The organism is Patiriisocius sp. (assembly GCF_051252435.1).
Taxonomy (GTDB): domain Bacteria; phylum Bacteroidota; class Bacteroidia; order Flavobacteriales; family Flavobacteriaceae; genus Patiriisocius.
On sequence record NZ_JBPOFW010000001.1, the window covers coordinates 230,685 to 1,151,762 of the forward strand.

The 921,078-nt window shown below is 36.2% G+C and carries 807 protein-coding genes, 9 tRNA genes and 8 pseudogenes (1 of these 824 cut by a window edge); 420 read left to right on the forward strand and 404 right to left on the reverse strand.

Translation table 11 applies throughout. The features are described from left to right. The 9 genes and pseudogenes from sprA to ruvB all read right to left on the reverse strand — a co-directional run. Nucleotides 1–2,873, reverse strand: the 5' portion of a protein-coding gene (gene sprA / locus ACSHW7_RS01035; protein ID WP_435678248.1) for a cell surface protein SprA. Its footprint begins 4,369 nt before the window's first position; the window shows 2,873 of its 7,242 coding nt (coding positions 1–2,873); it begins with the start codon at nucleotides 2,871–2,873; its stop codon lies off the left edge, out of view. 89 nt (nucleotides 2,874–2,962) lie between these two features. Beyond that, complete coding sequence (ruvA, locus tag ACSHW7_RS01040; protein ID WP_435677458.1) at nucleotides 2,963–3,544, reverse strand: Holliday junction branch migration protein RuvA; 582 nt, start codon at nucleotides 3,542–3,544, stop codon at nucleotides 2,963–2,965. A gap of 226 nt (nucleotides 3,545–3,770) precedes the next feature. Next, nucleotides 3,771–6,071 (reverse strand): NADP-dependent malic enzyme, encoded by a 2,301-nt coding sequence (locus ACSHW7_RS01045; RefSeq protein WP_435677459.1) that lies wholly within the window; start codon nucleotides 6,069–6,071, stop codon nucleotides 3,771–3,773. A gap of 204 nt (nucleotides 6,072–6,275) precedes the next feature. After that, complete coding sequence (locus ACSHW7_RS01050; protein ID WP_435677460.1) at nucleotides 6,276–6,761, reverse strand: DUF6252 family protein; 486 nt, start codon at nucleotides 6,759–6,761, stop codon at nucleotides 6,276–6,278. 10 nt (nucleotides 6,762–6,771) lie between these two features. Further along, on the reverse strand, nucleotides 6,772–7,344 hold the full coding sequence (locus ACSHW7_RS01055) for a DUF6252 family protein (protein WP_435677461.1): 573 nt from the start codon (nucleotides 7,342–7,344) through the stop codon (nucleotides 6,772–6,774). A gap of 53 nt (nucleotides 7,345–7,397) precedes the next feature. Beyond that, nucleotides 7,398–7,940, reverse strand: coding sequence for a hypothetical protein (locus tag ACSHW7_RS01060; protein ID WP_435677462.1), 543 nt, complete (start codon nucleotides 7,938–7,940; stop codon nucleotides 7,398–7,400). Between the two features lie 173 nt (nucleotides 7,941–8,113). After that, nucleotides 8,114–9,036 (reverse strand): annotated as a pseudogene (gene queG / locus ACSHW7_RS01065) (tRNA epoxyqueuosine(34) reductase QueG). Nucleotides 9,037–9,071: 35 nt separating this feature from the next. Continuing rightward, nucleotides 9,072–10,397, reverse strand: a complete 1,326-nt coding sequence (locus ACSHW7_RS01070) for a cytochrome P450 (protein ID WP_435677463.1) — start codon at nucleotides 10,395–10,397, stop codon at nucleotides 9,072–9,074. 9 nt (nucleotides 10,398–10,406) lie between these two features. Continuing rightward, nucleotides 10,407–11,429 (reverse strand): Holliday junction branch migration DNA helicase RuvB, encoded by a 1,023-nt coding sequence (gene ruvB, locus ACSHW7_RS01075; protein WP_435677464.1) that lies wholly within the window; start codon nucleotides 11,427–11,429, stop codon nucleotides 10,407–10,409. A gap of 190 nt (nucleotides 11,430–11,619) precedes the next feature. On the opposite strand from ruvB, the gene ACSHW7_RS01080 reads away from it, so the two are divergent. Beyond that, nucleotides 11,620–12,129, forward strand: a complete 510-nt coding sequence (locus ACSHW7_RS01080; protein WP_435677465.1) for a peroxiredoxin-like family protein — start codon at nucleotides 11,620–11,622, stop codon at nucleotides 12,127–12,129. Nucleotides 12,130–12,351: 222 nt separating this feature from the next. Here ACSHW7_RS01080 and ACSHW7_RS01085 read toward each other — a convergent pair whose 3' ends face one another. The 8 genes from ACSHW7_RS01085 to ACSHW7_RS01120 are packed head-to-tail and all read right to left on the reverse strand — an operon-like array spanning nucleotide 12,352 to nucleotide 24,185. Continuing rightward, the gene (locus tag ACSHW7_RS01085; protein ID WP_435677466.1) at nucleotides 12,352–14,178 is read right to left on the reverse strand and encodes a cytochrome c oxidase subunit I; all 1,827 of its coding nucleotides are present in this window, start codon (nucleotides 14,176–14,178) and stop codon (nucleotides 12,352–12,354) included. A gap of 15 nt (nucleotides 14,179–14,193) precedes the next feature. Continuing rightward, the gene (locus ACSHW7_RS01090) at nucleotides 14,194–15,261 is read right to left on the reverse strand and encodes a cytochrome c oxidase subunit II (RefSeq protein ID WP_435677467.1); all 1,068 of its coding nucleotides are present in this window, start codon (nucleotides 15,259–15,261) and stop codon (nucleotides 14,194–14,196) included. A 25-nt stretch (nucleotides 15,262–15,286) separates the two neighbouring features. Next, nucleotides 15,287–16,678, reverse strand: coding sequence for a quinol:cytochrome C oxidoreductase (locus ACSHW7_RS01095; protein ID WP_435677468.1), 1,392 nt, complete (start codon nucleotides 16,676–16,678; stop codon nucleotides 15,287–15,289). A gap of 27 nt (nucleotides 16,679–16,705) precedes the next feature. Further along, nucleotides 16,706–17,392 carry a c-type cytochrome gene (locus ACSHW7_RS01100; protein ID WP_435677469.1) on the reverse strand — a complete coding sequence of 229 codons (687 nt, stop codon included), beginning with the start codon at nucleotides 17,390–17,392 and terminating at the stop codon, nucleotides 16,706–16,708. A gap of 1 nt (nucleotide 17,393) precedes the next feature. Beyond that, nucleotides 17,394–17,930, reverse strand: coding sequence for a DUF3341 domain-containing protein (locus ACSHW7_RS01105; protein ID WP_435677470.1), 537 nt, complete (start codon nucleotides 17,928–17,930; stop codon nucleotides 17,394–17,396). 2 nt (nucleotides 17,931–17,932) lie between these two features. Beyond that, nucleotides 17,933–19,714 carry an NrfD/PsrC family molybdoenzyme membrane anchor subunit gene (gene nrfD / locus ACSHW7_RS01110; RefSeq protein WP_435677471.1) on the reverse strand — a complete coding sequence of 594 codons (1,782 nt, stop codon included), beginning with the start codon at nucleotides 19,712–19,714 and terminating at the stop codon, nucleotides 17,933–17,935. 26 nt (nucleotides 19,715–19,740) lie between these two features. Further along, complete coding sequence (locus ACSHW7_RS01115; protein WP_435677472.1) at nucleotides 19,741–22,809, reverse strand: TAT-variant-translocated molybdopterin oxidoreductase; 3,069 nt, start codon at nucleotides 22,807–22,809, stop codon at nucleotides 19,741–19,743. A 41-nt stretch (nucleotides 22,810–22,850) separates the two neighbouring features. Next, the gene (locus ACSHW7_RS01120) at nucleotides 22,851–24,185 is read right to left on the reverse strand and encodes a c-type cytochrome (RefSeq protein ID WP_435677473.1); all 1,335 of its coding nucleotides are present in this window, start codon (nucleotides 24,183–24,185) and stop codon (nucleotides 22,851–22,853) included. Nucleotides 24,186–24,409: 224 nt separating this feature from the next. Between ACSHW7_RS01120 and ACSHW7_RS01125 the strand changes: the two genes are divergently transcribed. The 3 genes from ACSHW7_RS01125 (at nucleotide 24,410) to ACSHW7_RS01135 (ending at nucleotide 26,465) form a co-directional block, all read left to right on the forward strand. Continuing rightward, nucleotides 24,410–24,799, forward strand: a complete 390-nt coding sequence (locus ACSHW7_RS01125) for an SPOR domain-containing protein (protein ID WP_435677474.1) — start codon at nucleotides 24,410–24,412, stop codon at nucleotides 24,797–24,799. 218 nt (nucleotides 24,800–25,017) lie between these two features. Next, a complete protein-coding gene (locus ACSHW7_RS01130; RefSeq protein WP_435677475.1) occupies nucleotides 25,018–25,767 on the forward strand; it encodes a sulfite exporter TauE/SafE family protein in 750 nt (249 codons plus the stop codon). 182 nt (nucleotides 25,768–25,949) lie between these two features. Continuing rightward, nucleotides 25,950–26,465: a hypothetical protein gene (locus ACSHW7_RS01135; RefSeq protein ID WP_435677476.1), complete on the forward strand. Its 516-nt coding sequence runs from the start codon at nucleotides 25,950–25,952 to the stop codon at nucleotides 26,463–26,465. Between the two features lie 70 nt (nucleotides 26,466–26,535). Here the strand turns inward: ACSHW7_RS01135 and infB are convergent, their stop codons facing one another. From infB to rimP, 3 genes are all read right to left on the reverse strand, one after another. Continuing rightward, a complete protein-coding gene (infB, locus tag ACSHW7_RS01140; RefSeq protein ID WP_435677477.1) occupies nucleotides 26,536–29,328 on the reverse strand; it encodes a translation initiation factor IF-2 in 2,793 nt (930 codons plus the stop codon). Nucleotides 29,329–29,390: 62 nt separating this feature from the next. After that, entirely contained in the window at nucleotides 29,391–30,623 is a 1,233-nt protein-coding gene (nusA, locus tag ACSHW7_RS01145; protein WP_435677478.1) for a transcription termination factor NusA, read from the reverse strand. A gap of 6 nt (nucleotides 30,624–30,629) precedes the next feature. Beyond that, on the reverse strand, nucleotides 30,630–31,097 hold the full coding sequence (gene rimP / locus ACSHW7_RS01150; RefSeq protein ID WP_435677479.1) for a ribosome assembly cofactor RimP: 468 nt from the start codon (nucleotides 31,095–31,097) through the stop codon (nucleotides 30,630–30,632). Nucleotides 31,098–31,252: 155 nt separating this feature from the next. Between rimP and ACSHW7_RS01155 the strand changes: the two genes are divergently transcribed. Next, nucleotides 31,253–32,077, forward strand: a complete 825-nt coding sequence (locus tag ACSHW7_RS01155; RefSeq protein ID WP_435677480.1) for a universal stress protein — start codon at nucleotides 31,253–31,255, stop codon at nucleotides 32,075–32,077. A gap of 93 nt (nucleotides 32,078–32,170) precedes the next feature. After that, nucleotides 32,171–32,797, forward strand: coding sequence for a hypothetical protein (locus tag ACSHW7_RS01160; RefSeq protein ID WP_435677481.1), 627 nt, complete (start codon nucleotides 32,171–32,173; stop codon nucleotides 32,795–32,797). Nucleotides 32,798–32,833: 36 nt separating this feature from the next. On the opposite strand, the gene ACSHW7_RS01165 is transcribed toward ACSHW7_RS01160, so the two are convergent. The 32 genes from ACSHW7_RS01165 to ACSHW7_RS01320 form a co-directional block, all read right to left on the reverse strand. Further along, nucleotides 32,834–34,120 carry a phenylacetate--CoA ligase family protein gene (locus ACSHW7_RS01165; RefSeq protein WP_435677482.1) on the reverse strand — a complete coding sequence of 429 codons (1,287 nt, stop codon included), beginning with the start codon at nucleotides 34,118–34,120 and terminating at the stop codon, nucleotides 32,834–32,836. A 3-nt stretch (nucleotides 34,121–34,123) separates the two neighbouring features. Further along, a complete protein-coding gene (locus tag ACSHW7_RS01170; protein WP_435677483.1) occupies nucleotides 34,124–35,803 on the reverse strand; it encodes a C45 family autoproteolytic acyltransferase/hydolase in 1,680 nt (559 codons plus the stop codon). Next, entirely contained in the window at nucleotides 35,796–36,683 is an 888-nt protein-coding gene (locus ACSHW7_RS01175) for a cupin-like domain-containing protein (protein ID WP_435677484.1), read from the reverse strand. The genes ACSHW7_RS01170 and ACSHW7_RS01175 overlap by 8 nt, the downstream gene beginning before the upstream one ends. A gap of 10 nt (nucleotides 36,684–36,693) precedes the next feature. After that, a complete protein-coding gene (locus tag ACSHW7_RS01180; RefSeq protein ID WP_435677485.1) occupies nucleotides 36,694–38,232 on the reverse strand; it encodes a phytoene desaturase family protein in 1,539 nt (512 codons plus the stop codon). 16 nt (nucleotides 38,233–38,248) lie between these two features. Further along, entirely contained in the window at nucleotides 38,249–41,929 is a 3,681-nt protein-coding gene (locus ACSHW7_RS01185) for an MMPL family transporter (protein ID WP_435677486.1), read from the reverse strand. After that, nucleotides 41,930–43,117, reverse strand: coding sequence for a DUF2062 domain-containing protein (locus ACSHW7_RS01190; protein ID WP_435677487.1), 1,188 nt, complete (start codon nucleotides 43,115–43,117; stop codon nucleotides 41,930–41,932). It abuts the gene before it with no gap. A gap of 158 nt (nucleotides 43,118–43,275) precedes the next feature. Next, on the reverse strand, nucleotides 43,276–43,788 hold the full coding sequence (locus tag ACSHW7_RS01195; RefSeq protein WP_435677488.1) for a hypothetical protein: 513 nt from the start codon (nucleotides 43,786–43,788) through the stop codon (nucleotides 43,276–43,278). Continuing rightward, nucleotides 43,788–44,156, reverse strand: coding sequence for a 3-hydroxyacyl-ACP dehydratase (locus ACSHW7_RS01200; RefSeq protein ID WP_435677489.1), 369 nt, complete (start codon nucleotides 44,154–44,156; stop codon nucleotides 43,788–43,790). The genes ACSHW7_RS01195 and ACSHW7_RS01200 overlap by 1 nt, the downstream gene beginning before the upstream one ends. 11 nt (nucleotides 44,157–44,167) lie before the next feature. Next, complete coding sequence (locus tag ACSHW7_RS01205) at nucleotides 44,168–44,794, reverse strand: hypothetical protein (RefSeq protein ID WP_435677490.1); 627 nt, start codon at nucleotides 44,792–44,794, stop codon at nucleotides 44,168–44,170. Continuing rightward, nucleotides 44,772–45,401 (reverse strand): LolA family protein, encoded by a 630-nt coding sequence (locus tag ACSHW7_RS01210; protein ID WP_435677491.1) that lies wholly within the window; start codon nucleotides 45,399–45,401, stop codon nucleotides 44,772–44,774. The genes ACSHW7_RS01205 and ACSHW7_RS01210 overlap by 23 nt, the downstream gene beginning before the upstream one ends. Then, nucleotides 45,394–46,113, reverse strand: coding sequence for a polysaccharide deacetylase family protein (locus tag ACSHW7_RS01215; protein WP_435677492.1), 720 nt, complete (start codon nucleotides 46,111–46,113; stop codon nucleotides 45,394–45,396). The genes ACSHW7_RS01210 and ACSHW7_RS01215 overlap by 8 nt, the downstream gene beginning before the upstream one ends. A 50-nt stretch (nucleotides 46,114–46,163) precedes the next feature. After that, the gene (locus tag ACSHW7_RS01220; RefSeq protein ID WP_435677493.1) at nucleotides 46,164–47,234 is read right to left on the reverse strand and encodes a beta-ketoacyl synthase N-terminal-like domain-containing protein; all 1,071 of its coding nucleotides are present in this window, start codon (nucleotides 47,232–47,234) and stop codon (nucleotides 46,164–46,166) included. Next, a complete protein-coding gene (locus ACSHW7_RS01225; protein WP_435677494.1) occupies nucleotides 47,234–48,436 on the reverse strand; it encodes a beta-ketoacyl-[acyl-carrier-protein] synthase family protein in 1,203 nt (400 codons plus the stop codon). Before ACSHW7_RS01225 ends, ACSHW7_RS01220 begins: the two co-directional genes overlap by 1 nt. A gap of 1 nt (nucleotide 48,437) precedes the next feature. Next, the gene (locus tag ACSHW7_RS01230; RefSeq protein WP_435677495.1) at nucleotides 48,438–48,692 is read right to left on the reverse strand and encodes a phosphopantetheine-binding protein; all 255 of its coding nucleotides are present in this window, start codon (nucleotides 48,690–48,692) and stop codon (nucleotides 48,438–48,440) included. Next, nucleotides 48,689–49,315 carry a 3-oxoacyl-ACP synthase gene (locus ACSHW7_RS01235; RefSeq protein ID WP_435677496.1) on the reverse strand — a complete coding sequence of 209 codons (627 nt, stop codon included), beginning with the start codon at nucleotides 49,313–49,315 and terminating at the stop codon, nucleotides 48,689–48,691. Before ACSHW7_RS01235 ends, ACSHW7_RS01230 begins: the two co-directional genes overlap by 4 nt. After that, nucleotides 49,315–50,388 (reverse strand): methyltransferase, encoded by a 1,074-nt coding sequence (locus tag ACSHW7_RS01240; RefSeq protein ID WP_435677497.1) that lies wholly within the window; start codon nucleotides 50,386–50,388, stop codon nucleotides 49,315–49,317. The genes ACSHW7_RS01235 and ACSHW7_RS01240 overlap by 1 nt, the downstream gene beginning before the upstream one ends. 6 nt (nucleotides 50,389–50,394) lie before the next feature. Next, entirely contained in the window at nucleotides 50,395–51,555 is a 1,161-nt protein-coding gene (locus ACSHW7_RS01245; RefSeq protein ID WP_435677498.1) for a beta-ketoacyl synthase N-terminal-like domain-containing protein, read from the reverse strand. Then, complete coding sequence (locus tag ACSHW7_RS01250; RefSeq protein WP_435677499.1) at nucleotides 51,548–51,994, reverse strand: acyl-CoA thioesterase; 447 nt, start codon at nucleotides 51,992–51,994, stop codon at nucleotides 51,548–51,550. The genes ACSHW7_RS01245 and ACSHW7_RS01250 overlap by 8 nt, the downstream gene beginning before the upstream one ends. Continuing rightward, a complete protein-coding gene (locus ACSHW7_RS01255) occupies nucleotides 51,972–53,240 on the reverse strand; it encodes an ABC transporter permease (RefSeq protein WP_435677500.1) in 1,269 nt (422 codons plus the stop codon). The genes ACSHW7_RS01250 and ACSHW7_RS01255 overlap by 23 nt, the downstream gene beginning before the upstream one ends. Continuing rightward, nucleotides 53,233–53,976: an ABC transporter ATP-binding protein gene (locus ACSHW7_RS01260; RefSeq protein ID WP_435677501.1), complete on the reverse strand. Its 744-nt coding sequence runs from the start codon at nucleotides 53,974–53,976 to the stop codon at nucleotides 53,233–53,235. The genes ACSHW7_RS01255 and ACSHW7_RS01260 overlap by 8 nt, the downstream gene beginning before the upstream one ends. A gap of 29 nt (nucleotides 53,977–54,005) precedes the next feature. Next, nucleotides 54,006–55,010, reverse strand: coding sequence for a BtrH N-terminal domain-containing protein (locus ACSHW7_RS01265; RefSeq protein ID WP_435677502.1), 1,005 nt, complete (start codon nucleotides 55,008–55,010; stop codon nucleotides 54,006–54,008). Between the two features lie 4 nt (nucleotides 55,011–55,014). Further along, entirely contained in the window at nucleotides 55,015–55,416 is a 402-nt protein-coding gene (locus tag ACSHW7_RS01270; protein ID WP_435677503.1) for a hypothetical protein, read from the reverse strand. A gap of 1 nt (nucleotide 55,417) precedes the next feature. Continuing rightward, nucleotides 55,418–55,876, reverse strand: coding sequence for an ABC transporter permease (locus ACSHW7_RS01275; RefSeq protein ID WP_435677504.1), 459 nt, complete (start codon nucleotides 55,874–55,876; stop codon nucleotides 55,418–55,420). Nucleotide 55,877: 1 nt separating this feature from the next. Then, nucleotides 55,878–56,312 carry a hypothetical protein gene (locus tag ACSHW7_RS01280; RefSeq protein WP_435677505.1) on the reverse strand — a complete coding sequence of 145 codons (435 nt, stop codon included), beginning with the start codon at nucleotides 56,310–56,312 and terminating at the stop codon, nucleotides 55,878–55,880. A 1-nt stretch (nucleotide 56,313) separates the two neighbouring features. Then, on the reverse strand, nucleotides 56,314–57,447 hold the full coding sequence (locus ACSHW7_RS01285) for a beta-ketoacyl-ACP synthase III (protein ID WP_435677506.1): 1,134 nt from the start codon (nucleotides 57,445–57,447) through the stop codon (nucleotides 56,314–56,316). After that, on the reverse strand, nucleotides 57,447–58,373 hold the full coding sequence (locus tag ACSHW7_RS01290) for a dialkylrecorsinol condensing enzyme DarA (RefSeq protein WP_435677507.1): 927 nt from the start codon (nucleotides 58,371–58,373) through the stop codon (nucleotides 57,447–57,449). Before ACSHW7_RS01290 ends, ACSHW7_RS01285 begins: the two co-directional genes overlap by 1 nt. Continuing rightward, nucleotides 58,370–59,257 carry a lipid A biosynthesis acyltransferase gene (locus ACSHW7_RS01295; protein WP_435677508.1) on the reverse strand — a complete coding sequence of 296 codons (888 nt, stop codon included), beginning with the start codon at nucleotides 59,255–59,257 and terminating at the stop codon, nucleotides 58,370–58,372. The genes ACSHW7_RS01290 and ACSHW7_RS01295 overlap by 4 nt, the downstream gene beginning before the upstream one ends. A 16-nt stretch (nucleotides 59,258–59,273) precedes the next feature. Further along, the gene (locus tag ACSHW7_RS01300; RefSeq protein ID WP_435677509.1) at nucleotides 59,274–59,516 is read right to left on the reverse strand and encodes an acyl carrier protein; all 243 of its coding nucleotides are present in this window, start codon (nucleotides 59,514–59,516) and stop codon (nucleotides 59,274–59,276) included. 6 nt (nucleotides 59,517–59,522) lie between these two features. Then, nucleotides 59,523–60,743, reverse strand: coding sequence for a beta-ketoacyl-[acyl-carrier-protein] synthase family protein (locus ACSHW7_RS01305; protein ID WP_435677510.1), 1,221 nt, complete (start codon nucleotides 60,741–60,743; stop codon nucleotides 59,523–59,525). A 1-nt stretch (nucleotide 60,744) separates the two neighbouring features. After that, nucleotides 60,745–61,497: a 3-oxoacyl-ACP reductase FabG gene (gene fabG, locus ACSHW7_RS01310; RefSeq protein ID WP_435677511.1), complete on the reverse strand. Its 753-nt coding sequence runs from the start codon at nucleotides 61,495–61,497 to the stop codon at nucleotides 60,745–60,747. Nucleotides 61,498–61,512: 15 nt separating this feature from the next. Next, nucleotides 61,513–62,643, reverse strand: a complete 1,131-nt coding sequence (locus ACSHW7_RS01315; protein ID WP_435677512.1) for a WG repeat-containing protein — start codon at nucleotides 62,641–62,643, stop codon at nucleotides 61,513–61,515. Nucleotides 62,644–62,752: 109 nt separating this feature from the next. After that, a complete protein-coding gene (locus ACSHW7_RS01320) occupies nucleotides 62,753–64,279 on the reverse strand; it encodes an HAL/PAL/TAL family ammonia-lyase (RefSeq protein ID WP_435677513.1) in 1,527 nt (508 codons plus the stop codon). Between the two features lie 95 nt (nucleotides 64,280–64,374). Between ACSHW7_RS01320 and ACSHW7_RS01325 the strand changes: the two genes are divergently transcribed. After that, complete coding sequence (locus ACSHW7_RS01325; protein WP_435677514.1) at nucleotides 64,375–65,631, forward strand: NAD(P)/FAD-dependent oxidoreductase; 1,257 nt, start codon at nucleotides 64,375–64,377, stop codon at nucleotides 65,629–65,631. A 73-nt stretch (nucleotides 65,632–65,704) separates the two neighbouring features. On the opposite strand, the gene ACSHW7_RS01330 is transcribed toward ACSHW7_RS01325, so the two are convergent. Beyond that, the gene (locus tag ACSHW7_RS01330) at nucleotides 65,705–66,304 is read right to left on the reverse strand and encodes a hypothetical protein (RefSeq protein ID WP_435677515.1); all 600 of its coding nucleotides are present in this window, start codon (nucleotides 66,302–66,304) and stop codon (nucleotides 65,705–65,707) included. A gap of 454 nt (nucleotides 66,305–66,758) precedes the next feature. Here ACSHW7_RS01330 and ACSHW7_RS01335 point away from each other — a divergent pair, with 454 nt between their 5' ends. The 4 genes from ACSHW7_RS01335 to ACSHW7_RS01350 all read left to right on the forward strand — a co-directional run bounded on the left by ACSHW7_RS01335 (nucleotide 66,759) and on the right by ACSHW7_RS01350 (nucleotide 70,691). Continuing rightward, nucleotides 66,759–68,015, forward strand: coding sequence for a phage integrase SAM-like domain-containing protein (locus ACSHW7_RS01335; protein WP_435677516.1), 1,257 nt, complete (start codon nucleotides 66,759–66,761; stop codon nucleotides 68,013–68,015). Nucleotides 68,016–68,140: 125 nt separating this feature from the next. Then, the gene (locus tag ACSHW7_RS01340; RefSeq protein ID WP_435677517.1) at nucleotides 68,141–69,058 is read left to right on the forward strand and encodes a hypothetical protein; all 918 of its coding nucleotides are present in this window, start codon (nucleotides 68,141–68,143) and stop codon (nucleotides 69,056–69,058) included. Nucleotides 69,059–69,132: 74 nt separating this feature from the next. Next, entirely contained in the window at nucleotides 69,133–69,426 is a 294-nt protein-coding gene (locus ACSHW7_RS01345) for a helix-turn-helix domain-containing protein (protein WP_435677518.1), read from the forward strand. Nucleotides 69,427–69,545: 119 nt separating this feature from the next. Further along, entirely contained in the window at nucleotides 69,546–70,691 is a 1,146-nt protein-coding gene (locus tag ACSHW7_RS01350; RefSeq protein ID WP_435677519.1) for a hypothetical protein, read from the forward strand. 901 nt (nucleotides 70,692–71,592) lie between these two features. On the opposite strand, the gene ACSHW7_RS01355 is transcribed toward ACSHW7_RS01350, so the two are convergent. Next, a complete protein-coding gene (locus tag ACSHW7_RS01355; protein WP_435677520.1) occupies nucleotides 71,593–73,752 on the reverse strand; it encodes a hypothetical protein in 2,160 nt (719 codons plus the stop codon). Nucleotides 73,753–74,319: 567 nt separating this feature from the next. Between ACSHW7_RS01355 and ACSHW7_RS01360 the strand changes: the two genes are divergently transcribed. Beyond that, on the forward strand, nucleotides 74,320–75,858 hold the full coding sequence (locus ACSHW7_RS01360; protein WP_435677521.1) for an Eco57I restriction-modification methylase domain-containing protein: 1,539 nt from the start codon (nucleotides 74,320–74,322) through the stop codon (nucleotides 75,856–75,858). Further along, nucleotides 75,830–76,804 (forward strand): BsuBI/PstI family type II restriction endonuclease, encoded by a 975-nt coding sequence (locus ACSHW7_RS01365; protein ID WP_435677522.1) that lies wholly within the window; start codon nucleotides 75,830–75,832, stop codon nucleotides 76,802–76,804. Before ACSHW7_RS01360 ends, ACSHW7_RS01365 begins: the two co-directional genes overlap by 29 nt. Nucleotides 76,805–76,913: 109 nt before the next feature. Here ACSHW7_RS01365 and ACSHW7_RS01370 read toward each other — a convergent pair. Then, nucleotides 76,914–76,984 (reverse strand) — tRNA-Gln (locus ACSHW7_RS01370). 211 nt (nucleotides 76,985–77,195) lie between these two features. Here ACSHW7_RS01370 and ACSHW7_RS01375 point away from each other — a divergent pair. Together ACSHW7_RS01375 and ACSHW7_RS01380 are read left to right on the forward strand one after the other, a co-directional pair. Continuing rightward, nucleotides 77,196–80,504 carry a glycosyltransferase family 117 protein gene (locus ACSHW7_RS01375; protein WP_435677523.1) on the forward strand — a complete coding sequence of 1,103 codons (3,309 nt, stop codon included), beginning with the start codon at nucleotides 77,196–77,198 and terminating at the stop codon, nucleotides 80,502–80,504. Nucleotides 80,505–80,603: 99 nt separating this feature from the next. After that, nucleotides 80,604–81,251: a polysaccharide deacetylase family protein gene (locus ACSHW7_RS01380; protein ID WP_435677524.1), complete on the forward strand. Its 648-nt coding sequence runs from the start codon at nucleotides 80,604–80,606 to the stop codon at nucleotides 81,249–81,251. 13 nt (nucleotides 81,252–81,264) lie between these two features. Here ACSHW7_RS01380 and ACSHW7_RS01385 read toward each other — a convergent pair whose 3' ends face one another. Together ACSHW7_RS01385 and ACSHW7_RS01390 are read right to left on the reverse strand one after the other, a co-directional pair. Then, nucleotides 81,265–81,561 carry a thioredoxin family protein gene (locus ACSHW7_RS01385; protein ID WP_435677525.1) on the reverse strand — a complete coding sequence of 99 codons (297 nt, stop codon included), beginning with the start codon at nucleotides 81,559–81,561 and terminating at the stop codon, nucleotides 81,265–81,267. Nucleotides 81,562–81,624: 63 nt separating this feature from the next. After that, nucleotides 81,625–82,854, reverse strand: coding sequence for a metallophosphoesterase (locus tag ACSHW7_RS01390; RefSeq protein ID WP_435677526.1), 1,230 nt, complete (start codon nucleotides 82,852–82,854; stop codon nucleotides 81,625–81,627). A 105-nt stretch (nucleotides 82,855–82,959) separates the two neighbouring features. On the opposite strand from ACSHW7_RS01390, the gene ACSHW7_RS01395 reads away from it, so the two are divergent. From ACSHW7_RS01395 to ACSHW7_RS01415, 5 genes are all read left to right on the forward strand, one after another. Further along, nucleotides 82,960–85,896: a GH92 family glycosyl hydrolase gene (locus tag ACSHW7_RS01395; RefSeq protein ID WP_435677527.1), complete on the forward strand. Its 2,937-nt coding sequence runs from the start codon at nucleotides 82,960–82,962 to the stop codon at nucleotides 85,894–85,896. After that, on the forward strand, nucleotides 85,893–86,900 hold the full coding sequence (locus tag ACSHW7_RS01400; RefSeq protein ID WP_435677528.1) for a N(4)-(beta-N-acetylglucosaminyl)-L-asparaginase: 1,008 nt from the start codon (nucleotides 85,893–85,895) through the stop codon (nucleotides 86,898–86,900). The genes ACSHW7_RS01395 and ACSHW7_RS01400 overlap by 4 nt, the downstream gene beginning before the upstream one ends. A gap of 318 nt (nucleotides 86,901–87,218) precedes the next feature. Further along, complete coding sequence (locus ACSHW7_RS01405) at nucleotides 87,219–89,147, forward strand: tetratricopeptide repeat-containing sensor histidine kinase (protein WP_435677529.1); 1,929 nt, start codon at nucleotides 87,219–87,221, stop codon at nucleotides 89,145–89,147. A 102-nt stretch (nucleotides 89,148–89,249) separates the two neighbouring features. After that, nucleotides 89,250–89,939: a LytR/AlgR family response regulator transcription factor gene (locus tag ACSHW7_RS01410; protein ID WP_435677530.1), complete on the forward strand. Its 690-nt coding sequence runs from the start codon at nucleotides 89,250–89,252 to the stop codon at nucleotides 89,937–89,939. Nucleotides 89,940–90,222: 283 nt separating this feature from the next. Then, nucleotides 90,223–90,540 carry a hypothetical protein gene (locus ACSHW7_RS01415; protein WP_435677531.1) on the forward strand — a complete coding sequence of 106 codons (318 nt, stop codon included), beginning with the start codon at nucleotides 90,223–90,225 and terminating at the stop codon, nucleotides 90,538–90,540. A gap of 350 nt (nucleotides 90,541–90,890) precedes the next feature. Here ACSHW7_RS01415 and cphA read toward each other — a convergent pair whose 3' ends face one another. Beyond that, on the reverse strand, nucleotides 90,891–93,533 hold the full coding sequence (cphA, locus tag ACSHW7_RS01420; RefSeq protein WP_435677532.1) for a cyanophycin synthetase: 2,643 nt from the start codon (nucleotides 93,531–93,533) through the stop codon (nucleotides 90,891–90,893). A gap of 111 nt (nucleotides 93,534–93,644) precedes the next feature. Here cphA and ACSHW7_RS01425 point away from each other — a divergent pair, with 111 nt between their 5' ends. Continuing rightward, nucleotides 93,645–94,505, forward strand: a complete 861-nt coding sequence (locus tag ACSHW7_RS01425; RefSeq protein ID WP_435677533.1) for a cyanophycinase — start codon at nucleotides 93,645–93,647, stop codon at nucleotides 94,503–94,505. A gap of 55 nt (nucleotides 94,506–94,560) precedes the next feature. Here the strand turns inward: ACSHW7_RS01425 and ACSHW7_RS01430 are convergent, their stop codons facing one another. Then, complete coding sequence (locus ACSHW7_RS01430) at nucleotides 94,561–95,496, reverse strand: isoaspartyl peptidase/L-asparaginase family protein (protein ID WP_435677534.1); 936 nt, start codon at nucleotides 95,494–95,496, stop codon at nucleotides 94,561–94,563. 218 nt (nucleotides 95,497–95,714) lie between these two features. Here ACSHW7_RS01430 and ACSHW7_RS01435 point away from each other — a divergent pair, with 218 nt between their 5' ends. The 8 genes from ACSHW7_RS01435 (at nucleotide 95,715) to polA (ending at nucleotide 108,352) form a co-directional block, all read left to right on the forward strand. After that, nucleotides 95,715–96,587 carry a hypothetical protein gene (locus tag ACSHW7_RS01435; RefSeq protein ID WP_435677535.1) on the forward strand — a complete coding sequence of 291 codons (873 nt, stop codon included), beginning with the start codon at nucleotides 95,715–95,717 and terminating at the stop codon, nucleotides 96,585–96,587. Nucleotides 96,588–96,602: 15 nt separating this feature from the next. Next, nucleotides 96,603–97,448: a hypothetical protein gene (locus tag ACSHW7_RS01440; RefSeq protein ID WP_435677536.1), complete on the forward strand. Its 846-nt coding sequence runs from the start codon at nucleotides 96,603–96,605 to the stop codon at nucleotides 97,446–97,448. Nucleotides 97,449–97,629: 181 nt separating this feature from the next. After that, a complete protein-coding gene (locus ACSHW7_RS01445) occupies nucleotides 97,630–98,499 on the forward strand; it encodes a hypothetical protein (protein WP_435677537.1) in 870 nt (289 codons plus the stop codon). A gap of 11 nt (nucleotides 98,500–98,510) precedes the next feature. Beyond that, nucleotides 98,511–100,658, forward strand: a complete 2,148-nt coding sequence (locus tag ACSHW7_RS01450) for a hypothetical protein (RefSeq protein ID WP_435677538.1) — start codon at nucleotides 98,511–98,513, stop codon at nucleotides 100,656–100,658. 232 nt (nucleotides 100,659–100,890) lie between these two features. Beyond that, complete coding sequence (locus ACSHW7_RS01455) at nucleotides 100,891–101,706, forward strand: hypothetical protein (RefSeq protein WP_435677539.1); 816 nt, start codon at nucleotides 100,891–100,893, stop codon at nucleotides 101,704–101,706. A gap of 162 nt (nucleotides 101,707–101,868) precedes the next feature. Then, nucleotides 101,869–102,723 carry a hemagglutinin protein gene (locus ACSHW7_RS01460; protein ID WP_435677540.1) on the forward strand — a complete coding sequence of 285 codons (855 nt, stop codon included), beginning with the start codon at nucleotides 101,869–101,871 and terminating at the stop codon, nucleotides 102,721–102,723. Between the two features lie 23 nt (nucleotides 102,724–102,746). Then, nucleotides 102,747–105,140, forward strand: a complete 2,394-nt coding sequence (locus ACSHW7_RS01465; RefSeq protein WP_435677541.1) for a T9SS type A sorting domain-containing protein — start codon at nucleotides 102,747–102,749, stop codon at nucleotides 105,138–105,140. 344 nt (nucleotides 105,141–105,484) lie between these two features. After that, the gene (polA, locus tag ACSHW7_RS01470) at nucleotides 105,485–108,352 is read left to right on the forward strand and encodes a DNA polymerase I (protein ID WP_435677542.1); all 2,868 of its coding nucleotides are present in this window, start codon (nucleotides 105,485–105,487) and stop codon (nucleotides 108,350–108,352) included. A gap of 91 nt (nucleotides 108,353–108,443) precedes the next feature. Here the strand turns inward: polA and ACSHW7_RS01475 are convergent, their stop codons facing one another. Together ACSHW7_RS01475 and ACSHW7_RS01480 are read right to left on the reverse strand one after the other, a co-directional pair. Next, entirely contained in the window at nucleotides 108,444–108,944 is a 501-nt protein-coding gene (locus ACSHW7_RS01475; protein WP_435677543.1) for a hypothetical protein, read from the reverse strand. A gap of 126 nt (nucleotides 108,945–109,070) precedes the next feature. Then, entirely contained in the window at nucleotides 109,071–111,719 is a 2,649-nt protein-coding gene (locus ACSHW7_RS01480) for a DUF5916 domain-containing protein (RefSeq protein ID WP_435677544.1), read from the reverse strand. Between the two features lie 176 nt (nucleotides 111,720–111,895). Between ACSHW7_RS01480 and ACSHW7_RS01485 the strand changes: the two genes are divergently transcribed. The 9 genes from ACSHW7_RS01485 (at nucleotide 111,896) to tsf (ending at nucleotide 120,525) form a co-directional block, all read left to right on the forward strand. After that, nucleotides 111,896–112,048: a hypothetical protein gene (locus tag ACSHW7_RS01485; protein WP_435677545.1), complete on the forward strand. Its 153-nt coding sequence runs from the start codon at nucleotides 111,896–111,898 to the stop codon at nucleotides 112,046–112,048. A gap of 15 nt (nucleotides 112,049–112,063) precedes the next feature. After that, nucleotides 112,064–112,273: a poly(ethylene terephthalate) hydrolase family protein gene (locus ACSHW7_RS01490; protein ID WP_435677546.1), complete on the forward strand. Its 210-nt coding sequence runs from the start codon at nucleotides 112,064–112,066 to the stop codon at nucleotides 112,271–112,273. Continuing rightward, the gene (locus tag ACSHW7_RS01495) at nucleotides 112,221–112,337 is read left to right on the forward strand and encodes a hypothetical protein (protein ID WP_435677547.1); all 117 of its coding nucleotides are present in this window, start codon (nucleotides 112,221–112,223) and stop codon (nucleotides 112,335–112,337) included. The genes ACSHW7_RS01490 and ACSHW7_RS01495 overlap by 53 nt, the downstream gene beginning before the upstream one ends. 219 nt (nucleotides 112,338–112,556) lie before the next feature. Beyond that, nucleotides 112,557–113,609 carry a hypothetical protein gene (locus ACSHW7_RS01500; protein ID WP_435677548.1) on the forward strand — a complete coding sequence of 351 codons (1,053 nt, stop codon included), beginning with the start codon at nucleotides 112,557–112,559 and terminating at the stop codon, nucleotides 113,607–113,609. Between the two features lie 105 nt (nucleotides 113,610–113,714). Continuing rightward, nucleotides 113,715–117,167, forward strand: a complete 3,453-nt coding sequence (locus ACSHW7_RS01505; protein WP_435677549.1) for a pyruvate carboxylase — start codon at nucleotides 113,715–113,717, stop codon at nucleotides 117,165–117,167. Between the two features lie 278 nt (nucleotides 117,168–117,445). Next, nucleotides 117,446–117,904 (forward strand): 50S ribosomal protein L13, encoded by a 459-nt coding sequence (gene rplM / locus ACSHW7_RS01510; protein WP_435677550.1) that lies wholly within the window; start codon nucleotides 117,446–117,448, stop codon nucleotides 117,902–117,904. Further along, entirely contained in the window at nucleotides 117,904–118,290 is a 387-nt protein-coding gene (gene rpsI / locus ACSHW7_RS01515; protein ID WP_435677551.1) for a 30S ribosomal protein S9, read from the forward strand. The genes rplM and rpsI overlap by 1 nt, the downstream gene beginning before the upstream one ends. A gap of 173 nt (nucleotides 118,291–118,463) precedes the next feature. After that, nucleotides 118,464–119,384, forward strand: coding sequence for a 30S ribosomal protein S2 (gene rpsB / locus ACSHW7_RS01520; RefSeq protein ID WP_435677552.1), 921 nt, complete (start codon nucleotides 118,464–118,466; stop codon nucleotides 119,382–119,384). A 172-nt stretch (nucleotides 119,385–119,556) separates the two neighbouring features. After that, the gene (gene tsf, locus ACSHW7_RS01525; protein ID WP_435677553.1) at nucleotides 119,557–120,525 is read left to right on the forward strand and encodes a translation elongation factor Ts; all 969 of its coding nucleotides are present in this window, start codon (nucleotides 119,557–119,559) and stop codon (nucleotides 120,523–120,525) included. Nucleotides 120,526–120,618: 93 nt separating this feature from the next. Here the strand turns inward: tsf and ACSHW7_RS01530 are convergent, their stop codons facing one another. Next, nucleotides 120,619–122,013: a T9SS type A sorting domain-containing protein gene (locus ACSHW7_RS01530; protein WP_435677554.1), complete on the reverse strand. Its 1,395-nt coding sequence runs from the start codon at nucleotides 122,011–122,013 to the stop codon at nucleotides 120,619–120,621. Between the two features lie 162 nt (nucleotides 122,014–122,175). Here ACSHW7_RS01530 and pyrH point away from each other — a divergent pair, with 162 nt between their 5' ends. The 7 genes from pyrH to ACSHW7_RS01565 all read left to right on the forward strand — a co-directional run bounded on the left by pyrH (nucleotide 122,176) and on the right by ACSHW7_RS01565 (nucleotide 131,406). After that, nucleotides 122,176–122,883 carry a UMP kinase gene (gene pyrH, locus ACSHW7_RS01535; RefSeq protein ID WP_435677555.1) on the forward strand — a complete coding sequence of 236 codons (708 nt, stop codon included), beginning with the start codon at nucleotides 122,176–122,178 and terminating at the stop codon, nucleotides 122,881–122,883. A 429-nt stretch (nucleotides 122,884–123,312) separates the two neighbouring features. After that, nucleotides 123,313–123,867, forward strand: coding sequence for a ribosome recycling factor (gene frr, locus ACSHW7_RS01540; RefSeq protein ID WP_435678249.1), 555 nt, complete (start codon nucleotides 123,313–123,315; stop codon nucleotides 123,865–123,867). A 95-nt stretch (nucleotides 123,868–123,962) separates the two neighbouring features. Next, entirely contained in the window at nucleotides 123,963–125,228 is a 1,266-nt protein-coding gene (locus tag ACSHW7_RS01545; RefSeq protein ID WP_435677556.1) for a DUF5686 family protein, read from the forward strand. 72 nt (nucleotides 125,229–125,300) lie between these two features. After that, the gene (locus tag ACSHW7_RS01550) at nucleotides 125,301–127,730 is read left to right on the forward strand and encodes an efflux RND transporter permease subunit (RefSeq protein WP_435677557.1); all 2,430 of its coding nucleotides are present in this window, start codon (nucleotides 125,301–125,303) and stop codon (nucleotides 127,728–127,730) included. Between the two features lie 62 nt (nucleotides 127,731–127,792). After that, nucleotides 127,793–129,235, forward strand: coding sequence for an asparagine--tRNA ligase (gene asnS, locus ACSHW7_RS01555; protein WP_435677558.1), 1,443 nt, complete (start codon nucleotides 127,793–127,795; stop codon nucleotides 129,233–129,235). A 105-nt stretch (nucleotides 129,236–129,340) separates the two neighbouring features. After that, a complete protein-coding gene (gene rpoN, locus ACSHW7_RS01560; protein WP_435677559.1) occupies nucleotides 129,341–130,801 on the forward strand; it encodes an RNA polymerase factor sigma-54 in 1,461 nt (486 codons plus the stop codon). After that, nucleotides 130,801–131,406 (forward strand): manganese efflux pump, encoded by a 606-nt coding sequence (locus ACSHW7_RS01565; protein ID WP_435677560.1) that lies wholly within the window; start codon nucleotides 130,801–130,803, stop codon nucleotides 131,404–131,406. Before rpoN ends, ACSHW7_RS01565 begins: the two co-directional genes overlap by 1 nt. Here ACSHW7_RS01565 and ACSHW7_RS01570 read toward each other — a convergent pair. The 8 genes from ACSHW7_RS01570 to ACSHW7_RS01605 form a co-directional block, all read right to left on the reverse strand. Then, the gene (locus ACSHW7_RS01570; RefSeq protein WP_435677561.1) at nucleotides 131,401–132,111 is read right to left on the reverse strand and encodes a porin family protein; all 711 of its coding nucleotides are present in this window, start codon (nucleotides 132,109–132,111) and stop codon (nucleotides 131,401–131,403) included. The two genes, ACSHW7_RS01565 and ACSHW7_RS01570, sit on opposite strands and share 6 nt — an antisense overlap. An 88-nt stretch (nucleotides 132,112–132,199) precedes the next feature. Next, the gene (locus ACSHW7_RS01575; protein ID WP_435677562.1) at nucleotides 132,200–132,676 is read right to left on the reverse strand and encodes an ExbD/TolR family protein; all 477 of its coding nucleotides are present in this window, start codon (nucleotides 132,674–132,676) and stop codon (nucleotides 132,200–132,202) included. An 18-nt stretch (nucleotides 132,677–132,694) separates the two neighbouring features. Next, nucleotides 132,695–133,297, reverse strand: a complete 603-nt coding sequence (locus ACSHW7_RS01580; RefSeq protein ID WP_435677563.1) for an ExbD/TolR family protein — start codon at nucleotides 133,295–133,297, stop codon at nucleotides 132,695–132,697. Nucleotides 133,298–133,299: 2 nt separating this feature from the next. Continuing rightward, nucleotides 133,300–133,731, reverse strand: a complete 432-nt coding sequence (locus ACSHW7_RS01585) for a hypothetical protein (RefSeq protein WP_435677564.1) — start codon at nucleotides 133,729–133,731, stop codon at nucleotides 133,300–133,302. Nucleotides 133,732–133,750: 19 nt separating this feature from the next. After that, complete coding sequence (locus ACSHW7_RS01590) at nucleotides 133,751–134,551, reverse strand: MotA/TolQ/ExbB proton channel family protein (protein WP_435677565.1); 801 nt, start codon at nucleotides 134,549–134,551, stop codon at nucleotides 133,751–133,753. Between the two features lie 406 nt (nucleotides 134,552–134,957). Next, nucleotides 134,958–135,042, reverse strand: a tRNA-Ser gene (locus ACSHW7_RS01595). A gap of 60 nt (nucleotides 135,043–135,102) precedes the next feature. Next, nucleotides 135,103–136,131, reverse strand: coding sequence for an asparaginase (locus ACSHW7_RS01600; RefSeq protein WP_435677566.1), 1,029 nt, complete (start codon nucleotides 136,129–136,131; stop codon nucleotides 135,103–135,105). A gap of 120 nt (nucleotides 136,132–136,251) precedes the next feature. Further along, nucleotides 136,252–137,028, reverse strand: coding sequence for a TatD family hydrolase (locus ACSHW7_RS01605; protein WP_435677567.1), 777 nt, complete (start codon nucleotides 137,026–137,028; stop codon nucleotides 136,252–136,254). A gap of 46 nt (nucleotides 137,029–137,074) precedes the next feature. Here ACSHW7_RS01605 and ACSHW7_RS01610 point away from each other — a divergent pair, with 46 nt between their 5' ends. From ACSHW7_RS01610 to ACSHW7_RS01620, 3 genes are all read left to right on the forward strand, one after another. Next, nucleotides 137,075–137,509: a retropepsin-like aspartic protease gene (locus tag ACSHW7_RS01610; protein WP_435677568.1), complete on the forward strand. Its 435-nt coding sequence runs from the start codon at nucleotides 137,075–137,077 to the stop codon at nucleotides 137,507–137,509. A gap of 64 nt (nucleotides 137,510–137,573) precedes the next feature. Continuing rightward, nucleotides 137,574–139,577 carry a tetratricopeptide repeat-containing sensor histidine kinase gene (locus ACSHW7_RS01615; RefSeq protein ID WP_435677569.1) on the forward strand — a complete coding sequence of 668 codons (2,004 nt, stop codon included), beginning with the start codon at nucleotides 137,574–137,576 and terminating at the stop codon, nucleotides 139,575–139,577. Beyond that, entirely contained in the window at nucleotides 139,577–140,200 is a 624-nt protein-coding gene (locus ACSHW7_RS01620) for a response regulator (protein WP_435677570.1), read from the forward strand. The genes ACSHW7_RS01615 and ACSHW7_RS01620 overlap by 1 nt, the downstream gene beginning before the upstream one ends. Before the next feature lie 267 nt (nucleotides 140,201–140,467). On the opposite strand, the gene ACSHW7_RS01625 is transcribed toward ACSHW7_RS01620, so the two are convergent. From ACSHW7_RS01625 to ACSHW7_RS01640, 4 genes are read right to left on the reverse strand one after another with little or no spacing between them, the layout of a single operon-like run. Then, the gene (locus ACSHW7_RS01625; RefSeq protein ID WP_435677571.1) at nucleotides 140,468–143,980 is read right to left on the reverse strand and encodes an efflux RND transporter permease subunit; all 3,513 of its coding nucleotides are present in this window, start codon (nucleotides 143,978–143,980) and stop codon (nucleotides 140,468–140,470) included. Nucleotides 143,981–144,013: 33 nt separating this feature from the next. Continuing rightward, nucleotides 144,014–145,180, reverse strand: a complete 1,167-nt coding sequence (locus tag ACSHW7_RS01630; protein WP_435677572.1) for an efflux RND transporter periplasmic adaptor subunit — start codon at nucleotides 145,178–145,180, stop codon at nucleotides 144,014–144,016. Nucleotides 145,181–145,202: 22 nt separating this feature from the next. Next, nucleotides 145,203–146,576, reverse strand: coding sequence for a TolC family protein (locus tag ACSHW7_RS01635; RefSeq protein ID WP_435677573.1), 1,374 nt, complete (start codon nucleotides 146,574–146,576; stop codon nucleotides 145,203–145,205). After that, the gene (locus ACSHW7_RS01640) at nucleotides 146,576–147,181 is read right to left on the reverse strand and encodes a TetR/AcrR family transcriptional regulator (protein WP_435677574.1); all 606 of its coding nucleotides are present in this window, start codon (nucleotides 147,179–147,181) and stop codon (nucleotides 146,576–146,578) included. The genes ACSHW7_RS01635 and ACSHW7_RS01640 overlap by 1 nt, the downstream gene beginning before the upstream one ends. Nucleotides 147,182–147,405: 224 nt before the next feature. Here ACSHW7_RS01640 and ACSHW7_RS01645 point away from each other — a divergent pair, with 224 nt between their 5' ends. Continuing rightward, nucleotides 147,406–148,380 carry a polyprenyl synthetase family protein gene (locus ACSHW7_RS01645; protein WP_435677575.1) on the forward strand — a complete coding sequence of 325 codons (975 nt, stop codon included), beginning with the start codon at nucleotides 147,406–147,408 and terminating at the stop codon, nucleotides 148,378–148,380. Here the strand turns inward: ACSHW7_RS01645 and ACSHW7_RS01650 are convergent. Next, entirely contained in the window at nucleotides 148,377–148,904 is a 528-nt protein-coding gene (locus ACSHW7_RS01650) for a hypothetical protein (RefSeq protein ID WP_435677576.1), read from the reverse strand. The genes ACSHW7_RS01645 and ACSHW7_RS01650 overlap by 4 nt on opposite strands. 110 nt (nucleotides 148,905–149,014) lie before the next feature. On the opposite strand from ACSHW7_RS01650, the gene ACSHW7_RS01655 reads away from it, so the two are divergent. The 6 genes from ACSHW7_RS01655 to ACSHW7_RS01680 all read left to right on the forward strand — a co-directional run bounded on the left by ACSHW7_RS01655 (nucleotide 149,015) and on the right by ACSHW7_RS01680 (nucleotide 157,704). After that, nucleotides 149,015–151,765 (forward strand): 2-oxoglutarate dehydrogenase E1 component, encoded by a 2,751-nt coding sequence (locus ACSHW7_RS01655; RefSeq protein WP_435677577.1) that lies wholly within the window; start codon nucleotides 149,015–149,017, stop codon nucleotides 151,763–151,765. Nucleotides 151,766–151,893: 128 nt separating this feature from the next. Then, nucleotides 151,894–153,162, forward strand: a complete 1,269-nt coding sequence (odhB, locus tag ACSHW7_RS01660) for a 2-oxoglutarate dehydrogenase complex dihydrolipoyllysine-residue succinyltransferase (RefSeq protein ID WP_435677578.1) — start codon at nucleotides 151,894–151,896, stop codon at nucleotides 153,160–153,162. Between the two features lie 367 nt (nucleotides 153,163–153,529). Continuing rightward, entirely contained in the window at nucleotides 153,530–155,287 is a 1,758-nt protein-coding gene (gene aspS / locus ACSHW7_RS01665; RefSeq protein ID WP_435677579.1) for an aspartate--tRNA ligase, read from the forward strand. 67 nt (nucleotides 155,288–155,354) lie between these two features. After that, nucleotides 155,355–157,151: a chloride channel protein gene (locus ACSHW7_RS01670; protein WP_435677580.1), complete on the forward strand. Its 1,797-nt coding sequence runs from the start codon at nucleotides 155,355–155,357 to the stop codon at nucleotides 157,149–157,151. A 23-nt stretch (nucleotides 157,152–157,174) separates the two neighbouring features. Beyond that, nucleotides 157,175–157,420, forward strand: coding sequence for a hypothetical protein (locus ACSHW7_RS01675; RefSeq protein ID WP_435677581.1), 246 nt, complete (start codon nucleotides 157,175–157,177; stop codon nucleotides 157,418–157,420). Between the two features lie 92 nt (nucleotides 157,421–157,512). Next, nucleotides 157,513–157,704 (forward strand): cold-shock protein, encoded by a 192-nt coding sequence (locus ACSHW7_RS01680; protein WP_435677582.1) that lies wholly within the window; start codon nucleotides 157,513–157,515, stop codon nucleotides 157,702–157,704. 60 nt (nucleotides 157,705–157,764) lie between these two features. On the opposite strand, the gene ACSHW7_RS01685 is transcribed toward ACSHW7_RS01680, so the two are convergent. Then, nucleotides 157,765–158,214 (reverse strand): nucleoside deaminase, encoded by a 450-nt coding sequence (locus ACSHW7_RS01685; protein WP_435677583.1) that lies wholly within the window; start codon nucleotides 158,212–158,214, stop codon nucleotides 157,765–157,767. Between the two features lie 104 nt (nucleotides 158,215–158,318). Here ACSHW7_RS01685 and dxs point away from each other — a divergent pair, with 104 nt between their 5' ends. Continuing rightward, nucleotides 158,319–160,100: a 1-deoxy-D-xylulose-5-phosphate synthase gene (gene dxs / locus ACSHW7_RS01690; RefSeq protein ID WP_435677584.1), complete on the forward strand. Its 1,782-nt coding sequence runs from the start codon at nucleotides 158,319–158,321 to the stop codon at nucleotides 160,098–160,100. A 62-nt stretch (nucleotides 160,101–160,162) separates the two neighbouring features. On the opposite strand, the gene ACSHW7_RS01695 is transcribed toward dxs, so the two are convergent. Both ACSHW7_RS01695 and ACSHW7_RS01700 read right to left on the reverse strand, forming a co-directional pair. After that, the gene (locus ACSHW7_RS01695) at nucleotides 160,163–162,775 is read right to left on the reverse strand and encodes a T9SS-dependent M36 family metallopeptidase (RefSeq protein ID WP_435677585.1); all 2,613 of its coding nucleotides are present in this window, start codon (nucleotides 162,773–162,775) and stop codon (nucleotides 160,163–160,165) included. A gap of 94 nt (nucleotides 162,776–162,869) precedes the next feature. After that, entirely contained in the window at nucleotides 162,870–164,213 is a 1,344-nt protein-coding gene (locus ACSHW7_RS01700; RefSeq protein WP_435678250.1) for a deoxyguanosinetriphosphate triphosphohydrolase, read from the reverse strand. Between the two features lie 175 nt (nucleotides 164,214–164,388). On the opposite strand from ACSHW7_RS01700, the gene ACSHW7_RS01705 reads away from it, so the two are divergent. Then, nucleotides 164,389–167,199, forward strand: coding sequence for a TonB-dependent receptor domain-containing protein (locus ACSHW7_RS01705; RefSeq protein ID WP_435677586.1), 2,811 nt, complete (start codon nucleotides 164,389–164,391; stop codon nucleotides 167,197–167,199). A 40-nt stretch (nucleotides 167,200–167,239) separates the two neighbouring features. Continuing rightward, nucleotides 167,240–168,460, forward strand: coding sequence for a multidrug transporter (locus tag ACSHW7_RS01710; RefSeq protein ID WP_435677587.1), 1,221 nt, complete (start codon nucleotides 167,240–167,242; stop codon nucleotides 168,458–168,460). A gap of 84 nt (nucleotides 168,461–168,544) precedes the next feature. On the opposite strand, the gene ACSHW7_RS01715 is transcribed toward ACSHW7_RS01710, so the two are convergent. Further along, nucleotides 168,545–168,853 carry a toxin-antitoxin system YwqK family antitoxin gene (locus tag ACSHW7_RS01715; RefSeq protein ID WP_435677588.1) on the reverse strand — a complete coding sequence of 103 codons (309 nt, stop codon included), beginning with the start codon at nucleotides 168,851–168,853 and terminating at the stop codon, nucleotides 168,545–168,547. Nucleotides 168,854–169,209: 356 nt separating this feature from the next. On the opposite strand from ACSHW7_RS01715, the gene ACSHW7_RS01720 reads away from it, so the two are divergent. The 3 genes from ACSHW7_RS01720 to ACSHW7_RS01730 all read left to right on the forward strand — a co-directional run bounded on the left by ACSHW7_RS01720 (nucleotide 169,210) and on the right by ACSHW7_RS01730 (nucleotide 175,259). Next, entirely contained in the window at nucleotides 169,210–171,471 is a 2,262-nt protein-coding gene (locus ACSHW7_RS01720; protein ID WP_435677589.1) for an inorganic phosphate transporter, read from the forward strand. Nucleotides 171,472–172,198: 727 nt separating this feature from the next. Then, nucleotides 172,199–173,473 (forward strand): ribonucleotide-diphosphate reductase subunit beta, encoded by a 1,275-nt coding sequence (locus ACSHW7_RS01725; RefSeq protein WP_435677590.1) that lies wholly within the window; start codon nucleotides 172,199–172,201, stop codon nucleotides 173,471–173,473. A 1-nt stretch (nucleotide 173,474) separates the two neighbouring features. Further along, entirely contained in the window at nucleotides 173,475–175,259 is a 1,785-nt protein-coding gene (locus ACSHW7_RS01730) for a ribonucleoside-diphosphate reductase subunit alpha (protein ID WP_435677591.1), read from the forward strand. Nucleotides 175,260–175,482: 223 nt separating this feature from the next. Here the strand turns inward: ACSHW7_RS01730 and ACSHW7_RS01735 are convergent, their stop codons facing one another. Next, nucleotides 175,483–176,052 carry a DUF3109 family protein gene (locus tag ACSHW7_RS01735; protein WP_435677592.1) on the reverse strand — a complete coding sequence of 190 codons (570 nt, stop codon included), beginning with the start codon at nucleotides 176,050–176,052 and terminating at the stop codon, nucleotides 175,483–175,485. 177 nt (nucleotides 176,053–176,229) lie between these two features. Here ACSHW7_RS01735 and ACSHW7_RS01740 point away from each other — a divergent pair, with 177 nt between their 5' ends. Next, the gene (locus tag ACSHW7_RS01740; RefSeq protein WP_435677593.1) at nucleotides 176,230–176,811 is read left to right on the forward strand and encodes a MarC family protein; all 582 of its coding nucleotides are present in this window, start codon (nucleotides 176,230–176,232) and stop codon (nucleotides 176,809–176,811) included. Between the two features lie 66 nt (nucleotides 176,812–176,877). Next, nucleotides 176,878–177,072 (forward strand): hypothetical protein, encoded by a 195-nt coding sequence (locus ACSHW7_RS01745; protein ID WP_435677594.1) that lies wholly within the window; start codon nucleotides 176,878–176,880, stop codon nucleotides 177,070–177,072. 10 nt (nucleotides 177,073–177,082) lie between these two features. On the opposite strand, the gene ACSHW7_RS01750 is transcribed toward ACSHW7_RS01745, so the two are convergent. The 3 genes from ACSHW7_RS01750 to ACSHW7_RS01760 all read right to left on the reverse strand — a co-directional run bounded on the left by ACSHW7_RS01750 (nucleotide 177,083) and on the right by ACSHW7_RS01760 (nucleotide 179,833). Further along, nucleotides 177,083–178,636, reverse strand: a complete 1,554-nt coding sequence (locus ACSHW7_RS01750; protein ID WP_435678251.1) for a S41 family peptidase — start codon at nucleotides 178,634–178,636, stop codon at nucleotides 177,083–177,085. 98 nt (nucleotides 178,637–178,734) lie between these two features. Beyond that, a complete protein-coding gene (locus ACSHW7_RS01755) occupies nucleotides 178,735–179,175 on the reverse strand; it encodes a deoxycytidylate deaminase (protein ID WP_435677595.1) in 441 nt (146 codons plus the stop codon). A 73-nt stretch (nucleotides 179,176–179,248) separates the two neighbouring features. Then, nucleotides 179,249–179,833, reverse strand: coding sequence for a HupE/UreJ family protein (locus tag ACSHW7_RS01760; protein WP_435677596.1), 585 nt, complete (start codon nucleotides 179,831–179,833; stop codon nucleotides 179,249–179,251). A 121-nt stretch (nucleotides 179,834–179,954) separates the two neighbouring features. Between ACSHW7_RS01760 and ACSHW7_RS01765 the strand changes: the two genes are divergently transcribed. The 5 genes from ACSHW7_RS01765 (at nucleotide 179,955) to ACSHW7_RS01785 (ending at nucleotide 183,193) form a co-directional block, all read left to right on the forward strand. Next, nucleotides 179,955–180,185 carry a VF530 family DNA-binding protein gene (locus ACSHW7_RS01765; RefSeq protein ID WP_435678252.1) on the forward strand — a complete coding sequence of 77 codons (231 nt, stop codon included), beginning with the start codon at nucleotides 179,955–179,957 and terminating at the stop codon, nucleotides 180,183–180,185. Between the two features lie 125 nt (nucleotides 180,186–180,310). Next, on the forward strand, nucleotides 180,311–181,474 hold the full coding sequence (locus ACSHW7_RS01770) for a lipase family alpha/beta hydrolase (protein WP_435677597.1): 1,164 nt from the start codon (nucleotides 180,311–180,313) through the stop codon (nucleotides 181,472–181,474). An 11-nt stretch (nucleotides 181,475–181,485) separates the two neighbouring features. After that, the gene (locus ACSHW7_RS01775) at nucleotides 181,486–182,313 is read left to right on the forward strand and encodes an N-acetylmuramidase domain-containing protein (RefSeq protein ID WP_435677598.1); all 828 of its coding nucleotides are present in this window, start codon (nucleotides 181,486–181,488) and stop codon (nucleotides 182,311–182,313) included. A 57-nt stretch (nucleotides 182,314–182,370) separates the two neighbouring features. Continuing rightward, nucleotides 182,371–183,060, forward strand: a complete 690-nt coding sequence (locus tag ACSHW7_RS01780; RefSeq protein WP_435677599.1) for a T9SS type A sorting domain-containing protein — start codon at nucleotides 182,371–182,373, stop codon at nucleotides 183,058–183,060. Nucleotides 183,061–183,111: 51 nt separating this feature from the next. Continuing rightward, nucleotides 183,112–183,193 (forward strand) — tRNA-Leu (locus ACSHW7_RS01785). A gap of 94 nt (nucleotides 183,194–183,287) precedes the next feature. On the opposite strand, the gene ACSHW7_RS01790 is transcribed toward ACSHW7_RS01785, so the two are convergent. From ACSHW7_RS01790 to ACSHW7_RS01850, 13 genes and pseudogenes are all read right to left on the reverse strand, one after another. Then, complete coding sequence (locus ACSHW7_RS01790; RefSeq protein ID WP_435677600.1) at nucleotides 183,288–184,487, reverse strand: GIY-YIG nuclease family protein; 1,200 nt, start codon at nucleotides 184,485–184,487, stop codon at nucleotides 183,288–183,290. Beyond that, a complete protein-coding gene (locus ACSHW7_RS01795) occupies nucleotides 184,480–186,420 on the reverse strand; it encodes a DEAD/DEAH box helicase (RefSeq protein ID WP_435677601.1) in 1,941 nt (646 codons plus the stop codon). The genes ACSHW7_RS01790 and ACSHW7_RS01795 overlap by 8 nt, the downstream gene beginning before the upstream one ends. A 3-nt stretch (nucleotides 186,421–186,423) precedes the next feature. Further along, nucleotides 186,424–189,224 (reverse strand): annotated as a pseudogene (locus ACSHW7_RS01800) (class I SAM-dependent DNA methyltransferase). Nucleotides 189,225–189,234: 10 nt separating this feature from the next. Continuing rightward, nucleotides 189,235–189,501 carry a hypothetical protein gene (locus ACSHW7_RS01805; protein WP_435677602.1) on the reverse strand — a complete coding sequence of 89 codons (267 nt, stop codon included), beginning with the start codon at nucleotides 189,499–189,501 and terminating at the stop codon, nucleotides 189,235–189,237. A gap of 145 nt (nucleotides 189,502–189,646) precedes the next feature. Then, nucleotides 189,647–190,654, reverse strand: coding sequence for a DUF6371 domain-containing protein (locus ACSHW7_RS01810; RefSeq protein ID WP_435677603.1), 1,008 nt, complete (start codon nucleotides 190,652–190,654; stop codon nucleotides 189,647–189,649). A gap of 42 nt (nucleotides 190,655–190,696) precedes the next feature. After that, nucleotides 190,697–191,992, reverse strand: a complete 1,296-nt coding sequence (locus tag ACSHW7_RS01815; RefSeq protein ID WP_435677604.1) for a DUF3987 domain-containing protein — start codon at nucleotides 191,990–191,992, stop codon at nucleotides 190,697–190,699. Nucleotides 191,993–191,998: 6 nt separating this feature from the next. Then, a complete protein-coding gene (locus ACSHW7_RS01820) occupies nucleotides 191,999–192,508 on the reverse strand; it encodes a DUF6290 family protein (RefSeq protein WP_435677605.1) in 510 nt (169 codons plus the stop codon). 4 nt (nucleotides 192,509–192,512) lie between these two features. Beyond that, entirely contained in the window at nucleotides 192,513–192,791 is a 279-nt protein-coding gene (locus ACSHW7_RS01825) for a helix-turn-helix domain-containing protein (RefSeq protein ID WP_435677606.1), read from the reverse strand. A gap of 324 nt (nucleotides 192,792–193,115) precedes the next feature. Then, a complete protein-coding gene (locus tag ACSHW7_RS01830) occupies nucleotides 193,116–193,346 on the reverse strand; it encodes a hypothetical protein (RefSeq protein ID WP_435677607.1) in 231 nt (76 codons plus the stop codon). A gap of 10 nt (nucleotides 193,347–193,356) precedes the next feature. Then, nucleotides 193,357–194,082: an SOS response-associated peptidase gene (locus ACSHW7_RS01835; RefSeq protein ID WP_435677608.1), complete on the reverse strand. Its 726-nt coding sequence runs from the start codon at nucleotides 194,080–194,082 to the stop codon at nucleotides 193,357–193,359. 10 nt (nucleotides 194,083–194,092) lie between these two features. Continuing rightward, the gene (locus ACSHW7_RS01840; RefSeq protein ID WP_435677609.1) at nucleotides 194,093–194,350 is read right to left on the reverse strand and encodes a hypothetical protein; all 258 of its coding nucleotides are present in this window, start codon (nucleotides 194,348–194,350) and stop codon (nucleotides 194,093–194,095) included. Between the two features lie 42 nt (nucleotides 194,351–194,392). Continuing rightward, nucleotides 194,393–195,367, reverse strand: coding sequence for a hypothetical protein (locus ACSHW7_RS01845; RefSeq protein WP_435677610.1), 975 nt, complete (start codon nucleotides 195,365–195,367; stop codon nucleotides 194,393–194,395). A gap of 4 nt (nucleotides 195,368–195,371) precedes the next feature. Then, nucleotides 195,372–196,451, reverse strand: a complete 1,080-nt coding sequence (locus ACSHW7_RS01850) for a tyrosine-type recombinase/integrase (protein ID WP_435677611.1) — start codon at nucleotides 196,449–196,451, stop codon at nucleotides 195,372–195,374. A gap of 268 nt (nucleotides 196,452–196,719) precedes the next feature. On the opposite strand from ACSHW7_RS01850, the gene ACSHW7_RS01855 reads away from it, so the two are divergent. The 5 genes from ACSHW7_RS01855 (at nucleotide 196,720) to ACSHW7_RS01875 (ending at nucleotide 201,739) form a co-directional block, all read left to right on the forward strand. Further along, entirely contained in the window at nucleotides 196,720–197,658 is a 939-nt protein-coding gene (locus ACSHW7_RS01855; RefSeq protein ID WP_435677612.1) for a ribose-phosphate pyrophosphokinase, read from the forward strand. Nucleotides 197,659–197,985: 327 nt separating this feature from the next. Next, on the forward strand, nucleotides 197,986–198,630 hold the full coding sequence (locus ACSHW7_RS01860; protein WP_435677613.1) for a 50S ribosomal protein L25/general stress protein Ctc: 645 nt from the start codon (nucleotides 197,986–197,988) through the stop codon (nucleotides 198,628–198,630). A 266-nt stretch (nucleotides 198,631–198,896) separates the two neighbouring features. After that, entirely contained in the window at nucleotides 198,897–199,463 is a 567-nt protein-coding gene (gene pth / locus ACSHW7_RS01865) for an aminoacyl-tRNA hydrolase (protein ID WP_435678253.1), read from the forward strand. Between the two features lies 1 nt (nucleotide 199,464). Further along, a complete protein-coding gene (locus tag ACSHW7_RS01870) occupies nucleotides 199,465–200,403 on the forward strand; it encodes a bifunctional riboflavin kinase/FAD synthetase (RefSeq protein ID WP_435677614.1) in 939 nt (312 codons plus the stop codon). Further along, entirely contained in the window at nucleotides 200,396–201,739 is a 1,344-nt protein-coding gene (locus tag ACSHW7_RS01875) for an HTTM domain-containing protein (protein ID WP_435677615.1), read from the forward strand. Before ACSHW7_RS01870 ends, ACSHW7_RS01875 begins: the two co-directional genes overlap by 8 nt. A 12-nt stretch (nucleotides 201,740–201,751) precedes the next feature. On the opposite strand, the gene ACSHW7_RS01880 is transcribed toward ACSHW7_RS01875, so the two are convergent. From ACSHW7_RS01880 to ACSHW7_RS01900, 5 genes are read right to left on the reverse strand one after another with little or no spacing between them, the layout of a single operon-like run. Next, on the reverse strand, nucleotides 201,752–202,345 hold the full coding sequence (locus tag ACSHW7_RS01880; protein WP_435677616.1) for a TetR/AcrR family transcriptional regulator: 594 nt from the start codon (nucleotides 202,343–202,345) through the stop codon (nucleotides 201,752–201,754). A gap of 10 nt (nucleotides 202,346–202,355) precedes the next feature. After that, nucleotides 202,356–203,783 carry an efflux transporter outer membrane subunit gene (locus tag ACSHW7_RS01885; protein WP_435677617.1) on the reverse strand — a complete coding sequence of 476 codons (1,428 nt, stop codon included), beginning with the start codon at nucleotides 203,781–203,783 and terminating at the stop codon, nucleotides 202,356–202,358. Next, nucleotides 203,773–206,925 carry an efflux RND transporter permease subunit gene (locus ACSHW7_RS01890; protein WP_435677618.1) on the reverse strand — a complete coding sequence of 1,051 codons (3,153 nt, stop codon included), beginning with the start codon at nucleotides 206,923–206,925 and terminating at the stop codon, nucleotides 203,773–203,775. The genes ACSHW7_RS01885 and ACSHW7_RS01890 overlap by 11 nt, the downstream gene beginning before the upstream one ends. Nucleotides 206,926–206,937: 12 nt before the next feature. Further along, nucleotides 206,938–208,071: an efflux RND transporter periplasmic adaptor subunit gene (locus tag ACSHW7_RS01895; RefSeq protein ID WP_435677619.1), complete on the reverse strand. Its 1,134-nt coding sequence runs from the start codon at nucleotides 208,069–208,071 to the stop codon at nucleotides 206,938–206,940. A 13-nt stretch (nucleotides 208,072–208,084) separates the two neighbouring features. Next, nucleotides 208,085–208,585, reverse strand: coding sequence for a GbsR/MarR family transcriptional regulator (locus ACSHW7_RS01900; RefSeq protein ID WP_435677620.1), 501 nt, complete (start codon nucleotides 208,583–208,585; stop codon nucleotides 208,085–208,087). A 352-nt stretch (nucleotides 208,586–208,937) separates the two neighbouring features. Between ACSHW7_RS01900 and ACSHW7_RS01905 the strand changes: the two genes are divergently transcribed. The 9 genes from ACSHW7_RS01905 to ACSHW7_RS01945 all read left to right on the forward strand — a co-directional run bounded on the left by ACSHW7_RS01905 (nucleotide 208,938) and on the right by ACSHW7_RS01945 (nucleotide 217,033). Then, nucleotides 208,938–209,513: a YkgJ family cysteine cluster protein gene (locus tag ACSHW7_RS01905; protein WP_435677621.1), complete on the forward strand. Its 576-nt coding sequence runs from the start codon at nucleotides 208,938–208,940 to the stop codon at nucleotides 209,511–209,513. A gap of 81 nt (nucleotides 209,514–209,594) precedes the next feature. Beyond that, the gene (gene serS, locus ACSHW7_RS01910) at nucleotides 209,595–210,866 is read left to right on the forward strand and encodes a serine--tRNA ligase (RefSeq protein WP_435677622.1); all 1,272 of its coding nucleotides are present in this window, start codon (nucleotides 209,595–209,597) and stop codon (nucleotides 210,864–210,866) included. 252 nt (nucleotides 210,867–211,118) lie between these two features. Beyond that, the gene (locus tag ACSHW7_RS01915) at nucleotides 211,119–212,903 is read left to right on the forward strand and encodes a tetratricopeptide repeat protein (RefSeq protein ID WP_435677623.1); all 1,785 of its coding nucleotides are present in this window, start codon (nucleotides 211,119–211,121) and stop codon (nucleotides 212,901–212,903) included. A 70-nt stretch (nucleotides 212,904–212,973) separates the two neighbouring features. Beyond that, on the forward strand, nucleotides 212,974–213,624 hold the full coding sequence (locus tag ACSHW7_RS01920) for a DUF6090 family protein (RefSeq protein WP_435677624.1): 651 nt from the start codon (nucleotides 212,974–212,976) through the stop codon (nucleotides 213,622–213,624). A gap of 52 nt (nucleotides 213,625–213,676) precedes the next feature. After that, complete coding sequence (locus tag ACSHW7_RS01925) at nucleotides 213,677–213,985, forward strand: DUF4286 family protein (RefSeq protein ID WP_435677625.1); 309 nt, start codon at nucleotides 213,677–213,679, stop codon at nucleotides 213,983–213,985. Between the two features lie 78 nt (nucleotides 213,986–214,063). Next, nucleotides 214,064–214,885, forward strand: coding sequence for a 16S rRNA (adenine(1518)-N(6)/adenine(1519)-N(6))-dimethyltransferase RsmA (gene rsmA, locus ACSHW7_RS01930; RefSeq protein WP_435677626.1), 822 nt, complete (start codon nucleotides 214,064–214,066; stop codon nucleotides 214,883–214,885). Beyond that, nucleotides 214,863–216,212: a magnesium transporter gene (gene mgtE, locus ACSHW7_RS01935; protein WP_435677627.1), complete on the forward strand. Its 1,350-nt coding sequence runs from the start codon at nucleotides 214,863–214,865 to the stop codon at nucleotides 216,210–216,212. The genes rsmA and mgtE overlap by 23 nt, the downstream gene beginning before the upstream one ends. Before the next feature lie 10 nt (nucleotides 216,213–216,222). Then, nucleotides 216,223–216,630: an acyl-CoA thioesterase gene (locus ACSHW7_RS01940; protein WP_435677628.1), complete on the forward strand. Its 408-nt coding sequence runs from the start codon at nucleotides 216,223–216,225 to the stop codon at nucleotides 216,628–216,630. Between the two features lie 25 nt (nucleotides 216,631–216,655). Next, nucleotides 216,656–217,033, forward strand: a complete 378-nt coding sequence (locus ACSHW7_RS01945; protein WP_435677629.1) for a cupin domain-containing protein — start codon at nucleotides 216,656–216,658, stop codon at nucleotides 217,031–217,033. Nucleotides 217,034–217,037: 4 nt separating this feature from the next. Here the strand turns inward: ACSHW7_RS01945 and ACSHW7_RS01950 are convergent, their stop codons facing one another. The 3 genes from ACSHW7_RS01950 to ACSHW7_RS01960 form a co-directional block, all read right to left on the reverse strand. Next, nucleotides 217,038–217,337: a type II toxin-antitoxin system RelE/ParE family toxin gene (locus ACSHW7_RS01950; protein ID WP_435677630.1), complete on the reverse strand. Its 300-nt coding sequence runs from the start codon at nucleotides 217,335–217,337 to the stop codon at nucleotides 217,038–217,040. Then, nucleotides 217,330–217,578 carry a type II toxin-antitoxin system ParD family antitoxin gene (locus ACSHW7_RS01955; protein ID WP_435677631.1) on the reverse strand — a complete coding sequence of 83 codons (249 nt, stop codon included), beginning with the start codon at nucleotides 217,576–217,578 and terminating at the stop codon, nucleotides 217,330–217,332. The genes ACSHW7_RS01950 and ACSHW7_RS01955 overlap by 8 nt, the downstream gene beginning before the upstream one ends. Nucleotides 217,579–217,747: 169 nt before the next feature. Further along, on the reverse strand, nucleotides 217,748–218,857 hold the full coding sequence (locus ACSHW7_RS01960) for a hypothetical protein (RefSeq protein WP_435677632.1): 1,110 nt from the start codon (nucleotides 218,855–218,857) through the stop codon (nucleotides 217,748–217,750). A 200-nt stretch (nucleotides 218,858–219,057) separates the two neighbouring features. Between ACSHW7_RS01960 and ACSHW7_RS01965 the strand changes: the two genes are divergently transcribed. From ACSHW7_RS01965 to ACSHW7_RS01990, 6 genes are all read left to right on the forward strand, one after another. Next, the gene (locus ACSHW7_RS01965; protein ID WP_435677633.1) at nucleotides 219,058–219,993 is read left to right on the forward strand and encodes a 2-hydroxyacid dehydrogenase; all 936 of its coding nucleotides are present in this window, start codon (nucleotides 219,058–219,060) and stop codon (nucleotides 219,991–219,993) included. Nucleotides 219,994–220,014: 21 nt separating this feature from the next. Further along, entirely contained in the window at nucleotides 220,015–220,398 is a 384-nt protein-coding gene (locus tag ACSHW7_RS01970) for a VOC family protein (protein ID WP_435677634.1), read from the forward strand. A gap of 106 nt (nucleotides 220,399–220,504) precedes the next feature. Continuing rightward, nucleotides 220,505–220,828 (forward strand): ArsR/SmtB family transcription factor, encoded by a 324-nt coding sequence (locus ACSHW7_RS01975; RefSeq protein WP_435677635.1) that lies wholly within the window; start codon nucleotides 220,505–220,507, stop codon nucleotides 220,826–220,828. Between the two features lie 19 nt (nucleotides 220,829–220,847). Then, complete coding sequence (locus tag ACSHW7_RS01980) at nucleotides 220,848–221,339, forward strand: DUF6428 family protein (RefSeq protein ID WP_435677636.1); 492 nt, start codon at nucleotides 220,848–220,850, stop codon at nucleotides 221,337–221,339. 21 nt (nucleotides 221,340–221,360) lie between these two features. Then, nucleotides 221,361–221,777: an arsenate reductase ArsC gene (locus tag ACSHW7_RS01985; protein WP_435677637.1), complete on the forward strand. Its 417-nt coding sequence runs from the start codon at nucleotides 221,361–221,363 to the stop codon at nucleotides 221,775–221,777. 4 nt (nucleotides 221,778–221,781) lie between these two features. Continuing rightward, a complete protein-coding gene (locus tag ACSHW7_RS01990; RefSeq protein ID WP_435677638.1) occupies nucleotides 221,782–222,153 on the forward strand; it encodes a DUF1304 domain-containing protein in 372 nt (123 codons plus the stop codon). Nucleotides 222,154–222,187: 34 nt separating this feature from the next. Here the strand turns inward: ACSHW7_RS01990 and ACSHW7_RS01995 are convergent, their stop codons facing one another. The 4 genes from ACSHW7_RS01995 to ACSHW7_RS02010 are packed head-to-tail and all read right to left on the reverse strand — an operon-like array spanning nucleotide 222,188 to nucleotide 226,603. Continuing rightward, complete coding sequence (locus ACSHW7_RS01995; RefSeq protein ID WP_435677639.1) at nucleotides 222,188–222,943, reverse strand: DUF5995 family protein; 756 nt, start codon at nucleotides 222,941–222,943, stop codon at nucleotides 222,188–222,190. A gap of 12 nt (nucleotides 222,944–222,955) precedes the next feature. After that, nucleotides 222,956–224,782 (reverse strand): GNAT family N-acyltransferase, encoded by a 1,827-nt coding sequence (locus tag ACSHW7_RS02000; protein ID WP_435677640.1) that lies wholly within the window; start codon nucleotides 224,780–224,782, stop codon nucleotides 222,956–222,958. Nucleotides 224,783–224,821: 39 nt separating this feature from the next. Then, nucleotides 224,822–226,081, reverse strand: coding sequence for an aspartate kinase (locus ACSHW7_RS02005; RefSeq protein WP_435677641.1), 1,260 nt, complete (start codon nucleotides 226,079–226,081; stop codon nucleotides 224,822–224,824). Nucleotides 226,082–226,135: 54 nt separating this feature from the next. Next, the gene (locus ACSHW7_RS02010; protein WP_435677642.1) at nucleotides 226,136–226,603 is read right to left on the reverse strand and encodes an N-acetyltransferase family protein; all 468 of its coding nucleotides are present in this window, start codon (nucleotides 226,601–226,603) and stop codon (nucleotides 226,136–226,138) included. Between the two features lie 82 nt (nucleotides 226,604–226,685). Here ACSHW7_RS02010 and fbp point away from each other — a divergent pair, with 82 nt between their 5' ends. From fbp to ACSHW7_RS02040, 6 genes are all read left to right on the forward strand, one after another. Then, nucleotides 226,686–227,690, forward strand: coding sequence for a class 1 fructose-bisphosphatase (fbp, locus tag ACSHW7_RS02015; protein WP_435677643.1), 1,005 nt, complete (start codon nucleotides 226,686–226,688; stop codon nucleotides 227,688–227,690). 441 nt (nucleotides 227,691–228,131) lie between these two features. After that, on the forward strand, nucleotides 228,132–228,959 hold the full coding sequence (locus ACSHW7_RS02020; protein WP_435677644.1) for a cell envelope biogenesis protein OmpA: 828 nt from the start codon (nucleotides 228,132–228,134) through the stop codon (nucleotides 228,957–228,959). Nucleotides 228,960–229,052: 93 nt separating this feature from the next. Continuing rightward, the gene (locus tag ACSHW7_RS02025) at nucleotides 229,053–229,574 is read left to right on the forward strand and encodes a Rab family GTPase (protein ID WP_435677645.1); all 522 of its coding nucleotides are present in this window, start codon (nucleotides 229,053–229,055) and stop codon (nucleotides 229,572–229,574) included. Further along, nucleotides 229,571–230,350: a sensor histidine kinase gene (locus ACSHW7_RS02030; RefSeq protein WP_435677646.1), complete on the forward strand. Its 780-nt coding sequence runs from the start codon at nucleotides 229,571–229,573 to the stop codon at nucleotides 230,348–230,350. The genes ACSHW7_RS02025 and ACSHW7_RS02030 overlap by 4 nt, the downstream gene beginning before the upstream one ends. After that, nucleotides 230,343–230,705, forward strand: coding sequence for an ATP-binding protein (locus ACSHW7_RS02035; protein WP_435677647.1), 363 nt, complete (start codon nucleotides 230,343–230,345; stop codon nucleotides 230,703–230,705). The genes ACSHW7_RS02030 and ACSHW7_RS02035 overlap by 8 nt, the downstream gene beginning before the upstream one ends. After that, on the forward strand, nucleotides 230,684–231,079 hold the full coding sequence (locus ACSHW7_RS02040; RefSeq protein ID WP_435677648.1) for a response regulator: 396 nt from the start codon (nucleotides 230,684–230,686) through the stop codon (nucleotides 231,077–231,079). Before ACSHW7_RS02035 ends, ACSHW7_RS02040 begins: the two co-directional genes overlap by 22 nt. A gap of 6 nt (nucleotides 231,080–231,085) precedes the next feature. On the opposite strand, the gene ACSHW7_RS02045 is transcribed toward ACSHW7_RS02040, so the two are convergent. Further along, the gene (locus tag ACSHW7_RS02045) at nucleotides 231,086–231,508 is read right to left on the reverse strand and encodes a TerB family tellurite resistance protein (RefSeq protein WP_435677649.1); all 423 of its coding nucleotides are present in this window, start codon (nucleotides 231,506–231,508) and stop codon (nucleotides 231,086–231,088) included. 250 nt (nucleotides 231,509–231,758) lie between these two features. Between ACSHW7_RS02045 and ACSHW7_RS02050 the strand changes: the two genes are divergently transcribed. Genes ACSHW7_RS02050 through ACSHW7_RS02070 form a run of 5 tightly spaced genes read left to right on the forward strand, consistent with a single transcriptional unit; the run spans nucleotide 231,759 to nucleotide 238,347 of the window. Further along, nucleotides 231,759–232,790 (forward strand): ligase-associated DNA damage response exonuclease, encoded by a 1,032-nt coding sequence (locus ACSHW7_RS02050; RefSeq protein WP_435677650.1) that lies wholly within the window; start codon nucleotides 231,759–231,761, stop codon nucleotides 232,788–232,790. Continuing rightward, nucleotides 232,787–234,385, forward strand: coding sequence for an ATP-dependent DNA ligase (locus ACSHW7_RS02055; RefSeq protein ID WP_435677651.1), 1,599 nt, complete (start codon nucleotides 232,787–232,789; stop codon nucleotides 234,383–234,385). The genes ACSHW7_RS02050 and ACSHW7_RS02055 overlap by 4 nt, the downstream gene beginning before the upstream one ends. Continuing rightward, complete coding sequence (locus ACSHW7_RS02060; RefSeq protein WP_435677652.1) at nucleotides 234,382–236,850, forward strand: ligase-associated DNA damage response DEXH box helicase; 2,469 nt, start codon at nucleotides 234,382–234,384, stop codon at nucleotides 236,848–236,850. The genes ACSHW7_RS02055 and ACSHW7_RS02060 overlap by 4 nt, the downstream gene beginning before the upstream one ends. Beyond that, nucleotides 236,850–237,482, forward strand: coding sequence for a ligase-associated DNA damage response endonuclease PdeM (pdeM, locus tag ACSHW7_RS02065; RefSeq protein ID WP_435677653.1), 633 nt, complete (start codon nucleotides 236,850–236,852; stop codon nucleotides 237,480–237,482). Before ACSHW7_RS02060 ends, pdeM begins: the two co-directional genes overlap by 1 nt. Before the next feature lie 58 nt (nucleotides 237,483–237,540). Beyond that, nucleotides 237,541–238,347 (forward strand): tryptophan-rich sensory protein, encoded by an 807-nt coding sequence (locus ACSHW7_RS02070; protein WP_435677654.1) that lies wholly within the window; start codon nucleotides 237,541–237,543, stop codon nucleotides 238,345–238,347. Here the strand turns inward: ACSHW7_RS02070 and ACSHW7_RS02075 are convergent, their stop codons facing one another. Next, the gene (locus ACSHW7_RS02075) at nucleotides 238,348–239,700 is read right to left on the reverse strand and encodes a dihydrolipoyl dehydrogenase family protein (protein ID WP_435677655.1); all 1,353 of its coding nucleotides are present in this window, start codon (nucleotides 239,698–239,700) and stop codon (nucleotides 238,348–238,350) included. A 129-nt stretch (nucleotides 239,701–239,829) separates the two neighbouring features. Between ACSHW7_RS02075 and mfd the strand changes: the two genes are divergently transcribed. From mfd to ACSHW7_RS02095, 4 genes are all read left to right on the forward strand, one after another. After that, nucleotides 239,830–243,210 carry a transcription-repair coupling factor gene (gene mfd, locus ACSHW7_RS02080; RefSeq protein WP_435677656.1) on the forward strand — a complete coding sequence of 1,127 codons (3,381 nt, stop codon included), beginning with the start codon at nucleotides 239,830–239,832 and terminating at the stop codon, nucleotides 243,208–243,210. Nucleotides 243,211–243,344: 134 nt separating this feature from the next. Beyond that, nucleotides 243,345–244,349 (forward strand): T9SS type A sorting domain-containing protein, encoded by a 1,005-nt coding sequence (locus ACSHW7_RS02085; protein ID WP_435677657.1) that lies wholly within the window; start codon nucleotides 243,345–243,347, stop codon nucleotides 244,347–244,349. Between the two features lie 134 nt (nucleotides 244,350–244,483). Further along, a complete protein-coding gene (locus ACSHW7_RS02090) occupies nucleotides 244,484–245,812 on the forward strand; it encodes a TlpA family protein disulfide reductase (RefSeq protein ID WP_435677658.1) in 1,329 nt (442 codons plus the stop codon). Nucleotides 245,813–245,896: 84 nt separating this feature from the next. After that, entirely contained in the window at nucleotides 245,897–246,556 is a 660-nt protein-coding gene (locus ACSHW7_RS02095; protein WP_435677659.1) for a hypothetical protein, read from the forward strand. A gap of 7 nt (nucleotides 246,557–246,563) precedes the next feature. Here ACSHW7_RS02095 and ACSHW7_RS02100 read toward each other — a convergent pair whose 3' ends face one another. From ACSHW7_RS02100 to ACSHW7_RS02110, 3 genes are all read right to left on the reverse strand, one after another. Further along, on the reverse strand, nucleotides 246,564–246,923 hold the full coding sequence (locus ACSHW7_RS02100; RefSeq protein ID WP_435677660.1) for a YraN family protein: 360 nt from the start codon (nucleotides 246,921–246,923) through the stop codon (nucleotides 246,564–246,566). 2 nt (nucleotides 246,924–246,925) lie between these two features. Beyond that, nucleotides 246,926–247,825, reverse strand: a complete 900-nt coding sequence (locus ACSHW7_RS02105; RefSeq protein WP_435677661.1) for a S66 peptidase family protein — start codon at nucleotides 247,823–247,825, stop codon at nucleotides 246,926–246,928. Nucleotides 247,826–247,903: 78 nt separating this feature from the next. Beyond that, the gene (locus tag ACSHW7_RS02110; protein WP_435677662.1) at nucleotides 247,904–249,082 is read right to left on the reverse strand and encodes a tetratricopeptide repeat protein; all 1,179 of its coding nucleotides are present in this window, start codon (nucleotides 249,080–249,082) and stop codon (nucleotides 247,904–247,906) included. A 331-nt stretch (nucleotides 249,083–249,413) separates the two neighbouring features. Here ACSHW7_RS02110 and metG point away from each other — a divergent pair, with 331 nt between their 5' ends. The 4 genes from metG (at nucleotide 249,414) to ACSHW7_RS02130 (ending at nucleotide 256,071) form a co-directional block, all read left to right on the forward strand. Then, nucleotides 249,414–251,519, forward strand: coding sequence for a methionine--tRNA ligase (gene metG, locus ACSHW7_RS02115; protein ID WP_435677663.1), 2,106 nt, complete (start codon nucleotides 249,414–249,416; stop codon nucleotides 251,517–251,519). A 65-nt stretch (nucleotides 251,520–251,584) separates the two neighbouring features. After that, nucleotides 251,585–252,994: a hypothetical protein gene (locus ACSHW7_RS02120; RefSeq protein ID WP_435677664.1), complete on the forward strand. Its 1,410-nt coding sequence runs from the start codon at nucleotides 251,585–251,587 to the stop codon at nucleotides 252,992–252,994. Nucleotides 252,995–253,008: 14 nt separating this feature from the next. Beyond that, nucleotides 253,009–255,126, forward strand: coding sequence for a Tex family protein (locus ACSHW7_RS02125; protein WP_435677665.1), 2,118 nt, complete (start codon nucleotides 253,009–253,011; stop codon nucleotides 255,124–255,126). A 39-nt stretch (nucleotides 255,127–255,165) separates the two neighbouring features. Then, a complete protein-coding gene (locus tag ACSHW7_RS02130; protein WP_435677666.1) occupies nucleotides 255,166–256,071 on the forward strand; it encodes a histone deacetylase family protein in 906 nt (301 codons plus the stop codon). 13 nt (nucleotides 256,072–256,084) lie between these two features. Here the strand turns inward: ACSHW7_RS02130 and ACSHW7_RS02135 are convergent, their stop codons facing one another. The 6 genes and pseudogenes from ACSHW7_RS02135 to ACSHW7_RS02160 all read right to left on the reverse strand — a co-directional run bounded on the left by ACSHW7_RS02135 (nucleotide 256,085) and on the right by ACSHW7_RS02160 (nucleotide 265,744). Next, nucleotides 256,085–258,010 (reverse strand): tetratricopeptide repeat protein, encoded by a 1,926-nt coding sequence (locus ACSHW7_RS02135; RefSeq protein WP_435677667.1) that lies wholly within the window; start codon nucleotides 258,008–258,010, stop codon nucleotides 256,085–256,087. A 252-nt stretch (nucleotides 258,011–258,262) separates the two neighbouring features. Then, nucleotides 258,263–260,353 carry a DNA helicase RecQ gene (recQ, locus tag ACSHW7_RS02140; protein WP_435677668.1) on the reverse strand — a complete coding sequence of 697 codons (2,091 nt, stop codon included), beginning with the start codon at nucleotides 260,351–260,353 and terminating at the stop codon, nucleotides 258,263–258,265. Between the two features lie 106 nt (nucleotides 260,354–260,459). Further along, nucleotides 260,460–260,633, reverse strand: a pseudogene (locus ACSHW7_RS02145) (single-stranded DNA-binding protein); the annotation flags it as partial. Further along, complete coding sequence (locus ACSHW7_RS02150; protein WP_435677669.1) at nucleotides 260,621–262,108, reverse strand: recombinase family protein; 1,488 nt, start codon at nucleotides 262,106–262,108, stop codon at nucleotides 260,621–260,623. The pseudogene ACSHW7_RS02145 and the gene ACSHW7_RS02150, both read right to left, overlap by 13 nt. Before the next feature lie 64 nt (nucleotides 262,109–262,172). Next, on the reverse strand, nucleotides 262,173–265,163 hold the full coding sequence (locus ACSHW7_RS02155; protein WP_435677670.1) for a type IV secretory system conjugative DNA transfer family protein: 2,991 nt from the start codon (nucleotides 265,161–265,163) through the stop codon (nucleotides 262,173–262,175). After that, the gene (locus tag ACSHW7_RS02160; RefSeq protein WP_435677671.1) at nucleotides 265,160–265,744 is read right to left on the reverse strand and encodes a hypothetical protein; all 585 of its coding nucleotides are present in this window, start codon (nucleotides 265,742–265,744) and stop codon (nucleotides 265,160–265,162) included. Before ACSHW7_RS02160 ends, ACSHW7_RS02155 begins: the two co-directional genes overlap by 4 nt. A 209-nt stretch (nucleotides 265,745–265,953) precedes the next feature. Between ACSHW7_RS02160 and ACSHW7_RS02165 the strand changes: the two genes are divergently transcribed. Next, nucleotides 265,954–266,331, forward strand: a complete 378-nt coding sequence (locus tag ACSHW7_RS02165) for a hypothetical protein (protein ID WP_435677672.1) — start codon at nucleotides 265,954–265,956, stop codon at nucleotides 266,329–266,331. Nucleotide 266,332: 1 nt separating this feature from the next. On the opposite strand, the gene ACSHW7_RS02170 is transcribed toward ACSHW7_RS02165, so the two are convergent. From ACSHW7_RS02170 to ACSHW7_RS02180, 3 genes are all read right to left on the reverse strand, one after another. Beyond that, nucleotides 266,333–266,950 carry a hypothetical protein gene (locus tag ACSHW7_RS02170; RefSeq protein WP_435677673.1) on the reverse strand — a complete coding sequence of 206 codons (618 nt, stop codon included), beginning with the start codon at nucleotides 266,948–266,950 and terminating at the stop codon, nucleotides 266,333–266,335. 140 nt (nucleotides 266,951–267,090) lie between these two features. Then, on the reverse strand, nucleotides 267,091–268,650 hold the full coding sequence (locus tag ACSHW7_RS02175) for a hypothetical protein (protein WP_435677674.1): 1,560 nt from the start codon (nucleotides 268,648–268,650) through the stop codon (nucleotides 267,091–267,093). A 106-nt stretch (nucleotides 268,651–268,756) separates the two neighbouring features. Beyond that, the gene (locus ACSHW7_RS02180; RefSeq protein WP_435677675.1) at nucleotides 268,757–268,912 is read right to left on the reverse strand and encodes a hypothetical protein; all 156 of its coding nucleotides are present in this window, start codon (nucleotides 268,910–268,912) and stop codon (nucleotides 268,757–268,759) included. Nucleotides 268,913–269,094: 182 nt separating this feature from the next. Between ACSHW7_RS02180 and ACSHW7_RS02185 the strand changes: the two genes are divergently transcribed. From ACSHW7_RS02185 to ACSHW7_RS02195, 3 genes are all read left to right on the forward strand, one after another. After that, complete coding sequence (locus ACSHW7_RS02185; RefSeq protein WP_435677676.1) at nucleotides 269,095–270,294, forward strand: DUF2806 domain-containing protein; 1,200 nt, start codon at nucleotides 269,095–269,097, stop codon at nucleotides 270,292–270,294. A gap of 164 nt (nucleotides 270,295–270,458) precedes the next feature. Then, the gene (locus tag ACSHW7_RS02190; RefSeq protein ID WP_435677677.1) at nucleotides 270,459–272,045 is read left to right on the forward strand and encodes a hypothetical protein; all 1,587 of its coding nucleotides are present in this window, start codon (nucleotides 270,459–270,461) and stop codon (nucleotides 272,043–272,045) included. A 12-nt stretch (nucleotides 272,046–272,057) separates the two neighbouring features. Beyond that, complete coding sequence (locus ACSHW7_RS02195) at nucleotides 272,058–272,279, forward strand: hypothetical protein (protein WP_435677678.1); 222 nt, start codon at nucleotides 272,058–272,060, stop codon at nucleotides 272,277–272,279. 12 nt (nucleotides 272,280–272,291) lie between these two features. Here the strand turns inward: ACSHW7_RS02195 and ACSHW7_RS02200 are convergent, their stop codons facing one another. From ACSHW7_RS02200 to ACSHW7_RS02235, 8 genes are all read right to left on the reverse strand, one after another. After that, complete coding sequence (locus tag ACSHW7_RS02200) at nucleotides 272,292–272,972, reverse strand: hypothetical protein (protein WP_435677679.1); 681 nt, start codon at nucleotides 272,970–272,972, stop codon at nucleotides 272,292–272,294. A gap of 48 nt (nucleotides 272,973–273,020) precedes the next feature. After that, on the reverse strand, nucleotides 273,021–273,293 hold the full coding sequence (locus ACSHW7_RS02205; RefSeq protein WP_435677680.1) for a hypothetical protein: 273 nt from the start codon (nucleotides 273,291–273,293) through the stop codon (nucleotides 273,021–273,023). A gap of 133 nt (nucleotides 273,294–273,426) precedes the next feature. Continuing rightward, nucleotides 273,427–273,933, reverse strand: coding sequence for a hypothetical protein (locus ACSHW7_RS02210; RefSeq protein ID WP_435677681.1), 507 nt, complete (start codon nucleotides 273,931–273,933; stop codon nucleotides 273,427–273,429). A 30-nt stretch (nucleotides 273,934–273,963) separates the two neighbouring features. Beyond that, nucleotides 273,964–274,566 carry a hypothetical protein gene (locus ACSHW7_RS02215; protein ID WP_435677682.1) on the reverse strand — a complete coding sequence of 201 codons (603 nt, stop codon included), beginning with the start codon at nucleotides 274,564–274,566 and terminating at the stop codon, nucleotides 273,964–273,966. Beyond that, nucleotides 274,563–274,778, reverse strand: coding sequence for a hypothetical protein (locus ACSHW7_RS02220; protein ID WP_435677683.1), 216 nt, complete (start codon nucleotides 274,776–274,778; stop codon nucleotides 274,563–274,565). The genes ACSHW7_RS02215 and ACSHW7_RS02220 overlap by 4 nt, the downstream gene beginning before the upstream one ends. 46 nt (nucleotides 274,779–274,824) lie before the next feature. After that, complete coding sequence (locus ACSHW7_RS02225) at nucleotides 274,825–275,619, reverse strand: DNA adenine methylase (protein ID WP_435677684.1); 795 nt, start codon at nucleotides 275,617–275,619, stop codon at nucleotides 274,825–274,827. Nucleotides 275,620–275,633: 14 nt separating this feature from the next. Next, on the reverse strand, nucleotides 275,634–276,092 hold the full coding sequence (locus tag ACSHW7_RS02230; RefSeq protein WP_435677685.1) for a JAB domain-containing protein: 459 nt from the start codon (nucleotides 276,090–276,092) through the stop codon (nucleotides 275,634–275,636). 82 nt (nucleotides 276,093–276,174) lie between these two features. Continuing rightward, nucleotides 276,175–277,347: a type IV secretory system conjugative DNA transfer family protein gene (locus ACSHW7_RS02235; protein WP_435677686.1), complete on the reverse strand. Its 1,173-nt coding sequence runs from the start codon at nucleotides 277,345–277,347 to the stop codon at nucleotides 276,175–276,177. A 323-nt stretch (nucleotides 277,348–277,670) separates the two neighbouring features. Here ACSHW7_RS02235 and ACSHW7_RS02240 point away from each other — a divergent pair, with 323 nt between their 5' ends. Next, complete coding sequence (locus ACSHW7_RS02240) at nucleotides 277,671–279,281, forward strand: recombinase family protein (RefSeq protein WP_435677687.1); 1,611 nt, start codon at nucleotides 277,671–277,673, stop codon at nucleotides 279,279–279,281. 61 nt (nucleotides 279,282–279,342) lie between these two features. Continuing rightward, nucleotides 279,343–279,660, forward strand: a complete 318-nt coding sequence (locus tag ACSHW7_RS02245) for a hypothetical protein (RefSeq protein WP_435677688.1) — start codon at nucleotides 279,343–279,345, stop codon at nucleotides 279,658–279,660. On the opposite strand, the gene ACSHW7_RS02250 is transcribed toward ACSHW7_RS02245, so the two are convergent. Then, nucleotides 279,657–281,204, reverse strand: coding sequence for a nucleotidyltransferase (locus ACSHW7_RS02250; protein ID WP_435677689.1), 1,548 nt, complete (start codon nucleotides 281,202–281,204; stop codon nucleotides 279,657–279,659). The genes ACSHW7_RS02245 and ACSHW7_RS02250 overlap by 4 nt on opposite strands. A 1-nt stretch (nucleotide 281,205) precedes the next feature. Beyond that, nucleotides 281,206–282,240 carry an HNH endonuclease gene (locus ACSHW7_RS02255; protein WP_435677690.1) on the reverse strand — a complete coding sequence of 345 codons (1,035 nt, stop codon included), beginning with the start codon at nucleotides 282,238–282,240 and terminating at the stop codon, nucleotides 281,206–281,208. A gap of 541 nt (nucleotides 282,241–282,781) precedes the next feature. On the opposite strand from ACSHW7_RS02255, the gene ACSHW7_RS02260 reads away from it, so the two are divergent. The 4 genes from ACSHW7_RS02260 to ACSHW7_RS02275 all read left to right on the forward strand — a co-directional run bounded on the left by ACSHW7_RS02260 (nucleotide 282,782) and on the right by ACSHW7_RS02275 (nucleotide 284,706). Then, on the forward strand, nucleotides 282,782–283,300 hold the full coding sequence (locus ACSHW7_RS02260) for a replication protein (RefSeq protein WP_435677691.1): 519 nt from the start codon (nucleotides 282,782–282,784) through the stop codon (nucleotides 283,298–283,300). 25 nt (nucleotides 283,301–283,325) lie between these two features. Continuing rightward, a complete protein-coding gene (locus tag ACSHW7_RS02265; RefSeq protein ID WP_435677692.1) occupies nucleotides 283,326–283,610 on the forward strand; it encodes a hypothetical protein in 285 nt (94 codons plus the stop codon). Nucleotides 283,611–283,859: 249 nt separating this feature from the next. Beyond that, on the forward strand, nucleotides 283,860–284,213 hold the full coding sequence (locus tag ACSHW7_RS02270; protein WP_435677693.1) for a helix-turn-helix domain-containing protein: 354 nt from the start codon (nucleotides 283,860–283,862) through the stop codon (nucleotides 284,211–284,213). After that, nucleotides 284,197–284,706, forward strand: a complete 510-nt coding sequence (locus ACSHW7_RS02275; RefSeq protein WP_435677694.1) for a hypothetical protein — start codon at nucleotides 284,197–284,199, stop codon at nucleotides 284,704–284,706. Before ACSHW7_RS02270 ends, ACSHW7_RS02275 begins: the two co-directional genes overlap by 17 nt. A gap of 41 nt (nucleotides 284,707–284,747) precedes the next feature. Here the strand turns inward: ACSHW7_RS02275 and ACSHW7_RS02280 are convergent, their stop codons facing one another. Beyond that, nucleotides 284,748–287,333, reverse strand: coding sequence for an AAA family ATPase (locus tag ACSHW7_RS02280; RefSeq protein WP_435677695.1), 2,586 nt, complete (start codon nucleotides 287,331–287,333; stop codon nucleotides 284,748–284,750). Nucleotides 287,334–287,572: 239 nt separating this feature from the next. On the opposite strand from ACSHW7_RS02280, the gene ACSHW7_RS02285 reads away from it, so the two are divergent. The 3 genes from ACSHW7_RS02285 to ACSHW7_RS02295 are packed head-to-tail and all read left to right on the forward strand — an operon-like array spanning nucleotide 287,573 to nucleotide 290,115. Beyond that, the gene (locus tag ACSHW7_RS02285; RefSeq protein WP_435677696.1) at nucleotides 287,573–289,144 is read left to right on the forward strand and encodes a hypothetical protein; all 1,572 of its coding nucleotides are present in this window, start codon (nucleotides 287,573–287,575) and stop codon (nucleotides 289,142–289,144) included. A gap of 11 nt (nucleotides 289,145–289,155) precedes the next feature. Next, entirely contained in the window at nucleotides 289,156–289,881 is a 726-nt protein-coding gene (locus ACSHW7_RS02290; protein WP_435677697.1) for a hypothetical protein, read from the forward strand. A gap of 18 nt (nucleotides 289,882–289,899) precedes the next feature. Beyond that, nucleotides 289,900–290,115 (forward strand): hypothetical protein, encoded by a 216-nt coding sequence (locus ACSHW7_RS02295; protein WP_435677698.1) that lies wholly within the window; start codon nucleotides 289,900–289,902, stop codon nucleotides 290,113–290,115. A gap of 131 nt (nucleotides 290,116–290,246) precedes the next feature. Here the strand turns inward: ACSHW7_RS02295 and ACSHW7_RS02300 are convergent, their stop codons facing one another. From ACSHW7_RS02300 to ACSHW7_RS02315, 4 genes are all read right to left on the reverse strand, one after another. Then, complete coding sequence (locus ACSHW7_RS02300; protein ID WP_435677699.1) at nucleotides 290,247–290,876, reverse strand: hypothetical protein; 630 nt, start codon at nucleotides 290,874–290,876, stop codon at nucleotides 290,247–290,249. An 87-nt stretch (nucleotides 290,877–290,963) separates the two neighbouring features. Beyond that, nucleotides 290,964–291,368 (reverse strand): DUF6530 family protein, encoded by a 405-nt coding sequence (locus ACSHW7_RS02305; RefSeq protein ID WP_435677700.1) that lies wholly within the window; start codon nucleotides 291,366–291,368, stop codon nucleotides 290,964–290,966. 38 nt (nucleotides 291,369–291,406) lie between these two features. Then, entirely contained in the window at nucleotides 291,407–291,622 is a 216-nt protein-coding gene (locus ACSHW7_RS02310; RefSeq protein WP_435677701.1) for a hypothetical protein, read from the reverse strand. Nucleotides 291,623–292,145: 523 nt separating this feature from the next. Next, nucleotides 292,146–292,964, reverse strand: a complete 819-nt coding sequence (locus tag ACSHW7_RS02315; protein WP_435677702.1) for a DUF6624 domain-containing protein — start codon at nucleotides 292,962–292,964, stop codon at nucleotides 292,146–292,148. Between the two features lie 248 nt (nucleotides 292,965–293,212). Here ACSHW7_RS02315 and ACSHW7_RS02320 point away from each other — a divergent pair, with 248 nt between their 5' ends. The 7 genes from ACSHW7_RS02320 (at nucleotide 293,213) to ACSHW7_RS02350 (ending at nucleotide 300,641) form a co-directional block, all read left to right on the forward strand. Beyond that, nucleotides 293,213–293,374, forward strand: coding sequence for a hypothetical protein (locus ACSHW7_RS02320; protein ID WP_435677703.1), 162 nt, complete (start codon nucleotides 293,213–293,215; stop codon nucleotides 293,372–293,374). 20 nt (nucleotides 293,375–293,394) lie between these two features. After that, nucleotides 293,395–293,568 (forward strand): hypothetical protein, encoded by a 174-nt coding sequence (locus tag ACSHW7_RS02325; protein WP_435677704.1) that lies wholly within the window; start codon nucleotides 293,395–293,397, stop codon nucleotides 293,566–293,568. A 101-nt stretch (nucleotides 293,569–293,669) separates the two neighbouring features. Then, nucleotides 293,670–294,638: a grasp-with-spasm system ATP-grasp peptide maturase gene (gene gwsG, locus ACSHW7_RS02330; RefSeq protein WP_435677705.1), complete on the forward strand. Its 969-nt coding sequence runs from the start codon at nucleotides 293,670–293,672 to the stop codon at nucleotides 294,636–294,638. A gap of 204 nt (nucleotides 294,639–294,842) precedes the next feature. After that, nucleotides 294,843–295,865 (forward strand): grasp-with-spasm system SPASM domain peptide maturase, encoded by a 1,023-nt coding sequence (gwsS, locus tag ACSHW7_RS02335; protein ID WP_435677706.1) that lies wholly within the window; start codon nucleotides 294,843–294,845, stop codon nucleotides 295,863–295,865. Next, entirely contained in the window at nucleotides 295,837–297,156 is a 1,320-nt protein-coding gene (locus ACSHW7_RS02340; protein ID WP_435677707.1) for a hypothetical protein, read from the forward strand. The genes gwsS and ACSHW7_RS02340 overlap by 29 nt, the downstream gene beginning before the upstream one ends. 1 nt (nucleotide 297,157) lies before the next feature. Continuing rightward, on the forward strand, nucleotides 297,158–299,347 hold the full coding sequence (locus ACSHW7_RS02345; RefSeq protein WP_435677708.1) for a peptidase domain-containing ABC transporter: 2,190 nt from the start codon (nucleotides 297,158–297,160) through the stop codon (nucleotides 299,345–299,347). Between the two features lies 1 nt (nucleotide 299,348). Beyond that, nucleotides 299,349–300,641: an HlyD family secretion protein gene (locus ACSHW7_RS02350; RefSeq protein WP_435677709.1), complete on the forward strand. Its 1,293-nt coding sequence runs from the start codon at nucleotides 299,349–299,351 to the stop codon at nucleotides 300,639–300,641. A 59-nt stretch (nucleotides 300,642–300,700) separates the two neighbouring features. Here ACSHW7_RS02350 and ACSHW7_RS02355 read toward each other — a convergent pair. The 8 genes and pseudogenes from ACSHW7_RS02355 to ACSHW7_RS02390 form a co-directional block, all read right to left on the reverse strand. Further along, nucleotides 300,701–301,831 (reverse strand): annotated as a pseudogene (locus ACSHW7_RS02355) (protein kinase domain-containing protein); the annotation flags it as partial. A gap of 164 nt (nucleotides 301,832–301,995) precedes the next feature. Then, complete coding sequence (locus ACSHW7_RS02360; protein WP_435677710.1) at nucleotides 301,996–302,667, reverse strand: metallophosphoesterase family protein; 672 nt, start codon at nucleotides 302,665–302,667, stop codon at nucleotides 301,996–301,998. Between the two features lie 102 nt (nucleotides 302,668–302,769). Beyond that, nucleotides 302,770–303,102, reverse strand: coding sequence for a single-stranded DNA-binding protein (locus tag ACSHW7_RS02365; protein WP_435677711.1), 333 nt, complete (start codon nucleotides 303,100–303,102; stop codon nucleotides 302,770–302,772). Next, complete coding sequence (locus ACSHW7_RS02370; protein ID WP_435678254.1) at nucleotides 303,086–303,364, reverse strand: helix-turn-helix domain-containing protein; 279 nt, start codon at nucleotides 303,362–303,364, stop codon at nucleotides 303,086–303,088. The genes ACSHW7_RS02365 and ACSHW7_RS02370 overlap by 17 nt, the downstream gene beginning before the upstream one ends. A 4-nt stretch (nucleotides 303,365–303,368) precedes the next feature. Continuing rightward, a pseudogene (locus tag ACSHW7_RS02375) lies at nucleotides 303,369–303,539 on the reverse strand (single-stranded DNA-binding protein); the annotation flags it as partial. Nucleotides 303,540–303,982: 443 nt separating this feature from the next. Continuing rightward, a complete protein-coding gene (locus ACSHW7_RS02380; protein ID WP_435677712.1) occupies nucleotides 303,983–304,513 on the reverse strand; it encodes a hypothetical protein in 531 nt (176 codons plus the stop codon). A 6-nt stretch (nucleotides 304,514–304,519) separates the two neighbouring features. Then, nucleotides 304,520–305,716: an ImmA/IrrE family metallo-endopeptidase gene (locus ACSHW7_RS02385; protein WP_435677713.1), complete on the reverse strand. Its 1,197-nt coding sequence runs from the start codon at nucleotides 305,714–305,716 to the stop codon at nucleotides 304,520–304,522. A 73-nt stretch (nucleotides 305,717–305,789) separates the two neighbouring features. Beyond that, nucleotides 305,790–306,692, reverse strand: a complete 903-nt coding sequence (locus tag ACSHW7_RS02390) for an IS1595 family transposase (RefSeq protein WP_435677714.1) — start codon at nucleotides 306,690–306,692, stop codon at nucleotides 305,790–305,792. A 1,147-nt stretch (nucleotides 306,693–307,839) separates the two neighbouring features. Here ACSHW7_RS02390 and ACSHW7_RS02395 point away from each other — a divergent pair. From ACSHW7_RS02395 to ACSHW7_RS02420, 6 genes are all read left to right on the forward strand, one after another. Continuing rightward, entirely contained in the window at nucleotides 307,840–308,172 is a 333-nt protein-coding gene (locus ACSHW7_RS02395) for a hypothetical protein (RefSeq protein ID WP_435677715.1), read from the forward strand. 106 nt (nucleotides 308,173–308,278) lie between these two features. Beyond that, complete coding sequence (locus ACSHW7_RS02400) at nucleotides 308,279–310,468, forward strand: VIT and vWA domain-containing protein (protein ID WP_435677716.1); 2,190 nt, start codon at nucleotides 308,279–308,281, stop codon at nucleotides 310,466–310,468. 197 nt (nucleotides 310,469–310,665) lie between these two features. Further along, the gene (locus ACSHW7_RS02405) at nucleotides 310,666–311,214 is read left to right on the forward strand and encodes a hypothetical protein (RefSeq protein WP_435677717.1); all 549 of its coding nucleotides are present in this window, start codon (nucleotides 310,666–310,668) and stop codon (nucleotides 311,212–311,214) included. Nucleotides 311,215–311,253: 39 nt separating this feature from the next. Next, a complete protein-coding gene (locus ACSHW7_RS02410; RefSeq protein WP_435677718.1) occupies nucleotides 311,254–312,345 on the forward strand; it encodes a hypothetical protein in 1,092 nt (363 codons plus the stop codon). 120 nt (nucleotides 312,346–312,465) lie between these two features. Continuing rightward, nucleotides 312,466–315,468, forward strand: a complete 3,003-nt coding sequence (locus tag ACSHW7_RS02415; RefSeq protein ID WP_435677719.1) for a sensor histidine kinase — start codon at nucleotides 312,466–312,468, stop codon at nucleotides 315,466–315,468. A 45-nt stretch (nucleotides 315,469–315,513) separates the two neighbouring features. Beyond that, nucleotides 315,514–316,263, forward strand: coding sequence for a LytR/AlgR family response regulator transcription factor (locus ACSHW7_RS02420; RefSeq protein ID WP_435677720.1), 750 nt, complete (start codon nucleotides 315,514–315,516; stop codon nucleotides 316,261–316,263). 181 nt (nucleotides 316,264–316,444) lie between these two features. On the opposite strand, the gene ACSHW7_RS02425 is transcribed toward ACSHW7_RS02420, so the two are convergent. From ACSHW7_RS02425 to gdhA, 4 genes are all read right to left on the reverse strand, one after another. After that, nucleotides 316,445–318,856, reverse strand: a complete 2,412-nt coding sequence (locus ACSHW7_RS02425; RefSeq protein WP_435677721.1) for a TonB-dependent receptor — start codon at nucleotides 318,854–318,856, stop codon at nucleotides 316,445–316,447. Beyond that, nucleotides 318,856–319,575, reverse strand: a complete 720-nt coding sequence (gene recO, locus ACSHW7_RS02430) for a DNA repair protein RecO (RefSeq protein ID WP_435677722.1) — start codon at nucleotides 319,573–319,575, stop codon at nucleotides 318,856–318,858. Before recO ends, ACSHW7_RS02425 begins: the two co-directional genes overlap by 1 nt. Next, nucleotides 319,575–321,881, reverse strand: a complete 2,307-nt coding sequence (locus ACSHW7_RS02435) for a T9SS type A sorting domain-containing protein (RefSeq protein WP_435677723.1) — start codon at nucleotides 321,879–321,881, stop codon at nucleotides 319,575–319,577. Before ACSHW7_RS02435 ends, recO begins: the two co-directional genes overlap by 1 nt. A 1,162-nt stretch (nucleotides 321,882–323,043) precedes the next feature. After that, complete coding sequence (gene gdhA / locus ACSHW7_RS02440; protein WP_435677724.1) at nucleotides 323,044–324,387, reverse strand: NADP-specific glutamate dehydrogenase; 1,344 nt, start codon at nucleotides 324,385–324,387, stop codon at nucleotides 323,044–323,046. A gap of 316 nt (nucleotides 324,388–324,703) precedes the next feature. Here gdhA and ACSHW7_RS02445 point away from each other — a divergent pair, with 316 nt between their 5' ends. Beyond that, the gene (locus tag ACSHW7_RS02445; protein WP_435677725.1) at nucleotides 324,704–325,513 is read left to right on the forward strand and encodes a THC0290_0291 family protein; all 810 of its coding nucleotides are present in this window, start codon (nucleotides 324,704–324,706) and stop codon (nucleotides 325,511–325,513) included. A gap of 88 nt (nucleotides 325,514–325,601) precedes the next feature. Here ACSHW7_RS02445 and ACSHW7_RS02450 read toward each other — a convergent pair whose 3' ends face one another. Continuing rightward, a complete protein-coding gene (locus ACSHW7_RS02450) occupies nucleotides 325,602–326,744 on the reverse strand; it encodes a cystathionine gamma-synthase (RefSeq protein WP_435677726.1) in 1,143 nt (380 codons plus the stop codon). 126 nt (nucleotides 326,745–326,870) lie between these two features. Between ACSHW7_RS02450 and ACSHW7_RS02455 the strand changes: the two genes are divergently transcribed. Then, the gene (locus ACSHW7_RS02455) at nucleotides 326,871–327,638 is read left to right on the forward strand and encodes a DUF3298 domain-containing protein (RefSeq protein ID WP_435677727.1); all 768 of its coding nucleotides are present in this window, start codon (nucleotides 326,871–326,873) and stop codon (nucleotides 327,636–327,638) included. Nucleotides 327,639–327,642: 4 nt separating this feature from the next. On the opposite strand, the gene ACSHW7_RS02460 is transcribed toward ACSHW7_RS02455, so the two are convergent. Then, complete coding sequence (locus tag ACSHW7_RS02460; RefSeq protein WP_435677728.1) at nucleotides 327,643–328,104, reverse strand: DinB family protein; 462 nt, start codon at nucleotides 328,102–328,104, stop codon at nucleotides 327,643–327,645. A gap of 109 nt (nucleotides 328,105–328,213) precedes the next feature. On the opposite strand from ACSHW7_RS02460, the gene ACSHW7_RS02465 reads away from it, so the two are divergent. The 3 genes from ACSHW7_RS02465 to ACSHW7_RS02475 all read left to right on the forward strand — a co-directional run bounded on the left by ACSHW7_RS02465 (nucleotide 328,214) and on the right by ACSHW7_RS02475 (nucleotide 330,014). Next, a complete protein-coding gene (locus ACSHW7_RS02465; protein WP_435677729.1) occupies nucleotides 328,214–328,570 on the forward strand; it encodes an arsenate reductase family protein in 357 nt (118 codons plus the stop codon). A 103-nt stretch (nucleotides 328,571–328,673) separates the two neighbouring features. Then, entirely contained in the window at nucleotides 328,674–329,579 is a 906-nt protein-coding gene (locus ACSHW7_RS02470) for a DMT family transporter (protein ID WP_435677730.1), read from the forward strand. Between the two features lie 69 nt (nucleotides 329,580–329,648). Then, nucleotides 329,649–330,014 carry a SnoaL-like domain-containing protein gene (locus ACSHW7_RS02475; RefSeq protein WP_435677731.1) on the forward strand — a complete coding sequence of 122 codons (366 nt, stop codon included), beginning with the start codon at nucleotides 329,649–329,651 and terminating at the stop codon, nucleotides 330,012–330,014. 55 nt (nucleotides 330,015–330,069) lie between these two features. Here ACSHW7_RS02475 and ACSHW7_RS02480 read toward each other — a convergent pair whose 3' ends face one another. From ACSHW7_RS02480 to ACSHW7_RS02490, 3 genes are all read right to left on the reverse strand, one after another. Beyond that, nucleotides 330,070–330,546, reverse strand: a complete 477-nt coding sequence (locus ACSHW7_RS02480) for an acyl-CoA thioesterase (RefSeq protein WP_435677732.1) — start codon at nucleotides 330,544–330,546, stop codon at nucleotides 330,070–330,072. A gap of 34 nt (nucleotides 330,547–330,580) precedes the next feature. Continuing rightward, nucleotides 330,581–331,420, reverse strand: a complete 840-nt coding sequence (locus ACSHW7_RS02485; protein WP_435677733.1) for an alpha/beta hydrolase — start codon at nucleotides 331,418–331,420, stop codon at nucleotides 330,581–330,583. Between the two features lie 66 nt (nucleotides 331,421–331,486). Further along, nucleotides 331,487–332,959 (reverse strand): T9SS type A sorting domain-containing protein, encoded by a 1,473-nt coding sequence (locus ACSHW7_RS02490; RefSeq protein WP_435677734.1) that lies wholly within the window; start codon nucleotides 332,957–332,959, stop codon nucleotides 331,487–331,489. Nucleotides 332,960–333,108: 149 nt separating this feature from the next. Here ACSHW7_RS02490 and ACSHW7_RS02495 point away from each other — a divergent pair, with 149 nt between their 5' ends. From ACSHW7_RS02495 to nadD, 5 genes are all read left to right on the forward strand, one after another. Continuing rightward, on the forward strand, nucleotides 333,109–334,080 hold the full coding sequence (locus tag ACSHW7_RS02495) for a YheT family hydrolase (protein ID WP_435677735.1): 972 nt from the start codon (nucleotides 333,109–333,111) through the stop codon (nucleotides 334,078–334,080). Then, nucleotides 334,073–334,441 (forward strand): SdpI family protein, encoded by a 369-nt coding sequence (locus tag ACSHW7_RS02500; protein WP_435677736.1) that lies wholly within the window; start codon nucleotides 334,073–334,075, stop codon nucleotides 334,439–334,441. Before ACSHW7_RS02495 ends, ACSHW7_RS02500 begins: the two co-directional genes overlap by 8 nt. Before the next feature lie 62 nt (nucleotides 334,442–334,503). After that, nucleotides 334,504–335,361, forward strand: a complete 858-nt coding sequence (locus tag ACSHW7_RS02505) for a YicC/YloC family endoribonuclease (protein ID WP_435677737.1) — start codon at nucleotides 334,504–334,506, stop codon at nucleotides 335,359–335,361. Then, a complete protein-coding gene (gene gmk / locus ACSHW7_RS02510) occupies nucleotides 335,361–335,990 on the forward strand; it encodes a guanylate kinase (RefSeq protein WP_435677738.1) in 630 nt (209 codons plus the stop codon). The genes ACSHW7_RS02505 and gmk overlap by 1 nt, the downstream gene beginning before the upstream one ends. Next, nucleotides 335,987–336,577, forward strand: a complete 591-nt coding sequence (nadD, locus tag ACSHW7_RS02515; RefSeq protein ID WP_435677739.1) for a nicotinate (nicotinamide) nucleotide adenylyltransferase — start codon at nucleotides 335,987–335,989, stop codon at nucleotides 336,575–336,577. The genes gmk and nadD overlap by 4 nt, the downstream gene beginning before the upstream one ends. Before the next feature lie 74 nt (nucleotides 336,578–336,651). Here the strand turns inward: nadD and ACSHW7_RS02520 are convergent, their stop codons facing one another. After that, nucleotides 336,652–337,584, reverse strand: coding sequence for a nicotinic acid mononucleotide adenyltransferase (locus tag ACSHW7_RS02520; RefSeq protein ID WP_435677740.1), 933 nt, complete (start codon nucleotides 337,582–337,584; stop codon nucleotides 336,652–336,654). Nucleotides 337,585–337,867: 283 nt separating this feature from the next. On the opposite strand from ACSHW7_RS02520, the gene ACSHW7_RS02525 reads away from it, so the two are divergent. Beyond that, nucleotides 337,868–338,872, forward strand: a complete 1,005-nt coding sequence (locus tag ACSHW7_RS02525; protein WP_435677741.1) for an NAD(P)H-dependent glycerol-3-phosphate dehydrogenase — start codon at nucleotides 337,868–337,870, stop codon at nucleotides 338,870–338,872. Here the strand turns inward: ACSHW7_RS02525 and ACSHW7_RS02530 are convergent. The 4 genes from ACSHW7_RS02530 to ACSHW7_RS02545 all read right to left on the reverse strand — a co-directional run bounded on the left by ACSHW7_RS02530 (nucleotide 338,869) and on the right by ACSHW7_RS02545 (nucleotide 342,762). After that, the gene (locus tag ACSHW7_RS02530) at nucleotides 338,869–340,536 is read right to left on the reverse strand and encodes a helix-turn-helix domain-containing protein (RefSeq protein ID WP_435677742.1); all 1,668 of its coding nucleotides are present in this window, start codon (nucleotides 340,534–340,536) and stop codon (nucleotides 338,869–338,871) included. The two genes, ACSHW7_RS02525 and ACSHW7_RS02530, sit on opposite strands and share 4 nt — an antisense overlap. A gap of 189 nt (nucleotides 340,537–340,725) precedes the next feature. Beyond that, nucleotides 340,726–341,121, reverse strand: coding sequence for a hypothetical protein (locus tag ACSHW7_RS02535; protein ID WP_435677743.1), 396 nt, complete (start codon nucleotides 341,119–341,121; stop codon nucleotides 340,726–340,728). Nucleotides 341,122–341,258: 137 nt separating this feature from the next. Continuing rightward, nucleotides 341,259–342,278, reverse strand: a complete 1,020-nt coding sequence (gene pheS, locus ACSHW7_RS02540; protein WP_435677744.1) for a phenylalanine--tRNA ligase subunit alpha — start codon at nucleotides 342,276–342,278, stop codon at nucleotides 341,259–341,261. Between the two features lie 127 nt (nucleotides 342,279–342,405). After that, a complete protein-coding gene (locus tag ACSHW7_RS02545) occupies nucleotides 342,406–342,762 on the reverse strand; it encodes a hypothetical protein (protein WP_435677745.1) in 357 nt (118 codons plus the stop codon). Between the two features lie 122 nt (nucleotides 342,763–342,884). Here ACSHW7_RS02545 and ACSHW7_RS02550 point away from each other — a divergent pair, with 122 nt between their 5' ends. The 6 genes from ACSHW7_RS02550 to ACSHW7_RS02575 all read left to right on the forward strand — a co-directional run bounded on the left by ACSHW7_RS02550 (nucleotide 342,885) and on the right by ACSHW7_RS02575 (nucleotide 347,787). Further along, a complete protein-coding gene (locus ACSHW7_RS02550; protein WP_435677746.1) occupies nucleotides 342,885–343,445 on the forward strand; it encodes a CvpA family protein in 561 nt (186 codons plus the stop codon). A 151-nt stretch (nucleotides 343,446–343,596) separates the two neighbouring features. Continuing rightward, complete coding sequence (locus tag ACSHW7_RS02555; protein ID WP_435677747.1) at nucleotides 343,597–344,268, forward strand: TetR/AcrR family transcriptional regulator; 672 nt, start codon at nucleotides 343,597–343,599, stop codon at nucleotides 344,266–344,268. Then, nucleotides 344,265–344,588, forward strand: coding sequence for a hypothetical protein (locus tag ACSHW7_RS02560; RefSeq protein ID WP_435677748.1), 324 nt, complete (start codon nucleotides 344,265–344,267; stop codon nucleotides 344,586–344,588). Before ACSHW7_RS02555 ends, ACSHW7_RS02560 begins: the two co-directional genes overlap by 4 nt. 131 nt (nucleotides 344,589–344,719) lie before the next feature. Further along, complete coding sequence (locus ACSHW7_RS02565; RefSeq protein ID WP_435677749.1) at nucleotides 344,720–346,321, forward strand: SulP family inorganic anion transporter; 1,602 nt, start codon at nucleotides 344,720–344,722, stop codon at nucleotides 346,319–346,321. A gap of 19 nt (nucleotides 346,322–346,340) precedes the next feature. Beyond that, on the forward strand, nucleotides 346,341–347,147 hold the full coding sequence (locus ACSHW7_RS02570) for a universal stress protein (protein WP_435677750.1): 807 nt from the start codon (nucleotides 346,341–346,343) through the stop codon (nucleotides 347,145–347,147). Nucleotides 347,148–347,157: 10 nt separating this feature from the next. After that, complete coding sequence (locus ACSHW7_RS02575) at nucleotides 347,158–347,787, forward strand: carbonic anhydrase family protein (protein ID WP_435677751.1); 630 nt, start codon at nucleotides 347,158–347,160, stop codon at nucleotides 347,785–347,787. 110 nt (nucleotides 347,788–347,897) lie between these two features. Here the strand turns inward: ACSHW7_RS02575 and ACSHW7_RS02580 are convergent, their stop codons facing one another. From ACSHW7_RS02580 to ACSHW7_RS02625, 10 genes are all read right to left on the reverse strand, one after another. Further along, nucleotides 347,898–349,748, reverse strand: coding sequence for a SulP family inorganic anion transporter (locus tag ACSHW7_RS02580; protein ID WP_435677752.1), 1,851 nt, complete (start codon nucleotides 349,746–349,748; stop codon nucleotides 347,898–347,900). A gap of 146 nt (nucleotides 349,749–349,894) precedes the next feature. Continuing rightward, a complete protein-coding gene (locus ACSHW7_RS02585; RefSeq protein WP_435677753.1) occupies nucleotides 349,895–350,644 on the reverse strand; it encodes a tetratricopeptide repeat protein in 750 nt (249 codons plus the stop codon). Nucleotides 350,645–350,650: 6 nt separating this feature from the next. Beyond that, nucleotides 350,651–352,453, reverse strand: coding sequence for a BatD family protein (locus ACSHW7_RS02590; RefSeq protein ID WP_435677754.1), 1,803 nt, complete (start codon nucleotides 352,451–352,453; stop codon nucleotides 350,651–350,653). Beyond that, nucleotides 352,437–353,369 (reverse strand): tetratricopeptide repeat protein, encoded by a 933-nt coding sequence (locus ACSHW7_RS02595; RefSeq protein ID WP_435677755.1) that lies wholly within the window; start codon nucleotides 353,367–353,369, stop codon nucleotides 352,437–352,439. The genes ACSHW7_RS02590 and ACSHW7_RS02595 overlap by 17 nt, the downstream gene beginning before the upstream one ends. Next, nucleotides 353,362–354,411, reverse strand: coding sequence for a vWA domain-containing protein (locus ACSHW7_RS02600; protein ID WP_435677756.1), 1,050 nt, complete (start codon nucleotides 354,409–354,411; stop codon nucleotides 353,362–353,364). The genes ACSHW7_RS02595 and ACSHW7_RS02600 overlap by 8 nt, the downstream gene beginning before the upstream one ends. A 3-nt stretch (nucleotides 354,412–354,414) precedes the next feature. Continuing rightward, on the reverse strand, nucleotides 354,415–355,419 hold the full coding sequence (locus tag ACSHW7_RS02605) for a VWA domain-containing protein (RefSeq protein WP_435677757.1): 1,005 nt from the start codon (nucleotides 355,417–355,419) through the stop codon (nucleotides 354,415–354,417). Further along, nucleotides 355,409–357,070 (reverse strand): BatD family protein, encoded by a 1,662-nt coding sequence (locus ACSHW7_RS02610; RefSeq protein ID WP_435677758.1) that lies wholly within the window; start codon nucleotides 357,068–357,070, stop codon nucleotides 355,409–355,411. The genes ACSHW7_RS02605 and ACSHW7_RS02610 overlap by 11 nt, the downstream gene beginning before the upstream one ends. A gap of 48 nt (nucleotides 357,071–357,118) precedes the next feature. After that, entirely contained in the window at nucleotides 357,119–357,985 is an 867-nt protein-coding gene (locus ACSHW7_RS02615; protein ID WP_435677759.1) for a DUF58 domain-containing protein, read from the reverse strand. A gap of 101 nt (nucleotides 357,986–358,086) precedes the next feature. After that, entirely contained in the window at nucleotides 358,087–359,091 is a 1,005-nt protein-coding gene (locus ACSHW7_RS02620; protein WP_435677760.1) for an AAA family ATPase, read from the reverse strand. Between the two features lie 382 nt (nucleotides 359,092–359,473). Then, complete coding sequence (locus ACSHW7_RS02625; RefSeq protein ID WP_435677761.1) at nucleotides 359,474–359,680, reverse strand: hypothetical protein; 207 nt, start codon at nucleotides 359,678–359,680, stop codon at nucleotides 359,474–359,476. A gap of 198 nt (nucleotides 359,681–359,878) precedes the next feature. Here ACSHW7_RS02625 and ACSHW7_RS02630 point away from each other — a divergent pair, with 198 nt between their 5' ends. The 3 genes from ACSHW7_RS02630 to ACSHW7_RS02640 all read left to right on the forward strand — a co-directional run bounded on the left by ACSHW7_RS02630 (nucleotide 359,879) and on the right by ACSHW7_RS02640 (nucleotide 362,604). Then, complete coding sequence (locus tag ACSHW7_RS02630; protein WP_435677762.1) at nucleotides 359,879–360,643, forward strand: SDR family NAD(P)-dependent oxidoreductase; 765 nt, start codon at nucleotides 359,879–359,881, stop codon at nucleotides 360,641–360,643. 86 nt (nucleotides 360,644–360,729) lie between these two features. Continuing rightward, nucleotides 360,730–361,866 carry an ATP-binding protein gene (locus ACSHW7_RS02635; RefSeq protein ID WP_435677763.1) on the forward strand — a complete coding sequence of 379 codons (1,137 nt, stop codon included), beginning with the start codon at nucleotides 360,730–360,732 and terminating at the stop codon, nucleotides 361,864–361,866. A gap of 9 nt (nucleotides 361,867–361,875) precedes the next feature. Next, nucleotides 361,876–362,604, forward strand: coding sequence for a metallophosphoesterase (locus tag ACSHW7_RS02640; RefSeq protein WP_435677764.1), 729 nt, complete (start codon nucleotides 361,876–361,878; stop codon nucleotides 362,602–362,604). Here ACSHW7_RS02640 and ACSHW7_RS02645 read toward each other — a convergent pair. The 4 genes from ACSHW7_RS02645 to ACSHW7_RS02660 form a co-directional block, all read right to left on the reverse strand. Further along, on the reverse strand, nucleotides 362,601–362,978 hold the full coding sequence (locus ACSHW7_RS02645; RefSeq protein WP_435677765.1) for a carboxypeptidase-like regulatory domain-containing protein: 378 nt from the start codon (nucleotides 362,976–362,978) through the stop codon (nucleotides 362,601–362,603). The two genes, ACSHW7_RS02640 and ACSHW7_RS02645, sit on opposite strands and share 4 nt — an antisense overlap. 124 nt (nucleotides 362,979–363,102) lie before the next feature. After that, nucleotides 363,103–364,656: an L-piperidine-6-carboxylate dehydrogenase gene (gene amaB / locus ACSHW7_RS02650; protein ID WP_435677766.1), complete on the reverse strand. Its 1,554-nt coding sequence runs from the start codon at nucleotides 364,654–364,656 to the stop codon at nucleotides 363,103–363,105. Nucleotides 364,657–364,981: 325 nt separating this feature from the next. Then, complete coding sequence (locus ACSHW7_RS02655) at nucleotides 364,982–365,518, reverse strand: 3-hydroxyanthranilate 3,4-dioxygenase (RefSeq protein ID WP_435677767.1); 537 nt, start codon at nucleotides 365,516–365,518, stop codon at nucleotides 364,982–364,984. A 352-nt stretch (nucleotides 365,519–365,870) separates the two neighbouring features. Beyond that, the gene (locus ACSHW7_RS02660) at nucleotides 365,871–366,374 is read right to left on the reverse strand and encodes a CAP domain-containing protein (protein WP_435677768.1); all 504 of its coding nucleotides are present in this window, start codon (nucleotides 366,372–366,374) and stop codon (nucleotides 365,871–365,873) included. Between the two features lie 371 nt (nucleotides 366,375–366,745). On the opposite strand from ACSHW7_RS02660, the gene ACSHW7_RS02665 reads away from it, so the two are divergent. Genes ACSHW7_RS02665 through ACSHW7_RS02675 form a run of 3 tightly spaced genes read left to right on the forward strand, consistent with a single transcriptional unit; the run spans nucleotide 366,746 to nucleotide 368,569 of the window. Beyond that, on the forward strand, nucleotides 366,746–367,162 hold the full coding sequence (locus ACSHW7_RS02665) for a hypothetical protein (protein WP_435677769.1): 417 nt from the start codon (nucleotides 366,746–366,748) through the stop codon (nucleotides 367,160–367,162). 30 nt (nucleotides 367,163–367,192) lie between these two features. Further along, nucleotides 367,193–368,248 carry a bestrophin family protein gene (locus ACSHW7_RS02670; RefSeq protein ID WP_435677770.1) on the forward strand — a complete coding sequence of 352 codons (1,056 nt, stop codon included), beginning with the start codon at nucleotides 367,193–367,195 and terminating at the stop codon, nucleotides 368,246–368,248. A gap of 6 nt (nucleotides 368,249–368,254) precedes the next feature. After that, a complete protein-coding gene (locus ACSHW7_RS02675) occupies nucleotides 368,255–368,569 on the forward strand; it encodes an antibiotic biosynthesis monooxygenase family protein (RefSeq protein WP_435677771.1) in 315 nt (104 codons plus the stop codon). A gap of 9 nt (nucleotides 368,570–368,578) precedes the next feature. Here ACSHW7_RS02675 and ACSHW7_RS02680 read toward each other — a convergent pair whose 3' ends face one another. The 4 genes from ACSHW7_RS02680 to ACSHW7_RS02695 are packed head-to-tail and all read right to left on the reverse strand — an operon-like array spanning nucleotide 368,579 to nucleotide 371,015. Continuing rightward, on the reverse strand, nucleotides 368,579–369,073 hold the full coding sequence (locus ACSHW7_RS02680) for a YciI family protein (protein ID WP_435677772.1): 495 nt from the start codon (nucleotides 369,071–369,073) through the stop codon (nucleotides 368,579–368,581). A gap of 1 nt (nucleotide 369,074) precedes the next feature. Then, complete coding sequence (locus tag ACSHW7_RS02685; RefSeq protein ID WP_435677773.1) at nucleotides 369,075–369,545, reverse strand: CYTH domain-containing protein; 471 nt, start codon at nucleotides 369,543–369,545, stop codon at nucleotides 369,075–369,077. 11 nt (nucleotides 369,546–369,556) lie between these two features. After that, nucleotides 369,557–370,471 (reverse strand): patatin-like phospholipase family protein, encoded by a 915-nt coding sequence (locus ACSHW7_RS02690; RefSeq protein ID WP_435677774.1) that lies wholly within the window; start codon nucleotides 370,469–370,471, stop codon nucleotides 369,557–369,559. 34 nt (nucleotides 370,472–370,505) lie between these two features. After that, nucleotides 370,506–371,015, reverse strand: coding sequence for a nucleoside-diphosphate sugar epimerase (locus ACSHW7_RS02695; protein WP_435677775.1), 510 nt, complete (start codon nucleotides 371,013–371,015; stop codon nucleotides 370,506–370,508). Nucleotides 371,016–371,249: 234 nt separating this feature from the next. Here ACSHW7_RS02695 and dinB point away from each other — a divergent pair, with 234 nt between their 5' ends. Further along, nucleotides 371,250–372,356 (forward strand): DNA polymerase IV, encoded by a 1,107-nt coding sequence (gene dinB / locus ACSHW7_RS02700; protein ID WP_435677776.1) that lies wholly within the window; start codon nucleotides 371,250–371,252, stop codon nucleotides 372,354–372,356. 125 nt (nucleotides 372,357–372,481) lie between these two features. Beyond that, entirely contained in the window at nucleotides 372,482–373,252 is a 771-nt protein-coding gene (locus tag ACSHW7_RS02705) for a hypothetical protein (RefSeq protein ID WP_435677777.1), read from the forward strand. 80 nt (nucleotides 373,253–373,332) lie between these two features. Here the strand turns inward: ACSHW7_RS02705 and pyk are convergent, their stop codons facing one another. The 5 genes from pyk to ACSHW7_RS02730 all read right to left on the reverse strand — a co-directional run bounded on the left by pyk (nucleotide 373,333) and on the right by ACSHW7_RS02730 (nucleotide 377,610). Next, nucleotides 373,333–374,763: a pyruvate kinase gene (pyk, locus tag ACSHW7_RS02710; protein WP_435677778.1), complete on the reverse strand. Its 1,431-nt coding sequence runs from the start codon at nucleotides 374,761–374,763 to the stop codon at nucleotides 373,333–373,335. After that, nucleotides 374,764–375,255: an IPExxxVDY family protein gene (locus ACSHW7_RS02715; RefSeq protein WP_435677779.1), complete on the reverse strand. Its 492-nt coding sequence runs from the start codon at nucleotides 375,253–375,255 to the stop codon at nucleotides 374,764–374,766. 106 nt (nucleotides 375,256–375,361) lie between these two features. Further along, nucleotides 375,362–376,105 (reverse strand): ribonuclease III, encoded by a 744-nt coding sequence (gene rnc / locus ACSHW7_RS02720; protein WP_435677780.1) that lies wholly within the window; start codon nucleotides 376,103–376,105, stop codon nucleotides 375,362–375,364. 5 nt (nucleotides 376,106–376,110) lie between these two features. Beyond that, nucleotides 376,111–377,364 (reverse strand): beta-ketoacyl-ACP synthase II, encoded by a 1,254-nt coding sequence (fabF, locus tag ACSHW7_RS02725; RefSeq protein ID WP_435677781.1) that lies wholly within the window; start codon nucleotides 377,362–377,364, stop codon nucleotides 376,111–376,113. Nucleotides 377,365–377,376: 12 nt separating this feature from the next. Further along, nucleotides 377,377–377,610, reverse strand: a complete 234-nt coding sequence (locus ACSHW7_RS02730) for an acyl carrier protein (RefSeq protein ID WP_151672630.1) — start codon at nucleotides 377,608–377,610, stop codon at nucleotides 377,377–377,379. A 158-nt stretch (nucleotides 377,611–377,768) separates the two neighbouring features. Here ACSHW7_RS02730 and ACSHW7_RS02735 point away from each other — a divergent pair, with 158 nt between their 5' ends. The 5 genes from ACSHW7_RS02735 to ACSHW7_RS02755 all read left to right on the forward strand — a co-directional run bounded on the left by ACSHW7_RS02735 (nucleotide 377,769) and on the right by ACSHW7_RS02755 (nucleotide 382,861). Next, on the forward strand, nucleotides 377,769–378,386 hold the full coding sequence (locus ACSHW7_RS02735; RefSeq protein ID WP_435677782.1) for a phosphoribosylglycinamide formyltransferase: 618 nt from the start codon (nucleotides 377,769–377,771) through the stop codon (nucleotides 378,384–378,386). Nucleotides 378,387–378,474: 88 nt separating this feature from the next. Continuing rightward, a complete protein-coding gene (locus ACSHW7_RS02740; RefSeq protein WP_435677783.1) occupies nucleotides 378,475–379,119 on the forward strand; it encodes a ribonuclease H1 domain-containing protein in 645 nt (214 codons plus the stop codon). Nucleotides 379,120–379,152: 33 nt separating this feature from the next. Beyond that, nucleotides 379,153–379,725: a hypothetical protein gene (locus ACSHW7_RS02745; protein ID WP_435677784.1), complete on the forward strand. Its 573-nt coding sequence runs from the start codon at nucleotides 379,153–379,155 to the stop codon at nucleotides 379,723–379,725. 150 nt (nucleotides 379,726–379,875) lie between these two features. Further along, nucleotides 379,876–380,796 (forward strand): PfkB family carbohydrate kinase, encoded by a 921-nt coding sequence (locus ACSHW7_RS02750; protein WP_435677785.1) that lies wholly within the window; start codon nucleotides 379,876–379,878, stop codon nucleotides 380,794–380,796. Between the two features lie 166 nt (nucleotides 380,797–380,962). Next, nucleotides 380,963–382,861 carry an amidophosphoribosyltransferase gene (locus ACSHW7_RS02755; RefSeq protein ID WP_435677786.1) on the forward strand — a complete coding sequence of 633 codons (1,899 nt, stop codon included), beginning with the start codon at nucleotides 380,963–380,965 and terminating at the stop codon, nucleotides 382,859–382,861. An 845-nt stretch (nucleotides 382,862–383,706) separates the two neighbouring features. Here ACSHW7_RS02755 and ACSHW7_RS02760 read toward each other — a convergent pair. Next, the gene (locus ACSHW7_RS02760) at nucleotides 383,707–384,312 is read right to left on the reverse strand and encodes a superoxide dismutase (protein WP_435677787.1); all 606 of its coding nucleotides are present in this window, start codon (nucleotides 384,310–384,312) and stop codon (nucleotides 383,707–383,709) included. A gap of 149 nt (nucleotides 384,313–384,461) precedes the next feature. On the opposite strand from ACSHW7_RS02760, the gene ACSHW7_RS02765 reads away from it, so the two are divergent. The 6 genes from ACSHW7_RS02765 (at nucleotide 384,462) to ACSHW7_RS02790 (ending at nucleotide 394,120) form a co-directional block, all read left to right on the forward strand. Beyond that, nucleotides 384,462–387,635, forward strand: a complete 3,174-nt coding sequence (locus ACSHW7_RS02765) for a UvrD-helicase domain-containing protein (RefSeq protein WP_435678255.1) — start codon at nucleotides 384,462–384,464, stop codon at nucleotides 387,633–387,635. Between the two features lie 47 nt (nucleotides 387,636–387,682). After that, entirely contained in the window at nucleotides 387,683–388,876 is a 1,194-nt protein-coding gene (gene kbl / locus ACSHW7_RS02770; RefSeq protein WP_435677788.1) for a glycine C-acetyltransferase, read from the forward strand. Between the two features lie 128 nt (nucleotides 388,877–389,004). After that, a complete protein-coding gene (locus tag ACSHW7_RS02775; RefSeq protein ID WP_435677789.1) occupies nucleotides 389,005–390,408 on the forward strand; it encodes an OmpA family protein in 1,404 nt (467 codons plus the stop codon). 66 nt (nucleotides 390,409–390,474) lie between these two features. Then, nucleotides 390,475–393,192 (forward strand): PD-(D/E)XK nuclease family protein, encoded by a 2,718-nt coding sequence (locus ACSHW7_RS02780; RefSeq protein WP_435677790.1) that lies wholly within the window; start codon nucleotides 390,475–390,477, stop codon nucleotides 393,190–393,192. Next, nucleotides 393,189–394,025 (forward strand): alpha/beta hydrolase family protein, encoded by an 837-nt coding sequence (locus ACSHW7_RS02785; protein ID WP_435677791.1) that lies wholly within the window; start codon nucleotides 393,189–393,191, stop codon nucleotides 394,023–394,025. Before ACSHW7_RS02780 ends, ACSHW7_RS02785 begins: the two co-directional genes overlap by 4 nt. A gap of 21 nt (nucleotides 394,026–394,046) precedes the next feature. After that, nucleotides 394,047–394,120, forward strand: a tRNA-Ala gene (locus tag ACSHW7_RS02790). A 59-nt stretch (nucleotides 394,121–394,179) separates the two neighbouring features. Here the strand turns inward: ACSHW7_RS02790 and ACSHW7_RS02795 are convergent. Both ACSHW7_RS02795 and ACSHW7_RS02800 read right to left on the reverse strand, forming a co-directional pair. Continuing rightward, the gene (locus tag ACSHW7_RS02795) at nucleotides 394,180–394,935 is read right to left on the reverse strand and encodes a universal stress protein (protein WP_435677792.1); all 756 of its coding nucleotides are present in this window, start codon (nucleotides 394,933–394,935) and stop codon (nucleotides 394,180–394,182) included. A 120-nt stretch (nucleotides 394,936–395,055) separates the two neighbouring features. Beyond that, nucleotides 395,056–395,850 (reverse strand): universal stress protein, encoded by a 795-nt coding sequence (locus ACSHW7_RS02800; RefSeq protein ID WP_435677793.1) that lies wholly within the window; start codon nucleotides 395,848–395,850, stop codon nucleotides 395,056–395,058. A 45-nt stretch (nucleotides 395,851–395,895) separates the two neighbouring features. Here ACSHW7_RS02800 and ACSHW7_RS02805 point away from each other — a divergent pair, with 45 nt between their 5' ends. Genes ACSHW7_RS02805 through ACSHW7_RS02815 form a run of 3 tightly spaced genes read left to right on the forward strand, consistent with a single transcriptional unit; the run spans nucleotide 395,896 to nucleotide 397,991 of the window. Further along, nucleotides 395,896–396,399, forward strand: coding sequence for a GNAT family N-acetyltransferase (locus ACSHW7_RS02805; RefSeq protein ID WP_435677794.1), 504 nt, complete (start codon nucleotides 395,896–395,898; stop codon nucleotides 396,397–396,399). 53 nt (nucleotides 396,400–396,452) lie between these two features. Beyond that, nucleotides 396,453–397,817 (forward strand): MATE family efflux transporter, encoded by a 1,365-nt coding sequence (locus tag ACSHW7_RS02810; protein ID WP_435677795.1) that lies wholly within the window; start codon nucleotides 396,453–396,455, stop codon nucleotides 397,815–397,817. A 3-nt stretch (nucleotides 397,818–397,820) separates the two neighbouring features. After that, entirely contained in the window at nucleotides 397,821–397,991 is a 171-nt protein-coding gene (locus ACSHW7_RS02815) for a hypothetical protein (protein ID WP_435677796.1), read from the forward strand. A 184-nt stretch (nucleotides 397,992–398,175) separates the two neighbouring features. Here the strand turns inward: ACSHW7_RS02815 and ACSHW7_RS02820 are convergent, their stop codons facing one another. Beyond that, the gene (locus ACSHW7_RS02820; RefSeq protein ID WP_435677797.1) at nucleotides 398,176–401,097 is read right to left on the reverse strand and encodes a GEVED domain-containing protein; all 2,922 of its coding nucleotides are present in this window, start codon (nucleotides 401,095–401,097) and stop codon (nucleotides 398,176–398,178) included. A gap of 178 nt (nucleotides 401,098–401,275) precedes the next feature. On the opposite strand from ACSHW7_RS02820, the gene ACSHW7_RS02825 reads away from it, so the two are divergent. Both ACSHW7_RS02825 and ACSHW7_RS02830 read left to right on the forward strand, forming a co-directional pair. Further along, nucleotides 401,276–401,728 carry a 6-pyruvoyl trahydropterin synthase family protein gene (locus tag ACSHW7_RS02825; RefSeq protein ID WP_435677798.1) on the forward strand — a complete coding sequence of 151 codons (453 nt, stop codon included), beginning with the start codon at nucleotides 401,276–401,278 and terminating at the stop codon, nucleotides 401,726–401,728. A 24-nt stretch (nucleotides 401,729–401,752) separates the two neighbouring features. After that, nucleotides 401,753–402,511, forward strand: a complete 759-nt coding sequence (locus ACSHW7_RS02830; RefSeq protein ID WP_435677799.1) for a UDP-2,3-diacylglucosamine diphosphatase — start codon at nucleotides 401,753–401,755, stop codon at nucleotides 402,509–402,511. 11 nt (nucleotides 402,512–402,522) lie between these two features. Here the strand turns inward: ACSHW7_RS02830 and ACSHW7_RS02835 are convergent, their stop codons facing one another. Together ACSHW7_RS02835 and recJ are read right to left on the reverse strand one after the other, a co-directional pair. After that, entirely contained in the window at nucleotides 402,523–403,122 is a 600-nt protein-coding gene (locus ACSHW7_RS02835; protein WP_435677800.1) for a peptidoglycan-binding domain-containing protein, read from the reverse strand. Nucleotides 403,123–403,157: 35 nt separating this feature from the next. Further along, entirely contained in the window at nucleotides 403,158–404,849 is a 1,692-nt protein-coding gene (gene recJ / locus ACSHW7_RS02840) for a single-stranded-DNA-specific exonuclease RecJ (RefSeq protein WP_435677801.1), read from the reverse strand. A 264-nt stretch (nucleotides 404,850–405,113) separates the two neighbouring features. Between recJ and ACSHW7_RS02845 the strand changes: the two genes are divergently transcribed. From ACSHW7_RS02845 to ACSHW7_RS02855, 3 genes are all read left to right on the forward strand, one after another. Continuing rightward, entirely contained in the window at nucleotides 405,114–405,704 is a 591-nt protein-coding gene (locus ACSHW7_RS02845) for a carboxymuconolactone decarboxylase family protein (protein ID WP_435677802.1), read from the forward strand. A gap of 245 nt (nucleotides 405,705–405,949) precedes the next feature. Continuing rightward, nucleotides 405,950–407,887 (forward strand): cation:proton antiporter, encoded by a 1,938-nt coding sequence (locus tag ACSHW7_RS02850; RefSeq protein WP_435677803.1) that lies wholly within the window; start codon nucleotides 405,950–405,952, stop codon nucleotides 407,885–407,887. Between the two features lie 44 nt (nucleotides 407,888–407,931). Further along, on the forward strand, nucleotides 407,932–408,162 hold the full coding sequence (locus ACSHW7_RS02855) for a hypothetical protein (protein ID WP_435677804.1): 231 nt from the start codon (nucleotides 407,932–407,934) through the stop codon (nucleotides 408,160–408,162). An 82-nt stretch (nucleotides 408,163–408,244) separates the two neighbouring features. Here the strand turns inward: ACSHW7_RS02855 and ACSHW7_RS02860 are convergent, their stop codons facing one another. From ACSHW7_RS02860 to lepA, 5 genes are all read right to left on the reverse strand, one after another. Next, the gene (locus ACSHW7_RS02860) at nucleotides 408,245–410,644 is read right to left on the reverse strand and encodes a glycoside hydrolase family 31 protein (protein ID WP_435677805.1); all 2,400 of its coding nucleotides are present in this window, start codon (nucleotides 410,642–410,644) and stop codon (nucleotides 408,245–408,247) included. 106 nt (nucleotides 410,645–410,750) lie between these two features. Beyond that, nucleotides 410,751–412,658 carry a 1,4-alpha-glucan branching protein GlgB gene (glgB, locus tag ACSHW7_RS02865; protein WP_435677806.1) on the reverse strand — a complete coding sequence of 636 codons (1,908 nt, stop codon included), beginning with the start codon at nucleotides 412,656–412,658 and terminating at the stop codon, nucleotides 410,751–410,753. 3 nt (nucleotides 412,659–412,661) lie between these two features. Continuing rightward, the gene (locus ACSHW7_RS02870; protein WP_435677807.1) at nucleotides 412,662–413,930 is read right to left on the reverse strand and encodes a glucose-1-phosphate adenylyltransferase; all 1,269 of its coding nucleotides are present in this window, start codon (nucleotides 413,928–413,930) and stop codon (nucleotides 412,662–412,664) included. Between the two features lie 6 nt (nucleotides 413,931–413,936). Continuing rightward, entirely contained in the window at nucleotides 413,937–415,340 is a 1,404-nt protein-coding gene (locus tag ACSHW7_RS02875; RefSeq protein WP_435677808.1) for a glycogen synthase, read from the reverse strand. Nucleotides 415,341–415,527: 187 nt separating this feature from the next. After that, nucleotides 415,528–417,324, reverse strand: a complete 1,797-nt coding sequence (gene lepA / locus ACSHW7_RS02880) for a translation elongation factor 4 (protein ID WP_435678256.1) — start codon at nucleotides 417,322–417,324, stop codon at nucleotides 415,528–415,530. Between the two features lie 283 nt (nucleotides 417,325–417,607). Between lepA and ACSHW7_RS02885 the strand changes: the two genes are divergently transcribed. Then, nucleotides 417,608–420,037 carry a TonB-dependent receptor domain-containing protein gene (locus tag ACSHW7_RS02885; RefSeq protein WP_435677809.1) on the forward strand — a complete coding sequence of 810 codons (2,430 nt, stop codon included), beginning with the start codon at nucleotides 417,608–417,610 and terminating at the stop codon, nucleotides 420,035–420,037. 239 nt (nucleotides 420,038–420,276) lie between these two features. Further along, nucleotides 420,277–421,272 (forward strand): tRNA dihydrouridine synthase DusB, encoded by a 996-nt coding sequence (gene dusB / locus ACSHW7_RS02890; protein WP_435677810.1) that lies wholly within the window; start codon nucleotides 420,277–420,279, stop codon nucleotides 421,270–421,272. Between the two features lie 6 nt (nucleotides 421,273–421,278). Here the strand turns inward: dusB and ACSHW7_RS02895 are convergent, their stop codons facing one another. Further along, nucleotides 421,279–422,553: an ABC transporter permease gene (locus tag ACSHW7_RS02895; protein ID WP_435677811.1), complete on the reverse strand. Its 1,275-nt coding sequence runs from the start codon at nucleotides 422,551–422,553 to the stop codon at nucleotides 421,279–421,281. Next, on the reverse strand, nucleotides 422,486–422,881 hold the full coding sequence (rbfA, locus tag ACSHW7_RS02900; RefSeq protein ID WP_435677812.1) for a 30S ribosome-binding factor RbfA: 396 nt from the start codon (nucleotides 422,879–422,881) through the stop codon (nucleotides 422,486–422,488). The genes ACSHW7_RS02895 and rbfA overlap by 68 nt, the downstream gene beginning before the upstream one ends. A gap of 118 nt (nucleotides 422,882–422,999) precedes the next feature. Between rbfA and mce the strand changes: the two genes are divergently transcribed. From mce to ACSHW7_RS02915, 3 genes are all read left to right on the forward strand, one after another. Beyond that, entirely contained in the window at nucleotides 423,000–423,422 is a 423-nt protein-coding gene (gene mce, locus ACSHW7_RS02905; RefSeq protein ID WP_435677813.1) for a methylmalonyl-CoA epimerase, read from the forward strand. 34 nt (nucleotides 423,423–423,456) lie between these two features. Further along, nucleotides 423,457–423,530, forward strand: a tRNA-Ile gene (locus ACSHW7_RS02910). Between the two features lie 249 nt (nucleotides 423,531–423,779). After that, nucleotides 423,780–424,010, forward strand: a complete 231-nt coding sequence (locus ACSHW7_RS02915) for a hypothetical protein (protein ID WP_435677814.1) — start codon at nucleotides 423,780–423,782, stop codon at nucleotides 424,008–424,010. Here the strand turns inward: ACSHW7_RS02915 and ACSHW7_RS02920 are convergent. Beyond that, nucleotides 423,991–424,581, reverse strand: coding sequence for a riboflavin synthase (locus tag ACSHW7_RS02920; RefSeq protein ID WP_435677815.1), 591 nt, complete (start codon nucleotides 424,579–424,581; stop codon nucleotides 423,991–423,993). The two genes, ACSHW7_RS02915 and ACSHW7_RS02920, sit on opposite strands and share 20 nt — an antisense overlap. A 57-nt stretch (nucleotides 424,582–424,638) precedes the next feature. On the opposite strand from ACSHW7_RS02920, the gene pdxA reads away from it, so the two are divergent. From pdxA to ACSHW7_RS02960, 8 genes are all read left to right on the forward strand, one after another. Next, nucleotides 424,639–425,700, forward strand: a complete 1,062-nt coding sequence (gene pdxA / locus ACSHW7_RS02925) for a 4-hydroxythreonine-4-phosphate dehydrogenase PdxA (RefSeq protein WP_435677816.1) — start codon at nucleotides 424,639–424,641, stop codon at nucleotides 425,698–425,700. Nucleotides 425,701–425,781: 81 nt separating this feature from the next. Continuing rightward, the gene (locus ACSHW7_RS02930) at nucleotides 425,782–426,324 is read left to right on the forward strand and encodes a YceD family protein (protein ID WP_435677817.1); all 543 of its coding nucleotides are present in this window, start codon (nucleotides 425,782–425,784) and stop codon (nucleotides 426,322–426,324) included. 9 nt (nucleotides 426,325–426,333) lie between these two features. Continuing rightward, nucleotides 426,334–426,531 carry a 50S ribosomal protein L32 gene (rpmF, locus tag ACSHW7_RS02935; protein ID WP_151892869.1) on the forward strand — a complete coding sequence of 66 codons (198 nt, stop codon included), beginning with the start codon at nucleotides 426,334–426,336 and terminating at the stop codon, nucleotides 426,529–426,531. A gap of 176 nt (nucleotides 426,532–426,707) precedes the next feature. Further along, entirely contained in the window at nucleotides 426,708–427,709 is a 1,002-nt protein-coding gene (locus ACSHW7_RS02940; RefSeq protein WP_435677818.1) for a beta-ketoacyl-ACP synthase III, read from the forward strand. 36 nt (nucleotides 427,710–427,745) lie between these two features. Further along, nucleotides 427,746–428,210: an acetyl-CoA carboxylase biotin carboxyl carrier protein gene (gene accB, locus ACSHW7_RS02945; protein WP_435677819.1), complete on the forward strand. Its 465-nt coding sequence runs from the start codon at nucleotides 427,746–427,748 to the stop codon at nucleotides 428,208–428,210. A 78-nt stretch (nucleotides 428,211–428,288) separates the two neighbouring features. Continuing rightward, entirely contained in the window at nucleotides 428,289–429,644 is a 1,356-nt protein-coding gene (gene accC / locus ACSHW7_RS02950; RefSeq protein ID WP_435677820.1) for an acetyl-CoA carboxylase biotin carboxylase subunit, read from the forward strand. An 86-nt stretch (nucleotides 429,645–429,730) separates the two neighbouring features. After that, on the forward strand, nucleotides 429,731–430,864 hold the full coding sequence (locus tag ACSHW7_RS02955) for an NAD(P)/FAD-dependent oxidoreductase (RefSeq protein WP_435678257.1): 1,134 nt from the start codon (nucleotides 429,731–429,733) through the stop codon (nucleotides 430,862–430,864). 29 nt (nucleotides 430,865–430,893) lie between these two features. Next, nucleotides 430,894–431,352 (forward strand): 3-oxoacyl-ACP synthase, encoded by a 459-nt coding sequence (locus ACSHW7_RS02960; RefSeq protein ID WP_435677821.1) that lies wholly within the window; start codon nucleotides 430,894–430,896, stop codon nucleotides 431,350–431,352. Here the strand turns inward: ACSHW7_RS02960 and ACSHW7_RS02965 are convergent. Beyond that, nucleotides 431,345–431,872, reverse strand: coding sequence for a DUF421 domain-containing protein (locus ACSHW7_RS02965; protein WP_435677822.1), 528 nt, complete (start codon nucleotides 431,870–431,872; stop codon nucleotides 431,345–431,347). The two genes, ACSHW7_RS02960 and ACSHW7_RS02965, sit on opposite strands and share 8 nt — an antisense overlap. A 146-nt stretch (nucleotides 431,873–432,018) precedes the next feature. Between ACSHW7_RS02965 and ACSHW7_RS02970 the strand changes: the two genes are divergently transcribed. Further along, a complete protein-coding gene (locus ACSHW7_RS02970) occupies nucleotides 432,019–432,282 on the forward strand; it encodes a hypothetical protein (RefSeq protein ID WP_435677823.1) in 264 nt (87 codons plus the stop codon). 22 nt (nucleotides 432,283–432,304) lie between these two features. Beyond that, on the forward strand, nucleotides 432,305–433,024 hold the full coding sequence (locus ACSHW7_RS02975) for an NADP-dependent oxidoreductase (protein ID WP_435677824.1): 720 nt from the start codon (nucleotides 432,305–432,307) through the stop codon (nucleotides 433,022–433,024). Between the two features lie 24 nt (nucleotides 433,025–433,048). Here the strand turns inward: ACSHW7_RS02975 and ACSHW7_RS02980 are convergent, their stop codons facing one another. From ACSHW7_RS02980 to ACSHW7_RS03035, 12 genes are all read right to left on the reverse strand, one after another. Next, entirely contained in the window at nucleotides 433,049–433,465 is a 417-nt protein-coding gene (locus tag ACSHW7_RS02980; RefSeq protein ID WP_435677825.1) for a hypothetical protein, read from the reverse strand. Further along, complete coding sequence (locus ACSHW7_RS02985; protein ID WP_435677826.1) at nucleotides 433,465–434,418, reverse strand: ABC transporter ATP-binding protein; 954 nt, start codon at nucleotides 434,416–434,418, stop codon at nucleotides 433,465–433,467. The genes ACSHW7_RS02980 and ACSHW7_RS02985 overlap by 1 nt, the downstream gene beginning before the upstream one ends. Before the next feature lie 64 nt (nucleotides 434,419–434,482). Continuing rightward, nucleotides 434,483–436,648: a prolyl oligopeptidase family serine peptidase gene (locus tag ACSHW7_RS02990; RefSeq protein ID WP_435677827.1), complete on the reverse strand. Its 2,166-nt coding sequence runs from the start codon at nucleotides 436,646–436,648 to the stop codon at nucleotides 434,483–434,485. Nucleotides 436,649–436,744: 96 nt separating this feature from the next. After that, nucleotides 436,745–437,119, reverse strand: coding sequence for a DoxX protein (locus ACSHW7_RS02995; protein WP_435677828.1), 375 nt, complete (start codon nucleotides 437,117–437,119; stop codon nucleotides 436,745–436,747). A 98-nt stretch (nucleotides 437,120–437,217) separates the two neighbouring features. Beyond that, a complete protein-coding gene (locus ACSHW7_RS03000) occupies nucleotides 437,218–438,825 on the reverse strand; it encodes an FG-GAP-like repeat-containing protein (protein ID WP_435677829.1) in 1,608 nt (535 codons plus the stop codon). A gap of 24 nt (nucleotides 438,826–438,849) precedes the next feature. Beyond that, nucleotides 438,850–440,214 (reverse strand): Ig-like domain-containing protein, encoded by a 1,365-nt coding sequence (locus tag ACSHW7_RS03005; RefSeq protein ID WP_435677830.1) that lies wholly within the window; start codon nucleotides 440,212–440,214, stop codon nucleotides 438,850–438,852. Between the two features lie 107 nt (nucleotides 440,215–440,321). Further along, nucleotides 440,322–441,419 carry a hypothetical protein gene (locus ACSHW7_RS03010; protein ID WP_435677831.1) on the reverse strand — a complete coding sequence of 366 codons (1,098 nt, stop codon included), beginning with the start codon at nucleotides 441,417–441,419 and terminating at the stop codon, nucleotides 440,322–440,324. Nucleotides 441,420–441,544: 125 nt separating this feature from the next. Next, nucleotides 441,545–441,943, reverse strand: coding sequence for a DoxX family membrane protein (locus tag ACSHW7_RS03015; protein WP_435677832.1), 399 nt, complete (start codon nucleotides 441,941–441,943; stop codon nucleotides 441,545–441,547). Between the two features lie 66 nt (nucleotides 441,944–442,009). After that, nucleotides 442,010–442,999 (reverse strand): aspartate-semialdehyde dehydrogenase, encoded by a 990-nt coding sequence (locus ACSHW7_RS03020; protein ID WP_435677833.1) that lies wholly within the window; start codon nucleotides 442,997–442,999, stop codon nucleotides 442,010–442,012. A 155-nt stretch (nucleotides 443,000–443,154) separates the two neighbouring features. Then, nucleotides 443,155–443,559 (reverse strand): large conductance mechanosensitive channel protein MscL, encoded by a 405-nt coding sequence (gene mscL, locus ACSHW7_RS03025; RefSeq protein ID WP_435677834.1) that lies wholly within the window; start codon nucleotides 443,557–443,559, stop codon nucleotides 443,155–443,157. A gap of 81 nt (nucleotides 443,560–443,640) precedes the next feature. Beyond that, nucleotides 443,641–444,750, reverse strand: coding sequence for an alanine racemase (alr, locus tag ACSHW7_RS03030; protein WP_435677835.1), 1,110 nt, complete (start codon nucleotides 444,748–444,750; stop codon nucleotides 443,641–443,643). A 27-nt stretch (nucleotides 444,751–444,777) separates the two neighbouring features. Beyond that, nucleotides 444,778–445,434 carry a thymidine kinase gene (locus tag ACSHW7_RS03035; RefSeq protein WP_435677836.1) on the reverse strand — a complete coding sequence of 219 codons (657 nt, stop codon included), beginning with the start codon at nucleotides 445,432–445,434 and terminating at the stop codon, nucleotides 444,778–444,780. Between the two features lie 124 nt (nucleotides 445,435–445,558). On the opposite strand from ACSHW7_RS03035, the gene ACSHW7_RS03040 reads away from it, so the two are divergent. Both ACSHW7_RS03040 and rsmI read left to right on the forward strand, forming a co-directional pair. After that, nucleotides 445,559–446,362, forward strand: coding sequence for a hypothetical protein (locus tag ACSHW7_RS03040; protein ID WP_435677837.1), 804 nt, complete (start codon nucleotides 445,559–445,561; stop codon nucleotides 446,360–446,362). Between the two features lie 12 nt (nucleotides 446,363–446,374). Continuing rightward, nucleotides 446,375–447,046, forward strand: a complete 672-nt coding sequence (rsmI, locus tag ACSHW7_RS03045) for a 16S rRNA (cytidine(1402)-2'-O)-methyltransferase (RefSeq protein WP_435677838.1) — start codon at nucleotides 446,375–446,377, stop codon at nucleotides 447,044–447,046. Here rsmI and ACSHW7_RS03050 read toward each other — a convergent pair whose 3' ends face one another. Genes ACSHW7_RS03050 through ACSHW7_RS03060 form a run of 3 tightly spaced genes read right to left on the reverse strand, consistent with a single transcriptional unit; the run spans nucleotide 447,047 to nucleotide 450,791 of the window. After that, nucleotides 447,047–449,335: a TonB-dependent receptor plug domain-containing protein gene (locus tag ACSHW7_RS03050; RefSeq protein WP_435677839.1), complete on the reverse strand. Its 2,289-nt coding sequence runs from the start codon at nucleotides 449,333–449,335 to the stop codon at nucleotides 447,047–447,049. Then, on the reverse strand, nucleotides 449,328–450,227 hold the full coding sequence (locus ACSHW7_RS03055; protein ID WP_435677840.1) for a FecR family protein: 900 nt from the start codon (nucleotides 450,225–450,227) through the stop codon (nucleotides 449,328–449,330). Before ACSHW7_RS03055 ends, ACSHW7_RS03050 begins: the two co-directional genes overlap by 8 nt. A 48-nt stretch (nucleotides 450,228–450,275) precedes the next feature. Further along, nucleotides 450,276–450,791 (reverse strand): RNA polymerase sigma factor, encoded by a 516-nt coding sequence (locus ACSHW7_RS03060; protein ID WP_435677841.1) that lies wholly within the window; start codon nucleotides 450,789–450,791, stop codon nucleotides 450,276–450,278. 121 nt (nucleotides 450,792–450,912) lie between these two features. On the opposite strand from ACSHW7_RS03060, the gene ACSHW7_RS03065 reads away from it, so the two are divergent. Together ACSHW7_RS03065 and ACSHW7_RS03070 are read left to right on the forward strand one after the other, a co-directional pair. Further along, complete coding sequence (locus ACSHW7_RS03065) at nucleotides 450,913–452,691, forward strand: LamG domain-containing protein (RefSeq protein ID WP_435677842.1); 1,779 nt, start codon at nucleotides 450,913–450,915, stop codon at nucleotides 452,689–452,691. A gap of 121 nt (nucleotides 452,692–452,812) precedes the next feature. After that, nucleotides 452,813–453,385, forward strand: a complete 573-nt coding sequence (locus ACSHW7_RS03070; RefSeq protein WP_435677843.1) for a uracil-DNA glycosylase family protein — start codon at nucleotides 452,813–452,815, stop codon at nucleotides 453,383–453,385. 14 nt (nucleotides 453,386–453,399) lie between these two features. On the opposite strand, the gene ACSHW7_RS03075 is transcribed toward ACSHW7_RS03070, so the two are convergent. Beyond that, on the reverse strand, nucleotides 453,400–454,104 hold the full coding sequence (locus ACSHW7_RS03075) for a toxin-antitoxin system YwqK family antitoxin (protein WP_435677844.1): 705 nt from the start codon (nucleotides 454,102–454,104) through the stop codon (nucleotides 453,400–453,402). A 142-nt stretch (nucleotides 454,105–454,246) separates the two neighbouring features. Between ACSHW7_RS03075 and ACSHW7_RS03080 the strand changes: the two genes are divergently transcribed. From ACSHW7_RS03080 to ACSHW7_RS03110, 7 genes are all read left to right on the forward strand, one after another. Then, on the forward strand, nucleotides 454,247–455,134 hold the full coding sequence (locus ACSHW7_RS03080) for an MBL fold metallo-hydrolase (protein WP_435677845.1): 888 nt from the start codon (nucleotides 454,247–454,249) through the stop codon (nucleotides 455,132–455,134). An 8-nt stretch (nucleotides 455,135–455,142) separates the two neighbouring features. After that, nucleotides 455,143–456,807, forward strand: coding sequence for a S8 family peptidase (locus ACSHW7_RS03085; protein ID WP_435677846.1), 1,665 nt, complete (start codon nucleotides 455,143–455,145; stop codon nucleotides 456,805–456,807). A gap of 80 nt (nucleotides 456,808–456,887) precedes the next feature. Next, nucleotides 456,888–458,711 (forward strand): M1 family metallopeptidase, encoded by a 1,824-nt coding sequence (locus ACSHW7_RS03090; RefSeq protein WP_435677847.1) that lies wholly within the window; start codon nucleotides 456,888–456,890, stop codon nucleotides 458,709–458,711. A 175-nt stretch (nucleotides 458,712–458,886) separates the two neighbouring features. Then, the gene (gene rnpA, locus ACSHW7_RS03095) at nucleotides 458,887–459,252 is read left to right on the forward strand and encodes a ribonuclease P protein component (RefSeq protein WP_435677848.1); all 366 of its coding nucleotides are present in this window, start codon (nucleotides 458,887–458,889) and stop codon (nucleotides 459,250–459,252) included. Nucleotides 459,253–459,390: 138 nt separating this feature from the next. Continuing rightward, a complete protein-coding gene (locus tag ACSHW7_RS03100; protein WP_435677849.1) occupies nucleotides 459,391–461,025 on the forward strand; it encodes a S41 family peptidase in 1,635 nt (544 codons plus the stop codon). A gap of 101 nt (nucleotides 461,026–461,126) precedes the next feature. After that, the gene (locus ACSHW7_RS03105) at nucleotides 461,127–461,948 is read left to right on the forward strand and encodes a sterol desaturase family protein (protein WP_435677850.1); all 822 of its coding nucleotides are present in this window, start codon (nucleotides 461,127–461,129) and stop codon (nucleotides 461,946–461,948) included. A 60-nt stretch (nucleotides 461,949–462,008) separates the two neighbouring features. Then, nucleotides 462,009–462,380 (forward strand): hypothetical protein, encoded by a 372-nt coding sequence (locus ACSHW7_RS03110; RefSeq protein WP_435677851.1) that lies wholly within the window; start codon nucleotides 462,009–462,011, stop codon nucleotides 462,378–462,380. Here ACSHW7_RS03110 and ACSHW7_RS03115 read toward each other — a convergent pair. The 5 genes from ACSHW7_RS03115 to ACSHW7_RS03135 all read right to left on the reverse strand — a co-directional run bounded on the left by ACSHW7_RS03115 (nucleotide 462,370) and on the right by ACSHW7_RS03135 (nucleotide 465,508). Continuing rightward, complete coding sequence (locus tag ACSHW7_RS03115) at nucleotides 462,370–462,810, reverse strand: GNAT family N-acetyltransferase (RefSeq protein ID WP_435677852.1); 441 nt, start codon at nucleotides 462,808–462,810, stop codon at nucleotides 462,370–462,372. The two genes, ACSHW7_RS03110 and ACSHW7_RS03115, sit on opposite strands and share 11 nt — an antisense overlap. Before the next feature lie 32 nt (nucleotides 462,811–462,842). Beyond that, a complete protein-coding gene (locus ACSHW7_RS03120) occupies nucleotides 462,843–463,760 on the reverse strand; it encodes a cation diffusion facilitator family transporter (RefSeq protein ID WP_435677853.1) in 918 nt (305 codons plus the stop codon). 2 nt (nucleotides 463,761–463,762) lie between these two features. Further along, nucleotides 463,763–464,185, reverse strand: a complete 423-nt coding sequence (locus ACSHW7_RS03125; RefSeq protein ID WP_435677854.1) for a PH domain-containing protein — start codon at nucleotides 464,183–464,185, stop codon at nucleotides 463,763–463,765. A 12-nt stretch (nucleotides 464,186–464,197) separates the two neighbouring features. Further along, nucleotides 464,198–464,629, reverse strand: coding sequence for a ribose 5-phosphate isomerase B (gene rpiB / locus ACSHW7_RS03130; RefSeq protein ID WP_435677855.1), 432 nt, complete (start codon nucleotides 464,627–464,629; stop codon nucleotides 464,198–464,200). 639 nt (nucleotides 464,630–465,268) lie between these two features. Further along, the gene (locus tag ACSHW7_RS03135; RefSeq protein WP_435677856.1) at nucleotides 465,269–465,508 is read right to left on the reverse strand and encodes a DUF2007 domain-containing protein; all 240 of its coding nucleotides are present in this window, start codon (nucleotides 465,506–465,508) and stop codon (nucleotides 465,269–465,271) included. 260 nt (nucleotides 465,509–465,768) lie between these two features. On the opposite strand from ACSHW7_RS03135, the gene rnr reads away from it, so the two are divergent. The 3 genes from rnr to ACSHW7_RS03150 are packed head-to-tail and all read left to right on the forward strand — an operon-like array spanning nucleotide 465,769 to nucleotide 469,478. Then, on the forward strand, nucleotides 465,769–467,985 hold the full coding sequence (rnr, locus tag ACSHW7_RS03140; RefSeq protein ID WP_435677857.1) for a ribonuclease R: 2,217 nt from the start codon (nucleotides 465,769–465,771) through the stop codon (nucleotides 467,983–467,985). Between the two features lie 56 nt (nucleotides 467,986–468,041). Next, nucleotides 468,042–468,716, forward strand: a complete 675-nt coding sequence (locus ACSHW7_RS03145; RefSeq protein WP_435677858.1) for a head GIN domain-containing protein — start codon at nucleotides 468,042–468,044, stop codon at nucleotides 468,714–468,716. Between the two features lie 57 nt (nucleotides 468,717–468,773). Next, complete coding sequence (locus ACSHW7_RS03150) at nucleotides 468,774–469,478, forward strand: LysE family translocator (protein WP_435677859.1); 705 nt, start codon at nucleotides 468,774–468,776, stop codon at nucleotides 469,476–469,478. 77 nt (nucleotides 469,479–469,555) lie between these two features. Here the strand turns inward: ACSHW7_RS03150 and ACSHW7_RS03155 are convergent. Together ACSHW7_RS03155 and folB are read right to left on the reverse strand one after the other, a co-directional pair. After that, nucleotides 469,556–469,626, reverse strand: a tRNA-Cys gene (locus ACSHW7_RS03155). Nucleotides 469,627–469,726: 100 nt separating this feature from the next. Continuing rightward, nucleotides 469,727–470,080 (reverse strand): dihydroneopterin aldolase, encoded by a 354-nt coding sequence (gene folB, locus ACSHW7_RS03160; RefSeq protein ID WP_435677860.1) that lies wholly within the window; start codon nucleotides 470,078–470,080, stop codon nucleotides 469,727–469,729. A gap of 284 nt (nucleotides 470,081–470,364) precedes the next feature. Here folB and ACSHW7_RS03165 point away from each other — a divergent pair, with 284 nt between their 5' ends. The 4 genes from ACSHW7_RS03165 to ACSHW7_RS03180 all read left to right on the forward strand — a co-directional run bounded on the left by ACSHW7_RS03165 (nucleotide 470,365) and on the right by ACSHW7_RS03180 (nucleotide 473,330). Further along, the gene (locus ACSHW7_RS03165; protein WP_435677861.1) at nucleotides 470,365–472,038 is read left to right on the forward strand and encodes a glutamine--tRNA ligase/YqeY domain fusion protein; all 1,674 of its coding nucleotides are present in this window, start codon (nucleotides 470,365–470,367) and stop codon (nucleotides 472,036–472,038) included. 228 nt (nucleotides 472,039–472,266) lie between these two features. Next, a complete protein-coding gene (locus tag ACSHW7_RS03170; protein ID WP_435677862.1) occupies nucleotides 472,267–472,644 on the forward strand; it encodes a YtxH domain-containing protein in 378 nt (125 codons plus the stop codon). 1 nt (nucleotide 472,645) lies between these two features. Further along, the gene (locus tag ACSHW7_RS03175; RefSeq protein ID WP_435677863.1) at nucleotides 472,646–473,083 is read left to right on the forward strand and encodes a phage holin family protein; all 438 of its coding nucleotides are present in this window, start codon (nucleotides 472,646–472,648) and stop codon (nucleotides 473,081–473,083) included. Between the two features lies 1 nt (nucleotide 473,084). Next, the gene (locus ACSHW7_RS03180; protein WP_435677864.1) at nucleotides 473,085–473,330 is read left to right on the forward strand and encodes a DUF6327 family protein; all 246 of its coding nucleotides are present in this window, start codon (nucleotides 473,085–473,087) and stop codon (nucleotides 473,328–473,330) included. Nucleotides 473,331–473,335: 5 nt separating this feature from the next. On the opposite strand, the gene ACSHW7_RS03185 is transcribed toward ACSHW7_RS03180, so the two are convergent. Genes ACSHW7_RS03185 through ACSHW7_RS03200 form a run of 4 tightly spaced genes read right to left on the reverse strand, consistent with a single transcriptional unit; the run spans nucleotide 473,336 to nucleotide 476,665 of the window. Then, a complete protein-coding gene (locus ACSHW7_RS03185) occupies nucleotides 473,336–473,905 on the reverse strand; it encodes a hypothetical protein (RefSeq protein ID WP_435677865.1) in 570 nt (189 codons plus the stop codon). A 2-nt stretch (nucleotides 473,906–473,907) separates the two neighbouring features. Beyond that, nucleotides 473,908–474,288: a hypothetical protein gene (locus tag ACSHW7_RS03190; protein ID WP_435677866.1), complete on the reverse strand. Its 381-nt coding sequence runs from the start codon at nucleotides 474,286–474,288 to the stop codon at nucleotides 473,908–473,910. Further along, nucleotides 474,288–475,628 carry a hypothetical protein gene (locus ACSHW7_RS03195; protein ID WP_435677867.1) on the reverse strand — a complete coding sequence of 447 codons (1,341 nt, stop codon included), beginning with the start codon at nucleotides 475,626–475,628 and terminating at the stop codon, nucleotides 474,288–474,290. Before ACSHW7_RS03195 ends, ACSHW7_RS03190 begins: the two co-directional genes overlap by 1 nt. Nucleotides 475,629–475,651: 23 nt before the next feature. Then, nucleotides 475,652–476,665: an SPFH domain-containing protein gene (locus tag ACSHW7_RS03200; RefSeq protein WP_435677868.1), complete on the reverse strand. Its 1,014-nt coding sequence runs from the start codon at nucleotides 476,663–476,665 to the stop codon at nucleotides 475,652–475,654. Nucleotides 476,666–476,735: 70 nt separating this feature from the next. Here ACSHW7_RS03200 and ACSHW7_RS03205 point away from each other — a divergent pair, with 70 nt between their 5' ends. Beyond that, complete coding sequence (locus ACSHW7_RS03205) at nucleotides 476,736–477,410, forward strand: outer membrane beta-barrel protein (RefSeq protein WP_435677869.1); 675 nt, start codon at nucleotides 476,736–476,738, stop codon at nucleotides 477,408–477,410. Nucleotides 477,411–477,475: 65 nt separating this feature from the next. Here ACSHW7_RS03205 and gltX read toward each other — a convergent pair whose 3' ends face one another. Beyond that, the gene (gltX, locus tag ACSHW7_RS03210) at nucleotides 477,476–478,987 is read right to left on the reverse strand and encodes a glutamate--tRNA ligase (protein WP_435677870.1); all 1,512 of its coding nucleotides are present in this window, start codon (nucleotides 478,985–478,987) and stop codon (nucleotides 477,476–477,478) included. 187 nt (nucleotides 478,988–479,174) lie between these two features. Here gltX and ACSHW7_RS03215 point away from each other — a divergent pair, with 187 nt between their 5' ends. The 5 genes from ACSHW7_RS03215 to ACSHW7_RS03235 all read left to right on the forward strand — a co-directional run bounded on the left by ACSHW7_RS03215 (nucleotide 479,175) and on the right by ACSHW7_RS03235 (nucleotide 486,889). Next, on the forward strand, nucleotides 479,175–479,771 hold the full coding sequence (locus tag ACSHW7_RS03215) for a hypothetical protein (protein WP_435677871.1): 597 nt from the start codon (nucleotides 479,175–479,177) through the stop codon (nucleotides 479,769–479,771). Nucleotides 479,772–479,993: 222 nt separating this feature from the next. Beyond that, nucleotides 479,994–483,431 (forward strand): DUF4175 family protein, encoded by a 3,438-nt coding sequence (locus ACSHW7_RS03220; RefSeq protein WP_435677872.1) that lies wholly within the window; start codon nucleotides 479,994–479,996, stop codon nucleotides 483,429–483,431. Next, the gene (gene ybeY, locus ACSHW7_RS03225; protein ID WP_435677873.1) at nucleotides 483,424–483,843 is read left to right on the forward strand and encodes an rRNA maturation RNase YbeY; all 420 of its coding nucleotides are present in this window, start codon (nucleotides 483,424–483,426) and stop codon (nucleotides 483,841–483,843) included. The genes ACSHW7_RS03220 and ybeY overlap by 8 nt, the downstream gene beginning before the upstream one ends. 174 nt (nucleotides 483,844–484,017) lie before the next feature. After that, entirely contained in the window at nucleotides 484,018–485,889 is a 1,872-nt protein-coding gene (gene mnmG, locus ACSHW7_RS03230) for a tRNA uridine-5-carboxymethylaminomethyl(34) synthesis enzyme MnmG (protein WP_435677874.1), read from the forward strand. Between the two features lie 151 nt (nucleotides 485,890–486,040). Beyond that, entirely contained in the window at nucleotides 486,041–486,889 is an 849-nt protein-coding gene (locus tag ACSHW7_RS03235) for a class I SAM-dependent methyltransferase (RefSeq protein WP_435677875.1), read from the forward strand. 150 nt (nucleotides 486,890–487,039) lie between these two features. Here ACSHW7_RS03235 and ACSHW7_RS03240 read toward each other — a convergent pair whose 3' ends face one another. After that, on the reverse strand, nucleotides 487,040–488,188 hold the full coding sequence (locus ACSHW7_RS03240; RefSeq protein WP_435677876.1) for an ATP-binding protein: 1,149 nt from the start codon (nucleotides 488,186–488,188) through the stop codon (nucleotides 487,040–487,042). Nucleotides 488,189–488,282: 94 nt separating this feature from the next. Here ACSHW7_RS03240 and ACSHW7_RS03245 point away from each other — a divergent pair, with 94 nt between their 5' ends. From ACSHW7_RS03245 to ACSHW7_RS03260, 4 genes are all read left to right on the forward strand, one after another. Continuing rightward, complete coding sequence (locus ACSHW7_RS03245) at nucleotides 488,283–489,470, forward strand: phosphoglycerate kinase (RefSeq protein WP_435677877.1); 1,188 nt, start codon at nucleotides 488,283–488,285, stop codon at nucleotides 489,468–489,470. Nucleotides 489,471–489,530: 60 nt separating this feature from the next. Then, a complete protein-coding gene (locus tag ACSHW7_RS03250) occupies nucleotides 489,531–491,183 on the forward strand; it encodes a LysM peptidoglycan-binding domain-containing protein (protein ID WP_435677878.1) in 1,653 nt (550 codons plus the stop codon). 8 nt (nucleotides 491,184–491,191) lie between these two features. Then, nucleotides 491,192–492,160, forward strand: coding sequence for a DUF4837 family protein (locus ACSHW7_RS03255; RefSeq protein ID WP_435677879.1), 969 nt, complete (start codon nucleotides 491,192–491,194; stop codon nucleotides 492,158–492,160). A gap of 267 nt (nucleotides 492,161–492,427) precedes the next feature. Continuing rightward, nucleotides 492,428–493,264: an alpha/beta fold hydrolase gene (locus ACSHW7_RS03260; protein ID WP_435677880.1), complete on the forward strand. Its 837-nt coding sequence runs from the start codon at nucleotides 492,428–492,430 to the stop codon at nucleotides 493,262–493,264. 104 nt (nucleotides 493,265–493,368) lie between these two features. Here ACSHW7_RS03260 and ACSHW7_RS03265 read toward each other — a convergent pair whose 3' ends face one another. Next, nucleotides 493,369–493,551 (reverse strand): twin-arginine translocase TatA/TatE family subunit, encoded by a 183-nt coding sequence (locus tag ACSHW7_RS03265; RefSeq protein WP_435677881.1) that lies wholly within the window; start codon nucleotides 493,549–493,551, stop codon nucleotides 493,369–493,371. A 118-nt stretch (nucleotides 493,552–493,669) separates the two neighbouring features. Between ACSHW7_RS03265 and ACSHW7_RS03270 the strand changes: the two genes are divergently transcribed. From ACSHW7_RS03270 to ACSHW7_RS03370, 21 genes are all read left to right on the forward strand, one after another. Next, a complete protein-coding gene (locus ACSHW7_RS03270; protein WP_435677882.1) occupies nucleotides 493,670–494,536 on the forward strand; it encodes a M23 family metallopeptidase in 867 nt (288 codons plus the stop codon). Between the two features lie 51 nt (nucleotides 494,537–494,587). Continuing rightward, nucleotides 494,588–496,081: a GH3 auxin-responsive promoter family protein gene (locus tag ACSHW7_RS03275; RefSeq protein WP_435677883.1), complete on the forward strand. Its 1,494-nt coding sequence runs from the start codon at nucleotides 494,588–494,590 to the stop codon at nucleotides 496,079–496,081. Between the two features lie 81 nt (nucleotides 496,082–496,162). Further along, a complete protein-coding gene (locus ACSHW7_RS03280) occupies nucleotides 496,163–497,848 on the forward strand; it encodes a DUF6909 family protein (protein ID WP_435677884.1) in 1,686 nt (561 codons plus the stop codon). Nucleotides 497,849–498,244: 396 nt separating this feature from the next. Beyond that, entirely contained in the window at nucleotides 498,245–499,381 is a 1,137-nt protein-coding gene (gene wecB / locus ACSHW7_RS03285; protein WP_435677885.1) for a non-hydrolyzing UDP-N-acetylglucosamine 2-epimerase, read from the forward strand. Beyond that, nucleotides 499,374–500,585 (forward strand): UDP-N-acetyl-D-mannosamine dehydrogenase, encoded by a 1,212-nt coding sequence (gene wecC / locus ACSHW7_RS03290; protein ID WP_435678258.1) that lies wholly within the window; start codon nucleotides 499,374–499,376, stop codon nucleotides 500,583–500,585. Before wecB ends, wecC begins: the two co-directional genes overlap by 8 nt. Nucleotides 500,586–500,867: 282 nt before the next feature. Next, nucleotides 500,868–501,839: a hypothetical protein gene (locus ACSHW7_RS03295; RefSeq protein ID WP_435677886.1), complete on the forward strand. Its 972-nt coding sequence runs from the start codon at nucleotides 500,868–500,870 to the stop codon at nucleotides 501,837–501,839. A 33-nt stretch (nucleotides 501,840–501,872) separates the two neighbouring features. Then, nucleotides 501,873–502,856: a heparin lyase I family protein gene (locus ACSHW7_RS03300; RefSeq protein WP_435677887.1), complete on the forward strand. Its 984-nt coding sequence runs from the start codon at nucleotides 501,873–501,875 to the stop codon at nucleotides 502,854–502,856. A gap of 38 nt (nucleotides 502,857–502,894) precedes the next feature. Continuing rightward, a complete protein-coding gene (locus tag ACSHW7_RS03305; RefSeq protein WP_435677888.1) occupies nucleotides 502,895–504,334 on the forward strand; it encodes an MBOAT family O-acyltransferase in 1,440 nt (479 codons plus the stop codon). Nucleotides 504,335–504,477: 143 nt separating this feature from the next. After that, nucleotides 504,478–505,740 (forward strand): hypothetical protein, encoded by a 1,263-nt coding sequence (locus ACSHW7_RS03310; protein WP_435677889.1) that lies wholly within the window; start codon nucleotides 504,478–504,480, stop codon nucleotides 505,738–505,740. A gap of 38 nt (nucleotides 505,741–505,778) precedes the next feature. After that, nucleotides 505,779–506,975: an oligosaccharide flippase family protein gene (locus ACSHW7_RS03315; RefSeq protein WP_435677890.1), complete on the forward strand. Its 1,197-nt coding sequence runs from the start codon at nucleotides 505,779–505,781 to the stop codon at nucleotides 506,973–506,975. Then, on the forward strand, nucleotides 506,953–508,176 hold the full coding sequence (locus ACSHW7_RS03320; protein ID WP_435677891.1) for a hypothetical protein: 1,224 nt from the start codon (nucleotides 506,953–506,955) through the stop codon (nucleotides 508,174–508,176). The genes ACSHW7_RS03315 and ACSHW7_RS03320 overlap by 23 nt, the downstream gene beginning before the upstream one ends. A gap of 88 nt (nucleotides 508,177–508,264) precedes the next feature. Continuing rightward, on the forward strand, nucleotides 508,265–509,200 hold the full coding sequence (locus ACSHW7_RS03325) for a glycosyltransferase (protein WP_435677892.1): 936 nt from the start codon (nucleotides 508,265–508,267) through the stop codon (nucleotides 509,198–509,200). Then, a complete protein-coding gene (locus tag ACSHW7_RS03330; protein WP_435677893.1) occupies nucleotides 509,139–510,107 on the forward strand; it encodes a hypothetical protein in 969 nt (322 codons plus the stop codon). The genes ACSHW7_RS03325 and ACSHW7_RS03330 overlap by 62 nt, the downstream gene beginning before the upstream one ends. Beyond that, entirely contained in the window at nucleotides 510,070–511,275 is a 1,206-nt protein-coding gene (locus tag ACSHW7_RS03335; protein ID WP_435677894.1) for an O-antigen ligase family protein, read from the forward strand. Before ACSHW7_RS03330 ends, ACSHW7_RS03335 begins: the two co-directional genes overlap by 38 nt. Further along, entirely contained in the window at nucleotides 511,265–512,131 is an 867-nt protein-coding gene (locus ACSHW7_RS03340) for a heparin lyase I family protein (protein WP_435677895.1), read from the forward strand. Before ACSHW7_RS03335 ends, ACSHW7_RS03340 begins: the two co-directional genes overlap by 11 nt. Before the next feature lie 19 nt (nucleotides 512,132–512,150). After that, a complete protein-coding gene (locus tag ACSHW7_RS03345) occupies nucleotides 512,151–512,900 on the forward strand; it encodes a WecB/TagA/CpsF family glycosyltransferase (protein ID WP_435677896.1) in 750 nt (249 codons plus the stop codon). A 66-nt stretch (nucleotides 512,901–512,966) separates the two neighbouring features. Further along, nucleotides 512,967–514,184, forward strand: a complete 1,218-nt coding sequence (locus ACSHW7_RS03350; protein WP_435677897.1) for an O-antigen ligase family protein — start codon at nucleotides 512,967–512,969, stop codon at nucleotides 514,182–514,184. A gap of 156 nt (nucleotides 514,185–514,340) precedes the next feature. After that, on the forward strand, nucleotides 514,341–515,654 hold the full coding sequence (locus ACSHW7_RS03355) for a UDP-glucose dehydrogenase family protein (RefSeq protein ID WP_435677898.1): 1,314 nt from the start codon (nucleotides 514,341–514,343) through the stop codon (nucleotides 515,652–515,654). Continuing rightward, nucleotides 515,654–516,640, forward strand: coding sequence for a UDP-glucuronic acid decarboxylase family protein (locus tag ACSHW7_RS03360; RefSeq protein ID WP_435677899.1), 987 nt, complete (start codon nucleotides 515,654–515,656; stop codon nucleotides 516,638–516,640). The genes ACSHW7_RS03355 and ACSHW7_RS03360 overlap by 1 nt, the downstream gene beginning before the upstream one ends. Before the next feature lies 1 nt (nucleotide 516,641). After that, entirely contained in the window at nucleotides 516,642–517,997 is a 1,356-nt protein-coding gene (locus ACSHW7_RS03365; protein WP_435677900.1) for an exopolysaccharide biosynthesis polyprenyl glycosylphosphotransferase, read from the forward strand. Further along, nucleotides 517,966–518,775: a glycosyltransferase family 2 protein gene (locus ACSHW7_RS03370; protein WP_435677901.1), complete on the forward strand. Its 810-nt coding sequence runs from the start codon at nucleotides 517,966–517,968 to the stop codon at nucleotides 518,773–518,775. The genes ACSHW7_RS03365 and ACSHW7_RS03370 overlap by 32 nt, the downstream gene beginning before the upstream one ends. Before the next feature lie 21 nt (nucleotides 518,776–518,796). On the opposite strand, the gene ACSHW7_RS03375 is transcribed toward ACSHW7_RS03370, so the two are convergent. Continuing rightward, nucleotides 518,797–520,116: a phenylacetate--CoA ligase family protein gene (locus tag ACSHW7_RS03375; protein ID WP_435677902.1), complete on the reverse strand. Its 1,320-nt coding sequence runs from the start codon at nucleotides 520,114–520,116 to the stop codon at nucleotides 518,797–518,799. A 91-nt stretch (nucleotides 520,117–520,207) separates the two neighbouring features. On the opposite strand from ACSHW7_RS03375, the gene purD reads away from it, so the two are divergent. The 3 genes from purD (at nucleotide 520,208) to ACSHW7_RS03390 (ending at nucleotide 524,612) form a co-directional block, all read left to right on the forward strand. Then, the gene (gene purD / locus ACSHW7_RS03380; protein ID WP_435677903.1) at nucleotides 520,208–521,476 is read left to right on the forward strand and encodes a phosphoribosylamine--glycine ligase; all 1,269 of its coding nucleotides are present in this window, start codon (nucleotides 520,208–520,210) and stop codon (nucleotides 521,474–521,476) included. 219 nt (nucleotides 521,477–521,695) lie between these two features. Next, a complete protein-coding gene (locus ACSHW7_RS03385) occupies nucleotides 521,696–523,282 on the forward strand; it encodes a hypothetical protein (protein WP_435677904.1) in 1,587 nt (528 codons plus the stop codon). Further along, nucleotides 523,275–524,612, forward strand: coding sequence for a T9SS type A sorting domain-containing protein (locus ACSHW7_RS03390; RefSeq protein ID WP_435677905.1), 1,338 nt, complete (start codon nucleotides 523,275–523,277; stop codon nucleotides 524,610–524,612). Before ACSHW7_RS03385 ends, ACSHW7_RS03390 begins: the two co-directional genes overlap by 8 nt. A gap of 101 nt (nucleotides 524,613–524,713) precedes the next feature. Here ACSHW7_RS03390 and ACSHW7_RS03395 read toward each other — a convergent pair whose 3' ends face one another. Beyond that, entirely contained in the window at nucleotides 524,714–524,965 is a 252-nt protein-coding gene (locus ACSHW7_RS03395; RefSeq protein WP_435677906.1) for a DUF6341 family protein, read from the reverse strand. 40 nt (nucleotides 524,966–525,005) lie between these two features. Between ACSHW7_RS03395 and ACSHW7_RS03400 the strand changes: the two genes are divergently transcribed. The 5 genes from ACSHW7_RS03400 (at nucleotide 525,006) to ACSHW7_RS03420 (ending at nucleotide 529,793) form a co-directional block, all read left to right on the forward strand. Beyond that, a complete protein-coding gene (locus ACSHW7_RS03400; protein WP_435677907.1) occupies nucleotides 525,006–525,944 on the forward strand; it encodes a DUF6427 family protein in 939 nt (312 codons plus the stop codon). A 109-nt stretch (nucleotides 525,945–526,053) separates the two neighbouring features. Beyond that, nucleotides 526,054–527,286, forward strand: coding sequence for a DNA cytosine methyltransferase (locus tag ACSHW7_RS03405; protein WP_435678259.1), 1,233 nt, complete (start codon nucleotides 526,054–526,056; stop codon nucleotides 527,284–527,286). A 74-nt stretch (nucleotides 527,287–527,360) separates the two neighbouring features. After that, on the forward strand, nucleotides 527,361–527,984 hold the full coding sequence (locus ACSHW7_RS03410) for a hypothetical protein (RefSeq protein ID WP_435677908.1): 624 nt from the start codon (nucleotides 527,361–527,363) through the stop codon (nucleotides 527,982–527,984). 79 nt (nucleotides 527,985–528,063) lie between these two features. Next, nucleotides 528,064–528,675 (forward strand): DUF4254 domain-containing protein, encoded by a 612-nt coding sequence (locus tag ACSHW7_RS03415; protein WP_435677909.1) that lies wholly within the window; start codon nucleotides 528,064–528,066, stop codon nucleotides 528,673–528,675. Between the two features lie 83 nt (nucleotides 528,676–528,758). Beyond that, entirely contained in the window at nucleotides 528,759–529,793 is a 1,035-nt protein-coding gene (locus ACSHW7_RS03420) for a glycosyltransferase family 9 protein (RefSeq protein ID WP_435677910.1), read from the forward strand. 90 nt (nucleotides 529,794–529,883) lie between these two features. Here ACSHW7_RS03420 and ACSHW7_RS03425 read toward each other — a convergent pair whose 3' ends face one another. Further along, nucleotides 529,884–530,627, reverse strand: a complete 744-nt coding sequence (locus ACSHW7_RS03425) for a lysophospholipid acyltransferase family protein (RefSeq protein ID WP_435677911.1) — start codon at nucleotides 530,625–530,627, stop codon at nucleotides 529,884–529,886. A gap of 104 nt (nucleotides 530,628–530,731) precedes the next feature. On the opposite strand from ACSHW7_RS03425, the gene trpS reads away from it, so the two are divergent. Further along, the gene (gene trpS, locus ACSHW7_RS03430) at nucleotides 530,732–531,700 is read left to right on the forward strand and encodes a tryptophan--tRNA ligase (RefSeq protein WP_435677912.1); all 969 of its coding nucleotides are present in this window, start codon (nucleotides 530,732–530,734) and stop codon (nucleotides 531,698–531,700) included. On the opposite strand, the gene dprA is transcribed toward trpS, so the two are convergent. Continuing rightward, nucleotides 531,697–532,803: a DNA-processing protein DprA gene (gene dprA / locus ACSHW7_RS03435; RefSeq protein WP_435677913.1), complete on the reverse strand. Its 1,107-nt coding sequence runs from the start codon at nucleotides 532,801–532,803 to the stop codon at nucleotides 531,697–531,699. The two genes, trpS and dprA, sit on opposite strands and share 4 nt — an antisense overlap. 204 nt (nucleotides 532,804–533,007) lie before the next feature. On the opposite strand from dprA, the gene ACSHW7_RS03440 reads away from it, so the two are divergent. The 3 genes from ACSHW7_RS03440 to ACSHW7_RS03450 all read left to right on the forward strand — a co-directional run bounded on the left by ACSHW7_RS03440 (nucleotide 533,008) and on the right by ACSHW7_RS03450 (nucleotide 538,341). Continuing rightward, on the forward strand, nucleotides 533,008–533,946 hold the full coding sequence (locus ACSHW7_RS03440; RefSeq protein ID WP_435677914.1) for an SPOR domain-containing protein: 939 nt from the start codon (nucleotides 533,008–533,010) through the stop codon (nucleotides 533,944–533,946). 158 nt (nucleotides 533,947–534,104) lie between these two features. Beyond that, entirely contained in the window at nucleotides 534,105–534,614 is a 510-nt protein-coding gene (locus ACSHW7_RS03445; protein WP_435677915.1) for an acyl-CoA thioesterase, read from the forward strand. 148 nt (nucleotides 534,615–534,762) lie between these two features. Further along, the gene (locus tag ACSHW7_RS03450; protein ID WP_435677916.1) at nucleotides 534,763–538,341 is read left to right on the forward strand and encodes a S8 family serine peptidase; all 3,579 of its coding nucleotides are present in this window, start codon (nucleotides 534,763–534,765) and stop codon (nucleotides 538,339–538,341) included. A 73-nt stretch (nucleotides 538,342–538,414) separates the two neighbouring features. Here ACSHW7_RS03450 and ACSHW7_RS03455 read toward each other — a convergent pair whose 3' ends face one another. The 20 genes from ACSHW7_RS03455 to ACSHW7_RS03550 form a co-directional block, all read right to left on the reverse strand. Then, a complete protein-coding gene (locus tag ACSHW7_RS03455; protein ID WP_435677917.1) occupies nucleotides 538,415–539,650 on the reverse strand; it encodes a murein hydrolase activator EnvC family protein in 1,236 nt (411 codons plus the stop codon). A gap of 2 nt (nucleotides 539,651–539,652) precedes the next feature. Then, complete coding sequence (locus ACSHW7_RS03460) at nucleotides 539,653–540,432, reverse strand: DUF4292 domain-containing protein (protein ID WP_435677918.1); 780 nt, start codon at nucleotides 540,430–540,432, stop codon at nucleotides 539,653–539,655. A 4-nt stretch (nucleotides 540,433–540,436) separates the two neighbouring features. Next, nucleotides 540,437–541,804, reverse strand: a complete 1,368-nt coding sequence (locus ACSHW7_RS03465) for a tetratricopeptide repeat protein (RefSeq protein WP_435677919.1) — start codon at nucleotides 541,802–541,804, stop codon at nucleotides 540,437–540,439. Nucleotides 541,805–541,888: 84 nt separating this feature from the next. Next, nucleotides 541,889–542,905 carry a sugar phosphate nucleotidyltransferase gene (locus ACSHW7_RS03470; RefSeq protein ID WP_435677920.1) on the reverse strand — a complete coding sequence of 339 codons (1,017 nt, stop codon included), beginning with the start codon at nucleotides 542,903–542,905 and terminating at the stop codon, nucleotides 541,889–541,891. 63 nt (nucleotides 542,906–542,968) lie between these two features. Continuing rightward, on the reverse strand, nucleotides 542,969–543,310 hold the full coding sequence (locus ACSHW7_RS03475; RefSeq protein WP_435677921.1) for a HepT-like ribonuclease domain-containing protein: 342 nt from the start codon (nucleotides 543,308–543,310) through the stop codon (nucleotides 542,969–542,971). Then, nucleotides 543,303–543,593 carry a nucleotidyltransferase family protein gene (locus ACSHW7_RS03480; protein WP_435677922.1) on the reverse strand — a complete coding sequence of 97 codons (291 nt, stop codon included), beginning with the start codon at nucleotides 543,591–543,593 and terminating at the stop codon, nucleotides 543,303–543,305. The genes ACSHW7_RS03475 and ACSHW7_RS03480 overlap by 8 nt, the downstream gene beginning before the upstream one ends. Before the next feature lie 26 nt (nucleotides 543,594–543,619). Continuing rightward, the gene (gene dut, locus ACSHW7_RS03485; RefSeq protein ID WP_435677923.1) at nucleotides 543,620–544,060 is read right to left on the reverse strand and encodes a dUTP diphosphatase; all 441 of its coding nucleotides are present in this window, start codon (nucleotides 544,058–544,060) and stop codon (nucleotides 543,620–543,622) included. Nucleotides 544,061–544,064: 4 nt separating this feature from the next. After that, complete coding sequence (locus ACSHW7_RS03490; protein WP_435677924.1) at nucleotides 544,065–545,525, reverse strand: oligosaccharide flippase family protein; 1,461 nt, start codon at nucleotides 545,523–545,525, stop codon at nucleotides 544,065–544,067. Between the two features lie 66 nt (nucleotides 545,526–545,591). Further along, nucleotides 545,592–546,110 (reverse strand): hypothetical protein, encoded by a 519-nt coding sequence (locus ACSHW7_RS03495; RefSeq protein ID WP_435677925.1) that lies wholly within the window; start codon nucleotides 546,108–546,110, stop codon nucleotides 545,592–545,594. Between the two features lie 9 nt (nucleotides 546,111–546,119). Further along, on the reverse strand, nucleotides 546,120–546,659 hold the full coding sequence (locus tag ACSHW7_RS03500; RefSeq protein ID WP_435677926.1) for an outer membrane beta-barrel protein: 540 nt from the start codon (nucleotides 546,657–546,659) through the stop codon (nucleotides 546,120–546,122). A gap of 203 nt (nucleotides 546,660–546,862) precedes the next feature. Next, nucleotides 546,863–547,735, reverse strand: a complete 873-nt coding sequence (atpG, locus tag ACSHW7_RS03505) for an ATP synthase F1 subunit gamma (RefSeq protein WP_435677927.1) — start codon at nucleotides 547,733–547,735, stop codon at nucleotides 546,863–546,865. 119 nt (nucleotides 547,736–547,854) lie between these two features. Beyond that, entirely contained in the window at nucleotides 547,855–549,435 is a 1,581-nt protein-coding gene (atpA, locus tag ACSHW7_RS03510; protein WP_435677928.1) for a F0F1 ATP synthase subunit alpha, read from the reverse strand. A gap of 180 nt (nucleotides 549,436–549,615) precedes the next feature. Next, nucleotides 549,616–550,155 carry an ATP synthase F1 subunit delta gene (gene atpH / locus ACSHW7_RS03515; RefSeq protein WP_435677929.1) on the reverse strand — a complete coding sequence of 180 codons (540 nt, stop codon included), beginning with the start codon at nucleotides 550,153–550,155 and terminating at the stop codon, nucleotides 549,616–549,618. Between the two features lie 45 nt (nucleotides 550,156–550,200). Further along, on the reverse strand, nucleotides 550,201–550,701 hold the full coding sequence (locus ACSHW7_RS03520) for a F0F1 ATP synthase subunit B (RefSeq protein WP_435677930.1): 501 nt from the start codon (nucleotides 550,699–550,701) through the stop codon (nucleotides 550,201–550,203). A gap of 162 nt (nucleotides 550,702–550,863) precedes the next feature. Beyond that, complete coding sequence (gene atpE, locus ACSHW7_RS03525) at nucleotides 550,864–551,076, reverse strand: ATP synthase F0 subunit C (protein ID WP_121906582.1); 213 nt, start codon at nucleotides 551,074–551,076, stop codon at nucleotides 550,864–550,866. An 88-nt stretch (nucleotides 551,077–551,164) separates the two neighbouring features. Then, complete coding sequence (gene atpB / locus ACSHW7_RS03530; RefSeq protein ID WP_435677931.1) at nucleotides 551,165–552,307, reverse strand: F0F1 ATP synthase subunit A; 1,143 nt, start codon at nucleotides 552,305–552,307, stop codon at nucleotides 551,165–551,167. Between the two features lie 67 nt (nucleotides 552,308–552,374). Beyond that, nucleotides 552,375–552,689 (reverse strand): DUF6168 family protein, encoded by a 315-nt coding sequence (locus ACSHW7_RS03535; protein ID WP_435677932.1) that lies wholly within the window; start codon nucleotides 552,687–552,689, stop codon nucleotides 552,375–552,377. Nucleotides 552,690–552,810: 121 nt separating this feature from the next. Next, a complete protein-coding gene (locus tag ACSHW7_RS03540) occupies nucleotides 552,811–553,026 on the reverse strand; it encodes an AtpZ/AtpI family protein (protein ID WP_435677933.1) in 216 nt (71 codons plus the stop codon). A 2-nt stretch (nucleotides 553,027–553,028) separates the two neighbouring features. Beyond that, complete coding sequence (locus ACSHW7_RS03545) at nucleotides 553,029–553,496, reverse strand: bactofilin family protein (protein WP_435677934.1); 468 nt, start codon at nucleotides 553,494–553,496, stop codon at nucleotides 553,029–553,031. Nucleotides 553,497–553,528: 32 nt separating this feature from the next. Continuing rightward, nucleotides 553,529–556,093 carry a tetratricopeptide repeat protein gene (locus ACSHW7_RS03550; protein WP_435677935.1) on the reverse strand — a complete coding sequence of 855 codons (2,565 nt, stop codon included), beginning with the start codon at nucleotides 556,091–556,093 and terminating at the stop codon, nucleotides 553,529–553,531. A 182-nt stretch (nucleotides 556,094–556,275) separates the two neighbouring features. On the opposite strand from ACSHW7_RS03550, the gene ACSHW7_RS03555 reads away from it, so the two are divergent. Then, on the forward strand, nucleotides 556,276–557,325 hold the full coding sequence (locus tag ACSHW7_RS03555) for a 2Fe-2S iron-sulfur cluster-binding protein (RefSeq protein ID WP_435677936.1): 1,050 nt from the start codon (nucleotides 556,276–556,278) through the stop codon (nucleotides 557,323–557,325). A gap of 233 nt (nucleotides 557,326–557,558) precedes the next feature. Here ACSHW7_RS03555 and ACSHW7_RS03560 read toward each other — a convergent pair whose 3' ends face one another. The 4 genes from ACSHW7_RS03560 to recA all read right to left on the reverse strand — a co-directional run bounded on the left by ACSHW7_RS03560 (nucleotide 557,559) and on the right by recA (nucleotide 561,273). Then, nucleotides 557,559–557,690, reverse strand: a complete 132-nt coding sequence (locus ACSHW7_RS03560) for a hypothetical protein (RefSeq protein ID WP_435677937.1) — start codon at nucleotides 557,688–557,690, stop codon at nucleotides 557,559–557,561. A gap of 123 nt (nucleotides 557,691–557,813) precedes the next feature. Next, on the reverse strand, nucleotides 557,814–559,391 hold the full coding sequence (locus ACSHW7_RS03565; RefSeq protein ID WP_435677938.1) for an outer membrane beta-barrel protein: 1,578 nt from the start codon (nucleotides 559,389–559,391) through the stop codon (nucleotides 557,814–557,816). A gap of 54 nt (nucleotides 559,392–559,445) precedes the next feature. Continuing rightward, nucleotides 559,446–559,979, reverse strand: coding sequence for an RNA polymerase sigma factor (locus ACSHW7_RS03570; RefSeq protein WP_435678260.1), 534 nt, complete (start codon nucleotides 559,977–559,979; stop codon nucleotides 559,446–559,448). Nucleotides 559,980–560,256: 277 nt separating this feature from the next. After that, complete coding sequence (recA, locus tag ACSHW7_RS03575; protein ID WP_435677939.1) at nucleotides 560,257–561,273, reverse strand: recombinase RecA; 1,017 nt, start codon at nucleotides 561,271–561,273, stop codon at nucleotides 560,257–560,259. Nucleotides 561,274–561,600: 327 nt separating this feature from the next. On the opposite strand from recA, the gene ACSHW7_RS03580 reads away from it, so the two are divergent. The 6 genes from ACSHW7_RS03580 to ACSHW7_RS03605 all read left to right on the forward strand — a co-directional run bounded on the left by ACSHW7_RS03580 (nucleotide 561,601) and on the right by ACSHW7_RS03605 (nucleotide 569,066). Further along, on the forward strand, nucleotides 561,601–562,632 hold the full coding sequence (locus tag ACSHW7_RS03580; protein WP_435677940.1) for a rhodanese-related sulfurtransferase: 1,032 nt from the start codon (nucleotides 561,601–561,603) through the stop codon (nucleotides 562,630–562,632). A gap of 418 nt (nucleotides 562,633–563,050) precedes the next feature. Beyond that, nucleotides 563,051–564,403 (forward strand): PSP1 domain-containing protein, encoded by a 1,353-nt coding sequence (locus ACSHW7_RS03585; protein WP_435677941.1) that lies wholly within the window; start codon nucleotides 563,051–563,053, stop codon nucleotides 564,401–564,403. Continuing rightward, on the forward strand, nucleotides 564,396–564,884 hold the full coding sequence (locus tag ACSHW7_RS03590; protein WP_435677942.1) for a gliding motility lipoprotein GldH: 489 nt from the start codon (nucleotides 564,396–564,398) through the stop codon (nucleotides 564,882–564,884). Before ACSHW7_RS03585 ends, ACSHW7_RS03590 begins: the two co-directional genes overlap by 8 nt. Before the next feature lie 214 nt (nucleotides 564,885–565,098). After that, nucleotides 565,099–567,426 (forward strand): penicillin-binding protein 1A, encoded by a 2,328-nt coding sequence (locus tag ACSHW7_RS03595; protein WP_435677943.1) that lies wholly within the window; start codon nucleotides 565,099–565,101, stop codon nucleotides 567,424–567,426. Between the two features lie 224 nt (nucleotides 567,427–567,650). Next, a complete protein-coding gene (locus ACSHW7_RS03600) occupies nucleotides 567,651–568,349 on the forward strand; it encodes a CoA transferase subunit A (RefSeq protein WP_435677944.1) in 699 nt (232 codons plus the stop codon). A gap of 63 nt (nucleotides 568,350–568,412) precedes the next feature. Continuing rightward, entirely contained in the window at nucleotides 568,413–569,066 is a 654-nt protein-coding gene (locus ACSHW7_RS03605; protein WP_435677945.1) for a CoA transferase subunit B, read from the forward strand. Between the two features lie 622 nt (nucleotides 569,067–569,688). Here the strand turns inward: ACSHW7_RS03605 and ACSHW7_RS03610 are convergent. Next, nucleotides 569,689–571,362 (reverse strand): ABC transporter ATP-binding protein, encoded by a 1,674-nt coding sequence (locus ACSHW7_RS03610; RefSeq protein ID WP_435678261.1) that lies wholly within the window; start codon nucleotides 571,360–571,362, stop codon nucleotides 569,689–569,691. Nucleotides 571,363–571,578: 216 nt separating this feature from the next. Here ACSHW7_RS03610 and ACSHW7_RS03615 point away from each other — a divergent pair, with 216 nt between their 5' ends. After that, nucleotides 571,579–571,830, forward strand: a complete 252-nt coding sequence (locus tag ACSHW7_RS03615; RefSeq protein ID WP_435677946.1) for a hypothetical protein — start codon at nucleotides 571,579–571,581, stop codon at nucleotides 571,828–571,830. Nucleotides 571,831–571,943: 113 nt separating this feature from the next. After that, nucleotides 571,944–575,456 carry a GEVED domain-containing protein gene (locus ACSHW7_RS03620; RefSeq protein ID WP_435677947.1) on the forward strand — a complete coding sequence of 1,171 codons (3,513 nt, stop codon included), beginning with the start codon at nucleotides 571,944–571,946 and terminating at the stop codon, nucleotides 575,454–575,456. Between the two features lie 142 nt (nucleotides 575,457–575,598). Here the strand turns inward: ACSHW7_RS03620 and ACSHW7_RS03625 are convergent, their stop codons facing one another. The 3 genes from ACSHW7_RS03625 to ACSHW7_RS03635 all read right to left on the reverse strand — a co-directional run bounded on the left by ACSHW7_RS03625 (nucleotide 575,599) and on the right by ACSHW7_RS03635 (nucleotide 578,118). Continuing rightward, nucleotides 575,599–576,312 (reverse strand): 3'-5' exonuclease, encoded by a 714-nt coding sequence (locus ACSHW7_RS03625; RefSeq protein WP_435677948.1) that lies wholly within the window; start codon nucleotides 576,310–576,312, stop codon nucleotides 575,599–575,601. 125 nt (nucleotides 576,313–576,437) lie between these two features. Beyond that, on the reverse strand, nucleotides 576,438–577,574 hold the full coding sequence (locus tag ACSHW7_RS03630) for a serine hydrolase domain-containing protein (RefSeq protein ID WP_435677949.1): 1,137 nt from the start codon (nucleotides 577,572–577,574) through the stop codon (nucleotides 576,438–576,440). Nucleotides 577,575–577,671: 97 nt separating this feature from the next. Beyond that, on the reverse strand, nucleotides 577,672–578,118 hold the full coding sequence (locus ACSHW7_RS03635) for a methylated-DNA--[protein]-cysteine S-methyltransferase (RefSeq protein ID WP_435677950.1): 447 nt from the start codon (nucleotides 578,116–578,118) through the stop codon (nucleotides 577,672–577,674). A gap of 103 nt (nucleotides 578,119–578,221) precedes the next feature. Here ACSHW7_RS03635 and ACSHW7_RS03640 point away from each other — a divergent pair, with 103 nt between their 5' ends. After that, on the forward strand, nucleotides 578,222–580,438 hold the full coding sequence (locus ACSHW7_RS03640) for a response regulator (RefSeq protein ID WP_435677951.1): 2,217 nt from the start codon (nucleotides 578,222–578,224) through the stop codon (nucleotides 580,436–580,438). A gap of 1 nt (nucleotide 580,439) precedes the next feature. Here the strand turns inward: ACSHW7_RS03640 and ACSHW7_RS03645 are convergent, their stop codons facing one another. From ACSHW7_RS03645 to hemA, 10 genes are all read right to left on the reverse strand, one after another. Then, nucleotides 580,440–581,525 (reverse strand): CNNM domain-containing protein, encoded by a 1,086-nt coding sequence (locus ACSHW7_RS03645; protein ID WP_435677952.1) that lies wholly within the window; start codon nucleotides 581,523–581,525, stop codon nucleotides 580,440–580,442. Nucleotides 581,526–581,807: 282 nt separating this feature from the next. Further along, nucleotides 581,808–582,797, reverse strand: coding sequence for a porphobilinogen synthase (gene hemB / locus ACSHW7_RS03650; protein ID WP_435677953.1), 990 nt, complete (start codon nucleotides 582,795–582,797; stop codon nucleotides 581,808–581,810). Between the two features lie 87 nt (nucleotides 582,798–582,884). Next, nucleotides 582,885–583,787 carry an oxygen-dependent coproporphyrinogen oxidase gene (hemF, locus tag ACSHW7_RS03655; RefSeq protein ID WP_435677954.1) on the reverse strand — a complete coding sequence of 301 codons (903 nt, stop codon included), beginning with the start codon at nucleotides 583,785–583,787 and terminating at the stop codon, nucleotides 582,885–582,887. Continuing rightward, complete coding sequence (locus ACSHW7_RS03660; RefSeq protein WP_435677955.1) at nucleotides 583,784–584,563, reverse strand: EI24 domain-containing protein; 780 nt, start codon at nucleotides 584,561–584,563, stop codon at nucleotides 583,784–583,786. The genes hemF and ACSHW7_RS03660 overlap by 4 nt, the downstream gene beginning before the upstream one ends. Then, nucleotides 584,560–585,915, reverse strand: a complete 1,356-nt coding sequence (locus ACSHW7_RS03665; protein WP_435677956.1) for a TrkH family potassium uptake protein — start codon at nucleotides 585,913–585,915, stop codon at nucleotides 584,560–584,562. The genes ACSHW7_RS03660 and ACSHW7_RS03665 overlap by 4 nt, the downstream gene beginning before the upstream one ends. A gap of 2 nt (nucleotides 585,916–585,917) precedes the next feature. After that, nucleotides 585,918–586,403 carry a DUF6973 domain-containing protein gene (locus ACSHW7_RS03670; RefSeq protein ID WP_435677957.1) on the reverse strand — a complete coding sequence of 162 codons (486 nt, stop codon included), beginning with the start codon at nucleotides 586,401–586,403 and terminating at the stop codon, nucleotides 585,918–585,920. Next, entirely contained in the window at nucleotides 586,400–587,437 is a 1,038-nt protein-coding gene (gene hemE, locus ACSHW7_RS03675) for a uroporphyrinogen decarboxylase (protein WP_435677958.1), read from the reverse strand. The genes ACSHW7_RS03670 and hemE overlap by 4 nt, the downstream gene beginning before the upstream one ends. A gap of 52 nt (nucleotides 587,438–587,489) precedes the next feature. After that, nucleotides 587,490–588,167, reverse strand: a complete 678-nt coding sequence (locus tag ACSHW7_RS03680) for a uroporphyrinogen-III synthase (RefSeq protein WP_435677959.1) — start codon at nucleotides 588,165–588,167, stop codon at nucleotides 587,490–587,492. Continuing rightward, nucleotides 588,168–589,091 (reverse strand): hydroxymethylbilane synthase, encoded by a 924-nt coding sequence (hemC, locus tag ACSHW7_RS03685; RefSeq protein WP_435677960.1) that lies wholly within the window; start codon nucleotides 589,089–589,091, stop codon nucleotides 588,168–588,170. It abuts the gene before it with no gap. Next, nucleotides 589,084–590,370 carry a glutamyl-tRNA reductase gene (hemA, locus tag ACSHW7_RS03690; RefSeq protein ID WP_435677961.1) on the reverse strand — a complete coding sequence of 429 codons (1,287 nt, stop codon included), beginning with the start codon at nucleotides 590,368–590,370 and terminating at the stop codon, nucleotides 589,084–589,086. Before hemA ends, hemC begins: the two co-directional genes overlap by 8 nt. 205 nt (nucleotides 590,371–590,575) lie before the next feature. Here hemA and ACSHW7_RS03695 point away from each other — a divergent pair, with 205 nt between their 5' ends. The 15 genes from ACSHW7_RS03695 to ACSHW7_RS03765 all read left to right on the forward strand — a co-directional run bounded on the left by ACSHW7_RS03695 (nucleotide 590,576) and on the right by ACSHW7_RS03765 (nucleotide 612,967). After that, nucleotides 590,576–591,484, forward strand: a complete 909-nt coding sequence (locus ACSHW7_RS03695) for a helix-turn-helix transcriptional regulator (RefSeq protein WP_435677962.1) — start codon at nucleotides 590,576–590,578, stop codon at nucleotides 591,482–591,484. A gap of 176 nt (nucleotides 591,485–591,660) precedes the next feature. Then, entirely contained in the window at nucleotides 591,661–592,704 is a 1,044-nt protein-coding gene (hemH, locus tag ACSHW7_RS03700; RefSeq protein WP_435677963.1) for a ferrochelatase, read from the forward strand. Nucleotides 592,705–592,892: 188 nt separating this feature from the next. Beyond that, nucleotides 592,893–594,269: an MATE family efflux transporter gene (locus ACSHW7_RS03705; protein ID WP_435677964.1), complete on the forward strand. Its 1,377-nt coding sequence runs from the start codon at nucleotides 592,893–592,895 to the stop codon at nucleotides 594,267–594,269. Between the two features lie 59 nt (nucleotides 594,270–594,328). Beyond that, the gene (locus ACSHW7_RS03710) at nucleotides 594,329–594,508 is read left to right on the forward strand and encodes a T9SS type A sorting domain-containing protein (protein WP_435678262.1); all 180 of its coding nucleotides are present in this window, start codon (nucleotides 594,329–594,331) and stop codon (nucleotides 594,506–594,508) included. A 41-nt stretch (nucleotides 594,509–594,549) separates the two neighbouring features. Then, complete coding sequence (locus ACSHW7_RS03715) at nucleotides 594,550–597,663, forward strand: VPS10 domain-containing protein (protein WP_435677965.1); 3,114 nt, start codon at nucleotides 594,550–594,552, stop codon at nucleotides 597,661–597,663. A 150-nt stretch (nucleotides 597,664–597,813) separates the two neighbouring features. After that, entirely contained in the window at nucleotides 597,814–598,347 is a 534-nt protein-coding gene (locus ACSHW7_RS03720; protein ID WP_435677966.1) for a CopD family protein, read from the forward strand. 99 nt (nucleotides 598,348–598,446) lie between these two features. Continuing rightward, a complete protein-coding gene (locus ACSHW7_RS03725) occupies nucleotides 598,447–599,907 on the forward strand; it encodes an ATP-binding protein (RefSeq protein WP_435677967.1) in 1,461 nt (486 codons plus the stop codon). A 104-nt stretch (nucleotides 599,908–600,011) separates the two neighbouring features. Then, a complete protein-coding gene (locus ACSHW7_RS03730; protein WP_435677968.1) occupies nucleotides 600,012–600,794 on the forward strand; it encodes an enoyl-CoA hydratase/isomerase family protein in 783 nt (260 codons plus the stop codon). Nucleotides 600,795–600,946: 152 nt separating this feature from the next. Beyond that, a complete protein-coding gene (locus ACSHW7_RS03735) occupies nucleotides 600,947–602,020 on the forward strand; it encodes a PA0069 family radical SAM protein (RefSeq protein WP_435677969.1) in 1,074 nt (357 codons plus the stop codon). A gap of 136 nt (nucleotides 602,021–602,156) precedes the next feature. After that, nucleotides 602,157–603,863, forward strand: coding sequence for a helix-turn-helix domain-containing protein (locus ACSHW7_RS03740; RefSeq protein ID WP_435677970.1), 1,707 nt, complete (start codon nucleotides 602,157–602,159; stop codon nucleotides 603,861–603,863). Between the two features lie 231 nt (nucleotides 603,864–604,094). Then, nucleotides 604,095–604,511 carry a hypothetical protein gene (locus ACSHW7_RS03745; protein WP_435677971.1) on the forward strand — a complete coding sequence of 139 codons (417 nt, stop codon included), beginning with the start codon at nucleotides 604,095–604,097 and terminating at the stop codon, nucleotides 604,509–604,511. Nucleotides 604,512–604,518: 7 nt separating this feature from the next. Beyond that, complete coding sequence (locus ACSHW7_RS03750) at nucleotides 604,519–604,719, forward strand: hypothetical protein (RefSeq protein WP_435677972.1); 201 nt, start codon at nucleotides 604,519–604,521, stop codon at nucleotides 604,717–604,719. 285 nt (nucleotides 604,720–605,004) lie between these two features. Further along, a complete protein-coding gene (locus ACSHW7_RS03755) occupies nucleotides 605,005–605,871 on the forward strand; it encodes a TraB/GumN family protein (protein ID WP_435677973.1) in 867 nt (288 codons plus the stop codon). Between the two features lie 207 nt (nucleotides 605,872–606,078). Next, complete coding sequence (locus ACSHW7_RS03760) at nucleotides 606,079–609,129, forward strand: carboxypeptidase-like regulatory domain-containing protein (RefSeq protein WP_435677974.1); 3,051 nt, start codon at nucleotides 606,079–606,081, stop codon at nucleotides 609,127–609,129. 4 nt (nucleotides 609,130–609,133) lie between these two features. Further along, nucleotides 609,134–612,967, forward strand: coding sequence for a carboxypeptidase-like regulatory domain-containing protein (locus ACSHW7_RS03765; protein ID WP_435677975.1), 3,834 nt, complete (start codon nucleotides 609,134–609,136; stop codon nucleotides 612,965–612,967). Between the two features lie 2 nt (nucleotides 612,968–612,969). On the opposite strand, the gene ACSHW7_RS03770 is transcribed toward ACSHW7_RS03765, so the two are convergent. The 3 genes from ACSHW7_RS03770 to ACSHW7_RS03780 all read right to left on the reverse strand — a co-directional run bounded on the left by ACSHW7_RS03770 (nucleotide 612,970) and on the right by ACSHW7_RS03780 (nucleotide 614,958). Beyond that, complete coding sequence (locus tag ACSHW7_RS03770) at nucleotides 612,970–613,632, reverse strand: HD domain-containing protein (RefSeq protein ID WP_435677976.1); 663 nt, start codon at nucleotides 613,630–613,632, stop codon at nucleotides 612,970–612,972. Between the two features lie 2 nt (nucleotides 613,633–613,634). Beyond that, the gene (locus ACSHW7_RS03775) at nucleotides 613,635–614,384 is read right to left on the reverse strand and encodes a lysophospholipid acyltransferase family protein (RefSeq protein WP_435677977.1); all 750 of its coding nucleotides are present in this window, start codon (nucleotides 614,382–614,384) and stop codon (nucleotides 613,635–613,637) included. Between the two features lie 163 nt (nucleotides 614,385–614,547). Further along, nucleotides 614,548–614,958 carry a BrxA/BrxB family bacilliredoxin gene (locus ACSHW7_RS03780; protein WP_435677978.1) on the reverse strand — a complete coding sequence of 137 codons (411 nt, stop codon included), beginning with the start codon at nucleotides 614,956–614,958 and terminating at the stop codon, nucleotides 614,548–614,550. Nucleotides 614,959–615,178: 220 nt separating this feature from the next. On the opposite strand from ACSHW7_RS03780, the gene ACSHW7_RS03785 reads away from it, so the two are divergent. From ACSHW7_RS03785 to ACSHW7_RS03815, 7 genes are all read left to right on the forward strand, one after another. After that, nucleotides 615,179–615,958: a TerB family tellurite resistance protein gene (locus ACSHW7_RS03785; protein WP_435677979.1), complete on the forward strand. Its 780-nt coding sequence runs from the start codon at nucleotides 615,179–615,181 to the stop codon at nucleotides 615,956–615,958. A 119-nt stretch (nucleotides 615,959–616,077) separates the two neighbouring features. Then, on the forward strand, nucleotides 616,078–616,734 hold the full coding sequence (locus ACSHW7_RS03790; protein WP_435677980.1) for a metal-dependent transcriptional regulator: 657 nt from the start codon (nucleotides 616,078–616,080) through the stop codon (nucleotides 616,732–616,734). A 7-nt stretch (nucleotides 616,735–616,741) separates the two neighbouring features. Continuing rightward, the gene (locus ACSHW7_RS03795) at nucleotides 616,742–617,656 is read left to right on the forward strand and encodes a metal ABC transporter solute-binding protein, Zn/Mn family (RefSeq protein WP_435677981.1); all 915 of its coding nucleotides are present in this window, start codon (nucleotides 616,742–616,744) and stop codon (nucleotides 617,654–617,656) included. A gap of 1 nt (nucleotide 617,657) precedes the next feature. Continuing rightward, complete coding sequence (locus ACSHW7_RS03800; protein ID WP_435677982.1) at nucleotides 617,658–618,395, forward strand: metal ABC transporter ATP-binding protein; 738 nt, start codon at nucleotides 617,658–617,660, stop codon at nucleotides 618,393–618,395. A gap of 16 nt (nucleotides 618,396–618,411) precedes the next feature. Beyond that, entirely contained in the window at nucleotides 618,412–619,539 is a 1,128-nt protein-coding gene (locus ACSHW7_RS03805) for a metal ABC transporter permease (protein ID WP_435677983.1), read from the forward strand. After that, complete coding sequence (locus ACSHW7_RS03810; RefSeq protein ID WP_435677984.1) at nucleotides 619,532–620,692, forward strand: metal ABC transporter permease; 1,161 nt, start codon at nucleotides 619,532–619,534, stop codon at nucleotides 620,690–620,692. Before ACSHW7_RS03805 ends, ACSHW7_RS03810 begins: the two co-directional genes overlap by 8 nt. A 43-nt stretch (nucleotides 620,693–620,735) precedes the next feature. Further along, nucleotides 620,736–621,140, forward strand: coding sequence for a hypothetical protein (locus tag ACSHW7_RS03815; RefSeq protein WP_435677985.1), 405 nt, complete (start codon nucleotides 620,736–620,738; stop codon nucleotides 621,138–621,140). Nucleotides 621,141–621,143: 3 nt separating this feature from the next. On the opposite strand, the gene ACSHW7_RS03820 is transcribed toward ACSHW7_RS03815, so the two are convergent. From ACSHW7_RS03820 to ACSHW7_RS03835, 4 genes are all read right to left on the reverse strand, one after another. After that, the gene (locus ACSHW7_RS03820) at nucleotides 621,144–621,302 is read right to left on the reverse strand and encodes a hypothetical protein (RefSeq protein ID WP_435677986.1); all 159 of its coding nucleotides are present in this window, start codon (nucleotides 621,300–621,302) and stop codon (nucleotides 621,144–621,146) included. A gap of 11 nt (nucleotides 621,303–621,313) precedes the next feature. Continuing rightward, a complete protein-coding gene (gene feoB, locus ACSHW7_RS03825) occupies nucleotides 621,314–623,413 on the reverse strand; it encodes a ferrous iron transport protein B (RefSeq protein ID WP_435677987.1) in 2,100 nt (699 codons plus the stop codon). A 69-nt stretch (nucleotides 623,414–623,482) separates the two neighbouring features. After that, nucleotides 623,483–623,710 carry a FeoA family protein gene (locus ACSHW7_RS03830; RefSeq protein WP_435677988.1) on the reverse strand — a complete coding sequence of 76 codons (228 nt, stop codon included), beginning with the start codon at nucleotides 623,708–623,710 and terminating at the stop codon, nucleotides 623,483–623,485. Between the two features lie 104 nt (nucleotides 623,711–623,814). After that, entirely contained in the window at nucleotides 623,815–624,513 is a 699-nt protein-coding gene (locus ACSHW7_RS03835; RefSeq protein ID WP_435677989.1) for an SCO family protein, read from the reverse strand. A 345-nt stretch (nucleotides 624,514–624,858) separates the two neighbouring features. Between ACSHW7_RS03835 and rseP the strand changes: the two genes are divergently transcribed. Beyond that, a complete protein-coding gene (gene rseP / locus ACSHW7_RS03840) occupies nucleotides 624,859–626,172 on the forward strand; it encodes an RIP metalloprotease RseP (protein WP_435677990.1) in 1,314 nt (437 codons plus the stop codon). A gap of 369 nt (nucleotides 626,173–626,541) precedes the next feature. On the opposite strand, the gene ACSHW7_RS03845 is transcribed toward rseP, so the two are convergent. Next, nucleotides 626,542–627,591 (reverse strand): AI-2E family transporter, encoded by a 1,050-nt coding sequence (locus ACSHW7_RS03845; RefSeq protein WP_435677991.1) that lies wholly within the window; start codon nucleotides 627,589–627,591, stop codon nucleotides 626,542–626,544. Between the two features lie 665 nt (nucleotides 627,592–628,256). On the opposite strand from ACSHW7_RS03845, the pseudogene ACSHW7_RS03850 reads away from it, so the two are divergent. From ACSHW7_RS03850 to ACSHW7_RS03870, 5 genes and pseudogenes are all read left to right on the forward strand, one after another. Further along, nucleotides 628,257–629,647, forward strand: a pseudogene (locus ACSHW7_RS03850) (sugar porter family MFS transporter). A gap of 138 nt (nucleotides 629,648–629,785) precedes the next feature. Then, nucleotides 629,786–629,859, forward strand: a tRNA-Asn gene (locus ACSHW7_RS03855). A 174-nt stretch (nucleotides 629,860–630,033) separates the two neighbouring features. Then, complete coding sequence (locus ACSHW7_RS03860) at nucleotides 630,034–633,300, forward strand: hypothetical protein (RefSeq protein WP_435677992.1); 3,267 nt, start codon at nucleotides 630,034–630,036, stop codon at nucleotides 633,298–633,300. Beyond that, complete coding sequence (locus tag ACSHW7_RS03865; RefSeq protein WP_435677993.1) at nucleotides 633,269–635,218, forward strand: transglutaminase-like domain-containing protein; 1,950 nt, start codon at nucleotides 633,269–633,271, stop codon at nucleotides 635,216–635,218. Before ACSHW7_RS03860 ends, ACSHW7_RS03865 begins: the two co-directional genes overlap by 32 nt. Nucleotides 635,219–635,221: 3 nt before the next feature. After that, nucleotides 635,222–637,186: a DUF3857 domain-containing protein gene (locus ACSHW7_RS03870; RefSeq protein ID WP_435677994.1), complete on the forward strand. Its 1,965-nt coding sequence runs from the start codon at nucleotides 635,222–635,224 to the stop codon at nucleotides 637,184–637,186. Between the two features lie 81 nt (nucleotides 637,187–637,267). Here ACSHW7_RS03870 and ACSHW7_RS03875 read toward each other — a convergent pair whose 3' ends face one another. Next, nucleotides 637,268–638,254: an NAD-dependent epimerase/dehydratase family protein gene (locus tag ACSHW7_RS03875; RefSeq protein WP_435677995.1), complete on the reverse strand. Its 987-nt coding sequence runs from the start codon at nucleotides 638,252–638,254 to the stop codon at nucleotides 637,268–637,270. A gap of 67 nt (nucleotides 638,255–638,321) precedes the next feature. Here ACSHW7_RS03875 and ACSHW7_RS03880 point away from each other — a divergent pair, with 67 nt between their 5' ends. Both ACSHW7_RS03880 and ACSHW7_RS03885 read left to right on the forward strand, forming a co-directional pair. Continuing rightward, on the forward strand, nucleotides 638,322–638,951 hold the full coding sequence (locus ACSHW7_RS03880) for a hypothetical protein (protein WP_435677996.1): 630 nt from the start codon (nucleotides 638,322–638,324) through the stop codon (nucleotides 638,949–638,951). Between the two features lie 55 nt (nucleotides 638,952–639,006). Beyond that, the gene (locus ACSHW7_RS03885; protein ID WP_435677997.1) at nucleotides 639,007–641,073 is read left to right on the forward strand and encodes a M13 family metallopeptidase; all 2,067 of its coding nucleotides are present in this window, start codon (nucleotides 639,007–639,009) and stop codon (nucleotides 641,071–641,073) included. A gap of 177 nt (nucleotides 641,074–641,250) precedes the next feature. Here the strand turns inward: ACSHW7_RS03885 and ACSHW7_RS03890 are convergent, their stop codons facing one another. From ACSHW7_RS03890 to ACSHW7_RS03910, 5 genes are all read right to left on the reverse strand, one after another. After that, the gene (locus tag ACSHW7_RS03890; protein ID WP_435677998.1) at nucleotides 641,251–642,054 is read right to left on the reverse strand and encodes an NAD-dependent epimerase/dehydratase family protein; all 804 of its coding nucleotides are present in this window, start codon (nucleotides 642,052–642,054) and stop codon (nucleotides 641,251–641,253) included. Between the two features lie 4 nt (nucleotides 642,055–642,058). Continuing rightward, nucleotides 642,059–644,404 (reverse strand): M20/M25/M40 family metallo-hydrolase, encoded by a 2,346-nt coding sequence (locus ACSHW7_RS03895; protein WP_435677999.1) that lies wholly within the window; start codon nucleotides 644,402–644,404, stop codon nucleotides 642,059–642,061. Between the two features lie 223 nt (nucleotides 644,405–644,627). Next, nucleotides 644,628–644,984 (reverse strand): hypothetical protein, encoded by a 357-nt coding sequence (locus ACSHW7_RS03900; protein ID WP_435678000.1) that lies wholly within the window; start codon nucleotides 644,982–644,984, stop codon nucleotides 644,628–644,630. 153 nt (nucleotides 644,985–645,137) lie between these two features. After that, a complete protein-coding gene (locus ACSHW7_RS03905) occupies nucleotides 645,138–646,079 on the reverse strand; it encodes a DUF6268 family outer membrane beta-barrel protein (protein WP_435678001.1) in 942 nt (313 codons plus the stop codon). A gap of 66 nt (nucleotides 646,080–646,145) precedes the next feature. Then, nucleotides 646,146–647,006 (reverse strand): hypothetical protein, encoded by an 861-nt coding sequence (locus ACSHW7_RS03910; RefSeq protein ID WP_435678002.1) that lies wholly within the window; start codon nucleotides 647,004–647,006, stop codon nucleotides 646,146–646,148. A 161-nt stretch (nucleotides 647,007–647,167) separates the two neighbouring features. On the opposite strand from ACSHW7_RS03910, the gene ileS reads away from it, so the two are divergent. The 4 genes from ileS (at nucleotide 647,168) to ACSHW7_RS03930 (ending at nucleotide 652,321) form a co-directional block, all read left to right on the forward strand. Further along, nucleotides 647,168–650,575 (forward strand): isoleucine--tRNA ligase, encoded by a 3,408-nt coding sequence (gene ileS / locus ACSHW7_RS03915; RefSeq protein ID WP_435678003.1) that lies wholly within the window; start codon nucleotides 647,168–647,170, stop codon nucleotides 650,573–650,575. A 6-nt stretch (nucleotides 650,576–650,581) separates the two neighbouring features. After that, nucleotides 650,582–650,965, forward strand: a complete 384-nt coding sequence (locus ACSHW7_RS03920) for a TraR/DksA family transcriptional regulator (RefSeq protein WP_435678004.1) — start codon at nucleotides 650,582–650,584, stop codon at nucleotides 650,963–650,965. Nucleotides 650,966–651,030: 65 nt separating this feature from the next. Beyond that, a complete protein-coding gene (locus ACSHW7_RS03925; RefSeq protein WP_435678005.1) occupies nucleotides 651,031–651,666 on the forward strand; it encodes a hypothetical protein in 636 nt (211 codons plus the stop codon). 31 nt (nucleotides 651,667–651,697) lie between these two features. Next, nucleotides 651,698–652,321: a lipoprotein signal peptidase gene (locus tag ACSHW7_RS03930; protein ID WP_435678006.1), complete on the forward strand. Its 624-nt coding sequence runs from the start codon at nucleotides 651,698–651,700 to the stop codon at nucleotides 652,319–652,321. Here the strand turns inward: ACSHW7_RS03930 and ACSHW7_RS03935 are convergent. The 9 genes from ACSHW7_RS03935 to ACSHW7_RS03975 all read right to left on the reverse strand — a co-directional run bounded on the left by ACSHW7_RS03935 (nucleotide 652,318) and on the right by ACSHW7_RS03975 (nucleotide 662,259). Then, the gene (locus ACSHW7_RS03935; protein WP_435678007.1) at nucleotides 652,318–652,899 is read right to left on the reverse strand and encodes a 5-formyltetrahydrofolate cyclo-ligase; all 582 of its coding nucleotides are present in this window, start codon (nucleotides 652,897–652,899) and stop codon (nucleotides 652,318–652,320) included. The genes ACSHW7_RS03930 and ACSHW7_RS03935 overlap by 4 nt on opposite strands. Next, on the reverse strand, nucleotides 652,899–653,906 hold the full coding sequence (locus ACSHW7_RS03940; protein WP_435678008.1) for a succinylglutamate desuccinylase/aspartoacylase family protein: 1,008 nt from the start codon (nucleotides 653,904–653,906) through the stop codon (nucleotides 652,899–652,901). The genes ACSHW7_RS03935 and ACSHW7_RS03940 overlap by 1 nt, the downstream gene beginning before the upstream one ends. A gap of 64 nt (nucleotides 653,907–653,970) precedes the next feature. Then, nucleotides 653,971–654,846 (reverse strand): 30S ribosomal protein S6--L-glutamate ligase, encoded by an 876-nt coding sequence (rimK, locus tag ACSHW7_RS03945; protein WP_435678009.1) that lies wholly within the window; start codon nucleotides 654,844–654,846, stop codon nucleotides 653,971–653,973. A gap of 45 nt (nucleotides 654,847–654,891) precedes the next feature. Then, on the reverse strand, nucleotides 654,892–655,347 hold the full coding sequence (locus ACSHW7_RS03950) for an ATP-dependent zinc protease family protein (RefSeq protein WP_435678010.1): 456 nt from the start codon (nucleotides 655,345–655,347) through the stop codon (nucleotides 654,892–654,894). A gap of 54 nt (nucleotides 655,348–655,401) precedes the next feature. Next, nucleotides 655,402–656,280 carry an ATP-grasp domain-containing protein gene (locus tag ACSHW7_RS03955; RefSeq protein WP_435678011.1) on the reverse strand — a complete coding sequence of 293 codons (879 nt, stop codon included), beginning with the start codon at nucleotides 656,278–656,280 and terminating at the stop codon, nucleotides 655,402–655,404. Between the two features lie 134 nt (nucleotides 656,281–656,414). Continuing rightward, complete coding sequence (locus tag ACSHW7_RS03960) at nucleotides 656,415–657,752, reverse strand: T9SS type A sorting domain-containing protein (RefSeq protein ID WP_435678012.1); 1,338 nt, start codon at nucleotides 657,750–657,752, stop codon at nucleotides 656,415–656,417. After that, nucleotides 657,745–659,415 carry a hypothetical protein gene (locus tag ACSHW7_RS03965; RefSeq protein ID WP_435678013.1) on the reverse strand — a complete coding sequence of 557 codons (1,671 nt, stop codon included), beginning with the start codon at nucleotides 659,413–659,415 and terminating at the stop codon, nucleotides 657,745–657,747. Before ACSHW7_RS03965 ends, ACSHW7_RS03960 begins: the two co-directional genes overlap by 8 nt. Before the next feature lie 135 nt (nucleotides 659,416–659,550). Beyond that, nucleotides 659,551–661,776 carry a TonB-dependent receptor gene (locus ACSHW7_RS03970; RefSeq protein WP_435678014.1) on the reverse strand — a complete coding sequence of 742 codons (2,226 nt, stop codon included), beginning with the start codon at nucleotides 661,774–661,776 and terminating at the stop codon, nucleotides 659,551–659,553. Nucleotides 661,777–661,863: 87 nt separating this feature from the next. Beyond that, nucleotides 661,864–662,259 carry a hypothetical protein gene (locus ACSHW7_RS03975; protein WP_435678015.1) on the reverse strand — a complete coding sequence of 132 codons (396 nt, stop codon included), beginning with the start codon at nucleotides 662,257–662,259 and terminating at the stop codon, nucleotides 661,864–661,866. A 224-nt stretch (nucleotides 662,260–662,483) separates the two neighbouring features. Here ACSHW7_RS03975 and uvrC point away from each other — a divergent pair, with 224 nt between their 5' ends. The 8 genes from uvrC (at nucleotide 662,484) to ACSHW7_RS04015 (ending at nucleotide 674,506) form a co-directional block, all read left to right on the forward strand. Continuing rightward, a complete protein-coding gene (gene uvrC / locus ACSHW7_RS03980; RefSeq protein ID WP_435678016.1) occupies nucleotides 662,484–664,286 on the forward strand; it encodes an excinuclease ABC subunit UvrC in 1,803 nt (600 codons plus the stop codon). Between the two features lie 43 nt (nucleotides 664,287–664,329). Next, nucleotides 664,330–666,528, forward strand: coding sequence for a patatin-like phospholipase family protein (locus ACSHW7_RS03985; RefSeq protein WP_435678017.1), 2,199 nt, complete (start codon nucleotides 664,330–664,332; stop codon nucleotides 666,526–666,528). A 225-nt stretch (nucleotides 666,529–666,753) separates the two neighbouring features. Continuing rightward, entirely contained in the window at nucleotides 666,754–667,914 is a 1,161-nt protein-coding gene (locus ACSHW7_RS03990; RefSeq protein WP_435678018.1) for a homogentisate 1,2-dioxygenase, read from the forward strand. Between the two features lie 149 nt (nucleotides 667,915–668,063). After that, on the forward strand, nucleotides 668,064–668,834 hold the full coding sequence (locus ACSHW7_RS03995) for a DUF3108 domain-containing protein (RefSeq protein ID WP_435678019.1): 771 nt from the start codon (nucleotides 668,064–668,066) through the stop codon (nucleotides 668,832–668,834). A 3-nt stretch (nucleotides 668,835–668,837) separates the two neighbouring features. Beyond that, nucleotides 668,838–669,776 (forward strand): tryptophan 2,3-dioxygenase family protein, encoded by a 939-nt coding sequence (locus tag ACSHW7_RS04000; protein ID WP_435678020.1) that lies wholly within the window; start codon nucleotides 668,838–668,840, stop codon nucleotides 669,774–669,776. Between the two features lie 66 nt (nucleotides 669,777–669,842). Beyond that, nucleotides 669,843–671,063 (forward strand): peptidoglycan DD-metalloendopeptidase family protein, encoded by a 1,221-nt coding sequence (locus ACSHW7_RS04005; protein WP_435678021.1) that lies wholly within the window; start codon nucleotides 669,843–669,845, stop codon nucleotides 671,061–671,063. 174 nt (nucleotides 671,064–671,237) lie between these two features. Further along, the gene (locus ACSHW7_RS04010; RefSeq protein ID WP_435678022.1) at nucleotides 671,238–673,883 is read left to right on the forward strand and encodes a TonB-dependent receptor domain-containing protein; all 2,646 of its coding nucleotides are present in this window, start codon (nucleotides 671,238–671,240) and stop codon (nucleotides 673,881–673,883) included. A 182-nt stretch (nucleotides 673,884–674,065) separates the two neighbouring features. After that, nucleotides 674,066–674,506, forward strand: a complete 441-nt coding sequence (locus tag ACSHW7_RS04015) for a hypothetical protein (protein ID WP_435678263.1) — start codon at nucleotides 674,066–674,068, stop codon at nucleotides 674,504–674,506. A 103-nt stretch (nucleotides 674,507–674,609) separates the two neighbouring features. On the opposite strand, the gene ACSHW7_RS04020 is transcribed toward ACSHW7_RS04015, so the two are convergent. Continuing rightward, nucleotides 674,610–675,668, reverse strand: a complete 1,059-nt coding sequence (locus ACSHW7_RS04020; RefSeq protein ID WP_435678023.1) for an endonuclease/exonuclease/phosphatase family protein — start codon at nucleotides 675,666–675,668, stop codon at nucleotides 674,610–674,612. 132 nt (nucleotides 675,669–675,800) lie between these two features. Here ACSHW7_RS04020 and ACSHW7_RS04025 point away from each other — a divergent pair, with 132 nt between their 5' ends. Together ACSHW7_RS04025 and ACSHW7_RS04030 are read left to right on the forward strand one after the other, a co-directional pair. Then, nucleotides 675,801–678,659, forward strand: coding sequence for a carboxypeptidase-like regulatory domain-containing protein (locus ACSHW7_RS04025; protein ID WP_435678024.1), 2,859 nt, complete (start codon nucleotides 675,801–675,803; stop codon nucleotides 678,657–678,659). Nucleotides 678,660–678,693: 34 nt separating this feature from the next. Beyond that, on the forward strand, nucleotides 678,694–680,100 hold the full coding sequence (locus tag ACSHW7_RS04030; protein ID WP_435678025.1) for a DUF5689 domain-containing protein: 1,407 nt from the start codon (nucleotides 678,694–678,696) through the stop codon (nucleotides 680,098–680,100). A 137-nt stretch (nucleotides 680,101–680,237) separates the two neighbouring features. Here the strand turns inward: ACSHW7_RS04030 and ACSHW7_RS04035 are convergent, their stop codons facing one another. From ACSHW7_RS04035 to ACSHW7_RS04070, 8 genes and pseudogenes are all read right to left on the reverse strand, one after another. Beyond that, nucleotides 680,238–680,984 carry a DUF1835 domain-containing protein gene (locus ACSHW7_RS04035; protein ID WP_435678026.1) on the reverse strand — a complete coding sequence of 249 codons (747 nt, stop codon included), beginning with the start codon at nucleotides 680,982–680,984 and terminating at the stop codon, nucleotides 680,238–680,240. Between the two features lie 87 nt (nucleotides 680,985–681,071). Further along, nucleotides 681,072–682,967, reverse strand: coding sequence for an OmpA family protein (locus ACSHW7_RS04040; protein WP_435678027.1), 1,896 nt, complete (start codon nucleotides 682,965–682,967; stop codon nucleotides 681,072–681,074). Between the two features lie 23 nt (nucleotides 682,968–682,990). Then, a complete protein-coding gene (locus ACSHW7_RS04045; RefSeq protein WP_435678028.1) occupies nucleotides 682,991–683,917 on the reverse strand; it encodes a PorP/SprF family type IX secretion system membrane protein in 927 nt (308 codons plus the stop codon). A gap of 34 nt (nucleotides 683,918–683,951) precedes the next feature. Beyond that, entirely contained in the window at nucleotides 683,952–686,075 is a 2,124-nt protein-coding gene (locus ACSHW7_RS04050) for a choice-of-anchor L domain-containing protein (protein WP_435678029.1), read from the reverse strand. 18 nt (nucleotides 686,076–686,093) lie between these two features. Continuing rightward, nucleotides 686,094–690,455, reverse strand: a complete 4,362-nt coding sequence (locus tag ACSHW7_RS04055) for a gliding motility-associated C-terminal domain-containing protein (RefSeq protein ID WP_435678030.1) — start codon at nucleotides 690,453–690,455, stop codon at nucleotides 686,094–686,096. A 119-nt stretch (nucleotides 690,456–690,574) separates the two neighbouring features. Then, nucleotides 690,575–691,379, reverse strand: a pseudogene (locus tag ACSHW7_RS04060) (endonuclease). A 7-nt stretch (nucleotides 691,380–691,386) separates the two neighbouring features. Continuing rightward, nucleotides 691,387–691,554 carry a hypothetical protein gene (locus tag ACSHW7_RS04065; protein WP_435678031.1) on the reverse strand — a complete coding sequence of 56 codons (168 nt, stop codon included), beginning with the start codon at nucleotides 691,552–691,554 and terminating at the stop codon, nucleotides 691,387–691,389. Nucleotides 691,555–691,717: 163 nt separating this feature from the next. Next, nucleotides 691,718–691,972: a hypothetical protein gene (locus ACSHW7_RS04070; protein WP_435678032.1), complete on the reverse strand. Its 255-nt coding sequence runs from the start codon at nucleotides 691,970–691,972 to the stop codon at nucleotides 691,718–691,720. A gap of 230 nt (nucleotides 691,973–692,202) precedes the next feature. Here ACSHW7_RS04070 and hflX point away from each other — a divergent pair, with 230 nt between their 5' ends. Further along, a complete protein-coding gene (gene hflX, locus ACSHW7_RS04075) occupies nucleotides 692,203–693,411 on the forward strand; it encodes a GTPase HflX (protein WP_435678033.1) in 1,209 nt (402 codons plus the stop codon). A gap of 116 nt (nucleotides 693,412–693,527) precedes the next feature. On the opposite strand, the gene ACSHW7_RS04080 is transcribed toward hflX, so the two are convergent. The 15 genes from ACSHW7_RS04080 to ACSHW7_RS04150 form a co-directional block, all read right to left on the reverse strand. Beyond that, complete coding sequence (locus ACSHW7_RS04080; RefSeq protein ID WP_435678034.1) at nucleotides 693,528–694,439, reverse strand: DUF3078 domain-containing protein; 912 nt, start codon at nucleotides 694,437–694,439, stop codon at nucleotides 693,528–693,530. Nucleotides 694,440–694,547: 108 nt separating this feature from the next. Then, complete coding sequence (locus ACSHW7_RS04085; protein WP_435678035.1) at nucleotides 694,548–695,054, reverse strand: DUF2480 family protein; 507 nt, start codon at nucleotides 695,052–695,054, stop codon at nucleotides 694,548–694,550. Between the two features lie 23 nt (nucleotides 695,055–695,077). Further along, nucleotides 695,078–695,404, reverse strand: a complete 327-nt coding sequence (locus tag ACSHW7_RS04090) for an SUF system Fe-S cluster assembly protein (protein ID WP_435678036.1) — start codon at nucleotides 695,402–695,404, stop codon at nucleotides 695,078–695,080. An 85-nt stretch (nucleotides 695,405–695,489) separates the two neighbouring features. Continuing rightward, nucleotides 695,490–695,915 (reverse strand): SufE family protein, encoded by a 426-nt coding sequence (locus tag ACSHW7_RS04095; protein WP_435678037.1) that lies wholly within the window; start codon nucleotides 695,913–695,915, stop codon nucleotides 695,490–695,492. Between the two features lie 16 nt (nucleotides 695,916–695,931). Beyond that, nucleotides 695,932–696,360, reverse strand: a complete 429-nt coding sequence (locus ACSHW7_RS04100; protein ID WP_435678038.1) for an META domain-containing protein — start codon at nucleotides 696,358–696,360, stop codon at nucleotides 695,932–695,934. 106 nt (nucleotides 696,361–696,466) lie between these two features. After that, the gene (locus tag ACSHW7_RS04105) at nucleotides 696,467–697,681 is read right to left on the reverse strand and encodes an aminotransferase class V-fold PLP-dependent enzyme (protein WP_435678039.1); all 1,215 of its coding nucleotides are present in this window, start codon (nucleotides 697,679–697,681) and stop codon (nucleotides 696,467–696,469) included. Between the two features lie 90 nt (nucleotides 697,682–697,771). Next, nucleotides 697,772–699,085 carry a Fe-S cluster assembly protein SufD gene (gene sufD / locus ACSHW7_RS04110; protein WP_435678040.1) on the reverse strand — a complete coding sequence of 438 codons (1,314 nt, stop codon included), beginning with the start codon at nucleotides 699,083–699,085 and terminating at the stop codon, nucleotides 697,772–697,774. 81 nt (nucleotides 699,086–699,166) lie between these two features. Beyond that, nucleotides 699,167–699,919 (reverse strand): Fe-S cluster assembly ATPase SufC, encoded by a 753-nt coding sequence (sufC, locus tag ACSHW7_RS04115; protein ID WP_435678041.1) that lies wholly within the window; start codon nucleotides 699,917–699,919, stop codon nucleotides 699,167–699,169. Between the two features lies 1 nt (nucleotide 699,920). Continuing rightward, nucleotides 699,921–700,334: a hypothetical protein gene (locus ACSHW7_RS04120; RefSeq protein ID WP_435678042.1), complete on the reverse strand. Its 414-nt coding sequence runs from the start codon at nucleotides 700,332–700,334 to the stop codon at nucleotides 699,921–699,923. A gap of 35 nt (nucleotides 700,335–700,369) precedes the next feature. Then, nucleotides 700,370–701,818: a Fe-S cluster assembly protein SufB gene (gene sufB / locus ACSHW7_RS04125; RefSeq protein ID WP_435678043.1), complete on the reverse strand. Its 1,449-nt coding sequence runs from the start codon at nucleotides 701,816–701,818 to the stop codon at nucleotides 700,370–700,372. A 19-nt stretch (nucleotides 701,819–701,837) separates the two neighbouring features. After that, on the reverse strand, nucleotides 701,838–702,167 hold the full coding sequence (locus ACSHW7_RS04130; RefSeq protein WP_435678044.1) for a HesB/IscA family protein: 330 nt from the start codon (nucleotides 702,165–702,167) through the stop codon (nucleotides 701,838–701,840). 165 nt (nucleotides 702,168–702,332) lie between these two features. Beyond that, the gene (locus ACSHW7_RS04135; protein WP_435678045.1) at nucleotides 702,333–703,403 is read right to left on the reverse strand and encodes a cytochrome-c peroxidase; all 1,071 of its coding nucleotides are present in this window, start codon (nucleotides 703,401–703,403) and stop codon (nucleotides 702,333–702,335) included. Nucleotides 703,404–703,405: 2 nt separating this feature from the next. Further along, nucleotides 703,406–704,158 carry an MbnP family protein gene (locus ACSHW7_RS04140; protein ID WP_435678046.1) on the reverse strand — a complete coding sequence of 251 codons (753 nt, stop codon included), beginning with the start codon at nucleotides 704,156–704,158 and terminating at the stop codon, nucleotides 703,406–703,408. 25 nt (nucleotides 704,159–704,183) lie between these two features. Beyond that, on the reverse strand, nucleotides 704,184–705,551 hold the full coding sequence (locus ACSHW7_RS04145) for a hypothetical protein (RefSeq protein ID WP_435678047.1): 1,368 nt from the start codon (nucleotides 705,549–705,551) through the stop codon (nucleotides 704,184–704,186). Nucleotides 705,552–705,563: 12 nt separating this feature from the next. Then, a complete protein-coding gene (locus ACSHW7_RS04150) occupies nucleotides 705,564–706,976 on the reverse strand; it encodes a choice-of-anchor B family protein (protein WP_435678048.1) in 1,413 nt (470 codons plus the stop codon). A gap of 266 nt (nucleotides 706,977–707,242) precedes the next feature. Here ACSHW7_RS04150 and thiL point away from each other — a divergent pair, with 266 nt between their 5' ends. Beyond that, nucleotides 707,243–708,292: a thiamine-phosphate kinase gene (thiL, locus tag ACSHW7_RS04155; protein ID WP_435678049.1), complete on the forward strand. Its 1,050-nt coding sequence runs from the start codon at nucleotides 707,243–707,245 to the stop codon at nucleotides 708,290–708,292. On the opposite strand, the gene ACSHW7_RS04160 is transcribed toward thiL, so the two are convergent. From ACSHW7_RS04160 to ACSHW7_RS04170, 3 genes are all read right to left on the reverse strand, one after another. Further along, nucleotides 708,293–708,499: a hypothetical protein gene (locus ACSHW7_RS04160; RefSeq protein ID WP_435678050.1), complete on the reverse strand. Its 207-nt coding sequence runs from the start codon at nucleotides 708,497–708,499 to the stop codon at nucleotides 708,293–708,295. A gap of 12 nt (nucleotides 708,500–708,511) precedes the next feature. Next, on the reverse strand, nucleotides 708,512–708,760 hold the full coding sequence (locus ACSHW7_RS04165; RefSeq protein WP_435678051.1) for a hypothetical protein: 249 nt from the start codon (nucleotides 708,758–708,760) through the stop codon (nucleotides 708,512–708,514). Between the two features lie 62 nt (nucleotides 708,761–708,822). After that, nucleotides 708,823–709,593: an alpha/beta fold hydrolase gene (locus ACSHW7_RS04170; RefSeq protein WP_435678052.1), complete on the reverse strand. Its 771-nt coding sequence runs from the start codon at nucleotides 709,591–709,593 to the stop codon at nucleotides 708,823–708,825. Nucleotides 709,594–709,634: 41 nt separating this feature from the next. Between ACSHW7_RS04170 and brnQ the strand changes: the two genes are divergently transcribed. Further along, nucleotides 709,635–710,915: a branched-chain amino acid transport system II carrier protein gene (brnQ, locus tag ACSHW7_RS04175; protein WP_435678053.1), complete on the forward strand. Its 1,281-nt coding sequence runs from the start codon at nucleotides 709,635–709,637 to the stop codon at nucleotides 710,913–710,915. On the opposite strand, the gene ACSHW7_RS04180 is transcribed toward brnQ, so the two are convergent. Both ACSHW7_RS04180 and ACSHW7_RS04185 read right to left on the reverse strand, forming a co-directional pair. Beyond that, on the reverse strand, nucleotides 710,912–712,204 hold the full coding sequence (locus ACSHW7_RS04180) for an aminopeptidase P family protein (protein WP_435678054.1): 1,293 nt from the start codon (nucleotides 712,202–712,204) through the stop codon (nucleotides 710,912–710,914). The two genes, brnQ and ACSHW7_RS04180, sit on opposite strands and share 4 nt — an antisense overlap. A gap of 166 nt (nucleotides 712,205–712,370) precedes the next feature. Further along, nucleotides 712,371–712,904 (reverse strand): YSC84-related protein, encoded by a 534-nt coding sequence (locus ACSHW7_RS04185; RefSeq protein ID WP_435678055.1) that lies wholly within the window; start codon nucleotides 712,902–712,904, stop codon nucleotides 712,371–712,373. A gap of 234 nt (nucleotides 712,905–713,138) precedes the next feature. Between ACSHW7_RS04185 and ACSHW7_RS04190 the strand changes: the two genes are divergently transcribed. From ACSHW7_RS04190 to ACSHW7_RS04230, 9 genes are all read left to right on the forward strand, one after another. Further along, nucleotides 713,139–715,985, forward strand: coding sequence for a VPS10 domain-containing protein (locus tag ACSHW7_RS04190; RefSeq protein ID WP_435678056.1), 2,847 nt, complete (start codon nucleotides 713,139–713,141; stop codon nucleotides 715,983–715,985). A gap of 102 nt (nucleotides 715,986–716,087) precedes the next feature. Next, nucleotides 716,088–716,753: a succinate dehydrogenase cytochrome b subunit gene (locus tag ACSHW7_RS04195; RefSeq protein ID WP_435678057.1), complete on the forward strand. Its 666-nt coding sequence runs from the start codon at nucleotides 716,088–716,090 to the stop codon at nucleotides 716,751–716,753. A 12-nt stretch (nucleotides 716,754–716,765) separates the two neighbouring features. Then, nucleotides 716,766–718,781, forward strand: a complete 2,016-nt coding sequence (locus tag ACSHW7_RS04200; protein ID WP_435678058.1) for a fumarate reductase/succinate dehydrogenase flavoprotein subunit — start codon at nucleotides 716,766–716,768, stop codon at nucleotides 718,779–718,781. A 50-nt stretch (nucleotides 718,782–718,831) separates the two neighbouring features. Then, nucleotides 718,832–719,578 (forward strand): succinate dehydrogenase/fumarate reductase iron-sulfur subunit, encoded by a 747-nt coding sequence (locus ACSHW7_RS04205; protein WP_435678059.1) that lies wholly within the window; start codon nucleotides 718,832–718,834, stop codon nucleotides 719,576–719,578. A gap of 184 nt (nucleotides 719,579–719,762) precedes the next feature. Then, nucleotides 719,763–720,242, forward strand: coding sequence for a very short patch repair endonuclease (locus tag ACSHW7_RS04210; protein WP_435678060.1), 480 nt, complete (start codon nucleotides 719,763–719,765; stop codon nucleotides 720,240–720,242). A gap of 53 nt (nucleotides 720,243–720,295) precedes the next feature. Beyond that, the gene (locus ACSHW7_RS04215) at nucleotides 720,296–721,432 is read left to right on the forward strand and encodes a methionine aminotransferase (protein ID WP_435678061.1); all 1,137 of its coding nucleotides are present in this window, start codon (nucleotides 720,296–720,298) and stop codon (nucleotides 721,430–721,432) included. Nucleotides 721,433–721,572: 140 nt separating this feature from the next. Then, on the forward strand, nucleotides 721,573–723,807 hold the full coding sequence (gene katG, locus ACSHW7_RS04220; RefSeq protein ID WP_435678062.1) for a catalase/peroxidase HPI: 2,235 nt from the start codon (nucleotides 721,573–721,575) through the stop codon (nucleotides 723,805–723,807). Nucleotides 723,808–723,872: 65 nt separating this feature from the next. Then, nucleotides 723,873–724,340, forward strand: a complete 468-nt coding sequence (locus ACSHW7_RS04225) for an ankyrin repeat domain-containing protein (RefSeq protein ID WP_435678063.1) — start codon at nucleotides 723,873–723,875, stop codon at nucleotides 724,338–724,340. Nucleotides 724,341–724,387: 47 nt separating this feature from the next. After that, nucleotides 724,388–725,167 carry an amidohydrolase gene (locus ACSHW7_RS04230; protein WP_435678064.1) on the forward strand — a complete coding sequence of 260 codons (780 nt, stop codon included), beginning with the start codon at nucleotides 724,388–724,390 and terminating at the stop codon, nucleotides 725,165–725,167. On the opposite strand, the gene ACSHW7_RS04235 is transcribed toward ACSHW7_RS04230, so the two are convergent. Beyond that, entirely contained in the window at nucleotides 725,154–726,704 is a 1,551-nt protein-coding gene (locus ACSHW7_RS04235; RefSeq protein WP_435678065.1) for an Ig-like domain-containing protein, read from the reverse strand. The genes ACSHW7_RS04230 and ACSHW7_RS04235 overlap by 14 nt on opposite strands. 141 nt (nucleotides 726,705–726,845) lie before the next feature. Beyond that, nucleotides 726,846–727,526 (reverse strand): ComF family protein, encoded by a 681-nt coding sequence (locus tag ACSHW7_RS04240; RefSeq protein ID WP_435678066.1) that lies wholly within the window; start codon nucleotides 727,524–727,526, stop codon nucleotides 726,846–726,848. Between the two features lie 92 nt (nucleotides 727,527–727,618). On the opposite strand from ACSHW7_RS04240, the gene ACSHW7_RS04245 reads away from it, so the two are divergent. Together ACSHW7_RS04245 and ACSHW7_RS04250 are read left to right on the forward strand one after the other, a co-directional pair. Then, on the forward strand, nucleotides 727,619–728,503 hold the full coding sequence (locus ACSHW7_RS04245) for a hypothetical protein (RefSeq protein WP_435678067.1): 885 nt from the start codon (nucleotides 727,619–727,621) through the stop codon (nucleotides 728,501–728,503). A gap of 188 nt (nucleotides 728,504–728,691) precedes the next feature. Further along, on the forward strand, nucleotides 728,692–730,227 hold the full coding sequence (locus ACSHW7_RS04250) for a glycine--tRNA ligase (protein WP_435678068.1): 1,536 nt from the start codon (nucleotides 728,692–728,694) through the stop codon (nucleotides 730,225–730,227). Nucleotides 730,228–730,310: 83 nt separating this feature from the next. Here the strand turns inward: ACSHW7_RS04250 and ACSHW7_RS04255 are convergent, their stop codons facing one another. Then, nucleotides 730,311–730,673 carry a hypothetical protein gene (locus tag ACSHW7_RS04255; protein ID WP_435678069.1) on the reverse strand — a complete coding sequence of 121 codons (363 nt, stop codon included), beginning with the start codon at nucleotides 730,671–730,673 and terminating at the stop codon, nucleotides 730,311–730,313. 236 nt (nucleotides 730,674–730,909) lie between these two features. Between ACSHW7_RS04255 and ACSHW7_RS04260 the strand changes: the two genes are divergently transcribed. Next, entirely contained in the window at nucleotides 730,910–733,090 is a 2,181-nt protein-coding gene (locus tag ACSHW7_RS04260) for a T9SS type A sorting domain-containing protein (RefSeq protein ID WP_435678070.1), read from the forward strand. Nucleotides 733,091–733,377: 287 nt separating this feature from the next. On the opposite strand, the gene ACSHW7_RS04265 is transcribed toward ACSHW7_RS04260, so the two are convergent. Then, nucleotides 733,378–736,791 (reverse strand): hypothetical protein, encoded by a 3,414-nt coding sequence (locus ACSHW7_RS04265; RefSeq protein WP_435678071.1) that lies wholly within the window; start codon nucleotides 736,789–736,791, stop codon nucleotides 733,378–733,380. Between the two features lie 228 nt (nucleotides 736,792–737,019). Between ACSHW7_RS04265 and ACSHW7_RS04270 the strand changes: the two genes are divergently transcribed. From ACSHW7_RS04270 to ACSHW7_RS04280, 3 genes are all read left to right on the forward strand, one after another. Beyond that, nucleotides 737,020–737,790: an exodeoxyribonuclease III gene (locus tag ACSHW7_RS04270; protein WP_435678072.1), complete on the forward strand. Its 771-nt coding sequence runs from the start codon at nucleotides 737,020–737,022 to the stop codon at nucleotides 737,788–737,790. Nucleotides 737,791–737,950: 160 nt separating this feature from the next. Continuing rightward, entirely contained in the window at nucleotides 737,951–738,943 is a 993-nt protein-coding gene (locus tag ACSHW7_RS04275) for an OmpA family protein (RefSeq protein WP_435678073.1), read from the forward strand. Between the two features lie 75 nt (nucleotides 738,944–739,018). Next, entirely contained in the window at nucleotides 739,019–740,059 is a 1,041-nt protein-coding gene (locus ACSHW7_RS04280; RefSeq protein ID WP_435678074.1) for an aldo/keto reductase, read from the forward strand. A gap of 53 nt (nucleotides 740,060–740,112) precedes the next feature. Here ACSHW7_RS04280 and ACSHW7_RS04285 read toward each other — a convergent pair whose 3' ends face one another. From ACSHW7_RS04285 to ACSHW7_RS04330, 10 genes are all read right to left on the reverse strand, one after another. Further along, the gene (locus ACSHW7_RS04285; protein ID WP_435678075.1) at nucleotides 740,113–741,477 is read right to left on the reverse strand and encodes an acyl-CoA dehydrogenase family protein; all 1,365 of its coding nucleotides are present in this window, start codon (nucleotides 741,475–741,477) and stop codon (nucleotides 740,113–740,115) included. 104 nt (nucleotides 741,478–741,581) lie between these two features. Then, a complete protein-coding gene (locus ACSHW7_RS04290) occupies nucleotides 741,582–742,721 on the reverse strand; it encodes a M23 family metallopeptidase (RefSeq protein WP_435678076.1) in 1,140 nt (379 codons plus the stop codon). Between the two features lie 51 nt (nucleotides 742,722–742,772). Further along, nucleotides 742,773–744,641 carry a mechanosensitive ion channel family protein gene (locus ACSHW7_RS04295; protein ID WP_435678077.1) on the reverse strand — a complete coding sequence of 623 codons (1,869 nt, stop codon included), beginning with the start codon at nucleotides 744,639–744,641 and terminating at the stop codon, nucleotides 742,773–742,775. A 267-nt stretch (nucleotides 744,642–744,908) separates the two neighbouring features. Then, the gene (locus tag ACSHW7_RS04300; RefSeq protein WP_435678078.1) at nucleotides 744,909–745,184 is read right to left on the reverse strand and encodes a F0F1 ATP synthase subunit epsilon; all 276 of its coding nucleotides are present in this window, start codon (nucleotides 745,182–745,184) and stop codon (nucleotides 744,909–744,911) included. A 75-nt stretch (nucleotides 745,185–745,259) separates the two neighbouring features. After that, entirely contained in the window at nucleotides 745,260–746,765 is a 1,506-nt protein-coding gene (gene atpD, locus ACSHW7_RS04305) for a F0F1 ATP synthase subunit beta (RefSeq protein WP_435678079.1), read from the reverse strand. A gap of 284 nt (nucleotides 746,766–747,049) precedes the next feature. Beyond that, nucleotides 747,050–747,946: an aminotransferase class IV gene (locus ACSHW7_RS04310; protein WP_435678080.1), complete on the reverse strand. Its 897-nt coding sequence runs from the start codon at nucleotides 747,944–747,946 to the stop codon at nucleotides 747,050–747,052. Further along, nucleotides 747,947–748,669, reverse strand: coding sequence for a sulfotransferase family protein (locus tag ACSHW7_RS04315; RefSeq protein WP_435678081.1), 723 nt, complete (start codon nucleotides 748,667–748,669; stop codon nucleotides 747,947–747,949). Nucleotides 748,670–748,785: 116 nt separating this feature from the next. After that, complete coding sequence (gene glmS, locus ACSHW7_RS04320; protein ID WP_435678082.1) at nucleotides 748,786–750,633, reverse strand: glutamine--fructose-6-phosphate transaminase (isomerizing); 1,848 nt, start codon at nucleotides 750,631–750,633, stop codon at nucleotides 748,786–748,788. Nucleotides 750,634–750,640: 7 nt separating this feature from the next. After that, nucleotides 750,641–752,233: a DUF4270 domain-containing protein gene (locus ACSHW7_RS04325; RefSeq protein WP_435678083.1), complete on the reverse strand. Its 1,593-nt coding sequence runs from the start codon at nucleotides 752,231–752,233 to the stop codon at nucleotides 750,641–750,643. 90 nt (nucleotides 752,234–752,323) lie between these two features. Next, entirely contained in the window at nucleotides 752,324–753,145 is an 822-nt protein-coding gene (locus ACSHW7_RS04330) for a glycogen/starch synthase (protein ID WP_435678084.1), read from the reverse strand. A 102-nt stretch (nucleotides 753,146–753,247) separates the two neighbouring features. Here ACSHW7_RS04330 and panC point away from each other — a divergent pair, with 102 nt between their 5' ends. The 3 genes from panC to ACSHW7_RS04345 all read left to right on the forward strand — a co-directional run bounded on the left by panC (nucleotide 753,248) and on the right by ACSHW7_RS04345 (nucleotide 755,509). Beyond that, nucleotides 753,248–754,090, forward strand: a complete 843-nt coding sequence (panC, locus tag ACSHW7_RS04335; protein WP_435678085.1) for a pantoate--beta-alanine ligase — start codon at nucleotides 753,248–753,250, stop codon at nucleotides 754,088–754,090. Between the two features lie 86 nt (nucleotides 754,091–754,176). Next, complete coding sequence (gene panD, locus ACSHW7_RS04340) at nucleotides 754,177–754,524, forward strand: aspartate 1-decarboxylase (RefSeq protein ID WP_435678086.1); 348 nt, start codon at nucleotides 754,177–754,179, stop codon at nucleotides 754,522–754,524. A gap of 1 nt (nucleotide 754,525) precedes the next feature. Further along, entirely contained in the window at nucleotides 754,526–755,509 is a 984-nt protein-coding gene (locus ACSHW7_RS04345; RefSeq protein ID WP_435678087.1) for a lysylphosphatidylglycerol synthase transmembrane domain-containing protein, read from the forward strand. 86 nt (nucleotides 755,510–755,595) lie between these two features. On the opposite strand, the gene ACSHW7_RS04350 is transcribed toward ACSHW7_RS04345, so the two are convergent. After that, complete coding sequence (locus ACSHW7_RS04350) at nucleotides 755,596–756,237, reverse strand: LuxR C-terminal-related transcriptional regulator (RefSeq protein WP_435678088.1); 642 nt, start codon at nucleotides 756,235–756,237, stop codon at nucleotides 755,596–755,598. 491 nt (nucleotides 756,238–756,728) lie between these two features. On the opposite strand from ACSHW7_RS04350, the gene ACSHW7_RS04355 reads away from it, so the two are divergent. Together ACSHW7_RS04355 and ACSHW7_RS04360 are read left to right on the forward strand one after the other, a co-directional pair. Next, nucleotides 756,729–757,877, forward strand: a complete 1,149-nt coding sequence (locus ACSHW7_RS04355; RefSeq protein WP_435678089.1) for an alpha/beta hydrolase — start codon at nucleotides 756,729–756,731, stop codon at nucleotides 757,875–757,877. A gap of 183 nt (nucleotides 757,878–758,060) precedes the next feature. Next, nucleotides 758,061–758,198, forward strand: a pseudogene (locus ACSHW7_RS04360) (IS982 family transposase); the annotation flags it as partial. Between the two features lie 349 nt (nucleotides 758,199–758,547). On the opposite strand, the gene ACSHW7_RS04365 reads toward ACSHW7_RS04360, so the two are convergent. Further along, nucleotides 758,548–761,355, reverse strand: a complete 2,808-nt coding sequence (locus ACSHW7_RS04365) for a GEVED domain-containing protein (protein WP_435678090.1) — start codon at nucleotides 761,353–761,355, stop codon at nucleotides 758,548–758,550. Nucleotides 761,356–761,984: 629 nt separating this feature from the next. On the opposite strand from ACSHW7_RS04365, the gene ACSHW7_RS04370 reads away from it, so the two are divergent. Next, nucleotides 761,985–762,821, forward strand: coding sequence for a T9SS type A sorting domain-containing protein (locus tag ACSHW7_RS04370; RefSeq protein ID WP_435678091.1), 837 nt, complete (start codon nucleotides 761,985–761,987; stop codon nucleotides 762,819–762,821). Between the two features lie 86 nt (nucleotides 762,822–762,907). Here the strand turns inward: ACSHW7_RS04370 and ACSHW7_RS04375 are convergent, their stop codons facing one another. The 3 genes from ACSHW7_RS04375 to ACSHW7_RS04385 form a co-directional block, all read right to left on the reverse strand. Beyond that, a complete protein-coding gene (locus ACSHW7_RS04375; protein ID WP_435678092.1) occupies nucleotides 762,908–763,561 on the reverse strand; it encodes a response regulator in 654 nt (217 codons plus the stop codon). Beyond that, complete coding sequence (locus ACSHW7_RS04380) at nucleotides 763,554–765,578, reverse strand: tetratricopeptide repeat-containing sensor histidine kinase (protein ID WP_435678093.1); 2,025 nt, start codon at nucleotides 765,576–765,578, stop codon at nucleotides 763,554–763,556. Before ACSHW7_RS04380 ends, ACSHW7_RS04375 begins: the two co-directional genes overlap by 8 nt. Before the next feature lie 338 nt (nucleotides 765,579–765,916). Then, complete coding sequence (locus ACSHW7_RS04385; protein ID WP_435678094.1) at nucleotides 765,917–769,582, reverse strand: T9SS type A sorting domain-containing protein; 3,666 nt, start codon at nucleotides 769,580–769,582, stop codon at nucleotides 765,917–765,919. A gap of 291 nt (nucleotides 769,583–769,873) precedes the next feature. On the opposite strand from ACSHW7_RS04385, the gene radA reads away from it, so the two are divergent. The 3 genes from radA to ACSHW7_RS04400 all read left to right on the forward strand — a co-directional run bounded on the left by radA (nucleotide 769,874) and on the right by ACSHW7_RS04400 (nucleotide 772,997). Beyond that, entirely contained in the window at nucleotides 769,874–771,247 is a 1,374-nt protein-coding gene (gene radA, locus ACSHW7_RS04390; protein WP_435678095.1) for a DNA repair protein RadA, read from the forward strand. Nucleotides 771,248–771,343: 96 nt separating this feature from the next. Next, a complete protein-coding gene (locus ACSHW7_RS04395) occupies nucleotides 771,344–772,624 on the forward strand; it encodes an NAD(P)/FAD-dependent oxidoreductase (RefSeq protein WP_435678096.1) in 1,281 nt (426 codons plus the stop codon). A 10-nt stretch (nucleotides 772,625–772,634) separates the two neighbouring features. Next, nucleotides 772,635–772,997 carry a DUF2200 domain-containing protein gene (locus ACSHW7_RS04400; RefSeq protein ID WP_435678097.1) on the forward strand — a complete coding sequence of 121 codons (363 nt, stop codon included), beginning with the start codon at nucleotides 772,635–772,637 and terminating at the stop codon, nucleotides 772,995–772,997. Between the two features lie 96 nt (nucleotides 772,998–773,093). On the opposite strand, the gene ACSHW7_RS04405 is transcribed toward ACSHW7_RS04400, so the two are convergent. Next, entirely contained in the window at nucleotides 773,094–773,534 is a 441-nt protein-coding gene (locus ACSHW7_RS04405) for a cytochrome c oxidase assembly factor Coa1 family protein (protein WP_435678098.1), read from the reverse strand. Between the two features lie 226 nt (nucleotides 773,535–773,760). Between ACSHW7_RS04405 and ACSHW7_RS04410 the strand changes: the two genes are divergently transcribed. Both ACSHW7_RS04410 and ACSHW7_RS04415 read left to right on the forward strand, forming a co-directional pair. Continuing rightward, on the forward strand, nucleotides 773,761–774,624 hold the full coding sequence (locus tag ACSHW7_RS04410; RefSeq protein ID WP_435678099.1) for a cupin-like domain-containing protein: 864 nt from the start codon (nucleotides 773,761–773,763) through the stop codon (nucleotides 774,622–774,624). Between the two features lie 94 nt (nucleotides 774,625–774,718). Then, nucleotides 774,719–775,288 carry a DUF6646 family protein gene (locus tag ACSHW7_RS04415; RefSeq protein ID WP_435678100.1) on the forward strand — a complete coding sequence of 190 codons (570 nt, stop codon included), beginning with the start codon at nucleotides 774,719–774,721 and terminating at the stop codon, nucleotides 775,286–775,288. On the opposite strand, the gene ACSHW7_RS04420 is transcribed toward ACSHW7_RS04415, so the two are convergent. The 3 genes from ACSHW7_RS04420 to ACSHW7_RS04430 form a co-directional block, all read right to left on the reverse strand. Further along, nucleotides 775,278–775,757: a regulatory protein RecX gene (locus ACSHW7_RS04420; RefSeq protein ID WP_435678101.1), complete on the reverse strand. Its 480-nt coding sequence runs from the start codon at nucleotides 775,755–775,757 to the stop codon at nucleotides 775,278–775,280. The genes ACSHW7_RS04415 and ACSHW7_RS04420 overlap by 11 nt on opposite strands. Nucleotides 775,758–775,993: 236 nt before the next feature. After that, on the reverse strand, nucleotides 775,994–777,535 hold the full coding sequence (locus tag ACSHW7_RS04425; protein WP_435678264.1) for an Rne/Rng family ribonuclease: 1,542 nt from the start codon (nucleotides 777,533–777,535) through the stop codon (nucleotides 775,994–775,996). A 399-nt stretch (nucleotides 777,536–777,934) separates the two neighbouring features. After that, entirely contained in the window at nucleotides 777,935–778,225 is a 291-nt protein-coding gene (locus ACSHW7_RS04430) for an HU family DNA-binding protein (protein ID WP_151892578.1), read from the reverse strand. Between the two features lie 116 nt (nucleotides 778,226–778,341). Here ACSHW7_RS04430 and mutY point away from each other — a divergent pair, with 116 nt between their 5' ends. The 5 genes from mutY to ACSHW7_RS04455 all read left to right on the forward strand — a co-directional run bounded on the left by mutY (nucleotide 778,342) and on the right by ACSHW7_RS04455 (nucleotide 782,921). Further along, on the forward strand, nucleotides 778,342–779,406 hold the full coding sequence (gene mutY / locus ACSHW7_RS04435; protein WP_435678102.1) for an A/G-specific adenine glycosylase: 1,065 nt from the start codon (nucleotides 778,342–778,344) through the stop codon (nucleotides 779,404–779,406). A 75-nt stretch (nucleotides 779,407–779,481) separates the two neighbouring features. Further along, nucleotides 779,482–779,943 carry a single-stranded DNA-binding protein gene (locus ACSHW7_RS04440; RefSeq protein ID WP_435678103.1) on the forward strand — a complete coding sequence of 154 codons (462 nt, stop codon included), beginning with the start codon at nucleotides 779,482–779,484 and terminating at the stop codon, nucleotides 779,941–779,943. A 50-nt stretch (nucleotides 779,944–779,993) separates the two neighbouring features. After that, entirely contained in the window at nucleotides 779,994–781,316 is a 1,323-nt protein-coding gene (locus ACSHW7_RS04445) for a gliding motility-associated protein GldE (RefSeq protein WP_435678104.1), read from the forward strand. Further along, nucleotides 781,316–781,867 (forward strand): gliding motility lipoprotein GldD, encoded by a 552-nt coding sequence (gldD, locus tag ACSHW7_RS04450; RefSeq protein WP_435678105.1) that lies wholly within the window; start codon nucleotides 781,316–781,318, stop codon nucleotides 781,865–781,867. The genes ACSHW7_RS04445 and gldD overlap by 1 nt, the downstream gene beginning before the upstream one ends. A 181-nt stretch (nucleotides 781,868–782,048) precedes the next feature. Further along, nucleotides 782,049–782,921, forward strand: coding sequence for a DMT family transporter (locus ACSHW7_RS04455; protein WP_435678106.1), 873 nt, complete (start codon nucleotides 782,049–782,051; stop codon nucleotides 782,919–782,921). Between the two features lie 116 nt (nucleotides 782,922–783,037). On the opposite strand, the gene ACSHW7_RS04460 is transcribed toward ACSHW7_RS04455, so the two are convergent. Then, nucleotides 783,038–784,414: a T9SS type A sorting domain-containing protein gene (locus tag ACSHW7_RS04460; RefSeq protein ID WP_435678107.1), complete on the reverse strand. Its 1,377-nt coding sequence runs from the start codon at nucleotides 784,412–784,414 to the stop codon at nucleotides 783,038–783,040. Next, nucleotides 784,407–785,969: a hypothetical protein gene (locus ACSHW7_RS04465; protein ID WP_435678108.1), complete on the reverse strand. Its 1,563-nt coding sequence runs from the start codon at nucleotides 785,967–785,969 to the stop codon at nucleotides 784,407–784,409. Before ACSHW7_RS04465 ends, ACSHW7_RS04460 begins: the two co-directional genes overlap by 8 nt. A 296-nt stretch (nucleotides 785,970–786,265) precedes the next feature. On the opposite strand from ACSHW7_RS04465, the gene rplU reads away from it, so the two are divergent. Together rplU and rpmA are read left to right on the forward strand one after the other, a co-directional pair. Beyond that, complete coding sequence (rplU, locus tag ACSHW7_RS04470; protein WP_435678109.1) at nucleotides 786,266–786,982, forward strand: 50S ribosomal protein L21; 717 nt, start codon at nucleotides 786,266–786,268, stop codon at nucleotides 786,980–786,982. Nucleotides 786,983–787,019: 37 nt separating this feature from the next. Beyond that, nucleotides 787,020–787,295, forward strand: coding sequence for a 50S ribosomal protein L27 (gene rpmA / locus ACSHW7_RS04475; RefSeq protein ID WP_435678110.1), 276 nt, complete (start codon nucleotides 787,020–787,022; stop codon nucleotides 787,293–787,295). 84 nt (nucleotides 787,296–787,379) lie between these two features. Here the strand turns inward: rpmA and ACSHW7_RS04480 are convergent, their stop codons facing one another. Further along, nucleotides 787,380–788,051, reverse strand: coding sequence for a transglutaminase domain-containing protein (locus tag ACSHW7_RS04480; RefSeq protein WP_435678111.1), 672 nt, complete (start codon nucleotides 788,049–788,051; stop codon nucleotides 787,380–787,382). Nucleotides 788,052–788,129: 78 nt separating this feature from the next. Between ACSHW7_RS04480 and ACSHW7_RS04485 the strand changes: the two genes are divergently transcribed. After that, nucleotides 788,130–788,465, forward strand: a complete 336-nt coding sequence (locus ACSHW7_RS04485) for a hypothetical protein (RefSeq protein ID WP_435678112.1) — start codon at nucleotides 788,130–788,132, stop codon at nucleotides 788,463–788,465. A 142-nt stretch (nucleotides 788,466–788,607) separates the two neighbouring features. On the opposite strand, the gene ahcY is transcribed toward ACSHW7_RS04485, so the two are convergent. Then, nucleotides 788,608–789,918, reverse strand: a complete 1,311-nt coding sequence (gene ahcY / locus ACSHW7_RS04490; protein WP_435678113.1) for an adenosylhomocysteinase — start codon at nucleotides 789,916–789,918, stop codon at nucleotides 788,608–788,610. Nucleotides 789,919–790,145: 227 nt separating this feature from the next. On the opposite strand from ahcY, the gene ACSHW7_RS04495 reads away from it, so the two are divergent. The 8 genes from ACSHW7_RS04495 to ACSHW7_RS04530 all read left to right on the forward strand — a co-directional run bounded on the left by ACSHW7_RS04495 (nucleotide 790,146) and on the right by ACSHW7_RS04530 (nucleotide 797,745). Beyond that, the gene (locus tag ACSHW7_RS04495) at nucleotides 790,146–790,784 is read left to right on the forward strand and encodes a 4'-phosphopantetheinyl transferase family protein (protein WP_435678114.1); all 639 of its coding nucleotides are present in this window, start codon (nucleotides 790,146–790,148) and stop codon (nucleotides 790,782–790,784) included. Nucleotides 790,785–790,786: 2 nt separating this feature from the next. Then, nucleotides 790,787–791,485, forward strand: coding sequence for a geranylgeranylglyceryl/heptaprenylglyceryl phosphate synthase (locus tag ACSHW7_RS04500; RefSeq protein WP_435678115.1), 699 nt, complete (start codon nucleotides 790,787–790,789; stop codon nucleotides 791,483–791,485). Between the two features lie 84 nt (nucleotides 791,486–791,569). After that, nucleotides 791,570–791,830, forward strand: coding sequence for a thiamine-binding protein (locus ACSHW7_RS04505; protein WP_435678116.1), 261 nt, complete (start codon nucleotides 791,570–791,572; stop codon nucleotides 791,828–791,830). Then, nucleotides 791,814–792,446 (forward strand): nicotinamide riboside transporter PnuC, encoded by a 633-nt coding sequence (gene pnuC / locus ACSHW7_RS04510; protein ID WP_435678117.1) that lies wholly within the window; start codon nucleotides 791,814–791,816, stop codon nucleotides 792,444–792,446. Before ACSHW7_RS04505 ends, pnuC begins: the two co-directional genes overlap by 17 nt. After that, the gene (locus ACSHW7_RS04515; protein ID WP_435678118.1) at nucleotides 792,407–792,973 is read left to right on the forward strand and encodes an AAA family ATPase; all 567 of its coding nucleotides are present in this window, start codon (nucleotides 792,407–792,409) and stop codon (nucleotides 792,971–792,973) included. Before pnuC ends, ACSHW7_RS04515 begins: the two co-directional genes overlap by 40 nt. 2 nt (nucleotides 792,974–792,975) lie before the next feature. Then, a complete protein-coding gene (locus tag ACSHW7_RS04520) occupies nucleotides 792,976–794,505 on the forward strand; it encodes a DUF4301 family protein (RefSeq protein WP_435678119.1) in 1,530 nt (509 codons plus the stop codon). Further along, a complete protein-coding gene (gene arfB / locus ACSHW7_RS04525) occupies nucleotides 794,505–794,909 on the forward strand; it encodes an alternative ribosome rescue aminoacyl-tRNA hydrolase ArfB (protein WP_435678120.1) in 405 nt (134 codons plus the stop codon). Before ACSHW7_RS04520 ends, arfB begins: the two co-directional genes overlap by 1 nt. Nucleotides 794,910–795,363: 454 nt before the next feature. Beyond that, on the forward strand, nucleotides 795,364–797,745 hold the full coding sequence (locus ACSHW7_RS04530) for a TonB-dependent receptor (protein ID WP_435678121.1): 2,382 nt from the start codon (nucleotides 795,364–795,366) through the stop codon (nucleotides 797,743–797,745). Nucleotides 797,746–797,849: 104 nt separating this feature from the next. On the opposite strand, the gene ACSHW7_RS04535 is transcribed toward ACSHW7_RS04530, so the two are convergent. Continuing rightward, nucleotides 797,850–798,281, reverse strand: coding sequence for a hypothetical protein (locus ACSHW7_RS04535; RefSeq protein ID WP_435678122.1), 432 nt, complete (start codon nucleotides 798,279–798,281; stop codon nucleotides 797,850–797,852). 215 nt (nucleotides 798,282–798,496) lie between these two features. On the opposite strand from ACSHW7_RS04535, the gene greA reads away from it, so the two are divergent. From greA to ACSHW7_RS04550, 3 genes are all read left to right on the forward strand, one after another. Beyond that, nucleotides 798,497–798,973 carry a transcription elongation factor GreA gene (gene greA, locus ACSHW7_RS04540; protein WP_435678123.1) on the forward strand — a complete coding sequence of 159 codons (477 nt, stop codon included), beginning with the start codon at nucleotides 798,497–798,499 and terminating at the stop codon, nucleotides 798,971–798,973. Nucleotides 798,974–798,984: 11 nt separating this feature from the next. Beyond that, nucleotides 798,985–799,374 carry an HIT family protein gene (locus ACSHW7_RS04545; protein WP_435678124.1) on the forward strand — a complete coding sequence of 130 codons (390 nt, stop codon included), beginning with the start codon at nucleotides 798,985–798,987 and terminating at the stop codon, nucleotides 799,372–799,374. Between the two features lie 101 nt (nucleotides 799,375–799,475). Beyond that, a complete protein-coding gene (locus tag ACSHW7_RS04550) occupies nucleotides 799,476–799,781 on the forward strand; it encodes a hypothetical protein (RefSeq protein WP_435678125.1) in 306 nt (101 codons plus the stop codon). Here ACSHW7_RS04550 and ACSHW7_RS04555 read toward each other — a convergent pair. Beyond that, nucleotides 799,760–800,113 (reverse strand): hypothetical protein, encoded by a 354-nt coding sequence (locus tag ACSHW7_RS04555; RefSeq protein ID WP_435678126.1) that lies wholly within the window; start codon nucleotides 800,111–800,113, stop codon nucleotides 799,760–799,762. The two genes, ACSHW7_RS04550 and ACSHW7_RS04555, sit on opposite strands and share 22 nt — an antisense overlap. After that, nucleotides 800,110–801,270, reverse strand: coding sequence for a sensor histidine kinase (locus tag ACSHW7_RS04560; protein WP_435678127.1), 1,161 nt, complete (start codon nucleotides 801,268–801,270; stop codon nucleotides 800,110–800,112). Before ACSHW7_RS04560 ends, ACSHW7_RS04555 begins: the two co-directional genes overlap by 4 nt. A 100-nt stretch (nucleotides 801,271–801,370) precedes the next feature. On the opposite strand from ACSHW7_RS04560, the gene ACSHW7_RS04565 reads away from it, so the two are divergent. From ACSHW7_RS04565 to ACSHW7_RS04585, 5 genes are all read left to right on the forward strand, one after another. Beyond that, nucleotides 801,371–802,204: a flavin reductase family protein gene (locus tag ACSHW7_RS04565; RefSeq protein WP_435678128.1), complete on the forward strand. Its 834-nt coding sequence runs from the start codon at nucleotides 801,371–801,373 to the stop codon at nucleotides 802,202–802,204. 110 nt (nucleotides 802,205–802,314) lie between these two features. After that, nucleotides 802,315–802,698: a DUF3127 domain-containing protein gene (locus ACSHW7_RS04570; RefSeq protein WP_435678129.1), complete on the forward strand. Its 384-nt coding sequence runs from the start codon at nucleotides 802,315–802,317 to the stop codon at nucleotides 802,696–802,698. Nucleotides 802,699–802,942: 244 nt separating this feature from the next. Next, nucleotides 802,943–803,584: a leucyl/phenylalanyl-tRNA--protein transferase gene (aat, locus tag ACSHW7_RS04575; RefSeq protein WP_435678130.1), complete on the forward strand. Its 642-nt coding sequence runs from the start codon at nucleotides 802,943–802,945 to the stop codon at nucleotides 803,582–803,584. Nucleotides 803,585–803,673: 89 nt separating this feature from the next. Next, nucleotides 803,674–805,401, forward strand: coding sequence for an agmatine deiminase family protein (locus ACSHW7_RS04580; protein ID WP_435678131.1), 1,728 nt, complete (start codon nucleotides 803,674–803,676; stop codon nucleotides 805,399–805,401). A 167-nt stretch (nucleotides 805,402–805,568) separates the two neighbouring features. Continuing rightward, nucleotides 805,569–805,922, forward strand: a complete 354-nt coding sequence (locus ACSHW7_RS04585) for a hypothetical protein (RefSeq protein WP_435678132.1) — start codon at nucleotides 805,569–805,571, stop codon at nucleotides 805,920–805,922. 1 nt (nucleotide 805,923) lies between these two features. Here the strand turns inward: ACSHW7_RS04585 and ACSHW7_RS04590 are convergent, their stop codons facing one another. After that, nucleotides 805,924–806,493: a DNA-3-methyladenine glycosylase I gene (locus ACSHW7_RS04590; protein ID WP_435678133.1), complete on the reverse strand. Its 570-nt coding sequence runs from the start codon at nucleotides 806,491–806,493 to the stop codon at nucleotides 805,924–805,926. A 112-nt stretch (nucleotides 806,494–806,605) separates the two neighbouring features. Between ACSHW7_RS04590 and ACSHW7_RS04595 the strand changes: the two genes are divergently transcribed. Then, nucleotides 806,606–807,217, forward strand: coding sequence for a thioredoxin family protein (locus ACSHW7_RS04595; protein ID WP_435678134.1), 612 nt, complete (start codon nucleotides 806,606–806,608; stop codon nucleotides 807,215–807,217). Here ACSHW7_RS04595 and ACSHW7_RS04600 read toward each other — a convergent pair. Genes ACSHW7_RS04600 through ACSHW7_RS04625 form a run of 6 tightly spaced genes read right to left on the reverse strand, consistent with a single transcriptional unit; the run spans nucleotide 807,214 to nucleotide 811,005 of the window. Then, on the reverse strand, nucleotides 807,214–807,930 hold the full coding sequence (locus ACSHW7_RS04600) for a hypothetical protein (RefSeq protein WP_435678135.1): 717 nt from the start codon (nucleotides 807,928–807,930) through the stop codon (nucleotides 807,214–807,216). The two genes, ACSHW7_RS04595 and ACSHW7_RS04600, sit on opposite strands and share 4 nt — an antisense overlap. A 60-nt stretch (nucleotides 807,931–807,990) precedes the next feature. Next, entirely contained in the window at nucleotides 807,991–808,683 is a 693-nt protein-coding gene (gene truB / locus ACSHW7_RS04605; RefSeq protein ID WP_435678136.1) for a tRNA pseudouridine(55) synthase TruB, read from the reverse strand. Nucleotides 808,684–808,693: 10 nt separating this feature from the next. Next, nucleotides 808,694–809,488 carry an undecaprenyl-diphosphate phosphatase gene (locus ACSHW7_RS04610; RefSeq protein ID WP_435678137.1) on the reverse strand — a complete coding sequence of 265 codons (795 nt, stop codon included), beginning with the start codon at nucleotides 809,486–809,488 and terminating at the stop codon, nucleotides 808,694–808,696. Further along, nucleotides 809,488–809,754 (reverse strand): DUF3098 domain-containing protein, encoded by a 267-nt coding sequence (locus ACSHW7_RS04615; protein WP_435678138.1) that lies wholly within the window; start codon nucleotides 809,752–809,754, stop codon nucleotides 809,488–809,490. The genes ACSHW7_RS04610 and ACSHW7_RS04615 overlap by 1 nt, the downstream gene beginning before the upstream one ends. Before the next feature lie 47 nt (nucleotides 809,755–809,801). Continuing rightward, nucleotides 809,802–810,143 carry a hypothetical protein gene (locus tag ACSHW7_RS04620; protein WP_435678139.1) on the reverse strand — a complete coding sequence of 114 codons (342 nt, stop codon included), beginning with the start codon at nucleotides 810,141–810,143 and terminating at the stop codon, nucleotides 809,802–809,804. Beyond that, nucleotides 810,127–811,005: a cell division protein FtsX gene (locus tag ACSHW7_RS04625; protein ID WP_435678140.1), complete on the reverse strand. Its 879-nt coding sequence runs from the start codon at nucleotides 811,003–811,005 to the stop codon at nucleotides 810,127–810,129. Before ACSHW7_RS04625 ends, ACSHW7_RS04620 begins: the two co-directional genes overlap by 17 nt. A gap of 144 nt (nucleotides 811,006–811,149) precedes the next feature. Between ACSHW7_RS04625 and ACSHW7_RS04630 the strand changes: the two genes are divergently transcribed. Beyond that, nucleotides 811,150–814,767: a leucine--tRNA ligase gene (locus ACSHW7_RS04630; RefSeq protein ID WP_435678141.1), complete on the forward strand. Its 3,618-nt coding sequence runs from the start codon at nucleotides 811,150–811,152 to the stop codon at nucleotides 814,765–814,767. A gap of 273 nt (nucleotides 814,768–815,040) precedes the next feature. Further along, nucleotides 815,041–815,730: a zinc metallopeptidase gene (locus ACSHW7_RS04635; RefSeq protein ID WP_435678142.1), complete on the forward strand. Its 690-nt coding sequence runs from the start codon at nucleotides 815,041–815,043 to the stop codon at nucleotides 815,728–815,730. 102 nt (nucleotides 815,731–815,832) lie between these two features. On the opposite strand, the gene ACSHW7_RS04640 is transcribed toward ACSHW7_RS04635, so the two are convergent. Further along, the gene (locus tag ACSHW7_RS04640) at nucleotides 815,833–817,203 is read right to left on the reverse strand and encodes a saccharopine dehydrogenase family protein (RefSeq protein ID WP_435678143.1); all 1,371 of its coding nucleotides are present in this window, start codon (nucleotides 817,201–817,203) and stop codon (nucleotides 815,833–815,835) included. 70 nt (nucleotides 817,204–817,273) lie between these two features. Here ACSHW7_RS04640 and ACSHW7_RS04645 point away from each other — a divergent pair, with 70 nt between their 5' ends. After that, nucleotides 817,274–817,672 carry a DUF423 domain-containing protein gene (locus ACSHW7_RS04645; RefSeq protein ID WP_435678144.1) on the forward strand — a complete coding sequence of 133 codons (399 nt, stop codon included), beginning with the start codon at nucleotides 817,274–817,276 and terminating at the stop codon, nucleotides 817,670–817,672. Between the two features lie 313 nt (nucleotides 817,673–817,985). Next, a complete protein-coding gene (gene pckA / locus ACSHW7_RS04650) occupies nucleotides 817,986–819,596 on the forward strand; it encodes a phosphoenolpyruvate carboxykinase (ATP) (RefSeq protein WP_435678145.1) in 1,611 nt (536 codons plus the stop codon). Between the two features lie 98 nt (nucleotides 819,597–819,694). Here the strand turns inward: pckA and ACSHW7_RS04655 are convergent, their stop codons facing one another. The 4 genes from ACSHW7_RS04655 to ACSHW7_RS04670 all read right to left on the reverse strand — a co-directional run bounded on the left by ACSHW7_RS04655 (nucleotide 819,695) and on the right by ACSHW7_RS04670 (nucleotide 822,707). After that, entirely contained in the window at nucleotides 819,695–820,807 is a 1,113-nt protein-coding gene (locus tag ACSHW7_RS04655) for a T9SS type A sorting domain-containing protein (RefSeq protein WP_435678146.1), read from the reverse strand. A gap of 1 nt (nucleotide 820,808) precedes the next feature. Continuing rightward, nucleotides 820,809–821,192 (reverse strand): hypothetical protein, encoded by a 384-nt coding sequence (locus ACSHW7_RS04660; RefSeq protein WP_435678147.1) that lies wholly within the window; start codon nucleotides 821,190–821,192, stop codon nucleotides 820,809–820,811. A gap of 87 nt (nucleotides 821,193–821,279) precedes the next feature. Then, a complete protein-coding gene (locus ACSHW7_RS04665) occupies nucleotides 821,280–822,026 on the reverse strand; it encodes a uroporphyrinogen-III synthase (protein ID WP_435678148.1) in 747 nt (248 codons plus the stop codon). A gap of 27 nt (nucleotides 822,027–822,053) precedes the next feature. Continuing rightward, nucleotides 822,054–822,707 carry a DUF4271 domain-containing protein gene (locus ACSHW7_RS04670; protein WP_435678149.1) on the reverse strand — a complete coding sequence of 218 codons (654 nt, stop codon included), beginning with the start codon at nucleotides 822,705–822,707 and terminating at the stop codon, nucleotides 822,054–822,056. A 115-nt stretch (nucleotides 822,708–822,822) separates the two neighbouring features. On the opposite strand from ACSHW7_RS04670, the gene ACSHW7_RS04675 reads away from it, so the two are divergent. Genes ACSHW7_RS04675 through ACSHW7_RS04685 form a run of 3 tightly spaced genes read left to right on the forward strand, consistent with a single transcriptional unit; the run spans nucleotide 822,823 to nucleotide 825,448 of the window. Beyond that, nucleotides 822,823–823,554 carry a polyprenol monophosphomannose synthase gene (locus ACSHW7_RS04675; protein WP_435678150.1) on the forward strand — a complete coding sequence of 244 codons (732 nt, stop codon included), beginning with the start codon at nucleotides 822,823–822,825 and terminating at the stop codon, nucleotides 823,552–823,554. Next, entirely contained in the window at nucleotides 823,554–824,894 is a 1,341-nt protein-coding gene (locus ACSHW7_RS04680) for a dihydroorotase (protein WP_435678151.1), read from the forward strand. Before ACSHW7_RS04675 ends, ACSHW7_RS04680 begins: the two co-directional genes overlap by 1 nt. A gap of 14 nt (nucleotides 824,895–824,908) precedes the next feature. Next, nucleotides 824,909–825,448, forward strand: a complete 540-nt coding sequence (locus tag ACSHW7_RS04685) for a DUF4296 domain-containing protein (protein ID WP_435678152.1) — start codon at nucleotides 824,909–824,911, stop codon at nucleotides 825,446–825,448. Here ACSHW7_RS04685 and ACSHW7_RS04690 read toward each other — a convergent pair. Next, entirely contained in the window at nucleotides 825,430–826,446 is a 1,017-nt protein-coding gene (locus tag ACSHW7_RS04690; protein WP_435678153.1) for an NAD-dependent epimerase/dehydratase family protein, read from the reverse strand. The two genes, ACSHW7_RS04685 and ACSHW7_RS04690, sit on opposite strands and share 19 nt — an antisense overlap. A 264-nt stretch (nucleotides 826,447–826,710) precedes the next feature. On the opposite strand from ACSHW7_RS04690, the gene tyrS reads away from it, so the two are divergent. Beyond that, a complete protein-coding gene (gene tyrS / locus ACSHW7_RS04695) occupies nucleotides 826,711–828,057 on the forward strand; it encodes a tyrosine--tRNA ligase (protein WP_435678154.1) in 1,347 nt (448 codons plus the stop codon). 155 nt (nucleotides 828,058–828,212) lie between these two features. On the opposite strand, the gene ACSHW7_RS04700 is transcribed toward tyrS, so the two are convergent. From ACSHW7_RS04700 to ACSHW7_RS04715, 4 genes are all read right to left on the reverse strand, one after another. Continuing rightward, the gene (locus ACSHW7_RS04700; RefSeq protein ID WP_435678155.1) at nucleotides 828,213–828,728 is read right to left on the reverse strand and encodes a DUF350 domain-containing protein; all 516 of its coding nucleotides are present in this window, start codon (nucleotides 828,726–828,728) and stop codon (nucleotides 828,213–828,215) included. A 5-nt stretch (nucleotides 828,729–828,733) separates the two neighbouring features. Beyond that, complete coding sequence (locus ACSHW7_RS04705) at nucleotides 828,734–829,765, reverse strand: hypothetical protein (protein WP_435678156.1); 1,032 nt, start codon at nucleotides 829,763–829,765, stop codon at nucleotides 828,734–828,736. After that, entirely contained in the window at nucleotides 829,766–830,740 is a 975-nt protein-coding gene (locus ACSHW7_RS04710) for an acyl transferase (protein ID WP_435678157.1), read from the reverse strand. 113 nt (nucleotides 830,741–830,853) lie between these two features. Next, nucleotides 830,854–831,789 carry a T9SS type A sorting domain-containing protein gene (locus ACSHW7_RS04715; RefSeq protein ID WP_435678158.1) on the reverse strand — a complete coding sequence of 312 codons (936 nt, stop codon included), beginning with the start codon at nucleotides 831,787–831,789 and terminating at the stop codon, nucleotides 830,854–830,856. Between the two features lie 184 nt (nucleotides 831,790–831,973). Here ACSHW7_RS04715 and ACSHW7_RS04720 point away from each other — a divergent pair, with 184 nt between their 5' ends. Both ACSHW7_RS04720 and ACSHW7_RS04725 read left to right on the forward strand, forming a co-directional pair. Beyond that, the gene (locus ACSHW7_RS04720; protein ID WP_435678159.1) at nucleotides 831,974–832,657 is read left to right on the forward strand and encodes a response regulator transcription factor; all 684 of its coding nucleotides are present in this window, start codon (nucleotides 831,974–831,976) and stop codon (nucleotides 832,655–832,657) included. Next, nucleotides 832,657–833,706, forward strand: coding sequence for a sensor histidine kinase (locus ACSHW7_RS04725; protein ID WP_435678160.1), 1,050 nt, complete (start codon nucleotides 832,657–832,659; stop codon nucleotides 833,704–833,706). Before ACSHW7_RS04720 ends, ACSHW7_RS04725 begins: the two co-directional genes overlap by 1 nt. Here ACSHW7_RS04725 and ACSHW7_RS04730 read toward each other — a convergent pair. Further along, nucleotides 833,680–834,741 (reverse strand): glycosyltransferase, encoded by a 1,062-nt coding sequence (locus ACSHW7_RS04730; RefSeq protein WP_435678161.1) that lies wholly within the window; start codon nucleotides 834,739–834,741, stop codon nucleotides 833,680–833,682. The two genes, ACSHW7_RS04725 and ACSHW7_RS04730, sit on opposite strands and share 27 nt — an antisense overlap. Nucleotides 834,742–834,805: 64 nt before the next feature. Between ACSHW7_RS04730 and trmB the strand changes: the two genes are divergently transcribed. The 7 genes from trmB to ACSHW7_RS04765 all read left to right on the forward strand — a co-directional run bounded on the left by trmB (nucleotide 834,806) and on the right by ACSHW7_RS04765 (nucleotide 839,592). Then, nucleotides 834,806–835,486: a tRNA (guanosine(46)-N7)-methyltransferase TrmB gene (gene trmB / locus ACSHW7_RS04735; RefSeq protein WP_435678162.1), complete on the forward strand. Its 681-nt coding sequence runs from the start codon at nucleotides 834,806–834,808 to the stop codon at nucleotides 835,484–835,486. A gap of 33 nt (nucleotides 835,487–835,519) precedes the next feature. After that, nucleotides 835,520–836,155: a LysE family translocator gene (locus tag ACSHW7_RS04740; protein WP_435678163.1), complete on the forward strand. Its 636-nt coding sequence runs from the start codon at nucleotides 835,520–835,522 to the stop codon at nucleotides 836,153–836,155. Next, complete coding sequence (locus tag ACSHW7_RS04745) at nucleotides 836,155–836,484, forward strand: MGMT family protein (protein WP_435678164.1); 330 nt, start codon at nucleotides 836,155–836,157, stop codon at nucleotides 836,482–836,484. The genes ACSHW7_RS04740 and ACSHW7_RS04745 overlap by 1 nt, the downstream gene beginning before the upstream one ends. Nucleotides 836,485–836,768: 284 nt before the next feature. Next, nucleotides 836,769–837,905 (forward strand): P-loop NTPase, encoded by a 1,137-nt coding sequence (locus ACSHW7_RS04750; protein ID WP_435678165.1) that lies wholly within the window; start codon nucleotides 836,769–836,771, stop codon nucleotides 837,903–837,905. A gap of 4 nt (nucleotides 837,906–837,909) precedes the next feature. Further along, on the forward strand, nucleotides 837,910–838,152 hold the full coding sequence (locus ACSHW7_RS04755) for a NifU family protein (protein WP_435678166.1): 243 nt from the start codon (nucleotides 837,910–837,912) through the stop codon (nucleotides 838,150–838,152). Between the two features lie 55 nt (nucleotides 838,153–838,207). Then, nucleotides 838,208–839,260: an NAD(P)/FAD-dependent oxidoreductase gene (locus ACSHW7_RS04760; protein WP_435678167.1), complete on the forward strand. Its 1,053-nt coding sequence runs from the start codon at nucleotides 838,208–838,210 to the stop codon at nucleotides 839,258–839,260. A gap of 2 nt (nucleotides 839,261–839,262) precedes the next feature. Continuing rightward, the gene (locus tag ACSHW7_RS04765; RefSeq protein WP_435678168.1) at nucleotides 839,263–839,592 is read left to right on the forward strand and encodes a 2Fe-2S iron-sulfur cluster-binding protein; all 330 of its coding nucleotides are present in this window, start codon (nucleotides 839,263–839,265) and stop codon (nucleotides 839,590–839,592) included. A gap of 3 nt (nucleotides 839,593–839,595) precedes the next feature. Here ACSHW7_RS04765 and ACSHW7_RS04770 read toward each other — a convergent pair whose 3' ends face one another. The 7 genes from ACSHW7_RS04770 to ACSHW7_RS04800 all read right to left on the reverse strand — a co-directional run bounded on the left by ACSHW7_RS04770 (nucleotide 839,596) and on the right by ACSHW7_RS04800 (nucleotide 845,360). Beyond that, on the reverse strand, nucleotides 839,596–840,297 hold the full coding sequence (locus tag ACSHW7_RS04770; protein WP_435678169.1) for an SGNH/GDSL hydrolase family protein: 702 nt from the start codon (nucleotides 840,295–840,297) through the stop codon (nucleotides 839,596–839,598). 21 nt (nucleotides 840,298–840,318) lie between these two features. Further along, nucleotides 840,319–841,215 (reverse strand): serine/threonine protein phosphatase, encoded by an 897-nt coding sequence (locus ACSHW7_RS04775; protein ID WP_435678170.1) that lies wholly within the window; start codon nucleotides 841,213–841,215, stop codon nucleotides 840,319–840,321. A 146-nt stretch (nucleotides 841,216–841,361) separates the two neighbouring features. After that, nucleotides 841,362–842,144, reverse strand: coding sequence for a DUF3050 domain-containing protein (locus ACSHW7_RS04780; RefSeq protein WP_435678171.1), 783 nt, complete (start codon nucleotides 842,142–842,144; stop codon nucleotides 841,362–841,364). A 72-nt stretch (nucleotides 842,145–842,216) separates the two neighbouring features. Further along, nucleotides 842,217–843,395 carry an acyl-CoA dehydrogenase family protein gene (locus ACSHW7_RS04785; RefSeq protein WP_435678172.1) on the reverse strand — a complete coding sequence of 393 codons (1,179 nt, stop codon included), beginning with the start codon at nucleotides 843,393–843,395 and terminating at the stop codon, nucleotides 842,217–842,219. A gap of 50 nt (nucleotides 843,396–843,445) precedes the next feature. Continuing rightward, complete coding sequence (locus ACSHW7_RS04790) at nucleotides 843,446–844,174, reverse strand: tRNA1(Val) (adenine(37)-N6)-methyltransferase (RefSeq protein ID WP_435678173.1); 729 nt, start codon at nucleotides 844,172–844,174, stop codon at nucleotides 843,446–843,448. A 76-nt stretch (nucleotides 844,175–844,250) separates the two neighbouring features. Then, entirely contained in the window at nucleotides 844,251–844,775 is a 525-nt protein-coding gene (gene rimM, locus ACSHW7_RS04795; RefSeq protein ID WP_435678174.1) for a ribosome maturation factor RimM, read from the reverse strand. A gap of 12 nt (nucleotides 844,776–844,787) precedes the next feature. Continuing rightward, nucleotides 844,788–845,360 carry a 30S ribosomal protein S16 gene (locus ACSHW7_RS04800; RefSeq protein WP_435678175.1) on the reverse strand — a complete coding sequence of 191 codons (573 nt, stop codon included), beginning with the start codon at nucleotides 845,358–845,360 and terminating at the stop codon, nucleotides 844,788–844,790. 227 nt (nucleotides 845,361–845,587) lie between these two features. Between ACSHW7_RS04800 and ACSHW7_RS04805 the strand changes: the two genes are divergently transcribed. The 3 genes from ACSHW7_RS04805 (at nucleotide 845,588) to ACSHW7_RS04815 (ending at nucleotide 847,710) form a co-directional block, all read left to right on the forward strand. Next, nucleotides 845,588–846,400: a DUF6252 family protein gene (locus ACSHW7_RS04805; RefSeq protein ID WP_435678176.1), complete on the forward strand. Its 813-nt coding sequence runs from the start codon at nucleotides 845,588–845,590 to the stop codon at nucleotides 846,398–846,400. Between the two features lie 192 nt (nucleotides 846,401–846,592). Next, entirely contained in the window at nucleotides 846,593–847,042 is a 450-nt protein-coding gene (locus tag ACSHW7_RS04810; RefSeq protein WP_435678177.1) for a ferritin-like domain-containing protein, read from the forward strand. Nucleotides 847,043–847,257: 215 nt separating this feature from the next. Next, a complete protein-coding gene (locus ACSHW7_RS04815; protein WP_435678178.1) occupies nucleotides 847,258–847,710 on the forward strand; it encodes a ferritin-like domain-containing protein in 453 nt (150 codons plus the stop codon). A 77-nt stretch (nucleotides 847,711–847,787) separates the two neighbouring features. Here the strand turns inward: ACSHW7_RS04815 and ACSHW7_RS04820 are convergent, their stop codons facing one another. Together ACSHW7_RS04820 and ACSHW7_RS04825 are read right to left on the reverse strand one after the other, a co-directional pair. Continuing rightward, a complete protein-coding gene (locus tag ACSHW7_RS04820; protein ID WP_435678179.1) occupies nucleotides 847,788–848,441 on the reverse strand; it encodes a hypothetical protein in 654 nt (217 codons plus the stop codon). Beyond that, entirely contained in the window at nucleotides 848,425–849,108 is a 684-nt protein-coding gene (locus ACSHW7_RS04825; protein ID WP_435678180.1) for a carboxypeptidase-like regulatory domain-containing protein, read from the reverse strand. The genes ACSHW7_RS04820 and ACSHW7_RS04825 overlap by 17 nt, the downstream gene beginning before the upstream one ends. A gap of 331 nt (nucleotides 849,109–849,439) precedes the next feature. On the opposite strand from ACSHW7_RS04825, the gene dnaE reads away from it, so the two are divergent. Continuing rightward, a complete protein-coding gene (gene dnaE, locus ACSHW7_RS04830; RefSeq protein WP_435678181.1) occupies nucleotides 849,440–853,927 on the forward strand; it encodes a DNA polymerase III subunit alpha in 4,488 nt (1,495 codons plus the stop codon). Here the strand turns inward: dnaE and ACSHW7_RS04835 are convergent. Then, nucleotides 853,924–854,496 carry a DUF3124 domain-containing protein gene (locus ACSHW7_RS04835; RefSeq protein ID WP_435678182.1) on the reverse strand — a complete coding sequence of 191 codons (573 nt, stop codon included), beginning with the start codon at nucleotides 854,494–854,496 and terminating at the stop codon, nucleotides 853,924–853,926. The genes dnaE and ACSHW7_RS04835 overlap by 4 nt on opposite strands. 74 nt (nucleotides 854,497–854,570) lie before the next feature. Between ACSHW7_RS04835 and ACSHW7_RS04840 the strand changes: the two genes are divergently transcribed. The 9 genes from ACSHW7_RS04840 to ACSHW7_RS04880 all read left to right on the forward strand — a co-directional run bounded on the left by ACSHW7_RS04840 (nucleotide 854,571) and on the right by ACSHW7_RS04880 (nucleotide 866,104). After that, complete coding sequence (locus ACSHW7_RS04840) at nucleotides 854,571–854,708, forward strand: hypothetical protein (RefSeq protein ID WP_435678183.1); 138 nt, start codon at nucleotides 854,571–854,573, stop codon at nucleotides 854,706–854,708. A 225-nt stretch (nucleotides 854,709–854,933) separates the two neighbouring features. Next, a complete protein-coding gene (gene trxA / locus ACSHW7_RS04845) occupies nucleotides 854,934–855,251 on the forward strand; it encodes a thioredoxin (protein WP_435678184.1) in 318 nt (105 codons plus the stop codon). A 247-nt stretch (nucleotides 855,252–855,498) separates the two neighbouring features. Then, the gene (locus ACSHW7_RS04850) at nucleotides 855,499–856,047 is read left to right on the forward strand and encodes a ClpP family protease (RefSeq protein ID WP_435678185.1); all 549 of its coding nucleotides are present in this window, start codon (nucleotides 855,499–855,501) and stop codon (nucleotides 856,045–856,047) included. 29 nt (nucleotides 856,048–856,076) lie between these two features. Further along, nucleotides 856,077–857,006 carry a DUF58 domain-containing protein gene (locus ACSHW7_RS04855; RefSeq protein WP_435678186.1) on the forward strand — a complete coding sequence of 310 codons (930 nt, stop codon included), beginning with the start codon at nucleotides 856,077–856,079 and terminating at the stop codon, nucleotides 857,004–857,006. Nucleotides 857,007–857,177: 171 nt separating this feature from the next. Further along, nucleotides 857,178–857,251: transfer RNA gene (locus ACSHW7_RS04860), tRNA-Asp, on the forward strand. Between the two features lie 252 nt (nucleotides 857,252–857,503). Continuing rightward, complete coding sequence (locus tag ACSHW7_RS04865) at nucleotides 857,504–859,342, forward strand: cytochrome-c peroxidase (protein ID WP_435678187.1); 1,839 nt, start codon at nucleotides 857,504–857,506, stop codon at nucleotides 859,340–859,342. A gap of 349 nt (nucleotides 859,343–859,691) precedes the next feature. Continuing rightward, nucleotides 859,692–862,664, forward strand: a complete 2,973-nt coding sequence (locus tag ACSHW7_RS04870; protein ID WP_435678188.1) for an alkaline phosphatase PhoX — start codon at nucleotides 859,692–859,694, stop codon at nucleotides 862,662–862,664. Between the two features lie 94 nt (nucleotides 862,665–862,758). Next, on the forward strand, nucleotides 862,759–863,676 hold the full coding sequence (locus tag ACSHW7_RS04875) for a leucine-rich repeat domain-containing protein (RefSeq protein WP_435678189.1): 918 nt from the start codon (nucleotides 862,759–862,761) through the stop codon (nucleotides 863,674–863,676). An 88-nt stretch (nucleotides 863,677–863,764) separates the two neighbouring features. Then, nucleotides 863,765–866,104: a transglycosylase domain-containing protein gene (locus tag ACSHW7_RS04880; protein WP_435678190.1), complete on the forward strand. Its 2,340-nt coding sequence runs from the start codon at nucleotides 863,765–863,767 to the stop codon at nucleotides 866,102–866,104. Between the two features lie 23 nt (nucleotides 866,105–866,127). Here ACSHW7_RS04880 and ACSHW7_RS04885 read toward each other — a convergent pair whose 3' ends face one another. After that, complete coding sequence (locus ACSHW7_RS04885; protein ID WP_435678191.1) at nucleotides 866,128–867,330, reverse strand: NAD(P)/FAD-dependent oxidoreductase; 1,203 nt, start codon at nucleotides 867,328–867,330, stop codon at nucleotides 866,128–866,130. Between the two features lie 193 nt (nucleotides 867,331–867,523). Here ACSHW7_RS04885 and ACSHW7_RS04890 point away from each other — a divergent pair, with 193 nt between their 5' ends. Further along, nucleotides 867,524–869,251, forward strand: a complete 1,728-nt coding sequence (locus ACSHW7_RS04890; protein ID WP_435678192.1) for an FAD/NAD(P)-binding protein — start codon at nucleotides 867,524–867,526, stop codon at nucleotides 869,249–869,251. A 47-nt stretch (nucleotides 869,252–869,298) separates the two neighbouring features. On the opposite strand, the gene ACSHW7_RS04895 is transcribed toward ACSHW7_RS04890, so the two are convergent. Then, nucleotides 869,299–870,264 carry an alpha/beta hydrolase gene (locus ACSHW7_RS04895; RefSeq protein ID WP_435678193.1) on the reverse strand — a complete coding sequence of 322 codons (966 nt, stop codon included), beginning with the start codon at nucleotides 870,262–870,264 and terminating at the stop codon, nucleotides 869,299–869,301. A gap of 50 nt (nucleotides 870,265–870,314) precedes the next feature. On the opposite strand from ACSHW7_RS04895, the gene ACSHW7_RS04900 reads away from it, so the two are divergent. The 6 genes from ACSHW7_RS04900 to ACSHW7_RS04925 all read left to right on the forward strand — a co-directional run bounded on the left by ACSHW7_RS04900 (nucleotide 870,315) and on the right by ACSHW7_RS04925 (nucleotide 877,705). Next, nucleotides 870,315–871,265 (forward strand): hypothetical protein, encoded by a 951-nt coding sequence (locus ACSHW7_RS04900; protein ID WP_435678194.1) that lies wholly within the window; start codon nucleotides 870,315–870,317, stop codon nucleotides 871,263–871,265. A 100-nt stretch (nucleotides 871,266–871,365) separates the two neighbouring features. Beyond that, the gene (locus ACSHW7_RS04905) at nucleotides 871,366–871,794 is read left to right on the forward strand and encodes a hypothetical protein (protein ID WP_435678195.1); all 429 of its coding nucleotides are present in this window, start codon (nucleotides 871,366–871,368) and stop codon (nucleotides 871,792–871,794) included. Next, a complete protein-coding gene (locus ACSHW7_RS04910) occupies nucleotides 871,778–872,752 on the forward strand; it encodes a hypothetical protein (protein WP_435678196.1) in 975 nt (324 codons plus the stop codon). The genes ACSHW7_RS04905 and ACSHW7_RS04910 overlap by 17 nt, the downstream gene beginning before the upstream one ends. A gap of 299 nt (nucleotides 872,753–873,051) precedes the next feature. Beyond that, entirely contained in the window at nucleotides 873,052–875,874 is a 2,823-nt protein-coding gene (locus ACSHW7_RS04915) for a P-loop NTPase fold protein (protein ID WP_435678197.1), read from the forward strand. Between the two features lie 188 nt (nucleotides 875,875–876,062). Then, nucleotides 876,063–876,347 carry a DUF2188 domain-containing protein gene (locus ACSHW7_RS04920; protein WP_435678198.1) on the forward strand — a complete coding sequence of 95 codons (285 nt, stop codon included), beginning with the start codon at nucleotides 876,063–876,065 and terminating at the stop codon, nucleotides 876,345–876,347. A gap of 98 nt (nucleotides 876,348–876,445) precedes the next feature. Continuing rightward, nucleotides 876,446–877,705: a cation:proton antiporter gene (locus tag ACSHW7_RS04925; RefSeq protein ID WP_435678199.1), complete on the forward strand. Its 1,260-nt coding sequence runs from the start codon at nucleotides 876,446–876,448 to the stop codon at nucleotides 877,703–877,705. Between the two features lie 69 nt (nucleotides 877,706–877,774). Here ACSHW7_RS04925 and ACSHW7_RS04930 read toward each other — a convergent pair whose 3' ends face one another. The 4 genes from ACSHW7_RS04930 to ACSHW7_RS04945 form a co-directional block, all read right to left on the reverse strand. Then, the gene (locus ACSHW7_RS04930; protein WP_435678200.1) at nucleotides 877,775–877,999 is read right to left on the reverse strand and encodes a hypothetical protein; all 225 of its coding nucleotides are present in this window, start codon (nucleotides 877,997–877,999) and stop codon (nucleotides 877,775–877,777) included. 261 nt (nucleotides 878,000–878,260) lie between these two features. After that, nucleotides 878,261–878,401 carry a hypothetical protein gene (locus ACSHW7_RS04935; RefSeq protein ID WP_435678201.1) on the reverse strand — a complete coding sequence of 47 codons (141 nt, stop codon included), beginning with the start codon at nucleotides 878,399–878,401 and terminating at the stop codon, nucleotides 878,261–878,263. Nucleotides 878,402–878,452: 51 nt separating this feature from the next. Further along, nucleotides 878,453–878,605 (reverse strand): hypothetical protein, encoded by a 153-nt coding sequence (locus ACSHW7_RS04940; RefSeq protein ID WP_435678202.1) that lies wholly within the window; start codon nucleotides 878,603–878,605, stop codon nucleotides 878,453–878,455. A 210-nt stretch (nucleotides 878,606–878,815) separates the two neighbouring features. Beyond that, on the reverse strand, nucleotides 878,816–879,214 hold the full coding sequence (locus ACSHW7_RS04945) for a DUF1573 domain-containing protein (RefSeq protein ID WP_435678203.1): 399 nt from the start codon (nucleotides 879,212–879,214) through the stop codon (nucleotides 878,816–878,818). Between the two features lie 385 nt (nucleotides 879,215–879,599). On the opposite strand from ACSHW7_RS04945, the gene ACSHW7_RS04950 reads away from it, so the two are divergent. The 3 genes from ACSHW7_RS04950 (at nucleotide 879,600) to ACSHW7_RS04960 (ending at nucleotide 882,950) form a co-directional block, all read left to right on the forward strand. After that, nucleotides 879,600–880,922 (forward strand): sugar MFS transporter, encoded by a 1,323-nt coding sequence (locus ACSHW7_RS04950; RefSeq protein WP_435678204.1) that lies wholly within the window; start codon nucleotides 879,600–879,602, stop codon nucleotides 880,920–880,922. Between the two features lie 198 nt (nucleotides 880,923–881,120). Further along, nucleotides 881,121–882,284, forward strand: a complete 1,164-nt coding sequence (gene hppD / locus ACSHW7_RS04955; protein WP_435678265.1) for a 4-hydroxyphenylpyruvate dioxygenase — start codon at nucleotides 881,121–881,123, stop codon at nucleotides 882,282–882,284. A gap of 108 nt (nucleotides 882,285–882,392) precedes the next feature. Then, entirely contained in the window at nucleotides 882,393–882,950 is a 558-nt protein-coding gene (locus tag ACSHW7_RS04960) for a nitroreductase family protein (protein ID WP_435678205.1), read from the forward strand. A gap of 11 nt (nucleotides 882,951–882,961) precedes the next feature. On the opposite strand, the gene ACSHW7_RS04965 is transcribed toward ACSHW7_RS04960, so the two are convergent. Continuing rightward, nucleotides 882,962–883,462, reverse strand: coding sequence for a DUF456 domain-containing protein (locus ACSHW7_RS04965; RefSeq protein ID WP_435678206.1), 501 nt, complete (start codon nucleotides 883,460–883,462; stop codon nucleotides 882,962–882,964). Between the two features lie 117 nt (nucleotides 883,463–883,579). Between ACSHW7_RS04965 and ACSHW7_RS04970 the strand changes: the two genes are divergently transcribed. The 4 genes from ACSHW7_RS04970 to ACSHW7_RS04985 are packed head-to-tail and all read left to right on the forward strand — an operon-like array spanning nucleotide 883,580 to nucleotide 887,070. After that, nucleotides 883,580–883,957 (forward strand): BlaI/MecI/CopY family transcriptional regulator, encoded by a 378-nt coding sequence (locus tag ACSHW7_RS04970; protein ID WP_435678207.1) that lies wholly within the window; start codon nucleotides 883,580–883,582, stop codon nucleotides 883,955–883,957. 2 nt (nucleotides 883,958–883,959) lie between these two features. Beyond that, nucleotides 883,960–885,369 carry a M56 family metallopeptidase gene (locus tag ACSHW7_RS04975; RefSeq protein WP_435678208.1) on the forward strand — a complete coding sequence of 470 codons (1,410 nt, stop codon included), beginning with the start codon at nucleotides 883,960–883,962 and terminating at the stop codon, nucleotides 885,367–885,369. After that, complete coding sequence (locus ACSHW7_RS04980; RefSeq protein ID WP_435678209.1) at nucleotides 885,353–886,537, forward strand: tetratricopeptide repeat protein; 1,185 nt, start codon at nucleotides 885,353–885,355, stop codon at nucleotides 886,535–886,537. The genes ACSHW7_RS04975 and ACSHW7_RS04980 overlap by 17 nt, the downstream gene beginning before the upstream one ends. A 50-nt stretch (nucleotides 886,538–886,587) precedes the next feature. Beyond that, the gene (locus ACSHW7_RS04985) at nucleotides 886,588–887,070 is read left to right on the forward strand and encodes a hypothetical protein (protein ID WP_435678210.1); all 483 of its coding nucleotides are present in this window, start codon (nucleotides 886,588–886,590) and stop codon (nucleotides 887,068–887,070) included. On the opposite strand, the gene ACSHW7_RS04990 is transcribed toward ACSHW7_RS04985, so the two are convergent. From ACSHW7_RS04990 to ACSHW7_RS05000, 3 genes are all read right to left on the reverse strand, one after another. Next, nucleotides 887,067–887,954 carry a hypothetical protein gene (locus ACSHW7_RS04990; RefSeq protein ID WP_435678211.1) on the reverse strand — a complete coding sequence of 296 codons (888 nt, stop codon included), beginning with the start codon at nucleotides 887,952–887,954 and terminating at the stop codon, nucleotides 887,067–887,069. The two genes, ACSHW7_RS04985 and ACSHW7_RS04990, sit on opposite strands and share 4 nt — an antisense overlap. 74 nt (nucleotides 887,955–888,028) lie before the next feature. Continuing rightward, complete coding sequence (locus ACSHW7_RS04995; RefSeq protein WP_435678212.1) at nucleotides 888,029–889,162, reverse strand: glycosyltransferase; 1,134 nt, start codon at nucleotides 889,160–889,162, stop codon at nucleotides 888,029–888,031. Next, entirely contained in the window at nucleotides 889,159–890,115 is a 957-nt protein-coding gene (locus ACSHW7_RS05000; RefSeq protein WP_435678213.1) for a hypothetical protein, read from the reverse strand. The genes ACSHW7_RS04995 and ACSHW7_RS05000 overlap by 4 nt, the downstream gene beginning before the upstream one ends. Before the next feature lie 70 nt (nucleotides 890,116–890,185). On the opposite strand from ACSHW7_RS05000, the gene ruvC reads away from it, so the two are divergent. The 9 genes from ruvC to ACSHW7_RS05045 are packed head-to-tail and all read left to right on the forward strand — an operon-like array spanning nucleotide 890,186 to nucleotide 897,855. Further along, nucleotides 890,186–890,791, forward strand: coding sequence for a crossover junction endodeoxyribonuclease RuvC (gene ruvC, locus ACSHW7_RS05005; protein ID WP_435678214.1), 606 nt, complete (start codon nucleotides 890,186–890,188; stop codon nucleotides 890,789–890,791). Beyond that, nucleotides 890,788–891,978 (forward strand): radical SAM family heme chaperone HemW, encoded by a 1,191-nt coding sequence (gene hemW, locus ACSHW7_RS05010; RefSeq protein ID WP_435678215.1) that lies wholly within the window; start codon nucleotides 890,788–890,790, stop codon nucleotides 891,976–891,978. The genes ruvC and hemW overlap by 4 nt, the downstream gene beginning before the upstream one ends. A 32-nt stretch (nucleotides 891,979–892,010) precedes the next feature. Beyond that, on the forward strand, nucleotides 892,011–892,760 hold the full coding sequence (locus tag ACSHW7_RS05015) for a cyclase family protein (RefSeq protein ID WP_435678216.1): 750 nt from the start codon (nucleotides 892,011–892,013) through the stop codon (nucleotides 892,758–892,760). Nucleotides 892,761–892,770: 10 nt separating this feature from the next. After that, on the forward strand, nucleotides 892,771–893,124 hold the full coding sequence (locus tag ACSHW7_RS05020) for a DUF4260 domain-containing protein (protein ID WP_435678217.1): 354 nt from the start codon (nucleotides 892,771–892,773) through the stop codon (nucleotides 893,122–893,124). A 2-nt stretch (nucleotides 893,125–893,126) separates the two neighbouring features. After that, on the forward strand, nucleotides 893,127–893,756 hold the full coding sequence (locus ACSHW7_RS05025; protein ID WP_435678218.1) for a DUF4230 domain-containing protein: 630 nt from the start codon (nucleotides 893,127–893,129) through the stop codon (nucleotides 893,754–893,756). Next, nucleotides 893,743–894,717 carry a transglutaminase domain-containing protein gene (locus ACSHW7_RS05030; RefSeq protein WP_435678219.1) on the forward strand — a complete coding sequence of 325 codons (975 nt, stop codon included), beginning with the start codon at nucleotides 893,743–893,745 and terminating at the stop codon, nucleotides 894,715–894,717. The genes ACSHW7_RS05025 and ACSHW7_RS05030 overlap by 14 nt, the downstream gene beginning before the upstream one ends. Before the next feature lie 5 nt (nucleotides 894,718–894,722). Next, nucleotides 894,723–895,082: an MmcQ/YjbR family DNA-binding protein gene (locus ACSHW7_RS05035; protein ID WP_435678220.1), complete on the forward strand. Its 360-nt coding sequence runs from the start codon at nucleotides 894,723–894,725 to the stop codon at nucleotides 895,080–895,082. Next, nucleotides 895,079–896,854: a MutS-related protein gene (locus tag ACSHW7_RS05040; RefSeq protein WP_435678221.1), complete on the forward strand. Its 1,776-nt coding sequence runs from the start codon at nucleotides 895,079–895,081 to the stop codon at nucleotides 896,852–896,854. Before ACSHW7_RS05035 ends, ACSHW7_RS05040 begins: the two co-directional genes overlap by 4 nt. Before the next feature lie 5 nt (nucleotides 896,855–896,859). Next, nucleotides 896,860–897,855: a metal-dependent hydrolase gene (locus ACSHW7_RS05045; protein ID WP_435678222.1), complete on the forward strand. Its 996-nt coding sequence runs from the start codon at nucleotides 896,860–896,862 to the stop codon at nucleotides 897,853–897,855. 3 nt (nucleotides 897,856–897,858) lie between these two features. Here the strand turns inward: ACSHW7_RS05045 and ACSHW7_RS05050 are convergent, their stop codons facing one another. From ACSHW7_RS05050 to ACSHW7_RS05060, 3 genes are read right to left on the reverse strand one after another with little or no spacing between them, the layout of a single operon-like run. Further along, nucleotides 897,859–898,293: a YybH family protein gene (locus ACSHW7_RS05050; RefSeq protein WP_435678223.1), complete on the reverse strand. Its 435-nt coding sequence runs from the start codon at nucleotides 898,291–898,293 to the stop codon at nucleotides 897,859–897,861. A gap of 9 nt (nucleotides 898,294–898,302) precedes the next feature. Continuing rightward, nucleotides 898,303–901,290, reverse strand: coding sequence for an aminotransferase class III-fold pyridoxal phosphate-dependent enzyme (locus ACSHW7_RS05055; RefSeq protein ID WP_435678224.1), 2,988 nt, complete (start codon nucleotides 901,288–901,290; stop codon nucleotides 898,303–898,305). A 54-nt stretch (nucleotides 901,291–901,344) separates the two neighbouring features. Next, entirely contained in the window at nucleotides 901,345–902,445 is a 1,101-nt protein-coding gene (locus ACSHW7_RS05060; RefSeq protein WP_435678225.1) for a DUF4407 domain-containing protein, read from the reverse strand. A gap of 196 nt (nucleotides 902,446–902,641) precedes the next feature. Here ACSHW7_RS05060 and ACSHW7_RS05065 point away from each other — a divergent pair, with 196 nt between their 5' ends. Continuing rightward, the gene (locus ACSHW7_RS05065) at nucleotides 902,642–903,385 is read left to right on the forward strand and encodes a hypothetical protein (protein WP_435678226.1); all 744 of its coding nucleotides are present in this window, start codon (nucleotides 902,642–902,644) and stop codon (nucleotides 903,383–903,385) included. 110 nt (nucleotides 903,386–903,495) lie between these two features. Here ACSHW7_RS05065 and ACSHW7_RS05070 read toward each other — a convergent pair whose 3' ends face one another. Further along, on the reverse strand, nucleotides 903,496–906,171 hold the full coding sequence (locus tag ACSHW7_RS05070) for a M56 family metallopeptidase (RefSeq protein WP_435678227.1): 2,676 nt from the start codon (nucleotides 906,169–906,171) through the stop codon (nucleotides 903,496–903,498). Nucleotide 906,172: 1 nt separating this feature from the next. Further along, nucleotides 906,173–906,538, reverse strand: coding sequence for a BlaI/MecI/CopY family transcriptional regulator (locus ACSHW7_RS05075; RefSeq protein ID WP_435678228.1), 366 nt, complete (start codon nucleotides 906,536–906,538; stop codon nucleotides 906,173–906,175). Between the two features lie 270 nt (nucleotides 906,539–906,808). Between ACSHW7_RS05075 and ACSHW7_RS05080 the strand changes: the two genes are divergently transcribed. Further along, the gene (locus ACSHW7_RS05080; RefSeq protein WP_435678229.1) at nucleotides 906,809–907,402 is read left to right on the forward strand and encodes a PhnA domain-containing protein; all 594 of its coding nucleotides are present in this window, start codon (nucleotides 906,809–906,811) and stop codon (nucleotides 907,400–907,402) included. A gap of 1 nt (nucleotide 907,403) precedes the next feature. Here ACSHW7_RS05080 and ACSHW7_RS05085 read toward each other — a convergent pair whose 3' ends face one another. The 3 genes from ACSHW7_RS05085 to ACSHW7_RS05095 all read right to left on the reverse strand — a co-directional run bounded on the left by ACSHW7_RS05085 (nucleotide 907,404) and on the right by ACSHW7_RS05095 (nucleotide 911,811). Next, on the reverse strand, nucleotides 907,404–909,158 hold the full coding sequence (locus ACSHW7_RS05085) for a tetratricopeptide repeat protein (RefSeq protein ID WP_435678230.1): 1,755 nt from the start codon (nucleotides 909,156–909,158) through the stop codon (nucleotides 907,404–907,406). Nucleotides 909,159–909,351: 193 nt separating this feature from the next. After that, nucleotides 909,352–910,224 (reverse strand): DUF6252 family protein, encoded by an 873-nt coding sequence (locus tag ACSHW7_RS05090; protein ID WP_435678231.1) that lies wholly within the window; start codon nucleotides 910,222–910,224, stop codon nucleotides 909,352–909,354. 198 nt (nucleotides 910,225–910,422) lie between these two features. Beyond that, the gene (locus tag ACSHW7_RS05095; protein ID WP_435678232.1) at nucleotides 910,423–911,811 is read right to left on the reverse strand and encodes a dipeptidase; all 1,389 of its coding nucleotides are present in this window, start codon (nucleotides 911,809–911,811) and stop codon (nucleotides 910,423–910,425) included. A gap of 67 nt (nucleotides 911,812–911,878) precedes the next feature. Here ACSHW7_RS05095 and ACSHW7_RS05100 point away from each other — a divergent pair, with 67 nt between their 5' ends. From ACSHW7_RS05100 to ACSHW7_RS05110, 3 genes are all read left to right on the forward strand, one after another. Beyond that, nucleotides 911,879–912,265: an aspartyl/asparaginyl beta-hydroxylase domain-containing protein gene (locus ACSHW7_RS05100; protein WP_435678233.1), complete on the forward strand. Its 387-nt coding sequence runs from the start codon at nucleotides 911,879–911,881 to the stop codon at nucleotides 912,263–912,265. Next, entirely contained in the window at nucleotides 912,265–912,588 is a 324-nt protein-coding gene (locus ACSHW7_RS05105) for an aspartyl/asparaginyl beta-hydroxylase domain-containing protein (protein ID WP_435678234.1), read from the forward strand. The genes ACSHW7_RS05100 and ACSHW7_RS05105 overlap by 1 nt, the downstream gene beginning before the upstream one ends. Nucleotides 912,589–912,665: 77 nt before the next feature. Further along, a tRNA-Leu gene (locus ACSHW7_RS05110) sits at nucleotides 912,666–912,747 on the forward strand. A 122-nt stretch (nucleotides 912,748–912,869) separates the two neighbouring features. Here ACSHW7_RS05110 and ACSHW7_RS05115 read toward each other — a convergent pair. From ACSHW7_RS05115 to ACSHW7_RS05145, 7 genes are all read right to left on the reverse strand, one after another. Next, nucleotides 912,870–913,574 carry a hypothetical protein gene (locus tag ACSHW7_RS05115; protein ID WP_435678235.1) on the reverse strand — a complete coding sequence of 235 codons (705 nt, stop codon included), beginning with the start codon at nucleotides 913,572–913,574 and terminating at the stop codon, nucleotides 912,870–912,872. Nucleotides 913,575–913,595: 21 nt separating this feature from the next. Then, on the reverse strand, nucleotides 913,596–914,306 hold the full coding sequence (locus ACSHW7_RS05120; protein ID WP_435678236.1) for a hypothetical protein: 711 nt from the start codon (nucleotides 914,304–914,306) through the stop codon (nucleotides 913,596–913,598). A gap of 61 nt (nucleotides 914,307–914,367) precedes the next feature. Continuing rightward, nucleotides 914,368–915,063, reverse strand: a complete 696-nt coding sequence (locus tag ACSHW7_RS05125) for a hypothetical protein (protein WP_435678237.1) — start codon at nucleotides 915,061–915,063, stop codon at nucleotides 914,368–914,370. 63 nt (nucleotides 915,064–915,126) lie between these two features. Next, nucleotides 915,127–915,966, reverse strand: coding sequence for a mechanosensitive ion channel family protein (locus ACSHW7_RS05130; protein ID WP_435678238.1), 840 nt, complete (start codon nucleotides 915,964–915,966; stop codon nucleotides 915,127–915,129). A gap of 7 nt (nucleotides 915,967–915,973) precedes the next feature. Further along, nucleotides 915,974–918,013 carry a thioredoxin domain-containing protein gene (locus ACSHW7_RS05135; protein WP_435678239.1) on the reverse strand — a complete coding sequence of 680 codons (2,040 nt, stop codon included), beginning with the start codon at nucleotides 918,011–918,013 and terminating at the stop codon, nucleotides 915,974–915,976. A gap of 153 nt (nucleotides 918,014–918,166) precedes the next feature. After that, nucleotides 918,167–918,367 carry a dodecin family protein gene (locus ACSHW7_RS05140; RefSeq protein ID WP_435678240.1) on the reverse strand — a complete coding sequence of 67 codons (201 nt, stop codon included), beginning with the start codon at nucleotides 918,365–918,367 and terminating at the stop codon, nucleotides 918,167–918,169. Nucleotides 918,368–918,557: 190 nt separating this feature from the next. Continuing rightward, the gene (locus ACSHW7_RS05145) at nucleotides 918,558–919,505 is read right to left on the reverse strand and encodes a NifU family protein (protein ID WP_435678241.1); all 948 of its coding nucleotides are present in this window, start codon (nucleotides 919,503–919,505) and stop codon (nucleotides 918,558–918,560) included. A 75-nt stretch (nucleotides 919,506–919,580) separates the two neighbouring features. Here ACSHW7_RS05145 and ACSHW7_RS05150 point away from each other — a divergent pair. Continuing rightward, nucleotides 919,581–921,078 (forward strand): choice-of-anchor L domain-containing protein (locus tag ACSHW7_RS05150; protein WP_435678242.1); only part of this gene is annotated, 1,498 nt, incomplete at its 3' end.

Genomic DNA, 921,078 nt, shown 5'->3' on the forward strand with positions numbered 1-921,078 from the left:
TTTGCAGCAGGATTAAAATTATATTCTCCACGTTCTGCAGGATAATAAGAAAGATCTAAAGAAAATAAAGCTTGTGTTTGTCCTTGAATGATATCTTGATCAGGGAAAATTTCGTCTCTAAAAACACGTCTCGTAAATGGGTTTGATAAATCCTCATCAGTTATTCCATCTGGTCGTTGACTACTATAAAAAACGGGGTCAATGGTGTACCAGTTTAATTTTGCACGACGGTAATTATATTGTAACATACTGTTACCTACTTCTCCCCCAAAACCATCTGGGCTCGCTCCCAAATACCAAGTAAGTGGTGAGCTTATATCAAATTCAGTCGTTGCAGATTCAAAATCATCCACATATACGGTAGTTTTTCCATTAAAGTCTGAAACGTCTGGCGCACCAGGCATTAAATAAGCAAATTCACCACGAACTGAAAGTCTAGATTCAACATCGGTATCAATATTTGGCAATTTATTTACGAGTCTCGTAAAAAATGGAACTTCGGTAGAATATGCAGCATTGATACCAAAAACGCTGTTATTTATTGGCTCAACACCAAAGTTCGATTTTTGTGTTAACGGTCTTTCTTTTAAACTTAAATAGGTACCACCAATTACAAAATTCTCGTTAAATTTATGCTCAATATTTAACCCAGTAAATCGTTTTGTTTGTTGTCCAAAAAGTGTATTATTTTCTACTGAAATATTAATAGGAATATCTGAAGCCAATAATGCAGGATCTAAAATTTGAACACGACCTGCTTGATAATTTACGGTATAATCAACGCCTTCTGAAAGTGTTCTTCCACCCGCAGTAACAACGACAGAACCTTGAGGCACATTGAAAGCCCCAATAGGAATACCATCTGCTCCCGTTGATTTATAACTACCTTTTAACTGAAATTTGTTTTTATCACTCGATGTTTGTTCTGCTTGCGTTTTAGTAGTCCGATACAAATTTCGGAATACATATTTTGCCTGGTTGGCGTTATATGATTCTGGAACATTATAATTTTCTACTCCGCTATTAGGTGTAAGATCTAACTTATCAAATAAATAATCACCAAAAGGCTCCACCGATGTAAATATGATACGTCCATTTTGTGTATCCACGGTCAATCCTGGAATAAAGTCAAAAAACCCATCTCCACCTGCTTGTGGGTCATTATTAAAGTTCAATCTATCCAGATTAAATACTTTTAATAATATTGTTTGGTCTACATCATCTGGCAATGGTACTGCTGGATTTGTAGCTGTTCCCTCAGCAGGATTTATATAATTCAATGGCGAAGGATCTCTATATTGAATGTTAAGCCTGAAATCTTCTTGCTCTAATTGAAAAGCACCTAAACTATAGATGTTTTTCATCATCAAATCCCAGATAGGTTCTTGAACATTTGTAATATTACTCTTTAACAATTTTACCACTAAGTTTTGTGGCAATCCAACTGGATTTGGGTTGTTTGGGTCAGGATCAGGATTTGGATTGTTAGGGTCAAAAGGCATATTTGTACCTGTAGCATCTACACCATCTGTTGAAAATTCACCCACTTGAAAAACCTTTCCATTTACAGTAAATTGAAAAGAGACACCTAGTACTTCGTCATTATTCAATCGTTGATTCAAAGAAATATATCCAAGCTGAGAGTTTAAAGTGTATTCGTTAGGCTGTAATCTTCTTGCATTTTCCAAGGCCACATAGTCTGAGCCATCTTGAACATTCACCCCGCCAAAACCTTGCTGCACTGTAGCAATATCTCTAATCTGTTCATTTAAAATTGACTGCACTCCTGGCATGTCAATCCCAAATGGATTAAAATCATTATTACTGTTATCTGGAAAAGCTGCACGAGAGGTATTTATAAACCCTCCCGGAGTTACGTTAAGACCTATATTCGTAGGATCTGACTCTCCAATATCTTGTATGGCAACAATGTTACGAACATCTTGCGTTTGGTTTCCACGATTGGTAATCCATGCTTCAACACGAGTAATTTGTACGTTAGAGTTTATAAATGGATACTGCCTAAGTACTCTGTCATAATTATCTCTAAAGTAATGTGCTAAGAAGAAGTTACGATTTTCATCGTAGTCCAATGCGTATAATTCATAGTCGGTTACTGTTGCCCCACCTTCAGCAGTAACGCTTCGGGTTTCACTTTTTTGTTCTGAAAACACACCTGTAATAGTTGTTTTACCAAATTGTAACTCCGTCTTTACCCCAAACAAACTCTGTGCTCCTTGAATCAATGTACTGTTCAAAGGCATGCTCACATTACCAACTTCGATTTTACGAATGATATCATCTTCAGTGGGTGTATATTCTAATTTTATTTGGTTTTGGAAATCAAAAGTAGACTCTGTATCGTAGTTTGCATTTATCTGCAAACGTTCTCCCACTTTACCGAGTAAGCTCAAACTAATTCGCTGATCAAAATCAAAAGAAAAATTACTTCGGTTTCTTGGAGAAAATGCCGGGTTATCTTGTTTAGTATATAATATCCCTAAATCTATTTCAGCAGTACCTTGAGGTATCACTTCTATTGTATTTCCGCCGAAAATAGATTCAAAAAAGCTTGAATTCACGTAAAATTTCGGCAATAAATTCTTTTGTGCTTCTTCTGAGCCTTCTTTTCTACCATCTGCTGCGTCTATTTTCTGCTTAAAATAATCGCGCATTTGTTCTCTCAAAACAAGGTCTTGATATTCCTGCGGCGTAAGAATCGCTGGAACACCAATGTTAAAATCACCCAGCATCTGGCTGTAGATGTAGCGATCTGTCACTGGATCGTAAGTGTATAAATCTTGTATGCTTGAAGATTGTGGCAACTCAATGCGGCCCATAGATGAACCCGTAGCTGTGGAATCCTGCGCCATGGCAACAGTACATCCTCCAAAAATGATACTTAAAATTAATAAATGCTTGAAAAAGCTATTCCCGTACACGTAATTATTTGCACCCAATATTATATTTTTTTTAAAGCCTGCTTTATTATTTCCTCAACGGTCGCCTGCGGATTTTCTTTAACAACGCTATCACAAACTTTTTCAGCTTGTTTACGCGCAAATCCCAAGGTCTCCAAAGCAGATAACGCTTCATTTTTATTCGTATTGCTTGAAACGATAGAAAGATCGTCTAAGCCATACACTTTTAAAACTTTATCTTTTAAATCCAATAGCACTCGTTGCGCCGTTTTTGCGCCTATCCCTTTTACAGATTGTATAGTCGCTACGTCACTTGATGCAATCGCCTCAGTCACCTGTTGTGGTGAAAGCGATGATAACATTATTCTTGCGGTACTCGTCCCCACCCCTGAAACCGAAATCAATAATCTAAAAATCTCCCTTTCCACGACGCTTGAAAAGCCATACAAAATATGGGCATCTTCGCGCACTTGCAAATGGGTAAATAATTTTATGTTTTCTGAATCAGAAATTTGAGAAAAAGTATGCATAGAGATATTCACAAAATAACCCACGCCATTACAGTCTATTACTACATGTGTGGGTGTTTTTTCACTAAGTCTACCTTGAAGGTGTGTGATCATCTCTTAATAAAAAGTTAACGTCGCCAAATATAATATAATTTATTGGGGTAAGCCATCCCGTAAATGCTCAAAAATTGCCTAAAATCTAGAAGTGGTAAACTACCTCTGAAATATGATTTTAAAGAACAACAAATTTAAAATTTGACATCACTTTTTCTGCGGAAATATTAAAGCTGGAAATAACGTTTTTAATTCAGTTTTAGAGAGAACAATCTATATGAATTTTCTACATTTTTATTTTATTCCCTTTACTCTCACGCTTCTCTTTTTGTTGTGCATCCACCACAGCAACAGCAGCCATATTGACTATCTCTTCTACACTCGCTCCTAGTTGTAAAATATGAACAGGTTTGCGCATTCCCAACATGATGGGACCAATAGACTCCACTCCGTTAAGTTCTTTTAGTAATTTGTAATTGCTATTTGCAGAGTCTAAGTTGGGAAAAATAAGTGCATTTACTTTTTTTCCAGCCAATTTAGAAAACGGGAATTTTTTCTGAAGCATTTCTGGGTTGAGCGCAAAATCGGTTTGGAGTTCACCATCAATTATCATGTCTGGATTAGTACGATGTAAATACGCTACGGCTTCACTAACTTTAGTTGCATGTGGGTCTTTTGAAGAACCAAAGTTTGCATAACTAATCATTGCAATTACTGGTGTCAAACCAAACATTTTCATGGTATAGTTAGTCATCTGTGCAATCTTGGCAAGTTCCTTTGCAGTTGGATCAATATTTATTGATGTGTCCGAAAGGAAAATAGGACCTCTTCTTGTCATCATCATATTGGTAGTAGCCACTTTACTTACACCATCAAAACGACCAATGGTTTCAAGCACAGGTCTTACAACAGAGGGATATGATCTAGAATATCCAGAAATCATTGCATCTGCATCCCCCTCATTTACCATCATTGCGGCAAAATAATTGCGCAATCGCATATTATTTTGAGCGTCATATAAAGATTCTCCTCTACGTCTTCTATTTTGCCAATGCTTTTCAGCATAATAATTTAATTTCTCAGACTGTTCATCACTTTTTGGGTCAATGATTTCAACTTCAGCGTCAAAATCTATTTGCTCCATTAACTCTTTTATCACATCCTTTCTTCCCAACAAAATAGGAATTCCTATACCCTCTTCATTGACAATTTGAGCTGCTTTTAATACGTCAAGATGGTCAGCTTCAGCAAATACAATTCGTTTTGGGTCACGTTTTGCTCGCCCCATCAATAATCGAATGATTTTATTATCGCTTCCCATCCTTTCATTGAGTTCATCCACATATTTTTCCCAATCTTTAATTGGTGCTTTAGCTACTCCACTCTCCATAGCTGCTCTTGCAACCGCTGGTGGTACTGTTGTTATTAAACGAGGGTCAAAAGGTTTTGGAATAATATAATCCCGACCAAAATTTAACTTCGTTTCTTGATATGCAATATTAACCTGCTCTGGTACAGGCTCTTTTGCTAATGCGGCAAGCGCTTTTACGGCCGCCATTTTCATAGCCTCATTAATTTTTGTAGCTCGAACATCTAATGCACCTCTAAAAATAAAAGGGAATCCGAGTACATTATTTACTTGATTGGGGTAGTCGCTTCTACCAGTCGCCATAATAATATCATCTCTCGAAGCAATTGCCTCTTCGTATGATATTTCGGACGTGGGATTTGCCATGGCAAAGACAATAGGATTTGCTGCCATGGATTTCACCATTTCTTGAGTTACTATATTTCCGACGGACAACCCCAAAAATACATCTGCGTTTATCATTGCATCTGCAAGCGAGTTATATTTTTTATCGGTCCGAAAAACATTTTGCATGGGTGACAAATCTGTCCGGCCTATATCCAAGAGTCCTTCCGAATCAAACATCGCTATATTCTCTAGTTTTGCGCCTAAAGAAACATACAAATTCATACATGAAATAGCCGCTGATCCAGCACCAGAAACAGCAAACCGTACCTCTTCAATTTTTTTATCTGTCAATTCTAGCGCATTGATCAGAGCAGCCGCAGAAATAATTGCAGTACCGTGTTGATCATCGTGCATTACAGGAATATCCAGCTCTTCTTTAAGACGACGTTCAATTTCAAAAGCTTCTGGGGCTTTTATGTCTTCTAAATTTATCCCCCCAAATGTAGGTGCTATGTTTTTTACCGTTTCGATAAAAGATTCTACATCTTCAGTATCTACTTCGATGTCAAAACAATCAATATCTGCAAAAATTTTAAAGAGCAATCCTTTTCCTTCCATTACGGGTTTTGAAGCTTCGGGACCAATATTTCCCAAACCTAACACTGCTGTCCCGTTTGAGATTACTGCGACAAGATTACCTTTTGAGGTATATTTATAGACGTTCTTTTTATCTTTTGCAATCTCTAAACATGGCTCAGCCACACCGGGCGAGTATGCTAAAGAAAGGTCTCGCTGTGATGCGTATTTTTTTGTGGGCACTACTGCAATTTTACCTGGTGTGGGTTTTGCATGATATAATAAAGCTTCGCGACGTTTGGATTGTTTGCTCATAAAAATTTCAATTAACAAGTACTACAAAAATAACAGAGTAACGGGAATTGAGGGTATACAAGCAGGTTTATTTATGGCACATTTCAGAAAGAAAAAATAATATTATTTACATTTTGATTATTAGAAAGTTAACTTCATCAAATTGAGGTAAAGAAAAACCCTTGCGCAAACACACAAGGGCTTCAGTTTTAAAATAATGGCTAATTATTTATAGGTAACCGAAAAGGAACCCGCATTGACATTTATAGTGTTGTCGCCGTTCAAATCTATATCGGCTACAAAATTAAAAATGCCGGTTATCTTTTTTGAGCTGGTATTCTTTTCAGTAATGGTAAGGGTGCCAGAAATACTCCCGCCGGCTATATTTCCGGCAGGCTCATTAACCACAGCTCCACCAGCCTCAGGTGTGTCAAGCGAATATGAACCCACTCCATAACTATTTGGAAATTGCAAGTTTAGAATATTACCCCCATCGTCCAATGTATAAATCCCCAATTCGCCCTCTAATATTTCTGCATTTATAAAAGTTGCAGTGTATGGAATGCCATCTACATTTGCCGTAAGGCTACCTCCAAACAAACCACCGTTAATTCCCGGTAAAGGATTGTCATCGCTACAGCTGCTTAAGAAAAATGTAAAGCACACAAGAATACTGAGCATAAATCTTGATATATTTAATTTTGATTTCATGATATTTTAATTAATTAGTAATATATGTTATGTCAAATGCCCCGTTTGTAACATTGAAATCAACTGTATTGTCAACATTGGTAGAGACAAAATTAAAGGTGCCGCTAATAGTTTTTGCTGCTCTATTATGGCTGGCGATTGTGAATGTACCCGAACCACCATCAATTATTGTTGTTGTGTAAACTTGAGAGTCATCTGGGTTAGTTTTTACCAAAAGTGCATAGCTATTATTATCAAAATCATAGGTTCCTGGGTCTAAGCTTATAATACTTAAATCCTGCCCCGCTTGAACAACAATACTCAAAAGATATTTGTCGCCGTTAGTAGCTCCAATAGTTAGTCCTACTTGGTTATCAATAGCAATTTTTGATGCGGTTACCTCAGTTGGGATAAATGTTTCACCATCAATAGATGCTGAAAAGTTTGCACTTAAATCAATTGGATTTCCATCATCGTCTCCATCCCCTTGACCCATTTGTTCTTCGATAATGGCATCATCACTCTTATTGCAAGATGTTAAGCCTAAGCACAAGCTCATGGATAATATTGTAATTGTTGCTAGTTTTTTAAATTGAATGTTCATAATAGATGTTTTGTGATTTTAAATTAATTTTTTTGTTTTTGAGTTATCTTATATTAAGTTCCTTGTATATAGACGAAATCAAATTCGCCATCGGTTAAGGTTATTGTGCTATTGTGATACACACTCTCAACTTTGAATGAAAATGTGCCGATAAATATATTGTTAACTAAATCATGTGTTGTAATGGTCAATGTACCTGTAGGATTTATGTTTGAAAACTCTGGAAAGCCATCAACGACTACCGAAGTAGAAATGGTATCGCCAAATGTGTAAATGCCCGGACTCAGATCTTCTTGGATTACCATTATAATTTTATTCGAACCATCAGTAACTTCGATATACATCGATTCTTCAAAACCACTTTCTACGGCTAAAAGCTCAGTAGGTACAAAGGCGATATCATTAATTTTTACTGAAAAATTACCACTCAAATCAAGTGGGTCACCGTTATTATCACCATAACCATCTCCTTGCCCCATTTGTTCTATTTGTTCCTCGTTAGTGCCATCATCTCCTTTGTCACAAGAAATTAAGCCTAAGCACAAGCTCATGGATAATATTGTAATTGTTGCTAGTTTTTTAAATTGAATGTTCATTGTTAGTTTTTTAAGTTTCTATTTGATGAACCTGAAGACAAATAGGTTAACAAAAAACTATAGCGTTATTCCAACTAACAACTACAATGAAGATAAAATTGGTATTAATCGATTGAATTACAGTAACTTAATTGTAGATATTGAAATAGGAATATGGTGTAGAAAAATTTTTTTTATTTTTTCAAGAAATCAATATTTCTTTTCAACCCTTTAAATTTGGTACGTTTGACCGGGCTTTTTTGAAGATTTCATTGAACACTTCTTTTGTAATCTCTTCCCATTCTTTTTTATCTTTTGACAATAATTGAGGATGCGGATTAAAAAGAGGTTCACGGTGAGATGTACTAAAACGGTTCCACGGGCACACGTCTTGGCAAACGTCGCACCCAAACATCCAATCGTCTAATTGATTTTTAAAAACTGTTGGGATTTCGTTTTTCAACTCGATGGTAAAATAACTAATGCACTTACTGCCGTCCACTTTATACGGCTCAACAATGGCTTGCGTGGGGCAGGCATCTATGCAGGCAGTACAGCTACCGCAATGATCTGTTACTGGAGCATCATATTCCAGTTCAAGATCAACAATTAACTCGGCAATAAAATAGAAAGACCCTACTTTTTGGGTCAATAAATTGCTGTGTTTTCCTATCCAACCCAATCCGCTCTTTGCTGCCCACGCTTTGTCTAACACAGGTGCCGAATCTACAAAAGCCCGACCGTGGACTTCTCCTATTTCATCTTCTATAAAATAAAGTAGTTGTTTCAATTTATCTTTTATGACAAAATGATAATCGGTGCCGTACGCGTATTTTGAAATTTTATAACTTTCAGGGTTTTGGATTTCCGAAGGATAATAATTGAGCAATAATGAAATCACACTTTTTGAACCTTCAACCAGTATTGTGGGATCCAAGCGTTTGTCAAAATGGTTTTCCATGTATGCCATCTCGCCGTGCATATTCTTATTGAGCCAAGCTTCCAGTCTTGGAGCTTCGTCTTCGAGGAATTCGGCTTTGGAGATACCGCAAGATAGAAAGCCGAGGCGAGAGGCTTCGGTTTTTATGAGTTTTGTATATTGATTTTTATGGTTTATGGTTTGGTTTATTAAAATTTCCGAAGAATTAATTACTACCTTTTTTGAAACACTAAGGTAGCATTTTTTGGTTTTAAAGTAATCAACGGTAGTATTTCGATGGGCGTTTTTTTAGTTTCAATTTTAAAGTTTTTTACGAGTGTTTGAACTGCTAAAACCATTTCGTACATTGCAAAATTATTACCGATACACATGCGCGGTCCAGCGCCAAATGGGAAATAATAGGATGAATATGTATTCTTTGGTGTATCCAAAAATCGCGAAGGTTTAAACGCCAATGGTTCTTCCCAAAAGTCTGGATGTCTGTGGATTTCATATAACGAAAACAAAAGATTAGATCCTTTTGGGATTGGGGTTTCATTGTAACTGTCTTCAGAAATATTAATCCGATCAATAAAATATGCCGGCGGATACAATCGCATGGTTTCTTCGATAACGCTAGTGGTGTATGGACTGTTTTTCAACTGCTCCATTAATGACTCAGTTTCACTCCTGAAGCCTTTTATTTCCTCCAAAATCTTTTGCTGAGACTCTGGGTGGCTCGCCACCAATTGCGCCGCAAAGGTTAATGCATTTGATGTGGTTTCGTGACCCGCGGTGAATAAAATTAAAATTTCATCTATCAATTGCTCGTCATCCATGGCATCTCCATTTTCGTAGCGAGCGTCGAGTAACATATCTAACAAATCATCATGACGGGTGTTGCTTTTTTTCCTTTCGGAAACGAGCTCCCTTAAAATATCCCGTGCTCCCTGAATAAGCTTTAAATGCCTTTTAATTTTTCCACTACCTTGAAACCACCAAATTAAATAGGGCTGCCGTAATTCTCTGACCAACATTTTTTGAACCTCCTCGGTAATATGTTGCAGTTTGTTTATTTGATCTTGATTTGCAGCATTGCTGAAAAGTGACTGCACCACAGTTTGAAACGCCAAATCATTAAACATGGGAAATATATTGAACGGGCGATTGGTTTCAATTTTTGAAATTTCAGCGTCAATGGCATTTTGAATGCTGCCCAATAAATTAACGAGTTGTTTTTTATGAAACGCCGGTTGAATGAGTTTTCGCTGTTTTTGCCAAAGCTCCCCTTCTGAAGTGAGCAATCCATGTCCCACATATTTGGCCAAGTCCTTTGTTTGTATAGGTGACTTTGTAAAATTCTTTTGATTTTTTTGAAGTGCGTATTGCAAAAACCCAGCATCCCTTGAAAAAACTACCGAATTCCCAAACCCTAATTTTAAACGAAAGGTATCGCCCAACGATTCAAATTTAGAATGATGAAACGGCAACGGGTTTTTTAAAATCTTTAATGAATGTTGAAGAAATGTAAGTACTGAAACTTCTGGAATTTTTTGCATGGGCTAGTATTAAAACAATCCACCTTGCGTGGGTCCTTTGTGTTTTCCTAAATGTTTGTAGGCGGCTTCGGTTACTTCTCTTCCTCTAGGTGTGCGCATGATGAAGCCTTGTTGGATTAAAAATGGCTCATATACTTCTTCAATGGTTTCGGGACTTTCGGAAACTGCGGTGGCGATGGTTGTGATGCCCACGGGGCCACCTTTAAATTTATCGATAATTGTTGTGAGGATTTTGTTATCCATTTCATCCAATCCAAAAGCGTCAACATTCAAAGCTTTTAATGAAAATCTGGCTATCTCGATATTAATATTTCCGTCGCCCTTAATTTGAGCAAAATCGCGAACACGACGCAGTAATGCATTTGCAATACGGGGTGTGCCTCTACTTCGGCCAGCGATTTCAATGGCCGCTTCCATAGAAATAGGCACATCTAGAATAGTAGCACTGCGTTGCACAATGGTGGTTAGCAACTCAGTAGTATAATATTGCAAACGAGAAGCGATGCCAAAACGGGCGCGCATGGGAGCCGTCAATAAACCCGAGCGCGTGGTGGCACCCACAAGGGTAAATGGTGCCAGATTGATTTGGACAGAACGCGCATTAGGCCCAGATTCTATCATGATATCTATTTTATAATCCTCCATTGCGGAGTATAGATATTCCTCTACAATGGGGCTCAATCTGTGTATTTCATCAATAAATAAAACATCACGTTCATCGAGATTTGTCAATAATCCAGCAAGATCGCCCGGTTTATCGAGCACAGGTCCAGATGTTACTTTGATACCTACTTGCAGTTCATTGGCAAGTATGTGGGCAAGTGTGGTTTTCCCAAGTCCTGGAGGACCGTGAAAAAGTGTGTGGTCCAGAGCTTCCTCTCTAAGGTTTGCAGCCTGTACAAATATTTGCAAATTTTCAAGTGCTTGGTCTTGCCCTGTAAAGTCATCAAAAGAAAGCGGACGTAATTTTTTTTCTACGTCTAAATCTTGTGGTGTTAAGTGTTCTTCGGAAGGATCTAGATGCTCATTCATATAGACAAATATACAAAGGGTTTAGGGATAAATTCTGAAATTATACTTTCATGAATAATGAATAAAATCATTTAAACTTTCACTTTTCCTTAATAAGTAATTGGCGGTGTGTTGGGAAGAAAAGATAGGATAGATTGTTATATTAAGATAAAAGAAATTTATTAATTTAAATACACAGACACATATTATTATGATTTTACCAAAAAACAATATACCCAATTTAGACCTCAATTTAATAAATGACACACAATGGTCTCTCGTAAAACAAAATGCTCCAAATTATACATTAATTGTTTTTTATAGAGGGCTACACTGCCCCGTTTGTAAAAAATATCTTGAGGAACTAACCACAAAAATTGAAGATTTTACAGAACGTGGTGTTCACTTATTTGCAGCAAGTATGGATAGTGAAAAAAGAGCAAAAAAAGCAGGCGAAGAATGGGATATTGCTAAGCTTCCTGTTGGATATGAAATGACTGAAGAAAAAGCTAGAGAATGGGGACTTTATATTAGTGAAGCAATATCAGACAAAGAACCTAAACTATTTTCGGAACCTGGATTGTTTTTAATTGATAACAAACAAAAACTTTATTTTTCATCAGTTCAAACAATGCCATTTGCTCGACCCAACTTTAAAGATGTGTTGAATGCCATTGACTTTATTCAAAAGGAGGACTATCCTGCAAGAGGTGGAAAATAGAAAACGCCTCTACGATAGAGACGTTTTTTAAAGTTCCAAATAATTCTCCTCAAAATTATTGGTTTTAATATTGACAAATGTAATGAGGCATCAAGATTAAATCAATACCCAATAGTGGGTATATTTTAAAATTTCCGAAGCATAGTAAATATAAAATTCCCTTTCATCATTGATGAAAGGGAATTTTAAAATCGTGAATTATTTACACTCAACTTTGGGTATTTAATGATGCATTTCGTCTTCGTTTTCCTGAAGTGGAATATGCTGTGGCGCATAATCTTGACCAGCAATCACATAATCAGTTTCGTCGTTATTTAACTTGCTGTAATCATATGCCCAACGGTGTACTTCGGGGATAGGTCCATCCCAGTTTCCGTGTATGTGTTTTACTTCGGCAGTCCACTCAAGTGTATTCGCCTTCCAAGGATTTTTAGGCCCCACTTTTCCGTAGAACATAGAATGAATAAAGTTATACAAGAACACAATTTGTGCTGCAGCTGTTATGAATGCAAAGATTGAAATCACAACGTTTACATCTGTCAAATCATCAAAGTAAGGGAATGCCGTGTTTGTATAATAACGACGTGGCAATCCTGCCATACCGATGAAGTGCATAGGGAAGAAGACTCCATACGCTCCAATTGCAGTTACCCAAAAATGAACGTATCCTAAATTTTTATTCATCAATTTGCCTTCAAACATTTTAGGGAACCAATGATAAACCCCAGCAAATAAACCATAAAGTGCAGATATACCCATTACAAGGTGAAAGTGAGCCACTACAAAATAAGTATCGTGAACATTTATATCAAGCGCGCTATCTCCCAAGATAATACCTGTAAGACCTCCAGTAATAAAAGTTGAAACAAACCCAATGGAAAAGAGCATACCAACATTCATTTGAAGATTACCTTTCCAGAGCGTGGTTATCCAGTTGAATGATTTTACTGCTGAAGGAATAGCAATCAACAATGTTGTAAAAGTAAATACCGAACCAAGGAATGGATTCATACCAGAAAGGAACATATGGTGACCCCAAACAATCGTTGACAAAAAGGCAATCGCTAAAATTGAAGCTACCATTGCTCTGTACCCAAAAATAGGTTTTCGAGCGTTTGTCGCCATAATTTCTGAAACCATCCCCATTGCCGGAAGTATAACGATATATACTTCTGGGTGTCCTAAGAACCAAAATAAATGCTCAAACAATACAGGTGAACCTCCTTGATTATGGAGTACTTCTCCTGCTATATAAATGTCTGATAAGAAGAATGAAGTTCCGAAACTTCTGTCCATTATCAACATTAATGCTGCTGAAAGTAATACAGGGAAAGAAACGATACCAATAATTGCAGTCACAAAAAATGCCCAAATTGTTAATGGCAAGCGCGTCATTGACATTCCTTTAGTACGTAAATTGATTACGGTTACTACGTAATTCAATGAACCCATTAATGACGAAGCAATGAATATTGCCATAGAAACTAACCATAATGTCATTCCTGCACCTGAACCTGGAATTGCTTGTGGCAATGCACTTAAAGGCGGATATACTGTCCAACCTGCAGATGCAGGTCCTGCCTCGACAAATAAGGAAAGAACCATGATTAAACTCGACAAAAAGAACAACCAATATGAAATCATGTTCAGAAAACCTGAGGCCATGTCTCGAGCTCCAATCTGGAGTGGAATAAGAAGGTTACTAAAAGTACCACTTAATCCTGCGGTAAGTACAAAGAAAACCATAATGGTTCCGTGAATTGTAACTAGTGCAAGGTAAATACTTGGATCCATTACACCATTTTCTCCCCATTTACCAAGTAATATTTCATAAATAGTAAACTGGTGGTCTGGCCATGCCAATTGTAATCTAAAAAGGATGGACATTGATATTCCTATAATTCCCATAAACAAACCTGTAATAAGGTATTGTTTAGAAATCATTTTATGATCTTGACTAAATATATATTTAGTTATGAAAGTTTCCTTATGATGATGCCCGTGATCATCGTGGTGATCTACTGCGAGGTCGTGTGCGTGTGCTGACATATCTTTTATAGCTTTTTATTTCTTTAATGCTGTTGCAATGTTAGGCTGTGTAGCAAGCCATGCATCGTAATCTTCTTGAGATTCAACAACAATCTTCATTTGCATATTGTAATGATTACTACCACAAATTTTATTACACAATAAAAGGTAATCAAATTCGTAAGGCTCAAGTGCTTCTTCACCTTTAGCAGCTAAATCTTTACTTTTCTCTCTTCTGAGAGTATTAATTTTTCTCACTTTAGCAACCACTTCATCATCCATGCGCATTTCTTCTGTAGTAATTGTCGGGGTAAAAGCAAATTGTGTAATCATACCTGGAACACAATTCATCTGAGCCCTAAAATGAGGCATGTATGCTGAGTGCAATACATCTTGAGAACGTATTTTAAATAATATTTTTCTTCCAACTGGCAAATGCAATTCGTTTACAACGACATCATCTTGAGCATTAGGGTCTGAAGCATCAACACCTAATTGATTAACTCCTTCTATAAGTCTTACGTTCGCATCACCTAATGTGTTGTCTTTACCACTGTATCTAGCTCTCCAGTCAAATTGATATGCATATAATTCAACAACCATTGGATCATCTTCAGTATCAACATTCATAATATCGGTCCATGTAAAAAGACCGTATATGATTAAACCTGCTAAAACTATAACTGGAATAATTGTCCAGATAAATTCTAATTTATCATTATCAGCAAAGAATAATGCTCGATTGGTACTATTTCCTCTGTACTTAAAAGCAAAATAACTTAACAACCATAAGGTAAAGAATCCTACAACAAAAATCAAGCTCATTGACACAAACATTAATGTATCAATCGTTGAACCATGTTCAGATGCAGCTTGTGGCAATAAAACATCCCACCACTTGTAAAAACAAACAATTAAAAGCAGGTAGGTAAAAATAGCAAAACCTAACATCAACCATCCGTTAACGTTGTTGTCTTTATTTGAAGCTACTTCTGAGCCTTCACCCAATTTTTCGGCTGACTTAGACATGTTTAATATCTTACCCAACTGTAGTACGGTAATACCGAAAAGAATGATTACTAATACAACTAAAAATGCGGTCATCGTTATCTGTCTTCTAAATAATTAATTAATAGTGAAAGTGCTTACTTTCCTTAATGAATGGGTTGTTTTTCACTAACATCGGCGCTTTTGTCAATGCTGTAAATACAACAAATACAAACAGACCAAAGAAGAATAAAACCGAACCAATTTCTGGAATACCAATAAACCAACTCGTTCCTACTGTTGCCGGCATTACCATTACAAAAATATCAATATAGTGCCCAGCAAGTATTACAATACCTGTTAAAACTACAAACCAATTAACACGTTTATAATCACTGTTCATTAATAACAATACAGGGAATAAGAAATTCATAGCTACCATTCCAAAGAAAGGCAATTTAAAGTCCTCAATTCTTGTAATAAAGTATGTTACTTCCTCAGGGATATTTGCGTACCATATCAACATAAATTGTGAGAACCACAAGTACGTCCAAAAAATACTAAACCCGAACATGAATTTAGCTAAATCATGAATATGACTATCATTTACAAACTGTAAATGACCTTGAGATTTAAGAACAATGGTAATCAATGCAATAGTAGTAATTCCGCAAACCATCATACCTGCTAAAACGTACCAACCAAATAATGTTGAAAACCAGTGAGGGTCAAAACTCATAATCCAATCCCAAGACATCATTGATTCTGTATAAATAAAGAATACAAGAAATGCTGCGGAAATTCTAAATGATTTTTTATAATAAGTGTTGTCCGAAGCCTCGTCATCTCTTCTTGAAAACTTAACGGCATAGGTGCGATATAGTATCCAACCCCCTAAAAATATGGCTGCTCTAATAATTAAACCCCATCCATTTAACCAACCTGATTTTCCTTTAATTAAGGCATCATGAGCAACAACCTCAGGGTCTGCCCAAACAAAAAGATGATTTAAGTTCAATCCTGAAATTACCAAAAGAACAAACATAATAATTCCTCCAGGAACTAAATATGCTGTAATTGCTTCCATCACTCTAAACAATACTGGCGACCATCCTGCTTGTGCTGCCCAATTCACAGCGTAAAAAGCTAAAACCCCAAGAGATATCATAAAGAAAAAGAAACAAGCTACGTATAAAGCAGACCAAGGTCTATTTTGTAATTGGTGCAAGGTATGCTCTAAATGAGCTTCTTCGCTATCATGCGCATTCTCTACATTATGATCACCTGTAGCCTCATGAGTATCCATAGAATCATGTGCTTCATTGTGGTTAGATTCAACACCATGACTTTCTGCACCATGTGCATTATCACTAGCACGTTCAGTTCCATGACTATCTCCGTGAGAAGCCATCATTTCTTTAACTTCAGCAGTAGTACTAGGTGCGGTTAAAAATCCTGCCGCAATACCAAGAGCTCCAATCACCATGAAAATGATTGCGAACAATTTTAATTTACTAGGTAGCTTATAGTCCATATCTTTAGCTATTCTCTTTGTTGCTTATTAATTTGTTTCTGAATTTCCGTCAACCTCCACACTCTCTTCTGATACATCTGGAACAGCTGTTTGAGTTGCAAGTGTTACTTTTTGAGGATTGTCACCATCGTTAACTTTTACAGGCTCATTAATTGGTCGTCCTTCTAATACTGCTTTCAAATTCATCACATGATGTGTAATTTGCCAGCGCTCCATTTCATTCGTTTGAGATGCATAAGAACCCATTGTATTTAAACCATACATTTGTACATGATATACACCACCTTCAGTAATATTTCTTCCTTCGGCAGCATAACTAGGAATTCCCAATATTTTTTCTCGTTGCATTAAAATTCCATTTCCGTCTCCTTTGTCACCATGACAAACAGCACAATAGATTGTATATAATTGTGAACCTGCCGCTAGGTTTTCTTCCGTTACAGGTAAAGGATTTTTTAATTCGGCTTTTGCTCTGTTTAGTTCCTCAGTGGTATTCTTATAGTCATATATTTGGAACCCTCTTGGAACTGTACCTTCTACAGGTAGCATTGCTTCCATTCCATTTTCAAAAACACCATACTCACCGTACGTTTCATAACCCACAGGTACGTACATGTTTGGCATATATTGATAATTAGGTTTATTATCGCTTCCGCAGGAAACCATACCTAATAATGCTATCAATGCGATGCTATAGTTTACAATGTTCTTCATATTAATGATCATCTTCAGATTCTACTATACTTATTTCTAACGCTCCTGTATCATATAAAAACTTAGATAGTTTGTCCAAGTCATGATTTCCACCGTCAACAGCCATTAAAAAATGGTCATCTGTTGTTCTTACGTCAGGATTTTCGGCTTTTTTAAAAGGCCACAATTTACTACGCATGTAAAAGGTAATTACCATTAAGTGAGCTGCAAAAAACACAGTTAACTCAAACATAATAGGTACAAATGCTGGCATATTTTCGATATAGCTGAAACTTGGCTTACCCCCAATATCCTGTGGCCAATCTTCAATCATGATAAAATTCATCATAACAACAGCTACACTCAACCCAACTAGGCCATACATAAATGATGTAATGGCTATACGCGTAGGCTCAAGACCCATCACTTTATCAAGCCCGTGAACGGGGAAGGGTGTATAAACCTCTTCAATATGATAACTCTCTGCACGCGTTTGTTTCACCGCTTGCATTAAGATGTCATCATCGTTATAAATTGCATGAACTACTTTTGAAGCCATACTTATTTGTTTTTTAGTTTTGCAGCTTGTCCAGCCCAGTCATCACGTTTAGCTCTACCTGGAAACTCGCCGATTATTTCGTCTAATAAATCGTAATCTTCATTGGTCATTCTACTCACTTGAGCGAATGTATAAATACCCAACTGATGTAATTTTTGTTCCATTACTGGACCAACACCACTAATCTTTTTCAAGTCATCTGCAGTCTGAGTGTTCGCATCAAATGTTCCTAGTTTATTTAATAAGGAATCTATTTGATCTTTTTGATATTCTGAAGTTACAAGTGCATCAGCATTAACAGTAGGATTATGTCTATCATTATCAGAAAGCCCTTCTTTAGCTTCGGCTGTGTTGGCTTTTGGTTCTCTTACAACAGGACTGTAATGTTTTACATCATCTCCATGCTCTTGCCTTAATTTCTTGTACTTATATCCTGAACCTTTCAAAATAGACTTAACCTCTGCCTGTGCAATTACAGGGAACGTTCTCGAGTACAATAAGAACAATACAAAGAAGAATCCAATAGTTCCGATGAAAATTCCAATATCAACAAACGTTGGTGAGAACATTGTCCATGAAGATGGTAAGTAATCTCTATGTAATGACGTCACAATAATCACAAAACGCTCAAACCACATTCCTATATTTACAATAATCGAAATAAAGAATGAGAACATAATACTTGTTCTTAATTTCTTAAACCACATAAACTGTGGCGAGAACACATTACATGTCATCATCGCCCAATAAGCCCACCAATAAGGCCCAGTTGCTCTGTTTAAAAATGCATATTGTTCATACTCAACTCCAGAATACCATGCAATGAATAGCTCGGTAATATACGCTACCCCTACAATAGAACCCGTAATCATGATTACAATATTCATTAATTCAATATGCTGAATTGTAATATAATCTTCCAGGTTAGACACTTTTCTCATAATTATGAGAAGTGTATTCACCATTGCAAATCCTGAAAATACTGCTCCAGCAACAAAATATGGAGGGAAGATAGTTGTGTGCCATCCAGGAATTACTGAAGTAGCAAAGTCAAAAGATACAATTGTGTGTACTGAAAGTACAAGCGGTGTTGCAAGACCCGCTAAGACTAATGAAACTTCCTCAAAGCGTTGCCAATCTTTTGCTCTACCTGACCACCCGAATGATAAAATACTATATATCCTTTTTGTAAACGGAGTTACAGCTCTATCTCTAATCATTGCAAAATCTGGCAATAAACCAGTCCACCAGAAAACCAATGAAACTGAAAGGTACGTAGAAATTGCAAATACATCCCAAAGTAGTGGTGAGTTAAAGTTTACCCATAAAGAACCAAATTGGTTAGGAATAGGCAATACCCAATATGCCAACCAAGGACGACCCATATGTATAATAGGAAACAAACCGGCTTGGATTACAGAAAAGATTGTCATCGCCTCTGCTGAACGGTTAATCGCCATTCTCCATTTTTGACGGAATAGTAAAAGTACGGCAGAAATCAATGTTCCTGCGTGACCAATACCTACCCACCATACAAAGTTAGTAATATCCCATGCCCAGTTCACGGTTCTGTTTAATCCCCAGACTCCAATTCCGGTAGAAACGGTGTAGACTATACAACCAATTCCCCATAAAAATGCAACCAAGGCGATAGTAAACACAATCCACCAGGATTTGTTGGCTTTACCTTCTATAGGAGCAGCAACATCCACAGTAATGTCGTGGTAGCTTTTGTCTCCTAAAACTAAGGGTCTTCTAATAGGTGCTTCGTAATGCGACGCCATATCTTTTTATACTATTTCTTAGTTAGTTATGCTTCTTTAGAGTTTCTCACTTTCGTTTGGTAGAAAACGTTAGGCTCAGTCCCTACGGCTTCTAACAAGTGATACATTCTCTTGTCTTTTTTATCTTTATATACTTTGCTATCATGGTCATTGATATCCCCAAATGTCATTGCTCCTTTATCACAAGCAGAAGAACATGCCGTTTGAAATTGCGCATCTTTTACTGGACGCCCATCACGTTTAGCCTCAAGAATTGACAATTGTGTTTTTTGAATACACATTGAACATTTCTCCATTACACCACGTGAACGAACGTTTACATCAGGATTCAATACCATTCTACCTAAGTCATTATTCATGTGGTAGTCAAACTCATCATTCTCGCTATACAAGAACCAGTTAAAACGACGCACTTTATAAGGACAGTTGTTTGCACAATATCTTGTACCTACACAACGGTTGTATGCCATATGATTTTGACCTTGACGGCTATGTGATGTAGCAGCTACTGGACAAACAGTCTCACAAGGAGCATGGTTACAGTGCTGGCACATTACAGGTTGGAATGCAACTTGTGGATTAGCAGCTGGATCTTCTAATTCTCCAAAACCTCCCAAAGATCCATTATCTCCCCAAAGACCTGAAAATCCTTCTTTCTTTTCTTTATCAACATCAAAACTTTCCTCAGCAGAATAATATCTATCAATACGCAACCAGTGCATATCACGGCTACGTCTCATTTCACTTTTACCAACAACAGGAACGTTGTTTTCTGCATGACAAGCAATAACACAAGCACCACAACCTGTACATGCATTTAAGTCAATAGCAAGATTAAAGTGATGTCCAATACTTCTATCAAAAGAGGTCCATAAATCGGCATCTGGTGATGTTACTGGAATTTCTTGGTGATCTTTAGACACTTCTGGAATAGGATTCCAATCGTGTACATCTTTTGTATTGAATATCTCTAAAGAAGTTTCTCTAATGATATCTCTACCCATCATTGTATTGTGCAACTGTACACAAGCAAACTCATGAGTTCCACTTACTTTTTCTAAGGATATATTATTTTGAACTGTTGAAAAATTGGAATAAAGTGCGTATGCATTTACACCTGTTTGCATTTCTTTTTGAACTGCAGCAGTTTTACCATATCCTAACGCCAAACCAACAGAACCTTTAGCTTGTCCTGGTTGGATTAATACAGGTACATTTTCAACAACTACATCACCCATTTTCACATTCACCAAACTACCATTCAATCCACCGTTTGCCACATTTTCATTAGTCAAACCTAGATCTTTAGCATCCATTGCAGATACGGTAACATAGTTATCCCAAGAAGCTCTTGAGATAGGATCTGGCATTTCTTGCAACCAAGGGTTATTCGCCTGTTGGCCATCACCCATACTCGTTTTAGTATATAAGGTAAGTTCCATTCCGCCACCTTGAGCAGCTGAACTCAAAGCTCCGTTTGACGTTGCACTTTCTAAAGTCATTTCGCCAGTAGAAGAAGCTTCATTCTCAACGGCAACATTCGAAACCAAAACTCCAGCTTCTAATGCTTTACCCCAAGACGTAGTCCCTAAAACTCCAGACCATGTCTCTTTTATGTAATCGTAATATTTTTTTGAATTACCCGTCCATTGCAACAAGCTATCTTGAAATTGTCTTGTTGAAAACAAAGGGCGAATCGTTGGCTGCATTAAGCTAAAAGTTCCTTTCTTTAATTGCGCATCACCCCAAGACTCTAAGTAATGTGGTGTAGCCGCAACTAATTGCGCCAATTCAGCCGTAGCATCTTTCTTCATTGCAAATGCCAATGACATTTCAAGTTTTTGATATGCTTCAGCAAATTTTTTGTTATTCGGAAATGAATATACTGGGTCAACTCCTACAGTTATTAAACCCTTTACATTTCCGTTAAGAACGCCTTGCATTACTTTGGAAACTTCCGAAGAACTACCTTGGCGTGTCATTTTTGGATTTTGAGCATCCATAACAACGCTTCCAGCATTTGCTCTAAGCGCCATAGATTGAGCGTCTACACTTGGAAGACCAGTAACAATAACTCCCGCACTTCCAGCTTTTGCTAATTGTGCTTTTGCGTTAGCAACTGCACTTGCCACATTTTCAGGTAAACCCGAAGAACTTCCACCGGTTAAGGCTTTAAGAACTTGTAATTGCTGTGTTGGCGTAACAGGAACACGCTTATCTGCATTTGCTCCAGACAATGTCATATTCGCCTCAAATTGTACGTGACGCGACATTTTACCGTTTTTAGGAATACGGCTCTTTGCATATCCTGCATCATAACCTCCACCTTGCCAATCACCCAAGAAATCTGCACCAACAGAAACAATCACTTCAGCTTTGCTGAAATCATAATCTGCCATGGCACGAGTTCCATATATAGTTTGAAACGCATCGAGCGCTTCTGAAGAAGAAACCGTATCATACACCACGTGGCGTACATTAGGGTATTTTCCTGTAAATTCTTTTATCAATTTAGAAGTTGACGGACTTGCAAATGTTTGTGTCAATAACACAACATCTTTACCCTGCATCTCATTCATCTTCTGCGCCACTGCAGCATCAAAATCTGACCAACTTGCTTCTTTCCCACCTACTAAAGGCGCTTTTAATCTATTGTTATCATATAATGACAATACTGATGCGTGCACACGAGCATTTACGCTTCCGTTTGTACCATCAAGTTCATTACGCTCTATTTTAATAGGGCGCCCTTCACGAGTTTTAACCAATACATTTGCAAAATCAAAACCATCTGCAATTGTCGAAGCATAATAATTAGCAACACCTGGAACAATTTCGTCCGGTGCCACTACATAAGGGATAGACTTAATCACGGGACCTTCGCATGCTGCCAATGATGCAGCTGCGGTTGTAAATCCAACGTACTTTAAGAAATCACGACGTGTGGTTGATGTAGCCTCAAGGGTTTCTTTGTCGCCCAAAAATTCGTCTGTAGGAATATCCGTAACAAACTCATTTTGTTGTAGCGTCTCAACAATAGTGCTGTTTTCATTCAGCTCCTCAACACTTTTCCAGTATTTCTTGTTTGATGCCATTTATAAACTTTTAATTTTCTTAATTTTTAAAAAATCACTTATTAATAGTGACACTTACCACATTCAAGTCCGCCCATTTGCGCTGCAGTCAATTGCTCCACACCATATTTCTTAGAAAGTTCTTCGTGAATTTTCTCGTAATATTCGTTTCCTGCAACATTCACATTTGTTTCTCGGTGACAGTTAATACACCATCCCATTGTAAGTGGAGCAAATTGGCTCATCACTTCCATTTCCTCTACAGGTCCATGACAGGTTTGACATGCTACACCGGCAACCGTTACGTGCTGTGAGTGATTGAAATATGCAAAATCTGGTAAGTTATGAATACGCACCCATTTTACCGGTTCAGTTTCTCCTGTATATTTTTGCTCAGCCTCATCCCAGCCTACAGCTTTGTATAATTTTTTAATCTCTTTATTATAGTCAACTCCGTGTTCATTTAACCCTTCTGCCTGAACTGACTCGGCAACCTCACCAATACTTTTATGGCAATTCATACATACATTTAGTGATGGAATTCCAGAGTGCTTACTTTTTCTAGCCGATGAATGACAATAATTACAATCAATCTGATTTGACCCTGCGTGAATTCTATGTGAGTAATGAATAGGTTGTACAGGAGCATATCCTTGATCAACACCTACCTGCATAAAGAAACCGTACATAAAATAAGCAGAAGCCAGTAATAAAAACACAGCAGAAACCAACATTAAAAATTGATTTTCAACAAACACTTTCCAAACTGGAGTTCTATTAGGATTTTTAGTAGGATACTCAACACCATTTGCAGATGCAATTTTTTTCAACGTGTTAGTCACCAAGAACAGCATAGTAATCAACAACAAAAATACCAATGCCAACGCACCAAGAATTATATTGTTTGAAACTCCACCACCAGTTCCACCAACAGTTTCAGCAGTAACTTCGGTTCCATCAGGAACTTGTTTCTCAGTGTATGTGTAAGCAATAATGTTATCGATATCTGTATTGCTCAATCCTGGAAAAGCCGTCATAGGAGATTTATTGAACTCCTCATAAATTGCATTTGCACGCGCATCACCGCTAGCAATCAATCCAGCACTATTTCTAATCCATTCGTACAACCAAGCACTTTCGTACTTATCTCCTACACCAAATAAAGCAGGACCCGTTCTTTTCTTGTACAAGTTGTGGCATGATGCACAATTTGCCTTAAACAATGCCTCACCCGCCGCAGCATCACCAACACCTTCTGCCGCTGGGATAGCCGCTTCAGCAGGAGCTGCCTCAGTCGCCGCATCTTGAGCAAATATAGTTGTAGAAAATGTTAGCATAAAAGCCAACGAGAGTACTGACAAGATAGAGGGTAGCTTCTTAAAATTCACCTTTTGCATACTAATGGTTAATTATCGTCAATAGTTTGGCACGTAATTGGTTAGTTTTTAAAACGTCATTTCAGTCTTAAAAAGTGCCATAAATAACGACGCAAAAATACTATATAAAGTCCGTTTCCAAAATCTAAACAAAGTGTTAAAGACTAATTTATAACTATTCTAAATAATAAAACTGCTACTCTCAAAGTTAAACTCTTGTACCTTTGTAACATTAAATATTCAACATGAAAAAAGCGTTTATATTCAATCTATTTGTTTTCAGCTTGTTAGCTGTTTTTTCTACGGAAACTTTACAGGCCCAAACCCCAAAAGTTACTGTAAATGCTGATTCGCAGATTGATGATCTTCTCAAAATTAAAAAGGAATTAGAGAAAGATAACAAACTGGCTGATGGTTATACCATCCAGCTTTATTATGGCGACTTAAATGGCGCAAACAGTGTAAAGAAAAAATACAGAATGCGTTACGGAAGTTGGCCAGCATCTATTGAATACGAAACTCCCAATTATAAAGTTTGGGCAGGAAATTTTTCTAGCCGTTTAGAAGCCGACAGAGCACTTTTGGAAATCCAAAAAGAGTTTGGTTCTGCTTTTATCTTGGAGAAGAAAAAGTAAACTTCATTAAAGAAAATCAATTTTATAGCTTCGGAAATTTTAATTCTCGAAGCTATTTTTTTGTTTTATATCGTTCCTTACACTGATAATTGTTTAATATTTCCAAAGTATTTATTCTATTTTTAAAAGCTATTATTAATTTGATTAAAAAAATTAAGGCACAAAAAAATAGTTCTCGATTGCGGTCGAATAGACAATAGCTAAATAAAAATTACTCCTTGGAAATTTCAGCAATACTACTTATCGGTCTTTTTTTATTGGGAGCATTTACATTCACTCTCTCTACTATTAGTGGCGGTGGCGGAGCGTTGATGCAAATTCCTATTCTCAATTTTCTGGTGGGAACCATTCAAACTGCTCCGCTCATAAATCTCGGAACACTCATAAGCAGACCTACCCGTATTTTTATTTTTTGGAAGCATATTGATCGGCGGGTATTTTTGTATTATGTTCCCTCGGCAATGATAGGAGCTTTTCTTGCAGCATGGCTTTTTGATGCCGTTAAAATTTATTGGATTCAGTTGATAGTGGGGTTGTTTTTAGTGAGCACGCTTTTTCAATATCGTTTTGGAAAAAAAGAGCGTTCCTTTACTGTCAAACTATGGTTTTTCATTCCGCTAGGATTAATCATCTCAATGATTGGAACATTTACCGGCGGAATGGGACCTATCCTAAATCCGTTTTTGCTGAATGCCGGGATTGAAAAGGAATCGCTTGTAGGAACAAAAGCCGCACAGTCCTTTTTTTTGGGATTGGCACAAGTGGGGAGCTATACCTATTTTGGACTTTTGTCAACAGAACTTTGGATACTCGGCTTAGCGCTCGGGCTTGGCGCCATTGTAGGAAACCTGATTGGCAAATGGCTGTTACAGCAAATGACAAAACTTCAATTTAGAAAATGGGTCATCGCCATTATGGTTATGAGTGGTTTGGTCTTGACTGTGAAAGCAATTACGGAGCTTTTTTAAAAACAATTATTATAAATACATGAAATTTCAGAAATAAAATAGATTGAATTTAATTGTAAGAAAAAAAATATCAAAACAATAATCTTTACGCAATTCAACTAAGAACCCGGCCCTATATCGAACAAACAATTATCTTCTTTGATTATTTTGTAGCTTCACAAAAAGTAAAAAAAAACATTATTATGAAAAAGATTTTTTTAACTTTAATTACTTTCTGCGCTATACTTAGCTCATGCAGTGAAGAACCAGTTTCATCAAATGAAATTGATCATTTACAATTTCAAACGGATTTTGTCTGTTTTGAAACACCATTAATTGCTGGTCAAAATTATAATGCCGGTAGAGTCACAATCGTTCAACTAGGTTTAGGCAACTATGAAGTTTCTTATGAGATGGATAATGGCTGGGAATTAGATTACGCACATTTATTTGCAGGAGATTGTGCTTTAATGCCAACCACTAAAAAGGGTAATCCAAAGGTAGGTCACTTCCCATTTAAAAGTAGTAATCAAAATGGGGATTCAACTTTGACGTTTACCTTAAATTTTGATGATTTTCCAAATTGTATGTGTCTTGCAGCTCACGCTGAAGTTCATAAAGGCAATCAAAGAGAAACAGCTTGGGCAGCTGGTACAGATTTTCCTGGAGGAAGTTGGGCTACCTATGTAGAATTTTGTAAAGATTCTTGTGACTTATAAATAAAGCTTTTTACTAAAAAACCCACCATAAGATTATGGTGGGTTTTTTTTTATCAATTAAGCCTATAACTTATTTCAACTTTTTCTTTACAGCCACCTCGTGGAATGATTCGATAATGTCGCCTTCATAAATATCATTGTAGTTCTTGATTTGCATACCACAATCATATCCTTTAGCCACTTCTTTTACGTCATCCTTGAAACGTTTAAGGCTTTCTAACTCGCCCGTGTACACAACAACACCCTCACGGATGAGACGTATGCCTGCATTTCTAATAATCTTACCTGTCAATACCATACAACCTGCAATGGTACCTACTTTAGATATTTTGAATGTTTCTCTAATTTCAGCAGTACCTGTAATCTCCTCTTTCATTTCTGGAGATAACATACCTTCCATCGCGTCTTTCAAGTCATTAATCGCAGCGTATATAATTGAATACATACGGATATCGATTTCTTCCTTGTCTGCTATTTGGCGTGCATTACCCATTGGGCGTACGTTAAATCCTATTATAATCGCATCGGAAGCCGAAGCTAACAACACATCACTTTCGGTAATAGGTCCAACTGCTTTGTGTATAATATTTACCTGTATTTCCTCGGTTGATAATTTTTGGAAACTGTCAGTCAATGCTTCAACAGATCCATCCACATCACCTTTAAGGATAATGTTCAATTCTTTAAAGTCTCCAAGTGCAATACGACGTCCAATTTCATCAAGAGTAATATGACGTTGTGTTCTAACAGACTGCTCACGTTGTAACTGTGTACGACGGCTCGCAATATCTTTTGCTTCACGTTCGTCTTCAAAAACACTGAACTTGTCACCCGCTTGTGGTGCACCGTCCAATCCTAAAATTGAAACTGGCGTTGATGGACCAGCAGTTTTCACTTTGTTACCGCGCTCATCTTGCATGGCTTTTACTTTACCACTATGTTGACCAGCTAACACATAATCTCCCACTTTCAACGTACCACCTTGCACGAGGATTGTTGATACATATCCACGTCCTTTATCCAAGAATGCTTCTACTACGGTTCCACTTGCTGACTTATCAGGGTTTGCTTGAAGTTCTAATAATTCGGCTTCTAACAATACTTTTTCTAATAATTCTTTTACACCTTCTCCTGTTTTAGCAGAAATGTCGTGCGATTGAATTTTTCCACCCCAATCTTCCACTAGAAGATTCATTTGAGCTAATCCTTCTTTAATTTTTTCAGGATTAGCGTTAGGCTTATCTATCTTGTTAATTGCGAATACAATAGGCACTCCAGCCGCTTGGGCGTGAGATATTGCTTCTTTTGTTTGTGGCATGATATCATCGTCTGCCGCCACAACAATAATTGCTAAATCTGTTACTTGAGCACCACGTGCACGCATCGCCGTAAAGGCCTCGTGACCTGGTGTATCAAGAAATGCTATTTTTTGTCCGTTGTCAAGTTGTACTCCATAAGCACCAATGTGTTGTGTAATACCACCACTTTCACCAGCAATAACATTTTCTTTACGAATATAATCCAGTAATGACGTTTTACCGTGGTCAACGTGTCCCATTACAGTAACAATAGGAGCTCTTTCTTTTAGATCTTCTGGCGCATCTTTAACTTCCTGTATTGACTCTTCAATATCAGCGTTTACAAATTCAACTTCATATCCAAACTCTTCAGCAACGATAGAAATGGTTTCAGCATCTAAACGCTGATTCATTGTTACCATCATTCCTAATGACATACATGCTGAAATAATTTTTGTAACTGGCACATCCATCATCGTTGCAACTTCACTTGCTGTTACAAATTCCGTCACTTTCAACAACTTGTTGTCAAGTTCTTGTTGTGCCATTTCCTCCTCCGTTTTTTGACGGTGAGTATCACGTTTTTCTCTTCTATATTTAGCACCTTTACCTTTAGATGACTTTCCTTGAAGTTTTTCTAAAGTTTCACGTACCTGTTTTTGTACTTCTGCCTCTGTTGGCTCTTCTTTGGGAGTATTTGTTCTTGGAGCTCCTCTACGTGAACCTCCTCTGTTGTCATTTCTAGACCCTGAACTTGCAGGAGTTCCCGGCTTGCCACTGTCTTTACTTATGCGACGACGACGACCTTTTTTCTCACCTGTAGTAGGTTTTTTCTTTTCAGGTTTTTTAAATTGAGTTAAGTCAATTTTTTGACCTGTAAAGTTGGGGCCGTTAAGTTTTTTATATTTTGTTTCAACTACACCAGTTCCCTCACCATCTGCTGCTTCTGCTGTTTCAGGTGAACTCGTTTCCGCAGGCTTTTCTTCTTTTTTCTCTACCACAGGAGTTGCTGGCTTCTCTTCAGCCTTTGGAGCTTCCGTTTTTTCAGCTGGCTTTTCTACCTTTGGAGTTTCAGCTTTAGGGGCTTCTGTTTTTGGCGTTTCAACAACCTTTTCAGCTTCTGATTTGGGAGTTTCTACCTTTGGAGTTTCCTCTTTGGGGGTTTCCACAGCAGCAGGTTCCTCTTTTTTAGAAACAGGGTTGCCTTTGGCGTCAAGATCAATTTTGCGAACAGGAGTTAATCCAGCAAGACTACCTTCAGCTTTAATTACTTTGGCAGCTTCCGCTCTTTGATTTTCTTTTTCCTCAAGCTCACGCTCACGCTCAAGACGAAGTTCTTCCTTCTCTTTTCGCTTTTCCTCGCCAACTTCTTTTGACTCAACTTTTTTGTCTCTGTCCTTTGCAAACTCGTCTGCAAGCACTTCATACTCTTCACTACTTATCTTTGTAGTGGGTTTACGGTCTATCTCATGCCCTTGGGAACCCAAAAATTCCACAGCACGGTCGAGAGAGATGTTAAACTCTTTGAGTACTTTGTTAAGTCGTATTGATTTTACTTCAGCCATAAATATGCTTTCCTATTTCTATAATATCGTGAAAACTACGTTCAAAAATAACGCTTTAGTCCCTAGTCTTCAAATTCTTCTTTTAATATACTTATTACTTCTTGGATTGTTTCCTCTTCAAGATCTGTACGAGAGACAAGATCTTTAAAGTCATAATCCAATACACTCTTAGCGGTATCCAATCCAATTTTCTTAAATTCTTGAATTACCCATCCTTCGATTTCGTCGCTAAATTCTGTCAACTCTACATCTTCTTCAGCACCTTCACGTAACACATCAATTTCATAACCAGTTAATTGTCCTGCTAATCTAATGTTGTGACCTCCACGACCAATTGCTTTACTTACCTCTTCTGGACGCAAGATAACTTCCGCTCTTTTAGTTTCTTCGTTAATTTTTACCGAAGTCACTTTCGCAGGGCTCAATGCACGAGTTATAAATAATGTCAGATTTGACGTGTAATTAATTACATCAATATTCTCGTTTCCTAATTCTCTAACAATTCCATGAATTCTTGAACCTTTCATACCTACGCAGGCACCTACAGGGTCAATACGGTCATCGTAACTATCCACGGCAACTTTTGCTTTTTCACCTGGAATTCTAACTACTTTTTTAACGGTAATTAAACCGTCAAAAACTTCAGGAATTTCAGATTCGAACAAACGCTCTAAGAATAATGGATTTGCTCTCGACATGATAATCGACGGTTTGTTTCCTTTTAATTCTACACTTTCAATAATACCGCGTACGTTGTCTCCTTTTCTAAAAAAGTCTGACGGAATTTGTTTGTCTTTTGGTAAGATAATTTCGTTTCCGTCGTCATCTAACAAAATAACTGCTCTGTGGCGTATGTGGTGCACTTCGGCAGTGTACATATCGCCTTCAAGCTCCTTAAATTGCTTGTAGATGATGGTGTTGTCGTGCTCATAAATTTTTGAAATCAAATTTTGGCGCAAAGCCAAAATAGAACGACGACCCAATTGTATCAATTTTACTTCTTCAGAAACATCTTCACCCACCTCAAAATCGTCTTCAATTTTACGTGCCTCAGATAAAGAAATTTCTTCGTTTGGATCCTCAACTTCGCCATCGGCAACCACCACACGATTTCTCCAAATCTCTAAATCTCCTTTGTCTGGGTTTACAATGATATCAAAGTTATCATCACTACCATATTTTTTCTTGAGGGCGTTTCTAAAAACTTCCTCTAGTATCGCCATGAGCGTTACTCTATCAATTTGTTTATCGTCTTTGAACTCAGAAAATGATTCAATTAACGCTAAATTTTCCATATCATTTTAATTAAATGTTACCATCACTTTTGCTTCTACAATCTCGTCGTAAGTAAGGTCTGCTTTTTTCTTAACAGTTACCTTTCCTTTCCCTACAGGCTTGGGCTCACGTGCTTTCCACTCTAGGGTAATATATCCTTCTGCAACATGAGTCAATTGGCCTTCAATGGTTTCTCCTCTCGTTGTTTTTATTTTTAGATTTCGGTCTAGATTTTTATTATACTGCCTTGGCATTGTTAAAGGCTCAGACACTCCAGCACTCATAACTTCTAACGAAAAATCTTCCTCTTCTCTATCTAGATTATGCTCAATTGCTCTGCTTATGGCCATGCAATCTTCAACTTTCACACCTTCATCACCATCAAGTATTACTACAATTTTATTATCGCCAGTAATATCTAAATCAATTAAAAATAACGAAGGATTTTCGGCTAATGCTTCGTTCAATAATGTAGTTACCTTTTCTCTCATCAATTACAGTTATAAAAAGAGGGGACGCTATGTCCCCTCTCTTTTCGTATCAAATTCGGTGCAAATATAAAACAATTTTTGGTTTAAAAAAAATAGCGAGCCAAAGCGTAATTTTTCGTAACTTAGTACTTACTTAAACCATCCTAAAATCATTGCCTATGAAACGTATATTAGTCCCAACAGATTTTTCAGAACAAGCAGAAAACGCCCTTAAAGTAGCTGCGGAAATTGCTAGAAAAAACAACTGCGAAATTTACCTTGAACATTCGTTGGACATGCCCTCTCAAATTCGTGGTGTCCAAAACACCAGCGGTATGCCAGAGTCTTTGTATTTCATAAAACTAGCTGAGAAGAAATTTGAAGAATTAATGAAAAAGGACTATTTACTACCCATAGAAGTTCATAACGCAATTGGTCATAACGAGATTTACAACGACATAAATCAAGCCGTAGAAGAAAAGAACATTGACCTTGTGGTTATGGGAAGTCATGGCGCCAGTGGCTTCAAAGAGTTATTCATTGGTAGTAACACCGAAAAGGTAGTACGGACTTCAAAAGTACCCGTACTCGTTATAAAAAATGACCACGCAAAATTGGACATTAAAGATTTTGTCTTTGCTACAGATTTTTCAGAAAAAAGCAGATGGAGTTTTAATGAAGGGTTAAAATTTGCAAAAGTAGTTGGAGCAAAAATGCACCTGCTTTATGTAAATACGCCAGCAGGTTTTAAATCCACCGAAGACGCCACAGAAATGATGGAGAATTTTGTACAAGGAATGGGCGCTGACAACTGCACACTTAACATACACAATGCATTTTCGGTTGAAAAGGGAATTTTACAATTCACCAAATATAAAAATGCACAATTGATAGGAATGAGTACTCACGGCAGAAAAGGATTGTCACATTTCTTCAATGGCAGTATTAGTGAAGATCTAGTAAATCACGCAAATATGCCCGTGATTACTTTTAGAATTCAATAAAAAATACAGTTACTTTTGAAATATTTCTGACGAAAATGCTAATTGTATTTTCTTCGGAAATATTTATTAATATTCAAACATTTAAAATAATTCATGTTTCGCTATCTGATTTTTCTCTCGGTCACATTTTTGTTTTTAACTTGCGGAACACCCACTAAAAAGACTAAGAATATTATTGGGCCTAATCCTAAAGAAACTAACAATTCAATCCCAAAACCTCCAATTTCCGAAAATACAACCCCAAAAGTTATAGCATCCACCCTTCCCAACGGAGCTGTAATTGGAAACTATAATGGTGACTTAAAACCATTTTACGCCAAGGTGGATAGAGTAGACATTAAAAATGAGATAACATATATTTCATTTGAGGATAATAGATTTCCGCAGTTATTAATACCTAAAACTTATGGCGGAACTGTTAGCCCCCTCATTCTTGACGGATTTGACAGGGATTTATTATTACTAACGGCTAAATTGAAAGATGAAAACTTCAATAAATATTTTCTCTATGTCCTACGGGAAAATCAATGGAAACCTGTTATAAATGGTTTTGCCATTCATAAAAGCCACAAGCCAGAAGACCTCCAAGTAATTAGGGTCAATCCGGAAAACCCCAACGAATTACTTCGGTATTATTCAGTTTTTGATATTGACAAAAACAGCGAAACCGGATACAAATGGTTACTTCTCGAAGAGAGCGTTCCTAAAAGAGCTTGGTGATTTTTTTCTTCGGAAATGTGACTATAATGTAGCCGTTTATCTTAAATCAATCAAGTCGATTGGCTTTCTGCTCATCTTTGGGAAACGCAACATATTTAATTCTTTTTTGTCGTGAAATTCAATGGTAGGAGTTACACGTAACTTGGCTCTAAAGTGATCTTTAACCTCATGCAGAAATTCTTCGGTTTCTGTCTTGGCTGCTATCTTGATTAATATTTCGTCCGTACCCAAATCATTGAGTGATATTTCGATTAAAAAACAGTCAATCTTTTCAAAATCATTGAGCACGTTATACATGGCCGGTGGATATAATGTGGTACCCTTATATTTTATCATTTGCTTTTTACGACCTACCACAGGACCCAATCGCATCGTGTTTCTGCCACAAGGACAAGGACTTGTGTGTGCTCGAACCATATCGCCTGTTTTAAAACGCAGCAATGGCATTGCTTCCACGCCCAATGTGGTAATTACTAATTCGCCAACTTCCCCATCCTTGACCTGTTGGTCTTTATTGTTTAAAATTTCAGCAATGATGAGTTCGGGATGATGATGTCCACCTTTACTTTCACCACATTCGTTAAATGCTGTACTCATCTCAGTACTAGCATACGTTGAATACAATTTAATATCCCAACCGGTCTTGATTTTAGTCGCTAAAGTATTATAGGTAAAGTCTTCGTTTCTTATAGGTTCGCCAATGCAAATTGCGCCCTTTACACTACTTTTTGCCAAATCGATTCCATTATTCGTAGCGAACTCTATCATTTTCAATAAAAATGAAGGTACGCAAATGAGATAGGTAGGGCTAAACTTTAAAATTGAATCCCATTGTAATTCTGGAATTCCGCTACCCACTCTTATGATTCCAGCACCCAATTTACGTGCGCCAAGAAAATATGCCAATCCTGCCATAAACCTACGGTCCATTGTGGTCATCAATTGCATTACATCGTCAGGTTCAACCTCAGCACAAGCAAACGAAATTGCTTCATTATACGCCAATCGCTGCAAGTCCTTTTCAGACAATGCGAACGTTACGGGTTCGCCCAATGTCCCACTGGTAGTCACGTAATCAATAATTTTGCCTTTTGGAACACAAATAAAAGCGTCGTTATTTTGTTGTAATTGGTCTTTGGTAGTAATAGGTAGTCTTTGTAAATCTTCGAGTGTTTTTATTGCTGAAATTTCAATCTTATTTTCCCTAAATACTTTTTTATAATAGGCAGAGTGCTCCCCAATGTATGCAAGCATCTTTTGCATTTCAATTTCTTGAAAAGCTTTGATTTCTTGTAATGATGCTGATTCAATTTTTGGGGTCATTTCTTATTTTACTTTTCGTTGTGATTTTTTGATATACTTCTCTAAACTTTCAACATCCGGCACTGTAGTAATTTCTTTGGTCTTTGAAATTTTAAAAGCCCTTAAAGCTTCATTAAATCGTTTATGATCATAGTAATATCTGCCTGCAAGATAATGCGCTTTCCAATATTCTGGATTTTTAGTCTGTAAATCATTTAAAATTTCTTCTGAAATTTCTGTTTCATTACTAATAGCGCTTTCTATTTTTCTTTCTAAAACACGGTATTCCTCATAATTTTTATAGCTTTCCGTTTTAAGGAATGGGTCTGCCGGAAGTGTATTTTTTGTAACCGAAAGTGTTGTAGTCGCAGGGTTGTTCTTTCTGTCATTAAACACTTCGTTTAAATTATACGCTACAAATTCTCCCATTTGATAAGGGTTTGCCGAAATCCAAACCTCTAAAGTTTCGGGTTTAAAAACGATACCGTGATGTGCAAGCATTTGGTTTAATGCCTTCTCATTTCCGAAGCCTATTTTTTTATCGTCCAAGCCTTCTCTGTTTCGCAATAGCGACACGGCATCTTTGACGGTCATCTTCCCCTCGTCTTCCTTTAAAATTTCTTGCATTCGGTCAAATCGATACTTACTGTGACTTTCTTCTATGCTTTTTGAATTTCGCTTGTCATCTTCATAGGCATCACTTTGAAAATGATTTGAGCAAATTAACTGGTTGCTGTTTTCAACTTCGTAAACACCAAAGTTTTTTGGAGACACCTCAATTAGTGCTGCCTTTCCATCTTTGGCGCTTCCAATCAGTATGGTTTCACTCACAAAAACTTCGCGTTTCTTTGCAATGGCAATAGCTTCATCAATCGTAGTGGCGTATTGCAAAATTTCTCTACTCAAGATTGAAATGGGCGTTTTTGCAATCAACGGAATTTTAGATTTTGAAGCATTAATGGTAATGGTGAGTCCTGCGGTATTCATTCCGCTCGTCACTCCAGTAAATCCTCCCCAAGTAACACTTACGTAGGGATTTCCATCTTCGGGATTGATGAAGGCGATAATTTTTTGTTTGGCAAATTCATCTCCCGCATAGAAGTCAAAATTACGCGCTATGAGCAATTCGCCATCCTCTGTTTTTTCGTCCCAAGCTGCGAAAGAGGAACAACCCACTAACGCTAAATCCTGCAACGCGTGCCCAATATCATGTGCACTGTGCAGATATAACGATCGTAAATAGGGAGTTGCGAGTGTATTGAACTCTTCTGAACCATATTTTGACACGCCATATATTTCGGCTTTGAATTCTGGTTGGACGTGCTTATAAATTTTACGGTTGTACCATTTCAGAAAACTGCGCAAGAAACCTTGCCACGTTTTGTTGGGCACTAAATCGTTCACTTTAGTTAAAAATACACGCTCTTGGGTTTCAATCAATTCGCGGGTAAGACTTCCCATGACGAGCCCTCTTTCGTAAGGGTCACCTTCAACGTAAAGTTCCCAAAGTCCGTATTCGTTTCGGGTGAGGAAATTGTTTCCGGCGTGATAGGTCGTGTCGTTAATTTTTATTCTTTCTGGGATGTCACTATTGTATTGGCTCACATCTGGGATGTCCTTTAACGATTTTTGAACGCCGCAGGAAGAAACAAGCAACAAAAGCACATTTCCGAAGAGAAATAAAAACAACTTATTTTTATGCATTCGCTGAAGTATTTCCGAATTTTTTATTCACTTTTTTAACCATTTTCTCCTCTTTGTAATCAACCCATTTTTGACCGAAACTTTTACGCATTAAATTTTCAAAATTCCGAAGAATGATAACGTTGTAAAGCATGGTGGCGAGTGTGCCTGGTTTTTTGACAAACGAGCGTAATGTGATAGAGAAACCGCCATCGAGGTAATTGATGTAATGCCAGTAACCACTAGGCATGAAGAGTGCGTCACCGTGTTCCATAAAGACTTCGGTGGCTTCTAGATTTTTAAGTGCTGGATATTTTTCGAAATCGGGATTATCCATATCAATCGCTTCTAGATTGTGAACTGACCATGGCACGCGGTACATATATTTTGTTTGAGCTGGGTCAAATAGCAACACTCGTTTATGCCCGTGAAAATGAAAATGAACCAGATTTGCAAGATCCATGTCATAATGCGCGAGTACGTTTGAACCCTTTCCGCCAAAAAACATTACGGGTAATCTTTTGAAGAAATCCATCCCCACATCTGGGTATTTGAAATCATCCAATAACTGTGGAAGATTATCTAAAATATTAAAGAAAAACATACGTAAATCGGTAGGCTGTGTTTTTAAGATTTCCAGATAATCATAAAGCCGCATGTGCTTTGCCGCAGCAACAGACTTGCCTTTTCCTTTGGTTGGCTCATTATTATATAAGGGGACTTCAATATCGCCAGCGAGCGATTGCATGTAGTCAATATTCCATTTATTATACGCTGGCCAATCTTTAGTCCACCCTCCCTTGATAAGCACAGGGCGTTGTGGTTTTAAATACTGCGCAACGAAGTCCTCTTTTGATAAATTATCAACAGTTGTGACAGGTATCGTTTTTAACTTTCCCATAGTGATGAGGTTAGGTAATTGATTCTTTTTGGTTTGCCTGGGTCACTTTATCTACTAAATATTCTAGTCCAAGTATTGCCGAACAGGTCAACATCCCACTAATTGTAACGCCAAGTATGCCATGCATATTTAAACTGGCACCAGTAAAATATAAGTTATTTATTTTTGTGCGTGGCGAAATCATGGATTGCATTGCATTATTTATATCCTTTTCATAGCCATACATTGCGCCCTCGTTGCAACCTATATAATCGCGATAAGAAAGTGGTGTTGAGGAATACATGGATTGAATGCAGTTTCTAATATTGGGGAATTTTTTTTCAACTTCTACCAGTAGTTGCTCTTCTTTTTCTTTTTTGAAATCTTCATAGGATTGTCCACGCTCATTTTTATTCGCTGCTGTATTAAAAGTATCTTCCCAGTGACGTACATCATCAAAATGCATATATGTCATCACGGTTATTGTGTCGCCATATTCATTTGCGTTTTTTCTAATTCCCATAGACATCATATACGACTCTGGCCAACTTTGCTCCGTATAATTATGTAAATCCCAAACGGCATTACTATTCTTGTAATGATAATAGTTATGATTGCGGTATTCAAAACAATCTGGTTTTAAAACAATGTACAAACTAAAGGCTGCTACGGTACTTTTAATTTCTTCAATACGCTTAACATAACTCTTACGTAGATTTTCCTCGCCCACCATTTTAATGGTAAGCTTAGGTTCAATATTTGAAATAAAGGTATCGCCATATATTGTTTTTCCATTAGCAGTTTTAACTGCAACCACTTCTTTATTCTCTAGTAAAAAATCTACTACTTCATGTCTTTTGTAAGCAACGCCACCATTCTCTTTAAAGCGACGTAAGAGTGCTTTTGTCATTTGGCTACCACCGTTCAAACATCTATACGAACTTTCAATATATGAGTTAACCGAAAGCGCATGTACAAAAAATGGCGTTTTATCGCCATCTCCAGCATACAATAAATTACTTCCCGCGAGTACAGCTTGCAATTTTTTGTTTGATGTCAACGAAGCAATAAAATCTTTTGCATTAAGATTAAACAAACCAGACTCATTATAATTAGGCGACCCAGCTTTCACATTATACAATGGAAAACTATGGCACATTTCCTTTAATTTCTCACAATAGGTGCGGATGGCAACTTCTTCTTCAGGAAAATCTTTAACTAAAACACGAATAAAATTTTCATAACCTTGCGCATGCGCGTATGATTTTTCATCGTCACCAAACGAAATAATATCAAACCCATCCTCATCAAGCCGCAACCATTCAACCTCGTCCATGATTCCCAAATAAGTAAAATATTTGTACAAATTTTGTCCTTCGTCAAGTCCGCCCAAATAGTGAACTCCCGTGTCAAATATTGTTTTATCACGTGAAAACGTTTGAAGATTTCCGCCAAACTGATTGTTCTTTTCTAAAATACAAACGCTGCGACCTTCCTTGGCAAGCGTAATCCCAGCAACGAGACCACCCATACCACTCCCCACAATTACTACGTCATATTTTTCTGTCATTTTTTGGCTTCGTTTTTTAGCTAATTTTTTTAAATATACTAAGATTTACCACTGTGTGCAAAGTTTCAAATCCTTCTCGTTTGAGGAGTGCTTCGGAAATTTGTTGGGGCGAATCAATAAGCACTACCAATTGTACTTTTTCATTCTGAAACGCTAAAAATTCAACTTCTGAAAAGTCATCCGAATCAATCATGAACACCTCAATATCAGATTTTAAAATTTCCGAAGTATTTTCAACAAAATGTAACCTCAACTCTGAATTGGTTAAAAAACTATGTTGAAGCATTTCTCTCGTCTCACCATTTTGAATGTAGGAATTGATTTTTCTATTTGCGCTATCAAGCGCCAGTAAAAAATCTAATTGGCCACTCGATTTTGAAATGTTTGCTATTGTAGCATCTTTTGGTAACATTTCCGCGACAGCCTTATAGTTGGAAGCATTTATTTGTAAATCCTTTTTTACTTCATTATAAAGTTTGGTGCCTTTATAGCGATACTCCTCCAAAATCAGTTTATGGAAATATTTTTCGGTTTCTATTTCATTTCTTATGGTTTGAAATTCATCTCTAAAATAGGCTCCAATCTGTTTTGTTTTCTCACTATAGGTAGTTCCAAATTGAGTAGAATCTTTCGGGATGCGTTTTAAGATTTTTATGGTGATACTCCCGTCTTTGATGATAAAACTATTCTTGGGAAGGACTTCACTATTTCCGTGGATAAGCACTGGAATAATATCTAAATCTAATTTTTCGGCTAAAAAGAATGACCCTTTATGAAATCGCTTTACTTTATTTGTCATAGAGCGCGTGCCCTCGGGAAACGCAATCAACGAATAGCCTTGTTCCACTTTGGTCTGTAAATGTGGAACGGCTTCATCAACTCCTTTTGAGACGGGATAAAACCCTGCGAGTTTTACGGCTTTTCCAAAAACGGGGGAATTATAAACCCAATCATTCACAAGAAAAATAAGTTTGGGCGTTAACATACCCATCGCCAGAATATCCAGAAATGAGGTGTGATTTGCAATCAAAAATGCAGGTTTTTTAAAATCCTCTTGATGTGGATTGAGCACTGTTTTTTTGACAAATGGATTTGTGTACAATACACTTTTCATCAATTTTGAAATGCCTTTATGAAAGACTCCCATCTTTTTCTTTTTTGAAACGGGCAGTATTTTAAGTAGCGGACTCGCCAAAGAAAAAATTAATCCACCCAACCCAAAATATGTAAACGACAACACAGAATGTACTAAATAACGTAACGAAATCGGTCGTTTTGTTTTGCTTCCAATAAACAAAGTGAACAACAATGGTTGCAACGTAAACGCCAGCAACATCGCTGAAAAAATCCCTATAATGGAAACAAATGAAATGGTATATAATGCGGGATGTTTCGCAAAAATTAAAACACCAATTCCCAAAATAGTTGTCAATACCGAAAGTAAAATAGACGTTTTATGCGTCCCGAATCCTTCATTTCCAGTTTTCAATTGATGCAGCAAACCGTTTGTCACAAAAATGGAATAGTCAATCCCCAATCCAAAAATAAACGTGGAAATAATAATATTGAAAATATTGAATTCAATACCCAAAACACCCATAATCCCAATGGTAATTCCCCACGTTAAAAACACTGGTAACATCGTGACTATTGTAAGCGAGAGACTGCGGTAATAGAGCAAAAGCAATAACAGTACAACACCCATGGAATACCATATCAACTTATTAAAATCATCTCGCAATGACCCCAAGAGAGACTCGTTCATTTGTTTGCGGTCGATAATCAAAATTCCATTTTCACCCTCAAAATAGGTGTTCACCTCGTTTGCAAATTCGTCCTCCAATTTTACTACCGAAGTGACCGCAGTCATATCACTTTCTTCGGAAATGAAGTCTTCAATTCTTATACTCGGCAATTCGCCATATTCCGCTACCGAAAGTGTATTGAAACTATTTTCCAACAAGCTATAAAATCCATTAAAAGAAGTCGGTTTAAAACCTAGTTCTTTTCCGCTGGAAATTAAATTCTCTTTTAGTGTATCTATCCGTTCTTTTTTCCAAAACTGATTCCATTTTTCAATATTCTCTTTCTGGCTTTCTTGAGACTGCACCAACGCGCCAAGATTACTAAAGCTGATAATTTTGTGTTGTGATTCTAATTTTTTTAAACCTTCAAAAAGCTTGTCGTTGGCTTGTAGTGCTATTTCGGTAGTATTCCCGTAGGCGACTGCGTACACCGATTTTGATTCGATATTTGTTAATGCATCTAGATTTTTTTTGGCTCTTAAAATTTCAGCAGGCTCATAATTTAATGTGTTAAGATCATTATTGAATGTCACTTTATTATAGGTAAACATACTCATGATGAGCACTCCTATTATTGCGAAAATCAACCACTTATTGCGATGAAATTTATAATTGGCTATGCTATCTATAATTGATTTTTTTGCAACCTCTTTTGTTTTTATTCTATAGACCTGAGGGATGAACAACAATGCGAAAACGGCTGATCCAAGTACACTAACCGCTGCGAAAATCCCTAAATCTTGTAATGCTTGTGAGTCTAAAAAAAGGAGACATAAAAATGCAAGAGCCGTTGTGATTGAGCTCATTAAAATAGGTTTCGCAATTTCTTTATATAAACTTTCTACACCCTCATTGTTTCTAATGTGTGTTAAAATATGTAACGAATAATCCAGTGTTACTCCCAACAATACAGAGCCAATCCCCAACGAAATTGCAGATATTTCTGTACGAACCAAATACAGAATAGCCACTGATAATAATGCGCCTAAAACCGTGGGTGTAAATAGAATTAATGGGATAATGAGCTTTCTGTAAAATAGCATAAAAATGACCATCAAGACGGTCAGCGCAATCCCAATAGTAAATTGAATATCTTGTTTTATTTGCTTTGCATTTGCAACCGAAATTAGTGCTGCGCCAAAATACTCGCTTGATGCTTTAGCATCAAATTCGGTATTAAGTTCGTTTTGTAGTTTGTACAATTTATCTGAAAACTCTTCATTGCTCGCGGCATCATCTGCGGGATATTGAGGGGTGATAAACAGCAATAAATTTTGCTCATCTTTACTAACTACAAAACCATCCTTTAAAGTAAAATCATCACCAACTCCCAATTTTTGTAATTTTTTTAAACCGGTAAATGACAATCCGAGCGGGTCTCTTAAAATTGTTTTTCGAGCAATCAAACCTGACGGAGAGACTAACGTTCGGTAATTGCTTTGAGTGATTGCTGCGATGCTATCGGCTACTAGTTTGTTTTCAATGTTTTGATAATCTTCGGAAGATAAAAATTGGGGGAGATTGTTGTAAACAAAATCTAATGTGGTATCAACGCCTTGATCATCCACTTTGCCTTGAATGTCTTTAACAAAGCCACCAAGATTGGTGTCGAGACTATCTAAAAATGAAGTGGCATATTGGGTAAGGTCGCTGGTGGAACCTTCCGCTTTGCGAGATATGTTGACAATAATCTTATCAGTAAAATTGACACTTTTTAAAATCTTTTGAATGTTGCGGGTCTCTTCGTTGGCGGGGAGCAACTTGGTGATGTCTTCTTCAAATTTTATTTTGGAAGCAAGAAATGCAAGCATAAAAATGCAACTTGCAGCAATTAAAATTGCCACTAGTTTATTTTTCTTAATAAGTGTGTAGGCTTTGAACCAAATATCCATTTATGCCACTTTTACTTTTTTTCTATCGAGGATTGAGAATGTAATGTATCCTACAAAACCTAGTGCCAATGCGGCCAAGATAGCTAACGTAAAACTACCAATAATATAAGATTTAAGGTGTTTTATTATCTCAAAGTTTTCATTGATCAAATCCATTGAAATCACAAAGTCTGAACCTGTAATCCAGCTCCCAATTTGAACACTTGCCAATAGCAAAAAAGGAATAAACGGTGGTAAACTTATATTTGAAAAAGTAAACGCAATAACTTTATTGAGATTTAATGCGACTGCCAAAAAAATTACTAGCAATGTATGAAAACCCCAAAGTGGAGAAATGCCAATAAATACACCCAGTGCAATGGATTGAGCCTTTTTGATTGGAGAATCGTATACGCCGAGAAAATCTTCGGCTAAAAACTTTTTAAAGCCTTTTTTTTTAAAGCTTCTTATAAAATCTCGTGGCTTTATGTAAAGTAGCGTGACTAAAACAAACCAAGTATTCAAAATACTAATTCGTGTAAAATCTTTGAAAGGTCTGAAATGAGAAACGCGTTCGGTTTCATCGTATAAAACTTGAACGGGAACGTTCATCACATTCACCCCGCGCCAAGCAGCTTTTACTATTACTTCAATTTCGAATTCAAATTTCTTAGTAAAAAATGTGATATCCTTAATTACATTTAATGGATACAAGCGGTAACCGGATTGGGTGTCCTGTAATTTGATTCCTGTTTCAAACCAAAACCAAAAGTTAGAAAATTTATTTCCAAAACTGCTCTTTTTTGGAACACCCATTTGTGTCATATTCCGAGCACCAATTAGCAGTAAATTTTTGTCTTCGGAAGTTTCCAACAAGTTAACAAAAACCGCAATGTCCTCTGGAAAATGCTGCCCATCGCTATCGATGGTAATGGCAAAGTCATAGCGCATTTCAACAGCCTTTTTAAAACCGTTACGCAGTGCATTTCCTTTTCCTTGATTTTTAGGGATATGGACATGCGTTAACGAATTGTAATTTTTAAGAATTTCAGCAGTCCCATCTGTTGCACCATCATTGATAATGATAATGTTTGATGTGATATTTAAAACACCGTCGATGACACGAGTGAGCGTTTTTTCATTATTGTAAGTGGGTATAATGACGCAACAGCGCAAGGCTTCCATTTTTTGAGTAATGGTCTGTGTCATTAGTAGTTGTGAATTTAATTGTTTAGCAAAAATAATGTTTTGTTAAACAAAAATGCCAATTTCAATAGATTTGTAGGAACAAATATAGTTTTAACGACAAGGTTTGAAAAACTAAAGAGAAAAAATAACCAATATTGGGTAGATTCAATTAAGGCAGTCTAAAACAACGCTTTCTCCTCTTCACTAAAAACTCCAGACTGCATGGCGTATTTCTTTACAAAATCGCATACCTCTTTATTTTTAGTTTTCTTGAAATTAGTGAGTACGAAGGTTTTGTCTTCAGTAATTTCAGCATTGTACTTTAAAAATTTTGGAGCGTTTTCTTGAATGCTCAAACGTATCGTTCGCAGTTCAATGTTGTTTGGTTGTGCTTTGATTGCATTTTCAATCAACCCCACGCCATCTTTAAAATATTCCTTTTTTTGCTTTCCGCCTTTTTCATATTTAGCCAACACCGTCATCACAGCACCTTTATAGGCAGCGAGTATTGTTTTATCTTCAGACCCGCCTGTCGTGCCTTGGCGGGCAGGAATGTGCTGTAATTGAATAAATAAATTTTCAGCAACCTCTTTGTTATTATCAATGGAGGTGTACGCCTTTCTAACTTCCACAACGTTTTGTGCAGAGACAGAGGTCACTAAAAACAAACAAAATATAAATAGGTATTTCATTAGTTAATGGTTGTAAAAGTTGCGCTCATTTTTAACGCTAAGGTGTCTCCAAAAGAAGAGTCGTTTTTAATTTTATAGCCGTCCTCAGTTTCGGTAATTGTAATATTTATTGCGAGGTCTGGGGTTACATTTGGATTTATGATTGCCATAAACTTAATGTTTGAAGTCTGCGATAAGAACAAGGTTTTCTCTGTTGCTTTTTCTGTAAGCTCCTTAATAATCTGAATCATACAAACACCTGGCATCACTGGATTTCCAGGAAAATGTCCTTTGAAAATTTCGTTGTCTTTGTTTAAATGAATTTCAGCTTTTACCTCGCCTTCTTCATTACTAAAATTTGTAAGCTTATATAAATCCTTGATTAGCATAATTCTTATTTCTAGTTCTTTTTTAGATATTTTAAATCGATTTTCAATTTGATGTTGAGATGATCAATCGTTATTTTTTCTGCAACATTGTCTTTAATATTTTCAAAAGCAAAAACCACTTTCTCTTTAGATTTTGACGTGTTTATAATGTTCGTTAAAAACAATTCATTTTTCCCAAAAATGTAATAATTAAATCTATTGTCATATTTAGACTTATACATTCTAGAAAAAGCAGTGGTCTCATATTGAGAAATCACATCAACCTTTTCCGTAATCAAAATTCTAAAATCCTTTTCTAAGGTGTTGACGATGATTTTTCGGTCAAGGTCTGAAACTATAAATTTCTTTGTAAAGGTATCGCCTTCGTAGAGAAAATCAAACAGTTTACTGCCAAATTCAGTTGTAAAAACGACACGGTGCGAGGTGTCGTTTAACTTTTTGATAATGAGAATTCCGCCAAAATATCTTCCGTAGATGTCAATCTTTGCCTTGTAAACGTAGTCTTTAGAGCTATCTGCAAAATACGGATTTGTAATTTGAGAAATTTCCGAAGGACGTTCCTCTAATCCTTTTATAATTTTTGGCGAGCAGGAAATTACTGCAAATAAAAGGAAACTACTGAGTAAAAACCGAAGCATCGATGGTGGTATTTACAAGTCGGTTTTTAAAAATAATGCGAGTGTAATCTTGCGAGGGTTCAATCATCTTCACTTCGGTTACCGAAGCATCTTTTTTATCAAATAGCAACTCGAAGGATGCAATATATGCGGTGAGTTTCTCATCTTTCGGGACGAAAACTGCCTTGTTTGCTTTATCGGTTTTGAAATACGTTACCGTAAAATCGTTGTCATCAAACATATCGCCTTTAACGCTTTTTACGATTAAATCGTTTAATTTTTTGAACATTTTACTACTACCAATATCGATGGCATTTTTAGTTCCACCGTCGTTGATAAGCAACTTATCTTCTTTAAAAATCACACTGTACACATACGGTTTTGTGTATTCCCATTTCACCAAATTGGGTGATTTAAATTGTAATTTCCCAATAGTTTCTATATCGTTGTCTAAAAAATCAAGATGCTTGTATTGGACAAAATCGCTTTTGATTGTCTTTGACGCTTTTGAAGTTTCAACAACGGCTTCTTTAAAAGCAGAAATTTCCGAAGCCGTCATCGCACGTTCTTGTGCTGAAATTTGCAACGAAAAATAACTCAATAAAAAAATAAAAATAAGCTTATGCATAAGGCTTGATTTTGAGCAGTGTGTCCACCGAAACAGACTGCAATTGTTTGGATTGCAAAGTTAACAATAAGTGTTCCAAAACGGCGACGCTCTTTTCGCTAGTGTCGTGCAGTAAAATGATATCGCCTTTTTTTAACTTTTTTGTTACGCGTTTTTTAATTATTTCGGCAGATAATGGACGAGTATCCAATGAACGTTTGTTCCAACCAATTGGCTGCAGTGGCAACACTTTGAGTGCTTTTTTAATTTGAGGATTTGTGACCCCAAACGCAGGACGGTACAATAACATTTCAAGTCCGGTGATTTGTTTTACTAATGCATTTGCTTTTTTTAATTCGGTAATTACCTTTTGGGTGGAGAAGAAACCAAAATTAGTACTATGCGAATAGGTGTGGTTTCCCACGGTGTGTCCTTCGTCAATTATTTGTTTGAATAATGCTGGATGTTTTTTAATATGCGCACCAATGCAAAAAAAAGTAGCAGTTGCTTTGTGCTGTTGTAATAATGCTAAAACTTGTGGGGTAAAGGTTGGGTTTGGACCGTCGTCAAAAGTAATGGCAACCTGATTTTTTATAGTTGTTGGATTACTGTTCAAAGATTTAAAAAAATAATTCCATCGTATCAATCCAGAACCGCATGCCGTGAGGACAAACCAAGCTCCAATAATAAAAAAAATATTGGTCCACGAGAAAACATAAAAAAATTGTGCCACAAAAAAAGCGATAAGCACAAATACGAATATGTAATTAACTGTGATATATTTTAGCATGAGCGAAGCATCACGAAGCTGTGATTTTCTCCACGATACTGGTTGTAAATCAATACATTTTTGATTTTATTGGGAGTGATAGCGTTCAATTTAGTAACCTCAGGAATGGATTGCTTTTTTAACATTTTTGAAGCAAACCATAACCCAAAAGAAGATGCTGTTTTAAACTCTCCCGACAAATGCTTGTAAACTGTTTGCTGTGTATTTTTGAACAAACCTTCGGTTAAAACTTTGTAATAAGTATCAAATCCAACATCGCCATTATTTCCTAAAACAACAACGTCAATATCTTTTGGAGTCACTTCATTTTGAGCTAAGAACGATTGTACTTGTTGTTCAAGACGTTCCTTCGTCAATGTATTTAAAATTTCAATGTCTACTATTTCGGCATAGCCAGATTGTTTTTTCTCGTTCGATAATACAAAGAAATTAGCACCTTCACCAAAAACAGAACCCTCGGATCCAGAGTTTAAAATGTTTAGATTATCTATTTCTTTCTCTTGCTTTATGTGTTTAATCAAGCCGTGAACTTGAATCATGTGCGGCCCTAATTCGTCAATCCCGCCCACTAAAATTGTAGAAACTTCACCAAGAGCTAATTGAAGTTTTGCGTCTATAAGCGCAGACTCAAAAGAACTGCTTGAGTGTACGTAAGTAAAATTATAACCTTTACATTGAATGCCAAGTGCAATTTGACCGCCTACTGTATTGTGTGTTGATTGTATAAAAGACGTGGGCGTTAAATATTCTTCATTATTGTCAATCAAGCGACTCACAAATTTCTCTGAATCAATCACACAACCCATTCCCGTACCTGTAATGACCGCATCCACGCTTTCAACACCTGCTTCATCCATTGCTATTTTTGAAGCAACAACACCCATTTTTATTCCCTTTGCCATACGGCGAGCAGAACCAGCATCCAAAAAGTCTTTATAATTGGGGTCCACTACGGAAATATTAGTCGTATGATAATTAAGGACATCATTTAAAAATTCGTCATTATCAAATGTCTTTTGAGACGAAATAGAACCCACGCTATTGATGTACGCTTTTTTCATCATTATGGCTCTTTTGAGAATAAAACAGAGGTGCAGTTACCACCAAATCCCAACGAATTTGAAAGCACCGTATGCAATTCTTTTTTGACTAATGTTGTTTCGGGTGTAATATTGAATTCCTTCATCTGTGTTTTAAAATTGAGATTTGGGAATATAACATTGTTTTGCAAAGCAAGTATAGAATAAACGGCTTCTACACCACCTGCCGCTGCAAGTGTGTGCCCTGTGAAGGCTTTCGTACTGCTAAATGGTGGTACGTTTTCTCCAAAAACACGTATGATGGCTCTACCTTCAGAAAGGTCATTATTGGGAGTCGCAGTTCCGTGAGCGTTGATGTAATCTACTTGATCGGGTTTAATTCCGGCAATTTCTAAGGTCTTTTCCATTGCCGCTGTTGCCCCGTCACCATTTTCAGAAGACGCTGTTTGATGATACGCATCGTTAGTATTTCCGAAACCTTTAACGTAGGCTAATACGTTTCGGTTTTCGGCCTTTATTATTTTTTCAGATTCAAGTACAATGTATGCTGCGGCTTCTCCAAGATTTAATCCTTTTCGGTTTTCATCAAAAGGGGTATTGTAGGTATCGCTCAAAATCATCAACGTTTTAAAACCGTTGATGGTAAATTTTGAAAGGCAATCTGTACCACCCACAATCACTCGGTCTAACTTGCCGGCTTTAATTAATCTAGAACCAATTATAATTGCATTTGCAGCAGAGGAACACGCAGTGCTTATTGTAGTTACAAGACTTTCATTAAGTCCAATTTGTTGGGCAATTTTATTGGTCCCGTCGCCTAGATGATGACCGTCTATATATTTACGGTGTTCATCGTTATCAAGATAATCATAAAAATACTGTTCTGTTTTGTCCATTCCGCCCACAGTGCTTGCTGAAATTAGCCCTGTTTTATATTTGGACATATCTGTAATTCCTGCATTTGCAACAGCTTGTTTTGCTGCGAGCGAACCCAATAAACTTGTTCGAGAATAATTATGGTTTTTAGGAAGGCCGAGCATAGATTCAATTTCTTCGTTGGTATAGCCAATCTCACCCACCATAATACAATCTTCATGAATTGTATTTAGTTTAGAAATCTTTGAAATTCCCTTTTTACCTTGCAATAACGAATCGAAATTTTCCTCTACATTGTTTCCAATAGCAGAAATTATTCCCATCCCAGTTATTGCAATGCTTTTATTCATATTATGCCCTATTAGCTTCAATATAAGCTGCCATTGAATTTACAGACTCAAAAATCGCTTTACCCTCTTTTGGGTCAGCAAGCTTAAGCCCATAATCTTTATCCAGCATTACGATTAATTCTAGAGCATCAATAGAATCAAGACCTAAACCATCTCCAAAAAGTGATTCATCGTCTCCAATTTCGGCAACTGTTAAATCTTCAAGATTTAATTGCTCAATAATTTTTTCTTTTAATTCTTGTTTTAATTCACTCATAATTGGTCGTTGTATAATCTATTTATTTCGGCAGTTGTGTGATTGCCTTTTTCATTTGTTTGAGTTACGAGATAGAGGAATGACTCGTATTTGTCTGCGTCCACATTTACCCAACCACATAATACCTTATCAGCTTTTTTAGTATTTAAAAGTTGCTTGGCATAAAGTTGTAGATGTCTCGCGTTAAAGGTTTCAAATATAAAAAAACTATTTTCAGAAAATAGCCTATGTTTTATACTAATCTCTCCTATACAAATATTGGGCAACGTATAAACAAAAACCGCAGGGCTCGGATAAAAATTATCTGCTTCTGCAATGGACTCTTGATGTTTTCTATCAGTATCTAAACTGGATGCATTATTGGACAATACAACTGCAATACTATTTTCTTCGGAAGCTAGGTTTTGCGATTTCAAAAGCACATCGGCTGGCAAGAATGCCGCTTTGCTCAACGTGTCCATTTTAAAAAATTTACGATAATCTGTATCCAAATTTTTATAGATATCCTTTAAAATTTCAGGTAGTTCAGTTTCCGAAGAACTAAACAATAACTCGCCATCCAGCGAAATTTTGCCATCTTTAAAATGCACGTAGGTCGTTATGTCAAAATGCGCTGTATTCACTATTCAAATTGTGATTTTTTACAAACAAACATTGTGTGATATTCCCCAAGGGCAATGTCTTCATCCACGTAAAGTCCCGCTTTTTCGGCAAGGTCTATCAGCACCGTTGAAGGATACATTTTACTGTTACCGTTCGCCATTACTGTGAAATAGATGGATGTCGCTTCAAGGACAAATTTTGCATTATTAAATCGCTGTCTATCTGTATAGGTTTCAATAATGATAAGCTTTGTTGTGTCGTCCATGGCAGCAACTGCGGTGCACAAAATTGTCGAAATCTCTTCTTCTGAAAAGCAATCTAAAAATTGACACATCCAAATTACGTCTGCACCTTTGGGGATGGTTTTTAAGTCTTTTGATAACCAGTCTATTTCCTGTCCTGTAACCCGTTCTTGAAATCCATTTTTCTTCACCGAAGCCAATGCTTTGTTCAATTGGCCCGGTAAATCAAGCAATGTCATTTGAAGTTCGGGGTCTTTACTCAGGCATTTTAATGCGTATTTTCCAGTATTTGCTCCAATATCAATAATCTTCTTTGGTGAAAAAGCTAACAATTTTTCAATGGCGTCATCAAAAATATCATCGCTATAATGATGGTCAAATTCGAACCAAGATTTTTGAATTTGCTCTGGCAACTGTGAAAGCCCCTCGTAAATTGTAGGCCAAGAACCTAACTCTTTCAATCCAGCTGGTGTGCCATATTTAATGGCTTCGGGTAAATGGTAGAGTCCTTTATAGCAAACATCATTTGTGAAATTGATATTTACATTTACGGTTTCGTGGTACGCTAAAAAATATCCCGTTTTTGTAAGTTTATAATTTCCGTCTTCATCCTTAATTACAATGTTTGAGCTTTCTGCAATTTCTAACAATACGCCCACACCGTAAGCGGTCAATGATAAAGCTGAGGCAATTTCATGCACAGTTTTACCTCCTTTTTTTCGGTTTTTAAAAATAAAATCAAAAATACCGAGCTCCCTCATGGAAACAGTCGATTGAAATACAAAGGGAGCAAAAGCAATTTGCTGTGCCTGTTGAATGGCATCAAATGCACTTTCAGATTGATTTTGCATATTGGTTCAGGTTTTGGTTGGTTGTTGTTTTTTAAATACTACCGCAGTATTACATCCACCAAATCCAGAAGCTGTTTTAAGAAATGAATTTAATTCAGTTTTGGTTGGTTTTGTAATCACATTCAATGGCTCCGACGTTCCTTTTGCCGAAAATCCAAGCGATGTAAATAATGTATTCTGGCACAACGAATGCATCCCGATAATGGTCTCCAATAATCCCGAAGCTCCCAAGGTATGCCCAAAATATCCTTTCAAACTATTTAAAGGTACTTCACTCATTCCCAATCTGCTGAAGGCTATCGATTCCATTTCATCATTGAATGATGTCGCCGTTCCGTGAGCCGAAATATAGTCAATTTCATTGGGTTTTACACCCGCCTCTTTCAATGCAACTTTTGCGCTCCTGTACAATCCTTCGCCAGTCCTTGAGGGACCCGAAATATGATTTGCATCGTTACAAGAGCTGTCTCCAGCTATTTCGCAGGCTTCTTTACATAAATTGGTTGCATCTTTTGTAACCAAAATACTAGCCGCTACTTCTCCAATATTGATACCCGCACGGTCATCGCTGTAAGGTTTGCAACGTTCTGTACTCAATGCTTGAAATGAGTTGAAACCACTTAAAATAAACTGCGTTACTAAATCGCCACTTACCACGAATACCTCATCAAACATCCCTGCATTGATATATCGTTTTGCAATTGCCACGGCGAGAACGCCAGACACACAAGCGTTTGAAACCACAATGGGTTCAGTTTTAAAATTATAAAAATCTGCAATGGTTTTTGCAAGTTCGCTCAAGTATGCTTTTGACTTCGGAAAAGGGCCGTTGTTTTCTAATACGTCTATGTTTCCTTTTGTGGTAGAAATTATCAATCCGGTTCTTTCCGAAATTTTATTTTTCGATTGTTTCAATACATCGTTCAATGACAAAAGCATCATTTTTTCTAAACGAGTGTAGCTGTTTTGATCTTCGGAAATTTCCGCGAAAGCGTTATTGAGCTTTGATTTATCTATCACCGAAGCGTAAAAAGGAAACGGTAAAATGGAAATATTTTCAATACGCTCCAAGCCACTTTTTTCATTCGCGACCTGTTGGACCACGGTCTTGCTATTAAAACCGAGTGACGAAATAATATTATTATGTGACGCGTAGATTTTAGTCATCTAAAAGTCCCATTTTTTGTTTCCATTTCACAACAAAATTTGGAATGGTAAGTGATAATTCTCCTCCCAACTCTACAAATACCTGTATGGTTTCACCCGTGCAAGCGAGCAAACCTTCGGGTGTGAAAATTTTATATTGAAAGATTATTTTTGCCGCGTCACAATCTACATAAGTTGTTTCAATTGTGGCAATGTCGCCATATTTGAGAGGTAACTTATGTTCGCAAACCGATTTTACAATGGGCGTTGAAAAATTATTGTCTTTTTGGTTGAGATAGCCAATGCCAGTTTCGTTTCCGAAGGACTCACGACCGTCCTCAAAATATTGAATATAATTGCCGTGCCACACAATACCTAGTGGGTCGCATTCTGCAAAGCGCACACGAATCTTGCTTTTGTGCTGAATTGTTTTAACGTTAGACGGTTTGCTTTTTCTCATTGTAAAAGATGGCGATTAATGTTGTGGCGAGGAAAAACAAAAATAATAAACTGATTTCGGGAATAATTGCTTTTATGGATGCATTTCGTAAGAAAACGTCGTAAAATGCACTCAAACCCCAATTCATTGGTGAGACTTGTGAAATGAGTTGCATAAATTTTGGCATAATAAAAACCGGCACCCAAACCCCACCGAGCGCTGCAAGAATAACTACAAAAGTGGATCCAAATGGCGCTGCTTGTTCCTGCGTTTTTGCAATCGTCCCAATCAAAAGTCCCAATCCTATTGCCGCTAATCCTGCAAATAATGCAACAACTAATAATAATGGGAGTCGTCCCGAAACATCTAATGTGGGCAATCCTAATAACGGAAAAACATAAATACCCACGAATAACATAAGTGCAAATTGTATTAGGCAGACTGCCAAATACACCAGTGTTTTCCCGCCTAAGACTGTGGCATAACTCACGGGTTGTGTGCGTAATCTCACAAATGTGCCTTGGTGTTTTTCCTTCACCATATTTATGGACAATGGCACGATAATAAAGAAAATAGCGAATAACGCCCATGCTGGCACATTGTGTTGTGCACTGTTGGGGATGATTTCTTTTTCGTTTTTTACGGGTACTATTTCTTTGAAGCTGATGAACGATTCAGTTTCAAAAAGCGGAGTTTCTTCTTCTCCAATTTGCTCTTGAAATGCTTTGTAAATAGTTTCGGTTTCTATTTTTGAAATCATTTTATCGATTCCGTTTTTTACTTGGTTTTTGAACGAGCCTTGCGTCGCTGGGTCAAAATACAATCGCACTTCCTTTGCTTTGATTTCTTTTTTCTCCTTCTGAAATGTATTTTCTTCGGCTACTCCAAATGCTGAAAGAATTCCTTCCACATTTTCATTGACCTTGGCTTCCAAATCTTCCGATAATTTTTCAGGAATGACAATCGCTAATTGATAATCGCCACTAAATACTTGTTGTTTCGCTTCCGTTTCCGAAGCACTTTTAATGATTTTAAAAGTTTCAGAATTTGAAAGTCCTTCAGTTATTGTTTTTGCTACATTTCCGCCGTCATTATCTACCAATAAAATGGGGATTTTAATGCTATTCACCGCCTTAAAACTGCTGTCTTGAATAATGGTAATTACGATGAGCAAGGCTAGCGGCATTAAAAATAAAATTGCCATCCCGCCCACATCGCGCGATAATAATTTGAATTCTTTTAAGGTGGAAGCCCAGAGTTTATGCATAGTCTCTGAGGGCATTTCCTGTAAGCGCTAGAAATACATCTTCGAGGGTATTGGCTTCAGGGTGATTTTCAATAAGTGATTTTGGTGTTCCTTTTGCTACAATGATTCCCTTGTCAATAATGGCAACTCGGGTGCAAAAATTTTCGGCTTCATTTAAATGATGCGATGTATAAATAATGGTTGTGCCTTGTTTGTTCAATTTTTGTAAATGCGCAATGATTACATTTTTTGATTGCACATCCACACCCACCGTTGGCTCATCGAGAAATAGCACTTTTGGTTTGTGAAGAATGCTCGCAATTAAATTGACACGGCGTTTCATACCGCCAGAAAATGTTTTGATTTTCTTATTGGAGAACTTCGCCAATCCTAGAATTTCGAGTTGGTTTTTTATATCAGTTTTGAGTGGAGCTCCTTTTAAATTGTACATACTCCCAAAATATATCAAATTCTCAAAAGCTGTCAACTCTGGATATAACGCGTATTCCTGTGGAACAATCCCAATGTGTTGTTGTAATTGCCTCTTGTTACTTTTAAAATCCAGTCCATCGATTGTAAAATTTCCCGCAGTAGGTCGTATCAATGAACTCAACATAGAAATCAGTGTAGTTTTTCCGGCGCCGTTAGGGCCCAACAATCCAAAAATCTCACCTTCCTCAATCTCCAAATTCAAAGCGCTCACCGAAAATATTTCGGCGTCCTTGTATTTTTTTGAGAGGTTTTTGATTTTTATCATTGGATTTCTGAGTGGATAAATTTTTAAACCTAAGCCACTGCTTTCTTCAATTTCTTAAAGAACATTTTTTCTTTATCAGCAATAGCTTCCAGTTGGGTGGCTACTGCGTCATATTTATCGAGTGCTGTATTGTTGCTTCGGTTTTTGTAGATTCGGGATGCTTCGAGGGCGAAATCGCGCCATTGGTCTCCAATTTCGGTCATTTCAGAAGAGAGTTTTACTAGCTCTTCATTGTTCAACAATTTTCCCGCTTCTTGTAAAAATGCACCGTAAATATATCTAAATCCACCACCGCCAGTTCCTATTTCTTCTTGCATGCGCACTATTTGTCCCAAATAATGATTTGCTTTTTTTACCCCCTTTTTCTTGGGCCATTTTCTAATGAGTTTTGCAATGGTTTTGATACCATTGACACCCACATAAGGCACAGGAGCCGCCATGTCGCGACAGGTGTGTTTAATGCCTTTAATGATTGCTTTTTCTAAGGCCAACTTCTCCGGAAATGAGGTGGGATAATAAATATGCCCTTTGGGAGCAAAAGCTCCTTTGGCAAAGCGTACTTTTTCCAGTTCTTTATCTGTAAGCGTAGTAACGTTTTCCATTACAGGATCACTAATAAGATATTTTTTGTCCTCCTTTCCGAAGACAACTAGATTGTGAGCGTTAAAATGAAAACGATATTCTTCCGGGAAATACATCAAATTATAAACGCCTACCTGCAAACCCACGGGATTGTTTTTTGCAAGATTTTCATCCAGCCTTACTTTTGCAGTCTTTGGATTTTTAAATTTTTCGCGTTTTATTTTTATCCCCACTCGTTTAGCAAAGCGATTGAAAATCTGGCCGGGCATCGCTCGATACGTAACCACCGGCGCATAGTTTACTTTTAAAAAAGGGATATAACAAAATAACAATCCAGAGCCAATTCCAAAAACCATGGGTTCGCTGATTTGAAATCCGTTGTGTTTCATCAAATTTGAAATCACCCCGTTTTCGCAATGCGCAGACTGGTTGTGTGTAAAATCTATCTTCATACGGTTATTTTGGAATCTCTTGTAATTGTGCTACTGAAATGTCAAACACATCAGCATATTTTTGTAATTTTTTAGCGTTAAGCCTTTTAAATACTGAAGGTTTAAAATGGCGTTTTACTTTCCACTGCCAGAACCCTACATAACTTGCTAAAATGGGGAGATCCATTTTAGCAGCTTCCATATAATATTCAATAGGGCTTGTCTCTCCAGCGTGTACACGCTTTTTTGCGTCTTCAATACGATTCTCGATTTCTTCAAGCGCATTATCGAGTGCGATTTTTTTGGGGTCCCAACCAGAACTTAACGCGGTTGTATATTCGCCATTTTCGTCAACGGCATAATACAACTCTTTTGAGTTAAATTTATTAAGGCTACTTTGATCTTGTGGGACTTCGGTCTTTTTCACTTTATACTTCTTGAATGATTAAATTCATCGTACAATCTACGATTAATTCTTCATTGTTGAAAGTAGAAGTTTGCATGGTGCACATGACATAATCACCAGCATCAAACCTATTAATTAGCGACGCTTTTGTGATAATGGTGTCATCCACCTTTGGCAATCCATAAATTTTTGCACTTTTAATGGTGGAAATAAAACCAACTACTTTATTTCCGGTTCCTTTGAGGTCATCTTCGTCAAAAAAGCTTTGACCTACGATGGCTGAACACGTTTGGGCATTGTTTTCAATAAGTCCACTTTCTTTGAAAAAGTCATTTTCATCTACAAATACGCAATCTTTTTCTATTTTGAAACTTGACGAAACTTCGGTTTCAGTGAGTGATAAAAGTTTATTTACCATCAACATAGGCGACCTATGGGGCAGGAAATCTTTTATGTCAAAATTTTCAATATTGGCTTTCATATTATGCTAACGCTGTTTTCATTTCGCCCATCGCAATGACTTTCCCATTGCACTCTGTCGATATTGAAACTAATGTAATGCCCATAAATTCTTGCAGAATGTTTACCGTGGTAAGTAATGTGTCTCCCACTTTGGGTAATCTCTCAATGGTTATTTTTTTTACTGCGCCAATATATCCTGTTGGTGCTTGCTCTTTTTTTAGAAAAAAGTCATATCCGGTATGCAATGCAACACTCTGAGCCATGTGTTCAATAACACCTGGTTCTTGAAAGACATTGTTTTGTGTAAATATATTTTCGGCAGTTACGGTAAGTCCGGCTGTTATCATTTCCGAAGAAAAAGCATGTAATGAATCTACCATTACAAATGGCGCTTTCTGCGGAATTAAATTTTCTATAACGGCTTTGTCAGTAATTTTTTTAGGCAATAGATCCATACTAGCATACGGTTAAAAGAGCATTGAAATATGAGAAACGTGCACTCTCCGGTACAATTAGCCAAATTTTATCTCCTTTTTTCAATTTCCCAGATGCGATAAGACCATCAATCATTAAAAAGATAGATACCGCGCCTACGTTTCCTACTTCGCTCAAATTCATGAACCATTTATCCCAAGGAACTTCAACGTCTCGCTTTTTCAATTCTTCGTAAAGTCTATCCTTAAAGAAATAAGAAGATATATGAGGTAGAAAATAGTCAATATCATCGATAGAAACATTGTGCTTTTTCATGCTTCTCACCATTCCTTCAACACCTTTGACAAGTACGTTTTCTCCTAAAATCCTTGTATCTTGTTTAAGGGCGAAGACAGATTTTTTTCCCCAATCTGTAACAGGAATATCATTCCAAGAGGTGAGTGAACCATCTTCATTTTTATCAGAACCAGAATACATACAAGTCTCTAATTCATTTGCAAATGAAAAACCATCCATCCACTCAATTTTCAAGTTAGTTTCTCCTAAGGGTTTAGGCTGCAATAAAAACGCTCCAGCACCATCACTCAACATCCATCGTAGAAAATCTTTATTAAATGCTAAGATAGGTTTTTCTTCAAGAGTTGATAAGTGGACAACTTCATCTTCATAAATACCACCTTTGAGCCATCCAGAAACGCGCTCTGAAGCACCACAAACAGCATTGTCATATTCACCAGATTTGATAGCCATGTAGCCGTATTTCAATGCATTCATACCACTGCAACATGCTCCTGTGGGCGAATTTATCTCCATATTACTACCTTTCAATTCTCCATGTACCATTGCAGCGTGAGAAGGTAATGTTTGATCGGCACTCCCCGTTCCAAAAGAAAGAAGCTCTATATCGTTTTTTGTAAAATCTTTATCTAAAAGTCCTTCAATAGCTTCTTTTGCTATTTGTGCATTGGTGTGTGTAGGATTACCATCTTTATCAATGGCGTAATAACGTGTTTTAATTTGGTTATTACGCAATACTATACGTCTCGCTCTAGATTCCTTTCCATTCACTTCACCAAGCAATTCCTCCATCTCATCATTTGTGACAGGAGAATTAGGTAAAAATTTGCTTGTTCTTGTAATGTATACGTCTCTCATTAATCTCGCTTTAATCGCACCGATGCATAAAATTGCTTATCCTTTTTTATTTTGCCGTACAAAGGAAAATAAGTGAGCAAAAATACAATAAAAACTATAGGTGCTATAACCCATATTGCAAATATCATGTAATAATTAAAGTAAGGTAAAAGTTTACGTCTTTTAGGCGTATTTGGCCCTCCTTTTTTAATAAGCATACTTGACCATTTTGAAAAAACCACGTTTCCTCTTTGGTCAGTTGCTATTAATGAAGGATTAACAATAACCGCATCTTTTTTAAGAAGTCTTTCTTGTAGACTCTCATAATTATTTGACAATAGCGCTTCTTGAATGATGACTCCAAATTTTGATGCTTCAGAAATTTCTTTTTCTGAAACACCCGGCTTCGGAAAAATGCCCCATTTACGATCTTTCCTTCCTTCTAGCATCCAATGCTGGATAGTTATAACGCTAATGTGATTTATATTGCGGTCCACCAACGCGATATTTCCAACCAATCGCGCACCACAATCCACTAACAATTGCTTCATCTTTTCTTGGGCCATTATCCACATATTGCGTGCGCCAATTACTGTAACAACAGGCGTGTTTTGTAATAATTTTTTTCCTTCGGCAGATTTCAGAAATGAATTTACAGGAATGGATGGCGTTAAATACCAAACGGTGTAACCAAGAATAACCAAATCGTATTTCTTATCCAAAACAGAAGTTGGAATAGGTTCTAATTCAGTAGGAATTTGAAGAAAAGACTCTGGAAATACATCAAAAAAATCAAGGGTTGGCCAGGGAAAAGGATACTCTTTTACAGGCTTTATTGCGTGGTACGTTATATTTGTAGTTGCAGCGTCAAAGGGCTTCATGATATTCTTAAGAATGTCGCGTTGCTGACCGGTTTGAGAATAATATACGACTAAAACTTCTTTCATTTTTTGTTTTTTGCGCTCCAAAAATCAAAGTAATTAAACCATTGTCTTGGGTATTTACTCAACATCCACTCTACACTTTCTATGTATTCCTGCAATAAATGCTGCGCGTCTCTATGTTTAACTTGGGCGGTGCGCGCATATAAATGGTAATGTTGTTTTGGGTCTTTCATTACATACACAAAAATAACAGGCACTTTTAGTCGTGATGCAATCATAAACGGTCCTGCAGGAAATTTTGCCTTTTCACCCAAAAGCATTCCTTCAAGATGTTTAGTCCCTTTTATATATCTATCACCGGTCATGCAGACAATTTCATTTCTAGCAAGCGCGGCGTTTATTTCAAAAATATGCGAAATATCTTCTTTAATCACAATAAATTTAGTGTGGGAGCGCCTTGTGTATTGGCTCAAATATTCCTTTATCGCCTCAACTTCGGCATCAGTGACTACAAGGCTTATGGTTGCAGTTTCGTCCAATTCTGCAAAGAAAAATTCTGAAATTTCAAAATTACCAACATGAGCGCTGATTAAAATCCCACCCTGTTTTTTTTGTAACAGATTTTTAATATTGTGTTGCCCGTCAAAATCGTAAGTAAAAGACTCCCGAAGTCCTGAGGATATAGCAACCTTATCGATAATGGTTTGCCCGAAAATAAAGTAACTACGGAATATATGAATGACGCTTTTAAAAGCCCCATATTTTAATCTATTACTGAAATAATAATAAATTGCCCGAGTGTTCTTAGGAGCAAAAAAGACGTAATAGCTAGCTACAAAAACGAGAAGTGTGTATGCGGCTTTTACGCCAAAATTTTTAATGAGAAAAACAAAAACCTTGTACCCAAATACAGTACCCTTGGATTTTCCTTCCCATTCTGAACTCATATAGAAGAAGATTTTTCTAGCTTATTTTTCTTTCGATTAAATCGTAAAAATCCTGAAGTGTTTCAACTCCATTGAAATCTTCGCCCACAAGTTTGGTACCAAAGTTTGATTCGACAGCCACTACCAAATCTACAAAATCCAAAGAATCCAACTCTAAAGTTTCCTTTAAATTGGCGTCTGGACTCATATCTTCTTCTTCAACTTCAAACTCATCTACAAGAAAGTAGTTGACCTTTTCAACGATTTCTTCTTTATTCATTTTGTGCTAGGACGATTTTTTGATTACTAATGCTGAATTTGTTCCTCCAAAACCAAAGGAATTCGACAAAAATACATCTATTTTTTTATCTAGCGTTTTCTTGACCAAATTTAACTTTCCCGAATCCTCATCTGCTTCCTCTAGATTAATGTTTGGCGCCACAAAACTGTGCTCCATCATTAGCATACTGTAAATAACTTCGCTTGCACCTGCCATCCAGCATTCGTGTCCAGTCATTGATTTTGTTGAACTTACGTGCGGTCCATTTTCGCCAAAAACATCAAAAATAGCTTTTGCTTCGTTTGCATCGCCAACTGGTGTTGAGGTGGCATGTGCGTTTACATAATCCACTTCAGTTGGCTTTAATCCAGATTGGTCAAGTGCTTTTCGCATGGCTCTTGAAGGTCCTTCAACATTGGGTGTTGAAATATGGTCTCCATTTGATGAAAAACCATAACCTACAATTTCACCAAGAATTTTTGCGCCTCGTTTTTTTGCCGATTCGTAACTCTCAAGTATTAATGTGGCAGCACCTCCACTTGGTATTAATCCGTTTCGGTTTTTATCAAAAGGTCTTGATGCTTTAGTAGCATCAGTTTCTTCAGTGGCAAAAACTCCCAATCCGTCAAAACTTGCAACGGCAAGCATATTTATTTCTTGGGCTCCGCCACAAATAATCATTTCTTGCAATCCGCTTTTTATCATTTGGTATCCCACTCCAATGGCGTGAGAGCCACTTGCGCAAGCTGCACTAATTGTAAAGTTGACACCTGTTAATTTAAAAATAGTGGAAAGATTCATAGTAACTGTAGAGTTCATCGCTTTAAAAATAGCGCCAGAACCCACAAGTGTGGTGTCTTTTTTATCTCTAATAATGTCAATGGACTCAATAACCGATTTTGCCGTGCTATCATTTCCGAAGAGAATTCCAACTTCATTTGCATCAAGAAACGCCTGGTCAACGCCAGCCTGCTCCAATGCTTCTACTGTGGAAACATAGCTATACATGGCTTCTTCTCCCATACTTACACGTTGCCTACGGGACAGCTGTTTTTTCAAGTCTGGTTCTTCAACATGACCCGTAAAACAAGAGCGAAATCCAAAATCCTTTCTAGATTCGTCATAGATAATTCCAGAAGTTCCGTTGTACAACGACTCCTTAACTTCCTGCTTGTTTTTACCAATACAAGAGTAAATTCCCATTCCTGTAATTACGACTCTGTGCATATTAAGAATAAATTCCCCCGTTAATATTAATGATTTCGCCAGTAATATAAGATGCTTTTTTGGAAACTAAAAACGAGACTAGGTCTGCGACCTCTTGGGCTTCGCCGAAACGGTTTGCTGGTATCATTTTTTTCAATTCCTTTTCATCAAGATCTGCGGTCATGTCACTGTTTATAAATCCAGGAGCAACTGCATTTACTGTAATATTTCGCTTTGCGACCTCAGCCGAAAGTGCTTTGGTTGCAGCAATCACAGCACCTTTTGCTGCCGAATAGTTTACCTGTCCCGGGTTTCCTTTTAATCCTGAAACGGATACCATATTGACAATGCGACCATACCGATTTACCAAAAGTTTCTGTATCAGATGATTTGTTACATTGAAAAAACCATTGAGACTTGTGTTGATAACACTGTGCCAATCTTCTGGCTGCATCCACATAAACATACCGTCTTTTGTAATGCCGGCATTATTTACGATCACTTCTATTACTCCGTCTTTGTTGTTCTCTGCCCAAGCATCGAGTGAAGACTTCACGCTTTCGGCATCTGTTACATTAAATTGTAGCAACGTACCTTCTCCCCCAACATCTTTAACTTCTTTTAATGTGGCATGTGCCGCACTTTCGTTGCTATTATAATTAATCAAAATATGGTAGTCGCTGTCTTGAGCAAGTTGCTTGCAGACTGCGCTACCAATACCTCTTGACCCGCCAGTAACGAGCGCATATTTTTTCTTTATTGCTTTATCAGCCATTGATTGTTATTTGTATTATTTTGAAAACACCTCAGCATTCTCGTACCATTTTCCGCCCAATGGATTTCCTTTTGCATCAATAAAACCCCATGATTTTTCATAGCGCACACGGGCTAATCCATTATAAAAACCTTTTAAATTATCGCTGCTGAAAAGGCTCAATCCCCCAGCCGAAATTACATATTGTGCAGGTATCACCATCTTACCTGTTTTATCAATAAAACCCCATAGTTTTTTATCCTTTACGGGCGCGAGACCATTATCTGCAAACGTTTCGGCATCTCTATATTGAAATGGGATTACTTCTTTTCCAGTTTCATCAATATAGCCCCAATAATCATCATTAAATACCGGCGCTAATCCATTATTGAAGGCTCTAGCTTTATAGAATGTAGGTTGAATTACCCATTCTCCTTTATTATTTACATAACCAACAAGCTTATCTTTTCTGGCATACGTTAATTTTTCTCCTTCTGGAAAATCCCAAACTTTATCCGCTCCCGAAATTATATTCATTTTGCCATTATGGTAAATCCCAAAAGACTCTCCTTTACGAACTGCGATTCCATTACTGTTATAGTCACCGATTTCATCAAACTCCAAGCCCATAAATTCCTTTCCAGTTTTGTCAATCATGCCCCAATTGTCATTCATCTTTACTCGCGCATAACCATTAACAAAAGGTTTTATAGCATCATAGGTAGGTTCAATAACTACATCTCCTTTTGTATTTATCAGTCCTACTTTCTTTTCTAAAGTATAAAACGCCAATCCGTCTTCATTGAAATCGTAATATTTTTCTTTAACAGGAGTCGCAAGAACTTTGTTGTCTTTATCAATATAATTCCAATTTTTATCTGCATACACTAGCGCATATCCTGCATTAAATGCCTTTACTTTTTCATATTGTGGTTCTATTACCCAGTCGCCTTTCGTATTGATATACCCCCAACGATCACTCTTGAAAGCCGCTGCAAGACCATTAGAAAAATCTCCCGCTTTAACATATTGAGGAGCGATAACCATTGCTCCGGTGGTATCAATAAATCCATATTGGTCATTATCTCGAACCCTAGCTAATTCTTGACTAAAAAGAGATGTAGAAATTAAAAGTGTAGTTAAAATAAAAAGAGTTGCATTTTTCATTATTCCGATTTTTAAATTAAAATTAAATCTGTTAAAATATGTATATTAATTAATCGATAATGTTTGAAATTGTCATCAATTCAACAATAATTTCAATATTACTTGGGAATTAACTTTCCTTATTTATGATAAAATCTTTCACTTGGTTAACATACGGATACATGATAACATCTTCCTTAAAAGCTGGGACGATGGCACGAATTTCATCGTACATCTCTCTAGTTTTTGAGGAAACCTTATCTTTCATATCTAGATATTCAATGGCTTGAATAATAGTAATGATGTGAATCCCCATCACTTCAAATCCATTTTCAATTACTTTTTTTGTTATTAACGCGGCATTTGTTCCCATACTCACCACATCTTGATTATCGTTGTTATTGGGAATGCTGTGCACATACATTGGGTTTGAAAGCATTTGATTTTCAGCAGTGGTTGAAGTTGCTGTAAACTGAACACCTTGCATTCCAAAATTCAACCCTAACTTTCCAAGATTTACAAAAGGCGGTAAAATATCATTTAACTTAGAATTCAATAAATAGTTGAGCTGTCTTTCAGCAAGCATCGTCATTTTTGTTACTACGATTTTCAATTTATCCATTTCTAACGACACGTAATCACCGTGGAAATTTCCGCCGTGATACACCTGCTTCTTTTCAACATTAACAATTGGGTTATCATTTGCTGAATTTACCTCCTCAATCATTATTTTTTCAACCATATTCAAGGTATCTAGAACGGGCCCTAAAATTTGTGGCACACAACGCAAGGAATAATATTCCTGCACCTTTTCATGAAAAACTTCCACATCGTTATCGCCCGTGTAAAGGTGATGCTCGCGTTTTCTCGTCAAAGTACTGTCAGCAAGATGATCACGCATTGCTTTTGCAATATTACGTTGCCCTTTATGCTTTTTAGTTTGATTGATATCCATACTTAAATGGTCATCATACGCCTCAACAATTTCGTTAATAGCTGACGAACATTTTATCATCCAATTTAGTAATCTGCGCGTGTATATGGTATTGACGATGCCAATTCCTGTCATTACAGAAGTACCATTCATCAACCCCAATCCTTCTCTTAGTTCTACGGAAATTGGCTGCAAATTTTCCATTTTGAAAACATCAACAGTATTTTTTCGTCCTCCCTTGTAGAAAACTTCACCTTCACCAATAAGAACTAATGCGAGATGGGCCAACTGCACCAAATCACCACTAGCACCAACGCCCCCATGCTCATAAATCAACGGAATAATATCACGATTTATCAACTGAGTCATCAACTTAACAACCGAAACATGAACACCCGAATTACCCAAAGAAAGGGTATTCATTCTTGCCAGCATTGCTGCTCTTACATATTTTGGGGCAATTGGATTTCCGGTACCAGAAGCATGGCTTCTAATAAGATTATATTGTAATTGAATACGCTGGGTATCTTCAATTTTGTATTGTGCCATGGGGCCAAAACCCGTATTCACACCATAAATTACTTTATTCTCAGAAAACTCCTTTAAAAAATCAAAGCTTTTTTGAACCGTATCAATGACATCCTCATGAATTTCAATGGGTTCATTCCTAAAAATAACATTGTAAAACTCTTCAACTCCTAATTCTCCTTTTATTGTTAGCATGTAACGTTTTTCGTTTTAATTTGGGTGTAGTTAATTCAACTAAAATAATATAGTTAAATTTGAGCAACAAATTTAATATAATTTTAACAGAAACAATGAGGAGAAATGAAACTGTCGATGTGTTAATAATAGGAGCAGGTCCTTCGGGCTCCGTTGCTTCTGCATATTTACACAATAAAGGACTCACGGTAAAAGTAATAGAAAAAAGCAAATTCCCAAGATTTGTTGTGGGAGAAAGTTTACTTCCAAAATGTATGGAGCATTTTGAAGAGGTGGGCTTACTGGAATGCTTAAAAGCTCAAAACTTTGAAAAAAAGCATGGTGCTCGCTTTATTAAAGGAGAAAAAGTATGTGATTTCGACTTTGCCGTAAAGCATACTGAAGGTTGGGACTGGACATGGCAAGTGCCACGCGCTGATTTTGATAACGCCATGGCACAAGAACTTTTAAAACGCGGTGTAGATATTACTTTTGAACATGCTGTTACAAATGTTTCGTTTAATGATGACGGTTCCTCAGTCACTACAATCGAAGATAATGATGGCAATCAAAGTAACATTTCAGCAAAATTTATCATTGATTCTAGCGGCCACGGAAGAGTATTACCGCGTTTATTAGATTTGGATACTCCGTCAAAACTTACAAAGCACTCTTCTATTTTCACGCATGTTGATGACTTAAAAAGACCAAAAGGTTTTGAAGGAACACGGATTACTTTTGATGTTGTCGATACCGAAGTTTGGCTTTGGGTTATTCCATTTTCAAATGGGAAGACAAGTTTGGGCTACGTTGGCCCAACAGAATATATGGAATCTTTTGAAGGTACAAATACCGAGAAGCTGATTGCCATGATGAAACTTTCAGAATATTACAATGAGCGCTTTGAAGGCATTCCTTATGATTTTGAACCTGTGATGATCAAAAATGTTTCAAAGTCTGTGAAGAAACTCTACGGAAACGGATTCGCATTAACCGGTAATAGTGCTGAATTTCTCGATCCAGTATTTTCAAGCGGTGTAACGTTTGCAACCGAATCTGGATTGCTCGCGGCAAAATTAATTTCGCGAGAATTAGACGGCGAAACAATTGATTGGGAAGAACAATATTCAGACTATATTAAAAAAGGAGTAAATGTTTTTTCAACCTATGTAAAAGAATGGTATACGGGAAATCTTCAAAAAATATTTTTCCATTACAAAGAAAACCCCGAAATCAAAAAACAAATTTGCGCTGTACTTGCTGGATATGTTTGGGACGAAACAAATCCATTTGTAAAAAATCATAACAGGCTCGTTAAAACCGTTGCGCATATAACTGATATGGAAATAGAATTTGACGCAAAGAATTCCTAATCCATGAAATAGGAAACTAAAAAACCCAGATTACTTGAATTGTAACCTGGGTTTTTATATGGAATTTATTTTACTACCAGGCTTTCTTGTTAATGGTCTTTGCTAAAGTTTTTGCAAGCTTCGCGTAAGATTCAGAAATTCTATATCCTGAGTCAAAATCATAACCCATTGCTCCGTTCCCTTCTGCTTTTGTATATTTTACAGAAAAAATCACATCATTTGGAGCACTTGTTTTATAAACAGAAATAATTGCATCTATTTTTGAAGGTTGGCGCATCACCCCAACATTATATCCAGCATATAAAAGTGTAGTGTGAACTTTCATAGTATATTCTGCATTTGGCAAATCTTTACCTACTTGAAATTCTTCATAACGCTTATTAAACGATTCAATAAACTTAGGCTCGTAACGTTCCTCTCTATCTGAAAACCACGCCTTTTTAAAACGCTCACCATCTCCAGCTTCTTTCTCTTCCCTTTTAGCCATTTTATCTTTCAAAAATTCCTCTTCGTTATCATATTTAGGAATTTCTACATCAGAATAATCAAAAACCAAGTTGTACTCAGTAATTCCTTTTAAATCTTTAAAATCTCCCTCAAGTACTTTTGCTTTTTGTGCAAATGATGCAGCTGTAATAACCAATGCAAGAACTAATGTAATCTGTTTTTTCATAATATTTAGTTTAGTTGTACAAATGTAAATTTTTGAAGACTCCAATAAGCGCCCTCGTTTGTTTTTTATAATAGGCTAATTTACAACAATCTGCCGTTTTATGGATTCAAAAATAACGGATTCTTGTTTCTCTAGGAATAAGGCAAATTTTTTAGATTAAGTATTAATTGTGTTAAACACTTATGTTTTTTAATTTCTGAAATTTCAACTAAAAAAATGAAGCTTTATGTATTTTGAAATATTCAGAAAAGCAAAAAGTCTCAAGCGATTAAACTTGAGACCTTTTAAATGAAAGTTGTCCCACTAGGATAACTTTTTGATTTTCTCAACTTTTTAAAAATTAACAGAAATGCACTCAAAAGCCTTTACGTACAGTACTTTTAAGAATGTTAAATAAAATTAAGATAACTTGAATTAAGATAAATAAAGATAATGTACGTACATTTGAACGCACATGAAAGGTACACTAAATTTCAAGATTAGAAAACTTGCTGGGGACAGAACCAGCATCCAAGTTATACATATTTTCGGTCGTGGAAATGAAATACGTTACTCTACCGGACTGTTTATAAAATCATCTAATCATTGGGACAATAAGAAGCAACGTGTTAAAAATATTATTGCTCAAGAAGATTCAAGAAAAATAAACAAATCTTTAGACAACTTAAATACTCTCCTAAAAGATAGGTTAAGCGAATTACACTTCAAGAATCCAAACTACACTAAAAATGATGCAAAAAGAATATTTAAAGGGGCATTTGGTAAATCCGAAGAAAAAAGAAATCCAAATCTTTTAGAATGCTACAAATTTTATTTTGAACACTTTGCTAAAAATCCAAGTCCGTCAACTCAGAAACCACTATCTAACGGAACTATAAAATCTTTGAAATCTTGCTACAACTTGCTTGAGGAATATGCGGAGAAAAATGGAGGTTTAAGTTATGCAGATATCTCCCTTGATTTCTATAATAAATTTGTTGAATTTTTAAAAAACAAGGATTATGGCACTAACTACATCGGCAGCCAAATCAAAAATTTAAAAACAATTCTTAATTATTCTTTGTCCAATGGTTATCACTCTAACATGACACATTTAAAAAGAGAGTTTGCCAAACCGACAGAAGAAGTTGATTCTATTTATTTGAATAATGAGGAGTTAAAACAAATTGAACTGTTGGAATTAGATAATGGAATGGATATTTCTAGAGATTTATTTTTAATTGGAGCGCATACAGGCTTAAGAGTTTCTAATTTTAATAAATTGAAAAAAGAAAACTTAAAAAATATTGGCGGCAAATACTATTTTGTTGTGAAATCAACTAAAAACAACAAACTCTTAACAATCCCTTGCAAACCAGTTGTAGTAACTATTTTAAAAAAATACAGCCTGTCACCACCACCTAAAAAATCTGACCAAAATATAAATAGGGATTTGAAAGAAATTGGTGCCCTTGCAAAGATTAACGAACCAATAACCATTGAAAAAACTATCGGTGGGAAATTACAGAAAAAAACTTTCAGTAAATATGAATTAATTGCTACGCACACTGCAAGGAGAAGCTTTTGTACAAATGCATATATCAGCGGTATGGCAACTATGGATATAATGACCATTTCAGGACACCAAACAGAACGTGTATTTTACAAATATATAAAAGCTTCAAATCTTCAAAGAGCGCAAAAAATTGCAGAACACCCATTTTTTAATTAAAAATGAAATATATTAATTTAGAAGAAATTTTACTTCAAATTAAGTACAGATTTGCTAGTCAAAAACTAATACTTAGTACATTATAAAAAATTTTTTATCCATCATTAATTTAAAGAAAAAAAACAATGTTAGAATATGGTAGTTTTAATAGTCTGCTAGATAAAAATGAATTTAGAGTACTTGATACAGGTCAGAAAATTGAGTTTTTGGTCAAAAAAGACATATTCTCTGTAGGATATAGAGGGGAAACAGAATATAACAAATACAGTTGTATCGATTTATCAAAATTAAATTTTAAAATATTTAAAAATGAGGTTTTCAAAATATGGGAATTTTATGAATCAAATAATTATTGTTTTCACTTAAATCCATTAGTGGTATTAGATGCTATAAGTGGTTTAAATTCGTCAATAACTTTGTCCTACGATTATCAACAGAAAAATCAAGAAATCGACTTTCAACTTGATATTTGTATTAATGACAACCAAAAACTCGAATACCTCCGTGATAAAATTAAAAATTATAACCCTTTTTCGAATAAAGAAATTATCATTGAGTATTCACACAGAACAGATTTTTTCGAATTTGACAATAATGAAGAAACTAATTTTCCAGAAAAATATCCTAAGTTCATAATTGAATGGATTCATGGTTATTATGGTGGTCAGCAATTCAACCCTAGATTATATTCCTATCTAGAAGAATACTTTGAGGAATCAATGGAAATGCATATTACAAATTTTTGCTTATATAAAATTAGAGAAATACAGGGTCTAAACAAACCAATGAAAAAAGCAATCTTTACAACACCTCTCCAAATTGTTCAATTACTTGCACACCCAAAGGTAGGAATGCTAAATGAGATTAGTTTAGATCTTAATACACAAGAAGCGATTGCAAATATCTTAAATGCGATAACAGCCGTTAATACTCAAAATCTAAGACAGAGCATTGGGATGCTAAACAAGAAAACTAGTCAACAATCCAAGTCTTATTTTGACAATGAAAAGAAGATAGAGGCTTTTTTAAATACTATTTTGTAGTTGTTCTTGTAGTACTACACAGAACAAAATTTAGATAAGATGGACATAATATTGAGCAATCAAAACTCAATATTATGCATAAAAAAATCATTCAACTTCACGACATTGACCCGACTACTTTAGTTGATAATATCGTATCTCAATTCAACACAAGAATTGACCAATTAGAAAAATCTCTCAACCCTCCTAAATCAGAATGGATTACACGCCAACAAGCAGGGAAATTGCTTGGTGTTAGTTTAGTGACTATAAATGATTGGTCAAATAAAGGCATTTTGAAACGCTACCACATAGGCGGAAGAGTTAAATACAAACTTCAAGAGATTGAAAACACTTTAAATTCTAGCAGGGATGAGAGTGTTTCATAATGGAAACTTCCAAGATATTAAGCTGGTCAAATTTTTACGCCAATTTCACAAAAATCCTAGATTTATTTGTGCGTCTGCAAGCGGAGTAAAACTTTGGGGTTTTAGGGGTGAAACCCCTAATGCAAAAAAGCCACCTATTAAAGGTAGCTTTTGTAATCGCATTTGCAATCGTTGTAGGTTGTCTCTTCAGGCATTGCCTACCAAACAAAGATAGTCAAATGCTCGAAACTGTTAAGGTTGACAGCCTAAAAATTCGTGTTCCTAGGCACAAAGTTGAATATATTGACCCAACTTTTGCGCAAGAATATCAGAAAGTATTCATTACTACTGGAGAATTAGAAAATCATGTCAATTTAGACAAGCACAAAGTGAACATTGAGAATGGTATCACTACACGTATCGCAGTTTTTCATTGCTTAACTGGACAATTTGCTGAGGAACAAATAATTATTCAATGCAACGCCAAACAATTAAAAGAAAAATACTTTCAAGGGATAAATAATGAAACCATTATTGATTTGTATAACTACATCATAAGTTTAAAAATAATTTATTTATCAATTGACACCTTTTTAAATGCATACGTTAGTGACATTGACTTCTGTTATGATGTAAATGTGTCAGTAAAATCAATGATAGAAGCAAATGCAGAAATTCATAGAAAAATTAACCCTAGCTGTTATCGATACGTTTCTAAGCCATTTAGAAGAGAGAAAGAAAACGTCGGTATTCAATTCAATACTCGAGAAAAAGCAACACCCGCCAAACCTTATGTTAAAATATATCATAAAACGCTTGAGTTAGAAACTCAGAGTAGTTTATTTTCTCAAACCTATCTTAAAAATCAAAATTTCAAAAATATAGGAAGATTAGAATTTACTTTAAAGAATGCTAAACACAAAAAATATCTAGACCTACAATTCCAAAGTCTTAAAGATTTACTTGACCTAAATCAAGATGTACTTGAAAAGATAATTTTTTCCGGCATTATGAAGTACATAGAGCGAAAAATCATTCTAAGAGAGTTTAAAGACTTATCACCCACTGATAGACTACTATTACATTTTATGAATAGAACAATAAATAAAGGTGATGACAAAGAGATGCTGTATGCTTCATTAAACATCTTTGACAATCCACAAGAGCGTTCAAGGATGAAGAAAAAATTGATTCAATTAATAGAAAATGTTGATGATAAAGATAGATTGGTCGCTAATCGTGAAACATTGAACTTTTTACGTGTTCTAAAGCTAAATTTTGAGTAGCCAAAACCCGAGCTATGATGCTCGGGTATCCATCTACAAATACGTATAAATTAATTGTCAGGATATTTTAGAAAATGTAGCCAAAATTAAATTCATACCGACATTTACAAACCTATTCCCGAAATATCGATAAACTTCGGGTATTTACATACATATTTGTATAAAAACAAAATCTATTTAAATTAGTTTGCAATTTGGAGAATTGCAATTACTAAAACTTAGAACCCCGTTGTTTTACTGGAATCCTCAACCACAAAAACTCATTTAAAAATTTTTGCAATTCATTGAATTGCAACCATACTAACAACCAAAGTCCCTGTTTTTAAAGACTTTAGTATAATTAAAAAAATGGACGCATCCTTTTACAAGGCTTTTGCAATTTGGAAAATTGCAAGTACTAAAACATAAAACCTCTTTGTTATGCTGGAATCTTCACTCTCAAAAACTTATTTAAAAATTTTTGCAATTCATAAAATTGCAAAACTAATGACATTTATAAACCTCATTGTTTTATAGACTTTAATGCATCAAAAAAACAATTACAACCTACGACGCAACTTGATAAGTTGCTGGGTTGCAATATATCAAGTTACCACCCAGTAACGGTCTTGTATGAAAAGTAGCGCTGAAAATAAGCGATAATTTTCGGATGAAACACAAGCCGAATTTTTAACTTTTACTATGTATCTTTTTAATTGGAAATCGTGAAATTTAAAAATTTGGCAACTTCCTAAAAATGCCCGAACCCTTTTTTTAGCAAAGGCTCTCGCTATTTTTTATATTCGTTTTTGTGCATAGTGCTTTCGCGTTCTGCTTGGTTTTCCGATAGTATTATTCAGTTCTAATGTGAGCGTTGGCAAGCCATACTCTTTTATAATTTTTGGTGTAGCGTTGGCTTATTTTATAAGGCTGAAATTTCTATATACAAATCTTTTAAATGCTCATTTCCCATATCCAATATCGGCTCGTACATAAATGAATTTAAATGAATGTTTTCAGGTGTCATTAAGTTTACTTGTTCTAATAAATCAATAATTATTAATTCTGCTGGAAAAAGCTCCACATATTTCGCAAATAACACTGACGTTTGATGTTTAGTAATAGAATTAACAAAAGCATTATCATTTATTTTATTAATCATAAATATCTCTGCTTTTAACCTTATCCCAATTGCAAGTGTTATTTTATTTTCAAGTTCTATTATTTCATCAGTCCCAACTGAAATTGTATCAGCCGTCTCAAATATCAAATCCGTTACTAACTTATTTGGATTTGCTAACGTAAGTGTGTGTTTATCTTTAAGAATTTCCTTAAATATAATTTGAAGGTCACTAATTTTTATATTCGCCGTATCTGATTTGATATGCAACAAAGAAGTTAGTTTTAGAAAATTAACTTCGTCTCCTGTAAACTCTGCTAAATTTCTAATAAATGGAATAGAAGCAATAAGCATTTCAGGTTTATCTAAATGTTCTTTCCAATAATCAAAAGGATTATTTTGATATAATTCTTGTTTAAGAATTATATTACTACCTGTTTTTATAGAATTTAATTTGTGTCTTCTTTCCATATCAAGTCTACTTGAAATGGTTCTAAAGAAATCGTAATTATGACTTAAAACTATTTGATTGAAAATACTATGATTTGAAATATCTTTTAAATACTCAATAATAGCATATTTATTTTTGTAGTCGAAGGAATCAGCGATATCATCAATTATAAATATTGTTTTCTGTAAGTCTTTAAGACGTGCCTGAACCTCAAAAATTATATTTAAAATGTATAATGCTCGTTTTTCTCCATTGCTTAAAACATTATGTAGTTTGCTTTCGTCTATTTCACATTTATCTGCATTATCTATAAATTCAAAAACAATGCTTGGTCCGTTTCTTTTAAGAATTACGTCCTCTTGATTTTTAACTTTAAGTTTAAAAGGAACTGAAAAACGCTTGTTGAAAATACCAATTACAGTTCTCCAATCTGTTTCTTCTAATTTTGCTTGTGCAACAATTTTTTCAATTTCTTCTTTCCCTTTATTGTATTCGGAATCTAAATCTAAAAAAAGTTGCTTAAATTCTTTTAAATAAGAAACCCAAATTTTTTGCTTAAATCCATTAATATTTGGTAATTCAGGAAGTATTTTTTGATTGGCAAGTAAATAATCTCTAAAGTCCTTTAATTCGATGTTTTTTGTCAAAGCATTATCTATATCATTAAATGCTTTTAATAAATCGGGGTTGTTTAAAATTGCGTCCTTTTCAGCTTGAATTATTTCAGTTAATTCTTCTTCGGTAGAAATTTGTTTTTTATCAGTTTCGGCATTTAATATCAACGAATGTTTTGCTTTGAAAAAACCATTATCTTTTAGATTTTTGGCAATTGTTGAAGCATTATTATGATTAAAAACACCTTTTTGGAAATAGGTGGAGGTATCTACTAAATCATTGTATTTTTCAATGTATTCTTGAAGTTTGGTCTTAAAGTCTTTTGTCTCAAGAAATGCTATTACTTTTTGACTAAACACTTTGGAATAAACAATATCAGAAAATTCAGCTTCAGTTTCGTCGTTGACTTCTGTTTTAACTCTACCTATTGCCTTGAAAAAATCCGTAGAGTAAGAAGTGAAATCTGTTGAAAATTCTGCATCTACACCTTTTTTAAGTCCTGATTTAGATATTAATTCTTTTGTTAGAGTATCTTTTTTTTCATTAATATTTAAGTGTATTTCATCATACCTTTCTTTTAGTTCTTTATTAACTAATAACGTTGATAATTTTTGAGACTTAAAGGCTTCGTTATAAGGAACAATTACAAATATTTCCTCTGGCTTTAGTTCGTCTCCATTTTCGTCAGTAATTATTCTTTTATTAATTCTTGCTGGAAAAATTGAATCTTTTGAGGGGTTTGAGTTACTAAAGTCCATAAAAGTATTCGCAAATGAAGTTTTCATTGTTCCATTCGGTGCATAAATTGCATATGTGCTTTTTACGCTAAAGTCAAAATCATATTTCAGTTGCTTAATTCCGTAACAATTTTCAAATTCAATTTTTAATTTTGTCATATTTATTAAAGTCGATTTTTTCTTTCACAAGTTACATTTTTTTGAGCTTTGTCAAAAAACAGCTCTATTGGTTTTTTCAGCGTTGGCTTATGTGTCGGCAAAAAAATAATGTACTGTTTGTGTGGTGGCGTTTTTAGTTCAAATGTTCAATTTTAGCACGATTTCCGCATTATGCAAAACAAGGGTATAATGATTCTATTGGATTTAGGACCTTTCAAAACAGCATAAAACCTAATGCAATGATTTTGCAATTCGTAAAATTGCAACCTAGCAACCCAACTTGATAAGTTGCTGGGTTGCAACTCATAAAATTGAAAGGTTACTTACGAACGAAACCTCTTACAAAACTCGACTTGGAAAGAGTTGCAATTACTTGCAATCTATCGTAACCTAATCTACGAATTTTTAAAATTTTCATCATTTATATTTTATAATGAAACAATTACGCTATCAGAAAGTTATCATAGAAATAATTAAATTAGCTCATTTAAATCATCCTCTGAAAAAAAAATTCGTTAGCAAAAGTTACTTTATTTTTTCATCAAGTGAGATAATTAAAAATTTAATATGATTATTTTGGCAAAAAAATATAATTTGATAGCACAAATAAGGCAAAAGCAAAAAATATATTCGGAAAGTACAGATAGTCAATCTCAGAAAAGATTAGGTCAGTATTTTACTGATTCTCCTATAGCTGAGTTTATGAGTTCTCTCATTAATTTAGATAATTTAAATCCAGATAATGTCAAACTATTAGACTGTGGAGCTGGTTACGGAATGTTAACCACATCCACTGCCCTACATCTGTTAAATAATGGTATTAATAATTTAGATGTTACGGTCTACGAATTAGATGACAATTTAATTGAACACCTAAATGTAGTTTTAGAAGGAATTAAAGAAAAATTTAAATTCGCGAATAAACAGTTTAGTTATACAATAATAAATGATGACTTTGTAGTATTAAGACCTGATATCAATAATAAACAAAAATTCGATATTTCAGTAATAAACCCGCCTTACTTTAAATACTCTGCAAAAAATTCAATTTACTCCAAAAAAACAGCTGATTTATTCAAAGGAGAACCAAATATATACGCATCATTTATTGCAATTACTATTTCAGCTCTAAATACAAATGGTCAAATTGTTTGTATTTCTCCTAGAAGTTTTTTAAACGGATTATATTTTAAGAGCTTTAGAAAATTTTTATTAAATAATTCTAGAATAGATTTGATACATATTTTTAATTCTAGAAATGAAGTTTTTGCTGATTCTAAAATATTGCAAGAGAACGTTATTTTTAAATTAACTAAAACACAAAAACAATATCCTCAAGTAACAATTTCAAGTTCAAAAAATATTCATGACTTAGACAATCCGACTATCGCTAAATATCCTAAAGACATAATCATAGATGTCAGTAACAGTGAAGAAATTATCCGAGTTCCAGAAAGAGAGATTGACTTTCGTACTTTACAAAAAGCTAATGTATTACCCTCAACATTTAGTGAAGAGGGATATTTTATTTCCACAGGACCAGTTGTTGAACATAGAACGCAAGAATATTTAACACTTAAACACCATAAACCCAATCAAGTGCCATTACTAAAAGCTCATAATGTTTCTGTAGGTGGTATATCTTGGGATGGAAATAGCAAAAAGGATATTTCATTCAGACTTCTCCCATACTCTCACAAGCACCTACTTCTTAATAAGAAATACTTAATATTAAAACGTTTTACATCAAAAGAAGAAAAAAGGAGACTAGTTGCTGGAATTTATAATCCGATCAATGGAAACGAATTTATAGCAATTACAAATAAATTAAATTATATAGGTCGAGCAGATACAAACCTAACAAATGATGAAGCTTTAGGTCTTGCCGTACTGTTTAATTCTGAGTTCATGGATAATTATTATAGATGTATTTCAGGAAATACACAAGTAAATGCTACTGATATAAGAATAATGAAAATTCCAACAAGAGACCAGATTATTCAACTTGGAAAAAATGTCCGTAAGATTAATATTCTCAACTATGTTAACATCGAAAACTCCTTAAAAAAAATATTGAATGATAGAGAATCAAATGAAAAAACTTGAAGAGGCTAAGAAAATACTCAAAGCTTTGCAGCTTCCAAGCCAGCAAACAAATAATCGTTCTGCTTGGGTTTTTTTAGCATTAGCAGGTTTAGAACCTAACAATAATTGGAATGAAGCTAAAGCATTACTACTTCCTACCCATTTGATTATGGCATTTATTCGTATTGCTTATGGGATGAATTACAAGCCTAATAGCAGAGAAACAATTCGGAGACAAACTCTCCATCAATTTGAACAAGCTAGACTTATTGATAGGAATAGAGACAATCCGAAAAGACCAACAAATAGTAAAGACAATAACTATTCGCTAAATCAACCCATAATAGATATTTTAAAAGAATTTCCTGATGGTGATTGGGAAAGTAAAGTCAAGGAATTTCTTAAAAAATCGCCAAGCTTGAAAGAAGAGTATAAAAAGAAACGAAATTTAAACAAAATTCCATTAAAACTTCCAAACGGAAAGAAACTGAATTTATCACCAGGAAAACACAATCAATTGCATGCTGATATTATACATGAATTTTGCCCACGTTTTATTGGGAAAGATGGTGTTGTATTATATGTTGGAGATACTGCTAGTAGCAGAGCGGAAGAAGGTGGTAAATTTATGCATTTAGAATCTGATTATTTACAAATCCTTGGAGTTACACCAATGTCACATGACAAACTTCCTGATATTGTAGTTTACGATGTTAAAAGAAATTGGTTAATTCTTATTGAGGCCGTTACTAGTCATGGACCTATCTCTCCTAAGAGATGGAAAGAATTAGAGAAAGCTTTAAAAGGTTGCAAAATCGGTAAAGTCTATGTAACTGCATTCCCTGACAATAAAGAGTTCAAGAACAATGTAGATAAAATAGCTTGGGAGACTGAAGTATGGCTTGCAGATAAACCAGATCACATGATACATTTTAATGGAGATAGGTTTTTAGGTCCACATCAATAAAACTAATAAATTCCTTTAGAGAGGAAGCTATATACGTACAAATGTAAGTACACAAAAAAACAAAATCCTTGCAACAAACTCTTTTCAAGTCTGTTACAAGGATTAAAAGTTGTCCCACTAGGACTCGAACCTAGAATGACGGTACCAAAAACCGGAGTGTTACCATTACACCATGGGACAATACTTCTGTTAACTCCCAAAATAATTTTGGTTCGTTAAGCGGATGCAAATTTAATACATTCTTTAATTTAGACAAACATTTTTATTGTAAAAAATTAAGGAATTAATATTTCAGCTTAAAATAACATAGTTTCCTTTACGTTAGGGAGTTTTACTACTTGGGATAGACTATTTATTAGTAAATTCGTTCCCAACAAAATTTGAAAGAAATATGGGTGCATTTACATTCAAGAAATGGAACATTATTTTAGGTTGGTTTGTCTTCGCCGTTGCCCTGATTACTTACTGGCTCACGGTAGAACCCACGGCAAGTTTTTGGGATGCGGGAGAATATATTACCACCGCAAGTAATCTTGAAGTTGGACATCCTCCAGGAGCTCCATTGTACCAATTAATGGGTGCTTTTTTCTCTATTTTTGCAATGGAACCATCAAATATTGCGCTTACCATTAACTTAATGTCCGTTTTTGCGAGTGCATTTACCATCTTGTTTATGTTTTGGTCTGTAACGATATTATTGACCAATATCGTTACAAAAAATAGCGAATTGAATTCAACTAATGAAAAGGCAATTCTAGGCGCAGCAGCTGTTGCAGCGTTGTCTTTTACGTTTACTGATAGCTTTTGGTACAGTGCGGTTGAAGCCGAAGTATATGCAATGGCAGCCTTTATAATGAGTGTTTTATTTTATGCAGCATTGCGCTGGGAACGCGAGATGAACACACCCCGAGGCGACAAGTGGCTCATCTTGATTGCGTTTGTTGTGGGACTTAGTTTTGGAGTTCACTTTATGGGATTATTGACAATCCCGGCTATTGGGTTTCTATACTTCTTTAAAAATTACAAGAAAGTAACGGTTAAAAATTTCATCATTGCCAATGTCGTTACTGTTGCAATTTTGCTATTTATCTTTAAATTACTGCTTCCGAGTACGTTGAAATTTTTTAGTGCGAGTGAGCTCTTTTTCGTCAATACGATGGGAATGCCTTTTAATTCGGGAACACTTATCGCAGGTATTCTTTTTATTACCGCATTCTATTTCGGCTTAAGATATACGCGTAGCAAAAACTTTGTTCAGCTTAATACTATTTTGCTTTGTACATTATTTATTCTTATTGGATTTTCAAGTTGGTTGATGCTACCTGTGCGTGCAAATGCAGGGACGGTAATCAATGAGAATAATCCGAATAATGCCAGAGAATTATTAGCTTATTACAACAGAGAACAATATCCCGAAACGCATTTATTTTACGGCCCACAGTTTACCGAAGATTATGTAGGACTGGATGATAACAATCCATTTTTAGACGACAAACCTAAATACGAAAAGGATTTGGAGACTAATAAATATGTGATTGTAAATGACGTAAAAAACGCAAAGCAAAATTTTGACGATGACCAAAAAGCGTTTTTACCTCGTATGTGGAGTATTGAACACAGTGCCAATTATATGGAAATTACGGGTGCTGTTAATTTTGAAATAAAACCAGAATTTAGAAACGAGCAAATGCTGGTTGATGAAGTGGATAAGTTTAGAGCAGCCTACGACAAAGGACTTGTGGATAGCGAAGATTATGACAAGTTTTTGAAACAATTCAGCCCCTATTTTGATATTGAAAAACCTTCTGTCTTCCAAAACTTAGGATACATGTTTGAGTATCAATTTGGATACATGTACTGGCGTTATTTTATGTGGAATTTTACCGGAAAGCAGGACGATATTCAAGGTCGCTATGATAATCTCCACGGAAATTGGATAAGCGGAATACCCTTTATTGACCAATTACGTTTAGGGAATCAAAAAAATATTCCAACAATGGACTTGGAAAACAAGGGCCGTAATACCTACTTCTTCCTTCCACTCATTATTGGAATTTTAGGGCTGGTTTTCCACGCAAAAAACGACACAAAAAGTTTTTGGGTACTGCTGGTGTTTTTCCTTTTTACAGGTCTTGCGTTAAAAGTGTACCTCAACGAACGACCCTTTGAGCCAAGGGAACGTGACTATGCGCTGGTTGGTTCGTTTTATGTTTTTGCCATTTGGATAGGGTATGGCGTTTATGCTTTATATGAAATTTTAAAAGAGTACATAAATCCAAAAGTGGCATTACCCGTTGTACTTGCCATTACTACGCTTGCGTCTCCCGTATTGTTAGCTTCACAAAACTGGGATGATCATGACCGTTCCAATAGATACACAGCACAATCGATGGCACGAATGTATCTAGACAGTATTGACGAAAATGGAATCATTTTTACCATCGGGGACAACGACACATTTGCACTCTGGTACTTACAGAATATTGAAGGCTATCGTCGCGATGTTCGCGTTATCAACACAGCACTTTTTGCGACAGATTGGTACATTGACGACATGAAAAAGAAAGCGTTTGAGAGTGATCCGATTCCCTCGCAATTAACGCACGATAAATATAAATGGGGTTCTAGAGATTATGTAATATTTCAGGAAACGAAAAAAGATACTGTTGATATAAAAACGTGGATGAACTTTGTTGCAGACGACAGTCCAGTGACAAAATATCAAATTCCACGAAGCGGTCAAGTTGTAAATACATTTCCGGCTAAAAACATTACACTTCCCGTTAACAAAGAAAATGTATTGAAAAATGGTATCGTTCCACAAAAGGATGCAGATGAAATTGTAGATGAAATCACTATTAGCTTTGACGGCGATGTAATCTATAAAAATAGACTGTTAATGCTAGATATCATAGCAAACAACAATTGGGAACGCCCCATTTATTTTTCCGGCGGAAGTTTTGGAGACGATGACTATTTATGGATGAAAGATTATTTACAATTAGATGGAGTCGTTTACAAATTGGTTCCCGTTAAAACCGAAGTTGATAAAGACAATCCTTTTGATATGGGACGTATTGACAGCGATAAAATGTACGACCTTGTTAAAAGTTGGGATTGGGGTAACAGTGGTGATCCAGACATTTATCACGACGTAGAAACTAGAAGAAACGGTCTTACGTACAGAAGTAACATTGCAAGACTTGCCGAAACTTTAATCAATGAAAATAAATTAGGCAAAGCCGAAGAAATACTCGACCTCGCAATGGAAAAAATGCCCGTTGACAAATTTGAATTTTACTCTTTATTGGAACCTTATGTCTTAGGGTATTACGAAGTGGGCAAACCCGAAAAAGGAAAAGAAATTTACGACCAACTCAAAGTTATTTACCAAGAGAAACTACTTTATTTTAGTAGTCTAAAAACAAAAGAGCAAATAGATTTGAGAAGAGAAATTTATACCGATATGGAACGCTATCGTGCGCTTGTAAACATTCTTTTAGAAAAGGATAATCGCGAAATGGCCGAAAGGGAAGCGAATCAATTTAATGGTTTTATCAAACTTTTCCCTTATTTATATTCTCCAGACGAAGGGATCAATCTAGATGAGCAACCCAAAGAGCAGGTAGATATGACCATCCCGCTAGACTCCACATTATTGGAATTAATCGAAGAGGAAGCTACAAATATTGAGAATTGAAAATCTAAATTTTAAAAATATAAGGGTTAAAAGTTAAGCTGAAATCTCACTAACTTTTAACCCTTAGTTATTTCATTAAACTTCTACATTAAAGATAAAATGAATTCATTATTGGCACATCCACCTCAGCTCATTCAGCGATTGTTCGCTAAAAGAGTATGGTCACAACCCAATAATGAAAACGCCGTATATCTCACTTTTGATGACGGTCCCATCCCCGAAGTAACTCCTTGGGTTCTTGAAACATTAGCAACCTACAATGCCAAAGCTACTTTTTTTTGCATTGGCGAAAACATTAAAAAAAATCCTTCAATATTTGCTGAAATTTTAAACAATGGTCACACCGTGGGCAATCATACCCAGCATCATTTAAATGGCTGGAAAACTAATTTTGAAATGTATGTGCAAGATGTCACCACATTTGAAGAAACCGTTTCAAATTTGAAAATTGAAAATTCAAAAGTCTCAAATCTATTTAGACCTCCCTATGGTAAAATGACCTCTAGACAGGCAAATGAAATATTAAAAAAAGGGTATAAAATAATTATGTGGAATGTGCTAAGTATGGATTATGACGCTAACATTTCAGAAGAAAAATGCCTGGAAAATGTTTTGAAAAGATTAAATCCAGGAAGTATTGTTGTTTTTCACGATAGCCTAAAGGCAGAAAAAAACCTTAGATACGCGCTTCCAAAAGTTCTAGCAGCATGCCAATCACAAGGTTTTAAATTAAATACATTGAAATAATCTTCAACGGATATTACACATATTCCTTCACAAGTCCAATTAAAGTACTGGCATCTTGCTCTCCACTTTGGCGCCATTTCATTTCTCCGTTCTTATAAATCATAAGTGTGGGAAGTCCTTTCACTCTAAGAGCTTCGGCGAGTTCTGCGTTTTTTTCAACATCAATTTTTATTACGCGGGCCTTATCACCCAGCGCAGCCGCAACGTCACGTAAAACGGGATTCATGGATTTACATGCTTCGTCCCATTCATTATAAAAGTCCAACAATACAGGGACTTTAGTTTCAATTAATTCTCCAAATTTTGACATTTGATTTAACTTTTGCGTAACGGTTATATTACAAATATAGCATTTATGACTTAATAAAATGCACTACGCAATTTTCCCTTTCTTTTTTAACGTAATCACCGTTATCTCTGGCCACATTCCTACTCTTCCCGGATATCCAAGATAGCCAAAACCGCGATTAACATGAATATAACGACCAAACTCTTCATAGAGCCCCGCCCAATTTTCGTATCTATATTTTACGGGACTCCACTTAAACCAGCCGGGAATATCAATCCCAAATTGCATTCCGTGCGTGTGCCCGCTCAACGTGAGCTGTATGTTTTGAGGATTTTGTTTTACCTGTGCCTGCCAGTGCGAGGGATCATGGCTCATTAAAATTTTAAAGTCGGAAACGTTACAACCCTCACATGTTTTGCCAAGATTACCCGCCTTTTTAAAACCTCCAGCACCCCAATTTTCAACACCTAATAATTTTATAGATTGTCCATTGCGCGAGATGGTTCGGTTTTCATTGAGTAGTAAATCCCAACCCATATTGCGTTGTAGTTTTTTTAATTTTTCTAAATTAAGAAATTGCTCTTCAGGAGTTTCCCATTCCACATAATCGCCATAATCATGATTTCCCAACACAGAAAACACACCATCAGGAGCTTTCAAACTTCCGAAGATATCTGTATAAGGTTGCATCTCGTCTGCAATATTATTAACCAAATCTCCCGTAAACAAGATGACATCACTTTGTTGTTCGTTTGCTAAATTAACGGCATATTTTACTTTTTCAATATTGTCAAAACTCCCGCTGTGCACATCGCTAATTTGAGTGAGGGTATATCCATGAAATTCTTCTGGGAGGTCATCAAATTCAATCGCATATTTTAAAACTTTGTAGTTATATTTTCCCTTTACCATTCCGTAAAGCAAGCCAGCAAAAGGGATGGCTGCGATTCCTAACGCGATGGTGCTTACAAACTTTCGGCGAGAAGGGATATAAAAAGACTCGTCTCCACCCCCTATTTTTGAAAAAATACCAACAAAAAGCCGAATGATATCCTCACCAAACATAAAAATGATGATGAGCATTTTTGGTACAAAAAAGGCAAGGAACAAACCAAAATAATACATTCCGCCCGGCGACATCATTCTACTCGTTCCAGACTTACTGAGTTGGACAATCAATAAAACTAGAACCGCCAATGAACTTAAAACATAGACCCATTGAATGATTGAATTTCGCGTTAGCGTTTTTACGGCTTGAAATGCATAAATATCAATTAGAATATAGATTGCAATGAAAATTATCCAGCGATGCATAGCATATTTTTGTTCAAAGATACCTATATAATAAAATTCAAAAAATGTACAGTGATCTATAATTATAATTTCCTTTCGTATCTTTTCAATCTGTAACAACCACACATGAAAAATATATTTTTTTTGTTAACATTATTAGCTTTTCTATCGAGCTGTAATGAGCATAAAACCAAAACAGAATATACAGCAGCAGAAAAAGGCAAACCCCTCACTTCTTATGTAAACAACTTCATTGGCACTGGTGGTCATGGGCATACATATCCCGGGGCAACAATGCCTTTTGGGATGGTGCAATTGAGTCCTGACACACGTCTTGACGGCTGGGATGGATGTAGTGGCTATCATTATGATGACAGCTATATTTATGGATTTTCGCACACACATTTAAGTGGAACCGGTGTAAGCGATTATGGCGATATTTTACTAGCGCCAACAAACGAAATCAACTTTAATAATGGCTCTAATGGTAAAAAAGGATACGGTTCAACATTTTCCCACGGAAATGAAAAAGCCTCACCCGGTTATTATAAAGTCCACCTCGACGATTCAAATATTGATGTAGAATTAACCGTAACCGAAAGAGCCGGAATGCACAAATACAGCTATCCTTCAGCTGAAAATCAAGTTCTGATTTTAGATTTAGTCCATCGAGATAAAGTATTGGATGCTAATATTGAAGTTATCTCGAATACCGAAATCCAAGGGTATCGTTTTTCAGAAGCTTGGGCGTCTGACCAACGGGTATTTTTTAATATTAAGTCATCGCATACTTTTGAAGATATGCTACAATCTCCTCCTGAACATGGAATGGCTGCCGGAAGAAAAATCGCATTGAAGTTTCAAAACCCAAATAATGAACCTGTGTTTATTTCAGTGGGAATTTCCGCAGTAAATGTAGAAGGCGCAAAGAAAAACAGAGAGACTGAAATAGGTTCAAAATCATTCATAAAAATCAAAGAAGAAGCCAGCCAAAAGTGGGAGGATCAATTAAGTAAAATTGTGATTGAAGATAGTAACGTTGACAATAAAACAATTTTTTATTCGGCATTATACCACACCATGATTGCTCCCAACATCTATGAAGATGTAGATGGTAAGTATCGAGGGATGGATAATGAAATTCACGAAGCCAAGGATTTTGATTACTACACCGTATTTTCTTTATGGGATACTTATCGCGCTGCGCACCCACTATACACCATAATTGAACAAGAACGCACCAACGATTTTGTAAACACAATGCTCGCAAAATATGATGAAGGTGGAGTTATTCCCATTTGGGATTTGAGCGCAAATTACACAGGTTGTATGATTGGCTACCACGGCGTTCCCGTAATCGCAGACGCCTATTTAAAAGGCATAAAAGGGTATGATACGGAGAAAGCGTTCATTGCAATCAAACACAGCGCCATGGAAAACAGGCTGGGTTTGAGCGCTTACAAAAAGACTGGATTTATCCCAATGGAAGAAGAAAGTGAGAGCGTTTCAAAAACGCTGGAATACGCGTACGATGATTGGACAATTGCTCAAATGGCAAAAGAAATGGGTAAAACCGAAGACTACAAACTGTTTAGTGAGCGCGCTCAATCGTATAAAAATTTATTTAATCCTGCTACCGGGTTTCTACAGGGTCGGTTTAACAATACGTGGTTTGGACCCTTTGACCCCTACGAGGTCAACTTTAATTACACCGAGGCCAATGCTTGGCAATACAGTTTGTATGCGCCACAGGACGTTACCGGGCTAATGCAACTCATGGGTGGAAAACCTCAATTGGAAAAACACCTTGACAATCTGTTTTCTGCCAAGGCCGAAACATCGGGGAGAAATCAGGCAGATATTACGGGATTGATAGGTCAATATGCTCACGGAAATGAGCCAAGTCATCACATGGCGTACCTCTATAATTTTGTCAACAAGCCTGAAAAAACACAAAAATTAGTTAGAGAAATTTTGACCACATTGTACAAAAATAAACCCGATGGAATTAGTGGTAACGAGGACTGCGGGCAAATGAGCGCTTGGTATGTTTTTAGCTCCTTAGGCTTTTATCCCGTCACTCCAGGGAGCAATCAATATATTATTGGCGCACCTTTATTTGAAAAGGCAACCATCCATCTTGAAAACGGAAACCAGTTTAATGTGATTGCAAATAATGTTTCCGAAGAAAATAAATACATCGCTTCTGCCCAATTAAACGGTAATCCTTTAAACAGAAGTTTTCTATGTCATTCTGAAATTTTAAAAGGTGGAAATCTCGTTTTCAATATGACAAATACACCCAGCGATTGGGGGACAAAAGACACCGAAATTCCCACCACCGAAATTAAAGAACACCAAATTTTATTAACTCCGTTTATTTCAAAAGGAGAAGTAGCTTTTAAAAATGAAACTACGATTGCACTCGATGTAAATTCAGAAAATGCTCAAATATTTTACAGCCTTGACGATGGGGTATTTCAGCAATATTCTCAACCTTTTGAAATTTCAGAAAAAAGGACTTTAAAAACATTTTCAAAAAAAGGAAATCAAAAAAGTGAAACTTTAACCACCCAATTTTATAAAATAGATGCTGCGTTGAGTATTGAGTTAGAAAACGAATTTGCCAACGAATATAATGGTGGCGGCAACAATGCGCTCATTGATGGCATTCGTGGCGCAAAAGACTTTAGAACAGGAGCATGGCAAGGCTATTGGGGGAAAGATGTGATTGCAACAGTAGACAGAGGGTCCGCAAAAATGATACAAACAGTTAGCGTTAACTTTTTGGAGGACCAAGGGAGTTGGATTTTTTTTCCTACAAATGTGCAATGTTATGTTGCGGGGCCGGATAAAAAATTTAGATTATCCAGAGAACGCGCGATAGAAAAAGGAACTAAAAATGATGATCCACGAATTAAAACCATCAGTTTCACCATTAGAAAACCGAACATACAATACATAAAAATCGTAGCAAAAAACTATGGCGCATTACCATCTTGGCATCTGGGCTACCAACAAGGAAATGCTTGGACTTTTGTAGATGAAATAGAAATTAAATGAAAAGAAGAAAATTTATACAAAATGCTGCATTAGGGAGCGTGGGCGTAACGCTTGGCCCGACAGCTATGGCTTGCAACGAAACTTCAAAAAAAGAATTTTCAGCATTGAAAGACATTGAAGATTCAAAGGCTACATTACCCGTAGTCATTGCCACTTGGAATGTACATAAAGCCACCGAAAAAGCATGGAAAGAACTTGAAAATGGAGCTTCGGCGCTAGATGCAATTATTGCTGGATGTGGCGTAGAAGAAGCAGATGCAAAGGGGCAAACTGTTGGTATTGGTGGACTTCCAGACCGTGAAGGACGAGTAACACTTGATGCATGTGTTATGAATGAAAAAGGAGAATATGGAGCGGTAGTCTGTATGGAAAACATTATGCATCCCATAGCTGTTGCAAAAAAAGTGATGGAGGAAACGCCACATGTTATGCTCGCTGGAAAAGGTGCAGAGGACTTTGCAGTATCGCAAGGTTTTAAAAGAGTCAATCTCCTTACTGATGCTTCAAAAAAAGCTTGGGAGGAATGGAAATTGACATCCGAATATCAACCCATTATTAATATAGAAAATCATGATACTATTGGTATGCTAGCCATTGATAAAAACGGAACTATTTCTGGTGGTTGCACTACTAGCGGACTTGCTTATAAAATGGCTGGGCGTGTGGGTGATTCAGCTATTATTGGTAGCGGACTTTTTGTAGACAATGAAGTGGGGGCCGCTACTGCTACTGGATTGGGTGAAGAAGTTTTAAAAACAGTAGGAAGTTTTTTAATTGTAGAATTAATGCGACAGGGAAAATCACCCCAAGAAGCCTGCGAAGAGGCAATTAAAAGAATTATAAAAAACACTCCTAATTTCGAAGATTTTCAAGTGGGTTATATTGCTGTAAACAAAAAAGGTGAAACTGGGGCTTATGCCATCCATCAAGGTTTTTGGACCACTACTTATCAAAATGGCAAAAATGAAAACGTGCAGCCAGGTTTCTATAATAAAAAGGGCTAAATAAAAACATAACTAATTAAAAATCAGAGTATAAATTCCTACGTAGTTACACGTATTTTTACTATTTGAGAAAAATCTTACAAATAAGCATTCTATTTTTATTTAATTTTGTTTGACATAAGTAGGTTGATACTTTAAAGTATTAATCAAATTTGGGGCGAAAAGTCATCACACCTGTGATGGCTTTTCCATTTTAGGGTATTTTGAAATAGAAGAGCACTTTAGTATTTACTTATAAATTATTCTTGACACTTAATTTATCATTTGTATCTAACTAGAATTTAGTAAATTCACAATACCAACCATCATCTATTCCCTTTGAAAGTAATATATATTTTACTACTCCCTATTTTCTGTCTCGCCCAACAAGAAAGAGAAGTGGATTCGCTTTTAAAAGTGGCGAATAACCTTCCTACTGTTAAGGAAAAATTTGACTATTTGTGCACGATTCCCAATACACAGCGCTATGCAAGCCACACCATTGCATTTATAAAAGAGGCTGAACGCGTTGCCAAAGACGTGAACAACGAAGACTATTTGGCACTTACCTACTACTATTACGCCAATTACTACTATTACAATGCAAAGCTAGATTCATCATTGCATTATATTGAAAAAGCGAAGCCGTCGCTCTCTGCAACTAGGCAACCTCTGGTAAATGCTTCGTTAATTTCAACCGAGGGTGGTGTATATCAAATGAAAGGCAATATGCCTTTATCAATTTCAAAAACAATAGAATCTCAACAATTACTGGACAAAATTGACACGATTCCACTTTCCGAAGAAGAACGCAGGCGTTATAAAATGATGAGTTTGTCAACGCTCAATAGTTTGGCAAATTATTATAATAGTATAGACGAATATGAAAAAGCCATTTCCTATTACGATATGGGATATTCAACAGCACTACAAAACAATTTATACATGTATGCCGGAGTTTTTGTCAATAATAAAGGCGATGTGTTTTTAAAGAAAAATCAATTTCAGAAAGCACTTGAGGCATTTTTGGAAGGAAAAGCTTTAAAAGAAAAAGGAAATGCGCAAGAGCGTATTATTAAAAATTCAGATTTAAATATAGGAGTTGCGTACACCGGATTGAACGAAAATGAAAAAGCACTCCCATACTTGGAAGATGTTGTTGGGTTTTATAGAAAGAATAATATTACAACTATGCTTGCCGAATCTCTCTACTACCAAGGAAACCTATTCTTAAATATTAAGGATTTTAAAGGTGCCGAAACCTCTTGTGAAGAAGCAAAAAAACTTGCCATGGCAGACTCCAATCTTGAAATACTTAAAAAAGCGTGCGATTGCCTATATCAAGGATATAAAGCCACATCAAATTATGATTTGGCACTCGAAAACCACGAACTGTATTTAAAGACAAAAGACAGTATTTTTAATGAAAAGAACGTTAAAAAACAAACCGAACAAGAACTACAATACGAATTCAATAAAACCGAAGAACTACGAACAGCCCAAATAAAAGCGAAAGAAAATGAAAGCAAACTGTACTCAATTTTAGCTTTTGTTGGTTTTGCGTTTGCTTCGTTTTTAGGTTTTTTCTTTTATAAAAACAGAAAGAAAAATTTCCTATTAGCCAAACAAAAAAAGCTGCTCGAAGCTTCGGTAGATGAAAAAAACATTCTTTTAAGAGAAACGCATCATCGTGTAAAAAATAGTTTTCAAATGGTGAGTTCGCTACTCTTTATTCAGAGTGAAACCGCTCAAGATGCCGAAGCAAAAATAGCCATCAAAGAAGCTCAAAATAGAGTGCGCTCCATGGTACTCATTCACCAAAAATTGTACAGCAAAGACAAATTAGTTGGTATTGACAGTAAAGAATACATTGAGGACTTTACGAAAGACGTGATTGAAAGTCACCAATTTGAAGCTACAAAACTTAAATTTGAAGTTGAATCTCAATCGTTGTTGCTTGATATTGAAACCATTACACCGTTGGGGTTAATTTTAAATGAGCTGATAACAAACGTATTAAAACATGCATTCAATCCCGTGACCGAAGATAGCTTATTACACATTTCGTTTAAAAAAGAAGGCGAAACCTTAGTATTGACGGTCACAGACAACGGAAAAGGAATGCCAGCAAAAATCAAAGAAAGTTCATTCGGACTTCAATTGATCGAAGGACTTTGCAAAAAGCTAAAAGCCTCCATTACATTATTAGCAGCAAGTCCAAAAGGAACAGAAGCAAAAGTAGTCATGAAACGTTTTGAAATCCTTTAAAAACCCCGTTCACTAAAAATTATGCTTGTTGACTAAATAAATTCTCTCACTTCACTACTTATTAATAAATTGTAGCTTAAACGTAAAAACTGCTTGAAAAAATTGAATATCTATATTGTCGAAGACGAGCCGCTCATAGTTATGAGCCTAAAAATGGCGTTGAAAAAAAACAATATAGCTATCGCAGGAAGTAGTGATGAGTATGAAGAGGCAGTCGCCGAAATTTCTGAAACCCAACCCACTTTAGTATTATTGGATATTCAACTACAAAGTAAAAGAGATGGCGTGGACGTTGCTCATTTTTTAAATACTCAACAAATCCCATATTTGTTTTTAACCTCACAAACAGATCCCGTAACACTGTCACGAGTAAAAGAAACAAATCCGTTGGGATATATTGTAAAACCATTTACCGAGGCTGGCCTCCTCAGCAATATTACATTGGCATGGCACACCATTACTCAAGACGACGACACCATAACTTTTAAAGCTGAAGGGAAAAAATACACCATTTACCAATCGTGTATTCAATATTTAAGGGCGTTTGACAATTATTGCTACATCGTCACTTCAACCAAAGAATATTTGGTGCCACACACCTTGAAAAGTATTTCCGAGTTATTAAATCAAACGTTCTTTTTTCAGTGCCATCGCTCCTATTGGATCAATCTAAGAAAAGTAGTCGCCGTAGGTACAGAAATTGTTCAAGTGGATTCCGTTGAAATTCCATTGGGCTATTCCCGAAAAAAGAAACTTACTGCACGTATGACTGACGCTTCCGCTTTGGGGTAGTATACATTATCTTTTTTGCTTTAGAGCGAAAATGTGCAACAACTAAATGATACCAATTCATTTAAATTTCCGCAGAGAACCCTCCTTTTTGTTGGTCACGATTGTGTTCACTAAAAAAATCATGCGTTCACTAAAAAAAATTGCGAAGTAGCTTTTATCTAAATAGATTTACCCTTGTAAGTCAACTCACTTCCCCATTTAACCGTCTGACTGTACTTAACCTGCTAATTGCAAATAGATTTTCGAAACATGAACTTCTTTGCTAATTATAAAGAAAATACAGATGAATAACGCTTTACTTTTAATCGCTGCAGGAGCTATTTTTGATACGATAGGAGATGTTTTTATAAAAAACTGGATTGCCAACAATACTAATATTTCATTAGGTTTTGGCGTGTTTTTCTATGTTGTTGGCCTTTCATTTTTGATTTACAGTTTCACTTTCAAAAATATGGTTGTCACTTCTGTACTCTTTATCATATTTAATCTCATTCTGTTGAGTATGGTCAATTTTTTCTATTTCAACGAAAGCTTTTCAAGTAAAGAAGCCGTTGCTCTGGTTTTAGGCATTGCAGCCATTATTTTATTTGAATTTAATTAAAACGACAATCTTATAATTAAGACCGCAAAGTGAGGAGCGTTGTCTTTTTTTGCTTTACAGCGAAAATGTGCAACAACTAATTTATAGTAATTGGTTTAAAATTTCCGAAAGGAAATACAGAATTCATGTTTTTTTATCTGTTCACTAAAAAAAACGTGCGTTCACTAAAAAAAATTGAGTGGAAAGATTTTATGAGATAGTTTTAACTATATAATTAACTAACCAAATTAATCTCATTTATTTAAGTATTAATGTTGTGAGAGTCACATCCAACTAACTAAGCAGATGTGATAAAAAAAGACCGCTTTGGGGAAGGCGGTCTTTTAACTTTTAAAACTTTATCTATAAAATCATTGAGCAAATATCTTTTCTCCACTCGCTTCCTGCGCCTTAAATTTTTGAACCAATGCCAATGCGTCTGGGACAACATCACTACATAAAATTATTAAAGAACCTTGTTTTGCAGTATTTACGGCATGGGTTATTGCTTCTTTTTCGCTAGGGATGATGGTTGTTTTTATTTTCGGGTTTTGTTGTTTAATTCCGTCATTGAGCATTTTTATAAGCTCCTCCTCTGTTTTACCTCGAAGTCTTTTGTCTTGACGAATGATAATTTCGTCTGCCATTTGTGCGGCAATTCCACCTATCAAATTATTATCTTCTTCGCGTCTATCACCAATTCCAGCGATGATACAAACTTTATGAGTTGCATCAAGTGTATCTGAAAATTGTTTCAATGCTCTCATTCCAGCTGGATTGTGTGCATAATCCAGTAAAATGGTAAAGTTTTGAAATTGGAATAAATTGAGTCGGCCAGGTGTTTGTGCAGCACTTGGAATAAAAGTCTCTAGCGCGGTTTTCATATCTTCAATACTAATGCCATGCACATGCGCTGCTAAAACTGCCGCGAGTACATTTTGTATCATAAAGTTTGCCTTTCCGCCATACGTCAATGGAATATTTACCGCTCTCATAACGCGCATTTTCCATTCTCCTTTGCAAATAGTTACAAAACCATTTTCATACACCGCAGTTATCCCTCCACTTCTTTGGAGCGCCCTCACATGACTGTTGTTTTCATCCATAGAGAACAAAGCAATTTTACACTCAACATTTCTGCGCATTTCATAAACGAGTTCATCATCTGCATTTAAAATGGCATAGCCGTCTGGCAAAACTGTTTCAGGGACAACCGCCTTTACTTTTGCTAATTGTTCTATGGTGTGAATTCCTTTAAGACCCAAGTGATCTGCTGCTACGTTTGTGACAATAGCCACGTTACATTTTTTAAATCCTAATCCTGCACGCAACAATCCTCCGCGAGCACATTCCAATACGGCAAAATTTACCGTTGGGTCTTTGAGGACGAACTCGGCACTTGAAGGACCCGTACAATCGCCCGTCATTAATAATCTATTCTGAATATAAACCCCGTCACTGGTAGTATACCCCACGCGATATCCTTTCATTTTTGCCATGTGGGCAAATAACCTACTGGTAGTTGTTTTACCATTAGTACCCGTTATCGCAGTAATAGGAATTCGTCCCGTATCGTTTTGATTGGGAAATAATTTATCAATCACAGGCGCCGCGACATTTCTAGGCAATCCTGTGGTAGGTGCCAAGTGCATTCTAAATCCTGGGCCTGCATTCACTTCTAGTACTGCGCCACCGGTTTCAGATAGGGGTTTACTAATATCGGTAGTCATTATATCAATTCCGCAAATATCTAAATCAATTATTTTTGAAATTCGCTCCGCCATTGAAACGTTTGCTGGGTGAACAATATCGGTCACATCTTCAGCAGTTCCTCCGGTGCTTAAATTTGCTGTGTCCTTAAGTATTAACCTTTCCCCATCAGGTATAACCGAATCTATGGTATATCCAGCTTCTTTTATAATATTTAACGTAAGTTCATTTGTGGTAATTTGAGTGAGTACATTTTCATGTCCAAAACCACGTCTTGGATCACTATTTACCTCATCGATTAATTCTTGCACCGTTGATTTTCCGTTTCCAATTACATGGGCAGGAGTTCGAATAGCAGCTGCAACTAAAACATTATTTATTACCAACAACCGGTAATCATCACCTTGAACAAATTTTTCGACGATAATTGCACCACTTTTTGAGCTATTTTTTGCGTGTTTATAAGCCTCAAGAGCATGCTCATAATTTTTAATGTTTACAGTAATGCCACGACCATGATTCCCGTCGATGGGTTTCATAACCAATGGATAGCCCACATAATTACAAGCGCCTTCAAGACTACTTTCTCTTCTAATAATATCGCCTCTTGGCACTTCAACCTCAGCTTGTTCCAGTAAAAATTTAGTGTCTTCTTTATCACATGCCAATTCTACTCCAATACTTGAAGTTTCAGAAGTTACCGTTGCCTGAATTCTTTTTTGATTTGCACCATACCCCAATTGACAAAGAGAATATTTATTGAGTCGAATCCAAGGAATCCCTCTACTCTCTGCTTCTTCAACAATACTTCCCGTACTGGGCCCCAATCGCTGCGCTTCTCTCAACTCTCGCATTTCTTGAATATCATCTGTAAAATCATAATCTTCTCCCACGATGAGCGCTTCACAAATACGCACGGCTGCCTTTGCCGCATATCTTCCCGCATCTTCTTCAATGTATGAAAACACCACATTATAAACGCCTTTCTCTCCGTAGCCGCGCGTGCGACCAAAACCAGTGTCCATACCTGCCAAGGTTTGTATCTCGAGCGCAATATGTTCAATAATATGCCCCATCCAAGTTCCTTCTTCCACACGCTGAAAAAACCCACCGGGAGTTCCTACACTACATCTATGCGAATACATGGTAGGAAACATGGCTTCTAGCCGGTCTTTAAACCCGTCAATCTTATCACTTGGTCGCTCCTCCATTTCTTCGAGGTCGAGGACCATTACTATTAATTTGTGACGGCGAACAGACCAATAATTAGGCCCGCGCATTGCGTTTATTTCGCGTATTTTCATAGGGGGTTGGTTTTTAAGTGTTTCTGAAATTTCATGTACTCAACAATCTTTAAATATATAATTTTTTCTTCACTAAAACGCCTATTTTTGCCCACCCAATAATATTTCAGTATGAAACCAAAAGGAATTTTGATACCCATAGGCGGTAACGAAGACAAAGGAATTGAGACAAGCGAAATCTACACGCTTGAATTTATAGAAGAAGGAATTCTATCTCGCGTTGTGAAAGAAGCAGGCGGTGTAGATGCACAGATTATAATCATCCCCACCGCTTCCAGTATTCCAGATGAAGTAGGGAATAATTATCTCCAAGCTTTCGGGAAATTGGGCTGCAACAATCTCTTTGTGATGGATATTAGAAAACGCGAAGACTCTTTAAATCAAGACTTTGTTGACAAAATGAAAACTGCAGATTGTGTCATGTTTTCTGGAGGAAATCAATCAAATATCACAAAAAAAATTGGAGAAACGGAGTTGCATGATATTATGCTGAAACGTTACCAAAATGAAAAAATTGTAATCGCTGGAACAAGCGCTGGTGCTATGTGCATGAGTAAAGAAATGATTACCGGCGGTAGCAGTCAAGAATCTTTTATCAAAGGTGCTGTGGGAATGGGCGAAGGAATGTCTTTTATTCCTGAATTGATTATCGACAGTCATTTTATTCGTCGCGGACGCTTTGGGAGAATGGCAGAAGCCGTTGCAAAATTCCCTAACCTTATTGGTGTTGGTCTTGCAGAAGATACCGGACTTATCATCAAAGGTGGAAAATTTGAAGTGTTGGGTTCTGGAATGGTTATTTTATTCAATGCCAGAAACGCAAAACACAACAATCACCATCTATTGAAAAAAGGAACTCCCATGTCCCTTACAAATTTAAAAACGCACATTTTAGCGAGTGGCGACCGTTTTAATATCAAAAATAAAAAGGTGAAAATCTCTCCATTGGAAATCCCTGTAATTGAAGGATAAAACTATATAATAAAAAAGAGCGCCAATGGCGCTCTTTCTATATATAACTGATCAATTAACTCTCTTTATAGATTTTAATATCCATTTCGCCATTGCTTTTTCGAAAAGCTCTGTACATCCCTTCAGTATTGAAAGGCATTGCAATATTTCCTTTAGCATCAACAGCGATGAGTCCACCGTCACCTCCTATTTTTAATATGCGGTTTTGGATGACCTCGCTTGTAGCTTCTTCAATAGAAAGTCCTTTGTATTCCATTAAACAAGAGACATCATACGCCACGACACCCCTTATAAAATATTCTCCACTACCCGTACAACTTACTGCACAAGTTGCATTGTTAGCGTACGTACCGGCTCCAATCATTGGGCTGTCGCCTACGCGTCCCCATTTTTTATTGGTCATTCCACCGGTAGAAGTTGCCGCGCTAATATTTCCGAAGCTATCCAAAGCAACGGCACCCACAGTACCAAATTTTCCGTCCTTTTTAACGGAATGATCCAACTCAAATTTATCACTATCCTTAATATTTTGCCATTGCTGATAACGCACCTCGTCATAAAAATACTCTGGAGATTCCAATGTGTAATTTTGACTTTTTGCAAATTGCATTGCACCTTTACCCGCTAAAAAAACATGGTCGCTCTTTTCCATGATGTCTCGCGCTAAAGAGATTGGGTTTTTAATTCCGGTAATCAATGAAACCCCTCCAGCTTCCAAAGTTTTTCCATCCATGATGGCAGCGTCCATCTCATGTGTGCCTGTGTGGGTGAAAACTGCACCTTTTCCTGCGTTAAACAAAGGCGAATCCTCTAGTGATTTTACAGCGGTTTCCACAGCATCCATAGACGTTCCGCCATTTTCGAGAACTGCATATCCTTTATCTCTCGCATCTTGTAATGCTGCTTTGTATTTAGCCTCGAGTGCTTCGGTCATTAGTCCTTTTACCAGTGTTCCTGCGCCTCCGTGAATGATAATTGAAAAATTTTTCATATGTGTTTTATTTCAGAAGCGAAAATACTTCTTCTGATTGATGTTTGTGTTAAATCGAAATCAAAATTACGGTATGGGCTATTTAAAATTTGCCAATCAAAGTAGCTTTACTTTTTACCTAAAAGAAATACGTTCACTAAAAAAATCATTCGTTCACTAAGTTTTTTTGCTGGTTTCCTCTTTCGGTTATAGGTTTAACATTTGAATAACAAACCACCATGAAAAAACAATTTCTTTTTTTAATCGCGTTTCTCATTTCCGCAGTAAGTATTGCCCAAAATGGCATTAATTATAAAGCATTGATAAGAGACGGTGCTGGAAACATTGTCGCAAACACGCAAGTTGATCTTGAAATAACAATTAAGAACGATGTATCGCAATTAGAAGTTTACTATGAACAACAAAGTGTTGTAACTACTAGTGATGGAATGCTCATACTTGTTATAGGTGAAGGAACCGATACAAATCAAGACTTTAATACCATAGACTGGAGCGCTGTATCGTATTCCATTGATTTTTTTATTGATTATCCTGGTGGGTCTTTTAATACTGGGTTTCAACCTATGCAGAGTGTCCCTTTTGCAAAATTTGCAAAAAGTTCTTTTGAGGCTGATAAAGTTGTAAAAATACCCGAACCATACATACTTGGCAGAAGCACTGCATCTTCTTCTGCTAAATATAATTTTAATGGAAAATACGGCTGGCAAGCTGCGCAGAAAATGTGTGAAGCTACCTTTCCAGGAGATCCAAATGTGCGTGCATTTACGTTAGAACAAATAACCCAGGCCCTTGTTTTAGGAAACTATGACGCAACTAATTTAGCCAACATTGATCAGGTAGAATTTTGGGCAATAACACCGTTGGCATATGGCAGTAACTCTACTTTTAATCGTCCGCATCAAAATAATGCTTGGGGTTTAAACCTAAATAGTGGAGAGTTTGGGCGCGGAACCAGCGGAAAAATCTTTATAGATGATGACTTAACAAATGGTAATCCAACGTTTAATGATTCTAAAACCTATCTACAAGTAATCCACGACAAAGCACCTGAAATTAACTTTCCGTGTATGTGTGGTACCTATAAAAATTAATTTATAAATGATACTATGAAAACAACTATAATAGTACTTGTCACTTTTTTAATTTCACTTTCAAACTTTGCCCAAAATGGCATCAACTATAAAGCACTTATTAAAGACGCGAACGGCGATATGATAGCCAATCAAGCCATTGTTGTTCAATTTTCTATACTGGAAGCAGGCACTACAAATGTGTATCAAGAAACCCAAAACCCTACTACAGACGACAATGGAATAATCACTGTAAATATTGGCGAAGGCACCGTGGATAGTGGTAACTTTTTGACCATTGATTGGGGTGCGAATAATCATTTTTTAAATGTGCAAGCAGATACCGGCGATGGATTAGTAGACTTAGGGACTACTGCATTTAAAAGTGTTCCCTACGCTAAACTCGCAGAAAAAGTAAAGAATGAAGAAAAATTTGAACTTGGCAAAGTCCCTGTGGGAGCAATAGTTGCATGGCATGGGAGCTTGTCAAACGTAGGACCACTATCTTCTGAGTGGAAACTTTGCAATGGAGCTGTAATCAATGATCCAGAAAGTCCATTAGATGGTCAATTAACACCTAACCTCAATGGGGCTTTATTAACATCCACCGGGTTAATTGTAAGGGGTCGTTTTTTGCGAGGAGGAGCTTCAAGTGGAATGTTAGAAGTGGATAGTGTAAATAGAATTACAAATATCACGAATTCTACTGGACAAACTAATACCCAAAACATTTCTATTCCTACAAGTGGACAGTCTGTGCCTATTGCAAATACCGTTGGAGGACTCACCTCTCCGGCTACACACTCCACCAGATATACTGTAAGTAATCAAGAAAACAGACCAGTGAACATGTCGGTTATTTGGATTATTCGAATAAAATAAAAAAAACATTGTTTTAAGGAGAACTTCTTTAATGACTTCGGAAATATAAATCAAATGCTAATTTGATTTATATTTTAAAAACAATAAAATTGGGCGTTCACTAAAAAAAACATTCGTTCACTAAAAAATTTTGTGAGTCTATTCAATCGGTTATAGGTTTAACTTTTTAAAACCTTACAACATGAAAAATTTAGTACTCTTTTTATTTGCCCTGCTCATTTCCGTAGTAGGTATTGCACAAAACGGGATTAACTACAAAGCACTTATTAAAGATGCAGATGGTGATGTGGTGGCAAATCAAACTATTACTGTTCAATTTTCAATAATTGAAGGATTAGCTACACCTGTTTACCAAGAAACACACAACCCAACTACAGATGCTAATGGAATTATTATTGTTAATATTGGCGAAGGTACTGTAGATTCCGGCAACTTCGTAGCTATAAATTGGGGTGCAAATGACCATTATTTAAACGTGCAGGTAGACACGGGCGATGGTTTGACAAATTTAGGGACTACGGAATTTAAGTCTGTGCCTTATGCGCAACGCGCCCTATCTGCCGCAACCGTAGATAATCCAGTATTTTTTGAGCCGTATATTTTGGGCGTGTCTTCTCAAACAAGCAATGGGCGATTCTCATTTAATGGAAAAAATGGTTGGCAAGCAGCAAACGAAATGTGTAAAGCAAGCTACCCAAATGAACCCTACGCAAGGGCCTTTACTAATGAGCAAACAACACAAGCTATTATCATAGAAAATTATTCTAACAATTCTAATTACAATGATCAATTTTTTTGGGCTATAACTTCATCTTCACTATTTGGTGTGAGCAGTAGTACTTCTAACTACTCTGCAAGAAATAACGGTTATCATTTAAGTCAAAATTCTCCAGATTTTATTAATGGGATGAGGGGTAAAATAAGGTTTGATATTCTATCTCCTGGCAATGGAGGCGGTATAAACATACCTCGATTTTTTGATTTGAATATAACTAGTAATATTAACGCTAGCTATCCATGCCTTTGTGGCACTTATAAACCTGCTAATTAAAAATATTAATTATGAAATCAATTGTACTTTTTATAATCGCTATGTTCATCTCAGCGAATAGCATCTCACAAAACGGCATCAATTATAAAGCACTTATTAAAGATGCCAATGGTGATGCACTTGTGAGCCAAGGCATTTTTGTTCAGTTTCAAATTTTAGAAAGTGGAACTTTAAATGTCTATCAAGAAACGCACGACACGACTACAGATGCAAATGGCATAGTAGTTATAAACATTGGAGAAGGCACGGTCAATAGCGGTAACTTTTTAACTGTTGATTGGGGCAGTGGCGATCATTTTTTAAACGTGCAAGTAGATACTGGAGACGGGTTTGTAGATCTTGGCACTACGCAGTTTAAGAGTGTGCCATATGCTATGATAGCGAAGGATACTGAAAAAGGAACTCTTAATGATGCCTACAATAAAGGCGGTCCTGGAGCAGGGAAAACCATTGACGCCTTAGACGGTAAGGTAACTGTCACTGGAGATGGTTTTGAAGTAAAAGATGAAACTAATAACCCTATTTTATTTGTAGATGGTCCATCAAATAAAATAGGCATTGGAACTAATGACCCTAAAGGAGCTTTAGATATTTCAAGCAACAATAACTTGGGCGCTATTATGCCCAGAGTGGCAGATGTAAGTCTCGTTACTGATGGTAACGGTAATCCCCCCGTAGATGGTACCATGGTTTTTGATACTTCAAAAAACAAATTATGTGTATATATCAATGGTGAATGGGCCTGTTTTGGATTCAACGAAAATGGACAAGTGGGAGGTGAAAACCCAAATGCAGTAAGTTATGATGACGCTGAAATTACACTACTCCAGGATAATCCTTCAAATGCAGGGCAATATTTGGGAGCCGATGTTTCTATAAATGCAGCAGGAACGGTGATGGCATTGAGCAAACCTCGTATAAGTTCAAATTCACCAGCATCAATCATTATTTTTGAAAAGATTAATAATGAGTGGCAAGAATCTCAAGAAATTGTACCCAGCCTTTCAACCAACTTCTATGGTATGGATACCGATATCGATGCAGAAGGAAATACCTTAGTTGTTGGTGCGTACAGTAAAGTTTTTGTCTATGAGAATAGTAATGGTACCTGGCAAGAGACCCAGGTATTAGATAGCCCTTCTGGGTATAATGATTATTTTGGGCTCGCAGTTTCTATGGCAGATGACGGACTTTCCTTTGCTACATCGGCAATACGAAACACGAGTGATGCAATAGGAATTAATGGCGACTTTACTGCAAGTGGAGGAAGTTTTACCGGAGGAGTATATTTATTTGAATATGATGGTTTAGATTGGAATCTCGATACCTACTTTGGCCCTGGCTCCAATCCTCAAAATGTTATACATTTTGGTTGGAATCTTGCATTGAGCGGGGATGGCAATACACTAGCGGCTACTTCAATTTCAGAAAGAGGAGCTGGTACTGGAGTAGATGCAGACCCTTCCATAGGTGGCGCAAGCAATTCGGGAGCGTTGTTTGTTTATAAAAAAAACGGAGGTAACTGGGCTTTCAATAAATATATCAAAGCGCACAATGCTGAGACTGAAGACCGTTTCGGGTCTTCGGTGGCAATTTCTCAAAATGGGAACACTATTGCTGTGGGTGCTCCTCAAGAGGATAGTTTTGAAGGGAAAGCATTTAATCAAAATGAAAATTACCCAACAGATAATTATAAAGGTAATACTGGTGCCGTTTACATATTTGATTATGACAATGGTGCTTGGCAACAAACAGCATTTATAAAAAATAGTAATAATGATATTTCAGATAATTTTGGTCTTAGCTCTGTTGCCTTCAATGCTACTGGCACCATCTTAGCTGTTGCGGCGCCCTATGAGGACAGTTTTAAAGAAGGTGTCTTTGATGAAAGTAGCGATGACAACATATACAGCAATAGTGGTGCTGTATATCTATATGAAAAGAGACAAGGCAATTGGACGTTTATTAATTACGTGAAACCCAAAAAAGAGGCGACCAATTTATATTTTGGGGCCACAATATATAGGGATTATTATAATGGTAGTGTTTGGATTAACGATGGTAGTTGTATTGCCATAAATGCTTTAGGTGATACTGTTATTGCTGGTTACCCAAGATATGACGCTAATAGTGGTGGCGTGGTCATTATTGAAAAATAATTTGTCTTATAAATTATGATTGAAAACAATTATAGTAAATCAATACCTAAATAATTAATGTCTCATCTCGGGATCAGCATTTAATGCTAATCAATTAAATTGTTTGTTTTACTTCGGAAATATTAAATAAATAGAGAATCTTCTATTCACTAAAAAAAGCATTCGTTCACTAAAAAAATTTGTGAGTCTCTTCGTTCGGTTATAGGTTTAGCATTTTATAAAACATTAAAACATGAAATACAAATTACTTTTTTTAATTGCCCTACTAATTTCCGCAGTAAGTATTGCGCAAAATGGCATCAATTATAAAGCACTTATTAAAGATGCCAATGGTGATGCACTTGTGAGCCAAGGCATTTTTGTTCAGTTTCAAATTTTAGAAAGCGGAACTTTAAATGTATATCAAGAAACGCACGACACGACTACAGATGCAAATGGCATAGTAGTTATAAACATTGGAGAAGGCACGGTTAATAGTGGTAACTTTTTAACTGTTGATTGGGGCAGTGCCGATCATTTTTTAAACGTGCAAGTAGATAGTGGAGATGGGTTTGTAGATCTTGGCACTACACAGTTTAAGAGTGTGCCGTATGCTATGATGGCAGAAACCGTAGAGAAAAGTCCGGTATCAGATTTTGCATTGGTAAAAGCAGTAGGCGGAAGTTTAGGAGGGAAAGCCTTTTTTACTACTGAAATTTTTGACCTCACCAATAATTTTGAACCAGATCCAACTGCGTCCTTCGACCCACTATTGAGCAGATTTACAGCTTCAGCGGCAGGCTATTACAAGATTGAAGTGGATATGAATACTTCTACATCCGGAACCCCCTCTTATTCTATTGTGTCGCCATCAATAAGGGTAAATGGACAATCGGTTAAATCGCATACGTATCAAGTGAGACTACATAATGTTGCCGACAATAGAGACGCAAATACCGTTTACTCAACTGAATATCTCGTGCCAGGAGATTATGTTGAAATTTTTATATCTAGTAGTTCTGGAACACAGGTCAACAATGTTACCCTCGAAATTGAGCGCATTAGGTAATAGCTCAATGATACGAATAGCAATTTGATTTACTTCATGTATGCTAATAACCAAGTAGCATTTCGTTTTTTAATCTCGTTCACTAAAAAAAACATTCGTTCACTAAAAATTTTTGACACCCAGTTCATTCAAACATAACTTTATACTTGAAATCATATAATTATGAAAAAAATACTTTTTATCGCATTGCTTGCATCCTGTAGCATTTATGCACAAACTATTGTAAAATCAAGCATTGATAGTGGAGGTGGTTCCGTTTCCGCAGGAAATATTCAAATGGTTTATACCATTGGTGAGGTGATGGTGCAAGAGCGAAGCGCGGGTAATATTCAACTTAGTGAAGGGTTTATTAATCCTACTTCAATTAAAGTTTCAGTAAATCCGAAAGTTTTCTTGCAAGGACCTTTTACTTCTGCTCAAACCTCAGGTTTAATGAACGATAATCTTCGTGTTAATAACCAACTACCCACTACTAGTCCTTATGCAGACGGATTAACTTGTGATGTTAGTGTTTTTTCTATTACAGGCAGTGAAGCAATTGTAGATTGGGTACTTTTAGAGCTGAGAGATGCCGCAGATCGCTCTATAGTGATAGAATCTAGATCTGCTTTGCTACAACGCGACGGAGACATTGTTGATGTGGACGGTACCTTACCAGTTAATTTTAACTCGCCAAGAGGTACTTATTACATAAATGTTGGGCATAGAAATCACCTTTCAATATTAAGTGCTACTCCTATAGCTATAACTTCTTCAACTAGTGTTGATTTGAGCGAAGATCCAATCGCAGTATATGGTGGTTTAAATGCTGTCTCAAATGTATCTGGTGTATTCGCAATGGTTTCTGGAGATGTAACACCCAATGGCGAAGTACAAACCATTGACCTTAATAATTTAAGTTCCGCTCTAGGAGCTTCTGGGTATACTAATCTTGACGCAGACCTGAATGGAGAATTACAAACAATAGACATCAATTTGCACGTCCGCCCTAATTTGGGTCGGGGAATACAATATTAATTTATCTTATAAATAATTAAATAATGAAAAAACATATACTCACATTAGGATTATTACTTTTAACAGTAATGGCGTCGTTTTCACAAGATGAAAATCTCGCACTTACATTTAGCAATGCTATGTTAACTAATGATGGAACCTCAGACTTTTACGAAGTTGATATTATAGCTACTCGAACTTCTGCCGTAGATTTTAAAATAGGGGATGGACAATTTTATATCAATTACAATCCAGCTGCTTTTGGTATTGAAATCGATGATACTACCGTTGATTTTGATTACACCCCTGGTTCTATTTTATCTGAAGTTAATTTTTTCCCTATATATGATTCACCTATAATTCAAAATAGATCAAACGGTATAGTTTCAATAGCTTATGAGCAAAGTTTATCATCAGGTAGTATGGCTGAAAATAATATTGTTTCCGAAGGTAGAGTTTTGGGACATCTCAAAATTCAAATGATTAATATCAATGAAGACCCACAGATAAGCTTCGATATTACAGGACCAGATTTTACAAATGGTTTTTTTACGGCTTGTGGTGATACTACACCTGGCCCTGCATTGAAAAATTGCGGTGTTGTTGGAGTAGATTACTTTCAAATTTTAGGATATGACGGTACAGATAATAGTGGCGCAGCACTACCAGTAGAATTATGCGCAGGTGGAACAACTACTTTTACCACTCAAAATATGTGGGACCCAATGGCGCCAGATAATACGATGAGTGCCATCATTGAAGGAACTTATCTAACGGAAATACAAGGAGATTTAGAAGCCTGCGAATTAACAATCGCTGAAGGCGGTTCACTAATTGTAAGTGCAAACTCCTATGCGAGAATACAAAATGATATCACCAATGATGGCGTATTTTCTGTACTACCTACAGGTAGTCTAGTACAGGTAAATGATGATGCAGTGGTTACTAATAATTCATCATTAAGTGTGTTGATTGAAACACCAGAGTTAGAGCCAAGAGATTTTATGATTATTGGAAGTCCCATGACAAATGACATCCCTGAAATTGCTCCAGACCCAATGAACCCGGGAAACACACCGCATGAAATTTTCAGAAAATTAAACCATACAACAAGCAGTTTTTCCCCTAATCAAGATGTGCAAGACGAATTTCCTAACGGAGCTAATTTTGTAGATCAAGAAGGAGATGACTGGACCACCTATACCGGTATTTACACCGCGGGTGAAGGATTTTATACAAATCCTCAAGAATCTTTGCAAGACGGAGATAAAACATACACCATATTGTACGAGCAAAACGCAACAGATGGAACCATGAACAATGGTATCATTAATTATGCTTTAGGGTATAATATGGAAGGCACACCAGCCGAAAACAAAAACGCAAGTCCCAACTTATTATCTAATCCATATCCTTCCGCAATATCTGCATTGGACTTTCTCAATGCAAACGACGCAATCGATGAGTTATATCTCTGGGAGCATAACACAACGCCTGGAGCATTTCCAGGATGGTTGACGGCCAACTTTAACATGGCAGATATTTCAATCTTCAATAGCATGGGCTTTTCTCCAGCCATGACAGGTAGCCCAACGCCAGCAACTATGGGAGATTTTTCAATCTCTACCGGACAAGGATTTGGTGTAAAAAACAATGGAGCTACTACAAACACAGGACAAACCGCTGTGTTTAACAATAGCATGAGACGCGTGGACAATAACAACACGTTACGAAATCAAACGGCCGACAAAAATAGACTTTGGATAAGTGTTAAAAATTCAGACTATCAACTGCAGAGCACCACACTTGTAGGTTTTGTAGAAGACGGAACTCCTCTTTTTGATGCCAAATATGACAGCGACCGCATAGGTGCACCTTTAGGGATTTATTCACATCACCTTGATGGCACAGGAGCACTTGCAATTCAAGGAAGAGAAGCATTTAATGATGCTATTGAAGTGGGAATTGGTTTTTCCAGTCAAGTGGCTCTTGATGCCGCAGAATATTCTATTTCTTTAATAACGATGGATGGCGAACTATTCCAAGACCAACCTGTCTATTTGAGAGATAACCTTACAGGAATGGTTACCGCACTAAAAAATGAGCCGTACACATTTACAAGTGGTCAAGGGACTTTTGACAATCGTTTTACGCTCTTTTTCAGAGATGCCGAAATTTTAAACAACCAAGATATTGCGCTGAACAACATAAGCCTTTATCCCAATCCTGCTAAAGACCTTATCAACATTTCGTCACCAGCTACAATGATTGATAAAATTCAACTTTTAGATATGAAGGGTAGTGTTTTATTGATGGAAGAAAACGTAGCATCAAACTTGAAAACGATTGATGTGAGCACGCTTCAAAGTGCGGTGTACTTTGTAATAATTGAAACAGAGCAAGGCACTATCAACCGTCGATTCGTAAAACAAAATTAACGTGATGTCTTTATTTTTGGAAACCGAAATATTATTCCTGAGGGACAATTTCATTCAAGAATCAAGAGCTATAACGCTTATTTCTGAAATTGTAAAAACCGAAAAAGTAAGGGATCTAAAATTTCCGAAGCGAAAAAAAGTCGCTTAAATAGATACGCATCGTTAATAATTCAACTAGCAAAACCGAAAGCGCCACGTCCAATTAGGATTGTGGCGCTTTGGTTTTTGTTTGTTACCGAAATTTAATTTCGGAAATAAATTACAGCAATGTTAAAAACCTAAAGTGTCATTCGGTGAAGTTGCGTATTCTTTTTTCTACTTTTGAAATGAACAATAGTACTATTATGCCAGACACTAAAAAAAGACTCTTCCTTGTAGACGCTTATGCCCTGATTTTTCGTGGCTATTATGCCTTTATAAAAAACCCGAGAATTAACAGCAAAGGACAGAACACCTCAGCAATAATGGGGTTTATGAATTCTTTAATCGATGTTGTAAAAAGAGAACGCCCAGATCATCTTGCGGTTTGTTTTGACAAAGGAGGGAGCGTTGACCGTGTGGAAATGTATGAGGAATACAAAGCAAATAGAGACGAAACTCCCGACGATATCCGTTCTGCAATTCCACATATTTACAACATTCTCGAAGCTATGAAAATCCCTATTCTTGTCAAAGAAGGATTTGAGGCAGATGATGTAATCGGTACGCTTTCAAAACAAGCTGAAAAAGCAGGATACACCACATTTATGGTAACTCCCGATAAAGATTTTGCACAACTCGTAAGCGAAAATATATTCATGTACCGTCCCGTTTTTGGCGGCGGATATGAAACATGGGGAATCCCTGAAGTTCAGAAAAAATTTGAAGTTGAAACACCAGACCAAGTCATTGATTATTTAGGGATGATGGGTGATTCCAGCGACAATATCCCAGGATTGCCCGGGGTCGGCGAAAAAACGGCAAAAAAGTTTATCAAGCAATTTGGTTCCATGGAAGGGCTTTTGGCCAACACAGACAAACTCAAAGGCAAAATGAAAGAGAAGATAGAAGCCAATGGGGAGCTCGGTCTTCTTTCAAAAAAGCTTGCTACGATTATGCTAGATGTTCCTGTGGAATTCCACGAGGAAGATTTTGAAATGTGCCCGCCAGACACAGAGAAAGTAATGGAGATTTTTGAGGAACTGGAATTTAGAAGACTAAAAGACAATTTTCTCAAAGCATTTTCAATCGAAGGCATGGCAAGTGTTGGCACAAGCCATCAAGAAAAAACATCTTCTCCCCCCTCGGGGAAGACCGAGATGGGGACAACTTCCAAAAAAGGGACAGCTGGCGAAGGACAATTTTCACTATTTGGTGGTGACAGCGAAGTTAATACTGCAACCGAAAATTACAGCAGCCGAAAAACCATAAAAGACACCGAGCATTTTTATCAAACCATCCAACCGGGAATGGGCACAAAATTGTTTATCGGCAATTTAATGAAGCAAACCAGTGTTTGTTTTGATACCGAAACCACAGGACTCAATCCATTGACCGCAGAACTTGTGGGCATTGCTTTTTCTTGGGAAACAGGAAAAGGATTTTACTTGCCCATCCCCGAAAATAGAGACGAAGCTCAAGAAATCATTGAGCAGCTGCGTCCGTTTTTTGAGGCTTCGGAAATAGAAAAAGTAGGACAAAATTTAAAATATGACATTAAAGTTTTGGCGAAATATAACATTTCCGTAAAGGGAAAATTATTTGATACCATGCTCGCTCATTACCTCATCAACCCAGACATGAGGCACAATATGGACGTACTAGCCGAAACGTATTTGAATTACACACCCGTTTCCATTACCGAACTTATTGGTAAAAAAGGAAAGAACCAAAAATCCATGCGCGACGTTCCTCTAGAAGAACAAACCGAATATGCGGTTGAGGATGCCGATGTTACCTTCCAACTCAAAGAACATTTTGCTGCCGAACTTAAAGACGGTGAATTACAAAAATTATTTGATGACATTGAAATCCCTTTGTTGCGCGTACTCGCTGCAATGGAACTCGAAGGCATTAATCTAGATGAGCAATTTTTAAATAGTTTGTCCGGAGACTTGGAGACTGATATTGCTACTTTAGAAAAGCATATTTATGAAGAAGCCGGAGAGGAATTTAACATTGCGTCTCCAAAGCAATTGGGTGATATTCTCTTCGGAAAATTGAAATTGGTGGACAAACCTAAAAAAACAAAAACAGGCCAATACTCCACTGCCGAAGATGTGCTCAGCTATTTAGCAAAAGACCATAAAATCATAAAAGATGTCCTCGAATATCGCGGACTCGCAAAATTAAAATCTACATATGTAGATGCACTGCCCACTCAAGTAGAGCCAATTACAAATCGCGTTCACACAGATTATATGCAAACGGTTGCTGCTACGGGACGTTTGAGCAGTAACAACCCTAACTTACAGAATATCCCTATTAGAACAGAACGCGGTCGCCAAGTGCGAAAAGCATTCGTCCCTAAAGATGAAAACTATGTTTTATTAGCGGCAGATTATAGCCAAATCGAACTACGAATCATTGCGGCACTTAGTAAAGAAACTACAATGATTGAAGCCTTTACCAATGGCGAAGACATTCATGCTTCTACAGCTGCAAAAGTTTTTAATGTTCCTTTAGATGAAGTGACCCGCGAACAACGTAGCAATGCTAAAACGGTAAACTTCGGTATTATTTATGGCGTTTCAGCCTTTGGATTGAGCAATCAAACCGATTTATCAAGAGGCGAAGCAAAAGAATTGATTGATGCTTATTATGAAACCTACCCAAAACTAAAAGCATACATGGGAGAGCTCGTAGATTTTGCGCGTGAAAATGGATATGTGCAAACAGTTTTGGGAAGAAGAAGATATTTAACAGGCATCAACGGTAGCAACGCAGTAGTGAGAGGCGCAGCAGAACGAAACGCTGTAAACGCACCCATCCAAGGGAGTGCGGCAGATATCATTAAAATCGCGATGATAAATATCTATAACAAACTGGAAACAGGAAATTACAAATCAAAAATGCTTTTACAAGTACACGATGAATTGGTTTTCGATATTTACAAACCAGAACTCGAAGAAATGAAAACCTTAATCAAATCTGAAATGGAGAATGCATTTAAACTTAGCGTTCCATTAGATGTAGAGGTCGGATTAGGAGAAAATTGGTTAGAGGCGCATTGATTTCTAATTTGTAAAGAAAAATCCCAAATTCAAAATTGAATTTGGGATTTTGGATGTTAAATATAATAATTGTTTGAATCTGCTCAATAATTTATCTCCTCTCAAAGGTAACAACTAACTCTCCAAATGCCGTAGGTAGAGTAGAAACTAATCCTTCATCTGATACGGTGGTTTGACCCGTTGAAAAAGGAATTACTTCAAAAGGATCATCGTTTGTAGTTGATTCTTGGTTTAAACTTAAAACATTATCTGTCATCGTATAAGTACCTAATTCAACAAAAGGAGGATTTAGACAATCTACAGATAATTCACCATTAGAATTAGATATAAATTGTAAGTCATTTCCATTCAGATTATAAGTGTTATCAGAATTTAGAATAAGCGTTAGTTCAAAACAAGGGGCTTCAACAATCAAATTTGAGGAGGTCACTCCATCACCATTATAATCATCGTTTAATGGTGAGTTATAATTAGTCATCTCGAATTCACCAACAATTCCTAATTCAACTTCTTGTTCAACAATTGCATCATCATCATTCCCACAAGAGGCTATTGCTAATGCTATTGCCAACAGACTTAATAACTTTTTCATTCTTTATCTAAATCTAATTTTGTTTATAATCGTAAATTAAGTTTGCAAAACTAAAGCAATTTTAGTTAAGTGAACGATGTTTGCGATTTTTTCAATATTTAAAATTTCCAGAAAAAGAACTTGGCATTAAAGAACAAATCGATACGTCCACTTTACCAAAAATGTATTCTCAGGTTTTGCAGTAAATAATTGATTGTCTGCAATGGTATTAAACCCTTCGCTGGCATCTCGCTGACTAAACCCGTTTACGCCCTGAGACCACACAGCAAATAACTCTGATCCGGGAATATACTCCCAGCGAATTACAAGATTGCTACGATATTGCAACACAGCAAAATCTGGATCTCCAAACGCATAATCAGTTGTGTTATCTCCATTTTCATCTACTAAATAAGCACCATCTTCAAAAGTTATTTGATTATCATTATATAATTGCACGCGCTCATTTAAATCTAGAGCGTCTGCATCTGTTACATAATTAAAGTTTGAATATTTCCCCTTTGCAATAAACGGCTGACCGTAATATTGCACGGTCAAATTTGGGTTGATGGTATAATTAACGCGCAGGGTTGCACTCAATGTTTTTTGGTCAATCTCGCCCGTAATATAACGTGTCGTTTCGGGAGTTTCGGCTTGGGCTACGTATTGGGTTTTATTGGGGTTTGTTGTATAATCGGTTCGCAACGAAATATTTATTGCATTTGTAGGCTGGTAATCAAGGCCAATTTCGGCTTGAAGAAAGGAGAAATTATCCTGTCCCGCTTGACTACCAAAAACACCTGCAAATCCTCTAAACTTTTTACGCTCATCAGTCCCTGCATAAAGATAGCCACCGTTTTCTTGTGAGTATCTCCATCGTGGTCCTCCTCTTAAAAATGTAGTAATAAAAATTCTTGGCTTATGAAAAACACCAGCGTCAACAAATCCATTGTTTTTGAGCTGTACATTTCCTCCCAAGTCATATTGAATCCGATTATAATTTCCTTGGAAATCGTACGTAGTAAACTCTTCTAATCTCATATTGGCCCTACGGTACCAGCTACCGGGTAGGTTCCATCGATATGTAACATTTGCAAATTGACGAATAATATCAGCCTGTCTTAAAAACCCGATGTCATTTAATTCTAATTCGGGTGATCTAAATGACACACCCCCATTATAGCGCCAATTTCCTCCACCACTTTTACCAAACGCCAGCTTACCGCCAGTTCCTGTCAACGAAGTTCTTGTTGGGTCAACTTCAACGTGGTCTGCATCCTCACGTTGAAACAAATGAACAATACTTTGCTGAGTCGCGGCAATGGCTTCCGGGTTACCGCGCACTGTGCTTGTAACGATATTGCCATCTAGATAGTAATTTCGGTTTTTCCAGTTGTGTCTAAAATCCAATCCGCCACTAAAAGCTTGGGTGTGCAGAAATGAAATATTCTTATCCATATTTCGGTGTACACCGGTAAAAATACCACCCACATAACTATTGTTATTATTGAAATCTTTTTGAACTCTACCCACAACATAATTGGTCAATGGCTCAACGAGTACTTCGTTTTCTTCTCCGTTTTCGTCGATGACATCTGCAAATTCCTCCGAGGTTACGCTTTCTAAAACACCCACAGACCAGCCGTCTTTTGTTTTTCCGCTAAACTTTGCTGCGCCTAAAATAGTTGTATTATTGGGTTGGTCTAAATATGCCGTCGCTGGCCCAAACCCACTACCCTGCGGACTTCGACCAATTCGTCTTGAAAAGAACAAATTGTCTGAGTCGCCACTAATGTTGTAGTCAAAAATATTCTTATTCTCGATAAAAAATGGACGCCTTTCTTGAAAGAAAATTTCGAATCCATCGAGGGCAATGGCTCCCGGATCTGCATCTACTTGACCAAAATCTGGATTTATTGTTACGTCTAATGTAAGGTCGTTTGTAATCCCCACTTTTGCATCGAGTCCTGCGGTAAATCGTGTATCGCTACCATCTCTAAATGGATTTCCCTCTTCGGTTTCGTAAGTGTCCAATTGTGCTAATCCATAAGGCTGAATTTCAAGTTGGCGCTGAGGTTCAATGTTATTGATTCCTTTTAAAATTCCAAATTCACTTACCCATCCTGGAGCATTTGCTCCCACGGCCTGCCAAGTGGAACGCTCTTCATTTCTGAAATAACGCCGCGTTGCCTGTAATCCCCATGTTTGAGTATTTTCTGCACTAAAACGCAATTGGGATAATGGTATTCTCATTTCCGCAGTCCACCCATCTGCATCTATTTTTGTTTTTGTATACCAGATGGGATTCCAGCTCTCATCAAAATTGCCATTGTTTGAAATAAACTCATCCCCTTTTACACCCGCAGCGGTTATTGTGAATGAAAACCCTGTACGGTCATCGTCGTAGCTATCAAAATTTACTTCTACCCAATCACCGTCAAATCCATCCCGTCGCGAGAGCCGCCGCACGATTCCCCCAGGATCTTTATCATAACATTTGAATGCCACATACACGTTATTGGCATCATATAAAATTTTCATTTTTGTCTGCTCCGTGGGAGGTTTGCCATTGTCTGGCTGCCATTGTGTAAAATCGCTCGTCCAGCTCGCAGCTTCCCATGCTTCATCGTCAATACTACCATCTATGTTGATGGATTGATCTTTTGCTATTGAAACGGTTGTATATGTTCTTTTAGGAATAATTTGATCCTGTACGACAGGTTCCTCCTGCGCGATGACAGTGATAGAAAGAAATAGAGCAAAACAAAAAAAGACCTGCTTTATTGAATAGGTCATGATATTCGGTTTTTGGTTGTAGTATTAAGACTAGACTTTTAGAGAATTGTTACAGTTCAAGGTAATTCTTTCTGAAATGAAACAAACCTTAAAATAATTGTTTTGTTCGTTCTGTGATGTGTTCTTAATATCGCTTGAGATATATTATATTTACTACACATTTAAAATTTCATTGTATGAAAAGAATATACGCTACAGCAATTGTACTATTTTTAATATTTTCATCCACGCCATCGCTTCTAGCGCAATGCGAAGATGTCACTATTGAAAGTCTAACAAATCCGGGGCCTTTTGATGTTGCAACTTTAACCGAAGCAGACGGAATTTGAAACGGCCCGGATTATTTGGATGCAACCATCTACTACCCTACAAATGCAACTCCACCCTATTCGAGTATTGCCATTGTTCCAGGTTTTACAGCATTACCTTCAAGTGTTGAACAATGGGGCCCGTTTTACGCCTCGCACGGTATTGTATCAAGTATATTCAACGCTTGGCCAATTGTTAAAAGAGGGCCAACTTTCGACAAATATCAAACAAATAGATTTATCTAATTTGCCAGCAAATATCTATTACGTAAAGATTGCAGACCAAACGTTTAAAGTGGTAAAAGAATAAAACAAAACTTAGAGATTAAGTATGGGTCCAATTTCTATCATTGAAATTGGACCCATTTTATTTTAAAGTCATAATTTCCACTTCGGAAATAAAACGCGTTAAACTTTTGCTGCTGTTTGTAATTTGAAGTGACATTGCTTTCAATAGTTACATTTCCGAAGAAAATTTAAAAAAAGGCATTATTTAAACTAGTATCTTTAAGGTTTATAAACCCTTTGAATGCAAAAATTAATTTCAAAAAAGAAACCTACGTATCCCATAACCGAGACGCTTTCAAGTTACCTCACAAAGTATGCGCGGAATATAAAAATACCCATATTTTATGATGACTTATTGCGCTATCAAGGTTCAATCACTGTCTATGATAAGCACGGCGAAGACTCTTTATGGATACAAGTATATTACTCGGAGTACGAGCGCGTAGACATTGAGCATAGTCTCAAATTAGTGTATTCCATTTTGCACAGTGACGGCTCAGACTCGCTGTTACCCTACCTCAACATTGACAGTATTGATTATTGTACCTTCGGAAATTCAAAGCCATTTAGAATTAAGGTGCGAAATATATTAAACGATAATTATGTTTTTTTCTACATTAAAAAAGCAGATGCGTCGAGGATTTACGGCTTAGAATTGGAACATATTTTATCACCAAATCACATCAACTTTTTAGTCCACGGAAATTCGCTGATCGAGGAACATATTTCAGGAATTCCGGGAGACGATTTTATTGAACATCACTTAAACAAATGCTCTGATCAAGATAAAAGAGAAATTGCAAAGGAGTTTGTAAAATTCAATGAGCGGTGCTTTGTGCGTTTGTTGGGAGACATGCGTTCTTACAATTATGTAATGGTACTAGTTAACGATTTTGACAGAATTCAATATCGTATTCGTGCGATTGATTTTGACCAGCAAAGTTATGAAGGGAATGTACGCGTGTACCGCCCACAATTTTTGAAAGAGAACAATGTACTAGTCACGTTGGTTTCCGAAGTTTTAAAAAAACCCTCCATCGAACAATACAAAAGAGAGGAACGGTCTTTATTGGCTAAAAGAGCGACGAGTGAAAAAGACAGACTCAATGAGCTGCTCGTTTGTATGCGGGAAGATGAAATTTCGCAGCCCGAAAAAATTAAAGAACTCAAAAAAGCACTCCTTGAACTCACAGGTGATGTCAATTTTAAAAAAGCAAAAAAAATGGGCGAAATTGTTGATGCCGCACTTGATTTTATTGTTCGGAATTACCAAAATGAGAATCCATTTTTATAATTAAAATATTCTTGAATAAATAGACCTATGAAATATACTATGCGCGCATAGTATTTTGTATCTTTAGCAACGCATCTTATTTTTAAGTTTAAAATTTCCGAAGCTATGAAAATCAAAAAAATTTTAGTCGCCAACCGAAGCGAAATCGCCATTAGAGTATTGCGTGCCTGCACTGAAATCAATCTGAGAACAGTCGCAATTTACACCTACGAAGACAGATATTCGCAGCATCGTTTAAAGGCAGATGAGTCGTATCAAATAGGTGCCGACAATGAGCCATTGAAACCTTATTTGGATATTGATGCGATTATCAAACTTGCTAAAGAAAAAAATGTGGATGCTATCCACCCGGGATATGGTTTTCTTTCTGAAAATTCAAATTTTGCGAGAGCGTGTAAAGAAAATGGCATTATTTTCATCGGGCCGGAACCCGAGGTGATGGATGCGCTTGGAGACAAAATTATGGCAAAAAAGATTGCCCAAAAATGCAATGTTCCCACAATAAATAGTAATACCGAAGACTTAACATCACTTAAAATAGCACTTTCCGAAGCTTCAAAAATAGGATATCCCGTAATGCTCAAAGCAGCCTCCGGTGGTGGTGGACGTGGGATGCGCGTTATTCAAAAACCTGAGGAGCTGGAGAAAAGTTTTGATTCTGCTAAAAATGAAGCACTCAACTCGTTTGGCGATGACACCATGTTTTTAGAAAAATATGTAGAAAACCCCAAACATATTGAAGTACAAATAGTGGCAGATAACCACGGAAATATTAGACACCTTTTTGAGCGTGACTGCTCAGTACAAAGGCGTCATCAAAAAGTGGTTGAGGTTGCTCCATCGTACAACGTTTCACAAACTGTCAAAGATAAATTATACGAATATGCCATCGCTATTGCGAGCGAAGTGAATTACAACAACGTAGGTACGGTTGAGTTTTTAGTCGATGATGATGACAGCATTTACTTTATTGAGGTAAATCCGCGAATTCAAGTGGAGCACACGGTTACTGAAATGGTAACAGGAATTGACCTAATTAAATCCCAAATTTTCATCGCAGGCGGTTATAAACTAGACGATGAACAAATTAAAATTTACGGGCAAGAATCACTTGCCACATACGGTTTTGCATTACAATGTAGATTAACAACCGAAGACCCCACAAACGATTTTACACCAGACTACGGTACGATTACAACGTATCGCAGCGCCTCTGGAATGGGAATCAGGCTGGATGCTGGTAGCATTTATCAATCGTATAATGTGAGTCCGTTTTTTGATTCTATGTTGGTCAAAGTTTCTGCACACGGAAGGACTTTAGATGGCGCGGTGCGCAAAATGAGTAGGGCTTTAAAGGAATTTAGAATTAGAGGAGTTAAGACCAATGTTCATTTTCTGCAAAATGTAATTCTGCATGATGATTTCAGAAATGGGAAGGCTTCAGTTAATTTTATAAAACAAAATCCTTCTTTATTCAATATTAAAATTCCACAGGATAGAACTACGAAAATCACAAACTATTTGGGTGAAGTGATTGTCAACGGAAACCCCGATGTAAAATTTGTGGATACGAATAAAATTTTCAGAAATCCGGTTGTTCCTCCATTTGATAGCAATGCTTCATTTCCGAAGGGAACAAAAGATTTATTGACAGAATTGGGGCCAGAAGGTTTTTCAAAATGGTTGAAGAACGAAAAGAAAATCCATTACGCAGACACCACGATTAGAGACGCGCACCAATCATTACTCGCTACACGAATGCGAACAAAAGACATGGTGGCAGTAGCTGAAAGCTATGCAAAAAACCACCCAGAAATTTTTAGTATTGAAATGTGGGGCGGTGCTACGTTTGATGTTTGCATGCGCTTTTTAAACGAAAGTCCGTGGTCGCGATTGAGACAGTTGCGAGAATTAATGCCCAATATTTTATTTCAAATGTTGTTGCGCGGTTCAAATGGTGTGGGCTACAAAGCATATCCAGATAATTTAATTGAGAAATTTATTGAAACCTCGTGGGAAAACGGTATCGATATTTTTAGAATTTTCGATTCGCTCAATTGGGTCAAAGCAATGGCACCAAGTATTGAATATGTGCGAAACAAAACGGGCGGTCTCGCTGAGGCTGCCATTAGTTATACGGGCGATATTCTGGATAAAAATAATACAAAATATACATTGGCATATTACACACAATTGGCCAAAGACCTTGAAAATGCTGGAGCCCATATTATCGCGATTAAAGATATGGCAGGACTACTCACGCCGTATGCCGCAACAGAGTTGATTGGCGCCTTGAAGGACACTATTGACTTGCCGCTACATTTGCATACGCATGACACATCTTCAATTCAATCTGCTACGTATTTAAAAGCGATTGAGGCTGGTATTGATGTAGTGGATGTTGCCCTCGCTGGATTGAGCGGATTGACATCCCAGCCTAATTTTAATAGCATTGTGGAGATGACCAAGCACCACGAGCGTGCAAATCCAATTAATATTCAATCTTTAAATTCTTATTCTAATTACTGGGAAGATGTTCGTGAATATTATTATCCGTTTGAGTCAGGCCTTAAAGCAGGAACGGCGGAAGTCTATACGCATGAAATTCCCGGCGGACAATACTCAAACTTACGCCCTCAGGCTATTGCGCTTGGATTGGGTGACCGTTTTAGCGAAGTGAAAAAAATGTATGCAGAGGTAAATACGCTCTTCGGAAATTTAGTAAAAGTGACCCCTAGTTCTAAAGTCGTGGGAGATATGGCGATTTACATGGTCACAAATAATTTGACCACTGCCGATATTTTTGAAAGAGGGGCAAGTTTATCGTTTCCTGAATCTGTAGTTAGTTTTTTTAAAGGAGACTTGGGACAACCCAAAGATGGTTTCCCAAAAGAGCTGCAAGCTATTATCTTAAAGAAAGAGGTTCCTTACACAGATAGACCTAACGCACATTTGGACCCCATCGATTTTGATGTGGAGTTTAAAGCTTTTAAAAAGAAATTTCAGAAAGACTTTAGCAGAGAAATTGCTTTTGAAGATTTCTTGAGCTACAGTTTATATCCCCGTGTTTTTGAACAAGCGCATGAAAAGTATAAACTGTTTGGTAGCGTTTCTATTTTACCCACTAAAAATTTCTTCTTTGGGATGCAGCAACGCGAGGAGATTATGATTGAGCTAGAGCCTGGAAAAACGATTATCGTCAAATTACTTTCGGTCACTCCTCCCAATGATGAGGGAAAACGCTTGGTGTTCTTTAAAGTAAATGGTGAAAACCGTTTTGTTGAAATCGAAGATAAATCAATGGATATAAAAATCCATCAAAAAACAAAAGCTGATGCGGAAAATGACAATGAATACGGCGCACCGTTACAAGGTATGCTCTATAAAATTCTGGTAAAAGCGGGCCAAGAGGTAAAAGAAAATGACCATTTGTTTATCATCGAAGCTATGAAAATGGAAACTACCGTGACGGCTTTAAAAAATGGAACGGTTAGCGCGGTCGAATTAAAACAAGGCGAAATGGTGATGACTGGAGATTTGGTTTTAAAAATAGAATAAATTTTTAGTCTTTTTTTAGTGCTTCGGAAATGTGACTACACTTTAATTTATTCAATACATTTAAGCCTTTGACATTGTTTCTTGGATATCATATTTCCGAAGAAAACCAATACAATGTATCTTCATTTTTATGAGTCATTATATATAAGTACTCTTTCCGAAGAAAATTTCAGAAAAAATACGCACACTACTATTTGTTATTCAAACAAATAAGATTACTTTTGCCAACCCTTAGAATAAGGACAGAAAATAATTATTAATATTAGACAAAGAACATAATGGATACATTAAGTTACAAAACAGTATCTGCTAACAAAGCCACGGTTGTAAAAGAGTGGTTAGTTGTAGATGCGGACGGGCAAACATTGGGTCGTCTTGCGAGTGAAGTTGCAAAATTACTTCGCGGTAAACACAAGCCTAGCTTTACACCTCACGTGGATTGCGGAGACAATGTGATTATCATAAACGCAAGCAACGTCCAATTAACAGGAAACAAGTGGGCAGACAAATCTTACATTCGCCATACGGGTTACCCAGGTGGACAGAGAAGTCTGACTGCTACAGAATTAAGAGACAAGAATCCAGCACGCGTTGTTGAAAAGGCGGTGAAAGGAATGTTACCTAAAAATAAATTAGGGGCAGTACTTTTTAGAAACTTGAAAGTGTATGCAGATGCAAACCACGGTCAAGAAGCTCAAAAACCAAGAGAAGTTAAAATTAACACCGCAACAAAATAATGGAGACTATACACAAAATCGGAAGAAGAAAAACCGCTGTTGCGAGAGTTTACCTAACTGAAGGTAAAGGACAGATCGTTATCAACAAGCGTCCACTTGATCACTATTTTACAACATCAACGTTGCAATACAAAGTAAAGCAACCACTAATGTTGACTGAAAACGAAACTACGTTTGACATCAATGTAAATGTTTTTGGTGGTGGAATTACAGGTCAAGCTGAAGCTATTAGACTTGCATTATCAAGAGCGATGTGCACATTGAATGACGAGAACAGAGGCATCTTAAAGCCAGAGGGACTTTTAACAAGAGACCCAAGAATGGTAGAAAGAAAGAAATTTGGACAAAAGAAAGCAAGAAAAAAGTTCCAATTCTCGAAACGTTAATATTATCAATGAACTGCCGCATGGCAGTTTGTTATACAAGTTCATATATATTATTATTAATAAGCTGTTAGTCCCGCTCTGCCGGGCGGGACAATTAGTTTAGTATCTAAATCATATTCGCCAAGCCGAAGAGATTGACATCTAGACATTACAGAACGTAAACTAAAACAAAAATGGCAACAGAAAACAACACAGAAGTTAAAGAACTTCTAAAAGCAGGTGTGCACTTTGGACACCTTACAAGAAAGTGGAATCCAAACATGGCTCCTTACATCTACATGGAGCGTAATGGAATTCACATTATCAATTTATACAAGACCGCTGCAAAAATTGAAGAAGCTAATGAAGCTTTGAAAAAAATAGCAGCTTCTGGTAGAAAAGTACTTTTCGTAGCTACCAAAAAACAAGCAAAAGACATCGTTGCAGATAAAGCAAAAGCTGCAAACATGCCATATATTACTGAGAGATGGCCTGGTGGGATGTTGACAAACTTTGTTACAATCCGTAAAGCTGTTAAGAAAATGGCAACTATTGATAGAATGAAGCAAGATGGTACTTTCTTAACACTATCTAAAAAAGAACGTTTACAAGTTGACCGTTTACGTGCGAAGCTAGAAAAGAACTTAGGTTCTATTAGCGAAATGAGTCGTCTTCCAGCAGCATTGTTTGTTGTTGATACAACTCGTGAGCACATCGCTGTAGCTGAAGCTATCAAATTAAACATTCCTATTTTTGCAATGGTTGATACAAACAGTGACCCTAGAGTTATTGATTATGTAATTCCATCAAACGATGACGCATCTAAGTCTATCGACAAAATCATGACTGCTGTATCTGATGCCATTATTGAAGGATTGGCAGAGCGTAAAGCTGGAAAAGATGACGATGGCGATGCTCCTAAAAAGAAGTCAGAAAAAAAAGAAGCTAAAACTCCTAAAAAGGATGCTACTGCTAAAAAATCAACTACGGTAAGTGAAGCTCCTGCAACTAGCGTTAGTGACGAAAAAGCAATGAAGGATGCAAAAAAACCTGTAAAACTAGAGTCTAAGCAAGAGACAATGGAAAAAGCAGGTTTAACCGGAGAAGAAGAATAATATTTATGCGACAATACAATTGTAATTTGCAATTGATACTTGTCTTCTTAAAAAAACAAGGTCGCCAAGTTCATTTCTAATTGAAATTTGCGAAGCGACTTTTTTTAATTAAACTATTTCATTACTAATATAACATATCCGCGAAAGCGCATATTACAAAATAAATTTTATCATGGTAAAAATCACTGCCGCACAAGTAAACGAATTAAGAAAAGCAACCGGAGCTGGAATGATGGACTGTAAAAATGCCCTCGTTGAAGCTGAAGGAAATATGGAAGATGCAGTTGCTGTACTAAGAAAAAAAGGACAAAAGATTGCCGAAAAAAGAGCCGACCGTGACTCAAGTGAAGGTGCTGTTGTTTCAAAAATCAACGACGCAAACACAAGAGGTGTTGTATTGTCTTTGAACTGCGAAACTGATTTCGTTGCAAATAACGATTCTTACACAGAAATGGCTAACAAAATGGCCGATATTGCAATAAACCACGACACAAAAGAATCTTTCTTAGCTGCAGATTTTGGCGAAGGAATGACAGTTGCTGAAAAATTAATCGAGCAAACTGGTGTTATTGGTGAAAAATTAGAAATCGGTGGTTTTGAAATTCTTGAAGCTCCTTTTGTTGGGACTTACATCCACGGAAAAAAGATTGGTGCATTAACTGGTCTTTCTGCTGCTGTTGACAATGCAGAGCAATTGGCTAAAGAAGTCTCAATGCAAGTTGCATCTATGGGAGCAACAACATTATCTTACAAAGACTTTTCACCAGAATTTGTTGCAAACGAAACTGAGGCTCGTATCGCTGTTATTGAAAAAGAAAATATTGAACTTGGACGTTTAGGAAAAACATTAAAAAATGTACCTACGTTTATTTCAAGAGCACAATTAACGGATGAGGTTTTAGCAAAAGCTGAAGAAGACGCAAAAGCTGAACTTAAAGCCGAAGGAAAACCAGAACAAATCTGGGACCGTATCCTACCTGGAAAGATAGAGCGTTTTATCGCAGATAACACAACTCTTGACCACGAGATGGCTTTGTTGGACCAAAACTTTATCATGGATGACAAGAAGAGCGTAGCAGACCACGTTGCTTCTTACGGTGATGTAAAAGTTGTAGGTTTTAAAAAAGTTACTTTGGCGTAAGCTGAAATTTTAAAATAAAAAATAATCCGTCTTCGGCATTTGCAGGAGACGGATTTTTTTCATTTAACTAGTAAATAATCAAATTGAGTAAATTCAATTTTTTATGATCCTTTTTGAAACTGTTTTTCCACCAGAACTTATGAAAGCAAAATAAACCCCGCTGCTCCATCTTTCTGTTTGAATAGTAACACTGCTTTCTTTTGATTTGCGTTCTATTATTTTACTACCAAGTGCATTATAAATTTCAATACCATCTATAATAAAGTCATTTTCTATTGTTAATGAATCCGAAGTTGGATTCGGATAAACAGCTAATGTTGTCAATGAGTTCTCTTGAGATCCAAGATTTGTGTTCACACCAAAAATAGTTTCATAAGTGGTTCCATAAAATTCGGCAGAAATATTATAAACTCCATCGGGCCAAGAACTGTCAACAGGAAAAACCCATTCGGCATAAGCACCTGTATAAGTAGGCCATGGCGATGTAAAATCATAATCATATAAAACTGAACCATCTGGCTTAGTGAATGTTATGTGCGTATTGTCATTTGTACGGATGTCACGATAAAAAATACGGAATACTACATCATCTCCTGGAACAAAGTTCAATTCTTCGTACGTATTTTCAACAACACCACAATCCGTATCAAAATTGGTAGAACTGTGTGTTGATAGGTGGTTTATTGCTGGCACAAAATAATCGGGTTGTTGTTCCCACCAACTTGTACTATTCATAGTATTGCAAGAACCTGCATAAGGGTCAATTAAAGCTCCATTGGCATCATAGACCTCAAAATGCAAATGCGGAATTACGCTACTACCTGAACTTCCAGCAGCCCCAAGATATTCTCCACTTTCAACAGTATCTCCAATATTTTTTGTTGTTATCGCTCCATCTTTAAAATGCCAATACCATGCTTGAGACCCATCTGTATGCTCTATGATTATACCATTCCAATTGGGATTCCCATTATTTAAACAATTTAAATCAAAATTACCATCTCGCTTGTCAATTATGATACCCGGAGCGGCAGCAACTACTTGCATGACTTCATCTTGCATATGTTTCCAAGGATAAGGCCATAACACAAAATCAGTTCCTTCGTGATTACCAGTTGCCCAATCGTAAGTGCGTTCGCCACAATTGTAATCTGTAAGGTTTCCATTGGGAGTAAGATCATGATCCACTTGGTTATTGATGATATAATATCCATATCCACCATAAATGGGGTTTGATCTAATAGGCATTATAAATAAAGGCGCGGCACCTTTGTGTAAAAATGCTTTTGAATCATTATTCTTTATTTGCTGTTTGTTTTGAGCAATCTTTAAACGGACGCTTTCACGTTGCGCATCTGTGATGCATTCGGTTTTTTCAATATTGGCTGAAAACAAACCAGTATTGAACGCATTAGGATTTGATTGTTGTACTTGCGCTGTAGCAATGATTGCGAAAGCACTGAAGATGTAAAATAATGGAAATTTCATAATAAAAGGTTTTAAAAATTAAGTATCAATTTTATACCTACATCGGAACAAATTAAAAATGTCATCACTAAAAAATTATTATTCTCTGAAATAGTATTCAAATTTATTATTTCTCAACTACACACTTTTTTACCTATTTTTGCACGCAGAAACACAACCGCTATGCACTACAAAAGAATATTACTCAAATTATCTGGCGAGGCCTTAATGGGCGAACGTCAATATGGTATTGACCCCGTAAGACTTCAAGAATATGCTGAGGAGATTAAAGAACTCGTCGATAAAAAGATTGAAGTCGCTATCGTAATAGGAGGTGGAAATATCTTTAGAGGAGTTGCCGGGGCAAGTCGCGGTATGGATCGTGTACAGGGCGACCACATGGGCATGCTTGCTACCGTTATCAACGGTCTTGCGTTACAGAGTGCACTTGAGGACGAAGATATTCCCACACGTTTGCAAAGTGCTATAAAAATCAACGAAGTTGCTGAGCCGTTTATTCGTCGTAAAGCAATGCGCCACATGGAAAAAGGACGCGTGGTAATTTTTGGTGGAGGAACTGGAAATCCATATTTCACTACAGATAGTGCGGCCGTTTTAAGAGCCATCGAAATCAAGGCAGATGTTATCCTAAAAGGTACCCGTGTTGACGGAATCTACTCTAGCGATCCAGAAAAAAACAGTGATGCCACAAAATTTGACGATATAAGTTTTGATGACGTATTACGAAAAGGATTGAAGGTTATGGACACAACCGCGTTTACCTTGAGTCAAGAAAACCAATTGCCTATCATCGTTTTTGATATGAATAAAAAGGGCAATTTGATGAAAGTGGTAATGGGAGAAAAGATAGGGACAAAAGTAAATTTGTAGGCTTTCGCCGAAATTTTAAAACAACAGCACCTGTTTTATTGTTTTAAAATTTCCGAAGAGAATAGCATTCATTACATCCTTTTTGTTTCAAAAAAATTAGAATCATATATTATAGAACACACGCCCCGTTATAAAAGCGGGGTTTATTTTTGGATTTATTTTTTACTTCCCCAAAATAAAAAGTGTTATTATTAAAATGGGGTTTCAAGAAAATAGACCCCGCTGAAAAAACGGGGTTAGTTCAACAATCCATTTAAATCGCTCCCACAAAAAAGTGGGATTATTAAAATGGTGTTTCACTAATAAATTACTATTTTTGGAATGGTCTGGTTTTTGACTTAGACGTAATGTTAAACAAATTGGAATTTCCGCGAAAGTGTGAAATCGAATAAATTAAAACAGGTATCCCGTAATGTAGGGACATTAAAAATGGAAGACGAAATTGATTTTATTATAGACACGGCAAAAGAGGCAATGGCGAACGCGCTCACGCACCTTAAAAAGAAATTTGTAAACATACGTGCCGGAAAAGCTTCTCCAGCGATGGTTGGTGGAGTGATGGTAGACTATTACGGTAGTTCTACTCCTTTGAGCCAAGTTGCCAATGTAAGCACCCCAGATGGTATGACGATTACTATTGCTCCTTGGGAAAAAGGCCTGATTCCAGATATTGAAAAAGGGATTCATCTTGCAAATTTAGGTTTCAACCCAATGAACAATGGAGAAAGTGTGATTATTAACGTACCACCGTTAACAGAGGAACGTCGTCGTGATCTTGCAAAACAAGCAAAACATGAGGCAGAAGAGTCAAAAATTGGAGTTCGTAACGACCGTAAAAATGCTATGAACGAAATTAAAAATCTTGATATTAGTGAAGACCTTCAAAAAAATCTTGAAGAGGATGTTCAAGAAATGACCGATACTCACATTAAAATTATCGACGAATTATTGAGCGTGAAGGAAAAAGAAATTATGACTGTATAAACGTTCATAATTAAGTTAAACTATACACAATAAAGCGGCTCTAATGCCGCTTTATTTATATTTTTGAACCAACAACCTTACTCTTTTGCAACTCTATGCGCTACTATATTTTAATTATTTTATTGATAGCTCCATTATTCTGCTTTGCACAAGAGCCTGCAATCCAAACCAAACAAGACACAACCGCTAATAGATCAGAAAAAAAAGAAAGTCCCTTTGTAACAGGTTTCTATCCCATAAGTTTTTTTGATGTTGACCTTAAGTACATCATAAAGTATAACAATTATGAAGGTTTACGATTGGGAATTGGCGGTGTAACTAATGACAAACTAAGCGACCGTTACAAGATAGGCGGTTATTTTGCTTATGGTTTTAAAGACCGCGATATAAAATTTAGTTTAGGAAACAGTCTTCGTCTCAACAAAGAAAAAAAGACTTGGATTAACCTTTATTATATTGATGATATCGCCGAAATTGGTTCGTTCAGTTATTTGACGGATAGCCGAGTGTATTCTGTCTTTGAGCCTCGTTTGGTGAATGTTACTCAATTTTACAAACATCGTACTTGGCAGACCAATATTCAAACCGAATTTTCTCCAAAATTTTTAGCTGAAGGAAGATTATCCCGCAGCCGTATCGAGCAAATAGAAAATTATCATTACCTTCTTGACGGAAGTCCGATTTCAGATTATGAAACTGCCGAAGCTACCGTTTCAGTAAGAATTAGTCCTAAAACCAATTTCTTCACTGCGGAAGATGGCCGTATTGAATATTTTGATGGGTTTCCTAAAATTAGTGCCCAAATAACCCAAGGTTTCAGCGGCATTACCGAAAGTGATTTTGATTATACCAAGTTTGGTTTAAAACTCGATTATTACATAAAAAGAACCAACCTTACTTCCACAAATTTTTTACTTGAGGGATTATTGGCAACGGGCGATGTTCCCTTAACGCACCTTTTTCATGTGTATCCCAATAACCCAACGAAGGATGAAATTTTACAACGCTTCTCTGTCGCAGGTCGCCGTAGTTTTGAAACCATGTATTTTGGTGAGTTTTTCTCGGACAAACTTGCATCGCTTCAAATACGTCATAGCTTAAGAAGATTTGAAATTGCCGAATGGTTTAGGCCAGAACTAGTTATTGTTACCCGACACGCTATCGGAAATATGGACAATCGTGAAGATCATATAGGCATTCCATTCAACACACTTGAACAAGGTTTTAACGAATCTGGATTTGAAATCAATAAAATCGCGTTCGGATTTGGATTGAGTTTCGCATACCGTTACGGTTTTTACAATCTGCCAGATTTTGAAGATAATGTATCTGCAAAATTTACTTTTTACCTCAAACTTTAATAAATAGCACCAACCTCCCATTCCCACAATTCAAATCCTTACTTTTGTAAATTACAGTAAGAAATTTATTCATTGAACAAACTTTTTAGCATAGGATTTTGGAGTGCCACGGCTCGTTTCATCTTAAGAAACAGAACCTTTATCATCATCGGTATCGTGCTGCTCACCGTATTCTTTGCCATGCAATGGAAGCACATGCGCTTCACGTATAATGAGGCAAACTTACTTCCGGATGACCACGAGATTAACCAAGAATATAATGAATTCCTGTCAAAATTTGGCGAAGAAGGAAACCTCATTGTCTTTGGCGTAAAAGATAGTTTACTATTCACGCCTAAAAATTTTAAAGCTTGGAATTCCCTTTCAACAACATTAAAAAAAGACCCCAGTGTTGAACTAACACTTTCCCTAGGCGACCTTCAAAAATTAGAAAAAGACGACGAAAAGGAAGGGTTTGTATTGACACCGCTGGTAAAAGATACTGTTTTCACTTTTGAAATATTAGATCGATTACAGTATGAATTGTTTGAAAAACTACCCTTTTATAACGGATTAGTCTATAGCCCGGACAAAACAGGAGTACGAACAGCAGTATATCTCAAAAAAGACATTGTCAACACCCCAGCCAGAAAAGAGTTTATTGAAAATGTATTAATTCCAAAAATAAAAGAGTTTGAGACCCAAACTGGTATTGAAGTACATACCTCTGGAATGCCTTACATTCGTACGCTCAATTCTCAAAATATTATTGACGAAATAGGCTTATTTATTGGTGCGGCACTTTTGGTCACTTCATTGATTTTCTTCTTTTTCTTTAGATCTTTTAGAGCAACCTTTATTTCAATGATTACTGTAATTATTGGTGTCATGTGGTCTTTCGGGATTCTTGGTTTGCTGAAATATGAAATTACGGTTTTAACAGCTCTAATTCCGCCATTGATTATTGTTATAGGGATTCCCAATTGTATATTTCTTATTAATAAATACCAACAAGAAATTAAGCAACACGGTAATCAAGCTAAGTCTTTACAACGTGTTATTGCCAAAGTAGGGAACGCTACATTGATGACCAATGTGACGACGGCTTCAGGATTTGCAACATTTATTTTAACCAATAGCCAATTATTGAAAGAGTTTGGTGTGGTTGCTTCCATTTGTATTATCGCGATCTTTTTACTCTGCTTGTTTATTATCCCGATTATTTACAGCTATATGCGGGTGCCAAAATATAAGCATCTCAAACACTTGAATAAAGGTTGGATAAACAGTTTTGTGGACTGGATGGAAAATATGGTTCGCAAAAACCGTATTGCTATTTATATTGTTTCAATTTCACTATTGTGTTTAAGTATTATTGGAATTTTTAATATTAAAATTTCAGGAAGTATTATTGAAGACATGCCCAAGAATACAGACTTTTTCAGGGACATTCGTTTCTTCGAAAAGGAATATGAAGGCATCATGCCGTTAGAAATTTTAATCGATACAAAACGCAAACAAGGTGTAATGAAACTCGCTACGTTAAAGCGAATGGATGAGTTACAAGAATATATTGAAGAAATCCCTGAGTTTTCAAAACCTCTTTCTGTTGTTGACTTGGTAAAATTTTCAAAACAAGCTTATTATAATGGTAATCCTGAATATTATCAACTGCCCAATAGCCAAGAGCGAACGTTTATTTTAAGTTATGCAAAAAGTAACGCGAGCAATACCAATTTACTCACAAGCTATGTAGATAGTACCGGGCAATATGCTCGTATTACGGCGTTTATGAAAGACACAAAGACGGATCGCTTTGATAGAATTGAAGAAGATTTAAAGGCTGAAGCTGCTAAAATTTTCCCAGAAGACAGATACGATGTGACGTTTACGGGTAAGGCATTGGTCTTTCAAAAAGGAACAAAATATCTCGTCAATAATTTGATTTTATCACTATCCCTTGCCATTTTACTCATTGCGTTATTTATGGCGTGGATGTTTAGAAGCTTTAAAATGATACTCGTTTCATTACTTCCCAATTTACTCCCTTTACTTGTCACAGCAGGTATTATGGGCTTTGTTGGGGTTCCTATTAAACCTTCAACAATTTTAGTGTTTAGTATTGCTTTTGGGATTTCGGTGGATGATACCATTCACTTTCTTGCCAAGTATAGACAAGAATTGATTGCCAACGATTGGAAGATTAAAAAATCTGTGTATGCTGCGCTGCGGGAGACTGGGGTGAGTATGTTCTACACTTCAATTGTACTGTTCTTTGGATTTTCGGTATTTACGATTTCAAGTTTTGGAGGTACAGTTGCACTGGGCGCTCTTGTTTCGGTAACGCTTGTTTTTGCGATGTTGGCCAATTTGTTATTGCTTCCGTCACTATTACTTTCGCTGGAAAAAAGCATTGCCAATAAAGAAACATTTAAAAAACCGGCATTACGTATTCTTCCAGACAATATGGATGATGAGGATAACATTTCTGAAGAGAAAACTCCAAAACCTAATAAAAATTAGAAGCTTTCCATTTTTAAAATTTCTGAATTAAAAAGTATCTTTACCCCCTATAAAAATTGACCATGAAACATACTGATATTGTCCACGTTTTACAACAAGAACCGTCTTTGCACGAAATTACCGTGCGCGGTTGGGTGCGCTCTTTTAGGAGTAATCGCTTTATTGCTTTGAACGACGGCTCAACAATTAACAACATTCAATGTGTGGTTGATTTTGAGAATTTTGAAGAAGAAACGTTAAAAAATATCACTACTGGTGCTGCAATTGAAGTGAGCGGTTTATTAGTTGAAAGTCAAGGGCAAGGGCAAAAAGTAGAGATTCAAGTTTCAAAAGTTGAAGTTCTTGGAACTGCAGATCCAGAAGAAGTGAAGTTGACGATACTTTCGCCAAAACGACACAGCCTTGAAAAATTGCGCGAACAAGCGCATTTAAGAGTGCGTACAAACACTTTTGGCGCTGTAATGCGTGTTCGTTCTAAGTTGTCATTTGCGGTGCATGAGTACTTTCAGAAAAACGGTTTTTACTATATGCACACGCCTATTATCACGGGAAGCGATGCCGAAGGTGCGGGTGAAATGTTTAAAGTAAGTGCGCTGGACCCTAAAAATCCGCCTCTCGATGACCACGGAAATGTTAATTACAAAGAAGACTTTTTCGAAAAAGAAACCAATCTAACCGTAAGCGGACAGCTAGAAGCTGAAACATACGCGATGGGATTGGGAAAAGTATATACGTTTGGCCCTACGTTTAGAGCTGAAAATAGCAACACCTCAAGGCACTTGGCTGAATTCTGGATGATTGAACCAGAGGTTGCTTTCAACAATTTGGCAGACAACATGGATCTCGCTGAAGATTTTATCAAGTATGTTATTAAATATGCATTGGACAATTGCCAAGACGATTTAGAGTTTTTAGAAAATAGATTGCTTGAAGAAGATAAAGTAAAGCCAGCTGCAGAGCGCCAAGAAATGAAGTTGCGCGAAAAGTTGCACTTTGTCATAGACAATAACTTTAAGCGCGTAAGCTATACAGAGGCGATTGATATTTTGAAGAATTCAAAGCCCAATAAGAAGAAAAAATTCAATTATATCATCGAAGAATGGGGTGCTGATTTACAAAGCGAGCACGAGCGTTTCTTGGTTGAAAAGCATTTTAAATGTCCTGTAATCTTGTTTGATTATCCTGCAACCATCAAAGCATTTTATATGCGTTTGAACGAGGATGAAAAAACAGTACGTGCAATGGATGTTTTATTCCCTGGCATTGGCGAAATCGTAGGTGGTTCGCAACGTGAGGAGCGTTACGATGTGTTGAAAAAGAAGATGGAAGCGATGGATATTAGTGCAGAAGAATTGTACTGGTATTTGGATTTGAGAAAATTTGGAACGTGCACTCATAGTGGTTTCGGACTTGGGTTTGAAAGACTTGTATTGTTCGTTACCGGAATGGGGAACATTAGAGATGTCATTCCTTATCCAAGGACTCCGGGGAATGCGGAGTTTTAAGAATATCACAACGTTTTATTAAATCCAGCTACAAATCAAATTTGTAGCTGGATTTTTTTTAACTTTATATTTCCGAAGTACTTTTGGGAAACCTAATTATAATCAATGCTTAAACAATATTTAAATTTTAAATTATCTCAAAAATTATCTCCACAACAAATACAGTTGATGAAGTTAATTCAATTGCCCACGCAGGCTTTTGAGCAACGTATTTCGCAGGAAATGAATGAAAACCCTGCTTTAGAAGGCGGAAAAGAGGAAGCTGAAAAATTTGATGAAGACATCAACGATGACTACCAAGATGATTATGATGAAGGCACAGAAGTAATTGAAGCCGAAATTAATGTGGATGACTATTTGAGTGATGATGAAACTCCTAGCTATAAATTGTCTGCCAAGAATTATAGTGCCGATGACGAAGAAACAAACATGCCGTATGCTTCGGGGACTTCTTTCAATCAGCATTTATTACAACAGCTCAACACCTATCGTTTTACCGAAGATGAAAAGGAAATTGCTAAATTTTTAGTGGGTAGCGTTGACGAGAGCGGTTATATTCGTAGAGAATTAGCAGATATTGTCGACGACCTTGCATTCACTCAAAATGTCTATACAGACGAATCAAAGGTTGAAAAAGTTTTAAAAGTTGTGCAAGAATTAGACCCTGCGGGAGTGGGTGCGAGAGACTTGCAAGAATGTTTAGAATTGCAATTAGTAAGAAAAGAGCAAACACCTTCTGTAGCATTGGCAACTTCCATTATTGAAAATGCTTTTGACCATTTTTCAAAAAAACATTATAAGAAACTGATTGCTAAATTTGACATCACCGAAGATCAACTTAGAGATGCCATTAATGAAATAGAACATCTAAACCCAAAACCGGGAGGTGCCGTTTCCAGCGGTACACGAATGACGGAACATGTGGTTCCAGATTTTGCTATTAAAATTGTTGATGGTAAATTAGAGTTGACATTAAACGGCCGAAATGCTCCAGAACTTCATGTTTCTAGGGAATATACAAACATGCTCAAAGGGTACAAAGAATCTAAGGACAAATCGAAATCCCAAAAAGATGCGGTGATGTTTATTAAGCAGAAATTGGACGCGGCAAAATGGTTTATTGATGCTATTAAACAGCGTCAACAAACGCTTTTTGTCACAATGAACGCTATTATGCATCGTCAAGAGGAATATTTTTTAACAGGTGATGAGCGTAATTTAAGACCTATGATTTTAAAAGATATTGCAGATAAGATTGACATGGATATTTCAACTGTTTCGAGAGTTGCAAACAGTAAATATGTCGATACACCTTATGGAACCAGATTGATTAAGGATTTCTTTAGTGAATCTATGAAAAACGACCAAGGCGAAGACGTTTCGACAAAAGAAATAAAGAAAATTCTTGAAATCACTATTGGTGAAGAAAATAAGAGAAAACCTTTGACCGATGATAAACTTGCCAAAATTTTAAAAGAAAAAGGATATCCCATTGCGAGAAGAACGGTTGCCAAATACAGAGAGCAATTAGACTTACCAGTTGCTAGGCTAAGAAAAGAAATTTAATGAACTTTTTACTGCGCATTGCCGCATATATATTTCACCCACTCTTTATGCCATTACTGGGTGTGACAACCTATTTTTTAGTGACGCCACGCTTTATGGAGCCACAATTTATGATGGCAAAAATATATGCAGTTATCATCATCACTATTTTTATTCCACTTGTTTCATATTTCCTATTAAGAAGTTTAGGCCTTGTAAACACTATTCATTTAGAAGATATCGCAGAACGTAAATACCCTTTGATGGCACAATGTCTATTGGTTTTACTATTAATGAAAATGGTTTTTAAACCATACGATGACCCCGAATTGTATTACTTCTTTGTTGGTATTCTATTCACCACAATGACAGCGCTTTTTCTGGTATTCTTTTCGTTCAAGATTAGTTTACATCAAATGGCAATCGCGGGTGTAACGATGTTTATTATTGGCTTAAGTATCCATTTTCAAATCAATTTGATATATACAATGGCTTTCTTTTTTGTCGTTAATGGATTGGTAGCCACATCAAGACTTCACACAGAGTCTCACACATATCCTGAACTCATAGGAGGCTTTTTTATAGGCGTAATTCCTCAGCTTATCCTTTTTGGTTATTGGTTATAAAATATAGAAGATAAGCCCTAATTTTAAAGGTCTCATGTCCACTGGCTCACCGCTAGTAGTTACAGCATCTGTAAATAAAGGTGTAATTGCATAATGCGCATAGAAGTTCACTGTATTATAACCAAACGAAAGGGAAGCTCCCAAACGCATATTATTAAATTCTGAAATATCTGTTTGATTAACATTATTACCAGATTGTTTAAAAGAGGCTTTATACCAATACGTATATCCCAATCGAACACCAGCATAAACTCTCCAAAATTTATAGCTCTCAGCTGTTGAAGAGCGCCACCTCAATTCAAGCGGAATCTCTAATGTTGACATACTAAATCTATTGCGGTCATATGTAACATCGTCTTCGTCTAAAATGGTGAATATTGAAGTATCTTGTGGTGTTTCTCCAATGAATAATGTTTGCCCATATTCATCAAAAGAAACGCCTGCCCCTAAAGCAACAGCTATATTTCTTCGATTATTAATTGGCATATCTCTTAAATAGCCAAAATGAATCCCACCAGTCAAACCTCTTGTTTGTGCGTCGCCAGGCTTGTTGAGTAATAAATTGTAATTAACTCCAATATAAAACTGATCTTCCCTGTATTTTGAATCAACCGCAACATTTTCCACAACATCCTCTTGACTATAGATATGCATAGTAACACTAGAAACAAATGAAAAGGTGATATAAAGAAGCCATTTTTTCATAGGATAAATATAGTTGTAATTACGAACTTCATAAAATTAAAAAAGCCTCTTCTAAACGAAGAGGCTTCCCATTAATTATCTAAGAATATTAATTGCCAGTCAACTCATTTCCTGGTGTCGTGATATAAATCACTTTTACCATATTTAAATCTCTCAACTTTTCTTTAATATCGGTTACTAAACCTGTATTAGTATCTTCATCAACTTTTAAAGCAACAACAACACTATTTTGAAGTTCTGGCAGTAACTTAGCGCGCTCTTCAGTAAGTGCAAATTGTAATCCATTAACATCAGTATACTTATCACCTATTTGGATTTTACCTTCAGTACCGTATTTATCTTGATAGCGCGCACTAGGCTTGCCAGCGTAAATATATACAGAACGGTCTTTTTGAAGTTTTTCAACCTGATCTGCTTTTGGTAATTGTTGCTGTACCATCAAATTATCCTTTCTTAATACAGTTACAACCATAAAGAAGAACAATAACATAAATACAATATCAGGTAATGAAGCAGTATTTACTGCAGGTAACTCACCACCTTTTTTCTTATTAAATTTTGACATTTTTTGTTCTTTTTAAATTTACTGTTGCTTGGTATCTGCTTCAGATAATTTCATTGGAAATAGCTCCTGAATTTCCTTTAAACGATCTTTTGCCTTTTCTATATTTCCTTTGTAGCTACCTTCATCAATCGCTTTGTTTACTTCAGTAAATTTCCAACCGTACAAACGTTGCGACTCTCTATCTCTTAAAAAATTATAAGCACCTACAAGTTCGTTTTGAACTTGAATGTACATAGAATATGTACTTTCGCGGTCATTCTTTACTGTAATAACTGCCTTCTCAGGATTATCTGATGACGCAGGGTTTTTTCTGCCCTTGCAGTAGGTACACGTACCATCCCCACCATTATCTAAGAATTCAATAGCAGCTTGACGTAAGTCTTCTACTTGCATCAATTCATTTTCAACAAGCATATCGTTGCTTCTATTAATTGCTACGATAAAGATATTCTTCTCCTTAATAGGTGGAGGAGTTTCCTCTTTTTCCTGCTTAGGTGGTAACTGACGTGCTATCCCTTTATCTTTCTCAATAGTAGTTGTTACCAAGAAAAAGATAAGCAACAGGAAAGCGATGTCTGCCATAGACCCTGCATTTACTTCTGGTGTTGCTCTTCTTCCCATGATTATCTTGTTGTTAATTTCTTCACTCCACTAAATACCATTGCAATTACAGCTAAAATTGCCATAATATAAAAAGCATAAAGTCCAGTTCCAATCCATTTTGATGTTTGCGCTGTAATAATTTCTCCTTCTCTATTAGTAGATTCTACTCCCGTTGAAAGCGCATACGCGATAACAAAAATGAGTAAAAATGCACCGATTGAAATTAAAGTCTTCTTTATGTTTCCTTCAAAGAGACCTTTGAGAACAAATATTAATACAGCCACTAATACTATAGCAAACGTAATATAAGCTACATATAGTATGCCATCAAGTCCTTCTCCACCACTCTCGATGATAGCTTCATCTCCTTTTGCCACAATCATTCCCCAAAGAACAATACCTGCGACACTAAGTATGAGTGCTACGATTTTTAAAATTTTATGTAAAGCCATTTATTTGGTTTTTAAAGTATTACTTTCTGTTTTTATAGTCAATCAACATGTCAATCAATGTGATAGACGCGTCTTCCATACTATTTACAATACTATCAATCTTAGCGATGATATAATTGTAAAAAATTTGTAGGATAATTGCTACTACAAGTCCAAATACTGTTGTCAAAAGTGCCACTTTAATACCACCAGCAACTAATGAAGGGTTCATATCTCCAGCTGCTTCAATTTTATCAAAGGCCGTAATCATACCAATTACCGTACCCATAAAACCAAGCATTGGAGCCAGTGCGATAAATAAAGATACCCAAGAAACGTTTTTTTCCAATTGTCCCATTTGAACACCACCGTAAGCTACAACTGCTTTTTCTGCAGCCTCGATACTCTCATCTGCACGGTCAAGACCTTGATAGTATATCGATGCTACAGGTCCTTTTGTGTTACGGCAAACTTCTTTAGCTGCTTCAACACCACCACTGTTAAGAGCGTCTTCAACATTTTGAGCTAACTTTTGAGTGTTTGTGGTTGACATATTCAAGAAAATAATTCTCTCGATTGCCATCGCCAATCCTAAGATCAAACAAACAAGTACAATCCCCATAAACAAAGGTCCCCCTTGAATAAAACGCTCTTTTAATTGTTGATGCCATCCTAGTTCTTCAGCCCCGTCGACTGCTTCTACTTCTTGAACAAATGTTACAGTAGCTGCTTCTACTAATGTGTTTGAGGTTGTTGGCGCATTAAGAGCTGTTGCGTTTGCTGATAAAGTTCCCGCAAAAACAAGTGCGGCAATTGCCATAATAGAAAATAATTTTTTCATTGCTATCGACTTAAAGTTTGATTTTAAAATTGGTTTAATTTAAGATTTTAAAGATATAAAAATATTTATGGAAACAACAAAAATATATTAAGACCTGTAACAAATAATTTATTTTACCGACGCAACAGTAACGGTACACGCTAATTGTTAACCTATTATATATACATATTAACTTACCGTTAATTTAGAAATAATCTGTAATAAATTGAATTTTTATCAGCCCATAATCACCATAAAGACAAAAAAACACTAAAATTTCCTTATTCTATCTTTAAACCAAACAAAGTTGCGCCTATTTTCAACCTTAGTATTAAAACAAAAAATGATAAGGTTTATTGTTGGGATTGAGATTGTCCCTAAAAGAAAAACCGATTACAAGAAAAATGCAATCGGTTTAAGTATTTAGCAGAAAGGAAGGGATTCGAACCCTCGATACGTTGCCGTATACACGCTTTCCAAGCGTGCGCCTTAAGCCACTCGGCCACCTTTCTAATTCTTTTTTGCAAATATCGTAAAAAGCATCACCACTTAAAATTTCCGAAGCTATTCTTTTAACTCATTTCTCCACGCAACGATGTTTCAAAAGCATGCTTAAATTCTGAAACCGGAATATCTTGCTTTAATAGGTACATCAATTTTGTGATGGCCGCTTCAGTGGTAATATCTTTTCCGCTAATTATGCCCATTTTTTTCATCGCCGTACTTGTTTCATAATGCCCCATCGCAACACTACCACCTGCACATTGTGTGATATTTATAACAGGAATGTTGCGCTTTAACAAGCCTTTTAACGCATCTAAAAACCAAGGCTCAGTAGTGAGGTTTCCACTGCCGTAGGTTTCTAAAACCAGCCCTTTCATACCTTGGTAAGAAAAAATGTGAGTAATAGTCTCCTTTGTAATTCCTGGAAACATTTTGACGAGGACAATATTAGACTCTAACTCTTTATGCACCTTTAAAACAGTGTCTTTACCTACTTTTAAAAGGGCTCGTTTGTCAATATCAAGGTGCACCCCGCTTTCAGCAAGGGCAGGATAATTTAATGAGGCAAAGGCTTCAAAATGTTCTGCATTAATTTTTGTGGTTCGGTTTGCGCGGTACAATTTATATTCAAAATACAGCCCTACTTCCTTAATAACGGGGCCATCTTTTCCCCTTTGTGAAGCTAGCTGAATGGTAGTAATCAAATTTTCTTTTGCGTCTGTCCTCAAATCGCCAATGGGCAGTTGAGACCCCGTAAACAAAACTGGCTTGGCAAGATTTTCTAACATAAAGCTCAATGCCGAAGCAGTATAAGACATGGTATCACTACCGTGCAAAACCACAAAACCATCAAAGTCGTTATATCCATCTTCAATAATGGTAACGAGTTGTTTCCAATATTCGGGATTCATGTTTGAGCTATCTATGGGCGAATCAAAACTATGCGTATCAATTTCACAATCCAGCAACTTAAGCTCGGGAATGTGCTTCAACAGGTCATCAAAGTTGAAATTACTCAACGCACCTGTCTCAAAATTCTTGATCATCCCAATAGTTCCACCAGTATATATAAGGAGTATGTTTGGTTTTTTATGCATCGGTACTAATATTATTTTTTTTAGATTTCTTCGGAAATAGTAAAGCTTTAAAAACCCTTTAAATTTTGGAATCTTTTATTGTTTTCTTTCTTCGGAATATTTCTTTTCCTTACTAAAATTTTAAACATCAGTCAAATTTCCGAAGACATCAAACGCATTTTTAGTGGTTTGTTTGGCGACCTCTTCTTCCGAAATATCATACACCTCAGCCACCTTTTTACATATTAATGAAATATAGCTGCTCTCGTTGCGCTTACCACGAAAAGGTACCGGCGCAAGGTAAGGCGAATCTGTTTCAAGCACAATGTGCTGCAACGGAATCTGATTTAAAAATTGGTCAATCTTTCCATTTTTAAACGTCACAACCCCACCTATTCCTAATTTCATATTCAAAGAAATCGCTAGTTTCGCTTGCCCAATGTTGCCCGTAAAACAATGAAAAATTCCAAATAGGTCATCGCTTTTTTCGGTTTCCAATACTTCAAAAACCTCATCAAACGCATCTCTGCAATGAATGACAATAGGCAGTTTGTACTTTTTTGCAAGCGCAATTTGGTTTCTAAAAGCATCTTGTTGAATTCCCAATGTGCTTTTATCCCAATATAGATCTATGCCAATTTCGCCCACAGCGATAAAATTATTTTCTTCAAATTGCTTAGCTACGTGAGCGAGTTCTTCTTTATAATTTTCTTTTACGCTGGTGGGATGCAGACCCATCATCAAATGTATATTGTTAGGGTACGCTGCTTTTAAATCATACATAGATTGCGTGTGCTCGGCATCTATGGCAGGAAGATAAAAATGCTGAACGCCCTCGTCAAACGCACGTTGCATCATAGCATCGCGGTCTTCAACGAAAGCATCGCTGTATAAGTGGGTATGGGTATCAATTAACATGCTACAAATCTAGGCATTTTGTTTACTATCTTTACAAAAAAAGAAGTTGCAACTACGTGAAATTTTAGAGACAAAGGGATTTGTAAGAGTTCCTTTAAAAGCAATGGCTTCTGGTCACTATTCCTGTGTTATTAAATTAAATGGCATTAAAGGAACTTTTATTGTCGACACAGGAGCTTCCACCAGTTGTATTGGTTTTGATTTTATTGATTATTTTAAACTGAAAAGTATTGAAAGTGATGTTATTGCTGCAGGAGCCGGAGCGACCGACATGAAAACACAACTTTCTGAAAATAACAAACTTACCTTAGGGAAACACATCACTCAAAAAATGAATTTTGTTCTTTTTGACCTCTCACACGTAAACAAAGCCCTATCACAAATTGACCCCAATGTAGTTCATGGAATCATAGGAGCAGACTATCTAAAAAACAACAGAGCGGTAATAGACTACGGCCGTAATTGTTTGTATCTCAAATAATTTAAGGATTTTCTAAAAATAAATTCTTAAATTATAGTAAATTTACGTCTCCTCCCAAATTTAAATGAATATTCGAATACTCATATTTTTAATAGCGCTGCTATCATTTCAACTTGCCATTTGTCAAGATATTGAGCATTACCAATATGTCTTAGCAACAACAAATGACCTAGACAAAAAGCTAGAGTCGCTTGATTCATTGTTGTCAAAAACATTTGAAAAAGATGATGAAAAATTCATTAAATATAGCTTGGAATATATTGACCTAGCAAAAGAAAGCGACCTTTTTGAAGATGCTGCCAAAAAAGCTATCAATCTTCAATTTCCACTTACCACATCTGGCAAAGATCCATTTAAAGCAGCAACAGTCCTAACCAGTATTCTTGCTAATAAGTATAAAATTAAAGACAGCTTTCTTTTAGGTAGTTTATACTACAGAAAAGGTAAGGCTTATCATGGTGTCTCATTCGAAGATGCCGTAGAAAACTACGCGCTTGCTATTGAAAACTTTGCTGAAAAAGATATACTCCATAAAGCAGATGCCTATCTATATAAAGGACATGCCAATTCAAACTTAGGGAACTTCATTCAAGCTGGCAGCGATTATAATAAAGCATACAATTTATATGAAGCCAGTGGTGACATTCAATATATGCTCTACGCTCGACAAGGAAATATTACTATGCTGAGTAAAAACGGATTTTATGAGGATGCAGAAAAAGAACGGAAAAAATTTATAAATGAGGTTCTTAAGTTAAATAGACCTGAAGATTTAACAGTAGCCTATTATAATCAAGCCCTTGATTATAAACATACTGGCAAGTATGATTTAGAATTAGAATACTTAGAACTAGCAGAACAAAATGTAAAGGATTTAAAAGATGCTGATTTCATGATATTCATCAGCGCACTTTTATGTGAGTATTATATTCGTGAAAACAATTTGAAAAAAGCAATTGAAAATTACGAGATCATGACTGCTATTAGCTTTGACAAAACTAGCGAATTCGATAAAGCTTTAGTTTTCAATGGAGCGAGCGCACGGTATTTTGAGAAAATGGGAGAGTATGAAAAAGCGCTTCAAGCTGGTTTGGAGAAGCTCAAATTAGCAAAAATGTTTGGCCATAATGAAGAAATTATAGATGCCCACCAACTACTCGCCGATATATATACAAAACTGGGCAACTTTGAAAAAGCGCTTTTTAATAAAGACGAGTACATTAATTTAAAAGAAAAAACATTCAGTAAAACAAACCTTAACTCATTAGCACGTTATCAAACGCTTTACGAGACAGAAAAGAAAGAAAAAGAGCTCGTAGAGAAAACCGCAAATATTGAACGTCTACAAGCGCAAAATAGCGAGTTCAAAAAACAATCCATATATCTAAGCGTAGCCGGGGTTCTACTCTTTGGAATCATTCTATTATATCGAGCGCAACGGCATCATAAAACCAATAAAATATTACAAGAACGTTTTAGTCAAGATTTACTCATCTCTCAAGAAGAAGAACGAAAACGAATTTCTAGCGACTTACACGACGGTCTCGGACAACGTTTACTTGTGCTCAAAAACAAGCTCATAGCCAAAGGAGATTTAGAGAGTCAAAAAATGGTCGATACCACCATTGAGGAAGTAAGGACAATTACACGAGATCTTCATCCTTTTCAACTACAAGAACTTGGAATTACAAAAGCCATAGAGCACACCATTTCAGAAATAGATGAAAATACTACCTTGTTTATTTCTTCGGAAATAGATAACATCGATAACGTTTTTTCAAAAGAACAAGAAGTAAACATTTATCGTATTGTGCAAGAAGGGCTGAGCAATGTAGTAAAACACGCTAAAGCCGAAGCCACAAAATTGACCGTTAAAAAGGCAGCAAATTCGGTAATCATTGCCATTAGAGATAATGGGGACGGATTTGACTTTCCAGAAAAGTATAATGACACAAAATCATTAGGATTAAAAACGTTGCTTGAGAGAACAAAGTTTTTAAATGGCCAGATGAAGGTACAATCCAAAAAAGAAAACGGTACCTTACTAGAATTTCAATTTCCAATTTAATGTACAGAAAATCAATTATAATAGCAGACGACCATCCATTGCTCTTAAAAGGGTTAAATGATTTTCTAACAGAAAAAAAATACAACATTGTTGGGAGCGCCGCTAATGGCAACGAGGCAGTAGAATTAATTATAACATTAAAACCTGAAATAGCAATACTCGATATTCAAATGCCATTTATTTCCGGAATTGAAATTGCAAAATTGTGTAAGGCAAATGCCTATAAAACCAAAATTGTACTCATCACACTTCACAAAGAAAAAGAACTCTTTAAAAAAGCAAAAGACTTAAATATTTATGGATATATATTAAAAGAATTTGCGCTCGAAGAAATCGAAAATTGCATTAAAACAGTAAGCCAAGGACATCAATATTTTAGCGAGAATATGAAAAAACTTCTCGGTGTTGAGCCAATAAAAGATAGCTCAATAAGCATGCTTACACCTTCTGAAAAGAAAATACTAAAACTAATCGCTCAAGACATGACAAACAAGGAAATTGCTTCTCTCCTTTTCATTTCATATAGAACAGTAGAAAAACATCGTAGTAACATAATAACAAAGTTAAATTTAGAACCGAAGACAAATAGCTTGCTCATTTGGGCAAAAAAACATCAATCTTAAGACCCTCTTTTACTACAAAACACGTAAAAACACTCATAACCCTTTCCTCTAAAATCCCGATATTTGTTGCGAAATCATTTTTTAAATGAAGGACAATATGGAACATACAAGCGGATACTCGAGCAAACGACTTTTGTTTATTGTTTTAATAATTATTGTAATTAGCGTTATTGGTATGAATGTCCTTAACTATTTTATTTAAATTTTTTCAATAAAAAAGCCCGCAATCAAACTAATGATTGCGGGCTTTTTTATTTTCAACGACGTTTACTCAGCCGCTTCCATATTGATGTCTTCTTCATGAAGCTCTTCTTTAGGATTTCGCAATCCATGAATCCACATCTTCATTCGCATAGCAAGATAAAATAAAACCGGTACTACAATCAAGGTCAAGAAAGTGGCTATAAACAACCCATAAATCACAGTCCACGCTAGAGGACCCCAGAAAATAACATTGTCTCCTCCCATATATATATTAGGGTCAAACTTACTAAACAATGAAAAGAAATCAATATTCAATCCTATCGCTAAAGGTATTAATCCAAGAATAGTTGTAATTGCAGTTAATAAAACGGGGCGCAAACGCGCTTTACCAGCTTTAATAATACTTTCTAATAAATCTTCTTTTTCTAAATATTCTTTATCATCTATATTGAGTGTATTTTTCTTTCTATCAATGAGTAGCTGGGCATAATCCAAAAGCACCACCCCATTATTGACAACGATACCTGCTAACGAAATAATTCCCATCATCGTCATTAAAATAACAAACGAAGATCCGCTAATCACAATGCCTCCAAAAACTCCAATCAAACTTAAAAAGATAGCTACCATTATAATCGCTGGCTTAGAAATAGAGTTAAATTGAAATATCAATATCAAGAAAATCAAGAATAACCCGCTAAAAAATGCTCCCATTAAAAATGCTTGCTCTTTATTCTGCTCCTCCAATTGTCCTGTATAATCAATCTTAATATCGTCTGGCATTCCTTCGTAGCTCTTCATGGCGTCTTGTACTTCGGCGACAGCGGCACCAGCATCTGTATACCCAGGCTTTAATCCAGAATATACAGTCACTACTCTTCTTGTATCTTTATGTTTTATAGCGCTAAAACCAGAACTATTTTGCTGCGTCGCCACGGCACTTACTGGAATTTCTCTCATCTGTCCAGTATTCGTTCTAAACGTCATTGTTTGATTGAACAGCGCACTTTTATTGTACCGGCTATCTTCATTAAAACGAATATAAATATCAAAATCATCACCGTCTTCTTTGTAAACGCCTGCTTTTGTACCAAAAATTGAATTACGCAATTGTTGTCCTACTTGTCCAGCACTTACGCCCAACTCTCCCGCTTTTTCTCTATCAACAATCACTTGCATTCCCGGCTTGTCTTTATTAACATCGATTTTCAGCTCATCAATTGCTGCAATGTTCTTTGTATTCAAAAACTTGCGCATATTTTCGGCAGTGGCAATCAATTCACTATAATCTTCGCCTTCGAGTTCTATGTTTACAGCAGCTCCTTGAGGGGGACCATTGGCATCTTTTTCTACCGAAACCAATAACCCAGGGTAAATACCCTCCAGTTCTTCCTGAACTTTTTTCCTTAGCTCCTCACTGTCCTCACCACGTCTATATTTGTATTCTCGCATAGATGCAGTAATTTTTCCTTTGTGAGGCATCTCAGCAGCAGAGCCTCCATCGGTTTGAGGATTTCCTGCTCCAGCACCAACTTGAGAAACCGTACTCTCTACTAGAAAATTGTAATCGCCATCTCTATAACTATCATCGTTGAGCACACTAAAAACTCTTTTTTCCACTTCCTTAGTTATTGCGTTTGTCTTCTCAATCGCGGTACCTTCTGGATATTCTAAATACACAATAATTTGATTGGGCTTGTTATCTGGGAAGAATTCAATTTTAGTTCTTTGAGCGGCAACAGATCCTCCAAATGCGGCAATGGATCCAATAAATAATAATAGTGCCAATACCGAAATAAAATAAGGCCGCTTGCCTTTAAATGCTCTGGTTAAATTGCGCTCATACCAGTTTTCTAATTTTACTAAAGATTTTTTCTGAAATCTATTCGCCATTTTACGGAGTACCAATCGATACACCCATAGCATCCCAGCAACAACAATCATAAGAACTCCAATCCCTCTGTAATCACCGCCAATGATGGCAATGAAAAGTCCAATTCCTCCAACGATTGCTGAAATTTTAATCAAATTATTAATAGGCATATCCTTATCCTCGGTCGTCATAAATTGTGATACCAAAACCGAATTAAAGAAAATAGCCACAAATAAAGAAGACCCTAATACTACGGAAAGTGTAATGGGAAAATAAATCATAAACTGTCCCATCAATCCCGGCCATAATCCTAAAGGAATAAATGCCGCCACCGTTGTTGCTGTCGAAATAATAATAGGAAATGCAATTTCACCAATTCCTTTCTTCGCAGCTTCAGTCCTGCTCATTCCCTCTTCATCCATTAAACGATATACGTTTTCAACAACTACAATACCGTTATCCACGAGCATTCCAAGCCCCATAATCAATCCAAACAAAATCATTGTGTTGAGGGTGTATCCCATCCAACTCAATATCATCAATGACATAAACATGGACATCGGGATAGCAAAACCAACAAAAAGTGCGTTTTTAAATCCTAAAAAGAACATCAATACAGTAACAACTAAGATAATCCCAAAAATGATATTATTAACCAAGTCGTCAACCTGACCAATTGTTTTTGAAGATTGGTCGTTTGTAATGGTCAACTCTAAATCTGAAGGAAATTTGTTCTCTTTTGCCTCAGCAACAATAACGTCAATTTTTTCTGCTGCAGCGACCATATTTTTACCAGATCGTTTTTTTACATCTAGCATCACTACTTGTTCTCCAAACTCTCTAGCAAACGTAGTTTTATCTTTCTCTTTAAAAGAAACCGATGCTACATCTTCAAGATATACTGTGTTTCCATCTTCATTTTTAACAACAAATTTATTAAGCTCTTGTGGAGATTCAATTTCACCTAAAATCCGGATGGTCCTTCTTTGTCCGCTTGCTTTAAAATTTCCGGCGGACATTGTCATATTTCCATTGCTGATAGCATTTTGAATGTCAGCAAAACTTACATTGCTCGCCATCATTTTATAGATATCTACAGCGACCTCAACCTCTTTTTCTTGAGCACCACGGATGTCCACCTTTTTTATTTCCGATAGGTTTTCAATTTCATCTTGAAGGTATTCACCAAATTCTTTTAACTGCATGACAGTATAATCGCCAGAAATGTTAATGTTGAGAATAGGCATTTCTTCACTTATACTCAATTCAAAAACGTTAGGTTCTATTTTTGCACCATTAAAAGTAGGCCAATCTTCACCGGAAGTCTCTCCATCTATTTCATCTTTTACTAATTGTTTTGCTTGCTCAACGGGGATATCATCGTCAAATTCAATGACAATCATAGAGTAATCCTCTTGCGAAGTAGAGGTTAACTCTGTAACACCGCTCACGGTTTTCAATTTATCCTCTAGAGGGTCAGTAATTAGCTTTTCAATATCCTCGGCGGTGTTTCCAGGGAATAATGAACTAACGTAAATTTTAGTCTCTCTAATTTCGGGAAAAGACTCGCGAGGCATTGAATTGTAAGCGCTGTAGCCCATAAATAATATGAGCACCATTGCTGCATAAATGGTGGTTTTATTATTGATTGCCCAACTGGAAAGTTTAAATTCCTTTTCGGTATTTTTTTTCTTTTTTGCCATGATATTGTTTCGTGGTAACGAACGTATTTATGGTTAATATGAAATTAATTTTACAGTCTGCCCATCTTTTACACTTCTAGCTCCTTCTTTAATAATTTCATCTCCGGGCTTTAGACCTTCAAGCACCTCAATATCATCCCCTTGAGTTTTGCCTGGTTTAATAATCACCCTTTTGGCCACTGCCTCTTCATTATTTTTTTCTGAAAGCACATACACATACTGTTCTCCATTTGCATTTTCACTAATAATACTTTGGGGAATCAAAATAGAATTAGGACGTGTATAATCGTTGATTTTAAGTCTTGCTGTCAAATTAGGTTTTACGTCTTTTTCCTTGTTGGGAATGTCGATTTCAATTTTAAATGTTCTATTGTTTGGGTTGATAAAACTCCCTGTTTGACTCACTTTAGCATCCATTTTTTTATCGAGCACAGGGAAAAACACCTCTACATTTTTTCCAGTCACAACATCTGAAAGATACGTCTCAGGGACGTCTGTTTTAATGTGCATATCGTCCAAACTTACAATACGCATCAAAGAAGTCATTCCTGGAGAAACTACACTACCGCGTTCTGTAATTAGGTCATCAATTGTACCTGAAAAGGGTGCTCTCACATTCGATTTTCCTATTTGCTGCTGCATAGAACTTATAGCTTTTAATTGACCTTCATAAGCCGATTTTGCCTGCAAATATTGAATCTCACTTCCTATTTTCTGGTTCCAAAGTCGTTCTTGTCTTTCAAAAGTTGTTTTTGCCAAATCTGCTTGTACTTGCATTTGAGCAAGTTGTTGGCTCATTCCACCATCATCAACTTTAGCCAATATTTGACCTTTACTTACTTTTTGACCTTCTTTAACATATACATGAGTTAGAACGCCACCCATCTCTGGTGTGATTACAATATTTTCGTCCGTTTCTACGTCACCTTGTAATTCTATAAAATGTTCAAAAAGCGTGTCTTTTGCTATAAATGATGTTACAAGAGGTTTGTTTTTATCTGGATTGAGCTCGCTGAGTTTTGCATCGAGCTTTTTCAACTCAGCATTTATTTCTTGTTGTTGTGCAACAAGTTCTTCTCTTTTTGAAGTAATAGCTTCTGCATCATTAGTTTCTAATAAAGTTGCTACAGATTGTTCCTCGCTATTTCCACACGAAGCAAGTACTAAGGCTATACTAAAAAGGATGATTAATTTTTTCATTGGTATATTTCGTTTAGTTGTATTAGTATCTATTTTTTATTTCTTCTGAAGTTACTCTCAATTGCGGGGTGTTCAATACCGTTTCAATTTCAGCTTTGCTATTGATTAAGTCTAGCATAGATTGAAAATATTGTTGTTGTGCACTGTATAATTGCGTTTGTGCCTGTCGCAAATCAAAACTTGTGCTTAGACCTTCGGTAAATTTTATTTGATTTTTACCTTCAATACGCATGGCCAAATCAATATTCTTCTTTGCATTCTCGTACTTTTCAATAGCAAATTGATAGTTACTTTTTGCTGAATTTAATTCAAGGTTGACACGTTGTTTTGTTTCTTCAAGTTCAGTTTGTGCTTGGTCAAGTGCAATTTTGGCACGTTGCGTTCTGGCATTTCTAAGTCCGCTACTAAAAATCGGGACATTAAGACTAAACCCTAAAATTGACGATTGAAACCATACTTGGTTATCATTTAAAAAAGTAAACTTATCGCTATTGGCAGCAGTTCCATAATTGATAAAAGCGTTTAAACTTGGCAGTGCTTTGCTTTTTTCAAGTTGCATTTCGAGGTCTCTTTGTTCGGTAAGGTTTTGTGCAATTTTATAGTCCACATTTTCCTCCACGTTTAAATTTGAATCTAATAATTCTAGACTTACTTGGCGCATTGCTAATGCATCTAAATCGTCTGTAAATGTAACAGGTGTCTCTACATCAATACCCAGTGCGACATTAAACATTTGTCTAGCTATCATTGCAGAACGGCGGGCGTTGCTCAATTGCGTGTCAACATCAAGTAATGTTAATTGTAATTGTTCTACGCTTTCTTCTTCAGTAAGACCATTTTTAAAAATTTCGTTTGTTTCAAAAAGGTTTTTTTCTAAAGCAGCTTTATTCTTTTCAAAAATCGCTATTAATTCTTCTGACAAAAGCACACTTCCGTAAGCATTTATGACTCCTTTTCTTACTTCTAGATTTGTCTTTTCATTAAAATTTTCGCTGTAGCGTAAAAAAGATTTTGCAGCTTTTAAACCTACTAGATAGCTTCCGTCAAAAATCAGTTGGTTTAATGTCGCCACTGCATTTGCAGTTTGTTTTGTACCAAATACAACTGGAACAAAAGTGCCCGGTTCTCCGCCAGTAATTTCGGCAGGCAAAAGGGTTACAGGTCGTTTAATGTTGTTATTGTAAGAAATATTACCACTTACCTGTGGGAGTCCAGATGCGGTAGTTTCCCATTTTTGTTGGAGCGCTTTTGCAATTTCCCTACGCGAATTGATAGCCGTATAATTGCTGTCTAGCGCAAAGGTGACGGCCTCTTCGAGCGAAAAGGAATACTCCATTTTTTGAGCCGTAGCGCTAATGGAAAGCGCAGTGAATAAAATAATGAGGTAGTTTTTCATTAGTCTTGGTTTGATTGTATGATTTGGTTGAGTATTTTTCTTCCCGCTGGCGTAACAATGCCACGCAAGTGATATTCTAGGTACATTTCAGAAAGCGAATCTACAGCAAACATGGAGGGAGGAAATAAGTCTTCTTCCTTGATTCCCGTAATTCCTTTAAAATATATTCGAGAAACAAATTGGACGTCAATATTGTCACGATATAATCCTTGCTCGAGTCCCTTATTTAAATTTTTCAAAACGCATTCCTGCATAAATCCAAATTGTCTCCTTTTAATATTCCCATGGATTGCTGGATAGTATTTTTGAAGTTGGTGAAAAGGTGATGCCTTTTCATTACAAATATGCTCCATCACGCGCTTTTTTATATCGTATAACTCCTCAATAGGATTCTTATGCATATCACAAATACACGCAATATCATTGGTAATTGTTTCAAAAATAGCATCGGTCACCACAGCAATAATAGTTTCTTTATTGCTGAAATGTGTATAAATTGTTTTCTTAGAAATACCTATTTCATGTGCAATGTCATCCATGGTAACACTCTTGAAACCAAGGGTCATGAACATTTCGGTAGCTTTATGTATAATCTGTTCTGTCATATTGTGACCGCTAAGGCGGTTATCTCGAACGCAACAAGTGCGATTCACTTAAATTTTCGACAAATATACTTTGGAAACTATAAATACCAAAAAAGTTTCCAAAGTTTTTGCAATTATTTAACCATTTGATTAAAAGCTGTATAAATATATAGGTGTCAATATTTCGCATCAAATTTGAACTCATTGCACCCTCTTGTAGTATTTTTGCAATCAAAATTTGCCAGATGATCCAACTTCAAAAATATAGTGACGCGCTTCTTGAGCATCTTGATGCCACAGTGACCGTAAAAGAGCCCGTTCAATTATATGAACCCATAAAATATATTTTGACGTTGGGCGGTAAGCGATTGAGACCTTTGCTCACCTTGATGACGGCAGATTTCTTTTCATCCGATTTTAAAAAATCAATGAATGCGGCTTTAGCGGTAGAACTTTTTCATAATTTTTCATTGATACACGACGATATTATGGATGACGCGCCTTTGAGAAGGGGCCGCATGACCGTACATGAAAAATGGGACTTAAATACTGGAATTCTCTCTGGCGATGCAATGTTGATTTTGGCCTACCAACTCTTTGAAGATTATGAGCCACAAATGTTTCAACAGCTTGCAAAGTTGTTCAGTAAAACGGCACTCGAGGTTTGTGAAGGGCAGCAATATGACGTGGATTTTGAAACTCGGGACGATGTAACAATCCCAGAGTATATTAAAATGATTGAGTACAAAACCGCAGTGTTAATAGGTGCTGCGATGCAAATGGGAGCGATTGTTGCGGGTGCATCTGAGTCTTGTAAAGAAAATATTTATGACTTCGGAAAATATCTGGGCATTGCTTTTCAGTTGCAGGATGATTACTTGGATGCTTTTGGGAATCCTGAAACTTTTGGAAAACAAGTGGGTGGTGATATTATCGCAAACAAGAAGACTTTTTTGTATTTAACGGCACTTAAAAATAGTTCTGTTTCCGATGCTGAAATTTTAAGAAATCATTTTGAAAGCACTCCAGAAAATCCTTCAGAAAAAATTGAAATCGTAAAGCAATTATTTAAACAAACCGGCGCTGCCGAAGCTACCGAAAAGGAGATAGAGCGCTATACTGAAAAGGCTATTTCAGTCTTAAATGAAATTAAAATTTCCGAAGACAAAAAAGAAGAGTTACAAGATTTTGCGGGTTGGTTGATGAAGCGAAAGGTTTAAAAATATATCCGCACAAATGGCGCCCAAGCAGTGTTATAAATATCGTCTTCATCGTTGAACAATAAATTATACCTGATGCCGATAGCACCTTTGCCTACGCGATAGCCGGCACCCACAAAGAGCGCTGTGTTCCAAAAATCTCTACTCAAATCGCCATCGATAAACTCTATGGTTTGTGAAACATACGCTTCTTCAAATTCCGCAGACAATTGAATTTCGGGAATAGGATTTGCAAGTGCAATAACACTTAAGCCCACAAGGCTACTCTTAAAATCGTTCCCACTTTCATAACTATATTGTAGCCCGGGACCTACCGCAAAATATTCATTGAAGTTATAAATAGCACTTGGCACAATCAAACCGCTAAAATAGCCGTTGCCAAAATTAATCCCTATACCTCCACCAATATCCACATTGTCCCAAAAGGAGCTTTTTGTTTCCTGCGCTCTCGTTTGTAAACTTGTAAAAGTAAGGAGCAAAATAAAGAGACCTAAAAATTTACACACATTTTGAGTAGTAAACATTATGATGAATTTAAGATTTATACCCCATAAATATACAGAAACCAAAGATGTAGTTTCTCGATTTGTTGTATTTTTGTACTGTTTTTTAAAACCCGTCAGCGTTCCACCTTATGGATAAATATTCTTTTCTAAATGCCATCCACCCCGAGCAAATCTCGGAAATGTATAACAAATATCTTCAGTATCCAGATAGCGTTGAGCCTAGCTGGAGAGCCTTTTTTCAAGGATTTGATTTTGGTGTTGAAAGTGGAGGTTCAGTTGAGGAAGCCTTTGGGAGTGCAACAAATGCCGAAGTTCCAGAACATGTATTAAACGAATTTAAGGTCATCAAACTTATCGATGGCTACCGCACCCGTGGGCATTTATTTACAAAGACAAACCCCGTTCGCGAGCGTAGAAAATATGCCCCTACATTGGCGTTGGAGAATTTTGGATTGAGCGAAGCAGATTTGCAAACGCAATTTGAAGCAGGTTCTATTTTAGGTTTAGGAAAAAACACCTTAGCCGAAATAGTAAAACACCTAGAAGCCATTTACTGCGATTCTATTGGGATTGAGTATATGTACATCCGTAATCCAGAAGAAATTAAATGGATTCAAGACTGGCTGAATAAAAATGACAACCACGCTAACTATTCAGCACAGCATAAAAAACACATATTGGGCAAATTAAATCATGCGCTTTCTTTCGAGACTTTTTTACATTCAAAATATGTAGGGCAAAAACGTTTTTCAATAGAAGGAGTTGACGCCTTAATTCCTGGCTTAGATAGCTTAATGGAAAATGGTGCCGAAAAAGGTATTGAACAGTTTGTAGTAGGTATGGCTCACCGTGGTAGACTTAACGTACTTACAAATATCTTCGGGAAAGCACCCGAAAAAATATTTAGTGAATTTGACAGCAAAGAATACGACGAAGCCGAACTTTTTGATGGTGATGTAAAGTACCACATGGGTTGGACAAGTTTTAGAGAGACGAATGGTGGCAAAAAAGTACGTATGGACTTAGCCCCCAATCCTTCACATCTTGAAACTGTGAATGCTGTTGTTGGAGGAATTGCAAGAGCTAAAATTGACAATCAATTGGGCGGCGATGAGAAAAAAATCCTCCCTATTCTTATTCATGGAGATGCTGCTATTGCTGGACAAGGCGTAGTATATGAGTTTATACAAATGGCGCAGCTGGAAGGGTATCGCACAGGAGGATCCATTCATGTTGTAGCTAACAACCAAGTGGGCTTTACAACGAATTATTTAGACGCACGTTCGTCAACCTATTGTACAGATGTGGCTAAAGTAACGTTGTCACCCGTATTACACGTAAATGCTGATGATGTTGAGGCAGTTTGCCACGCATTCTCTTTTGCATTAGATTTTAGAATGAAGTTTGGAAGAGATGTCTTTATTGATGTTTTAGGATATAGAAAATACGGGCATAACGAAGGTGACGAACCTCGTTTTACTCAACCCCAGTTATACAAAGCCATTGCAAAACACGAAAATCCGCGTGATATTTACGGCAAAAAATTATTTAAAGAAGGAATAATTGAAGAAGGCTACGTAAAGAAAATTGAAGTCGCTTATAAAGACGACCTTGAAAACGACTTGGAAGCCTCACGTAAAAAAGATAAAACAGTAATTACTGAAATTCTTGCTGACGACTGGGATGGATATGTTTTAGGAAAAAAGGAAGACATTTTAACTAAAATGGACACTACATTTCCGCAGAAAAAACTAGATGCTTTAGCTGAAGGAATTACCAAACTACCAAAAGATAAAAAATTCATTCGTAAGATTGAGCGCATTATTGCAGATAGGCACACACGCTACACCGAAAGCAACAACTTAGATTGGGCAATGGGCGAACTACTTGCCTATGCAACCTTAATGGAAGAAGGTTTTGATGTACGTATGACAGGGCAAGACGTGGAACGTGGGACATTTTCACACCGTCACGCTACCATAAAAACCGAAAATGATGCCGAGGAAATAAACCTCCACAACAATCTTGATGTTGAAGGGCACATGTATATATATAACTCACTATTATCTGAATATGCAGTGGTAGGTTTTGATTATGGATATGCGATGGCTACTCCAAAAACATTGACACTTTGGGAAGCGCAATTTGGTGATTTCTCAAACGGAGCACAGATAATGCTCGATCAATATATTAGTGCGGCAGAAAGTAAATGGAAAACCCAAAATGGACTCGTAATGCTACTTCCACACGGCTATGAAGGTCAAGGTAGTGAGCATTCCAGTGCGCGAATGGAACGCTATTTACAATTGTGCTCAAGAGACAATATGATTATGGCAGACGTGACAACGCCAGCCAACTTTTTCCATCTTCTTCGTAGACAGATGAAGTGGAATTTTAGAAAGCCACTCGTGGTTTTCACACCAAAGAGTTTATTACGCCACCCAAAAGTTGTTTCAACAAAAGAAGAACTGGCAACGGGTGAATTCCAAGAGACTATAGACGATGCGCAGGTGGACAAAAAGAAAGTGACTTCGGTGGTGTTTTGTACTGGAAAGTTCTATTACGATTTGCTAGAACGTCGCGAAGAAAATGGTCGTGATGACGTGGCATTGGTGCGTATTGAACAATTATTCCCATTGCCAATAGACCAATTGAAGGATATCATCAAAGGCTATCCAAAAGTAAAAGAATATGTTTGGGCGCAAGAAGAGCCAAGAAATATGGGTGCTTTGAGTTTTATGTTGATGAATTTTGATTTCGTTAAACTAAGAATGGCATCAAGACGAGTGTACAGTTCGCCAGCAGCTGGAAGCAGCACACGTTCTAAGGCAAGACACAAAAAAGTAATTGACAGCGTGTTTGACGCGACATTAGAATAAGAGTAAAGCTTACGCGAAAATTTTAATGAGACAACACAGTCGTTGTTGTTTTAAAATTTCCGAAGAGAGCAGAAAAATAAAGACGAGTACTAATATTTTGGCAAAGCCGAAATGTAACAGAATAACCTATGTTAGAGATGAAAGTTCCCTCACCGGGAGAATCCATAACCGAAGTAGAAATTGCACAATGGCTCGTTGAAGACGGGGATTATGTAGAAAAAGACCAAGCCATTGCAGAGGTTGATAGCGATAAAGCAACGCTAGAATTACCCGCAGAAGCCAGCGGAATCATTACACTCAAAGCCGAAGAAGGCGATGCAGTGGCCGTAGGAGCTGTCGTTTGTTTAATTGACACAGATGCAGAAAAGCCTGGCGGAAAAACAGAAGATGATGTTGAAACATACGAAAATGCAGGCGACGAAAAAGGAAAGGGCAATGCAGCAATTGATGTTTCGGCAAGACAGGCGAAAGCAGAAGACACCAATAAAAAAACAGAACCTTTAAAGGAAAACAAAACCTACGCAAGTGGAACCCCTTCTCCGGCGGCCAAGAAAATCCTTGATGAAAAAGGAGTGGATGCTGGGAGTGTTTCAGGTTCTGGGCGTGACGGTCGTATTACAAAACACGATGCGGAAAACGCAACACCTTCTATGGGAACTCCGGGAACAGGTGGTCGCGGTTCAAGTAGAACAAAACTATCCATGTTGCGTCGCAAAGTAGCTGAACGTCTTGTAGAGGCAAAAAACACAACAGCAATGTTGACAACGTTCAACGAAGTGGACATGGGACCTATTTTTGAGCTTCGTGATGAATACAAAGAAACATTTAAAGAAAAGCACGGCGTAGGGCTTGGATTTATGTCATTCTTTACACTTGCCGTGGTACGTGCTTTAGAAATGTACCCTGCTGTAAACAGTATGATTGATGGAAAAGAGATGTTAACGTTTGATTATAAAGATATTTCTATTGCAGTATCAGGTCCAAAAGGATTAATGGTACCTGTGATTAGAAATGCAGAGAACTTAACATTTAGAGGAGTAGAAAGTGAAGTAAAACGTCTTGCTATTAGGGCTCGTGATGGACAGATTACTGTGGATGAAATGACGGGTGGAACATTTACCATTAGTAATGGTGGTGTTTTTGGAAGTATGCTTTCAACTCCAATCATCAATCCTCCACAATCTGGAATTTTAGGTATGCATAATATTGTTGAGCGTCCTATTGTAAAAAATGGAGGTATCGTAATTGCACCTATTATGTTCGTTGCATTGAGCTATGACCACCGTATCATTGACGGAAAAGAAAGTGTAGGTTTCTTAGTAGCAGTTAAAGAAGCACTAGAAAATCCAACAGAGTTATTAATGAATGGAGATGGTAAAAGAGCTTTAGAGCTATAACAAACCTCATTCTCAACATAAGAAAAGCCCGTCTAAATTAATGTAGATGGGCTTTTGTGTTTATAAAACACTCTATAATAATATAGACAAATCATTACTTAAAGTTTAATTCTTTGGTCAAAAACATCTTTTTGGCATAAGTGCTTAACATCTCTGCTAATTAATTGTAAATCCAAAGAACATAACTTTAAACTTCTTATTGATTAAATATAACAATAACGAATTGATTATTTTAGAGTTGTTAGATTTAATATTAACAATTTTCCTAACATAAATATTGGTGTAGTTTATATCATAGGTATCTTTTGCAGCGTTTTTGTTATCCACCTAAGCAGATCTTCTTATTTTTGCTGAAATTTTCAAAGACATGTACAGAACGCATACCAATGGCGAATTACGCGCCTCACATATAGGTCAAGAAGTTACGCTCTCAGGATGGGTACAAAAAACTAGAAATAAAGGTTTTATGGTTTGGGTAGATCTTCGTGATCGCTATGGTATTACGCAACTTATTTTTGATGAAGAGCGCACGCCTAAAGAAATGATGGAGCAAGCGGTCCACTTGGGTAGAGAGTTCGTTATTCAGGTGAAAGGTACTGTCATTGAAAGAGAATCGAAAAATTCAAATATGGCAACAGGAGAAATTGAAATCCTCGTTTCCGAAGTTACCATACTCAACAAATCGCTAACGCCTCCTTTTACTATTGAAGACGAAACAGACGGTGGGGAAGATTTAAGAATGAAATATCGCTACCTCGATATACGCCGAAATCCAGTAAGAGAAAACCTAATTTTTAGACATAAAGTGTCGATGGCGGTACGCAATTATCTTTCAGCTGAAGGATTTGTTGATGTAGAAACCCCTTATTTAATAAAGTCCACTCCAGAGGGCGCACGAGATTTTGTTGTCCCTTCAAGAATGAACGAAGGTCAGTTTTACGCCCTTCCGCAGTCACCACAAACATTTAAGCAATTGCTAATGGTGGGTGGTTTAGACAAATATTTTCAAATTGTAAAATGTTTCAGAGATGAAGATTTAAGAGCGGACAGACAACCAGAGTTCACGCAGATTGACTGCGAAATGGCATTCATCGAACAAGAAGATATTTTAAACATGTTTGAAGGATTGACGCGCCATTTGTTAAAAGAAATCAATGGTGTTGAAATCGGTGAATTCCCAAGAATGCAGTACGATGACGCTATGGCAAAATACGGAAATGACAAACCGGACATTCGTTTTGGGATGGAATTTGGCGAACTGAATGCAGTTACACAGCACAAGGATTTTGGAGTCTTCAACAATGCTGAACTTGTCGTTGGAATCGCAGTCCATGGCGGAAACAACTACACTAGAAAAGAAATTGATAACCTAATTGACTGGGTGCGACGCCCACAAGTGGGAGCACTTGGCATGGTTTATTGTCGTTGCAACGAGGATGGTACGTTTAAATCTTCGGTTGATAAATTTTATGACCAAGAGGATCTTGCAAAATGGGCTGAAGTTACTGGAGCAAAAGCTGGCGATTTAATTTGTGTACTTTCTGGAGACACAAACAAAGTAAGAGCACAATTAAGTGCTTTACGTATGGAGCTTGCCGAGCGTTTGGGATTGAGAAACCCTAAAGAGTTTGCACCGTTATGGGTCATTGATTTCCCGCTGTTAGAATTGGATGAAGAAACGGGTCATTACCACGCCATGCACCATCCATTTACGTCTCCTAAGCCAGGACAGATTGAAATGCTAGACACAAATCCTGGTGAAGTAAAAGCAAATGCGTACGATCTTGTCCTTAACGGAAACGAGATAGGTGGAGGTTCTATACGTATCCATGACAAAGAAACGCAGGCTATTATGTTAAAGCACCTTGGTTTTAGTGATGAAGAGGCTAAAGCGCAATTTGGTTTCTTAATGGATGCTTTTGAATATGGAGCACCACCGCACGGTGGTCTTGCGTTTGGGCTTGACAGGCTCGTATCTATTTTGGGCGGACAAGAAACCATTAGAGATTTTATTGCATTCCCTAAAAACAATCGCGGTCGAGATGTTATGATTGATGCACCTGCTCCATTGGATCAAGAACAGTTGACAGAACTTAATTTAAAATTAGACCTGCCTTTAAAATAGTTTTAGTGCTGAAATATTAACTACATTTAAATCCCGCTTTTTCAGTGGGATTTTTTGAAACCACACAATGCCAAAACAAAAAAACAACTTACTTACTAAAATACTTGTCTGGAGAATAAGGTACATCTCACAGAAACAATTTATTTATTTGGTGAGTATTATGGTTGGAATTTTGGCTGGACTTTCCGCAGTTGTAATTAAGAACGTTACCCATTTTATCCAACTATTATTTGAAGGGCAGATTATCATAGAATATCGCACCGCATTTTATTTTATATTTCCCGTTATCGGTCTTATTATCGTGTATTTACTTGCAAAATATATCTTGCGGTTTGAGCCTACCCATGGCATACCGGCAACATTGTTTGCTATCAGTAAGCGAAAGGGCTTGATGAAACAAATACAAATGTATGCCAGTCTCATTTTGGCCCCGATAACAGTTGGTTTTGGAGGTTCGGTAGGTCTGGAAGGGCCAACGGTTTCAACTGCCGCAGCCATAAGTTCAAATCTTTCAAGATTGTTTCATTTAAATCAAGCTACTCGAACCTTGCTGATTGGTTGTGCTGCTGCAGGAGCACTATCTTCAATATTCAAAGCCCCTATCGCAGCCATCATTTTTGCGATTGAAGTATTCAGTCTTGACCTTACTTTGGTTTCGCTAATACCTTTATTATTAGCATCTGTTTCAGCAAATTTGACCTCTTATTTCTTCTTCGGAAATGACATCCTTCTTCCATTTACCATTACCGAAACTTTTGTAATGAGCGATTTACCTTTCTATATTTTACTGGGAGTAACGGCTGGATTTGTTTCTATTTATTTTACTATTATTTATGATAAATTCCGTCAGTTTTTTGAAAGTTTAGGTTCACCTCTCAAACGGCTAACCATTGGAGCTTTGGGATTGGGATTGCTTATTTATCTCATCCCACCGCTGTATGGGGAAGGGTTTGATGTCATCAACAATCTAGTACAAGGAAATCCTGAAAAAGCACTACAGAACAATATTTTTCATGCCGAACTTACAAATGATTGGGCAATCATAGGGTTGTTATTTGGGTTGGTCTTTTTTAAAGTAATTGCTACATCGCTTACTTTTGGCGCTGGAGGAACAGGAGGTATTTTTGCACCCACCCTTTTTATGGGAAGTATTTTAGGATTTTGTGTGGCAAAAGTAATAAACAGCATTCCCTTCCTTTCAAAAACAGTGTCCGAAAGTAATTTTACACTTGTTGGAATGACAGGACTCATGGCGGGCGTTTTACACGCTCCCTTAACCGCAATTTTCTTGATTGCCGAAGTGACCGGAGGCTACCAACTTTTTTTACCGTTAATGATTACTTCGGCTATTTCGTTTTCAATAACCACCTACTTTTTACCACACTCTGTGTATGCGATGGAGCTGGGCAGAAAAGGCGATTTAATTACACATAACAAAGACCACGCGGTGCTTACATTGATGAATATCAAAACAGTGATTGAAAAAAACTTTATATCGCTTTATCCTGAAATGACTTTAGGCGAAATTGTACACAAAGCAATAACAAAAAGCAATCGAAACATTTTTCCAGTCATCGACAAAGAAACCAAAGAATTACAAGGCATTATACTTTTGGACGATTTGCGACCAATCATGTTTGACCAATCACTTTATAAAAATGTTACAGCAAGAGAATTGATGAAAAGTCCTCCGGCCGTAATTATCTTAGAAGATGATAAAATGACAACGGTAATGGAAAAATTTCAAGAAACACAAGCCTGGAATTTACCTGTAGTTTCAAAGAATGGGTATATTGGTTTCGTTTCAAAATCAAAATTACTAACTGCATATCGCAGAAAACTAATAGCCTTTTCAGGAAAATAAATAATAATACAAGAGCAATGAAAATGAGAATAGTACTTACCATTTTATTTTTTAGCGCAGTAATATTGGCTGGATATGGATTTTATATTATAGCTGAAGATGTACCCACGGGACACTTGTGTATAGGCCTTGGCGTAGCAATGCTTTTCTTGGTTTGGATGCCCACATTTATATATCATCGTTGGAAAGGGAAGAATGTACAAGACTATATGCTCAACAAAGAAAACATCGAAAAAATGCGTAAATACACAGATAATAACAAGTTATAAATGTAACATCCTTACAAAAATTTGATATTTAGATAACATTTCGCATCAAAATTTGACTACATTTGTCCTATTATTAATTTATTTATATTACAATGGAAGGAACAGTAAAGTTTTTCAACGAATCAAAAGGTTTCGGTTTTATCACTAATGATGACACTGGAAAAGACATTTTTTTACATGTTACAGGTCTTAACGGAGAAACCGTTAGAGAAGGTGACAAAGTAGAATATGTTGAAGAAGAAGGAAGAAAAGGTATGGTAGCAGGCCAAGTGCGTGTTATCTAAGAAAAGATATATTTTTCAATTGATTACAAAAATCCCGCTCAAAAGAGTGGGATTTTTTTATTAGTTTAAATTTCGTTTTTCTATAAAAAACCGTTTTAATAATGTAGAAGCCTCTTCGGCTAAAACGCCACCTTTCATATTTGTTTTAGGATGTAGCTTTGTGTCCATTGTAATACAACCGCGCTGTTCATCGCGCGCACCATACACAATGTTCGAAATCTGGCTCCAATATAAAGCGCCCGCACACATTTGGCAGGGCTCAATCGTCACATACAACGTGCAATCTTTTAAATATTTCCCCCCAAGATAGTTTGCCGCTGCGGTAATGGCTTGCATTTCTGCATGAGCGGTAACATCTGTTAGTGTCTCTGTGAGGTTGTGTGCTCTTGCGATGATTTGATTCTTCACTACAATAACCGCACCTATGGGTATTTCGCCCTTATCGTAAGCCGCCTCCGCTTCTTGCATGGCGCGTTTCATAAAATAAGTATCGTCGTAGGGTTCAATCATCTTCGTAATATAAATGAAATGGTATTGTTTTCTTTTCTGAAATTTCAGCTTAATTACAAAACTACTCAAATTGTAGCATGCCGTAATAGTACTATCTTTGTTTCGTGCAAAAATCACTTTTACATACAATTAATTTTCCAGCCGATTTGAGAAAACTTGATGAAAATCAATTACCTCAACTCGCACAAGAATTACGTGAATTTATCATTCACGCAGTCGCCACTAAAGAAGGACACCTAGGCGCAAGTCTTGGCGTTGCCGAATTGACCATTGCACTCCACTACGTTTTCAACACACCAACCGACTTGCTCGTTTGGGATGTGGGACACCAAGCCTACGGACATAAAATATTGACAGGAAGACGGGATGTTTTTGAAACCAACCGCAGGTTAAATGGAATTAGCGGATTCCCAAAAATGGATGAAAGTGAGTACGATACTTTTGGCACCGGGCATAGCAGCACTTCTATTTCAGCAGCATTGGGTATGGCGATTGCATCTCAACTTAGTGGGGACTTTCAAAAACAACATATCGCGGTTATTGGCGATGCATCTATCGCTAGCGGCATGGCGTTCGAAGCCCTCAACCACGCAGGTGTGACGGACACTAATTTATTGATAATTTTAAATGACAACGCTATTGGTATAGACCCAAGCGTGGGCGCGCTCAAACAATATTTTTCTAAAGTGACCCTCGACGGCGCACCAAAACTCGATAACATTTTTGAGGCATTGAACTTCAACTATTCTGGTCCTGTTGATGGGCATGATTTAAAAGTTTTAATTGCTGAAATGGGCCGACTCAAAAAAATAAAGGGCCCCAAATTACTACACGTAATCACTAAAAAGGGAAAAGGATTACGCCAAGCCGAAGAAGACCAAGTAAAATACCACGCTCCAGGAAAATTTAATGCCGAAACTGGCGACACATACCCAAAGACATCCGAAACTTTACCTCCTAAATTTCAAGATGTATTTGGAAAAACCATTGTAGAACTTGCCGCTCAAAATGAAAAGATTATTGGCATCACTCCCGCTATGCCTACGGGAAGTTCCCTTAAATACATGATGGAAGTATTTCCGTTAAGAGCGTTTGATGTTGGTATTGCAGAACAGCATGCCGTAACGTTTGCTGCTGGATTGGCGACGCAAGGGTTTCATGTTTTCTGTAATATATATTCTACCTTTTTACAGCGGGCTTACGATCAAGTAATACACGATGTATGTTTGCAAAAATTGCCCGTTATTTTTTGTTTGGATAGAGCGGGGATTGTGGGAGAAGATGGCGCAACGCATCACGGTATTTTTGATATCGCATATTTGAGGTGCATTCCCAATCTCATCATTTTTGCACCGCGCAACGAAATCGAACTTCGTAATATTTTATACACCGCACAAAAGGGACTCAAACTACCAATTGCCATACGCTATCCAAGAGGTCGCGGACACATAAAAGATTGGCAGCAACCTTTTCAGTCTATCGAAATCGGAAAAGGAACAACACTTAAGACCGGAAAAAGAATCGCAATTTTAACTGTGGGAACGTTAGCAATCAATGCACAAAATGCGATTGCTTCGGTTGAAAAATTGAATAGTGAAAATACTATTGGACTTTATGATATGCGATTTGTCAAACCAATGGATGAAACCCTTCTTTCTGAAATTTTAAAAATCTATCCAATAATTATCACAATTGAAGATGGCGTTGTTTCAGGAGGTTTTGGTAGTGCTGTTTTAGAATTTGCCGCCAAATTTCAGTTTAAAAATGAATTTGAAATTTTAGGTATTCCTGATTCGTTTCCGCAGCATGGTACTGTCGAAGAGTTACAGCAACTAGCTGGAATTTCCGAAGAAAAAATCAAAGAGTCCATTTTGAAATACCTCTAATAAAAAACGAGACCACTAAGTGATCTCGTTTATCATATTTTTTAGAAGTTACTATTGAAACGTTATTCAATAATCAACTTGGCTGTGTGCGTATAATTATCTCCATTGATTGTCAAGATATAAACTCCAATAGTCAATGAAGTTGCATTTAATGTTGCCGTGTTTGACAAATCAATATCTTGTACTAACATTTTTCTACCGTTAATATCATAAACAGTTGCCACCGCAACGCCTCCATTTTGGACAGCTCTAATGTTTACTTGTCCGTTAGAAGGATTCGGGAAAATTATGATGTTGTCAATTGACCCTCTATCTCCGCTTGACAATTCACAGTTGTTTGGCAAATCAAAAGCCTCATTACCATCAAATAAATTGTTAGAGCTTCCTTGCGTTGCGCTGAATCCAAGACCTCTTCTAGCAAAAGCTTCCCAAATCAAACACTCATTTGCTCCACCATTTGCAATCATGTCAGCCTCAAGAATTGCATCTCTACCATCAATGTATCCTGGACTACATCCTTGTAGCTTTAATCCATCAATTACTAATTGCATTGCAATATTGTTTCCACCTGTTCCATTGTATAAATCTGCATCAAAACCATACTCATCCACTAAGTCCCACGTCATTTCCCAAAGCATCGTTGCCCATACAAATCCTACTCCGTGTGGCACTGATACATTTCCTTTGATATCGTCGTACGTATAATCATTGATTGAAAAATCTGTACTATACGGAGCTTCTCTAATTCCACCACCATCTGTAGGTTGGCCAGTTGCGTATGTTCCTATTCCGTTGATATCGTTTCGCGTATCTGTCGCTTGCATTGTCAACATTAAACCGAACCAGTCACTCCATCCTTCACCCATTTGCTCATCGTTTCCTAAACAACCAGCTGCATTAGGTCCTCCGGTAAGTCTGTTTGAAATTCCGTGTCCATATTCGTGTGCGATAATCCCGTTATCAAGATCACCATCAATAAAATAAGGTCCTGCATTTAATAAAGATGCATTTACCGTATCACCATTTTGAAGTGCTGCAATAATTGCATCACCATCAGCTTGACTTACCATAATTCCAGGAATTGTAACTTGGTCTCCCACATCACCAGGTCCCATTGCTATCGGCGCATCTGGAACATTGTTAACCATAATTACAGCAACAGCGCCTTCATTTTCAGCCGCGAGCATTTTAAATCCAAACTCACATTCACCTCTTCTAATCACTACAATTTTTCCATCTAAATCAGAACCATTGGTAATCATATCACAGGCATCAAGTTCATCAACTGATACTCCAGCATTATCATCAAGTACTAATGCCAAATCTGATGTTATAGGCACATCTTCCGGCAATGGTGCTCCAAAAGTAGCAGCGACTCCGAAATAATCCCCCATCAATGGTCCATTATTAATAGTCAAAGGCTCACCTGCAGGTCCCGATGGTGACCATAAATACATTTGCATTCTACCATTTCCTCCATCTGGTGGTGTTGAAAAATTGGCATTGTTTGTTCCTCCTCCATCTTGTGCTTGCGCATCAACAAAGTCATTTCCATTACCTCCATTTCCATAGTTATTATCTTGGAAATTTCCGCTTGCTTCATCAAAACCGTATTGATACCAAACATCATGCATGATATTGTTCCAATAAAACAAATTGGTTGTTGCAGCATCAAGCATATTTACTGGCGCTGTGTCAAATTGGTACGGAAAGTTAAATGTCAAAGAAGCTCCTCCATCCGGAGACAATCCACCAGTATTATTTGCATCAATATCGTCTCTTGCAACTACATTATTTCCACGTGTAATAGTAAACTCTGGACCTGCAACGCCATCTGTATCGTGCCACCCAAAAGGAGAAGCTATAAGATCTGCTGGGTCATTTACTAATTGGTCTATGCCGTGATTAGGACTTTCAATAGGCACTGGAAATACTCTATATACAGATCCACCAGCTGCATCAACGGTCATATTTGCCGAAGTTGAAGTTGTCTCAAATAAAACACTCTCTCCTGAAAATAATTTCTTATTTACGTGACCATGAGGTCTTTCTCCAAAAGTACAACTCACTACCCAATCATTTTTTGAAAGTATATTTCCACTTGTCGCATCAACTCGAACGCTGTAATAATGACTTCCATCTAAATAATAGATGCTTAAATCCCAAGCTAACTTGATAGTGTTGTCGTCATTTAATTCGTACACCAATTTAACAGGAATGTTTTCTTGTGAAATAGAACCATCATTAAATATGAAAGAGTTTGATGAAACTGTTTCAATGATTTGAAGACCCGACGGACTTGTTATTCCCAATGCTGTTGAAGCATTGGCGATTGCCTGGCTAGCAGAAATAGATGGTGTAGTAGTATTTACTTTTTGATTTGCATTCGCCACAAACGCAACTTTTGCATATTGAACAGACCCATTTTTAACAGCAAAAGAAGATAGTGAATTTACCACCGGAATGCCATTTATAAGTTGTGTTGCGTATACATTTTCAAGAGAAAGACTTTTTGAGTAACTATGAGAGTTTACTTCTAGGTTTTCAATATCCTGTGGTTGCAAACCTAATTGTGCGCGATTTTCATTTAAATGAGATGTAATGATTTGCGAATAATCTTGCGCATAGACAAAACCAAAGGTTAGACACGCGATGAATATTAGTGCTTTTTTCATAGAATTAATTATTGATTATTTTCTGTTTAACGAATTTACCCAAAATATAAACACTTCTTTGATAGAAATTGAAATTTAACAGGCGATTTTTACTTTATTCCAATTTTCCATTTAGTTTTTGGAAAATCTGTAGGGCATTTCCGTCGGTAAGTCTGGATACAAAATGACAACATTGCATTAAATACTCGTACACAGAGGGATTTTCAGCAATATTGTTTTTAAAATGATGCAATATTAGTCGATCATAATGGCGTTCCTTACGGTCACTATATAAGTTTTCAAAAGCAGTAGTAAAGGCATCCAATAAAGTAGCAATCATTTTGTACCCAGATATTTCTTTCTCGATTACCTCATCGCTCTCATAAACCTTCGCAATACTTATTTTAATGATGTCAACTATTTGTGCTTTGTAGGCACATTTATCCATTAAAGATTGTGAAAATTCTCCTCTTAAAATTGCGTCTTCATTTTCCAGAAACTGTTTGGTCGCTTCTTGAATAAGTGTACTAATGGCAAGCGAACGCAAATATGCCAATCTATCTGAAGCCTGAGTCAATCCAGTATACTTTTCTCTATTGATATTATCTTTTACAAGAGTGATAAGATATTCCAGTGCTACTTCTTCATCAATAAGTCCTAGATTGATACCGTCTTCAAAATCTATAATGGTGTAGCAAATATCATCGGCGGCTTCTACTAGGTATGCTAATGGGTGTCTTGAATAGCTTACATCTTCAAGATTACCTCTTTTCAGAAGTCCTAATTCTTGGGCAACTTCTTCAAAAAAACTTTTTTCGCCTTGGAAAATTCCGTATTTCTTATCTGCTATATGAGCTGTTGGTTTTTTGGGAAGTGATTCTTTAGGGTATTTCATAAAAGCACCCAATGTTGCGTATGTTAAACGCAAGCCACCGTCAACACCGTTTTTGGTTTCGGTAAGTATTTTAAAGCCGTTGGCGTTTCCTTCAAAGTCAATTAAATCTTGATATTCTTTTTGAGACAACGCATTCTTGAAACGAGTTCCGTTTCCGTTAGAAAAATAATCGCCTATTGCTTTTTCTCCACTGTGCCCAAAGGGTGGATTTCCTATGTCGTGCGCCAAAGAGGCGGCTGCGACAATAGCTCCAAAATCATTAAAATGATACCCATGTACGGTTTTCAAGGCTGGGTGTTTTTCTAAAATAGCCTTTCCAGCTGCCCGCCCCAATGAACGACCCACGACTGAAACCTCAAGACTGTGCGTCAATCTCGTGTGTACAAATGAGGTTTTTGAAAACGGAATTACTTGTGTTTTGTCTTGCAAACTCCTAAAGGCGCTAGAGAAAATGATGCGATCATAATCGACTTCAAAACCCAATCTGGTTTCGTCTTCTTCAATTCGCAATCTTTTATTGGTGACCCCTTGTTTTCTAAGTGAAAGTAATTGCTCCCATTGCATCATAGCGTACTATTTTAATTTGATGCAAGATACTGTTTTGTGTAAGTACTTTAAATAGTGTGTACAAGAAAATGGCTTAACATTGAGGTAACGTATAAATGACACTAGCATAAACTATGGTTAACACGAAGTTTACATAGTTGCGCTTTATTTGCATCAAGAAATTAATAGAAAAATGAAACACCTTTTTACATTTATATTTTTAGCTTTTACTTCTTTTATTTTTGCTCAAGGACAAGGAAGTATTGTAGGGGCGCTCACCGACAAAGATGCCGATAATTCACCCTTGCCATTTGCAAATGTTATAATAAAAGGAACCACAAAAGGAACAACCACAGACTTTGATGGTCTTTATGCGATCAATGACCTTGAAGCAGGAGACTATATTATTGAATACAGTTTTGTTGGTTATGAAACCGTTGAACTTCCTGTTACTGTAGTTGCTGATAAAGTGACTACTGTAAATGTGCCACTTGGTGCAAGTGCTGCTGCTCTTGACGAAGTTGTAATCACAACAACCGTAAGAAGAGATAGCGAAGTTGCTCTTATCTTAGAACAAAAAAAGGCAACAACAATTATTCAAAGTATAGGCTCTGACGAATTAGCACGTAAGGGTGTTGGTGATGCTGCCGGCGCTGTTACCAAAATTTCAGGTATCTCTAAACAAGAAGGGGGTAGCAACGTTTATGTTCGTGGTCTTGGAGACAGATATTTAAATACAACATACAACGGTCTTTCATTACCTTCAAATGATATTGAAAAGAAAAACATAGACCTTGGTCTTTTTTCTAGTGACATTATCCAAAGTGTGGGTGTAAGTAAGGCTTATTCTTCAAGATTTTATGGAGACTTCTCAGCTGGTAATGTGAATATCGTTTCAAAAAAATATACGGGAGATGGTTTTCTAGACGTAAATTTAGGAACTGGAATTAATACAAACTCGGTAGGAGAAGATTTTGTAAGGACTGAAGGAACTGGCTATTTCGGATTTTACAATCGGTACGACAACAATCCTTTTGCTGTTATTTTATCACACGGGATTGACCCTGTAGACGCTGGAGTGCCTATAGCAATTGAAGGTAGTTTGAGTGGCGGTAAATCATGGGATATAGGAACTAACGATAGATTTAGCGTTTTCTTTACTGCATCTTTTGATAATGGTTTTGAGTACAGACAAGGGCCAACAGCAGAATTTTCAACAGTAGATAAAAAGAGTTTTCAAAATGCTGAAGAATATGAATATTCTACCACTACAACAGCAATGACAAATTTCATCTATAGATTTAATAGTGATCATAAAGTAAGCTACAATTCTTTATTCATTAATAGTTCAAGCAGTGAAGTTGGATATTTCGGTCTTGACGGAAAAGGAACAAACCGTGATGCTATCTTAGATACAGACAGAGGATTTTTTCAACAAAACGTTCAGTTTGAACAAGACATGATTTTTGTAAATCAAATCTTGGGAGAGCACAAGGTGGATGATCAATTTAATGTTGAATACGGTGTGGGATACAATAAAGTTTTATCGCGTCAACCAGACAGAAAACGTATCAGTTTAGAGCGTTATGATTTAGCTTTAGATAACGACCCAAACACCAACCCATCATTCTTTAATAATATTGTTTTTGATAATCAACGTTACTTTCAAAATATTTCAGATACTGAGTTAAACAGTTTTTTAACATTGGATTATACAGCTTCAGAAAAAGTAAAATTGAGCTTTGGTTACAACGGAAGAACAAAAGAGCGTTTCTTTGAAAACATTAGATACGGTTATGATTTTATCGACCCGAACACTCCTGTGACTGATGTTAATAATTTTGACAATATATTTAGTGTTGAAAATCTAGGAACAATTTACAACACCGAAGTATTTAACCCAATCTATCCAGAAAACGGTTTTGGAACAACAAATTTCCCAGGACTTCCCGAAAATACATACACTGGTAATTTAGATATTCATGCTGGATTTTTTAATGCTGAAATTATATTAGGTGAAAAACTATTAGTAGTACCTGGAATTCGCGTTGAATCATTTGAGCAAAAGATTACCTACGATGTAATCAACATTCTATCTTCAGACCCTGGGTTTAGAGAAGCTTATGAAAACTTTTATTTACCAAGTTTAAATGTAAAGTATTCACTAAACGAAAATCAGAATTTAAGATTGGCATTTAGTCAAACCGTTTCAACTCCTGAATTTAAAGAGGTTGCACCTTTTGTTTACGAAGACGTTTCTAACCAAGTAGGTGGTAATCCAGATTTATTGAACGACCCTTCATTTTCTGAAATATATAACATCGACTTAAAATATGAATGGTTTATAGGAAGAGGACAATTATTTTCTCTTGCAGGTTTCGCAAAACAAATCAACAACCCTATAAACCGAGTAATTGCAAATGATGCAACCGGAACACAGCGTTATTTTAGAACGGGTGATAAAGCGGAAGTTTTAGGAGCTGAAATTGAAATAAGAAAAAACCTTTTAAGCACTGAGAACGACAAAGCTATTTTATCTGGAGGATTAAATGCAACGTACTTATACACAAAACAAGATTTAAGAAGTTCTGAAGGTATTTTCACGACTACATTTGAAGAAGGAAGAACTGAAGACCTGCAAGGTGCATCTCCATTTATCGTAAACGCAGACTTAAATTACACACCACAAATTAGCGAGAATTACAGCCCACAAGTAACAGCAGTGTTCTCATACTTTAGCGACCGTATTGATGCAATAGGATCTGGACAATTGGGGAACATTATTGAAAAAGGAGTTCCTACGCTTGACTTGGTTTGGAAAAATCAAATAGGCAAGAATTTTGAAATCAACGTAGCTGCAAAAAACTTATTAAACCCTAATGTATCATACATTAGAGAAGACACTGCTTTTGGCGATGTAGCTGTTACTTCTCCTAACGGAAAAGGGATTGCGTCATACAAAAGGGGGATTAACTTAGGATTACAACTATCATATAAATTTTAACTTTTTAAACTGAAATAAAAATCAATTAATACTTAAACAAATGAAAACGAATTATTTCTTAGTAAGCTTAGCGATTGTAGCAATGTTATTTGCTTCATGTGAAGCAGATGATACGGCTGATATCATCATCAATGACAACAGCATCGACAATAGTTCTACTACAAATGGTAGTGGAGGTTCTTCTGGTGGTGGAGACAACAATACTACCGAAAATATTGGTGGTACAATGACTACAGATTTAACTTTAAGCTCTGACGTAACATACATCCTTACAGAAGCGCTTATCATGACTGATGGAACAACGTTGAACATTCCTGCTTGTACCGTTATCCGTGCGAATAATGGCGCTGGTGTTTATATTGCGATTGCACAAGGCGCAACAATAAATGCTAATGGAAGTGCAAATTGCCCAATTGTAATGACATCAAATTCTCCAACTCAGAACGCTGGTGATTGGGGTGGTCTAATTGTATTAGGAAAAGCACCTATCAACTCTGTAGCTGGTGGTAATGCTACATCTACAAGTGAAATTGGTGGATTACCATACGGTGGAAGTGACGCTAACGATGCTTCTGGAAATATTCGTTACGTACGTGTAGAGTACTCTGGTGGGGCTGCTTCAGGTTCATCTGAAAATAATGGATTTTCTTTTTATGGTGTAGGTGCAGGCACTAACATTGAGTATATTCAGGCTTATGAAGGTGCAGATGATGGTGTTGAGTTTTTTGGAGGAACTGCAAATGCAAATTTTGTAGTAGTAACAAATTGTCAAGATGACTCAGTAGATTGGACGGAAGGTTTCAGCGGAAACTTAACTGATGTGTATATTAAGCATGGTAACATCCATGATAAAGGGATTGAGGCTGATGGCTTCAACACAGATATAGGAAACAACTCAAGCCCAATATTTTACTCTAAGCCAACCGTAACTAATGTTACTATTGTTGGTTTAGGTTCTGGTGCACCAACAACTCCTGAAGCTGTAAGATTGAGAGCAGGTACTCAAGGTGTATTCACTAATTTCTTAATTAGAGGATTTGACGAAGGTTTTGACCTTGACGGAGATATGGGAGATAGCCCAACAGGACAAGGAGTTATTGATGGTAACTTAAGCGTAACTGATGTTACTTTTGATGATGTTACTACTAAACTTAAAAACGATACTGGCTTTACATTTACTGAAGCAGATTTTATCTCTGGTGATGGTAATGGAACAGGAACAGACTTCGCAACTTGGGGTCTAGGATGGACACGTAATTAATTAGCCAAAATTAATTCCATATAAAAAAGAGTCCAGACGATAAACGTCTGGACTCTTTTTTATTTTAATCTGTTTAGGTTTAGCTTATGGTCTATTTGCTACTACACGGGTATTTTTCATTTCCCAAGTATCTACTTTTGCAATTTTAGAATCAACATAGGTTACTTCTTTTTTAGTATTTCCGTCAAAGAAAGACCAAACACCTACTTTGTTACCGTTCTCATATGTTGCAGCAGCCGTAACTACACCATTTACATCGTAACTTGTCCATTCGCCTTGTAATTTATTGTCAGCAGTGTAAAACCCTGTCTGAGCTACAGCTCCATTTTCGTGAAACAAAGTAGCTTTAATTAAATCGCCAACCTGCACATAACTATTCTTAACCTTTTTCATATCACAAGTTTTTGAACAATCTTGTGCGAACGACATATTTGTTGCGAATAAAACAACAACTACTAAAAGAATCAATTTTTTCATAATAAGGGCATTTAAATTAATAGTGATGTAAATATACAACATTTTTACTATTACGAAACATTTACATAACATTAATTTAACATTGAAACATCAATTACTTGGTATTCAATGTTTTACAATGTTATCTAATTATTTTACCTAAAGTAGCTCAATTTTATAGACATTTAACCTATTTACTCAAGAAATAGGTAGCTCAAATTGATAAGTCATAACATTTACATAACATACACATGAAAAATTAATTCCAAATTTGCGTTGTAATACCTTTTTATATGGATAGCATTTATTTAATCATGTTAGTTGCGCTAGGAGTGCTAGCAGTTGCAGATTTAGTCGTTGGTGTAAGTAACGATGCTGTTAACTTTCTAAACTCCGCAATAGGGTCAAAAGCAGTTGCTTTTAAAACTATAATGATTGTTGCCAGTGTTGGTATTGCTTTTGGAGCCTTATCCTCTAGCGGAATGATGGAAGTAGCAAGAAAAGGTATATTCGTGCCAAGCCAATTCTACTTCGACGAAATAATGATTATTTTCATGGCGGTAATGATTACCGACATTTTGCTACTTGATTTCTTTAATAGCTTAGGCCTTCCCACATCTACAACAGTATCTATCGTTTTTGAATTATTAGGAGCTGCTGTATGCGTTGCCATCATCAAAATATCAAACAATAGCGATACTTACGCACAAATAGGCGAATACATAAATACTGAAAAGGCAACCGAAATTATCTTTGGAATTCTGCTCTCCGTTGTCGTCGCATTTACGATAGGTGCGTTTGTCCAATTTGTTACTAGATACCTTTTGACATTTCAATTTCAGAAAAAAGCCAAGTGGGTTTCCTCTGTATTTAGTGGTATTTGTATTTCTGCAATATCTTACTTCATCATTGTAAAAGGCCTTAAAGGCACTTCCATCCTACCCGAAGGTTTCAATCAATGGGCGAGTGAAAATCTCTTGCAATTTCTAGGTGCCAACTTTGTTATATGGACGGTGCTTTCATTTATAGCAATTTCAGTATTAAAGACAAACATCTACAAAATCATCATTATACTTGGGACTTTTGCACTTGCCATGGCTTTTGCCGGTAATGATTTAGTAAATTTCATCGGCGTATTTATGGCAGGATACGAAGGATACTTGTCTTACAGCGATGCTTTTGCACAAACAGGTATTGCCGCATCACAGTTTTCAATGGAGAGCCTTTCAGAACAAGTCCAGGCAAAACCCCTTTTATTACTTGTTGCGGGAGGAATCATGATTCTTACATTATGGTTTAGTGAAAAAGCAAGGCGTGTTGTAAAAACATCAGTCGATCTTTCTCGACAAGACGAAGTAAAAGAGCGTTTTCAACCTAATTGGCTTGCCCAAAATTTAGTGAGAGGCGTAATATTTATCAATAAAGGATTTAGTAAAATTTTACCCGCCCCCATTACGAATGCCATCGACAAAAGGTTCACACTCCCAACGGCGGCAAAAATTATGGAAAAGGAAGCACCTGCTTTTGACATGGTTCGTGCCGCAGTAAATTTAATGGTTGCCAGTGTATTGATTTCGGTTGCAACGGGAATGAAACTTCCTCTATCAACTACGTACGTTACATTTATGGTTGCCATGGGAACTTCTCTTGCCGACAGAGCTTGGGGAAGCGATAGCGCAGTATATCGTGTTGCTGGAGTTATTAATGTAATTGGCGGTTGGTTTATGACGGCAATTTCCGCATTTTTTGCTGCTGCAATATTGGCTGCACTTATTTATTTCTTCGGAAAAGTAGCCTTAGGAATATTACTTCTGCTCGCCATTGCTCTTATCATTAGAAGCTCTATCCGTGGAAAAAAGAAAAATCTAGAAATAAAAGAAGAAGCGCTATTCAAAAAAGCCGAAAGTTCTTCCATGACTGGTGTAATTGAAGAAAGTTCTAACAACGTTGCAACCACAATGAAACGTGCTTCAAAACTATTGAGCTACACGATTGAAAATTTAGCGAAACAGGACTTGTCAGGACTCAAAAAAGCACAACGCCAAGGAGACAAGCTGGGTGACGAAATGGATGAACTAAACAGCCATGTTTTCTATTACATGAAAAATACTGATGAAACAGGAGCAGGTGCAAGTCAATTTTATTTACTCGTCCAAGATAAACTGCAAGACATCGTGCAATCGCTCAATCTTATAAGCAACAAGAGTTATAAACACGTAAAAAACGGACATCGTGGATTGACTTTCAGCCAAATCAAGGATTTAAAAGTGATAGAAAGCAAAATGCTAATATTGTTTGATAAAGTGAGAACAGAGTTTAACAATAAATCAATGCATAACCTCCCTCAGATTATTGATCAAAAACAGGAATTTGCAGATTTCATGTCGCTAGAAATTAGCAAACAAATTAGTCGTACTAAAAAAGGAGAATCTAGCCCTAGAAACACGGCACTTTTTATGACCATTCTACTCGAGTGTAAAGACCTTGCCGAAGCGACAGATTCCCTTTTGACCAAATACTATATTGCCCATACAAATGCAAAACAACCAAGATAATATTTGTTACTATTTAAAATCAAAAAGCAGTATTATTTCTTCTGAAGTGAACTGCTTTTTTTAATTAAGCATCTTTTTAATTATTTCTGTATTATTCATTTCTGAAAAAAAAAGATAATTTCAAGTTTAAAAGAGCAACCAATTTTTAATTATTTTGAGTTCATTTTTTAAGTCAATAGCCGTTCGGGAAGCAACTGTCAATTCTTCACTTTTTCAAAAAAAAACTGTCCTTAAGTCCTAACAGTTAGTTTCCTATCAAAACATAAAATCAAGCGCAAATCATTTGTCAACATAAATCCATATTTCATCAAAAATTAAAAATTGCCCATCGTACCGTAGAAATCGCATTGACTATCTAGGAGCTGTAAAGTAAATAGACCCCTTTTCTATAAAATTTATAATTACCTATTTATCAATTATTTATGTATGCCTTTTCTAATATATTTCTCACTTAAAAACAGAGAAAACGTCAGGTTCATTTTAATTTTAGATGTATAATTTTGTTCTATTTATATACAAATCAATTTTCTTCCTTTTAGAAATTTAATCAATACTTCTTAACAAAACGGTGTTGATATTTTTCATTTTAGCGTGAACTCCTATCCTTGTTGATCTCTTAACGTTTTGTTAATAACCATGTTGAGAAACCTCTATAATTAACTCCATTTTGTCTCTAAATTAATAAGATATTTACCTATCATTATAGAACACATTTACCACATTATTTATGGAGATTACACAAATTAGGAAGCGAGACTTTACAACAAAATCGTTTCACCTAGACAAAATAACAGCCGCTGTATTGAAGGCGATGAATGCCAATGAAACAGGGTCTGACGACGATGCTCAAAATGTTGCACTATCTGTATATAAGGTGCTTCTAGAAAGAAAAGAAAGCGACCCTACATACATCCCTACTATTGAACAAGTACAGGATGTTGTAGAGACAAAACTAATGGAATGTGGTTTCCCAGAAGTGGCAAAAGCATACATACTCTATCGCGATAAAAGAGCCCAAGAACGTAAGACTGATATCTTTGAAAAACGTATAAGTCTTAAACCTTATGAGTATCCTCAACTGTACGAATACGTTCCTGCAATCCGTCACTCGTATTGGATTCATACCGAGTTTAATTTTACAAGCGATATTCAAGATTTTAAAACAAAATTAAATAACGTAGAACGTAGCGCAATAAAAAACACGATGCTTGCTATTTCTCAAATCGAGGTAGCAGTTAAGAATTTTTGGGGTGACCTATATCACAGGATGCCTAAACCAGAAATAGGTGCTGTAGGTTCTACTTTTGCTGAAAGCGAAGTGCGTCACGCAGATGCATATTCTCACCTTCTAGAAATTCTTGGCTTAAACAAAGAATTTAAAGCACTGAAGAAAAAACCAGTTATCATGAAACGTGTGCAGTATTTAGAAACCGCACTTCGTAACTCAAAAAGTGAGGACAATAAAGAATATGCCGAGTCTGTATTATTATTCTCTCTATTTATTGAGCACGTATCATTATTCTCACAATTCTTGATTATCATGGCTTTTAACAAGCACAAGAATATGTTGAAAGGTATCTCTAATGTGGTAGAGGCAACTTCAAAGGAAGAGCAAATTCATGGTGATTTTGGTATTGAACTTATCCAAATTTTAAGAGATGAACACCCTGAATGGTTCACGCCAGAATATCACGCAAACATCAAACAACTATGCCTAGATGCATTTGAAGCAGAAGTTGATCTAGTAAATTGGATTTTTGAAGACGGAGAATTAGACTTTTTACCAAAAAATGTAATTAATGAATTCTTGAAAAACCGTTTCAATAAATCTTTAGTAAGCATAGGTGTTGAAGAAGTTTTTGATGTTGACGAAACCCTCGTTAGAGAAACCGAATGGTTTGATGACGAAATAATAGGAACCAAACACGGCGACTTCTTCGTAAAACGATCTGTAAACTATAGTAAAAGAACACAAAGTATAACTAGCGACGACCTTTTTTAATATGATTCAACAAGAAAACACCTCACAAGAAGTTCAGAAAACTTCAAAGAATACAAACGATTTTATTTCCGCTAGAAAAGAAGCACTTTCTAATGCCGAATCTAAAACGGAAGGCTTCGCGTGGCTTAACGAAAACAGCCGTAATTTTTTACAAGCTGGTTACCTTACCGAAGGTGTTGGCCCAGAGCAACGCATTAGAGAGGTAGCCGAAAGAGCAGAAGAAATTCTAGGCATGCCTGGATATGCTGATAAGTTCTATGGCTACATGAGCGAAGGGTATTACTCACTTGCTTCTCCTGTTTGGTCAAACTTTGGAAAAAAGAGAGGCCTGCCTATTAGCTGTTTTGGTTCTCACATTGATGACGATATAGGGAACATCCTTTACACACAATCTGAAGTTGGAATGATGTCTAAACTAGGAGGAGGTACTTCTGGTTACTTCGGAAAAATACGTCCTCGTGGAGCTGCTATTAAAAATAATGGTGAAGCATCTGGAGCGGTACACATCATGCGCCTTTTTGAATCAATGGTAGATGTTGTGAGCCAAGGATCTGTTCGTCGTGGTCGTTTCTCTCCATATCTTCCAATAGATCATGCAGATATTAAAGAATTTCTAGAAATAGGAAGCGAAGGAAATCCAATCCAAGAATTGACGCACGGTGTGACTGTGACCAATAAGTGGATGGAAGAAATGATTGCAGGGGATGTAGAAAAAAGAACAACATGGGCAAAAGTATTACAGAGCCGCGGAGAAATGGGTTATCCATATATCTTCTTTACTGACAACGCAAACAATAATGCTGCAGATGTTTATAAAGACAAAGGGCATAAAATACACGCGAGTAATTTGTGTACCGAAATCATGCTACCATCAGACCACAATTGGTCATTTGTATGTGTGCTTTCTAGTATCAACGTATTACATTACGACAAGTGGAAAGACACAGATGCTGTTGAAACAATGGTATATTTCTTAGATGCTGTCATTACAGAATTTTTAGAAAAATTAGAATCGTACAAAAATTCCGAAGACAGAGAAGACCGTCAAACATTCTTGTTCATGGAGCGTGCGTATAATTTTGCAAAAGAAAACAGAGCATTAGGCCTTGGAGTTTTAGGATGGCACTCATTATTACAATCTAAAAAGTACGCTTTCAACAGTAAAGAAGCATTCGATTTAAACAGCGAAATCTTTAGAGAAATCAAAGAACGTTCTTATAAAGCTTCCGAAGAATTAGCCGATGTTTTTGGAGAACCAGAAGTATTAAAAGGCTACGGAAGAAGAAATACCACTTTAAATGCAGTTGCTCCAACAACGTCTTCAGCGTTCATTTTAGGGCAAGTTTCTCAAGGAATTGAGCCTATCTGGTCTAACATTTATGTAAAGGATATCGCAAAAATTAAAACGACTATCAAAAATCCATACTTGGTAGAATTACTACAAGAAAAAGGAATGGATACAAGAGAGGTTTGGTTGGACATTCGCGATAGAGACGGATCTGTACAACACCTTGATTTCTTAACCGAAAATGAAAAAGAGGTTTTCAAAACCTATTCTGAAATAGACCAAATGGACATCGTGTATCAAGCTGCCAACCGTCAAAATCATATTGACCAAGGACAGTCTGTAAACATCATCGTGCATCCAGACATGCCTACAAAAGAAGTAAACAAGATTCACATTACTGCGTGGAAACTAGGATTGAAATCCCTGTATTACCAACACAGTATGAACGCCGCACAAAAATTCAAACAAAAGAAAGATTGTGCATCTTGCGAAGCATAATCCTTATTGAATCAAAACAAAGGAGTCCCTATTAATTATATTAGTAGGGACTCTTTTTTATTTGGGGTTTTTCAATAGAAACAATTTGGAGCAAAAAGATTCAGATTTAAAATTAAAGCAGTTTCCAGCTTTCCACTACAATCTTTATTTCGCTATCGCTTCAATAAAGGATTTTCATTACAATCGGGGCTAGCAAAGTAGGTCTAGTTTTCTTCGAGTAACATTATAGTAGGTGTTTTTCTGCTATCTTTTCAAGTTCGGCATACCAATGCACACCAAATTTCCGAATCAAAGCTTCCTTCACAAATTTATACACAGGAACTTTGAGTTCGTTCCCCAGCGTACATGCATCATTACAAATGGGCCATTTATGGTAGTTCACCGCGGCAAATTCACTATAATCTTGCACTCGCACGGGATATAAATGGCACGAAATAGGTTTTTTAAAATCAATTTCGCCAGCATTGTAAGCATCTTCAATTCCGCAACCTGCCGTTCCATTTTCAGAAAAATTAACATACGCACATTCTTCCCCATTCACTAAAGGCGTCTCAAGTTCGTCGAGGTCACTTACTATATGTGTTCCTTGCGCTTCAATTGAAGCAATACCCTCGGGACGAAGAAATGGTTTTACCTTGGGATAGATTTCCTTTAAAATGGAAACCTCCTCTTTAGACACGGGAGCTCCAGCTTCTCCAGCAACACAGCACTCACCTTTACAGGCTCCTAGATTACAGACAAAATCCTTTTCGATTAAATCCTCACTAACAATTGTTTTTCCTAGTTGAAACATATCTGCAAACCTACAATTTTTGAAATTGAAATAGAAATCAAAAGTAAAGACAAAAAGTAAAATTTAACCACATAAAATGAAGTGTAAACTCATTAATTTTTATACAACTAAGCTTTAAAAAAAGACTAATTTTGCAGGATTGATAAACTTTTTAAAAACCCGTGTTGACGGAAGGAAATGAATTTTAATGTTAAGGAAATAGCAACAGCAACGATGGTACTTTTTGCGGTAATCGATATAGTGGGCAGCATCCCTATTATCATATCGCTAAAAGAAAAATCTGGAACCATAAAAAGTGGTCGTGCGTCTATCATTGCAGCTATTGTACTAATCGTATTTCTATTTGTAGGCGAAAAAATTCTAAGCCTTATTGGTATTAATGTCTACGAGTTTGCCGTTGCAGGTGCTTTTATTTTATTCTTTATTGCTATTGAAATGATTTTAGGAATCAAACTTTTTAAACAAAATGAAGAAAGTTTAGGAACAGCAACTGTATTCCCAATTGCATTCCCTATCGTCGCGGGACCTGGAAGTTTAACCTCGCTACTATCGCTACGAGCAGAGTTTTCATTAGAAAATATTATCGTAGCAATCATCATCAATGTTATTGTTGTATTTATCGTATTGCGAACTTCGGGAAAATTACAGCGCGTTCTAGGCAAGAATGGTATTCAGATAATCGAAAAGGTTTTTGGTGTAATTTTGCTTGCCATTGCAGTAAAATTGTTCACATCAAATATTCAGGAATTATTCAATTAATTACTGAAATTTTAAAGAGACAAAAAATAATTAATTCATTAAAATTTCGGCGAAAGCCTAAAAATTATGAAAATTTTCATCTACATATTACTACTACTTTCAGCAGGAATGTTGATTTACAATTTGACAAATATTAATTGGAACGCCCCTTTTGACGGTGAAAGTACCGTAGCAGCAATTTGCACCATGGCAGCAGCTTGCGTTATGGTTATGCTCGCAATTTTATTGGTTTCAAAAAAGATTGCTTCGGTTAAAAAGTAAGAAAAAAGATTTATTCCTTAACGGAGGTGTTCGTAGGTCGGGTCTCCAATTCAAAGACTTTTTTAATCATCGGATCATTCTCGTTGATGATAAACTCAAAAGCATTATTACCATAGAGCTGTTGCGCAAGATTCGCTTTGATTGCTTTTTTGAGCGCATCCTTGTAATCCCTAAACATCACGGGGCTTTCGGTAAGGCGTACGTATTCTAAGAACTCTCCCACAACCGAGTCGCTAATGAGATAACCTGCAATAAATTGCGCTTGAGATATGCCCTTAAACTCGTCGCGGTGTCTGTCCAAATACTCAAAAGCAAAATAGCTCATCGTTCCATTTCGTGAAACGTAATCAATAGTTTCGCCTTCCATACTCGTATCCTTCGGAACAAAAATATCTGGGATGATTCCACCACCTCCATAGACAACCTTTCCTTTTGGAGTCACATAACGCAACGAATCATTTACCGAAATACTATCTGCACTCTCCAGCTCGCCATTTTTATAGCGCTTTTCATAATCGTCATAATAAGCATCTTTGCCTTCTGTGTATGGCTTTTGAATAGACCTTCCCGTTGGCGTGTAATACCTTGCGATTGTTAATCGTACTGCACTTCCATCACCAAGCGACATTTCTCGTTGCACGAGTCCTTTCCCAAACGAACGTCTTCCCACAATAGTCCCTTTATCATTATCCTGTAAAGCTCCCGCAACAATCTCGCTGGCAGATGCAGAGTTTTCATTAATAAGTACGTACAATTTTCCGTTTTCAAAATCACCGCGTGAAGTCGCAAACGACTCTTCTTCATCTCCATTTTTATTTTTGGTAACGAGAATAAGTTTGTCATCTCCAAGAAATTCATCTACAATTTCTTCGGCTGCGGAAATGTAACCCCCGGGATTATTTCGTAAATCAAGAACCAATCTAGAGATACCCTCTTTCTTTAATTCTTTTAAGGCCTTTTTAAATTCGTCAGGAGTCGTCTCTGCAAAACGATTGATTTTTATGTAACCCAAATCCTTGCTGAGCGTGTATGACGCATCAATACTTACTAACGGAACCGTCTTTCTCCGCACTTCAATATCCCGCAGTTTAGTTTCGCCGTCCCTTTTAATCCTTAAACTAACCGCACTATTTTTCACACCTTTTAAATATGCCGAAATACTATCGCGGTCAAACTCTTTTCCAAAAACGGGCTTTCCATCGGCGTATAAAATTCGGTCGCCCGGTTTAATTCCGGCACGTTCAGCAGGACCGCCTTCAATGGTTCTAATCACAGCAATCGAATCTTGATACACATAAAACGAAATCCCAATGCCGGTAAAGTTTCCGCGCATATCATCTGCCGCAGCTTGATAATCAGATTCAGGAATATATACAGAATGCGGATCCAGATTTTCTAGAATTCCATTAACGGTAACATCAACGATACTATCTGTATTAACATCATCCACATATTCGTAGTCAATATAATCGATGAGTCTGTTTAGTTTTTCCTTTTTAGAGTTTTTCGCAAAAATAGCCTCGTTAGTACTAAAGTTGAGTTTTGACCCAATGAGAACGCCCATCGCAATTGCGACACCAGTAATCAACGGAATATATTTTTTATCTAAACCCACTAAACTAAATCAAACCTGAATTATTATTAAAAGAACTATTTGCTGAACTAAATCTTAGCATTGTCAACATCAACTATATGCTCTATTGTAACGCCAGCTTTTTTTAAAAATTTTAAGCCGCTGTCATCTTTGTAGCCTTGAAGATATACAACACGTTTTATGCCAGATTGATGAATCAATTTACTACAATCTTTGCAAGGGGACATGGTAATGTAAAGTGTAGCGCCTTCACAGGATTGTGTTGAGCCCGCTACTTTTAAAATTGCATTTGCCTCTGCATGAAGTACGTACCATTTAGTTGCTCCGTCTTCATCCTCGCATACATTTTCAAATCCTGTTGGCGTCCCATTATAACCATCACTGATAATCATTTTACCTCTTACAATTAACGCGCCAACTTGCCTTCGCTTGCAATGTGAGAGTTTGCTCCACTCTCTCGCCATCCTCAAATAGGCAACGTCATATTTATGCTGTTTTTCCTGCTTCATTATATTGCTATAAGTGGCTAAATTAAAGATACGTTACAGCCTTGCAAAGTTATTTTATTCTTTTCTGAAATTTTTAACTCAAACAACTTCCGTAAATCATGGGAAGTGAAAGTAAAATTACCATTATGGAAACGATTGCAATCCAAAGTTTTTGAGAAACTTTCAATTGTTTTTGGAAGAACCAAGTTAATATCAAAACACCAAGTACGATGATTAGTTGTGCAAATTCTACTCCCAAGGCAAAGTACAGCAAAGACTGTAACGCATTTTCCTCTTCAATAAGAATCATATTAAAATATCCCGCAAAACCAAACCCATGAATCAATCCAAATATTAATGCCGTAGCAAGGAGTAGCCATGTATTTGAAATTTTGGCTTTGCCCTGTAATTTAACAAGGTTGAAAACCCCAGCGATTAAAATTGTGATAGGAATCAAACATTCAACCCAATTGCTGTCAATTGTAAAAACTTTGTAATGCGAAAGTAATAACGAAATACTGTGTCCCACCGTAAATGCTGTAACGAGGAAAAACAGTTTACGCCAAGTCGCAAATGTAAATGCAGCGCTCAACGCTACCAAAAATAGCAAGTGGTCGTAGCCTTGCCAATCTAAAATATGTTCAAGTCCTAATTTTAGGTATAGCCAAAAGTCGGTCATTTCTAAATTTAATTTTGGGATAAAGATAATCTGAAAACTTAATTATGTACCTTTAAACTAATGTCAATTCATTAAAATTTCAGGTATCAAAAAAGAAGATCAGCACATTTCAAAAGAGGAAATTAACGTTCCTCAAACACAACCCAACAATCCGTTGCACGGTGTTAAGCTAGCAACTATTGTAGAATTTTTGCATGAAAAATATGGTTGGGAAGAACTGGACCGTCGGATGAAAATGAATTGTTTTGCAGTGAATCCATCTGTAAAATCCACCTTAAAATTTCTTCGGAAAACAGACTGGGCAAGGGAAAAAGTGGAACGACTGTATTTGCGTTCTATAGACAAAAAATAGCTGCTTCAGAAAATACCCACAAGTAGTTTTAGTTATTTTTATTTACTTTTAAAACTCACAAGCATCTTCCCCACAATGTGTTACGGTTTGTAATACGTTTTTATTAATTCAATTTTATTGTTATTATGGCATACGATAGGAAGTTGCCTATTATCCTTATTCCAGGGATTCAAGGCACAAAACTGTACAATGTAAATCTTGACGATTTTAGCACACATTGGTCTGGCGTTAAAAAATTCTACACAAACATCCACAGTCTAAAACTGCAGCGGGATGGCAAGAATGACATAGGGGCCGAGACGATTATTGAACGTGCCGATGTTGAAAATATGGCATATTCTGAAATCATAAATTACCTCAAATCCAAAGGGTACAGAGTATTCATTTTTGGATATGACTGGCGTAAGTCAAATATAGATTCTGCTAGAAGTTTAAAAACATATATTGAAGCATTACGAGACAAACTCAACGTAGGAGAATTTAATTTTCTAACACATAGCATGGGTGCGTTGGTACTTTCTGGGTATTTAAAACTATTGAGTGATGAAGAGCGCAACAAGATTGTAAACAGAGCGATTTTTACGGTTCCTACCTTTTTAGGGAGTATTGAGGCAAGTTTTAATCTTGTCATTGGAAAATCGAGACTTTTTAATAGTAGTGATGATTTTAGAAAAATTGCGAGAACCTTTCCTGCCGTTTATGAGCTGCTTCCCGTATTTAAGGATGCATATAAGTTTGAAAACCCCATTACAGCTGCAAATTTTGACCCATTCAATTTTTATAGTTATTGGCAACAAGTTGCAAATGCAGATAGAGAAGATACCATTGACAAACATGAATTTATGGCATACCGCTTAGATAAAGTTAGAGAAGTGCGAGATCAAAACAACCTCATTTTTGATCTTTCAACGTGTGGCGCATCCTTTAGAAAAAAGTGTTTGGTTGTATGTGGCGGTAAAGAAAAAACAAAAAGCCATATTGTAGTACACGATCGCCGTGACCATTTTAAAAACTTTTTTGACTATGAAGCAATCAAAGAAGATAAAGAAGGAGATGGAACAGTACCACATGAAAGTGCGAGTATTTTTAAAGATAGTGTGCTCACATTAAGAGTAGATAAAAAAGCATTAGAAAGCTGGGCAGATTCAAGAATGACCGGACCAGATTGGCATGCGTTTTTCCTAAACAACGGTAGAGTTCAAAATGTGCTACAACGATTTCTAAAAGGAGACACACAAAGAGACGATTGGTACGAAAGTGCTGGTGGAAAAATCGAAAAAATAACCTAACAACTTCAATCATGCAAACATTAAAATTACGCTCTAGAAATTCCAGCGTTCACGTACTCGAAGAATTACTGACCAGCCTTGGCTATGAGGTGTATGTTTCAAATTATTTTGGAGCAGATACGGACCGCGCAGTAAAGGATTTTCAATCAAAAAACAACCTCGTTGTTGATGGTATCATGGGCGCAAAAACATGGGCAATCTTGCTTAACGCGCAACAACAATTAACGCAATTTAATGACAAATTTCTGTCTGAAGATGATTTAAAAGATTTTGCCTCTCAGTATGATTTAGAGCTTGCGGCAGTTAAAGCCGTCAACGAAGTAGAAAGCAACGGAAAAGGTTTTTTGCTCGACGGCCGCCCGCGCATCTTGTTTGAAGGACACGTTTTTTGGCGCGAACTCAAATCAAGGAACATTACACCTGAAACATTGATCAGCGACCGCTCAAAAAACGTGCTTTACAAAAGTTGGACAAAGAAACATTACGAAGGCGGAAAACAAGAATATGACAGATTGGAAAAAGCAGCAGGATTGAGCGACGACGACAAGGTACACGATGCAGCGTATGTTTCGGCATCCTACGGAGCATTTCAAATAATGGGTTTTCATTATAAATTACTGGGTTATAGTACTGTGGATGGTTATGTTGCAGATATGTACACCCATGAGCGACAGCATTTAAAAGCGTTCGGGCTTTTTTGCAAAGCGAATAACTTAATACGCCATCTTAAGAGTAAAAATTGGGCAAGCTTTGCAAGAGGGTATAACGGCCCAGGATATGCCGCCAACAAATACGACACAAAACTGGCAAGCGCCTATAGAAGATACAAAGGGATGTAGTTTTACTTCGGAAATGTAGTATTGAAAAATATTGTATTTTTAATTAAAATATTGGCTATGAAAAAATTACTACTCTTCTTACTCGTTTTATTTTTTTCCATTGATATTTCAGCACAAAATCCAGATATTATTGGCACTTGGTATTTTTCTTATTTTACTGGTGATTTAGGCAACCCATATCCATTAATGCCAGGAGATGCTCCTCAAAACCCATATATAATTATCAATTCAGATTATACCTTTGAAGGAATTGCTGCATGTAATACTTTTTCTGGAGATTTAAACTTTAATGGTGAAGAAAATAGTGCCATTGTTGAAAATTTTATGCAAACAACAAACACTTGTGACACCTCACAACAAACAGGTTTTGAAAGTTCTTTCTTTTTAACCTTTGATGAATTTCTGACTACTGATGTTTTTAGTATCGGAGTGAATCAAAATGAATTTTTGATGGAATCATTTACTGGTTTTGGACTAAAATTTCAAGACACCGTTTTTCTTTCCATTGAAGATAACCTTAGTTCTAGTGTTGCCATATTCCCTAATCCAACATCAAATAATCTTTCAATCAATACGAACGGATTTTCAATTTCAGAAATATCAATCTATACTAGCAAAGGAAGATTGATTGCTTCTGAAATTTATAACGGGCAAACTATTGATGTTTCATCTTTAAATAGTGGCATTTATTTTCTTGAGCTCTTTTCCGAAGGTAAAAAGACCGTAAAGAAATTTATTAAAGAGTAGAAAAACTTCCACAGAATATAAAATTGATTATTTTTGCAGTCCAATTTTAAAGCTCGAGTGGCGGAATTGGTAGACGCGCTGGATTCAAAATCCAGTGACTTCGGTCGTGCGGGTTCGATTCCCGCCTCGAGTACTGTTAAACCCTGTTAATCATTTGATTTACAGGGTTTTTTGTTTTTATCAGCAACAAAACAGCAACAGATTCACCTCAAATTATATGTTAAAAACTAACTATTCTTTACAATTAAAGATGTTTTTTCATCGTATTTATAAAAAATAATCTGTCCAGATAAAATCAATGAAATTGCAGTTTCTATTACATCCAAAGGAACTACAAACCATTCTCTAGGATTAATTCTAAAACCTTTGTCGTCTAATATTTCAACGTCGAGACATACTTTTGAGAAAAATCTATGAATTAGATTTTCAAATTTCTGCGCATTCATATTGTAACATTTATATGAATCAACTATTTCAACATCTGCAAGAAGGTATGTAGGCTCTTTTGACGCATTCTTGATTCTATCTTTAATAGGTACGGTGGAAAATCCTATTTTGTGCAAATTAGAAATTGAAGAGATTTTTGGATTGACTGACTTAGACTTTAAGACATAAATCCAGCCAGTAGACACATCATCTTCAACTAACGCATTAGCTTTCCCAAATAGTTCTTCTTCAATATCTTTATCTGTATTAGTAACCATTTGACCATTAGCATGTAAAACTTTATATAATGACTGAAACATCATATTTGAAATCGTTCCATTCTCAAATATTGTTCTTGTACGGCCGTCAGGTCGATTATGCACTCCACTTTTAAATTCCTGAATTTCCTTTTCCCAAGTAACACTCTCTAAATAAAGCAGAACACCATTGTTTATATAATATTCATTTGGCTTTAATGATTCATAATTAAAACCAACAAGGCTTCTCTTACCTTCTCGTAATTCAACTTGAACTTTTTTAAACCTCTTTTCGTAAGTTTTAAATTCAGATTCTTTCATTGCTTTTCTTCGAGCAACAAAATCAGATTCTGCCCTTTCTGATGCACTCTTTACATTCTTCAACTTAAAAATGGATAAGGTTTCATCTGTATCTAATATTCCTAATTCATCATCATTTAAAACATCTTCAACTGATTTTAATTCCTCCTTGGTGTTTAAAAGATTATGTGAATCATAAGGCTCTAATATTTCTACTTTATTAGCATCTTTTCTTAATGCTTTCAATCTTGATAGCAGTTTAAATTCGGTTACATTTGTTGCTTCTGGTTCTCTATCATTCTTTTCAAAAAAAGTATTAATTTCTTGGAACGATTCAATTAAGCGTTCATCTTCTGATTTTACATTAGAGTTTTTGGGTTTAGAATCTAAAATTCCAAACTCATCATCATTAAATATATCTTCTAATGTTTTCTTTTTACTCATTTGCTTGGGCTTTACGCTTTTGCTCTTTTAAAAATATTATTGCTTCTGCTAAACGTCTTTCTTTTGGGTCGAAAGATTGAATACTTGGTTGTTCTCCTGTTTTTGCTATCCAGTTTTTTATTTTAGGCCACAATATAATTGCTTCTTCATCAGTCATTGTAATTCTTGTGGCATCAATAGTTTCTTGAATTGCTTTAAATACGGATGCTGTTACTGATTTAGACAATATTTCAAATGCTTTTTGAAATGGATTAATAGTATCTATTAAGTCTATATTAATATCATCAATATTTACAAAACTATCTGCCATACGTATGAAACGTTTATCACCAACCTCTTCTATACTAGCGTTTTTTATGACTGAATCTACTACTAAATGTTGACGAACAGATTCAACTTCTTCATCTGTTAAATCAGGATAAGTTTCTTTAATTATTTTAGGGATTAACACTTTGTTTATTACTTCTGGATCTACATTTCCCGGCATTGCTTTAAGCATTTGCTGGTCTTGCATAACTTTTGCTTTCAAGTCATTAATATCACTTTCAATTATATCTTTTGCTCTTTTTGAACTTGGAAGTTTAAAACCTCTAATTTTTATAGTGCTATCATCATCTTCTGAATCATCTTCATCATCTTCTTCTGGAAATTTCGGTTTAAATTTAAAATTAGGAGCTAGCACTTGTTCCATTAATAATGATGCTGTAATAGCTTTAAGCATATTATTGACAGACAGTTTTACTAAATCATCTTCTGCATCTGGTTGTGCAATTAAATTAGTAAATTGAGAGTGTGATTTATTTTCGCTATCTCTTGTTGCTCTTCCTATAATTTGAATAATTTCCGTTAATGAACCTCTATAACCAACCGTTAATGCGTGTTCACAATATGGCCAATCAAAACCTTCTTTTGCCATACCTAACGCTATGATAATATCTATATCATCAACACTTTCGACATTACGCAAATATTCTTGTATTTTATCTCTATCCTTTTGGTTATCGTGAACTAAGTCTGCAACCTTTAAAGTTTTACCTGTTGCCTTGCTTATTACATACAAAACACCTGTATCTGGGTCTTGATAGTCTAACTCACCTAAACCGTCAACAATTCTGTTTACTTCTTCATATTTGTCTTTTTCGGACTCTCCAGAATTTACACTTGGTATATGAATTATTGTTTTTTTGTTTTCATCTAATATCTCGTGAATAGCAGATGTATATTTACCTTGATAAAAGTGATATCCAATCCCTAATGATTTTAAATAATTATAGCCATTTAGTTGTTGGTAATAATCATATTTTACTTTAGTAAACTTTGCTTCATCTTCTGGCAATAAAATAGGCACAGAATCTCCTCTAAAAAAAGAACCTGTCATTGCTACTACGTGAGCAGTAGATTTATCCATTATACTACTTAATACAATACCCAACTTATTATCTCCATCTACTGATACGTGATGAAATTCATCTATTGCCAATAAACAATCATTGAGTTGTTTTTCGTCTATTGCATCAAAAGCAAAACGTAAAGTTGCGTGTGTACAGATTAGTATTTTTTCATCACTTTCTAAAAAATTTAGAAATGCAGTTACTTTACTTTTTTCAACACCAGGCGTACATAGATTATATCTTGGATTAGGTTCCCAATCTGCAAAAAAACCAAACTTCTTTAATTCTGTTTTAGCAAACGAACTACCAATAGACCGCTCTGGCACTGCTACTATTACTTTCTTTATGTCTTGATTTATTAATTTATCTAAACCAATAAACATTAAGGCACGAGATTTACCAGAAGCTGGCGGTGCTTTAATTAATAAATATTGAGCAGTACGAGCCTCAAATGCTTTTTGTTGCATTTCTCTCATACCATATTCATTGGTACTTTTACTTTTACCTGTTTGTTGGTATTTTACGTGGACTATATCTGGCATAAATTAAGCTTTCTTTTTACGTATTCTTTTAGGTTTTTCTAACAAGGTATTTTTATTTATCATCTTTTCATATTCTTTAAAAAGATATTCTAAGCGCTCTGTATCGCTATCAAAACGCTTTAAACGATAACAACGCTCTATAGCTAAATCTAATTGATGATGCGCTTCTTTTAACCCTTTAGGCATTTTATCTGGGTCGTATAATTGAGCTAAAGTTTTACCTGAATGTTTTTCTCTTTCTTCTAAAACTGCAAATACGTGTAAATTGATTTGTTCTTTTTGTTTTTGATTGATTTCAGGAAATGGAAAAGTATTATATCCTAATGTCGAACTATATCTAATCCTTGATTCTAAAGCCCCACATACTGCTTTAATCCAGCATAAATGAATTTTTGATGATATTATACCAAAAGTAATTGGTGTAGCGTTTAAAACACAATGAGCACTATTACTTATGACAGTATTTTCATCGAAAAAATCAATTGGAATATATTCTCTTTTTTCAGAAGATACTGATGGTATAATTACAGACTGTTTTTTAGAATATCTCCTTTCTCCAAAAGCATATGGAATATCTGCTATTTCTCTTGTAGCTTTCTTTTTACTTTTTTTTCGGAATTGATACACTCCATCCAGACGTTTTTTAATTATCGCATTTCCTTTAATCTTTTGATATTCTTCATCTTCAATCCAAAAACACCATCTGGACAAATCTTTTATCAATTCATTCGAACCAACAAATCTTTTTAAGTATTTTTCTAATTCTGGATAGGATTTAATGATTTTAGCTTTTTCATCATCTGAAACAACCAAAAACCCTCCATCAACAGCTTTACTTCCGTAACTCACAGGCTCCAAAATAGAAATTGGCGAACTTCTTTTTCCAACAATTAAATTAGAACCTTCAGTCAAGTACGGGTTAATATTTTGAACCGCTTTAATTTTTTCTTTGAAAATTATGCATTTATTAATAGTATTTGAATGATTGCATAACCCAATTATTACAACTGAAACACCTGCATTTCCCTTTGCATTGTTTGTCCATTTGAAAGACTGATGTGCAAAGAAAATGGCCAACCTATTTATAATCTGTGGCCACAATAATTCTACTTGTTCACCTTGACAAATGGAATTAGTAGAGACAAAGGCTAATTTTGCATTATAATGTTGAATAAAATCAGCTCCTCTTTTAAACCAACAAGCTATATAATCCAAATTTTTAAAGTTCTTGAATTTAGAAAACACAATTGCCATATCTTTTTTTTGTTCAATATCCTGCAAACTTGAACCCAAATATGGCGGATTGCCTAAAATATAAATCTCATCATTTGCTTTTTTAGGACACGTATTCTCCCAATTTAAGCGTGTGGCATTCCCTTGTGTTATATGACCTGCTTCTTTTAAGGGCAGTATAGGTTTGGCTCTACCAAAATCGTGTAACTCATCTACAAACTCCTTGTTCATTTGGTGTTCTGCTAACCATAATGATAAAATTGCCATTTCGTGTGCAAAATCGTCTAATTCAATTCCATAAAATTGAGAAAGTTTTATCTCTGTAAACCAAATTTCAAATTGTTTGGTCTTAAAATTCATTTTAGCTTGTGGTGCATCGGAAAATATTTTATGCCCATCTTTTGTAAAATGTATTTTCGATTGGCTTTCATAATAATTATCTGGTTCTCCTAAACCACTAATCTCTTTAATAATTTCAATTTCTAATCTTCGAAGTTCCTTGTAAGCAATAATTAAAAAATTACCGCTACCACAAGCTGGGTCAAATATTTTTAGTTTTGATATTCTAAATATTAACTCCCGTAACTTTCTGTCATTTCCTCTTTGTTTTTCAAATTCTTCGTACAATTCATTTAAAAATAAAGGTTCTATCACCTTCATAATGTTTGGCACAGATGTGTAATGCATTCCTAAACCACTACGATATGCAGGATTTACTACTGCTTGTATCATAGAGCCAAAAATATCTGGATTGATTTCGCTCCAATCTAAATCGCCACACTCAATAATTATTTTACGTGCTTCTTTAGTAAACTTAGGTGATACTATTGTATCTCTAAATAAACCACCATTTACATAAGGAAACTCTTTAAAATGCGATGCTCCTTTATTGTTATCTTCCGTATTAAGGACCTTAAAGAGTCTATCTAAAAACGTATGAGATCACTACCATCTTTTTGAGTATGTTGCTCTAAAGTATCTGTAAACATTCCCTCAATAGGAAAAATGTCAGTGTCTTCTGCGAAAAAGCAAAAGAGTAAACGAGATAGAAAAATATTTAAGTTATGACCACCATCATCGTATATGTTTGGGTTTTCTGTAACTAATATATCATAGAGCTTCGCCATTTTATATGACGCTTTTCTATCTGCATAATTTTCATTTTTTTGAGCATACTTCTCTTGACCTGCCCAAGGTAAAAAGAAACCGAAGTGTTTATGAATTTCAAGAATAGGTGTGTCTAACGCTAAGCCTGTTCTTATATCTTTTGCTAATAATGTTTTATAATCTGTTACAATTACAAATCTTGGATTGTGTTTTAAAGAAGCTGTATCTTTTGTTAATTCGTCAATAGTATTTAATAAAGTACCAGATTCTACTTCTTTAAAAAGCATTTTACTTTTATAAAGTACTTCTCCATCAACTTTAGATAAATTAAAGTCTCCTTTCTTTAATCGTGTTATAGATGTTTTAGAAATACCGTAAGCTTTCAGTAAGTCGAATACAAATTCTTCTTTATTGAAGTTTTCAACTAATGCTATTACGTTTTTTTCTATTTGGGATGCGTTCATAAAATTGTTCTTAACTCCAAAATACCTTATTTGTAGTTCGGTCAACACGATAACCTTTTTTCTCTAAATAATCATAGACAATATTAATTGCAATCTTTTTGGCTTTACTATTTCTGTGTTCCAAGTGTAGATATGAAACCTTTCTTCCAATTTTACTAGCCTCCTCTATATAATTCTCGACGGTAATTAAGATGTCTACAATATAACCTAAAGCCTCTTTTGTTTGATCGTTATAATACTTTTTGACATTTTGATTAAGTTCTTCAGGTGTTTTCATTTGGATTGGTGAGAATTAAATTTACTGTTTAAATGCAACAATTCTCATAATAAAAAAAGTATTATGAGAATTGAAATATAAAAAGTAAGGGGGAGTATTATTTAATAAAGATAAGAATTAAATATAATTTTAAGGTGTGAATTAATTAAAAAAAAGTTCGTATGACATCTTCAATATCGCAATTATATAAATTGCAGTCTTTCAACTCTGCATCACTTTTTCCTAAAGTCATATCATAAATAGTTGCATCAATATTTAAACTTTTAAAATTAGATAGTTTTTTATTCATTATTTCAATAGCATTTTCACTCATATCCGGTATGATAATAATACTTTCATTTTCTAAAACTTTCATTTTAGAAACAGTGAGTCCATTAATACCCCCATAACCTATCCAAGTATATTGCGGAAACTCAATTGATGCAACAATTGCAGTTTTTTCACTTTCAACAAGAATAATTGGTTTGCAATTATTCTTTAGTAAATGCTCTCCAAAGAGACAACTATAATAACCATCATCATTTTTATAAGGCACTTCAAACTTATTGGTTCTTCTTCCCTCTAGAGTATAAAAAGAAACTTTAGCTTTTTGTACTTTTCCATCCTTATTAATTGACCAAAATACTGTGCCTTGGTTTTTGCTCGTACCGATGTAATATTTTTGTTTTACAACATCGACCTTATAATTGTCATAATTGCAACGCAGGTAATTCAACAAATTGTTTTCAATTGTAACACTCATAAAACTTGTAACCACCTCAAAATCAATATATTTATGTGTATTTTTCTTTTTTGTAATACTTTTGCAATTCAACGAATTGCGATTATATTGACTATTTGCAACACAAGAAATTGTTGAATGTAATACAGGTATAAAAGTCTCTTTGTTACTATTCCAATGAAAGTCATCTCCATTCTCATTTTTGAATATTTGAGGTGGGTTTATAGTTGTGCCACAAGAGTGACAATATCCATACTTTGAATCGCAATCTACATAATTGACAAATTTTCCATCTCTATTTGATTTTCCACAGCAAGGCGTTATTAGCGAAAAATCTCTTTTCTTATTAAATTTAAGATGCTGTTCAACTTTAGTATACATAATCATTTCTCTAAAACTGGCAACTTGCAACATTGAATATAACTGCTCCAATGTTATGAATTTCAATTAATTATAAAATAAAAGAGTTTAAATTCAAGTTGCCAGTTGTTCATTAACTAGTTTCCATTTTTTAGATATTGTTCCTTTATGAGACCCTGTGACTTCCGCTACAGCTTTTTGAGAAGCACTATTTCGTTTAGCCAACCTTATTACACTTTCGGTTGAAGGCAAGGTTTCTTTTTTTTCCTTGTTAGACTCTAAAATTATTTTAAAATTCAATAGGTAAAATTCATTTAAAGCTATAGCTAGTTCAACATCTTGCAAGGATAAATTATTTGCAAAAGATTTTTGTAGTGCATTTCTCATCATAAAAACCAAAAGACTTAGTTTTTGAATTGATATCTGCATTTTAGACATATATTCTTTAATAACAGGAGGAGCTTTGATTTGCCTATTTATTAATTCTTGAGTGTATTTAAAAATTCTAGATTCAGCTTCACTTGTAAGCAAAACTTGAAATTGCTTCTTCGTTTCTTCTTCCAGTTCACTCTGCCTTTTATATGATAGGATATTATTTATTAACTGACTGTAATTTATTAAAATTTGAGGGTCGATTTCTCCTCTAATCAAATTATGGTTAGCAGTTATTTTTGATGTAAACAAAAGTCTGTCAATAAAACCGCTTTCTAAATTTCCTTTTGAGAACAGAAATGGAATAAAATCTTTTTGCAATCCACCAATTAATGTTGGGTAGGTTTTTTTAATCCTAAAACTATCTGTTGTCTTTCTCGCAATATCAATAGCACCATTTGTGTATCCTTCTAAAAAAAAACTTCTCCAAGCTCCACCATCTCTACTGTTTGAGTTGGTCATTTTTTCAATGAGTGTATGGACTTCATCCATGAAAATACCAATAGAGTTTGGATTATTCAAGTGAACTTCATAAGCAGCTTCAATAGTTGCATTCTGTATTAAAATTTGTTTTCTCTTAATTTGAGCTTCATCATCGGTTAAATGTTTCTTTTCATTTAAAAAACTATCGTAATCGATATTATCCCTATCAACTAATGGAGTTGTAGCTATATTCTTAGCCTCTGATTTCGTGTCGCCACGACTACCGATAATAGCAAAGTAACAATTAGCATAGTTTTTATAACCAAGTGCTTTAATATAAAATGTAAGTCCAATTGAACTGCTGATAGCAAAAAGAATAGAACTCAACAAATACTCTTTAGGTATACGTTTAAATTTGAAAGCCTCATTTATTAATGATGAATATTCTTCAGGTAAAATTTCTATAATTTTTTCCAAAGAATTTTTCAATTCTTCCTTTTTGTTTATAGTCAAACGACGTAAATCTGCCTCAAGACTTTGTTTAGTAAAATCCATGATTGATTATTTGCAATGGATTATTTTTCTACTCTCACTATCGTATCTTAACATGAACATGAACTGTTCTAAAACTCCATAGTTAAACGGATCATTTTTTCGATCAGGAAATTGAAAATGATATTCATCATAACTCTCGTCATATAAATACCTATGAAGTTCTTCTGAAACCTTATCTAATTCTATTATTAACTCTGGGTTAAAAATGGGATAGTTCCTGCATTCATTGATTAAATCTATAATTTGAACATATAAATCGTCAACTTCTATTATTTCTGGGTCTAAATTCTTCTGATAAATCCAAAATATAAATTCTGAAAAACTAATAGTTTTAACTAAATGCAATCCCCTTTTAGTTTCAAATAGTTCTGGATCTAATAAAGTTTCATCTTCAAGAAATTCATCTACCGCTTTGCGAATAGTTGTTGAGATTGTAACTCCGTTAATTTTACTGATTTTCTCTAATTGATCTCTAGTAATTTCGTCTACTCTTAAATTTATTGCTGAAGTTTTCATAGGCTTATCTTTTTCTCATTTTATTATTAAAAGAAATTGAAGTTGCCTTTTGTTGCATCTCGTCTAGTGTGGACTGTCGATTCCTCAACATCCATTCGTCTAATTCTTCTCTTTTGAAGTATATTAATTTCCCCTCTGGCTTGTAATGAGGGATTCTATTTGCTGAAGTATGTTTATACATACTACTTTGCGCAATACCGCAATATTGACATCCTTCTTCAAAATTAAGTACAGGTTTAAGTTGTTCTAAAAGTTTTTCTATTGTCTTGTTTACTCGTTCCATTTCTTTTCATTTTATGGATTTATAAAAATGAAAAAGCTTTTTCTAATTTGTTAACATCGGCAAATATGTAACACAAAAAAGACAATATTGATGTGAAATTGATTTTTTAAAAAATTGTTTATTAATTGTTTATCTGCTGTTTATAAAAGATAAACATACTGTTCATCTAATTTAGCTTTGGTGAAGATTTATTATATTAATTTATATACTGCCAGAGACTTACAAATAATAATTTTGGAAAATTGGAATTGATTTATTTCAAATGAAAGTCTTAGAATGACTTATAAACTAGAAATTTAATTCGTGCAAAATGAAAATTAATAGTCAATCCTTTAAAAGAATATCGGGTTGGTATCTGTCTGGATTTTCCAGTCTATCCACCCAGACCCTGCACTCTTCCAATTGTTGTTCGAATAAGTTACGCTCGTGTATTGTGTTGCGTAGTTTAAGTTCCGTGGCGTGTAGAAGTTCGTTGAGTTCCTTATTGCTCTTTTCCTTTGATTTACATTGAAAAAAAGTAAATGTAATTACAGTAACAAATAATAGCATTTTCATTATAAAAAAATTAGAATAAAGTGCCTTTATCAACTGGGGAGATTATATATTCTTTGTTAGAATCTATCCCTCTTTTGTACAAATCCCTGCTAACAGGATGCGCTGAAAAATCCTTAGATGTAAATCCGTGCTTCATAAGTTCTTTTATGTTTTCCTCGCTCAGCCCCCCATTGAACCATTCCGAATATAGACCACTATCAAGAACCAATGGCATACGCTTCTTTACGTTGTGAACTTCCGCAAAAAAATCATTTGCTTCGGTGGTAAGAATAGAGCAAGTATAAGCGTCGGTTGTATCGTCAAGACTAGAATAAATGCCAGCAAATGCAAATAGGTCACGGCCATCTTTGAATTTATCAGTAGGGATATAGCAAAAGTGAGGGATTGAAACCCCGCTCTCTTTGTGGGGTTCAAAGAAACCATCTACCAAAATGATACACCTCTTATCCATTGCACTGTCCTTAGATAGTCCTTTGAACAAAGTTTCGCTTTTGGTGTTTAGAGTATTGTACTTTTTTCTAAAACCATCAATATCCTTCATGCCCCATTCTGGAACAAATCCCCAATTTGCAGGGTATATACTCAATGGCTCGTCCATTTTTATTATCTGTAAATTGGTGTGACCAAATCCAGACTTATGGAAATAGGGCGTGTATTCATGCTCAATCTGAAATTCCGCTTGGAAATGATATTCCATTTGGTCTTTCATCTTTGTAGAAGCGGTCTCATAGCACATTTTAATAGTTTTAATGTGACAATTTAATCATTTCTTCCCAAAGTATCTCGGGTTTTCTGCGCCCTGTCAATCTATTTATCTCCTTGCGCAATAAATATTTCTCCATCCCGCACTCATTTATCCAAAGACATTCTGCCTTAACTATATTAAGCATCCTTTGAGTTTGTTCCTTTGATAGATTTGACCCCGAGTGGTGTTGGTTATGTTGTTCTACAAAATATTCTGTGTATTTCACTTGGATAAATTCCAAATTTAGGAAATATTCCATAATACTTAAGGTCTATTCGTCTCAAATTGTATGTGGAGTGTTTTATATAATTGGAAAATTTTTGATATCATCTACTAAATCTTTTGCAATTTTTAAGTCTGTAACTGAACCATTTTTTATTGAAGTAGAAATATTTATACGTTTCAGGGGAATCTTTGTTTTTGATGTAATGAAACATTTTGAACGTGCAATTGCTGAATAATTAACATTTATTGCCAAATGATTTTTTAATTCATTTAGAAAAGTGGCAAAAGAATTTGTATTACAGGAAAGATAAATTTGTGATTTATGAAACTCTATTTCCTCAAAAAAAACATTTCTGTAATCTTTAATTAAAGTCTCTTCGTTAAAGTATCTATTTGAAATTTTATCAAAAATTTCATTACTATACAAAGCAGAAATATAGGATTCTTGAAATCTAAACAAAGTGTTTTTTTTAAGCGAAATTTTATCAAATTCTATTTGTTTTAATTGAGCTAATTCTCTCTTTGCTTTTTCTTCTGGCCAAGCTAAATCTTCTATCTCAATACTTAAATGATAATCATTTCCAGATAGTTCAAATTTTCTTATATCAAACTTTGGCAAATTCTTGTATCCGTCAAATTTATTAGTTCTATACATATTACGGTATAAATCATTTCCTTGTGAAAACAATCTTTCAATTCTAGAAAATGCGGAGTTGGTTGCTAATGAAACAACATATTCTTTAAATGTTATGTTGCTGTTTGGTATTAGATCGAATGCATCTTTCAATTCAAATTTAATCGCATTTAAACTGAAACCCGGTTCATATTTTCTTTTTGCATCATCAAAAACTTTATTGAGGTTATTAAACTTTGAACTATTACTTAAAATTTCACTCTTAAACTCAGAGAATTTAGAAGTAATTTTGTCAGTAACAAGATTCCATGAATAATTATAAGATTTATATTCTATTAATATTCCTTTGATAATCTCAATTGCCTTAGCCTTTTCAGAAGATTTCGTGTTCAAATATAGTTTTATGTAATCATCCATTTTTTTAAAAATCTAATTCTGGTAATCTATCAACAGCATCATCTTTCAAGCTGTCAATGTAATTTAAATATTTGATAGTATGTTGCGTATTTGAATGACCTAATGCATCAGCTACAGATTTCAAATTTGCTCCATGAAGTAGCAATTGAGTCGCGTATGTGTGTCGACCGCAATAAAACGTAATCTGTTTATCAATTTTAGCTCTCTTAACCCAATTTTTAATGCATTTGTTAACACCATTATCTGAAATATCCTTGCCATCATCATTCATAATTTGAAAAACAAACTCACTTTTCTTACCACGGTCACCTAGCAAATTCAGAATTGAATCCTTAATTTTAACATCAACATCTTGATTAGTTTTTTCTCTTTTTGTTACCAGTCTATTATTAACAATGTTCCCCCACTTCAACTTTTTGATTTCAGCATAACCTAAACCCGTAAAACAAGCAAAAAGAAAAGCCTTCTTTACTTCGTTATTACCACAAGTTGTATTTGATAACAATTTTAATTCCTCGATGGTGAGTATATCCTTTCTTAATTGATTGCGTTGTGCCTTTCTTCTAAATTTGATATCCTTAGCAGGATTATCAGATATCAAACCTTTTAGTTCTGCATCCCTTAGCACCTTTTTGAATCTAGTAAAATAATTGTGGGGAGATTCTCCATTTAATCCTGCATCATCGTTTAAATAATCCATATAACCTCTCATTAGTATGGGAGTAATATCCGACAATTTGAGCTTTGGATTATTTACATATAACTCGAAATGCCTAATTGTAGCATTAATCATTTTGATATCCTTTTTTTGATAATCACTTTTAAATTTTTCAGCGAAGTCAAAAAAGTTTACATTTCTAAGATGTTTTGGTATATAGTTAGTTCCACCTGTTAAGTATTCTAACTCTCTATTTGAACGAATTAAATTTGCAATAGTTTTCTTTTCTTTTTTTAAACTTGGGGAATCTTTAGGACTAACCTTGATGTCAATTGTCTCGTAAGAGCGCTCACCATCTATATAGATATCTAAGTAATACCTGAACGCTCCCTTTGCTAATTTCTTTTCTCTTAATTTAATGCTCATAAAAACCAGTAACAAACTGGCAACAAAAATATGTAATTAAAGGATAAAAAAGGAAAATAAACAGAATTAAAAATCTTGTTAAGCACTGATTTCATTGTATTTATTAATTCTTTGTTTTCCGATAGTAGATTAAAAAGTACCCGCCTCGAGTACTTTTAAACCCTTTGCTAACTGCAGAGGGTTTTTTGTTTACAACTCCACAATAACATTTCTTTCTCACTTTTTTGCTTTACACTATTTTTGTGCAACGCATTAAAAAGCCACTACCATGTCACAAGAACCACAACCAAAAATTTTTGCCTGTAAACAATCGCAGGCATTAGCAATAGATATCGCAAAAAAAGCTGGTCTCCCCTTAGGAAACATTATTACCTCAACGTACAGTGACGGAGAATTTCAACCTAGCTTTGAAGAAAGTGTGCGTGGATGCCGTGTGTTTTTGATTGGCTCTACACATCCCAGCAGCGATCACTTGATGGAATTACTTTTAATGTGTGATGCCGCAAAGCGTGCAAGCGCAAGACATATTACAGCTGTGATGCCTTATTTTGGTTGGGCTCGTCAAGACCGTAAAGACAAACCCCGCGTACCTATCGCCGCTAAACTAGTGGCAAAAATGCTAGAAACAGCAGGTGCAACGCGAATCATTACAATGGATTTGCATGCAGACCAAATACAAGGATTCTTTGAAAAGCCAGTGGATCATTTATTTGCTTCTACCATCTTTTTACCATACCTCAAAAGCTTAAACCTCAGCAATCTTACTATTGCTTCTCCAGACATGGGAGGAAGTAAGAGAGCGTATGCGTATTCAAAAGCATTAGAAAGTGATGTCGTTATTTGCTACAAGCAACGTGAAAAAGCGAATATCATTAGTCACATGGAACTTATTGGTGACGTGAAAGGCAAGAATGTGGTATTAGTTGATGATATGGTAGATACCGCTGGAACGCTAACCAAAGCGGCAGACTTGATGATGGAGCGTGGTGCGCTTAGCGTAAGAGCTATTTGCACACACCCTATTTTATCCGGAAACGCTTACGAGAAATTAGAAAAATCAAAACTTGAAGAATTGATCGTTACAGACTCAATCCCATTACGTCAAGAAAGTCCTAAATTGAGAGTGCTAACCTGCGCAAATCTTTTTGCAGATGTCATGTTAAGCGTTCATGGGAATAAATCTATTTCTGAAAAGTTTTTGATGTAAGGCCCCCAACTAACCTCCCCGAGGGAGGGAGAAACTATACTATTATTTTAATTAAAAGAAACAAGACAAAAAGGGAACCTAGACTCAGGACAAACCTGACAGTCCTGTTTCCTTAAATGAGCCAAGCGAATGCTACTGTTCCCTGTTTAAAATACAGTACAATTTTCAAACAAATTAAATTATTTTGAAGCTAGAAATTTCCGAAGAGAGATTTATACTCCATTTTCATTATCTATATGCTATTCTCCGTTTTAAATTTCAGAAATTAATAGTACATTTGCACCCCTCAAAAAGAGGAAATTACATTTAATTAATTAAAATTTCAACATGAAATCAATTACAATCAACGGATCTAAAAGAGAAACCGTAGGCAAAAAAGCAACAAAAGCCTTACGAGATGCTGGACAGGTACCTTGCGTAGTATACGGAGGAGACGAGCCTATTCACTTTAATGCACCAGAACTCGCTTTCAACAAACTAGTATACACGCCAGACGTTCATACAGTTGTAGTTGAGCTTGAAGGGACAAAGGTAATGTGTATCTTACAAGATATACAATTCCACCCTGTGACAGACAGAATTTTGCACGCAGACTTCTATCAAATATTTGATGACAAAGAAGTTATGATGGAAATTCCAGTACGCGTAGTAGGAAACTCTAGAGGGGTTAAAAACGGAGGGGTTTTACGTATTGTAAACCGTAAGCTTAGAGTAAAAGCTATCCCTGCAAACCTTCCAGATTTTATTGAAATCGACATTACCGAAATGAGAATTGGCGATATTAAAACCGTTGCCTCTGTAATGACAGACGATTATAAAATTTTACACGAAGAAAGTAGAACCATCTTACAAGTGAGAACTTCTCGTACTGCAGTAGCAGATGAAGAAGCAGATGACGAAGAAGGTGAAGAAGGAGCTGAAGGTGATGTTCCTGCAACTGAGACTGATGATGTAGCTGCTGTAAAAGAATAACAGCTATCATTAATTATATTTAAAAGCATTCCGATACTTCGGGATGCTTTTTTTATTTTTACTGAAATTTAAATCCTATGATTTCATGGCTTCGGAAACTTTTCTTCGGAAATAAAACAGAATCAAACCCTGAGGCACCTCATTCGAAAAATTCTGATGATTTCAAAATCAACGAAAGCACACCTTCCGAAATCTCTAGTAGCAATGAAAACAATAAAGAAAATACCGGTTATATTTCCGAAGCACCAAAAAATGAAACCACAGCTATGAAAAAATTTCTAATCGTAGGACTCGGTAATATTGGTCCCAAATATGAAAACACCCGTCATAATATTGGGTTCAAAGTACTGGACTATCTTGCCAAAAAAGAAGACCTCACTTGGGAAACCGTGAAGCTGGGCGATGTGACAACGTATAAATCAAAAGGACGCACATTTATACTTTTAAAACCCAGTACCTTTATGAATCTTAGCGGGAAAGCAGTAAAATACTGGCTAGATAAAGAGAACATCCCTGTTGAAAATATGCTTGTGATTACAGACGATTTAAACCTTTCTTTTGGTACTTTTAGAATTAAAACCAGAGGGAGTAGCGGTGGACATAATGGATTGAAAGATATTCAAGCAACGCTGAATTCTGGAAGTTATCCTCGGTTTAGATTTGGAATAAGTGACGAGTTTTCAAAAGGGCGCCAAGTGGATTATGTGTTGGGCGAATGGACTCCCGAGGAAGAAGCGGCACTGGGTGAACGGCTAGAAAAAGCATCGCAAATTATCCCATCTTTTGGACTCGCAGGAATTAATAACACGATGAACGCCTTTAACGGTAAATAATATGGAGGAATATATAAATGCTTCCCAGTTTAAAAGCAACACCCAAAGTGTCATCACCATTGGCACTTTTGACGGTGTCCATATTGGTCACAAGGCAATTGTTGATAGACTTGTTGCTACTGCAAAAAAAGATGGATTAGAATCTGTTGTGCTCACTTTTTTTCCACATCCTCGTATGGTATTGCAAGAAGATAGCAATATCAAACTAATCAATACGCTTAACGAAAAGAAGCAATTATTAAAAAATATTGGGCTCGACCATTTTGTGGTAGAACCTTTTACGTATGAGTTTTCAAGACTCTCTGCATTACAATATGTGCGCGATATTCTTGTCAAACAACTCAAGGCAAAAAAGATAATTATTGGTTACGACCACCGTTTTGGTCGCAATCGTAATGCAGATATCAATGATTTAAAGGACTTTGGAAAGGAATTTAATTTTACGGTCGAAGAAATTAGTGCACAACAGCTGGATGAAGTTTCGGTAAGTTCAACGAAGATCAGAAAGGCTATTGAAGCAGGCGATATAAAAACTGCAAATGATTATTTGGGTTATAATTTTATGGTGACGGGTACAGTTGTCAAAGGAAAAGCCATTGGCAGAACAATGAACTACCCAACCGCAAATTTACAAGTGACTGAAACCTACAAACTCATTCCAATGAATGGCGTGTATGTTGTAAAAGCAACGATTGACGGCGCAGCATATTTTGGTATTACGAGCATTGGCACAAACCCAACTGTGGGCGGTACAGATAAAACCATCGAAACATTTTTCTTAAATTTTGACGGTGATTTGTATGATAAAAAATTGGTTATAGAATTCTTAACTCATATTCGGGACGAAGAAACATTTAAAAATATCGACGAGCTAAAAGAAGCCATTAACAAAGACGAACAGTTTGCCCGTAGTTACATTTCAGAAATAAAAAATGGATAAGTTTTTATTCAAACATATTGACAACACAGGGCTCGTTTTATGGCGGGTGGTATTTGGAGCGCTCATCGCAATTGAAGCTTTTGGGGCAATAGCAACGGGCTGGTTACGGCGCACACTTATTGAACCAGATTTTACATTCAACTTTATAGGCCTCGAATTTTTACAACCACTGCCTGGGAATTGGATGTACGCATATTTTGTATTGATGGGTGTTTTTGGAATATGCGTAATGCTCGGTTACAAGTACAAATGGACCATGTTTTTTTACGCACTTATGTGGAGTTGCGTGTATTTAATGCAAAAAACCTCGTATAATAATCACTACTATTTAATGATGTTGCTCTGCTGGTTGATGGTCTTTCTTCCCGCAAATAGATGGTTTTCGCTAGATGCAAAACTCGACCCCGAAACAAAATCTCCATCCATGCCACGGTGGGTCTTATTGGTTGTCATTTTACAAATTTGGATTGTGTACACCTACGCCTCAGTAGCAAAATGGTATCCCGATTGGCTTGACGGTTCGGTCGCGCAACTTTTTATGAGTGGCAAAAAAGATTATTGGCTCATTGGTCCCTTCTTGCAACTAGATTGGGTACAAGTGTGCATCACATACGTGGGCATTTTATTTGACCTCATCATCGTCCCGCTACTCCTCTGGAAACGTACGCGTCTTATTGCATTTTGCATCTCCATATTTTTCCACTTATTTAACTCGGTCGTGTTTCAAATTGGGATTTTCCCATACATGTCCATTGCGTTTGCTTTTTTCTTTTTCTCTTCGGAAACGTTACAACGCCGATTTCTCCCAAAGAAAAAATTATATACTGCTGGCGAAATAAAAGTACCCAGTTACAAACCAGCTTTAATTGGAATATTCAGCGTGTATTTTGTCATCCAAATTTTGCTACCGCTGCGCCATTGGACCTTTAAAGACGATGTACTCTGGACCGAAGAAGGTCACAGATTAAGCTGGCGCATGATGCTCCGCAGTAAATCTGGAATGGCAACGTACGAAGTGGTTGATAAAGAAACAGGCAATCGCAGGCGCTACCCAATTGACTCACTTTTATCTAAAAAGCAAAGTCGCTCTGTACGGACAAAACCAGATATGATTTGGCAACTCTGCCAAAGAATAAAGGAAGCCGAAGCAAAAAATGGGCGTGATGTTGCTGTCTTCGTGGATGCTAGGGTTCGTATAAATGGAGGTTCATTAAACCAACTCATTGACCCAACAGTGGACCTCGCTAATGAGCCTTGGAAACATTTTGAGCATCACGACTGGATTTTACCGCAACCAGATAGCTATAAGGAAAAGCCAAAAAAGGATAAAAATTAACTTGATTAAAAATTATTCTAAGAAAAAATTAGAGTAATTATTTGTAACTATTCCTTTTAAATTATAAACAACTAAATGTTTAAAAAGTTCTTCTTCGGGATATATTTCAAATAAATTATTCTTCTTAAAGACAAGATTATCAATCCTAAAAAAGTAAATTTTTACTATTAATTCTAAATTTATTTCATCTTTTATATTCCCAGATTCTTGCGCTTTTTTAAGTAATTTATAAACTGTTTTATATGATAATTCGTCAACAAATTCATCAAAAATTTTGCTCGCTTTTGGATAGTACTTTTCTAAGCCAAAAAGAAAAGAGGGCTTAAAGTATTTTAAATACTCAAAACCTTTTTGGTAGATTAACATAACACTTAAAATAGGATCGTTGTCATTGCTGACCACAATACTATGTATATCTTCTCTATACTCATTTAGCAATCCTTCAACACTAGCTGTTACTAGTTCCTCTTTGTTTTTAAAAAACGTGTAGATTGTTTTCTTAGAAATACCCAGCGAGCTTGCTAGCTCGTCCAATGTGACATGTTTACTTCCAAGTTGTGTAAACTTAGTAATAGAGCATTTTAACAAATGGGCTTTAGTAATCATCTCATTTTATTTATTGCCATCCACCGCCAAGTGCTTCATATAAATCAACAATAGAAACCAATTGTTGCAATCTGCTATCAATAATATTTAGCTCTGCATTTAAGGCGCTTTCTCTCGCCGTCAATAAATCTAAATAATTTGCGAAACCACTTTTAAGAAGTTCTTCTGAATTTGATTCGGCTGTGCGCAAGGCCTCCACTTCATTTTTTCTGAATTCAAATTTTCTCGTTTCAGCATTAAACGAAAATAATGCATTTGATACTTCGCTACCTGCAACGAGTAATGTATTCTTAAACCGCAGAAATGCTTGTTCCTGTTGGGCAATGGCAACTTCTTTTTCGGTTTTTAGCTTTCTTTGATTTAAAAGTGGTTGTGTTAAACCTCCCATAATGCTTGCGAACAAAGAGTTTGCATTCAGTAATTTATCAATCTCCAAGCTTTGAAAACCTCCCGAAGCTGTCAAAGTCAACGATGGATAAAAATTACTTCGCGCTACGTTTGTTAGTTCAAAAGATTGAATGAGGTCAAATTCAGCAGCCATAACATCTGGTCTGTTGCTCAATAAAGTTGCTGGCACACCCAATTTTAATTCTGGTTGAAGTTGTTGAGCTTCTAAACTACTTCTTTCAAATTCTTGTGGCGCTTTACCCAATAGAATACTTAGTGTATTTTCAGTTTTAAAAATCGCCGTTTCGATATCAACTTGTAATGCTTTTGCATTGTTATATTGAGCAATGTTTTGGTCAACGGCAACCTGTGTAACTTGACCTGCTTCCTTTAATGCCTTAATGGTAACCACACTACTATCCCTAGTTGCTATCGTTCGTTCTGTCACCAACAACTGCGAATCGAGCGCTAATAAGTTGTAGTAGGTGTTGGCAATATTGGCAATCAATTGGCTTTTTACTGCTTGATGTGCCGCTACAGTTTGCAAGTATGCGGCTTGGGTAGCTCTTTTATTGCTTCTTATTTTTCCCCAAATATCTGCTTCCCAGGAAAGATTGCCTGATAGTTCAAATTGATCAATATACTCTCTCCCCAATCCACTTAAAATGGCACCTTGTTGGCCGTTTGATGAAAAATACGACCTACTTGCTGATCCGTTTGCGTTCAATGTGGGAAGATACCCAGCTTTACCTTGCTTAGCGTATGCTTCCGCAGCTATCATTTGTTGTATCGCAATACGAATATCTATGTTGTTTTTTAAGCCCTCGTCAATATAACTTTGTAAATAGGAATCTGTGAATAAGGTTTTCCAAGATATATCTGCCATGGAAATGCTATCCTTGGGTAAATTATCTGTTCTATATAAAGTTTCAGTAATTTCCATTTCCGGCCTGTCGTATTCTTTCGCCACAAAACAACTTTGTAACGTCATTGCCATTAGAAATACTACTATCCCTTTACTCCAATTTTTATGTATGATACTATTTTTCATTTTTATGTTCTTCAATAGTTTGTACTGCTGGTTTTCTCGAAACTTTTTCTTGTAACCACTGAAATAATATAAATAACACAGGTATTACAAAGACACCTAAAATAGTACCAATGAGCATTCCTCCTGCTGCACCCGTTCCAATTGAATTGTTTCCTTCTGCACCAACTCCTTTTGCAAGAACCAAAGGCATCAATCCTAAAATAAAAGCAAAAGAGGTCATCAAGATTGGACGTAAACGTGCTTTTGCCCCATGAATGGCAGCGTCTACAATGCTCTCTCCACTTTTACGTCGTTGTAGCGCAAACTCAACAATAAGGATGGCATTTTTAGCGAGCAATCCAATAAGCATAATTAAGGCAATCTGAAAATAGATATTGTTTTCAAGCCCTAAAAGCTTTGTACTTATGTACGCACCAAATACTCCAAATGGTAGTGATAATACAACCGCTAATGGCAACAAATAACTTTCATATTGTGCACTTAACAACAGGTAGACAAACAATATGCTCAAGATAAAAATAAAGGTGGTTTGGTTTCCAGCGTTGACCTCTTCACGTGTCAATCCTGAATAAGCAATTGTATAATTACTGGGTAGTTTTGCAACCTCCTCATTTATAACTCTAATGGCATCCCCAGTACTAAAACCTGGGTTTGTTGCTCCTGTAATCGTTGTTGAATTGAACAAGTTAAAACGAGTAACTGATTGTGGTCCATAAACACGTTTAAGATTCACAAACTGTGTAATTGGTGTCATTTCACCAGAATTCGTTCTAACATACATGCCATTTAAATCATCAACATCTGCTCTATCATCTGGTAATGATTGGATATAAACTCTGAATTGTTTTCCAAACCTAGAGAAATCTGAAGCATAGACACCACCAACATAGCCTTGTAAAGTTGAAAATATACTGTTGATAGGAACACCTTTTTCTTTAGCTAACGGCACATTGATTTCCATTTCATACTGTGGATATTTCGTATTAAAGGCAGACTGCGCGTATTGAATTTCGGGATGCTGCATAATAGCCATTGCAAATTCTTGATTGGCCTTGTCTAAATCTGTAAACTCACCTCCAAACTTATCCAGTAAATTCACCTCAAATCCGGCCGAGTTACCAAACCCGCGAATGCTAGGTGGTGAAAAGAAGATGATATTTGCTTCTGGAATAGTTGAAGCGACTCCAAATAATTTTCCTATCGTAGCTTGAGACGAAAGTGAGGCGTCTTCACGTTCACTCCAATCATCTAATTTGACAAACCCAATGGCATAATTGCTTCCTGAACCACTTATAAGACTTCTTCCTTTAATGAAGGATACACCAACAACGCCAGGCATTTTCTCTACCTTATCATATAATTTTTTAGTAACGGCGTCAGTTCTATCTAAAGATGAACCAGCTGGAAGTTCTATGTTTACAAACACAATACCTCTATCCTCATTAGGCACAAAACCTGTAGGAGTTGTTTTTGCAGCCCAAAAAATTCCGACGACAACAATTAGAAATAAAACAGCAGACACCCATTTTCTCTTATATAAAAACTGAAGAGATTTCCCATATCTTTCTACTGTCGCATTAAATCCACGGTTAAAAACAATGTAGAATTTTTGGAGAGGGTTTTTCCCTTTTAGTTCACCATCATCTTTGTGTTCTTTCAACAGAAGAGCACATAATGCTGGACTTAACGTTAATGCGTTAACTGCTGAAATTAAAATTGCAATAATCAACGTAACTCCAAACTGTTCGTAAAAAACGCCCGTTGGTCCCGTGATAAATGTGACCGGAATAAATACCGCTGCCATGACCAAAGTAATAGAGATAATGGCTCCGGAAATTTCGTTCATCGCTTTTAACGTAGCCGATTTCGGGTTTTTTTCTCCTTGGTCCATTTTGGAGTGAACCGCTTCGACCACAACGATAGCATCATCTACCACAATACCAATCGCCAACACCAAAGCAAACAAGGTTAAAAGGTTAATGGAGTATCCAAAAACATTCAGGAAAAAGAAAGTTCCTATAATAGAGACCGGAACAGCAATTGCCGGAATTAATGTTGACCTGAAATCTTGAAGGAAAATAAACACAACTAAAAACACCAATAAAAACGCCTCTAATAGGGTGCTTACCACTTTCTCAATGGATGCATTTAAAAATAAACTGGTATCATATGGCACGAAAATATGCAGTCCGTCCGGCAAATCTTTTTCAACGGTTTCCAAAGTAGTTTTAATACTTTCAATAATTTCTTGGGCATTAGAACCTTTGGTTTGAAAAATACCCATAAACACCGCATGTTTTCCTAAACTTTCGGCATTAGACGCATACGATTGGGCACCCAATTCAATAGTTGCCACGTCATTCAGCCGTAAAAACTCTCCATTTCCTAAAGCCTTTACAACAATATCTCCATATTGTTTTGCTTCTTTAAAACGCCCACTATACGTCAAAACATAGGAAAATGCTTCTCCATTATTTTGTCCTAAAGCACCCGCTGCAGCTTCTAAATTTTGCTCTTGTAACGCAGCCGAAATATCAGAAGGAATTAAATTGTACGCTGCCAATTTTTCGGGCTTTAACCAAACACGCATCGCATAATCCTGTTGCGAAAACACACTTACATCACCAACACCTTTTACACGCTGTAACGCAGGGATTACGTTAATCTTTAAATAGTTTTGAATAAACGTTGCGTCATAATCTTCACTATCCGTATACATAGATAAGAACATTAACGCGCTTGTTTCCTGCTTTTGAGTTGTAACTCCAGTTTGGATAACTTCTTGCGGCAACAATGGGTTGGCTCTGGCCACACGGTTTTGAACATTGACAGCGGCAATATCTGCGTCGATACTTTGATCAAAATAAACCGTAATATCTGCTGTACCATTATTCGAGGCGGTGGAAGTAATATACGTCATTCCTTCAACACCATTAATTTGCTCTTCAATAGGTATAATGACACTTTCCAAAACGGTTTCAGCGTTCGCTCCAGGGTAAGTCGCTGCCACTTTAATGGTTGGTGGTGCAATATCTGGATATTCCTCTATTGGTAAACTTGTGATACTTATGATACCAAGCATTACAATGATAATAGAGATAACCGTTGAAAGAACCGGTCTTTCAATAAATGTTTTTAACATAATCTGAGGTTTCTAGTTTTTAAACATGGTTGTGATGGGCTTGATAACCTCATCAAAGGAGACTTCTTTAGGAGCTATAACCATATCATTTTTTAATTTGCCAACACCTGCAGCAACAATTTTATCTGTGTCTGTTACACCAGATTCTAAAACATATAAATTGTCAATTGCTGCTTTAACTTTTACAATCGTGTTGATTACTTTGTTGCCTTCCCCCAATTTGAAGATCATAATATTTCCTTGTTGCTCATAAGTGGCCTGCTGAGGAATTACAATTGCATTTTCATAAACCGTAGGTATTTTAATGGTACCACTATTTCCATTGGTCAACAACTGGTTTGGATTATCAAACACGGCTCTCAAACTTACCGTTCCAGTACTTTGATTTATTTGACGTGAGCTTGTCTGTATTTTTCCTTTTTCTGAATACGTACTTCCATTTGCAAGTACCAAACTCACATCTGAAAAGTTGGCTAATTTTTCTTCAACATTTTTACCTTCAGCATTTTGAAGGAAATCCAAATACTGACTTTCATTTAAACTGAAAAACGCATACACCTTACTAATATCGCTAACCGTAGTCAATGGGTCTGGGTCGCTGGGGCTCACCAACGTACCTTCTCTATATTTTATAGTTCCCACAAAACCATCTATGGGGCTTTTTACAGTTGCATACCCTATGGTTGCTGCAATGCTGTTATAGCTTGCTTTTGCTTGAGCCAAGTTGGCTTTCGCAGTTTCTAATTGAACATTGCTAATAATATTTTTCTCTACCAACGGAACTAACTTATCAACCTCAACCTGGGCAGCATTAATTCGCGCTTGCGCTGCACCAGCATCTTGATTTAACGTTTGTGTTTCTAGTTTAAATAAAACATCTCCCTTACGCACTTTTTGCCCTTCATCAACAAAAACCTTTTGTATATATCCTGAAGTTTTTGCGCGTACATTGCTATTTACAATTCCCTCTAAATTTGTTGGGTATTCTTGATATCCCGTAACTGTTTTAGTTTGTATTTGGGTAACGGGAAATGATTGGGGAGGTGCTTGTTGCGCTGCTTGATCACTATCTTGCTTTTCGCCACAACTTATAAAAGCTGAAAACGTACTAAATATTACTACCGCTATAAGATTATTGATTTTCATATTTCTTTCTGGTTTAAATGTCAAATTGGTTATTTAATAATCTTGTCTTTAATTCTTCAATGGAGGCTCTTGCGCTGTCTATAAATTTGATGTAGTCATTATGAAAATTCAAATCAAATTTTTCTTCTTCCGTTTCAACATTGGCGTTGATTGTTTCTTTATAATTTTTGATTTCTGAATGCAACTCTTTAACCTCTTGCCATTCTTGAATAATGTTTTCTATTCGCTGTATAACACTGTTTTTATTGATGGTAAAGTATTTTTTTCGGTCACCGGTTTTTGTGAAATACTCAATCTTATTTAAATCTTGTAGATGATTGAGATGCGTGGAAATCGTGCTTTTACTAGCGCAAAGTGTTTGAACTAAATCTTCAAAAGTCGCTCCTTTTTTACCCGTGAGGATGATAAAGGATAATATGCGGGCAGCAACGGGAGCTAACTGATCCTTTTTTTCAATGTGAACTCCAAGCTTTTCAACCAGAGCCATCTTCTCTTGACAAACGTTATCTTTCATTGTTGTTTTCTATAATTTAGGAAATAAAAACCCTTGTTTTAAAATTGCAAAGCAAAAGTATAAGTTAGTTCGGAATAAACCGAACTAAACGAAGTTAAAGTTTGTTAAATGTTTTTCTAAAAATGAAATGCTATAATTTTGGTATCACGCATTCTCTTTTTGTTATCTTTATTCTGTTTAATGTAAAGCACATTTCAGCAATAAAATTTAAGATGCTCAATAAAAATTCAAAGAAGAACCAGCAGCGAGACATGCAATCCATTATCATTATTTTGATTTTGATAATCGTAGTCATCACAATGCTGTCAAATAGGTATTAAAAGTTCCATTTTCTCTTCGGAAATGTGATACCTTGCACCACATACGCTACATAGTAGGTTTTGGAGATTCTCTTCAAAAACAAACAAGTATTAAGAAAGAAGCCATGAGTGATTCATCAAATATTTGTTTAGCCTGCGGGCTTTGTTGTGACGGTACGTTAATTGGATATGTGCAACTCGATAAAGAAGAATTGCCAGCGTTAAAAAAAGTAATGACCATTGAAACAGCTGGAGATAACGGATTTATTCTTCATCCCTGCCCCAGCTTTTGTAATAGTTGTACCATTTACGAAAATAGACCTAAGCAATGTGCGAAGTTTAAATGCGAACTTTTAAAATCGGTTGACGAGAACAAATTAGCATTTGATACTGCTGTTGATGTTGTTGCTTTGGTGAAAATTAAAAAAGCTACTGTTGAGAAAAAAGTAGGACAACTTGGTTACACTCTCAACTCGCAATCGTTCTATTTCAAAATGGCCGAATTGAAAAAATTACTGCTTAAAACAAAGCTAGAATCATCAGTAACTACAGAGCATTTAGAATTAATAGCAAACCTTAAAGAACTCGATAGTTTATTGACTGAAAACTTTGGGGTTTCGCTTAATTAATATTCTCTATTTTCCTTCTATGTTAATTTTGTAATCACTACAGACTGTGTAACTTTACAGCTTATAAAAATTAAGACGATAATGTTACAAGTACAAGAGATTCGCGAGCACAAAGATGCATATATTACAGCCCTTGCAAAAAGAGGCATTGATGCTAATGAGGTGCTAAATGCAATATTAAAAGCAGATGAGCAACGTCGTGCAACACAAGCACAATTAGACGACACCCTCGCCGAGTCAAACTCCTTGTCAAAAGAAATTGGTAATCTTTTCAAATCTGGAAAAGCTGCAGAAGCAAACGTACTTAAAGAGAAAACCACCACACTCAAAGAAACGTCTAAAACCTTGGGCGATGAGTTAACCGCCGTAACTGAAGAACTTCAAAAATTACTCTATACCATTCCCAACATTCCAAATACGCTAGTTCCAGCGGGTACTGACGAAAATGATAACGAGGAAACATTTCGCGAAGGTAATATTCCTGTGTTGGCAGATGGTGCAATGCCGCATTGGGAGTTGGCAAAAAAATACGACTTGATAGATTTTGAGTTGGGTGTAAAAATTACAGGCGCAGGTTTTCCAGTTTATAAAGGAAAAGGAGCCAGACTACAACGCGCATTGATAGCCTATTTTTTAGATAAAAATACCGCTGCAGGCTATACCGAATATCAAGTTCCGCATTTAGTGAATGAAGCTTCCGGTTTTGGAACGGGACAATTGCCAGACAAAGAAGGGCAAATGTACCATGTGGGCGAAGATGATTTATATTTAATTCCAACGGCTGAAGTTCCAGTGACAAATATGTTTCGTGGCGATTTAGTCAACGAAAGTGACCTCCCCATTCTATGTACTGGTTATACACCTTGTTTCCGAAGAGAAGCAGGTAGCTATGGCGCACACGTGCGAGGACTGAACAGATTGCACCAATTTGATAAAGTTGAAATCGTGCGCATCGAACACCCGGACAACAGTTATAAAGCGCTCGATGGAATGGTAGATCACGTAACCGAAATTTTAAGAGAATTAGAATTACCGTTTAGAATTTTGCGTCTGTGTGGTGGAGATTTAGGATTTACCTCTGCATTAACATACGACTTTGAAGTGTTTTCAACAGCACAAGATAGATGGCTGGAAATTAGTTCAGTTTCAAATTTTGAAGCCTTTCAGGCAAATAGATTAAAATTGCGTTTTAAGGACAGCGATGGTAATAATAGACTAGCACACACGCTCAACGGAAGCGCATTGGCACTGCCTAGAGTACTCGCGGGAATTCTAGAAAATTACCAAACGCCAGAAGGAATTAAAATCCCAAAAGTATTGGTGCCCTATTGTGGCTTTGATATGATTTCGTAGAGGGTTTTGGCCTCCCCTAGCCCCTCCAAGGGAGAGGAACCGTGATGTTGTGTAGGTAAAGCAGATTGACATTGACAGCTTTACCATTTTTTAAGCCGAAAAATTGAATTTCAATAAACTATTAAACAAAACTCGCAAAATCCACTCACTCGGAGGGGTTAGGGGATTAAATTTGGCGCAATCTTTGAACGAATAACAAGGAACAAATTCATATTTCTCCTTTCTGAAATTTGAATTTCATTATATTTACCTATGCGCAATTTATTCATCGTATTTTTTCTTTTCGTAGGAGCAACCACCTTTGCCCAAAGTGAGCTTTTGGCTAGAAATTATTTTGAAAAAGGAGATTACGAAAAAGCTATTTCGATTTATCAAAAACTATATGCCGAATCGCCCTACAAAACCGATTATCTTTCTGCACTTGTAGAGTCCTATCAACAATTAGAAAACTTTGAAGCAGCCGAAAAACTCCTCGAAGAAAAAATTACTTCTCGAAGAACCCAACCCCAGTTCTATGTGGATTTAGGGTATAATTTCGCTTTGCAGAATAGAGACACACTTGCCTTGACCAACTACAACAAAGCAATCCAAGCAATTGACGAGCAACCCAATTACGCTTCCATTATTGCTAAATATTTTGAAAAATACAGCCTTCTCGACCAAGCCGTAATTGCCTACGAAAAAGGAATGGAAATTAACCCTGAGGTTGATTTCAACATACAGCTTGCGCGACTTTACGGCGAGCAGGGAAAACTGGAACTTATGTTTAGCCGCTACATTGATTTGATGCAGAGTAAACCGGCCTATAAAAGTATTGCACAGCGAAATTTTAGCCTTTACGTCAACGAAGACCCCGAAAATGAAGCCAATGTTATTCTTCGGAAAACGTTGCTAAAAAAATCACAGGAATCACCTGATTTGTTGTACAACGAATTGTTGAGTTGGTTATTTATTCAGCAAAAAGAATTTAAAAAAGCATTCGCGCAAGAGAAAGCCATCTATAAAAGAACCGATGAAGTCAACCTTGGCGCAATGACAGATTTAGCACTCATCACCATTGCCGAAGAAGATTATGAAAATGCCACAGAAATTATCAATTTCATTATTGAAAATTCGGCTACTCCGAGTGCAAAACTGCAGGCAAATCAATATTTAATGCGTGTTAAATTAAAGACGAGCGAAGAAAAAGAATATCCAAAATTAGAAGAAGAATTTGAAGCATTAATTACCGAATATGGCGCAGGAAGAAACACCTATCAACTGCAGATTGACTACAATCATTTTCTAGCATTCGATGCAAAAAAAGTGGATAAAGCCATTGATAATTTAAAAGCACTTTCAGATGAACAATTAACAAAATACCAAGAAGCACATGTAAAAATGGAGCTTGCCGATATTTTGGTTTTTGATGAAAAATTTAATCGCGCGTTAATATATTATTCTCAAATTCAAAAAATGGTAGATAGTGATGTTTTGGCGCAGGAAGCAAGATTTAAAGTAGCGCGCACCAGTTATTTTAAAGGGGACTTCGTCTGGGCAAAAGCACAAGTAGATGTACTTCGCAAATCTGCCTCGCAACTCATTGCTAATGACGCATTACAACTTGCGTTGATGATTCACGATAATTCGCTGGAAGATTCTTTACAAACCGCTTTAAAGAAATTTGCAACAGCAGATTTGTTGGCACTTCAGAATAAAAACACCGAGGCCATTACCCAACTTGATGATATTTTGACCAACCACAAAGGCGAAAAAATAGAAGATGAAGCATTGCTGAAACAAGGCGAACTTTTTGAAAAAACAAAACAATACACAAAAGCAGAAGCCAATTATTTAAGACTCATCGAACTCTACAAAACAGACATTCTTGCCGATGACGCCTATTATCGATTGGCAAAGTTGTACGAAAACGAACTTCAAAATGAGGCAAAAGCTAAAGAATATTACGAGCAAATAATTTTCAATTTTGCAGACAGTATTTACTTTGTCGAAGCCCGAAAACGCTTTAGAATGTTACGTGGGGATGAAATAGAATAATTCCTTTTACTTTTTTAAGTTACCAAAACCTGTTTTTCCTAAGCAAATTATTTTCGTAAATTAACGTACTATGAGAGGAACACGAAAAATAGATTGGCTAAACCACTTCCTTGAATTTATTGTTGTGGTAATAGGTATTTTGCTAGCATTTCAGCTTAATACATGCAGAGAAAATAAGAGAGAAACTGCTTTAATAGAAAGACACATTACCAATATTATTGAGGAGTCGCAATTTAATGATACTCGGATGGAGCGTTCGTTAAAATCGACACAAGAAACTTTAAATACCATAAATTCAATTTTAGCCGAAGTTGATAATGCCGCAGAAGTTCGTTCCATAAGTGAAAAGGTTTATAAGTTATTAAATTTCGAGGCCAGTTATTTTAAAATAACGGCATACAATTCGCTCAAAGAATCTGGAGATATTCGCTTTATGGATGATTTTCAATTGCGAGATGATATCATTACACTTTATGAATATTACAATTGGGCTTCAGGTCTAGATGAAGCACTAGCAGATACATATTCAAATTATTTATATCCATACGTTATGAAAAATGTGGATATGAATTCTGGTCTCGTCCAAGACCCTTTAATTTTCAAGAATATAGAATTTAAAAATGCTATCATTGCCTACAAATATATATTGCAGGCAAGATTGGGGCAGAATAAAACTACACAGGAGAAAATTGATGTGTTTTTAAAAAAATACGGCCAATAGGAATTTTACTTAATCCTTAATATTATTAAATTTTAATTACAAACTTTTAAAAATGTACATTTATAACGTAACCATTAATATAGAAAACAGCGTCCATGATCGATGGCTCGAATGGATGAAAACCGAGCATATTCCTGCCATGCTGGACACGAGGAAATTCAGCAAGGCGTTAATGACAAAAGTGCAAGTGGAAGAAGATATGGGTGGCGTTACGTATTCGGTTCAATATACCACAGACAGTAAAGCAACACTAGAAAAATACTACGCTGAAGACGCCGAAACCCTCCGAGCACAAAGCAAACCTTTTGAAGGTAAATTCGTTGCTTTTAGAACAGAGTTACAAGTAATTTGCGAGCAGTAATAATTTCGCTTCCGCGGAAATGAAACACAATTAATATAATAAACTGCACATTTCCGAAGAAATAAAACATCCCATTCAATGGCCAAAAAAAGATACATTAAAGACCACGCCACGGGCGTAAGTGCAAAAAAACATTTAGGGCAACACTTTTTAAATGATGAAAGTGTAGCGCTGGATATTGCAAATACGCTCACGCAAAAAGGATATAAAAATGTGTTAGAAATTGGCCCAGGAACTGGAGTGCTCACAAAATACTTGGTCGAAAAAGATATCAACCTCATTGCGATGGATGTGGATAGTGAATCCATTCAACATTTAACCGAAGCTTTTCCACAAGAAAACCTACAAATCCTTGAAGCCGACTTTTTAAGGGAAGACCTGCAGGATTATTTTGGCGAAGAGCAATTTGCGATTACGGGTAATTTTCCCTATAACATTTCCACACAGATAGTTTTTAAAACGCTTGAAATAAAAGAGCAGGTTCCAGAATTTACGGGCATGTTTCAAAAAGAAGTGGCTGAACGCATTTGTGCTAAAGAAGGAACAAAAGCACGCGGTATTCTTTCGGTTTTAACGCAAGCTTATTATGATGCCGAATATCTATTTACTGTTCCTCCCAATGTGTTTGTACCGCCACCTAAAGTGGATAGCGGTGTGCTGAGATTGACGCGTAAAAAAGACTTTTCCATTCCTGTTGAGGAACAGATGCTAAAAAAAGTGGTGAAGACCGCATTTCAGCAGCGAAGAAAAACATTGAGAAATTCTTTAAAATCGTTTGATATTTCAGATAAACTAAAAGAAGATATTATCTTTGGGCAAAGGCCCGAACAGCTTTCGGTTGCCCAATTTATTGAACTCACCCAAAAACTGGAAGCAGATGCAATTTCTACTAACGACTGAATTTCTAGAGAATATTGAAAGGCTCATTTCTAACAGAGATGGAAATGCCTTGCATGATCTTTTACAAGATTATCACTTTGCTGACATTGCCGAAATTCTTGAAGAACTCAATAGCGACGAGGCAACTTTTCTTATTCAATCTTTAGAAAGCGAGTTAACCGGTGAGGCTTTAATGGAGCTTGACGATGATGTTAGAGAAAAAATATTAAGCCGCCTCTCCCCTAAAGAAATTGCCGAAGAACTTGAAGAACTGGATACCGATGACGCGGCAGATATTATTGCCGAACTCGATGACCACATTCAAAAAGAGGTGATTGGTGAGATTAAAGATGAGGATCACAAAGCAGATATTCAAGAGCTTCTTGCCTATGACGAAGACACTGCCGGAGCTTTAATGGCAAAGGAATTAGTGCAAGTTAAAGAAACCTGGACAGTAGCAGGATGTGTGCGAGAAATGCGCCGTCAAGCCGAAAATGTAACCCGTGTACATTCAATTTACGTGACTGACAAAGAAGGAAAACTTACTGGGCGCTTATCACTAAAAGATTTATTGACGGCTAGCGAAAAAACAAAAATCAGCGATGTTTTTATCCCTAAAGTGGACTACGTAACCGTACACACAGATAATGACGAAGTAGCGAGAATCATGCAAAAATATGACCTCGAAGCCATACCGGTTGTAGATGAAAGTGGCATTCTCGTAGGTCGCATTACCATTGATGATATTGTAGATTATATTAAAGAGGAAGCTGACAAAGATTACCAAATGGCGGCAGGTATTTCGCAGGATGTTGAAGCAGATGACAGTATTTGGCAATTAACCCGTGCACGCCTTCCTTGGCTTGTTTTGGGGCTTTTTGGCGGACTTGGGAGTGTGTATATCATGCAAGGCTTTGAAGAGGCACTGAGCAGCTTCCCTATTCTATTTTTCTTCACTCCACTTATCGCCGCGATGGCTGGAAATGTGGGCGTTCAATCGAGTGCCATTATTGTACAAGGACTTGCAAATGACAACGTAAAAGGAAGTCTTTTCAATAGATTACTTAAAGAAGTTGGGCTGGCACTTATTAACGGGACCACGTTAGGTTTGCTTGTTATTTTGTTCGGTTTTATTGTGGGACAAGACCAATTGGTCAGCATTACGATTGCGGTTTCTATGCTTTCAGTAATTATTGTGGCCGCGCTCGTAGGCACATTTGTTCCAATAATTTTGGATAAAAGAGGTATTGACCCAGCGATTGCAACGGGTCCATTTATTACGACGAGTAATGATATCTTCGGAATTTTTCTCTTCTTTTATATTGCAAAATTGATACTCGGATTTTAAACTTTTTAAAATGACTTCGGAAATGTCACAACCTCACAGATTCTCTATTAACATTAAAGTTTCCGAAGAACACATTGACGCGAATAAGCACGTTAATAATCTAGTGTATTTGCAATGGTGCCTAGATGTTGCCGGAGCACACTGGAATACAAACACTACCGAAACCTTGCAAAAAGACTACGTGTGGTATGTTTTGAACCACTTTATTTCTTATAAATCATCCGCATTCGAGGGCGACGAATTGGTTGTCGAAACTTGGGTAGATTCCATTAACGGTGTAAAGTGTGACCGTCATTATAAAATAACAAGACCCAGCGATAATAAAACGCTCGTCGAAGCAAATACAAAGTGGTGCCTACTTAATAGTAACACACTGCGCCCTACGAAGATTACTGAAGAAATAAGCTCTTTGTTTTAAAGCTCAAAAATCATAAACTCACAATATGAAACCAATCAACGTAAAAGAAAAATTTGGAAAGTTCAACAAGCAATGGCATCCACACCAAATTGCAACCGTGGATGACATGCAAGTTCTTTTAGCAAAGCTTCAAGGGGAGTTTGTTTGGCATAACCACAAAGAGGAAGACGAGTTGTTTTTTGTGCAGAAAGGAACGCTTGAAATGCATTTTCGTACCAAAGACAAAGAGTGGATGGAACTAGTAAATGAAGGTGAAATTATCGTAGTGCCCAAAGGCGTGGATCACTGCCCTAAAAGTGTGGGCAAAGAAGAGGTGCATGTTTTACTTTTTGAAAAACTAGCGACAAAGCATACTGGGGAAGTGCAGGATGAGAAAACGCAGACGGAGTATCCTAGGATTTAGTTTTTTATTCAACTACCCTACTTTTCAAATCCATTCTTTCGTGTAATATTCTTATAACTTCAATCTTATTTTCAAAAACAGAAGTATAAAATATGATGTGTTTTCCAGATTTTAACCCAAGTAAATTTTTATTTATTCCATTGTAAGCATTTCCCAATTCTGGGTTCTTTGCGATTGCTTGACACTCAAACTTAATAGATTCGTAATATTTGTCTGCTTGAGTTTCAGACCAATTTTCATACGTATAATTCCAAATATTATTTAAATCATCATTAGCATTTTGTCTAAAAGAAATTTTAACCATTCTTTCTTTTTTCAGCTTTTAGATTTTTAAGATTCTCTTCAAAGTCAAAATTTTCTACCATTGGACTTTCAATCCCTTCTTGGATGGCATTTCTTAAAGCAATTACTTTATTTTCCTCATTTTCTAAAAGCCGAAGTCCAGCTCTAATTACCTCGCTCACATTTTTGTATCTCCCAACCGAAACTTGTGAACTCACAAATTGGTCAAAATAATCTCCGAGGGATATGGATGTGTTTTTCATAACAAATTGATTTTTTCAAATCTACCAATTTTTGGTAACTATTGCAAATTTGCTGTTTTTTAGAAATTAGCAGTGAAGGATATAAAGGAAGTTGAAGATTAGAAAACGTAGAGGGAGTATCCTAAGATATAGAAGTTGACATTTTAAGGATAGTGATTTATATCAGGTGTTATCTGCTGTTATTTTTTTCTTGTTCTGACTGAATAATCACTTCTTGAGCGTGAACTCTAATTCGACCAGTTTCGCTATTAATTCCTTTATCTTGGTAAAACTGTTCCAATTCGTCGATTGGAATCCATCTCGAACCTAAATGATTATCTATAAACAATTCTTCGAAAATTCGGTTCCCAATAGATTTTCCCTTTGTATTTTTCTTATCTACTTTAACATCGTTCTCCTTGATTTTTTTAACCATACAAATCGGAATATGAGTTCCGGTTGAAATCAGAGTAGAATCCGGTTTTGTCAAATATGTGGTCGGTCTCAAATATGCAGAACAATATGGAAATCTATAATTAGATGAATGCCTTTTGTTTTGACTATTCGCACAATAACCAGATTGATAAATATTGTCATTTAATTTTTCTATTTGGTCAAGCACATTTCCTTGCGAAAAATAAAGAACATTTGAATTCCAAGTTTTATACTGCAAATGAATAAAACGTACTTTTTCATTTTTCAAATCGAATTGCTCATAAACCAAATCTGAACCAATTATTCGTTCGGCTTTATCTGGGTGTAGTAATCTCATTCTTAAAATTCGATTTCCAGTCAGTTTGTAATCTTTGACTTTTGCGTTGTCGTAAATCTTTTTCTCAAAAAAGCGATGTCTATTAACAAGCGTAAAATCGTGATTTAATATAAAGTTTTCTGAAATATCTTCAGGTTGGAAATGTTCTAATGCTGTTTGAAGTTCGTAAATCCGTCTTTTAATAAGTCCAACATCTTCTCCTAAATCTAAAAGTCTTTTTTCAGCTGATAAGTCCGTTTCAATAATCATTTCAGGTTTTATTTCTTTCCCTTTTTCCTTACTCAATAAATCAGCTTTTTGAGTATAGTATTTTACTAAATCACTTGGGTTTCGCTTAGTTATTAATTCTGAAATTTCTTCGTGAAGTTCTGGACTGAAATCGTGAATTAAATCTCTTGTTTTTTTATACGGAACAGGTTGAGCACTTCTTTTAGCAATCGACAAAGCCTCTCGCATTGCAATCAAAAATTTAAATGCATCATTTCTTCTTGAATCTTCATCGGCGGACTTATCTGAAAAGTATGACATATGTTTATTGGTTGGTTATAATTGCAGGTAACTCTTTATACAACGCAATTTATACAATATATACGGAATAATAAACTGGATATCAACACCTTTCTTTAGTTGTTTCTGAAATCCACAATTTAACAATCCCATAATACCCTACCACTATCTTCAAACAACTTTAATTTGTAACTTGAAGCAAATTTCAGAAGGGAAGAAAAATGAAAATACTACACCTTGATAATAATCACCCTTTGCTCATCGAGCAATTAGCCGCGGCAGGGTTTGAGAATGATGAGGATTATACTTCGGCAAAAGAAGTGGTTGAGCAACGTATTGCGGAGTATGATGGTATTGTGATACGAAGCCGTTTCAACATTGACAAAACATTTATAGACGCCGCAACGCAGTTACAATTTATCGCACGCGTGGGTGCGGGATTGGAGAGTATTGACATCCCGTATGCCGAGTCTAAAGACATCCAACTCATCGCAGCTCCCGAGGGAAATAAAAACGCGGTGGGTGAACATGCGTTGGGCATGTTATTATCGCTCTTCAACAACCTCAACCGCGCAGACCGAGAAGTAAAAGCGGGGCAATGGAATAGAGAAGGAAATCGGGGCGTAGAACTCGATGGCAAAATCGTGGGGTTAATCGGCTACGGAAATATGGGCAAATCCTTTGCAAAAAAACTGAAGGGGTTCAACTGTACTACCTTTTGTTACGACATTAAAGAGGACGTCGGCAATAAAAATGCTACACAAGTATCGTTAAAAACATTTCAGGAAATGGTGGATGTTGTGAGTCTGCACACGCCCTGGACACCGCAGACAAATAAAATGGTGGATGCAGATTTTATCAACGGTTTTAAAAAACCTTTTTGGCTCATCAATACGGCACGAGGAAAAAGCGTGGTGACAAAAGATTTGGTAACAGCATTAAAGAGCGGAAAAATTTTAGGCGCGGGATTGGATGTTCTAGAATATGAAAAGCTCTCTTTTGAGCATCTATTTTCTTCAGAAATGTCACCCGAATTTAAAGAACTGCTCACCATGGACAATGTGATATTAAGTCCGCACATTGCTGGATGGACCGTTGAAAGTAAAATAAAACTTGCCGAGACCATCGTTGAAAAAATTATTGATACTTTTAAGTAATAACAACCTAAATCAATAGATATGAAAAGAGTAACGGGAATTGGCGGTTTGTTCTTTAAAGCTACAGACCCAAAAGAAACGAAGGAATGGTATAAAAAACACTTAGGTTTTAATACAGACGATTGGGGCTGCACATTTTGGTGGAAAGACGAAAATGGCAACAAATGCTCTACGCAATGGAGTCCCTTTAGCAAAGACACCGATTATTACGAGCCTTCAAAAAAAGACTTTATGTTCAATTACCGTGTTGAAAATTTGGTCGAGCTAATGAAACTTTTAAAAAAAGAAGGTGTTGAGATTATTGGGGAAATTCAGGAATTCGATTATGGGAAATTTGGCTATATCATGGACAACGACGGCAACAAAATTGAACTCTGGGAACCCATTGATACTGCTTTTCAATAGCCAATACACTAACAACTAATTTTTTAAGCAAAATAAATTTCAGAATTAGTCCTTGCTTTAAAAAATAATATCGTAATATTGCTATATTAAATTTATACTGAAAATCATGGGCATTACAAAGAGACACATTCATCCGCTACAGGCAAACAAACTGGCAGACTACGCAAAGGTACTTTCAAATCCTGCCCGTGTGGCTATTCTTAATTATATCGGTGATTGCGACGGTTGTTTGTGTAAGGATATTTCAGAAAAAATAAGACTTTCGCAGCCTACTACTTCGCAGCATTTACAAGTCATCAAAAAATCTGGCTTGCTTAAAAGTAAATTTGAAGGTAAAAGCCAATACTATCGTATTAATGTTGACAAACTAAATGAACTCAAGGATTTGTTCCAAGAATTTTTTGAAAGTACCGAAGCTAAATGTTGTTAAAACACTAAAAAAACAGAACATGAAAACGCAAGAATTATTTACCATTCTCAACGACCACAAAGACAAATCGCTCTTATTTCAATACACTGCGGGGCAAATAGTTCCCGCAAATTATCACATTACTGAGGTCAAGCATTTAAAAATTGACTCGGTGGATTGTGGCGCTCAAATGGATAGCTGGAATGAAACGATAATCCAATTATGGGAAAGTCCTTCGGAAATAGGAAAAACCGAATTTATGTCGTGTTTCAAAGCACTTGGTATTTTAAATAAAGTGGGGGAAATAAAAGCGTACGACCTTGCTTCCGAAGTAAAATTTGAATACAGTAATTCACTTTTTCACACGGCGCAATTGTTTGTCAATGATTATGAAATCCATGGAAATAATTTGATGTTCAATCTTGCAATTGCTAAAACCGATTGTAAAGCAAAAGAACTTTGTGGCGTTGTTGAACCTGCCGCCGCCACAGCAAATGCGAGTCAATGTGCTCCAGATAGTGGATGTTGTTAAATTATTCATACTGAAATAAACATGAAAAATATACTCATACTTTGTACAGGCAATAGTTGCCGAAGCCAAATGGCACATGGATATTTAAATAATCTTGCCGGTGACCGTGCAAATTTTTATAGTGCGGGCATTGAAACTCACGGCATTAATCCTGGAGCTGCCGCTACTATGAAAAAGGACGGGATTGATATTTCAAAACATACTTCAAATCACGTGGATGAATATGCAGGAATTGATTGGGATTTCATTATTACCGTTTGTGACCACGCCTATGAAAACTGTCCGTTTATTCCAGCACCAAATGCAAAACGGCTCCACAAAAACTTTTATGACCCATCAAAATTTGTTGGCAATAAAGAAGAGACCGAAGCTGCTTTTGCAAAATCCAGAGATGAGATTAAAGAATATTGTCGTAATTTTATAGCAACCAACCTATAAAATCATGTCGATACTAATAAGTATTCTCATTGCACTGATAGCATTTTTGCATCTCTATTTTCTTTATTTTGAAATGTTTGCTTGGACAACAAAAGGGCCTAAAATTTTTAGAGGGTTTCCAAAAGACCTATTCCCAAAGACCAAGTCGATGGCAGCAAATCAAGGGCTGTATAATGGCTTTTTGGCAGCAGGATTGATTTGGACATTTTTTATTTCAGACCTTGATTGGAAATTCAATATTTCGGTATTTTTCTTAAGTTGTGTTGCTATTGCCGGTATTTATGGGGGGATGACCGTGAGCAAAAAAATCACCTATGTTCAAGCGGCTCCTGCGTTGCTTACGTTAGTTCTATTGATTGTTATGAAACTTATGTAGTTTGATTTTTTAGCTCATTTCCTAAGAGAAATAACTACGCATTTTCAAGGCTCGCAGCTACTTTTGATACTTTTTTAGATTCAAAAAAGCGAACTATTTTAATGACAAACCTCAACATTTTACTTTTGACGTTGCTCAGCTCGGCAGCTAAAACAGCAATGATTTTGTCTCGCCTTAAAATTTCAGAAGTTTGATTTATGGAATTATGGTATTGATTTGAGAATAGCCACGAACCATCGCGGGCAACGTTGATGCTGAATGCCGCCAACTTATCTTCTTTGCCTTTCCCAATCCATTCCAATAAAATGAGCAGTGGCGACACAGTATTGATGCTGGTCTGCATGCTCTGCACCATGTTCCTCAAAATATCATTAATCTTGTCGTAGTCTTCCCTAAAAGGCGCTAATGGATTTCCGTTTCCAACGGTTTGCGAAGCAACAATCCCCAAGTCAAGATTAATGTGTGCATTAATACCCAGTAAAATATGTTGTAAAATTATTACAGAATCTTCCTTAGTAGCTTCAAAAGTAAGCTGCCAACTTTTAGTAATTTCCTTGCCCAATTTGTAATTATAATAGGCCTGTAAATATCTATTTGCAAAGAGAACATCGAGGCGTTCCATTCGTGGATTGTCTTGAAAATCGCTATTAATAATTCCGTCTCGAATACGTTCGGTCACTTTTTTATAGAGGACGGGAAAGAAAGCCATGGCACTATTTTGGGCAACTTCAACCGCAATAATTTCATCTAGGATTTCAATTACTTCGTTGATGGTTGACGCGATTCGCATAGTGATTAGTGCTTATTCTTCTTCGGTTTTTTGTCCGTTTCCGTTGGTGTATTTTTTTTCAAGCTCTGCTTGAAACTCTTCCATAACAGGTTTTACGGTACTTTCTGGGAGATCTGCAATTCTAATGTACATCAATCCGTCAATTGCATTATTGAATAGTGGATCCACATTGAAAGCCACCACTTTTGCATTTTGCTTGATGTATTTTTTTATAAGTACCGGCATTCTCAAACTTCCCGGTTCTACTTCATCAATGATTTTGTCAAACTTGTTTAAATCTGCTTCGCTTTCATCAAAAATAAAATCTTTGTCAGCATCTTTAAGTTTTACTTTGTATTCTTTTTTAGGATTGATGTATTGAGCAACCCACGGATCATAATAGTTGGATTTCATAAATTCAATCATCAACGATTTTGAAAATTCAGAAAATTTATTGCTGATACTCACTCCACCGATTAAAAAACGATGTTCTGGAAAACGCAATGTTGTATGAACAATTCCTTTCCACAGTAAAAACAACGGCATAGGTTTTTGCTGATATTCTTTGATGATAAATGCGCGACCCATTTCAATAGATTTGCTCATCATTTCATACAATTCTGGCTCAAATCTGAATAAATCTTGAAGGTAAAATCCGTTGATTCCATATTTCGGAAAAATCTTTGAACCCAATCCCATTCTATAAGCACCGGCAATTTTCTTTGCCTCGTTGTCCCACAAAAACATGTGGTGGTAATAGGCATCAAAGCGGTCAAGGTCAATAGCGTTGTTGGTTCCTTCGCCAATTTCCCTAAAAGTGATTTCCCGCAATCGCCCTATTTGCTGTAAAATATTCGGCATTTTTTCTGCGGAAGCTAAAAACACCTCATAATTTTTACTTTGCAATAGGCGTTTGTCTTCATCACGAAGTGCATCTACTTCGGCTTCTAATGTTTTAGTTGAAATCTCCCCGGCAATCTTTTTGGGTGCCTTCGGGATTTTTAAATTTTTGGGGATGTTATCTAATAGTTTTTTCTTCTGAAATGTATTTGAAAGCACATAGGTTTTCTTCCGAAGAAATTCAGAAAAATTGTCTAAAGATTCGTGTTCCTGTTGATCTGCTACCGAAATGGAATGACCAATGCGCACCTTTATGATACGATCGCCCTGCGATAATAATTCGCTAGGTAATTTAGCCGTTCTAAGCGAATCACTAATTGCTGCCATTCTATAAAACGACTTGCTATTTCTCGCATGGAAATATATGGGAACTACAGGTACTTGAGCTTTTTTAATTATTTTAATAGCGCCTAACTCCCATTCCTTATCAACTATTTTATGATTTTCGTCACGTGTTGTGGATACTTCGCCCGCAGGAAAAAGACCCAATGGTTTATCCTCTTTTAAATGCAACAATGCGCTTTTGAGTCCTTGCAAACTTGATTGTGCATCCTTGCGATTCTCAAAAGGATTTACTGGCATTACATAAGGCTTCAATGGCACTATACGATGTAATAAAAAGTTAGCAATCACCTTAAAATCTGGCCGGTGTTCTAATAAAATTTTTAATAAAATTATTCCATCAATGCCTCCAAGTGGGTGGTTTGAAATAGTAATAAAAGCTCCTTTCTTGGGAATACGTTTTAAATCCTCTTCTGGAATTTCAAATACAACATCCATTTCATCGAGAAGCGTATTCAAAAAATTGAGGCCTTCTAAGTGTTTTGTTTTGTCGTAACGCTTATTGATTTCATTAAGGCGCAAAACACGCATTAAAGCCAAACTAATTCCCGTACCAAAAAAACCGAATTTATCGACTTTTAGAGCTTTGGCAAATTCTTTGACGGTAACGAGACTCATACGGTTGGGTTGTTGCTACAAATATAGATAAAAAGGAGTTTAATTAGTTTTAATAACGAGCTGGACAGTCTCTCTACTTTCTTGCTTTAATAAAACTGTTTTTCCAGATTCTAATTGTTTGATTTCTTTTGGCATAGCATGTCGTACCGTGTATAGTATAACACCTTCATTCCAAGTAACGCTAAAGGTTGCTCTCAACTTAGCGAGCAATTCCTCAAGATTATCATATTTGTTGTTTATCACTACCGAAAAACTAATAGCGCTATTTTGTATCATCTCCACTTTCATTTTGTATTCGTGCAGCCATTTAAATACATCGCCAATATGGTTTTCCATCATAAAACTAAAATCCAACGCAGACAATGAAATCAAAACCAAATCTTTCTTTAAGATAAAGCACGAAGTTTTAGGGTCGAGCGTTACTCCTTTGCCCACGCAAGTACCAACTCCCTTTACATCGAGAAAAGACTTTACGTACAACGGAATTTCCTTTCTCTGCAAAGGCTGAAGTGTTTTTGGATGAATTACAGACGCTCCGTAAAATGCCAATTCAATCGCTTCTCTGTATGAAATGTGATTGAGCAATGTGGTTTTGTCAAAATAACGTGGGTCTGCATTGAGTACTCCGGGCACATCTTTCCAGATAGTTACATTAGCTGCATTTAAACAATACGCAAAGATGGCAGCGGTATAATCACTCCCTTCACGACCCAAGGTTGTAGTAAAGTTATTCGTGGCTTCGGCGCCAATAAAACCTTGGGTAATAGTGATTCCTTTTTTTGAAACGTGCTGCAAAATTGCACTTTGAGTAGTTTCCCAATTAATGTTTGCATCCCTGTAATTGGCATCGGTGACGATACATTTTCTTGCGTCGAGCCACGTATTTTTTATTCCAGATTCGTTTAAATATTCAGAAACAATTGTGGTCGAAATCTGTTCTCCGTAGCTAACGATTTGGTCATAAACAAAGGCATGATTTTTTGATTTTGTGGTAGTTATAAATTGGTTTAAATCTGCCATTATCCCTTTCACTTTTTTAAAAATGGGATGTTTTTCTGAAATGAAAAGTTCTTTTAAAATAGTTTCATGATAGACAAAAATTTCATTTTGGGAAGCTTTTAAATGTGCCGTATTTCCGAAGTAATCATTGACAACTTGCTCCAGCGCATTGGTCATTTTACCCATCGCCGAAACTACAACAACCAGGTCTTTCTCCCCAGTCTCTTTGAGCACTGACACTACATTTTTTACACCTGTTGCATCTTTTACAGATGCCCCTCCAAATTTGAATACTTTCATAAATTGTCTCTAAAAATGGGTTACTTTTTTGCCTGCAATGCCAGGTAAATTTTATTAATATTTTCTTATTGTCTCTTCATCCATTTGAACTAAATACCAATCTTTCAACAAAGTTGCTCCACTTTTTTCGTAAAACTTTATGGCGTTTTCATTCCAATCCAGCACCACCCACTCCGCTCTTTTTACATTTTGCTCTTTTGCAAATTGTAATACTCGATTAAATAATGCACCTCCCACACCCGTTCCTCTTTGCGATTCTTGAACAATTAAATCCTCAAGGTGTAGGGTGCGACCTTTCCAAGTTGAAAACCTAAAATAAATGAGCGCCATTCCTACAATTGTTCCTTCAACTTCTGCAATAAAACAAGTGAATAATGGGTCTTTTCCAAAGCCTTCTTTCACTAATGTTTCCGCAGAAACATCCACCGCATCGGGTTCTTTTTCAAATTCGGCCAGTTCCTTGATCAATTCAAGAACGGCGGGTATGTCTTCTTTTGTTGCTTTTCTAACAAGGTGACTCATTGAATGGGTTTTGTGTGACAAATATCGGTTCATTTTCTTAAAAAAACCGATATTTGCTACAAATCTATAGCTTCAACAAACCATGGCAACCAAAAACCAAACACTCGGTGAATTTATTATTGAAAATCAAACAGAGTTTAAATACTCTTCTGGAGAGCTTTCCCGGCTCATAAATTCCATTCGTCTAGCCGCAAAAGTGGTAAATCACGAAGTGAATAAAGCAGGTTTAGTAGATATTCTTGGTGCAGCGGGCGATACAAATATTCAAGGCGAAGACCAGCAAAAACTTGATGTATATGCCAATGATATTTTTATAAAAACACTTACAAATAGAGAGATTGTCTGCGGAATTGCCAGTGAAGAAGAAGATGATTTTATTACCATTACTGGCCGAAACAAAAAGAATGACAACAAATATGTAGTATTGATTGACCCCCTCGATGGGTCTTCAAATATTGATGTAAATGTATCTGTGGGTACTATTTTTTCCATTTATCGTCGTGTTACCGAAGCTGGAACACCCGTTACATTAGAAGATTTTTTACAGCCTGGCGACAAACAAGTCGCTGCGGGATACATTGTGTATGGAACCTCTACAATGATTGTTTACACCACGGGACACGGAGTTAATGGATTTACACTAAACCCTGCGATTGGAACCTATTATCTATCACACCCAAATATGAAATTCCCAGAGGATGGCCATATTTATTCTGTGAATGAAGGGAACTACGTGCATTTTCCGCAAGGGGTAAAAGATTACATTAAATATTGCCAAAAAGAAGAAGGTGACAGGCCCTATACTTCAAGATATATTGGATCATTGGTTTCAGACTTTCACCGAAACATGATAAAAGGTGGTATCTATTTGTATCCTAGCACTTCAAAAGACCCAAAAGGAAAGTTAAGATTACTTTATGAATGTAATCCTATGGCCTATTTGGCAGAGCAGGCTGGAGGCAAAGCGAGTGATGGATTTGAGAGAATCTTAGCCATTAAACCAACTGAATTACATCAACGTGTATCTTTTTTCTGCGGAAGTAAAAACATGGTTGAAAAAGCTGAAGAATTCATGCAAAGGGCATAAAACTTCAATAAAGAATTGTATTGTCTTTTTTTGTACATTTATTTTAATAAACATTGACCATGAGTAAAAAAACAACCCCGAAGAAGCAGCTGGCTCTATAGATTCTGCTTCAAAAATCGAAGCAATCAAGAATCTTATTTTTGGTGATAACATTCAACAATACAATAGCGAATTTGATAGCGTCAAAAAAGAAATTGACAGGCAAAAAGCGGCGCTTGAAAACTATATAGATCAAGTAAGAGGCGAATTAATGCAATCAATTGATTCATTGAGTACAGATGTAAACATCCGTATTACGGATCTTGAGGATGCGATGAACGATAAGACAGAAGATCTTATGGAGAAAAAAGTTGACCGACGAGAATTAAGTAAAATGCTTATATCGCTCGGTGAAAAAATAGGCGCATAATATTCACCCTTAATATTTCAGAAAATTAAATTATGGTTGAGCAAGATGAAAAACTTCAGTTGCTTAGGGACATTCTGTTAATTGATGACAGGCAGGTCGCCAATGCCATAAATGACCGAATTGACACCATTACTCATACTATTGAAACTAAGTCTAAACTTTCAGAAAGGGTAGACCCCATTCTTGACGAAAGATTTAAGGTTTTTATAGAAGAAATTCCCACCACGCTTGGCCCTACAATCACAAAGACTCTAAAACAGGAAATTGCTAATTCGAAAGATGCAGTCGTTGAAGCGCTGTACCCAATCATGGGGCAAATGGTTAAAAAATACATTGCTTCAGAAATTGAAAAACTTTCAGAAACCATTAATCAAAAGATGGCAAAGACGTTTTCAATTGAAGGACTTAAACGTAAGGTTATAGCGAGATTTACTGGACAGAACGAAGGCGATTTAATCTTGAGTGAACTTGACCGTCCCACCGTTAATGAAATATTTGCAATTCAAAAGGGATCTGGCATATTGCTTGGTAATTACAGTGTGAGTAAAAAAATTGACAAAGATATGGTTTCGGGCATGCTAACAGCGATTAAAAGCTTTGTCGAGGATGCTTTTGAAGGAGGCGCTCAAAATCTGGAATCTATTGATTACGAATTATATAGTATTCACATTCAAAACTTTCATTCCTATTATATTGCGGTGGTAATTTCGGGACACATGACATCTTCGTTTGAAAATAAATTAGAAAATAGAATCCTTAAACTTTCAAGAAAAATTTCATCTAAAATTGATGATTTATCAAGAAAAGAGGTAGATGAAATTCTTGAAAAACTATTCAACACTTGGAGGACTGCGCAATAATGAGATTTCAATTTTTAAGTTTATAATTACTTCACAAATATTGTAAACTCCAAAAAACCTATCTATATCTATAATTTCTTAATCTCACGCAAAATGGTATATTTATCCCGTAATGAAAAACACAATGACACATCCAAAAAAATCGTTCTTTTAGGTCACTTCGGGGTTGGAAAAACGAGTCTTATCAGGCAATTTGTTGAATCTCAATTTAGTGAGGACTACCTCGTTACAGTTGGTGTTCATGTTAAAAAAAAGGACATCTTCATTGATGGCAAAACGGTTACACTAGTGATATGGGATATCGAGGGAAACACTTCTATTGAAAAAGCTAGAAAATCATATCTCTTGGGCACTAACGGTTTTATATATGTTTTTGATGTTTCTAGACCTGAAACTTTTGAAAATTTGGAAACCGAAATGCACTATCTCGAAGAGAATTTTTCAAATGTACCGGTAGAAGTATTGGGAAATAAAAAAGATAAGTTTGGAGGAGAAGTTTCCGAAGAATTCTTTAAAACCGAGAGATTTGCAAAATGCACATTTACAAGCGCAAAAGAAGGTGATAATGTAGAACTAGCTTTTGAACAGCTTACAAAAAAGATGATGGCACTATGAGTCTGGATAAAATAAAAAATAGTTTTATCGAGCAGAAAATACAAATTATTGAAATAGATAATTTGACTACTGTATTAGCGACCGACAATACCATCTGTACTTTTACAAAAGGAGCATTGCTTAGTGATATAAATCCGTTTTTCTATTCGCTACAATCATTGCTTGATACTGATTTTAAAGGAATTAAATATCCCTGTGTCAATCTCACCATTGAAAATAAAGATTATATTTTTGATATCGAAGTATTAAAAAAAGAAACATATATCTATGTTTTGTTCGTCGATTTTACAGATCATTATACAGACTCACATCCATTAGTCCAAGAAAAAAACGAAGCCGAGATTGAAAAGCACAAACCTACCTTTGAGCGAGAATTATTACACGCAAAGGAGGAGTTCAAAAACACTTTTTTATCTCACCTCAACCATGAAGTACGCAATCCATTGAATAACCTTCTTGGATTTGTGGATATTTTAATGGATACCAATCTTGACTTTCAGCAAAAGGAATATGTCAATGTCATCAACAAAACAGGCCAGCACATCAAAGTGCTCATGGACGATTTGTTGGATATTTCAAGAATTGAAACTGGTGCGCTGGAAATCAAAAACATTCCTTTCAATCTTATTCAAAGTGTCGTTAATATTACCAAGCACTTTCAGACCAAATACACAAGTAGCAATGTTGAATTGACGTACACTATTGAAAAAAAATGTGCCTCAAAAACTTTTTGGCGACCCGACCAGGTTAAACCAAATTTTATACAATTTGTTTGAAAACGCTTTTAAAAACACTACCCAAGGCGCTATTGAATTCAATATTTCGCTTCGCAAAGAAGACAATAAAAACGTTCAAATAACTTTCGAAATCAAAGACAGCGGTATAGGTGTTCCCAAAGATAAAATAGATACCGTTTTTGAATCCTATTCTCAACTTCAACTATCAAAAATAAAACCCCTTGGACAAGGATTAGGTCTTAAAATAGTGAAAGATCTTTCCGTAAAAATGGGTGGAAACGTAACGTTAAAAAGCGAAGAAAATAAGGGTTCTACTTTTATTGTAGAATTACCCTTTGAAAAAAGAAAAACAGATAAAACAAAAAAAAAACAGTGCCCAAGGGTTCTGGCATAGTTTTGAGTAAACGCATACTTGCTATCGAAGATAATCAAACAAGCCAAATACTATTCATGAAGCAGTTTATCGATAACGATGAAGGTTTTATGCTCGAACTCGCCAAAAATGGAACACAAGCAAAAGAGCTTTTGTCAAGAAAAAAATATGCTGCTGTTATCATAAAATCTCAATTAGAGGATATGGATGCGCAAACCTTTATGGATTTTGTAAACTCTCACAAAGATAGTAACATTAAAAATACCGCTATAATTGTTGCAACTGGAAGTACAATGATTAATGAAAAACAATATATTTTAGAATCTGGCGCTACCGCATTTCTAGCCAAGCCCTATTCAAAAAAGGACCTCTTTAAAATCTTAAAAAGGTTATAGCAACAGTTATTTATTAAGCAAATAACGGTAATCTTCCATATCAAGACCACCTTGATAAATTTCAATGGAACGTTTTATCAGCTTAGATGCTAACTCAGCTGTGTAGCCTAATCCAATAGCATATTTTTCAATTAAAAAACGCTCGTGATCATCGATTTCATGATCTGCAAAAATCATCTCAAATAAATCGTGCATGCGCTCAAGACGGCGATCAGCATCATTTGGTGGATTGATTGGGTATTTTGTAGGATTCTTCAATACCTCTTCATATTCAGACTCATCAATATCGAGTTTACGCGCAAAACGACGCAACATTTTTTCTTCTTCAGGATTCAACTCACCGTCCACCGAAGCCATATTTGCGATAGATGCAAAATGCCCCAAGTTACGCTTGTGTTCTCCACTCTCAAATAAATCTGTAAAAGACATAGTATAGATATTTTGGTGCAAATATAATTTAAGTCGCAAATATTTCCGAAGAAAGTATTAGAAAAGGTAAAATAATTTACGCTATGTGCACGCTAACTTCGGAAATATAACACGTGAAAACGTTTATGTTGTTTGATAATTTTACTTCGGAAATTTTAAAGGATTGTAAAATTTCCGAAGCCTAAACTTTTCTTAATTCTAAAATTTTGTACATCACAACCCGTATTTTTATAGAAAAGAAAGTACTAAAATGCCCAAACATCCATTACTCATTTTTAACGACAAAGGTATCTACTGTAAAGTGGCAGATGTGTATATCGATGCGTGGCGTCCTGTCGATAAATGTATTATCACTCATGGGCATGCAGATCACAGCCGTTGGGGCCATAAACAATATATCACGCATCACAACAACGTGCCTATCATAAAACATAGGCTCGGCGAAATAACGGTGGCTGGAAAAGAGTGGGGAGAAACGTTTACCATAAATGGGGTTAAATTTAGCTTACACCCAGCGGGCCATATCGTTGCTTCCAGCCAAGTACGCGTAGAATACAAAGGAGAAGTTTGGGTGTTCACAGGCGATTTTAAAACCGAAAATGATGGGATTGCTGAACCTTTCGAGCTTGTAAAGTGCAACACGTTTATTACAGAATGTACCTTTGGGCTCCCAGCGTTTAAATGGACTCCCCAAGCCGAAGTTTTTAAAGACATAAACAATTGGTGGGCCGCAAACCAAGCCGAAAATAAGACATCAATTATTTTCGGTTACTCATTAGGTAAAGCTCAACGAATTTTGAAACATTTAGATGCCAGTATTGGTAAAATCTACACCCACGGTGCTATCGAAAATATGACCCAAGTATTACGGGAAAACTACAATTTTCATGATACCATACGAGTAACACGAGACACCACTAAAAAAGAATTACTGGGGAATATTGTAATCGCACCACCGAGCGCACATGGAGGTGCTTGGATACGTAAAATGGTGCCGTATGTTACAGCAAGTGCTAGTGGATGGATGACTTTTAGAGGAGCAAGGAGAAGACGAGCGATTGACCGCGGATTTGTATTGAGCGACCACTCGGATTGGGATGGTCTTTTAAATACCGTAAAAGCTACAGGCGCAGAAAAAGTGATTGCAACGCATGGCTATACTGATATTTTTTCAAGATACCTCCGCGAAGAAATGGGTCTTGACGCAAGAACAGAAAAAACCCAATACGAAGGCGAACAAGGCGAGCTGGAAAGTAAAAAAGAAGAGGATACCACCGCATGAAAGATTTTGCCCAACTCATAAAAACACTCGATACAACCAATAAAACAACATTAAAGGTTGAAGCTCTTACGCGTTATTTTAACGATGCAAATGACGAAGATAAACTTTGGACTATTGCAATATTATCGCACAGAAGACCCAAACGTCCCGTCAATACTACATTACTAAGGCTTTGGGCAACCGAAATTAGCGGAGTACCCTTGTGGCTTTTTGAAGAAAGCTATCACATAGTAGGCGACCTCGCCGAAACTATTGCGCTCATCCTTCCAAACAATGAAGAAAAAGAAGCCTCAACAAAATCATTGACAACATATATAAATGAAATAATTACACTCAAAAAACTCCCAGAAGAAGAAAAAAAACAATACCTACAAACTAGCTGGATGCAGCTTAATTATTTTGAGCGATTTGTTTTTAATAAGATTATTACGGGTGGTTTCCGTATTGGGGTGAGCCAAAAATTAATGACGCGCGCCTTGTCAAAAGCTACTCAAATTGATGAAGATATTTTAGCGTATAAATTGATGGGCGACTGGACACCTTTGAATACAACATACACACAATTAATACTCGAGACCAACGAAGAAGACTACCTCAGCAAACCATATCCCTTCTACCTCGCCTATGCAGTGGAAGATGATTTTCAAAAAGATTTGGGCAACATTAATGATTGGAGTTTTGAGCACAAATGGGATGGTATTCGCAGTCAAGTAATTATTCGCAACGAGGAGGTTTTTGTTTGGTCCAGAGGCGAAGAGCTCGTTACAGATAAGTATCCAGAATTTCAACGATTCCTTTCAAAAATTCCTAACGGAACTGTTTTGGACGGAGAAATTCTTCCCTTCGGAAATGGGAAAATCGGAAACTTTAATGATTTACAAACTAGGATTGGTAGAAAAAATATTTCCAAAGCATTGCTGAAAAAAACACCTGTTATTTTAAATGCCTACGATCTTCTCGAATGGGAAGGCAAAGATATTCGGCAACAACCCTTTTCAGAAAGAAGAAAGATTTTAAACAACCTCATTTCCAACTGTGATTGTTATGAAATCGGATTATACTTAAGCGATACCATGTCATTCGATACTTGGGAAGAAGCAGCTGCCGAACGTAAAATTTCGAGAGAAAAGCACAGCGAGGGGTTGATGCTCAAACGCAAAGATTCGCCTTATTTGGTTGGGAGAAAAAAAGGGGATTGGTGGAAATGGAAAACAGACCCATTTACAATTGACGCTGTGTTAACGTATGCTATGCGTGGACACGGAAGACGAGCAAATCTATATACAGATTATACTTTCGGACTTTGGAATGAAGGTGAATTGGTGACATTTGCAAAAGCATATTCGGGATTAACAGATGCCGAATTTAGAAAAGTAGATGCTTGGATTAAAAAAAATACGTTGGAGCGTTTTGGTCCCGTGCGTAGTGTAACACCACATCACGTTTTTGAAATCGCCTTTGAAGGAATTGCAGAAAGCAGCAGACACAAAAGTGGTATTGCAACTAGATTTCCTAGAATTTTAAGATGGCGGCAAGACAAACCTATGGAAGAAGCGAATACGCTAGATGATTTAAAAGCGATGATTCCAAAATGAAAGAGGCTCAAGTTACCAATTTAGCAACCTCTTGGTTTGAAAGCAAAGGATGGAAACCATTTCCATTTCAGAAAGAAACCTGGAAAGCATTTTTAGAAGGTAAAAATGGCTTGCTCAATGCTCCCACAGGTAGCGGTAAAACCTATGCGTTGTGGATTCCAGTGGTACTTCAATATTTAAAAGACAATCCCGATTATAAAACGAAACATATCAAAGGCATTAAAGCTATTTGGATTACACCTTTGCGGGCGCTTTCGGTTGAAATTGAACATGCCGCACAACGTTTTGCTAATGATTTAGAAACTGGATTGACCGTGGGCATTCGCACAGGTGACACCTCGCAAAATGAGCGGGCAAAGCAAAAACGCAATATGCCTGATTTATTGATTACAACGCCAGAAAGTTTAATGCTTTTGCTTGCATCCAAAGGCTATGAAAAAACTTTTAAAACACTCACAGCGGTTATCGTTGACGAATGGCATGAATTGCTGGGAAGCAAAAGAGGCGTTCAAATGGAACTAGGGCTATCCAGACTCAAAACAATAGCTCCAAAAATGAGGATTTGGGGAATTTCAGCAACGATAGGAAATCTGAGTCAGGCGCAGGACGTTCTATTAGGCAACACCGCCGATGAAACTTCAATTAAGAAGCAAAGCGTCTTAATAAAAGCAAACCTTAAAAAGAAAATCAATGTAAAGTCCATCATTCCAAAAAAGATGGAGACATTTCCTTGGCGCGGACATTTAGGGTTGCACTTGCTCGACCAAATGATTCCCATTATCAAGGATAGCAAAACCACTATTATTTTTACAAATACGAGAGGGCAATGCGAAATTTGGTTTCAGAAAATACTAGAGAAATATCCCGAGTTTGCTGGCGAAATTGCCATGCACCATGGCAGCATCAATAAAGAAACTAGATTGTGGGTGGAACAGGCTATTAGAAATGAATCGCTAAAAGCCGTTGTTGCCACGTCGAGTTTAGATTTGGGTGTCGATTTTGCTCCCGTTGAAACTATTATTCAGATTGGCGGCCCCAAAGGAATCGCTAAATTTTTACAACGTGCGGGGCGCAGTAATCATCGTCCGGGAGAGCCTTCGGTGATACACTTTTTGCCTACGCATGCCATGGAGTTGATTGAAGCTTCGGCATTGAAAAAAGCGGTGAAGGAAGATGTAATGGAGGATAGAATTCCGTATTTGTTGAGCTTTGACGTTTTGATTCAGTATTTAGTGACGTTAGCGGTGAGCGATGGCTTTTTTCCGAAGGAAATATATCCCGAAATAAAAAGCACGTTCTGCTTTCAAGGCATCACAGACGAGCAATGGCAGTGGTGTTTAAATTTCATCACCATAGGGAGTCAAAGTCTACAGGCCTACGATGAATACAAACGCGTTTTAGTTGATGATAACGGGCGCTTTTTTGTGGACAGCAGACAAACCGCGATGATGCACAGGTTGTCTATTGGAACCATTGTGAGCGATGCGATGGTGCAGGTTAAATACGTTTCGGGAGGATTTATTGGAACGATTGAGGAATATTTCATCGGAAAAATGAAACCCGGTGACACGTTCGTTTTTGCAGGAAGAACTTTAGAATTGGTACGATTGCGAAACATGGCTGCCCAAGTGCGCCGAAGCAATAAACGAACTAAAAATATTGTGAGTTTTATGGGCGGAAGAATGGCGCTCTCCTCCCAAATGAGCGAAATTTTAAGAAACGAATTACAAAGTGAAGCAGACCACAAAAGAAACACGCCAGAATTAAAAGCACTCAGCGATATTTTTGACCGACAAGAAAAAGAGAGTATCGTTCCCGGAAACAATGAGTTTTTAATTGAAACGTTTAAAACTCGCGAAGGGTATCACCATGTTTTCTATCCCTTTGAAGGACGTTTTGTCCACATGGCGATGGGTGGATTATTGGCATACAGAATTAGCTTATTGAGTCCAATTACGTTTTCATTGGCCTATAATGATTATGGTTTTGAATTGTTGAGCGACCAGCCTTTGGATGTTCAAAACGTACTGGATAATAATCTATTTAGCACCGAATATCTCATTGAAGACCTTCACAAAAGTTTGAACAGTACAGAACTCGCACGAAGAAAATTTAGAGATATTGCCGTTATTAGCGGGATGGTTTTTACGGGATACCCGAGCAAGCAGATAAAGACAAAACATTTACAGAGCAACTCGCAATTATTGTTTGATGTTTTTAGGGATTACGAGCCAGACAATTTACTATACCAACAAGCCTTTAGAGAGACTTTTGAACACGAAATGGAAGAGGGACGTTTGCAATTGGCACTTGAAAGAATAGCGAGACAAGAAATAGTTTGGAAAGAATGCCAAGACCCTACTCCTTTTAGTTTTCCAATTATTACAGATAGATTGCGAGAGAAATTATCTTCGGAAAAATTAAAAGATAGAATTAAACGAATGACATTAAAATTGATGAAATAGTGGTCGTAATAAAAATCAAAAATAACACATTCACCCTCCACCCAAGCGGTGCAATATTTTGGCATGAGGAATCTATGCTTTTGATTGCAGATGTTCATTTGGGGAAAGTGGCACATTTCAGAAAACATGGCGCCGCAATTCCTGCGCATGTGGGACATGAAAACCTAGAAAAGCTCACCGAAGTTGTCAATGAATTCCAAACGAAAACAGTTTGTTTTTTAGGCGATTTGTTTCATAGTGTTTTGAATTCAGATTGGGAGGATTTTACAAAATGGATTGAATACACGCACGCCTCTATTATATTAATCAATGGAAATCACGATGTCATCCCCAAATATTTATTTGAAGATTTAGGAGTACAAATCTTTGACCAACTGATTATCAACACTTTTCTACTCACACATCATCCTACAGAAAGAGAAGGTCTATTCAATTTCTATGGACACATTCATCCTGGCGTAGTGCTGAGTGGAGAAGGAAGACAAAAGTTGAAATTAGCCTGCTTTTTTAAAACAAACACATCATTAATTCTACCCGCATTTGGTACCTTTACGGGGAAATACATTTTAAATCCTTCTAAAGATGATGAAGTATTTGTGCTTGCTGATGGTGAAGTTGTTTGTGTCACATAAGTGTATTGACTCTCATTTTTGAGTCTAAAAGTAAACCTTAATCATACCGAAAATAATTATGAAAAAAACACTACAAATAGCAAATATCATAGCATTTGTCATTACTATTTATTTTAATTATGCATCTGCAGCTGGAGTTTTTAATGACACCACACAAGCAATGATGAGCGCAAAATATGATACGTTATTTACGCCCGCAGGCTATGCTTTCTCCATTTGGGGACTTATATACATGCTTCTACTAGGCTTTGTAATCTATCAATCCCGAAGTCTTTTTGTAAAAGTGAGAGATGATAAATTTGTAGAGCGTGTAGGTTGGTGGTTTGTTTTGAGTTGCATTGCTAATAGCGCTTGGTGCTATCTATTTGTAAACGATGCAATTTTAGCTTCCACGTTTGTAATCTTTTTTATGCTCATTTGCCTTATTCAAATTGTACTCCGCAACAACATGGAATTATGGGATGCACCCATCTCTGTCATTGCATTTTTATGGTGGCCTTTTGTAATTTATAGTGGGTGGTTAACGGTTGCATGCATTGCGAATGTAACGCTCTATTTAACAAAAATAGGTTGGGATGGTTTTGGAATTTCCGCAGAAATGTGGACTCTATTCCTAATCGGAGTTGCCACATCAATAAACCTAATCATCACTTGGAAAAGAAATATGCGCGAATTTGCACTGGTGGGAGCATGGGCATTCGTTGCAATAGCAGTGGCAAATACTGGCAGCCAAGAAACCATTAAAATTGTAGCGTACGTTTGTGCTGGAATTTTAATAGTGAGCAGCGGTATTCACGGTTTTAAAAATAGGGATACAAATCCTGGACAAAAGTGTATAGAATATTTTAAGGGGCAGCGTGGTTAATTAAACCATCCCTCTAATATCATTACCCCATGTAGGATAGGCAAAAATGATGCTTTTTAAATCGGTTGCCTTCATTTTCATAGTGATAGCCATCGTAAACAAATTAATGATTTCATCGCAATGAGCAGCGACAATGTGCGCGCCTAAAATAACATCGGTATTCTTATCAATGATGGTTTTGTACGCATACGTTTTTTCATTGATGCGTTTCGCATTGAACCATTTTGGCACACTTTTATATTCAACAATAATATCATGCCCTTTGCCTTTTGCCTCTTTCTCCCCCATTCCCACGGTAGCAATTTGAGGCAATGTATACACTATCGACGGGGTTACAGGATAGGTAAGTTTTGTAGTGTTTCCGTTTCTAATATTTTCTGAAACTATTTTTGTTTCTAATGACGAAATGGGCGTCAGTGGCAATGTACCGCTTGCCGAAACATCCCCACACGCATACACGTTTTTATTGGTTGTGCTCTGCAGAAATGTATTCACTGAAATACCATCTCTTTCAAATGCAATATTCCCTTTTTCTAAATCCAAATCTTCAATCGAAGGCACCCTTCCCGAAGTATTGAAAACCGCCTTGGCTTTCACGGTTTCGGTTTTACCATTTTTCTGAAATGAGACGCGGTAATTTGTTTGTAATAATTCTACCTCAGTGACTTTGGCATTAAAAATAAAATTGATTCCTAATACTTCCGAAGCCTTTGTTATATGCGAAACCATATCTTCGTCAAAAGGCATTAACGGTCTTTCGCTCATTTCAATTACAGTTACTTTGCTCCCGCAACGAGCCGCAATGTGTGCGAATTCCATTCCAACGTAACCACCGCCTATAAAGATAATTTCTTCGGGCAATGTGGGTTGGTTCAAAAAATCTTCACTCTTTAAAAGATGCTCTCTCCCGTCGATTTTTAACTCTCTAGGATGCATTCCGCTAGTGATGACTATTTTACCTGCGGTAATGGTTTTCCCCTCTACGGAAAGTGTAGTTTCATCTAAAAATTTTGGAGATTGATGATACATTGTAATCCCCGCTTTCTTAAAATCTTTTTCTGTTGAAATGGGAATCGCAGAAGTAAAGTTTTCCTTGAATTTTTGGAGTTCTTGCCAATCTATTTTTGGCACTTCGGTTATGCCTTTTCCTTTTAAATTTTGTGCCAGTTGTACAATTTCCGTAGCACCCACGAGTACTTTTTTTGGGTCGCAACCGCGATTGGGGCAGGTTCCACCGTATTCTCTATTATCTGCCACTGCCACTTTCATTCCTGCCGCAGCACAATCCTTTGCCACGCCTTTTCCCGCGGTTCCCGTTCCTATTACAAATACATCGTAGTGTTCAATTGCCATAATTCTATATGCTAATTCATAAAAATACCTCAACAAAGCGCAACACTATGTTATAGAATTATTAAACTTACCATTTAATGAAGAAAGCGCTTTGAGGCGTTGCTGGTTTTGGCTTATTTTTGCAGCCAGATGTCAAAGACTTTAGTTCGTTCGTTATTTTCAAAGAGTGATGCTTTGAAAAAATTAAACACCCAGCTTTCTCAAGAAGGCAGGGAAAATTGCGTGGTTTCAGGACTTGTGGGCAGTGCAACAAGTGTAGTAATCGCAGATGCTTTTAAGGCAAGTGAAGCTCCGTTTCTGTTCATTTTAAATGATAAAGAAGAGGCGGCATATCACCTCAACGACCTTGAAAACTTATTGGGGGATGAAACCGTACTTTTCTATCCCGGCAGCTACCGAAGACCCTACCAAATTGACGAGACAGACAACGCCAATATTTTATTGCGAAGTGAGGTTTTAAACCGAATCAATTCCCGAAAAAAACCTGCAATCATTGTCACGTATCCCGAAGCACTTTTTGAAAAAGTAGTCACCCGAAAGGAACTCGACAAAAGCACCCTTAAAATTGCCGTTGATGACCAACTGTCGATTGATTTTGTTAACGAATTACTCTTTTCGTACCAATTTAAACGTACCGATTTTGTAACAGAACCAGGCGAGTTTTCTGTACGTGGAGGGATTTTAGATGTTTTTAGTTTCAGTAATGACGAGCCCTATCGTATTGAGTTTTTTGGAGACGATGTGGACAGCATACGCACCTTTGATGTGGAAACACAATTGTCTCTAGAGCAATTAAAAAAAGTGTATATCATCCCCAATGTTGAAAATAAATTGATGGATGAGAAACGAGAAAGTTTCTTAAAATATATTGCTTCAAAAACCATAATCTGCCTTAAAAACGAAGAGTTGTTGAGCGGAGCCATGGATAAACTTTTTGACAAAGCTACCGAAGCCTATAAAGCCCAACAAGGAGAAATAAAAATGGCTGAACCCGAGGAGCTTTTTTGTACGTCCACTCTTTTAAAAGAACAGTTAGAGGGTTTTAAAACAATTACACTTCAATCTGGAAACAGGCTTGGATTAAAAGAGAGCAAAAATGTTTCGGCTTCGTTTTCGGCTTCAAATTCTATTTCGTTTCAGACCGTTCCGCAGCCATCATTTAATAAGCAATTCAACTTGTTGATTGAAAACTTAAACGAAAATACCGCCAACGGATTTACAAATTATATTTTTTGCAGTAGCGAGCAACAGGCGAAACGTTTTCACGATATTTTTGAGGATTCGCAAGCAACTGTTGAACAGTTTGAAACTGTAATTTTTCCTCTTTATCAAGGATTTGTTGATAACGAAAACAAAACGGTTTGCTATACAGACCATCAAATTTTTGAGCGTTACCACAAGTTCAATTTGAAGAATGGTTATGCAAAAAAACAAGCCATCACTTTAAAGGAATTGACAAATCTTGAAGTAGGTGATTATGTAACGCATATTGACCACGGAATTGGAAGATTTGGTGGCCTTCAAAAGATTGACGTCAAAGGAAAACAGCAAGAAGCTATCAAACTTATCTACGGCGAACGCGATATTTTATACCTCAGCATTCATTCGCTTCACAAAATAAGTAAGTACAATGGCAAAGATGGCACAACACCTAAAATTTACAAACTAGGAAGTGCCGCTTGGAAAAAACTCAAGCAAAAGACAAAAGCTAGAGTAAAACACATTGCCTTTAATCTAATCGAATTATACGCAAAGCGACGCTTGCAAAAGGGATTTCAATATGACCCAGACAGTTATTTACAGCACGAATTAGAATCTTCTTTTATCTACGAAGATACACCAGACCAAGAAACCGCAACGGCTGATGTAAAAGCCGATATGGAAAGCGAAAGACCAATGGACCGTTTAGTTTGTGGAGACGTGGGGTTTGGTAAAACCGAAGTCGCCATCAGAGCCGCCTTTAAAGCGGTCGATAATGGAAAACAAGTTGCAGTGCTTGTTCCTACTACTATTTTGGCATTTCAGCATCAAAAAACGTTTAGTGAGCGTTTGAAAGATATGCCTGTAAAAGTTGATTATCTCAACCGATTTAGAACTGCAAAAGAGCGTAAGAGTGTTCTTGAAAATTTGAAAAACGGAAGACTTGATATCGTTATTGGCACGCACCAATTGGTAAGTAAAAGTGTGGAATTTAAAGACCTTGGATTGCTTATTATTGATGAAGAGCAAAAGTTTGGCGTTTCAGTAAAAGATAAACTGAAAACGATCAAGGAAAATGTGGATACATTGACATTAACAGCAACACCTATTCCCCGTACTTTGCAGTTTAGTTTAATGGCCGCTCGTGATTTGAGCGTTATTACCACGGCACCACCTAATAGGCATCCTGTAGAAACGCACGTGATTCGCTTTGGGGAAGAAACCATTAGAGACGCAGTACGTTATGAAATTTCAAGAGGTGGACAGGTCTATTTTGTACACAATCGAATTGAAAACATAAAGGAAGTTGCTGGCATGATTCAACGATTGGTGCCAGATGCCAAAATAGGAATCGGTCATGGGCAAATGGAAGGTAAGAAGTTGGAAACGCTGATGCTCGCTTTTATGAATAATGAATTTGATGTGTTAGTTTCAACTACCATTATTGAAAGCGGATTGGATGTTCCAAATGCAAATACTATTTTCATCAATAATGCGAATAATTTTGGACTTAGTGATTTGCACCAAATGCGGGGTCGTGTAGGTCGAAGCAATAAAAAAGCATTCTGCTATTTTATCACGCCACCCTATTCTGTAATGACAGATGATGCCAGAAAGCGTATTACCGCGCTTGAACAATTTAGTGATTTAGGCAGTGGGCTCAATATCGCCATGAAAGATTTGGAAATTAGAGGTGCAGGAGATTTGTTGGGCGGTGAGCAAAGCGGTTTTATAAACGAAATAGGGTTTGAAACGTATCAAAAAATCCTTACCGAAGCGATTGACGAATTGAAAGAAAAAGAATTTAAACACCTTTATGAAAATGAAGATTTTGAAAAACGAAATTTTGTAAAGGACGTAGTTTTGGATACTGATTTTGAATTACTCTTCCCAGACGATTATGTAAATAACATTACAGAGCGACTGAATCTTTACACCAAGTTAAATGATTTAAAAGATGAAGTTGGGCTATCAAAATTTCAGAAAGAACTAGAAGACCGTTTTGGAAAATTACCCGAAGAAGTTGTTGATTTATTAGACAGCGTTCGTATAAAATGGATTGCTCAAAAAATGGGACTTGAGCGCGTGATAATGAAAGAAGGTCGATTTGTTGGTTATTTTATAAGCGACCAACAGAGCGATTATTATCAAACTGCAACGTTTAGCCATGTGCTTCAGTTTGTGCAATCACATTCTAAAACTGCAAAAATTAAAGAGAAACAAACCAGAAATGGCCTTCGTTTACTTTTAACTCTGGAAAATGGAAAATCTGTACAAAGTATTCTTCAGACCTTGAATAATTCCATTTAGTTTACACAGTAAAGTGTCGCTCTATTATTTTAAAATTGAGCATCAAATGAAAGTAAAATTTCTGAAAAAAAATTTATGTATACTATTTAATAACAGTATTTTAGTTTCTAAATATTAACTTAAATACTCGTACCATGAAAAAAAATTATTTTACCGTTCAAAACAAAGTGTTTTTTGTTCTAATAATCGCGGCTCTTTTTAGCCAACAATGTGTAAATGCTCAAGAATATGTAACTGTTGAAGCGTCAGGTTATAATGAAGATGTAATTGCAAATGGAGTTGGGACAATGAATAGTTCGATTACAAATATAGTTGACTCAGATAGTTTTTGTTTGCTTTCTGAAGACTGGAAATTAAATGCTGGCGACCCTGATATCACGGTTGGACTCCCTGAAAACGGCGTAATACCAAGCCAAGATATTGCAGGTTTGAGTTATCAAATTGGTAGCCCAGCTGCCCCTTATAGTGACAACAACTCATTACGACTTGACAATATAGGTGGCGGTGACGAACGTACATTAACCTTAGCTACACCAGCGATTTACACCAATCTTTATTTTCTAGCACTTTCTGGAAACGGAAGCGCCAACACAACCATGACAGTAAATTTTGATGACAACAGCAGTCAATCTATTGAAAATAATGTGGTGCCAGATTGGTTTGGCACAGGTTTACCCATTGAAATTTCGGGCATAGGACGTGGCGATGTCACTTTAAATAATGTTGAGACACCCGCAGATAACCCTAAGCTTTTTAGACTTGAAGCTTTAATAGCTCCAGAAAATATTACAAAACCAATAACTAGTGTCACCTTTACAAAAATTGATCAAGCGGACCAAAGTGTTTTAAATGTTTTGGCATTTAGCGGTTTAACTACAGACCCAGCTCTTAGCATCAATGATAGCGCATTGGCATCGATTAGTGTTTTTCCTAATCCAATTAAAAATTTGGTTACTGTTTCAGCATCTCAAATTATTGAAGAGCTTACTTTGTACAATCTGCTTGGACAAGAATTATTTCGCTTACAGCCAACAACTAAAAACACGACTATAAATACCGAAAATCTTACAATTGGAAATTATATTTTGAAGGCAATAATCAACGGAGATGTCTCGACTTACAAAATTTTAAAAGATTAGATAGCTCTTAAAAAAATAAAGGAAGGGGTTTCAATGTTGAAACCCTTTTTTGTTTCTAAATATTTCGAAATCCTATAAATAAATCGGCACAACAGTTGCTTAGTTAATTTATATCTTTACTAAAAATTTAAAATATGTTTAAAAATTTACTTCTTGCTTTGTTATTACTCCCGCTTGTGGCGCTGTCACAGCAAACATTGAAAGGTAATTTTGCGCCAGATGGCGGTTATCAATTCGGTATTCTATATCGCATTGCACCGGACAATATTTTTTATGTCACCGATTCAAACGTGGATTCCGTAGGTAATTTTGAACTCAAAATGAAAGAAGATTTAAAACCCGGCATGTACCGCCTTGTTTATAATTTGCCGCAGGACCAGCATTTTTTCGATTTTATTTTCAGCGGAAAAGAGCCTATCGAGTTCACGTTTAGCAAAGATGAAACATTAGAGTTTACCGTTTCCGAAGAGAATAAAATTTGGAAATCTTTTTATACTGAAATGGGCGCGAATGAAGTTAAAATAGCAAAAATACTTTCAGCCGAAGAAGTCGACAACCGCAATTTGAAAGAAGAAATTGAAGAACAAGCAAAATGGTATAACGAAGTGAGTGAAACTTCAAAAGGGATGACCGTGCACCAGTTTATTGCCGCACTGAAACCATATACAAATGATGATTTTAAAACGGCAAGACAATACGAACTTAAAGCAAAACAAGACTATTTAGCTCATTTTGATTTTAACAATCCAACGTTGCAAAACTCAATGTTGCCTTTAGAACGCGCCATTAAATATGTTTATAATTTTACAGATGTTGAAAACAAAGAGGCATCGCGCAAGTACAATATTGATGATTTAATCACAAAACTAGAAGAAACTGATCCCACTTATAAAAAATTACTGTTGACCAATTTTTGGAATTTTCTAACCTCAAATAATCAAGTAGTGCATGCAAATTATTTGGCAGAAAAATACCTCATTCCACTTGCAGAACAGTTGCAAGATGCTACGTTAGCAAATCAATTAACACTTTATAAAAACCTTTCAATTGGAGCAAAAGCACCTAATTTTACTTGGCTAGAAATTAAGGATGGAAAACAAACCACAATGTCATTGCACCAGCTCGATGTTGCTGACAACTACATTATTGTTTTCTGGAGTAGCCTTTGCTCGCACTGTTTAAAAGAAGTGCCATTATTACACGCTAAAATTGCTTCACTTGAAGAAGGAAAGTTTAAAGTAATAGCAGTAGGTCTTGAAGATTTTGAAGCAGAATGGTCGCCTAAAGCAGCAGGATTCAATCAATTTATCAACGTACTCGGTTTAGGAAAATGGGAAAACGATATTGGCAATCGCTACGACGTAAATGGCACCCCTACCTATTTTGTGCTTGACAAAGACAAAAAAATTGTGGCCAAACCAGGGACACTTGATGAGTTGTTTGGGATTATTGATGGGGAATAAATATTTGTTTAATTTCAATGATTTTCTTTTAAATTTTACTGAAAACTTTGCTTTATTAGATTACATTTAATTAAAAGTTCATTTATGAAAAATATTTTAAAATTACTTTTCTTAACACTAGCCATTCTTGTTACAAGTAGCAGTATGGCGCAAGCAGGATGGAAGGTATTTGCACCCAATGAATATTGGCAAGGACAAATCAAACTTGTCGATGGTACAATAAAGGAAGGTTTTGTAAGGGTTCCTAAGTCATGTAGAGAAAAAAAAATCTCATTTTTGAAAAATGAAGATAGCAAAAGAGAAAAAATAAAAAGTGAGGATATTGAAGCTCTTCTATTAACTTCTAACCAAGGAAATTCCTATTTATTTGAAAATGTGCATTGGCGCTATATGTTTAGAAACAAAACAACTAAAAAGAAACTTCTACTATTAGTTGAGGCCAAAAATGATTTTGCAACTTTTTACAAATCATCACAATATTATTTTGTGAATTACACAGATGGCATACTTGATTTGGCTTATAATTCGAACACGGGAGATATAAATTATTTAATTAGAAAAAATAAAAACGATTTTGCCACCCACTATTATACAAGGGGTCAAGCAGGACATTTTAAGAAAAAAATTGCCGAATTTCTTGATGAAGCTCCAGTTACTGTTAAAAAAGTACAAGATAAAGAACTTAAAAGAGAGGATAGAGTAGAGATTGTTAAACAGTACCTTCTAGAAACAGATGGGATGTAGTTAAAATCTAAAAAAAATAAAAAGCATTCTCAAAATGCTCAATCTTTTGCTCTTTACTATTCTTTAAAACTGCGATAATATCAAAACGAGCTTCTAGCGAAATGTCATTTGAAATAATATATTCATTCGCGGCTTTAGTGAGGAGTTTTATTTTTGCCGGGGTGACAAAATCCTGTGGGTCGCCAAAGAAATTACTGTTTCGGGTTTTGACTTCTACGATGATGATTTCGTTGTTACATTGGGCAATGATGTCTATTTCGGCTTTTTGAAAAGTAAAATTTCGCTCTAGGATTTCATACCCTTTTTTAATTAAAAATTGGGTGGCGAGTTCCTCTCCTAATTCACCTAATTCGTTATGATCTGCCATTCCTAGTCGTATTTTAATGTTGCAGTTATGTCTGTAACTTCCAGCGTAATACTCTTCCCAAAAACCAATGCACGGTTATCTTCAATATGTCCGGCCGGAAAATTAAAACAAACTGGATAGTTGTATTCGCTTACAGCTTCGACAATAATTTGTTCCGCTGTTTTGCCAAAAGGGACGGTGTTATCCCTCATATCGCTCATGCCACCCACAATAAGTCCGGCGAGGTTTTTTAAAAATCGGCTGCGTTTGAGATTCATCATCATGCGGTCTATATGATACAACATTTCGTCGAGGTCTTCAATAAATAGAATTTTTCCTTCGGAAATATATTCCGTTTGACTCCCTATTGTTGAATACAACACCGAGAGATTTCCGCCCACGATTACACCTTTGGCTGTGCCTTTGCGGTTTTGACTTTTGTTTAAATTGTAACTTATAGCGTTAAAATTTCCGAAGAGCGCATCCCGCAATGTATCGCGAGATTCCTGTGTGCGTTTTTCAATTTCAAGACACATTTGTCCGTGGATGGTTGCCACACCCAAATTGTGAATGTGGCTGTGCAAAATGGTTATATCGCTGTAGCCAACAATCCATTTTGGGTTCTTCACAAATGTTGAAAAGTCAATGTCATCCACCATTCTAATGGTTCCATAACCACCACGTGCGCACCAAATAGCATTCACCGTTTCATCATCAAGCGCGTTTTGAAAATCGGCTGTTCGCAATGCATCATTCCCTGCAAATTGATGGTCTTCCGCGCCAATAGTTTTACCTAATTTATATTTCAGCCCCCAAGATTCAAGCACTTTAAAGGCTGGTTTTAGTTCGGTTTCGGTGATTTTTCTTGCGATGGAAACGATGGCAACGGTATCACCGAAACGTAGATTTTTAGGTGTTTTCATGTTAGTAAGAGTACTAAAATATAAATTGAAACTAAATGTAGCCAACTTTTTATACTTAGGTTTCTTTTTATAACAGAATTATCTAGTTTTAAGTTTCTGCTTAATTTTCAATAAAAAATCTGAAGCGTTTTTATTGTTCGGGTTTAATATCAATGATTTTTCATAGCTTGCTTTTGCTAATTTATAATTTTGATTCTCGAAGTAGGCTTCTCCCAGACTATCGTGTAAATCTGCAACATTTGGCATTAATTCAATACCGAATTTAAAAACTTTTATTGCAGCTTTAGCATTGTTTTTTTGACTCAACCATTCGTACCCAACCATACTCACAATACCGCTGAGACCCATTCTAATGAGTTCATTTTCAGTAGCATTCTGGGAGGTGGCTACTAATTCGCTTAAAAACTGTTGCGGATTTTCCTCGTCGTTGTACTTTGCATAATGTTGGTAGCTTGTGGCATTGTTAGGAAACATATCGGCAATCATAGTGGTGTGGTTTTCTTTGCTCAATTCGTCTTTTAAATCAATCTCAACAAATTGCGAATAGTCATGGAACAAATAGATTCTTACCGTCAAAGTGTTCAAATCATAGACCGTTGTATATTGTGTGCCAAACACACCCTCATTAGACATGCTTTTCATTACATCACCACAATATGATAAGGATGCGTCTCCTTTAGAAGCCCTTATAAATTCCATTCCTCTTTGGAAATATTCTAACTCAACTTCCTCTTCATTTTCTATTTGAGAATAATAAAAGTTTGAAAATGCCTTCTCCTCTTCTTCTCCAATAATAAGTGCGTCACCTTCTACAATTAAATAGGTTCCTGATGTATCTACAAATACAATTTGGCTACTCTCTAAACTATTTAAACTAATGGTTTCTAAATACGTCTTCACCTCTTCTACATTCGTCATTGTTTGCATGATATTTTTAATGACTTGACCTATTGGAATTTCTAATTTTCCTTCAGTATTGTTTATTGGTAAATAAGGATTTGCGAAACCATCAAAAACGAGACCTCTGTCATTAATGGCGCCCTGTGCAAAATTGTCTAATTGGCCCATATACATCACCCTATAATTATCCGCCTCACCAGTCTCAAACCAAAATTTACTATTGGGACTCAACCAGTCTTCATTGTTGCCGACAATCGTTTTTCCATTTCTAGTGATTTTATACATGCTACAAGCATTCCCTAAAATGGGATTTAACAAAAAAATGAAAACTATAAATTTTATGATTGACTTTTTCATATCACTATATTTTTTCGGTTATTGGTATTTTGGTTTTCTTGATAATGACTGAAAAGCTTCAGCAGTGTTGCAAAAAAGGAATTTCTATTTTAATCTTTAAAATAAGGAAAACTATTCATTCTTCTTTTAAGGATAGCCACCTTAATTCGCGTTACATTTCCGAAGATAAAATTAACTTACTAAAACTTTATCCCTCCCAAAAAGCGACATGAATCCAACTCAAATTTAGGGTTCAACTTACGGGCTTCTCAAAACTTAGTTTCACTAATAAAATCGTTATTTTTGCAGCCTATTAACTAAAAGTTACCTCACTCAAAGTGGGGCAATACATATGACTCAAGACCCAAAAAGATATACGATTACCGCTGCGTTGCCTTATACAAATGGACCTATACACATTGGCCATCTTGCTGGTGTGTATGTGCCTGCAGATATTTATGCACGCTTTCAGCGTTTACAAGGCAAAGATGTGGCTTTCGTTTGCGGAAGTGACGAACACGGTGTTCCAATTACCATCAAAGCAAAAAAGGAAGGGATTACACCGCAACAAGTGGTGGATAAATACCATGCAATTATCAAGCAGAGTTTTGAGGATTTTGGGATTACTTTTGATAATTATTCACGCACTTCGGCTAAAGTACATCACGATACAGCAAGCGATTTTTTCAAGAAATTATACGACGACGGAAAGTTTATCGAAGAGATAACCGAGCAATTATATGATGAAGAGGCCAACCAATTTTTAGCAGACCGATTTGTAGTGGGAACCTGCCCAAAATGTGGTAATGAAGAAAGCTACGGTGATCAATGCGAAAACTGTGGAACGAGCCATAATGCAACCGATTTGATAAACCCAAAAAGTGCCATCACGGGTGCTGTGCCTGCTTTAAAAGAAACAAAACACTGGTTTTTACCTTTGGATCAATACGAACCATTTTTAAAAGAATGGATTCTTGAAAGTCACAAAAAAGACTGGAAGACCAATGTTTACGGGCAATGCAAATCTTGGATTGACGACGGATTGCGCCCAAGAGCCGTAACACGCGATTTGGATTGGGGAATTCCTGTGCCGGTTGACGGAGCAGAAGGGAAGGTATTGTACGTTTGGTTTGATGCGCCCATCGGGTATATTTCGGCTACGAAAGAATGGGCGGAGCGTGAAGGAAAAGATTGGGAACCGTACTGGAAATCAGACGACACAAAATTGCTTCATTTTATAGGGAAAGACAACATTGTATTTCACTGCATTATCTTCCCGAGCATGTTGAAAGCGGACGGGAGTTATATCATGCCAGACAATATACCCGCAAATGAGTTTTTAAATCTTGAAGGCAATAAAATAAGCACGAGTAAAAATTGGGCAGTGTGGTTGCACGAGTATTTGGAGGATTTTCCAAATCAGCAGGATGTGTTGCGTTACACCTTGACAGCAAATGCTCCAGAAACAAAAGACAACGATTTTACATGGGCGGATTTTCAAGCGAGAAATAACAATGAGCTCGTGGCAATCTTCGGAAATTTCATCAACCGAGTTGTGGTACTAACCCATAAATATTATGGTGGTGTGGTGCCTGCGCCGGCTGAATTTTCAGAAATTGATGAACAAACATTGGCTGAATTAAAAGCCTATCCTGCGGTTATTGAAAGTAGTATTGAGCGGTACCGTTTCCGCGAAGCGCAACAGGAATTAATGAATGTTGCCCGCTTAGGAAATAAATATCTAGCCGACGAAGAGCCGTGGAAAACTATTAAAACAGATGAAGAGCGCACCAAAACTGTAATGTACGTTGCGTTACAAATTGCGAGTGCATTAGCTGTGTTGAGTGAACCTTTTTTACCGTTTACGTCTGAGAAATTAAAATCGATTTTAAATTTTGATGGACTACAATCGCAACCCAATTGGAAATCGATAGCACGTATAGTTCCCCCTTCGGGGGAAATGCCTTTAGGCAAAGGGGGACACAAAATAAACGAAGGCGAATTACTTTTCAGTAAAATTGAAGATACTCAAATACAAACACAATTGGATAAATTACAAGCGAGCAAGCAAGCAAACGAGATAGCAAATAAAAAAGTAACGCCTCAAAAAGACACCTGCACTTTTGACGATTTCACAAAATTGGACATGCGTGTAGGCACCATTATCAAAGCAGAGAAAATGCCAAAGGCGAAAAAGCTTTTAGTATTGAAAGTAGATACTGGCCTTGATGTGCGTACGATTGTTTCGGGGATTGCTGAAAGTTTTACACCAGAAGAAATCGTTGGTAAAAAAGTAACCGTTCTTGTCAACCTTGCTCCTCGTGCACTAAGAGGCGTAGATAGTGAAGGAATGATTTTAATGACCGAAACTCCAGACGGAAAATTGGTTTTTGTAAATCCTGATACTTCGGCTACGCTCAGTACAAGTGGTGTATTGAATGGGGCTACTATAAATTAATAATAAAATTATACTATAGACCTCTCAAGCCTTAAAACCTGAGAGGTCCTTTTTTTAAAAACATTATGAAAAAATTACTTTTTTTATTTTTGTTGCTTACTGGATTTGTAAATGCGCAGCAAGAAGCTTTTACTATAAAAAATCCATATCGCGATACAGAATTAAAGCCTAAAGAAACATTTGTTATTGAAGACGAAAAAACTGGAAATTTTGCCGTTTTTATGATTGCTGGACTTACTAATTATGCGTTTCTGTATGACAAAGATTTTAATAAGTTAAAACACATAAAGTCCCCAAAGCTTCCTGGAAAATATAAATCATTTCAGGGATATACGATAAAAGATAACACCTACTCATTTTTAATGAACACCTCCAACAACAGGAGTTATGGAGTTATAACTTTTGATTTTGAAAAAGGGTCTTATGAGACGTATGAGTCAGCCTTTAAATTAAAAAAAGAAAGATTACTTTCAGTAGTGAGTTATAAAAACACTTGTTATTTAATAACCATTAGTAAAAAAGAAAATGAAATAATAATTTATAGTTTCAATGAAAATTGGGATGAGCCCAACAGACGTGCAGTTGTTTTTGATGATGACTATTTTAAAGACGCTACAAATAAAAAGTTTGATTTCAATGAATTGTTTTACGACAAGTTTCAAATTCAAACAATAAGAAATGAAAATCCAATTTCAATAAAAGAAGCTTCCAGAAGAATTAAAATATATAATAAGAAGACCGATGTTCAAATTATTTCGAATAACTTTAAGGAAAAGACCTTCATATTAGATTTTAATCTTGTTAATGAAGGTCAAAAAGTTTCTTCAATTGAAATGCCTGTATTTGAAAAGGAGGGTTATGTGCCAGAATCCAATAGTTTTTTAATTGATAATAAAATATTTCAAGTACGAGCTAATAACTTAAAATTGGCATTTAACATCGTTGATTTGAATAACGGAGAGGTTATCAATCAATTTAATGTTAGAAAAGAAGACTCAATTAATTTTATCAACAGCCCAATCATTCAAAAGAAAACTGGAATTTTTGAAGGCGAAAGAAACATTAACTCAACAACTGCTTTTCTTAGAAAACTCCAAGTTATGGATTTAGGGATTTCAGTATACAAAGATGAGAACAACTATGTCTTTCATATTGGAGGATACTATGAAGACGAACCAAACAGTAGCTTGGTTGTTGTATCTGGAGGAAATTTTACGGTTGGTTTTGTTGCAGGACTTGCTACTAGTTTTTTAACATATAATTACTCAAAGTCATTAATGATTGAGGGATTATTAGACGAAAATTTAAAGCATCAAGACGGTAGAATTAAAGAAAATGTTTTTGAAAGAATCTCTAACTTTTCTTCACGGAGAAAACTTAAAGCTGAAACATTATTTAATAAAGATGAAACTTTTTATTGGGGAAATTATAGTTCTAAATATGATCATTATAGCTTCTTTAGTTTTAGGAATTAAAACTCTATAATCCTATGCTCAACTACGTCTTAAAACACACCAATCTACCACAAAACAGTGTTAAAAACACCCTCGCTCTTTTAGCCGAAGATTGCACAATTCCCTTTATTTCACGCTACAGAAAAGAAATGACGGGCAATCTTGACGAAGTACAAATTGAGCAAATTGTGCTTTTTAAAGAGCAATTTGAAGCGTTGGAAAAACGCAAGGCAACCATTATAAAAGCCATTGAGGAGCAGGGAGAACTTACAAGTGATTTAACGTCTAAAATTTCCGAAGCCGAAACACTTACAGTACTTGAAGACATCTATTTACCTTTCAAGAAAAAACGAAAGACCAAAGCCGAAACGGCTAGAAAAAATGGATTGGAGCCATTGGCAAAAATCATTATGAGTCAAAATACGCGCGACCTTGAAAGTAGTGCGCATCGGTTTGTTTCAAAAGAAGTGCTTAGTGTTGACGATGCCCTTGAAGGTGCGCGGCATATTATTGCAGAGTGGATCAATGAGCGAGCTGACGTTAGAAATCAAATTCGAAATCAGCTAGAAAGACAGGCGATCATTAGTACCAAAGTAGTCAAAGCAAAAGCCGAGGATGAAAAAGCGCAAAAATTTAGAGATTATTTTAAATGGGATGAGCTACTAAAAAACTGTCCGTCGCATCGTTTGCTTGCCATTTTACGCGCAGAGAAAGAAGGCTTTATTAGAGTAAAGATTGAAATTGATGATGAACGTCTTTTACAACGTATTGAGAACCGAATTATCAAATCTAACGGTGAATTTGCGGATCAAATTCAATTAGCTATTACTGATGCTTACAAACGCCTATTGTATCCTTCACTCTCAAACGAGCGACTTGTTGAAGCAAAGAAAATCGCAGATGAAACCGCCATTGGGATTTTCGCTAATAATTTAAAGCAATTGTTGTTGGGTTCGCCTTTGGGTGAAAAGAGAATTCTTGCCATTGATCCAGGGTTTAGAACGGGCTGCAAAGTGGTGTGCCTCGATGAGCAAGGAGGATTTCTACACAATGAAACCATCTATCCGCATCCCCCAAAAAGTGATGAGAATGGTAGTATAAAAAAGTTAGCCAATCTAATTGAAACGTATAAAATTGAGGCGATTGCCATCGGAAACGGAACTGCATCACGAGAAACCGAAGCCATTGTAAAAAAAGTGCCCTCGATACATACTGTGCAAGTATTTGTCGTGAGCGAAGCTGGGGCAAGTATTTATTCGGCTTCAAAAATTGCACGAGATGAATTCCCAGATTTTGACGTAACCGTGAGAGGTGCGATTTCCATAGGAAGAAGGCTCGCTGACCCCTTGGCAGAACTCGTTAAAATCGATGCAAAATCAATTGGTGTTGGGCAATATCAACATGATGTGGACCAAACGCAATTGCAACGTTCGCTGGATACCGTGGTTTCTAATTGCGTGAATGCCGTGGGCGTTAATATTAACACGGCAAGTGTGCCGTTGCTGAGTTATGTTTCTGGGATTGGGGCAAAACTCGCCGAAAATATCGTGAGTTATCGTGATGAAAATGGTTCTTTTTCATCTAGAAGTGAGATAAAAAAAGTGCCCCGTTTGGGTGGAAAAGCGTTTGAGCAAGCGGCTGGATTTTTGAGGATTAAAAATGGGGATAATCCTTTGGACAACTCATCGGTGCATCCTGAACGTTATAAATTGGTTCAAGAAATTGCAAAAGACCAAAAGCTTAAAATTTCAGAAATTATAGGAAACGGTGCCCTTCTGAAAAGTATTCCATTGGAAAATTATTGCACAGATGACGTGGGTTTACCTACATTAAAAGATATTATTACCGAACTTGAAAAACCGGGATTGGATATTAGAGAACCCGCTAAAGTTTTTGAGTTTAACCAAAACATACGCACGATAGACGATTTGAGGTCGGGGCAATTATTGCCAGGCATTGTCAACAATATTACAGCCTTTGGTTGTTTTGTTGATATTGGAATCAAAGAAAGTGGACTCATTCATGTTTCAAACATGGCCGATACTTTTGTGAAAGATGTGAATGAACACGTACAATTACAACAGCAAATTACTGTTAAAGTGCTGGAGGTTGATGTTGTGAGAAAAAGAATTCAATTAAAATTGATAAAGTAACCAATATCAAAAAAGATTCCTGTGTATGCAGGAAGTATCATGCTAAAAATAGCCTACCATCCCATCTACAAATATGAACTCCCCGATGGGCATCGTTTCCCGATGGCGAAATATAATTTGTTGCCCGAATATTTATTGGCTAAAGGGATTTGCACGAAGAATAATTTTTTTGAACCGCAGAAAATTTCCGAAGAAATCATTCTAAAAGTCCACGACGAAACGTATTACAGGCGATTGCTTGCACTAGATTTAGAAAGAAAGGAAATACGCAGGATAGGGTTTCCGCTGCGCGAAGATTTAGTAAATCGTGGTCATTATATTATTGGCGGAACCATTCAAGGGTGTGAGTTTGCAATGCAATATGGTGTTTCACTCAATATTGCTGGAGGAACACACCACGCGTATTCAGACCGTGGGGAGGCTTTTTGTTTATTAAATGATCAAGCCGTTGCTGCACAGTATTTGCTGGATAATGGAAAAGCTTCACAAATATTGATTGTTGACCTCGATGTACATCAAGGAAATGGCACGGCAAAGATTTTTGAGAATAACCCAAAAGTTTTTACATTTTCAATGCATGGGGCTAAAAATTATCCATTTAAAAAAGAGAAAAGTGACCTCGACATTGGTCTGGAAGACGGCACTAAAGATGCCGAATTTCTTTCTACTTTAAAGAGCACTTTACCCTTGCTTATCAAAAAAGTACAGCCCGACTTTATCTTTTACCTCAGCGGAGTTGATATTTTAAAGAATGACAAGTTGGGAAGATTAGCCTGTACACTCGAGGGTTGTGCGGCTAGAGACAAATTTGTTTTCGAAACGTGTAAAAAATCAAATATTCCTTTACAAGTGAGTATGGGCGGGGGATATTCCCCAAAAATAGACGTAATCATCGAAGCGCATTCTAACACTTACAAAATGGCGCAAGAAGTTTATTTTAAATAGCTATCAATCGTTTTTACACATTCTTTATAAACTTTTTGAGAGATTCTCCTTTTGGGACGCCCATTTTTTTTCTTAGAGAATAGCGATAATTATCTACACTTGCTGCACTAATACCCAACTGTAATGCTATTTGCTTTGAAGTCTGGCCCAAGCGAAGCATAGTTGCTACCTTTTGTTCTTTATCATTTAGATTTTCATACTTTTCTTCCAGCTTCGCCCTAAAAGAATCATTGGTTTGTTCTATTTGTTTGTAAAGTTGGATTTTTTCTTTGTTGTGTTCAATATCATTATTGATAAACTGCATGGTGTCCATCAAAGTCCCTTTATGTGAATCATTGACCACTCTAACGCTTTTCAATTTTTTCTTTATATTCTCAAGAAGCTCATTTTTTTCTGAAATATGTATTGCAAAATCTGTTATTTGTTTGTTTTTAAACTCAACTTCAGTATCTAAAGCTTGCTTTTTTATTTTTAAAACTTCTTGCTTTGCGAGTAAGGTTTCTCTTTTAATTTTGTTCAACTTTCTTTGTCTAAAAAATGAGAAAATAAAAAATAACGCAACAAGCCCAAAGAGACCGATAAAAAACATGCCGCGATCATTTTGTTGTTTTTGTTCTGCCCGGGTTAATTTGAGTTGCGCATTACGAGTCTCTAGTTTTGACTCCAACTCGTTGTAGTTAAATTCAGATTGCAATACACCATATTTATTCTGTTGTAGTATATCTTTTAAACTATCAGCCAATTCCTGTTTATTCTTGTAATAAAAAAGCGCGCTCTTAGGGTCATTATTTAACTCAAAAAGGTTATATAATTCCTCATATATTTCCTTTTTGCTTTCTCTATATTCTGAAATATAACTTTTGTTTAAAATTTCTCTTAGCTCAAAAATAGCTCTAGCATACTCCTCTTTTGCTTTATACAATGTGGCTTGCTGTTTTCCTATTCTAATTTCATGTGCGGGATTATCACTTTCTGTAGCTGATATTATTGTGCTGTCTAGATATTCCTTAGCCACATTAAGAAGCCCTTTTTTAGCATATGCATCACTTAAAAACAAATAATCTTCTGTCAATGTATATGGTTGTGAACTCTCTTTATCCTGTACTATTTCTAACTTGTAAATATCAATTGCCTCATCAAATTGACCTTCTTTTAAAAAAACATTTGCTTTTAATTTATTCACGTTTGAAAGGTCAACATCACTGGATATTTTACTGTACATAATAGTTGCACTGTCTAAATATTTTTTTGAAACAGTATATTCATTTTTCTCTAAATAGTAGTTAGATAAAAATTCGTAAGCACCTGCAACTTCCCACCAAGCTTCAATGGGTTTAGCAATCGACAGCGATTTTTCAATACATTCTAATGCTATTTCTTTATTGTCAGTTGATAGATAAATAGAGGCAAGGTCTGAATAATTTTCAGCTAAATAAGTTTTCAATTCGTTGTCTTGCTCTGGTTTTATAAGATATCTATTAGCCCGCAGAAAGCTTTCCAGTGCCTTATTCTTTTTTTCAAGATAATTAAACGCCATGCCCTTAATGCGATAACTATAACCTATTCCAGCAAAATGAGAGTTCTTATTATAGTTTGCATATAATAAAGCGCTATCTGTATATTTCAAAGCAACCTCATCCTCTTCATTATAAATTTCTAAAAGAGCTATCCTATTATAGGACCGCATTAAGTTAAAACTATCTTTTGCTGCTAAACTTAACTGCTTTGCTTCTTGTAAATAATTCAAAGCGGTATCACCGGGAGTTCCCATATAATAATCGGCGAGCGCAATAAGATTGTCAACTCTCTCAAGGCGAGATAAATTTTTATCCTTCAATGCCTCCTTAAAGCTTCTCAGTTGTGATTCAATATCACTTTGAGCATATGCATGAAAAACTGCAACAAATGTTATTATTATAAAGAATAAAATATTTCTCATTTGTCTGCCACAAAAAGCCATATAATGGGTGAATTAGTATTAAGTAATTGCTCATAATTTTCTCACATCCTGATTATGAGACTAAAATGAGAAGTAAATTTACAATAATTAAAGATGTTGTGTCATAAACGCAATTAGATTATTTAATTAGGTTAATAATAATTACGCTTACTTACTTACTTTCAATGCTATGAAAGAGAAAGAGCCACCAAGGTAAATTTTGGTGGTTTTTTTGTGCCTAAGTTTTTTAAACTATCCCAAATACAATCCAAGTTTTATTTTATAATAAGGCATTTTTTCTTCAAAATATTCAAAGTATGTTTTCAATCCGTCGGGGTCATTTAATGCTATTTTTGCTTTTTGTACTTCGGAAATTTCAGCTTCTGAAATAAATTGTTTTAAATCAATACGCGTACCCAATTCGTGTATCTTTTGTAAGTGTCCGTAAACGCTGTTTTCTTGTATGCCACGTTTTGCTGCAATATTCTCGACACTCATACCATCTTTGAATAATTGAAAACTGCGCTCATACGTGGCTACTTTTGAACTCTTTTTATCGGCATGCTTAATGATTACTTGTAGAAACGCATCCGCATATTTTTCAAGTTTTGCACGACCCACTCCGCTAATTTCAGAAAATTCTTGCACGTTGCTTGGCATTTTATCTTCCATGTCCTGTAAACTGGCATCACTAAAAACTACATACGCCGGTACGCCCATTTCTGAAGCAAGTTTTGCTCTGAGTACACGTAATTTTTCGAAAAGATCTTTTCCTCTAATTGGTAATCTTTTTGGTTTTTCAGCCTCAATAGTTGCTTGGGCTACATTGGCCAATCGTACATTTTTTCCTTCAAATAAAATTTGTTTTGCTGAAGGTGTTAACAATAATCGTCCTTTTTCGTGAAACCAGATTTCAAGAATTCCTTGATTTAGAAGTTGGATGACATATTGTTGCAAGTCTTTCCAAGAAAAATCTTTTGCCGCACCATAGGTTTTTATGTTCTGATATCCTTTTTCAAGCACCTGCTGATTCTGTGCACCACGCAACACATCGATTACAGTACTTAATGCTTCTTGTTCTTTAAGGCGTGCCACAGCCGAGCATATTTTTTGCGCAATCAATGTTCCGTCAAAATATTTAGGTGGCGTTTTACAGATGTCGCAGTTTCCGCAATCCTCGGTGATATATTCGCCAAAATAATTCAACAATGCTTTACGGCGACAACTCAACGCTTCGGCAAACTGTTGCATTCGTTCCAGTTTTGCCAATTGAAATTCTTCGGTGGGTGTTCCTTGAGCAAATTTCCGAAGCATCACAACATCAGCAAAACTATAGAACATAAGCGCGTGCGATTTTAAGCCGTCGCGACCTCCACGCCCAATTTCTTGATAATAGCCCTCAATGTTTTTGGGCATATTATAGTGGATGACCCAGCGCACATTGCTTTTGTCGATACCCATTCCAAAGGCAATTGTAGCTACAATAATAGGAACGCGATCATTGATAAAATCCTCCTGAATCTTGCTTCTATCATCAGCATCCAATCCTGCATGGTATGACTTGGCATCATACCCTTTGGCTTTTAATTTTGATGCAAGCATGTCTGTGCTTTTTCGGCTCAAACAATAAATGATGCCGCTCTGCTTTCCACGAGAACCGAGAAATTTAAATATTTGCTGGATACGCTGTTGCCCTGGGCGAACATCGAGGTAAATATTGGGTCTGTCAAAAGATGAAATGTATCTTTTAGCATGCGAAATTCCCAGTTGTTTTGTAATGTCATCTTGCGTTGCTTTATCGGCTGTTGCCGTTAAAGCGATTATTGGCGTTCCTGGAAATTCGGCTTTTAATCTACTCAATTGTGTGTACGCAGGGCGGAAATCATGCCCCCATGAAGAAATACAATGTGCCTCATCCACAGCAATCAAATTGATATTTATTTTTGAAAGGTAATTTGTAAGCCCCCATAAACTTTCGGGCGCTACATAAATGAGTTTTAGTTGTTTTGTTATTAGCTCTTCTAAAATTTCGTTTTGCTCCTCGGCAGGTTGTGAGCTGTTGAAATATGCAGTGTCGATTCCATTACTTCTTAAGGCGTCGACTTGATCTTTCATCAAAGCAATCAATGGCGAAATAACAATAGCAGTTCCTTCCATTGCCAATGCCGGTAATTGAAAACAAAGTGACTTTCCTCCACCTGTTGGCATAATGGCTAGCGTATCACTTCCCGAAAGCACATTTTCAATAATCGCTTGCTGGTTGGGACGAAAGGTGTCGTAACCGAAGAATTGTTTTAGTAAAGTAAATATGGAACTAGAAGTAAGGTTTTGCTGTAATATCATTATACGGCAAAATTAATGATTATTATTGGTGAAATTATATTTGTAGAACATCATGATTAAAAAAAGCCGCGAAAAATTAGTCGCGGCTTTATTATAATAAAATATTCTATTTCCCCATCATCAACAGCTCATTACATATTACTTCAGTCATGTATCTTTTATTACCGTCTTTATCGTCCCAAGAACGGTTAGTCAATTTTCCTTCAATGGCGATTTCTTGCCCTTTTTTTACATAATTTTCCACCACGTTGACAAGGCCTCCCCAGACTACGATATTGTGCCTCGTTGTTGACCATTTGTGTTTAATTCCAAAGAAGATAGAGGAGCTATCTGTTTTAGTTTAAATACAAGGCTTTTATTATCGAAGATGATTTCATTCGCTATAGACTCTACGACCGAACGCTTTTCACCTCTACCGAGATCTTTCCAATTATTATAGAAATCTAAAGATTTATTAGCGATGACATCAAATGATGTCTTAGCTTGTTGGAGTTGTTCCAACTCTCTTTCTAAATCTTTGATAGTAGCTTCTAAATTTTCTTTACGCACATAAATAGGTTCATAATGTTTCTTAAATCCTTTGGTTGGAATTTCTCCTTGAATATTTAGTTCTACAAGTTTTTCTAGCTTCTCTTCAAGTTTTTGCAATTCGTTTTTAGCAAACTCAATCTCGTCAGTTTTCAATTGTAATTCTTGAGCATTTGATTTGTTGTATTCTGAAAGTTCTTGGTCTGAAATTAAGAATTGTTTTAGCCTACTGAGAAACACCTCTTCAAGATCATCTTTACCTATTCCATATTTACACTTTTTACAGGTGTAACGATTACTTTTAGATTTAATACTCATTTTGTGCCCTTCGGCACATTTTAAATAACCTGTAAATAAATGAACTCGTAAATTTAAAGGTTGTTTGAATACACTCCCTTTTTCTTGGTCACGAATGATGGCGTTTACCTCATCCCATTTCTCTTCAGAAATAAGAGCAGGACAAGGTAGATATATCCATTCTGATTGAGGTTTAAGGGCTGATGGATTTTCCTTAGAATGTTGTGCTTTATAATTACACCGTCTTACTCCTTTAGCATCAGTATTTTTTAAAATTCTTCTGACGGTAGTATCTGACCATGGCTTTCCTTTGCGAGTTACATATCCTCGTTTATTGAGTTCTTTTGCAGTAGTGCTCATTCTTCGATGTTCAAGAAAAATATCATAGATTAATCTGCGGACGGGTGCTTCTTCTTCATTTATGACAACTTCTGCTTCAACTATTTTATATCCATAGCTCACCATACCTCCAGTAAATTTTCCTTGCTTCCTGCGATAGTTTAAACTTGCTATTTGACGCTCGTAGGTAATTTCTCTTTCATAGGTTGATAGTGCTGATAGGAGTGTATAGAAGAATTTTCCCCCGCTAGTTGAGGTATCGAGCGACTCATTGATAGAGATGAGTGATGCATCATTCTCTTCAAAGAATTTACTATACTCAAGCAGTTCTGAGGTGTTTCTAGCCAAGCGACTTAAGGAACTAATAATTACACCTTCGATTTTGCCCGACCGAATGTCATTAAACATTTGCTGGGTCTGTTTATGGTTGATGGTGCTTTTACCCGAAACCCCTGCAAGGTTATATATTTTAGCAACATTCCATTCCCGTGCTTTGGCGTAAAGTTTTCCACGCTCAATATGGGTCTCAACCGAGTCGGTGTTGTTCACTTGGTCTAATGTGCTTACGCGTATAAATATTCCAACATTCATATTTTCAAGGTTTTACACACTAAGTTAACTCCTTTAGAGTGAAGTTTCAAGCAAATAAGAAGCTTTATTTTTTCGATTTAAAGAGTCTCTTTAGCTTTGATTTAATATAGCTTACATTATCATTTTCTGACATTTCATATTCTGTTACCACTCTATATCCTTTTACCATTTCTTCGTTCTTTTTTGGCAATATCATTAAGGAATTCAATAAAGGTGCAACCCCGTCTGGTTGGATAAATCTTACAAATTGAATATCCTTAGTGGAGAGTTTTTCTGATGCAAGTTTCTCAATTGCCTGTAAGTGTTTTTTGCTTTTAGAAACCATTACTATTGGTATGCATCCCGCCCGCAGACACTTTTTAATATTTTCAACTTCATACGCTGGTTTGTTCGTCTCTGAAATCTCAAATCCTATTTTTAGTCCATCACGTTCCAAAAGGATATCAATTCGGCCACCGTCTTTAGTTGGTGCTTCTATCGTTGCTATAAAATTTCGGTCTTGTCCGAGTTTTTTAATAGTAGATTGCAAATAGGTATGAGTTCGTATTTCTAAAGATTCATTTTCTGAAGCAATAAGTCTATTCCTTTTTTCTTCTGAAATGTTCGATTGGGAATCCTCTATCCTCGTATCTGAAGTATTAAAATCTTCTTCAGTAGGTTTTACTTTTTTTATTTCTTTTGTTGCTTTCTTTCCACCTGATTTTGCTATTACTTTTGGTAGTAATGAAATAAGAAGTTCTTCAACTTCTGCCTTTGGACTAGCATATTTTTGGCGAACACTTGTTATAATAGTATCGCTATAATCTTCTTGATTTTCTATAAGTGGAAAGGTTGTAAGGTTAAAGTCGTTATTACTTGACCCTATTCGCATGATAGCTTCACCTCGACTAAGGTTTTGCAAATCGGATTGCTTAAAATATGAGAACCCAGACTCCAACCGTTTTGCATCATTATCCCCAAGTCGAAAACAGATGCGAATTTTAGGATTTGAAAGTATTGAATTCAATAATGAATTATCTTGAATTTGCCCCAATTCCTGATGGACGATGGTTATACCAAGGGCGTATTTTCTTGCTCCACTTAAAATTCGCTCGATACTCGGAGTGATAAAATTCTGGAATTCATCTAAATACAACATATAGGGCGAACGCTCCTCTCGTGATTCAGATTGGCGAGCAAGTGCCGCTTGATTAAATTTTGCCAAGAATAAGGACCCTAACAAGTAACTATTCTGCTCACCGATGAGACCTTGCGAGAGTTTGAGTAAGACAATTTTATTATCCTTCAAACATTCAGAAATATCTACTCCCGATTTCTGTGCCAACATATATCGCACCAATTTTGGTCTGAGGAAGGTATCAATACGAGTTAAAAGAGGAGCAATACCTTTACGTACCATTGGGTACTCGTGGTGCCAATAATAATGAAGTGAAGGATCATCCACCGAAGTGAGATACTCATTTCTAAAAGATTCTTCGATAAGAAATCGTTTGAGTTCTATCAAGGTACCGCCTCTCGTGCTGCCCAAGATAGTATTGACTGCGTTCTGAAGAACCGCCGTCATATTATCTCCCCAGGCAGTAGCGTGTCGCTTGAACGCTGAAACAAGATCTGATGAAAGAACGATTTTTTCAGCTTCGGTATGTGCTTCTAACAGATTAAAACCAATCGGATAATTACTATCTGAAGGGTCGATGATAATTACATCATTTATTCTATGTTTTGGAATCCGCTTGAGAATGTCATCGCAGATATCTCCGTGTGGGTCAAAAATAGCGCAACCTCGTCCAACTTCTATATCAGCAATTATCATATTGGCAATGAGCGTTGACTTCCCAACACCTGTAACACCAATGATATGCGTATGGGAAAGTCTCGTTTCGGTATCAAGAATAACGGGGTGGCTATGAAGGTGATGGACATTTTCACCAATATAAATTCCTTCTGTTGCTCGATTATCTTGTTGTTTTGTTTTAGCACCCAACCCCAGCTTATCGCTCACCACCGTTTTATTAGGGTAGTGAACAAAATGTGCCAGCTCTTTTGCATTTAAAATAAACCCTATTCTATTGGTTGTTCTGTAAAATATATTCCGCAGGTGGTCATCATATTTATAGCCTTCATTCGATAATGGTATGAGCCTATTATATTCTGAACTGGACACCGTGGTAATAGTTCTTACTAAATCACTAGCGATTGAGCAACTGCGTTTTTCATTTAAGCCTTGCGCTCCAATACGCATAATAACTCCAAAGAGTGGTTCACTGACTTTTTCTTGTGTACCTTTTACAAATTCAGGATTACCTTCGAAGAAACTACCACCACGACCATCGGAAACTGCATACAACATATCTCTTGACCAAGGAGCGGTAACCCCTTTGAAAATGATTTGAAAAATAGCAGTTTCGTTATGCCCTAGAGTACCTAATATAGCAATGATTGATGTTAAGGGATCAATGACGAGATTATCGGTATTATTAATAGGTAGCATAAACTCGTTATCAAGTCCGAAATCTGCTATGGCAAGCTTTTCATTTACATCAAAATTAATATCATTTACATTTCTAGTTTGAGTAACGACTGTTGGAAAAAATGCTTTGAGATGTGATTGCAAACGAGCGCTGTCAAACTTGGCTGATGTAAATTGAATTTTAATTTCACTGTTCTGTGCGAGTATTTCAAAAGAAAAACAGTCTTCCGAAAAACTTATAAGGCATAGTAGTTCCTGCATAAGTGGTGCAGAAATATCCGTTTCTTTTGGAAATGAAATTGTTATACATTCTCTCTTTGCAAAATGAGTAACCGTAGTAGGTAGCATCTCATTAATAACATCTTCGTCACTTTCTTCTTTTGAAGGGCTCAAAAGGTTTGTAAACTGCTTAAGTAAGGATGGAACCCTGCCATCATCAAACTTTTTGGTTTCTGAATGGCTAATTGGAATGAATGGAATATAGGGTGGCTCTACTTCCACGGTCACATCAAAATGAAAATACCCGCGACCTCTAGATTCCCATTGATAAAAATTGACCGTTGCCCGTTCCTCTAACGTACTCAACGTTTAAAGATATCGTTCAGTATAGGCTTTCGTTGAGCCTCGGATAAGGCACGTATTCCTTTTTGGTTGGTGATATCATCGATTACCTTGAGAACAGCTGATTGCGCATAGGTCATAAACATCGATGCAGTATCTACTTTGTAATATGTTACAGGATACAATTTTCTCGCTAGCCAACCTCCTACAAAGGGAATCTTTGAAACCAACAATTGCCCAATAGAATTTTTATACAAAAGCCACCAAGAGATAAAAAATCCATTTCCAAAGGGTGCTGCACAAATATCATATTGATACTCTTTCCAAGTTGCACGCAAGTATGTTCTATTTGAAGAAAATGCGTTTCCTTCTTTTAATGAAACATTTTGAATCTTGATTCTAGTAATACCTTGATTATGCAATTCTACCTTTAAAAGCTTGTAAAACTCTTGACTAGAGAAATTGAAATCATCAATAAGGGTGTTCCAATTGGAATGATAGTTCTTAAACAGTGAGCTAAAAATAAATTTAAGAACTAGAAATAGTATAAGAGCATACAATAAGTACATTCCATAAATAGTGATGTAATATAAAACTTCATTCATAAAATACATTTTGTTTTTAATAAAATTTGATGGCCAAGTCTACTTGTCATTTAAAACTTGAATAATATATGTTTCATTATAAAGATTTGAAGCATCAATCTCGTTTTCAAATAAATTTATATATATGAGACAATAAATTATGTGTTTATTTTCAGCTAAGAGGTTTAAAGCCTATTTACAATTGAAATGATTTAAGTATAATTATTAATATGTCGACAAAAAAAATAATTAATTATATAGCTATAAGTTTTATTCTAGTTTCCCTTAGCTTTATTATGTACTTAATAGGTATTCATTATATAATTGGGCAAAGTATCAAGTCAGATAATAGATTGGCTATGAAACTTGTACATATTGGTTTAAGAGAAATTAAACAAAAAGAGAATTTAGCAACCTCAGTATTATATCCAGAAATTGCAAGTAAAGAACTCAATGAACTTGGTTACTATATTGATTTCGAAAAATCTGAAGACTCATATATACTTGGGGTATCTTTAAAAAGAACTGACCTTATAAATGATTACTACTATTGTATTAATAATAATTATGAGGCAGGACTTTTTGATAATGCCATCTGTGAATTATAAATTATTTCCTTTTACGAAGCATTCTTTCATATTTTTTATGGTAATCTGAAATATATCCAACTATATTCGGTGGAAGTGAATAATTACCCCTAATGGTGCATTGATCAAGATATAATTCTGTCAAATCAACTTCCATCGATCTCATTCTATCATTTGATAATTTATTGAATTTTGTTTTTACAAAGTTTTTGGGTATTTTATAATCATACTTTTTCCTTGCTGATCTCCACAACTGATTGAATACTGACAAATGTAAGATTGCTCCATAGTTATCAACTCTGGAATCTTCAGGTTTACTTACATCATAAAATAGGCAGTGCCAATAAACTTGAGAAGCAATACAATCTAAATTCAAGTTAGATTTTCCGTTAAATGTCTCACCATCTAATCTTTTGACAAGTTGAGCTATGACTCTTGGATTATTTTTCATATCGTTTTGTACATAACGAATTCCCTTCATTGTTAATGTGAGTCCCATTTCTTTTCTATCATAGTCAAAAAATAATTTTTCAATTAGAGGCGACCTATTGATAAATTCAGCCTTGACCTTCTTCTTTTGAGAATAGCCTACATTGAATGTTAAAAACACTACTAATAAAATACTAATTTTTTTCATCATATTTAGTTTTAAGATACCGCTAAGATATTTAAAGAGTAATTTCAAACTATTCATATTCGATGAAATATTGTGCATTCTAACTAAATTCACCCCTAGGGGTGTAAATCATTTAAAGAGAAAAGTCGATTAGGAATATAGCTTTAGGTGGACGCGTGGATTTCTTTCTCCTTATTCCAAATGATAATTGCACGGGATTGGTCAAAATTACCATTGATTTTTTGGACTTTATTAATCCTATTTCTGAGTGATTTTCTACGTGACACTACAGCTTCGATCGTAATAAATAATTTATTTGCCATTTCCTCTTGATTTAATTTAGTCACCCACAATTCCCAGAATTCTATATTCTTTTTAGATAGAGAATACTTACCTATTAGGTATTCTCTAAAATCCTTTGATGTAATTTCCCTCAGTAGTTTAGCTTTTTTCTTTGCCTTAGCTTTTCTATAAATCAAAATCATTATAAGAACAAGGCAACCTATAATAGTGCCATTGATAACCCTTGATTTATTATCAATTTCTTCTTTTTGTTGAGAAATGACATTCTCTTTCTGGTTGACTTCGAATTCAATCCGTTCAAAACTTTTTTCGTACGCTAAAGCAACTTTATCCAGACTATCTCTAATTCTAATGTATTTATTAAAATGCTCAACAGCTTCTTTTCTTGGATACAGACTACTTAAGAGTTTTATCGAACGTAAATAGTCACGATAATTATTTGTTGTCTGTGAAAATTTCTCAGCTTTCTCCGCATAAAAAAGTGCAGTCAAAGTATCCTTTTGTGCTACGGAATATTCGGCCAAATGGATACAGTTAATAATACTGCCATTTAAGTCGTTGATGCTTTCGCGAATTATTAGAGCTTTTTTTAAATCAGCCTTCGTTGAGGTACTATCGCCATTTTTATAATGTGCATAAGCATTATTATCTATTACAATAGCTTTAAGTTTTAAGCTTGTATCGAGCAAACTATCATTTTCTAAAATAATTCTGTAGTTGCTAATTGCCTCATCATATTTATTGTTATCAGCATAGACCTTACCTATATTATTTATGGAATGATAATATAGAATAGGGCTGTCAATAAAAGTTTTTCTTAAATTTTTTGCGAGCGTGTGATATTTTATGGAAAGTTCCTCATCATTTAACTGATTGTATATAATTCCAAGGTTATTATATACAGATGCAATACGACGCTGATTTGTGCCAAATAAAAACTTGAGGGCTTTAAATGATGTTATCTCACTACCCCTATAATCTCTCACGTTTTTTTGTATAATTGCCTTATTCAACAACATACTACCAGCTCGAAGTGAATCACTAAGTAATGCATACTTTTCAAAACTTCTATCGTAATAATAATAGGAGCTGTCCAATTGGTGTATCTGCTTAAAATAAGCACCGCTATATTCTAGGGTTTTAGCATTTGCAAACGTGTCGTTTAGTCGCTCTGTAAGTGAAAGGTGTTGAAAACGATATGAATTAAATTCCTCCCAATTTTTCTTTTTGAATTGGCTTTTTATTTGCCCTATTAGCGAAAGGTTGAGCAAAGAGTCATTATTTTCAAGTTTCTCTTTTATATAAAGAGAGTCAATTGATGTATTATCAAAAGGTGGAGTCGAAATATGGATTTGTTCTTCACAGGATATCAATAAGACGATACCACATAAAAGAAAAAGTTTTTTACAAAATTGAAACATAGATCAAATTTGAATGTAAAAATATGTAATTTTAGTTATTGCATTATAAAATAAGCAAGCCTCTATTAACAAGAGGCTTGCGATACGGGCTGATTAAATAAATATTCTAATCATTATCCTCGTCTGGGTCAACTGGGTCATCAATTTCGTCTCCTGTAGCAAAAGGCGTTTCAGCTTTAGACGTTAACGCCTCTGGCGTACAAGAAGTGAAATTAATTACCAAGCATAAAAGGGCAGTTAAAAACAAACATGCTTTCTTCATAATACAGCTTGATTGTGAAGATTATACCCTAGGAGTATAGTGCTTCGGTTAATCAAGCCCCGGGCTCTGATTTCCTAATCAATTTTTGTCGACTGTGATTAAGAATCTGATTCAAATGTATCGCAGGTTACTACTAAATTAAAATCATGACTAATCTTGAAAAGTCTTGAAAATAAATACGTATGATAAAAAACAAAATTTATACTGAAGAAGATTTAAAAGCAGTAGTATACATTATTGACTATATAGCGGAAGAATATTTTCCAGACTCCACTAATATAAATACTACTGAGTATAAAGAAATCGTTGATTTAATGGATGCTCAAATAGGGAAATCTCTAGGAGTAAGCACTCTTCAAAGATTATTTTCAATCAGAGATAAACCTCACGCTATAAGCTATAATTCCTTAGATACTATAGTTAAATGGTGTTTTGAAGGTGAGTATTCAAGTTATAAAGAATTTCTAAATAAAGCGATTGATGTATATAACAATTATAAATTAATTACTGCAAAAGATATTCATTCAATATTAGAAACTCTTAATGGAAAAAAGCAAAATATTACTCATAAAATTAAATTAGGAAAAATCCCAATCTCATTTAATATAGATGAAGGTTTCACACAAAAACTAATTAAAGAAGTATCTATAATCACTGGGGATTTGATTACTAAGCAAATTAAAAATACCCAAAAGCTATTTGGCGTCACTCCAAATCCTAGGATTAATGAAAGACTTTTTTTGAGAGAAACCAGAAGGCAAAATAATATAGATGAAATTGTAGCAAAAGCAATTGGTTTTGCACGTCAAAAAGAAGCTTCTAAAGAGCACGTAAGTCAGGATTGGATTGTAGAATTTTTTGATATTGCTCAAAATTATTCAAATGAAAATATGCAATATTTGTGGGCAAAATTATTAGCCAGTGAGATAGAACAGCCAAACTCCATATCAAGAAGAACACTATCAATTATTAAATTGTTAGAACCTAATGAGGCAAAGGTGTTTACTAAATTGTGTAATTGCATATGGAACTTCAAGGATACTACTGGATTAAAGGAAAAAATATTAATTTTAGATATGTATCGAAATGAGCAATATTCTGATGAAACTTGGGATTTTGATAGTATGTTTATTCCTCACTTAATCTCTATTGGTTTGGTTAGTGATTCGTTTATTGATATGGATCATAAAAGAATATATAATTTAAATTTTTTTGGTAAAAAGCATGAACTCCACTCTAGTAAAAAATTAGATCAATTGAGTGTTGTCACACTTAGTAGAGCAGGAAAAGAAGTTTTTAATATTATCGAACCCACTCCAAATTATGAATATTATAACTTTACTATTGACTATTTTAATAAAGTGAATGTTCTGAAGAAGTAACTTTATAAACCATCGGAAATACAATACACTTTCTATTGATTATAGATATTAAGAAATACTGAATAATTATATCCAAACCTTTTTTGCTTTAAGAAACCAAAAATTTTAAAAAAAATACAATTTCTAATTGTCTTTTTAATTATATTGAAATCACAAAAGAAATTATGGACTTTAGTTATTGTGGTAAAGAAGATTTAAAACTGTATATAGAAGTATTTATAATTAATAATTATTATGATATTAAAAAGTGGGATGAAGATGAAGACACTGAAGTCAACGATAAAATTTTAGAAAAAATAGTCCTGTTAAAAGAATCTGTAAGTAATCTAATAGATTCTCTAAGGGATCTTTGTTTTCTCATTGAATATCCCTATACTGATAAACTTTATCGAGATGCCTATTCTAGGTATTTTAGCACTCTAAACAAAAATTATAGCCGAGATACCATTAGAATATCCTTATTTACTAAGGATTCGCTAGAAATTTTTAAGAACGATTTGAATACAGAATTATTAAACTTACCTGCGAATGAAAATTTTTTAGGTTACTTTATCATTAGACCAACATATCCCGCAGAGTACTGTCGTAGTTTTATTAATCCTAAGGCATTTAAAAACCTTACAGCTATCACTTGTTTAAGTGAAGGATCCGCACTTATTGAAGGTAAGGAATACTCAACTTTGGGGTTTCCTCATGCATCGCAAGATGGAATTGTACACTCGTGTTCTGAAACTGCAATATGGGTTTTAATGGAGTATTTTGGTTCAAAATATAATTATTACGGAACAACACTTCCATCTGTAATACATAAAATTTTGAGAAAAATATCTTTTCAAAGATTAATACCATCAAAGGGTATGGCTCCTCATCATATAAGCTTTACACTTAGGAAGTTCGGGTTTGGTTCCTTAACATACACAAATACTAAATATAAAGAAGATTTTAAATTTATTATTAACGACTATATAGAATCAGGTATCCCAATTATTGTAATAACGCAAAAAAAGAATAAAACAAGAAGACATGCTTTCTTGATGATTGGTCATACAGAGTCTGAGAGTGGTGATTATATTGAAAGTGATACTCTTGAAAATACCACACCTTTTTTCGAATTTAAAAGAGAAAGAAACGATTCTGATCAAACTCTGTTTTCGGTTATTGACTCTGCAAGTTTTAGTGAACGTAGTTATATTATAATGGATGATAATAAGCCACCGTACCAACAGGCTAAATTAGACGTTATTGGTTCCTATTATGGCAAGGGTCATGATATGGCTAAGGATTCAGAGTTGATGGCAATAATTGTACCTCTTTATCCTAAAATTTACCTTGATGCAGTTGAGGCAAGAAATTTATTTAAAACTATAATTAAAAATGAAGTCTATGGATGGAACTACTTAGAACACACTACAATAATATCACGTCTTTTTCTTACATCTAGTCGCTCTTATAAGAAAAAAATTCGATCGTATATTAAAAATATAGATTTGATAAAAATATTGTTAAATCAAATTATGCCAAAATTCATCTATATTTGTGAAATATCAACTCCAGAATATTATGAAAATAAAGAATCCCTAGGCTTTCATATATTTGACAGTACTGCTTCAAAGTTTGACAATGTTCATAGTAGCTTGATTGCAATAGTTTATCCTGATAGAATTTATATAAACAAAGATGGAGTATTAAGACCTAAAACTTTAAAAGTTTTACCTTTTCCTCTCTATGAAAACAATTTAAAAAAAAATTAATACCTTTGCACAATGAAAAATTCAGCAACACGAATAAGTTTCAAAGAAATTTTAGCAAAACCAACATCAAAGGTTCTTGCTAAATATGATGTTCCAACTGATTATTCAAACTATTCTTCTCAAGAGATTAGAGATGCCGAAAATGATATGGTTAATGACTTTAATGAGTTCAACAAGTATCACGAAGAGGCACAGGAATCTATGGCAGAAGAATTAGCTAATATTACAGTTTAAAAAAGAGAAAGACTAATCTTTCTCTTTCTTTTTATTATTCTTTTTTTCTTTCTTCTTTTTAAACTCTTTTTCAGTTGCCATTAAAGAATCTTGGTCTACAGGATAGATTTCTTCTTCTGTTTCCAAATCGCTAGATTGAAACTTTTCTCCAGAATTATTATCAGTCATAAAATTAAAATTTATAAGATTAATAGATTTTTTTTCTTCTTGATTTTCAAAACATAAATTGTCTACGATAAATAGTAAGATTATAAGGCTGAGTGAAATCAAAATCCATTTAATAGCTGAATTAAGATTATCTCCCAAATTATCAATTCTTAATTTGTTATTATTTAAAGCTGAAATATTTGAACTAAGAATAAATTTTAAGTTATTGCCAAAACTCTCATTAATATGCTTTTCTATTTGGACTGTATTTGGTCCCATAAATAGAGAGCGCCTTTCTAAATTTCCTAAAAGTTTATATGTTGCAATACCAAAAATAAAAATAGGTATAATGGCTAAAATTTTAATATAGTAGTTACTTTCTTTAAGTAAGACTATAATAATAGTAGTAATAAGTGTGACAAATCCAATCAACCCGATTGATGTATTTTGAAGAAAATTTTTGGTTTCGAATTGTTTATTTAAAAGATAGTTTGTTTTATCAATATAGGCTCTTCTTTTTTCTATTTTATCTGCTTGATTAGGCATTGTTTAATTTAAAAATGAGTAACCCAAGGTACTCATTTTTTTTTAATTTTAAATTAACCAAATCTCTCTGGCTTTATCAAATCCTCGTAGTGCCAATTCGTGACAGATAATTCGGTCAATAGGTATTTTATTGTGTAGTATGTAGCGAAGAATTTCTCCGTCAGCAATAGTTACCATTCCAAAGATTGACTCCCAGTGTGATAACAATTCTCTATCCTGTCGAAAGCTATCAAGTTTCTTAAAAGAAACTTCTGAATAGTCTTTTGGTAGAATATCAAGAAAGGACTTATTCAATTCTTGAGCCGTAGCTTCTTCGAACACCGCCTAATTCTTGTCTGGTCCGTTTATAACACCAAAGACAATCCCAGCGATGAGGTATTTAAAGTTGAGCCACATCGCATGGTCAATTGCCTTTTCTTGGTGTCAAACAAATCTAAATGGTCATCCATATTAATTACTTACTATCTGTCGATGGTTCTGTAGCTTTTTCAACTCGACCATTTATAGAAATAATATCATCTCGGGAGGATTTCGGATCTTTACCTTTTTTACGCAACAATCGTTGTGTATTAAAAAGTGAACGACATTTAATGTTGAACTGTGTATAATCGTATGCATCACCTTTATTTTTAAAAGTATTAACATACGCATTATACAGTTCTTCATTGGTCATCTGGTTATCCTTAACTTTTACCATAAGGTCATAAGCAAGTTTAGCTACAGCATTTAGTCCGTTTTCCGATTCTGAAAAATCAAAACCGAGTTCTGTAATCTTCTGTCGTTGGTCTTCGTCGGCATATTTAAGGAAAGTCGAAATATCTTTGCGGTAGTCTTTCAACCGCCTAGCGATTTCTCGTTTCTCTTCTTTTGCCTTTTCGATGGTCTCATCGATTTTCTCCAAGAGTCCTTGGTCTACATTGATATTCTCTATGAGAATATTTACAATACTTGTGTTTTTCATTGTTTCTATTTTTAAAGTTAATATTCAGTTTTAGGTTGAAATTCTCCAAAGTGACATTACTTTAAGAGAACCCCAATTATTAAATCCTTGTTCATAACACCTTTCCATTTCTTCTTCCGCTTCTTCTTGGGTATCAAAGAATAAAGTAGGTGCTGTTGTAACAATATATTTGTCTTTCTCTTTTACATCGCTAGTGAAAATGGCAAATACCTGTTTACTTGTTCCTGTTTTTGCGAGGAGAGAATAATAGTTTGCGGTATCATATTCGTCCCACGTTACAACTGCTTTAGATGAGAGATAATGTGCTCCTCTCATACCATGAGAGAAAAATTCATCAACCTCCTTTTGTGTATTAGTTAATACCTTCGACATCTTTTTTTCAAGATGATGGATTGTCCAAAGCAATACTCCATAGTCAGAATTTAATTTGTCTATAAGTTCTACGCGATCAACACGTTTCAGTTTCTTACGACTATATTCCTTTGAATACAGATAGCATAAAATGTATATCAGCTCCTCATCAGTATATAGCTTGAGAAGTTTTGGACTGAGTTTGGGTGTTTCGGTCAATTCTAAATAATGAGCAAGTTGATTCAAAAGAATCAAAACCCTTTTGTGTTCTCGTAGTTTCATAAGTCACATTCTTTTATTTCACAGTGATTTTTGATTGTACTTAATACGTGATTATAATCACGACTTTTCGCTTCTTTCAGAACCTCATTAATTTCGTCCTGCGTCCATCCTTCACGTTTGGCTTGCCGTTTAAAGGCGCCCATAATGAAGAATGTGTTGCCATTTACCCCATCTAAATCAAGGTTGACCGTTTTTTCTATTACTCGTTTCATAGTGTATGTTTTGTGTACCTCTTGGTACTGGTTAAATAAGTGTTGATTATTGAATTCGGTAGTTTGCAGTCAGTACTTCTGTTTTTCTGGAAGTCCGTGATTTTCCAAGAGTGGCTTTATTTGCCGTTAGTGGCTTTGAAAATTCAAGGGTATGCCAGCCAAATTTTTTGATATAACTATCAAGAATTTTAGACGGAAAACTGCTTAAGAGAAATTTTCCTTTTACCTTAGAAAGGATAGTGAGTAAGCGTTTGAAATCTGCTTCGCTATATCCTTGGTAGTGTCCTTGATTGGTGTTTATATATGGTGGGTCAACATAATGGAATGCATCTTTGGTATCGTAGGTTTCAATGACCGTGCAAGCATCGTTGTGTTCAATTTGCGCACCAACAAGTCGTTTAAAAATCGACCCATCGAAGAGCATTTTTTTATTCTGAAATGCTTTTAATCGCTTCCCATATTTATCAAATCCCCATGAGCCGATTCTGCATCCGAATCCCATATTAGTAGCAATATAGAATGCCCACGCTTGCTGAATTTTATCAAACAAATGAGGCATTCTATACATAGCATAGGCAACGGAATATGTAGCACGGGAGAATAGTGTAGATTCAATTTTTACTCGAAGGCTTTCAAAATCGTTAGTGCAAACTTCAAAGAAATTAACCACCATCGCATTGGCATCATTAATGATTTCAGATTCCGATGGTTCCTTTGCAAAAAACACCGCTCCACCTCCAAAAAAGGATTCTGTATAAATGGTATGCTCTGGGATATTCGGAAGAATATGTTTGAGCATATTTATTTTTCCACCGTAATAGGTTATAGGGGTTTTAGGCATAAATAGGTGAAAGTTTATAGCTTCCCATCATCTGATAGGGAGCGAAAACTTTCTGAGGTAATAATTAAATGATCGAGTAAAGTAATATCCAAGAGAGTAGCAGGATCTTTGAGTCTACGTGTCATCTGCAAATCCGCTGTTGATGGTTTTAACGTTCCGCTAGGATGGTTATGGGCTACGATTATAGCGGATGAATTGGTGAGTATCGCTAACTGGAAAATTTCCTTAAAGTTAACTGATACTCCCGTCGTGTTACCTACACCAATTTCGCTCATTCCAAGCGCATGGTTATTGTTATCGAGAAGTATAAGCCAAAAGAATTCCTTATGGTCAATACGTTTCTCATCAACATATTCGCGTAGAAGTTTTACGGCTGATTCAGACGATGATATCTTCTTCGGCTCTTCAAAAAGTTGACGTTTGTAATGAATGTGTACTTCGTGACAAAGACACAAGTTGTGTATTGTTTTCATAGATATTGAATTTTGGTTTCAACAGCAGTATTACAGAAGTTGGAAAACCAAAAAAGGTACGCCTATGTATGCTACATCTATGTCACAGGATACGTTGGTAAGGGATCGTGGTTGCAGAAAATGGTCTGCTCGGCTTCCCTGAAATCATCAATTTTAAATAGATATCATAATTCTCAAGGCTTGTAAAATCTGATGTTTGAAAGATGGGATGGAATTCTTGTACAAGATATTTAGCATCCTGTTGTCCTGTTCTAAAAGCAATGACGGTTCCCACATTCCCTAGAACAGCGTTTTTGATATCGGTGTCCAGCTGATATAAGTATTGATTCGCCAGAGTTAAAGAAATCTTGAATTTTCTAAGTTCACTTAATATCCCTGAAATGCTAGGTGACGTGTAGTTTTGAAACTCATCTAAAAAAATATGGAATGGTACTCTTTTATTCTCTTCGGTGTCGATGCGGGAAAAGGAAGCATTGGCGAAAGAAGTGATTAAAACCGACCCTATGAGATGTGAAGCATCAACCCCTATTTTTCCCTTACTGATGTCTATCAAGAGAATTTTAGATTGGTCAATGCAATACCTAAGAGATATATCCTTTTGGTTTGTGATAAAAAACCGTTTGATGGATGGGTGTGCTAAAAACGCCCCTACTTTGTTAAGAATTGGGATGATATCATTCTTGGTATATTTAGGAAATTCATTATGCCAAAAGCGAAGAATTTCTTCGTTATCAATCTTGGCCATACACTGTTCTCGGAAGCTACCGTCGTGAATAATACGTGGTATATCACTCAAGTCAGACTTTGGAATGGACAAAAGGGTTAGCAGAATATACCTCAAGATATGTTCTAATTTTACACCCCATGCACTTCTCCATAGCTTGTGAAATGCATCAAGTAATCCACCAACAACGAGAGATTTCTTCTCTTCACTTACTTTTCGCAAAGGATTATATCGGTAGGTCAAGAACGGACTTGCGATATCTAAATAAATAACATCGTTAACTCTGTCTCCAGGAATATTATTCAGCACATTATTCAAAAGGTCGCCATGAACATCGAAAACAGCACATCCTCGCCCATGAAGAATATCTTGAAGAATTAAGGTTGTGAGAAGGTTTGTTTTACCGGCACCCGTTTTTCCAAGAATGTAGGTATGCATTAAGCGATCCTTTTGGAAAACACCAAAAACCTTTCCGTCATTACGGAAATTGGTCTTAGCAAAATAGCTTATTTCTGGATTCCAAAAATTCATACTTGAGCAGTATGACTCGCTCAGGAATGATATTCTAGGTGTGACATAGTGTGTGACACCTAGATTGCTTTTGCTACTAATAGTATTCTTACAGTTCTATGAGAAATAAACGAGAACAATCCAAATTAAAAACTTTTATAAGCAAGCTAATGAGTGGGGCGACAGAGGACGAAATGGTATCGGCTGAACAATCATTTCGAGCATATATAGCACTAGCACACAGAATAGCCAAAAGAAAGATATCTAATAGTAAGAAAAATCTTGACGAATAGAAAAATATAGTCAAACATGAAGATATATTATTAATTATTTACATAAATATTATGAAGAATGTATATGGATACATACGTGTATCAGACCAAAAACAAATAGATGGGGCTTCTTTAAGCGAGCAAGAGAGAATTATCAAAGAATATGCAGTTAAGAATAATCTGAATATCTTGGAATGGTTTAAAGAGACCAGAACCGCAGCTAAAAAAGGAAGACCTCAATTTACTAAGATGATGGACCTTCTTCAAAAAGGAAATGCAGGAGGAGTAGTAATCCACAAAATTGATCGTAGCGCAAGAAATCTACATGATTGGGCTTCAGTAGGAGATTTAATAGATAAGGGAATTGAAGTCCATTTTGCACACGAAAGTTTAGATATGACGGAACGTGGAGGGCGCTTGTCTGCTGACATTCAAGCGGTAATGGCATCCGATTATGTACGAAATCTTAGACAAGAAGCGCTAAAAGGATTGTATGGAAGATTAAAGCAAGGGATTTATCCTTTTAGAGCTCCTATAGGATACACCAATACCGGTAAGGGTGCCGTTAAGACGATTAATGAAAAAGAAAGCAAATTAATTGTAATGCTTTTTGAACTCTACGTTCACGAAAATCATTCAATAAGATCCCTTGTCCAAATTATGAAAAATAATGGGCTACGTAATTGGCGAGGAAATCCTTTAAGTAAAACAAGTATAAGTAGAATCATAAACAACCCTTTCTATATGGGACTTATGAAAGTTAAAGGAAAGATTTTTGAGGGTTCGCACGAACCAATAATTTCACCTAGACTTTACAAACAAGCTCAAATAAAAATCAATGGAAGAATAAAATCTACTAATTCTTTCAGACATAATTATTTGTTTAGAGGGTTAATGAACTGCCATTTATGCTCTCGTTCTATGATTGGCGAATTACAAAAAGGCATGGTTTATTATCGATGCCATCAAAAAGACTGTCCGACTAAAACAAGACGCGAAGATTTTGTTGAGCAAAGTGTCATTAATTTTTTAAAGCATATTAAACTTACAGATGATGAGCATAGAATCTTTAAAAACATTCTTAATGAACATGTTCAAAATAAGGAGCAATCGAAAGAAATTTTACTTAAAGGTTTAAATCTACAGCTAAATGATATATCACTGAAAGAACAGAAATTAGTCGATGCATACCTAGAAAATCTTATTGATAAGGAGGAACTTAATGAACGGAAGAAAAATTATAAAGAGCAAATATGGGATTTGAAATATCGGAAAGATAGAATTGAAAACGAGAACAATGAAATGTTGAAGATATTGACTGAAGCGCTCGAACTTTGTAAACTCCCTATAAATATGTATCATTCTGCAACAAGAGAAGAAAAACGAATGATGCTTAAAATGATGGTCTCGAACTTTGCTGTAAATGAAAAAAGAGTAATGATTTTACCATTATCTCCATATTCATATATCCTAAATCGGGATAAACTTACGTTATGTACCCGTAACCCAGCACTATCTCGAACTTTGTCACAACATATTATCTATTCGCATAAGAATACTTCACCAATCCTTCCTAAGCCATTGAATAGTAGTGAAATTAAATCTCTTTTCAAACTTCTGATAAAAAAGAATTCAAAAGCACATGCTGATAATTCACTCATTCGAGTAGATCATAGTCCCTAACTCCTAGAATAAATTTATAATCAACATACCTCATATTTAATCTAACGAGGTGTAGAACATTATGAAAGGATATAGAAAATATAGATTTGAAGATTGTCAGTTAGAAATTCTTGAACCACTCCCTATCAATGACGAAGTTCTCGCTCTCTATCATCATATTAAAAGAGAGCCTAGCGAATATATAGAAGCATTAATGGAAAAAGCTAGTAGAGAGGAAATGTTAATGGCAGAAGATACTATAAAAGATTATGTGCTTTTGGCTGCACGGATATCTGAAAGGATAATCGAAGGACAAAGTAATGAACCCGAGGAAGAGAAATTCCTGTGTAAAAAACAAACAAACTCGAATCTAAGAAAACAGGAGAGTTTACCGTTCTAACTACTCAACAATCTACTATTTTGCCATTGCCCAGCAATAGGCACATCAATTTTATCTCGTGCAACGCAAACGTTGTCTTTAATAAGATAACATTCTACATAATGCTTTCCGTAAAAACTTGAAGTTTCGGAACGTGACTCAGAACCATCATCTGGCAAGATTTGACCTCGAACTCCGTGAGATTTCGCTTTCGGCCCACAGTTTCTTACTTTCCATTTAACCGAATAAGCACCAAATACATTATGGTTTTTAATTGAGAAGTTTAAACTAGCTCCGTGCATTAAAATTGGTAGGTCTTCCAAACGTTGTTTAAAGCGCCAACCTGACTGATCTACAAGACACTGGATAGTCAATTTGTTTTTGAGATTAATAGAGTGTTGATCTTCAATGAATTCTTCGTAGGGGCTATAATCAACAGCAGAAGGATTTTTAAGCGTAAGTGATTGATTATTTAAAGGCACTAATGTAGTACTACTTTGATTGAATAATTTATTAGCAGTGCTTTCCCCAACGATGTCCATAAAGCCCTCTCTAATTAAATCTACGTTTGCCTTATCAACGAGAGACTCAATATCCATCTTTGCTCTATCCAACCAGATATAAAAATTATCACGTCGTTGAGGGTATTGAACCCATTTGTCTGCAAAATTCTCGCGCCCATCCACAGGATTTTTAATCTCATCATTACCGTTAATATCAACCGTAATATAATTAATCATATTATCCAAGATTGCACCAAGCGCATCGAAAATATTATCTTCGTTTCCATACGCATGAGCGCTTAGGGTAGTGATAATAATAGAAATCGGTTTGTCTTCATCATTACCGAAGAGAGTGTCCCGGTGTCGCTTAAGTATTTGCACAGCACGTTGAAGTGGAGTTTTAACTCTATAGAAAGGTATATCATCGATGCTTACATTTTCCTGAGCGGAAAACATTCTTTTAATTTCATTAAGTTGAATCTTCATCTGATTCTTAAACCATTCAGAATATCCCTTAGGATTACTTTTTGGCCAATCGGTCGTGTACGAGTCATAATTATCGTGTAAATTATCCGTCATACTTATTGCTTCAGATGCATACTCAGAAGACACCCCTAATTGTAGAAGTTTAGTTCGTGAATTTGTATCTGGTATTACTGGAATAATATCTAAATGAAATTTGGTTCCTTCTGCATAGTTTAATCGCCAACAACGTCGATTTTCAGGAATTTGGAGTTGGTTTATATATTGTGGTTCTTTGAGCCTATCTCCAATGAGATCTTTAAGTTGGTGTTGTGTAAAATCATTATGACTCGCATCAAGTTGGCAAACTAAATCAACATCATATTCATCATCGTCTCCTATGGGTCGTATCATTGTACCGAGTCGAAAAGAACCTTGAGGGAAAATTTCAGGGCTATATTGACCTATGTTAGGACAATTCCCAAGAAATGTACCAACCGCATTATAATGTTTTTCAGCCTCTTCATATTGAGAAGGAGAGAGATCAAGTAACTCCGTTGATTCTTTCAGTAGTTTATTAAGTGTAGTTTTCGTAGTCATATTATATTTCAAGAGTTTTAATGAAGCCATCACGCTTGCGGTTTTGATCATAAACTATAAAAGGTAAATCGGCTTTGGGGTATCGTAATCTACCTAATTCAATAGCTGTACTAGGTTGCATGGCAGGAAAAATATGAATGACACCATTTTCCCCATGAGTAGTTTTGATTTCATTTAAAACTTCTCGACACACTGTTCTAAACTGAGCCAAATGCTCTCTACTTTTTATATAGTCATTGTTTGGTTCGCTGAGAGTAATTTTCCAAATAGAACAACCATCACCAAGCACTTTTTGGATTCTGTCATCATTAATATCGGCACTCAACGCAAACACTAATGCGATAGTGCCATCAGTCTTCTCTGGTTTGATGATTTTGAAAAAATTATTATCAACTTGTTGGGATGACCATTTCCAAGTTTTAGGTTCTTTTTGATTATTAAATACGTGAACATTCGCTAAATCATATAAAAGCGTACCTAATTTTATTAGTAGCGGTTGAGGTGCAATTCCAAAGACAGAGTACGTTTGGATTTCACTAGATTCTAATAAAGGTGTAATTTTTTGTTGAAATTTTCTCACAAGATTTGCCTCCTCAAATTTCCAATATTCAGGGTCATCATCCTCAAATGAACTATTTGATAAGCTAAGTTCAAGGACCCCCTTATTAGAAGGATATAAATCGGGCGATAACGCTACTAGTGTATCCTTATAAATTACTGGAGAGCTATGGCTTCCAATATTTGCTCCATACAAAATGACGTGACTTTCCTTGCTTTCAGAAATATCTGTTTGAAGCTCCATACGTTGCTCGTGTTTTCTTTTCATCTTTTGAAGTAATTCAACTGGGTGTTCCTCGACCTGTTTTATGTCAATGAGTCTGTGATGCTCATCACATAAAAGCATGAGATTACTAATGTCGTCCTTCAATTCTTCCGACAGAGTTGCATGTCCTCTCGGACCTCCTTCCTTATCAGCAATGATGTGAGCTATGTATGAACTATTGAACTCTGCCTTCGTTAACGAATCCTTATACAACTGCTTACCACAACCATCATACTGACATCTTCCAGCAGACTTACCCCATAGGATAAATCTTGTTTCTTGTTTTATATAAGATACAGACATATTCTTAAGTTTAACAGTCGTAATATCAAATAGCTATCCAAATCCTAAAGAAACTGATAAATCGTCAATAATGTGCCATATTGTCTAAACTTATCTCAACATATCCACCAGTTTAAAATAGAAAAAAAACTGCTGTGTATAGCAGAAGATTCTTTTGTGGATAACCACACTTATTTATTCACATTAATAAAAAATAACATGAAAACAATTTATAAAATCTGTGTATTAAAACGATTTTTGAGTAGTATAGTGTGCATAACCTTGTCTAGGTACCACACACCCTACTCCTGTGGTACCCGTAACTCAGCACTATCTCGAACTTTGTCACAACATATTATCTATTCGCATAAGAATACCTCACCAATCCTTCCTAAGCCATTGAACCGTCAACAAATTCAGAAGCTTTTTAATGAACTTTTAGAATCTACTGAAAAATTATCCGAAATAAAAAATGCTCCTACTAATAATGCGATATAAACAAACCACCCAAGTCCCCAACGAAATTTTCGATAGCCACTTATCATCCCTTACACATTCAGAACTAAAATTATTACTTTTCATCATACGCAAAACCTACGGATGGCAACTTAAAAATGGCAAGCGTAAGCACCGAGACCGTATTAGTCATTCTCAATTTATCAAATTCACAGGTACATCAAGGAGGAGTCTTCCTTCAACTATTCAATCGCTAATTCTCAAACAGCACATTACAGTAACAGATTATAATGGTGTATTACTTCATACTCCAGAATCAAGAAAAGGCAAGCTTAATATATTCTATGCACCGTTATTTCATTCCTATGTAAATCAAGGTAGTAACCTAGGCAAAAAGAAGCATAAACCAATGCAAATAGGTCTCTATAACAAAACTAAAGAAACAAAACTAAGAGGTAAAAAAGGTATTCAACGTCAAACAGATTGGGAGCGGATGAAAGATATTTTGAATATGAAAAAATTTGCTGGAGATTGATATAGCTATATTAACTTTTATAAAATTGAATACTACAATTGAAACAATTAATACAAGAGAAAGAATTACTCTTTCCAATAATGAAGACCATTGGGTTTGCATCTACAATATCCATACAATGGATATAGGTTTTGCAACCTACGACGCAGATGGTAATTTCTTAGAGCCTTTTCAAGGCTCTTGGTCTGGTCTCTATGCGTGTCAAAGCTGTGGAAGAATTATCGAACAAGAAACGTATAAAGCTGTAGGGAAAAACACAAGATTTAAATCCTACCATAGCACTCTTAATACTGTTTCAAATACTAAATAGTTTATCCCATTATCTCACGTTAAAAGAATATCTCTCTGAGATTTAACTCTCAAATACAGTTTAATTTAACATTACAAAATACTGGACGAAGCAATTTATCCCCTTTCTATCCACTAAGCATTGAGCGACCGCGAAAAAAATTATCCATTTGGATAATATTGAGTATACATTGTAAGTACTAGTCAAGAGGGAGTAAAATTTTATACAATAAAAAAGCCAGCGGAGCATAACCCCGCTGGCAATTTTATTATGACACATTCACATCATCTCCTACGGAGACTACGGAAAGAATCACCACTTGATCAAAAAGACGTTGCCGTCTTACTTAATATGCAAGCCAGTAATCTTGTCCGCTATGAGCAAGGACATCGGAATCCTCCACCAGAATTGCTTCTGACGTATCATATGCTCTTTGACACTTCGCTTTTAGACATTTTAGCACCCTCTTACAAGTACGTCGCCGATACTCTAAAAACAAGAAGCAAGAAACTCATTGCTGAGCTTGAAGCACAGCAATCGCCAAAGAGCATCTATAAATTACATTTTCTAAACGAAATTGTCAATAGATTAAACACCACTGCTCCCTATGAGTCAAGAAGCTAAAGAAACCTCAGAAATAGTCATGGCAATATTCGCCAATGGTCGAGGATTTGGATTAGCGATAATGAAAGATGCTCTTACGGTGGTTAATGCTTATAATGTGACAATACGACAATATCCTATTTCAAACAAGCATGTTTTAAAGCGAATCAAAGAGAAAGTATCTTACTATTTGCCTTCTGTTATTGTACTAGAAGAACCCAAGGGATATGGCTCAAGAAAGTCAAAAAGAGTACAAGATCTTATCAAAAATATAGCAAATTTTTCTAAATCAAAAGATTTAGCAGTTCATCAATACTCACGAAATGACATACGATTTGTCTTTAGTGCATTTAATGCGCACAGTAAATTTGAGATTGCTACAGTTATCAGCGAGAACATTCCAAAGCTAAAAGAGAAACTCCCAGAAAAGAGAAAATCACACAAGGCGGAGAGTTATGCTATTTCAATTTTTGATGCTGTGTCGTTGGCCATTACTCATTATTATCAATCTTAAATTATAAACACCGCAAAGGTGTTTTAAAATTTGTTAATTAGCTAGTTAGAATCAATTAAAGTTTTACGTCTATTTTTAAAATCTGTTTTCCAGGCTATATACTCGGTAATATCTTGATCAATGATTTGGCTACTTGGCATCAATGGAATTGCGGTAGTTCCGCCGTCGTGCTGAGGAACGGAATATTTACTGTACAAACTTAACAAGTAGTCTATATCTGATATCTCAGTAACTGCGTAAGAATATAAATTCCCTTTTTTGAAGTTTATATTCTTTGAAAACCTTTGATACGCCTTATTTGAAAGAACCTCTTCAACTGTTTTTTCTAAAAGCATTCTAAATCGTTTACGAGCTACCTCAAGTTTAATTTCTCGATTATGTACATCAGATATCTGAAGTGAATTATGATCCATTAAAATTCTACGAATGGTAGCAATTCGTTCATCAACATTTTTGGCGAGATATGGTATTTCATCAGATACAATACCACTAATTTCGTTGTACTTTGTAATACCAATAACTTCGCAATCTGTATTGAGTTTATTTTTATGTGTATCAATGAGTAATCTTAAAAATGATAAGTCGTGAGTCAAAACTATTATCTGCCTATCACTTGATAGACCTATAATTTTATCTGAAATTAAATCCCTATAATCCATATCAAGAGAGTTCACAGGGTCATCAAAAACAATTGTATTTTTTCGATTATCTATGGTGCATTCAGCAAGGAAATTTGATAGAGCGACAATTTTTTGTTCCCCTTCACTCAATACGCTATTCATACCCTCTCCTATATCAGAGAAACTACATTTTTGATATGTAGTACCTGAGTCAGTCCGAGTTTTGTTTATACCTACTTTTGTAGCTAAATCAGTATTGAAATCAAACAGATGACTAATAAATTCTTGATGTTGGAGTGCAACAGCTTGAGTAGCCATTAAATCTCCAATTTTCTTAGATATTTGTGTTGTTATTAATTTTGATTTGCAGGTTGAAAGCCACTGCTTATAATGATACTCATCATAATACTGTAAAATTGTTTCTTTTTGATTAAATAATAATTCTTTTGTAAGGAGGTTATTAAATTCAGCAACAAATTTTAATCTATTCTGTGAAAATTCGATATTACTTTTAATTTTTTTATCAATTTTTTCAATCAATTCCTCAATTTTATTGGAAATTATATTTTCTGGAATTACTAAATCCCCACCACTCTTCAAGAACTCTATTAAACTTGTTTGTATTTCTAAAAATAATTCATCAAATTCTTTATAATGCTTATCAAACTCATTTATATATTGAGTTAAATCTGAATAATTTGATAAAGGAGCAACGCTTGTATTTTGTATTGATTTTAACCTCGCTTCTATTTGTCTCCTAACTGTATTTAATTGAGTAGATACATCATTGAGAACAAATTCATTAAATTTTTCTAAACGACTTTGAGCTTCTTCATTTAAATCTTGCTGACATAACACACATTTCTCTAATGACTCACTCGATGGAAATACATGGTCATCGGTTAAATTCTCTTTAATCGCAAAATTCTTAGCAGAATTCCATAAGATACTCCAATGATCTGAACCAAAACCTGAAAGGGTATTTACTGCTCCTATTTCGTTAGTAGCTAAATCATAAGCAGCTTTTTTAAACTCAAATAGTGTTCTTAAATCTTTTATCGTTTGTAAGCTCTCAACATTGTAAACTTCTTCAATATTTTGAAATTGTTGTAGATAATTTTCGACTCTTGCTTTTAATTCTCTTAAAAGTTTAATTTTTTCTTGAGGGTCTTGAGTTTTTAAAAGTTCAGTTAATTCTTCTTTACGTTCCTTATCTTCATCACTAAAAAGTATATAATTATCAACTTCTACACGAGTTTTCGATTGTACCGTTTCATACCAGATTCCCGCAGGTGTAGATTGCAAATCAATTCTTATGATAGGCTTTTGAGTATTATAGGATTGTATTTCTTCATCAAATTTTAAAGATATTTGAGAATACACATCAATAAGTCTTTCTAAGACATCAATTCCTGTTGGTTTATATTCTGTAGGGTTTTCATTATTGACATAAATGTTTCCGCATTCAGAGTCAAAAACAAAAATGGAATTTAATGCAGGATGCGACGGTAAACTTTCGTCCCACTGAAAATCCTGATTAGTTCCATTTTCCTCTATTGTAATCAACACTTCCTGTTGATCTTCACTTACTTTAAAAACATTCTTTTTTAATTCTATCCCTTTATCTCGACTCCAACACAGTTTTTTTAGAATTCTTGAGTAGCTAGATTTTCCAGACCCATTATTACCATATATAACTATAAGACCAGTGTTAGCAAACTGAAGGTCTGCTTCATTATGAAGAGCAGAAATATTTATTGGGTTTTTAATACTGATGAGCTTAGGGTAATCTATACTTGTGGTAGATGCCGTAGGTATATGAGTATTGTTAAGGGGAACAGCGACTAACGTAACGGTATCATCTCCTTCGTCTTTTTTATGCAATTGTGTTAATTCCCCAATATCTGAAATTGATATACTTTGGGAGGTTATAATTCTTCTTAAAGCATCTTGAGTAAAGCTACTTTTTCCAACAGACCATTGTAATATTTCTTGATAAATTGACATAAGATAATTTTCTATTAAGTCTCTGTACAAAAGTAGTATATAGTTTATCTAATTGTTATCAAAACTTTGATATTGTAATTTCCAAAACAAATAATCTTTGTTGAGCAAGTATTTTTTAAATAGCCCAAAAAATACCCACTATTGGTTACATATTTATAGTTTTAATTTCCTAATTTTAAAATCTACTTTTCTGAATTTCAATAGTTAAGCTTGAGTAGAAAATTTTTAAAACATATATTATGTTTACAAAACATACCAACATTTTGTTCTTTATCTGTATTGTTATAGCTGTATCAACTTCCTACTCTCAAGATAAAATCATTGACCAAGGCTTGAAGACCATTAAAATTGATCTAGATTCAGGAACTGTTATAGATGAATTCCCTTTTGATGAGAATATAAATTTAGAGATAACAAGCAAGAAAAATAAATTAATTGATAGTGTTGCTTATTTTGAAGTTGTTTATGTTGAAGGAAAAACAATTCTCGATAATAGTAGATTAAGACGATATGCAAGAAAAATATCTAAAACAAGAGATTCAACAATTTCAAATGCTAAATTTATTCCTATACCACTTGAAGATGGAGATATTAAATATTTAAAAGTTAAAACTAGTGGTCTCTCACCTTATACTTATAGAGGACTTTTAAAACCTTTAAATCCAGATAAAATTTATCAATTCTTATTGACAAAAAGACTCAATAAAAAACAATTAGACACAGTCTATAAAATACTTAGACTTGTAAAAAATGATAGTGCTTCAGTTGCTGAAAAATTATTTTTAAAGGAATTGAAATCTCTTGATGATAACTCATTCTATTTGTTAACTCCCGAAACAATGAGTTCTTTCGAGTTTTTAGAAGATTCGCTCTTGCCAAAAATAAAAAAAATCTATTCCGAATTTTCTAGTCTTAAAAAACAACCTCAAGAAGTTAGCCCAAACGACATAGAAAGCTATATGACTATGTTAGGAAGTAAAAAAATATCGGACATTGAATTTTCTGAGACTATGTTTGGCTTTACTTCAATTGGTGGTGAGAATAATCTTAATGTGTATTTAGGATTAAGAGCAATTGGATCAGATACGATTGCAAACCTTGAAGACTACGGACTTAGAGCAGAGAATATTAAAGCAAGTAATAAAAAGCTTAAAAAGCTCGACAAACAATTTAGAAAATTAATTACTCACAAAGCTACCGACATTAATTTAGCAAAATTCTATGAAGAAAATATCTTAGAAATGAAACACAGTCTTCAGTACAACGATAGTCTTGTTTCTGCCATTACAAAGAAAGCGAATGATACTATCAATACCTATTACAGTTTTAGCGATGTTGTGACTAATTCAACAATAGGTAAACAGGACAAAAAAACTGGTTTAGCATATTTAGTAGCTGATATTGGCTTCGTAAGTGCATTGGGAAAAGATCAAGCTAATGAAACTGAATATATAGGTCGACCATATTTAGGATTAAACTGGCATATATCAGGCTACAACAAAGATAAAAAGGTGTCACAACTAGCTCAAAAACGTTTCTGGGCTCGATTCTCTTTATCCTTTGGTGTAACGATAGGTAAAATAGATGAGGGTGGATATGAAGACCTCTTTGAATCTGTCTCACCAACATTAGGGTTGAATACTCGCCTAGCTAAGAATGTTCGAGTAGGGACTGGTGTCTTATTACTTCGCTATAATAGAAATCCAATTGTAAGTAAAGAAAGTTTGGCACCCTTACCTTATTTAAGTATTTCGTTTGACAGCAACTTTTTTAAAGAATTTGCACTTTTCAATACAATCTTTGGCAAATAAATCTTTCAGCTATGAATAAATTATATATAGTATTTTTTGTTGTTATTTCTTTATTATCATGCTTACCAGAAGAAGTACAATTTGATGACTTAGTAGAATCCATCTCTTTTCCACAAGCAGGTAAATTTATTGCTGACGGTGAAAGTTCAATTAAAGTTGAAGTACGTTTTAAAGAAGATGTAGATATCTCGGATATAAAAGCAGTCGCTATTGTCGACCCTATATATATGTCCCACGCAGATAGCGAAGATGAAGAATACACTCTTGAACCAGAAGTATTTGGCAATGGACGTGTGCGTTCAGAATTTACGGTTATAAGTACAACTAGAGCAGGAAAATTTAATATTAGATTCGATGTTAATCAGTTCCAAAGGATTTACCCTTTAGAATCATTTATATCAATTCCCCATTCTATAATAATAAGTAAATCATCCAATTCAGTACAATCCGGATTTATAGGTGAAGTGACGATTGAAGGACTCATTCTGAATGAGTTTGGAAGAAAAGCATCCCAAGGTGTGAAAGTGAAATTTACAGATGTTTTATCAGACGGCAGTCCAGCGGGAGGAATATTTCGTGCAGAAAATTTAGTTTCAAATAGTGATAGTAAAGTTTCAACTATTTACTCTCCGGGAATTATTTCAGAAGATCAATTTATAACTATTAAAGTAGAGGTACTAGATAATAATGGTAACCTAACGGGAATTAATAATTCAACAGAAATATTTGTGTATTAAGAGTAAAAAAACAGCAATATGTCAAACAATAAAAAGATGCAAGAACTTGCGCAAAAGTTAACTTCTACATTTGAAGAGTTCGGATTCAAAAATGCAAATCTAAATGAGATTTCATTTAGCTATTTACAAGATAATGATAACAATTCAGAAAAATTTGCGAAATTTAATAGAGCAGCGCAATGTAAATTGGTAAGAAATCCTCGTACTGGGGAGTGGGATATTATATGTAACTAAAAATTTAATTTTGCGATAATTTTTACTTATAAACTCAAGTCCTGAATTTGCAAGAAAAGGGATGTGAATATATTTAATAATTGCATTAATTAATTTTTTTAACTTCGATAAAGCAACTATTGTATGGATTTTTAAATCTCCATAAGTTCATTTGGAAAACTTTCAAAAATAAACACTCTATCAAATTTTTCTTTTTTTAATTTCTCTGCAATATGGTCAAATCTATAACCAGAGGATTTATTCCCTATACCTGCTTTCATAACTAACCAATTTTCATCAAAAAATGCATCGTAATCAGTTATTAAACTAGCCTTTCTTGTTATAATTGATTGAATCCACTCAATATCTACATAATCAACAAGAAATTCACCTGCTGACTCCCACGCAGGAGATATTTGAGTAGTAACGTGAATGGAATCTATATACTTATTTTCTCTTGAATTTCTTTTGGTTTTTACTGTAAATTCTCTTCCTTTATTACTAGTGTATATGTTAGATACTGTGTTAAAAATTAAATCGACAAAATAAGCTAAATCGTGCTCTTTTGTGTTCATTTGATAATTTGAAAAGGTAACCCAAACACGAAATGAAGAACCAAATTTTGATATGAATTTTTGTTCAGCATCTTTTATGATTTTCTTTCTAAAAGCTTCAATTTTTTTCTGTCGTGAGTTAATTAATTGGGTTAACTCAATAGAAACTTTTTTATCAATTAAATCAACACGGAATTCTGGTTTTTCTCTATTTTTTATACCTTTCACTAAAAGTCTAAGATGTTTATGGGATACAAACTTCTCAATAACAAATCTTTCCCTTTCTTTCTTTTTTGTGATATAGATTAGCACAAATTAAACTAAAAATTCATTCAGCTTTTCTCTTAATTCCAAAAGTCTTGGTTTCAAGAATTTCTCATTTCTTTTGTAATAGTCTTTAATATGTTTTACATCCTCTTGTCTATCTATTTCTTCACGGAGATTTGTTTTTGGATAACCCGACGTTACATCCGTCATTAACGCACCCAAGAAGAGAATACTTAAGTCTATATTTCTATGTAAAGGTAATTCTTCACTTTGTCTGCTCCATTTCTCTCCCGTATGCCTCCAAACTTTTAGAGAAATCTCATCTTCATCATATTGAGCATTGCCAATAGATAAAGCTCTCACATCTGTATCAGCTCTATACTGAGCATCTATTTTATCGTAATCGTTTACTGATATAATTGGTTTATGACCTAAATTATTCGGTGACTTCATTTTCTATTATTTTTGATTAATATTTCAAATATTTGTAGCTACAGATAAACAATATCTATTTCATCAACAGGCACATTAATTTGTTTTGACAAGTAATCCTTAAACTCATCTTCATCTCTAAAGAAAGTACCTACATCTATTCGATTGGTAATATCATTTTCATTTTCATCGAAAACGGTATCAACTTGATACATTCCACCTGCTCCAGCTCGTTCAGCAGTTTCTGAGTCTATTCCTATACTATAAGTTGGCATATGATTTTAATTTAAAATTAATAATGTTTACAATTTAACTAAATTCTCTTTCTTAGTATATTCGTGAGTTTAAATTAAACTGAGTAAAATTTAAAAAGTTAAGCTTATCAAGCTCTTAAAGATTTCTATACATCAAATTTTAAGTCATTTATGCCAAAACCTAAAAAGTTGTTATTCTCCGTTGAGGAAATACTTAAGGAAATTTATAGTGATAGTATATCTGAAACTATAGAGAAATTAGAGGAATATGGTTTAGTTGAAGTATTTAATTCAAAACTAAAATATCTAAAAACGAAGCTAAAGAGGGACGACCATTCAGCTATAAATCTAAATGTCTTCTCTATTTCATTATTAAAATCAATTAATGATATAGTGCTTAAGGCAGGGTTAAAATTTACATACCCTAAAATTCCCTTTCAACTTTATTCTTTCTATCTCAATCAAAATTGAGGGTTAAGGTAATTACATTTTAAATTCATGCGAAATAATATATCTGTGCTATCAATATTGTTTTAAATTTAAGCTAAGGATTTTTCAGCATTAATTTTTTGTAAAGATCTATTGGCATCAAACCAATTTCTCTTCTGCGGACGTCCAAATTTTTTCTATCTTCAGTCTCCGCTAACTCAACAATGTTATTTATATAATCAACATTTTTAAATTGAGTTCCATAGAGTTGTTTTTCTCCATTATTTACTTTAATCCTATCGTACAAATAAGCAAAATTTTCAGCTTCAAGATCACCATTTTTTACTGCTGCTTCAATATTATTTAATTGTGATTTTTGCCATTCTTTATCACTATCAGAATGTTGTATGATAAAAAATATTCCATCCATGCCATCTTTCCCAATTAGTTGTTTAGTTGGAAATCCAAATTCCTTAAATATTTGTTTTAGTCTATCTCTATTTCTTGCATCTACATCAACACTGTTGTCTTTAATTATCTGAGTAGTATCAATATTATATTTTTTAATAATATCTTTCATTATGTTTCTACGAATTGCTTGATCGTCCACATACATTTTTATTATTTCTCTTTGTATTGTTCTATTACCAACTTTCTCCTTAGAAACAGCCAAACAAGGTTTTATGTCAAATTTCAAATCTTTTTCACATATCGCAACCAATATTTCTGGAGATTGGTCGTTCAAGATTTTTGTTATTTCATTATCTTTTCCTAACTCGGCTTTAACATTAAGACCTACTGTTAAAAACTTTACATCCATCTCTTTAGAATATTTTATCAAAGAATCAAACTGAAAATCAGCCATTTCATATTTTTCGTCCATCGAGCTTTCAACCATTCTCCAGCCAAGTTTCCAAATCTCATCTTTGTCCATCTTATATTCTAAAGTGTGTTTGCATGAAGAAATTAACATCGCATTAATAAGGATGATTATCAATGCATATCTCTTATAATTAATCATAAAGTTATTTTAATTTTTTAAATTATAAAATTACATTTTTTAATAAAGGTTAATGTTATACAAATTTTTATGTAAATTGACATAAATTCATAACGTTTTAACAAAATAGGTGGAAGCCGAAAAGCCTTAATAGAGTAGGTAGAACTAAATTTATTTTTAATATGAAAAAATTAGAAAGTCTAAAAGATTCCAAATTTGAACTTAATCAACAAGAGATGCAATCTGTACAAGGTGGATCCATTACTGGGCATTATGTAAGCACTAACGAACGTGATTGTGCTGATTTTGTTCAAACGGATTGGTGCATTGACCTAGAAGATTAATTAACTAAAAACAAATAATCATGAAAAAATTAGAATCAATAAAAGGATCAAAATTCGAACTGTCTCGGACTGAAATGAATCAAATCGAAGGAGGAACGGATCCAAATTACTCATACAAGAGTACAACTACTATTCTATCTGGTGGAGAAACCAGAACGGATTTAACCGCTTATGATGTATGTTTTGATCTTTAATAAAACAATTTGCTAATAAATAAAGGGTCATTTGTAATGGCCCTTTATTTATTAGAGTATTTAGCAAGTGAGAGTTGTATTAACAATTTCAACAATAAAATATGATTTTAATAATAAGTCAATCTCATAATGAGCCCTCTACCGATAACGTTATTGATTGGATTGACTATCTGAATATGTCCGTCAAAAGAATCAATGGTATTGATTTTTACAAAAATTTAGAGATTAATATTGATAATGAAAAATCATATTTAAAAATTAAAAATATTCCCTTAGAAAAAATAAAAGTAATTTGGTTTAGACGATGGATAACAAGAGAAAATGTCAAAGATATTTTCATTGAAAACAAACAATCTGATAGATTGAGGCAGAGAATCAATACATTTCTCAAGAATGAATTCAACGAACTAGCTTCATTTTTTTTTGAATGGATACCAAAAGAAATTCTTTTTGAGCGTATTTTTGATAAGGATATAAATAAACTGTCAGTAATCTATAAGGCTTCAGAGTTAGGCTTGGAGATACCAAAAACATTTATAGGAACTAAAAAGAATGATTTTAAAGAATTACTAAAAAAACAAAAATTAATTGTAAAAGCAATTTCAAATGCTCCTACATTTGATGTAGATAATGAAACTTTTGTTGGCTACACAGAAAAAATAAAAAAAATCCCATCTGAACTTGGTGATTTTTTTGCTCCATCATTAGTGCAAAATTTAATTGAAAAAAAATATGAAATTAGAGCCTTTCTTCTGAATAATACTTTTTATTCTATGGCCATATTTTCTCAAAAAGACAAACAAACATCATTAGACTTTAGAAAATATAATTGGGATAATCCAAATAAAATGACTGCTTTTAAATTGCCAGCAAGTATTGAAGATAAACTTTTAAAATTAGCAAAACATTTTCAATTGAATACTTGTTCTTTTGATCTTATCAAAACAATTGATAATAGATACATATTTTTAGAAGTGAATCCGGGTGGTCAGTTTGGAATGGTAAGCCACCCGTGTAACTATTTTTTAGAAAAAAAAATTGCTGAGAAATTAATCCAAAGATGTAACTAAGCATGAAAGATAAAATATTAAAAAAAATTGATAAAAAAGACTATAGTAAGATGAATCTTATTAGTTTAAATTTGACGCAACCTTATACATACAGTTCTCATACTATTTATAATAAAAGCTCTATTCAAAGTAGTTTTCACAATAGCCAAGATTTAAAAGGAGGGATATTCTATAAAAAAACCAGTAAACTTTTAAGGTAAGACTATGATTAAACATGATAAAGATGATTATTTCATTCTGTACTCAAATTGTGTTCCTGTCAAAGGTGCGATAAGGAGCGTCATTTGCGATTTACAAATAGGGAAATACTTCTACATACCTAACGATTTGTTTATTTTACTCAAGGAATCCAAGAGAATGAAATTGAATGATTTAATTGAACAATATGGTGTAAATAATAGTGAAATTATAAATGAGTATTTGGAATATCTATTAGAGAATAATTTAGGCTTTATAGATTCTGAACCAGAATTATTTCCAGCAATGAATTTAGAATGGGATTACCCATCGAAAGTAACTAATGCTATATTTGACGTAAATGAAAAATCCCTTATAAAAGTAAATTATAAGAAAGCTTTTAGAGAGCTAAGTGAATTAAATTGTCATTGCTTACAAATAAGATTTTTTTCCAAAATAGGGTATGAAAAACTAAATGACCTATTGACTTTATCTTTTGATAGTAGGATTAAAGAAATAAGACTTTTTTTAAAATTTAATAAGGATGATTTTGAAAGTATATCTACTAATTTTATAAATGAGCATTCTAGAATTACGGAAATTATTTTCTTTGATTCAGGTAGAGATGAAACTGAGAAAATTCAAGGAGTTAATTTCACCTTTTCAAGTAACCCTAATATAACATCTGAAGACTGTGGGCAAATATGTCACAGCACTTTCAGTATAAACATACCCCATTTTACTGAATCGTTAAAATACAATAGCTGTTTAAATAGAAAGATTTCGTTAGACGAGAAAGGTTCTATTAAAAATTGTCCTTCTCATAATGTTATTTATGGAAATATAAATGAAGATTCATTTGAAGAAGTTTTGAATCAGCAAAAATTTCAACATCTTTGGAAATTAAAAAAGGATGATATAGCTATTTGCAAGGACTGTGAGTTTAGATACATCTGTACTGATTGCAGAGTGTTTCTCAATGATGAAACAAATGATTTGTCAAAACCTTTAAAATGCACTTATGATCCTTACTCTGCAAAATGGAATTAAATATCTAGTTGTACTTTTATTTATTTCTTGTTCCGAAAATAGGATTACATTCTATGAGCTTCAAGAGTATAAAGGTGATAAAATCGAGATTCAAGAATACTATACTGATGATGAGAAAGGTTCTTTAGAATTAAGGGCTGTTCAAGCAAGTTTGAGGGGCGAGTATCGTAAATCTCTTGATTTAACATCTAAATTGTTTTCTGAAAATAATTTGAGTGATAATGAGAATCACTCCTCAATAGTTCCATATTTGAAAAGTAAAATTTCTGACATCACAACCGACGAGGAAACTAAACTTAAACTAGAGAAATTACTAAAATGGTATCAAGGCATTGAAACAGATTCTATTTTTAAAAACTTTAAAAATAAAAGTGCATTAAATGCAATTAATCAAGATTCAAGAAAGTATCATTTTACATTAATAAATGAAGCTCATTATTCTCACCAACATCGTTCATTCACCAATAGTTTATTAAAACCCTTATGGGAGAATGGATATCGTTATTTAGCATTGGAAGGAATAGGATATGATAACTATATCCAAACTAGAGGTTATGCAGTTAATAATTCGGGTTATTATACAAGAGAATCATCTTTTGCGAATTTAATAAGACATGCCTTGGAAATTGGATATATAATTGTCCCGTATGAGTCAAGAACTAAAAATACGGGAAGTAGTAGAGATTTTGAACAGGCAGAAAACTTAATTAATGCTACTTATAAAAATGATAAAAATGGGAAAGTTCTTGTTCATGCTGGATATAGCCATATACGTGAAATTGGCGACAGAGGTTACGTGCCATTGGGAGCTCAACTAAAGAAGCTCATAAATATGGATATATTAACCGTAGATCAAGAAGTGATGAGCGAACGTGGAAATCCTAATCAAGAAAATTCATATTATAAATTTGTATTAAAGAATTTTGAGATTAAGGAACCTACCGTTTTTTTAAATCCACAAGAAACATATTTAGTAGATCCTATTAACGAAAACGGAATTGATATTCAGATATATCAACCTAGGACAAGTTATGTTCTAAATAGACCAGAGTGGTTAATAAATGATACAAATGCTATATATCCATTGCCTAAAAACATTACCATACTAAAAGGCTATTTTGTTCAGGCAATAAAAGAAGAAGAATTAGAATTTGGAGGTATTCCTTACGATCAATTTGTAATTGATGCTGACGAAAAAGGTATAATTTTAGAGAAAGGTATGTATGTCTTGAGGATATTTAATCCTGATGGTCATCTAAAGAAAATTTCTAAAATAAAGATAAATTTCTAAATTGAAAAAATTCCCACATTTTAAACAGTTAGACGGAAAAGACTGTGGTCCTACTTGTTTGAAAACGATAGCAAAGTTTTACAATAAAACGATTTCTTTGCAATATATAAGAGAAATTTCTGAGACGCAACGTTCAGGTAGTAGTCTTTTGAATTTAAGCAATGCATCTGAAAAATTAGGATTTAGGAGCCTTGGAGTTAAGTTTTCTGTGAATGATTTAAAAGAGGCGCCACTTCCTTGTGTTGTCCATTGGAATAAGAATCATTATGTGGTTCTGTATAAAATAAAAAAAAATAACTTCTATATTTCTGATCCCGCACACGGTTTATTAAAATATAATGAAACGGATTTTACAAAGGGTTGGATTGGTAATAACGCTACATCAAAAACAGAGGAAGGGATTGCATTGTTGTTAGAGCCAACACCTAATTTTTTTGATTCTAAATACATAAAAAAAGATAAGTCATTAGGGTTTAAATTTTTATCAACTTATCTTTTTAAGTATAAATCATTTATTTTTCAGCTTATTATAGGACTTTTGGCGGGTAGTTTACTCCAGCTCATTTTTCCTTTCTTAACACAGAGTATTGTTGATGTCGGGATAAAAAATCAAGACATCAATTTTATATATTTAATACTTATTGCGCAAGTATTTCTTTTTTTGGGGCGTACTGCCGTTGAAGTCATTCGTAGTTGGATATTATTACATTTAAGTACACGAATTAATATATCGCTTATTTCAGATTTCTTTATCAAATTAATGAAATTGCCAATTGCCTTCTTTGACACGAGGATGACTGGAGACATTTTACAACGTATTAACGACCATAAAAGAATAGAACGTATTCTAACTACCTCTTCTTTAAATGTATTATTCTCTATGGTTAATCTCGTCATTTTTGGATTGGTATTACTGTATTACAATATTTCCATTTTTTTAATTTTTGTTGTTGGTAGTGTCCTCTATTTTTTATGGATTGCTATCTTCTTAAAAAAAAGAGCAGACTTAGATTACAAGCGTTTCTCTCAAGTAAGTCAAGAACAAAGTAAAGTGATTGAGCTCATTAATGGAATGCAAGAAATAAAAATGCACAACGCTGAAAAACAAAAAAGATGGGGGTGGGAATATTTACAGGCACGATTATTTAAAATCTCAATTGAAGGACTGGCACTAGAACAATATCAAAGTGTTGGTTCTGGTTTTATTAATGAACTTAAAAATATTCTAATTACAGTGCTTGCTGCAAAACTCGTCATTGATGGATCAATTACGCTAGGTATGATGTTGGCTATTACCTATATAGTCGGACAATTAAATTCTCCAATTAGTCAACTAATAAATTTTGTGCGTGAGTTGCAGGATGCAAGAATATCCTTAGATCGCTTATCAGAAATACATAACAAAGAGGATGAAGAAAGTGAAGATAGGGCAAAAATTCACGAAATTCCGCTAGATGCCCATTTTAATATCGAGAACGCATCTTATAGGTATACAGGGTCGGACTTGTTAGTTTTAAAAGAGTTAGATTTAATCATTCCCGCTAAAAAGATTACAGCCATTGTAGGAACTAGCGGTAGCGGAAAAACAACCTTGATGAAGCTACTACTTAAATTTTATGATCCAATAAGCGGCAGTATAAATATTGGCAATTATGACCTTAAGAATATTTCACAAAAGACATGGAGAGGTCAATGCGGGGTTGTCATGCAGGAGGGCTATATTTTTAATGATAGCATTGCTAACAATATTGCTATTGGTCATGATTATATCGATAAAAATAAATTAGCACATGCCGTCGATTTAGCGAATATTCAAGAATTTATTGAGACTCTCCCCTTGTCTTACAACACCAAAATAGGGATGGAAGGCGTAGGTTTAAGTACGGGACAAAAACAACGTATTCTAATTGCGCGCGCAGTATATAAAAACCCAGATTTTTTATTTTTTGATGAAGCAACTAGTGCGCTGGATGCTCACAATGAAAAAATAATTATGGAAAAGCTCAATATTTTCTTTAAGAATAAAACAGTTGTTGTCATTGCACATAGACTTAGTACTGTAAAAAATGCAGATCAAATTGTTGTTCTAGAAAGAGGAAAGATTATTGAAACTGGCACTCACCAAGAATTAGTTAATTTAAAAGGAAGTTATTTCACTTTAGTAAAAAACCAATTAGAATTAGGAAAGTAATATGCCAGATAATTTAGACGAAATAGAATTAAGAAGTGAGGAGGTTCAAGAGATTCTGTCCAAAGTTCCTCATTGGATGATACGTTGGGGAAATGTATTATTTCTAAGTTTAATTATAATGGTTTTGGCTTTGTGCTGGTTTGTAAAATATCCAGATATTATATCCTCACAAGCTATTATTACTACTCAAATTCCTCCTCAAAAGGAATATGCTAGAATTACAAGTAATATTGATACTATATTGGTAAAAGATAATGACACTGTCCAACAACATCAACCTCTCGCAGTTTTAGAGAATACTGCAAAATATGAAGATGTGTTTTTATTGAGATCTATTTTAGATACATTAAGAATAAATAATAAATCTTTTAATTTTCCTATCGAAAGTATTCCAGTTTTATTTTTAGGGGATATTGATTCAGATTTTGCATTGTTTGAGAACAGTTTTATTCAATACAAGTTAAACAAAGAATTACAGCCGTTTTCTAATAAAGCTGTTGCGAATAGGTTTTCAGTTTCAGAATTAAAAAGAAGATTGGCAAATTTGAATGCTCAAAAAGAACTGAATGCCTCAGAATTGAGTTTTAAAGAAAAAGATTTGAAAAGGAACGAGTCCTTATTTCAAAAGGGAGTGATTTCTGCGATGGAATATGAAAACAAACAATTAGAGTATTTACAAGCAGAACGCAATTATAAGAGTATGAGCGTGTCTGTTTCTCAGATTAGAGAAGCTATTAATAATGCCTCTAGCAACCTTAAAGGAACCGAGATAAATAAAACTAAGGAAGAGATGGTATTACTAAAAAACGTAATTCAATCCTATAACCAATTAAAAAAAAGTATCAAAGATTGGGAAATGAGATATCTTCTCCAATCAAATATTAATGGAAAAGTTACCTTTCTCAATTTTTGGACAGAGAACCAAAATGTTAATCAAGGCGACCTTGTTTTTACAATAATCCCAACAAAAAATTCATCATTTATTGCAAAATTAAAAACTCCTGCTCAAAATTCTGGCAAAATTCAACTTGGTCAAAAAGTGAATATTAAAATAGAAAATTATCCTGACGCTGAGTTTGGAACACTCCAGGGAGAAGTGGTTCATATTTCTCTTATCCCGGATACAGAAGGGTTTTATCTTATCGATGTAAGCCTCCCATCTACTCTTATTACTTCTTATAATAAACAAATAGAGTTTAAACAGGAAATGCGAGGAGTTGCTGAAATTATTACTGAAGATTTAAGGCTTATTGAGCGCTTTTTTTATCAGTTTAAAGAATTAGTTTCACGTTGATAAATTTGTTACGCCTCTCATAAATACTTGATAGATCAGCTGAGACCCTTTTTAATTGTCTATTGCAAAGCTTCCACAATTTGAGAGTGATATCTGTTTATTGTTGTATTTAGTCTTTCAGTACATAGCATTAGGTTTTTTCTAACCCTATCTTCTCCTACGTGAATTTCAATAGCAATTCGATTAGCTAGATTATCAGAAATCCCCGAGCACATTTTCAATACAAACCTCATTACGTACCATCTGTTATGAGATCGCCCAAGTTCTGCGGCAGTTAAAACAGCCATGGATTTGACTTCTAAGTCATCGCTTAGATTATAAGCAGTATGAATATGTCCGATTAGTACATCACAGTAATCGAATACGAAATTTTTGGAATTTATCCATTCGAAATATTTTAATATAAAGCGTTTCCATAAATATGAATCAATTTCATAACTGCGTTCAATAAAGCTTGAGTTTAATTCGTAAAAAATTGGATCTTCAGCTTCTGCGGTATGCTCGATATATATCAAAAAGGCATCAAAATTTTCTAAAGTCCAATCTTCAATTTTTGGAATTTCTTCAATCCATTTAGTAGTTACAGCAGCAACATCTTTAATCACATCTGTTTTTGCCAAATAACCTAAGAGAACGTTTCTCAAAACCCCTACATCTTTAAATCTCCTTTTTATATTCTCATCTGTACACTTTTCAAGAATTATTCCCACTGGTCCATTCGTGGTCAATTTACCATAAGGGATTCTTGAGCCTCCATCAAAAATATCGTGTAATATTGCACCGAAGGAGTAAATATCAGCATGATGTGTCACTCCATGAAAATTTGTATGTTGCTCTGGAGCCATATACGGAGTAGAACCAGCACCAAAACCGTCTGATGTTACAAATGAAGTTGTTAATTCAGAATCCGAAGTAATTAAACCCATATCGGCTAACTTCCATCTTCCATCATGAAATAAGATATTTCCTGGCTTCAAATCCCTATGAGTAAACCCAAGGTCGTGTAAGCTTTCTAGACTATTTAAAATATCCGCTAAACCTTCGGGAATTTCGAAATTTGATTTAGCCTTTATAATTTCATCTGAAAAAACCTTTTCAGCTAACGGCATTAAAAACCAAGGTTCACTACCTTCTAAAAATGGAAAAAGAATGGGAATAAAAAATTCTGGACTAAGTTTTTCCTGTATTTTAACTTCACGGGAAAATCATCTTTTTAATTTATCCAACAGTTCAGGAGTCATCTTTTCCTTTAACATTGGTCGAAAAGTTTTTCTAGCTAGGTGGCTGGCTCCCATCTTCCATTAACACCTCGTGAACAACGCCAAAACCACCCGAATGTATTTCTCTAATTACTTCAACTATTTTCATTCACGAAATATAGTGATAAATCTTCTAGTTTGAGAATACAAATTGATCCATAACCATCTTTATTTTTAACAAAATTACCGTTATCAATACAAATAACATTACGCTTTTCTTGGACTTGTTTAATTATTTCATCTTGTGCGATTGGAGAGTGACCGTGAATTACAATTCTATTGCCTAACCAATTTTCATCAAAAACATCTTCCCAATTTCTCAACCAAAGAAGACTATATTCGTCGGATAGAGGTTTATCGATTTTCATGTTAATCCCCGCATGAACCATTATAAAATTTTCAATAATTAGATAAGGTTTCAGGTTTTTCAAAAACCCTATATATTTAGATGGAATAGGTTCAATTTTAGAAGTCGAAAAACTTTTCAAAGTGTCTTTGCCACCATTCTTCATCCATGTCACTTTAGCAGTAGTATCCTTAAGAGAGTCAATCATCATTTGTTCATGATTTCCTTTAAGACAGGTAACATTTAATCCAGCCTCAATCATTAGGAAAATTGTGTCAATAACACCTTTACTGTCTTCGCCTCGGTCAATCATATCACCCAAAATTATCAATCTATCGGTTTTCTTAAAATTTATAGATTTAAGTGCCTTTCTGAATAGAGAGTTGTTTCCGTGAATATCTGAAATAAGGTATGTATTCATAGTTTGTTATCAAACATTTTACAAAGATAGAATATATAGAATGATTTAAAGTGAAACACATTTCATTAAATAATACCCGTTATTATTAATAAATTTATTGAATTATTTACTCAGCATCAACAACTCATTCACAAGAATCTCAGTCGTATAATTCTTCTTACCCTCTGTGTCTTCCCAAGAACGGTTCGTTAATTTACCTTCAACGGCAATTTCTTGCCCCTTAGTGACATAGTTCTCTACAACATTGACTAAACCACCCTTCACAATTATATTATGCCAATAAGCACGCTCAACCTTGTTTCCGTCTTTATCTTTATAACTATCATCGGTAGCCATAGAGAATTTAGCCATTTTGTTTCCATCTTTGAAAGTTACTATTTCTGGATCTTGTCCTAATCTTCCAATTAACTGTACTTTGTTACGTAATGCATTCATAATTTTTAATATTTAAAGGATTATGAATTCGTGGGTCGTAGCCCATGAATTCTATTATTTTTTTTACATTCTTTTGTTGTGGTTGGCTCTCGCCATATTCCCATTTGTAGATGGTGGATTCGTAGACGTTCAGTTCCATTGCCAATTCATTAGTGCTATAGCCGTGAGAAAGGCGGTATTGTCGTATATATTCACCAAACGAGCTTGCCACTGATGGGTAGTCTTTAGGCAACCAAACGGCCTCCAATTCGATTTCGCAAATGGTCAACGATGTGGTGCCAATAAGCGCGCTCCACTTTTTGCCCGTTTTTATCCTTGTAACTATCATCTGTAGCCATACTAAATTTGGCCATTTTGTTCCCATCTTTTAGGGTTACAATTTCAGGTTCTTGACCTAATCTTCCAATCAACTGTACTTTGTTTCTAAGTGCGTTCATAATTTTAAATTTTAATGTTAAACAGTTAAGATTCATTAATAATGTCAAACGATTATCATCCGACACTGCAAACATATTACGACTTCAAAATCCAATTCGGTAGTTACGCACTTACTATCGTTTGCAAATGTTTGTAATCGTTTGTTTTCTTTTTATCCACTAAAAAACAGGTAACTATATACAAGTTTACACTAGAAAGTAAAGTTGAATTTCGCCAATTGGAATATGGCTTTTTTTTGAAGTATGCAAGTTGTTTAATCTATGATTGTAATACCGCTGATTCAGTAAAACAGAGCATAAGCTTTTGCTGATATTTTAATATCAAATTAAATTCTTACTTGTCATTGAACGTGAGCATCGTTAATACTATCCCTTGGGGCTTAGTCCTAACTAAACGGTCAAAACCGATGCAGAGTTATTGGTGCAAAATTCACCAATAACTATTACTCTTTTTTATGGTCTTTTGGGTTCCAATCTAGACCTTTTTTTAGTTTTTGGTTGTATTCTGATAATTCCTGTTCTTCAAAATAGCCTCTATCTATATTTAGATTTCTGAATTTCATAAATAAATCAAAGGTGTTTCCTCCCTCTTGCAACCACTTTAAAACAACATTGAACGCTATTTCAAGATGGGTTGAAATATAAGCTTGTCTACTGTCAGCGCCTCTTTTTCCAGTTTCGTCTTTTTTGTGTCCTCCAGTTAAGAATATAATCTTTTCTTCACGAACAAAACGCCTAACTTCACTATTCTCTTTTCCTTTTGGTAAATGAGTTTTTAAAATACCCTCTATAGCATAATAAACCTTGTAAGCCTTTTCTGGGTCTTGAACATCGTCCACTAAATCGATTTGAAAAATATCTTCTTTAAAATCATCTTCAAGACCTAACTGAAAGCCTTTGTTTCTATCAGCTTCTTCTGCGAGTTTTTTAATTTCGTCTATGTCGTTCGCCTTATTTTTTATTTGTTTTTTCATAATTTATTAGTTTGATACCTTTTCGATTATTTTTTCTATTTCCTGCATTGGATTATCTGATGTCCAGATATTAGTTTTTAATGGATCTAGAGCGGGCTTAGAACTTATTAAATATTTATTAAATTTTCTGTACAATGAATTTTTTTTGGTTTCTGGTTGGTCATATATATAGAAACCATATATGATTGAACTGTGAACACCATGTTCTTCAGCATACATAGAAACAACGTTTTCGTTTCCTATATTACTCTCAATATATCTGAGTTTTTCATCTGAAAACAACATTGTTCTAGCAAACATGTTAGCTCTGTCTTCATTAAGCAAAAGTAAATCCAATGCGCCAGAGAGATGATATTTATTTGTTTTCAACTCATCTAAATCATATAGAATATGACACAATTCATGAAATAGGGTAAACCACGCCATGTCATATTTCCCATAATAATCTGTTATAACAATACAAGGTTTACCATTAACAATAAATGTAGCACCTTTAACTGAGGTTTTAGAAACATACTTTTGTACAATAACAGTAACACCAACAACATAAAGCGCTCTCACTACAGTTTGAAAACCTACTGTTTCTAATCTGGTGTAAGGCCTTATTTTTGGTATTAGCTTTTTTAAATCATCTAAATCAAAATCATTTGGATTTCCAATTTTTTCAAGTTGCGTATAAGCAGATTTAACCCAGAAAATATTCATTAAATCATTCGAAGAACGTTTTGATTTACTAAATAAAGGTTGTGCAACAAGACCGTTATAATCAAAAATGGATTCAATATCAAAAAATTTTAATATTCTATTTTCAATATATTTAAAATCTGTTTTTGTTTTTATAAACCCTATTGACTTAAGCCCATCTAAATCAAAGTTTTTGACAATAAAGTTTGCTTTTTTTATTTCGTCAAGTTCTCTAATAGATTCTTCTTTAAGTCCCGATAAATAAACTTTAACTGTATCTTCTAAATCTAATTCTAAAAAACTATTAATCTTAACTATTGAAAGAAGATCAACTTTTTGATTGTCTCCATTTAATATTCTATTTAGAGTGTCAATGTTAATGCCTACTAGCGTTGACAATTGCCTATCTGAACTAATGCCAAGTTCATCTTTTTTGTTTTCGATAAGATCGTGTAAAGATCTATTACTGTTAATCCCAAGTATTTCGTAAAGTGTAGATAGGTTAGTGGTAGAACTCATAATGTCTCATTTTTGAGATACGAATATAAGGAATTATAACATATAATACGCTTATTGTCTCAAAAATGAGACATTATGATATTAACTGTTTGTAAGTAACTCTATTCTCTAGGTTATTCAGAAGTAAATTAAATCTACCTGCCTCAGTATTGGTGCGTGAATTATATCTAAATACAAACTCGTCAACATATAATTGTAGATGCTTTTTAGATGTAAAATGATATACTCCAAATATACCACGTTTTAGTATTGACCAAAAGCCCTCTATTGTATTTGTATGTATTCTACCCTGCACATATTCATGCTTACTATGTTTTACAAATTGGTGGTCATAGATACGCTGTAAAGACTTGTAAGAAGTGTATTCGTCTGTATATAGTGTAGCACCCTCTTTTACGTTTTTGATTATCTCACGTGATAAAGATGCGGTTGTGGTATCTTTTACAACTGTAGCAACAACTTTACCGTATCTCTGCACCATTCCAAGTACAGGCGTTTTATCATCACTAGTGCCACGAGTTTTTTTGTTTGCGTGGCGATTCTTATTCTTGCCACCTACAAATGTTTCGTCAGCTTCAATTTCTCCTTCCATTTGCTCGTTAGCATCAATACCAAAACATTGGCGTATTCTACCCAACATAAACCAAGCTGATTTTTGCGTAATATCAAGGTCACGACCTAACTGTAATGAAGATATTCCTTTTTTGTGTCCTGTAACCAACCAAATAGCAAGAAACCATTTTTGTAATGGCAATTTAGTATTGTCAAAAATTGTGTTGGTCTTTACATTAAAGTATTTTCCTGTCTCTTTGCACTTGTACTTATTTCCCTTGCAGTCATATACCTTAGAATCGGCATCAAAAGGGCTTATAACGTTACCATTCCATCTTATTTCTTCTAAGTGGTCTATACAAGTCTGCTCGTCTGGGAACGCTTGTATCAGTTCTAAAATGGATTTGAAGTCTTGGTTGATCATAGTGCAAGTATTATTACACTACAAATATAAGTAGTTAATTACACTTAAACTATTTATTTGGTGTAAATAAAGCATAATAATTAAAATTGTTAAGAACTGTGTGAAAATGTTGATAAATACATAAAAGAATCATAAAGCATCTTTATGATTCTTGTTAAAATTACCTTAAATTTGTAATATAAATCGACCTTTATTATGAATAATGATCAAATAAAACCAAAGACAATTAGGATTGAACCTAGTCTTTTGAGGAAGATTGAAGATATGTCTCGTAGAGAAAACAGAAATTTCAACAACATGGTTGAAACTCTTTTAATGCGAGCCACAAGTTCTTTGGAATAATATATGTACATTTGCAGTATCAATTTAGTTAAATTAGATATTCAGGTATGAGTCTCCAATAATACCTAGTCAGTATTGTTGGTTTTCTTTTTGTTTTACCTGTTTTTTTTGATTTAAAAACATTAAGCCCTGCTATCCCTATAGTGGGGCTTTTAGTTGTCAAGTATTTTGACAATGGCTTCGATGCGATGTGAGCTTAATATCAGAAGCTTTAACCGCTCACGTAATACTTGAATATTTATGCAGACTAAATTGATAAATGGTACATTACATAAATTGGTATTTAGAAGATACAAAGTTGGAAAAAATGGGGTTAAAATTTACCCTAAGAAAGCCAAATGCTTTGCCTTCTGGATTCCAGTATTGTAATGTATAGGAAAGTGGTTTGACGGCCGCTTATAAGGGACTTAGGGAGTCCCTTTTTTTATTTAACGCTAATATATATTGTTTGTTGCAATCTGCAAGAAAAAATTTCAAAAAAATGCTTTTTTAACACTTTTTAGTGTTTTTTATCGATTATTTATAATCATTAAAAATAACTTAGGAGTTTTTTTGTCTTTTCAACACCTAAATTTAAACATTTTATCTTTATAAACAAAATAAATTTACGTTGGTGTAAAGAGGTATATAGTTACCAAAAAACAGTTGTTTATATTTTTTTAAAAACTTCGGAAATTTTAAACGTTTTATATTTCCGAAGTTAATTTTATGCAATTTCCTACCCTCAAAAACCATAAGTATCATTGTAACTCTATGAAAAACCTATAATTTTTTTACTATCTTTAATAATTCAAAATTACTTACAATGAACACATCAAATGAGTGGACCAGAGACGTCCTTGAAGGTTATATTTTTATCTATGTGGCAAACGTAGATTTTAAAGAAAGTTATGAAGAGCGTGAAATAATAAGTGATAAAATTGATGCCGAAACTTCTGCCAGATTACACCGTGAATTTGCCAAGGATAACGATTATGAAAGCATTACTAAAATACAAGATGCCATCGCTCGTTTGGGCTACACCGAAGATGAAAAAGAACAACTTATCGAAGACGTAAAAGAACTCCTTACAGCAGATGGCGAATATGACGCCGCTGAGCAAAGTGTGTATCTTGCCTTGAGAAGAATTATCACATAATACGCTTACTAAACCATCCCCTACGAATACTAAAACACCCCTAATTATCCTTGGGTTTGAAATTACATTTGGTCAAAACAAATAGTAATCTCAAAAAATCAAACCCATGAAAAATCTCGTTCTCTTATCAATTCTTTTAGTTTCGGTAGCTAGTTTTGGTCAATACCAAGCTACTCAAAATAACAATCAAAAAACCGAAGCTCCCTATCTGGAAATTTCCGAAGCAAACGCCAATATCCCTTTGCTTTCTACAAAAACAGATGTGCATATCACCGGCACCATCGCCCGCGTAAAACTCACGCAAGTATATCACAACGAAAGTACTACGGCCATTGAGGCTAATTATGTGTTTCCCATGTCAACACAGGCCGCAATTCATGACATGAAAATGAAAATAGGCGAACGTGTTGTCAACGCTAAAATATTTGAAAAGCAAAAAGCAGAAAAGGTTTACAACGATGCCGTAAAAGAAGGAAAGCGCGCAGCTAAACTTGATCAATCTCGTCCCAATGTTTTCCAAATGAAAGTTGGAAATATCATGCCCGGCGACCGTATTGCGATTGATATGTATTATACTGAAATGTTAGCGCCATTAAACGGCGAATATCAATTTGTAGCTCCCGGAGTGGTGGGGCCAAGATTTACGGGCGAAAATAAAAGCGGAGAAGAAACTTTTAACCAGCCATACACCAAAAAAGGAATTGCAGATACGTTTGCTTTTGACATGAATGTGAGTATCAACGCGGGAATTACGATTCAAAATGTGGCGAGTTCATCGCACAAAATAAATGTTACCTACCCCAAAAATGACCAAGCGACGGTTTTTCTTTCAAAAAGCAATACAAATCCAGCCAACAGAGATTTTATCCTTAACTACACTTTGAGAGGCAACGCCATCTCCAGCGGACTCCTTTTATACGAGCACAATAATGAAAATTATTTTGCCTATATGATGGAACCACCTGCACAAGTTCAGGAGAAAAATGTGACCGCTAGGGAGTATCTTTTTATTGTGGATGTTTCTGGATCTATGAACGGGTATCCATTGGACGTTTCAAAAAATTTAATGCGAAATCTGCTTTGTAATTTACATCCGGACGACACATTCAATGTCCAACTGTTTGCTTCAAGTTCAACAGTATATAGCAGTCTTCCAGTTACCGCAACCGAAACTAATATTGAAAACGCCATCAAATTTTTAAGTCAAGGACAAGGCGGTGGTGGTACCGAATTATTGAGCGCACTCAACGTTGCCTACAATTTACCTCGCGCCGATGCTGGAAGTGCGCGCTCCATGGTCATAATTACCGATGGTTACGTTTCGGTTGAAAAAGAGGCTTTTAAAATTATTGAAGAACATTTGGATGAGGCGAGTGTGTTTACTTTCGGGATTGGGTCCAGCGTTAACCGTCATCTAATCGAAGGAATGGCAAAGGTGTCAAATAGCCAGAGTTTTATTGCGACTTCGCAGGAAGAAGCGAGCGATATGGCATTGCAATTCAAAGAATATATTGCCTCACCGTTATTGACACAAGTAAAATTTGAGACCAAAGATTTTGAGGTGTACGACGTAGAACCCAGATCAATTCCAGATGTATTTTCGGCTAGACCGGTGGTTATTTATGGGAAGTACAAAGGAGAAGCAAATGGTAAAATTATGTTGACGGGCTACCAGGGCAGAAAGCGTGTAAAGCAAACCTATCAAGTGGCTGACGGAAATCTTTCAAACGATAATAAAGCCCTCCGGTATCTTTGGGCCCGTAAAAAGATTGAACGTCTTGACGACCTCAACACTAATTTTTACACAGATGTAAAAAACGAAGTCGTGGCATTGGGATTGGAATACAATCTCGCCACCAAATACACAAGTTTTGTTGCCGTGGACGAGCAAATTGTGAATCCCGGCGGAAATGCAAAAACCGTAAAACAACCACTGCCCATGCCCATGCACGTTGAAAACAGTGGCGTAGGCGCAGACGCCGAAGTGACTGGAAAAACCATCATCAAAAAATCATACACCTTGAGTTTTACAGATAAAGATTTACCTAATAAAGAGCTTCGGGAAATGAAAATTTGGTTCAAAGCTACCTTCGGGAAACTCACTACTACGTACGTTGCAAAGTATGGCGACCTTCAATTTAAGTTTGGGAAAGACGGCGCGTTACTTTCGGTTTCATATATAAAGGATGGAGTTTGGATAGCTTCCGCGGAAATGTTACAGGCATTCAAAATTCTGCAACTAAAAAAACCTGAAATAGCTGAGCAATTTACAGTGATTGCAACTAAAGTGATTTAATTGAAGTTTTGTATATGGTTGAGCACAGTCGAAACCTACCTTGAAGAGTGAGCGTTTAAATAAAACAACTTCATTTTTAAAAACTAACGACGCTTACTAAACAATCCCCTACGGATACTAAAAGCCCTCAAACAACTCCAGTTTGGGGGCTTACTTTTATACTATCAAACGGTAACAATTTTTAAAACAATAGTATTATGAAACATTTAATTAAAATTTTCGCTTTATGCTTTATTACACAATTGAGCATCGCACAGGACTTTGGAAAATCAAACGACTACCAAGTGACCGTTTCGAGTTCAGATAAAGAAAATTCTTTTGAGGGAACTGCGGCATATCTTTCCACTACAAAATCTACGAATGACGTTCTCGCCACATTTGAAGTGGACGCAGTATCAAATATAGACTCGATTAATGTGCAAGTTTTAGAAAGGACAGGGCTTGAAAACATAGCACAGGTAATTAAAGTAGATGTCATTTATGTTGAGTTCTGCAAGTACACGATTTCGCATTATTTTATGCTAACCGATACAAATGAAACCATTTCTTTACCCAAGTTATCGAACTCCGTTTGTGATGAGGAGGTGGAAGAAACGGTGTACCACTTTCCGTCACAGCCTTATGGCGAGCATAGTAAAATTGTGACGTCGCAAGTATTTTATAAAAATTATAATGAACTGCAAGCCGTAAAGCCAACCAATACTTTTGCGTGGAATGATGATGTTACAATTAGGCTTCAAAATTAATATACCCGCAACTATCTGCTAACTTTTAAAATTACAATAATGAAATTCTTCACAACCCTTTTAATCCTTTTTACACTATTCCTAGCGTGCGAAAAAGCATCGCTCTACAAAGACCTAGAAACCGAAGTTGCCATTGGGCTTTCAAAAATACCTTCGCACCAAATTGACACATCGGCAATCAATACAAACAAGGATAATTTGATTAAAACCCCATCCCAATCGGTTGTTTTCATTGCTGGGTTTGATGAAGATGACAATACGTATTATGCCAATGCAACAGCTTATTTCAAAAGCAAAAAAAATCATGTTGTTGAAGGATTATATTCGCTTGAGGAGATTATCAATTGGTTAAATAAACATGCAAATGATACCGATTATGCCTCTATTCAGATAGTGAGCCACAGCAATGCTTGGCGCGGAATGTCTTTGCGAGGATTGAAAGATGGGGAGCGAATTACAGTGGCGTCAATGAAAATGACTTCGGAAAAGTTACTGCAATCAACCTTGGGTATCACAGATGAAACCTCCATCGTTTTTCACTCCTGCGGACTTGGCGATAATCCCGAATTATTAAAAGAACTTAAAGACATTTTTTCAATGGATGCAAATCCCACGTTAACAGCATCTCCCTATTTTAATGTTTTTGGCGGAAAATATGCTGACCATTATTTGGCACAACCTTTTTATATCTTTCACCCTACAGCGCAATCACCGGGTCCTTTGCAATTGGCTTCCGAAATTTCAAAAACCTATCCCAATGAAACTATGGATTGGTTCAACGCTTTAAAAACGAGAGAAGAAACTACACTGGGCACTCCGTATTCATACAGATTTAATATTCCTGTGGAATGGGAATTTGAATATGAGTCGGCGGATGACATCCCACAATTAAACTCTAAAGAATCCATTATGGATTTTGTGAGTGACAATGATGAAATGGCTGCTGCGATGTACGAAATGAATGTGCCATTAGAGAAATTTAGATGGACGGCTAAAATTTCAGAAAACACATTGAAGATTTATGGAAAATCAACGGTACTTTGTGTATTGAAACCCATTATGGATGCCAAGGACAAAGGGAATTATATTTTTCCAGAGACTTCGAATAAAACTATTTACGCGACACTATAATGTGTCAGTACTGTTGCTGTTTGAAAAGCACCAGTGTGTAACAAGTATTCAACACTTTTTTAAAGAATTTAACCCACCACCCAAACAAGGTTGATTATATTTGAAAGACACGCATTCTTAATGAAAAACATATTTCTTCTTTTACTATTTGTCACGGTATTTGGGTTTGCTCAAAATAATGAGTTGCGCCCTTATACGCTAGCCGATGGTTTGCCGCAATCGCAGGTGTATGCTATTGTTCAGGATAGTATTGGCTATTTGTGGTTAGGAACGCAAGGCGGTGGACTGGCTCGATTTGACGGGGAAGATTTTACAATTTTTAATGAAAGTGACGGTTTGATTTCAAATTATATTCAGTCGCTTTTAGTGGTGGAAGATTCGCTTTTTATTGGCACAAAAAAAGGAATTTCTATTTTAGCCAATGGTACTGTAAACTCTTTTGAAAGTCCACAAGTTCATTGCATTTATAATGATGGAAAACAAACGTTTTTTGGTACTAATTCTGGAATCTATCAACTTGAAAAAGACGATACGCTCAAAAAAACAACGCTCAGCACAACCCTCAATAACGCAAAGATAAATGACATCCTTTTTGATGGAAAAAACTATTGGATAGCATCAAAAGAAGGGCTGTTTAAAACCGAATTCCTCCACAAACGAAGTCCTATTTCGCAAATTCAATTTGGTGATTTCACTTCTTTAAAATTGAATATAAACACATTGTATGCTGCTTCATTTTTGGACGGGATTTCATTAGTTAATATTTCTGAAGAAAAAACTGAAGCTATTGAAAAACCCCTCAGAATTAATGATATTTCTATTATAAAAAATCAGCTTTGGATATCTACGGATGATGATGGATTGACTGTATTAAATCTCGAAACCCTGCAATTTGAAAAGAAATTGGGCAGAACGAATGGGCTTTCGGTTTCTCATATTCGTAAGAGTTTTGAAGATAGAAATGGAGCCGTTTGGATTGCTACGAGTGGCGGCGGATTCTATAAATATTTTCCCAATCAGTTTACGCATTTTGACAAGGATACTGGCTTGAATGGAAATCGCATTTATGCCACACACGCCATTGAAAACGAATTATGGTTTTCGGTAGCAGAGCGGGGAATTTCTGTAATTGATTCGTTGGGAATTAAAAATATAGATCCAATTCCTGGATTTGAAAATGTAAAAATAAAAACACTTGCGAGTGATGACTTCGGAAATTTGTGGGCTGGAAGTGATGGAAAAGGAATACTATTTAGAGAGAACATTAAGGAACAAAGCATTGTAGTTTCAGGAGCTGACATTTCAGATATAAAAATTGACACGCTTGTTACCGTGAAAACCGTGAATCACCTTATCAATGAAAGCAACGGCTTTCCGTCAAACTGGATTAGACAATTGTATATCAATGGCAATACCATTTTGGCAGCTACGTATGCTGATGGTATTGTAAAATTTCAATATAACGATATTGATAAAGTGCCTACTATTTTGAATACTTTCGGAAAAGAGGAAGGCATTGAAGATTTGTTACTCGTTGATTTAAAAGCCGACAACCAAGGCCGTATTTGGTACAGTACCCAAAAAGGACATTTGGGCTATATTGAAGAAAACAGCGTAACACATTTGGGTGATGTTTTGGAATCAAATACGCCCATCAACAACCTTTTATTTAATGAAGACACGCTGTTTTTAGGCACCGCCGGAAATGGTATTTGGGCATCAACAGGATTTGATTATACTAAATTTCAGAAATTAAAAGGAGCTAAAACCGTGACCTCTCAAAACAGTTTTCAACTTATTTTTGACGCCCAAGGAAATCTGTGGACGGGAAGCGAACGTGGGATTGACAATATTATCATCAACAATGAAAATGAAATTGTGGACGTCTTCCACTACGGGCGAAACGATGGTTTTTTGGGTATTGAAACATGTCTCAATGCCGCCACAAAAGACGCACAAAATAACCTGTGGTTTGGCGCCATTTATGGTTTGACAAAATACAACACAAATCAATCAACCACTCAAAATAACCTAAAACCCGTCATCCGTTTTGAAGATATTAAAGTGGATTACACTTCTATAAAAGGTTCGGAGAAATGGGAAATTCAAAACAATAGTTTGCAATTGCAGCCGGATCAAAATCAAATTTCTTTCTCCTATCGCACGGTGGATTTAGATCATCCCATGGCGGTGCAGTATCGATTTAAATTGGATGCAGCTGAATGGAGCCCATGGTTAAAAAACAGCGAACAAAGCCTAGCAGGATTGGCGTACGGCAGTCACACGTTCACCGCACAATCGAGAGATTATAGATGGCAGGAAAGCGAGCCCATTTCGTTTTCATTCAATATTGAAAGTCCGTTGTATGCAAAAACGTGGTTTCAATGGTTGCTCATTGGGCTTTCTTTGCTTTTGATTTTCTTAATAGGTTATGGATATTTAAAGCGTATTAAAAGAAAAAATATCGCCGAAACGGACCGCCTTCAATTGGAGAATCATTTGCTTTCTTTAGAGCAAAAAGCATTAAGGTTGCAGATGAATCCGCACTTTATCTTTAATGTGCTCAACGGAATAAAAGCCATGGGAAGTACTGATACGGCTAAGATGAACAACACAATTAATAGTTTTGCGACATTGCTTCGGGGGATTTTAAACAACTCTAGAAAAGAGACTATCAATTTGGAAACCGAAATAAAAACACTGAGAAATTATATTGATGTTGAATTGTTGATGTCGCAAAAACCTTTCAAGTATAGTATTGATTTCTTTTCTGAAATTTCCGCAGAAGAAATATTGATACCGCCTATGTTGATTCAGCCATTTGTTGAAAATGCTATTCGCCATGGAATTTCGAAGCAAATTTCCGAAGGAAACCTTAAAATTGTCTTTAAAACCGAAGGCGATTTTTTACATTGTAGCATCACAGATAATGGCCCGGGAATTTTTGAATCGCAAAAAAACAAAACAGCCACTAATCATCAAAGTGTAGCGCTCGAAGTTACAAAAGAACGTATCGCTTCGCTAAGTGGAAAAGACACATTGCAATTAAAAGAATTGAAAAAGGAAGGGATAATCGTGGGTACCGAAGTTACGTTCACTATTCCACTAGAGACAGATTTTTAAGCCTCTCTCCAATCCGAGCGAGAGATAGTAAAAAACAAAATAACTATGTTAACAGCAGTAATAATAGAAGACATGCCAGATGCGCTTCATGTGTTGAAGGAAGAGCTGGCGCAGCACCACAAAGATATTGATGTAATCGCTACCGCGGGAAGTGTTGTGGAAGCGGCAAAAGTGTTGCGCAAAGTTCAGCCAGATATTTTATTTTTAGACATAATGCTAGGCGACGGTACTGGGTTTGATGTTCTTGAAATCTGTCCAGATTTAGAGAGTAAAATCATTTTTGTAACTGCCAGTGATGAGTTTGCAATTAGAGCCTTTAAGTTTGCCGCCATTGACTATGTGTTAAAACCCTATGCTAGTGAAGATTTAGCAAAAGCAATAAACAGAGCAAAAGAACATTTAAAGCCAAACCAAGAAAGACTTGATATTTTAAAAGACACCCTAGCAGCTCCCGAAGCAAAACCGAATAAAATTTCGTTGCACACGCTCGATAAGATTATTATCGTAAGTCTGGATGACATTGTGCGTTGTGAAGCAGACAGTAACAATACCATTTTTTATCTCAATGACGGAAAAAAGATTTTTGTAACCAAGACGCTTAAATACTTTGCTGATATGCTCAACTCGTATCGTTTTTTGAGAGTGCACCAAAGTCATCTTGTTAATTTAGATTGTATAAGCGCGTTCATTAAAACAGATGGTGGTTATTTATTATTGAAGAATAAAGAAACTGTACCCGTTTCAGTAAGAAAAAAAGCCGAAGTAATTGAAATGCTTGATAGGATGCATAGGTAGCTTTCACTTAAAAAAAATGAGGAGCCTCCTCAAGCTCCTCATTTAAACAAACTTATGTAAACCTCTGTTTACTGTATAACACAACACAATTTGGTTAATCGTTGCACCACAAATATATGTCTCAAATCACGTTCTATTATAGGTGAAAACACCTGATTTTTAAATAACTGTAACCATTTCTTTAAAACACGTAACTCGCTGCTACGATTAAATTGCGGCCAGGAGCCGTAATTCCTGATGAATACGTGCGGTATCTTTGATCCGTGATATTTTCTAATGTTGCATTTAATTGTAGTGCTTTTGTCAACTTGTATTGTGCCGCAAAATTAAGAGTGTGCCATCTAGGAGAAAACGGATTTCCATTTTCATCAGCAGCATATATTAACGCATTGTTTTGTTGACTTGGCGCTAAATCCTGAAAATCAAATTGCCCGTTATAAATTACATAGGCATCCATTTTTAACTTTCCTTTATTAAAGATGAAATGAGTATTTCCAAATTGCGGTGCAGCATGTCTAATAGGAGCTCTAGTGCCATCTTCTTCATCTGTAAAACCATCGGTAATATTATATTGACTTGTGAGTTGTAATGCCTTTGAAAAATTAATTTCTATACCGGCCTCAAAACCATATACCTCCGCTTTTCCAGAGTTTTGTATGGCTTGAACATTACTCAACTCTCCTTGATATAAAATTTCGGTTTCACCATCTAATTCAAAATCTCTTCGTACCAAAGCATTTTCAAGTACTGTGTAGAATGTTGCTACGTTAAGCTTTACTGCATTCTCAAAATTTAATGATGCTCCTATCTCACCATTGTAAGCATATTCGGCTTCTAAATCTGGATTAGGTACTACAACGCTTCCTGGTTCACTATCAAAAACTTTACCTACATCATCAATATTGGGAGCTCTAAATGCAGTACCAAAGTTTGCACTCAACCCTAAAATTTCATTGGGTTTAAATGCCAATCCCGCACTTCCTGTCAAAGCTCCGGTATTAATATTTGCTTCTTCAAAAGGCAGGTCATATAATGTAGGGTCAAACGTTGCATCTACTAATATTTGGTTGTAACGAAGCCCCCCTTGAAACGAAAGTGTTTCTGCTAATGCTATCTGTGTACTTAGATATGCTGCCATCGATTGCCATGTAGAACCGTCTGGATAACGAGATACATCCCGTGTTGATATACCTGTTGTGATGTCTTCTTGTTGGCCTGTTGAACCTACTTTATTATATACATATTCAACGCCGTAATTAAATTTTGCCTTATTCCAGTCCTTTTCAAAATCCCAAGCAAATGTATATGCGCTTACTTTTTCTTGGGTTTTGAATAATATAGTTTCACCAAAATCTCTATCGTTTCGGCTTTCTTTAAATTGCTGAAATGATATCGTCGCAACACTCTCGTCAAATAATCCATCATTATAGGCAGTGTTTCTAGCCTGTAAATTTCCCGAAATCCATTCCTGCGGCCCATAATACCACTCAGCAGATCTCAATCCATCACCTCTCCTTCTAATCAATCTGTCATATCTTGGGTAATCACTGGTAGTTGTATAAAACAATCCCATATCAAAATTCCACTTATCTGACGGGCGGTAACGTATCTTTTGCATCGCGTTGATCTGGCTGTATCCCGTAAATCGTTGCAACTCTGGGTCATCATTTTCAATAAGCGTATCAACCCCATTAATGGTCTCCACATAATCAGGACGCAAATAATCGTCTGGACCATTGCTTCCCATTCTTAAATCGTCAAAATCGCTATAGGTCACACTTGTTAAAAATGCCCATTCCTTAGCACCAATGTTGAAATCAAAGTGCCCTGTTTTTTCATTGTTTGCCGTTGCATATCGCCCCGTTGCATTTCCAGAAACCGAAAGACCTTCTTCAAACGAAAACTTTGGTTTCTTTGTGTAAAAGTTCATCACACCCCCTATGGCGTCACTCCCGTAGGCTACAGATCCTGGACCTAAAATTACTTCGGTACGCTCAATGGAAAATGGATCAATGGAGATTACATTTTGCACGTTTCCGGCTCTAAAAATCGCAGTATTAAATCGTACTCCATCAACTGCAATCAATAATCTATTTGTTGAAAACCCTCTAATCAAGGGGCTTCCACCTCCCAATTGACTTTTTTGCACATACACTTGCCCGCTACTTTCTAGCAAGTCTGCAGCTGTCTGCGGATTTGAAAACAGCACATCTTCGCTATCCACAGTCACGATTTGATTGGGAATGTCGCGTTTATTTTGACCAAATTTTGACACCGAAAGTACCACCTCATCAAGGTTACTAGCATCTTGACCCATGATAACTTTATTACCTGCTGAAATGATCTGCGATTTTTTTAATTTTAATGCTGTGTGCGATATATGCTGAAATGTTAAAACCTCATTCTCACTAAATGCCGAGATATTTACGAAGCCGTCAAAATCTGAAACGGCACTTTTACTTTTATCTGTATTAAAAACAGCAACCCCGGGAATGGGGTCGTTTGATTCGTTGTCTAAAATTTGGATTTGTTGGGAAAAGGCTTGAGCTATTGAAAGGATAAAGATGCAGAGTAAAAGTAGTCGTTTTTTCATTAGTTAAATAGTTGGTTGAGCACGGCTAGTGATTTTGGTTTTTTATACCCGTGCAGATGTAATTGATAATATTCCAAGACCAAATTTAAAACGTCAAGGCGTGCTTTTTTGGTCAATTTTAAAGCGGAACTATTATCAAAATTTATGCCAAAGAACATCTTAAAATCGTCCACACGTTCGCTCATTTCAGAATAGATGGAAATGTCTTCATTTTGAAATTGACCTTCGGCTAAATTGAAATAAGGCAGTTCAATTTCCGAAGTATCTGGGTAACAGCCTAAATGCTCTGTTAATTTCAGCAAAAAATGAATATGAAAATTTGCAATGTTATCATGATGGTCAAGCCATTGTAATGACGCTTCGATATATTCAAAAAGACGAATGTTTGTTTCTTCTTCTTTAATTGAATTTTTTAACATTTCGGCTAGAAAAAGCGCCAAGGATGATTTTACAACATTAGTGTGTAATGTTTGGTACGTATGGTACACTTTTGCTTCTCTAATGCTTTCCAGCGTACCCTTATTTTTGTGGTTTGCAACAATCTCCAATTGGGTCAACGGCAGAAAATAGGAAGCCTTTAATTTTCCTTTTTTCGAATTTAAAACCCCTCGGAGCAAATAGGTTTTGAGCCCACTTTTTTGAGTAAAACAGGTAACGATTAAATCTGCTTCGGCATATTTGAGGGAGGAAAAAACAATTGCTTTTGTAGTTTCGATCATTATCGAACAATCATTATTTTCTTGATTTTTGTTTCTAATGCGTCCTCGCTGGTAATCAATACAAGGTACACTCCAGATGCCACTTTATACCTTCCGAAGGCCATAGTATCCCATTGCACGCTTCCCCCTTCACTGGTTTGTTGGTATACGAGATTTCCTTCTATATCGGTGATTTTTACATTGGCGTTTTCAGTCAACCCATCTATAGTAACTAGCCCCTCAAATTGTGGGCGAACAGGGTTTGGAAATACGAAGACTTCCTCAAGATTGTCCCTAGGTGCTGTGGCAGTACCATTATATGCAATAAGGCCTTTCAAGGTGGCAAAATACACAACGCCGGTAAATTCATCAATGGCTATGTCCTGTATATTATTTGAAGGCAAAGGTGAATTTTCATTGTTAAACTGTAACAACGTTTCTTGACCGTTAGCTGAAACATAAAACACCCCAGAGGCTGCTGTTGCTATCCATTTATTGTTAGAACCATCGACTTCAATATCAGTTATTGTTTGCTCAAAAAGTAATTCTTGACCTACACCTTCATCATCAGCAAAAATGATTGCTTGAGATTCTACTTGCGCACCTTCATCAAAAAAACTTCCAGGATTAAAAAGTACCCTTAACCCTCTTATTGTACCAATCCATAATCTATTTTGATTGTCAAAAGCCAGCGATCTAATATCTGTGGAAGGAAGGTTTCCTTGTCCTGTTTCTTCTGCAATTTTATTAAACTGTCCTGTAGAAGGATTATATCCCACAAGCCCTGTTTGCACAGCTCCAAAGAAAACCAATCCCTCTCTGCTTATAGCTATATCGCTATAGGCCAACTCATCTCTACCACCAGATATATCACTAACGTCAACAAGGCTAAATTGATTACTAGGCGTTTTTCTGAAAAGCGCATCATCGGTTAAAGATTGTACTCCCCATAAATCTCCAGTACTGTCAAAATCAACACCATAAATACGAACACCAGCATTGTTTCCATTAAATACTGGGTTTTCTAAAGGAGTATTGGTTTCATTGAAGAGTGTTACAGGAATTTGGTCTTTAATATTAAGTAACCCACTACCAAAGGATGAAAAATATACCGAGCTAGTATCGTTAGGGTCTATCTTAACATTAACAATATTATTTACAGATGATACTCCTAATTCACTTATTAATTGTTCGTGTGGAATATTAAACCACGTATTGTCTTTTAAATTACTAACCCCCCTCCTTACCGTGGGGCTTGGATTATACGAAACTGTTACAGCACCAAAGCCAACCCAGAGTTGTCCTGGGGTCGCGTCAATAGCAAATGGATTGTTAAACAACGGCCCATCTGGTAAAATTTGCTCACCCATGTTAGAGCCAAAAGGCACTCTATATATTCCTTGCTCCGTTGTGCCCATATAAAAGAAATCACCAAAACTATATCCTGCCTGTAGTGTATAATTAATACCCGGTAATGAATTGACCTGGGAGCGCAATAAAAAACCTTGCTCATAAGCCCGAATAGCATTATCGTTTGTTACTGTGAGTATTTCATTATTAACTTTAAAATCTACAATTGGCGAATTATAGCTTGCTACTTGTTCAATTGTGTTGCCAGCATTAAATCTGGAAACGGTATTGTTACTCCCAGCAATATAAATAGTTGTTCCCAAACGTTGCACGCCCAGATAATTTCCAAAAACGAGTGTTTCCCAAGCCTCATAATCAATGATATCATCATCTGCTAATAAGGCTCTGCGTATTCCACCCGTAGGTGAGGATGCATAGATGAAAGGTTCTTGAATCGTTGTTTGCGAAATTGGGATGCGTGATCCCAAATCTCCAATGATAAAGGAGTCACCAAATTCTAATCTGTCAAGGTTGTATTCTGAAATTCCAAAATCGGCAGAAATGTAGATGATACCTTCATATTCTGTAAAATGATTGATTCGTTTTTCGTTAGGCGGAATAGAAAGTTTATCAAGAATATCCACCACTTTTAACACATCGTTATCTTGACGTACATTGACCACTTCAATCAATCCGTTTTCATAACCAACGAGTAAAAGATTTGCTGCTTCACTAAAATAAATTGCCGAAATAGACTCCCCCGAAAGTCCTTGAACACTTGAAATTGTCTCTAACTCTTGCGTATCTAAATCGTAAATAAATATGGCGTTCTCAGCAGCAACAAATACCTTTTGATTTCCTTGCGAAATGTCTTGTATAGAAACATAACTAAAGTAATCTGTCCAGAGCTCTTCAAAGTTTTGAGCCTGTATCGATGTGACGATAATAAAGAAAAAAAGTAGTAAAAAACGTTTCATGTGGATATACTAAACTACTATAACTATTTGCGAGTGCAAATATTGCGAATTTATGCGAGGTTGTGTTATATATGGGTTGAAGTGTTTGGGAAATTTTTATCCTTAGCAGAGATGGATTGTTAGGTATTTGTTCGTGATTTGTTTCAAAAGTGAGTGAATTATATCAGGTGTTACCCACAGTCACCTTCCGTTTGTTTTGCGCATTGTGAATTTAATTCTTAACAAAAGGATGTTAATATTTTTCAAACTAATGTAAACTCCTATGCTCACTGATATCTTAACGTTTTGTTGATAACCGTGTTGAGAACGGCCCTTGTTTATCCGCTGATAGCAAAACTTATGAACGTATATTTACAATAGAAAAAAGAAATGATATTTTTCTTTTTTTTTCACTTTTGCTGAAAAGAAATATATATATATGATATAAGGTTAGAGCCCTTAGACCTTTAATTAATTAAGGGGAATATTAATTTATATAAAATTTATTGAGTAAAAACAGTAAAAGTAAAAGGCTTCCAAAGTTTTTGAAAGCCCTTGAGAAAAATTCGAGTATAGTATTTAAAATAATACTACATCTTGTCCGACTATTAGACTAGTCGATGATTTAATAGATATAAATCTATTATCTTATTTATTAACCACCCGTTGTTGACGCAGCGGGTTTTTTTGTAAACAAGATTTGTTTTGTCAAGACAAATATACAATCAAACTATATATCTAACAAACTAGAGCTCATAATTTAACTTATAATACTCTTTAAGAAGAATAAAATAAAGAGCTTGTATACAATCAATTAAGGAATATTGATAATGATTCCGTTAGGTTTAAAACAATTTAAAATAAAGAACTTCAAGATATAGAAAATAATTTTTTTCACTAATGAGTTGAAGTTAGTAGACTTTAGAGCTTAGCCTTTTTTTTTTGATTGTGGGTAACGTCTTATAAAATACAATTTATACATTATATACGGAACTATAAATCTGTTATCGTTAGAAATCAACGTTCATTCACGGTTCTATATATTTCATAATTTCATTTTCAAATAGTTGCGCACATCTTAATTCATTAAAATTTCCGAGAAAGCGAGATTAGCTAATTACTCAAAACAAAAAAATCGCAACGGTTTCCCATTGCGATTTATGTTCTTACTTGAGTGACGTTTTTAAACTACACCTTGTGCCAGCATAGCATCGGCAATTTTTACAAAACCTGCTATGTTTGCTCCTTTTACATAATCAACATAACCATCGCCATCTTTACCGTATTCCACACATGCTGCGTGAATATCGTTCATGATATTATGTAATTTTTCATCCACTTCTTGTGCTGTCCAGCTCAAACGCAACGAGTTTTGAGACATCTCCAATCCAGAAGTTGCAACACCTCCAGCGTTTGATGCCTTACCTGGTGCAAATAAAATTTTTGCCTTTGCGAACACCTCAATCGCCTCAGGCGTAGAAGGCATGTTTGCTCCTTCGCTCACACAAATACATCCATTTTTCACAAGTGTTTTTGCTTCGCTTGCATCAAGTTCGTTTTGAGTTGCACATGGCAATGCGATATCACATTTTTCACTCCACGGGCGTTTACCTTCGTGATATTGAGCTGACTTATATTTTTTAGTGTACTCGCTAATACGTCCACGTTTTTCGTTCTTAAGTTCCATTACAAAAGCAAGTTTTTCTGTGTTCAAGCCTTCAGAATCGTAAATGTATCCTCCAGAATCTGACATCGTAACCACCTTACCGCCAAACTCCATTGCTTTCTCCGCAGCGTATTGCGCCACGTTTCCTGAACCCGAAATAACAACTGTTTTCCCTTTAAAGCTTTCGCCTTTGGTTTCGAGCATGTTTTTTGCGAAGTAAACGTTACCGTATCCTGTAGCTTCTGGTCTAATTAATGAACCTCCATAAGAACGTCCTTTACCAGTAAGTACTCCTGTAAATTCGTTACGCAATCTTTTATATTGCCCGTACATGTATCCTATTTCACGTCCACCAACACCTATGTCTCCCGCAGGAACATCTGTATCTGGGCCTATGTGCTTAGAAAGTTCGGTCATCAAACTTTGACAAAAACGCATTACCTCTGCATCACTTTTCCCTTTTGGGTCGAAATTACTACCCCCTTTACCACCGCCCATAGGGAGTGTGGTTAAACTGTTTTTAAACACTTGTTCAAATCCTAAAAACTTAAGGATGCTCAAATTTACTGATGGATGAAAACGAAGTCCACCTTTATACGGCCCAATTGCTGAGTTAAACTGAACACGGTATCCTTTATTGATATGGATTTCTCCATTATCATCCGTCCACGGAATTCTAAACATGATAACGCGCTCTGGCTCTACCATTCTTTCCAATAGTTTTTTACCTTGGTACTTTTCATTCGCTTCAATAAATGGAATTACCGTTTCGGCAACTTCGGTTACTGCTTGTAGAAATTCTGGTTCGTTAGGATTAGATTTTTCAACAGATGCAATAAAATCTTTAATGCTTTGCTTCATAGTGTGATTTTTTGTCTTTATGACGAATACATTGATAATACTGGACCCGGTTCTTATATTTCTTCGGAAATTTCCAGCGTTTAAAATTTCAGTATAATAAAAAGAATTCTTTTAAAATCGTCACCTCCTTATATATAGGTAATAAGTTAGTAAAATACTTTTAAGAAAACGTTTTCGTTATAGCATGACAAATATAATATTTATGTGAGTATATATAAGGTTAAATTTTAGCGTTACCCCAAAAGTCATCGATAAATTTCGCCGTTCATAGTATTTTTATATATTTGTTACGTCTCAATCTAAACCCAAACTACTAATGAATACCAGAATTTTGCTATTGGTATTGATCCTATTTGCATTTTGTAAGCAGGAAATTCATAGCCAAGCCGGTTTCTCGCATGAAATAGGCGTTATCACTGGCCCTGTTGCATTCTATTCAGATTATGGAATTCGAGGCGATGTTGAAACCAATACTGGAAATGTAGGTTTTGGTGTGGGTATAGTGCACTACCTTAATTTTTCTTACAGAGCAGATTGTAATTGTTACACAGCCGATACTTTTTTCAATGACCACTTTAAGGTAAGAAATGAGCTAAATTATCACAAAACCAATTTAGAACATTTAGGCCCTTTAGTGGCACCTGATGAAACAAGTTTGTTCTCAGACCAATTACGTGCTGTAAGTGCCAGTACCCGTGTTATCGAAATAGGCTCGCAATTAGAATACTTTCCTTTGAGTATACGTGATTTTGCTGCTATGCAATATCGTTTTGCTCCTTTTATTTCCTTTGGGGTTCATTATGTAAACTTTGACCCTGAGGCAGAATCATCATTAGCTCCTGGAGGAGATATCAATGGTCCTGTGGCGTCTAGTCAAAAATATTTAAATTCATATCAACAAGCAGGAGACTCAACCTGGGCTTTGCTAGGAAGTATTGGTGTTCGATACAAATTAAGTGACTATAGCGATATTATGCTAGACAGTCGCTGGACCTATTATTTTAGCGATTGGGTGGATGGCTTAAATCCTGGAATTGAACAAAACGGAATTTTACCAGTACCAGAAAACAAAGCCAACGACTGGATTTACTGGTTGAACTTAGGGTATATTTATTATCTAGATTAACAAATTATTCTTTATAAAACAGAAAGCCGATATTTTTAATGAATATCGGCTTTCTGTTTTTATCATTTCTGAAAAGAGCTTATAAAAACTATCCAATCGCCTGTTTTAAATCTTCTATTAAGTCCTCCACATCTTCAATCCCCACACTTAATCTTATAAGTGCGTCAACAATACCTGTTTTCTCGCGCTCGGCTTTTGGGATGCTCGCGTGCGTCATGCTTGCAGGATGGCCCGCAAGACTTTCAACACCGCCAAGACTTTCGGCAAGCGTGAATACTTTTAAACTTTCTACAATTTTTATAGCATCTTCATACTTGTTTCCTTTGGTCACAAAACTCAACATTCCACCAAAATCGCTCATCTGTGACTTTGCTATTTTATGATTGGGGTGATCTTCAAATCCGGGCCAATATACCTTTTCAATTTTTGGGTGTTGTTTTAAATAATGAGCAATTGCTTTTCCATTTTCGCAATGGCGTTGTACTCTTAAATGCAATGTTTTTATACCTCTCAAAACTAAAAAAGCATCCTGCGGCCCACAAATAGCACCACTTGCGTTCTGGATAAAATAAAGCCTATCTGCCAGTTCTTTATCCCTAACCACAAGGCCTCCCATGACAACATCGCTATGACCACCCAAATATTTTGTAGCACTATGCATAACGATATCTGCTCCCAAATCTAACGGTTGCTGTAAATAAGGCGTTGCAAATGTGTTATCAACAGCAAGCAAAACACTATGCTTTTTAGCAATAGCAGCACATGCTTTTATATCGATGATATTCATCATTGGGTTTGTGGGCGTTTCTATCCAAACCATCTTCGTTTTATCGTTTACAAAACTCTCAATGTTTGATGCATCGCCCATCCCAATAAAATGAAATTTAATACCAAAATCCTCATAAATCTTGGTAAACAAACGATAACTTCCACCGTATAAATCGTTTGTCGAAATCACTTCGTCGCCAGGTTTTAATAATTTGATTACTGCATCAATTGCCGCAAGTCCGCTACCAAAGGCGAGTCCGTAATTTCCATTTTCAATACTAGCTAAGGAGCGTTCTAAAGCAGCACGCGTAGGGTTTCCACTTCGTGAATATTGAAAACCTTTATGACCTCCAGGCGTTGTTTGCGAATACGTACTCGTTTGATAAATAGGTGGCATGACAGACCCAAAAGCTGGGTCCACATCATGCTGCCCGCCGTGAATTGTTTTTGTGTTAAATTTCATCTTTAAGTTCCGCTAGTTGGAGCAGAATAGGTTTTAATTAATAGCTTCTTTCAACTTCATCTCCATAATTATTATTTAAAAATACAAGTTTAACATGCATTAAAAAAACTGTTGTACTTTTGCGATATGATCAAAAAAATTGCTCCCCTATTATTACTTTTTCTATTCATTATTGGCTGTAAAGATACCCCTCTTGTTTCTTCCGAAATTTCTTTCAGTCACAAAGATTTACCCTCATGCAACACTGTTGCGTGCCCAGATATTTTCGTGAATTATCCAAAATATACTGGCGAAGAAGCAGTGGTAAAATCCATCAATGATTCGGTTAAACAATTTATCATCAAAACGCTTTACCTTGATGATCCAGACCAAAAACCCACTGCTGCCAGCATTGAAGAAGCTGCGCAGGAATTTATCGATATGTACCGAATGCATAGTGCCGAGTTTCCAGACCTTACGATTGATTATTATTCCGAAATTGAAATCGAAGAAAGTTTCCGAAGTGAAGAACTCCTTTCCATTGAGTTGTATCAAGAAAAGTACACGGGCGGAGCTCACGGCTATCGTTCTCTTGCCTACGGAAATTTTAATATTGAAACTGGGCAAGAAATCCCAAACGAAAAACTTTTTAAGGATTTGAAAACGTTTACGGATGTTGCCGAAACCTATTTTAGACAACAACACAACATTTCAAAAAATGATGAAATAAATTCCACAGGATTTTGGTTTGACGACAACGAATTTTATCTCCCGGAAAGCATTGGTTTCAACAAAAAAAGTCTTGTGCTACATTACAATCAATACGAAATTGCATCGTACGCTGAAGGCCCCATTGAAGTGGAAATTCCGCAGGAAAAGGTTGCAGAATATCTTACCATTTCATTAAAAAAATAATAGTTTAAATCCCGAGTACACGCTTTAGAGCGAGCACATAACCCAAGTGAATTCCTTCGTGAAAATTATTGAATTCAATCGCCTCCTTTGCTGAACTCAACGTAGTTTTTGTGGTTACCGTATATTCCTTATAATTGGTAAATAAGCCGTTATTCCAATCTTCCTCAGTCTTTTTTATCAATGCGTGGAGTTGGTTTTTGCAGAGGTCAACATCATCTTGTGTAATATCACCTTCGGGCTTTGTTCCCTTTTTATAGCCTTGCACATCATCGTTTGACACATGTAAAGGCAGTCCGCTCAATCCATAAACAAGCGCTTGTTGTGTGACCACAGTATGCTTAATATTCCAAAAAATATTATTGTTGAAGCCTGCAGGAACTTTATTGAGCAACTCCAACGGAATAGTTTCTAAAAAATGGTAAAAGATGTCTCTGTTTTTAATTGTAATATCAAAAGTGTGATTCATGATTTCTAAAATTTTTGCAGTTATTTAACGCTTGCTTTTTAAAGAAGCAATTAATTTGCAGCTAATAATTTAATAGTTTTAAAAGTAGTAACATTAAAATAAGAAAGCAATGAGAAAAGTATATTATTTGAGCACATGTGATACTTGTAAACGAATTATGGATGAGCTGGAATTACCTTCGGCATTCATCAAACAAGATATCAAGACACAAGGAATCACAGAAACCGAAGTAGAGGAAATGGTAAATCTCGCCGGAGATTATGAGGCGCTTTTTAGCAAAAGAGCCCGACTCTACAAAGAGCGAAATTTAAAAAATGAAGAGTTACTAGATGAAGATTACAAAAATCTCATCCTTGAACATTACACTTTTTTAAAACGCCCCGTAATTATTGACAATGACAAGATTTTTATAGGCAATTCAAAGAAAACAGTGGAAGCAGCTAAAAAAGCGATTCATGGTTCGTAATAGTATTTTCACTTCGGAAATTTGTATTTAATTAAAATTTCCGAAGTACTAATTAGCACAAAGTTCCTCATATAAAGAGTAACTTTGCGCTTTTAATTTTTTTATGAACCCAAGAATTCTCGCCCTCATCGCTGCTTTTACTGCTAGCTTTATTTATGGCATCAACCATACTATTGCCAAGGGATTAATGCCAACGGTTATCGAGCCTTTTGGTTTTATTTTGTTGCGTGTATTTGGTGCTGCGGTTGTATTTTGGATTCTTAGTATTTTCTATAAAAGAGAAAAGATTGAAAAAAAAGATTGGTGGCGAATAATTGCAAGCGCATTCTTTGGGATGGTCTTGAACATGACCATGTTTTTTAAGGGACTCAGCTTATCAACCCCTATAAATAGTAGTGTTGTTATTACTATTGCGCCCGTTTTATTATTGATTCTTTCGGCTCTATTTTTAAAAGAAAGAATTACGTGGCGCAAAGGTGCGGGCATTGGTCTTGGGCTTATTGGAGCACTTGTACTTATTCTTTTTGGTATAAAAACACAACAAAATGCACCTAATATTCCTCTAGGAAATATGTTGTTTTTAGTCAATGCAGCCTCGTATTCCGTCTATCTTATTATCGTGAAACCGCTTGTGTCAAAATACAATAGCATAACTTTGATGAAGTTTCTATTCCTCTTTGCTTTCCTTATAAACCTACCTATTGGGTTTCAGGAATTTACTCAAGTGGATTGGACAGGATTAAGTTTTGATTCTATTTGGAAATTATCCTTCGTTGTTCTCGGTACAACTGTACTCACCTACCTTTTTAACATTTATGCCCTTAAGCAATTGAGTCCGGCTGTAATTGGTGTTTTTATGTACTTACAGCCCTTGATAGCTGTACTTTTTGCAATTGCGACTGGCGCTGACCAACTAACAACACTGCGCGTTATTGCTGCGTCACTTATCTTTTTAGGCGTGTATCTGGCGACAAGGAAAAGGAAGAAGAAAAATTTAACCGTTTCATAATTAAAGCATTATGTCTTAATATAGTTTTATTTGTATCTTAGTTTTCCTAACTTTTCTAAACAACTTAAAATGAAAACACAAGAAATAGCAAACAACCTAGTAAAGTGGTGCAACGCAGGCGAAGAGCATAAATGCTACGAGCAATTGTATAGCCCAGATATCGTAAGTATTGAAATGGAAGGTAGTGAAAACCAAGTAGCAAAAGGCATGGACGAAATCGCTAAAAAAGGCGAATGGTGGCGCGAAAACTTTGAAGTGCACAGCGCAAAAACAAGCGAGCCTACAGTTGCAGATAATTGGTTTAGCGTGCGTCACTCAATGGATATCACTCACAAACCCAGCGGACAAAGAAGCCAAATGGATGAACTGGGAGTGTATGAAGTAAAGGATGGCAAAATTGTGAGAGAGCAGTTTTTTTACAATACTGAAGGATAGCTTATAGGACACCTATTTAAAAAGGGGATTTGCAATTGCAAATCCCCTTTTTAACTTACTCTAGATTTTGTGGCACTTGCCCATGCTTTCTTGTATGCTCTTTTGTGATGACATAAAAATCGTCTGTTCTGTCTAGTTTATTTAGATTGATAAATAGCTCTTCTGGCAAATCTCTTAATTTTCGTTCCGTTAGATCAATCCATCCACCCATCATTTCACATCGGGCTATATTGCGTCCTTTGTGGTCATAAAAGTTATGCTGAAATGAGAAATACATCCCATTTTCGCTAATCCCTTTTAATTCTATACTTACTCTAATGGGTTTTCCGGGAAAGACTTCTTTGAAATAAAACATGTGTTCATAAAAAACAACTGGCCCTATGTTTTGTTCTACCATTTTAGCCTGACCAAATCCATTTTCAAGCATAAAACTCAGTCTTGTATGGCTCATATAGTTAATATAAGCGCTATTTGCTAAATGCCGATTGGCATCTATGTCGCTCCATCTAACTTCAAATTCTTTTAAATACATATTGTTTAATATAATTTATCTACAAAGGTAAACTTTAAGCACTATTTCGTTCAATAAAATTGATGACAGCGTCATACACATCCTCTCTTTTTAAATCATGCTTCAATCCTTCAGTAATATAGGTTTCTATTTCTGGATGATTTTTTAGAGCGCTTAAAACAGGAGGGTAAGGCGTAATAGAATCATCTTTATCGTGCACTACCAATACTGGTTGTTTTACAGTATCAAAAAAGTTTTTGAGCCGTACCCGCTCATGCGGAATTTTTAAAATGGTATTAACTTTTGCCCCCACTAAACTTTCAGATTTATTGGATAACCCTACAAAGTTTTTGAAATACACGAAAATCGCATCCATTCCAGTGGCGGCTCCCATGATAACAAATTTTTTAACGGGGAGTTTTGGGTTCAATAGATACATGTAACTCAGCGCCGTATTGCTCAAAGAATGGCAAATTAAAACATCAGCACCATTCATTTTATCTAAGGAATATTCAATTGCTTTTCTAAAATCTTCGATGGTCAATGTGGTTCCTTTTGCCATTCCGTGACCAGGAGCATCCAGTGCGTACATGGAATAGTTGGACATATTGAGCTTTTCAAAATAGGGCAACCAGCGCTGACTGTTACTTTCCCAACCGTGTAAAAAAAGTATCTTTTTTTTTCCATTTCCCCATTGATGCAACACTGCAGATGTTCCTCCAACTTCAAAAAAATGTTGTGTTCCTTTATCAAAAAATGCTTTCCCAGTTTCTGAAACTGGTGCTCTTTTCACCTTTATCAAAATATTAAAAGCAACCTTGGCTGCTTTTTTGGGTGCAATAATTGCCAAAAAATTAATCCAAGCCCCTATCGACTTTATAATTATATTCTTCATGTAAAATAGGAAGCTAGTAGGTCTTAAATTCTTTTAACCGAAATATTAAAACCTTTAACTTTTAGTTTATTCAATAATTAATTTTCTAACAACAGTAGTAGCATCATTACTGAAACGCGCAAAATAAACTCCCGAAGTCAGATTGAAATTTATCTCATTGCTATCAACCGAAATTTCTTCACTCAACACCATCTTTCCTTGAAGATTGAAAAGGGATAAAGTAGTAAAACCAGGTGTATTTGAAAAATTGATTTTATTATTTGCTGGATTTGGGTACAGTATAAACGCTGCTAAATTTTGATCTGCCAACCCTAAAAATTCACAATTTACGGGGTCGAACAATACTTCTCCCAGAGTAGCATCGTCAACTTGGTGGAAAATTACCTCTTCGGCAGTGCTCAAATCGTTTGGAACTCCTTCTACCCAACAATTATTTTTTGCTTCAATGGTGTTGCCTGTGTTGTTGTACAGCGCGAAAACATCTCCGTTGTTTCCATTTTCAGAAAAAATGTTTTCTCCGGGTGAATCGCTTGTCCCGTCACCCAAATTAATGGATGCTTCTCCAATGAGTGTGATTCCCCAAAGATTTCTTCTAATTTCATTTCCTGTAGTAATCACATCCATTCCAGGAGACGATGTGTTAAGTGAAATTCCACTTCCTCCCAATAATGGGTCGCCTTGTGTGTTGTTGTCTTCAATAATATTATTTGTGATGTTTACAACAGCATTATTTCCAAGAATTGTGATTCCGTAGCGGTTATCGCGAATAGTGTTGTTTGATATTTCAGCATTAATAGAACCTCCTATAAAATTTGCAACTGCTATTCCGCCAACCATATCTAGATTTACATCTCCAACAATGGTGTTTTGGTCAATGATAAGTGGGGCATCGTTGCGCGTAGTTCCCAAGTTAATTTGCGGTCTATTTGAGTTTGATTGGTTATTTCCTTCTAAATAATTATTTGAAATATTTGCCGAAACATCTGCATTAGCCGCCGAACCTATGGCTGCAAGTTGATTGAATGTAATGGTATTATTTGTAATTTGAGGAATCCCACGTGAAAGCTGAATCACAGCACTCGTCGTTGCTCCTTCTGTGTTGTTAGTCAACGTGCAGTTATCAATAGAAAACGTTTCGGTTAACACTCTGAGTCCGCCGCTGTATTCAATGGTTGTGTTTTGAATATTAATTTCTGAATTTTCTTCAAAACGGAAACCTTCAAAAGACATTTGATCAATTCCGAAGATACTTACTTCATCTGCAGTAACATTAAATGTTCCAAACACTGTAATCAACAATCCATCTTCAACACCAAGATCAATATTTGAATCAATTAGTATCGTATCATTTTCAGCGATTATTAGGTTTTCGAGTAGCGTAAAATCGGTTCCCGAAAAAGTAATCGTCGAAGGACTAGCAGAAGCAATATCATTGAGCGTCCAAGTAACTCCCGTATTTGGAGTTGTGTATGTTTGTGCAATTGTTTGAAATCCAATAAGTAAAAGAGTGCAAACAAAAAGGAAATGTTTCTTCATCATTTAAAGTTTTAAAAGGTATTTTTTTGCAAAAATAAGGGTTATAATTTTCGGAAAAAAGAATTCAACAATAAAGACAAATAGATCTTCCTAATCGTTGACATCAAAATATATAGTTTGTAATTTTATTTTTTAAACAAAACCTCATCAAATTGCCAATCCTAAAATCATCATACAAAGCAAAAGCACTTTTTAAAAATGGACATTTCGCCACTATTTATTCGGCAAAATTGCGTCCCAGTCCTGTGCTGGAACAACAGCGCGAGCGATTAGAATTGAGCGATGGAGATTTTATAGATACCGATTGGTCTTTCGCTGAAATTTCTGAAGAAAAAACTACAAAACTTGCCATTTTAATGCACGGTCTTGAGGGCAATGCGCAACGCACGTACATGAAAGGTCAAGGAAAAATTCTCATTGAAAATGGATGGGATGTCGCTGCCATGAACCACAGAGGTTGTAGCGGCGAAGAAAACAGACTGTATCTTTCTTACAATAGCGGGCGTACCGAAGATCTTGATGAACTTATTGAACACATTTTGTCAAATTATAAGTATGACGAAATTGCCCTCATTGGGTTTAGCCTTGGTGGAAATGTAATTTTAAAATATCTGGGCGAACGAGATACATTTCCGAAGCAAATAAAAAGTGCTGTAGGGGTATCGGTGCCATTATATTTACGAGGTGCGTTGGAACAATTGATAAAGCCCGAAAATGTGGTTTATAGCCAAACATTTATTAATGATCTTCGGAAAAAATACAAACGTAAAATGGTATATTTTCCAGATGCAATGAATGCTGAGGAGTTAAAACAGATAAAAAATCTGTTAGAATTTGACCATCGCTATACAGCAAAAGCACACGGATTTAAAGACGCTTTTGACTATTATGAAAAATCGAGCGCGCTGCAATATTTACCTAATATTAAAATTCCAGTACTCATTTTGAATGCTGAAAATGACAGCTTTTTATCGCCAGAATGTTACCCTTTTGACATTGCAAAAAACCATAAAAATATATACCTTGAAGTTCCTAAAACAGGTGGACATGTTGGGTTTCACAAATCGAATGCGGTGTATTATTCCGAAAAAAGAACGCTTAAATTTATAACAGACCATGAATGATTTGACAGCATTTCAGGAATTATTAATGGGGCTTGGCTACTGCGTATTCATGCTAATAATAGGGTTTATTTTTCTGAAATTTCCGCCGAAAAACATCAATCATCTGTATGGATATCGAACGCGCCGTTCCATGAAAACGCAAGAGGTTTGGGACGCTGCCAATATATTTTCGGCAAAAGCTTTGATTAAAATTTCGTTGTGGAGCATCATCTTTCCCGTATTTTCTTATTTGTTTTTTCCGAAATATATCATCCTTATTTCAGTCATAGGAAATACACTTTTATTGCTGTTGACATTACCCATGACCGAAAATTTCATCAAGAAAAATTTTGATGACGAGGGAAAACGATTAAACAATTAGCGTTTCTGAATTCCTACTTCTGAATTTTGAATTAGTTACATTTGCACTCTTAATGTAAGATTATGATTCAATCAATGACGGGTTACGGTAAAGCTGTAATTCAATTACCTTCAAAAAAAATTAGCGTAGAGATAAAATCTCTCAACAGCAAAGGGCTGGATTTGAGCTCTCGCGTGCCTTCGGCGTATCGTGAGAAGGAATTGGACATTCGTAAAATGCTTGCCAATGCCTTGACACGCGGAAAAATTGATTTGAGCTTATACGTTGAAAGTACTGGCGAAGAAACCTCAACACAACTTAATGAAACGGTTGTAAAACAATATATGTCGCAATTGGCAAAAGTAGTTGACGGCGATAAAACCGAATTACTCAAAATGGCAATGCGCATGCCAGATGCCTTAAAAACCGAACGTGAAGAAGTGGATGAGTCTGAGTTTGCTGAAATTTTAAAAGCGGTAGAAGAAGCATTAGTTCAAATAAACACATACCGTAGCGATGAAGGCGAAGTTTTAAAAAACGACTTTTTAGAACGGGTAAATACCATTGAAGAACGACTCAACGAAGTTCTTGAAATAGACTCTCAACGTATTGAAAATGTGAAGGATCGTTTGCGTACTGCGGTGTCTGACTTAAAAGAAAAAGTAGATGAAAATCGTTTTGAGCAAGAACTCATTTACTATTTAGAAAAGTATGATATTACCGAGGAAAAAGTGCGTTTGCAAAACCACATCAACTATTTTAGAGAGGCTATAAATAGTGATGACAGTAACGGGAAAAAATTAGGGTTTATCACTCAAGAAATAGGTCGTGAGATTAACACAATTGGTAGTAAATCAAACTTTGCACCCATGCAACAACTCGTGGTACAAATGAAGGATGAATTAGAGAAAATAAAAGAGCAGGCTTTAAACGTTTTGTAATGACTAAAGGAGGAAAATTAATCGTATTCTCCGCGCCATCTGGAAGTGGGAAAACAACGATTGTAAAAAATTTACTTGGAAACGATGCACTAAATCTAGAGTTCTCTGTTTCTGCGACTTCGCGCGAACCTCGTGGCGAAGAAGAGCACGGAAAGGATTATTACTTTTTAAGCCTGAAGGATTTTAAACAGCACATAAAAAATGAAGACTTTCTAGAATGGGAAGAAGTCTATCGCGATAATTTTTATGGTACCTTAAAAAGTGAAATTGAACGTATTTGGGCGATGGGTAAAAACGTAATCTTTGATATCGATGTTGTAGGCGGATTACGCATAAAGCGGAAATATCCAGAACGAACACTTGCCGTATTTGTAAAACCACCTAGCGTGGACGAACTTAAAATAAGGCTCAAAAAGCGCAAAACCGAAAGTGACGAAAAAATAAATATGCGTATTGCAAAAGCGAGCGTAGAAATGGCAACCGCTCCTCGTTTCGACCATATTATTTTAAATGACACGCTAGAACACGCACTTGTGGAGGCTGAAAGATTAGTGAAAGAACATATCTCAAAACCTCTTTTTGATGATGTAAAATTAGAAAAAGACGCAGTTTCAAAAGAAGAGGAATGAATACTTCAAAAAAGATAGGGCTTTATTTTGGCACGTTCAATCCCATCCATATAGGGCATTTAACGATTGCCAATTACATGGTGGAGTTTAGTGACTTGGACGAAGTATGGATGGTCGTAACACCTCACAATCCACATAAAAAGAAAAGTTCGCTTCTTGGCAACCATCATCGTATTGCCATGGTTGACATCGCGATTGAGGACTATCCAAAAATAAAATCCAGCAAAATCGAGTTTAATCTTCCGCAACCCAATTATACGGTAAATACATTAGCAGTTTTGGAGGAAAAATATCCCGAACTAGATTTTTGTTTGATTATGGGAGAGGACAATTTAAAAAGCCTTCATAAATGGAAAAATTACGAAGTGATTTTAGACCGATATTCTATCTATGTCTATCCAAGAATTTCCAGCGGTACAATAGAAACGCAATTTGATAATCACCCTAAAATTTCAAAAGTTCCTGCTCCCATTATGGAGCTTTCTTCTACCTTTATCCGTAAGGCGGTAAAAGACAAAAAGAACATCAAACCAATGCTTCCTCAAAACGTTTGGGAATATCTCGATGAGATGAATTTTTATAAGTAGCCTAAAAAACACCGCCCCAACTACTCGAGTAGAGTAATTGAGGCGGCTACTAACCAACCAAAAATCGTTGTATATTAAAAGGTGCTAATCTTCACCATTTGCTTTTCTATTTGTTCTTTTGACAATCTCAGTTTCCCTCTTTCTTGACCTTCTCCATTTTTATACTGAATATATCCTCTTCCAGTAAACTCATAAGTCGTGCCACTATTTGGATGATATAAAGAAATTGTTCTGTCGTCGATAACGCTCATTTCAAAATATTCATTGCCTAAGAAATCATAATCTAATGTTAAGAATTTTAAATATCGATTTCCGGTGACATCATCCACATTATAAATCCCTGTGTAGTCATAGAAAATGTTGTTTGGGTTTGTGCCATTTTGATCTTGACTACTTTTAAAGTTTCCGTCACCACCGCCCGGTAAAAATGCTACAAAATTTTCATTGTCAAATTCATTGATAGCACCTTCTTGGCTTGAATATGTTTTTTCCCAAGTCACATACTCCTGCACAAAATAATGGATGTTATCATAAAACAGTGCATTGTAATCAAAGGTGTCTCTTTGATACCCAATAATCGTATAATAGCTACCCGTCGCTCTGTTAAATAATTCCAATGTATTGTAATTCAATTGTGTAACTTCAAATCTATTGTTTCCGTCTAGGTCATGCGAAATAATCAAATCAAATCCGTTGGTATTGTAATACCCAACATCAATCCCTAAGCCGTAACCTTGGTCGCCGATACCCACTAAGTTATTATTGGCGTACAAAGTGCCATATTCAAACGACAGCGTAAAGGCGATTTGCATAAATGGAATTTCCCCATTTGCATTGCTCTGATTTACATCCACGTACCACAATTCGTAGTCAGATAATAAATCGGCAAGTGTTACGCTGGGCTGTGGTTCTATAATGGTATCTTCTACGATTACAGTTTCAGTGTAACATGAAGTGAACATTAGGGCTAGGACACTCATCATTAAAAATAGTTTTGTCGTTTTCATATTTCAGCCTTTTAAAGTTAATACCTTCTAATTTCCACAAAGCGTGCCAAATTTATAAGTTGTTGATTTTTAGTTTATTACTTAGTTTTTACGCTTCAGAAATTTTTACAATGGCTAACATTTCCGAAGAAAAAAAGCGTAAAATAGCTTCGGAAATTATACGTGTTTAAAAGATGTGTGTGCTGTTTGAGCCTTATATCCATTTGAAATCTTTTGCCTATTTTTACTGGAGTTTTTATAAGGAATCTAAGCTAAACCTCACCCAATTTATGGGTATTTATATATGAAAGAATCACCAAAATTTGCCGTGTTCGGTGGCGGAAGCTGGGCAACAGCAATCGTAAAAATGTTGTGCGAAAACCTTGATACCGTGGGCTGGTACATGCGCAGCGTGTATGCCACAGAGCACATAAAAAAAGAACAGCACAACCCTAATTATTTGAGCTCGGTAGAGTTTAAGCCTTCACAGTTAATGCTCAACAACGACATCAATGAGATGGTGCGCTACGCAGATATTTTGATATTTGTGATCCCATCTGCTTTCTTATACAGCGAGCTGAAAAGCCTAACCGAGCCCCTAAAAGGAAAGACTATATTCTCTGCCATAAAAGGGATTGTCCCAGAAACCAGCCTTATCGTTGGTGACCATTTTTTTACGTATTATGATGTGCCTTTTAATGATATTGGTGTTATTTCGGGGCCCTGTCATGCTGAGGAAGTAGCTCTAGAAAGACTCTCTTACCTAACCATCGCATGTGCGGATGAAGAAAAAGCAACATTGGTGTGCGACCACTTGAGTTGCGATTATATTAAATGTACTACCAGCGATGATGTAATGGGAACCGAATATGCGGCAATGCTCAAAAATATTTATGCCATCGCGGCGGGTATCGCGCACGGATTAGGCTACGGCGATAACTTTCAAAGCGTGCTGATGAGTAACGCCATCCGCGAAATGAAACGCTACGTGAAAAAAGTCCACAAAATGAAACGAGATATTAACGATTCGGCTTACTTAGGCGATTTATTGGTGACGGGCTATTCGGTTTTTAGTCGTAATAGAATGTTTGGTAATATGATAGGAAAAGGCTACACTGTAAAGAGCGCCCAAATGGAAATGAGCATGGTTGCAGAAGGATATTATGCAACAAAAAGTGCATACCAACTCAATCAAGACAAAGGAAAAAAGAAAGCCAAAACCCCCATTATCAATGCGATTTATGAAATTTTATACGAAAACAAAAACCCTAAAAAGGTAATGGCAAAGTTGACAGAGAAGTTAAATTAATCACCCTTAGCCAACAACTGCTTTAAGTAGTAGCTCGGATAAATTTTATACTTTTTATAAAAGGCTTTTGAGAATGATTCGCCACTCTTAAAACCGCTTTCTTGGGCAATTGCTTTAATGGTATATTTTCTAAATTTTGGGTTCTCGTTCAACTCCTCCATGGCATATTCGACTCTCAAATCGTTTAAATATTGAGAAAAATTTTTGTCCTTTTTCAAGTTGATCACTTTGGAAAGATACGTTGAGTTTGTTCCGAAAGACTTCGCGACTTTATTAAGCGTGAGTGTTGACGAAGTAAAACTCTTTTTAGTTTCAAAAGTGTCTAATTGTTTTAAAATATCTTCAATAATTTCGGCTGAAATTTCTTGTTTTGAAGCAGACGAAGAAGCATCCACTTTTTTGTCCTCTTTAGTTGTTATTAATTTCTGAAATCGTTTTTTATACACCCATTGTCTATTGATGTAATATCCCAATAAAAATAAACTCAATCCCAATAAACCAATGACGAGCAGCATCTTATTTGCTGAAATTTTATTTTCTATCTCTAGCAAATCAATCCTATTTTCCTTTTCTTCAACCAACTGAGGAATGATATATTCCTCGTTTGTTCGGCTTTTTATTTTTGCCTGTCTCGTGTTTATTTGATTGGTAACATCATTTAATTTATACAAATAATCAATTTGCTTTTCTCTATTTCCTTTCTCTTTGTAATAAGCGATTAAACTACTGTAAACCTTAGGTAATTCTGGAAACAACATAGTATCTTCTTCATATAAAGCGTCAACTTTTTCTAAAGCACGTATGGCATAATCCTCAGAACTCTGACCAAAATAAATTTGAGCAAGTTCGTAGTAATAATCATACATATAACTCCTGTCGTAGTATTCTCTATATTCATCTCCCTTTAATAAACTGTCTTTGGCAGAACGCATTCGGTTTTGTAATATGAGCGGTGCCGCTGTTTTTGAAACAAAGCTTCGGTACATTATACTATCACCCTTCGCTAGGGACTTTTCAATTCCAAGCTGATAATAATGCAGCGCCTCTTCAGGTTTGTTAAGTTTTGAATAACTAGAGCCTATACCTTTCAAGGTATTTAAATAGTCGGAAACCGAAATTTTAGAATCTGGTACATCCTCAAATAATTTCAATGCAAGAAAATCTGTATCAAGGCTTTTTTGGTAGTTTCCCCAAAGCCTATTAATTCCTGAAATAACATTCAGTGCTGCAATTTTTTGCTCCACGTTCCCTTTTTTCTTTGCAGAATGATATCCTAATATCGCGTTTTTTAAACTTGCATCATACTGCTGATTGTAATATTGAAAAAACGATTTGTAGAGATATCCTATTGCTGGAAAATCGATATGGTCACTATTAATCGCGTAATGTGTTACGCTATCCAAATACTGCAACGTCTGCGGAATTTTAGAAACACGAGCCAACTGTTCGTATCCAATGGCAATCTGAGTAAAATCATTACTCTTTTTAGCACGTTCAATAACCACCCGAGAAATTTGAATGGCCGTTAGTGTATCCTTTACTTTCAAATCAAAAAGCAACCCTAAATAGTCATCACTTTTAGATTCTAAATAAGCATCACTATATTCCTGCCCATATATTAAAGAGCAACTTAGGAATAAAAAAATGAAGTAAAGTGATTTCAAAAAATGATTGCTTAATTTTTAAAAAAGGTCTCGTAATAAGACACACGTTTTCGATTACTATAAAGGTAGGTATTCTTTACCACCTCAAAAGTTGAAAATAGCTCATTTCAGAAACAACAAAACATATGCGTTTGTTTTTCAGAACATTACGTTTAAAAAAGCAACACTAGATTTATAAATTAACAGAAATTATCTGGCAAGAACCCCCTTTTTGGGCATCACAGGAAGATCAACTGCGTTGTCTTCCATAATAGAATTACGCGGAATTTCAAAACGCTTATCAAACATTTTATCATCCTTAAAATAGGTTATTGTGAAGAAATTATCGAGCACAAAAACGCTCTCATCAATGAACTCAATTTTAGCAAATCCCTTTGCGGGAATTATTTTAATCGTTTTGCGCATAGGCGCCGTCATCTTCTTTTCGTTATAGCCTTGTGCAACAATTAGCACTGTTTCAATAGGAGATGTGCCATCGTTAATCATATAAATATTCCAGTCGTGCACATTATAATCCTCATTGAATTCATACACCGCAGCAATGTAAATATCTTTTACCTCTGGAATTTCAATATCTTTTCTCATGTTTTCTGCTCGTGAAAGCGGATTTTTTTACTTCGGAAATATAATATGTAATTTACTTATTTGTTCAGCAGCAGAAAAAGTTCAACTTGCAATTTTGAGTGCGCCACTAAAAAGCGGATTCTCAAAATTGAATTTCACTAATATGCACTCTTAAATTGCTCTAAGAAACGTACATCGTTTTCACTCAACATTCTAATATCTGGAATTTGGTGCAGTAGCATAGCAATACGATCGATACCCATCCCAAACGCGAAGCCGCTATAAATTTCTGGGTCGATACCACAATTTTTCAAAACATTGGGGTCAACCATTCCGCATCCCATGATTTCTAACCAACCGGTTCCTTTAGTTATTTTGTGGTCTATTTCGGTTTCAAGGCCCCAATATACATCTACTTCTGCACTTGGCTCTGTAAATGGAAAATAAGAAGGGCGCAGACGTATTTTTGATTTGCCAAACATTTCCGTAGTGAAAAATTGTAGCGTTTGTTTAAGGTCTGCAAAACTCACCCCTTTATCAACGTATAAGCCTTCCACTTGGTGGAAAAAGCAGTGCGCTCTTGCGCTAATGGCTTCGTTACGATACACGCGTCCTGGCGAAATCGTACGAATGGGTGGTTGGTTGTTTTCCATGTAACGCACTTGGACAGACGAGGTGTGTGTGCGCAAAAGAACATCGGGGTCAGTTTGAACAAAAAACGTATCCTGCATATCTCGCGCTGGATGGTATTCGGGTAAATTTAATGCGGTAAAATTATGCCAATCGTCTTCAATTTCTGGACCTTCACTAACGTTGAAACCTATGTTTGAAAACACTTCAGTAATCTTATTTTTTACAATAGAAATAGGGTGGCGGGATCCTAACTCAATAGGCGCGCCGGGGCGGGATAAATCTCCATAAATGCCCTTCACTTCTTCTTTACTTTCGAGAGAGTCCTTTAAAATTTCTACTTTTTCCTGCGCAGCATTTTTAAGTGTGTTCACAACTTGACCAAATTCCTTTTTTTGGTCGTTTGCTACGTTTTTAAATTCGCTGAAAAAATCTTTTAAGAGGCCTTTGCTCCCCAAATATTTAATCCTGAAATCTTCAACTTCTTCTTTCGTTGCCGCTGTAAAAGCTTCAACCTGGGCAATATGCTCTTTTATTTTCTCTATCATATTCATTTCCCGTGAAGACGGGAAGCTATTATTAAGATGGCAAAATTACAGAAACTCCGCAACTTCTACCTCCTTTAAAAATTGGAATTTTAGCTTCGGAAATTTTAAACAAACTCCCTTTTATCTTTTAATCAATTACCTTCTTCTCTAAAAAATAATGGACAATTGCGTCTTTCATCAACACACTTTGTTCACCAGCTTTGAGTGGCGGCAAATTTTCCAATATTTTAAAATGGGGCCAGCCGGCATCATCAAAATATTCAAATTCGTAGTATCCAAAGGGCTCCAGCAATCTGCAAATTGCAATGTGCATTAAGTTTACCTTTTCGTCTTTTTTAAATTTTCTGTGCAATTGTCCCAATTCCTGCACGCCAACTAAGTAAATAATGGCATCCAAATCCAAGGGGTCACCATCAGCAAATTTATTGCTCAACATTGTAACCACTGCTTCCCACCGTTGCTTTAATTGTTCGTCTCTTGCCATGTTGCAAAGTTAGCAAACTTTAATATCGTGCGGAAACTTTGGTCACTTTAACAAACCGTGATTATTGTATATTTACAATTATAGTAAATTAGATTTTACAAATAACCTCCAAACTTTTAAAAATGAGTATCATTGATGTCATTCTCGGAATTATTTTAATCTACGCCTTTTACAGAGGGCTTTCGCAAGGTCTTTTCTCCACGTTAGCTTCATTACTTGGTCTTATTTTTGGGGTGTATGGTGCCATCTATTTTTCTGGCTACGCGGCCAATTATTTAGTTGATAATGTAGATTGGAATGAGCAAACCATTCAACTAGCGGCATTTGGGATAACATTTTTAGTTATTTTACTTACGATAAGTTTGGCTGGAAAACTACTCACCAAAATAGCCGATTTTGCAGCACTCGGATTACTCAACAAATTGTTGGGCGGGCTTTTTAATGCGCTGAAATTTGCTTTCATTATTTCGGTGATATTTATGTTTATCAACGCATCCACAGCGGCTAGTGGTTTTATGATTTCTGAAGAGAAAAAAGCAGATTCTATTTTATACGAACCTATTGCTTCTCTAGCACCAATGCTTCTTCCCCAAATTTTAAAAGAGGTCGAAATATATAATGGTGAAGACAAAATTACACCCGAAGATTCCTTGCCAGTGATTGAAAATGACACTTTAAATTAAGTACTCAATCTTTATTTTAAGTCAAATTTCCGAAGATACTTTTCTTTCCATTTTTTAAAGGAAAATTACTGTTATGGCTTCAATTTAAAAATTTGTTAAACTTTTAAATCATAATAGTAATACTATTATATTTATATTTGTGTTTAATCGAATGGAACAACTGCAGGTACATATCACAATAGACCCTAACCTTTACACCAAGAACCCAGAATCTTCTGAGCTTGGGAGGAAAATTGTGTGCCAAAGTATCGTTATGATCGATGAGTTAGGGTTTAAGGGTTTTACTTTTAAAAAATTAGGTGCGGCTATTGGTTCCAATGAAAGTTCAATATATCGCTATTTTGAAAGTAAACATGCTTTATTGGTCTATTTGACAAGCTGGTATTGGAGTTGGATTGAATACAAACTTGTTTTTTCAACATTAAATGTTCCGGCTTCGGCTGAAAAATTGAGCAATGCCATTGAGATAATAACAAGCAAAGTAGAGGAGGATAATTCGTTTTCGTACATCAACGAGGTACTATTAAATCGTATTATTATTGCTGAATCATCAAAAGCGTATCACACAAAAGATATAGATAAAGAAAACAAAAAAGGATATTACAAAACCTATAAACGGGTAGTACAACGTATTAGCGAGATGGTACTCGAGGTGAATCCTTCATTTGCTTTTCCAAATATGCTCGTTTCTACAGTGATAGAAGGAGCGCATCACCAAAGATATTTTAGTAAGCATTTGCCATCACTTACAGATGCTGAAAATGGAGAAAATACTATCGTTACTTTTTATCGGGATTTAGTTCTAAAAACCATCGCGGCATGAAAGGACTACTTTATATAAAGAAATTTGCTGCAGACTATATAATCTTGCTGTTTGTAATTGCTTTGATTGGACAACCCGTACTAAATGGAATTGTATTAGCCAATCAAACTGGCCCAGCTACGGTTAGTACAATCATTGAAGAAGAGAATAATCAGGAAGTGGGTGATGATGATTCTTCTGAGGCTTTCACTGATTTTAATTTACCTAAATATGACTATTTAATTTTTGAAAACTCTTATATTGAGACTTCAAAATTAATTGTATCAAAAGAGCTTTCTCTAGTTCTTGATATGTTTATCCCTCCTCCGGAGCTAGTTTAATATCATTCTTCATTCTTATCAATTTAAACGTTCACTCATTTGAGGTCCTTGTTTGATTGACTCAATTCAAATTATTAAACTACAATGTAGCATCAAAATACGTGCTGTCATTTCATAAATTCTATTAAAAAATGAATAGTCCAAATCCATTTAAAAATTTTAAAAGCGATCTCCCAGCAAGTATCGTTGTTTTCTTTGTCGCACTCCCACTATGTTTAGGGATTGCGTTAGCCAGTGGCGCACCAGCGTTTTCTGGGCTTATTGCTGGTATAATAGGAGGTATTGTTGTTGGCGCACTTAGTGGTTCTTCAGTAGGTGTAAGTGGTCCAGCAGCAGGTCTCGCAGCTATTGTATTAACCGCCATTGGTGCTCTCGGGGGTTTTGAAAACTTTCTTCTTGCCGTTGTGCTTGGTGGAGCCATCCAATTGGTTTTCGGTCTTTTAAAGGCTGGAATTATTGGATATTATTTCCCCTCTTCAGTAATTAAAGGGATGCTTACCGGTATTGGTATCATTATTATCCTAAAACAAATACCGCATTTCTTTGGCTACGATGCAGACCCAGAAGGCGATTTCTCATTTTTCCAAGTTGATGGTGAAAATACGTTTTCTGAAATTTTTAAAACATTAGATTATATTAGCCCAGGAGCTACTATCGTTGCCGTTGCTGGTTTGGCCATTTTAATTTTATGGGATAGAGTACTATCTAAAAAAGCGAAAATATTTACGCTTATTCAAGGACCACTCGTAGCAGTTGCTATAGGTATTATTTATTTCATCTTAACTCAAGGAAATGAAACATGGGGTATTTCGAGCGAGCATTTGGTAACTGTTCCAATCCCAGATAGTTTTGACTCTTTTATTGGGCAGTTTAGCATGCCTAATTTTACTGAAATTGGAAATCCTCAAATATGGATTACAGCCTTCACAATTGCCTTAGTAGCAAGTCTTGAAACGCTTTTATGTGTTGAAGCAACAGATAAATTAGATCCCCAGAAACGAGTAACACCCACAAACCGAGAATTGTTGGCACAGGGTACTGGTAACATGATTTCTGGAATGATTGGCGGACTTCCTATTACACAAGTAATAGTTAGAAGTTCAGCAAATATTCAGTCGGGTGGAAAGTCTAAAATGTCAGCCATTATTCACGGTTTCTTTTTATTGATTTCGGTGATATTGGTACCTACAATTTTGAATATGATTCCGCTTTCAGTATTAGCAGCCGTACTTTTTATTGTTGGTTATAAACTGGCAAAGCCAAAATTATTCAAGCACATGTACCAACTGGGATGGAAACAGTTTATCCCATTTGTAGTCACTGTGGTAGGTATTGTTTTCACAGATTTATTGATTGGAATTGCTCTAGGTCTTGCCGTTGGGGTAGTTGTAATTTTAATAAAGAGTTTCCAAAACTCTCACTTCTTACATATTGAAGATAAAAACAGTAATGGAAAGCACAGGATTAAAATGACGCTCGCAGAAGAAGTTACTTTCTTCAATAAAGGAGCAATTTTAAAAGAGCTTGATAGCTTACCTAAAGATTCGTATTTAGAATTAGATGTAAGAAAAACACGTTTCTTGGATCATGATATTATTGAAATTCTAGAAGATTTTTCAGAAAAAGCTCGAAATCGAAATATTGATATTCAGATTATTTCAGAAAGAGGTACTGTTGAAAACCCGGATAGTTTTATTGAGTTTTTCAAATTGACCCCTAAAAAAACAGCTTGAGAATTTAAAGAAAGGAAAAATGAAAACACATTCAAATAAATCAAATTATAAGCTGTTAGTCCTCATAGACAATACAACTGAATCTCACAAAACTCTAATGGACGCTGTAGATTTCGCTAAATTAATCAATGGGAGCATTGATGTTTTTCAAGTAGAACCACCCACAAGTGTGGTAAAATTTGAAAATCAAATAGCCTCAATGCGAGCAATTGATAAGAAACGTTATGACCGAGAAAAAAAACTGTCTGAAGTCGCTTCAAAAATCAAAAACAGGGAAGGTGTACCGGTAATTAGTAATTTTACATTTGGCAATGTAAAAAATGAAATCAAAAACCGAATTGATTTTACCCAACCAGATATTATTGTTGTTGGTAAGCGAAAGAAAAAGCTTTTTGGGCTTTTTGGTGATCAATTAACCAAGTACTTAATGAACAACTACAACGGTAGTGTTTTAATCTCTAGCAATGAGAGCGGGCTGACTACTTTTAACGACCAATCCATTGGTTTTTTAAACACTATTGATGGCATTGAAAACATTGCACTTGTAAATGACATAAGACATCATTATAAAAAGCCTTTTAAAGTTTTTAGGAATAGTATTATTGATAACTTGGACACCAAAGAAAATGAGACGAAGAACAAGGCTATTGTCTTTGAATTCAATAATAAGGAAACAGACATGGTGAATTTTATCTCAAAAAACAATTTGTCCTTATTATGTGTAGATAAGAGCGCTTCTATTAAAGGAGAATTAAAAAATGCGATTGCTAAGACAATCGAAAAAATAAACGTACCCGTATTGGTATTGAATAATAATTTAACATAAAATACAAATTATGAAAGCACACACACAGGAAACACAAAATACAATGACGCCAGAGAAAGCGATCAATTTCCTAAAGGAAGGAAATGTACGTTTTCAAAACAATTTAAAAGCAAACCGTAATTTACTCGAACAAGTAAATGATACCTCAGACGGACAATTTCCTTTTGCAACAATATTAAGTTGTATTGACTCGAGAGTTTCGGCAGAGCTGGTATTTGACCAAGGGCTTGGAGATATTTTTAGTATTCGTATCGCTGGTAATTTTGAAAATGAAGATATTCTAGGAAGTATGGAATTTGCATCAAAACTAGCAGGAACAAAATTGATAATGGTCTTAGGTCATACAAGTTGTGGTGCAATAAAAGGCGCTTGTGACCATGCTCGCTTGGGTAATTTAACAGCTTTAATTAAAAAGATTGAACCTGCTGTGGATGCCGTTACAGAACCAAAAGAAGAGAGTCAAAGAACTTCAAAAAATCTAGATTTTGTAGATACAGTATCTAAAAAAAATGTCTTGATGACCATGAAAAACATTCGCTCAAAAAGTCCAGTTTTAAAAGAAATGGAGGATAATGGCGAAATAAAAATTGTTGGAGGAATGTATGATATTGCTACAGGAATGGTTGATTTTTATGAATAAATACATGTTCATTAAAAAAAATCGGCTACATATAATAATGTAGCCGATTTTTTTCTTTAAAGGAAATTTGCCTTAGCATTAAATAATACTAAAATCTAAGAAAGATTCTGTTAAACAACATCTTCCACATTATTATTGATATAAACCATTACTTCTTTAAAGTTTTTTAAAATCCTTTTCTCTGGAATCAAATCTGGAATAATATCAATATTTTCCATCATCACTCTAGGTTGTTTTTGAAGGTTGACGAGGATTACTTTAACCTCAGATTTAAACAATCTTAGCATTAAATCTTCTAAGGCATACAGTCCAGATTGATCTATGTAGGGTACTTTCCCCATTCTAATGATAAGATGTGTTGCGGTTTCTGGGATGCTCTTTGCGAGTTCTTGAAAGTCATTTGTATTTCCGAAGAAAAGAGGACCGTCGAGCCTTTTGATAAAAACTTCTTCTTTTAATTTCTGAGGAAAATTAGCCTCATCTTTCCAATGTAGTACCAATTCATCTGAATTTGAAAGCTGAACAATTTTAGATCGTTTTGCACTTGCATCCCCAATCTTTTTCATAAAAATCAATGAAGCCAAAACCAGCCCAATACCAACAGCGTAAACCAGATTCCAAAAAACCGAAAGCACAAGCACAACAAGCATTATAATAACTTCGCTCCTTGGCATTTTAGGAATTGCTTTTAAGCCTTTGTAGTCCATTACACCAATTCCTACTGTTATTAAAATTCCGGCCAATACAGCTGCTGGAATTTGCGATGCAACAGGAGCTAAAACAAGTGTAATAAGTAGTAATACAACTGCAGCAATCATCCCTGAAAGTTTGGTAGTTCCACCACTATTGATATTTACTACGGTTCTTATAGTTGCGCCTGCTCCCGGTAATCCACCAAAAAGTGATGCTATACTATTCCCTATTCCTTGCCCAATTAATTCTTGATTGGGATTGTGTTTTGTTTTGGTCATATTATCAGCAACAACTGAAGTCAACAATGAGTCAATGGCTCCTAAAAAAGATAGTGTTAACGCGGTAAATATATATGGCGAAATTTGTCCGAATTCAAAATTGGCAAACATATCTAGATTTAAACCTGGGAATCCTGAGGGAATCTCAGAAATTGGTTTGTAGTCCCATTTCAGAAAATAGGCAGCGGCACTTACAACCAATAAAGCAACCAGTGTACTTGGCACTTTTGTTGTGATTCTTTTAAAACCAAAAATTATAAAAATGGTTGCTAGGGCCAATCCCAATTCCAATAATTTAATATTTTGAAACGCCCTTGGAATTAATTTTGTAGCACCCAAAACTCCCGAACCCGCGGTCTTAGCAAGTATCATTGCTTCTGCATCAATATCTGCCGCGTTTATTCTTTTTGCGCGTCTTACGGTTTCTTCAAAATCCTCTAATACCAATATTCCTTCGCCCGCTTCTTCTTGAAGAATCTTGTCAAGTAATACTTCCTCTGCTTGGGGTTTAAATTGACTTATATAATCCTTATCATCTACTGTATAATATCCTAGCATTGGCAGGATTTGAGTAATTAAAATAATGACTCCAATGGCTGTCATAAACCCAGAGACTACGGGATATGGAATGTATTTTATATACCTTCCTAAACCTAAAACCCCTAAAACAATTTGAAATAATCCTGCCAGTAAGAATACTAATAAAATATAAGGCAACGCTTCTTCTACACTTCCATTATTAGCAGCTATGATTCCAGCAATAACAACCATAGATACAGCAGTCATTGGAGCTGTAGGCCCCGAGATTTGAGTATTAGTTCCTCCAAAAAGGGACGCAAAAAACCCAATCATAATGGCTCCATAAAGTCCCGCGCTAGGTCCTAAACCAGATTGCACCCCAAAGGCGAGTGCCAATGGTAATGCAACGATACCGGCGGTAATACCGCCAAAAATGTTTCCTCTAAAATTTGTAAAAATATTTTTGAACATAGAAGGATAGTATTGGGTTGAAATTAGTAACAAACAAAAACACCTTAGTAACTATAAAGGTGTTAAAAAATCCTGTCTTGCAAACAGACTTAGGTAAAAATAACCTATTTAAGTTAGGTAGATGTAAAGAATTATTAAAGAAAATACTACAAAAGTTTCAAGTCGCTTTTAGGAATCCAGCCGTCTTTACCATCGGCAAGCGATATGCGCAACCAATCCCCATCACTATCGATAACTTGTACTTGTGTGCCTTCGTGAAGTGTAAAGGCTGCGGCGCTGTTCATTTTTGGAGCTGTTTTAATTTCAATACTTTCCGCAAAAACGATTGCTGGTTTGTTATTTTGAACGTCTCCAAAAGTTAAATATGCCATCGAAATACCACCAATCATTAATAAGATGGAAACAATAGAACTTGTAAAGAAAAGTCTCTTTTTCCCTTCGGAAATATTAAAATAATATAGAATAAAGAATCCAACAAATAACATAGAAAACACGACTGCAATTATAGCCCAGCCTTCATAAGTAAAAATACTAGCAATGCTATTGTACCATTTTGAAAATATAGTTTTGGGTAGCGGTTCGATAACGTCAACTCTTGCATTTTCAGCAAAAGCTAAATTCACTTTAATTTCTTTATCATTGGGTGTCAACTGTAGCGCTTTCTCATAATAATAAATACTCGGTCCAATTTGGTTCAACTTATAATACGCATTCCCTAAATTGAAATATAGCTCGGCACTATGACTCCCGCTATCTAAGATTTGCTTCCAATTTGTAATTGCTTCGCTATACTTCTCTGCTTTATAATTATCTTTTCCTTGGTTGAAAAGCGCTTCGTTTTGCGCCATCCCAAAAGTGGAAAAAAGTAAAAATGTGATGTACAATAATTGCTTCATAATCTATTATTGTATTTGTTTATCAATCGCTGAGATGGTCTCAACCGCTTTATCGTAATCCTGCTGTATCGTTACATTGCTTGTTGGTGTATATCTTGCAAACTCACAACTTTTTAATAGGGAACCAAACTGCGCAACAGTAACTTCTTCCACGTCACGCTCATACAATAATTGAGCGATACGCTCTTTGCTCATTTCGCTAGTTTCAATGTTGAGCTTTGCTTTCAAATAATTGTGCAATGACCGCTCTAGTGCTTCATAAAAAACTACTTTGTTCCCAATGTTCTTTTTAGCTTCGGCAAGGTATCGTTTTGCCATTTTATTGGCTTTACGCAACCTATTTCCTTGAACATCTGCACGCCTTCTGTTTCGCTTTTTTCCTGCTATAATGAATAATGGAATTAGTAAAAACGGCCCGCCCAATAATGACCAGAATAATGTAGATTTAAAAAATGGTTCACTCGCAATGGGTGATAAATTAGCGTACAGTTTAATATATTTAAAATTTTCGCTGGAAAGCACCACTTCTTGTTTATCTACAGCCGCATTTTCATCGTTTGTTCCAGCAACGGCATTTGTTACCGGGCCATTTTCTACATTGATAACGAGCTCCTGAGACGTAATGGTTTGGTATTTTTCTATATTGGGATTAAAGTATGAAAACGCGATTGGTCTAATGGGATAAACACCTTTGTACTGCGGCACTATCGTATAATTTTCTGAAACTGAACCACTAATTCCATTAGCTCTAGTGTTTAAATTTTCGCTTCTTTCAGGCTCGTACATTTCGAGCGTACTGGGCACTTTTAATGACGGTAATTGTAGGGTGTTCAAATTTCCATTTCCGGAAACGGCTGTTGTTATTTCCAGTGCTTCATTGGCATCCAACACCTCTTTATTTGTTTTAACACTAAACTGAAATTCGCCCACAGCACCACCAAAATTTTCTGGCTGTCCTTCCAATGGCAATGGTTTTACATCAATGGTGCGACGCCCAGCCGAAATGGTTTTGTTTACACGCGTTGTCAAACGTCTACCAAATAAATCACGACGATTTCCAGGCACATCGATTGGTACATCCAGAGTCAAAGGCTCTATTTCTAGCTTTCCTGTTTTTTGAGGGTACAGCACCGTAGTTCTTAAAATTACATAGCGGTAATTCTCGCCTTTGTAATCTCCTTCGTAAATTTTAAAATTCCCAGATGCATCAATATTCTTACTCCAAAAATCGGCGTACCTAGGCGTGTCAATCTCACGCCATTGGCTGGTAATACTCACATCTTTGGAAACATACATTTTGTACGTGACAGTAATACGCTCGTTTAAAAATGGATTTCCATTACTGATTTCAGCAACGAGATGGACGTTGTCTTCTGCAATGATATCCATGTTTTCTCCGTCAGTTGGAGTTTTAACTGCGGCTGTCACTTCAACAGTAACAGGAATGGTTTTGTACGTTTCTCCTTCCACCACGATGGATGCTTGACCTATAGTCAAATTACCTCTTTTTAAAGGAGACAAGAAATACGAATAGGTTTTTGAGTAGGTGCGTTTTCTATTAATATATGTATTACTTATGGCTTGGTTGGGTCCTCCAACAACGCGCCAGCCATCAAAATCTGGCGGATTAAAATTATCGCCATCTTCGTTCATCTCAAACTCTACCCGTAGACGCTCATTTATCCCTAGTTTTTTCTTGCTCACTTTAGCCTCAAATTTTACCTGTCCCTGCACTGTAAACGCGCAGAAAACAAATAACAACAGATATAAAATGTGCTTCACTTTCATCATCTTACCAGTCTTTTTCACTTTTTACTTTTGCTCCTTTTTGTTTTTGAGCATTGATTTTATCTTGTACTTTTTTCTCTTCGTTGTTCATGGACTCCAATAAGTTTTTTACTTCCTGTGGAGATAATTTACCAGGCACAGGTTGCTGTGGTTGTTGGCCTTGCTCTTCTTTTGGATCCTTAGGCTCATCTGGTTTTCCTTTATCATTTTCTTTATCGCCTTCCTTGTCTTTATCCTCTTGGTCGCCCTTGTCTTCGTTTTCTTGATTATTACCGTCGTCTCCTTCTTTTTTATCTTCGTTTTCTTGGTCTTTTTGATCCTCTTTATTTTCGTCTTGCTTGTCTTGGTTGTCCTTGTTATCATCACCTCCACCTCCTTGTGGCGGATTCTTTTCTAACATGTCTTTTGCCAACGCTAAATTATACCTACTCTCATCATCTGTTGGATTATTGCGGAGTGCGTTTTTATAGGCTTCAACGGCACCTGCGTAATCCTTTTCATTCATCATTGCGTTTCCTAAATTATGAAATGCTTTATGACGCTCAGGCTTTGTCGTAGCATTCTTTGCCGCTTTTTTGAAACGGTCCATAGCCTCAGAATTCTTACTTTTCAAATAGTAGGAATTTCCAAGATTATAATTTCCGGTAGTTTGTTTTTGGTTTGCCGAAATCGCTTTTCGATACTCGGCTTCTCCCATTACAAACTTATCTGCTTGAATGAGTTGCGATGCTTCGCTCAAATATTCATTGGATTTTTCAATAGCTTCCTTTTCTTTTTCGGCTTCGGTTAGTTGTGCTGAAATTTGCTGCGGAAATATGACAAATAATAGCAACAATAGCCCGATTGAAATTTTCGCTTTAGGCTGAAAAAATCCTGAAATCAACTCATCAATTCTGAAACTGTCGTTTAATGTATTATGTGTCTTTATTCTATTCATTTGACGCGGGTTTTTCGTTAAACAAATTCAACTTTTTTACCCATTTTGTTTTTCTTTCTAACAATAATATATCGAGTAACAACAAAAATAATGCCCCGCCCAAAAACCATTGAAACTGATCTTTAAAATCACTAAACTGTTTGGCATCAAACTCCTTTTTATCCATGCCTCCAAGTATATTTTGTACAGCTTCTACAACTTCATTTGTGTTTGTACCATTAATGTAAGCGCCGTCTGCCGCTTTGGCAATTTCTCTCAACGACTCTTCATTTAATCGTGTAATGACCACCTCATTATTTTGGTCACGTTTGTAGGATTCCACGCGTCCCCTTTGCTTGATCGGGATGCGATCCCCTTTCTCTGTCCCAACCCCAATGGTGTAAATTTTGATGCCTTTTTCGTTGGCTTGCGCTGCAATGCTAGCATAATCTCCTTCGTGGTCTTCGCCGTCACTCACAATAAAAAGCACTCTGTTTTTTTGCTCGACATCGTTATAGTATGTTTCTGCCAGTTGGATGGCCTCATTCATCGCTGTTCCTTGTGAGGATACCATATCAGTATTCATTCCTGAAAGAAACAATCTTGCTGAAGAAAAATCGGTAGTAATTGGAACTTGCGGAAATGCGCTTCCTGCATACCCAATAATCCCCACACGATCACCGGCAAGTTTGTTGATAATTTGAGTAACGAGTTGTTTCGATTTTTCTAGTCGGTTGGGTGCAATGTCTTCCGCGAGCATACTTTTTGAAACATCCAACGCAAACACAACATCTACCCCTTCTCGTTTTACGGTTTCTAATTTTGTGCCTATTTTAGGATTCACCAAAGCAAAGCTCATGCACGCAACTGCCAAACAGACCACCAATACTTTTAAAAAAGATTTGAATAGAGACTGGTTGGGACTTAACTTTTCTAATGTTGCCGTATTCGCAAACTTTTTTTGCGTGCGTCGTTTCCAAAACAACACACCAAAAAATAGTAGCACAATCATAGGGATTGCGAACAGTACGTAAAAATATATGGGTTGTTCTAAATTATACATATTTTAAACAAAACTCTTAAACACTGTATAACGCAATAATAATTCCAGCCCTAAAAAGCCGAGTGCCAATAGCACCCATAAACGGAAAAGTTCGTTATAATTGGTGTATTTAAATTCTTCTATATCGGTTTTTTCTAATTCGTTGATTTCTTTATAAATCTGTTCTAATCGGGTGTTGTTCGTGGCTCTAAAATATTTTCCACCAGTAGTTTCAGCAATCTCCTTTAAAAGTGTTTCATCAATTTCCACTTGTTGCATCCCGTATTGAAATCCACCATCAGCGCGAATACCAATGGGCGATTGTGCCATTCCATTGGTTCCAAGCCCAATGGTATATACTTTAATACCAAATTCAACTGCCAACTCGCTCGCTATTTTTGGGTCTATAAACCCTGTGTTATTTACCCCGTCTGTCAATAAAATAATCACTTTACTTTTTGCACGGCTCTCCTTCAACCTATTTACCGAAGTTGCCAATCCAGACCCAATAGCCGTTCCACCATCAATAATGGTATTATAGGTTATGGTTTTTAAAGACGTTAGCACTATGCTTTTGTCACTCGTCAAAGGTGTTTTTGTAAAACTTTCTCCAGCATATTCCACAAGTCCAATCCTGTCTGTAATTCTATCTCTTATAAAACGTGCCGCGACATCTTTTAATGCTTCAAGCCTGTTGGGTTTTAAGTCTCGTGCCAACATACTTGCACTCACATCAATGGCCATAACGATGTCAATCCCTTTATTGCTCACTGTTCGCGTGGACTCATCTACGGTTCTTGGTCTCGCCAGAGCAACAATAATTGCCGCTAACGCTAACAATCGTAATAAAAACAATAAGGGTCGAAATTTTGCCAACCAGTTTTTAGGCGTTCTAAAGCCTTGAATACTCGAAATTTTAAGCGTTGCTGTTTGCTGGTTTCGTTTTAAAAAATACCACAACGCCACCAATGGAAGTAGTAAAAACAACCAGAACATCTGCGGATTTACAAATTCGAAATTACTGAGCATTTTTTTGCTGATTTTCGGTTACTTCTAATTCAATGGATTTAATAATTCTTTCCTTGATTTGTGCTACATAGTCATTGTCAAACTCATTAAACATAAGCACCATTTGCATAGCTTGGTCTTGTTTGAACATCAACATTGTATATTCTCTTTTTTCCTCTAGCGTATTGCCATTTGCATCTTGTAAATTAAAATCTCCATACGCTTTCAATCCTTCAATGCCGCTGTCAGTTTTAAAATCTTCTCGCTTCACAACCATATTAATAGCACCATCTGCTTCAATTTTTTGTAATCCAGCTTCAAGGCTTTGATTTAAATCAAGCGGAACACTATCTCTGTATTTAGTGGTATTGAGCATGATAGAAAAAGCATCGCTTTTAGCACCGTATTCAAATTGGCTGGTAGAAAGAACCACGTCTGCATATTCGGCAGGAATTCCTGTTTCTTTTCGTAATAACACCTCTGGCGTTTCAATGATAATTGAAGGAACTCCGTATTCACTTTTTACCCATTCGCCTTCGAGCAATGTTTTTGAAGAATTACCAAAAACGGTGTCTTTTACAGTTCCAAACCCATAAACACTTCCTAAAACTACAGTTGCAATCGCTAAAATGAATATTCCAGCAAGACTTCCCAAGAGTATGCGTTTTTTTAAACGCTTTTTACGGGCTTCTTCCTTGTACATTTCATCTAAAAGCAATTCCTCTTCGGTGGGTTCTGGGATGGCTTCGTGAGTATGATTTATAATTTCTTCTGTAGCTGCTCTGTCTGCTTCGGCTTGACCCACGGCTTGTTGCATTTTAGCAAATTTCACCAAATCGGCACGCTTTAAAATATCGCCCAAGCGTTTTATATCTTCCGCATCAAAATCAAAATCTCCAGCCTCTTTATGCAATTGTAAGCGCTCAATAAGCTCATCTGTGGTGCTTTCTTGCGCGGCATCATCAACTTCCCTATCCAAATATCGTTTGACAATCTCTGTCAATAATGAATAATATTCTTTTGATTTATTCTGAATTAAATAGTCACTTTTGTCCAACTGCTGCAATGCTACGATTGCTTCCTCATAAGGCGGAAGTTGTTTTTCAGCTTCGGCTTTCTTCTTTTTTCTTCGGAAATAGTACCACAATGAACCCGCAAGTAATAACAAAGGCAATAGCCAGTAGACTATTTTCTCCCATTTAAATGGTGGCTTTTCAACCGAAACTACCGGTTTAATGTCAAACATTTTTTGCTTTAACGTATCCACAGCAACATCCCGAACCTCAACATTGATAGAATCTGAAAGATAAAATTTGTTGTTGAAAATTATTTTTTGTGGCGGAATGGTATAGCTTCCCGAATCAAATTGTGTTAATCCATAACGTTTTATGAGTCTAATTTTTGAAGCTTCGTAGGTTGTGTCTGTTTTGTAGGACTCAATCACTTCGAGGGGTGCGAAGGTTTGTTGGTCTGGAAAAACAACAAGGTCTGTGCTATCTGCAAGCACCTCGTATTGTACTTTTAATTCTTCACCTATTTTAATAGAAGTTGTATCGGCTGTAGTTTTAACTTGTGCTATACTGGAAAAAGAGATAATGAATAGCACCAAAAATGCACCGAAGAAATTTCGGAATTTGAGGTTCAATTTAATATTCGTACTCTTTTGTTTCATTTTTCTCAATTAGTGTAATTCTTGGCACATTTCGGCTCTGCCAAAAACTTATCTTCTTTTAAAATAGCCTAATAATTTTTTCACGTAGCTTTCATCTACTCGGCAATCCAATGCACCGGCGCCACTCTTTAAAAATGCTTCTTGAAAATAATCAACACGCTCGCGATAGAACTTTCCGTAGCTTGTTCTTACGGCTTTCGAGCCTGTGTTTACGAGCATTGAAGCACCCGTTTCTTCATCTTGCATTTGCACCATTCCAAGATTTGGAATCTCTTCTTCGCGCCTATCGTATACCCTAATTCCTGTGACGTCGTGCTTGCCGGCAACAATTTTTAATGTGTCTCGATACTCATCTGCAATGAAATCTGACAACACAAAAACGATAGCCTTTTTCTTCATCACATTTGTCAAATATTTTAAGGCCTGTGCGATGTTTGTTTTTTTGCTTTTCCCTTTAAATTCAATCAATTCTCGAATGATACGAAGAACGTGCATCTTCCCTTTTTTTGGCGGAATGAATAATTCGATTTCATCGCTAAAAAGTATTAACCCTATTTTGTCGTTATTCTGCATGGCCGAAAATGCTAAGGTTGCAGCAATTTCAGTAATGATTTCGTTTTTAAATTGTTCGTCTGTCCCAAAGAACTCAGAGCCACTAATATCTGCCATCAACATCATTGTCAACTCTCGTTCTTCTTCAAAAACTTTAATATGTGGCACACTCGAGCGCGCAGTTACATTCCAGTCGATGTTACGAACGTCGTCACCAAATTGATATTGACGCACTTCGCTAAATGTCATTCCGCGACCCTTGAATGTACTATGGTATTCGCCACCAAAAACGTGGTCGCTGAGACGACGCGTCTTGATTTCAATTTTCCGTACTTTTTTTAAGAGTTCTTTAGTTGTGCTCATTTGTCCTCTCCCCAGCCCTCTCAGAGGGAGAGGGTGTTTGCTTTTATTAGAATTACTTGTTGTGCCCCTCAAAAACACCCCCCTTTGGGGGGCAGGGGGGACTATGGTACTTCAATTACATTTACAATCTTATTGATGATGTCTTCGCTCGTAATGTTTTCTGCTTCAGCTTCGTAGGTAACTCCAATTCTGTGACGAAGAATATCGTGCACTACGGCGCGAACGTCTTCAGGAACCACATACCCTCTACGCTTGATAAACGCATAACATTTTGCAGCAATGGCAAGGTTGATACTACCACGAGGTGAAGCTCCCACGCTGATAAGGTCTTTCAATTCTGGAAGTCTATAATTTTCTGGATTACGCGTAGCGAAAATGATATCAAGAATATATTTCTCAATTTTCTCATCCATATACACTTCGCGTGCTGCACTCTGAGCGCGTAAAATTTGGTCCAATGTCACTACTGAGTTTACTTGCTCATAGCTTCCTTTTAAGTTTTGGCGGATGATTAATTGCTCATCCTCAATTTTAGGATATTTTATAACTGTTTTAAGCATAAAACGGTCAACTTGTGCCTCTGGCAATGGGTAAGTTCCTTCTTGCTCAATGGGGTTTTGCGTTGCCATTACTAAAAATGGTCTGTCCAATTTAAAGGTAGTGTCTCCAATGGTCACTTGCTTTTCCTGCATGGCCTCAAGCAAGGCAGACTGTACTTTAGCCGGCGCACGGTTAATCTCATCAGCAAGGACAAAGTTTGCGAAAATGGGTCCTTTTTTGATGCTGAAATCACTCTCTTTCATATTATAAATGAGCGTTCCAACCACATCTGCCGGTAATAAATCTGGCGTAAATTGCACCCGACTAAAACTTCCTTGAACTGCTTTTGAAAGAGTGTTGATTGCGAGAGTTTTTGCAAGTCCCGGTACACCTTCCAATAAAATATGGCCTTGTCCAAGTAATCCTATCAACAGTCGCTCAATCATGTGCTTCTGTCCTACGATTACTTTGTTCATCTCCATAGTGAGGATGTCAACAAAAGCGCTTTCCTTTTCAATTTTTTCATTCAAAGCCCCTATATCCAGAGCAGTCGAAGTGTGTTCCATAGCTATTTATTTTTCAGCAATATACCGTGAATTATAACAACCCGCAAAGTCCTTAAAAATTGCTGTATTCCTAGTTAATTAATGGTTAAAGTATCTTGAAAAGAGACGACGGCGTAATCGAGAAATTACAAGAAAAATTCATCTTTTTTCATATCACTGTGTAAAATTAGAAAATGATAAAAAATCCATCAAGTATTTTAAGAAAATTTTTACAAATTGCTGAACAACAGAAACGGTTCAGTGGCTTGAAATTTCTGAAGAAATCCTTTTTTTAAATCTTTTTAGAGCTTCGGAAATTTTAAGGGTTTTAAAGATTTTGCTAAAACTAAAAGAGCTTCCAACCTATGCTGAAAGCTCCTTTATATTAATTCTTCTTTTTCTTTTACGAATCTTTTAAATCAAGAGACGCATTTTCTGCATTCATTAAGAACGAATTATCTGTTTGAATTTTAGTTTCTGGGCTAGAGTTATTTGAAATTATATCGCTTGCACTCGTAAATAAAAAAACGATTACTGCGATGCTCATCAACAACATTACACTCCTTGTTAAGGAGGCAATCATTCTATTATATGCTTGGTCTTTGGACATAACTTTTAAATTATAACAGCAAATATACTTTGAGAGTCAAGTATATTTATTGAAGTTAACACAGATTAACAGCGTATTTGGGAGACATTTAACTGTTTAAAAAGGTTTAGAATTGGTATTTTTAGAGTATTAAAACCAATGAAAATTTCAGGCTAAAACGAAATAAATAAAACACCTCCGCCTTTGCGGAAATTACAGATGACAAAAAATAAAACAGCACTCATTACAGGCGCGACTTCAGGAATTGGTCTCGCTACTGCAACGTTATTTGCTAAAAACAACATCAATCTTATTCTCTGCGGAAGAAGAACAGAGCGTCTCGAAGCCATTAAAATAGAACTTTCAAAATTTTGTGACGTACACACCTTGGCATTCGACGTGCGAGATAAAATTGCTATTCAAGAAAAACTACAAAGCCTTCCCAAAGCGTTTTCACAGATTGATATTTTAATAAATAATGCTGGGAATGCACATGGATTAGATTCCATTCAAGATGGGAATGTTGAGGATTGGGATGCAATGCTCGATATCAACGTAAAAGGATTATTGTATGTTACAAAGGCGATTTTACCACAAATGATTGAGCGAAAATCGGGGCATATTATCAATATAGGTTCTACTGCTGGTAAAGAAGTCTATCCTAACGGAAATGTGTACTGTGCCAGCAAACACGCCGTAGATGCCATCAATCAAGGAATGCGCATCGACCTCAACGGAAAAGGCATCAAAGTAGCTGCGATAAATCCAGGCATGGTTGAAACCGAATTCAGCGAAGTCCGTTTTAAAGGTGACACCGAAAGAGCAAGTAAGGTCTATCAAAATTTTACACCGCTTCAACCCGAAGACATTGCTGACATCATTTATTTTGCCATTACGAGACCTCCGCACGTTAATATTGCAGATTTGACCGTCATGTGTTTGGACCAAGCGAGCAGTACGATTGTGAATAAAGAGGTGCATTAACCCCCGTAAAGTGAAACACCCTTGTTCTATCTAAAATTCCGATTGACTGACAACCTTTTATTGAATAATTTTTTAATCCCAATAACTTGATTAACAAACGCCTTTTGATTAAAAACCTCCTCGCACATAATGATGAGAGTAGTTTTTATGACAAAAAGAGAAAAATTGATTTGGGAACTAAAGAAGGAAAAGCAAAGTTTTTAAAACATGTTTGCGCACTTAGCAATAGCAATCCAAATAACAACTCATTTATTGTTATCGGTGTTGAAGATTCCACAAACGAAATCCTAGGTGTCGACTTTTTTGATGACAGCAAAATTCAAAACCTTATCAATGCATACCTCTCAAATGCACCGATAATTATGTATGAGAATGTAGCATTTCCTTCACTGCCGGAAAACAAAGTTGTCGGGCTTGTAACGATTAGACCCACTAATAAAATCACATCTCTGAGAAAAAATATCTGGAAATATTGGGGAGGTTCCATTTTTATGAGAGACGGCAGTATTTCAATGCCCAAGGATTTTGATATTGAAATCAAAGATGTCAATAGTGAAATTGTAAAATCCATTGAAAATCAAGCGAAAAATAATATCGAGCACACGCTACATGGAGTGATTGATTTTATTAATAATCGGCATAAAGATTTGCAATCTCACTATAAGGTATTTAAGGAATTGTTCGTGGTTTGCTGGGCGGGAAACACAAAAAACTCCAAAGGAAACACATATTATTCCCGCGTGGATATTGAGTTGATTAACGAACAGGTGAGGTTATTTTATTCGGCTTTGGACGAGGTGAGCATTGCTTTTACCGAAGACGAGTTTATCATTACAGAATATGTTTTGCTAGGCCTCAATAATCAAAATAAATACTATCCGCTGGAAGAAGTGCGCATTCGATTTGAGGAAAATGGGCTGTATCATTTGGACACAAAATTACTTTTTGAACCGCCACGATACAATAAAAAAACCTTGCATCATATTTTTAATGCGAACAACGCATTGGTTGAAAAACTAGAAAAAGGAATTCCGTTGAATTCCAATGAGGAAAAAGACCTTGCTAATTTACCCGCAAAATATTTGATTGCATATTTAAACGATTTTCTTGAGGCAAAGCCGAAATTACTGGCAGCAAAAACCTATTTAAAACCATTTCCCAACATTTATGAATCTTATAAAGAAAGCGTGCGGATACTTCGGAAAATAAAATATAATTCTTAATAAATGAAGATGGAAAGAACATTAGTAATTGGTGATATTCACGGTGGACTCAAAGGGTTACAACAAGTTTTAAAAAGCGCTGAAATTTCAAAAAAAGACATCCTTATTTTTGTGGGTGATTATGTAGATGGTTGGAGCGAAAGTGCTGCAACGATTGATTATTTAATTGAAATTTCAGAAAAGAACAAATGCATTTTTATTCGTGGAAACCATGACTATTTATTGCACAAATATTTAACGAAAGGTGACAAAAACCCAATGTGGGTAAATCATGGTGGAGCTTCGAGTATTGAAAGTTACGCACCTATTTCCGAAGAAAAAAAGCAACGCCATATCGCTTTTTTAGAAAACCTGGTGAACTTTCATATTGACAATGAGAATAATTTATTTGTGCACGCAGGTTTTACAAATCAAAGTGGTGCGCCGTACGAATTTTATCCAAATATGGTATATTGGGACCGCACGCTCTGGGAAATGGTATGTGTGATGGACACTTCCATTTCAAAAAATAATGGCTTGTACCCCAACCGACTTAAAAACTATAAGGAGATTTTTATCGGTCATACGCCTACGACTAAAATTGGAAAATCAACACCTCAAAATTTTGCCAATGTTTGGAATGTGGATACCGGAGCGGCGTTTAAAGGATGTGTTTCAATCCTTGATGTCAACACCAAAGAATACTGGCAAAGCGACCCTTTGTGGCGCTTGTATCCTGATGAAAAAGGGAGAAATTAGTTTGGGTCTAATGCAAGTGTTACTTCTTCTGGAATCACGTGACATTGGTCTTCTGCTACCACAATGTTATTCATGGTTTGAGAAACATATCCCGCTCCAGAGGCTGTGACTGCATACGTTCCAGCTCGTTCGCCGGCACCAATAAATATATTATTTGATTGGGTTAACGTTTCTGAATAATCACCTTCGGTGGCAGTTACTGTTATGCCTTCGGTCAAAATCGCATCTGTTTGGGCATCTTTTATTGTAATATTAAGACCGTAAACAAAAACCTCGGTGCAATTGATATTGATGTTTCCAGCTTCGTCGTCATTATTACAAGAGGAAGTGATTGAAGCAATTATTATACAACTTAATAAGAATATCTTTTTCATGACTTAATAACGTTTTCAGCTAAGATTTAGTGTTTTAAAAAAAGCCCATTCAAACAATAGTTTAAATGGGCTTCCTATTTCTGAAATATTAAAATTTCAGTATAATTAATAAGAAATCAATTTCTTACAAATCAAATTTGATTCCTTGTGCGAGTGGAAGTTCGTCACTATAATTAACAGTATTCGTCTGTCTTCTCATATACACTTTCCAAGCATCAGACCCACTTTCGCGTCCGCCACCAGTTTCTTTTTCACCACCAAAAGCACCGCCAATTTCGGCACCACTCGTCCCTATGTTTACGTTGGCAATTCCACAATCTGATCCAGCAAAAGAAAGGAATTTCTCCGCTTCTTTCATTTCGTTTGTCATAATTGCCGAAGACAATCCTTGTGCAACACCATTCTGCATATCGATGGCATTTTCAACCTCTCCTGTATATTTCATTAAATAAAGGATTGGGGCAAATGTTTCATGCTGTACGATTTCAAAATTGTTTTTAGCTTCAATAATTGCTGGCTTTACGTAGCATCCACTTTCGTATCCTTTTCCGTCTAAAACGCCACCTTCAACAAGTACTTTTCCACCTTCCTTTTTAGCTTTTTCAATCGCACTCAAATACGTGTCAACAGACTCTTTATCAATCAATGGCCCAACGTGATTTTTTTCATCTAATGGATTTCCAATAACGATTTGTTTGTAAGCTCCCACAATGGCATCTCTCACTTTATCATACACACTCTCGTGGATAATCAATCTTCTCGTTGACGTACAACGTTGTCCACATGTTCCAACAGCTCCAAACACCGCACCTGGTACCACCACTTTTAAATCGGCTGTTGGAGTAATAATGATGGCATTGTTTCCACCTAATTCTAGTAATGATTTTCCAAAACGCTCAGCAACCGTTGCTCCTACAATACGTCCCATTCTTGTTGAACCTGTCGCAGAAATCAATGGAATTCTAGCGTCTTTCGTCATCATTTCGCCCACTTTGTAATCCCCATTGATGATTGAGGAAATACCTTCTGGCAAATTATTATCCTTTAAAACTCCAGCAATAATGTTTTGACACGCCACGGCACACATAGGTGCTTTTTCACTTGCTTTCCAAACACAAACATCACCACAAACCCAAGCTAAAGCAGTATTCCAAGCCCAAACAGCCACAGGAAAGTTAAATGCCGAAATAATACCAACAATCCCCAAAGAATGCCATTGCTCACGCATTACGTGACCAGGGCGCTCACTAGGGATTGTCTGTCCATTTAATTGTCTTGATAACCCAACTGCAAAATCACAGATGTCAATCATTTCTTGAACCTCGCCGTATCCTTCTTGCAAAGATTTTCCCATCTCGTAAGAAACTAATTTTCCTAGAGGCTCTTTTAACTCACGTAATTTGTTTCCAAATTGACGTACAATTTCGCCACGTTGCGGTGCAGGCATTGCTCTAAAAGTTACAAATGCTTCTTGAGCTGTTTTAATAACTTTCTCATAATCCTCTTTGGTCGTAGTTGTCACTTTACCAATCAATGCGCCATCTACAGGAGAATATGATGCGATTTCATCACCCCCTTTAAACCATTTATTTCCCGTTGACGTTCCGTGATTTACATCTTTAAGACCTAATTTTTTCAATGCTTCGTCCATGCCGAAGTCTTTTGCTACTGTTGACATATATTATATTTATTTGTCATTTCCGTAAAAACGAAAATCCATTATTTTTCTTTCCTTAAGCGGAAATATTAGTTTGATTAAATGGGTTTGAATCCTTAAAATTTCTGCTGAAATATAAAGGGTTTCAAACCATTGCGCGAAGATACGATTTTGCCGAAGCACAAAAAAGGAAATAATAGATTGCTCGTAGACTTAACAATTGATTTATAAATTGACTTCTTAGAAATGATTAAATACATACTTAAAATCAATTCGCAGTAAATCTTTCATCCACTTCTCTGCATCCCACGAAGGAGCTACGACTGAGAGGAATGCACAACTATTATCAATCATTTGTAAATCTTTCATCTACTTCCATCGTGTGACCACAGTTATCACAAGTTCTCAATTCTTTACTATTGTAAAAATCTTTGAAATGTTTAAAAAAGTCGGTTTCAACGTCGTTCAAAGGGAAATAGACTTCGTGAAGTTTGTTATTGCAACTGTCGCAAAACCATAAAAGTCCATCTTTGCCTTCCAAATCTTGCCTTTTGCGCTCTACAACAAGCCCAATAGAGTTTTCTCCACGTACAGGAGAATGTGGCACTTTTGCTGGGTGAAGGTACATATCGCCAGGGCCCAATTCCATCGTTTCTTTTTTTCCGTCGACTTGCACATGTACTTGTATATTGCCCTCTAATTGGTAGAACAATTCTTCTGTTTCATTGTAGTGATAATCTTTGCGGGCATTGGGTCCGCCTACAATCATTACAATATAATCACCTGCATCTTTATATAAATTTTTGTTACCCACGGGTGGCTTTAAAAGTTCGCGATTTTCTTCTATCCATTGATTGAGGTTAAACGGTTTTCTAATTGCCATAGCGATGTTTTTAATTATTCTACGTAAAAATACAATGATTTTAGGAGTAAGGAAATAGAAGAAAGAGAAAAGAAGAAAGTGAGTTGCTTTTAATGTAGGAATGATACCTTCGGAAATGAAGTGCCTTTAACAAATGACTCCTCATATATCAATTAAAATGATTGTTTACATTTTATATATTTCCGAAACAGAAAAAAATAAAGGTTACAAATTATGATATGAATTCAAAGTCCTTATATAACTGCTCGCCTTAGTTGTTTGTGAGATTCGTGCCTCCGCAATAAAAAAACTCCAAAAAGATCTTTGGGGAAACCTTTTTGGAGTTAAAATACATAAGTAGGTAAGTAAAATTTTATCTTTTGTAGAATAATTGTGTAAAGTAGTATGTACCTCTATCATTAGGAATAATTCCAAAACCAGAATGAGTAAAATCTCCCTCAATCGCTCTTCTGTGCCCGTCGCTATTTAGCCAAGCTGTAACTACTGTTTGCGCATCTGTGTAACCAAAGGCTACATTTTCTCCCACTTTTTCAGCACCCTGCCCTTTAAGAGCTTCTGTTCTATAGTGAAAGTTATCGTGATTAATTTCCTCAAGATCAATCATATATTTTGTATGATCTACTGCGTAAGCAGATGCGTATTGTTGGTCTTTTTTAATAGCCGCTAAGCCAAGTGTTGCTCTGTGCTCGTTTACAAGTACAAGAATTTCTTCTGCCATGGCCCAATCAGTTTCTTGTGCTAGATTAAGATCGATTGCGTAATTTGCTTCTTCAATTGCAGCAGTATCTTCGGTTGAACAAGATGCTACAGAAAATGATAATACGATTGCTAGTAGGGTAGTTTTTAAAAGTCTCATAATTTGGGGGCATCAAATTTGGGGCATGATGTTAAGTCAAATATAGAGAATATTCCTACGTAAACAACACTTAATCTGATTTTAAGTGCTTTTGAACGATAAAATAGTATGTTTTTTTAAATTTGTTCCTACAAAAAATCTTACAAACCTAACAGCTATAAAGGCTAAGAAAGAAATGTTAAAAAAATCACAAAAATAAAAATATTTGTTTTTTTATTGTTTTTAGTCGTGTTTTTTATACCATTAAACTTGATTTTTGACACTAAAATTCCTAAAAGAAAGTCAATTCCTACATAAAGCTCGTATAAAATCGACGAAATACACGCTTAAAATTTAAAAACCCATCTGTGAAAGAAATATTCTAGAAAATTATGCAAGAAATAATTGAAAAACTCAAACAAACTCCATCAACACTTTACCTTACGTATGTGCTTATCTACATTCCTTGGGGGTTTGCAATGGATGCATTTGGGACCTGGGCGGAAATCGCAAAATTTAATCATTGGTGGCAAGTACTCACTTGCTACGGATTATATATGATTCCCATTTCAATACTACTAAGAGGACGCCCCATATTTGAGCAATATGCGTACGGTCTCGTGGCGATGGGCCTGTTGGAATTTGGTGGATATTATTTTGAAACTTCGTATGCATATCCTAATAATATCATTGAGAACACCTTCGGAAGTAGAAATTTTGCACTGGGAATGGCATTGTTTTTTGCTGTTTATTTTCCATTAGGAAATTGGGTTGTGAATAAAATGTATACTCGGTTTTTTTCCAAATAATGTATCTTTAATATTTCTGAAATTTCTGCTATGCACACTAAAAAAAAGTATTCGGCCCTTGAGATGTTATTATGGACTCGCTATGAAACCATATTTTTTCTATTTATTATAGTTGCCTGTGTAGCAGCTTACTACTACTTTGATTTAAGTTGGTTACAAATACCTTGGACGCCTTTAGCACTTATAGGTACCGCAGTAGCCTTTGTTATTGGTTTTCAAAACAATGCAGCGTATGACCGTATTTGGGAAGCGCGTAAAATTTGGGGAGGTATTGTAAACACATCTAGAACTTTTGGAATGTTTGCTCAAGATATGGTTACAAATGAGCATGCCCAAAAACCTATTGAAAATTCTGAAATAAACAAAGAAATAAAAACACTTACGTATAGACACATTGCTTGGATGACTGCGCTTCGTCATGCCATGAGAATGCCCAAGGAATGGGAAACTACCGTAAAGCACAGAACAAATAAAGAATGGAATATTAGACCTCCAGAATTAACATCTACTATTGAGAAGGATATTAAAGAATACATTTCAGAAAGCGACTTTCAATACGTAATGAGCAAAAACAATAAACAAACCGCGCTCCTTTACTTGCAATCTCATCATTTAAGGGAACTTAAAGAAAAAGGGTTGGTTTGGGAATTTTCATTTTTAGAATTAGAAGCCATCTTGCAAGAGTTATTCACCCTTCAAGGTCAAAGCGAACGTATTAAAAACTTCCCGTATCCAAGGCATTATGCAACCTTGAACCACTATTTTATGTGGATATTTATTTTGTTGTTACCGTTGGCTTTGGTACCTCAGTTTGGCGAAATAGGGATGGGTCTCTTAGAAAATTATCCTGTTGTTGGCAAGTATTTTGTTTGGTTTACAATTCCTTTTTATGTAATTGTTGCCTGGGTTTTCCATACTATGGAGCGAATAGGCAGAACAGGAGAAAACCCCTTTGAAGGAACTCCGAATGACGTTCCAATATCTACCATTGCAAGAGGCATTGAAATTGACCTAAGGCAAAACTTGGGAGAGTCTATCGAGGATATTCCTGGGCAGTTTTCAGACAAACACCACACTCAATTCTAAAATAAAATGACTCCTTATTACGCCGTCATCTTCACCTCAATACTTTACACAACTACAAAAGGTTATGAAAAGATGGCACAACAAATGGAGGAACTAGCAAAAAAACAATCTGGCTTTTTAGGAATCTCAAGTGCTCGAAATGACATAGGTATTACAGTCAGCTATTGGAACAACGAACAGGCAATCCTAGATTGGAAAGCAAACGTTGACCATCAATTGGCGCAAAAATTGGGACGAGAAAAATGGTATGCGAGTTATAAAATTGAGATTGCTAGGGTTGAAAGGACCTATGAATTTTCAAAAAAAATAAAAGCTCTATAAAAATTAATATTACCGCAACGAAAATCCCTTACCGGCCCACCACGGTTTAATTTCAATTTCTAATTTTCCTGCTTTTACCATTGGGTCTAGATTGGCTAGACTATCTGCCATCTTCATCGTAGGCACGTTATAAATAGTGATTCCTCTTATTTCGCCATCGTCGCCAAATGGCCCAGAAATATCAGCAAAACCTTTTTCGTACATACTGCTCAAGTGTGCCAAGTGAAGTGTTTGCAGACTATCTGCTTCGGTTTTAGATTGACTTCTGTTTTTGCCACGCTTTAAAAAAGACATAAAATACTGTTGCATAACAATGGTGTCGCCAGTGGCTGCATCCACATATTCAAAAATTTCAAATCCATCTTTTTTCAATTGTGCGATTTTGTTCGCTGCGGAAATTTCCTCCGTTTCAACATGTAACTGTGAATCTGAAATATTCTCCACTTCAGATTTACATGAAATGAAAAGTACCAAAAGAATGATTGTTGGTTTCAAAAAGTTCATATTATTTCCAATTTTTAAATGGGTTGATACTTAATTGCGAATTATAATATTTTACGTCTCCAGTGACTTCTTCGCCCAGCCAATCTGGTTTTTTAAAAGATTCGTTTTCATTGTTTAATTCTATTTCTGCTATGGTCAATCCTTGGTTATTTCCGAAGAACTCATCCACCTCATAAACATGTTCACCAACTTTTACTTCGTAGCGGGTTTTTTCAATAATACCTTCTTCGCACAATGCTAGAAGCGAATCTGCTTCGGCAACAAGGATTTCCTTTTCCCACTCAAAACGTGTTGTGCCCGCTTCATTAGATTTTCCTTTTATGGTTAAAAACCCTTTTGACCCTTTAATTCTTACGCGCACCGTTCGCTCTTTGTGGGTATTCAAAAATCCCTGAACAATTCTTTTTTCTGAAATAGATTCAGCTTTATATTTTTCGTCTTTGACTAAAAACTTTCGTTCAATTTCCTGCATCTTTTTTATGGCTAATGTTCTATTTCTTTGATTTCGTTGAGCTCTTGGTTTTTATGGGCAGCATATTCAAAGCCGCTGTTCCACCAAGTCGTCATTTTTTCTTTATTGAAAATAAGCGAATTTGTAGTCAGGACAGTGGGCGTATAATACAAATTTAAAATCGCATCCTTATTCCCCGCAGCAAATTTGCCAATAGCGATGTTTTGTTTTTCAATACGGTTGATCATAAAATCGTGGAGATTTGACAACAGCCCAAACACATTTTTTGAGGCGAGTCTATTGTAATAGGTCACTTCGGTCTCTAGGACGATAACATCGACTTCAGTCGCTCCTCGGTCAATCGCTTCTTTAATTGGCACGATACTCCCAAAACCGCCATCCGCATATTCGCAACCATTCTTTTTCACCAAACTCATAAACGGAATATAATTACTAGAAATCCAAATCCAGTCACAAAATTCTTCATAACTGCATTCTTTGATTGATTTGTATTCAATAGTGTTCAACGATAAATTAGAAACTGTTATAACAACATCGGTATCGCTGTTTTTGAGCCTGGTAAATTCTTCAAGAGTAAATGTGTTCTCGATTAATTTTCGCAAGTTCTTGCTTTCGCCAAAGGTTTTAGAACCCTTTAAAAAATTAAATAATACTTTAGAGTGGTTAATAGAAATTTGTTCGTCGCCCCATTTATCTCTTTTAATCGTAAATGGACAATTACTGAAAATACTTTGCTGTGTTACCGAGGTATAGACCTCTTTGATTTTTTCAATCTTATTCAAAGCCAAATGAGAAATCAATAAACTCCCCGTGGACGTACCAATAAACAAATCATATTTGTGCCGCAGCTCTTCGATGAGGTATTGTGCCACGCCACCTCCAAAAGCACCTTTGCTCCCTCCACCAGAAATCACTAATGCTCTCATAAAGTTGGTTTCATCTTTTATGCATTACAGTACATTAATTGCTTAATTTCAAAATCTCATCAGATTCTATTTTACTATCTGAATGTCCATTGATAGCCACATTTCGCATTGCTTTTGCAATTGTATCTGGCTCAATCATTTTATACTTTTTAGGAACTAGAAATCCTAAATATTTAAAAGCAATCTGTGCCATTCTTTCGCCCCAGCGTTCCTCTTCTCGTTCGCCGCCAATCAAAGATGGCTTAAAAATGTACGTGTTTTTTATGGCTTGTTGCAGTACATCGCGTTCCATTTCGCCTTTAACTTTATTATAAAAAGTACTGCTTTTTGGGTTGGCTCCCATTGCCGAAATCACCAAAAAAGTATCAATCCCATTCTGTTTTGCCAATGAAGCCGCGGCAACTGGAATTCCGTAGTCAATCTTTTTATAGGTTTCTTTGTCGGGAGTTTTCGCTTTGGTTGTTCCAATACAGCAAAAAACAATATCTGCTTTAAAGACTTCGGACCAGCCTGTCGTGCCTTGGCAGGCAGGAAATTGCTCCATTTCAAATAAGTCGCCAAGATGTTCCTCTAATTTAGGGTGTGTTTTTCCAACACTACTTCTCCCAAAGATTTTAATATTTCCGAAGGTAGCATCGTTTAAAAGGATATCCAGTAAAAACCTCCCGTAAGTCCTGTTGCGCCTAAGATAATTGCTGTTTTATTCATGGATTTTGGTTTGAGAAAGGTTTAACTGCTGTGCGAAGTTTTCGAACGATAAAGATATTAAATTTGCGCTATGGAATTCGACCTCCCATTAAGAAAGATAATTCACGTGGACATGGATGCATTTTATGCCTCGGTGGAGCAACTCGATGACCCAATTTTACGCGGAAAAGCCATCGCGGTGGGAGGAGGAGGCTCTCGTGGCGTAGTAAGTGCCGCGAGTTACGAGGCTCGAAAATTTGGCGTGCGTTCCGCTATGGCAGGCTCTCTTGCTATTAAATTATGCCCACATTTAATATTTGTAAAAACAAGATTTGACCGCTATCGAGAGATTTCAGACAAAGTACGGAAGGTGTTTTATGAGTATTCAGACTTGGTGGAACCCTTGTCGCTCGACGAAGCCTATATTGATGTCACCGAAAACAAAAAAGGGAACCCCAGCGCCACATTGATTGCTCAAGAAATACGGGCAAAGATTTTTGAGCGTACCGGTTTACGTGCTTCCGCGGGGATTTCAATTAATAAGTTTATTGCAAAAGTTGCCAGCGATTTTAACAAACCCAACGGACAAAAAACCGTTCCGCCAGAAGAGGTTTTGAAGTTTCTGGAAGTACTGGATATTAAAAAGTTTTATGGCGTGGGCAAAGTGATGAAAGAGAAAATGTATCGTCACGGTATTTATACGGGCGCAGATTTGAAAACAAAATCGGTAGAATTTCTTGAGGAACATTTTGGCAAAAGCGGCGCATATTATTACAACATTGTAAGAGGCATTCACAATAGCCAAGTCAAGGCAGAACGCACGCGAAAATCGCTTGCCGCAGAGCGTACTTTTAGTGAAAATATTTCTTCGGAAATTTTTATGATTGAAAAATTAGAAAACATTGCTACTGAAGTTGAACGAAGACTCAAAAAAAGTAAAGTAGCAGGAAAGACCGTTACTCTTAAAATTAAATACAGTGACTTTACACTTCAAACCCGAAGTAAAACGTTGTCTTTATATATTGCCTCAAAAGATTTGATTATGGAAACGGTAAAGGAATTATTGTTTCAAGAAGGGATGAAAAATTCTGTTCGGTTATTGGGGATTTCTATGTCCAACCTCAACAACGAAGACAAAACAGAAACCAAAAAAGTAACCGAAAAAGAGATTGATGTGCAGTTAAAGTGGGATTTTTAAAACGAATCCTAGCATAGTTTTAACGCTTACTAATGTATCGTTCGCGGTTAAGAGAAGTATCTACGTTACACTTTAATGCGGTGGTATCTTTGATGTATATCTATCACACATTAAAAATTAAAATTATGAAAAAAGCAACCTTCACATTCGCACTACTTGCCATCGTTTTACTTTCGGCTTGTAAAAATGAAAATACCGAAACAGCACAAATTTCCGAAGCAACTATCAACGACGTTGTTGTTGAAGCTCCTAAAAAATCAGATTTAGAATATCTCTATGTCACTGCAACTAGTGGTTTGTCGTTACGAGAATTTGACAATCTCAATAGTGAAAAACTTGCCGTGATGCCTTACGGAACAAAAGTAAAATTGAAGCTCATCGAGGAAAATGAAACGATGAACGTGGGCGGCATCAAAGGTGGAATGCATCAAGTGGAATACAACAACAAAACAGGCTATGCTTTTAATGGATATCTGTCTGAGTTCTTTCCGCCGGAAAAAAACGCAAAAGCTGAGTTCTATATCGATGATTTAAAAGCAACCCATCCTCGAGCAACTTTTACTGAAACCATGGGAGGTACAGCGAGCAATCCTACAAACACAGAAACTGTTTTGCTGCCAACAAACAAATGGCACGAAGCTTATTATATCGCGCAGAAATTATACGATATTCCATTGGCGTTAGCGTTCCCAAATCCTAAAGGAAGGGATAATCAAACCATTACCAACCCTAAGAAACCAGAGTATCTTTTTAGTAGTGAGTTGAAAATTGAGCGCGAAGCAGACCAATTAAAAGCCGTCACATATCATCAAGCCGGCGAAGGATATGGCAGTAATATTACCATCACTCTAGAAGGCGATATGATGAAAATTGAATGGACAGCTGTTGTGGATTAACTTTGGAAATTTTAAACATAAAAAAACCTCTCAAATCTTAATGAATTGAGAGGTTTCGTGGTTTTAATATTTCAGAAAAACTACTTTACTTGTGATACTCTTAAAGTATTTACCATTCCTTTATCTACAATTGGCATTGCGGCAAGGTTGACAAGGTAGTCTCCTTTTTTTACAAACTTTTTTTGTTTTGCTATTTCATTTACATCTTCTACCGTCTCATCTGTACTTACATATTTGTCATAGTAAAATGCCTTTACGCCCCACAAAAGATTGAGGCGAGACAAAATTCTATTATTAGAAGTAAACACTAAAATGTGCGCTTTTGGTCGCCATGCTGAAATTTGAAAAGCTGTATACCCACTATTTGTTAACGTACAAATTGCTTTTGCCTCAATTTCGTTTGCCATGGTTGCAGCGTGATAACAAATAGATTTTGTTATGTATCTATTCGTGCGAACGTGTGGTGGCTGCTGAGGAACGTGTATAAGATTACTGTTCTCAACTTGCTTGCAAATATTCGCCATTTTTTGAATTACCTCAACAGGGTATTTTCCTACCGAAGTTTCACCACTCAACATAACAGCATCTGCCCCATCCATCACTGAATTTGCCACATCATTTACCTCTGCTCTCGTTGGTGTTAATGAGGTAATCATCGTTTCCATCATCTGTGTTGCAATGATTACTGGAATTCTGGCGCGTTTTGCGGTAAGTACCAATTCTTTTTGAATTAGTGGAACTTCCTCTGCGGGAACTTCAACACCCAAATCACCGCGAGCGACCATCAATCCATCACAATATGCTACAATTTTATCAATGTTTGCAACTGCTTCAGGTTTTTCAATTTTTGCGATAATAGGTATTTTATGCTCGCTATGTGCTTCAATAAGTGCTTGTAATTCTTTTAAATCTTCGGCATGGCGGACAAACGACAAAGCAATCCAATCTACATCTTGTGAGATAGCAAAAATGGCATCGTCTTTATCTTTTTGTGTTAACGCGGGTAATGAAATATTTGTATTTGGAAGGTTGACTCCTTTACGAGAACGTAAGGGTCCTCCTTGGATTACTTTTGTTTTTACTTCTTTTTTTCCGTCAGTTGAAAGGACTTCAAACATTAGTTTTCCGTCATCCAAAAGTACGCGCTCTCCTTTTTTTACATCACGAGGAAAGTTGTCATAATTCATGTAGACCCTTTTAGAATCTCCTTCAAATTCTTCTCCGGTACAAAACGAAATTTTATCGCCGGGATTTACTATAACTTCTTCCTTCATTATACCCACACGTAATTTAGGTCCTTGTAAATCGGCTAAAATTGCTGTGCTTGTTTCAAGTTCCTTACCCAAATCTCTAATGGTGGCAATGACGTCTTTAACATTATCATAATTGGCGTGTGAAAAATTGACACGGAATACATTTACTCCTGCAAGAATCATCTTCTTTAAAATCTCTCTGTCTGCTGTTGCTGGCCCTAGGGTTGCAACAATCTTGGTCTTTTTTTGATTTGGCATTTAGTCAAATATTAAATTGTTTTTTGATTTTAATTTCTCTGCATCTAGTTCGTATGCTGAAATTACTTGTTTTATATCGTTGATTTTTGCTACAATACTACGAAGTCCCACAGTTTCAAAATCAGATTGGATTTTCAGCAAATAATCCACTTGTTTGTATTCTGGGATGACATAATTTGTTACTGTTTCATCATGTGTCATATTTCCGAAGAGACCACCACTACTTGCTATTTTCGCCACTTGTGATTTGCATCTATTTGCTACTAAATTATAGTAGGTGTATTTCATTTCATCCTCAAAATCAAAAAGCGGAAATGTAATATCAAGTCCATCTTTTGAAAAATCCAAATCTACTCTTCTGCGATGTAAACGCAATGCAGCAAACTGATTGAGCAAATATGCAATCCTGAATGGCTCCTCACTACAATGGATGGCAATCAACGAAAAATCGTCATTGAAATCATCGTCGAGTATTAGCTTATAGGTACCCATTGCAGCATTTTATTTTTTAAAAATACCGATTGTTTTGATACTTAGGGCTGTGGTAAGTGTAAAATCTATATGAAATTTTGCGAAAACGATTTCGTTGTTTTGACCCTTATGAGTCTTTATCCATCGCAACTTGCAACTTGTAATACGCTCTTTTTGCGGCTGTTTCTTCGGCTTTCTTTTTTGATGTGGCTCTTGCTTTTCCAACCACCTCGTCATCCAACTGTAATTTAACGGCAAAGTGTTTTAACTTGTCGTTACCCGTGTCCTCATAAACAGCAAATTTGAATTGCTTTTTGTTTTTTTGACACCATTCAATAAACAAGCTTTTGTAACTAATGACTTTACCTTCTAGTTTTTCAATATCAACATACGGTTTAATCACTCGTTTATTGATAAATTTTTCACAGTATTTGTACCCTTGGTCTAAATAAATCGCTCCGACCAATGCTTCAAAAACATTCCCGTGAATGTTACCACCAAACTGTTTTACGGGTATCGTAGTCCTTAAATGTTTTATCAATTCAAGATCGCGACCTAGTTCATTTAAATGTTCTCTACTTACTACTTTAGATCTCATTTTTGTCAAATAACCCTCATTTCCGCCGGGAACTTTATTGTAGAGGTGTGCCGCAATTACAGAGCTCAACATTGCGTCGCCCAGAAATTCCATGCGCTCGTAGTTTTGGGCATGTCCTTCGGCACTTTTTTCGTTAGTAGAACGGTGTGTGAATGCTTCTTCGTAAATGGAAATATTTTTAGGTTTAAATCCTAAAAGTTTTTTAATGGCTAAAAAAAAATCCCCGTCGGTAGCTTTTCCGCGGGAATTAAATATGTTTTTAAATGATGCCATTTAAGTTAAGCATCTATTTTTTTGAACAACACACAAGCATTGTGTCCTCCAAAACCAAAAGTATTACTCATTGCCACATTGACTTCGCGAGCTTGCGCTTTGTTCAATGTGAGATTTAATGAAGGATCAATGTTTTCGTCCACAGTGGTATGATTAATCGTAGGAGGCACTAAGCTGTTTTGCATTGAGAGAATTGAAGCAATGGCTTCAATAGCTCCTGCAGCACCAAGCAAGTGACCTGTCATCGATTTTGTGGAGTTGATGTTAATTTCGTTAGCGTGCTTGCCAAATATTTTACTAATTGCCTTTAGTTCGGCAACGTCACCAAGTGGTGTTGATGTACCGTGTGTGTTTATAGCATCTACTTCACTGGCATCAATACCAGCATCATTCAAGCAATTGAGCATTACACGTTCTACACCTATTCCATCAGGATGTGGAGCGGTCATGTGGTAAGCGTCACTTGACATACCACCACCAATTACCTCGGCATAGATTTTTGCGCCACGTGCTTTTGCGTGCTCATATTCTTCGAGAATCAACGCGCCGGCACCTTCACCGAGCACAAATCCGTCACGAGTTGCATCAAAAGGTCTTGAGGCAGATTCAGGAGATTCGTTACGTGTTGATAATGCGTGCATCGCGTTGAAACCGCCCATACCAGCTTTGGTAACGGCAGCTTCACTTCCTCCAGTTACAATAATATCGCAAGTACCTAAACGTATATAGTTTAGAGCATCAATCATTGCATTTGCCGAAGAAGCACAAGCAGAAACAGTTGTGTAGTTAGGCCCCATAAACCCGTGTTTGATTGAAATATTACCAGGGGCGATATCTGCAATCATTTTGGGAATAAAGAAGGGGTTGAAACGTGGTGTTCCATCCCCTTCACTAAAGTTTATTACCTCATCTTGAAACGTTTCAAGGCCACCAATACCAGCTCCCCAAATAACACCCACACGAAATTTATCCACAGTATCAAGATCGATACCTGCGTCTAGAATTGCTTCGTCACTTGAGACGAGGGCGTATTGAGCAAAGCGGTCTAATTTTCTAGCCTCTTTACGGTCAAAATGTTGTAATGGATCAAAGTTTTTGATCTCACAAGCGAATCTCGTTTTGAACTTTTCAGCATCAAAATACGTGATAGGGGCGCAACCGCTCTTTCCATTTTTAAGACCATCCCAGTATTCTGCAATGTTATTCCCAATGGGCGTTAGAGCACCTAATCCTGTTACTACAACTCGCTTTAATTCCATAAAAAAGAAGTCTTATTTGTTCTCCTCGATATATGAAACTGCTTGACCTACTGTTGCTATATTTTCAGCTTGATCATCTGGGATTTGAATATCAAATTCTTTTTCAAATTCCATGATAAGCTCAACCGTATCTAGTGAGTCTGCGCCTAAGTCGTTAGTAAAGCTAGCTTCGTTTACAACTTCGTTCTCATCTACGCCTAATTTATCTACGATGATGGCTTTTACTCTTGATGCAATGTCTGACATAATTTTCTTTGTTTTAAATTTTAATTAACGGCAAAAATAAAATATTTTAATTGAATAAACGCTTTAATAGTTAAAATGTGAAACCAATTTAAACATTTTTGGGCGAAGTGAAACCCGATTGCCTTACTTTTGTTACATAATATTAATGACACCTCGATTTGAATGCCCCAAGAAACGTAGAAAAAAAGAAGATTGTAATTTTTGCTTCAGGTAGTGGTACCAATGCTGAAAACGTAATAAAATACTTCGAGCAATCTAACATCGCCCAGGTTGTTCAAGTGCTCTCAAACAAGAAGGATGCCAAAGTGTTAAAACGCGCTGAAGCCCTTAATGTAAGGGCTTCATTTGTTAGCAAAGCCGAAATTTTAAACCCTCAAAAAGTACTGAAAACATTAAAAACTATTGAACCAGATTTAATAGTTCTCGCAGGTTTTTTGCTGAAATTTCCCGAAACTATACTAAAAGAATTTCCAAATAAGGTGATAAACATTCACCCAGCACTTTTACCAAAATTTGGCGGGAAGGGAATGTACGGCAACTATGTTCACGAGGCGGTTGTAGCCTCAGGCGAAACCGAAACAGGCATTACCATTCATTATGTAAATGAAAATTATGATGAAGGCGCTATCATTTCACAACATATAACCAACGTTTTAAAAACCGATGCTGCGGATGATGTTGCCAAGAAAGTGCATACATTAGAATATGAGTGGTTGCCCAAAGTGATAGAAAATTTACTAGCCTCCCCCAGCCCCTCTGAGGGAGAAGAGCCTTAAAATTTAGGTTACATATTTTCTAAACAAGAAGTCCCCTCTTCCTTGAGGAGGGCAAGGGAGGGGACAATGGGAGGAAGACGTTTTAAACATGACTAAGAAGAAACAAAAATACTACGTGGTTTGGTTTGGCAATCCTGCCGGCATTTATGATAGCTGGAAAAAATGTCAAGCAGCAATTAAAGGCGTGAGCGGAGCGCAGTTTATGAGTTTTGAAAGTTTAAAAGAAGCCAAAATTGCTTTTGATAAAAATTTTAATGACTATAAGGGCAAAGGAACTTCAAAGAAAAAGAGAACACTCTCGGCTGCAGAAAAAGCAAAATATGGCGAACCCAATTTGTATTCCATTGCAGTAGATGCCGCGTCAAGTGGTAATCCTGGTATTATGGAATATCGCGGTGTAGATACACAAACAATAAAACAATTGTTTCACCAGGGCCCATTTATAAAAGGAACAAACAATGTGGGCGAATTTTTAGCATTGGTACACGGACTCGCATTCTTAAAAAAACAAAACAGTGATCGCATACTTTACACAGATTCTCGCATTGCAATGGGGTGGGTAAAAAAGAAAAAATGCAACACCAAATTAGCTTGGGGACCTAAAAACAAAGACCTTTTAGATTTGGTCAAACGTGCTGAAAATTGGCTCAAAGAAAACACTTACACTACAAAAATAGTCAAGTGGGAAACAAAGGCATGGGGTGAAATCCCAGCTGATTTCGGAAGAAAGTAATATTTTGCTAAATCTATAAAAATCCTTATTAAAATGCATAAAAATAAAATATCCTTACTGCTAGTTTGTTTTATGTTCATCGTAACTTCTGGAATTGCTCAGAAAAAAACTACCACTGTTTACACAAATAGTGGAAAAACATATCAAGTTAAAAGCTATAGCCAAAATAAAAAAGGCATTTTCTCTTTTAAAACAGTGGATGGAGAAAGAATGAAAATAAATCTTAGTGATTTTGACAAAGTTGAGCATAAGGGCAAAAAGGAAAAAGATAATTATGTAGAACGTTTTATTTATTACAAGAAAAATAATGGCGCACTCATGACAGAAATAACGACTGGGCCTAAAGCCACTTTGTACCATAGATCAGAAACTAGATCTGCCGGTCCTGGATTTAATTCAACTATTGATGAGTGGCGTGTTCTTAAAGCGGGTGAAAAATTCGCTCAATATGTTAAGGGAAATAATGTTGCTTATGGTAGCTATGAAAACAACATTAGAAAATATTTTAAGGATTGCCCTAAACTTATAGAAAAAATAGAAAATGATGATTTCAACAGAAGAGAGCTTATTGAACTTGTTGAATTTTACAATAACGAATGTGAGTAAAAAAGTGTTCTTTCAGAAAGTTTTAATTCTAGCGAATAGAGAGCTAAGTAAACAATTTCCGAAGAAAATTGCACATTCGTTTTAGATATTCAATTTTATTCTAAGTATTATAAATTTGGTTAAATTTGCACTTTTAAATTTAACCCCTTTATGAGCAAATTAGTAATTGTAGGAACCGTTGCATTTGATGCTATTGAAACACCCTTTGGCAAAACCGATAAAATCCTTGGTGGTGCCGCTACCTATATAGGATTATCTGCTTCGCAATTTGGAACTGACGGAGCAATTGTATCTGTTGTTGGAGGCGATTTTCCGCAGAAATATATTGATATGCTCGTTTCAAAAGGGATGAATGTTGAAGGACTAGAAATTGTTCCTGATGGGAAAACCTTTTTCTGGAGTGGAAAATATCATAACGATATGAACACTAGAGATACGCTTGCAACAGAGCTAAATGTGCTAGAAAAGTTTAATCCTGTAGTTCCAGACTCCTACAAAGATGCCGAGGTAGTTATGCTAGGAAATCTGCACCCAATGGTACAAATGGGAGTTATCAACCAAATGAACAATCCAAAAATGGTAGTGCTAGACACCATGAATTTTTGGATGGATATCGCACTTGACGACTTGAAGAAAGTAATCGCCAAAGTAGATGTGATTACTATAAATGATGAAGAAGCAAGACAACTTTCTGGTGAATACTCATTAGTTACTGCATCTAAGAAAATAATGGAAATGGGACCACAATATGTGGTCATTAAAAAAGGAGAGCACGGCGCATTGATTTTTCATAAAGAAGAAATGTTCTTCGCGCCAGCCCTTCCACTTGCCGAAGTATTTGATCCAACAGGCGCTGGAGACACATTTGCCGGAGGATTTACAGGATATTTAGCAAAAACTGGAGACTACAGCTTTGAAAACATGAAGCGGGCGATAATTTATGGGTCTTGTTTGGCAAGTTTCTGTGTTGAAAAATTCGGCACAGAACGCATGCAAAATCTTAGCGAAAACGAAGTTGAAAAACGCTTGCAACAATTTCAACGTTTAACACAATTTGAATTAAATACATAAGTAACTACGTCCTGAAAATTCAGGGCGTTTTTTATTTACACAACAGTATTCTTTTCACTCCCCTAAAAGGAAAGAACACTAAAATAAAAAAAAGGCTTTTCCCTTTAGGGTTAGGGCAAAAAGCTTTTAAACTTAAATAAGTTACCCGACTTCTCGGGCATTTAAAATGAGCGACGCTTTAAAACACGAATGCGGTATTGCATTAGTACGATTATTAAAACCTCTTGAGTTTTACAAAGAGAAATATGGTACGGCATTTTACGGAATAAACAAAATGTATTTGATGATGGAAAAACAGCACAACCGTGGACAGGACGGTGCTGGTTTTGCAAGCATTAAACTTGATGTTGCCCCAGGAGAACGCTATATTAGTAGAGTGCGCTCAAACCAGTCGCAACCCATACAAGATATTTTTGCACAAATTAATGAGCGTATTAATTTAGAGTTTGAAGCAGCACCCGCTTTAAAAGATGATGTAGCAGCTCAAAAAAGACACATACCTTATATAGGTGAGTTGATGCTAGGGCATGTGCGTTATGGAACATTTGGCGGTAATAGTGTGGAGAGTGTACACCCGTTTCTACGCCAAAATAACTGGATGCACCGCAATTTAATTATCGCTGGAAATTTCAACATGACCAACACTACAGAGCTTTTTGATAATCTCATTAGGTTAGGAATGCATCCAAAAGAAAAGGCAGATACTATTACTGTAATGGAAAAAATAGGGCACTTTTTAGACCAGGGTGTGGCAAAACTATACAAACAAGCAAAGAAAAAAGGACTAAGTAAGCAAGAGGCTTCACCGTATATCGCAGCGCATTTAGATCTTGTAAAAATTTTAAAGAAGAGTGCAAAAATTTGGGATGGTGGTTATGCCATGGCAGGTTTATTAGGACATGGAGATTCATTTGTATTGCGAGACCCCGCAGGCATTAGACCCGCATATTATTACCAAGATGACGAAGTTGTTGTGGTTGCCAGTGAGCGACCCGTAATTCAAACTGTTTTTAACGTTAATTTTAAAGATGTTAAAGAAATTGATCCTGGGAACGCTTTAATCATTAAAAAAGACGGAAGTGTAAGTAAGTCTGAAATATTAAAGCCATTAGAAAGAAAGTCATGTTCTTTTGAGCGTATTTATTTCTCTCGCGGAAGTGATGCCGAAATATATCAAGAACGAAAAGAACTAGGAAGATTGATAATGCCAAAAGTACTTGAGGCGATTAATTATGACACTGAAAATACCGTTTTTTCATTCATCCCAAATACAGCAGAAACTTCTTTCTACGGAATGCTTGATGCAGCTCAAAACGAACTAAACAAACAGAAGAACGAAGCAATTTTAAAAGAAGCCGGAAACCTTACTGAAGAAAGATTGGCGGAAATCCAAGCACATAAAATTAGAACTGAAAAAATTGCCATCAAAGATGTTAAACTAAGAACATTCATTACTGATGATAGTAGTCGAGATGACTTGGTAGCACACGTTTATGACGTTACATATGGAGTTGTAAAACCAACAGACAATTTAGTTATTATTGACGATAGTATCGTAAGAGGAACAACGTTGAAAAAAAGTATTCTAAGAATGCTTGATAGATTGAACCCTAAACAAATAGTTGTTGTTTCATCAGCACCGCAAATACGTTATCCAGATTGTTATGGTATTGATATGGCTCGGTTAGAAGCTTTGGTTGCATTTAATGCGGCTATTGAACTTCACAAAGACAGGGGAACAGACGGTATTGTAGAGGAGATTTACCATAAATGTAAAAAACAATTAGAGTTAAAAGATACAGAGGTAATCAACCACGTAAAAGAACTATACGCTCCTTTTACAGATGAAGAAATTTCAGACAAAATTGCTGAAATCATAAAAGACGAATCATTAACCACAGACGTAAAACTCATATTTCAATCTGTTGATGATTTACACAAAGCCTGCCCCGAAAACTTAGGCGATTGGTACTTCACAGGAGACTACCCAACAGCCGGAGGAAATAGAGTTGTAAATAGAGCATACGTGCATTTCTACGAAGGAAATCCAGATAGGGCTTACTAAATTATACAAACAATTAGCCTATTTCTCGTGTTTCAACGAATATAAAGACCATTCGTCCAAAAGTAGGAAAAGTCTTATTTAACAACGTAATAAATAACATATCTTTGGACTATACCATAGCATAAGTAGGTTAAGTTCATGGTAGATTTGGGGCAAAAAAAGATGGATCTTTCCATCTTTTTTTATGCCGTAAATCGAACGGGGTGCTGAGCAACTTGAAGCGCAGCGAAAAGTTGTGAGGCGTTTAGCTCCCACTCATTCTTTCCATCTTTGTGCATTCTAAACAAATTTTCTTTGGGGTGCTGAGCAAATTGAAGCGTAGCGGAAAGTTGTGAGGCGTTTAGCTCCCACTCATTCTTTCCGTCTATCTGTATTCTAAATAAATTTTCTTTGGGGTGCGGAAAAAAGTGGAGCGTTTTACTCCTTTAAAAGTCTTTCAGGCTTTTTTTTAAACAATAATCGTAATGGTGGTGAGCAACTTAATGCTTGACGGAAAACTGGCAGGAGCGGCAACACCTGTTCATTCTCTTTTTTAATAAACATTTTTAGTAATTTTAAACCCATAATTTGACCACTTTTTTGCCAAATAGTGTAAAAAATACTATTTCATAACAGTACATACGTTCTTTTAAATACAAGCGCTGAGTGAAGATTGGATTATATGTAAGAACGTATCATAAAAATACAAAAAGCCACTTGCCTCCGTATCTCTTCTTACCTGTTTTTATCTTATCCCAATAATAGACATAAAGAATAGGGAAGCAATGATAGCCTCCCGTAAAAAAACCCTCTCAAAAATCAAGTTTTCAAGAGGGTTTTATTAATTACTATTTCCGAAGAAAATATTACGCTTTCGCGAAACGTGACGCTACTTCTTTCCAGTTAATCACATTAAAAAATGCGCTTACGTAATCTGGTCTTCTGTTTTGATAATTCAAGTAATATGCATGTTCCCAAACGTCCAATCCTAAAATGGGAGTTCCGCCACAACCTACACCTGGCATTAATGGATTGTCTTGATTTGGACATCCACAGATATCTAAAGACCCGTCTTTTTTCTTGCATAAAAATGCCCATCCAGAACCAAATTGCCCTTTCGCAGTTTCAGAGAACTTTTCTTTAAAAGCATCAAAACTTCCAAAAGACTTATTGATAGCATCTGCAAGTTCTCCACTTGGAGTACCGCCACCGTCTGGAGACATTACTTCCCAAAAAAGTGAGTGGTTATAAAAACCTCCACCATTATTGCGAACAGCTTTGTCATCCATATCAAGATTTTTTAAAATATTCTCAATTGTCTTTCCTTCATTTTCAGTACCTTCAATTGCTTTGTTCAATTTATCGGTATATCCTTGATGGTGCTTTCCATGATGGATTTCCATCGTTTTAGCATCAATATGTGGTTCCAGTGCATCTTTTGCATACGGTAATTGTGGTAATTCAAAAGCCATAATATATTTATTTTTAACTGTTAGTATTTATTTTATGACCCAAAGTTACGCAATACCAAACTGTTAAAGTGTTATAGAATTTATAAGATTTTTATAGTAGTATAGATTCCCGCAATACCACGCTCGTCTTAATAGTTTTCATTAATTTTATACAAACCCATTTTACATTGCAAAAAAATGCCCCTTTTTTAATTTACGATGCCGCTGCCGGTAGCGGAAAAACTTTTACGCTCGTAAAGGAATATCTCTCTCTTTTGCTGAAAAGTAACAAGCCCAATTACTACCAACAATTATTGGCACTTACCTTTACAAACAAGGCAGTCGCTGAAATGAAACAGCGCATCATTGAAAACCTTGATGCGTTTGCCAACGAAACTTCCCTCACAAAAACGCCCGAAATGCTTTTGGCAATCTCCAAAGAAACCGAGCTTGACATTAAAATATTACACGAGCGCGCAAAAAAATCGCTCAAACATATATTGCATAATTATGCCGCATTCACGGTGGAGACCATCGACAGTTTTAACCATCGCATCATCCGCACCTTTGCGCGCGATTTGAAATTGCCTTCTAATTTTGAAGTCGTTTTGGACACAGATGCACTTCTCACCGAAGCTGTCGATAGACTCATTAGCAAAACCGGCATTGACGAGGCCATCACTAAAGTGCTCATTGATTACACGCTTGAAAAAGCAGACGATGATAAATCGTGGGACATTTCAAAAGATATTTTTAAAGCTTCAAAATTACTCAACAATGAAAATGACGAGCCGCACATCGCTAAACTTGAAGGAAAGAATTTAAAGGACTTCGGAAATTTTAAAACAACCCTAAAAAAGGCACAATCAAACACCGAAACTGCCATCAAAGAAAAAGCAAAAGCGCTGCTCGAAACATTGCACGGTCACGGTATAGACCAATCCCATTTTAGCGGCGGCTATTTTTATAAGCATTTTGATAAATTGGCCAATGGCGATTTTAGCGTCAATTTTGGAACAAAATGGCAAGACACTATTATTGACAAACCACTGTACGCGGCTTCCAAAGCTAAAAATTTCCCCGAAATTGCCGCAACGCTAGACGCTATTGCACCACAATTGAACGATGTGTTTTTAGAAACTAAAGACCTTGTTTTTAGATTGAGCTTACTTCAAAACATAGTAAAAAATCTAACGCCACTTTCAGTAATCAATCTCGTGAACAATGAGGTACATGCGATTAAAGAAGAGCAAAGTTTAGTTCCTATTTCGCAATTCAATCGGCTCATTAGAGAAGAAATTAAAAACCAACCTGCGCCTTTTATCTATGAGCGTTTAGGGGAAAAATACCGCCATTTTTTTATTGACGAATTTCAAGATACGAGCGTAATGCAGTGGGAGAATATGATTCCGTTAGTGGATAATAGTCTGTCACAAGCCGTTGACAAAAATGACGGTTCTTTGTTATTGGTTGGCGATGTAAAACAATCCATTTATCGCTGGCGTGGCGGAAATCCAGAACAGTTTTTGACTATGATTCAGGGTTCCACTTCATTTTCGGGAGCAATTCCGCAGGTTGAAAACTTGCCCCGCAATTGGCGCAGCGGGAAGGAAATCATTATTTTCAACAATGACTTTTTTACATTCGCTTCGCAATATTTCAGCAATGAATCGCATACAGATTTGTATGTTACGGGAAACAACCAAGAAACTAATAAAAATGAAAATGGTTACGTACAATTAAGTTTTGTACCAAAAGGAAACAAAGAAGAGAAGGATGTTGACTACGGAGAGAAAACTGTAGAAACAATACATAAGTTGCAAGAAAACGGATATGACTTAAAGGACATCTGTGTGCTTACCCGATCTAAAAAAGACGGAATTTCACTGAGCTCATTTTTAATGGAATCTGGCATTGATGTAATTTCTTCTGAGACTTTATTGTTACAACATTCTCACTTGGTGCAATGCATTGTAAATATGCTAACGCTGAGCCAAAATCCGCAGAATATTGAAGCAGGATTGATGGTGCTGGATTTTTTACACGAGCATCTTGCTATTCAAGAAGACAAACATGCTTTTTTCAGTTCCTATACAAAAACAACTTTTTCCTTTTCTGAAATTTTAAACACCCACGGTATTGCTTTCAATTTGGGGTATTTGCAAGAAGTTTCCTTATACGAAGCTGCCGAATATATTGTAAAAACAATCAAACTTACCGAAAAAGCAGACGCCTATCTTTACGGTTTTATGGACGTAGTTTTTGAATACGCGCAACAACCGCTGGCTGACACCGCAGGATTTCTTGAGGTTTGGGAAAACAAAAAAGACAAAGCGGCAATTGCTATTGGAGAAGACACCAATGGCGTTCAGTTTATGACGGTGCATAAAGCCAAAGGACTTGAATTTCCTGTTGTTATTTTTCCGTATGCAGATGTGAATTTGTATTATGAACGAGAGGCAAAAACCTGGTTACCCATGCCGGAAGATTTGGAAACCGAATTTGATGAAGCATTCATCAATTTTAATGGAGATGTGGAAAATTATAGTGAAGATGGCAAGGCTATTTATAATGAAAGAAGAGCTACGTTGGAGTTAGACAACTTTAATATTCTTTACGTTACACTTACAAGAGCTGTCGAGCAATTGTACATTTTTTCGGAAGAGGCTTCAAATATGAATGATGGCGTAAAAACATTCAACCATCTTTTTAAAGAGTTTTTGATTTCAAAAGGAATGTTTGATGAAAATAAATCAATGTATGAATTTGGCACATTTCAGAAAAAAACAATAAAATCGAAAGCTGAAACAGATGTGATTGCAACAACGCCAGATTTTATCTCGAGCATTCCGGCAGACAATAACCTGCATATCATTACATCGCAAGCTACCCTATGGAATGATGCCTTAAATGAAGCTATTTTACAAGGAAATTTATTTCATGACACTATGGAACTGATTAAACACAAAGGAGATGAAATAAAGGTTTTTGCAACGATGGAGAAAAGAAAAACTGTCGCTCCCGAGGTTTTAGAAGTTTTAAAGAAAACGATTGATTCAGTAATAAATCATCCCCATCTAAAACACCTTTTTAACCCAGACGCAATTGTTGAAAACGAGCGAGATATTATTACTAAAGAGGGTTTTCTTTTGCGTCCCGATAGATTGAATTTCTACACTTCAGCTAACGAAATTACAATTACCGACTATAAAACTGGTGTTCCAGACTATGCTCATGAAGACCAGATTAATGGATATGCAGCAGCATTGATGGATATGGGTTTTAAGATTTCAGAAAAAATATTGGTCTATACAAATGATGCCATTATAGTAAATAAGGTATAAATTTGGGATTCAATTTAAAATACAAAACGACTCAAAAAATTTAGATTATGTACGGAAAGATTAAAGAGCATTTACAAAAAGAAATTCAAGATATTAAAGACAATGGTCTTTTTAAAAAAGAACGAATAATTACTTCTCCGCAAGGTGCAGAAATTACAATTAGTACAGGAGAAACCGTAATCAATTTTTGTGCAAACAATTACCTAGGGCTTTCCTCTCACGCTGATGTAATTCAAGCGGCAAAAGATGCAATGGACACGCATGGTTTTGGGATGTCTTCTGTACGGTTTATTTGTGGGACTCAGGATATTCACAAGGAGCTCGAGGCGAAGATTGCTTCTTATTATAAAACGGAAGATACCATTTTATACGCTGCAGCATTTGATGCGAATGGTGGTGTATTTGAGCCTCTTTTGGGAAAAGAAGACGCTATTATTAGTGATTCATTGAACCACGCTTCTATTATTGATGGTGTTCGTTTATGCAAAGCAGCTCGTTATCGTTATGAGAACAATAATATGGAAGAGCTCGAGGAGCAACTCATTGCTGCTAATGAAAATGGCGCACGTTTTAAGATCATCGTTACAGACGGTGTTTTTTCTATGGATGGTATTGTGGCTTCTCTTGATAAAATTTGCGATTTAGCTGACAAATATGATGCATTAGTAATGATTGACGAATGCCATGCCACTGGATTTATAGGTGAAACGGGAAGAGGAACATTGGAAGAAAAAGGTGTAATGGGACGCATAGATATTATTACCGGAACACTTGGAAAAGCTATGGGTGGTGCTATGGGCGGTTACACCACTGGCAAAAAAGAAATTATTGAATTACTTAGACAGCGATCGAGGCCTTATTTGTTTTCAAATTCTTTAGCACCTGCTATTGTTGGAGCATCAATAAAAGTCTTTGATATGCTTGCAACAGACACTACTTTGAGGGACAAACTTGAAGAGAACACTAAGTACTTTAAAAAAGGAATGATTGAAGCTGGGTTTGATATTGTTGAAGGCGATTCTGCAATAGTTCCTGTCATGCTTTATGATGCCAAACTTTCTCAGAATATGGCAAATATGTTACTCGAAGAAGGTATTTATGTTATTGGTTTCTTTTACCCTGTTGTCCCTAAAGAAAAAGCTAGAATACGTGTTCAGTTATCTGCAGCTCATACAACAGAACATCTAGACAAGGCTATCGCTGCGTTTAAAAAGGTAGGCAAAAAATTAGAAGTAATATAATTTCAGTAACGAACAATAATGTGCGAAAGACTTTGTATTTATGAAAAATTTAATAGATTTGCTTTTGTTAATAAACTTTAACAACTTACTTTTGCTTCAATTAACACTTAAAAATTAAACAATCGAATATGAAACATCTTAACAGTATTTTAGTTGCTGCCCTAGTTTTACTAGTAGTTGGCGTAGCAAATGCTCAAGACGAGAACAATCCTTGGGCTATCGAGGTAGGTACTAACGCGGTAGATTTATTTCCTGTTGGTCTAGCTGACGGACAAAACGCAAGCAATGACCGACAAGGCGACCTTTTTGAAGAATTTTTCAATGCAAATGATCACTGGAACATCCTTCCTGCTGTGTCAAAATTAGCTGTTGGTAGATACATCGGTAGTGGTTTCTCATTTACAGCTGTTGGTACAATTAATAGATTAGACAAGGCTGGTGATTTGCCATTAGATGATTTGACATATTATGGTTTAGATGGTGAAATTAAATATAGCCTTAGAGATTTAATCAATGGCCCTGGTGGATGGTTTGATCCTTCTATAGGTGTTGGTGGTGGTTACACTTGGGTTGATGATATAGGATTTGGAACTGCAAATGGTATCGCAGGTGTTAAGCTTTGGGTTGGTGAAAATCTTGCCCTGAACTTTCAAACAGCTTACAAGCATGCTTTTGAAGATGATTATGGTATAAAACATTTCCAACATTCAATTGGAGTATTGTTTAAATTTGGTGGTAAAGATACTGACGGTGATGGAATATATGATGTTGATGATGAATGTCCAGAAACTCCAGGTTTAGCTGAGTTTAATGGCTGTCCTGATACTGACGGTGATGGAATTGAAGATAGACAGGATGCTTGTCCTAATACTCCAGGTTTAGCTGAATACAATGGTTGTCCTGACACTGACGGTGATGGAATCGCAGATCCACAAGATGCTTGTCCAACTGTTGCAGGTCTTGCTTCAATGAACGGTTGTCCTGATGCTGACGGTGATGGAATAACTGATGCTGATGACGCTTGTCCTAACGAAGCTGGTCCAAGAGCTAATAAAGGTTGTCCATGGCCTGATACTGACGGTGACGGTGTTCTTGATAAAGATGATGATTGTCCTACTGTAGTTGGTACTGTTGCTAACAAAGGATGTCCTGAAGTTATTGAGCCAGAAGTTACTGTTGAGATTATCAAGCAATTGAATGACTATTCTAAAACTATTCTTTTTGATTTGAACAAAGCTACTATTCGTCAAGAATCTTATGCTGTACTTCAAAACATTAAAGATATTATGGAAGAATATCCAAGCGCTAACTTTGAAATTGAAGGTCATACTGATAGTCAAGGTAGTGATGCTTATAATATGACTCTTTCTAATGAAAGAGCTGCATCTGTAAGAACCTACTTGACTACACTAGGAATGAGTGGAGACAGATTGACTTCTGTAGGTTACGGTGAAACAAGACCAATTGCAACTAATAAAACTGCAGCTGGTAGACAACAAAACAGACGTGTAAACATTTCTTTAAAGAAATAACAAACACCTCTTAATGTTTTTTAGAAACGCCTCCTTTTTTTAGGGGGCGTTTCTTATTTTTAGGGTATGCAAAGCTTTCTCGAAGAGTCCTTAAAATATTTAGAATCAAAACATGGTTCGCTCGAAAATCTAACCATCATTATGCCTAGTAAAAGGGCTGGTGGTTTTCTTATGAATTATATCAAAGAGTTTTCTCAATCAACGAGTTTCGCCCCGAGAGTAATAAGTATCGAGATTTTTATTGAACAATTGTCGGGTGTTACAATTATTGATACTACTACCCTTCTATTTAAAAGTTATGAGGTATATCTAACATTAGAAAGCATTCCAGAAAAAGAATCTTTCGATGTATATAGCGCTTGGGCATCAACGCTGTTAGGTGATTTCAACGAGATAGATAGATATTTGATTGATCAAGCTCCTTTTTTCAATTACTTGAGCGACATACAAGATATCAATCACTGGTACTTAAAAGAACAAAAGACTCCACTTATTCAAAAATATCTTGCCTTTTGGTCTAGCCTAAATGAATTTTACACCAAATTAAACATTCAACTCATAAAAGAAAGCACAGGCTATCAAGGACTCGTCTATCGAAAAGCAGCTGAAAACTGCCAGAAATACTTAATTGAAAATCCTCAGAAAAAACATGTTTTTTTGGGTTTTAATGCCCTAAACGTAGCTGAGCAACAGATTATTCAAACCCTAATTACCAACAGTAACAATGAAATCATTTGGGACACCGACGCTCACTTTTTCAATGACTACGGACACAGTGCCTCTTTATTTTTAAGAAACTATAAAAAGAATTGGGCCTACTATAAGGACAAATCATTTTCTATCATTAGTGATTACTATTCACAAAACAAGAACATTGACATAGTTTCAGTTCAAAAAAATATTGGTCAAGCAAAATATGTGGGAAATCTAATCTCAACTTTTTCTTCTGAAAGGCTACAAAAAACCGCCATCATATTAGCTGATGAGCAATTATTGATTCCACTTTTACATTCACTCCCGCCCAACATTCAAGAAGTAAATATTACAATGGGAGTTCCAGTAAAAAACTTACCCTTTGCTGTCTTTTTCGAATTGTTGCTTCAGATTAAAACAAACCAAACTTCGGTGTACTACTTTAAAGATGTCGTATCCCTTTTAAGTCACCCCTTTTTAAATAAAATAATTCCCGGTTCAACAAAGTTCATTTCCGAAATTAAAAAATCAAACGCCACGCACATTTCCGTAGACAACATTTTAAAGGGTATTCCCTCGGAATCGCATACAATTATTGGATACATTTTCAAACCTTGGGAATCCACGCAACAGGCTATTAAAAATTGTTTAGCATTGATTGAAATTACTAAGGACTTTAGTCATTCAAAATTAGACTCCTTGGCACTGTTTGAGCTTTATACCATTTTTAGTAAAATTGAAACGCTAAATAACGAATACCCCTATTTAAAAACCGTCAAAACCATTCAACATTTTTATAATGAACTAATTACCACAACCACGCTAGATTATCAAGGCGATGCCTATAACGGTCTCCAAATTATGGGTGTGCTAGAAAGTCGGGTGCTTGATTTTGAGAATGTAATAGTAACTTCGGTTAACGAAGGTATTTTACCTTCTGGCAAATCCAACGCCTCTTTTATAACTTATGACTTAAAATCGCATTATGGCTTACCAAAATATACCGAGAAGGATGCCATTTATACCTATCATTTTACACACCTGTTGCACAGAGCAAAGAACGTAACGCTGCTCTACAATACCCAGAGCGAAGGAATGAACGCTGGGGAAAAAAGCAGATTTATAACCCAGTTGGAAATCGATAACCTTCCCAATCACAACATACGTCATTTTAGCGTTGCGCCAAAATTAAACATTGGAAAAACAGCCTTAAAGAAAATCAAAAAAACTCCTGATATTATCAATAGACTAAAGGAAATTGCGGCTAAAGGGTTTTCTCCATCGGCGCTTACAAACTATATTAGAAACCCAATCGATTTTTATTTTCAGAGTATTCTTAAAATTAGAGAGGTTGACGAAGTTGAAGAAACAGTTGCTGCAAATACGCTAGGCACTATTGTTCACGACACATTAGAAACCCTCTACAAACCGTTAATAGGAAAAATATTAACTTCGGAAATAATAAAATCATTAAAAAAAGAGATACAAGCTGAAGTTACAAAACAGTTTGAAAAAACCTTTGAAGGTGGAGATTTTACGAAAGGGAAAAATCTACTCATTTTTGAAGTTGCAAAGAAATATGTCTCAAATTTTATAGATTTCGAAATAAGAGATATTGATGCAGGAAACGAAATAAAAATCATCCAGCTCGAACAAAAAATGTATGCTCAGTTAGCAATTCCAACTTTGGATTTTCCGGTAAATATTGGAGGAAAAGTAGACCGTGTGGACAGCTACAACGGAGTACTCAGAATCATCGATTACAAAACTGGAAAAGTAAACCAGGGAGATATTGAAATCATGGATTGGGCCGATTTAACAAATGATTATAGCTACAGCAAAGCCTTCCAAGTGTTAGCGTATGCTTATATGTTTAACAATAAAGAAAAAATTACAAAGGCAGAGGGCGGGATTATTTCTTTTAAAAACTTAGGCGCAGGATTTTTAAAATTTGCAACAAAGGAAAAAGCTAGAGGTCCTAAAGACCAGATAATCACCCAAGAAACTTTGGTTCAATTTAAAGAGCAATTGGTCGCACTAATTTCTGAAATATGTGATTTACAAATCCCATTTACCGAAAAAGAAGTATGATAGTCCATCAAAATCTCATCCTAGAAAACAAAGGGAAAAAGCCCATTTTGTATGACATTTATAAACCATCCAAAAAAGGTTTAAAACCCATAATTATTTTCTGTCACGGATACAAAGGTTTCAAAGATTGGGGTGCGTGGCACTTGGTCGCAGAAAGTTTTGCAAATGCGGGATTCTTATTTGTAAAGTTCAATTTCTCAAAAAATGGAGGTACGATGGAGCAGCCCATAGACTTCCCAGACCTGGAAGCCTTTGCTCAAAATAATTATACAACAGAATTAGATGATTTAGAACGCATAATTACACATATTTCTAGCACTTACGAAACAGAAGTGGAACTAAACGTTAACCTCATTGGTCATAGTAGAGGCGGCGGTATCGTCTTGATTAAAGCTGAAGAAGACAATCGCGTTAATAAGGCAATCACTTGGGCTGGGGTTAGTGATTATAAAAGCCGATTTAAAATAGGCACACCAAAATTTGAAAAATGGAAAAAAGACGGTCGCATGTTTGTAGAAAACGGGCGAACGAAACAACAAATGCCACACGACTGGCAATTTTTTGAAGATTTTAAAAACAATGAGGAAAGACTAAACATTGAACGTGCTATCAAAAATCTCAACAAGCCATTATTAATAATCCACGGAGATAACGATACTTCGGTGCATATTGAGGAAGGAATGGCCTTAAAAAAATGGCAGCCCAAAGCAAAATTTGAAACTGTAAAAAACGCCGATCATGTTTTCAATACCAAACACCCTTGGGCAGAAAAAAGGCTTTCTCCACAACTTGAAATTGTTGTAAATAAAACGATAGATTTTATAAATAATTAAGTGTAAATTCGTCTTACGATAGGGGGATTAGCTCAGTTGGCTAGAGCGCTACGCTGGCAGTGTAGAGGCCATCGGTTCGAATCCGATATTCTCCACAAAAAATGGCAACATATTCAATGTGTTGCCATTTTTTATTTTTATAAATTCTACAAGCTTATTCCTGCTCCTTTAAAACAAGCAACGGTTTAGTAGTGTAAAATTGTTTCTTGAAAATAACTTCGCCTTGACGTAATAACTTTCTGAAAAATCCATTGTGCTGTTTTCTTCTTAATACACAAAGCAACTCTGGATTGATGTCATTAAAATGTTCTACAATTCCTTGAAAAACAGTTGCGTTTTCTGAAAATCTATAACTATTTGCTAATGCTTTAAGGTCTGGCTGTAATGAACGGTCGTTTTCAGCAGTATCAGGTGTGATTACTTGCAGTAAATGCAATGTTGCATGAAACATATCAATAAATCCTTTAAGTGTATCAGAAGCGTGCTTTGTTTCGATAGTTGCGTTTTTAAAAGCAAACAAAATAGAATCAAATTTTCTGAAAAGATAATCCTTTGGTACTACTAAAAGAGGTATGGTTGTCTCTCTAATTATTTTTGTTGTTACATTTCCGAGGTAAATTTCATCCTTAATTTCAATACTTTGTGGAGAAAGTATAATCAAATCAATCTTCAAAGTATCTGAAAGTTGCGTAATCCCTTCAAAAATATCTCCTGAAATTGGCTTTGAAACAACTTGTACATCTTGGGTATTAACATTTTCAAGCACCTCTTTCAAAATAAGCTCGGTAGCCATAGTTTTTATACAAGTAACATAAATCCTAGCATTTGTAAGAGCTGCAAGACTTGTAGCGTAACGTAAATTGTTGATTCCAGTTTCAATGGAACCTACGGGAACTAAAATATTTTTCATTTTCTTAGTGTAATTTTCTTTCTATAATTTGCTTTTTCTTTGAGCCCGCGAAATTACTTCATTTTTAGACAACTACATAATTAAACGCATTGCATTTTGGAAAACAGAAATAAGTATTTTTTAATCTTGTACACTCAAAATCAATAATGGCTTGGAAGTATGAAATTCTTTTTTCAGGACCACATTTTTCTCCCATAATTTCGTAAAGAAACCACGCTTACGGCGCACTACGCAAAGCATGTCTGGATTGTTGCTTTGAAAATGTTCAAGCACCGCTTGAAATGTTGTTGCATTTTCTGAGGTTTTATAAGTGCTCTGTAATATTTTGAGTTTACCAGAAACATGCTTCATCTCCTCGGTAGTTTCTGGAGTAGAAACGTGAAGCACATTGATTTCAGTACTAAAATTCTTTTTAAACTTCTTTAAAGGTTCTAAAACACTTTTCTTTTTAAACGTTCCGTTTTTAAATGCAAGTAAGATGCGTTTTGGTTGCTGAAAAGTAGCACCTTCGGGAACTATTAATGCAGGAATATTTGTATTCTTAATCAACTTTCCAGAAGTTTTTCCCAAGAAAACCTCCTCACGAATACTATTACTTCTAGGCGACAACACCATCAAATCCACAGGAATATGCTTGTTAAATCTATTTACTCCGTCTAGAATATCACCCTTTATAGAATGAGGAATAATCGTTACCCCTTTAGAATCAACTTGCGACAAAACACATTCCAACCTGTTTTCGTTATCTTCTTTGATAATGGTATTAACCTTTGTCAACCCGCCAACTCTCGAAACTTCTTTGAATACCGAAATCACATAAACAAATGCATCAACCTCTTTCGCCAAGTCAATCGCATATTGCAAATTACCCACCGCACTGCTCGTTGAACCAACCGGAACTAAAATATTTTTCATAGAATGTCTATCTTTAAAACCAGCTGCAAAATTAACCGTTAAATAATGATTAGGAAAGCGAAACTATCAGAAATTGCACAAGTTATAGCATTTACAAAAGCGTGTGGCATAAAAATGAATGCCGATAAAATATATCAATGGGATGACGAATATCCCAACACAAAGGCGTTTGAAAAAGACGTTTCTCGTGGCGAACTTTATGTGCTTCTTTCTTCCGAAATAATAATTGGATGTATTACCATTTCCGAAGAAAAAGATGTTGAATACAATCAAATAGCTTGGAACACCCAAGATTCTAAACACTATTATATTCATAGATTGGCGATTCACCCAGATTATCAGCACCAAGGAAATGCAAAAAAATTAATGGATTATGCTGAAATGTTAGCCAAACAAAACAACGTTGTTTCAGTGAGACTGGACACGTTTAGTCAAAACCAGCGAAATCAAAAATTTTATCTCGCTCGCGGATATCAAAAAATGGGCGAAGTTTTCTTTCCGCGACAAAGCGAACATTCATTCTATTGTTACGAATTAGTTATTGCATAAAAGTTAAAATCTCTTAGAAGCTGCAACCCAAAAGTGTAATTTTGCACTTCTTGATGGGAGCAACAAATATTTCATTTAAACGCATACAGCAACTTGCCATTCCTGCAATCATTGCAGGGATTGCAGAGCCCGTGCTGTCAAGCACAGATGCTGCCGTCGTTGGAAATATGGAGGTTTTTGGTACCGAATCGCTTGCAGCCGTAGGTATTGTGGGCGTTTTTCTTTCTGCTCTTATTTGGATTTTAGGACAAACCCGAAGTGCTATTTCGGCAATCATCTCGCAAAATCTAGGTGCCGCAGGCAATATTGACGAGTTGAAAGATTTTCCAGCGCAAGCCATCTATTTCAACATAGGGCTCAGCATTATCGTCCTAGCGTCTACGTATTTTTTTGTGGATGAAATATTCCAACTTTTAAATGCTGAAGGATTAATCTTAGACCTCAGCATTGATTATTACAACATAAGGGTTTGGGGATTTCCTTTAACGCTTTTCACGTTTGCAGTTTTCGGTATTTTTCGGGGACTTCAAAATACCTTTTGGCCCATGATTGTTGCGGCAATTGGAGCTGGGGTAAATATTGGTTTAGACTTTCTTTTGGTGTACGGTCTTGATGGTTATATAAATGCTATGGGCGTTGAAGGTGCCGCATGGGCGAGTTTGATTTCTCAATTTTTAATGGCAGTGATTTCGTTGGCTTTATTGATAAACAAAACAACCGTTTCTCTGCGATTAAAATTTCCGCTCCATCCAGAAATAAACCGGTTGATTTCAATGAGTCTCAATTTGTTTTTGCGCTCGGTGGCTTTAAATATTGCGCTCGTATTATCTACGCGAGAGGCGACAGCTTTAGGAAAAGAATATATAGCCGCACACACAATTGCTTTTAATGTTTGGATTTTTACAGCATTTTTTCTTGACGGTTATGGCGCTGCCGGAAATATTTTAGGCGGAAAATTGCTGGGCGAAAAGGATTATAGTAGGCTTTGGAAATTGACTAAAAAAGTAACTGTCTATAATATTATTATTGCCGGTATATTAATTTTACTAGGGTTGGCGTTGTATTATCCCATAGGGAGCATTTATAACAAAGACCCCGAAGTACTTTCAATATTTTACGGAATGTTCTTTTTAGTATTGATCAGTCTCCCATTCAATGCAATGGCGTTTACATTAGATTCAATATTTAAAGGGCTTGGTGAAATGGGCTATTTACGCAATGTACTTTTATCTGCAACCTTTTTAGGGTTTGTCCCGGTGCTTTATTTACTGAAATATATGGGCTGGGGATTACAGGGAGTTTGGATTGCCATAATTTTTTGGGTCGCTTGGCGTGCCGTTGCATTAATCATTAAATACCGAAAAAAATATTATCCTCTTGCGTTAATCGAGTTGTTAAAAGAGCAAAAAAATATATAAAAAATGAAAGAACTATTTAATTACCTCAACGGAACGGGTGGTCTATTGATTTTAGGCTTTGTTGTCCTCATTGTTTTCCTTATAAAAAAAGTAAGAAACGAACGTTATTACAGACAGATGGAAAAAAAGCGTAAAGAGAAAGACGCAAAGCGAAATGAGCAATTCTCAAAATAAATGTACTTTTAAAAGAAAAATTTAATAATGGAAATATTACAGTTTTTAGGCGGCCAAGGGTTGTTTTTAATTTTGGCTTTATTGATAGTCGGCGTTGTAGTTTACAACAAAATTAAAAACCGCAAATAAATTTAAAAAAAATGAGCGGGCTATGCCCGCTCATTTCTCATTAAAGATATGTATTTTATTTAACAATAATTCTAGCTGTTCTATAGCTGGTTGTTGTTTGTCCACCTATTTTTAGTATATAAACACCACTAGAAACTTTAGACATATCTAGCGTCATTTTATACGTTCCGTTCTCGTTAGGTATTCTCTTGTTGAATGCCATTTCTTGACCCAACATACTGTAAACGCCTAAATAAACGCTACCATCAAACGTTGAGTTTAGTGACACTTCAAATTGTTTGTTAGGTAATGTAACAACAATCAAATCAGCATCTGAAATTGCAAAGTCCTCTGTACCAAGGATACCTATATTTACAGTATAATCCTCAGTCTCTCCATATTCAGATTCATCACAAGGGTCATTAGAAACTTCAGCTTGCCAATTACTTTTTACTCTCATTCTATGTTCTCCTAAAGGTGCTCCTCCTGGAACTGTGAGTGTTGCTGTTTCAGTATATGTTCCATCTGCTTGTCCTGGTGCGATAACAAAGTTAGGAACTACAATTTCATTAGCTGTAAAATTAAAATCGTCATTAAAATCAATCCACACTTTTACATTTTGATCACCATATTCAGTAGTGAAATTGATTGCATTACTTGTTCCTTGAGATAAATTTGCAATTTGATTCGTAAAATCTCCATAACCCTCACATTCTGAAGCATTATTTATTTCAGCAATTTGAACAAGTCTAAATCCATCACCCAAAGAACAATCCATTGAAGGCATACATAATATACTTTCGATAGTCAAAGTCACTTCATTATTTGTAGTATCTGAGTCACCTGCAAGTAATGTAGAAACAACAATAGTATATGTATCTAGTGCAGAAAAATCATATTGTGTGGCAAAATCAAAAATTGTCTCTTCTTCTGAGTCAAGTGTTCCAGAAAAAGTTTCAACAACTGGTGTTGCACCATTCACGCTATACTGAAGGTCAAAACCTGTTTGAGCAGAAGCTCCAAAGTTTCTCAAATTCACAGAAATTGTTTCAACACCCAAACCAGAACCTTCTTCTGGAGATGTGATTTCAATAGCACCTATATCATTAAGAAATAAGTTTGTTACCTCTTTTGTCAATACATCATTTTGAGTGAATTCATCTCCTGTAAGTCCCGTAGTAACTTCAATAGAATACGTTTGACCAGGAGTTGAAAAGTCTGCTGTTTGTGTAAAAGTGTAGGTTGCGGTTCCATTTGCATCAATATTTCCGATAAAAATTTCTGAAGCAATTAATGTTCCATCTACTCTCAATTCTAAAGGAACAGTTGTTTGAGCAGTAGTTCCATAGTTTCTTATTACTATCGATACAGTTTCAGCAGCCGTAAGAACTCCATTTTCTGGTTGTGTGATTTGGCTCGGCCCTACATCTAAAGCAAACCCTTGAGATAATGCGAACGATGCTATTTGAGTTCTCCATTGGTTTGTACTTGAAAAATAATCTGACGTAAACCAAAAAGTAAAATTATCCGGATCCATCGTCATATGTGAATAATCTCCATATCTATTTGAGTTATTTCGAATACCCGGACCATCAATTATTATTTGCTCAGCAACCGTCATTTGACCTAGTGGATCATCATTAAATCTACCTGTGTACCTTAATGAAACAGGTAACGTTTCACTTGCTGTAGTATAAGCCATCCCTATGTTCCCAGCTGCATCCATTGCTGCACTACTCATCAATCTATCATGACCATCAGCTATAGAGAATGTTCCCTCTTGATAAATACTCCAATCGTTTACATCATCATTGCGTAGTTCAATCCAACGAATTCCTCCAGTTTCATCGTTATCAATAAATGTGTTAAAAGTGATTAACCAAGAGTTATGGTCTGCAAATTGCCTAAAGTTTGAAGCATAACTAATAATTCCTCCATGACCAGCAAGTCTTTGACTTGTTCCCGGTTGTCTAATTGCTCCGTTTCCATCTCCAAAAAGTTCCCCAGCATCAAAATCATCTGTAATAATCTCCAGCGGAGTAGATATTGTAGAGTTATTCAAATTATCCCAATCCACATCAATTTCCCATATTTTTAAGTGATCATCATTAATACCGCCCCAGGCATCATCTTGTAAATATGTGATATAGCCAGGAAGGGAAGTATCAATCGAAGTTCCTAACAAATTGACAGCTCCTGGACTTTTAACTTGATTAGGGTTTACAACAATGTCTGGCAAATTAAAGACAAGAATTTGCGGATCAGCACCACCAGCTAACATAACATCACGTTCCATAACTGTACCTATTGTAGTAAATCCACCAAGATTTATCGTTCCATAATACCCATCGTGCCATACTCCATAATGAGGATAATCTGGTAGAGCAGAAAATGTATAAGAATATACATTATAGGCTCCTGCTGGATCGCTTGTTTCTGAAACACCAAATAGTAAATCATTACTCACATTTAAATTTCCAAAACCACTCACAACCCATCTATCTGCTAGTTGATCGTATAGTACAATAGGATCTCCGAAACTTGTACTACCCAAAAAGGCTCCTAAGTTTACCGGACCAACCTCTAAATTACCTTGTTTATCAAAAATTTTAACCAAAGTGTTCACAGAGTGTACATAATGATTTGGCCCAACTGCACCTGTAGGATCTGGAGGAAATGAACCAGATTCTGATGAGGAAGCACCAACAAAATTTTGTATTGGTGGCATTGTAGCTATTCTACCCATCTCAGTCTGCACATTATCGATATTCGTGTTTGTAGCATTAATTTCAAAAGGGGTCACCGAAATGTTCGGTATCATTGTATGTGTTCTCGGGTCATTAAATTCATATGGCTGCATCGTTGCAAAATCTCTCAACGGTATTGTCTTGCCTAAAAATGTTCCGGTAATTACTTCTGTTGGGGAAAAGGTTTCTTGAGCAAACAAGCTAGTACTGATAAGTACTATAGCAAGTAGTGTGATTTTTCTAAAATTCATATTTTCTATTTTTTATATAGGAATTGGCAAGATACTACCTACTTATCATCTATACAATATCAAAATCACCTATTAAACTCACAAAAACCCCATTTTAATGAAAAATCTTTAATCAATATAACATTTCTTCCTATCAAAGAGATAAGTAACTATCTTTGCCTTAATTACCCTAAACACGATGAGCAACATACGTATCACAAAACAATTCTCTTTCGAAACTGGTCACGCCCTTTATGGCTATGACGGGAAATGCCGAAACGTGCACGGCCACAGTTATAAATTATCTGTTACCGTTATAGGAACTCCCATTTCTGAAACGAGCCATGTTAAATTCGGGATGGTCATCGACTTTAGCGACCTAAAGAAAATTGTAAAGACCGAAATCGTTGATGTATTTGACCACGCAACTGTCTTTAACAAGAACACTCCACATGTTGAATTGGCAAAGGAACTAAGCGACCGCGGGCACAACGTTTTATTGGTGGATTATCAACCAACGAGCGAAATGATGGTTATAGATTTTGCTGATAAAATAAAAAGACACCTACCTCAAAATATCACTCTACATTCATTAAAACTACAAGAAACCGATAGTAGTTTTGCTGAATGGTATGCTTCAGATAATAAATAGCTACATTCATAGTATCTTTGAACAATGCAAATCCCCCTCGGAAAAAACATATACTTCTCTAGCGATAACCATTTAGGCGCGCCCACAGCAGCTGAAAGCCTTCCTCGTGAAAAGAAGTTTGTGCGTTGGCTCGACGAGATAAAAGAAGATGCTGCAGCCATTTTTTTACTAGGCGATTTATTTGATTTTTGGTTTGAATACAAAACCGTCGTGCCCAGAGGTTTTGTACGCGTACTAGGAAAGTTAGCCGAAATTAGCGACAGCGGAATACCAATCTACTTCTTCGTGGGCAACCATGACTTATGGATGAAGGATTATTTTGAAAAAGAATTAAATATTTCCACATACCGGGATGTTAAAGAGTTTACATTTAATAACAAGGTATTTCTTATAGGTCACGGGGACGGAAAAGGACCCGGCGACAAGGGCTATAAACGAATGAAAAAGGTATTTACGAATCCTATATTTAATTGGCTTTTTAGATGGTTTCACCCAGAACTCGGCATGCGATTGGCACAATATCTTTCGGTGAAAAATAAATTGATTTCTGGTGAGGATGATAAACATTTCCTTGGTGAAGAAAATGAATGGCTAGCATTGTACGCAAAGCGGAAATTAGAAACAAAACACTACGACTTTTTCATTTTTGGACATCGCCACTTATCCATGGAGATTCAAGTGGGAGAAAATTCCACTTATTACAATTTAGGTGATTGGATTGGTCAATATACCTACGGTGTCTTCGATGGAAAAAATTTCGAAATGAAAACGTTTGAAGGATAGCTTTTTAAAGTTTACTGAAGCAAGTAATCAAGCGTCATTGCGTCTAATTTTCCGTCAACATAGAGTCCGTTTTTTTCTTCAAATGATTTAAGGGCAGTAAAAGTTTCAGTATTAAAAACACCATCAATCTTTATACTTTCGCCTTTATTATTTAATAAACGCTGTAATTCAAAAACTAGCGCTCCCTTATTTCCAATGCTTAATGTTTGTGGGTTTGCATCATACATATTCTTTACTATTTCATCTCTTAATTGCTCCTTTGTTTTTTGTGTCTTTTCTTGGATAGGCGCAATAAGTTGTGATTCAAAATAGTTCACAATTCCTTTTTTCTTAGTGTATATTGCGACTGCTGCGAGCGTTTGAGCATTATCATCTTCTGGGTTTCTAACGTTAATATCATTCGCACTCCATTGTGTAATCACATAGCCATTAAGGTCGGCAATTGCTTCATGATAGTCTAAAAGCATTGATTTATTGGGATGGTTTGGATCAATGGTTTCCAATGGCTTATATTCATAATTGTCTGGATGAAATCGCTGATAATTGTCATAAAAATTATAGCCTAAAATGGCCAAAATAATGAACAGAAGTAAAAAAATTAAGATTTTCATGCTTGAGTTGTTTAATGGCTAAAAATAAACATTTTTTATTCTTGAATGTCTTTTAAGCGCAATTGCAAATTTACAACTCCTTGCCACTCGTTCTCATCAATCACATAAGCCGCCTTGAATGGTTTATTCGTGCAAGCAATATCCTTTTTCTCACCAAGCCCAAAACCTATTGCAACAAATTGATTGGAATTTCCTTGTTTTATAGTGACCCTCAAATGTTTTTTGTCTGCTCCCACACATTTACCATAACCAGTATCTTTTAAATTTTTAGTCATAAAAACAGGTTGGCGGTTACCTGGCCCAAAGGGTGCAAACTGTTTGAGAATTCGATAAAATTTAGGAGTTATATCGGCTAAATCAATTTCTAGAGCAATGGGTAATTCAGGTTTAAGGAGTTTGGGATCAATGGTTTTTGCAACGACTTCTTCAAATTTTGCTTTAAAATTTTCATAGTCCTTTTCAAAAAGTGTGAGTCCAGCCGCGTACATGTGACCGCCAAATTGCTCAATATACTCACTACATTCCTGCAATGCATTATATACATCAAAACCCTTCACAGATCTCGCAGATGCGGCCAATCGTTCACCACTTTTAGTAAAGACCAAGGTAGGACGGTAGTAGGTTTCAGTAAGTCTCGAGGCTACGATGCCTATGACGCCTTTGTGCCAATCTTCATCATAGACAACGGTTGTCATTCGTTTTTCTTCACCAGTTTCGGTGATTTGTGTGAGTGCTTCTTCGGTAATTCGTTTGTCTGCTTCGCGACGGTCTTGATTAAACTGTTCTATTTCCGCAGCCCAAATAGCCGCTTTATTAATGTCCGTTTCCACAAGTAAGGTGACGGCGTGATTTCCATGTTTCATTCTTCCCGCCGCGTTAATGCGCGGGCCAATGATAAAAACGACATCGGTAATTGTGAGATTGGTCTTTTTAACCTGTTTTAAAATAGCCTTGTAACCCGTTCGAGGATTACTATTGATTACTTTTAATCCGAAATGAGCCAAAACCCTATTTTCACCAGTGATAGGAACAATATCTGCGCCGATTGCCGTGGCAACCAAATCTAGGTACAGCAATAAATCTTCAATAGTTTGTCCTCTGCGAGATGCCAATGCTTGAATGAGTTTAAAGCCCACGCCACAACCACACAACTCTTTGTACGGATAGTTACAATCCTCCCTTTTTGGGTCTAGCACAGCAATCGCTTTTGGGATTTCATCCCCTGGTCTATGATGATCACAGATGATAAAATCGATTTTTTTATCGGTCGCATACGCAACTTTTTCTATGGCTTTTACACCACAATCGAGTGCGATTATAAGACTAAAATCATTGTCGGATGCAAAATCAATTCCTTGGTACGAAATACCATAACCCTCATCATATCTATCGGGAATATAGGTTGCAATATTGGGATAATATGTTTTTAAATATGATGACATCAAGGCAACACTAGTTGTACCATCGACATCATAATCTCCATAGATTAAAATATTTTCTTGATTTTCTATCGCTTTTTCAATACGTACTACGGCAGCCTGCATATCCTGCATTAGGAAAGGATCGTGTAACTCATCTAAGCTTGGTCTAAAAAATCGCTTGGCATCTTCAAATGTTTCAATTCCTCGTTGACCAAGTAATATTGCAATATTTCTATCAACTCCTAATTCTTTTGATAGTATAGCTATTTTTTCTTCGGAAATTTTAGGTAAAATATTCCAGCGCATAGAACAGAAAATTACAAAAAACAAAACCCAAATTCCAAGAATTAGAAAAACTATTTTGGGAATCTAAATAGTTATCTTTCTGAGGAGTTGGGTTTATACTTTTTATTGTGAATGCAAAATACAAATTATTGTTTCATATCAAAAACGAGGGGTCTTCATTTCGGATAAACGATTTGCAATTGTTTCTTTTCTTTAATAAATATTATTTTTAGAAAAAGTAATTAGTAATTTCGAGAGCAAGATTCAAAACAAAAAAATCAAACCATGCCATTAGTACCTCCGCTTGACCCAGACCACGATAAAAACACTAAAGAACTCGCCGAATTTTTTAATGAAACACTTGGTTTTTGCCCAAACAGTGTGTTGACAATGCAAAGAAGACCAACCATTAGCCGGGCTTTTATAAACCTCAACAAAGCCGTAATGGCAAACGAGGGTCGAGTAACGAGCGCATTAAAAAGAATGATTGCTTGGGTAAGTAGTAACGCGACAGGTTGCCGCTATTGTCAAGCACACGCGATAAGGGCTGCTGAACGCTATGGAGCAGAACAGGAACAGTTAGATAATATTTGGGAGTATCGCACGCATCCTTCTTTTAGTGAGGCTGAACGGGCTGCATTAGACTTTTCTTTACAAGCCTCTCAAGTACCCAACGGCGTTGATGAAGAAATAAAAAAGAGATTGTACGAGCATTGGGATGAAGGCGAAATTGTTGAGATGCTAGGAGTTATTTCATTATTTGGTTACTTAAATCGCTGGAACGACTCGATGGGCACCTCAATTGAAAACGGTGCTGTTGAAAGTGGAGAGCAGTATTTAGGAAAACATGGTTGGAAAAAAGGGAAGCACCACTAGAAAATTGAAGTTTTAATAAAAAAACTCCATTAATACTTACTCTTATTCTAAAAATAATTTAAACCTAAAGGGTTCATAGTTTTAATATTTCCGCGAAAGCGTGAAAAACCTTTTTAACCTTCAAGGACAGGTTAATTAATTGCTAATTGTTTCTTACAGATACGTTATATTTATATTTTCGTCAAATATGAAATTAATAGACTTTTCTTGGAAAAAAGGTCTAAAAATTTAACACAAAACCAAGTATGCTAGAGCTCGCAGGAATTATCATTTTAGGAATATTTGCACAATGGATTGCATGGAAATTTAAAATTCCAGCAATTTTACCGCTCATTTTAATTGGGCTTGCAGTTGGTCCCTTGTCAACGTTCTATTCTGAAGATGGCAACCAATGGATACAGCCCATTTGGAATACAGAAAAAGGTTTTTTTCCAGGCGAAAGCTTGTTTTATTTTGTTTCGCTCGCCATTGGGATTATCCTCTTTGAAGGTGGTTTGACGCTCAAGATGGGGGAAATAAAAAAGGTAGGTGGTGTGATTGGGAAATTGATAAGTCTTGGTTCCATTGTTACTTTTTTTGGAGCTGGAGTTGCGGCTCATTACTTTTTTGGGCTGGATTGGCAAATATCTTTTCTGTTTTCTGGGTTGATAATTGTAACCGGACCTACCGTTATTACGCCTATTTTGAGGAATATCCCGTTGCGTAAGGACATATCGGCAGTACTTAAGTGGGAAGGAATTTTAATTGACCCCATTGGGGCTTTAGTGGCTGTACTTGTTTTTGGATTCATTAGTGTAAATATCCCTGTTGAGCTTGTAGAAACTGGAGCAGGGGCAATTGACGCAGCAGGGGCAGTGGACCATGAAGGTGGCTTGGGAGGAAGTTATACAAAGCATGCCTTACTTGAATTCGGAAAAATTATTGTCATTGGTTTTGCTTTTGGACTGGCGGGAGGATTTGCTATGTATCATGCCGTAAAACGCAAGGTTATTCCGCATTACTTATTAAATGTAGCATCTTTATCACTTGTGCTTTTAATTTTTGTTTTGAGCGATTTATTTGCGCACGAATCTGGTTTACTTGCCGTAGTTGTTATGGGAATGTATTTAGGAAACAGCGATTTACCCAACTTAAAAGAGCTCCTTTACTTTAAAGAGTCGCTTAGTGTTTTATTGATTTCTATCTTATTTATTTTGCTTTCGGCGAACATTAGTGTAGAGGATTTAATGCTCATTTATAATTGGAAAACTGCCATCCTATTTGCGGTAGTTATTTTTGTAATAAGACCCATTGGTGTCTTTTTGAGCACAACCAATTCTGGCTTATCTGTAAATGAAAAATTATTTATTAGTTGGGTAGGACCTCGCGGTATCGTAGCAGCAGGTATCGCATCACTTTTTGGAACAAAGCTTGTAGAATTAGGTGTTCCTGGAGCAGAGTACATTACCCCACTGGTTTTTGGACTTGTTTTGATAACCGTTTTATTGAATGCAACTACCGCAAGATTAGTTGCCTCATTGCTGGGTGTTTTCTTAAAAAAATCTGAAGGGATTATGATTGTTGGAGGTTCAAGAGTTTCTAGGCTTATCGCCGTGTATCTTCAAAAAAACAACCGGCATGTGGTCTTAGTAGACAGTAACCGAAGCAATATTGAAAAAGCAAAAGAACTGGGAATTGATGCCATAAACGCGAATATTTATAATGACGATTTGAGCGATAATATTGAACTGAGTGATGTGGGATATTTATTGGCAATGACGGGAAGTGATGAAATTAATAGACAGGCAATCAATAGATTTGGTAATCGATTTGGCGAAAACGGAACTTTTAGATTGATTACTTCGGTTGAATTAAAAGAGAAGGCAAAAGTTGATAAAGGTGAAGTGTTTTGCAAAACTCATGATTACATAAGGTTTGTTGAAGTGGCACAAGAGTTTCCTTCCATTCAAGAAATCGAGGTTCACAATCCCGAAATGTTCGATAAAATACTAGGTATAATTAATGAAAATAAAGATGCAATACCTTTATTTTTCAAAAATCCAAATGGAGAAGTACACCTTATCGACGATTTAAAGGACACGATTGTAGAAAACGATTCTATGATTGCTTATCTAGGCAAGCCGTTGGATTTTGAAGACGTCGTTATTGCTAAAATGGATGAAGTTCCGGCAATTGAAAGTTAAAATAAATCTACTATTCTTTCGTTTTACTACGGAAATATAACATAATGAAACACTTAGTCTTAATCACACTTTTTTGTGTATCCCTACTAATTTGTTCTTGCGGAAGTGACGACTCAAAAACATGTACCACTTGCAATTCTGAACAAACCATCGAATTTCTAATTTGCGAAGAGAGCAATGGAAATGCTTCAGTCAATGGAGAAGATACCGGTACTCAATACTCAGTCTATCTTGAAGGCCTTATTGCAGCTGGGGCAGATTGTGGTGGGGAATAAATAATCATATATTTATAAAATAAAACCGCGTACATCAAATTAAAGATGAAGGCGGTTTTAAATTTTTGGTTTAAATATAATTTTACATAATATGTAACTCATTAAAGTTTTTGTCAATAATAAGTTCATCGCCAGTTGAACCTTTTATATCTTCAAAAGAAATTTCTTCATTATCAATTTCTATTTTAGTGATGTTAAAAGGCAGCCCTAAAAGATTCAGTTTAAACTTTGAATACGTTGCATCAAATTTACCCGATTTATGTTGCTGAATAATTAACTCATTACTCCTCCCGGTAAGTTTAAATGTCCGCAAACTAAAACGGCCTTTTGTATAATCATACCCGTCGTGGGCATCATCATAGAACGTAGAAATTTCTTTTCCATGTTTGTAATAAACATCTAACGTCACCTCATCAAAATTTTTCTCGCCAACATATTGTTGAATTGGAAATTTGGGAATTATAGCTCCTTCTTTCATAAAGATAGGCATGGTGTCAAGTGTTGCATCCACATACATTTCCTTTCCTCCTTCAGTAAATTCGTTTGTCCAGTAGTTGTACCAATTCCCTTTGGGTAAGTAAAGTCTGCGCCCTTTTGAATTAGGTTCCAAAATAGGACAAACAAAAATTTGATTTCCGAAGATAAACTCATCTGTGCGGTAATGTGTTTGAATGTCTTCTTGGTCATATAGCACTAATGATTTCAACATAGGGATTCCCTCTGTGTGGTAAAACCAAAATGTGGTGTACAAATAAGGAAGTAATTGATATCGAAGCTCAATAAACTTCTTGACAATCCCAGTAATTTCGTCTCCAAACATCCACGGTTCTTGCTCGCCATGATCTCCAGAAGAATGTGTTCTACAAAATGCATGAAACACACCTAATTGAATCCATCTCGCAAACAACTCGCCATTAGGTTGTTCTGCAAATCCTCCAATATCACTTCCCGCAAATGAAAATCCAGACATCGCCATACGTTGTGCCTGTACATTTGCAATCCATAAATGCTCCCAAGTAGCCACATTATCTCCCGTCCATGTAGATGTGTAACGCTGCGTCCCAGAATATGCCGAACGTGTAATTACAAAAGGACGTTTTGGGAATGCAAACTTTTTTAATCCTTGGTAGGTTGCACGTGCCATTTGCATTCCGTACACATTATGTGCTTTACGGTGGCTACAAAAATTACCGTCATAATTGTGACGCACATCGTTAGGGAATGTTTTATTTGGTACTTCCATAACAGCAGGTTCATTCATATCATTCCAAACACCGCGTACTCCTATATCTTCAATGAGTTCTTGGTATAGATTTGCCCACCATTCTCTCACTTCTGGTTTCGTGAAGTCTGGGAAATAACATTCGCCCGGCCAGACTTTTCCTTTCATGTAAGGACCATCTGCTCGTTTACAAAAATAATCTTTTTCTAACGCCTCTTTAAAAACATCATTGTTTTGATCAATTTTGATACCTGGATCAATGATAACTACAGTTTGAAATCCGTCATCGCTGAGTTCCTTCACCATACGCTTGGGGTCTGGAAAATATTCCTTATTCCAAGTAAAACATCTAAACCCGTCCATATAATCAATATCGAGATAAATAGCATCGCAGGGTATTTGAAGTTCTCTAAATTTATTGGTGACTTCTTTAACTTTTGACTCTGGATAATAGCTCCATTTACATTGATGATAGCCCAACGCCCATAAGGGCGGCAATTGATGCGGTCTTCCTGTAAGGTCTGTATAATTTGCAACAACGTCGGACATTTCTGGACCGTAAATAAAGTAGTAATTCATTTCCCCGCCCTGCGCCCAAAAACTTGTAGCGTTTCTTCTTTCGGAAGCGAAATCGAAGAATGAACGAAAACTGTTGTCAAAAAAGATTCCGTAGGATTTATTATTATGCAATCCTGTGTAAAATGGTATTGCCTTATAGATGGGATCTGTTCCTTTTCCGAAGGCATACGAATCTGTTACCCAGTTTTCAAAACGTTTCCCTTTTAAATTTAAATGGTCTGGCTTATCACCCAACCCGTAATAGCTTTCTCCATTGAGCGTGGTTTTGCTCATCTTTACGATATTCCCACCATATTCGTAGCTTTCTTCCCAATGAAAACCAAGTTCGTCTTGATTGATTAAAACATTGTCTATCGCGTCATAAATGGATACTTTTAAGTTCTTTTTTGAAATGTGACAAATCAATTTACTGGTGGTAATAATATATTCACTCTTTCTTTCTTCTATTTCTAATTTATTGTAGCCCGTACTCGCGTATTTTGTAATGGCGTACGAAAAATCATTTTCAAAATTTGTATTGGTCGCGTATCTAAATCGTAACACACTATCGCGTAACACCGTGAGCAGGAGCACCACACCATTCTCAGATGTGAATTCAATGGTGTCAAGTTCTTTTTTAAATGAAATTACTGTTTTTGGAAATTGATTTCCTTTGTTTTCCAATTCGGTATTGGTAATCATAGCGTAGGTTTTTTTGAGTGCGGAAAAGTAACTATTTATGAGGTTTTTCTAGGGTTTTATTCTGTAAAAATAAGCGCCATTTATTATGGATTTCGGAATAAAAGCACTACTTAATTTGCAGAATGGTAATGCCCAGCGGCGGTAGTTTAATACTCACATGATAGGGCTGATTATCCCAATTCCCTTTTTTGATTTTTATAGCTTTTTTGTTTGTAAAACCACTTCCTCCATATTTTTTATCATCGCTGTTTAAAAGCTCCTTTAAACTTCCTGACCTAGGGAGCCCAATGGTATATTGAGGGTGCACCTTGGCAACAAAATTACAGACCACGACGAGGTCGTTTTCTTTGTCGTGCCCTTTTCTCATAAAGGTAATGATGGAGTTGCCGGCATCGCTGTAATTGATCCATTCAAATCCTTCGGGGCTAAAGGCTTTTTCATACAATGCTGGATTACTGGTATAAAATGTATTTAAATCTTTTACAAATTGTTGGATGGTTTTGTGGTTGTCGTTTTCTAACAGATGCCAATCCAAGCTGTTTTCAAAATTCCATTCTTGTTGTTGGCCAAATTCGGATCCCATAAACATGAGCTTTGTCCCGGGATGCGTAAACATAAAACCGAACAAAAGCCTAAGATTTGCAAACCGCTGCCAGTCGTCTCCCGGCATTCTTCCAAGTAAGGATTGTTTACCGTACACAACCTCATCATGTGAGTATGGAAGCATAAAATTTTCAGTAAATGCATAGGCCAGACTGAAGGTAATATCGTTTTGATGGTGGCTTCGGTAAATGGTGTCTTTTTTAAAATATTCTAATGTGTCGTGCATCCAGCCCATCATCCATTTCATACCAAACCCAAGTCCTCCCTCGGCAACAGGTTTTGTTACTCCCGAAAATGCGGTGGATTCTTCGGCAATGGTTTGAATACCTTCAAAGTTTGAATAAAGTGTGCTATTAAATTCTTTCAAAAAAGAAATTGCTGCCAGATTCTCATTTCCGCCGAACTCATTAGATTCCCATTCTCCTTCTTCTCTCGAATAGTCAAGATATAACATGGAGGCAACGGCATCTACCCGAAGGCAATCCGTGTGATAACGTTCCATCCAGAACATCGCATTACTAATTAAGAACGAACGTACCTCATTGCGCTCGTAGTTAAAAATTAAACTTTTCCAGTCTGGATGATATCCTTTTTTAGTGTCCGGGTGCTCGTATAAATGAGAGCCATCAAAATTACCAAGGCCGTGCGAATCTGACGGAAAATGGGAAGGCACCCAATCGAGAATGACCCCAATATCGTTTTGATGCAGCGTGTCTATCAAAAACATAAGGTCTTGTGGGGCGCCAAATCTGGAAGACGCGGCAAAATATCCCGTTAATTGATATCCCCACGAAGGCGAATACGGGTATTCCATAATGGGCATGAACTCTACGTGGGTAAAATTCATTTCGTTCAAATAATTTACTAAATCTACCGCTAATTCTCGATAGGAAAGGGGTTTGTTTTTTTCAACATTTGTTTTCCAAGATTCGAGATGCATTTCATATACTGAGAAGGGTTTATCGAGACTGTTTTTGTCTTTTCGGTAAGACATCCAATTACTGTCGTTCCATTTATAATCTGAAATATCCCAAATAATAGAAGCCGTTTTTGGTGGTACTTCACAAAACAAACCGTACGGGTCTGTTTTCTCTGTTGTGACATTGTTGCTTGATACAATTTTATATTTATAGCGCATGCCTTTTTCGGCAACTGTAATAAATCCTTCCCAAATTCCAGATGAATCCCAACGCACTTTTAGAGGATGTAAATTTCCGTCCCAATGATTAAAATCTCCAATCACCGAAACGCTAGAAGCAGATGGCGCCCAAACGGAAAAATACACGCCAGAGACACCGTCAATGACTAAAGGATGCGCACCAAATTTTTCATATAATTTGAAATGTTTTCCAGCCTTAAAAAGCTCAATGTCAAAATCTGTAAATAGGCTGTATGTTTTTACGTTGTCCATAGATTAAATGCTAAATCCATTAGGGATTATGGCATTCTTTTTAATGACAACAATACCATCTTTAATACAATATTGTTCAGTTTCATTATCTTCTAAATGAGTTCCTCCAATAATTTTTACATCGTCTCCAATGCAGCAGTTTTTATCTAAAATAGCATTTTCTATAGTGCACCGCTCACCTATTCCCAATGGGATATTTTCTGACTTATTGGTTACTGTTTCAAGAGTTTGATATACATCTGACCCCATCATATAAATATTCTTTATCCTACTATCCGCGCCTATTCTCGAACGTATTCCAATAACCGACCTCTCAATACTTGAAGCATTGATGATACAACCGTCAGCAATAACAGCTCTATCAAGTTTTGTTCCCGAAACTTTTGTTGTGGGAAGGATGCGGGCTCTTGTATATACGCGATTATTTTGATTATAAAGGTCAAATTTTGGCACATCATCTGTAAGCCCTAAGTTTGCTTCAAAGAAAGAATCGATATTCCCAATATCTGTCCAATAACCTTCAAATTGATAACTGAGTGTTTTATGAGTGTCAATGGACTGCGGAATAATTTCTTTCCCAAAGTCAATCGTGTCTGGATTTTCCATTAACCGCTCTAACAGCTTTCGGTTGAAAATGTAGATACCCATTGAGGCCAAGTAGTTTCGGCCTTCAGATTTCATTTCATCACTTACTTGAGAGGTCCAATCTGGCAGTAATTCTTTGTTTGGTTTTTCAACGAAAGATGTAATCACGTTTTCATCATTTGTTTTTAAAATTCCGAAGGAAGTAGCATCTTTCTCATTAACGGGAAGTGTTGCAATGCTTATTTCGGCATTTGCCTTAACATGCGCATCGAGCATCTCGTTGAAGTCCATCTGGTACAATTGATCACCCGAGAGGATAAGCGCATATTCATAATCATATTGTTTAAAATGGTGCATGCTCTGTCGTACGGCATCTGCAGTTCCTTGAAACCATTTATTACTGTCTATGGTTTGTTCAGCGGCAAGTATATCGACAAAAGCAGAGCTGAAAAAACTAAAGTGATAAGTCTTAGAAATGTGTTTATTTAAAGAAGCAGAATTGAACTGTGTGAGCACAAAAATGCGCTTTATATCGCTGTTGATACAGTTTGAAATAGGGATATCTACCAATCTATATTTACCAGCTATGGGAACTGCGGGTTTAGATCTTGATTCGGTTAAGGGATATAATCTTGAACCTTGTCCTCCTCCTAAAATGATACCTATTACTTTATTGTTGTACGCCATAACTAGTTAAATTAATGATTTATATAATGTGACATATGTTTGTGCCGATGCTTCCCAAGAGTGGTCTATTGCCATTGTTTGTTTCCTTATTTTTTTAAATTCTGAAACGTTACCATAAAGAGAAACTCCTCTTTTGATGGCATTATTTACTTTAATAAAAGTGACTCCGTCGTGAACAATCCCAAAACCATTTTTCTTTTTGATATCGTCAACGGTGTCTATTAGTCCTCCCACTTTATTCACTATTGGAATAGTGCCATATCTAAGAGAATACATTTGATTGAGACCACAAGGCTCCACTCTGGATGGCATTAGCAGAAAATCTGCACCTGCATAAATAATATGCGATAATTTTTCATCATAACCTATCATTGCATTGTAATTGCCTTCAAATTTAGGTTTTAATGCTTCAAGTTGCACTTCGGTTTCTTTGTTTCCTGAACCTAATAAAAGGATATTAATTTTGTTTTTGTTAAGCGCTTTTTCAAAAATATCACTGAACAAATCGGCTCCTTTTTCACCTACCAATCTGCCAATAAAAGCAAACAGCGGTAATTTTGGGTTTAGGTTAAATTCTTTACAGAGCCAGTCTTTATTCGCTTTTTTTCCTTTTTCTACATCTTTAATGGAATAGTTTTTTTGAATAAAAGTATCTGTTTCAGGATTCCAAACTTTGGTATCAATGCCATTTAAAACACCTGTGCATTTTTGGCTTTCGGCAGCTAGTAAAGATTCGAGACCGTTGGCTTTAATTTTTAATTCCTCCATATAACTTGGCGAAACCGTGGTTACTTTCCAAGCACATTTTATAGCGGTCGCCAAAGGGTTGATACAACCATCCCAATCCAATAAACCTGCTTTTTCATTATTAAATGCGGGAAGCAATCCTTGCAAATTATGTGAAAACCATCCTTGATACTGCGCATTATGAATCGTTAATACGGTTGGAACTTCTTTCAATGCGCTATAATCAAAACAATGCGAGAGCATAAAAGGAATGAGTCCCGTGTGATGATCATGACAATGAATAATCTCTGGTTTCTCCTTTAATTGAAGTATAAAATTCAATGCCGAAATTTGAAAAGCCAAAAATCGCTCGGTATCATTATCTGTATAGATGTTATTTGTAAAGAGCAATTTTGGTATGTCCACAAAATAAATATCCTGCCCTAACTTTGAATTTTCTAGTTTCAAAATGTTGAAAGTATAGGGCTTACTTAAGGTAATTGTAGAAGAATGACAATTTTTAAAAGAATGTTCCTTTGTAAACTGAGTATCGTAAAAAGGCATGATGACAGCACTTTCTTCCCCTATTTTATTTTGATATTTAGGCAATGAGCCAACGACATCGGCTAATCCTCCCGCTTTAGCGACGGGATAACATTCTGCCGAAATATGCATTATTTTCATGAATTAATTTCTTATGTTGAAAGTTACAGATAACTTTTTAAATAGGAAACCTTATTCTCGCAGACTAGTTAGTTGATAATCAAACATGAAATAATAATCAGCAAGAGAATTTAATTTTTCATAATCAAAGCATAAAAAAAGAGCCAACGAAGGCTCTTTTAATATTTTATAAAATTATGTTGGATATTTAATCATTCAATTTTAATACCGCCATGAATGCTTCTTGTGGAATTTCTACATTACCTACTTGGCGCATGCGCTTCTTTCCTTTTTTCTGCTTTTCAAGGAGTTTACGTTTTCGTGAAATATCTCCACCATAACATTTTGCTGTTACGTCTTTACGCAAGGCTTTCACGGTTTCTCGCGAGATAATTTTTGCGCCAATGGCTGCTTGAATAGGAATATCAAATTGTTGTCTCGGGATGAGTTGGCGCAACTTTTCGCACATTTTTTTCCCTATATCGTAGGCATTGTCTTTGTGCAATAACGCAGATAATGCATCTACTATATTTCCGTTAAGGAGAACATCCACCCTTACAAGTTGAGATTCTCGCATCCCGATAGGAGCGTAATCAAATGAAGCATATCCTTTTGAAACTGTTTTTAAACGGTCATAAAAATCGAAAACAATCTCAGCTAGGGGCATGTCAAAAGTTAACTCAACACGCTCGGTGGTTAAGTAGGTTTGATTGGTAATCTGTCCACGCTTTTCAATACATAAGGACATTACAGAACCCACAAAATCGGATTTCGTGATAATTGTTGCCTTAATATATGGCTCTTCCATACGGTTGAGGCTTGATGGCTCAGGTAAATCGCTTGGATTGTTTACAAGGATTTTTACATCTGGCTCTCGATTTGTGTAGGCATTATAAGACACGTTTGGTACTGTTGTAATAACCGTCATGTCAAATTCACGCTCTAAACGTTCTTGAATAATTTCCAAGTGCAACATTCCCAAAAATCCACAACGGAATCCAAAACCAAGTGCTGCCGAACTCTCTGGAATAAATACCAATGAAGCGTCATTTAATTGTAGCTTCTCCATAGAGGCTCGAAGCTCTTCATAATCCTCTGTGTCCACAGGATAAATCCCTGCAAATACCATGGGTTTTACATCCTCAAAGCCTTCAATCATATTTGTTGTTGGGCTTTTTGCGTCTGTAATTGTGTCTCCTACTTTTACCTCTTTGGCTTCCTTTATTCCAGTGATGAGATAACCTACATCACCTGTTTTTATGACTTGTTTAGGAGTTTGTGTTAGATTCAACGTACCAACCTCATCTGCATAATAGGTTTTCCCAGTTGCCATAAATTTAATGTGCTGGCCTTTTCTTATCTCGCCGTTCAAGACTCTAAAATATGTTTCAACTCCTCTAAAGGGATTGTAAACCGAGTCGAAAATCAATGCTTGTAAAGACTCATCTGCCACACCCTTGGGCGCTGGTATGCGTTCAATAATCGCGTCAAGAATTTCGGTAATCCCGATTCCTGTTTTTGCGCTTGCAGGGATAACTTCATCTGCATCACAACTCAATAAATCTACAATATCATCCGTCACTTCCTCAGGATTTGCTGACGGAAGATCAATTTTATTTAAAACAGGAATGATTTCTAAATCGTTCTCTAATGCGAGGTATAGATTTGAAATTGTCTGCGCCTGAATACTTTGTGCTGCATCCACAACTAACAAAGCACCTTCGCACGCCGCAATGGAGCGTGATACCTCGTAAGAGAAATCTACGTGACCAGGAGTATCAATCAAATTTAAAGTATACACTTCACCTTTGTAGGTGTAAGACATTTGGATAGCATGACTTTTAATCGTGATGCCACGCTCACGCTCAAGATCCATACTGTCCAGTAATTGCGCTTTAGATTCACGCTCCGTTACTGCTCCAGTAGCAGCCAATAAGCGGTCTGCCAAGGTACTCTTCCCATGGTCAATGTGTGCAATAATGCAAAAATTGCGAATATTCTTCATCTTCATTCCCACAAAGGTGGGTTCCTTTTAATTAATCAAATTTTTGATTTTCAACAAATGTTAACATCCATTGAAATGGCTACAAATATACGCTAAAAACCCTTGTTTGTTCGTATGATTGTCTGTTCATCGAATTTTTAATATCCTTACCCATTTATAAATGAAAAATCGAGATATTTGTTTTATAATATTGATGATAAGAACCTCAAATTCTCTCCCCTTTCGTCATAAAATGAACTAACAAACCTCACTATTGGCATTTTTTTGTCAACACTATTGGCATATGAAAAAATTAGTATTCATACTATTTCTACTACCCATAAGCTTTTTTGCACAAGAATTTTCTATTAGCGGAAACGTAACTGACGAGGATAATTTAGCCATTTCATTTGCAACTGTACTAATTTTGGAAGTTGCTTCAGAATTAAACGAAAATTCGGAAATTACAATCGTAAAGAACACAATTACTGATGACTCGGGGAATTTTAACATCGAAGGTTTACTTCCGAAGAAATACGAATTACAAATTAGCTTTTTGGGATTCAATACTATTTCTGAAACTTTTGAACTTTCAGCCGATAAAAACTTTGGCACCCTAGTATTAAGTGCAGCCACCGAAACACTAGACGAAACGGTCATTATTGCCAAAAGACCCACCATTAAAAAAGAACCCGGAAAATTGATATTTACCGTTGAAAATACTTCGGTAGCAACGGGAAGCACTTTGGATATCCTTCAAAAAACACCGGGAGTCGTAGTGACCGAAGGTGGAATTTCAGTAAAAGGAAAAACCCCCGTCATTTATATGAACGGCAAGCGGGTTTATCTTTCTGCGGGCGAGGTAAATTCGCTGTTAAGAAGTACAGACGCCTCAGCTATTAAAGCGGTAGAAGTGATTACAAATCCCAGTGCAAAATATGATGCCGAAGCTGGTGTTGTCATTGACATAATAACCTCTCGGGCGGTTTCAATTGGCTACAAAGGTTCTGCAACTGCGACATACGAACAAGGCGTGTTTGCAAAATACAGATTGGGAACTTCGCATTTCTACAAGAACCAATGGTTAAATTTATTTGGGAGTTATACTTTCAGTCCTCGTAAAGAATTTAAGGAGGACGTGAATAATATTCGTTTTTTCAATTCGCCTTCTGCTATCAACACGGCTTCTTTTCGGCAATCAAATTTTAACCGTACTACCCGCTCTCAAGCACATCAAGGAAATATTGTTGCCGATGCAAATTTGAATGATAACCACACTGTGGGTATAAACGTGGGCGTATTTGTTTCTCCCAATGTTGACTATCAAAATAGCGCACTTTCTCATGATTTTAATGCAGTGCGACAATTAGATTCGACTTACACTACTGCGAGTAACTCCAGGCATGACACGTCAAATTTGTCATTCAACTTGAATCATACTTGGAAGTTGAGCGAAGCTGGCGCGAATGTGATAATGAACGCAAATTATATTTTATACAACGTTGAAAAACTGCAAAATGTAGAAACAAATTTCTTTTTGGCAGACGGTAGTTTTATTCGTGATAACAGCTTTTACACCGATGCCTTTCAAGAAAGTGATATTGCTACGGTTCAATTAGATTTTACGGTTCCTGCACTTTCAGGAACTATTGAAGCCGGAGCAAAATATAGCAATATAAATACTGATAGCGGCCTGGGTTTTTTTGACACCAATGGCACAACAACACAATTAAATTCGTCCCTCTCTGATTCCTTTTTATATAAAGAGTTAATTTATGCGAGTTACTTGAATTATAGTAAAGATTGGGAAAAGTGGTCATTAAATTTAGGGCTTAGAGGAGAACAAACGGCTGTGGAAGGAAATTCAATAAAATTAGGGTTGGTAAATACACAGGATTATTTTGAGTTGTTTCCCAGTCTTTCAATTCAACATTCACCAGATGACGATGCTACTTTTGGGGCGAGTTACGCCCGTAGTATTTCAAGACCACGGTATGAAAGTTTAAATCCGTTTAGATATTTTATCAATAAAAATAATTTTAGCGATGGAAACCCCAACCTTGTTCCCGCGATTGATTCAAAATATACATTGAGCTACACTTACAAAAACAGTTGGTTTTTTGAGTTCTATTATTGGGAAACCGAAAACCCTTTAGGAGAGTTAATTTTTCAAAACAATCAAGCCCGTGTACTCCAAAATCAAGATGTTAACCTGATTAAAGATTTTCAATATAGTTTTGACATTGTTTATGCAAAACCCATTCTGTCTTGGTGGTATTTGCAGGTTGTCACTTCCAGTTTCTATCTTGAAAATGAATTTTTTGCCGCGCAAAGTAGTCAAGAAACGTTCTCGAATGACACCTTTGGTTTCTATGGACAAATGTACAGTGGTTTAACAATTTCAGAAGCTGCTGGTATTACAAGCGATGTTACCGCTCTTTATATTTCTAATTTTATTTATGGCTCGTACGATTATAAAAATCAGTTTAATCTTTCTGCTTCCATCAAAAAAAACTTGTGGGATAATCGAGCGAGTATAACCGTGGGTGTTGATGACATTTTTAACACAAACAATATCCCGTTGACCTCGAGATATTATAATCAAGATAACGGCTATTTTGCACAGCCCGAATCAAGACTGTTTAGAATGAGTTTTAAGTATAACTTCGGAAATGCTAGACTTCGCGACAACAACAAAATCAAGACTACCGACGAAGGTAAGCGCCTCAATTAAATTGCACACTACACACTAATTTGTTTATTTTTGCTGAAATTTTAAGCAAGGGCACTATATACTGTTGTTTTAAAATTTCTGAAGAGAGAAAGTAATGTTGTTTGATTGAGCATGATTTGAAAATTATGATTAATAATTTTACAATAGCTAACGGAGTTATCGAAACTTCCTTTTTAAAGATGAAACCTTGCTCTTTCCTTAGTTAAATAATGAGATGCCCGCCTGCGCGGGCAATATATATGGCAAAAATAGGAGACATAGATGTTGGGGAATTCCCTTTATTACTTGCGCCCATGGAGGACGTAAGTGATCCGCCGTTTCGTGCATTGTGCAAGGAGCAAGGGGCTGACGTGGTGTATACCGAGTTTATTTCAAGCGAAGGTTTGATTAGAGATGCAGCGAAAAGCGTCATGAAGTTGGACATTTATGAAAAGGAACGTCCAGTAGGTATTCAAATTTTTGGAGCGATCCTAGAATCAATGTTAAGAAGTGTCGAAATTGTTGAAGCAAGTGGGCCAGATATTATTGATATTAACTTTGGCTGTCCCGTAAAAAAAGTTGTGAGCAAAGGTGCCGGTGCAGGGATTTTGAAAGACATCGACTTGATGGTTTCATTGACCAAAGCCATGGTAAAACATACAAAATTACCTATTACAGTAAAAACTCGATTGGGCTGGGATGATGACTCCATTAAAATCGTTGAGGTAGCTGAACGCTTGCAAGACGTGGGCTGTAAAGCAATTTCAATCCATGGAAGAACGCGCGCCCAGATGTATAAGGGAGAAGCAAATTGGCATCCCATTGCCGAAGTAAAAAATAACTCGCGCATGCACATCCCCGTATTTGGTAATGGAGACGTGGACACACCAGAAAAAGCGATGTTGATGCGAGATAAATTCGGATTGGACGGTGCAATGATAGGTCGCGCTAGTATAGGCTATCCTTGGTTTTTCAAAGAAGTAAAGCACTTTTTTAAAACTGGAACCCATTGCGAACCGCCCACAATGCAAGAGCGTGTAGATGCTGCAAGACGCCACTTAGAAATGGCAATCGATTGGAAAGGAGAAACCCTTGGTGTTTTTGAAACACGCCGTCACTATACTAATTATTTTAAAGGCATCCCGCATTTTAAAGAACACCGCATGAAAATGGTAACAAGCGACGATAGCACAGATGTTTTTGCAGCATTTGATGAAGTGCTGGAAGCATTTGGCGATTTTGAATTTAGTCGTTAAATAATATTATTCCAACAAACTCCCTCTCACCCTACTAGCAGCAATCCTAGCGGCAAGCAGTCCTAAAATTGAAATTGTTGCAAAAACAATAAAAATATTTATTGCCTTTAATTTTACAGGATAGGGTAATGTTGGGGTAATGTGGATAAACTCAAATTGCAATTGGAGCCACACAACAATAACTCCTAAAATGATTCCTAACAATCCGCCTAAAACGGTCATCAATGCTCCCTGCAAAAAGAATATTTTTCGAATGTTTTTTAACGTCACTCCCATGTTAAAGAGTGTTTTAATGTTTTTACGCTTGTCAAGTATCATCATAATGACTGAACCTATTACATTAAAGAGCGCAATTATCATAACAAGCGTACAAATAAGATACACCGCAACATTTTCGGTATTGAGCATTTTGTACAATGCGTCATTTTGCTGAATGCGATTTTTAATTTCAACGTTTTCTCCAAAAATAGCCGTCAGCTTTTCACGTACTTGCTCTTCATTTGCTTTTGCAACCAACTTCATTTCCAAAGAAGAAACTTTAGTACTATCTAAACTTAATAAGCGTCTCGCAAAATCAATATCGCTAAATACATATTTGCTATTTAGTTCTTCGTTTACAAAATAAATTCCTGAAACTACAACTTGCTCCTTAGAAAAATCCTGTGATGGGTCAAGTGTGTTTATTTGCCCTGTTCCTGGTTTCGGGACAAAAATTTCTAATAAATTGACATAGTCACGAGCGCCGAGCGCTAATTTGTTTGAAGTACCATACCCAATTACAACTTCATTAAGATTGGGCGAAAGCCATTCCTCCGAAATGATAATACTATCCACAGGATTTACCCGTACATAATTAGTGTCCACTCCTTTTATATAAGCGATATCATTCTTCCCCTTAAACTGAATAAAAATTCGCTCTTCGATTATTTCAGAAAAAGCCTCGATTTCAGCAATGCCTTTTAATTGTTCTTTTTGTGCTTCGGTAAAAGAAATTGTTTTGCCTTCTGAAGGAAACATTTTTAAATCACTGTCAAAAATATTTGTGAATTGAAGGCTAAAATCTTTCAGTCCCGAAAACCCAGAAAGCACAATAAAAAGCGCCAACGACCCCACTACAACTCCCGTTGCAGCGATAATGGTAATAATATTTATGGCATTGTTGCTGCTCAGTGAAAAGAGATACCGCTTAGCGATGTACAGCGAAAAATTCAAATTACGACTTCCTTCTTTTAGGTAATAAATCTGGATTTGAAATAGGGTTTTCTTCTCCTTTAACGGCATCTTCAATCTTTTCTATATAATCTAAAGAGTCGTCATTATAAAAAGTAAGTTCGGGCATACGGCGCAATTGGTTTTTTGTCAATTGGGCGATTTCGTGTTTTATCTGTGGTTTAATTTTGTTTAATTCAGCCGTAATTTCCGAAGCATTTTTAGAAGGAAAAATACTCACATATACCTTTGCGATGGACAAATCTGTCGTTACGCTCACCTTACTTACCGATATTAAAATACCACTCTGTCCTGCCTCTCGCAATCTATTTTGCAACACATTTGCCAAGTCCTCTTGGAGCACTCCGGCAATTTTTTTTTGTCTATTACTTTCTATCATGCTGTAAAAGTAATACAATAAAAGGTATTAGTGTGCTAACGGAGTGTTAGCGATTTTATATTTTTACGATTTGATGGAGCGTTTTATTAACTATAATGACTTCGGAAATTTCAAATATATGAACAAAATAGAACACATTGGCATTGCGGTAAAAGACCTAAAAGCAGCAAACGAAATATATTCAAAGCTTTTAGGTTACAAACATTATAAAACCGAAGGTGTCCCCACCGAAGGCGTAATGACATCCTTTTTTAAATGTGGTGAAAGCAAAATCGAGCTTCTTGAGGCCACGACTGAAGACAGTCCGATTGCAAAATATATTGCCAAAAAAGGCGAAGGTGTACATCACATTGCATTTGCCGTTGATGATATAATTTCAGAAATTAATAGACTAAAGAACGAGGGTTTTGTGGTCTTAAATGAAACCCCTAAAAAAGGAGCAGACAACAAGTTAGTGGCTTTTTTACACCCAAAGTCGTCAAACGGCGTACTTGTGGAACTGTGCCAAGAAATAAATAACGAAGAAAATAGTTTGCAATAATTTTAAAACCGATTACATTTGCACCCAGAATGCCGGTCCTATAGCTCAGCTGGTTAGAGCACCTGACTCATAATCAGGGGGTCCATGGTTCGAGCCCATGTGGGACCACAGAAAACAAAGACTTTAGTTTAATTACTAAGGTCTTTTTTTTTGAAAGATTTTAAACTACACACCGCATACGCATCCTTTAATTTTACCGTTATAATAGCGGTAAGCATTAAAAATTAAACATTTACGTGTTTTATCGAATTTTATTGTATCTTGCCGATGTTTATTACAGGTTTCTGTTAATAAAAAAATGAAAAATAATTGTTTTCATTTTAAAACATTAAAAAAAATAGTACTTTAGCCCCCTATATGCGACCCCAAATCGTTTCAATACTGTCCCCAGGACTCTGTTTTATAACAGCCTTACCTATGTTAGCGCAAGGCCCCTCTGCGGGCTCAGCTCCGCCAGCACCTGGTCGTGGACCAACGCTTCCAGAATTACCAATTGATACAAATATTGTAATCTTACTTGCCTTAGGAATTATCTATGGCGCATATGTGGCCTACAAAAAGTATCGTGCTACAAGTATCCCTCAGTAATCCTCTTTACATATTTACCTATTACATCAAATTCTAAATTGATGACCGTACCTATTTCAAAAGTGTTGAAGTTTGTATGCTCATACGTATAAGGAATAATGGCAACACTAAATGCGTTTTTTTGCGAGTTTACGACCGTTAAGCTAACACCATTGATTGTTATTGATCCCTTTTCTATGGTCACATTATTTAAGGAAGCATTATATTCAAAAGTAAATAACCAACTTCCGTTTTGCGATTCGATTGTTTTACAAGTTCCTGTTTGATCCACATGTCCTTGTACAATATGACCATCTAACCTATCGTCAATTTTCATCGCACGCTCAAGATTTACAGAATCACCAACCTTTAAAAGCCCAATGTTCGATTTGTCGAGAGTTTCCTTTATTGCCGTAATTACGTAACTCTCATTATTCACCTCAACAACTGTTAGACAAACTCCATTGTGTGAGATGCTTTGGTCAATTTTTAGTTCTGCGGCAAGTTGACTACTTACTTCAATATGAAGATTTTCAGCTTCTTTTTTAAGAGATTTAATTTTTCCGATGGATTCAATAATTCCTGTAAACATGCGTTGATTTTGGTTACATTTGTTCTACAAAAATAACGATAAAGGGCTAGAAGCATTATGAGTAAACAGGATAAAATTATTGTAGGTATTTCGATTGGGGATTTAAATGGTATAGGGAGCGAAATTATACTGAAAACATTTGACGATGTTCGTATGCTCGAATTTTGTACACCCGTAATTTTTGCTTCAGTAAAATTGATGTCCTTCTTTAAGAAGCATTATGAAATGGACATTAATTTTCATGGTATCGATAGCCTAGATAAAATAATTCCGAAGAAAATAAACGTGCTCAATGTATGGAAGGAACCGGTTGATATTAACTTCGGAAAAGAAGATTCTCAAGCGGGTGAGTACGCCATTAAATCTTTGACGAGTGCCGTTTCAGCTTTAAAAGTAAACCTTATAGACATTCTCGTAACTGCCCCTATCAACAAATCGAGCATTCAAAGTGAAACTTTTAAATTCCCGGGGCATACAGATTATTTAAATCAAGAATTAGAAGGAGATAGCTTGATGTTGATGATTTCTGAAACTTTAAGGGTGGGGTTATTAACTGACCATGTGGCATTGAAAGATATTTCAACAGCTATTACAAGAGAACTTATCGAGAAGAAAATAAATACAATTCACAAATCACTAATTCAGGATTTTGGTATTGAAAAACCAAGCATTGGCGTTCTAGGAATCAATCCTCACACAGGAGATAATGGTGTTATTGGTAATGAAGACGACATCGTTTTAAGGCCAACTCTTGACAATTTGAGAAATAACGGCAAAACCATTTTTGGGCCTTATGCAGCCGATAGTTTTTTTGGTTCTGGTAATTACAAAAATTTTGATGTAATTATTGCCTCCTATCACGACCAAGGTCTAATCCCTTTTAAAACACTAGCTTTTGGCTCTGGAGTAAACTACACAGCAGGGTTAGATAAAGTACGAACGTCTCCAGACCATGGGACTGCTTTTGATATTGCGGGAAAAAACATAGCCGATTTCAGTTCGTTTAGAGCAGCAGTATTTAGCGGAATCGAAATCTTTAAAAAACGAAAAGAATACAAGAAAATAACTCAAAACCCTATGAAAATTTCCAAGCAAAGAGGGTATGTAAAAAAGAATTGATAAAATAATTTGCATACCAATTATTTTTTTATCTTTGCACCCGCTTTACTCGTAAGGCGAAAATTACAATAAGGTGTGGCAATGAGAGATTTGAAAGAATATACAATCCCTTTTATAGGGTTGAAGCTTGGGGAACACCATTTTGATTTTATAGTTACAAACAAGTTCTTTGAGCATTTTGAATATGACGAGTTTATTGATGCAGATATTAAACTAGATGTGTTTTTAAACAAAAAAACAACGTTGTTAGAATTTACGTTGGATTTTAAAGGAAACGTAGGTGTACATTGCGATGTGACCAACGAACCTTTCCAACAGCCAATTCAAGGCAATTACCATTTTATAGTGAAATTTGGTGATGAATTTAACGATGAAAATGAAGACCTTTTAATAATTCCTCACGGAAGTTACGAAGTCAACATCCAACAGTTCGTGTACGAATCTATCATCCTTAACCTTCCAACCAGAAGGATTCACCCAGGAATAGAAGATGGTACTTTAAAAAGTGATATTCTAGACAAACTTGAAGAATTGAGCCCAAAAGCTCAAAAAGAAGATACAGAAACTCGCGAAGGAACAGATCCTCGATGGGATTCATTAAAAAAATTATTAAACGATAAATAAAGATCCGTAATGGCACATCCTAAAAGAAAAATCTCCAAAACTAGAAGAGATAAAAGAAGAACACATTACAAAGCAACTGCACCACAGGTAGCGACAGACCCAACGACGGGAGAGTCTCACCTATACCACAGAGCACACTGGCATGAAGGTAAATTGTACTACCGTGGACAGATAGTAATTGATGCTGTTGAAGAAGTAGAAGCTTAATTTACATTTTAAAATGTAAAAAAACTCTCGCAGTACTGCGAGAGTTTTTTTATTTTCCGAATTTTCTCACAAATCTCAAAAAAGGTTAAATATTGACTTTTTTTCATTAAAATTCAGTACTTTTCCACGCTTTTAGAAGCGTTTTGCTTCTTTATTGCTGAATTTAAAAAAATTCTATGAGTACAATCACTGCTGCAATTACAGCTGTAGGAGGCTACGTTCCAGATTATGTTTTGACAAACAAGATTTTGGAAACGATGGTGGATACCAATGATGAATGGATTACCTCACGAACAGGAATTAAAGAACGTCATATTCTTAAAGATAAAGACAAAGGAACCTCCTTTTTGGCTATCGAAGCCGCGAAGAATCTTTTTGAAAAAAACAATATTAATCCAGAAGATATAGATATGGTGATTATGGCGACAGCCACACCAGACATGCCCGTTGCGGCAACAGGCGTTTACGTCGCTACAGAAATTGGCGCAGTAAACGCCTTTTCTTATGACTTACAAGCTGCTTGTTCCAGTTTCCTTTTTGGAATGTCAACAGCTGCTCGCTATATAGAATCTGGGAAATATAAAAAAGTATTATTAATTGGTGCCGATAAAATGTCGTCTATCATTGATTATACAGATCGCACAACATGTATTATTTTTGGTGATGGAGCGGGAGCGGTTTTGTTTGAACCCAATACAGACGGATATGGAGTTCAAGATGAAATTTTAAAATCTGACGGTATTGGGCGTCAAAGCCTAAAAATTGATGCCGGAGGTTCTTTAATTCCTTCTTCCATAGAATCTGTTTCTGAAAAACGTCATTATGTATACCAAGACGGAAAAACTGTCTTTAAATTTGCCGTTTCTAATATGGCAGACGTTTCAGCAAAAATAATGGAGCGTAATAATTTAACTGGAGATGATATTCAATGGCTCGTACCGCATCAAGCAAATAAAAGAATCATTGACGCCACATCTAGGCGCATGAATCTGGATGATGAAAAAGTAATGATCAATATTCATAAATACGGAAATACTACTTCGGCAACTTTGCCATTGTGTTTGTACGATTATGAAAGCCGATTAAAAAAAGGGGACAATCTTGTGTTCGCTTCCTTTGGAGGGGGCTTTACATGGGGAGCCGTTTATGTAAAATGGGCATACGATGCTAAAAAATAATAGAAGACCAAAATAAGATAATATAAAACCGAAAATATGGAATTAAAGGACATTCAAAATTTGATAAAGTTTGTCGCTAAGTCAGGTGCTAGCGAGGTAAAGCTTGAAATGGAAGATATCAAGATTACCATTAAAACTGGAGAAGAAAAAGGCGAGACTACTTACATCCAGCAAATGCCATCCATGCCACAACAAGCTGCTCCGGCAGCCGCAGCTCCTGCTGCAGCTCCACCAGCCGAAAGCGTAAATGAAGACTCAAAATATATTACTGTTAAATCTCCAATCATTGGAACATTTTATCGCAAGCCATCGCCAGACAAACCCATGTTTGTTGAAGTTGGAAGCACAGTAGGTCAAGGCGACGTTCTTTGTGTCATAGAAGCAATGAAATTATTCAACGAGATTGAAAGCGAAGTTTCTGGTAAGATTGTAAAAATCTTAGTGGACGATGCTTCTCCAGTTGAGTTCGACCAACCATTATTTTTGGTTGACCCATCATAATTAATGAACCATAATTTTCTAAAACCTCAATCACTTTTTTTGGATTTGGGATTTGAATTTTTTAATTAAAAGAAAAGTATGTTTAAAAAAATATTGATTGCAAATAGAGGTGAAATTGCACTACGTGTGATTAGAACCTGCAGAGAAATGGGGATTAAAAGTGTCGCCGTTTACTCAAAAGCCGATGCCGAAAGTTTGCACGTAAAGTTTGCAGATGAAGCAGTGTGTATTGGGCCTGCACCCAGTAGCGAGAGCTACTTGAAAATGTCAAACATTATCGCTGCCGCGGAAATAACAAATGCCGATGCCATCCACCCTGGCTATGGTTTTCTTAGTGAAAATGCTAAGTTTTCAAGAATTTGTGAGGAGCACAACATTAAATTTATTGGAGCTTCACCAGAAATGATTGAAAAAATGGGCGATAAAGCCATGGCAAAATCAACCATGATTCAAGCTGGAGTTCCTTGTGTTCCAGGAAGCGAAGGCGTAATTCCAGATTTTAAAACGTGTTTAAAAGTAGCTAAAGAAACTGGCTACCCCGTTATGCTTAAAGCAAGTGCCGGTGGTGGTGGAAAAGGGATGCGTGCTGTTTGGAAGGAAGAGCACCTTGAAGATGCGTGGGATTCTGCGCGTCAAGAAAGTAGAGCTGCTTTTGGAAATGATGATATGTATATGGAAAAACTCATCGAAGAGCCACGCCATATCGAAATTCAGATTGTTGGAGATAGCACAGGAAGAGCTTGTCACCTCAGTGAGCGAGATTGTTCTATTCAACGCCGTCACCAAAAATTGACCGAAGAAACCCCCAGTCCTTTTATGACCGATGAATTGCGAGATGCGATGGGAACAGCGGCTGTAAAAGCGGCTGAATATATCAAATACGAAGGTGCTGGAACCGTTGAATTTCTTGTGGATAAAAATCGCGACTTCTATTTTATGGAAATGAATACTCGTATTCAAGTGGAGCATCCAATTACAGAACAGGTGATAGATTTTGACTTAATCCGTGAGCAAATTATGGTAGCGGCCGGAATTCCTATTTCAGGAAAAAACTACTTGCCCAACTTACATTCTATTGAGTGCCGTATCAATGCTGAAGATCCTTATAATGGTTTTAGACCATCTCCAGGAAAAATCACTGTTTTGCACGCACCCGGAGGACACGGAGTGAGATTGGACACACATGTGTATGCTGGATATTCTATTCCGCCAAACTATGACTCGATGATTGCAAAATTGATTACGACTGCACAAACTCGCGAAGAAGCTATCAACAAAATGAAACGCGCACTTGACGAATTTGTCATCGAAGGCATCAAAACCACCATTCCTTTTCACAGGCAATTGATGGACCACCCAGATTATGTTGCTGGTAATTACACCACCGCATTTATGGACACTTGGCACATGGATGACCCTGTTGAGGAAGAATAACCTAAATGAATATTATAAAGAATCCGAAGTTTTCTAAAGCTTCGGATTTTTTATTTTATCTTGTTTACTTCGGAAATATTAAACACATGGAACTTAGTTATTGGGAACGTAAAACGTGGTTAGAAAACATCGATTACGCCGTTATTGGAAGCGGAATCGTTGGGCTCAATTGTGCCTTAGAACTTCGGAAATTAAGACCAAAAACAAAAATTGTTGTCTTTGAAAGAGGAATGTTACCCAGTGGAGCGAGTACAAAAAATGCGGGTTTTGCATGTTTCGGTAGTCTTTCTGAAATTTTATCCGACCTAAAAACCCATTCTGAAGACGAAGTTGTCCAACTCGTAAAAGAACGTTTAGCAGGACTAAAATTATTAAGAAAAACACTTGGTGATACCGCACTCGATTATCAAGAATTGGGAGGCTACGAGCTTTTCTCGGAAACAGAAATATCGCTATTTGAAAACTGTGTGTCTAAACTCGATTATGTAAACAAAATACTTTTCCCAATATTTAATTCAGATGTATTTTCTGTTAAAGAAAATCATTTCGGTTTTGAGAAAGTCAACCCAAAAGTAATTTTCAACAAGTTTGAAGGACAAATCGATACTGGAAAAATGATGCAAGGATTGCTAAAAAAGGCTTCCGAAGAAGGCATTCTAATTCTCAACAGCGCAGAGATTTCGTCACTCAAAAGTGAAAACAATACAATAACACTCACCCTTAAAATTTCCGAAGAGATTTATCCTAAAAATGTTTGTATAGCCACCAACGGATTTGCAAAACAATTTTTAAAAGAAGATGTACAACCCGCGCGGGCGCAGGTATTGATTACAAAACCTATTGAAAACCTGAAAATTGAAGGTACATTTCATCTGGAAGAAGGCTATTATTATTTTAGGAATATTGATAATCGAATTCTTTTTGGAGGTGGTAGAAACTTGGATTTTGAAAATGAGGAAACGAATAAAATGGGCTTGACTCCAATTGTTCAAAACAAATTAGAATCTATATTACGAGAAACAATATTGCCAAATACCGCCTTTGAAATTGACCAACGCTGGAGTGGCATTATGGGCGTTGGCGCTCAAAAACAACCGGTTATAAAACAAGTTTTGCCAAGCATATTTTGTGGTGTTCGCTTGGGCGGAATGGGTGTTGCCATTGGAAGTTCTGTTGGCAAAAAATTAGCTACACTCGCTGTACAAGCTACCACTATTTGATGTAATTTTGACACTTTAAACCATCTTCAATGACTGTACTCGAACTCAAAGAATCTCTCTTGTCTGCCTGCAAAAATGTGGTTGCATCGCGTTATGAAAAAGTGCAACAAACAATCGCGGATATTGAGGAATCTCTCGAAGATGAGTCAAAAAGTAGCGCGGGCGACAAGCATGAAACGGGTCGTGCCATGTTGCATATTGACAGAGAAAACGCAGGAAAACAATTAAAGGAAATTGAACTTTTGCAAGTGCTACTTCCTCGTATTGATATTGTAAAAACTTCAGATTATGCTAGGTTGGGGAGTCTTGTTTATACAAACCATGCTACATTTTTTATGAGTATTTCTATCGGGGCGGTCACGGTTAGTAAAACACAATATTTGTGTGTGGCATTGCAAGCTCCTATTGGGCAGCTCATTTCAGGAAAGAAGAAAGGAGACACTTTTTCTTTTAATGGAAAACAATATACAGTGACCAGTATTAAGTAACATCCTCCAATAGAAAATCTTCTATTTTTGTTTCATCCTCGCTGTGTAATACGCTTACATCACCCGTCGTTTCTAGTATTACGGCTCTTACTTGACTTAATCTCAAAACATTTGCTTCTCGTAATTTGCCTCTGAGTTCGTCTTTGGTGACTTTAGATTTTTCTAGATTTTCCGTTATAATTTTCCCGTCCTTCATTAAAAGCAAAGGAGAGTTGTCAAGGATGCCTTGGACTTTATTGCTCTTAAATTGAATGACGGAAATCAAATGGTTCATTAAATATAGTAATCCTATTATAACTGCTCCCATCAATAATTTAGGGCTTCCCGTTCCAATGCTCATAGCAAAAATATTACCAATGGCAATCGTGTTTATAAAATCAAAACCTGTCATTTTACTAAAGCTCTTCAGCCCGAAAATACGCGTGTAAATTATGATGGCTAAATAGATGAATACCGTCCCTGCTATCACAGAAAAAATGGTTGCCAAATCTAAATCTTTAGTAAAATATTCCCAGTTCATAAGTTAAATATTAGTTCCAATTATTAAAAATACTCTTAAACGAGAGCTTTGAGCGTTAATCTTTTCAGAAAATCACTTCGGAAATTTGATTACCTGCTATTCATCGAGTACCTTAAAAAATAGTTAGAATTTAAAAAATTAAAGTTATGAATAAACAAATCAACTTAAAAAGCCGTCCTGAAGGAACTCCAACAAAAGAAAATTTTGAAATCGAACAAATCTATGATGTTCAATTGTCTACACTACGCGACGGGGAAGTGCTTTTAGAATCTAAATTTATATCCGTTGATCCTTATTTAAGAGGAAGGATGAGAGATGAAAAATCATACATAGAATCATTTAAAATTGGTGAACCCATTGAAAGTAGTGTTATCGCCAAAGTGAAAGAGTCAAAAAAACTCCGACTTTAAAAAAGGCGATTATATCCATGCAATGCTTCCGTGGAAACTACAGCAAAGCCATTCTGGAAAAGGACTTCAAAAAGTAGATGAAGAATTAGCTCCATTGAGCGCATATTTAGGCGTGCTCGGCTTGACAGGAATTACAGCTTATGTAGGATTGACAAACATAGGGGATTTAAAAAAAGGTGAAACATTATTAGTTTCGGGAGCTTCTGGTGCTGTTGGTAGTGTTGTTGGGCAGATAGGCAAAATTAAAGGTTGTAACGTAGTGGGAATTGCTGGGTCTAATACCAAGGTAGACTTAATGAAAGGCAAATTTGGTTTTAATAAAGGCATCAATTACAAAACCACAAAAGATATGAAAACCGCTATTAAAGAAGCATGCCCAAACGGTGTGGACGTTTATTTCGACAACGTGGGTGGAGAAATACTCGACGCGGCATTGGCAAATATAAACCGCTACGGGCGAGTTATTAATTGTGGTGCTATATCTTTATACAATAAGACCGAAACTCCAACTGGGCCCAGGCACGAGACTATATTAGTCAAAAAAAGTGTAAAAATGCAAGGATTTATTGTTAGTGATTTTCAAGATCAGTTTGAAGAAACAACCAAACAATTAGGAAGATGGCTACAAGAAGGAAAGCTTACCTATAGCGAAACGGTCAAAGAAGGTTTTGACAATATTCCTAATGCTTTTATGGGATTGTTTGAAGGGGAAAATGAAGGAAAAATGGTAGTAAAAATTTAAAATTGGGATTGATCCCAAGAAAATTTAATTGAACACCATTTCATAAAATGACCCTAAAAAAACTAAAGACCAAATGATAGTTCTAATCCAATTATAATTTTCTAATTTCTTTAAAATTTTACCTGTTGCTTTACCATTCCCTATTTTATGATGTAAAGGCACAAAAATGAGGAATGTAATTCCCCATAAAAATAAAATCGCAGCGGCGTATAGAATGCTATTAAAATGTATCTCTTTAAAAAGCTGAGTGATTGATATTACTAATTGCCCCAGCATAAGAGGTATGACAATAATTGCTAAGCGAATGGTATATTTTTTATGCCACCGCTCCAACTGTTGCGAATCATAAAATTGAAAACTGGGATAAACTATAAGTTGCACCATCCAGATAAGAACTACCATCCCAAAATCAAGCAACAATCTAATTATTAATAAATCCATTAAACTCTTTTTAAATAAACCTGTTTTCCCCTTTCTATGGCAAATGGATGATGAAAGTAAATTATTGAATCTTGAATTTTAGAAAGTATCAAATAGTGACTTCCTTTAAACTCAAAACCTGTAACTTCTACTTCGAGTTTTGTTTTATCTTCTGAAATTTTAAGTTGGTGCGGTAGCAGTATTTCTGTTTTATTCTTTGAGTTTTCGGAAAATAAATTTCGGTCAACGACCGAAACATCCCCAAAAAACCCCGCGACATATTCATTGCAAACCGAATTATAAATCTCTGTTGGATTTCCGAAGATTTCCTTTTTGCCGTCCTTTAAAATTAAAATTGTATCCGCAAATGATAATGCTTCTTCGCTGTCGTGCGTTGCCGTAATGCACGTTATTTTTTTTTCTTTGAGATAGGCAAAAACCTTGCGGCTCAATTTATTTTTAAGAAAGCTATCAATGCTGCTAAAAGGCTCATCGAGCAATAACACTTCAGGTTCTTTTGTGAGCGCTTTTGCGATGGCTACTCGTTGTTTTTGCCCTCCGCTAAGATATTGTGCTTTTGTGTTCTTAAAGTCGCTTAATTCAACAACGCTGAGCAACTCGTCAACTCGATTATTGTCGCTTTCTTTATCTTTTCGGTTGAGATGGGAAGCAATATTTTCGGCTACTGAAATGAATGGCATTAAGTCAAATTGCTGCGAAACCAATTTAATAAATGGCTCGCCGGGTATCAAAGAAAATGTAGGTCCCAATAACGTATTTCCATTCCAAGAAATTTCCGAAGCCTCCATTTTTTCAAGTCCGTAAATGAGGTGTAACAATGTTGATTTTCCACAGCCGCTCTCACCGAGAAGCACAAGATGTTCACCTTTGTTAACTGAAAAAGAGAGGTTTTCCAGAATCACTTTTTCAGGATTATTAGGATATGCAAAGGAATTTATTTTGACTTTAAGCATGCTGTTTTATAAAAAATGTCCCCTTTGATAGAGGACATTTAATGTACAATTTTTATTTTAATATCTATTTTTTAATTCCGTCAGCCATTGTTTTTGGCAAAACATCAAACCCCATATTGTATAGGGTGAATCCAAATATGTCTGCGTATTGATCAATTGTTTTGCTCACAGGAGTTCCTGCGCCGTGACCGGCATCAGTTTCAATTCGTATCAAAACTGGATTATCGCCAGTTTGTTTTTCTTGTAGTTCAGCTGCAAATTTAAAACTGTGTGCTGGCACTACTCTATCATCGTGATCACCTGTAGTTATTAGAGTTGCTGGATATTCTGTTCCTGCTTTTACATTGTGAACTGGAGAATATCCTTTCAAATACTCAAACATTTCTTTACTGTCGTCAGCCGTTCCGTAGTCATACGCCCAACCTGCTCCTGCCGTAAATGTGTGGTAGCGCAACATATCTAGAACACCTACTGCGGGCAATGCTACTTTCATTAAATCTGGTCGCTGCGTCATAGTTGCTCCAACAAGCAAACCTCCATTTGAGCCTCCACGAATAGCGAGGTAATCTGTTGACGTATAATTTTCAGCGATTAGATATTCTGCCGCTGCTATAAAGTCGTCAAAAACATTTTGCTTTTTTTGTTTTATTCCTGCATTGTGCCATTTCTTTCCGTATTCTCCACCACCGCGAAGATTAGCCACAGCGTAAATACCTCCTTGCTCCATCCACACAACGTTTGCAATACTAAAACTAGGAGTAAGGCTTATATTAAATCCGCCATATCCGTAAAGTATGGTTGGATTTTTTCCATTTAATTCAAGTCCTTTTTTGTGGGTAATAATCATAGGGACTTTTGTCCCATCCTTTGAAGTATAAAAAATTTGTTTGCTTTCATAGTCTTCTGGGTTAAAGTCAATATCTGGCTTTACATACAATGTGCTTTTCCCGCTAGCAATATCGTATTTATAGATACTTCCAGGAGTTACATAGTTTGTAAAGGAGTAATACAATTCGGTATCCTCTTTTTTAGCGCCAAATCCTCCAACAGAACCTATTCCCGGTAAATTGATCTCTCTTACCAATGTGCCGTCAAAATCATATTGCATTACTTTGCTCACTGCATCCACCATATAATTTGCAAAAATGGCACCTCCACCGGAGCCAGCGTTCAATACATTTTCTGTTTCTGGGATTACATCTTTCCAGTTGTTTGGGGTTGGGTTATCCGCATCAACCTTAACTACCTTTTTGTTAGGTGCGTCTAAGTTTGTCACCAAAAATAATTGAGAGCCTTTATTGTCCATCACATACGTATCACTGTCTGTGTGGTCTAATATGGTTACAAATTTGCTGTTTGGTTTTGTAAGGTCTTTAATGAAAAGCTTATTTCCGGAGGTAGAAACACTTGCTGTCACCACTAAATAGTTATTGTCCTCAGTGGTGCCACCGCCAACGTATCTATGTTTTTGCTCGGGTGTTCCACCGTAAATCAACTCGTCACTCTTTTGTGCGGTTCCTAGTTTATGATAATAAAGTTTGTGCTGATCTGTTTTTGCTGAAAGCTCACTTCCCTTAGGTTTATCGTAGCTTGAATAAAAGAACCCTTCGTTGCCTTTCCAAGAAATACCACTAAATTTTACATCAATCAATGTGTCCTCAACAATCTCTTTTGTTTCGGCATTCATTACTAGTACTTTTCGCCAATCGCTTCCGCCTTCGCTAATGCTGTAGGCCGCCATTTTTCCGTTGTCACTAAAATTAAGACCGCCCAAAGAGATCGTTCCATCTTCTTTAAATGTATTGGGGTCAAGGAAAATTTCAGCTTTGCTTACATCCTCATCATTTTTATAACGGTAAATCACATATTGATTTTGAAGCCCGTTGTTTTTATAAAAATAGGTGTAATCACCTTCGATGAATGGCGAACCTACTTTTTCATAATTCCACAATTTTGTGAGACGCTCTTTTAATTCTTCCCTAAAAGGAATATTGTCTAAATAGCCGTAGGTTGCCTTGTTTTCTGCTTTTACCCAATCGGCTGTTTCCTCGCTCATGTCGTCTTCAAGCCAGCGATAAGGGTCTTTAACATCTGTCCCAAAATAGTTTGTAACCGTGTCTACTTTTTTTGTGGTTGGGTATTTCACTTCGATCTTTCGGTTTTTAACGGGTTCTTCTTTGCATGCCACTAGAGCAATAAGAGCAATTAGTACTAAGCTTATTTTTTTCATAATTCGTTGTATTAGAGCATAAAAATAATCCTTTTACAACGGGCGTACAAATATGTAAACTCGTATAAAAGGACTTTCTTTTTCTCTGCAAAAATTTTACTGAAATAACGGTCTATAAGACTTCCAGTATTTGTAGATTAAAATAGCATTGATTCCAACAATAAGTATGGCTACGAGTATTCCCGAAACATCAAGAAAAATATGGAACAATAATATATTTAATGCAATGGGTGCCAATAAAATTAAGGCAAATGGCACAAACTTTTTAAAGATGAGCATTAGGCCAATTATTATTTCCAGTGTTGCCACTACTGAAAGTACATACCCTGAACTTTGAAGAGAGTCCATGAAATTAGCTGCCGCCGGTGCCATGTCAAAAATGGGAATAAATGGGTAGAATTTGTTTGCTCCAAAAACAAGAAGCGCGAGCCCTAAAATGGTTCTTAAAATTGTAGTAAAAGTTGAATTCATAGTTGGATAGGTTTAGTATTATACCAACTAAAGATAGCAAAAAAATAAAGCATCGTACTCATAAAGAGCACGATGCTTAAAACTATTATTAATACAAATTATCTTTTTTTAGAAAACTTTTGACTTTTTCTAATACGTCTGTCCGCAACTCTAAGAATATATACTCCTTCTGCCAATTGCGAAATGTCAAGGCTTTGACCGTTTAGGCTACCATTCATCACTCGTTTTCCAGACATATCGAATACCGAATAGAACGGGCTTTCAAATTGACTTGTGTCTCCAATGTTTAAAACATCTATCGCTGGATTAGGATATAAAATTAAGTTTGCTACAGCGTTATCATCAACTCCTAAAGTTGTCCCTTCTGTAATTGTTAAAGTCTGATTTACATCCACATCGTTAAGAACGTCTATAATTCCTGAAGGCCAGTACACAGTTACTGTATCAATAGTGGTGTCTTCTCCAAGACCAAAATGAGCATTTAAAGAACTCATTTGTCCGAAACCTTCCCCACTACGAATATCTCTCATTTGGTTTCCAAGTGCTGAAGAAATTTCAATACGCGCACCAATTCCATTTAAGTTACTTTCTGTGCCAATTGTGTTGATTTTTAGCCAATTGTTACTGTTTCCATTATTAATCCTTAAAGTTCCAAATCCGAATGCATCAATAAAACCGTCATTGTTAATGTCCCCATAAGCAGCACTAAAAGGTGCTCCAGTAGTTACGGTAAAGGTAAGGTCGCCGTTTCCGTATAAAATTCTTCCAGCGGCTATAATATCGGCAAAACCGTCATTGTTAAAATCGTGAGTTGCATTCTCAATATCTGTAGAATTATAACCAAGAAGCCCAGAATCGTTAATGACATCAGTAAAAGTACCGTCGCCATTATTTCGCATCAATCTGTGAAAACCATCTGCTAATGTACTTGCTCCAATCCAAATGTCTAAATCTCCATCGTTATCATAATCTGCCCAAGCAGATGACCATGTTTGCATGCTATCTTCTAAATTTATCGAAGCACCTACTTCGGTAAAAGTACCGTCTCCGTTATTGCGGTGCATTTCATTATCTCTTCTGGCTGATTCACCACCACACTTAGCAATAAATAAATCCATATCACGGTCATTGTCATAATCTACCCATACAGAACCATAGTGACCACCTGTAGGATAATCTCCTAAACCTCCTTGATTGTATTGTAGGTTTCCATTTCCGTCGTTGATATAATAAACACTTGGCTCCACGTCATGACACACATAGGCGTCTAGGTGACCATCATTATTTATATCAATAAAGTTTGATCGCTGAGAAAAAACATATTCTGAGCCACTGATTTCAGTAAATCCAGTACCAGTATTATTGGCTTTCATAAAAGTAACACCACTACCACCACCGTAAAGTAAGTCATTGTATCCATTTCCATCAAAATCACCTGCAGCCATACTCCAAGAAGCAGGATAGTCTGAAAACGTTGTGGGTATATTCACCTCTTGTAATGTTCCGTCTGCTTGTTGATAAAAAATTTGAACATTCTCCCTTGTAACAGATACAATATCATCTAGAAAATCACCATTCATATCAACCAAGCCACGATCCTCGCTATTATTAAGTGTCGCTACTGTTTGTGTTGTAAAGGTTACTTGTTGTGCCATTCCTAAGCCGCAGCTGAGTGTTAAGGCGATAAGTAAAAATTTATTTTTCATGTTTTTTGTTCTGGTTAATAATAATTAATCGCATGTTCCTGGCAGGGTGTTGATCCATTCAGCAATCATGCTTAAAGCTTCTTCGTGGCCAATTTGTCTGCCTTGCTGTGGCATTCTATATTGCTCTTGTGAAATTGCCATTCTATAATATAATATTGATTCTTCGGCGTTTCCTGGTTCAATTATTTTTTTATCAAATAGCGCTGGAATAGGGGTATCTGGATCTTCACATATTCCTAAGTTAACAGGGTCTGTTGTATCCCCATACGCTAATCGAATACCTCGATAGCTTGCTTGACCACCATCAATATGACAACTTGCGCAGTTCATGTCAAGGTAAGACCTTACTCTTATCTCTAAAGGTTGTGAAGTGTCTTCCCAATTAACCATAGTTTCAATGTTAGTAGGAAGGTTATCCTCAAGGTATCCAAAATCTATCAATTTTTGTAATTGATTTTGGACACCGTCATCATACACATAATCATAATTTAAACTCTTTGGTTCCAAACCTAGCAAAATACGCTCACCATCTTTTTTATGGCAGGTAAAGCATTGGCTTTCTGCTGGCATGTTATAATTAAGGGTAATTGGTGTTCCGTTTTGTATCCAAGTAATCTCTCTAAAAACGCCGTCACCTGTTTCATTTAAAAAGGCTTCGGTTTGATCTTCGTTCCAAATATATTCAGCAAAAATCCAACCTGAATCTTTTTTGATCATTACTCTTGTTTCTAAAATAAACGTAGTGTTTCCCGGTTGAACATTTTCGTAGTAAAAATTTTTAATCAAAGCGGCGCCTATGGGAAAGTTTAAGATTTCAGCAGCATTGACATAGGTTGCTTTTTGACCGTTGGGCATCCAAACAAATCGTTTTTTTAATGCGTAATCTGAAAACAATGCGCTAATGGGCTCGTAAGGAATAACGCTGTACGCGGGTTCTTGATTTTTTAAAGGGCCTTTAAAAAACTGATAGTCTGAAAGCTTTGCGGCAGGTGGTTGATTGGGGTAAAGAACTACTTGAGACTTTGGCAATACTGTTATTGTCACTGTTTCGGTATTACAATTTGCTCCATTTTCGTCACAAATAGTGTACTGAAATGTTTCATCTCCCACAAATTCGCTATTAGCGGTGTATGAAACTTTATTATCTTCAATTACTACATTTCCTTCTGTAGGATTAGAAACATTTAATAATCCATTGACAGGAACATTTGAATCATTCGCCAACACATCAACGAGTATCGTTTCAGTTTGAAAAACTTGGCCAGAATCAGCTTGAGTAGTAATATTTATTGATGTCATGGTTTCGCCTTCGTCATCGTTACAAGAGACAAATGCAATGGCTAAAACTAAGCCTGCAATAATTTTAAAAAAAGTAATTCTATTTTTCATTTATAATTTTAACTATTACAACTTAAAAGTATCAAAACTAATTAAACAAAGTAATGAGAATATTGTGAGATTTGATGAATTTATGTTAAAAAAGTGTTGTTCTGTCATTAATCGCAAATTTGATCTAGAGAAGCTATCCACTCTTCAATCAAAGCCACTCCCTCTTCATGCACAATCCGACGCCCCAACAAAGGCATTCTATACTGCTCCTGATTTGTTGAAATTCTAAACAATAACATAGAATTTTCGGGATGTCCCGGGTCAACCAATTTAGATTCTTGATATCCGGGAACACTCAAGTCGTCTGGCACAACACATATTCCTAAATTCCCCTCATCATTTTCTGTCAAATTAAAAGCAAACCTAAACCTTCGGTAATTACAATGTCCTCCATCGTCGTGACAACTCGCACAATTAATATCAAAATAAGAGCGAGCTCTTAAGTCTAACGACTTCGATGTATCATTATAATCTACAACGGTATTAATATTTAACGGCAGATTGTCCTCAAGATATCCTATTTCAATTAATTTATCCAATTGATTCATTATTCCATCAGCATATGAATATTCCGCGTTCAAACTTTGTGGTTTTAATCCTATGGGAGAAATTGCAAACTCCGCGTTTTCATCTTTGTGGCATGTAAAACATTCGCTTTGTGCGGGAATGTGGTACATAAGATTTCGAGTCACTCCATTTTCAATCCATTCAATCGGGATATCTTCACCATCTCCACTCACATTTAAAAAAGCATCTGTTTGTTCTTCGTTCCAAATATATTCAGCAAAAATCCAACCGTCAGCTTTCTTTATCATCAAACGAGTCTCCATGATTCTGGTTTCATTGCTAGGTTGCACATTTTCGTAGTAAAAGTTTTTGATAAGTACTGCGCCAGCGGGAAAACTAAGTGCTTTTGCATCGGAAACGTAACTGGCTTTTACATCTTCGGGCATCCATAAAAATCTTTTTTTGTGGGCATAATCTGAAAATAAACTGCTTATGGGCTCATAAGGAATTACATCAAACCTCTCATTGAGTTCTGAAATTGTCCCCTCAAAAAAGTTATATTCCGAAAGTTTAGGATAGGGAACACTTTGCAAATCAACATTGACTTCAGAAACTGGTGGTGGGTCAATAATGGGTACATACGTTTCGTCATCATCACCACAGCTGGAGAAAACAAAAAGCACTATGATACTTATCAAACCTTTTATAAACTTTTCAATCATAATAACATCCTCAAAAGAGGGTTGCTAATTTACAAAGAAAAAACACATAAACAACTAGTCAAATAGTTGATATTCTGTATTCTGAAATGTTAAAAGCCAAATTAATTGAACATGCCCTTATAAGCATTCCAATTTCTATATATCAAATACCCATTTACGATTGCAACCAAAAGTGCAGGGCCTAAATTAGGCAAATTGACAAACAAATGAAAGGCAACAATGTTAATTGAAATGGGAACCAGCATTACTAGCGCAAGTGGAATCCATTTTCTTAAAATTAAAAGTAGCCCAATAATCACTTCAGAACCTCCCACCATATTCATTATATACCCTTTACCCGTAGGCTCATGTCCCGAAAATCGTAAAGATTTAAAAAGATGGTCCGCCTCTGGAAAACCTGTAAAATCGAAATCTGGCATGAACCAAAGGAACTTGTTAAGACCAAAAGAAAGCAACATGAGTCCAAGGCCTGCATAAAGTATCGTGTGGAAAATTTTCATAAGAGTTTTTTTGAAAGTTATTATATACTAGACGATGGTATCATAAATCACTTACAAATCATTGAATTAAACCAGCCTGTTAACTACAAGATATTCGGCAATTTGAACAGCGTTTGTGGCAGCGCCTTTTCTTAAATTATCGCTTACAATCCACATATTTAATGTGTTCTCTTGTGTTTCATCACGGCGAATTCTTCCCACAAAAACATCATCTTTATCATGCGCATAAATTGGCATTGGATAGGTATTTGTAGCTGGATTGTCCTGTACAACGATTCCTTGTGTGTCCTTTAATATATTGCGAACGTCCTTTAAATCAAAATCATTATGGAACTCAACATTTACAGACTCACTATGCCCTCCCGAAGTAGGAATTCTAACCGCAGTTGCCGAAATTGAAAATGTTCTATCGTCCAAAATTTTCTGTGGCTCCCGAGCTAGTTTCATTTCTTCTTTTGTATAACCATTCGCTTCAAAAACATCGCAATGTGGGATTGCATTTCGGTGAATGGGATAAGGATATGCCATTGCACCCTTAATACCTTTTGTTTCATTTTCAAGTTGCTGAACGGCATGTACCCCAGTTCCCGAAACAGATTGATAGGTTGAAACCAGCACACGACGCATTTTATATTTTTTATGCAAAGGAGCCAGCACCATTACTAATTGTATGGTAGAGCAATTTGGATTTGCTATGATTTTGTCTTTTTTCGTCAATAAATGTGCATTTATTTCTGGGACAATCAATTTCTTATCTTGATCCATTCGCCATGCTGAAGAATTATCAATTACAGTTGTGCCCGCCGCAGCAAATTTAGGCGCCCATTTAAGAGACGTCTCACCACCTGCAGAGAAAATGGCAATGTCTGCTTTAGCATCAACCGCTTCTTGGAGTCCTATTACTTTATGCAGTTTCCCATTAAACAGCAATTCGCGACCCACTGAGCGTTCTGATGCAACAGGAAGTAATTCTGTTATAAGAAATTTGCGCTCTTCCAGCACTTTTAATAAAACTGTGCCCACCATTCCAGTGGCTCCTACTATGGCTATTTTCATTGTTTTCTTGTTTGCGTATTTAAAACTACACTAATTATTTGCAAAGATAATCTCTGTTGGGTAAAAAAGAACCACCCTATCGAAAAACGACGGGTGGTTTAGTTAATTGTAGTGTAGCGGTCTATTTTGATTCCATAATCAAAACGTTGCGAAAATTATTTTTTCAATGCGTCTCTTATTTCTTTAAGAAGGTCATTGTCACTCGGCCCTTTTGGTGCTGCTGGTCCTGGAGGCGTTTTTGTTTTATTGTAGGCTTTAACAATAATAAATAATACAAATCCTACCGTGATTAAGTTGATAATAGCATTGATCCATTTTCCATAAGCAATAACGGCTCCACCTCCTTCATTTGCTGCTTCAAGCGTTGCATACTGTTGACCATCCATTGCATAAAACAAATCTTGGAAATTAGATCCTCCTGCAAAATGCCCCACAAATGGCATCATTATATCACTTACAAAACCGTTGATTACAAGTCCTACAGCTCCTGCAAGTATTACTGCTACGGCCAGATCAATGACATTACCTGTCATTATAAAATTCTTAAATTCTTTTAACATTGTACGTTGTTTTTATTGGTTATACATTGACTAAGATAAACAAAATTTAAATCCGTTAATATATTATGAAAAGTGTTGCTATTATTTTCGACAAACAACTCTTTTTATCCTTTGAGATATGGCCGTTAAAAGTTCGTAAGGAATAGAATGAACTGCATTTGATAAATTTTCGGCGGTTGAGGTGTTGCCAAAAACAATAACCTCATCGCCTTCTTCACAAGCAATACCGGTGACATCCACCATAATCATATCCATACAAACATTACCTTGTATTGGTGCTTTTTGACCATTAATCGTCACCCAGCCCACACCATTTCCGTAGGCTCTTGAAATCCCGTCTGCGTGACCTATGGGCAAAGTTGCTGTTGTTTTTGGCGTTTCTACTTTAAAAGCTCTGTTGTAGCCCAAAGTGTCCCCGGGAGCCAATTGATGGATTTGAGAAATCACCGTTTTCAAGGTTGCGACGGGCTTCAGATTTTTATTTTCGGAAACCGAGTTTCCAAAACCGTACAACCCAATACCGCATCGTACCATATCATACTGCGCCTCTGGAAAGTTCAAAACGCCCGAGGTGTTTAAAGTATGCAACAGCGGTTTGTAGGTCAATCTTTTTAATAATTCTTCTGAAATTTCAGAAAATGATTTTAATTGTTTTTCCGTAAACTGTCGTTCTTCTTCATCTTCACTCGCTGCCAAATGTGAAAAAATTGAAAGCACCTTAACACTATTTGTATCTTCCAAAATATTCAATATTTCAGAAATTTCAGAACCTATAAATCCTAGCCGATTTAATCCGGTGTTGAATTTTAAATGGATGGGGTAGTTTTGTTGTTGTTCCGTTTCGGCGAAAGCCACAAACTCCCTAAGCATTTTCATAGAATAAATACTTGGTTCAAGGCAACGATGCACGATGTTTTTAAAATTTGTGGGTAACGGGTGCAACGCCAAAATAGGCGTTTCAACCCCTGCATCCCGCAATTGTTCACCCTCCCCAGAATATGCCACGGCAAAGTAATCTGCACCAAGAACCGCCAACTCTTGAGCCACCGTAACCGAGTCGCTACCATAGCCAAACGCTTTTACTACAGCCAACAATTTTGTGTCCTTTTTTAACTTTGACCGTAAATACTGGTAGTTGTGACCGAGTGCGTCGAGGTTAATTTCTAGTGTAGTTTCGGTAGTTTTTTGCATTTTTAAGTAGCACGTACTATAGCGTGATTATTGGGTGTCACTTTTTTTTATCGAAGCTTGCGCATTAACCGCAGTGGCATCTTTAACATCCATTTTACGTATTTTTTCGCGCAACATTGCTTTGTAAAATGCGGCTCTGCTTAAGGGTTCGTATTCCTCTGTTTCGCCTAAAAGTACAAGGTCGTCGCTTGTTGATTTTCTAAAACTGTAATTTGCTAAATTGCCTGTGCGTGGGCATACTGCGTGTACTTTTGTAACATATTCTGCCGTCGCCATTAATGCGGGCATTGGGCCAAAAGGATTGCCTTTAAAATCCATATCAAGTCCAGCGACGATAACCCGAACGCCTCTATTGGCGAGGTCGTTACAAACTTTTACGATTTCATCATCAAAAAATTGGGCTTCGTCAATCCCAACTACGTCGCAGCCATCTGCAAGTATTGGAATGTTTGCCGCCGCAGGAACCGGTGTAGATCTAATTTTGTTTTTATCGTGCGAAATTACTTCCTCTTCGTCATAACGAGTATCTACTGACGGTTTAAAAATCTCCACTTTTTGACGGGCAAATTTTGCGCGTTTTAGTCGGCGCAACAATTCCTCTGTCTTTCCAGAAAACATAGAACCACAGATTACCTCAATCCAACCGAATTGTTCTTTTTGGTTAACTGTGTTTTCTAAAAACATGTGCTAGACTAATTGGTTTTAATTTTTCGTGTTCCGTTGTGATTCCGTAAATTTATAAAAACAAAATGGAGCGTATAGCATATTGTAAAAAAGTTATGAAATACACCTAAAATTGAATTGAAAAATGAAAGATACACTCTTATTAGAGATCAAAGAAATAGCGAAAAAATTATTGGATACCAATGGTAGTTTTGATACTTCAAAAGTGAAAAACGCAGTAACATTGCTTCATGAAAAGTTGACCGTTTTGGCATATTTAGAATCGCAACTTGGCGGTGGTTCGAACATTACTTCGCAAAGTGCCATGGATTCAAAAAGTTATAGAGAAGAAAATTGGTTTAAAGAGCCAGAGCAATTGCCAAAATCTGAACACAATGAAGATCTTGTAGAGCCATTAATGGAACAAATAAAAGACCTCGTTGCTCAAATGCCGCCAAATTCGGACAGAGTGGACGAGATGCTGGAAGAGATACTTCCGAAGAAAAAATACATTAAGAATGACCTTGAAGAATTTGCATCAAATTATCAAGAAATGCCCACTTTTGAACGAAAGGCTGATGAGAAAAAAAATGTTGATCCGCCTGTGATTTCAGAAAACCTAGAAAATAGAGAGGCTGTGAAAGAAGCTTCCGTTCCTAAAAAAACAAACCATTTAAATGAAGATCCCAGTGCTCCAAAATCATTAAACGAATCTTTAAAAAAAGGACTGAATATTGGGCTCAATGACAGAATTGCATTTATAAAACATTTGTTTGAAGGCAACGCAGACGATTATCAACGCGTGCTTTCGCAAATAAATACGTTTGAGTCTTTTGACGAAGCAAATAATTTTATTCAAAACCAAGTGCGACAAGACTATAAAGGCTGGCCACATAAAGAGGAATACGAAGAGCGATTTATGGGGATTGTGGAGAAGAGGTTTAGTTAAATAGAAAAGCGCATGGCGGGAAAATTATACCTAGTACCAACTCCAATAGGAAATCTTAAAGACATGACTTTTAGGGCCATCGAAGTCTTAAAAGAAGCAGACCTCATCCTTGCCGAAGACACCCGCACCAGCGGTAAACTTTTAAAGCATTTTGAAATCAATACCCATATGCATTCTCACCACATGCATAACGAGCATAAAACGACTGAGAATATTGTTGCTCGCATTCAAGGTGGAGAAACAATTGCATTGATAAGTGATGCCGGAACGCCTGCGATTAGTGACCCTGGTTTTTTGTTGACGCGTGCCTGCGTAGCCGCAGGAATTGAAGTGGATTGTCTTCCCGGAGCGACGGCATTTGTGCCCGCTCTAGTAAATAGTGGTCTACCGAATGACAAATTTGTGTTCGAAGGATTTTTGCCCGTAAAAAAAGGGCGGCAAACAAGATTACAAATTCTTGCTGAAGAAACTCGCACGATAATTTTCTACGAATCCCCTCACAAATTAATAAAAACTTTAGGGCATTTTATAGCATATTTTGGTGCCGAAAGACAAGTATCGGTTTCTAGAGAAATTACAAAACTACACGAAGAAACCATTCGAGGGACAGCCGCTGATGTTCTCGCTCATTTTGAGGCGAAAGCTCCCAAAGGCGAGTTGGTTGTTATTGTTGCGGGTAAATAATCAAAAAGAAATCCGCACGCTCAAATTGGGTGTAAATCCTAATGAAGATTCTTCAAAAGTTTGAATTTCCCCATTCTCATTTGTGTAATATCTATTGAGCACGTTGTTTTGGTTTAACACATTCCAAACAGAAAGTCCAATCACTCCATTTAATTTCGCATTTAATGCAACTTTATAGGTTGCTGAAATGTCTGCCCTAAAATAATCGTCGAGCATTGTGCCATTGGGATTCGCATATAAAATATCTCCATCATTTTCATTTGAGATTTCGGTAGTTGGTAATCCGGAATGCCAATTAAAACCTACGGCAACCGCTAATCTTTTATAAGTATAATTTGTAGTAAACCCCACCGAATGTTGAATCGCTACATTATTTGGAAACCGAACCCCGTCGTTCAAAGATTCAAAACTATATTCATTTCTATTCACGGAGTAACTCAACCAACTTTTAAAATCTCCCCACTTTTTGTGTGCCAAAAAATCAAACCCCTTCACTGTGTAGCTTCCGGTTGTGTTTGTAAATTGAAACTGGTTTTGAAATCCTTGGCTACGTGTTGAAATTCCTTCAACATCTTTAATATATCCTTCTACGCTCAAAAGCCAAGTGTCTTTTTTATAATGTAATCCCAATGAAAGCTGCTTGCTCTTTATTATAGGCACCGTACTGTCATTTGCCAAGACCCACCTTCTTTTTTCAAGACCTAAAAAATCGTTTTGACGATCTATTATTTGAGTGCTCGCTTGATGTTTTAACTCTCCTAAAAGTTCAACTCTAAAATTCTTTGCAATTTTTTGACTTGCTGAAACCCGAGGCTCAATAAACGTTTCGTCAAATTTCGTGTAATACGTTGCTCTTAAACCGGCCCTAATATTGGTGTTGTTTTTTGCTAATTCTAATTCACTAAAACCTGCGTGCGAACGCAACACTTCTTTGATAAATTGTTTAAAATCTGGTCTGCTCACATCCTCGAGGTTTGACATGCCCACTTCGGTAAAATGGTATCCGTTTGTCCAATGCAAAGTAGGTGTCAATGTAGCAGTAGCTTCGGCTTGAATTCCAGTATCGAGGACTTCATTTTCCTGTAATATTTGTTGGTTATTTATCACATCAAAATTTAAGGCGGTCAAGCTGTAGCTTGATGCGTATCCCGAAAGCGATGTTTTGAAATTTGGATTCCAAATGCGGTTATATTGCAATTTTCCCGAAAGGTTGTTTTGGGAAAGCCCACTTTCCAATGCTTCGGGAAAGCCTGCAATGGTAGCTTCTTCAAGATAATTTAACGTGTTGTCAATGGTCAAAAACGATGCTTGAATGTTATCCGTTTCGGTTAGATCATACGTCCATTTTGCGCTCACATCATAAAAGTAGAATTCCTCATTTTTGGTGATGGTGCGGTTGTAATTAGCGCTATTGTTTGTCACATCTGTATCTTGAAAAATTCGGTCAAAATATTGTTCGTACGTAACCGTATTAAAAATATCTGTAATCGAACGTCTTGCTGAAGTTTGCAGTCCCATTTTTTCTCCTATCGGAAATGTAACATATCCATTTCCGTGGAGTAAATTAAAGCCCGCACCCCCCGAAATTTGACTTGGAACCTTATCTGAAAGTTTCATTTGCACCGTTCCTGAAACTCCGTCACCCAAACGCGCTGAAGTTCCGTTTTTTGAGATTAAAACCTCATCAATTGCATACGGGTCAAATGCCGAAATCATTCCGAAGAAATGCCCCGATTGATACATTTTAACACCGTCCCAAAGGATGAGATTTTGGTCGTTTGTGCCGCCTCTAATGTTGAGGTTCGCAATGGTCTCATCTGCACTCGTGATTCCCGGAAGTGCTTTAACGGTTTGCATGACATCTGGCTCAATAAGGCCGGGAAGAATATCAAAATCTTTAGGGGTTACTTTTATCGTTCCATCTGCATTGAGGTTGATCCCTTTGGCCAAATAGTGTTGCACGATTACGGTGCTGAGTTGTTCTATTTCGGGGTTTAAAGGAACCATTGGTTTTTGAATGATAATAGACTTTTTATCAATCATGCTGAAATGTAACTTCGTTTGTTTTTTGAGCATTTCAATTGACTCTTCGAGCGTTAATGTTTCTGGCGGAAGTTGGGTTTCTATGTTTGAAACCGTAGTGTCCAAAAACGAAAATGAAACGCTATAACGCGTTTCTAATTTTTGAATAATTTCGGTAAGTGGTATTGGTTCGGGTTGATTTTGTGACCTTAGTGGTTGGCACAATCCGAAAATCATACATAATAAAATGACTACGTATTTATTCACTCGATAGCAGGATGGTTTTTGAGTCAATGATTTTAGCATTTATTTGCAATGGCATTGTGATTGCCTGTAATGCTTTTTCTAGATTTTCGTGAGGAAAACTTCCCGTAAATAGTTGTGATGTATCAATGTTTAATGCGTTGATTTTCAAGTTATATTGTCTTTCAAATTCGGCGATTATGTACTTGTACGGTTTACTTTTAAATGTGCTTTTTCCATTGATCCAAGTGGGTGTTTTATCAATAAACGAGCTGTTAAATGAAAGTCCCGTTTCCGAAGAAAAAAGTTGGCCGGGTTTTAAAACTTCAGATTTGCCTTTAAAGTCTACTTTTACCGAGCCTTCAAAACAAAAGACTTCAAAAACACCTTCTCTTTCTTGGACATTAAACTGGGTTCCCAATACGGTTACTTTTCCGAGTGAAGTTTCAACAACAAATTTTTCTCCTTTTGAAACCTTAAAAAATGCTTCTCCTTTTAAGGAAATATTCCGGTTGTCTTTCCAATTCTTTTGAGAAAATAGAATTTCTGAATTTGCATTTAATTGAACTATTGATCCGTCTGGCAATTCGGTAGTTTGTTTTTGGGCGGCAATGGTTTCAACGGTTGTAAGTTGGTTGTTAGAAAATTTGAAAATCCCGAAACAAATAACGAGAATCGCTGCGATGGGGAGCAGTATTTTTTTCCAATTCAGTGTTTTTACGTGCTGTTCTTTTACTGCTTCTTGAAGTGATGCCATTTGCGCGTCTATATCATACGGTGGCACGTCAACTTGCTTCATCGCTCGGGAAAGTTTTGTAAGCTCGGCATAATCGTCCAGTTGCATAAATGCTTCTTCCTCTGTTTTTGAGAGGTCGTGGTCCAGCCATTTTTGTATGAGTTGTTCTCGGGTCATCATATATTAAACAGGATAGGTGCAAAAACTCCTACCCCTTTTTCTTATTATTTATAATTCCTTTATCTGCGCTCTCATTTTTTTGAGTGCTGCATAGATTCTTTTTTCTACAGCTTTTTGACTAATCCCTAAGATTTCGGCGATTTCTCTGTGTTTTTTTCCTTCGGTTCGGTTTAATAGGAATGCTACTCTTTCGGCTTCTGTTAAATTAGCGATGGCTTTTTCTACTTTTTCAAGATACTCCCTTTCTTCCATCAAAAACTCGGGGGTTTCATGTGTGTCACGTTTCGGCGCTGCCTTGTTAAATTTTAGCTTTACTTTTTGATGCTCGATTTCGTTGAGCGTAAAATTATTTGCGACTGTGAAAAGGTAGCTCTTTGCTTTTTCGGGAGGGATTTTTTCGCAGTTTTTCCAAAGTTTTAAAAAAGCGTCTTGCACTTTATCCTTAGGGTTAAATTGTTGTCCGTACTTATAAAAAATAAAGTTGTGAAGGTCATTCGCGTGCTTTTTAAAAAGCGCGTTAAACCTGTTTTCTTCACAAACATTATTATGTAGAGATTTTGCCATACGTTAATCTTATTACAAAGAAGCCACAAAAGTTTTACATTGTCAAGGTAGGAGTTTTTGAGAGTATCCTGTTCTATATTTAGAGCGCTCACTTTTTTTTGAATCTAAAAAACCAAAAACTATGAAATCCATTTTACAACACTATAAAAAAGCAACTACCTATTTTGTACTCATTGTGGCGTTACTTGCGTTTACGACTTCGTGTCAAGAAGAAGAGATTATTGTCGAAAATCCACCTCCAGAAGAGAGTATTGAAGCGGATTCAACACTATCGAACGCCATGCGTATGATGGCGAACAATGAAATTGAAATTACTACTGAAGATATTGACTGTATTGATTTTGTATATCCTATTTCGTTTTCTGTCTATGATAGCGAATTTATAATTATCGACACAGTTACCATAAATAGCGCCCAAGAGCTTTTGGTTTTTTTGGCATCTTTAATTCTTAATCCTAATGAAATAGTGAGTTTAAACTATCCGGTTTCATTAGAAAAAGCAGATGGAACTATTGTAGAAGCGAATAACAATGCTGAACTTTTAACCATTATTATTACTGCACTCATGGAGTGTGATGCCATTGTTGACCCAATGAATGATTGTCCACCATTACTAGTTAGCGCTAACTTGCAACAGTGCTTTTGGTATCCTAAAGTTTATGACGGAAACAGTCAATACCAATACAATCATTTTACCTTTTTAAATGATAGTGTTTATAGAATGACCACTTTTGGCTATGAGGTAGAGAGAAAGTACGACACTTACGAATTTGATAACAAGTCATTTATTAAATTTAGAGCCAATCAGGTTCCGTTGTTGGACTTTATCACAGGCGAATGGGAAGTATTAGAGTGTGCTGAAGGAGAGCTGTTATTAAAGAATACTGAAACCAATATTGAAACTGATTTTATCAAAGACTGTGATTTAGATTTAGCAAGTTGCTTTGGTAGCGGCCAAGGAATTTGTGATGATGACAATGACGGCTTTGTAGAAGTAGATTTCAATGCTATTGCTAATCAAGCAAACTGCCCAGGTTTTGAAAACTATACCATTACATTTTACCTTACTTTAATGGATGCAGAGAATCAAACCAATCCTTTGCCCTCTCCTTTTATGACAACAGTTCCAGATACGCAACAGTTTTATTATACCATTGTGGAAAACGCTACGGGAGAATTAAAATATGTATCTGTGTATCAAATCGATGCTGAAGATTGCGGTACAGGTTGTGACAACCCAGGGATTTTAACCGAAGACCTAATCATCTATATGCCTTTTGGTAATGAGGTTCATGAGCTCGTTAGCGACCAGTTTTTATCTGGAGGCGGACAATTGGTTACTGATAGAATAGGCAGCTCTAATTGCGCCATCGGATTTTTTGAAAATGATGACCCAATTATTATCCCAATAACAAACGACAATTTGATAAGTCAAGGCGACTCTTTTTCAGTAAGTCTTTGGTTTAAAATGCAGAATGATAACTTAGGAGATTTGGAAATCATGTTTAGTAAAGGTTCTGGAATTAATGAAGGATTTCAGTTAGCTGTCTTTGATTTGAATACACCTCTTTTTAGTGATAGAACTAACGGATATGGCTTATGGGATAATGATTGGAATCAAGGAGTGGATATAGACCCATTAAATCAGGATTGGCATAACCTAACGGTAACAGTAGATGAGAGCAATACCGTAAGGCTTTATAGAGATGGACAACTTAAAAATATTGATGAAAACTCAAATATAGATATTGGTCCAGATACCGTTGATGGGTATTATTTAAATACTCAAAATTTTAGGGGGCATCTTGACGACTTAAGGGTCTACAAAAGAGCTTTAAGTCCTAATGAGATTGTTACGCTTGTTGGTTTAAATGGAGACTGTAATACCTGTTTAGATTAGTTTTAATTAAGTTAAGTTTTATGAGAGAGAGGGTTGTTCTTTATTGAGCAGCTCTCTTTTTTTGGCTTCCGCCGAAATACTAAACAATAGAAACCGTACTTTGTAATCAATTAAAACTCCATTGAAAAAACTCCTCAAAGAAATAAGAGACTGCACGGTATGCAAAGCCCACTTACCTTTAGGGCCCAGACCAATAATTGAAGCAACCCCAAATTCAAAAATTATTTTGATAAGTCAAGCTCCCGGTCGTGTAGTCCACGAAAACGGAAAAGCTTGGGCAGACCAAAGCGGTAAAAAACTACGGGAATGGTTGGGCGTTGATGAGAACACTTTTTATAATACTAACAACTTTGCTATTCTCCCTATGGGGTTTTGTTATCCCGGAAAAGCAAAGATCGGAGATCTGCCGCCTAGAAAAGAATGTGCTCCACTATGGCATAAGCCTGTAATGAATGAATTTCAAAATGTCAAACTCATCTTTTTAATTGGTAATTATGCTACAAATTATTATTTGCAAAAAGATGGAAGAAACCTCACCCAACGCGTTGAAAATTTTGAGGACTATTTACCACAATATTGGCCGCTACCCCACCCCTCGCCAGTAAATCGTTTTTGGAGAGCAAAAAATCCTTGGTTTGAGGAATTTGCTGTCGAGAAAATTCAAAATCAGGTTGCTGAAATTTTAGGAAATTGAACATTTAATAGTGTCTAAACTCTCATTTGTTGAGCGTAAAACTCCATTCGCTCAGGATTTAAAGCTGAATTTACCTTTTCAATTAATTCAAACTGAGTGTCAAAAATGTAAAAAACACCTTTCTCACCATCCACAGTTCCCATCACTAGATTTATTGTTTCAAACGGCGTGTAAAAATAAACCATGTTATAGCGCTTGGTCCCTATATCTTTTAGAAATGTGGTAATCCGTCTTTTTCCGTTTTCATACATATGAGTATATAGAATACCTTTTATGGTTTCTTCTTTACTTGAAATTAAACCGTCATTATTATACTTTATTTCATCATTCAATTCCTCTCCATTTCGGTAAGTGCGTGTTGACCTTATCACACCATTTTCATAAAAATTAGTTTCAACACCGTTTTTAATACTGTTTGAGTAATGCAAAATACTTTCGGGCTGACCGTTTTTATAGAAATAGATTTGTCTTCCGCTTAAAAACCCTCCGTCTATTTCTAACGACTCAATCAAAACATCATCTTTTTTGATTGCATACGTTCCCTGCATTATTTCTTTGTCCTTGGTAATATAACCGCGGCGATTTTTTTCGTCCACCACCGTTCTATAATCATCAATATCAATAGTATCTGTTAAGTCAAGATTTGAATAAATTGTTTCCCGAACTTTATTACAGGAAAGAAATGAAGATGTTAATAGTAAAGCAAGCAGTAGTCGCATTGATTTGAATTTTAAACTAATATAAGAAAGTACAAATCTAATCATTTCAATAGATTTTATTTGTTTCTGAAATTCCAAGGAGTCTTAATAAAATCTTAACCCATTTCAACAATCGCAACCCTTTTTGTAAATTGCGCATTCTATGAAATTATACCCAATCGAAGCAGGTAATTTTAAGTTGGATGGCGGTGCCATGTTTGGTGTTGTTCCAAAATCACTTTGGACAAGAACCAATTCTGCAGATGCTAATAATATGATTGACATCGCAGCGCGCTGTTTATTGATTGAAGACGGTGATAAACTTACACTCATTGACACCGGGATGGGAGACAAACAGAGTGAAAAATTCTTTGGTTATTATTATCAATGGGGCGATGACACGCTTCACAAATCGTTGAAAAAGCACGGATTTCACAGAGACGATATTACCGATGTTTTTATGACGCATCTCCACTTTGACCATTGCGGCGGAAGCATTCAATGGAACAAAGACAAAACAGGATATGAGCCAGCATTCAAAAACGCGACGTACTGGAGCAATGAAAATCATTGGGATTGGGCAACAAATCCTAACAGAAGAGAACAGGCGTCATTTCTTAAGGAGAACATTTTACCTATGGAAGAAAGTGGGCAATTAAAATTTGTGGATGGCCCAATGAGTTCTATTTCCGAAGAAAATCTAAAGAAGGACTTTATAAAAAATACACCATTAAATTTTGATGTTTTTTTTGCGGATGGTCATACAGAGAAACAAATGTTGCCTGTTTTGAAATATGATGATAAAAACATCGTTTTTATGGCAGATTTATTACCAACGGCTGGGCATTTGCCGTTGCCTTTTGTCATGGGTTACGACACGAGACCATTGCTAACAATGCCCGAAAAAGAAAAGTTTTTAAATGTAGCGGCAGACCAGAACTATTATCTGTTTTTGGAACACGATGCTCATAATCAAATAATTACCGTAAAACACACAGAAAAAGGCGTGCGAATTAACGAAGTATTTACGTGCGCAGATTTATTTAATTAATAATAACTATGAATATATTAAAATCCTCTTTCATTGCAGCAGGTGCTGCAGCAATTTTGTCTGGTTGCGGGTCAACATCCGCACCCATTATTGCCACTCCGGTAGCAAATATTGACATGCTACCATTAAAGGTTGCGCCCATCACAGATACGCAACTCAAAATGTGGAGTTCGTTAGATTTAGCGACTGACACCATCCCCGGGATGGCTGTTGACAGAACGTATGCCGAATTACTCACCGGAAGAACGGGCCAAAAAGTAATCGTTGGTGTTATCGATAGCGGTGTCGACATCGAGCACGAAGATTTAAAAAATGTAATCTGGACTAATGAAGATGAAATTCCAGGGAATAACATTGATGACGATAAAAATGGATACGTAGATGATATCCATGGTTGGAATTTCCTCGGAAATATAGTAGCCGAAAATATGGAGTACGTCCGTATTATTAGAAAACTAAAGCCAAAATACGAAGGCAAAACCGAAAGCTCAATTAGCGCGGCAGACCGCGAAGAGTTTGCAATGTATCAAAAAGCAAATGCTGAGTATGAAAAAGAAGTGCAACAAACGAATGCAAATGTACAGCAGTATACGGGTATTTTATCTCAACTGAAACCCGCTCACGCAGCAATTAGTAAAAAGTTAGGAAAGGAAGATTATTCAAAAGCAGACCTTGCTAAAATTGAAAACCCAACTGAAGCTGAGCAACAACAAATTGCATTGCTAACGCAAATGTTAAATTATGATGACAACATTCCTGCCTTTATTAAACAAGTTGAAGGTGGTATTGAATATTTTCAAGGAAGATTAGATTCTCACTTTAATATGACTGCCGACTTTAGAGGTGCTATTGGAGACAATCCAGACGACAACAGCAATCCTTACTATGGTAACAACGATGTTGATGGTCCAGACCCTAAAAAAGAAGATGCAAAACACGGTACACACGTTTCAGGAATTATTGCGGCACAACGTAATAACGGAGTAGGAATGGACGGTGTGGCGAGCAACGTAGAAATCATGGTTGTCCGTGCGGTTCCAGATGGAGATGAATACGACAAAGACATTGCAAACGCTATTAGATACGCGGTAGATAACGGCGCAAAAGTATTGAATACAAGTTTTGGAAAATATTACTCAACACACCCAGAATGGGTAAATGATGCACTTAGATATGCAGCCAAAAAAGATGTTTTAGTTGTAAATGCGGCAGGTAACGAAGGCCTAAACCTTGACGAAACTCGCGTGTACCCTAATGATCAAGTGGGAACCGGTGCTGAAATTAGCGAAACATTTTTAACAGTGGGCGCATTGAACTACAAATACGGTAGTGATTTAGTTGCAAATTTCTCAAATTATGGAAAAACGAATGTGGATGTTTTTGGACCTGGAGTTAAAATTTGGGCAACAACACCATTAAACACGTACGAATATTTACAAGGAACTTCTATGGCAGCACCTAACGTTGCTGGAGTTGCTGCAATGATTCGTTCTTATTTCCCAAAATTGAGCGCTAAGCAAGTAAAGCAAATTTTAATGGATAGCGGTCTTTCAACAAAAACGGCCGTTGTGCTTGGTGGCGACCCATCAAACATTGGCAATTTCGCTGAAATTTCTACTTCTGGAAAAATGGTCAACATGTACAATGCGTTTATTATGGCATCAAAAATGTAAACCCATTTATAATTAAGTATATTTAGGCTGCTTTTTTCTTCGGAAGTAAGCAGCTTTTTTTAATTAATAATCAAATAACTATGAATTCGATTTTTAAAATTTCCGCAGCCCTTCTTTTCTTCGGAAATGTGGTAGCACAAAACAATACCTCTTATTGGCAACAACACGTGGATTATACCATGAATATTGATGTTGATGCTGATGCAAACCAATATAAAGGAACACAAACACTGGTCTATACCAATAACTCGCCAGATGTTCTCGACCGCGTTTTTTATCATTTATATTTTAATGCATTTCAGCCGGGTAGCGAAATGGACGTACGCTCATTAAATATTGCCGATCCGGACGGAAGAGTTGCCAACAGGATATCAAAATTAGCTCCAGATGAAATTGGATATATAAAACCAACGTTGTTAACGCAAGAAGGAACCCCTTTAAAGTATGAAATCGCTGGGACAGTGCTTGAGGTTACTTTGAATTCTCCCATCCAACCAGGGGCAACCACAACATTTAATATGGAATGGGACGCACAAGTGCCTTTGCAAATACGCAGAAGCGGTCGTGATAATGCCGAGGGAGTTAAATTTTCAATGACACAATGGTATCCAAAAATGGCCGAATATGATTTTCAAGGTTGGCACGCAGACCCGTACATTGGAAGAGAATTTCATAGCCCTTGGGGAGATTTTGACGTTACCATAAATATTGATAAAGATTTTACCGTTGCAGGAACGGGTTACAGTGCTACAAATGTAAAGGGTTCAAAAGAATACAAAAAAGTTGAAAATGCCGGGAAAGGAAAACGCACCTGGAACTTTGTAGCTCCCAATGTTCATGACTTTACTTGGGCAGCGGATAAGGATTATATCCATGACCAATATGAAGCAGAAAACGGAGTTACGTTAAACTTTTATTACAAAGACAATCCAGAAATTAAAGAGAACTGGAAAAATCTACAACCAAAAACTGCCGAAATTCTTGCTTATTTTAATGAACATATTGGCCAATATCCGTACAAACAATACTCTGTAATTCAAGGTGGTGATGGCGGAATGGAGTATGCCATGTGTACGTTGATAACTGGAGAAAGAAAATTTGAAAGTCTTGTGGGCGTAACAGCACACGAGTTTGCACACACGTGGTTTCAGTTTTTATTGGCAACAAACGAAGGAAAACACGAATGGATGGATGAGGGCTTTACTTCATACATTAGTGCAGAGGCCATGAACTATATTGACAATAAACAAAACCCAAATGTCCACGCAGGATCATATCGTGGCTATCAATTTTTAGCAACCAGCGGAAAAGAACAACCAGCAACTACGCACGCCGATCGCTACGCAGAAAACCGAACATACAGCATCATCGCATATGCAAAGGGAGCGGTGTTTATGTCACAACTAGGATATGTAATTGGACAAGAAAATCTAGACAAAACCATTAAAAGATATTTTGATGAATGGGCCTTTAAACACCCAACGCCAAACGACTTTATTCGTGTTGCTGAAAAAGTAAGCGGTATGGAGTTAGACTGGTATTTAATGGATTTTATGCAAACGACAAATACCATTGATTATGGCATTAAAAATGTAGAAACCAGAAAAGATGCTACAGTTGTAACTTTGGAGCGCATTGGTTTAATGGGTATGCCCATTGATCTTGACGTTACCTACACAGATGGAACTCAGGAGCAATTTTACATCCCGTTGCAAATGATGCGTGGAGAAAAACCTAATCCATACAAAGGGCAAAAGCGAACGGTTGCAAAAGATTGGGCTTGGGCGTATCCAACCTACGAGTTGAGCATTCCAAGTACTAAAAAAGTACAATCTATGATGATTGATGCTTCAAAAACAATGGCAGATATAAACCCCGAAAATAACCTTTGGGAGATGGAATAGTTTTTAGCTTCCGCAAAAATTTTAAGCATTTAAAACCTCTTGAGTCTCATGTAAGATTTAAGAGGTTTTTTAATATTTTCCGTTTGAGCGCAATCTAATCCTCTTTAGGATTCTCGTGGTTTTTATAAAATTATCGGGGTTGTTGGCGTTGTTACAATCTCGTTATCTTTACAGCATGAGTTTAAAATTTCCGAAGCAAGAAAAATTAAAATCCCGGAAAGTAATTTCGCATCTCTTTGCGGAAGGAAAGTCATGTTCAAAATTCCCGATAAAAGTACTCTATTTACCCGCTGAGGATGCAGATTGTACAAAAGCAGGTTTTGTAGCCCCAAAAAAGAGTTTCAAAAAAGCCGTTTCTCGCAATCGAATAAAACGCTTAATGCGCGAAGTCTATCGTTTACATAAAACAGAGCATCTAGAAATTAACGGCAAGAAATTTGTGCTGCTGTTTATCTATTTAGGAAAAGAAGAGGTTTCTTATAAAAAAGTAGAAGCTTCAGTAATTAATGTGCTCAAAAAATTAAGGGATAAAGAAATTTAGCTTTTAATTCTGCTTGTAATCATTATATTTATATTTCGTCGTTTGACAAAATGCAAAAGGAAGTAGCGAAAGATTGTGTTCGAGTCACTTTTCCGAAGAAAAAATTAATAAAAGATTCCCTCTTTAGGGGCAATGAATATGAAAAAGAAAATAATTATACCATTTCTCGCAGGTGTTGTTCTATTGACAACTGTAGGTTTTACAACAGCTGTAAAAAGCGATTTTTTTGAAATCGCCAAACAACTCGAAATTTTTACAACACTCTACAAAGAGCTTAATATGAATTATGTGGACGAGGTGACGCCGGCCACTTTAATGGACAATGCAATCAAGGGTGTTTTGGCAGACTTAGATCCTTACACTGTATATTGGAACGAACAGGCCGTTGAGGATGCCCGAATTAAAAATAGTGGCGTTTATACAGGCATTGGAGCTACAATAAGAAATGCCGGGGACAAACTTGTTATTATAGAACCTTTTAAGGACTATCCTGCTGATAAAGCAGGATTAAAGGCAGGTGACGAAATTATAAAAGTGGGAAATACTAACGTTGATGGCTACGAGGAAGACCCATTGGATTTACTCAAAGGAAATCAAGGCACAAGTGTAGAAGTGACTTTTAATCGTCAAGGAAAAACTCAAAAATTGAACATTGAACGTGGTTCTGTCGCGGTAAATGCAGTGCCTTATTATAAATTGATCAATAACGATATAGGATATATTGTGCTGAGCAAGTTCAATAACAAAACAACGATTGAAACTCAGAATGCTCTTGAAAATCTTAAACTACAAGGGGCTAAAAAATTGATTTTGGACTTACGCGGAAATCCTGGCGGACTCTTAAATGAAGCTATCAACATTGTTAATCTTTTTGTTCCTAAAGGAGAAGTAATTACCACAACCGAAAGCGTAATCGAAAAATACAATAAGGTATATAAAACGACGAAAGAACCTGTGGATACTGAAATTCCGCTGGTTGTTTTAGTGAACGGTCGCAGCGCATCGGCTAGTGAAATTGTGAGCGGTGGATTGCAGGATTTAGATAGAGCTGTTATTGTTGGTGCTCGTAGTTTTGGAAAAGGACTGGTGCAGCGCCCTAAAAAACTAACATATGGGACACAGTTAAAAGTAACGATTTCGCGTTATTACACACCAAGTGGTCGTTGCATTCAAGCTTTGGATTATTGGAACAGAGATGAAAATGGAGATCCCGTTCGTGTGGACAGCAAAGAATACAACGCGTTCAAAACAAAAGGCGGAAGAACGGTGTATGACGGTGGTGGTATTTTGCCAGACATTGAACTTGAAACCGCTGTATTTAGTCCCATTACAACTGCACTTTTAAAGGACAATGCTATTTTTGATTATGCCACTGAGTTTTATTACAAAAACAACTCCATCGACCCTATTACGTTTGAATTTACAGACGCTGAGTTCAATAAATTTTTAGCTTTCTTAAAGCAAAAAGGTTTTAAATATGAAACCGATACAGAAAAGAAGTTTGAAGAAGCTTTAAGAAACGCAGAGGACGATGATATTAAAAATGAAATAAACGGCGCCTACAATACTTTAATGGCTCAAATTTCCGCAGCGAAAGAGCAAAAGTTAGTGAAGAAAAAAGCCGAAATTAAATCTCTTTTAAGTGACGAAATTTTAAAGCGTTATTTCTACAAAGAAGGACTTTACGACCATCAAGTAGTCAATAATCCTGAAATTCTTGCGGCTGTTGAGGTTTTAAATGATGACAGAAAATATAACAGAATATTGAAATAATAGGGTTTCATTAAGATGAGGAGTTGAAATCCGATTTGGTTAAGTACTTCGGCAAGCTCAATATAAACTGAGGCCAAAACCATTATGAAGCGAGTAAAACTATGGACTCATTTTTAAACTTTTTTGAAACAATGCCCATTTGGTTAAAAGCCGGATGGGTATTTTTTGTTTTGGCAGTTTTTTGGATTTTAGAAGGCTATTATTCGCTAGCTACCAAACCCTACAAAAAATGGCGGCATGCAAAAACAAATCTTTTTCTACTCTTTTTCGTAATGCTCATCAACGCTGTTTTTGGAATTATAACACTCGGAGTTTTTACTTGGTTAGGCGCAGAAAAATTTGGTTTGCTTTATCAATTTGAAGCGCCTATTTGGGTAAAGTTATTGCTGTCAATTCTAGTCTTGGACGTTATTGCGCAATATGGCGTTCACTATTTATTGCATAAAGTGCCAGCCATGTGGCGATTGCATATTGTTCATCATAGCGATAAATATGTGGATGCGACAACTGGAACGAGACATCATCCTTTCGATTTTATTATTCGCGAAACTTTTGCGCTCGTAGCGGTTATTATTATGGGAATGCCCATTTCGTTTTATTTATTCTATCGCATTTTAAGCGTCGCTTTTACTTATTTTACGCATGCAAATATCAGACTACCGATTGCATTAGATAAAGCACTTAGCTACGTAATCGTAACACCTAATATGCATAAATTCCATCACCATAATGAACTTCCGTGGACCGACAGCAATTATGGTAATATGTTTTCAATTTGGGATAGACTTTTCGGTACGTTTGTCTACGGAAATGTAAATGAAATTAAGTATGGAATTGACATTGCAGATCATACCGATGATGAAAATATAATGGTGCAGCTTGGAATTCCTTTTAATAAAAACGTGAAGAGTAAATCATCCTGATTCAATCATTTAACACCCCGTTAACGCAGATTTTCAATCATTTACCTTATATTATGAGTTATGATACAGATAGACAAACGCGAAAGCACAGAGACAATTAGGGAAGCAGTAGAATATTTAGAGAATAGAGATTACAAAAATATCAAAGCGGATATTGAAGGGTATGAAACTCCAAAATCATATCACAAAGCCGATAGCGATGTTAAGGTAACTCCAGATATTGTTGCAGAGCGTGCCGGAATTAAGCATTATTTTGAAATTAGCTTAAAGTCTGATAAACCTAACCTTTTAAAATCAAAGTGGCGTTTTCTAGAAGTATTGAGTAGAATGAAAAAATGTAAATTCAAGATTTTTACTCGCAAAGGGCATTACAGTTTTACGAACACGATGTTAGATGACTTGAATATGGAAAAAAATATGATCAAGTTATAATCATTGCAACATGTGGAATTCCGTCTTCGAGGTAGCCCTCGCCTACTTGGTGGAAACCATGTGATTCATAAAATTTTATTAAATAGGTTTGAGCTGAGAGTTTTATTTCTTCGGTTTCAAACCTATTTTTTATGGCTTTTTTTGAAGCTTTCATAATATCATGTCCATATCCAAATTTTCGCTCATTGGCATCAACCACTACTCTACCTATAGCGGCTTGATCAAAGTAATATCCAGGCGGGAAACACCTTGTATACGCAACTACTCTATTTTCCTTTGTTCCTATGATGTGAAGGGCTTTTGCGTCTTTTCCATCAATATCTTGATATACGCAATCCTGTTCAACCACAAAAACTTCACTTCGCAATTGTAACAAATCATGCAACTCGTAGATGGTCAACTCATCAAAAGTTTTAATAGTAATATTCATAAAATAATCCTTTGATGTTTTTAATTTCTTTTTCAGTCCTGAACTATGATGTCTTTTACATCATCTTTATTCCATTCTGGTTGGAGGGTTACGTGATTAATTTCGTAATCGTGAAATAATAATTCTTCAACCGTTTCAGAAATACTATCAAATTGAGAAATAGTAACATCTCGTTCCAATACGATGTGTGCTTCAAGATGAATCTCCTTTTCATTTAATTGCCAAACATGGACGTGGTGCACATTTTTAATTTCTGAAATTTCAATAATTTTACTACTAATTTCTTCTATGTTCAAATGGTCTGGTGTGTACAACATTAAAACTTTAAAACTTTGTTTGAATAAATCCCAGCCCATAACAATTAAATAAATTGCAATCAATACGGTCAATACGCTATCCACCCAAAACCACCCAAAATATTTCATTAATAATCCGCCAATCAATACTGCGACCGAAGCAGACATATCTGTCAATAAGTGTAAATAGGCAGAGCGCATATTCATGTTTTCTTTACTATCTTTTTTTAATAAGAGTACACTAAAACCATTGGCAGCAATTCCTAAAACAGCCAGCCAAATAACAATGCCACTTTCAATCGCCTGGGGATTCAAAAAACGTTCAACAGCTTCGTAAACTAAATAAATTGCAACTAATATTAAGGATAGTGCATTTACAAATGCGGCAATAATTTCAGCACGTTTGTAACCAAAGGTCTTTGTGAGGGAAGCTTCTTTTTTTGAATATAAATCTGCTATAAAACTTACAATAAGAGATAGTACATCACTAAAGTTATGCAATGCATCACTTAATAAAGACAAACTCCCAGAAATCAAACCACCAATAACCTGCGCTACTGTAATAATAATATTTAGTAAAATAGAAAGAAGAAGTTTTCTCCCTTTTAAATTAGTGTGCGAATGAGAATGTCCGTGTGAATGTGAGTCCCCCATATTTAAATAGATGAAGTAATCGAAGGGTTGATACTTTGTAAATGTTTAATAAATTCCTTTTTATGTCTTGGTGAAATTATAATACTATCATACGTTTCATATTTTATTTCCAATCTATCAAAAGAGGGTGCTGGAGAAGATAACAATGAATGTATTTTTTCAATACTAATTATACTTTGGATTGGTATTGCAGGATAAGAAAAAATTCCAGATTTAATAAGTAACACCTTGTCTTTAATAATATAACGAGTTCTTAAAAAAAGATCAATACAAAAAACTAAAATTAACCCAATAATTATCTTTAACAACCATCCGCCCAAAGTATCCATTCTTTCATCTAAAATTAATTTGACAACAAACACTATAAATAGCGCTGCTAGAATTCCTAGTAAAATGAAATTTATCTTAGATCTATACAGCTTCATAACAAGTGAAAATTAAGAACACGTTATCTTATCAACTCTATTTTGATGGCGGCCTCCTTCAAATTCAGTTTTCAAAAAAGTTTGTACCATTTTTACAGCTTGAGGGATAGATGTAAAACGAGCTGGAATACACAGTATGTTTGCGTCATTATGTTGACGGCTCAACGCAACGATTTCTTGATTCCAGCAAATGGCTGCACGTACTTTTGGATATTTATTTGCCGTCATTGCAACGCCGTTGGCGCTCCCGCAGATAAGAATTCCGAATGGCACTTCGCCATCATCAACAGCTTTTGCTACTGGGTTTGCAAAATCTGGGTAATCAACACTGTCTAACGTATCGGTTCCGTAATTTGTAACTTCGTGTCCTTGTTCTTTTAAATATGCTACAATTGCAAATTTATAATCGGGTCCTGCGTGGTCATTTCCTATAGCTATTTTCATTTTTTTTCTTTCTCTCACTCGTTTCTCATTCGTCGAAGACAAGATAAAAACGGGTAATTTTTAATTAATATTCAGAATAATGTAAAGATAAAAATAGTTATCGGGTGGATGGATTACATTTCAGAAAAAAGTACTGAAATCGTGTTTGTTAAAATAGAATTCAAGCTGTTAACATTTACTTAACATTGTTGTTAATATCTAACTCGTAGAAAAAGAAAGAAAAATTTGCACAGTAGTTTCAAAAAATTCATATCCATTTTTAATTTGAAATTCCAAAATATAACTACCGAATTTATAGGTTACTTTTCAGATTAAAAGTTGGACTTTCTAACACTGAAATTTTAAAATATTATCAAAAATCTATAGTGAATTCACTTTATCAACAATTGTTAATTCAAGGTTACAATGTCTTATATTTCAGAAGAAATCACCTTTTATATCTTGTTAATAACGTACTAAAAACAAACTACAACTATTAAAACAAGCATTGCACCACAAAGTTATACCGCTATTAACATACCATCATATACATCATTTTTATTTTAAATTTTTAAAAAGAAAAAAGTGAAGTATGTATAGTTGTTGATAACAGGGATAAGTTTAAAAATAGAAGTTTTTATTTCGGAAAAATACCATGTTTCAAACAACAGATAAATGCGAGTCATCCTCTAGAGAATTCATAATAACTTTCGCTTTGTCAATATCGCTAGGATGCACTTTAAGTCTGATTCCGCCAAAAGCGTTACTATGAAATGGAAGAACACTGATCATTGTTTCATTCTGGAAAAAATACCGCAACTCCGCCTGCTCAAACAAATGTTGCAGCACAGCATATTCGTTTGGGAACGTGAAAACCGCTATTGTTTTATAATCTTCCATTAGTTAAATTTAGGTATAATTTTTATAGTATTTCTGAAATAAAACTACTTAAAAATATAATAGTTTAGTGCAATTCTTCCCTCCAGAATATAATCTTATCAAGCTTTTCTGTCTCTTAACTAAAGCACACAATCTTAAATCTTTACAAATAACAAAGTGATTGATTTTTATTAAAGGTATTTTTACATTAAATAATAATACAATTCCCACCTTTGTGGGAACAAAAAAAAGACTGAGACAAAATTGTCTGAGCAATGTATATGTCGAAAAGAACAAAACAAAAAACAAAAAAGAATACAGATGGCCTTGAACAAAAAATCCTTGAAGTACTTCGAAAGGATCATTCAAACCCACAAAATCATAAACAAATAGCTGCAAAAATGGGCGTTGATGACGCAAATAGCCGCAACCAGATTGTAAAAAAATTAAAAGAATTACAAGTTAAAAAGACCATTCAGGAAATTGAAAGAGGTAAATATATTCTTACCCCAAACCAAAATTACTACACAGGAAAGGTCGATATCGCTGGACGTGGTCAAGGCTACATTATAGTGGAAGACTTAGAAGACGATATCCTCGTAAAGAATAAAAATCTCAATAAAGCACTACAAAATGATATTGTTGAGGTATATGTTTTTAAACGCCGCCGCGGTGGGAAGACTGAAGGTGAAGTAACAAGAATTATTGAAAGAAGTAAAACCGAGTTTGTTGGCACCATCGATATCAAAGAAAATTTTGCATTTGTAGATACGAGTGATCATAAAATGTACACTGATATTTTTGTACCAAAAGCAAATATTGGAGATGCAAAACAAGGTGAAAAAGTATTGGTGCGTATGGACGATTGGCCCGAAAAAGCAGACTCTCCTTATGGTACCGTACTCAAAAGTTTGGGGATGCCCGGCGAGCATAACACTGAGATACATTCTATATTAGCGCAATATGGTTTGCCGTATGATTTTCCACCAGAAGTGGAGGAATATGCAAATACGTTGGATACTAAAATACATGCTTCGGAAATTGCTAAACGGCGAGATATGCGAAAGGATTTAACATTTACCATCGATCCAAAAGACGCAAAAGATTTTGATGATGCACTTTCATTTACTACCCTTGAAAATGGAAACTACGAAATAGGAATTCATATTGCAGATGTGGCGCATTACCTGCAACCAGGAACCATACTTGATGATGAAGCGTATGAACGCGCAACATCTGTTTATTTAGTTGATAGAGTAGTACCTATGCTACCAGAAATTTTATCAAACGGAGCTTGTTCATTAAGACCGCACGAAGAAAAATATACGTTTTCTGCTGTTTTTGAAATGGATAAAAATGCAAAGGTTTTAAAAAAATGGTTCGGTCGTACGGTAACATATTCAGATGCTCGATTTGCGTATGAAGAAGCGCAGCAAATTATTGATAATAATGTAGGGAAAAGTAGTACCGATAGTAATTTAGATCGTAACATTTCCGAAGCTATTTCCATTACAGATAAAGCGTATCAAGTGGATGCTCCAATCGCGAGTGCTATTTTAGAAATGGACAGACTTGCTAAAATTTTGAGAAAAGCAAGGATGAACGCCGGTGCGATTTCGTTTGATAAAGTTGAAGTAAAATTTATTCTCGATGAAGAAGCAACGCCCACGGGAGTTTATTTTAAAGAAAGTAGAGATGCTAATAAATTGATTGAAGAATTTATGCTTTTAGCAAATAGAAGCGTGGCAGAATTTATTGGTAAAAATAAAAATAAGCAAGGCGAATCTAAAACGTTTGTATATCGTGTACACGACGAGCCAGATGATGAAAAGATTGCAGCGTTAGAAAATATTATAAAGCAATTTGGTTATAAATTGAACACCAAAGACCGAAATTCCACAGCGCAGTCATTAAATAAATTATTAGACGATGTTCAAGGTCGTAAAGAGCAAAATATGATTGATACACTTGCTATTCGTACGATGAGCAAGGCTGTTTATACCACACAAAATATAGGTCATTACGGATTAGCATTTGATTATTACACTCATTTTACTTCCCCTATTCGTCGTTATCCGGATGTGATGGTACACCGTTTATTACAACGCTATCTTAATGGAAATGAAAGTGCAAAAAAAGAAAAATATGAAGACCGTTGTGCACACTCGAGCGATATGGAAAATCTTGCGGCAAGAGCTGAGCGGGATAGTATTAAATACATGCAAGTCAAGTATATGAAAGACCATCAAGACCAAGAATTTAAAGGTGTTATAAGTGGTGTGACCGAATGGGGAATCTATGTAGAAATCATAGAGAATAAATGCGAAGGAATGATTAGAATCCAAGATATGCGCGATGACCACTATGAGTTTATCAAAGAAGAATATGCTGTGGTTGGACAGCGCAAGCATAAAAAATATGTGTTAGGTGATGAAGTACAGGTAAAAGTGAAAAATGCCGATTTAGTAAGAAAGCACTTAGATTTCGAATTTGTATAAATTCGACTTTGGAATATCTTTTGTAAAACACATTTCAAAAAAATAAAAAACGAAATATGAAAAATCTATTTATTGTAGCATTGGTTTTCGTATCAACCTTTGCAATTGCCCAAAACAGAGAAGAAACAGTACCGCTTTTTGATGAAATTAAAGTGTTCGATCTTATTGAAGTAGAACTTATTTCTGCTGAAGAAAACAAAGTAGTGATTACTGGAACAAATGTGGACGACGTTAAAGTGGAGGTAGATGATGAAAATATTCTGAAAATTAGAATGGAATTGGATACGCGTTTTAATGGAAATGATACCAAAGTTAAAGTGTACCACACAGGAATTACCATTCTTGATGCCAATGAAGGGGCCGACATCACAAGTGCCGAAACTTTCAAGCAAAAGGACATAGTTATCAGAGTGCAAGAAGGTGGTGAAGTCAATGTAATATTAGATTGTGAAAATGGAGAATTTAAATCTGTTTCAGGAGGTTCAATTCAAGTTTCTGGCAGGATTGGAAACCAAAAAATTATTGTCAATTCTGGTGGCGGATTTAGAGGCGAAGATTTAAAATCACAAACTACTGAAGTAAATGTAACCGCAGGAGGAGTCGCTGATGTCAATGCAACCGAAAATGTAGAAGCAAAAGTAACCGCGGGTGGCACCATCAATATCTACGGAAATCCAAAAAATATAAAAAAGAAGAAACGATTGGGAGGTAAAATAGTTATTAAGGAATAACTTAACAGTTGCTGTATTTCCAAAGCATAAAAGGTTTTGTATTTTTACGAAACAATTATGGACGGACTTCTATTTGCAGCATTTTACGGATTTATCATGGCTTTTGCCGTGGGTCCCGTTTTTTTTACACTTATAGAAACAAGTATAACAAAGGGATTTAGAGCTGGGATTACATTTGACGCAGGAGCCATATTTGCAGATATTATCTTTATTTGTATAGCTTATTTTAGTACGACCAAACTCTTGGAGCGTGTAAAAAATGACCCAGCTTTGCTCATTTTTGGCGGAGGTATTTTAGTGGCTTACGGTGTCATTTCATACATAAGAACTACAAAATCTTTATATAAAATTGTTCGAGAACATCATGCTTTAGAAGTAAAGAAAAACTTGTGGAGCCTTTTTATCAAAGGATTTTTCCTCAATTTTGTAAACTTTGGAGTACTCGCCGGATGGGTGGGAATGATAATTCTTGCCAATGCCAATGCAAGTACAGAGCGAGGTGTTATTCTATTTATTACAACCGTATTAGTTGTTTTTATTTCCATTGATATCTTAAAAGTTGCGTTAGCCAAAAAACTTAAAAGTAAAATGACTCCCAGGTTTACAGTCAAAACAAAAAAATGGGTAAGTATTTTAATCGTTGGATTTGGAGTTTTTATGTTATTGGAAGGTATTTTCCCCGCACAAGTTCAAAAAGGAATTGACAGTCTTCCCACACAATTAGACCCTTTAGAAAAACCTATTCCTCCTGTAATAGAGTAATATTTTTTCTTCGGAAATGTGACTAAGAACAACTTTGTAAAACAAAAAAACCTTCAGTGTTAACTGAAGGTTTGAAGAGGCATCTAGCGGATTCGAACCGCTGTAGAAGGTTTTGCAGACCTCTGCCTAGCCACTCGGCCAAGATGCCTTATTACTGCGAAGGCAGGAATCTCTTCACTCGCCCAAAAAAGCAGGACGCAAATATAAAAGATTACCGCTTAAGTTTGCAAACAATAACCATCTTTTAATTATGCCGAAGTCATTGTCACACTAACCGCTTCAACATCACCGCCAATAGGAGGATTAACTTTTGAAACCGTAACGGTTGAAAACGTTACTTCTGGGAAATCGGTTAGGATACGCTCGATAATTCTAAATCCCACGTTTTCTAGAAGCTTTGCCCTGATTGCCATTTCTTCTTTAATAATCTTATTTAAAGCTACATAATCTATTGTATCATTCAAGTCATCACTTTGTGCAGCGCTCAATAAATCTGCCTCCACACGAAGATTAACGAGGTAATCACTTCCTATTTTTTCTTCTTCTGTAAGGCAGCCGTGGTTGGCGTGTATTCGTATATTTTTTAATTCAATAGTACTCATATTTCTATTTTAGTATTCTATTTTTTAAATGCTTTTTGCTTCGAAAATTTTAATAATCAAAGGAATTCTTACTATTAAAATTCTATTTTAAACGTTCAAATTCTAAATCTAAACTATAATCTCTTTAACTCAAATTACATTTCCGAAGAAAGACTTTTTAATCTTTTTAAAATTTCAGAATAAACCGCGCTACTGTAAATATAAAATTTAGTTTGTAGTTGTGGGGCGTTGTTCGCTAGATTTTAACAATAATGGTATCTTTGCGCTGCGTTAAAGCAAGCAACATGGAAGAAAAAGAACCGCTTAATTTTATTGAGCAAATTATTGAGAAAGATTTAGAGACTACACACAAAAAAGAAGATTTGTGTTTTAGATTTCCGCCGGAACCCAATGGATATTTGCACATTGGGCACGCGTCGTCAATTTGTTTAAATTTTGGATTAGGTTTGCGATACAACGCACCCGTAAATCTAAGGTTTGACGATACAAATCCAGCCAAAGAGGAGCAGGAATTTGTAGATGCGATTAAGAGAGATGTAAGCTGGTTGGGGTTTAATTGGGAGACAGAATGTTATGCGAGTGACTACTTTCAGCAGTTGTATGATTGGGCAATTATGCTCATTAAAGACGGAAAAGCGTATGTGGATTCTCAATCGTCTGAGGCAATCGCTGAGCAAAAAGGAACGCCAACTCAAGAAGGGGTTGATAGTCCTTTTCGCAATCGCTCTGTACAAGAAAACTTGGATCTTTTTGAGAAAATGAAAACGGGAGAAGCACCCGAGGGAGCTCATGTGTTGCGCGCAAAAATTGATATGAAATCAACAAACATGTTGATGCGTGATCCTGTAATTTATAGAACGTTACATAAAAGTCATCATAGAACAGGAACCGATTGGAAAATCTTCCCCATGTACGATTGGACGCATGGTGAGAGTGATTATATTGAGCAAGTTTCACATTCGTTTTGTACATTGGAATTCTTGCCACACAGAGAATTATATGATTGGTTTTTAGACCAAGTTGCAGATCCAAAAAAGCTACGTCCGAAACAACGTGAGTTTGCTCGTAGAAATTTAAGCCACACAGTTGTGAGCAAGCGTAAATTAGCACGCCTTGTTGAAGATGGAGTGGTAACTGGATGGGATGATCCAAGAATGCCAACAATTTCAGGATTAAGAAGAAGAGGATATACGCCAGAGTCTATTGTAAATTTTGCGAATGGAATAGGCGTAGGTAAGCGAGACAACTTGATTGATGTTTCTAGGTTGGAGTTTAGTGTTCGTGACCATTTAAATAAAGCGGCCAATAGAGTGATGGCCGTTTTAGACCCGGTAAAAGTGATAATCACCAATTATCCAGAGGATAAAACCGAATGGCTCGAAGCCGAAAACAATCAAGAAGATGATAGTGCTGGTTTTAGAAAGGTGCCGTTTTCAAGAGAGTTATATATTGAAAAAGAAGATTTTAGGGAGGAAGCAAATAAGAAGTTTTTCCGTTTGAAATTGGGTAAAGAAGTACGATTAAAAAACGCATATATTATCCAAGCAAACAATTGTATAAAAGATGCCGACGGAAATGTTACTGAAATTCATTGTACCTATGATGAAGACAGTCTTAGTGGTAGCGGGACTGAAGCTTCCATGCGTAAAGTAAAAGGAACCTTACACTGGGTTGCCATAAAAGAAGCAATTGAGATTGAGGTTCGCCTTTATGATCGCTTATTTACCGTTGCATCGCCAGATACAAATAAGGAAAAAGATTTTATGGAGTTTGTAAATCCAAATTCGTTAGAAGTTATCACTGCATATGCAGAGCCAAGCTTAAAAGAGCTTGAAGTGGAGGATAAGGTGCAGTTTCAGCGTATGGGATATTTCACTGTGGATAAAGATACCACAGAAGATAAAATGGTATTCAACAAGACAGTAGGCTTAAGAGATTCTTGGGCGAAGGTGGAGTAGAGTTAATGATAAAATAGAATGTGAAAATTTTATTTTTATTCATGTTGTGCTCAATGTAATTTAACTAAGTAATATCTTATTTTAAGATAAATTGGCAAAAACAAAGCCTATTTAGGATAACTTTAAGTGTTATAAATCAACTATTAACCGGTTGTTAACAATAGCTTGGCGAAGCTAGATATATCTTTGTATTAAATAATAACTTAACAATTTAAACACACATATATTATGGCATCAAACTCAGGACAAACATTGTTAGCTATCCTAACAGGAGCAGCTATAGGCGCAGGAATAGGAATTTTATATGCGCCAGACAAAGGTTCTAAAACCAGAAATAAAATTAGCAACGAGACCGCTAAACGTCAAAAAGAACTTACAAAACAACTAAAGAAAACCTCTGAGGCACTTGGAGCTAAAGCTAAAGATACAAAGTTGACTTTAGAGCAAAAGCTTGAAAGTGCAATTTCTTCAGCAAGTTACAAGGCAGATGATGTTCTTTCTGCATTGGAGGGAAAATTGGAAACGTTAAGAGAGAAGAATGCTAAATTACAAAGAGATAACACTGTTGAAAAAGTAAAAACTTCAGTGAAAAAAGCAACATCATAATATGCCTTTTAAAGAGCTTACAAATAGTATAAATATTACCGGCGATAAAGCTCAAGAATATATAGAAAACTTGGCGGAGTATTATAAACTCCGCCTTTTTAAGTATTCTATGAAATTTGCAACATCGCTAATAAATATGTTGTTATTAGGGGGAATAGCAATATTATTATTAATGTTTTTATCAGTTGGTTTTGCACTTTATTTGAATTCTGTTTTTGGAAGCATGTTTTCAGGCTTCTTTATAGTCGCTGGAATTTATTTAATAGTAATTATTTGTATCGTTATTTTTGGAAAGAAAATAATCACACAACGAATTTTGTCTAAATTTTCTGAATTGTTAGATGACAATGATGAAAAAGATTTTTCAGCAGAAGATGTTGCGAAAGAGAAGATGAAAGAAGTGATGATGGAAAAAGTGATCGACGAAAAAACAAACTAGAATGCAAAAAATTTATACCTCGTTTGAAGAAATTGACCTAGAATTGAAGCGCTTAAAATTGCAATCAGATATTAGCAAGGAAGAGCTTAAATTGAGTGTGCATCATACTAAAGAAAATGTTACCCCATCCAAATTGGTTGGTGGTGCTTTTAGTGGAATGGTTTCAAGTGGTTTTTTATTCAAGCTATTGATGCCAGTAGCCACCTTCGCTATTGGAAAGCTAACCGAAAAGAAAGATAAAAACTAAAAAACCTATTTTAAAGAAAATAAAATAATGAATATAATTAAAAGTATGTAGAGTATAACGGAATCTAATCTAATATTACTTAGGTAGGTTTGCTTTATAGGCATATAAAGTTCCTTAAAAAAATCAATCTTTATTAATTTAAGTTCCTCTTGAATTTCACTGTGTATGCTTGCTTTATTCTCAATACCTATTCTCCTTGTATATGTGTCTTGAAATTTGTAAAGAATATTGGTTAACCTTTGACTTACTTTTGGATCAAATGAATCGAATAAAGGTATAATCTCATAATTAAAATTATTCTTTGTACTATTTAGTTTTTTTAATGATAAGGCTTTATCAACTAAATAATTATTAGAACTTGAGTTAGAATAATTATTGTTTAGATTGTTTTTTTCTATCCAAAAATCAGAAATAATTAAATCAAAAAAATTTTTTATCTCAATGATATGGCTGGTTACTATAACCTCTTGATACAGCCTCTTATTTCTATCATCAATTAAATTGCGATAATTGAAAATAGTTGTAATAATGAATATTAATAACGTTACGAGTATTGCTGTAGATTCCGTACTCATCGTTAAAACTTAAATCCTCTTTCCATATTCCTTAATGAGTTTCGAGCATATACAAGTGCTTCATTAATATCGTTAAGAATAATTTCTCTAATAGTTTCATTTTCACCTTCTTCAAATGAAAAAATAAATTTTTCTTTGAATTTTTCTATGTTTCCAAGTTTTTTTATTGTATCAAAAAAAAGCCCCAAGAAAAATGATGGATTGATAGAAGTTGTTCCAATTGGAACTTTAACAATAATTTTATCATGATTGTCAATTAGTGTTTCTGGGTTTAGTTTTTTTCTTACATCATTTCCTTGAATACGACCTAAGAAAGATGTGTTGTTAACACCTCTGTAATCAGATAGTGGTATTTCATAATAATTTTTGTTTTGTATAGCCATTATGCAAACTTGTTCTTTAAATGTTTGTTATTCAAATAAACCCTCAGACTTATTAAGGTTCCTGGAAACTTATGGTTTAAATTAAGCACATGCTTCTTATCTGGTGCATATTTTAAAGACTTGAATTTATTAAGTGATATTCTATCTTCTCCGTTTACAGCACTAGAATACACTTTGTATTTATTGTTTATTTTTAAAAGGGTTTTCCCGGATAATATTGCCATTAAAGGGTTTAAGCCTCTGGAGGAATCTTCAAAATCTCCAATTTCAAAAAACTGTTTTAACAAAGAAATCATACCTGTTCCTCTACTGGCATTTTCATAATTAAGTGAACTAACACCCTCATTTAAAGATAATAATGTAAAAATATTTTCATTTGAAAAATACGAATCTTTACTCAATATTAAGTTAACTTGGTCACAAATCTTTTTGTGCATAGAGTCGTTTAAAACTTTACGCCCTAAAAACGACTCGTAAATTGTTGCTCCTAGGTTAAAAAAATGTAAATGGACTTCTACGACCGTATCGTCGAAAGACTTATCATGGTCCTTGAAAAAATATGCTGAAACATTCCATTCTCCTCTATAATTTGAATGTTGTTCTGCGTTATCTATCGTCTCTCCAATAATTCCCTCAAAATTATTTCTTCCCTGTTCTGTCAAAACAAAATCCGTTGTACTAAATAACTGCTTATTGAGGAAGTTTATTATATTCTTACATGTAGTTAATTTTTTGCCTTCAATATAAGATTTGGAGGTCTTTGCTCCTTGATATGAAAATTTTTCTAATAACAACAAATCATTATCCTCTTCGCTTATCTCTGAAATAATCCTATTGTCTAAAAGACAAAGTCTTTTATTGGTACTATCATTTTTAGATTTTTCTATTTCAAGTCGATTAATAATATCAATAGAGTAATTGTTCTGAATTTTTAATTTATACTTAAAGACATCTAACAATAATTGTTCCAATATAAAAAGACACGATGTTTCAATATATCGGCAGTTTTTAAAAGAAAGAATAATTGTTTTGTTGTGGATTTTATCAAAACTTTGTATCGCAGCATAAATGGCGTTAATGCTAGATGAATAATTTTCAGTGAAACTAAAGTTTTTTGGAAAGACTATCACAACTTGTTCACTACTATTTTTAAAAGCATTATTTTCTTTTAGAAAAGTTGCTGTAGGGGAACTCTTAGACGCTATAATTCTCCTTTCAGCTTGATTTAAAAGCCTACGATGGTTAAACGAAGATTTAGAATTATATTTTTTGCCTTTTCTTCGAAGATTTTTAATATGTCTTTTCTTGGCTAAGTTCTGTAATACTTTATCTTTTTTCAATAGTAATCAATTAATAAAATAAATTAAAACTGAACGTCATCCGTGTTTTCTTCATCTCCATACATTGAATCTGTTGGAGGAGGTGTGCGTTTTTTCTTCTTTGGCTGCCCAATTCCTTTAGCCGCATTTGTCTTTTTCATTTCCTCGCCAATCTGATTACTAGCCACAAAACTCGCAATCATATCGTTCAGCATATTACTACCTGCTTGTGGCGAATTAGGTAATAAAATCAAGTTTGTATTTGTTGCTTCTCCAATAGATTGAAGCGTGTCATAATGCTGCGTCACCACAATCAATGCAGACGCTTCCTGCGAGTTAATCCCCACATTATTCAACACATCTACACTCTCCTCAAGACCACGTGCAATTTCTCTACGTTGATCCGCAATACCTTGTCCTTGTAGTCTTTTGCTTTCAGCTTCTGCACGTGCTTTTGCTACAATTTTTATTCGCTCTGCTTCTGCTTCATATTCAGCGGCCACTTTCTCGCGTTCTGCGGCGTTAATTCTATTCATTGCTTCTTTTACCTGCAAATCTGGGTCAATGTCCGTTACAAGTGTTTTAATAATGTCATATCCGTAATCACTCATCGCTTCATTTAACTCTTGTTTCACCGCAATTGCAACATCATCTTTACGCTCAAACACGTCATCGAGTTTCATTTTTGGGACTTCGGCACGCACCACATCAAAAACATAAGAGGTAATTTGATCATGCGGACTTTCCAACTTGTAAAAAGCATCATATACTTTCTCTTTAATCACTTGAAATTGTACCGAAATTTTAAGGCGGACAAATACGTCGTCTTTTGTTTTCGTTTCTACGAGTACATCAAGTTGCTGCACTTTTAAATTGATACGTCCTGCAATTCTATCAATAACAGGTATTTTAAAATGTAATCCAGAACTACGGCTACTTAAATATTTCCCAAAACGCTCCACAACAGCTGCAGTTTGTTGCTTTACCGTAAAAATCCCCGAAAGGAGAATAAAAAATACAAGAATTAATAATGGAATAAAAAAGACAAATCCGTTCATAGTTATTTATTTAAATTAAGGTATTGAAGATACAAAATTAAAGTTATTTTAGCCTTCCAAAGCACCTATTATGAGTCTTCCTAAGTTACTAATTGTTACATTACTATTTTTTACGGCATCAAATATTTACAGTCAAAGGCGTTATGGTGGAGATGGTAATTATAATCGCATAGGAATTACGGGAGGCGCTACAATATTTGATATAACCACAGACGACTTTATCACCGAACCACGCACAGGATTCACGGGTGGATTTACCACACGAGGTGCTTACCGAAACAACTTTGATCTTATCTATGGAATTAACTTTGTAAGTAATGAAATTGGAATATCAGCAACTGGGACGGGCACAGAGCTTGGTGATAAACAATTTATAGACTACACAATTATTGGTGCACAAATAAACTTTTTGGTGAGCTACAATATTGCAAAACCGTATTTCTCAATTGAGGCAGGCCCTATGCTGCAAGTAAACGGTAACATGAAATTAAAAAGTGACCGTTTTGCAAACTACAATATTGATGGATATACAAATTTGGCTGCTGAAGATATTCAAGATATTTCGCCAATAAATGGATTGGTATATGGAGGTTTTACGGTAGGAGTGAAAAGCTTCAAGCTCTCTGCGGGATATCAATACGGGTTTACAAATACTCTTGCTAAACTCAATGATAATAATCTCGAAAATGAAGATTTTAAAGGAAACATAAGCAAGATAGTCTTGGCCGCAACTATCTATTTTTAGCAAAAAGCGCGTTTATAAATCTTAAGATTTATAAATGCGCTTTCTAATATTATTTTAAAGGATATTTACCCCATAAAATCAATTGCCTGCTCAATCCTAGCAACAGTTTCTTCCTTACCTAAAAGAGATGCAATTTCAAAAACATCGGGGCCTTTCATTTCGCCAACGAGGGCAAGTCGCAACGGCATCATAACTTTTCCAAATCCCATTTCTTGGCTTGTAATCCACCCTTTCACAGCTTCGGAAATGTGACTGCTTTCAAAACGGTTCAATCCATTGATAATCTCTTTAACGGAACTTAAAATTTCGGCTGTGCCATCTTTAAATGCTTTTTCGGCCGCTTTTTCATCGTAGCTTTTTGGACGTTCAAAAAAGAAACTTCCTTCATCCCAAATATCTGAAACAAACGTCGCTCTTTCTTTCAATGAAGCCACAACAGGAGCGATGTTAATGTTTGTCTCAACACCTTTTTCTTTCAATAATTTAGAAAATTGTATTGCCAATGTTTCATCATCAACTTCCTGCAAATACTGCTGTTGAAACCATTTTGTCTTTTCAAAATCAAACTTAGCACCAGATTTATTTACGCGTGCTAAATCAAAATCTTGTATCAATTGGTCGAGCGTAAAAAGTTCTTGCTCGGTGCCAGGATTCCAACCTAAAAATGCTAGCATGTTTACAACAGCTTCGGGTAGATATCCATCTTCTCTGTATCCAGGAAAAATCTCACCGTCTTCGGTTTTCCAATTTAAAGGAAACACAGGAAAGCCAAATTTATCCCCATCTCTTTTACTCAATTTCCCATTGCCAACGGGCTTTAAAATAAGTGGTAAATGCGCAAATTGAGGAGCATCCCAACCAAAAGCTTTGTACAATAAAACGTGCAGCGCCATGGATGGCAACCACTCTTCACCACGAATAACATGCGTGATTTTCATTAAGTGGTCGTCAACAATATTGGCTAAATGATACGTAGGCATGCCGTCACTTTTAAAAAGCACTTTATCATCAAGTATATTCGTGTCAATTTTAATGTCGCCACGAATAATATCTTTCATATTCAATGTTTCATCCTGCGGACTTTTAAATCGAATAACATACGGTTCGCCAGCATCAATTTTAGCTTGAGTCTCTCCTGCCGAAAGGGCTAACGAGTTTGTCAATTTCAAACGATTGTGCCAATTATAGATAAAGGTCTTTCCTTCGGCTTCGTGATTTGCGCGATGTTCGTTTAGTGATTCTGCGGTGTCAAATGCGTAATATGCATTGCCAGACGCTAGTAAATCTTCGGCATATTTTAAATACAAATCTTTGCGCTCACTTTGTCTGTAGGGTCCATGACCACCATCCTTTGAAGGAGACTCGTCAAAAGGAATATGCAACCAGTTCATCGCTTCAACAATATAATCTTCAGCGCCTTCCACATAGCGGGTCTGGTCTGTGTCCTCAACACGAAGAATGAAGTCTCCACCATGTTTTTTAGCAAATAAATAATTGAACAAAGCGGTGCGAACACCACCTATATGTAAAGGCCCTGTAGGACTTGGAGCAAACCGAACGCGAACTTTTTGTGACATAAAAAACGAAGTTTTCATTCCAGCGAAGGCAGGAATCTTTTATAATAATTCTGAAAATTTTAATCCACTTAAAAACGCACTATTTAATAAAACAGCACGAATACATTAAGGTTTACAAAGGTAGTATTTATAAAAAAGACACCTTTAGTTTTTATAGTTTTTATAGTTTAGCTGAAATTTTAGATTCATGAAAAATATTGCCATTGTTATTTGTTTATTAGTTGGAGTTTCTGGGATTTCACAAAGTAGTGTGGGTGTTGAAACGGGCGTTTCTTTTTCTAAGTTTAGAGGAGATGCAGGAATAGAAAATGGCAAAGGATTAGTAACTTTTGTTCCAGGAATATTTTATGAATATAAGTTTTCAGAAAGTTTAGCCATTAAAGCTGCGTTTTCTTATCAAGAAAAGGGAAATACATTTGATGGGCAGCTTAATATATCTGACCCTGGGGACCCAATCTTCAATCAGAATGATATCGACATACAAATATCAAGTAAGTTTTATGTTATTAACCCTTTGTTGAAATTTCGAACCAAGGGAGAAACTAAGTTTTTTGCTAACGCAGGGCCTTTTTTAGGACTTAGCTCAACTTCTGGTGGACCGAGCGATTACGGATTCACTACAGGAGTGGGTTTAGAGCGCAGCATTAAAAAACTTACTCTTTCTATTGAGGCAAGAAATAGTTTGGGCTTTGCAGAATTAAACAGAGATAGTTTGTTGGATGGCTATTTTAAGAAAAAATCAAACTCCTATTATTTATTATTGGGAGCAGCCTATAGTTTCTAGTTTTAATTTGTTAGGGCTTTTTACCAAAAAGACATTAGCATCTGTTATTCCGCACTTCGATTTTAGGCATTTTGAAATTCAGAATAAATCCTTTTGTGACTTTTTTCAATAATAAAGTTTGCCGTTAAATCTTTTAATTACGCCTTAAAAGTCTTTTGGAGTGTTTTTTGCTGTTGAATTTATGTTGTAATTTAGAAGTTCTGTATAATTCAGAAAAAAGATATGAGTTCATTTTCTCTTATCCAGCAAAAGCTGGAACAATTTATAAAAAAATATTATACGAATGAGTTGATAAAAGGAGCTATCCTTTTTTTTGCTATTGGTCTTTTATATCTATTAATCACACTTTTGGTTGAGTACTTTCTGTGGCTCAGCCCAATGGGAAGAACGGTTTTATTTTGGACCTTCGTTATTGTTGAATTTGCCTTATTTGTTCGGTTTATTGCATTTCCACTAGCAAAACTTTTCAAGCTTCAGCAAGGAATTACAAATGAACAAGCTTCAAAGATTATCGGAAACCATTTTCCGCAGGTAAGTGACAAACTACTTAATGTTATTCAGCTGAATCAAAATCAGCGTGAAAGCGAATTGCTGGCAGCAAGCATTGACCAAAAAGCAGACGAGATTGAACCCGTCCCATTCAAAAGCGCCATCAATTTTAGAAAGAACGCCAAGTATTTAAAATACGCCGCTATTCCGGTTATTATTTTTGCTTTGATTAGTTTGCTCGGTGACAAAGACACGTTTAGTAGCAGTTATGATCGTGTTGTAAATTATGATACCGCTTACGAACCGCCTGCACCTTTCAGCTTTTATGTGGTGAACAATTCACTGAGTGCTGTGGAGAATAAACCATTTACCGTTCAAGTAAGAACAGAGGGCGAGGCCATTCCAGAGAACGCCAGTATTGTTTATGATAATGAAACGTATTTTTTACAACAAACGGCCCCAGGGATTTTTGAATATACTTTTCTACAACCAAATGCTCCTGTCGATTTTAAGCTGAAAGCAAACAAAGTAACCTCAAAAGAATATACACTTGATGTTCTAAAGACGCCGTCATTACTGGGTTTTGAGATGGTGCTCAATTATCCGGGATACACAGGCAGAAAAGATGAAGTGTTGAAAAGCACTGGAAATGCTACGGTTCCAGAAGGAACTTCGGTTACTTGGAGAGTTGCTGCTAAAAACACGACACAAGTAGCTTTAAAAACGCGAGATACCACGTACCTCTTTTCCGAAGAGAAACAACAATTTGACTTCAAAAAAGGTATTTATTCAAAGTTGGATTATGCCATTACCACGTCTAACAATAACCTGAAAGATTACGAGAATTTATCATTTACACTAGGCGTTATCAAAGACGAATATCCAGAGATTGATGTGCAGTCTAGGCAGGATAGTTTGGACAGTCAACGCGTTTATTTCTTGGGGCAGGTGAGTGATGATTATGGATTGACAAAGCTCCAAATTGTCTATTATCCTGACGGAAATGAGGCTGCGAAACAAGTGGCCGTTTTACCATTGAACAAAAGTAATTTTGACCAATTTACGCATGCGTTTCCCGGAGATTTAAACTTAACCGAAGGTGTTGCGTACGAATACTATTTTGAAGTGTTTGACAACGATCGGATTCATAATTTCAAGTCAAGTAAATCAGCTGTTTATAATTTCAGAAAATTAACAGAAGACGAATTGGAGAATGAGCAATTGCAAAATCAAGAAAACGCCATCAAAGGAATGGATAAGGCGCTTGAAGAAATGAAAAAACAAGATAAGCGACTTGAGGAAATCGAACAATTGCAAAAGGAAAAGGAAGAGCTCAATTGGAACGATAAGAAAAAGCTTGAGGACGTTATCAAACGCCAAAAGCAACAGGAACAAATGATGCAAAATTTTTCAAAAGAGTTAAAAGATAACTTAGAGAATTTTCAGCCTGAAAATGAAGAGAAGGATGCATTTAAAGAACAATTAGAGGAGCGTTTAGAAAAGAATCAAGAAAAACTCAAAGAAAATGAGAAACTACTTGAGGAATTAGAAAAGGTACAAGAAAAACTTTCTAAAGAAGAACTTATAGAAAAGGTTGAGAAGATTTCAAAACAAAATAAAAATCAAGAAAAGAATTTAGAGCAGTTGTTGGAGTTGACGAAGCGATATTATGTTGAAAAGAAAACGGAAAAGTTAGCGGAAGAATTATTTAAACTTGGTGACGAACAAGAAAAGCTAGCTGACAAACCAGAGGACGAGAATACGAAAGAAAAGCAAGAAGAACTTAATGAAAATTTTGAAGATTATAAAAAAGAACTTGAGGACTTAAAAAAAGAAAATGATGCGCTAAAAGCTCCTATGGAAATTCCTGAAGATAAAGTAGGTGAAGAAATCATTGATAAAGAGCAAGAAAAGGCAACCGAGAAATTAGACAAAGGCGATACGCAAGGAGCTCAAAAAAGCCAAAAGAATGCTGGAAAAAAAATGAAGCAAATGGGGCAGCAAATGCAATCTGCAATGTCTGGCGGTCAACAAGAACAGATGGAAGAAGATGTTGAAATGTTACGTCAAATTTTAGATAATTTGGTTGTTTTTTCTTTCCGTCAAGAAGATTTGATGGAAGATTTTAAAAGGACAGATTATGGAAATCCTGTTTTTGGAAAACGGTTAAATTCGCAAAACGATTTGAAGCAAAATTTCCAACATATTGACGATAGCTTATTTGCATTGTCTTTGCGGCAACCCATGATTAGCGAGGAAATAAATGAATCGCTAACAGAGGTACAGTACAATATTGATAAATCAATGGAGCGTCTTGCTGAAAACCAATTGAGCCAAGGGATAAGTAGCCAACAATATACAGTAACAGGAACCAATGAGCTCGCAAACATGTTGGCTAATATGCTTACGAGTATGCAAGATCAAATGAGCGCAAGCGGAAGTGGTAGCGGCGGAAAAGGTAAACCAAGCCCTGGAGAAGGTGGTGGCGGACAAGGATTCCAATTACCAGATATTATCGAGAAACAAAAGAGCCTAGGCGAGAAGATGAAGGAAGGAATGGGTCAAGGTGAAAAAGAAGGCAAAGAGGGTGAAGGCGGTGAAGAAGGTGAAGGAAAAGAAGGTCAAGGTGAAGGTGAAGGTGAAGGACAGGGTGAAGGCGAGGGTCAAGGCGAAGGAAATGGTAAAGGAGGAGAAAATGGTCGCAACGGTAAAGGAAGTGAAAACGGGGACGGAAAAGAAGGCAACGGCGAGAGCGAGAATAATGACGGTGAGCTCTTTGAGATTTACAAACAGCAACAACAGTTGCGCCAACAATTAGAAGATAAACTGAGCAAAGAAGGACTTGATGGAAAAGGGGGTGACCTATTAAAAAAAATGGAGGGTATTGAAGAGCAGTTGTTAGACAAGGGCTTTAATCAACGAACACTCGAAAAAATGCTAAATTTACAGTATGAATTATTGAAATTAGAGGAAGCAGATTTTGAGCAAGGACAAGACACAAAAAGAGAATCTCAAACTAACAGAAAGAACTTTAATAATACGATTAGAATGTCTCCAGATGACATAAAAAAATATTTTAATACTACTGAAATATTAAATCGTGAAGCGCTCCCGCTTCGACAGGAATATAAGAAAAAAGTACAAACTTATTTCAAGAAGGATAATGATTAGTTTCTATAGCGAAGAAATAGATTTTAAAATAGGAAATGAACCTAATGTAAAAAATTGGATCATAGATATTATTGAATCTGAAGGTTTTATACAAGGCGATATAGGTTACATTTTTTGTGATGATGATTTTCTACATAAAATGAATGTTGAATTTCTGGATCACGACACACTTACAGATATTATTAGTTTTGACTATTCTATGGGCAAACAAATCCATGGAGAAATTTACATAAGTATTGACCGTGTTAAAGAGAATGCTGAGGATTTCGATGTTATGTTTGTCGATGAGTTACATCGAGTAATTATTCATGGCATTTTACATTACTGCGGCTATAAAGATAAAACGACAGATGATGCTACTTTGATGAGGTCTAAAGAAAACGAAGCGCTATCAAAGAGAGACTTTGTCTAGTTTCTTGATATTCAAGTATTTAAATATTTAACTTATTGATTATAAGTTATTTAACTATCTTTGCCCCGCTTAAATCAAGCTTAGATTAATTGTTGAGCCTTTTCACATGAAACATTTTATAATAGTTGATGTTTCACAAATTGTTCCACGTGGAACAAAAATATAATTTCGAATATGTTTGAAAAAGAATATGATGTAATAGTAGTGGGTGGTGGCCATGCAGGTTCTGAAGCGGCAGCGGCAGCTGCCAATATGGGCTCCAAAACCCTTTTGATTACAATGAATCTGCAAAACATTGCTCAAATGTCTTGTAATCCTGCTATGGGTGGAATTGCAAAAGGCCAAATCGTACGTGAAATTGATGCATTAGGAGGGTACAGCGGAATTGTAAGCGACAAAAGCGCGATTCAATTTAAGATGCTTAACAAGTCCAAGGGTCCCGCAATGTGGAGTCCAAGGGTACAAAGCGACCGTATGCGTTTTGCTGAAGAATGGAGAATGATGTTGGAACAAACGAAAAATTTGGATTTTTATCAAGAAATGGTCTCTGGAATTCTAACAGAGGGAGATAAAATTGTTGGCGTAAAAACATCTTTGGGTCTCGAGGTTAAAGGCAAAACAGTTATACTTACCAACGGAACATTTTTAAATGGATTAATTCATATTGGCGAAAAGCAATTTGGCGGAGGCCGTGCTGGCGAAAGAGCCGCTCATGGAATTACTCAAGAGCTCGTCGATTTAGGTTTTGAATCTGGTAGAATGAAAACCGGAACACCTCCGCGAGTGGATGGAAGGTCTTTGGATTTTTCAAAAATGATTGTCCAACCTGGCGATGAACATCCTGAGAAGTTTTCTTATTTGAAATCAACAAAGCCTCTTAAAGAACAACGGGATTGTCATATGAGCCACACAAGCCAAGAGGTGCATGACATGCTCAAAGAGGGTTTTGATAGGTCTCCAATGTTCAATGGTTCTATACAGAGTATTGGACCTCGTTACTGTCCTTCTATTGAAGATAAAATAAACCGTTTTGCAGACAAAAGCAGTCACCAATTATTTGTTGAGCCGGAGGGCTGGAATACGGTTGAATATTATATCAACGGATTTTCTACGTCGTTGCCAGAGGATATTCAATTCAAAGCGTTACGGAAGGTAAAAGGCTTCGAAAATGTTAAGTTTTTTAGACCCGGATATGCAATTGAGTATGACTATTTTCCGCCAACACAATTGAAGCACACATTAGAGACAAAATTGGTGTCGGGTTTATTTTTTGCCGGTCAGATTAATGGAACTACTGGATACGAAGAAGCTGCTTCTCAAGGATTGATGGCGGGAATTAATGCGCATTTAAAAGTAAAAGAAGAAGAAGCTTTTATTCTGAATCGTAACGAGGCATATATCGGTGTTTTGATTGATGACTTAATTACAAAAGGTACAGAAGAGCCTTATAGAATGTTTACATCGAGAGCGGAATATAGAACCCTATTAAGACAAGACAATGCCGATTTTAGACTTACGCCTATGGGACATAAAATAGGGTTGGCTTCAGATGAGCGACTTCGTTTGATGGAAGACAAAAAGGAAAAGAGCGATGCTTTTGTTCAGTTTTTTAAAGACACTAGCGTAATTCCGGAAGTAATAAACCCTATTTTGGAACGAAATAATTCTGCTTTAGTTTCACAAAGTGATAAGCTTTTTAAATCTTTTTCTAGACCAAATATTTCTATGGACGATATGCTTGATGTTGAAGATGTTTCTGTTTTTGTCAGAGAAAATGAACTTAATCATGAAGTGCTACAGCAAACAGAAGTTCAGGTTAAATATGCCGGATATATAGCCAAAGAAAAAAATAATGCTGATAAGCTAAACAGGTTAGAAGGAATTAGAATCCCGGAGAATTTTGATTACACAAAGCTAAAATCCCTGTCATTCGAAGCAAGAGAGAAGTTGAGCGCAATTAGACCCGTGTCATTATCACAGGCCTCTCGTATTAGTGGTGTTTCACCAAACGATATTTCTGTCATGCTTGTATTCATGGGACGTTAGCGATTTGTTTCACGTGGAACACTTCACTATTTAATTTAACAGATTCTATCCTTAAAACGCTATAAAAAGTTAAACAGGTTCTGTTTCAGAAATTTTTAAATTAAAGATATATTCTCTTTCAAACGCACCAATAAAATTTTTTTCAAAACTAGTGGATTCTAAAAACAAAATTGTTTACTTAAAAACAAAAGACTATTTCAAATCTGGAGAATCTTTTGATTTGTTATTTGATAAAGAGCGTAATATGTTGGTCACATTTCCGCAGCCTTCAAATGATAAAATTGGATTTTATTATGATAGCGACGAATATATTTCACATACAGATAGCAAGCGAGGGATTATGCCGTTTTTATACCAAAAAGTGAAAAGGCATTCGCTTCAAAATAAATTAGCCCTCATAAATTCAATGGTTAGTTCCAAAGGACGCCTTTTGGATGTTGGAGCAGGAACTGGAGATTTTTGTATTGCTGCGTCTAAAGAAGGTTGGAAAGTTCAAGGAGTAGAACCCAATGATAATGCAAGAGTAGTCGCCCGTGAAAAAGGAGTACAACTTACAAGTTCGATGGCAGATTATAAAAATCAATTTTTCGATGTAATTACTTTGTGGCATGTATTAGAACATTTGCCAAATCTAGAAGAACAAATCCAAGAGTTAAAAAACTTATTAAACCCAAATGGAGCTTTAATTGTCGCTGTCCCAAATTATAGATCTTTTGATGCAAAATATTATAAAGAATACTGGGCAGCATTTGATGTTCCAAGACATCTTTGGCATTTTTCTCAAAAAAGCATGAAATTACTTTTCGGTGATTTTTTCAAACTTGAAAAGACGAAACCAATGATTTTTGATTCCTTTTATGTTAGTCTTCTTTCTGAGAAATACAAATCTGGAAATTCTTTTTCAATAAAAGCACTTTTGATAGGTTTATGGTCAAATATTAAAGCGATTTCTTCAAAAGAGTATTCTTCCCTTATTTATTGTTTTAGAAAAACCAAATAAGCTCAAATAAAGACTGTATTTGGGACTTGCCGTACGATGTGACGGCTAAGGTCTTAAAAAACCCAAAAATCGTTTAAACCGCTTAATTTTAATCGAAAACTAATAGAAAAAAACAATAGCTTTTGTGGTCTGTAATAAGCATTTGTTATATTATTGTTTAGCGTGAATAAGACGAGTTAATTTAATCGATACATCTGTAAAAATAATTTTAGCATTTCCGTTTCTTTCAATATGATAAGAAGCATCATCAAGTGCTTTTTGAATTTCGTAAATATTGTTTTGGTGGATGAACGGAGCAAATTTCTCAATCGAAAAACCAGTGTTTTCAGCTTCAAAAAAAAGTAGACTATCAGCCTTGTAGTTTTTCAATAAAGCTTGCCTAAAAGTTTCGCTACAATAGGAAAGGAAATTTTTTTGAGTTTCTCTTCCTTCTTTAGCTAACTCTTCACTCCATTGAATTAAACCCCTAATTGCTGTTTTATTCCCTTTTGCCTTAAAAGCAGTTCTCACCCATGAAACAAACCATTTTTCAAAAATTAAATCGTTACCATCTTCAGCCAAAAGACGCAAAGCATTGTTATAGTCACCATTGGATTGTTTGCTGATTTTCAACGCTTTATTTTTATCTATATTTTTATTTTCAAATAGCGAGTTGGCAATTTGTTCTTCAGATAATAGTGGGAATTGCAATTTTTGGCACCTTGACCTAATCGTTCCAATAATTTGTTCTTCGCTTTCAGCAAGTAATAACAGGACTGTTTTTTCGGGCGGTTCTTCTACGAGCTTTAAAATTTTATTTGAATACTCAGTATTCATTCTATCTGCCATCCATACAATTATAATCTTATGACCGCCTTCATAGGCCTTTAGAGATAATGTTTTTAGCATTTCTTTTGCTTCATCAACCTTGATACTCCCTTGCTTTTTCTCTATACCAATCGCTTCATGCCATTGATATAGGGAGTTGTAAGGATTTTCGGCAACAAAACTTCGCCATTCTTGAAGAAAATTACTAGAAACAGCATTCTTTTTAACAGCATCTGTGGTACTAACGGGATAGACAAAATGTAAATCTGGATGTGCAAGCTGCTGCACTTTATTTTTACAAGAAGTATACGCAGTAGAATTTATTTCGTGATTGCTGCATAAAATAGCTTGAGAATATGCTATCGCCATAGGCAATATACCACTTCCTGTATTGCCAATAAACAATTGGGCATGGGGTATTCTCCCATTATCAATACTTTTTAAAAGGTGATTTTTTAAGTGATTTTGTCCTACAACCTGCGTAAAATCCATCCGCAAATTTACTTAAATAAGCGCAAAGCACAACTCATTTTAATAGCACCTTCAAAGCGGTTAAAAACTGTATATTTGCTTTAAAATTTTCACAATGAAAACAGTAAACGACTTTAATTTTTCAGGCAAAAAAGCTTTAATCCGAGTAGATTTCAATGTTCCTCTCGATGACCAATTTCAAGTGACAGATGCCACTAGAATAGAAGCTGCAAAGCCAACAATAGTAAAAATTCTTGAAGACGGAGGTAGTTGTGTGCTAATGTCGCATTTGGGTCGTCCTAAGAACAAAGAAGCCGAGTTTTCACTTCAGCATATCATTGAAACAGCTTCATCAATTTTAGGAATTAACGTTAAATTTGTGAGTGATTGTATTGGCGAAACTGCTGAAAATGCTGTTGCAGATTTAAAACCAGGAGAGGTTTTATTATTAGAAAACCTAAGATATTACGAAGAAGAAACTAAAGGAGATAGAGGATTTGCAGAAAAGCTGTCAAAACTGGGTGATATTTACGTAAACGACGCTTTTGGTACCGCTCATAGAGCCCATGCCTCAACAGCAATAATTGCTAAATTTTTTCCGAATAATAAATGTTTTGGACTTTTAATGGCTTCGGAAATTTTAAACTTAAAAAAAGTTTTAGAAGAACCTCAAAAACCCTTAACCGCAATCATTGGTGGCGCAAAAGTGTCTTCAAAAATTACAGTTATTGAAAATATACTTGATAAAGTAGACCATTTGATAATTGGCGGCGGAATGGCATTTACATTTATAAAAGCCCAAGGAGGATCTATTGGAAATTCACTCGTAGAAGAGGACAAACAAGAGTTAGCCTTAGAAATTTTAGCACTTGCCAAAGAAAAAGGTGTGGAAGTGCATTTACCAGTTGACGCTGTCGTTGCTAATAGTTTTTCTGAATTTGCCAGTACAGAAGAAAGTCCCATTGATAATATTGCCGAAGGCTGGATGGGACTCGATGTAGGATCAAAAACCAATGAAAATTTTGCGGCTGTAATTCACAATTCAAAAACTATTTTGTGGAATGGTCCTGTGGGGGTTTTTGAAATGGAACCCTTTGCAAAAGGGACAATTTCTTTAGGAAACGCAATTGCAGAAGCTACTAAAAACGGTGCGTTTTCACTTGTGGGTGGTGGAGATTCGGTTGCTGCGGTAAAGCAATTTAATCTAGGCAATAAAGTGAGTTACGTTTCTACGGGAGGTGGCGCTATGCTTGAAATGCTTGAAGGAAAAACGTTACCAGGCATCGCTGCGATTTTAGAATAAAATGAACAAAACCTTTATTTTTTTATCTTTAAAGACTTTTGCTTCTGAAATTTCGTTGAAATGTCTATGAATAAATTACTTTACATATTTGTCTTGCTCTTTTCGGTTACGGCCATTGGGCAGAATGATTCTATTCCAAGTTCAGAAACACCCAAAGGTATAATTAAGGAAGAGGGTTTAAAAGGACCTAAAATTTCCGAAGAGAAAAACACTCAACGTATCCCAAAACTAGACTCGTTACGCCCCGTAAAAATACAAATTGTCGACACCATAAAAGTTCAGGGAATGAGCGGTGATTTACCAATGACAGCTGTTTCGACAAGAGTGAAAGATACGATGCTTTTCTTGTTAGAAGATTTGTCGAAAGCACGCAGATTAGATAGTTTGTGGCTCAAGGAATTATATACATCAAATCATTTTGAGGACATGTACGGGAGCATTACAAACATGACGTATGAGCCAATAGAATATGTCGAGTTGCCCACCGAAGTGCTCAAAACAAGACTTGCCGAACTTAACGCTAGAACGCCTTTTAATGTGGAGTATAATCCTTCTTTGGAAAGCGTTATCAAAAACTACCTTAAAAATCGTCGCAAAAGCATGGGTAGATTAATGGGGATGGCGGATTATTATTTTCCTATGTTTGAGGAGGCGCTTGACAAATATAATTTGCCTTTAGAGCTTAAATATCTTGCCATTGTAGAGAGTGCTTTACGCCCAACAGCAGAGTCTAGAGTTGGCGCGACGGGGCTTTGGCAGTTTATGTATGGTACGGGAAAAATGTTTGGTCTCGATGTAAATAGTTATGTGGACGAACGAAGTGATCCCCTTAAAGCAACCGAAGCTGCATGTCAATATCTTGAAATGCTATACGCGAGTTTGGGAGATTGGGATTTGGCCTTAGCGGCTTACAATTCGGGGCCCGGAAACGTTTCAAAAGCAATTAGAAGATCTGGTGGTTATACAAATTACTGGAATATTAGACCCCATCTTCCACGTGAAACGGCAGGTTATTTACCAGCTTTTCTGGCTACAATGTATATTTTTGAGTATGCAAAAGAGCACGGTTTTAAAAGTGAAGGGCCACGAATTCCTTACATAGCGACAGATACAATTCATGTAAAAAAACAAATTTCTTTAGAGCAAATTGCGACGGTAACCTCTATGGATTTAGCAGAATTAGAGTTTTTAAATCCTTCTTACAAATTGGGCATTATTCCTATTGTCAAAGACGAAGTGTACACGTTGAGATTGCCTGTTGATATTATTGGAAAATTTGTTCAAAATGAAGATGCTATTTACGCATACGCTCAAGCTGAATTCGATAAAAGAGAAAAGCCATTGCGAGAAGTTGTCAATGAAGAAAGTAAGATAAGGTATCGTGTAAGAAGTGGTGATTTTCTCGGAAAAATAGCCAATCGCTATGGCGTAAAAGTGAGTGATATAAAACGATGGAATGGTTTAAGAAACAATAACCTAAGAATTGGACAACGATTAACCATTCATCCTCGCAAGTCATTACCAAAAAAAGAGGTGGAGAAAGAAAGGAATGTTACCAAAAACTTAAACGTAAATACTTATACTGTAAAAAACGGAGACTCTTTGTGGTCAATTTCTCAAAAATTTCCTGGAGTTACAGTTGATAAAATTAAAAAGTGGAATGATATTAGCGGCAACAAATTAAAGGTAGGGATGACCCTTAAAATTTTATAGACATATTTATGAAAACAATTTATTTTGCAATAGCCGCATTAGTTTTATTTGCATCCTGCGACGGAGGGAGTGAAAAAAAATACAAGCAGGAGTCTTTAGGAAATATTAATACACTTCAAGTAATCATGACAAATGCACTGTGGCAAGACAGTGTGGGTGAAGAAGTACGCAAACGCTTTGCATCGCCGGCTTATGGGCTTCCACAAGATGAACCCATTTTTTCAATGAATCAAATGCCACCAGAGACATACACTGGCTTTGCAAGAAAATACCGTCTCTTTTTACACGTAACAATTGCAGATAAAGACACAGTGGCTATTAGAAAAAATCCTTATGCAAAACCGCAGATAGGAGCATTTATAACTTCCACAACTCCTGAAGGACTCATCAAGCTTATCGAATCAAATTACGAAAGCATCATCAAAGCATACCAATCAGCCGAAATAAAAGAAAGACAACGCCGCACTAGCATTTCTATGCGCAACACAGACTCTTTGAAAAACGACTTAGGGATTAAACTAGAAATCCCTTCTGCGTATAAGATTTCAAAAGCAGAGAAAGACTTTTACTGGATGCAAAAAAAATTAAAACACGGTACTACAAACGTTATTGTTTATGAAGTCCCGTTGTCTCAAATACCCAACGACAGCACAACAATTGGAGCCATTATAAAGATGAGGGATTCCATTGGTATCAATAAAATGCCCGTAGAAGATGATGGACAATTTATTACTGAAGAAGCCTATGCACCTTACCTCTTTGAGAGTGAAATTGACGGCAAGTTTGCTTGGGAAACTAAAGGTACTTGGGAGGTAAAAGGCCGCTACATGGCAGGGCCGTTTGTAAATTTTGCCATCCGTGATGAAAAGAATAACCGCTATATCGTCATTGAAGGATTTACGCATGCACCTTCTGTTGCCAAACGTGATTTACAATTTGAATTAGAATCAATTCTACGCTCTGCGAAGATTGATTGACATTTAAATTTCTTCGGAAATGTGTATTAATTGAATTATTATTTCAATTTAAAACATTAGTGAATAAAATTAAAATATGCCCTGAAACAAAAATTGTTTCAGGGCTTTTATATTTCCGATGAAATTTACACCGAATACACTACAACCCTTAAAAACGTTAACATAACACCTGTTTTTACGTTAAACATCTTTTAAATAGAATTATAATTTTGGTGAATGCATATTTCAGGATTAACTTTAATTTTAAACAAATAATTAAAACGAAAAATGGGATATATAAAAACAAGCTCCAAAGAAAATTCAAATGCAATTAATCTTTATTATGAGGATTATGGAAAAGGTCAACCGGTGATTTTAATTCATGGTTGGCCTTTGAGCAGTGCCATGTGGGAACAACAAAAATGGGCCATCGTTGAAGCAGGCTTTAGATGTATTGCGTATGACAGAAGAGGCTTTGGAAAAAGTGATTTCCCTTGGAGTGGGTATGATTATGATACGATGTCAAAAGATCTAAACGATATTATTGAAACATTAGATTTAAAAGATGTGGTGCTCGTAGGATTCTCAATGGGCGGAGGCGAGTTAGGAAGATACGTTGGCAACTATGGAACAAAAAACATTTCGAAACTAGTGTTTTTAAGCTCTATTGCGCCATTTATGATGAAAACAGGCAACAACCCAGACGGTGTGCCAGAAAAAGTTTTTGAAGGCTTTAAAGACGAGCTAGAAAAGGATAGAGTTGATTTCCTAAAAGGATTTGGAAAAAACTTTGTCAATTATGACGAAAACAAAGATAAAATTAGTGAAGCGCAGTTACACTATTCTTGGAATGTAGCAGCAAATGCCTCTCCAAAAGGAACAATTGATTGTGTAAACGCTTTCGGAAAAACAGATTTACGAGAGGACATAAAAAAAATTGATGTACCAACATTGTTTATCCACGGAGATGCGGACAATGTAGTTCCAATGAAGCCAACTGCAGAGCAAGGACATAAAATGGTAAAGAACAGCAAGCTTCATGTAATTAAAGGAGCGCCTCACGGGTGTGTATTAACTCACAAAGATGAGGTGAATGAAACTTTAATTAAATTTTTAAAAGGATAATTTAAAATTTTTTTGAAACTAAAAACCCCTAAAACACATAGTGTTTTAGGGGTTTTTGTACTTTCAGTAACCCGTTTCTTAGCTTTTGCCGCTAAATAAAAAATTTATTTTTCTACTTTCTTATCGTCATCTTCTTTCGAAGCGTCTTTGAATTCTTTGATGCCGCTTCCTAGTCCTTTCATTAATTCGGGGATTTTTTTACCTCCAAATAATAATAAAATAACCAATACGATAATCCCAATTTGCCACGGGCCTACCATTCCTAAGTATATTGTTAAATATTCCATGATATTAAATTTATAGCGCAAAGGTAACAAGAAATCCTAACATAATGCGTTTTCAATAAGCAATTGCAACTGCTCATTGCAGTTTGTTTTATATTTGTGAAGTGAACACAAGAAACTAATGGAGCCTAAAGAAAAACGAACCAAAAAAATAAGGAAAAAGCTACTGCACAAGTATCGCTTGGTTGTTCTCAATGAGGAAACGTTTGAAGAGCGTTTTTCTTTTAAGCTTAACAGGCTCAATGTGTTTGTTTTTAGTATAATTTCGGCAGTTTTGTTAATTGCAATTACTACATTTATCATTGCCTTTACGCCATTGAGAGAGTACATCCCTGGTTATTCATCAACAGCATTAAAGAAAAAAGCGACTGAACTTACTTACAAAACAGATTCGCTAAAACAAGTCATTGAAATCAACGAACAATATTTGTCATCTATTCGAAAAGTATTGAGCGGAGATATTAAAACCGTCAATTTCAATAAGGATTCCGTTATCGAGGCGGCAAAAATTGATATTTCAGAAATCAATCTTTCCGCTTCAAAAGAAGACTCTATTTTAAGAGAAAAAGTAGCTCAAGAAGACAAATACAATCCGTTATTGAGTGCTTCGGAAATTGGACTCGTTTTTTTCGCTCCCGTTAAAGGAACTATTTCTGAGCCATACAATCCAAAAGCAAAACACCTTGCCGTTGATGTCGTTACCGTCAAAGATTCTCCCGTAAAAGCGGCAGCAGACGGCACCGTTATTTTCGCTGGATGGACTGCAAATACAGGGAACGTCATTATTTTAGAACATTCTAACAACACAATAACGGTATATAAACATAACGCGTCTTTAAATAAAAGTCAAGGCGAATTGGTTAAAGGCGGAGAAGTAATCGCCGTTGTTGGAAATACAGGCGAATTGACCACAGGCCCACATTTACATTTTGAAATTTGGCGAGAAGGATACCCCGTTGACCCAAGAGATTTTATCGATTTTGATTAATATAAAATCGAGAAGCTATTAACAATAACGAAATAAACCATCAACCACCACGTGTCACTAAAATCCATAGGAGCTAAAATATTTGCAAAAGTTATTGTCTCAAAGATGCGTGCTTGGTCTGAAAATCCTGTGGCTACGCAGGAAAAGGTTTTTCACAATTTGATTAAGGAAGGACGTAAAACACGCTTCGGAAATGATCATAATTTCAACCAGATTGATACACCCCAAGATTTTGCTAAGCACGTGCCTATAAGAGATTACGAAGCACTCAAAAATTATGTGGATGCAATGGTCGCTGGAGAACCAGACATTTTATGGCCTGGGAAACCCCTTTATTTTGCAAAGACTTCGGGAACGACCTCTGGCGCAAAGTATATTCCCTTGACAAAGGATTCTATGCCTTCGCATATCAAAGCTGCTCGAAATGCCATTCTTTGTTATATTCATGAAACTGGAGACGCATCATTTGTAGATGGAAAAATGATTTTTTTACAAGGGAGTCCAGAAATGACTCAAAAAAATGGAATAGGTTTGGGAAGACTTTCGGGAATTGTCGCGCATTACGTGCCGAGTTACCTTCAAAAAAATCGATTGCCCTCTTGGGAAACCAACTGTATTGATGACTGGGAACAAAAAGTAGATGCCATTGTAAAAGAGACGAAAGACGAAAACATGACCGTCATTAGTGGGATTCCCCCTTGGGTACAGATGTATTTTGAGCGGTTGCAAGAAGAGACAGGAGAGAAAGTGGGCGACCTTTTCAAAAATTTTAATCTGTTTATTTATGGAGGTGTAAACTTTGAGCCCTATCGAGCAAAATTCGAAAAGCTGATAGGCCGAAAAGTACCAAGTATTGAACTCTTTCCTGCGAGTGAAGGTTTTTTTGCATTTCAAGACTCACAAACGGAAAAGGGAATGTTACTGCAACTAAATAGCGGAATATTTTATGAATTCATCGAAGCAGAGGCCTTTTTTGAACCCGACCCAAAACGTTTTACAATTGGAGACGTAAAGCTTGACACAAATTATGTAATGATTATTTCGTCAAACGCGGGACTTTGGGGATATAATTTGGGAGATACTGTAATGTTTACCTCTTTAAAACCTTATAGAGTTACCGTTTCGGGGAGGATTAAACATTTTATTTCGGCATTTGGTGAACACGTGATTGGTAAAGAAGTAGAGCAAGCCATGAACGAGGCAATGGCCAAACATAATTTCAGTATTACTGAATTTACAGTAGCCCCGATGACAGATGTGCCCGACGGAACATTAGCATATCACGAATGGTTGGTTGAGTTTGAATCGCTTCCAAATGAAATGGATTCAATTATAAAAACTATTGATGCATCGCTTCAAGCACAAAATAGCTACTATAAAGATTTAATAGACGGCAATATGTTGCAACCGCTTAAAATTTCGGCTTTGCCTAAAGATAGTTTTCAAAAATATATGAAGTCGCAAGGAAAATTGGGCGGTCAAAACAAAGTGCCAAGGTTATCTAATGACCGTAAAATTGCTGACGGGCTTTTGGCCCAAAGTTAATTTTAGTAAAATTTTTTTAAAATTTAGCAATTAAAAAGAGTCAATCACAAAACGTCAACCAAAAATGTATCTTTGCACGAGATGACAAAATTAAAAGCACATACAAGGTCTCGCGCACAAGAAAGCACAGGTGCCATTGAGCGATTATACATCACGATGCGTCACTTGTTCAATCGTGGTTTTTATAAGCCAATGGGTGTGTCTGGCGAGTCTTTACGTGATTCTTTGTTGATTTTACGACCGGAAATTTATGGTTCCATTTCCGAAGAAAAGATAGAGCTTCAGGGATTACTTTACGTAATTGATAGATTACCAGACAGCATTGAAGAATGCAGCTATATCAATTTAACAAGTGACGAAGGGTATAAAAACTCACATTTTAAGCCGATTATTCCGCCAAAACGTCGTCGCAATTGCTATCGCATAGACGATGAGCAAATGAATATAGAAGTGACCCGAGGAAGGTCTGAAATCTATGATATATTAACGCATTTGACCTTTTTATACATAGAGTCGCATAAAATTATGAAGCAAGTGCTCATTGATGAGAGCGGTGCTGTTATTCGTGATTGGAAAAAACTAGAAGTTGCTGTCGCCAAAAAGGAAAACCTAACCCAAGAAGAAAAAGAAATTGCATTAACGCACACAGCAAATTTTCTCGGCCGCACTTTTGAAGAAGTAAATAGTGTTTACAACGCCTTTGCAACAAGCACGAATGCGGATAGATTCCTCAATATTATTTATTACTTAGGAAAACTTGCTATTGAGGAGGTTATCAATGATAATAAACGCATTATAACATTTAGCCCAGTGCTTAGAGAGCGATTGGGTCATCATATTCATGGAGAGAAATGGGCCTTGAATATAAAACAAACGCTTGATAACAAAGGGTTGGTTGGTAGACCGCTTCACATTATTAGTGCCAATATGCATAGTGTAATGAATTCTTTATATGCAGAAAAAGCACTTCCTGCGGAAGCTAAAAAAGGCAGCTTAATGAGTTTATACGAGTTATTGAGTAGTCATGGCAGCACTAAGCAACGGGAAAAAACAATGAAAGTAGCCCTTGCCGAAGGCATGACTTATATTGAAGATACAAGCGGCACGAATATTAATGTGCAAATATTTGATACAGCAAAGCTGAAGAAAATGCCCTTTGGCCTCGAAGAAAAAGAACTTCCCGAAGCTGAGAAACCAGTTATAATTGTAATGGATTATGCATTTGGGGAGCAAGCCTATGAAACGATGGATGAACTGCTCAAGCCCTATGTTAAAGATGGCAGCACACATTTTTTAAATGTTGTTTCTATTGGAATCATGGGAAAAGCGGGCATTCTTGACGGCGGAAAAGGAGATATAATGATACCGAGTGCTCACGTTTTTGAGGGCACTGCGGATAACTACCCTTTTAAAAACAAACTAAAGAAGAGTCATTTTGCCAACGATGATGTAAAAGTGTGCACTGGCTCAATGATTAGTGTGCTTGGAACATCGCTCCAGAACAGGGATGTTTTGCGTTTCTTTTTTAACAGCACTTGGAATGTAATCGGGTTAGAAATGGAAGGGGCACATTATCAAAAAGCGATACAAGCAGCTTCAAAAATAAGAGGTAGTATTGCAAAAAAAGTGAAGGTAATGTATGCCTATTATGCAAGCGATAATCCATTAGAGACAGGTAGCACTTTAGCTTCTGGAGGTTTAGGTACAACAGGAGTAAAACCAACGTATTTAATCACAGAAAAAATGTTAAAATTGATTTTAGGGTAAGCTAAAAATATATTTTGGAAAACAGTAAAGCATTGATAAATGGGGGTGTAGGCTTAAAAGGGTCAAATAATGTTTCTAAAAATTTTAGAGGATACCCAGGATGAGGATTTTTTTAAACTAGAGTGATTTTAGTTAAATTTTGAAAAATTCAAGAGTTTTTGAAATAGATTACGGGACAACTTTTTGCTTTTTTAAACTTGTAATATTTTTGCAATAAAGTGAAATAATTAACATAAAAAACGATTCTAGGAATTAGGAAAAACCACGCAACCTTAGGCATTGATTGGTATCTTGAAGAAAGTGAGATGATTATTTTAGAAAAAAATAGAGAGTTACCTTCATTTAGAGAGGTGGTTAATAAATAATTTAGTTAAGAAGAGAGAAGGAAACTTGTTTATGAAGAAAAAGAATTTAATCATTTTTGGAACACGTCCAGAAGCCATAAAAATGGCACCATTAGTCAAAGCATTTAAAAAAGAGTCTTCTTTTGAAACGTATGTTTGCGTAACTGCACAACACAGAGAAATGCTTGATCAAGTTTTAGAATTTTATGACATTATTCCAGATTATGATTTGGATTTAATGAAGCCAAATCAGAATCTGTATAGCCTGACCGCAGATATTATATTGAATTTAAAACCTGTTCTAGAAGAAGTAAAACCGGACTATGTTTTTGTTCATGGTGATACTACTACTTCTACGGCTTCGGGAATAGCCGCTTTTTATAGTGGTGCGAAAGTGTGTCATGTGGAAGCAGGCTTACGAACCCACAATAGACAATATCCATTTCCAGAGGAATTCAACCGCCAGTTAACAGGGAAAATTGCAGATTATCATTTTGCACCTACTTCCCTCTCAAAAGAGAATTTATTAAAGGAAAACGTTTCCGAAGAAAATATTCTTGTTACTGGGAACACGGTGATTGATGCATTACTCTTTGGAATTGAAAAAGTGAATTCAAGTGAGTTTGAAGATGCTGAAATTAAGATGCTCAATGAAACATTAGATTTTAGTAAAAAAATACTTTTGGTCACAGGACATAGACGTGAGAATCATGGCGAAGGATTGTTAAACATCTGCACTGCTTTGAAAGAAATTTCAGAAAAAAACCCAGATACACAAATTGTATATCCTGTACATTTAAACCCTAATGTAAAAGGACCTGTGCACGAATTATTGGGTAATGAAAAGAATATCAAGTTGATTGCGCCGTTAGCATATCCAGCATTTATTTGGTTAATGGAAAAATGCCATAGTATTATTACCGATAGTGGTGGGATTCAAGAGGAAGCACCCAGTTTAGGAAAACCTGTGCTAGTCACTAGAACCACAACAGAGCGTCCTGAGGCCGTAGCAGAAGGCACTGTAATTCTTGTAGGTACAGATAAAGACAAGATTGTCGAGTACACTAATAAATTATTATCAAATAACGAACAATATAATGCGATGAGCAAGTTACATAATCCGTATGGAGATGGAAAAGCCGCTCAAAAAATTGTTACATATATCAAATCATTAAAACATGATGCATAAACCTAGCGTTGTGATGATGGGACTTGGCTACATAGGCCTTCCCACTGCAGCACTTATCGCCAGTAAGGGATTAAAGGTCACTGGGGTTGATATTCATAAAAAAGTCGTGGATACCATCAATCAAGGTAAAATACATATTGTGGAACCAGATCTTGACGGTCTTGTTCACCATGTGGTAAAAAAACAGTTATTAAAAGCAACATTGGCACCAGTTGCAGCTGATGTATACCTTATTGCAGTACCCACGCCTTTTAAAGAGAATAATATACCCGATATTAGTTTTGTAGCTTCGGCTGTTGAGAAAATAATTCCGGTACTTGAAAAAGGCGCATTGGTTATTCTGGAATCTACAAGCCCCGTGGGTACTACACGGAAAATGGAACAACTTATTTATAGTAAACGACCCGAATTGGAAGGAGCTATTTATTTGGCCTATTGCCCAGAGCGCGTTTTACCAGGTAATATTATTCATGAACTGAAAAATAATGACCGTGCGATTGGAGGAATCAGTCCAATTTCGACCGATAAAGCAATTGAATTTTATTCCCATTTTGTAGAAGGTGAATTGCACCCTACAAATGCTAAAACTGCCGAAATGGTAAAATTGGTTGAAAACGCCTCTCGAGACAACCAAATTGCCTTTGCGAATGAGCTTTCTATTATTTGTGACAAAGCAAATATAAATGTTTGGGATATGATTGCACTTGCAAACAAACATCCTCGTGTAAATATTTTAAATCCCGGTACCGGAGTCGGTGGCCATTGTATTGCTGTAGACCCTTGGTTTATTGTCGCAGAATTTCCAGAGGAAAGCGGCTTAATCCGCAAGTCTAGAGAGACCAATAACTATAAAACAGAATGGGTTCTTGAAAAAGTAAAAAACAAGGCACTCGCATTTAAATTAGAGCATAAGAGAGATGCAAAAATAGCATGTATGGGGCTAGCCTTTAAACCCGATATTGATGATTTGAGAGAATCTCCTGCGTTGTACGTAACAGAGCAACTTGAAAAAGAGGGATTCGATATTTTAAAGGTAGAACCTAACCTAGAAAATGATGGCACCCATGTTTTGACAGCAACAGATAAAGCGATTACCCAAGCAGATTTTTTAGTTTTTTTAGTAGCACATACAGATTTTAAGAACATAACCATACCAGCAAACACGCCGTATATGGACTTTTGCGGAGTTCGGAATAAAAAGTAAATGGAATAATTGTATAGAAAACAATGTTGATCACCCTGGCTCACCATCAATAAAATTATATAAAAATGCTTCGGAAATATATCAGGATTACTATTATAATTTCCAACCGCAATTGACAAATATAAATATTGAATGTGAAAATCATTATACTACATTTGCGCAACGTCCAGAATATAGTGTTGTGGATTGTAGGAAGATAATCAACACTTTTAGTATAAAGAGATTGGGTTGAAAATAAAGTTTAGAAATAACAATTGATTTAAAATAATAAATTAGGTATTTATGGCACATCAACAGAATGATGAGATTGATTTAGGGTTTTTGTTAGACAAAATCAATGGAGTATTTAGAAATTTAGCAATCGGTATTTATAATACTATCCAATATATTTTCAAATATTGGTATTTAATTTTAGGATTGTTGATTCTAGGAATTGCTCTTGGATATTTTGTCGAAAAGGATATTAGGCCCTCAAAAAAGGCCAATATAGTTTTAAGAACCAATTTTAATTCTACAGAATATGCGTATAATGCGCTAGAGGCTCTTTTAATGAAATCAAAATCTAAGGACACTGCATTTTTAAAAGAATATGGTTTTTATATTGATGAAATAGGAGATATCGTTATAAAACCTATAATTAGTTTTGAAGAAATCACGTCAAGATATGATCCAGATGATAGAATATTAGAGTCCGTTTTGCGTAATGTCGAGTTTAAAGACGACGAAATGGTATCTGAATCTTTTTTAAGCAATTATAAAAACCACGAGGTTGAAATAATGTTAGCACCATCTAGCTCAGAAAAAACAGTCGATAAAATCATTACTTATTTAAATGCGAACAGCAAGATTAAACAACTGAGCGCTAAGGGCAAAGAAGAGCTAATTAACAATATTGCAAGGCACGAATTTTCTCTTAAACAAATAGACTCTACCATTTCTAATTATAATGATAAGATTATTCTTGCCTCTTCAAACGAGAGAATGGTAGTTGTAGACAAAAACTTTAACTACAACAGTGTTTTAATAGTAAAGCAAGATATTCAAAAAGTTTTGACCAAACTTAAAGAAGACTTAGTATATGCTGATAATGCGATTGTACTAGTAAGTAACAACATTGTTTCCCAAGAAAAGAGACCGCTGTATGTCAAGAAATTTATAATATATCCTATTCTTTTTATTTTCCTATTCTTGTTAGCGTCTTGGATTTTAAAAAAATATGCACGCATAGGAGAACTTGCTAAGTCTAAGAACTAGTTTTATTTGAAAAACTAAAGAATCTTAATGTTTATGACAAGGTATTTATTTTTTTTTCTTTTTTCTATCGCAAATAGCTTTTCGCAAAGGTATTTTATCGAAAACTTTAATTATAAAAGCTTTGCTGAAATTGACAGTTTAAATCAAGCTGAATCTAAAAATGCAATATGGACTACGAAACATGCAGCTAGGGTTATTGATATTAACCAAAACAAAAAAATAGATAGTGAGGAAATTTTTAAAAACACTACCATTGTAAAGGATCCTTTTAGAAAGGGCAACAAAGTTTTAAGAATTGAACTTAATAAGGTAGCCCCTAAGTTTTTTTCAAAATATGCTTGTGACGATAGTAACGTTCAAAATGAATTTTCTGATGAAAAACTAAATGAACTATTCAGTCCAAGCAAGAATCTTTACTGCGTTGGTTGCAAGAAAAGCCCTCTAGGTATTTATAGATATGAATGGCTTACCCATATGACACGAAATGAAATTGCAACTAAAGGACCAGAAAAAAAATTATTTAAAACAAAGAAACATCAATGGTTTGGTGTCGAAATACTTATTGACGAGTTATATGAACTTGATAATTTAGAAAACGAAGAAATTATAACACAGTTTTATAATGTTAATGAAACTTCACTTCACCCCATTTTATCTTTAAGAATAGTAGATAAGAAATATTGGATGTACATCTATCGAGTTGAGAGCAAAACTCCCGAGCGTATATATTTAGCAAATGTCGAAAAAAATAAATGGGTGTCATGGAAATACCATTTTAGGATTTCTAAAAACCCTAAAAAAAGCATCATAGAAATTTGGAAAGACAATTTACTAGTTCTTGAAAAAAGAGGTGTAGTTGTTCCCAACAATCAAAGGTATTATTTAAAAGTAGGTGTTTACAAATGGGGTTGGTGGGATTGCGGAATGCCAATATTAAATAGTAAAAAAAAGGTGTTGTTTTTTGATAAAATTTGGACAAACAGAAATGATATTTCAACAAGGGTAAATCATAAATAAAGTTTACCTCAATCATTTTATTAACCACATTTCCCAATATGCTCTTTAATTCATTAGATTTTGCAGTTTTCTTTCCAATTTTCTTTCTGCTGTATTTGTTGGTAGCAAAGAAACTTGTTCTTAGAAATATTTTAATCTTATCGGGAAGTTACCTTTTCTATGGTTGGTGGGATTGGCGGTTTTTAAGTTTAATAATTTTTAGTTCTTTTGTCGATTATCTAGTGGGACTTAAGGTATATAAAACCTCCAATAAGAAATTAAAGAAAAGATGGCTCTTTGTTAGTTTGATTTCTAATTTAGGCCTTCTATTTTATTTTAAGTATACAAACTTTTTTATTGAATCTTTTGTTAATTCATTTACTTTGTTTGGAGCTAATATAGAATCTTTTTCTTTAAACATAATTCTTCCTGTAGGAATTAGCTTTTATACGTTTCAAACATTAAGTTACACCATAGATATTTACAGAGGGTCCTTGAAACCAACTAAAAATATACTCGCATTCTTTTCATTTGTAGCTTTTTTTCCACAGCTTGTTGCAGGTCCCATAGAAAGAGCATCTCATCTATTACCCCAGTTTTTTAAAATACATGAATTTAATTACAGATTATTTAAAAGTGGATTACTTCTTATTGCTTTTGGCTTATTTAAAAAAATGGTAATTGCAGATCGTTTGGCGATATTGGTTAATGAAATTTTCAATAACCCTATAGATCATATGGGACTTGAGCTTATAATAGGGTCACTCTTTTTTGCGTTTCAAATATATTGCGATTTTTCAGGTTATAGTGATATAGCTATAGGCATTTCTCGTACTCTAGGCTTTGATTTAATGAAAAATTTTGATGCACCCTACCTATCTTCTTCAATAACCTCTTTTTGGCGTCGATGGCACATTTCTTTATCAACATGGTTTAGAGATTATGTATATATACCATTAGGTGGAAGTAGAGTAAGTAATTTACTAACATACTTCAATCTATTTGCTGTATTTGTAATCAGTGGACTTTGGCACGGTGCAGCGATGACATTTATCATTTGGGGGGCAATACACGGAGCTTTTATTGTTTTTGAAAAAAGACTCACTAACAATACAAATCAAAGAAAAGAGAAGCCAAAATATAAAATTTTCTTGTCAACCCTATTTACATTTATGATAGTTTGTTTCGCTTGGATTTTTTTTAGAGCCAAATCTTTAAATGATGCATTCTACATTGTAAGTCATTTGGTTGATTTTAAATCAAATTTCGAAATCACTAACCTAGGTTTAGAAATACATGAATTTAAATTAGCTCTTGCGTCAATTATACTATTATTAATCTTTGATGCTATACATAGAAAGTATAATATGATAAAAATTATAAATAAGCTTCATTTTACAATTAGAAGTCTTATTTACGTAAGTATAATCTTGTCCATTCTTGTTTTTGGAGTTTATGGAGAAGAAGGGGTTTCTGAATTTATTTATTTCCAATTTTGAGTATGAAAAAAAGAGCATTGTCAATTATTACTTTTTTTGTGTTGTTTTTTGCGTTTTTTGCGTATCTAAACAGAGTATTTATTTCAAACCATAGATATGTAAATACTGTTCAGGATTTTCAAAAACTTACGAGTAAAACAGATGTGGACATTATTTTTTATGGCAGCTCTCATTCCTATACCTGTTATAACCCATTGATAATTGGTAACAAAACAGAAACAATTGCTTACAATTTGGGTTCTGATGCATTGCTTATTGGATATACGGATTTGATTCTTGAAGAGTCACTTAAAAAGACCAAACCGCAATTAATAGTATTAGAAGTTTATAAAGGAATTATAACTGTTCCTAAAAAATCAGATGATATAAAAGGCTTTCAACTGCGAGCTCTTGATTTAGTTTCAAATTATTCACTTAAGAAGTATGAAAAAATATTACAGGTCTATGAACCATATGAGATACCTGGAGTACTATTTCCTCTAGTAAGAAATCATGAAGAGTGGAATAAAAAAAAATATTTTAAATTTTCGTCTAGAGAGGAATTTAAAAAACCTGATTTTTATTATGGAGGCTATGTTGGTTATGGTAGAACGATACATCAATATAGAGATACTTATAAAGGATTTAGAAACAAGAAAATTTTTAAAGACGAAACTAAACCACAATTAAACGATTACGTAGTTCAAAGTATTAAAAATTTTGTAGAAATAGCAAATAAAAATAACATACCAGTTTTAGCGGTTACCTCACCAGACATTAGAACTCCATACAACAATTATTTTCTTTTTGATGAGTTTAGGGCACTATTTAATAGCTTAGGAGTTGATTATTTGAATTTAAATGATTTTTATGAGGAATTGGAATTGACAATTGATGATTTTAGAGATACGAGCCATGTCAATAAATTTGGAGGAACTAAATCGAGTGAGTTTTTAGCAAATTATATTAATCAGAACTATTCATTGAGGAAAAGAAAAAATAATAAAGAGTTTGTTGAAATAAACAATAAATATGAAATTTTTAAAAATGAATTTGTGGGGTCTGAACAAGCGAACAATAAAAATTATATAAGCAATGTAAATAAACAATTTGTAGATGGTATCTATCTTGATTCTATAAATATAAAAAAAAGCGAGGATTTTTACGACATAACACTATTTACCAATAAGAAGCCCGACGACGACAATAAATATAATTATTCTTTCAAGATTTATTCAAAGAACAAAAACTTAAAAGCCGAAAACATTGATGGCCATTTTAAAACAAAGAATAATAAAATAGAAATTTCTCACCCATCAGAAATTTCAGAAATAGAAAGGATTGAAATATTTTTATATGATAGGAAAGGATATAATGGCATTAAGGGTCAAAAAATAATAATAAGCAACATTAATTTTGAAGAGTAAAAGTAATATAAGGATAATAATAGAAAATATAATATACATTGTTTAAAAAGCAAATTCAAAAATCTTATTTATTATATGGTGGCGCAATCATTATCGCGAGAGGATTGGAGTATGTTATATTATTTTCTGCAGCCAGCTTATTAACCAAAGAGGACTACGGAGAATTAGAATATTATAAAAAATTTATAGAAGTATTTTCCAGTATAATAGCATTTGGGTTTCCGTCTTTGATTTTAAGTTACACTAGGAGTAGTGATAGTAAAACCTATTTCTATTTTTTATCGTGTATGATAACGTTAGTATTAAGTGTAATTACAATTCCTTTATTTAGTTTTTATAAGTTAACTTTTCTGATTACTCCATTATTGTTTTATGCACTGTTTTTTAATGGTGGTATTACACCTTCATATTTGTTAGTAAAAATGGGGGGAAAAAAAGCCGCATATTATAAAATAATTACATCAATTCTATTTTATACATTATTATATTTTGGTCTAAACTATTTTGATATAAGCAGTAATTTATATCCTTTTGGAGGTACTTGGCTTTTGCCGGTCTTTAGTATATACTTGATATTTGTATTTTGGAATAAAAAAATAGTTTTAATTAAACTTAAAAAGTACTGGAAATTATTTAGAAAACTATTAGTTAGTTCATTTACACTAGTTTTAAGCAATTTTTCAAATTTAATGTTTTTATATACTGATATTTTTTTAATAAAATTTATCGCGAAAAATCCTGATGTAATGATTGCTGATTTTAGTTTTGCTCTTAATGTTGCCGCAACATTATTGTTAATACCTATAACATTGGTACAGGTAGATATAGAAAAGCTAAAACAAAACATAGGCTACATTAAAATTTTGAATAGGCGAATTATAGTTTTAGTTTTTTTAGCAAGTGTAATATTGGTGACCTTATACCCTATTTTAGTGAGAAACTTATTTGAACTTTATGAGGACACAATTGTATTGTTTATTATTCTTTTAATTGCTAAAATATTTCATTCTTTATCTACATTATATGGTACTAATTTGTTGATATTGAAAAAATTCAGTCTTAATCTAAATGTAAATTTGTTTTTTTTAGCTCTTAATATAATTTTTTGTTATTTGGGCTATATTCTTTTTGGCATACTGGGTGTAGCCTCTTCTAGCGCTATTGCTTTAGGATTAAGATATATAGTTTTAATGCATTATAATAATAAGTATATTGAACAGAAATATTATAAGTAAAAACAAGCGCCTAGCTGAGATTCTAGTTCTGCTCCCTTTTATCCTAATTTTTTTAGGAGGAGCACTTATGAATACAAGTAAAGACTTTGGAACACTCGTAAAGTTCTCTGCCTTTGGCTATATGATTGCCTATACGATTATAAATTTGAGATTTAATCGAAATCTTATAATTGCGTTAACCGTATTCGTTCCTTTTTTAATTTACGGTATTGCAATTTCATTTAATATAAAGGCTGGTATAAGTGATGGACTAAGGTATTTATTTCCCATTATTATTTTATTTTATAGCTATTCTATAAAAAATAGATTTCCTATACTTTTAAAATTTGTCGTCGTATTTGTATTGATTAATTTTTTAACTCAAATCGTCAACTATGCTAACTGGATAAGGGGAGTAGAACAGTGGTTTTATTATAAAAGAGATGGTTATACCTCTTTTAGTCAAGTTGCTGGTATTCTAAGAGGAACAGGAGTAGTTGTTTTTTTTGGTTTTTATGGCTTTTTAAACTTAGTCTCTTATGTAATTATTTCAAAATATTATAAGGGAAAATATAAAATTTGGCTCTTAGGCATCACCATATTTGGAATTTTGGCAAGTATGTCTTATAAAACGATAGGTACATTTTTAGTTATTTTATTAATATATCATTACAAACATTTTGTCAAGATTTTAAGTTTATTGGCAGCATTAGCTATGTTAATATTTGTGGCATTTGCAAAAGAAGGACTTTTTTTTCTTGAAAATTTTATGCTGAGAATCAATCTTTACATTACGGGCTCTAAAACAGCTAGGAGTGATTCATACAGGGTAATGATGGAAGAGATTGCAGATTTTAACCTTTTTGGTAGAGGTGTTGGAGTATTTGGAGGTCCTGCGTCAATCAAATATGATTCACCCTTTTATTTTGAAAAAAGTTATAAGTGGTATGATGCAGAGTGGCTTAACCTTGTGACCACCGACACATTTTATCCACACCCATTTGTAGAGCTAGGCATCATTGGAGGCTTTATATATTTAAGTGTATTGTGTGTGCCATTATTGAGAAAGAAAATTACTAAGAGGTGGTCAATTGTTGCACTTATTTATTTTGCTATCTTCTTCGACGCCTTATTTTCATTTGCCTTAAACAATCCAGAATATTTAATGTATTCTCTTGTATTTACATATCCTATTTTACATTATTATGAGCAGAAAAACTAGAGTCTTTATGTTTGCAAATATCCCTATAAAGGATGAAAAGCGTTCATTGGGTGGCGCTACAGTTCTTACTAAAGAAGTGTTGGTTTTTTTGAAAAGAGAGAAAAAGTTAAAGGTCAAACACCAGCAGATAAGGACATTTTGGAAATCAAAATTTCAAATATTTGATTTTATAGGATGGGTTTTTAAATTCCCAATATCAACATACGGTTATGATGTGATTAGTATTCATGCAACAAAAGACATGCACTTCTATTTTGCTCCTGTTTTGATATTTTGGTTGCGTATTTTAAACAAAAAATATGTCTATCACTGTTTTGCTGGAAATTTTCATAAACAATATGACCAAAAAAACAAGTTCCATAAAAAAATAATTAAAGCAACAATTTTAAAAGCAAATACACTTTTTTTTGAAACTAAAGAAATGGTTGCTTTTTTTTCTGAAAAAACAAAGAGCGAATGCGTTTGGTTGCCAAATTCTAGAAAACCACAAAAAATTGAACTGAAAAAATTCGAAAAAAAATTTGTGTTTATCTCCAGGATTTTACCTTGTAAAGGAATAGAAGAACTAAAAGAAGCAATAAAGCAATTACCAGACGAATATTCGCTGGATTTCTACGGCCCTATAAATAATGATTATTATAGTGAAAATTACTTTGAAAATACTAGAATTAATTATCGTGGTATTTTGAAACCTACTGATGTTGCTCAAACAATTAAAAAATATGATATAATGGTATTACCTACTTATTGCTATGGAGAAGGATACCCAGGAACTATAATTGAAGCTCTTTCAGTAGGCAAACCAGTAATAACAACAAAATTTAATTCTATTCCTGAGATAATTGTAAATAATTTAAATGGAAAAACAGTGCCAATAAAGGATAGTAACGCATTATATAAAGCAATGTTTTTTTTTGATGAAGAAAACTATCCAAAATATGTAAGTGCTGCCATAGATAGCTTTGATGATTTTAATAGTGATAGAGTATTTGAGAAATTTACAAACAGTTATATTAATGTATAATAAACTTAAAAAGGCAATCTATGTGACTATTACACTGCTAATAGGATACTTGTCGTGGGATTTTGCCAATAAAGAAAGCCGAAACTTTCCAAGCTTAAATTATGATTGGTCAAAAGAAAGAGTTGTTAATGACTTCGGATATGTAACAATTGATTCGTTTTCAGATAATTATTTAAAATTAAAAGTTGCTGAAGAAGAAACATTCCAGCCTACGAATACTTTTTCCATTTATAATGAGGCAAAAAGTTATTACTTTAGATTCAGGTACGTTCTTTTAAGTAAAAACAATGTTGTCTTCAAAGATTTGTTTTGGTTAAATGATCAACCAGAGACCGGTATCAAAAATTTTAAATTAAAGGAGGTCGATTTGCCTATTAAAAGCGTATTGGAACCTAAAATTGTAACAATTGGTGATGAGTTACTATTTCAGAATGAAGCAAAATATTTTAGAAGAGAAATAAATAGAAGGATAAACATAAAATTTGTTGGCAATCATAAAGATTTATTTGGGTATGAATATTATTACCTAGATAAAATAAATTTTTCTCTTTTAAACAAAGAGTTTTACAATGTTCCTAAAGCTCAAAACATATTAATATTTTTTAAACCATCAAACGATATTGAGGACGAGCTTTTATCTCTACAACAATTAATAGATCAAATAGATAAAAACAAAAATGTTGAAAAAATCATTGTCATGTCTATACCTATATTTGACGAGAATAAAATAAACTATATGCTCTTCAATAAAAAAATTCCGCAGTTAAAAAACCATAGTAATAAAGTTGTCTACTTTGATGTAAATAAATTTTTGAAAGTCTCGCCATCAAACTACCGTGATGATAAAAACGAAATTAGTAAACAAGGATATGAAAAACTGGCTAAAGAAGTTTCAAAATTATTTTAAGCAACAAGCCAATAAAGAATTCCATTTTTTATTGGCGCTTGTATTAGTCTTAATAACCATTCCATTACCTAAATACAATTTAAATTCTCAAGCTATAATAATGCTATGTATAGCTTGGCTTTTATTAAATACATTTTCTGAAAAATTAGCTTTGCTCAAGAAAAATATTAGATATTTTTTCATTTTAGTAATTCCTTTTTTAGTGTACTTGGCAGGAATGATATATACTGACAACCCCGCTAAAGGTATTTTCGAGCTAATGAAAATAGCTCCATTTTTACTTTTCCCTATTATATTTTCTACAATTGATTACAAATTTATTGATGTTGAAAAAATACTTTCATATTTTCCAATTGGAGTTTTTATAGCATCATTACTTGCAATAGCTAAAGCTTCCTTTTTCTATTTTTCTAACTTAGGGGATTATTTCTATTATGATCAGCTTGCCTTGTTTTTAAATAAGCATACTACCTATTTTTCCTTTTTCGTGGTTATAGGTATTTTCTTGTTGATAAAGGATATGAGAAAAGCACTCATTTTAAATATAGCATTAATATTCTTCTTTATTCTAATGCTTTATTTTTTGAGTGTTAGAATCAGCATCGTTGCAATAACAGTAGTTTTTATTTTTTTCATTTTAAGCACTCTTGGAGGTATGAAAAAAATCATCACTCTCCTATTAATTCCTTTAGCAATTGTTTTTGTTATAAATACACCAAATTTTCAAAAGCGATTTGAACCAAGTAACACCGAGGTTACTAGTATGGAAGATATTGATTTTAGAAAACTACATTGGAAATCTGTGATTCAATCAATTAATAAAAAACCATTATTTGGTAGAGGTACAGAGGGTAATAGAGATGATTTATATGATATTTACAGAAAAGAAAAACTAACAGCGGCATATGTAGAAAATTATAATGCACACAATCAATTATTAGAAATTGGGTTAGATTTTGGAATTTTAGGGATTATAATTTTTTTAATATATATAGCTTTGTTGATTCGTATTTCAATTATTAATAGTCAGTTTTTTTTATTACAAATCATTATCATTTCTTTAATTTATACCTTGACAGAATCTATTTTTGTTAGACATAGTGGAATTGTCTTGTATACGTTTTTGATTTCATTTCTTCTATTAGAACCAAGTAAACATGAAGGTTAAAGTTTTTATAACAATATTTTCTACAGTTACTTTATTTATTAGCTGTAATGATGTTTCAGAGACAAAACGCAACTCTAGCGAAACAAAAACTATTAATATAAACTCAATATCAAAAAATAAAACTATAAAAATTATTGAAGATGATTTTGAGGGCCCTTTAAAAAAAATTTGGAAAAAAGAGCAACAAGATTCATCTAGAATATTAACTGTTTCAGACCCTTTAAATAAAAACAATAAAGTACTGAAGGTTGATTTAAATATTGGTGATTATGCCAGTGGAGGTTTAAGAACCGAAGTGTTATTTGAACCAAAAGACTCTTTTGGTTATCAAACAAACTACTCTTTTAAATTTTTATTCCCTGATGATTTTTTTAAAAAGGGTGAGAAAAAGGGTTGGTTTATCATTCATCAATGGCATGATGCTCCAGCACCTGGATTCAATTGGAAAACCTACAATCGTATTACAGCACCCCCCATTCATCTTTTAGTTGAGCACAATCCTAATGGTGATTATTACCTAATATTTAAAACAGGTTTGAAAATAGGTAGTATGGATGAAATTTACTCAGTTTTTTGGAAGGAAAAATTGAAACCAAATGAATGGTATGAGTTTTCGTGCGAAGTTTTGTGGAGTTTGTATAATAGTGAAGGATATGCTGCACCAAAATTAAATGGAGAACCACCTTATGATTTCTCGGATGAGGTTACTCAAAAAAGAGTAAAAGTAATGAGAAGGAATATGTATAATTCAATCCCTAACTATTTTAAAATGGGCCTTTATAGGTCTAATTATGAGGAGTATAACAGGACTATTTATTTTGACGACTTAAAATATAACTCATTTAGGGTGAAATAGTTAATTCAAAAAGAAGACTTTGCAAAAAAACACAAAATTACGTTTCCTCAACACCACCATCCACAATCTCACCATGAAACAAACCATTGAGACTGTAGACAATGCTGTCGCACAAAACAGACAACTCCAACACGTAGTTGTAAATGCAGGCAAAATGGTAGCGATGCAAAAAGATGCTCAATTGAGAGAAAGTGTCAATAGCAGCGACATTATTAATGCAGATGGGCAAGCAGTAGTTTGGGCAAGCAGGTTTTTAGGAAAGCCTTTAAAAGAACGTGTGGCAGGAATAGATTTAATGCAAAACCTTGTAGAGCTTGCGCATCAAAAAAAGTATAAAATATTTTTACTTGGTGCAAAAGAAGAAGTAGTTAGCAATGTAGTAAAGATATATACTGAACAATACAGCAACGGTTTAATAGCGGGCTATAGAAATGGTTATTTTAAAAGAGAAGACGAACCAGAAATTGCAAGACAAATTGCCGCAAGTGGTGCCCAAATATTATTTGTAGCGATTACTTCTCCCATTAAAGAAAACTTCTTATACAACCACCGAGAAATTTTAAAAGATGTCAATTTTGTAATGGGCGTAGGGGGCAGTTTTGACGTAGTCGCCGGAGTTACAAAACGAGCTCCACTGTGGATGCAAAAAGCGGGGTTAGAATGGTTTTATCGCTTTGCGCAAGAGCCAAAACGTATGTGGAAACGCTACCTCGTAGGAAACAGTAAATTTATATACTTAGTCCTCAAAGAAAAATTAAAAGGAGCATAAGGATTTCCCGAGATAGTTTTTTACCTTCACGGGCATAACGTAACAGAGCTCAACCATAAAGCAACGATGAGAATACTTCTTTCTTCCATATATCCATTTGCATTTATGTTGTTGTTTTTCATCATCCCTTTTGATGATTATATACGTGCGTTGCCCAATATTTTAATCATAATTTTGATTGTCACATTTCCGTTTGTGATAAAGAAAGAGCACATTGGTAAATTGAGAAAATTACCCACAATGCTGTTTATTGTTTTCTTTCTTTACATAGTTTTAGCCGCTTTAGTAACTGGAAGAATAGAATCCGACTTTAACATCATTAAAAAAATAGGAATTGCAGCGGGTTTATTAGTTTTATACCTGCCAGTATATCATGACCGCAAGGTTCAAAAGGCAGTAATGTTTTCAGCATTGGCGGCGGTATTGTTTTCAGTGGTCAGTATTTTTTACGCAGCAAATACAAATGTTAATTTTGAATTTGGTGACACCCAAATGGTCATCGAAGCGTTGCTCATTGATAGATTATATTTAGGCCTTATAAGTGTGTTGAGCATCATATTTTCTTATTTCGCGATGCGTAAGGATTACCACGATCACAACAAATATTATTTAGCAAATATTGTAATCAATGGTTTGTTTATTGCGCTGGTAGTTTCAAAAATTGCGGCAATAGTTTGTTTGATAATTTTCATTGTCGCACAACTTTATGCCAAGAAAAAACTACAGCGCACAGCAGCAGCAATTGCAGGAATAGCAATTGTTTTTTGTGCTATATTTTTCATAAAAAGTCAATTTAACTCCAGTGATACCGTTGGTTTCAAGAAGGAGGTGGGCTCTTTTGTCAATGATTCAAATACATGGAGAACTAGAAAGGTAACTTGGGATTGTTCGTTAAAGAATATTCAAGAACAAGGTTTCAACTTTTTAGGTGTTGGATTTCAAAAAACAAAGGATGATTTGATAGATTGTTATCAAACCGATATTGAAGACGATAGCGAAAAAGCCGTATTTGTGGGCGAACGTTATAATTCACATAACCAATTCTTAGATATTTACAGCAGTACGGGATTCATTGGGTTTCTGTTATTCATGGCATTCTTAGTTGCTACATTCTTTACAAATAAAAAGCAATTTTTCCCCACGGCTATAATTGTCACTTTAGTGTTGTATTGCCTGGTTGAAAATTTATTCCATCGTCAAATGGGAGCGTATTATTTTGGGTTGATGCTTATAATATTGCTAGTTTCAAACAATAACCCACAAAACAAAACGCTAAAGGATTGATAAAGCCAACGCAAAGTGTATTTTTGCTTCGGAAATTTCAAGATATTAAAATTTCTGAAGAAATATGAATATCCACAATGCTTTGTCGTCTAGATGTTCACCAATTTTTTAAAATAAGTTTATTAAAGAAACCGTAAGTAAAACGGAATTTAGAATATGAAAATAACAGTTGTAGGAACAGGATACGTAGGTTTAGTAACAGGAACCTGCCTCGCCGAAACCGGAAACGAAGTAGTATGCGTTGATATTGACGCGGATAAAGTAAACCAAATGCAATCTGGCACCGTGCCTATTTATGAGCCACATTTAGATGTTATTTTCGACCGAAATATTAAGGCGGGAAGACTCACGTTTACCACATCGCTCGACGAAGGATTGGCACATGGCGAAATAATATTCCTTGCATTACCCACCCCAGAAGACGAAGACGGTAGCGCAGATTTAAGATACGTTCTTGGCGTAAGTGATGAGATTGGTAAAAAAATTAAAAGCTACAAAGTAATCGTTGACAAAAGCACGGTACCTGTTGGTACTGCAGGAAAAGTACAAGCAACCATCGCTAAAAACGCAGGGTGTGATTTTGATGTAGTTTCAAACCCAGAATTTTTAAGAGAAGGATTTGCCGTAGACGACTTTTTAAAACCCGAGCGCATCGTTGTAGGTTCAAGCAGCGAAAGAGCAACCTCGTTGATGAAAAAACTATACAGCCCATTTGTTCGTTCAGGCAATCCAATAATAATCATGGATGAAAAGAGCGCCGAACTTACAAAATACGCTGCAAACTCTTTCTTAGCAACAAAGATTACGTTCATGAATGAAATTGCAAATTACTGCGAAGCCGTTGGTGCAGACGTTGACAAAGTGAGGATAGGTATGGGATCTGATAGCCGTATTGGAAAACGTTTTCTTTTTCCAGGGATAGGCTACGGAGGTTCTTGTTTCCCAAAAGACGTAAAGGCACTTCAAAAAGCTGGTCGTGATTCAAATTATGAATTTAAAATTTTAGACTCGGTCATTGAAGTTAATGATGAACAAAAAACAATTTTATTACCTAAAATCGATAAATATTTCAACGGAAACTTAAAAGGAAAAACAATTGCCGTTTGGGGATTGGCATTTAAACCCGAAACCGATGATATTCGTGAAGCACCTTCATTGTATATGATGAAAGGATTGCTAGAGCGTGGAGCGTCCTTACAAGTTTTTGACCCGGAAGCAATGCCAAATATTAGAAAGCGTTTTGGCGAAAAATTACAATACGCAACAGGCATGTATGAAGCATTAGAAAGTGCAGATGCCTTGCTAATTTGTACAGAGTGGAGCATTTTTAGAACACCCAATCTAGAAAAAGTAAAGCAACTATTACAACAACCTGTCATCTTTGATGGGAGAAACCTATACGACACAAATGATATGCAAGATGCCGGATTTGACTATGTTTCCATAGGAAGAAAAGAAATAAAAGTATAATGAAGACAGTTTTAATAACAGGTGCAGCAGGGTTTTTAGGATCCCATTTGTGTGATAAATTTATTGCTGAGGGCTTTAAGGTCATTGGGATGGATAATCTTATTACTGGCGATAAACGCAATCTTGAACATTTGTTTAAATTAGAGCAATTTGATTTTTACCATCACGACGTGACCAAGTTTGTGCACGTAGCAGGAAAGGTGGATTACATTCTACATTTTGCATCACCCGCAAGCCCTATCGACTACCTTAAAATCCCTATCCAAACGTTAAAAGTGGGTTCTCTTGGAACCCATAATTTGTTGGGATTGGCAAAGGAGAAGAATGCCCGTTTTATGATTGCATCGACCTCTGAAGTATATGGTGACCCTTTAGTACATCCTCAAAAGGAGACGTACTACGGAAATGTGAACACCATTGGACCTCGTGGAGTTTATGACGAAGCAAAACGTTTTCAAGAATCAATTACAATGGCATATCATCGTTTCCATGGATTAGATACTCGTATTGCCCGAATCTTTAATACGTACGGTCCAAGAATGCGACTTAATGATGGTCGTGTAATTCCAGCATTTATTGGGCAGGCATTGCGAGGTGAAGATTTAACAGTATTTGGAGATGGTTTACAAACAAGGTCATTTTGTTATGTTGCAGATCAAGTAAACGGCTTGTATAAATTACTCTTGAGTGATTATACAAATCCCGTAAACATAGGAAACCCAGAGGAAATCACAATTCTAGATTTTGCAAAAGAAATTATTAAGCTCACAGGAACAATTCAAAAAATCGTTCATAAAGAACTTCCAAAAGATGATCCTCTGCAGCGTGAGCCAGACATTACCCTCGCACGTGAAATTTTAGGATGGGAGCCAAAGGTTTCAAGAGCAGATGGAATGAAAGTAACCTATGATTACTTTAAAAGCCTTTCAAAAGAGGAGCTCCATAAAAGTGAACATAAGGATTTCTCAAAGCATATAAGAGCTTAAAATGATCTTCAAAAAAGGTAGATACTCAGGGTTCTTAAGGCCCATTTCTTATTTAATAGATTTAGCGGTGATACATATATTCGCTTATCTATTTCTTGGAGGCGGCACTGAATTTTTGAACTACACAATTTTTGTCACAATAGCTTGGATTGTAACTTCATTGATTATCAATTTCTATGAGATTTACAGATACACTAAAGCGATAAAAATAATATCGCTTGTCTTCAAACAAACAATGATGTTCATGCTCATTGTTTTTGCCTTTTATGGGTACTATTTTTCTTTGAAACAAGATGCCGGCGCCGTTGTTAAGTATGTTTTTACGGTAATGGGAATAATTTCAGCAATAAAAATTGCTATCTATTATTTGCTCAAAAAATACCGAACACTGCTGGGTGGGAATAATAGAAATGTAGTAATCGTTGGTTTAAACGAAAAGACAAAAGAGTTAGAACATTTTTTTAATGATAACTCAGAATATGGGTATCGTTTGATGAAATCTTTTATCCTCAAAGGGGATAAAAAGACTTCTTTAGATGCAATTTTTGCATATATATCAAAAAATGAAATTGATGAGATTTATGCTTCGGTCGGTGATCTGAGTGAAGAAAAAATGGCTAAGCTTATTGAGTTTTCAGATAATAATTTGAAAATTTTAAAATTTCTTCCAGATAACAAAGAAATATATGGTAAGCGACTAGACTTTACGTATTATGGCTATCTGCCTGTTCTTTCACTTCGCAAAATACCAATGGACGAACCGCTCAATAAGTTTATAAAGCGGTCATTTGATATCGTAATGTCCCTTTTTGTAATTGTGGGAATTCTTTCATGGCTAACACCACTGCTCGGTATACTCATCAAATTAGAATCTAAGGGCCCCGTTTTTTTTAAACAAAGAAGAAACGGTCTCGACTATAAGGAATTTTATTGTTATAAATTTCGCTCGATGAAACCCAATCCTACGGCAGATTTACATCAAGTTAAAAAAGGGGATGAACGAATTACTAGAGTGGGCAAGATTATTAGAAAAACAAGCATGGATGAATTACCTCAATTTATCAATGTGCTTAAGGGCGATATGAGCGTGGTGGGACCTAGACCTCACATGGTAAGCCATACACATATGTATGCAGAGCGTATCGACAAATTTATGGTGCGCCACTTTATCAAACCAGGAATCACGGGATTAGCACAAGTAAGTGGCTATCGAGGTGAAGTTGAGAGCGATAAAGACATTATAAACCGTGTGAAATATGATATCTATTATCTAGAAAATTGGTCTTTAATTATGGACCTTAAAGTTGTTTTTCAAACCATTTATAATGCAATCAAAGGAGAAGAAAAAGCCTATTAATTTTAAAGCACATCCGCTCATCTCCATTATTACACCGCTGTATAATGCAGCCCCGTTTATTGCCCAAACAATTGCTTCAATTCAAGCTCAAACCTATTCAAATTGGGAACTTCAAATTGTTGATGATAACTCAAATGACGATTCTGTTGCTATCGTAAAAAGCCTCGCCTTAAATGATAACCGTATAAAGGTAACGGAAGAAAAAGTAAACAAAGGTGCTGCAAATGCTAGAAACAAAGCCACGTCACTTTCCAATGGAACCTATGTTGCATTTTTAGATGCAGACGATTTATGGCACCCGCAAAAACTAGAAAAGCAAATAAATTTTATGCTAGAAAATGAATGCCTTGTGAGTTTTACAAGTTATGTTCATATTGACGGAGCTGGAAATGAAACAGGCAAACGCATCAATGCACTTCCTCAATTGCCCTATAAAAAGCAACACAGTAATAATTACCTCGGAAATTTAACCGGCATGTATAATTGTGCTGTTTTAGGTAAAATAGAGTCGCCTAAAATAAGAAAACGCCAAGATTGGGCAGTATGGCTTGAAGCTATTAAAAGAAGTAAAAAACCAGCAATGGGAATAAAAGAAGACTTAGCTTACTATAGAGTTCACCAAGGAAATATGAGTGGGAACAAATGGAACTTGATTAAATACAATTATGCTTTTTACAAGGACCATTTAGGCTATTCAAATCTGAAATCTTCAATTTATTTATTACGATTCTTCTGGGAGTATTTTGTCAATCGACCTAAACAGATTGAGCGGTATTAAACATTCTTAAAACTTCGCAATTTATTTTTTACTTTTAATCAAATTAACAAACTGTTTTAACTTTCCTCTGTTATTTCTGTCCAAAAACTCCACGCGCTCAAAATTTAAAATCAGGTCATTTTCAAGGTATAGAAATAAAGCTTTTTTAATGTTTTCTTCTTCAATTTCTGTGAGAGGTTTTGTTGAAGTGTAGATGATTTTAAAACGGTTCAATGCATGTTGCTCAATGATAAATTCTTTTACATTTCCGTCGTCCTCAATAACGCTTTTGGTTACATAGTAAAACGTCAATCCGGGTACTTTTTTGCCGTTCTTTAGGACGGCTACATCATTTGATCTTCCAATTAATTCAGCTAATACGGGCTTTTTTAAAGTGCTGTCCTTTGCAAATCTTCCTGTGTCGCCAATGTCATATCGAATCAACGGATGCGCCCTGTTGTAAAGCGAAGTTATCACAATACGCCCAAGTGCTCCATTGGGTAATGCGTTGTCATTTTCATCGAGGATTTCTACAAATAAGGTTTCGCTATTGACCACAAATTCGTCGTCTTGATTTGTGAATGCGATGAGGTCCAACTCACTTGCACCGTATTCGTTGATTACAGGAACGCCAAACACATCTTGCATCAATTTTTTATCGCTATCAAAAAGCATTTCGCTAGTGACCACGCATTGTTTGAGCGTAGGACAAACATCAATTAATGTTATATTTTTTTGCTGAAGAAATTTGGCAAAAAGCACAATGGAGCTAGTATATCCATTAATATAATCGAATTTTTTTCTACGGAAAGTTTTCAAAAACCCCTCCATTTTTTCTTCGGAAAGGTCAAAAATAGGGAACCGATATCTGCTGCTCAATCTGTCTTTCAATCGTTCTTTTTGGTATCCAAATGTATCCAACGGAATTCCATAAAAACGTGCCTGCAAAGAGGAATTAAAATTAATATTGTACCAACCAAATCGATCTAAAATTTCAGCCCACGTAAGCGCATGACAAAATTTATCTTTGGCAAAAATAAATGGGTGTCCACTGGATCCAGAGGTTTTATTGACGTAGGAATTTTTTGGATGAAATCCGTGGGACAATCGCTCTTGTAGCGGACGTTGCAAGTCACTCTTTTTTAACACCGGTATTGCTGCCCAGTTATTCATTTCCGAAGCACCTACAAAATCACGATAGTAGCTGTTTTCTCTCAAATGGTAGTTGACGATTTCTTTTCGAAGTGAATGTACGTATGCTTGATAATCAACCTCGGCGATTGCTTGAATTTCCCGTAATCGCGCTTTGGCTTCCTTGATGGGAAAACCGTTAAATTGCAGGGTGGGTTCAAATAAATTCAAGCGTGAAAATTTAAAGGTGAAATATACAAAACGCTGGGTTACTATTTCGGCAAATTCGTGTTACTTTTGTAGCCTTTAAAACTAGCACGATATGAATATTTTAGTACTTGGATCAGGCGGTCGCGAACACACTTTTGCCTATCAATTAGCAAAAAGTAAGCGTTGTAAAAATCTATTTGTTGCCCCAGGAAATGATGGAACGGCAGCAATTGCGACAAATGTAGCGCTAAGTGTAACCGATTTTCAAGCCATTGAAAAATGTGTGGTTGATAATAAAATAGATATGGTTGTAGTGGGTCCAGAAGACCCGCTAGTACTAGGAATTGCAAACTTTTTTAAAGAAACGCCAACTTTGAAGAGGGTCAAAATAATTGGTCCTTCAAAAAGAGGAGCGCTGCTCGAAGGAAGCAAAGAACGCGCAAAGGAGTTTATGTTGCAACACAATATTCCTACTGCTGCATACGCAAGTTTTACTTCGGAATCTTTAAATGCTGGAAAGGAATTTTTAGAAACATTAAAAGCACCCTACGTTTTGAAAGCCGACGGACTTGCCGCTGGAAAAGGTGTGTTGATACTTCAAGATATTGAGGAAGCCAAAACGGCTCTCGAGGAAATGCTTGGGGGAAAATTTGGAGATGCAAGTAATACCGTAGTCATTGAAGAGTTTTTAGACGGTATTGAGCTGAGTGTTTTTGTTTTGACGGACGGTAAAAATTATAAAATATTACCAACGGCGAAAGATTATAAAAGAATTGGCGAAGGAGACAAAGGACTCAATACCGGCGGAATGGGAGCAATTTCACCCGTGCCATTTGCAGATGAAACATTAATGCAAAAAATTGAAGAGCGAATCGTAAAACCTACTGTCGAGGGATTAAAAAAAGAAGAAATTGACTACAAAGGTTTTGTGTTTATCGGATTGATAAAAGTAGGTGATGAGCCCTTTGTAATTGAATACAATGTACGTATGGGCGACCCAGAAACCGAAGTTGTACTACCAAGAATCAAAACAGATTTAGTGGATGTGCTGGAAGCAACGTATGAGCAAAATTTAGATATTTTACCGTTAGAATTAGATGGAAGAGCAGCAGCTACTATTATGTTAGTTTCGGGTGGATATCCTGAGGCGTATGAAAAAGGAAAAGAAATTACTGGACTTGAAAAGGTTAATGATTCAATAGTATTTCACGCTGGAACAACAAATAAAGACGATAAAATTGTAACAAACGGAGGACGTGTCATAGCGGTAACATCGCTTGACTTAGATTATAAAAAGGCCATTGTAAAATCGTATCAAGAAATTGAAAAGATACAATTTGAAGGGATGTACTTTAGAAAAGATATTGGTTTTGATTTGTAAGTTTTTCATCTAACAGACTATAAATTAATAAGTCATGTTTTTGTATGCAAAAAATTTTCACATAACATTAACATTTAGTTCCAGTGTTGAGTCTGTGTATTCTTTAACTTTATTGAGTTAATTTAAACTATCTGATTATGAAATCATTACCCCCCCCCCTCAAGAGTACTAGCACTGTTAATGTTGCTTTCTAGTTATTGCATATTCTTTTCGCAACAAATGTTATCACAAGAAGATTATATATGTGTTTATGAAGGAGACGACCCTGGTCTTGGCGACCCTGGTGGAGGCTCGCCAGCCGAGCCTCATAATTCTGGTAGTATAGATCCAGCAGATCTTGCCGCATTTGAACCCAAATTATTTAATATGTATTATTGGCAAATCAATGATGCAAATGGTAACTATGGAGAAAATGAAGTGGACGGAGATTTTGTTTTTGAACAGACTGAAATTGACGCATTAAAGTCTATTGCCAAGCTCAATCAAATTTTCAACGAGTACAATATCTTTTTTAAATATAGGGGCGCAGATCAAATGGACAGTCCTAGCACTCTAGTTTCATTTCCTGCCCCGGCATGTTCTGAAACAGCATTGAACAACTTCAATGACCACGGGTTTAGTGTTTTAGATTTATGCTTAAGTGGTGAATTACATTCATATGCTCTAGATTCCGGTAATTATGATGATGGGGCCATCAACGTTTATATTCCCAGTCGCACAACAAGTTTTGGTGGGCAAAGACTTAACTCTGAGGATATAGTAATCAATAGAGCGACACTCAATGAAGGTTCATTTGTCCATGAAGTAGGTCACATCTTGGGTTTATCCCACACCTTTAGTAATTATTATAGTAAGATTACACAGGGCGGTGTAGTAACAACTGCAACAGAGTGTGAACATGTATCGAGAATAATGAGCGACACTAGCTTTAATGCCATACCTATTGATGCCCTAAACAAAGGCAATGGAGATAAAATTTTAGACACAAATGCGGTACCTAACTTTATAAGAGAGTATTGCTGGAACAATGGGATTAATCCAGCGATATCATGGCAGGAATGTACAGACACCATTAACAACAATAATCTACAATATTATAATATTGATAATTGTGACTATATAGGATTTGGTGAAGACTGTGAAGACACTCCATATCAAATTGACCCTGCCGATGTTCAAAACTATATGGCTTACACAGAGAATACCTGTAGAAATCAATTTACTACTGGTCAAGCCATTCACATGCACGAGGATATTGAAGAGTTCTCTAACGATTATAATCGTATCAGGGCTTTAGATTTTTCTAGCTTGTACGAACCTTATAAAGGGAACTATTATTTTGCAGGTCCTTATGACAATGAAACAAATACAGTTTTATTTCAACCCGGCTTTGACTATAAATTTATTCGTTGTGAAGGTAATTATAACGAGCCTGCACCCTACGGAGAGAACTTTTCTTTTTACACGACAGATGTCATCCATGAAGTGGATGCGTATGAATTTGACTTTACAGAATACTACCACCCCAATCACACAGCTGTTGTAATTGAACAGATAGATGATGCCTTTGGCTTTGCGCGTGTTGAAAAATGCTATAATAATACAAATAGGATGGCCAGTGGTGGACGTGTAGTGCGCTTTAATGACGGGGTCATCAATTACAATACGACCACCACTGAAAAAAGTGGAACAGAAATCAACGACCCAACAACCATCAACACCCTTGACCCCGGTCTTTATAAAATTGAAAAAGACTATCAAAATGCACCTACTACACAAACCGTAATACTTAAGGAAAATGAATAAACTTTTATCACTAGCCACAGTACTTATCTCATATTCTTCAATAGCACAAATCTTTGGTCCTCAACAAGTGTTGATTGGTGACCTCTCAAGTGTAGAATATGTAACAGCTGGAGACATGGACGGTAACGGTTTTGTTGATTTGATTGCGGCAGGTGTTTTTGATGATAGAATAGTTCTCATAAAAAATATTGATGGAACCTCCTTTGAACCACCTGAAACAATAGTTCAAAATACCACTTCTAGAGAGACCTTGCCTATTGACATTGACATGGATGGTGATCTTGATTTAGCTTATTCAATTGAAGGGAGTATGGTTAAGTATAAGTTGAACGATGGTAATGGTAATTTTGGACCAGCATTCGTGATTGCCACTATGACCCTAAATGTTTCAGATTTAAAAGCAGTAGATATTGACAATGATGGGGATGAAGATATTCTATTAGGTAGTGCTGGTGTTCAGTCACGATGGTATGAAAATGATGGCGGAACTTTCATAAACACGCATGTAATTTCTGGTCCTGCAGGTCGTTCTTTAGAAGTAGGAGATTTAGACAATGATGGAGATATGGACATCGTGAGCTCAGCGTCTGGAAGTACTACATGTGTGTGGTATGAAAATGATGGGACTGGTGTTTTTTCTGCGCCAAAGACCATACGAGGTGCTGGTTCTGCTGGCAGCTCCGTTTTTGTAATTGATGTAAATGGTGATGGTGCTCTCGATGTTCTATTAAGCGTAAATGGTCAAGAGCAACTTTCATGGTTTGAAAATGAGGGAGGTGTCGACCAATTTGGCTCTGAGCAAATTATCACCAATGACCTTGATTTCGCTATTAGAGTGCATGGTGCAGACCTTGATAATGATGGAGATGTTGATGTAATAGGGTCAGGTGCGAGTGAGTTAGTATGGTTTGAAAATCTAGACGGTATGGGGACTTTTGGAAATAAAAATATTATTTCAAATCAAGTTGAAGGAGCTTTCTCTGCGATTGCTGTTGACCTTGACAATGATGGAGACTTAGATGTCGCCGCAACCTCAAGAAACAATGGTACTGTTGCGTGGTGGGAAAACCTCACTATTTTAGGTGTCGATGGCCCAAAAGCAATGGAGTTTAAAATCTATCCCAATCCCAGTAGTGATTATTTTATTGTACGGGCTACTAAAAACGCTGTCAAAAAATATACGCTCTATGACATTCAAGGTAAAAAGCTTAAAGAATATCCTGCAAATACCACCTATATTGATGCTACGGGACTAAAAACAGGTATGTATATATTGGGGCTCACTACATATAGTGGAGATGTCTTGTATCAAAAACTGATTCGAGAGTAGCAATTGAATTTGTAGATACAACAAGTAAAAAAGGGTAAAAAATAAACCGGCAACTCCAGTTTACTTTTACCCTTTTATACTTATAAACTTAATACTTACTATTATTGATATTTATCACCACCCAAGAAAGAGTGTGAGGTTGAGGTGCGGTCTTCTTCGTTGTTATCATTAAATTTTTTCAACTGTAGCATCCAATATCCAAAAGCCACAAAACCAACTAAAATAAACAGCCAAGAAATAATATTTGCTGCAGCCCAGCTCTCTAATTCAAGTGCTCGCAAAGCATTAAAAGGTGCGAATAAAACATTTTCTGAAAAATCTTGAATACCGTAAAAAACATCTCTTAAAGCCATATCTTTATATTTTGAAATGCAAAAGTATAAATAAGTCCCTATGCTCGCAAGCTTTTTCGGTAAATCTAGCCCTATAAATTATGTGATATTGAGTGTCATCATTTGTTTGGGCTATCTAGCTTTCGTTTTTAATAATGATTATTGGACATTTACCCTGGAAAATGTAGGTGGGAGTATGTTGTTATTAACACTATTTATATTCATGTTATTATTAGTAGATTTCATCATTCGGAAAAATGATGTTACAGGTAACAATACGTTTGCCATATTTATTTTTACATGCTTTTTGTTAATGGTTCCAAGTATTTTTGGGGAAGCCAAAACAGTATTAGCATCCACTTTTTTGCTGCTAGCTACACGTCGAATTCTAAGTTTAAAAACAGGAAAAAACATCGAAAAAAAACTTTTTGATGCAGGAATGTATATCACCATTGCATCTTTGTTTTATTTTTGGTCAATACTCTTTTTTGTAGCATTGTTTATTGCCATTGTAAGATTAGCAAATACCTCATTCCGGCTATTATTTCTGCCGTTAATTTCGCTCCTTTCCGTTTTTTCAATCGTAACAGTGTTTTATTTGTTGAAAGACGATTCATTTTCTTGGATATCAAATTGGCCAGAGGCAAGCAGTTTTAATTTTAAAGCATATAATAAAATGGCAATGCTTATTCCTCTTACCATGTTGCTCAGTCTACTTTTGTGGATGGGAACTAGTCGGTTTTTCCAAATATCATCATTGAAAAAAAAAGAAAAACCAGCTGGTTTTATGATGTTGATCATAGCCATCGTGACAATTTTTGTTTCAGTTTTGAGTCCGCAAAAAAATGGAGCCGAATTGTTATTCTTATTTTTCCCAGTTGCAACTTTCACAACAAATTATATAGAATCTAAAAAAACAAAAGAGCGCTTTATCTTCAACGAGATACTACTTTGGGTCTTGTTGTTATTAGCAATTGTTGTTGGATTTATTCTGAAATAGAAATTATCAAAACTAATTACTCAACACAGAATATTTTTAAGCAAAGCCGAAATGTAACCAGCCTTAATATTTCCGAAGAAAAAAAATGAAAATCCTATCTTGCAATCGCATGAAAAACCAAAAAATTAAAGTTGTAGAGTTGTTTGCCGGAGTAGGTGGTTTTAGACTTGGGCTGGAAAAAAACAACTATGAAATCGTGTGGAGTAATCAATGGGAACCTTCCACAAAAATGCAACACGCATCAAAAGTTTATGAGGCGCGGTTTGGAACAAAAAATCACTCGAACGAAGATATTAACGAGGTAGTCACTCGTGACATTGACGAAATTCCAGACCATGATTTATTGGTGGGCGGATTTCCATGTCAAGACTATTCGGTAGCTACGACCTTGTACAATAGTAAAGGTCTCAAGGGCAAAAAAGGAGTGTTGTGGTGGTCCATTCATCAAATCCTAGAAAAGAAAAAAAACAAGCCAAAATACTTGCTTTTAGAAAACGTAGACCGACTTTTAAAATCTCCAGCCAAACAGCGCGGACGTGATTTTGCGGTAATGCTTCAAAGCTTGAACCAACTTGGTTACGCGGTAGAATGGCGCGTAATAAATGCCGCCGAATATGGCATGCCGCAACGCCGTCGTCGCATTTTCATCCTCGGGTATCACAAATCCACAGCGATTTACAAAGAATTAAAAAAATCTCAAAAATCACATTGGTTATTTTCTCAAGGAACAATTGCCACAGCTTTTCCGGTGAATGAAAACAATGCCATTGAAGAAATGGAATTAAAAGGGAACTTAGTTGAAATCACAAATAACTTTAATAAAAACGGAAAACTCTCCCCATTCCACAATACAGGGTTGTTGATTGACGGAAAAATTTTTACTACGAAAACAGTTCCTAGTTACGAAGGTCCAAAAACAAACCTTGGTGACATTCTTGAAAAAGGAAAAGTTGATTCTGAATTTTTTATTGATAAAACCGACATCGACAAATGGCAATATTTAAAAGGCGCAAAAACCATTGAGCGCATTGCAGCAAACGGTTTTACATACAAGTATAGTGAAGGAGGTATGATTTACCCAGATGCACTCGATAATGCGTCGCGTACTATTATTACTGGCGAAGGCGGAAAATCTCCTTCACGATTTAAGCACGTTATTAACACAAAAGAGGGATTGAGGAGACTCACTCCCGTTGAGTTGGAGCGTTTAAATATGTTTCCGGATAATCACACAAAATTGGAAGGAATCACTTCCGCTAAACGCGCTTTTTTTATGGGTAATGCTTTAGTGGTGGGTGTTGTAGAAAAATTAGGGAAAGCACTTTCAGAAAGAATCAACTAATTTTATCTATATTTAAATCAAACAACTACTTAGTCAAGACTCCCCATTTTAGCTTTAGCAAATAACATTGCTGCATGTCAAAATTTAATTCAGATTTAAGGGATGAACGTATTTTAGCCAATTATTTGGATGCTCTTTATGCTTCGGAAAAGTTAGATTTCCGAAGAAATTTTGACGTCGAAAAACAGCATCGCGGAATTGATGGAATTCTGTACCATAAAGACAAAGAATATATTGTTGATGAAAAAGCACAGCTGCATTACCTCAATAAAGACTTGCCCACATTTACGTTTGAACTATCTTATAAAAATAGCGACGGAAAATTGAAATCAGGTTGGTTGTTTGACACTTCAAAAAAGACAGCATATTATTTTTTGATAACGGGCATATTTCTGAAAAGAGGAACAACAAATCTTTGTAGTGCTGATGATATCAAAAGAGTGAAAGTAACTTCGGTGCATCGTTTCAAGTTGATCTATTTGTTGTTACAACGAGATCTTTCGGAAGCTAAATTAATGGAATATGATGCAAATTTCCGAAGCGAAAAACAATTTGGGAGGCATGAAATCGAAGAATTGGATTCTAGAAAAGAGGGTGTTTTGTTTTATACAGAACATCTTGAGGAGCAACCCATGAATGTACAATTAAGGCTAGAATATTTGATAAAAAGTGGTGTGGCTAAAAAGTTGAATTATTAGCGTCTGGTCTCTTTTAGTGCGAAAAACTCTCACAAAATATGATACCTTTGTAAGTGTAGTATCATTTTAAATTTACCTTATGAGATTCAGCGAACTTGCCAACAAAATATTCCTTGAAGTTATTGTAAAATATCATCATTTAAATACGGTAGACCAACCGTTTGAAAATAAATACGACAACGATGAAAACTTGTTAGAGCATTTATTGTACAGAAAATGCTGGATTGATACCGTGCAATGGCATTATGAGGATATCATTAGGGATCCAAATATTGACCCAATCGCGGCTCTTGCTCTAAAGAGACAGATTGATGCATCAAATCAAGACAGGACTGACATGGTGGAATACATCGACAGTTACTTTTTAGAAAAATACAAAGATGTAACTCCAGATATAAATGCAACGATAAATACCGAAAGCCCAGCTTGGGGCGTAGACCGCTTATCTATTTTGGCTTTGAAAGTATACCACATGAATGAAGAAGCTACTCGAGTTGATGCAAGTGTTGAACACAGAGCTGCCTGCCAAAAAAAGTTAGACATTTTACTAGAACAACGTGTAGATTTAAGCACTGCAATCGACCAATTATTGGCAAATATTGAAGCGGGCAGAAAATACATGAAAGTGTACAAACAAATGAAAATGTACAATGACGACGAGCTTAATCCAGTACTAAGAGGAGGAAAGTAAAAGTGTCTAGTTGAGCGCAGTCGAAACCTACAATGGACTACATTTCTTTTTAAAGTTACCAATTTAACTTATTGTTTTTAATAGTGCCCAAAACAAAACATATTTTAGCAATTCGTCTCTCGGCAATGGGAGACGTTGCTATGTTAGTGCCGGTTTTACGAGTCGTAACCCAAACATACCCAGCGTTAAAAATCACGGTACTCACAAAACCCTTTTTTAAACCTCTTTTTTCTGAAATTTTAAACGTTTCAACTCTTGATGCAAATGTCTATGGCGAACATAAAGGTTTGATTGGGCTATTTAAACTTTCGACCGAAGCGAATAGACTTGGTATAGATTCTGTTGCAGATACGCACAATGTGTTGCGCTCAAAAGTACTTCGGTTTTTTCTATGGCTTCGCGGAAATAAAACAGCCGCGATAGATAAAGGCAGAGCCGAAAAAAAAGCACTTACAAATGCTAATGGAAAACCCATAAAACCTCTAAAAACAACCCATCAACGCTATGCTGATGTTTTTGAGAAATTAGGTTTCCCCATTGAATTATCAACCCACAAATTCCCAGGCAGAAATCGGTTGACTTCGCAATTGCAGGATTTAATAGGGCCACAGCCAAAAAAATTAATTGGCATTGCACCTTTTGCAGCTCACGAAGGGAAAATGTATCGGTTGTCATTGATGCAAGAAGTGATTGAGGATTTGAATGCAACCAATAGATTTAAAATATTTCTTTTTGGTGGAGGAAAAAAAGAGGTCTCTCAACTCAATGACATTGCAAAGGGATTAGAAAGTGTTGTTAGTGTGGCTGGAAAACTTTCGTTTGAGGATGAGTTGAAGCTCATTTCAAATTTAGATGTAATGCTTGCGATGGATAGTGGCAACGGCCATCTTGCGGCAACGTTTGGGATTCCTGTAATAACGCTTTGGGGAGTGACGCATCCTTATGCTGGGTTTGTGCCATTTAATCAACCCAACTCCAACCAAATAGTGGCAGACCGAGATCAATTTCCATTAATTCCGACTTCAATTTATGGGAATAATTATCCAAAAGGCTATGAAAAAGCAATGGACACCATTCCTGTTTCGCTCGTTGTGGAGAAAGTGTTGGGGGTTTTATGATCAACTTCCAGAAAGTTGAAAATTCCAAAGATCACAAATTGTATAGTTCAACCATTTTTAAATCCTAACTGAGAAATAGCCTAATTAGAATTATTTTAAAGATGGATTATTCAACTCCTCTAAAATCACTTCGCGAGTTTTGTTTTTAACTTCGCGTTTGTCTTCTAGCTTGTATCCGGTTGTTGGTATCAAATCTTGAATTTTTGCACGCATTCTACCGGGTGACCCACTAAAAAACTCATAAGAAAAACGCTTTTTATTATCGTGAAAAACCATGGGTGCAATTGGAATTTGATGTTCAATGGCAAGTCTAAAAGCACCATCTTTAAATTCATCTAAAGTCATACTAGTATCATCAGGCACGCCTCCTTCCGGGAAAATACATATACTTAAGCCTTGATTCAATTTACGTTGTGCGCTATCAAAAACATCGCCTCTACTTCTTGGGTTTTTGCGGTCTACCAAGATACAGGTACGTTTATAAAAAAATCCAAACAATGGGATTTTGCTCAACTCTTTCTTCCCCACAAATACAAAAGGATTTTTTGTACAATATAGCATCAACATAATATCGGTCATTGATGTGTGATTTGAGACAAACATATATGATTTTCCCTTTTCATATTTTACGTCGCGTTTGATCTTCAGAAAAAATCCCATTCCAAAAAGAATGACCGTCGCCCAAATACGCGCCATTTTAAAATAATAAGGATACCATTCTTGCTTTAAGATTGATATCACCAAAAAAGGAAACATAATGAGAATAGGCAAAGCCATAAGGATATAAAACCAAATGCGATACAACACAAAGAATGGATACAGCAGTATTCTCATAGGTGCCAAAATTAGCAAATTGGCTGACGTAAGTAGCCTAAAAAAAGTAACTTTGCTAAAATATTGTGTTTAATTTAAAATTCACCTGCTTTTGCAGGCATAAGATGTCAAGAATACTTACAGGAATACAGAGCACGGGAACGCCCCATTTAGGAAATATTTTAGGGGCAATATTGCCCGCTATTGAAATGGCAAATGACCCAAAAAATGATAGTTTTCTATTTATCGCAAACCTGCATACCCTTACTCAAATTAAAGATGCAGAGCTTTTAAAAAGTAATACATATAGCACAGCGGCAGTATGGTTGGCCTTCGGGCTCGATGTTGAAAAAACGGTGTTTTATCGTCAAAGCGATATTCCTCAAGTGACAGAATTATCTTGGTATTTAAGTTGCTTTTTTCCTTTCCAGCGATTGACTTTAGCGCATTCGTTCAAGGACAAAGCAGATAGACTGGAAGATGTAAACTCTGGGTTGTTTACATACCCCATGTTAATGGCAGCAGACATATTATTATACGACGCAAACATTATTCCCGTAGGAAAAGACCAAATGCAACACATTGAAATGACTCGCGATGTTGCCTCTCGTTTTCATGCCCAAATGGGAGAAACTTTTGTGCTGCCCGAAGCGCAAGTTCAAAAAGACACCATGCTCGTTCCTGGTATAGACGGACATAAAATGAGTAAATCCAGAGATAATACTATCAACATCTTCTTGGATGATAAAAAATTGCGAAAGCAAGTAATGAAAATAGAAACAGACAGCACCCCTCTCGAAGAACCAAAAGATTGGAGTACCTGTAACTGCTTTACAATTTATTCTTTAGTAGCTTCGGAAGCTGAAATCGCGCAGATGAAAGCAAACTACGAAGGCGGAAATTACGGTTATGGTCACGCAAAACAAGCACTTTACGAATTAATAGTTGAAAGATTCGCAAAACCCCGCGAACGCTACAACTATTACATGAATAATTTATCTGAAATTGACAAAGCACTACAAGTAGGTGCTGAAAAAGCCGCCAAAGTTGCCAATGATGTTTTAAAAAGGGTACGTGCAAAGTTAGGCTACTAAATCAATTGAAACAGTTTGCCCGGCAGCGGTCTTATAACTCCTTTTAGTTCCATCCCTAAAAGTAAGTTTGCAACTTTATGGGTGGGTAATTGACATTCAATGGCGATAATGTCGAGCAGCTCTTTTTCTTTGTCTTTTAAAAAGTTGTAAATGAGTTTTTCTTCCGTAGTAAACTCAACGAATAAAGAAGTTTGCTGTGGTTTTTTTACTTTGGTTTCAAGTTCCCAACCTAACATATAAATAATATCTGCGGCAGAAGTAACAACTCTTGCTTGATTTGTTTTAATAAGGTTATTGCAACCCACGCTTTGATTATCTGTAGCTCTTCCGGGAACTGCAAAAACTTCTCGGCTGTAACTATTTGCAATATCTGCAGTAACCAAACTTCCTCCTTTTTCAGCACTTTCGATTACAATTGTAGCTTCGCTCATTCCAGCGATAATGCGATTTCGTTTTAAAAAATTGTTGCGATCGAAGGGGTCCGTGCTCCAAAATTCTGAAATAAACCCACCATTTTCTTCCACTTTGGCAACATACTTTTTGTGGACTTTAGGATAAATCTGATTTAACCCATGCGCCAAACAACCTATGGTTTGTAATCCATTGTCCATCGCTGCTTTGTGCGCAGTGATATCAACCCCATAAGCGAACCCCGAAACAATGACTGGATTTATAACGGCCAAATCTTCAATCAACTTTTCACAAAAGGATTGCCCATAGCTTGTCACTTTTCGAGTACCCACAATGCTGAGCAACTTTTTATTCGGAATATCAATATTGCCCGTGTGGAAAAACAAAATGGGCCCATCGAGACAATATTTTAATCTATCGGGATACGTCTTGTCCTTAAAATATGAATACTCAATATTGTTCGCTTCGATAAATTTAATTTCGCTTTCGGCTTCATTTAATAAAAAAGCTTCGTCGAGGTCTTTCACTTTAAACGCGCCAATACCATCAATCTTGAGTAAATTAGATTTTTTTTCTTTGAAAATTGCTTCGGCACTGCCTATGGCCTGTAATAGTTTTTTTGCCGAAGTATCACCCAAGTTTGGCACTCTTTGAAGGGCGAGTGTGTATAAAAGTTCATTTTTAGAAAGCATATTTTCAAATAGTTATGCTACAGGAAAAATATTCCCGCTTTAAAATTTCCGGAGTTACAATAATTGCTTCGGAAATTTCTGCCTTTAAAAATTGAGGCATTTTAGTATAAAAAGGGGAGATTTTCAAGATACATATTTTTGTGTTGTTAATAAGTTGCGCCTGCGAAAAAGGATTAAAAAACAAAAAAAAGTATATTTGTTCTAGTGCAATTATCAACCTACATACAAGATTTACTTTACCGCTATGAATGTGTGATCATCCCTGGGTTTGGGGCTTTTTTAACACATTACGCATCGGCTACAATTGACACTGAAACACATACATTTTATCCTCCGGGAAAATCTATTTCTTTCAATCGACAATTACAAACAAACGATGGGCTTTTGGCCAATTATGTAGCAAGTGTACAAGGAAGTAGTTATGAGGTGGCGCTTCAAAAAATAAGAAATTTTACCGGAAAGCTTTCTTTAGAGTTGAGTGAAGGCAAAACGGTTTCGCTTGAAAACATTGGAGATTTTTCATTAAATAATGAGCGTACAGTTCAATTTATACCTACAGGAAATAAAAACTTTGATGCTGGTTCTTTTGGGTTGACAACGTTTATTTCTTCGGAAGTTAGCCGTGCTATTGAAACTACTATTTCCGAAGCCGAAACAACCGAAACACCATTATTATTTACTCCTCGTAAACGAACTACGCCATACATTAAATATGCAGCAGTAGGTTTAATAGCAATTGCTATCGCTGGACTTGGCGGGATGAAATTGTATGAAAAGGGTGTTCAAGATCATAATTTTGTTCAAAAACAAAAGGCTGAAACGCTTGTTCAAAAGCAAATCCAAGAAGCAACTTTTGTGATTTCAAATCCACTGCCCACGATTAATGTTGCAGTACCAAAACAAACAGGAAAATACCATATTGTTGCTGGCGCTTTTAGGGTGGAAGAAAATGCCACAAAAAAAGTAGGACAACTTCACGAAAAAGGATTTACCGCTAAGCTCATTGGCGAAAATAGATACGGCTTACATCAAGTTGTGTATGCTAGTTATGAAAATCGCCTAGAGGCACTTGCTTCCCTCCGCAACATCAAACGCACAGAAAATAAAGACGCGTGGCTGTTAGTGAAAGAGTTGAAAAACTAATTTTCGACTTAAATTTTTTTCTTTACTCTTTTCATCAAGTTTAACTATCCAATAATAAACTTCTGAGTTTTAATATCTGTTTAATATTGTGTTGAAGTGCTTACCTTTGCTCAAAATTTAAATTAAACTAATGTTACCCGTCTTTACGGGCAGTAAACATGGAAATAAAGACCCCTTCTCAATCGTGTACTACAATTACTGACCTCGTCTTACCTAGCGAAACCAACCCTATTGGCAATATGTTTGGTGGAGAGTTGTTAGCGCGTATGGATCGTGCTGCTAGTATTGCCGCACGTAGACATAGTAGGCGAATTGTGGTAACGGCATCTGTAAACCACGTGGCTTTTAATAAAATGATTCCATTGGGGAGTGTTGTGACCGTTGAGGCAAAAGTATCCCGTTCTTTTAAAAGCTCTATGGAAGTTTTTATGGATGTTTGGATTGAAGATAGAGAAAGCGGCATACGTAGTAAAGCTAACGAAGGTATATACACATTCGTTGCTGTTGACGAAATGGGAAACCCTGTCCCTGTACCACCATTAACTCCTGAGAGTGAGTTAGAAAAAATACGTTATGACGCGGCTTTACGCCGTAAACAATTGAGTTTATTACTTGCCGGTAAAATAAAACCAGAAGCGGCTACCGAGTTGAAAGCCTTGTTTGATTAGAGTAAAAAGCACAATTAAAATATACTTATGAGTTTTTTCTGAGATGTTTTTAACTAATATCCTCATTCGCAACCAACTCTATTCGTTATTTTTGAGATTACATTAATTGTATGCCAATTTTTATGGCATATGTATAATTTCAAAAAAAATGAAAAAAGCAACTACGCTGTTTGTGCTATTATTTAGCATGACTTTATTTGCCCAATCCTCTTACACTATACAATTTCAAGATGAAGTATTAGTCATTGAGGAAAACATTGATTCTTTTCAATGGAGCGACATGCCCGAATCTTCAAAATTTGAAAATGGCTACTACGGTTGGATTCAATTTTTTGAAACTCCCACTCAAAATATTCAAGATGAATTTAAAAGGAGAGGTTTTGAGCTACTAGAATATCTCCCAAATAAAGCATATAAGTTTTATTTCCCCGAAAACACTCCAGTTCAGTTTTTAAAGGATAACGGTGCTAGAGCTATTGTTCCAATAGAAGGGCAGTATAAATTATCTTCGGCTTTAAAGATGCCTCCTTACCCAGCGTATGCTTTAAATGGAGATAACATTCTTGTTACATTGGAATTTCAGAAACACGCCAATTCTAATTATGTAATTAGCGAATTATCTAAACAGCAGATAGCAGTACAACAAGAATACAAAGGACACAACGTTATTGACCTTTCTATTCCAAATAATTGCTTAGAAACGCTATCTAACCTACCATTCGTAAAATGGGTGGAACTAATAGTTGCTCCAGATGTTAAAGATGACACGAGAGGAAGAAGCTTACACAGGTCAAGCAATCTTGATACGCAAACTACTGCGGGAAGAAATTACACAGGAGAAGGCATTGGCGTGATGGTCAGAGATGATGGAAGCGTAGGGCCACATATTGATTTTCAGGGTCGTATAGATAACAGTAGCGCAGGAGGATTTGGCCCAACACACGGAGACGGTGTTGCAGGTATTATGACGGGAGCAGGAAACCTTGACCCCATGATGAGAGGAATGGCTGCAGGTTCAGACGTATATATTGTTGACTATCAAGCAAACTTTCTAGACGCAGCTACAACCTCAAGAATTAATGATGGAACTGTACAAATCACTAACTCATCCTATAGTAATGGTTGTAACGACGGGTATACAACAATTACAAGCAGAGTTGACGAACAGACCAAAGATATTCCTTCTTTATTGCATGTTTTTTCTGCTGGGAATTCAAATAATAGCAACTGTGGTTATGGTGCGGGGAATCAATGGGGAAATATCACTGGAGGACACAAGCAAGGTAAAAATGTAATTGCTACTGCCAATGTGTTTTTTGATGGTTCTCTTGTAAATTCAAGCAGTAGAGGACCCGCACACGACGGGAGGATTAAACCAGACATTGCTGCAAATGGGCAAAATCAAAACTCTACCGACGAAAACAATGAATACATGTCTTTTGGGGGTACGTCTGGAGCGGCTCCTGGGATTGCGGGAGTTTCGGCTCAATTGTATGAGGCCTACGGAAATTTAAACGGTGGTGCTTTACCGCAATCGGCGTTAATAAAAGCGGCATTATTGAATACCGCAAATGAAGCTGGAAATATAGGTCCTGATTATAAATTCGGTTGGGGAATTGTCAATGGGCTAAGAGCGGCTAAAGTCATTGAAGAAAATAGATATTTAAGTGATAATATTACACAAGGGGTAACTAACAATCATACGATTGCAGTTCCAACAGGAACAACTCAGGTGCGTTTTATGGTGTATTGGAGTGATGTTCAAGCATCAGCTGGGGCAAATCCAGCATTAGTGAATGACCTTGATTTAGAAGTTGGAGACCCTATTGGTGTTCAACGACAACCGTGGATTTTAGACCCAACACCTAATGCAGCCACTCTTGATAATCCTGCTACTACTGGTGTAGATCATTTAAACAATGTTGAACAAGTACTAATTAATAATCCAGTTGCTGGAGATTATACTATTGAAGTTTCAGGATTTAACGTGCCTGTGGGACCTCAAGAATATTTTGTTGTTTATGAAATCATCACAGAAAACATAACTGTTACATATCCTGACGGCGGTGAAAGTTTTGTAGCGGGTGAGACCGAATCAATCCACTGGGATGCAATTAATACGACTGCAGATTTTGAATTAGAATATTCTACAGATGAAGGGACTAGTTGGACAGCAATTGCAACAGTGCCAAACGGAACTACTAACTATGGATGGAATGTTCCTGCGACAGTTACTGGAGCAGCACAAATAAGAGTTTCAAGTGGTGCATTTACAGACGATAGCGATGCTAACTTTTCCGTTACAAATCAAGTAGAAGGGTTCTCATTTTCACAAGTTTGCCCAGAGGAAGTTACTTTTGTTTGGGATGCGCTAGCAGATGCAGAATCGTATGATGTATATCTTTTAGGGACAAAGTATATGGAAGTAGTTGGAAATTCAACCACAACCACAATTACGGTTCCTATTTCAGACCCAACAGCTATTATGTGGGCAGCAATCGTAGCTAAAAATGATACCGAAAACTGGTCTTCTCGAAGAACTATCGCTGTAAGTCACACAGGTGGATTACTCAACTGTACATTACCTAATGACATAGGCGTTATTGAAGTAGGGAATGATGTAGGTGACTTTTCAACAGTATGTTCTGGAAATACAAACGTAATTGTTTCTGCGGTAATTCGTAATACGGGTATCGATTCTCAGAGTAATTTTGATGTTACCTATAAATTAAGTGGTCAAGCAGCAGTTACTGAAACTTTTACTGCAACAATCGCCTCTGGTGAACAAGTTGATTTTGATTTTGCTACACCTCTTTCAATTACTGCTGCGGGTGCTTATACACTGACGATTTCCGTAGATTTAACAGGCGATCAAAACCCAAGTAATAATGAAGCTACGTTAGACTTCTTCGCTATTACCGAAGCTACGGCTTTAGACTTTGAAGAAAATTTTGAGACCAGTGGAGTTCCGCCAGCGGGTTGGTCAATCATCAATGACGATGAAGACGAAACATGGACAGAAGCAAATGGAATTGTGGGAAGTACAGGCTCTAATACATCTACTGCATTTGTAGATAATTATAATTATAATGCACCCGGAGAAGAAGATATTCTTGCTACTGAAATTTTTGACCTTACAGATGTGAGTACCGCCTCACTCACCTTCGATTTAGCAAAAGCTCAATACTCATCATCACTTTTTGATGGATTGCGCGTTGAGGTTTCTATTGATTGTGGTGGAACTTTTACGACTATATATGATAAAGAGAACCTTGAGTTATCAACCTTACCAGGTTACGAAACTGGAATTTGGGAGCCAGAAAGCGATGACGATTGGAGAAATGAACAAATTGACTTATCTCCCTATATTGGTGAAGTAGCTCAATTTAGATTTATCAATATTAATGGCTACGGAAACGGAACCTTTGTTGACAATATCAACTTGACATCAATATTAGGTGTAAATGATAATCCTCTTTCAGAAATTACACTATACCCTAATCCAGCTTCTGAAATTGTAAATATCAAATTGACAAATGAAACAGCAACTGATGCTTCAATAGTAATCGCTAACAGTTTAGGACAGATTGTTAAACGTGTTTCTAAGCAACAAATAGGCGGAAACGCAACAGTTGTGATAGATATTGCAGGATTTAGTTCAGGGCTTTATTTTGTGACTATTTCATCACAAGGAATTTCTGAAACTAAAAAGCTACTGATTAAATAATAGAAAGCTTAAATGGAGCTTAAATTTAAAAAAAGGGACTCATTATGTGAGTCCCTTTTTTATTTATGCCATTTTACATTCTATACACCCAATCTGCTGGATTCATATAGGTACCACCATTGGTCACAAAGAATTTAAGTACCGTTTTCCCAGTGGTAGGATGCGTAAAAATTGTACCTAAATTATCTTTACTAGAAACTTTGTCTCCCTTTTTAACTGCTACAGTGGCTAGATTATAGTAAATAGTAATATAGTCTCCATGACGAACCATTACAGCTTTGTTCGTGTTTTTAGATTGCATAATACTTAATACCTCACCATTGAAAATCGCACGGGCATTTGCATTGGTACTCGTTGCAATCTCAACGCCATTAGAATTTAATGTAACATTAGGAAATTGAGGATGTTTATGCTTCCCGAAGCGATTAACAACTACACCTTTTTCAACAGGCCAGATAAGTCTTCCTTTGTTGTTCTTAAAATCTTTTGCCAATGCCGCAGCCTCTGGAGTTAGATTAAAACCTCCACTTAAAGAAGCCTTGGTCTCTACTCCTGCTTTGACAGTCTTCTTATTAGCTTCTGCAATTGCGGCTCTTATAATGTCATTTATTTCCTTTTCAATGGTATTTGCTTCCTTTTGCTTTTGTTGAATTTTACTTGCAAAACCACTTTCATCTTTTTTCAATGTAGCAATAAGTGCTTCTTGATTTTTTTTCTCTTTTGTTAGATTTGCTTTGGCTATTTTATTTTCAGCAATGAGTTTGTCCTTTTGTTTTCTTTGTTCTATCAGGCCTTGATTTAAATCTTGTAGAAGTACTGTTTTTTCTTTAATACTCTCCCCTTGTTTTTTACGGTGATTGGCATATTGTTTCATATACTGCACGCGCTTATACGCCTGCAAGAAGTCTTGAGAAGACAACAAAAACATGATTCTACTCTGTTGCGACTTGCTTTTATAGGACTTCCGCACCATCGCAGCATAATCTTCTTTGAGCTCTGTTAACTCATCCCTTAAATTTGAAATTTGAGTGGTATTATCGTTGATTTCGCGAGTGAGTAAATTGGCTTGTTGATTCGTTACCCGAATTAAGTTTTCTTGTGCTTTTATACGTTGGTCAATGTCCTCTACTTCACTTAAAACCGACTTCTTTTCACCGCGGGTCTTAAATAACAAAGTATTGATTTGTTTAATTTCGTCAAGAATTTGCTGTCGTCGCTCCTCTAATTGTTGTTGCTTCTTTGATTGCGACAACATGGAACTAACGCCTGCGAAAAACAAAAAACAAAAAAGTAATGCGCGTAATTTCATAGCTAGTCTAGGGTTCTTTTTTCGTAGCCCTCTGGAATATCAAACGGAAAAGTCACCGAAACATTGAGGTCAATCTTTTTATAATTCATCTCAATATTTGTCAAACTAGAATTTTCAGTAGCTCGCACATTAATGGTTGATGGATAATAATCATTTTCAATGATCTCAAAATTTCCGTAGGTAACTTCAAGATTTCGGCCCTTTTGAGGTTGAGACACGGTTTCTTGAGCTACCATAAAATTATCTGGGTAGAAAAGTAGCGTTAAAAGCATTTGTGGATTCTGCTGTTTTGGAGTAACCTCATATTTATTATTAACCACGCGCGTGGTGAAATTTGCTCCAGTAATAGGCAAAATACTATTGCCTAAAAGAATAGCTTGTGCTTGTTTAAAGTCGATTTCAGTACCTAATAAGTCGCTCAATAATGCAAAATCTCCTTCAAAATAAGAGCGGTCGATGGACTCGTAGAAACTCACTTTTTCTGGGGTAATTAAAACCTTTGCGAGAGTTATTCCAAGAATAGACGCCTTTATCCAAATCACCTTATCTTTTTCCATCCGCACGCTCGTAGTGATACTCTGCGATTGTTTGTCGTCCTCATATTTTACTTGAAGTCTTGCGGCAAGTGTATTAAAATTTTGCGTTGCTCCGTTATGAGCTTTCATCAAATTTTTTGTCGTCATTGTTGGTGAAGCTGTCGCAGTTCCTTTCACTGCTTTTGTACTTCCGCAAGCGGAAATTAGCGACATTAAACCTATAACCAAAATTATTTTTACTTTCATCTACTTAATTTGAAATTTGTATCGCCGCCGCCTTGTTTGCAAATTCGCTCGCTTTTTTTGTGTCGCCTTTTCCCGTGTGTGCAATACTCAACTGCTCATAGAAATCTTTCTCCATTTTTGGGTCATCAAAAAGAAAATCAATTCCTGCGTCGAGTGTTTCTAAAGCGCCATCAAAATCGTTTAAGTTATTCAACGAAACTCCGTGTAATAAATAAACTAACGGTTGGGCCGGAAAAACTTCTAAACCTGTTTCGCTCAATTTTTTTGAGGCTTCAAAATTGCCAAAATCTATTTGCAACAATAATGTGTTTTTGAGCAAGCTGAAATTATCTGCATCAAGTTTAATCCCCTTTTCATAGAACTTTAATGCTGCCTCTTTATTTTCTTTTGTCACATAATAATCTCCCAATTTTTCAAAAACCTGCCCGTTATTTTGTTTTGAAAAAAGCGAAACCGTTTCTTCAAGTTTGGTTTCGTATTGTGGATTATCATCAACAAAAGTTAAAAAATCTCCTAAAACTTTATACTGACTTTCTTTGTCGATTTCTTCAGATTTAAAAACGACTTTCATCGATTTTAAAGCTTCTTCCGCATTGCTTTCATCGAGATAAAACTTGTAAAGTGCAAGATGCACTAATTCGCTTTTAGGGATGTTTTTTTGAAGCTCTTTTGCGGTTTCAAAAGCTTTTTCTGTATTTTCTTCGTCGCTGTAGAGATAAATTAAATTAAGGTAATCCCTCTCGTTTTTAGGGTTTTTATCTACTTTGGTTTCAAGATTTTCTATCGCACCTTGGCTATCGCCGGTAACTTTATAAATTTGATTTCGCAGTGCATTTCGGTATGTGCTTTCTCCCCAAGATTCATCGAGTTCATCAAGAATAGCCAATGACTTATTGTATTGTTTGGTTCGGCTATAAAGGTTAGCAAGGTCTTCCTTATAATCCTCATCAATGACACTCAATCGCTCCACTAGTGGTATCGCTTTATCATAATCCCGCTTTAAGTAATACAGGTCGTACAAAGCCTCAAGCACTTCTAATTTGTCTGGATTTGTTTGTAATACTTTATTGTAATTTTCCTCAGCGGTATCATAATATTTGAGTTCGGTTTGGTTTTTTGCCAATTCAAAATATACAATCGCATCCGCTTCTTTATTTCCTTTCGAAGCAGCCTTTGCTTTTTCCAATGCTTTAATCGCCAGCTCATAATTCTCAATTGACTTCTGTTTTAATGCCTCGTAGAAGTTTTCTTGAAAAGCATCAGTAACGTTTCCTAAGTCGTCCGTTGGTTCTTCATCTTCTTGTGCAAAAACCGTCGTCGGAAATATAAAATTTCCGAAGAAAATAGCTATGAATATATATTTTAGTTTCATAAAAAAGGACCCTCACCGAAACATGCTGCGCAAAAGCTTACCTATTTCGACTCTCCCAGAGGAAGAGTAGTTTTTAACTGAATATTACTTTAACTGCGAATAATCGCCTATGCTCACGTTTGTAAAATTACCATCAAAATGAGCGTGATTTCCTATCATTGCGTTACTTAAAACAGCGTTTTTAATAGTCGTGTTTGTTTGAATAATACTATTTTTAACGGTACTGTCTTCAATAACCGTACCCTTACCGATAGATGCGAATGGCCCAACAACGCTATTTTTTAAAACAACACCTTCGCCAATAAAACATGGTTTGATGATTTCACTATTTTCAGTAATTATTTTTTCTGAAATTAGCGGCTCATTTGCCTCGTGTAAAAACCCTAACATTCGTTGGTTGGTTTCAACGGTTACTTCTTTATTTCCGCAGTCCATCCACTCACTTACGGTTCCCGTTTTGAAAATTTTTCCATCAGCCATCATGCGTTTAATGCCATCATTTATCTGGTATTCACCACCGTTGATAATGTTATTATCCAATACAAATTGCAATTCCTTTTTAAGAACCGAAACATCCTTAAAATAATAAATGCCGATTACTGCTTGATCGCTTACAAAGGTTTCGGGTTTTTCGACGAGCTCAACGATTTCTTCTTTTTCGTTGAGATTGACTACGCCATACGCCTCTGGGTTTTTAACTTTTTTTGTCCAGATTACCGCATCTGCCTCTTTGTCTAAGTCAAAATCAGCACGAATCAACGTATCTGCATACGCAATTACTGCAGGACCACTCAATGATGGCTCAGCACACATAATGGCGTGTCCAGTTCCCTTTGGCTCCAATTGACGGTAAATGCTTGCTTTTGCGCCAAGCTCCGCTGCAAGTTCATTTAAACTCTCCACAACATCATCCCCAAAAAACGCAGGGTCACCCAATATAAAAGCAATCTCCTCGATGTCTTGATTTAAAACACCGGCGATATCAGCTACCAATCGGTGAACGATAGGTTTTCCAGCTACCGGGATTAATGGTTTTGGTACTGTTAAACTATGTGGGCGAAGACGACTTCCGCGACCTGCCATTGGGACTATTATTTTCATATTTATTGCTCGTAAAGACGAGTGTCTATTTTATGTAATTTTCATTTCCGCGAAAGGCGGGTATCACTTATTATTTATTATTAAAATTATTTTAGAATCTAATTCTGGAATATCACTTTGTATTATTTCCCAAACTAATTCTAGATTAACCCCAAAATATTCATGTATCAACCTATTTCTGAAACCAGATAATTTAATCCATTCTATAGAAGAATCTTTAGTCTTTAAAGTTTCTGAAAGTCTATTTGATGCCTCTCCAATAATTTCAAAATTTCGAATTGTGGCATCAATAATCATTGTGTTTTCTATAAAGTCTTGAAAGTTTATCTCATGAGTGTATTCTTTGATTTTTTGAATTGCTTCAATAATATCCTCAAGTAAATATATGTCTTCCCTTTTAGACATAATTGATATCTGCGCTTATGGCATTTCTGTATTTTTCTTTAATTCCTTTCAAAGAAACTAAATCCACTTTCAGCCCAAGCATTTCCTCTAAGTCTCGAGCAAGTATGAAATAATTAGACCCTATTTTGGCATTAATATCCACAATTATATCAACATCACTATTCTCGCTTTGTTCGTTACGAGCATAAGAGCCAAATATTCCTATAGATACCAAAGGATACTTGTCAAAAAGATATTCTTTTTTTGACGCAATAATGTCCTTAATTTCTTGTAATGTTTTCATGGTCTAAAGATATAATAACAATGCATTTATTTCACCCCAGTACTACCAAAACCTCCTTCACCACGATCTGTTTCCGAAAGCATTTCAACTTCATCAAAAACTGCGCGTTCATGTTTTGCGATTACTAATTGAGCGATGCGTTCCCCGTTTTCAATGGTGAAATCCTCATTTGAAAGGTTTACTAAGATTACGCCAATTTCTCCTCGGTAATCTGCATCAATCGTTCCTGGACTGTTTAACACCGTTATCCCTTTTTTTGCGGCAAGGCCACTTCGCGGGCGTACTTGCGCTTCATAACCTACTGGTAATTCTATATAAAGACCGGTTTTAACAATAGCACGTTGCAATGGTTTTAGCGTAGAGGATTCTATTACATTGGCACGAATATCCATTCCCGCACTCGCTATTGTTTCATAACTCGGTAGTTGATGATTCGATTTATTTATGATTTTTATGGGTACGGCCATGCTTTTATTTCTTTAAAATCCTTCGGAAATCGTCTTTTTCCAAAACAATTACCACAAACAAAAATACCAATAATAACGCAGTCCCAAGGTAGATATTTCGGTCAAATCTATAAAACACCAAACCTGAAAATAACACCGAAAGCACAACATAACCACCTATCTTTTTCAAATCGTAAGGAACGCGATAGTGCTTTTTTCCGTAGAAATACGACAAAAACATCATCGTAGCATACGCTGCCAACGTTGCAATTGCAGCACCTTTGTAGCTAATAATAGGTATCAAGGCAAAATTGACCCCAAGCGTAATTATTGCTCCAACGATGGAAATATATGCTCCGTATTTTGTTTTGTCTGTCACTTTGTACCAGACCGATAAATTGTGGTAAATCCCAAGGCACAAATTGGCCAACAAAATAAAAGGCACTACCCATAATGCTTCCCAATATTGGCTATCACTAATGAGCAATTGTTTGAAAAAATCAATATAGACGATAACAAAAAGTAAGATAAAGCTCCCAAAGATGGTAAAGTATTTTGTAATCGTCGCATACGTATTTTTCGCGTTTTCGTGCCCAGCATGATTGAAGAAAAACGGCTCAATCCCTAATCTAAACGCTGTGGCAAATAAGGTCATAAATACACCCAATTTATAACAGGCCGCGTAGATGCCTACTTCTTTTTCTGCAATGTTTTCGGGTAATAAATATTTCAGCAAAATTTTATCAAAAGCTTCATTGATGGAGAATGCAATGCCCGCAATCAATACTGGAAATGCATATTTGAGCATTTGCTTCCAAATGGTTTTGTCAAATCCGAATTTGATTTTAAGATACAACGGTAATAATAGCAGTAACGTAAATCCACTCGCGATGACATTTGAAATAAATACATACACCACTTTATTTTCTTCGGAAAAAATACTGGCCCAAAAGCTCTCTGAATTGCTTTCGGCTAATTCTGGAAGGACTAAAAAGAAGAATAGATTTGCTCCCAAATTGACACACACATTTAAAATTTTTATCACTGCATATCGCATAGGTTTTTCATTTGCGCGCAACCAAACAAATGGCAATACCACGAGGGCATCGAGCAACAAAATGAGCAATGCATATAAAATATATTCAGGCTTAAAATCTAACCAAATCGCCAGCGAATCTTTCATTAAAAAAGTAATCGCAAAAAATAAAAATGAGGTCACCGTTAACGAAGTAAGCGCAGTCGATTGAACGATTCCTTTTTTTGAATCATCCTTATTTATAAATCTAAAAAAAGCGGTTTCCATTCCATAGGAAAGTAAAACGTTTCCTAAGATGATGTAAGACATCAATGTGGCATAAATACCAAAACTTGAAGGCGCAAGTACAGATGTATATAATGGCACCAAAACAATCGCTAACGCGCGCGGCAATACCGTAGCCAAGCCATAAATAAAAGTTTGCTGAAAAAGTTTTTTAAAGACGGACAAAGTTGGAGTGCATTAGGTGGGTAAAAATAGAAAAACGAACGTAGAAATCAGGAGATTTCAAACTACTTAATTACCTCTCCCATTAGGATTTGCACTTGGATATGCTAAAGGAGACTTTTCAATCATTTTAGTCACTTTATGGAAATAGGTTTTACCCTTAAAATTATATTCTATAATCGCATTTCCCTGTTCCAATTCAAATTGGCTTTTAGGTTGCGGTAATGTATTTGTTTCCTGTTTTGGATCAATATTCATTAAGCGCTCATTATTGGTGTTATTTAAAACATTTGCCCGATAGAGTAAGCTATTATTAGGCTGCATTTTTGCCGATGCCTTAAAATTTCCGAAGTAAAAATTATTGATTTCAACATTGCTGTCAATACTACCAAATGTAATAACTACGTAAGTTCCCGCGCCACCTCCTTGTATTCCGGCAACCCAAGTTTGATAAGTAGCTTCGGTAATAATGAAGGGTGGATTTTCAACCATTTTAGATGTTTCTTTTTGTGCGGTGCCACATTGTATAAATACGGCACTTATAATAAAAACCGCTACTATTGACGTATAATTTTTGAGTATTTGCATTGACTAAAATTACAATTTAAATTGTAAACCAATGAACACGGCGACTCCGTCTGCTTCGTTTTGGTCAAATGTTATATCCTTTGCATTAAAGTATGGCAAAAAGAGTTTGACCCATAAAGTTTCATTGATGCGATAATGAGCGCCAGGACCCACACTGTAAATGCGTAAAGCCTCGTTGTCTAGCGGTGTGCTCGTATCACTTTTAAATCCAAGTCCGTAACCCACATGACCAAACACGTTTAATTTTGAGCGATTTAAAAAATAGTACTGCACACTAGGCACAATACTATAGGAAGTAGCTTCTATATTACTTTCATTCTTAAAAGTACTATTGTCTGAGAGCACCAGATTTCCACTTATGGAAACTTTATCTGAAACAAAAAATTCCATCCCCGTAAGTCCAACAATGCCAAAATCTTTTCCATTATTCTGTTCTGTAGGATAAGGCGAAGCCGAAATATTAAGCATCCAGTCTCCTTTTTGATGTTGAGAAATGGCAGTGGCCGAAATAAACAAAACGCAAACTAGTAACAGTGGTTGAAATTTCATAGTTGGTTGGTTTTAAGGGTAGACAAAAATTACATCAATTATTATTCCGATGGTTAATGGAAATATTGTATTCCAAAAAATCAGGTATTTAATTCCTCGAAGTAGTATATCCTTTTTAAAATTTCCGAAGAAAAAGGCTGAGAAATAAAAAACCTCTCAAATTTTAAAACTTGAGAGGTTTCTAATTTTTTATTTGAGGATGATTATCCGGCCAATGCTTCTGCACCACCAACAATCTCTAAGATTTCATTGGTAATAGCAGCTTGACGTGCTTTATTATATTGTAACTTAAGTGCATCTCTTAACTCAGTTGCATTGTCAGTTGCTTTGTGCATCGCTGTCATACGCGCACCGTGCTCACTTGCAACACTATCTCTAAGAGCCTTGAACAATTGAGTTTTTAAACTTTTAGGTATCAATCCTTCAACGATTTCTTCTTTTGACGGTTCAAAGATATAATTGATATTTGTTCCTGCCGTTTCAACTTCTTCCTGCTTTCTTGGCAAGATGGGTAAAAACTGCTCAGTCATTACCTCTTGTGTTGCTGCGTTTTTAAAGTGGTTGTAAACAACGTATATTTTGTCGTAAGCACCTTCTTTAAATTTATCCATCAACATTTCAGCAATTGTTGCAGTGGCATCAAATGTAAGTTCGTCAAAAATGGCCACGTTATGCTCGATAACTTTTCCTGTTTTCTTGATGATATCGTTTCCTTTTTTTCCAACGGTAACAAAATCTACTTGCTTTCCAGCAAAAGTCTCGTTCGCTAATTTTACAGATGCTTTAATAACATTTGTATTAAAAGCTCCGGCTAGTCCACGGTTTGAAGTAATGGCAACAACCAAAACTTTATTTACGTCACGTTGTTCTGAAAAAGTACTTCCGCTATCAGCATCTAAGGTTGCGCTTAGATTTTGTAATAACTCGGTTAATTTTTCAGAATAAGGACGCATTGCGGTAATCGCATCTTGTGCCTTTTTCAACTTTGCGGCAGATACCATTTTCATGGCACTGGTAATCTGCATCGTTGACCCAACGGATTGGATTCTGTTACGTATTTCTTTTAAATTCGCCATTCATTTTAATTAAAGAGTGATTTAAAATCACATCTGTTATAAAAGCCCTTCGACAAGCTCAGGGTGACAATATCTTAGTACAATTCCCACGACTTATTTAAAAGTTGTGGGAATTGGAATTACTTTTTGTATTTCGCAGACAAATCAGCAGCTACAGTAGTCAATGTGTCGATTACTTCGTCTGTTAATTTTCCTGCTTTCAATGTATCTAATGTACTTCTGTGTTTCGTGTTCAAGAACTCTAAATAATCTCTTTCAAATTCTTTTACCTTATCAATAGGTACGTTACGCAACAAGTTTTTAGAACCTGCATAGATAATTGCAATTTGATCTTCAACCGTAAAAGGTGTGTTTTCGTTTTGCTTTAATATTTCTACGTTACGTTTTCCTTTTTCAATTACATTCAATGTAGCTGCATCAAGGTCAGAACCAAACTTTGCAAACGCTTCTAATTCACGGAAGGCAGCTTGATCCAGTTTTAAAGTACCTGATACTTTTTTCATCGATTTAATCTGAGCATTACCACCTACACGAGATACCGAAATACCTACATTAATCGCTGGACGTACCCCAGAGTTAAACAAATCACCATCAAGGAAAATCTGTCCATCTGTAATAGAGATCACGTTTGTAGGAATATATGCCGAAACGTCACCTGCCTGTGTTTCAATAATAGGAAGTGCTGTTAATGAACCACCACCTTTTACAATAGGCTTTAAAACTTCTGGAAGGTCATTCATGTTTGCTGCAATAGCATCATCATTAATTACCTTTGCCGCACGCTCTAACAATCTTGAGTGTAAGAAAAATACATCCCCAGGATATGCCTCACGTCCTGGTGGGCGACGTAACAATAACGAAATCTCACGGTATGCTACGGCTTGCTTTGATAAATCATCATAGATAATTAATGCAGGACGACCCGTGTCTCTAAAATATTCACCAATTGCTGCGCCAGCAAAAGGAGCATATACTTGCATCGATGCAGGATCACTCGCGTTTGCCGCAACGATAGTAGTATAGGCTAATGCACCTGCTTCTTCAAGTACTTTAGCAATGTTTGCTACCGTAGATGCTTTCTGTCCAATGGCAACATATATACAATATACTGGTTCCCCAGCATCATAAAATTCTTTTTGGTTCAAAATGGTGTCAATACAAACCGTTGACTTCCCTGTTTGACGGTCACCAATAACAAGCTCACGTTGTCCTCTACCAACAGGAATCATCGCATCAATAGACTTAATACCTGTTTGTAATGGCTCCGTTACTGGCTCTCTATAAATTACACCCGGTGCTTTACGCTCTAGTGGCAATTCATACGTTTTACCTTCAATAGAACCTTTACCATCGATAGGCTCACCAAGTGTGTTTACAACTCGTCCAACAATACCTTCACCTACTTGAAGCGAAGCAATACGTTGTGTACGTTTTACAGTAGCACCTTCGATAATTCCTTTTGAAGGACCTAACAATACAACCCCTACGTTATCTTCCTCTAGGTTCAATACGATTCCTTCCATACCGTCCTCAAACGCTACCAATTCTCCGTACTGTGCGTTAGCAAGCCCGTAAACACGTGCAATACCATCACCTACATTTAATACAGTTCCTACCTCATCAAGTGAAGCTGTTGCTTCAAAACCGGTAAGTTGTTGTTTTAAGATTGCTGAAACTTCAGCTGGTTTAACTTCTGCCATTTTTATTTAGATTTGAGATTCTAGATTTGAGCTTTCATACTCCATTTAAAATCAATCAGTTAATTGTACTTGTTATTTCGTTTTTGCCGAAATATAAAAACCCGACACCTTTATTATTTTAAAATGCACTATAATGTTTTTTCAAAATATCAAGTTGATACTTGATACATTTCCGAAGCATTATAGAGACTTTGTAAACTCTCTTTTTAAATTTCCAAGTTGGTTTGCGATGCTTGCGTTGTATTGCAAATCTCCAACACGAAGGATAAACCCTCCTATGATACTCTCGTCAATTTTATTATCGATAGTCACTTGGTCACTACCCGTCATTTCTTTTACTTTGGCAAGTACTTTTGCTTCCAACTCTGGAGTTAAAGCTACTGCTGTAGTAACCTGTGCTACTTTAACACCTTGCGCATCATTATAAAGATTAATGTAACTTGAAGCTACACCACTCAATAAATTAATACGTTTGTTTGCTGTAAGAATTTGGATTAATCCTTTAGTAACTTCGCTATTACCTTCAAAGATTTTAATCAATGCTTCTTGTTTATCTTCTCCTTTAATAATAGGACTTGCTAAAACATTTCGTAATTCTTTACTTCCAGCAATGGTGTCTTGAACAGATTTCATATCGCCAAAAACAACGCTACCTAAACTGGCTTCGTTGGCTTGATCCAAAACTGCTTTTGCATATCGTATGGCTGCTCTGTTGCTCATATTTATCGTCCAAACAATTCTGTCTGGATAACTGTTTAATTAAACTTAGTTTAAAGTTGCGTCGTTCAACATAGTGTCAACAAGTGCTATTTGCTTTTCCTTGTTTGACAACTCACTTTTCACAACTTTTTCAGCAATCTCAATTGAAAGGTTTGCTACCTGTGCTTTGATATCTGCCACAGCTGCTTTCTTTTCGGCTTCAATTGTTGCTTGTGCATTTGCTATTGTTTTGTTAGCAGCTTCCTGTGCTTCTTCTTTAGCATCAGCAATCATTTTAGCTTTTATCTCTCTTGCATCCTTCATCATTGACTCACGCTCAGCTCTTGCTTCCTGCAATAACTTTTGGTTATCAGCTTGAAGATTTTGCATTTCAAGTTTTGCTTTTTCTGCACTATCCAATGCGTCTTTAATTCCTTGCTCACGCTCGTTCACAGCACCTAAAATAGGTTTCCATGCAAATTTGCGAAGCAATAAAAGCAATAAAATAAATACTACTGCTTGCCAAAAGAAAAGGCCTACTGAAAATTCGTTTATTAATTTTTCCATATTCACTTCCCACATTGGTGGGAATCTTTTTGGTTATACTATATGTTTACGTTTCTAAATATTAGAAACTTCTTTGAAATTTCCGAAGAAATAAGTATGCTAAATTTTAATAGAAACACAGCTCTGCAACCAACCGTTACAGCGCTGTGTTATCTTTTTTGATTACCCTGCGAAAATCGCGGCGAAACCAATACCTTCAATAAGCGCCGCTGCAATAAGCATTGCTGTTTGAATCTTTCCGTAAGCTTCTGGCTGACGTGCGATAGCTTCCATAGCTTTCCCACCAATCATACCGATACCAATACCGGCACCGATTACTGCCAATCCTGCTCCTATAATAGAAGGGATTACTGTTCCACCTGCTTGTACAATCATTGGAATTGTCATAATATATATAATTAAAAATTAAACATTCAAAATTTGCAAAGTCCTTTATATAGTGTGGACCTTAAAACACTTACTATTATAAATGTGCAATCTCTCCTTCGTGTTCTTCAGCGTGGTCGTGCGTCTCACTCGCAAAACCGAAGTAAAGCGCAGCTAACATTGTAAAAATGTATGCCTGTAATAATGCTACTAAAATTTCAATCAAAGAAATGGCGAATGCCAATCCAAAAGAAAGTGTTCCACCTATCCAATTTTGGAAAATATAAATCAAACCAATTAAACTCCCTAATACTACGTGTCCCGCGGTCATGTTTGCGTACAAACGAATTAAAAGGGCAAATGGCTTAATGAACAATCCTAGAATTTCGATAGGAACAAGTATGATATAAATAAATATCTTTCCTGCCCATGGCATTCCATCACCTAGTGGGTCAAAAATATGTTTCCAGTAATCTTTAGTTCCTGTAAATGTTGTAATTAAGAAAACAATTAATGCCAATGCTGTTGTAATAGCTATATTTCCAGTTACATTAACCCCCAATGGAGTTAAGCCAAACATATTTAAAAACCAGATGAAAAAGAATACGGTCAATAAGAATGGCATGTATTTTTTGTATTTTTTTTCGCCAATGTTTGCGATAGCGATATCATCCCTAATGTACAATACAATTGGTTCGAAAAATCGACCAACGCCTTTTGCAATTCCGCCATTTTTAGCGTAGCTAGATGCAAGTCCTTTAAATAGTAAAATCATTAAAATTGATGTCAACAACATCATGAAAACACCTTTTGTAATAGAAAGGTCTAAAGGTTTTGCATTTGTCGCGTGACCATCTTCATCATAATTAAGCGTTCCTGTAGCATCCGTCTTATAGATTTTTGCATGGTCAATTTTGTAATAATTACCATCAACCTCAGCAACAGTTTCTCCGTGATGAAATTTAGATGAAGAAAAAACTTTCAAGCCACCGTCCCAAAGAATGATAGGTAACGGGAATCCTACGTGATGTACTTCACCTGAGTCGTCCGTGTAAGAATATAATCCAAAATCATGCGAATCAAGCAAGTGATGCGCTACATAATCCTTCACTTCTTGTTTTCTTTCGGCTTTTGTGTCACCCCCTTGAGCTGCAACTTTTGAAGCCTCTTTAGCAAATCCTGAAATAGATGTTGCCATTAATAAAACCGTAAGTAATCTAACCACTATTTTTTTCTGCATTTCTAGACAAATTAAAGGTGTCCTTAAAATCGGTGCAAAAATACAGTTAATCCCTAAAAACAAAAAACTATTTTATTTCTTTTTTTTCTTCGGAAATCGGCTTCGAATAGTCCTGATTATTAAGCTGTTTGGAAAGATAGAATACTTCAAGGATGAGGCATGTGGCATACGGCACAAAAAAAGCTGCAAACTCAATACGTTGCATGATACCATCTTCTTGATAATACGGATAAAACTCAACAAAGAAAACAATGAATTTGAGACCGCTTATCGCAAGGAAAATAAAGGCTGTGTTTGAGGATTCTTTTTTAATATTGAGTTTCACAATCAACAACAGCAAAGCAGCCAACACATAATTGATTAAATATGAAGTTATAATCATATTACCAAATAGCGCTTTATTAAATGTGAAAAGCAACCCTATATGTATACCAAATACAACTATTAAAATTGCTAAAAGAAATAATAAAAATTTACCCCCAGAAAAACTCATTCGCGTCGATTCAAGAATTTAATCGATTTGTCTGTCTCACTACAAGCACTAAAGAAATAGCAACTCCTGCAAGTGTACATATAATGGTAAACATCTTTCCATCACTGTAAGTGGCGTCCAGCCATTTACCCAATTGTACAAAAAGATAGATGATGACGCCCATTTGTATGGCTATAGCACTCAAGATAGCCCATCGCCTCACACTGTTGTTCTTTTTGTCAGCCATTATTAGTTGAGCTGTTCAGCTCCCGTCTTTTTTGATCTATTAGAACGATCAAAAGGACTTTCTTTTTTGGTATTTGAGTTTACCGCAGCCCCATTTAGATGATCATTTCCCATTGAACAGGTTGCATTAAATGTTGCTCCGGGTTCTACAGCAAGTTTTCCGACCACAACATCGCCTTCAATGTTTGCCGAAGAGCGCAATGTTAAAAGATTGGTCACTGTCAACGTACCATTAAATGTACCTTCAATATCTGCCTGCTCACAAGTCAATGTGCCAGTGATAATTCCATTTTTTCCTAAAACAACCTTGGATGGTGTTTTTACATTTCCGTTTATGGTACCATCAATTCTAAAAAATCCAGTAGATTCTATATCACCCGTAATGGAAGTTCCTTCGTTGATTCTGTTTTGATTTGCTCCAGGTTCTCCGGAAACGTTACTGGGTTTTCTATTCTTTTTGTCTGATAACATAATACTACAGGTTTTGGGGAGTTTCCTACGTTTTATTTTATCCCAGGGTTTAAATAATCTGTGAGGTTTTTATGAATTTGTACAATCTTATAATTTTCCGAAGAAATGCCGAAAGAATTTCTTGTTATTTTATGTGCCGAAGCTTCTTTTGCAGGATTTGCAAGTTTATCGCCAAATCCTTCAGCACCTAGTTTAGAATCCAAACCATGAACTACAACAAACTCTTTTCCGGGTGTGTAATAATCTACAGATGTATATAATTTAATGTCGTAACCATAAAACTTTATGGCTTCATCAAGTTTCTTTCTGAAATCAGATATGCTTGATGTCTCATTCGCTTCAAATTCATAAATCAACTTGAACTTTGTACTTTCTTCAGCAGGAATGAAAGCTGCATTTTCTATTTGAGGCAAGGTTTTGCTGTAAATAAGCTGTGCTTGTTTTCCTTCTTCGGAATTGGGGTAAGTCAAAGAAACAAAATTTAATGCCTTTTTATAAGCTTCAAAACCTTGCTGTCTTCCTAAAGCCGTCGCTTTCAGTAATTCTAATTTTGGAACAATATCATCTCCATTATATAAGGTAATGTATTCGTCCGCTTTTTTTATTACTTCGGCATATTTACTTGCTTCAAATTCTTTGTAGAGCGCATTATATTTAAATTCTGGGCTAGACTCATCGGTTGCCAACTGGGTATTTGGGTTTCTTAAAATTTCCGCGTAGCGAGAATCCGAATGATTTGTCAAAATATCATTCTTGTATTTTGATGCGTTTGACTCGTCTTCTAATTCTACGTAAATTTTATAGAGATTGTATTTTGAAGGCAAGACCAATCGCTCCTCTGGATTGTAGGTGAGTAGTTTTTCAAGCCTATTTGCAGCTAGATCATACTCCTTAAATTTTTCCTTATATATCAATCCTAATTGATAATAAGCAAAGTCACGGTCTTTTGTCAAGCTATCTAGCAACTTAGGGTCTGAAGGTATTGTTTCAATATATGTTTGTGGGTCAAAAAAGGCAGATTCTGAAACAGCCACTCCAACATCTTCTATCTCATCATTACTTGAAATTCCAGAATTTTGGCGTGCGCTTCTTCTCCAGTTATCTTCATTTGTTCTGTCTCCCCAATTTTTTTCAAATTCAATTTTTCCATAAGCGACAGTCGAAGGATTGTAAAAATAAAATTTTTCCCCACCAGCGCTTGGGCCAGAAGTTACAGCACCTCCTTTAAAAAATTCGTTATTTGTTATGCCTCCTCTTTTTGCTTGTTTAGAGGCAGCGACAGAATCAGCGATTGCTTGGGCTCTCAATCCGTCAGTATATTCCGTAAAATAAGCAAGACGTTCTGCTTCACTCATATTTGATAGTCTTAAAATACTATCGTTCATTGTAGCGATATCTTCGTATTTTATTACATCGTCAAGGTTTTCTCTTTTTTTGGTGATTCTTCTCCATCTTCTTGAATTTACTTCAAGATTGGTCAAGGTGCTATCGTAGTAGGCACCAGCTGTTTTATATTCCGCATCATCAAAGTTCATTTCAGCAAGCGTTTGATAGTTGAAGGATTGCAAGGTCAAATCATTATTAAATGCTCTAATGGACTTATTGTAATAAGCCACAGCCGTGCTGTCACTATCATTTTTACGGTGATAATCGCCTATCATGTTATAAACTTTGTCTAAAAACGGACGATTTTCTCTATCCTCTTCAAGGTCTGTCAACAAAGCTAAAAACTCTTCTTTATTACCTTTATCGTAATCAAAATTATTTGCCTTTGCTATGTGGGCATTTATCATATAAACCCTTGCCGTTTTACGATTTAAATCAATAACCTCATCATACGCCATATTTGCGCTATCAGGCATTTTCAGTCTATCGTAGAGCTGCCCTTTTATAAAGTTGAAACGACCTTTAAGTTCGTTATCCTCCACAGTTTCCGAAGCTATTTTCATATACGGTAATGCCTGTGGCAATGAGTCTAAATTAATGTAAGCCTGTGCAATTTGAGCATGCGCATCTGCTAGAACGGCATCCTCTTTAATTTCAGATTCCTCAAGCATTTCCTTAAGATTTTCAATGGCGTAGTCTTCATTCTTTAAACGAATGTTTGTTTTAGCCTTCCACACTTTCGCATTGTTAATGTTATTACTCGTTGCATATTTATCGAGTATAAAATTGAATGCATCCAGCGCAGGGATAAAGCGGTTGTCATAATAACGCGCCTTTCCGAGCAACATATAGGCTTCATCAATTTGAGGATTATATTCCTGCCCATTGATAAACATAGAGTGCTTTTGAATTGCTTTTACAGCTTTTTCTTCGGCTTTATTGAAATTGGGATCCTTCCCATTTTTGTCCAATTGAACTTCATCAACAACTTCAATGCGTTCAACGGTTAAAATTTCATAATAATCATCTTTGTAGCCCAATGAAAGACCTTCTTTTCCAGCATCAAAGGCGTTGTTACCGTTAAACAACGTATTGTACTCCGTAGAGACAGCGTGAAGATTACGATTTAAAAATGTGTTTTTCTTTCGGGAACAAGCCGTTACCGCTAGAATTACAACAAGAATGAGGGTAGTGTATTTTATGCGCTTCAAAATATTTTAATTTGTATGTTATACTAACTAAAAATTGGTGCTTTTAGTATGTAAATCAACGTCAAGGGCGTAAAAATACGTTTCTTTTTGTGATCTATTTAAAGATTGACTTAAAAAATAGGCTTTTGTGACACGCTTTAAAACACATTGTTGTTTATTTTTGCGTAAAAATAACTCCTACTATGAGCGACTTTCATACGCTAACTGTTTCTAAAATTGATAAAAACACCCCTAACTCTGTCATCATTTCATTTGCCGTGCCCGGAAATTTAATGCGTGATTTTGCCTTTAAAGCTGGTCAATACCTTACGATAAAGCATAGTTTTAATGGAGAAGAAGTGCGCCGCGCGTATTCAATTTGCAGTGCACCTCACGACAGAGTATTACAGGTAGGTGTCAAGAAAGTTGAGGACGGGTTATTTTCTGTGTACGCGAATGAAACTTTAAAAGAAGGAGATACACTCGAGGTAATGCCACCTCAAGGAAAATTTATAGTAATCCCAGAAAAAAATACTGCTAAAAATTACGCGGCATTTGCAGCCGGTAGTGGGATTACTCCAATTATTTCTATCATAGAGTCTGTAATGGAAGATGAGCCGGACAGTAAGTTTTTATTGGTCTACGGAAACCAAACTAAAGAAAATGCAATGTTCTACGATGCTATTATGAAGCTAAAGCAGAACAATCCACAGCGCTTTTTCCCAAATTTTATTTACAGCCGAAGCAGAGAAGAAGATTCAAGATTTGGTCGTATTGATCGCTCTATCGTCAATTATTATTTAAAAAATGAATTTGAATATACCAGGTTCGACGCTTTTTACCTTTGCGGTCCAGAACCTATGATTGATGAAGTTTCATCCACTTTAAAAGAAAACGGAATTAACGAAAAGGCAATCCATTTTGAGCTTTTTAAAACTTCAGAAGAAGGAATGCTCGTTGAAAGTCATGATGGTTTTACTCAAGTTTCAATCATTATTGATGATGAAACCACCACATTCCAAATGTCCCAAGAAAAATCTGTGCTTGATGTTGCATTAGAGAAAAAACTGGATGCTCCTTTTTCTTGCCAAGGCGGAATTTGTAGCACCTGTATCGCAAGAGTCACAGAAGGCAAAGCCGAAATGCGAAAAAACCAAATACTCACGGACGGCGAAATCGCCGAAGGACTTATCCTTACCTGTCAAGCACATCCCACCACAGCAACATTGACTGTTGATTATGATGATGTTTAAATTTTGAATACACCAAAGAAATAACTAGAATTAAGTTAGAGTAAATTTTGGTTGTTTGCGCATTAATTATTGGGTTAATAATACTTTATAGAGAAATTATCGCAATGGAATAATTTTGGCAAACAAAATAGGTCTATTAAATCGCAAAGTATAAAAATAATTAGCGGAGCAATTGTTTTTGTTCTAAATGATATTGTGGAAATATATAGCTACTTTAATTAAAACTTTATTTTTCACAAAACCCCCAACACTTTCTCCACAACGAGCGAAACAGGAATGGTATCCATTGCTTTTTCATAGCCTTTTGGGTAGTTGTTCCCATAAATTGAAGTCGGAATTAATGGAAACTGATCTCGGTCTGCCACTATTTGATTGGGCTTATTTAAAATAAAACTATAAAATTAAAAAAGCCATCTCATGGCGACGAGATGGCTTTTCAATCATTTTGTTTGGTTTCCCAAACACCAATTAAAATATAACCTACTTACTTAAAATTTAAAACTTAATCCAGTATAAACCCCAATATAGTAGGGTCTAAAGTTAACAGAGCTATCTGTGTATGGATTAAGTTGGTACTTAAACATAGGTTCAACATTAAACTTAAACTTACTCGACAATTTGTAATCAAACCCTAGTCCAACATTAGTAGAGAAGCTTACATTAGATAAATTGTTGGCCTCGCCCAACGTTTCATTAAAATCTCCCGCAGTAACACTCACTTTGTTGTTTCCTAAGAAGAGTGTACTCAAACCGCCTATAACATTTACACCCAATTTGGTATTGAAAAGTGCATATTTTAATTCTAGTGGAACTTCGTAATATGAAATGTTTTGATTTAAAAATGCCTCACCATTTGTTGATTTTGGGCTTATGTCACCAAAGCTACCATCATTTGATGCTGCAAAAGTTCCCGTATCTTGAGGGATTAAAACGCTCTGGGAATTATCATAATCAACACTTCTTAAAGCTGCTGAAATAGGTCCATTTCCTAATTCAATACCACCAGTACTGTAACTCAAATCAACATTACTCACCCCAGTGCGAATGCTCAATCTGTCACTTACAGTGTAACTTACACCCACTCCGTAACTAAAATTAACATCGCCATTCTGAGAATTATCAGCAAAGGAAGCATCTATAGAAGATCCTTGACTCAATGAATTATAATAAACCGGTGCAAAATTGGGAGCAACTTCCCAGCGATTTTTAATGGCTTCTTTTTGAGCTATGGCTTCTGAATTTATCTTATTTTGTTCGTCAATAGCATCAAAAATTGATTTTTTTGTAGCGTCATTATCTATTTTCTTTTCTTCGGAAATCGTTTCTTGTGCAATTCCTGTTTCAGAAATAATACTTTCATTATCCTTTTTAATAGCTGAATCAAGACTTTTATTAATTAATTGGTTTTTGTCCTTTTCAACCGAAGTATTTATCGCAACACCTTCTTTAATCAGGCTGGGATTTTGAATGTCTTTTTTATTTGCTGAATTCTTTTGATCTTGAACAGCGACAGCATTGTTTGTTTTGTTGCTATCTACAATTGATGTTTTATTTTGGGTCTTTTCTGAATTTTTATTTTTCTGAACTGCTACGCTTGTATTATTGAAATTTTGAGACTTTTTAGGATTATTAGTCACAACTTCATTTTGTGTTGAAGACGTAGTTTCGCTGTTTGAAATTTCGGAAGAACCTTTTATTTTTTTTAAATTTTCCTCGTTATTGTTTTCAACAATTTCTTGCGTGTTTTTGTTTTCAAGAATTTGTTTGTCGGTGTCTATTAAAGGAGAATGATTGTTTTCTTGTTTAATCGTTTCGGTGTTGTTCGAATCGCCATTTACAATAGTATTATTATTGTTAATGTCCCAAACTGAATTTCCTATAGTAAACATCAAAGCCAAAAGAGCAGCCACACCGGCAACTTTCCACCAAAGCGGAATCACCTTGCGGTCTTTTTTCTTCTCCTGTAACTGCGCTTGGATATTCTCCCAAACGTGCGGAAGAGGAGTCGCCTCAAATTGCTCGAAACGCTCTTTAAAAAGTTGGTCTATGTTTTTCTTTTCTTTCATTTTAATTACCCACGAAGGTGAGTATCTAGTTCCGCGCAGGCGGATATCTTTATTCTATTCTTCAATATTTCTATATTCAATGACTTTCGCTTTTAAAATTCCTCTGGCTCTTGCTAGATTTGACTTAGACGTACCATCGCTAATACCTAACAAATTTCCTATTTCTTTATGCGAAAAGCCGTCCATGACATACATGGTAAAGACCAATCGATATTGATCTGGCAATTCTTGAATTATTCTCAGTAAAAAATCTAGCGGCAATCCTTCATCAATCACATCATCATCTGCCGTATCTTCAATTTGTCCTTCATCTTTAATATCAAACACTTTTTGTTTTCTATATTTCTGAAGTACTGTGTTTACTGTAATTCTCTTTATCCAACCTTCAAAAGAACCTTTGTCTTTAAACTGTTCTACCTTATCATAAATAGTCATGAACGCATCTTGCAGATTGTCTTCTGCCTCGGTGCTGTTTGGAGAATATCGTAGACAGATTGAAAAAAGCACATTGCTGTAACGCTTGTACAATTCTCCCTGGGCCTTGATATCTTTATCTTTGCAGCCTTGTATGAGTTCGTCTAAAGTCAAATGCAGCACCTAGGTTAGTTAGATTTTTAGCAACTTACAGTAAAAATAAGCAACAACCGTAATAACTTTTGGTTTCTACTGTTAGTAGATGCCTGATTGTTAATTGGGTTGCGTGGTTGACTTAAATTTCTGTAATCAGTATCCAAAGTTATAAAGTTAATTTACAACTAGTGGAGGTTTTGAGGAGAATTAGTAGCGAATATATGCAAAAGAAAAATCTCAAATTCCAAAATATAATTGGTATTTGAGATTTAATTTTTTTAAGATTATTAAGTATTTAAGCTTCTGAAAGCGCTTTGATACTTTCCTTGATTTTACCTTCAAGTTCTTCCATTAATTCTGGGTTGTCCAATAGCAATGCTTTTACGGCATCTCTCCCTTGTCCCAACTTTGTGTCGTCATAGCTAAACCAAGAACCTGCTTTTTTTACGATTTCAAATTCAACTCCTAAATCTACAATCTCACCTACTTTTGAAATCCCTTTACCATACATAATGTCAAACTCAGCCATTTTAAAAGGTGGCGCCACTTTATTTTTTACCACTTTAACACGGGTTTTATTACCCATTACGTCGCTATTGCTATTTTTAATTTGAGTAGAACGACGAATGTCTAATCGTACCGAAGCATAAAATTTTAAGGCATTACCACCCGTAGTAGTTTCTGGATTTCCAAACATCACACCAATTTTTTCACGTAACTGGTTAATGAAAATCACAGTACAATTGGTTTTGCTTATGGACCCCGTAAGCTTTCGAAGCGCTTGCGACATCAATCTTGCGTGCAATCCCATTTTACTGTCTCCCATTTCTCCTTCAATTTCACTTTTAGGCGTCAAGGCGGCAACGGAGTCAATCACGATAATATCAATCGCTCCAGAACGAATTAAATTATCAGCAATCTCAAGTGCCTGCTCCCCATTGTCTGGTTGCGAAATGATGAGGTTTTCAATATCTACTCCCAAACTTTCTGCATAGTAGCGATCAAAAGCGTGCTCCGCATCTATAAATGCTGCAATTCCACCTTTCTTTTGAGCTTCAGCAATGGCGTGAATGGTCAATGTCGTTTTACCGGAAGATTCTGGCCCATAGATTTCAATAACCCTTCCTCTTGGATATCCTCCTACACCTAATGCAACATCAAGCCCTAAAGAACCGGTAGGGATTGTATCAACTTCTACTACCGTTTTGTCACCCATTTTCATAACAGTCCCTTTTCCGTAGGTTTTGTCAAGTTTGTCAAGGGTTAATTGTAGGGCTTTTAATTTTGCTGTTTTCTCTTTATCGTCTGCCATGAGAGCTTATTTTTATATTTTATGGTTTTTTGGAATTAATCCAAAAGTTGCATCCTATTATAAAGTTTAATGGAATTTTTCCATTAAATAAGAATGTAAAGATAAATAAATTTGGAATATTTCCAAACATCTTTTAATTTCTTTAAAGTTTTAGAATATAAATTGGGAAGGGGTTTTAAAGGTACAATTATTTATTAAACAATAATGATTATGGTCGTTCCTTAAAATTTCCGAAGTAAATTGAATTATCCAGTGCATTACAAAAGAAAGCACTCATTTTTTATACCTTTGCACCTCAATAATCTTTTAACCTTAAAAACGTATAGCATGCAACTGTACAATACCTTAAGTGCAAAAGAGCGCGCGGCTTTGCTCGAAGAAGCCGGGGAAGACCGTTTGACGCTCTCATTTTATCAATATGCCAAAATTGGCAACCCAGAACTTTTTAGAAATCATCTCTTTATAAAATGGGACGAGTTGAACGTCCTAGGGCGTATCTACGTCGCTCACGAAGGCATCAACGCCCAACTTTCTGTGCCTGCTAAGAACTTCGGAAATTTTAAAGAATTTCTTGACGGAATTTACTTTTTAGAAAACGTAAGACTCAATATTGCCATTGAGCACGACCTAAAATCATTTTTAAAACTTAAGGTTAAGGTCCGAAATAAAATAGTCGCAGATGGTCTCAATGATGAAACTTTTGATGTGCGAAACAAAGGAGTCCACGTAGCTGCCGAAAAATTTAACGAACTCATCGAAGACCCAAACACAGTGCTCGTTGACATGCGCAATCATTACGAAAGCGAAATTGGTCATTTTAAAAATGCCATAACGCCAGATGTTGATACGTTTAGAGATTCGCTGGACATTATCGAAGAACAACTTAAAGACCACAAAGAAGATAAAAAATTAGTGATGTACTGCACGGGCGGAATCCGTTGCGAAAAGGCAAGTGCTTATTACAAACACAAAGGGTTTAAAAATGTCTTCCAACTCGAAGGAGGTATTATTGAATACACCAGAGAAGTAAATGAAAAAGGTTTAGAAAATAAATTTATTGGTAAAAACTTTGTTTTTGACCATCGCCGTGGTGAGCGCATTACAGATGATGTTATTGCAAATTGCCACCAATGTGGAAATCCTTGTGACAATCACGTAAATTGTGAAAACGAAGCCTGCCATTTATTATTTATTCAGTGCGAGGAGTGCGCCAAACAAATGGATAATTGTTGCTCTACAGAATGTCAAGAAATAATAAAATTGCCAGTTGATGAACAAAAAGCATTACGAGCCGGAAGTCACAACAGCAACAAAATTTTCAAAAAGGGAAGAAGCGAAAAGTTGAAGTTCGGTAAATAAGTTAAAAAATGTAAGATCGCTGCGCTCCAAGAAGCAAGACTTGACAAATAACGATAATTTATTTCATCAATATGTACACAGAATTGAGAAGTCCCTACCTAGGAGGGATTTAGGGAGGATACTAAAAAAGTCCTGTTTCATGTTTCCCTGTGGTCTTGTGTCATTTCAGTTTAAATAAAAAAGGTTAATTTAAAAAGCATTCCCTCAAAGAGATTTAGGGCGGAAATTTTAATATCTTTACCTATTAAAGTATTGTTTAATTTTTCGAGAGATTATTGACATTTATCAACTAGAAAATGTCAGGTTGAGCACCCATTTAAAGGCATGGGCACGGCAGTCGAAACCAATGATGGAATAACGAAGTTTGAATTCGGGCACTGCACAATCTTTTTAATCTCCTTTATATATACAAATAATTATGGGCTGTACTAGCTGTGCCACTGGCGCCGATGGACAACCTAAAGGCTGCAAGAACAACGGAACTTGCGGTACTGATGGTTGCAATAAATTAACGGTGTTCGATTGGCTTTCAAATATGTCACTTCCGGCAGATATGACCCTCTTTACCGGGGTCGAAGTTCGTTTTAAAAATGGACGTAAACACTTTTATCAAAATAGCGATGGAGTAACCCTGAGCATCGGCGATGTCGTTGCTACTGAAGCGGAATCTGGACACGATATTGGCCAAGTAACCCTCACGGGCGAATTGGTACGTGTGCAAATGAAAAAGAAAAAGGAAAATCCAGACGCGACAAAACTCCCAAAAATCTATCGAAAAGCCACTCAAAAAGATATTGATATCTGGCAAAAAGTACGTGACCGAGAGGCCGAAGTTCAAAAACGCTCGCGAGAAATTGCCATTCGTTTAGGATTGAGGATGAAAATTAGCGACGTGGAGTTTCAAGGCGACGCATCAAAAGTTATTTTCTATTATACGGCGGAAGAACGCGTAGATTTTAGAGAATTGATAAAAGAATTTGCCCGTACGTTCAACTCACGTATTGAGATGAAACAAGTGGGTTTCCGTCAAGAAGCAGCACGCTTAGGAGGCATAGGGAGTTGTGGTCGAGAATTGTGTTGTTCAACGTGGTTGACAGATTTTAGATCTGTAAATACTTCGGCAGCACGGTATCAACAATTATCATTAAATCCTCAAAAGCTAGCTGGACAATGCGGTAAGTTAAAATGCTGTCTCAATTATGAATTGGACACCTATCTTGATGCCCTTGAAGATTTTCCGCGAAGTGATGTAAAATTAAAGACCGAAAAAGGAACAGCCGTTTGTCAAAAGACAGATATTTTTAAAGGATTACTTTGGTTCGCATACGAGAAAGAAGGAATGAATTGGCATGAATTATCGCTTGAAAAAGTAAACGAAATTATTGCCATCAACAAAAAAGGTAACACGGTTAGTAGCTTGGAAGAGTTTGTTGAATACGTTAAAGTGGACAAGAAAGAATTATTTAGTAATGTTGTGGGACAAGACAGTTTAACACGTTTTGACCAACCCAAACAAACGAGAAATAAAAAAAGAAGAAGCAACCGTAACAAGAAACCAGCAACCGCAGGAGCTCCACAAAACAAAGGCAATAATAGAAATGCAAAGCAAGGAGCTAAAGCAGGTGGAAAGCCTAGATCAAAAGGCGGCGCAAGCCCCAAAGCGAAGAGCGGAACAACACCAAAAGTTTCTGGAAATAACCGAAATAAAAAACGCAACGCAAACAACAAACCTAATCCCCGCAACTCAGGGCCTAAAAAAAGTGATGGGTAGAATAGTTTTTGGATTTATAATAACGTGCTTTTTTGTTGCTTGTAATGACGCGACCATTGCTGGTGACACACATTCATTTAATGAAAATTCGTGGGATGTAAATGAAAAAGTTTCGTTTGAATTGCCCGCACTAGATAGCTTAAAACAGTACAATATATTTCTAAATGTGCGGAACACGAACGACTATCCTTTTAGTAATTTATTCTTGATTGCCTCGTTGCAATATCCCAACGGGAAAACTGTCGTGGACACCTTGGAATATAGAATGGCAGCCCCAGATGGCTCATGGTTGGGCACAGGATTGGGCAGCATTAAAGAAAGTAAATTATATTACAAAGAGAATTTTGGCTTTGCCGAAGATGGAAATTATACCCTCAATATTACACACGCCGTTCGCAATAATGGCGATGTGCAAGGAGTTATTAATTTGGATGGAATTAGTGATGTGGGGTACAGCGTGGAAGAAATTGAAAATAACTAATTTTAAAAGGCTTCGGAAATGTGACTTTTTTTGAATTTCTTCGGAAATTTTAAATGACCGAAAACGAATACTAGATAATACACTACGAATACTAAATAGACAATACAGTTTTCAATAAACAATACGTTTTTTGTCAGACATAAATTAAATTTAAAAAATTTGAAATTTCCGAAGCATAAAAAGGAAACTAAAAATTTACAATTCTGAATCAACCATGGCAACAGCAAAAAAACAGCCAAACACAAAAACCAAGAAAAAGACAAAAAAAGGAAAGTGGTCTCCATTAAAAATCTTCTGGGTGCTACTTGGCGGCGGAATTTTATTTGTCATTTTATTGTTTTTATTGGCATCTATTGGTGCCTTTGGAAGTCTTCCAGATGAAACAAGTCTTGAAAATCCAGAGAAAAATCTAGCGACCGAAATCATTGCAGTGGATGGGAAAGTAATTGGTAAATTCTACAAAGAAAACCGCACCCCAGTTCCTTTTGAAGAACTTCCGGACCATCTTATCAACGCACTATTAGCTACCGAAGACATACGTTTTTACGACCATAGTGGGATTGATATTCGCGGTACAGTGCGCGCGGCGGTATTTTTAGGGAGTAAAGGCGGTGCAAGTACCATAAGCCAGCAATTGGCAAAACAATTGTTTACTGATAATGTTTCAAAAAGTAAATTGGAGCGAGGACTTCAAAAAGTAAAGGAGTGGATTATTGCGACAAGACTTGAAAGACGTTATACGAAGAACGAAATTTTAACCATGTACTTCAATGAGTATGACTTTTTGAACCAAGCCATTGGTATTGAATCTGCAAGTAATATTTATTTCGATAAACCCCCAAGCGAATTGACCACGAGCGAATCTGCTATGCTCGTAGGGATGTTTAAAAATTCATCTTTATACAACCCATTGCGAAACCCGGAAGGTGTCAAGAATAGACGTAACGTAGTGCTGGGCCAAATGGCGAAATACGATTTTATAAGCGAGCAAGTAAAAGACAGTTTACAAGGGCTTCCGTTAGAATTTAAATATACTCCACAGGGTCACGTTGAAGGAATTGCTACGTATTTTAGAGAATATGCACGTGCTTTTATGGCAGACTGGACAAAGAACAATCCTAAAAGTGACGGTACAAATTATAATATTTATCGCGACGGACTAAGAGTGTACACCACTATTGATTCTAGAATGCAAACCTATGCAGAAAATGCAATGGATAAGCACATGACTAATCTTCAGAAAGAATTTGACAGTCAGAACAAAAAGAATAAAACAAGACCTTTTAGAGACGTAACCGAAGAAGAGATTGAGAAAATAATCAATAACTCTATGCGTCGTAGCGAACGCTGGAGAGTAATGAGCGAAGAAGGAAAAAGTGATAAAGAGATTTTAGCGAGTTTTGACAAGGAAGAAAAAATGAGTGTTTTTACGTGGGGAGGTGATAGGGATACGATTATGACGCCAAAAGACTCCATTATCTATTATAAAAATTTCTTACAGGGCTCATTAATGTCAATGGAGCCTCAAACTGGTGAAGTTCGCGCGTATGTGGGAGGGATTGATTATAAACATTTTAAGTACGACATGGTGACCATGGGAAAACGACAAGTAGGTTCTACTTTCAAACCATTTGTATATGCTACTGCTATTGACCAAATGCACATGTCACCTTGCGATACACTACCAAATACACCCTATTGCATTCCAGCAGGAAAACGTGGGAACACAAAAGACTGGTGCCCTAAAAACGCAAGTGGCGATTATGGCGGAATGTTAACATTGACAAAGGCACTTGCAAATTCAGTAAATACAATTACAGCGAGGTTGATTGACCGAGTAGGAGCAGAACCCGTGATTGAACTCGTTGGAAAAATGGGCGTTGATACAAAAGATATCGTTCCTGTACCATCAATAGCTTTGGGTACGGCAGATTTATCTTTATACGAAATGGTAGGCGCCTACAGCACTTTTGCAAATGAAGGAGTTTACGTAAAACCTACTCTAATCACAAGAATCGAAGATAAAAATGGGACAATACTTTATCAACATGTTCCTGAAACTAAAGATGTCATCAGCAGTGAAACAGCGTATGTAACCGTTAAATTAATGGAAGGGGTAACGCAATCTGGTTCGGGATCACGTTTACGTCATGCGGGAAGGACCAGCGGAGCCTACAAAGATGCGGTTACGGGCTATCCTTATAAATTTGAAAATGTAATCGCAGGTAAAACAGGTACCACACAAAATAATAGTGATGGTTGGTTTATGGGGATGGTCCCCAATCTAGTGACAGGAGTTTGGGTAGGAGGAGAAGACCGTTCAGTGCATTTTAACAGTACTGCCTATGGTCAAGGAGCAACGATGGCGTTGCCCGTTTGGGGGATGTATATGAAAGATGTATATGCAAATGAAAGCCTAGAGATTTCAAAAGGAAGTTTTAAAAAACCAGAAAATCTCACTATTGAAATCGACTGTGCTAAATGGAGAGAGGACAATAATGATAAAGACGAAGAAGAAGTGCCAGACGAGTTTGACTTTTAAAGAGTTTGTTTGTGGGTAGACCCAAGACCGCTACGCTAAAGGACACAAAACAAAAGGCTAATTTTATTCCCTTCGGAAATTTGAATCATAAATATAATTGCCTCGAAAGAAATTTTGAGGCAATTTTGTTTAGTGGCATATCGAAAAATACAACTCTAAAAAACTAACTACCACGCCTCATCTCTCCCCACTTTTCCTTATTTTTATAGCAAATAAAGTACACAATGATTAACAAAACAGTAAAAGATGTAACTGCCGCGTGCCACGGGGTGAAGGACGGTATGACGTTTATGTTGGGAGGATTTGGGTTGAGTGGTATTCCAGAAAATGCCATCGCCCAACTCGTTAAACTCAATGTAAAAGAAGTAACGTGTATTTCTAATAATGCAGGGGTGGACGATTTTGGCCTTGGGCTATTGCTTCAAAAGCATCAAATTAAAAAAATGATTTCTTCTTACGTTGGCGAGAATGCTGAATTTGAACGCCAAATGTTGAGCGGCGAACTTGAAGTGGAATTGATTCCGCAGGGAACTTTAGCACAACGTTGCTTGGCGGCCCAAAGCGGCGTTCCTGCATTTTACACGCCTGCAGGCTACGGTACCGAAGTTGGCGAAGGAAAAGAATCCAGAGAATTTAACGGGAAAATGCATTTACTGGAGCATGCTTTTAAAGCAGATTTTGCATTTGTAAAAGCATGGAAAGGAGATACTGCTGGGAACTTAATTTTTAAAGGAACAGCACGCAATTTTAATCCAAATATGTGTGGAGCAGCAACAGTTACAGTCGCTGAGGTTGAAGAATTAGTTCCGGCTGGAGAATTGGATCCCAATCAAATTCATATACCAGGCATCTTTGTACAACGTATTTTTCAAGGTGAGAAATATGAAAAAAGAATTGAGCAGAGAACAGTAAGACAACGATAAGGTTTTGTCTGGTCTATTGCAGTCGAGACCCTAATGTGGCTGTTAATTTATTAAATACATATTATGCTTTCAAAAGAACAAATAGCACAACGCATCGCTAAAGAAGTTAAAGATGGATATTACGTTAACCTAGGGATAGGGATCCCTACGCTAGTAGCCAACTTTGTACGCGATGATATTGAAGTGGAGTTTCAAAGTGAAAATGGAATTCTAGGAATGGGACCATTTCCTTTCGATGGAGAAGAAGATGCAGATTTAATAAACGCTGGAAAACAAACCATCACCGCGATGAAAGGAGCTTCGTTTTTTGATAGCGCTACGAGCTTTTCAATGATACGAGGACAACATGTTGATTTAACCATTTTAGGTGCGATGGAAGTAGCTCAAAATGGCGACATTGCCAATTGGAAAATCCCCGGAAAAATGGTGAAAGGGATGGGTGGTGCAATGGATCTAGTAGCAAGTGCAGAAAATATTATTGTGGCAATGATGCATACAAATAGAGCAGGAGAATCAAAAATGCTCAAACAATGCAGCTTACCATTAACCGGTGTAAACTGCGTTAAAAAAGTAGTAACGAATTTGGCCGTTTTAGAAATTGAAAACGGAAAATTTAAATTGCTAGAAAGAGCTCCGGGCGTTACCGTAGAAGAAATTAACGCAGCTACCGAAGGCGATCTTATCATTGATGGTGATATTCCGGAAATGACATTTTAATCGTATTACTACATATAAAAGTATTTGGATACTTAAATTTTTCGTAAACAGACAATAAGTTGCATTTTATTCTAGACTTTAATCACGGCTAGAATTAAGATAGAACACAAATATATCAACTTTCCATCCCATATATATTTAACAATATTTTTCTGAAATAAGTTTTCTTTAACACATTTCAGGACGAAATACCTATTTCGTCTGTAAAAAACACTGTCAAATGTTAAAATTATATGTATTTCATCGAAAATATATGTTTTTTGTCGGTTTAAAATTATAATAGTTTGCATATTTGAAATCCCAAACAAAATGAATTTACTTACTATGCAAACGGTATTACATACTATAAAAAACACATCAACACTTTTGAAAAATGTGTTTTACGTTGCTAAAAAAGTTTTTTTATTGACATAAAGGTTTAATGTTATTTACCCCGAATCTGCTACGATACAGATAAAGGTCCAAGCCCGTTCTTTGTGAGGTTAGAACGGGCTTATTTTTTTTAATGCGTAGGCAGGAATCTCACGCAACTTTCCAAATGATTATTACTTATTAAAAACTATTTGTAAAATGTGAGTTACATTTCCGTGAAAACGAAATGATTAAAATTCTATAATTACAACTAAGTTCCAGGAATGGCATCAATCAATTTCTTTGTATACTCTTTTGTAGGATTTGCATAAATTTCATCAGCGTCTCCCATCTCTTCAATTTCACCGTTATTCATGACCAATAGTTGGTCCGCCATATATTTAACGACGGCGAGGTCGTGAGAGATAAAAATATACGTAAAGCCAAAATCATCCTTCAATTCATTCAACAAATTGAGTACCTGCGCCTGTACTGAAATGTCCAAAGCAGAAACGCTCTCATCGCAAATAACCAATTTAGGTTCCATCGCAATAGTACGCGCAATGCCCACTCGTTGCCGCTGACCGCCCGAAAGTTCGTGCGGATAGCGATGGTAAAATGAAGCATCCAGTCCTACACGGTCCAACAATAAAAGCGCCTTGTCTTTTCGCACCTTTTTATTGAAACCTATGTTGTGTACCTCCATAGGTTCGGTCAATGCTTCGCCAATTATTTTTCTTGGGTTTAGGGAAGAATAAGGGTCTTGAAAAATGAGTTGAATGTCTTTGCGCAGCTCCCTAATTTCTCTGTTTTTTAATGTTGTGATTTCTCTTCCTTTATATTTTATGCTACCCGCAGTTGCTTTTTCTAATTGTAAAATTAATCTTCCTAAGGTTGATTTTCCACAGCCAGACTCGCCCACAAGCCCAATTGTTTCGCCTTCGTATACTTTAAATGAAACCTCTTTTACGGCTTCAATAGCGCGTTTTTTTGAAAATAATCCGGTGTTTGAAAAGTAAGTTTTTGCTACATTATGTACTTCGAGCAATGGTGCTTTTGTATAAAGCACTTTATGTTTTTTTGCTCGTTGGGTAGGAGTTATTTCGATGGGTATAAATTGCTCGTTTGCGATAGATGAAATAGTAGGTAAAGTAGCCAATCGAACATCCAGCGTAGGTCGCGAAGCCAATAATGCTTTTGTATAGTTGTCTTTTGGAGATTGGAAAATCTCATTTTTCGTTCCCTGTTCTACGATGTCCCCTTTATACATTACCAGTATTTTGTCACAAATTTCAGAAACTAATCCCAAGTCGTGCGAAATGAAAAGTATACTCATTTCAGTCTCTTGTTGAAGCTCTTTTAATAATTGCAAAATCTCTTTTTGAACCGTAACATCAAGCGCTGTTGTGGGTTCGTCTGCAATGAGTAATTTGGGTTTGCACGCTATCGCCATGGCAATCATAACGCGTTGCATTTGCCCGCCACTAATTTGGTGCGGATAACTATTGTATAGTTCGTTGGGTCTGGGGAGTTTTACTTTTTCAAACAGCGAAAGGACTTCTTTTTTTACTTCGGAAGCAGAGAGATTTTTGTGGATTTTTAAAATTTCAGCAACCTGAAATCCGCAAGTCAATGAAGGATTGAGAGCACTCATGGGTTCTTGAAAAATCATGGAGATTTCGTTTCCTCTTAATTTCTGAAATGTGCTGGGTTTTACATCTAAAAGTGCTGTTTCATTAAAGGTAATAGTTCCATTTATGTTGGTGTTTTTCTTTGGAAGCAAGCCCATAATTGCCATTGAAGTTACAGATTTCCCTGAACCAGACTCGCCCACAATTCCAACAATCTCATTTTCAGCAACTGAAAAGGAAATGTTATGAATTACTTCAACCGCATCTTTTTTTCTTCCGAAGGAAATAGAAAGATTTTCAACATATAACAACATGGGCAGTTGGGTTTTATCCAAAGGTACATTTTTAGCATTGTAGGAAAAAGTGTTACGTATTGATTTTAAAGGAGAAAAATTGAGGAAGTGCGTTTTTAAGTTAAAATTATCCTAAAAACTTTAAGATATATAAATAGGTTTTTTAAAATATATTTTGTTTTTTCGTAGAGAGTTGATAATATTATTAGCTGTTTTTAATTAAAATCTCATATTATTATGAAAAAATCTACCATGTTGTCAGGTTTTTTCTTTTTGTCTAATAGCGTGTTCGTAGTAAAAAACATCGCTGTAAAGTCTCAAAACAAGATAGACGAAAAGAGAAATGTGAAGCAGCCGCCAGAGCTGCTACAAGTTCAAACCTTAGTAAACCAATTTATCCCCGCTATCGCAAAGCTTTTCCAAAAAGCTTTCTTACATCGCCAATTTTCTCGCGATCATCATTTGTACTCCCCCGTACCTTTTTTATAGAAATTCAATTTCAATTAAGTGCTTTTTAGTGCTTAAAATTACGTGCCTTGTGCTTTTTTCAAAAAAATGCAATATGCATAGCCTAATTTTTTTAATAACTAATTCATAACAAAATGAAAAATCAAACTACCTTGAGGTCTGCAGTTGTTGCAGCATCTCTATTTCTTACAGGAGTTTGTGTTACCGCACAAACCCAAGCAGAAAGACTGCAAATCATGTCTAATACAAATGTGCAGGAACTCACTAACTTGAGTGATTCTTTTGCGCAAACAAAAGCTGCTGAAAAGCAACAGGCAATCCTTATTGCTCAACAAAGAAATTTACCCATTAAACTTACATTAGAAGATGGTGGGATTGCAGAACTCCAACGAATAGCTGAAGACGGAAGTCCTATTTACTACCGCACATTTAATGTTGCGGCAGCACGTTCAACAAGAGCAAATCACCTCAACATAGGTGGAAGTCTAGGGCTCAACCTTGACGGGCAGAATATGACAGCTTATGTTTGGGATGGTGGTCACGCGAGAGCAAGTCATCAAGAATATGATGGTGCTGGAGGTACCAACAGAGTTACTATTCAAGATGCCGCATCAGAAGGTGGAACTCAACTCAACTTTCATGCTGCCCATGTAACGGGAACTATCACGGCATCTGGAGTTGTTGCGAATGCAAAAGGTATGGCGCCGCGTTCACGTGTTAATGGATATATGTGGAATAACGATATTGCTGAAGCTACTTCTGCTGCGGCAAATGGTATGTTACTTTCAAACCATAGTTATGGCTTTAGGTCAGATTTGGTACCGGATCAATATTTTGGTGCTTACATTCAAGATTCTAGAGATTGGGATAATGTGATGTACAACGCTCCTTACTATTTAATGGTTGTAGCTGCAGGAAATGATGGAAGTACAAACTATAATGGAAATCCTCTTGGAGGAAATTCGGCGTATGATAAATTAACCGGTCACTCTACTTCAAAAAACAATCTTGTCATCGCGAATGCGCAGGATGCAAACGTGAATAATAATGGTGACCTAATTTCGGTAACTATAAATAGTTCAAGCAGTGAAGGTCCTACAGACGACCTTAGAATCAAGCCAGATTTAACTGGAAACGGTACGTCGGTTTATTCAACTTACGAGAATAGTAACACAGCGTATGCTAGTATTACAGGAACTTCTATGGCATCTCCTAACGTAACCGGTTCTTTACTTTTATTACAACAACATTATAATAATGTAAATGGAAATTTCATGCGTTCAGCAACGTTAAAAGGATTGGCATTACACACAGCCGACGATGCCGGTCCAACAGGTCCTGATGCAGTTTACGGATGGGGATTGATGAACTCAAAAAGAGCTGCCGAAGTAATTTCAGCAAATGGAAGCGCTTCAAAAATTGATGAATTATCACTGAGTTCAGGACAGTCTTATACTGTTACTGTTGATTCTGACGGAGTAAACGATTTATTGGCATCTATTTCTTGGACAGATGTTCCTGGAGCGGTTAACAATGCAACGAACTCTTCAAATGCCGCACTAGTAAATGACCTTGATATAAGAGTTACAAAAGCTGGATCAACATTCAGCCCTTGGAGATTGACAGGAATCACTACTAATGGAAAAGGAGACAATTCAAAAGATAATTATGAAAGAATTGATGTTGCAAATGCATCTGGAACTTATACCATTACAGTAACGCACAAAGGTTCATTGAGCAGCGGAAGTCAAAACTTTAGCCTTATTGTTACAGGACTTGGAAATGCAGTTGCAGATAATCAAGCACCTTCTAACCCTACGTCTTTAATAGCTTCAAATATTGCCAGCACTTCATTATCATTAAACTGGACTGCTTCTACAGATAATGTGGGTGTTGTAGGGTATGATGTATATCAAGGAAATGCAGTAATTGCAACAGCCTCTGGAACATCTTATAATGTTACAGGATTGACTGCAAATACTGCATATCAATTTAGAGTTCGTGCAAAGGATGCCGCTGGAAATCTTTCAGGATTTAGTAATACAGTTTCAGCAACAACTACCGCAGGTGGTGGTGGAGGCACAAACTATTGTACTTCGGCAAGTACGAATACAAATGATGAGTATATAAGTCGTGTACAATTAAACACGATTAATAATCCATCTGGAGCACAGTTTTACTCTGACTTTACAAACCTTTCAACAACACTTGCAAAGGGAGAACCTCATACCATTACTGTAACACCTACATGGACAGGGACAGTTTATGCTGAAGCATACGCGGTATGGATTGATTATAATGCTGATGGTGATTTTACTGACAGCGGAGAACAAGTATGGTCAAAAGCTGCGTCAACAGATACTCCAAACAGTGGAACTTTTACAGTGCCAGCGGGAGCTACAAACGGAGCTACGCGTATGCGTGTGTCAATGCAATATAATGCAATACCTACATCTTGTCAAACATTTACCTATGGTGAAGTTGAGGACTATACGGTTGTTATTAGTAATGCTACGGCAGATACACAAGCGCCAAGTGTGCCCACAAACTTATCAGCATCAAATGTTGCCGAAACTTCGGTTTCGTTAAATTGGACGGCTTCTACAGACAATATAGGTGTAACGGGATATGACGTATATCAAGGAACAGTTAATTTAGGAACAGTAAATGCAACTTCAGCAAATATTACAGGATTAACTGCTGCAACGGCATATCAATTTAGAGTTCGTGCAAAGGATGCTGCTGGAAATGTTTCAGGTTATAGCAATACGGTTTCAGTAACAACTACTGGAGGGGTGGCTAATTATTGTGCTTCTGCAAGTACAAATACCAACGACGAATACATTAGTCGAGTACAATTAAATACGATTAACAATGCTTCTGGAGCACAGTTTTATTCAGATTTTACGAATCTGTCCACAACGCTCTCTAAAGGACAATCACAAACGATTACAGTAACTCCAACATGGACTGGAACCGTTTACGATGAAGGGTATGCAGTGTGGATTGACTACAATGCAGATGGAGATTTTACAGATAGTGGAGAACTTGTTTGGTCAAAAGCACCATCAAAGGACACGCCTAATAGTGGCACATTTACAGTACCAACAGGTGCAACAAATGGAGCAACCCGTATGCGAGTATCAATGCAATACAATGCAATCCCTACTTCTTGTCAATCATTTACATATGGTGAAGTAGAAGATTATACCGTGGTTATTTCAAATTCTGTTGACCAATGTGCGGGAGTTGCTCCATATAACAGTAGCACAAGTTATAGTGTAGGAGACCGCGTAACATATAATGGTTCATTATACGAGCGCACTGCTTCTGGTTGGACAAATTTAGGACCTTGCGGAACTCAAAACTCAAACAGTACACAAAATACTGGAACCAACGGTACAGATGGACCACCAGTATACGGGGCTTTTACAATCTATCCTAACCCAGTTTCAGACAACACATTAAATGTTGCGCTTCAAGGAGCAACTGCAACAGACTATGTGGTTTATAATATTCAAGGACAAGTAGTATTGAAAGGTGATTTTACAAACACTATTGATGTTACTAACTTGAGTACTGGAGTCTATGTACTTCAGGTAAATGCTCAGAGCACTCAATTCATTGAGCGCTTTGTTAAAGAGTAAGTTTAAGTTTATTTATGAAAGCCCGATTCGAAAGAGTCGGGCTTTTTTTGCATATAATTTTAGCTAATTTTTCTTCGGAAATTTTATATACTTTTTAAATGCTGAAATTTTAAATAAAAGTCACATTTCCGAAGTAAATTGATTACACCGAAAGAATTTCGTCGTCAATCAACAACGACTCATTCCGAAGTTTTAATATTATTTGAGCTACCGTCACTGTGTCTTTTTCGCAATAAATGATAATACGGTCAATGTCCTTTTCTATATAATAAGTGTCGCGTACTTGGCTCCCATCAATGTCATCTTTGGGCGAAGGAATTCCCAAAACATGCGCCATCAATTTGAGAGAGGTAAAGGTTTTATAATCACCAAATTTCCATAATTCCAGCGTGTCAAGATGTGGAACTTCCCAAGGTTTTTTTCCAAACAAGTTGAGTTTAAATGGCAAATCAATACCGTGGATTATCATTCTCCTCGCGATGTATGGAAAATCAAACTCTTTACCATTGTGGGCGCAAAGTACATGTTGAGATTTGTTGAAATGAGTTTGAAGTAAGGTTTTAAAATCGGTTAAAATTTGATACTCATTTCCGTGGAAAGAAGTAGTTCTAAAATTTCGAACATCTCCTGTTATCTTAAAATACCCCACCGAAATACAAACAATTTTACCAAACTCTGCCCAAATACCTGCACGGTCGTAAAACTCTTCTGGAGTAAATTCATCCTTGCGCTGGTAGTTTGTTTTTAACTCCCAAAGATGTTTCGTGGTTTCGTCGAGTTCTTCATATTGTTCAAATTGTGGTACGGTTTCAATATCCAAAAACAGGATATGTTCAAGGTTGATTCGCTTAAGCATAATAGGAAATTAATGAAGGGGAGTGATTTTAAAACTACGTAATTTTTTTGAGACTTCAATATTTGGAAAAAAATACCATGACTTAAAGAGCTATTAAATTAAAATTTTCTTGACTAATTTTAGCATTATTTTTCTCCGAGCATTTTGTAGGCTTCTTCAACATACACATAAAAATCGTCACTAAATGGTTTACCCGAACGACCCCCACGTTGATGCCCTAAACGAACTATGATTAAATCGTCTTGAGGGATGGTGATGACATATTGCCCTAAAATTCCGCGCATAATGAATATTTCTTTATTTAAATGATTGCTCAACCAAAATCCATAACCATATTCGGGGCTATCAGCGAAGCGCGGTCTGATGGTTTTTGCGACAAAAGACGAATCTAAAAGTTTTGTGCCATTAAAATTTCCGAAGTCCTTAAAAAGTTTTCCAAACCGGGCAAAATCCTTAGCATTGCTGGCAATACAGCAATAGGTTTTTGCGAGTCTGTTTTCGGCATCGTCCACTTGCCAAAGTGCAGGATGTTCAAAACCCATAGGTTGAAAAAAACGCTCTTCCAGATATTTTGAAATAGGTTTTCCAGTGGCTTTCTGTATCACCATTCCTAGAAGTTCTGTATTTCCACTCAAATATTTGAAAGATTTTCCCGGGGTTTCGGTCACTTTTAAACCGAGTATGGTTTCGGCTAGATTATCATCGTAATAAGAACGCGCTGTAACACTAAAGGGACTTGTATAAGATTCGTCCCAATTGAGTCCGGAGGACATAGAAGACAAATCGCCAACTGTCATTTCAAAATTATCAAACGAGGGGTAAAAATCCCGCACAGGTTGTTCGAGTGATTTGATAAAACCGTCTTTAATTGCTTTTCCCAACAAAGCAGTAGTAATACTTTTTGCCATGGAAAAAGAGTTTGTTTGCGAACTTGCCGAATAGCCATCCGCATACTTTTCATACCAAACACTATCGTTTTTGATGATTACAAAAGCTACGGTGCCTAATTCAGTATTTATTTTAGAAAGAGTGGGTGTGGGTTGTATGCTGTTGTAATTGGTATGCGTTGGCCAAGGTTGCGGATTTGTAGCAGCGGCAACAGTGTCATTTTCAAAATACTTTGCGTCGTCAATAAAGGCTGTTGTATGGCCCGTAAAATATACCACGCGTACTCCTTTTAATATATAATCGTAATCTGTGATATAGGCAATGGCAATCAATAACATTATTGTTCCTGCAAAATAAGATAGGAATTTCTTCATATAAGTTTTTTAAAAGTTAGTATCAAAATACTAATTCTAGTTACGTTTCTTTTTAAAATAAAGCACCTTGTGTCACTGGACTTTCATGCTCGAGCAACTATTTTTTGCGTTGCAAGCCACCCGCATATCCAGTTAACGAACCATCGCTGCCTATCACTCTGTGACAAGGAATGATGATTGAGATGGGGTTTTTTCCATTTGCCGATGCGGCAGCTCTAATCACTTTTGGGTCGCCAAGATTGTTTGCCATTTTTTGGTACGTACACGTTTTTCCATAGGGTATGGTTTGCAACTCTTCCCATACTTTTTTCTGAAATGTAGTCCCTTGAGGATTTAGTAGAATATCAAAACTATTTCGGGAGCCGTTAAAATATTCTTTTAATTGTTGAGCGGTTTTTTTTAAAACAGCCGGAACTTCCATAGCGACTATTTCTGAAGTTGAAATACCACTTTTCACATCAGAAAATAAAGCTGTTTGAAGGCCATGTTCATCTCCTGAAATGGATAAGATGCCTATAGGTGTTTGTAAAAATAAGGTGCGCATGTTACAAAGATGTGTAAAAAATAAGCAATACATCACGCAAAATATCTCACCTTTTTTTAATAGTTAATATTTCATAAGTTTGTCTAGTTAACTTGTCCTCAAAATGTACCAAAGATCCCCATTTGTTTTGATTACTGCTTTTGCCCTAATCTCTTTCTTCGGCATAGCTCAAAACGGGGTTATTTCAAAAGATAGTCTTGAAATACTTCATAGGCAAACTTTTGATTATATACATGCTCAGGATTATTCAAGCGCTATTGCATCGAGTAACTATTTAATTCATGTAGCAGAAAAGCAAAATGACAATCTTTATACCTCATTGGGCTATACAAGACTTGGATCTACATATCTCTCTATGCGAGACACGGTAAATAGTCTTCAATATTACTTGAAGGCACTCGAATATGCAGAAAAAACCGAGCAAGATACCTTTGTATCGGGAGTTTACAATGACATAGGAAATATGATTATGGAGACAGATGGAAATCTCCAAAAAGCGATAGAAAATTTTCAAAAAAGTCTTGAACTCAATAGAAAGGGAGGGCGAAATGAAAAAGGGCTATTGGCAAATTATATCAATATCGCTTGGACACATATTGAACTTAAGGAGCCAGAAAAAGCTTTTAAATACCTCGATAAAGTTTCTAAAATCATTGAGAAGGATTCAGTGCATCCTCTTTATCCAATCAATACAAATATTTTATTAGGAAGGTATTATCTTCAGAAACAGGACTTTAAAAAATCAATAGAACTGCTATCAACCGAAGCTAAAATTGCTGAGGACTTAGGCTTTTTAAATGAAGCAATAACTGCGCAAAAGCATTTGTCTCGAGCTTATGAAGCTAATGGAGATTTAGATGCTGCGATTACTAGTTTAAAAAAGGAAAGAGAACTGGATGAAAGGGTTCAAGAAAAAATTAGAACTCAAGAGGTCCGTGAAACAAATGCAAGGTTTAAAGTCGATGAATATCAAAGAGATGTAGAGATAGCCAAAACAAAAGAGGCCTACGCAGATTCTCTGGCGGAAAAGTCAAAAGAAAGAAGTACTGTTTTTACAATACTAAGTTGTGTTCTGTTGGTTGGATTGGTCATTATCTTTATGCTTTTTAAAAACAGAAAGAACTATTTAATAAGCTTAAATAATAAAAATAAAGAATTAGAGATTGCAAAAGACAAAGCTGAGCTTTTGTCAAAATCCAAAACACAATTTTTCTCAACGATTAGTCATGAGCTACGTACACCACTATACGGAGTGATTGGGCTCTCATCAATTTTAATGGAAGATGAAAAACTTGGAGCCCATAAAGATGATTTAAAATCACTCAAATTTTCAGCAGATTATTTATTGGCATTAATCAATGATGTACTTACTTTAAATAAAGCCGATGAAAATGGAATCACACTAGAGAAAACGAACTTTAGCTTAGGCAAACTATTAAAAAATATTACGTCCTCATTTGCTTATAGATTAGAACAAAACAAAAACATTTTAAATCTTCATATCGCTGGGAATGTTCCAGATAAATTAATAGGTGACTCGGTAAGGCTATCTCAAATTTTGATGAATCTCGTTGGAAATGCCGTCAAGTTTAATGAGAGTGGGACTATTGATGTTAAAATTGAAGTGGAAAAAATCAACAAGAACGGGACTTATAGTCTAAAGTTTTTGGTCATCGATGACGGAATTGGAATTCCCAAAGAAAAGCAAACCTCCATATTTGAAGAGTTTACTCAAGTTGAAAACCGAAATTATAATTATCAAGGTACGGGACTTGGACTTCCCATTGTCAAAAAATTACTTGCATTACATAATAGTGAAGTTCTTTTAGAAAGTGAAGAAGGAAAGGGATCAACATTTTCATTTATTATTGATTATGAACTCGCTACTGCCAATGAAAAAGAAGCAGACATTGAGGAAATCAAAACACCTTTAAATGCTTTTGAAAACATGCGGATTTTAATTGTCGATGATAATAAAATCAATCAAAAAGTTACTCAAAAAATTCTTGAAACTCGGCACTTTAAATGTACGTTAGCAGATGATGGGGCACAAGCAATTGACAGAGTGAAAAACAATCATTACAATCTTGTTTTGATGGACGTCCACATGCCCAATGTAGATGGTATTGAAGCAACCATCGCAATTAGAAAATTTAACAAAAACATTCCCATTATTGCCCTAACAGCAGTTGAGGTAGATGAAATGAGAAAGAAAATCATGGACTCTGGAATGAACGACATCATTTTAAAACCCTACGATGTTTCTCAATTTTTAACCACTATTTTAAGGCATTTGAGCGTGAAATACATGGAAGTTTAATTTACTCCAATTCTTCTTTCTCAATTGTAATACCCATACGCTTTGCGCGACGTTCCCAGTTTTTTCTAGCCTGCACTTGCATATCTTCGACCGAGTCGCTCTCATCCATTATTTCGAGGCCTAGCAGCGTTTCAATAATATCTTCCATGGTGACGATTCCAATTGTGTTTCCAAAATCATCAACAACCATCCCTATATGTGTGCGCTGTTGTATAAACGTATCAAACATTTCTGGAATGGGTTTGTTTGCAGCAACTACAGTAATCTCGCGCTTAATATTTCCTAAGGACTTATTCCCGTGGTCTTCAATAATTTCTTCAAGCACATCATCTTTTAAAACAAAGCCAGTAATATTGTGGCTTTTTCCTCTAAAAACGGGGATTCTTGAAAACTGTAAATTTTTATGCGTTTCTCTAAAATCTGCTAATGATATCGCTTCGCTCGCTGTCTCTACCACGGGAAATGGCGTCATCACATCTTGTGCTTCAATCGATTTAAAAACAAGCAAATTGCGTATTACCGCGCTTTCCTTTTCTTCAAAAACGCCTTCTTGTTCTGCAGCATCGGTAATCGCAATAAATTCTTCTCGGCTCATGGTACTCACGTGTGCAGATTTTCCGATTAATCGGGTGGTCAAATTTAGCAACCATAAAATCCCGGTATATTTCAGCGGAAATATAATGACTTTGAGAGCCGTCGCTGTAAAACCACCTAAACTTTTCCAATATGTGGCACCAATGGTTTTTGGTATTATTTCAGAAACAATTAAAATTAAAAGCGTCATCACTGCCGAAACAATACCAACAATATTAACTCCTAAAATATCTATCTTATAAGGTAAACTTTCTGCTTGAACTCCTACTAATATTGCACCCACCGTGTGCGCAATGGTATTAATTGTCAAAATAGAAATTAACGGTGCGTCAATATTCTTCTTTAAATCCGCCAAAGTTTTTGCATAAGCTTTGCCTTCAGCAGTTTTCATTTTAATAAAAGTGGGCGTAAAACTCAAAAGAGCTGCCTCAAGTATGGAACACAGAAATGAGAAAAATATAGAAAGTACTGCGTAAAGTATAAGTAACGTCATGCTCAGAGTTTTGGGCAAGTTAAGGGAATTGAATAAAATGAAGTATTAAAGAAAAACTAAAAAAAAGCCGACTCAACTGCTGCATCTATTTTTTCCAATGTCATCCATCCCTAATGCCATCACTTATTTTTTAAACAATATTTGTGAGATAAAATCTCAGTGAAACGCTTTGGCCTAAGCCGCCTTGCTGCGATACAATGGAATAATTTAAGTCATATTTTTTCAACACAATCACTTTGCCTTTCTATCAAACAAATAAATAAGCAGAAGACTTTTAGTTTTTTAAGAAATTAATTTTACAACATCTTTTGCAAAGTAGCTCGCAATCATCGTTGCGCCTGCCCGTTTGATGCTTAAAATTTGTTCCATCATTACCTCGTCGTGGTTCAGCCACCCTTTTTCGGCAGCGGCTTTTAACATGGCATATTCGCCACTCACTTGATAAACGGCTATGGGAACGTCCACGGCTTCTCTAATATCACGAACAATGTCTAAATAGCACAATCCCGGCTTTACCATCACAATATCTGCACCTTCTTCGATGTCCATCAAGGTCTCTTTAATAGCTTCTTCTCTGTTTGCAGAATCCATTTGATAGGTTTTTTTGTCCTTAGGAACATCCTGTAAATCAACCGGTGCACTATCCAAAGCATCCCTAAAAGGCCCATAAAATGCCGAAGCGTATTTAGCGCTATAACTCATAATACCCGTATTATGAAATTTGTTTTCTTCCAGAATCGTGCGCATTTCTAAAATCCGACCGTCCATCATATCGCTTGGTGCAACAATATCTGCACCGGCTTGTGCGTGGCTAAGTGCCATTTTGCTCAAAATTTTATTCGTCTCATCGTTTGCAATAAGGCCATTGGCCACTACACCATCATGGCCATAATTAGAATAAGGATCCATTGCCACATCTGTCATTACTACCATTTCTGGACACACATCTTTTACGGTTTTTATCGCTCGTTGCATCAAACCATCTGCGTTTAAAGCCTCAGTGCCTTTGTTGTCTTTTAGATTGTCTGGAACCTTAACAAAAAGCAGAACACTTTTTAATCCCATGGACCAAAGTTGTTTTACTTCAGTAGCCAATAAATCTAAGCTAAAACGGTAGTAATTAGGCATTGAAGAAATCTCATCCTTAATTCCTTTTCCTTCAACAATGAACAATGGAACAATAAAATCGTTTGGAGATATGATAGTTTCTCTTACCAAGCTTCGCATTGCTTCGGTCGTTCTTAATCTTCTGTTTCTTCTAAGTGGATACATTTTATTTTGTTTTCTGAAATTTCTAACTTTAAAATTTCGTTATTTAAATGAAGGTTTCGACTGCGCTGGAGGGAAAATCGTATTTATTTAAACCCAATCAACAGGATTCTGCAAAACACCAACTAATTTTTCCTCTTCGCTGCCGGCAGCCGGCTGATGGTCGTACACCCATTGCACATGTGAGGGAAGACTCATTAAGATACTTTCGATTCTGCCGTTTGTTTTTAATCCAAACAGTGTTCCTTTGTCGTGCACAAGATTAAACTCTACATAACGGCCGCGGCGTATCTCTTGCCAATCTTTTTGCTCTTTTGTAAAAGTTAAATTCTTTCTTTTTTCAACAATTGGCACATAGGCATCGAGAAAACTGTCGCCAACTTCCGTAACAAAGTTAAACCAATCTTGCATCTTCATTTCTTCGGAAACTTTACAATAATCAAAAAATAATCCGCCAATTCCTCTTCCTTCATTACGATGGGCATTGTAAAAATACTCATCGCAACGGGTTTTATATTTTGGATAGAAATCAACATTATGTTTGTCGCAAGCTGTTTTACACGTTTGATGAAAATGGCGTGCATCTTCTTCAAAAAGATAATACGGAGTTAGATCTTGCCCACCGCCAAACCATTGGTCAACGATTGTCCCGTTGGCATCATACATTTCAAAATAACGCCAATTTGCATGCACGGTGGGCACCATAGGACTGTGCGGGTGAATTACGAGACTGAGTCCACAGGCAAAGAAATCGGCATCTTTTACCCCAAAATACTGTTGCATGCTTTCGGGTAACTTTCCGTGAACTTCGCTAATGTTCACGCCTCCTTTTTCAAAAACAGCACCATTTTGAATTACACGTGTGCGCCCGCCGCCACCTTCGGGACGCTCCCAATTATCTTCTTGAAATTTGGCTTTCCCATCAATTTCTTCAAGTTTTGAAGTGATTGTGTTTTGAAGTGAACGTATGTATGTTACAAATTTTTCTTTCATTGTTTTAAAATTTCCGAAGTTATCTTTTTGCTTTCTAATTTCCCGGTTTGCTGAATCAAACGCACCGTTTCCGTTGTCGACGCTGTAACCGAAAGCGGTAACACCATTAAAATACCAATGACCGGAATGAAAAGCATTGCCATAAAAACAATACCATTGCCAATTGCAACTCCCCGATTTGATTTTACAAAATTGATGCTTTCTCTATATTTAAAATGACGCTCCAATGTATAATCCATATTACCAAACCCTGCGTAATAGGCTTGGATTAAAAAGATTAAAACAGTGGTGGCGAGGTTTAGAATGGGAATAAAACTGAGGAGCAATAATGGGATGGTAAAAAGCAATTCAAGGATGAGGTTGCGAACGTTTATCCGAATCCCTCTAACCAATTGTGCTGTGTTTGTTGTATCCCTATGATTATGGTTTACTCCTAAAAGATGATGTTCTATTTTTTCTGAAACGGGACTCATAAACGGTGCGCTAAATGCCATGATAATGTGTTTGTACAAAATCAAACCTATAGCTATTACAATTGCTCCACCCAAAAACTCACTAATGGTTGAAAAAGTTTCTTTCCCCCAATCCCAAAACCAAATCTTTGCGATAAGACCACCTATATTATCACTCAATCCCCAAGCAGAAAACCCTATTAATATAGCAGTAACAAAGGAAATCAAAATAGGCACTCCAAAATATTTCCAAAGCCTCAATTGATTTATAAGTTTGAAAGTCCCGAAGTAGGCCTTTATTCCTTTAAGAACAACTTGTATCATACGGCTAAATCTTCTTTTAATATTTCACGCTCTTTTGCAGTGATTGATTTTGACCAAATTGCAAGTCCAAAGGTTAAAACCCCTAAACGGCCTATGAACATTAATACAATAACTGTGCTTTTACCAAAAACACTAAGATTGCCAGTGATTCCTGTGCTTAATCCTACTGTACCAAGAGCAGAGGACACTTCAAAGAGAATACTCTCAAAACTGAAATCTTCAGTTAGCGTCAATAAAAAGGTACCTATCGCAATAATTGAAGTGTAGAAAATGAACGAAGAGGTTGCCACATAAAGTCTCTCATAAGGAATACGTCTTCCTAAAAATGTAATATTTTTTCTGCCCCTTAATCTACTCTTCATAATAGCTAAAACAGCAGTTAGTGTTGTGATTTTCATACCTCCAGCTGTACCTGAAGGTGAAGCTCCAATATACATTAAGAATACTGTAATTAAAATCATGGGCAAAATGAAAGTTCCAAAATCTACGGTGTTAAATCCTACTGTTGTCATAGCAGTCATAGATTGAAAAAATGCAGCCGTTACTCTTGCGCTACCTTCAAGATTATAAATAGTAGGTTCTACAAAATAGAAAAATAAAAATCCAAATAGCATTAGTAAGGTTGAAACCACAACCACGATTTTCGTAGTAAAACTCAATTTATGCGATTTGTTTTTAATCCACATTCCCACATCCGTAATTACAATAAACCCTAAAGACCCAGTAATGGCCAACATAGAAATGGTAAAATTGATGAGTGAATTATCAACATATTCTGTAAAACCACTATTAAAAAGGCTAAACCCTGCCGTACAAAACGCACTAATACTATGAAAAATGGACAGCCATAAATTTTCTCCCAATGACATTCCTTGTGATTTAAACGCAATGAAAAATAATATTGCTCCAAGAACTTCCATAATTAAAGTATAGAGAACAATGGATTTTAAAAAATCTTTTATCTCAATCGTGTTTGGTAATGTAAACTCAGTATTTAATATGCTTTTATGCCACGGCGTTATTTTTCTAGTAGTTGACAAAAGCATAAACGTAGTAAACGTTAAATATCCAATTCCTCCCAATTGAAATAGTAGCATAATAATACCCTGTCCTATTATGTTATAACTATCAAAAACCGACACGGTAACGAGCCCTGTTGTTGAAACAGCTGAGGTTGCAATAAATAGATTGTCTAATAAAGAAGTTGAGGTTTTTTGAAGCCATGGCAAACACAATAGCAACGTCCCTAACAATATATAGGTTAAAAATCCATAAAATAAATTTTGTTGCGGTGACCAACCTCGTTTTAAGGCCAGATATTTTGTGTTTGCTCTTGAAATAAAATTTTTCATCCTTAATTTATATAAACCAACCTATTCTTAGAAGATGCACTTTCATTTATGGTATGAATTTGAACAGCTTGATTTGATTCATTTTTTATAAGGCCAATAATTTTTTCTTCGGAAAAATCTAGGGTGTTGAAAAAATAGAGCCTCCCAAAACTATTATTATGCAAATCCATTGCTTCATCTAATTGTTCATTTTGTGTCACTTTTTCGTATAAATCACCCACTTTTTGTGCCCAAAAAACACTTTTTTGTTTGTTTTTTGTCACGCTTAAAGCATTTCGACAAATAAGCACATTCCATAGTGCATGTCTAAAAGCGTTTGCCTTGTTACTTTTATGATGCGTCTTTCCGTAAAGTTCATCACATATTTGCATCGTCTTTTTAGTGGCTTTTAGGGTTGGTACAATTAATAATGGATGCGACAAAAAGAGAAGGGATAACTTAAAAAGTTGCCCGATACTCAATTGTGTAACTCGTTTCCAAATATTCAAGACTCTACTTTATATTCTTTTACAGCTTCAATAAACGCACCTGCATTTTCTATAGGAATGTTTGGTAAAATTCCGTGACCGAGATTTACGATGTATTTATCTTTTCCGAAGGCATCAATCATTTCATGCACCATTTTCTTTATCGTTGCAGGCGGACTAAATAATCTTGTAGGATCAAAATTTCCTTGAAGTGTAATATTTCCACCGGTCAAATAACGCGCGTTTTTAGGAGAGCACGTCCAATCAACTCCTAAAGCCGCAGCACCACTTTTTGACATTTTATCCAAGGCAAACCAACATCCTTTTCCAAAGGCAATCACAGGCGCTTCATCTTTCAAAGCATCGATAATTTGCTGCATATATTGCCATGAAAATTCTTGATAATCTACTGGAGATAGCATACCGCCCCAGCTATCAAAAACTTGCACAGCATTCACTCCCGCTTTTACTTTTTCCTTTAAATATGCGATGGTGGTATTGGTAATTTTTTGAAGTAATTGGTGCGCAGCGATGGGTTGTGTAAAACAAAACTCTTTTGCTTTGTCAAAGTTTTTTGAACCCTGGCCCTGCACACAATAGCATAATATGGTCCACGGACTTCCTGCAAAACCAATCAACGGAATTTCGTCGTTCAATTTTTCCTTTGTCATTTTTATCGCATCCATCACGTACCCAAGTGTATCGTGAATGTCGGGAACAATCACACTGTCCAAATCTTTTTGCGAACGGATAGGGTTTGGCAACCAAGGTCCAATACCGGGCTTCATCTCCACGTGAATATTCATCGCCTGCGGAATGACCAAAATATCGCTAAATAAAATGGCAGCGTCCATTCCATAACGGCGAATGGGCTGTACGGTAATTTCGCTAGCAAGCTCTGGGGTTTGACAGCGTGTAAAGAAATCGTATTTGGCTTTTATCTCCATAAATTCTGGAAGATAACGACCCGCTTGCCGCATCATCCAAACAGGTGGACGGTCAACGGTTTCTCCTTTTAGCGCTCTTAAAAATAAATCGTTTTTTATTGTGCTCATAATGTATCCTCACACCCCAGCTCCTCTCCTTCAAGGAGAGGGGAGAGGTCTTTTATTTATTTAATATTTTCACTGCTTTTGCGATAACACTCTCAACCGAAGTGCTATTCGCAACTGCAACATTTTCAAAATATTTTGAAGCTTCCTTAGCGGTTGTGGCTCCTATGCAAATGGCTGTTGTTTCATTTTTAGAAATACTATTTTCTGAAATATAACTTTCAACACCACTTGGACTAAAAAACAAAATCCCGTCCCATATTTGTTCAAATTTTTTCGGAATGAGTATTGTTTTGTATGTTTTCACTTCGGAAATTTCAATTCCATTACTTTTCAAAATACTGGGTAATTCATCTCTTCGTTGTAATCCGCAGAAATAATGAAATGAATCGTTTTTGTGGGTTTTTACTAAAAACTCTCCTAATTCTGCCGAGTTATCGACCATTTTAGTCACTTTCAGTCCGTTTTTTTCTAAAAGTGCTTTTGTTTTTTGACCCACACAGAAACACCTCACCCCAGCCCTCTCCTCAAGGAGAGGGAGGTCTTTCGCGGTATTTAAAAATGCTTTGGCACCATTCTGACTCGTAAAAATTGCATATTCAACGGTGAAAGGCATTTCAAAATTTAAAAACTCAATCCCTATAGCATCATAATCCACGACACCAAAACCAGCACCCAAAAGTAAATCTCTTTGATTGAGTTTTAATTTTTTTGTTGAGAGAATCGATATCATTTAATTCATTTCCTCTTTTATCTCCTTCATCAAATCTGCTCCACCATTATTCAGCAATTCGGAAGCTGTTTCTGCACCAAAATTATGTGCTTCATTATGATAATCACTCATCGAAAAAGAACGAGCTATTTCTAATTTTTGTGCTCCATCTAACGAAAATAAACACCCTTTAAATTGTAATTTATTTTCAACAATTTCAGCAAGTGCTCCTATGGGTGCGGTGCAGCCCCCTTCGAGTGTTTTTAAAAACATTCTTTCTATGGTAGTGCACATTTCCGCAGCATTATCATTTAGTTTTACCGTCGCTTCTTTACAAAAATCATCTTTTTCTAACGCAACAATAACCATCGCACCTTGTGCGGGAGCGGGTAACATCCAGTCCAAAACTTCATGATTTTTTGGCAAAACATTGATTCTCTCTAATCCCGCTTTTGCAAAAATGGCTCCTTGCCAATCGTTGTCGCTTAGTTTTTGTAATCGGGTATTAACATTTCCGCGTAAATCCACTACTGTGTGATGCGGATAGCGATGTAACCATTGTGCTTTTCTTCTCAAGCTTCCCGTGGCAATGGTGCACGATTTTGTATAGTCGATTTCGCCTTTTGTAACTAAAATATCGCTGTAATTTGCCCTTTGTAAAACGGCTGTCTGTACAATGCCTATTGGTAACGCAGTGGGAACATCTTTCATACTGTGTACGGCAATATCAACCGTCCCATTGAGCATAGCAACGTCCAGTGTTTTTGTAAAAATCCCGGTGATTCCCATTTCGTATAAAGGTTTATCAAGGATTAAGTCTCCCGTCGATTTTACTGGAACAAGCTCCGTTTTATAGCCTAGCTTTTCTAGCTGAAATTTAACTGTGTTTGCCTGCCAAAGTGCTAATTCACTATCGCGAGTACCTATGCGAATTACCTTATCCATTGACTTCGTCGTTTAACTGAAATACTTTAGTAATAAGATTTATGCTTTCTTCGGTATCTCCATTTGCGTGTTTTAAGTGGTTCGCAAATTGGGTGGTAATTTTTTGAATAATACGATTGCTGATAATCTCGGCTTGGTCTTCGTTGAAATCTGAAATTTTTCTACGTTGATTGTCAATTTCACCAATTTTTATTTCGGCAAGTTTTGTTTTCAACGCTTTTATTGTGGGTGCGAAACTTCGGTTTTTTGCCCAAAGGTTGAACTCGTCAGAAACTTCAGCAATAATTTTTTCAGCTAATGGAATTTGAGATTGTCTGTGTTCCAAAGTAGCATCGGTCACTTTTGAAAGTTCATCAAGGTGAATGAGTGTTACGTTTTCATTTTCTTTGACACAAGAGGATACATTTTTAGGAATCGATAGATCTAAAATAAGCAACCGTTTTTTGAGGTATAACAACTCTTTTGTAATGGTAGGTTGTTGCGCTCCGGTTGCCACGATGAGTACATCTGTATTTGCGATTTCGCTTTGAATGTTTGAATAATCTTTAACTATAAGATTGAATTTTCCAGCGATTTCTTCGGCTTTTACTTTTGTTCGGTTGACTAAAGTAATGTGTTCGTTTTTAGTATGCTTTATTAAATTTTCGCATGTATTTCTTCCGATTTTCCCAACACCGAAAAGCAAAATATTTTTTTCGTTCACATACGGCACGCGAGCCATAATGTATTGTACAGCCGCAAAACTCACTGACGTAGCACCTGTTGAAATTTCAGTCTCATTTTTAATTCGTTTGCTAGCTTGAATAACCGAATTCCCCAATCGCTCCATAAATGGATTTAATAAACCCGCTTTTTTTGAGCGGCGTAAACCAGACCTGAGCTGGCTTATGATTTCAAAATCGCCTAAAATCTGACTGTCTAGCCCAGTGCCCACTTTAAAGAGATGCGCAACTGCATCCTTGCCTTTTTTGACATAGGCTACTTTTTCAAATTCCTCAACGGTGCCATGCGTATGTTCACAAAGGAGGTTGATAATTTTTGAAGCATTATCTGTAAAACCATACAATTCAGTACGATTACAGGTAGAAATTACGGTAAGCGATGTAATGTTTTTTGAAGGAGCTGAAGTGAGAATAGCTTTTTGAGCTTCTTCGGAAATGCTGAAATGACCACGAATTTCTGCATCAGCTTTTTTATAGTTTAAGCCAATGGCAAAAAAATGACCCGTCGATGCCGAAGTTTTTTTGAGTTTAGAAATGCTTGTAGCGTTATTTATCATATTCAGTTTCCCTAAATGTGGGAATCAAAGCTCTTAAAGATGCAAAAGTACAAGCAATAAATACTAAAAAATAACGCCAGCGGTATGATTAGTGTCGGTCAACGTTAAAAAATATTTGATTTTAGCGAAAAGCGTTGTCAAGTCAATAAATATGTATCTTTGTACAAGTTCCTGTCTTACCTTATTTATAATAATTCTAAATAAAATGGATTTAAAACAACAGCACATTTCAGAAGAAAGTATCGCTCAAGGTATTTACAAAGAAACTTTGATTGAAGAAGGCTTTTTTATTTTGAAATTTCAGAATGAAACCGATGATTCTCAATTATTTATGAGAGAGATGAGTGCAAACTATATACAGTTTCATTTTTGTGCAAAAGGGTCTGGTTCCTTCAGTTTTAATAATGGTTCTTATCGATTACCGATTAAAGAGGATACATCACTTTTGTTGTATAATCCGCAGCGAGAATTGCCCATCGAAGTTTCGGTAGCGGCACATTCTTGGGTGGTTTCGGTATTGCTTCCTATTAAAAAATTCCATTCTCTTTTTTCTTCAGAAGCCAATTATATTTCATTTTTAAGTGACGAAAATAAAGACCGAAAGTATTATAAAGATGCGCTTATTTCTCCGTCAATGTCCATTGTTTTAAATCAGCTCATTAATTTTAATTTGCATCCATCTATAAAGCCTTTGTATTTTAAAGGAAAAGCCTATGAGCTGTTGAGTTTGTATTTTAATCGGGCCGAAAATGTGGACGTTGAACAATGTCCGTTTTTAGTGGATGAGGATAATGTTGCAAAAATTAAAAAGGCCAAGCAGATTATCATTGCAAACATGGCGGAGCCTCCCACATTACAAGAGCTTGCTGATGAAATCCAGCTTTCGTTGAACAAATTAAAGGAGGGTTTTAAGCAAGTATATGGTGACCCAGTTTTTACGTTTCTTTTTGATTATAAAATGGAAGTGGCGAGGCAATTATTAGCTTCGGGGTCGCACAATGTGAATGAAGTGGGATTGAAAGTTGGTTATAGTACTTCAAGTCATTTTATTGCTGCGTTTAAAAAGAAGTTTGGTACCACACCCAAGAAGTTTGTGATGGGGTTGTCAAAATAATCTAAACTTGGTTATCCCAATATTAGGTTAATCTATAAGCTCAAATTTCAGAAACCACATTTAAGCATTATTTTTGTTTTTGAAAACATTTTAGTGTCAGTTCCTGCACAATCTAGAACTTTTTAAATGGCACTTCAATAACCTCTCGACGAAACTCGAGGAGACATATAAAATAAATGAAAAAAGGAGTTCTTTTAGTAAATCTGGGTTCGCCAGATAGTACAGATCCAAAAGATGTAAAAAAATATCTTGGCGAGTTCTTAATGGACGAACGAGTTATTGATGTGCCTTATTGGGCACGCACTTTACTAGTTAAAGGTATTATTTTAAATACACGGCCCAAACAATCTGCGAAGGCGTATGCAAAAATTTGGTGGGACGAAGGGTCGCCATTAATTGTTTTGAGCGAGCGACTTCAAAAAAAGGTACAGGAAAAATCAAACATTCCTGTGGCTTTGGCAATGAGATATGGGAGTATGACTTTGAAAAAAGGACTACAGGAATTAGTGGACAAAGGTGTTACCGAAGTTAAAACTATCCCATTATATCCTCAGTTTGCAATGGCGACTACAGAGACGATTGACGTAAAAGTGGATGAACTTGTTGCTGAATTTTTCCCACAGTTAAGAATAACGCGTACCCCTGCATTTTATCACCGCAAAGATTATATAAAAGTACTTGCCGAAAGTATTGGCGAAAAATTAAAAGGGCTCGATTATGAGCATTTATTGTTCAGTTATCACGGAGTTCCCGAGCGACATATTAGAAAGAGCGATATCACCAACGGAAATTGCAAAATGGATGGTAAATGTTGCTTTAAAAAAGGCAGTGAACAACATGAGTTTTGCTATCGCCATCAATGCGAAATTACAACCGTGAATGTTGCAAAATATTTAGGGTTGAAAAATGGAACCTATTCAACATCGTTTCAATCACGCTTAGGGTTTGACCCATGGTTACAGCCTTATACAGACAGAACCATCGAGAGGATGGGAAAAGAAGGAATTAAAAAAATGGCAATTGCAACTCCAGCTTTTGTGAGTGATTGCCTGGAAACACTTGAGGAAATAGCCATGGAAGGAGAGGAAATTTTTCACGAAGTTGGTGGTAAAGAGTTTACAACAATACCGTGTTTAAATGACCGAGATGAATTTGCTCAACTATTGGCAGATTGGATTGAAGAGTGGCAAATTGTAAATATTGATACTGCTATTGCATAAATGACTCCCATGGCCTCCCCGAAAGGAAAGGACTAAAAAACTATGGTAAAAAATTTTAATTGTATCTATCTGAAAGAGATGTCGAAAGTCCCTCTTCGAAGAGGGGTTTAGGGAGATGTTTTCATGTTTAAATCAAACACTTTAAACTTCAATCCCTGAAATTTCAGAAAGAAAAATAACAACTAGTATTGAATAAAAAATCGTCTACCCTTGGTACAGATTCCATTAGCAGCTTGTTGATAAAACAAGCGGTTCCGGCTTCGATTGGAATTTTGGTGATGTCCCTCAACATGATTGTTGATACCATTTTCGTGGGTCGATGGATTGGTCCTTTGGCTATTTCTGCGATTACGGTGGTTTTGCCAGTAACGTTTTTTATTGCTGCGATTGGTCTTGCTGTGGGAATTGGTGGAAGCTCGGTCCTATCAAGAGCACTGGGTGCCGGCGATGATGATAAAGCGTTGCGGGTCTTCGGAAATCAAGTAACATTGACCTTTTTAGCTTCGGGATTATTGGCTGTTTTGGGCCTCATTTTCCAAGATACACTTATTGAATTTTTTGGTGCTGACGAAAGTTTTAAAGATCTCGCGCTCGTCTATTATCGCATTGTCATGTATGGTATTGTGATGCTCGCCATGTGTATGATGGGTAACAATGTTATTAGAGCCGAGGGAAAACCAAAATTTGCCATGTACGCGATGATGTTGCCCGCTGTTGGTAACATTGCAATGGATTACCTACTCATCAATATACTGGACTACGGGATGGAAGGTGCGGCATGGGCTACCTTTATAAGTTATGCAGTATGTTTCGCGTTTATACTTTGGTTCTTTATTTTTAAAAGTGAACTACGCCTAAAGGCCGAATGCTTTAAACTTAAAAAGAAAATCGTTTCAGAAATTAGCGGTCTTAGTTTTGTAACACTTGGAAGGCAGGGTGTTATAGCGGTGCTCACCATTTTATTGAACAACGTTTTGATTGATGTGGGAGATGCCATTGATGTTGCGTCTTATGGAATAATTAGTCGAGTCTTAATGTTTGCGCTCTTCCCCGTTATAGGTGTTAATCAGGGATTTATGCCTATTGCTGGGTTTAATTTTGGGGCAAATCAATTTGGTCGAGTTAGAGAAGCGATTAATACTTCAATTATTTATTCTGGTATTTTGGCATTAGGTATTTTTATCCTCATCATGATATTTGCCGAACCTTTTGTCTCCATATTCATAAGTGACCGCATAGGTCAAGACGCTGGCTCCACAGCAGATAATGCAGCACTTTTAAAGCAAACACCAAATGCGCTACGTTGGATTTTTGCAGCGACTCCGGTAATCGTTATTCAATTAATTGGCGGCTCCTATTTTCAAGCCATTGGTAAAGTTGTGCCTGCGCTTTTGTTGAGTTTAACCAAACAAGGTTTCTTTTTAATCCCATTGGTTTTAATACTCCCTAAATATTACGGAGTATTTGGTGTTTGGATTTCATTCCCCATTGCAGATGTACTTTCCACCATAGTAACTGGCTACTATTTAAATAGGGCGGTTAAGCGGGATTTGGTTAGTGATTGATTTTCGTATCATAAATGTAATAGCTTCAGTTTTTCTAAATTACTTCGGAAATTTTAAACATTGGTAACCTTTCGGTACCCATTGATATTGCATATTTATTTGCAATTGACGGTACTTTAGTTAAATCATACGGCACAATTGACAATCAAATTGATATTTCCGAAGTACAAGCAGGTATCTACTTCCTTGTCCTCGAGCAAGATGACGCGTCAACTGTTAAAAGGATTGTGAAACAATAGCAATTTATGTAACTTCACTTCATAACCAATTGCTATTTTTTATGAAGAAGTATCTTTCCCTCATTGCGCTTGCTTTGCTTTTTTTCTTCGGAAATGTAACCAACGAAACACAAGCCCAAACCTACGACGAATCTCTCTACAGTGCGTTAGAATATCGCCTCATTGGCCCTTTTAGAGGTGGTCGAAGTGCAGCCGTAACAGGAGTTCCCGGTAAACCAAATTTATTTTACTTTGGTTCCACAGGTGGTGGAATTTGGGAAACCAAAGATGGAGGCAGACATTGGAAAAATATATCTGATGGCTTTTTCGGTGGTTCCATTGGCGCCATCGAAGTCGCAAAAAGTGACCCCAATGTAATCTATGTGGGAGGTGGTGAAAAAACCGTGAGAGGAAACGTTTCCTCCGGCTACGGAATGTGGAAATCTGAAAATGCAGGAAAAACCTGGACTTCGGCTGGGTTAAAAGATAGCAGACATGTCCCTAGAATTGCAATACATCCCACAGATTATAATACGGTGTATGCTGCTGTAATGGGAAATATTTATAAACCCACCCAAGAAAGAGGTGTTTACAAAAGTACCGATGGCGGAAAAACATGGCGTCGCACGTTGTTTGCAAATGAAAATGCAGGCGCGGTAGATTTGATTATGGATCCAAACAATCCCCGGATATTATATGCATCTATTTGGAATGTTCGTCGCACACCATACAGTTTGAGTAGCGGTGGTGATGGGTCTGCACTTTGGAAAAGTACCGATAGCGGCGAAACATGGAAAGAGATTTCAATAAACAAAGGATTCGCAAAGGGCACTTTGGGGATAATTGGAGTAACCGTTTCTCCAGCAAATAGCGAACGCGTTTGGGCAATTGTTGAAAACAAAGAGGAAGGTGGCGTGTATAGAAGTGATGACGGTGGCGAAACGTGGACAAAAATTAATGATGAGAGAAAGTTGAGACAACGTGCTTGGTATTACACACGCATTTATGCAGACCCAAAAGACGAAGATATTATGTACGTTTTAAATGTGCGCTACCATAAAACTAGAGATGGCGGAAAAAGCTATGAAACCTACAATGCACCCCACGGAGACCACCATGATTTATGGATTGCTCCCGAAGACCCAAGCCGAATGATTATAGGCGATGATGGAGGTGCGCAAGTGAGTTATGACGGAGGAGAAACTTGGAGTACCTATCATAATCAACCCACGGCGCAATTTTACAGAGTTACGACAGATAATGCTTCGCCATACCGTATTTATGCGGCACAGCAGGATAATTCAACCATTAGAATTTCGCATAGAAATGAAGGTCGTAGTATAGGTGAAGACGATTGGGAAAGCACCGCAGGTGGCGAAAGCGCACACATTGCTGTAGACCCATTAAACAATGAAATTGTGTACGGAGGAAGCTACGACGGATTTTTAACAAGATACAATCATGAAAAAAACACGGTTCGTAGTGTGAGCGTTTGGCCGGATAATCCAATGGGTCATGGCGCAGAAGATATGAAATATAGATTCCAATGGAATTTTCCTATATTCTTTTCGCCACATAATCCTAAAAAATTATATACGGCGTCAAACCATTTACACGCTACTACAAACGAAGGTGAGAGTTGGGAGTTGTTAAGCCCAGATTTGACTAGAGATGTAGCCGAAAAGCAAAAATCATCTGGAGGCCCAATCACCCAAGATAATACGAGTGTAGAATATTACTGTACCATTTTTGCCGCTGCCGAAAGCCCTTTGAAAGAAGGCGTTTTATGGACAGGAAGTGATGACGGATTGGTACATGTATCGCAGGATGGTGGGAAGAATTGGAGTAACGTAACGCCAAAAGGAATGCCAGAATGGATGATGATCAATAGTGTGGAGCCTTCGGTTTTTGATGCGGGAACATGCTACATTGCAGGGACGAAATATAAAACAGGAGATTTTGCACCTTATTTATATAAAACAACCGATTACGGTAAAAGCTGGAATAAAATAACCAACGGAATCGCGGCAGAACATTTTACAAGAGTGGTGAGAGAAGACCCAAAACAAAAAGGATTGCTCTACGCTGGAACTGAAACAGGAATGTATATTTCGTTTGATGATGGTAATAATTGGAAACCGTTTCAGCTTAATTTACCTATTGTTCCTATTACAGATTTGGCGGTGAAAGACGGTAATTTAATCGTGGCAACACAAGGGAGAAGTCTTTGGATTTTAGACGATATGAGTGTTATTCACCAGTTGCAGGGAGCCAAAGGAAAAGATAATCATTTATTCAAACCAAAAGATACCTATAGAATGGGTGGAGGTTCGCGAAGTGGTTCATTGACTGACGGGATGAATCACCCAAGCGGTGTGATGACGTATTTTAATTTGAAAGATATTTCAGATAAAAAAGTCAAACTTTCGTACTTATCAATGAGCAATGATACCATTCAGGCATTTAGCACAAAACCTCCAAAAGACAGCGACACCAAGAAATTGGAAGTCGAAGAAGGCGCTAATTTCCATACGTGGTATATGCGAGGTGAAGGTGCAGAACGTTTAAAAGGAATGATTTTATGGTGGGCAAGTACAGATGCGCCACAGGCTGTTCCGGGACAATACAAAGTGGTGTTAGAAGTTGAAGAAAAACCGGCAATGACTCAAAATTTTAATATAGTTCCCGATAAAAATGCCGAAACGGATATAGCTGGAATGCAACGTCAATTTGATTTTATTACCGATGTAAATGCAACCGTGGATAAGGCACATAAATCAATTAAAAAAATTAGAAACATCAACGAACAATTGAAAGCCTTTAAAAAGCAATATGGTGAAAATGAAGCATTGAAAGACCTTGTTGAAAAGGCAGACACATTGAGTAGTCAATTTTCTGAAATAGAAAAGGCATTGTACCAAACTCAAAACAAAAGTGGTCAAGACCCATTGAATTTCCCTATTAAACTGACAAATAAATTAGCGCATTTAACGAGTTTGGTTGGGATGGACGATTTCCCTCCCACCACACAAGATGTGGCTGTAAAAAATGAGTTAACAGGTTTGATTAATGTAGAATTAGTGAAATTTGACAGGCTCGTTTCCGAAGAGATTAAAGCGTTTAATGCTGAATTCAACGCTCGTAAATTGGAGTATCTTTTTATTGAGGAAGAGTAATAAACAAATTAAATTTTTAATGACCTCTCAACCCTAAAAACTTGAGAGGTTTTTATTTTGGATTATCTTTACACACTTTAATAATTTGAGGATGTCCGGTTGAGCGAAGTCGAAACCTTCTTAGATTAACGAGAGTTTAAAATTTACGATTTGGAATACAACTACATAAAATCACTGCATTTAATTTTTGTCATCACTTGGTTTGCCGGGTTGTTTTATATCGTGCGGCTCTTTGTATATCAAATTGAAGCAACTAAAAAAGAGTCTCCTGCAAGAGAAATTCTGGGTGAACAGTATAAAATAATGACCAAACGCTTGTGGTATATTATCACGTGGCCTTCAATGATTTTGGCTATAGGCTTTGCGATTTGGTTGATTGCATTGCGCACTTTTTGGCTAACTGATGCTTGGATGCAGGTAAAATTAGGATTTGTAGTTGCACTCATCGCGTACCATATTAAATGTCATTTAATTTTTAAGGCGCATGAAAATGGCATGTATAAATATTCTTCAAATTGGATGCGTTTATTCAACGAAGGCGCGACATTAATACTTTTCTCTGTGGTCTTTTTAGTGATTTTAAAGAATGCGGTTGATTGGATTTACGGAACTATCGGGATTGTTCTCTTTGCTGTTTTATTGATGCTTGGGTTTAAGATGTATAAGCGGATTAGAGAGGAGTAGTTCTAGATTTTTGATTCAAAATCATAAATTGAAAAGGTGGTTTGATTATTGCTATCTTTCACAAATATTTAATATTTCCGAAGTAAATAACACCATAATTTGAAATTCTACACCTCTTCTTTACGCAGTCGTATTTTTCTGTCCATGCTACTTTTGGTCGTGATCGCGTCTATTTTGATCGCGGTAGTTACGGTATATCAATACCGGGAGGAAGCTGAAGATTATCACCGGGATAGGCTAGAGCGAAAGGAGGAGAACATAAAGCAAAATATAGATTACGTACTGGATGAAACCACGTATGCTACCGAAACCGAATACATCCCGCTCATCTTCAAAGAAAAGATTTACGAAATCAAACAGATTCACAATCTAGAACTTTATCTCTATGATCTTGAGGGTTCGCTACTCATTAAATCGAAAGCTTCTTTTGTGAAAGATTCTATAGGAAAATGCCTTCCAGCGTATGTGTTAAATGCACTCGATGTATCGCCAAACAAACATTTTGTCGAAGAATTTCACAAAGACGGTCAGCAGTATCAAACGTCTTATTCTTACGTAACGGATAAATATTTCAAACCACTCGCCATACTCAATTTACCTTATATTGAAGACGATGGTTTCATAAAAAAAGAACTCAGAGAAAGCCTCACAAGACTTGCAGTCACCTATTTGTTTATGATTGGAATAGCGATTGTATTAGCATATTTTCTTTCAAAATATATTACTCGTTCGCTCAACGAGGTAAGTGAAAAAATTACCGAAACCCGTCTCGACAAACGCAATAAAAAGATTACAGTTTCAAACACGCCTGAAGAAATTTCAACGCTTGTCAATGCCTATAATGGCATGATCGACGAACTGGAAAACAGTGCTGCACAGCTCGCTACGAGTGAACGCGAAGCTGCTTGGCGCGAAATGGCAAAACAGGTGGCACACGAGATTAAAAATCCGTTGACGCCCATGCGATTGACAGTACAAAGTTTTCAGCGGAAATTTGACCCAAATGACCCAGATATAAACGAAAAACTAAGCGAGTATAGCGATACCATTATTCAGCAAATCGATACGATGAGCAATATTGCGTCAGCATTTTCAAACTATGCCGAAATGCCCGCACAAAAGGAAGAAACCCTTGATGTGGTTAAGATTACAAAATTGGCGTTAGATATTTTTAACGAAGATTATATTTATTTTCATGCTTCGGTTGACCAAATTAGAGCGCGTTTTGACCGTGCGCAACTTATCCGGGTTGTCAACAATCTTGTAAAGAATAGCATCCAAGCAATCGACTCCAATAATCCTGAAACACCTCGAATTGATGTCAACGTTTTTAAAGATAAAAAAGATGTTGTAATAACCGTTACAGACAATGGAGTGGGTGTGGACGATGAAAACAGAAAGCTCATCTTCGAGCCAAAGTTTACCACAAAATCTAGCGGGATGGGACTTGGCCTTGCCATGGTAAAAAACATAGTTGAAGCTTTTAAAGGAACGATAAGTTTTACTTCGGAAATGGGAAAGAAAACAACTTTTACCGTTCGATTTCCTAAGAAGGACTAGTGTTTTTTAGTAATTTTGCAATTCACTTTAATGGAGATTCAAATTTTTAATCCTTAAAATTTCCGAAGCATTTCAACTTCAATTTAGTACTAAACAAAAAAACTATGAGCTACAACAACATACTCTCGACAACCACCGAAGGCGTTGCCACAATCACGATCAATAGACCGTCAAAGTTAAATGCCTTAAATCGCGAAACCATTAACGAATTGCACAAAGCGTTAAAAAAAGCTGACGAAGATAGAGCGGCCAAAGTAATCATCGTTACCGGAAGCGGCGAAAAAGCATTTGTGGCTGGAGCAGACATTAGCGAATTTGCTGATTTTTCAGTTTCAGAAGGAGGAAAATTGGCCGCAGAAGGTCAAGCAAAGTTGTTTGATTTTATAGCAAACTTGGATACACCTGTAATTGCTGCTGTAAACGGTTTTGCATTGGGTGGCGGACTCGAATTAGCAATGGCAGCGCATTTTAGAATCGCGAGCGACAACGCAAAAATGGGCTTACCCGAAGTATCATTAGGAGTAATACCTGGATACGGCGGTACCCAACGATTACCACAATTGGTGGGCAAAGGCCGCGCAATGGAGTTAATCATGACAGCAGGCATGATAGATGCAAACCAGGCATTACAATACGGACTTGTAAACCACGTGGTGGCGCAGGAAAATTTATTGGAATTTACGGGAGTTATCGCTGGAAAAATAATGCGTAATTCGCCTATGGCAATCGCTGCTGCCATTAGAGCTATCAATGCTGGTTTTGAAGATGGCGAAAACGGCTTTGACGCTGAGGTAATGGAGTTCGGAAAATGTTTTGGAACAGCGGATTTCCAAGAAGGAACACAAGCATTTTTAAATAAAAGAAAACCAGTTTTTACTGGGAAGTGAAATGGTTTAGTAATCTATAAGAGTCAAAAGTTCTTCGGAAATTTCTGGGAATTTTTGACTTTTTTAATTTGTTTAAAATAGGAATATTTCCAATTTAATATGGACATAGTCCTATCTTAATATTATATTTGTAATCGAGCCAATGATTACAAATGAAAAACCCCACACACATAAAGGGACGCGGAGCGCAACAAAAAGTCCACAATAGGTTTTTTGAGCTGAGCCACGAACAACGTGATGATTTTCTTAATTATTGCGAATTAGAAGGCGAAGAGGCGGATACAAATCATACAAAATACATCGAGGTCCACCCTAAAACTTTTGTTAACAAAGTAGAAAGTCCAGATGTGGGGATGGGTTTTTCTGCAAATCCGTATCAAGGGTGTGAGCACGGTTGTGTGTATTGTTATGCCCGTAACAGCCATGAATATTGGGGCTATGGCGCGGGTTTGGATTTTGAGAGAACCATTCTCTATAAATTGAATGCGCCGCAGTTACTCGAGAAAAAGATTACATCAAAAAATTGGACAGGCCATCCCATTGTTTTTTCAGGAAATACAGACTGTTACCAGCCACTGGAACGCAAAATGGAAATCACAAGAAAATGCCTCGAAGTGATGCTTAAATGGAAGCATCCCACTGGGATTATCACAAAAAATAGCTTGATACTTCGTGATCTAGATATTTTAAAAGAGTTGGCAAAATACAACTGTATTCAAGTCAATATTTCCATCACCTCACTTTCTGAAGACACTCGTAGATTGCTCGAACCCAGAACTGCGAGCATCAAACAACGCTTGAAAACGGTGCAGGTACTTTCAGAAAATAATATTCCAGTGCGGGTAATGATGGCGCCCATTATTCCGTCACTCAACAGCCACGAAATTTTACCACTTGTCAAAAAAGTTGCTGAAATGGGCGCTAGCGACGTTGCATACACTATTGTGCGATTAAATGGGCAGATTGCAAAAATTTTTGAGGATTGGGCAAGAAAAACGATTCCCGATAAAGCAGATAGGTTGTTAAACCAGATTGCCGAATGTCACGGCGGACAATTAAATGATAGTAAGTTTGGGAGACGCATGCGCGGAGAGGGCACTATCGCGGAGCAAATAAAAGCAACCATGGCAATCGCAAAGCGGAAATATATTACGGAAAATAAATTGCTGCCATTGGACAATTCGCATTACGTAGCACTTAAAAATCCACAAATGCGGTTGTTTTAAGGATTTTAAATGAAATAGAAATTTCAGAAATTAAAAAACTCCTATTTTGGAAAGTAGGCAAGAAAGAACTTGAAAAAGCTAGTTAATGGTATCTTTGAGGCATTAGTTTCGTTTATAAAATTTCAGCTTTTGTTCCATGAAAAAGTTTTTGTTAATACTAGTCTTCTTTATTTCCTTTATTGGAAGTGCGCAACAAGATACGTTGGCAAAAAAAAGTTATGAGGAACTTATTCTCACGATGCGAGAACTTACAGCCGACTCTTCAAAGGCGTTACCCATTGCCCGCTATTATTTAAAAAGGGCAAAGAAAGATGAAAATTTAAAAGAACAATGGGCGGGATTACAAGCAAAAGCGGTTATATATAATGCTGCCGAGGATTGGACAAAAGGTACGGTCGCTGTTGAAGAACTACGCGTATTTACTGAGGAAAATGAGCTTGAGGAATATTATTTAACCACTTACTATTTGGCGGGATTAATTAGAATGAGAGAAGGCTCTGTAGCCCCGGCACTCACCTATTTTGAAAAGGCAAAAAAAATTGCAGAGGTACAAGAAAATGAACAAATGCTGCAAGGTGTAGATTTTTTTATTAATACAATTAAAACCATTGGAACAGATAGAGGAGAAGTGCTTAAACAGTATCGCCAGCAACTCACAGCGTTGCAAAAAGAAAAGAGGAAAGTTCCAAATGATAGTACTTTAAATCAAAGAATTATATTGTCAAAAATGGGATTGGCAGATGTGATGTTGAAGGAGAAAATGGCAGACTCAGCAAACTATTATATCAATGATATTTTAAAAAGTTCTTTAGAATCTGAAAAGGATTCTTGCATCGTAAAGCCATTGTATATGATGCTTGGCAAGTCTGAAATATTATTAAAGGATTATGCAGCGGCAACAAAAAGCTTAGAATACTCAAAAAAATATTGTTTGCCTCACACCCGTTTTGATAGTCTTTTGTTGGGAATTAATTATGGCGAACTTTACTACAATCAAAATCAATTTGAAAAGGCCATAACATTCTACGAGCAAGCGCTTGACACCTATCAAGTCACCGATAAGGAAGAAGCGTACATGGATGATTTGTACAAATCGCTGGCAATTTCGTATAAAGAAACCAATGATTATGATAAAGCAAGTTATTATTTTGAAAAGTATGCTACTACACAAACTAAATTAGCAAAAGTTCAGGATACGATAAAAACAACATTTATTGAAAAAGAACTTGAGGAATTTCAAGCGGAAATAGCAAGGCTAAAAGAGCAAAAAGAAGAAAGTCAAAACAATCTTGAATATCTATTACTAGGAGGTTCAGTCATAATCTTAATCCTACTATTTATATTGCTGAAATTTTACAAAACCAAAAAAGCAAATGAAGCTAAATTTGAAGCATTGCTAGAAAAAATTAATACTTCCGAAGCGTCAAAAGATATTATAGACACTAAAGATGATGTACTCGAAGAAAAGAACACAATCGATATCCCCGAAGAAACACAACAGCTCATTCTTGATGGATTGGCAAAACTAGAAGCCAAAGAATACTTTTTGAGCCAAGAATGTAATTCGCATAACATGGCAAAAAAGATAGGCACAAACACTTCGTATTTATCAAAGGTGATCAATGCGCATTATGGTAAAAACTTCAATACGTATATTAATGATCTGCGCATTAATTATGCGATTGTTCGATTAAAGAACGATGTGTTTTTCAGAGCCTATTCCATTCAATCGATTGCCGAAGAGATTGGCTACAAAAGTGCAGACTCATTTACAAAATACTTCAAAAAAGATACGGGTTTAAATCCCTCGTTCTATATCAAGAATATTAAAAATATAGCTTAAAAGTTGCTTTGAACCCTAAATTTACGAATTTAGGGTTGCAGGATTTTTGATGTTTTAAAATTTCAGAAATTACTAACAACACTATTATTTACTGCTGTTAACAGCTTATTGAAGCTTCCCCAATTTTCCTAAAATGGGGAGGCTTCTCTTTTTTATAGGTTTTTTATCCCAGATGTTTGTTCCATCAAATAATCACAACCCCGAAATGAGCGGGACTTAAAAAATCATATCATGACAACAGCAAAAAAAACAGTACTAATAGTTTCAACCATCATTGGAGCCGTTTTTCTTTTCAATTTTGGAACCTACGTAGGAAAGGGGTTTTATAAGCAAGTACAAGCCCATAATGGAACAACTGGTTCTATTCAAAATGTTTTGAGCAAACATTGCAAATGTGATGCACAGTTTGAATTTTCTTCATTTGGGATTCACTGGAGCAAAAAGGATGGTATAAATGGTGAAACGGCCGAATTTAATTTAAAAAACTATAACGCGGAGACTTCTGTGACCGATGAAGCTTTGAGGCTCAATTCTATCCTTAAGAATAAAGTGACAAATTATGATGAGATTGATGTGTTGACATTAAATTTTATTTCCGAAGAAAATATCGAGACCGTAAAATTTAAAAATGGCAGCATTTTAAATTAGTAAAGCTATGGATAATAACGTACCACAATCAACATACATAGGAATAATAGCTATTGCTGTTACTTTTTTAGGCGGAGAAATAGGACTTGACTATCTCATGGGTAATAAAGCAACGCTCGAGGCAAAAGCATGGTTCGCTTTCTTAATTATAGGGCTGTATTTCGTCATCGCAAATCAATTGTATGACATAAAAAACAAGAAAAAATGAAAATCAAAAAATCAAAACAAATGCAATACGCAATAGCATGGGCTATTGTAGGTTGTTTTTTAATCACTCAATATGTTCATCTTAAATATCACTGTATATGAAAACATCAAGGACATCAACTAGAATTCAACTAATAAAATTTGGAGTAGGCATCGTTTGCGGTGTGATTATGTACCTACTTATTAAACTAATCTTTTAAAGCCTAAACAAATGATCACACTTGTAAAATTTATTATTGAAATCACAATCACAATTATTTATTAATAACAATTAAAACTTTATATCATGAAAAACTTTAAAAACATTTTAGCATTAGTGGCATTCGTTTGTGCCATGTCAACAACAACAGCGCAAGAAAACGAGAACAGCCTACTCTGGAAAGTAGAAGGTAACGGGATTAAAACAAGTTATGTTTTTGGTACATTCCATATGCTCCCAAAGGAAGATTCTATAATAAAAGAGAAGGTAAAAAAAGCTATTGCAGAAAGTGAAACTATTTTCTTAGAACTTGACATGGACGACCCATCATTACAGACTGAAATGGTACAACTATCTTCATTAGCAAAAGGTGATAATATTAAAAACCACATGGATGAGAGCGAGTACAAATTAATTGATGACTATTTAAAAGCTAAGATGGGCGTGGGTCTAGAAAGTTTTGGCACATACAAACCATTAATGGTTTCAACTATGGTTATGATGGGGTATATGGGTCAAGACGCTGCGAGTTATGAAATGTCATTAATTGCGATGGCGAAAGAACAGCAAAAAGAGATTAAGGGTCTTGAAACGATAGCATCTCAAATGGCAATTTTTGACGAACAACCTTATGATGAGCAAATGGATGAAGTAGTTAAACTACTCAGCGAAGAAGGATACATGAAAGATATGTTTCATAAAATGATAGAGATTTACAAAAGCGAAAATATTGAAGAACTGTATACATATATGGAAGAATACTACGGAAATGATACAAAGCAGTTAGAACGTATGTTAGATTTCAGAAACCAAAATTGGATTCCATTAATCGGTCAAAACTCAAAAGAAGGGAGTGTATTTTATGGCGTGGGAGCAGGACATTTAGGGGGTGAGCAAGGGGTGATTTCGCTACTTAAAAAAGAAGGTTATACTGTAACTCCTGTGACTGAATAATAATTAACAATCACTATTTTTTTGAAAGCCCTCGCAACTCGCAAGGGCTTTTTTTATTTTTAAATTATTAATAAATAGGGTTTTAAAGTAAATAATAGTTCCCCGTTATTTATAAATGAGAGGAAACAAGATGTGTAAATACCCATTCTTTTTGGTTAAATTTAAAAGACAAAGAACTACTTCTATTCAATTTTTAAATGCTAGAATATGAAAAAGCACTACTTGTTATATTTATTTATACTTATTACCGTACATGCTTTTGGACAATCAAAACTGTATGTTGGAGCCACTATTATAGATGCTGAAACCCAAGAACCCATTCCATTTGTAAATGTTGGTTTTTTTGAAAAGGCTATCGGGACCGTTACCAATGAGCAAGGACAATTTAAACTTATTTGTTTTACAGAGGATGTTAAAAAAGCGTCACTTCAAATTTCGGCTATAGGATTTGAGTCGATGGAAATTCCTTATGACGAAATCAAAAATTACACGTCTTATAATAATTTACTACCACTAGTTCCTAAGAACTATAGTTTGGACGAGATTTATATTTCGGCACAAAAAAGAGAACTTGAAAAACTGGGCAGTAGTGTGTACCATAAAAAAGATATGGGCTATTGGCGCAATATTGAAGGATTGGGTGGAGAACTCGCAACCTTGATTCGTATTGACCATAAAAACACCCTATTGCACAACCTCACTTTTAATATTGAGGAAAACCTTTCAGATAGTTTATTGGTACGTGTAAACATTTACGATTATCATCGCGGTTTTCCCGGAGAGAACCTGTTGCGGGATAATATTTATCACACCGTTTCAAAGAAAAAAGGTGAGGAAACTATTGATTTAAAAGGCTATAATATTACCGTTGATAGCAATATAATAGTGAGCCTAGAATTGATTGAGGTCTATGGGGATGCCATTTATTTTGCAATTTCGGCAAGCCCGTACAAAGGCGATTCTTACACTAAAAAAATTAGCCAAGACCGCTGGCGCCACTACCCTGGTTTTAGGCTTGGTTTTAATTTGATCAGCTCCTACACCAATGGAAAAAAACAAAATGAATCCATTGCAAGGTCTGTTCCCAATGACGTCCATATTTATTGGGACACCTCATTTTCTATGAAAGATAGGAATATCGATGAGGAGACAAAATTGCTCAGAAAATACCTTCGGAAATGTAACAACCTCACAATAAAAGTTTCAAAGTTCAATACAGATATTTATGAAACAAAAGTTTTCAATATTGAAAATGGAAACAGCAATGACCTGGTCGATTATCTTGAGGAAAGTTATTATCATGGGATAGCTTCATTTAAAGAAATTTTACAAAAAAACGAGTTTAGAGCTGATGCAGTGTTGCTATTCTCAAATGGTATTTCTCAAACTTCAACCTTATCTCCCAATGTGGAAAGTCAAATTTTCACCATCAATAGTAAAGAGCTTGCAAATCATGAAAAATTAAATGACATAGCCCGTTACAATAACGGAGCATATTTAGACCTTACTTCTTTAAAAGCGAAGGAAGCTATCAACTATTTAATTTCAGATGTTGAAAACAGAAAGGAATATGCATCATCCACAGAAGACACAAAAGAAAACGTTTATGGTATAATATACAATGATGAAGGTCCTGTGCAAGGGGCTTATGTAATATTGAATGATAGTTTTTATATTGTAGAAACAGACGAAAAAGGAGCATATTCTATTAAAGCAAACCCAGGCGATAAATTGACGGTTGATGCCATTGGGATGTTGCCAAAAGACACTATAGTAACACCTCTAAAAAAGATGAATATTCCCTTAACACCCAATGGTGAAAAGCTAGAAGAAATCATTTTAAAAGCAGAGAATAATACTAAGGAATATGCAAAGGAGCTTGTTGAAACGCCTTTTGGTTTAAAAAAGCGAGGTAGTTTAGGATATTCCATTTTTAATAAACTTACTAGTGAAAATATAAGGCCAGACGAGCTGGATTTGTATTCAATACTTAGTAGGATGCATGGTGTAAGAATTGGCAGTAAAGGTGTTTATTTTACCAAGACTAACGGAAATTCTTTCCAAAATGGAGGGGTAACACTCCCGGTTATTGTAATTGACGGTATGTTATACAATCAAATGGCTGGACAGCAACCACCACCTATTAATACAGAAAGGATTGAAAGCATCACGCTCTTAAAGACATCACAATCTACTTTACAATATGGTCAATTAGCAGCTTATGGTGCAATAGTTGTTGAAATGAAAAACCCTGGTGAACCTAATAGAAGAAGAACAACTGCGCAGCCCGTCGCGAGAGATATTGCCATAAAAGGGAATGATTATAATGAAAGTGTGCCTTTGCTTTATGATGCACAACCCAATTTTGAAAAGTCAAGTTATATTTCAGAAATTGAAAAAGCAAACTCCTTTTCAGAAGCAAAAGAGACATATGTTTCTTTACTTAAAACCCAGGATTCAAGAACGGTTTCATTTTATGCGAATGCAGGTGACTATTTTAAAAAATGGGATAAAGATTTTGCTGCAACTATCTATTCAACCATTATTGAGCTTGCGCCCAACAATTTAAAAGCTCTCAAAACCGCGGGCTACAAACTCGAAGAAATGGGTAGTAAAGAAAAAGCGCTCGCCTTATACGAATATGTAGTAAATACTTTTCCGTCAAAAGTACAATCTTATCTTGATGTCGCTAGAGCATACATTAATGTAAAGGATTATAAAACGGCAGGTTCATTATACACACAGATGTATTTTAATACCATTCCAAATGTAGACTTTACAGATGCATCTGCTGCAGTAATCAACAATCTTAGATATCTAGTAACTAATCATAAATCTCAGGTCGATTTTAAGGAACTTCCTCCAGAAATATTAGCGCTTAATTTTAAGAAAGACTTCAGGCTTGTTTTTGAATGGAATGATCCACTTGCCGAATTTAAAATACAATTTGTAAATCCAGATAAAAAATATTTTACTTTTTCGCACACAGAATTTGAAGACACAAAACTCTTTACTTCTGAAATTGAAAGCGGATTACACAGTACAGAATTTGAAGTAGACGATGAAAAAGTAGGAAATTGGCTTATCAACATTGAGTCCTTTGAAACTAAAGATGAAAAAAACCCCGTATATTTAAAATATACTTTATATAAAGATTTTGGTCTTTCATCGCAGACAGAAACTACCCGAGTTTTTAATATGAGTGCCTTAAACCAAAAGTTAACATTAGATAACATTGTTATACACCCTCAAAATTAACGTTATGAAGACATCTATTTTAAAATTCAATATATATTTAATAGTGTTTTTAACAGTTTTCACGACCGCGGCCCAAACCGTATTTAGAGGAACTGTTATCAATCAAGAAACAAATGAGCCCTTAGAAAACGCAAGGGTGGGCGTAATTGGTCAAGGCGTGGGTGCAATCACCAACGACAACGGAAGTTTTACCTACCGTAAATATCACGAAGTGCTTGACAACGGTAGCATTCTAAAAGTAAGTGCACCAGGTTACAAAACATTGACTAATGATGTTTCGGTCATTCGTCAAATGATGAATAATCGCGGTATCATTTATCTTAAAACCCAAGAAGATTCAGATGCTGAAAAACATCCAAAAAAAGTTGCTGTGTTTTGGGATGCCTCACAAAGGAGCAGAAGCAGAGACATTAATAGTGAGAAAATCTATTTAAAGGAGTATCTGTCAAATCGTAATTTTTCTGAAATTTCGTTGATCATTTTTAACGAAACAATTGTTTTTTCACAAACATACAAAAAACACGATGGTGCCATTTCCGAAGTAATTGCAGCGATTGACGCCATAAAATACAAAGGTTTTTCAGACTTCGGGAATATTAATTATAATGAAGTTGATGAGGTCTTGTTAATTTCACAACAAAAACCTACTCTCGGAAAGCCACAGATAGATCAAGAAACTCCATTTAGCATTGTAAATTTTAATGCAAGAGAAGACGCGGAATCTTATTTTAAAGACATCACAAATTTCACTTTCGGAAGTTATAAAGACTCTCTTGAGAGTGGAATGCAAACAGTGATTCCTGAAGAGAATGATCAAGATCTAGTTTCAGGAATGGTTACTTCGAGCAACAATGGAGTTCATTATGCAATGGTTGTAAAAGAGGGGAGTATTGAAGAATATTATACAAACGAACAAGGAATTTTTACCGTGCCAGCTATACCGGGCGATACATTAACTTTTTATTGTTTGGGCCATTACCCAAAAAAAATAACTGTAAGCGAGCAAGATTTTTATAACGTAACATTAGCCGCTAAGGCTGAAATACTTGACGAAGTGTTTTTAAATGGTAAGATGAGTAAAACACCAGAATATAACTATGATGAAAAAGCTCAGACAGATAAAATAGATGGCGGGAGAAGAGTTCCCATACGAACTATTTATAAAGAAGACTGGAAAAAAGGAGCTGGTCAGATATCTGAAATAATTGATGGATGGCATGGAGTGGATTCAGGGGTAGACCGTTTTGGATGGATTAGAGCAACGGTTAAAGGAACATGTGCTCGTTTTATAGTTGATGGCGTAGAAATGCCTGGAGAGCAGATAAATGTTTCGGTGATAGAGAGAATAACAATTTATGCAGCTTATATGAGCGTTGTGCCTTGCCCATCAAGAATAATTATCACGACTAAATTCCACCCAGATATTATTGATCAAAAGTTAAGAAGTTATGGAATTGACCCATTAAAAAATAATAATTACACGGAAGAAGTTCCAAGTCTTGAAAGTAAGAAAGGAGTATATTTTAAAGAAAGCATGATAACCGGTACCGTATTTTCAAATAATGTACCCATTCAAAATGTGAGTGTTTTTAAACAAGGAGCATTAAAAGAGTATACAACTGATAATAAAGGCGAGTTTTCACTGCCTGCATCTAATGGAGATGTTTTGGTTTTTAAGCATTTAGGGATGTATCATAAAACAGTATTAATTACTGAAGAGAATAATTACAATATTTCGTTAGCCGCAAAGTCCGAGGTTTTAAATGAGGTTGAATTAGTTACAAGAGTTGAAAAAATTGATTCTAAATATGATTTTTATGATGAAGAAAATAGAGTTGAGTATGTTGATGGTAAAAAATATAATGTTGTAGAAGTATTTTCAAAGAAAGAGCTCAATATGTCTGGAAAGGATATTTTTGGAGTATTAAAATCTACATCACCTAGAATTGTTGTTGTTGGCCCTAGGTCTCAACCCGAAATGCAATTCTATTATAGAAAAAACAATCAATTAATTCCTCTTACAACAATTGTAGATGGAGGTTATGGAACTGCTAATGCTATAAACCCTGCAGTAATTGAACGTGTTAGTATTTATATAGCCCCAAATAAAAGAGATTCTAAGATTTTTATCACCACCCGTAACCACCCAGATATCTATAAAAAGTTTTTAGAAGACAATGATATTGCATTGAAAAATAACACTTATACAGAGGAGATTCAACAAATAGGGACTAATAGAAATAATTATTTTAATGAAAAGAAAATTAGCGGTGTTGTAACCTCAAATAATGAGCCTTTACAATATGTAAGTATTTTTAAAAAAGGAGCATTGGATGAAGTAGTAACTGCTGTTGATGGATCTTTTAATTTAACCGTTGCAGAAGGAGATATATTACTCTTAAAGCATATAGGGATGTATCCTAAAACCGTTTTGATAAGTGAGGAAGATAACTATCACATTGAATTAATTAATAAAACACAAGTACTAGATACGGCGGTTATAGAGTCTGAAAAGAAGGAAAAAAAGATTCTAACTGAAACTGCTTTTGGTAAAAAGGATAGAAAATCTGTGGGTTATAGTGTAGATGATGGATTATCAAATTTTATAGATCCAGCTGATATTGATTTTACTCAGGTTGCAAATAGACTTCCCAATATTGTCGTTGATCAACGCTCAGGAACCATTTTTCACCAAAGAAGTTTTGGAGCTATGAGTGCATCTCCTATGATGATTGTACTTGATGACATACCTATATCTCAAGAAACCCTAAGAACAATAGACCCACAAACAATCACTAATATAACATCTCTCGGGTCTGTCGCATCAACAGTGAAATATGGAAGTCAAGCCTTTGGAGGAGCGCTGTTGATTACAACAAAAAATAATGTAGGGGCTAGTGTTACAAATAAAAAAAAGGACTATACAATCAAAAATAACGATTATAAAGAAGAAGTGGCAGTATTGAATTTCAACGCTGTTGCAGATGGTTATATAGATGATTTGACTCGAGAAAATAGTATTAAGGTTAAATTAGAAACATACCAAAAATTAAAGTCTGAATATATCGATAAAGTAGACTTTTATGTTGACATGGCGTTGTACTTTCAAAATTTAGATGCGGGAGCTGCAACAGTAGTCAGGTCAGATTTTGCTCAAATTGCCGGAGATAATATTAAGGCACTTCGTGTATTAGCGTACCTTAATGAATACGCTGGAGAGTACCTAAATGCCCAAAAAATATATGAGCGTGTCTTAGAACTAGACCCATCTCAACCTCAATCATATAGGGACATGGCGTTAATATATCAAGAAACTGGAGAGTATAATAAATCTTTAGAGTTATACATTAACATGCTGGGTAATCAAATAAAAGGTCTTGATTTTTCTGCACTTGAAGTTCCAGTGAGTAACGAACTTAAACGATTAATAAGTCTGCACAAACGTAATATTGATTTTGACAGACTTCCCAATGACTGGTTAGAGGTCAACTTTAATATTGATGTTCGCCTTACATTAGATTGGAGCGACCCAAACGCACCTTTTGAATTTCAGTTTGTAGACCCGAAGAAAAAGTTTTACACTTGGCAATCTGATATTGAAAAGAAAGGCAAGAACACTAAAAATGTTTCGGAAGAATTTATCGTGGACGATGCAGATTCTGGAAAGTGGTTGGTTAATATTAGATATACTGGCCAAGAGGGAGAAATCCACATACCACCTTATTTAAAGTATACAATTTATAAAGACTACGGGACTGTCAATGAAGAAAAGACTGTAAAACTAGTTCGGTTAGACACACAATTGGACAAAGCTACACTAGATAGTTTTGTGTATTAAAACTATTTTTTACCCTCCCATTCCGCATAAAATTGCTCAAGAAACTGCTCCATAAACACATGCCTATCTTGAGCAATTTTTTTTCCGGTTTCGGTGTTCATTTTGTCTCTTAGCAATAATAGTTTTTCATAAAAATGATTGATGGTTGGGGCTGTCGATTTTTTATATTCGGCTGGTGTCATATCCAGTTGGGGAATAATTGAAGGGTCATACAATTTGCGATTTTTGAATCCACCGTAATTAAATGTTCTGGCAATTCCAATCGCTCCAAGAGCGTCTAGTCTATCTGCATCTTGAACTACGTCTAGTTCTTTTGAGTGAAATGTTTTAAACGCATTCCCACCTTTAAAAGAAACATTTTCAATAATATGCACCACATGCGTGATAATCTCTTCTGAAATTTGCTGCGACTTTAAAAAATCTGCTGCCCTTTTAGGTCCAATTGTATCATCGCCACTATAGAATTTTGAATCTGCTATATCATGAAGCAATGCTGCTAAAGAAACTACAAGCAAATCCACTTTTTCATTTTTTGAAATAAGCAATGCATTTTTATAAACTCGCTCAATATGAAACCAGTCGTGGCCACCTTCAGCATGTTTTAAGGTCTCTTTTACAAAAACAATGGTACTTGCTATTTGCGTTTTTTCTATTTCAGAATTCATCTTTAAATTTCAGTAACGTTTGTAGTGACAACACGTTCAATTTCAGCAACCAGAGCTTCTTTGTTGGCATACGCCGAAATTTTAATAACTGGATGAACGCGATGTTTTAAATGCACTCCCAGTGGCATTGGGAACATTCCATAACGTTGCAATTTCCATGAATTATTAACGCTTACCGGTAAAACATACGCATCTGGCATTTGCTCAAATAATGTTAACAGACCACGGGATTTAAAAGGCTTTGGGTTCCAGTCCCTACTTCGGGTTCCTTCGGGGAAGATGACTACGCTTCGGTTTGTAGCTTGTGCATATTTGCCAATTTCGATGATTCTTGCTGTTGCCTCTTGCGGTTTTTTTCGGTCTATTAAAATCGATGCGCCGTGCCTTAAATTATATGAAATGGAAGGAATCCCCTTGCCCAATTCTTTTTTAGAAATAAAGGCAGGGTGAATTTTACGCAAATACCAAATAATAGGAGGAATATCCCACATGCTTTGGTGGTTTGCGGCAATGATGATGGGTACATTTTTCGGGATTTCACCTTCAAAGGTAAAGCTAAATCGAGTACCCAAAACATTCAAACAACGCAGTAAAAACCAGTTTAAAATATCAACCGAATCTTTATGGGCTTTATACCCAAACACATTAAAACAAATCCATTGAATGGGATGAAAAACAACAATACAAAACCCAAAACAGAGATAAAACAATGCAGAAAAAGGATAACTCAAAAAATGTAAAAATTGTTTCATAAATACTTCAGAAAATTTGAGGTACATTAAATTCCCGTTTTGCGAAATCACCCTGCGGAAATAGGGTTAAAAATACAGTAAAAAGAGAAAGGCTAAAAGCGAAACGGAAATCCGTCTACTTTTAACCTTTACAATCAACACTTAAATTTTTGTTTTGAGCGGTTTAACAATGCTCGTCAAATGCGCCTTTTAGGTTTTCGGCAATCATATCTGCCGGTCTTCCTTCAATATGATGACGCTCTAGCATGTGTACCAATTCGCCATTTTTAAACAATGCCATTGATGGTGAGCTGGGTGGAAAAGGCATCATTTGCGCACGTGCTGCATCGACTGCCTCACGGTCAACCCCTGCAAATACCGTGACTAGATTATCCGGTGTTTTAGCATTTTGCAACGCCATTCTAGCACCGGGACGTGCATTTGCTGCTGCACAACCACAAACGCTGTTTACTACCACAAGTGTAGTTCCTTCTTTGCTCATCGCCGCGTTTACATCTTCAACTGTATATAATTCTTTAAAACCAATCGCGGTTAAATCTTCGCGCATAGGCTTTACTAATTCTGCTGGATACATAATGTTTGTATTAAAATATTAGTTGACAAAGATACAAAATTGAAGCCTGAAAGTATCCTTAACAAATTCCTAAATTAGATGGAACGATAAGGTAAATTTATATTCCATTTTTTTTGAATGTTTAAAATTTCCGAAGTAAAACTTTACAGCATACCTGTAACAAAAACTCCTATTTCATTACCTATCTTTGCGCTACGCAACGATATATTAAAAATCAACTATGTTTAGTATTTTAGGAGCCATCATAGGCTATTCCATCTATAGATTTCCAGGGGCGGTTGCAGGCTTTTTCCTCGGAAGTTTTATTGATAGATTAAATTTTAAAAAGGGAGCCAACCAAAACGGAACAGGCGGGCAAAGACAAAGTCGTGGGCCTTTTAGTGAAGTGTTTGAGCAAGCAACCAGAGGCACGCGGGTAACTCCTGCCGATTTTGAACTCAATTTAATTTCGTTGTCATCTTTTGTTATCAAAGCAGACGGTAAAGTGAGCCAAAGTGAGCTTGACTATGTACGTCAATATTTTGTTCAAGCCTACGGAAAGGAAAGAGCAAATGCTACTTTTAAAACTTTTAATGAAGTAATCAAGAGCAGAGAAATGGATCCTCAACGTATTTGTATGATGTTGCGAGCAAGAACTCGCTACGAATCTAGATTGCAAATGCTCCATTTTCTCTTTAGTGTTGCAAATGCAGATGGTTCTGTTTCAACTTCTGAAGTGAATATGATTCAGCGTATTGCTGGATATCTGAGTGTTCAAATGGCCGATTTTGAAAGCATCAAGGCCATGTTCTTTAAAAATCCAGATAGTGCTTATAAAATTCTTGAAATAGATCGCACCGCAACAGATGCCGAAGTTAAAAAAGCGTATCGCGAAATGGTTAAAAAATACCACCCAGATAAATTGGTCCACATGGATGAAGCCTATCAAAAAGGTGCTGAGGAAAAATTCAGGAAAGTGCAAGAAGCCTACGAGCAATTGCAAAAAGAGCGGGGGTTTTAGGAAAATGATATTCAAAAAAATAAGAGCAATTCTGCTCTTATTTTTTTGAATTAATTTATTTTTAGCTTTGTCTAAAAAAATAATGATTATAAATCAAAAAATAAAATTACCTTTGCCGTATGTATTCATTAGCCGAAGAAAATTATATAAAGACCATTTACCATTTACAGCAAGAAGCAGGTAAGGAGGTAAGCACAAATGCCATAGCTGAGAGTATGGACACTAAGCCATCTTCAGTAACAGATATGGTGCAGAAACTGGCAGAGAAGAAAATACTTTCGTACAAAAAATATAAAGGTACCCAGCTCACCGATGAAGGAAAAAAAATCGCTGCTAGTGTAATTAGAAAGCACAGATTGTGGGAAGTTTTTCTAGTTAATAAGCTCAAGTTTCACTGGGACGAAGTTCATGAAATTGCTGAACAACTGGAGCACGTACATAGCGAAGAGCTAATAAAAAGGCTAGATCAGTTTTTAGGAAATCCTGCTTTTGATCCTCACGGAGATCCCATTCCAGATGACAAAGGAAATTTTAAAAAGACAGAGAAAAAATTACTTTCTGAATTAAATAAAAATCAAAGCGGTGTTTGCGTAGGAGTAAAAGAAACAAGTACAGAATATTTACAATATTTGGATAAAAAGAAAATAACTATTGGTACAAAAATAAGCGTACTCGGTAAGGAATTTTTTGATGGTTCTATGGTCATTCAAGTAGGGCGCGACCAGTTTTTTATATCTCAGAAAATTGCAGAAAATTTATTCATACAAACAACATAAACAGCAGATGAAAAAAATACTATTAATAGTACTTTCAATTATAATTTTAGGTTGTAAAAACGACAAAAAGGAAGATGGCAAAGCCGAAATATTAAACATTGTAACTACTACATCCATGATAACAGACCTTGTCAAAAATATAGGTGGCGATATGGTAAATGTGCAAGGATTAATGGGAGCAGGTGTTGACCCACATTTGTACAAAGCCAGTGAAGGCGATGTTTCAAAACTTTTTAATGCAGATGTTATATTCTATAACGGTCTTCATCTTGAAGGCAAACTCGTTGAGGTTTTCGAGAAAATGGAAGGTAAAAAAGAAACCGTCGCCTTGGGAGAATTTCTCCCAAAGGATCAATTGATAGGTTCAGAATATTTCGCTTCAAATTATGATCCACATGTATGGTTCAATATTGAATTCTTTAAAAAATTTGCTATCGAAGTGACGCGGGTACTTTCAGAAAAAGACCCTAAAAATGCTTCGCAATATGCAGCAAACGAAAAAGCCTATTTAATCAAGTTAGACGTTTTGCAGGCGGAAGTTAAAAATACAATCGCCAAATTACCCGAAGAAAAGAGAATTTTAGTGACGGCGCACGATGCTTTTAATTACTTCGGAAAAGCGTACGGATTTAATGTAGTGGGTTTACAAGGATTGTCAACCGCAACCGAAGCTGGTGTGCAAGACGTACAAAAACTATCAAATTTTATTATTGATAATAAAGTTAAAGCAATCTTTATAGAAAGTTCTGTGCCTAGGCGCACGATTGAAGCTTTGCAAGCAGCGGTACTTTCTAAAAATCATGAAGTAACCATCGGAGGTTCTCTGTACAGTGATGCTTTGGGAGACGCTGGAAGTATTGAAGGAACGTATCTTGGAATGTTTCGCTATAATGTGAGCGTTATTGTAAATGCACTCAAATAATATGGGAAAAAAGATAGCCATACAAGTTGATGATTTAACGGTGGCATACAACTATAAACCTGTTTTGTGGGATATAGATTTGGTCGTGCCAGAAGCAGTTTTGATGGCAATCGTAGGGCCTAACGGTGCTGGAAAATCTACATTGATTAAATCAATTTTAGGAATTATTGACCCGATTGCTGGAAGCGTTTCTATCTACGGAAAACCCTATGAGAAACAACGCAAATTAGTAGCTTACGTTCCCCAAAAAGGAAGTGTTGATTGGGATTTTCCAACTACAGCGATTGATGTTGTAATGATGGGAACCTACGGAAGCTTAGGGTGGATTAAACGTCCGGGGCAAAAAGAGAAAAAAGCATCGTTGGAAGCTCTAGAGAAAGTGGGAATGTTGGCTTTTAAAGATAGACAGATTAATCAGTTAAGTGGAGGACAACAACAACGGGTATTTCTCGCGAGAGCTTTGGTTCAAAACGCGGCTATCTATTTTATGGATGAACCTTTTCAAGGAGTGGACGCGACAACCGAAATCGCAATCATCAATATTTTAAAAGAATTAAGAAAAGCAGGAAAAACAGTTGTCGTCGTACATCACGATTTACAAACAGTACCCGAATATTTTGATTGGGTAACGTTTCTGAATGTAAAGAAAATTGCAACGGGTCCCGTCAAAGAAATTTTTAACGATGATAATTTGACGAAAACCTATGGGATTAATTATAAAGTAGCCGTTAATAAATAAAGATTACCAGCTAAACATGAGCATCAGCGAATACTTTCAACTTCTAGTCAACGACTACACCTTGCGTACCATTACACTAGGGACGGCTGTGTTGGGCGCTATTTGTGGAATGCTGGGCAGTTTTGCTGTGTTGAGAAAACAAAGTTTATTGGGCGATGCTATTTCGCATGCAGCGTTACCTGGTATTGCAATTGCGTTTTTGATTACGGGTGCAAAAGATACCAATGTATTATTGTTGGGAGCCCTAGTGAGTGGATTGATTGGTACCTTTTGGATAAAAGGAATGACTACAAAAACTCATTTAAAAAGTGACACTGCGCTAGGATTAGTGCTTTCTCTTTTTTTTGGCTTCGGAATGTTATTACTCACGTTTATTCAAAAACAACCCAATGCCAACCAAGCGGGATTGGATAAGTATTTGTTTGGCCAAGCAGCGACTTTAGTAGAAAGCGATGTCAACTTAATGATAATTGTTACGTCGATTGCATTATTTATCATGGTACTTTTTTGGAAAGAATTTAAGCTGCTATTATTTGATGCAGATTACACCAAAACATTAGGGTTTAATACGCGCTTTATTGATATTCTCATTACATTTTTTATCGTACTTGCCATTGTGCTCGGTTTACAAACAGTGGGAGTTGTGTTAATGAGTGCAATGCTTCTAGCGCCTGCAGCTGCTGCGAGACAATGGACCAATAAGTTGAGTGTGATGGTATTTTTGGCTGCAATTTTTGGTGCATTTTCGGGAGTTTTCGGAACGGCGATTAGTGCGAGTCAAAATAATCTCTCCACGGGTCCTGTCATTGTTTTGGTTGCCAGTGTGTTTGTATTTTTCTCGTTTATATTTTCTCCGGGTCGTGGGTTACTTTTTAGGGAGTTACGTTTCCGAAGAAATCGTCGTGATTTGCAGTTGAAAAAAACGCTCCAACTCATGTTTGGTATTGCGCAAACACATGAGAATATTTCGCATCCACATGCTATAAAAATATTGAATAATTTTCAAGGATTTACGAAAAAATCATTGCGAGAAATGGAAGAAAATGAATGGATAATCCTTGATAAACAGAATTGGGCAATGACAGAAAAAGGGTTTGAGGAAGCTTCAAATTTGTATAATACGCAATCACGGCCAAATGAATAGCCCACAAATAGAAATTCAATTAATTGCGGCGGTAGTGGCTGTTGCATGTGCAATTCCCGGGGTGTTTTTGGTCCTTCGGAAAATGTCATTGATCAGTGACGCCATTAGTCATTCCATACTCCCCGGACTTGTTTTAGGGTTTTTTATTACCGAAGATTTAAACTCACCATTACTAATTATTCTTGCAGCATTCACAGGAATTATAACCGTAGTTCTCGTAGAACGAATTCAAAAAACTGGACTCGTAAAAGAAGATACCGCGATTGGATTGGTCTTCCCTGCGCTTTTTAGCATTGGCGTTATTTTGATTGCTAAAAATGCAAATGATGTTCACTTGGATGTGGATGCCGTTTTGTTGGGAGAATTAGCTTTTGCACCGTTTGATAGATTGGTTTTGGGCGGAATTGATATGGGTCCAAAATCGCTTATTATTATGGGTGTCATTTTATTGATTACGCTTGCGCTGTTGTTCTTGTTTTTCAAAGAATTAAAGGTGAGCACTTTTGATGTTGGACTGTCATCTGCGTTAGGTTTTTCTCCCGCGATTATGCATTATGGTTTGATGTCTGTTTCATCTGTAACGGTTGTGGGAGCCTTTGATGCGGTGGGAGCTATTTTAGTTGTTGCGTTGATGATTGCACCTGCAGCGACTTCTTATTTGTTGACGTCAGATTTAAAAAAGATGCTCGGGCTTTCGGTTTTCTTCGGAATATTTGCTGCGATTTCTGGATATTGGTTAGCCCATTGGTTGGATGCTTCGATTGCGGGTTCGATTTCTACGATGCTTGGGTTTGTGTTTTTGTTGGTCTATTTATTTGCCCCGAGCAAAGGGTTGCTTTCGGTTTTATACAGACTCAAACAACAGCGCACAGAAGTTTCATTATTAACATTTCTGCTACACTTAAACAACCACAAAGAAATCAAAGAACGGCACATCAATCATTTGCGAGAACATATTAATTGGCAGAAAGTGAAAGCCAAAACGGTGGTGGATTTGGCGTTGAAAAATAATATGATTACCATTGATGATCAAATTATTTCATTGACAAACAAAGGGTCAGACTTTACAAATACCGCTTTAGAATATATTATCACAAACAAGGACGAAAAAATTGAACATTTAAAGGATGATTTCTTTCTTTTTAGGGGATAATGCAACGTGGCACGATTCTAAGAGTCTTTACAAAAAATTAACTATGAAACGTATAATTACACTCGCTTTATTGATTGTTTCAAATTTCGGCTTTGCCCAAAATGGAAAAGTTGATGTACCCACCATTGTATTCAAAGTGCCTTTGGGAGAAACGATTGTAAAAGATGGCGTGTCGATAACGCTTTCTGAAATATTACAAGATTCAAGATGTCCCAGTGATGTAACTTGCGTTTGGGCGGGACGTTCTAAAGTGGAAGTTATCATTGAAAACGACGGAAAAAAAACGACCGAAGTTGTACTTTTTGAAAGAGGAAAACAACCCATTTTAGCATCTACTAAAACTTGCACGTTTCGAGCAGTCAAATTAGCACCTTATCCCACGAGTGCAACCAAAGGCAAAATGGATTATGAGTTATTAGTTTCCGAAGAAACTATTGTTGATGAGTAGATGTCAATGGCATCCGCAATCACTTTTTCCACACTTTGTATTTCCACCGTCAAGAGTCCCCACAGAAGCCTTTTGCTTATCTAAAAAAGGAGCAAGCACAAATTTATTGAGCAGGTACCCTGCCGCAAGAAGAAATGTGATAATAACCAATATTGTTTGCATATTTTAGATTTTTACTTTAACCACTGGTAAGCGCCAAGTGCTACAACATAAGCAATTGCCGTCATTACTACTAATTGCCACATAGGCCATTTCCAGCTGTTTGTTTCTCGTTTAACAATAGCGAGTGTACTCATGCACTGCATAGCAAATGCATAGAATAATAATAATGAAACGCCACTCGCAAAATTAAATAACGGGGTTCCTAAAATAGGATTTACCTCTGCAGCCATTCTGTTTTTGATGGTCTCTTCCTCGTCACTCCCCACGCTGTAAATAGTGGCGAGTGTTCCCACAAATACTTCTCTCGCAGCAAATGAGCTTACTAACGCAATCCCAATTTTCCAGTCGTAACCCAAAGGTCTTACGGCAGGTTCAATAAATTTCCCCACATGACCAATGTAGCTATTTTCTAATTTGAAAGAGGCAATTTGAGTCTCAATGTCTTCTTCGGAAATGTTATTCTCAATATTTTCTTGTCTAACGATTTCTGAAGCATTATTAAAGTCGCCCGGACCGTAAGAAGCTAACACCCAAAGTATAATTGAAATCGCCAGAATTATTTTACCTGCTCCAAAAACAAACGATTTCGTTTTTTCGAGTACCGTTATCCCCACATTTTTTAATAACGGGAGCTTATAGTTTGGCATTTCAACCACAAAAAAAGTTTTACTTCTAATCTTTAAAACCTTATCTAACAACCAAGCTGAAACGATTGCAGCGCCAAAGCCCAACAGATACATAAACATTAAAGTCAATGCTTGTAAACTGATTATTCCCAGCACTTTTTGTTCAGGAATTACTAGTGCAATAATGATGAGATAAACGGGCAATCTAGCCGAACACGTTGTAAATGGAGTTACGAGAATGGTAATCAATCGTTCTTTCCAGTTTTCGATATTTCGGGTGGCCATAATCGCTGGGATGGCACATGCGGTTCCTGCAATTAGCGGAACAACACTTTTACCACTCAAACCAAATCTTCGCATCACGCGGTCCATTAAAAAAACCACGCGACTCATATAACCGCTCTCTTCGAGAATGGAGATAAAGAAGAATAAAAATGCAATCTGTGGTATAAATATCACAATGCCACCAAGCCCGGGAATAATGCCTTCACTAATAAGGTTTGTAAAATCACCAGCGGGAAGATTATTTTTTGTCCATTCACTAAAAGAGGCAAAAGAGCTGTCAATGAATTCCATTGGGTAGCTACTCCAATCAAAAATGGCTTGAAAAATGAGTAATAAAATAGCAAAGAAAATAACGTATCCCCACACTTTGTGCATGAGTACGCGGTCTAATCTGCCTCGTAAATCTTTTGCGTTTGCGCTGTCAATGGTGAGCGTTTCTTTAAGGACGCCGTTGATAAATTGGTAGCGCGCAATGGTTTCCTTTTGCTGTAAACGTTTGAGGTTGCTACTGCTTTCGGTTTGAAACGAAGCAACTCCTTTCATTTCTTTTCGGTCTAATTTTCCGAAGTTAACATCCTGCGTAATTACGAGCCAAAGTTTATACAAATCCTGATTTGGAAATGCTTTTCTAAGTCGGTCAAAATATTCCGGCGCAATAACCGAAGCATTTAAACTTGGCTTGGTCGAAATCATTTTATGGTTGATGATGAGTTCTTTCAGTGTGTCAAAACCCTCATTTTTTCTAGAACTAATCAAAGCTATTTTAGTTTCAAGACGCTGTTCTAATTGATCAATGTCTATAGAAATTGCTTTTCTTTTCATCCTGTCTGCCATATTGATGGCGAGGATGGTCGGGATTCCTAAATCTTTAATTTGTGTAAAGAGGAGGAGGTTTCGTTTTAAGTTTTCAACATCGGTAACTACGATGGCAACATCTGGGAAATCTTTGTCATTTTTATTGAGTAATAACTCGATGACCACGTTTTCATCTAGCGAAGAAGCGTTTAAACTATAAGTACCAGGAAGGTCAAGAATATGTGCTTTTACGCCGCGTGGAAGCTTACAAATCCCCTGTTTCTTTTCAACGGTGATACCGGGATAATTACCCACTTGTTGGTTTAACCCCGTCAATCTATTAAATACCGAAGTCTTCCCAGTATTTGGGTTTCCTATAAGTGCAACGTTGATTTGTTTAGCCATACTTCGACTCCGCTCAGTAACCTGGCAAAGTTATTCCGGGGTTCGGAATTTTTAATATTTTATAAATTTTTATTCAATAATCTCAATTTCTATCTGCGCCGCGGTCTCTTTTCTAATCGCGAGATGACTTCCATTTATATTTAAATACAATGGGTCTTGAAACGGTGCAGTTTGCACCAGCTCGACTTCATTACCGGGAAGGCATCCCATTTCTAGCAACTTTAAAGGCACTATATCCACAGAAAATTCTTTTATAATTCCCCGTTGGCCTTTTTTCAATGTTGCTATGGTAGCCATTTGTTATCTAGATTGATTTTAAATAAGCAAAAGTAACGGAAATTTTATTTACTGAATTAGGAATTTGAAAGAGTTTTCTTATTTCTGAAATGAGCAACCTTTTATTAATAACGAATCAATCCAAAAAAAAGCGACTTTTTTCCTTCGTTTTGAAGTATTTCAATATCGTTTAAAACCTTATCCATGTCTTCTTCAATGGTACCATCGTAAAAACCACGGATACGTTTTTGTCTGTCCACGAGCACAAAATTTTCTGTGTGGACCAGGCCGAGCGGGTCGCCGGGATTTTCTTTAGCAGCTAGGTATTCCTTGCGCGCTAAATTGTAAATTTCTAGTTTATCTCCTGTGACAAGATTCCATTTGCTATCATCTACTCCTTTTTCAATTGCATATTCTTTGAGGCGTTGGGGTGTATCATATTCTGGCATTACGCTGTGAGAGAGAAGGAGAACTTCAGGGTTGTTTTTAAGCTTTTCTTGCAATTGTTCCATGTTGTCCGTCATGATGGGACAGATGGTTTGGCAGGTAGTAAAAAAGAAATCGGCTATATAAATTTTACCTTCGTAATCTGCTTGAGTGATGGTTTTTCCGTTTTGGTTGGTAAGACTGAAATCACCCACGGTGTGGTATTTTTTTTGATGCTGAATGGATGGATCTACCATTTCTGCATTGACTTTTGAAGGTTGGTAGATGGGTAAAACTTCGACAGGTTTTAAAATGGTGTAAATGATGCTAATCGTGATGACTGAAAGCACCAATAAAACAACGGCTAACAACTTATATTTTGAAAAAAACTGAAGCATGTTTCGGTTTTTATAATTTCAGCAAAATTACTACCTAAAACTTATTTTTAAGGCTTTAGACCGTTAATGTTTTATTAGAAATGGATTATGATTTTAAAATTTCCGAAGCAAATCTTCGTCTTCAAAATGATATTTTTTAAACCGCGTTGATTGCATTACTTTTGTGCGTTAATCTTAAAAAGAGCCCTGCATTATGGCAGTCGTGTAATTTAGGGTTCGGTTTTTGAATTATTGTAAAATTAAAAATCAAGATCCCGCTGAAAAGCAGGATTAGTTCAACTTACATTTTTGAGCACTTTGACAATGTTGAATTCTCAAAAATGAGTTTCACTAAAAAAATTATATATGAGTCCATTTGCAGTTAAAGCAATACAGTTATTGTTGAGCTTATCCCTATTGATCGTTTTGCACGAATTGGGACATTTTATTCCAGCCAAATTATTTAAAACGCGTGTAGAAAAATTCTTTTTATTCTTTGATGTAAAGTTTGCGCTTTTCAGCAAAAAAATAGGCGAAACAGTTTACGGTATAGGTTGGTTGCCGCTGGGTGGTTATGTGAAAATAGCTGGAATGATAGATGAGAGCATGGATAAGGAGCAGATGGCAAAACCACCGCAGCCTTGGGAGTTTAGAAGCAAGCCAACATGGCAACGTTTAATCATTATGCTTGGTGGAGTTACGGTAAATATTATTGTAGGTTTTTTAATTTACATCTGCATTTTAGGGTTCTATGGAAGGGATATCACAACAAACGAGCAATTGCCCAACGGATTTGCGGTTGACCAATCGTTTAAAGAAATGGGCTTTGCAGATGGGGATAAAATTTTGAGTGTTAACGGTGAGGAATTTAATAATGTGACCCAGATCAATAAATATCTGTTTCTAAGAGATGTAAATACAATTGAAGTTTTACACGCCGATGGAACTAAGGAAACAATCACCATGCCAGAGGATATTGGAACAACGATGTTTCAAAATGATGTTTTAAGACCTTTTAGTGCTCGTAATGAACCTATCATCAAACAAGTGGGTGAGGATTATCCTGCGGAAGCTGCAGGGTTTAAAGTGGGCGATAGAATAGAGAATGTAAACGGAACGCCTATTACATATTGGCATGATTTTCAAGAAGCAGTTAAGGCTAATGGATTAAAAGAAAACACCTTTATCGTTGAGCGCGATGGTTCTTTAGAAACCATTAAAGTGACCCCAAATGAAGATGGTGTTGTGGGATTAAATACCATAAATAAAACGATTAGAGAACACTACAGTTTTGGCGAAAGTATTACGGGCGGTATTAGCTACGGAATAGGGATTCTGGGAGATTATGTGCGTCAATTTAAATATGTGTTTACGAGTAAAGGAGCTTCGCAAGTGGGAGGTTTTGGAGCAATAGGCAACTTGTTCCCTGATACTTGGGATTGGTTGAGTTTTTGGGAAACTACCGCGTTGATTTCAATCATTCTTGCTTTTATGAACATCCTTCCTATTCCTGCACTTGATGGAGGTCATGTAATGTTTTTACTATACGAAATGGTAACGGGCAGAAAGCCTAACGACAAATTTATGGAGTACGCGCAAATGGTAGGTTTCTTCCTTTTAATCGGGCTCGTATTATTTGCAAATGGTAACGATATTTATAGGTGGCTGTTTAAGGGCTAGCCTTTTGCTTTAAAGAGTTTAATTGACCCAATTAGGCTTTGTTGTTTGATTTGGTTTTTATTTGTTGATTAAATATACATGTATATTGGCCATTATATCTAAAAAAACTTCGCCATAAAAAACCACATTCCTACTTTTCATTGCAGCAAAATCAGCACTCGGTAGGTTGTTATTTGGTTATGACACCGGTGTTATAAATAGCGCCTAATTTTATTTGAGTAAGTACTTTGACTTAAGCGATGCTTTGAAAGGTTGGATTGTGGGTAGTGCTCTCATTTGATGTTTTGTTGGGGCTGTCGTTGCAGTAACCTTGAGTATTAAAATATGTTTTGAGCATTTTTTGATTACTATAATTGATAAAAGTATTCCTCAATCCCCTTTCCCTATCAAATTTGCATATGCATCCAAAGACGGAACGTGTTTAACAATAACGTGAACTATTCCCAAAATAGGAATAGCGATAACCATTCCTATAACGCCCCAAAGTAAATTGCCTAAGATAACTGCGAGGATAACAAAAAACGGGTTGATATCCACTTCATCACCAACCACATATGGTTGTAAAATGTAACTTTCTACAAATTGTGTAATGGTAAACGTAATAATGATACCTATTAAAATCCCGATTTCGCCTTGAGTTAAGTAGCCAAATATAAGAGCAAGTAAAAAGCCAATAACGTTTCCTAAATAAGGGATTAAGGTCAATAAAGCTGCGATGAGTGCTACGAAAACAAACGAATTTACCCCAGATACTCCTAATCCAATTGCATAGAGCACTGCTAAAATGGCTATTAATTTAAACTTACCTACCAAATATCCTTGTGCCACATCTGTTATTTCGTTGAGGGTTTTTCTGGTTTTTTCTTCTTTGCCAAATACTGAAACGAAGAATTGTTTAAATTGAGATTTATAACTTAGAAAAAAGAAAATGTAGATAAAAACTAATAAATACTGTCCGAAAAAGCCAGTAGCATTGGAAACAAAAGAAATAGCATTTTTACCTACAGAGGCATTTAATAATTTGATATCATTTAATTTTTTCTCCAATGAATCCATTTTTTCATCGGTCACAGGTGTATTTTCCGTAAGAAAGTCAGAAGCCTGTTCAATTTTGGGAATCATTGTTTCTTTAATTTGACCCCATTGCTCAACAATACTGTTTACCTGTGCCATCACTAACCAAAAAAACAATCCAGAAATTATCATTAAGAGCAAAGTGCAAACTATAGCCGATAACGATTTACCAGCTCCCCAAGATTTTAATATTTTCATTACTGGAAGCAACAATAATGATAAAATTACTGCAATCGTTAATGGTGCTAAAAAGGTTTTTGCTTCAATTAAACCCCAGGTCAAAAAGAAAACTGCGATAATTAGGGCTGTAAATTTAAAAAGAAAATTATTTGATGTGGCTGCCATACTTTTATGAATAATAAATGTTAAGATAATTGAAAAACCGAGAGTTTTAAAAATATTAATGGTTTTTAATTAACGGTAACACATTTCTTTTTATCAGCTACTTTTTACGGATAGAAAAAACCGTACGAGCTTTAGTCTCGACTCGAACTATTTAAAGAAGGATTTAGGGATGACTTTGTAGGAGTGAGTTCCGTAAAAAAAGCCCTCGCATTTCTGTGAAAGCTTCTTTTCGCTTCTCTTCTTGGGCTCGAACCAAAGAGTATAATATGTTGACTTTAATTAGTTTTACAACTTGCTAATTTTTTTTTGGTCTTTTTGTAAGCCTATTTTTGATTTTAAATTCCAAAAAGGAAAAATAGTATGGAAAGTTGATATGGGACTTTATCAAATAATTATTTTATGACTTTAATTTATGGATTAAAACAACCTGTTGTTTAATACGCTAGACTTATGGCATATAACATATTTCATTTTTTAATATTGAAAATCATTAATTATGTAATATTTCAGCAATTAATTCAAATGCGTTAAATAAATACTGAAAAGAGTTAAATTGAAAAAATAATTGAATCGTAACAATGAAATATCTAAAATAGATTTTTTCATTAATTTATAGTTATAAGAATATCCCATCTTATATAAAGGGTTTTAAAACATAAACCATCATGAAAAAAAGTGTATTCCTATTACTCATTGCAGCTATATCAGCATTAGGCGGATTGTTATTTGGTTACGACACCGGTGTTATAAATGGCGCACAATTTTATTTGAGCAAATATTTTGATTGAGCGATGCGCTCAAAGGATGGGTCGTGGGTAGCGCTCTGTTAGGTTGTTTTGTGGGTGCTGTTGTTGCGGGAACTTTGAGCATTAAAATAGGGAGGAAATATTCTTTAATCATCTCGGCTATTTTCTTTACCATCTCTGCGCTAGGTTCTGGGCTGCCGGGATTTTTGCCCGAAACTATTTCAACATTAGTAGTGTTTAGAATTATTGGCGGATTAGGAATAGGCATAGCATCCATGAATGCCCCAATGTATATTGCTGAGATTGCACCAAGTTCCATACGTGGCAAAATGGTCACTTATTACCAACTCGCCATTGTTATAGGATTCTTTAGTGTTTTTTTAGTGACGTATTTTATTGGGAATAACCTTTCGGTTGAAGAGAATATTGAGTTTGGATGGCGAAGGATGTTTTGGTCAGAGTTAATTCCCAGTGGGTTGTTTTTAGCGCTGTTATTCTTTATTCCAAAGAGACCAAGATGGTTATGCCTCAAGGGCAGAAATGACGAAGCATTAAAAGTTTTAAGCAGTCTTCAGGATGAGGAAAATGCGAATCACGCTTTCACGGAAATTTTAGCTTCATTAAAAAATGAGAATGTTACAGTTGCCAAAACCAATTACTTTTCGAAAGCGATATTAGGAATTATAATAATTGGAACCGTGCTCTCTATGTTGCAACAGTTCACAGGGATTAATGCAGTGCTTTATTATGGTGCCGATATTTTTGAAAAAGCCTTAGGTTTTGGGCAAGAAGATGTTTTGAAACAGCAAATTTTATTGGCTTTTGTCAATGTCATTTTCACGTTTATAGCAATGTATACTGTAGATAAATTGGGCAGAAAACCGCTTATTTACATAGGAGGGGTAGGAATGATTGTTGGGTTTTTAATGCTGGGAATATCATTACAACAGGAGGCTGTAGGGGTAGTTTCGTTATTAGGGATTTTAGTGTTTATCGCATCGTTTGCATTATCTATGGGGCCAGTAGTTTGGGTATTATTGTCCGAAATGTTCCCAAATATAATACGAAGTGTGGCTATGTCTGTTGCCGTTGCCGCCCAATGGGCGGCAAATTATGTAGTGTCACAATCTTTCCCTATCGTTGTGGGCAGCGAGACCAATAACAGCGCATATTGGAATGGGTCACTGCCATATTACATTTTCATCTTTTTTATAATCATTATTTTATTCGTCACTTATAAGTTTGTCCCTGAAACAAAGGGTAAAACCTTGGAAGAAGTAGAAGGTATCTGGGATAAAAGAGTGGGTTGAAACTTGAGAAAAACGCTGTTAGAATTTAAGCATAAAAAAATGAATAAAAATTTCTCTTAAAGTTTTTGCAACAGATTAAAAATAATTTATATTTGCATCCGCTAAAAGGGTAACACCTTTTAATTTTCTATATGAAATTCCTCTTTAGCTCAGTTGGTTAGAGCATCTGACTGTTAATCAGAGGGTCCTTGGTTCGAGTCCAAGAAGAGGAGCTTAGCGAGAACAAGCCTTTACAGAGATGTAGAGGCTTTTTCTATTTGGGTGGGTCAAACCTAGGTGAAACATTCCAATTTTCTTCTGAAATGAAAATTACCCTACTCAAATTTTTTCAAAAAAAAGTATAGAAATTTTTATGCAGATTGAATAAATCTTTTTTAATTGTAAATATGAAACACATTAATTTTTTGTTGCTTGTATTTACAACGAGCATACTTTTAGCCCAAGAGAAAATCGAATTTGTTGAATTTGATGAAATCGTTGAGATTGTCAATAAGGAAGAAGAGGCAGGTAACTACGCAAAAGCAGTTGAACTGTTAGATAAAATAAAAAAGAACGATACTGCGTATTGCACGGCATTGTCCGTAAAATCATATTACCTTCTTTTGGACGAAAAGCACGACGAAACTTTGGCTACTGCAAACCTAGGACTTTCTTCAAAATGCTATGAAATTGATAATGTTTTTTATATCAATAAAGCTGCAACATATATTAATACTAAAAATTTTGAGGAAGGACTAAAAGTAGCCGAAGAAGGACTCAAACGTTTTCCATTAAATAAACAATTAAATTACAATAAAGCATTTTGCTTGGAAGAATTGGGTCGCATAGGCGAGGCTTCAGATGCTTACAAAAAGACTATCCTCGTAGATCCGCTTGACGGCGCGGCACATCTTAAACTGGGAAATCTCTGTTTCAAACAGGAGCTCATGACACAAGCGCTTATGTGTTTCAATATGTATGTCATGCTTAATGCTGGTAAGTCCGAAATTTCAGCAATCATAGAATCGTTAAACGATGTGGTTGCTTCGAAAAACACAAATACCGCAGATCCAAAAATTACCATTTCAAAAGACGATAAAAGTTTTGGAGACATTGATTTGATTTTGAATCAAAAAATAGCATTGAACAAAAAATACGATACTGGTTTTAAATTAGACCTTGCCATTGTAAAGCAAAATCACGCGATGATGACCAAGCTTTTGGACTACAAAGGCAAAGATGGATTCTGGGCTAGAAAGTATGTTCCGTTTTTTAAGTGGGTGATGGAGAATGATAATTTTGATTTGTTTACCTACACTTCTCTGTTAACAATTGAAGATTCCAAAATTCAAAAAATCATTAAAAAGAACGAAAAAGAAATTGCTGAATTTATTCCTGCATTTGTTGACAAATGGCAAAGTATTTTAGCCGAAAACGGTAATAGCTATTACTACAATAACGGGTATGTCCAAGGAGTAGGTTCTTCAAGCGTTAGCGAGCCTATTGGAGAATGGAACTATTATACAGAGGACGGACTTTTTTTCCTAAAAGGAAATTATAATGAAAATTCCAATAGAGACGGCACATGGACTTGGTATTATCCCTCAGGAATTGTAAAAGAAACTGCAATTTATAAAGATGGTAAAAAGGATGGTGTAAATACGATATTTCATGACGACGGGAAAAAATATATAGAAGCAGAACTAAAAGATGATTTTTTAAACGGGAAGTATACTATTCATTACGAAAATGGCGCACTACTTAGAACAAACACTTTTAAAGATGATAAACTTGAGGGTCCTTATAAGGCATATTTCCGAACAGGAAAAGATGCTATTGAATATGATTTATCGTACAAAAACGATTTGATCGAAGGCAAGTTTATTGAGTATCATTCAAATGGTAACGCTTTTAAAGAGCTTACCTATAAGGAAGGAAAAAAATCAGGATTGGAAACCACTTACAGACCTTTAAAAGAAAAAGCCGCAGAAATAACGTATGTAAATGATACTGCCGAAGGCCCATATAAACAGTGGTTCTCTAATGGAAATGTAAGCGAAACGGGAAGTTACTTAAATGACGAACTCAACGGCCCTTGGATAAGCTATCATAGCAACGGAACGGTTGAAAACGAACATGTTTATGAGAATGGTAAAATTGACGGATCTTCAAAAATTTATAATAGAGATGGTTCGCTTTTAGCAGATTATACGTATCGCAAAGGTGAAATTATTGCCTATAAGTTTTATGACCGGGAAGGAAATATTATAAAAGAAGACAAAAAACGTGGAGGCGAATTTTTCTACGAATCTTTTACTGCGGAGGGACTTCCCAAAGCAAAAGGACTCTATGATGTAGAAGGAGGAAGAACTGGAGAATGGACTTTTTTTTCAGATAAAGGAGTCAAAGAGTCTGTGGGAAATTATGTAAATGATAAAGCAGTTGGAGAGTACACTCATTTCTACCCCAATGGAAAAGTAAAGAGCAAAAGCGACTATAAAGAGGATGTGATTGATGGGTACTATATAGAATATCACAACAATGGACAGATGAATTCTCAAGGATGGTATTTTAATGGGAATATGCATGGCGAATGGCGCTTGTATTATCCAGATGGCAATTTGAGTTACATATATTTCTATCAAGCGGGAAATTTGCAAGGTGAACAAATATCGTATGGTGTTGATGAAAAAATAGAGCGCGTTTCGGTCTATGACGAAGGAAATCTTATCAAGGAAAAATTATATAATGAGGCAGGAAAAATGTATCAAGAAGTAGATTTTTTAAAAAACTCAGACAATTATACGGTTACCATCAATCACTTTAACGAAACCCCAAGAATAGTCATTACATATAAATATGGCGTAAAGGATGGTCCTTATAAAGAGTTCACTTTTGACGGAAATAAAAGAGTGGAAGGTGCTTACATTAATAATTCTCAGCAGGGAAGATGGACTTGGTTTCATCCAAGTGGTAAAATTGAATCTGTGCAAGATTATGTTCTAAATCAGCGCCACGGTAAATATTTTGATTACGTAGAAGATGGAACGCTCATAGGCGAAGCCAATTATATCTATGATAATTTAGATGGCGAGTATTTGTCTTTCTACGACAATGGTAAAATCCGTACAAAAGCAACATATGCAGAAGGCAAAAGGGACGGTCAATTTATTTCGTATTCCCCAAAGGGAAACATCGGTCTTATTCGCGTGTACGATTACGCTCGTATCGTAGGATATACGTATCTTGATAGCGGCGGAAATGAAAAACCCATTACCCCAATTGTAAAAGAAACAGGTAAAATAAAATCGTATTTCCCCAACGGAAACATTTCAAGAGAAATGGAATACGTAAATGGAATGCTAGAGGGTACTGCGTCAACCTTTACCGAAGATGGAAAACCATTGTACGTAACCGAATACAAATTTGATGACCGAAACGGTATAGATATTGAGTACTATTTAAACGGAAATTTAAAATACGAACAACATTACGTCAATGATATTCGCCACGGAATATCAAAAAAATACCACGAAAACGGAAAGCTTAAAGAGCAATGTGATTATAAATATGGGAACAAAGAAGGCGAATGTTTGGTATATGATGAAAGTGGTAAACTGCTTAAAAAAGAATATTATTTTAATGGAAACATCACAAAAATTGAAAATCAATAAGCTGCAACTAGCTCTCCTCTTTTTTCTTTGTGTAGGGGTATTTGCCCAAGCTCAAGAAAGTGAAGATTTTATAAAGTTTAAAGAAATGTATCCTGAGGCGAGAGCCGTGAGATATAACCAAGAAAGTAATGTCGATATCTCCATAGATGCTAATGACATTGCAATAACCCAAGAATTTATAGAGGAAGATATTTACCTCAACGATGCAGCAACCTTGGGTTCGAAAGAAACTTTAAGCTTTTCTTCTTTTTTCGAAATGCAGGAAATTGAAGCCTCTGCTTTCAATTTTTCAAACGGAAAATACCGTGAAGAAGAGGTGACCGTTTTCAACGAAAAAGATGAACTTGACCAGTCGTTTTATGATGATTCTAAATCCATTAATTTTATCTATGACAATCTTAAAAAAGGGTCAAAGACACGACTAAAATATAGCGAGAAAGTAAAAAACCCGCGTTTTTTGAGTCCATTTTACTTCGGAAATGTATATCCCATAGCTAATAATAAAATTACAATAAAAGCAGACAAGGATATTAAACTTCGGTTTTTGCAGTTCAATATGGAAGGGCTTGACGTTACATTTGATAAAACAGAAAAGCGTGGCAATTTTATCTATACTTGGGAAGTTAAAAATGCAAAAGAGTTTGATTATGAACCTGGCACGCCTTCCTTTAAAACTATTTTACCGCACATCATTCCAGTGATTACGTCATACACCGTAAAAGGCGAAGAAATTTCGGTACTTGGTGATGTTGCAGATTTATACAGTTGGTATGCAACAATGGTAAAAGATGTCAATACACAAGAGAGCAGCGAGGAATTAAAACAAGTAGTTGCATCGTTGACAGATGGTTTAGATTCAGATTTGGAAAAAGTGAAAGCTATCTACTATTGGACGCAGCAAAACATAAAATACATCGCTTTTGAATATGCGCTGGGCGGCTTTATCCCAAGGGAAGCAAATGATGTTTTTAATAAAAAATACGGCGACTGTAAAGACAATTCGAGCATCTTAAAAGAAATGCTTAAAATAGCTGGCCTAAAAGGAAATTTAACCTGGGTAGGCACCCGTTCTATTCCCTATAAATATCAAGAAGTCCCTACTCCTTTAGTGGATAATCACATGATTTTATCCTACCGAAACGGAAGCGATATTTATTATCTTGATGCTACCGGAAGATTTACGCCTATTGATTTTCCTACCTCATTCATTCAAGGAAAAGAAGTACTCATTGCAAAGGACAACACCACATTTGAAATTGCACAAGTGCCAATAATAGCACCTGAAAAGAATGCACATAAAGAAACAACGGTGCTATCGTTGCAAGGAAATAAATTGGTTGGAACTTCAAATGCAGTTCTTTCTGGCTATGTAAAAACCGATATGTTCAACGATTTAGAACGCATAAAGTCAGATTCCAAAAAGAAAGAATATTACAAGGCAACATTTGAAAAAGGAAATAATAAATTTATCATTGATGCTATCGAGGAACGTAATATGTTTGAATACGATTCAGATCTTTTGGTGCAGTACGATTTCAGCATTGAAGATTATGCAAGAGTGCTTGGTGATGAAATTTACATCAACCTAAATCTCAACGATTACCTCTCATATTTTAAAACTGAAGATGACAGAAAATTGCCTATTGAATATGAATATCAATCGCTTTTTACGTACAAAACGACGTTCAATATTCCAGAAGGTTATACCGTAGAGTATCTACCAGAAAATGTATTGCTCAATAATAATTATGTTTATTTTTCTATCAATTATACCTTAGAAGGAAATCAAATTATTTACGAAATTAAAAATACCCAAAACTTTTTAACGCTGGATGTAGAGCAACAAAAAGAGGTCAATTCATTAATAAAAAAAGCAGCAAAAGCACAAAAAGAAGTGGTTGTGCTAAAGAAAATATAAGCTATGAAAAATAAATTTTACACACTACTTTGTATCCTTGTTGCGCAAATATCACTAGCCCAAACACCTTTTTATGAAACTTACACTTGGGATGATAGTCCAAAGTATGATACTGTAAATCTAGGCGATGAAGACCTTGTTACTTTACAGCAAAAAATTGTGACGGAGTTTATCTTTGAGAAGGATGATTCTTTTATAGAGTATTATTTAGAACATGAAATTGTATTCCTTAATTCAGATGAGGTAATTGAGGGATATAATAAAATCTATTTACCGTATTCAAATAGTTCTGAAATTATTGTCAATATGGCTCGCGTGATTGACAAGAATGGAAAAGTCATTGTTGTAGATAAATCAAAGATTTTTGATTCGGTGGATGAAGAAACAGGCAACAAAGTCCAGTATTTTGCTTTAGAAGGAATTGAAAAGGGAAGTGTGGTTGAACGCTTATACGTTTACAAAAGATATCCACAGTATCAAGGAAAACGCATTACACTGCAGTCAGAATTCCCGAAGAAAAACGTTTCATTTGATTTGTATGGCCCGTCTAATTTACAATTTCAATTTAAAAGCTATAATGGTTTGCCAGAGGTGGAACTTGAGGATGTGGATGATAATAAATTACACTGGTCAGTCTCTGTGCCTAGCGTGGCTGGATTAGAGGATGAAGAGACTTCAGCTTATTGGGCTTCTAAAAAGTATTTGGTTTATAATTTATATAAAAATCTCACGACTCAAAAAGTGGGAATTTCAGGATATAGTGCTGTTGTGAAGAATATCTACCCATTTTACTATCCAGAAAAATATGACAAGAGAACAACAAAGTCCTTAAAAAAGTTTTTATCTCAAGCTACCGGAAATGTAAAAAGCGGGGAACCCTTGCTAAGAAACCTTGATAGTTATATAAAAACAAATATTTTCCTAGCCGAAAATTCCAGCGACGACCTTAAAGATTTGGAACAAGTATTGAACAAAAAAGTAGCAAATGGTACTGGAGTAATTAAATTATATGTTGCCGCATTACGCGCCTTAGGTGTTAAACACGAACTTGTGGTTACTACAAATAGATTTAACACAAAATTTGATAAGGACTTTGAATCTCAGAACTTCTTAAACGAATTTTTATTTTATTTCCCCGAGTTTGACACCTATCTTTCACCTACCGATTATGAAAGTCGCTACGGATTTCCCCCAGCACAATTTACAGACAATTATGGTTTGTTTATTAAAGAAGTTGCCTTGGGAGATTTCAAATCTGGAGTAGGTGAAGTACGCTATATTGATGCCATAGATGCAGAAAAATCTACTGATACAATGATTATTGATGTCAAATTTGATGCAGAAGATTTGTCAAAAACCACTATTGAATTAGACCATTCTATGACGGGTTATTATGCAGGATATATTCAGCCATTTATTCATCTAGCGAAGCAGGAAGACCGTGATAATTTGACTGAAAGTTTTGCAAAACGATTAAAAGAAGATGTTAAAATCAATAACATGCAGATGAATAATGGAAATCCAGAATCATTTGGAGTGGCGCCATTTCAAGTTGTAGTTAATTTTGATTCCGAAGCATTTGTCGAAAAAGCGGGGAATAAATACCTTTTTAAGGTGGGTGACCTCATTGGAAGCCAAATGGAACTTTATCAAGAAAAAAAGAGAGTGCTTCCGGTTGAAAGCGAATTTAATCGCACCTATTTGAGAACAATCAATGTTGAAATTCCAGAAGGATATCAAGTTGCAAATCTTGAAGATTTAAATATCGACCATAGTTTTGAAAAAGATGGACAACCTTATTTTGCATTTGACTCACATTACAAAATGAATGGGAATACCCTAGAAATAACAGCTGACGAATATTATAAAGTAAATATAGTGCCGGCAAACCTCTATGAAGAATACAGAACAGTTATCAATAGCGCAGCAGATTTTAATAAAGTGACATTGGTTTTAGAACCAAAATAAGAGTTTTAGAACAGTAGCGATGTAAAAAAGGCTTCAAATTTCAGTAGGAATTTGAAGCCTTTTTCTATTTTGAAATTTATATTATGAATACATTTCTTTCAAGCTCCCTATCATTATCTCAGTCATCTCATCAAGCGTAACTTGGTGTTCCCAACCCCAATCTTCCCGCGCCGATGCATCATCTATAGTTTGCGGCCAAGAATCTGCGATGGCTTGTCTAAAATCTGGCTCATAGGTAATCGAAAACTCAGGAATGTGTTTTTGAATACTACTTGTAATCTCTTCTGGATTAAAACTCATAGCAGCCAAATTATAAGAACTTCTAATTTTAATATCCTCTTTTGCGGCCATCATAATATTTACTGTGGCTCTTATGGCATCATCCATAAACATCATAGGTAGCGTTGTTTCTGCATTGAGAAAACAAATATATTTTTTGTGTTTTAAGGCTTTATGATAAATATCCACCGCATAATCTGTAGTTCCTCCTCCAGGCATTGTTTTATAACTAATCAAGCCAGGATAGCGTATGCTACGTACATCAACACCATAACGTTTGCTGTAATATTCGCACCAGCGTTCTCCCGTTTGTTTACTTATTCCATAAACGGTTGAAGGTTCCATAACGGTACGTTGCGGAGTTTCAGTTTTAGGAGTTGTAGGTCCAAAAACCGCGATGCTCGAAGGCCAAAATATTTTATCAATTTTCCCTTCCTTGGCAAGTTCGAGAACATTAAAAAGTGAGTTCATATTCAAATTCCAAGCTTTCATGGGAAATTTTTCACCCGTCGCACTCAGCATCGCTGCCATTAAATAAACATCGGTAATTTCGTAGTTGATAACCACATCTTGAATAGCATCATAATCCATCGCGTCAATAATTTCGAAAGGCCCGCTATTCATTAAATCTGCATCACCTTTTTGAATGTCGCTAGCAATTACCTTATTGTTGCCATAAATTTCGCGCAATTTTGCGGTCAATTCAGTTCCTATTTGCCCACAGGCGCCAATGATGAGAATTCGTTTTTTTAAAGACATATTAAAATTTTCAATGGATTTGATTGGCATACGCCAAAATTTGAACGTAAATATAACGATTAAAACTGCTATAACTTTCTTAAAAAAATGTGCAGTTATGCAAGAAAAAGTATATTTGTCTTTCTTTAAAGGTTTTATGAAGTTTCTGAAATTCCCAGTCCTTATTTTTTTTGCCATTGTTAGCATGGCCAGTTGTGAAAACATAGAAATTCAATCTTCTGAAACATCCCAAAATCAAAATATTGAAAACATGCGCTTCGGAAATGAAGCGTATAAATTTCCAGAAATTTCACCACAAGCATCAAACTATATTTCAAATTGGGCAGTTTTTGAAGATTTTACATCTGAAGCTTACGAAATCAACGGAAATAACATAGACGAATTAAAAGTGATAAGCGAAAGGCTGCTATCTCGTGTGGATTCTTTGGTCAAAAAAATACCTGACACATTGAACACTCAACAGATATATTCAAGAGTTTTAGTGGCAAAAACACGTGCGGCGCTATTGTTTCAAGAAGCAAATAGAGCAATCATTGATTCGAGTAAAATACAGCAGCACATTTCAGAAATGAACATCGCAACCTCTAATTTAATTACACAAATTAATGGCAAATTTGAAAAAGATGCCATCGATTTTGAACGAACCGATAATGAAAAAAAGGAATTGGAACTCCAAAAGAAAAAAGCAGATTCCATTTTTAAAGCCGAATTAAAAGATAATCAATAATTTGTGTAACAATATTGTAATTATAAGTACTAATACCCTAATAAAATAAATAAAAATGAAGAATAATAAATGGATTATGGCTGCAGCTGTGGCCGCTACAACAACGCTATTTGTTTCATGTGACGAAACAAAAAAAGACGTTGCAAAGGATACTGAAGAACGCGGAATTATCCTTTCAAACATGGACACTAACGTAAGTCCAAAGGCAGATTTCTATAATTATGTAAATGGAAATTGGATGAAAAATACCGAAATTCCAGACGACCAAGTGCGTTGGGGAGGGTTTGGTGTATTACGTAAACAAACAGATGCAGATGTACTTGCCATTCTTGACAAGGCTGAAAAAAGCGGTAAATATGCAGCCGATACAGACCAAGCAAAAGCCTTGGCAATTTTCAATACCAAACTTGATACCGTTGCAAGAGACAAAGCAGGTATTGAGCCTATTAAACCTATCCTTGCAAAGATTGAAGGGATGAAAAATGTTGAAGATTTTCAACGTTTGATGACCGAAGATGCGGTATCAGTTTCTCAACCGTTTTTGGGTGTTGCAGCATTTTCAAATCCTAGTAATAGTTCCATAAATTCAGCGTACATAACGCCAGGAGGATTGGGTCTTCCAGACAGAGATTACTATACAAATATGGATGCGAAATCGGTTGAAATTCGCCAGCAATATGTTGATCATATCACCAGAATGTTACAGTTTCTTGGTGACGATGAGGCGAGTGCGCGCAAACAAGCTGAGACAATTTTAGCTTTTGAAACGAAGCTCGCAACACCACGTTTAGATAAAGTGGCGAGTAGAGATTTCAGAAATTTCAACAATCCACGTTCTATGGAACAGGTTCAAAAAATGGCTCCCGCCATCCAATGGAAAAAAGCTTTCAAGGATTTAGGTGTTGAAAAAGAACTTGACACTGTAATTGTAATGCAACCTAAATATATGGATGTTGTTCAAAAAACACTTGCAGAAGGTGATGTTGAAACTTGGAAAACGGTAATGCGTTGGGCAACGTTAAATGATGCAGCTAATGCATTGACTACTGAAATTGAAGAAGCCAATTGGGATTTTTATAGCAAAACATTAAGTGGAGCAAAAAAACAACGCCCAGCAGATGAGCGTGCTTTAGCAACTGTAAATGGTACCATGGGTGAGGCATTAGGTCAATTATATGTTGATGAAATGTTCCCGCCAGAAGCAAAAGAGAAAGCTGAAACCATGATAGCAAACGTAATTGCAGCATATCAAGACCGTATACAAAAATTGGATTGGATGAGCGAAGAAACTAAAGTGAAAGCCATTGAAAAGCTTGACAAGTTTACAGTAAAAATTGGGTATCCAGACAAATGGGAAGACTTTAGCACAATGGAAGTCTCGGCAGATAAAAGTTATTACGACAACACACTTGCAGTTGCAGCTTGGCAATTAAAAGATAATTTAAGTGAAATCAACGAACCAGTTGATAAAACAGAATGGGGCATGTCTCCACAAACAGTAAATGCATATTTTAATCCATTTAATAATGAAATTGTATTTCCAGCAGCAATTTTACAACCACCTTTCTACGATTACAAAGCAGACGAGGCTGTAAATTACGGAGGAATTGGAGCCGTAATTGGTCACGAAATTTCGCATGCTTTTGATGATAGCGGATCGCGTTTTGATGGCGACGGAAATTTAGTAAACTGGTGGACAGAAGAAGATTTAGCGAAATTTAGCGAAAGAGGTGCAGCACTTGCTGAGCAATACGATGCTGTTGAAGTTTTAGATAGCGTATACGTAAACGGTAAGTTTACTCTTGGAGAAAATATTGGTGACTTAGGCGGAGTACTTGCTGCGTATGATGGTTTACAGCGTTATTACAAAGAAAACGGAAGACCAGAACCTATCGACGGTTTTACGCCAGAGCAACGTTTCTTTATGAGTTGGGCAACCGTGTGGAGAACAAAGCAACGCGATGAGTCTTTAAGAACTCAAGTAAAGACAGACCCTCACACACCAGGACGTTGGAGAGCAACGGAGCCACTTAAAAATGTTGATGCTTTTTACGAAGCATTTGACATTAAAGAAGGTGACTCCATGTATGTTGCGCCAGAAAACAGAGTAAGAATTTGGTAAGTTTGATTGTGGAGTGGACGTAAGACCGCTTCGCTTTAGGACATAGGACAAAAGACTAAGAAAAAGGAGCCATTTGGTTCCTTTTTTTATACGTTAAGAATCCATCACCTAGTTTAAATTAACTTCATAATTTATTCCCCTCGGGGAGATGGCGCAGGTAGAGGAGACAAGTTAGTTTTATAAATCACCTGTAAATTGAAACCCTAAAACCGATTTCAAATTCAGGGAATCCACTTGTTTTACTTCGGAAATTTCTTCGTTTGAAAATTGAGGTGGTTCGAGTTCAAGTTTTGTGGCCTCTTTAAAATAGAAATCTTTTTTAAGTGGGTGTTCGGGATGCACGGCATTGAAAATAGTGCCGAAAGCATCTTTGTTTACAATCCGAAGCAGTATTTTAATACAGTCATCTCTATGAATTAAATTAACCACGTCGTTGCCACCGCTCAAATCGGTTCTGCCGGCTAAGTATTTTACGGGTTGTCGGGTTCCTCCCATCAATCCGCCAAAACGAACAATCGAGGTCTTAAAATTTGGAGTATTAAAATAGAGTTGTTCTACTTGAAAAAGTTGCCTTCCGGCTTCGGTAGAGGGTTGTGGAATGTCTCTTTCTGTCACGCTGCCTTGTTGGTCCCCGTACACCGAGGTACTACTGATAAACAATACTTTTTTAATTTCAGCTTGTTTGATTTCCGATAAAAAATGAGACATCTTTTGCACATAATCTGAGCCCGAATTACGCCGTAATCCCGGCGGAATCATCACGATAAGAATATCGATGTTTTTAAGAAATCCTTGTGGTGATCCAAGCACACCTTCTTCTGTAATGTTTACTGCGTAGGCATCTATTCCATTTTGCTGTAATCTTGCCGCACTTTTTTGACTGGTAACAGAACCTTTTACTTGATAGCCAAGAATCATTAAATGTTGTGCCAATGGTTTTCCGAGCCAACCTAATCCTGCTATTGCAATTGTTTTACCCATATTTTTATTGAATGCTATCTGCTTGGTTGTTATTCATTTCGGCTACTTTAAAACTTTTGCTCAATATTACCGCATCTGTATTTATAAACGGTTTGGGCATCATCGTTTTGTCCCTTGGTTTTACATTGAGAGCTTTGTTTTCCATTAAATTTAAGGAGTACTCCAATGCTTTAAACTCAACATTTGGGATAGTATCGGGTAGGACATATCTTACTTCCAGCGAGTCGGTATCTGTTATATAATAACGCAATAAATTGTTGCTATCGCGATTGAAAAAATGCTTTCCGATACTGTCATTTACTTGCGGAGAAACCCCGTTAAAAGTGAGTTTTTCAAAATTGATAACCTTGTCGGCATATAATAACAATTGATGCACATCCCGTTGTGGCAAATACGTAAATGTGACGTCCCTCATTCCATTAATAGTGGTGTCTTTTTCTTTCTTTATGACAAATGATGGAATATCAATGTTTGGAGCAACAGCAGCATACGTATATCCAGTATTGTATTTACTTCCCGCAGAAGCTTCCACATAATCTGTGGCAGGTTTTGGGTCTTTTCCTACGTATGTTTTAGTCCAAGCATCAAGCATTGTATCATAAGTCAACCAATATGAATTTCCATTATCCGCATCTTGATAATAGACGAGACTATTAGGTTTTTGACGGGTTTCAGAAAAATCACTTTTGAAATGTGACACCATGAAAAAGACGAATGCTATCCCAAAAAACACATAAGACAGGGTGTTTTTCATTTTGTAAAATCCGAAAACGGGCAACAACAACCCAAATAGCAATACCGAAACAATACAGCTAATAAAAATATGGTCAGACCCCAACCCGATAGGGAAAAATTGAATGAGCGGTGCAAAAATAAAGATGGCGGGCGCGGCTAATAATGCCATCCCGATGTAACTGGGTGTGTTCCATTTCAGTAAAATAAACCAGGATAACAATCCAAAGAAAACAGGGATTACAAAAAATCCAGCACCTTTAATGACAATAAGAATTACAATGTTTAAAAGTATCCAGAAAAATAACGGCGCAGCTAATAAGTTTACAACCGATGTTCGTTTTGAAAAAGCATGATAGACTTTAAAAATGATGCCCAAAGATAAACTCACAAAAAAAGCAATGTACCAATGCCCATTGTACTTAAATCCGTGTTGTACTTCGGCATATTGTGGGTATAACCATTCAATGAATTTCCATCCAAAAAACCCTACCAATCCACATAAAATTAATGAAATGAGAAAAGTTAAAAAGCCGCGACCTATGCCAGCTAAATTTAATTTATGCCGAGAAAGTCCATAAAAAAGTAAAACAAAAAATAAAATCCCAGCAAAAATCACCATAGGTAAAATCCACGAAAAAGGGTAGTGGATAAATTTCACCAAGGGCATGTTTACATATACGCTGTCTTCTGCAGTTTTTAGATTGTTGAGGTCGGCTTCTGCAAAATAATGGAGCATTGGCAATAGATAACTACCTTGATGTTGTAACGTTTCAATATCTAGATTTTCTATGTTGTCGTTTGCTGTGTGATAATCAAAGTGGTCATCGATAAATGCAAAAAAGAAACTTTCAATATCGCCGTCTTCCCTAAAAACAGTAGAGTCTGTATCATTGGGCAACATTTTATACACGCTGTACATAAGGGATGATGCTACTGGAAATTCAACATCAGCATCAGCAAACGCTTTAATGAGATTGGTGTTTCCGCCGTTCGTTTCCACAATCATGTTGCTAGGACCACCACTTCCACGGGCTTCAAAATTGAGCACCAATCCCACGTTTTTTGCCCAGCGATGCTCATTGACAAAAAGCGATGCACCGTCGAGTCCAATTTCTTCGCCATCACTAAAAAGTACAATAATGTCGTTTTTGGGAGTTTTGCCACTGGCTTTGTAGGCTCGTAAACTTTCAAGAATCGTGACAATGCCACTTCCGGCATCGCTTGCACCCAAAGATGGCACCAATGCACTGTCGTAATGTGACAACAAAACCAATGATTTCCCAGTGCCATTCCCTTTGAGGCGGGCGACAATGTTTTTTGGTTTTATCAAGCCTCTTTTGGCGCCACTGAGGACAAAGCCTTCTTGGATTTCGGTTTCTAAACCTAATTTTTTTAATTCGGAAACGAGAAATTCACGAACCCTCGTGTGTTCTTCGGTACCGTGGAAGTGCGGTTTTTGGCTAATTTCTTTTAAGGGAATCAACGCGCGTTCGGTTGAAAATTCGGTTGCTGGGGTGGAGGCGAGCGTACCTTCGCTGGGCATTAAGGTATCAAAACTGATAAATACCAATAATAAAACAACAATAAACGAAATAATTGCACTTATATGTTTCATGAGGAGCGGTTGGATTAGCCGTATAAAAATAGCACTTTTATTAAAGCTACATTACATGTACTTCGGAAACGTAACTATTTCAGAAAATTTTTGGGTTTAAATATCAAAAAGATGATTGTAAAATTTTTAGTTCTGCTTCCTAGGTCTTGAAGCGAAGCGGTCTTACGAATTCTTTCAGTAAAGTGTTTAATTTAAAAACGAATATCAAAAGAACAGCAATAAGCTACACTTGCAAATCGACTTTTACCAATAAATACCATTCGTTTTCCAATTCTAAATACCCTTGGTCATAAACGTAATAGTAAACACTTCCGGTTTTTGTAACGTACTGTCCCGTAAAAAATTTAAAGTTGAAACCATGTTTTAAGAGGGTGTCTTTTTTGATTTTGGTTTTTTCCTTTCCGTTAGCTTTTTGAAGAATTCGGTAGTTTTTGCGTAGTCTATTATTTACGTTTCTAACGAGATTACTTTGGTCTTTGTTTAGGTTGTTATTATAGGAATTTCTGCAACCGTCACTACAGAATTTTTTATCCGCACGACCTATAATTTTATTTCCACATTCTGGGCAAGCTCTATCCATACATTAAAGATAGGAAAAATAGTTGTTAGTCGGTAGCTTGTAGTGGGCAGGATGATTTCGTTTTTAAGGAAATATTTAAGTCGGAAATACTAATACAAATTTGATTAATCGTATATCATAAATATCCCACCCCGCATATTTCCGAAGCTAACATTATTCTTTTTCTTTACTTAAGTTGAAGCGATACAGCACTTCAATTTTTGCGAAAATTCCACCGCTCACAATTGGGTTTATTTGGGTGCGCTCGGGGCCAAAATCGAAAGCAGAAACCCGTAAATCAATATCATCGCCGTCCGCATACGCTTCCACATTTACATCGCTGTAGCCCACTTTTCCTCGAATCAGCACGCTTTTTTCTAGTAAACTATATTGTGTGTAAAGCGAGAAATCCAACGAACCATAATCTAAATAGTAGTCTGGTGTGTTTTCTTGATGTATATCAAAAGTTCTACCAATTCCAAAATAGTCAAACCCAATCGCCCAATCGTCAAAACGATAATTAATATCTGCCGAAATGGGTAAAGAGGCATCCATTTCAAACCGTTCATTCGGACTTAAATAATAGAAGCCTAAAATGGGGGTCGTAAAAACTCCGTAGGCTTGGTCCATCGCATAAATTCCGAAGCGATATTTTAAATGTTCATTTTTTTGATACTTGATGACGGCAACGCCACCCAAGTAAAAATTATCTCCCGAAAGGTCTCGATAATCTGATGAGAGGTTAGGTAAAACCACAAATGTTCCACTCCATTTTTCATTGAAATTTGTTGCGAGCCCAAGTTTTAAAATGGTACTATAAAGACTTACGTTTTCAGAGAGTGAAGTTGGGGCTAGAGGATTTTGGTTTGTAAACGACTCTGGAAATATGTTCAGATTATTATTACTGTGCAAAAACCCCGTAATAATGGCATTATCATCATCAATAACTATGGGATATGTAAAATCAACGTCGAGCGATTTGATGTTCATTTTATCTGGAAATCCTTCAAAACTGTGATTGAAGGAATTTCCGTAGCCTACTTTAAGAATGTCAACATAGTTTTGGGCGCTCGCCACTGCCGAAGTAAGCAGTAAAAGTAAAAGTGTTTTTTTCAAGAGTACTTTAATTAGTCACTAAATATAAATGAATAATTTGAATACTCCCCCAATGATATAATGTCGCTAATTCCCAAAAATGTTCATCACCTTATAGTCGCTCATATTGATAGTCATGGGTGTCCTATCAACTTCGGTTACTCTCATTTCAGTAGTTTTTTTACCTTTTTTGTCAATTTGAGTTATGAGTAGTGGATATCCCAACGTCTCAATATTCGCTGGCATTGTTATATACTGTGACATAAACCCGGCCGCATTTTTGAAAAATGAAGTAGGTATTGCTGTTGAATACCATATTTCAACAGCACCATCTTCTGTTTCCATATGGTATCCTTCAGCAGTATATCCAGCAATAGTTTGAGTGCCATCAAGTTTTGTGATGATTGGTCTTTGATAATTGTCATCATTTTGTTCAGCCATATAATCGATGGCCTTTCCCATAAATTTTCCCATAAATGCGGCGGACATTGTTTGGGCAGTTTTGCTATTCGTGTTTATCATTACAATAGTTTCGGTGTTGAGGTCGGTAAGTAATAACTGCCCTTTTTCCATCGCCATCATTGTTGCAGCTTCCCCATAATGCTGTGTCATTAATTGCTTTTTAGGCTTGCGCTTTGACAAGTCTTGTATTTGTGTTGTAATGGCAACTTCAAAGGTGTAATTGTCTCTTGCTTTTGCTTTGTCTTGCCCTGTAGTAATTCGCAAAACATCTCTAATTTCGTTATCAGTAGGTGTCATGTCAATGGTAGGTTTTTTTGCCCAATCTTTTCCACGCTTGTTTTTGAGCTCTTCTTGTTTTTCTTCGGCACGTTGTTCCATGCCTTCTTCGATAACATCGTTAACGGTTTCGTTTTTTTCTTGAGCTGAAATTTCAGCAACATTAAAAATAAAGATGCTGATAAATACTACGTGTATAATTGTTTTCATACTATATAATTGCTTTTATATTAATGTTCCCAATTTGAAAAGGTTAACATCCATTCGAAGTTACCTTTTTAAACTCTTTTTCCATCAAAATTCCGTAAATTCGCACCCTCAAAATAGTACATTCATTATTTTAATTAACCTTGGTGAAACGAGAGACGGCTATGAGCACAAAATTTAAAGAATACAAAGGATTGGACCTCCCAAAACTTGGAGAGGAAATACTCAAATTTTGGAAAGAAGAAAATATTTTTGAAGAGAGTATTGCAATTCGTGAAGGAGCGGAGCCATTTGTGTTTTTTGAAGGACCGCCATCTGCAAACGGAATGCCTGGAATTCACCACGTAATGGCACGTGCAATTAAAGATATTTTTTGTCGCTACAAAACCCAAAAAGGATTTAAAGTTGACCGAAAAGCAGGTTGGGACACCCACGGTTTGCCCATTGAGCTTGGCGTTGAAAAAGAATTAGGGATTACGAAAGAAGATATTGGGAAGAAAATCTCAGTAGAAGCATACAACGATGCTTGTAGAAAAGCGGTAATGCGCTATACAGATGTATGGAATAAAGTGACGGAGGAGTATGGCTATTGGGTGGACATGGAAGACCCATACATCACCTACAAACCAAAATATATGGAATCTGTTTGGTGGTTATTGAAACAGATTTACAACAAAGACTTACTATACAAGGGATACACGATACAGCCCTATTCTCCAAAAGCGGGAACTGGATTAAGTAGTCATGAATTAAATCAGCCAGGAACCTATCAAGATGTAACCGATACTACCGTCGTTGCCCAATTTAAGGCTGTACCTCATTCGTTACCAGATTTCCTTGCCGAAGAAAGCAATAACATCGCCTTTATCGCTTGGACTACAACACCTTGGACATTGCCTTCAAACACAGCATTGACTGTTGGGCCAAAGATTGATTATGTGCTAGTAAAAACGTATAATCAATATACGTTTCAGCCTGTTAACGTTGTATTGGCTAAGAATTTAGTGAGTAAGCAATTCGGTTCAAAATACAATCAAATTGAAAATGAAGATGCAGTTGACACCTACACACAAGGTGATAAAATAATTCCGTATTGCATTGTTAAGGAGTTTAAAGGGGCAGATTTAGTAGGGATTCGTTACGAGCAATTATTAGACTATGCAACTCCAGACGCGGGTACACAAAATGCATTCAGAGTGATTGCTGGAGATTTTGTAACAACGGAGGACGGAACAGGAATAGTGCATACAGCGCCCACTTTTGGGGCAGACGATGCCTTGGTTGCAAAACAAGCAGTGCCAGAAGTTCCTCCAATGCTCGTTAAGGATGACTTCGGAAATTTAGTGCCATTGGTAGATTTACAAGGAAAATTTAGACCCGAAATGGGCGAATTTGCCGGTAAATATGTCAAGAACGAATATTATGATGATGGCGAAGCGCCCGAAAAAAGTGTGGATGTCGAATTGGCCATCAAGTTGAAAACCGAAAACAAAGCATTCCATGTTGAAAAATATGTACACAGTTACCCAAATTGCTGGCGTACAGACAAGCCTATTTTATATTATCCATTAGATTCTTGGTTCATTAAAGTAACGGATTTCAAAGACCGTATGCACGAGTTGAATAAGGAAATCAACTGGAAACCAAAATCAACAGGAGAAGGGCGTTTTGGAAACTGGCTCGCCAACGCAAATGATTGGAACTTATCACGTTCTCGTTACTGGGGAATCCCATTACCGCTTTGGAGAACTGAAGACGGAACAGAAGAGATCATTATAGGGAGTATCGAAGAATTAAAGCAGGAAATGGCAAAATCTATCTCGGCGGGAATGATGTCTGATGATATTTTCGAGAATTTTAAAGTAGGTGACTTTTCCGAAGAGAATTACGATAAAGTGGACTTACATAAAAACATTGTAGATGCAATTGTTTTAGTTTCAAAAAGTGGTAAACCCATGAAGCGCGAAGCAGATTTGATTGACGTTTGGTTTGATAGTGGCTCTGTGCCGTATGCGCAATGGCACTATCCCTTTGAGAATAAAGAAAAAGTTGAAAACACATGGCGCAAAGCCGATTTCATTGCAGAAGGTGTAGATCAAACTCGTGGATGGTTTTATACCATGCACGCCATTGCAACCATGATTTTTGATGACGTTGCCTATAAAAATGTAATTAGCAATGGATTGGTGCTAGACAAGAACGGACAGAAAATGTCCAAACGTCTTGGCAATGCGGCAGATCCTTTTGAAACGCTTTCAACCTACGGCCCAGATGCGACACGTTGGTACATGATTAGCAATGCAAATCCTTGGGATAACTTAAAGTTTGACCTTGACGGAATAGCAGAAGTGCGCAATAAGTTTTTCGGTACACTTTACAATACTTACAGCTTCTTCAGTTTATATGCGAATCTTGACAATTTCAATTATTCTGAAACGGATATCGCAATAGAAAAAAGACCAGAAATTGACCGCTGGATTTTAAGTGAACTGAACACATTGATTCAAACGGTGGATGAAGCATTTTCAGATTATGAACCTACCAAGGCGGCGAGAGCCATTCAAAATTTTGTGGGAGAAAACTTGAGTAATTGGTTTGTACGTTTGAGTAGAAGGCGTTTCTGGAAAGGAAGTTACGGCGAGGATAAGATTAGTGCTTACCAAACATTATACACTTGTTTGGTTACGGTTGCAAAACTAGGAGCGCCCATTGCATCTTTCTTTATGGATAGATTATATAAAGATTTGACTGCTGTTTTGACGAATGGAAATGGAAAAAAATCTGTACATTTAAGTGATTTTCCAAAGGCTGATGTAAGTTTAATTGACAATAGCTTGGAGCACAGAATGCAAATGGCGCAGACTATTTCCTCGCTTGTTTTATCGTTACGTCAACGCGAGAAAATAAAGGTACGTCAACCGCTTCAAAAAATAATGATTCCAGTACTTGATGAAGTTACTCGAAAGGAAATAGAAGCCGTTAGCGATTTGATTAAGAGCGAAGTAAATGTAAAAGAAATTGAGCTAATTGATGAAGGTTCGGGCTTATTGGTTAAACAAATAAAACCAGATTTTAAAAAGCTTGGCCCGCGATTTGGTAGCGATATGAAAATGGTGGCAGCTGCTATTCAAGGCTTTGGACAGGAAGAAATAGCATTGTTAGAAAAAGATGGTGAGATGGAGCTTAGCATTTCAGAAAAAAATACTACATTGACCCTCGATGACGTGATAATTAACTCTCAAGACATTGAAGGTTGGCTCGTTGCAAACAACGCTGGGATTACTGTTGCACTTGATGTAACGATTTCTGAAACCCTAAAAAATGAGGGTGTTGCGAGAGAATTAGTCAACAGAATTCAAAATTTGAGAAAAGATAGTGACTTTGAAGTAACAGATCACATCATTGTTACGTTACAAAAAGAAGAAACGCTTGAAAAAGCAGTGACAGAAAATGCAACTTATATTAAGGAAGAAACACTAACAGATACACTTCAATTTGAGGAGGCCGTACTTCATGGTACAGAAATTGCTTTTGATGGAATAATAACCAAATTGAAGATCAATAAAATTTAAAACAATATGTCAACAGAATCAAAAACAAGATACAGCGATGCGCATCTAGACGAATTTAGAAAATTAATCAACGAAAAAATTGTTGTTGCTAAGGAACAACTTGAACTCATTGAAAGCGCTTACAGAAATGATAGTGATAACGGGACAGATGATACCTCTCCTACTTTTAAAGCCTTTGATGAAGGTAGCGAAGTGATGAGCAAAGAGACTTCATCACAACTTGCCATCCGTCAAGAAAAATTTATCCGTGACTTAAAGAACGCATTAATTCGTATTGAAAATAAAACATACGGAGTGTGTCGTGTGACTGGTAAACTAATTAATCCAGAACGCTTAAAGCTTGTGCCTCACGCAACATTGAGCATTGAAGCTAAGAACATGCAACAATAAAACCTGCATATTATAAACGCCCTAACAAAAGTTAGGGCGTTTGTATTTTACACATCTTTCATTGAATGCCGAAATTTAAAACATCACTATTATTACTGCTGTTTTTATCAACGGTTGGCGTTCATTCACAGAAAATTCTTGAAAAAGAGTACGACGCCCAAACAATCAAAACGCTGCAAATTGACGGAAAAGGGGTTTCTGAAATTCATGTAATTTCAGAAAAGAGAAATACTATTTCTTTAAAAGCGACCATCGCTGGAGAGACTGGCGATGACGTTATGATTACCGAAAAAGAACTTCAAAACAATATAAAATTTGGTATTAAATACGCCCCATATTTTACTGCTGTAAATGACAAACTTGCTGCCCACAAGGTGCTATCCGTTATTTTAGAATATCGAATTCCCGAAAATCTAGATGTTGAGGTATTTTCAGATATTGGCTCTTTTTGGGGAAGTGGTTTTTTTGAAAACTTGAAAGTTTCATTGGAACGCGGCAATTGTTTTATTACCGATTACTTCGGAAATGCAACCATCATGACGTTGAAGGGCGCTATTGAAATTTCGGTAGTGGAAAATGTTTCGGGAACGGCCGTTTCAAAAAACGGAATGGTTTTAAATAAGTTACCAAAGGGGAATGAAATTAACATTTCAGCAGAGAGCAGAGATGGAAATATAACATTGACCCAAACCGAAAATTAGTGTTATTTTTGCCAGCAATTATACCTAGTTTATGTCATTAAAAAAGTCGGTTTTTCTTATTGTTTTGGTCTTATTGATTGACCAAATTTCAAAGATTTATATTAAAACTACATTTCAGCTTCATGAAGAAGTAGAAGTGTTTTCATGGTTCAGAATTTTGTTTGTGGAAAATGAAGGAATGGCTTGGGGCGCAAAAATTCCAGGAACGTACGGAAAACTTTTTTTAACCTTGTTTAGATTGGTCGCAATCGTAGGAATAGGCTATTGGTTATGGGATAGCACGAGAAAAAATGCATCAAAAGTGTTGCTCGTAGCTATCGCATTGATATTTGCAGGAGCGATGGGTAATATTATCGACTCTGTTTTTTATGGTGTTTTATTTGAAGATAGCGTGCGCAACGTAGCAACATTTCTCCCTGAAGAAGGTGGCTACGGAACACTGTTCCACGGAAAAGTAGTTGATATGCTATCCTTCCCATTGTATGATGGCATATTGCCTAGTTGGATTCCTATTTGGGGAGGAAAACCTTTTACATTCTTTGATCCGGTCTTTAATGTTGCCGATGTTGCGATAAGTACCGGTGTTGGTTTGCTGTTGGTCTTCAATAAAAAAGCATTCCCAAAAAAGGAAGAGAAAAACGTTGTTGTTTCCTAAGCTATACCTAATCCTTCGTTAAACTTAAAAATTTTGCTAGGCGTAATGCTATAATGAAGGGGCACATCAAAAGTTGATTTTTCAATCAACTCTTCGGGTTCAAAGAATGACAGTCCAACAAAAACGCAAGAGGGTTTACAGGCACTCAAAAATCTATCGTAAAATCCTTTTCCGTAGCCTATTCTATGTCCTTTTTTATCATAAGCTAGTAGAGGAACAAATACTACATCAATAATCTGTGGGGGAATTTCGATACCGTTTTCTGGTTCAGTGATTCCGTGTTTTGATTTTTTTAAAACAGTATTTTCCTGTAATAAAATATGCGTCATTTCGCCCGTTTCAAAGTGGGCTTTTGGGATGATTATTGTTTTATCTTTTCCTTGTAGGATGTGTAACAAATACTCTGTGTTGACTTCGGCTTTGCTTGTAATTGGTAGAAAAATATGATAGTTTGTTGCTTCCCAAATGTGTAATTTGAGTGCGTTGTTTGAAATGGCTAAACTCATTTCTTCCAACTCATCTTCAGAAATGGCTTCGCGTAAAGCCTTGTACTTTTCTCTTAAAGCCTTTTTGTCCATTAATTTTCAATTTCATCAATTTCTTCAGACCCAGAAGGGTCATTTATTGTAGTAGACAAATGAAAAATGGCATCCCCTTGATTTACAATGGGGGCATGATTTACATTGATAATGTATCCTTCGTTAGGTGCGGTAACTTTAAAACGCATAGTGCCGTATGGGTCTGTTATCGTGGCTAAAAATTCTCCTTTTTTTACATGCTTGTTGCAATCAATTTTTACGTGAAGAAGACCACTACGTTGCGCACGAACCCACCTGCTTTTTTCAATTATTACAGGCTTTTTAACAGCATTAATTGATGTAACATGCGAATTTAAAACTTCTAAATGATTGAGTACTCTAACAATTCCTTCAACGCCTTCTTTAACAATGTGCTTGTTGCTCTCTAATGACTTCCCACCTTCAAAAAGCAAGCAGGGAATATTCATCTGCTCGCAAGTAGAGCGATATGTTTTACCCATATTTGAAGAATGTACCGTGAACGGCGCATTAAAAACTTCAGCTAGTTCTAATAATCTTTTGTCTTTTGGAGAAACTCTTATTTGAGCCGCATTAAAACGTTGAGAACCACCCGTATGAAAATCCATGCAATAATCTGCAAGGGGTAAAATTTCTTTTGTAAAATGATAGGCAACCCTACTTGCCAACGAACCCGTTTTTGTGCCTGGAAATACGCGGTTGAGGTCTCTACCATCTGGAAAAGCACGCTCTGCATTCAAAAACCCAAAGATGTTTAAAATAGGGATACAAATGATGGTCCCTTTTGCAGGTTTGTTGATTTTTTTTGCAATTATTTGCCGAACAATCTCAACACCATTTATTTCATCGCCGTGAATTCCGCCGGTCAATAAAATTGTAGGTCCGGGAATTTTTGAGCGTTCAATAATGACTGGAATTTCAACTTTGGTAGATGTGTAAAGTTTAGCAAAACTGAAGTTTATCGTCTTGCTCTCACCAAGTTTTACTTTTTCGCCAAGAATTATTAAATCGGTATTTTTTTTAGCCATTTTTAATTTCAGATAGTATATACGTTCAATTTAAAAATCTTTTATGAAAATTTCAAATAGATTTTTAATCTACATTTCTCTCTAGATACTTGATAATAATTGTTGCAATATCTTTGCCTGTGGCAGCTTCAATTCCTTCAAGTCCTGGAGAACTATTTACTTCTAAAATTAATGGACCGCGAGAAGATTGTAGCATATCAACCCCTGCAATTCCTAAGCCCATTGCTTTTGCGGCTTTTAAAGCTGCGCGTTCTTCCTCGTCTGTGAGTTCAATAACTGTGGCGATTCCTCCTCGGTGAAGATTGCTCCTAAACTCTCCCTCTTTTCCTTGACGCTTCATTGCGCCCACAACCTGTCCATCAACGACGAATGCTCTAATATCAGCACCTCCAGCCTCTTTGATAAATTCTTGTACGATAACTCTGGCCTGTAAATTGTTGAAAGCCTCGATTACAGACTCGGCTGCTTTTTTAGTTTCAGCAAGAATAACTCCTATTCCTTGTGTTCCTTCGAGAAGCTTAATGATTACGGGTGCTCCGCCTGCTTGATCCACAATATGTTTTACATCTTTACTATAATTTGTAAAAATAGTTTTTGGAAGCCCTAAACCGGCACGCGACAATATTTGTAGGCTTCGCAACTTGTCTCTCGAGCGCACCAAAGCCACAGACTCCGTAGAAGTAAAACAGTGCATCATCTCAAATTGGCGTACCACGGCGGTCCCATAAAACGTTACCGAAGCTCCGATACGTGGTATGACAGCATCTACGCTTTCTAGTTTTTTACCCTTGTAATAGACAACGGGATTTTTCTTTTCAATCACAATATCGCACTTGGTATGATTGATAACTTCAATATTGTGCCCTCTTTTTTTAGCAGCTTCTAATAGTCTTTTTGTGGAATATAGATTTGAATTTGCCGATAATATTTTAATATTCATGAATTTATTTTTGCTTTAGAACCGAGTATTAGTACTTCGGAAATATTAGTTTGATGCTTCTTTCTTTTTTAATTTATACGATGTATTCTTCGCATTGATATCTACCATAAATTTTTTATTCAGAAATTTCCTGCCTATAAGTACAGGGTATTTCATTTCGCCTCTGTCACTAAGTGTTAAAAATATAGGGTACGATTTTTTGAAAAGGATAATTTCGGTCAAGATACGATATCTTGTTTGAGTTTCACCATTACTGCTTCGAACTACGCGAACGTCGTAAGTGTCAAATGTAAATTCTTTTTCATGATAATTGGGATGTTCCTCATCCAAAAATGTGCATTTTAAATAATTGTTTTCAACTTTCACATTTCGGCAGTGAATACTCGAGGTAAAGGCGCCCGTGTCAATTTTAATATCAATATTTTCTAATTTCAGCGAAGGAAAATCTGCCTTATCAACACGACCAATTACTTTTTTAATTATCTCTTTTTTTTCTGTCATACGTATGATTCGCGAAAGCGAGTATTTTTTAAATTGTCAAATAATTTAATCCGATTATTTGACGATTACCATTTTTTCAATATACTGAATTATTTTACCAGCAACGTCAATTCCGGTAACAGTTTCAATGCCTTCAAGCCCTGGAGTTGAATTTACTTCCAGCACCAACGGCCCTCTTTTTGAAGTGAGAATATCAACACCGCACACGCCCAATTTTAAAACTTTTGCCGCTTTTATGGCAACCTCTTTTTCGGCATCGCTCAACTCGATGGGAATCCCTGAACCGCCGCGGTGCAGATTAGATCTAAAATCGCCTTTTGCTGCTTGCCGTTTCATTGAAGCAACTACTTTATCTCCAACAACAATAGCTCGAATGTCTGTTCCTTTTGACTCTGCAATGTATTCTTGCATTACAAAGTTGTGGTGTGTTGATTGTAATGTTTCAACCGTGGAAAGTGCATTTTTATAATTATCACAAAGGATAACGCCGCTGCCGTGTGTTCCCGCAACGAGCTTTACGATGACAGGCCCTTCGCCAAAATCTTTTAAAAAATCTGCTAAATAAAAATGCGAACCCAATGTTGTTTTAGGCATAGGAATTCCAGCACCAGCAAGTATTTGAAACGTAGCCCATTTGTCTTGTGCTTCAAGAATACCAAAGGATGAGACCGTAGAAAAAACCTTCATAGCCTCAAATTGACGCACGAGCGAAGTACCGTAAAATGTATTTGAAGATGCAATTCTAGGGATGACAGCGTGCAAGTCGTCAACTATTTCATCGTGATATTGCAATAATGCTTTGTTGTTCTGGATCATCACATTACAATACGTGGGGTCGATGACCTCCATATCGTGATTTCGTTTTTCTCCAGCTTTGATCAAACTCTGCGTGGAGTACAAATTTTCGCCACGCGATAACACTGCAATATTCATACTATTTGTTTAGCAATTGCAAGGTAGAAAAAAATCAAATTGTATGTGGGATGGGGAATTAAATGTGTGTTAAAATATGATGATTGGAGTAAAAAGTTTATGAATTTAGAAATAATATTTTTAACATTACTCAATTACTCCCGCACCAACTTTTGGTACATCACATTTCCAGTATTTGTGGTTAACGCTAGCAAATATATACCGCTTTTTAATCCTGTAGCATCAACATAAGTTGTACTAGCGGGATATTCTTTAAGCTTTTTACCTTGAATATCATATAGTGTATATTTTTTGACAGCATTTTTAGTAGCCCGTATAATAAAATAATCACTACTGGGATTGGGGTAGATTTTAAACTCCACTGCTTTTGGGCCATTTACACCTAAAATGGTGAGGTTTTCATACCAAGCTACTGTGTTATCATTTCTCGCAGCGGTAGCTAAATCTAAATCACCGTCATTATCAAGGTCAACTGCAATTGATGAAAATGGTGCGCCCACATTATCATTTATAGAGTTTTTAGCACCAAAGTTACCGAGTCCATCTAAGTTCTCAAACCATACTATTTCATTGAACCCATTGCACACCACATCCTTATCATTGTCATTATCCAGATCTGCCGCAATTACTCGTAACGTAGTTTCTATTGTAGTGTCGATAACTTGTTCTGAACCAAACATAGTAGCTCCGCCAACATTCTCAAACCAACTAACAGAATTGTTTCCATTGATTGTTACCAGTACATCCAATCGATTATCACCATTCAAATCACTTACAAAAACAGAGCTGCTCGCAGCACCGGCACCTCGTATGGTCTTTGGCGCAGAAAAAACACCAGTCCCATCATTTTCATACCACACACATGTAGTACTTCCAGACGCTGAGCTCACGATGTCCATATCTCCATCATTGTCTAAATCTCCTACTTCTAAGGACCTCCCGGCAGGGCCATTGATAATATGCTCTATAGGGAAAGTGCCATTGACATTTTCAAACCACCGGGATTCTACACCGGCACTTGCAACCAGCACATCCAAATCTCCATCATCGTCAAAATCACTCGATTTGAGGTCAAAAATGTTTAATATATCTGTTGCAAATGTTATAGGAGGTTGGAAAAAACCTATTCCAGTGTTTATCATATATTTAAGGTTCCTAGTGTTTACATCGGAAAAAACAATGTCTAAATCATTATCATTATCTATATCAATTGATACTATTCCTCTAGGTACATCACCATTAAAAAGAACTCTTGAAGACTCAAAACCATCTTCTCCATTTTCAAATAATATTACACGAGTGCCAAAAAATTCTGTAGCCAACAAATCCTCAAAACCATTACCCGTAATATCTCCAGAAGTTACATTTTGAACACTCTGTAAATCATCAATCAACACTTGTTGAGGGCCAAAGATTTGTGCTATTGAAGAATATGAGATAAGAACAGTAACTATTGCTAAAAGCCTATTCATTTTCTTTAAGTATTACGGTTTGTGTAGTAGGTGCATTTTGATAGTCTTTTTCGATTTTATAAAGACCAGGGTCAAGGGTGTTGATGGTCGTGGGGTCGTTGATTTCTGTTCCACTTTTTTCAGTGGTGGTGGTATTGTAATTGATGACCCCGTCATTAAAGCGCACTACACGTCCACCCATAGCGATCCTATTTGTATTATTATAGCATTTTTCAACACGCGCAAAGCCAAAGGCATCATCTATCTGTTCAATTACAACAGCTGTGTGATTGGGGTGGTAGTATTCTGTAAAGTCAAATTCATACGCATCCACTTCATGGATGACATCTGTCGTGTAAAAAGAAAAGTTCTCTCCGTAGGGTGCAGGCTCGTTATAATTACCTTCACAACGAATAAATTTATAGTCAAAGCCGGGTTGAAATAAAACTGTATTTGTTTCATTGTCATAAGGACCTGCAAAATAATAGTTCCCTTTATAAGGTTCGTACAAGCTAGAAAAATCTAAAGCCCTGATACGATCATAATCATTAGAGAACTCTTCAATATCCTCGTGCATGTGTATGGCTTGGCCAATAGTGAATTGGTTCCTACAGATATTCTCTGTATAGGCCATATAGTTTTGAACGTCATTAGGCTCTATGTCATATAGAGTTTCTTCACAATCTCTACCTGATCCTATATAAGTACAATTATCAATATTATAATATTGTAGATTATTTGTATTGATGGTATCAGTACATGCCTGTGATGATACTTCTGGGCTAATTCCATTGTTCCAACAATACTCTCTTATAAAATTGGGAACTGCGTTTGTATCCAAAATTTTATCTCCATTTCCTTTGTTTAGAGCATCAATAGGTATTGCATTAAAGCTAGTGTCGCTCATTATTCTCGATACATGTTCACACTCTGTTGCAGTTGTTACTACACCGCCCTGTGTAATCTTACTATAATAATTACTAAAGGTGTGGGATAAACCCAAGATGTGACCTACTTCATGGACAAATGAACCTTCATTGAGTGTCGCTCTATTGATTACTATATCCTCAGAGTTAAGTCTTTGCCCACCAAAACTTGTTGTGCGACTGGGAATATAAACGTTGATGGCCCCATCATCATAATTACCGGAATCTAGAGCATATGAATGTAATTCACCACTTAAGCATAAATCTAAAACACTAAACCCGTGGTCATTGAAGTTGTTCAATGCTGTTTCAGAACAAGCCGGGGCAGGAAATGAAACTAGAGTACTAGGACTGTCCATTTGATCTGCGCCCCTATATTTAAAGAAGATATTGTACTCGTTGAAAATTTGATTGAGCTTGGCAATAGATTTTAATGCGTCAATTTCAGTCTGTTCAAAAACAAAATCTCCGTCCACTTCATTTTCTCCATAGTTGCCATTTGCATCATTGATTTGCCAATAATACACATTAAATAATTTGGGTTCAAATGCGGCAAGATCTGCTGGATCTATACTACCAGAATTATGAGGCTCAGCTGGCGGGCCTCCACCAGGGTCGCCAAGACCAGGGTCGTCTCCTTCATAAACACATATATAATCTTCTTGTGATAACATCTGTTGCGAAAAGAATATGCAATAGCTAGAAAGCAACATTGACAGTACTAGTACTCTTGAGGGGGGGGGTAATACTTGTCTCATAAACAAAAAATTTAATTATTAAATATAGGTATTTAAAATTTATTAAAAAAACCTCTCAGATTAATAAAAATCTAAGAGGTTTCAATATTTATTAACAAACTCCCTTTCCCTTTGGAGAGGGCTATAGAGGCTTCTTTAAAAATTAACTGTCACTTTTCCTCTCAAAAAGAAAGGCGTTCCCGGTGTAAAATGAATTTCCTCCACAGGTTCGGGTTCATTGAACAATCGGCTTTCTGTGGCAAATTGCGTTTCGTTCCATTCTGTGTCAAATAGGTTTTCGATAATGATTCCGAAATCTATATTTCTGAAAGAATAATTTACGTTAAAATCTGTTACAAAATAGCCTTCGGCAATAATGCTGTTGTCTTCGTTGGCAGCGCGGTCTTTTAAATAACGGTAGTTGAGTCCGCCAGAAAAACCTTGTAAATCCTCAAATGTCACACCACCGGTGCTCGTTAAATCTGGAGCCAACGGAATATAATCTTGTCCGCTGGGTTCTTCGGTGCTTCTTGCGTAGGTGTAGTTAATATCTCCAAAAAAGTACAACCAGTCCAGTGCTTCAAAACGAGCGCCAACGTCAACACCTAATCTTCTTGTTTTTCCGCTGGGTTCAACGATACCAGCATCTCCCACGTACACAAATTCTTGGTCTAAAAATAACGTCCATAGAGCCGCATTAAAAATTAAGCGGTCGTTGGCTCTAAAAATTCCACCCAAATCTGCGCCATAGGCAGCAGGCAAAATATCCTCGCCACTATTGGCAACCACCACACGCGCATCGTTGGAGTGAAACCCGATTCCCGATTTTAAAAATAGCTGTATGTTTTGATTTGCTTTGTAAAAAAAGTTCAGTTTTGGGGTTGCAAATACTTTGCTCTCACTCTTATTGTCATACAATTCGCTCAATCTATTTACATAATCAAATTTAAAATAATCAAGACGCACGCCTGGGTTGAGTTTAAAATTTCCGAAGTCAAACTCCGTATTCAAAAACGCAAACGCATTCATTTGATTGACATCGCCAAAGGCAAGTCGCTCCAGTAATTCCTGTCTGTTTTTTGTGCGTGACAACTGTATGTCATTCACATCGTCATAGCGCAACCCACCTCCGGCTGTATATTCAAAAGGAGTTTCCAGTAATGAGGTTTGTTCTGTAAACGCCGTTTGAAAGCCCATTAAATTTCGGTCTTCAAATTGACGAATCTGATCACCATTTACAGGATCTTCGAGGAAAAATGTAAAGTTTGAAAACAGCTCAAAATCATAGTGCGAAAAATAAGCGCTACTCACTAGTTTTTTGGTTTCTGAAATTTGCTTTTCATGAGCAATCAAGATATTTGAACGACTCGTATTACCGCCTTCGGTATCATCGATGGCGCCAAAACGGCCAATCAACCCAGCAGCATCTACAGCACGTTGCGGAATCTGCCCGCTAGCATCCCACTTACTTTGAAAATGCGAAGCCGTAATACTTACCTTTTGGTCCTGCGGAAGTTTGTAGGTGTATTTCCCCATTAAATTGATACGGTTAAAATTTTGAGGCGACACATAAGGCCCATCAAAAGTATTAAACGAACCTGCGATGTATGCATCGCTTTTTTCGGTATCCAAAACGTTGAATAGTCCTACCGTTCTAAAAGAATCGAAATCGCCATATTCAACAGAAATACTACTCTTGTCAATGCGTTCTTTTGTGCGGAAATCAACATATCCAGCCGTTGTAAAATCTCCTTTTTTTGCATAGTACGGTCCTTTTCCAAACTCAATGTTCTTTACCGTTTCGGGGATTAAAAAGTGAAGGTCGCTATAGCCTTGACCGTGCGCGTGCGATACCATGTTTACAGGCATCCCATCAACGGTGAGGCTGATGTCTGTTCCGTGGTCAATGTCAAATCCGCGTAGAAAAATCTGTTCTGCTTTTCCGCCGCCTGCGTGCTGTCCAATAAATAATCCCGGAACTTGTCGCAATACTTCCTGCGTGTTTTTTACGGGATTTTTGTTGAGGTCAACGACTGCAATTTGGTTGAGCGTATTTATTTCGTTGGTGAGTACAATTTGAGATAACGAAACAGCACCTTGCGTTAATGTAATAGTAACAGGGTTGTTAAAATCGGTTGCTTTTACAGTATAATAAACGGTGCCGTAGCCCAAATATGAGCACGAAATTTTATCGTTGACGTCTACGTTTTCGAGCGTGAATTCTCCTGCTTGGTTTGTATGTGAGTGATTGCCTTTTGTGGCGTTAAATATGGCCACATCTGCGAGCGGTATATTGTTTTGGGTTACTACAACACCATTGAACGTTTGCGCTTGCATCGCGAAACAGCAAAGTAGTACACTCCATAATAATGATAGTTTCATGGGTATAATTTTTAAAAAGAATGAATAGTTGCCCAGCCAAAATACATTGCGAGTATTTTGGGAATTTGGGGTTTTTCTAGATAAAAATTATACTTCGGGGGGAGGGGATTCTAATAGCTGCAGACATGTAACTTCGGCAAAACTGTAGTTAAAGTTGGGAAAAATAAATGTTCTTTGAGGCGTTTTTAATGTGTAAGAAATTTCAGAAAAATGCTTATCGATTTTAACCGTGGCTATTTTCTCGTTGGAATCTGATTGTTGTTTTTCAGAAAAAATTTCGGCTATAAATGAGATGGTTTCGTGGTCATGACCATGGGAATGTGCGTTGTGACCATGATGATGATGGTGTGTGGTAGACTGTGAAACCGCATGCGAAATTTTATGCAAGCCTTCAAGAATAGCGCCCGAAAGTGGGGTCAATAAATAGAACGCCGCCAGCAGGACGATAATTGAGCTTTTGAAATAAGCGAGCGGTTGGTTCATTGAGTTTTTGTACTTAGTAAAAGTACGTAAGGGCAGTAGTTTAGGTTTTATCTTCTGGATATTTAACCCTACATTAACAGATATATTGAATGATAACTGCTCGTTTCATGCGTAGCAAAAGAAGTAAGTTTTAACGTTTTTGCCAATTGAAATGTTCAATAAATTAACAAAACTTTCCACCAGTCACATTTCCGAAGCCTTAAAAATGCCATTATCTTTACGCTATGGCTCAAGCTTCTGTCACATTACAAATTTCCACACTTCCTGACGCTCCCGGCGTGTATCAATATTATGATAAAGAAGGGAAATTATTGTACGTGGGTAAGGCGAAGAATTTGAAAAAACGGGTAAATAGCTATTTTACTAAAAAGCACGATAACGCCCGCACGCGCATGCTTGTTAAGCGCATTGTAGATATAAAACACATTGTTGTTGCCACGGAAACCGATGCCCTTTTGCTGGAAAATAACTTGATAAAAAAGTACCAGCCCAAGTATAATGTGATGTTGAAAGATGACAAATCCTATCCATGGATTTGTATTAAAAACGAACGTTTTCCGCGGGTATTCCCCACACGCCGACTCATAAAAGACGGCAGTGAATATTATGGGCCTTACACCAGTATGAAAACCGTGCATACGCTGTTGGATTTAATAAAAGGTTTGTATCCATTACGCACCTGCAATTATGATTTGGCCGAAGATAAAATTAGAGATGGTAAGTACAAAGTATGTTTGGAATATCATTTAGGCAATTGTTCTGGGCCTTGTGAGGGGCTTTATTCTGAAACTGAATACAATGAAAATATTGAAGCCATCCGAAACATCGTAAAAGGGAATTTTAAGGAGTCACTCGTTCGGTTTAAAAACCAAATGAAAGCGTATGCAGAAAAAATGCTTTATGAAGATGCACAGCGAATCAAAGAAAAAATAGACATTCTTGAAAATTACCAAGCAAAATCTACGGTTGTAAATCCAAAAATTAATAATGTAGATGTTTTCAGCGTTATCAGTGACGAGAGTTATGGGTATGTCAATTTTTTGCAATTGAGCTTTGGAGCAATTATAAGAAGCCACACATTGGAAATCAAAAAGAAATTGGACGAGAGCGACGAAGAACTATTAGAGCTCGCTGTGGTGGAATTGAGACAACGATTTAATTCGCAATCCAAAGAAATTTACGTACCATTTCCTATTACCACCGAGGAAGGAGTAAAGTTCCACATTCCAAAATTGGGAGACAAAAAGAAAATCCTCGACCTCTCCATTCGTAATGCTAAGTATTACAGGATGGAGCGCTTTAAACAAGCTAAAATTGTTGATCCAGATCGGCATGAAAAACGCATCATGGCACAAATGAAAAAAGATTTGCGGTTGAGTGAAGAGCCAAGGCATATAGAGTGTTTTGACAACAGTAACATTCAAGGAACAAATCCCGTAGCGGCCTGTGTTGTTTTTAAAAACGGAAAACCCAGTAAAAAAGATTATCGTAAATTTAATATCAAAACGGTTGTGGGGCCAGACGATTTTGCATCCATGGAAGAAGTGGTGTACCGCCGGTACAAAAGGTTAAAAGAAGAAGAGCAACCGCTGCCACAGCTCATTATTATTGACGGAGGAAAAGGACAATTATCCTCCTCTTTAAAAGCACTGGATTCATTAGGATTACGAGGTAAAATTGCCATTATTGGAATAGCGAAAAGATTAGAAGAATTATTTTACCCAAACGACCCAATCCCTTTGTATCTTGATAAAAAAAGTGAAACTTTAAAAATCATACAACAATTAAGGAATGAGGCACACCGTTTTGGTATCACCTTTCACAGGCAAAAAAGAAGTAAAGAAGCACTGAATACCGCACTAGAAACCATTCCTGGCATAGGAGAAAAAACAGTTATAGAATTGCTTCGGAAATTTAAAAGTACAAAGCGAATTGGGCAGGCAAGTTTTGAAGACCTGGCCAAGGTAGTGGGAGCGAGTAGGGCAAAGAAAATTATAACACATTTCCAAAATAAAAACACCGAATAGATTGAAGTTATTCGTACACATAATAATGTTGCTGATTTGCACAATGACCATTGCGCAAGTTCCCGAAAGCACTCCTAAAAAAGATTTAAAAGTAGGTCTTGTTTTAAGTGGTGGTGGTGCCAAAGGACTTGCACATATTGGGGTTCTTAAGGCGATTGATTCTGCTGGGGTGCGCTTGGATTATATTGGTGGTACCAGTATGGGAGCCATCATTGGTGGACTATATGCTTCGGGATATTCTGGAAAACAGATTGATTCGATTTTTAAGGAAGTAGATTTCAATAGATTAATACAAGATGATATCCCTAGAAGTGCTACTACTTTCTATGAAAAAGCGGAGGACGAAAAATACGGGGTAACGCTTCCGTTTGATGGATTTAAAATACGTTTTCCTTCGGGGCTTTCTAAAGGACAGAATGTGTATAATTTACTTTCCAAATTAATGGCGCACGTTGACACAACCGATGATTTTTCGCAGCTACCCATTCCGTTTTTCTGCATGGCGACTAACCTTGAAACAGGAAAGGAAGTATTGCTTGAAAATGGATATCTCCCCAGGGCAATTTTGGCGAGTGGTGCTTTACCTTCGCTGTTTTCTCCAGTTATTATAAATGACCAAGTACTTATCGATGGAGGTGTAGTTAATAACTACCCCATTGAGCAATTAAGAAAAAAGGGAGTCGACGTAATCATTGGCGTTGACGTTCAAGATGTGCTACGTGATAAAGATGGGCTTCGGTCTGCTTTTGATGCATTAGTGCAAATAAATAATTATCGCACCATCGAAGCTATGGTGGCTAAAAAAGCAGCTACTGACGTGTACATTCGGCCTGAAATTAGAGACTTTAGCGTTGTTTCTTTTGATGAAGGAAGAAGAATTATAAAAAATGGTTACGAAGCTGCAATGGTATTTGAAGATGTCTTGAACAACTATTCGAGCCAACAACAAACCTCTGCCCGTGAGGTTGTTAAATTTCAGCAAAATGATAATATAGAGATTAGAAGTGTAGAAGTCAATGGCACAAATAAATACACTGAAAAGTATGTGCTGGGTAAGTTAAAATTAAAACTGCCTGCTTTGACAACTTTTAGAGATTTCAGTAATGGAGTCAATAATCTTTCGGCTACGGGTAATTACAACAGTATTGACTACCGCTTTATTGAGGATGAGGATGGAAGCTACAAGGTGGTTTTCAATGTGAATGAAACAAAACAACGAATGTCATTGCGCTTTGGGGTTCATTATGACGACTTATATCGCACATCTGCGTTAGTGAATTTAACCTATAAAAGGTTATTGACCAATAATGATGTAGCAAGTGTAGATGTTATTATTGGGGATAATTTTCGCTACAATGCCAACTACTATATTGACAAAGGCTATTATTGGAGTATTGGGTTGAATAGTTCGTTTGATTTTTTTGAAAAGGATATCCCCATTTCTTTGGTAAATGACCCAGGTTTTATCGCTCCCGAAGGCCTCAACCAATTGGAGTTACAATATAACGACTTTACAAATAGGCTGTTTTTTGAAACGTTATTTAAGCGAACATTTACCATTGGAACAGGTGTTGAGCATAAATATTTGAGATTACTTTCTGAAACGTTAGGAATTGACGAACAAAATAACCTGCGCACAGTTTTTGAAAGTACTAACTATTATAGCGCTTTTGGGTACGCTAAATACGATAGTCTCGATGACCCATTTTTTCCATCTAGCGGTTTCTTTTTAGATGGTGATATTCATTTTTATGCTTTCGCCGAAGGGCGGAATAATGACTTTGAGCAATTTGCAATTCCAAAGGCAAAATTTGGTTATGCCACAAAAATATTTGATAAATTTTCAATGTATGTTACGGCCGGAGGAGGCTTTAAAATAGGTGATGACACTACAAAATCGTTAGATTTTTTATTGGGCGGATACGGTTTTAAAAATCTAAATAACATCATTCCATTTTATGGCTATGAGGCATTGAGCATTCGCGGTGACACGTATTTAAAATCTATGTTGTCAATTGACTATGAAATTTTTAAGAAGAGCCATATTCAAATCTTCGGAAATATAGCAAACGTGGGAGATGATTTGCTTGTTGACGCTCAGTGGATTGACGGAATAGATTACAGTGGTTTCGGAATCGGTTACGGTCTTGAAACTTTTATGGGTCCCGTCGAAGTGAGATACGCCCACTCGCCAGAAAGAAGCACAGGAGAGTGGCACGTGAGTGCGGGGTTTAGGTTTTGATTATCTTTTTTATGAAGAGGGTATATGGTAGAATTTTTTTTAGGAAGCATTTCTGAAAATCTAAATCATTTAAGTACCGAAATTATTTGCAAAGTCTCATTTAAAGTTTACAATTGAGATTTGGATTTTGTTAAGGTTTGAGGTTTCTGGTCGTATTTCAACTTTCCCATCCTTAATATTGAGATTTATTTTTCCGATATTTGTTATTCAACAAAAGAAAATTTTATGCCATTATACCACACGCTAGGGAAGATACCGCCCAAACGACATACACAATTTAGAAAACCTGACGGCTCTTTATACAGTGAGCAGCTTTTTGGTACAATTGGTTTTGATGGAATGTACAGCAATAGCTACCACGAGCATCGTCCAACAATGGTCAAAGAAATTAAACGGCAGTACAGTGTTAAACCAAAAATTGCAAAAGAAAATAACATTCAATCCTACCGTTTTAGAGGTTTTCAAGTACAACCCGAAAATGACTATTTGGAAAGCAGGAAAGCAGTGTTGACTAATAGCGATTGCACCATTATTCTGGCAGCGCCCAAGCATAGCATAAAAGATTATTTTTATAAAAACACAGATGCAGATGAGTTGTTGTTTATTCACAAAGGCAGCGGAAAACTGCGAACACATTTAGGAAATCTAGATTTCAAATACGGCGATTATTTGTTGATTCCACGCGGGATAATTTATCAAATAGATTTTGATACTGAGGACAATCGTCTTTTTATAGTTGAATCTCGCAGACCTATTTATACTCCTAAAAGATATAGAAATTGGTTTGGGCAATTACTGGAACATTCCCCATTTTGCGAACGTGATATTCGTAAGCCTTATGAATTAGAAACCAATGATGAGATGGGCGAGTTTTTAATGAAAGTAAAAAAGAAAGACGAAATTATTGAAATGGTCTATGCCTCTCATCCATTTGATGTTGTTGGATATGATGGGTATAATTATCCGTATGCCTTTTCAATTCACGATTTTGAGCCGATAACTGGGCGCATTCATCAACCGCCACCAGTGCATCAAACTTTTGAGACAGATGCTTTTGTAGTGTGTTCTTTTTGCCCACGATTATACGATTATCACCCAGATAGTATTCCTGCGCCGTACAACCATAGCAATATTGACAGCGATGAGGTGTTATATTATGTGGATGGCGATTTTATGAGCCGCAACGATATTGATGCAGGTCATATTTCTTTGCATCCTGCTGGAATTCCGCACGGTCCTCACCCGGGAGCTGTGGAACGAAGTATAGGTAAAAAAGGAAGTGACGAACTTGCCGTTATGGTGGATACTTTTAAACCGTTAATGGTTACCGAAGAGGCGATGAAAATTGCAGACGAAGATTATTTTAAGAGTTGGTTAGATCATTAAAATATCATTTTGAGAATTATTTTCTTCTGAAATATAACAGATTTGAAAACTGTGCAGTTATAATAAACCCTGTACATTTCCGAAGAGAAAATTAATATTGAAAAATTGGAACAACTATTGTAATTGGTGATGACATCAAATAGAATACTATGAAAAAATATGTTACAATAGCATTGTTGGCTATCACCACAGCGGTCTTTTCACAAGAAAGGGCTTATGATACAGGAGAGTGGTTTAAATTTAGAATTCACTATGGATTAATTACCGCAGGCTATGCAACACTCACTGTAGAAAATGCTACTGTGAACGGAAAGCAAGTACATCATGTCAAGGGCGTGGGTAAAACCACGGGTATGACTGATTGGGTTTTTCCCGTCGAGGATCATTACCAGTCTTACATTGACAAAGACAAAAATATTCCATACCGTTTTATCCGTAAGATTGATGAAGGTGGATACACAAAAGATATTGAAATTAATTTTGACTATAAAACGCAAATGGCGAGGGTCAATAATAAAAAACACGGTACCATTGAAGAGGTAGCATTGCCATCAAATGCACAGGATATGGTCTCTTCGTTCTATTATTTACGTAATAAATTAGACACAAAAAATATTCAAATAGGCGATGTGATTGATATGAATATGTTTTTTGACCGTGGCACGCATAAATTCCGTTTAAAATTTTTGGGTAGGGAAACCTTAAACACTAATTTTGGCAAAGTGCCCACACTTATATTTAGACCTTATGTGGAGAGCGGAAGAGTCTTTAAAGAAGAAGAGAGTTTAACGGTTTGGGTGACAGACGATGATAACAAGATGCCCATTTTAATCAAGGCAGATTTAATGGTAGGGTCTCTTAAAGCAACATTGACAGAGTATAAAGGATTACAGCATCAATTTAAGATTATTGTAGACTAACAAATGAAAATAGAAAAAACAACCAAAGATCTTTTAGCTCAACTAGAAAAAAAATTTGATGCCATAGGGCAGGATTTAGATACACATCTTGAAGGGTTGTTGCATTCAGAACCTATCACGTATTGGGATTATATTCAAACAGATGCCCTACTCAATTTACAAATACAACGTACCACATTACCCGATGAAATGGTGTTCATTATGTACCACCAAATCAACGAGTTGCTTTTTAAAATGATTTTATGGGAAATTGAGCAAGTTTCAAAAGAGGCGGAAATTTCCGTAGCATTCTTTTCTCAAAAGTTGATGCGTATAAGTAGGTATTTTGATATGTTAACCTCTTCCTTTACCATTATGCAGCACGGCATGGACCGTGAGCAATATATGAAATTTAGAATGACGCTGACCCCAGCGAGTGGTTTTCAAAGTGCACAATACCGAAAAATAGAATTTGCTTCAACTGATTTGATTAATTTGATTGATGCACGTTTCAGAAAAACGATTGACCGCGACACATCTTACGAGCACGCGCTTGACCATCTGTATTGGCAAGCAGCTGGAAAAGATTTTGAAACCGGTAAAAAGAGCTATTTGTTGACAGCTTTTGAGGAGCGTTATAAAGACGAATTTATCATCTTTACGCAAGAATATAATACCACAAATTTATACGCCAAGTTTAAAGAATTACCAGAAAATGTAAAACAAAATGAAACACTTGTAAAAGCCATGCGTCATTACGATTATACGGTAAATGTTACTTGGGTGATGGCACATTACAATGCTGCAAAATTTTACATAGGTGGTGATGATACCCTTAAAGAAATCGAAGCGACGGGTGGCAGCGATTGGAAAAAATATATGCACCCCAAATATCAAAAACGCGTTTTTTTCCCCAGCGTTTGGAGCGATAAAGAGCTCTCAGAATGGGGAACAGATATTTAATAATTTAAAGAATAATAACATTTGATTCTGAAGTTTTTCTTCGGAAATATTAAACGAATTTCCCTTTTGAAATACCTACTATATATACTGCCGGCGCTATTTTTACTACTATCATGTGAAGAGGAAATCAAAGAAGACGACTCCATTGTTCCTCTTTCCGAAGAAGAAATAATAACAAGAGAATACGGTTATACGTTGAATGATTTCAACGTAGTGCGTGATACCATTAGAAAAGGAGACACCTTTGGAGGAATTTTAAACGAAAATGGCGTCAACAACTCGAAGATTTTTGAAGTTGCTACACGCTTTAAAGATAGTTTTGATGTACGTAGGATCGTGGTGGGCAAGCCTTACGTATTGTTAAATTCTAAAGACACTTTAAATACTACCCAAGTTTTCATATATGAAAAGAGTAAAGTGGATTATGCGGTAATTGATTTTAGAGATGATGTGTCGGTAAACTTATTTCAGAAACCCATAAAATATGTTGAGCGCGAGGATTCTGGGATTATTACAAATTCGCTTTCAGTCACGATGGAAGAGAACAATCTAAGTCCGGCGATGACTGAACGATTGGCAAATATTTATGCTTGGACGGTCAACTTTTTTAAACTCCAAAAGGGCGACCGCTTTAAGGTTGTTTATACTGAAAAATATATTGACGATACCATACCTGCAGGGATTGACAAGATAAAAGCCGCATATTTTGAACATAAGGGAGTGCCTTTGTATGCATTTGGATATAATAATGACAGCCTGCACGGATTTGATTTTTATGACGAAAAAGCCGAAAATTTACGACGAGCATTCTTAAAGGCTCCGGTAAAATTTAGTCGTATTTCTTCAAAATATAATCTTAAAAGGCGTATTAAATATTATGGATATAAACTGCGTCCTCACAAAGGGACAGATTTTGCCGCACCTATAGGAACCCCCATTTTAGCAACAGCAGACGGTACCGTAACCGAATCTGAGCGTCGTGGCGGTAATGGTAATTATGTAAAAATTAAACATAATAGCACTTACGATACACAATATTTACACATGAAAAGCCGCAATGTTCGTGTTGGTAATTATGTTCGTCAAGGAGATGTCATTGGTTGGATAGGAATGACAGGAAATACTGGGGGCCCACATGTATGTTATCGTTTTTGGAAAAATGGAAAGCAAGTTGATCCTTTTCAGGAAGATTTGCCGGCTTCAAAACCGCTACCAACAGAATTTCGTGAAGACTATTACGCGAAAATAGAGCCTTTAAAAACGCAGTTAGATTGTATCAAATTTTAGTATAATGTGTTGATAAACTTGTTATTAACTCCACTTTCCTAGTTCTTCTATTGGGATAAAAATCATTTACTTTTAGATTAATAAATTAGTATCATTTTCTTAACATTGATGTTGTGTCAATGTATAAGTTAACCGTACTTTTGCAAAATAATTCTAAATTAAAAAAACAAACACATGAAAAAACTATTACTAATTACTTTTATGGCAATAGCAGGGATGGCTTCATCGTTTGCTCAAGGTACCGTAACAGGAACTGTTGTTGATGCAGATCTTGGTGGACCTTTGCCGGGCGCTAATGTTCTTGTAACAGGAACAACAAATGGAACCATTACAGATTTTGATGGTAACTTTACATTAGAGGTAGCAAATAATACGGGTACTCTTACACTAAGCTACGTAGGTTTTACAGGAAGAACTGTTAAGTACACGCTTCAAAATGGTGTTGCAAATTTAGGGTCACTTGATATTACTCCAGATGCAGCTTCACTTGATGAGGTTATCATTGTAGGAAGTGGAGTTATTCAAGTAGCAGAAGGACGTACAACTCCAGTTGCCGTTTCAACAATTAGAGAGGAAGAAATCCGCTTGAAAGTTGCTGGTAATGCAGAATTTACTGAGTCATTTAAAAACACACCTTCGGTTTATGTTGCAAACCAAGGAAGTGGTTTTGGTGATAGTGAGGTTTTCTTAAGAGGATTTGATGACACTAACACAGCATTTTTATTGAACGGTCAACCTATCAATAGCCAGGAAGATGGTCGTATGTTTTGGTCAAACTGGTCTGGTATGAGTGATGTAGCTAATGCTGTGCAGGTACAAAGAGGACTTGGTGCTTCTAAGCTTGCCATTTCTTCAGTAGGTGGTACCGTGAACATTATATCTAAGACTACAGATAAACAACAAGGTGGGTCTGTGCGTGTACTTGGCGGTAATGATAGTTACTTTAAAGGTACTGTTTCATATGATTCAGGATTGAACGAAAATGGTTGGGCATTTTCAGTATTATTAGATCACTGGCAAGCACACAGAAAATATGCTATTGGTACTGCTGGGCAAGGACAAAATTATTTGTTTGCAGTAGGTTATAAGCCAAGTGATAGAAGTTCTTTCAACTTTTTACTTACTGGTGCTCCACAGTTTCACGATCAAAACTTCAGCAATAGACAAGAGGTGTATGATGAGTTTGGTGGAAAACACAATACTCAAACAGGTTTCTTAGACGGAGAGCGTTACACAGAACGCCGTAATTACTACCACAAGCCAGTGGCAAACTTAAACTGGGATTATGAGGTTAGTGATAAAACGGATTTATCTACAGTGGCATATGCTTCATGGGGCCGCGGTGGTGGTACAGGAGGTTTGGGTTCAAGTTCAAATCGTGTACGAATTAACAACAATCCAAACCAAGAAATCGATTTTGAGCAAATAAGAGATAACAACATCGCAAGAGCTGATAATGGTGTTGGAAACTTTGGTGATTCTTTTATTAGGAGAGCTTCAGTGAACAATCACAACTGGTATGGATTACTTTCTAACTTAAATTATGAAGCAAATGAAAACTGGGATTTAAGTATTGGTGTTGACGCAAGACTTTATAAAGGAGATCATTTCCGTCAGGTAAATGATTTATTGGGTCTTACAGGATTTAATGACAACTTTGGAACGGATCGTCCAGATGGTTACACGTTTCAAAATGAATATGATGCAGATCCATGGTCAGCCTTATTTGACTATGCAAATGAAGCAAACCGTACGCAATATGATTATAGTGAGAACATTAATTATGTAGGTGGTTTTGGTCAAGCAGAATATGTTTCTGGTGGATTCTCAGCTTTTGTGCAAGGTGCCGTTTCTACACAATCTTTTCAAAGAACGGGACGTTTTACAGGAACTACGATTGATGGTGTTGACGGTTTAGGAGAATCTGAAAAAATCAGCAAACTAGGTTATAATGCTAAAGGTGGATTGGGTTATGCAATTAATGATGCAAGTACTTTCTTCGGAAACGCTGGATATTATTCAAAGCAACCTTATTTAGATAATATTTTTCAAGATATCAGAAATTCAAATGCATTAGTTCAACCAGAAGTTGAGAATGAAGAAATTTTAGGATTTGAAGCAGGATATCGTTATAAAGCAGGAAACCTTAGAATAAATCTTGATGTTTATAGAACAGAGTGGGGAAATCGTTATGTAGCTTCTAGTGGAAGAACTACTGATTTAAGTGATCCAGAAAATCCAGTTGATGTGTTTTTTACAGATCGTTTTACAGACGTTACTCAAATACACCAAGGATTTGAATTTGACTTTGAATACCGTCCAGATAGTGACCTTTACAGACTTAAAGGATATGGTTCATTAGGAAACTGGAAATATGACGGAGCAACTCCATTTACACGTCAAAATGATGACACTTTAGAATTTATAACTCCCGAAGATAATACACTTGATCTTTCTGGGGTTAAAGTAGGTCGTGCGCCACAAACATCTTTCGGAGCTGGACTTATGATTAAATTATGTGAAGGACTTTCTATCGATGGTGATTACAATGTATATACAGACTTATATGCAAGAGTTGATGCTGATCAAGTAATTGAAGCTGCACAAGACGGTGTAAGATTTCAGTCAGAAAGACTTGATCCTTACGGATTATTAGATTTAGGTCTTACTTACAAATTTAACTTTAGCGGAAACAAATTAACTTTCCGTGCTAATGCTTATAATGCAACTAATGAGGCATTCATAACTAGAAAAGATAATTTTGGTGTTGGACTTGGAAACGGTAGAACGTATAACGCAAGTTTACGTTATGCTTTCTAATTTGAAATGTAACTGAAAATTAAAACTGCCTCTAAAAAGGGGCAGTTTTTTTTATTAGTGAAACTCATTTTGAATATTTTGCCAATGAACAATTCCTCAAAATGAAAAGTTAAACTAACCCCGCTACTTTAGCGGGTTCTTTTATTTTGTACCTTTGGGTCACCAACTTAAAACTTATAATGATGTACGATGCTGTTCAAATAATTCATTCCTATTGGGCTTATTTAGTGGTCCTCGTTGTTTTCTTAGCCACAATCAATGCGGTTGTTGGGCATTTCAGTAAAAAGGAGTACAGTTATAAGGATTTCAGGATTTCTTTGTTTGCGTTAATCGTCACTCATATTCAGTTGTTGATTGGTCTTGTGCTCTATTTTATATCGCCACTAGGATTTCAATCAATAAAGAATAATGGAATGTCTGTAGTGATGAAAGATTCAATGTTGCGCCTATATGCGGTTGAACACATTACAGTGATGATACTTGCAACTGTGTTTATTACCATAGGATATTCAAAACATAAAAAGAAATTGACATCTGCACCCAAATTGAAAACATTGGCAATTTTTTATACAATTGCTTTGGTGCTTATCTTGAGCAGAATTCCTTGGGCACAGTGGTTTTAAATAGTTATTAGTTTTTAGGACGCTCCACTTGTAGCTATTAAAAAAAAAAGCATCCAAATTTCATTTTGAAATTTGGATGCTTTTTTTTATTGATAACCCAAAGCTAATTGCTTTCCTTTTCTTTAATTAAATAAACGAATACAGGAAAGTGATCACTGTATCCACCAGTAAAAGCACCATTCCCAAAAGAACGATACGGATATCCTTTGTACTGTCCTCTTGAGTTTGCTAAATACGATTTGTTATAAATACCTGCTTTGTAAAACCGGTAGCTGCTGTAATCCTCTTTTGTAAACTCGGTAGAAAGAATCATTTGGTCAAATAAATTCCAACCATCTCTATAAGCAAGCGTTCCTAAACCGTCTTTGAACATATTATACATAGGGTTATATAATTCTTTCATTTTCATTCCTTCTTTTTCGGCTTTAGGCTGCAATACATCACGCACACTTGGGCTGGTTGGGTCATCGTTTAAATCACCCATGGTAATGATTTTTGCATAAGGTTCATCAACAAAAATAGAGTCCATGATATGTTTGTTCAATTTTGCTGCGCTTATTCTCTTTTTGCGACTACGCGCTTCGCCACCACTTCTTGATGGCCAGTGGTTGACTATAAAGTGGATTTTTTCTCCGTCGAGCATTCCGCTAACTACAAGTTGGTCCCGTGTAAAAATTCTTTTAGTAGGTTCGTCGTTATCATAAATAACTAACTCGTGCGCCTTATAGTTTGTAGGATTGAAAAGACGTTTTTGATATAAAAGCGCGACATCAATTCCGCGACGATCTGGAGAATCAAATTGGATGATTCCATAATCCTTAAGTAATAATGGTTCTTGGTTTACAAGATCTTCCAATACTTTTCTGTTTTCGGTTTCACAAACACCTATTATTGCTGGAGAAGTTCCTGTAATATCTTTTCCTATTTCTGAAATTACCTTCGCCATATTTTTCAATTTGGCCTGATAGATTTCTTCTGTCCAATGATCTTTTCCGTCTGGAGTTCTATCATCATCAAAAGTGATGGGGTCGTTTTCTGTGTCAAATAAATTCTCGAGGTTGTAAAAGGCAATAGTATTCACTTTGTATTCTTTCTTTTTTTGCCCGAGTGCTACTGAGAAAGACAATAATAATAGGGGTAAAATGTACTTCGGAAATTTCATTGAATGTGTAATATTAAGTTTATGTAAAGGATTCTGTAATTGAAGATTCAAAAGTAAATAATTGAATTGAAAGTCCTACTTTTGCTCGCATTTCATAACAATTTAATAATTATAACTCTTTAAAATTTCAGAATGAAAAAATTCATTTTTACTTTTTTTACACTTTTTGTTGCGACAAGTTCAACCTTGGCGCAGGAAGCAGTTGTAAAAGGAAGGGTAGTGGATACCAATTCTAGCGATGTGATTCCAGATGTGTCTATTAGCATCGAGTCTAGTATTTACAGCACAGAAACTGATGCTGAAGGCCTTTTTTTAATTAGCAGTACAGAATTACCTCAAGGTGAACAAGTACTTCGGGTGACAAAACAAGGATACGTTGCAAAACGAATTCCCATCACTATCCAAAGCGGAAACACGTTAAATCTTGATCCGCTACAATTGGAACTTGACTTAACCGAAATTGAAGCTCAAATAGGGATTATTAGTTTGAGCGATAACGAACTTGACCAAGATGAAGGAACATCTTTCAATACTTCAGGATTATTGCAAGCGAACAATGACGCATTTTTAAATGCCGCGGCTTTTGATTTTAGCGCTACATTTTTTAGACCAAGAGGTCTTGACAATGCGGACGGTAAATTGTTGATCAATGGAATTGAAATGAACAAACAACTTACCGGTCGCCCACAATGGAGCAATTGGGGAGGTTTAAACGATGTTCAAAGAAACAGAGAATTTTCAATGGGTCTTAGCGCAAACGATGCCAGTTTTGGTGGTGTTGCAGGAACGACAAATATTATCATGAGAGCTTCTCAATACAGAGAAGGAGGAAGAGTGTCTTTTGCATCGTCAGACAGAAGCTACCGTGGAAGAATTATGGGAACGTATAATAGTGGATTACTTCAAAGTGGATGGGCGTATTCATTTTCCCTAGCGCGCCGTTTTGGTGATGAAGGTTATCAAGATGGAACGTTGTACGATGCTAATTCGTTCTTCGTTTCCGTAGAAAAGAAAATAAATGACGCGCATAGCTTAAACTTTACCGGTTTTTATACGCCTAATCGTAGAGGTCGTTCAACAGCAATCACTCAAGAAATGCGCGATTTAAGAGGGATTCGTTACAACCCTAATTGGGGATTTCAAGATGGTGATCAGAGAAATAGTCGTATCCGCGAAATCGAGGAACCTGTGTTGATGTTAAATCACTATTGGAATATGGGTGAAAATACAACGTTGAATACGAACGTAGCGTACCAATTTGGAAAATCTGGTCAAACTAGAATTGACAATGGAGGGACAAGACTTGTCATCATAGATGGTCAGGAATCATATATTGGAGGAGCTCGTAATCCCTTCGGAAATTACTATCAAAGACTACCTAGTTATTTTTTAAGAGAAGATAGTCCTTCACCCTATGATTACCAACTGGCATATCAAGCACAACAAGAATTTATCAATGACGGACAATTGGACTGGAACTCATTATACTTTGCCAACACAACGGCTACCAACGTGGCCAACGGTGGAAACTCCATTTACGCAATTCAAGAAGATAGAACAGATGACACGCAGATAACGCTAAATTCTATTTTGAATACTGAAATTTCAGAAAATATTATTTTGAACGCTGCTGTTAATTACCGAAGCCTTAAAAGTGAAAATTTTGCTGAGCTTTCTGATTTACTTGGAGGAGCAGGATACTTGGATGTTGATTTCTTCGCAGGAGATGATGAGCAAGCACAAGAAGTTGTTGTAGGCGATATTGCGCAGAGTGATTTAAGAAACCGTAATCGTATTGCTCAGGAAGGCGATCGTTATAAGTATAATTATGAAATGAAAGCCGATGTGATTTCTGGATTTGCGCAAGGTCAATTTAAATATCAAAAAGTTGATTTTTATGCTGCGGTTACAGGTTCGAACACAACTTATCAACGTAACGGATTGTTTGAAAACGGAAATTACCCAGGAGCAGCTTCCTTTGGTGAAAGTGAGCAATTGAGTTTTACAAATTTTGGTTTAAAGGCTGGTGCTACGTATAAAGTTTCGGGACGTCACTTAGTGGATTTAAATTTAGGTAGCTATTCAAAGGCACCAAACCTTAGAAACTCTTTTAGCAATGCCCGTATCAATAACGAAACTGTTTTTGGACTAGAAAGCGAGAAAGTGAATAGTGTTGACCTAAGTTATATTTTTAGGTCTCCTATAGTAAAAGCTAGATTGACAGGTTTCTATACTCAGATGAGCGATAAAACAGATATAGGGTTTTACTTTACGGAGAATATTTCAGGAATAGGCATTGAGCAAGATGCTTTTGTGCAAGAAGTAATGACAGGAATTGATCAACGTCATGTAGGTGCAGAGCTTGGTATAGAAGCACAGGTAACACCCACTATTAAATTAAAAGGAGCCGCGAGTATGGGTAATTATACATTTAGCAACAACCCTAATCTTTATTTAACGAGTGATGATATTGATGGCCGTGTAACTTTTGGAGATGGGACTGCAAAATTAAAAGATTACCATGTAGCGGGTGGTCCTGAGAGAGCATATCAAATAGGTTTTGAATACCGCGATCCAGATTTTTGGTGGGTTGGCGTAACAGGAAACTTTTTTTCAAATGCGTATATTGATGTAAATAATTTGGCGAGAACGTCAAACTTTACGTCAGATTTTGATGGAAATACCTTCAATGATTATGACGAGACAGAAGCTAGAGAACTATTACAACAAGAACAGTTTGACAGTTATTCATTGGTCAATGTTGTAGGTGGTAAATCTTGGAAAATAGGAGATTATTACACGGGTTTTTTTGCCACCATTAACAACGTATTTGATCAGGAATACAAAACAGGTGGTTTTGAACAAGGGAGAAAAACAAATTATAGAGACGTACAAGAAGACACAAATTCGCCAGGAGGTAGAATTTTTGGCAATCGTTATTTCTTCGGAAACGGTACCACGTATTACCTTAATTTATACGTAAGATTTTAAACAATAAAAATTAGAACACTTTAATATATTTCAGATGAAAACATTAAATTTTTACAAACTAATCGTATTGCTTTCAGTAGCAGTATTTGTATCATCTTGTGTACAGGATGATGATTTTGACACGCCAGACACAACTGTTGTTGCGCCAAATATTCAAGGGAATATTATTTCAATAAATGCGATGTATGACGCATTTTTGCAAAATGGGGGAGCTATAACCTTTGAGGGTACTGATAATTATATATCCGGATATGTTGTCTCTAGTGATGAAGGAGGAAACTTCTTTGAAGAATTAATCATCCAAGATGCACCCTCTAATCCTACACGTGGAGTGCGTGTGTTAGTAGATGTAAATCCATTGTTTACTTCTTTTGAGTTTGGCCGTAAAGTTTTTATAAAACTTGATGGATTGACTGCGGGTTTTGTTAATTCTGGCGACTTAGCGGGTAATTTTACTTTGGGAATATTAAACGGAGGTACGACTGCAGAAAAAATTGCCGAGTCTAGGTTAGAAGAATTCGTCATTAGAGATGTTGAGGTAGCAGATATTGTAGCAAAGCCAATAACTCCTGCAGAATTTAGCATAGCAAATACAAATACGTATGTTCAATTAAACGATGTGCAATTTAACCGTAACATAGTATTGGGTGCCAATCGTCAAACATTTGCGGGTGAGCCAGGAGACATGTTTGATGGAGAACGTATTTTAGAAAGCTGTGAAACTGGAGGCACTGCTACTTTAAGCACGAGCACCTTTGCTGATTTTAAAAGTGTTTTATTGCCTGACGGAAGAGGTTCTTTAAATGCCGTTTTATCAACAGACTTTGAAGGAGATAACTTTATAGTTTCAGTAAACAGTCCAGAAGATATTAACTTTGATAGTACAGACCGTTGTGATCCAGACTCTTTCAATTGTACAGGCCCAAGTGGCGGAGGTACAGCATTTTTCTCTGAGGATTTTGAAGCCTTTGAAGCAATTGAAGATTATGTAGCTGCAGGATGGACTAATGTTAATGTTGGCGATGGGTCTGAGGTATGGGTCATTGGAAACTTTAGTAATAATAATTATGCACAGGTTAGTGGGTTTAACTCTGGGGAAGATGATATTCAAGCGTGGTTGGTTACACCTCCAATTAATATGGACAACACTATTGAAGAGGAGTTAAATTTCAATATTGAAGCTGCTTACGATAATGGATTGATTTTAACTGTTCTAGCATCTACAAACTTTACAGGAGATGTAACAACGGCAGATTGGGTTCAGTTAGACGCAAATGTGCCCGTTGGACCTTCTGGAGGTTTTGGAGGCTTTCAAGTTGCGGGCCCTATTAATGTATCGTGTATTGATGGAACTGTAAATTTTGCATTTTTCTATCAAGGTAATGATCCAGATGCAACAACACGTTACCATGTTGACAACATTGTCCTAACTGGAAATTAAATTTCTTTTTGGAATAAAACTGAAATTTTAAATACATTAAAAAAGGCTCCCATTGTTGGGAGCCTTTTTTTAGTTAAACTAATTATATCTTTTGAGTAGGATGATTTTGCTGAGGAAATATGAGTTAGCTAACTTAATTATTCAATTTCCTTCAATAATCGAAGCACTTGCAAATCGCCAAAACCATAAATCGCCTCACGTTCACTAAAAGCGCTATATAGCGTACCGAAATTTCCGGTATTCAATTCTCTTTTTAATTCAATCAGGGCTTCTTTTGGGCGTCCTAAAGATGATTTGGTAGGAAAGCTTTCAATGAGCGCTTCCGTAGCTTTAAAAATGAATGGATATTTTGTTTTTAGTTTTAAGGATTCTTTGTGCAATGATTTTAATTCAGAGTTACGATACAACATCCAAAGCTGGGCAATATTTGCGATATGATGTGTAATATTTAAGGGGTTATTGTAAATTTCTAAAAGTTGTTCATTTGAATGGTGCGAGAAAGAATAGGGAGAATGTTCCTGGGGACGAATTAAAAATATATTATTAGGATTTGTTTCAGACTCATGTAATAAAGAGACAGCAAACCAAAAATTAACTTGACAAAATACATCATCTTCAAACCATAAAAATACGTTTGATTTTTCTGGCAGTTTCTGTATCATTTCAAATTGCGAGACTGTTTTTGAATTATAGGAAGCTTCGGTAACTTCTCCATAATTTTCGTTTAAAAATTTCGCTCTGTTCTTGTATAATTCTTCAAGTGTTTCGCCTTTAATATTTCCGTCGACAAAACATTCTCTAAAAACTATTTTTTCTCCATTGATGGATTTAGGGAAACGTTCGAGCAGTGAATCTCCGTTTAAAATATGAAATGTTTTCTGCATACTGTATTAAAATAAAAAACCCTCATTTCCCGATAAATCGTTCTATGAGGGCCTAGCTTCTTGGTTGGTTAAGCTAATTTTTACATCTTATCTTTTTGTTATTGTAAACTCAGATCTTCTGTTTAATTGGTGTTCTTCTTCGGTGCAATTGTCACCACATGCAACACGTGGTTTAGTTTCACCGTATCCTTTAGCTGTCAATCGCTTTCCATCGATTCCTTTCGATATAATGTATTGGCGCGTAGATTGCGCTCTTCTTTCTGAAAGTGCAAGGTTATACTCATCTTTTCCTCTAAAGTCAGTATGACTGGCAATATCGATTTCCATATTTGGATATTTCGTCATTATTGAAACTACTTTGTCTAATTCAAAAGCTGCTTGAGGCTTTATATTTGATTTATCTAAATCAAATAAAATAGGATTCAAAACAATTTTATCTTCCACAATAATTTCTTCGATAGGACGCAATGATATAGTTGCGGATACCGTTTCATCATTAGCTGAAGCTACTTTTGTTGCATTACTTTCAAAATCACTTATTACTGCTTGTAATTCGTGCTCTTGGTCACATGCAGTTTCAAAAGTTGCTTTTCCATCTGCTCCAGTAGTTTTAGTGCTTAATTTGTTTTCCATCGTATCATACAAGTCAACTCTTGCTCCTACAATTGGCGCTTTGGTGTACTCGTTAACAACCATAACGTTGATTTTAACTACACATGGAATCTCAACAGCTTTTACCATATAGATATCATCACTTCCTTTTCCACCTTTACGGTTTGAAGATACATATCCTGTTTCGGTTGCAGGGTCATATTTATATGCGAAATCATCGTCTGATGTATTTACTCCAGAACCTAAATTACTAACAGTACCGAAAGAACTTCCTTGCGTTTCAGCCATAAAAACATCTAGACCACCAATACCCAAATGTCCATCGCTTGAAAAATATAATGTTCCGTTGCTATCTACATAAGGAAACAATTCTTTTCCTTCTGTATTAATATTATCTCCCAATCGTTGAGGAGTTCCTAAAGTTCCATCTGCATTGATACTCGTTTTGTAGATATCAGACATTCCTTTTCCTCCTGGCATATCACTTACAAAATAAAGAGTTTTTCCATCAGGGCTCAACGCTGGGTGTCCCACTGAATATTCATCACTATTAAATGGCACAGAAACTATTCCAGACCAACCCTTACCAGCAATTTGCTCAGCATAGTATAAGTTAATTTGGTTTACACCCTCTTCACTTTTGTCATAGTCTCCTTCAAAATAATCGTTACGGTCAAAATACATTCTTTTCCCATCTGCTGAAATTACTGCATTTGATTCGTGATATTTTGTATTTACATCCCCGTCTACAAGAACTGGGTTTTTCATAGTACCACCTACATCAGTTGCTTTGTATAAGTCAAGATACGGCTCTTCATTCCACTGGTATTTTTTTCGGCTTGTATTGCGTCCAGATGCAAAGTAGAAATCCTTCCCATAGACAATTCCACCAAAATCAGCATACTTACTGTTTATTTCTTCCATGTTCGTTGCAGTATAACGCGCCATATTCTCAATAATTTGAGGAACATAGTTTGGGTTCTTCATAAAATCTTTAGCACGAGTGTCATTTGGCTTCATAGAAGCAAACTGCTTCATATACGTGTTATAATCTGAAAATTTCCCGTTTGCTTTAAGTGTTTGAGCATAATTGTAAACAGCCTCAGGATTTGCGTCTTTCGACTTTACTACACGTTTGTAATATGTCTCCGCCTTTTTTGTGTCATTGATAAAATAATAGCTGTTCGCTAACCTTTCAAAAACATAAAGGTCTCCGTCTCCTCTTTTTAAGAGCTTTTGGTATGCTTCGGCAGCGTCTGTATAGGCAAGGTTTGCATATAATTTATCTGCTTTTTTTGTTTTACTATTTTGAGCAGTAACGAATGAGGTACTTACTGCAAGAAGTAGAAATATGGTATATATTTTTTTCATTTTGAATGAAATTAAAGTTGTTATTAGAAGTATCTAGGTGAACGTAGTGTACGCTTCTTAGTGAATAAATCAAAAGTTAAGACAATTTCGTGTGAGGAGTCTGAAACTACATTGATGTCAGAAACTACGCGGTCATAAGCATATCCTATTCTTAATTCAGGTAATACTTGGAATCCAACAAGACCACTGAAAGAATCATCCAATCTATATGAAACTCCCAATTCAAATTTGTCATAGAACAATGCATTTATGTTTCCGTCGAAAGACACAGGTGCATCAAAGGCACTTTTCACTAAAACAGAAGGTTTTAGTTTAAAGTTATCATTTAATTGGAATACATAACCAGCAGTACCAAAATAATGGTTTGTTTCATTTCCGTAGCGAATTCCATTTTCGTCAAGGTGAACGGTATTCAATAAGTTAGGTACCGAGAAACCTATATAGAAGTTTTCTGCATACAAAAATGCTCCAGCTCCAATATTAGGATATGTATTGTTTATGTCCTGAGAGAAAAACGGGTCATTAGGGTCTTGAGAATTGATACCTACATCCACTAGTCCCACATCATGAAATGTCGCTCCGGCTTTTAAACCTAAGGCCAGTTTAGTTTCTGAACCTACTTGTAATGTATATGAGAAATCTGCATAAACGTTAGTCTCACTAATTGGACCAAGCTCATCTTTAATCGCAGAAAGTCCTAAGCCTACTTTGTCACTCAAAGGGCCATGAGCAGAAAATGTAAAAGTTTCTGGGGCTCCATCGAATCCTGACCATTGTTTACGATATAAAGCTGTAAATGATATGCTTTCTTTAGAACCTGCATACGCTGGGTTTACAACGTTCATGTTGTACATGTATTGGGTATACTGTGGGTCTTGCTGCGCAGTTGCTTCTTCGGTACACAGTACAATACATAGGAGTACTAATAATAGCGATAGTTGTTTTTTCATTAGATTGGTATTTATTTTTTTATTGTTTACTTTCTTATTTGTTCAAATACACCCATCCTGTGATAGATTCTTCTGCTTGTAATTCTATTACGTAAAAGTAGTTTCCTACTGGAAGTATATTTTCATCATCACTTTGACCTCTCCATTCGTTAGTATATTGAGGTTTTTGGTATACTAATCGTCCTAGACGGTTAAAGACTGAAAAATTTGTAATTGTACTTTTATCATTTAAAAACTCAAGGTCAAGGTTGTCATTCATTCCGTCACCGTTAGGGGAAATTCCTTGACTGATTATACAATTTTGATTTTCGTAAAATGTAACCGAAACGCTGCTCGAAGAAATACAGCCATTATCATTAAGTTCTACAGCATAAATTCCTTCTTCAATAACCTCTATAGTACTGTTATTTTCTCCTGCTAAAAGCCCTCCATCTTTAAACCATTGATATTCATAAACCGTTGAGTCACCATCTGGAACATTTGCAGTTAAGATTGAAATTTCAGAAGCACATTTACTTACGGTAGGCCCTAAATCAACTTGAGCAAAGCTTCTAAAGATAATCTCTACAGAGTCACTAATTGTACAATTGTCAATAGTAACATCAAGTGTATAAATTCCATCTTGGGTAACGGTAATAGTCGGTGTAGTTTCTCCAGTACTCCATAAATATGTAGCAGAAGGAATATTTGCTGACCCAGTGATTTCCGGTACTATTGTAAAAGATTCTTCACCACACAATGCAATGACATCTCCTATATTGACATTAAAGACAACAATTTCTATAGAAATTTCATCAGTCGTAACACAGTTATTACCTGTTACTTCTGCGGTGTAAACCCCGTTTTCACTCACAGTGAGTGTTGCATTTGTTTCACCAACAAGTTCTACCGAATCTTTAAACCATTTGTATGAAACATTGTCAAGTTCACTAGGATTTGTTACGGTTGCATCAAGAACTAAAAAATTATTTTCGCAAACTAGTTGGTCCGGACCTAGTTCAAATTCTGGATTAGAAAAGAATTCAACTAGTTTTTCATCAGAAATTAGACAATCTGGTGACTGTGGAAATGTTAAATCAACTCTATACAATCCAGTTTCTGAAACATCTAATGTTGAATTTGTCTCTCCGGGAATTAATACATTGTCTTTAAACCATTGGTAATCACCGTTTGGATTGTTTCCAGCATCAAGTGTTATAACATCTCCTTCACAAACTGCTTCTGGATCCCCAAGTGTTATGTCATCTCCCAAATCTACATTTCCAATATTAAAACTCCCTGCATTCAAAAATACAGCAGAATCAAAACCACCGTCTCCTCTGTCTGCAATGACCATTTTTATGGTATAAATTTCATTAGGAACAATAGAAACCGTAGCTGTCGTTAATGTTGAGGTAAGGCCGTCAAATTGAATTTCATTAGTATTGTTTGCATCTTCATTGCTTACATAAAATTCAGGAAAGAAGTTGACTCCTGGGTTTTCAAAACCACACGTAAAATAGTCTGCATGAATAGATGCTGTTGTTACAGGCACATTGTTTGAACCCGTAACAGAAGCAATATTGGTGCCTCCAAATGGAGCACCCGAATCATTTGGTATACCTGGGCCGCTAACTAAAAAAGCGAATCCGTCTCTAAAGTCTTGAGTACATTCCCATTGGTCTTCATACTCTTCAGATGCAAAAATAAATTCAAATTCTACTTCAGAAAGGCTTGATGAGAATGTAAATTCAAAAACAGTTGCATTGAAAGTATCCTCGTTGTCACCATACTCATTATTCAAAATAGTGGTTAGATCAGAGTCTCCTAACCAACTAAATTGATCTCCATCTGAGGTTCCACCATTATCATTTGGGCCTTGTGCGCTTGTAGCGAATCCAGTAGACAATATGATACCTTCTTGAAAAGGAAATGAAGTATTGTTGTTCTTAAAATAACCCCAGCTTTTCTCCGCATTATTTGTCGCCCCGTTTGGATTGTCAAACAAATCTGTTAGTGTAATATCCACACAAGAGTTTCCGCTTACAAGAACCTCTGAAATAAGTTCCTCCGCAGTAAAAGCTGATTGAGGGTCTGCTGGGTCATTGACAATAATTGTTTGTGACCACATAACAGATGTACTCAAAAGCAACAGTATAAATGTTGAAAAAGATTTCATTTTACTTGAGTTATATTTTTAGTTTGCTTCTCTATTTATATAAATCCAATGAGAATACGTTTGCTCAAATACTGGGTCTGGTTGGCTCATTTTAAGAACCATGAAGTAAGTTCCAGTTGGAAGTTCTTCACCATCTGTAGTTTGTCCCTCCCATTGGTTTGTGTATCCTTGTCCAAACACATAAACTTCACGTCCAAGTCTGTTGAATATTTGAAGACTTTCAATTCCTGTTCTAGCATTTAAGAACGAAAGGTCAAGAGTATCATTGATACCATCACCGTTTGCTGAAATACCTTGCGAAATAACACAATTGGCGTTGTCTGAATATAAGTTTACATCTACTGATGTCATTCCCATACATCCATTATTGTCGACAACAACAGAATAGGTTTGTGTTCCCATAGTGTTTGCTGGCAAGCTTACTTCAATGGTGTTTGATGTTTCACCGTCAAGTAATACATCGTTTAAAAACCATTGGTATGTAACACCATCCACACTTGCAGTTGCTACTAATGTATTTACAAATTCTGGACAAGTTTCAAAATTATCTGTGTCTGAAACGAGCTCTCCATTAATTTCTATGAAAGCAGTAACTGGGTCTGAAATTACAACAACTACCTCATCTGTAACTGTACATCCATCATCAGTAGTTAGGGTTAAAGAATAAGTACCCGATGCATTAACGGTTAACATGTCTGATGTTTCACCAGGCAATATATTACCATTTAAAAACCATTGATAAGAAGCTCCTGCTGTATCTCCTATTATGTCAGGTATTATAGTATAGTCTTCTCCATCGCATACTGTAGTGTCTGGGCCTAAATCAACGTCTGGGGTAGGATTTACGATTACATTTACAGCTAGCATCAAAGTACTACAAGGAGGAACCGTAATTGTTACCGTATACGTTCCAGACATGGTTGGTGTAAATAATGCATCAGTCGAAACTATATTCCCAGCAGCGTCCATCCAAGAGTATGTTACTGTAGTAAGATCAATACCTGGATTAGTAGGTGTAGCATCAAGCGGTGTAAATGCATCCCCATCACAAAATTCTACTTGTGCTGGTAAACCAGTTGTGATTACAATGGCATCTGTTATATTCAACATAAAACTAACGGTACTGTAACAATTAGGTTGATTGATTTTCTCAACTCTAACAAAAATTGTTTCAGGATTTGTTGTGTTTACATAAGCAGCTGGCGTTGCAATGTCATTGTCTCCACTATCAGCATCTACTTGATTGTTATGGAATGTAATAACATGTAAAGCTGGATCTAAACCATCTAGTAATTCAGTAATTGTAGATGTTAAATCAAATGTTGCTTCTTCATTTCCTGTTTCATCGCATGCTTCAAGATCTGTTGGAGCTATAATTGCTGGTGGAGTACCATCGGTAAAAACAACAATATCGTCAACTGCAAGGTCATTTCCGCAGCCACCTGTAATATCATTTGTTATTACAATTTGTACTTGTGTATTTGTACCACTATCAAAAACTACCGAGAAATTTATCCATTCAGGGTCTGATTGATTAGGAACCTCTCCTGTATTTGCAGTAGCAATTACATTTCCTGCGGAATCTTCAACTTGATAAACTAATCTAGTTGGATCCCCACCAGCTGGACAAATGTTTGTATCGATGTCATAAACTGTTGACATCCAAAAAGCAAAAGCGTATTGAGTATTTGCAGCTACGGTAACATCACGACGATAAAGTTCAAACTCGCTAGGATCCTGAGAGGGGTTAAAGAAAATCATTTGACCATTTGTATCTCCAGGGGTGTGGTCTTCCATACCTACATGCCATCCAGTATTTAGGTTGTCAGAAATACTTGTTACGGTGTATTCATTTCCTTCAATTTGAACAGTACCATCATTAAAATCTAATTGGGTAAATGGATGCGTTTCAAATCCAGTTCCAGTACCAAAGTCTTCATACAATACATTTTCAGCACAATCAAAAATGCCACATCCTGCTTCTTTAGTTATTGTAACATCATCAGTAATTTCGTCAAAACCTCCGCCTGGCAACTCGACAACTAAGGCTGCTGTGTATGTAGTTGTTTCAGTAGGGCATACTTCAAAAATAGGATCATTACTTAATACAGTACCAGCAGCGTCTCTCCACTCAAATGTACTTGCGTTTGTAGGAGCACCACTAGGTACAAATCTCCAACTTTCATTTTGTGCTGACCATGGACCAACATTTCTGTCTTCCGGTACAGCAAATTGAGTAACATTGTTACCTTGAAGTCCAACCACAGCAAGACCATCATTCCATGCAGTACAGGTAGGTTTGTCTATTAGGTTAACATCAATAACATTAAGAGATTCATACAACAATATTTGTTGTGATGTGAAGAAAGTATCTTGGCAAGCAGTCCCAAAATGAGGTACTTCGTTGAAATTCAAAACAAAGATTCGATATGGAGCTGTTCCTGTGACAAAATAATTTATTCTATCAGGATCTGGATTAACTCCTGGATTTAAATCGTGAAATGCTCCAAAAATTGTGTTTAAAGGAAATTCATTATCGTTCATTGGAATCATGTCTGTTGGATCCATGTTCCATCCATTATTTTGACCTGCAAGAGCTGTGTTAAATGATATTTGTCCATTGGCTCCCACTACGATATCTGTATATGCATTTCCGTAGTAATTGAATTCAAAATCAATAGCTATTACGTTAGACCATCTATCGTCAATTGTAATATTTGTAGGTGCTCCACCATCAATAGGCGGTAAATCACAAATAGGACCTTGAATAGCATAACTTGTAGTATCTAAGAAAGGAGTTGTTAAGAAAGTTCCGTTTAAATCTATACAGGTTGTATCACAATCAAGAAAGGCATCATCACCTGCGCTCAAAATATCACAACTTCCACTAGAAACGCAATTAATAATTCCACTATCAATAACACAGTCAGTTGCACCACCATCTATCGTAATAATTGGAGTTACTCCTGGAGCATAGGTTCCAAAAGTAAACATACCTGGTGCAGTTGCCGTTTGTGCTGGGCTTCCTTGGTCATCGGTAATTGTTAATGTTGACGCACCTCCTAAATCTGTAATATCAACTAAGACTGAAAATTCTTCACCAACTTCACACATTCCATCTTGAGTAAAGGTTGCAGTTGGAGGAACACATTCGCAATCAATAGGTCCACTTGGAACAATACAGTCTGGTACACCACCATCAACAATAATATTTACAATAGTATTAGGGTCATAGGGGCCAAATGTAAAAGTTCCAGGTGCCGTTGCTGTTTGATTTGGACTTCCTGCGGTATCAAAAATAGTTAAACTAGCTGCTCCACCTAAATCTGTTATAACAACGTCAATATTCCATATTTGTCCTGGGAAACACATATCGTTAGACACAAAATCTACGGTTGGGGGAACACAGTCACATGCAATAGGTCCACTTGGAACGATACAATCGGTCACTCCACCATCTACAATAATATTTACAACAGTTCCTGGTGCATAAGGTCCAAAAGTGAATGTTCCAGGTGCCATCGCCGTTTGGTTAGGGCTTCCGTTTGTGTCAAAAATAGTTAAACTCGACGCACCACCTAAGTCGGTAATTACTACATCAATATTCCACATTTGCCCTGGGAAACACATATCGTTAGACACAAAATCCACGGTTGGCGGTACACATTCACATGCGATTGGGTCACTTATTATCAAACAATTTGCATCACCATTGTCAACTGTAAAGATTACATCCATATTAGGGTCGTAAGGGCCAAAAGTTGTCGTGCCTATAGCAGTAACGACAACAGGAGCAGAACCTTGGTTGTCTGTAATGGTCATCGTGCCTGTACTTCCTAGGTCAGTTACATTTACGTCAATTTCAAAATCTTGACCTGTAAAACACATGTTGTTACTTACAAAATCAATTGTAGGAGGATTACATGTTTGACAAAATACATCCCAATCCCATTCAGTCTGTGATCCACTTTGACAGCTCACTGATACATCAGAATCAATCATTAAGGTAATTGTATCACCTGAAGATTGAAAGGTAAGTCCTGCAAGTTGTCCTCCAGCACCATAAGGTGCGCCTGCATTTAAATTTGTTACGCCATCGCTATCAAGAACAATGACTTCATCAAAACTGACCTCAGTTGTACCTGCATTAAAGGTTAAAACTAGAGGAAATCCAGTGTCACTAGAATATTCGAATGCTGTTGTGTCAAAATTGCCATAACAATACGTGTCATTTATAGGGCCATCTGCACAGACTACAGTCGTTTGTGCATAACTAAAACCAACAAAGAAAAAAGCTAAAACAAAAAGCAATTGAGAACGCTTTATTTTAGCAAGAGAATTTATATTGTTAGAATTTTCGGAAGGTAATTGTAGCTTCATCAAGAATCTTTTTGGAGTTATTTTTCGGCTAAATTTAGTTAAAATATGTTAATGAAAATTGGATCCTTTGACTTTTAGATGAAGTGCATAAATTTACGACGAAACGCATATCTACCATACTAATCATGTATGGTAAAAACACCATAAATGGGGAAGTGATCGCTTGTTCCCCCTAAATACCTAGGCCCCACGTATGTACGAAAAGGATGACCCTTATATACCCCTTCTAATACCCTTACGTCATTAATATTGAATATTTTAGCGGACTCAAATCTAAAGTTATTTCCATAGCTTTGAAGGAAATTTTGACATAATTATTTGATCAAAAAGCTTCCATTTTCCTTGGAAAATAAGACTGCCATCTTCTTTTGTTAATAACAACTCCATAGGGTTGTACACATTTAAACCACTTATGGTTTTGATACTCTCGCTTTTAGGGTCGTCTTTGAAATCCCCAAGAACAATAATTTTAGCGTTTGAATTTGTATTTCTAATTGCAGTAATGATTTCAACGTTTTTTGATGCGGCAATCAATCTGCTATATTCAGTAAGTTTTTCACCTGCTCTTCTGGAAGGCCAGTGATTTACCAGAATATCAACAATTTCTCCCTCAAGCCTTCCTTTAACGTGAAGCACATCACGGGTATAATCCTGCGTACCGTCCTCTTTTTTAAGATATACCTCGTGAGTTCTCGTTTCAAAAATCTCAAAACAATCTGCATTATATAAAAGTGCCGTATCTATGCCTCGCTCGTCACGTGAATCAACATGTGCAAACTTATAATTGGTGTTTTTTAAATATTCAGAATCTATGAGTTGTTGAAGCACGAAGGCGTTTTCAATTTCGGCAACTCCTAGGAGGGAAGGAGGTTTTTGTGTGTCTTCAAACCCTATTTGGTTTATAATATGCCCGAGGTTGCGCACCTTCTTCTCAAACCGCGCTTGGTTCCATCGACGGTGAGATTCTGAAATCGACGGTGAGATTCTGAAGTAAAATCGTCATCATACGTATAGGGGTCATCAACTGTGTCAAATAGATTTTAAGGTTGTAAAAACCAATGTTATGTTTGATGATGTTCGCTTCGGAAATTTTAGACATTTGAAAAATAATTTAGATAAAAAACCAAGATACTAAAATTGCATAAGTACTAAATTATGTAGGAAAAAACAGCTCAATTTTTAATGTAACATATTTCCGAAGAACCCATAAAAAAGACCGCCTTGTAGAAAAGCGGTCTTTAGTATTTGTAAAAATCGTTTTTTTAATTACAATCTAAATCATCCAATGCTGCTTGAAATTGAGTAGATTGAGCACCCGTACAACCATTGTTTAAGAATGACTGTAATGACGCTCTGTAAGCAAGGCAATTAGCATTTGAGTCGTCTTCAATAAAAGCAGTTAATTTTGTTGAAATATCTTGACTAGCTGCAACACAGTCAAAACCTGCGTCGTCGTCACCACCACATGATGTTAATACCACTCCAAATACTGCTAAACTTAAAATAAATTTTTTCATTGTTTTTGTTTTTATGAAATGCTAAAATATACTTATTTACTTATTGAACAAAATTTATAGTTTTTTTAACATTTTAAATTTTCTGCAATTTAATTTACTGGTTTGGAGTCTGATTAGTGAATAGAAATTTATGAAAAACTTGAGATAGTCATTTGTAGCTCTTTACTACCTTTACAAGATGTACTTTATTACTATATGTTAATAAGAAACCAGCCAACAAGGCTATATATATGATTGAAGAAAAAAATATAGATTACGAGAGGACAATTTTAATAGGGTTGATTACCCAACAACAAGATGAGGAAAAGTCCAAAGAATATTTGGACGAGCTGGAGTTTTTGGCATATACCGCCGGTGGTGAAGTGTACAAACGCTTTATCCAAAAAATGGAAAAACCAAATCCCAAAACATTTATAGGTACAGGTAAATTAGAAGAAGTCTTGACCTATGTACAACAACACGATATTGGTACAGCCATCTTTGATGACGAATTATCCCCTGCGCAACAAAAGAACATAGAAAAAATTCTTGATATCAAAATTATTGACCGTACTCACCTCATCCTCGATATTTTTGCCCAACGCGCCCAGACAAGTTACGCCCGCACACAAGTTGAGCTAGCGCAATATCAATACTTACTCCCAAGATTAACTGGAATGTGGACTCACTTAGAGCGTCAACGAGGGGGCATTGGAATGCGCGGACCGGGTGAAACCGAAATTGAAACCGATAGGCGTATTGTAAGAGATCGTATTTCTTTGCTTAAAAAGAAAATTGAAAAAATTGATAAGCAAATGGAAGTACAACGTGGCAATCGGGGTGCCTTGGTAAGAGTTGCGCTCGTGGGATATACCAACGTAGGGAAGTCAACCCTGATGAACGCCATTAGTAAAAGTGAGGTGTTTGCCGAAAACAAACTTTTCGCAACACTTGACACAACAGTGCGTAAAGTAGTGATTGGCAATATGCCGTTTTTGCTCAGTGATACGGTGGGATTTATACGAAAACTCCCCACACAATTAGTGGAATCATTTAAAAGTACGCTTGATGAGGTTCGGGAAGCAGATTTGCTGTTGCACGTTGTGGATATTTCGCATGAAACATTTGAAGATCACATCGCTTCGGTGAATAAAATTCTTGACGAAATTGACAGCGCTGACAAACCCACGATTATGGTGTTCAATAAAATTGATGCTTATGAAAATGAAACGATTGACGATGACGATTTGGTCACAGAGAAAACAAAGGTACACTACACTATTGAAGAATGGGAAAATACTTGGATGAATAAAATGGATGGTGATGTTATATTCATTTCAGCATTAGAAAAAGAAAATTTTGAGGCTTTTAGAAAACTGGTATATGATAAGGTTAGAGATATTCATGTCACTAGATTTCCGTATAACAACTTTTTATATCCAGAAGAGTTTGTAGAATAGTAAATGTATTTTAATGTATAGAAAAAGCCTCGATAGTATATACTATCGAGGCTTTTTTTTTAGGTTTATTTAAACTTTCTCTTCAGAAATTTTAGACAACCAATTATTTAGTGCTACTAAAATCCGTAAGTCAAACCAATAGCAAGCGCTTCTCTAATTTGAAATCCCTGTACAGCGTTGTCATCGTAGATAGCTTGAAACGTAGTGTTTGCAGTAATCCATTTGTTTACCGTCATTACTAGATTCATTGTATAATCGATGTCCACATTTTGTGGGTCTTCAAGGTAATTGCTATAAAGGTTCAATACGTTTTCCATTGAAACATTTTCAAGAAGGGTAAATTTGCCATAAGCGCCTATAGAAGCACCAAATTCAAAACGAGTTGACTCATTTGCATCTACACCAAAGTAAGGCTCATATGCTGCAAGTGCAACGGCATCATTAGCATCAACTTCTGTAAATTGACTATCCACAACGATTAAACGAGCAGTAGCAGGTGCAATATTTACTTTTAGGTTATCGCTATCTTTCCACAACATGCCAGGACCTGCTTGAAAGTATCCAGGAGATAAAAATTTAGTTGTTTCTGTTCTTGTTTCATTTCCATCGGCATCTTCGCCAAAAACATATCCGCTTGCAATCTGTGATCTAAAGTTAAAGAAAAATGAATAGTACCATTTACTTGTGTCGCTTAATTGCTTCCCAACAATAGAGTTGAATTCTAAACGGTCATTTGTTTTCTTTGAAAACTCTTGATTTCTTTGATTTGTAATTCCATAATCAACCATTAAACGGTTATCCCAAGCCACACGTCCCTTTTTATAGTTTGCGTCGTACGAACCGGTAAGGTTTACTGAGTAATTTGTTGTTCCACCACCTTGCCACTCAGCGTTGAATGCTGACTGACTAAAAAGAAGGGACACATTTCCAGCTTTTGACCATCCTTCTTTAGGAGCCTCTTCTTCATCTTGTGCAAAACCAAAGTACGGTACTGCTGCGATTGCAAGGCTAAGTAAAATTTTTTTCATTTTTATTTTTTAAAAGTTTTTGCAAATGTAAAAGAACTTTAGCAATTAAATAAAAAAGGATTATTTGAAACGGGTGCTTTCGTTGAAAGTGAAGAAAATTTAGGCTAATTACTTGCGTTTAAAAAGAGGCACCGAAGAACAAGCTTCCCCAAACATAATACTCTTTGCAACAGGTTGCAGTTTTTGAATCAACATAGTATAGGCAGAGGGTGGAATAGGTTTGTTTGAACACCCTTTTATGATAACAGGAATATCTTTAAAAGGATATATATCTAATTCTGAAATTACTCTTGTAAATAAAACAGTTTCTAAAGTTTGTAAATCACCAGTAATAATTTCATTCGCAAAAGGAGCTAAATGCGAAGCAATTAACATAAATGCCCAAGACGGAATGATGGCATCTGTACTACAATGCAAAGCTACGTAAGAGTTGTCATATTGCGACCAATCGTGATTGGACGCTGAAGCTCTAAAATCATGTTCTTTTAATATAATACCTTCTAATAGCCATTCTGAAATATCAAAATACACACGCTTACCTTTAGGATAATAATCTTCCAAGTCTAAGGTGACAAGTTTGCTTTGTGCAACTCTATTTATAATTTCGTTTTCCAAATTTTACTTTTTATATCTTTCTTTTATAGCATCCCTAACTCCAACTTAGCTTCGTCGCTCATTAAATCTTGTGTCCAAGGTGGATCGAATGTGATTTCAACTTCGGCATCATTGACCATTTTTAATGATTTAACTTTTTCCTCTACTTCCAACGGAAGTGTTTCTGCAACTGGGCAATTGGGTGTGGTTAATGTCATTAATATTTTTACGTCGTTATCTTCATTGACAAAAACATCATAGATAAGCCCCAATTCATATATATCTACTGGAATTTCTGGGTCAAAAATAGTCTTTAAAACTTTCACTACTTTTTCTCCCAATTCAGCTGTATCTCTTTCTTTTGTTTCCATATTCGTTACCCTCAAAAGGGTGTGTTTTATTATAAAGTAATTTTGTAGTCACATTTCCGAAGAAATTATTTTAGATCACAAACAACTAACTATTTATCTGCGCTTGATAGCCAAGCGCGTATAATTTTAATTTTTTAATCATGGATACAAGTCCGTTGGCTCGAGTGGGAGAGAGGTGTTCTTTTAATCCAATCTCATCAATAAAATCCATATTTGCGCTCAATATATCTTCTGGAGCTTGGTTATTAAAAACCCGGATCAAAATCGCAATAATTCCTTTAGTAATGATGGCGTCACTATCGGCTGTGAATTTTACTTTACCACCTTCGAGTCCTGCATCCAGCCATACTTTTGACTGACAGCCTTTGATTATTTTATCTTCGGTTTTTTTTGATTCATCAATGAGCGGTAATGATTTTCCAAGGTCAATCATATATTCATAACGCTGCATCCAATCGTCAAACATGGAAAACTCATCAATCAATTCTTCTTGTATTTCTTCAATCGTCATGTATTTCTTTTTTCAACTATCCGTTTCGCTTTGCCTTAAGTAGTGCGCTACGGTCTGTTTTTGAATATAATGTTAATATTCCGTCTTCTATATTAAAAGAACCTGTTTCTTTTAAGGCTTTCATAAATGCTCTTTCGACAACCATAACTGGTTCATCACAGTACATCTCTGTAGCCATAAGTTGTCCAACGCTAATAGCAAGAACATCGATGCTATAATTTCCTGAAAATTCATTGCATCCACTGTTTCCGGTAACCATTTTATCAAGGGCTGTAAATGCCAATGACATATCTTTATTTTCTAAAGGAGTGCCGGTAATTTGTGTTACCGTATAATTGCCAGTCAATCTTACGGTTCCTGCGGTTTCAATAACTTTTTTAGTTTCATTGCATCCGGTCATAAGTACTGCGGAAATAAGTGCTGTTACTAAAAGTATTTTTTTCATAATAGTGTTTGTTAATTCTGTTTAAAAATCTCCAGTTTGCTTTTACAAAGAGGTCAATAAAATTACGGTTAAAAAGGTATAATTGTGTTAAAATTTCCTTAGAAAACTATTGCAACATCATTTTTGCACGTTCAACGGCGCTTACTAATTTGTCAACTTCTTCCTTAGTATTGTAAAACGCAAACGATGCTCTCACCGTACCTGGAATTTTGAAAAAATCCATAATGGGCTGTGCACAATGGTGTCCCGTTCTTACTGCTATACCTAATTTGTCAACAATAGTACCAATATCGTACGGATGAATTCCCTCGATGTTAAATGAAATTACCGACGTCTTTTCAGAACCAGTTCCATAAATTTTCAGTCCTTCAATTGCTAATAATTTTTGTGTCGCGTATTCTAAAAGATGCGCTTCATGTTTTTCTATGGAATCAAATCCAATTTTGTTTAGATAGTCGATGGCCGCTCCAAAAGCAATTCCACCACAAATATTAGGGGTTCCCGCCTCGAATTTGTGGGGCAAGCCTGCGTAGGTAGTTTTTTCAAAAGAGACTTGGTCAATCATCTCCCCACCACCTTGATACGGAGGTAGTTTTTCTAACCACTTCTCTTTTCCGTAGAGCATTCCAACCCCAGTTGGCCCGCACATTTTGTGGGCTGAAGTGACGTAAAAATCGCAATCAAGCTCGGTGAGGTTTGGTTTAACATGAGAACATGATTGTGCTCCATCAATCAAAACAGCCGCATCATATTTATGTGCTTGATCAATTATATATTTAATAGGATTGATAATCCCAAGTGCATTTGAAATATGATTTACAAAAACAAGTTTTGTTTTTTCTGAAAGCAAATTGTCATAAACATCCATTTTCAAAACACCGTTTTCATCTATTGGGATAACTATTAAAATAGCACCCGTACGTTCGCAAAGCATTTGCCAAGGCACAATATTACTGTGGTGCTCTAGTGCCGAAACGATAATCTCATCGCCCTTTTCAAGCAACGATGAAAATCCGTTAGCCACTAAATTGATACCATGCGTTGTCCCCGAAGTCATTATCACTTCATGAGATTTATCAATACCGAAATGCTCTTGAATTTTTTTCCTCGCCGCCTCATAAGCATCTGTTGCTTCTTGAGAAAGTGTATGCACACCACGGTGTATGTTAGCATTATAATTAGAATAATAATCTACAATAACATCTATAACGTATTGCGGTTTTTGAGATGTGGCCGCATTGTCAAGATAGACCAAAGGATAACCATTGACCTCTCTTGATAGGATGGGGAATTGTTTTCTTATCTCGTTTACGTCAAACATAGTGTATTCCTAATTTTAATCTTTGATACTTTGAACATGAAAAAAAAGCCTTTCGGTTACTACAGAAAGGCTTTTTTAAGATTTTAAGTGTTAGACTTGAAATCCTAAGCTTACCCCTATTTTTTTGGCGATGAGTTTATTTATTCTTGTTTTTAATTCTGGGATTTTCACAGTTTCTAGCACTGTGTTTGCAAAGGCGTACATAAGCAAAGCTCTTGCTTCTTTTTTGGCAATTCCGCGAGAGCGCAAGTAGAATAATGCATCTTCATCCAATTGCCCAATGGTACAACCATGCGAACAGCGAACATCATCAGCAAAGATTTCTAATTGTGGTTTTGCATTGATTGTGGCTTTGTCGCTAATCAATATGTTGTTGTTCTGCTGAAATGCATCCAATTTTTGAGCATCTTTTTCAACATATACTTTTCCGTTAAAAACTCCTGTCGAACTTTCGTCGAAAATACCTTTGTAGTCTTGGTGGCTCTCACAGTTTTCAGCAATATGATGTACTAAAGTATTGTGGTCCACATGTTGCTTTCCTTCAATAATAGTTACACCATTTAGAATTGAATCACATCCTTCTCCCAATTGTCTAAAATTAAGATTGTTTCTTGTGAGCTTTCCTCCAAAAGAAAACGTGTGCACGCTACAAATACTATCACGCTCTTGAGAGACATACGTACTGTCAATCAATGATGCATTTTCTTTGTCGTTCTGTATTTTATAGTAATCTATATTAGCTCTTTTTTCAGCAAAAATTTCAGTAACACTATTGGTAAGTACTGCATTGTCACTCAAACTTTGATGACGTTCTATAATTTGAACATGTGCATTTTCCTCTACAACAATCAAATTACGTGGTTGTAATAAAGTCGCCGCTTCATTTCCTGTTGCGAAATTGATAATCTCAATAGGTTTTTGTGCTTCTTTATGTTTTGGGATTCTAATGTATGCTCCTTCTTTAGTGAATGCAGTATTCAATGAAGTCAAGCTCTCTTTTGTAGCTACTTTATTAAAATACGCCTCAATCATCGGTTTGTATTTTGCTTTGTTCAAAGCAGACGACATTAAACAAACATCAATAGTATCGTGCGTAGTTTCTGAAAGAAATGAACTATAAACGCCATCTATAAAAACAAGTTTGTATGTGTCAATTTCATGTAAAAAATACTTTTTCACATCCTTGAGTTCGATAGCATTTTCTCCATCAGGGAAAACATTATAATCTACTTTTAGTAAAGCGTTAAGCGATGTATATTTCCATGCCTCATCTTTTTTGCTTGGGAAACCTTGGGTTTCAAAGCTCTTCATCGCAGCAGATCTTAAATCGTGCAACGGTGAGTCTGCTTCCAAATGATCTTCGAAAGCAATGTATGAGGATTGTAATTTTTCTTTTAAGCTCATGTGTCAATTTATGAGTTTTAAGTTATGAAGTAATTAAAGGCGAAAATTTATTCGCTTTTAGGGTCTCAAAAAACTTAAAACTTATTTTACTAATTCTTCTTTAATCCAGTCGTATCCTTTTTCTTCTAACTCATACGCTAGTTCTTTTGTGCCAGATTTTACGATTTTTCCATCCATTAAAACGTGAACAAAATCTGGGACAATATGGTCGAGCAAACGCTGGTAATGCGTAATAACTATAACAGCATTGTCTTTGTTCTTCAATTTGTTTACACCATTGGCAACAACCTTTAATGCGTCAATGTCTAATCCAGAATCTGTTTCGTCAAGGATGGCGAGTTTAGGTTCTAGCATCGCCATTTGAAATATTTCGTTACGTTTTTTCTCACCTCCCGAAAAACCTTCGTTCAAGGAACGGGATAAAAATTTACGATCAATTTCTAATAAATCTGCTTTCTCACGAATCATCTTCAACATTTCACTCGCAGGCATATCTTTCAAACCTTTTGCTTTTCGGTTTTCGTTGATTGCTGTTTTAATGAAATTTGTTACTGAAACCCCTGGGATTTCAATGGGGTATTGAAATGAAAGAAAAATACCTTTATGGGCTCTCTCCTCTGGGTCAAGCTCAGTAATATCTTCATTGTTAAGGGTAATTTCGCCTTGCGTTAATTCAAACTCTTCTTTACCGGCAATAATAGACGCTAGTGTGCTTTTTCCAGAACCATTTGGTCCCATAATAGCATGTACTTCTCCTGCATTAACTTGAAGTGAAATACCTCTTAAAATATCTTTTTCCTCTACACGTGCGTGTACATTTTTTATCTGTAACATATTATTTTGTCTGCTTTGCTTTCGCTTTTTTGTCTTCTATTTTTACATCTGCCTTCGCTGGGGTTTTACTCACTTGTACGATATCTATAATCGTTAAAATTTCATCCCAACCTTCTGTTCCTTCTGGTTTGTTTGCCAGTGTTCCAGTAACTACAACTGGTACCATATCATAATCATCTTTTTTTACGGGAGCGACTTTATCTGCTAACTCGTGCATTTTTTCATCGATTGCCACGCCATAAATAAAATCTTTACCTTTTAAAACCGCTGCATCTGCAGTATAAATAAACTCTCCTTTATAAACAGCAAGGTTTGAATTTGCAGTTGTTACTAGGTCTTCATTAACTTTGGTTTCGTTGTTTTTACATGATGCAATCGTTAATACAGCAATTGCAATGAATACTAACTTTTTCATTTTTAAAAATAATGTTTAGGTTGTTTATTTATTGATTATCCAACGGAGCCTTCTAGGCTTATTTCTAACAATTTTTGAGCCTCTACAGCAAATTCCATCGGGAGTTTATTTAAAACCTCTTTGCTGAAACCATTTACAATTAACGCAATTGCTTTTTCGGTGTCAATTCCTCTTTGGTTACAGTAGAAAATTTGGTCTTCACCAATTTTACTTGTAGTTGCTTCATGCTCAACTTGAGCAGTTTTGTTTTTTGCTTCTATGTACGGAAATGTGTGCGCACCACAAGCATTGCCCATTAGTAGAGAATCACATTGTGAAAAATTACGCGCATTATCTGCAGTTGAATTAATTTTCACCAAACCACGATAACTGTTTTGAGATTGTCCTGCTGAAATTCCCTTTGAAATAATAGTGCTCTTGGTGTTTTTCCCAATATGAACCATTTTTGTCCCTGTATCTGCTTGCTGAAAGTTATTCGTTACAGCGATAGAATAAAATTCGCCTACACTGTTGTCTCCTTTCAAAATACAGCTTGGATATTTCCATGTAACGGCGCTTCCAGTTTCAACTTGCGTCCAAGAAATTTTTGCGTTTTTCTCGCAAATTCCTCTTTTGGTCACAAAATTATAAACGCCACCTTTACCTTCTTTGTTTCCTGGATACCAGTTTTGAACTGTAGAGTATTTTATTTCGGCATCGTCTAAGGCAATTAATTCAACCACAGCTGCGTGTAATTGGTTTTCATCGCGGCTTGGTGCCGTACATCCTTCAAGATAACTTACATAACTTCCTTCATCTGCAATGACGAGTGTTCTTTCAAACTGTCCCGTTCCCGCTTGATTGATTCTAAAATACGTTGAAAGTTCCATTGGGCAACGAACGCCTTTAGGAATATAACAAAAAGACCCATCACTAAAAACCGCACTGTTTAATGCCGCGTAAAAATTATCTCTTTGTGGAACAACGGTACCTAAATATTTTTTAACAAGTTCAGGATGCTCTTTTATGGCTTCAGAAATACTCATAAAAATAATCCCTTTTTCGGCCAAAGTCTTTTTAAATGTAGTTGCAACCGAAACAGAATCAACAACAATATCCATTGCTACGTTGTTCATTTTTTTCTGTTCATCTACTGAAATTCCTAGCTTTTTATACATCGCTAGCAATTCAGGATCTACATCGTCCAAAGTTTTGTTGGGATCCATTTTTGTTGGGGCAGAATAATATGCAATTGCTTGAAAATCTGGTTTTGCATAATTTACATTTGCCCAATCTGGTTCTTCCATTGATTGCCAATGACGAAAGGCTTCCAATCTCCAATCTGTCATCCATTGTGGCTCTTCTTTTTTTGCTGAGATAGCGCGCACAATATCCTCATTCAATCCAATAGGGAATGTTTCAGATTTAATATCTGTATAAAATCCGTACTCGTATTCTTTCGTTTCGAGCTCTTTCTTTAAATCATCTTCAGTATACTTACTCATAGCTTTTTTTCAGGCATTATTAAAGTGAAAAACTTTCACCGCAACCGCATGTGCGATTTGCATTTGGATTATTAAAAACAAATCCTTTTCCGTTAAGACCACCACTAAATTCTAGTGTTGTTCCTACGAGATATAAAAAACTCTTTTTGTCAACGGCAATTTTCACTTCGTTTTCTTCAAAAATTTTATCGTTTTCTCCCACAGTTCCATCAAAATTTAGCTCGTAAGATAATCCAGAACACCCTCCGCTTTTTACGCCTACGCGTACGTAGTCTTTGGCAATGCTGAAACCATCTTCGGCCATCAGTTGCGCAATCTTTGTTTTTGCAGTATCGCTTACTTTAATCATATATTTAGATTTATTCTAAATTAGATGGCAAAGATACGTTAAAAACGGCATTTTTTCAATAAGATGGGATAATTTAAAAAGATAGGTTAATAGGCTTTAATTATAGACATTATAGCACATTTCCGAAGTAAAAAATGAAAAAAAAAATTGAATCAACGACGTTGGTTAATTTGGTCTTTGATAGTCGGGATTGTTTGCCAAAGACGGATCGGATAAGCTCAATAGAAAGGCTTTCAAATCTGCTTTATCCTCCTCGGTCAATTGAACACCACCTTGTGCCACTGTTTTCATAAGTGGGTCAATGGTTTCAGAAAAAACTAGTCCTTCACTGTAGTGGTTGATAACTTCATCTAAAGTTTCAAAACGCCCGTCGTGCATGTAAGGGGCGGTATAAGCAAGATTGCGTAAAGACGGTGATTTGAACCATCCAAATTGCGCGGGATCTCCTGTGACTAAGCCAAGACCTCGATCATTAAATACTTCGTCAAGACCGTTGTTATGAAAATCGTTGTCTGTCCACGTAGGGTTACTATCACTACCGTGGCAATGAAAGCAGTCTCCTCTGTTCTCATCTAAAAAAACTGCAAGTCCATTTGCTTCGGCTTCTGTTAATGTAGCTTCGCCTCTTAAATGTTTATCAAATTTTGAATTACCGGAAACAATGGTTCTTAAAAACTGTGCAATTGCTTTGGTTACAAGCTCTTTTGAAATGTTAGATGTCCCAAATGCTTGCTCAAAAAGCAAAGGATAATCAGATTGAGCTTGTAATGTAGCTACAGCATTAGGCCACGTATTATGCATTTCAATCTCGTTGATGACAGGTTCGAGTATTTGTTCTTCTAATGAAGAAGCACTTCCATCCCAATTAAATTTTTTGTTTGTATTGTAAGCAAGATTAACAAGCGGCATTGAATTTCTAAATCCTGCAATACCATCAATCCCTACGCTAAATTGTCTCTGGTCTGAAAATCCTTGATTTGGCGCGTGACAACCTGCACATGCTAGCGTATTGTCTGCTGAGAGTTTTCTGTCGTAAAATAGTTTGCGCCCTAAAGAAACTCCTTCTACAGTTTGCGGATTATCCGCAGGAAAAATGGGGCTTGTTAAAAGCTGTTCAAAAATTGCTGGACCTTGAAAAGCAAGTGGGGTAGGGATGTATCCTTCTTGTTCGTCATCTTCATTGCAGGATACAAACGTGATTGTAATTAAAACAAGAAGAATTCCCTTTTTAAACATAGTTATTCTATTGTAAAAACAGTTTGACCATTTGTTTCCATATCCAGTTGTGCTTGATAATTACCCATTAACATGCCATCGCGCTCATTCAAGTTCCATGGTTTGAACCATTCGGCGATATTCATTTTGATATCGACTGTGTCATTATCATTCGATATCACAATATTATTTGCAGAAAAAGGAATAGAAGTATCTTCTCTTGTTACATTTGGTGTCATAGCATCTTGTGCCGCACTAATTGTATGATACGCATATCCAGTAGTGACTCCTATGTCATTGATGTATTGTCCTTCCAGCTGCATGTAGTGATATCCTCCACCCATTGGCTCAGGAACATTCCAAGACGCGGCATTCAAATCATTATAAGCATTTGTAGTGTTTTTTTCCTCAGTAAAACCAAATCTTGCAGATACTGTATAAGTTCCAGCAGGTAAAGATATGTTCTCAATACTAGCTCCCATTCCTGCACCGACATCCACAAAATTATATTCATCTACGATTGTCGAAACTCCATCTGCATTCGTAAACGTAATATCAGTAATTAAATAGCGCATCCTTGAAAAACTAATCATTTCGCCATGCTCAACAGTATAGTCTAGAGAATTAAAGTCAGCACTTGTAACTTCTGTACCGTCAAAGTTTTGACTAAAGTTAATGTCAATTGCTACGTTTGGTGTCACTGTTTCGTTATCATCGTCCTTATCACACGCCATCAGAGCAACGGCTGCGAATAGCGTTATTGCAATTTTTTTCATAATATTTTTTAAATTTAAGTGGGGATTATTTAATCTTAATGATTAACGCATCTTTTATTCCTTTATTTTCTGAAATATCAGCGTCATTACTTTCTGTGTTTCCAACGAAAATAATTTCGTTGTTTTGGGTTTGAATAGCACCTTCTGCAAAATCTAGACTTGTGCCACCTATTGTTTTCTGAAATTGAATAGCTCCACTTTCATCGATAACAAAAACCCAAGCATCATTTTGACCCGCTCCACCCGTAACATCACCGCTAGAACTTCTTGTATTGCCAGAAATAATATAAGTACCATTCTGTCCTTTGGTAACTGATCTAGCAGAATCAAACTCAGGTCCTCCGTAGGTTTTTTGCCAAATAATATTTCCGTTATCATCAAATTTGATAACCCAAGCATCTGCATTACCTTTAGGATTTGTAACATCAAAATCAGAACTTCTAGTGTCTCCAACCATCATATAATTTCCATCGGTGGTCATAGTCAAGGCATATCCATTATCTATTTCACTTCCGCCAAATGATTTCGCCCATACGATATCACCTGTTGGTGTTAAGCGTACTGCCCAAAAATCGTAAGAACCTTTTCCGTCAGTAATGTCAAAATCATTACTTTCTGATGAGCCTACCATTAAAATCCCGCCATCGGCAGTTTCTAATGCATCATAGCTACGGTCATTGTTTGATCCTCCAAAATATCTTCTCCACAAAGTGGTGCCAGTATTATCTAACAAAATACCCCAAAACTCACCAACTCCGTGCAAGGCTCCTCTATTGCTGCCATTTCCGTCATTACCTTGTTGATTGCTCGCTGTTACGTCTAGAAAGCCCGTTACAAAATAGTTTCCAGTTGAGGTCTCTATAATTTTAAAAGCTTGATCACTCCCTGGAAATCCAAAACTTTTTTGCCATTGCAAATCGCCTAAACTGTTTAATTTGACTATCCAATAGTCATGAAACCCTTGATTTTGAGTTACATCGCCATCATTGCTACGCGTGTAACCACTAACGATATATCCTCCGTCGCTAGTTTTGGATATTGCCGTCGCTGTATCATCTGCGGATCCACCATAGATTTTTGTATAGTCTATGGTTCCATCTGCGTTTAATTTCAGCAGCCAATAATCTCTATCGGTTGTTGTTTTTCCAGTAACATCTCCATCGTTGCTTTCTGTATTCCCTATTATCATATAGCCTCCGTCAGAGGTTGAAAGTAAATCAACTGCGGTGTCAATGCCAGACCCACCATAGGTTTTAATGTATTCTACCTCACCTAAAAAAGAACTTGGTTCGGGTTCAGGATTCATAGGTTCACTCTCATCATTTTTTTCACAGCTTATAAAAACTGTTAAGCCGATGAGTGCAAGAATTCTTAAGTATGTGGGGATGTTCAAAATATTTAATTTTTATTTTACGATAAGTCGTTTTGTAGTGTTACCGTTGATTTTTACAAGATACATTCCTGCATTTAATGAAGTAACATCAATTGATTTGTTACTAGTTTCAGTAAAAGATTCCATAACTACTTGTTGACCAAGAATGTTAAAAATCTCAATTGATGTAATTGGATTTGCAGAAGATTTAATGGAGAAAGTACCTGTCGCAGGATTGGGAGATAATGTAAAATCATTAGTAGTTACCTCATTAGTTCCTAGAAGCGGGTCTTTTACGATAAGAAGACCTCTATTGATGTCGCTAATTACAATATTGCCGCTAGCAAAATAAGGATATACGCTCCAAGCTCCTTCAAATTCGGCGCTATTAGATTCTGGATAAGAATCGAAAGATGCAATTTCTTCGATATTACCATTAGCAATATCAGAAATATCTATTACTCTTAAACCTGCAGTGTAATTGGCCATGTAATATTTATCACCTAAAACATAACCGTTATGGTCGATTGCATTGGTTGGTCCTTCATACTCAAAATCTAATTGAGGATTGTCTAAATCTTCAAAATCAAAAATAATTGTTCTTGTAGGGAAGCCATTAAATTGTTCATCCAACTCATCTCCTAAAATAAAATAACGCTGGTCTTCAGTAAACCAACCTTGGTGTGTGTAACCTAAGTTTGGATAATCTATCGTTTCAATCTGAACAGGGGTATTTTTATTTGTTACGTCTAGTATTACAATTTCATCTGCATTGCTACTTATTAAAATTTCTCTTCCTGTATAATCTGTGTCAGGACCATTATATGTAACTACTTGTGCATCGTGGCTATAACCATCACCTGCGTATCCTCCTGCAGCAACCGGATTTTGTGGGTCTTGGATGTTGATAAAATGAGGTCCACCATTATTAAAAGTACTTGTGCCTACTGCGTAAGCAAAACCAGTGTCTTCATTGATAATAATATTGTGACAGTTACCAAATCCACCATAAAATGCATCAGTATCAAAAGATTCTGGCGGATTAGATACATTTCTTAGTCTTCTTAAATCAAATACTTGCATTCCATGACCGCTTGCTTCACTTACAATGAATGCGTGATCTTGATAAACTTTAATGTCTCTCCATGAACTAGAGTCTGTTTCAGTATCAAGTTTTCCTAGATAAATAGGGTTGATTGGGTCTGAAATATCTACAAATGCTGTACCATTGTTCAATCCCATTAAAGCGTATTCTTTTCCTGTAGTCGGGTCTGTCCATCCCCAAGAGTCATTTCCACTACCAGCGTTCATGTCTGCCAGTGAGATTCTAGATTGCAAATCATATCCGTCACAATCGAAAGGCCCTGCTGAGCCTCCTGAGCAGGGAGTTTGTGCCGTCAATGAAAATGATGCAATTGCTAATACTAAAGGGAATAGTTTTTTCATATTTAATTTTTTTTTGAAATTTTATTTTATGTAAACCTATTGTTAATAAGGTGAAGCTACGAATCTAATGAGTTTAATGTGAGACGCAAATTTCACTAATTAATTACACAATGACTGTTAAAGTTTTCTATTTAATTAGCCTTAGCACACAATAATTCTATAAATTACTTTTTTCAAAATGTGCTAATTAATTGGCAGGTGTTGATTTAATTACTACATCGTTTTATTCTTAAGATGTACCTTTGCATTCCTTAATTGAATTCATAATGCTAGAAAATAAAAATACATCAAGAACAGATATAAGCTCAATGGGAGAATTTGGTCTTATTGACCACTTGACAAAAGTATTCACTATTGAACATTCGTCAACCATAAGAGGTATTGGTGACGACGCAGCTGTTCTCGAATTAAAAAACCAACAAGTGGTAACCACCGATTTGCTTGTTGAAGGAGTTCATTTTGATATGAGCTATATGCCCTTAAAACATCTAGGGTACAAAGCCGTGGTTGTGAATGTAAGCGATGTATATGCCATGAATGCTATTCCATCGCAAATTACCGTTTCAATTGCGGTTTCCAATAGATTCCCCGTAGAAGCGCTCGAGGAATTATATGAAGGTATTAATGCGGCTGTAAAACAATACAATGTTGATGTTGTGGGTGGAGACACTACATCCTCCACGAGTGGTTTGATAATTAGTATTACTGCAATAGGTTCAGCAAAAAAAGAAGAAATTGTATATCGAAGTAACGCAAAAGAAAATGACTTACTCGTTGTGAGCGGTGATTTGGGCGCGGCTTATTTAGGACTGCAAATTTTAGAAAGAGAACGCCAGGTTTTTCAGGTGAACCCTAATGCACAACCAGATTTAGAACCTTATTCTTACCTTATTGAGCGACAATTGAAGCCTGAAGCACGGAAAGACATCCCAAAATTATTAAAAGATCTCGGCGTTTTGCCAACATCAATGATTGATATAAGTGACGGATTATCGAGCGAGGTAATTCATTTGTGCAAACAATCCAAAGTGGGTTGTACGGTTTATGAAGATAAAATTCCTTTGGATCCACAAGTGATTACAACTTGTGAAGAATTTAATATGGAAAGTACCACCATCGCAATGAATGGCGGAGAAGATTACGAATTATTGTTTACAATATCCATGGAGGATTTTCCTAAGATTAAAGGAAATCCTAACTTTTCGGTCATAGGTCATATGAACAAAGAAAATGAGGGAGCACATCTAGTCACTCGTGCCAATACTAAAATTCCCATTGTGGCGAGAGGCTGGAATTCATTAAAAGAAAACGATTAATTATATGGCAGCCGCCTGTTGTTGATTTTGGAAATAGTTCAAAAAAACTTGGTGGTTCTTTTCCCAATAAGGAGTCAATGAAACACGTCTGCCATAACCATCGGTTGTATATTGCTTTTTGCAATGACAGCATTCATATCTCTTTATTTGTACGTGGGCGGTGGCAAGCTCGGTAAGTTCATGCCCTTTAATTTTACATCTTAACATAGTTCAGAGTTTTTATGCAGTTATTTGTCTTTTGCTTCTTTTCTTAAAAAACAATGAGAGCGTTTCGTTTACTTCTCGCTGTTTCAGAGTAAGTTCCTCAAGATAACCTCTAGTGTCATCACAAACTTCTTTTCCACAATTTCCACATTTATATTCATTGATGTGGTTGGTGATTTTGTTCGTCACCGTATAGCTATGACCTATAAAAGAGCAGAATAAAGTGGCGATTGGTCGGTTGGTTTTTTTGTTGTTTTTTAACATGGTAATTAGATTTGGTAGATAAATCTAGACAAACTAATCGATATTAACGTTAAAAAACATATTTAATCGATAAAGTGCATAAACTTTAACATTTCAGCTTCATCAGTCATCCAGCTCATGTGACCTCCGAAAACAATTTTTAAAGGTGTTTTTGTCTCTTCGGAAATTTCTTCGGAAACCGAAATAGGAACAATCGTATCTCTTTTACCAGCAATTATCAACTTGTCACCACCAAAGTTTTTTAAAACCGAAGATCTATCTTTTCTATCCCGCATTCCTCTAATGTTTGCAATGATACCATCCGTTGGAAAATCCATCGCCTGTTTTTTCAATTCAGAAATTTCCGAAGAGAACCGCAAACGATTTTCATTGGTAAAAAGATTGCCAATTGCCATGCTCACGATAGCATGTTTTTGGGTTTTCATAAATTTAATGGCTCGGTCGCGATTCTCTTTTCGGTCATCACTATCTTTTTGCGTTGAGGAATTGACTAACACCACTTTGTCCACACGGTTTGGAAATAATTCAATAAAAGCAAGCGCCACATAACCGCCCATTGAGTGACCAATAATTGAAGCTACTTCGATGTTGTGTTTGTCTAAAATTTCCGCAGTTATTGCAGCCATCAGTTCCATTGTGTGGGTTTTTGAAACAACGCCACTCTTGCCGTGACCGGGGAGGTCGATGGTAATTATAGTGTGGTTTTTTTTAAATTCTTCGATGGTGCGAGCCCACATCGCGCTACTTTCTAAAAAGCCATGCAGCAATACCAGCGCGGGGCCTGTGCCTTGTATGTCATAAAAAATAGAGGCGTTGTTGTAGCTTAAGTTCATTTAGTTATCTTGGCAGTAAATTTTGAGCAAAGCTATCTATTTTGAATATCAAGAAACAAACTTTTATCGTCGCATTTGCGTTATTTTCGCTCTTCTTTGGAGCAGGGAATTTAATATTACCACCGTTTTTGGGATTCAATGCAGGTGAAGACTGGTTACTTGTAACTTTGGGTTTTTCAATTTCTGCGGTCATAATTCCCATTTTAGCAATATATGCGCATGCGCGCTTGCAGGGAACAATCCTTGATTTTGCAAATAAGGTATCTCCCATATTTGCTGTTGTTTATGCGGTGTTTGTCTATTTTATTGCAATTAGTTTGCCCGCGCCAAGGACAGCCTCAGTTACTTATGAAATGGCAATCCAACCTTATTTTGAAATTTCATCCCTTTGGGTGAGTGCCATTTATTTTACATTCGTTTTGATATTCGCTTTAAACAGAACCAAAATATTAAGTGTTATTGGTAAATTTCTTACTCCTTTAATAGTACTCATATTATTATGTATTATTTGCATCGGGCTTTTTACCGATGTTGAGCCTATGCGGGCCAGTATTTTTGAAAACTCATTTACTGATGGAATTCTCGAAGGATATCAAACCTTTGATGCCATTGGTGGTGTTGTAGTAGGAGCCGTAATTGTAGTTTCGCTCGCTTTGCAAGGGAAGTTTAATTATGAAGAAAAGAAATCCATGATTGCTAAAGCTGGATTGATTTCGGGTATAGGGTTATTTGTTATTTATGGAGGTCTTATTGCTCTGGGAGCTTTTTATAGCGGTACGATTTCCGTAGAAAATAGAACCGAACTACTCACACTCTTAAGTACAAAAACTTTAGGTAATGTTGGGACGGCATTTTTAGGAGTCCTCGTAGCATTAGCGTGCTTTACAACAGCGGTTGGAATCGTAACGGGAACAGCCGATTTTGTAAAAGGATTAGCGAAAAACTCACAAAAAGCATATACAATTACGGCGATATTGGGTTGTATCATTGGTGTTGCCGTGGGTCATTATGGCGTTGCTTATATTATTGCCGCCGCTGTCCCTGCGCTTATGTTTATTTATCCAATTACAATTGTATTGATATTGTTAAATGTAGTACCATCAAAATATGCCTCTCCATGGGTGTTTAAGGCAGTAACAATTGCAACATTGATTTTTAGTATTCCAGACTTTCTTCAATTTTTTGTTGCCGAAGGAACATTAAACGAAGTGCGTGCTATTATTCCACTTTCTAAAGAGAGCATGGGTTGGGTATTGCCTGCATTGCTGGTTTTTGTTTTAGCCAATCTAAATACTAGAGGAATTTCAAATAAAACCAATTAAGAATTCATCAAATCCTCAATTTCCTCAACTTCAATAGGAATATTGCGCATTAAATTAAATGGCTCTCCATTTTTTTGAATCACTACATCATCTTCTAATCGAATTCCAAAACCTTCATCTGGAATATAAATTCCTGGCTCTACGGTGAAAACATTTCCGGCTTGCATTGGTTCATATAACAATCCGTAATCATGTGTGTCAAGCCCAATATGGTGTGATGTACCGTGCATAAAATATTTTTTATAAGCTGGCCAATCTGGATTTTCGTTTTTCACATCGGCTTTATCAAGTAATCCGAGTCCTATTAATTCCGAAGTCATTATTTTTCCAACTTCTACATGATATTCTGCCCACATTGCTCCTGGAACGAGCAGTTTTGTAGCTTCGTTTTTAACACGGTTGACGGCATTATACACTTGTTTTTGTCTATCGGTAAAACGACCACTTACTGGAATCGTACGTGACATATCGCTGCTGTAGTTTGCATATTCTGCACCAACATCCAGCAAAATTAAATCTCCTGCTTTACACTCTTGATTGTTCTCAATGTAATGCAAAACGTTTGCATTGTTTCCGCTAGCAACAATAGGAGTGTAAGCAAATTTCTTTGAACGATTTCTCAAAAACTCATGCATAAATTCAGCTTCGATATCGAATTCCGAAACGCCAGGTTTTACAAAGCCTAATACTCTTCTAAAACCTTTTTCAGTGATATCACAAGCTGTTTGCATTAAATCGATTTCAATGGGGTCTTTTACAGAACGCAATCTTTGTAAAATGGGGTTGCTCTTTGCCCAGCTATGCGCTGGAAATTTATCTTTTGTTGCTTTTATAAAACGTGCTTCGCGGGTTTCGGTCGCTACATTTGCGCGATAATGTTCATTGGTGTTAAAGTAAATGGTTTCTACTTGTGTCATTACTTCGTAGAAAACTTTGTCAAATTCCTTGAGCCAAAAAACGGTTTTCACACCGCTAGTTTCAAAAGCTCTCTCTTTTGTCAATTTTTCGCCTTCCCAAACAGCAATATGCTCATTGGTTTCAGTTAAAAAAAGCATTTCTCGATGCTTTGGGTTTGGGGCATCTGGAAATAAAACCAAAATACTTTCCTCTTGATCTACGCCACTTAAGTAAAATATATCTCTCGACTGCTCAAAAGGCATTGTGCTGTCTGCGCTAACAGGATAGATGTCATTACTGTTAAAAACAGCAAGGCTCGATGGCTTCATTTTAGCCATAAAGTTTTTACGGTTTTTAATAAAGAGTGCGCGGTCAATTGGATGATATTTCATGATAATGCTCGTAAAAACGAGAGGTTTTTAATTAAAATTTGTGATAAATTCAAAATTAAGATAAATTAATCATGGTGGCAAAGTGCAGTGATGAAATCATTCGAAACAAAAAAAATAGTCTTTTCCATATTTTATGGAAAAGACTATTTTCAAAAAATTAATGATTTTATTGATTGATTGGGGAATATCTAAATTTTTGCCCACCAACTGAAACTTCGGCCATTAAGCCACCTTTTGTTAATGTAAATACTGCTACGCCATCGTCATAAGCACCATTGATAGTTGCATCTTTTTGCAGAGCTATTGCGCTAACTTGCGAAGTGAGCTCTAGATCATTATCCATAAAATTCTGTACAGAAACGTCAGTGTTCATAAATATAATTTCAGAATATCCTTCGCCTCCTATTTGTGCTCCAATATCTAATTGTTTCAAATCTGCCATACCTACTAAAACCCCTCTTTCGTAAACAACGCCATTTCCAGATGCTGCACCAATAATCATTGCTCCTTTTCCTACATTTGGGAAAATTGCATACACCTTTGCGCTATCAAAATAGCTTTGAATTTCTGGGTTACTTTTTAGCATTTCAGCTTTTGCTTCTTCCGCAGCTTTAATAATTTTCATGTCATCTTTATTTTGAGCAAAAGATGCCAATCCAACTAATAAGACTAAACTTAAAATTAAATTTTTGATTTTCATGATTTTGAATTTTTTGTTATACTCAAAGATAAAATTTCACATCGTATTCTCTTGTTAATGAGATGTTATAGCATGTAAAACTTATCCTAAAATTTTAATTTGAATTTTCAATCCAATTTTTTGAATTTGTCATCCTTTCATAAAAACTTCCATAATCAAAGTTGTTTGGTGAAATTTTCACATATTGTGTGTGAAGTGCAAAATGGTTAATTTGTAGGTTCAAAAAACCAATCTATGAAACATATTTATTATTTACTATTACTGATTTTTTTCTTCGGAAATGTTAATGCTCAACAACCTGCTACTTCAGCAGATAAAATTTTAAGTTCACTTGAACAGAAACAGTCAATGACCGAAACTTCTTTGGTCAAAAATCTACCTTTTAAAAATATTGGCCCTACTATTATGAGTGGGCGCGTTGTGGATCTTGCCGTAAACCCAAATAACCCCACCGAATTTTACGTGGGATATGCAAGTGGGGGCGTTTGGCACACGAAAAATAATGGAACCACATTTACTCCCGTTTTAGATTCTAGTCCAACTCAAAATGTGGGGTCGCTAGCGGTAGACTGGAAAACCAAAACTATCTGGGTAGGAACAGGAGAAGTAAATTCATCGCGATCAAGTTATGCCGGAATCGGATTACTGAAATCTAACGACAATGGAAAGACTTGGGAAAATATGGGGCTTGCAGACAGTCATCATATTTCAAAAATCATTATCAATCCTAACAATGCAAACGAAATTTTAGTTTCAGCAGTTGGCCATCTTTATTCTAAAAACAACGAAAGAGGTATTTACAAAACAATGGACGGTGGAAAAACTTGGAAGCAAACACTTTTTGTAGATGACCAAAGCGGAATTATTGAAATGGACGCAGACCCTAATAATTTCAACCTGGTATATGCTTCATCGTGGGATAAAGATAGAAAGGCGTGGAATTTTCGAGGAAGTGGAAGTGGGAGTGCCATCTATAAAAGCACAGATGCAGGTAATTCTTGGACAAAAGTGTCAACACTAGAAAGTGGTTTCCCCACAGGAGAAGGTGTCGGTAGAATAGGCCTTGCCGTTGTCGATGCAAATATTGTTTACGCAGTGCATGATAATCAAGCAAGAAGAGAAGGTGGAGATAAAAAAAAGAGTGGCGATGACCTTTCAAAAGAACAGTTTAAAACGATGACCTCAAGTCAGTTTTTAGCACTTGATGATAAAAAGCTAAACGCATATTTGAAGAATAATGGTTTTCAAGAAAAGTATAGAGCAGACAATGTAAAATCGATGGTTCGTGGTGGTACGGTAAAGCCTATTGATTTAGCGAAGTATTTAGAAGACGCAAACTCAATGTTATTTGATACGCCAGTAATTGGTACAGAAGTTTATAAAAGCACAGACGGCGGAAAGACATGGAAAAAGACCCACGAAGGATTTCTTGACGGAATTTATTACAGTTATGGCTATTATTTTGGAAAAATCCATGTAGATCCGAGTGATAAAGATGGGATTTATATTTACGGTGTTCCAATTTTAAAGTCAAAAGACGGAGGAAAAACATTTACATCCATTTCGGCAGATAATGTTCATGCAGATCATCACGCTCTATGGATCAATCCAAATATGCCTGGCCACTTAATAAATGGAAACGATGGAGGTGTGAATATAAGTTATGATGACGGTGAGAATTGGATTAAAAACAATGCGCCAGCTGTGGGACAATTTTATGCTGTAAATGTTGATAATGAAGAGCCTTATAGTGTGTATGGTGGATTACAGGATAATGGTGTTTGGGTAGGCGCACATACCAATGAAGAAAATCCCAGGTGGAAGCAAAACGGACAATATCCCTTTGAGTTTATTATGGGAGGTGACGGGATGCAGGTTCAGATTGACAACCGTGATAGCAATGTGGTTTACACGGGATTTCAATTTGGAAATTATTTCAGACTTAATAGAAAAACGAATGAGCAAGCATATATTCAACCCAAGCACGAATTGGGCGATAATCCGTACCGCTTTAATTGGCAGACTCCAATTTTATTGAGCTCGCACAATCAAGATATTCTTTATTTAGGCGGAAATAAATTGATGCGTTCCATGAACAAAGGGAATGACTGGACTGCGATTTCGCCAGATGTTACCAATGGAGGAAAACAAGGAAATGTGGCGTATGGAACTATCTCGTCTTTAGACGAATCTACGTTTCAGTTTGGATTGTTATATACAGGAAGCGATGATGGCGTAGTGCAAGTGACCAAAGACGGTGGCAGTAACTGGCAAAATATTTCCAGCACTTTACCTCAAGATTTATGGGTAAGTAGAGTAATTGCTTCCACGCATAAAAAAGAACGTGTCTACCTTACATTAAATGGGTATCGCTGGGATGATTTTACTCCCTATGTTTATATGAGTGATAACTATGGCATATCTTGGGAGCCAATTTCAAATAACTTACCTGCATCTCCCGTAAATGTAATTAGGGAAGATCCATCGAATGAAAATGTGCTATACTTAGGAACGGACAACGGTGCTTATGTATCCTTCAATCGAGGAAAAAGTTGGGAAGCGTTTAGCGATGGTTTGCCCTCAGTAGCCGTTCATGATTTGGTAGTTCAAAAGCGCGATAAAGATTTGGTTGTTGGAACACACGGAAGATCTATTTATATCGCAGATATTAGTTTGATTCAGCAAATTTCTGAAACAAATATGAATACGTTAATGCTTGCTGAAATTCCAGATCAAAGAGCCTCACGTCGTTGGGGAAGCACAGGATTTGATCAATACGGAGATGTTTTTGAACCTTCTTTAATACTTCAAATTTACGCACCCAAATCAGGCAAAGCCGAAATTTTAATCACCAATGAGGACGGAAAAGAATTAAATTCTTGGAAATTAGATTTAAAAAAGGGATTCAATATCATGGATTATAATATGGGCGTTTCTGAAAAAGGTAAAAAACAATTGGAGCGCGATGAGAAAAATGCTTTTGAAGGAGATAATGGCCAATTTTATTTAAGTAAAGGCTCTTACAAAATCATGGTTATATTAGGTGAAAACACCGTTTCTCAGACGTTAGTTTTAGAGTAATATAAAACGAATACAAATTAGTTTTAATAAGCCGTAATATTTGCTTAACAGCATTTTGAGCCGTATTTTTGTAACACTAAACATTTTGAAAACACAACGATAATGGGAATAATATCCTCTTCAATTGCTAGAAAAGTTGCCATGGCGCTTTCTGGTTTGTTCTTAGTACTCTTTTTAGGACAGCACTTTACAATTAATATAACTTCTGTAATTGCTCCAGATTTGTTTAACAGCTGGTCGCATTTTATGGGAACTAATGGTCTTGTTCAAGGAGTTTTACAGCCCATTTTAATTTTTGGAGTTGTATTTCACTTTGTGATGGGTTTTATTTTAGAAATCAGAAACCGTAATGCTCGTGCAGTTAAATATGTTTCTTACAAAGGAAGCGCAAATGCTAGCTGGGCCTCTAGAAACATGATAATTTCTGGATTGGTAATCCTTGCATTTTTAGGGTTGCACTTTTACGATTTTTGGATTCCTGAAATGATTCACAAGTATGTCGAGTCAAACCCAGAGGACCCTACAAGATATTATGCCGAGACTGTTCATAAATTTGAAAATCCAGTACGAGTTGGGTTATATGTTTTGTCGTTTATATTATTAGCAATCCACCTGTGGCATGGATTTGCTTCTTCTTTTCAAAGTGTAGGTTTCAACAATAAATATTCAGTAGCGTTGACAAAATTCGCAAAAGTATATGCAATCGCTATACCAGCGGGTTTTATTTTTATTGCGCTTTACTTACACCTTAATCAATTGCCACACTAAACACATCAAGCTATGTCGATATTAGATTCAAAAATACCTGAAGGACCCTTAGCAGATAAGTGGACAAATCATAAAAACAATATAAACCTTGTAAACCCTGCTAATAAGCGTAACATTGATGTTATTGTTGTTGGTACTGGTCTTGCAGGAGGAAGTGCTGCCGCAACGCTTGCAGAACTTGGCTATAATGTAAAAACATTTTGTTATCAAGATTCGCCGCGTCGTGCACACTCTATTGCAGCTCAAGGAGGAATTAATGCAGCAAAAAATTATCAGGGAGATGGAGATAGTAATTACCGTCTTTTTTACGACACCGTAAAAGGTGGTGATTATCGCTCAAGAGAAGCAAACGTATATCGTCTTGCAGAGGTTTCGGCAAATATTATTGATCAATGCGTGGCTCAAGGAGTTCCTTTTGCTCGTGAATACGGGGGATTGTTAGATAACCGTTCTTTTGGAGGCGTATTGGTTTCAAGAACTTTTTACGCAAAAGGCCAAACAGGACAACAATTATTGTTAGGTGCTTATTCAGCAATGAATCGCCAAATAAATCGTGGAAAAATCCAACCTTTTAACCGTCATGAAATGCTCGACGTTGTAAAAGTTGGAGGAAAAGCAAGAGGTATTATTGCTCGGGATTTAGTAACAGGAAAAATTGAAAGACATTCTGCTCACGCAGTGGTTCTTGCTACTGGTGGCTACGGAAATGTATTTTTCCTTTCCACAAACGCCATGGGAAGTAATGTAACAGCGGCATGGAAAGCACACCGAAGAGGAGCATTTATGGCAAACCCTTGTTACACACAAATCCACCCTACCTGTATTCCAGTTTCAGGGGACCATCAATCAAAATTAACGTTGATGTCTGAATCTCTTCGTAACGACGGTAGAATTTGGGTTCCGAAGAAAAAAGAAGATGCGGAAGCTATTAGAGCTGGAAGGAAAAAACCAACACAACTTTCAGAAGAAGAAAGAGATTATTATCTAGAACGCAGATATCCTGCTTTTGGTAACTTAGTACCTCGTGATGTTGCATCTAGAGCTGCAAAAGAACGTTGTGACGCCGGTTTTGGTGTAAATAAAACAGGTGAGGCAGTGTATTTAGATTTCGCAAGTGCTATTAAGCGCTACGGAAAAGAGCAAGCCTTGATAAATCATAATGAAAATCCAACAGAAGAAGAAATCTACGATTTAGGAAAAGCCGTTATTGAAAACAAATACGGTAACCTTTTTCAGATGTATGAGAAAATTGTTGACGAAAACCCATATAAAACTCCAATGATGATTTACCCAGCGGTACATTACACAATGGGAGGTCTTTGGGTTGATTACAATTTACAAACCACAGTTGAAGGTTTATATGCGGCGGGAGAAGCTAACTTTAGTGATCATGGCGCAAATAGACTAGGAGCTTCGGCATTAATGCAAGGCTTAGCCGATGGTTATTTTGTATTGCCATATACAATAGGAGATTACCTTTCTCATGATATTAGAACTGGAAAAATACCAACAAACACTCCAGAATTTGACCAAGCAGAAAAGGATGTCGAAGACCGTATCAATAAACTAATGAGCGGAAGCGGAAAGCATTCAGTAGATCATTACCACAAAATTTTAGGTAAAATTATGTGGAACAAATGTGGAATGTCCCGTAATGCAAAAGATTTGCAAGCTGCCATTGATGAAATTTCAGCATTAAGAGCAGATTTCTGGGAAAATGTAAAAGTGCCTGGGACTAAAGATGGATTAAATCAGGAGCTAGAAAAAGCAGGAAGAGTAGCAGATTTTCTTGAATTGGGAGAGCTGTTTGCTAAAGATGCTTTGAACCGAAACGAATCTGCTGGAGGTCACTTTAGAGAAGAAAGTGTTGAGCAGAGTGGAGAACAAAAAGGAGAAGCATTACGCGATGATGAAAACTTTAAATACGTAGCTGCTTGGGAATACAAAGGTGAACCCAAAGATGCAGTATTGCATAAGGAAGAGTTAGTATTTGAAAACATTGAGTTAAAAACACGATCGTATAAATAAGATGATTTTATGTTGAAAAACATATATCAATCTTAAAAAATAACATACAGATGAAATTAAATTTAAAAATTTGGAGACAAGCAAATGCAACTGCTAAAGGAAGCATGCAAACATATCCTATTGATGGTGTAGAAGGAGATATGTCATTCTTAGAAATGCTTGACGTGTTAAACGAAAAACTAATCAATGATGGTGACGAACCCGTAGTTTTTGATCACGATTGTCGCGAAGGGATTTGCGGAAGCTGTTCCCTGCAGATCAACGGTGAACCCCATGGGCCAGATAGATTGGTTACTACCTGCCAATTGCACATGCGCAAGTTCAGCGATGGAGATACCTTAACCATTGAACCCTTTAGAGCAAAGGCATTTCCGGTAATAAAAGATTTGATGATTGACCGTTCTGCGTTTGATCGTATTCAACAAGCTGGAGGTTATATTTCGGTAAATACTTCTGGAAATACAATTGATGCAAATGCCATTCCGGTTGAAAAGGAAAACGCAGACGATGCCTTTTACGCAGCAACCTGTATAGGTTGTGGAGCGTGTGTTGCAGCGTGCAAAAATGCGAGTGCCATGCTGTTTACTTCGGCAAAAGTTTCGCAATATGCGTTATTGCCACAAGGACAAGTTGAGGCGACTACCCGTGTTTTGAACATGGTAGAGCAAATGGATAATGAAGGTTTCGGTAATTGTACAAATACAGGTGCTTGCGAGGTGGAATGCCCTAAAGGAATTTCGTTAGAAAACATTGCTAGAATGAACCGCGAATATCTTTCTGCGAGTTTAAAAGGCTAAAAGGTCTATTTCGCTTTCGCGGAAATTTTAAATACATGAAAAATCCTTAATCCATTACATATGGGTTTAGGATTTTTTTCATTTTGGCATATTTCCGAAGTTCAAATAATTCTATTTTCATCGAAAGGAAACTTGTAATTCCTTTAACAGAAATAATCCGAATTCATCCGTATTTTTAAATCGAATGATTAAATACGACGATAACGGAAAAATAATTGTCCCTCGTTTTAATGAGGAATCTGGTTTTTATACCACGAAAAAACGCTCAAAGATTATGAGTAAAATTCGAGGAAAAAACACAAAGCCAGAGATGCTCCTTCGCAGAGCGCTTTGGAAAAATGGCCTGCGATACCGCGTCAATAATAAAAAGCTTCCCGGCACGCCAGATGTTTCTATCACAAAATATAAACTCGCCATATTTGTGGATGGCGAATATTGGCACGGTTATGATTGGGATGTTCGGAGAGATAAAATTAAAACCAATAGAGAATTTTGGATTCCAAAAATTGAACGAAATATGCAAAAAGATACTGAGGTAAATAAAAAACTCAGCGAATTAGATTTCACAGTTTTTAGATTTTGGGAAAGCGAAATCAAGAACGATTTACAAAAATGTGTGAATGATATTTTGCAATACATTTCTGTATATCCGTATTTAATTTAGTGCATTAAGCAACACTCAAAAGTTTAACTATCTTAGCAAAAAGCTGTGTTTCTATGAAATTTAAATTACCCGAAATTCCAACGTCCATATTTTCAGTGATGAGTAAAATGGCAACCGATTATAATGCCATTAATCTCTCGCAGGGATTTCCAAACTTCCCCAGCGACCCTAAATTAATTGCATTGGTTACAAAAGCAATGAAAGAGGGTAACAATCAATATGCTCCAATGGCGGGAACATTTGCTTTGCGAGAAATCATTGCTCAAAAAGTGGATTCACTTTACAATAAAAAATACGACCCAGCGACCGAAATCACAATAACAGCCGGTGCAACTCAAGCAATTTTTACAGCAATCGCAGCAACAATTTCCAAAGGGGATGAGGTTATCATTTTTACGCCGGCGTATGATTGTTATGCGCCCACGATTGAGCTGTTTGGTGGCGTTGTAAAATCCATTCAACTGCAATCACCACATTATGCGCCAGATTGGGATTTGGTGCGAGATACCATTTCAGGAAAAACAAAAATGATTATTATCAACAGTCCCCACAATCCAAGTGGCATGCTTTTTAAGGAAAACGATATGTTACAATTACAGCAAATTTCCGAAGCGAATAATGTACTCGTTATTAGTGATGAGGTTTATGAGCATATCATTTTTGACGGTCACGTGCATCAAAGCGCAGCGAAGTTTGAGGCACTCTCAAAAAGGACGTTCATTACCGCTTCTTTTGGAAAAACATTCCACAATACGGGTTGGAAAATGGGGTATTGCTTGGCGCCTCAAAAATTGATGAAAGAGTTTCAAAAAGTACATCAGTACAATGTATTTTGCGTCAATCATCCTATGCAAATTGCATTTTCGGAATATCTCAAAACACCCGCTCATTATTTGGGTTTGCCCAAATTCTACCAGCAGAAAAGGGATTATTTTTTAGCAAAGCTGAAATCATCCAGATTTAAAATAATTCCGTCAAAAGGTACTTATTTTCAGCTATTGGATTTTAGTGACATTTCAGAAGAAAGTGATATTGCATTTGCAGAACGGTTGACAAAAGAAAACGGAATTGCCACAATACCTACTTCGGTTTTTAACGCCGACAAAAAAGACTTTAAACAGATACGTGTTTGTTTTGCTAAAACCAACGATACACTCGAAGCCGCTGCTGCTATTTTGAATAGCATTTAATTAGCCTATGTTAAAATGATTTAAGTATAACGAATATCAATTGCTTTATTAATACTTACAATCAATTTCAAAAATTATAGCTAACAAGAATATGTATCTTTAGTTTTTGAGAAATAATTTAAATAATTAAAAAATATAATATGAGTCATAAAGGAGAAGCTTGGGATATTAATGGAGTAAGAGGCGAGTGCCCATATTTTGCCGAGGGAGTTCAACAACAAACAGCAGGAGGCGGAATGTCAAACCGTAAATGGTGGCCTAATAGGTTAAAATTAAATGTGTTACGCCAGCACGCCGAAAAAAACAATCCTCTTGGTAAAGATTTTAACTACGCTGAAGCTTTTAAGAGTTTAGATTTTGATGCCTTAAAAAAGGACCTACTTGATTTAATGACAGATTCTCAAGAATGGTGGCCGGCAGATTATGGAAATTACGGAGGGTTTTTTATTCGTATGGCATGGCACAGTGCAGGAACTTATAGAGTGACAGATGGACGTGGTGGTGGAAATACTGGAAACCAAAGATTTGCTCCATTAAATAGTTGGCCAGATAATGGAAACCTTGATAAGGCGAGACTTTTACTTTGGCCAATTAAGCAGAAATATGGAAATAAAATTTCATGGGCAGATTTAATGATACTCGCAGGTAATTGCGCATTAGAGTCTATGGGCTTTGAAACTTTTGGTTTTGCTGGAGGTCGTGAAGATGTATGGGAACCAGAACAAGATATTTATTGGGGCTCAGAGTCTGAATGGATGGGGAACGAAGCACGTTACGAAAAAGATGGTGAATTAGAAAAACCACTTGCAGCCGCTCACATGGGATTGATTTATGTAAATCCAGAAGGACCAAACGGACAACCCGACCCAATAGGTTCTGCGCATGACATTCGTGAGACATTTGGGCGTATGGCAATGAACGATTATGAAACGGTAGCTTTAGTGGCAGGTGGACATACCTTTGGTAAAACTCACGGTGCGGGCGATGGCGATGCGCACGTTGGGATTGAACCCGAAGGGAGTAAAATAGAAGCGCAAGGACAAGGATGGTTAAATACTTTTGGTTCTGGACGTGGCGATGATACAATTACTAGCGGACTTGAAGGCGCTTGGACCCCAAATCCAGTGCGATGGGATCATGATTATTTTAAGATGTTATTTGAAAACGAATGGGAATTGACAAAAAGCCCTGCAGGAGCACACCAATGGAGACCAACTGATGCTTCAAATGCACCAAAAGCTCCAATGGCACACAATCCCTCAAAGTCCCAGGATTTGATGATGTCAACAGCAGATATGGCATTGAAAATGGATCCAATATATGAAAAGATTTCACGACACTTTATGGAGAACCCCAAAGAGTTTGAAGATGCTTTTGCACGTGCGTGGTACAAATTGACACACCGTGACATGGGACCTGTTTCAAGATATTTAGGACCAGAAGTTCCAAAAGAAGAATTACTTTGGCAAGATCCAATTTCACATGAAACGCGAAGTAGCATTAGTGATAATGATGTAGCAGCATTAAAAGAATCAATCAAAAATTCTGGGCTTTCAATACAACAAATGGTAACTACAGCTTGGGGCTCTGCATCAACATATAGAGGATCAGATATGCGAGGTGGAGCAAATGGAGCACGCATACGTTTAGCACCTCAAAAAAACTGGGAAGTAAATAACCCTGATTCACTTTCAAAAGTCTTGAATACACTTGAGGGAATACAAAGCGACTTTAATAGTTCTGCTTCTGGCGACACAAAAGTTTCAATGGCAGATGTTATTGTTTTAGCTGGATGTGTAGGTGTGGAAATGGCTGCAAAAAATGCGGGTCATGCTGTAAAAGTGCCATTTACAGCTGGAAGAGGAGATGCAACACAAGAACAAACAGATGTTGATTCTTTCAAATTTTTAGAACCTGTTGCAGACGGATTTAGAAATTATTTTAATCCTAATCAAATAGCAACAGCTGAAGAATTATTAGTTGATAAGGCTCAATTATTAACGCTTACCGTTCCAGAGATGACAGTATTAGTTGGAGGAATGCGTGCTATGGGAGCAAATTATAATGGTTCAAGTCACGGAGTGTTTACTAAAAATGAAGGCGCTTTGACTAATGATTTCTTTAAAAATCTGTTAGACATCAATACCACTTGGAAAGCGACATCTGAGGACGAAAGAACATTTGCAGGCCGCAACCGTAAAACGGGAGACATGGTTTGGGCAGGTACTAGAGCAGATCTTATTTTTGGTTCAAATTCAGAATTACGAGGAACAGCTGAGGTATATGCTACTGAAGATGCGCAAGAAAAGTTTGTGAATGATTTTGTCGCAGCATGGAATAAAGTGATGAATCTTGACCGATTTGATTTAAAATAATATTTTTAACAAATAATTGCAAAGCAACATCGCAAGGTGTTGCTTTCTTTTTTTACATTTATAACATGAGCAAAGAAGCACTTTTTAACGCAATTAGAGAAGGAAATTTGCAGGCAGTTGCCGAAATTTTAACCAACGACCCAAGCTTTGTCAGCACAAAAGACGACCGTGGGTCTACTCCTTTATTACTTGCTACATATTATGGATACAAAGACATCGCTGAAGAAATACTCAAGCATCCTCAAGATATTGATATGCAAGACGCATCTGGCAACACCGCTTTGATGGGTGTTTGTTTCAAAGGTTTTGATGAAATGGCAGCCTTATTGATGGCTCATGGTGCAGATGTAAATAAAACCAACTTCAACGGCGCTACTGCACTCATTTTTGCAACGACTTTTAATCGTCCCGCTATCGTAAAAATGTTGCTTGCAAACGGCGCAGACACTTCGATAAAAGACGATAAAGGAAATACAGCAAAGGACCACGCAGTAATGCAAGGCATAAAAAGTTTGGCAGATTTACTTGCATGATTTTTTTAGTTTTCTTCGGAAATTAGCTGGACATTCAATTGATTATTATGGAAAAAACTTTAAAAGTAACCATCGTTCAATCTCATTTGCATTGGGAAAATCCAATTGCCAATAGACAGCACTTTTCCGAAGTATTTGAAACCATAAAAGAACAAACCAACGTAATTGTACTCCCTGAAATGTTCACTACAGGTTTTTCAATGAATGCCGAAACGCTAGCCGAAGAAACAAATGGAGCCAGCCTACAATGGTTGCAAGCCGAAGCTAAAAAACACAACACCGCAATTACCGGAAGCGTAATTATCAAAGAAAGCGCCTATTTTTATAACCGTTTATTTTTCGTGTTGCCAGACGGTACTTTTAAAACCTACGACAAGAAACATACCTTCACATTAGCCGGCGAGCATAAAGTATATTCTGCCGGAGACCAGCAGCTAATTATAGATTTTAAAGGTTTTAAAATTAAACCACTAGTTTGTTATGATTTAAGATTTCCTGTGTGGGCAAGAAACACGGAAGATTACGATGTGTTGTTGTACGTTGCAAACTGGCCTGAAAAGCGCATAAATGCCTGGGATGCTCTTTTAAAAGCACGCGCCATAGAAAATATGAGTTATTGTATAGGTGTTAACAGAGTAGGCCTTGACGGAAATGGGCATCAATATACAGGACATTCCGCCGTTTATGATGTGTTGGGTAATTTGATATCAGAGACAGATTTTGAAAAAGAATTTCATCAAACAATAAGTTTGTCAAAGCAACACATTGACTCAAATAGAAAGCATCTCAACTTCTTAAATGATGCGGATAAATTTACTCTAACATAAAGGTTTCGTTCCAACTCCAATTAGGGCGGAGTTCAATTTTTGTGGGATAGTAAACCACTTTTTCGGGTGCTGTTCTAGACAAAAAATTTCCCGTATCCCATTTTTTATTTTCATTTTCATCATACAAAAGTCGGACAAAGTAATTGCCTGGTTTTATGTATTCAAAATAGATGGGTTTGGTTTCGGTAAGATACATTTCATCAACTACTTCAAATTTTTCGTCGACCAATTGCGCAATTATGGGAAACTCATTTGCATTGACAAGATTTAACGTCAAGGTTGCGTAATCTGACAATGGTTTTACGTTTTGCTTATAAACAATGGAATCACTTTCATTTTCAAAAAAATCAACTAAAGCTCCTTCGAGCATTGTAACCGAATAATATTGTTCTTCTTTTTTTGGAAAAATAATTTGCGCACTGTTTGTTTTTGGATTGATGCGAGAGGTAAATTCTATCGCTAAACTATCTCCATTCATAATGGAAATTTGCTCTTTATTTAAGGAAATTAAAGGTGTGTTTGTTTGAATTTCAAGCGTGTCTCTTAGAGCTACTGCGCCCACGTTTTTTGGAGTCAATTGCAACGAGTCTGCATATAATTCGCGCATACGAACAGCAAAAGTGTCACGTTCGGTTTTATATTGCGTTTCAAAAAGTAAGGAGTCGTTTGTAACTTCGGGTTTGAACCAAAAGTTGAGCGTGTCTTTGTCTTGTTGCTTTAAAACAATGGATTCAAATTCGGGTGACATTTCAGAAAGAAGTCTGATTTTCAAACTATCGCCATTACCTTTGTAACCAAAACTGATTCGGTTTTTACTTTCTAATTTTGGCCTTGAAGCTTTGTAACTTGTAAGTTCTTTAAACAGTTTTATTTGAAAAGTGCTATCGGAAGGCAGCGTTATTGGTGTGGGATAAAATGCAATCTTATCGGTATCTGGCTGAAATGTGTAGTTGTTGGTCGTTTCTTTTATTGCAATTAATTGATAAGTACCTTCTTTTATATTCGTGAGTTCAAAGTCGCTACCGTCTATTGCGGTGGTGGTGATATAGTTCGGTTTCTCGTTGAAAATTATAGAATCGGTGTAATTTTCGTCAATTTCATAAAGTAAAATTGAAGTTTGATCTTTTGTTTCGGCAAGTAGCGCGTCGATGACAGTTCCTTTTAAAGTTAGGCTATCAATGAATGTTCCGGTGGAAAAAACGTATTTATAATTGGGGAAAATATTTCCTTCGTTGTTGTCGATAATACTATTTCCGAAGTTAAATGAATACGTGGTATTCTCTCTCAACGTATCGAGAATTTTGATGCGCAACGTTTTTGAAATGCTCGTAGGCGTAATAATAGGAGGATATTTTAATGGAGGCGAAACGATTAGCTCCTTTGTAATATCTTTAAGTTTTATATACTCGTCAAAGGTTATTTTAATTTCATCTTCAGAAAAATTTGTCGTAAAATTTTCGGGGAAACTTCTCGTGATTACTGGCGGAATACTGTCTTTAAGACCCCCGCTAGGGCGTCCTTTTTTTGCGCAATCCACAAAGGACAGCATAAAAAGAAGTAATATAGTTATATAAAGGAAACGAATTCTCACAAAGAAAGGACTAAAATTTAACGACAAAAATAGGTAAACTTTTAATGTATAAATGCTAAAACTGCTTTTGCAAATTACAGATTTAATTTACGAGACTGTCACTGCAATGGAAGCAAAGCTAATCTTGGCATTTGAATTTTCAAGAAGTTTGAGCGCACAATTTTCTAAAGTCGCTCCCGTAGTAATAATGTCATCCACGAGCAAAATATGTTTATCTTGAATAAGTTGCAAATTCTCTAAGGTAAGTGTTTGAGTTGTGTCCATTCTTTTCAAACGGCCTTTAAAAACCTGCGTTTTTGTATTTACGGTTTTTAATAAAACATTTTCCCGAAATGGAATTTCGAGCGCTTTTGCAATTTCAGAACCAAAGCCAGTTACTTGATTGTAACCACGTTCTCGTTTTTTAGTTTTATGGATGGGCACGGGAACCACAATGTCGATGTCTTTATAACCTTCTAAAGTTTTTAATTCAGCACCAAGCCATGCACCAAAAAAAGTACTTATCTCCTCTTGTTTTCGGTATTTGAGATTGTGCATTAATTCTTGCACTATACTTTGCTTTCCAAATTTTAAAAGTGCAGTCGCATTTATTACGGGGATTCTTCCGTAGAAAATTTCTTTAATGATGTTATTTGCGTTGTTCTTTTGTTCAATCAATGGCAAACTGTGCCTGCATTTTACACAAAGTATTATTTCAGAAGCAGAGAGCAGGCTATTACAGCCGTTACAAACTTTTGGAAATAAGATATTTAACAGGTCTTTTATCATAATTTATCATTTCTTTTAGACTTTGTCAACTACATTCGCCCTACTTTTGTCAATTACAACCAAACATTATTAAACCGTAAAATATCAATTTTATGACAGACGAAACAAAAAATAACACACGCTTTAAAGTGCTCATCGGTGTTCTTACTTTATTATTAATAGGTCTTGCCGTGTATACATTTACACTATATCAAGACAGTAGTGATTCTATTTCGGCACTCGAAGTGCAAAAGGCTAATGTAGAAACAGAACTTGAAGACCTTATTGAAAATTACAACGAAATAATTCAAGATAATGAATTAAAAGACAAAGAATTACTTGCGGCTAGAGAAAGAATTGTCATCTTATTAGATTCGGTAAAAGATAGTGAAGCAAATGCGTCATTAATTCAGCGATATAAAGTTGAAATTGGAAGACTAAAAGACGAACGTAAAATGCTCTTTAAAAGAGCCGATAGTCTAATTCTTGCAAATCAAAGACTAGCGATTGAAAGAGATAGCACTACAAATGTATTGACCGAAACAATCAAAGTGGTAGATTCTGTAAATGAGTCTAACGAAGTATTGGCAACAACAATTAAGAAAGCTGGTGTGCTTGGAGTTACCAACCTTAGAGGTGAGGCGGTGATTGTTAGAAATAGTGGAAAAATTGTAGATACTCAAAGATCAAGCAGAGCAGATAAATTGAGAGCATGCTACACGCTAGCACCAAACACAATTGCCAAAAAAGGGGATAGAATGCTATATGTACAAGTGCTCAATCCAAGAAATAATGTACTTGGCGACAATGCAAAAATTACATTTGAAGGCAAACAATTAAATTACAGCGCCACTACAAATGTGTTTTATGAAAATGAAGCGCTCGACGTTTGTACACTAGTGGACGCAAAAGAAAGTGACCTTATAGAAGGTAGGTATATCGTCAACATTTTTGACGGCGCAAAGCAAATTGCAACAACTACTTTTGAATTGAAATAGAAGTTTCATTTTTTGGCAAAGCCGAAATATGAAATCAAAGAAACCCTTTGCTACTGAAATTTTCAGATGTAAAGGGTTTTTTGTGTTCAATCATTTTTGATTTCTTCGGAAATATGAAATGCGTAAAATTTCAGAAAAAATAATTAAGGAGAAGTGAATTCCCCACGCCAATTTTCTATTTTTGCGCTATGGCAAATAATGAATATCAATTTAAAAAAGTAATCTCTCACGCTAAGGAATATGGATATATTTTTGGCTCGAGTGAAATCTATGACGGTTTAAGTGCTGTTTATGATTATGCGCAAAATGGCGTTGAATTAAAGAAAAACATACGCGAATATTGGTGGCGCAGTATGGTGCACATGCATCAAAACATTGTGGGTCTCGATGCCGCAATATTAATGCACCCAACTACTTGGAAAGCCTCAGGTCACGTGGATGCCTTCAATGATCCATTGATTGATAATAAAGACTCAAAAAAGCGCTATCGTGCAGATGTGTTGATTGAAGACTATGCTGAGAAACTAGAGCAAAAGGCGCAAAAAGAAATTGCAAAAGCAGCAAAGCGTTTTGGTGATGCTTTCAACGAGCAAGAATTTGTTACAACAAACCCAAGAGTCGTTGGTTATTTAACAAACAAAAAAGAAATTTTAGAACGCATGGCGCGTTCATTACAAGCAGAAGACCTTGCCGATGTAAAGTTATTGATCGAAGAGCTTGAAATAGCTTGTCCGCTAAGCGGTTCAAGAAATTGGACGGAGGTAAAACAATTTAATTTGATGTTTGGTACAAAACTAGGTGCCTCTACCGACACGGCAACCGATTTATACCTAAGACCGGAAACAGCGCAAGGTATTTTTGTGAACTTCTTGAATGTACAGAAAACTGGGAGGATGAAAATACCTTTCGGTATCGCACAGACTGGAAAAGCATTCAGAAATGAAATTGTAGCACGACAATTTATCTTTAGAATGCGTGAGTTTGAGCAAATGGAAATGCAATTTTTTGTACGTCCGGGCGAGGAAATGAAATGGTACGAGTATTGGAAAGAAACAAGACTCAACTGGCACCTTTCGCTTGGTTTGGGGAAAGAGAATTATAGATTCCACGACCACGAAAAATTAGCACATTACGCAAATGCAGCGGCAGATATTGAATTTAATTTTCCATTCGGTTTTAAAGAACTCGAGGGAATACACAGTCGGACAGATTTTGATTTAAAAGCACACGAAAAACATAGTGGTAAAAAGCTACAGTTTTTTGATCCAGATTTAAAAGAGAATTACACGCCGTATGTGGTTGAAACATCTATTGGGCTAGATAGAATGTTTCTCGCGGTATTGAGTACGGCACTTGACGATGAGCAATTAGAGGACGGTTCTTCACGCACAGTTTTAAAATTGCCAGCAATATTGGCACCTGTAAAAGTAGCTGTCTTTCCGCTTGTTAAAAAAGATGGTTTGCCCGAAATCGCCAATAGCATTATAGAGGACCTACAATGGAATTATAACGTATTCTACGATGAGAAAGATGCGGTTGGAAAAAGATACCGCCGCCAAGATGCCAATGGAACACCATTTTGCGTAACCGTTGATCATCAAACTATTGAGGATCAAACAGTGACTATACGACATAGGGATTCTATGGAGCAGGAGCGTATAAAGATTTCAGAAATAGATAGTATTGTTTCAAAAGCAATCTCAATGAAGGAGTGGCTTAAGTAAAATAAAGTATTATTAAATAAAAATTTCCGAAGCGAAACCATTTGTTTTACTTCGGAAATTTTAGTTTTATACTATTTAAGAAATTATTTTCTAACTTCTATTTTTTCGATACTTACTGGATTTGCTTTTTCGCAACGGTTCATCATTCTAAGACCATTAAAGGTGAACCAAATTTTCATTCCGTCTTTTTTATAGCTTTCTTCAAGATTGATTGGGTCTAAAAAATAAGAATCTTCGCCAGCCATTTCGATTACATAAGGGCAATCTCCTTCAGCTGTGCTTGCTACAATTGTTCCTTGTTTAAAGCCGGCTTTCATCATTTTGGCATCAGTCATTATTGTTTGAGATTTTTCATCGCCGTTTGCGGCATCGGTTGCGGTTTTCTTTGATGTACAGCAGGCAGTTATTGAAATACAGATTGTGAGTATCAACGTTCTAATTAGCATGATTAAATGTTTTTAAGGTTATTCAGTTTTGAAATTTACAAATATTGTGCCTTTAAAAATTGTTTAGTTGCATTTTAATTTATATCGTCTAAAAGAATTTCTGTTCGTTTCAACTGGATATCATTTTATTTAGGAGATTAAAGTGAGAAAATGCAACCAGTTAACGTTTGTTGTTTAGCTTATTTCGCCGTATTTTTAGAAGTTCAAAAAAATATTTAAACTTAAATTTACGTATCATGAAATTTACTAACTACATTATGGGCTTAGGGCTACTGGTAACAGTGAGTCTAACAGCTCAAGAAGCACAGCAATATCCTGCTACCGATTATGGTATGTTGGGTACGCCTATTAGCGTGCCAAGTATTGCGGAACAAATAAGAATTGGCACTTTTATAGAAGCAGACAATACGCCTCGAGAAGGTCGTCCAAAAAGACAACAAGGAAATCAAGTGATTCCAGGAAAAGGATCTGCTGGTATAGACGAGGCATTACAAACTGCGCCTCCTATCCATAACTCAAAAGCACCTTTATTAGTTTTTGATGCAGATACAAATTCTCAAGCTACGCCATCAGATCCTACAGGTGCTGTGGGACCTAATCATTTTATAGGGGCTTGGAATTCTGCCTTTAGAATTTTTGATAAAACAGGAGCTCCATTAACTAATGAAGCTTCTTTGGGTACAATTTTTCCAGGAAATGCAATAGGTGATCCCATTGTATTTTTTGACCCTTATATTGAAAATGGTCCAGGAGAGCCTAGAGGTCGTTTTGTAATTACAGAGTTTGATAGCAGCCCCAATGGATTTAACATGGCTGTGTGTAAAGGTATTGACCCGGTAAATGATGGCTGGTGGGTTTACACTACAGGCTTTACAACGGGACAATTTCCAGATTACACAAAATTTTCTGTATGGAGTGATGCTTATTATGTAACAGCAAATATTAACCAAGCAAACCGAGTGTTTGCCGTAGAACGCCAGCAAATGGCAGATGGGTTACCTGCACAACGTATTTCTTTCCAACTTCCTGGTATAGCTACTAATGGTTTTTATAGCCCACATGGATTTTCAGCAACTGGTGGATCTGAACCAGAAAAAGGTGATTTTTGTGTAGTGTACTTACAAGATGATGCTTGGGGTGGTGTAAACGATGATCACTTAAAGATTTGGACTTTTAATGTAGATTGGGAAACTCCAAGTAACTCTACAGTATCAGCCGCACAAATACTTCCAACGACTGATTTTATTTCTGTTTTTGATGGAGGTAGTTTTGCGAATCTTGAACAACCAGGAGGTCCTGATATTGATGCCTTGCAGGCAACAGTGATGAATCAAGCACAATTCAGAAAATTTGACACCTACAACTCAGCGTTACTAAACTTTGTGGTTGATACAGATCCTACAGGAGGAGAACTTGCAGGTATTCGTTGGTATGAGTTACGACAAACTGCACAGGGACAACCTTGGACTATTTTTCAAGAAGGAACATATACTGCACCAAACGGAAGAGACGCTTTTTCTGGAAGTATGGTAATGGATATCTTTGGAAATATTGGATTGGCATATTCGTCTGTAAGTGATACAGAGCGCATTTCAATTCGCTATACAGGTCGTTTTGCAGGTGACCCAGCTGGTCAAATGACAATCGCTGAAGATTTAATTGCACAGAGCACACAAAACAATCCAAACACTCGTTTTGCAGATTATGTACATTTATCTGTTGATCCTTTAGATGATCAAACAATGTGGCATATTGCAGAGTATTTTAATCCAAACAGAAGAGATGTTGTAGGTGTGTTTAAACATGCCAATCCTGTTGCAAACGATTTAGCGGTAATTAATTTAACTCCAAATACGGGTTCAAACTTAACAGCTACCGAAGTAGTTACAATTGAGGTTCAAAATTATGGTACTGCTCCTCAGTCTGGTTTTCCAGTGACTTATTCGGTGAATGGAGGTCCTGTTGTCTCTGAAACATTTTCTGGATCTATAGCTCCAGGAGCTACGGGAACTTTTAGTTTTGCTCAAACAGCAGATTTATCTGCTATAGGTGAGTATCGTATTGAAACTGCTGCTAATAATGCGGGAGACCTTAATCCGTTTAACAACGTGTATGGAGAAAATGTAGATAATGAAGAGATATTATCTATTTCAGACCTAGAACTTGCTAATGCTGAAATGATTGTGACATCAACGGATCAGAAAAACTTCGTGATTACAATGACTACTACCTATGATAAAATCCTTCCAATTTCTGTTTATGATATAAGAGGAAAATTGTTGGCATTCAACAACCTTGCTAAGGATGGAAATAAATATCGTTATGAGCTAGATATGTCTTATGTAGCTTCAGGAGTTTATTTAGTAAAATTAGGAAATGGAGACCTTGAAAAGTCTGCTAAGATTATTGTGAAATAATCCAATAGTTTTAATATAAATATTTAAAGGGAAGTCATATTGTGGCTTCCCTTTTTTTAGTGAAACCCCTCACTGAGAATCCAGCTTTTTTGCTGGAGCACTCAATGAGGAAGGTTGAACTAATCCCGCTCTTTCAGCGGGATTTTTATTACAGTGTAAAACCCCAAATGGAATATATAGTTATCATACTGGAGCAGTGAATGTGCCAGATTGAACCAATCCCGCTCTATCAGTGGGATATTTTTTACTTCTAAATTTATAGGAATAACTTCGGAAATACATGGGGTTTAAAAGAATGCTCTCAACTGTACACTTCCTGTATGAATAGTATTTGAAGTTTCACTTTTCCGTCCATTATAGGTAATGTTTGCATCGAGATATTTTGTAATTCTCTTTTGAATCAAAGCACGCCACGTAAAATTTGTACCCGGTTGCAATCCATCTAGCATTTGGTAAGCAACGGGAGAAAACGCATTACCTTCAAAGGCATTATCGATATAGGTAAACTCACCATTCAATGAAATTTTTTCAGCATTTGCGTATGAGAATGAAGCACCTATTTTTTGCTGATCTAACATTTCGGCACCATTAATTACATTGTCTTCATTAATAAAATGATAGAAAACATCAAAACGTGTTTGCGAACTGAGCAAGTATGAAATCGTAGGGTTTATTTCATAACTATCCAATCTATAATTACGACTGCTGAAATTTTCAGAAGTACTCTCCGTGCTTCCCGTTACACCTTTTCCGTTAACCAACCAACTCTCACCAAATTTATGCGTAAAATTCAATTGATGGTTTTTGAGTCTTGAAGACTGCAATCCTAGTGATTGCAGATTGTCCGAAGCACTCGTCAAATAGGTATAACTCGTAGTGTATTTTTGTTTTCCGCGGTTAAAGAAAATAGCATTTCTAAAACTGAGCGCAAGCCCCAATTGATTGTCTCCACCATCTTCAAAAGGATTGATGTTAAAATCTTCATTTGCACGCTTTATTTTTCGGTCAATAGTATAAGATGTTTGATTGTAAAAATGAGACAGCACTTTTAAAAATCCATCTTTCCCATTCCATTGTTGCGGATTAAGTATCAATGTTTGCCCAAATTTGTTCTCCCGTATTTTCTGAAATGTCTGGTTAGGTAATAATATGCGAATAAAATCAGCTTCATCTTGAAACTGCGCTATTTCAAACTCCTCTAATTCTTGAATCCCATTATTGTTATAGTCATTCCAAGTATAAACCCCCTCGCCTTGATCCACTTGAACATACGTAAAATCTTGCTGTGGAATCACTCCGTTATTGGATGCAAGTGTTGTAGTACCTCTTACAAAACCCTTAAATAATGTTTGATTATAGAGAATACGCGCATTTAAGGATTGCTCTTTTTCTTCAGTCTCTGCATCTTTGAGTGTGCGATAATTAGCGAAAATTTCTAATTGCGAATTTTGACTATTAATGAGTTTTGATTTTGCATAAAAGGTATTACTCGTATTTACACGTTGCACGCTTCCATTTCTAAGGCTATCGTTTGTCCTATATTGATAACCCGTTTCTACAAAGAGCGCGGTGCTGTCGCCAATACCCGCATACACTTCGTAGGCATTGTATTTTAAGCTTAATGGCGTTAACGTGTCTTGTTCAATTGCCGTCACTTTATTATCCTCAAACCCTATTTTTGCTCCTGTCCAAGATTTTTTAAAGGAATATGCCCCCCGAATATTTCCACGAGCAAACTGCGTGTCCAACAAATCACTTTCACTTTTCAAATAACTGGCTTGTCCTTGAATCCTTAAACTATCATTGGCAATGTTCGTCGCCACTTCTTGACGGGTACCATTATAATTTTCTGAAAAGTTTAAATTCTGAAATATATAACTAAAACTCCCCAGTCTCGGTTTTGAAACTTCAGCACCTGCAGTAATAAAACGTTGGTCACCCAAAGGGTCAATTAAGTTCCAGTCTCTATTGAATTCAATATTGTACAAGCGCTCCACATTTCTGAAATCCTTATTAATATAATTTATGGTTCCTATTCCAGTAACTTTTAGACTATCGGCACTGGTAAAAATGTCTTGTCTTCCGTTAAGTCTTACGGCAAAACCGTCATTGTTTTCATCGTCGATATCCGAAAATAAGTTGAGGTCCCTTTGACTACACGCCAATTCAAAATTGACATTTGTTTTCTCATTGGGATGAAAACTTCCTTTCACGCCGCCTATTTGTAATTTGGTGGGGGCGTTGATACGAACAAAAGGCGCGTAATTACCTTGCTGTACTCCGTTGATGGGAGCAACGTATTCAAAAATACGTGTTACAGCTGCTGCATCGCTTAAAATATAATCCCCTTGATTGGCTCCCACGAGTGTAAAGCGAACGTTGAAAAGTTCGTCATCGGGGTTATTGGAGAAAACAAAAATTTCTTCGCCGTTAAGTTGTTCTTTTCTGTAAAAAATTTGTCCTTCCACAAACGTTGCCGGAACTGCCGACGGCGCATTCATTAAAGACATATCATCTCCCGCTTGTTGTAATACTGCAACTTGTTCCTCACTAAGGTTTTGTTGTAACGGCTGATTTTTAGCATCATTTTCTGAATATACATACGCACCAATATCAAACGTGTCGCTCGTGTAATCTCCGCCGCCATAACCAATAAAGCGTGTGTAATTTCGCTCTGTAAATTGGTAGTCCACCGTAATCCGCATATTTGAAGTAATGGGATACGTGGGGTTGAATTTTATTTCGCCTGCATTATAGTCAATTACATAATCTTCATTTTCTCCACGCTTTACTAAAATTCCATTTACATATACATTTTCACTTCCAGAAACAATCAACACAAACAGTTCGCCATTGGGACCCACTAATTTATAAGGACCTTGATTTCCTTCTTGGCCTACAAACTGGCTCGTTGTAAAAACCCCACGTACCAAAGCTCCTGCAGCAAAGGCCGTAGTTTTCGCGCCAGTTGAATGATTAATGGTGCCACCCAAAGAAATCCCTTGTACTTTTTTTGTGAAATGTGCAAAGTAACTATCTTGATTTTGAAGGTCCACATCTCCTGCTCTTATGTTCCAATTATCGCTGTAGAGTTCGATAAAAACTTGGTCAAATTCATCTAAATTTTGAGAATATCCCCCTTCTTGTGTGGGTATATTTGCATCTTGAATCGAAGCCCTGATAGAAACATTATCATTTAACTTTCCAGTAATTTGAAGGTCAAGTTGAGAATCGACCACCGCGTTTTGATTGTTACCAATAGTCACCCCACGCGAAATACTTCCGTTGGTGTTTAGACCGTCAAAAGGAGTAAAATTATTAACTCGGGTGCTTTGGTCAAGAGAATATAACTTTTCGATTGCTCCCGTATTTTCAACAATCATACTTTCGTCAAATTGAAAATAGTCGCGTGTTAAAAAATCTGGATAGCGCAAATAGTCAATCGTGATTGAATCTATTTCGGTCTTTAAAATTTCCGAAGGGATTAAAATTCCCTTGTTAAAATCCACGGTGTATTGTAATGAATCAATGACTGTCTCACGGTTACCAAAAACTTTAAACTGTGCTGGGTTTATGGAAACACTATCAATGATAATAGTATCTCGCACGGCAACACGTTTGGTTTTGTAATTTGAAGTTACATCCTGCGCGTACCCCATTAGGGTAAAAAATATGGCAAGAATAGAGAGATGTAACTTCATAAAAGGGCACAAGCGAATAGTATTGTTTTCTGAAATTTTAACGATTGAAAACCGGCGTTATTTATACAACGCTCCAATTTGCAATTTGTTGATTATTTTGTGAAAACCTTTCAATAAACGCCTGTTGTAAAGATACATTGTTATTTAATTTTGCCGAATGTAGCATGGGTGTAACATTTCAGAAGTAAAAAGCTTTGAAGTGGTCACTTTTCCGAAGAAAGAAAAACTATGAAAATAATATCGTACAACGTTAACGGAATTCGCGCTGCAATGCGAAAAGGATTTTTAGATTGGTTGAAGGCAGCAGACCCAGATGTGGTGTGTATTCAAGAAACCAAAGCAAATAAAGACCAAGTAGAAATTTCCGAAATTGAAGCTGCGGGATATCCATTTCATTATTGGTTTAGCGCACAGAAAAAGGGATACAGTGGTGTTGCCATTTTATGTAAAAAAGAACCTAATCATGTTGCATACGGCACCGGAATCGAATCGATGGATTTTGAGGGTAGAAACATACGGGTGGATTATGATGATGTTTCGGTGATGAGTTTGTATTTACCCAGCGGTACTAATATAGCGCGATTAGAGCATAAATTTGAATTTATGGCTCTGTTTCAAAACTATATAAACGAGTTAAAAAAAGAGATTCCCAATCTAGTGATTTGCGGCGATTATAATATTTGTCATAAGGCAATTGATATCCACGACCCCGTACGAAACAAAAATGTTAGCGGATTCCTGCCCGTGGAGCGCGAGTGGATTGGCAATTTTATTGATAGTGGCTTTATTGATAGTTTTCGTCATTTCAACAAAGAGCCGGATAACTATACGTGGTGGAGTTATCGAGCAAATGCGCGCGCGAATAATAAGGGTTGGCGCATTGATTATAATATGGTGGCGCAACCATTACAAGATAAATTGCGTCGCGCCGTTATATTACCCAACGCCATGCACAGTGACCATTGCCCATTGATGGTGGAACTGGAATTGGCTCCCTAACCCCAAAGGGGGAACTCAAAATAAAGTGGATATTTGATGTAGCATGTTTGTCCGGTTGAGCGCAGTCGAAACCTTCATTTAACAACGATACATTAAATGCTACTAAAATTGAAATGTGATTATCAATTAATAAATATATCCGCCTCCGCGGGAAATGAACATGAAAAACCTACTAATACTTTTTATCCTCGCAGCATTTTCAACCTCTTGCGTTTCCTCAAAGATTTATGACGAATTGAAAGAAAAAAATGATGCCTTGCGGGCAGAAAACAAAGCACTTTATTCACAATTGGACGGCGCATCTTCCACAGGAGAAATGGGCATAGAAAGCTTACGCGAAAATTTTAATAAATGTACCGCTGAGAAGACAAAAGCCGAAATGGAACTAAAAGCAACCAAAGAGAGTCTCGAAAGATTGCAAACATCCTACGACGCATTGTCATCAAACAGTTCCGAAAATCTAACCGAAAATATGGAGCGCAACCGAAAGCTCCTTGCCGAACTTGAAGCAAAAGAGCGCCAACTAAACGCAAAGGAACAAATGTTGAATGCCCAAGAACAAACCCTCGCAGTTCAGACTCAAAAATTAGAACAGGCACAAAAAGACCTTGAAGAAGGTGAACGCCGAGTTGCCGAACTTGAAAGCATCATCGCAGCAAAAGATGCAAAAATGAAAAATTTGAAAAATGCTATTTCAGCCGCCTTGGTAAATTTTGAAGGAAATGGACTCACCGTGGAGCAGCGTGACGGAAAAGTATATGTATCGATGGAAAACAAACTACTTTTTGAAAGCGGAAGCTGGGCAGTCAACACCCGTGGTCGCGAAGCTGTGGAGCAATTAGGAAAGGTGCTAGCAGAGAATAAAGAAATAGCTGTACTCATTGAAGGACATACAGACAATGTGCCTTACGGCGAAAAAGGATTGATCAAAGACAACTGGGATTTATCCACAAAAAGAGCCACTTCTATCGTAAATATACTTACCGAAAACGAAAGCATCCCAAAAGAAAATCTCACAGCAGCAGGTCGTGGCGAGTACGCACCCATTGCCTCAAACGCCACAAGCGAAGGCAAAGCAAAAAACCGCCGCATTGAAGTGGTATTGACTCCTAAATTAGATGAAATTAGCAGATTGCTGGAGGGGGTTGAGTAGGGTTAAGAATATTTTAATGAATTGGATGACCTTTTAAGTACGCAAACTTGAAAGGTCTTTTTGTAACTTTGAAAAATGAAATACACCACCCTTCCAAATACAGATTTAAAAGTGAGTAAAATTTGCCTTGGTACGATGACCTTTGGGCGTCAAAATACAGAGGAAGATGCTCATAAACAGTTAAATTTTGCACTTGAAAAAGGCGTTAATTTTATAGATACGGCAGAGATGTATTCGGTGCCATTTAAGCCAGAAACGCAAGGGTTGACAGAGCAATATATAGGGAGTTGGTTTGCTAAAAATGGTAATAGAGATGAGGTGGTTTTGGCTTCAAAAATAACGGGAGCAGGGCGTGGCATTTTCCAAAGCATGCGCGAAAATCTTGATTTTAGCAAAGCTTCGCTAGATGATGCTCTGCACAAAACTCTAAAGCGATTGCAGACAGATTATCTTGACTTATACCAATTGCATTGGCCAGAAAGGTCTGTCAATGTGTTTGGAGTTCGTGACTATAATCACGAGCCAAATGCACAATGGAAAGATAATATAGCCGAAATATTAGCGCGATTAGAAACCTACGTTAAAGAAGGGAAAATTAGACATATTGGGTTGAGTAATGAAACGCCTTTTGGAGTGATGCGTTACATGGAAGAACATCGCAATGGAAAACTAAAAATGGTTTCGGTTCAAAATGCCTATAATTTATTACAGCGCCGCGATGAAGTGGGCCTGACCGAAGTTTTACAAATGGAAAACATAGGTTACTTGCCTTATTCTCCATTGGCTTTCGGGATGCTATCCGGTAAATATTTAGACAATAAAAAACCTGAAAATGCTCGAGTAACACTATTCCCTAATTATTCAAGATACAGTAGTAACAGTTCATTAAATGCAACAATAAAATATAATGAGATAGCAAAAAAGCATAACATTTCATTAACTCAAATGGCGCTTTCTTTTGTAAATTCTAGACCGTTTGTAACTTCAAATATTGTAGGAGCCACAACCCTGGAGCAACTTTCAGAAAATATAGAAAGTATCAACGTAACACTTTCTCCAGAAATTTTAAACGAAATTCAAAAAGTACATGAGGCGATACCCAATCCTGCGCCTTAAAATTTTTTTTTTTGATTTAATCTAACGTCTAAAATCTAGCATCTCCCGTCTATTTAACTCACAAACGCACTATATCCGGTAATAGCGCGACCAACGATTAACGAGTTGATTTCTTTGGTACCTTCATAGCTGTAAATGGCTTCGGCATCTGCCACAAAACGCGCTACATTGTATTCCAATAGAATTCCGTTTCCGCCCATGACTTCGCGGGCACGACTAACGACGTCTCTGGTTCGCATGCTACAAAATACTTTTGCGAGTGATGCGTGTTCGTCAGTCATTATATTTTGGTCTTGCATTTCAGAAAGTCTAAAACACATGGTTTGCATTGCAGTTAAGTTTGCAACCATTTCTACCAAGTGATTTTGAATTAATTGAAAACGCGCAATGGGTCTGCCAAACTGCTCACGCTTTTTGGTGTATTTCAATGCATTTTCATAAGCACCACGTGCACATCCCACAGCTTGCCAAGCAACCGCAGCACGCGTCATTTTTAACACTTTTGCGGTGTCTTTAAAGCTATCGCATTTTTGGAGGCGGTCACTTTCTGGGACTCTGCAATCGGTTAATGTAATGAGTGCATTTTGTACCGTTCTCAAAGCCATTTTATCAGGCATTTTTTCGGCTTTGTAGCCTGGATTACCTTTTCTTACGAGAAAGCCTTTAACTTGGTTTGTTCCTTTTTCGCGGGCCCAGATAATTGTTACATCGCTAAATGTTGCATTTCCAATCCATTTTTTTTGTCCGTTGAGCACCCATTCATCACCCTCTTTATAACAGGTTGTTTCCATACCGCCAGCAACTGCGCTTCCCACATTGGGTTCTGTGAGTCCAAAGGCACCAATCAATTCCATGCGTTGCATTTTTGGCAACCATTCTTGTTTTTGCTCTTCGCTACCACATAGATAAATACTTCCCATGGCGAGTCCGGAATGTACTCCAAAAAATGTTGAAATAGATACATCAATTCTTGCTAGCTCCATCGCCATAATTCCTTCCATCAAGAACGTCTCCCCGGGACAGCCATAGCCTTGATAAGCCATGCCGCAAATGTTAAGCTCCGCCATTTTAGGGATGATATGATGCGGAAATTCGGCACGATTCCAAAAATCGTTTGCAATGGGTTTGATTTCCTTTTCCATAAACTGCCGCACATTTAACTGGATTTCGCGTTGTTCGGGAGTCAATTTTAAGCTGAGGTCATAAAAATCGCCATCAATGGGAGGTAGGTTATGTTGTCCTTTGCGTGCTTTGGTTTTTAGCATTCGCATCAATCCCGCCATTTGCCTATCATCAAGTTCGCCTACGGTTTTCATCACTTCGCCAAGGTCAATTTTTTCCGAAAGTTTTGCAATAGCAGCAATATCAACCGATTTGAGAATAGAGAATGTACTTTTTATTTTATTGAAGACAGACATATTTTGTATTTAAGTGTTAATAAGTAAAATTTTCAGCAATTTTTTCTGAAATTTCACTCCCTTAAAAGTAGTCTGAAAAATGGAGTAGTGTGCTTAATGAAGTGTTAATTTGGTTGAATGAACTTCATTTCCGAAGTTTTTACAAAGCCATCAATGCTATCGGCTGCTGAAATGTGCAGATAATCACCCAAATTGCCCATGATTGAAACGGTGTCCCTTGTATTGATTTCAAAAAGAATTTCTGAATTTTTTGAAGGCGATTTTCTAAGCGACCTTTTATTTCTAGTTGCTGTGGCGGTTATAGCGTTAAATGGGTCCAGCGCTTTTACGTCTTCTGAAATTTTAATAAAAGGCAATGGGTCGATAGCACCTTTTGAACCTTGATAAATGCCAAAATGTAAATGTGGGGGAGTGGTGCGGGCATTACCCGTATTACCAACAAATCCTAGTGTATCGCCAATATTTACAAACGTACCAGCGCTTGTGTTGATGCTGTCAAGATGCGCATAATAGAGCGTGTTACCACCCACAATTTTATCTCTTAGCCAAACTTGTTTCCCGCCCAATCCACGGTTGCCAGTGGAAGAAATTACGCCCTTGGTAGCAGCAATCACAGGAGTGCCTCGGGGAGCAAAAATATCATTGCCTTGGTGTTCCCGTTTACCGCCATCGCGAGAAGCTCCCCAAAAACTTTGGATGTTTTTGTTTGAAGCACCTGCAACGGGAAAACTATAGCGAGGTTTTGTGTATATTTTTAGCTGAAAAGGAGTGTCTAAAACAAGCTCCGGTTGAACGATGATTTTATACAAAGCATCTTCTGTAATAGCTTCGGAAATAGTAAACGAATTGGGGATATTTTGTTGAACAAAACGTAGTACTGGAATACTATCATTTGAATATTGCAATACCTCAATAAACACTTTGGCCGAATCTATTTTGGTTTCAACTTCTACTATAACTTGATGTCCTTCTTTTGCGGCAAAATTGAAGCTATAAATTTCGTTTCGGGATTGGGAGAAACGTCCGTTTTCTATAAAAGGTAATGTGATGAGTAGCGAATCTTTTTCGGCTTTAGTTTTTTTGTTTTTCCAATTAACAAAAGTTCTGTTTTCTAAAGAGAAGTCACGCTCGTACAATTCTCTAGCGGATGGTTTTGTAATGATATCGGTCACATCTGGATTGATGAGATATAGTACGAGCCCAATAAGTAAGAGGAATAATAATGCGTTACCAGATTTTTTCATTCTGCTATATTTCAGCAGAAATTATGCCAGCTTGTTTTAAATTTTAGCCTATTACTTCGACTTATCAGAATTGACATTAAATCCTGGAGATTTATAATTTTTCGGTAAATAATCTGCCGGGATAGTGCTATGATTACCATCTCGGGCGGCTCTGTAATGTGGGGATAAAATTTCTATTCCTTGCTCGTTACAAACGTCTTGTATGTTTTGATGAAGATGTGAATAGATAGCGGCCTGTTTGTTTGCTTCTTGTATATAGGCATTAATTTGATAGGCTACATAAAAATCTTCTAAACTGGTTTGAAGCACAAATGGCATCGGTTCTTTTTGAACCATATCAGTTCGCAACGCGGCTTCAATTAATGCTTCGTGCATTTGTTTCCATGGAATGTCATAGCCAATAGTCACGGTAGTGTGGATTATCAAACCTTTCTCTGGGGCATCACTACTATAATTAATGGTATGACTGCTCATGACTGATGAGTTAGGAATGGAAATGATTTCGTTTTTTGGGGTGCGAATGCGTGTTACGAGAGATGATTTTTCAATCACATCGCCCATAACATCACCTATTTTAACGCGATCCCCAATTTTAAATAAGCGCATATATGTAAGCACCAATCCCGCAATGATATTTGACAGAGAACCAGCAGAACCGAACGTAAAAAGGAATCCCAGAAATACAGATATTCCTTGAAAAACAGGCGAATCACTTCCTGGTAGATATTTAAAAATAACAACAAAAGCAAAAGCTAAAACTAGTACTCGCACCAATTGATACGTAGGTTTTGCCCAGTATGGATAAAACCCGTTAAAGGTGAGTCGTTCTTCTTCTATTTCGACTTTTAGAAAATTTAAACCTTTTAAAACAAACCTAAAAACAAATACGATGACGATGATTGTAAAAAGGTTTGGAAGATAATTCCAGAACGCAAGAAAGATGCCTTTTAAAGGATTTAAAATGTAGCCAAATAATGTTTTTGCAAGATTTTCGGTCTGCGGGAAAAACCCAAAGATGATAGGTAATGCTATATATATTGACAAACAAACGGTAAACCATTTTACTATTTTATTTGCAAATAAAAGGACGGTTACTTGACGCTCAGTATCTAAAAGCGTGTACCCCTTAATGACAAGTGGTTTGAATTTTTCCTTTTTTTGTTTTTGAATTTTAAGTCTGGTCCATTTAAATAATCTGAGGATATATCTAATAATGATGATAATTATGATAAGCGCTAAGAATGCTAATCCCACACTTTTGAGAATATTAAAAAGGCTGGTTTCAGACTTATATTCTGTTACTTCTTTGACAATCTTGTTTTTATATTGTTTAGCTAATTCAATAGGCGTTGTATCCAGCCAGAGTGCGTCAAATTCTGTTATACTTATAATGGTTTGTTCGCTGTAAACGAGGTCTACAGTAGCTTCAAGTTGTTCAATTTTAAGAGAGTCGCCACTAAAATCAATTCTTAACGGTAATTTTTTAATTCGGTTAGTTATAGTTTCTGCACGTTCTGCGGAAGAAAAACTCCCCAAGCGGGTATAAATCATAAACAACGTATCATCATGAAAGCCCGCTACGGGAAATCCTTTTGTTGTTTTTTTCAATGCTTCAATTTGCATCTTCTTTTGGGCGAGCAATGCTTCTTCCTTAATTTTGTAGAGATTAAGTTGCGCCTCTAATTCGCTGCGCTCTGAAGATTTTGCGGTGCTTAAATTTTGAATACGCGTCTCAAGGTCTGCTCTTCTTATAGAATCGGCAAAACGTTCCTTTTCAAAATTGGCTATTTTTTTCTCAAAAGCACCTTCATTTTGAGAGGTGGTCGTCGAGTCTTTGGTTACAGTTAGACTGTCAGTTTGTGCAATACAAATGGCTGTTGAAAAAAATACTAGCGCTACTAAGTTTTTAATTTTATTCATAAAACTATATTCCTTGATTAAACATCTTCATAAGATGAAGGTTGTTAAAGGTATAAAAATCGGATATAGATTTCATTTTTTTTCAAAAAACGGTTTTAATTTTTATAGCTTCGGAAATAGTAGCTCAAAACAAAATCTGAATTTTGATTATGGACTTTTACAAAAGTTACCATTATTCTGTGAAAGTCACATTTCCGAAGCCAAAAAAAATCCCAAACTCCTTTTTAGGAATTTGGGATTGTATTATTTATTGATGATGTATTAAGCCTAGTCAGCTAATATAATCACTTTATTGTCGCTACATTCAATAGTACCACCGTTAATCTCTAACGTCCATTTACCGTCTTTTTGAATGAATCTTTTTTGGAAAGCTTCGGCAATCGTAGGGTTTCCTTTAAACTTTACCGTGCCCGCATTTAACAATGAAACGATAGCGGCGTGGTTATTCAACATTTGGAATTCACCTTCCACTCCTGGAACGGTAACACTTTCCACCTCTCCACTTACTAATGAAGCCTCTGGGGTTACAATTTCTAAATACATATTTATTAGATTTGAGATGTAAGACGTGAGACGTGAATGATTAAAAATCCTCACGTCTCATATCTCTAGTCTATTTTAAGCTTCGGTCAACATTTTCTCACCCGCTTCGATAGCTTCTTCGATAGAACCTTTCAAGTTGAATGCTGCTTCTGGTAAGTGATCTAGTTCACCGTCCATAATCATGTTGAAACCTTTAATTGTTTCTTTAATATCTACCAATACTCCTGGTATACCTGTAAACTGCTCTGCCACGTGGAAAGGTTGTGATAAGAAACGTTGTACACGACGAGCACGGTTTACAGCAAGTTTATCTTCTTCAGATAACTCTTCCATACCAAGGATGGCAATAATATCTTGTAATTCTTTATAACGTTGTAGTAGCTCTTTTACGCGTTGTGCACAGTCGTAGTGCTCATTACCTAAAATAGACGCTGTTAAGATTCTAGATGTAGAATCTAATGGGTCTACCGCTGGGTAAATACCAAGCTCGGCAATTTTACGAGATAATACTGTAGTTGCATCCAAGTGAGCAAACGTTGTTGCTGGTGCTGGATCGGTAAGGTCATCCGCAGGTACGTATACCGCTTGTACAGATGTGATCGAACCTTTTTTAGTTGAAGTAATACGCTCTTGCATCGCACCCATCTCTGTTGCTAAGGTAGGTTGGTATCCTACCGCAGATGGCATACGTCCTAGAAGTGCAGATACTTCTGATCCTGCCTGTGTAAAACGGAAAATGTTATCAACGAAGAAAAGTACATCTTTTCCTTGACCGTCTCCTGCTCCATCTCTAAAGTACTCAGCAATAGTAAGTCCAGATAAGGCAACACGCGCACGTGCTCCAGGTGGCTCATTCATTTGTCCAAATACGAAGGTCGCTTTAGACTCTCTCATTGCCATTTTATCTACTTTAGACAAATCCCATCCACCATCTTCCATAGAGTGCATAAAATCGTCACCATATTTTATAATTCCAGATTCTAGCATCTCTCTCAAAAGGTCATTTCCTTCACGAGTTCTTTCACCTACTCCTGCGAATACTGAAAGTCCACCGTGACCTTTTGCAATATTGTTAATCAATTCCTGAATCAATACAGTTTTACCTACACCGGCTCCACCAAATAAACCAATTTTTCCACCCTTTGCATAAGGCTCGATAAGGTCTATTACTTTAATTCCAGTAAAAAGTACCTCGCTCGATGTTGAAAGGTCTTCAAACTTAGGAGCGTCACGGTGAATTGACATTCCGTCAGCACCCGTTTTAGGTAAATCACCAATACCGTCAATTGCATCTCCAATCACGTTAAAAAGACGGCCATAAATATCCTGTCCAATTGGCATTTGAATAGGCGATCCCGTTGCAACAGCATCAACACCGCGGCTCAAACCATCTGTACTGTCCATAGAGATGGTACGTACTGTATTTTCACCTACGTGAGACTGTACTTCAAGGATTAACTTGTTTCCGTTATTATTAACTTCAAGACTATCGTAAATCTTTGGAAGCTCTGCACCATTTGCAAATTCAACATCTACAACTGGTCCAATGATCTGTGCAACTTTTCCTGTACTATTTGACATTTTAAGTATTTCTTTTTTAGTTATCTACGGGTGTAAAAAGCACCCTTTTTTTCAACGGTGCAAAGATAGTTTTTTCTTCGGAAATATTACACGTTTGAAATAGGGTTTTTTATCCAACTTTTTTCTTCGGAAATTTTGAATGGTTGATAATAGTAACACTACAGATTCTCTTAGCTTTAAAATGAAAATAAAAAAATTGAAATTTCAATATTTAAACTTTAATAAAAATGACTCTACTTATTACAAACGCAAAAATACAATTACAAGAAACACCACTTTTTCTCTTAATTCAATGATTCACAAAATCCTTTAATATTCTTTTTAAACAGAGACAATACTTCATCCATCAACTCACTATCTCGACTCACTTCTCTCCCGTCTATTTCAACAATAGGTGTTAATTCGCCCATTGTGCCTGTGGCAAAAACACCTTCGGCATTGATGAATTCGCTAAGAGATAAATCTGCTTCTTTGATTTTGATGTTATTATTTTCGCACAATTCTATAACGGTATTTCTTGTAATCCCTGGTAAACATGCATGCGCAAATGGTGTATAAATAGTATTGTTATTTACCATAAACACGTTACTTCCGTTGAGTTCAGCAACAAAGCCACGCTCATCTAACATTAATCCTGCATCTTTTTCAGCTACATTGGCTTGGATTTTTGCAATAATATTATTCAATAAATTGTTATGATGAATTTTGCTATCTAGAAATTGTGGCGCATTTCGTCTTTGACTCGAACTAATTACTTTAATACCACTTTTATTATCGTACACTAATGGTTTCCATTCGGCCAGAACGATTATACAAGAACCGCTTTGATTTAATCTTGGGTCCATTCCGCTTGTAATTTTTTCGCCTCTCGTTAGCGTAAGTCTAATGTGTGTGTCATCGTTCATTCCATTAGCTTCAAGTGTTTGCTTTATGGCTTTTTTAATTTCTGCTTTTGACGGGATATCTACAAAAGCCAATGTTTTTGCACTTTCATGCAAACGAGTTAAATGTTTATCCAAACAAACAACACCCTCGGGATAGACTCGCAACCCTTCCCACACGGCGTCACCGCCCTGCACGGCACTATCGAACACAGAAATTTTTGCTTCACTACGGTGGTACAACCTGTCTTTTATAAATATTTGGAGATTGTCATTTTTAGGGTTAAATTTTTGTAACATTTAGTCGTTTTTAAGAATATGATTTTTTAGAATATTGTAATAATCCAGCGCTTGATTGAGGACAGGTTTTAGGTTAGTGGGCATTTTTTGATTGCTTGTTTTTTGAACTGAAAAACCTTGTGAATTGTGTACATTTTTATACCAATATTTTGCCCAAATGCCGTCTTCGGGAATGCCTCCTTTTTCCCATTTTAGCATCGTTGCAGAAAATGGAATTTTGAGTTGGTCGCATATTTTTTGGATATATACTAATGGGTTTTTAATGAGCTCGTCACTATCTATAACGAGCGGTACATTTCCGCTTTGAGATAAAAAAGTGAAAAGTTGGCTTGCTTTTTTTATGCCGATGTCATCTATTGTTGGGTTTTGGATGACTTTTGAAAATGATGCCAATAGTTTTTCGGGATGCCGAATAAGGATGATGTTTTCCCAACCTAGAATAAATTGTGGCTCATTTGTCAAATAATGATGTGCCATCCCTTTGATGAAGATGGTATTTTCAACAGCTAATTTTTCAATGTTTGCAATTATTTTTTCTTCAGAAATTTCCAAAGAATTTAAAATCTCATTTTCCGAAGGATGCACGGCGCGGTCACTTTGTTTTTTCAGATAATGGGCGTAAAAAGGTTCGTCCAAAACCTTTGTATCCTCTCTCTGAGCAAAAGAGTACATGAGTGCTGTAGATAAATTACGGGGTCCCGCAATGAGGTTTAAGATTTTCACTTTTTAAAAATAGCCGTTAAATCCCGAAACAAAAAATAGATTTTTGGGCTACAAAAGCGGATAAAAAAAGAGCAAAAACATACCGTTTTTGCTCTCATCAATAAATTGTATTTTAATTATTCCACAGTAACCGACTTTGCCAGATTACGTGGTTGGTCTACATTTCTATTAAGCATCACTGCTATGTGATATGACAATAATTGTAAAGGAATTGTAGTAACTAGAGGTGTTAAGGTTTCGGGAGTTTTAGGAACTTCCATGCAATAATCTGCCAGTTCTTTTACAGCAGTGTCACCTTCTGTCACAACGGCAATAATTTTACCTTTTCGTGCTTTAATTTCTTCAATGTTGCTTACTACTTTTCCGTAATGATCGCTATTGATAGCAATTACAACAACCGGCATGTGTTCATCAATCAATGCGATTGGGCCGTGTTTCATTTCTGCTGCTGGATAGCCTTCTGCATGGATGTATGAAATTTCTTTAAGTTTCAATGCGCCTTCAAGTGCTACTGGGAAATTATAACCTCTACCTAAATATAAAAAGTTTGTTGCATCTTTAAATACTTTTGCGATTTCTTCAATCTTATCATTACTCTTTAAAGCGTCTTCAACGTGGGCTGGTATCCTGTCCAATTCTCTCAAATACATCATAAAGTCTGTCTTTGAAATTGTGCCTTTTACTTGGGCTAATTTCAAAGCAATCATAGTCAAAACGGTAATCTGTGTTGTAAAAGCTTTTGTTGATGCGACACCAATTTCTGGCCCGGCATGTGTGTACGTTCCGCTGTGGGTTTCACGAGAAATTGTAGATCCAACTACGTTACAAATACCGTAAACAAATGCGCCTCTTTGCTTGGCTAATTTAATTGCGGCAAGAGTATCAGCAGTTTCTCCACTTTGAGAAATTGCGATAACGACATCTTTTTCTGTAATTACAGGATTTCTGTACCTGAATTCACTCGCATATTCAACCTCTACAGGAATTCTAGCCAAATCTTCAAAAATGTATTCAGCTACGAGTCCCGCGTGCCAAGATGTTCCGCAGGCTACAATAATAATTCTGTCTGCATTTATAAACTTAGGGATGTATTCTTCAAGTCCGCCAAGTTTAATAATTCCCTTATCTGCAAGTAATCTTCCTCTGTATGTATCTTTGATAACAGAAGGTTGCTCATAAATTTCTTTGAGCATAAAATGTTCGTAACCACCTTTTTCAATTTGTTCAATATTTAACTGAAGCTCTTGTATAAAAGGTTTTACCTCTTTATCATTTTCAATTTTTCTTACCCGTACATCTCTTCCTCTTCTAATAATTGCCATTTCTTCGTCTTCAAGATAAATGGCATTGTTTGTAAACTCGATGAAAGGAGATGCATCACTCGCTACAAAAAACTCGTCATCACCTATCCCTATTGCGAGTGGACTTCCTAACTTAGCAACAACAATTTCGTCTGGCTTGTTTTTGTCAAAAACTGCAATAGCATATGCGCCTACTACTTCGTTGAGCGCAAGTTGTACGGCTTTCCCTAGTTTTACTTTTTCTTTCTTTTTTATTTCTTCGATGAGATTCACTAAAACTTCAGTATCTGTATCAGATTTAAACGTATATCCTCTATTGATAAGTTCTTTTTTTACTGATGCGTAATTCTCAATAATTCCGTTATGTATGATGACCAAATCTCCACTATTTGAATAATGTGGGTGGGAGTTTACATCATTAGGTACTCCATGAGTCGCCCACCTTGTATGGCCAATACCTAAAGTTCCTTTTTTAGAGATTTCTTTTGAAGCGCGTTTTTCAAGATCTGCAACCTTACCTTTTGTTTTTGATAATTGGATTTGTGTTCCATCAAACAGTGCGATACCTGCACTATCGTATCCTCTATATTCTAATCTTTTTAGGCCATTTATTATTACTGGATAAGCATCCCTATGCCCTATATATCCTACAATTCCGCACATGTTTTAATTAATTAGATTCGGTGTAATAAATTTGAAGTTTTAATCTTCTTGCTCCATTTATAGACGTATTACCATGTAATACCGTACCCTCATGAGAGATAACGGAACTTGCAGGAATTTGAGTAACCCCTGGCGCTAATGCATTTTCTAAGTCTTGAAAAGTGGGAACTCCTACGTTTTGAGAAACTACTAATCCAAGAGAAATATTTGTTGAGTCCCTATGTATCAAATTACTTAAGTGGTTTGTGATTCTAATTTTGTAAAAATCACCACTCCCGTCATTACCTCTTTCTAAACGACCTAGGTGTGTTGTGTATGAATCGAGAGGGTCTTCTGCACTCGAGGTGGTGTCGTTTGCATAATCAATTAACGCTGTGTTGTTCTCTACATCATAAATGAGTATACGCTCTGGCTCTTTTGAACCTCCAGTTACCGCATCTTTATCAACATAAAATATTAAATTAGCCTCATTTATTAACCACTTTTCTGTACGCATTTGATCTAATTCATCAGCTACACCATTACCATCGTTATCTGGACCAAAAAGTTCTAAAATAGTCATAATTCCATCTCCCCCTTTTAAGTAAAGTCTATCTTCACCATCTACAGTATTTGGATTCATCAAATTGTCTCCGATTTCAGTGGTGTATTCTGTTTCAATAGAATTTACACTAATTGCATTAAATTCAAAAGTGATTGACCTATTATCTATTTGCTCTGCTAGCTCGTCGCCCATATTTAAAGGGTTATATGACGAATAGTACATGTCGATTCTCGCGTTTTCCAAATTAAATTTTGACAAATTGTCTCCAGTCCCTGCAACTTTGAAATAAAGTCCCCTCAGGTATTCTCTAAAATTATTATTATTTATTAATTGAGGACCGCCCTGTACATCAATAATTTTTTCTTTCCAATACTGCGGAGGTAACTCAACTCTAATACCTGGTCCCAAATTAGTTGTGATTGTGTCTGGTTGAACCCCTGCATCATCGGGTTCTGGAATTGTTACTATGGTAAAACCTTCGGAACTAATTAAAAAATTAGGTATTGTGTGAATCAATTCACCTTTAAAAGCATCAAATGTGCTTCCTTGGTTGGTATAGTAATTTTGAATCTCTTCAAAACCTGTAGCGGGGTCAAAATCCCTTAAAAAATAGTTTGATTCAAATATGGAAATATCAATAGGGTCAGCTCCATAAACAGAGTCTAATTTATAAGAAATATTACCGTCATCATCAGTAGTTCCTTCACTAAAGAAAGGCATATACAGAATAACGCTATCTACTACTACACCATTGTTAAAAATTGGATCAGTCTGATTCTGGCTAATTGTTAATTGAGTCAACAAGTTTGCAGTAGTACGCCCGTAAACAGGATCATTATAACTGCCCAATTGATAGATAGGTAATCCATTTGACTGAACAGGCAACAATTTACGGCTATATGAAATAACTGTTTTTGTATCGTCTAAAGTTGCATTGATATTTTGATCTCCAATAATTTCAGAACCTATAGTCCCTAAATCTTCTTCACAAGATGCCAAAAATATAAAGGCACCAAAAATTGCCAAAAGCGCTGGCAATACATTTTTTATTCTCATTCTTTTTCTTTTTTTCTTCCTTCGGAAATATCGATGAATAAATAATATTTTTATTCAAGTTGCATTTTCGAAGGTAACATTCTAAGTGTGTTACTTTTCTACTTCCTCTAATACTTTTGATTTGTAAAAGTTTAGGTACTCTCGCTCCATGTCTTCCATCTCTTGGTATGGCAATACTGGTTTGTCAAGACCACCGATAAACTTTACCAACTCGTCAGAGACATCTTTTGATCCAATAATCACTGCATCGCTATTATTGAGAGCGACCTTCATCACATTTTCGTAGGTTGGGTCGTCAAGTTCTTTGATGGCTTCATCATCGATAGCGTCATATCTTATCTTGTTACTCACACCAAGGTTTAACGTATTACTAAATCCTTGATTGTATACTGATGTTACTATTTTACTATTTTCAAACAATGGCTCGTTTCCGTAGTAATTACGGAGATACAGCGGTAAAAAACTTGCTAACCAGCCGTGAACGTGTATAATATCTGGTGCCCAGTTGAGTTTTTTTACGGTTTCGATAACTCCTTTTGCAAAAAATATAGCGCGCTCATCGTTGTCCGGAAAGTAATTTCCATCCTCATCTGCATACGTTGCTTTTCTTTTAAAATAATCTTCATTGTCTATAAAGTAAACCTGCATGCGCTCCTTTGGGATAGATGCAACTTTAATTATCAATGGCATGTCAAGGTCATTGATGACCATGTTCATCCCACTAAGTCTAATTACTTCGTGTAGTTGATGGCGGCGCTCGTTGATGTTTCCATAACGCGGCATAAAAATTCGTATCTGTCCACCATTATTGTTAACCATTCTAGGGGCCTCAAACGACATGGAAGAAATCTCTGTTTCTGGCAGGTATGGTATTACTTCAGAAGAAACATACAAGATTCTTTTATCTTTCATAAATGTACTTTATTAGCTAGATTCTTAAAAAATGCAAAATTACGAAAATTTATGCAGATTGCTTTCAATAAGTTAATTTTACAAACGCTATAAAAATCTCTAATGAACGTATTTACAAACGCTGAAAATTTACGCCAAGCTTTAAAAGCTCAAAACGATAAAAAAACAATAGGGTTTGTACCTACTATGGGTGCGCTCCATAGGGGTCATCTTTCTTTGGTTTCAACGGCACTTTCAGAAAATGATTGTGCTGTTGTAAGTATTTTTGTCAATCCTACACAATTTGACAATGCTTCCGATTTAAAAAAATATCCAAGGACACTTGACAAAGACGTTGCGCTTTTAGAAACGTTACAAGGGTCAGTTTTTGTTTATGCTCCAGAAGCTGATCATCTCTACAACGGAGCGGTTGTTTCTAGACATTTTAAGTATGGCGCTATTGCAAAAGAAATGGAAGGGAAACATAGGCACGGTCATTTTGATGGTGTGGGTACTGTTGTTTCGTTACTTTTGAAAAGAGTTGAGCCTGCCAAGGCTTACTTTGGACAGAAAGATTTTCAGCAGTTACAGATTGTTAAAAAACTGGTCGAACTTGAAAAACTACCAGTTAAAATAATTGGTTGTCCCATTGTACGAGAGGAAAACGGACTTGCAATGAGCTCAAGGAATAAACGACTTTCAAAAGAACAATTTGAAGCCGCCACAGTAATCAGCAAAACTTTAAAAGAGGTTAAAGAGAATTTTGAAAAACTTTCAATACCCCAACTTAATGCACTGGCAAAAAAAAGATTTGATGAAAGTAAACTTATTGAGTTAGAATATTTTGAAATTGCTAACGAAGCTACCCTAAAAACGGCCCAACGGAAAATAAAAGGAAATACCTATCGAGGGTTTGTTGCAGCTTTTGCAGGAGAGGTGCGGTTGATAGATAATATGCAATTATAGGATTGTTTTGTTTGACATCCTTTCTCGGGAATCCGTCTTTTTTAAATTCCCATTTGTAGATCGCTTAAAACATTTATCTTTGCGCTATGTTAATACACGTAGTAAAATCAAAGATCCACAGAGTTAAAGTAACGGGTGCAGATCTTAACTATATAGGAAGTATCACAATTGACGAGGATTTACTTGATGCAGCAAATATTGTTGAAGGTGAAAAAGTTCAAATTGTAAACAACAATAATGGCGAACGTCTTGAAACCTATGCTATTCCTGGTCCTCGCGGAAGTGGAGAAATAACTTTAAATGGTGCTGCAGCGAGAAAAGTCGCTCCGGGAGATATTCTTATCCTTATCACTTATGGAATGATGACAAGAGAAGAAGCACTCAAGTTTAAACCTTCGCTCGTGTTTCCAAACAAGGATAATCTCCTCAAATAAATTGAATAAGACACTATCAAAAACACTCCAAATTGCCATCCCATTAGGACTTGGCATTTTTTTAATTTGGTATATATTTCAACAATTTACGCCTACCCAACTTGAAGAAACAAAACAGTATTTTAAAAATGCAAATTACGGTTTTGTAGTCCTTTCGGTAGTGCTAAGTATTTTGAGTCATATTTCAAGAGCATATAGATGGTCTTTTATGTTGGAACCATTGGGGTACACTCCTAAACTTGCCAATAATTTTATGGCAATTTCAGTTGCTTATCTAATGAATATTTTTATCCCAAAAAGTGGCGAAGTTACTCGCGGATTAATTCTGGATAAATATGAAAATGTGCATTTTGAAAAGGGTTTTGGGACTATTATTTCAGAAAGAATTATAGATCTTTTGTTTCTTATGGCTTTTACGTTAGTTGCATTGTATTTAAAATATGACGTGCTGTACGGCTATGTAATTAGCAGTTTTCCTCCAAACCTCATTTACAAACTTATTATTGCTTTTGTAGTATTTTTGGCTTTAGTTTTTCTGTTTCTGAAATTTTCAAAATCCAAGATAAATAACAAGATTAAAAATTTTGTTATCGGACTTAAGGATGGTGTTTTGAGTATTGTAACGATGAAGAAAAAAGGACCATTTATATTTCACACATTTATAATATGGGGTTTGTATTTACTTTCCTTTTATGTTGCTACAAAAGCACTTGAGCAAACCAAAACCATAGAATTCGGAACTATTATCATCGCTTTTGTAGTTGGGAGTTTTACCTTTGCTTTTACTAATAGTGGATTTGGCACATATCCAGCTGCAATTGCTGGGATATTGGTGCTTTTTTCAATTCCAATTACTGTGGGCACTGCTTTCGGATGGATTGTTTGGACATCAAATATTGCCTCTATTTTAATTTTTGGAGTACTGTCGTTATTACTATTGCCTATCTATAATAGGCATAGAAAATCTACACCAAAACAAGCTTAGCAATATGGGTGCATATTAATAGAAAGATGAGTACAACTACAGCAATAAATATGTATTTTTCATAAGGTCGTGTCATAAAAAATAATTTAAAAAGCTAGTGTTTTAATTAAATCCTCGTTCTCTTCGGCCCAATGGGTCAAAACACTTTCGGAAGATTTTATATTAAGTTTTGAAGCGATACATTCTTGGTGGGTTTCAATTTTCTTTGAAGAAACGTCCAGTTTTTGAGCAACTTTTTTTGCATCCTTGTAAAAATTGAAGAGTGTCAATATTTCAATTTCGATATCAGATAGTTTTCCGAAGTTTTCAAAGGTAACTTTGCTTTTCTCATCACCAAGGATATAGTTGCAGTAGCCCTCTTCGTTATTAATAACTGCGTTTACAATGGAGAGTATTTGAACGCTATTTTGACTGTCGCAAAAACACCCTTTAATTTTTAATGAACGAGCCATAAAAAGGTTTTCAAAAGTGGGTTCATTAAAAATGATTATAAACTTAGTATCCACGTTTTTTTGTGCAACTTCCTTTACGATTTCAAAAGCTGAGATATCTCCAAGTTTTTCTTGGATAATGGCAACATCAGGTTTTTCTCTAATAATATATCGTAATGTGCGAACTCCTGAGGACAATGTTTTTTTTACTTCGCAATCCAAGATGGAAAGAGTTGTTTTTAGCGTTGACTGCCTTAATTTGTCTTTGTGAGCAATGATGATACTTTTTGTTTTCATAATAAGAGTGGTTAGTTAGTTGAACAGCTATCACTTTATAATAATACAATTTCCTAGAAATAAGACTTTAAGACAAAAAAATGTCACGAACTACTCTTTTTTTGGTATGAAATGAGCCTTGAGGAAGAAAATTGAGCAAATCAACACTACGTCTAATCTTAATTATACTTAACGTGAACTACTGTAAATATATAGATTTTAACGGTTATGTTCCTACAAATATTTGAAAATCAGGTGTTTTTACGGGTGTATTTTTATTGCTTTTCAAAGATTGTTTAACGAAAAATAATTATGATTAAACCGTTTTTGAAAAAAATAGTTTTTGGTGGAGCGATATTTCCGAAGCAGCTTAATTGAATCATAATAATATATTTATAACGTACTTACATTTAATTGAAATTATATATCTAATTTGAAATCCAAAATTTTATTATCTTTCGGAAAAACTGATATTCATTGAACAAATAAATACCGCAACGGCGGTTCAACCTATGAAAAAAGCAATTTTACTTTTACTGTTTTTAGCGATCTCTATTAGCGTATCTGCGCAGATTAAATATGAAGAGTTTTCATCGGATAGACTGGGAGAAACCCGTAGATTGAAAATCCAACTTCCTCGCAATTACGATACAAACGAGCTCAAAGTGTATCCTGTTGTTATTGTGCTAGACGGGGATTATTTGTTTGAACCTGTTGCCGGTAATGTAGATTATTTTTCTTATTGGGAAGATATGCCAGAGTCTATTGTCGTCGGGGTGATGCAGGCCGCAACGCGTTACGAAGATTGTAATTATGATAGCGAAAATGGATTGCCCGCAGATAAAGGAGCCGATTTTTTTGAATTTCTTGGACTAGAATTGCTCCCATATATTGATCAAAACTATCGCACGGCCAAATTTGTAATTGGTGTGGGTCATGATTTTACAGCAAACTTTTTAAACTATTACCTTTTTAAAGACCCACCATTGTTCAATGGATATATAATTTTAAGTCCAGACCTTGCTCCTGAACAAACTTCAAGATTAGCGGGAAGAATCCCGATGATTCAAACACAACTTTTTTATTACTTGGCTACAGGGACAGACGACATAAAAGGACTTATGGAAGGAACTGAAGCTCTAAACTCAGCCTTAAAACCCATTGAGGCAAAGAATTTTAATTATTACTACGACAACTTTGAAAGGGGCACGCATTATTCGTTAGTGGGAAGAGGAATTCCCAACGCACTTGAAAAAATATTTTCGGTGTATCGACCTATTAGTAAGCAAGAATATAAAGATGTTTTGATGAAACTGGACACGCCCATTAGCGATTACTTGACTGAAAAGTATCAAATAATTGAGGACCTTTTTGGTTTAACAAACGCCATTCGTGTCAATGATTATATTGCCACAGCAACAGCTTCTGAAAAGAGAAAACAATGGGAATCACTTAGGGTTATTGCCGAAATGGCATCAAGAGAATATCCCGAAACAGTTTTGGGCCCTTATTACTTGGGGGGCTATTATGAAGAGACCGGAGAGCCCAAAAAGGCTATGCGTACGTATCAAGCTGCTTACGACAAAGAAGAAGTTGATTTTATTACCGTGGACATGTTGCTAGATAAGGCAGATGACATTAAAAGCGAATTTGGATATTAGTTTAAAACAAATTAGCAGCTTAAATGTAAATTACGAAGAATATCAAAGGCCAAATTTTAACCTATTAATAGCTTAAACAATCTCAGCGACTTAGTGCTAGTTAGTTTGAGTCTAGTGGTTGAATTTAGTAGTGAAATTTTTGTTTCGAAAACTTCCAAACTATTCGATTGCCACAATAATGTTCGTTTAAATTTAGCAGATCATTTTAACGAGTTTGAAGATTACTTTGTTATGGATAGTTTGCCTTTATAAATTTATGAATTATCTAAACTCTCTCGCTCAAAAATATGCAAGAAGGATATCTATGCATTTCCAAGTCAAGATATTGTGATGTGTAGAGTGACAATTGTTGTGATATAAATTAACTTAAAAATATTATAATGTAAATAAGTGATAGCGCATTTATTAGATATAGAGGTTATATTCAGAGCGAATACAAATCAACGTATTAGAATTCGGTACTATAAAACCAGAATAATAGCTAAAATAAATGCGTTAACAATAATAAAATACATTAAAAGTATATTCAAAAAAATTTAAGAGTATCAAAATCAGAATTATTTAAAATGCTCAATGCGCAAGATCTAATCTTATTATAAAATCAAAAAAGCCATCCACGTTTATTGCCGATGGCCTTTAATTATTAACTATAAATAAAACTTACTTTAATTTATTCCTTTACAATTTTATAGGTTCCAGTTTGACCATTTACTTCTACTTGCATTAAATAGACACCCGTTTTTAATTCAGATAGATTTAGACGAGTGGAGACACCATTTACATTTTCGGACACCATTTTTTGACCCAATAGATTATAAAATTCTACTACACCTATGTTGTCCATAGCATTGAGTGTTAATACTCCTGATGTTGGGTTGGGATAATAGCTAAAGCCCTCTATCTTATTATCTGCTAAGCCTAAAATAGTTGATGATGTCATATAAATATCTGTTTCACCTTCTGTATTTATGGCATATACATAATAAGCCTCCCCCTCTTCTACATTAATATAAGAAAGGTTTGTTGCGTCGCAATAGTTCGTAGGTTGATCTACATATGTTAAATCTGTTTCAATTGCATTTTCATTAGGGGCTGAATAAAATGTAATGTTTGTCTCTCCTGAAGGAGTAACTACTTCAGCATATACAATGGCATCTTCTTCAGCTACAAACTTGTACCATACTCCTTTTTTATCAAATATACTACACCCTACAGGGTTCAATGTTTCTTCAGTTGCATATTGTAAGATAGCATTTTGGTCTCTATAGGGGAAACCGCTTATTTCATCTACATCATAGGCATTTACTATTAAGTCGTTAGGTGGGCGTAATTGAAAACAATTTACCGTAGCATTCCAACCGGTGTTGTCTGTGTATTCATCATCAGTATATAACACAAAGGTTAATGCGCCACTAAGGTGGGTAGCTCTAAAAGTTCCTGGCAATGTATTTCCAGTATACCCTCCCGCTGGAAATCCAGTAACTGAAGTTTCAGGTTGCCCACTATCAATTAAAGGAAAAAATCGGTTTGGACCATCATATATGTACATCACGTCATGTCCATCTTGTAAATCGAATTCTAAAAAGTTAACCTCTACCCCTTGTCCTGGATTTTCAGGAAACACTGGATTGTCAGAATAAATAGTCCAGTTTGCTTCATCTAACTTGCTAGCATAGGTTTCATTACCACCGCCTCTGTCAAAATAGTTTTGAATTCCACATTCAGGATTATCTAAAAATGTTTGAATCCTTACTCGTGTTGTTCTTCCACTTGTACCATTAGCACCGCAATCTCTGGTTACATATAAATCATAGAAATAACCACTAGTTAAACCTGTAATGTCTACAAAAGTTTCAAACTGCGGGGTATGACCACTTTGTGAGGCAGTAGCTGTATCTGGGTCTTCCCCTTTATAATAAATTTCCCAATCATAGCCATTAACAGCATCCGACTCGTCAAAATTAAGCCAGAAAAAACTAATTTCAGTTCCACTTAAGGCAGAAGCATCTAAAAAGATAGGTAATGCACAAGGAGAGGTATCTGGAAATAATTGCCCATAAGAATACCATCCATACTCTGCATTATAAAGACCAAGACTCCCTATAACAAGACCACCACTAACGCTTCCAGTAGTAGGATCCAAATTAGCCTGTGGTGCAGTACGATAGGAGGATTGATTTGTATATACTATCTTTAGTCCATCCATTCCTGCGACATCACCCATCCTATTTTGGTCAGAATCAACAAACATTTGCCCTAGTAAAGTAGCTGTTCCCGAACTTAAATCTACTGAGTATGAATCTTCATATTCTGTATCAATAATATACCCTATACCGTTGTCTATGCCCAATGCTATGGGTCGTTCTCCGTTTGTAAAACCAAAAGAGCCTACCAAGGTGGCGGTAATCGCATTAGGATCTATAATATATAAATCGGTAGAGGTAATTGCATATAATACTCCCGTAGCTATATCAAACTCCATCCCATGCCAACCACTTAGCAAGTTTCCTAAAAGGGTGTACGTTCCTGTTTCTACTTCAACTTGATAAAAATTTCCTGCTTCATCCAGTACATATCCAATATAGGCATCATTGGGGTCTATCGCCCCAGCATTCTCTCCTGAAGCAATTGGAGAGGGAGCCACAAAACTAATATCACTACCAATTGTTCCTAGTGCCGCAAATTGTTTATCTACACTATCTATTAAATAGCGTCTAGGTTCATTAAAAAAACTACCATTTACATTAATTGTATAATCTTCTGCTTGCCCATTATCTGCTCCCAAACAAGGATTTAAATAATCTGTAGTGCCAAGTATTTTCTTTACCCTCATACTGGTAGTACCCAAATTTGCACCAGCAGGAACATCAATTGTTGCGGTAACCTGAACACCATCTATCCCAGTAGAATTTATAAGGGTATTGGTGATTTCGTAGACTTCATTGGTATTATCTAAAATTTCATTTTGATTCCAATCGACAAAAACCACAAACCTATTAATATTATTACCATTGGTATTTCCTTCTAAGGTAATAGAGTAGCTCATTCCTTGCTCTACATCTCCAGAAATTGAGGTGAAATCTTCATTTGCAGGTGTTCCATTAATTGCGGCATCTGTCAAATTATTGATTCCTGCAAAATCTACCAAAGTAATAGGTTCAACAGTAATTGGGAAATCTAAAAGCCCACAGGCAGCACTTTTTGTTGAAGAATTTTTTTGCTGAGAATTTTTATTACTTAAATAAGTACTCAGAATTTTTATTTCTTTTTTGCTGAAGTATTCACTCAAAGGTTTTTTGTTCCTTCGAACCTCTTTCCATTTTTTATACAAAGTTTCTCCTGTTAGAGTTTCTGTAGGATGGTCAATATTATCAATCCCAACCAATTGTTCCGTGGTATTTATTTCCTTCCTCTGTTGCGCATGTAGTACACTTAACATTCCAAATAAAGCAAAAACAAGTAATGTAATTTTTTTCATGATTTAAATTTTTATATGGTGCAATTTACACCCTAGACACTAAAGTCAGAATACGTAGTAGTACGTAGATACTGCGCAGATATACTTATAAAATAAATTTTTCTTAATAAAAAACAACATATTCCTACTATTTACAAAACCTACTCTTTTGAATAATTCCTCCATATTGCGTAACAATTAACTGAAATAACAAAAGTTTGTTTATTACAGATTTTCTCTTATTATTAGGTGCATAGGTAGAATTTTGTGATTAAAGACAAAATTCCCTTTTATAAAATTAAGACATTGCATAAAAGTTAATTTTACGATTCCAATTAATTATTCATAATTTACACCTTTTTAAGGTAACTGCCTTGAAATTATTATACCATACGTTTGCTTACGCAGTATCTACGTGCCACTACGTATTTCAAGACTGTTTTTTACGACCTAAATTGCATCAAATATATAGTTGAATAATGAAATGCTGGATAAGCACATTCAAACTGAACTAAAAACATATTAAATACTAAACCAATTCTATTATGGAAAAAAATACGCTTTTAGTAGCACTCCTTTTATGTGCTACATTTTTTACCTCCCTTGCACAAACTACGGTTATTGATAGGCCAATAAGTGAAGTTCTTAGTGTGCTTTCAACGAAAGGTAATGATGATACTATGGTAATTGTAGCTGATTCCTTTGTGCTAACTGAAGAAACAGCAATAGGTGAAATAGATGTTCCTGGGGGTTTAAAAGAAAATATTCAATATTTAGGCCCTCTCGAATTAGGGTTCAATATCTATATTTATGCCGATGACAATGGAGTTCCTGCCGGAGATCCCACACAGCCTGGAACTGGAATTCTTGAATTGTCCGATATTCCTTCGGTTTATTATTCAAAGTATGAAAATGGATACCCATTTGGCAACAGAACCGACTTTACTAATATTCAGGTAACAGATGCCAATGGAGGGAACCAGGTAGTCTTGCCAGCAGGCACTTATTGGATTTCTCTTTTCCCATCAGTAGATAGTAGCCCCAATGGCATTGCAAGATGGAATTGGAAAGGGTCTTCAGCAGCAGACCCACTCCCTCCTATTGAGCCCGTAATTATAGACCCCCTTAATATACTTGGGGAAGGTCTTACTGACTGGACAAATATTACGAGCATCACTGGAGGAACCACTTATTCCAGTATGGCTTGGGCCATGCGTAGTGAGCCCGTAATTATTTTAGACGCAGAAGATACTTTACTCTCAAAGATTGCAATATATCCCAACCCAAGTTCAGACATTGTTAATGTATCTATTCCGCAGAAAATTGAAGTATATGGTAGTAGTTTAGTTGATATTACAGGAAAGCAAATAAACGAGGTTAAGCTAAATAATGGTATACTAGATATTTCATTACTAGCTAAAGGTGTTTATTTATTTAGTATTGAAACGTCAGAAGATTCTTTGACACAAAGGATTATTAAAAATTAGTTAATAGTTAATAGTTAATTATTTAAGGGGTTTAATTTATACGTTGGTATACAATTGCCCCTTATTTTATACATTCCTATTTCAAATTAATTATAGCTAAGAATGAGTTTTTGGTGTGTGATTGCCCAAAAATTCAGAGGCTTACTTTCAACTTTACTCCAAAGCTTAGAAATAATATTACTACGGTGTTTTTCGACAGTTCTTACAGATACACTAAGACCCTTTGCTATTTCTTTATTTGATTTTTCTTGAGCAACCAATTTTAAAATAGTCATTTCAGAAGGAGTTAACCACTGTAATCTTTTTATTTCAACAGACATATCCTTTATTTTTTTTGAATCAAAGGAAGAACTGAAAAACTCTCGTCCATTCACAACGGCATCCATACATTTTTCAATTTCTACAAATGAATCTTCTTTTAATAAATACCCATCTATTTGAAGGGATTTTGCCTGGAGTATAAATTCGGCTTCTCTGTGATATGAAAACATTATAAATTTTGTAGAAGCTCCTTTTTCTTTGGCCATCTTAACAACATCAAAACCACTTAGCATAGGCATATCTATATCCAACAAAGCAATGGTTGGGAAAAGACTCAAAATCTGCTCTAAAGCCTGGGTGCCATTAGTAGCGCTGCCTATTATATTATATCCATTTGCGATAAGCTCATCAAGTAATCCCCTTAAAAGCATTGGATGGTCATCGGCAACCACAATTGAAATATCCTTCTTATTAAACATTTTTATATGGTATTATTAATTTTATTTTTGTTCCACTGTTTGGGTTAGATTTAATATCTAAAGTTGCCTTTAATATGCTTGCGCGTTCCATTAAAGTTCTCATACCTAAAGTAGCTTTTAGTTTTAATTTTTCAGAAAATCCGAACCCTTTTCCATTATCCTTTACAATCACTTTAATATGGTCTTTTTTTATTTCAATATTCACAGAGGCTACTTTGGCTTCTGCGTGTTTTACCATATTATTTAATAGCTCTTGAAGAATTCGATACAAATGTAATGAAGCAGCTTTGGATAGGTGCTTATCTATATCTTCTATTTCATTGGTAAAAAATATATTTGTATTTGCATCTACTTCATTTATCATTGTCTTAATAGCTGCGGTTACTCCTAAGTTATCTATAGTTGCTGGATGTAGTCCACGAGAGACCATTCTTAATTCATGAAGGGTGTTCTCTGCTAGTGATTCCATCTTTGGATTACCAATAGTTTTAGTTTGCTTCGTAAGCAGCATTAGTTTTTGCCCAACACTATCATGTAAATCTCGGGCCACTCGTATTCTTTCTTCTTCCTGTGCCTTAATTAAATCTTGGGAAAAAAGTGTTTGCATTTTTTGCCTTCGATTGGCAGCATTCCTTGATCGGACTACTAAGATAAACCCAAATATAGATAGCAGTGCTATACTTCCAAAAAATAGTAATTGATTATAAAGTCTGTTTTTAGCATCTAGTAAGGCAATATTACTTTGTTGCTCATTAATCTTTAAATCCCGCTTTTTTGTTTCGTATAAAGTTTGATAATAAGACAGTGCCTTAATCTTCTTTGTTTTTCCAATAGAATCTTTAATCTGAGAGTATTTTTTAAAATGTATATATGACTGTCTTGTATCTCCTAGAGCTTCGTACACTTTTGACATAAATATTTCTGCCTCCTGAATATTTCCATAATGTGTCCCTTTTAATTTTAATTTTAGATGTTCCTTTCCATATTTTAGCGCTAAAGAATAATCTTTTTTTGCAAATGCTAAATTCTTTGATGCTCCTAAATATAACTCTCGCACATTCTCAATTCTATCTTTATATCTTTCTTCAAACATTTTCAAATAAAACTCAGCTTGTGGAATGCTGTCGATTTCAGAATACGTTATGGCTAAATCTGTCAATATTTTAGATTCGTAAAATTTAGGGTTATCCGTTTTATTAGAAGCATTCAAAGCCATTTTTAAATTCTCAATACTTTTTTTAAAATAATCTTGACTTCGATAATCGTGTGCAGCATTGCTATAAAAAGCACTTAAGTGTCCATAACTTCCTATCTTTTTTGCTAATAAAATGGCTTCATCACGTTCTTTTTTGGCTTCTTCAAAAAATGAATTCTGACTATACAAAACTGAAAGTAAGTTTCTAGCACTAATAACATAATAAATATTCTCTTTCTTTTGAAAGATTTGTATTGCCTCCTGAAGCTCCTTAGATGCCTCAGAAAACTCCCCCATAAAACTTAAAGCGTTGCCCTTATACATCTTTGCTAACCCAATCATTATATCATCATCGCCCAAAAAGGCTTCCCTTTCACTAAGATTATAATATTTTATAGCATTTTTTTGGTCTTCAAGATAAAAGTAATTGTCTGCACCTTCAAGATAGAATTTTGATAAAGCGCGATGATTTCTACACACTTCTGCTTTATTCAAAAAATTTAGAAAAATACGATTTCCTTCTTCTAAGTTTCCGGTAATATTATTTTGAAAGTAAATTAGATAAGCCGTATTTTTGGTTGCAACCTCTAGGGAATCAAGCTCTAAAGCATATTTTACTGTCTCTCTAGCAATTGAATCACTCTGAAAATTAGTTTTTTCTCTCAAATGAGTGGACAAACTATCCATCCATATCAACCTTTCTCCATTTTGGGATTGATTAATATTCAGCTCAAATTTTTCAACTATTTTATCCGAAGAAATATCTTGAGCAAAAAGTGAAGCGCCTAAAAATAGTAAGTAAAATAATGTAGGATGTTTCATTAACATTTTAGTTAATTCATAAATATATTTATTTAAGTTAAAAATACTACAGGCAAAACAAAAAAAGGGATGATAAACTTTCAAGTGGCATCTGATAAAGAAGAAGTTGATTTTATTACCGTGGACATGTTGCTAGATAAGGCAGATGACATTAAAAGCGAATTTGGTTATTAAACCCTCATTAAAATAAATTTAAAATCCCTCTTATAGCTTCATATATAAAAGGGATTCTTCTTTTTTAAGATTTAAATTTTAAATGAAGTATAACAACACAATCAAAAACAGAAAAGCCGGCTCCTCCTCAAAAGCCGACTCTCTTTCCTACTTAACTTACTTACTTATTTTTTCAATATGTTTTTCGTGACGGTACCTTTTTCGGTCACGATAGACATTAAATATCCCGCGCTACTCAAGGTAGAAATATCAATGCGCATTTGATTGTTTTGGGTTTCTGAAATTTCAGAAATCAATTTTCTTCCTTGTAAATCATAAATGATAACTTCGGAAATGTTAATGCTATTGAGACTCGTGATAGTAATGAAATCTTCCGCTGGATTAGGGTACAAAATAAAACTCTCTGCCGAAATATCCGCTGTGTTCAAAATAACTTCTTCTTCAAATTGAAGCAAGAATCTATTATTAAAAGTTCCCATTGGGCTGTTGAATGAGTATTTTTCATTGGAAAGATTAGTCGTAATTCCAGTTACATTATCAACTAAGTAAACCGTTGCAGTTGAAATTAAATCACCTTCAATTTCTGCGATTGAAATAGTATAGGTCGCGTCATCTTGCTCCAACAGCGAAGAAAATCCTACTGGAATACTCATCGTGTTTTCAAAAGCTCCAAGCGATTGTATTCCCAGCTCTTGGCTTCCATCTTGCAAGTGAGAATAAATCCCCAAGAAGGTTGCCAATCTGCGACTATCATATCCAGGATCTAACATTTCTGAAGCGTTTTCAGAAAATCCTACCAACGTAGCACCGTGTAAATCCCATTGTTCGTTGGTAATGTTCAACCAAATTTTATCTGTGTTTTCTGGTGAGCGCAATGTTGTGTTTCCATTTACTCTTCGCATAACATTGCTAAAAGTTGCCATACCCATATCGGCATTTGCTTTTATACCAAATCCTTGTGCGGTAGCAATTAGCCCGTTAGGTTTTGTGTCGTTTTCAGATGGGTCACTCGCTGCTTTTACACCGCCCATTAAATTATACATTGAAATATCCTGCATAGAAAAGTTTGAATTGAGGTAGCCAGGTATTGATGTGCTTGGCTCGGTTAAATGTTCCCAGAAAAATACTTCATCAATTTGGGCATTGAGCGTAATAAAATCGTCTGCCAAAATCGCCGATGGATATGGGTTTGAAATAATATTAGGGCTGCTATTTTTATCTCCGTTGTACAGTAATGGGATTTCAACAACACCATTATTTAAAGTTCCTTCGTCAAAAGTGAGGTCAAATGCACCTCCAGTTTGGAGATCTGGTTGCGGTTGTACAAAATAACCTTCAGCCGGATTTAAAAGTCCTGTGTGTACTGACCAGTTATCACCATTATCATCAGCAAAATTTTCAGCCATTGGGAATGCTGCCGCGACCGTTGGGTCTGGAATAAAATTACCCGTGTTGTGTTCTAAAACTCTAAACGCATTGACAATAACTCCTTCACGAGTTTCAGCACTCATTGGGCTTCCCATTAACATAAAATCGCGTGGATCTATTGATGGGGTTGTGACATTTACACGTATTGTTCCATTATTTGTAACAACTGCTGCGTCATCCCGTTGAACAATACTAGCTTGATGATTTACATTGATCGTTCCGTTATTTGTAATGCCGTAAGAAACATCGATAAATTCGTTTGCTGTGATAGTGACAGTTGTGCCTGTGTCAACTGAAACGCTACAAGCTTCAATACTTCCATAAGGCATTGAGGTAGCTGGGTCGATGGTGCTTGAATTATAGTTGTTTCGTATAACTACATTCATTGTGTTGTCTGGAGTTCCATTGTTCCATGCTCCAGAAATAAATTCAGTTGTTCCGGTACATGCGGGTAATGCATTTGAAACAATACTTACATCAAAAGTATATTCATCTGCATGAATATCACGAACCGAGGTTCTCATTTTCAAATTGGTTCCTGCTTCTACATTGAATAAAGAGCCATCGTTTACGAAACATGAAATTTCATCGCCTCCACATGCATCAAAGAATGCGATGTACATTAAATTACTCACATTATTTACTTGGATTTCTCCGTCTACAGGCATCGTCATATCATACCAAACATCTAGAAAAGTTTGAGATGAATTCTCGCAGCTTATTTGGGTGTCAGGCGAAGCTCCTCTCAATTCAGTTACAACTGGCACTGTATTTAAAGTACTTAAGTTTAAGGTTGTCGCATTTCCGCAGTCATCATTATTAACCTTTTCAAAAGCCTGAATTAAAAAATCTGAAACATTTGCAAAAAGTTCCCGTTCAGAATAACGCAATACGTATGTAGTTCCTTGGGTTAAACCAGTTATTACTGTGTCATCAGAACTACAAGAGATTTCTGTACCTCCACAGCTATCATATAAAGTAAAAAATTCTGTATTCTGAGCATCTGAAATTACAATGTTTCCCGTAACTGGCATTGCAAATTCATACCAAACATCAAGATAATCTATTGAAGCGCTCGTCTCGCAACCAGTAGTAAAATTTGGGTCATCTTCGCTTGCTGCCCTAAAATCTACTGCGTACATATTGGTCTCTGTCGTCGTTACTGTCATCGTTTGTCTGTCTGCACAGTCATCATTTGAAATTTTTTCAAAAGCCTGTATTGAAAAATCTGATTCATTAGCAAAAAGTTCCCTTTCAGAATAACGAAGTACGTATGTAGTTCCAGCAGTTAAACCACTAATGATTGAATTATCAAAAACACAAGTAACCTCTGTACCTCCACAGCTATCATACAAAGTAAAACCTTCGGTGCTTCCTGTGTCTGTCAATACAATATTACCCGTTACTGGCATTATAAATTCGTACCAAACGTCAAAATATTCTATTGAAGCGCCCGTCTCGCAACCAGTAGTGAAATCTGGGTCATCTTCACTCGCAGTTCTAAAATCTACCGCATACGTATTTGTCTCTGTGGTTGTCACAGTAATGGTTTGTCTATCTGCACAATCGTCATTTGCGACTTTTTCAAACGCTTGTATTGAAAAATCTGAAGCATTAGCAAAAAGTTCCCTTTCAGAATAACGAAGGATGTATGTAACTCCACCACTTAAACCGTTAATTATAGAATTGCCAGAATCGCAAGAAAGTTCTGTCCCTCCACAACCATCATATAACGTAAAACTCTCTGTATTTCCTGTGTTAGATACTACAACATTACCCGTTACCGGCATTGTAAATTCATACCAAACATCAAGATATTCTATTGACGCACTGTTTTCGCAATCCGTAGTAAGATTAGGGTCATCTTCACTTGCAGCTCTAAAATCTGCCGCGTACGTATTTGCCTCAGTTGTTGTAACCGCAATTGTTTGTCTGTCTGAACAATCGTCATTTGCAATCTTTTCAAAAGCTTGGATTGAAAAGCTTGAAACATTTGCAAAAAAATCGCGTTCAGAATATCTAAGAACATAGGTAGTTCCAGCAGTAAGACCATCGTTTATAGAGTCGTCATAACCACAAAAAATCTCAGTACCACCGCAGCCGTCATAAACTGTTATAGTTTCTGTACCACCAATGGCCGAAATAACAATATTACCATTTACGGGCATTACAAATTCATACCAAACATCAAAAAACACTAATGAAGCATTCGTTTCGCAATTTGTAGTAAAGGCAGGGTCATCCTCGGTTGCTAGGCTTAGATCTACAGGAGCGATTGTTGTTGGAGAAACCGTTGTTACTGCAATGGATATTCTATTTGCACAATCATCATTAGCTGGTGCCTGGGCGTTTAACATGGTAATGGAACATAAAAGCCCCAGTGAGAGTAATACTTTTTTCATCAATTAGTAATTTAAAATGTTTAACATTATTTGGGGAGCCACTAAACTAAGTAATAGCACCTGAACGAAGATTTTTTTTTAGTGAACGCACGTTTTTTTTAGTGAACGCAGTTTTTTGATTTCGGAAATGTGACTTTTTTTACATTTTGCACCGTTGGTAAAAAACATTTCATAGGGTTGATGAGTTTAAAATTTCTAAAGAAATTCAAAATATTTAAATCTTTTTCATTCCTGAAATTTCAGAAGGAAAACCACTTTTAGACCACCTAAAATATCCCTACATTTACACCTATGGCAAAAACCAAAACCACCTTTTTCTGTCAAAACTGCGGCAGCCAATATTCAAAATGGCAAGGGCAATGCACCGCCTGTAAAGAATGGAACACCATTGCCGAGGAGGTCATTCAAAAAGCCGAAAAAGTAACGTGGGAAGCTCCCGAAACAACGGGACAATCCAATAAAAAAAGAGTGGTAAAACCTTTAAGGGTTTCAGAAATTTCAACCGAAAAAGAAGCGCGACTCAACACACAAAATCAAGAACTCAACAGAGTACTTGGTGGCGGATTAGTACCCGGAAGCCTAACATTGTTGGGCGGTGAACCAGGAATTGGTAAAAGTACTTTGATGCTGCAAATAGCATTACAATTACCATATAAAACGCTATATGTTTCGGGCGAGGAAAGTGCGCAACAGATTAAAATGCGTGCCGAACGTATTTACCCCAATAGCGAAAATTGCTATATCCTTACTGAGACAAAAACGCAGAATATCTTTCGTAATATTGCCGAAATGCAACCAGACATCGTAGTGATTGATTCCATCCAAACGCTGCACACAGATTATATTGAAAGTAGCGCAGGGAGTATTTCACAAATTCGAGAAACTACGACCGAACTTATCAAGTTTGCAAAGGAAACTGCAACGCCTGTTATCTTAATTGGTCACATTACCAAAGACGGTAACATTGCGGGGCCAAAAATACTGGAGCACATGGTGGATACGGTACTCCAATTTGAAGGCGACCGAAATCATATTTACAGAATTCTGCGTGCGAATAAAAATCGTTTTGGAAGCACCAACGAACTTGGAATATACGAAATGCAAGGCAGCGGATTGAGAGAAGTTAGCAACCCTTCGGAAATATTAATTTCAAAAAATGACGAGGATTTAAGTGGGACGGCGATTTCAGCAACCTTGGAAGGCATGCGGCCATTGATGATTGAAATTCAAGCACTGGTCTCCACCGCTGTTTATGGAACTCCGCAACGCAGTGCTACAGGCTACAATGCCAAACGATTGAATATGATACTTGCCGTCCTTGAAAAAAGGGCGGGTTTTAAATTGGGCGCTAAAGATGTTTTCTTGAATGTCACTGGCGGAATTACTGTGGACGACCCGGCGATTGACTTAGCTGTTGTTGCTGCGGTATTGTCTTCAAATATTGACATTGCCATCCCAAAAAGAATGTGCTTTGCCGCTGAGGTAGGTTTGGCGGGAGAAGTGCGTCCCGTGACAAGAATTGAACAACGCATCCTCGAAGCCGAAAAACTAGGTTTTGAATCCATCATTATTTCAAAATATTGTAAACTTCCTAAAGCAACTTACGGAATACAAATCATCAAATTAGGGAAGGTAAACGATGTGGTAAAGCATTTATTTGGGTAAGGTTTTGCTTTAGGATTCACTTTCCAACCTTAATCTAATCTTCACAAAATTGTAATGTTTACCTTTGTTTTACTTTAATTTAAGGTATAGAAATATATGGATACTTCTAAAAAAGTGGTTGTTGTTGGAGGGGGATTTGCGGGGTTAGAATTTGTAAAAAAATTAGGCAATGCAAAGGGGTTCGATATCATTTTGGTGGATACCAATAACTATAATTTTTTTCCGCCATTAATTTATCAAGTGTCCACGGGCTTTATGGAACCTTCTGCCATAAGTTATCCGTTTCGTAAAATTCTTCGGAAATATAAAAATGTCCGTTTTAGGTTGGGCTCTTTGGAGAAAGTAATTCCGCAGGAAAATAAAATCGTGTTAAATAATGGCGAATTGCAATATGACATCCTAGTCATGGCAACAGGTACGGAGACTAATTTCTTCGGAAATAAAAATATCGAAGAGAAAAGTTTACCCATGAAAACCATTAGTGATGCATTGTCGCTTCGCAATGTAATCTTGACCCGTTTTGATCGTGCCACACGCATTGAAAATCCTAAAGAAAGAAAAAAACTACTATCATTTGTCATTGCCGGCGCTGGACCCACGGGAGTTGAACTTTCAGGAATTTTATCTGAAATGAAAAAGTCGGTCATCATGAAAGACTACCCTGAACTCAGTAAAGAAGACCTCGGAGAAATAAGTTTGATAGATGGAAACGAACACGCATTGTCTGCAATGTCAAATAGTGCAAGTGAATACACTTCAAAAAAATTATCCCAACTAGGTGTACATCTAATCATGGATACAATGGTAAAAGATTTTGATGGCGAGGTTGTGTATTTGTCAAATGGTAAAGAGCTTTCTTCAAAAAACCTTATTTGGGCAGCAGGAGTTTCAGCAAAAACATTTCCAGGATTTTCTGAGGTTTGCTACGGTGGGGGCAAACGATTGAAAACGGATCAATTTAATAAGGTCAATTCACTTGAAAACGTCTATGCATTGGGAGATTGTGCCTTGGTCATGGGCGATGAAGAGTTCCCGAAGGGACACCCACAATTGGCACAGCCTGCCTTGCAACAAGCAAAAAACCTAGCTACTAATTTAGGCGGAAATGGGAAAAATTGGAAACCTTTTAAGTATAATGATAAAGGGTCCTTGGCTATCATTGGTAGAAATAAAGCAGTCTTAGATTTCCCTAACCAAAAGCACACATTGTACGGTTTTGTAGCTTGGATTATTTGGATATTTGTACATATAATGGGGTTGGTTAATTTCAGAAATAAAGTAAAAGCTTTTTATAATTGGATAGGTTATTATGTGTCAAAGGATCAAAATTTTAGAATGATTATCAAACCTTCGGATAGAAATAAAAATAATGCCTAAAATTTCGTTTATGAAATCTACAGCCCACCACGACGAGCGAATTGCAAAAATGACCTTTGCATCTGTATATCCACATTACGTGACTAAGGTGGAGAAAAAAGGTAAAACCGAAAAGGAACTACAACAAGTCATCGAGTGGCTCACGGGATATACTGTTAAAAAACAAAAAGAAAAGATTGACCAAAAAGCAACATTTGAAACATTTTTTAAAGAAGCTTCAGTGAATCCAAATGTACATTTAATAAAAGGATTAATTTGTGGCTATCGCGTGGAAGAAATTACAAATCCGTTGACTCAAAATGTCCGCTACTTAGACAAATTAGTTGATGAGTTGGCAAGAGGAAAGAAGATGGAAAGTATCCTTAGGTGTTAATTCAATGTAGAACTTCTTTTGTCTCACGAGAAGGGTTTACATGCGTAATTACTAAAGAGAAATTGAGTAAAGTGTACCGTGCGATTGATAAGTATTTTAGAAATCTTCATTTAAAACTTTATCCTCAAGCAAATTAACGATTGTGTCTTCAGTCCCAATAAAAACGTCCATTTGCGAATATTTCCAAACATCATCCATTCCTTCGCCAATCACTTTTAAGGTCGCAGTTCCTTTAGGCCCTTTAATAGGAGTTGTAAATTCAATCGTTTTATATCCATTTGTGTAATTAACGCTTGTACTCCCAAAGCCATCTTTTTCAATAGGCTCGCCAAGTACTTCAATAATATATTCGTTTTCGGTAGTGCGTTTCATTGCTTCGGTGTAGGCTGAGGTGTCTGTCACTGCAGAGGAAATCCCAAAAAACAAACCTGCAAGTCCCAGTACCACAAGTATGATTAATGTAAAACAACCACCCACGGGCACCACCCATTTCCAATTTCGGCTCCACCAGCTTTTTTGAGGTTCTAATTCTTCCATAATAATTTTATTAACAGGCACATAAAAACAGAAGCCTTATTTTTGTTCCAAATTACAAAAAGTTGCGATATCCTATTTAAATTTTGGCAATATCTTCTATTTCGCTATTGGGTCACACTTGGGAAGAAATATGACAGAGCTATCTTTCTAAAAGGCCACTTTTTTATGATAATTTTAAAACCTTAATTCCTACTGTTTCGTACATTTACTATCTTCAACAAACCACATGCAATTACACGAAATAGAGCGAATAGAAACAATATCTTCTAAGGATTTCTATACTAAATACTTCAAAACACAAACTCCAGTAGTTATAGAGCGCTTTATTGAAGATTGGCCTGCTTACACTAAATGGAATTTGGATTATATTGCTGAAGTTGTGGGCGACAAAGAAGTTCCTTTATACGATGACCGCCCGGTATCTCACGAAGATGGTTTTAATGAACCTCACGCAAAAATGAAAATGCGTGATTATATTTCACTTCTGAAAAGAGAGCCCACCAAGTACCGTATCTTTCTTTGGAATGTTTTAAAAGAAGTTCCAGCACTCCAAAATGATTATGAATGGCCTGACTTTGGACTAAAGTTAATGAAAGGATTGCCCATGCTTTTCTTTGGCGGAAGAGATTCTTTTACATTTATGCATCACGATATTGATTTAGCCAATATATTTCATTTTCATTTTGAAGGTAAAAAAGAAGTCATCCTATTTGACCAAAAACAGAATGATTATTTATATCACGTTCCTCATTCATTGATTACAAGAGAAGATATTGATTTTTCAAATCCGGATTACGAAAAATGGCCAGCATTAAAAAAAGCTGAGGGATATAAAACACACTTAAATCACGGTGAGGTTCTTTATATGCCAGAAGGATATTGGCATTATATGAAATATATAACACCTGGTTTTTCAATGAGTTTAAGGGCAGTTCCTAGAAATCCTTTACGATTGGGTAGAGCTGTTTATAATGTTTTTTTTATGCGACATTTTGATAACCTAATGCGTAAGTTAAGGGGTCAAAAATGGATTGACTGGAAAAATAAGAAAGCAATTGAAATAACGCATTCAAAGCTTGGAATTAACTGATTGTTGCCTCAAAGATTTTAGTATTTTTACTCAAAATATAACACTTACGTTTACTTAGGCGTTTGATGCAACTTAAACCAAAAAAATTTTAAAAATGAAATATCTATTTACAGTTTTTACATGTATGATTTCTTCAATCATAATTTCTCAAGTCGCATATAGTGGGGCAGGAGACATAAAATTTGGAGTAGGAGCAAATATTCAATCTGATGCAACAGGTATCGCAGCAACACTGGATTATGGATTGGGTGAAAATATTTCAATAGGAGTGAAAGGGCTTTATTTGCTAGGGGTTGAGAATTATTCTAGTGCAGGACAAGTTATTGTTGTTGATGAAAATGGACTCCCTACGTTTACAACTTACGAAGACCCTGAGTTTACAGATCGTTTTGATCTGCGCGCTCGTTTTAGTGCACATTTGAGCAATGTGCTCAACGTAAGTGAAGCTTTTGACGTATATCCGGGATTAGACTTGGGACTAAAAAACTTTGGAGCACATATAGGTTCAAGATATTTTTTTACAGACGGGATTGGAGTTTTTGCAGAATTTAATTTACCGGTAGCTCGTTATAAGAACGAAGACGATATTGAAATTGAACAAACTTTTAGAAAAGAATTGAATAACCAATTCAACTTTACTATTGGAGCTTCTTTTAGTATTTAAGGTCTCTCAATTTTTCATAAATCATAGCAGATTCCCATCCACGATATAGGAGGTAATCTGCTATTTTTTTTCGCTTTTTTTGGATATTGGTTTCACCAGTAACTTGTGAAACTCTTTTGTCAAATAAGGTCTCAAACGTTGCCTCATATTCCCCTTGTGGGATTTCCTTTAAAGCAAGTTTTAAATTATAAGCCGAAATGTGACGCATCTTTAATTCTCGCGTAATCCGATTACGCCCCCACTTTTTTTGTCTGAATTTCCCTCTTGCAAATGCTTGTGCAAATCTAGTTTCGTTTAAAAAATTATGTTCCAGCAAGTGACCGATAACTTCGTCAATTGCCTCAGGAATCATACGCATTTCTCTTAATTTTTTATTGACATCATGATGACAACGCTCTTGATACACGCAGTACTTTTCTAGTTTGCGCTTGGCTTCTTCAACGGAGTATGTTTTGTGGGTATCGTACATTCAGACTCAAAAATACTAGTTTAGATTGGACATCTAGAGTTTAATATATGTGTAGTTTTTTATTTAGTATAACCACCCCATTCAGCTAAGCTAAATTTCCCTCCCGATGGCTATCGGGAGGGAAAAAGAGGGGAGCATCTTAAACCAGTAAGTTCCCCTTCGGGGGTTACGGGGCTATTTCCGAAGAAAATAAGACATAAAAAAACCCTCATTGCTTTTGCAGTGAGGGGTTTTGGTTATTTTAATCTTTCACCATTCTTGTCAAAGAAATGATATTCCAGATACGTGTAAGCATCTCTAGGTTGTATTTTCACCCATTTTTTGTGCTCCATAAACCACTTATGGCGCACAGATGGAAGTCCTTTTGTTAAAAAGGCTGCTATAAAAGGGTGTGCACTCAATGTCACATTTTTATAGTCTTTTTTGAAAAGCCTTTTAAGCTCTTCGGTAATTTTTTGCACAACGATAATTGGCGCTTCGATTTCTCCAGATTCGCCCGATGGGGCATCTTCTCGAGTTTTAATATTCATCTCAGGCCGCACACGCTGGCGGGTAATTTGTATCAAGCCAAATTTACTCGGGGGTAATATTTTGTGCTTTGCTCTGTCTTCCTTCATCTCATTACGAAGGTGGTCAAACAATTTTTTTCTATTGCCGGCTTGTGCCATGTCAATAAAATCTATCACTATAATACCGCCCATATCTCGCAAACGTAATTGTCTTGCTACCTCAGTAGCTGCAATCATGTTTACTTCTAAGGCTGTTTGTTCCTGATTATTGGATTTATTGCTACGGTTACCACTGTTTACGTCAATGACGTGCATGGCTTCTGTGTGCTCAATCACTAAATAGGTTCCTTTAGTACCCGATACGGTTTTACCAAAGGAGGTTTTTATTTGTCTCTCGATACCGTGTTTTTCAAACATAGGTACTTTTGAGTCATATAATTTGACAATATTCTCTTTGCCAGGTGCAATTTCTTGCACATAATCTTTTATTTGTAAATAAAGGGTTTCGTCGTCAATATGAATTGCGGAGAATGAGTCGTTAAAAACATCGCGTATCATAGAGGCTCCTCTATTTAACTCACTTAGCACCTTACTTGGGTGGTGCGCCCCTTGTAGCTTTTTGCACATCGCTGTCCAGCGATCTACTAGATTTTGTAAATCTTTATCCAGTTCTGCTACTTTTTTGCCCTCTGCTACGGTGCGTATAATAACACCAAATCCTTTAGGTCTAATACTCGTAATCAATCGTTTGAGTCTGTCTTTTTCTTCGCGGCTTTCTATTTTTTGAGAAACAGAAATACGATCTGAAAAAGGAACTAAAACAATATAACGGCCAGCTATTGAAAGCTCACTGCTTATACGAGGTCCTTTTGTGGAAATAGGTTCTTTTACAACCTGTACCAGAATAGATTGATTTGACTTAATGGCATTGTTAATGCCTCCGTTTTTATCAATCTCCTTGTCAAATGGGAAATCTTTTAAAGAATACTCTTTAAGTTTACCTGTGCTTACACGTTTTACGAACTTCAACATCGAAGTAATTTTTGGCCCAAGGTCATGATAGTGTAAAAAACCATCCTTCTCATAGCCTACATTGACAAATGCAGCATTGAGTCCCGGTACAGTTTTGCGAATTTTAGCGAGAAATACATCTCCCACCGCAAAATTGTTTGCCTCTTCTTCTTTGTTTAACTCGATGAGTCTTCCATCTTTTAACAGCGCAAAATCAACTTCTTGTGAACTGGATCTAATGAATAATTCGTAGTTCACGGTCATTAATTTTTGTCCTGACACACAATAATGTGGTCAGAATGGATTAAACAATATTTGTAGCATTCCTATTACAGAACGCTCACAGGGTTTTATGTTTTCTGAAATGTTAAACATCCCAGAAAAACCCGTCGAAATCATATTACCGCTTCAGGTAGTAACGGTAGTGTAATTTCATTTTCAAAGAACTAATTTTTGGGACATTTCCGAAGAAATATCCCGTACTTTCTAAAAAGAAAAAAGTAGTTTAAAACTACTTCTTCTTTTTGTGACGGTTAGCGCGTCTTCTTTTCTTACGCTTATGCGTAGCTACCTTATGTCTTTTTCTTTTTTTACCACTTGGCATATTAAATAGGTTTTATGGTATCCCGCCACCATTGATGACGGGATGTTATTAAATTATTTTACTTCAACGTTTGTCTTTACACCCTCTACAAATACTTTTGCAGGCTTAAATGCGGGGATGTTGTGTGCGGGGATTTTAATCGTAGTATTCTTTGAAATATTACGTCCAGTTTTTTCAGCTCTCGTTTTGATGATAAAACTTCCAAAACCTCTTAAGTATACATTGTCTCCACCTTCAAGAGAAGTCTTTACTTCTTCCATAAATGTTTCAACGGTAGCTTGTACATCTCCTTTTTCCATTCCTAATTTCTCTGAGATTTTTGCTACAATATCTGCTTTCGTCATGTTTGTTCTTTTTTTTAATTAATTTTTTTTCAAGACGGCAAATATAAGAAATATAAAATCAATAACTCAAAGGGTAATGCGTTAAAATATAAAGACATAAAGGGTATTTTTGTTAAATGTCGTTAAACCCCTCAAATTTCCGTAAAAAACTCATATTATGGTACTTAGAAAACAAGCGTGAACTCCCTTGGAGAGAAACTAAGGAACCTTACCGTATTTGGCTTTCTGAAATTATCCTACAACAAACCCGTGTAGCGCAAGGAATGCCCTACTATTTTAAATTTATTGAAGCATTTCCTGATGTAAAATCCCTCGCAGATGCGCCTCAAGAGCAAGTGTTAAAATTGTGGCAGGGACTTGGTTATTATTCTCGCGCTCGTAATCTGCATTTTACTGCGCAATATGTTGCCAATGAGCTCGGTGGAAAATTCCCCGATAATTTTAATGAACTGCTTACATTAAAAGGAGTAGGTGATTATACAGCGAGTGCCATAGGTTCCATCTGTTTCAATTTGCCAACGGCTGTTGTGGACGGAAATGTGTATCGTATTTTATCGCGCATTTACGGCATAAATACTCCAATTAATAGTACCGCAGGGATTAAAGAATTTAAAAGTCTTGCGCAGGAACTTTTAGATTCCAAGCAACCCGGTATTTTTAACCAAGCGACGATGGAGTTTGGTGCGCGCTATTGTGTGCCTCAAAATCCAGATTGCTCTAACTGTATTTTTAATAAGGAATGTTTTGCGTACCAATCGAATAAGGTAAGTGAACTTCCTGTAAAGCTGAAAAAACTAAAAGTAAAAAAACGTTATTTTAATTATATCGTCATTATTTCGGCAAACGGAAAAACAATTTTGCGCCAACGAACGGCAAAAGGAATATGGCAACAACTATACGAGTTTCCCTTGATTGAAAGTGCTTCGGAAATTTCTGAAAAGAAATTAATAACTACTGTTGCCTATAATGAGTTGGTGAAGAAATACGGTATTTCTGAAATTGTCCTTTTCAATGATACTTCGGTAGTTCATAAATTATCGCATCAACATTTATATACTAAATTCTGGATTTGTTATTCAAACCCGATAAAGGATGACGGGATTAAAATTTCCGAAGTACACGACTTTGCCGTTCCTGTTTTGATATCCAACTTTATTTCCACCTTTCCCGAATTTAAGTAACCGATTTTTGATTATATTTAATTCGCAAAACATACCTTTGAAAACAATTTTTGATTAAAATTAAAACATAGTATTATGAGTGGGACGTTGAATAAAGTGATGCTGATTGGGCATACGGGAGATGATGTAAAAATGCACTTTTTTGAAGGTGGGAACAGTATTGGTAGATTTCCGCTGGCAACTAATGAAAGCTACACAAATAGAACCACGAACGAACGCGTGACTACGACGGAGTGGCACAATATTGTAGTACGAAATAAAGGTGCCGAAATTTGTGAAAAGTATTTAAAAAAGGGTGATAAAGTATATATTGAAGGTAGATTGAAAACTCGCAAATGGCAGGATGACAAAGGGCAAGACCGTTATAGTACCGAAATTCAATGTACTGATTTTACTTTCCTAACGCCCAAAAATGAGCAGCAAGATGGAATGCAACAGCAACAATCGCAAGCGCCATCGCAGTCACAAAAACCGGCTGCTCCAGCACAAACTCAACACGTACAGCAACCTGAGGAAGATGATGATTTGCCATTTTAATAGATCCACTATTTTTGTAGTATCTTAGCCTAACCAACGTTGAAAAAATTGTGGACATAGAACCTCCTAGTTTATACTTATTAGCCTTTACATCTGGAACGATAATTTACCTCGTTGCATTGGTCGTGTTGCTTATTTGCTCTGCAATGATAAGTGGTGCTGAAGTCGCTTTTTTCTCTCTAACGTCTTCTGAGTTAGATTTCGAAGATGAAAAAAAAGCTCCAAAAAAACTCCAAATTGTATCTAAACTTCTCGATAGGCCCAAAAAATTATTGGCAACAATTCTAGTCGCCAATAACTTTATAAACATCGCTATCGTACTCCTTTTTGATACCATAGGAGAAGTGTTTTTTGCAAATTTGAATCAAGTGTATTTTGGTATCAATATTCGCTTTGTTGTCGAGGTTGGTGTTGTTACTTTTTTAATTTTACTTTTTGGAGAAATCCTCCCCAAAATATATGCGAGTCGCAATAGCATGTCGTTTGCATTATTCATGGCAATGCCCATAAAAGTGCTCGACTTTTTGTTTACACCTATTAGCATGCCCATGCGCGCTGTGACTATTTATATTCAGGAAAAATTTGGTAAACAAAAATCAAACTTGAGCGTTGATCAATTATCACAAGCACTAGAACTTACTGATGAAACTGACACCACCCACGAGGAACAAAAAATATTAAAAGGAATCGTCACTTTTGGAAATACAGATACCAAACAAGTCATGAAAAACAGGATGGATATTTTTGCCCTCAACCAAGAATTACCTTATGCTGAAATTTTACCGCATATTATAGAAAAAGGATATTCGCGAATACCTGTCTTTAGTGAAAATATTGATAACATTACGGGTATTTTATATGTCAAAGATTTAATGCCGCATATTGATACCAAAGAACTTGACTGGAACGCACTCACTCGCAAAGCATACTTTGTCCCGGAAAATAAAAAACTGGACGATTTGCTCAACGAATTTAAAACAATGAAAATGCACCTTGCTATTGTTGTTGATGAATACGGCGGTACTAGTGGGTTGATTTCGCTCGAAGATATTATCGAAGAAATTGTTGGTGAAATTAGCGATGAGTTTGATGATGAAGATCTGGTTTTTTCAAAATTGGATGACAATAATTATGTATTTGAAGGAAAAACACCGCTCAAGGATTTTTATAAAGTAATCAACCTTAAAGACCCGCTAATTTTTGAAAGTGCCAAAGGCGAAGCCGAAACGGTAGCTGGATTTCTTTTAGAAATTTCAAAAGGATTTCCAAAGAAAAACGAAATAATAAGTTTTGAGCATTATGCGTTTACTATTGAAGCGTTTGAAAATAAACGTATAAAACAAATTAAATTAACAATACGCCCTCAACCTTAATGCGTTATTTAATAGTCATATTTATTTTTCTATTTGTTGTTTCCTGTGGCGATGATGTTATCGTAAAACCAAATGCCAAATTGCGACTGGAATATCCAACCCAATCGTATCATAAAACAAATACAGATTGCGAATATGATTTTCTCATCAACAATAACGCGCAGTTAATTCCCGGCCGCAACTGTGCCGCCAAAGTGGAGTACCCAAAAATGAACGCGGGTGTTTATTTAACATTTCAGAAAATCAAAAATCAAAACTTGGACTCCTTATTATATGATGCGCAAAAGTTGGCATACAACCACGACATAAAAGCGCAGAGTATTCCAGAACAAGTTTTTGAAAACCCAGACAATAAAACCTACGGTATTTTTTATAGTATCAATGGTAATGCCGCATCGCAATCACATTTCTATTTGACTGATAGCATTAATAATTTTATTACGGGTTCGCTCTATTTTGAGGCAAAACCCAATTTTGATTCCATCTATCCCGCCGTTGTTTATCTCCGCGAGGACATTAGAGTAATGATGGAAACTATGGAATGGAAATAATTTTTGAGATTAATTTTACTAAATGCCCGGTTGAGCACAGTCGAAACCTTCGTTTATTAAATAGGTTTAGTTGCTCTCTACATATTTTTAAATTGACATTTTAGGCAAAGCCGAAATATTAATTCCATTATACTTCAATCCCAAATTTTAAAATCATCTTTGCAATTCCAAAATTTCCAAAGTGAAAAGCATCGAAAAAAAGTGGATTTATCTCGCCATACTTTCTGTAGTCTGGGGAAGTTCATTTATCCTAATTAAAAAAGCACTTATAGGTTTGACGCCTCTGCAATTAGGGGCGTTGCGCACACTGTTTGCTGCCACATTTTTATTGTTGATAGGTTTTAAATCTCTCAAAAAAATTAAAAAGCACGAGTGGAAGTGGATTACCATCTCGGCCTTTTTAGGAACCTTTATTCCCGCATTCTTATTCGCCTTTGCCGAAACCGAAATAGACAGTGCAGTCGCCTCTATTTTAAATTCTACAACACCAATTATTACGTTAATACTGGGTGCTATTGTATTTAGTATTGGTTATACCCGCAACCAATTATTTGGGGTAGTAGTGGGACTTTTAGGGAGTCTGCTCCTTATTTATGCAGGCGCAGCAATCAATCCAGACCAGAATTATTGGTATACCGGGCTTGTGCTTGCCGCTTCTGTTTGTTATGCCTTTAATGTGAACATTATTAAAAGACACTTGCAAACCATTCCTGCGATGTCAATTGCTGTGGGTAATTTTGTGGTCTTGATAATCCCGGCATTGATAGTTTTGCTGTTTTCAGATTTTTTTTCAAAAGATTTGATGAATGATACAGAGCTACATACAGCATTGGGATATTTAGTGATTTTAGCAGTAGTGGGAACGGGAGTTTCTAAGGTGATGTTTAATAAATTGGTACAAATGAGCACCCCTGTATTTGCAACATCGGTAACCTATACAATTCCTATAATAGCGTTATTATGGGGAATGCTTGATGGAGAGAGATTTACACTATTTAAGGGTTTTGCGACGGGGATTATCTTGCTGGGTGTATTATTGACCAATAGAAAATAAGTAGTTTTCACTTCGGAAATTTTAATATATGATAATGACGTAGTTATCTAAAGCTTAGGCAGAAAAAATCTTGCATTAGTGAAAAGCAAGATTTTTTAGAATATATTTCCAAGGATTTATCTTTTAATAACTTTAATAACTCTTTTTTCTTTAGTCTCGTTCTCTATTTCGAGAAAATAAACACCAGTATTCCAAGTGCTTGTGTCAATAGTATTTGAAAACTTTTTTGATTCCCATAATATTGTACCTGTCATTTCAGTAACGCGCATGGTGGCGATTATATTGATGCCTTTACCTGTTATATACAATGCGGTGTCAGCTGGATTTGGGTGGACGATTATAGTTTTTAACTGAGCCTTTACTGTACTTAAGATAGTTTGATTTTCATACCATACGATAGTGTCATCGTTTTGCGAGGCGCGTACAGCATCAATATCACCGTCGTTATCTATGTCTATGGCTAGGCATTTTGAACCAACAAAGTCAACTTCAATAACCTTTTCTGAACTAAAGGTGCCCAATCCATCTTCATTTTCATACCATTTAAGGGTAGGGCTATTAGTGGAAGACACAAGTACATCTTGATCTCCATCGTTATCAATATCGGCGGTCTTTATACCCCCTGCCTTGCTTGTTAATGTTATATTTATTTCTGGACTAAAATTGCCAAATCCGTCTGTGTTTTTATGCCATACAATTCTATCTAACGCTGGGTAGCTCGCTAACGCATCTATGAAACCATCATTATCGAAATCTGCTAATAAAATATGGTTTGCTGCTAGTCCGGTGCCTCCTATTTCTTGTTTAGGACCAAAATTACCTAAGCCATCAAGATTTTCAAACCACCATACATTTATAGATCCAGTAGAATCAGTCACTAAATCTAAATCTCCATCTCCGTCTAAATCTTCCATAGCAAGTGATCTTGAACTGCCTAAGCTATTGTCAATTAAAGTAGAGGAATTAAAATTACCTTGCCCATCTATATTTTCAAACCATTCAATTCTTGAGGCATCGCCACCAGTCATTACGTCGAGGTCGCCATCTGCATCAATATCTTCAACCAATATAAAAAAAGCGTTAAGGGCTGAAGGCGTTATTATTTTTTGAGGACTAAAGTTACCATGTCCATCTAAGTTTTCGTACCATACAACAAGTTGGTCAGGTATCGTAGAAGCTATAATATCTATATCACCATCACCGTCTAAGTCCCCATGAGTGACCATGCTGGTTTGATTCAAAAATGCGATTTCATTTGTAAGAAATGAAGAACCTGCGTTAACATTTTTATACCATGACACATTACTGCCAAATCTATTTGCGGCAAGTATGTCTTCAAAACCGTCTCCATCTATATCTGCACTATCAATCCAGCGGACACCGTCTGAAGTATTAGTGATAAGTTGTGAATCTCCAAACTGCGCTTGAGTAGATAGAATTGAAAGGAGAAAAACAATATAGAGGTATTGTTTTGTTTTATTTAAATTATTCATTATTTCCTTTTAGAATTATTGTTTGCTCTATTGAGCCACCATCATACTGTTTTTCAATTTTATAGAGTCCTGAAGGTAGTTCGTCTACTAAAGTTTCTTGATTAATACCTATGGAATCTTTTTGTGTTATAGTGACATTATTATTAAACGTATTGTCATTAAACTTGGTAATAGAACCGCCTAGCGGTGCTTTGTTATTATTGTCATAGCATCGTTGCACATTTGTGTAGCCAAGACTAGTATTTAACTGGTCAATCACTATGGCACTTCTGTTGGGGTGGATTAAATATTCATAGGGAGTGGAAGTGATATCATTGATACTGTACGATGCGACTACACTGTTTATGCTGTAGTTAAAGCTAAGGTCATTATATTCAGTAGGTTGCGGATAATTATCTCCGCATCTCACAAATCGGTAATCAAACCCAGGTTGGAATAATGGTGATTGCGTTACGTCAGGTCCTGCAAAATAGTATTCTCCTTTATATGGCTCATAGAGCGAAGAGATATCTGCCTGGAGGTTGGCTAAAAATGCAGAGGACGTTACTCTTCCTTGCATTTTTGCGATTTGATTTGGAGTAAAACTGTCTTTACAACTATTACGGGAATATGACATGTAATTGCGCACATCTGAGTCGAAAATATCGTATTCTCTACCAGCACAATCTGTATTAATAACACCACCTGTGTAATTGCAGTCATTTTCGTCTACATAGTAATATGTTAAATTACTGGTCCCAGAACAATCATTATCTGGCAGTCCATTAAAGTGGCAATATTCGACAATATAATTAGGCGCAGATGCCGTGTCGTATTCAAAATCACCTTTATCGTATGCATTAAAATAATTTACAGGGTCAACCGTGGGAGTAATATTTTGATCTCTCGTTACATGTTCGCATCTTGTAGGATCTGTAGGGTGTCTCCAACTTATATTATCTTGACCAGCTCCATGCGTATGATGAAGCCCAAAAGAGTGTGCAAATTCGTGTATCATTCCAGAACCAGTAACTCCGGACCTGTTAAATGTGAGTCTGCTTCCTCCGGAAGAACCACCAAAACCGCTAGTTCCAGCAGGAATGTAAACATTGAATGAATTTTCTACTTTTAAATTGTTATTGTCAACATACGTGCCGAAAGCGCCCAATTGACAGCGGCTTAAAATCATAAAACCATCTGGGTCATTTGAAGGTAGGGTGGTGCATTCTGAATCGCCATCGCCGTCACTATCAATCCATTGTCTATTAACTACATTTGCTGGGCTGTTTAATTCGTTTAGTCCCCGATATTTAAAATAGATACCAATATCGTTAAAGGCTATATTCATGTTCGCAATTACTGTCAAGACATGGTTTTCAGAAATAGGGTCAGGATAGTAGCCACTACTGTCATTTACTTGCCAAAATGCAACATTGAAGACAACAGGTAATTCATTTGCTGCGGCTGCAATTTGTGCTGGAGTTACAATGAAATTTGCGGGATTATAGTTTTCAATAATACATTCTTCACTATCTTGAGCATTAGAGACTTGTGCGGTTAATACCACTAAAAGCAATACCCCCCCCTCTTAAATAAATTGAGTAATGTTTTCATAATTAATGAGTTTTAGTTTGATGTAAGTTAACCATTTTCAGGAATAACAAAAAGAATAAATCATTTTTAATTTCAGCAAAAAAATTGAAGTTGTTAAATTTCCGAAGTCATCGATATTCACTTTTTACGGGTCTCTTGTTTCGCTCGATTTCCCTTTAAAATTTTAGCAAATAAAGTGTTTGTTTTTAAGGGAATTACAATTATATTTGCACCCGCTTTAAAATGAAGCGAGATTATTAATTAATTAAACGTTACGCTATGTACGCAATTGTAGAGATAGCAGGGCAGCAATTTAAAGTTGCAAAAGACCAAAAGGTTTTTGTTAATCGTTTAGCTACTGATGAAGGTGAAACTGTAGAGTTTGACAATATTTTGTTAGTAGGTGATGGTGATAATATTACCCTTGGCGCCCCGGCTATAGACGGAGCTCTTATAGGAGCAAAAGTCCTAAGACACCTTAAAGGTGACAAAGTTATTGTTTTCAAAAAGAAAAGACGAAAAGGTTACCGTAAGAAAAACGGTCACAGACAAGCCCTTTCTGAAATCGTTATTGAGAGCATCGCAACTTCTGGAGCTAAGAAAAAAGCTACGCCAGCAAAGGCAAAAGCTAAACCAGCTGCTAAAAAAGAAGAAGCTAAAAAAGAAGCTCCTGCCAAGGCAGCGGCTCCTAGAGCTGAAGCTAAAAAAGCACCGGCTAAAAAGGCTGCTCCCAAAAAAGCGAAAGCTGATGATCTTAAAAAGATTGAAGGTGTTGGACCTAAAGCTGCAGAAGCAATGGTTGCTGCAGGATTAGACACTTTTGCTAAAGTAGCAAAGGCAAAGCCAGAAGCTATTGAAGCAATCCTAGCTGAAGCAAGTTCAAACTTGGCACACTTAGTGGCAAACACTTGGCCAGAGCAAGCTAAATTAGCTGCTGATGGTAAGTGGGACGAGCTAAAAAAATGGCAAGACGAATTAGACGGCGGAAGAAAATAATCTAACGCTAAAGTTGAACAAATAAAACCCAGAAATTATGGCTCACAAAAAAGGAGTTGGTAGTTCGAAGAACGGTAGAGAATCAGAATCAAAACGCTTAGGTGTTAAAATTTTTGGTGGACAAGCTGCTGTTGCAGGGAACATTATCATAAGACAAAGAGGTAATACACATCACCCAGGTGAAAATGTATATGGTGGAAAAGACCACACACTTCACGCAAAAGTGGACGGTGTTGTAAAATTCACTAAGAAAAGAGACAACAAATCGTATGTTTCTATTATACCAAGTGTAGAACCATCTGAAGTTATATAATTATAACTTAAAAATAACAAACCCCAATCGGCATAAGCTGGTTGGGGTTTTTTAGGTTAAGAAAGATTTATAAAAAAATGTAATCTAACGTGTTGTAAATTTACTATTGATTTGCTGCCATTTGCCGTCTTTTGGGAGATGTGTTTTTGCAAATTCTGCAGCGTTTGTTTGATACCAATACCAATTTGGCTTATTGGGGGTTCCATGGCTAATGGCCCAGGTAATGTCCAACAAATGCCATTCGCCATTTAGATAGAGAGCATTCCAAGTGTGTTCGGGCTTGCCTTTTGTGTTTTTATATGTATTGGGCTGGGTTGTGAAACCGTGAATAATTTCGGTCTTTATGCCCACATCTGCACAAAGTTTTTTGAACAAAAAAGCATAACCACCACAAAGTGCTTTCTTTCTTTTAAGAGCTTGAGTGATCACATTTGCTTCTGAAATGTATATTTCCTTTTGAAGCTTTTGGTTCAATCTCAATTCGTGGTCGTATTCAATAGTGTTTGCAATCCAATTGAAGATACTTCTTGCTTTTTCTGCATCTGTGTTTTTGCCAATTGTTATTTGATGTGCTAGCTTTAGGGTGTTTGATTTTTTAGGAAGCTTTTTGGGAATAGTTTGTGTTCTCTGTGTTTTGGCTTGCGTAGTTCGCTTTCCAATAATCATTCTTTCTTGAGCGGTGGAAGTTGTAATTGTACCCATTATCATCAATGAGGAGGCAAAGATGATAAGTAGGTTTGGCTTTAAGAAATTCATATTATAATAACGTAACTTGAATTTTAATATTTTAGAATTGCATCTTTCATTATATTTAGATATTCAAAATAGATTGTTATGAAAAAATCTGTAGTATTATTTTTATTCTTTGCGCTCTTTTTAATAGGGTCGAATCAATCACAGGCTCAACAAATCGCTCAATATGACTTTTTAGAAGTCATCGTCGTCCAAAAAGCAAATAATCGCGGTAAGGTAAAAAGGATACGCGTAGAAGAGCAAGAGTCGCTCAAAGGACAATCTATAACTGTAGATGCTATTGAAGATTTAGAAACTACGGCTCAATTACTCAATTACATGAATAGAGCTAATTGGGAGTTCCTTGATCGCCAAGCAATCGTTTCAGATGATAATGACCCTGTTTGGATGAGCTACATTTTTAAGAAAGCTAAGTAACAGCAACAAAAAAACCCTCGAATTTCTTCAAGGGCTTTAATGGATTCTAAATCTAGTCCAGAATTACAGTATCTAAAATTTCCGGAGAAATTATAATTCAAAATTTTCAATCGTACATCGTACATCGAAAATCGTAAATTAATTAATAACGGTAATACTCTGGCTTGAATGGTCCTTCAACCGTTACACCGATATATTCTGCCTGGTCTTGCTTTAATTCGGTAAGCTCAACACCAATTTTCTCTAAGTGTAAACGAGCTACTTTTTCATCAAGATGCTTAGGTAGCATATACACTTCATTTCCGTATTTATCAGCGTGGTTCCACAACTCGATTTGTGCTAGTGTTTGATTTGTGAATGAATTACTCATTACAAAACTAGGGTGACCCGTCGCACAACCTAAGTTTACAAGACGTCCTTCGGCAAGAAGGATAATGTCTTTTCCACCAAAAGTATATTTGTCAACTTGTGGCTTGATTTCGTCTTTCTTAGCATTGTTTTTTAGCCATGGCACATCTATTTCATTATCAAAATGACCTATGTTACAAACGATAGTTTTATCCTTCATCGCTTCAAAATGCTCACCGCGTACAATATCTTTATTACCTGTTGTAGTAATTATGATGTCGGCAGTTTTTACAACGTTTTCTAATTTTTTTACCTCAAAACCGTCCATGGCAGCTTGTAAAGCGCAAATTGGATCAATTTCAGTAACCGTTACAATAGAACCTGCTCCTTTAAACGAAGCTGCAGTTCCTTTTCCTACATCACCATAACCACAAACGATTACACGCTTTCCAGCAAGCATAACATCTGTAGCGCGACGTATTGCATCCACAGCACTCTCACGACACCCGTATTTGTTATCAAATTTTGACTTTGTTACACTATCATTAATGTTGATAGCCGGCATAGGCAACGTTCCTTTTTTCATACGTTCGTATAAACGGTGAACACCCGTTGTAGTTTCTTCAGATAATCCTTTGATTCCTGCAGCAAGTTCTGGGTATTTATCCAGCACCATATTTGTTAAATCACCACCATCATCAAGGATCATGTTCAAAGGCTTACGCTCTTCACCAAAGAAAAGCGTTTGCTCTATACACCATTCAAATTCCTCTTCGTTCATTCCTTTCCAAGCATAAACCGCAGTTCCAGCGGCAGCAATTGCAGCGGCGGCTTGGTCTTGCGTTGAGAAAATATTACAAGAACTCCAAGTAACTTCAGCTCCAAGGGCTTGTAACGTTTCGATTAAAACGGCAGTTTGGATAGTCATGTGAAGACATCCAGCAATGCGTGCGCCTTTTAAGGGCTGCTCGTTATTGTATTCTTCGCGCAAAGACATCAAACCTGGCATTTCGGCCTCAGCAAGTTCAATTTCTTTACGTCCCCATGCTGCAAGGGAGATATCTTTTACTTTGTTAGCTGTGTACGGTACTGTGTTTGTTGACATAAAAAAAATTATTTTTTAAATCCCACTATAATGGGAAACTCGTTAATTTACTTTTTTTAGCTTCTGCGAAAATGTGCCAAAAACAAAACCGCTTTAGTTTCATTGAACAACCATCTTCTTGAAGCTTCCCAAATTCTAATAATATTCTTTATTTTTATCCAACGGTTCGAAGTAGAAAACCATTAAAATTTCGGACTGCAAAAATAAGCAATATCTCTTAGAAAATCATGTCTCTTTACAAAACTATAACATTGAACAAAACGACTAATCTCCTCATTTGGAAGATAGAAGAATCGTTTGAAGCTTTATCAAAAGGTATTGTTTTAACGCCCCATTGTCAAAATAGGGTTGACGGGATGAAAAGCGATTTGCATCGTCGCGGTTTTATGAGCGTACGCCATTTGCTTGCCGAAATGAGCTACACCGACCATGATTTATTTTATGATGACAACGGCAAACCACATTTAAGGGACGGAAAACATATTTCAATAACACATAGCTACAACTTTGCAGCTATTATTGTGAGTGACATTGAAGTGGGCATAGACATTGAAAAGCAACGTCAAAAAATTATAAGAATCGCTCATAAATTTACGCCTCTGGAAGAATACCGAACGCTCGCAAACGATGATGCTATTATGCGAAAATTAACGATAGTTTGGGGAGCAAAGGAAGCTTTGTATAAAAGTTTTGCAAATCCTGGAGTTAGCTTTTTGGAGAATATTTACGTGGAAGATTTTAGACTGGATGCCACACAAACAGAGTCAACGGTTACTTTCAACGGAATGAGCGAAACCTACAAAGTACATTTTGAAGAATTTGAAGAGTTCACCTTAGTGTACGCATTAATCAATGAAAAAGATTAATAATGCGCAGCACGTTTCAGTACACCCATTTGATTTCTGAAATTAAAAAAGGCAAACAATTACTCGCCATATTAATAGATCCTGAAAAGTTTGACCCTTCAACCTCAAAAGCTTTTTTGAAAACCATTCCGTCAAAAACTACTCATTTGTTCGTTGGCGGAAGCACAGTCCCCAAAGGATTTACAGAAAAGGTAATTTTAAGTTTAAAAGTTGAAACACAATTACCCATATTTATCTTTCCGGGAGATGCCAGCCAGATTTCTCCCAAAGCAGATGCACTTCTATTTTTATCGTTAGTTTCAGGAAATAATCCAGAATACTTAATAGGACAACAAAAAAGAGCGGCTGCTAAATTAATCGATTCTCAACTTGAAGTAATCCCTACTGGGTACTTACTTATTGATGGCGGAAATGATTCGGCTGTTGCAAAAGTTACAGTAACAAAACCGATGCCTCAAGAAAATATCGAAGAGATTGTGAGTACTGCATTGGCCGCACAATTAATGGGTGCAAAACTACTATATCTCGAAGCGGGAAGTGGCGCAAGAAAACCAGTAGCTCTACAAATTATTAAGGCAGTAAAAAATGCGCTGGATATTCCAATCATTGTAGGTGGAGGAATACGCACCACAGAGCAACAGATGTTGTCTTATGATGCGGGCGCAAGTATGGTTGTGATGGGTACTGTGTTTGAAAAGTAGTTTCGGTCACATAAAAATGGGGGTTAAAAATGCCCAATCAATTTTCCTACCTTTGAATTCTGAATTTAGAAACTTTACTACACTATGAATATTTCGGTAGAATTGACATTAACGCCATTACAAGACGAATACGAGCCAGCGATTATTAACTTTATTAAAAGTTTGCGAAATTCTGGGTTGACGGTTTTAGAAAATCCTTTGAGTACACAAGTGTATGGAGAATATGATACTGTAATGAACGTGTTACAAAAGGAAATGAAAATAGCACTAGAAGCTGTTGAAAGAGGTTTACTGTACATCAAAATTGTAAAAAGTGACAGAAGCGATTATGAGCCCCATTTTTGATTTTCTTTTTGGGCAGTATGCTGAATATGAAACCTATCAAATTGTTTTAGAGGCTATTGCTGTTGGTTTTGGTTTAATTTCGGCTTTATGCTCTTGGCGCAATAGTATTTGGGTCTATCCAACGGGCATTGTAAGCACCGCTATTTTTGTGTATTTACTTTGGCAGTGGGGATTGTTGGGCGATTTAATTATTCAAGGATACTATTTTGTGATGAGTATCTACGGTTGGTATATTTGGACCCGTAAAATAACTCCCGAAAAACATACTCCCATTACAAATGCTACAGCAAAAGACCACACAATAGCTTTGTTGATTAGTGGCGCCGCACTGATAGGAGTTTTTGTAGTTTATACAGTATTTAATAAATGGAATAGTTGGACGGCTTATGTGGACACTGTCACAACTGCACTGTTTTTTGCAGGAATGTGGATGCTTGCAAAGCGAAAAGTTGCAAACTGGATATACCTTTTGGCAGGAAATATTATAAGTGTTCCTTTATATTTTTATAAAGGATATACGTTGAGCAGTATTTTATATCTAATATTTATACTCATTTCAATTTTAGGATATCAAACATGGAAGAAACACTTAAACAGCGACCAAGTGATTGCCTAAAAATTGTACTCTTTGGTCCAGAATCTACAGGGAAAACAACGCTTGCTAAGCAACTTGCTGCTCATTTTGAAACTCAATGGGTGCCAGAATTTATGCGTGCTTATTTAGAGAAAAAGTGGGATGATCATCAAGAAAAAATTACAAGAGTAGACTTATTGCCTATCGCAAAAGGGCAGATTGCTTCGGAAAATGAACTGGCTGTAAACGCAAAAAAAGTACTTTTTTGTGATACCAACCTTTTAGAAATCGAGGTGTATTCAAAATATTACAATGACGGATTTTGTCCTTCGGAAATTTCCGAAGCGAATAAAATTAATACATACGATTTTTACTTTTTAACGGGCATTGATGTACCTTGGGAATTCGATAAATTACGAGATAGACCGGACGATAGGGAAAATATGTTTCGTATTTTTGAGCATCATTTAATTGATTACAACCTACCCTATATGATAATAAAGGGTTCAAAACATAACCGTTTTGAACGTGCAATAAAACAGATTAACAAACTGCTCAAGAATAAATAAAAATGTTTACACAAAATGATTTGCAAAATCTAAGAGAGAGAGGATTGAGTGAGGAGCAGGTAAAGCAACAGATTAATACGTTTAAAAAAGGCGTTCCTTTTGCCCAGATTGTTACTGCCGCTTCCATTGGTAATGGGATTGAAGCTCTTAATGAAAATGCCCAAAAAGATTGTGCTGCTTACTACGACAAAAATAAAGCAGGTTTAGACATCGTTAAATTTGTACCCGCAAGTGGCGCAGCGACACGTATGTTTAAAATGCTTCACGAATTTTTAGGTGACTACGACCCAGAAGAAGAAACACTACTTAAATACATAAAATCAAACAAACTTAACCAGCTTAAATTATTCTTTGATAATGTAAAGGATTTTGCTTTTATTTCAGAGTTGAGAAAGGCAATCCGAAACTATTATCCAGAGTATAAAAAGTCGAATAAAGGACAACGCATGCAAATGCTCGTCAAAACAATGCTCAATAAAAACGGGCTTAATTTTAACAAACTACCCAAAGGACTTGTCCCATTTCATAAATATTCAAAATTTGTAAAAACAGCTTTTGAAGAGCAGCTTTTTGAAGCTACGCAATATGCTTTTGCTCATGATACCGCCCATTTACATTTCACATTTGCGCCTGAGCACTTGGAGTTATTCAAGAAAGAATTTGAGCGTGTGCAAAATAGAATTACGAGCAAAACAAAGGTGAAAATTAAAATTTCATACTCTTTTCAATGTGATAGCACTGCTACTATTGCCGTAAATAACGATAATACTCCTTTCCGAAATGAAGACGGTAGTTTTCTGCTACGACCATCGGGGCACGGCGCTTTGATTAAAAATTTAAATGACGTAAATGCCGATGTTATTTTTATTAAAAATATAGATAATGTCGCTGCCGAGGAATATATTCGTGAAATAGCATTCTATAAAAAAGTGTTGGCAGGTAAACTATTGATGCTCCAAAAAAAGATTTTTTCCTATCTACAAATTATCATTGAGAATAAAGTTAACCATGAAAAACTTGCTGAAATGAAAGCATTTTTGTGGAACGAATTATACATACGCGAAAACCCCGAAACTCCAGCTGGAATTGCCGAAATTTTAAATAGACCTCTTCGTGTTTGTGGGGTTGTTCAAAATACGGGAGCGCCCGGTGGTGGACCATTTTGGGTTCGAGATGAGGAGGAAAACATGTCTCTTCAAATTGTTGAAATGTCGCAAATTAACAAGAGCGATACTTCTCAAACCAAATTGGCTAACGAGGCAACACATTTTAATCCCGTGGATATTGTGTGTGCAACTAAAGACTATGATGGAAATCCCTTTAATTTAGAGCATTTTGTGGATGAGTCGGCATCATTTATTTCAAATAAAACGGTTGATGGTAAGGCGATTAAAGCCTTAGAGTTGCCCGGATTGTGGAACGGAGCGATGGCAAAATGGAACACTGTTTTTGTTGAAGTTCCACTCATTACTTTCAATCCCGTAAAGACCGTCAACGATTTATTACGCAACGAACACCGTCCCAATGCCTAATGAATATTGACCAAATTTTAAAAGAAATTACCTTCAAAGCAGTTCGCAGTAGCGGGCCTGGAGGGCAGCACGTTAATAAAACATCGAGTAAGGTTGAAGTTTCATTGAATATGACTTCTTCGCAAGCTTTTTCGGAGGCCGAAATGAGCAGAATTCAAAATAAATTAGCCAACCGAATTTCCCAAGATGGCATATTCACATTATCCTGCAGTGAAAGCCGAAGCCAACATCGCAACAAAGCATTGGTCATTCAAAGATTGATTGCGCTATTAGAAAAGAGCATTAAAATTCCGAAACCTCGAAAGAAAACCCAACCTTCAAAAGGCGCCATCGAAGAACGGATAAAATCTAAAAAGAACAACGCTCTTAAAAAAGCAAATAGACGCCCGCCTAGATTAGATTGATTGTTTTTAAATAAATTTAAGAACACGCCTCTAAAGAGCTACGTTCGTTCTGCAATTAAACTATTGTTTAATTTCTATAATCTTCAAAAGAAAAAATCTTAGCTCCTTCCCTTTGAAGGGAAGGTTGGGTAGGGATGTTTTTTCATATCAATACTTTCAAAATTATTCTCTTTTCTATTTAATATTTCAGAAACACATCTATCTTTGCATCACATCTCAAAGGGGTGCCAGATTGTGTTTTAAATATTTTACAAAACTCAAGAAAGCTGAGATTATACCCGTAGAACCTGGAACAGGTAATGCTGTTTAGGAATAGTACCATCGCATTGAGTGCGGTCGAGATGTTTTATTTGTAGATTTTTCTTCAATGATTTCGGCGGCACTCGGCGTACATTTTTTAATTTTAATCAAAGAATAACGCCCCTTTTATTCGTCACAAATAACCATTGTACGAATGAAAACGTCTTACATTACTTTAGTATTTAGCTTATTATTTTTCAATCTTTTCGCCCAAGAATATACCGTTTCTGGAATAGTTACGGATATTGAAGGACTTCCGGTTCCAGGAACAAGCGTTTACGAAAAAGGAACCACAAACGCTACACAAACAGACATCGATGGGAAGTATTCAATTAATATTTCCGAAGGAGAGCACACACTTGTTTTTAATTTTGGCGAAGCTTACGAACGTACCATTTTTGTCTACGGAAATATGACATTTAATTATACCATAGGAGAAGAACCGGAAAACCTCGAAGAAGTTTTAATCCAAAGTTTTAGGGTAAAAGCAGATTCTCCCATCACACATTCCAACTTGGATGCCGAGGATTTAGAAGCCAGAAATTTAGGACAGGACATTCCGTATTTGCTAAATAATCTGCCCAGTGTAGTTACTACAAGTGACGCTGGTGCGGGTATTGGTTATACATACATGCGCGTGCGTGGAAGCGACGGTTCAAGAATTAATGTGACCCTCAACGGAATACCTTTTAACGATGCCGAGAGTCAAGGAACATTTTTTGTCAACTTACCAGATTTTGCATCGTCCGTAGAGAGTTTGCAATTACAGCGAGGAGTAGGAACTTCCACAAACGGTAGTGGCGCGTTTGGTGCGAGCCTTAATTTATTAACAGATGCCGTGAGTGAAAATGCCTATGGCGAAGTGTCAAATTCGTTTGGTTCTTACAGTACTAGAAAGCATAACGTAAAATTTAGCACGGGAAAATTGAACGACCATATTGAAATTTCGGGGAGGCTATCAAACATTACAAGTGATGGGTATATTGATCGGGCGACATCAGATTTAAAATCTTATTTTTTGCAGGGAGCCTACGTGGATGACAATACGTTGATAAAGGCAATCACGTTTGGAGGGCGTGAGGAAACCTATCAAGCATACGAGGGGATTGACGCAGAAACATTAGCAAATGATAGAAAATTTAATCCCGTAGGACAAATTCTGGATGCCGATGGAAATTTTGTGCGTTTCTATGATAACGAAGTTGATAATTACGCGCAAGACCATTACCAACTGTTGTGGAACGAGCGTTTTGACAATAACTGGAGTACCAACCTTTCTTTAAACTATACGTATGGGCGTGGCTATTTTGAGCAATATGAAAATGATGAAAGTTTCGATTTCTTAGGCGCTCCGCCTATTACAATTAATGGTAACGAAGTTTCATCTACAGATTACATTCGCCGTCGTTGGTTGGACAACGATTTTTATGCCGTAAACGGAAATGTAACTTACAAAAACAATAAAGTTGATGTTTCAGCAGGCGTTTTTTACAGCTACTACGACGGTGATCACTACGGCGAAATTTTATGGAGCGAATTTCCGATTGGCTATGATTACGAGGAAAGATATTATGAGGGCGTGGGAACCAAAAATGAATTAAGTGTATTCGCTAAAGCAACCTATGAAATAAATGAAAAACTGAGTGTATTTGGAGATGTACAAGGTAGATTTTTACAGCACAGGGTTTCAGGATTGACGAGCGATAGAGAGCCGTTGAATGTTTCAGTAAAATATGATTTCTTTAATCCAAAGGCGGGTGCATCTTTTAAATTAAACACTAACAATCAATTCTATTTCTCCTACGGAAGAGCCAACCGCGAACCCCGCCGAAGCGATTTTGAAGAAGGGATTTTTACAGCCGAGCGATTAGATGATTTTGAGTTGGGATGGCGACATGCATCTAAAGGATTAAAACTGAATACCAATTTGTTTTATATGAAATACAAAGACCAATTAGTTGTTTCTGGAATTGATGATGTTGGCGCTTTGTTAAGAACGACAAGTGGCGATAGTTACAGAGCAGGTATTGAAATAGACAGTGAAATCAAATTACTCGATAAACTATTTTTGCGTCCAAATCTAGCCTTGAGCATGAATAAAAACAAAGACTTTTTATTTCAAAGGGATGGCGAATTACAAAACCTTGGCGATACGAATATTAGTTATTCGCCAGCAGTGGTCGCTGGAAATTCTTTAAGCTATAGTCCAACAAATAACCTTGAGTTTACGTTACTTTCAAAATATGTGAGTGAACAGTATTTGGGCAATATTGACAGCGAGGTGTCAAAGTTGGATGCTTATTTTATTAACGATTTTAACGTAGTTTATCGATTAACCAATGTGCCTGTTGTAAAAGAGATTTTGTTATCAGGATTGGTAAATAATATTTTTAACAAAGAGTACGTTTCAAACGGTTACTTCTTCACATTCGATGATGATTTTAGTGTGCCTGGAGAGGTAACTACAATAGAAGGAGTGGGTTATTATCCACAAGCAACAACTAACTTTTTAATAGGTGCTACTATTAAGTTTTAAGTCAGAATTCTAAAAAAAAAAGCCCACAAGAAATAAACTTGTGGGTGTTTTTTATTTTAAATAAATCGGGAGGTCTTAAAATTTCCGAAGGAAAATAACGCACTTTAATTGGTCACTCGCAATGTATTCCCATTCTTTTCAACGCGATACTGAGTCATTGGAAATAGATTTTCATCTGTTTGATGAGAGCCTGTGACCACGTCGTACGTGTTACCATCGCCGCATGCACAACTTGTGATAATCCCATTAAGTGTCATTCTTGAGCAGGCACTTGGCGGGTGATTTGGATCCGTCAATTCAAATGCTGTAAACAAATCATTATTTACATTATAAACAACAACTCCTTTTGTGCCTTGCGTGGTCGTAATAAATGACCCACCTGGGAACCGAAGGTTATTGTATTCCGGAAGATTTAGGTTGAGACTGAGTTGAACAAACGCGTTAGGATAATTAGGGTTATTTTGATTGATATCATCATCAGACTTACATGCAAATAACGTGGAAATGGCAATTAGGGCAAATAGTATCTTTTTCATAGTGAAGTTTCTTAGCGCAAAGCGAAATTATCAAAAAATTACGCAACTGTTTATTTTTTAGTATATTTGTTAGACAAAAATCCCGTCGTGCATGGGATTTTTTCTATTCCTGCCCGCTTTATACATTTTAAAAGCAAGTGGCGGGTTTCTTATTCTAAGGTCACGACAGAAAACGAGGAGACGTTAGAAATTTCATAAATTAAAACGAAATAAAAATGAGTAAAGTATCTTATTATACAGACGAGGGACTAAAAAAATTGAGAGCAGAATTAGCGCAGCTAAAAGATGTTGAACGTCCAAAAGCCTCAAACGCAATTGCCGAAGCTCGTGACAAAGGAGATTTGAGTGAAAACGCAGAATATGATGCGGCAAAAGAAGCACAGGGAATGCTGGAAATGCGTATTTCAAAATTAGAGGAAGTGGTTGCAAATGCACGTGTTATTGATGAGTCGCAATTAGACACATCAAAAGTTTTGATTCATTCAACCGTAAAAATCAAGAATCAAGCAAACGGCACGCAAATGACCTATAAACTAGTAGCGCAAAGCGAAGCAGATTTGAAGTCTGGAAAAATTTCGGTTGATTCTCCCATTGGTAAAGGATTACTAGGTTGCGAGGTTGGTGACATTGCCGATGTTGTTGTGCCAGCCGGTACTATGAAATTTGAAATTTTAGAAATTTCAAGAACTTAAATAATTAAAAGATGGCAAGCATTTTCACTAAAATAATCAATGGCGAAATACCCTGTTACAAAGTTGCAGAAGATGCAAAGCACATTGCATTTTTAGATATTAATCCCAATGCAAAAGGGCATACATTGTGTATTCCTAAACAGGAAATCAATCGTGTTTTTGATATGGATGAGGATGGCTATTTAGCGTTGATGCAATTTTCAAGAAAAGTTGCGATTGCTTTGGAAGAAGCGGTTCCTTGTAAAAGAGTGGGAGTAAGTATCATTGGGCTTGAGGTGCCACACGTGCATGTTCATTTAATTCCTTTAAACGAAATGAAGGAAATGACATTTCAACATAAAATAAAAATGACAGAAGATGAGTTTAGCGCGCTAGCTAAAAGTATTAATTCGAAACTATAAGTTACAATAGGAGGTTGGTAAATGAAACGCTACTAAGTTTTTTAAAGAACTTAACTGACAAAGAGTTTTCTTTTTTTTATACTTATCGACGATTTGAATTTATGAAAAATTCATTAGAATTAATCGAAAGAGAAAAAGAGGGAAGAAATCTTACAGATGGTGAAATAAAAACTAAAATAGATTATAGTGTTATCTATAATGACCGCTGTCTAAGGTGCCAGTCAAATAACTTTCAATCGATCGTAGATAGTAAATTAAAGATTCATAGTTATACTGCTTACGAAGTTGAATATCATTCAAGAAAGTGCCGAATATGTGGTTATAATGCTTTTAAAGACAAACCTCTTAATTTCAGAATTCGATTTAATAAATGGATTGGAAAGTATTATTGGAAAAAACTTAAATAAATAACCCCATAAACAAGCGCAGCCACTACTACAATACTTATTAAAACCACAATATATCCCAAGGAAGTCAATCGCAACGATGTCTTTTTTGGAATTACTTGTTTTTTGTTGTATTCATAAACCCGTTCAATATCATCATCCCAGCTCACAGGAAATATTTGTGTGTTGCAACTAGAGCAATAGAGCTTTTCGACAATTTTTTTGTCTGCTTTTGTAAATAGTTTTTGAGAATTTTCATTTTGAGTGAATGAAAATTCTAATCCATCATTTGCAAAACATTCTGGACAGTTGTTTTTTATTTTTGCAGTGTGTAAGGAATGATTTGTAATCATATAGTGTCGCTGAGTTTGATAGAAATTAAAAATGTTGTTCCATCTTTGGGCGAACTTTTAAGTACACGTATTTTACCATTGTGATATTCTTCAATAATACGTTTTGCTAATGAAAGCCCCAATCCCCAGCCTCTCTTTTTTGTTGTAAATCCTGGTGAAAATATCCTTTTTTGGTTGCGTTTGGGAATTCCCTTACCCGTATCTGAAACATACACAAGTGCATTATTTCCAGTCATTTCTACTAAAACACTAATGTCACCTTTCCCTTTCATAGCATCGATTCCATTCTTTACAAGATTTTCAATAGTCCAACCGTAAAGCTGACTGTTGAGATCCACATAAATAGGGTCTTTAGGGGCTTTAATGCTGAAATTTATCAACTTTGAACTTCTGCTTTTAAGATAATCAAAAGCACTATGAGTTTCGGTGACAATATCCATTTTCTTAAGTTTTGGCATAGAGCCCACTTTTGAAAAACGGTCCGTAATCATTTCAAGCCGCTTAATGTCTTTGCCCATTTCTTCAATATATTCTGGGTTGACATTTTCGGTTTTTAATATTTCGGTCCAACCTACTAAAGAAGAAAGTGGTGTGCCTATTTGGTGTGCCGTTTCTTTTGCCATTCCCGCCCAAAGTTTATTTTGGATAGCGCTTTTTGCTGTTTGATTAAAATAATACAGTGCAATGCTGAGCAATACTAAAATTAGAATCAAAATTGCTGGATAAAATTTTAGCTTGTTAATGAGCGGCGAATTTCCGTAGTAAATCTTCTGTATGAGTTCATCTTCATACCGTACCTCCAGGGGCTTATATTCCGAAGTAAATTTTGCAATCAACGCATCTCTTTTTTTTGGAGAATTTAAAAGGAGCGAGTCTAAATTTTTACTGTCATAACTGTCGCTTTGAGGGCTATAGCTAATCATGGGTGTGGTTGTGTTTCCTTGAATAACGCGCAGCGCTATCTCGCTCAAACTTGCGTTAATATCAATTCCAGAGGAAGCAACCTCTCGTTGTGCTTCTGCCCAGATTTGCATCTTCGCACGCTCGTTATCTTTCAATTGATTGAAAAAAACGAGCGTATTCCACAAAATAAGAGAAATGATGACAACCGAACTTATTAAAAAGATAATTCGTCCCGTAGAGGCATTTTGATGCATAGTGTTGGTAATGTTTATACGATAAATATAATGTAAATATGTTGATATTATTGTGCGGTGTGCTTTCAAAGAAAACCTGCGTTCTCGTATCTTTGGGGTAATGATAACAATAGACCCAAAACAAGTTTCCACAGGACAGCTTCACGGCTATATGCTGGGAGCCGTAGCGCCGCGACCTATTGCATTTGCTAGTACTGTGGATGCAAATGGCAATGTAAATCTGTCGCCATTTAGCTTTTTTAATGTGTTTAGCGCTAACCCACCCATCATGATTTTTTCTCCTGCGAGGCGAGTTCGTGACAACACGGTGAAGCACACGCTAGAAAATGTACTCGAGGTTAAAGAGGTAGTTATTAACATCTGCAATTATGCGATGGTGCAGCAAATGTCACTTGCTTCAACAGAGTATGCTAAGGGTGTAAATGAGTTTAAAAAAGCTGGATTTACTGAACTGGCTTCTGAAACGGTAAAACCTCCAAGAGTTGCGGAGGCCCCCGTACAATTTGAGTGCAAGGTAAATGAAGTTATTTCCCTCGGAAATGAAGGGGGTGCTGGAAACCTCGTTATTTGTGAAGTTTTAAAAGTACATGTAAGTGAAGCCATTTTAGATAGCGACGGGAAGATAGACCCTATAAAATTGGATGCTGTTTCTAGAATGGGAGGCAATTGGTACGGGAGAGCAAAAGAAGGAATGTTTGAAGTGCCAAAACCACTTTCCACGTTAGGAATTGGGATCGATAATTTGCCGGATGCCGTAAAAAATAGCAGCGTATTTACAGGAAATGACTTGGCCATGCTCGCGAACATTGAAGCATTACCTGAAAATATTGTCAATGGTGTCGAAACTAGTGAAGATGCTCATGAAGAAGCACAACAATTTTTGTTATTGGATGCGGTAGAAAAGGCCTGGCAAAAATTAATCAAAACGAAATAATAGCGTATTTTCGCTTTATCAATAGAGAGGTAAAAACCTCATAATAATTAATTTAAAACGATTGCCGTTAAAGTCACAAAACAAAAGCTTACGACGGAAAATTACAGATTATGGAAGTACAAGGGAAAGTAAAATTAGTAGGAGAAACGCAAACTTTTGGAAGCAACGGTTTTCGTAAAAGAGAATTGGTTGTAACGACTGAGGAACAATATCCACAGCACATTATGATTGAATTTGTGCAAGATAAAACCGATTTGTTAAACAATTTTGCACCAGGACAAGACGTAAAAGTGAGTATCAATTTAAGAGGTCGTGAATGGTTGGACCCAAAAACAAATACCACGCGTTATTTTAACTCTATCCAAGGATGGAGAATTGAAAACGTAGGTCAAGGTGCACCCACTGGAGCAGGAATGCCTCCTATGCCACCGGCAGATGCTTTTGAGCCAGTTAGTGACTTAAATGACGACCAAGAAGATGATTTACCATTTTAATGAAACTCAATTTTTAAAAGCCCAAAGGGCGAATTACAAATTGTAAGTTGAATTAACCCCGCCCTTACGGCGGGGTCTTTTTTTGTTTTTCTTTCTCAATTTTTAAAAGCCCAAAGGGTGCATTACAAATTGTAAATTGAATTAACCCCGCCCTTAAAGCGGGTTCTTTTTTTTTAATTAAAATTACCTATACTTCCAATTAATAAATATGCGTATTTTCGAAATGTTATTTTTAAATTAACTCATGTATTTCGTTGATAAAACACTCCATTTTCCGCATCCCAGCAAAGCCAATGAAGATGGGATAATCGCAATTGGTGGAACACTCACTACAAAACGATTATTACTGGCGTATCAAAATGGTATATTTCCTTGGTATGAAGAAGGTCAACCTATACTTTGGTGGTCTCCCAATCCAAGAATGGTTTTGTTTCCTTCGGAAATGAGAATAACAAAAAGCCTTAAAAAAACCATTAAAAAAGAGATTTTCCAAGTCACGTTCAACACCGCTTTTTCTGATGTTATAAAAAACTGCGCGACCATAAAAAGAGAGGGTCAAGCAGGCACTTGGATTACTAATGAAATGGACGATGCCTATCTAGATTTGCACATAAAAGGAATCGCAACATCTGTTGAGGTGTGGCAAAATGGCGAATTGGTTGGCGGACTCTACGGGGTCGATTTAAAAGATAAAAAGGTTTTTTGTGGTGAGAGTATGTTTAGCAAAGTGAGTGATGCTTCAAAAGTGGCATTTTATTACTTAGTTCAACATTTGCTGAAAGGAAACTATAAAATTATCGACTGTCAAGTCCATAATCAACATTTAGAAAGTTTAGGTGCACACGAAATTCCAAGAAAAGAATTTTTGAATTATCTCAACGTGTAGTTGTGGTTATGCCTTAAATTTCTCATAATAATATCCTATCTTGTAAGCCTATTTCTTAAGTTTTAAGAGCTTTAAAAAAAATTATTTTCATGAAAAAGATTTTACACTTAGTTCCAGTTGTCTTAATGTTATTCATTTCAAACATTATAATTGGTCAATTGCCCAATTACATTTCCGAAGCCGAAAAAGGTCTTGTAGCTGATTTTGAATTTACTTCCACTAGAATGACCCCGCCACCCTCTGTGCCGGTGAGAGCAGCCGCTGAGTGGGAAGAAGTAGAGTATTTAGTAGTGACCTGGGAACCCAATTTTCAAGGGATTCTGCGCCAAGTTGTGGCAGCGGGAGTTCAAGAATGTAAGGTGATTATTACTACACAAAATCAAAACAGTGTAGCAAATTACTTGACAAACGGTGGCGTAGATTTGACGAATGTGACGTTTTTAAATACAAATTGGGACAGTATTTGGATTCGTGATTATGCGGGAAATACAATTTATGAAAATGAAGTGGGTGACCGCGGATTGGCTGATTGGATTTACAATAGACCAAGACCTAATGATAATGTAATGCCAGAAGCGCACGCGGCATTATTGGGACTTCCAATCTACATAACAAATAGTGGCACAAACGATTTAGTGAATACTGGTGGTAATTATATGAGCGACGGTCTTGGAAATGCTTTCGCCTCGGAGCTTATCCTAGAAGAAAATGAAGCAGGAAATCCTTACGGAGTATCTCCAAAAACAGAAGCTCAAATTGACCAAATCATGGAAGATTATATGGGAATTCAAACCTACATTAAAATGACACCCATGCCTTTTGATGTAATCAACCACATTGATATGCACATGAAGTTACTGGATGAGGAAACACTTGTTTTGAGTAGCTATCCAGAGGGCGTGGCAGATGGACCACAAATTAATGAGAACATTGATTATATATTAGATAACTATCAAACGCCATTTGGTACTCCTTATAAAATAAAGCGAATTCCTGCTCCACCAAGTACAAGTGGAGCATATCCTGATACAAATGGATACTACCGTACGTATACAAACGCTTTGTTTTTAAACAAAACAATCCTAGTCCCTACGTATAGAGCCGAAGTTGACGACCCAGCCTTGGCACAGTGGGAAGAGATGATGCCGGGCTATACAATAGTAGGCATTGATGTTGACAATCCCGGAGAAAATTTAATATCGCAGGTGGGAGCTATACATTGCATTACACACACCATAGGAGTAGCAGATCCTTTGTGGATTGTACACCAACCAGTGGCAGAGTCTCCAGAAAATACAACTGTTACATTAGAGGCATCGATGAAACACAACAGTGGAATTGCAAGTGGTACAGTTTTTTGGAGAGAGGAAGGAGCCTCAAATTTTATCGAAACTTCAATGATAGATGCAGGGAATGATATTTGGACGACCGATATTCCTGTTACGTCAAACAATATAGAATATTATATTTCAGGAACTTCGATTTCGGGTAAAACGCTAGCTAGACCCATTGTTGCACCAGAGGGATTTTGGACGATTCAAGTGGGAGAACTTTCAACTACAGATTTTGCTGAGAGCGCAATCGTTGGTCCGTACCCTAACCCAACAAATGGCGACGTTACCTTTAAAGTGGGAAGTCTACGGGGACAAATGACAATTACAATAACAAATCTTCTTGGGCAGCAATTGTATAGCAAAACAATTGAAAATGGAAACGGCACAATCAATTTAGATTTACAAGATGAATGGAACGGAACACTTTTCGCAACATTTACAGGTGACTTCGGAAAAGTGACTAAAAAAATACTTAAGTACTAAGATAGGGAAAACTGAGTTTATCGATTAAATACAAAAAGCATCTCCATACGAGATGCTTTTTTGATTCAATAAGAAATACCCTACAAATTTGTTGCGTTACATCGAAAACATTTGGTTTTTGCTGAATGATTTAGCATCTTCGTATTCCAAGTCTTATTTACCTACTTATGAAAACTTTTAAACTGCTTCTTTTTTTTGCGGTGTTTATCATTTCTTTTTCTGCTTTTGCGCAAAACGCAACTGCCAAAAAAATAGATGTGAACAGAGACATAGATTTAGTTGAAGTCTATAAAGAATATGTTGCTGAGGGTTATGGTACCCCAGCTATCTATAAAAAATTAGCAAACGGTACTTACTTTAACAGCGACTATTTATCCGCTAAAAAATGGTACGAAAAACTCTTTGAAACAGAACGTCCCATCAATGCTACCCACAAAAAAAGGTACGAGCAAACACTTAAGGCTTTAAAAATCGATCCTGCTACAAGCGTATATTTAGGGGTTGCTGAATCCAATAAATAAATCAATTTTGTACTTCTGCATGTCTAAAGCAATAGACGGCGTGGTCATTAACCATTCCTGTCGCTTGCATATGCGCATACACAACTGTTGAACCTACAAATTTAAACCCCCGTTTTTTTAAATCTTTACTAATAGCATTGCTCAGCGGAGTATTTGCAGGTACTTCTTTCATGGATTTAAAATGATTTGTAATAGGTTTTCCATTTGTGAAACTCCAAATATAATCGCTAAAACTTCCAAACTCTTTTTGAATTTTCATAAAAGCCTGTGCATTTGTAACCGCACTCCACACTTTTAATTTATTCCGAATAATCCCAGAATCCTCAAGCAAAGCCGAAATTTTAGTCTCATTATACTTTGCAATTTTTTTATAGTCAAACCCATCAAAAGCTTTTCTGAAATTTTCACGTTTCCGAAGAATAGTTATCCAACTTAACCCAGCTTGAAAAGTTTCGAGCAGTAGAAATTCAAACAGCGTTTTATCATCATAAACAGGAACACCCCATTCCTTATCGTGATATGCCATATACAAAGGGTCATTGCCACACCATTCGCATCTCATTTTATCCATTTTCTTGTTGTTTAATACTTCCGAAGTAATTATTGATGGTTTTTTCAAATCAATCTAAAGATAGTAAGTTTACAAAAGCAATCCCGTCTTATGCGGTAGGAAAAATGTAACCATGGTGGAAAAATCGAAAGAACATGTATTGAACGAAACGCTTGCTTCGTCAATGAGCTATGAAGATTACATAAAATTAGTAGCCCATAAAGTTGCTACAAATTTAAGTACTGGGCCTAATCAAGGTGATGATTACATTAATTACACAAAGTTGAATGATGCACGAATGCGAAGACTTGACAAGACAATAAAAATTACCGAAGCGCTAGATAGTGCTGCAAAAAATTATAATAGAAAAGTAACGTGGTTAATTTTGACCGAAAGTTGGTGCGGTGATGCAGCACAGTCAATGCCGGTTTTCCATAAGTTAGAACAACTCAATCCAAATATTACTATAAAAGTTGCACTGCGGGATGAAAATATTGAAACCATGCAACATTTTTTGACTAATGGTACCATGTCAATCCCAAAATTGATTGTGATTGACGATGCTACAAATAAAGTAATAGCTGAATGGGGTCCAAGACCTACTCTTGCCACAAAGTTTGTTGCAGATTATAAAGCACTACATGGCACATTAACTCCTCAATTAAAACAAGAATTGCAAATGTGGTATACAAAAGATAGAGGAGCTTCGATTATGGAAGATGCTTTGAGTTTGTTGAAAGATTAATTTTGACCAGGAAAATTGTAAGTGATTGTTCCCATTTGTTCTTCGATATCCGCTTTTGTGTTAAATCTTGAGCGTTGTGCATAATCAAGTGCGCTATCAATTAAACAACCATTTCGTGTTGTAGAAGCACTTTTATTGTAGCTTGCCTTTGTAACGTTTCCGAGTTTATTTACTTCGATGGAGATAACTACTTTGCCTCCGCCTTCGCATGTAAATACTGGATTTGGAAGCCGCATCGCTTTTCTGTCGACTAAGCTATAGCTTATGGTCGTTCTAGTAACTGCTCCTTTTGATGAAGAAGTGGTAGGTTTTGCAGCTTTAGCTTCAGCAGCTTTCTTTCTTTGTTGTTCTATTCTTTTTTTTGCTTCCTCGAGAGCATTTTGTGTGGCCGCACTTTCAATACTTTCGCTGAAATTTTCATTCAGTTTGTTTTCGTTTGTTTCTTCGTTTTCTTCCCGGTTATTTTCTAATTCTTTTATGAACTTTTCAGCTTCATTGTACGCTCTGTTTGTTTTTATGCTTACTTTTTTTTGTTCTGTGAGCGCAATGTCTTCTTCGGGCTCTTCAATGATTAGGTCCTCATATTCTATGGGAGCTGTTTCTTCTTCGGGTACTATTTCCGAAGACAATTTGATACTCCACAACGTGAGCACTAAAATGCCAAAAAGCAAACAAGTGATTAAAAATGCGCGATATGAATAGTTAAAATTCATCGTTTGAAATTACTGAATTTACAGCAAAGTTAAAGCCAAAATACTATTAATTGTACCAAGTTAGTTGGTTAGGCTCGTTTCAAAAGCTTCAATTGAAATAGCGTTTGCAACATCAAAATCACCAATTTTTGTGCGGCGCAAGGCACTCAAATGCGCGCCGTTGTCTAAAGCTTTTCCAAAATCGTGTGCCAATGAACGAATATACGTCCCTTTGCTACAAGCGACCCTAAAGTCAACATTGGGCAAGTGAATAGTAGTAATTTCGAATGCTGAAATATGTACGGCACGTTTTGGAATTTCAACTTCTTCTCCGGCACGCGCATATTCGTACAAACGTTTGCCTTCTTTTTTCAATGCAGAAAAAACGGGTGGTTGTTGCATAATATCGCCCACAAATTGGCTGGTTGCTTGATGGATATCGTCTTTAGAAATCGAAGTGATATTGTAGGTGTTATCTATTTCGGTTTCCAAATCATAACTTGGCGTTGTTGCGCCTAGTGTAATTGTACCCGTATATTCTTTGTGCTGTGCTTGGTAGGTTTCAATTTGTTTGGTGAATTTACCAGTACACAAAATGAGCAATCCACTGGCTAAAGGATCCAATGTACCAGCATGCCCCACTTTTATTTTCTTTAAATCAAATTGCTTTCTAATCAACCAGCGCACTTTATTCACCACTTGAAATGATGTCCAACCCAGCGGTTTGTCAATGAGAATTACTTGCCCTTCGAGGTAGTCTTCTTTAGTTAGCATAGCTGAAATTTTAAAGATAAAGCCCCACGCCGATGGCGATAATTCCAACAATTAAGCAATAGAGTGCAAAGTATTTTAATTTGCTTTTTTTCACTAAGCTAATCATCCAAGTACAGGCAATCAGACCGCAAATGAAGGCTGCAATAAATCCTGCGCCGAGGGTTGTAAAATTAGTAGCATCACTTGTTAATTCGCCACCCAATATGTCTTTTGCGATTTTTCCGAAGATTAAAGGAACGACCATTAAAAATGAAAATCGAGCCGCTTTGCTTTTGTCATTTCCGAGGAGAACGGAAGTTGAAATCGTTGCGCCACTTCTAGAAATTCCCGGTAACATAGCAATGGCTTGCGAAACGCCAATGATAAATGCGTCCTTAAAAGTAACGGGTTTGCCAGTATTTTTTGAACGGTCAGCAAACCATAATAATATGGCAGTAACGATGAGCATAGCACCCACAAAGGCAATATTTCCTCCAAAAAATGCTTCCAATTGTTCTTCAAAGAGTAACCCAACAATGACTGCGGGTAACATGGAAACAATAATTTTTACAATAAACTGTGTTTCTTCATTCCACTTAAATTTAAAGAGCGCCGTGATAATTTCAATAATATCTTTTCTAAAAACTACGATAGTGCTCAGAGCTGTTGCAAAGTGCAAGACCACTGTAAATAGTAAACTTTCTTCTGGGACTGAACTGTCGCCGAGAATGGCTTTTCCAAGTTCTAAATGGCCACTAGATGATACAGGTAGAAATTCGGTAAATCCTTGAATGACACCGAGTATAATTGAATCCCAAATAGTCATTATTCTTTGTCTTTATGTGGATTCAATAAAATAGCATACACTTCAATCCCAAAGCCAATTAAAATCAACGCTGGTGCAAGACGTATGCGTCTCCAGTTATAGATTTCAGGGTTAAAAACGTTTGGGTCATCACTACCACCGCCGGACATCAATATAAATCCTAGCGCGATAAAGGCAATCCCGATGAGCATAAACTTGTAGTTTTTACGCTCGAACATAAAGTAATGTTTTGCTTCGCTTTCGTTTTTTCGTTTTTTCTCTCCCAAAGTGTTGGTGTTTAAAATTTCGGTCTTGTGCCTGCAAATATAATCAATTATAATTCTGAAAAGAGCGTGTCATTTTCCACTACCAATTGCGAAATATGGTTCGTTTCCGAAGCCATAAATCTTGTTTTTGCTAAGTGCAGTTTTGCTCGTTTCCCTATTGTTTGTTCGGCCATTCCTTCAATGGTCATTCCATTTTCCAAACCTCTATTAATATAGTAAAAACTGCCGTCGCTTTCCGCAAAAACAATGTCTTTTACACCACCCTCATAAACACGGGTCACAGTGATTTCTTTGAATGTGCAGTCTTCTGCATCTGGATTTTGAATAACGCAACTGGTCAACAATAAAAGGCTGCAAAGGCCTACGGAAATTTTAGTAATACAAGTCATCTGTTCTAAGATTTAAAAAACGTTGTGTGGCAAAATAAGTGCTCAACCACGTGATGAAAAGTCCCATTAAAAAAACAAATAAAAAGACGGCTCCAATCATTATTTTGTCATTCAATAATTGTAAATCTGGAAAACTTTTGTTGACATAATACAATACGCCAGCCATTCCAGCCATGGCAACAATAGCGCCTATAAGACCTAATCGAACACTCTTCCATATAAAAGGACGTCGAATAAAGCGTTTGGTTGCGCCCACCATTTGCATTGTTTTGATTGTAAATCGTTTAGCATACACCGAAAGTCGTATCGAACTGTTAATTAACAACACCGCGATAAACAAAAAGAGACTTGCAATGACTAAAATCCAAAGGCTTATTTTCTTTACGTTGTCTGTCAATTTTTCAATCAACGGTTTATCGTAAACAACGTCATCCACAAAATCTTTTGCTTTGAGTTCGCTTACTATTTCTTCAATTTTTTCTGGCGTTACGTAATTGGCGTTAAGGCGCACGTCAATACTATTCTGCAATGGATTGTCGCCCAAATATTCCATAAAATTTTCGCCAATAGTTGCGCTGTGTTCTTCGGCGGCTTGTTCCTTTGAAACGTAAATGGCGTCTTTTGTATATTCGGCAAGGGCAAGGCTTTGTTTTAATTGCTCCATTTCAACTTCTTTCGCAGTGTCTTTCATAAACACTACGATGGGAATTTGTTCTTTAAAATAATCGCCTACTTTTTTTCCGTTAAGAACCAAAAGACCCAACAATCCCAATAAAAAAAGGACTAACGAAATACTCAGTACCACTGAAAAATAAGAAGAGATGAGTCTGCGTTTCTGAAATTTATCAAAAGATGCTGCCATATTTAATTGGTAGGTTTTAGTGGTTGCTGAAATGTGCTTTCAACGGTAAAAATACAAGGAATTTTCTATGTATAATGAATGAACGTTTAAAGTTTTCTCTTTCGTACATAACCGTTAAATTTGCCGTTTAAATAATGACAAGCGATGAGCAAATATCACTTCAACGATATCGAAGCCAAATGGCAAAAATTCTGGGAAGAAAACCAAACATTTAAAGCCGAAAATAACAGCGATAAACCAAAGTATTACGTACTTGACATGTTTCCGTATCCCTCTGGTGCGGGATTACACGTGGGGCATCCGTTAGGCTATATTGCAAGTGATATTTATGCGAGATACAAACGCCATAAAGGCTTTAATGTATTGCACCCACAGGGCTACGATAGCTTTGGATTGCCCGCCGAGCAGTACGCAATCCAGACAGGACAACATCCGGCAGATACTACAAAAGTGAATATTGAAGGAGGTGTTGACAAGGCTGGAAATGAAATTGCAGGCTATAGAAAACAACTTGATAAAATTGGTTTTTCATTCGATTGGTCACGAGAACTTCGCACATCAGACCCAGAATATTACAAATGGACACAATGGATTTTTATCCAACTTTTTGAAAGCTGGTACAACAACGGTACTGATAAAGCCGAAGAAATTACCACGTTGATTTCCATTTTTGAAAAAGAAGGAAACGCAACTGTAAATGCGGTTTGTGATGACAATATAGAATCTTTTTCTGCTGAAATGTGGAACAGTTTTTCTGAAACGAAACAACAACAAATCCTCTTACAATACAGACTAACCTACTTGGCCGAAACAGAAGTAAATTGGTGCCCAGCACTAGGAACTGTATTGGCCAATGACGAAATTGTCAACGGAGTTTCAGAACGTGGCGGTCATACTGTAGTTCGTAAAAAAATGACACAATGGAGCATGCGAATCTCTGCTTATGCGGAACGTTTGTTACAAGGATTGGAAACCATAGATTGGCCAGAATCACTAAAAGAAACACAGCGCAACTGGATTGGAAAATCTGTGGGTGCGCTTGTTGAATTCAAAGTCCTCCCCCTAGCCCCCTCCGAGGGAGGGGAAACTCTTTTGCAAACTGCTGGCACAGTTTCGGAGAGACACAAAGAGTTCTTTACTGGTGATAAGAATATCATTGGTGTTCTTTTGGAGCGTGCAAAGGAAATGCGTTTGAAACCTACTCGTGCTGAAGCTGTTTTATGGGAAGCGTTGAGAGGAAAGAAATTGAATGTCAAATTTAGAAGGCAGCATCCAATTGATAAATATATTGTTGATTTTGTTTCTATTGAAAAACGATTGGTTATTGAAGTTGATGGAGAAATTCATAAATATCAATTAGATAAAGATGCTGAAAGAGAGCTATTAATAAAAGAGAAAAAAGGTTTTAAAGTTTTAAGATTTACAAATGACGAAGTCTTAAATAATTTAGAATCCGTTATAACTAAAATAAAAGAAGCTTTAGATTTTTTAAAATCAGGCAAAACGGTTAAGTCGGCATCAGTTCCCCCTTCGGGGGCTAGGGGGACAATACCAGTATTTACAACAAGACCCGATACCATTTTTGGAGTGTCGTTCATGACGTTAGCTCCGGAACACGAATTGGTTTCAAAAATCACCACAGAAGACCAAAAAGCAGCGGTCGAAGCTTACGTGGAAGCAACTTCAAAACGTAGCGAGCGCGAGCGTATGGCAGATGTAAAAACCATTAGTGGGGTGTTTACGGGAGCGTATGCCGAGCATCCATTTACAAGAGAACCCATTCCTGTTTGGATTGGAGACTATGTGTTGGCAGGCTACGGAACAGGTGCTGTCATGGCTGTACCTTGCGGTGACCAGCGCGATTACGACTTTGCAACGAAGCTTGGGATCCCCATTCCCAATGTATTTGAAGGAGTTGATATTTCCGAAGGAGCACACGCCGATAAAGAGGGAACCGTCATCGCAAACAGTGATTTCTTAAACGGATTGCCCTATAAAAAAGCCTTAAAGCTTGCTATTTATGAGTTGGAAAAAATTGGTGCAGGAACTGGCAAAACCAATTATAGATTGCGAGACGCCGTGTTTTCAAGACAGCGTTATTGGGGAGAGCCGTTCCCGGTGTATTATGTGGATGGAATGCCACAAATGATTGCAAAAGAACACCTGCCCATTAGACTGCCCGAAGTAGAAAAATACCTCCCCACTGAAGAAGGCGAGCCACCACTGGGCCGCGCCGATGTTTGGGCGTGGGACACAAAAAAGTGTACAGTAGTCAGTAATCAGTTAATTGATAATGAAACTGTTTATCCTCTCGAACTAAACACAATGCCGGGCTGGGCGGGTAGTAGTTGGTACTTTTTTAGATACATGGAAGACGCAATGCGCGACGAAGTATTTGCCAGCGAGGCTGCTCTCAACTATTGGGAAAGTGTGGACTTGTACATAGGAGGAAGCGAGCACGCAACCGGCCATTTATTGTACAGCCGTTTTTGGGTGAAATTTATGAAAGATAGAGGGTTTGTGAAAATTGACGAGCCTTTTAAAAAGTTGATCAACCAGGGGATGATTTTGGGAGAGAGTGCTTTTGCACATAGAATAGGATATAATATTTTATTTTGGGACACAGTGCCAAACCCAAATAAAAAAACTACAATGACCTCAGGGCATGGAGCTTCGTGGCGATTAGATGATGCGCAAAAGGAAGGATTATCTAAACTCCAAGAAAAATATAAAATTATTGAAAAATACTTCTTCTCATATGATTTGATAAAACACTTCAAAAAAGGAAACGATAATAATCAAGAAAGCTTGAAAATTAGAGAAGATATCAACAACCTATGTTTTGAAAAATTAGAAACTGAATTAGAAAAATTAAATCTTCCTGAAGGCATACAGTTTCAGTTTCATGTTCTTCTGAATAAATATAATTTCTATAAAACACATGTTCCGATTGAATTTGTTGATTTAAAAAATGTATTGGATGAGGATGAATTTAAGAATTCTCAACAACAATATTTTGAATCAACTTTATTCACTGATAATGATATGAAATTTAGAGTTTCCCGGGAAGTCGAAAAAATGTCTAAGTCTAAATACAACGTTGTAAATCCAGACCAAATTTGTGAAGAATACGGAGCAGATGCTTTACGATTATACGAAATGTTCCTCGGCCCATTAGAGCAAGCAAAACCATGGAATACAGCAGGATTAACGGGAGTAAGTTCGTTCTTAAAAAAACTTTGGAAATTATACCACAGCGGAGAGAACGAAAGTTTTGAAGTTAATGATGCTGCACCTTCAAAAGAGGCTCTTAAAACACTACATAAAACCATAAAAAAAGTAGAAGAGGATATTGAAAACTTTAGTTTTAACACTTCGGTTTCTACGTTTATGATTGCGGTGAATGAGTTGACTTCTCAAAAGTGTAAAGCGAAAGCTATTCTAGAACCATTGGCTATTTTGATTTCGCCATACGCGCCACATATTGCGGAGGAGCTTTGGAGTAAATTGGGTCATACAACAAGTATTTCAACAGCGCCGTTCCCTAAATTTGACGCAAGTTATTTGGTAGAGAGTAGTAAAAATTATCCAATTTCGTTCAACGGAAAAATGAAGTTTACGCTTGAGCTATCTTTAGATTTAAGTAAAGATGAAATAGAAGCTGTCGTAATGGCAAATGAAAAAACAAAACAATATTTAGACGGGCGCGTACCTAAAAAGGTAATTATAGTTCCGGGGAAGATTGTAAATATTGTGGGGTAAAAGCCCTCACCAAACGTTATCTGCTACGTAATGGCAGATCGTAAAATTTTACTCTGACAGAGGGGAATAGCTTGTTGTTTGTAATGATTTAAGATGTGTGATTTTTTATATTTGGAAATCACAAAAGGATAGAATCATTAAAATCTGAGTGAGTAATCTAAAATCGTACATCGCAAATCGTACATTTTATTAATTAGCACGCTTTTTGTTATCTTTAATTCTGAAATGTTAAATGATTAAAATTTCCGCGAAAGCGATACAATTTTTATACTTATGATAGGATATTATGTAATTGCCGGGATTCTCTTTTTAGTGAGTAGTTATGTGAGTAATAAGCTGAAAAGTAAATTTAAACATTACTCACAGATACATTTAAAAAATGGGATGAGCGGTAAGGAGATTGCCGAGAAAATGCTCGCCGATAATAACATTACCGATGTTGAAGTCATCAGCGTTAATGGTATGTTGACAGACCATTACAATCCAGCCAATAAAACAGTAAACCTTAGTGAAGGTGTTTATATGCAACGTAACGCGGCTGCTGCGGCGGTAGCTTCGCACGAAGTGGGTCACGCTGTACAACACGCCACTGCTTATAGTTGGTTGACATTACGAAGCAAAATTGTTCCAGCAGTTGGGATTGCCAGTAAATTGTCAAATATTGTGATTATGATTGGTTTGGCTTTGTCAATTGGCGGGTCTGCGTTTGGAACAAATATTTTTTTGGTAGGAATTATTTTATTTGCTGTAACTACGGCATTTGCTTTTATCACGTTGCCCGTTGAATACGATGCGAGTAAAAGAGCACTGGCATGGTTAGAAAGTGCAAACATGACCACTCAAGAAGAACACGCTGGAGCAAAAGATGCATTGAAATGGGCAGCTAGAACATATTTAGTTGCAGCGCTCGGTTCTCTTGCAACGCTGCTTTATTTTGTAATGATGTTTCTTAATAGGAGGTAAAGCCCCTCTGCCTAAATGCATCTCAACAGAAGGGAGAATTTATAAATATATATTATTTCAGAAATTTGTCCCCTCCCTAGGAGGGGTTAGGGGAGGCTATTTTTACCCCACAACAGTTAAAGGATTATACCCAAGATAATCGACTTCAGTCTCAATAAAATTGATTCCAAAATCTTCTAATTCTTTTAAAATAGGCTCATACACTTCTTTCCTTATAGGAAGTTGAACTCCGGGAGTTGTTATTTCTTCGTTTAATATCTTTAGCGCTGCCATTGCAACCGGAAGTCCCACTGTTTTTGCCATGGCTGTATACGTTTGGTCATCTCCAATAGCTACCATATTGCTGTCTATTTGATATTTTTTCCCATCCAATTCATAACCAAATTTATGGTACATCACAATCATGTCTTTATCGTGAGGTGAAAGCGTCCAGCTATCTTCCAGTATTTTTTGAAGTGCTTGCGCGGGTGTAGCATCTTTAATTCCAATTACTTTTTTAGTGCTCAAAATATCAAGATCGAGTATTTTTTCCCACATCAAATCGTCTTGGTCAATTTTAAGGTTGTGACGCAGTTTTAATTCAATACTATCGGTTGGCGAATAGGGGAGAAAACAGTTTACAAATTCGCGATACGTTAATGTTTCGCTATCTGGCAATGTGTATGTGTCGTCTGTCATTCCTAACTGCACAAACATATTCCAAGCCTTGCTGAAGCCTACGCGTCTAATGGTTCCACGATACAATGTTAGGACATCTTTAAGTCCATACACCTTTTGATATTTTAGGCTGTTTCTGTTCGCATATACCTCAAATTTTCCGTAGCCATCAACTTGTATAAACTCAGTGCGGCGAAACAATCTATTATAAGGTATGTATTTAAATTTTCCTTCTTGGATAAACTCGGCCGCACCACCTTGTCCCGCTAAAACTACATTACGAGGATTCCAAGTAAATTTATAATTCCAAAGATTGGTGTCACTTTCGGGAGCCACTAGGCCGCCGGTAAAACTTTCAAACAACAACATTTTACCACCTTTTTCCTTGATGCGATCAATAATCTGCATCGCACTCATGTGGTCAATACCTGGGTCAAGACCTATCTCGTTCATGAACACTAACCCTTTAGATTTTGCCTTAGGGTCAAGTAGCTGCATTTCGTCACTAATATAGGAAGCTGTTACAAGATGTTTTCCAAACTCAATACAATCTTTAGCCACTTCAATATGGTAGCGCGCTGGCAACATAGAAATAACAAGGTCACTATTTTCAACAGCAAGTTTGCGTTGTTTGTCATTAAAAACATCCAGCAAAATGCCGCGCCCGTTGGGATGGTTGCTTGTGTATTTTTGGGCGTTTTGAATGTTGAGGTCTCCTATGGTTATGAACAACTCTTCAGCTTCGCTTTTATCTAGTAAATATTTGATCAAACTCGTTGCAGAACGTCCTGCACCAATGATTAAAATGTTTCTCATGAAAGTATGTTTTGGTATCTTTATGTCTTGAAAAGACGATAGCGAAAGTACAAATTTGCATATACAAAGTATGAAGAATCAAGATAAAAAAATAGTATTGACCGCTTGCATTTTGGGTGTTGTGACCATTGCAATTGGTGCCTTTGGTGCACACGGAGTAAAGCAACTTGTTACATCGCAATCACTTGCAACTTTTGAAACCGGAGTGCGCTACCAGATGTATCACGTACTTGCCTTGATGGTTGTTGGATTTGTAAATACCATCGATGCACAAACTAAAAAATGGGTTTTTGTTTTGTTTCTTTTAGGCATGCTGTTGTTCTCCGGGTCTATTTATTTTCTCGCCTTAAAAGATGTCCTTTCATTCAATATTTCGTTTTTGGGACCAGTGACACCCATTGGCGGACTGTTATTTATGGTTGGATGGTTGCGCCTTGGTTTTGGAATTTGGAAGTATAAAATTGGTTAGTTTGATAGCTTCGGAAATTTGCTGGAATTAAAATGATCTATACAATTATAAATTCTACAGGCATTCAATTCTATTATACATAGTCTAGGCTTTTAATGAAATACTCAAGAATCGCACACTAACTATTTCCGAAGAAAAGATACCGTTTTTAAAATATTCGCTACTGAAACTCAAAATGACAGCTGATTATCACATGCAAATATTTTACTGTTTAGCTAATGTTATTAACAATTTGTAGGGATAATTAAGAGGATATTGAGGTTTAAAGTGTGTATGTTTTGTTATTTTTGCCGAACAACAATTAAATCAAAGTATGATGGCTAATAACCAAACTACGAAAACGATTTCGATAGATAAATACGGAATCAAAAATGCAAAAGTTAACTACCAACTTTCTGCGGAATCTCTCCACAAAGAAACAATAGAAAAAGGACAAGGAAAAGAAGCGAACAGCGGTGCTCTTGCAGTGAATACTGGCGAGTTTACTGGACGCTCTCCCTTGGACCGCTTTATTGTAAAGGATAAGATTACCGAAGATAAAGTATGGTGGGGAAACATAAACATCCCTTTTGACACGGATAAATTTGATGCTCTTTACGAAAAAGTAGCCAACTATCTTGGCGAAAAAGAAGTGTATGTACGCGATAGTTATGCGTGTGCCGACAAGGACTATAAATTGAACATTAGAGTAATCAACGAGTATCCTTGGTCAAACATGTTTGCTCATAATATGTTCTTACGTCCTACAGAGGCAGAACTTGAAAGTTTTGACCCAGAATGGCTCATTGTCAATGCTCCAGGTTTTATGGCAGACCCTGCTGTAGATGGAACGCGACAACATAATTTTGCCATCCTTAATTTTGAAAAGAAAATTGCCTTAATTGGTGGAACTGGTTATACAGGTGAAATTAAAAAAGGAATCTTTTCTGCGTTGAATTTCATTCTTCCTGTTTATAAAAACACATTGCCTATGCACTGCTCGGCAAACGTGGGAGAAGATGGTGAGACTGCTATTTTCTTTGGATTGAGCGGAACTGGAAAAACTACGTTATCTGCAGACCCAGAACGCAAATTGATTGGTGATGATGAGCACGGTTGGACGGCTGACAATAAAATTTTCAATTTTGAAGGAGGTTGTTATGCAAAGGTGATCAACCTCTCTGCGGAAAATGAACCAGACATTTACAATGCAATCAAACCGGGTGCTATTTTAGAAAATGTGGTAATGGATGCTAATGGTGACGTTGACTTCGCTGATGTTTCAATTACACAAAATACCCGTGTGAGTTACCCTATTTATCACATTGATAATATACAAGAACCAAGTGTGGGTGAAAATCCAAAAAATATATTTTTCTTGACGGCAGATGCTTTCGGTGTTTTGCCTCCTATTTCAAAATTGACTCCTGGACAAGCGGCGTATCACTTTATTAGTGGTTATACGGCAAAAGTTGCTGGAACTGAGGCAGGAGTTAATGAGCCAACACCAAACTTTTCGGCTTGTTTTGGAGCACCATTTATGCCATTACATCCCACAAAATATGCTGAGATGTTAAGTGATAAAATGAAAAATGCTGGCGTTACCGTTTGGTTAGTCAATACAGGATGGACCGGCGGTCCTTATGGAGTAGGTTCTCGTATGAAATTGAAATATACAAGAGCAATGATTTCTGCAGCAATGAATGGAAGTCTTGAAGCCGCTAATAAAGATAACTATCATGTGCATTCAGTTTTCGGATTGAAGCAACCTAGAACATGCCCTAATGTTCCTACCGATGTTTTAAGCCCAAGACAAACTTGGAATAATGACGAAGGTTACTATGCAACTGCCCATAAATTAGCAAGTTCGTTTAAAGCCAATTTTAAAAAGTTTGAAGAAAATGCAAATGATGAAATTATGGCAGGAGCTCCTTTAAAAGGATAACTATAATTTTAAAAGTTAAAAAAACCGCGCTAGTATATTATTAGCGCGGTTTTTCTTTTTTTGAAATGTAGATTGTTTGTTAAAAAAGGAGTTTAATCCTATTTAACGCTGAATTTTAAAGTGCGCCGGGTTCCATTATAATCTAACGTAGCGAGATAAAGGCCTGTTGCTAATGGCTTACTGAAAACTATTTGGTTTTGGTTTGAAAATGTTTCACTATATATTTTTTGACCTAATGTATTTGAGATTGTAAAATTAATTTCAGAAAAAACATTTTCAAATTTTATTATGAAAGTTCCAGTATTGGGATTTGGAAATAATTTTAAATCTTCAGAAAAAGTAAGATTTTGTATCGAGAGTGTTGGGTCTAGCCCGAAAGTTTTTACATAACCTGAGGCGTTTAGGTCAGTATCTGCGAAAGGTGCGCTTGCCGCAATTGTGGAACCAATTCTATTTATTGCTGTGTACCAACCCAATCTGTCTACAGAAGCATCGCCGTCAATATTAGGAATACTTTTCTGCCATGAGTTATTGGTGTAATTGTATATAGAGACACTGCCTTCGAGATTTGATCCATTAAATGGAGACCCTATTGCCATAATATTTCCAGTATTATCTATTGATATAGAATTTCCAAAAGAAGCATTTTCGATATTTTCGATAATACTATTTCCTTTTTGAGTCCAAGTGTTGTTTTCCAATGTAACTACTTTTACATAGGAAATTGATGAACTATTATTATAAGCACGAAATGAAATAGTTTCTCCATCTGATGTCATATCAATAGCATGCTGTCCAGTTACAATAACATTTGCTACTGAGTCCTCAATATTTTCCCCAATTATATTGTTGCCTAGTTGCACCCATGAATTGTTTTGTTCCTCAAATACTTTTACGTACCCACCAAGACTTCCTTCTGTGTTTGAAGTTGCGATCGTTATTTTATTGCCGGATGCATCCATGCGAACTCCAATTCCAAACTCAACTGAATCTGAGGTTCCATTGAGTTGTTGGTAAACTTGAGTCCATTGATTATTTTGTAAAGAAAAAACTTTGACATATCCTGGGTTTAGATTTGGGCCGTTTGTTCTAACGCTACTGACAACAATTCTTGAGCCATCATCATTAATATCAGCGGCATAACCGAAAAAGTCATATTCCTCTGTGCCATAAAGGCTTTGACCAATTTGTGTCCACTCATTATTTTGCAATTTAAAAAACTCTAGTTACCCCAGACGCTTCTATGTTATTTCCGTTGTGTAATGGCGAGCTAAAAACAAACCGGTTTCCAAGATTATTTAATTCAACGACTCCAGCTCCTTGTTGATCCAAACTAGGAAGTCCTATTACAGGCTCTCCAAGTAATTCCCAAACTCCGTTAATAAACTCGAATACTTTAACCTGGCCACTTGAATCACTTCCTTCTGCAAAAGCAGAAAAAACTGCCATTCTATTTCCCTGAGCATTCATACTTAAAGAGGTTCCCAAAAATTCGTTGCTGAAAGCACCATTAATTTGTTGACCAATTTGATTGTATTGGGCAATCGAAATACACGAAATGAGTAATGCAATAAGGAAGAGTAGATATTTTTTCATGGGTAATTAGAGTAATTTGATATTAAATATAAACCCCCAATTTCTATTTAAAATTGAGGGTTTTATAAAATTGATTTTGTAAAAGTATTATTTCTTATTCACTTCCTTAATATACTTCTCAAGAGCCATTGTCATGGAAGGTGTTTCAGGAGTTGGTGCTTGAATGTCCACACGCAATCCTTTATCTGTTGCTGCTTTTACTGTTGTGTTACCAAAAACCGCAATACGTGTTTCCTTTTGTTCAAAATCTGGAAAGTTTTCAAATAAGGATTCAATTCCGCTAGGGCTAAAGAAAACTAATATGTCATAAAAAACATCTCTTAAGCCACTTAAGTCACTTACAACGGTACGGTAAAAAATTGATTCGGTCCAATTAACTTTTAAGTCATTTAAAACCATAGGTACTTCTGGCTTTAGTTTGTCACTCGCTGGAAGTAAAAATTTTTCGTTTTTGTATTTTTTGATAAGTGGAGAAAGCTCTGTGAAAGTTCTCTTTCCCACATAAATTTTACGCTTTCTGTAAACAACATATTTTTGAAGGTAGTAAGCGACAGCTTCACTTTGACAAAAATATTTCATTGTGTCGGGCACTTTAAATCTCAATTCGTCAGCAATTCTAAAAAAATGATCTACAGCATTGCGGCTTGTTAAGATAATTGCGGTAAAGTTTTTAAGGTCAATCTTTTGCGCTCTTACGTCTTTTCCATCAACGCCTTCTACGTGAATAAAAGGCACGAAATCTATCTTCACCTTTTGTCTATCGATCAAATCAAAATAGGGAGAGTTTTCAACCTTGGGTTCTGGTTGGGAAACTAAAATAGTTTTCACTTTCATAAGCACGTGTTTGATTAAAATTTATTGCTACGTTAAAGCTTTATATAGAATAATGTAGGGTGAAATTTCAAGAGCGCAAAGATATAAAATAAAATAGAAGAAATTTGTTAAAATCAATTTTCCGTGTGTTTTGTAGCTGGAAAACAAGGCAATACTGTTAAGCAGTAGGATGAGCGAAAAGAAAATGATGAAAAATGTTCCGTTTAATGGGCTAAAATAAGTTGAAAAAACTACAACTATAAAAAATAAAAGGCCTAAAAGGTTTCGGTAGCTCAATTTTTGATACAAATAGCTGTTAATGAGCGAATCAACATTTAATACATTCCCTATTATTTTTTCAATGGCAAATTTCGCAAAAATGAAAACCGCATATAGTGTGCAAACTTGAACATAAAGCCACTTGTTCGCAATTGCTTTTTCGGGAAATTGCCACGAATAGAACAAGTAAATAAACAAGGACACGCTTAGCACTTGCGCAACGAATAAGATAATGTTAAAAGGATGGACAATGGTATCTACTTTTCCGTGGACCAAAAAGTATTTATTTGTTAATGGCAAGCGTAGTAGTTCTTGAAAACGGTTGGGATATAAATATTTTGCCAAGGTGTATAACGCAATACAGCCCATGATAACTAGGGTAATCCAGTCATTTGAGTTTATAAATCTATCTTCGTACTCCACGTTACATTTTTGCGTTAAAGGTACTGCAATTACTAACCGCTAAAAAGTAACCTTTACACATTTTTGCAATCGCAATCTTGTCCAAAAACGGTACATTTGCCAAAAAAAGAGAAGCATGCCAAATGCCTTGGTGGTCATACCTACCTACAATGAAATAGATAACATTGAGCGACTCATTCGCAATGTGTTTTCATTGCAGCGTAATTTTGAAATCCTTGTTGTTGACGATAATTCGCCAGACGGGACGGCAGATTTGGTTAAAAACCTCCAACTCATTTTTCCAGAAAAACTCTTTATCATTGAGCGAAAAGGAAAGCTTGGATTAGGGACTGCTTACATCGCTGGATTTAAATGGGCGCTTGCGAAAAAGTATATGTATATTTTTGAAATGGATGCCGATTTTTCACACAATCCAAACGATTTAATCAGGCTATACAATGCCTGTGATAAAGATGGTTTTGATATGGCGATTGGTTCGCGCTACGTGACGGGAGTCAACGTGGTAAATTGGCCAATGAGTAGAGTGTTGATGTCGTGGGGAGCTTCAAAATATGTACAATTTGTGACGGGAATGGATATTTATGACACCACTGCGGGTTTCATTTGTTACCGAAATGAGGTGTTGTCAAAAATTAATCTAGACAAAATAAAATTTGTTGGGTACGCATTTCAAATTGAGATGAAATACAAAGCATATTTGAGTAAGTTTAAAATAAAAGAAGTCCCCGTCGTTTTTACCGACAGGACAAAAGGAACATCAAAAATGAGTTCGGGTATAATTTCCGAAGCTATTTTTGGGGTACTTAAAATGAAATTAAAAAGCATTTTTAACCGCTTAGAAATATAATGAAGACTATTTTAATTAAGAACGCAAACGTTGTCAACGAGGGTAAGATATTTAAAGGAGATGTCTTGATCGATGGAGACCGAATTGCTGAAATTTCAGAAACTATTAGCGTGAAATCTGCTGATACAAAGATAATTGATGCAGATGACAGCTATTTGATTCCTGGGATGATTGACGATCAAGTGCACTTTAGAGAACCAGGATTGACGCACAAGGCAACCATATTTACAGAGTCTAGAGCTGCTGCAGCTGGCGGAATTACTTCTTTTATTGAAATGCCAAACACCGTTCCTCAAGCCACAACCATTGAGCTACTCGAAGAAAAATTTACGACCGCGTCTAAAGATAGTTTTGTGAACTATTCGTTTATGTTTGGTGGTACGAATACCAACTTAGATGAAATTTTAAAAGTAGATAAAACTAAAGTTGCCGGTCTTAAATTGTTTTTAGGTTCTTCCACGGGAGACATGTTGGTTGACGATTTGGATACGCTTGAAAATATTTTCAGTAAAACAGACTTGTTGATTTCTGCACATTGCGAAGATGAAGCTACCATTAAAGCAAATATGGAAAAGGCATTGGCAAAATACGGCGAGGATATTCCTATTAGTGAGCATCCAAAAATAAGGAGTGAAGAGGCTTGTTACATTTCTTCTTCAAGAGCTATTGAACTTGCTAAGAAGACTGGTGCAAGATTGCATGTTTTTCATCTCTCTACAGCAAAGGAAACGGCACTTTTCAGCAATAAAAAACCGCTGAAAGATAAAAAAATTACAGCAGAGGTTTGTGTTCATCACTTATGGTTTACAGATGCCGACTATGAAACAAAAGGCACAAAAATTAAATGGAATCCCGCGGTAAAAACAGCTGCAGATAAAAGTGGCTTGTGGAAAGCCCTCAACGATGACCGTATTGATGTTATCGCTACGGATCACGCGCCGCACACGATTGAAGAAAAAGATAATGTGTACACAAAAGCACCCAGCGGAGGGCCTTTAGTGCAACACGCTGTGGAGGCATTGTTTGAAATGCACCACAAAGGGTTTATCACGGTAGAAAAGTTAGTTGAAAAAATGGCGCACAATCCAGCGATTTTATTCGAAATTAAAGATCGCGGATATATAAGAGAGGGGTATAAAGCAGATTTGGTTTTAATAAACCCGAATGCTCCATGGACAGTTTCAAAAGCAAATACCGCTTACAAATGTGGCTGGTCTCCTTTTGAAGGAAATACATTTAGGTCGAGAATCACGCATACATTTGTAAATGGGAATTTGGTATACGATAATGGAAAGTTAGTTGGAAATTCGGTTGGAGAACGACTTACTTTTAATAGATAAAATGTTTTGAATTTATGAAATACGCTGTCTTCATATTCTTTTTCATAGTTGCATCCTGCCAAGATGTGAAACGCCCCGAAGCACCCGACAATTTAATTTCGGAAGCACAAATGGTGGATATTATGACGGATGCCTATTTAATGAACGCTGCTCGCAGTGTTGACATTAGAACAATAAGAAAGGAAGGTATTTCACTGGACTCGCTAATTTATGCCAAATTTAAAATTGACAGTTTACAGTTTGCAAAGAGCAATGCCTATTATACAAATGATTTAAATACATATAACGATATTTTTCTGAAAGTAGAGCAACGCCTCATTACTGAAAAAGCCAACAGAGACACCCTATATCAAATATTTATTGCCAATAAGGAAGAAGAACGAAAATTAGATAGTATTTATAAGGCCAAGATTGATAGTATGGCAATTGCCTTGCCTAAGATGTCCAGGGATAGTTTAGAGATTTTATTGGATATTGAAAATGCAAAAGCAACGCCTCTTCTTCAATCTGGAATTTCAGAAGATGCGGCTATATCTCAAGATTCACTTTTATAGCGAGCCACAACACGGTTTAAAGTTTCCTCAAATGGTATAAATTTAAAATCAAGGTCTTTTTTGATTTTTGAATTGTCATAAAATGAACTGTCGTACAAAGAATTTACCGTTGCTTTTAAAAGTTTTCGCCTCGTTCTAAACACCAAATTAAAGAACCAATCAACCTTGCTAAATGCCATTAATTTGCATTTTGCAATTGGTTTGTAGGGTGGTTTTTTATTGAATACTTCGGCAAGTTTTGTCATTAAATCTTTGTAGGTGATATTCTGTGCGACTAGAATATAGCGGTTGTTTATAATTTCGCTTTGCATTAATTGTTGCATCGCATTTACAACATCTTTTACATCCACAAGTCCTACGCCACCTCCTGTGTAAATGGGTATTCCGCGAGAACCGATGTTCATGATTACACCGCTGCCCGTGTTCCAAAACCCTTCACCAAAAACAATCCCAGGATTCACAATTACTGCATCAAGCCCTTCTTGGGTGCCACGCCACACTTCCATTTCGGCGCCATATTTTGTAATGCCGTACACATTATTATGGGCCTCAGGATTCCAGTCGTTTTCTTCATCAATAAGACTGCTATCCACAGTGCTGCCGAGCGTTACGATGGAACTAACATAACAGAGTTTTTTAATGTTGTGGATGAGGCATAAGTTAACAACATTAGCCGTTCCTTCAATGTTCGTTTTTTTTAGTTTTCTGAAATCTTTAGGGTCAAAACTAATCAAGGCCGCGGCGTGATAGACGTGGGTAATCCCTTTAAAAGCGACTTCGAGTTCGGGAATTGTATTGATATCGGCTTGCACCCATTCAATGCGATTATAGATTTTTTCAACTTCGGAAATTTCCGAAGTATAATACATAAATATTTGTTTTAACTTTTCTCTATTGCTGGTCTCGCGATAGATGGCACGCACCGTGTCGTGTTCCTGTAGTAGAAAATAAAGCAGATGACTGCCCAATAAACCTGTGCCTCCCGTAACTAAAATCATAGGACTAAAATACATTTTTAAGGCTATAATTAACTAAAAATTACTTTAAATAATTGTTCTATAATTTGCCATTGGGTTTAAGTTACCTGCACTTCGGGGAGGTCGTATTTGCTTTTTCTATAATTACGAGAGGGGAAAAATAAAAAATTTCAATTTTGGTTTCTTTATCGAGAATTAAATGTGAAGTAAACGGCTATTGTTTTGTCTCAGAGTTAGTAAGTATCAAGAAATTTTTTATTGTAATTTTGCCGAAAATTTATTGAAATGCAATTACAAAATTTTGTTGAAGAGTTACAATGGAGAGGTATGGTACACGACGTGATGCCAGATACTGAAGCACACTTACTGGCACAAATGCGAAGTGCTTATATTGGGTTTGATCCTACGGCAGATTCGCTTCACATAGGGAATTTAGTACCCATTATGTTATTGTCGTTTTTCCAACGTAGCGGCCACAAACCGTTTGCATTAGTAGGCGGTGCCACGGGGATGATTGGTGATCCATCCGGCAAGTCCAGCGAACGTAATTTACTCGACGAAAAAACATTGCGTCATAACCAAGAATGTGTTCATAAACAGCTATCACAGTTTTTGGATTTCTCACCCTCAATTAAAAATGCAGCCGTAATGGTTAACAATTACGACTGGATGAAAGAGTTTTCTTTTTTAGATTTTATTCGTGATGTGGGGAAACATATTACCGTTAACTACATGATGGCAAAGGATAGCGTGAAGAACAGATTGACGGGTGAAAATGCTGACGGAATGTCCTTTACAGAATTTACATACCAAATGGTGCAAGGCTACGATTTTCTGCACCTTTATAAAAATCATGATTGCACATTGCAAATGGGTGGTAGTGACCAGTGGGGGAATATCACCACGGGAACAGAGCTCATTCGTCGTATTGGTGGCGGAAAAGGATATGCCTTGACCTGCCCGTTGATTACAAAAAGTGATGGGAGTAAATTTGGAAAGAGTGAGGGCGGCAATGTTTGGCTTGATCCAAAGAGAACATCACCCTACAAATTTTACCAATATTGGTTAAATACAAGTGATGAAGATGCTGCGAAGTACATCAAGATTTTTACGTTTTTAGACAAAGCGACGATTGAAAGTATTATAACAGCGCATGAAAAAGCACCACATGTACGCGCGTTACAAAAGAGACTTGCGCAAGAAGTAACAACAACAGTTCATAATGAAGAGGAATACGAAAAGGCACTAGCGGCTTCGGAAATATTATTCGGGAAATCTACGTCTGCCGATTTGAAAAAACTAGATTCTGAAACATTTCTTGATGTTTTTGAAGGAGTACCGCAAGCTGAAATCAAAAGAGCTGATATCAAAAACGGACTCGACATCATTGCGGCACTTGCCGAAAAAACGGGATTTTTAAAATCAAACGGTGAAGCAAGACGTGCATTGAAAGAGAATTCTATTTCGGTAAACAAAGAGAAAGTAAATGATAGTTTTAAAATTACCGAAACAGATTTAATCAATGGTGCTTTTGTGCTTTTGCAACGAGGAAAGAAAAATTATTTTGTAATTAGAGTAACATCTAAAAATGAAAGAGAAAAAGCAGACCCTAAAAATTTGTTGACTATTTAGTAATCTCAAAATCAAAAATCCCCAGACAAAAGTCTGGGGATTTTCTTCATTAACTAACCAACCAATCATGAATTGGAGTTTTAGTCTCCTTCTTCATAACAATTGTACAAGTAGTCGGTTTGTTATATTTCGGCTTACAGAAAACTTTAAATTATTTATAAAAAGTTTGTTACTGCTGGATAGGGCACTAATGCACTTATGAGTAGCGCGATGCTGTCTTTGGCAATCAAAGTGATACTTACCATTATCGCTACAACTAAAATGGCAACCGATGTGTTGTTTTTCTGAATTTCCTTAAACTCATTGATGCCTTTGGTAAACAACGAAAACAATAAAAATACCGCTCCATTAATGAGTACCGAAGCGAGAAAACCAATAAAAAGATATAATCCAGAATAGCTAAGGATTTCTGCAATATTTACTGTCTCTGATTCTGCCATTGAAATGCGAACCACATTTGTAATGGATGGTAAAATTTCAGAAAGAATCAATCCAATCGAAATCACAAATCCAGAAGTGAAAATGGTAAATGCCAAGTTTTCGCCATTGAGATTTCCATCCTTAAAAAAGAGCCTTATGAGTACTTTGTAAGAAGCAAACATAATGACGATGGCAATGATTATCGAAAGAATAATTTCTAAAAGCGCGAGTGTAAATAGTTGTGAATTCATGATTTTTATTTGCTGGTTAAAACTATGTTCCAGTGTTTAACATCGCTGGAGGTTGTGGGGAGTACCCCAATTTTAAAATGTTTTGAAGTTGTTTCCCAGAGTGTGTAAATTTTGCCTCTATACACTTTGTTTTTGCCGCTTGCAGCGATGTTGAGGCCTATTATGGAATGACGATAAAAATCGCTATTGGCAATTGCCACATCATAATTAAAATACTTCAAAATAGAATAGATGAGCATGGTGCGGGTGTCGCAGTCTCCTTTTAAATTTTTAATAAATGAAACCGGATTTTGCACTCCGTAAGGCACACCGCCAATGCAACAATCTGGGCAATCTTCTAGAATGTCTTTAATGGATTCTTCATAATTTTCGGGAGCTAAACAGGCATCTTGAAAAACAAATGCGTAGGGAATATCTTGAATGCAACTTACAACCATTTCGGCAAATTCCATTTGGTTGAGTTTCTTTTCGGCATGGATTTCTTTAAAAGTATTCATTACCAAATCTAAACTCGGGGTGTCATTTCTGTCCATGTAATTATAGAGGCTCCCCCAGAAGTTTTGATCATTTGCATATCGAAAGTTTGCTATCTGATTTTTAAGTCGGTCATAATCCTTTTGGCGTACCGTTAGGCTTCCAGTGTATGGATTTCCGTAGTTATCCTTCCAGTTGCGACGACTTGTAAATACGGGTATTGAGTCGTTCTTTTCTATTAGAATATCTGTAGCTACAGATTCTTCTTCGGTAAAAACGGCAGTGTCATTTTCTTTGACGATATCCACCCAAATACTACCTAGATAATTGAGCCCACTAAAAAGAATAATAAGGATTACAAAATTAGCGAGTATGGATTTTAGTGATGGTTTGCCTAAAATTTTAAACGTAAATCCAATGGATAGCGAGATAGCAAGAAATAAGGTAATGAGGTTAGGGAGATTGACGGTAAATTTGAGCACTCCAAAAGCAACAACGGTAAGAATGAATGTGAGAAAAATCCACAAACAGCCATTGCCCAATCCTTGCTTTTTTGATTCCATTTACAGCACCATTAAATTACATCCACGAATGTCACTCGCATCAAATCTACCTAAAATTTCAAAGCTTCCATCAGCAAATTTCTTTCCTAAATCTTGCGTTGCTATAAAGGAACAGGAATGAAAATTGGCAAGGTCAATGACATTGATTCCTCCGGTTTTTCCTTCTATTAAAGTGAGTGGGTCTTCTGTGTCTCGAGTTAAAATTTGCATCCACGGAGGGCAGTTAAATAACCCTTTGCCGCTTGAATAAGCTTGTGATAAAAGTTCGGTCATGCCGTATTCGCTATGGATTTTTGAAACTCCAAATCCAATTGTTAGTACTTTATGAAGCTCCTCTTTTATCATCTCTTTACGTCGGCCTTTCATGCCGCCGGTTTCCATTACAATGGTATGTTTTAGATTGAATTGTTGCATTTCAATCAAATCTAAAAGTGCATACGAAACCCCAAGTAAGATTGTTTTTTTTCCGTGTTTTTCTTGTTCTAAAAGAGCGTTGGCTAAATCCTTCAAATTTTTAAGGTAAAAATCACTTTTTTGTTGCTTACTCTTTTTGATGAGCGCATCCACCATATACACCAGCGAAGAACCTTCGCGTTCTAAATAAGATGGCAACAAAGCAAGAATAGTATAGTCTTCAATGTCGCCGTACATACGCTCAAAACCTTTAATAAAACTCTCCTCATAAAGTGCAAGACTCGCTATATAATGTTTGCTAGTAATAGAACCCGTTGTACCGCTGCTTGTAAAAATTTTTTCAGAATTGTTTTCTTCGGAAATGAGGCGATCGGACTTAAAAAATTCAATAGGGAGAAAAGGAATTTCCGAAACTTTTTTCACTGCTGCTGAATTTATATTGAGGTGATTGCAGAACCTTCGGTACACCTCAATTGTTTTGTATTGATGCCGAAATGTTTCAAGTGCGGCAGCCTCAAAATCATTTTGGGTTTTTATTTCAAAAATGGAAGGTATGGGCATGTTAAAATTTCCGAAGTAATTGATGTCAAAAATACATAATTAATTTCATGGAGATAGAACAAAAAAGGCTCCCAAACCGGAGCCCTTTTTCTATAAATTAAAGATTTGACCGTTTATTTAACAATCAATTTTTTTGTAGCAGTTACATTGTCTTGAGTGATTCTCACGATGTAAACACCTGCTTTTAATGAACTGATGTTCATTGTTTTGTTTGTCGCGTTTGAATTGATTACTTGTTTTCCTAAAACATCAAAAATAGCAACATTAAGTGCTCCTGAGTTTTTAGAGGTAATGTTCAAAGTTCCATCAGTTGAAGGATTAGGGAACATTGAGAAAGTATCTACTGTATTGTCGTTGAATCCTAGAGTGCCACTAAATACAATGTTGTCAAAGAAAAAAGCTTCAGCTCCAGCGTTCATTCTTGCTTCAATTACAAGTTGTACCATCGTATTTGGTAAAAGAGAAGCAACACCATTATTCCAAGCACCTTCAATTCCTAAATCATTGATGTCATTTCCTGTAGTGTCAAGGATGTCAATTTCAGTATTATTTGTTAAGTCTTTTACGTAGATACGCAATCTATCTGAAGAAGATTCATTTACAGTACCATCACCTTCGTAACCAGTTTCGGCTAAGAAATAATCTATAGTTAGACCTGGAGTAGTTGCTCCTGTTAAATCAACGGTATCAAATTCAAGAATAAAATTTCCGTCAGCATCACTAATTTGGTATCCTTGGTCTCCATCTGTATAGGGGAAATCAACACCAGGTGCAAAAGTAGTAACACCAACGAAATCTCCATCAGTAAGACCTACATCTGGAGTGTCAAATGGCTCGTAACGAGCATTGAACCCTATCTCAGTAGCATCACCATCAAAATTTATGAATGGCTCGTCCACGTTGTTTACTAAATCGTGTGCAACATTTGCATTGCCAGTATCAACGTATTGAATTGAAACAACTGGAGGATTCTCAAAGCTAGTTTTAGCGATTTGAGCAATAGAAACAGCACTCATTGAAAGTGCAAGTAATAATGTAATTTTTTTCATGACTAAATTTTAAATTTATGCCGCAAATATACATATTACTTGTACTCTTGGATGATTGGTATAATAATTTAACAATCACTTAATATTGGGCATCATTGAAGTATCTATCTTTAAAACCTTGATGAACGACATACGATTATTACCTTTGTAACTGTCAAGGTTTAATTAACTCAATAAACTAAAAATGAAAAAAAGGGACACGGTTATCCTACTAGTGGACGACGAACCGGATATTCTAGAAATCATTGGTTATAATTTAACCGGAGAAGGCTATCAAGTTGTGACGGCAAAAAATGGAGTGGAAGCAATAACAATGGCGATAAAACATAAGCCAAAGTTAATAGTGCTAGACGTCATGATGCCCGAAATGGATGGAATGGAAGCCTGCGAAAAATTACGTGCTATACCTGAATTGGCTGAAACGGTTATTACATTTTTAACGGCCCGCGATGAGGACTACTCGCAAGTTGCAGGATTTGAAGCTGGAGCTGATGACTACATTACAAAACCCATTAAGCCTAAAGTTTTATTAAGTAAGGTAAAATCTTTACTCCGCAGATTTAAAGAAAACGACGATGATGTTCCCAACGTGAAATTGGGTAATATTACCATCAATAGGGAAGAGTATAAGATTTCAGTAGGTAAAGAGGAAATGATTTTGCCGAGAAAGGAATTTGAACTACTTTCATTATTAGCTTCAAAACCAGGAAAGGTGTTTACAAGAGAAGATATTCTAGACAAAGTTTGGGGGAACGAAGTAATCGTTGGAGGCAGAACTATTGACGTACATATTAGAAAATTGCGAGAGAAAATTGGTGATAAAAAATTCAAGACGATTAAAGGAGTAGGCTATAAATTTGTAGTATAATGGCAAAAAAAGCGGGAAAATCATATCAATTTGCGGGTTTTTCGGCACTATATATTTCTGTAGTATTAACAGTGATTCTTGGGTTATTTTCTTTCTATCAAGGAGAAATTAATTTTCTGCACTTATCATTTTTTTTTATAGTTTGCTTTGTCATTTGTTTTTTGTTACTACAATTGAGATTAGAAAAACTCATTTATAGAAAAATTAAGGATATCTATGACGAAGTTTCCTTGCTCGATGCTACTTCATTAAGTCAACAACAAGTTTCCACAGACATGGAAACTCTCACACAACAAATTGGTCTTTTCGCTGAAAACAAAAAGTTAGAGATTGAAACACTTAAAATTCGTGAGAATTATAGAAAGGAGTTTGTAGGTAACGTTTCTCATGAACTCAAAACACCACTTTTTACAGTACAAGGTTATATTTTGACACTGCTTGACGGAGCAATGAAAGATAAATCAGTAAGAAAAAAATACCTCAAAAGAGCAAATAAAGGCGTTGAGAGGCTAATCTATATTGTAAAAGATTTAGATATGATTTCAAAGTTTGAGGTGGGTGGTTTACAGCTACAAAAAGAACAATTTAATATCACTAAGCTCATTCAAAATGTTTTTGACCTTTTAGAAATGAAAGCAGCAAAGAAAAATATTCGCTTACTTTTTGATATTAATTATAAAGCTATCGAGCCTATTGAGGTTTTTGCTGATGAAGAAAGAATACAACAGGTATTAACAAATCTCATTGTTAACTCCATTAAGTACGGTAGAAAAGACGGAAGTATTGAAGTAAGTGTAGAACACCTTATTAAAAACAAAGTGATTGTGAGAGTTACCGACAACGGCGAGGGTATTGAACCACAACATATCAATAGAGTTTTTGAACGTTTTTTTAGAGTGGATAAAAGTGGTTCTAGGAAAGAAGGCGGTAGCGGTCTAGGACTGTCTATTGTAAAGCATATTATTGAAGCTCACAATGAAAAAATATATGTTGAAAGTCAATTTGGTATTGGGTCTGAATTTTCATTTACTATGGAAAAGGCTAAATAGTTTACCAAAATCTTGTTCGTGGGTTTTACTAGATAATCTTGGCATTGCAAACATGTTTAATAGTTTTTCCTGCGTAAAATCTTTCTGACTGCAAGAAAGTACTAAACCCTTTTTCTTTAAACGTTTTGCAAGATATTCCTGCTCAAATTGTCCCGGTGTTGGAATAAAAAAACATTGTTTTTCTAGCGCAGCAAGATCCATAATAGTAGTGTAGCCTGATCTGGCGATGACAAAACCACTTTCATTAATCGCTTGACTTAGGGCATCGGTTTTAAGGTAATTGATAATTTTTATATTGCCTTGCTGTGTTGTTTTTTCTTCACGCTCAACTACGCCTCTAACTAATAGTAGATTTTTGGTAGTATCTTTAAACTCAAGCAAAAGCTTTTCTTCAAGTAGTGTGCGTTGAGGTTCTGGGCCAGAAAGTAAAATAAGAATATCATTTTTTTTGACAATATCTTCCTTCCTCAACCTGCTCAGTGGACCAATATATTTAATAGGAAATTCGGTATCTTCAACATGGCCTAATTTACCACTTAAATTTGGTGACCTTTTAAAATCTGGAACCCAGCATTCAGTAAATTTCCGAATATATTTTTGGTGTAATTTTCCAGTAATCTTTGTCGTGCTACCACTCAATACGTTTAGTTGGTGTGTGACAAAAACGGACGGTACCTTTTTGCTTCGAGCACCCCATCGGTTATCGCTAATAATTCCTTTTATGTTGTGTTCATCGACGAGTTTTGCGATGTTTCTCTTTTCGGCTGAAATCGTCCTCAAAAAATGAGGCACTTTGAGCAACATATTTAGTTTAAAATTGCTGCCATTCTTTGGGTACGTGATATCGTAAGAAGGCAACTCAACGCTTTCTAGCTTCGGAAATTCCTTCTGCAATAACAATAGTGCTGCTCCATCACCAGCAATAATTACTTTAAAACCGTGAATGATAAGCTCGTTGATAATAGGAATGCAACGCGTAGCATGGCCAAGTCCCCAATTTAAGGGCGCGACTAAAATTGTTTTGCGTTGCATCATAAATCAAAAGTACTAATAATTGTCACTGCGCTATATTTCCTTAATTTTACCAAAAAATTAAATTTTGGGTAGCAAAAATAAATTGAAGCGTTTTAGAGAAAACGATAATTTTACAAACGTGGTACAACCCACTAGAGAAGAAGCTGTTAACGACGGACTGAATTTGAAAGGAAATTGGAATAAAAATTTCTTTAAAAACGACAATCCCATCGTTTTAGAACTGGGCTGCGGAAAAGGAGAATACTCTGTTGGGCTTGCAAAGCAATCTCCAGATAAAAATTTTCTAGGAGTTGATATTAAAGGTGCGCGTTTTTGGAGAGGAGCAAAAACCGCTCTCGAAGAAAATATGCAGAATGTAGGTTTTTTGAGAACTCAAATTGAACTGATTGACAATCTTTTTGCGGAGAATGAAGTGGACGAAATTTGGATAACATTTCCAGACCCACAGATAAAGTTTAAACGTACCAAACATAGATTGACCAATGAAGATTTCTTAAAAAAATACAAGAAAATTTTAAAGAAAGACGGCGTGGTTCACCTAAAAACCGATAGCGAATTTATGCACGGTTACACCCTTGGTTTGCTCCACGGGTTAAAAGAAGATATCGAGTTTGCCCATCACGATGTCTACGGTATAGGAGATGAAGCTCCTGCAGCTGTTACTGGAATCCAGACCTATTATGAAAGTCAATATCTGGAGATAGGAAAGAAAATCACCTATATTAGATTTAAGTTTCGTTCTTAAAATTTTCCTATCTTCACAGAGTAACGCAAACGTATGACCCTGCTACATAATTTTATTATTGGCTTTTTAGCTGCCTTTATTGGGGTTATTCCACCAGGATTGCTTAACATGTCTGCAGCAAAAATTAGTATGAAAGAAGGGCGCAAAGTAGCGACTTTGTTTTCTGTGGGTGTGTGTGTTACGGTAATGATTCAAACTTTTGTGGCACTTGTCCTTGCTAGATATTTGGATAAAAATCCAGACATCATTGACATATTGCAAAAAGTTGCATTGGGTATTTTTATTTGTCTTACTATTTACTTTTTTTTCATAGCAAAAGATTCGCGAAGAGAAGCTCCTGTCGAAATTAAAAAATCAAAAAGGAATCGGTTTTTTAAGGGCATGTTCATAGCGGCACTCAATCTATTGCCGTTACCTTACTGGGTGTATGTGAGTATCACATTTTCTGCATTTGGCTGGTTTAGTTTTGAGCAATTGGAGCTCTGGGTTGCTGTTCTTGCATCAGGATTGGGGACATTCGTAATGCTTATGATTTACATCCAATTTTTTAAACCAAAACCTAGAAAAATAAGAAAGCGAAATACCATAAACATGAATTATGTTATCGGTATTATCACCGCAGTTATTGCGGTCGTTACGGCGGTCAAAATATTAAATACAATAACGTAATGACTAACGAAGGCTTTTTTGAAAAGGTCTATCAAGTGGCCGAGAAAATTCCTTACGGAAAAGTAACCAGTTATGGTGCCATCGCCAAATATTTGGGTGCAGCAGGAAGTGCAAGAATGGTGGGATGGGCTATGAATGCAAGTGGTTTAAAGGATAATGTTCCGGCACACAGAGTGGTCAACAAGCAAGGTTTGCTTACAGGAAAGCATCATTTTGACGGTACAAATTTGATGCAACAATTACTGGAATCTGAAGGGATTAACATTATCAATAATAAAATTCAAAATCTGGAAAATCACTTTTGGGATCCAATGAAAGAGCTTCCATAATTTCTAGTTCAGAAATTTTAAGACTTCGGAAATGAGCTGCTTCCATGAAATGATTTAGACGCACAATTTTTAAAAATTTCGAACAACATAATTCTTTTTAGCTTTTAAATTTCCGAAGAAAAAATCTATATAAAATTATTTTTTCTAGAGTCAATTTACTTCTCCCTTTGCTTTTTAATAATCGCTATATAACCATAAATCATTTTGATAAGCAACCTTTTAAATCCAAAGGCTATGTGCTATCTTTGCGTTTAGAATGATTCTAAATCAATGAAATTCAATTCATGAAATTAAATAAAGAAAATATCCTTAAAGCCCTTGAAACTATTAGTGTTGCGGGCGAAGGGAAAAATATGGTGGAGAGCGGTGCTGTAAAAAATGTTATGACTTTTGCAGATGAGGTTGTGGTGGATTTGACCATGGCGACGCCTGCGATGCATATAAAAAAACGTGCTGAAGCAGATGTGATTAAAGCGATACATGAGCATGTGAATGCGGATGCAAAGGTGCAAGTAAATATAAAAGTTGAGGCTCCTGCGAAACCTGCAAATCCCAATTTGATTAAAGGAAAAGCCATTCCGGGGATTCAAAATATTGTGGCGATAGCTTCGGGGAAAGGTGGTGTTGGTAAATCTACAGTTACAGCAAACCTTGCGATTACGTTGTCAAAAATGGGTTTCAAAGTGGGGATTTTAGATGCCGATATTTATGGACCTTCAATTCCCATTATGTTTGATGTGGCGATGGAGCGACCACTTTCGGTAACAGTGGATGGAAAAAGTAAAATGAAGCCGGTTGAAAATTATGGTGTAAAAGTTTTGTCGATAGGGTTTTTTACAAAACCAGATCAAGCGGTAATTTGGAGAGGTCCTATGGCCGCAAAGGCTTTAAACCAACTCATTTTTGATGCGGCTTGGGGCGAACTCGATTTTATGCTACTTGATTTACCTCCTGGAACCGGAGATATTCATTTGAGTATCATGCAATCGCTTCCTATTACTGGTGCGGTGATTGTGAGTACGCCACAAACCGTTGCGCTTGCAGATGCCAAAAAAGGTGTAGCCATGTTCCAACAAGAGAGCATTGACGTGCCAGTGCTTGGTGTTATAGAGAATATGTCTTATTTTACTCCAGAGGAACTTCCTGACAATAAATATTATATCTTCGGAAAAGAGGGAGCTAAAAACCTTGCCGATGATTTAAATGTACCTTTTTTAGGGGCACTTCCACTTGTGCAAAGTATTCGCGAAGCTGGGGATGCAGGTCATCCGGCAGCATTGCAGACAGGAACTATCCTAGAAAATGCCTTTATCGAAATCACAAAAAATGTAGTGAGCGAAACGGTACGTAGAAATGAAACACTACCACCTACCGAGGCTATCAAAATAACAACAATGGCGGGTTGTAGCGCTGTAAAATAAGACAATGACTCAAGAAGAATTAATTGCAAAAATTGAAATCGCCCTCGACGAAATTCGTCCTTTCCTTCAAAGTGATGGTGGCGATATATCATTATTGGGAGTGGACGATGGAAAAACAGTGCGCGTTCAATTACAAGGGGCGTGCGTGGGTTGTAGTGTCAATCAAATGACTTTAAAAAGTGGTGTTGAAATGACGATTAAAAAACACGCGCCACAGATTGAAAACGTTATTAATGTTGAGGGATAAGTATTTTTTTATTCTGAAATTTAAAAAGTTTACCCCTTAGTGCGGGGCAATGAATATGATAGAGACAGATATACTTATTATAGGAGCAGGTCCTACAGGTTTATTTACCGTTTTTGAAGCAGGACTCTTAAAATTAAAATGCCATTTAATCGATGCATTACCACAGCCCGGAGGCCAATGCAGCGAGATTTATCCCAAAAAGCCAATTTATGATATTCCAGCGTTCCCCGAAGTTCTTGCGGGCGATTTAGTGAATAATTTAATGAAACAAATTGAACCTTTCCAGCCAGGTTTTACTTTAGGTGAAAGAGCTCAAACGATTGAAAAATTAGAAGACGAAACATTTATAGTTACTACAAACAAAGGCACAAAACACCATGCGCCCATAGTTGCCATTGCAGGAGGTTTAGGAAGCTTTGAGCCAAGAAAACCCCCTATTACGGGTATTGCTGATTATGAAGATAAAGGCGTTGAGTACATAATTCGGGATCCGGAATTGTACAGAGACAAAGATGTTGTGATTGCCGGTGGTGGAGATTCGGCTTTAGACTGGAGTATTTTCTTGACAGATGTTGCAAAAAGTGTAACGTTAATACATAGAAGAAACGAGTTCCGCGGAGCGCTAGATTCCGTAGAAAAAGTACAGGAACTGAAAGACGCCGGAAAAATAGAATTGATAACACCTGCCGATGTTGTAGATGTAATTGGAAACGGAAAAGTGGAAGGTGTGAGTATTAAAAGAGGTGCCGAAGTTTTCAATAAACCGTGTGACCATTTTATCCCTTTATTTGGCTTGGCGCCAAAATTAGGACCGATTGCAGACTGGGGATTAGAAATAGAAAAAAATGCGATTGTTGTAAATAATAGTTTGGATTATCAAACAAACATTCCCGGTATCTATGCCATTGGTGATGTGAACACATATCCTGGGAAATTAAAATTAATTCTCTGCGGATTCCATGAAGCTACATTAATGTGTCAAAGTGCCTATCAACGTATTTTTCCTGAAAAGCGATATGTGATGAAATACACAACAGTAGGTGGCGTTGAAGGATTTGATGGCAGTAAAAAAGAAGCTCCAAAGGCTGTCGTAAAATCCATAAATTAATAATGTTAGACGTAAAATTACACATAACAGATAGGGAAGGGGTGACCCACAGTGTGGATGCACCAACTGATATGAACATGAATTTAATGGAAGTAATTCGCTCTTTTGAACTTGCTCCAGAAGGTACTATAGGTATTTGCGGAGGCATGGCAATGTGCGCCTCTTGTCAATGTTATATTGAAAGTGAACACGAACTTCCAGAAATGTCCTACGATGAAGATGCCATGTTAGCCGAAGCTTTTCATGTACAGGAAAATAGCAGATTGGGATGCCAAATATTTATTACTGAAAATTTAGAAAACCTAAAAGTTACCCTAGCTCCCGAAGAGTAATTGCTAAAAATTAATTTGTTTCAATAATCTTTCGGCAACTAATTGATAGGCTTCCTTAGATGGATGTAAACCATCGTTAGCTACCAAATCGGGATTTGATATTCCGTTGCGCGTGATGTCTGTAATGTTTAAAAATAGAATGTTTTTTGATGCTGCTATAGATTTAGCGTAGTTATTATAGTAATCTATTTCTTCTGAAATTTTCTTCATATTGCCACTGTTAATTCCATAAGGCGTAAACCCGTAATCCGGAATTGACAATACGATTACTTTAGAAGTATCGCCACCAGCAAGTGTAAATGCAATATCAATAAGCGCTAAAAATTCAACTTCATATAAAGAAAATGGCTTGCCTTGAAATTGATTATTTACTCCAATTAATAAAGTGACCAAATCATACTCTGATTCTAAATTCTCATTTGCAATTGCTTCCAATAATTGTGTGGTGGTCCAACCGGTTTGGGCAATTTGTTTTAATGAAACTCGCTGTTGTGATTTCGATTCAATAGCTTTTGCGGTTATGGAAGGAAAGCCACAGGTTTTGCAAACGCTTTCTCCTTTTGTATAACTATCTCCCAAAGCTAAATAGCTAAAGTTTTTAGAATTTTTTTCTGGAGCATTATTCGTTATTTGTTTCGAGGAGCGGCAACTTCCGAATAAACAAAATGACAAAAGAATAACAGATAAAAATTTCAATATATTCATGATTGATATCAGACAGAGTTGCTATTCGGTTACGTAGTTTTTAATTTTTTGAGGCCCTTCTAATACTACTTTTATGACTCTCAATGAGCCGTCTTCAAATGTTGAGATTTGCCATTTTATAAGCGAAATCGCTCCGTTTTCAATTTCGAGTCCTGTGATACTCCGAGGATGAACGCAACTCCCATCATTGAAATATGCAATATCTCCCGGATCTGGAAAACGTGGCCGATGGGTATGCCCCGTGATTGTAAAAATGTTCTTATTGTCTGTAATCCATTTTTTGGTTCGTTTTTCTACTTTGATTAACTCTTTGTAGTTTTTCGCCGGACTTGTGGGATCGCTTATTCCAAAAACTTGCAACTGTCGCCACAAGGCTCTTACCATAAATCGGTTAAATTTCCAACCACGATAATTCATCCAGTCTGCTTGATGACCGTGGAGAAGAAAAATTTCTTGTTTGGTGGTTTCGTGTTCGAGAATCAGACCTTCGGGAAAAGTAATACCGGGGAAGAGTGGTTTGTCCACATTATCTACTTTGTCAAAATAACTATAAAGATGTTTCTCTACATAACTTTGGTTCCTGTACACCATGTCATGATTTCCTATGAGCCGGTGGAGTCTGCCTTCAGCATAAAAAAGTTTCATGAGATTAAAAACATTTTTATGGGCTTCCAGTATGGATTTGAATTCAATATTTTCCCAAAGTTCGTCGCCATCACCCACTTCGCAATAGGTAAATCCTTCTGTGTAATAATGCTTTAATGCGTGGTAATAAATGTTTCGGTTGTTGGCAAAATCGTCTGCAAAACTATTATCTCCGCGATGACAATCGCTAAAGATGATAAATTTAGAGTCATCATTGAAAGCTACTCTTCGAGCGGTTTCGTAAGCGTTGCTAATTCTTTTTTGAGATGACATTCCTTTTCTTTGTTTAAAGATACTATTTGATTTTTAAAATTTCAGAAAAAAACCCCGCAAGATGCGAGGTTAAATTTTAAAATAAATAGAAATTAATTCTGAAATTTCAGTAATTCAAAAGCTGACTTTGTTGTAAAATTTCAGAATTAAAAAACAGCTTTATTTTTTTCTGAAATCACAGTTTCAATTCCATCCCATAGCGTTTTACGAGCTTTTAGTGCTTCGATTGAAGTGGTTTCAACTTCCTTCCATTTAGTTTCGTCAGTACCGCATAATTGGCTAATCATTTCGAGTGCCATTGGGCCATGTTCGTCGCCATCAAGTTCAATATGGCGATCAAAATAATATTTAAAATCTACAAGGTCCTTTTCTGGAAAATGTTGTTGGATTTCTTTGATAATCGAAGTAAATAACTGCGGTATCAAATCCTCACGGCCAAAGGTAAATGCGGCTGCAATGGCGTGCGGTTTTCCCTCTGCAATAGTTTTAAAAGTAAATGATAGAAATTCTTTAATGGAATGAGGCACTCCCAAAATATTAATCGCTTCGGAAATTTCAATACCCGAAACAACGCTTTCAATCAAGCTGTCTATTTTATTTGTTTGCGCTCCTGCTTTTTTCATAGCATCGATATACATTTCAAAATGGCTTTGACGCTGCCCCATTCTGTTAATATCGGTTTCTTCTGCTAGTACAATTTCGTTTATTAAATAGCGAGTATTTGGATTTCCTTTTGCAATCCATGGCGTGGTCGTACACGTTAAATTATTTTGTAATGCCTTTAAAAGTGACATAAAATCCCAAACAGCAAACACATGGTACTCCATAAAAACCTGTAGGTCTTTGGGCGTTTTGATAGTAGCGTACAATGGGTGACTGAGCAATTGTTCTTGATATGGCGCAATCGCAGAAGTTATTCTTGAAATCATGTTTTTTTTGTAAAAATAAAAGGCGCCACTTTAATTTGTAGCGCCTTTGTATAAATTTTAATAATAGAATTATTATTTAAAAGCATTCAAGCCAGTAATATCTAGTCCTGTAATCAATAAATGAATGTCGTGTGTTCCTTCATAGGTCACAACACTTTCAAGGTTCATCATGTGGCGCATGATTGGGTATTCGCCTGTAATTCCCATACCACCTAACATTTGTCTTGCGTCTCTAGCAATTTTTAGCGCCATGTCTACATTGTTTCTTTTTGCCATAGAAATTTGTGCCGTGGTCGCTTTATTTTCATTTTTTAATTGGCCTAAACGTAAACAAAGTAATTGTGCTTTTGTTATTTCGGTAATCATTTCAGCAAGCTTTTTCTGCTGTAATTGGAATTGACCAATAGGTTTTCCAAACTGAATACGCTCTTTTGAATAACGCAGTGCTGTGTCATAACAGTCCATTGCAGCACCAATAACACCCCAAGCAATACCGTAACGAGCACTATCTAAACACCCAAGTGGTGCTCCTAATCCAGATTTGTTTGGTAATAAATTTTCCTTAGGAACTTTAACATCCTGAAATATTAGCTCACCAGTAGCACTCGCTCTCAATGACCATTTGTTGTGCGTTTCTGGAGTTGAAAAACCTTCCATTCCACGTTCCAAGATTAAACCGTGGATGCGCCCTTCTTCGTTTTTTGCCCATATAACCGCAACGTCACAAAAAGGAGAATTTGATATCCAAAGTTTTGCCCCGTTCAATAAATAATGGTCTCCTTTATCTTTAAAGTTAGTGGTCATTCCACCAGGATTACTTCCGTGGTCAGGTTCTGTGAGACCAAACGACCCCATCCATTCTCCAGTGGCTAATTTGGGCAAATATTTTTTTCGTTGTTCCTCATTTCCGTATTTCCAAATAGGATACATAACCAATGAAGATTGAACTGAAGCTGTTGAACGAACGCCACTGTCGCCACGCTCGATTTCTTGCATGATGAGACCGTAGCTAATCTGGTCTAATCCAGCACCGCCGTATTCCTCCGGAATGTAGGGGCCAAAAGCACCAATAGATGCCAAGCCTGGAATGATTGATTTAGGAAATTTTGCATCTTGAGCAGCCTGCTCTATGATTGGAGAAACATCTCGCTTCACCCATTCACGAGCCGCATCACGAATTAATTTGTGCTCTTCGGTTAATAAATCGTCTATATTATAATAATCTGGAGATTCGAATAAATCTGGTTTCATCGCGTAGTTTTTTATTGAATTGCAAAGGTAAATACCACGCCATTAGTTTCCTACATTTTGAGATAGAAATCTTGGACGAGAGCGATGTAATCCTCAGTATAATTATGTCTCTCTTTTTCAATCGTGAGAGATTGAAATTCAATTTCTCTTTTCTGAAATGTAAACTCCATTAAACTTCTTTTTATTTCTGAAGTCGGACTTCCTTTTACGTGACAAATGCGTTGAGGGAATAAACCAACAGTCTCTGCAAGTTCAATAAATGAAACTTCTTCTTTCGTCGGAAGAATTACTGAAAACACACCTTCGTGTGAAAGCAAATGAGAAACACAAACCAACAAATGCTGAAACGGAAGCGCGTCTTCAAATCGTGCAATATTCCTAGAGGCATCATCGGGTTTGAAACTATCTGTGTAAAACGGCGGATTTGAAACAATTATATCATATCCTTCAAAATCTTGTTCTTCCGCAATTTCTTGGGTAAATTCTTGCACCGCTGCGTGATAACAAAACAAACGGTCTGCCCAAGGTGAGTTTTCAAAATTTTCTGTGCATTCTTCAAAGGCATCACTGTCAATTTCTATAGCATCAATGGTTTGAGCAAGGCTGCGTTGGGCAAGTTGCAGCGCAATAATTCCAGTTCCTGCTCCAATATCAAGAATACTTTGTGGTTCATGTTCAATCGAAGTCCAAGCACCCAGTAAAACTCCATCGGTGCCTATTTTCATTGCACATTTGTCTTGGAAGATGGAGAATTGTTTGAATTTGAAGGATGTTGACATAACTTTTTTATTTGAAGTGAAAACATTCAATGGCTAATATTTCCTAAGAAATCGTAGAGATTTTTTTGATAAACAACTACAAATAAAGCTCAATCAGCCCGGATGGTAAGTCCATTGTAATTATTTTGTTTTCCCTGTCAATTTCTTTGATGAATTCAGCACTAATGGGAATGAGGAGCTCTTTTCCGTCAAGGATAGATACAAATAAGTGCTGTGCTGTATGGTCATTTACATTCGAAATGATGCCCGCATTGCCAAAATCGACGTCCATTATCGTAAAACCAATCACCTCGTGGTAGTAAAAATTTGTTCCGCTAAGTGGGGGAAGGAATGAAAGCGGGAGGTATAATTCTGTACCTATGAGTGTGTCAGCCGTGGCCTCGTCATAGACGTCTTCAAATTGAACTCTAAGGAGTGTAGATTTATGTAATGAGCTGCTTTCAATAAAAAATGGAATCAAGTTTTTGTGTTGTTCCACAAAAACCGATTCCATTTCTAAAAATAATTCGGGTTCATCTGTATCTAGTTTCACTAGTAACTCCCCCTTAAAACTATATTTTTTAACGACTTTGCCTACGAAGAAACAGTCTTCTTTTTGCATAAGTCTTTAGTTTTATTCTTCTTCTTTAGTTGCTTCAGCTTCAGCAGCAGGAGCATCTTTCAATTCAACTTTTTCAGTTGCTTCAACCTCTTCTGTTGCATCAACATTTTCAGTAGCTTCTGGAGTTTCCTCAACTACAGGAGCATTTGCAGCAATACGTGCTTCGTTTGTTGCTTTTTCAGCGGCAATAGCATCAGCTTTAGCTTTGTCTTTGGCATCAGCAAGTTTTGTTTTCTTACCATCAACGGCTTTAGATTTGTCTTCCATCCAAGCGTTAAATTTTTCTTCAGCTTGCTCTTCGGTCAATGCACCTTTACGTACGCCACCAGCAAGGTGATTTTTCATCATTACACCTCTGTAAGACAAGATAGCTCTTGCAGTGTCAGTAGGTTGCGCTCCATTTTGAAGCCATTTTACAGCGCCATCAACATCAAGGTTGATTTCTGCTGGGTTGATGTTTGGATTGTAAGTACCCAATTTTTCAAGGTATTTACCATCTCTCTTTGAGCGAGCATCAGCCGCTACAATCCAGTAAAAAGGTTTTCCTTTTTTACCGTGTCTCTGTAATCTAATTTTAACAGGCATATAATTAATTTTTGGAGTACGCGACTCCGGTTCTAATTTTGTTGAAAACCTATGATCACTCTAGTGCCATACATGACAATTGTGATTCCCAAATAGTGTTCTCTGTTTTTGGGTCTGCAAAGATACTGTAAAATTTATTTGTAACTCAATCGTTTACATTAATTTTTATACATTTGTTTCACCTATTTTGGTATGCTATGAAAAAAGTTTTTTTACTCTTAAACCTCATGATGCTAGTATTTTCTTGCGCTGAGGATATTCAGGATTATAATCCTGCAATACAAGGTTTTATTGATAATGAGCTTTATCGAGCCGTTGATTCCAATGCTAAAAGAGGCATCGATGGTGACTTTTTAATTGAAGGGCTTACACAGAGTGAAAGTTTAATAATTAATCTTTCTTCTGGTACACCTGGCAGTTATAACCTCGGAGGAACATCTTTAAATAGCGCAACGTTTGAGGATTTTAATGGAAACAAATTCTTTACCAACCCAAATGGAGAAGGAGAAGTCATTGTAACAGAATTGAACACGGAGGAAATGTATATCTCCGGAAATTTTAATTACAAGGCAATCCAAACATCTATTGACAGTATCGTTGTAAGGAACGGAGTGTTTTTTAGAGTGCCCTACACACAGGAAATTGAACCAGTTATTGTTGAACCTACACTACCAATTGGACCTTGTAATTCAGGATTTCTTGTTGCTTTAATTGATGGTGATGCAATTGATACAGGAGCAAATATTTGTGTTCAAGGGGTTCGGTTTCAGAATCAAATAGTTATTACGGCAACAGATTTTGACGAAGAAATTCAATTGAGAATTCCTGTCAATATTGGGATTGGTCCAAATGTAATTCCACAAGATAATTTTTTAGCTACCTATACTGATTTAGTTATCGGTCAAACCAGAGAAGCCGAAGTAGGTTCGATTATAATTTTAGACCATAATATACCCGCTAGGTCAATAAGAGGTACTTTTAGATTCAATACGGGTACCGAAGAAATAAGTGGAGGTGGTTTTGAAGTAACGTATCAATAAATAAAATTTCCTATTTAAAAATATATAAACCCAAGCATAACGTTAAAGGTTGTTAAACCACGTTAAGCTTGGGTTAATTGTTTGTGTGAGCCCGTTATTTATGGTATATTAAAGTATATCGAGTAAAGCAAAGCAGAAATGTCATTTCGATTTATAAAAATTATTTTCTGCATAATTTTAAACAGAATGAAGATGAAGTACACAGAGGAAATGTCAAAAAATTTAAACCAACTATTAACCAAAAATTACGACGCCGAAGCAGGATATAAAAAAGCTGCTGAAATTTCAGAAAACCCACAACTCAAAAGATTTTTTGAAACCCAAGCTCAAAAACGATATGATTTTGGACACGAATTAAAATCCGAGATTAAAAATTTTGGAGAAACTCCAGATAAAGGCACAAGTTTTACAGCAGACGCACATAGAGCTTGGATGGGAATGAAAACGGCTTTTACTTCTAAGGATGAAGAAACAATTTTGAATGAAGTAAAAAGAGGTGAAAAAGCAACCGTTGATGAATATCGCGAAATCATCAACAGTCCAGAAGTGCCACCAACGACGGCAACATTACTTAGAAAACAAATGTCGCATATAGAAGAGGCAATTCAAAAAACGAAGAACTTTGAAGTCGTTATGTCGTAATTATTTACAAATAAATAATTTTAAAAGGACCGAATATTTTAAAAATATTCGGTCCTTTTTTATGTTCTAAGTTAAACTCTGTTAATTCCAGTTAAGGAGGGGTTAAAGGCGCTCGCCAACTCGTATTTTGATTTTATCTTTAGGATTATAAAGAGAAATGGAAACAACTCTTCGCTATTGATAAATCGTTTCCAACTAATAAATAAAAAGAAGCTATGGACAATGTAAAAAAATTGACAAATCAATTAAACGAATTATTGACTAAAAATTATGATGCTGAAGCAGGATATAAAAAAGCAGCAGATTTGGTTGAAGGTTCACAATTAAAAACGTATTTCCAATCACAAGCTAAAAACCGATATGATTTTGGACATGCTTTAAAATCTGAAATTAAAGGTATTGGAGGCGAAGTTGATAAAGGAACAAGTTTAAAAGGGGATGCACATAGAACATGGATGTCCATCAAAGACACATTTTCGGCAACCGACAATAAAGCTATGTTGGAGGAAGTGGTTCGTGGTGAAGAAGCTGCTGTTGAAGAATATCAAGAAATTTTAAAAGAAGCAACATTAGCGCCCACCACTCAAAAACTTATTAAAAATCAAGTTACGAGTATACAAGAAGCTTTGGCAAATGCAAGGTCACTTGATGCTTGGGCAGAAAAATAAAAATTTAAAGCTAATTGAAACGGGCAATCCATAACTTTGGATTGCCCGTTTTATTTTTTAGAATTAATCTTTCACGTTTATTCTTTTTCTTCTTCATCTTCGGGTTCTGAATTCCAAAAAGAAACCCTAAGACCTGCATTGACAATAAAATAAGAGATTTTATTCAATTGGTCGCTTACTTGAGCTGGTGCGTCAATATTAAGTCTGTCAAAACGAAGCTCGGGCGCAACATAAAACTGAAAATATCTGTTGATTTTTAATTCAGCATCAGCAGTAAGAAAATACGAAGTACCGTCTTCGGTAAATAATACTCCGGTAGTTCGTTTATTGCCATAGCTAACTCCTCCAATTCCTGTAAAAAAACCTACAGCAAATTTTTCTTTGTTAATAAACTTATAGCCTACGACACCACTTGCAGCGTAAGTAGTGGAACGGCTATAAGAGCCAGAAAAAGTTTCGTCTTCAATCTTAAGACCAAAAGCATCAAAGCGAAACCCTAAATATAAATTGTCATAAACATTAAGACTGAAATTTAAATTCAATCCTAATCTTGATTTGGCACCATTACTCACAAAATTATCCCCAACACCTGAGGGAATCAATAATCCCGTAGAAAGCGAAGCGACCTTATAGCTATTGATACCGCCAGTTTTTTCTCCAAAAATTTGAGCAGTTGCGGTCATTCCGCAAACCAAAAATAAATAGGCGACTAATCTAATATTCAAATTCATAATTGTTTTCGGTATTAGTTAGTTCTATCTCAACGATCACTGGGTTATTTGTTCCTAGTGTGTAGGTAAAAATCACCTTTTCTCCTAGTAAACTTATAATATTTCGGCGTGCAGATGCGGTTCCATTGGTTACGATTTCATCATCGAAAATCACGGTTTGTTCGCAAGCCTCAAAGCCATTATTTGGGTCTGGATTTATTCCAGTTAGCGTTTCATAACAAATGCGACCTTCTCCCGGCTCAACATAGCGCACACTGTAAAATAAGTCGTCCGCAGTATTTGAGCTTTTGATAATATCTAAGTTGAGTCTGGCGGCACGTTTTAAAACAACAGTACCTAAAGAAAGATCAAGCACTTCTGTGTCAAAACTTCTATAAAGACGACCAGTAAGCTCCTCGTTTTCTATTGTGTTGACCTCGACGTCAAAAAAATCCGCATTGCTTTTTACGGCTACAAATTCAAAAAACCCAGCAGCATTTGTTTCACTGCTTCCTAATGAGCGAGGGCCATCTTTTATAGCGACATCAATACCTGGCAGAGGTGTTCCTTGACTATCGGTAACCGTTCCAGAAGTGTACAAGCGCACATCGCTCAATACATCAAAATCATCTCCGCCACAACTGCAAAAAATGAAAAGCAGTAGCATGAGGAATGTAGAATTTCTCATAGTTTTTTTTCAAACATAGCGATTATTAATACAGTGTCAAAAATTCTGAATGATAAATAACGATTGCAAATGTGAACAACTCCTCATAAATTCATCAAGAGATAAAGTATGTTTTTTTCTATTTTTACTTCGGAAATTTCCAAGAATTGAAACCGTTTAATTTCATTAATATTTCGGCTTTAGAAAATGTATTTCTCAACCGAAAATAGTCGTCAAATAGCACTATTTTTAATGAAAGTTATATTTCCGAAGTCATCATTCTTGATTTATAAAGCACAAATTAAAACGTTATGGACTTACTGCTCATAGCGTACAACTCACAACTTGCAGCATGTATTTAATCTTTGATACCGAAACCACCGGACTCCCACGTAACTGGAACGCACCACTTACCGATAGTGACAACTGGCCAAGGTGTATCCAGATTGCTTGGCAATTGCATGACGGGATGGGAAATCTAATCGAATCGCAAGATTACTTAGTAAAACCCGAAGGTTTCAACATTCCTTTTGATGCAGAAAAAATCCACGGAATCTCCACAGAACTCGCCGAAGCCGAAGGAATCACGCTGGAAGCAATGGTTGAAAAGTTCATCGAAGTTTTAGGGAAAACCAAATTTATCGTTGGTCAAAATGTAGGGTTCGATTTAAATATTATGGGTGCGGAGTTGCTTCGTTTAGGGCAAGAAAACATACTGCCCAATTTTAAAGTGCTAGACACGTGTACCGAAACTACGGCAACGCTCTGTCAAATTCCCGGAGGTCGTGGCGGGAAATTCAAATTACCCACGTTGACGGAATTGCACCAATTTCTTTTTGGTGAACCTTTTGGAGAGGCGCACAATGCGACGGCAGATGTGGAAGCAACTACGCGTTGCTTTTTAGAGCTGGTTCGTCGTCAGATTTTTACCATTGAAGAGCTTGATGTTCAGCCAGATTATTTTGAGAAATTCAGTAAAGCAAATCCTGCGGAAATTGAACTGATTGGTCTCAAACATATCAACCTCAAAAAAGCTTCTGAAAAAATCCGGGAGCAATTGGAAGCCTCGCAAGAAACGGTTGAGATTTCTTCAGCAGAAATTAAAGAGAATTTGGAGGTTTTGCAAGATGCACCTTTTGCGCATTTGCATAATCACTCCCAGTATTCTATTTTACAATCCACATCTTCAACTCAGGATTTAGTGGATGCAGCCGTCGCAGATAATCAGCCCGCCGTCGCCATTACCGATACGGGAAATATGATGGGCGCTTTTCACTTTTCTCGCGCCGTCAATACGCACAATGCCAATCTAAAAAAGGAATATGAAATAGCGTTAAAGGAATACGATGATTTTGACGATACGGCAACCGATTTTGATGGCGTTATGCCAGACAAACCAGAGGAACCTCAATATTTAAAAGCTGTCGTGGGCTGCGAATTTTTTGTGTGTAATGACCATAGCGATAAAACGCAAAAGGACAACGGCTATCAAATTGTTCTGCTGGCAAAAAACAAAAAAGGATATCACAATCTCGCAAAAATGGCAAGTATTGCCTACACTGAGGGATTTTACTACGTGCCGCGTATTGACCGCGAGGTAATAAAAAAATACAAAGAAGATGTAATTGTGCTTTCGGGGAGCATGTATGGCGAGGTTTCAAGTAAGATTTTGAATGTTGGTGAAAATCAAGCGGAGGAGGCTTTGATATCGTGGAAAGAGGATTTTGGTGATGATTTTTATTTAGAAATCATGCGCCACAATCAAGAAGACGAAGACCGCGTAAACCAAACACTCATTGATTTTTCTAGAAAACACGATGTAAAATTAATCGCTGCGAATAACACTTATTACATTGAAAAAGAAAGTGCCAATGCGCACGATATTCTACTCTGTGTAAAAGACGGAGAAAAACAGGCAACTCCCATTGGTCGTGGTCGTGGCTATCGCTACGGACTTCCCAATCAAGAATATTATTTCAAGTCTCAACCCGAAATGAAGGAGCTGTTTAAAGACTTACCAGACGCCATTGCAAACATTAGCGAGGTTATAGAAAAAATTGAACCGTTCAGTTTAGCACGAGACGTTTTACTCCCTAAGTTTGATATCCCCGAAGAATTTAAAGTTGCTGAAGATGAAACAGACGGTGGAAAAAGAGGGGAGAATAAATTCTTGAGACATCTCACCTATGTTGGTGCCGCAAAAAGGTATGATGCGTTTAAAATTTCTGAAGATGAAACTGCGGAAACGGAACTGAGAAATGAAAAGCAAGAGGAGTTAATTGCCATTAAAGAACGACTCGATTTTGAGCTGGATGTAATTGAAAAAACGGGGTACCCAGGGTACTTTTTGATTACCGAAGATTTTATACGAGAAGCTCGAAATATGGATGTTTCGGTAGGGCCGGGACGTGGTTCGGCGGCAGGTTCGGTAGTGGCGTATTGCTTATGGATTACCAATATTGATCCTATTAAATACGATTTGCTTTTTGAGCGTTTTTTAAATCCAGATCGTGTGAGCATGCCGGATATTGATATTGATTTTGATGACGAGGGACGAAGTCGCGTGATGGATTATGTAATCAAGAAATACGGAAGCAACCAAGTGGCGCAAATAATAACGTATGGTACGATGGCTGCAAAATCAGCCATTAGAGATACCGCGCGTGTGCTTGATTTACCACTTTTTGACGCCGATAGAATTGCAAAGTTAATCCCAAACATGACCAAGCTGAACAAAGTGTTTGGACTCAGCGAACAAGAGTTAAGAAGAAAATTTAGAAGTGACGAGCTACCCAAAGTTCAAGAATTAATAAACCTCGCCGAAGGAAACGACTTAACTTCTGAAACTATTAATCAGGCGAAGATTTTAGAAGGTTCGGTTAGAAACACGGGGATTCATGCCTGTGGGGTAATTATAACGCCGAGCGACATTACAAATTTTGTTCCCGTGGCACTTGCTAAGGATAGTGATTTGTACGTAACGCAGTTTGACAACTCGGTTGTGGAAAGTGCAGGATTGTTGAAGATGGACTTCTTGGGGTTGAAAACCTTGACGCTCATTAAAGACACCGTAAAAATTGTCAAGCATAAACATAATATTGTCCTTGATCCAGATACATTTCCGTTGGATGATGTAAAAACATACGAGCTTTTCCAGCGAGGCGAAACGGTGGGAATATTTCAGTATGAAAGTGCCGGGATGCAGAAATACATGAAGGAATTAAAACCTACGGTATTTGCAGATTTAATAGCAATGAACGCTTTGTACCGCCCTGGTCCTTTGGAGTATATTCCTAGTTTTATCCGAAGAAAAAATGGGGAAGAGGAAATAGAATATGATCTTCCGGCAATGGAGGAATATTTAAAGGAAACCTACGGAATTACAGTATACCAAGAGCAAGTAATGCTTTTGTCGCAAAAGCTGGCCGACTTTAGTAAAGGTGATGCCGATGTCCTTCGTAAAGCGATGGGTAAAAAGCAAAAAGCAGTACTCGACAAAATGAAACCTCGTTTTATTGAAAATGCTGTTGCTAAAGGACACGATGCGGAGAAGTTAGAGAAAATTTGGAAAGATTGGGAAGCCTTTGCGAGTTATGCCTTTAACAAGTCGCATTCCACTTGCTATGCTTGGATTGCATATCAAACTGCCTATTTGAAAGCCCATTATCCAGCAGAATACATGGCGGCGGTACTCAGTAATAACATGAGTGATATTAAGCAGGTAACATTTTTTATGGACGAATGCAAACGTATGGGGCTTGATATTTTAGGACCCGATGTTAACGAAAGTTTTTATAAGTTTTCAGTAAATGATGCAGGCGCGGTTCGTTTTGGGATGGGAGCCATTAAAGGAGTGGGAGGAAATGCCGTTGCTACTATTGTAGACAACAGAAAAGATGGAAAATACAAATCTATTTTTGATCTCGCAAAGCGAATTGATTTGCGTGCAGCAAATAAAAAAGCATTTGAAAATTTAGTGCTAGCGGGTGGCTTTGACAGTTTTGAAAACCACCGTGCGCAATACATGCACGATGAAGGCGATGGGACAACATTTTACGAAAAAGTTTTAAAATATGCCGCTCGTCATCAAGAAACTGAAAACAGTAGTCAAGTAAGTTTATTTGGTGAAGCAAGTGAAGTGCAAATTCCCGAACCCCAAGTTCCGCCTTGTGAAGAATGGGGAACCATGAAAAAGTTAAAGCAAGAACGCGAAGTTGTTGGAGTTTATATTTCGGGGCATCCCTTGGACGATTTCAAAACCGAAATAAAAGCATTCACTAATTGTCAAGTGAGCGATTTTAATGAGTTGGAGAAATATGTAAATAAAGAGATGACTTTTGGCGGAGTGGTAAGCGATGTCCAACATCGTGAAAGCAAGGCAGGAAAAGGATGGGCCATATTTACTGTTGAGGATTATATGGACAGTTACGAGTTTAAAATCTTTGGTGAAGACTATTTAAAATGGCGTCATTTTTTAGTGCCCAACAGTTTTGTTTACGGAAGAGTGTATGTAAAAGAAGGTTGGATCAATCGTGATACCCAAAAACGAGGCGAGCCAAGATTACAATATAATAGTTTCCAATTATTACACGATGTCATGGACAGTCAAACTAGAAAATTGACGATACAGATGCCCATTGAATCACTTAAAGAAGATAAAATAGATTTTTTAAAAGAAATTTTACAAACACATAAAGGCGATAAACCATTGTACTTTACCATTTATGAAATGGAAAGTAAAACAAAACTAATAATGCCAAGCCGTAAACAGAAAGTCAATATTTGTAATGAATTGTTGACAGCCTTGGAATCCAACGACGTGCCATTTCGACTGAATTAATTTTTCAAATCTTTTTTGTTGCTTTCAACTGTAGCAGTATCTATTTGTTTGGCATCTTGTTTCGAAAACACGGTCAACCCCTGCGCTGTAAATGTGATTCCTTGAGAGCCAATTCCACCGACCATGATGGATTCGAAAATGGGGGTTATTTTTTTATTGCTTCCCCAATAGATTAAAAAATTTGCACCACTACCGCCAGTGTCATCCTCTTCATCGATAACGTAATCTATTGTTTCCAAAGGCTTTAAATACACTGGGGCTTTGAGGTAATCATGCACAAAATCGCCAGCAGTGTTATAATAATCTACACTTTTTAAAAACAAAGTATCGGTTTTACTAGTGTTCCTAATGCTCAATGTTGCCGTTAGCAATACTTTAAAATCTTTGGTGCGGTGGTAGATGTCTGAATAGATGGAAACGTACACTTCTTCTTCGTTCGGAAAGTTAAAATCAGATTGTTCCAGCACATTGAGTGTGCGTTGAGGTGCTTCCTGCTTTAACAATGGATTACTGTCTGCACAAGAAATTAATGTTGCGGTTGCGATTAAAAGTAGCACTAAATTTTTCATACTATAAATGTATTGACTTTACTAATATTTGCCTAGTAGTTTGTAGAAACTTTAGCAAAGTTACTTTGTACAAAATGGAACAAGCACAAGCCGTTGCAATTAAACTCCGGGATAGGGATAGTAGTGGAAATCCCGCCAGTGCACATAGTAAGGCTTTCGCCGAAATTTTAAAACAACGCTCAATAATGCCATTGTTCTATGAAATTTGTTAGCGGATTGTAGCAGATAGCCCGGTCGCGCTTTTTCTGCGCGAATCCCCCTAAAACATATAGAGAAGCATATTTAGAAATTTGGAATACATATAAATTGTGTTGATATTTGTATCACCGAAAGTAATATGTCCACTGTAAGTTTTGGAATAATTATTGACTACTTTTGTGTATAGAAAAAAATGTTAAACACAATTTTGGCTTTGGTCAAACTAAAAAATAAATAAGATGGCTTTAGAAATCACAGACGCTACATTTGAAGAAACAGTATTAAAGAGTGACAAACCCGTATTAGTTGACTTCTGGGCAGCTTGGTGTGGACCTTGCCGTATGGTAGGACCAATCATTGACGAAATTAGCAATGACTACGAAGGTAAGGCGGTTGTTGGGAAAATGGACGTGGATGCAAACCAAGAATTTGCAGCAAAATATGGTGTGAGAAACATTCCTACGGTTTTGATTTTCAACAACGGTGAATTAGTGGGACGTCAAGTGGGTGTTGCACAGAAAGCAACGTACGCAGAGGCGATTGACTCACTTTTATAGTCAATTCTAGAAATAAATTCGTAAAAGACTCGGCATTTTGTTGAGTCTTTTTTTATGAAATATTTTGCGATTTACTTCGGAAATATGCATTGCAATTGGATTGTTTTGCACCGATAAAAGGGATATAATTTTGTTATCTTTGGGTAACTGAATCATTCTTTATTCAGTGAAAAAAGAAATGAAGTTTTAAATTGGAACATCCTCAAAAGGGTTATAAAATAGTTACCCGACTTCTCGGGCAGTTAGCATGAGCACAGATAAAAAACAAAAAGTACAGGATAAGATAGAAAATCAACAACTCGAAGACCGAACAATTTTTTTATGGGGTCAAGTAGATGATAAAAGCGCAAGACACGTTGTAGATCGTTTGATGTATTTAGATTCATTGAACCACGATGAAATTAAATTATATATCAACAGTCCAGGAGGTTATGTTACTAGTGGCTTTTCAATGTACGATACTATTAAAAGCATTAAAAGTCCAGTGTCAACAATTTGCACAGGACTAGCTGCAAGTATGGGAAGTATATTGCTTTCGGTTGGCGAGAAAGGGCGTCGTTTCATTCAGCCTAACGCACGCGTTATGATACATCAACCTAGTGGTGGCGCAAGAGGACAAGCTAGTGATATTGAAATTACCGCACAGGAAATTCTTAAAACTAAAGAATTGAGCGCACGTATTCTAGCAGAAAACTGCGGACAAGATTACGAAAAAGTAATGAAAGACTTTAATCGTGATCATTGGATGGATGCAGACGAAAGTATAAAGTACGGGATTGTAGATGGAGTTCTTTAGAAATTCCTAAAAATCTCAAATCTCTGTAAATGGATATAGAAAAGGAAATAAATGAAATAACAGGTTTTAAAAACCTTGAATTGCTCGCCACCCAAGTGGTGGAGGGGTTTATTTCTGGATTACATAAATCTCCATTTCATGGCTTTTCAGCAGAATTTGCAGAACATAAAATTTATAATAACGGCGAGAGTACAAAGCATATTGATTGGAAATTATACGCAAAAACGGATAAGCTTTACACCAAGCGCTACGAAGAGGAAACTAACTTACGGTGTCATCTAATCGTTGACAACAGTAGCTCCATGCATTATCCTAAAATGAAGGATTTTTCAATTGATTCTCTAAATAAAATTGGATTTTCAGTATTGGCAGGCGCTTCCATTATGAATTTACTTAAACGCCAGCGTGATGCTGTGGGATTAAGTATTTATAGTGATACGTATGAATTTTATTCTAGTGAAAAAGGAAGTGAACGGCATCATCATATGTTATTACAACATCTTAATAATGCATTATTACAATCACGTAAGGAAGTACAGACCAAAACATACTCGCATCTCCACTTAATTGCTGAAAAGTTAAAACGCCGAAGTCTTGTATTTTTATTTACAGACATGTTTCAAAGTGACACTGAAGAGGAAAAACTTTTTGAAGCTTTACAACATTTAAAGTATAACAAACATGAAGTGGTTTTATTCCATACTTACGATAAAGAAAAAGAGTTGCAGTTTGATTTCAATAACCGCCCTAAAAGATTTATTGACGTGGAAACAGGAGAGCATGTTAATCTATATGCTGATAATATAAAAGAAAATTATGAATCGGCTGTTAAACGCTATTTTGATGAGCTTTCGGTCAAGTGTGGACAATACCGCATTAAATATGTTCCCGTGGATATCAATGAGCATTTTAATAAAATATTGACAACCTATTTAGTGGAGCGAGGAAAATTTGGTTGATTTTTATTGAAGCCAATTACATTGATTATCAAGTACAATAAGTAGTTGTCTAAAAAAATAGTTCTTTTTTTAAAATAATTGTTTGCAGATATTTAAACTAGTCTTATATTTGCCCTCGCTAAGAGCAATTTTAGCAAAGACATGCTAGTAAAGTCTTTAAAATAGTAGCACGGTCTGGTAGTTCAGTTGGTTAGAATACCTGCCTGTCACGCAGGGGGTCGCGAGTTCGAGTCTCGTCCAGACCGCAATTTATGTCTTTTTTAGAAAGACATCTCACCTGAGGGTGAGAATGATGTTGTGTTGTTACGCCTAAGGCGTGATGTGGTTTAAGAAATTAGACCGATGAGAAGCTTTATCAGCCAGTGGTTGATGGGCTTTTTTTGTTTTTGGGATATTCTTATCAATTTCTAAATCCCCACATCCTTAATATTTTCATAATACTACCCTAACAATCCACTTACAGTAATTCAATAGGTTTGCTTCTCAAAGACGCAGCTATGTTGAAAATTACCACTCCTATATATTTTATTATCGCCTTTTGTAGTATTATGTTTTTGATTCAGTGTACTTCAAAAGCTACTGTATATAGTGAAAGACCAATCACCATTAAAGATTTTTTAAAAGAAACCGAAGATAAAATCAATACTTTAGATTTGACAGCTGCCGCATTTCAGCAGGATAATGTAAGTGTTGATTCATTACAAAAAGCACTCACGAACGCCCGTAATTCATATAAAAAAGCAGAATATTATGTAGCGTATTTATATCCTAAATATGCAAACTCCCACCTCAACGGAGCACCTTTACTAAAAGCAAAAAAATCTGGAAATCAGCCCACAGTAGTTCCCCCCGAAGGATTACAGATACTTGACGAACTCATATACAGCGATGCACCAGCAGAAGAGAAAGTCAAAATCGCAGCGCTCACTAAAAAACTGAAAGCAAATTTCAACGCTATTTCAACTGCTTTACAAAGTAGCAAAGCCGATTCAAGCACTTTAATCAATGCAAGCCGCATGCAATTGGTGCGCATTTTTTCGTTGGGCGTTACCGGTTTTGACACCCCCGGTTCGGCAAACGGTTTAGAGGAATCTGCAATTTCGCTGCAAGCAATGAGCATAATTTTGGCGCAATCAAACGCTATTTCCAAGAGGAATAAAGCTGAAATAAATAACATCACTGCCCGTGCTATTGTTCAAATCGAGAAAGCTTCATTTGAAGATTTTGATAGGCTCCAATTTTTAACAGAAACAATTGATCCGCTTTATGAATTATTGGGTAACATTTCAGAAGAAAGTAAAAATTCAGAAAAGACAAATGCCACCGCTTGGAACCTGAACAGTAAAAGTATTTTTGGAACCGATTTTCTTGACCCTTATTTTTTTACACAACTCACAGAAAGTGAAGACAGTCCTAATTTGCGAGCATTAGGAAAAACGCTGTTTTACGATACTTCTCTCAGTAAAAATAAAGAAATGAGTTGTGCTTCCTGCCACAAACCAGAACTTGCATTTACGGACGGACTTACAACTTCAATGAGTAATGTGGATGGAAAAAATGTGCTTCGCAATGCTCCCACGTTGTTAAACGCAGTGTATGCCGAACGATTTTTTTACGATGTGAGAGCTTTCAATCTGGAACAACAAGCTGAGCATGTTATTTTCAATAGTGATGAGTTTGACACAGATTATTCGCAACTTTTAGCATCCATTAGCGAGACCCCAGTATATAAAGAAAAGTTTGAAAAGGCCTTTGATGATAAGGATATTTCAAGGAGAAAAATTTCTACTGCTCTTGCGAGTTATGTACTTTCTTTACAGTCTTTTAATAGTCCGTTTGACAAATATGTGCGTGGAGAATCTAATTTTATTGATCCCAAAGTTAAAAATGGGTTCAATATATTTATGGGAAAAGGCAATTGCGCTACCTGCCATTTTGCACCTACATTTTCAGGATTGGTGCCGCCATTATTTATTGACACGGAAACCGAAATTCTTGGGGTGTTAAAAAATTCAAATGGAATTCCAGTATTAGACACCGATGAAGGAAGATGGAAAAACGGAATCAATGCTGAAGCTGCTTGGATCTATGAAAAGTCGTTTAAAACCACAACAGTTCGAAATATAGCTTTGACCGCACCTTATTTTCATAATGGTGCCTATGAAACGTTGGAACAAGTTTTAGATTTTTATAATAAAGGCGGCGGCGCAGGATTGGGATTAGAAGTCACCAATCAAACACTTTCAGACGCTCCGCTTGAACTTACTGAAAATGAGATAAGAGATATTATTTCATTTCTTAATTCTTTAACCGATGTTTCAACCGCTTCTTTTTAATAGCAGTTATTTTCATCTATTTATTTGATTTTCAAAAAATTATCTTTCTTTTCTTCTATTTCAGAAGTTAGGGATTTAATCTTTTTCAAATTGTTTTACTTCTCAATTTCATAGCTGTTTCTATAACCTTCTAGCTGCCAGTTCTATTAAGACTGAGGTAACACTAAGCTTAAATTGGGGTCACATTTCAGTATCAAGGAGGACTGTTGCTTAATGTTGAGGTAACGTCTTTAACGTTGCATTAAAAGTTTAGTAAAAAACAGGTAATCCTGAGTTTCCATATTTCGCTTTTAGTCGCTGTAGTTTTGGGGAACTAAAATAAACCTTAAACTTTTTAAAAAAATTAAACATGAAAAAAGAACGACTATTAGTAGGTTTTCTGTGCATGCTTTCGGTACTATTTACCGTATCTGCAACAGCTTCAGAAACAACAAACACGACAACAATGGCAGGCCCTTATCCATTTGCGGCAGGTAGCAATTGGAGTTATAATGATACGGGAGTTGACTTAGGCACAAGCTGGTCAACAATCAATTATGACGATAGCGCTTGGCAAACCGGTAACGGTAAATTTGGTTATGGCGACGGAAACGAAACTACAACCTTAAATTTTGGTCCTAATCAAAATAATAAGTATCCAACGTATTATTTCAGATATGAATTTGAAGTTACAAATACAGCACAATATGGCGACCTTTTGTACAACATCCTTTTTGATGATGGTGTCGTTGTATATTTAAATGGTACTGAAATACACCGTGCTAACATGCCTGCAGGTACTATAAACTATAATACATATGCATCTGGAACTATAGGTGGTGGTGACGAAAATGATTTTGATCTTTTTACAACTTCAAACCTTTTAGTGAATGGAACAAATGTAATCGCTGTAGAATTACATCAAGCAACACCAGGTAGCTCAGATTTAGGATTTGACTTTTTTACAGATTTTGTACCTGTAACTTTAGACCCTGCACCATATCCAGTTGCTCCATTATCAGCTTGGAGATATTTAGATACTGGTGTGAGTCTTGACGCAGCACCTTGGACGGAGGGAACGTATGATGTTTCTACTTGGGCAATAGGTGTTGGAAATTTTGGTTATGGTGACCCTGTGACTACTGAAATTTCTTTCGGACCAGATCCAGCAAACAAATATATTACAACCTATTTCTCAAAAGAAATAGAGGTTGATCTTGCAATGATGGCAGATATGGTAGAATTTGGTTTAGTACGTGACGATGGTGCTATTGTGTATGTAAATGGAGTAGAAGTATTTCGTGATAACATGCCGGCAGGAGCATTCGATTATTTAACGGGAGCAGAAAGTACAGTTGGTGGTGCTGACGAAAGCACATATTTTGTAACTCAAGTACCTAAAACAGCATTCGTAAATGGAATCAATCGTATTTCAGTAGAATTACACAACCGTGATGCACAGAGTTCAGATTTAAAATTTGATATGTACATGCAAAATGCAGAAATTCCAGTAGATCCTTTTACATGTGTTGATGGGGAAATAGGTTGTTTTACCTCTATTGATCCAACAGGTCAAACGGAGAATATGATTATCGCTTCAGAACATAAGTTTCAATTAATTTTTAAGCAAGGAGATGAATATACTATAGGTGGTGGAACTGTCCCTGGAAATAATGATTTTACTGGTTTTATACCAATTGCAGGTTCAAGTACGGAAGGGTACGTTTCTGTAAATCATGAGACAACTCCCGGTGGTGTCTCGATTGTAGATGTTCATTATGATGAAGCTACTCAATTATGGGTAGTAGATCAGTCTCAACCAGTTGATTTATACAACACAGCATTAGTTACTACAACTAGAAACTGCTCTGGTGGAGTAACTCCTTGGGGAACAGTAATCACTGCGGAAGAGTCTACCAATGGTGGAGACCAAAACAATGATGGATATCAAGATGTGGGCTGGTTAGTTGAAATTGATCCTGAAACTGCACGTGTTATCAATTACGGTAACGGACAAGAAAAACTATGGGCAATGGGACGTATGAACCATGAAAATGTTGTGGTTTCTGATGATATGGTAACGGCTTATTATGGTGAAGACGGTGGAACAGATTGTGTTTACAAGTTTGTTGCAGATGCTCCAGGAAACCTTTCTTCAGGAACACTTTATGTGCTTAAATTAGACACACCATTAGTGAATAATGATCCTTCATCACCTTCGGCACAGTGGATTCAAGTACCAAATACTACTAAAGCAGAACGTAACAACGTAAGAGCTGCAGCAGCGGCTTTAGGTGGGACAGATTTTAACGGTGTTGAAGATTGTGAAATCAATCCTGTTACAGGAGAAATCTATTTTACTTCAAAGGGAAAAGGAAGAACCTATAAATTTACTGACAACGGTACTAGCATATCAAATTTCAGAACTTTTGTAGGTGGAATGGACTATGAAATCACAACTGAAAATGGAACATTCACTGAGTCTTGGGGTGGCGGAAACGACAACCTTACTTTTGATGACAAAGGAAATCTTTGGGTATTGCAAGATGGAGGTAACAACTACATTTGGGTAGTACGCCCAGACCACACACAAGCAAATCCTAAAGTTGAACTTTTCGCTTCTATGCCTAATGGATCTGAGCCAACTGGATTGACGTTTACACCAGATTTTAAATTTGGTTTCTTTTCGGTACAACATCCTAGCGGAAGCAATACACCACAACAAGATGCAACATTCAATGACGTTACATTCAATGCATCAGCAACGGTAGTTTTTGCAATTAAAGAAAACTTGGGAGCGCAAGTGCCAGTAGCAGATTTTGAAGCTTCTATCACAAATACAGCACCTGGAACAGCAGTGACTTTTACAGATTTGAGCCAGAACACACCTGCAACTTGGGCATGGACCTTTGAAGGTGGTATTCCAGCAACATCAACAGAGCAATCTCCTACGGTAGCATATCTTGACGAAGGCGCTTTCAATGTTTCACTTGTGGTATCTAACATTGCGGGAGAAAGTCAAATGGAGTTGAAAGATGACTATATTTTAGTTCAATTGTTAGGTATCGATGAGGTTCTTAAAAACAACGTAACAGTATATCCAAACCCAACCAGCGGTATTGTAAATATTGACTTGAACGAACTTGGTGACGAAGGAGTAACCATAACGGTTTTTGATATGTTAGGAAGACATTTGATGACAACAAACGAGGTTCAAACTAGCGGTAACAAAGCGACTGCAACGATGGATCTGTCAGCATACATGAGTGCTAACCAAGTGTTAATGCTTAAAGTGCAAGTAGGTCAAAGCACGGCAACTTATAAGTTGCTCACTAAAAATTAAGTGTAAGTTAATTATGGAAGAGGGCTGATGGTTTGAGGAGACCGTCAGTCCTTTTTTTTAATACTTCAGAAATATAAAACATCAAATAAATACAATGAAATTAAAAAATTTAATAGCGATATTAATCGTCACCAGCGCGGGTATATTTTGCTCTAACGCGCAATACGCAAACCCGTTGCAAGATGAAGTTTATTATTCCATAGAAAAAGCAATCTCCCAAAACCCAGACGCAAAACATCTTAATTTGAGGGACCAACATTTGTTTGTTATTCCTTCGGAAATAGTACAACTTGAAAACCTCAAATTTTTAAATGCCATGCGCAATAATTTTGAAAAATGGGATAGCGCATTGTTTCAACTAAAACAACTTGAAGTACTCAATTTGAAAGCCAACGGACTGACAACAATCCCAGCCGATATAAAAAAATTACAGAACCTCACTTCCCTCGATGTAGCGGATAATGGGGTGGTTGAAATTTCAGAATCTATCGGGTTGCTTCTAAAAATGCAAAATCTACATCTTTCAGGAAATACACTTACCCGTATTCCAGATGAAATTACAAATTGCACGAAGTTAAAAGTCCTGCAATTGGACAATAACCAACTGAGTTATCTCCCAGAAAATATGCAACGACTTATGGCATTGGAGCTGCTCGATTTAGGGTACAATCAATTTTATGAAATAGATCAATCTTGGTTACAATTAAACGCATTAAAAGAACTCAATCTTGAATTCAATAATCTCAAAATACTTCCAAAAAACATAGGACAATTAAATGCGCTGACAACTTTAAAGTTGAACGACAATAATTTAGTCGCACTGCCCGAAAGCATCACAGAATTAGAAAATCTTGAACTGCTCATTCTCACAAACAACAACTTAAAAGAACTTCCAAAAAATTTAAAAAACCTTTCAAAACTCACAACATTAATTCTCACAGAAAACAATTTTTCACCTCAAGAGCAAGCGAGGATTAAAAATGAATTAAAGGGGTGTTCGGTTTATTTTTAGAAAAATCAATGCTTTTCTAAATCTTAAAGTCCAATTGATTAAAAGGGTCAAAAAATTACTGTAAATTGGTGATATAAAATTTATCAATTTGGCATCGTTTACATTTCAGAAATATTTAAAAAAGACATCCGCTTCATTGAAGCAAGTTTTTCAATTTGCACGTAAAAAACCCTTCAAGTTTTTGGGATATGCTATTCTCACGGGCATATCATTTGTGCTACTTTTATTTTTTTGTACGTACATAGGTTTGTTTGGTCACGTTCCCAATAAAAAAGAATTGGCGAGTCTTAAAAACCCCGTTACTTCTACCATCTACGGAAGCGACAAAAAACCAATTGCCTATTTCTACATGCAAAACCGAAGCAATATAGACAGCGTTCAGCTAAACCCATTTCTCAAAAAAGCACTCGTAGCTACCGAAGATGCAAGGTTTTATGAACATTCGGGCATTGACTACAAAAGCTACGCGAGAGTTTTGGTAAAGTCGGTATTATTGCAACAAGGAAAAGGGGGTGGAAGTACCATTACACAGCAAATTGCCAAAAATGTCTTCGGAAGAAAAGATTTGTGGTTGCTGAGCACACCCATTAGTAAAATGCGGGAAGTAATCATCGCAAAAAGGCTCGAAAGTATTTACTCAAAAGACGAATTGTTATTGTTGTATTTCAACACGGTTTCTTTTGGTGAAAATCTCTACGGAATCGAAAAAGCATCGCAACGGTTTTTCAGCAAAACACCCGAGAAATTAACGTTGACCGAATCTGCAACACTTGTAGGAGTGCTCAAAGCACCCACATATTATAATCCCCGAAGAAACCCAAACAATTCCACAAATCGCCGAAACACGGTACTTGACCAAATGGTCAAATACGGCGCAATTACAGAAGAGGAAGCAACCAAAGCCAAAACACCCATAGTTTTAAATTACAGTCCGCCAGAAAAAAACTCCTCTTTATCGGGATACTACAAAGAGTTTGTAAAAAAGGAATTTACGGCTTGGGCAGAAAATAATCCAAGCCCAGATGGAGCAATTTATGACCTCGAAAAAGACGGACTCAACATCTATACTACCTTACAACCCAACATTCAAAAATATGCCGAAAATGCGATGGTTCGTAATATAGAACGTCTTCAGAAATCGATGGCAGAATATTGGGATAGCAACACTACCGAAGGCGGAAAAGAAGCATTCATAAAAAAATTGATGGCACAACAGCCCAAAGTAAAACAACTACAAGACCAAGGAAAATCTCTCGAAGAAATTGAAGCATTCCTGCAAAGAACAACAGCGAGAAAATATTGGGAAGTAAACAAAGGTTTTGAACCGCGGCAACAAAGCTATCAAGACAGTGTGATAAGTGCCATCGTGCGATTGCATACGGGCATTCTTGCCATGAACAGCCGCAGTGGAGCCATTTTAGGGTATTTGGGAGGGATTGATTATGGATTTTCACAAATTGATAATATAAAAGCGCCCAAACAAGTGGGATCCACTTTCAAGCCAATTACCTATCTCACCGCACTCCAACAAGGCATTGAGCCGTGCGATTTTTATGACAATACCTTGCGCACCTATTCTCAATATGAAAATTGGCAACCGCGAAATTCCAGTGGCAGTTACGGTGGTAGTTACAGCGTGCAGGGTGCATTGGCGAATTCAGTGAACACGGTTTCGGTGGCATTGCAGATGCGGGTGGGGGTTCCCAAAGTGAAGAAGCAGGCAGAAAAAATGGGGATTACCGCTACTATTCCAGATGTGCCGTCCATTGTTTTGGGAACGGCAGATATCAATCTGCTTGAAATGGTCACAGCGTACGCAAGCATTTCAAATGGTGGGCAATTGGTAGAACCCTATATGATTCAAAAAATCACAGATGAAGCTGGAACCGTATTGTTTGAGGCAAAGCCGAAATATAAAGGACGAGTAGCCTCAGAGAAATCCATTAAACAATTGCAACAAATGATGGGTGAAGTATTGACTGAAGGCAGCGGAACTTCATTTAGAGCATACGAAATACCATTTAATATTATAGGAAAAACGGGCACGACCCAAAATAATGGCGATGGTTGGTTTATTGGTGCTTCCCCTGAAGTTGTGATTGGTGCTTGGGTAGGTACACAAGATAAACGTGTCCATTTTAAAAGTACCAGTTTAGGAAGCGGAGCAAGAACAGCAATGCCAATGGTGGCATCTATGTTTAAAGGATTGAGTAGTTGGACAAGACCAATGATTACTAATTTTGAATATGAAACCTCATATTTTAGATGCCCCACATTTAGTGAACTACCCGCGAGCGAAGCCACCAATTTCTATAAAAACGATTCCACATATTTGAAACAACTCCAATTGAGAGATATGGTTATCCCTGTGGATTCAATTTCGGGAGTGGTTCAAGATACTGTTAAAGATCAATCTTTAAATAAATAATGTGATTTTGGGCAGTAATTATTTTATCTATCAAATTTATAAAACTCTAAAAACGGGTGTGGCTTTCCTGCAATACTGGCACTAATCGCCTGCATTCCCATTACGCTAAAGGTGATACCATTACCTCCAAAACCTAATATATAGTGCTCGTTTTTTTCTGGAACAGGTTTTCCCATATAGGGTAATCCGTCTTTGGTTTCTCCAAAGGTACCCGCCCATGTATAATCTGCTACAAACGGTATTTCTTGAAAAACATTAGAAAATGATTTTGACAGGGATTTTCTTTTCTTTTCGATGAGTGCGTTTCTCGCTTTTGCGTTCTTAAATTTTCCGTCGCCACCACCCATGATTATTCGCCCTTCCGGAGTATCCCGGAAATAGAGATAGGGTTCTGATGTGTCCCAAAAAATATTGTTTTTGAAAGCGGTTGGCATTTTTGGCACAACTTCAGAAGCTAAGGCATATGTGCTTTTTAAAGCTACAATGTTTTCTTTCAATGTTTGTACACTTTCGTAACCAGTACAATGTACCAAGTGTTGAGAGTGTATCGTATTTCCATTTTCGTCTTTTAAAACGCAACCGTCTTCATTCACTTCTATATTCGTAATATGGGTACGGTCATAAATATTAAGTCCTTTAGCTACACAAACTTTTAATAAATCTTGGGTGAATTTATAGGGGTCCATACAGGCTCCAGAATCAGATTTAATAGCTGCAATACCTTTGGTAATTCCTAATTTCAGCAGCGCTTCAGATTCTAACCAAGAAACTTTAAATCCATGCTCTTTTCGAGCCTCAAATTCTTTTTTTAAGAAAGATACATCTCTTTTATTAGTGGTAAAGTAGATGCTCTTTTTTCTCTCAAAATCACATTCACTCTTTATTTTTTTAGCTAAAGATTCCAGCTCAAAAATTGCTTTTTCGCATTCTTGATAACTTGAAACTGCAAGAGTAAGACCTACTTTGTCAATAAGTTTATGTAGGGGAACATCAATTTCATACTGCAACATTGCTGTGCTAGCTGCGCTGCTACCGTTAAAAACATCACGCTTATCAATCATGACTACTTCGTGTCCATCATTAATTAATTGATATGCAATTAAAGCACCCGATATCCCAGCACCTATAATCACAATTTGTTTTGATATATTTTCTTTGAGGGAAGGGTAGCTCTCTGATAAGGAATTTTTAATGAGCCAAAAAGGCTCGCTTGATCTAATGTCCATACTTTTTTGATTAAAAGTACATCATTAAATACGTTAGTTGTAACGCCGTTATGTAAACATTAACTACAAATAATCTAGTTTTTTTAAGAAGTATGAATTTGCTAATTAATAATTTTAAAGAAACGATATTAATGCCCAAAATTTAACGTAGTAATATGACTGTTAGCAAACCAAAAGCCCGAATTTTACTTCTATGCAGAAAAATATAAAAATAGCAATAATTGGTTTTGGGCCACGAGGTTTATCTTGCCTTGAAGATCTGGTCTATGAGTTAAGTAATTTTTCAAAGAACTTACAACCACATTTTTTAATTTTTGAAACTTCTGAAAATTTAGGGACGGGAAAAGCCTGGGAAATTGATCAGCCTGAAACTAATTATATTAATATTTCAGACCACGCACTTCAAGATTTAAAAGGAAGGGAGAAAATGATTTGGAATAACATGACAATCCCTTCTTTTCCCTCATACATACAATGGTGTCTGGATACGAACAAAGTAGAAAATATGGAAGATGACAAAGACGTCTATCCAGAAAGATCACAAATGGGAAAATATCTTAACGGACGTGCTACCAGTTTATGCGATGTGCTCCTAAAAAATAATTTTCTTTCGTTACATAAAGAGCATGTAAATAAAGTTGAATATGTCTTAGGAAACGTGACTGTTTTTACAAATAAAACCACCATTGAAGTTCATGAGTGCTTATTGACAATGGGACATACGGCTATTAAAGATAGTGATGAAACCAAACAATTTAAGAAGCACGCGAAAGAACAAAATGTTATTTACATCCATAATCCTTATGAAGAGCTTATTGCAAGGGAGGATTTGAGCGATATGCGCGTGGCCATTAAAGGTTTTGGGCTTTCAATGCTAGATATTTCAAGGCAATTGACCAATTATAAATTTGGTGAATTCAAAAAGAAATCAATATCAAATTATCTAACTTTTATTCCAGACAAAGGTTGCGTTAAACAAATCATCCCTTATAGTTTTGATGGTTTGCCGTGTGTTCCCAAACCTTATGGACGAAAAGTTGATGAACTTTTTGAACCTTCATTAGTACAAATAAATTCTTTTGAATTAGCCATTAGAAATGAACTTTCGGAACCAAAGAAAATTAAAAACTTAAACTTTATTCTTAATGCATTTGCTGCCGCTGCAACCTCTATTTTTATAAAAAATAATTCTATAAATTATAATGAAGATGAAATTTCCGAAGTCATAAAAAAATGGGTGCAGGACACAAATACAAAGCATGATTTAATACTTGACACGCAATTACCCACATTAGAATACATGAAGCAAACTGTGGAAATGTCAATGGGAAAACAACCCGCAAGTTTAGATTTTACGATTGGGCAAGTGTGGCGTCATTTACAACCCACTATGTATCGATTATTTGCTTTTAGTGGAATCTCCGCGAAGTTGATGAAAGAATTAATAGAAATTGATCAAGAGATTAAACGATATTCGTACGGTCCTCCAGTTGAAAGCATTTTACAACTCATAGCGCTTGTAGAAGCAGGAATTTTAAATTTAGATTATGTAAATGATCCCGAAGTTGAAACAATAAAAAAAGGGTGGAAATTGACTAAAAATGGTCAGAGTGTAATTGTTGGGATGCTTTGTAATTCGGTTATGGATGGGCCAGTTTTAGAGAAATTTGAAAATCCGATTTTCAATAATTTAGTCAATGAAAAACTTATGCAATCTGTTCATGAAGATTTGGGTGTTTTAACTAATCCGGATGGTACGATTGTACCCGTGGATAATCATAGTGAAAAAATTCCAATAGCAGTATTGGGAAGAAATGCTAAAGGAAGTGTTCTGGGCGTAGACGCGATATTAGAATGTTTTAGCCCAGAAACACACGATTGGGCAAGAGGTGTTATAAAAGGGCTCGTTGAAAACCTATAATTATTCATCAATCATGGCTTTAAATTATAGTTATTCTTAGTTATGATTTATTTGCTTACGCCCATAAACTCAACAATTTCATCGTACCGTTTGCTCCACGGCCAAAAGTATTGTAACACCATAGGAATGTGTTTTTTCTCAAGGATTTGTGCTTGTACTTCGGGTTGATAGTTGTGCAGTTCTTCTAGAAAACGCGCATTTGCTGTTTTGATAGATTGGTAGGTTTTACTGCCCAGATAGATTTTAAATGGTGGGCTTTTTTCAGAAAGAAAATAAACTGGCGATGCGTCCTGCCACTTGGCTGGGTCATTGGTCCAGGTGGTGAGGTAGTCATTCTCGGTTGTGGGTGGATTGTTTTCTAGATAGTGTTTCATATCAAGCGCAGCTGCATCATTCAATATAATTCCCGAAATGTCTTTTGGATTAATATTGTATTTAGGGTTTAATGCTGCAAGCGCCACCAAATGTCCTCCAGCCGAATGTCCTGTTAAATAGATACGAGTGGGGTCGCCACCGTATGCTGCAATATTATCTTGGGTCCATTTGATGGCTTCGGCAACTTGTTTTGCCATGGTATCATAGTTTGCTTTTGGACTCAACGTATAATTTGGCAAAACGCTCACAACGCCATGCTTCACAAAATTACGACCTAAAAATCCGTAGATATCTTTGTTTCCGGTATTCCAATTTCCGCCGTAAACAAAGATGAGCACAGGTTTTTTTTCTTCGGAAATTTTACGGGCATTAAAAACATTTAGTTTCGGGATTTCTCCATCAGATTTGATTTCGAGTTCGGGAGAACTTAAATAGGATATATCGGCATGTTTTTTTACGGCGCAGCTAGAAAGTGAAACTAAGAAAATCAGAACGAGTAGAAATCTTTGCATGATGTGGAATGAAATTAATATTTCGGCTTTATGCCTATTAAAAATACGATAAAGGTAGGGTGTTGGTTTGCACATTTCTGTTAAGACGATGATAAGGTTTTGTGGATTGACAAGTGAGACCGACATCTAAAATGAGTATCTTTATGAATCGATTAAAACCCCAAACAATTTTGTTTATGAGAATTTTTACTGTCGTTGCTTTATTGATTGTGCTGTCCTTTTCTAGCTGTAATGAGATTGACCCAAAGGGCGAAAAAACTGTCAAAGCTTTTGTTACTCAATGGAATTCAAACCACACGGCATTGCGCGCGCCGTATCTTAAACAGCAATATATGGATGTGGTAGAATATTATGATATAGAGCGTACAAAAGAGCAGGTAGCTCTTGATAAAAAGTTGTTGTTGGAGCAATTTCCAGACTACAAACAAGCCATTTTAAATGACGAAATTACTGTGGCGAAAGAAGCTGGAAATTATCTGGCCACGTTTGAGATTGGTGTTACGTACGACGATGTCGAGGCATCGTATCCCTATTTTTTGGCGGTAAGTTTTAAAAACGGCGAATTTAGAATTCTAAGAGAAGGCGTTTTACCCGAGGCGGATAATCTTGATGCACCTATCTTCCCAAAACAGCGATTAAACAATGCCCAGATTACGCAAAGCCCAAGACTTTACGGTGATTTTAATGGGGATGAGCTTTCGGACTATGCGTATGTGGAATCGCCTATTGTAACCTCAACTAAAATTGCTGAAGGTCAAGGTGAGACTGCTATTGAATGCAAAGGTGGATGCATGAGTGTGATTCGTTTTAGTAATAATGGAGTTGAAGCTATCACTATAAACGACGCTTACAAATCGCAACTAGAAAACCTAAGAGACCTCAATGGCGACGGTGCTGATGAGATTGGTTTTTGGAGTTTTAAAGACAACTCTAAAAGTCTCTATATTTATGATGCTGCTAATAACAAACTCCTTACGCCACCACTTTTTATTAATACCAACGTCCATAGAAATATCAAGCTTATAGATGTGATTAAAAAGACGGGGCCGAGTAAAATTACGGTTACTGAAAGTAAGCAAGTGGATGGAAAATGGGAGTTGGTTAGTAGGGTTGTTAATCTTCAATAGTTAATCGTATTTCATTGTTTTTCAAATAAATACCCTTTAGTGGGTATTTATTATTATTATAACAGCTTCTATCTTTATCTATATATTATAATTAACAGTTATGGAAAAATATACGATTGAATTTGAGGTCACAAAAAGAGACGCAGGTTTACTTTTAGGAATATTATCTAATTTTTTAAAAAACACCACAAGTCAACAAGTAAAAAAAAGCATTATTCCAATTTATAGAGAGATTCAGAATGACGTGGGTCTAGAGGATTTAATTTTTGGAAAAGTCGTTAATACGCTTGCTCACTCTACTAATAGGATAATAAAAAAGTCAAGTACATTAAGACAGGGCCTTGGGCTCAAGCTTGGTTTTATACGTATAGAATTACCTAGGCGGTGTAATTTTATTGCTCAAAATCTTGTACAACAATTGAAGCCTGGAAAAAGGCATAAATTAATAAAGAGAAAAGAAGTTGAAGCGGCAGTCAAGGTAGAGGACTTAATTGGTTTAATAAAAAAATCTTATGAGGCAGCTAAATAGAATTTTTCAAATTTCATTATTCTTTACTTCATTGTTATTTTTTGGTCAAGAAGGTATAACACAAATTTCAATAAATATAGGTAGTAGTAGTGACAATAAAGTTACAAGGATAAACCCAGCTAGTTTTGTAGCGACTTATCCTCAAAGTAATACTATTTCAACTAGTTATGCAGTCAAAGGTTTTCTTGAAGCACTATACAAAATTGAAGCTCTTAATCTAGATATCTCAGCAATTGGAGAGTTACATCGAAATACCTTAATCTCCAGCAAACAAAATGTACGTCAAATAGGAATGCGAGTTGCTTACGGGATGAGTGTACGAAAAAATTATCCCAAATTATACTTGCAACCTGAATTCTCGCTGAAATATACTGAAGACAGAATAAATGACAAAAAAGGAATGCAACACTTATTTTACACCTCTGTAGAATATGATTTTGCAAAAGGAGAATGTTTTGCGTCGATTTTGGAACCAGGAGGCTTTTACCCTTCTAATGAACGTGAATCTTACTCAAAAAAAAGTGACTCGTTAAAGAATCAAAATCCAAATGAAAAAAAATCGGGAGAATTACTGTCAGATTGGGTACAAGTCCAACATTTTAATAGTATAGGATTAGAACATATAAATTATGAGGAAGTATTGTTGTTCAACGCTTCTTTTGCTATAGAAGTTTATCCCTTTAGTGGTTTTTTATATAGTGCTTTTAAGCAATACAACATCATACAATTGCGGTACAATGTTATTTTTCGAAAACAACTAGACTCCACTCAAACAAGTCTATTTATTGGTACTACACATAACTACGCAGCAAACCTGAATATAAAACTCAAAAAGAACGGTAAGACGGCAATCACATTTGGGTATGAATATTTTGATGGAGGTGACCCTTTGAAAGGATTAGCTGAAACCAAATTTGGACAACTTAAAGTTTCTCTACTTTCAAATCTTAATTTTTAATGAATAAGAAGTTTTAAATTCTTTTAATACTCAAAAACAACCTACGACAAATAAAATGTTAACTCGTGTGGTTTTTTTGTTTAGATAAACTTTGTTGAAGTTTTTTAGAATATCCTTATATTTATAGTATCCCCTTTAATAATTATTTGTAATTCACTCTGTCATCATTTTTCTACAGAAATTCTATAAATATTAATCTCTTGATCATCAAAGCTATTATAGACACATTTCCAAGAGATTAGTTAGTATGTAAATGGATAGCAAAAGTTACTATTGTTGAATTTCAATTTAATTATAATATGCAACAACCACAATCAATCCAATACCATTTAAATTATCACGCAAACGAGTGTGAGCTTGCGCTTGTATCTATTGATGAATACGGAACTCCAGGTATACTAAATAAGAAGGTTTTAAATGCATATGGGTATAATTTTAATGATTTAAATCCCAAAGAACTTAGCAAAGGATATGCATTCTTACAAAAAGAAAATAGAAAAGCAATATTGTTTGTTGTTACAGTAGGCAGTGGTGCAACGGCTGAAAACCTTACTAGTAATTTATACAATGCAATAGAGCATAACTTACGGATTTTACAAAATAAGAATGTTTGGGTACCACTTATGGGTACAGGGGATGGCAATCTCACTTTAATAGAAAGCTTTACAATAACGTTAGATGTGCTCAGTAGATTTGTCGAAGGTATAATTTACCATATATCTATTCCCAAAAGTGCTGAAGGTGAGAAACTCTTTGATAAAATACCTGAGATTACATCCCTAGAAGTACAGCTAGATGAAGTACAATTTGACACAGAATTTAGCAAGAAATCTTCTAAAAAAGATAATGACCCCGAGGGTTTCAACGAAGATTTATCTCTTAAAAAAGGGTCTTCAAATAAAACAATTGGGAAAGGGGTCAATTTAGAAAAAGAAGAAATTATTATAACAACCATTGCGGGATTAATAAGTGACGCAGATTCTGGCATAGATTACTTAGACATAACAAAAGATGTAAATGCCTTTGCAAAAGTAATGTCAGCAAAAAGTTTTAGTCCTCCCTTGGCAATCGCACTCCTGGGAAAATGGGGCTCTGGAAAAAGTTTTTTTATGCGCAAATTAAAAGAGCGCATTCAAGAACTTTCACAAAACGAGGTGTCACATAATGCGTATTGTAATGGCATTGCTCATGTTCATTTTAATGCGTGGTCGTATATGGACTCTAATCTCTGGGCAGGAATTATAACAAAAATATTTGAGGGTTTGCAAGAGTATATTACCAATGATACACTGGCAAGTGTCAACAAAAAAGAAATTGAAAAGGCATTAACAAAAAAACTGAATATATCTCAAGATGAAATACTAGATTTAGAACATCAAAAGCAAAGCATAAACAATAAAATAAAAACATTAGAATCGCAAAAGGGAATTGCAGAAAAAACACTAAAAGAAAAAATTGATGCGATTAAAAGTAAGTCTATAAAGCAAGTACTGAACAATCTAGATGCATCGTTTATGATTTCAGAAAAAGTGTCTAATGCGTTACAGGCAAATGACTCCTTCAAAAAATCTACAGATAAATTTAGTAAAATAGTCCCTGAAGAATATTGGCAAGATCCAACGAAACTCTATAAAAAAACAAAATCCAAAGTAGCTTATGTTAAAACATTTTTCAAAGGCGCTAGTTGGGAGTCAAATCTTCTATGGCTTAGCTCCATCATTATTCTAATAATTTTAATCAAAGGAGTTATATTCTTAATGGGTCTTTTTTTAGGAGAAACGTCTTTTGAAATACCAACTAAAGCCTGGTATTTTGTCACAATAGTGGGAGGTTTTATTTTTAGAAACTATCAAACAGTTAAACAATTACAACCTTTAATTTCAACATTTTGGAAAATTAAAGAAGATTATGAATTACAAAAAAAAGATGCTATTTTTAAAGTAAATCAAGCCGAAAAAGCACTAAAATTTGAAATAGACAACCATAAAACCAAAATCGAAACTATTAATAATCAAATAAGCCAGGCCGAACAATCTAAGTTAGAAATAGAATACAGACTAGAGAACACATTAACAACCGAAGCTCTTTTTAGCTTTATTGAAAAACGCTCTGTCAGTGACGATTATAAAAAACACTTGGGCATCGTTTCGGTGATCCGAAAAGATTTCGAAATTTTAAGCGAACTGTTCAGTGGTCATCATGATGAATTGATTAAATCAAAAGAGTCTGAGGAATTTCAAAAAAAATTCAATAAACCTTTAGAGCGTATCATTCTATATATAGATGATTTAGATCGCTGCTCAGACGACCGTGTTGTGCAAGTGCTGGAAGCAGTTAATTTGTTAATGGCATATCCATTATTTGTCGTCGTCGTGGGTGTTGATCCTAGATGGGTTAAAAATGCACTGACAAAAAAATATAAATTGCAATTTAGTAATGGAGACTCTCAAGAAGTGGAAACAATAGAGCCATCAGGGTATTTAGAGAAAATTTTTCAAGTGCCTTTCCAATTAAAATCGGCCTCAAATGATAGTGTGAAGCACATGCTCAAAACACTTGCTGAGTCGCAACCCAAGACATTAGAAAGTGATAATAAAAAATCTAGAGAGGGGGCAATCAATATAACTGGCAATAATAAAAAAGGGACTGAGAAGGGTAAAAATGAACCATCCAATGAAAACCCTATTAGTATTAAAGAGACCATAGAATCTTTAAAATTTTCAGATAAAGAAATTGAGATTCTACAAACCATGTCACACATATTGGGTACTAACCCTAGAGCAATAAAACGTTTTGTAAACATTTATAGAGTCATCAAAGCCCACGAGGATTTCAAATATGCTAAAGATATTGAAGAAGGCGAAATTTCAGTCGTTATGTTTTTAATAGCACTACCGTTGGGGAAATATAGAAAGCTTGTAAAAGACTTTGAAAAGTGGCTTTACGAATCTAATACTGAATATGCAGACCTAAGTACATTCACTTCGGAGAAAAATGACGATTTGAGATATAGCTTAATGAAAATGTTTGACAGTAATAACTCTCAACTATTAACGCAAAGGAAAGAAATATATAGAAAACATTATTACTTTGTCAAAAGATTTACATTCAGTAATTTGTAATACGACAACTCAACTCTAAATAGTTTTAAGGAATGATGTGGTGCGTTCTTTTAATGCTTCTCATTTATTTTCTTCACAAATCTTAATAAACCAGTCACATTTCAGAAGTAAGAAAAAATGGTTGCCTCCTCCCGCTCGAAATCCTATATTTGAATCAAACCAAAAAAACCTTCATTAGCGAAAAAAAAATGCCTAATTCAACCACAAAAAAATCCATCTTCTCCGCCATCCGAGAAATTATCGAAGTCATTTTAAAATCACTCAATAAACGCCCGCGAACTTGGCACCAGCATGTAGTACCTTATGAAGATGATTGGGCGGTGCGACGCGAGGGGAATAAACGCATTACTTCAAAACACAGAAAACAATCCACGGCCATTGATAGAGCCAAAACTATTGCTCGAAAACATAAAGCAGATGTCATTATCCATAGGGCAGATGGAACTATTAGAGATAGAATTAACTATGATTGATTTTTTTGTTTATTCCAACACATAAATAAATCGGTATTTTTCTTTTGTCAGAATATGCTTAAAAAGAGCGTATATTTATAGGCGCTAACTCAATTTAATTGGACACTTCACAAATACCACAATATCTCGTGGCCTTCGCTTATGTGGGCTTTGCTATTTCGCTCTTGGCATTTATCCCAGTATATTCAAAAAAAATAAAAATAACATATATAATCCCATTATTAATTCTGGGCGCAGTACTATTTTGGTTAAAAGCACCTTTGCCATGGCCAGATCCTTTATGGGAGCTCAGTTTTGGGAAAGTAGTGAGTGAGGTAATCGTCATTATCAGTTTAATGACAGCCGGCTTAAAAATAGGCACCTCTTACAGTTGGAAATATTGGAAAAGACCACTTTCGTTAATCGTAATTACAATGCCGTTGTGCATGATTGCAATTTTTTGTTTGTCCTATTTTCTTCTGAAATTAAACGGTCCTTTATCTCTACTTTTAGCCGCTGTATTAGCACCAACTGACCCCGTTCTAGCCAGCGAAATGCAATTAGAGGGACAACAACATTTTAATAAAAAAAACACTGGGCTGCGCTTCACACTTACCGCAGAGGCGGGCATCAATGATGGTTTGGCGTTTCCTTTTGTGTTTTTGGCAATAGTATGGTCTCAGGCTGGGGATTTTGAGGCAATTGATTGGCCCCATTTTTTTGGTTATTATGTGATATATAAGATTATTGGGGGTATTTTATTAGGGGCAATTATAGGATATATTTATAGTTATGCCATTTATTTTCATTCTTCTGAAAGTAAAAAATATATTCTTAATGGTTTTATTGCTGTTGCTCTTGTGTTCTTCTCTTACGGTATAGCCGAAAGTCTTCATACCTATGGATTTCTAAGTGTATTTGCAACAGGATTAATGATGCATTATCACAAAAAAAATAAGAATACTTCCTCAAATAATAGTGATACTATGCTACTTTTTGTTGAAGAAACCGAAAAAATGATTGTAGCTCTTTGGGTTATATTTTTTGGCGGATCTATAATGAGTGGTATTTTATCCTTCACCGATGGTTGGGGAATATTGGTTAGCTTACTTTTTGTGCTAATAATAAGACCCGTATTTGGATATCTGGCAATGCTGACAAATAACTATTCTCAAAAGAAAAAATGGGCAATAGGTTTTTTTGGAATTAGGGGTATTGGTAGTTTCTTTTATTTAAGCTACGCAATGCTAGAGGGAAATTTTAAAGAGTACGATACGCTTGTAGGTATTGTTAGTTATGTAGTGCTATTTAGTATCGTAATTCATGGATTGACCAGCCTAAGAGTTATCGATTATTTTAATAAAAAAGAGACAAACTAAACTTATTATTTGTCGAAACTAAAAATGCCAACTAAAAAAAGCTGGCATTTCTTTATAAAAAGTGATTCTTTAATCTTCAGTTCCCTTTTTCTTGTAGGGAGATTTTTTAACTTTTCCCTCTTTGCTATATCCAGCTGGGTCATTCGATTCTGGAACTTTTTTTGGGTCTTCGCTTATTGGGTCTGTATCCTCAGGCTTACTATTGGGTTCGCCGGGATAATCCTGATTTTTAATCTGTTGCTCGTTCTTTTTATCTTTATCCAACATAGGTGTAATTTTATTTTTTGCGCTCATATTTACTACCCTTTTTTTTTATTTGGGTGTTTGATTAAAAGCTATGCTTATATAGCTCAATTGATACTATCGTATGGTTAGCTATTCTTCCTCCGTATTTTGAGTTTCGCGCCCACCATAACCAGCTTTTTGATTATCTTTTTTATTAATGATTACTGGTTCTAAGTCTTTTTGGGTTTTCTTTTCCATACTATAATTATATATTGGATATCATTTTTAAGAGCTAGAAAATAGATTTAGCCCGTTATATATTAAATATTATTACTGTACGCGAGTTGCCTTGTCCTTATTTCCATACTGATTTTGGTGCGTCTCTTTTTGAGGGCCTTTTTCAGTCTTTGGATTTAGACTTTCGGCTTTATCGGGTGTATTCTCTTTTTTAATTTGATCTTTCTTTCCCATATTTTTTTAAATAAATTTAATCTAACTTATTTATTGATATAAGTTAAATCATTAGGCGTTATCTCTTGGTTGATGTTGCTCTCTTCTTTGTTCTACTTGATGATTTATTTCACGACCATCAGCTTCGTTTGCTTTTTTATTGATAGCGCTATCTTTTTTACTTGTAGCTTCATCTTGTCCGGGTATTTTTTTTGAGTCTTCCATATTTTTGTTTTTAATCACTTTCTAACTTCATTTAAAATAAAAAAATAGTTGTAAGTGAAATTTGTAGTATGATTAAAAATAGACATACAAAAAGCAATCCTAAAGAATATTAGCATTCCTTAACAGCAAATGTTAAACTATTCTAAAAGAGGTTATCTTAAATCGCAACCATTCACTTAACTGAGTGCAAAGATTTACCAACCTAGAAGATTAATTCTCAACGGCAACTGCCCCAAAATCCATAATAAAAGGTCTTTCCTTTACATTGGTTTTAACATAGAGCGTCTCTTTAAAATTACCAGCACGAGTGGGTGTAAATTTGATGGTCATTTGGGCTTTTTCACCTGGTGCAACTTCCTTTGGCAGATTAATTACTACGCAGTTGCAGGTTGAAGCATAATCTCTAATAAATAGTGGCTCGGTGCCATCGTTTATAAATTCGTATGATTGGGTGGTTGTTGTTCCCACATTAGCACTACCAATGCTGAATTCGCTTTTTTCGAGATTCATTCTTGGGCCTACTTTGGTTTCAAAAGGCGATTCCATAGATTGGGCTTGGATGGCAAATGTAAATAGTAGAGTTAATAGCGTGAGGTATATTTTTTTCATAGTTGAAATTTTAATTAAATATCAATAAAGTTAGTAAAAATGAGATTTATAAAGATGTTTTGAAGTATAATCCTACACAATAGGTCGTTTTTAAAATGTATTTCTGAAATCTTAAACAATTGAATACTTTCGTTTCAATTAAATATAATATGCGTCAAATTTCAGAAGTAATTAAATTTCATATTTATTTTCACTCATCCTATATTTTAAAAAAATCTTGATTTTGAGAATAATTCAGCTTTTTTTGGTTTGAAAAATGGCAATAATATTTCGTTTAAAGTTAAAATATAGGATTTGGAGATTTTTTTTAGGGGAATTATTTATAAAAAAAGATACATTTACGTTTTACACACTCATAAAATTTGATAGATAACCAACTAAATATATGGACGCTCCTAAGAAAAATTACACCTCGGCTTTTATCATTGTAACAGTGCTATTTTTTTTATGGGGATTTATAACCGTCTTGGTGGACAGTTTAATTCCGAGACTAAAAGACGTTTTTGAACTTTCAAATTTTCAAGCCGTGCTCGTGCAGTTTGCCTTTTTTGGAGCTTTCTTTTTCTTTTCGGTTCCTGCGGGTTGGTTGTTGTCAAAAATAGGTTATCAAAGAGGTATTGTCCTTGGACTTGCAACAATGGCAGTAGGATGTCTTTTATTTTCGCCAGCGGCAAGTGAACGTGTTTTTGGGATTTTCATCTTTGGATATTTCACCTTGGCTGCCGGAATTACCATTCTTCAAGTTGCTGCAAATCCGTACGTGGCGGTATTGGGTTCTGAAGAAAGTTCGTCGAGTCGATTAAATCTTTCACAGGCGTTTAATTCTTTGGGTGCTTCGATTGCGCCAATCATTGGAGCTTCTTTTTTATTGAGTGATACCATTATGAGCAGCGAGGGAATCGCAACATTATCTGAAAACGAACAACAAGCGTACTACATTGCCGAGGCTGGCGCGGTATCAACACCATTTATAGTATTGGCAGTTTCGATAGCGGTTTTGGCGCTACTTTTTGTATTTATCAAATTACCTAAAATATTACAGGAAAGTCCAAAAGACGGGTATTCTCAGCTTTTCAAAAAGAAATATGTAATGATGGGAGTGCTGGGTATTTTTGTTTATGTGGGTGCTGAGGTTGCCATAGGTAGCTTTTTGGTACTTTATTTTATGGATATGAATTTGGCACAATCCGTTGTAGAAAACGACTTTATGAACAGCATTGCAACCAGTTTGCAAGGAAAAGATTTAAGCGAAGTTGACCCTAAAGGTATTGTAGGTGCTTTTGTATTTATCTATTGGAGTGGTGCAATGGTAGGAAGATTTATAGGAGCATACCTTACTAAGATAATCAGGCCAGGTCGTGTACTTGCCATATTTGCGGGGATTGCCGTTATTATGATTTTAATCTCTATAAGTACCACAGGATTGGTGGCCATGTGGTCCATTCTTGCCGTAGGATTGTTCAATTCTATAATGTTCCCAACGATTTTCACATTAACATTAGAAGGTCAAGGTGATTTGAAACCTCAAGTTTCCGGATTGTTATGTATAGCGATTGTTGGGGGTGCATTTATTCCACCGGCTTATGGCTTGCTTTCAGATTCAATAGGGTATAAGCCTGCATTTTTCCTAGTAATTGCTTGTTATGCGTATATTCTTTACTTCGGATATGTAAAACAACGTAAAACTGTGCATCCCATTAAAATGTAAGTGCTGCATAAGTTGTTGTTTAAAAATTTTCAAACGTGTTATATTTCCGAAGAGAGGATTTTCATCTTTTTTGTTATTTAAAATTTCCGATATTTGTAACAAGAAAGTGACTTAGTGATGTTTAGCAATTCTCTGTTTTTCTTCGGAAATGTGCCAAACATGAACATAATTTAAGCCACTCGCCTAAAACTACAAATGATGGCAGCAGAAATTAAAAATTTAAAAGATTTACAAAATACCGAATACGGTCTTAAAAAACTCTTCAGCGATGCCGAAGATTTTCTTCCACTTTTAGGGACAGACTATGTTGAACTCTATGTGGGTAATGCAAAACAAGCAGCACACTTTTATAAAACCGCTTTCGGTTTTCAAAGTGAAGCGTATGCAGGACTTGAAACAGGTTTAAAAGATCGTGTGTCTTATGTAATTCGTCAGGACAAAATTAAACTTGTATTGACAACCCCACTTACAAAAGATGGACCCATCAATGACCACATCAATTTACACGGTGATGCCGCTAAGGTAATAGCATTGTGGGTGGATGATGCAACGAGTGCATTTGCAGAAACAACAAAGAGAGGTGCAAAACCTTTTTTAAAACCAACCAGAGAAGAAGATGATAATGGTTACATTATTAAATCTGGAATCTATACGTATGGTGAAACAGTGCACATGTTCATCGAACGAAAAAACTATAACGGTATTTTCTTGCCAGGATTCACGAAATGGGAATCACATTACAATCCAGAGCCAGTAGGTTTAAAATTTATAGATCACATTGTAGGAAATGTAGGTTGGGATGAAATGAATACGTGGTGTAAATTTTATGCCGAGGTAATGGGCTTCGCTCAAATCATCAGTTTTGCAGATGATGACATCGCAACAGACTACACCGCACTCATGAGTAAAGTGATGAGTAATGGTAACGGCCGCATCAAATTCCCAATCAACGAGCCGGCAAAAGGGAAAAAGAAATCTCAAATTGAAGAATATCTAGATTTCTATAATGGGCCAGGCGTTCAGCATTTAGCGTTAGCGACAGATGATATCGTTGCAACGGTTTCAGCAATGAGAGATAGAGGCGTAGAGTTTTTATATGTGCCAGACACGTATTATGATGATATACTAGAACGTGTGGGTGATATTGATGAAGACGTAGAAGTCCTCAAAAAACACGGAATTCTAATAGACCGTGACGAAGAAGGATATTTGTTGCAGCTCTTTACAAACAACATTCTAGATAGACCAACCATGTTTATCGAAGTGATTCAAAGAAAAGGAGCACAATCTTTTGGAGTGGGTAATTTTAAAGCCTTATTCGAAGCCATTGAAAGACAACAAGAAAAGCGAGGAACGCTTTAATTAATAATTTTAAAACCACAACAATACAACCTTTCCAATTTAAATAATTGGAGAGGTTTTTCTATTTTTGTGTATCTCAAATCTCACATTTAATATCTCAAATCTATAATGATTCAAGACCTCATAAAAACCCGTCGCTCCGTATTTCCAGATCAGTATAATGACCAGCTTATAACAAAAGAAGAACTAAATCAAATATTGGAAGCGGCAAATTGGGCGCCCACACACAAACGTACAGAGCCATGGAGATTTAAAGTAGTCCAAGGCACTTCTAAACTTGCGTTAGGAGATTTTTTAGCGGAAACGTTAAAGAAAACAAGTCCTAGATTTTCTGAGTTTAAGTACAAAAAGATAAAAGAGAAATGTGAAAAGAGCAGCGCCGTTATCGTAATTTGCTTAGAGCGTGATGCCCAAGAACGTATCCCAGAATGGGAAGAAGTTGCAGCAACCGCAATGGCGGTTCAAAATATGTGGCTCGTGGCACATTCTTTAAAAATTGGAGCTTATTGGAGTAGCCCGGGAATGATAAAATACATGGGTGAGTTTTTTGATTTCAAAGAAAACGAACTGTGTTTAGGTTTTTTCTACATGGGAAAATATGACGGTGAACTAGAACCCGGAAACAGGAATTCAGCGATTGACGAAAAAACCGTTTGGTTGCAATAGTTTATTCATTTTCAGAAAAGAACTTCTTTATATTCAAAGACCTTATAAATAAACAATCCTAGATAGACTAACGTCGCCATAAACTTCATAAATGTAGATGCGATAAATCCTATAAAAGAGCCAAAGGCAGCTTTTATGGCAATATCACTTTGGGTTTTGTTGAATATCATTTCTCCTATAAAAGCGCCTAGAAAAGGACCCATTAAAATTCCAAAAGGAATGGGAGCGATGATCCCTACAATAAGCCCAATTGTAGTTCCATAAACCCCAGCCTTGCTGCCACCATATTTTTTTGTCCCAATAGCGGGAATAATATAATCTAAGATATATAGTACGATAGCGATTGCTCCAGTTATGATGATAAACGTCCAGTCAAATTCTATTTTTGGAGAAAGATAAAGTGCGACCAATCCCAGCCAACTTACCGGCACCCCGGGCAATACGGGCAAAAAACTACCAATAATTCCTACAAGCATTAAAATAAATCCGAGGACCACGAAAAGAATATCCATAATTGATGGTTAAATGATGTTTATAAGACTTCGGAAATAGTATAACGTTACATTTTCAACTAAAAAATTAGTTTAACTAAATATTTAGTTGTAAGTTTGATTTCAGAAAAGATAATTATGTCCAAATCAAATACAAATAAACAACTCACAAAAGCCGAAGAAGATATCATGCAAATACTTTGGGACTTGGGAGAGGGCAATGTTGCGGCAATTGTCGCACAATTTGATGAGCCTAAGCCGGCGACAAATACGGTTTCGACTATTGTGAGAATTTTAGAGAGCAAGGAATTTGTTTCGTATAGAAAAGAAGGGCGAGGGCATATTTACTTTCCTATTATTAAAAAAGAGGCATACAGCAATCAGTCTATCAATAAATTGGTTGATGGGTATTTCCAAGGTTCTTTTAAAAGTATGGTTTCCTTTTTTATGAAAAAGAATGATATTTCTGTAAAGGAAATGGAAGCCATTATGAACGAAATCAATAAAGAAAAATAACTATGATACATTATATTCTACAGGTAGTTGCCTTTCAGCTGGTCTTTCTTTTGGTTTTTGATTTGTTCTTGAAAAAAGAGACCTTTCACACATTGAACAGATGGTATTTGTTAGCCACACCCATCGCGAGTTTTGTGCTTCCTTTGATCAATATTCCAACGATTAGAGAAAACATTCCAACAGCCTATATTGTTGAATTGCCAGCAGTAATCATAGGGAATGCCGCTGAGACTAATGAGGCTGCAAGTTCTTTTACATTAGGTTTTATGGATTTGTTCTTGTTTTGGAAAATAGGCGTGGCGATTGCTGCTTGTTTTTTCGTTTTTAAATTGTTTAAAATTTTCAAACTTCGGTTAAGCGGAAATATTACTAAAATGAACGGATTTCAATTGGTTGAAATCCCCAACACAACAACGGCTTTTTCATTTTTAAGCACTATTTATCTTGGATCTAAAATTTCCGAAGCCCAAAAAGAAAGCATCCTTTTACACGAAATAGAACACGTGAAGGGAAAACATTCTCTGGACTTGCTATATTTTGAAATTATTAAAATCATCTTTTGGTTCAATCCATTAAGCTACACATATCAAAGCCGTATGCGCACCTTGCAAGAGTTTATCGCAGACGAAAAAGTAATCGCTATCCAACCAAAAAGCCAATATTATCAAAGCCTTTTATCGCAGGTTTTTGGCACTTCAACTATTTCATTCATCAATACATTTTTCAATCATTCATTAATCAAAAAACGAATCATTATGTTACAAAAATCAAAATCAAATCGCATTGTACAGTTAAAGTATTTAGTGTTAATTCCACTAGTATTTGGAATGTTAGTGTACACTTCTTGCACAGATGAGTCCAGTGGAGAAGCATATAACACTGCGAATTTTGGCTCAGAATCAAACAGTGAAATAATACAGAATATAGACAGGCTAACTGAATCTATCGCTAAAAATGGTGGGTTAACTCCAGAGGAAGAACGGGCTTTAGAAGCATTTAAAGTATTGACATCACCCCAAGGAGTTGACCATCCAGATTTTGATAGTGATAACGAATTTCTAGAAATTCCTTTTGGAGTTATAGAAAAAGTTCCAACTTATCCAGGATGTTCAGGAACAAATGAGGAATTAAAGTCCTGCATGGAAAAAAGTATGATGTCTTTTGTTGGAAAGAATTTTAACGTGGATGTTGCTCCTAAAGGTTTAAGTGGTTTACAACGAATTTATGTTCAATTTAAAATTGATGCACAAGGAAAAGTAACTAATATAAAAGCACGAGCTCCTCATCTTTCTCTTAAAGAAGAAGCGATTAGAGTTATTTCAAGTTTGCCAGATATGCAAGCAGGAGAACAAAGTGGTAAAAAAGTGAGTGTGCTTTACTCATTACCTATCAAGTTTGAAATTAAGGAATAATACATATGTAATATTGCTATTTTGCAGTCTAATTGTCACTAGCACACACGCCCAAACTTTAAATAAGGTCACTGCGCGTGATGCGGGTTTGTATGAAAAACAAGGCGATAGCCTTTTTGAATTGGGCGATTACAATCGGGCGATTAGTGCGTATCAAAAAAGTTCGTTAGATGCTGAAACCCATTTCAAAATAGCCAAAAGTTACGAAGCGTTGGGTTTTTCAAAAGAGGCATTGGAGCAATTCGAACTCTCGCTGGAAAAAGATGATTCAAAAACAATTGTGCAATATAATTATGGGAAGTTGCTGTATTCCCTCGGAAATATAAAACAGGCAAACCCCGTCTTCGCATCGCTAGCAGCAAATAATCCAAAAAACCCAAACTATCCCTTTTACCAAGGCTTATTGGGCGAAAAAGAAAATGACACACTCGCCATTCCGTTTTATAAAGAAGCGCTTTCCCATGACCCAAAGCATCTAAATTCGGTTTACAGATTAGCAAAAATACTTACCGAAAAACGAAAATTCAATCAAGCAAAACCATACATTGAGCAAGGCTTGAATGTAGATGATTCGAGCAAAAGATTTTTACTGCTCAAAGCGCTCTCATCATTTTATCAAGATAAATTTCACGACGCTATTTTAACTATCAAAAAGCTCATAGATTTAGATAATGGCAATGAGGATTTATGGGAAAAATTAGCCATCAGTTATGCAAAAACCTATCAATATCAATTAGCGAGCGAAGCTTTTGAAAAATTGATACAAGACTATGACAAAGAAAATCCTTTCTATTATTACAACCTTGGAAAATGTTTGATGGGATTAGATGAATTTGAAAAAGGTCGCTTAGAGATACAAATAGCCATTGCGCTTCAAACTCCGCAATTGGATAAAGAATATGTAACCATAGCCGCGAGCTACAATAGAGAAAGGGATTATCAAAAAACGATAGAGTTTTTGCAAAAAGCGTTGAAAGAAAACCCAAACAATCAGTATGCACAATACCAACTAGCCGTTGCGGCTGATAATTATTTTAAGGATGACAGCGAAGTGCTCAAATATTATGAGCGTTACATTGATTTTTTTGGCGAAAAAGGGGATTTCTATCAACTCGCTACTGCACGCTCCAACGATTTAAAAGAAAAAATCCATTTGCAGAAGGAATAAGCATCTAGTTAAAATTGTGTATTTTTCGGTTTCTATTTTGGTGACTAAAAATGAAACACGCAGCGCTCTTATTAATTTTCATTGGTGCAACTTCCTGCAACTATTTTGAGACTGAAAAAATAACTTCGGAAACGTTTTACACCGAAGAAATAAAAACCATAGATTTCAAAGACGTGGACACCTTTCCCGTTTTTGAAAATTGCCAAAACACAACCGAAAAAGAAGCTTCAAAACAATGTTTTATCAATGCATTAAGAGCAACGGTCACAGAGGCAATTTTACAACGCAATTTAGTAGCCACGCAAGACCTTGATGATACACTCTCGGTATCCTTTCAAGTTTCCGATAAAGGAATTATAGCCGTACAGCACATTGAAATAGACAGTCTCGCCGCCTTAGAATTTCCGAAATTAAAAGAATGGATTTCGCAACGAATAGATTCTATAAAACTCTTAGCTCCCGCCTATAAAAGAGGTGTTCCAGTTAAAACCGAATTTACATTGCCTATAAAATTGCGCACGAATAAAAATTAGAAGATAAACTTATATCCCAACGTTACATCGATAGGGAATTCGTCATTTTTATCTCTTCCCACAGCAAGTAAATCATTGAATGCAAGTGTAAGATAACCATTGCCCAATTTGTAATCTGCACCTATCCCAAAACCACCCACGGCATCAATGGTACCACCGCTGGTTTCGACACTGGTATCTTCCCAAGGAATATCTCCAACGGGATTTGGTACTTGGGTTTCAATTTTTACATACGAATACTCCGCCACTTTTACATTAGCAAAGACATCCAACTTCTCGGTTTGAACAAATTTAAAGCGGTAATTAAATGAAACTTGCGATGCCGAATACGCGTGATCGTCTGCATCGAGTGTTTGCTTAAATCTAAAAACAAGCGAGTGTCTTCTCAATTTATTTGGGTCGAGCACCTCATATTCAATCCCAAGAGCTGTGTGACTTGCGTTATTTGGGTTTTCTGTATATACGGCATTGTTGATTCCAACAAAAGCGCCCAACCTGTGCTGCAATTTAATGGGTTCTTCGTAAGTGTAATTTGCGTCTTCTCCCGAATTATACGTGTTAAAAAAGTTACGTAATGAACCCAACGTTAATTTTACATCCTCAACTTTTGAGGCGTCCAATCCTGTTTGTTGTTGCAAAACAGCCTTGTACTCTTCATTATAATCGCGGTTTGAATACGTATTTACAAGCTCCTGAATTACATCTCCTTTTTGAGAAAAAAAACGATATTGACCCTCAATCGTATTCCATAATAGAGTAATGGTACCGTCGGCTTCGGTGTTGAGTTGGTATTGTTTACCGTCAATCGTATATTGCTTTTGGGCAAACATTGCACTTGTAATACACAAAAATAATAGCGTAAATAAGGGACGTAGGTTTTTCATAATTTGTAGGCTTTGGTTGGTTAAAGGTACTATTTTTTTAGAATTCAATAGCGTATCTGTTTTCTTCGGAAATTTCAAAAATTCCTACCTTTCCAAATATAGTTCCCACGTAAAGAATTGATAACCACAGCTACTGTTATTAATGGATACACCACAGCACTTTTCACCACGGAAATGAATCCCAACCGAACCTTAAAAAATCCAGCCGATCGATACAAAACCATTACGTCTAGAACTAACTTCAGCATAAAATAAATGAGTACATCCCGCAGCATAAAAGGGTAAAAAAGAACCCAAAAAATCCCAGCTATAATAATTGCATTTGCCAAAAATACAAGCAATCCAATAGTTTTAGAAAATGAATTATCCACGCTCTTTGTTTTGGAAGCCCAACGTACACGCTGATTGATTATATTGGCCCACAAATTTTCGGGTTGTGTTGTAACAATTGCATTTCGGTTTTTTAGAATACGTACGCCTTCCGGATTTTCTTTTTTTGCTTTCTCGAGCATAAAAATATCATCGCCACTTGCGATTCCATTATTCCCCACAAAACCATCGAGGTCCATAAAAAATTTTTTGCTGTACGCCATATTAGCACCGTTTGCGAGCATGGGTTTAAAGAGTCCAAAACTCCCCATTCCCACCCATTGCAAACTCAACGCGTCTAGTTGTTGAAAAGCATGTAAAAAACTTCCGTTACTTTTATAATTTACGGGCCCACAAATCAGCGACGGATTTTCAATTGCTATAAAATTGGAGTAGGTTTCCAACCAATTTTCGTTCAATTCGCAATCGGCATCTGTGGTAAGTATCCATTCATATTTTGAGTTTGCGATTGCAAGGGTAATGGCATCTTTTTTTGGAGATTTTGAAACCCTTTTATTCTTTAAAATTTGGAAATCAATCGTTGGATTCAAGTTTTCAGAAATCAATGATACCGATGCGTCAATGGAATCATCATCCACAAATAGGACTTCAAAGGATGACTTCGGAAATTTCAAACCATTAATACTTTGAAGCAACGGTAAAATTCGGTGTTCCTCATTTCTAAAAGGAATAATAACAGTAAATTTTGTAGCGACTATTGATGATGCTGGCCCCATTTCCGAAGTGCTTTCAAACGACTTTAATTTTAAATTACCAACATGCAATGCCAGCAATAAAATGGCGTACAGAACACCGATGGTGAGCAAGGCGAAACTCATAAGCTGGCAGGTTTATAGCGGGCTACATTATAGCTTCCGCAGATGGCTGGGAGCACTACATTGAGCAGCCACATGGCGAGCACCGTGGCGAGCACCACGATTTCATCAACACCCGCTAACGAAAAAAGCCAAACGGCAACACCGCCGCGAATGACAACGTCAAAAATAAATATCGAGGGAATAATGGAGACAAATAAATACATCGCAAAAATGAAAAATACGGCTTGATCAGTGGGGATTTCTGCGCCAAAAAGCTGAAGTAAAAAATAAAATAAATAACTAAAAATTACATATCGAATAATTGAAAAAAGTAAAATTTCAACTTTAATTTTCGGTTTAATATTACCGTAATACCGCCAAACATTTGCAATTGAAAATCCTTTGATGAGCAGTTGTCTTTCTTTAAATAAATACCCGAGGAATGCTAATAAAATGGCAATTCCCACTAAAAGTAGGAGTGTTGTCGTTTGTAATTGCAAGTCGAAATTTAAAACGATGTACACCAAACCGACGCATCCAAAAACACAAGTTGCCAACATTTGTGAACCGTTTGTTAGAAAATTGAGCAATAGTATTTGTTTGCGAGTTTCGGCTGGATAATAATATGCTTTTGCTCCATAGTCACCAATTCTGTTGGGTGTGGTGAGTGAAATTGTTAATGCCGATAAACTTTCTATCGCTGCTCTTTTAAGTGAAATTTGCTGTACATGCGAAATAGCGACTTTCCACTTTAAAATTTCCAAAAACCAATTGGCCACTACCAATACTAAAATTGCTAAAAAATTGACTATTAAAATTTCCGAAGAATTTTTGAAAGGCGAAACGAGCACTCCCCAAACCGAAGCATCGGTCTTAGATAATTTGATATAGATATACATAAATGTCGCTCCAAGTATTAAAACTTTTAGCGCAACGAGTAGATATTGTTTAGCTTTGTTGGAAAGTGAAAACATGTTGCTACGAAAGTATTAAAAAAAGTACTTGAAAGATTCTAAATGCTCAATACCATTTTAATAAAAAACAATGTCCACAACTAAAACCGAAAGAATCATCCTTGGCATTGACCCCGGAACTACAATCATGGGTTTCGGGTTGATAAAAGTAATGGGCAAAAAGATGGAATTTTTACAATTGAACGAACTTCAATTATCTAAATATGACGACCACTATAAACGGTTAAAAATTATTTTTGAGCGTACCATCGAGTTGATAGACACATGGCACCCAGATGAGATTGCCATTGAAGCACCTTTCTTTGGAAAGAACGTACAATCCATGTTAAAGTTGGGCAGAGCACAAGGAGTAGCAATGGCGGCAGGACTTTCCCGAGAAATCGCAATTACCGAATATTCCCCCAAAAAAATTAAAATGGCAATCACCGGTAGCGGAAATGCCAGTAAGGAACAAGTTGCAAAAATGCTGTTGAGTATTTTAGAGGGCTTTAAAGAATTACCCAAAAACTTAGATAGTACAGATGGACTCGCAGCCGCAGTATGTCATTTTTATAATACCAATAGAGTTTCGGTTGAAAAAAGTTACTCCGGTTGGGCGGCATTTGTAAAACAAAATGAGAAAAGGGTAGCCCCCCAACCCCCGAAGGGGGAGAAATCGAAGCGCCTTAAAAAATGAGTGCTATTAATAAAATTCCCCCCTCGGGGGCTATGGGGCCTGCAGGTATTTATATCCACATCCCTTTTTGCAAACAGGCCTGTCACTATTGTGATTTCCACTTTTCGACTTCTTTGAAAAAACGAGACGAAATGGTGGCAGCGATATGCAAAGAATTAGAACTTCGGAAATCTGAAATACATGGAACTATTGAAACCATTTACTTTGGTGGTGGGACGCCTTCACTTTTAAGAATTTCAGAATTAAAATCAATCCTTGAAACGGTATATAATAATTATCACGTTTCCGAAGCTCCAGAAATTACACTGGAAGCAAACCCCGATGATTTGGTGACCGTTGAAGCGCAATCGAGAACTATTTTGAGCGATTTTAAATCGGCTGGAATCAACCGCCTTTCCATTGGTGTTCAGTCTTTTTTTGAAGAAGATTTAAAATTAATGAACCGCGCTCACAACGCTTCCGAAGCATTAGTGTGCATTGAAAAAGCGAAAGAATATTTTGATAATATTAGTATCGATTTGATTTACGGAATTCCAATGATGAAAAGCGCGCGCTGGTTGGAAAATTTGGATATCGCACTACAGTTAAACATCCCCCATTTATCCTGCTATGCCTTGACGGTAGAACCTAAAACCGCTTTGGAAAATTTCATCAAAAAAGGAATCGTGCCACCCGTGGAAGATGAGGTTGCGCAGGAGCATCACAAATTATTATTGGAACATACGGAGACGGCGGGCTATGATAATTATGAGTTTTCAAACTTTTGTAAGCCAGGTTGGGAGTCAAAAAATAACACGGCATACTGGCAGGGAAAACCCTATTTGGGGATTGGACCTTCGGCGCACAGTTATGACGGAAATTCTAGAAGTTGGAATATCAATAACAACCCATTGTACATCAAAGCGATTGAAGCCGGAGAGCTTCCGGTGGAGCGTGAGTCGCTTTCAAAAACCGATAAATATAATGAATACGTGATGACGCGTTTACGGACTAAAAATGGTGTCTCTTTTGCTGAAATTTCTGAAAATTTCGGAACAAAATATCTTGAATATTTAGAGCAACAGATGAAACAACACCTTGAGACAAATTTGCTTTTTATTGATGATGCCCGTTTAAAAGTGACCAAAAAAGGAAAGTTTTTAAGCGACGGGATAGCATCAGACTTATTTTTGCTAAATTTAGACTGAATTAACCCATACAAAAACCTTCGCGAACCTACATGCTAAAAGCAACCATCACCCTGCACAACACCCGAAAAGTTATTGATTTATCAAAACCTATTGATTTATCTATAACGTTGAAAGATTCGGACAAAAATCCGCTGGCTTGGTATATTGATAAGCCAGAAATTACACCGGTAAAAATGGACAATTGGGTGGGGAGTGTCGAGGCTGGCGCTTCGGTGAATTTTAATAATATTGCGTTCAATCCCCACGCGCATGGCACACATACGGAAAGTTACGGGCACATTACGAAAGAGTTTTATTCGGTAAACAATGCTTTAAAAACCTTTTTTTTTATGGCAGAAGTTATTTCGGTAGCACCTGAAAATAAAAACGGTGATCTTATTATTTCAGAAGCACAAATAAAAGAAAGATTACACGGAATAACTCCTCAAGCCGTTGTGATTAGAACGCTACCCAACACGAGCGACAAATTGAGCAGGAAATATTCAAACACAAATTGGCCGTATTTGCAAGAAGAAGCGGCAATTTATTTACGAGAAATTGGTGTGTTGCATTTATTGATTGATTTGCCCAGCGTTGATAAGGAGAAAGATGAAGGTGCATTGCTGGCGCATAAAGCTTTCTGGGATGTCCCAAAAGCTCCTAGAGAAAATGCCACAATCACAGAATTTATTTACGTTCCCAACAACGTTCAAGATGGTAGTTATGTGCTCAATTTGCAAGTAGCTCCCTTTGAAAATGACGCATCGCCAAGTAGACCCGTATTGTATAAACCTCTTTAAATTATAAAAGTTGAAAACAATTCTAAAAATAGAAGAGCTCGCATTATTCATTACTGGAATCGTTCTATTTTCTACGTTGGAAATGAATTGGTGGTGGTTCCCCGTTTTATTATTATTGCCAGATGTGGGCATGTTGGGCTATCTAATAAATACTAAAGCGGGTGCTTTTTTCTACAATTTATTTCATCATCGCGCGATTTCGGTGGTCTTGCTTTTGATTGGTTATTTTTATGAGCAGAATGGCATACTTTTAGCCGGAATCATTATGTTTTCACATATAGCATTTGATAGAATGTTGGGCTACGGGCTCAAATATCCAGATAGTTTTAAGAACACACATTTAGGCGAAATAGGCAAAAAATAAATATGGAATTACTTTTTATAGGACTCGCAATTGGCTCCATCATCGCGTATGTGGTTTTTCTTCGATTTAACCGAATGTGGTCAAAAGGAAAGACATCATCGCAGAGTGTCATCTTGATGGAAAAGATTAGGAGCGTTTGCAAATTCATCACCGTCGAAGGCGATTTTTCTGAAATATACCACTACGAAAACGTGCAGCAAAAGTGGCTCAACCTGCTCCTCGGAAAAAAGAAAGCACTAGTCTTAATTGAAGCGAGAGCTTATGTGGGTTACGATTTAACCCAAATAAAAATGCAAGCCAACGAAGAGACTAAAACGATTGTCATCAACGAATTTCCAAAACCGCAATTGCTTTCCATTGAGACAGATTTTAAATATTACGACAAGAAAGAAGGATGGGCAAATCCGTTTACGGCGTCAGATTTGACAGAAATCAACAACGAGGCAAAACAACATATTGTAGATAAAATCCCCACTAGCGGACTTTTCGATGAGGCTTCAAAACAGGCACTTGACACCATCAATTTGATTGCCCAACTTGCGGGGACTATCAACTGGAAAGTAGATTACACCGCGTTGGAAGTTTCAGAACGTACAAAAAAAATTAGCACTACAAAGAATGAATTGTTATAGGATTTCTTCGGAAATAAAACGCGGAATACTATTGCTGCTGTTTGTTGTTTTGGGCAGTACATGGTCTGCGAATTCTCAAACCAACGAAGAAGTTGATATAACGATAGAATTATATCCAACCACAGTAGATTCGGCCGAAGCACTATCAAAATTGATTACAAGAGACTTCACTTCCGAAGAAACTAAAGTACGGGCCATCTACACATGGATCATTAAAAATGTGGCGTACGACCCTTCAGAATATAAGAATTTCGATTACACCTTTAAAAACTACCGAGAGCGCAATAAAAAAGAAGAAAAAAGCCGAAAACAAATTATTGATAGAACACTGCAAACGGGCAAAGCAGTCTGCGAAGGATATGCAATGGTTTTTGAAAAATTGTGCCAATTACAGGGCATCGATAACTATTTAGTGCGGGGCGATACAAAAACTAGTTTTACAGATATAGGCAGGCCATTTGCTAAAAATCACATGTGGAATGTAGCGTATATTGACGGCAAACCTTTTTTGTTTGATACAACGTGGGGCGCTGGAAAATTTAATGGAAAATTTATAAAAGAACCTTCGTATGCTTATTATAAGGCAAATCCGAAACGGTTAATTAACACGCATTACCCTGCATTGTTCGAAGATGCTTTTATTGAAATGCAATTTACAAAAGAAGAATTTTCAATGCGACCCATTATTATTGGAGGCTACATTGATATTTATGATGTCGTTGAACCTGCCAAAGGAATTCTAGAAGCTGTTTCTTTTAGCGAGGGAGTTATAGAGTTTGTAGTTGGGACAAAAGTAAATGTTGTAGGGTATAGATTTGGTAAAGAAATTAAAACAATTTCCGAAGAAGAAAAACAAACTGTTGATAATAAAACCACCTTTAAAATTCCTTTGGAAATGGGAGCGAGAACGCTACTTATTTATTTTGAGGGAAAACCGGCAATGGGTTATAAAATTATTTGAACAAGATGCACGTAGAAGAATTTAGAGAATATTGTTTGGAAAAAAAGGGAGTAACGGAGTCGTTTCCATTTGATGAAAATACGTTGGTTTTTAAAGTAATGGGAAAAATGTTTGCGCTCTGTGGCTTAATAAGAATTCCTTTACAAGCGAATCTTAAATGCGACCCAGAACGCGCTATTGAATTGCGCGAGGAATATGACGGTCGTATTATTCCTGGGTATCACATGAGTAAAACACATTGGAATACGGTCATGCTTCAAGACAATGTGCCGCATCCTTTATTGCTGGAATTGATAGACCATTCCTACGATTTGGTCGTCGCATCGCTCACTAAAAAATTGCAAGCAGCACTGAAAGAATTATGAAAAAAGAGCAAGAAGGATTCTATAAAAGTACGATTGAGGAACACTCAAAAAGTCTAAAAGAATTAAAGAAAAAATTACTTTTCTCTAGTGTTTTAAGACTACTAATTTTTTTGCTGATATGCGGTGGGATTTATTTTTTCTTTGGAAATACAAAACTTGTATTAGCGACGATAGGGATAGGAATCGTTTTGTTTCTTTTCTTGGTTTCGCGACATTCAAATTTGCAATACAGCGCAAGTCTTTTACGTCAGCTCATCGCTCAAAATGAAATTGAACTAGAAGTTTTAAATTTCAATTTTCATCAATTACCCGACGGAGCAAAATATAGAAATCCCACCCATTTTTATAGTGAAGATATAGATCTTTTTGGGGTTGGTTCTTTTTATCAATACAGCAACAGAACAGCGCTAGAAAGTGGTAGCGATGCGTTGGCTAAGATGCTGTTGAGCAATGATATTGAAGGAATAGAAAAAAAGCAGCGAGCTGTTAAAGAACTGAGTGCAATACCAAAGTGGCGTCAACAATTTTCTGCGATTGCCTCTTTGGTTACGATTGAAACTTCTGCTGCCACCGTTCATCAATGGATTACAAATTATAAGGCTTTTATTCCATCGTGGGTGCCTATTGTGACCACGGTATTTTCAGTAATTTCGGGCGTGCTTTTAGGATTGTATTATTTTGAATTTATTCCTGGACTCGTTCCGTTTTTTTGGTTTTTATTGGGATTGGGTATTTCTGGAATTTATGTTAAAAAAGTAAATCAACTTTCTGCTGAAACGAGTAAGGTGCAAAGTACGTTTGAGCAATTCAATAAGTTATTGTTAGAAATAGAAAATGTGCAGTTTACTTCGCCTTTGCTCGTTGAAAAACAGTTGTTGGTTAAGGAAGAACAACAAAAAGCTTCGGCATTGTTGAAACAGTTTTCTAAACATTTAAATGCGCTCGATCAGCGTTCAAATATGCTCATTGGCGTATTGCTCAATGGATTTATGCTTCGGGATTTAAAGCAATGTTATAATATTGAAAAATGGATACAAAATCATTCAAAAAATGTGGTCACTTGGTTTGAGGTCATTTCATTTTTTGATGCTTACAACAGTTTGGCTAATTATCACTTCAATCATCCACAGCACACATTTCCGAAGTTATTAAAAGAAGGAATCGTATTAGAATCAAAAGCTTCCAACCATCCATTGCTCAATCCAGAGAAAGCCGTCTCAAATAACTTTTCCATAAAACAAGACGAATTTTTTATTATCACGGGCGCTAATATGGCGGGGAAAAGTACGTTTTTACGAAATGTGGGATTGCAAATAGTAATGGCAAATGTCGGGTTGCCCATCTGCGCGAACGAGGCAAAATACACGCCCATAAAATTAATCACGAGCATGCGAACGACAGATAATTTGACGGAGGATACTTCGTATTTCTTTGGCGAATTAAAACGACTAAAATTAATCGTGGAAGCCATCAAAACCGAACGTTATTTCATCATCTTAGACGAAATTTTAAAGGGAACAAATAGTACAGATAAAGCTATCGGTTCTCGAAAATTTGTTGAAAAATTGGTACGAAGTAACGCCACGGGAATTATAGCAACACACGATTTAAGTCTTTGTGAAGCAGCAAATGATTTTAACGAAATTGAAAACTACTATTTTGACGCACTCATCGAAAACGACGAACTTCATTTCGATTATACGCTTAAGAAAGGTATTTGTCAAAATATGAATGCTTCATTTTTATTGAAGAAAATGAATATTGTAGATTAAGCGCTATGGATTCGTTAACACAAATTGTACTCGGTGCAGCAGTGGGAGAAGCCGTTTTAGGAAAAAAAGTGGGTAATAAAGCAATGCTTTACGGAGCGATTGCCGGTACCATTCCAGACCTCGATGTCGCTGCCCGCTTTTTTGTGGACACCGTTACTGCGCTGGAAATGCATCGCGGATTCTCCCATTCTATTTTATTTTCGGTGCTATTTGCGCCTTTGTTTGGTTGGCTCGTATCGCGTTGGGAGCATGGCGCGAGTTGGAAACAATGGTCATGGTTGTTCTTTTTCGGCTTCATAACGCACCCGTTATTGGATGCACACACCACGTGGGGAACACAACTTTTTTGGCCTTTTGATTTAAGATTGGCGTATAAAAACATTTTTGTCATTGATCCATTGTACACACTTCCCTTTTTAGTGTTTGTTATTTTGGCAATGCTTCGGAAACGTGACGACCCCAAGCGCCGTCGTTTGAATAAAATAGGGTTGTGGGCGAGTAGTATTTATTTATGCATCACGTTGCTTTTAAAAGGAATCACTTATTTTAAATTTCAAGAAGCTTTAGAAAATCAGGGAATTGATTACATCGAACTCGAAACAAAACCGGCACCCTTAAACACCATTTTATGGACAGCAAATGTGCAAACAGAAGATGCTTATTTAATTGCCAATTATTCGCTTTTTGACACCCAGCCCATTACTTTTTCAAAACATCTCAAAAACCATCAATTGCTCGGTGATTTGGCCAACAACGAAAAAATAAAAAGACTTATCAAGTTAACAAAGGGTTGGTTTATCATTCAAGAAAAAGACGACGGACTTTATTTTAACGATTTACGTTTTGGGCAATTGTCTGTTGATACGGCTGCAGAAGATTATGTGTTTAGTTATAAATTAGAACAAGTGGGTGATGAACTGCAAATTTCAGAAAACCAAAAACGCCCAGAAGACGGCAAGCAATTGATTACAGATTTGTGGGAGCGATTGAAAGGGAATTAATAACTAACTACTCATATCTGCCACAATTTTCCACTCACCATCAATCTTTTTGAAGATAATCATAAAATTACCATTGGCGTCGCCCACTTTTCTTTTTAGAATATAGCGTCCCATAACCCAATAGCTGTTGTTTTCAATTTGTGAAATATCATCAACTTCAAAGTTTAAAGTGCCGCTGTAGTCTTTTGTGGGGTAGCCTTTTTTGTAGTTTTCTAAGGTTTGTTGCCACCCTTTGGTCAAGCCGCGACTACCATAAAATTTGAGGGAGTCACTTTTCCAATAGCCTTGCATAAAGCCTTGGAGGTCGTTTTGACTCCACGCTTTTTCTTGGTCTTTCATCACTTTTAAAATAGCAGTTTTGTCTTGTTGCATTGAAGTCTTTTGCACTGCACAGCTTGTAAAAAGGACTACCGAGAGTATAAAAATTAGATGTTTCATTTTAGTTTTTTAATATTGATTCATAAAGTCTTCCTTGAAAACTTGGCTTAAACGCATGATGAGTTCTTTGGCATTTTGTTTGCTGAATACCATCGGGGGTTTTATTTTTAAAACATTGTGGTCGGGACCATCGGTGCTCATCAAAATATTTTTTTGTCTCATTCTATTGGCGAGATAGGTTGCATGAGATGCTAAAGGATTTTTGTCGCTATCAACAAGTTCAAATCCTAAAAAAAAACCTTCTCCACGCACATCACCAATAATGGGGAACGATTGCTGTAAATTTTTCAATTTATCCTTTAGAAACGTTCCTACTTCGAGCGCATTTTTTTGTAGTTCTTCCAGTTCAATTATATCGAGTACCACTTTCCCAATGGAACAGCTCACAGGATTTCCGCCAAAGGTGTTAAAATATTCCATCCCATTCGCAAAAGCATCTGCCACTGCTCGCGTGCAGGCAACTATACCCAGGGGATGCCCATTGCCGGCAGGTTTTCCCATTGTAACAATATCTGGAATCACATCGTGCATTTCAAAAGCCCAAAAATAACTTCCCACTCTTCCAAAACCCGTTTGAACTTCGTCAGCAATACAAACACCTCCTGCATCGTGGACATACTGATACACATCTTTAAAATACCCCGGTGGAGGAACAATTTGCCCACCACAACTTATAATGGGTTCGCCAATAAAACCCGCTATTTTTTCATCAATAATTTCAAGATGTTCAATATGTCTTTGAGCATAACTGGAATATTTATTCCCCGAGGTTTCCCAAGCATGCCGCCCTCTAAAAGGATCCGGCAACGGTAAAATATGCGTATGTTCAGGTTTACCGGCTCCACCTTTTCCATCAAATTTGTACGAACTCACATCGATTACCGCGTTTGTATTTCCGTGATAACCCACTTCAATTGCCATAATTTCTTTTTGGCCTGTCACGGTTCGTGCCATTCTCAGAGCAAGTTCATTGGCTTCGCTTCCCGAATTTACAAAATGCAACACGCATAATTCCTTGGGTAGTTTTTTTAAAAGTGCTTGAGCATACGCCGTTATATTTTCATGCAAATAACGTGTGTTTGTGTTTAAAATGGACATTTGTTGTTGCCCTGCTTCCACAACTTTTGGGTGCTCGTGCCCCACGTGTGCAACATTATTTACTGTGTCAAGATATTTTTGTCCTTCAGCATCCATTAAATACACACCATCGCCGCGCACAATGTGCAATGGTTTTTTATACGAAACACTCAATCCTTTTCCTAAATGCTCTTTTCTGAAATTTAAAATTTTATCACTCGGAGCGTCTAATTGGGTTTTAAGGTTGGGGTTTTTAAAAAGAAAATTGGGGTCTGGGCAGATGCTTTTCCATGGTTCGGTTTGCTTCGGAAAAGTAACACCCGGAAAGTCTGTAGTGTTACCCAACATGCTTAACATAATCTGAAAATGTAAATGAGGAGACCAGTTTCCATTTTCCGAAGGAGTTCCTAAAAAGCCAATGCAATCACCTTTTTTAATGGTGTCTCCTATGTTTAATTTTTGTGAACTTTCCGCAGAAAGATGTCCGTATAAGCTAAAAAAAGAAAGGTTGTCAATACTATGCTTCAAAATAATTAAACCGCCATATTGTTTGTAACCGCCTTCATTGTTAGCGGTTACAACAGTGCCATCAAACATAGTATTCACAGGAGTTCCCGAAGGAAGCCAAAAATCAATACCTAAATGTACCGTGCGACTTTCGGGGCCTTCGTTTCCCTCTTTGTCAAAGTCACTTGAGGTGTAAATGGGGCGTGGCTCAAGATAACCGTTAGCGATTATCTTAGTGGGATTTTCCTTTTGGAGTTGGTTGATTTTAAATTCAAATAGGTCGAGATTATTAAATTCATGCCTATTTCCCATCCATGTGCTGGACACTTTTAAATTTAAAAGATGTACTTCTTCTTTTTGTTGCGTTGGAAATAAATCTGCAAATTTAAAATCTTGGCTTTTTGCCCATTCCATAAAAATTTCCTCTTTGGGATGGGGATTGTAATCACAAACACTACGAAAGCTATAATGTGCAAATTCACTAGAAATAGCGTGCCACTTTTTAAGTAAATCCCAAGCGGGTTTTTCGCTGATTACGTGGTATTTATTGGATGGGTCAGCCTCTTTCCGAATAGAAGATTTTGTGACCGAAACCACCAATCGCATCCCCACTAAAACATATAAACATTGCAACTCTTCGGGCGATAATCTGTAAGATCTATTATAGCCTTTGACGACGTCCAGCGCTGCTTCTAATGGGTCGGGCAACTCCATAGAGGCATAGGAAATGACTATTGCCAGGTCATTTACGGTTTGTGTAAAAATTGCATCTCCAAAGTCAATGATACCTATAACTTTTGGGTTTAAAAAGTCTTCGGAAACGAGAATATTATAATCATTCACGTCATTGTGAACCACACTTTTGGGTAGCTTTTCATAGCCATCTTGAATTTTTTGAAACGAATTTTGAAAATAGGAAATGATATTTTTTTCCTCCCCTTCAAATCTGTCAAGATGCTTAAACGTCCAATGCGAATTTGCTAAATCCCAATCATCTTTTCTATGAGCTGCATCATGTTCAAAATCTTTTAGTGCTTGCGAAATAGCTCCCGAATACTTCCCTAAATTTTTACGGAGTGCAGCAGTTTTAGGATTTATCGTCGCCCAAATCCTGCCAGAAAGCCATGATTGCAATCGTAAAAATTTTCCGTCTTCAGTGTTTTGAAAGTGTAGTACGCGGGGAGTTTCAAAATCTAATTTAGCTTCTTGCAAATTTTCCAGTACTTTATGCTGAAAATCTTCAAAATAGATAGAATTACTAGTTGAAATTTTAAAAAGAAACCGCTCAGAAGTGTCAGATTCAAACTTATAATTCAAATCTACATCACCGGGAAGTTTTGACAATTTACCTTTTAAACCAAAATGTGATGCCAATAATGCTTCCGCAGCTTCAATTTCTTTTGCTAATTTCATGTACCGTTTTTTGCACAACCAAATTAGTCAAAATCAATTTGCACACCATAGAATCTAAAGCATACTTTTTTGTTTTTTGTAAAATGCATCGGCTTGCTCTTGCATAAGTTGGCGGGCAATTTTACGCTTATAGTCATAGATTGCTTGCTCCTCGGCAATGTCGCCATAAACGCGATTGTTTACTTCAATATCAGTGGATTTTAGAATATCACGTTGTGCTTTTTGTTGTGCCACCCATGATTGAACAGTGCCTTCTTGTTCGGCTAATTTGTAGTCGTAAGCACCTTTCGGTGATAGTAATTTTGCAATGATGGGCGAAGTTTCAATTGCGAGAAATAACAGGAATACAAAAAAGGAGGGAAGCCACGGCAATTTATTAAGTGCTGTAATTCGAGCCATCAATCCATCAAAACCATTGATGATGGGTTGGGTGGTTGCTATTTGGGTTTCGTAATCTGTTTCTATCTGTGCAATTTCATTTTCGGCTTCGGAAATTTTTGCCTCATTCACCTCCTTTAATACTTTGAAATCTGCAAGTGCGGCATCGTGTTTTTGTCTCTTTTCAGCATAGACTGGACCTTTGCCTAATTTATTGGTTCCGCTGGTTCCTTCAGCTTCGGAAATATACTTGTTGTACAACGCATTAACTTCTGTTTCTTTCGTAGCAATCTCTTTTTTAAGATTTAAAATTTCTGAAGTCTTTGCATCGATACTCGGTGTGAATTGAAGCGCCAATTGGTCTTTGTTTTCTAAGGTCATTTGGTTCTTTTCAGTCAAGAGCACTTGGTTGATTTCCTTTTCAAAAATTTTCATTTCTAAAGGTTTTGAAATTACGATTGCAATGATGAGTGCGAGGATAATTCTGGGTGATGCTTGGATGAGTTCGTCAAAAAAATGGTCTCTCTTTTTGATAGTAGAAACTATAAATCTGTCTAAATTAAAAATCAATAATCCCCAAATCATCCCAAAAAAAATGGCAGTAAAAAGATTATCGAAAACCGTGTACAATGCATATGAGCCTGCGATTGCTGCCATGACTGCGGTGAAGAAAACGGTGGCTCCAATGCCAGCATATTTTGTATTTTCTCCAGCGGAGCAGTCCTTGAGAATGTCTGTATCTGCACCTGAGCAGAATATAAAAAAGCGTTGTAGCATTTCAGAAAATTTTGAGTGATATACTATGAAACGTTAATTCAGTCATTTTGTTACAACTACATTATTTCTTTATTTAATGATTACCGACAAAAAGTTAAATAATCGGTTTAAGTGTTGTTTATTGTAGTTTTGTAGTATATTTGTCAGACTTTTTGTAAGAACATTTTTGAAATTATAATCTAAAATTTAATTAGCTATGTTAAGAAACTTTTGTGTATTTACTTTTTTGATTTTATCATTTTCTTTATATGCTCAAGTAGGGATAGGTACAACGAGTCCAGATCCGTCATCTCTTTTGGATATAAATTCTACCGAGGGAGGTTTATTGGTGCCTAGAATGACAACAACTCAGCGATTGGATATTGACAATCCTGCTCAAGGATTATTGGTTTTTGATGTCATAGAGAATACTTTTTATTTTTTTGATGATGCAAATTGGGTCAGTCTCAATACCAATGCTAATAATCCCAATGATTATACAGGATGGGGAGTGTATAATGATACACAATTAACATCTGCTTCTCCAGGGATAGTGCCATCAACGGGAATTTACTATTTGCCAAATAATGCCCAAAGCAAAATTGAAACACAAAAGCCCATTGATATAGATACATTTTATGATGAAACGACCCAACAAATTACAGGTAGAAATGGCGATGGTCTAAATGTAGTTATTGAATTTAAAATGAGACCGCGAACTAACAATGATACTAGAGTAACATTGGGTATTGATATTGGCGGCACTGTAGGTGAGATATTTACTAGGGATTTTGTGCTTACCAGAGGTCTTGGTCAAGAGCATTATTATCTTAGTTCATTTAATGCATATACACTTAATACGTGGGAAGCAAATGGAGGGAGGGTACTTATTAGAACAACTCACTCGGTAGAAGTCTATGATATAAGGTACCTCTTAACAAGAACTCACAAAGCAAGATAATTGGTTACATATACCAAATGTTTTAAGGCAGTATATGTTTTATATTTCTTTTTAAATAAAAAAAATCCTCTTCAGTTTTATACCTAAGAGGATGTTTTTTTGCGTTTGAATTATTCTTCACTTTTTATTCGAGTTTCATTTTTATCTGTAGAACTTTTGACAATGGCATTTTTATTTTTGCGCACATATTTCAATGCTTCGTCAAAAGAGATCATTTTGTTGTCTAAATAAAAGGTTGGACCATGACGATTCATCACTTTTATGTGACTCACAATGTTGTCTGCAGTTGGTGGCGGGATAGTTGACTTTTCGTCTTTTGAGACTTTTGGGGGGCTAGAACTTGTAGGCTGATTGATTTTGTCAACAATAGTAATTATACCAGTACTTCCATTTACTTCAATTCTTAATTCCTGGTTTTCTTGTAATAATTGTCCTGCTTGAGATAGTGAAATCAATTTATCATTATAGTAATAACGTACATAAGGTTCTTTTATATCTGTTTTTTTTTCCGAAAGTCCATTAAATTGACTTTCCTTATTGAGAGGTTCACTAAGATTTTCAGATTTTCTATCATTGAAAAAATAATCGGTTGCAGCTTGATTATCACTCTTTGGCCCTTTTTGTTCAGTTGCTTTTGGAGCAGGCGGTGGTGGAGGTGGTGGCGGGATATTAGATTTTTCTCCTTTTAAGACTTTTGGTGCTTTAGGAGCAGGTGGTGGCGGGGGAATATTAGTTTTTTCTCCTTTCAAAACTTTTGGAGCAGGTGTTGGTGGTGGTGGAATATCACTGCTTAATTTATTACTTTTTTTATCTCCCACATACACATCTTTTTTTCCTTCAGCGTTCCATTCAACTATTTGGAAGTTGGAAATTTTTGTTGTTTGAACAAACGCAATCGATTCGTCAATAGTTGCGCGGTTGTCATTCACATAATAGGTAGTGGCCTCTCCATTTACATTTTTAAGCCCTTGGATGATTTCTTCTTTTGAAAGATTTTTAGTTTGATATTCTGTGACTAATGGATACCCATTTCCAGCTGCTAAATGTTCTGGTTTGCATTTAAAATGAGGCCAAAAAATACTCATGCCGCCCATCGCTTTTGAATAGCGGGTTTCTTTGAACTCTTTGTCCAGTTTGTTCAAAAATTCCTCATTCGCATTTTTAAAAGTAGTGCGAGGTTGTGTTTGTTTAAAATCTTTTTCTGTCCAATCGTTGGTTGCTTTATCAACGTCATTTGCAAAAGTTTCTAAACCTGAGAGGTTGCCATTAACTATAACGGTGTTGAAGTCAACTGATAGTCTAAAGATTTTAATGGTATTGGCATCAAGATATATTGGCTCATCTTGAAATGTCGTCACTGGGCTATCGGTATCAAAACCTCTGGTAGTTAAATTTATTTCCGGATTGTTTTTGAGCAACTCAATGGCTTTGTCGCTTGAAATTTCAGCACCGTTGTAAAAGAATTTTCCTTTTTTAGCGACTGCTATAACGTGATCCATTGTTTCTGCCGAGTCAAAACTTACTGGAGAGGGAGGTGTTGGGGGAGTCGAGAGAAAATCTGTTTTACTCTTTGCTTGTTGGTGCAGTTTTGTTTTTCTGTATTCCTCATTTACTTGCGTTTTAAAATCCTCAGTTGCATAATTAATTTGAATACTTAATCTGTAGAGTTGAAAATCTTTTTTGGTCCAATTTTCAGTCACATTGTCAATGGCTTTTGCAAAACCATTAATGGTAGTCTTTACTTCATTGACAGTGATTAGGTTTTTGTCAATTGTTACTTTCAGAGAGGGTTTTTCTTCGGAAACAGTAAATTCATTTAACCTTTCAGCGTCCCAATTATCATAGGCTTGTTGAGATTCAATATTTTTTGAAATTTTTTCCACTTCTTTAATTGAACTAAAACTATAAACTAATGCTGCCAATAATGGCAATAATAACAAACTGCGTAGCAGCGTTCCTTTTTTTGATGCTGTTGTTTTCATAACTGTAAGTCGTTTTTTGACCTGGCCAAAGGTGTTTGATGAAAACAGCGTGGACAGGCGATTTGATGAATGAATAATAGAATTTGCCAAGACTGGCGTGCTGGCGTTTGATGAGAACGCTAGTAAAAGATTTGAATACTCGTAAGCATCTGCGCCGGTATTTAAAACGGCACGGTCTGCTAAAAATTCGTGATTGAGCTTGATGCTTCGCTTGTACAACCAAATAATAGGATTGAACCAAAATACCACTTGCAGAATTTCAATCAAAAGTACGTCAATACTGTGCTTTTGAACGGCATGCGCTTCTTCGTGCAATAATACTTCCTGCGGAATGTTACCGTTTTGATAATCGGTTTTATTTAAAAATACGTAGTTGAAAAATGTATGGGGAATGGTCGCCATTTGTAATAAAACGCGATACACCGAAACGGATTTCTCTTTAGGGTTTTGCTGAATTTTTTTAACCATTTGGAATAAATTTCTGAAGAAAATACTTCCGAAGATGAGTACTCCTATTCCATAAATGCTCCAAAAAATTATTGGTGTGTAATTGACGGCTGGTAAAACAACTTGATTGGTTTCGGTCATTACAATTTCCGAAGTTATTGGGAAATTTGTAAAAACTACTGGGGCTGCTTCAACGTAGGTGGTAAATACAATGGATGGAATTATTGCTGCCGCGATTAAGCTTCCCAAAAGGTAAAAACGTTTAAAGGTGTGTACGGCTTGTTGCTCTAAAACGAGTTTATAGAACATATAAAATAGTGCGAGGCAAGCGGCCGATTTTAAGATATATGCTTCCATGCTATTTGGTTTTAATTTGGTCGTTGATGATTTCCTTTAACGCTTCGAGTTCTTTTTTTGACAAATTGGTTTCTTCGGTAAAGAAAGAGGCAAATTGTGTGGCACTGTTGTTAAAGAAATTTTTAATGAGACCGTTTACGTGCTTTGAAAAGTAATCTCTTTTTGCCACTAACGGAAAGTATTCTCTCGAGCGGCCATATTGAATATAGTCCACAAAATCTTTATCCTGCATGCGCTTTAGCAATGTTGCAACGGTTGTAGTTGCTGGCTTTGGGTCTGGATAGGCTTCGATGATGTCTTTCATAAAAGCGCGTTCCTTTTTCCAGAGGATTTGCATTAGAGTTTCTTCGGCATTTGTTAAGCTCATGTTCTACAAGTTTAGATTGTACTCTACAAACATAGAGTTTAATTTTTAATTCTACAAATGTAGAGTTAAAAATATTAAAATTTTATTGAACACTATTTAATATGGGATTGTAATGATTGCTATTCTTGAGGGTGTATTTGCTAAATGAATTTTTTTGCTGATTTCTATTTTCGTTTTTTCATTGTAATCTTAGTTGTTTTTCTACTTTTACGGTTTAATACAAACAAAATCGCTTCGAGGTTTAAAATTTTCGTTTTGCGTACTTTATATATGAATTCAGACATTGAAAGAGAAGTTAAAAGAAGAGCAGAAGACAAATGCGAATTATGCGGGCACGCAGAACCGGAGAATTTAAAAGTTTTTGAAGTGCCTAAAACGCCAGAGTATGTTGAGGGCGCAGATACTGCGATTTATGTTTGTACAACTTGCGAATCACAATTTGAGAGTGAAGAACGAGATGTGAACCACTGGCGTTGTTTGAATGATAGTATGTGGAATCCTGCCGCGCCTGTGCAAGTGATGGCGTGGCGTATGTTGCACCGTTTAAAAAAGGAAGGCTGGCCTCAGGATTTATTGGACATGATATATATGGAAGAGCAGCAACTGGAATGGGCTGCTGCTGAAGGTGATGCGGAGGATAAAAGCAATTCGCTTGTGCATCGTGATGCGAACGGTGTTGTTTTACAAGCTGGGGATAGTGTTGTGCTCATTAAAGACTTAAAAGTAAAGGGGTCTAGCATGGTTGCAAAACAAGGAACAGCGGTGCGAAGAATTTCGTTGGACCACGAAAATGACACTTATATTGAAGGTAAAGTGGATGGACAGCAAATTGTAATTATTACGGAGTACGTAAAGAAAATGTAATTTATTTAAAAAAGCCTAGTTTGTCTATGAACGCTTTCCATCTTGGGTCTTTATGTAAATACCCAAAATCTGGTTCGCTAAGAATTTCATTCAATCCTACATCATGTACTTTATAGGCGTAGTCAAGCCATTTAAATGCTAAATTAGGTTCTTCTCTTATGGCATAAACTGTTGCTATTTGATAGGGCATTTCATTTTTGTATTCGTCTATTAATATATTTAAATAGGTGTTTGAAACTTTAGGTTTATTCATTTTATAATAAATAGCGGCTAAGCTGGCCGCTCTCCATCCCGGGTCTTTTTCTGTTTCTAGTGCCACCAAAGATTCTTCAAGTTTATTAGCTCTTCTCAATACCGTACTTAAATAGAAGTGACTCGCCCAATTATTATCATCTATTTTAATAGATTCCCTGAGCGCTTTTTCGGCATCTTCTAGTCGATTGGCAGAGTTGTAGGCAATACCTAATCCATAATATACATGAGAGTTAATAGGGTCAAGTTTTGTGGCGTATTCATAGAGCACAATTGCTTTTTCTGTATTTCCTAAGGACGTTTCTAATATTCCGGCATAATCTAAAACCTGTGCATTTGAAGGAGCTAGTTTTAAGGCTCGGTCTATTAGAGCTTCTGCCTTACTAAAATCCCATTGATAGGATAGTGAGATGTCTGCTTTTAGAGCTATTGCGAGTGCATTGTCTGGTTCCTTTTTAAGTATTTTTTCTACAATTTCTAAGGCTCTCTCGTTACCAATGTCGAATGCCATGTAACCAGAATTTGATTTTGTTTGATAAAGTTTGGCTAGTAAAAACTGAGCGGGGATGTAGGTGCTGTCTAATGCGATGGCTCTGTTTAATAAAATTTCAGTATTATTAAATTGTACATCTTTATTATTGTTATATAACTCATTAGCTTGTAAATAAAGTTCGTATGCCTCATTACTTGTCCGTCTACTTTTTAAGCTGTCTTCTAAAATTTCTAATTGCAAAGCCTCTACGACCGCTTTTCCTACTTCGTTTTGAATGGTAAAAATATCGTTATCGGTATGGTCAAAATTTTTGGACCAAATATGTTTGTCATTGACAGCGTCAATAAGTTGTGCGGTAATCCTGAGTTGGTCTTTGTTTTTTCGTACACTGCCCTCTAGAATGTAGTTTACACCTAATTTCTTGGCAATATCTACTATTGATAAATCTGAATTTTTAAATGAGAAAGATGAAGTTCTAGAGGTTACTTTAAGCTGTTTGATTTTAGAAAGTAAATTGAGTAATTCTTCACTAAGCCCATTTGCGAAATAGGCTTGGTCATTGTCTTGAGAAAAATCTGAAAAAGGTAAAACAGCAATTGCCTGGTCTTGCTGTGGAGGCTTATAGGTAGCTATAATTTCTTCCTTTATTCTGTCTGACATTGAAAACCTATCTACCACCAAAATAACCACTGCTATCAATAAAAAAAAGATGGTGATTTTATTGAGCTGCTGTCCAGTTTTCTTTGAAAGAGATTTTTCCCGTACTACATTTTTGGTTTTTCTTATGCCTTCGGGTGTGATTTCATAATACCATGAAATGACAATCCAAATAGGAAAAAAAACCAAAAGAGAAATCAATAACGTTTGACCCAGCCATAGTGGAGCATTTAAAATACCTCCTATCAAGGCAACTACCTGCAACAAAACCCAAGAAATCACCAGATAGGAAATCACCGCTTTTATGACATTGCGCCGTTTGAGCTCTTCATAAAGAATGTAAAGCTTTTTCATTTATTTGTTAGTTGAATCTCAAAGATAGCTGATTTTCAACAAAGTGACTGTAAGCGTTTGAGCAGGAAATAACTGACAAAGATTCTTTACTTCTGAAATGTGCCATGGATGAAACATTCCCGAAGATCAATAATCTCAAAAGCCTTAAACGGAAGTATGTTTAAGGCTTTTGAGATTTTAAAAAGTATTATGACTAGTCAAAATAACTTGCATCAAGTGCGTATCTAAATGTTCCATTTTGGCACTGTAATATATCAGAATATGTATTTGAATCAACATAATACAATTTGAATCTAAACTCAAAAGTACCTTCTATGATCCTCTCGTTTGTGTTAAAATTAGTAATTGTAATTCTTCCATCTTCTTCCTCATACGCTTGTGTGGATGGGGTACTACTATCATTATAGATGATGTTTACGTTCGAAACGGCATTCCCTCCAGATGTTGGGTCGCTCTTAAGAGCATACGTGCCTGGACTCCATTGACTTTCTGGTATAAAAAGATTTATCTCTTTTGTATTCTCAAGATTAGTATTTGTATACGCGGAATTTCCTTGAATTGCTAAGAAATTTTCGTTTGAAGAAGAAAAGGTTACTACTCTTGTAGCATCTGTTATTCCATACAAAAATGGTTTCATATCATTAAATTGTTCCCCAGCAATATTTGCGGTCATTAATGCGAAAGAAGCAGTTCCGCTGTCAGGTCCATTTGTTACTGGGCCCACAAAGGCACTTGTTCCATCTAAACAAACACGATTTAAGTAAAAATCATATGCTGCATTAAAATTTAAACTACTAATAGTAATCATGTTTTCGGTGGTGATTTCAACATCTCCAGTTCCAAGTGTAAAACCTTCAAGGCCATATTCTATCGTATATGAAGATTCAGAAGTTGTATCTGCGTCCCAAGCTAATTTTACTTGCGAGGCATTGTTATATTCAACAATCGATAGATTTGTAGGCTCCGAACATGAAGACTCTGAAATTGCCTCATCATCGCTTCCGCAGCTAGAAATCAAAATTGTAGTTATTAAAAGTAGGGTAAATGGTAATTTTGTAAGCTTCATTTTATATGATTTTAGTTAAATTTGCCGCAAAATACTATTCTAATCTTGATTATAGTTAATTAATCCTAACTAAATATCGTTTTCAATCTTTTGAAATGTGCCATGGATGAAACATTTCCGAAGATTGAAAATTAATAATCAAAAAAAGCCTTAAACGGAAGTATGTTTAAGGCTTTTGAATAATGTTAAAATTAAATGTTATTTACTCATTTCAGCAAAATAATGAAAAAACTGCGGTATGGTTTCAATTCCTTTTAAGTAGTTCCAAATTCCAAAATGTTCGTTGGGCGAATGTATTGCATCGCTATCCAGACCAAAGCCCATTAAAATTGTTTTACTTTTTAATTCTTTTTCAAAAAGCGCAACGATGGGAATGCTTCCGCCACTTCTTTGCGGGATTGGAGTTTTTCCAAAGGTGTTTTCATACGCTTTGCTTGCCGCTCTGTAACCAAGACTGTCAATTGGTGTAACATACGCTTGGCCGCCGTGATGCGGTTTTACTTTTACTTTAACACCTTTTGGCGCAATGTTTTCAAAGTGGTTTTTAAAGAGTTCGGTTGTTTTTTTCCAGTCCTGATCTGGGACTAGTCGCATAGAGATTTTTGCAAAGGCCTGGCTCGCAATGACTGTTTTTGCACCTTCGCCTATGTAACCGCCCCATATTCCGTTGACGTCAAGCGTTGGGCGAATGCTGTTGCGTTCGTTTGTAGTATATCCTTTCTCACCATATACATCCTCAATGTTAAGCGCTTTGCAATAGTTTTCTTTACTGAAAGGCGCCTCCGCCATTTTAGATCGTTCTTCGGTTGAAAGTTCTTCCACATCATCATAAAATCCTAGAATGGTAATATGATTGTTTTCATCGTGTAAAGAAGCAATCATCTTCGTCAAAACGTTGATAGGGTTGGCAACTGCGCCACCGTAAAGTCCGCTGTGCAAATCTCTATTAGGTCCAGTTACTTCCACTTCAACATAGCTCAATCCACGAAGTCCCGTTGTAATGCTCGGGATGTCATTTGCAATCATTCCTGTGTCGCTGATAAGGATAACATCGTTTGCAAGCTTTTCACGGTTTCGTTCTAAAAACCACCCTAGACTTTCACTCCCAACTTCTTCTTCCCCTTCAATCATGAATTTTACATTACAAGGAAGTTGATTGGTTGCCGTCATATATTCCATCGCTTTCACATGCATGTACATTTGGCCTTTATCATCACAGCTTCCTCTAGCAAAGATGGCGCCTTCTGGATGAAGTTGGGTTTTTTTAATGACTGGCTCAAATGGTGGGCTGTCCCATAAATTTATAGGATCTGGTGGTTGTACGTCGTAGTGGCCGTAAACCAATATCGTGGGTAAATTTTCATCAATAATTTTCTCGCCATAAACAATAGGGTAGCCTGGTGTTTTACAGATTTCAACATGGTCGCAACCAGCTTTTTCTAGACTTTTTTTAATGACTTCGGAAGTTTTAACTACGTCATCTTTATAAGCTGGGTCTGCTGAAATTGAAGGGATTTTTAGCAGTTCTATCAATTCATTTAAGAATCTGTCTTTATGTTCTGAAATATATTCTTTTGCGCTTTTCATAGTTTCGTTTTAGTTTGCCCAATTTAACAAAAAAGAAGTAATTTAGAGGAAGCTAATGATGTAATTTATGAATAACAACGCGATAAAATTGCCATTTCTCTTTTCCGAAGAACTACTACTTAAAGATTTAAAATTTTGTAAAAACACTCGATTTATCAACCATTATAGTGCTGAAGATTATGAGGGGAGTTGGAATTCAATTTCGTTGCGATCCAGTGATGGACTTGCTCAAAATATAAAAGCGTTTGACCCGTTTAGTGATAGCTGGATTGATACACCATTAGTAAAAGAGTGTCGTTATTTTAAAGAAATAATTGACACGTTTGAATGTGAGAAGTATGCTGTACGATTATTAAATCTTGCTCCAGGAAGTCATGTTAAGGAACACACGGACCATCAGTTGGGTTATAGTGACGGAATATTTAGAATACATATTCCCATAATGACACCATAATGACAAATGATAAGGTTCAATTTATTATTGGAGATGAAAAAGTGCCTATGAGAGTGGGTGAGTGTTGGTATGGAGATTTTAATGTGCCCCATAGCGTATGTAATTTTGGGGAAATGGAACGAATTCATTTGACAATAGATTGTCAAAGAAACAAGTGGAGTGATAGTCTTTTCCGAGAGTCGGGTTATGATTTTTATATTGAAAATATGGTAATTGAATATAATGATAAAACCAAGCGAAGCATGATTGAAATGTTACGACAAATGAATAATGAGGCTTCGGAATTGTTAATAAAACAGCTTGAAAAAGAACTAGGAATTTAAAGGTTCAAAACAATGTTTAAAAAGAGTTTTTTTGTTTGTTCAGATTAGTAGGATTATTTATATTTGCAATCCTTTAAGCGGATGTGGTGGAACTGGTAGACATGCTAGACTTAGGATCTAGTGCTTCACGGCGTGCAGGTTCGATTCCTGTCATCCGCACTTAAAATAAAAAAGCTGACTTTTGAGAGTCAGCTTTTTTTGTTTTGAGCCCAATTCAAGCTAAAATTATGGAATAAAAAACCCGCATTTAAAGAGCGGGTTTTATATCTTTTGAGAAAGTACTATTGTTTTTCAAAATACTCAACTAAGGTAATAAGGTCTTTTTCCTCATTTATATCTAGTTTGATTTTTTTGGCATATTTTTCCATTAAATTTTCTTTTTGCCCGAAAACTTTAAATTTATTGTTTCTGGATTTTGGTAACTCATAAAACTTTTTTCTTTTAGTTACTATGAAATATGTTGACTCATCTGTAAACTTAGCGGGTACATCACGAGTTAGGGATGTTGATGCCTTGATGGGATATCGTACGTCCTTATAGTGTTTTTTGTATAAATCAACTTGTGTCCCTGTATATAAAACTTCTAGATAATCTCCTTGAATAAAACTCCCATTGAATGGTGTTAATTCAAAAGTTTTATCATTTATTTTGATAATGAGATTTGGAATCTTTTCGAGATTACTGATTTCAGAATTAGGGGTAAAAAGTGTTTCTTTCACTTCAAATTGTTTTGAAACAACATTAAATCTTAATGGAATATCTTTACCTTTCAATGTGTCATTTTGATAAACAGAACCTAATACAAATTCATAATTTTCATAGGGAGATCCTACATAACTATTTATATCATCAAAATTTACAATTCCAGCTTTTGCGTCATTTGCTAGTTTCATCTTTTGTAAAGACATATCGGTTAGGCCTTGTCCAAAAGAATTTATAGTCCCAAAAATGATATAAATAATAAAATTTCTTAAAGTAAAATGCATGTATTAATATTGATGTTTTCTTTAAAGTTTTTCGTAATGTCTTACGGCTCTCAAAAGATCTTTCTCAACATTTAAATCTAAGCGGTTATCTTTTACAAATGACTTCATCATTTTTTCTTTATCCCCAAAAACTTTCAGTTTTCTATTTCTTGAATTTGGAAATTGATAAAATTTACCTGTTTTTGTAACTAAATAATATACTGGCTCATCACTAAATTTTGCAGGAACATCCCTTGTAATACTTGACGTTGCCTTTTTTGCTTCGTCAAAATCTTTGATATGTTTTTTATAAAGATCAACTTGGTTTCCTTCATGTAAAACTTCAAAATAACCTCCTTCTTCAATTCCTCCTTGATAGGGAACAAATACAAAAATTTGTGAAACTATTTTAACAAAAATGTCAGGAGACTTTGTTAATACTTTAGCGTCATCGTCAGAAGTGTTTAAACCTTCCTTTATTTCCATTTCATCAGCAATTGCATTATAGCGTATCGCTATGTTTTCGGCAAGAAGTTTTCCATCTTTATAAATGTTCCCAGGTAAGTAGGATTCATTGTTGTAGGGAGTTCCAGTATAAGAGTCTTTATCTTCAAAATTAATATCTTTATTCTGCCTTTTTATATATTCGTCAAGTATAAAAAGATCGCTTGTGAATTTTTTTCCGTCAAATTGAGCTTTTACTGTAGGAGCCATCATTACTAAAATAACGAGACTTAAAATTATTTTTTTCATTTTGTTTTTGTTTTTTCTTATTTTTCTTCAAATACTTTGCCAAAAAAAAATATGTTGAAAATTACATAAGAGTATTGGCATATTTTATCGCTTTTGCAAAGTCTTCATCATTCCTTATATTTAAATTTTCTTCTTTGATGTAACTTTTTATTTGTTCGGTATTATTAGAAAAAATTTTTCTCCTTTTTGATTTTGAGTTAGCAACCTCTTCCAAAGTTCCCTCATTCTTAGAGATATAGAGTTTTTCCTTTTCTTTAAAAGTATCAGGGACATCTCTAGAATAAGAATTAAAAGATTTTGTTCCTTCAAAAAACTCCTTTGTAACTTTGTTATATAGTGTAAGATTTTTGCCTTCCTCTAGTACAATAAAATATCCGTCCTTAGTGTCTGTATCTGGAGAGGGTAAATAAACAAAAGTCTTATTTCCAATAATTATAGAAAATTTTTTGTCTTTAGTCACAACATTAGCGACAGTGGAGGTGCTATTCAAGTTCTCAAGAAGCTCCATTTGCTCGTCATTCACATTGTAACGAAGACCCACATTTGCAGCAACTATTTGATTGTCCATTAAAATAGAACCGCGCTGAAATTCCTCATTGAGATAAATTGAGCCTCTCGTGTTTTTATAGCCTTTAAACACAGGAGTTGTTTGTGATGAAATATAACTTTTTTCAACTTGAACGTTATCCATATTTTGAGCAAATGCTCCTAATGTAAATAGTAAAAATACTGGGATGGTGATAAATAAATTTTTCATTAATTTTTTTTTAAGTTTTGATAGCTTCCAAAAATACGCCTTGCATGCGCCTAGAAGTGTTAATTAATTGTTATTATTTTGGTATAAATGAATGTCTCTCTGTGGAAATGGTATAGAAATTCCAGCTGCTTCTAATCGTTTTTTACCTTCTTCTAAAGTATACCAACGAGCATTCCAGAAATTTTCGTTCGTTGCCCAATAACGGAGTGAAAGATTTACAGAGCTATCTGCCAGTTCGGCCATAACTATCATAGGCATTTTGCCTTCTTCTTTCATGATTATTTCCTGCTCATTTGCAAGTTCTAGCAAAATGTTCTTTGCCGTTTCTACACTACTATCATAAGATATGCCAAAAATAATATTTTCTCTTCTAATTCCTTCGGTTGTGAAGTTTATGATGGTTTCGTTTGAAAGTTTTCCATTTGGTAAAATGGCTTCCTGATTTCCGAAGGTCAACAATTTTGTATTAAAGATTGAAATTTCTTTAACCGTTCCTTCAACACTCTGTGCCTTAATAAAATCGCCAACTTTAAAGGGTCTCAATAATAAAATTAAAACACCACCGGCAAAATTAGATAATGACCCTTGAAGCGCCAAACCTATTGCAAGACCCGCAGCACCTATTATAGCTATAAGTGAAGCAGATTCCACACCAAGCTGGGTAATGACTAAAACAAATAGAACAATTTTAAGACTCCAGTTAATAAGGCTGGCAATAAATTTTTCTAAAGTTGTATCATAATCTTTCCGTTTGAAGAATTTGGCAACGAGTTTCTTGATGATTCCAATGACCCATAACCCTATAAATAACATTAATAGCGCTAGGACTAAATCTGGTAAAAAGTCAATTAATTTTTGACCATATTTTTCTATATAATAATCTACGTCGTTAAACTTTTCCATTTCTTTTTTATAATTTAATTTGGTTTATTGATTTTTCGATTTCTGTTTCGGGTAATTTGCACGCATTGTCAACGCATACATATATTATGGTTTTTCCACTTATATATCGTTCTTTGATTAGTGGTGAGTCACCGTTTGTTTGGCTTCCTGCTATTAGCGTATTTGGCAGATAGAAAGTATTGATGGCTTTTGCTTTTGCCTTCGCATTTTCCCCAACCACTACAACTTCATAAAAGCTATATTTATAGTTCATTAACAAATCCAACCAATTTGAAAAACCAGCAGGATATTTTTCTATTTCAGGCGTTACATTTGCGAGCATCTGTTTTGCAACTGCTGCAAATTTAGCATTATCTGTATAACGAGCGAGTTTGAATAAATTTATTGCGTGTATTGAATTTGACGCCGGAATCACATTGTCACGGTATTCAAAGCTTCGGGTAACCAGAGCGGCATCTTCATCACTCGTAAAATAGAATAGATGATTTTCAGTATCAAAAAAGTGCTCAAATGTATATTCGGCTAATTGGTTTGCGGTTTGTAGCCATTGGTCATCAATGGTTGCTTCGTACAGAGCAATATAAGCGTCAATTACAGTAGCATAATCTTCAAGATATCCATTGATGTTACTTTTTCCATTTTTGTGATTTCGGAATAAAGCATTGTTTTCTTGCAACAAATTATCTTTTATAAAAGTTGCATTCTTCAACGCAATATTTAAATATTCCTCATTTCCGAAGACCTTATATGCATCCACATATCCCTTTAACATTAATCCATTCCAAGAGGTCAAAATCTTGTCGTCCAAGCGAGGCTTGTCTCTTTTGTTTCTGAAATCTAACAAGATCTCTTTCCACTTGGTCTTTTTAGAATTGAGTGTTTCCAAAGAAATATCAAAACTTTTTAAAATCTCAGCATCACTCTTATCTCGTATTAAAACATAATGATTGTTCTCCCAGATTCCGTAATTATTAATATTATAGTACTCCTTAAACAGATTGAAGTCATCACCAATTTGAGCTTTCAAATGCTCTTTACTATAAATATAATATGCACCTTCTTCCAGGTTTCCATTTTCATCAATACTATCTGCATCTAATGAAGAATAAAAGCCTCCGCTTTTGTCTGTGAGTTCCTCGCTAACAAAGGATAAAATTCCCTCAACAACCTCTTTGTATAGCGGGTTCTTTGTCGCGGCATAGGCCTCACTGTATAAGCTTGCTAATTGCCCATTGTCATAAAGCATTTTTTCAAAATGTGGGATGTGCCATTTTGTATCCACGCTATATCTTGAAAATCCACCTCCCACTTGGTCATAAATACCGCCATAGGCCATTTTTTCAAGCGTAGTATTAACATATGACAGCAATTCTTCATCCTTTTCTTGCTTGGCATAACGTAACAAAAATGAATAGTTGCTCGGCATCATAAATTTTGGCGCTCGGTTTGGACCTCCAAATTCTAAGTCAAACTGTGTACCCCATTTTTTTACAATCTCATTTGTATTGAAGGAAGTATAATCAATTTTGTCAGTATTAAAAGTGACCAAATCCATGCTTTTAATCCCTTCTTCAAGTTTGTTGGCATTCTCAATTAATTTTTCTGGATGTTGCTCATATATCTCTTGTATTCTTTCAAGGGCATTTATCCAATCTTTTTGTCTAAAATAGGTGCCGCCCCAAACAGGTCGCCCATCTGGTAGTGCGACTACGTTTAATGGCCAACCTGCACTTCCCGTCATGAGTTGAACTGCGTTGATGTAAATTTGGTCAACATCCGGTCTTTCTTCTCTATCTACTTTAATGTTTATATAATGTTTGTTCATTACATTAGCAACCGTAGTGTCTTCAAAACTCTCTCTTTCCATGACGTGACACCAATGACAAGCGGCGTAGCCAATACTTATAATTATAAGTTTGTTTTCTTCTTTTGCCAATGCAAGTGTTTCATCATTCCAAGCACGCCAATCCACAGGATTATGAGCGTGTTGTAACAAATACGGGCTGGTCTCATCTATGAGCATGTTTGTAAATTGATGTGTTTCCACAATGTCTTTTTTAGAGGAATTGCATGATGCGAATGCAAAGAAGGAAAGAAATACAATGATTATTGTACGCATACTATTCTACTATTCAGAAAATAAAAACACGCTTTCGAAAATTATTTCAAAAGCGTATTCTATAGGAGTTATAGACAGCGTCTATTTAACTTCAAAAGTAATTTTTACATTTACTCTAAACTCAGTAACGTCAGCGCCATCAACAACAGCAGTCTGCTCGTTAATATATACTGAACGAATATTTTTAACACTTTTTGCAGCATGTTTTACTGCATTTCTTGTTGCATCTTCCCAACTTTCGTTTGAATTTGCTAATACTTCGATAACCTTTAAAATTGCCATAATTTTTACTTTAAATAATTAAAAATAAATCTATTGGCAAATTACAATTTTAATAACGCTTATTTCTGAAATTTGAGTTAAAAGAAGCTTACGCTTAAAATCTCAAATTACAAAATAACAATTCATTAATAACTATAAAGCTGAAAATTCAAAAATTCAAAAAGAAAATTTCAAGAGGTCTAAAAGGTCTTTAACCGTTAATTGCTTCAACTGTAGTAACGCGTCCCTGTAACATTTCTTGCATCATCGTTTGGATTCCGTTTTTCAAAGTAATTGTTGAAGATGGACAACCGCTGCAAGCACCTTGTAAAATAACTTTAACCGTTTTACTTTCGGGATTGTACGAGTCAAACGCAATGTGACCACCGTCGCTGGCCACTGCGGGTTTTATGTACTCGTCTAGGATAGAAATAATTTCCTTTTCGGTTTCTGAATGGTCATAATTTTTTGCACTATTGTTTGTGGGAAGTGGCGCTAATTTTGAATCATTTTTTTCTTCGGAAATTTTAATTTCATTGTCACGTTTCCGAAGAAAATCATCTGTAAATATATTTTTCCCATCTTCAATAAACTCGCGAATAAAAGAACGAAGCTCATTCGAAATTTCAATCCATTCAACACTGTTGTATTTTATAATAGATACGTAATTTGAACTGATAAAAACCTCCTTGACAAACGGAAAGGTAAATAACGCTTTTGCTAATGGTGCGTCTACAGCGTCGTCAATATTTTTAAATTCAAAGGTACCATCAGCCAGCGGTTTGTTGGCAACAAATTTCATGGCGCTCGGGTTAGGAGTGCTCTCCGCATAGACCGTTACCGGTACTTTTTTTGAAGTTTCTGCTTCGCTAATAACTTGAGCGCCGCTGTTTAGGTATTCGGTAATCGAAGCCGCTACTTCATCTTTTACACTATCCCAAGCTACAATATTATATTTTTCAATGGCAATAAAATTTTGTGAAATATACACTGTTTTTACAAACGGAAGGTGGAATAATTGCTGCGCTAATGGGCTTGGTTTTGCCTCTTCGATATTGCCGAATTCAAAACTTCTTGCTTGCGTTAAAAACGAATTTGCAACAAATTTTACAATATTTTCGTTATTAGTGGGTTGTACTGTTATATTAAATTGAGGCATGGAGCATTTTTTTTTGCAAAAATAACAAAGAAAATCAATGTATTCAATATATTTGACACCCATTAAACCTGCTTTATGATTAAACACATACTCTTCATTTCCCTTTTTTTCACATCATTTCTGGGGTTGTCGCAAATCACTGTTGATGAAACATTGACTACGCAGGAGCTTGTGGAGGATATTTTAATAAATAGTCCTTGTGCAGATGTTTCTAATTTTATTCAAAGCACGGGTTCAGATTTTGGAGATGTAAATGGTATTGCCGCTTTTAATGGAAATGGTTCAACATTTCCCTTTACAAATGGGGTTGTTTTATCTACTGGAGCTGCTTCAAGTGCTCCAGGGCCTAATACAGACTTGAATAGTGAGGGAAACAGTGGTATTTGGCCAGGTGATGGAGATTTAGAAACAAATACTACTGCTACTAATACAAACAATGCTTCATTTATTCAATTTGATTTTGTTCCTCAAATAGACCAAATCAGTTTTAACTTTATTTTTGTTTCAGAAGAATACAATGAAAACTTTGAATGTACATTTTCTGATGCTTTTGCATTTATTTTAACTGATCAGATAACCGGTGCGGTACAGAATTTAGCTGTTCTTCCTGGAACCGCTATTCCCATTGAAGTTACAAATGTACACCCTGAGGTTAGCCCCACTGGTACTACGATTTGTAATGCTATTAATGAACAATATTTTGAGCAGTATAATTTTGTAACTTCAAACCCTAATGTTCCAAATGTAGATGAAAATCTTGCGCCAATAGATTTCAATGGACAAACTATATCGCTTGTTGCTCAGGGTAATGTTGTTGTTGGAAATACATATACCATTAAGTTGGTTATTGCAGATGAACAAGACGATCAATATGACGCTGCTGTTTTTCTTGAGGGAGGATCTTTTAATATAGGTATAGATTTAGGTGATGATTTAACAATTGCTAATGATAATGCTGGATGTGAAGGTGGTTCTACAACTGTGGGCTTAGTTTCAGGTGGGACAGGTTCAAGTACATATCAATGGTATAGATTTAATCCAATAACAATGGTTTATGATATTATACCGGGCGCGACAGACTCAACTTTAGTTGTAACTCAGTCAGGAACGTATAGATTAGAAGTTTTTGTTTCTGGAGGTTGTTCTGAGACTGACGAAATTTTTGTTGAATTTGCACCTCCTCCTATTTTAAATACTCCTTCGTTGTATGATATTTGCGATGACCTTCCTAATGACGGTTTTGCAACTTTTGATTTAACCACTAAAGACCTTGAAATAACTGGCCCTGGTGGTGAGCCTGTTTCTTACTATACTTCGTTCGCAGGTGCTCAAGCAGGATTTTTTCCTATCCCTACACCAACGGCTTTTGTAAATACTGTATTGGGTTTCCAAATTATTTATGCAAGAGTTGACAATCCAAGTGCAACAAATTGCTTCAGTATTGTCCCTCTCGAGCTCCAGGTCAACGACAGTCCTTCTATCACGTCTCCTATCTCTGATTATTTTTTGTGCGACTTGGATGGCGACGGTCTCGAGACCTTCGATTTGACGAGCAAGGAGGGCGAGATACTGA

Excerpts from the sequence above, each read along its gene's own strand:
- ACSHW7_RS05060 (WP_435678225.1), bottom strand. The coding sequence starts at position 902,445 with ATGCTACAACGCTTTTTTATATTCTGCTCAGGTGCAGATACAGACATT.
- ACSHW7_RS03270 (WP_435677882.1), top strand. The coding sequence starts at position 493,670 with ATGGAGCCTAAAGAAAAACGAACCAAAAAAATAAGGAAAAAGCTACTG.
- ACSHW7_RS03100 (WP_435677849.1), top strand. The coding sequence starts at position 459,391 with ATGAAAAAGAAAATAATTATACCATTTCTCGCAGGTGTTGTTCTATTG.
- ACSHW7_RS02185 (WP_435677676.1), top strand. The coding sequence starts at position 269,095 with ATGATAAAAAACAAAATTTATACTGAAGAAGATTTAAAAGCAGTAGTA.
- ACSHW7_RS04210 (WP_435678060.1), top strand. The coding sequence starts at position 719,763 with ATGATTAAATACGACGATAACGGAAAAATAATTGTCCCTCGTTTTAAT.
- rseP (WP_435677990.1), top strand. The coding sequence starts at position 624,859 with ATGAGTCCATTTGCAGTTAAAGCAATACAGTTATTGTTGAGCTTATCC.
- ACSHW7_RS02010 (WP_435677642.1), bottom strand. The coding sequence starts at position 226,603 with ATGAGTCACCTTGTTAGAAAAGCAACAAAAGAAGACATACCCGCCGTT.
- ACSHW7_RS04405 (WP_435678098.1), bottom strand. The coding sequence starts at position 773,534 with ATGGAAGAATTAGAACCTCAAAAAAGCTGGTGGAGCCGAAATTGGAAA.
- ACSHW7_RS01160 (WP_435677481.1), top strand. The coding sequence starts at position 32,171 with ATGTTTCGCTATCTGATTTTTCTCTCGGTCACATTTTTGTTTTTAACT.
- ACSHW7_RS02310 (WP_435677701.1), bottom strand. The coding sequence starts at position 291,622 with ATGCCAACTTATAGTATAGGAATAGACTCAGAAACTGCTGAACGAGCT.
- ACSHW7_RS01725 (WP_435677590.1), top strand. The coding sequence starts at position 172,199 with ATGGAGATTACACAAATTAGGAAGCGAGACTTTACAACAAAATCGTTT.
- ACSHW7_RS04180 (WP_435678054.1), bottom strand. The coding sequence starts at position 712,204 with ATGAAATATCATCCAATTGACCGCGCACTCTTTATTAAAAACCGTAAA.
- ACSHW7_RS01105 (WP_435677470.1), bottom strand. The coding sequence starts at position 17,930 with ATGGCTTCAAAAGTAGTTCATGCAATTTATAACGATGATGACATCTTA.
- ACSHW7_RS03995 (WP_435678019.1), top strand. The coding sequence starts at position 668,064 with ATGAAAAAATATGTTACAATAGCATTGTTGGCTATCACCACAGCGGTC.
- ACSHW7_RS03565 (WP_435677938.1), bottom strand. The coding sequence starts at position 559,391 with ATGAAAGAAAAGAAAAACATAGACCAACTTTTTAAAGAGCGTTTCGAG.
- mgtE (WP_435677627.1), top strand. The coding sequence starts at position 214,863 with ATGCAATTTCTACTAACGACTGAATTTCTAGAGAATATTGAAAGGCTC.
- accB (WP_435677819.1), top strand. The coding sequence starts at position 427,746 with ATGGAATTAAAGGACATTCAAAATTTGATAAAGTTTGTCGCTAAGTCA.
- ACSHW7_RS02755 (WP_435677786.1), top strand. The coding sequence starts at position 380,963 with ATGAGCGACGCTTTAAAACACGAATGCGGTATTGCATTAGTACGATTA.
- ACSHW7_RS01315 (WP_435677512.1), bottom strand. The coding sequence starts at position 62,643 with ATGAAAAATGCAACTCTTTTTATTTTAACTACACTTTTAATTTCTACA.
- ACSHW7_RS01095 (WP_435677468.1), bottom strand. The coding sequence starts at position 16,678 with ATGGACTATAAGCTACCTAGTAAATTAAAATTGTTCGCAATCATTTTC.
- ACSHW7_RS04690 (WP_435678153.1), bottom strand. The coding sequence starts at position 826,446 with ATGATTTTAGTTACGGGAGGCACAGGTTTATTGGGCAGTCATCTGCTT.
- nusA (WP_435677478.1), bottom strand. The coding sequence starts at position 30,623 with ATGGAAAATTTAGCGTTAATTGAATCATTTTCTGAGTTCAAAGACGAT.
- ACSHW7_RS03350 (WP_435677897.1), top strand. The coding sequence starts at position 512,967 with ATGAGAATACTTCTTTCTTCCATATATCCATTTGCATTTATGTTGTTG.
- accC (WP_435677820.1), top strand. The coding sequence starts at position 428,289 with ATGTTTAAAAAAATATTGATTGCAAATAGAGGTGAAATTGCACTACGT.
- ACSHW7_RS01720 (WP_435677589.1), top strand. The coding sequence starts at position 169,210 with ATGGATAGCATTTATTTAATCATGTTAGTTGCGCTAGGAGTGCTAGCA.
- ACSHW7_RS02280 (WP_435677695.1), bottom strand. The coding sequence starts at position 287,333 with ATGTCAATTTATCAAGAAATATTACAATGGTCTGTTGGAAAAAGTAGC.
- ACSHW7_RS01165 (WP_435677482.1), bottom strand. The coding sequence starts at position 34,120 with ATGACCCCAAAAATTGAATCAGCATCATTACAAGAAATCAAAGCTTTT.
- ACSHW7_RS05125 (WP_435678237.1), bottom strand. The coding sequence starts at position 915,063 with ATGAAAAATTTATTTATCACCATCCCAGTATTTTTACTATTTACATTA.
- ACSHW7_RS03775 (WP_435677977.1), bottom strand. The coding sequence starts at position 614,384 with ATGAAACAATTTTTACATTTTTTGAGTTATCCTTTTTCTGCATTGTTT.
- ACSHW7_RS01425 (WP_435677533.1), top strand. The coding sequence starts at position 93,645 with ATGAAACCAAAAGGAATTTTGATACCCATAGGCGGTAACGAAGACAAA.
- glgB (WP_435677806.1), bottom strand. The coding sequence starts at position 412,658 with ATGGACAACGTAAAAACATACAGCCTATTTACAGATTTTGACATTGAG.
- ACSHW7_RS03610 (WP_435678261.1), bottom strand. The coding sequence starts at position 571,362 with ATGTTGTTATATGTTGAAAATCTTTCTATTTCCTTCGGAAGAAAAAAA.
- ACSHW7_RS01775 (WP_435677598.1), top strand. The coding sequence starts at position 181,486 with ATGCAAACATTAAAATTACGCTCTAGAAATTCCAGCGTTCACGTACTC.
- ACSHW7_RS02690 (WP_435677774.1), bottom strand. The coding sequence starts at position 370,471 with ATGAGAGCATTAGTGATTTCTGGTGGAGGGAGCAAAGGTGCTTTTGGA.
- ACSHW7_RS02685 (WP_435677773.1), bottom strand. The coding sequence starts at position 369,545 with ATGCAGGAAATTGAACGAAAGTTTTTAGTCAAAGACGAAAAATATAAA.
- recO (WP_435677722.1), bottom strand. The coding sequence starts at position 319,575 with ATGATCGAAACTACAAAAGCAATTGTTTTTTCCTCCCTCAAATATGCC.
- ACSHW7_RS01320 (WP_435677513.1), bottom strand. The coding sequence starts at position 64,279 with ATGCTAACAATAAAAGGAGAATTAGGAGTTGAAGAGTTTTACAATGTT.
- ACSHW7_RS03875 (WP_435677995.1), bottom strand. The coding sequence starts at position 638,254 with ATGCCAATCAAATCCATTGAAAATTTTAATATGTCTTTAAAAAAACGA.
- ACSHW7_RS02535 (WP_435677743.1), bottom strand. The coding sequence starts at position 341,121 with ATGAGAAAAGATATTGAAATTCCAGAGGTAAAAGATATTTACATTGCT.
- ACSHW7_RS03265 (WP_435677881.1), bottom strand. The coding sequence starts at position 493,551 with ATGGAATATTTAACAATATACTTAGGAATGGTAGGCCCGTGGCAAATT.
- ACSHW7_RS03120 (WP_435677853.1), bottom strand. The coding sequence starts at position 463,760 with ATGGGGGACTCACATTCACACGGACATTCTCATTCGCACACTAATTTA.
- ACSHW7_RS02130 (WP_435677666.1), top strand. The coding sequence starts at position 255,166 with ATGCTAAAAATAGCCTACCATCCCATCTACAAATATGAACTCCCCGAT.
- ACSHW7_RS04565 (WP_435678128.1), top strand. The coding sequence starts at position 801,371 with ATGATAACAATAGACCCAAAACAAGTTTCCACAGGACAGCTTCACGGC.
- ACSHW7_RS01855 (WP_435677612.1), top strand. The coding sequence starts at position 196,720 with ATGTCACAAGAACCACAACCAAAAATTTTTGCCTGTAAACAATCGCAG.
- ACSHW7_RS03190 (WP_435677866.1), bottom strand. The coding sequence starts at position 474,288 with ATGGCTATACAAAACAAAAATTATTATGAAATACCACTATCTGATTAC.
- ACSHW7_RS02390 (WP_435677714.1), bottom strand. The coding sequence starts at position 306,692 with ATGATCAACCAAGACTTCAAATCCATTTTAGAACTGATACAAGCGTTC.
- ACSHW7_RS02075 (WP_435677655.1), bottom strand. The coding sequence starts at position 239,700 with ATGGCAATTGAACACTACGATGTATTTGTAATAGGAACGGGAACCGCG.
- ACSHW7_RS03755 (WP_435677973.1), top strand. The coding sequence starts at position 605,005 with ATGAAAAACTTTAAAAACATTTTAGCATTAGTGGCATTCGTTTGTGCC.
- ACSHW7_RS01600 (WP_435677566.1), bottom strand. The coding sequence starts at position 136,131 with ATGCATAAAAAACCAAACATACTCCTTATATATACTGGTGGAACTATT.
- ACSHW7_RS01090 (WP_435677467.1), bottom strand. The coding sequence starts at position 15,261 with ATGACCGCATTTTTAGTTGTATTAGTAATCATTCTTTTCGGTATTACC.
- ACSHW7_RS01960 (WP_435677632.1), bottom strand. The coding sequence starts at position 218,857 with ATGTCATACTTTTCAGATAAGTCCGCCGATGAAGATTCAAGAAGAAAT.
- ACSHW7_RS03930 (WP_435678006.1), top strand. The coding sequence starts at position 651,698 with ATGTCATTAAAAAAGTCGGTTTTTCTTATTGTTTTGGTCTTATTGATT.
- ACSHW7_RS03665 (WP_435677956.1), bottom strand. The coding sequence starts at position 585,915 with ATGAAAAATTTTATTTCAAGAGCAAACACAAAATATCTGGCCTTAAAA.
- ACSHW7_RS04870 (WP_435678188.1), top strand. The coding sequence starts at position 859,692 with ATGAAAAAAGAACGACTATTAGTAGGTTTTCTGTGCATGCTTTCGGTA.
- atpH (WP_435677929.1), bottom strand. The coding sequence starts at position 550,155 with ATGAGCAACAGAGCAGCCATACGATATGCAAAAGCAGTTTTGGATCAA.
- ACSHW7_RS02665 (WP_435677769.1), top strand. The coding sequence starts at position 366,746 with ATGCAAGAAATAATTGAAAAACTCAAACAAACTCCATCAACACTTTAC.
- ACSHW7_RS03280 (WP_435677884.1), top strand. The coding sequence starts at position 496,163 with ATGACAAAATTAAAAGCACATACAAGGTCTCGCGCACAAGAAAGCACA.
- ACSHW7_RS01680 (WP_435677582.1), top strand. The coding sequence starts at position 157,513 with ATGGAAGGAACAGTAAAGTTTTTCAACGAATCAAAAGGTTTCGGTTTT.
- ACSHW7_RS04045 (WP_435678028.1), bottom strand. The coding sequence starts at position 683,917 with ATGAAAAAACAACTATCGCTATTATTAGTACTCCTATGTATTGTACTG.
- ACSHW7_RS04505 (WP_435678116.1), top strand. The coding sequence starts at position 791,570 with ATGAATATTTCGGTAGAATTGACATTAACGCCATTACAAGACGAATAC.
- ACSHW7_RS02400 (WP_435677716.1), top strand. The coding sequence starts at position 308,279 with ATGAAAAATCTCGTTCTCTTATCAATTCTTTTAGTTTCGGTAGCTAGT.
- ACSHW7_RS03960 (WP_435678012.1), bottom strand. The coding sequence starts at position 657,752 with ATGAATAGGCTTTTAGCAATAGTTACTGTTCTTATCTCATATTCTTCA.
- ACSHW7_RS04885 (WP_435678191.1), bottom strand. The coding sequence starts at position 867,330 with ATGGACATTAGATCAAGCGAGCCTTTTTGGCTCATTAAAAATTCCTTA.
- ACSHW7_RS03535 (WP_435677932.1), bottom strand. The coding sequence starts at position 552,689 with ATGATTATAACTTCATATTTAATCAATTATGTGTTGGCTGCTTTGCTG.
- ACSHW7_RS03075 (WP_435677844.1), bottom strand. The coding sequence starts at position 454,104 with ATGCGACTACTGCTTGCTTTACTATTAACATCTTCATTTCTTTCCTGT.
- ACSHW7_RS04625 (WP_435678140.1), bottom strand. The coding sequence starts at position 811,005 with ATGGCAGCATCTTTTGATAAATTTCAGAAACGCAGACTCATCTCTTCT.
- ACSHW7_RS03740 (WP_435677970.1), top strand. The coding sequence starts at position 602,157 with ATGAAAAAGTTTTTGTTAATACTAGTCTTCTTTATTTCCTTTATTGGA.
- aat (WP_435678130.1), top strand. The coding sequence starts at position 802,943 with ATGTATTTCGTTGATAAAACACTCCATTTTCCGCATCCCAGCAAAGCC.
- ACSHW7_RS01135 (WP_435677476.1), top strand. The coding sequence starts at position 25,950 with ATGAAAAAGATTTTTTTAACTTTAATTACTTTCTGCGCTATACTTAGC.
- ACSHW7_RS04705 (WP_435678156.1), bottom strand. The coding sequence starts at position 829,765 with ATGGAATCAAAAAAGCAAGGATTGGGCAATGGCTGTTTGTGGATTTTT.
- recJ (WP_435677801.1), bottom strand. The coding sequence starts at position 404,849 with ATGCGCTGGAATATTTTACCTAAAATTTCCGAAGAAAAAATAGCTATA.
- rpmF (WP_151892869.1), top strand. The coding sequence starts at position 426,334 with ATGGCACATCCTAAAAGAAAAATCTCCAAAACTAGAAGAGATAAAAGA.
- rpmA (WP_435678110.1), top strand. The coding sequence starts at position 787,020 with ATGGCTCACAAAAAAGGAGTTGGTAGTTCGAAGAACGGTAGAGAATCA.
- ACSHW7_RS03845 (WP_435677991.1), bottom strand. The coding sequence starts at position 627,591 with ATGGCAGCCACATCAAATAATTTTCTTTTTAAATTTACAGCCCTAATT.
- ACSHW7_RS03105 (WP_435677850.1), top strand. The coding sequence starts at position 461,127 with ATGGACTCATTTTTAAACTTTTTTGAAACAATGCCCATTTGGTTAAAA.
- ACSHW7_RS03800 (WP_435677982.1), top strand. The coding sequence starts at position 617,658 with ATGGGAAAAAAGATAGCCATACAAGTTGATGATTTAACGGTGGCATAC.
- hemW (WP_435678215.1), top strand. The coding sequence starts at position 890,788 with ATGAGTGCTATTAATAAAATTCCCCCCTCGGGGGCTATGGGGCCTGCA.
- pth (WP_435678253.1), top strand. The coding sequence starts at position 198,897 with ATGAAAAAATTTCTAATCGTAGGACTCGGTAATATTGGTCCCAAATAT.
- ACSHW7_RS01080 (WP_435677465.1), top strand. The coding sequence starts at position 11,620 with ATGATTTTACCAAAAAACAATATACCCAATTTAGACCTCAATTTAATA.
- ACSHW7_RS03445 (WP_435677915.1), top strand. The coding sequence starts at position 534,105 with ATGGAAATAAAGACCCCTTCTCAATCGTGTACTACAATTACTGACCTC.
- ACSHW7_RS01060 (WP_435677462.1), bottom strand. The coding sequence starts at position 7,940 with ATGAACATTCAATTTAAAAAACTAGCAACAATTACAATATTATCCATG.
- ACSHW7_RS01565 (WP_435677560.1), top strand. The coding sequence starts at position 130,801 with ATGAACTTTTTACTGCGCATTGCCGCATATATATTTCACCCACTCTTT.
- ACSHW7_RS03305 (WP_435677888.1), top strand. The coding sequence starts at position 502,895 with ATGCTCTTTAATTCATTAGATTTTGCAGTTTTCTTTCCAATTTTCTTT.
- ACSHW7_RS01975 (WP_435677635.1), top strand. The coding sequence starts at position 220,505 with ATGGGCATTACAAAGAGACACATTCATCCGCTACAGGCAAACAAACTG.
- ACSHW7_RS03615 (WP_435677946.1), top strand. The coding sequence starts at position 571,579 with ATGAAAAAATCTACCATGTTGTCAGGTTTTTTCTTTTTGTCTAATAGC.
- ACSHW7_RS02715 (WP_435677779.1), bottom strand. The coding sequence starts at position 375,255 with ATGGGTACCTATAAGCTAATACTCGACGATGATTTCAATGACGATTTT.
- ACSHW7_RS04710 (WP_435678157.1), bottom strand. The coding sequence starts at position 830,740 with ATGCCCATACCTTCCATTTTTGAAATAAAAACCCAAAATGATTTTGAG.
- recA (WP_435677939.1), bottom strand. The coding sequence starts at position 561,273 with ATGGCAGACGATAAAGAGAAAACAGCAAAATTAAAAGCCCTACAATTA.
- ACSHW7_RS03500 (WP_435677926.1), bottom strand. The coding sequence starts at position 546,659 with ATGAAATTTCAACCACTGTTACTAGTTTGCGTTTTGTTTATTTCGGCC.
- ACSHW7_RS02250 (WP_435677689.1), bottom strand. The coding sequence starts at position 281,204 with ATGACTACGAAAACTACACTTAATAAACTACTGAAAGAATCAACGGAG.
- ACSHW7_RS03170 (WP_435677862.1), top strand. The coding sequence starts at position 472,267 with ATGGCATCAAACTCAGGACAAACATTGTTAGCTATCCTAACAGGAGCA.
- ACSHW7_RS02365 (WP_435677711.1), bottom strand. The coding sequence starts at position 303,102 with ATGAATGCATTACGTAACAAAGTACAGTTAATTGGAAGATTAGGACAA.
- thiL (WP_435678049.1), top strand. The coding sequence starts at position 707,243 with ATGCTAGAAAATAAAAATACATCAAGAACAGATATAAGCTCAATGGGA.
- ACSHW7_RS02940 (WP_435677818.1), top strand. The coding sequence starts at position 426,708 with ATGAGTACAATCACTGCTGCAATTACAGCTGTAGGAGGCTACGTTCCA.
- dinB (WP_435677776.1), top strand. The coding sequence starts at position 371,250 with ATGGAATTCGACCTCCCATTAAGAAAGATAATTCACGTGGACATGGAT.
- ACSHW7_RS02920 (WP_435677815.1), bottom strand. The coding sequence starts at position 424,581 with ATGTTTACAGGAATTATTGAATCCATCGGAAAAATTAAATCTCTTAAA.
- ACSHW7_RS04550 (WP_435678125.1), top strand. The coding sequence starts at position 799,476 with ATGAAAAATTCATTAGAATTAATCGAAAGAGAAAAAGAGGGAAGAAAT.
- ACSHW7_RS01330 (WP_435677515.1), bottom strand. The coding sequence starts at position 66,304 with ATGAAAAAACAGATTACATTAGTTCTTGCATTGGTTATTACAGCTGCA.
- ACSHW7_RS02150 (WP_435677669.1), bottom strand. The coding sequence starts at position 262,108 with ATGAATGTTGGAATATTTATACGCGTAAGCACATTAGACCAAGTGAAC.
- ACSHW7_RS02085 (WP_435677657.1), top strand. The coding sequence starts at position 243,345 with ATGAAAAAAAATTATTTTACCGTTCAAAACAAAGTGTTTTTTGTTCTA.
- frr (WP_435678249.1), top strand. The coding sequence starts at position 123,313 with ATGGAAGACGAAATTGATTTTATTATAGACACGGCAAAAGAGGCAATG.
- ACSHW7_RS03035 (WP_435677836.1), bottom strand. The coding sequence starts at position 445,434 with ATGTTTTTAGAAAACACAGTTAACCAAAAAGAACAATTCGGTTGGATT.
- ACSHW7_RS02795 (WP_435677792.1), bottom strand. The coding sequence starts at position 394,935 with ATGAAAAATATTTTAGTTCCCGTAGGTTCCATTGAAACTGGAATCAAC.
- ACSHW7_RS03835 (WP_435677989.1), bottom strand. The coding sequence starts at position 624,513 with ATGCTTCAGTTTTTTTCAAAATATAAGTTGTTAGCCGTTGTTTTATTG.
- ACSHW7_RS02780 (WP_435677790.1), top strand. The coding sequence starts at position 390,475 with ATGCAAAGCTTTCTCGAAGAGTCCTTAAAATATTTAGAATCAAAACAT.
- pheS (WP_435677744.1), bottom strand. The coding sequence starts at position 342,278 with ATGATAGAGAAAATAAAAGAGCATATTGCCCAGGTTGAAGCTTTTACA.
- ACSHW7_RS01945 (WP_435677629.1), top strand. The coding sequence starts at position 216,656 with ATGAAACCAATCAACGTAAAAGAAAAATTTGGAAAGTTCAACAAGCAA.
- ACSHW7_RS04640 (WP_435678143.1), bottom strand. The coding sequence starts at position 817,203 with ATGAGAAACATTTTAATCATTGGTGCAGGACGTTCTGCAACGAGTTTG.
- ACSHW7_RS01415 (WP_435677531.1), top strand. The coding sequence starts at position 90,223 with ATGAATAACGCTTTACTTTTAATCGCTGCAGGAGCTATTTTTGATACG.
- ACSHW7_RS01400 (WP_435677528.1), top strand. The coding sequence starts at position 85,893 with ATGAAAAGAAGAAAATTTATACAAAATGCTGCATTAGGGAGCGTGGGC.
- ACSHW7_RS01770 (WP_435677597.1), top strand. The coding sequence starts at position 180,311 with ATGGCATACGATAGGAAGTTGCCTATTATCCTTATTCCAGGGATTCAA.
- ACSHW7_RS01715 (WP_435677588.1), bottom strand. The coding sequence starts at position 168,853 with ATGAAAAAGGTTAAGAATAGTTATGTGCAGGTTGGCGATTTAATTAAA.
- ACSHW7_RS02660 (WP_435677768.1), bottom strand. The coding sequence starts at position 366,374 with ATGAGACTTTTAAAAACTACCCTACTAGCAATCGTATTATCATTTTCT.
- ACSHW7_RS03495 (WP_435677925.1), bottom strand. The coding sequence starts at position 546,110 with ATGCAAATACTCAAAAATTATACGTCAATAGTAGCGGTTTTTATTATA.
- dnaE (WP_435678181.1), top strand. The coding sequence starts at position 849,440 with ATGTATTTAATCTTTGATACCGAAACCACCGGACTCCCACGTAACTGG.
- ACSHW7_RS04935 (WP_435678201.1), bottom strand. The coding sequence starts at position 878,401 with ATGGGAAAGAAAGATCAAATTAAAAAAGAGAATACACCCGATAAAGCC.
- ACSHW7_RS04580 (WP_435678131.1), top strand. The coding sequence starts at position 803,674 with ATGAAAAAGATTTTACACTTAGTTCCAGTTGTCTTAATGTTATTCATT.
- atpB (WP_435677931.1), bottom strand. The coding sequence starts at position 552,307 with ATGCAGAAAAAAATAGTGGTTAGATTACTTACGGTTTTATTAATGGCA.
- ACSHW7_RS03415 (WP_435677909.1), top strand. The coding sequence starts at position 528,064 with ATGAGATTCAGCGAACTTGCCAACAAAATATTCCTTGAAGTTATTGTA.
- ACSHW7_RS03540 (WP_435677933.1), bottom strand. The coding sequence starts at position 553,026 with ATGGCTGACAAAAAGAACAACAGTGTGAGGCGATGGGCTATCTTGAGT.
- ACSHW7_RS01675 (WP_435677581.1), top strand. The coding sequence starts at position 157,175 with ATGAGAATAGTACTTACCATTTTATTTTTTAGCGCAGTAATATTGGCT.
- ACSHW7_RS04420 (WP_435678101.1), bottom strand. The coding sequence starts at position 775,757 with ATGTACGATACCCACAAAACATACTCCGTTGAAGAAGCCAAGCGCAAA.
- ACSHW7_RS03735 (WP_435677969.1), top strand. The coding sequence starts at position 600,947 with ATGAAAAACCCCACACACATAAAGGGACGCGGAGCGCAACAAAAAGTC.
- truB (WP_435678136.1), bottom strand. The coding sequence starts at position 808,683 with ATGCTAACTAAAGAAGACTACCTCGAAGGGCAAGTAATTCTCATTGAC.
- ACSHW7_RS01230 (WP_435677495.1), bottom strand. The coding sequence starts at position 48,692 with ATGAGTGAATTAAAACAAGAATTAAAAGAAAAAATTATTGAGCAATTA.
- ACSHW7_RS04960 (WP_435678205.1), top strand. The coding sequence starts at position 882,393 with ATGATTCAAGACCTCATAAAAACCCGTCGCTCCGTATTTCCAGATCAG.
- kbl (WP_435677788.1), top strand. The coding sequence starts at position 387,683 with ATGTACGGAAAGATTAAAGAGCATTTACAAAAAGAAATTCAAGATATT.
- ACSHW7_RS05090 (WP_435678231.1), bottom strand. The coding sequence starts at position 910,224 with ATGAAGCTTACAAAATTACCATTTACCCTACTTTTAATAACTACAATT.
- ACSHW7_RS03165 (WP_435677861.1), top strand. The coding sequence starts at position 470,365 with ATGGAAGAAAAAGAACCGCTTAATTTTATTGAGCAAATTATTGAGAAA.
- ACSHW7_RS04065 (WP_435678031.1), bottom strand. The coding sequence starts at position 691,554 with ATGTCTAAAATTTCCGAAGCGAACATCATCAAACATAACATTGGTTTT.
- ACSHW7_RS04805 (WP_435678176.1), top strand. The coding sequence starts at position 845,588 with ATGATGCTAGTATTTTCTTGCGCTGAGGATATTCAGGATTATAATCCT.
- ACSHW7_RS01830 (WP_435677607.1), bottom strand. The coding sequence starts at position 193,346 with ATGAAAATGCTATTATTTGTTACTGTAATTACATTTACTTTTTTTCAA.
- ACSHW7_RS01115 (WP_435677472.1), bottom strand. The coding sequence starts at position 22,809 with ATGGCATCAAACAAGAAATACTGGAAAAGTGTTGAGGAGCTGAATGAA.
- ACSHW7_RS02955 (WP_435678257.1), top strand. The coding sequence starts at position 429,731 with ATGGAACTTAGTTATTGGGAACGTAAAACGTGGTTAGAAAACATCGAT.
- ACSHW7_RS03765 (WP_435677975.1), top strand. The coding sequence starts at position 609,134 with ATGAAGACATCTATTTTAAAATTCAATATATATTTAATAGTGTTTTTA.
- tsf (WP_435677553.1), top strand. The coding sequence starts at position 119,557 with ATGGTAAAAATCACTGCCGCACAAGTAAACGAATTAAGAAAAGCAACC.
- ACSHW7_RS02805 (WP_435677794.1), top strand. The coding sequence starts at position 395,896 with ATGATTAGGAAAGCGAAACTATCAGAAATTGCACAAGTTATAGCATTT.
- ACSHW7_RS01590 (WP_435677565.1), bottom strand. The coding sequence starts at position 134,551 with ATGAAAAAATTATTTTCTATTATGGCAATTGCCGCACTTGTTTTTGCG.
- ACSHW7_RS03595 (WP_435677943.1), top strand. The coding sequence starts at position 565,099 with ATGGCAACAGCAAAAAAACAGCCAAACACAAAAACCAAGAAAAAGACA.
- ACSHW7_RS01295 (WP_435677508.1), bottom strand. The coding sequence starts at position 59,257 with ATGAGTTCAGAATGGGAAGGAAAATCCAAGGGTACTGTATTTGGGTAC.
- ACSHW7_RS02450 (WP_435677726.1), bottom strand. The coding sequence starts at position 326,744 with ATGAAATTTAACACAAAAACAATTCACGGCGGGCAGCATGATGTGGAC.
- ACSHW7_RS01455 (WP_435677539.1), top strand. The coding sequence starts at position 100,891 with ATGAAATACAAATTACTTTTTTTAATTGCCCTACTAATTTCCGCAGTA.
- ACSHW7_RS04020 (WP_435678023.1), bottom strand. The coding sequence starts at position 675,668 with ATGAAATTTCCGAAGTACATTTTACCCCTATTATTATTGTCTTTCTCA.
- ACSHW7_RS01380 (WP_435677524.1), top strand. The coding sequence starts at position 80,604 with ATGAATTCATTATTGGCACATCCACCTCAGCTCATTCAGCGATTGTTC.
- ACSHW7_RS04900 (WP_435678194.1), top strand. The coding sequence starts at position 870,315 with ATGAGAATTTTTACTGTCGTTGCTTTATTGATTGTGCTGTCCTTTTCT.
- ACSHW7_RS01875 (WP_435677615.1), top strand. The coding sequence starts at position 200,396 with ATGGATAAGTTTTTATTCAAACATATTGACAACACAGGGCTCGTTTTA.
- ACSHW7_RS01925 (WP_435677625.1), top strand. The coding sequence starts at position 213,677 with ATGTACATTTATAACGTAACCATTAATATAGAAAACAGCGTCCATGAT.
- ACSHW7_RS04910 (WP_435678196.1), top strand. The coding sequence starts at position 871,778 with ATGAGGCAGCTAAATAGAATTTTTCAAATTTCATTATTCTTTACTTCA.
- ACSHW7_RS04675 (WP_435678150.1), top strand. The coding sequence starts at position 822,823 with ATGCCAAATGCCTTGGTGGTCATACCTACCTACAATGAAATAGATAAC.
- ACSHW7_RS03405 (WP_435678259.1), top strand. The coding sequence starts at position 526,054 with ATGAAAAACCAAAAAATTAAAGTTGTAGAGTTGTTTGCCGGAGTAGGT.
- nadD (WP_435677739.1), top strand. The coding sequence starts at position 335,987 with ATGAATACTTCAAAAAAGATAGGGCTTTATTTTGGCACGTTCAATCCC.
- hemC (WP_435677960.1), bottom strand. The coding sequence starts at position 589,091 with ATGGATAAGGTAATTCGCATAGGTACTCGCGATAGTGAATTAGCACTT.
- ACSHW7_RS02555 (WP_435677747.1), top strand. The coding sequence starts at position 343,597 with ATGGAACAACTGCAGGTACATATCACAATAGACCCTAACCTTTACACC.
- rpiB (WP_435677855.1), bottom strand. The coding sequence starts at position 464,629 with ATGAAAATAGCTATAGGAAATGACCACGCAGGACCCGATTATAAATTT.
- ACSHW7_RS01335 (WP_435677516.1), top strand. The coding sequence starts at position 66,759 with ATGAAAGGTACACTAAATTTCAAGATTAGAAAACTTGCTGGGGACAGA.
- ACSHW7_RS03340 (WP_435677895.1), top strand. The coding sequence starts at position 511,265 with ATGAAGGTTAAAGTTTTTATAACAATATTTTCTACAGTTACTTTATTT.
- ACSHW7_RS03395 (WP_435677906.1), bottom strand. The coding sequence starts at position 524,965 with ATGGCTTTAAGAGATGTTTTTTACGGTATTCAAGATTTTTCAGAAAAT.
- ACSHW7_RS01825 (WP_435677606.1), bottom strand. The coding sequence starts at position 192,791 with ATGGAACGAGTAAACAAGACAATAGAAAAACTTTTAGAACAACTTAAA.
- ACSHW7_RS03520 (WP_435677930.1), bottom strand. The coding sequence starts at position 550,701 with ATGGAAAAATTAATAAACGAATTTTCAGTAGGCCTTTTCTTTTGGCAA.
- ACSHW7_RS01070 (WP_435677463.1), bottom strand. The coding sequence starts at position 10,397 with ATGCAAAAAATTCCAGAAGTTTCAGTACTTACATTTCTTCAACATTCA.
- ACSHW7_RS04715 (WP_435678158.1), bottom strand. The coding sequence starts at position 831,789 with ATGAAAAAAATTACATTATTACTTGCACTTTCAATGAGTGCTGTTTCT.
- ACSHW7_RS02190 (WP_435677677.1), top strand. The coding sequence starts at position 270,459 with ATGGACTTTAGTTATTGTGGTAAAGAAGATTTAAAACTGTATATAGAA.
- ACSHW7_RS02985 (WP_435677826.1), bottom strand. The coding sequence starts at position 434,418 with ATGCTTAAAGTCAAAATAAATTCCTTTGCATATCCTAATAATCCTGAA.
- ACSHW7_RS02325 (WP_435677704.1), top strand. The coding sequence starts at position 293,395 with ATGAAAAAATTAGAATCAATAAAAGGATCAAAATTCGAACTGTCTCGG.
- ACSHW7_RS01795 (WP_435677601.1), bottom strand. The coding sequence starts at position 186,420 with ATGCCAGATATAGTCCACGTAAAATACCAACAAACAGGTAAAAGTAAA.
- ACSHW7_RS03000 (WP_435677829.1), bottom strand. The coding sequence starts at position 438,825 with ATGAAAAATAAATTTTTACTTATCGCCTTAACACTCAGCTGCGGCTTA.
- ACSHW7_RS02875 (WP_435677808.1), bottom strand. The coding sequence starts at position 415,340 with ATGAAAATAATGCATATTTCGGCAGAATGTTATCCCGTCGCTAAAGCG.
- ACSHW7_RS04970 (WP_435678207.1), top strand. The coding sequence starts at position 883,580 with ATGTCCAAATCAAATACAAATAAACAACTCACAAAAGCCGAAGAAGAT.
- ACSHW7_RS04485 (WP_435678112.1), top strand. The coding sequence starts at position 788,130 with ATGAAAAAATCTGTAGTATTATTTTTATTCTTTGCGCTCTTTTTAATA.
- ACSHW7_RS01670 (WP_435677580.1), top strand. The coding sequence starts at position 155,355 with ATGCCAAAACAAAAAAACAACTTACTTACTAAAATACTTGTCTGGAGA.
- ACSHW7_RS01850 (WP_435677611.1), bottom strand. The coding sequence starts at position 196,451 with ATGAGCATTAAATTAAGAGAAAAGAAATTAGCAAAGGGAGCGTTCAGG.
- ACSHW7_RS03020 (WP_435677833.1), bottom strand. The coding sequence starts at position 442,999 with ATGAAAATAGCCATAGTAGGAGCCACTGGAATGGTGGGCACAGTTTTA.
- ACSHW7_RS02095 (WP_435677659.1), top strand. The coding sequence starts at position 245,897 with ATGAAAAATATTTTAAAATTACTTTTCTTAACACTAGCCATTCTTGTT.
- ACSHW7_RS02545 (WP_435677745.1), bottom strand. The coding sequence starts at position 342,762 with ATGGCAAGAGACGAACAATTAAAGCAACGGTGGGAAGCAGTGGTTACA.
- ruvA (WP_435677458.1), bottom strand. The coding sequence starts at position 3,544 with ATGATCACACACCTTCAAGGTAGACTTAGTGAAAAAACACCCACACAT.
- ACSHW7_RS01685 (WP_435677583.1), bottom strand. The coding sequence starts at position 158,214 with ATGATTGAACCCTACGACGATACTTATTTTATGAAACGCGCCATGCAA.
- ACSHW7_RS01640 (WP_435677574.1), bottom strand. The coding sequence starts at position 147,181 with ATGACAGAACAGATTATACATAAAGCTACCGAAATGTTCATGACCCTT.
- mce (WP_435677813.1), top strand. The coding sequence starts at position 423,000 with ATGAACAAAATAGAACACATTGGCATTGCGGTAAAAGACCTAAAAGCA.
- ACSHW7_RS01695 (WP_435677585.1), bottom strand. The coding sequence starts at position 162,775 with ATGAAAAAAGCACTAATATTCATCGCGTGTCTAACCTTTGGTTTTGTC.
- ACSHW7_RS03785 (WP_435677979.1), top strand. The coding sequence starts at position 615,179 with ATGTTTAGTATTTTAGGAGCCATCATAGGCTATTCCATCTATAGATTT.
- ACSHW7_RS03425 (WP_435677911.1), bottom strand. The coding sequence starts at position 530,627 with ATGAGAATACTGCTGTATCCATTCTTTGTGTTGTATCGCATTTGGTTT.
- ACSHW7_RS04895 (WP_435678193.1), bottom strand. The coding sequence starts at position 870,264 with ATGTCGGTCTCACTTGTCAATCCACAAAACCTTATCATCGTCTTAACA.
- ACSHW7_RS04200 (WP_435678058.1), top strand. The coding sequence starts at position 716,766 with ATGTCGATATTAGATTCAAAAATACCTGAAGGACCCTTAGCAGATAAG.
- ACSHW7_RS02050 (WP_435677650.1), top strand. The coding sequence starts at position 231,759 with ATGCCCAAACATCCATTACTCATTTTTAACGACAAAGGTATCTACTGT.
- ACSHW7_RS04680 (WP_435678151.1), top strand. The coding sequence starts at position 823,554 with ATGAAGACTATTTTAATTAAGAACGCAAACGTTGTCAACGAGGGTAAG.
- ybeY (WP_435677873.1), top strand. The coding sequence starts at position 483,424 with ATGATTAGTTTCTATAGCGAAGAAATAGATTTTAAAATAGGAAATGAA.
- ACSHW7_RS04040 (WP_435678027.1), bottom strand. The coding sequence starts at position 682,967 with ATGAAAAAAATATATACCATATTTCTACTTCTTGCAGTAAGTACCTCA.
- ACSHW7_RS01475 (WP_435677543.1), bottom strand. The coding sequence starts at position 108,944 with ATGAAAAAGTTATTAAGTCTGTTGGCAATAGCATTAGCAATAGCCTCT.
- ACSHW7_RS04265 (WP_435678071.1), bottom strand. The coding sequence starts at position 736,791 with ATGAAGTTACATCTCTCTATTCTTGCCATATTTTTTACCCTAATGGGG.
- ACSHW7_RS03410 (WP_435677908.1), top strand. The coding sequence starts at position 527,361 with ATGTCAAAATTTAATTCAGATTTAAGGGATGAACGTATTTTAGCCAAT.
- ruvB (WP_435677464.1), bottom strand. The coding sequence starts at position 11,429 with ATGAATGAGCATCTAGATCCTTCCGAAGAACACTTAACACCACAAGAT.
- ACSHW7_RS04165 (WP_435678051.1), bottom strand. The coding sequence starts at position 708,760 with ATGTTAAAAAACAACAAAAAAACCAACCGACCAATCGCCACTTTATTC.
- ACSHW7_RS01710 (WP_435677587.1), top strand. The coding sequence starts at position 167,240 with ATGAAAACGAATTATTTCTTAGTAAGCTTAGCGATTGTAGCAATGTTA.
- ACSHW7_RS02850 (WP_435677803.1), top strand. The coding sequence starts at position 405,950 with ATGCTAGAGCTCGCAGGAATTATCATTTTAGGAATATTTGCACAATGG.
- ACSHW7_RS03450 (WP_435677916.1), top strand. The coding sequence starts at position 534,763 with ATGAAAAAAGCAACTACGCTGTTTGTGCTATTATTTAGCATGACTTTA.
- ACSHW7_RS04130 (WP_435678044.1), bottom strand. The coding sequence starts at position 702,167 with ATGATTAAAGTAAGCGATACTGCAAAAACAAAGATTGCGCAACTGATG.
- ACSHW7_RS01195 (WP_435677488.1), bottom strand. The coding sequence starts at position 43,788 with ATGAAATACCTATTTATATTTTGTTTGTTTTTAGTGACCTCTGTCTCT.
- ACSHW7_RS02750 (WP_435677785.1), top strand. The coding sequence starts at position 379,876 with ATGAGCAAATTAGTAATTGTAGGAACCGTTGCATTTGATGCTATTGAA.
- ACSHW7_RS03245 (WP_435677877.1), top strand. The coding sequence starts at position 488,283 with ATGAAAACAGTAAACGACTTTAATTTTTCAGGCAAAAAAGCTTTAATC.
- ACSHW7_RS04225 (WP_435678063.1), top strand. The coding sequence starts at position 723,873 with ATGAGCAAAGAAGCACTTTTTAACGCAATTAGAGAAGGAAATTTGCAG.
- ACSHW7_RS02340 (WP_435677707.1), top strand. The coding sequence starts at position 295,837 with ATGATCCTTACTCTGCAAAATGGAATTAAATATCTAGTTGTACTTTTA.
- ACSHW7_RS02995 (WP_435677828.1), bottom strand. The coding sequence starts at position 437,119 with ATGAATTCAACTTTTACTACAATTTTAAGAACCATTTTAGGGCTCGCG.
- ileS (WP_435678003.1), top strand. The coding sequence starts at position 647,168 with ATGAGCACAAAATTTAAAGAATACAAAGGATTGGACCTCCCAAAACTT.
- ACSHW7_RS04160 (WP_435678050.1), bottom strand. The coding sequence starts at position 708,499 with ATGTTAAGATGTAAAATTAAAGGGCATGAACTTACCGAGCTTGCCACC.
- ACSHW7_RS04460 (WP_435678107.1), bottom strand. The coding sequence starts at position 784,414 with ATGAATAATTTAAATAAAACAAAACAATACCTCTATATTGTTTTTCTC.
- ACSHW7_RS02245 (WP_435677688.1), top strand. The coding sequence starts at position 279,343 with ATGAAAGGATATAGAAAATATAGATTTGAAGATTGTCAGTTAGAAATT.
- ACSHW7_RS01890 (WP_435677618.1), bottom strand. The coding sequence starts at position 206,925 with ATGTTAAAAACATTTATTGAAAGACCGGTTCTTTCAACGGTTATCTCT.
- ACSHW7_RS04025 (WP_435678024.1), top strand. The coding sequence starts at position 675,801 with ATGAAAAAATTCATTTTTACTTTTTTTACACTTTTTGTTGCGACAAGT.
- rnr (WP_435677857.1), top strand. The coding sequence starts at position 465,769 with ATGTCGAAAAGAACAAAACAAAAAACAAAAAAGAATACAGATGGCCTT.
- ACSHW7_RS05080 (WP_435678229.1), top strand. The coding sequence starts at position 906,809 with ATGAATTCAGACATTGAAAGAGAAGTTAAAAGAAGAGCAGAAGACAAA.
- ACSHW7_RS02030 (WP_435677646.1), top strand. The coding sequence starts at position 229,571 with ATGAGTCTGGATAAAATAAAAAATAGTTTTATCGAGCAGAAAATACAA.
- pckA (WP_435678145.1), top strand. The coding sequence starts at position 817,986 with ATGATGGCTAATAACCAAACTACGAAAACGATTTCGATAGATAAATAC.
- ACSHW7_RS02775 (WP_435677789.1), top strand. The coding sequence starts at position 389,005 with ATGAAACATCTTAACAGTATTTTAGTTGCTGCCCTAGTTTTACTAGTA.
- ACSHW7_RS04350 (WP_435678088.1), bottom strand. The coding sequence starts at position 756,237 with ATGAAAACAAAAAGTATCATCATTGCTCACAAAGACAAATTAAGGCAG.
- cphA (WP_435677532.1), bottom strand. The coding sequence starts at position 93,533 with ATGAAAATACGCGAAATAAACGCAATGCGCGGGCCTAATTATTGGTCT.
- ACSHW7_RS02760 (WP_435677787.1), bottom strand. The coding sequence starts at position 384,312 with ATGGCTTTTGAATTACCACAATTACCGTATGCAAAAGATGCACTGGAA.
- ACSHW7_RS02270 (WP_435677693.1), top strand. The coding sequence starts at position 283,860 with ATGACACATTCACATCATCTCCTACGGAGACTACGGAAAGAATCACCA.
- ACSHW7_RS01275 (WP_435677504.1), bottom strand. The coding sequence starts at position 55,876 with ATGAAAGCCAATATTGAAAATTTTGACATAAAAGATTTCCTGCCCCAT.
- ACSHW7_RS01760 (WP_435677596.1), bottom strand. The coding sequence starts at position 179,833 with ATGACCGACTTTTGGCTATACCTAAAATTAGGACTTGAACATATTTTA.
- ACSHW7_RS02870 (WP_435677807.1), bottom strand. The coding sequence starts at position 413,930 with ATGGCGTACAACAATAAAGTAATAGGTATCATTTTAGGAGGAGGACAA.
- ACSHW7_RS02405 (WP_435677717.1), top strand. The coding sequence starts at position 310,666 with ATGAAACATTTAATTAAAATTTTCGCTTTATGCTTTATTACACAATTG.
- ACSHW7_RS04245 (WP_435678067.1), top strand. The coding sequence starts at position 727,619 with ATGACAGACGAAACAAAAAATAACACACGCTTTAAAGTGCTCATCGGT.
- atpA (WP_435677928.1), bottom strand. The coding sequence starts at position 549,435 with ATGGCAGAAGTTAAACCAGCTGAAGTTTCAGCAATCTTAAAACAACAA.
- ACSHW7_RS04230 (WP_435678064.1), top strand. The coding sequence starts at position 724,388 with ATGGAAAAAACTTTAAAAGTAACCATCGTTCAATCTCATTTGCATTGG.
- ACSHW7_RS04400 (WP_435678097.1), top strand. The coding sequence starts at position 772,635 with ATGAAATCTACAGCCCACCACGACGAGCGAATTGCAAAAATGACCTTT.
- ACSHW7_RS02305 (WP_435677700.1), bottom strand. The coding sequence starts at position 291,368 with ATGAAGTCACCGAATAATTTAGGTCATAAACCAATTATATCAGTAAAC.
- ACSHW7_RS04570 (WP_435678129.1), top strand. The coding sequence starts at position 802,315 with ATGGAAGTACAAGGGAAAGTAAAATTAGTAGGAGAAACGCAAACTTTT.
- ACSHW7_RS04190 (WP_435678056.1), top strand. The coding sequence starts at position 713,139 with ATGAAACATATTTATTATTTACTATTACTGATTTTTTTCTTCGGAAAT.
- greA (WP_435678123.1), top strand. The coding sequence starts at position 798,497 with ATGAGTAAAGTATCTTATTATACAGACGAGGGACTAAAAAAATTGAGA.
- ACSHW7_RS04415 (WP_435678100.1), top strand. The coding sequence starts at position 774,719 with ATGAAATATCTATTTACAGTTTTTACATGTATGATTTCTTCAATCATA.
- odhB (WP_435677578.1), top strand. The coding sequence starts at position 151,894 with ATGTTAGAGATGAAAGTTCCCTCACCGGGAGAATCCATAACCGAAGTA.
- ACSHW7_RS02860 (WP_435677805.1), bottom strand. The coding sequence starts at position 410,644 with ATGATTACCAATACCGAATTGGAAAACAAAGGAAATCAATTTCCAAAA.
- ACSHW7_RS03795 (WP_435677981.1), top strand. The coding sequence starts at position 616,742 with ATGAAAAAAATACTATTAATAGTACTTTCAATTATAATTTTAGGTTGT.
- gldD (WP_435678105.1), top strand. The coding sequence starts at position 781,316 with ATGCGTTATTTAATAGTCATATTTATTTTTCTATTTGTTGTTTCCTGT.
- ACSHW7_RS02350 (WP_435677709.1), top strand. The coding sequence starts at position 299,349 with ATGCCAGATAATTTAGACGAAATAGAATTAAGAAGTGAGGAGGTTCAA.
- ACSHW7_RS02025 (WP_435677645.1), top strand. The coding sequence starts at position 229,053 with ATGGTATATTTATCCCGTAATGAAAAACACAATGACACATCCAAAAAA.
- ACSHW7_RS03180 (WP_435677864.1), top strand. The coding sequence starts at position 473,085 with ATGCAAAAAATTTATACCTCGTTTGAAGAAATTGACCTAGAATTGAAG.
- ACSHW7_RS02230 (WP_435677685.1), bottom strand. The coding sequence starts at position 276,092 with ATGAAAACAATACACAACTTGTGTCTTTGTCACGAAGTACACATTCAT.
- hflX (WP_435678033.1), top strand. The coding sequence starts at position 692,203 with ATGATTGAAGAAAAAAATATAGATTACGAGAGGACAATTTTAATAGGG.
- rimM (WP_435678174.1), bottom strand. The coding sequence starts at position 844,775 with ATGCAAAAAGAAGACTGTTTCTTCGTAGGCAAAGTCGTTAAAAAATAT.
- ACSHW7_RS01395 (WP_435677527.1), top strand. The coding sequence starts at position 82,960 with ATGAAAAATATATTTTTTTTGTTAACATTATTAGCTTTTCTATCGAGC.
- ACSHW7_RS03805 (WP_435677983.1), top strand. The coding sequence starts at position 618,412 with ATGAGCATCAGCGAATACTTTCAACTTCTAGTCAACGACTACACCTTG.
- ACSHW7_RS02225 (WP_435677684.1), bottom strand. The coding sequence starts at position 275,619 with ATGCCTAAAACCCCTATAACCTATTACGGTGGAAAAATAAATATGCTC.
- ACSHW7_RS02485 (WP_435677733.1), bottom strand. The coding sequence starts at position 331,420 with ATGAAGAATATAATTATAAAGTCGATAGGGGCTTGGATTAATTTTTTG.
- ACSHW7_RS02885 (WP_435677809.1), top strand. The coding sequence starts at position 417,608 with ATGAAAAAATTAGTATTCATACTATTTCTACTACCCATAAGCTTTTTT.
- ACSHW7_RS01300 (WP_435677509.1), bottom strand. The coding sequence starts at position 59,516 with ATGAATAAAGAAGAAATCGTTGAAAAGGTCAACTACTTTCTTGTAGAT.
- ACSHW7_RS01900 (WP_435677620.1), bottom strand. The coding sequence starts at position 208,585 with ATGAAAGATAACGTTTGTCAAGAGAAGATGGCTCTGGTTGAAAAGCTT.
- gltX (WP_435677870.1), bottom strand. The coding sequence starts at position 478,987 with ATGTCACAAAAAGTTCGCGTTCGGTTTGCTCCAAGTCCTACAGGGCCT.
- ACSHW7_RS01885 (WP_435677617.1), bottom strand. The coding sequence starts at position 203,783 with ATGAAAAATAGTATCATACATAAAAATTGGAGTAAAGGGATAGTAGTA.
- ACSHW7_RS03715 (WP_435677965.1), top strand. The coding sequence starts at position 594,550 with ATGAAGAAGTATCTTTCCCTCATTGCGCTTGCTTTGCTTTTTTTCTTC.
- ACSHW7_RS03790 (WP_435677980.1), top strand. The coding sequence starts at position 616,078 with ATGTATTCATTAGCCGAAGAAAATTATATAAAGACCATTTACCATTTA.
- ACSHW7_RS03890 (WP_435677998.1), bottom strand. The coding sequence starts at position 642,054 with ATGGGTAAAACAATTGCAATAGCAGGATTAGGTTGGCTCGGAAAACCA.
- ACSHW7_RS01050 (WP_435677460.1), bottom strand. The coding sequence starts at position 6,761 with ATGAAATCAAAATTAAATATATCAAGATTTATGCTCAGTATTCTTGTG.
- panD (WP_435678086.1), top strand. The coding sequence starts at position 754,177 with ATGTTAATACACGTAGTAAAATCAAAGATCCACAGAGTTAAAGTAACG.
- ACSHW7_RS04785 (WP_435678172.1), bottom strand. The coding sequence starts at position 843,395 with ATGAAACCAGATTTATTCGAATCTCCAGATTATTATAATATAGACGAT.
- ACSHW7_RS01955 (WP_435677631.1), bottom strand. The coding sequence starts at position 217,578 with ATGAAAAACACATCCATATCCCTCGGAGATTATTTTGACCAATTTGTG.
- ACSHW7_RS02960 (WP_435677821.1), top strand. The coding sequence starts at position 430,894 with ATGACTGTACTCGAACTCAAAGAATCTCTCTTGTCTGCCTGCAAAAAT.
- ACSHW7_RS02505 (WP_435677737.1), top strand. The coding sequence starts at position 334,504 with ATGATTCAATCAATGACGGGTTACGGTAAAGCTGTAATTCAATTACCT.
- ACSHW7_RS02975 (WP_435677824.1), top strand. The coding sequence starts at position 432,305 with ATGCTTCCGTGGAAACTACAGCAAAGCCATTCTGGAAAAGGACTTCAA.
- ACSHW7_RS03185 (WP_435677865.1), bottom strand. The coding sequence starts at position 473,905 with ATGAGTACGGAATCTACAGCAATACTCGTAACGTTATTAATATTCATT.
- ACSHW7_RS01630 (WP_435677572.1), bottom strand. The coding sequence starts at position 145,180 with ATGAAAAAATTAATCATCCTTTTTAGTATAGCCTTAGTACTTGCTTCG.
- ACSHW7_RS04930 (WP_435678200.1), bottom strand. The coding sequence starts at position 877,999 with ATGAGCGCAAAAAATAAAATTACACCTATGTTGGATAAAGATAAAAAG.
- ACSHW7_RS02620 (WP_435677760.1), bottom strand. The coding sequence starts at position 359,091 with ATGGAACACACTTCGACTGCTCTGGATATAGGGGCTTTGAATGAAAAA.
- ACSHW7_RS02745 (WP_435677784.1), top strand. The coding sequence starts at position 379,153 with ATGCATAAAAATAAAATATCCTTACTGCTAGTTTGTTTTATGTTCATC.
- ACSHW7_RS01740 (WP_435677593.1), top strand. The coding sequence starts at position 176,230 with ATGAATTTTAATGTTAAGGAAATAGCAACAGCAACGATGGTACTTTTT.
- ACSHW7_RS04985 (WP_435678210.1), top strand. The coding sequence starts at position 886,588 with ATGAAACACGCAGCGCTCTTATTAATTTTCATTGGTGCAACTTCCTGC.
- hemA (WP_435677961.1), bottom strand. The coding sequence starts at position 590,370 with ATGATAAATAACGCTACAAGCATTTCTAAACTCAAAAAAACTTCGGCA.
- ACSHW7_RS03055 (WP_435677840.1), bottom strand. The coding sequence starts at position 450,227 with ATGATGACCCGAGAACAACTCATACAAAAATGGCTGGACCACGACCTC.
- ACSHW7_RS01570 (WP_435677561.1), bottom strand. The coding sequence starts at position 132,111 with ATGAAAAAATGGCTTCTTTATATCACCTTTTCATTTGTTTCTAGTGTT.
- ACSHW7_RS01485 (WP_435677545.1), top strand. The coding sequence starts at position 111,896 with ATGAAAAGAATATACGCTACAGCAATTGTACTATTTTTAATATTTTCA.
- ACSHW7_RS04775 (WP_435678170.1), bottom strand. The coding sequence starts at position 841,215 with ATGTCATCTCAAAAAAGAATTAGCAACGCTTACGAAACCGCTCGAAGA.
- ACSHW7_RS01445 (WP_435677537.1), top strand. The coding sequence starts at position 97,630 with ATGAAAAATTTAGTACTCTTTTTATTTGCCCTGCTCATTTCCGTAGTA.
- ACSHW7_RS02855 (WP_435677804.1), top strand. The coding sequence starts at position 407,932 with ATGAAACACTTAGTCTTAATCACACTTTTTTGTGTATCCCTACTAATT.
- ACSHW7_RS02240 (WP_435677687.1), top strand. The coding sequence starts at position 277,671 with ATGAAGAATGTATATGGATACATACGTGTATCAGACCAAAAACAAATA.
- asnS (WP_435677558.1), top strand. The coding sequence starts at position 127,793 with ATGAAACATACTGATATTGTCCACGTTTTACAACAAGAACCGTCTTTG.
- ACSHW7_RS04780 (WP_435678171.1), bottom strand. The coding sequence starts at position 842,144 with ATGATTTCAAGAATAACTTCTGCGATTGCGCCATATCAAGAACAATTG.
- rsmA (WP_435677626.1), top strand. The coding sequence starts at position 214,064 with ATGGCCAAAAAAAGATACATTAAAGACCACGCCACGGGCGTAAGTGCA.
- ACSHW7_RS04745 (WP_435678164.1), top strand. The coding sequence starts at position 836,155 with ATGACTAACGAAGGCTTTTTTGAAAAGGTCTATCAAGTGGCCGAGAAA.
- ACSHW7_RS03400 (WP_435677907.1), top strand. The coding sequence starts at position 525,006 with ATGCTCGCAAGCTTTTTCGGTAAATCTAGCCCTATAAATTATGTGATA.
- ACSHW7_RS05065 (WP_435678226.1), top strand. The coding sequence starts at position 902,642 with ATGTTAAGAAACTTTTGTGTATTTACTTTTTTGATTTTATCATTTTCT.
- ACSHW7_RS03630 (WP_435677949.1), bottom strand. The coding sequence starts at position 577,574 with ATGAAGAAATTCCTATCTTATTTTGCAGGAACAATAATGTTATTGATT.
- ACSHW7_RS01285 (WP_435677506.1), bottom strand. The coding sequence starts at position 57,447 with ATGAGAGACGTATACATTACAAGAACAAGCAAATTTTTACCTAATTCT.
- ACSHW7_RS01530 (WP_435677554.1), bottom strand. The coding sequence starts at position 122,013 with ATGAAATTTCCATTATTTTACATCTTCAGTGCTTTCGCAATCATTGCT.
- ACSHW7_RS04520 (WP_435678119.1), top strand. The coding sequence starts at position 792,976 with ATGTTTACACAAAATGATTTGCAAAATCTAAGAGAGAGAGGATTGAGT.
- ACSHW7_RS02460 (WP_435677728.1), bottom strand. The coding sequence starts at position 328,104 with ATGAATCACACTTTTGATATTACAATTAAAAACAGAGACATCTTTTAC.
- ACSHW7_RS04440 (WP_435678103.1), top strand. The coding sequence starts at position 779,482 with ATGAGTGGGACGTTGAATAAAGTGATGCTGATTGGGCATACGGGAGAT.
- ACSHW7_RS01780 (WP_435677599.1), top strand. The coding sequence starts at position 182,371 with ATGAAAAAATTACTACTCTTCTTACTCGTTTTATTTTTTTCCATTGAT.
- gwsG (WP_435677705.1), top strand. The coding sequence starts at position 293,670 with ATGATTTTAATAATAAGTCAATCTCATAATGAGCCCTCTACCGATAAC.
- ACSHW7_RS02565 (WP_435677749.1), top strand. The coding sequence starts at position 344,720 with ATGAATAGTCCAAATCCATTTAAAAATTTTAAAAGCGATCTCCCAGCA.
- ACSHW7_RS04010 (WP_435678022.1), top strand. The coding sequence starts at position 671,238 with ATGAAAAAACTATTACTAATTACTTTTATGGCAATAGCAGGGATGGCT.
- ACSHW7_RS05075 (WP_435678228.1), bottom strand. The coding sequence starts at position 906,538 with ATGAGCTTAACAAATGCCGAAGAAACTCTAATGCAAATCCTCTGGAAA.
- ACSHW7_RS04635 (WP_435678142.1), top strand. The coding sequence starts at position 815,041 with ATGATAGGATATTATGTAATTGCCGGGATTCTCTTTTTAGTGAGTAGT.
- ACSHW7_RS02020 (WP_435677644.1), top strand. The coding sequence starts at position 228,132 with ATGGTTGAGCAAGATGAAAAACTTCAGTTGCTTAGGGACATTCTGTTA.
- ACSHW7_RS03940 (WP_435678008.1), bottom strand. The coding sequence starts at position 653,906 with ATGGCTAAAAAAAATACCGATTTAATAATTCTTGGCGAAAAAGTAAAA.
- ACSHW7_RS03480 (WP_435677922.1), bottom strand. The coding sequence starts at position 543,593 with ATGAAAACATTACAAGAAATTAAGGACATTATTGCGTCAAAAAAAGAA.
- ACSHW7_RS02455 (WP_435677727.1), top strand. The coding sequence starts at position 326,871 with ATGATCAAAAAAATTGCTCCCCTATTATTACTTTTTCTATTCATTATT.
- ACSHW7_RS03815 (WP_435677985.1), top strand. The coding sequence starts at position 620,736 with ATGAAACGTATAATTACACTCGCTTTATTGATTGTTTCAAATTTCGGC.
- dut (WP_435677923.1), bottom strand. The coding sequence starts at position 544,060 with ATGGCCGTACCCATAAAAATCATAAATAAATCGAATCATCAACTACCG.
- ACSHW7_RS03910 (WP_435678002.1), bottom strand. The coding sequence starts at position 647,006 with ATGAAAACAATTATACACGTAGTATTTATCAGCATCTTTATTTTTAAT.
- ACSHW7_RS02380 (WP_435677712.1), bottom strand. The coding sequence starts at position 304,513 with ATGAAAAAACAAATAAAAAATAAGGCGAACGACATAGACGAAATTAAA.
- dprA (WP_435677913.1), bottom strand. The coding sequence starts at position 532,803 with ATGCTTTCTAAAAATGAACTTTTATACACACTCGCCCTTCAAAGAGTG.
- ACSHW7_RS04275 (WP_435678073.1), top strand. The coding sequence starts at position 737,951 with ATGAAAAACCTACTAATACTTTTTATCCTCGCAGCATTTTCAACCTCT.
- ACSHW7_RS01940 (WP_435677628.1), top strand. The coding sequence starts at position 216,223 with ATGACTTCGGAAATGTCACAACCTCACAGATTCTCTATTAACATTAAA.
- ACSHW7_RS03600 (WP_435677944.1), top strand. The coding sequence starts at position 567,651 with ATGATTAACAAAACAGTAAAAGATGTAACTGCCGCGTGCCACGGGGTG.
- ACSHW7_RS02260 (WP_435677691.1), top strand. The coding sequence starts at position 282,782 with ATGCTCCTACTAATAATGCGATATAAACAAACCACCCAAGTCCCCAAC.
- ACSHW7_RS02625 (WP_435677761.1), bottom strand. The coding sequence starts at position 359,680 with ATGTCCAAAGACCAAGCATATAATAGAATGATTGCCTCCTTAACAAGG.
- ACSHW7_RS02895 (WP_435677811.1), bottom strand. The coding sequence starts at position 422,553 with ATGCCGTTAAAGGAGAAGAAAACCCTATTTCAAATCCAGATTTATTAC.
- ACSHW7_RS02125 (WP_435677665.1), top strand. The coding sequence starts at position 253,009 with ATGCTCAACTACGTCTTAAAACACACCAATCTACCACAAAACAGTGTT.
- ACSHW7_RS02670 (WP_435677770.1), top strand. The coding sequence starts at position 367,193 with ATGCACACTAAAAAAAAGTATTCGGCCCTTGAGATGTTATTATGGACT.
- ACSHW7_RS03090 (WP_435677847.1), top strand. The coding sequence starts at position 456,888 with ATGAATTCGATTTTTAAAATTTCCGCAGCCCTTCTTTTCTTCGGAAAT.
- ACSHW7_RS02930 (WP_435677817.1), top strand. The coding sequence starts at position 425,782 with ATGAGAGATTTGAAAGAATATACAATCCCTTTTATAGGGTTGAAGCTT.
- ACSHW7_RS04430 (WP_151892578.1), bottom strand. The coding sequence starts at position 778,225 with ATGACGAAAGCAGATATTGTAGCAAAAATCTCAGAGAAATTAGGAATG.
- ACSHW7_RS01545 (WP_435677556.1), top strand. The coding sequence starts at position 123,963 with ATGCGCTACTATATTTTAATTATTTTATTGATAGCTCCATTATTCTGC.
- ACSHW7_RS01650 (WP_435677576.1), bottom strand. The coding sequence starts at position 148,904 with ATGTTTACTACTCAAAATGTGTGTAAATTTTTAGGTCTCTTTATTTTG.
- ACSHW7_RS04515 (WP_435678118.1), top strand. The coding sequence starts at position 792,407 with ATGGAAGAAACACTTAAACAGCGACCAAGTGATTGCCTAAAAATTGTA.
- ACSHW7_RS01210 (WP_435677491.1), bottom strand. The coding sequence starts at position 45,401 with ATGCATAAGCTTATTTTTATTTTTTTATTGAGTTATTTTTCGTTGCAA.
- ACSHW7_RS04855 (WP_435678186.1), top strand. The coding sequence starts at position 856,077 with ATGGATATAGAAAAGGAAATAAATGAAATAACAGGTTTTAAAAACCTT.
- ACSHW7_RS02520 (WP_435677740.1), bottom strand. The coding sequence starts at position 337,584 with ATGAAAACGACAAAACTATTTTTAATGATGAGTGTCCTAGCCCTAATG.
- ACSHW7_RS02915 (WP_435677814.1), top strand. The coding sequence starts at position 423,780 with ATGCGACCCCAAATCGTTTCAATACTGTCCCCAGGACTCTGTTTTATA.
- ACSHW7_RS01860 (WP_435677613.1), top strand. The coding sequence starts at position 197,986 with ATGAAATCAATTACAATCAACGGATCTAAAAGAGAAACCGTAGGCAAA.
- ACSHW7_RS02480 (WP_435677732.1), bottom strand. The coding sequence starts at position 330,546 with ATGTATTTAAAAGAATTTGAAGTTAGATGGAGCGACATAGATGCCAAT.
- ACSHW7_RS04740 (WP_435678163.1), top strand. The coding sequence starts at position 835,520 with ATGACCCTGCTACATAATTTTATTATTGGCTTTTTAGCTGCCTTTATT.
- ACSHW7_RS04035 (WP_435678026.1), bottom strand. The coding sequence starts at position 680,984 with ATGCAGAAAACATTTCATATTTTAAACGGAGATTCACTGCTCGAACGT.
- ACSHW7_RS04500 (WP_435678115.1), top strand. The coding sequence starts at position 790,787 with ATGCGCAGCACGTTTCAGTACACCCATTTGATTTCTGAAATTAAAAAA.
- trpS (WP_435677912.1), top strand. The coding sequence starts at position 530,732 with ATGTCAAGAATACTTACAGGAATACAGAGCACGGGAACGCCCCATTTA.
- ACSHW7_RS02210 (WP_435677681.1), bottom strand. The coding sequence starts at position 273,933 with ATGAAAAACACAAGTATTGTAAATATTCTCATAGAGAATATCAATGTA.
- ACSHW7_RS04015 (WP_435678263.1), top strand. The coding sequence starts at position 674,066 with ATGTACGATGCTGTTCAAATAATTCATTCCTATTGGGCTTATTTAGTG.
- ACSHW7_RS04300 (WP_435678078.1), bottom strand. The coding sequence starts at position 745,184 with ATGTATTTAGAAATTGTAACCCCAGAGGCTTCATTAGTAAGTGGAGAG.
- ACSHW7_RS04630 (WP_435678141.1), top strand. The coding sequence starts at position 811,150 with ATGAGCAAATATCACTTCAACGATATCGAAGCCAAATGGCAAAAATTC.
- ACSHW7_RS03695 (WP_435677962.1), top strand. The coding sequence starts at position 590,576 with ATGGATTTAAAACAACAGCACATTTCAGAAGAAAGTATCGCTCAAGGT.
- polA (WP_435677542.1), top strand. The coding sequence starts at position 105,485 with ATGCCAGACACTAAAAAAAGACTCTTCCTTGTAGACGCTTATGCCCTG.
- ACSHW7_RS02990 (WP_435677827.1), bottom strand. The coding sequence starts at position 436,648 with ATGAAAAAAATAAGCTTAGTACTAATTGCTCTTATTGCTCTAGTGGCA.
- ACSHW7_RS01185 (WP_435677486.1), bottom strand. The coding sequence starts at position 41,929 with ATGGATATTTGGTTCAAAGCCTACACACTTATTAAGAAAAATAAACTA.
- ACSHW7_RS01805 (WP_435677602.1), bottom strand. The coding sequence starts at position 189,501 with ATGAAAACACCTGAAGAACTTAATCAAAATGTCAAAAAGTATTATAAC.
- ACSHW7_RS03620 (WP_435677947.1), top strand. The coding sequence starts at position 571,944 with ATGAAAAATCAAACTACCTTGAGGTCTGCAGTTGTTGCAGCATCTCTA.
- ACSHW7_RS02005 (WP_435677641.1), bottom strand. The coding sequence starts at position 226,081 with ATGAAAGTATTCAAATTTGGAGGGGCATCTGTAAAAGATGCAACAGGT.
- atpG (WP_435677927.1), bottom strand. The coding sequence starts at position 547,735 with ATGGCGAATTTAAAAGAAATACGTAACAGAATCCAATCCGTTGGGTCA.
- ACSHW7_RS02830 (WP_435677799.1), top strand. The coding sequence starts at position 401,753 with ATGCAAATCCCCCTCGGAAAAAACATATACTTCTCTAGCGATAACCAT.
- ACSHW7_RS03640 (WP_435677951.1), top strand. The coding sequence starts at position 578,222 with ATGTACCAAAGATCCCCATTTGTTTTGATTACTGCTTTTGCCCTAATC.
- ACSHW7_RS03885 (WP_435677997.1), top strand. The coding sequence starts at position 639,007 with ATGAAGAATAATAAATGGATTATGGCTGCAGCTGTGGCCGCTACAACA.
- ACSHW7_RS02235 (WP_435677686.1), bottom strand. The coding sequence starts at position 277,347 with ATGAATTTTTGGAATCCAGAAATAAGCTATTTTGCTAAGACCAATTTC.
- ACSHW7_RS04185 (WP_435678055.1), bottom strand. The coding sequence starts at position 712,904 with ATGAAAATCAAAAATTTAATTTTAAGTTTAGTCTTATTAGTTGGATTG.
- ACSHW7_RS03760 (WP_435677974.1), top strand. The coding sequence starts at position 606,079 with ATGAAAAAGCACTACTTGTTATATTTATTTATACTTATTACCGTACAT.
- rplU (WP_435678109.1), top strand. The coding sequence starts at position 786,266 with ATGTACGCAATTGTAGAGATAGCAGGGCAGCAATTTAAAGTTGCAAAA.
- nrfD (WP_435677471.1), bottom strand. The coding sequence starts at position 19,714 with ATGGCGTCGCATTACGAAGCACCTATTAGAAGACCCTTAGTTTTAGGA.
- infB (WP_435677477.1), bottom strand. The coding sequence starts at position 29,328 with ATGGCTGAAGTAAAATCAATACGACTTAACAAAGTACTCAAAGAGTTT.
- ACSHW7_RS01120 (WP_435677473.1), bottom strand. The coding sequence starts at position 24,185 with ATGCAAAAGGTGAATTTTAAGAAGCTACCCTCTATCTTGTCAGTACTC.
- ACSHW7_RS02835 (WP_435677800.1), bottom strand. The coding sequence starts at position 403,122 with ATGAAAATCTTAATTTTTTTACTTCTGTTCATTATTTTGGCCATTTTA.
- ACSHW7_RS05035 (WP_435678220.1), top strand. The coding sequence starts at position 894,723 with ATGCACGTAGAAGAATTTAGAGAATATTGTTTGGAAAAAAAGGGAGTA.
- ACSHW7_RS02595 (WP_435677755.1), bottom strand. The coding sequence starts at position 353,369 with ATGAATAGAATAAAGACACATAATACATTAAACGACAGTTTCAGAATT.
- ACSHW7_RS01480 (WP_435677544.1), bottom strand. The coding sequence starts at position 111,719 with ATGACCTATTCAATAAAGCAGGTCTTTTTTTGTTTTGCTCTATTTCTT.
- ACSHW7_RS04940 (WP_435678202.1), bottom strand. The coding sequence starts at position 878,605 with ATGGAAGACTCAAAAAAAATACCCGGACAAGATGAAGCTACAAGTAAA.
- ACSHW7_RS02500 (WP_435677736.1), top strand. The coding sequence starts at position 334,073 with ATGAATGATTTGACAGCATTTCAGGAATTATTAATGGGGCTTGGCTAC.
- ACSHW7_RS02820 (WP_435677797.1), bottom strand. The coding sequence starts at position 401,097 with ATGAATTTTAGAAAAATCACACTACTTGCTATAGTACTTATCAGTACT.
- ACSHW7_RS01340 (WP_435677517.1), top strand. The coding sequence starts at position 68,141 with ATGTTAGAATATGGTAGTTTTAATAGTCTGCTAGATAAAAATGAATTT.
- ACSHW7_RS04790 (WP_435678173.1), bottom strand. The coding sequence starts at position 844,174 with ATGTCAACATCCTTCAAATTCAAACAATTCTCCATCTTCCAAGACAAA.
- ACSHW7_RS04290 (WP_435678076.1), bottom strand. The coding sequence starts at position 742,721 with ATGAAAAAATCTGGTAACGCATTATTATTCCTCTTACTTATTGGGCTC.
- ACSHW7_RS01360 (WP_435677521.1), top strand. The coding sequence starts at position 74,320 with ATGATTATTTTGGCAAAAAAATATAATTTGATAGCACAAATAAGGCAA.
- ACSHW7_RS01200 (WP_435677489.1), bottom strand. The coding sequence starts at position 44,156 with ATGCTAATCAAGGATTTATATAAGCTTACAAATTTTAGTAATGAAGAA.
- radA (WP_435678095.1), top strand. The coding sequence starts at position 769,874 with ATGGCAAAAACCAAAACCACCTTTTTCTGTCAAAACTGCGGCAGCCAA.
- ACSHW7_RS04140 (WP_435678046.1), bottom strand. The coding sequence starts at position 704,158 with ATGAAAAAAATTGCAATAACGCTATTCGCAGCCGTTGCTCTGATGGCG.
- ACSHW7_RS04260 (WP_435678070.1), top strand. The coding sequence starts at position 730,910 with ATGAAATTTACTAACTACATTATGGGCTTAGGGCTACTGGTAACAGTG.
- ACSHW7_RS04595 (WP_435678134.1), top strand. The coding sequence starts at position 806,606 with ATGGTGGAAAAATCGAAAGAACATGTATTGAACGAAACGCTTGCTTCG.
- ACSHW7_RS02290 (WP_435677697.1), top strand. The coding sequence starts at position 289,156 with ATGAATAAATTATATATAGTATTTTTTGTTGTTATTTCTTTATTATCA.
- ACSHW7_RS02825 (WP_435677798.1), top strand. The coding sequence starts at position 401,276 with ATGAGCAACATACGTATCACAAAACAATTCTCTTTCGAAACTGGTCAC.
- ACSHW7_RS01365 (WP_435677522.1), top strand. The coding sequence starts at position 75,830 with ATGATAGAGAATCAAATGAAAAAACTTGAAGAGGCTAAGAAAATACTC.
- ACSHW7_RS03660 (WP_435677955.1), bottom strand. The coding sequence starts at position 584,563 with ATGATACAAGTTGTTCTTAAAGGAATAAAGGCCTACTTCGGGACTTTC.
- lepA (WP_435678256.1), bottom strand. The coding sequence starts at position 417,324 with ATGAAGAATATTCGCAATTTTTGCATTATTGCACACATTGACCATGGG.
- ACSHW7_RS02420 (WP_435677720.1), top strand. The coding sequence starts at position 315,514 with ATGTTAACAGCAGTAATAATAGAAGACATGCCAGATGCGCTTCATGTG.
- ACSHW7_RS04150 (WP_435678048.1), bottom strand. The coding sequence starts at position 706,976 with ATGAAAAAACTATTCCCTTTAGTATTAGCAATTGCATCATTTTCATTG.
- ACSHW7_RS02605 (WP_435677757.1), bottom strand. The coding sequence starts at position 355,419 with ATGCTCAGTAATTTCGAATTTGTAAATCCGCAGATGTTCTGGTTGTTT.
- ACSHW7_RS04665 (WP_435678148.1), bottom strand. The coding sequence starts at position 822,026 with ATGAAAGTGAAAACTATTTTAGTTTCCCAACCAGAACCCAAGGTTGAA.
- ACSHW7_RS03585 (WP_435677941.1), top strand. The coding sequence starts at position 563,051 with ATGGGCTGTACTAGCTGTGCCACTGGCGCCGATGGACAACCTAAAGGC.
- atpD (WP_435678079.1), bottom strand. The coding sequence starts at position 746,765 with ATGTCAAATAGTACAGGAAAAGTTGCACAGATCATTGGACCAGTTGTA.
- ACSHW7_RS03360 (WP_435677899.1), top strand. The coding sequence starts at position 515,654 with ATGAAGACAGTTTTAATAACAGGTGCAGCAGGGTTTTTAGGATCCCAT.
- ACSHW7_RS03200 (WP_435677868.1), bottom strand. The coding sequence starts at position 476,665 with ATGAACGGATTTGTCTTTTTTATTCCATTATTAATTCTTGTATTTTTT.
- ACSHW7_RS04095 (WP_435678037.1), bottom strand. The coding sequence starts at position 695,915 with ATGACGATTGAAGAAATACAAGAAGAATTGATTGATGAGTTTTCCATG.
- ACSHW7_RS04105 (WP_435678039.1), bottom strand. The coding sequence starts at position 697,681 with ATGTTTGACGTAAACGAGATAAGAAAACAATTCCCCATCCTATCAAGA.
- ACSHW7_RS02195 (WP_435677678.1), top strand. The coding sequence starts at position 272,058 with ATGAAAAATTCAGCAACACGAATAAGTTTCAAAGAAATTTTAGCAAAA.
- ACSHW7_RS01655 (WP_435677577.1), top strand. The coding sequence starts at position 149,015 with ATGGATAAATATTCTTTTCTAAATGCCATCCACCCCGAGCAAATCTCG.
- ACSHW7_RS02285 (WP_435677696.1), top strand. The coding sequence starts at position 287,573 with ATGTTTACAAAACATACCAACATTTTGTTCTTTATCTGTATTGTTATA.
- ACSHW7_RS04965 (WP_435678206.1), bottom strand. The coding sequence starts at position 883,462 with ATGGATATTCTTTTCGTGGTCCTCGGATTTATTTTAATGCTTGTAGGA.
- ACSHW7_RS04585 (WP_435678132.1), top strand. The coding sequence starts at position 805,569 with ATGAAAACTTTTAAACTGCTTCTTTTTTTTGCGGTGTTTATCATTTCT.
- ACSHW7_RS02435 (WP_435677723.1), bottom strand. The coding sequence starts at position 321,881 with ATGAAACGTTTTTTACTACTTTTTTTCTTTATTATCGTCACATCGATA.
- ACSHW7_RS03295 (WP_435677886.1), top strand. The coding sequence starts at position 500,868 with ATGGCACATCAACAGAATGATGAGATTGATTTAGGGTTTTTGTTAGAC.
- ACSHW7_RS02980 (WP_435677825.1), bottom strand. The coding sequence starts at position 433,465 with ATGGATTTATTAATAATTAGATTGTTGCTTGATTTTGGGATGGTAGTT.
- katG (WP_435678062.1), top strand. The coding sequence starts at position 721,573 with ATGAGTCATAAAGGAGAAGCTTGGGATATTAATGGAGTAAGAGGCGAG.
- ACSHW7_RS03810 (WP_435677984.1), top strand. The coding sequence starts at position 619,532 with ATGAATAGCCCACAAATAGAAATTCAATTAATTGCGGCGGTAGTGGCT.
- ACSHW7_RS03475 (WP_435677921.1), bottom strand. The coding sequence starts at position 543,310 with ATGTCTAAAAGGGAAGACATATATTTACTTGAGGATATTATTGAAGCA.
- ACSHW7_RS02470 (WP_435677730.1), top strand. The coding sequence starts at position 328,674 with ATGAACCCAAGAATTCTCGCCCTCATCGCTGCTTTTACTGCTAGCTTT.
- mnmG (WP_435677874.1), top strand. The coding sequence starts at position 484,018 with ATGTTTGAAAAAGAATATGATGTAATAGTAGTGGGTGGTGGCCATGCA.
- ACSHW7_RS04255 (WP_435678069.1), bottom strand. The coding sequence starts at position 730,673 with ATGCTAATTAGAACGTTGATACTCACAATCTGTATTTCAATAACTGCC.
- ACSHW7_RS01125 (WP_435677474.1), top strand. The coding sequence starts at position 24,410 with ATGAAAAAAGCGTTTATATTCAATCTATTTGTTTTCAGCTTGTTAGCT.
- ACSHW7_RS04765 (WP_435678168.1), top strand. The coding sequence starts at position 839,263 with ATGTTAGACGTAAAATTACACATAACAGATAGGGAAGGGGTGACCCAC.
- ACSHW7_RS04875 (WP_435678189.1), top strand. The coding sequence starts at position 862,759 with ATGAAATTAAAAAATTTAATAGCGATATTAATCGTCACCAGCGCGGGT.
- ACSHW7_RS01995 (WP_435677639.1), bottom strand. The coding sequence starts at position 222,943 with ATGCGAATCGCGTCAACCATCAACGAAGTAATTGAAATCCTAGATGAA.
- ACSHW7_RS01980 (WP_435677636.1), top strand. The coding sequence starts at position 220,848 with ATGAAAACGCAAGAATTATTTACCATTCTCAACGACCACAAAGACAAA.
- ACSHW7_RS01985 (WP_435677637.1), top strand. The coding sequence starts at position 221,361 with ATGAAAAATATACTCATACTTTGTACAGGCAATAGTTGCCGAAGCCAA.
- ACSHW7_RS01350 (WP_435677519.1), top strand. The coding sequence starts at position 69,546 with ATGCAAAAAAGCCACCTATTAAAGGTAGCTTTTGTAATCGCATTTGCA.
- ACSHW7_RS01280 (WP_435677505.1), bottom strand. The coding sequence starts at position 56,312 with ATGGATCTATTGCCTAAAAAAATTACTGACAAAGCCGTTATAGAAAAT.
- ACSHW7_RS01225 (WP_435677494.1), bottom strand. The coding sequence starts at position 48,436 with ATGAATAAAAGCATTGCAATAACTGGGATGGGAATAATTTCTGCTATT.
- ACSHW7_RS02580 (WP_435677752.1), bottom strand. The coding sequence starts at position 349,748 with ATGTTCAAAAATATTTTTACAAATTTTAGAGGAAACATTTTTGGCGGT.
- ACSHW7_RS02680 (WP_435677772.1), bottom strand. The coding sequence starts at position 369,073 with ATGAACTTTTTGAAACCAACAATCATTCTTTTGGTACTTTTCATTTCA.
- ACSHW7_RS04215 (WP_435678061.1), top strand. The coding sequence starts at position 720,296 with ATGAAATTTAAATTACCCGAAATTCCAACGTCCATATTTTCAGTGATG.
- ACSHW7_RS05105 (WP_435678234.1), top strand. The coding sequence starts at position 912,265 with ATGACAAATGATAAGGTTCAATTTATTATTGGAGATGAAAAAGTGCCT.
- ACSHW7_RS03460 (WP_435677918.1), bottom strand. The coding sequence starts at position 540,432 with ATGAAAGTAAAAATAATTTTGGTTATAGGTTTAATGTCGCTAATTTCC.
- ACSHW7_RS03005 (WP_435677830.1), bottom strand. The coding sequence starts at position 440,214 with ATGAAAAATAGAATTACTTTTTTTAAAATTATTGCAGGCTTAGTTTTA.
- ACSHW7_RS04810 (WP_435678177.1), top strand. The coding sequence starts at position 846,593 with ATGAAGTACACAGAGGAAATGTCAAAAAATTTAAACCAACTATTAACC.
- ACSHW7_RS01375 (WP_435677523.1), top strand. The coding sequence starts at position 77,196 with ATGGGTGCATTTACATTCAAGAAATGGAACATTATTTTAGGTTGGTTT.
- ACSHW7_RS01790 (WP_435677600.1), bottom strand. The coding sequence starts at position 184,487 with ATGAGTAAAAAGAAAACATTAGAAGATATATTTAATGATGATGAGTTT.
- ACSHW7_RS01880 (WP_435677616.1), bottom strand. The coding sequence starts at position 202,345 with ATGATTACTAAAGCCCATTTGTTAAAATGCTCTATTACTAAGTTTACA.
- ACSHW7_RS02560 (WP_435677748.1), top strand. The coding sequence starts at position 344,265 with ATGAAAGGACTACTTTATATAAAGAAATTTGCTGCAGACTATATAATC.
- ACSHW7_RS02200 (WP_435677679.1), bottom strand. The coding sequence starts at position 272,972 with ATGCCTAATCAAGCAGATAAAATAGAAAAAAGAAGAGCCTATATTGAT.
- ACSHW7_RS02740 (WP_435677783.1), top strand. The coding sequence starts at position 378,475 with ATGACTAAGAAGAAACAAAAATACTACGTGGTTTGGTTTGGCAATCCT.
- ACSHW7_RS04330 (WP_435678084.1), bottom strand. The coding sequence starts at position 753,145 with ATGAAAGATAAAAGAATCTTGTATGTTTCTTCTGAAGTAATACCATAC.
- ACSHW7_RS04815 (WP_435678178.1), top strand. The coding sequence starts at position 847,258 with ATGGACAATGTAAAAAAATTGACAAATCAATTAAACGAATTATTGACT.
- ACSHW7_RS03260 (WP_435677880.1), top strand. The coding sequence starts at position 492,428 with ATGGGATATATAAAAACAAGCTCCAAAGAAAATTCAAATGCAATTAAT.
- ACSHW7_RS03955 (WP_435678011.1), bottom strand. The coding sequence starts at position 656,280 with ATGAATATTGCAGTGTTATCGCGTGGCGAAAATTTGTACTCCACGCAG.
- ACSHW7_RS04100 (WP_435678038.1), bottom strand. The coding sequence starts at position 696,360 with ATGAAAAAAATACTTTTAGTAACAGCACTTATTTCCGCAGTACTTATG.
- ACSHW7_RS04890 (WP_435678192.1), top strand. The coding sequence starts at position 867,524 with ATGCAGAAAAATATAAAAATAGCAATAATTGGTTTTGGGCCACGAGGT.
- ACSHW7_RS01345 (WP_435677518.1), top strand. The coding sequence starts at position 69,133 with ATGCATAAAAAAATCATTCAACTTCACGACATTGACCCGACTACTTTA.
- ACSHW7_RS03580 (WP_435677940.1), top strand. The coding sequence starts at position 561,601 with ATGCAACTGTACAATACCTTAAGTGCAAAAGAGCGCGCGGCTTTGCTC.
- ACSHW7_RS01190 (WP_435677487.1), bottom strand. The coding sequence starts at position 43,117 with ATGACACAGACCATTACTCAAAAAATGGAAGCCTTGCGCTGTTGCGTC.
- ACSHW7_RS01755 (WP_435677595.1), bottom strand. The coding sequence starts at position 179,175 with ATGAAGCAGGAAAAACAGCATAAATATGACGTTGCCTATTTGAGGATG.
- ACSHW7_RS03385 (WP_435677904.1), top strand. The coding sequence starts at position 521,696 with ATGTTATCACAAGAAGATTATATATGTGTTTATGAAGGAGACGACCCT.
- ACSHW7_RS03860 (WP_435677992.1), top strand. The coding sequence starts at position 630,034 with ATGAAACACATTAATTTTTTGTTGCTTGTATTTACAACGAGCATACTT.
- ACSHW7_RS01895 (WP_435677619.1), bottom strand. The coding sequence starts at position 208,071 with ATGAAAATCAATAATCTTATAGCGGTAGTAATATTTAGTACGTTTTCA.
- ACSHW7_RS04555 (WP_435678126.1), bottom strand. The coding sequence starts at position 800,113 with ATGATTACAAATCATTCCTTACACACTGCAAAAATAAAAAACAACTGT.
- ACSHW7_RS04685 (WP_435678152.1), top strand. The coding sequence starts at position 824,909 with ATGAAATACGCTGTCTTCATATTCTTTTTCATAGTTGCATCCTGCCAA.
- ACSHW7_RS03135 (WP_435677856.1), bottom strand. The coding sequence starts at position 465,508 with ATGGAAGATTATAAAACAATAGCGGTTTTCACGTTCCCAAACGAATAT.
- ACSHW7_RS02415 (WP_435677719.1), top strand. The coding sequence starts at position 312,466 with ATGAAAAACATATTTCTTCTTTTACTATTTGTCACGGTATTTGGGTTT.
- ACSHW7_RS02100 (WP_435677660.1), bottom strand. The coding sequence starts at position 246,923 with ATGGCAGATCATAACGAATTAGGTGAATTAGGAGAGGAACTCGCCACC.
- rpsI (WP_435677551.1), top strand. The coding sequence starts at position 117,904 with ATGGAGACTATACACAAAATCGGAAGAAGAAAAACCGCTGTTGCGAGA.
- fbp (WP_435677643.1), top strand. The coding sequence starts at position 226,686 with ATGGCAACCAAAAACCAAACACTCGGTGAATTTATTATTGAAAATCAA.
- ACSHW7_RS04365 (WP_435678090.1), bottom strand. The coding sequence starts at position 761,355 with ATGAAAAAAATTACATTACTTGTTTTTGCTTTATTTGGAATGTTAAGT.
- ACSHW7_RS02175 (WP_435677674.1), bottom strand. The coding sequence starts at position 268,650 with ATGTTTCAATTTTGTAAAAAACTTTTTCTTTTATGTGGTATCGTCTTA.
- ACSHW7_RS01730 (WP_435677591.1), top strand. The coding sequence starts at position 173,475 with ATGATTCAACAAGAAAACACCTCACAAGAAGTTCAGAAAACTTCAAAG.
- ACSHW7_RS03065 (WP_435677842.1), top strand. The coding sequence starts at position 450,913 with ATGAAATCCATTTTACAACACTATAAAAAAGCAACTACCTATTTTGTA.
- ACSHW7_RS03680 (WP_435677959.1), bottom strand. The coding sequence starts at position 588,167 with ATGATATCGATTCTCTCAACAAAAAAATTAAAACTCAATCAAAGAGAT.
- ACSHW7_RS03175 (WP_435677863.1), top strand. The coding sequence starts at position 472,646 with ATGCCTTTTAAAGAGCTTACAAATAGTATAAATATTACCGGCGATAAA.
- ACSHW7_RS03555 (WP_435677936.1), top strand. The coding sequence starts at position 556,276 with ATGAGCGACTTTCATACGCTAACTGTTTCTAAAATTGATAAAAACACC.
- sufC (WP_435678041.1), bottom strand. The coding sequence starts at position 699,919 with ATGTTACAGATAAAAAATGTACACGCACGTGTAGAGGAAAAAGATATT.
- ACSHW7_RS02575 (WP_435677751.1), top strand. The coding sequence starts at position 347,158 with ATGAAAGCACACACACAGGAAACACAAAATACAATGACGCCAGAGAAA.
- ACSHW7_RS02160 (WP_435677671.1), bottom strand. The coding sequence starts at position 265,744 with ATGAATGAAGTTTTATATTACATCACTATTTATGGAATGTACTTATTG.
- hemH (WP_435677963.1), top strand. The coding sequence starts at position 591,661 with ATGAAAAAAGGAGTTCTTTTAGTAAATCTGGGTTCGCCAGATAGTACA.
- ACSHW7_RS02675 (WP_435677771.1), top strand. The coding sequence starts at position 368,255 with ATGACTCCTTATTACGCCGTCATCTTCACCTCAATACTTTACACAACT.
- ACSHW7_RS02800 (WP_435677793.1), bottom strand. The coding sequence starts at position 395,850 with ATGAAAAATATTTTAGTTCCGGTTGGTTCAACGAGCAGTGCGGTGGGT.
- ACSHW7_RS03970 (WP_435678014.1), bottom strand. The coding sequence starts at position 661,776 with ATGAAACTATCATTATTATGGAGTGTACTACTTTGCTGTTTCGCGATG.
- ACSHW7_RS02970 (WP_435677823.1), top strand. The coding sequence starts at position 432,019 with ATGAATAAACAAATCAACTTAAAAAGCCGTCCTGAAGGAACTCCAACA.
- tyrS (WP_435678154.1), top strand. The coding sequence starts at position 826,711 with ATGCAATTACAAAATTTTGTTGAAGAGTTACAATGGAGAGGTATGGTA.
- ACSHW7_RS01175 (WP_435677484.1), bottom strand. The coding sequence starts at position 36,683 with ATGGGAAAGTTAAAAACGATACCTGTCACAACTGTTGATAATTTATCA.
- ACSHW7_RS01505 (WP_435677549.1), top strand. The coding sequence starts at position 113,715 with ATGAAAATCAAAAAAATTTTAGTCGCCAACCGAAGCGAAATCGCCATT.
- ACSHW7_RS03925 (WP_435678005.1), top strand. The coding sequence starts at position 651,031 with ATGCCGAAATTTAAAACATCACTATTATTACTGCTGTTTTTATCAACG.
- aspS (WP_435677579.1), top strand. The coding sequence starts at position 153,530 with ATGTACAGAACGCATACCAATGGCGAATTACGCGCCTCACATATAGGT.
- fabG (WP_435677511.1), bottom strand. The coding sequence starts at position 61,497 with ATGGCTGATAAAGCAATAAAGAAAAAATATGCGCTCGTTACTGGCGGG.
- ACSHW7_RS02105 (WP_435677661.1), bottom strand. The coding sequence starts at position 247,825 with ATGAAAACACCTAAAAATCTACGTTTCGGTGATACCGTTGCCATCGTT.
- ACSHW7_RS02275 (WP_435677694.1), top strand. The coding sequence starts at position 284,197 with ATGAGTCAAGAAGCTAAAGAAACCTCAGAAATAGTCATGGCAATATTC.
- rnpA (WP_435677848.1), top strand. The coding sequence starts at position 458,887 with ATGAGTTTAAAATTTCCGAAGCAAGAAAAATTAAAATCCCGGAAAGTA.
- ACSHW7_RS04170 (WP_435678052.1), bottom strand. The coding sequence starts at position 709,593 with ATGAACTTAAGCTACAACAACGCCTCTATTTTTTATGACATACAAGGC.
- ACSHW7_RS04720 (WP_435678159.1), top strand. The coding sequence starts at position 831,974 with ATGAAAAAAAGGGACACGGTTATCCTACTAGTGGACGACGAACCGGAT.
- ACSHW7_RS04950 (WP_435678204.1), top strand. The coding sequence starts at position 879,600 with ATGGACGCTCCTAAGAAAAATTACACCTCGGCTTTTATCATTGTAACA.
- ACSHW7_RS02165 (WP_435677672.1), top strand. The coding sequence starts at position 265,954 with ATGTCGACAAAAAAAATAATTAATTATATAGCTATAAGTTTTATTCTA.
- ACSHW7_RS03770 (WP_435677976.1), bottom strand. The coding sequence starts at position 613,632 with ATGAATTCTGAAATAGAAAAAACGCAAATAGCAAGTACCATTGTTTTT.
- ACSHW7_RS04840 (WP_435678183.1), top strand. The coding sequence starts at position 854,571 with ATGGAACAAGCACAAGCCGTTGCAATTAAACTCCGGGATAGGGATAGT.
- ACSHW7_RS03390 (WP_435677905.1), top strand. The coding sequence starts at position 523,275 with ATGAATAAACTTTTATCACTAGCCACAGTACTTATCTCATATTCTTCA.
- rpoN (WP_435677559.1), top strand. The coding sequence starts at position 129,341 with ATGCTTAAACAATATTTAAATTTTAAATTATCTCAAAAATTATCTCCA.
- ACSHW7_RS03470 (WP_435677920.1), bottom strand. The coding sequence starts at position 542,905 with ATGAAAATAATAGTCCCAATGGCAGGTCGCGGAAGTCGTCTTCGCCCA.
- ACSHW7_RS01180 (WP_435677485.1), bottom strand. The coding sequence starts at position 38,232 with ATGACAGAAAAATATGACGTAGTAATTGTGGGGAGTGGTATGGGTGGT.
- ACSHW7_RS01325 (WP_435677514.1), top strand. The coding sequence starts at position 64,375 with ATGAGGAGAAATGAAACTGTCGATGTGTTAATAATAGGAGCAGGTCCT.
- ACSHW7_RS01500 (WP_435677548.1), top strand. The coding sequence starts at position 112,557 with ATGCAAAAATTAATTTCAAAAAAGAAACCTACGTATCCCATAACCGAG.
- ACSHW7_RS05145 (WP_435678241.1), bottom strand. The coding sequence starts at position 919,505 with ATGCCTCAATTTAATATAACAGTACAACCCACTAATAACGAAAATATT.
- ACSHW7_RS03250 (WP_435677878.1), top strand. The coding sequence starts at position 489,531 with ATGTCTATGAATAAATTACTTTACATATTTGTCTTGCTCTTTTCGGTT.
- ACSHW7_RS01835 (WP_435677608.1), bottom strand. The coding sequence starts at position 194,082 with ATGTGCTATGAGACCGCTTCTACAAAGATGAAAGACCAAATGGAATAT.
- ACSHW7_RS01645 (WP_435677575.1), top strand. The coding sequence starts at position 147,406 with ATGATCCAACTTCAAAAATATAGTGACGCGCTTCTTGAGCATCTTGAT.
- ACSHW7_RS01170 (WP_435677483.1), bottom strand. The coding sequence starts at position 35,803 with ATGCATAAAAATAAGTTGTTTTTATTTCTCTTCGGAAATGTGCTTTTG.
- ACSHW7_RS01460 (WP_435677540.1), top strand. The coding sequence starts at position 101,869 with ATGAAAAAAATACTTTTTATCGCATTGCTTGCATCCTGTAGCATTTAT.
- rsmI (WP_435677838.1), top strand. The coding sequence starts at position 446,375 with ATGGCGGGAAAATTATACCTAGTACCAACTCCAATAGGAAATCTTAAA.
- ACSHW7_RS04560 (WP_435678127.1), bottom strand. The coding sequence starts at position 801,270 with ATGCATCAAAATGCCTCTACGGGACGAATTATCTTTTTAATAAGTTCG.
- ACSHW7_RS02045 (WP_435677649.1), bottom strand. The coding sequence starts at position 231,508 with ATGTCTTTTACAGATTTATTTGAGAGTGGAGAACACAAGCGTAACTTG.
- ACSHW7_RS02315 (WP_435677702.1), bottom strand. The coding sequence starts at position 292,964 with ATGGACAAAGATGAGATTTGGAAACTTGGCTGGAGAATGGTTGAAAGC.
- metG (WP_435677663.1), top strand. The coding sequence starts at position 249,414 with ATGACTCAAGACCCAAAAAGATATACGATTACCGCTGCGTTGCCTTAT.
- ACSHW7_RS04090 (WP_435678036.1), bottom strand. The coding sequence starts at position 695,404 with ATGGAAACAAAAGAAAGAGATACAGCTGAATTGGGAGAAAAAGTAGTG.
- ACSHW7_RS03040 (WP_435677837.1), top strand. The coding sequence starts at position 445,559 with ATGAAAGATACACTCTTATTAGAGATCAAAGAAATAGCGAAAAAATTA.
- rimK (WP_435678009.1), bottom strand. The coding sequence starts at position 654,846 with ATGAATATTAAAATATTATCGGCAAATTCAAATCTATATTCCACAAAA.
- ACSHW7_RS02215 (WP_435677682.1), bottom strand. The coding sequence starts at position 274,566 with ATGAAACTACGAGAACACAAAAGGGTTTTGATTCTTTTGAATCAACTT.
- ACSHW7_RS04135 (WP_435678045.1), bottom strand. The coding sequence starts at position 703,403 with ATGTTTAAAAAGGGAATTCTTCTTGTTTTAATTACAATCACGTTTGTA.
- ACSHW7_RS04755 (WP_435678166.1), top strand. The coding sequence starts at position 837,910 with ATGACTCAAGAAGAATTAATTGCAAAAATTGAAATCGCCCTCGACGAA.
- trxA (WP_435678184.1), top strand. The coding sequence starts at position 854,934 with ATGGCTTTAGAAATCACAGACGCTACATTTGAAGAAACAGTATTAAAG.
- ACSHW7_RS03215 (WP_435677871.1), top strand. The coding sequence starts at position 479,175 with ATGAAAAATATTGCCATTGTTATTTGTTTATTAGTTGGAGTTTCTGGG.
- ACSHW7_RS04995 (WP_435678212.1), bottom strand. The coding sequence starts at position 889,162 with ATGAGTTTCGCCTTGCTCACCATCGGTGTTCTGTACGCCATTTTATTG.
- ACSHW7_RS04770 (WP_435678169.1), bottom strand. The coding sequence starts at position 840,297 with ATGAATATATTGAAATTTTTATCTGTTATTCTTTTGTCATTTTGTTTA.
- ACSHW7_RS02410 (WP_435677718.1), top strand. The coding sequence starts at position 311,254 with ATGAAATTCTTCACAACCCTTTTAATCCTTTTTACACTATTCCTAGCG.
- ACSHW7_RS03895 (WP_435677999.1), bottom strand. The coding sequence starts at position 644,404 with ATGAAACATATAAGTGCAATTATTTCGTTTATTGTTGTTTTATTATTG.
- ACSHW7_RS02425 (WP_435677721.1), bottom strand. The coding sequence starts at position 318,856 with ATGAAAAAACGACTACTTTTACTCTGCATCTTTATCCTTTCAATAGCT.
- ACSHW7_RS03220 (WP_435677872.1), top strand. The coding sequence starts at position 479,994 with ATGAGTTCATTTTCTCTTATCCAGCAAAAGCTGGAACAATTTATAAAA.
- ACSHW7_RS04195 (WP_435678057.1), top strand. The coding sequence starts at position 716,088 with ATGGGAATAATATCCTCTTCAATTGCTAGAAAAGTTGCCATGGCGCTT.
- ACSHW7_RS01820 (WP_435677605.1), bottom strand. The coding sequence starts at position 192,508 with ATGAAAACTTCAGCAATAAATTTAAGAGTAGACGAAATTACTAGAGAT.
- folB (WP_435677860.1), bottom strand. The coding sequence starts at position 470,080 with ATGAGTACTATTGAATTAAAAAATATACGAATACACGCCAACCACGGC.
- amaB (WP_435677766.1), bottom strand. The coding sequence starts at position 364,656 with ATGTCAACAGTAGCAAAAGACTTCGGCATGGACGAAGCATTGAAAAAA.
- pyk (WP_435677778.1), bottom strand. The coding sequence starts at position 374,763 with ATGCCAAATCAAAAAAAGACCAAGATTGTTGCAACCCTAGGGCCAGCA.
- ACSHW7_RS01205 (WP_435677490.1), bottom strand. The coding sequence starts at position 44,794 with ATGCTTCGGTTTTTACTCAGTAGTTTCCTTTTATTTGCAGTAATTTCC.
- ACSHW7_RS04700 (WP_435678155.1), bottom strand. The coding sequence starts at position 828,728 with ATGAATTCACAACTATTTACACTCGCGCTTTTAGAAATTATTCTTTCG.
- ACSHW7_RS01290 (WP_435677507.1), bottom strand. The coding sequence starts at position 58,373 with ATGAAAGAAGTTTTAGTCGTATATTATTCTCAAACCGGTCAGCAACGC.
- ACSHW7_RS04240 (WP_435678066.1), bottom strand. The coding sequence starts at position 727,526 with ATGATAAAAGACCTGTTAAATATCTTATTTCCAAAAGTTTGTAACGGC.
- ACSHW7_RS02615 (WP_435677759.1), bottom strand. The coding sequence starts at position 357,985 with ATGAGCACAACTAAAGAACTCTTAAAAAAAGTACGGAAAATTGAAATC.
- ACSHW7_RS02630 (WP_435677762.1), top strand. The coding sequence starts at position 359,879 with ATGACAAAAAATAAAACAGCACTCATTACAGGCGCGACTTCAGGAATT.
- ACSHW7_RS01435 (WP_435677535.1), top strand. The coding sequence starts at position 95,715 with ATGAAAAAACAATTTCTTTTTTTAATCGCGTTTCTCATTTCCGCAGTA.
- ACSHW7_RS02475 (WP_435677731.1), top strand. The coding sequence starts at position 329,649 with ATGAAAACACAAGAAATAGCAAACAACCTAGTAAAGTGGTGCAACGCA.
- ACSHW7_RS03745 (WP_435677971.1), top strand. The coding sequence starts at position 604,095 with ATGACAACAGCAAAAAAAACAGTACTAATAGTTTCAACCATCATTGGA.
- ACSHW7_RS01575 (WP_435677562.1), bottom strand. The coding sequence starts at position 132,676 with ATGTCAAAATTTAATAAGAAAAAAGGTGGTGAGTTACCTGCAGTAAAT.
- pnuC (WP_435678117.1), top strand. The coding sequence starts at position 791,814 with ATGAGCCCCATTTTTGATTTTCTTTTTGGGCAGTATGCTGAATATGAA.
- ACSHW7_RS02585 (WP_435677753.1), bottom strand. The coding sequence starts at position 350,644 with ATGAAGCAATTATTGTACATCACATTTTTACTTTTTTCCACTTTTGGG.
- ACSHW7_RS03365 (WP_435677900.1), top strand. The coding sequence starts at position 516,642 with ATGATCTTCAAAAAAGGTAGATACTCAGGGTTCTTAAGGCCCATTTCT.
- ACSHW7_RS02655 (WP_435677767.1), bottom strand. The coding sequence starts at position 365,518 with ATGGCAATTAGAAAACCGTTTAACCTCAATCAATGGATAGAAGAAAAT.
- ACSHW7_RS03865 (WP_435677993.1), top strand. The coding sequence starts at position 633,269 with ATGGAAACATCACAAAAATTGAAAATCAATAAGCTGCAACTAGCTCTC.
- ACSHW7_RS02295 (WP_435677698.1), top strand. The coding sequence starts at position 289,900 with ATGTCAAACAATAAAAAGATGCAAGAACTTGCGCAAAAGTTAACTTCT.
- ACSHW7_RS05140 (WP_435678240.1), bottom strand. The coding sequence starts at position 918,367 with ATGGCAATTTTAAAGGTTATCGAAGTATTAGCAAATTCAAACGAAAGT.
- ACSHW7_RS02135 (WP_435677667.1), bottom strand. The coding sequence starts at position 258,010 with ATGAGAAATATTTTATTCTTTATAATAATAACATTTGTTGCAGTTTTT.
- ACSHW7_RS04620 (WP_435678139.1), bottom strand. The coding sequence starts at position 810,143 with ATGACTTGTATTACTAAAATTTCCGTAGGCCTTTGCAGCCTTTTATTG.
- ACSHW7_RS01355 (WP_435677520.1), bottom strand. The coding sequence starts at position 73,752 with ATGACAAAATTAAAAATTGAATTTGAAAATTGTTACGGAATTAAGCAA.
- ACSHW7_RS02705 (WP_435677777.1), top strand. The coding sequence starts at position 372,482 with ATGAAAAAAGCAACCTTCACATTCGCACTACTTGCCATCGTTTTACTT.
- glmS (WP_435678082.1), bottom strand. The coding sequence starts at position 750,633 with ATGTGCGGAATTGTAGGATATATAGGGCATAGGGATGCTTATCCAGTA.
- ACSHW7_RS04800 (WP_435678175.1), bottom strand. The coding sequence starts at position 845,360 with ATGCCTGTTAAAATTAGATTACAGAGACACGGTAAAAAAGGAAAACCT.
- ACSHW7_RS05115 (WP_435678235.1), bottom strand. The coding sequence starts at position 913,574 with ATGCATTTTACTTTAAGAAATTTTATTATTTATATCATTTTTGGGACT.
- ACSHW7_RS01585 (WP_435677564.1), bottom strand. The coding sequence starts at position 133,731 with ATGGCTTTACATAAAATTTTAAAAATCGTAGCACTCATACTTAGTGTC.
- ACSHW7_RS04270 (WP_435678072.1), top strand. The coding sequence starts at position 737,020 with ATGAAAATAATATCGTACAACGTTAACGGAATTCGCGCTGCAATGCGA.
- ACSHW7_RS05070 (WP_435678227.1), bottom strand. The coding sequence starts at position 906,171 with ATGGAAGCATATATCTTAAAATCGGCCGCTTGCCTCGCACTATTTTAT.
- ACSHW7_RS01430 (WP_435677534.1), bottom strand. The coding sequence starts at position 95,496 with ATGAAAAATTTTTCAATTATCATTCACGGAGGCGCAGGAACACTGGTA.
- ACSHW7_RS01845 (WP_435677610.1), bottom strand. The coding sequence starts at position 195,367 with ATGGATGATTACATAAAACTATATTTGAACACGAAATCTTCTGAAAAG.
- ACSHW7_RS03255 (WP_435677879.1), top strand. The coding sequence starts at position 491,192 with ATGAAAACAATTTATTTTGCAATAGCCGCATTAGTTTTATTTGCATCC.
- recQ (WP_435677668.1), bottom strand. The coding sequence starts at position 260,353 with ATGATATTACAGCAAAACCTTACTTCTAGTTCCATATTTACTTTACTA.
- ACSHW7_RS04730 (WP_435678161.1), bottom strand. The coding sequence starts at position 834,741 with ATGATGCAACGCAAAACAATTTTAGTCGCGCCCTTAAATTGGGGACTT.
- ACSHW7_RS02695 (WP_435677775.1), bottom strand. The coding sequence starts at position 371,015 with ATGGAGCAATTTCCTGCCTGCCAAGGCACGACAGGCTGGTCCGAAGTC.
- ACSHW7_RS03965 (WP_435678013.1), bottom strand. The coding sequence starts at position 659,415 with ATGAGACAAGTATTACCCCCCCCCTCAAGAGTACTAGTACTGTCAATG.
- atpE (WP_121906582.1), bottom strand. The coding sequence starts at position 551,076 with ATGATTGTACAAGCAGGTGGAACAGTAATCCCTTCTATTATAGGAGCA.
- ACSHW7_RS03880 (WP_435677996.1), top strand. The coding sequence starts at position 638,322 with ATGCAAGAAAAAGTATATTTGTCTTTCTTTAAAGGTTTTATGAAGTTT.
- ACSHW7_RS04030 (WP_435678025.1), top strand. The coding sequence starts at position 678,694 with ATGAAAACATTAAATTTTTACAAACTAATCGTATTGCTTTCAGTAGCA.
- ACSHW7_RS01390 (WP_435677526.1), bottom strand. The coding sequence starts at position 82,854 with ATGCATCGCTGGATAATTTTCATTGCAATCTATATTCTAATTGATATT.
- hemE (WP_435677958.1), bottom strand. The coding sequence starts at position 587,437 with ATGAGCACAATAAAAAACGATTTATTTTTAAGAGCGCTAAAAGGAGAA.
- ACSHW7_RS01260 (WP_435677501.1), bottom strand. The coding sequence starts at position 53,976 with ATGATAAAAATCAAAAACCTCTCAAAAAAATACAAGGACGCCGAAATA.
- wecB (WP_435677885.1), top strand. The coding sequence starts at position 498,245 with ATGAAGAAAAAGAATTTAATCATTTTTGGAACACGTCCAGAAGCCATA.
- ACSHW7_RS01920 (WP_435677624.1), top strand. The coding sequence starts at position 212,974 with ATGAGAGGAACACGAAAAATAGATTGGCTAAACCACTTCCTTGAATTT.
- ACSHW7_RS04820 (WP_435678179.1), bottom strand. The coding sequence starts at position 848,441 with ATGAATTTGAATATTAGATTAGTCGCCTATTTATTTTTGGTTTGCGGA.
- ACSHW7_RS01265 (WP_435677502.1), bottom strand. The coding sequence starts at position 55,010 with ATGAAGATAGATTTTACACACAACCAGTCTGCGCATTGCGAAAACGGG.
- ruvC (WP_435678214.1), top strand. The coding sequence starts at position 890,186 with ATGTCCACAACTAAAACCGAAAGAATCATCCTTGGCATTGACCCCGGA.
- ACSHW7_RS03455 (WP_435677917.1), bottom strand. The coding sequence starts at position 539,650 with ATGAAATTACGCGCATTACTTTTTTGTTTTTTGTTTTTCGCAGGCGTT.
- ACSHW7_RS02055 (WP_435677651.1), top strand. The coding sequence starts at position 232,787 with ATGAAAGATTTTGCCCAACTCATAAAAACACTCGATACAACCAATAAA.
- ACSHW7_RS04535 (WP_435678122.1), bottom strand. The coding sequence starts at position 798,281 with ATGAAAAAGATACTATTTGCCCTAATTGCCATTTCCACGTTATTTGCA.
- ACSHW7_RS02000 (WP_435677640.1), bottom strand. The coding sequence starts at position 224,782 with ATGAGTCTCGTTACCGTCAAAGAATTTGCCAAAGCTCTAAAAGTCGAT.
- purD (WP_435677903.1), top strand. The coding sequence starts at position 520,208 with ATGAATATTTTAGTACTTGGATCAGGCGGTCGCGAACACACTTTTGCC.
- ACSHW7_RS03335 (WP_435677894.1), top strand. The coding sequence starts at position 510,070 with ATGAAAAACTGGCTAAAGAAGTTTCAAAATTATTTTAAGCAACAAGCC.
- sufB (WP_435678043.1), bottom strand. The coding sequence starts at position 701,818 with ATGAGTAAGTATACTGAAGATGATTTAAAGAAAGAGCTCGAAACGAAA.
- ACSHW7_RS02120 (WP_435677664.1), top strand. The coding sequence starts at position 251,585 with ATGAAAAAATTACTTTTTTTATTTTTGTTGCTTACTGGATTTGTAAAT.
- ACSHW7_RS02845 (WP_435677802.1), top strand. The coding sequence starts at position 405,114 with ATGCCATTAGTACCTCCGCTTGACCCAGACCACGATAAAAACACTAAA.
- ACSHW7_RS02610 (WP_435677758.1), bottom strand. The coding sequence starts at position 357,070 with ATGAAACAAAAGAGTACGAATATTAAATTGAACCTCAAATTCCGAAAT.
- alr (WP_435677835.1), bottom strand. The coding sequence starts at position 444,750 with ATGCAAAAAACTACCGAAACTACACTAGAAATTAACCTCGACGCACTC.
- ahcY (WP_435678113.1), bottom strand. The coding sequence starts at position 789,918 with ATGTCAACAAACACAGTACCGTACACAGCTAACAAAGTAAAAGATATC.
- ACSHW7_RS01965 (WP_435677633.1), top strand. The coding sequence starts at position 219,058 with ATGAAAATACTACACCTTGATAATAATCACCCTTTGCTCATCGAGCAA.
- ACSHW7_RS03085 (WP_435677846.1), top strand. The coding sequence starts at position 455,143 with ATGAATATATTAAAATCCTCTTTCATTGCAGCAGGTGCTGCAGCAATT.
- ACSHW7_RS03465 (WP_435677919.1), bottom strand. The coding sequence starts at position 541,804 with ATGAAACTAAAATATATATTCATAGCTATTTTCTTCGGAAATTTTATA.
- gwsS (WP_435677706.1), top strand. The coding sequence starts at position 294,843 with ATGATTAAACATGATAAAGATGATTATTTCATTCTGTACTCAAATTGT.
- ACSHW7_RS04975 (WP_435678208.1), top strand. The coding sequence starts at position 883,960 with ATGATACATTATATTCTACAGGTAGTTGCCTTTCAGCTGGTCTTTCTT.
- ACSHW7_RS02220 (WP_435677683.1), bottom strand. The coding sequence starts at position 274,778 with ATGAAACGAGTAATAGAAAAAACGGTCAACCTTGATTTAGATGGGGTA.
- ACSHW7_RS03590 (WP_435677942.1), top strand. The coding sequence starts at position 564,396 with ATGGGTAGAATAGTTTTTGGATTTATAATAACGTGCTTTTTTGTTGCT.
- ACSHW7_RS01250 (WP_435677499.1), bottom strand. The coding sequence starts at position 51,994 with ATGAGAAAAAGCAAACCGTCTAACGTTAAAACAATTCAGCACAAAAGC.
- ACSHW7_RS03545 (WP_435677934.1), bottom strand. The coding sequence starts at position 553,496 with ATGTTATCAGACAAAAAGAATAGAAAACCCAGTAACGTTTCCGGAGAA.
- ACSHW7_RS03125 (WP_435677854.1), bottom strand. The coding sequence starts at position 464,185 with ATGAAGCTGTATAGATCTAAGATAAATTTCATTTTACTAGGAATTCTA.
- ACSHW7_RS04380 (WP_435678093.1), bottom strand. The coding sequence starts at position 765,578 with ATGAAACATCCTACATTATTTTACTTACTATTTTTAGGCGCTTCACTT.
- ACSHW7_RS05045 (WP_435678222.1), top strand. The coding sequence starts at position 896,860 with ATGGATTCGTTAACACAAATTGTACTCGGTGCAGCAGTGGGAGAAGCC.
- ACSHW7_RS02490 (WP_435677734.1), bottom strand. The coding sequence starts at position 332,959 with ATGATGAAGAAACATTTCCTTTTTGTTTGCACTCTTTTACTTATTGGA.
- ACSHW7_RS04050 (WP_435678029.1), bottom strand. The coding sequence starts at position 686,075 with ATGAAATCTTTTTCAACATTTATACTGTTGCTTTTGAGTACATCTGTT.
- ACSHW7_RS02445 (WP_435677725.1), top strand. The coding sequence starts at position 324,704 with ATGAATACCAGAATTTTGCTATTGGTATTGATCCTATTTGCATTTTGT.
- ACSHW7_RS01305 (WP_435677510.1), bottom strand. The coding sequence starts at position 60,743 with ATGCACAGAGTCGTAATTACAGGAATGGGAATTTACTCTTGTATTGGT.
- ACSHW7_RS04250 (WP_435678068.1), top strand. The coding sequence starts at position 728,692 with ATGGCAAATAATGAATATCAATTTAAAAAAGTAATCTCTCACGCTAAG.
- ACSHW7_RS04750 (WP_435678165.1), top strand. The coding sequence starts at position 836,769 with ATGAAATTAAATAAAGAAAATATCCTTAAAGCCCTTGAAACTATTAGT.
- ACSHW7_RS01735 (WP_435677592.1), bottom strand. The coding sequence starts at position 176,052 with ATGTTTCAACTAGGAAAAACAATTGTTAGTGAGGATTTAATCGAAAAG.
- ACSHW7_RS04590 (WP_435678133.1), bottom strand. The coding sequence starts at position 806,493 with ATGGATAAAATGAGATGCGAATGGTGTGGCAATGACCCTTTGTATATG.
- ACSHW7_RS01815 (WP_435677604.1), bottom strand. The coding sequence starts at position 191,992 with ATGGATTTTACTAAACAAAGTCTTGAGGCAGATTTACGTCGTTTGACT.
- ACSHW7_RS05050 (WP_435678223.1), bottom strand. The coding sequence starts at position 898,293 with ATGAAACATCTAATTTTTATACTCTCGGTAGTCCTTTTTACAAGCTGT.
- ACSHW7_RS01950 (WP_435677630.1), bottom strand. The coding sequence starts at position 217,337 with ATGGTTAAAATTTCTTTTAGACAAAATGCTAATGATGATTTAAATAAT.
- fabF (WP_435677781.1), bottom strand. The coding sequence starts at position 377,364 with ATGGAATTAAAGCGAGTTGTAGTAACAGGATTAGGTGCTCTAACGCCC.
- ACSHW7_RS04000 (WP_435678020.1), top strand. The coding sequence starts at position 668,838 with ATGAAAATAGAAAAAACAACCAAAGATCTTTTAGCTCAACTAGAAAAA.
- mfd (WP_435677656.1), top strand. The coding sequence starts at position 239,830 with ATGTCAAAGACTTTAGTTCGTTCGTTATTTTCAAAGAGTGATGCTTTG.
- ACSHW7_RS01700 (WP_435678250.1), bottom strand. The coding sequence starts at position 164,213 with ATGCAATGGGAGCAATTACTTTCACTTAGAAAACAAGGGGTCACCAAT.
- gmk (WP_435677738.1), top strand. The coding sequence starts at position 335,361 with ATGACTAAAGGAGGAAAATTAATCGTATTCTCCGCGCCATCTGGAAGT.
- ACSHW7_RS01745 (WP_435677594.1), top strand. The coding sequence starts at position 176,878 with ATGAAAATTTTCATCTACATATTACTACTACTTTCAGCAGGAATGTTG.
- ACSHW7_RS04760 (WP_435678167.1), top strand. The coding sequence starts at position 838,208 with ATGATAGAGACAGATATACTTATTATAGGAGCAGGTCCTACAGGTTTA.
- ACSHW7_RS01615 (WP_435677569.1), top strand. The coding sequence starts at position 137,574 with ATGAATATTCGAATACTCATATTTTTAATAGCGCTGCTATCATTTCAA.
- ACSHW7_RS05120 (WP_435678236.1), bottom strand. The coding sequence starts at position 914,306 with ATGAAAAAAATAATTTTAAGTCTCGTTATTTTAGTAATGATGGCTCCT.
- ACSHW7_RS04725 (WP_435678160.1), top strand. The coding sequence starts at position 832,657 with ATGGCAAAAAAAGCGGGAAAATCATATCAATTTGCGGGTTTTTCGGCA.
- ACSHW7_RS03370 (WP_435677901.1), top strand. The coding sequence starts at position 517,966 with ATGCAATCAAAGGAGAAGAAAAAGCCTATTAATTTTAAAGCACATCCG.
- ACSHW7_RS02645 (WP_435677765.1), bottom strand. The coding sequence starts at position 362,978 with ATGAAAAAGATATTCTTATTAAGTTGTATAATAATTGCTTCAATCACT.
- ACSHW7_RS02600 (WP_435677756.1), bottom strand. The coding sequence starts at position 354,411 with ATGTATAATTTAGAACAACCCATATATTTTTACGTACTGTTCGCAATC.
- ACSHW7_RS04205 (WP_435678059.1), top strand. The coding sequence starts at position 718,832 with ATGAAATTAAATTTAAAAATTTGGAGACAAGCAAATGCAACTGCTAAA.
- ACSHW7_RS04385 (WP_435678094.1), bottom strand. The coding sequence starts at position 769,582 with ATGAAAAAAGTATTACTCTCACTGGGGCTTTTATGTTCCATTACCATG.
- hemB (WP_435677953.1), bottom strand. The coding sequence starts at position 582,797 with ATGTATCCACTTAGAAGAAACAGAAGATTAAGAACGACCGAAGCAATG.
- ACSHW7_RS02060 (WP_435677652.1), top strand. The coding sequence starts at position 234,382 with ATGAAAGAGGCTCAAGTTACCAATTTAGCAACCTCTTGGTTTGAAAGC.
- ACSHW7_RS01385 (WP_435677525.1), bottom strand. The coding sequence starts at position 81,561 with ATGTCAAAATTTGGAGAATTAATTGAAACTAAAGTCCCTGTATTGTTG.
- ACSHW7_RS03870 (WP_435677994.1), top strand. The coding sequence starts at position 635,222 with ATGAAAAATAAATTTTACACACTACTTTGTATCCTTGTTGCGCAAATA.
- ACSHW7_RS01085 (WP_435677466.1), bottom strand. The coding sequence starts at position 14,178 with ATGTCAGCACACGCACACGACCTCGCAGTAGATCACCACGATGATCAC.
- ACSHW7_RS04610 (WP_435678137.1), bottom strand. The coding sequence starts at position 809,488 with ATGACTATTTGGGATTCAATTATACTCGGTGTCATTCAAGGATTTACC.
- ACSHW7_RS02550 (WP_435677746.1), top strand. The coding sequence starts at position 342,885 with ATGAGTATCATTGATGTCATTCTCGGAATTATTTTAATCTACGCCTTT.
- ACSHW7_RS03625 (WP_435677948.1), bottom strand. The coding sequence starts at position 576,312 with ATGCTTAAGCGAATCAACCTTGAACATATCCTGTTTTTGGATATTGAA.
- rnc (WP_435677780.1), bottom strand. The coding sequence starts at position 376,105 with ATGGCATCATTTAAAAACATATTTAATTCCCGCGGAAAAGCTACCGAC.
- ACSHW7_RS05040 (WP_435678221.1), top strand. The coding sequence starts at position 895,079 with ATGAAAAAAGAGCAAGAAGGATTCTATAAAAGTACGATTGAGGAACAC.
- ACSHW7_RS01240 (WP_435677497.1), bottom strand. The coding sequence starts at position 50,388 with ATGCAAAATCAATCTGAAAGTGCATTTGATGCCATTCAACAGGCACAG.
- ACSHW7_RS01450 (WP_435677538.1), top strand. The coding sequence starts at position 98,511 with ATGAAATCAATTGTACTTTTTATAATCGCTATGTTCATCTCAGCGAAT.
- ACSHW7_RS04280 (WP_435678074.1), top strand. The coding sequence starts at position 739,019 with ATGAAATACACCACCCTTCCAAATACAGATTTAAAAGTGAGTAAAATT.
- ACSHW7_RS01155 (WP_435677480.1), top strand. The coding sequence starts at position 31,253 with ATGAAACGTATATTAGTCCCAACAGATTTTTCAGAACAAGCAGAAAAC.
- ACSHW7_RS04530 (WP_435678121.1), top strand. The coding sequence starts at position 795,364 with ATGAAAACGTCTTACATTACTTTAGTATTTAGCTTATTATTTTTCAAT.
- ACSHW7_RS04295 (WP_435678077.1), bottom strand. The coding sequence starts at position 744,641 with ATGAATAAAATTAAAAACTTAGTAGCGCTAGTATTTTTTTCAACAGCC.
- ACSHW7_RS04355 (WP_435678089.1), top strand. The coding sequence starts at position 756,729 with ATGAAAAAAGCAATTTTACTTTTACTGTTTTTAGCGATCTCTATTAGC.
- ACSHW7_RS02170 (WP_435677673.1), bottom strand. The coding sequence starts at position 266,950 with ATGATGAAAAAAATTAGTATTTTATTAGTAGTGTTTTTAACATTCAAT.
- ACSHW7_RS02465 (WP_435677729.1), top strand. The coding sequence starts at position 328,214 with ATGAGAAAAGTATATTATTTGAGCACATGTGATACTTGTAAACGAATT.
- ACSHW7_RS04070 (WP_435678032.1), bottom strand. The coding sequence starts at position 691,972 with ATGAAAAAATTTATTTTAAGTTTAGCAGTATTTGGAGTGGTATTAACA.
- arfB (WP_435678120.1), top strand. The coding sequence starts at position 794,505 with ATGAATATTGACCAAATTTTAAAAGAAATTACCTTCAAAGCAGTTCGC.
- ACSHW7_RS03205 (WP_435677869.1), top strand. The coding sequence starts at position 476,736 with ATGAGTCTTCCTAAGTTACTAATTGTTACATTACTATTTTTTACGGCA.
- ACSHW7_RS02640 (WP_435677764.1), top strand. The coding sequence starts at position 361,876 with ATGGAAAGAACATTAGTAATTGGTGATATTCACGGTGGACTCAAAGGG.
- ACSHW7_RS02810 (WP_435677795.1), top strand. The coding sequence starts at position 396,453 with ATGGGAGCAACAAATATTTCATTTAAACGCATACAGCAACTTGCCATT.
- feoB (WP_435677987.1), bottom strand. The coding sequence starts at position 623,413 with ATGGCTAAACAAATCAACGTTGCACTTATAGGAAACCCAAATACTGGG.
- ACSHW7_RS01915 (WP_435677623.1), top strand. The coding sequence starts at position 211,119 with ATGCGCAATTTATTCATCGTATTTTTTCTTTTCGTAGGAGCAACCACC.
- pdxA (WP_435677816.1), top strand. The coding sequence starts at position 424,639 with ATGAGTAAACAGGATAAAATTATTGTAGGTATTTCGATTGGGGATTTA.
- ACSHW7_RS03110 (WP_435677851.1), top strand. The coding sequence starts at position 462,009 with ATGATACAGATAGACAAACGCGAAAGCACAGAGACAATTAGGGAAGCA.
- ACSHW7_RS03950 (WP_435678010.1), bottom strand. The coding sequence starts at position 655,347 with ATGACAGAAAAAAAAGAGATAATTAAAAAAGTAATTGGTCGTGTTGAT.
- ACSHW7_RS01750 (WP_435678251.1), bottom strand. The coding sequence starts at position 178,636 with ATGGGCGTTCTCATTGGGTCAAAACTCAACTTTAGTACTAACGAGGCT.
- ACSHW7_RS01635 (WP_435677573.1), bottom strand. The coding sequence starts at position 146,576 with ATGAAAAACTACCTCATTATTTTATTCACTGCGCTTTCCATTAGCGCT.
- ACSHW7_RS01055 (WP_435677461.1), bottom strand. The coding sequence starts at position 7,344 with ATGAACATTCAATTTAAAAAACTAGCAACAATTACAATATTATCCATG.
- ACSHW7_RS01620 (WP_435677570.1), top strand. The coding sequence starts at position 139,577 with ATGTACAGAAAATCAATTATAATAGCAGACGACCATCCATTGCTCTTA.
- ACSHW7_RS03975 (WP_435678015.1), bottom strand. The coding sequence starts at position 662,259 with ATGAACCAACCGCTCGCTTATTTCAAAAGCTCAATTATCGTCCTGCTG.
- wecC (WP_435678258.1), top strand. The coding sequence starts at position 499,374 with ATGCATAAACCTAGCGTTGTGATGATGGGACTTGGCTACATAGGCCTT.
- ACSHW7_RS01580 (WP_435677563.1), bottom strand. The coding sequence starts at position 133,297 with ATGGGAAGAAGAGCAACACCAGAAGTAAATGCAGGGTCTATGGCAGAC.
- ACSHW7_RS03645 (WP_435677952.1), bottom strand. The coding sequence starts at position 581,525 with ATGACGTTACTTATACTTTACGCAGTACTTTCTATATTTTTCTCATTT.
- ACSHW7_RS01045 (WP_435677459.1), bottom strand. The coding sequence starts at position 6,071 with ATGAGCAAACAATCCAAACGTCGCGAAGCTTTATTATATCATGCAAAA.
- ACSHW7_RS03935 (WP_435678007.1), bottom strand. The coding sequence starts at position 652,899 with ATGGACAAAAAGGCTTTAAGAGAAAAGTACAAGGCTTTACGCGAAGCC.
- ACSHW7_RS02320 (WP_435677703.1), top strand. The coding sequence starts at position 293,213 with ATGAAAAAATTAGAAAGTCTAAAAGATTCCAAATTTGAACTTAATCAA.
- ACSHW7_RS04600 (WP_435678135.1), bottom strand. The coding sequence starts at position 807,930 with ATGAATTTTAACTATTCATATCGCGCATTTTTAATCACTTGTTTGCTT.
- ACSHW7_RS04395 (WP_435678096.1), top strand. The coding sequence starts at position 771,344 with ATGGATACTTCTAAAAAAGTGGTTGTTGTTGGAGGGGGATTTGCGGGG.
- ACSHW7_RS03990 (WP_435678018.1), top strand. The coding sequence starts at position 666,754 with ATGCCATTATACCACACGCTAGGGAAGATACCGCCCAAACGACATACA.
- ACSHW7_RS04990 (WP_435678211.1), bottom strand. The coding sequence starts at position 887,954 with ATGAAAAACCTACGTCCCTTATTTACGCTATTATTTTTGTGTATTACA.
- ACSHW7_RS03750 (WP_435677972.1), top strand. The coding sequence starts at position 604,519 with ATGGATAATAACGTACCACAATCAACATACATAGGAATAATAGCTATT.
- ACSHW7_RS04905 (WP_435678195.1), top strand. The coding sequence starts at position 871,366 with ATGGAAAAATATACGATTGAATTTGAGGTCACAAAAAGAGACGCAGGT.
- ACSHW7_RS02360 (WP_435677710.1), bottom strand. The coding sequence starts at position 302,667 with ATGAATACATACCTTATTTCAGATATTCACGGAAACAACTCTCTATTC.
- ACSHW7_RS05030 (WP_435678219.1), top strand. The coding sequence starts at position 893,743 with ATGAATTGTTATAGGATTTCTTCGGAAATAAAACGCGGAATACTATTG.
- ACSHW7_RS04310 (WP_435678080.1), bottom strand. The coding sequence starts at position 747,946 with ATGTTACAAAAATTTAACCCTAAAAATGACAATCTCCAAATATTTATA.
- ACSHW7_RS04325 (WP_435678083.1), bottom strand. The coding sequence starts at position 752,233 with ATGAGAATAAAAAATGTATTGCCAGCGCTTTTGGCAATTTTTGGTGCC.
- ACSHW7_RS03605 (WP_435677945.1), top strand. The coding sequence starts at position 568,413 with ATGCTTTCAAAAGAACAAATAGCACAACGCATCGCTAAAGAAGTTAAA.
- dusB (WP_435677810.1), top strand. The coding sequence starts at position 420,277 with ATGGCAAAAATAGGAGACATAGATGTTGGGGAATTCCCTTTATTACTT.
- ACSHW7_RS03060 (WP_435677841.1), bottom strand. The coding sequence starts at position 450,791 with ATGGCAAAATCTCTACATAATAATGTTTGTGAAGAAAACAGGTTTAAC.
- ACSHW7_RS04865 (WP_435678187.1), top strand. The coding sequence starts at position 857,504 with ATGTTGAAAATTACCACTCCTATATATTTTATTATCGCCTTTTGTAGT.
- serS (WP_435677622.1), top strand. The coding sequence starts at position 209,595 with ATGTTACAAGTACAAGAGATTCGCGAGCACAAAGATGCATATATTACA.
- ACSHW7_RS01970 (WP_435677634.1), top strand. The coding sequence starts at position 220,015 with ATGAAAAGAGTAACGGGAATTGGCGGTTTGTTCTTTAAAGCTACAGAC.
- ACSHW7_RS04825 (WP_435678180.1), bottom strand. The coding sequence starts at position 849,108 with ATGAGAAATTCTACATTCCTCATGCTACTGCTTTTCATTTTTTGCAGT.
- ACSHW7_RS04495 (WP_435678114.1), top strand. The coding sequence starts at position 790,146 with ATGTCTCTTTACAAAACTATAACATTGAACAAAACGACTAATCTCCTC.
- ACSHW7_RS03820 (WP_435677986.1), bottom strand. The coding sequence starts at position 621,302 with ATGCAAACAATATTGGTTATTATCACATTTCTTCTTGCGGCAGGGTAC.
- ACSHW7_RS02090 (WP_435677658.1), top strand. The coding sequence starts at position 244,484 with ATGTTTAAAAATTTACTTCTTGCTTTGTTATTACTCCCGCTTGTGGCG.
- ACSHW7_RS03900 (WP_435678000.1), bottom strand. The coding sequence starts at position 644,984 with ATGGATAGAGCTTGCCCAGAATGTGGAAATAAAATTATAGGTCGTGCG.
- ACSHW7_RS02965 (WP_435677822.1), bottom strand. The coding sequence starts at position 431,872 with ATGAACTGGGAATATTTTACTAAAGATTTAGATTTGGCAACCATTTTT.
- ACSHW7_RS01990 (WP_435677638.1), top strand. The coding sequence starts at position 221,782 with ATGTCGATACTAATAAGTATTCTCATTGCACTGATAGCATTTTTGCAT.
- ACSHW7_RS02525 (WP_435677741.1), top strand. The coding sequence starts at position 337,868 with ATGAAAGAATCACCAAAATTTGCCGTGTTCGGTGGCGGAAGCTGGGCA.
- mutY (WP_435678102.1), top strand. The coding sequence starts at position 778,342 with ATGTCGTTAAACCCCTCAAATTTCCGTAAAAAACTCATATTATGGTAC.
- ACSHW7_RS03300 (WP_435677887.1), top strand. The coding sequence starts at position 501,873 with ATGACAAGGTATTTATTTTTTTTTCTTTTTTCTATCGCAAATAGCTTT.
- ACSHW7_RS05055 (WP_435678224.1), bottom strand. The coding sequence starts at position 901,290 with ATGAAATTAGCAAAAGAAATTGAAGCTGCGGAAGCATTATTGGCATCA.
- ACSHW7_RS02385 (WP_435677713.1), bottom strand. The coding sequence starts at position 305,716 with ATGAGTTCTACCACTAACCTATCTACACTTTACGAAATACTTGGGATT.
- ACSHW7_RS05025 (WP_435678218.1), top strand. The coding sequence starts at position 893,127 with ATGGAATTACTTTTTATAGGACTCGCAATTGGCTCCATCATCGCGTAT.
- ACSHW7_RS02180 (WP_435677675.1), bottom strand. The coding sequence starts at position 268,912 with ATGAAGAAAGCATGTTTGTTTTTAACTGCCCTTTTATGCTTGGTAATT.
- ACSHW7_RS03240 (WP_435677876.1), bottom strand. The coding sequence starts at position 488,188 with ATGGATTTTACGCAGGTTGTAGGACAAAATCACTTAAAAAATCACCTT.
- ACSHW7_RS01625 (WP_435677571.1), bottom strand. The coding sequence starts at position 143,980 with ATGGCAAAAAAGAAAAAAAATACCGAAAAGGAATTTAAACTTTCCAGT.
- ACSHW7_RS04055 (WP_435678030.1), bottom strand. The coding sequence starts at position 690,455 with ATGAAGCTACAATTACCTTCCGAAAATTCTAACAATATAAATTCTCTT.
- pyrH (WP_435677555.1), top strand. The coding sequence starts at position 122,176 with ATGCACTACAAAAGAATATTACTCAAATTATCTGGCGAGGCCTTAATG.
- hemF (WP_435677954.1), bottom strand. The coding sequence starts at position 583,787 with ATGAAAGAAAAATTTGTAACATACATACGTTCACTTCAAAACACAATC.
- ACSHW7_RS03145 (WP_435677858.1), top strand. The coding sequence starts at position 468,042 with ATGAAAAATCTATTTATTGTAGCATTGGTTTTCGTATCAACCTTTGCA.
- ACSHW7_RS04835 (WP_435678182.1), bottom strand. The coding sequence starts at position 854,496 with ATGAAAAATTTAGTGCTACTTTTAATCGCAACCGCAACATTAATTTCT.
- ACSHW7_RS04945 (WP_435678203.1), bottom strand. The coding sequence starts at position 879,214 with ATGAAAAAAATATACCTCACGCTATTAACTCTACTATTTACATTTGCC.
- ACSHW7_RS04915 (WP_435678197.1), top strand. The coding sequence starts at position 873,052 with ATGCAACAACCACAATCAATCCAATACCATTTAAATTATCACGCAAAC.
- rpsB (WP_435677552.1), top strand. The coding sequence starts at position 118,464 with ATGGCAACAGAAAACAACACAGAAGTTAAAGAACTTCTAAAAGCAGGT.
- ACSHW7_RS05015 (WP_435678216.1), top strand. The coding sequence starts at position 892,011 with ATGCTAAAAGCAACCATCACCCTGCACAACACCCGAAAAGTTATTGAT.
- ACSHW7_RS01870 (WP_435677614.1), top strand. The coding sequence starts at position 199,465 with ATGGAGGAATATATAAATGCTTCCCAGTTTAAAAGCAACACCCAAAGT.
- ACSHW7_RS02730 (WP_151672630.1), bottom strand. The coding sequence starts at position 377,610 with ATGTCAGACATTGCATCAAGAGTAAAAGCCATCATCGTAGATAAATTA.
- ACSHW7_RS04375 (WP_435678092.1), bottom strand. The coding sequence starts at position 763,561 with ATGTTTAATAAGAAGGATATTTCAATTGTGGTTGCCGATGACCATCCA.
- ACSHW7_RS03115 (WP_435677852.1), bottom strand. The coding sequence starts at position 462,810 with ATGAATATTACTATTAAAACTTTTGATGAGTTGACCATCTACGAGTTG.
- ACSHW7_RS03920 (WP_435678004.1), top strand. The coding sequence starts at position 650,582 with ATGTCAACAGAATCAAAAACAAGATACAGCGATGCGCATCTAGACGAA.
- ACSHW7_RS03355 (WP_435677898.1), top strand. The coding sequence starts at position 514,341 with ATGAAAATAACAGTTGTAGGAACAGGATACGTAGGTTTAGTAACAGGA.
- ACSHW7_RS01705 (WP_435677586.1), top strand. The coding sequence starts at position 164,389 with ATGAAACACCTTTTTACATTTATATTTTTAGCTTTTACTTCTTTTATT.
- ACSHW7_RS03150 (WP_435677859.1), top strand. The coding sequence starts at position 468,774 with ATGGACGGACTTCTATTTGCAGCATTTTACGGATTTATCATGGCTTTT.
- ACSHW7_RS03635 (WP_435677950.1), bottom strand. The coding sequence starts at position 578,118 with ATGCGCACCTTATTTTTACAAACACCTATAGGCATCTTATCCATTTCA.
- ACSHW7_RS04080 (WP_435678034.1), bottom strand. The coding sequence starts at position 694,439 with ATGAAAAAAATTTTACTTAGCCTTGCAATCGCAGCAGTACCGTACTTT.
- ACSHW7_RS05130 (WP_435678238.1), bottom strand. The coding sequence starts at position 915,966 with ATGGAAAAGTTTAACGACGTAGATTATTATATAGAAAAATATGGTCAA.
- ACSHW7_RS01605 (WP_435677567.1), bottom strand. The coding sequence starts at position 137,028 with ATGTTAATTGATACCCATACCCACTTATACAGCGATGCTTTCGTTGAA.
- ACSHW7_RS01465 (WP_435677541.1), top strand. The coding sequence starts at position 102,747 with ATGAAAAAACATATACTCACATTAGGATTATTACTTTTAACAGTAATG.
- ACSHW7_RS01100 (WP_435677469.1), bottom strand. The coding sequence starts at position 17,392 with ATGAAGAACATTGTAAACTATAGCATCGCATTGATAGCATTATTAGGT.
- ACSHW7_RS03080 (WP_435677845.1), top strand. The coding sequence starts at position 454,247 with ATGAAATTATACCCAATCGAAGCAGGTAATTTTAAGTTGGATGGCGGT.
- rplM (WP_435677550.1), top strand. The coding sequence starts at position 117,446 with ATGGATACATTAAGTTACAAAACAGTATCTGCTAACAAAGCCACGGTT.
- sufD (WP_435678040.1), bottom strand. The coding sequence starts at position 699,085 with ATGAGCTTAAAAGAAAAATTACAATCCTCATACATTGCTTTCGAAGAT.
- ACSHW7_RS04660 (WP_435678147.1), bottom strand. The coding sequence starts at position 821,192 with ATGAAAAAATATCTACTCTTCCTTATTGCATTACTCATTTCGTGTATT.
- ACSHW7_RS05095 (WP_435678232.1), bottom strand. The coding sequence starts at position 911,811 with ATGAAAAGCGCAAAAGAATATATTTCAGAACATAAAGACAGATTCTTA.
- ACSHW7_RS05100 (WP_435678233.1), top strand. The coding sequence starts at position 911,879 with ATGAATAACAACGCGATAAAATTGCCATTTCTCTTTTCCGAAGAACTA.
- panC (WP_435678085.1), top strand. The coding sequence starts at position 753,248 with ATGAACGTATTTACAAACGCTGAAAATTTACGCCAAGCTTTAAAAGCT.
- ACSHW7_RS03985 (WP_435678017.1), top strand. The coding sequence starts at position 664,330 with ATGACCATTGCGCAAGTTCCCGAAAGCACTCCTAAAAAAGATTTAAAA.
- ACSHW7_RS05000 (WP_435678213.1), bottom strand. The coding sequence starts at position 890,115 with ATGTTTTCACTTTCCAACAAAGCTAAACAATATCTACTCGTTGCGCTA.
- ACSHW7_RS01440 (WP_435677536.1), top strand. The coding sequence starts at position 96,603 with ATGAAAACAACTATAATAGTACTTGTCACTTTTTTAATTTCACTTTCA.
- ACSHW7_RS01245 (WP_435677498.1), bottom strand. The coding sequence starts at position 51,555 with ATGACTAAAATCTACGCGTCACATAATAATATTATTTCGTCACTCGGT.
- rbfA (WP_435677812.1), bottom strand. The coding sequence starts at position 422,881 with ATGATAGAAAGTAATAGACAAAAAAAAATTGCCGGAGTGCTCCAAGAG.
- ACSHW7_RS04410 (WP_435678099.1), top strand. The coding sequence starts at position 773,761 with ATGCAATTACACGAAATAGAGCGAATAGAAACAATATCTTCTAAGGAT.
- ACSHW7_RS02110 (WP_435677662.1), bottom strand. The coding sequence starts at position 249,082 with ATGAAAAAGTCAATCATAAAATTTATAGTTTTCATTTTTTTGTTAAAT.
- ACSHW7_RS03730 (WP_435677968.1), top strand. The coding sequence starts at position 600,012 with ATGAGCTACAACAACATACTCTCGACAACCACCGAAGGCGTTGCCACA.
- ACSHW7_RS03015 (WP_435677832.1), bottom strand. The coding sequence starts at position 441,943 with ATGAAAATTTTCCACACGATACTTTATGCAGGCCTTGGACTCATGTTG.
- ACSHW7_RS04645 (WP_435678144.1), top strand. The coding sequence starts at position 817,274 with ATGAAGAATCAAGATAAAAAAATAGTATTGACCGCTTGCATTTTGGGT.
- ACSHW7_RS02785 (WP_435677791.1), top strand. The coding sequence starts at position 393,189 with ATGATAGTCCATCAAAATCTCATCCTAGAAAACAAAGGGAAAAAGCCC.
- ACSHW7_RS01255 (WP_435677500.1), bottom strand. The coding sequence starts at position 53,240 with ATGCATAAACTCTGGGCTTCCACCTTAAAAGAATTCAAATTATTATCG.
- hppD (WP_435678265.1), top strand. The coding sequence starts at position 881,121 with ATGGCAGCAGAAATTAAAAATTTAAAAGATTTACAAAATACCGAATAC.
- ACSHW7_RS02395 (WP_435677715.1), top strand. The coding sequence starts at position 307,840 with ATGAACACATCAAATGAGTGGACCAGAGACGTCCTTGAAGGTTATATT.
- ACSHW7_RS04920 (WP_435678198.1), top strand. The coding sequence starts at position 876,063 with ATGCCTAATTCAACCACAAAAAAATCCATCTTCTCCGCCATCCGAGAA.
- ACSHW7_RS02815 (WP_435677796.1), top strand. The coding sequence starts at position 397,821 with ATGAAAGAACTATTTAATTACCTCAACGGAACGGGTGGTCTATTGATT.
- ACSHW7_RS04850 (WP_435678185.1), top strand. The coding sequence starts at position 855,499 with ATGAGCACAGATAAAAAACAAAAAGTACAGGATAAGATAGAAAATCAA.
- ACSHW7_RS03830 (WP_435677988.1), bottom strand. The coding sequence starts at position 623,710 with ATGGCTACCATAGCAACATTGAAAAAAGGCCAACGGGGAATTATAAAA.
- ACSHW7_RS05085 (WP_435678230.1), bottom strand. The coding sequence starts at position 909,158 with ATGAAAAAGCTTTACATTCTTTATGAAGAGCTCAAACGGCGCAATGTC.
- ACSHW7_RS03780 (WP_435677978.1), bottom strand. The coding sequence starts at position 614,958 with ATGTATCCAGCAGAATTAGTAAAGCCTATGCGCGAAGATTTAACCGCG.
- ACSHW7_RS01220 (WP_435677493.1), bottom strand. The coding sequence starts at position 47,234 with ATGATGAAAAAAGCGTACATCAATAGCGTGGGTTCTATTTCGTCTCAA.
- mscL (WP_435677834.1), bottom strand. The coding sequence starts at position 443,559 with ATGTTAAAAGAATTTAAGAATTTTATAATGACAGGTAATGTCATTGAT.
- ACSHW7_RS02570 (WP_435677750.1), top strand. The coding sequence starts at position 346,341 with ATGAAAACACATTCAAATAAATCAAATTATAAGCTGTTAGTCCTCATA.
- ACSHW7_RS04545 (WP_435678124.1), top strand. The coding sequence starts at position 798,985 with ATGGCAAGCATTTTCACTAAAATAATCAATGGCGAAATACCCTGTTAC.
- ACSHW7_RS04285 (WP_435678075.1), bottom strand. The coding sequence starts at position 741,477 with ATGTCTGTCTTCAATAAAATAAAAAGTACATTCTCTATTCTCAAATCG.
- ACSHW7_RS04120 (WP_435678042.1), bottom strand. The coding sequence starts at position 700,334 with ATGAAAAAGTTAGTATTCATTGCAATTGCTGTATTAACGATTGCATCA.
- gdhA (WP_435677724.1), bottom strand. The coding sequence starts at position 324,387 with ATGAAGCAAAGCATTAAAGATTTTATTGCATCTGTTGAAAAATCTAAT.
- ACSHW7_RS04480 (WP_435678111.1), bottom strand. The coding sequence starts at position 788,051 with ATGAATTTCTTAAAGCCAAACCTACTTATCATCTTTGCCTCCTCATTG.
- uvrC (WP_435678016.1), top strand. The coding sequence starts at position 662,484 with ATGGCTCAAGCTTCTGTCACATTACAAATTTCCACACTTCCTGACGCT.
- ACSHW7_RS01840 (WP_435677609.1), bottom strand. The coding sequence starts at position 194,350 with ATGGAATATTTCCTAAATTTGGAATTTATCCAAGTGAAATACACAGAA.
- ACSHW7_RS02070 (WP_435677654.1), top strand. The coding sequence starts at position 237,541 with ATGAAAAAAACACTACAAATAGCAAATATCATAGCATTTGTCATTACT.